Genomic DNA, 677,910 nt, shown 5'->3' on the forward strand with positions numbered 1-677,910 from the left:
GCAGTTTCAGCACCACGTTGACACCGACGCTAAAGTTAGCGGCAAACACGATACCAATCTGCTGAGTCGCCTGCTTGATTGCCGCTTTACCTGCGTCATCAAAACCCGTGGTGCCGATCACCATCGCTTTACGGTGTGCCACACAAAATTGCAAATGCGCCAAAGTGCCTTCTGGGCGAGTAAAATCAATCAACACATCAAAATCATCAGCAACCTGATCCAGATTATCGCGAACGGTCACACCCACCGCTCCGATGCCAGCCAGTTCACCCGCATCGGCACCGATCAAACTCGAGCCAGGTCGTTCCAGTGCTGCCCCCAGCACCACGCCAGATGCCTGCTGTACCGCCTGGATCAATTGACGCCCCATGCGGCCACCCGCACCCACAATTGCCATGCGGATTTGTGAATCAGTCATACCTTTTCTCTCTTTTTGATTTAGCGCCTATGCCATTAGGCTATGAATTCAGGGTAACTGCCCCTTCAGGGGATTGAAAGTCAGATTAGAAATTTATGTTATCCCCGTTTTGTTATCAGTATCACTATCAATTGATTAACAATTACACATGCGCATGATTGTACATAATCATGCAATTTACGATAGGGAAAAACCAGGAATTAGAAGGGTTGGCAGCCAAAAACGTGCACGCAGGAACCTAGAGTAGAAAATTCTTTCATATGTTAATTAGCATAAATAACAAGGGAGCCGAAGCTCCCACATTTTATTCATCAGTCGACCTGCTTTACATCAACCCGCAGTTCTTTCGGTACTTCGAATACGATATTTTCTTCGCGACCACTGATTTCGTGAACATCTTTGCCACCCAGCGCTTTCAGGCGACTAATCACTTCTTGCACCAAAATATCTGGCGCGGAAGCTCCCGCTGTAACACCAATATTCTTGGCCTCTTTCAGCCATTGTTCCTGAATATCCGTTGCAGAGTCGATCAGGTAAGCCGGTTTGCCCACTCGCTGCGCCAATTCTGCCAAGCGGTTAGAGTTGGAGGAGTTCTTCGAACCGACCACCAGCACCACATCCGCATCACTGGCCAGATTACGCACCGCTTCTTGACGATTGGTGGTGGCGTAGCAAATATCGTCTTTACGCGGCCCAATAATTTTCGGGAAGCGCTGGCGTAGTGCGTCGATCACGTCCGAGGTATCATCCACCGACAGTGTCGTCTGGGTCATAAAGCACAGGTTATTTTCATTTTTCACCTGCAGCTTCCACACGTCGTCCGGCGATTCAACCAAATACATGCCGCCTTGCGGGTTGCTGTACTGCCCCATAGTGCCTTCCACTTCCGGGTGCCCAGCGTGACCGATCAAAATCGCTTCAGTGCCTTTACGGCTGGCGCGGGCAACTTCCATATGCACTTTGGTCACTAGCGGACAGGTGGCGTCAAACAACATGGTCAGATCGCGCGCTTTAGCTTCGGCACGTACCGCCTGGGAAACGCCATGTGCCGAGAAGATCAGGATTGAGCCATCTGGCACTTCCGAAATCTCTTCGATAAACACCGCACCGCGCTCACGCAAGCTGTCCACCACGTAGCGGTTATGCACCACTTCATGGCGAACATAGATTGGCGCACCGTAAATTTCTAGCGCTCGTTCAACGATGCTGATAGCACGATCGACCCCGGCGCAGAAACCACGTGGGTTAGCCAACAATATTTGCATGCGTTTCCTCCTGCGGCGGATCAACCTCCAGCACTTCGATATCGAAGCTCACTGAATGTCCCGCCAACGGATGATTAAAATCTACGGTGATCGAATCCTCTGCTACCGCACGCACTACGCCCGGCATTTCACTGCCGTCGATGGCGGTGAACAGCATGATGGTCCCCACCTCTGGCACACCAGTTTCGGCAAAATCACGGTGGGAAAAATACTGGATCAGATCCGGATTTTCCGCACCAAAAGCATCTTCTGGCGGCAAAGTGAAGGCACATTTATCGCCCGCACACAGACCCATTAACTGTTGTTCCAAAGGGGCTGACAAACTGCCATCCCCCAAACGAAACAGAGCTGGTTTGCCATTACCACGAGTGGATTCGGCGGTCGAACCATCTGCCAGTTTCAGCGTAAAATGCACCAGCACCGCGCTGTTACTGTTAACCTGAGCCGTCATGTCATTCACCCTTGCTAACGGCACGTTTGCTGTCGGGTAAAAAACCTTCCAGCACAATCATTGCCGCTCCGACGCAGATGAAACTGTCTGCTAGGTTGAACGTTGGGTAATGCCAGTTGCCGACATAGAAGTCGAGGAAATCGACCACAAAGCCGTGCCACAGGCGATCGAACAAGTTGCCCAATGCACCACCGATGATAAAAGCATAGGCGATATTGTTCAGCTTCTGCTGCGCCGTACTTTTGTACATCATTACCAGTAAGACCACGACGATAACCACAGCAATACCGGCAAAGAACCAGCGCTGCCAACCACCGTTATCGGCCAAGAAGCTAAAGGCCGCACCGTAGTTACGTGCATAGTATAGATTAAATGATGGGATCAACGGCTGGGACTGGCCCAGCACAAAGTTGCTCAAGATCCACTGTTTGCTGGCAAAATCCAACACCAGCACTACCAGCACCAGCCACAGCCAGCGTAATCCTGTCGAACAGAGAGGCTTACTCATTAGGTATTATCCATCAAGCATAATTACGTTTTTCACCGTCACCGGCGACGTTGGTAACGCAGCGACCGCAAATGTCTGCGTGCTCCGCCACTTTGCCGATATCGGTGGTGTAATGCCAGCAACGCGGGCACTTCTCACCTTCAGCGGTGCTAAAGGCAATTTTCAGCCCTTTCAACAATTCGCTTTGCTGAGCATCAGCTGGTGCATCCGCCAACGGAGCGACACGAGCGCCAGAGGTCAACAAGACAAAACGCAGCTCGTCTTGTAAACAGTTCAAGCGTGCGGCCAGTTCGTTATCAGCATACAGCGTTACCGCTGCTTCCAATGAACCACCGATACGTTTGTCAGCACGAGCCTGTTCCAGCACCTTGTTCACTTCACCACGCACGATCAGCAGTTCGTCCCAGTAGGCATCGTTCATGCTTTCGCCTGCGGCCAAGCCGAACAAACCGTCATACCACTCTTCGGTGAATACAAACTGAGGTCGTTTGCCTGGCATAAAGCCCCAGATCTCATCAGCAGTGAAGGACATGATCGGCGCCATCCAACGCACCAATGCTTCTGCGATGTGGAACAACGCAGTCTGGCAGCTACGGCGTGCGACGCTGTCCGCTTTGGCGGTGTACTGGCGATCTTTGATGATGTCCAAATAGAAGGAACCCATCTCGACCGAACAGAACTGCATCAGACGCTGCACAACCTCGTGGAAATCATAGTTGGCGTAAGCCTGCTCGATATCTTTTTGCGCAGCCAACGCACGACCTACCGCCCAACGATCTACCACCACCATTTCATCCGCTGCAACGCAGTCGGTGCTTGGCTCGAACCCGTTCAGGTTTGCCAGCAGGAAGCGCGCGGTGTTACGGATACGGCGATAAGAATCTGCAGAGCGTTTCAGGATCTCATCAGAAACCGCGATCTCACTGGTGTAGTCAGTAGAAGCCACCCACAGGCGCAGGATGTCACCACCCAGTTTGTTCATCACATCTTGTGGACTGATGGTGTTACCGATGGATTTGGACATTTTGCGTCCCTGACCATCAACGGTGAAGCCATGGGTCAGTACTTCTTTATATGGCGCTTTGCCTTTCATCGCGGTGGAGATCATCAACGATGACATAAACCAACCGCGGTGTTGGTCAGAACCTTCCAAGTACATGTCAGCGCCGTGGCCGTTAAACTCTGGACGAACATCCACAACGGAAGCATGGGTAGAGCCAGAATCGAACCAAACGTCTAAGGTATCAGGCACTTTCACATAGTCGGCTGCTTCTGCACCGAGGATGTCGGCAGCGTCCAGATCCCACCAAGCTTGAATACCGTCTTGTTCAACGCGTTTCGCCACTTCTTCCATCAGCTCAACGCTGCGTGGATGCAGTTGTTCCGTGTCTTTATGTACGAACAGAGACATTGGCACGCCCCAAGTACGCTGACGCGAGATACACCAGTCTGGACGGTTGGCCACCATCATTTCGATACGTGCCTGACCCCAATCCGGTATCCACTGCACGCCTTTGATCTCTTCCAAAGACTGCTTACGCAAGCCTTTCTGATCCATGCTGATGAACCACTGTGGCGTCGCCCGGAAGATGATCGGCGTTTTGTGACGCCAGCAACATGGATAGCTGTGTACCAGCTTCTCGACATGCAGCAATGCGCCTTTTTCACGCAGTAACTCAACGATCAGATCATTGGCTTTAAACACGAACTTGCCGTCCAACGTCGGGTAAGTACCCGGCAGATAACAACCGTTCGGGCCAACCGGGTTGGCAATTTCCAAACCGTATTTCTGGCTGATCACGAAGTCGTCTGGACCATGACCACCTGCGGTATGTACTGCACCAGTACCCGCGTCCAACGTCACGTGTTCGCCCAAGATTGCTGGCACGTCGAAGCCCATAAACGGATGCTGGAAGCGCAACAACTCTAGGTCGCTACCTTTACAATCGTCCAGTACTATCCAAGAGGTGATACCCGCGCGTTTCATTACGCTTTCAACTAACTCGGCAGCCAAGATCAGGCACTGACCTTCCACCTGCACCAGTTGATAGGCAACGTCGGCATTGAGAGAGATCGCGCGGTTAGCAGGCAATGTCCACGGCGTAGTGGTCCAGATGACCAGTGAAACCGGGCCATCGACACTGCTCACACCAAACTTGGCGAGCACTGCCGCCGGATCAACGGCGTGGAACGTAACATCGATAGACGGGGAAGTTTTGTCGTAATACTCCACTTCCGCTTCTGCCAGCGAAGAACCACAATCGGTACACCAGTGCACCGGCTTAGCCCCTTTCAACAGGTGGCCGTTGCTGATGATTTTACCCAGCGCGCGAATAATGTTGGCTTCAGTTTTGAAGTCCATCGTCAGGTACGGATGATCCCAATCGCCCAACACACCCAGACGGATGAAATCAGCTTTCTGACCTTCAACCTGCTCGGCAGCGTATTCGCGGCATTTTTGACGGAACTCCGCCGGGGTCAGTTTCTCGCCCGGTTTGCCATACAGTTGCTCGACTTTCAGTTCGATCGGCAAGCCGTGGCAGTCCCAACCTGGTATATAAGGCGAGTCGAAGCCAGCCATCCCTTTCGACTTGATAATAATGTCTTTGAGGATCTTGTTAACTGAGTGACCAATGTGAATGCTGCCATTCGCATACGGAGGGCCGTCGTGCAGAATGAAGGATTTTTTGCCCTTTTTGGCAGTACGAATAATCCCGTACAGATCCTGTTCATACCAACGTTGCAGCATGCCAGGTTCACGCTTGGCGAGATCGCCGCGCATCGGGAACCCTGTTTCCGGCAAGTTCAGGGTATTCTTGTAGTCACTCATTAGATTCTCGATCTCGTTTCGGTTTGTGAGATTAAACCGGTGTCTGTAGCCCGAAGAACTTTCGGGCAGTCACCACATCATTGGCGATTTGCTGCTTCAGCGCATCGAGCGAAGCAAAACGCTGTTCATTGCGCAATTTTGCGCGGAGCACCACGTCGATATGGCGCCCATATAAATCCATTGTGACGTCCAGCAAATGCACTTCCAGTTGCTGACGTACACCGGCTACGGTCGGGCGGGTGCCGATATTGGCAACCCCAGGCAACGGTTGTGGCCCTAAACCATAGACATCGACCGCATAAACACCTTTCACTGGTGCCACCAAACGCTTCAATGGCAGGTTGGCCGTCGGGAAACCGATAGTGCGCCCCAGTTCATCGCCATGGACTACTCGACCTGAAATTCCATACGGATGGCCGAGCAGAGATTCCGCTAGAGCCAAATCATCATCTCGCAGCGCATTACGGATAGCTGTGCTGCTGATGCGCTGGTCACCTTCACGGAAGGTCGGTGTGCTGATCACCGCAAAGCTGTATTCCTCTCCGGCTTTTTGCAACAGTGGGAAATCCCCCTGACGGTTAGCACCGAAATGGAAATCATCCCCGACCATCAGGAACTTCACGCCCAACTTTTCCACCAGCAATTCTGCGATGAACGACTGGGCGGTGTTAGCGGCAAAACGTGGCTCAAATTTGACGCACAACAGGTAATCTACCCCGGCTTGCGCCAGATATTTAACTTTGTCACGCAAACGCGTGAGGCGTGCTGGCGCCTTGTCCGCTGCAAATAACTCCAACGGTTGCGGCTCAAAGATCATGACCATCACTGGCAAACCAAGGCGTTGCCCTTCTTGTTTCAACTGCGTAAGCAACGCTTGATGACCGCGATGCACGCCGTCAAAGTTGCCAATGGTGAGTACGCAACCATGGTGGCGTGCCCGGATATTGTGAATGCCGCGAATTAGCTCCATAGCTGGCTCAAAACAGTGGAAATCGGCGGATTATACCTTGTACAGCGATTAAGGTTAACCTGTGATTGGTAATAGTCAGATAATCTGTGTCTAAACTGCCTTCTCCACACTTTTTTTGGCAAGAAAAATCTCTTTGTTACTGGCTACCAACGGGTTAGGACAAAGACGGACCGATTTATGGCGATTTTTCTCGCGAAACACTGTATTCCCACGGACGAAGCTGGTAAAATCCTGCGCCATCACAACGTAGCAAGTGCCGCCTGTACAAACGGCGCTTATTTGCACAAATCCATTGACAAGCGAAGGTTTAAGAGGCATATTCCTCGGCCTTTGAATTGTCCTCAATAGAATAATTTGGGAGTTGTACCTTGGCTAATATCAAGTCAGCTAAGAAACGCGCCGTGCAGTCTGAAAAGCGCCGTAAGCACAACGCTAGCGGCCGTTCTATGATGCGTACTTTCATCAAGAAAGTAGAAGCAGCAATTGTTGCAGGCGATAAAGAAGTAGCACAAACTGCATTCATCACAATGCAGAAAATTGTTGATCGCAAGGCAGATAAAGGCCTGATCCACAAAAACAAAGCAGCGCGTCATAAGTCAAATCTGACTGCACGTATCAAGGCAATGTAATAAGCTTTTGCTTATCTACTGAGCGTTGTACTGCTTGTTAAAAGAACCGGCCTAGGCCGGTTTTTTTATGTCTGTTATCCACGTTCTAAAACGTAAATAGCGCAGAGAAATCTTTGTTGCATACCCGCTGTACCGCCGGATGCTGGATCATGCGTTCGGCAAAAATCACGTAGTATTCTTCCTGCACGTTATCAATGCGGCCAATTTCCACCACGTCATCGTCGCTATAGGTATCTTGCGCATACAGCGTTGGCGCCACGAAAATCGCGTTGTGATACATACCAAACGCTTTCATCAGCGCCGCATCATCAAACTCACCGAGAATCTCTACCTGAATACCTTGGGTATTAAACCAGTTGAGTAATTTACGCCCCAACATGGAACGACGCCCCGGGATCAGCAACTTGCGCTGCTCTAAGCAGGCAGGGAACGACAGATCAGGCGCTGGCTGGCGACAGAAGAAGCTGATACCACACTCACCGAGCTTGAGCGAGAACAACCCTTCCTGTTGGCTAGAATCCACCGGGCAATCAGACAGGATCATATCCAGCTTGTGCTGACTCAATTGCTCTAGCAACATTTCATGCGTCGACTCAAAACAGCGTAAGTGGATCTGTTCATTATCCACCACGGCGGTTTCCAACACCTGGCTCACTAAGCGTTTGGATAATGCATCTGCGACTCCAACGTCGAATAGCAGGTTCGATTCTTTGCGGTAGTTGACGATATCCAGCATTTCTTGGCTAAGCATGAACATCTTATCCGCGTAACGGAATACCAACTGCCCAAGCTCAGAGGGCACCAATCCACGCCCTTGACGTTTGAACAGTTTGCCGTCCAGTCTCTCTTCCAACGCTTTGATCTGACCGGTGATCGTCTGCGGTGTCAGAAACAGAGCCTCCGCCGCACCAACCACCGAGCCTTCTTTACAGACCTGCCAAAAATAGTACAGATGATTAAAGTTGATGTGTGACATTCTCATGAGGAGCGCTCCTTACGTTTCGCCTCGGCAAACGGTCTGCCGTGGTTAGCGACAAACTCCCTTTACTGGTCTCAGACAACGGTTTATCTCTTTCGTCCTAAATAGAACGGCCAGGATAGCGCACATTTTATACTGCGCTGCCCCAGCCGGCTATTCTATTGCATGATTCTAGATAAGGGATAACTAAAGCGTGTTATCTCACCTTGGGTAACGACAAACGCAACAAACCATAACCCATGACTGCCGCCAGAGTCGAACCTAACAAGATCCCCAAACGGGAATAGGTGCTGAGATAGACATCTGCGTCACCGAATGCCAGCGAAGCGATAAAGATCGACATGGTAAACCCGATACCGCACAACACCGATACGGCAAACACCTGTTTGAAACCGATGCCTTCTGGCAATTTAGCGATGCCCAATTTCACGGCCAACAAACTAAAGGTAAAGATCCCAAGCGGTTTACCGAACAGCAAACCCGCCGTAATACCTAATGGCAGCAATGAGGTCAATCCGCTCCAGGAAACACCTTGTAAAGACACCCCGGCGTTAGCAAAGGCAAACAGCGGCAGAATCATAAAGGCGACCCACGGATGTAACTCATGCTCCAACGTTTCGGATGGCGATGGCCCCTTCTTCACGTTGAGTGGGATCATGAAACCAATGATCACACCGGCTAAGGTCGCATGGACACCAGATTTTAGAATTGCCACCCACAGCACCAATCCGACCATCATATACAGTGAGGTTTTACCCACACCGCGCCAGTTCATCAAGGCCAGTACGACCGTCGCCGCAGCGGCAACGCCCAGCGCCACCAACGAAACTTCCTGCGTATAGAACAGCGCAATAATAATAATCACGCCCAGATCGTCGATAATCGCCAACGCTAACAGGAACACTTTCAGGCTGGTTGGAACACGGTTACCCAGCAGCGCCATGACCCCAAGGGCAAAGGCAATGTCAGTGGCGGCCGGAATTGCCCAGCCCTGACGAGTGACTTCATCGGCACCGTTAAACAGCAGGTAAATCAGAGCCGGAGCCAACATCCCACCCAAGGCCGCGATCGCCGGGAATATCGCTTTATCACGCCCTGCGAGCGAACCTTGCATCAGTTCACGTTTAACTTCCAAACCCACAACCAGGAAGAAGATCGCCATCAGGCCATCGTTGATCCATAGCAGCAAAGGTTTACCAATCTCCAACGAAGAGATTTTCACCATTACAGGTAAATTGAGAAAAGCGTTATAAATCCCCTGCAACGGGGTATTTGCCATAATCAGTGCGATAATCGCCGCGAAAATCAGAATGATTCCCCCGGCCGCTTCCTGGCGCAAAAATTGACGAATAATATTGGTCACTCGGTCTCTCCAGACTTATGGCAGAGATTGCACTCTGCTTTCCAGACATAGACTCAGTATAGTTCGATATTTAATTCGAAAAAATCAGTTTATAAATGCCAAATAACTCGCAAAAACCGAGCAATAAAGGATATAAGTCACACTTTTATCAAGGGTATTACAGAGCCACGAAAAACAAAAACCCCCGATTTTCACGTCGGGGGTTTTCACATTCTCAATGGTAATTTGAGATTAACGAGTCAGATCGTCAAAGAACTTTTTCACGCCGTCAAAGAAACTTTTTGAACGAGGGCTGTTTTTATCGCCAGCAGGGCCGCCTAGGCTTTCTTCCAGTTCTTTCAACAGTTGTTTTTGCTTGTCGTTCAGATTGACCGGCGTCTCTACCACTACACGGCACAGTAGATCACCCTGACTACCACCACGTACGGATTTCACGCCTTTACCACGCATACGGAACAGTTTGCCAGTCTGGGTTTCTGCAGGTACCTTCAGTTTCACTCGGCCATCCAGCGTAGGGACTTCAATCTCACCACCCAATGCCGCCATGGCGAAGTTGATCGGCACTTCACAATACAGATTGTTGCCTTCACGCTCGAAGATCGGGTGAGCTTTTACCTGTACCTGAACATACAGATCGCCCGATGGAGCACCGTGCTCGCCTGCTTCACCTTCACCGGCCAAACGAATACGATCGCCAGTATCCACACCCGCTGGAATTTTCACCGACAGTGTTTTGGATTTCTCTACTCGGCCGTGGCCGTGACACTTGGTGCAGGGATCTTTAATGATCTGACCGCGACCGTGGCAATGCGGACAAGCCTGCTGCACGGTGAAGAAGCCCTGACGCATTTGCACTTGTCCTTGACCATGGCAGGTCGGACAGGTGACAGGTGAGCTGCCAGGTTTCGCGCCGTTGCCGTGGCAAACGTCGCACTCTTCCAGAGTCGGAATACGGATTTCTTTGGTGACGCCACGAACGGCCTCTTCAAGAGTCAGATCCATGTTATAGCGCAGATCGGCACCGCGACTGGCGCGCTGACGGCGACCACCACCGAAGATGTCGCCAAATACGTCGCCAAAAATATCGCTAAAGTCAGCACCGCCACCGCCAAAGCCACCAGCACCACCGCCCATGCCGCCTTGTTCAAAAGCAGCATGACCGTACTGATCGTAAGCGGCACGTTTCTGAGCGTCAGTCAGGATCTCGTACGCTTCTTTAATTTCTTTAAATTTGGCTTCGGCGTCTTTTTCCTGATTACGATCAGGGTGGAACTTCATCGCCAGACGCTTATACGCCTTTTTGATTTCGCGCTCATCTGCCGTCTTGGCGACGCCGAGCACTTCGTAATAGTCTTTCTTCGCCATTCTTTTACTTACCCTTAACATGCGTGCACGGGCGCAGAGTTGCCTCGACGCCCGTGCTGGTTTCCGGCTATAGCCTGATTGGCCTTACCGTGCCCGCTTAAGGGCGATTATTTTTTGTCTTTAACTTCTTCGAACTCAGCATCAACAACGTCGTCATCTTTCTTCGCTGAGTCGTCAGCACCGGCGTTGCCACCTTGAGCCTGAGCTTGTTGTGCCTGAGCCATTTCCAGCAACTTGCCAGAAACCTGCACCAGCGCCTGAGTCTTCGCTTCGATCTCGGCTTTATCTTCGCCTTTAACCGCTGTTTCCAGCTCAGTCAACGCAGCTTCGATGGCCGTTTTGTCTTCTGCTGGCAGTTGCTCGCCGGCTTCTTTCAACTGGGTACGCGTACCGTGGATCAAGTGATCCGCTTGGTTACGGGTCTGGACCAGTTCTTCGAACTTACGGTCAGCTTCGGCATTCAGCTCAGCATCGCGCACCATTTTTTGGATTTCTTCTTCGTTCAGACCTGAAGAAGCCTTGATGGTGATCTTCTGCTCACGACCGGTGTTTTTGTCTTTAGCAGAAACGTGCAAGATACCGTCAGCATCGATGTCGAAGGTCACTTCGATCTGCGCCATACCGCGAAGAGCCGCTTGGATACCGTCGAGGTTGAACTGACCCAACGACTTGTTATCGTTCGCACGCTTACGCTCACCCTGCAACACATGGATGGTGACTGCAGACTGGTTGTCTTCCGCAGTAGAGAACACCTGGCTGTGTTTAGTCGGGATAGTGGTGTTTTTGGTGATCAGCGGAGTCATCACGCTACCCATGGTTTCGATACCCAGCGACAGCGGGGTAACGTCCAGCAGCAGAACGTCTTTCACATCACCAGCCAACACACCGCCCTGAACCGCAGCACCTACAGCAACGGCTTCGTCCGGGTTCACGTCTTTACGTGGCTCTTTACCGAAGAAGTCAGCCACTTTCTTCTGAACCATTGGCATACGAGTCTGACCACCGACCAGGATAACGTCCTGAATGTCAGATACAGACAGGCCTGCGTCTTTCAGAGCCACTTTCAGTGGCTCGATAGAACGGTTAACCAGATCTTCAACCAGTGACTCGAGTTTCGCGCGGGTCACTTTGATGTTCATGTGCTTAGGACCAGACGCATCTGCAGTGATGTACGGCAGGTTAACGTCAGTCTGCTGAGCAGAGGACAGCTCGATCTTGGCTTTTTCAGCGGCTTCTTTCAGACGCTGCATTGCCAGTGGATCGTTGCGCAAATCCATCCCTTGCTCTTTCTTGAATTCTTCTACCAAATAGTTGATCAGACGGCTGTCGAAGTCTTCACCACCCAGGTGGGTATCACCGTTAGTTGCCAGAACTTCGAAGGTTTTTTCGCCTTCAACTTCATCGATTTCGATGATAGAGATATCGAAAGTACCACCACCCAAGTCGTAAACCGCGATAGTGCGGTTACCCACTTCTTTATCCAAACCGTAAGCCAATGCAGCCGCGGTCGGTTCGTTGATGATACGTTTGACTTCCAGACCTGCGATACGGCCGGCGTCTTTGGTCGCCTGACGCTGAGCATCGTTGAAGTAAGCAGGTACGGTGATAACAGCTTCAGTTACCGGCTCACCCAGGTAATCTTCAGCGGTTTTCTTCATTTTTTTCAGGACTTCCGCAGAAATCTGCGGTGGTGCCATTTTCTGGCCTTTCACTTCCAACCAAGCATCACCGTTATCAGCAGCAACGATGTTGTACGGCATGATAGCTTTATCACGCTGCGCTTCATCATCTTGGAAGCGACGGCCAATCAGGCGCTTGATAGCGAACAGGGTGTTCTGTGGGTTAGTCACAGCCTGACGCTTAGCCGGTTGGCCAACCAGAATCTCACCATCCTGGGTATAGGCGATGATCGAAGGAGTTGTGCGGTCGCCCTCGGCGTTTTCCAGCACGCGTGCCTTAGCACCATCCATAATCGCTACACAAGAGTTGGTAGTCCCCAGGTCGATACCAATAATTTTACCCATCTAAACGTCTCCACTAAAAAATTCATATTCGGTCAGTTGCTAATCTATATGCGGGCGATTTTTTGCTTTTCAACTGCCCGACATCACCCTATTTATTGCGGCTAGCAACTGTGGTTGAACATAAGATGGGGTCATCCCATCCGGCATCAAGGGGCAAGGTGAAAAAAATTTCGTTTTTATCCTCGTTCAGATCATTGTTTCCTGCTCTACAGATCATTATGATGCCGCGCGCTCTGATGGAAGTTATAGATTTTTCCGCCACTCAGACCATTTATTAAATTACTTATCTATTTTCGTTAAAATTCTGTTATCACAGAGGACTTATGCACACCAACAAGTTGGCGAATCCTGGCCCCCTGGGTCTGATGGGCTTCGGGATGACTACCGTCTTGCTGAACCTGCACAACGCGGGCTTTTTCCCACTGACTTCTGTCATTATCAGCATGGGGATTTTCTTCGGTGGTCTGGCACAAATTTTTGCCGGCATCCTGGAATATAAGAAAGGCAACACTTTCGGTTTAACCGCATTCACTTCCTACGGCAGCTTCTGGCTGAGCCTGGTCGGCATTCTGGTGCTACCACGCATGGGGCTGGCTGAACCTACCGACGCCGTTTTCCTCGGGGTTTATCTGGCACTATGGGGCGTGTTCACCCTGTTCATGTTCTTCGGTACGCTGCGTGCTAACCGTGCATTGCAGTTCGTGTTTGCCAGCCTGACCGTGCTGTTCGCCCTGCTGGCGATCGGTAACATCACCGGCAACACCGCCATTCTGCACTTAGCGGGTTACGAAGGGATTATCTGCGGCGCTAGCGCCATTTACTTGGCAATGGCAGAAGTGATCAACGAACAGTTAGGCCGCAAAGTGCTGCCAATTGGTGAAGTTGAAGCACAACCGACTCAAGCCGTAGCCGCGTAATCTATTTACCAAGATAAAACGCGATGATTTTAGAAGCCCTGTGAGCGATCGCAGGGCTTTTTTCAACTGTAAGAATTGGCACGTTGCGTTTTCACATCGCTGCTAAGATCGCAGTGTAGGTAGATCCCTAACAACAATCCCAATCCCGACAAGGCCAACACATAGTAGGCAGGGGCTAACGGGGTTAACTTCATGATCAAGGTAACAAATATTGGGGTTAAACCACCAAAAATGGCATACGCGACATTATATGAGAACGAAATCCCGCTAAATCGTACTTCTGCCGGGAAAGCTCGCACCATAACGTAAGGCACAGCTCCCACAATACCCACACTGAACCCTACCAACGCATAGCTGGCGAACAACATTTCGGGATTCGTGGCAACCGATTGATAGAACGACCAACTGCATCCTGCCAGTAATAAGCTACCGATAATGAAGGTCTTACTGGCACCGATACGATCTACCACCCATCCCGCAGTGATACAACCGATGATTAGCATGACAGTCGCAATGCTGTTGGCCTGTAACGATAGCGCAGGTGCAATACCGAACTGTTTTTGCAGATAAGTAGGCGTCATCAGGATTACAACGACAATACCGGCAGACAGTAACCAAGTCAGAAGCATCGATACCACAACTTCCTTGCGATAATTCATCACCACCGATTTCAGCGGCAATTCTTCTGCCAGCGCTTTGCGTGCCTGCATTTCGATGAAGATAGGAGTTTCTTGTAACCAACGGCGTAGATACATGGCAATCAAACCAAATGCACCACCAAGGATAAACGGAATACGCCAACCGTTATCGGCAATGGCTTCTTTGCTGAGTGTGGTGTTGATGATGGTGGCCACCAACGAGCCCAGCAGAATACCGACCGTCAGCCCTGCGGTGAGTGTCCCACAGGCAAAACCAATACGCTGGCGCGGTACGTGCTCGGCGACAAATACCCAAGCACCGGGTACTTCCCCACCAATTGCAGCGCCCTGTAAAACACGCATCAGCAATAGCAGTAACGGCGCAGCAATACCGATGCTGGCATAAGTGGGTAGCAACCCCATCGCCAAGGTAGGCAGCGCCATCAGCAGAATACTCAGGCTAAACATCTTCTTGCGGCCAACGCGGTCGCCAAAATGCGCCATGATAATGCCGCCCAGCGGTCTAGCTAGATAACCGGCGGCGAAGATGCCGAAGGTTTGCACCTGACGCAGCCATTCAGGCATATCTGCCGGGAAGAAGAGTTCGCCCATCACCGCGGCGAAAAATACAAAAATGATGAAGTCGTAAAACTCTAAAGCGCCTCCCAAGGCGGCTAAAGTCAACGTTTTGTAGTCTTGCCGGTTCAATCGGCGATTATTATCGTGTTGCATAGATTACCGTCAGAGGAAACTGTAGGGTTCGAAAAAGCCTTTAGGCATTTTTGTAAACGAATCCTTACTATAACGGCAAATAATCTACACACCACTATGACTGAACTTTATCCTGCGCTTGGTCTAATTTTAGGTGTTTGTTTCGCGGCGTGCGTTTTTCGGACGGAATGCTGCTACCACCGCCGGATGAGTTTCTACATACGGCCCTTCCAACAGTTGAATGCAGTACGGCACGCTGGCAAAAATGCCATGTACAACGGTATTCCCCTGCTCGTCCTTCACCCCTTCCAGAGTTTCTTTAATCGATTTCGGCTGCCCTGGCAAATTGATGATCAACGCTTGTTTACGGATTGCACCAACCTGGCGTGAAAGAATAGCGGTAGGGACATAATGCAGGCTGATTTGACGCATTTGTTCACCAAAGCCCGGCATCACACGGTCAGCAATAGCTAACGTCGCATCAGGTGTGACGTCACGTCGTGCAGGCCCCGTTCCGCCAGTCGTCAGTACCAAGTGGCACGCCATCTCATCGACCAAATCACACAAGGTTTGTTCGATGACACTTTGTTCATCTGGGATCAAACGGGTTTCTAGTTTGAAAGGCGTCGCCAGTGCGCTGGTCAACCACTCTTCCAGTGCCGGAATACCTTTGTCCTGATAAACACCGCCAGATGCGCGGTCAGAAACTGAAATCAAACCAATGCGTAATGTGTCCATGCTTAACCTCTCGTTCGGACGGGTTCAATTCCCCTCCTGCTATAAAAAAAGCGGCCGAAGCCGCTTTTATTCTTACCGATCGTTGCTGATATTACAGCAAATCGGCGATCATTGTTTCCAGTTTACCTTGGTCTACAGCAAACTTACGGATACCGTCGGTCAGTTTCTCGACCGCCATTGGATCTTGGTTGTGCTGCCAGTAGAACTCAGGTTCGGTCAGCGCGGTCGGACGAGCTTTCACTGCACCGGTGTAAGACAGTTTACGCTCCAACGCACCTTCGCTTTCTGCCAGTTCTTTCAGCAAAGCAGGTGCAATGGTCAAGCGATCACAACCGGCCAACTCGATGATTTCACCCACGTTACGGAAGCTAGCCCCCATCACCACAGTGTTATAGCCGTGTTGTTTGTAGTACTGGTAGATTTCGCTAACGGAAACCACACCTGGATCTTCTTGTGGTGCGAATTCTTTTTTGTCGCCATTGGCTTTGTACCAATCAAGGATACGACCAACAAACGGAGAAATCAGGTAAACACCGGCTTCCGCACAAGCACGCGCCTGAGCGAAGGAGAACAGTAGCGTCAGGTTACAGTTGATGCCTTCTTTTTCCAGACGCTCTGCAGCACGGATACCCTGCCAAGTAGAAGCCAGTTTGATCAGAATACGGTCGTTGCTGATGCCCGCATCGTTATACAGTTTGATCAAGCGCTTAGCCTTAGCCACGCTAGCTTCGGTGTCGTAAGACAGGCGAGCGTCTACTTCAGTAGAAATACGGCCAGGAACCAGTTTCAGGATCTCCAGACCGATGTTGACCGCCAGCTTGTCAGCTGCATCAGCGATTTGCTGCTCACGATTGCTGCTCTGCTCGCGCGCCCAAGTAATGGCTTCGTCAATCAGTTTACGGTATTCAGGAATTTGGGCTGCATTGAGGATCAGCGAAGGGTTGGTGGTCGCATCTTGCGGTTGATACAGCTTCATCGCTGCAATATCACCGGTATCTGCAACCACAGTAGTGAGCTGGCGTAGGGAAGTTAATTTATCGGTCATGTTGGCATTATCTCATAGTTTGTGCATGAACTTTTGGCATCGTTCAACCATGCCCTCACCAGATAATAACATGCGTAAGGCCCGGTGCAAGGCTGTAAAAATGCGGTTCGGTAGTACCTGATTTAACCTTGGACAAGCAACCGTTTACGCCCACATCTTTCGTCATTCCCGAAAGGATGGAAAGGCAATTTAGTGCTTTTACACTCGGGAATTATGTTAAATTATAGGAAATTGGACAGAACTTACCTTATAATCCGAGAAAATTCCTAATTCGCCGAAATTAGACTGATTTCAGCTAAGCTCTTGTAAAAATTGGCTCATTGTATTTTCACCTATGGTGAATGCGGCGCAGTGCTTGTGCCTAAGACTTATATCAGGAGGGATCTGTGACGGATCTGATGAACTTTATCAACAACATTTTATGGGGATCGGTGCTGATCTATCTGCTACTTGGCACTGGCGCCTATTTTACCTTACGTACTCGATTCATCCAGATTCGCCACTTCGGCCACATGTTTTCCGTGCTGAAGAACAGTAATAAAAGCGACAGCGCAGGCATCTCTTCTTTTCAGGCTCTTTGCACCACACTGGCGGCTCGCGTCGGTACAGGCAACCTGACCGGCGTTGCCATCGCCCTCACTGCAGGTGGCCCGGGCGCAATCTTCTGGATGTGGATCGTCGCTTTCATCGGTATGGCGACCTCATTTATCGAAAGTACCTTGGCCCAGCTTTATAAAATCAAAGACGATAAAGGCAACTACCGCGGCGGTCCGGCCTACTACATGGAAAAAGGTCTGGGAATGCGCTGGATGGGCGTCCTCTTTTCTATATTCCTCATTATCGCCTTCGGCTTGGTATTCAACGCAGTACAAGCCAATTCTATCGCCCAAGCTTCCGCCGTCGCCTTCAATTTCAAACCTTCCTATGTCGGCGCATTTCTGGTGGTCTTAAGTGGCATCGTGATTTTCGGTGGCATTCGTTCCATCGCACGTGTCGCCGAATTCGTTGTGCCAATTATGGCGTTCGCTTACCTGCTTCTGGCCTTTTGGGTTATCGGGTCGCATATCGAGCAAATACCCGCCATCCTAAAGTTAATCTTCAAAAGCGCCTTCGGTTTACAAGAGGCTGCGGCGGGTACTGTGGGTTACGGTATTTCGCAAGCGATGACGCACGGTGTTCAACGTGGTTTATTCTCTAATGAAGCTGGCATGGGTTCCGCACCCAATGCTGCAGCTTCCGCTTCTCCTTACCCTCCTCACCCTGCATCACAAGGTTATGTGCAGATGTTAGGCGTATTTATCGATACCATCGTCATTTGCAGCGCCACTGCCGCGATTATTCTGGCCTCGGGTGCCTTAGACCAACCCGTGGACAGTATTAGTGGGATCGATATGACCCAACGCGCATTGTCCGCCATAGTTGGCGGTTGGGGCGCACCGTTCGTCGCCATCGCGATCTTCTTCTTCGCGTTTACGTCGATCATTGCCAACTACGCTTATGCCGAAAGTAATTTGATATTCCTTGAGCATAACCATCCGATAAGTTTGACTATTTTTCGCTTTGTCGCGTTAGGTATGGTGATGTTTGGTTCTATGGCTGAACTTCCGGTGGTATGGAAAATGGCCGATACTTCGATGGCATTGATGGCAATTACTAACCTGACGGCAATCCTTTTGCTGTCGCGCGTAGCATTAAAACTCGCGCACGATTACAACCATCAACGTGCTTTAGGCAAACTCCCCACCTTTGACGCCGCCCGTTACCCTGAGTTGAAGTCGCAGCTAGAACCTGGCGTATGGGACAAAAAATCATGATCGATGGGTGATGGAACCTATCGGAACCATCGCCCCTTTTTTCTCGGTTTTTTGTTAGAGTAGGGTGACTCAACAATAGGATGTGGCCATGCTCGTTATTATTTCCCCTGCAAAAACTCTCGATTACACCAGTCCGCTGGCGACCGAACGCTTCACGCAGCCTGAGCTGTTGGATCAATCACAACGACTGATCCAAATCGCCCGCAAACTAACCCCAGTGCAAATTGCCAGTTTAATGAGTATTAGCGATAAACTGGCTGGCTTGAACGCCGCACGTTTTAGTGACTGGCACCCGCAATTCACGCCAGAAAATGCTCGTCAGGCACTGCTAGCTTTTAAAGGTGACGTGTATACCGGCTTGCAGGCGCAAAATTTCAGCGAGGATGATTTCGACTTCGCACAGCAACATCTGCGTATGTTATCTGGATTATACGGCGTATTACGTCCGCTAGATTTGATGATGCCTTACCGCCTAGAAATGGGTATCAAGTTGGAAAACGCCAAAGGCAAGGATCTGTACAGCTTCTGGGGTGAGGAAATCACCCAAAAGCTGAATGAGGTGTTGGAACAGCAAGGTGATGACGTGGTGGTCAATCTCGCTTCCGACGAATACTTCAAGGCGGTGAAACCAGGCAAGCTGCACGGCACGTTGATCAAACCGGTGTTCCTTGATGAGAAAAATGGCAAATATAAAGTCATCAGCTTCTATGCCAAGAAAGCACGTGGGTTGATGAGCCGTTTTATCATTAAAAATCGTTTGACCAAAAGTGAACAACTTACCGACTTTAATCTGGAAGGTTATTCTTTTGATGAAGCTGCCTCGCGTGGCAATGAGCTGGTTTTCAAACGCGCTGAACAATAAATGCCAACGCCGGGTCCCCCTCTACCCGGCGTGACATTGGGTTGTTTGTAACAAACACCAACACCTTGAACCACAAAGCATTTCCTGACTCTCACTCTTATCACGCAATGTCGTATGTAAATGAATCTTAAAACATCTTTAACCTCTATTTGAATCGCTTGGCTTATTGCGTGTTACTTCACTAATCAACAACATAAAAAATAACATTGATTAGTTATGAATGGTGGTAAACAACCAGAACATATTAGTATATTGCCAGCCAATATCGGTTTCACCTTCGTAACTCAGAGGATATAACTCCATGAGCTGTTATGTTATCAATGACCAATGTTTATTTAACGACAATACGAAAGAGTTGAGAGATATTAACCACAACACATCGATAAAGCTAACCTCTATGCGAGCTCGTTGCCTGCACTATATTATTCAACACGCAGATCAAGAGGTCATTGAAAAAGAAGAATTATCACAAGCACTTTGGGGCTCTCGCAGTCAATTTGCCAGCGATGCCAGTTTGACTCAAACACTCTATTTAATTCGTAAAGATCTAAAAAGTATGGGCGTGGATGAACTGTTTATCACTATTCCACGCCACGGTATTAAAGTGAACAATGATCTCTCCGTTCAACAAATCACTGAAAATAAAATCAAGCCAAAATATCTTGACTGGAAATCAGCCTGTTTGGCATGCGCAATATTATTGGCTATCTCGCTTTTAACACTGATCGACATTACCGTTTTAATGTAATATCTTGCTATCCAAGGACGGACTGCTTTAATTCATTTACGTAATAGCCCCGATGATGTCAGGTAGTTACTAAGACGCTGCCCCATCAAGGTCAATAATGGCCCACCAAATACACCACCTAACCCAGAGGCTAGAATAATCATATGAAAACTCATCCCTTTCTCGATGAACCAGATGCTGAGAATAAATCCAGTAAAACAAGAGATGACGACTTGTATCAAGCCCGCCTGAATATCCTTACGTGTCACGGCTTCTTGTTTTTTCATTAGAAAGCGGACAATGCCTCCCCACGCGCCCACAGCCAAGATAATGATTAATACTCGCCATTGAATGATATAAACCTGTTCGAAACTTACCATAATAAACACCTCATTATTAAATGTAGAACAACTATTTTAGGTTATGAACGTACCTACGCGTAATAAACGATGATAAAATTAAATTAAATACGAAAAGAAGAGAGTGTTTTCAATAATGTGACAATATATTCAATATCATTTATTCGAGGTGATTTGTAATTGTAAGAAACATAGAGAGTATAAGTGGGAATATTGAACCCATCTGGCAGGCTCAGTATTTTTAATTGTCTCCCTTGATGATCAATGAAGAAACTCGCCACTTTCTCTGGTATTAACATAACAATATTACTTCTTTCGATTACATTGATAATATTGAGCAATGAATTAGAGTGATAAGCTATTTTCCGTTGCCCATTAAGCTCTAGAGCTAATGTGTTGAAATCTACTGCAGCTAATATTTGAGGATCTGCGGAATGGCTGTGGTAAACCGCATGAGATAATGCGAAAAAACTTTCGTTAGACAGAACAGGTAATGTAGCTATTTCACTTTTACTGCCGCAGATCAGGACAAAGTCCTTCATCGTGTCAAAAGGGATAGAAGTTAAATTATGATCATTGTAACGATTAGCACTCAAGATTAAATCCACATCTTCATTGACCAACATTTTTCTTAGTGTGAGAAAATCATGATTTGAGTGGTTATAATATGTCATTTGATACTTTTCTATACTATCAAAACCATACAACTGTGAAATATAATAACACTCACTAAAATCACCACCGAAAATTTTGATTTTTTTGGGTACGAATTTTTCTGTTGTGGTTCCTAGTACTTTATCAACAATATCGGCGGCGCGACGAAAAGACAAACTGATCTCCAAGCCACGCGGGGTGGGAACTAATCCCGAGTGAGTGCGGACAAACAATGGCTCAGGGATGGATGTCTGTAAACGCTGCAACGACATACTGACCGCGGCGTCACTGACATTTAATCGTTTTGCCGCCTTGGTTGCGCTGCCAGCCGCAATAACTTCATTAAATGTCTTGATCAGATTATAATCAAATGATGATTTTTTACTTGCTTTGGTCATAATTATCCTTTCAATAATAAAACCATCCCGAACATTACTGATAATTCTGGGGCACTAATATAGATATATTATAAGGTAAATAGCCATCGTAATTATTGCTTTCATTCTCACTGTTTCTTGGCACAACAAAAAGCCGTCGAATGACGGCTTTAAATTAACATATTTACAACAAATTTATTTTGTCAAACAGGCAGTGCCAGCATGAATTGCCGTAGTTGCGCAAAGTCAGCGGTCATATTGTGCGACAACAATGGCAACTCCGCACGTACAGCCAACGCTTGCGGCAACGGTAATTCCTGTTTGAGGATCTCTTCCACGCTTTCTTTAAATTTAGCGGGATGTGCCGTGCCCAAGAATAGACCGAACTCGCCTTCTTTCAATTGATCACGCAACACGCGATAAGCAATAGCCGCATGAGGTTCGGAGATATACTTCAGTTCGGCCAATTCTCTCATGGTGTCTTTAGTCGTTTCATCACTGACTGCACCATGCCCTAGCTCTTTCAATTGCCAGATTTTACGACGGAACAATTCCTCTACACGCGGCCAGTTATTTGGCTGGCTAACGTCCATGGCGTTAGACAAGGTCGCGACAGTGGCATGGGGTTGCCATTGACCGTTGGTCAAGAAACGCGGCACGGTATCGTTAGCGTTGGTGGCGGCAATAAAGCGCTTGATCGGCAGCCCTAACGATTTCGCCAACAGACCCGCAGTTAAGTCACCGAAGTTACCACTCGGTACCGACACCACCAATTGGTTACGGGCTTCTTGTGGCAGTTGCGCAACGGCTTCAAAGTAATAGCAGATTTGCGCTAACAGACGACTGATGTTGATTGAGTTTGCTGAGTTCAGGTGAACCGCTTCCTTCAGTTCCTGATCGTCAAACGCCTGTTTCACCAAAGCCTGGCAAGCATCAAAATCCCCATCAATAGCCACAGTGTGAATATTGCCACCCAAGGTGCAGAACAGCTTCTCTTGCAGTGGGCTGATCTTACCTTGCGGATAAAGGATCACCACGCGCACATTCTTCAAACCATAAAATGCGTGGGCTACAGCAGCGCCGGTATCGCCAGAGGTCGCAGTCAGAATGGTGACCGGTTGATCGCCAGCGACTTCGGCCAGCATCTGGGCCATAAAACGTCCGCCAAAGTCTTTGAATGCCAACGTTGGACCGTGGAACAGCTCCAGACAAGCTACGTCATCTTCTACCTGAACTACCGGTGCGGGGAATTCGAATGCCGCTTTTACACGCTTGTGCAATACCTCTTCGCTGATTTCATCACCAATAAAGGCAGACAAAATGCGGCTACTGCGGGTGACAAAATCCAGCTCCAGCAGTTTGTCGATTTCGGTCAGCTCGAACTCTGGCAGCTCCAGCGGGAAGAACAGTCCCTGCTGCTTACCTAGGCCTTGTTTGATCGCCTGCGCAAAGCTGACTTGTTCGTTGTGATCCTTAAGGTTGTAGAGTTTCATGCGTTATCCCAATAGTCGAGCGCCTGCGGTATCCAGGCGGCAAATATGAACAAAACCTTCGTCGTTTTGCAGATAGTGATTTTTTAGCCAGTCGGCCATACGTTGTGCGGTAGCGCCATCGTCACAGACGGCAAACAGCGTGGGACCAGAGCCAGAAATACCGCAAGTCAGTGCACCGATATCCTGCGCAGCTTTACGTGCATCCGCAAAGCCTGGTAACAGGCGGGTGCGATACGGCTCGGCAATCACATCCTGCATCAGTTTTGCTGCCAGCTTCGGTTGCTGGGTATGGCAAGCATGGATAAATCCCGCCAAATAACGGCCATGACTGATACAGTCCTGACGACGATACTGGGCTGGCAAGATGGCACGCGCTTCAGCGGTGGAGACCTTGATCCCCGGATAAGCCATCACCCATAACCAGTCTTTAAAGCATGGCACTTCTTGGCTGATAAAGCCTTCTTCTTCCAACATCAGTTGCAAGCCGCCCAAGTAACAAGGCGCTACATTGTCGTAATGCACACTGCCGGAAATACGTCCTTCCAGTTCCCCCATCAACCCGAGCAAGGTCATGTGATCTAATGGACGATCGCAAAATTCGTTCATCGCCATCAGACCAGCGACGACGGAACAGGCACTCGAACCTAAACCAGAACCAATGGGCATATTTTTTTCTAAGCGCATCGCCACGGGCACTTCACGCCCAATCTCCTGACAAAAACGCTCCCAACACTGGTACACAATGTTCTCTTTCGGGTCAGCCGGTAGTTTGCTAACAAAGCGCCCGCCATTCTCCAGACTGAACGAATCGGCGGCTTCAACGCTAACACAATCCCCCAGCAGCGTACCGTCGATGGGCGAAACCGCTGCCCCTAATACATCAAACCCAACGCTGACGTTGCCAATTGAGGCCGGTGCATACACCTTAACCATATTAGACTCCCAACTTCCATGACAGTGTGCGCAACAGATCGGCAAAAACACCCGCCGCCGTTACATCATTACCGGCACCATAACCACGCAGTACCAACGGTAGTGGTTGATAATAACGGCTGTAGAAAGCCAAGGCGTTCTCACCGTTTTTAACTTTATACAATGGATCGTTGCCATCTACCGCATCAATACGAACCTGACAGCGCCCTTCTTCAATCACACCAACGTAACGTAAGACTTTACCTTGTGCATCCGCTTCAGCCACATGACGAGCAAATTCGGCATCTAATTCGGGCAAGCGTGCCATAAAGGTTGCAACATCACCGGAGGAATCGAAAGAAGCTGGCAACACCGACTCGACTTCAATATCGTCCAGCTCCAGCTTATAGCCCGCTTCACGCGCCAGAATCAGCAACTTGCGCGCCACGTCCATACCGGAAAGATCGTCACGTGGATCGGGCTCGGTGTAACCATTCGCCTTGGCCTGCACCGTGGCTGCCGACAGCGACATCCCTTCATCCAGTTTACCGAAAATGAACGACAGAGAACCAGACAGGATGCCAGAGAAACGGGTCAACTCATCCCCCGCATTCAATAAGTTTTGCAGGTTCTCAATGACCGGCAACCCCGCACCCACGTTAGTGTCGTACAGGAATTTACGTCGTGATTTCGCTGCTGCCGTACGCAGTTGCTGGTAGTAATTCATCGACGAAGTGTTGGCTTTTTTGTTCGGTGTGACCACGTGGAAACCGTCTGCAAGGAAATCAGCATATTGATCGGCAACAGTCTGGCTGGAAGTACAGTCAACAATCACCGGGTTCAATAAGTGATACTCTTTTACCAAACGGATCAGGCGGCCAATATTGAACGGTTCTTCTGCTTTAGCCATTTCATCACGCCAACTGTCCAACGCGATGCCGTGCACATTAGTCAACATCGCCCGAGAATTGGCGATACCACAGACGCGTAGATCGATATGTTTTTGTTTCAACCACGGTTGTTGGCGATGGATTTGTTCGATCAATGCTCCGCCGACGCCACCACTGCCGATAACAAAGACCTCAATCACCTGATCGGTGTTGAACAACATCTGGTGGCTAACGCGCACGCCGGTAGTCGCGTCTTCATTACTCACCACCACCGAGATCGAACGTTCGGAAGAGCCCTGCGCGATGGCAACAATATTGATGTTGGCACGCGCCAGTGCCGAGAAGAACTTGGCAGAAATACCGCGAACAGTACGCATACCGTCGCCAACAACCGAGATAATCGCCAAGTTTTCCATCATATCCAACGGCTCTAAAACACCGTCCTTCAATTCAAGATAGAACTCATCTTCTAGTGCTCGGCGAGCGCGCTGCAGTTCACTTTGCGGCACACAGAAACTGATACTGTATTCGGAAGAGGATTGAGTGATGAGTACCACCGAAATCCCCGCACGTGACATCACGGCAAAGACCCGAGCCGCCATGCCAACCATCCCTTTCATTCCCGGGCCGGAAACGTTAATCATCGCCATATGGTTGAGATTAGTGATGCCCTTGACCGGAGTATCATCACTCAGGCTCTCGCCACCAATCAAAGTCCCCGGCGCCTGTGGATTGCCCGTGTTTTTAATCAGGCAAGGGATTTGGAATTGAGCGATAGGCGTGATGGTGCGGGGGTGGAGAACTTTAGCGCCGAAGTAAGAAAGCTCCATCGCCTCCTGATATGACATGGATTTCAATAACCTAGCATCAGGTACGGTGCGGGGATCGCAGGTATAAACCCCATCCACGTCGGTCCAGATTTCACAACAGTCCGCACGTAAGCAGGCAGCCAATACCGCCGCCGAATAATCGGAGCCATTGCGCCCCAACACCACGAGTTCACCTTTATCATTACCCGCAGTAAAACCGGCCATCAGCACGATATGATTAGTTGGGATCGCGTCAGCGGCAATGCGCGCCGTAGAAACCGCAATATCAACGGTCGACTCCAGATAATCCCCATGTGCCAGCAACTTTTCCACCGGATTGATCACGGTAACGGGATAACCTTTGGACTTGAATACCGCTTCCATGATGGCAATAGAGAGCTTTTCACCACGGCAAATAATGCTGGCATTGACGCTGTCCGGGCACTGCCCTAGTAATGCCACCCCGTGCAGTATTTTTTTCAGTTGGGCAAATTCTTGATCGACCAAAGTCTTCAGACGATCGTATTCAAAGCCCGGTAGCTCTTGCGCTAATCCACTCAATAGGTCAGCGAAAATGCGTTCGGCATCGCTCATATTGGGTGAGATGTCCAGATCTGCTACTGTTTTATCAATCATTGCCACTAGATGGTTGGTGATTTTGGCGGGCGCAGACAAAACTGCGGCTACCTGTCCTTGAGTAATATTACTTTCCATGATGTCGGCCACACGCAGAAAACGTTCCGCATTTGCTACCGAGGTTCCGCCAAATTTCAACACTCGCATTTCTGTTATCTCCCGAATTTAAGCCGAAAAAAAAGCCCGCACTGGTTAGGTGCGGGCTTTTTCTTGATTTCCTGTGTGCGTCAGCCCGCCCCGTTACCTGTGGTATCGGTGGTGGTAATAATTGTTGTGTTCAGGCTGATGATTCGCATTTTGTCTGTCTGTCTCATTAAATTCTCCGTCCCCTCTATTGGTTAAAGCAATCGCACCACCAAGTCAAATTATTTCTTGTTTGTGCACACTTTCTATTCATTCCAAAAACAGGAGGATGTCACAACAAAAAACCCAATACGGCAGAATAAAAAATCACGCAGAAAACAAATTGCAGTTAATCACGCTGCTTTACCGTTAACGAGCATAAAGATCACTTTGCCAATCTTTTTTCAATATCATGCAATAGTGTATGCAACATTACGGTGTCCCGCTGCTCCAACACGCCGAGCCGTTGTTGGAGCCAATCACCGAGTTTTTGATCGTCGTTGACCTCTAACAGCGTCAGCAAACGTTCAGCCCGCTGACGTAATGCCTTCAGTTGCCCTTCGTCTGCCACAGATGACGGTGGCTGGCGCGTTTGCATCAATTGCGTCAGCTGATAGCAATACACCATAACCGCTTGTCCCAAATTCAACGATGGATAATCAGCCACCATGGGGACGCCAGTCAGTAAGTCGGCCAACTCCAACTCTTCATTGGTTAACCCCGAATCTTCCCGGCCAAACACTAACGCAGCCTGCTGCACCCATTGTTGACGTTCGCGCATCTGCCCCAATAATTCTTCAGGGGTACAGTAGTAATGGAAACGCGCCCGGCTACGAGCTGTCGTGGCAACGGTAAAATCCACGTCCGCCAACGCTTGCTCCAGCGTAGAGAAAGTCTGTACGCCGTCCAGAATGTCACCCGCACCATGAGCCACCCAACGAGCCGCAGGTTGTAAGTGTGCTTCACTATCGACAATACGTAATGAGGTGAACCCCATCGTTTTCATTGCCCGCGCCGCCGCACCGACATTTTCCGGCCGTGCCGGAGCCACTAGAACAATATGCAACTGCATGGCTACTCCAAAAAACAAAACAGGTTTTTGACTGTTCAGAACAATCCGATTATATTTACAAATACGTAACAAAGGTCAGCGTTATCCACTTATAATATGGATAAATGAGCTCTTAAGACACTAAAGGAGCCATAAGTCATATAAATAAACATATGTTATTTTTATAGATTCTTATCAATCAGTTAAATAAATTACAACCGTAATCTTCTTCTGATTGTAACGCATTAGGAATAACAATGCTGAATCGTTCACAGAATTTGTTGATCTGTGACTTAAGCTGGCATTTCTGTAAGTGTTTTTCACAAATCTGTTAACGTGCTACAATTGAATTTGATATATGTCAACAAAGCGTAGTTTTGTTGAGTGATGAATTCGACATGCGCTGTTATATCGCTGTTAATAGGGTTAAAATATGCGCCGTTTTGGCACCTTTGGGGCTGTAGGGAATCACACCCCCACCAAGCTAGCGATCTTGTTGACATGAGATGGAAAGTGCATCAAGAACGAGTTTACGTACTTTAGTCATTTGGTCTGCGGGAACTGGTGCACGAACTCCGCACTCCGCTAAGAAAACAAAGACTTCTGTACTTCCTATTTTCTATTTTGTTGGCAATTTTAGGTAGCAAATATGCAGACCCCGCACATTCTGATTGTCGAAGACGAGTTAGTCACTCGTAATACCCTAAAGAGCATTTTTGAGGCGGAAGGCTACATCGTTCATGAAGCCAATGACGGTGCAGAAATGCACAATATCCTGTCTGAAAATGATATCAACTTGGTGATTATGGATATCAACCTGCCGGGCAAGAACGGCCTGCTGTTAGCACGCGAGTTGCGTGAACAAGCCAGCGTGGCGTTAATGTTCCTGACCGGTCGTGATAATGAAGTAGATAAAATCCTCGGCCTAGAGATCGGCGCTGACGATTACATCACCAAACCATTCAACCCACGTGAGTTGACTATTCGCGCACGCAATTTACTGTCACGCACCATGAATCTGGGCAGCGTCGGTGAAGAACGTAAACTGGTTGAAAGCTATAAATTCAACGGTTGGGAGCTGGATATCAACAGCCGTTCTTTGATCAGCCCAGCGGGTGAGCAATACAAGCTGCCGCGCAGTGAATTCCGCGCCATGCTGCACTTCTGTGAAAACCCGGGCAAGATCCAATCCCGTGGTGACTTGCTGAAGAAAATGACTGGCCGTGAATTGAAACCTCATGATCGTACTGTTGATGTGACTATTCGCCGTATTCGTAAACACTTCGAATCTACGCCGGACACTCCAGAAATCATCGCCACCATTCATGGTGAAGGCTACCGCTTCTGCGGCGATCTGGACGAGTAAGCTAATTACGTCTAGATCTAGGGGATCGCATGCGATCCCCTGGCTTTTTATCGCTTTATTTAGCCTCACCCCAAGGAATGATCGGTACCGCACTGATCGCATTCTTCGGTGAACCATCCACCACCTTATCCGAATAAGTCAGATAAACCAGCGCATTGCGGTTAGCATCGTAAAAACGTACCACCTGCAATTTCTTAAACACCAACGAAGTGCGCTTCTGGAACACCACTTCACCTTTAGATTTGCCCTTTTTGATCTTATCGGTCAGCTCAATCGGCCCGACCTGTGAGCAAGAAATAGCGGCGTCCGATGTATCTTCAGCCAGCCCTAAGCCACCTTTGATACCGCCCGTTTTCGCCCGGCTGATATAACAAGTTACATTTTTAACATCAGGGTCATCAAAGGCTTCCACCACAATTTTGTGGTCCGGGCCAAGCAGTTTAAATACCGTGTCAACCGACCCTACTTGTTCCGCCTGCACGCTGTTTACCGTTGCGCAAACTAAACCAAACAAAAAGATCCATCCTTTTTTCATTCACTTAACTCCAAGCTGTCGTACCAATAGAAATAATGTTCAGTTATAAGCAATGCTTATGTCTGAGATCACAAAATAGGGATTTCGTCGGCTCAAGCTGACCTTTTTAGCACAGAGCGTAAAAAAAATCTTTGGGAGTCGAGGAGGAAAAAAATTGCTATTATGCGGCTTCGTTAATTCTTTGCGCCGAATGAAAGTGTACTCCAAGACACGCTATCAGAAGCAAAAAAGCAACGGATAAAGGCTCATAGATAAGTCTGATCGCATCAAGTACCCGCGTAATGAGTAAACAGTTAGGGCCCTGACCCCAAAGTTTCACGAGGAAGAAGACCTATGGATCAAGCCGGTATCATACGTGATCTGCTTAGCTGGCTGGAAAGTCACTTGGACCAACCTTTGTCATTAGACAACGTGGCAGCAAAAGCGGGTTATTCCAAATGGCATCTGCAACGGATGTTCAAAGATATTACCGGTGAAGCCATCGGGGCTTATATCCGGGCAAGAAGATTATCCAAAGCCGCAGTGGCGCTACGTTTAACTAGCCGCCCTATTCTGGATATTGCCTTACAATATCGCTTCGATTCACAGCAGACTTTTACTCGCGCCTTCAAGAAACAGTTTGCGCAAACACCAGCGCTGTATCGTCGTTCTGAAGATTGGCACGCATTCGGTATCTGTCCGCCGATCCGTCTTGGCTCATTCACGCTGCCGCAACCGGAATTCATCAAGCTGCCAGAACTCCATTTGGTCGGCCTGACGCAAAGTTATTCTTGTACGCTGGAGCAGATTTCCAACTTCCGTAACGAGCTACGTTTGCAATTCTGGCGACAATACTTGGGCGAGGCGAAAACGCTACCGCCAGTGATGTACGGGTTGCACCATTCGCAGGCAAGTCAGGAAAAGGATGACGAACAGGAAGTGCTCTACACCACCGCATTGGAGCCAGAGCACCTACCGGAGAACGTGCCGGAAGGCCACCCGTTAGTGCTGCAAGGTGGTGAATACGCCATGTTCCGCTACGACGGGCCAAAGGAAGGTCTGCAAGACTTTATCCTGACAGTTTATGGTACCTGCCTGCCAGCACTAGAGCTGATCCGCAGAAAAGGGCATGACATCGAGCGATTTTATCCAAAAAGCGATCAACGGCCACCGGTCGAGATCGCTTGTGAATATCTGATCCCAATCCGCCGTTAACGTTGCAATTCGTCTAGTGCGGGCATATCCAAATGCGAGATATCGCCCGTGCTTTCAACGATCCAGCCTGAAGCCAACCATGGGCTTTGCTGATAGTCAACGCGTGAGAGGGAACAGTTACGTAAACGTAAACGGCGCTCTGCGTAAGCCGGTAAACCCAGCACGGTACTGATCAAACATCCCAGAGCAATACCGTGGCTAACAATCAATGGTTTACTGCCTTTAGGCAGATCCAAGCAGCTTTCCAGCGCCGCACGCATACGCGCACCCAATTCAGCCATCGATTCGCCTTGAGGGATTCGTCCGTCAGCAGTACCATCGACCATCTGTTTGCGCCATTGCTCTTCTTGCGGCGTCAGGCTGTCGATCAGACGTTCTTCCAGAACGCCCATATGCAGCTCACGCAGGCGTGGATCGGTAATCACTTCACAACCGCAAACATCGGCGATAATCTGCGCCGTCCGGCGAGTACGTCCTAGATCGCTGGTAATAACGTGTGTGATACCTTCTTTGCGAACACGTTTGGCAACCAGATGTGCCTGGTGTTCACCAGTGGCGGTTAACGGGCTATCAGATTGGCCCTGGATGCGGCGAGCCGCGTTCCATTCCGTTTCGCCATGGCGAACGAGGTATACCTGTAACATTTTTGTTTTCCGTTATACTGCGTGAAACTTGAGTTTATCTTCCGTGTCGCTTGTTTGCACAAGTGCCAACGGATCGAAAAGGATACTGAACCTGATATGTACCATGTTGTTGCTGCAACTACCAACCCGGCAAAGATCAAGGCTATTCAATTTGCCTTCGAAGATACCTTCGGTGAAGGCCAATGCCGCATTGAATCCGTTGACGTCGCCAGCGGTGTTTCCCTGCAACCCATCGGCAATACCGAAACCCGAACCGGTGCCCGTCAACGCGTGATGGAAGCTAGGCAGGTTCGCCCAGAGGCTGACTTTTGGGTCGGTGTCGAAGCCGGTATCGAAGACAATATGACTTTCGCTTGGATGACCATCGAGAACCCAAATACGCGTGGTGAATCCCGCTCCGCCAGCTTGATGCTGCCAGAAACCATTTTACAAGGGATTCGCGCGGGCAATGAATTAGGTAGTGAAATGGCGCAGCTTACCGGTAATAGCGAAGTCAAACGTCAGGGCGGCGCCATCGGTATCTTCACCGACGGACGTTTAAGCCGTACTAGCGTTTATCATCAAGCATTGTTACTGGCTTTAGTACCGTTCCACAACACTATCTACCAGAGCCATCAGAACAACACGCCGCATCAATAATACTCTGACAACCATACCCCACCAACATCCGCCGGGCGCTGCACTACAGTGCCTCGCCCAGCAGTTGCTGTTCTAACCAGTTTTTCAATTCTGGTGAAGCCACTTTCAGACTATTCGAACCACGAGTAATCGTCGCGATCCCTGCACCAAGTTCATTCTTCAGCTCACGTTGGCTCATCTCACCCCGCATCAGTTCTTGAATAATGCGTACTCGAGTTCCTAGAGCCGTGCGTTCATCGGGGGTCAACATCAATTGCAGCAGCGGTTGGTGTAGATCTTGCCCGAACGAATTCTGTAACAACGCCACAAAGCGTAGCCAGTCCTCGTTACCTTGTTCTGAAAGAGCGGGATCATGGAGTGATAATTGCGTCATGGCAGCCACCATACTATTTAACTAGTACAGCAGCATACCATAGCCATACTAAAATCAATAACGTCTCTGCCACTCGGCATCAGTCAATACTTTTGCCGGACGATGCATAAAGTGGCGGTAAAACGCATCATAGGCCAACACGTTTTTGACGTAAGAACGGGTTTCCGAGAATGGGATACTCTCGACAAACGCCACCGCATCAATGCGCCCATCACTATTGCCCAGCCAAGTATTCACCCGTGATGGACCCGCATTATAAGCGGCAGACGACAGAATACGGTTGCGACCAAACTGTTGATAAACCGACTCCAGATAACTGGTACCAATAGTAATGTTGGTTTGCGGATTAAACAGTTGGCTTGGGCTGGAATATCCTGAGATAGCAAATTTCTGGACCGTATGCTGCGCCGTGCGCGGCATCACCTGCATCAAACCTGCAGCACCGACGGGTGATTGCGCTTTCGGATTCCAAGCACTTTCTTGACGGGCTATCGCCATAGCATAACTTGGCGTAATGCCTTTATCGTCGGTCGCACGACGGAACTCTTGCGGCCATGCCTGCGGGAAGCGCTCTTCCAAGTGATCCCACAATTTCCCGGTGATCGTCGCCTGAACGCTGAGATCGGCCCATTTCTGGTCGAAGGCGTAACGCGCCAACGCTTCCTGTTCTGGACGCGGCTTGCTGGCGACGAAAGATGCCCACTCGCTGCGAGCCAAGTTATCCATATTCCAGTACATCAACTCGCGCACACGGGCGATTTCCGGGCCACTCACCAATGTAGACGTCGGTTTAACGGCAACCGCGACTTTAACCGGGTACGTCACATGCAATTTCTGCGCAGCAACCATCGGATAGAAACCACGTTCATTCATCAAGCTACGCAGCATCTGCTCACCTTCACTGCGTTGGCCTTCATCAATCAACACGCTCGCGCGCCAGTAGCGCCACTCGTCTTTATCACGTGCTTCCGCTGGCAGGCGATCCAACCAGGTTTTCAGCCCCTGTTTGTCCCCGGCTCCCAACGCCATACGCACCCGACGCTCCAACAACGATGGTGACTGGCTACGTAAAATAACCTGATCGCGCCATTGCACCTGTTCGTAGGTCGCGTCGTTACCCATCAAACGCCAAGCTACGGCTTCTTCGAGCTCCAGCTTTTCGCTATCGCTCATTTTTTGCAAACGTGCGATAGACGGAATCATCGCGCGAGCATTTTCTGCATCCTGACGAGCCAAACGAGCAAAAACAATACTGGTAGCCGAGCGAGTAAAATCAGTCGGCCCTACGCTGCGAGCAAAAGCTTCGACTGTGGTCGGATCGTTTTGCAAACGCACCAGAGACTCGCCCATGGTTTGATAATCAGAAGGCAACTGACGGTAGAGATAATTGACCAGGCTACTATTGCCCTCTTTCAGCGCCAATTTCATGCGTTCAAGGGTTTTCAGCGGTGTTTGCTGCCCTGCGCCTTGCCAAACGCTAAACAGTTTGTCGCAAGAACCCGGCAACGTTTTACCACTCAGCCAGAGTTCATCTGCCCCACTCCAAGCGGCAGGTTGATCTCCCGTCGCCCACTTGGCGTAGTAATAATTACAGCGCGCTGCAACCGGCTTTGGCGGTTGTGGACTAAATGCCAGCAGAGTACGCCAATCTTCACGACGAGCCAGTTCATTAACAAAACGGGAGGAAAGTGACTTAGCTGGGGGTAATGTCGGGTGCTGTTTGATGAAATCATTCACCTCGGAAAAACCAGCACTACTGAGGTTTTGTGTCAGTTGGCGATACTCAAGGTAAGGGTACAGTGGATAGTCACGCAGCGTCGGCATCAGCTGCTGTACAACATCCATCTGATTGCTGTCCCACGCCTGTTTAATTTGCTGATAACGTTGGCGTTGGGCATCCAGCGAGTCTGCTCTTACTACGCCAGAAACCGTCACCAGGCACAAACCCACTGCCAGTAATCGCCATTTGTCCACCTTGACCATACTTACACATTCCTCACTGGTTAAAAGCTTCGCGCCTTGCGCATCGGTATCTAATAGAGATAGACAGCACAATCACATATCCATTCATTACTGTAGAAGAAGTTTCTGTCACAAGATACAAAACGCCTGGCAAACTCTGCTTGGCATTTTTATACTGTTAAAAATAGATAGGAAAAATCCTAGAAAACAGCACATAAAGCGCACATTAGAAATTTCTTATAATACAATCCGCGCCAATTTGGGTCAGATAGTGTTCATTAGGCAGTGTGATTGATAGTTTTCAGCAAAACTATACTCCCTTCAATCAAGCCATATTTCTTTTTGTTGCGCCCACCTATCAGGAACGCGACCACAGGCGAGAATGGCAGATGAAGATGTTTAGACATGCCACAATGCTGGCAAGCAGCTTGAAGGGTTCATTCTTGAACTTCATTCACACACGGCTAAAGTTCGGTTATTGCTTCTCCTTATTATTTGTTCTGTTAGCGTTTCCCAAATTGGCCCTGACCGAAAGCACAGACCTCGACCAAAAACGAGTTCACGAGGTCAGCAGTGTGGTCATTGGCATTATTAGCTATGCCCGCTGGGTAAACGAACCCAATCCTATCCGCTTGTGTGTCGTCGCCCCAACACGTTATGCAGAGGGTCTATTCGATCCGGTGTTATTAACGGCTCCACACCCGATCAAAACCGAACACATGCCACTCAATAGTCCGACATTAGGTAACAGTTGTGATGTCGTGTATTTGGGTGATGTCAACGCCAGTCAAAAACAAACCTTCATTCAGAGCATCTCTGGGCACTCCATACTCAGCATCAGCGAAGACGACGTCGAGTGCACCGCGGGTAATGCATTTTGCCTGCAAATTGAAGGGGATCGAGTCAGTTTCAAAGTGAATCTAGATGCTTTGGCGCGTAGTGGCGTGCGCATCCATCCCAACGTGCTGCAACTGGCGCGCAAACCGGTGCCGCCATTATGAATTTATTGCGCAAAAATAGATCGGGCCAAGCACGCCCTACTCTGGGTCAGACATTACAACGCATGAACCTCGGCTTAGCGCTAATTGCTGTGGGTACGGCGGGGATCTTCCTAACGCTAGTGGCACTGTTTGCTCTACGCGCTTACGCCAACCATAACCTGCACCTGATTGCTCGCTCCATTTGCTATACCGCAGAAGCGGCCGTGGTGTTCAAAGACCGCGTGGCTGCTCAGGAGTCTTTGGTACTAATTGCAGCCAATGAAGAAGTCTCAGAAGCTAAGATTATTGATAATCAAGGGAAATTACTCGCGAGTTGGCAACATCCTAAAGATGGCCCATTACACAACATGGAACAAACCATTGCCCGTTGGACGCTGCCAAAACCCGTTGCACTACCCATCATCCACGCGGGTAAACAGGTCGGTGAAGTCTGGTTAAGCGGGCACGGTGGTGGCCTGTTGCGTTTCTTGTTGCGTGGTATGTTAGGCATGATTGCTTGCTTAGTGCTCAGCACCCTGTGCGCCCTCATACTTTCACGCCGTATGTTACGTGGGATTGTTAGCTCTCTGGACGATATCGCCAACGTGGCACACTCGGTACGCCGTAACCGAGCCTTTGGCCTACGGGTACCTTCCGCACCTATCGCTGAACTACATGAATTAAGTAATGACTTTAACGGTTTACTTGATGAGTTAGAGTCTTGGCAAGCACATCTTAAGCAGGAAAATGATTCTCTGACTCATCGTGCCACCCACGACAGCATGACGGGATTACCTAATCGCGCTTTCTTTGAAGGACGCTTGAGTCGGACATTAAGTGATGTTGATGGCACAGAAAAATTAGCACTGCTATTTATTGATGGCGACCGCTTTAAAGAGGTCAATGACAACCATGGCCACGCCGCCGGTGACGAGGTACTGACCACCATCGCCGGGCGGATCCGCGCACAATTGCGCGACAACGATCTGGTTGCTCGGTTGGGCGGTGACGAATTCGCCGTGCTGCTCAAGCCATTCCACAATATCAAAGATGTCACGCAGGCAGCCGATAACATTATCGCCTGTATGACTCAACCCATTGTTTTACCTAGCGGAGAGGCAATCACCGCCTCGCTAAGTATTGGTATCGCAATTTATCCCGATCATGCGGTAACACCGCAGGGATTATTGCACGAAGCGGACGATGCCATGTACCAAGCCAAGCATCGTTACAACGGAGGCTGGCGCTTGGCTACACACAAGTAGCCCCACAGCCATACAATAAAAAGATAGGGAATTTTGATTATGTTCCAACACACACTTAAACAACGCTTTTCACTACTGCTGGTTCTATTTTGCGCTCTATTGGCGCTCGCAGGTTGTCAAAGCAAACCACAAGGGTTAACGCCTGAGCAAATCGCCCTATTGCAAGCTCAAGGATTCAAACTGACGGACAACGGTTGGGAGTTTGGTCTTTCCGATAAGGTATTGTTTGGCAATAACGTCGGCAAACTGAACCCCAAAAGCACCGAAACCGTCCAGAAAATGGGACGCGCATTGATGAGTGTGGACATCAATAAATTCCGTTTGGACGGTCACACCGACAACTACGGCGAAGACAGTTACAATGACCAACTTTCCCTGCGCCGCGCCAACACCGTCGCGGATATTCTGGCTAGCGTCGGCATTCCACGCACCAATATCGAAACACGTGGCATGGGAAAACGCGATCCTGTAGCGGACAACCGCACCTCTAGTGGCAGAGCCGAAAATCGCCGCGTTTCGATTATTATTACGCCTTAATATTCGCTAAATACCATAAGTGACAAAGGGCACCATTACTGGTGCCCCTTCACAGGTACGATGGGCTTGTCATCGCCGATTCACCGCGCCTGGCTTCCTGAAACAGGAAGTCTTGCAAGTCCCCGTAGGGTTCATTGGAAAGTATGAATTTTCACCATACTGAAGTCAATTCATTTAATTATGTCGATGCGAGGTCAAATGCTTCACCCCTAAACCACACAAAACACCTTTTCTTATCTGCTCAAAATCTTCTACCTCGAGCATTGGCATCACATAAGTTCGCCCAGTAACAGCACGCATTTTATATCGGTCCAAACGATTGGTTGATACAGTGGAAACCATATCGCATTTAGCCCAACAAAGAACCTCTAACTTATCCGGTAGCGGATTAGCTGAAAGCTGATGGTGGTAGTCCCGAACAGGGACAGGTTCTGTGGTGCTTAATGGGACAACAGTAACCAGTTTGCTGTTATGGCGATTTCTTGCCACCACCACAACTGGCCTAACTTTGATCATTTCTGGTTCTACAAAACCAGAGAAGTCGCACATCACAACATGGCGAACTTTAGGTTGGAATTTTAAAGCCATATGTTTTGTCGCCACCAAAAAATTAGCAATGGCTGGATGTTACTTTGCAATTTATGTCGGTGGTATCAAGCCATAACAGATAAGTGGAACAAGCCCTCATTTTCGGATTAGTAAGCCCTTTGCCATACCTAATTAAGCGTTTCATAGTGATCTCTGGGATAAACTATCAAAACGGGCTATCATTCGAAGTTAAGTAAAAAATGTCCCATACATGCCCCATAGCAAGAGTGGGACATTATAAAACCCAGCAACCAAGAGGCTTAGAGCAACGTGGCTCAATACGTCTATACCATGCATCGCGTCGGCAAGGTTGTTCCGCCGAAGCGTCATATCTTGAAAAACATCTCCCTGAGTTTCTTCCCTGGCGCCAAAATCGGCGTGTTGGGTCTGAATGGTGCAGGTAAATCAACACTGCTGCGCATCATGGCGGGTATCGATACCGATATCGAAGGTGAAGCACGTCCACAGCCGGGTATCAAGATCGGCTACTTGCCGCAAGAACCGCAGCTGAATCTGGAACATACCGTTCGCGAGTCAGTGGAAGAAGCGCTGGCTGAAGTAGTTGGTGCCCTGAAACGTCTTGATGAAGTGTACGCACTGTACGCTGAAGAAGGTGCAGACTTCGACAAACTGGCTGCTGAGCAAGGTCGTCTGGAAGAGATCATTCAAGCTCACGATGGTCACAACCTCAATACCCAACTTGAGCGTGCTGCTGATGCATTGCGCCTGCCTGAGTGGGACGCCAAAATCGCCAACCTTTCTGGTGGTGAGCGTCGCCGTGTAGCCTTGTGCCGCCTGCTGCTGGAAAAACCAGACATGTTGCTGCTGGACGAACCGACTAACCACTTGGATGCTGAATCCGTAGCTTGGTTGGAGCGCTTCCTGCACGACTTCGAAGGTACCGTAGTGGCCATCACCCACGACCGTTACTTCCTCGACAACGTGGCTGGCTGGATCTTGGAGCTGGACCGCGGTGAAGGTATTCCGTGGGAAGGTAACTACTCTTCTTGGCTGGAACAAAAAGACGCTCGTCTGGCGCAAGAAGCCTCTGCCGAGGCCGCTCGTCGCAAATCCATCGAGAAAGAATTGGAGTGGGTACGTCAGGGCGCTAAAGGCCGTCAGTCTAAAGGTAAAGCTCGTCTGGCTCGCTTTGAAGAGTTGAACAGCACTGAATACCAAAAGCGTAACGAAACCAACGAACTGTTTATCCCACCGGGTGCACGCTTGGGCGATAAAGTGGTCGAAGTCGACCACCTGCGTAAGTCATACGGCGACCGAGTGTTGATTGACGATCTCTCCTTCTCCGTACCTAAAGGCGCGATTGTCGGGATTATCGGTCCGAACGGCGCGGGTAAATCCACTCTGTTCCGCATGATGTCCGGTCAGGAACAACCTGACTCCGGTAGCATCGTGCTGGGTGATACCGTCAAGCTGGCCTCTGTCGATCAGTTCCGCGACAGCATGGATGGCAGCAAAACCGTGTGGGAAGAAGTCTCCGGCGGTCAAGACATCATGCGTATCGGCAACACCGAAATGCCAAGCCGTGCCTACGTGGGACGCTTTAACTTCAAAGGTGTCGATCAAGGCAAACGTGTTGGTGAGTTGTCCGGTGGTGAGCGTGGCCGTTTACACTTGGCGAAACTGTTGCAAGTAGGCGGCAACGTATTGCTGCTTGACGAACCGACCAACGACTTGGATATCGAAACCCTGCGCGCACTGGAAAACGCCTTGTTGGAATTCCCAGGCTGCGCGATGGTTATCTCGCACGACCGTTGGTTCCTTGACCGCATCGCGACCCACATTCTGGACTATCAGGATGAAGGTAAGATTGAATTCTTTGAAGGTAACTTTACCGAATACGAAGAATACAAGAAGCGTACCCTCGGAGCCGAAGCTCTGGAACCTCGTCGCATCAAATACAAGCGAGTGACCAAGTAACTCATTGTTTTTAATCAAGCCGGAAACGCTTAATGCTATCAGCGGCGTTTCCGGTTTATTAAGTGCAGGAAGTGGAAGTGAGTTAAGATAACAACCCACACACTACGCAGTTTTTTCCTCAACATGCTCTTCTACTGCCAACCTACCCACAAAAACATGAGTATCTGGCTCCGGCACCATCAAAAATGCCTCTGCAAAGAGTTTGAGCTTATCCTTCGACCCGAGATAATTCAGCAACATCTCTGCGGGTAATAACGCTAATAACTCATCCCTTGATTTCATCATCAATTCCTCGCTCAAATTATGCTCAGTTTACAATGTCAGTAATCTAGATCAAGGGGTTTATTCTTCCCATTCAAAGTCATGCTTACCTTGATTTGCACTGACCTTTTTTAGTTTGTCGTACAAAACCAGCTCATTAATTATCATATGCTTGCCATCTTTCACGAATCCCCAGTACTCATAGTAAGGCACCACACTTTGAACAGGCTCATAGATTTTAAAACTAGTTGCTCCAACCGTCACCGCAAAGGCATAAGCCGCAAAAAACACACACCATGCCATGCGTTTTTCAATCCCAGAGTCTGGGTAAACTGCTTTGAAATGTTCCAACATATAAATCACAACCTGTTTCGCTTGTATATCATGGGAGTACACTGCAGCACCAATAACGATAGGAGGCCGTCCCTGCGAGCTAATTGCCAGAGTAAAGCGGTTTTTAATATATGGATGTCTTTCCTTGAACCACCATCTCCAATCCAAGCCCGTTTTTCTAAATTCGATACCCAAGGCTTGCTCCTTGGAAAGTGGATGTACCGAAACCTCGATACTATGTTGGTCTAATAGAGTCTGTAATTCCCAAAGAGCTAATTCAGCAGCATGTTGAATATCATTTTTAATAACCATATCCCTGGTTCCTGTCTGACTACTTTTAGCTCACATGCTAAAACTAAATCGACAGCGCGACACAATATTCGCCGGGGAATGGAACCCTTCTCGCAAATCACTCCTGTATTAGTTCTTGGTCATAATCATCAAACACCGGATGTTGAAGCGCCACGTCGATAAAACAGGCCAGTGCGGGTGAATTCAATTTACGGCTGGGGTAGACCAAATACAGTTCATTCCCCTCGGCTCGCCATTGCGGTAATACCGCCACCAGTTGCTTTTGTGCCACCACTTCACGGCTGAGAAAAGCGGGTAATAACGTGATACCGGCTCCCGCAATGGCGCATTCACGTGCATACAGCAAATTATCGGTGGTATGGCTGGTCGGTAACTGCCAACGGTAATATTCCTCCCCCTGTCGTAAAATCAAGGCCGTCCAGGCTCGGTGAGCAATACAACGATGTTGCTGTAGTTGCCGTGGATGGGTTAACGCTGGAAATTGTGCCAGATAATCCGCCGAAGCCAGCAGATAACGCGGGGCATATCCCAGACGACGGCCAATTAATGAGGAGTCTTGCGGTTTACCGGTACGTAACGCGGCATCAAAACCTTCTTGTACCAGATCCACCATCGCATCAGACACCGAAACCTCTAACGATACGTCGGGGTATTGACGCTGAAAATCGCTCGCCAGTCGCGCGAGCAACGTAGCACCTAAGCCTGCCGGTGTAGATATACGCAAACGTCCGCTAGGATTATCACGTAGCCTCTGTAAAGCCAGATCAGCGCGTTCGGCGGCAGTGAGCATTTCCTGACAATGCTCTAGATAACGTTCACCGGCAAACGTCAGATTAAGTTGGCGCGTAGTACGGTTGATTAACCGCAGCCCCAGCTTCTGTTCTAACTGGCTGATGCGCTGACTCACGCTGGACTTCGGCAGTCCAGCACGTTTAGCTGCAGCGGTAAAACTGCCACACTCCGCCACCAGTGCGAACAACGCCATATCTTGTAATTGCTTGAACATTATTGTTCACCTCAAACGAACACTGAGTTATCCATTGTCCATCTTATCACCTCACTCTTTGAGATCTACACTGGCTGCACTGATAGAACAGGAGCCCAACCCATGCCAATTAAAGCCATTGCAGTCGATCCCAAGAATCCCACTAGTTTTGTAGCAATCACGCCAGAACAACCACCCCTCGGGCAATATGACCTGCTGGTCGAAGTCAAAGCAGTATCCGTTAATCCGGTCGATACCAAAGTCCATGCCGGTTTGCAGAAAAGTGGCCTACAACAGCCGCGTATTCTCGGCTGGGATGCCAGCGGTGTCGTACTGGAAACCGGTAGTCAGGTTAACGGTTTCAAACCGGGTGATGAAGTGTGGTACGCCGGCGATATCACCCGCCCCGGCAGTAGTAGCAGCCAACAGGTGATCGACTCACGCATTACGGCGCATAAACCTCGTACGCTAGATTGGGCGGCATCCGCTGCCATGCCGCTGACGGCGCTCACCGCTTGGGAAGCGCTATTTGAACATTTACAAATTCAACACGCGTCAGCAGATAAAACTTTGCTGATTATTGGTGGAGCCGGTGGCGTGGGTTCGTTAGCAATCCCCTTTGCCGCGCAGCGTAGCAAAGTGAAAGTGATCGCCACGGCTTCACGCCCTGAATCGGCCGAGTGGTGCCGTGCGCGTGGGGCTAATTTGGTGGTGGATTACCGTGACCTATCGGTGAATCTGGCAAAAGAAGGTATCAAAAATGTCGATTATATTCTGTGCCTGAACGACACTGATGGGCACTGGCCAGCCATCAGCGATCTGATCGCACCGATGGGACATATCTGCACTATCGTTGAGAATGCGCAGCCGTTAGATCAAAGCAAACTTAAACTGAAAAGCGCGGCCTTACATTGGGAACTGATGTTTACCCGCAGCATGTTCAACACGCCGGATATTGCCGAGCAAGGGAAGATTTTGCAGCAAGTGGCACAACTCGTCGATGAAGGCAAAGTAACCACTACGCTGAGTGAAACGCTACATGGGCTGACCATCGAGAATATGACCGCTGCACACCAGAAACTGCTCTCTGGGCATATGCAGGGCAAGTTGGTGATTGTTTACTAATAAGCTCAGGGGCGGAAAACCGCCCCTATTCGTTTATCACGTTGCAGTACCCAGCACGATATTACTCTCCCACACCACCGTCTCCCCAGCAGCTGGCTGCGCCACAATAGTGCTGTTGCGCAAACGGTTATGGGCAAAAACTAACGATGATCCTTGTGCGATGTTAAACGTACTGAAGTCTAGACTGGCGTTGTCTAATGTTAACAACGTCATATCTACCTGTTTAACCTCGCTGTCAGCTAACATTAACTGACTGCCGTTGATCCGGCAGGATTGTAACGCCAGTTGATCTGCCATCACCCCAACCTTGCCCTGCCCATTGCCGCCATTCAGCTCACAACGAACAAAACTCAATGCTGCCGTACTGGCAAAACTGTGGCCATTAATACCGTCAAACCGCGTATCACGGAACGTCATGGCACTGCTCACACTGGCTTGAACCACCGGTTCCCCATCATCCAGCAAAGCAAAGTGACAACCCTCAATGAGATTACGTCGTGTTGATCGCTGTGATGCTTGGCTGATGCGCAACACGCGATCGGAGGAACAACCGCGCATCTGCAAGCCGTCGGCATTTACCCACATCATACCCGAACTGGGGATAGCATCGTTGGCGATCACCACCACATCTTCCAAGGTCAGGTCAGTAACGCGGGAACGAGCGACAAACCATGGGCAAACATGCTTGCGCACATTAATGCGTTTAGCACTTTCCCCCCACGGAACACCTGAATTAGCAAAGGTCATCAAGCCTGAGTTACCGGTGTAGGTAAGATCATGCTCATATTGCCCGTGAGTAACGAAAGGCCCTTTCTCCGCACTCTGCCCATCGGCATGACAATTCTCTACCTTGCAGTAAGCTGAAGCGGTGAAGTCATTCAGGTGACGAGCATTCGAGACATGGCAATCGCTAACATGCCCATACAAACAATAAATCTGTTGAGTCAGATAGCCTACGCCACCAGAAGCGGTATCCGGTGGGTTCAGTAACGAACACTGTTGAGTCAGATAATGGGTATTCCAACGGCGCATCACTACCGGCCAAAAAGATCCGGTCGCGTGAATAGCAACGGCATTAGCATAGACCGCAAACTCAAAGGCCAGTGGATGGCTACCAGTATATTGATCATTACCCGCCCCACTGAAACGTAGGTTTTTGACAGTAACATCGCGCACCGGCTTTACTTTACGCCAACTCAAGATACGCCCGACACCCAGTTCCCAACCGTTGTAGTAACCCACCTGCACATGTTGGCTATCCGGGATCGCGGTTATCTGCACCAACTTCTGTAATTCTCGTTCGGCATCCCCCACCAGTCGATTCACCTGAACGGCAACCCATTCGCCGACCGTAAATGCACTGCTGTCGCCCACTGGGAAAATATCCGTTTGCTCTTTTACTGTTTCCGTTAAAGTCACCAGAGTTTCCTGGGTAGCAATCTCACCTTGGAAAAATAGCACGGCAGCAAAGGGATCATTTCTATTCGCCGGCTCAATCCCTTGAGTAGACAAATGATGATTCTGGAAATCGAGCGTAATACCAGAGCGGTTAAAGCGATGGCGACGCTGGAACAGTAGATCGTTAAAAGCGTAAATATGTTCGATGGTGGGATCGTTGACCATTGCCACCAATGCAGCATCGGCAGGCGTTGAATCATCCATAATACCGAAAGTACGGAAATCCCCCACCCCATGGTGTGCATGTAGCCAACGACCACTGGGCATGAGAGAGGAGGCGATCACCGTGCCGCCGTTATCATCAACCTGACTCTCGGCATCCCAAGAGTAATGACCACCACCACCATCATTAGGTTGGTAATAACCGCTAATATAGACGCAAGTTTCTGCACTAGGACGGTATTGCTTTAACGCAGCGATAGAATTCAAGTTCTTCATGATAGTTTCCTATTGGTAGCATTATCGAAATGCCACCCTAGCAAAACCTTCTCGAACTCTTTAGCGGGTGTTGTCCTGTCATCAATGGCACATATTTTTAGCCGCTGATGGATTGAAAATTTATTGAGTCGATGCCCCCGTCAACCGCCCAACATCTGCTGCCAGCAACTGTTTCACCAACTCGACACAACGTAAGAAACGTTCTTCGTAGTCGCTGGACTCTACGTGGACATATTCAATGTTATTAGCGCGCAACATCTCTTCCAGCAGGTTTTGAAACTCTTTACGCACCGCAGGATTCCCCAAGCTACGTAAGCCGTCGGCGACCCATGGCGTGTTGTTTTCCAACAGGATCACCAAGTCAAAACGATATTCGTCGATCAGCGCCTGCACAAATGGATGTTCACGCCCTTCGTATTTTTTACAGAACGCCTGCGTGGTCACAAAATCAGTATCGATAAACGCCACTTTATTGGCGTATTTGACGGCAAAATCCACGTACTGCGCCTGACCGAGCGCGATTTTGTCGTAATCGGAATACTGGAGTGCCATCTCGTCGCCACCCAGATGTGAGAACACATAGTCACGGCCATACTCCCACGCACTGGTGGTGTTGAAGATGTTTGCCAACTTATTGACTAAGGTCGATTTTCCGCTCGACTCCCCCCCAAGAACCGCCACGGTACGAACGAAGAACGGTTTTACTTCGGTCGGAATGTAGTCCCAATAACGGAAAGGATCTTGGCGAATTTGGCTGCCGCTGATATTCATAAAAGAACGTTGAGGATCGACCAGAATAGTTTCCGTCGATAAATGTTCACGATAACGCGGCGCATCCTGTTCTTCACTGGAGTAGATGAAATCTGGTGCAATGCCTTGCTGCGTCATGAAAGTCTTCATGCCGTTGCTCCACACGTCCCAGCCATGTGGATAAGGCTCAATCCCTTTCTCATCAAACGAGTGAATACGGATGTTTTTCTGATATTTGAAGGTTTGCAGCAACCAACGTAGACGATCGCTCACCGTCGGTTGTTGTGACATCGAACTGTTCTCGAACAATTCACGATCGCGTGGTTCGTCGTGACAGAGGATCACATGCAGTTCATCAACCTGACTGCAAGCACGCTGGATCAGATAGATGTGGCCAGTGTGCAGTGGGTAAAATTTACCAAACACCACACCGACTTTTTTCTCTCGGCGTGGGAATTCCAAACCGAGAAAACGATGCAGTGCTTCTAGTTTCTGAGCGCTGGGGCTTTTGATTTTGTCGTTCAATAATTGGCTGAGGTAGCCTTTAGTCATGCGGCTAGCATCAGCGATCTGCTGTAAGGTGCAGCCTTTTTGCTTAATCGCGGCTTTTAAATAATCAAATTGCCCCATACACCCTCCAGTTTACTATGCTAAACAAAATAGCATATTCCTTGTTGCTGGTGTCATGTTAAAACTCGTTCAGAATTTCCAATGCATCAGCCAATTTTTTCACGCCGAACACCTGCATATTCGCCGGTGGTTTTTTCGGCACGTTCGCATGCGGCACGATAGCCCGTTTAAAACCGTGCTTCGCCGCTTCAGAAATCCGCTCCTGTCCGCTCGGCACCGGGCGGATTTCTCCTGCCAAACCGACTTCGCCAAACACCACCAAATCTTGCGGCAATGGACGATCACGCAAGCTAGACACCAACGACAGCAATAACGCCAAATCGGCGCTGGTTTCCGTCACTTTTACCCCACCAACCACGTTCACAAACACATCCTGATCGGACATTTGCAAACCACCGTGACGGTGCAGTACCGCCAGTAGGATCGCCAAACGGTTTTGTTCCAAACCGACCGCCACGCGGCGCGGGTTGGACATCATTGAGTGATCCACCAGCGCCTGAATCTCTACCAGCAACGGGCGCGTTCCTTCCCACACCACCATCACCGAACTACCGGAGGTGACTTCATCGCCACGGCTGAGGAAGATCGCCGACGGATTGCTGACTTCACGTAGCCCCTGTTCGGTCATGGCGAAAACGCCCAATTCATTGACTGCACCGAAACGGTTTTTGTGGCTGCGCAAAGTGCGGAAACGCGAATCGGCATCGCCATCCAGCAATACCGAGCAGTCGATGCAGTGTTCCAATACTTTTGGTCCAGCTAGCGAACCGTCTTTAGTCACGTGCCCCACCATCACGATCGCCACACCACGCGTTTTGGCGAAGCGTGTCAGATAAGCGGCGGTTTCACGCACCTGTGCCACGCTGCCCGGCGACGACTGGATATCGGCCATGTGCATGACTTGAATAGAGTCGATCACCATCAGCTTCGGCTGTTCTTGTTCGGCAATCAGACAGATTTGTTCGATGCTGGTTTCCGACAACATGTTCAGGTTGCCGGTCGGCAAACCCAGACGGTGGGCACGCATCGCCACCTGTTGCAGTGATTCTTCCCCAGTGACGTACAGAGTTTTCATCTGCTCGCCAAGTTTGCACATCACCTGCAACAGCAAAGTACTTTTCCCCGCACCGGGATTACCGCCGATCAGAATCGCGCTGCCCGGCACCACACCGCCACCCAATACGCGGTCAAATTCGAGGAAACCGGTGGAGAAACGCGGCAACTCTTCCAGGCTGATGTCTGACAGCTTCTGCACCTTGCTGATACCGGCATCACCCGCATAACCGCTATAACGATCGGCACGGGCTACAGAAGAGGAAGCCGCAGCCAGACGGACTTCTGTAATGGTATTCCATGCATGGCAAGCGCTGCACTGCCCCTGCCAGCGCGGATAATCAGCGCCGCATTCATTACATACAAATGCCCGTTTTGCTGCTTTTGCCACAAGTTACTCCACTATTCTTTTAACGCGTTTCATGTTTCAGGCTGCCGGTGAGTACGCACAGTACCCCCATCAAATCAGCATGACGGATCGTGACCTTCGCCTTTTCATACACTTTTGGCTTCGCGTGATAAGCGATACCCAATCCCGCGGCTGCCATCATTTTCAAGTCGTTAGCACCATCGCCAATCGCCACCGTCTGTTGTGGCGGAATGCCTAATTTTGCCGCCAGCTTAATCAAAACATCCGCTTTATATTTCGCATCGACAATCGGCCCTAAGACTTCCCCGGTCAGTTTACCATCGCGGATTTCCAGTTCATTGGCGGCAATGGCGACCAGATTTAATTTATCGCGCAGGTATTCCGCGTAATAAGTGAAACCACCGGAGGCAATCGCGACATGCCAATCCAGCGCATGGAGTTTTTCTACTAAGGTGGTCAACCCCGGCATCAACGGCAAGGTGTCACGCACCTGTTTCAGGATATTGGCATCCGCACCTTTCAGCTTGCCGACGCGCTGACGCAGGCTGGCGCTGAAGTCCAACTCGCCACGCATGGCTCGTTCGGTGACTTCCGCCACTTCTTCACCCACGCCCGCCAGTTTGGCGATTTCATCAATACATTCAATGCTAATCGCGGTTGAGTCCATGTCCATCACCAATAGACCCGGCGTGCGTAAATGTGGGATCTTACCCAGCGGCGCAACATCTAGCGCGTTTTCCGCCGCCAGCGTTTTGGCTCGCGGTGTCATACTTCCAGCTAGGCGCACCACCTGATAATCCTCAACGCTCCAAGCTGCCACAATGACCATTGCAGCGCCCAACTTGCGTTGGAATTTAGTGATGCGAGTTTTATCCAGACCTTTGCCGTACAGAAGCCAACCCGTCTGGCCCGCCCGGTAATCCAACGGCATCACTTCGTCACCACTTAGCGAAAGGGGAAGCCCCGGCCATTGGGAGATCTCTTCTGGCAGATCGCAATAGGTCAGACTATTCGACATCATCAACTCCTGAATGGACAAAAATACGACTTCACAGTGTAAAACGACGCATCAAGCTATCCTATCGCAGCCGCTTCTGGCAACATAAAGTGTCCAACCTGCTAAGGAAGCCGTATGGCACGCGCCAAACTTAAATTTCGCCTGCACCGCACTGCTATTATACTGATTTGTTTAGCTTTACTGGTGCTATTAATGCAAGGTGCCTCTTATTTTAGTTTGAGTCACCAAATGGCGCGATCGGAGCAGGTAGAAGAGCTCGCACAAACGCTAACACGCCAAGTGGCTTTTAGCTTGGCTCCGTTACTTGATGACGACGTGGACAACCAACAAGTCGATACCATCCTCAAACAACTCACCGACCACAGTCGCATTCTCGATGCCAGCGTCTACCAATTGGACGGCACCTTGATTTCCCATGCGGGTGAACAAATCAGCGTGCGCGATCGCTTAGCCTTAGACGGTAAACGCGCGGGAAGTTACTTTAACCATCAGATTGTGGAACAGATTCAGGGTAAAGACGGCCCTCTGGGTTTTATCCGCATCACGCTCGATACCCACGTGTTGGCGACCGAATCCAAACAGGTGGATAACACCACTAACCTACTACGGCTGATGATTCTGCTCGCTCTAGCGGTCGGTATTATTCTGGCACGAACTCTGCTGCAAGGGCGTCGCAGCCGCTGGCAACAGTCGCCGTATCTACTGACGGCAAATACGCCGCTGGAAGAAGACGATAAAGCAGAAACGGCAGAAGAAGAGAAAAAGCCCTAGTTACGCCATGCGTTGGATAACATCATTCATCATTTGTAGCTGAGCCAACATCTGTGCAGCGATAGTGCGGAATTCTTTGCTGATAGCGGGATGTTCAGCAGTACGTTGCCAAAACGCCAGCGCCATCAGTTCGGCCTGCCGCCAGATAGCGCCACTGACCTCATTCCCTAGCCGAATCACCAACGCCTCTTGACGCATATTACCACTGCTGGCGGGAGCGAACGCCATTGGCAACATGTCGTACAACGGGGCTAATACCGCCGGACGTTGCGTCGGACGCAGGAAAGAAAGATTACCGTGGTGCATGTCGCTATTGGCAATCAAACGACCAAACGCCCAATACAACGCAATATGTTGGCAGGTATAGCGATCAATAATGCCTAGCTGTAGCAATCGTGCTGCCGCCGTCACCCAATGAGATCCGCCACTGCCAGAAAACTCCGCATCGAGCGCTTCCAGCGATACCATCGCTACTCGACCGAACTCCCCAATCCGATCGAAACGTTCAATTTCGAGAAAGCATTGTTGCCTCTCCCCAAACAAAATACGGGACTGAGCCGCTGGTAATCCGGCCTCAGCAACCACTGTCAGCGCCAACGATTCGGCAATCAGCAAATCGCTCCAACGGCGAGCATTGGCGTTATCTGGCACGGCACTGAATTTAACGATGATATGGCTAATGTGATTTTCAACCACTTCAGCATAAGCGGTAAATTTGGGTTGTTCTCCACCAGCGGAAGAGCCTATCAATTCCCCCGCCAGCGCGCGCTCAGCCAAGCGTTGGTATTGCGACATTTTGTCTGAAATAGGCAGCAACTGTTCTGGACCACGGGTCAACCAGCGTTGATAACTGTCCGCCCCCGGTAGCAGGTTACCGCTCATATCTTCACCGTAATGGCACAGTGCCAACAACCGCTGAGCTTCGCTCCACAGCCGGGTATCTTCCGGCAAGCGCAACACCTGAGCCGCAGCTTTCCCCCAAGCTCGTCCGAGAAAACCGATAGGCCGGAGATCATTCAGATACCACGGTAAACCGTCGTAGATTTGCCACTCCCCCGTTTGGGCATCTTGCACCGCGCAGCAGTCTGCCGGATAAAGTGAATATAAAGTAGCCAACAGGTTGGCTTTCCCCTGCTCATCCACTTGATAAAGAGGGCAACGATCGTCACCACCGACCCGACGTAGTAGGCCATAACGCGTCGCTTTACCTTTGCCCATGGTCAGCACCGCATCCGCCAAATCGCGAATACGGCGCGATAGCGTCGGTTGGCTGATACCCAATGCCGTAGTTAAGTCACGCGCCGAAGCCGGACCATTACGCAAAAATTGCTCGACGGTATTCATCGGTGAATAGATTCGTGAATAGATTGATGAATAGATTTATAGCGCTAAAACCCAGATGGGTAAAGGAGATAAAGGATAGTGAAGGGAAATGGTGAATAGATTGGGCGCAGATTAGTGCGCCCAAATAAAACGATTACGCTTTGTCGCCCAGCAGGACAGATTCCAACGCGATAACGATCATTTCGTTAAAGGTAGTCTGACGTTCAGCAGCGGTAGTCGCTTCGTGACGCAGGATATGGTCAGAAACGGTACAGATAGTCAGTGCTTTACAACCGAACTCTTCGTACAGTTCCGCAGCTACGCCGTAGATGCCTGCGGCTTCCATTTCCACACCCAGGATGCCGTACTTCTTCATGACCTGGAACATTTCTGGATCTGGCGTATAAAACAGATCTGCGGAGAAAATGTTGCCTACGCGAGCAGGAATACCCTGTGCCGCCGCCGCATCAACCGCGTTACGCACCATGTCGAAATCCGCGATCGCCGCATAGTCATGGTCTTTGAAACGCATACGGTTAACTTTGGAATCGGTGCAAGCACCCATACCAATCACCACGTCACGCAATTTGACATCGTCACGTACTGCGCCGCAAGAACCGACACGGATGATTTTTTTAACGCCGAATTCGGCAATCAGTTCACGAGCATAGATGGAGCAGGATGGGATACCCATACCGTGACCCATAACAGAAATACGACGACCTTTATAAGTCCCGGTGAAACCCAACATGCCACGCACGTTATTCACTTCTACCGCGCCTTCCAAGAAGGTTTCCGCAATGTATTTTGCACGTAGCGGATCGCCCGGCATCAATACTACGTCAGCGAAATCACCCATCTCAGCGTTAATATGTGGCGTAGCCATAATCTCTGCCCTCAAATCGTATTGAATAAAAAGCGCCGGTTTTATACCAGCGCGATCAAAGCCTTAAAGCATCGACTTACCGTAATCCATTGGCGATACGCCAAAGTAGCTGGCAACGGTCTGGCCGATGTCGGCGAAGGTTTCACGGTGTCCTAGTGAACCCGGTTTAACTTTCGGGCCGTAGACCAGCACCGGAATGTGTTCACGGGTATGATCAGAACCCGGCCAAGTCGGGTCACAGCCGTGGTCAGCAGTGAAGATGATGATGTCTTCATCTTTCACCAATTTCAGCAATTCTGGCAGACGGCGATCAAACAGTTCTAATGCAGCGGCATAGCCCGCTACATCACGGCGGTGGCCGTAAGAAGAGTCGAAATCAACAAAGTTGGTGAACACGATGGTGTTATCACCGGCTTTTTCCATTTCGATCAACGTCGCGTCGAACAGTGCATCGATACCGGTGGCTTTCACTTTCTGCGTGATACCGACGTTGGCATAGATATCGGCGATCTTACCGATGGAAACCACTTCGCCTTGCTTCTCGTCGACCAATTTTTTCAGCACGGTAGGAGCTGGTGGCTCGACAGCCAGATCGTGACGGTTACCGGTACGTTGGAATTCACCCGGCTTGTTGCCAACGAATGGACGCGCGATCACGCGGCCAATGTTGTAGCCACCTTCGGTCAGCTCTTCACGAGCGATTTCGCACAGTTCATACAGCTTATCAAGACCATAGGTCTCTTCGTGGCAAGCGATTTGGAATACTGAGTCCGCAGAGGTGTAGAAAATCGGCTTACCGGTTTTCATGTGCTCTTCACCCAGTTGATCGAGAATCACGGTACCGGAAGAGTGGCAGTTACCAAGGTAGCCCGGCAGGTTGGCACGTTTGACCAGTTTATCCAGCAGTTCCTGCGGGAAGCTGTTGTGTTCGTCGCTGAAGTAGCCCCAGTCGAACAACACCGGTACACCGGCAATTTCCCAGTGACCTGATGGCGTGTCTTTACCGGAAGACAGTTCGCTGGCGTAGCCGTAAGCACCAATGATGTCGGCGTTTTTATCCAGACCTTGTGGGAAGTTCCCGGTAGATTCTTCTGCCGCTTTACCTAACCCTAAACGGCTCAGGTTCGGCAGAGTCAGAGGGCCATGACGACCGACGTCAGCTTCACCGCGCGCGCAAACTTCGGCAATGTGGCCGAGCGTATCTGAACCTACGTCGCCAAATCTCTCAGCATCTTTGCTGGCACCAATCCCGAAGGAATCCAACACCATAATAAATGTACGTTTCATTGCATTCTCCTGCATTGAGCTACGGCTTAGAAGGCCGTAGCTCTCTATTCGTTGATTATTCAGTCGTTGATTATTCAGTCGTTAATTATTCAGTTATACGCTTATAAACCGTTGGCGTCTCCGCTGGCGCTTTATCGCCTAGCGTCATGGCACTGCGTACCACTTCTGCCGCCTGTTGCCAGCTTTCTTCATCGTTGGCATGGATGACCGCTAGCGGTTGTTGGTTATCGACGCGATCACCCAAGCGAGCCATCTCGGTCAAACCAACGCTGTAATCGATAGTATCCGTCGCGCGACGACGACCGCCGCCCAGCGCGACCACCGACATCCCTAATGCACGGGTATTCATTGCGGTGATGATGCCAGATTGCTCGGCATACACCGGTTTGCTCAACGTAGCTATCGGCAGATAGTGATCGTAACGCTCGACAAAATTAGTCGGCCCTTTTTGGGCTGCCACCATGCGGCCAAAGATTTCCGCCGCTTTGCCGTTATCCAGCACCGCTTGCAACTTAGCGCGTGCATCAGCATCGTCTTTCGCCAAGCCACCGGAAAGCAGCATTTCGACGCACAGCGCCATCGTCACTTCGAACAAACGTGGATTGCGATATTCACCAGTCAGGAAACGCACTGCTTCGCGCACTTCTACCGCGTTACCCGCGCTGGAAGCCAGCACCTGATTCATATCCGTCAGCAGAGCCGTGGTTTTGCAACCTGCACCGTTAGCCACGCCAACGATCGCCTGCGCCAGATCCTGCGACAGCTCATAGGTTGGCATGAAAGCGCCGGAGCCGACTTTCACGTCCATCACCAACGCATCCAACCCTTCGGCCAGTTTTTTCGCCAAAATAGACGCCGTGATCAGCGGGATGGAATCAACGGTGGCGGTAATATCACGCGTGGCGTAGAAACGCTTATCCGCTGGCGCCAACGAACTGGTTTGGCCGATAATCGCCACGCCGACTTCTTTGATAATTTTACGGAACGCATTGTCGTCTGGGAAAATATCGAAGCCAGGGATCGCTTCTAGCTTGTCCAGCGTACCACCGGTGTGCCCCAAGCCACGGCCTGAGATCATTGGGATGTAACCACCACAGGCGGCAACCATCGGGCCAAGCATCAACGAAGTCACATCGCCGACGCCACCAGTAGAGTGTTTATCAACGATAGGGCCATTCAGCGACAGACTCTTCCAATCGAGAACCGTACCTGAATCACGCATCGCCATGGTCAGCGCCACGCGCTCCGGCATCGTCATATCGTGGAAATAAATGGTCATCGCCAACGCGGCGATTTGCCCTTCAGACACTTGATTGTCACGAATACCATTAATAAAGAAGCGAATCTCCGCTTCACTCAACGGCTGACCATCACGTTTTTTACGGATTATTTCTTGTGCCAGGAACAAAGTGTCCCCCTGTTGGTATCAATAGGGTATTAAGCGAGCCGTTAGTACGCGACTAACCGCTCAAGGATCAGTAACCGCTGCCGTTCGTTTGGGTTTTATGACCCAAAGTCGTCAGCAGGCTGGCTAATAGGCTGGAAGCACCGAAACGGAAATGACGCGCATCGGCCCAGTCGTCACCCAGAATACGGGCGGTAAGATGCAAATAGTCTTGCGCATCTTCTGCGGTACGCACGCCACCAGCGGGTTTGAAACCCACGGTTTTTGCCACGCCCATATCACGGATCACGCTCATCATCAGTTCTGCACTGTGCAGCGTGGCGTTGACCGGAACTTTACCGGTGGAGGTTTTGATGAAATCGGCACCGGCTTTGATAGCGATTTCGGAGGCTTGGCGGATTAACGCGTCAGTTTTCAGCTCACCAGTTTCGATGATCACTTTCAACAGTATGTTCGCGGCGGCGCAGGCTTGCTTGCACTGCTTGACCAGTTCAAAGCCAACTTCAGTATTACCCGCGATTAGCGCGCGATAAGGGAATACCACATCCACTTCATCCGCGCCGTAAGCGATCGCCGCACGGGTTTCAGCCAAAGCAATCTCGATATCATCATTGCCATGCGGGAAGTTGGTTACGGTGGCGATACGAATATCCGGCGTACCCTGCTCACGCAATGTCTTACGTGCAATCGGGATAAAACGTGGATAGATACAGATGGCGGCAGTATGGCCAGCCGGGCTGTTAGCCTGACGACATAAGGCGATCACTTTTTCATCAGTGTCGTCGTCATTCAGCGTGGTTAAATCCATTAAGTTCAGCGCGCGTTGCGCTGCGGCGGTTAATTCGGTCATAAAACTCTCCAACTGGGGATCTGGGTGTTGGCGAGCGGACTTGGTTCCTTGAAGATAGCACCGGGGAATCGCTTCCCTGGTTGGCAACTGAGATCCTTCTCACCGCACATAGCCCTTCGGTATCGAACAGCTAATCATCACTATTTGAACACCAATGCTCATCGCAATTCGTGCTCACAATCACACTGCATGAAATGTCACTGCAACGAGAAGGAATTATATGTGAAATACATCACAAAATAACGCGATATTGTTCACAAATTCACTAAACAGACGGGCGCGCACACTCTAACGCACCCGTCATAGAGTTTAGCTTACAATGCCAAGAAGAACCCGGCGATAGTGGCGCTCATCAAGTTAGAAAGTGTACCGGCGGCTACGGCTTTCAAGCCGAAACGCGCGATGTCATGACGACGGCTCGGCGCCATGCTGCCCAGCCCACCCAATAGGATAGCTACAGAAGAAAGGTTGGCAAAACCACAAAGCGCAAACGAAATGATCGCTTTGGTATGCGTTGAAAGCACTTGCAGACCTTCAGCCGCCACCACGTCGTCTGGACGCAGGTAAGCACCAAAGTTCATGTAGGCAACAAACTCGTTAACGATAACCTTCTGGCCGATGAACGAACCGGCGGTCATCGCTTCATGCCACGGCACACCGATCAAGAAAGCGATTGGCGAGAAGACCCAACCAAGCAGCAATTCCAGTGACAGTTGCGGATAGTTAAACCACCCACCCACGCCACCCAAAATACCGTTCAACAAAGCGATCAAGGCGATGAATGCCAACAGCATTGCACCTACGTTCAACGCTAATTGCATACCGGATGCCGCACCAGAAGCCGCCGCATCAATCACGTTCGCAGGGCGATCGTCTTCAGCAATCAGCTTAGTTGCGTCATCTCTATCGTGAGTCTTTTCGGTTTCCGGCACCATCAATTTAGCGAACAGTAGGCCACCCGGAGCCGCCATAAACGACGCGGCGATCAGGTATTCCAACGGCACCCCCATCTGGGCGTAACCCGCCAATACCGAACCAGCTACCGAAGCCAAACCACCACACATCACCGCAAACAGTTCAGATTGGGTCATAGTGGAGATATACGGGCGCACGACCAACGGCGCTTCGGTCTGCCCAACGAAAATGTTCGCCGTGGCAGAAAGCGATTCAGTACGCGAAGTACCCAGCAGTTTTTGCAGGCCGCCACCCAACACGCGGATAACCAGTTGCATAATACCGAGGTAATACAGCACCGCGATCAGTGAGGAGAAGAAGACGATAACTGGCAAGACTCGCAGAGCGAAAACAAAGCCGCCGCCACCGAACACTTCAAACATTTTATCGGAAACTAGTCCGCCAAAAATGAATGAAATCCCTTGGTTACCGTAGGCGATAACGTTCGCTACCCCTTCCGACATACCACCGAGAATGCGACGCCCGATCGGTACATACAGCACCAGTGCACCAATGGCGATTTGAATAATGAAGGCTCCAATCACCGTGCGCAGATTAATGGCGCGACGGTTGCTGGAGAGCAATACGGCGATGGCAATCAATGCTGCCATACCCACTAGGCTCATAATAAGTTGCATACAAAATTATCCCTGCATACCCTTCATTCTTGAAGCTGCCTCTACGTTGGCTACATTCACTCACCCGAATCACTTACTGATGTAAGCTCATCGGGATTATGCAAAGTACCCTACCGGCCAGCGCAAGCGCTGTTCAAATCGGTCTGACGACCAATTGGTCATTCACTTGCCGCCTTGATGCAACTCCAATTATTTTGGGTATAACGAAAAAGAAACGCATACCGTCCCGAAAAAGAGGTTTGCTGATTATGTGGTAACGGAGCGGGATTATACGGGGCATAGAGGTGCCAGACCCGATGTATGTCACAAATGTATACAAGCAGAAGTAAACGAAAATGTTACTGCGTGATCGGAATCACAATTTCATGTCACTATAGGGAAAATAGCTGATGGGTGTTGTGCAGTAACTGTGTAGCAATTTCGTCCGCAGGTTCGGAGCGCAACTGGCAAAGTACCTTGAAAACATCGGCGGCGCGTTCAGGGCGATTCGGTTGCCCTTGATAGCCGGCCAGTGGCATATCTGGCGCATCGGTTTCTAACAGCAGTGATGCCAAGGGTAATTGCGCCATGACTGCGCGAGTCTTTTGCGCCCGCTCATAGCTAATGGTTCCGCCAACACCAATGTAGTAACCCAAGCGAATAAACGCCTGTGCCTGCGACAAGCTCCCCGCAAAACCATGCACAACGCCACGGCGCGGCACATCCGCACGGCGCAACGCCCCCGCTAGCTGATCGTGACTCCGGCGCGAGTGCAAAATCACCGGTAGATCGCACTGTTTCGCTAATTTCAGTTGGGCATTTAATCGCTCAAGCTGGTGCTCAAACTGTGGATTTTCCATATAGAGATCGAGGCCAATTTCCCCCACTGCCACCAATTTCTGCGGCTTACGGGCCAAGAGCTCCGCCAATTGCGCCAAGTGTTCATCGCGATGTTGATCTATGTACAACGGATGCAATCCTAGCGCGGCATACAGCGCTGGATAACTTTGCGCCAAATGCAGCACTCGCTCAAAACGAGCGGCAGTGACCGTCGGCACAATAATTTGCTGTACGCCAGCCTGTACCGCCAGCGCCAAACTTTCTGCTTCATGATCGGTAAACGGTGGGAAATCGAAATGACAGTGAGTATCAATAAAATGATCACTCATACTGCTTCCTCACCACCGGGTAAGATAATATCCGGCTTACCCAACACCGCGTCAGGTTTCGTCCCCAGCGTGTGCGGGAACATGTCAGTCACGATTGGCGATGGCATCCGCATGGTTTCTGGCTGCAGCAAACGACGTGACAACGGTTTATTAACCCGCATGCCATCCAGTTTCTCTTGCTCCAGCAACCAATGGCCGACCGTCGCCAAGAAGTAGCGTCCGCAACGGCGTCCCAAGTGATAATCCTGATTCAGTGCGGGTACACGGCTTCCGAGAGCGTTACTCGCCAACGGTTTTGGTGGGAAAATTTCAAAAATACGCAATTCACCGGGCGGCTTCTCAATGAACTGCTGAATACGGTGATAGCTTTGCTCGTGGTGCTGTAACAAATGCACCATACTTTGCAGACTACTTTCCCCCAACCAGTGTTCCATACGTTTGATCCACTGCGGTGTGTAGTAGTACATCTGTGATGGCACGGTACGGATGACAACAATGGTATCGGCTCCGCGACGATAGGCTTCTTCTACTGGGATCGCATCACTGATGCCGCCATCCTGGTAGCTAATGCCATCCAGCTCAACGCCTTGCCGATAGAAACCCGGAATAGCGCTCGAGGCTTTGATGGCATTCATCCAGCTATCGCGCTGGGCGGGTAAATAGGTCGGCGTGAAATCATCACTACGGCAGGCACACATCAAAAATTCACGGCCATCCAACATCTGCTTTTCTGCATGATCCAACGCCAGTGGCAACTGGTTGGAAGTGACGTCGATCAACCAATCGAGATCGATCAAATGCCCTCCGCGCACAAAGCGCAGTGGGTTAAAGAAATTAGCTGAGGTGGTGTAACGGGTGATCACCCGCCGGGCATAGCCCATTTGGCCACTAATATATGCCGAGAGGTTTTGTGCACCCGCAGAGGTGCCAATCATCAACTCAAAGGGATTAAAATTGGCGCGTTGAAACTCGTCCAGCACTCCAGCAGTAAAAATGCCGCGCTGTCCGCCACCTTCACATACCAACGCCATCTTGCCGGGCAGGTAGGGTTTATAAGCCAACGGCTCTATATTGCCGAGCGTGACGGGTATTCTGTAGCCCAATCGGGTTTCCTCAGTGAGTCATTTTGTTTGAGGATACCCTTTCTTGCTCTTTTCCGTAATCTTCTTGCAACACACCAGATAAACTATTGTTACTGGCTGCCAACCATGCACAATCACTGCCAGAAACCTGCGCCCAAGCCTGTAACATCAAGCCTTTCAACTGCTTCCAGCGCCCAATGACAATATCGCTGTTCATGACTGGCCCCCTAAGTACTTAAGCTTTGTTACACTTTGTTGGGCAAGTGACGGAACAATCCTGCCACTTGCCCGCTGGGGTTAAGGCTTAACCACCAAATTGTTATTGACGCTTTTCACACCACTAAGCGACTTAGCAATGCTTTCTGCACGTTCAGACTGTTCCTTGGTTTTCACCGTACCGGAAAGCTGTACCACACCACTATTGGTCGCAACCTGCACATTGCGCGAAGGGACGATGTCATCCGCCAACAGCTTAGCTTTCAGTTCGCTGGTAGTCGCAGTGTCACCCGCATAGGTTTTCGCGTCTTGAGTTTTGGTTTCTTTCACTTCCAACTTGGAAATGACAGACTTCACGCCTTCAACTTTACCTGCAGTTTCAAGCGCCAGTTTGCCTTGATCGGCGCTAGCCACCGCACCACTCAGCGTCACCACACCATGATCGGTTTTGACCGAAATCACCGGGCTAGTGATGCTTTTCTCTGCTAGCAATGCACTTTTAACTTTAGCGGTTGTTGCGCTGTCATCCATGTATTTGTCAGCTTTTTTCATTGAGCTATCAATGGATTTGCCAGTGCTATCGGCCATGCTGGAAACTTTATTCACAGAACTATCGATTGCTGCGCCTGTGCTGTCTGCCACGCTAGATGCTTTATTCATCAAGCTTTCTTCAGCCAAAGCACTGCCACTAACCAGCACCGAACCCAGAACGATTGCCATCATGGAACGTGCAAATTGAGTCTTATTCATCGATCTCTCCTTCTGTTGTCGATCCCAAATATTCGAGGATCTTTCTGCCGTATAACGCGGCGAACTTTGTGAATACGTAAAGTTATCAATACCACATCATGACTATTACAACAACCAAGTAGCAACCACCATGCCAACTATTAAATAGCATTAATAATCAATGAAATAATAGCCATAGCATAATAATTACACTAATAACCGTCGCCATTTAGAGACAACTTAGACCATTTTGTCGCTAAAGAAAGTATGTTATTGATATAGCAAAAATTTAACTGTCTCTTATCGGCAACAGTCGCCAATAAAGCATTATGGAAGGGATTGATAATGCAGGGATAGGGTAGGAAAAACACAGGGCATCCGGTAGATGCCCTGTGACATTCGATTAGTGTTCGCGAGTTTTGCGGAACACCACATCTGGATAGCGATCTTGTGTCAGGTTCAGGTTAACCATGGTCGGGGCGATATACGACAGATTGTCGCCACCATCCAGCGCCAGGTTGAGTTCGTTCTTACGTTTGAACTCTTCGAACTTCTTCACATCGCTACTTTCTACCCAACGGGCGGTAGAAACGTTGACCGATTCATACAGCGCTTCGACGTTGTATTCGCTTTTCAGGCGCGCAACGACGACGTCAAACTGCAGCACACCCACCGCACCCACGATCAGATCGTTGTTGGCGATTGGGCGGAATACCTGCACCGCGCCTTCTTCCGAAAGCTGTACCAAACCTTTCAGTAACTGCTTCTGCTTCAACGGATCGCGCAAACGGATACGACGGAACAGTTCAGGGGCAAAGTTCGGAATGCCGGTGAACTTCATGTCTTCACCTTGGGTAAAGGTGTCGCCAATCTGAATCGTGCCATGGTTGTGCAAACCGATGATGTCACCCGGATAAGCTTCTTCCACGTGCGAACGGTCACCTGCCATGAAGGTCAGTGCATCGGAAATCACGACGTCTTTACCCGTACGCACTTGGCGCAGCTTCATGCCTTTCTCGTATTTGCCAGACACCACGCGCATAAAGGCCACGCGGTCACGGTGTTTCGGATCCATATTCGCCTGGATCTTAAATACGAAACCGGTAAATTTCTCTTCTGCCGCGACCACTTCACGGATATCGGTTTTGCGCGGCATCGGCGCAGGGGCCCACTCAACCAAGCCGTCGAGCATATGGTCAACGCCGAAGTTACCCAGCGCAGTACCGAAGAAGACTGGCGTCAGTTCCCCTTCGAGGAACAGATCGCGGTCGAATTCATGGGATGCACCTTGCACTAGCTCTAGCTCGTCGCGCAATTGTGCTGCCAAGTCTTCGCCCACTGCTGCGTCCAGATCTGGGTTATCCAGACCTTTTACGATACGAACTTCTTGAATGGTATGGCCTTTACCGGTTTGATAAAGATAGGTTTCATCTTTATACAGATGATAAACCCCTTTAAACAGCTTACCGCAGCCGATCGGCCAAGTGATGGGTGAACAAGCGATTTTCAGTTCACGCTCAACTTCATCCATCACTTCCATCGGATCGCGAATATCACGGTCCAATTTGTTCATAAAGGTCAGGATCGGCGTATCACGCAGACGGGTTACTTCCATCAGCTTACGAGTACGATCCTCAACCCCTTTTGCGGCGTCGATCACCATCAAACAGCAGTCAACCGCCGTCAGAGTACGGTAGGTATCTTCCGAGAAGTCTTCGTGCCCTGGGGTATCCAGCAGATTGACCAAACTATTGCGGTAAGGGAATTGCATCACAGAGGTGGTGATCGAGATACCACGCTGCTTTTCCATCTCCATCCAGTCAGATTTAGCGTGCTGGTTAGAGCCACGGCCTTTTACCGTACCCGCCGTCTGAATAGCCTGTCCGAACAACAGCACTTTTTCAGTAATGGTGGTTTTACCGGCATCGGGGTGCGAAATTATGGCGAAGGTTCTTCTTTTAGAGACTTCGCGGGCGAATTCACTAGGAGACATGGTTTTCACATTTCTACGGTTAGTCCGCCCTGCGATTGCATCACGCGCGCCGTACTAGGTATTAGACGCTGGGCAAAGCGGTAATGAAAAGATAACAGCCGTGTATTTTCGCTGATTTACTCAGCGGTGACAATCAATGGATGCAGCGGTGTAAGATTAAATCGCTAATACAGTCGGAAGTCTGGGGAAAGAGTTGCCCAATGACGTAATGCTTAAACTAACAAGCATCATATCCAATGCTGGCACAATCTGGTTTTAATTAGCGTCCCTTCCAAATAGCGAAACCGTATGAAGTTTAATCTTCAAGATCCACCAATCTTTGTTCAAAAGCAGTCAATTCGCGAGGTGGGTCCTCAGTATTCAATACCGCATTCACCTCTTGAATCTTTGTTTTCGGTACAATCACACACTCCAAATCCATAGCAGCCAATATACGTAACAACGTACTCATTCTAATATCACTACCAGATTCAATACGTTGGTATTGCTGTTGGGTCATACCAATTTTCATCAGAAAGTCTTTCTGGTTCCAGCCCAGCTCGGAACGTCGTTCTTTCAGGATCGTTGATATTTCAGATGCTTTGCGCATTTGTCGCCCCTAGAAACAACATATTGATTGTATTATGGTCAATAAACAATAAATTAGTTGTTAATCACGATAAAAACAACATATTTATTGTTCTTCGTTTTAAATACAACTAATTTGCTGTTTATAGAGTTAAAAACAACTCATTGATTGTAATTTCATACGAAAACAATAAATAAGCTGTTTTATCAGCTCAACCCAACGGCAGCGCCATCACGATCGCATCTTCGTGGCCGTTCGCTGCTGGGTAATAATTACGGCGGATAGTCACTTCGTTAAAGCCGAGATCTTCGTACAGGGCGATCGCCCCTTGGTTGGAGGCACGGACTTCTAGCCACAGCGTAACGACGCCGCGGGGTTCCAGTTGTTCTCTCAACACATTCAGCAAATTACGGGCGAAACCACGGCGTTGCCAATCAGGGTGAATGGCGATATTGAATAGCGTCGCTTCGTCCAGCACGATTTGGGTGATGGCAAAACCCACCATCTGCCCCTCGGCTGCCAATTTTAAGTTTAGGTAGCGTTCTCCCTGATTACTGGCGAAGGTTTTCTCCGTCCAAGGGAAAGCGTGGCTGGCTTGTTCAATCTTGAAGGCTGTGGCCAGATCGGCCGCTGTCAGGGTGGAAATGTTGTTCATGGTGACAAATCTGCTGCCAGAGTGCACGTTTCGCACTCGCATCATGGGAAAGCTCGGTCAGAACCGGGCTGTGTAGCTGCGCACCGGCAACCGCAAGCGGCTCCGCGACGCCCAACCGCCAACTGTTACATTCAATCTCTTCCGGTAGCATCACGGCTTGATCTGGCGTGATGCCATAAGTTTGTGCCGGAGTTAACCCCAAACTGCGCAACACATCGCAAAACAGCGAGTCTTGATGATCCGGTAATTCCTGTGCCACGATCAACAAGCGCACCTCAGAGGGTAGGCTGATCGCTACTTCGCCCTGCAACACTGCCGGGCGGCGCAATGTCCACTGCGTAATACCCAGTTGTTGTAATAGCCAGTCGCGATGAGATGCCATGCCGATTCCTGTGAAGAACACCTGTAAATGCGCTCAATGCGCCACGCTATGCTAGCAAAACCAGCCACTCACGCCAACAAAGCCGTCGAACATCGCGCCACAAAGCTCTATAATCCCCCGCTAAATATTGAGGAGCTTAAACCTGATGTCTGCATTAACCCCTGCCAGCGAAGTAATGCTGCGCCACAGTGATGAATTTATCGAACGCCGTGTTCTGTTTGCAGGCGATCTGCAAGATGCGCTGCCAGCCCAATTTGAAGCAGCCGATGTACGCGTTCATACCCAGCAATATCATCATTGGCAGATGTTAAGCCGGGCGATGGGTGAAAATGCGAGCTTCGGTCTGACCGTCGATGCTGCTTTCGTCGCCGAATGCGATACCTTGGTTTACTACTGGCCGAAGAGCAAGCAAGAAGCTCAATTTCAACTGTGTAATATTTTGGCACTGCTGCCAGTAGGTACCGATATTTTCGTAGTCGGTGAAAACCGCAGTGGTGTACGTAGCGCGGATCAAATCGTGGAAGATTATGCCACGTTAGCCAAAATCGACAGCGCACGTCGCTGCGGCCTGTATCACGGTCGTCTGGATACTCAAGCCAAATTCTCTCTGACCGACTGGTGGGATAGCTACTCATTGCACGATCTGGAAGTGAAAACTCTGCCGGGCGTGTTTAGCCGTGACGGTTTGGACGTTGGCAGTTCACTGCTCTTGTCCACGCTAGAAAAACACATGAAAGGCAAAGTGTTGGATGTAGGTTGTGGCGCGGGTGTGATGGCGGCGGCGATGTCAAAACTATCACCAAAAATGAAACTGACACTGAGTGACGTCAACGCAGCGGCGATTGAATCCAGCCGTGCGACGCTGGCAGCTAACGGCATTGAAGGGGAAGTGATTGTCAGTAACGTCTATTCCGACATTACGGGTCGTTTCGATATGATCATTTCCAACCCACCGTTCCACGATGGTTTGGCCACCAGCTTAACGGCTGCCGAAACCCTGATCCGTGGTGCAATCAAACATCTGCCGGTTGGTGGGCAACTGCGTATCGTCGCCAACGCCTTCCTACCCTACCCAGATATTCTAGATGCGGTATTTGGCAGTCACGAAGTGTTAGCACAAAACGGTCGCTTCAAAGTGTACAAAGCCACCGTTGGCCGTCCGCCACGCGATCCGAAGAAGAAGAAAAAGTAACGCTGTTGGGGCATTCCTTGCCCCAATCAAAGTTAGCCGTTCAGATGGATCATTGATTCCGCGCCGTAGCGTGCTCCCGCAGCGGCCTGGAATGGAAACACCGCTTCAATAACCGCTAATTCTTGTTCACTTAACGTGATAGAAGCAGCGGCAACGTTTTCCTCCAAATAACGCCGACGTTTAGTTCCAGGGATCGGCACGATATGTTCCCCTTGCGCCATCACCCACGCCAATGCCAGCTGTGAAGGAGCGACGCCTTTTTGCTGCGCCAATTCACTGACTTTTTCTACCAGTGCCAAGTTGCGAGCAAAGTTTTCCCCTTGGAAACGTGGATTAGACCGGCGGAAATCGTCCTCCGCCAAATCGTCTGGCCGCTGGATCGCACCAGTGAGGAAGCCGCGCCCCAACGGGCTGTACGCCACAAAACCGATCCCCAAACGTTCGCAGGTTGCCAAAACACCCTGTTCAGCATCACGCGTCCACAGCGAATACTCGGATTGCAACGCGGTGATCGGATGCACCTTATGTGCACGCTCCAAGGTCGCAACCGAGGCTTCACTCAGACCGAGATAACGAATCTTACCTTCACGCACCAGATCGGACATCGTTCCCACCACATCTTCGATCGGCACCTGTGGATCAACCCGATGTTGGTAGTAAAGATCGATCACATCGACACCGAGCCGCTGCAAACTCCCTTCCACCGAACGACGGATATACTCTGGTTTACTGCTGACACCTCGTTCACTGGCATTCGTCGGGTCACGCACGATGCCAAATTTAGTCGCTAGGAATACTTGGTCACGTTTGCCTTTGATAGCTTTCCCAACCAATTGCTCATTAGTGTAAGGACCATACATATCGGCGGTATCTAGCAACGTGACACCTAATTCCAGCGCACGATGCAGTGTGGCTATCGCTTCTGCTTCATCATTTCGGCCGGTGGAATAAAAGTCACTCATCCCCATGCAACCCAACCCCAAAGCCGAAACCCGTGGACCGTTAGTACCTAATTGACGTTGTTGCATTGTGTTGCCCTCTCATCATCATGAATGTCGAAACAAAGTCTGGTTGTTTCTCTGATAAAGATAAATAATCAAAAATCACCATCACTATTCATAAATCGCTAACAATCTTTAGGCGGACCTATGGATCATATTCAGGCTATGCGCATTTTTACCCGCATTGTTGAACTCGGCAGCTTCAGTCGGGCGGCCGAACGTTTGCAACTGCCCCGCGCAACGGTCAGTAACGCCTTGAAAGGGCTGGAGCAACGTCTCGGTGCACGCTTGCTGATCCGTACCACACGTCAGGTACAAGTCACCAATGAAGGGACACTGTATTACCAACATTGCGTACAGTTGCTAGATGCATTAGAAGAGGCAGACACGCTGTTCAGTCAGCATAAACAACAACCTAGCGGCAAGGTACGCATTGATATGCCTCACTCGTTGGCGCGGGAAATTGTAGTGCCTGCCCTGCCCGATTTTTATCGGCAGTATCCGGGGATTACGCTGGCGCTGGGAGCAAACGATGGGGCAGTAGACCTGATGCGTGATGGCGTAGACTGCGTGTTGCGCGCTTGGGAAACGCTCGACGATACGCTGGTAGCCCGTCGTATCAGCCTACAATTGCAAGTCACCTGCGCTTCTCCTGAATATTTGGCCACTCACGGCGTGCCGCTCTCGATCGATGAATTACAGCAGCATCGGATGGTGGGCTATTTTTCACTGACGCACGATCGCCAGTATCCATTGGAATTTTGCCGCAACGGACAACAAGAAATCCGCGATCTGCCGATTACGCTAAACGTCAACGGTGCAGATGCCTACATTGGTGCCTGTAAAGCAGGGTTCGGCCTGATTCAGGCCCCTCGTTATAACGTCGCCCCTTGGTTGCTCAGTGGTGAACTGATAGAAATTCTGACAGAAACACCACCGCCGCCGATGTCGGTTTATATCATGTATCCGCCGGGACGTTTTCTTGCGCCACGCGTACGAGTATTGATTGATTGGCTGATTGAGTTGTTCAAAAATCATCGCTAGCTGACATATGATGTTTTTTCCAGCTAATGCCCGTAATCAGGGAAATAACTGTTGACGTCCCGGCCAAAATCTCTAGAATTCGCCCCCGTGGTGCATTACTACAGTAATGTTTCTGGTATGCGAAGGTGGCGGAATTGGTAGACGCGCTAGCTTCAGGTGTTAGTGTCTTTACGGACGTGAGGGTTCGAGTCCCTCTCTTCGCACCAAAAATCACCACGTGTTTTGACTGATTTGTATTGCACAGCATCTGTGCGAAGGTGGCGGAATTGGTAGACGCGCTAGCTTCAGGTGTTAGTGTTCTTACGGACGTGAGGGTTCAAGTCCCTCTCTTCGCACCACGCTGGTGATATAAATCTAAATCAAAACAACAATATCGGATGTGCGAAGGTGGCGGAATTGGTAGACGCGCTAGCTTCAGGTGTTAGTGTTCTTACGGACGTGAGGGTTCGAGTCCCTCTCTTCGCACCACTCGATGTTGATTTCCCTTCTGAGTTAATCTGCTTCAATCCCCTAATAAATATTGCTATCAACACGTTAAAGCGTGATTTTTCTATTTCTAACCCAACGTCAGACCAAAGGTTAAGCCGATCGCCGCAATACCACCGGCTAGCGCCATGCTGGAAGGCAACAACAGATAATGACGCCAACGGCTATTGAACAGCATCACCAGCGTGGCCAACATGGCAATCACCATTAATGTGCGCAATTCCACCATATTCAAATTAACCAGTGCCAACAGCGGCATTAAAGCGCAAGGAAGTAACACCCCCCAAGCGCTGGCCATACGGTTACCAAGACACCAACTGATCCCCCATAGGCCACAGGCGGCAATCATTGCAGCAATCATGGCAACCTCACTCAAGTGATAATGATAACCAATATCATATAATACTTTTTTTCTGCACGCACCATTTTCACCATCATCAGCAAACGCGAATGACAAAACGGTGAAAAAATGATAATTTACTATAAGAAAATTCTTAGTGTTGTTGATAGACAAATTATCACGATAAAAAACCACATCGCAGGTGCGGTATCATGCGCCTAGGAATTTTTTACCTCCCCCGACGGATAGCAAACAAATTATTATAAAGAGTAACTACTGCATGAACGCGCGTTCTTATCAGGAACTATTGACCAGCAAGCATCGTTTATCGTTATTCCTCTTTTTGATGATGAATGCGGCATCCGCCGTGTTTACTTTATTCGCACCATTTAATAAAACCCCACTATTTACCCTACCTTTATTGGCTATTCCATTATTTTGTCTGGCGGCAATGCTATTCGCGCTCAAATACCCCAAAAAATATGTTGAGCAATTGAATATCTTCTCAATTACCCTGGGATTATTGTGGGCTTGCCATATTTACATTAAAAGCTTTTATTTCCAGCAAGATAATCAAAATTTCTTGCTACTCAGCCTGTTTAGTATGTTTTTTATCAGCGCTATTGCACTGACCGATAACTTTGTCGCCTTCTGTTTACATGCAGTACCATCGGCCATCACCATTTTATTACTAGACGATATGAATAATACCACCCGGATATTATTCACAATTCTATTACCTATTATCACCTTCTCTATCCATCATCTGATGCTAAAACGCAGCGAGGCCTTCACCCAAGCTCTGGTCGAGAACTTATATAATGAACGTAACAGACTCAGCGATTTAAGTATGTTGGACCCGTTGACCAGCCTCTATAACCGGCGTGGGCTAGAAAATCAGCTCAATATGTTGTTACCTCCGGCCTCGGGTAAACACTATGTGTTATTACTCGATATCGATCACTTCAAGGCCTATAACGATAACTACGGCCATGCGATGGGTGATAAAGCCTTGGTGCAGGTCGCGGCGGCAATACGTGATGCGGTACGTTCACGCGATATTGTCGTGCGCTATGGGGGAGAAGAGTTCTTGGTATTACTGACCAATATCAGTGAGGAATATGCAGCACGATTAGCTGAGCGGATACGCCAACGGGTGATGGAGTTGGATATACCACATTATTTCAACCAGTTGGAGAACACGACGATCACATTAAGTGCTGGGATTGCAAGGCTGGAGAAACTGGATATTGCCTCGGCGATCCACGCCGCCGACGCCGCGCTTTATCTGGCGAAAAACCGTGGCCGTAACAATATCCAGTTGGCATCTTACGCAGCGTCAATCAACTAAGCAGTGGCTCAATGACGGCGTTGCTTTAAGCCATAAACAAACACCACAGCAAAACACAATAGCGGTAGCAGATAGGAAACAGCAGTGCTGTAACTATCGGCTACTGCTCCCATGAAATACGGCATGATGGCACCGCCAACAATCGCCATAATCATAAACGAGCTGGCGCGCTTAGTGTGTTTCCCCATATTTTTCACCCCAAGGGCAAAAATGGTTGGGAACATAATCGACATAAAGAAGAACACCGCAATCAATGCAACCACCGACACGCCATTGATACTCAGCATCACCACGCCACACAGCACGATATTCACCAACGAATACAACATCAATAACGTGGCCGGTTTGACTCTACCCATCAGCCAAGTGCTAAAGAAACGCCCCACCATAAAGCAAATCATGGCGATAGAGAGTAAATACGACGCGTTTTGGTTGGAGACATCGTTCCAATGTTCGGTGGCATAGTTAATAAAGAATGCCCCCACGCCGACCTGCGCAGCCACATAAAAGAACTGAGTGGTAACGCCACCCACAAAGTGTTTATGCTGCCACAACCCTTGAGCCATCACGCCATCTACTGGCATTTCTTCCTCGCGGATATCCGGTAATTGCGTGCGGCTAAACAAGAATGCGATGCCTAATACCAGTAACGCGATAACCACATACGTTATTTTCACCGCGCCTTGTGCATCGCCCGTCGCACTCGAACCCGCGGAAAAAAATAGAGTGCCGCCAATCATTGGGCCGATAAACTGCCCTAAACCATTAAATGACTGCGAGAGATTCAAACGTCTTTCCGCGCCTTTAGCATCACCGAGTACGGTTGCATAAGGGTTCGCTGCCGTTTCCAAACAGCCCAAACCACAAGCAATAACAAATAATGCAAACAGGAATAAAGCGAAACTATTGGCTGAGGCGGCAGGCACAAATAATAAAGCCCCTAATGCATACAAACATAACCCGACTAATATTCCGGCTTTATAACCTCGCTTATCCATAAAATAACCGGCAGGTAACGCCACTAAGAAATAAGCCCCGAAGTAAGCCGCCTGCAATAAGCCAGACTGCGCTTTAGTAACCTGTAATGTTTCCTGGAAATGTTTATTTAATACATCCAACAGGCCATAGGACAGCCCCCACATAAAGAACAAACTAGTGACTAAAATAAATGCCCAACGTAGATTGGACGTAGCATTGACGCCCGCATGTGCAGGTGAGACCGTTTTATCAACAAGCATAAACCTATCCTCGGTAGAATATTTATTGTTGTGCCAGTGAGAATATTCGCTCCATCTCCACCCATTTTTCGCCTGCTGGCGTCCAGGGAGTGGCGACCTGGTATTGCCACATCAGTTCTTCCCAACGCTGAACGTCGGGGTTTTGCAAACTCTCTTGATTGAAACAGTCAGCATCGAACTCGGCACTGACCTCAACAATCATGAACAACCGAGTGCCTAACCGGTAAATCTCCATATCCAGAATGCCGTGTTCGCGTAAATGCACGGCGATCTCTGGCCAGATCCTTTGATGATGCTGTTGGTATTGCGCGATCAGCTCAGGCGAATCGACCAGATCGAGCGCCTGACAGAAGCGCCGCCCGCCGTTCATGTCAGCGCCCGGTCAAGATGCAGATAACCGCCATCCACCGAAACCCACTGCCCGGTGGTATGCGACGAACGAGGTGACATCAGAAACACCACGGTATTAGCGATCTCTTGCGGCGTGGTCATTCGGTGCCCTAATGGCACGCGTGCCCCAATCTTTTCTAGCTGCTGTTGCGGATGTTCGAAGGTATTGATCCAACGTTGGTATTGCGGCGTCATCACTTCGGCCGGAACAACGGCGTTAACTCGCACCCCGTTATCACGCAACGAAACGGCCCATTCACGCGTTAGCGCCAGCACCGCACCTTTGGCAGCGGTATAGCCACTGGTGCCACCTTGCCCGGTAAGCGCGGTTTTAGAAGCGATATTCGTGATAGTGCCTCGGCTGGCTTTCAGTGCATCTTGGCATAAGTGTGCCATCTGGTAGTAATGCACCAAATTGCGTTCTAGGGAGCCGAGAAACGCTTCGCGACCGGCTTCCAGCCCGACACCATCGTTCACCCCGGCGTTATTGACCAATCCATCGATCGTGCCAAACTTTGTCAGTGTTTGCGCTACCGCTTGCTGACAACTGGCTTCTTCACACAACTCAGTGATAATCACCGTCGTTTTCGGCTGTAAGTGAAGTAATTCCGCCAAAAATTCGTTATCCGGCATCATATTGGTGACGATCACTGGGATCGCCCCTTCTTCCGCCAACGTCTGTGAGATCGCGGCACCAATACCGGAGCCGCCACCCGTGACGATCACCACTTTATCTTTAAGATACAGATCCATACCCTGACTCCGTTAAACCGTAAATCCGGCAGGCCGTCCCGCCCCAAATTGCGGCTTGTTGCGACGGGCTCAATGACGCAATGGCCTGCTCACATAATTGATAAACCTGGCTGTATTCCCCCGCTAGCAGACATACCGGCCAATCGGAACCAAACATCAGTCGCTGCGGACCGAAAACCTCCAGTGCCACCTCGAAAAATGGCAACAATTGTTCCGCTTGCCAGCGTCCGTCCGGCACTTCAGTCATCAATCCAGAGAGTTTGCAAACCACATGAGGCAATGCCGCCAACGGTTTGATTTGCTTTGCCCAAGACTCCGCGCCACGTGCGATATCCGGTTTTCCACAGTGATCGATCACTAACCAATACTCATCATGCCCCGCAGCAAACTGAGCCGCCGCCGCTAAATGACGATGCGTCACCAGAATGTCGTAGGTATAACCGTGCCGTTGCAGCAACTGCATACCGCGACGCACAGTGGATTGCTCCAACCATGCCGACGGGTTTGCTTCGTCCTGCACCAAATGGCGTAAACCACGCAGCAAAGGTTGCTGCTGCCAACGTTCCAGTTTCTCTGCTAACTGCGGCGAGGTAATATCCAACCAACCCACCACGCCGCGCACATCCTCACCATCTTGCGCCAGTGCCAATAACGCCTCCGTTTCCTGCTCACAATGGCGAGCCTGCACAGCGACGGCACCATCGAACCCATGCTGCTGTAATAACGGCTCGAGCTGCTCTGGGGTAAAATCTTGTTTGAGCACCGCCATCTGCGCACTAATCCACGGGTAGTGCTGCGGCAGGTAATGCCAAAAGTGCTGATGAGCATCGATACGTAGCATCGCTGGCTCCTGTCTCAACCACGGAAACGGTATTGTTCGATCGAGGAGGACAGCATTTCGATCGAGTAACCCGGTGCCATTGGCGGCATATAGGCCGCTCCCTCAATTTCACAGGGATAGAGGAAATGCTCGTGCAAGTGATCGACATACTCGATCACCCGTCCTTCATGGGTTCCCGCAATGCACAAATAATCGATCATCGACAGATGCTGCACGTATTCGCACAGGCCAACACCACCCGCATGTGGGCAAACCGGTAGTTGGTACTTCGCCGCCATCAGCATTACCGCCAATACTTCGTTAACCCCGCCAAGCCGACAGGCGTCGATCTGCACCACGTCGATCGCTTCACGCATGATGAATTGTTTGAACATGATGCGGTTTTGGCACATTTCCCCAGTGGCAACCTTGACCGGTTTAACCCCATCGCGGATGCGGCGGTGCCCTTCCACATCATCTGGACTGGTGGGTTCTTCAATAAACCACGGTTTGGCAAATGCCAGATGATTGACCCACGGGATGGCGTCGTTCACTTCCCACACCTGATTGGCGTCGATCATCAAATGGCGCTCTGGACCAATCACTTCCCGCGCGATACGGACACGACGGATATCGTCTTCCAGATCGCGCCCGACTTTTAATTTCAGATAAGAGAAACCGGCGTCCACCGCCTCTTGGCACAGACGACGTAATTTGTCGTCCGGATAACCCAGCCACCCAGCGGAGGTGGTGTAGCAGGGGTAGCCCTTTTGTAATAGATTCTCTATCCGCTGGGCTTTGCCTTCGGCACGTTGGTGTAACAACGCCAACGCCTCCTGCGGTGTGATGCAATCGGTGATGTAACGAAAATCGATGCAGCGCACCAGTTCTTCAGGCGTCATCTCTGCCACCAGCCGCCAGACGGGTTTACCGACCGACTTCCCCCACAAATCCCATACCGCATTCACTACCGCACCAGTTGCCAGGTGGATCGCCCCTTTATCGGGGCCTATCCAGCGCAATTGGCTATCACTGGTAAACTGGCGCCAAAACGCCCCCATATCAGCGGTAATATCTGCCAAACGTAATCCGACAATCTGCGATGCCAACGCACGGATCGCCGCACAGCAGATCTCATTGCCACGGCCGATGGTGAACGTCAGTCCATGACCACTCAGCTCGACGTTATCGGTTTCCAGGATCACATAAGCCGCTGAATAGTCAGGATCTGGGTTCATAGCATCAGAACCATCCAGCTTTTGTGAAGTTGGGAAACGAATATCCTCGACCCGTAATGCGGTGATGGTGGTCATTGCGCGTACCCCACGGTTTTCTGGCGCTGTTCTCCCAACCCCTCAATCCCCAAACGCATGGTTTGCCCAGCACGCAGGTAGACCGGTTGCGGTTTTTGCCCCAATCCCACGCCCGGTGGGGTACCGGTGGAGATCACATCCCCCGGTTGCAAACTCATAAAACGACTCAGATAGCTGATAATGGTGGGGATCTGGAAGATCATGGTGCGGGTGTTCCCGTTCTGATAACGCTTGCCGTCGACCTCCAGCCACAACTGCAAATTGTGTGGATCAGGGATCTCGTCTGCCGTCACCAACCAAGGGCCAATTGGGCCAAAGGTGTCGCAGCCTTTGCCTTTATCCCAAGTGCCGCCACGTTCAAGTTGAAACTCACGTTCGGAGATATCGTTGATCACGCAATAACCAGCGACGTGCTGCATGGCATCTTGCTCGCTGATGTAACGCCCACCCTTGCCAATCACCACACCAAGTTCCACTTCCCAATCGGTTTTTTGCGAATCACGTGGGATCTGTACGTCATCGTTCGGCCCAACGACGGCGCTGGTCCACTTGTTGAACACCACCGGCTCGGCGGGAATATCTGCGCCAGTTTCCGCGGCATGATCGGCGTAATTCAAACCAATGCAGATAAACTTGCCGATATTGCCAACGCAGGCGCCCAAACGCGGTTGACCGCTGACCAATGGCAACTTAGCGAGATCCAATTCACGCAGCTTATTGAGACCTTCCGGCAGCAGCACATCACTAGAAACATCGGTGATATGTGCCGATAGATCACGGAGTTGGCCGTTACTATCCAAAATTCCGGGGCGTTCTTGTCCTACTTCGCCATAACGCAAAAGTTTCATGTGAGTTTCCCTAATGTCGGCAAAAAATCAGTTACTCCAACCACCATCGATGACTTGGATTGTCCCCGTAGTGTAAGAACTGGCATCCGAAGCCAAATACAGCGCCAGTTGAGCGATTTCTTCGGTTTTACCAATGCGGCCAATCGGCTGACGAGCCACAAACGCCTGATACACCTCCTCTTCACTACGCCCCTGTTCCAGCGCCTGCTCGGCGATGCGTTGACGCAATGAAGGGGACTCCACCGTACCTGGGCAAATGGCGTTACAGCGAATACCTTGAGTGACATAATCCGCCGCCACCGAGCGAGTCAGACCGATAACCGCCGCTTTACTGGCGCTGTAAGCGAAACGGTTTGGTACGCCTTTCACGCTAGAAGCCACCGAAGACATATTGATAATCGAACCCTGCTGACGCGCTAACATGCTGGGCAAAAATGCGCGGATCATGTGGAACATCGCCGTCACGTTAAGACTGAGCGCAAACTGCCATTGCTGTTCGGTACATTCCAGAATCGAACCGCTATGCACCACCCCAGCACAGTTAAACAACACATCGATCGGACCAATGGTTTCAGCTGCATGAGCAATAGCGGCGGTGTCGGTCACATCCAGCTGCAATGCCTGAATTCCCGCAATCCCCTGCAACTGCCCAATGTTGATATCCGACGCGATCACTTCCGCTCCAGCACTAGCAAACAGTTTGGCCGTGCTAAAACCGATGCCTTGCCCTGCGGCGGTGATCAGTACGCGCTTCCCGGTTAAATTCATTTTTTCCCCTTAACTTAAAGGTCTAATGGTCAGGCCATTAAAGGCAGTTAAAGGTCAGGCCTTTAACATGACAAAAGACGCTTTACGCGTTATCGTTTGAGTATTAAAACCGCTCAAACAGCATTTTGATTAACTAATTTTTTACACTTGACCAACAATTACTCAAGCAACTTGGTTAATATCTGTGCGCCACGTCACTGAACGCTAATTAGAAAAAGGTCAAAAATGCCGATTACCCGACTAGAAAACCCGCGTATTTACAGGCAGATAGCAGATCAACTAAAAGGCCTGATCGAAAACAACGAATTTCCGCCCGGTAGCCGCCTGCCTTCGGAGCGCGATCTTGCCCAGCAGTTACAGGTCAGCCGAGCTTCGGTCAGAGAAGCCTTGATCGCGCTGGAAGTGATTGGTTTAGTGGATGTCAAAGTCGGTAACGGGGTGATCGTGCGTGCGCAAACTCCGCAATGGGTGTCACAAGAACCGGTGATGGCGCAGGCAGGTCGTAATCAATGGGCAGAAATTGATGATGAGTTAAACATCGAATTGGATTTTAATGCCGAATTGCCGCCGTTTTCTCTACTGCAAACGCGTTTGTTAATCGAACCTGAAACCGCAGCATTAGCCGCTCGTCATGCCACTGACGAAGAACTTGCCGGTATTCGGGCCGCTTACGAACAGAACTGTCGCGATAACCGGGCCGGTTCAGCCACCCATCCCGGCGATCGGTTGTTCCATATCCGCATCGCGCAGGCCAGTGGTAATCCTGCCTATGCATTTATCATTGGTCACCTACTTGGCCATCGCTATGGCAGCATGTTCCGGGTACTGCAACACCACTACACGCCGGACGACATGCCGCTGCGTTCCGAGCAGGAACACCGAGCTATTTTGGAAGCGATCGAAACCCGTGACGTTCGCGGCGCTCGAAAAGCGATGAAAGCACATATGGATGAAGTCATCGCCATATTCACTCGTGCACAATAAGCCGCAATGCAACGGAAAAAGGTGCGAAAAAAGAACCTTTTCCGCATGCAGCAAATCTCTAGGCACATTACACTTATTGTTAAGCCGCCCCCTGCCTTGCGGCATTTTTACATGGATAACGACCGTTGAATAAGACACTCCTAACACTATTGCTGACTTCGGCGTTATGCGCCGTTCCTATGGTCAGCCAGGCCGCGAATCCCCAACTGGCTGCGCAAATTGTCGACCAATATGCCGAGCACATTTTCTACAACAGCGGTGCCACCGGAATGGCACTGGTAGTTATCGATAACAATCAGGTGGTTAACCGTAGTTTTGGCGATACAAAACCTGGCAATGACCAACGCCCTCGCCCAGACTCGCTGATTCGTATCGCCTCCATCACCAAGCTGATGACCAGCGAAGTGATGGTCAAAATGGCGGAAGAAGGCAAGGTCAAACTCACCGATCCGCTGCGAAAATACGCGCAAAAAGGTGATAACGTCCCAAGTTATAATTCTCGTCAGCCCATTACCCTGTTGAATTTGGCGACTCATACTAGTGGTTTACCACGTGAACAACCGGGTAAAAAACCGCCGAAAACACCGGTATTTACTTGGCCGACCAAAGCCCAACGCTGGCAATGGCTGGAACATGCCAATGTCGCGGTGCCGCCGGGTGTACGCGCTTCCTATTCCAACTTGGCTTACGATTTGTTAGCCGATGCTTTATCACGCGCCGCGGGTAAGCCTTATACCGCGCTGCTACGTGAAAAAGTTACGGCACCCTTAGGGATGGTCGACACTACGCTGACCCCAAGTGCGGCGCAGTGTGCACGCCTGATGATCCCAGCAGCCGGGCCAAGCGCTTGTCGCAACACCACCGCAGCCAGCGGCAGCGGTGGCGTTTACTCGACACCGCGCGACATGCAACGCTGGATGCAGCAGTTCCTGTCCTCTAGCGCCGCCATGCGCAAGGCCACCGCCCGTAACGAGCAAACTATGTATTTCCAACGCCACGATCTGGTGGCGTTAAAAGGCATGGACGTACCGGGGCAAGCCGATGCACTGGGTTTGGGCTGGGTTTATATGGCGCCAAAAGATGGCCTGCCGGGAATTATTCAAAAAACCGGCGGCGGCGGTGGATTCATCACCTATATGGCGATGGTGCCGCAGAAAAATATCGGCGTATTCGTAGTCGTCACACGTTCAGAACTGACTAAATTCACCAATATGAGCGATCCAGTGAATAAGTTGGTCGGGGATTTGGTGGCGAATCAGGGTTAAGCAGCAATGGGCGTGGATAAAAACCACGCCCATTTTTTTTTATCCGGCACGTTGCCAAACACTGTTGCGCTCTTCGAATACCAAAGTTTCCATCGAACGTTCAACTTCAGTAGAAGCCAGCAGCCGTAGATAATGCCCAGTTTGGCCATGCTGGCTGATGGATTCGAGATACAGTGCCCGCAGCATCACATCGGCCATACGTGGCAAACTGCTTTGAGCCTTTTCCCAACGAGCTACGGTTTGTACATCAACGCCCAACAGCTCTGCCAATACCTTTTGCGCCATGTTCATTTCCACTCGCAAAAAGCGGATTTCATCTGCCTGCAACGGACGCGCGCACTCCACCAATGTCTTAGCTATCAGACGATGCAAACCTGTAATGTCTTCAAAACTCACAAAGACCTCACCGTTCATCTCCATTTGGTGAAAACCATTGGCTAACCAAATCGTCTTCAAACCACTTTCGATATAGTGATACACCGTTTTTTCCTCACTAATGGACCATCACCGTAACAACAAATGCAGCAGGGTCGTCCTCCAACCTTTTGAGCACCAACACCACTTCAATCACATCGCCAGCCGCAACACCTTGCAGATTCATTTTCCAATCCCCTGCCGGAGTTAAATGCGGTAATTCAGTGAATCGGCTATGACGACTAGCCAATATCGAAATAATTTGTCGTAAAGAAATACGCCGTTCAACCATACGTTGTGATGCATGGCGGCCTAAGAGTATCCTCTCCGAGCGTTCTGTTGCCAGATAAAGCAATAGGTTACGCGCCGAGGTTGGTGTTAAAGGGAATTCGCTGATCATGTTTTGCGGCGTTAAGTCCATTTAATCACCTATCAATTTGATAGGTTCCATTTTGACAGGTGATTAAGGATTGCGCAAGTGAGGAATGATAGTAAAGGACAAAAAGAATTGCGCCCAACATATCACTCCTATCGGTCATCGCGTCCACGCTGGTGGGGTGTCGACATCAAGTCTTAACCAACAAGCTCACCGTGATGTAAGAGGCATTCTCCGCTGTTTGAATATATAATCAGATCAAAGGAATAGTCGGAGAGCGGGAATGAGTATTATCGATTGGATCTTAACGGGCATCGCCGTAGGGCTGCTGGTTGGGGCGTTAATCAAGATCTTTGGTAAGAAGAAAGATCGATAAATTTACGGGGGTCCTGAATTGGGAGCCCCGTCGTTTTTCTCACGGATCATTCGATCCATTGGTAACCTTGTTGCTCGGCTAAATACAGCACCATCCCTTCAGCTAGCGCTCGTTCCAGCCATACTCTCGTCTGCATCTCGGTTAACTGCAAGGAGGCCGCTATGTTGGCTAATGTCTGTGGTAATTGCGTTAACGTGGCAATTTCTTGCAAAAACAGATGATAAAAATCGACAGGCGATTCAGTATCATAAGCAACTTCAGGTTCTGTCAATGCTAGCGAACGGGGTTGGGATGCAGGTTGCGAAAATATATCAGGCTGAGTGCCAATCATTGACGTTTCACCACTGAACAAAGCGGTGATGTCCACTGTTTCAGCCTCTTCAGCACACCAACTTCCACCTTTATTCACCAATTCCTGATTACCTGCTTCATCTGCTGGTGTTGGTTTTACCCACAAAGGAACCCAATGGTGTTTCAGATTTTCTAACGCGCCATTCCAAGTGCCACCACTTAAGCCGGAATGAACCACCAACGCCGTTTCCGCTAGACAATAAACGTATTTATTGCGCGCCATCGCGTTACCCACACTAAAAGCAGCCTCTGGATAGAATGGGGAAAGTAACACCGCTTTGCCTTGTATCAAGCCATCACGCCATTTACTGGACGTCGCGGCTTTCAGCAAACTATCGCTCAGAACACCGATCACTTTGCCCTGCCCGCGCAATGCAGACTGCATTGCCATTTCATCAATGCCTCTGGCACCACCAGATACCACACCATACCCAGCGTCAGCGAATCTCTCCGCCACCTGCATAGTGAAACGTAAATCATCCTCTACCGCGTTGCGTGAACCCACCACAGCGACACCACCAACGTTAAGCAAATCGACATTACCGCAACCGAATAACACTGGCGGCGCATCGTTTTTTAATTTTTGCTTCAATCGCCACGGATATTTGGCATCTGAACGCGTAACCACCCATAGCCCAGCACGCGCCCATTTCTCCATCGCGATCGCCAAGCTGTGACCACGCTGCAACAAGGAAGATAAACGTTCGGTCGTGATCGTCTTATCTTGCCATCGAGTCAGGATCTCTGCCGCCGGTGATGTTAATAAATCAGCCGGCGTCTGTCCTTGAGTTTTTAACCACAACGCAAACCGCCCCCACTCCGAATTACTTAGGGGTTTAGCGGCATCTTTTTCCGGTTTGCTGAAGTGGCAAGTCAGCAATACGGTTGCTTGAGCATTGTGTGATAAATCCATCAATCCTTTACCGATGTTGAGGCGAGAGCAACAGGATAAACTAAACCGCTGCCAGCTTGCTGCAATAATGCCGCGATCACCGTTAATGTCCACCCAGAATCAATAACATCATCCACCAGCAATACATTACCTGCTGGGCAAGGCAGTTCGATGGCGAAGGCTCCATCCAGATTACAGCATTGATGAAAACTATTTTTCTGCTGTTTTTGTGGTTGATTTTGTTTAACTTTCATAACGACTTCACGATAAGGCAGCCCTAGTCGTTGAGCCAAGCGTCGGGCGAAATCAGGGACTAATTCAGGGTGCCGTAGCGAGGGAACGGCACACACCCATTCCAACGGTTCACTCAATCGCCAACGCTCAACGATCATTTCCGCCATCCCTTCGACTAATTGATCTCGGAAGCGGCCACGTAGTTTATCCTCTGCAACCATTTTCCCCCAGCCCGCATCTCCCCAGCGTGAAAGTACTCGGCCTTCTTGCGCAACCAATGCACCCAATAGTCGGGGAAATTTATACTGTACGAAAACCAGAGCCGCCTCTGCCGATGAACGCGCGGTTTGCTTACGCGGAGTGATGGGAATTTCAGCATGCCGCAGGTATAGCACCGCACGATTGACCGTCGTTTCATCGACGTTTTTCCCTATCGCCCATCTTTGTTGGCATTCCGCACAGTGGCCACAATCTTTACTATCGCGGTCGTCCAACGCCTCACGCAGATAACGCATCAAACAGCCTCTATGCGTGAGGTAACGCTGAACCTCTCCCCATTCGCTCTCCCTTTGCTGGGTCAGATGCTCCATACGCTGTCGATCAATTTCGAATGGCACTGCCGTTCTGCGCCAACTTCGTTCGATTTTAATCACCGGGGCAGGGTTCTCCACACCAAGCAATTTCAGCACTTTTCAATCTGCCCCTGACGCAAGTTAGAACGCTGTTCAATTTGGCTCACCGTCAAACCATCATGTTCGACTAATAGTTGGAGAATTTGCTCGATCTGCTCTTTGGACGGGAAGGCTGAACGACGAAAATAGTCATGGATCGCATCATCCTCAGCACCCGTCATCAGTATGCCGAATGCTTTTTCAATCGCTCGCCCGGCGCGTCCAACTTGTTGGTAATAAGCCACGATTGAGCCCGGAGCCTGATAATGGATCACGAATCCCAAATCAGGTTTGTCATAACCCATACCCAACGCCGTGGTCGCTACCAATACCTTGATTTTATTCTGTAATAACAACTGCTCTAAATGCTGACGATAGTTATCGCTATCTACAAATTCAGGATGTTGAATATTGCCGTGATAGGCTTGAGCGCTAATCTCGTTTTGCCTTAACCACTCAGCAACCTGCTCCGCATCGCGCGTAGTCAGCGTATAAACGATACCGGTACCCGGTAATTGAGGGATATATTGCGCTAACCACGCCAGACGAGTCGCCTGATCCGGCAATACCAAATTTTGTAATATCAGACTTTCGCGCTGCAATGATCCGCGCTGGATTTGCAAATCACCCAATTGATTTTGAATATCTTCAACGACGCGATTATTGGCCGTTGCGGTGGTTGCCAATACCGGGGTATTAGGGGGTAAGCGACGCAATATATTAATAATACGTCGATAATCAGGCCGAAAATCGTGCCCCCAATCAGAAATACAGTGCGCTTCGTCGATCACCATCAAACCAATATTATCTGATATTGGCATCAATACCGTTGCGACAAACTCATCATTTGCCAGCCGTTCTGGCGAGATAAGCAAACAGTCAACCTGATCCGCCAAGATTTGCTGAACGATCTGCGGCCAGTGTTCTTGATTGGCAGAATTCATCGTTACCGCATTAAGCCCTAGCCGCGTCGCCGAGGATATTTGGTTACGCATCAATGCTAATAATGGAGAGACGATAATAGTGGGCCCCATACCACGATCGCGAAATATACGGCTACTGATAAAATAAACCGAGCTTTTCCCCCAGCCCGTTCGCTGCACCACCATTAACTTTCTTTGATGATTGACCAATTCATCTATGGCTTCCCACTGCCCTTGGCGAAACCGTGCATTTTCATCCGCCAGAGCCTGCCGCAGTAATTGCTCCGCCTGTGATTGATTCATGACTCCCTCCACGCATAGTCGACGGGCTAAATCATGCTGCCAGCATTGATGAGAAACAAGAGCAAAAAATAAACTATGGGAAGAGAATCAATTTCCAACTGAAAACAGTGCAACTCGTGAAAAATCCTTTCGAGTTGCTCCGCAAATGGAAAATTCAAATCATAAAAAAAGCGCCCGTAGGCGCTTTGAAATATTAATAAAATCTATTAGTTAACTTTAACCGGCATACCAGAGCGTGCACGAATGGCTGCATCAACTTCAGTTTGATTTACTGCTGGGTCCATCAACACTTTACCAACAGCTGGAGAGATATTGATTGGCACTGGCTCTTTAGATTCCAATTCTTCTTCGTTGGCAGACAATGGGTTATGCACTTCTACATAGCGTGAACCGTCTGGTTCGACCGAAGCTTTCACCGGCTCGTTGATAAACTGTACGCGGGTGTTCACGGGTACATTATCAAACAGGTATTTGATGTCGTCGGCACGCAGACGCACACAGCCGTGGCTCACACGCAGACCGATACCGAAGTTAGCGTTGGTACCGTGGATCGCATACAAACGTCCTACGTATAGCGCGTACAGGCCCATCGGGTTATCCGGGCCAGCAGGGAATACCGCAGGCAAGATCTCGCCATCAGCAGCATATTCTTCACGCATCTTGGCAGTTGGCGTCCAAGTTGGTCCATCTTTCTTACGCTGTACGGTCGTTATCCAATCCAGTGGGGTGTCTTTACCCAACTGGCCGATACCGATTGGCAACACCACCACAGTGTTAGAGCCTTTCGGATAGTAGTACAGACGCATTTCAGCACTGTTGATAACGATACCTTCACGCGGCGCGTTTGGCAGAATCAACTGTTGTGGAATAGTCAGTGTGCTACCAGCTTTCGGCAGGAACGGATCGACACCAGGGTTTGCCTCCAGCATGTTGCTCAGGCCCATTTGATACTGAGCGGCAAAGCTTTCTAGTGGCAGTTTACTCTCTTCTGGCACGGTGATTTGAATGTTCTCACCCACCAGGCTGCTATCTTTGGCAGGTAGAGGATATACAACAGCAAAGGCAGCTTGGCTGAACGCAACCAGTGCCGTAAACAGGGTTAATAACGCGCGAATGCTCATTTTCATCTTCGTGTTAGGTGGTCGCCGCACTGGCAATTAAATTTGAGGTATTTGAGACCTGAATGGTCGGTGCGCATTATATGTGCACTTTGCCCCAAGTGCGACTCATAACCAGTCCGATATCGCACTTTTTTGTAACTTCGTACCTTATGAAGAAGAATTTGTGTGAAAAACCGCTTAATTCATCGCATTTGTCTGAATTCTTGCGTCAACTGGCTAATCCCTACAGGGGTAAGGAGTTACGGTAACACGCACCTAACGGGCAACATCACTGCACAGAAAGAACGAGATAACTCAGAAAACTCTCCCCTTTCGTTTCAATAATGATTATTATTCTCAAATAAAAAATTCCGCACGCTAAGACGTAGCCGGAAATATTCTGCTTTTAATTCAATGTTGAGCCTGTTTTGGCTGCACGGCACTGGCCCTGCGGCAACATGACTTTTTTGACTATATGGAGATGTTATGAACGCTGTGATGACCACAGGTCGCCGGTTTAGCGGGCGCGCTGCTTTCCCTCTGATGCTACTGACTACCCTGCTGTTTTCCAATACGCTGAGCGCTGCCGAACCAGAAGTCTTACGTCAGCCCGTCGGCAAAGGCGCTTATGAGATGGCGTATAGCCAAGGTGAAAACGCGCTGTATCTGGCAACTTCGCAGAGCCGTAAGTTGGATAAAGGTGGTGTCGTCTATCGCTTAGATCCACAAACGCTGGCGATCACTCAAGTGATCCACAACGATCTCAAACCATTTGGTGCAGCTATCAATACCAAGACCGATACGCTGTACTTCGGCAACACCGTTAATAGTTCAGTCACCGCCATCGATGCCAAAACCGGTGAGGTGAAAAAACGCCTGAAGTTGGACGATCGTCAACGCTCAGAAACGGTTAAACCTTTGGCTCCGCGTGAACTGGTCGCCGACTCCACCACCGATACCCTGTACATGACTGGTCTGGGCGAGTCCAGTGTGGTTTGGGTCGTTGATGGTAAGGATCTGACCTTACGCACCACCATTACCGATACCGGTAAATACGGCACCGGTCTGGCGCTGGATGCCGCTGCTAGCCGTTTATATGTGACGAATGCCGAAGGCGAATGGGTCACTATCGATACCAAGACCAACAAAGTTATCAGCCGTAAAAAGCTGGATGAAAGCAAAGAGCATTTCTTCCTGAATATCAGCTTGGATACTGCAACTCATCGCGCCTTTATCACTGATTCCAAGCAAGCACAGGTTCTGGTGGTCGATACTCGCACTGGCAACATCCTGCACAAGATCGATGTACCTGAATCCTTAGCGGTGCTGTTCAACCCTGCGCGTAACGAAGTCTACGTGACCCATCGTAAAGCCGGTGAAGTCAGCGCTCTCGATGCCAAGAGCTACAAAGTGCTGCAAACCATCAAAACGCCAACGCATCCCAATAGCCTGGCACTGTCACCCGATGGACAGACACTGTACGTTAGCGTGAAACAAGCTTCTAGCCGTGAAAAAGAAGCCACCGCTCCAGATGATGTGATCAAAATTTCGTTTAAATAACAAATTGTTAGTTAGAAAGTAACAGTAAGAAATTGAAGTTGTATCAAGCGGTACCTGATGCAACTTCAATTATGTCGAAATAGTAATTTAAACAGTAAAATTAACATGTTTGCCGCCCGGCAATTCAACATCTAATCGCAACGTCCCGCCCATTGCTTCCACATAGCGTTTTAATGTCGAAATCTTCAGTTCGTTACCACGTTGCTCAATTGCCACAACAGAAGGCTGGGAAATACCGAGATTACGAGCGAGCTCCTGTTGAGAAATATTAAGCGACTCACGTAGTTCATAGAGACACGATTCTAATAACATACCTTCAGCCATTTCTTGAATACGCTTTTGACTTTCAGGAGAGCGCGAGGCGAGTAAGTCTTTTAAAGTCCCCATGGATTACTCCTTAACATTACGAACCAGATGTTGGGTGAACTGTGCGTCAGCTATAGGTAACATAACCTTGTAAAATCGTTTCTCGAGGCCACTTTTATCTGCAGCACATAGCACGACGGCCTGACGCAGCGGATCAAAGGCAAAGAAAGCTCTGATCGGTCGCCCTTGATGTTGAATCCTAAGCTCTTTCATATTCGGATGCAGCGAACCTTTAAGTTGATCGACAAACGGCCTTGATAGATTCGGTCCACTCCGTTCAAGCATCACCATTGCTGCCAAGACCTTGTCTTGCGTAGATTCGTCCTGCTCCGCAAACCATTGGTCAAACAGCTCCGTTGTCATTACAGCCCACATAACAGTTCCTTATATAGACCGTAATCTATAACCCAAGTTATAGATCGCAACCTATAATGTCAAATGATTTAAACCATAGAGAAATGACTTCCCTCAGTAAAAAGTGGTCGCGGGATTAAGTTATGGATCTAATGAATATTACTGGTGGTGAAAATAGAATTACCGGTATCTTTCTATAAATAGAATAATTACATGGAGTTATATTAAATATTAGGTATGCCATGATTAATAGAGAATGATGTGTTTTTTAGAATGCTCCTCGCATAATTAATTTCTCCATCCAAAACGTGACATCTAAAAACAAAAAAACGCCCGATAAGTTTTATCGGGCGTTAACAGACTAAAAAACGTCAACCTATAACGAATATCATTACTGACCTTACTGATTACAAATCAGTAAGGTTAATGACGTCTTCTTTATGCTCAAACGGTTGTGATAACGAGGTATTTGCCACGCCATCAGTGGTTACTGGAGCACTCCATTGATCTGCCGTCAATTGATAGGATTCTTGCGTCGGCTCACTCACATCACTACGCGCAGGTAGTATTTCACCCCCATCCTGCAACAGAGTGTCAATATCCAACATACGGCTCGACACGGGAGCATTAACGTTCAGGATAAAGGTGTTACTCGTCTCCGTTGCTGTTTTCGCCGTAATCATATTCACACCGTTGTTGAGTGCATTTTCCAGTTCTACCTCCCAACGACCACTAGCATCCGCCACTGCCGATCCTAAGAATCGATTCTGAGCATCGAACAGGCTCACTTGCTCACCTGCCAGCGCAGATCCTGAAAACGTTGGGCGATTGTCATCAGTCGGTAGCATTTGGCCGCTGGTGTACTCACGAACAACGCCCACGTTGTCATACACCGTCGGATCAATGGTCAAAGGTTGAGGAATATGGGTATCGACCGTAATGCTGATCGTCTCAGTCACCTCGTTGCCCGAACGCGCGTAAATGGTATTCACACCCTCATGCAGATCCTGCGTGATTTCCATTTGCCATTTACCAGAAGTAAAGGTCACGGTCTTACCTAACAGACGCCCATCTTGATCATAGAGTTCAACAATCTGTAGCGGCGCCGCATTACCAGAAAGTCGCGGACGTGTATCATCAGTTGTTCCTTCACCAGCGGTGAACATGCCGGTTTTACCCACATTATCGAAATATTCGTTATCGATGGTGAGAGCCGGGGCAACAAACGCTTTATAGGTTATTTCAAACGACTCACTGACCTGTGTTGCTGTTTTAGCGACAACAGTATTGCTACCTTCACGCAGATCTTGGGTCAGTTGTAAGAACCAAGCACCGCTACTATTTGCCTGAGTACTACCTAATGACCGTCCTGTTTGATCGTATAAAGTCACGATCTCATTGGCTCCCGCAGTACCACTGAATTGTGGGCGACTGTCGTCCGTCTCTTGGCCACTGTAGACATAGCTGTTGCCACCCACGTTATCCAATGCCCAGTTAGCAAGTGTGACCGGGACTGTAGGCGAAATCGTCTCCAGAATAAGGTTAAAACTACCACTCTCTTGTCCCGCCGTTTTGGCGATCACGGTATTGTTGCCTTCTTGCAGATCTTGCGTCAGCTCCAGTCTCCAACTGCCATTGCTATTCGCGCGAGTACTGCCCAGTGCACGACCGTTTTGATCATATAACGTCACCAGCTCATTCGCGCCTGCGGTGCCGCTGAACTGTGGACGACTGTCATCGGTGGTTTGTCCTTTAAGGATATAACTATTACCGTTGACGTTATCCAGCGCCCAGCTATCAATAGTTACAGGCACTGGCGTGGCCGTCTGCAAGGTCACACTGAAACCATCACTCTGCTGGCTGGCAGTTTTGGCGATGACGGTATTGCTGCCTTCTTGCAGCTCCTGCGTCAGTTCCAGCTTCCAGCTTCCCATGCTATTCGCACGGGTGCTGCCCAGTGCACGACCATTTTGGTCATACAACGTCACCCACTCATTCGCACCAGCACGACCGTCAAAAGTAGGACGGCTATCATCCGTTTTCCCGCCTTTCTGGAAGTAGCTGTTACCACCCACGTTATCCAGTGCCCATGAGTTAATCGTCACAGGTACGGACGCAGCCGTTTGTAGGCTCATGCTAAAGCCATCACTCTGCTGGCTGGCAGTTTTGGCGATGATGGTGTTGCTGCCTTCTTGCAGCTCCTGCGTCAGTTCCAGCTTCCAGTTTCCCGTGCTATCCGCACGGGTGCTGCCCAGTGCACGACCATTTTGGTCATACAACGTCACCCACTCATTCGCACCAGCCCGACCGTCGAAAGTAGGACGGTTATCATCCGTTCTCCCGCCTTTTTGGAAGTAGCTACTACCGCCCACGTTATCCAGCGCCCATGAGTTAATCGTCACAGGTACGGACGCAGCCGTTTGTAGGCTCATGCTAAAGCCATCACTCTGCTGGCTGGCAGTTTTGGCGATGACGGTATTGCTGCCTTCTTGCAGCTCCTGCGTCAGTTCCAGCTTCCAGTTTCCCGTGCTATCCGCGCGCGTGCTGCCCAGTGCACGACCATTTTGGTCATACAACGCCACCCACTCATTCGCACCAGCACGACCTTCAAAGGTAGGACGGCTATCATCCGTTTTCCCGCCTTTCTGGAAGTAGCTGTTACCACCCACGTTATCCAGCGCCCAATTATCAATAGTGACGGGTACACTAGGGATCACGTTACCGCTTTCAGAACCTGCAACCGTAATTTTCCAACCGGCGGTTTCGGCAGTTTGTCCCGCAGATGAAACGGTAAAGCTATGCTCACCTTGTGTTAGTGGCTGCTCAAATGTGTAGTTAGCATAACCACTCTCATCAACCGCTATATCAGCAATATGCTTACCATTATCGAAAAGGCTCACGGTCGTATTAGGGGTGGCACTCAACACAATAGTTGGCGTACTGTCTTGCGTGATCGTTCCTTTACTTATTCCCGGTGGAATTTGCGGTGCATCACCATTCACGTCGGAATAGATCGCATCAATCGTTAATCGCGGTGCTGCATTAGCATTCACTGAATAGTTGAAAGCAGGAGAGGTATTCCCTTGTTGTTCCACACGCAGCGAGACATCGCCAGAAAATAGCTGTTCTGTCGATGGCTGATAGTGCCAAAGACCTTGCGCATCGGCCTGGAGCGTGGCTAATAGCGTATTGCCGTTATACAACGAAACAGGCAAGCCTGGCTTAGCTGTGCCATGAATTTCTGGCATGCTTTGGTCGCTTACTGAGCCAGGAATAACGTACTTATCCTCATTGCTCCATTTGAGATAACCGATCGCTAATGTTGTCATTGTTTGCTGCATTTGACGTTCCCTTAAGTGTTGCCGTAAAGCTGCATTATTCTTATGGCGATCACATAGCAATACAGCCCTTGTCTTGTAATTAAGGGAACACCGACAGACTGAGATTATCCTTGATGTAATAGATCTTGATAAAGCGCCGTCAGCACACCGTTCGGTACAAATTGTTGCTTGATCCACTGAGTCACTTGACCGCTAGCCGCGTGCTGGGTAGCAAGTAACATACGCGAGTCTTGGCGCGGATTATGGATCTGCCTTGTCACCAACAGGCCATTGATTTTCGCTTCTTTCACCATGTAGTCCGGCAAAAATCCAATACCTTCGCCAAGGATCTGGCATTGATATTTAGTGGTGAAATCAGGCACCAACACCGCTTCCTGCCCATGTAACAGCCAACCGACTTTTTTATTGATGGTTAGCGCCGTGTCTTCCACCATGATATTGGGATAAAGGCGCAGTTGGCTTTCAGGGATCGGTTCTTGAACTAACGCCAGTGGGTGATCAGGGGCAATCGCGAATTCCCAACGAATCGCACCCATTTCGGTGTAATCGATGCCGCCGCCGTCAAGTAAGGTGTCCGGCGCACCAATCGCAATATTGGCCTGATTACTGATAATTGAGTCCCAAACCCCGTTATAAACCTCGGTGGTGATAATGATCTGGCAGGTGGGGAACTTTTTTTTCAGGATTTGCAGCAATCTCGCGGTATGGTGCGGCGTGTGGAGCAGATGGTTAATGCAGATACGCACCTTAACCTCAATGCCTTGTGCAATGGTATCAATACTCCGTTTGATGGTGTGAAAATCATTCAACAATTCCATCGCCTTGCGGTAAAAGTAGTCGCCCGACTCCGTCAGTTCAACGTTACGGGTATTGCGTATAAACAGCACCACATCAAGATAAGTTTCGATGCGTTTAATGGTGTAGCTAATCGCCGATGTGGTCACGCCTAACTCTTCTGCCGCCTTGCTAAAACTGCCATAGCGCGCCGCGCAGGTGAACGCCAGTAAGTTCTCTTCGGTAAAGACTGAATTCATTGCCCATTCCCCAGTAACCAAAAGCCGCGCTAAGTCGCAGAATTTCTCGATTATCAAATATTATTCAATAATTATCCTCTGTGCGATGAGTGAATTTCAAACGGATGTTATTCACTCTGGACTGTTGTTACTCTCCGGTAATTGAATAATTTCGGAGGCGCGGGATATGTCCCAACCACTATTGATTGCTGAATACCTTGCTGCTGCCGAGCAGGGGCGATTAGAAACACTTAAAAACTGCCTCGAAAAAGGCGTCAATATCGATGCCACTAACCGCCAAGGTAGCACTGCGATTACGCTCGCCAGCCTACATAAAAAGTACGACTGTGTGGAGTATCTCATTGCGGCTGGCGCAGACATTAATAAACAGGATCAAACCTGTTTTAACCCGTTTTTATTAAGTTGCTTGAATAACGATCTCCGATTGCTCCACCTAATTTTACCGGCAAATCCAGACCTCAACTGCCTGACACGGTTTGGCGGCGTTGGCATTACTCCTGCCAGCGAAAAAGGCCACGTAGAAATCGTGCGCGAATTACTGACTCGCACCGAAATTAACGTTAATCACACCAACTTTCTGGGCTGGACACCATTACTGGAAGCCATTGTGTTGGGCGATGGCGGCGTGAAACAGCAAGAAATCATCAAGTTACTGTTGGAACACGGTACCAACCCACACATGACGGACAAATATGGCAAAAGCCCGCTGGAACTGGCGTGCGAGAAGAATTACCCAGAAATCGCCAAGTTGCTGATCGGTGCCGGAGCCTAATAATTTTTTAGCTTTATTAATGCCTGACAGCAGGCATTTTACCAAGCAGGAGATCCCCATGAATCACCAGGAAAGAAGCCGTCGTGAATTTTTGAGTGGTAGTAGCAAAGTCGCCGCCGCCTGTGCATTGTTTGGTGCAACTGGCTCAATGGCGCAAGCTGCCAACTCAACGACGAGCGTTTGTGAATCTAATAATCAAAAAAATACCATCAAAGACCAACATTACTATCTGGATAACGTGCTGCTCGAAGCTGGTTTCCACTACGAAAATGAAAAGATTGTTGGCACACGCACCGAACTGAAAACGCTGGAAATCAACGATGGCAAGATCGTCGCACTGCGGGACAACAAACAGCATCCGGATGCAACGCTGAGCCATTACGATGCTGGCGGAAAATTGCTGCTACCAGAAATGCGTGACATGCATATCCACCTCGATAAAACTTTTTATGGTGGCCCGTGGCATGTGATCGCTCGCCCACCAGGCACCACCATCAAGGATATGATCGCGCTAGAACAAAAATTGCTGCCCGAACTGCAACCGGTAACGCAAGAACGCGCGGAAAAACTGATCGATCTGATCCAGTCCAAAGGTTCGGTGGTTGCCCGCAGCCACTGCAACGTCGATCCAGTTTCTGGCCTGAAAAACCTGGAAAATCTAATGGCGGTGTTGGAACGTCGGAAAGGTGATTTCAGTTGTGAGATCGTCGCTTTCCCACAACATGGGTTGCTGCTGTCCAAATCCGAGCCCCTGATGCGTGAAGCGATGCAAGCTGGAGCACATTACGTCGGTGGACTCGATCCTACCAACGTAGACGGCGCGATGGAGAAATCGCTCGATACCATGTTCCAAATTGCCATCGACTACAACAAAGGCGTGGACATCCACCTGCACGAAACCAGTCCAGCTGGTGTGGCTGCAATCAATTATATGATTGAAACTGCAGAGAAAACACCGGAACTCAAAGGCAAATTGACCATCAGCCACGCCTTCGCGCTGGCAACGCTCAATGACCAACAGGTGGCAGAAGCCGCAACTCGCATGGCAGCGCAGCAAATCTCTATTGCCTCCACCGTACCGATCGGCACATTGCATATGCCATTGCCGCAGCTACAGGAAAAAGGCGTGTTCATCATGACCGGCACCGACAGCGTGATCGACCATTGGTCGCCTTACGGCCTCGGCGATATGCTGGAAAAAGCCAATCTCTACGCCCAGCTCTATACCCGCCCGAGCGAGTTCAACATCTCACGCTCGCTGGCAATTGCCACCGGCAACAAATTGCCGCTGAACGATAAAGGCGAGCAGGTATGGCCAAAACCACAGGATGAAGCAAGTTTTGTACTGGTCGATGCCTCTTGCTCAGCGGAAGCGGTGGCGAGGATCTCTCCAAGACAAGCGACGTTCTATCAAGGGAAGTTAGTGTGGGGAACGGTGGGGTGACGCGGTTCAGTGGGGGATTTGTCCCCCACTTCTAATACTTGAATTTACGCATCAATATTAAAGTCGCTCCGCGACATCCCTCATCACAACAATAAGCCTCGTCAATCTCGGGTGGTGGGGAATATCAAATCCGACTCAAGCAATCCAGCGCCACGGCCTTGAAACTATCGAAACATTCGCTGCCCAATAAGCGCCCCATCGACCGCTCACGTACGAAAGTCACGAATAGATCGTAAATCGCCATCGCTTCTTCATAATCGCTTTTACTGATCGCTAGCAGGAAAATCACCTGCGCCACTTCCCCTTCGCCCCAGATAATGCCTTGCGGAGCCAAAATGGTCACTACCACGGTTTTCTTCGCCAGCAGCCCCAACGAATGTGGTAATGCAATCCCTTCTCCCAATAGGGTAGAAACTATCGCCTCACGCTCTACTACCGATGGATAAAAATCCTCGCCGACGTAACCTTCTTGTTCTAACTGCAAACAAACTTTCTTGAACAGTTGTTCTTGAGTCAGCGGTTCATTCACTACCATAAAATGGTCAGCATCGAAGAACTTTTCCAGCATATAAGGCTTGGTGCGATCCACCAGCACCAGTTTGCCGAGCTGTTCAAGCTGGTATTCGGTCGGGAATGGCGACATCACTACCACCGGCTTATTCTTCTCGCTGACGCGGGCGTTAGAGATAACAAAATCCTCCTCGATATGAGGGAGCACTTCATAGTCGCGTAGCGAGACAATGCGCGTCATTACCAGTTGCGGGTACTTCCGCGCAATCTGCGCCTGAATCATACGCACCGTCGAGTTGCCGGTATCGCACACCAGCATCACCTGCGGATGGCGCTCATAACCGATGTTGTAATGCCGCTCCAACCCAACGCCAATATGCAGCACCAAATAACCGATTTCGTTTTCACTCAGTGTGTACGGCGTATGTTTCCCCCAACTGGAGACTGCCGCCAGTGTGACGTCATAGGCCATCGGGTAATGTTGTTTGATGTTCGCCAACAGCGGATTGGGGATATTAATTTTGTATTTCACCCGGGTAATCATGGTCTTGATATGGGTGAGTAGATCAGCGCGCAATTGTTTGTCGCCCTGCAAATTGTAGTTATAGTGCGCATTGATGTAAGACAAGATGTAATCCACCAACGCGTCTTCATCATCAGCATTGATTTCTGTCGGTTGTACATCTTGCACCCGGCGGGCGGCAATATTCACCCGCAGATAGGCCTCTTCCGCCGCCGAGATCTCCTTCCCTGCCGCTTTGCGCAATTCTCCCGCTAACCAAGCTGAGGCTTTGCGAACCCCTTCGTCACCCTCTTCTGCTTCAAAATCGGGCAACGGGTAACCATCATTAATCCGTCGCAGCGCCACCGCACAATAGAAAATCAGGTACTGCTCACCTTCATCAGTCAGACGAATAGCATATTGCGACAGCAAGGGATGCAGCAATCCAGCGAAAGTGGCGGTTTGCGGTTGCAGTAAAATTTCGTTATTCAACAACGGGTTTTCCACATCGGACAGGTGCAGTTGGAAGAGAAGATCGGTCAAACAGGCGCGGATCGCCATCTCCGAACCAAACAGCTTCATACCGTAACGCGGTTTAGTTTCGATAGTCAGTTGGTAACGCGTTAAGCGCTCCCTCACCTCAGCCATGTCGTTTTGCAGCGTGCCACGGCTGACAAACCATTCATCGGCCAAATCCTCCAGCTTGAGCGAGAAGGCTGAGGTCAAAAAGCGAATTAATAGATAATGTACTCGTTCCTGCCCACTGCGTGGCGTAGCGTGCTTGCGTCGCTCTTGTTGCTGCAACCCACTAAACAATACGGCATCGTCCACTTGCAGCCGATAGCCGGTGCCACGGTTATGCACAAAACGTGCACCGTATTTTTCTAAGATTTCATTAAGCGCGGTAATGTCGGTACGTACGGTACGAGTAGAAACGGCAAAACGCTTCGCCAATTCTTCTTGTGGCAAAGTTTCAGACTGCAAAGCATCAAACAAGTAGGCCAAACGTGGGTAGGGGAATCGCACCATTAATTTTCCGTTATGAGTTTTTAACCACGTGTTAGGGTGACGCTAATTTAGCGTCACCCTAGCTTTTTTCAGCCTACCAGCTTTTTACTCATCGCCAACAGAGTTTTAACATCCTGCGGACGGGTATTGCCGCTGGCAGAATCAATGATCGAGCTGTAGATATGTGGGATCACTTGCTTCACACCGGCTGTCAGTGCGATTTCTAGGATCTGTTCGAAATTCTCCAGTGAGATGCCGCCAGTTGGCTCCAGCAAAAAATCATGCTCGGCACAGGCTTTTGCCACGTACTGATATTCTTCTTTATGCTTCAAGCCGCCCATGGGGAAATATTTGATGGAGCTGCCACCCATGTCTTTCAACAGAGCAATGGCTGTTTCTACCGGTACGATGCCTTCTGGCGCAGCGGCACTCAGCGGCCCAGTGGAGATTTTTACCCAACCCACTTTGCCGGTTGGCGATACCAAACCATTCACCACGGTATCGCTTTGCCCCAACAACGCACGGCTAGCCCCCACGCCAGTAAATACCTGATTCACGTGCTGCGGTTGCACCAGTTGCGAGATCTTGCTGACCATCTCGGACTGTTTAGGGTCGCCCGCACCGAGACCGACTGACAACGCATTGTCGATCAAGCGTGCATAGCGCTGCATATCTGCCACTGCGCTATCTACGTCGGGGTAGTTTTTGGAGAGAACGCCGACCAATACATGTCCTTCCGCCGCTTCATAGATCTGCTGCGCATTCTCTTTCGAACCCGCCAGCACGTTCAGGCAGACCCGATCGCGATAGTAATTTGGCTTCAGCTTCATGCTTATTTCCCCACAAACAGGTTTTTGATACAGGTAAAGACGGTCATCAGTTGCTGTTGATCTACGCTGCGCACATCCACTTCGATTTTGCCTTCGTTGGCCTTGTAGCCACGGAAGTAAATCGCGATGTCACCGGTTTTCAGCGCATGAACGATGTCGTAGGTCGACAACCCCAGCACCACTTCGTCGAAACTGATTTCGGTACGGGCAATATCACGCCCTGCCGCATCCCAAACCACTTTGGCGCTGATGCCATTCAGGGTATTCAGGTTGTCGATAAACGGCGTCATTCGCTCGACCATCTCCGCACCGGTGGTTTTTTCCAGCGTCAGATAGCTTTCGATCGCTTGCGTCAAACCGAGGATGCCTTCTTTACCCACTTTCATCGCCCGACCGATACCGGCAGTTTGCAGTTTCACCCACTCAACGTATTGCTGTTTACCGATCACTAGGCCGCTGGTCGGCCCTTCGATGGCTTTAGCACCGCTGTAGATCACTAAGTCCGCACCCATTTGGGTGTAACACAGCAAATCTTCTTCCGCCGCCGCATCAACGATTAACGGCAGGTTGTGCTTACGCGCGATCACCACCGCCTGTTCGACCGACAGGATGCTTTTCTGCACACAGTGGTGAGATTTGATGTACAGGATCGCGGCAGTTTGCGGCGTAATGCAGGCTTCGAGCTGCTCTGGCAGACATTCGTTGGCATAACCGGCTTCCACCACTTTGCCGCCGCCCAGCGCAACCATGGTATCGACCGGCGCACCGAAATTAACGTTATGACCACGCGGCAGTACGATCTCACGCGGTACGGTGATCGACGCAGAGTGCAAGTTGACCAGCAGGTTAGCGTCGTCTTTAACGATTATCGCTGCCACCGATTGAGCAATCCCCGCCGAGGCGCAAGAAACCACGGTGGCACTTTCCACGTTCAGCAGATTGGCGATGTAAGCCCCAGTCTTGTTAACCAGATCTTTAATTTCAAAGTAATGATTCAAGCCGTAGTCCACGGCATCGATAACGTCTTGGCGTGGCGTGGAAACCCCCAACATGGTCATGCGACCGGAGGTGTTAATGACTTGTTTTAGATTATATTTTTCATAGATTGAAGACATGAGTGGCTTTCCCTTCATCGGTTAATAAGAGTTCCCCGGCGACGACTGCCGCCAGCGGCACCAGCAATTGTTCACCCTTGACCGATTGCCCTTCGGAATCGGCAAAGACCTGCGGCTCATGGCGCAGATCGAAAATGGTCAGATCGGCATCAAAACCCGGCTTTAATTGGCCTTTGGTTTTCAGGCGCAGCGCCTCGGCTACATTGCCGGTCACGCAGTCGATCACCTGTGGCAATGACAACCCGACGCTGAAGAATTTGGACATTACCGTCGCTAGGCTATGCACTGGCCCCTTGATGCGATTACGGCAATAGATATCGGAACTGATGGTATGCGGCAGAATGCCCAGCGCGATGGCTTGGCGTGCCACGTCAAAACTGAAGCTGGCGCTGCCGTGACCGACATCCAGCAATACGCCACGTTGCAACGCCCGTTGGACAGACGCACGTAACTCACCCGATGGCGTTAAAATACGGTTCGGTTTACCGTTATAGCAGTGGGTGATGATGTCGCCTTTGGTCAGCAGGGAGGCGATCTCGTCCAGATCCGGCGGGTTGTTGCCAATATGCACCATCAGCGGCAACTGGTTGTTTTCTTGCTGGATTTCTTTCGCCAGTATCAATGGTCGGGTGCCGTTTTGCCCCACCACGCTGCTACTCATGCGCGCCTTGATACCAATAACAAAGCCATCATGCTTGCTGATGGCCGCTTTCACTTTCTGCTTATCAATATCGGCTAAATCAGCCAGCTCATTTTGGCGCAGCAGGCCAATACGCGAGATGTTCAGGAAAGCAAAAACGTTAGTTTTCGCTTGGCGAGTCAATGCGTAGAAAGTATCGATATCGTCGGTACCGGTGCTACCGGCATCGACGACAGAAGTCACGCCGCTGGTGACACCCACCAAATCGGGTTCGTCGTTGTAAATTGGCGAAGAGGGATAACAGTGAACGTGAGAATCGATCCAACCTGCACTCAGGCGGAATTTGCCTTCCAGATCCAGTTGCTTATGTGCGCTAGCATCGGCTGCCAGTTGACCTACTCCAGCAATTTTACCGTTCTGGGTAGCCAAATCGACCACGCTGTCATCGGCCAATCTGGCACGTCGGATGATTAAGTCATACATACTTCGCTACTCCTTTTGCGGGCGCCCAATCACTGCGCCCGCGATAACCTTAAGAAATCGCTACTGGGAAAATCGCACCCAAGATCATCGCACCTAGGATCGCGCCGCCGGTAATCGGCTTGCCCCAAATGTAGAACAACAGGGAGCCAAGCAGAGAACCGAGACCAATTGGAATCGATGCGGTCATGGCAGACAGGATAATCAACGGCCCGAGGAAGCGACCGGAAGAGTTACCTGCGCCCATCATCACGTCTGCACCGTAGGTCGAGTTGCTCTGATTGATGGTGAATTTACGCGCCAGAATGATGAGGTAACCAATCGCCAGACCAATCACTAAACCGGTGACCAGCGAAGCAGCAAAGTTCGCCACAGGGAACACGATCCCTGCGCCAAGTAATAGCGCGGGAACACCTAGCCCGACACCGGTTTGGATCGCACCGCCAATATCCAAGATCCCGACCAGAGAACCTTCAATGATACGCGCAAATAGGAAGCTGGCACCGAACGCGGCTACCGCGCCATAAACACCGGTATCCATTCCTGCACGCAGCATGGAGACGAAAGCCACCTCGTTAAAAGCACCGATGCCATACAGGTAGTACATGTGTGTCCCGGCGAACACGCCGGAGGACAGCAGGCCAACGAAAATCGGGAACGACCAGTCGGCATACCAGAAGCCTTTTTGGGTTTGTTCTTCCATCATCAAGCTCCTTATTTACCGCTCAGGGTGTTATGAATGGCATCCAACCAACCCGGCACGCCGAGGCTGAAGGACTCGAGAAGTTTCATGTCGAAGCCGCGGAAGAAGCCGCTCAGCACGAACAACAGCACGATCGCAACCATCATGATTTTGGTGACTTTGTTCCAACCGCTCTCTTCTACGCCTTTACCGATCAGGATACCCAGCACCAGACCCGGCACGGCGTTACCCATAATCAACTGCGCTAAGCCACCGAAGATGGTGCCCCAGAAGCCTGAGCGTTTACCGGCGTCGATCGCCGCCAGCCAGAAGATCACTGGCATCACGGTGTTAACCAGCAAGTTAGCCGCAGGAACCAACACTTTGATCGCCGTGACCTGCAAAGCCTGCGGTACCGCAGAAGCAGTGGTATTCAAGAAAGCAACGACAATCACACCGATGATGCCGCAGGCGATGGCCATTTTTCTTGGATCGTGCAGCGTTTGTGCCACGTTGCGGTTTTTAACCATCAGTGCCGCCGCGCCCCAGTTAGGGATGATGCGGTGGTCAACGTCTTGCGTGAAGGCACCGGCCGCCACGGAAGACGCCCAGGCGTTGAAGAAGAAGCCCAAACCGAATGAGAAGTGGGAAGCCGGATCGCCTTCGCAGGAATTCAGCTCGCCCAAGGTACGGAATGCGCCCATGCCCTGTGTCGTCGGAGCATGGAACATACGTGCGGCACCAGCCCCGACGCCGACACCGACCAAACCACCGATAATAATCGACTTAAATAAGATGATGAGAAACATCGATTTCCCCCTTTCCCCTTCATCTTTCACGCCGCCTTATTGTTGGCCGGAACGCGAAATCTATTGAGGATATTTAGTATTTTTATTTCGCGACAAACACCACTTTTTCGGTATTAATGATTGTCACGTTCACGGTTATTTCCAGAGAAACGGCATAACTCTTTCTTTCACGTGGCAGAAAGAAGAAAAGAAATTTCTCTTTGGTGGTTCTCTCTTCTGCTTTTATTACTTTTACGTCCTGCGGTTCGATACGCAGTAGAACATTATTGGTGGACTTTAATATCGTCCCTTGCACATTGGCTAAGGCCGCAGCAAAGGCTTTCGCTTTACTATCACCTTTGCCTTCCACTTTAACTGAGGTGGTATATTGCTCTTTCATCACGCAGCGCCGTATTTTTTGATGTAGGCTTCAACCAGTCTTTGGCCTAACTCCTCTTTATCCATAAAGCCAAAACCTAGCACGTTGCAACCTTCGTTAATTGCCGTTACGCCTTCGTCGATCGAGCGCATACCATATTTTGCTTTGTAGCCATGTTTGGTCTGCGCGGTAATAGCACCGGCACCACCACTACCACAGAAAGAAATCCCTAATTGAGCATTTTCTGCTTTCATTACATCACCCAATTTCATATCTGCCGCAACGCCAGGGATAACAATCGCTTTTCCACCTGCACTTTCAATACCTTGACCGACTTTTTGACCTTTACCCAGACGATCGCCGATCACGACAGTAATTTGACCCATGGTTATTACTCCTGATTGAATTCAATTTATTAAAAACTATTGGTTATTATCCTTTGCCACTTCGAAATGCACCGAGAGTAAATAAGCCTCTTCGATGGGCAAAGTTTTGAATTTATCGACAACGCGCTGTGCCATTTGCATCGACTCTTCAGATATCTCATCAAACAGTGATTTATCCACCTCCGGTAACAGTTCCCCGGTAATGGAACGCAGCACCATAGCGCGAATATGTGACTCCAACATTTGCTGTTGCACCACGTTGGTATAAATACCTTCGATATTTAACATGGCGGTGATGTCCGATAGCGTTCGTGTGGTAATTTCTACTGCTGTATCAATATCTGACTGCTGCGTTTGTTTTACTGAAGCAGATTGGTCATTCACTTTTCAGTTACTCCTAGATCCCTGCATTACCTATGAACCCGCTTTCTTTGATATCTTTACCCTAACCTTAGTGACATTTTGTGTGTACTGCGTTTTTTTCCAGTTCAAAGTGGAAATCGGATGATAGTTAGAGATCCATTTCGCAAAATGATGTTTTGTTATAGGAGATATTTAGATTACAAAAACATACCGCAACGAGCATTTTCTTATCACCGTTATTACGGTAAAAAAGTTCGTGATCGAGATCTCTTTCTTTTCCCCGCCTAAGCGCCTACTATCAATAGTACAGACCAGCATTTCCAACACCCCCGCTCCCAACGGCGCGGGGGTGTTGCTTTGTGTTGTTTTTTTCGATTTTTTGCAGGCATATCACGCAATGCCTTGATTTAACTGGAGAGTGGAATGACCAAACCAACCATTACCATTAATGAGCTGGATGCGGAACGCCTGGATGCGCTATTGGAAAAGCCAGAGTTTGCCAATACAGACGTTGCTAAGGCTTTGAACGACGAGCTAGATCGTGCCGAAACCGTTAAGCCTAACCTGATGCCTGCCGATGTTGTCACCATGAACAGCAAGGTGCGTTTTCGCGATCTGAAAACCAGTGAAGAGCATGTGCGCACGCTGGTTTACCCAGCGTCTTTGAAAGACAGCAACGAGCAAATCTCGGTGATGGCTCCGCTGGGTGCAGCGCTGCTGGGCATGCGCGTAGGTAAAGATATTACGTGGACATTGCCAAATGGCAGCGAAACGAAGATTGAAGTGCTGGAACTGTTGTATCAGCCAGAAGCGGCCGGTGAATACCACCGCTAAGTGGTAAATCAGGGCGGTAGCAGGCCGCCCTTTGTATCTTACTTATACTTCTTGTGGTAGGTATCGCGAGTCTGTTTAAACTCTTGTGCCACTTTCTGCGCTTCACTCAGTTTGCCTTGGTTGGCTAATGCCAACGACTGATCGATCTGCCCTATTAGCGTATCCAACCCGTGGCGGAAATCCTTCACCTCCGGACTGTTTGGCCCTCCTTTCTCTAACTTCGGTGGAATGCCTTTCTGGGCTTCTTGCGCTGCGGCACGCATGTTTTGCAGGCTTTGTTTAAAGGTATCGGTGGAATCGGTTTTTAATGCCGTTTTGTAGTTACTGGCAATGGTATCCATATTGTCGCCAACATCAATATCGGCAGCCATTGCCAACGTACTGGCACCTAACAACGACAATGCAACCAAAGTTTTTAAAGTTTTACGCATGCTCACTTGCTCCAATTATTGTTTTATTTAACCAATGGTTAACATAGTTGGGGCAAACGGAAAGAGGAAATGAATATTTGTAAGGAAGGTTAAAGGCTGGCAGCGGAGCCACCAGCCGAGGGGGATATTATTCGCCAGCGATCTTCATTTCCGGCAACAACACCGAACCACATTGAATATTACTGCGAGTTTCGATATCGCTGCCCACACTAACAATATTGCGCAGCATATCTTTCAGGTTACCAGCAATGGTGATCTCACTAACCGGATATTGGATCTCACCGTTCTCCACCCAGAATCCGGATGCACCGCGTGAGTAGTCGCCGGTCACACCGCTGACACCCTGCCCCATTAACTCTGTCACCAACAATCCGGTGCCTAGTTGCTTCAACATCCCGGCAAAATCAGCGCCCTGCCCAGCGATACGCCAGTTATGGATGCCGCCCGCATGACCGGTACTCTGCATACCCAGTTTGCGCGCCGAATAGCTGGTCATCAGCCAGGTTTGCAATACGCCCTCTTTGACGATGTCGCGACGTTGAGTACGCACACCTTCGCTATCAAACGGTGTCGAAGCCAACCCTTTCAGCAAATGCGGATGTTCTTCAATGGTCAGCCAATCCGGCAGGATCTGCTGACCCAATGAATCCAATAAGAAAGTGGATTTGCGATAGACGCTGCTGCCGCTGATAGCACCAACCAAATGGCCAAACAACCCGGTCGCGACTTCTGAAGCAAACAGCACCGGAGCCTTCATGGTTGCCAATTTGCGTGGTGCCAAGCGCGCTAAAGTGCGGCGAGCACATTCTTGCCCAACCCATTCAGGGCTTTGCAAATCGCCGATCGCACGCCCGATGGTGTAAGCATAATCACGTTCCATATCACCGTTATGCTCGGCGATCACGCAGCTCGACAGCGAATGGCGGCTAGAGCAGTAACTCTGCAACATACCGTGGCTGTTACCGAAGACCTTGATACCGTAATGGCTGTTAAAACTGCCGCCTTCGGTATTGGTAATGCGTTTATCGGCTGCGAGAGAAGCCTGCTCAGCACGTGCCGCCAGCTCGATCCCCCTTTCTGCATCCAGATCGCTTGGGTGGAACAAATCAAGATCCGGCGCTTCGAACGCCAACAGATCTTTGTCTGCCGGCCCCGCGAAAGGATCTGGCGAGGTATAGCGCGCAATATCCAGCGCCGCCTGTACGGTACGGGCAATGGCATCCGGGCTCAAATCAGTCGAAGAGGCACTGCCTTTACGCTGCTGATGATAAACCGTAATCCCCAGCGCACCGTCGCTGTTGAACTCAACATTTTCCACTTCGCCAAAGCGAGTGCTAACGCTGATACCGGTGGTTTTACTCACGGCAACTTCTGCCGCATCGGAACCAGCGCGGGCCAGTTCCAAAGCTTGTGAGACAGCCTGTTCCAGCGCTTGGCGCTGCTGTGCAACTTGGGTGACTACTTTCATCAATCTGCCATTTTCGTCAATCGTTGAGAGAAGTACCGCGGCGGTAGAATTCGCCACGCGTGATGCTTTTGAGTCTAACAGGAAGTAAGAGGAATTTCGCAAAAAGGCATTATCGGGTAACAATTTCCCTTGGATATCATTCAATAACCAACTTGACCGACTTACCAATATTACTCAGCATATTAATTAAGGCATCTAAAGTGAATTTATTCGTTTTCTGGTTCACTACATCAGATACCCGTGGTCGGGAAACCTGCAGATATTGGGCTGCCTCATCTTGCTTATAGCCTTCACTTTCTATCCAAGTACTGATTTCTCGCATAAGTTGCTTTTTAAGTGCAATGGTATGCGCAATTTCCTTCTCAGATTGCGCATACAACTGCTTAGCCTCATCAGCATTGAATCCCAAATCGGCGAACACATTCCCGCCAACGGGAGTAATATGACGTGATTGAGTATCGATAGGTTTAGTCATTTATTCACACTCCGCTCATGAACTACGGCGTCGTAACGAGTCTTGATAATAGCGATATCATGCCTGCTAGTTTTTGCCGTTTTCTTTTGAAAGCTATGCAATACGTAAATCATCTCCTTAAATTTCGCGACATAAATGACCCTAAATGCGCCTTCTCGTGCATAAAGTCGGATTTCCTTCACACCAGAACCACAGTTATCCATAGGTTTCCAATCACCAGGTTCCAAGCCATTTTGCACTTTAGCAAGTTCAAAACCGGCTGATTTTCGTGTTTCATGAGGAAACGCTAATAAATCAATCAATGATGAACCGCGCCAATCAATTGCTTTTTCACTATGTTCTTCCATGAGTACCACCTCCGAATGTATAAAATTTTATACACAATCCTCAATAAAAGCAACACACCGCAATGGGAAGAATGACCGTCCTCCATTGTCTCGTTTATTTTACCCACTATACTTCGCTACTCAGGGCGCTCAATTAGCGGGTTGCCAGACAACCTGTTAAGATTAGCGTCTTTTTAACGGAGCCTACCATGACCAAACAACCTGAAGACTGGCGGGGCGATGCCCCGGACAATGAAGACGAGGACGATGACGAGATTATCTGGGTCAGTAAAAGTGAAATTAAACGTGATGCCGAAGCGCTGAAAGACCTGGGAACCGAACTGGTTGAACTGGGTAAAAACGCGTTAGAGCGCATCCCGTTGGATGAAGATCTGCGTGCTGCCATTGAGCTAGCGCAGAAGATCAAAAAAGAAGGTCGCCGCCGCCAGATCCAGTTGATCGGTAAATTGCTGCGTGCCCGCGACGTTGAGCCGATCCAAACCGCACTCGACAAACTGAAAAACCGCCACAACCAGCAGGTTTCGTTGTTCCATAAACTGGAAGCGTTGCGTGATCGTTTGGTGGAAGAAGGTGATGATGCGATCCCGTCCGTTCTGGTTCTGTATCCAGAAGCCGATCGCCAACAATTGCGTGCACTGGTGCGTAATGCGCAGAAAGAAAAGGCCGCTAACAAGCCGCCAAAAGCTTATCGCCAGATTTTCCAGTATCTGCGTGAACTGGCTGAAACAGCAGAGTAATCTTCATAGCCTACCTCGGGATGAACCTCGTTCATCCCCGGGGATATCCCACCGGTTCACTACTCTTTTCATCGATATTAAAACTCAACCCACCTTCCAACTCTTCTTCTGCTTCTTCGAGCAACAGAATAATCGCACCGAAACGCCGTCTACGCCCCGCATTGAGATGGGTAAACTCAATCTCAAATGGCCGTGGAATATCCACCGTCACGACATCCCACAACGCATCCAGATTAGCGCCGAAGCCCTCATCCAATGCGAATTTATCCGCAAACACACGGTAGAACGCTGGCAGATCTTGGATGTTGTTAAAATCGAACGTTACTTTCCTCATCAAGCTCACTCCACTCGAATGAAGTTTTTATAATGGTCATGCGTGGCATAAATCAGGCCGTCACTTGAATACAACAGGCGGTCAGCACCACGCCGGCCACATTGGTAGTTAATATCTGCTTCGCGCCATACTCGCTTATGGCTATTCGGTAATTGCCCTTCACGGTTAGAAAAACGATCGCCGCCGATGGCTTTACCCGGTAATGCCGAGCACAGGTTGCCATCTCGAGCATCCCATCCCTGCTCACGCGCCTGCTTCTTAGTCACGTAATAATCCGGCAAGCGCTGATGCTGTTTCAGATAATCCACAACCCGTTTTTGCTGTGTCAGTTGATCAATACTGTCGCCCACCACCACCGCAGGCACATTGGTAATAACCCGATCATCCGTCCCGCGCAAAGCGATAAAGCCCGCTATCACTACGGCGATAAATATCGCCATCAGGATCCGTTTATTCATGACTGTCCCTGAAATTAATTTCGGCTGGGTGCATCAGCACCCATGCTGGTATGAGATATAAACAATATTGATGAATGAAAGATGACCGATGTGTAACGTTTTAACTTCCAGATTGCGGCATCTTTTCTTCCCACCTTAGAACATCAATTATGCCATCTTCTGACAGCACTGGCATTCAGAGCGCGCTGAAACTCGAAAAGGATTAGGAATTTTCTCCAGTATAGCCTCTCAGCGTGCACTAAGAGGCTCTGCCGCATTAATCGATCAAGGCGTGGCGATAGCGATGTAGCATGTCGGCCAGACGTTTTACTGGCCCAGTGACGCTGATGGGAACCTGATTTTCAACCAGTTTTTGTTGATACTCGTTCATTTCACCTAACAGGCGATCGTAATAATAAGCGCGCTTCACATCATTTTTGGCCGTAACCACATGATCTGCCGTTTTACGAATCTGCGTGTGAAATGCCGAAAGTGCCTCGTTGACAGGGATTTCTGCTCGCTGCATCCGTTGGTGAGCAATAATCAGATTCAACGCCAAGCGATATTTGGCAATATCGTTGGGGAACATCATCAACAGCTGATTCAACTGCTGATATAACGCCGGTAGATGGTTTTGTTTGCGACGCGCGACTTTGGTGGTCAGCGCCGATACCGCACTGCTGACGAACTGATTTAGCAAAGTACGCCCAGTACGTTCACGCGAGGTATCGCGAATCAACAACAGCACTATCAGACCAATACAGCTCCCTAAGAACTGGCCGATAGAAGCATCGATGAACTGGGTGACGTTAAACACCATCGGGTTACTCAACACCAGAATATTGATAGTCCCCGCTAGCAAGCCCATCGAACCTAAACGCCGTTTCTGAACTTCAATACCGATAATAAACGCCAGCACACCCAAACTCAGACACAGCAAGAAAATACTTTGCTGAGTAGCGGGCAGGATCACCATAAAATACAACGCCCCTACCGGGATCGCGGCCAGCATACCGAGCACAAAATCCATCGCCACCATGCGTGGATTCGGCGTTCGCATCGCGAGCGAAGTGATTACCGCTACAATCACCATCACACCACTGCCGGAAGTCCAGCCGGTCCATAACCATAGCAAACTACTGAAGGCCGTAGCCACAAAAGTACGCAAGCCATTAATCAGCGCATGATGCCCTTCTGCCGAAGTCGGTTTCACCACCACCTCATCACTCAGAATGCTTTCTTCTACCGCGCTAATACTGGTGTTGGTATGCACGCCTTTTGCCAATAACAGGTAACGCGTCGCCGCACCAACCCAAGTGGTGATAGTGGTCAAAATGTCATCGCTACGATTAATCACCAGCACCTGACGCAGTAACTTTAAACGTTGGTGAACTTCCTGCGGCGTATTGGCAGGCACCAGTAATTGATCACGGATGTCGTCTTGCACCACATTAGGATGGTTCAGCAGGATCAGATAGGTTTCACAGGCTTGAGTAATTAACGTCAGCGATAGCGTATGCAGCGCCCGTGCACGACGATCCACCCTCTGCCAACGTGGTGACTCCAGCATCAGATTGCCGCACATCCCGTTCAGCGCGGTGGCGCTTTTCACTAAATTACCCCAAGCACGGTCGATGTCTGCCTTATCAGCATTGCTGATACACATCTGCATCAGTTTATATTGATCAATCAGCAAGCCATCCACCGCCCGATCGATATCCATCTTGATCGATCGGGGTGAGAACAACAGATCCGCCAGCACCGCACTGAGTATCCCCAACACAATCTCGCTACAACGTTCGACCGCAAACTGCGGCGCTTCCAATAAATGCGCTTCACTGCTGGCGACGGTCACCACGATAATCAGCGCGGTATAACCCGCCAGTGCCCAAGCGTAGGAGTTTTCAATTTTGATGATGGAAGAAAGCCAGGTACAAAAACCCGCCCAGATGCAGCACAACAGCAACATAACGACGGGCGCTCGCGCCGTGGTGACAATAATCAGCAGGCCAACAAAACAACCGATAAAAGTCCCGATAATTCGCAACCAGCTACGATGACGGATGGCCCCAGAGAACGGTTCACCCCCAGCGGCAAAAGCTGGCCCCGCGGCGACTAACGCCGCCGTCATTGCCGACCAGCGCGGAGTTTCCAGATTCAAATGGAAGCCGACAAACAGCGCAAACACCACCGCAAAACTAAGTTTGAAGGCAAACCGCAAACGGATAAAAGTTGGGCTATTCATTAGCCAAACTCACGCAGCCGGTGCATCAGTTTCACCCACGGAGATTCAACATCAGCACTACGATCGTTCTTACCGGTAATCACCACCGTCGCCGTCGTCCCTGCTGGGTAGGGATGTTGTTGATCTTTGGCATCCAGTAGAATCTTCACCGGCACCCGCTGTGCCAGACGTACCCATTCTAAATTGCTGTCGATGGCGGCTAAACCCTTGCTGTTGTTGGTCGTGCTGCTGTTATTGACCGCCGCAGCCAAACTATCGACCGTGCCATGCATAATGCGATTGCTGCCCAACGGGGTAATCTCAACACGATCGCCTTTATTCAGGCCATGCAGCTTGGTTTCTTCCAAATAAGCCAATAAGTAGAAGGTATTTTTCTTCACCAATGCCACCGCCGTCGAACCGCGGGTAATAAACTCCCCGGCGTGAACATTAAGGTTGGTGACCCAACCGTCTGCCGGCGCGCGCACCGTGGTGCGATCCAGATCTAACTTCGCCAGATCGCGCGTGGCAATCGCTTTAGCCAATTGATGCTGCACGGTTTGCAGCACATTGTTGGCCTGATCGATCTCTTCTTGCGACATCGCTTGAATGCCTAAACGCACACGACGACCCGCCTCACGTTTTTTCTCTGCCGCCAAAGTTTGATAATAGGCAACATCAGCATTCGCCTGCGCCAACGCCTGTTGATAGCGTGGCTGGTCGATCACAAACAGTATCTGGCCTCGCTTCACCAATTGGTTATCCACCAACGGCACATCGGTCAGCAAACCGCTGACATCAGGGGCGATTGCCACCACATCAGCAGTAAATTTGGCATCACGCGTCCATGGTGATTCGGTATAAAACACCCAGGCTTTGAATACCGCCATAACAGCCAGCAAAACCAAAACTAGCGTGATCGCGATGCGAGTTATTTTTATTGATAATGTTTTCACGGCGACCTCAGACAAAAAGACAAGAAATCAGGTAAAACAGGCAGCAATAAAGCGCAGTGTTAAATAACGCTGGATGCCAAACAAAATCGTAAATCCCAGTAGGCTGCAACACACGACGCAACACAAAAAATAGCGCCAGCGACACGATCAGCTCAAAAAGCACCGGGGGAAACGACAACCCAAAGATGACCATAACTGGCAGCGAACCCATCACACTTTCCTTAATTGTTCATTATGCCTTTGCAATCAGCTTCACATTCCTTTTACATTCAGCCGTTACGAACCACAGTTCCACCTGAACAGGTTGCTTGGGCGACGAACCTGAAAAAGAGTTAAACTATAGAGATACGTCCACGAAAGGGGATTGTGAGGTTAACCGAAGGGATCGAGCGCAGAGTGACTCAATTGCGCATCCACTTGTTGATAAGGCCTTAACACCCGACCAAGTTATCTTAGCCTGCTTACTATCAACACATCAACAATCTGTGATCTAAATCACTTTTAAGCCAGAGTGAATAATGGAAAGACTAAAACGGATGTCGGTATTCGCCAAAGTGGTTGAATGCGGGTCATTTACTGCCGCAGCGCGACAACTCGACATGAGCGTTTCATCCATCAGCCAAACCGTGTCCAAACTGGAAAATGAGCTACAGGTTAAGCTACTGAACCGCAGCACGCGCAGCATTGGCCTGACCGAAGCAGGCAAGATTTATTATCAAGGCTGCCGCCGGATGCTGTTGGAAGTGAGCGAGGTGCACGAGCAGCTTTACGCCTTTAACAACACACCTACCGGGACTTTGCGTATTGGCAGTTCCTCGACGATGGCACAAAACGTGTTAGCGACCATGAGCGCCGAAATGCTAAAAGAGTACCCCGGCTTAGCCGTCAATCTGGTGACCGGCATCCCGGCACCGGATCTGATCGCCGATGGTTTGGACGTGGTGATCCGCACTGGTGCATTACAGGATTCCAGCCTGTTCTCTAAACGCCTCGGCTCAATGCCGATGGTAGTTTGCGCCGCAAAAACCTATCTCAATCAGTATGGTACACCGCAGAAACCCAGTGATATGACCAACTTTTCATGGTTGGAATACAGCGTGCGCCCAGACAGTGAGTTCGAATTGATCGCACCGGAAGGGATCTCCACCCGTATTGCCCCACAAGGGCGTTTCGTAACCAATGATTCACAAACCCTAGTTCGTTGGCTAAAAGGTGGGGCTGGCATCGCTTACGTGCCTTTGATGTGGGTTATCGAAGAGATCAAACGTGGGGAGGTGGAGATTTTGTTCAAGAGCTACCATTCCGATCCCCGCCCGGTGTACGCGGTGTACACCGAGAAGGATAAATTACCGCTGAAAGTACAAGTCTGTATCGACTACCTGACCGAGTATTTCAAACGCGTGGCGGCGGTATACCAAGGCTACCGCTGAGGACTATTGGTCAATAACTTGCGCGCCGCAACGGTCAATGCCACCAACACGATCATACCCAGCCCCCAGATGATCCAAACGGCATAACCCAACAGGGAAAGCAGCATCGGGAAGGACGCCATCAACCAGTTCCAAAGCTGCAACAGCCAAGGCAACCAAGCATCCAGCACCGCCTGCGGCACCAACATCAGCACGCCTTCCTGCAGTTGTGGTGCCAACTGCGTGGTACCGTTCTGCGCCATATCGGCCAACTGAGGCAACCAGTTCAATAGCCCAGAAGTTCCCCAAGCCAATAACGTCCAAATAGCCATCAATGCCAGTAAAGCGAGTGTCGCTAAACCATTTTTACCCATAATTACCCCGACTTAGTGGCTTGCCCACACTGCTGACAAAACTTACTTCCTGTCGCGAGTGGCGCAGCACACTGACTGCATGATTGCGTTTCCGCCTGAAATAACTGACCACAACGATGACAGTAACGCGCTCCCGGATTATTGGGAGCCTGACAGTTAGGGCACTGCAACCCTTCCCCACCAGATTGATTATAGCGGTTACCGTGATGCCCTCCGCCGTGGTGTCCTCCTCCATGGTGACCGCCGTGATGACCACCACCATGATGTCCTCTACCAAAACCACCGCCTAAAAGCTTCTTGAACATGCTCATTGTCTCGCCCTCGGTTGATAGTGCCAGAGGAAGAGCATAAACCCTAGAGTAAACTCCAAGGTAAAGGGGGGTTTACGATTAATTACATACTAGCCCGAATTAAAAAATACCCGTTTTGCAATCTTAAAGAGCAAAATATCGGAATCTGAATTTATCGCTAGCAAAATGAATCTACTCATTTATCTGATTAAAATACAAATTGTAGTTAACCCGTTCAAAGCATACTAAGTTAACCACCTCTATTTTATTATTTCCATGTAAACAATGAGTGATAACATCCAATGCAATTTTGGCAGCCAAGTCCTTTGGGAATTTATAAATCCCTGTGCTTATGTTCGGAAAAGACACAGTTTTAATGTGATGATCGTCAATTAGCTTAAAACAACTAAAATAGACTCTCTTTAACAACTCAACTTCATCATGACTCCCACCACTCCAGTATGGGCCTACTGCATGTATTACATAGTCCGCAGGCAAATTCCCGGCATTTGTAATTACAGCATTACCAACTTTACAGCCACCTTGCCGATTTCTTATTATCTGACACTCGGCCAAGATCATTGGTCCACCAACACGATGTATTGCACCATCCACTCCGCCGCCACCAAGTAAAGATGAGTTAGCCGCATTCACAATAGCTCCTGCAGCCACTTTCGTTATATCCCCATGCAATAACCGAACTCTATTCATTAACTTCCAAAACCCGTATAAGATTTTCTATAGCTTTTTTTTGCTGTTCTAACTCATCGGGGCTTAACAATAGATTAATTAATTGAGCATCTAAAGCACTGTCATATACATCGATGCTCATCCAACCTTTAGACCACATGTCAACAGTTCCGAATTTATCACCCTTCTCAAACTCAACACGCTCTAAGTCACCAAAATCACCATTGCTAAAAGAACTGTATTGAAGCTCATACCCAGCTAAATATGGGGCAATCTCAGTTTTAAAAAAATCGATGTTCATGATGAGTCCCCCTTTATTTTTTATCTACAACTGTGATATTTTTAACTTCAGGCAGTTGGCTACCACCTTGTTTATTCAGCATAAATTGTTGTGATTTACTAGCATCTGGGCCAATTAGCTTGAACCATCCATCTTTCCCGCCTTGTAACAAACTATTTGTAGAGACATCAAACTCAACGTAGACCGATCCCGCTGGTGCTGTTGCCTTAAAGTCCGACACACCATTAGTAGAAATAAATGTCTGCCCACCGCCTCCCTGAACCACTTTACCTCCATTTCGCATTTGGGCTAACTCATCAGGAGACATCCATCTACCAACTCGAGTAACATTGACTTCATTGATAATTGATGTTTCACCTAGTTTGAGTACGGAGCTGGTGTTTGGTATTCCCCTTTTCGCTCCACTATTTTCAACTGTTGTAGCTGAACTTGGTTTTCCACTAGGAACACCCCCTACACCCAACGCACCATAAACCAAGTTACCTAGCCCTTCGGCCCCAGTCTTCAGCAATGACGCTTCTAGCCAATCACACTTACCTGCGCACTGGTCAATAATATCAGCATACCATTTCGCCGAGTCTTCATAAGCACGCCCGGCCATGTTGTCCTGCTGGCGCAACTCAGTATACGCTTTCTCATCAAGTTCTATTTTCGAGCGCGAATCTGCAACACAGGCGGTATCACCAGCATCCCAGCATGATTTCAGCTTCTGGATGTTTCCCACTGACTCCTGCGCCATATCCTTACGGACGGTCTGCTCACAGCCAGCATTTCCATTACATTCTTTATACTTATCGGTGTATTTCTGTGGGCTTCCTTGACTCAGATAGTTCGACTCAACCGCATTCTTACCCGCAATCACTCCGCCTGCAACACCCGCCGTGCTATCTCCGGCCAAACCGCCTGCCAGCCCTGCGGCCAGTTGACTCAAGGCACTGACGTTCAGCTTCTGCTCTTCCGTCAACGTCGCGGGGTCTTGTCCCGGATAAAGTTGCTCGACAATAAGCCGTGCCGCCAACTCTCCACTGGCCGCCCCCGCTGCACCTGCCGCCGCATTGTTACCCGATACCAACGCTACCAAAGCACCCGCCACCGCATGGGCCGCCACATTCGCCGCCGTGTTACCTTCGGTACGCACTTTGATTTCCTGCGCAAGATAACCGCCACGTCGCCGCTGGCCTGTACCTATACCGCGTTCAGCGTGGCATCACAACCAGCGGTGATACGGGAGGACTTAGGTCACGCTACCGCCAATTTGTGACACACAATCACAAATTAATATCTATAAGCTGCTGGTCATGACTGGCGATCCGGAGCCCGCTTCCGGCTGCAACGCCAAGGCAACCGGATCACCCTCACCATTATCACCGATGATGAAGAGTGGAAGACGCTGTGTGAAGACAGCCAGCACGGCCACGACCTCGGCGCGGACTGGGTTAACTATCACGGCGAACTGATTATCGCCGGGGATTGGTTGAGCGGATTTGACCTCACACAGACGAAGCATATCAACGCTATCACCGTGCCGGGCAGGATTGAGATCACACAGCGCGACCAACACGACTTTTAGGGCATAAAATAAGCCCCCGGTCTACAACCGGGGGGAACAATGGACTTAAGATGATCTTTTCCCTGGATCTATATATGTATATCTATTATCTATATCCAAGCCAAGATCGTTAGCTATTTTAATCACTTGGGTATATTCATCCTGACTAATCACAACATCATAATCAGCGATATGATCACATAAAGTCTCGAACGCTAATACATTCTCCGAGAACCCAATATACTCAAGTGCAAAGTCAATCAGACTAGGATCTAACCGATCCTTTAACCCTTCACCTAATGCTCTAATTTTGTCATTAATATCCATGGCAACCACTTTATTTCTTAATCGGCTTTAAAGCCGGAGGAGCTGGATTGTTGTCTGGGAATGCAGTGACAACTTTTCCATTAGCTGGTTCATAGACCACTCGAACTCTAACACCGTCTCGTTCTTCCCAAGCAACCCATCTAGCCGGTTTCCCTGCATTTGTATACGCTCCCCCGGTCCCAGACTGAGCAAACCACTGAGTGTCAGGTGAAGTAGTTATATCGCCTATTTCATGGACGACTTTGTCCGCTGACCAATTTTGTGGGAATACTGTTTTTCCTGGATTTCCAGGGTATAAATGCCCTCCTTGCGTAGTAATGCCGTTCACTTAAGCCTCACGTGACTTATAGCTGAACGGATATTTAGGTGGAATATAAAGCACTGAACGAGAATATCGTCGGTGCTTTCTTTTTTCCGGAAGAATAAACGCTTTTACATTTTCCCTCATTCCTTTCAGATGATTAGGGATATTCCCTGCGGCACCTTTACCACTCACCCGAGCCTGTGACACCAGAATGTTTAACGCAGCGACAAAGCTTATTCGTGTCGGTATGACCCCGCCTTCCCCGGCAATATCTACCATTTCTTTTCTCAGCAGATTGTAGGAGATCAGTATCCCCCATAATTCTTGCTTTACGCCCTCTGGAAAGCGGCTCCTCAGGGTGACTTCCCCTTTCAGTTGTCGCCGTTTCAGTTCGCCATAACCCAGTTCAATTTCCCAGCGCTCCCAATAAATACGCAATAAATCTTCTACCGGATAGGCCGCAGGATCGGTCATGGACGTGAGAAATCCGGTGATCTTTCCTTTACCGCCGCCGCTGACATAGCTCACCATTCTTGCCCGCCAGACATCCGGTAGATGCGGAGCCGCCTTACGTGCCTGTGGAGAAACCGGCATCTCAATTAGCATGTCGTAATCGCTGTATCGTTCGATGACCTGATAGCGAAGCTTGCTTTTTACGGGCGTCAGCCAGTGAGTACAGCGTCCCGCCTGTTGCCATTCGATGAAAAAAGCGGCGCTGAAATAGCAACGGTCAAACAGTGTCAGAGTATGGTCTGGAGCAGAAGAAATCAGACGATGAGCCAGCGTTAACTCGCCTTCGGCTACGCCTCCGAACGCGGCATCCAGCAACATATGAGAGTGGGTTGCCATCAGTGCGACCATACGTACTTGAGGGAATGTGCCCGCGGAGGGGTCAATAAAACCAAAAGCCGCTGCGTTATCCGGTGAGTCCGGTGTGCGAAAAAGCGTCCCATCAACACTCAACACACGGAGTCCATGGAAAGTAGCCGGTCCGAGAGCAGCAGGCTGCCATGCTTCATTGCAGGCATGAAAAAGATAGCGAAGCGGTGCTTCCCCCAGTCGTTGGCGTGCAGCGGTTAACACACTGGGTGCGAGGCTTTGGTAGGTGTCATCGGGTTGAAGAACGATATCCAGATGGTGACAGACGTCCTTGATGGATAAGTCTCGCAACAACCCCATCATAAGGATGAGCCATACGGCCTGTTCAGCAGGCAGGCGACGTCTGCGAATACTGGCTTTCTGGCAGGCGGTCAGCGCTTGGTGTATCCAAGCGGGGTCAAGCGAGCGTGAAAAAGCATCCAGCTCAGAAGAAAAAGCATCGACGACAAAATCCATATCATGTTCAGACATAAAAAATCCGGGAGCAGAGGGCTGATCCCGGATTGTCTCTTACTGGTAGGATCGTTCAAGTACTCTTAAACGATCGGCATTACTCCTTGCGTAGGGCTGTACCCATACAAAATATGCTGTTTAGCTTCCGCCGAAAGAATATCCACATATTTCTGATTTGATGCTGATAAATTCAAATCAGAACTTTTTGCTACCGTCAGAACTGCCTTGGCAAGGACATACTGCACTAATTTGGCTTCACTGGTTGGTATGCCGCTAGCCATGATTTCCGCAGCTTTTTTAGGCGTCATTTCCTCACTTGAGGTCAACGCACTAACCGGAACACCAAAAAACTCACCCCATGCGGTCAGTAGTCCTTTAACTGCATCTTGGCCTTCTGGCATATCCCCTTGAGCATTTTTAACCAGTGCGGCCACGATTTCATCTGGGGAAGAGCCTTTTTGCATCATTGATGCACCGAGCGAGGCTTGCGACATGCCCATGTCGGCCATGCCTTTACCAAAGTCTCCCGGACCCAGCGAGTTATTCTCCACAACAACTTTATCCAGTGCGGAGTCAGCCAACAAAAAGCATTTTTCCTAGCACACTCAGCAGATTACAACCACTTTTTCCCTGTGCATTCTGGCCCAGGCAACTTTTTTCCCAGACGCGCATTTTCAGCCCGTTACGCCATTTTCCTCAACGCTGTTAAAGAGCAAAATCGGTCCCCTTGCCACAATGGTATGAAGCACTTAGGGCTTAGATATAATAATCCCCTCAAGTTGGCTGGTTACTACTAGGCTCAGATCAGATCTTCACCATTTAACAGTACAATGACATTTTCCTTACCAAGTTCATTTCTAACCATATCGGCTATTTCGTCAGTCGATATTTCTAATGCTTTATTGTTCACATCAATGTAAAAATATGATTCAGGGTCTAAACCAAATTCATTAGATATCTCTTTGTCAAAAGGTCCCAATGTTCTTGCTTTATACAAAATGTAATGCTGGGGGAATACCTTTGGATTACTTGATAAAAGACGATCCAACTGAGGTTGTAGCTCAGAAACTGAAAATTTAGTGTAACACCTTATACTTATTGACATATTCCCTCACTTTACCCTAATCGCATTACCGGATTTATCGATAACAATTAGCTTATCCATACCCAACACTGGCCATTGACTGAACTGGTTTTGTAACGCTTTCATACTCACCTTAGTATCAGAAATATTGATTACGACATTGGTAGTTTGTCCCTCATCAATCTTTCCTTTTACTTCAGTCCAAATATTTCTAACGCTACTAGATTTTGGCGCATAGTGATCAAAAATCTCACCATTAATCCGGTAATCTGGATTTTTGTTTCCAGCTATAGAAGGGTTTTGTTCTACATAAAACCCTGATTGAGAAAGAATTTTAGCACTCTCATTTTCTCGGTTTAGAGAGCGAATATTCTCCTTCGTCATACCTGGTTCTATCTTAGTGACAGGCCCCGTTAACCCCCCCTCAGACTTCGTAATCACATTACCGATAGAGCCGGTTTGCCATATGGTAGAGTTACCCGGTGACACTATTGCGCCATCTGTCTTACCTATAACATTATTTCCCGCAACGCCACCAAAGATAGCCGCTGTCCCTAAGCCGATATTTAATGCACCTTCGCCGTAGTTGCCATCAACGACCTGGCCGATCCCAGTACCGGCTTGATAACCCCCACCTGCTGCCAGCGTTGAACGAGCAATAATCCCCGGAGCACCCGGCAAAGCGAGTAAAGCATCGGTTCCTAATGCGGCCTGACCGGACTGTACGCTATACCCTTTCAGATAACTCAGCGCCTCGTTATACGCTTTGGTATCTCCTGTGGAGGCAACAAACGCTTTGCCTGCGACCAGTGATTGAATAGCGTCAGCCGCTTGCTGTGGGGTATACCCGTACATAGACTGAAGTTCATGACCATACTGGTTAAGCAATCCAGCTAGCTCTTGCTTCTGGCCTTCTGTCAGTGGTTGGCCTGATTGGTACTGTTGCAGCAACACATTGCTAGCTCGGTCTTCATTCGTCAGCCTGACGATATTCTGTGAAGCCTTTAGCAGGTTTTTACCAGCTTTCTGATCCTCAATAGACTTATTCAGCGTTTCAGCTTGTTGTGGACTAAGGAAGTTATTCTCCACCGCATTCTTACCCGCAATCACTCCGCCTGCAGCACCCGCTGTGCTATCACCCGCCAAACCGCCTGCCAGCCCTGCGGCCAGTTGACTTAGTGCGCTAACATTCAGCTTCTGCTCTTCCGTCAACGTCGCGGGGTCTTGTCCCGGATAGAGTTGCTCGACAATAAGCCGTGCCGCCAACTCACCACTGACCGCGCCCGCTGCACCTGCCGCCGCATTGTTACCCGATACCAACGCTACCAATGCACCCGCCACCGCATGGGCTGCTGCGTTCGCCGCCACATTGGTGGTGCCATCTGCATTTTGGGTACGCACTTTGATTTCCTGCGCAAGATAGGGAGCCAAAGCACCCCCGGCCACCGCACCCACATCCCCACCGGCAATCCCTGCCAAGGCCGCGCTAATGGCGGAACCCGCCAACCAGAATCCGCTGCCAACGCCGTACTGTTTCTGCGCCGCCTGATATTCCGGCGAGGTGGTCAGCATCCGCTGTTTTTCCGCATCCGAGGCGTTCAAATATGCCGGGTCACTCGACAACCGTTTCGCCGCTTCGCGCTGCGCATCCAACATCTGTTTGCTGCTGTAATCCCCCACCAGTTGGCTCGCGAGTTGGGTGACGCCCTGCGTAAACGCCAGATTGTCCTCAACCTTCTGTTTGTCGAAGATTTTGTCGATATGTCCGTTGGCGTTCGCCGTATCTCGACTCAGGTCGTTAACGTCTTGCATTTGCTTGTCGGTATCGCGGATATCAATATTGCCTGCCGCAATCGCCGACTGAGTGGTACCCGACGCATTCCCTTTCTCTTTCGCCAAACCACCGCTACCGGGGCCACCGGTCGAAATCCCAAAGCCGCTGCTGCTGGCGTTGTAGCTCGCTTCGTTCTCGATGGCATTCCAACCCAGAGTGTCGGTGGAAAGCTGGTTGTGAATCTTGTCGGCGGTGCTGGCAATCACCCCGCCGTTAAGTTGCGTGTGCTTACCGACGTTGACGTCAAAACCTTTGTCGCCCGCAAATAAACCACTCTGTTCACCGACGCTGGCGTACTCGCTGTCTATCTTCGTTTTGTTAACGCTTAGCGAAGCCGAACCGGTCATCGAGCCGAAAGTGAAACTCGCACCACCGCTGACATCTTTTTGCTCGCTGTGGTAATCGTCAGTGTCTTGTAGGCTACTGATTGTGAGGTCACGCCCGACATCAGCAGTGATTTTATCTCCCAACGCCTGCGCACCGGAAATCACGGTGTCGCGTCCACTACTCAGGTTCAGTTCATCTTTGGCGCTGACTCGCGTATTCACGTACTCGGTGCTGTTACCATCTGATTTGCCTTTCGACCGGTAACCACTGGCAGACACACCAATCCCAGTTTCCTGCCCCAACGACACATGCACACCCACATTCCAGCCACTGCTGTTGTTCTTGCTGGTCTGTTCATTGTTATTGGTTGCCGCATCCAATATCAGGTCATTTTTCGCCGCCAGTGTGACCTTATTGCCCGTCACACCGCTGCCGCTGATGTGCAAGTTACCGTCAGTACCTTTACTGCCCGTCGCCACCATGGTGACGTTCTCACCCGCCGACAGCGAGCTGCCACGTACCTGATTTTGTAGCGAATCCGATTCAGATGTGCTCTTGCTTGAGCCAACGCTCACCTGCACTTTCACGCTGTTGGACAACTCACCGTTCTTGAGCGCCTGCGCCTGGTCGGCACTGGCACCCGAGTTCATCCACCCTACCCGTGCCGCCTGTACGGCGTACAACGCTTTCAGGCGGTCATCACCAGTATCATCAGCGCGCTTGAGCGAATCGTTTATCGCTAGCAAGGTATCGGTAATCGGGCTGGAAATAGCCACCGTCAGCCCGCTCTGTTTCTGCTCGTAGCGCTCTTTACGCCGCAGCAGGTCATTACCGGGGTCAACTGTGATGCTGCCTGCCGCTACGTTCAGGTTTTTGTCGGCTATCACATCCGCGCCACCAATATGAGCCTTGCCGCCAGCGACGATATTCACATCGCCGCCGGTGCTGCCCACGGTGCTGACGCTCTGGCTTTGGGTGGTGCCGTCTTCATTGAGTTGATGGCGCGACGAGGTGCTGCCGAAGGTGACGCCGAATCCGCCGCCGCTGAACATGCCGCTCTTTTTCTTCTCGTTCAGTCGATAGGTCGATTGCTCTTCCGTCGCCGCCACGATATCGACGTTATTGCCTGCTTGCAGCGTCACAGTACCATCGCCCACCACCGACGAGCCTTTAACGGTCAGGTCGTTACCCGCCGACAGACGCACGTTGTCGCCGCTCAGCATGCTGCCTTTCTCATGCGTGGCGTAGTCTTGTTCCACCGTATGCGTGGTGGTTTTGGATAAGAACCCTTTCTTGGTTTTGGTTTCTTCGAAGAAGTGGTAATCGCTTTCAGTGGCGCTATTGAGCGCGATATTGCGCCCTGCGTTAACCGCCACGTCGCCGCTGGCCTGCACCTGCGCTGCGTTTAACGTCGCATCACGGCCTGCGGTAATACGCGTGTCGCCGCCGCTAGCCAGTTCGGTGCCTTGCTGGCGTACCGATTCGTCAATCTCTTGACGACGGTTGCCTTTGCTTTCGCTGTAGTCACGGGTTTCTTGCGTGGTGAGATTGACGTCACGCCCGGCGCTTAGGCTGAGGTCGTTGTCCGCCACCATGGCCGAGGCTTTGGCGTTCAGGTCACGCCCGGCCTGCAAGGCCAAATCCCCACCGCTACTCAAGGTGCTGCGCGTCGCCCCTGTAGTACGTTGTTCATCACCGTTGTTCTGCTGACGTTGGCTGTTTTCTTGCGTTTGCAGGTGGATATCGCGCCCGGCACTTATCGTGGCATCACCTTGACTACCTAGCTGACTGGCTGCCAGACGCACATCTTGCCCCGCTTGCACGTTCAGTACCCCACCGGCACTGACGTCTGCTGATTGGCTACCGTGGCTTTCGCTTTCTTTCACCCCGCCACCCCAACGCCCACCATTACGTTTATCGGCGCTGTACGTGGTGTTGGCGAGGATATTGATGTCTTTCCCTGCCCACATGTCCATCGCGCCACCCGAGGTGACCTGTGCGCCGAGGATGTCGATATTCTTACCGGCGCTCAGGCTCAGAGAGTCACCGGCCTTAATGGTGCCCATGTCACCGATTTCAGTGCGTGACAAGGACAACGACTGATTGCCCCAACCGCTTGAACCACTCGCGTCCCATTGACGGGTTAAGGTCTGGTTGATGATGCTGCCATCCAAGCTTTCCAACCCAACCTGCTGGCCGCTAATGGTCGAGCCGATATTGCTGATATCGCCGATGGCGCTCAGGTCCAATGCCCCTGCGGCATTCAGCAAGCCGCCATTGAGGTTGCTGATACTGCTTCGGCTGGAGAGGCTCAGCAAGTCGCCGCCCTGCATCGTGCTGCCATCGTTAACGATGCGCCCACCGTTCAGGTTGACGTTATTCCCAGCGATGACGCTACCGTTGAGTGGTGCGGTGTCACCTTTCGCTAGATACAGTTTCGGTGCCAGCACGGTTTGGCCGTTGATAGTCACCTTCTCCCACCAGACAATGCTCTTATCGAGCGCCGCCACCTGCGCTGCCGTCAGGCTGACGCCAAATTGCAGCCCCAGCCCTTGCTGCGCCCGCGCGGCGTTATCAATCAGGTAGCGCATCTGCGCCAAATCAGAACCGACTCCGTTGATATAACGCTGCCCGGTCTGGTGCAGCATGGCGTTGCTGATGTAACGGGTGTCGAACGCCGCATCGCCGAGGAAGCGGTAGTCGTAATCCGGGTTCAGGTTCAGACGATTGAGGAAGTAAGCCGAGCCGATAAACTGTTTCTCATTGGTAAATTGGCTACCGGTCTCGCGCGGTGCGTTGCCCGGTTGTTGCCCCAGCAAGGCGTACAAGTCGTTGAACAGGCTGTCGTCCAGTTGCCCCAAGCCGTCCAGTTTGGGGTTGGTGGTGATGAGGTACGGGCTGTTCGGGTCGGGGCTCGGCACAAAGCGTCCGCTGGTGCCACTCGGCAGCGGATAATCGGCCAGTTGCGCCGCATTACCGAGGTCGCTCAACGCCTCATGCAGGCTGTCTTGCCATGCTGGCGTGCCAATGGTGACGGTCTGGTCACCGTTTAACCCCTGAGCCTGCGTGCCGCTGATGGCATCCGGCTTTTGCACCGTCTCTAGGGTAGGTTTGGCGATGGTTGTGCTGATGCTACCGGCGTTAGGTGTAACGGTGGTATTGCTGATGTCGCTGGTGAAGTTGGCGCTGAGGGTGCCGCCCGCTTGGATCACAGAACGGTAGAGTTCGCTGTCAACACTTTCTTCATAGGTCGGCCCGCCGACCAATTCATAACGAATGGTGCGGTACTCATAGCCTTTATCTCTTTCTCTGACAAAATTAAAACTGGCTATATTACCGCCACTATTGAAAGCAATAATATCCTTACAATTATAAGTGAAATCGTATTTATACAACTGATATTGAGAGACTTTTCCCGACTTCACGGAGTAGTTATTGAGTTGATTACCAGTAAGCGTAAGATTACCGCCCGTCAAAATCTGGCTAGCATTATTCTCTAAAGAACTGGCAGCAATCGCCATATTGCCTGCGGAGGCAATACGAGCAGCACCGCCATTAGCACTAACAAGAATCTCTGACTCACTGATTAAGAATCTCTTCTCATCCTGCTTTTTGTTAAATCGGACAACATAGCTGTCCCAGCAGTGCTCATTTCGTCCACCGCCTGAGCACTGGTAAGTTTCGGTGTATCCTAGTTCATCAAGTCCCAAATCCGTCAGCTTGACGTCAATATAGGTATCATCTGGCGTTCTCACATCCGTCTGTTTTGTTTCAACCGTCAGTCCCTCCCGTTGATTCAACAGATGCCCGGTCTTAATAGTGATATCGCCGTTTTCCGTTTCGATAGTGCCGGAGGTGTTGATGATTTCCGTATTGGCATTGCCTGCCGCGTCACGCTGCATCCACAGATTATTACCCGCCAGAATATCGCCACGTTGGTTGGTGATACGCTCTGCCAGCAATTGCATATTGCCGCCGCTGTACAACATCGCGCTGTTGAGCAAGTGCCCCACCGCCGACAGTACCAAGTCACCCGCCGTACCGATAAAACCGTGGTTGGTGAGTTCGCCACGGCTGAGCAGTTGCACTAATCCCACCGCTTGCAGACTGGCTCCGGCGTTTTGCGTGATGCTATTCGCCTCAATCCGCACATCGCCGCTACCCGCACGCAACGACCCGGCGTTAACAAACTGTCCGCCACTGCGCAGTTCCAAGCTCTGGCCTTGTACCGTGCCGTTAATCGTCAGGTCACCGCTGCTGTTCAGGCTGAGCTTGTTACCCGCCGCCAACGTGCCTTGCTGGCTGAATGCGGCATTGAGCGTTAGCGCCAAGTCTTTTAGCGCCGCCAACTGACCGAGTTGATTCAATACATTGGTGGTCAGGCTCAGATTACCCGCGCTGAACAACTTACCGGTGGCGCTGTTGTCGATTTGCTTCGCTTGTACGTCCAACAGGCTGGTTGCCAGCACGGTGCCACTGTTGTTCAGGGTATCGGCGTTTTTCAGACGCAGTGATTCACCCTGCATCGTGCCGCTGTTATTGACTGTGGTGAAACCGAGATGGTTGTCATTGGCCGCTATCAACGTGCCGCGGTTATCTAAGGTGGTGCCGTTCAGGGTCAGTGTTTTGGCCTGCAACCCGCCATCGTTGGTCAGTTGTGGTGCCCTGATGGTCAACGCATCGGCGCTCAGCAGTTTGCCGCTATTGTTGAGCACGCGCGACAGCGTGAAGGTACTGACGCCATCGCCTTGAATCTCTCCGGCGTTATTCAGTTCTGCCGCATTCAAGGTCAAGGCGTTTTGACTGCGTAACGTGCTGCCTGCTAACTGATTGAAAATCCCCGTCAGTTGGATATCGACGTTGTTCTGCCCCAGCAGCACGCCGCCGTGGGTGACGTCGGTAGCAACCAATTTCAGGTATTGGCCTGTACGCGCCCCAGATTGTTGACACTATTGGCGGTGAGCGTCAGCCCACCACCACTCAGCATTTTTCCGCGGGCACCTTGTTCAACGTTGCCGCTCATCGTCGCATCCAGTTGCTTAACGCCGGTCAAGGTGCCGCTGTTGCTGAGTGACTGCCCACGTAATTGCAAGTTGCTCGCCTGCCAGCTTCCCGCGTTAGTGAGTGCTAGCGCAGTTATCGCCAAGGCGTCGTTCGCCACCAGTTGGCTACTGGCGGCACTGGTAATATTGCCGGTCACATCCAGTTGAATGGATTTCGCTTGCGCCGTACCGCTATGGTCGAACTGCCGTGCCGCCAGTACAATGCGCTCCCCCTGCCACAGCCCGACGTTGTTCACCGCATCCGCCGTAATGTTCAGCTCACCGCCACTCAGCAACTTACCCCCCGTGGCGTTATTCACATCGCGCTGCAATTGCAGCACCAGCTTTTGCACACCAATCAGGTTACCGCTGTTAGTCAATGCATCCGCGTTCAGTTGGGTAGTTTGCCCCTGCATTTCACCGCGGTTAGTGACCTGCGGGGCCACCAGCGTCAGAGCGCTTTCGCTCAGGATTTTACCGTCGTTAACCAGTTCAGCAGCCTGCACATGAACCGCGCCAGAACTCAGCAGTTGCCCACCGTTGTTCAGTTGCTGTTGCACCTTCGCCGTTAAGCTATCGCTGCCGAGTGCGCTGCCGCTGTTGTTCCAGCCATTCGCGGTCACATCAACCGTTTTGCCTTGCACTTTACCGGCGTTGTCTAACCGCTGCCCATGCAGAGCCAGTGCCCCACCCGTTAACAGACGTCCATTCAGGCGGTTTTGCAACGCGTTGAATGTCAAAGAAGCATCGGTCGTGGCCTGAATCAGTCCACCGTTGTCCAGGTGGTTTGCGGTAAGCGAAAGGTCGTTAGCCGCCACGGTGCCGCTATTGCTTAGGGAGTCTGTGTGGAGCGTTAGTGCTTCACCGGCAATCAGCGTGCCGCTGTTATCCAGCGAACGGGTGAAGGCCAGTGTTAATGTCGGTGCACTGATTTGCCCGGTGTGGGTCAATTGCTCGCCGCGCAGGGTCAGCGTTTGCCCGGCCAGCAGATTGCCTTGCTGATTCAAAGTCTGGCTGGTCAACGTGAGAGACGTCTCCGCCTGAAGTTGACCGTATTGATTCAGTGACTGGCTGTTCCAGTCGATAGCCTTCGCACTGATGGCTGCCCGGTTATCTACCGCACCACCGGTCAACTGCACATCCCCCAGCGTGGTAAACACGCCCGCCAGTTGCGCACTCTTTGTGGCAGTCACCGTCATGCCCTGTTTGGCCTGCGTCTGGGCGCTCTGTGCCATCTTGAGCTGCTTTGCATTCAGCGTCAGTTGCTGGTCGCTGGACAGCAAGCCCCCCAGTTGCACGTTGTTACCTTGCAGCCCAATATCGCCACCGCTCAGCAGCGAAGAACCCGCCAACGCATTCAAGCTACCGCTGTGCGAGATACCCTGTTTACCCAGCACGCTACCGCTCAGCAAAAACTCCCCGGCTTGTACGGTGAGCAGGCTGTCGCTGTACAACGCACCGCTGACGTTCAATCCGTCACGCACGGTCAGATTCAGCCCTTGCTGAGAGCCCAGCAATCCGCTGTTCGTCACGCTATTCGCGGTGACCGTCTGCGCACCAGCTGATTGCACTTTCCCGCGGTTGTTCAGTTGCCCCACATCGAGCCGTTGGGTGCCTTGCGCTTGCAGCAAGCCGTGGTTGGTGAGGTTGTTCGCCGTGAGTTGGCTGTTACCGTTGGCGGCCAACTGCCCACGGTTAGTGAGTTGATTGGCGCTGACGGTCAAATCGCGCCCGGCGGTCAAGGTGCCCTGCCAATCGGCGTCGCCGCTCAATGTCAGCCCGACGTCCCCTTGCGCTGCCAGACGGCTTTCCGCGCTCCCCTGCAAACTCCCGGCGTTCAGGTTCAACTGCCCACCGGCCAGCATTTTCCCTGCTGTCACCAGCTGTGCGGCCTTGAGCTGAATATCGCCCTGAGTGTTCAACGTGGCGTTTTCCAGCGCCAAATTACCCTGACTGGTCAGTGCCATCGCCTGCGCTTGATGTTCACCGCCCAAGGCCACGTCGGTGGCATTCACCGTCAAGTTGACCTGCGCCAGTGAATTATTCAGTGTCACTTTGCCGCTAGCGTCCAGACGAATATCGCTGGCACGGGCATTGAGGTCGCCGAGGTTAACGCCGACCCCTTTTTCGCTCGACACCAGATGGATACGGTTGGCGTACATACCGCCGAGCGCCCCAGTATCAATGGCGACTTTCGGCACTTCGCCCACGCCGGCTATCGGCGTCACATTGCCATTCGCATCAATCCGGTTGGCACCGAGTTTCACCTGCAAATCTTTGGCATGCAGTTGGGCGTTGATGTCCGTGGCGCGGGCAATCAGCGCAAACTTGTCACTTTGGCTCGCATCCAGTCCTTTGCCCTGAATGGAAATCGCGCCCTGCGTCACTTCCAGCGCTTGCAGCTTGCCGTCTGCACCCAACACCGGTTTACCGGTGGTCAGCGTCGCGTTCGGGGTATTGATAAAACCGCAGCCGTTACAGGTGATGCCATACGGGTTGGCGACCATCACGCTGGCGCCTTTACCCGCGACTTCCAGATAGCCTTGCAGTTGCGAACGATTCGGCGCGACCACCTCGTTGATGATGCCTTGCGCTTCTTTACCGGCTTGCAGGTTGGGGTTGTTCTGGATCAGGCCGCCGAGCTGGGTCGGGTTGAGCTGCCCGGTGGCGTTATTGAGGATCAGCCCTTGCTGATCAACGTTGAAATCGTTGTATTTATTATGCGAAATCCCGGCCTGATTGGGGGTGGCGATATTGACCACCGGCACGCCGTTGGCGGCCTGATCGACACGGGTATTGCCTTCGGCGACGTTGACGCCGTTGGCAAAAGCAGGTAACAGAGGCTGCCACGCCAAGAAGCCACACAAGAGGTAGCTCAGCAGGCGCTGCGCGGTATTAATGGGTTGTTTATTATCGTTTTTCATCCCTGAAACCTTTTCTGCTAATTAAAGTACGAAGCTGATGCGGTAATAAATCGAGACAGAATCTGGCTTAAGCCAATCTGGATACGCCAACGGCCAACCCACGGTGAACTGGCTGCTGAAATAGCGGTTACGATTGCCAAGCCCTATTGCGCCGCCCCATAGAGTGCCAGAGGCATAAGCATCCAAATCGTCATGATGCAGATAGCCGCCATCGATAGCAGCTAATGCATTGATACTGCCGATAAAAGGCAACGTCACTAGCGACCAGTTGACTTCGTTACGCCAGTAACCGCCTTTATCGCCAGAAAGATATTGCTCTTTGAAGCCACGTACCGAGCTCTCACCACCAATGGTCAGCCGCTCGCTGCCGTATAGACGATCATTAGTCCACTGACCATACAGGCTGGTGAGATAAGTCCAGTCCTGCGCCAGTGGCAGGTAGTAGCTGCTAGAAAGTGAGAATTTATGGAACTCGGCCTTGGGGGCTTCTTTGATTTTGCCGCTGTCGTCTTCCGCACCCAACCATGGCACACCGCGGCTGTAAGCCGGATTCAGCGTGGCAAATCCGCCCCACAGTTTTTGACTATGGCTAACGCCCAGCGTCACGCTGGTTAGTTTGCGGCTGCTGCTTTCCAGCAAGGTATCGTTAAGGTAATTACGGTTGAGGCGGTGGGTTAAACCGAGGGACATACCGGTTTTCATGTCGCCATCGCGGAATAACACCCGTGACAAGCTCAAACGATGCGTCTGGCTATCGCCGCTGGATTGCCAATCAAACCCTTGATTATCAATCGTCGACAGATAGTCACTGTAGGAATAGTTGTAATCCATCGTCCAATAGCCATAAGGCAGGCTAACACCTGCCTGAACGCTACGCGCATCGTGATCGTTAGCAAAATCGCTACTGCGAGCACCGGCGACAAACCACTGATCGGCTAATCCCAATAGGTTGTTACCGGTTAACGAGCCATTGAGCTGTCCGGTTCCGGTACTTTTTTGACCACTGTTATCAAAACCCAAGCCCAGTTGTAGCGGGAATTCAGGTTTGCCACTCAGGTTAACCACCGAGTAACCCGGTTGACTGCCCGGTAGGATTTCGATTTGTACTGGTTGCTGACGCAGGCGATTAATCTGCTCCATGCCCTGCTCAATATCACGCAGGTTCAGGATCTGACCTTGCAGGCCGGGGAACGCCATTTTTAGTGCGCGATCGTCCTGCTTCTCGAGCAAGATCTTCTCCAGCTTACCTTCCAGCACCAGCAGTTTTAACTCGCCGCTCGAAAGATCCTGCTCGGTCAAAAACGCCCGACTGGTGATGTACCCTTTGGCGATATACCAGTCGGAAACCTGCTGTACCAGCGTCTGAATCTGATTCAAGCCAAGGCAGCGTTGCAGGTAAGGTTGAGTCAATTGGCGCTGTGCGCTAGTCGGCATATGCTCTGCATCGAGCAGCTGAATACGGGTGATGTTAAAACAAGGCCCTTCGGGTGTCGCTGTAGCAGAAGGTGGTGCAGGTAAAGTCGGCGTCAGGCTGCGTTGCAGCTCCTGTCGCTGCTGCTGATTTTGCTCCAACAGTTCGCGTTGTTGCTGTTGGATCGTATCGCGATCCGCTGGGCTCAATAGAGCAGCATTCGCACTAATAGAGAAAGAAAAGCACAGAAAAATGACTGTGATTCGTTGAATTATCGAGTCCATTCAGAGTTGCCACCGTATAATTTTGCGGCATTTTAGCGAGCTGTAACTGGATATTTCAAGTGTAAAGTAGGGTAACAATCATTAACTACGCTGATTAAATTCTCCTTATTTGGCTTTTATAAGTAAAAAATACAAGTAACCGGTGAGTAAGACTTAACTAAATAAGGAAAGGTGTAAAAAAACAGGGGATTTGTCTGAAGTGGCGAGTTGTCGTTTTCATTTTCACTCGGCGTGATAGTGATACCTTTCGTACAAAATAACCCAGCACAACCCCACCGTTCATAGGGTGGGGTTGTTTCTTGCTATCATCGCCATACGGCATAACGTTGCAGATTATTTAGCCGGACTGCTCAACCCACTGACCAGATCCAACCTTGACCCCCACGGATCGCGCTGTTGCTGGCTGGCAGGCGCGCCACTAGCCGGGAACACCATCAAATTATCTTTGTCGGCTTGATAAGTTTGCCATTCAGGCAATTTTTTACCGTTCGGATCACCATTACGCGCGAAGTTGATCCAATACTGATGCATCAAGCTAGCCACCTGACGATCCTGCTTGGTCAGTTGCTTGCCGTAACGTGCGGGGAGTGTATTGAACACATACGGGATCTCACTGGCATGTACTGCCGCAGGCCATTCGTGACGCATACTCTGCGCGACGTAACCAAAACGGTATTGATAAGCTGGCAACCCGGCTTCACTGAATACCTTTGCCACATAACGTGCTGGCTCGACCATAAAGCGATCGCTCGCTAGCATCTCTGCCATTTGTTGTGGCGTCTTCGCACCTGCGGCTTGATACAGCGACAGCGCAGTTTGATAATGTTCCGCACCAAACGGTGCTAACGCCTGTTCATAACTGCTGGCCGGTGGTGCGAAACCGATATCCATATCGTTAGCACCAATCATCAGCGGTATTTTGGCAAATGTGCCCTGACGATAAACATCTTGCGGCTCACCTGTGATGATTTCACCATCGATCATCGGCCCAGAATAGGTCGGTTGATTCATGGTCGCCATGTTCAACCCGTCCACCACTTTATCTGCTGGCAACGCACGCAGAGCCGCTAATGCCTGCGCATCCTGCCCATCAATTCCCCAACGTTTACCAAACGCTAACCCGGCCTGTTCAGCCTTTTGATAACTCACTCCCGGCGTGATGTTCTGTCGCCCGGAACCTGATTCGATAATCGCTTTTTGGAATAGCCCACTGGCTTGTGGCGTGGTCAGTAAACTCACCACTGAAAAACCGCCCGCAGATTCACCAAACAGAGTTACGTTATTTTTATCACCGCCGAAAGCCGCGATATTCTCTTGTACCCACTTCAGCGCCGCTATTTGATCCATCAGGCCGTAGTTGCCTTTCAAGGCATCTTGCGCCAACGCCGGGTGGGCGAAGAAACCAAAGCGTCCTAAGCGATAGTTAAAACTGACTAATACTACGTCTTGGCGGGCAAACTCGCTGCCGTCATACACTTCTGGCGAAGACCCGCCATTAACAAAGCCGCCGCCATGTATCCACACCATTACTGGTAAGTTCTTGGCACTGTTCTTAACCGGTCGCCAAACGTTCAATACCAGACAATCCTCACTGGTAGCCACACCTAATGGCGCTGCATCACCAGGGAAGGGGATCTGGGCGCAATCGTGACCATACTCTTTAGCCTGACGCACACCTTGCCAGGCCGCAACGGGCTGTGGCGCACTCCAGCGCAGATCTCCTAGTGGTGGTTGTGCATAAGGAATTCCCTTGAATACCTCAACACCTTTATCTACGACCCCCTGTAAGCGCCCTTGCTCAATGGTTACCGTATGTTGTGGAGATGCAGAAACACTTCCAGCAATCATCACCGCTATCAATGTTGAGTATTTGAACCATGGGTTGTTTTTATATTTCATTGTTTTACCTACCTTTATATGAGTATTGGTAGGTACGCTAACACGACAGTTCACGGTAAACCGCTATCCACATCACAACCTCAAACGGGTTATACCGACATGGATAGCCCTGCGGCTTCATAAAGAAAATTAACCTAATAAAGATGCAGAGCTATTTTTGTATGACTTATCCTTTCTTCTCGGTAAATTCAAAACGTGGTGAAACGATGCCGTACAACGACCAACCAAGGAAGGTGGCGATCGCGCCCCACATCATGGCTTCTTCGCCGGAGCTATACAGCGCATAGAAGCTGTACAACGCACCAATACCGGCAATGATATTGGCAATTCTCGCTTTGTTTTCCGGCACTTTGGCGACTTTCTGAATAATCACCAACGCCGCCATCGACAAGATGTACGGAATAATATTGGTGACTACCGCCAGATTGACCAACACGTTGAATTGCTTATTCAAAGACGGACTGATGGTCATTAACGACAGCACGCTCTGGATAATCACGATGGTCAACATACCTTTCACCGGCGCATCGGCTTTAGTGACCTTGGAGAAAATTTTCGGGAAGAAACCGCTGTCCGCCGAGGATTTGAATACCTGAGCGATGGTGAATTGCCAGCCCAGCAGCGACCCCACGCAAGACATCACCATCAACGCCATGATTACCTTGCCGACGGTTGGGTTGAACATATGTGAGAATGCCAAACCAAACGGCGCGGTCGAATTAGCCAGATCCATATTCGGTACAATACCGGCAATCACGTTGGTGGAAACGATGTAAATCACCGCCGCACCCAAAGTACCGCCCAATACCGCGATCGGCACATTGCGCTCTGGGTTCTCTACCACATCGGTGTTGGCACAAGCAGATTCCAAGCCCAAAAATGCCCACAATGTCATGGAAATAGAAGCACCGACGGCTTCAAAAGTCGGTACTGCATGGGGATTCCAAGCGGCCATATAAGCACTACCGCTGAACCAGTACCAACCGATGATGGAAATCCCCACCACTGGGATAATCACACCCCATACGGTAATTCCACTGATTTGCCCGGTAATGCGCGCCCCACCGAAGTTCAGCACCGTCGCCAGCCACAGCACCCCAATAGTCGCGATACAAATACCGATCGGTGTCAGATTGACGCCAAATAATTCAGTACCGTATCCCACGGCGGAAATAGCAATCGCGATATTGGCGATCAGCAGAGACACACCATAGGTATAGTTAGCCATAAAGTTGCCGGATTTACCGAAGGCATATTCGGCATAACCGCCCATCCCGCCTGATTTACGGCTAAACATCCCGCATTTGGCGAAAGCGTAGGCCAGCGCCATCGAACCAATGGCCGTCACCAGCCAAGAGACGATCGAAATCGTCCCCACTTCCGCTAGCTTGGTTGGCAGCATAATTATGCCGGAACCCATCATGTTGACCGCGGTGAGGACCGTTAATTGTACGACCCCCATTTTATTATTAGATTTGCTCATGTTATTTTCTCTCTTAAATGGCAGCGGAATTACCGCCACCATGTCAGTTGAATTAATGTTTCATCACATAGCCATAAGCACGATTCCAGCTATCTTCATCTTGCTGGATATAAACACCCTGCAATTCCGGCGCAAATCCCGGTAATAAGTTAATCCCTTCTTCCAGTGCCAAGAAATAACGTTGAGCTGCCCCACCCCATATTTCACCCGGAACCACACACAGCACTCCCGGTGGATAAGGCAACGCCCCTTCCGCCGCAATTCGCCCTTCGGCTTTAGCGAGAGAAACTAATTCCACATTACCGCGCACAAATTGGGTATTGGCGTCTTGTGGATTCATTGCCACACGTGGGAAATAGTTTTTACGGAACATTTCTTTTTGCAATTCTTTAACGTCATAGCTGACATAAAGATCGTGCATTTCTTGGCACAGTTGACGCAGAGTATAATTTTGATAGCGCTGCTGATTATTTTTGTACACCGTCGGTAATACTTCACTCAGCAGAGAATCCTGCTCAATGTGTTTTTCGAAGCGAGCGATTAACGCTACCAAATGCTGCATTTTGGCAATGTCTTCCGCCGGAGTGAGCAAGAACAGGATCGAGTTAAGATCGCATTTTTCCGGCACAATGCCGTTTTCACGCAGATAGTTAGCGAGAATAGTCGCAGGGATACCGAACTCGGTGTACTGGCCGGTGGCGGTATCAATGCCCGGTGTGGTGAGCAACAGCTTGCAAGGATCGACAAAATACTGTGATTCTTCATAACCTTCGAAGGCATGCCACTTTTCGCCTGGGACAAAGTTGAAGAAACGCAGGTCGTTAGTCATCGCTTCGGTGGAGAAGGACTGCCAAGGCTTACCGTCGATTTCGCTTGGAACGAACGGTTTGATCAGGCTACAGGTATCCAACAGCATTTTGCGAGCTTCAATACCGATGCGCACACACTCTTTCCATAAACGCTGACCGCTTTTGCCTTCGTGCATTTTGGCGTTGACGTCCAGCGCGGCAAACAGCGGATAGAACGGACTGGTCGAGGCATGCAGCATAAACGCGTTGTTGAAGCGCTTATGGTTACAGTAGCGATCTTGCCCTTTGATATGTTTGTCTTTTTTATGGATCTGAGAAGTCTGAGAGAAACCGGCCTGCTGTTTATGTACCGATTGAGTCACGATAATGCCCGGATCGTTTTCATTCAGTTCAAGCAGCAGCGGCGAGCAGTCTTTCATCATCGGAATAAACTGTTCGTAACCCACCCAAGCAGAGTCAAACAGGATGTAGTCACACAGATGACCAATCTTATCCACCACCTGACGTGCGTTATAAATAGTGCCGTCGTAAGTGCCCAGTTGGATGATCGCCAAGCGGAACGGGCGTGCTTCGTTAGCGCGTTCTGGCGCAACTTCACGAATCTGCTCGCGCAGATATTTTTCATCGAAACAATGAGCGTCGATACCGCCGATAAACCCGAACGGATTACGGGCAGTTTCCAGATAAATCGGTGTGGCCCCTGCCTGAATCAGCGCACCGTGGTGGTTTGATTTATGGTTGTTGCGGTCAAACAGGACTAAGTCACCACGCGTCAACAAGGCGTTAGTCGCGACTTTGTTAGAGGCAGAAGTCCCGTTGAGTACGAAGTAGGTTTTATCCGCGTTGTACACTTTGGCTGCGTGTTTCTGTGCATCGCACGGCGCACCTTCATGAATCAACAAATCACCCAATTTGACGTCGGCGTTACACATATCGGAACGGAATAAAGTTTCGCCAAAGAAATCAAAGAACTGACGCCCCGCTGGATGTTTGCGGAAGAACTCACCGCCCTGATGCCCCGGGCAAGCAAAAGTGGCGTTCCCCATTTCGACATACTGCGTCAGGGTATTAAAAAATGGCGGCAGCAATTCAGATTCATATTTCACCGCTGCAGCTTCCAACTGCTTGCCGTAGAACTGGGTATTCTTACCACAGAGTTCAAACACCCCATGCAGCGCAGGCAATGTGGCGTTATCCAATTCTTCTTCACAACATACCGCGACAAATACCGGAATATTCAGACCCGTGTCTTCCAGTTGCTGCACCATGCCAGCTGCGACATCCTCAACCGAGAGCACCACAGCGGCAACATCGTTAAAATCACTGTGATGAACATCAACAATATCGCGTTGAGTATTAAAACAGGCCAGAGTTTTTACATTAGCGGCAATTTTTAATTTATTCATTTTCTCATTCTTCAGGCAAAAATATCCCTACAGCCGATCGATGTGATTAGCTGGAAATATTTTCGTTAAAATAAAGGTGTGCAAAACCGTAGTAATCTCCGTTAGGAATTACACAATTTGCAGATTATTTTACGAACGTATCTTGTACGTAATTGATCGTTTACGGAGTCTAGAATTACGTCTGACCAAAATTAAGGCCGAGACTATCCATTACACATTAGACGTAAGGAAATTCACAAATAAAGAAAGTACGTTCCGCGTTGGATCAAAACGTAGAGGAGGTGGGCTATCTGAAGTTAAAGAAGGCAAAGCTAAAACAACTACGGTGAGCCATCATCATTAGGTGAGTTGTCCGCCTGATGTGCGCCATTTTTCGGTTATTGTTTTCCATTTTCTCTTCCATCTCTCTGATTGAAAGTTGGCGACATTTTAGCGCTGGTGACATTTTAAAATGTGATGTAAATCACGTAAAAATCCCAGTTCATAAATAAATATTCATTTGTTATGCATATGGTTGCATAGAATGTGATTAGCAAGATCTTTCTTATGTAAATGAATTGATAAGTAAGAGCGCTACCAAAAAATGAGTATTAGGATGTTTTTTTGTAACATTGACATGAGTGATATTAAATAGACCATGTATCATTCAAACGATGTGGGTATGTTTTTTTATTGTTATAAAAACGCAAAATTCAATAATGAATTGAAATTCAAAAAATGAGAATTAATATTCAATTTTGTATTAATACATCATTATCCATAATTGTGATCGTCTTCAACAATAGGACATTCAGTATTCTGAAAAAGAGGGCTTGATGAAGATAACCGAAGATCGGCCGTTGATCAGTCAGGAAACTTTTCGCGTTGATGAGCAACCGCCATGATTCTAATCACCTCATCAGCAACGATATAGACAACTAGTAATGAAGCTAGATTAATCAGTAGTTTACGTACCTGCCCATAGCAAGACTTTCCCAACCCAGGGTTATCAAGTAGAAGATTAACCTTCTCTACTAGTTCGTTATCAGCCCATTCAGCGGCCACCGGGTTCAACGAGTACAAAAATTCAAAAATACGCCCCCGATCCTGTAGGGCAACAAAATCCCACTCGATGCGCATAGCTATCCTTATTTTTTAGCGTACTTCGCTCTTATTTTATTTTTAAAATCATCCATTTCTGCTTCCGCTTGTTCAGCGCTGATATAAATTGCACTGCCTTCATGCAAGCGAGCAAAAGCAGCATCAACTTTTTCTTTCAGCCAATTTTCATGTGCCTCTGCGGCACGCTGTTCATCTGCCATTTGTTCAGCCAAACGCCGGCAAGCCTCACTTAAGGTAATACCTTTCGCTTCTGCTGCCTTCTGAGCCAATTGTTTGGTTTCATCTTCGATCCGGAACTGGATACGGCTTTCCATAAATACGTCCTCTTGGTCAACATACCACCTATGACGTTAGCACAATTGTGACAACAAAATAAATCCAATAGATTGTTTTTCATTCATACAAACCGCCACTCATCACTGTAATCACCTCAAACCTCTCATTTACCTGCCCCAAAGAGTTCATCTTTCCGCCACCTGCTCGTCACCTGATTGTCATTTAACGCCTGCACCATAACGGCAACTTAGTTACCGGGTGCCGCTCATGAAATCCATTGTATTGCTCCCCACTGACAGTGCCCTCAGCCCGCGGAGGTTTTTGTTATGATGCAGTTATCTAGACATCCGACCAGCTACCCAACCCGCTACCAACAAATTGCCGCTCAGTTGGAACTGGAGTTACGTTCTCAATACCGCTGCGGTGATTATTTACCATCCGAACAACAACTTGCTGAACGCTATCAGGTCAATCGCCACACTTTACGTCGTGCCGTCGATCAGTTGGTTGAACGCGGCTGGCTGCAACGCCGCCACGGCGTCGGCATTCTGGTGTTGATGCGCCCTTATGATTACCCGATACACGCCCATACCCGTTTTAGTCAGAACCTGCTCGAGCAGGGCAGTCACCCCACCAGTGAGCGCTTACTAGCTGTTTTACGCCCGTGTCATGGGCATATCGCTAGTGCGCTATCGCGTGAAGAAGGAGAAACGGTGATCCACCTGCGAACTTTACGACGCGTCAACGGCGTACCGATGAGCGTGATCGACCACTACCTGCCTGATCTGGACTGGTGGCCAGCGCTGCAACAGTTCAAAAGCGGTTCTTTGCACGAATTTATTGAGCAACACATTCATCAGTCGCTAACCCGCAGCCAAACACGCGTCAGCGCCCGGCTGGCACAGGCTAAAGAGAGCCAATTGCTGACCATTGCCACCCACGCGCCGCTGCTTTGCGTGCGCACTCTGAATACCTGCACCGGCAGCGAACGCGTGGCGGAATACTCCGTCAGCCTAGCGCGCGCCGACATGATCGAACTGACGATGGAGCACTAAATGCAAGCCTTACAGCCGAGACAACGCTGGATGTCGGTGTTGGCGCACAGCCAACCACAGCAGTTGCGCAGCCACTGGCAGGCGCTGAATCTCAGCCCTACTTATCACAGCATTCGCGCCCCCGAGATTGGGCTGGCGCAGTTGCAAGGGCGTATGGGTGCCACCGGTCGCCGCTTTGTTTTAGGGGACATGACCGTCACCCGCGCCGTGGTGCAACTGGCAAACGGCGGCTATGGCTACAGCTATATCGCCGGGCGCGACAAACCCCACGCCGAGCTGTGCGCGCTGGTCGATGCTCTGTTGCAACAGCCAGACAACACGGAACTGTTGCAACAGCGATTGATTGAGCCGTTGGCCGCCATTCAACAGGAACAGCGTCAGCTACGCGCCCGTTCGGTGGCCGCTAGCCGCGTCGACTTCTTTACTTTGGTGCGAGGGGATTAAGCCATGAGTTTACTCACCGGTTTCGAACAACCGATTGAACAATCCCAACACGCTTTTCGGCTGATTTTAAAAGCACTCAGCGAGCCGGGTTATCAAGTGATGCTACAAGGTGGTCCGGTGTGGGGAAATCTGAACGCGGCTAGCACAGCAATTCTACTGACATTGGCCGCTCAAGAAACACCGATCTATATTTGCCAAGCATTAGAGAGTGAGCGAGTGCTAACAAACATTCGTTTCCATACTGGCGCACCGCTGGCGGCTCAAACTAACGACATCTGCTTTGCGTTATTTGACGCCCAACTACAACCGACTGATTTACAAGCCTTACCTTATGGTAACGAAGTCTCACCAGAATCTGGTGCCACGGTCTTGGTGCAAATCGCTGCGCTGGAAGGTGGCAAACCGTTGCGCTTACGCGGCCCTGGCATTGAAAATCAACGCATTATCGCCCCGCAACTGCCTGCCGCATTACTGGATTATCTGCTCGAACGCCCACAGCGCTTCCCGCTTGGCCTCGATATTTTACTGACCTGCGGTGAGCGCCTCATCGCTCTCCCGCGCACAACCCATGTGGAGGTGTGCTGATGTACGTTGCAGTCAAAGGGGGCGAAAAAGCCATTGAGGCAGCCCATCAATTGCAAGAAAACCTGCGCCGGGGTGATGAATCTCTCCCTGCACTGACGGCTGAACAGATAGAACAACAGCTTGGTTTAGCGGTTGACCGGGTGATGACCGAAGGCGGTATCTACGATCGACAGTTGGCGGCACTGGCCATCAAACAAGCGAGTGGCGATCTGGTAGAAGCGATCTTCCTGCTGCGAGCCTATCGCACCACCCTGCCACGGTTAGCCACCAGCGAACCGCTAGAAACGCAACAAATGCGCCTAGAACGCCGTATTTCTGCGATTTATAAGGATTTACCCGGCGGACAAGTGCTTGGCCCCACTTACGATTACACCCACCGCTTACTGGATTTCGCGCTGTTGGCGGAAGGTAAAGCACCACGCGCACCACAGGCCGACGAGCCGTTACCGGAAGCCTGTGCCCACGTCTTTGATTTGCTGAGCCAACAACAACTAGCGCTGACCGAGCAAGACGATGGCAGCACGCCGGACGACATCACCCGCAACCCACCGGTCTATCCCTGCTCACGCTCCGCACGCCTGCAACAGTTGGTGCGCGGTGATGAAGGTTTCCTACTCGCATTGGGTTATTCCACCCAACGCGGTTACGGCCGCAACCACCCGTTCGCCGGGGAGATCCGCACCGGGCAGGTCACGGTTTCCATCGTGCCGGAAGAGTTGGGTTTTGCCATCGATATTGGCGAGATCATGCTAACCGAATGCGAAATGGTGAACGGCTTTGTCGATCCGCAAGAGAGAGCGCCACACTTCACCCGTGGTTATGGTTTGGTGTTTGGTCGTGCGGAACGTAAATCGATGGCGATGGCGTTAGTCGATCGCGCCCTGCAAACCGATGAATACGGCGAGAGCATTGCCAGCCCAGCGCAGGACGAAGAGTTCGTACTGGCGCATGCCGATAACGTAGAAGCCGCCGGTTTTGTCTCGCACCTCAAACTGCCGCACTACGTCGATTTCCAGGCCGAACTGGAACTACTAAAACGCCTGCGCGAAGAATTCCAGGAGACTCGCGATGAGTGAAATATTGAGCGGTTATAACCTCGGTTATTTAGACGAGCAGACCAAACGCATGATCCGTCGCGCCATTTTGAAAGGTGTGGCGATCCCCGGTTATCAGGTGCCGTTCGGCGGTCGTGAAATGCCGATGCCTTACGGCTGGGGTACTGGCGGCATCCAGATCACCGCCAGCATTATCGGACGTGCCGATGTGCTGAAAGTGATCGACCAAGGTGCCGACGACACCACCAACGCGGTGTCGATCCGCCGTTTCTTCCAACGCGTGGCTGGCGTTGAAACCACCGAACGTACACCAGAAGCCACGTTGATCCAAACTCGCCACCGCATCCCAGAAACGGCGATGCGTGAAGATCAGATCCTGATCTATCAGGTGCCGATCCCAGAACCACTGCGCTTTATCGAACCACGTGAAACCGAAACTCGCAAAATGCATGCGCTGGAAGAATACGGCGTGATGCAGGTAAAACTGTACGAAGACATCGCCCGTTACGGCCATATCGCCACCACTTACGCCTACCCGGTGAAAGTGAACGATCGCTACGTAATGGACCCATCACCAATCCCAAAATTCGACAACCCGAAAATGCACATGATGCCAGCGCTGCAACTGTTCGGTGCCGGGCGCGAAAAACGTATCTACGCCCTGCCACCGTTCACCAAAGTAGAAAGTCTGGACTTCGACGATCATCCGTTCAGCGTGCAAAAGTGGGACGAACCCTGCGCTCTGTGTGGCTCACGCCATAGCTATCTGGATGAAGTGGTGCTCGACGATCAAGGCACGCGCATGTTCGTCTGCTCGGATACCGATTACTGCCAGCAACAGTTATTACCACAACAATCACCGCAAGAGGCGCAGCACTGATGACTTCCGCAACTTTGAGCAGCACGCCGCTACTGTCGGTGGACAACCTCACCCACCTGTACGCGCCGGGCAAAGGCTTCAGTAACGTCTCCTTTGATATTTACCCCGGCGAAGTGCTGGGTATCGTCGGTGAATCCGGCTCGGGTAAAACCACGCTGCTGAAATCGATCTCCGCGCGGTTGGCACCACAACAAGGGCAGATCCTTTACCGCCCACAGGCCGGATTACAGCATGACCTGTATGCGATGGCGGAAAGTGATCGCCGTCGCTTGCTGCGTACCGATTGGGGTGTGGTGCATCAACATCCGCTCGATGGTTTGCGTCCGCAGGTTTCTGCCGGTGGCAATATTGGCGAACGGTTGATGGCGGTCGGTCAGCGTCACTATGGCGATATTCGTCAGCAAGCCAGCCAATGGTTAGAGGACGTCGAGATCCCGGTTTCGCGTCTCGACGATTTGCCGACCACCTTCTCCGGCGGCATGCAACAACGCTTGCAGATCGCCCGCAATCTGGTGACGCATCCTAAATTGGTGTTTATGGATGAACCGACCGGCGGTTTGGACGTTTCGGTGCAAGCGCGACTGCTCGATTTACTACGCAATCTGGTGGTGGAGATGCAACTGGCAGCGGTGATCGTCACGCACGATCTCGGTGTCGCACGCCTGCTGGCTCACCGCCTACTGGTAATGAAACAAGGGGAAGTAGTGGAAAGCGGCCTGACCGACCGAGTGCTGGACGATCCGCATCATCCTTATACCCAGTTGTTGGTTTCTTCTGTGCTGTCGTAACGTTGGTGGAATATATGAAGACGAAAATTCGAGTCGAACATCTCAGTAAAACCTTTGTGCTCCACCAGCAACACGGCACGCGCCTGCCGGTCTTGCACGACGCCAATCTGACCGTCGATGCCGGGGAATGCGTGGTGCTGCACGGTCATTCCGGCAGTGGTAAATCCACTCTGCTGCGTTCGCTATACGCCAACTATTTACCAGACAGCGGCCATATTTGGGTAAATAATCAGGATCAATGGTTGGATCTGGTTCAAGCCGAAGCGCGGCAAATTTTAGCGGTGCGTCGCCATACCATCGGCTGGGTTAGCCAGTTTTTACGGGTGATCCCACGCATCAGTGCGCTAGAAGTGGTGATGCAACCGTTACTCGAGTTAGGTATAGAACGCGCTATTTGTCGTGAACGTGCCGAGATCTTACTTAATCATCTCAACGTACCGCAACGCTTGTGGCAACTGGCACCGTCTACGTTCTCTGGTGGCGAACAGCAACGCGTCAACATCGCCCGCGGCTTTATCAACGACTATCCTATTTTATTGTTGGACGAACCGACCGCTTCGCTTGATAGCCGTAACAGCGCGGCTGTCGTAGCATTGATAGAACAAGCAAAACAGCGCGGTGCGGCAGTGGTCGGTATTTTCCATGATGAAAACGTGCGCCATCAAGTGGCCGATCGTTTGCACGATATGCAAGCACAGGAGATCTGTCATGATCATTAATAACGTCAAGTTGGTACTGGAAGATCACATCGTTAACGGTTCGCTAGAAATGAACGACGGGGTGATCCGCAGCTTTAGTGACACTCCGAGCCAATTACCGCAAGCAATGGATGCGCAAGGTGGCTGGCTGTTACCCGGATTGATCGAACTGCATACCGATAACCTCGATAAATTCTTTACCCCGCGCCCGAACGTCGATTGGCCAGCTCATTCGGCGATGAGCAGCCATGACGCCCTGATGATCGCTAACGGCATCACCACGGTGTTAGACGCAGTAGCGATCGGCGATGTGCGCGATGGTGGCCATCGATTGGAAAACCTGCAAAAAATGATCGATGCCGTCATCCATAGCCAACGCGCTGGGGTGAATCGCGCCGAACACCGTTTACATCTACGCTGCGAACTGCCGCACGACAGTACCTTACCGCTGTTCGAACAGTTGATGGATAAACCGGGTGTGTCGTTGGTTTCATTGATGGATCACTCGCCCGGCCAACGTCAGTTCGCCTCGCGGGAAAAGTACCGTGAATATTATCAGGGCAAATATGGCCTGAACGGCAAAGAGATGAGCGAGTTCGAAGAACAACAGATCGCCCTCTCTGCTCGCTGGTCAACGCCGAATCGTGAAGCTATCGCCGCGCACTGCCGGGCGCGTGGGATCTCACTCGCCAGCCATGACGATGCCACCGCCGAGCACGTTGCAGAGTCTTGTGCTTTAGGCAGCGTCATCGCCGAATTCCCCACCACCGAAGCCGCCGCTCGCGCCTCGCACCAACAAGGATTGCAGGTCTTGATGGGCGCACCCAATATCGTGCGTGGCGGTTCGCATTCCGGTAACGTGGCGGCACATCATCTGGCGGCCTTGGGCGTGTTGGACATTCTCTCTTCCGACTATTATCCCGCCAGCCTGCTGGATGCCGCTTTCCGTATCGCCGCCGATGAGCGTAACACTTTCGATCTTCCGCGCGCCGTGCGCTTGATCACCTGCAACCCGGCACGTGCGTTAGGGCTGCAAGATCGCGGTTTGATCGCCGAAGGGTTACGCGCCGATCTGGTGCTGGCACGCCCACATGGTGAGCATATTTACGTGCAAAACGTCTGGCGCGAAGGCAGGCAGGTGTTCTGATGGCGCAACTGATCTATCTGATGGGGCCATCCGGTTCCGGCAAAGATAGCCTGCTGGCGGCACTGCGCGCTGAAACTGATCATGCGCCGTTGGTGGCACACCGTTATATCACGCGCCCAGCCGATGCCGGATGCGAGAACCATATCGCCCTTAGCGAACCTGAGTTTTTGCAACGCCGCGCCAAAGGCCTATTCGCCCTCGACTGGCTGGCGCATCAACAGCGTTATGCTTTCGGTATTGAGGTCGATTTATGGCTATTGCAAGGTAGCGACGTAGTGGTTAACGGTTCACGCGCTCATCTGCCGCAGGCACAACAACGCTATGGCAATCAGTTGCTACCGGTGTGTTTACAGGTGACGCCAGATATTTTGCGCCAGCGCTTACAACAGCGCGGACGCGAGACGGGTGAACAGATTGAACGACGCTTGGCGCGAGCAGAGGAATATCAGAAAACGCTGCCCAGCGGCTGCCGGTTGCTGGATAACTGCGGTGAGCTCGAGCACACATTGGCGGCGCTACTGGCGCTGCTTCCTATCACGGCAAAACAAGGTGTTACCTCATGAACTGCGCAGCACAGCCAAAAATAGGCAAAGACGTGACTCTCACCCGTAGCCAACTGGGGCAGTACGTGCATCTGGCCGATGATGCCATTCTAGAAGAAGTCATTATGGGCGATTACTCCTACACCGCCGGACATAATCAGATTTACTACGCCACCATCGGCAAGTTTGTCTCGATCGCCTCCTACGTGCGCATTAATCCGGGTAACCACCCGACTTACCAACGCATCGCCCAGCACCATTTTACCTATCGTGCCTCGGACTATGATTTGGGGGAGGATGACCAAGCCTTCTTCGACTGGCGACGTGAAAAACATGTCACCATCGGTCACGATGTGTGGATCGGTCATAACGCTATCGTGATGCCGGGCGTCAACATCGGTAATGGTGCGGTAATTGGTAGTGCAGCAGTGGTGACGAAAGATGTAGAGCCTTACGCGATCGTCGCGGGCGTGGCGGCAAAAAAGATAGGTATGCGTTTTGGCGACAACCTGATCGAACGCATTGAGCGTAGTCAGTGGTGGGATTGGCAGCATCAAACGCTGCGACAGCGGTTGGCAGATTTTCGGGATATCAATAGTTTTGCAGAGAAATATTTATAGGAGCGAGTATGCAACTCACTTTTCTCGGCACTGGCGGCGCGCAGCAAGTACCGGTATTCGGCTGTGATTGTTTGATATGCCAACGCGCATGGCGTGAGCCAGCGTTGCAGCGACGGTCATGCAGCGCGATGTTGCGTTTTAAAGGGCAGACGACGTTATTAGATGCGGGATTATCATCACTGGAGCGACGTTTTTCGGCGGGGGAAATTCAACGTTTTTTACTGACACATTACCACATGGATCACGTTCAGGGGTTATTTCCTTTGCGTTGGGGGTGCGGAAATGCGATCCCGGTCTATGGCCCGGCGGACGAACAAGGCTGTGACGACCTATTCAAACACCCCGGAATTCTAGATTTTCAGCCGCCGTTACTGCCGTTTCGAACCGTCGAACTGGGCGGATTGCGTATCACCCCGCTGCCGCTGGTTCACTCCAAGCTCACACAAGGTTATTTGATTCAAACTGAAGATAAAGCACTGGCCTATCTGACCGATACCGTCGGCCTGCCACCGGAAACCGAACGTTATCTGCAAAATATCGCATTGGATCTGCTGGTGTTGGATTGTAGCCTGCCGCCGCAACCGAGCGCGCCACGTAATCATAACGATCTGACTCGCGCACAAATCACTCAACAATCATTACAACCCAAACGCACGTTGCTGACGCATATCAGTCATAAACTGGATTTATGGTTGCTGGATAATCAATTGCCGTCTGGCTTGGAACTGGCGTTCGATAACCTGAGCGTTAGTCTGTGAGTTGGCGATAACGTGGTAACTGGTTGGATTCTAAAACCTTCACGCCACTGCCGGGGCTAAATGCCTGTTCCAGCATAGTTCGAGCGACATCGTTGGCGGCGATAGCCTGCCACTTGCCAGGGAAAAGTTTGAACAGCGGCGCGGCGATGCGCTCCATCAAACGTGGCGGTTGACGATTTCCCAACAACATCGAAGGCCGCAGCAAAGTCAGACGTAGCCAGCCTTGATTTTGCAACGTCTGCTCCATCTCGCCTTTGGTGCGGTTATACAGGAACGGTGAGCGCGGGTTTGCTCCCAACGCACTGACCACTAAACAGTGCTGCGCACCGAGACGTAAACCGGTCAGGGCACTTTCCACCACCAATTGATAATCGACATAGCGAAACGCTTTAGCACTACCCGCAGTTTGACGCGTGGTACCCAAACAACAAAACACCACGTCTATCGGCTGTTGCATCCCGATCAACAACATCATCAGGCTGTCCCCGACCGGGTTATCCAGCTTATCGTGCGAGGGTAATGGCTTACGCGTCGGTGCAATCACCTTTGTCACCTGAAGATCCGCCAGTAACAGTTGCAACAACTCGCTCCCCACTAGCCCAGAGGCTCCGACAATCAATACCCGCGCCATATGTCCCCCGATGAATTCATTACGATGTTTTTAGTATAGGGGTTTGAAAATCAATAAGGTCAAAAACTATGCTAAAGCGATAACATCTCTGCTTTTATTGGGTCGGATGCCAAGCCAGATAAACTTGGTGTTTTATCGCAAATATAATGCAACGGGTACGTTATTGCAGTGCTGGTGAGATGCCTCTGAGGGGAGCACCGCTTGCCTTTTGAGCATGGCAAAATCCAGCTGGCGCAATAACTGGGCGATCGGCGATGCCGCTCGAACGACCAGTACCGCACTAGAGATAGCGTCGGCCATTTCTCGCGCTTGGGGTTTATCCAGTGGGCGAATATCCAGCCCCACTTTGTCTAGCGGAATAAGCGAACTTTCTTGGTGCCAAACACCAGTATCCACTTCGCCCAAAAAAACCAAACGCGGCAGCAATGTAAAATCCACTTCGACATAATCGCAGTCTTGTTCAGGAAATTGAGCCCGAGTCAGCCGCTGATGATCGCTAGAATGGTAATCAATACCCACTCGGAGCCGGTTGACCGCCACCACGCCACGCTTTTCTACCACCACTAAACTTTCCGGGCGGTAGTAACTGCCACTGCCAACATCAAACATTTCATAATGCTGTTCCGGCAGCTCCACCATCAGCATTTTGGCCGAGCCCGAGGAGAGTAACACAACATCCGCGGTATCATTTTGCAGAGCCGCAAGCCGCGAATGGGCACCGCGCAAATAACTGACTGTCGCGGTGATATCCCACTGGCTGCACTGCTGTGCGAATGCGCTGGCAATCTGAGTCGCTTCCTGTGAACCTCGCGGCGGGAGAAGGATATGTACCGGTGGCATACGCGCGGCGTCCCAAAGTCGGGAGAAATTCCAGGAGACCACAAAGGTCCCCTGATGACCACGGGAAACAAGACTCACTGCGCCAGATTTTTTTAGTTCCTGTAACGCTTTTTGCACCGTACCGGAACCAATACCCATCACTTCCTGAAACCAAGAAGTAATGGGTAATCGACCAGACGGCCCGAGAGAAATGATAGTACGGGCGATAAATACCACAGGAGAGAGCTGTTTCATATCGTGCGTAATCACCATCATTGTTTCCGTCGACGCTTATCATTCCAGAAGTCGTGACGCCTGTTCAACGCTCTGATTTTCATGCACCACTGCATTCAATGCACGGAGCACTCCGGCGGGCTGCTGCGCACGGAAAATACGTCGTCCAAACATCACACCTTTCGCACCTGCCTGCATGGCATCAGCAGCCAGTTGCAGCGTGGAGTGCGGGTCTTCACCACCCGCGCCGCCCGCAAGTAGCACAGGAGTATAGCAAGTGCTTGTTACTGCGGCAAAAGCCTCTACGGAACCCGGCCACAGAGCCTTCACCAGATCAGCACCAATATCAGCGGCAATACGGCAGTACATACTCATGACTTTAGCGCTGAGCGCTTCCGGATCAATCCCTTCTAACGCGGAACGCGGCTCGATAATCAACGCAATACCATGGCGTTCACAGTCGCGGGCAATTCGAGTGTTACGGATAATCTCTGCTTGCTCCAGTGCCGTATCTTTTTGCCCCAAATACATGTAGGTCATCACCGCATCGATGCCACAAGCCGCTACTTCACTGATATCAGCAAGTTGTGCCAGTACGCCTTCAGTGCGCCCGTCTTTTCCTGGCGTATAAATGCTACGGGCATGGTTCTTCCAGTCTAGGTGAAGAATCAGTCCCGGTCGGTCACGGCCCACATAGGTTTTTTCAACCAGTGGGATCATCCCAGGTGACACCATGACACCATCAGCACCACGTAATTGAGTAAAGACCGATTCAATTTCACTGCGTGTTTTCAGGCCAGATGGAGGGCCAGCCATTACGCCGTGAGAAGCTGCGACAACGACCGCACACCCTGTCTCCGGGCGCAAAATACGTCCTAATCGAATCGCTTTTCCGGTACGGGAATCCATGTTGATCTCCTTCACAAAGTTGATAAATTCAATTAAATGCAATTTGCAGCTTTTTGCAAATTGATCGTATATTAGCCATCAACATGATGTCAACGAAATATGCCCTGTACGTTTTTCGTCTCACTAATACGACAGGGAATTCTCTAAAAAAGCGGTAAAGCAGGAGCCACTATGTCCAACATTTCCTCTCTCATTAGCGCGCTGAGAAATACCTTGCCCGAACAGCAGGTGTTGACCGACAGCGATACGCTTGTGGCATCAAGCCACGATACCTGGCCGCTATCCACCAAACTCAAGCGCTTAGGGTGCCATGATTATCAGGCCGATGTTGTGGTAAAGGTCACTGATGAACAGCAAATTCAACAGGTTCTGGCACTGGCAACCGCTCACGATATTCCGGTCACACCACGTGCATTGGGCTCTTCTGTTACCGGGCAACCTTTGCCAACCCATGGGGGGATCGTACTGGATCTCAGCGAGATGACACAGGGACGGGAAATCAATATCACCAATATGACGGTGGAGGTTTCCAGCGGTTACAACGGCGGAAAACTGGAAGATGAGCTCCAACTGATGGGTTGGACATTAGGTCATTCACCGCAATCGCTTTATCAATCAAGTGTCGGCGGTTGGTTATCAACACTGGCGACCGGGCAATTTTCGTCTTACTACGGAGGGATTGAAGACCTGATAACGGGCTACACCGTCATCCTTGCGACCGGTGAACGCGTGCGCTTGAAAGCCTCGCCACGCGCCGCGATGGGGCCAGATTTGCGCCAGTTATTTATTGGCGCAGAAGGAACGCTTGGCGTCGTGACCTCCGTACAACTGAAAATATTCCCGTTACCGCAAACACGCCTTTACGACACGCTGGAGTTGCCCTCTATTGAAGCAGGGCTGAACATTATGCGCGAACAGGCTATGGCCGGGTTGCGCCCTTTCCTACTTCGCTTGTATGACACTGCTGAAGCCCGCCACGCCATGCAAAACCCTGCGCAGGATAAACCCGTGATGTTTCTTGGCACCCAAGGTGTCGAGGCGGTGGCTCATGCAGAAATGAATGCCTTTATGACTTTGGTTTCTCGCCACGGCGGGAAATCGCTCGGCTGCGAAGGCGTGCTGAAATGGATGGATCGACGTTTTGACTTTTCAACGGTGGAAAAACTGCTCGATACCACCGGGGGCTTTGCTGAAACCATTGAAGTTGCCCATACCTGGGATGGTATCGCCAGTCTATATCACGACTTGAATAGAATATTGACACCGCTAGCCGGTGAGGTGCTATCACACTTTTCCCACGTCTATCCCCAAGGTACATCCATGTACATGATCCTGCTGGGGCAGGAAGAAACTGACCAGCAGGCGGTGGAAAAACTACGCACTATTTGGCAGCAAACCATGCGTGTTTGCCTTGAACACAAGGCTGAACTGTCGCACCACCATGGTGGCGGGCTGGTACGCTCCCCTTACGCCCGTGAGTCACTGGGATCCGCGCATTTACTGCTACGTCGGGTAAAACACGCGCTCGATCCTAACGGTATTCTCAATCCCGGCAAGCTGGGGCTATAACTAGGGGATCATCATAATGTGGTTTCTTGGCATTGATATCGGCACAACCCATATAAAAATTATCGGTATCAGCGAGGAAGGCGAGCTGCTGGCGGTAAGAAAGTGCCGAACTCCCGTCACTTCGCGTGATGGACTGACCTTTCATGATGCGCAAGTGGTGTGGCAGACCTTGGCAGCACTGATTACTGAATATTCACGCAGTGAAGCAAAAGCCTGTGGCACACTTGCAGCAATCTCAATAGGGACATTTGGCCAAGAAGAGTCGGTGGCCGTCAATGCAAATGGCGATGTTATCTACCCTTCTCTGGCGTGGTGGGAAAACTATCCACAGGCGGCATTGGATATTGAGACCCACCAATGGCTGGATAGCCAGGAACACTACGCGGTCTCCGGTATGCGCTCGCGTCCAAATCAGAGCCCCGAACGGCTGAGTTGGATCTGTAAACATCATCAGGATATCTGGCAGCAAATCGCACAATGGGTCGACTTTGGCAGTTATGTGATGTGGCGTTTAACCGGAGAGTGGCGAGCCAGCAGTTCGCAGATCACGCATTCACAGTGTATCGATCTCAAATCTATGCGCCCGCATGAGCCAACGCTGGAAAAACTCGAACTGAGGCCAGAACTGTTCGCGAAGATCGCCGATACCGGAGAGTGCTGTGGAGAAATTATCGCAAAAAGCCTCCCCGACGTTGCACTGTATCCCGGAGCTTGCGTGTTTATTGGTGGGCACGATCAAATAATCGGTGCCTGGGCGGTGCAAAGCCACCAACCCACAAATGTTTTCGACTCGATCGGTACATCGGAATATCTGATGGTACTGACACCTCATTTCTCAGATTCCGCTATTGCCTGGCAATTGGGCGTGGATATCGAACGCACCTGGCAGCCGGGTGAATATGTGATGGGCTGCGCTACCCCTTCAGGGAAAATTATCCAGACGCTGGCGGAGCTACTGTATCAGGGCAATTACGACCTGCTTTTCAGTGAGTTACTTCAGGAAAGCCGCACGTCAGGACTGTCGGTTTCCGTTAATGACGATGAAACCTTGGGGTTGTTTTCATTACACCATCTTAATGCGGGTGTTCAGCCAGTGGACCTCGTTCAGGCAACGCTTAATCACATCGCCGATCGTGCTTGGTTGCTGCTTACCCACATGTGCGAAATCGGGGGGATCCGTCCGCAAGATGCCGTATTGATGGGATCCTTGTTCCAACGCCAAGAAATGCTGGAACACCGCAAACGTCGCTGGCAGATGCCACTTTTCGTCACCAAGCTCGCCGAGCCTGTTGCGATGGGTGCCGCGACCATTGCTCGCGAAAGCTGGCTTATCGCCACGAACCAGGAGGACCGCCTGTGAACGTGATTATCGCCTCACTCAATACGGCTATCGAACGACTGTTGCTGGTGGATAAACAACAACTTGGGCAAGTACATCGTCTGCTAGACGACAAAACACTGGCGGGTGGCAAGAGCGTGAATGTTGCGAGGGTTCTGCAGCAACTGAGATCGCAATTAGACAATTCCCCAACGCCATTACTGGTTGGTTTTCTCGGTGGCGCAACCGGCAATCTATGTCGGGAACTACTGGCACAGGAGCAACTGGTAGGACGCTGGTGCAGCATCGCCGCCAACACCCGTATTTGCGAAGTGGTAACGGAGCAAACCTCGCCCGAAAAGGCCAGTGTATATAACGCCGCCGGGCCGGAGATTCAGCCCGAAGAACTCGCCAAGCTACACGACATGCTCGCCGATGAAATGCAGCAAGCCAGTGCCGTTATCTGTACCGGTTCACTGGCGAAAAATTTGATGCCGGACGAGTATGGCCACTGGATTTCACAGGCGCGCAGACAAAGTGTGATCTCACTGCTCGATACCCAAGGTTCGGCGTTATTGCTGTCTGCTGCAGCGCTACCCGACATCATCAAAATCAACCGCGATGAATTGCAACAGGCTAGAGAAAATTCGGATCTTAACCTCCCCGGCGACTGGCTGGCACAGGGGGTTCGCTGCGTGATAATCACCAATGGGCAGCAACCTACGCTGGCACTGACACCAGACGGTGATTACGAAATTATCTCTCCTACCATCAATACCCTCAGTCCAGTGGGCTCGGGTGATGCTTATTGTGCTGGGCTTATCGCCAGCCTACTCGCTCGCCCCGAATCCGGCTGGGTGGAACACCTGACATTTGCGGCTGCTTGCGGTGCGGCCAACGCAGCCAACCCGACAGCAGGCCTTGCCAGCGGCATCTCTCTTTTCGAATTACAACAACGCTGCGCAGTACGCGCTATTTCTCCCCAGCAACGCTCACCCGCTTGATAACGGAGAGTATTATGGTCAGTCATGCACATGTCACAGCAAAAAATGCCTGGATGCGTAACGTTATGTTGATTTCGTTCGTTACCGCCATCGGTGGATTTTTGTTTGGTTTTGATAACGGCAGTATTTCGGGTTCAGTGGGTTTCCTGCAAAGCAAGTTCGCACTCGATGCGGACAGCATCGGCTGGGTGACTTCCTCTATTATTATCGGGTGTATCATTGGTGTTGCTCTGGCCGGCACTCTGTCAGATGTTATTGGCCGTAAAAAAGTCCTGCTGATAACCGCCCTCATTTTTATCTTTGGGGTGTTGGGGCAGGCGATGGCAACCTCTGCTGAAATGTTGGTGTGGTACCGCATTCTTGTGGGCATCGGCATTGGTTTGGAAACCACGGTGGCTCCTCTTTATATTGCCGAAGTCTCACCGGCACACATTCGGGGACGGTTGGTATCGCTCAATCAGTTATTTAATTGCATCGGTAACCTAGCGATATTTTCTATTGCGGCAATTATCGCCAGCAGTGCCAGCGAAGCCTGGAATATTGAACATGGCTGGCGAATTATTTTTGCCACCGGTATCGTACCGGGGATCGTATTTTTATTTCTACTCATTAAAGTTCCAGAAAGCCCACGTTGGTTGGTGAGTAAAGGGCGTGATGAAGCGGGTCTAGATGTTTTGCGTACAATCAACCCGGACGAGGCCACCGCCAAAGAACAGTTTAAGGCGATTAAATCTGCCCTGCAGAGCGAGCACTTATCACGGCTGAGTGAACTGTTCAAACCACGACTGCGTAAGGCGCTGATGATTGGTTTTGGCGTGGCACTGTTCCAGCAAATCACCGGTATCAACGCTATTTTTTACTATGCACCAGAGATTTTTAAAACAGCGGGAGTCGATGTTAGCGGTGCGATGTCCTTTACTGTACTGATTGGCGTCATGCTGGTGATCTCTACACTGGTCTCCATGTGGATAATCGATAAAGTCGGTCGCCGGTCATTACTGCTTTTTGGCTCTGTCGGTATGGCCGTCACCCTAAGCGCCATCGGGATGCTGTTCCGCGCTAGCGAAACGCACACGACTTTGCTGTTAATTTGTATTCTTGCTTATGTCGCGATATTCGCCGTTTCATACGGTACCGTCGCCTACGTGATTATTTCTGAAATATTCCCGGTTCATGTCCGTGGCATTGCAGTTTCCATCGCCACCTTTGCACTCTGGGGTGGGAACTTTTTTGTTTCTCGCTTTTTCCCAATATTAGTGGAAAACATCAATGCCGCTAACACGTTTTTTATTTTCGCTGGAATATCTGTCATCGCATTAATTTTCGTTATCACGATGGTACCGGAAACCAAAGGAAAAACACTTGAAGAGATCGAGTTAGAAATGCATGGCAAATAGAATTAATAAAAAACATAAAAATAATCAATAGCACCCAGTAAATAATAACCCTACAACATCAGGAGATATATTTATGCAGCATGGAAAAATATTGCACCCACAAATTGCATCCGCTTTAGCAAGTTTAGGACATGGCGATATTGTGCTAGTCACTGATGCAGGAGCGCCTATTCCTGCAGATGCTAATAGAATCGATCTAGCTTTCTGCTCCGGCAGTGTGGATTTACTTGAAATACTACGTGCTCTGCGGCGGGAAATCTTTATTGAGAATGTTATTTTCGCTGAGGAAGTACAAAATAACAACCCTCATCTTTTGGATAGCGTAACCGATATATTTACCAGTTCCGGTGCGGACTTTACATTAATTCCCCATGAGAAACTTGTTTCCGATATCTACAGTCAAGCCAAATTTATTATTCGATCCGGATCATTGATGCCATGGGGTAACTTTGGATTAGTGGCTAGTACAGATCCTGATGCTTGGTTTGATGATACCATGAAAATCATTCCTGAATATGTTGAGCGTTCTAACCGTATAAAAAATAAAGCAGTGCCCAGAATAAAAAAACTAACGGGATGGTGTAAAAAATGAATACAACCCATAATATGAGCTACAAAATAGCGCTTATTGCTTCATTAGCAGGGTTATTATATGGTTTTGACTCTGCAGTAGTTTCCGGCGCCATATCTCACATCAGTAAATACTTTATGCTTGATGCCATTGGCACCGGATGGGCGGTTTCTTCTGTTGTACTTGGCTTCATGATAGGTGCTTTTAGTGGGCAATTTATTACACGCTCACTCGGTAGAAAAAAATCCCTTATCATTACTGGCGTATTGGTATTTCTGGCTGGCATATTCACCGCCTTTCCCTATAACTTCACCATGTTTATACTCTTCAGAATTATTGGTGGCATTGGCGTTGGTTTAGGCTCAGCCGCTGCACCGATGTATATCGGTGAGATTTCAGCCCAAAGAATCCGTGGAAAGACATTAGGTTTTTATCAGATGATGATCGCATTTGGTATTTTATCGGTCTATTTAGTCAATGCGCTAGTTGCCACTTGGATACCAGACCCCGAATGGGGAACAAACTATTCATGGCGATTTATGTTAGGTGCGATGGCGATTCCCGGATTATTATTTATGATCCTCGCATGTTTTTTACCTGAATCACCCCGTTGGTTAATCAATAAAAACCGTGAGGCAGAAGCTAACGATATTCTAAAGTATGTGAATGGCGATAACTATGACAGTCAAGCAGCCATTGCCGAGATAAAAGAGTCTTTCTTGGCTAAGAGTACCGCAAAAAACAATACGTCATTATTTTCAAAAAAATATCGAAGAGTTTCATTCATCATTCTTACCATGGCGTTACTGGCTAATCTTTGTGGTATTAACGCTATATTATATTATGGTAACGTTCTGTTTGAGAACATGGGAATTGCCACTGCAAAAACTGCCTATTACCAGCAAATTATCATTGGTATTGCCTTCTTTGCTGCAGCAGTATGGGCGGTTTATCGTGTTGAAAAATATGGTCGTAGAAAACTCCTTATCATCGGTTCATTTGTTTGCTTTTTAAGCATAACATTGCTCGGGATTCTAATCTGGATGGGCGTGACGAGTATTTTCATGCTAGGGCTGATGATTATTTACATTCTATTTTTTGGCGGAACGGTCGGGCCCATCTTATGGATAATCATCCCTGAGCTATCTCCAAACCTCATTCGTGATAAGTTGATGTCTTGGGCCACGTTTCTTATCTGGACGGGTAGTTTTATTGTTTCACAGACATTTCCGATGTTAACTAACAGTGTGATATTGAATGACTTATTCAATGGCAGCTTCCCATTCTTTTTATATGGCTTATGTTGCTTATTGTGGTTTTTCCTCAATGTCTTTTTTGTGATAGAAACTAAAGATAAGTCTCTGGAACAAATTAGTACGGAGATGTGTAAAAACTAAAGAGTTGTTCAAAATAATGCCTTCCACAAAGGTCACTTAGGCTGTCAAAAACCGTATAAGAAAATGCCGTCAATCCCGAGCCCAATGCAGCTTTTTGCCAAAGCCGAGGGTATTGTCGGTCATTTTCACTTCGAGCAAATCTAATTGCCAAATTGGCGCTTTCATTACCTTAGCAACGGGGAAACGCTTGCAATAACGCGCTCGCGCTAATACATCATCATCGCCACTTAAGCGGGTTATCTCCCCGCGATACTGCACACCTTTAATCAACGCGATAGTTTTCGGGCGCGGCACAATGGTGCCGACGACGTTAGGGTTTTGCTGAATTAACTCACCGTGGCGAGTATGCGGCTCGGTCATCAACCACAACGCCATCCGTTCGGCGTCGAAGACGTAAAAACAACTGGCACACCACATGTCGAGACCGTTGCCTGCGCATAAGGTGAGGACATGTTGTTTATGCAAGAAATGGATGATGTGTTGTTGATCGGAAGTCATGGGATTCCTAGGTGCAGAGATAGTTGACTAGAGTACTACGTTTTTGGGGCTGCCTGCACGGCAGTGAACACCGCGCTCATATCATCGTGATGGCGCAGTGATTTCTAAGCTGCCTGTACGGCAGTGAACACAAATCCAAAAGCATTGGTTAAGCGCCCGAATTTTCTAAGCTGCCTGTACGGCAGTGAACATTATCTGCAATACTGCCGGGTATTGGTTAATTTTCTAAGCTGCCTGTACGGCAGTGAACTGTTAAAGACTACAGCCAATCGGCTGATTATTGGAAGCTTTTATGCAAACTATCGCAAAAACCCTTTTTTCAAACCACCAATCAATCTACTTATAAATCAAACAGTTAATCAACCTCGCCAAAAAAGGGTTCAGAATGACGACGGAGGTGCATATAGTACCTGCGGTTCTGATTTGAATAAGAAGACATTGATTGTGGAAGAAAAAACGCTTTGGCATCTCTATATGCTGCGCTTGCCCAATGGCATGTTGTATACCGGCATCACGACCGATGTAGCGCGGCGTGTGGCGCAGCATCAGGCGGGAAAAGGAGCCAAGGCCTTGCGTGGTAAAGGGGAATTAACGCTGGTGTTCCACTGCCAAGTTGGAGATCGCTCGTTAGCGTTGCGGTTGGAATATCGAGTTAAGCAGTTAAGTAAAAAACAAAAAGAGAGACTGGTTCTTCACCCGCCTCTCTCATTGGAGTATTTATTGCCAGAAGTTAAAACCGATTAAATGGCTCGGAGTATTCCACCAGCCCGGTAACACCATTTAAGGCATCTTCCGCCAGCGGATAAACTTGGAATGCGGCTTCAGTACCCAGCCAACGACAACGGAGATCGAAAGCAGCAGCAGGTTTAAAACCAAAACGCCCGTAATAAGCCGGATCACCCAATACCACGACTGCGGCATAGCTGAACTCGTTCAACGTATCCAGCCCTTCATATACCAACTTTTCGCCTAATCCTTGACGACGCAAGCCTTCATCAACCGCCAACGGCGCTAAGCCAACCCATTGACGATCTTCACCTTCCACATCTACCGGGCTGAATGCGGCATAACCCACGACACCACCTTCATCATCGGTGGCGACGATGCCCAAAGTCAGCAAACCGTCTTCACGTAATTGCTGCACCAGATCGGCTTCGCCATCCCCTTCAAAGCTGCGGCGCAACAACGCATCGATCCCTGGTGCATCTACCGCAATTTCTATACGAATCAACATAATACCGCCGCGCGGGAACTATTCTCCGCGCCCTCCTGCAAGCCTGCTTCAACAAAGTCGGCCAGTTGTAATAACCCGATGCGCAGCGGCGCTGGCATGGTGTCCAGATCAATCGCGTCCATCAAGTTTTTCACATACAGACCCAATTCGGTGTCCCCTTCAATCTGCAACCGACGCTGGAAGAACAAAGTGTCAGGATCTTGTTTACGCGCAGCGATCAGTATCAAATCATTGGCATCACCGCTGAAACTGACATCAGCCTGCGCATGTTGACTGACCACCAGTTTGTCGTTTTCTACCGTCATAAACCAGTGCAGAGCCAAGTCACGCACTTCTATCTTCAACCAACGCGATTCCAAAAACTCTAAGTCGCCATCTGCCAGTGCCTGACGAAACTGCCAGCTCAGTACTTGTTCCAACACTTGACGTTGCAGAGCAAACGGCGTGAATTTTAACGGTACGCGCAGCAGCGACGGCCCCTGACGCACAATGCGTGCTCGTAGTTTTTCCAACACAGTCATTTACTCCTTTCAACACAGTCTGCCGCTATTTTGCCACATTGGCGCAAGGCTTCAGCGGTCTATATCAACAAATAGTGAATTTCCTACTCAGTACATCAACCCTATCAATACGCCAGAAACTGCCTTAAATCAAAACCTGTTAACCGTGGTTTCACTAAAATCACCCACCCGTTTAAATAATTGCTGGCTGAAATACATAGCTAGCAACAATTATCACAGCGTCCCGCTGAGTCAGGAAAATCTATGGAGCTGCTTTGTCCCGCCGGTAATCTGCCGGCCTTGAAAGCCGCGGTGGATAATGGTGCAGACGCCGTTTACATCGGTCTGAAAGATGATACCAATGCGCGCCATTTTGCCGGGCTGAACTTCACCGAGAAGAAATTGCAGGAAGCGGTAGATTACGTCCATCGCCATAATCGTAAATTACACATTGCAATCAATACATTCGCCCACCCAGATGGTTTTTCCCGCTGGCAACGTGCGGTAGACATGGCGGCGCAACTGGGTGCCGATGCACTGATCTTGGCCGATCTGGCTATGTTGGAATACGCCGCAGAACATTATCCGCAAGTGGAGCGCCATGTCTCTGTACAGGCTTCCGCGACCAACGAAGAGGCCATTCGTTTCTATCAGCGTAATTTTGCTGTCGATCGCGTGGTGTTGCCACGCGTGTTGTCGATGCACCAGGTAAAACAGTTGGCTCGTACGAGTCCAGTACCGCTGGAGGTTTTCGCTTTCGGCAGCCTGTGCATTATGGCCGAAGGTCGCTGCTATCTTTCCTCCTATCTGACCGGTGAATCGCCCAATACCGTCGGTGCCTGCTCTCCAGCACGCTATGTGCGTTGGCAACAAACACCACAAGGTATGGAATCTCGACTCAACGACGTGCTGATCGATCGCTATCAGGATAATGAAAACGCCGGTTATCCCACGTTGTGTAAAGGCCGTTATCTGGTGGATGACGTGCGTTATCACGCGCTGGAAGAACCTACCAGTCTGAATACGCTAGAGCTACTGCCTGAACTGTTCGCCGCCAATATTGCCTCGGTGAAGATTGAAGGACGCCAGCGCAGCCCGGCGTATGTGAGCCAAGTAGCGCGCGTCTGGCGACAGGCAATCGACCGTTGCAAAGCCAACCCCGCAGCCTATCAGGCCGATACGGCTTGGATGGAAGCACTGGGTTCAATGGCTGAGGGCACGCAAACCACGCTCGGTGCTTATCACCGTAAATGGCAGTAGTTGGAGGACGCATGAAATACGCATTAGGTTCGGTGCTCTATTACTGGCCGAAAACTGAGATAGAAACTTTCTATCAGCAAGCCGTCAACAGCAGCGCGGATATCATCTATTTGGGCGAGAGCGTGTGCACCAAGCGGCGCGAGATGAAGGTGGGCGACTGGTTAGCATTAGCGCAGGAAGTTGCCAAGTCAGGCAAGCAGGTGGTGATTTCTACACTCGCGCTGTTGCAAGCCCCTTCCGAGCTGAACGAGCTAAAACGCTATGTTGAGAATGGGGAGTTTTTGATCGAGGCCAATGACCTCGGTACGGTAAACATGGCGGCAGAACGCGGTTTACCGTTTGTCGCTGGGCACGCTTTGAACTGCTACAACGCCTATACGTTACGTGTGTTGCACAAACAAGGCATGACGCGCTGGTGTATGCCGGTAGAGCTGTCGCGCGATTGGTTGAGTAATCTACTCACGCAGTGCGAAGAGCTAGGTTTTCGCAATCAATTTGAAGTCGAAGTATTGGCTTATGGTTATTTGCCGCTGGCCTATTCCGCCCGTTGTTTTACCGCCCGTTCAGAGAATCGAGGCAAAGACGAGTGTGAAACCTGCTGTATTAAGTATCCACAAGGCCGAATGATGCGCTCGCAAGAGAATCAGCAGGTCTTCGTGTTGAACGGCATCCAAACCATGAGTGGCTACTGCTATAACCTCGGTAACGAGCTAAGCAGTATGCAAGGGCTGGTGGATATTGTGCGTTTGTCACCGCAAGACCGTGAAACATTGGCGCTAATTGATGATTTCCGCGCCAATGAACAAGGCACACAGCCGCTGGCGTTAACCAATCATGCTGATTGTAATGGCTACTGGAGAAAAGTGGCTGGATTAGAATTGGTGCAGTAATGATTCATAGACAGCAAAGGAAATAACACCTTTGCTGTCTATTTTAGTTATCCCCAAAGCCACGTTTAATCAATTTTACCGATCAGTTGATTTTATTGGTGGCGTTCCTTCGGCGTTAGATAAAACCACATCGATTTGGATTAAAGCATCGTTAAGTAATGCGGATACGCCAACAGTTCTACGTGCGGGAATACCGCCAGGGAAATAGGTTGCATAGACTTCATCTACCGCATCAATATCTGCAATATTTTTAAGGAATATATTTACTTTAACCACATCAGCCATAACGTGATCGATACTTTCTACTATCGCTTTGATATTTTTTAAGCACTGCCCTGCCTGCTCTTTTATTCCACCAGCAACTACTTTACCAGTCTTAGGATCTAACGGTAATTGAGCGGAAAGGTGGTTGTAATGTGAGAAAGCGACCGTTTGTGTATGTAGAGCGCATTTCGGGGCGTTGTCAGTATTGTTGGCTTCTACGATCAACCCATGTCGGTCTTCAACCACTTGTGGCGGTGTGCCATCGCCGTGTGAGATTACGGCTTCGATTTGCACTAAAGCATCCATCGGCAACGCTGAAGCAGCAACGGTTGTTCTTGCAGGAACATAAGCGACGGTTCTGGCAATCGCCGAGTCTGGGAAAAAGGTTGTATACACTTCGTCTACAGCTTCAATATCCGCGAGGTTTTTAAGGAAGATATTCACCTTCACAATATCGTCAAAAGGAACATCGATACTTTCTAAAATTGCCTTGATATTCTTTAAACACTGCCCTGTTTGCTCTTTTACACCACCCGATACCAATCGACCAGACTTTGGATCGATAGGTAGCTGAGCAGAAAGGTTATTGTAATGAGAAAAAGCAACGGCTTGCGCAGATAGAGGGCTTGTTGGCGCATTTGGTGTGTTATTTATCAGCTTTATGAGATCGCCTGCTTGTGGAGCATTGGGAATTGTCCCTTCACCGTTTGAAATAAGTGCTTCAACTTGCACCAAAGCATCCATAGGCAAAGCGGCAACGGCGACTATCGTCCGTGTAGGAACGTAGCTGGTGAAGAAGGTTTTATACACTTCATCTATAACATCAATGTCTTTGATATTTTTAACGAACACCGTGATTTTAACCACGTCATTCATAATGTGGCCGATGCTATCTATAACCGCTTTGATATTTTTAAAACACTGCTCAGCCTGATTTTTTACACCACCAGAGACTAATTTACCCGAGATTGGATCGATAGGTAGTTGAGCTGAAAAGTTATTGTAATGAGAGAAAGCGACCGTTTGTGAGTATTTCCCCAGACTTTTTGGCGCATTTTCCGTATTTCTTGCTAACACTGCGTTATAGCCGCTCATAATGATTAATTCCCTTTTATATATATTATTAATAGATAAACTAAATCGCGCACGCGTAGTTCAAACTCTTAGCACAGACAAAAGCAACAATCAGGCCAGTATTAAGCCACTTTTGTTTTTGAGAAGAAAAAACGTGAGGTATGCCGAATTAATCTAGGATCTACTTTTCCCATCCTCCTGCAATGATGGGAATCACTATCAATGACATGATTAAATTAGTGATAAGGGTTCAGAAAATATCTCTTCACTATCACGCCTTCAACAGAAAAATATCACTTTGATAATGTTATTGATAGCTCAGGTGTATTGGGTGAGCTCTGAGCTGCCTGTACGGCAGTGAACTGAGAATGAACATTGATGGGTGGTGCGACGCATTTCTAAGCTGCCTGTACGGCAGTGAACGTTTACTCGTCAGGTTCAAGTGCTGGGCAATCTTTCTAAGCTGCCTGTACGGCAGTGAACACTTCTGCCCATTCTGCGGCACCAAATTTGAATTTCTAAGCTGCCTGTACGGCAGTGAACGCTTTACTATTAGTTGTTGACTGGGTGCAGGTTTTCTAAGCTGCCTGTACGGCAGTGAACTCGATGCGTTGGCGAAATAGCGGGGTGATGGGTTTCTAAGCTGCCTGTACGGCAGTGAACGCAATAATGAGCCAGAAGTTTGGTATTACTTTTTTCTAAGCTGCCTGTACGGCAGTGAACTCTAGTCAATTGTTTGTGTCGGGCAATGTGATTTTCTAAGCTGCCTGTACGGCAGTGGACTGCTTGCCCACCATGTCCAGCGAGTCGAACGCTTTCTAAGCTGCCTGTACGGCAGTGAACACAGCTCCCTTATTGTTGCGATGGTTTTCCTTTTTCTAAGCTGCCTGTACGGCAGTGAACTTCGCACAAGAGAACGCCCTTCCGATTAACTGTTTCTAAGCTGCCTGTACGGCAGTGAACCAACAGAACCAGATTGCAGCAAGCCTGAATCTTTTCTAAGCTGCCTGTACGGCAGTGAACTGCAGAACAGAGAGACACAGCCACTTCATTCGTTTCTAAGCTGCCTGTACGGCAGTGAACGACGCGCTGCCAAGCTGGGGGTATCAAACCACTTTCTAAGCTGCCTGTACGGCAGTGAACAATGACGTATGGCTTGCATCGCTGGTGGAGCATTTCTAAGCTGCCTGTACGGCAGTGAACCAGAGAAAGCAGCGCTACAGCGTTACGGCTCATTTCTAAGCTGCCTGTACGGCAGTGAACAAGCTTTAGGCTTAATTGATTTTAAGCTGATATTTCTAAGCTGCCTGTACGGCAGTGAACCGTTGTCTCTAAGTATGTGCACCATTCCACATTTTCTAAGCTGCCTGTACGGCAGTGAACGTTGATTACAATCAGTGACTTATCCATTCCTTTTTCTAAGCTGCCTGTACGGCAGTGAACACATCAAGAAGATTCTAGCTGACATTGGAAATTTTCTAAGCTGCCTGTACGGCAGTGAACGGCATGATGCTGTAGTCACCCCTCCATTCCAATTTCTAAGCTGCCTGTACGGCAGTGAACCGGATGCGGATGGGATAGCAGCAGGCATTAACTTTCTAAGCTGCCTGTACGGCAGTGAACTGATTGGTAGCCGGTGTTCGATGCTGCTGATTTTTCTAAGCTGCCTGTACGGCAGTGAACATAAAAAACCCCGCAGATGCGAGGCTTGGTATTTTCTAAGCTGCCTGTACGGCAGTGAACTGTTGCGGTTTCACCTTAACCCTCTATCACCAAAAGATAAACGCTATTTTTTACCCAAAAACCCTTTTTTGCAGAGCGAATTTCCATATCGTAAAATCAATAAGTTAGAACACAGCGATAAAAAAGGGTTTATTGATAAGAACGTACCTATGCTCCCTTACGGCGAGACAAGCTCCTCAGTACCACGCTGCTACGCACAAACCCGACACCAATACCGATCAGGGTATAAATTGCACCTAATAACAGTAACATCGAAACATCCCCCCAAACATCGCGTAGCGGTAAACCCAATTGGTTAACGCCTGCAATCGCCTTGGTCGCCCAAGTGGAGGGAAGCATCGAAGAAATCGTGCGCACCCAACCGGGCATCGCTTGCAATGGCCAAATAGTACCGGATAGGTAAAATACCGGAGTGGTCACAAATGCCAGTGTCAGGTAGATCATTTCTATGCTGCGCATACATTCGGTGATCAATTTCCCCAAACCGAGTACCGCTAGCAGGAACGGGAAAGTCAGCAATAAGATCTCTGAGATTGCTGCCGTTTGGCGATAACCCAGCACCCACGGCCACAGCACAAACAACACTATCGACAAGAACAGCCAAATCGGTAACAACGCCGAAAGTCCTCCAAGATAGACCGGGATCGACGGTTTGCCGCTCGGTGTACTGCTCATAACAATGCTGACGCGTACACAGGCAATCAGCAGTGAGTGCTGTAACAGCATGACCAGTAGACCGGGGAAAGTAATCGCCGCGAAACTGATGCCGGGATTGAACACATCCAATGCTTGTCCGCGAATAGGCGTCAGGATCACTTCTGCCTGTCGTACGCTAAAACCACTACGGAGCAGCAATTCGGTATTGTATTGAGTCAGCAACTGTTGATAGGCGGCAACCACGTCTTGTTGGATTTGACCGTTTGCCAGTCGGTTCGTGGCATCACCAAACACCGGGAGCACGATGTTCTCACCGTGCAGGATCTTCTTTTCCAGATCCACTGGCATGATGATCACCGCAAACAACTTACGCCAACCTAGATCCCGTTGCGCCTCTGCCAGATTGTCATACGTTAAGATGGCGATCTTCGAAGTGGCGTCCAGTTGACGAATCAGTTGGCGACTCGCCGTACTGTGATCTTGATCGATCACCGCCACCGGCAGATCCCACACCGTGCGATTGACATAAACAAGACTGGTGACGCACAGCGACAGGAGCAACATCAACCACATCGGTTTTTCCAACATGCTCATCAACACGCGGCTAAAGGTTTGCCAATAGATTTTCATCAGATTGGAGCCTCCTTCGCCAAACGTTTCAATAATCGGTTACGCACTAACCATGCCGCGATCAGCGGGTATACCGACAACAACGCACAAACGCTGAATATTGCGCTGGCTGGTACCTGTCGTAAAAATACGTCAAACATCGCATACAACGCGTGAGTCAATGGTTCAATGTTGGAGATGATGCGAGCAGGCAGAGGCATCGAAAGTTCGGGTACCGCCATACCGGAAAAAGTCATCGCGATACTGACGATAATCCCGATCAAGCTATAGGCCGTGATCGAATTAGAGGTGAAGGTAAATAACACCAAGCCAATACTTTGTGCAGCCATCACGTAAAAGAAGCCAATCAACAACATAAATAAAGGATTACCGCTGACACGAGCATCGAAAAACCACACCAATGCGGCGATTTCCACCATCAGTAAACTGGTAAAACACAGAGTATAAGGCGCGAGTTTACCCAGCAGTGCCAATCCAAAAGGTTTGGCTTTTAGTAACGCCTTAGCGCGCGCCATGACGTAAATCATGCAGGTGACGACAAACAGTTGCAGCAAGTGGATGGTGGCGGCAAATTGCTGGTAATAGATATAACTGCCGCTGGCGTTGAACAAGCTACCGTAGTTCAGCGTCACATCCGCCAATGGCGGTAACGGTTTGCCCATTGCCCCCGCAATAATCGAACGGGTGTTGCTGTTTACCTCAGTCATCAAACCGCTGAAATCCTGAGTGGCATACAATCCCGCCCCATAAAATAAAGCGTTGTAATACAGCACAATACTCGGCTGCTTACCCGCCAGCGCGTTAGCTTCGAAATTCGGTGGCACATACAGCAAGGCATAGTCTTGCGCACTGCTCAGACGACGGCGAGCCTCAGCCAAACCCCCATCAAAGGCTTCAACATGGGCGTGAGAACCCGCATCCAGTTTGCGTACCAAGGATTTCGACAACGAGCTATGATCGTTATCGACCACCGATACAGGCAGATCCAGCAACGTGCCTTCCGAGAAATTACTGCTAATCAGGACGAATAGCAGCAAAGGAAACAACCAGCAGAGCCAGTGGATCACCGGTTTGCGGAAAGCGATGCGGCATTCGCTACTAAAGGAACCACTGAAGCAACGCCAGCCAGCCTTTACTCTTGCCATTGCCATAAGCTGCTCATCCCTGGGCGCAAACCTTCCACGGGTTGCGATGGATACAAACGCACTTCAAAGGTTTTCAGATCGAAATCCCCCGTCGCACGGGTGGCGCGTTTCGTCGCGTAATCACCCAACGGGGCGATATAGCGCACTTCGGTTTCGATGATGTGATCTTTCAGCGCCGGAATTCGCACTTTGACTTTGTCCCCTTTGCGCACATGGGCCAAAATGTCTTCACGCAAGTTAAAGATAAAATAGGCATCCGGTAAACGGATGAGCGTTAACAACGGGCTAGAGGCATTGAGCAGTTCCCCAACTTCCGCCGGTATCGGCCCGACTTCGCCATCGACTGGGGCTTTCACTTGGAGATCGTCGGTCTGCGCCTGAACCTCCAATAGATCCTCTTCCGCGGCACGTAACGCGGCGGCATATTTCTGCCGTAGTTCGATGCGATCGCCGTTAATACCTTCATCCAGATTGGCTTTCGCGGCTTGTACCTGCTGGAAAGCCGTGTCGCGGGAACGACGAGAGCTATCCAGCTCAGATTTAGAAATATAGCCCTTACCCGCCACACTCAAGTTACGATCGTAATCATGTTGAGCGTTGCGCAGTTCCGCTTCGGTCTGTGCCAAATTCGCACGTAGATTGCGGATGCTTTCTTCACGAGTGCCATTCAATGATTGTGCTAGTTGGGCTTTAGCCTCGTCTCGCGTGGCCTGTGCCGAACGTAATTGTGCCATCAATTCTGGGCTATCGAGCTGGATCAACACCTGCCCAGCTTTGACATCATCACCCCGCTCAACCAAACGCTCAATCACCCGCCCCTTGGCTTTTGAAGCCACGATCACTTCCGGGGCGTCAACTTCCCCTTGTAACAACAAGTACTGATTGTGAGCACGAAATAGCACTGCCATCGCGATAACAATCACTACCAGCAGTAGGGTAAATAACGTTTTTTTCTTCATGACGCCCATTCCCTACAGGGTGAATAACAGATGAAAATCTTCATATCCCTATGTCTCTTAATAAAAAAATGTGTTTACAACTAAATATACCACGAGCATTTATATCTCAATTTGTAAGCTTAATTTGCATTATGCTTTTAACACTAAAAGCGCATTTCGTTTTAGTTTGCAGATCTCTGCAATCGCCCTTTAAGCGATCCAACACTTAGCAATTAATGGACGATAAAATGACTCAATCTATACCCGTTTCGGTACTCGATCTTTCCCCTATCCCGCAAGGTGCCAAGCCACGCGATGCTTTTCATGCTTCTTTAGATTTAGCACAACATGCTGAAAAATGGGGCTTCCAGCGCTATTGGTTGGCAGAACACCACAATATGACCGGTATCGGCAGCGCGGCAACGTCTGTGCTGCTGGGTTACTTGGCCGCTGGTACGCAAAGCATTCGACTAGGATCTGGTGGCGTGATGCTGCCTAACCATGCGCCTTTGGTGATTGCCGAGCAGTTCGGTACGCTGGAATCGCTTTACCCAGGCCGTATTGATCTGGGGTTGGGCCGTGCACCGGGGACCGATCAGCGCACCATGATGGCATTACGTCGCCATCTTTCTAACGGTAGCGAAGATAGTTTCCCGCGTGATGTGCAGGAACTTCAGCACTATTTTGCTGAGGTTCAACCCAGTCAGGCGGTACAAGCAGTGCCGGGGCAAGGATTACATGTGCCAATCTGGCTACTCGGTTCCAGTCTCTATAGCGCGCAATTGGCGGCACAGCTGGGTTTGCCGTTTGCCTTCGCGTCACACTTCGCTCCGGATATGTTGTTCCAAGCGCTGAACCTCTATCGGGAGAACTACCAACCTTCCGAACGTTGGCCGCAACCTCATGCGATGGTATGCGTTAACGTGGTCGCCGCCGAGAGTGATCGCGATGCACGTTTCTTATTCACCTCGATGCAGCAGCAGTTTATTAACCTACGTCGCGGCTCTCCGGGCCCGTTGCCACCACCAGTAGAAGATATTCACACGTTATGGACCGCTGGTGAGCAATATGGCGTCGAACAAGCATTGCGGATGTCGATTATCGGTAGTGAAAGCACTGTGCGCCATGGTTTGCAAACACTGCTACGAGAAACCGATGCCGATGAGATTATGATTAACGGCCAAATTTTTGACCATCAGTCTCGTCTGGATTCTTTTGAGATCGTTGCGAAAGTAAAAAGTGACTTGGTGAAAGGGTAAGGTGCATGGGCACTGCAAAGGTGCCCATTTTAGCTCTAGCGCTGGCTCATATAGCAGGTACGGACCATCTTGTTGAAAAGCCATGATTACGCGTATCAAGTGGGATATGGACTAGGAGTAAGAGCTTCAGTTACGTGAATAGCTTAATTACAACCATCTCCTAACGTTTATCCACTAGGACAATTCCATAACACAATAAAACCTAATACGCTGATAATTAAGAACAAAAAACATAAAGCAAAACAAAAATTAAACAAATAACAATAAAAATGAAATTCAGAAAATCCTTAATTAACTAAATGCAGAGATGTAATAGTGTGTACGGATACAATTGACTATACATAATTCCCTTGTTTTTATGAACCATCCCTATAGAATTCGGTTCAGCTAAGCAGATTTGATAGTCTGCATATAAAAAAGCATAAAATTTTATATTCAAGTTAGTACAAACTTTGGTCACACAGGGACAATTGAACGCATGCCATTATGGGATGAATGTCAGTGCATTGGTAGCTGCTAAGCCAAGGGCGGTAGCTACGGAAAGATCATTCATAACACGGTATGATAGCTTTGAAACAATCACCTACATGCATGATATCATTAGAATAATTTATGATATTGTGACTCAGCCAGAATATGTCCAACAATGCTTCATGAGCAAAATGCTAGCTTGTCATAGCTTGAGTGGTAATAGCTTACGACGTAGAAAACCCGGTCTGTAATAGAAGAAAGCCAGGATGATAAAAAGAAGTACTATTTCATGTAGTAAGTAAACTGAACTAAGTAAGCTCTATATAACACTACACGTCGCTAAAATTTAAAAAAACAGCCAAAAAGCTTGATGTGGTAATACGTAAGATGATCTCTGAATAGTTAAGAATAGAAAACGCCGCAGAGTCATCGTCAGACATTCAGTGTATTACGGTGAGTATATTGAACAGAATATAGATTTAATGAGAAAAGTGGTAATGGATAAGGTTTATCTATCGTCAGTCTTGGTAGAATATAGACTTTCGTAATATTCCTTTAGAATGAATACCTAATGTTCATTTTTATAATCAGCAATATAGTGAAGGTTAACATGTCTAACATCATTCTGCCCGTAATAATGGCAGGAGGGACAGGAAGCAGGTTATGGCCACTTTCAAGAACTTTATATCCAAAACAGTTTCTTTCCTTGACGTCTACTTCCTCCATGCTTCAAGAAACTATTATGCGTCTCGACGGATTAGAACACGAACATCCGTTGATTATTTGTAATGAAGAACATCGTTTTATTGTTGCGGAGCAGCTCCGTCAATTAAATTTACAGCATAGTGGTATTATTCTGGAGCCAGTAGGTAGAAATACAGCTCCTGCTATTGCATTGGCGGCATTACACGCACTTAAACACCAAAGCGATCCAATTTTGCTTGTTTTGGCTGCCGATCATGTCATTCAAGATAACACTGCATTTATTACAGCGATTAAACATGCACTTGAGCTGGCGGCCAGTGGTAAGCTTGTTACCTTTGGTATTATTCCTAACAAGCCAGAAACGGGATATGGTTACATAAAACAAGGAGCACCAGTTTCTGATAACGCCTTTTCTGTATCCGAGTTTGTAGAAAAACCCAATTTAGAAACTGCACAAAGATACCTTAATGAAGGAACATATTACTGGAACAGTGGTATGTTTATATTCAAAGCATCACGCTATATTGAAGAGTTAAAACAGTATCGTCCGGATATATTAGAGGCTTGTAATAATGCCTTGAGCGCAGCTTCCCTTGATCTTGACTTTACTCGCCTGAATATTGAATTATTTACTAAATGTCCTGATGAATCAATTGATTACGCTGTAATGGAGCAAACGTCTGATGCCGTTGTTGTACCGTTAGAAGCTGATTGGTGTGATGTTGGCTCTTGGTCAGCACTGTGGGAAATTGATACTAAAGACAATAATGAGAACGTTATTCATGGCGACGTCATTGCCATTGATACGCAACGCAGTTACCTCTATTCACAACACAGATTAATCAGTGCTATAGGTTTAGAGGATATGATTATTGTTGAAACAAAAGATGCCATTCTTGTTTCTCACAAAGATACCGTTCAGTCTGTAAAAGACATTGTAAATACGCTTAAATCACGTTCACGCAATGAATATTTACAACACAGAGAACTGTACCGTCCTTGGGGAACTTCTGATGCCGTATCCGAAGGTAACCATTATCACGTCCGCAAGGTGACGGTCAAACTAGGCGAACGAACGGCAACCCAGATACACTACCACCGTGCTGAACATTGGATCGTAGTGACAGGCACAGCAAAAGTGTATTGCGATAATAAAACGCAACTACTGACTGAGAATGAATCAATGTATATTCCAGTTGGCATGTCTCATTCTCTTGAAAATCCGGGAAAAATCCCTCTGGAGATTATAGAGGTCAGAACCGGCGCTTATCTAGAAGACGATGATATCGTGCGTCTAGAACAATATACTCACGGTAACAATCATGAAAGTTAGCATTATCACGGCTACTTATAATAGCGCAGCAACACTGGCCGATACTTTACTCTCTTTAGACTCACAATCTCATGGCGACATAGAATATATCATTATTGATGGTGCCTCCAAAGACTCAACCCTTGAGGTGATTAACAATACCTCTCGTCGTGTAATGAAAATTATTAGCGAACCAGATAAAGGTATTTATGACGCCCTTAATAAAGGTATTCAAGCGGCGACAGGAGATGTGATTGGTTTTTTACATTCGGATGATCTTCTTGCCTACCCGGAAGTGATTGAGGATGTTGTTGCAAAGTTCAAAGAAAACCAATGTGATGCCGTGTATGGCGATCTGGAGTATGTCGCTAGAAACGATATCAATAAAGTCGTTCGCTATTGGAAAAGTGGTGAATTCAAGCGTTTTAAGATGCAACTAGGATGGATGCCACCGCACCCAAGCTTCTATATGAAACGAGATCTCTATCTAAAATGGGGCAGCTTCAATCTGGATTATAAAATATCAGCAGATTACGACTCTCTGATTAGATATTTATGGATACATAATGCCAAATTGAGTTATTTGCCGAAGGTTCTTACCCGAATGCGTGTCGGTGGTATGAGTAACCGCTCCTTTGAGAATATTGTTCAAAAGACTAAAGAAGATATTAAAGCCATGAGAAAAAATGGCTTGTTATGGCCAATCGTTCTTGTGTGCAAAAACTTTTCTAAACTTCCACAATTTCTTAAATAATCATGACTAACTTAACCTGCTTTAAAGCTTACGACATCCGCGGTCGCCTAGGCGATGAGCTGAACGAAGATATAGCATGGCGCATTGGTCGGGCGTACGGCGAATACCTTAAGCCGAAAACCATAGTGCTAGGCGGAGACGTACGCCTGACCAGTGAGTCTCTGAAGCTGGCGTTGGCGCATGGCTTACAAGACGCGGGCGTGGACGTGCTAGACATCGGCCAGTCCGGTACCGAAGAAATTTACTTCGCTACTTGGCATCTTGCTGTTGATGGCGGCATTGAAGTAACCGCCAGCCATAACCCAATAGACTACAACGGCATGAAGTTGGTGCGCCAGGGCGCACGCCCGATTAGCGGCGATACTGGCTTACGTGACATTCAGCACAAGGCAGAAGCTAACGATTTTCCGATGGTTAACGAGTCCGCTCGCGGAAATTACCAGAAAATCTCCGTGATGGAGGCATATCTCGACCATCTGTTCTCCTATATCAACGTCGAAAACATTAAACCACTGAAGCTTGTAATTAACTCCGGCAACGGTGCGGCAGGCCCGATTGTTGACGCCATCGAAGCACGCTTTAAAGTGCTCAACGTACCACTGACTTTCGTGAAAATTCACAATACACCGGACGGTAATTTCCCTAACGGTATTCCGAACCCCCTACTGCCGGAGTGTCGTTCCGATACACGTGACGCGGTGATTGAGCACCATGCAGATATGGGCATCGCCTTTGACGGTGATTTTGACCGCTGTTTCCTGTTCGATGAGAAAGGACAGTTTATTGAGGGGTACTACATCGTTGGCCTGCTAGCAGCGGCATTCCTCGAAAAACAACCGGGAACTAAAATCATTCACGATCCACGTCTGTTCTGGAACACCGTAGATATCATCGAACGTGCGGGCGGCAAGCCGGTGATGTCAAAAACCGGTCATGCATTTATCAAAGAACGCATGCGTGAAGAGGATGCTATCTACGGCGGTGAAATGAGCGCCCATCACTACTTCCGTGACTTTGCTTACTGCGACAGTGGGATGATCCCGTGGCTACTAGTGACCGAACTACTATGCCTAAAGGGAAAACGTTTGGGTGAGTTGGTACAGAACCAAATGACAGCTTGGCCAGCGAGCGGAGAAATAAACAGTAAACTTGCAGATCCGAAAGCAGCGATAGAGCGTGTACGCAAGCATTTTGCGCTACAGGCAAAAGAGACTGACCACACGGACGGGATTAGCATGGCTTTCGGTGACTGGCGTTTCAACCTGCGTAGCTCGAATACCGAGCCGGTAGTACGCCTGAACGTGGAATCAAAAGGCGATACACCGCTGATGCAAGCACGTACTAGGGAAATTATGAATTTGCTGAATCAATAAGCGCAGAGTATTAATCAATATAGAACATAGTTTTTATGCTCTATTTTATTTTAACAAACTTAAAGTACACTGAGATATACGTATGAAGATTTTATATGATGGAGTCATATCAAGTTTACAGGCATATGGAGGAATCACCGTATATTTCAAGGAAATAATCTCGAGAATACCTAGAGATGAATACTCAATTGTGGAGTATACTAGCGACAGAACTCTTTCCGAGGGAGGGATAAAAAGAGTCCCCAGGGTTTTAGAGCGCTATAGAAACTTTAAACTCCAAAGTAACACTGCCGATATATTCCACTCAACATATTATAGAATTCCAGATAATAGAACCATTCCGATTATTACCACAGTTCATGACTTTACCTACGAGCTCTATATCCCTGGACCTAAAACATGGCTACATTCGTGGCAAAAAAACAAAGCCATTAAGGCCAGTGACTTAATCATTTGTGTTTCACAAAACACGGCTAATGATTTAGTCAAGTTCTGTGATGTGGATGAGAGAAAAGTCAAAGTAATACATAATGGTGTTTCTGATTGCTATCGACCACTTGAGCTACCTACCAATAATCACGTCATTTTTGTAGGTGCAAGGGGTGGGTATAAGAACTTTGAAATAGCAGCGAAAAGTGTGGCTCAATGTAAGAACCTACATTTAGCTATTGTTGGCGGTGGTAATTTAACAGATAAAGAACGTTTGATGCTGAATACTCTACTGCCAGATAAATATGAGCATTTGGGCAAGATAAGCAATGAAGAACTGAACACCTTATATAACACTGCATATTGCTTATTATACCCTTCAGAATACGAGGGATTTGGAATTCCAGTAATAGAAGCCATGCGTACCGGCTGTCCTGTCATTGCAGTTAATCGATCATCAATCCCTGAGGTTGCGGGAAATGCTGCGCTTTTGCTTGATACTATTACAATCGAAAATATTGTCGATGCGCTAAATAGCATCCCGTCAAGTAGAGAGCAGTTAAAAATAGCTGGCTTAGCGCAATCTACTAAGTTTTCATGGGAACAATGTTTCCAGGAAACATATCAAGCTTATAAAGATTTAATTTAGAATTAATTTGGAGAGGAAATGAGTAACAAGGTTGCTTTGATTACGGGTGTTACTGGGCAAGATGGTTCTTATTTAGCTGAATTCCTTCTTGAGAAAGGCTATGAAGTTCATGGCATCAAACGTCGCGCTTCTTCTTTCAATACCGAACGAGTGGACCACATCTACCAAGATCCACATACCAGTAATCCTAAATTTCACCTTCACTACGGTGACCTGACTGATACTTCCAATCTAACGCGCATCCTATCAGAAGTTCAGCCTGATGAAGTCTACAATCTGGGAGCTATGAGTCACGTTGCAGTTTCCTTTGAATCCCCGGAATACACGGCCGATGTGGATGCTATGGGTACTTTGCGTCTGCTGGAAGCTATTCGTTTCTTAGGATTAGAAAAGAAAACGCGTTTCTACCAAGCATCTACCTCTGAACTGTACGGCTTAGTACAGGAAACTCCACAGAAAGAGACTACTCCTTTCTACCCACGTTCTCCGTATGCCGTTGCCAAACTTTACGCTTACTGGATCACCGTAAACTACCGTGAATCCTACGGCATCTATGCCTGTAACGGCATTTTGTTCAACCATGAGTCCCCGCGCCGTGGGGAGACCTTCGTAACACGCAAGATTACTCGTGCTATCGCTAACATTTCTCAGGGATTAGAACAGTGCCTGTATCTCGGTAACATGGACTCACTGCGAGACTGGGGCCATGCAAAAGACTATGTAAGAATGCAGTGGATGATGTTGCAACAGGAGCAACCGGAAGATTTTGTTATCGCGACAGGCAAGCAAATTTCTGTCCGTGAATTTGTGAGCATGTCCGCTCTTGAAGTCGGTATTGAACTCGAGTTTAGCGGTGAAGGCGTTGACGAAATTGGCACTGTAGTAAAGATCTCTGGTGAAAATGCGACTTCAGTTAACATTGGTGATGTGATTGTGCGTGTCGACCCTCGTTATTTCCGCCCTGCTGAAGTAGAAACCTTACTTGGCGATCCAACCAAAGCAAAAGAGAAACTTGGCTGGACCCCGGAGATCACCGTTGAACAAATGTGCCAAGAGATGGTTAAAAGCGACCTTCAAAAAGCGAAGCAACATGCATTGCTCAAAGCGAATGGATTCGATGTCTCAATCTCGTTGGGGAATTAATTAATGACTAAAAGAATTTTCGTTGCCGGGCATAACGGAATGGTAGGTTCGGCATTAGTGAGAAAACTCCAACACTTAAAAGATGTCGAGATCATCACCCAAAATCGCAATCAATTAGACCTTCTTTCGCAGCAAGCAGTTAATGATTTTTTCAAAAATGAAGAAATAGATGAAGTTTATCTTGCGGCAGCAAAAGTTGGAGGTATTCACGCCAACAACACTTATCCTGCAGACTTCATTTATCAGAATCTGATGATTGAATGCAATATTATTAATGCTGCACATCTCAATAATGTGAATAAGCTCTTGTTCCTAGGCTCTAGCTGTATTTATCCACGTGAAGTACATCAACCAATGCGTGAGGATGCACTTCTTACTGGTGTATTAGAAAGTACCAATGAGCCATATGCAGTAGCAAAAATAGCCGGCATTAAACTCTGTGAGTCTTATAATAGACAGTATGGGCGTGATTACAGAAGTGTAATGCCAACTAATCTTTATGGTCAAAATGACAATTTCCATGCAGAAAACTCACATGTGATCCCGGCGCTAATTAGACGTTTCCATGAAGCACAACTAGAGAGTGCCGAAACCGTGACTGTTTGGGGTAGTGGAAACCCTATGCGTGAATTCTTATATGTCGATGATATGGCTGCAGCTTCAATCCATGTAATGAATTTATCAGAAGAAATCTATGCTAAAAATACCTTACCTATGCTTTCTCATATCAATGTGGGAACTGGGGTTGATTGCACTATTAGGGAGTTGGCAGAAACTATCGCATCAGTTGTTGGTTTTAAAGGGAAGATTATTTTCGACTCCAGCAAGCCTGACGGTACTCCACGTAAACTTATGGATGTTGAGCGTTTAGCCAATATGGGCTGGAAATGGTCAACATCTCTACGAGATGGACTAACATTAACTTATGATTGGTTCTTGAAAAATCAAAGCAGCTTCAGAAAATAGGAATTTCTACTGTTAGATTTAACGTTAAGACGATTGTTGGATAAAGTTTAAGGCAGGGCTGAAGAAAATTGCAGTAATAGATAAGAGCAGTCTGTCATCAGCCCCTGTAGGGTATGGAATTTTTTAATATGGCCTGCCAGTTTTCAGGAAATAGCTAAAATTGAAATCCAATAGCACATTAACCAAAAACATAATATATCTTTTTATTGTTCAAGGAAGTGCTTATATTCTTCCATTAATTACATTTCCATATCTGGTCAGGATACTTGGTGCTGAGTTTTTTGGTGTTCTCGGCTTTTGCCAAGCTTCAATGCAATATTTTGTATTACTCACGGACTATGGATTCAATTGGACAGCAACTCAAGCAGTTGCAAAAAATAAAGATAATAAAGACAAGATAACTGAAATATTTTGGAGCGTTTTTTGGGCTAAGCTTTTACTAACTCTAGTCTCTATAATTATTTTAATCTTAGTCACGCTTTTCATTGCGAAATATAGAGATTATGCAAATGTAATGGTCGCATTTTTTCCGTTAGTGATAGGGAATTTACTTTTCCCTATATGGTTATTCCAAGGAATGGAAAAAATGAAAACCATCACGATAGCGACTCTTATAGCCAGAGCACTAATCGTGCCATTAACATTTATCTTTGTACATAACCCCCAAGACGTTTGGATCGCAGCTTTAATTCAAAGCAGTGTGAATGTTATTGCTGGCCTTATCAGTCTTTACTTTATATATAAAAATGGATGGGTTGGAAAAGTCGAGTTCACCCCCCTAAACATAAAGAATTGCTTGCGTGATGGTTGGCACGTTTTTGTCTCTACCTCCGCAATCAGTTTATATACCACCAGTACTACTGTTATATTAGGTTTTCTCAGTGGCCCTATTGCTGTTGGGTATTTTAATACAGCAAATACTATCCGCAATGCTGCCCAAGGGTTATTAACCCCCGTATCACAAGCTGTTTACCCAAGAATTAATACTATATTCAATTCTGATTACCAAGGAGCTCTCAGTCTAATCAGAAAGCTAGTTATTTATCTAGGTGGGCTGGCATTTTTAGGGTCAGTTACGATGTTTATCATCGCACCGATGTTAATTAAATACGGTGCAGGGCCAGGCTATGAACCTGCGATTAATGTTTTAAGAATAATGGCATTTTTACCATTCATTATAATATTGAGTAATATCTTTGGTGTTCAAACGATGTTAACTCATAACTTTAAAAAACAATTCAGCACCATACTCCTCACTAGCGGAGCTTTGAACCTAGCAATTATATTTCCTTTGGTAATGTTTTCTCAGCAAGACGGGGCAGCTATCTCAGTGCTTATAACAGAAATATTTGTCACGTTGTCAATGTATCTTTTCTTATCGAAGAAAAATATACACGTCATTAAATTAAGGTGATCTCTATATGTATGACTTCCTAATAGTTGGCGCTGGTTTTTATGGTGCTGTCTGTGCTTATGAATTAAAGCGAAAAGGATATAAAGTCCTTGTAATAGAAAAAAGAAAGCACATCGCTGGAAATGCTTACACAGAACAGAAGGATGGCATTCATATTCATAAATATGGCGCCCATATATTCCATACAAATGATAAGTCAGTATGGGAGTATGTTAATCAGTTTGCCGACTTTAATCGCTTCACTAACTCCCCACTAGCAAAATTTGATGGAAAGCTTTATAACTTGCCTTTCAATATGAATACATTTTATCAACTGTGGGGAACCGAACATCCGGAAGAAGCCAAGAAAATCATAGCTTCTCAATGTGAAGAGTTAGAGGGAAAAGAACCACAAAATCTAGAAGAAAAAGCCATTTCCTTAGTCGGACGTGACATATACGAAAAATTAATTAAAGGCTACACAGAAAAACAATGGGGACGTAAAGCGACAGACCTCCCTGCCTTTATCATTAATAGAATTCCTGTTCGATTCACCTTTGACAACAATTATTTTTCTGACAGATATCAAGGCATTCCCATTGGTGGCTATACTCAACTAATAAAGAACATGTTCGGTGATGTAGACATTGAACTAAATGTAGACTTTCTTAAAAACAAAGAAAAGTATGTCAAGTTAGCGAAAAATATAATCTATACTGGTCCAATAGATGCATACTTCGATTTTAAATATGGTCAGTTAGAATATCGCTCACTACGGTTTGAAACTCAGAGGTTGGAACAAGAAAACTACCAAGGGAACGCAGTCGTAAACTATACTGAGTCTCATATCCCCTATACTCGTATTATTGAACATAAGCATTTTGACTATGTCGACTCACCTGTAACTTATGTGACAAAGGAATTCCCTGCCGAATGGAAGTTAGGTGATGAGCCATACTACCCAGTTAATGATGAAAAAAATATGTCTTTGTATAAAAAATATTCATCACTCGCCAAAGATGAAAATATTATTTTCGGTGGAAGACTAGCTGAGTATAAATACTACGACATGCATCAGGTAATATCTGCAGCACTTTATCGTGTAAAACAAATATTGGAAGAAAAATGATATACTTTTTTATATTACTATTCTTAGCAACTGGCGCTGTTTTCCTTTATCTTAAAAAAGACTTTCTTTACCCTGCTGCAATTGTGAACTTTGTGTATTCACTTGTTGTTGCCTTTTATGTAATAACAGAGGGTTATTATAAAGTTAAACTTGCGTCAGAAACTCTATTTTTCATTTATGTCATGATGCTTATTTTTAGTCTTTCATGCCTATGTGGTGATGTTTTAACTAAAAAGTATATTTGCAACCAGAATTACCTTGTTAATTCTGGTAATCAATGGAATCTTAGTAGAACTAAAGTAATTTCATACTTATTATTATTTGTTTCTCTTACTTATATCATATCTCGTTTTTATGGTTATACATTTTCCGAGGGTTTCCTTCGATTTCTAAAAGAATTACGAGGTGAGGATGTTACAGCTACATCAAGAAACCCTGTAGCCTATTTGCAACCATTCCTATTGGTTACTTGGTGTTTGTTTTTCTACTCCAATCAAAAATCAAAAGATAAAGTAAGTATAGGTTATTTTTCTGCAGTAACCCTGATATTTTTCTTTGCGTTATTGATGAATACAGGAAAGCAAATTTTCTTTATGATTATAATAGCAACATCCGTTTTAATTGGAATAAAGAAGATAAAGCAAGTCATCATAATAGCTATTTTAGCCATTGGATTATTTTCGATATATATGAGTTTCTTAAGAGGCTACGGTGGGCCTATTGAATACTATGTCTCGCTATACCTAGTCAGCCCTACAGTGGCATTTCAAGAGTATTATTTTAATCACCATGCAGGTATATCGATTAGCTCTAATTTATTTTGGTTCTTTGAACGAGTTAGTGGTTTCATTTTAGGAACCAATAACCACATGATAATCCACAAAGAATTCGTTAACGTTGGTGTGCGCACTAACGTGTATACGGCATTTGCTGACTATATATACTACTCTACATTTTTATGCGTAGTTTTGACTTCTGTCCATGGTCTGTTGATCGGGGCACTATGGCGCTTATCGAATATTAACTGGATAGCTGCCGTGTTTTATGCTCTGTTCTGTTATTCCGCTATTTTCCTATTTTACCATGAGTCCTTTATCGTCAATATAAGCTCATGGATTCAGATACTAGTTGCGATATTTATAGTTGGTAAATTATCAAAGGTCATTGCGAAATCATGAAGATTTACTTTTTGAATGAGCTTAATTTCAAAAGAAAAGATGCAGGATATAAAGCAAGATTTGATGCTGCAAAAATATTCACCGCACTGTCATCACACAATAAAATAGTGTATGAAGAGAAGAAAATACCATTATGGGGCAAATGGTATCAAAGATTATTCAATGGCATAGAGCTAGTGCTTTTCCTTATATCGAGGAATAAATGTGATACGGTGATATTCAACTACCCGTTACCCAAACCGTTTATTGAAGTCATATTCAAAGTAAAGAAAATAAAAAATATAAATATTTGCCTACTGATTCATGATATTGATATCCTTCGTGGTGAGAAAAGCCGTGATCTAGAGTATTTACTTAACGCAGATTATGTCATAAGTCACAATCGGTTTATGACATCTTATCTCATTAGCCATGGTATCAAAGAAAGTAATGTCATAAATCTAGATATCTTTGATTATATATCAGATTCACCATTGAATAATGAGTATGAGAATACTGTAAAAGGGATCGTTTTTGCAGGTAACCTAAGCCAGCATAAATCAGCCTTTTTGTATTCTGAAGTCTGTGATAACAACGTATTTAAATTATACGGTGTTAATTATGACAAACAGGGCTTAGCTGAGTACAACGGCAGTTTCGAAGCTTCAGACCCAGGTAGTGTAATAGATGTGAACGGTATCTTCTTTGGTCTTGTGTGGGATGGCGACTCAGTTGAGTCTTGTAGTGGGAGTTACGGTGAGTATCTAAAATTCAATAACCCTCATAAAACATCTCTTTATTTATCTTTAGGAATTCCAATCATTACATGGAATCAAAGTGCAATAGCTGATTTCATTACCAAAAACAATATTGGTATAACCGTATCATCTATCAGTGAAGCTGTTAATATTTTAGAAAACATGTCATTTGAAGAATACAAAAACCTTAGAACAAATACCCAAGCGATATCTAGAATGGTCAGAGATGGCTCATATCTAAAAGCGGCGATAGGCAAAATACCCTTAAGCAAGAAGTAATAATAAGATAGTAATGAGCAGCCTTCACTTTAAGAGTATTTTAGTTTCCTGACTTATTCATTTCCCTCCCCCATAAAAAATGCCAGTCATATCAAATGACTGGCATTTTTTTCACTCATTTAACCGCAAGCGGTCAAATAATCTTACGCATCACCGAAACGGCGACGTGGTGCTGCTGGAGCAGAATCATCACGGCGTTCACGGTTGACGTTACCGCCACGGCGTTCGCCGCCTGCGTTACCACCTTCACGACGCTCACCGAAAGAACGACGCGGTGCACCAGCAGCCCCTTCACGACGCTCGCCGTTGAATGGACGACCGCCGCCACGGCGTTCACCGTTACCGGCCCCACCTTCACGACGCTCACGGCGCTCATGCGGCTGAGCATCACCCAGCAATTGCATGTTCATCGGCTTGTTCAGGATACGAGTGCGAGTGAAGTGATTCAGGATCTCGCCCGGCATACCTTTTGGCAGTTCGATGGTGGAGTGAGAAGCAAACAGCTTGATGTTACCAATGTAACGGCTGCTGATATCACCTTCGTTGGCAATAGCTCCAACGATATGACGAACTTCTACACCGTCATCACGGCCCACTTCGATGCGGTACAACTGCATCTCACCAACGTCACGACGTTCGCGACGTGGGCGATCGCCACCATCACGGCTGTCTGGACGTGCATCACGACGACGATCATTACCACGATCGTCACGCTCGTTGAATTCACGACGTTGACGAGGTTTGAATACTGGATCTGGTGGCAGAATCAATGGACGTTCGCCCTGTGCCATTTTCAGCAAAGCTGCGGCCAGAGTTTCCATATCCAGATCTTCTTCCGGTTGCAGCTTAGCCAGCAGCGCACGGTACATGTCCAGATCGCTGCTTTCCAGCTGCTGCTGTACTTTCGCGGCGAACTTGCTCAGACGACGTTGACCCAACAGTTCACCATTTGGCAGTTCCACTTCTGGAATGGTCAGCTTCATCGTGCGTTCGATATTGCGCAGCAGGCGACGTTCACGGTTCTCTACGAACAGCAATGCGCGACCCGCACGACCCGCACGACCGGTACGGCCGATACGGTGAACGTAAGACTCTGAATCCATAGGGATGTCATAGTTTACAACCAGGCTTATACGCTCAACGTCCAGACCACGAGCAGCAACGTCGGTCGCGATCAAGATGTCCAAACGACCATCTTTCAGACGCTCCAGAGTCTGCTCACGCAGTGCTTGGTTCATGTCGCCGTTCAGTGCCGCGCTGTTGTAACCACTGCGCTCCAGCGCCTCAGCCACTTCCAGAGTTGCATTTTTAGTACGAACGAAAATGATCGCCGCATCAAAATCTTCTGCTTCCAGGAAACGTACCAGCGCATCGTTTTTACGCATGCCGTGCACAGTCCAATAGCTCTGGCTGATGTCTGGGCGAGTCGTCACGCTAGACTGAATACGCACTTCTTGTGGCTCTTTCATGAAGCGACGGGTAATACGACGGATTGCTTCCGGCATGGTAGCAGAGAACAGAGCGGTCTGATGTTCAGCCGGGATCTGCGCCATGATGGTTTCGACGTCTTCGATGAAGCCCATACGCAGCATTTCATCAGCTTCGTCCAGTACCAAACCACTCAGATTAGAGAGGTTCAGAGTACCGCGTTTCAGGTGGTCAAGCAGACGGCCCGGTGTCCCCACAACGATTTGTGGACCTTGACGCAGAGCACGCAGCTGTACGTCGTAACGTTGGCCGCCGTACAGGGCTACTACGTTAACGCCGTTCATGTGTTTAGAGAAATCGGTCATGGCTTCAGCAACCTGAACCGCCAGCTCACGGGTCGGTGCCAGAACCAGAATTTGTGGCGCTTTCAAAGAAGCATCCAAGTTGTGCAGCAATGGCAGCGAGAACGCCGCAGTTTTGCCGCTACCGGTCTGTGCCATACCCAGCACATCGCGACCGTTTAACAGGTGAGGAATACACTCAGCCTGGATTGGTGATGGTTTTTCGTATCCCAGATCGTTCAAAGCAGAAATGATCGGTGCAGACAGCCCCAGATCAGCAAAAGAGGTTTCAATCTCAGTAGTAGTCGTAGTCATGTACACTTGCCTCATTATGAATGGCAGCCAGTCTGCATAACTCGTCGTGAAAATTTTCAGCTATTTTCATTGAAAAGTGTGAACCGGCTCAAATTAGATTATAAAACGAACAAAAAAGCCCTCACCCGTTAGGGCGATAGCTCTGGTTGTTACACCATGTCTACCAAGCTAAATGTTCGTCAGCTATTGCTGGTCCGATTCCGATAGGTCGTCTTGTTCTTGGCCCAACAGCGCCAATTCCAACAATGCATAGCGGTGCTCAACAAAATTATGAACGTTGTTAGCGACCGTCAGTTTGAACATCGCCAAGGCGGTGTTCGTGTCCCCCAGACTTAGGTAATGTTTACCTAAATAGAAGTCAGTTTCACTGAGATGCTCAGCGAGCGAAGTGTTATCCGTTGCATCTGCCTTGAGGCGTTCCATCAGCGTTTTTTCGCTGATTTTGCCCAGGTAGAATTCGACAATATTCCATCCCCATTGCCCTCTGTCCGACTTGTCGTAACGCTGTTCTAGCGAAACAACGGCTTTCTTGGGATCAATTTCTCTCTCCACAAGGTACAGCCATAACGAACGGAAGGGATCGTTTGGGTCGTCTTGATAAAACGCCAGCAGATCATCCTGCGCTAATGGGTAGCGACCGCCATAATACAGTGCGATGCCCCGATTTAAACGCGCGTAATTGTAAGTTGGATCAAGCTCTAGTACCGAATCAAACGCTTCATAGGCAGCATCAAAATTGCCTGCCTGCGTTAAGTAAATGCCCAGGTAGTTGAAAACTTCCGGCATATCAGGACGTATTGCCAGCGCTTGCGAAAAATCGTTGCGCGCTAGTGCACGTAGCCCGAGGCTATCATACAGCACACCGCGCTCATATAAAAGCTGCGCACGCTCATCGTCCGTCAGTGCCCGGCTGGCAAGTATTTGTTCCATGCGCGCCAAGATCACTTCCTGCTGCAGAGTTGGCTGCAACGGGATAGCCAGAACTTCGTCTTTACGCCAATCATGGTTGCTGCATCCTGCCAGCATGAGTGCTGTCGCAACGTAACACCAGCGCAAGAAAGGCTTCATTTCCCACTCCCGAAGACAAACATTGGGTGAACGTCCTGTCCTCCGCTTGCTAAATACGCGAGCATCCTACCCGCGCTATACGAACAGCTCCCAACCTCATGGCGGGGAGCTGTAAAACTGTGTTTACAGTTACTCTGCTTCAGGTGCAGGAGCCGCAGCTTCTGGAGCTGTTGCTTCTTTGATGCTCAGGCGTACACGGCCCTGACGATCAACTTCCAGTACCTTAACGGGTACTTCCTGACCCATTTGCAGATAATCAGTCACTTTCTCAACGCGCTTGTCAGCGATTTGAGAGATGTGAACCAGACCTTCTTTACCGCCGCCGATAGCCACGAAGGCACCGAAGTCAACGATACGGGTCACTTTACCTTGGTATACACGACCAACTTCAATCTCAGCAGTGATCTCTTCGATACGACGGATAGCGTGTTTTGCTTTGTCGCCATCGGTCGCAGCAATTTTCACTGTACCATCATCTTCGATTTCAATGGTAGTGCCAGTCTCTTCAGTCAGCGCACGGATCACTGCACCACCTTTACCGATCACATCCTTGATTTTGTCTGGATTGATCTTGATGGTGTGGATACGTGGTGCGAACTCGGAGATATCGCCACGCGGAGTACTGATTGCCTGCTCCATCACACCCAGAATGTGCAAACGCGCACCTTTGGCTTGATTCAGTGCAACCTGCATGATTTCGCGGGTAATACCTTCGATTTTGATGTCCATTTGCAGCGCGGTGATACCTTCACGGCTACCGGCTACTTTGAAGTCCATGTCACCCAGGTGATCTTCGTCACCCAGAATGTCAGATAGAACGACAAAGTTGTTGTCTTCTTTCACCAGACCCATCGCGATACCCGCAACGGCTGCTTTGATCGGTACACCTGCGTCCATCAGTGCTAAAGAAGCACCACAGACGGAAGCCATGGAAGAAGAACCGTTTGATTCAGTGATTTCAGAAACCACACGCACGGTGTACGGGAACTCGTCACCTTTTGGCATTACTGCCAACACACCGCGTTTTGCCAGACGACCGTGACCAATTTCACGACGTTTTGGCGAACCAACCATCCCGGTTTCACCCACAGAGTATGGAGGGAAGTTGTAGTGGAACAGGAAGCTGTCAGTCTTCTCACCCATCAGTTCGTCGATGTTCTGCGCGTCACGGGCAGTACCCAGAGTTGCAGTCACCAGCGCCTGAGTTTCACCACGGGTGAACAGAGAAGAACCGTGAGTACGTGGCAATACGCCAGTGCGCACGTCCAGACCACGGATCATGTCTTTCTCACGACCATCGATACGCGGTTCGCCACGCAGAACACGGCTACGTACAACGTTTTTCTCAACGGTACCTAGGATGTCCTGAATTTCGCTAGCGTCCAGAGTTTCGTCTTCAGCCAGCAGAGCTTCAACTACACTGCCTTTGATCGCGTCAACTTGAGCATAACGCTCTTGTTTTTCGGTGATATGGTAAGCATCGCCCAGACGGCTTTCTGCCAGAGCAGCTACACGTGCGTGCAGAGCTTCGTTCACTGCCGCAGGCTGCCAATCCCACTTAGGTTTGCCTGCTTCGGCAACCAGAGCGTTGATGTTATCAATAACCACTTGCTGTTGGTCATGACCGAAGACAACCGCACCCAGCATCTGATCTTCGCTCAGGATGTCAGCTTCGGATTCAACCATCAGTACCGCACCTGCAGTACCCGCAACCACCAGATCCAGACGGCTTTCTTTCAGCTCGTCTACGGTTGGGTTCAGTACGTATTGATCATTAACGTAACCCACGCGTGCGGCACCGATTGGGCCATTGAACGGAATACCGGACAGGCTCAGAGCTGCAGAAGCACCGATCATCGCAACGATGTCCGGGTTTACTTGCGGGTTAACAGAAACAACGGTGGCGATAACCTGAACTTCGTTCAGGAAGCTGTCCGGAAACAGTGGACGAATCGGACGGTCGATCAGGCGAGAAGTCAGAGTCTCACCTTCACTTGGGCGGCCTTCACGACGGAAGAAGCTGCCTGGAATACGGCCAGCAGCGTAAGTACGCTCCTGATAGTTTACGGTCAGAGGGAAGAAGCTCTGGCCCGGTTTGGCTTTTTTCTGGCCTACAACGGTAACGAATACCGCGGTGTCATCCATGCTCACCATAACGGCAGCAGTGGCTTGACGAGCCATCATACCCGTCTCAATAGTGACGGTATGTTGGCCATATTGGAATTTGCGAATGATCGGTGTCAGCAAAATTTAATCCTTAATTGATAGCGCGCAATCGTAATGACGACTCGACACGCCAGTGATTCACTGATCTCACACTACATCCTCGCGACTAATGACAATCTTCATCTTAATCCAGAGATAAAGCCTCTCATTAGCCGCGCGAACCTCTGTAACGAAAGATCCTATTTGAAAGCATCAGTATAACATTAACCTGATTTGCTTATGCTTCCTAGAAGAAAGGGGCCAAAATAGGCCCCTTTCCACTGAAACTCGCTAGATTAGCGACGCAGACCCAGACGCTCGATCAGGCTGGTGTAACGTGCTACATCTTTACGCTTCAGGTAGTCCAGCAGCTTACGACGCTGAGAAACCATACGCAGCAGACCACGACGGCTGTGGTGATCTTTTTTGTGCTCAGAGAAGTGGCCTTGCAGATGGTTGATCTGCGCAGTCAACAGGGCAACCTGAACTTCGGAAGAACCGCTGTCGTTAGTACCACGACCGAAATCAGCTACGATTTTAGCTTTAGCTTCAACACTTAGAGACATTGTCATACTCCAGATTATAGATAAAAAAGACGGGTGCCGATCTCTAATTCAGCAACCCAATGCATAAGCTGCGCCATTCTACTCTTAGCGCAATACGATCGCAAGGTGAGGCGTTTTTCACCAATTAATCAAAATACTCAACGACCAAGCGTTTTGGTGCCACGCGACCGTCATCAGCAATGGTGCCAACACCAATAAATTTGCGTTCTTCACCTTCGGTGATGCGCACCATGCCAGAGGCTGGAGCGCCCGCGGCTTGCACCGGCTGCCCTTGCTTGACGTAACCAGCAACAGCAGGCAACAAATTGACTTCCGGGAAGTCCTCGCACGGGCTGTCCATTGGCATCAACAACGGATCGAGCAGTTCACTTGGGTCAATGCCCTCCGCTTGTGCCTGTTCCAACAATGCGTTCAGTTGCTCCAACGTCACCATCCGTTCAATTGGGTATTTGGCCACTTGCAGACGACGTAGATAAATCACGTGCGCGCCGCAGTCCAATAACTCACCGAGGTCGTCGGTAATGGTGCGGATATAGGTGCCTTTGGAACAATGGATTTCCAGCTCCAGTTTATCCCCTTCCCAGCGGATAAACTGCAATTCATACACAGTGATTGCACGTGCTTCACGTGGCACTTCAATACCTTGGCGCGCATACTCATACAGTTTCTTACCCTGATATTTCAGAGCGGAATACATTGATGGAATTTGCTGAATATCACCGCGGAAGGTTTCCAAGGCGGCGTCGAGCTGCACTTGGGTAAAGTTCACCGGACGTTCTTGCACGATCTGCCCATCGGCATCCGAGGTATCGGTACGCTGCCCAAGTTTGGCAATCACGCGGTAACGTTTGTCGGAGTCGAGCAAGAATTGCGAGAACTTGGTCGCTTCGCCAAGACAAATCGGCAGCATGCCGGTCGCCAAGGGATCAAGCGCACCAGTGTGCCCGGCACGGTTGGCGTTGTAGAGGCGTTTTACTTTTTGCAGTGCATCGTTGGACGACAAAACTTGCGGCTTATCCAACAACAGCACGCCGTGGATGTCACGGCCACGACGGCGAGGGCGACTCATTAAGCCTCCTCGTCATCGCCTGATGCACTACGACGTTCAGCGTCGTTTTTCACCACGTTAGTCACCAGGTTAGACATACGCATGCCTTCAACCAGTGAATTGTCGTAAGCGAAGGTCAGTTCCGGTACCACACGCAGGCGCATCGCCTTACCCAACAGAGTGCGGATGTAACCAGAAGCATCCTGCAAGGCTTTGATGCCGTTAGGTACCAAATTCGGATCGGCGTTTTCGGTCAATACGTTCAGAAAGGTGACGTAAACCTTGGCATATGCCAGATCACGCGAAACTTCTACGCCAGAAACGGTCGCCATACCAACACGCGGATCTTTAACTTCACGCTGCAGGATGATTGCGATCTCTTTTTGCATTTCTTGTGCCACGCGCTGACCGCGGCTAAATTCTTTTGCCATTTTAATCTCTCCAGACAAATCGGGGGGCGCATACCTAAGGTATAAGCCCCCCGAACAACCGTTAACTTATACGGCTATTAAGCAATGGTACGTTGGATCTCGATGATTTCGAACACTTCGATCATATCGCCAACGCGAACATCGTTGTAGTTCTTAACGCCGATACCACATTCCATACCGTTACGAACTTCGTTGACGTCATCTTTGAAGCGGCGCAGGGATTCCAGCTCACCTTCATAGATAACCACGTTGTCGCGCAGTACACGGATTGGGTTGTGACGTTTGATCGTCCCTTCGGTGACCATACAGCCTGCAACAGCACCAAACTTAGGTGATTTGAATACATCGCGCACTTCGGCCAAACCGATGATTTGCTGTTTGTATTCAGGAGCCAACATACCGCTCATCGCCTGCTTCACTTCGTCGATCAAGTTATAGATCACGGAGTAGTAACGCAGATCCAAGCTTTCTGCTTCGATCACGCGGCGCGCAGACGCATCGGCACGAACGTTGAATCCTAGGATGATAGCGTTAGAAGCAGCAGCCAGCGTGGCGTCGGTTTCGGTGATACCACCTACGCCAGAACCAACAATCTTCACTTTCACTTCATCGGTAGAGAGTTTCAGCAGTGAATCACAAATCGCTTCACAAGAACCCTGTACGTCGGATTTCAGTACGATGTTCAGTTCAGAAACTTCGCCGTCAGTCATGTTGGAGAACATGTTTTCCAGTTTAGATTTCTGCTGACGCGCCAGTTTAACTTCGCGGAACTTACCTTGACGGTACAGCGCAACTTCACGCGCTTTCTTCTCGTCACGCACGACAGTCGCTTCATCACCGGCGGCTGGAACGCTGGACAGTCCCAGAATCTCAACAGGGATAGAAGGACCGGCAGAGGTCACTTCGCGACCCAGTTCATCACGCATCGCACGCACGCGGCCATATTCGAAGCCGCAAAGTACGATGTCGCCTTTGTTCAACGTACCTTCTTGAACCAGAACAGTCGCCACTGGGCCACGGCCTTTATCCAAGAAGGATTCGATCACAACGCCGCTCGCCATACCGCTACGAACCGCTTTCAGTTCCAGAACTTCAGCCTGCAACAGGATAGCGTTCAACAGTTCGTCGATACCGGTACCCGCTTTAGCAGATACGTGAACGAATTGAGCTTCACCGCCCCACTCTTCTGGCATAACGCCGTACTGGGACAGTTCTTGCTTAACGCGGTCTGGATCAGCTTCTGGCTTGTCGATCTTGTTCACTGCAACCACCAACGGTACCTGTGCTGCTTTGGCGTGTTGGATAGCTTCGATAGTCTGTGGCATTACGCCATCGTCGGCTGCAACCACCAGAACCACGATATCAGTCGCCTTAGCACCACGAGCACGCATTGAAGTAAAGGCTGCGTGGCCTGGGGTATCTAGGAAGGTGATCATGCCACTGTCGGTTTCAACGTGGTAAGCACCGATGTGCTGGGTAATACCGCCAGCCTCACCCGATGCCACTTTCGTGGAGCGGATGTAGTCGAGCAATGAGGTTTTACCGTGGTCAACGTGCCCCATGATGGTAACAACTGGCGCACGTGGCTCAGCGGCCGCCTCTGCACCGGTGTCACGATCGCTCATCAGCGCTTCTTCCAGTTCGTTCTCACGACGCAGGATAACTTTGTGGCCCATCTCTTCGGCAACCAGTTGCGCGGTTTCCTGGTCGATGACCTGGTTGATGGTGGCCATTGCGCCCAACTTCATCATCGCTTTGATGACCTGAGAGCCTTTTACCGCCATCTTGTTAGCCAGTTCGGCTACGGTGATGGTTTCGCCGATAATAACGTCACGGTTAACCACCTGAGCCGGCTTGTTGAAGCCCTGTTGCAGAGTGCTTGGCTTACGCTTACCTTTACCGCCACGGGTAACGGCACGCGCTTCTTCACGGTCTGCTTTAGACTCGGAAAGCTTGTTGCCTTTCTTCTGCTTGGTCGCTTTACCACCTCGGGTACGACTGCGGCGTTCGCCTTCAACTTTAGCGTCGTTTTCGTCTTCAGCTGCACGGGCGTGCTGAGAGGTAGTCACGTGGTAATCGGCGGTTTCAACGGCTGCACTCGCTTTCTCGGCGGCAGCCCATTCTTCGCCTTTCTCTTCTGCCATGCGGCGCGCTTCTTCCGCTACGCGTTTGGCATCTTCTTCTACTTTACGACGCACTTCTTCTTCCGCTTTACGTTTCAGTTCAGCGGCTTCGGCTTCACGGCGTGCTTTTTCTGCCTGAGCTGGCTTGGTCATTTCGTTGGTATGTTGATTCGTCACTTTTTCTTTTTCCGCTGAATTACGCTTAGCAATTTCTGCGGCCTCACGTTTGGCTTGCTCTTCGGCTGCGCGCTTCGCTTCTGCTTCGCGTTTCGCTAGCTCTTCCACTTCGCGCCGTGCCTGCTCTTCCGCTTCACGCTGTGCCTGCTCTGCCGCTTCAGCCTGTTGGGCTTCTGACGTATCGCGATTTACATAAGTGCGTTTCTTGCGGACTTCAATTTGCACCGATTTACTCTTCCCGCCGGTGCTCGGAATATTCAGGGTGCTACGCGTTTTGCGTTGCAGCGTCAGTTTACCTGGCGCGCTGCCGTGTTCACGGTTCAGGTGCGCCAATAAAGTTTCTTTTTCTTGCTGGGTTACAGTGTCTGACTCAGCCTTGTTGATCCCTGCATCAGCAAACTGCTGTACCAGGCGATCAACCGGGGTTTGAATCTCTGCTGCCAGCGATTTTACGGTTACATCTGTCGTCATGCTGTTCCTTCCTGCTACAGTTTATTACGCGTTGTCGCCAAACCAACAGATATTACGTGCGGCCATAATCAGCTCGCCGGCCTGCTCGTCGCTAAGCCCTTCAATATCAGCCAGATCGTCAACACCCTGCTCGGCAAGATCTTCCAGCGTACAAACCCCACGCGCGGCCAGTTTGAAGGCCATGCTGCGTTCCAACCCTTCGAGGTTGAGCAAATCATCAGCAGGTTTCTGGTCACCCAGGCTTTCTTCCTGAGCCAGGGCCAGCGTGGTCAATGCAGCTTTGGCGCGATCGCGCAACGCTTCAACCGTATCTTCATCCAGACCATCGATTTCCAGCAACTCTTTGATTGGCACGTAAGCCAGTTCTTCCAAAGTAGAAAAGCCTTCTTCGACCAGTACAGTGGCGAAATCTTCGTCGATATCAAGATACTTGGTGAAGGTATCAATAGCGGCATGAGCTTCAGCCTGATGCTTGGCTTGCAGATCATCCGCCGTCATCACGTTCAGTTCCCAGCGCGTGTCATCGCGATGTTGTTTCAACAACTGGGAAGCCAAACGCACGTTTTGGCCATTACGGCCGATTGCCTGTGCCAGGTTGCTGGCTTCAACGGCAATGTCCATGGTGCAGTTATCTTCGTCAACCACGATCGAGGCAACATCAGCTGGTGCCATCGCGTTGATAACGAACTGCGCCGGGTTGTCATCCCACAGGATGATGTCGATACGTTCGCCGCCCAGTTCGCTAGAAACAGCCTGAACGCGTGCACCGCGCATACCTACGCAAGCGCCGACGGGGTCGATACGTTTGTCGTTGGTTTTTACTGCAATTTTCGCACGGGAGCCTGGATCGCGGGCTGCCGCTTTAATTTCAATAACTTCTTCGCCAATTTCCGGCACTTCAATGCGGAACAGCTCTTTCAGCATATCTGGGCTGGAACGACTGACGAACAGCTGAGCACCGCGTGCTTCTGGACGCACTGCGTACAGTACACCACGGATACGGTCGCCTGGACGGAAGTTTTCGCGCGGCAGCATGTCTTCACGACCAATCACCGCTTCGGCGTTCCCCCCCAAATCCAGTGCGATACTGTCACGGTTAACTTTTTTCACCGTACCAGTCACGATTTCGCCTTCATGTTCACGGAAAGCGTCCACCACCATCGCGCGCTCGGCTTCACGCACTTTCTGCACGATAACCTGTTTAGCGGTCTGGGTGGTGATACGGTCAAAGGTCACAGATTCAATCTGATCTTCGATATAACCGCCCAGTTCGATGCCAGGTTCTTCGTATTGAGCCGCTTCCAACGTGATTTCACGTGTTGGCATAGTGACTTCGTCTACTGCAACCCAACGACGGAAGGTGTCGAAATCGCCGGTTTTGCGGTCAATGCTGACACGCACGTCGATTTCCTGCTCATATTTCTTCTTGGTTGCGGTGGCTAGTGCGGTTTCCAGCGCTTCAAAAATCTTCTCGCGCGGAAGGGATTTCTCATTGGAAACAGCCTCAACGACGGCCAGAATCTCTTTATTCATCCGAGTTGCCTCATCCAAATTTTAAAAGTGGGGTACCAGGTTCGCTTTCTGGATATTGCTCAAGGCGAACACTTCATCTTTCCCATCCACAGTAACCGTGATCATTTCGCCGTCGACAGACTTGATAATGCCTTGCCATTTGCGGCGGTTTTGTATCGCCATGCGCAGAACCACGCTGACTTCTTCACCGAGGAAACGAGCATAGTGCTCAGCGGTGAACATCGGGCGATCAAGGCCAGGAGAGGAGACTTCCAAGTTGTAAGCAACTGCTACCGGATCTTCGACGTCCAATACAGCACTGGCCTGGTGGCTGACATCAGCACAATCATCAACATTGATTCCGTTCTCACTATCAATATAGATGCGTAGTGTCGATTGGCGCGCACGAATAAATTCGATGCCTACAAGCTCAAAGCCCAACGCCTCTACCGGTGCGGAAAGCATCTCTGTTAATTTTTGTTCTAATGTGGACAAGCCCACCCCCAAGACATAAAAAAAGGGCTTAATAGCCCAGTGATTCTGTTGCCAAATAACAAAAAACCCCGAAAAATCGGGGCTTTGTGCAACTGGACCCTGTTTACCGCTAGGCGGCTTCGGTACAACTTCCTAGCAAGTATCTTTTTCAAATGTTGATCGAGAAAAACGGATTCAATCGAAAAGTTTATTTGAAAATAAACACTTACAGGAAAGTGGTTGCGGGGGCCGGATTTGAACCGACGACCTTCGGGTTATGAGCCCGACGAGCTACCAGGCTGCTCCACCCCGCGTCCGAAAACGTGGCAAATACTACGCTGATAATCGCAAAATTGCAAGTTATCTCTGGGATTTGGTACCGAGGATGGGACTCGAACCCACAAGCCCGTTAGGGCACTACCACCTCAAGGTAGCGTGTCTACCAATTCCACCACCTCGGTACTGATTTTTACTGCTAGCGGCTGTTTTTAATTTTAGCTAACAACCGCTTACAAACTTTTCAGGCTTCGGTTACTGCGGGATATCGCTGCTCGGCTTGGCTGGTGCTGCCGGTGCAGTAGTCTGCTCAGTTTTCACTGGCTGACCGAGGTTTTCCCACTCGCTGCCTTTCTTGGTCTGGTTGCTGCTCAGGTTGCCCAAGATCAGACTGATGACGAAAAACAGAGTCGCCAAAACAGCTGTCATGCGGGTCATGAAGTTACCGGAACCACTCGAACCGAACAATGTGCCAGAAGCACCTGCTCCGAATGAGGCTCCCATATCAGCGCCTTTACCTTGCTGCAGCATAATCAGAGCAACAAGCCCGATTGAAATCAGCAAGAAAATTACCAGAAGAGCTTCGTACATAATCGTACCTGTATCCTTGCGGTTATACCGCGTGCCAAATGCTTCTCGCTTCTCATGCTTTTCTAACAAGCGGTGAGAGTTTACCAACTACCCACTGAAGCGGGTGTGAATACTAACCAAAGCCACCAAACCACGCAAGGGCAATTTAGCATCGCCTGTGCGTTTGAGGAAAAAAACGTCAATAAAGTGCGCTAACTGTGATTAATAGGGCTTTGTCTGAGCAAAACCCTATTCACAATCGAAGATTAACCCGCTGATTTCACCGCATCGGCAATACGGTGTGCCAAGGCATTGACTTGTTTTTCGTCTTCACCTTCGACCATCACGCGAATCAGCGGTTCGGTGCCCGATTTACGCAACAGTACGCGACCACGGCCAGCCAACTCGACTTCTACCTGTTCCGTCACTTTACGTACTTCTTCAGATTCCAACGGGTTATGTTCCCCGGTGAAGCGCACGTTAACCAGGATTTGTGGTAACAACTTCATGCCGCTGCACAAATCGTGCAAAGTCATATTATTACGCACCATCGCCGTCACGACCTGCAAACCAGCGACAATACCGTCCCCCGTAGTCGTTTTATCCAACAAGATCACGTGACCAGAGTTCTCTGCACCGATGCGCCAACCCAACTCTTGCAGTTTTTCCAACACGTAACGGTCGCCCACTTTGGCACGAGCAAAAGGAATACCGAGCTGTTTCAGCGCCAGCTCCAGCCCCATGTTGCTCATCAATGTACCGACAGCACCACCGCGCAATTGCCCTTGACGTAGGCCTTCACGAGCGATGATGTACAAAATTTGGTCACCATCAACTTTGTTACCCAAATGGTCAACCATCATCACGCGGTCACCGTCGCCATCAAATGCCAAACCGACGTGAGCTTTCTCTGCCAGCACGCGTTCTTGCAATTGGCGAACATCGGTAGCGCCGCATTTTTCGTTGATGTTCATGCCGTCTGGCTCAACGCCAATGGCAATCACGGTCGCACCCAGTTCACGTAGCACGCTTGGAGCAATGTGATAGGTTGCACCGTTGGCACAGTCCACCACGATTTTCAGCCCTTTCAGGCTCAATTCGCTTGGGAATGTCCCTTTACAGAATTCGATGTAACGGCCAGCTGCATCAATAATACGACTGGCTTTCCCCAACTCTGCGGATTCCACGCAGGTCAGCGGTTTTTCCATTTCGGCTTCAATCGCTTCTTCTACGTCATCCGGCAACTTAGCACCGTCGATAGAGAAAAATTTGATGCCGTTGTCGTAAAACGGGTTGTGAGATGCAGAAATCACAATGCCCGCTTCAGCACGGAAAGTCCGGGTCAAATAGGCAACGGCTGGCGTTGGCATTGGGCCGGTGAATGAAGCTGATAGCCCGGCAGCAGCCAAACCGGCTTCTAACGCAGACTCCAACATGTAGCCGGAAATACGGGTGTCCTTACCAATAATGATTTTGCGAGAGCCGTGGCGTGCCAGCACTTTCCCTGCAGCCCAGCCAAGCTTGAGGACGAAATCCGGAGTAATCGGGCTATCACCGACTTTGCCACGGATGCCATCGGTACCAAAATATTTACGCTCGCTCATTTCTCACTGTCCCTTCGCTGAAAGTGTTGCCTCGACGACACGCATCGCCTCGACGGTTTCTTTTACGTCATGCACTCTGACTATCTGTGCGCCCTGCATTGCGGCAATCACCGCACAAGCCACACTGCCGATCAACCGCTGCTCCGGCGGCACGTTCAGCAATTGTCCAACCATCGACTTACGCGACATCCCCACTAATAGGGGCAATCCGAAGTGATGAAACTCTGACAGCCGCGCCAACAGCTGATAATTATGCGTCAGATTCTTACCGAAACCAAAGCCGGGGTCGAGCAACAATTTTTGTTTTGTTATCCCCGCGGCAATACAACGATCGATATGGTGCTGGAAAAAAGTATTCACATCGCCGATCAGATCGTCGTAATGCGGAGCCTGTTGCATAGTGCGCGGTTCGCCCAGCATGTGCATCAAACATACCGGTAATTCACTCTCAACAACCGCTTGCAGCGCTCCCGGCTCCTGTAATGAACGCACATCATTGATCAAATGCGCGCCAGCGGTGGCAGATTCACGGATCACTGCCGCCTTTGAAGTATCAACCGAAATAAAAACTTCAAACCGCTGTGCAATGGCTTCAACCACCGGTACGACACGTTCCAGTTCGTCTTCTTCACTAACTTCAGCGGCACCTGGGCGGGTCGATTCGCCGCCAATATCGATCATCGTTGCTCCGGCAGAGATCAACGCATGAGCGTGCAATAAGGCGTCATGTAGTTTGTTATGACGGCCGCCGTCTGAAAATGAATCTGGAGTCACATTGAGGATACCCATCACCTGCGGATAACGCAGATCAAGGGTCATGTCGCGCACGGTTAACTGCATAATAAATCTGTTTCCCCTTAATGAAAAAAACCCCGGACAAGCCCTGTCTCTTGATCACTTTTCACAGGTCAAAAGACTTGGCTAACAGGTAACCTTCAAGGATGGTTTGCAACATGAACCATCCCTCCCATAATCTTTCCCATCCAACTCGACCATTGCGTTTCGAGTCATACCAACCCGCAAGTTTTCCTAGGTTAATATAGGCCCAGTAAGCACTCGGCACCTTCTTCGGTAAGGGCTTTTTCTCTTGTTTTGACCACAACAACTTCCACGCCAGGGGACTGAGGAGCATCTCACAACTCTGTTTTTCCGCTTCTTCCCTGTTGAGTCCAAGATAGCGTAACTGATGAACACGTACTGCAATAAACGCTAGGATGACGACCATCTTTTCCAGATTGTCCTTACTTTGCATTCGCAGCGCTTCTACTTGTGTCCCCCCACTTTTCCACGCTTTATGGAATTCCTCAATCAGCCAGCGCTTTTCATAATAATCCAAAATACGTTGTGCATCCGCCCGATTGTTTATCGGCTCTGATGTCAGAATATGCCAGTTCAAGGCGTTATCATCCCCGATTTCCTGACAACCCACATAATACAGCGGTACCGACTCACCTTGCTTATTGGCCGGTATTTTGACGGTTACCTGCGCGTAGCGCACATCGCAGATAACTTCACGAGCCTTTCGTCCCCCTTTTTGTTTTACCTGAACCTTTCTTTTGTCTGCTGATTGTAAGGTGCCGCTAAATTGATAAAGTTTGTCCGAACTTTCCTCTACACAACGGCTTTGCATAGAACGAACAATAAAGCGTTGATGATTCACCGTTTTATACGTCAGATACTCAATAATATCGGCTTCACGATCACAGACCGAGATAACCTTTTCCATCCCAGCAGAACCCAGTCGTTTCTCCATCGCCCGGGAGGCACTTTCCCACTTATAACTTTCCTTGTTCACATAGTCTCGGCAAGCACGTTGACCTTTCTTACCATACTGATTGATATTCCTTGTCCAACGTTGTTGTTCAATCAAACCAACGACATGCTCTTCTCTGGGGGCAAAAAGCAAGACTGAATGGGCATGCATTCCTTTGGCATTTTTACTGTTGGTGGTATACCCCATTTCATCTCTGACCGTCCGATGAGTAAAGTCCAACGAGGTGGTATCTTCCAATGCAAGCAAACTGTCATAAGATTTAGACTGTTCAACCGTCGCCGCAAAACCGGCAGCAGAAATCGCTTCAGCTTCAATAGACGAGTTACGAGTAAAACGATAAGCCGCCTCGATCTCCGCCGACGTTTTCAGTGATTGCACAAGTGATTGCCCTATGTGGCTGGCAAGGGAAGAAGTGATGCTAATCAGTCGTTTTGTCCGCCGACTATCCCCCAATTCAGCACGTGAAAAAGTTTCTTTTGCCCATTGTTCCGTATCCGTTAAAAACATAATACGTCATCTCAATTGATTGTTTGATATTGAGATCGACAATGCAGACAAAGATTCAAAAAAATCCCTCGATTCTCATCGAGGGATTTGTGTATGAAAGACAGGGACAAGCCGGGGTTTCATGTTATCACACAGTCGAGTTTACTTGTCGAGCTGTTCGGACATGCTGCCTGGGTTCGGCGTTCGCGGCTCTTCAGCCTGCGTTGCTGCCGGAGGCGTGTTACTACCACTATCGGAGCTGCTGCCTTTGTTGTTGTCATCCCAACCCGCTGGCGGACGCACATCTTTACGGCTCATCAGATCGTCAATCTGCGGTGCGTCGATGGTTTCATACTTCATCAGGGCATCTTTCATTGAATGCAAGATGTCCACATTTTCCATCAACAACGTACGCGCACGAGTATAGTTACGTTCGATCAGTAACTTAACTTCTTGGTCAATGATACGTGCAGTTTCGTCAGACATGTGTTTTGCCTTAGCAACAGAACGCCCCAAGAACACTTCGCCCTCTTCTTCCGCATACAGCAATGGCCCCAGCTTCTCGGAGAAGCCCCATTGGGTCACCATGTTACGCGCAAGATTGGTCGCGACTTTGATGTCGTTCGACGCACCAGTAGACACTTTCTCTACCCCGTAAATAATCTCTTCTGCCAAACGACCACCGTACAGCGTGGAGATTTGGCTTTCCAGCTTCTGTCGGCTGGCGCTGATCTGATCGCCTTCCGGTAAGAAGAAGGTCACACCCAACGCACGACCGCGTGGGATAATCGTTACCTTGTGTACCGGATCATGCTCTGGCACCAAGCGACCGATGATCGCGTGGCCTGCTTCGTGGTAAGCGGTCGATTCTTTCTGCTCTTCGGTCATGACCATTGAGCGACGTTCCGCACCCATCATGATCTTGTCTTTGGCTTTTTCGAACTCAACCATCGACACCACACGTTTGTTGCCGCGGGCAGCAAACAGTGCGGCTTCGTTGACCAAGTTAGCCAAGTCAGCACCGGAGAAGCCAGGAGTACCACGTGCAAGTACCGAAGCATCAACATCTGGAGCCAGTGGCACGCGGCGTGAGTGCACCTTCAAGATCTGCTCACGACCACGAACGTCTGGCAAGCCAACAACCACTTGACGGTCGAAACGACCTGGACGCAGCAACGCGGGGTCAAGTACGTCTGGACGGTTGGTTGCAGCGATAACGATGATACCTTCGTTACCTTCGAAACCATCCATCTCAACCAACATCTGGTTCAGTGTCTGTTCACGTTCATCATGACCACCACCCAGCCCAGCGCCACGCTGACGGCCAACGGCGTCGATTTCATCGATGAAGATGATGCACGGAGCCGCTTTTTTCGCTTGTTCGAACATGTCACGCACACGAGATGCACCCACACCGACGAACATTTCTACGAAGTCAGAACCGGAAATGGTGAAGAATGGCACCTTGGCTTCACCCGCGATGGCTTTCGCCAGCAAGGTTTTACCGGTACCCGGAGGACCCACCATCAACACGCCTTTCGGGATCTTACCGCCCAACTTCTGGAAACGGCTCGGCTCGCGCAGGTAATCTACCAGTTCGCTCACTTCTTCTTTTGCTTCGTCACAACCTGCAACGTCAGCAAAGGTGGTTTTGATTTGGTCTTCTGTCAGCATACGAGCCTTGCTCTTGCCGAAGGACATCGCACCCTTGCCGCCGCCGCCCTGCATCTGCCGCATGAAGAAGATCCAAACCCCGATCAAGAGCAGCATCGGGAACCACGAAATAAAGATAGAGGCCAGCAAGCTCGGCTCTTCCGGCGGCTCACCGACCACTTTCACATTCTTGGTCAACAACGTATCCAACAACTTAGGATCGTTAACCGGGATGTAAGTTGTGTATTTATTACTGTCTTTTTTGACAACGTTGATTTCACGCCCATTAATGCGTGCTTCACGGATCTGATCTTGGGTCAGTTCAGACATGAAGGTAGAGTAATCCACCCTACGGCCATTTGACTCGCTGGGCCCAAAGCTCTGGAATACAGACATCAGCACAACTGCGATGACTAACCAGAGAATTAGGTTTTTCGCCATGTCACTCAAGGGATTAACCTCATATTACAACTGTGTTAACAAACAGCGTTAGGGTACTACAGTTTGCGCCCTGTCGCTACAATGTACACTTCGCGTGAACGTGCCCGCGAAGCGTCTGGCTTACGAATCTTAACCTTCGTAAACAGGGACCGAATTTCCCGTAGGTACTCGTCAAAACCATCCCCTTGGAACACTTTCACCAAGAAACTTCCTCCTGGCGCGAGAACATCTCGGCACATATCCAGTGCTAACTCCACCAAATACATCGATTTTGGTATATCGACTGCCGGGGTGCCACTCATATTCGGCGCCATGTCAGACATGACCACCTGAACCTTACTTTCACCAACTCGTTCCAACAGTGCTTTTAACACCAGTTCATCACGAAAATCGCCCTGAAGGAAATCGACACCAACGATGGGATCCATTGGTAAAATATCACAGGCGATAATACGCCCTTTGCCGCCAATTTGGGTAACGACGTACTGTGACCAACCACCAGGCGCTGCGCCCAGATCAACCACGGTCATTCCCGGTTTAAACAGCTTATCGCCTTGCTGTATTTCATCAAGTTTAAACCAGGCACGCGAACGCAGCCCTTTTTTCTGCGCTTGCTGTACATATTTATCGCTAAAGTGTTCTTGTAACCAGCGACTGGAACTGGCCGAACGCTTTTTATTAGCCATCTTGTTTTCCAACTATCATAAAAAGAGTCTTAATGTCAGGCTCTGGCAACCACACTCGACAAACGCCGATTTGGTGATAACCATGAGATGGCGGTAGAATGAACCGTTTTCAATCCCAACTTAAGCAAAAAAGACAATGAATCTGAATAACAAGCAAAAACAGCACCTGAAAGGCCTGGCGCATCCGTTGAAACCGGTTGTCATGCTGGGTAATAACGGTCTCACCGAAGGGGTGCTGGCTGAAATTGAGCAAGCTCTGGAACACCATGAGTTGATCAAAGTAAAGATCGCCGCTGAAGATCGTGAGACCAAGACGCTGATTGCCGACGCTATTGTGCGCGAAACCAAAGCCTGCAACGTGCAAGTTATCGGTAGCACTCTTATTCTTTACCGCCCTTCTAAAGAGCGCAAGATCAGTCTACCGCGTTAATCACTGTCATTTTAACGAAAAGGTGCCATGCACCTGATGCAGATAAAAGGCCGCCATGCGGCCTTTTTCTTTTCTTTACAAAACCCTGGTGAACTTCTGACCAGTTTAAGAGGTTTAGAGGTATTCAACCTTCAGGATTTCATATTCTACGTCGCCACCTGGCGTTTTGATGACAACGACGTCGTCTTGTTCTTTACCGATCAAGCCGCGGGCCATTGGGGAGTTGACCGAGATCAGATTCTTCTTAAAGTCGGCTTCGTCGTCACCCACAATGCGGTAGGTTACTTCTTCTTCAGTCTCTACGTTCATTATCGATACCGTAGTACCAAAAATCACGCGGCCCGTATTTGGCATTTTGGTGATATCAATCACCTGTGCGTTAGATAATTTAGCTTCGATTTCTTGAATACGCCCTTCGCAGAACCCTTGTTGCTCACGGGCTGCGTGGTATTCGGCGTTCTCTTTCAGATCGCCGTGTTCGCGTGCATCAGCGATATCCGCAATGATTTTCGGACGGCGCTCAGTTTTTAAAAATTCGAGTTCTTTACGCAGTTGCTCTGCGCCAAACAAGGTCATCGGAATTGGTTGCAACATATGTTCTATACCTCTAAATCTATCCTGTTCAAATAGCCGTCGTCCTGATGTGTTTGTAGAAAACACGCTGGCTCTCAGCCCGCCGCTTCCAGGCGATAAATAAAAGAACCCTAACTCGGAAAATTTCCAAGCCAGGATCTGTTTTGCATTTTGATATGCATTTTAGCCTAGAGTTCCTTTAGGGTCATCGTTTACTTTTTCTATCAATGCACCGTAGTATGACGGCACGTTATCCAGCTGTTATCCCGAGATTATGCGTTTTTCACGAATTGTCAGTGCATTGGCCTGTGCGTTTGTTTTAACGGCCCAAGCCGCCCCGGTTGAAGATTACACACAATATTTGCCTGATGGGGCCAACCTTGCCCTGGTAGTTCAGAAGATCGGCGCACCTACGCCGACCATCGATTATCACGCTCAGCAAATGGCCCTACCAGCCAGTACCCAAAAGGTGCTGACCGCGCTGGCGGCCTTGTTACAGCTCGGCCCCGATTATCGTTTCACCACCACTTTAGAGAGCCAAGGCAACATCACGGATGGCGTGCTGCATGGCAATTTGATCGCTCGTTTCAGCGGCGATCCCACCTTTAAGCGCCAAAGCTTGCGTAATATGGTGGCGGTGTTGAAAAAGCAAGGGGTTCGCGAAATTAGTGGCGATGTATTGGTCGACACCTCCGTGTTCGCCAGCCACGACAAAGCACCGGGTTGGGTATGGAACGACATGACCCAGTGCTTCAGCGCCCCTCCAGCTGCGGCGATTGTCGATCGCAACTGTTTCTCAGTTTCGTTGTACAGTTCGCCGACACCGGGAGAAATGGCATTTATCCGCGTGGCTTCTTACTACCCAGTCAATATGTTCAGCCAAGTGCGCACCTTGGCAAAAGGTTCGCCTGATGCTCAATATTGTGAACTGGACGTCGTTCCGGGCGAGTTAAACCGCTTTACGCTGACGGGCTGCCTGACGCAACGTAGCGAACCACTGCCATTGGCGTTCGCCATTCAGGATGGAGCCAGCTATGCTGGTGCGATCCTAAAAGACGAACTAAAACAGGCTGATATCAAGATCAACGGTAACCTGAAACGCCAAACCCAACCAGGCATGGCAGGTACGGTGATTGCCCAAACGCAATCGGCCCCGTTGCATGACCTACTGAAAATCATGCTGAAAAAGTCCGACAACATGATTGCCGATGCTGTGTTCCGCACCATCGGCCATGAACGTTTCGGCGTTCCAGGTACTTGGCGTGCAGGGGCAGATGCCGTACGGCAAGTGCTACGTCAGAAAGCTGGCGTCGATTTAGGCAACAGTATCGTGGTGGATGGTTCAGGCTTATCACGTCATAACCTGCTGTCGCCAGCAACGATGATGCAGGCGCTGCAATATATCGCTCAGCATGACAACGAACTGAACTTCATTTCAATGCTGCCGCTGGCCGGTCACGATGGCACACTGCAATACCGCGCCGGGTTGCATGAAGCTGGCGTCGACGGCAAAGTTTCCGCTAAAACCGGGGCGTTGCAGGGCGTTTACAACTTGGCTGGTTTCATCACCACTGCCAGCGGTCAACGTTATGCCTTTGTGCAATTCCTATCGGGTTATGCCGTTCCACCAGAAGATCAGAAACAACGTCGAGCCCCTTTGGCGCGTTTCGAAAGTCGTCTGTATAAGGATATTTACCAAAACAACTGAGGATCGCCATGAAGCTGTTGATTGTTGAAGACGATGAATTGCTACAACAAGGACTGGCAAAGGCATTAGCCGCTGAAGGCTATGCCTGTGATTGTGCTGCTACGGCAGCGGAAGCCAATGGATTGATCGTCACCAGCCAATACAGTTTAGTGATCCTCGATCTCGGTCTGCCAGATCAAGACGGCGCCAGCTTGTTGCGACAGTGGCGTCGTCAGCAGATCGACCTACCGGTGCTGATCCTTACTGCCCGCGATGCCCTAGAAGATCGCGTCGATGGGCTGGATGCTGGTGCTGATGATTATCTGATCAAACCTTTCGCCTTAGTGGAATTACAGGCGCGAGCACGGGCGCTGATTCGGCGCTATCAAGGCCACAGTGATAACTTGCTGCAACAAGGTGATCTGACGCTTAACCTTTCCAGCCAGCAGGTTTATCTACAAGATCACCTGGTAGAAGTCACACCCAAGGAGTTTGCCATTCTGTCGCGCTTGATGATGCGAGCAGGTCAAACGGTCAATCGCGAGTTACTACAACAAGATCTCTACGCTTGGAATGATGATCTGGGCTCCAATACATTGGAAGTTCACATGCATAACCTGCGTCGTAAGCTCGGTAAAGATCGCATCCGTACCATACGCGGCATTGGCTATCGTCTGGAGCCATTACTATGATCAGTATGCGTCGTCGCCTGCTGTTGATGCTGGCATTGATTTTACTCGTCACCCAACTTATCAGTGCGTTTTGGTTATGGCATGAGAGCCAAGAGCAAATTGGTTTTTTAGTCGATGAAACGCTGTCAGCCAAAGTTCGTAACGAACGTGTCGATAGCGAAATTGCTGAGGCAATAGCCTCACTGCTGGCACCTTCTCTGATCATGATGATCGTCACGTTACTGGCTTCATTTTGGGCTATTAGCTGGATTATTCGTCCACTTAACCAACTGCAAGAAAGATTGGAAAGACGTTCAGCGGACAACCTGACACCGCTGCCAGTCGCCAATGACAGTAGCGAGATGGTGGCCGTCACCACTGCAATGAACCAATTGTTCTCCCGCTTGGATCACACCATTCAGCAAGAGCGATTATTTACCGCCGATGCTGCCCACGAACTGCGTACACCGCTAGCAGGCATTCGTTTGCATCTTGAGCTACTGGAGCAACAAGGGGTAAAAGAAAGTACATCGCTAATTGTTCGCATCGATCAACTGATGCATACCGTGGAGCAATTACTGATGCTGTCACGCGCCGGGCAAGATTTTGCCAGCGGTCATTATCAGCAGTTCGATTGGGTCGCTAACGTAATCGAACCTCTGCGTGAAGAATTGGATGAAATGCTAGAACAGCGTCAGCAAACACTGCATTGGCAATTGCCGGCAACGGCGCAAACCAGTGGTGATCCGGTGCTACTACGCTTGTTACTACGCAATTTAGTGGAGAATGCTCATCGCTACAGCCCACAAGGCAGCACCATCCGTATACAATTGGCACCACAGGATAACGGACAGTTATTGCAGGTGATTGATGAAGGTCCGGGGATCAAAGAAAAAATGGTTGGGGAAATTACCCAAGCTTTTCGCCGGATGGATCAACGCTATGGGGGCAGCGGATTGGGGCTGAATATCGTGATCCGCATTGTACAACTGCACCAAGGACGACTAGTACTAGAGAATCGTCAGGATACTAGCGGCCTAAATGCCCAGTGCTGGTTGCCGAACAAGGTGTTAACTCATTAAAAAAACAAGGCTCGACGAATGCCGAGCCTTAGCGCTTTATTTCTGGTAAATGATTTCGACGCCTTCGTCGTCCTCTTCGTCCCAGTCATCATCCCAATCGTCGTCTTCTGCTTCAGTTTCCACTTCCGCAAGTTGCTCACGATGGTAGTCATCCCACATGAACTCCACTTTTTCAGGAGCACTTTCTTCGATTGCCATCGCTTTCGGTTGGCTATCAATGAAGTTCATCACGTCCCAGCACAGTGCGTTAACACCATCGCGATTGGCGGCGGAGATCATGTAGTACTTACCATCCCAGCCCATACCTTCTACAATCGCTTTAGCACGCTCAGCGGCTTCTTCTTCATCCAGTAGGTCAACTTTGTTAAACACCAGCCAACGCGGCTTCTGAGCCAGATTTTCGCTGTATTGATTCAACTCGTTGATGATGACTTTGGCGTTTTCTACCGGATCAGACTCATCGATCGGCGCAATATCGACCAAATGCAGCAGTACGCGGCAGCGTTCCAAGTGTTTCAGGAAGCGAATACCCAGACCGGCACCTTCGGAAGCCCCTTCGATCAAACCAGGAATATCGGCCACCACGAAGCTTTTTTCGTGATCCATACGCACGACGCCTAAGCTTGGCACCAGCGTGGTAAATGGATAATCGGCAACCTTTGGCTTAGCAGCGGACACTGCGCGGATAAAGGTGGATTTACCGGCGTTCGGTAAGCCCAACATCCCCACGTCTGCCAACAACAACAGTTCCAGCAGAATGTCGCGCTCTTCCCCTTTGGTACCCAGTGTCTTTTGACGTGGAGCACGGTTCACCGACGATTTGAAACGGGTGTTACCCAAACCATGCCAGCCGCCTTTGGCAACCATCAATTTTTGGGTATGACGAGTCATATCACCGAGGATCTCGCCAGTACCCTGATCCTTCACTCGAGTACCCACAGGTACTTTGATGATGATGTCTTTACCGCGCTTACCGGTACAATCTCGGCTCTGACCATTCTGACCACGTTCGGCGCGGAAAGATTTCTCAAAACGGTAATCGATCAGGGTGTTCAGGTTTTCATCTGCCAGCAGGTATACATCACCGCCGTCGCCACCGTCACCGCCGTCCGGGCCACCATTCGGGATATATTTTTCGCGGCGGAAGCTCACGCAACCATTACCGCCGTCACCTGCAACGACCAAGATCGCTGCTTCATCTACAAACTTCATTTACCGTCTCCGTAAATCATTCACCGGGCTGTTTCAAAGGAACAACCAGGTTGGGTTCTGCCCGTCGCGGCCACCAACGGTGACCAATTGCGGAAAACATGGCGCCCGCGACCACCACAAACGCGCCAGTATAACCGACGATGTTCAGCGTCAGGGCGGCGAACATATTTGGCCAAGCCAGCGCCAATAAATCTGAGAACAACAGAGTAAACAGCGGCGTAAGCGTCACTAACGCGCTCACCTGTGCCGCCTGCCAGCGCGCCATAGCTTCCGCTAGCGCACCGTAACCAATCAGCGTGTTAGCCCCGCAAAACAGCAGGCAAGCCAGTTGCCAAGCTGAGAGCTGGCTAATTTTCCCCGGCGTCGCCAGTGGGAATAACGCAATCGCACATAAAGTGTACAACATTACCAAGATCTGCGGTGAGGCCAAGCGTCGCAATAATACTTTCTGCGCAACACCGTAAGTCACCCATACCATTGCCGCACATACACCGAGCAGCACGCCTAAGGTGTAATCCGTCAAGCGCGTGAAGATCTCAATCAAGCTGGTATTGAAGAATAACAACAGCCCACAAATCAACATCGCGGCACCAATCACCTGAGTGATGCGCATCCGTTCTTTTAATACCAGCACGCTGGCAAACATCATCCCCACCGGCGATAACTGGCCAATCACCTGTGATGCCGTTGGGCTAAGATATTGTAATGATGAGCTGAAAAACAAGAAGTTACCCAGCAACCCGGCGGTAGCAATCAGCAGCAGCAACAACCAGCGAGGTTGGCGAAACATTTTTATCGGCGGTAATTTACCACGTACGGCTAGGATAACACCTAGACCAATAGCTGCCATGCTAAAGCGATACCAGACGATAGTGAAAGGATCCATCGCGACCAGAACTTCTTTCATCGCAATAGGCAAAGCACCCCAGCAAACTGCCGTGGTTAATGCCAAAGCAATGCCGGTACCAACCTGTTGTTTTGTTTCCATGAAACCTTAGTGTTCCACTTGCTATAAATGTAAAAAGCCCCGCAATACGTTGCGGGGCTTACATCTATTTCGCTAGGCTCGAGAAATTATTCAGCTACGATGCTGATGTATTTACGATTGTTCGGGCCTTTAACTTCAAACTGAACTTTACCGTCTGCAGTAGCGAACAGAGTGTGGTCTTTACCGCAACCCACGTTGGTGCCAGCATGGAACTTAGTACCACGTTGACGAACGATGATGCTGCCTGCCAGTACTGATTCGCCGCCAAAGCGTTTTACGCCCAGACGTTTGGCGTTAGAGTCACGACCGTTACGAGTCGAGCCGCCAGCTTTTTTGTGTGCCATTAATCCGCTCTCCTAACTTAAGCGCTGATGCCGGTGATTTTAACATCAGTGAACCACTGACGATGACCCGCTTGCTTACGGTAGTGCTTACGACGACGAAACTTAACGATTTTAACTTTCTCGCCGCGACCGTGGGCAACAACTTCAGCCTTGATCTTACCGCCATTGACGTAAGGAACGCCAATTTTGATATCTTCGCCATTAGCGATCATCAGAATCTGGTCAAACTCAACCGCTTCACCAGTTGCGATGTCCAGCTTTTCCAAGCGAACGGTTTGACCTTCGCTTACTCGGTGTTGTTTACCACCACTTTGGAAAACTGCGTACATATAAAACTCCGCTTTCCGCGTGCTCAACCGTTTAGTACAGAGCGCGCTATAAATATTCACAATAGGGCGCGAATTCTACGCAAAAATCCAACGCATGACAAGAGCAGAATGGCGTCGAAAGTAGAAAAAAGAAGAAAAAAAACACAGTTCATCGTGTAGCGTTTATCTGAGGCGTTTTTCAAGTACAATCAAAAGTAATGCTATCGCCATGTACCGATGTGAGCAGCGTTCTCATCGCGGTGAAGAGAAACACAGCCGAAAAAAATACAATGAACCTAGAACAGATTACTGAATTAACCGCGCAAGATATGGCGGGCGTGAACGCAACCATTCTCGAACAGTTGAATTCCGATGTTTCGCTCATCAACCAGCTTGGCTACTACATTATCAGCGGGGGTGGCAAACGTATTCGGCCAATGATCGCGGTATTGGCGGCTCGAACGCTGCATTATCAGGGTGACAAACATATTACCGTGGCCGCGTTGATCGAGTTCATCCATACCGCCACCTTGTTGCATGACGATGTGGTCGATGAGTCCGATATGCGTCGTGGTAAAGCCACCGCTAATGCGGCGTTTGGTAATGCTGCCAGCGTGCTAGTTGGCGATTTCATTTATACGCGTGCTTTCCAGATGATGACCAGCTTGGAATCTCTGCGCGTGTTGGCGCTGATGTCTGAAGCCGTCAACGTGATTGCCGAAGGTGAAGTGTTGCAGTTAATGAACGTGCGCGATCCAGACATTACCGAAGAAAACTACATGCGCGTGATCTACAGCAAGACCGCGCGCCTATTTGAAGCTGCCGCACAATCCTCTGCCATCCTTTCTGGTGCTACCGAAGCCGAAGAGAAAGGGTTGCAAGATTATGGCCGCTATCTCGGTACCGCGTTCCAGTTAATCGATGATCTACTTGATTACAGCGCCGACGGTGCAACCTTGGGTAAAAATACCGGTGATGACCTAAACGAAGGTAAGCCAACGTTACCTTTGCTACATGCCATGCAAAATGGTTCGCCAGAGCAATCCATGCTGATTCGCGGTGCTATTGAACAAGGGAGTGGCCGTCATCTGTTGGAAGAGGTGTTGGAAACCATGAAGCAATGTGGATCGCTGGAATACACTCGCCAGCGGGCTGAAGACGAGGCGGATAAGGCCATTGCAGCATTACAAGTGTTGCCGGAGTCGCCATACCGTGCTGCGCTGGAAGGATTAGCGCATCTTGCGGTTCAACGCGATTTTTAAGAAAATAGTTTCTATTTTATTTCAATAGATCCGCATTTGCGGATCTATGCCCCACCCTCTTCGATTTCAATCCACGCCAATAGCTTATTGATTCCCCCACGTGCCAAGAAACGGATCACCCTTTCTCGTTCAGTTTCGCTCATGTGTTCATAATAACTAATCCATGTTGTGAACGGTGTTGGGCGTTCCACGTCATAACCGGCAGACTCATCTTTCATGCTCAAACTCAGGCTATGACGCACGGCTAATGGTAGGTTATCAATATGGTATTCAAGGGCTTTACCTTGCACACCTTTGCGACGGCGACTTTCCCAACCCTCACGTCGAGCCATCAAATTGATTCCCTGTGTCGAGGAAGGTAATCCTGCGATGCCTAACAAGTCCTTAGCGGCAAACCACTCTTTTTTCATAACCATTATCTCTGGGTTTCACTATGCAAAGATGATTTTCGGAAATCATTAGGATATTTTTTGGAAAATTTAGTGGTATCCTAATTTCCGAATAAGCGTTTCATGTTGTGCGAACGATTAAATTTAACCTGTTAGTTATACCACTAATAGAACTTTCTCTAAGCAAAAAAGGAATGTGAACATGAATTCAAGGAACCCAGATTGGCATCCAGCAGATGTGATCGCGGCACTCCGCAAGAAAGGCACGACATTGGCAGCAGTGTCACGCCAAGCAGGACTCAGTTCTTCAACGTTGGCGAATGCCTTGTCACGACCGTGGCCGAAAGGAGAATGGTTGATTGCGGATGCATTGAGTGTTCATCCTGCGGAGATCTGGCCAAGTCGCTACTTTGATCCTTTTACTCACCGTCTCTTGGATCGTAAAAGCCGTATCAAACAATGAGTTTAAGGCACAAAAAAGCCGCCGGAACATCGCCCCGGCGGCTGTGTTTAGTCAAGTAAGACTAAATGATCACTTGTTGATAAAGGTTTCGCCCAGCTCGATGTCTTTGTGCAGGACATCCAGCATGCCTTCCAGCGATTGTTTCTCAAATGCGCTCAAGGTGCCGATATCTTTACGTTCTTCAACACCGTTTTTGCCCAGCAGCAATGGCTGTGCGAAGAAACGTGCATATTTGCCGTCACCTTCAACATAAGCACATTCCACCACACCTTTTTCGCCTTGTAGCGCACGTACCAGAGACAGACCAAAGCGAGCGGCTGCCTGTCCCATAGACAGCGTTGCAGAACCGCCACCAGCTTTAGCTTCTACCACTTCGGTACCCGCGTTCTGGATACGTTTGGTCAGGTCGGCAACTTCTTGTTCAGTGAAGCTAACACCAGGGATCTGAGACAGCAATGGCAGAATAGTGACGCCTGAGTGGCCACCAATCACTGGCACGTTCAAGTCTTCCGGTTGTTTGCCTTTCAGCTCAGCCACGAAGGTGTTGGAACGAATGATATCCAGCAAAGTCACACCAAACAGTTTGTTTTTGTCGTATACACCAGCTTTCTTCAGCACTTCTGCTGCGATAGCCACGGTGGTATTTACTGGGTTGGTGATAATGCCGATACAAGCTTTCGGGCAGGTTTTTGCCACTTGCTCGATCAGATTACGCACGATACCGGCGTTCACATTGAACAGATCGGAACGATCCATACCAGGCTTACGCGCAACACCAGCAGAAATCAGAACGACATCCGCACCGTGCAGGGCTGGAGTTGCATCTTCGCCACTGAAGCCTTTGATTTTAACTGCGGTTGGGATGTGGCTTAAGTCAACGGCAACACCTGGAGTCACTGGGGCGATGTCGTAGAGAGAGAGTTCAGAACCTGAAGGAAGCTGGGTTTTGAGTAGAAGGGCGAGGGCCTGGCCGATACCGCCAGCAGCACCGAGAACTGCAACTTTCATCCTATACTCCTTTATTATCTTAAATATAAAAACGCCGTGAATTCTTTGGGGCAGACCATAAATTATTACGTCTTTAAAAACAATCTCTTAACATTCAGTTTGCGAGCTGACGCAATAAATTCGTTGATTTGTGCCTATTTTAGATTAAATGGCTTATGAATTAATGACATAACGCATACTAATCATAAATAACATGAGATTATTCACCTAGCGAGTTAACCGGGCGTTACATTACACCCTTACGCCGCACCAGAACAACATCATTTTCATAACATTTTATTCACTTAACCTTGCCACTATTTCCGCTAACGGAAAGGCATATTCATGGCGAATCGATTTTGTTAAAATGGCGCCCTTTCCTTGTTGTCTGGGCGGTTTTATTTTCGCCTGACTTTCTTTTTTTGCATAAAAATTCATTTATATGCATAATAATGACATCCATTGTCAACATTCCACGGTGCCAAATGCGTAATCCCGCAAAACAGGAAGATCTGATCAAGGCGTTTAAAGCGTTATTGAAAGAAGAAAAATTCAGTTCTCAAGGCGAGATCGTTTTAGCGCTGCAAGATGAAGGCTTCGAAAATATCAACCAATCCAAAGTATCGCGTATGCTGACCAAGTTTGGTGCAGTACGCACACGCAATGCCAAAATGGAAATGGTGTATTGCCTTCCAGCAGAACTCGGCGTCCCAACCACTACCAGCCCGCTGAAGAATTTGGTGTTGGACGTTGATCATAATGATGCGGTGGTGGTGATCCACACCAGCCCCGGCGCAGCGCAGCTGATTGCCCGTCTGTTGGACTCACTGGGTAAATCTGAAGGTATTCTCGGCACCATCGCCGGTGACGATACTATTTTTGTGACGCCAGCCAATACCTTTACTGCGCGTCAGCTGTACGAAGCGATTCTTTCCTTGTTCGAGCAAGAACTGTAATAACCTCTATTAACAAAGCGTGGTCACGGCCACGTTTTGTTCGCCTCTTTTATTTTCTCTGCGCTTTATCACTGCCTTTCCCCCCCATGGCAGCATATTTTCATGTCATTTCTATGTAGGCAGTGATCAATGCTGATATCTTTCGCACTTTTAGTCAAAGACACTCATTGGATTGAAGTTATTGATATTTATCATCAAAAGATCATTTTGCGAGCGTTTTTTATTCTCTGTGGTTATAAACGATAGCTAATTTCATAACAAAGTTTCACTAGAAATTGTTAGCTAGCTATTAATTTTTTACGTTACTAGGCATATACTCATTTTCGTGACGTGAATCACAGTTGACGAAAACTTATAAAAGAATACGATGAGGTGAAATTATGAAAACTAAAACTACTATCGCAACCCTGAGCATCTTATCTATGCTTTCCTTTGGTGCATTTGCAGCACAATCCATCGATGCATCCCAAGCCGCTCAGCTGCAGCCTGTCGGGACTATTACCGTAAGTGGTGTTGCCGCAGCGCCTTCTGATATCCGTGCTGCACTATCTGCCAAAGCAGACGCCAAAGGCGCGACCGCATATCGAGTCATTGAAGCGCGTAACGAAGGTAACTTCCACGCAACTGCTGAAATCTACAAATAAAATAAGGGATTACACATTTGCTGAACTGATTACCCTCGTCACTGCCACTGCCGAGTTCACTAGCAAAGTGCATCCCCAAATATATTCGTCCTATCCGACGAACCCCTTGCCCTCATTTATGAGGGCTTTTTTGACTCAAAAATACGAGTCCATACACGGAGAGAGCTCCACTACGCGAGATAAAACACCGATTTCAACTCCTGACTCACCGGGCTGTTGTCAGCGTTGCTCGGCATAATCTCTTGCATATACTTCCACCAGCGTTGGCATACTTCGGTCTGCGCCACTGCGTTCCAGCAAGCTTCCGATTCAATTTCTAGCGTGGCAAAAAGCAAATGACGTTCTGCATCGAGATAAATAGCGTAATGATGAGCACCGTGCTGCTTAAGAATCGTTTCCAGTTCTGGCCAAATCGGCGTATGACGGCGTTGATACTCTTCATGGGCATCAGGGTTTACCTGCATGACAAAGGCTTTGCGGATCATGATACTTCCCTCAATCTTTCAGAGCTGCTGACATTGGCGTAACACCAAAACGCTCACCAAGGGCAACCAGTTCCACACTCGTAATGGTCTGTTTCATACCGCCCATCGAGTAAACCTTCACCAGAATTTCTGAGGATTTCTCGGCGGTGTCGATCAAACCAAAAGCGTCGTCCAACGTCGGTCCGGTACCGAAAATGCCGTGATGCGGCCATAGCACCAAACTGTGGGAGCGCATCTGTTCGGCGGTGGCGGAGCCGATACCATCGGTGCCTGGCACCATCCATGGCACGATGCCAATGCCGTTTGGGAATACCACTAAACACTCGGTGCTGCCTTCCCACAGTTTGCGAGTAAAGCTAGCGTTATCCAGCGGTAACACATAACTCAGCGCGATCAAGTTAGTGGCGTGGCAATGCATGATGACGCGGTCTTGGCCATTGGAAACCTGTTTGCGTACCACGTGCGACTGGAAGTGAGCTGCCAATTCAGATGTCGGCAAGCCGCCATTCACCAATCCCCAATGGATGTGGTAAGCCATGCCATCATCGGTAATTTGTAGCAGCACCAAGTTATCTACCGGATCGATTTGCACGTTACGGAAAAACTTACCGGAACCCGTCACCAGGAACCAACAACCCGCCAGCTCTGTTGCCGGTTGAGTCAGTTCCACGCAGCGCGGTGCTTTATAGAACTCATCGCGATACGGTTCTACATCAGCAGCATCCACCCGCAGACTGATATTGCCACCGTTACGTTCATCCCAACCTTTCAGCCACATGTCGCCAGTGGCTTTCACCATGCCCTGAATAAACCATGAAGAAAAAATACGTTGCATGTGTGCTCCTTAACGTTGGGTTAAAACTTGTTGTTCATAGTGACGGACAGTGGTGAGCCAAGAGGCATCCGCCGGAGTATCGTGACGTTGGCAGTACATTTCCCAAACCGCCTGCCACGGCAGACATTTTTGTTCCTCGAGTAACGCCAAACGTGCGGTGTAATCGCCTTCACGCTCAAGTTGACGTAATTGGTCAGTCGGTTCTAACAGCGCGCGCAGTAACGCTTTTTTCATATTGCGAGTACCGATAACCCAGGCACCGATACGGTTGATGGAAGCATCAAAGAAATCGAGGCCAATGTGCACACGATCAAACAGGTTATGGCGAATGATTTCACTGGCAATGGCTTGGGTTTCATCGTCCAGTAACACAACATGATCGCTGTCCCAACGCACTGGGCGGCTAACGTGAAGCAATAGGCGTGGTACATACAACATGGCACTAGAGATTTTGTCGGAGATCACTTCAGTTGGGTGGAAATGGCCCGCATCTAGACACAACGCGGTTTGACGACTGGTGGCGTAACCGAAATAAAACTCGTTGGAACCGACGGTGTAACTTTCCGCTCCTATGCCAAACAACTTGCTTTCCACCGCATCGATATGGTGCGCCGGGTTGAGTTGCTCTGAGATGACATCATCCAGCGCTTCCAACAAACGCTGACGCGGAGCCAAACGATCGACGGTAATATCTTTCATGCCGTCCGGGATCCAGATGTTCATCACCGACGGAGTACCCAGCTGCTCGCCGAAGTACGCCGAAACTTTACGGCTGGCTTTGCAATGGTCGATCCAAAACTGACGAATCTCGTCATTCGCGTGAGACAACGTGAAGCCATCAGCACTAAGCGGATGCGAGAAGCAAGATGGGTTAAAGTCCAACCCCATACCACGCGCTTTTGCCCACTCCACCCAGTTTTTGAAGTGTTCTGGTTTGATTTGATCACGCGCAACGGGCGTTTCGGATTCAAGGTAAATCGCGTGCAAATTAAGGCGTTTCGGGCCAGGGATCAGGCTTAACGCTTGATCCAGATCGGAGCGCAACTCGGTGGCATTGCGCGCTTTACCCGGATAATTACCCGTGGCCTGAATCCCTCCACTCAAAGCCCCTTCTGGGTTTTCAAACCCAGCCACATCGTCCCCTTGCCAACAATGCATCGAGACTGGCAAGCGATCGAGCTGGCGCAACGCTTCTTCGGCATCAACACCGACCGCAGCAAAACGTTGTTTCGCCAGATCCCAGGCTTGTTCAATTTGAGTAGTCATGCGCAAAGCTCCTTACGTGTTTGACGGTTTTGCTGAAATTGCGCGACAAAGCAGGCAATTTCGCTCTTTGAATTTGGAGTAAATTGAGTCAGTTCGCTGTTCTGGCGCACCACGGCGCGAAAAGCATCGACATCGGGAATATCGTCCAGCGCCATCAACTGGCAACCGATGTTACCGAGCGTGGAGGCTTCGATAGGTCCGGCGATCACGGGTACGCCACAGGCGTCGGCACAAAGTTGATTTAGGAAATGGTTTTGACTACCGCCGCCGACAATATGCAGGCTGCTAAAAGCATGGCCACGCAGAGTTGCCAATTCGCGTAATACATCGGCGTACAGCAGCGCCAGACTGTCAAAGATGCAACGCGCCAGTTCAGCATCGCTTGTCGGCACCGGTTGGTGATGTTCGCGACAGGCGCTCTGGATCTCGCGGCTCATGCTTTCCGGGTTAATAAAACGATCGTCATTCGGGTTAATCACAAAGCGGCAGGCGGAGATCGCTTGGGCGCGGATAATAAGATCCACCAGATCGCTAACAGCCAGCTCCTTGGTGACTCGCTGGAGTAGCCACAATCCCATGATGTTTTTCAGCACCCGGTAACGCCCTTCGGCACCACCTTCATTAGTGATATTGGCAGCCAACGCCGCATCGCAGGTGTAAGGTTTTTTGCTTTCAAAGCCCATCAACGACCAAGTGCCAGAAGAGAGATAAGCGGAATCTTTATCCATCAGCGGTGCAGCAATGACCGCGCTGGCGGTATCGTGCGTTGCCACGCTGACCACCGGAATTCGGTTGCCTTCGCGGCAGATCCATTCGCCAATCACATTGCCAGGATGAGTTGGCGTACCAAGCCAACTCGCAGGAATACCGGCCCAATCCAGCAGGCGTTCATCCCAACTATCAGTACTGATATTCACCATTTGGGTGGTAGTGGCGTTGGTGTATTCCCAATTCAACGCGCCAGTTAAGCGGAAATAGAGATAGTCAGGGATAAGTAACGCGTGAACGACCTTATCCTGCAACTCGGGTTGTTGTTCTACCAACGCACGGAACTGATAAAGGGTGTTGAAGGGGAGAAACTGGATACCGCTGCGACGATAGATGTCATCACGGCCCATATCTTTGCAAGCACGCGCCATCACGCCTTCGGTACGACTATCACGATAAGAAATCGGTAGACCAACACGATGCCCCTGTTGGTCGATCAGCACATAATCCACACCCCAAGTATCAATGCCGATGCTGTCGATACGCTCGCCTTCATCGCAGACTTTTTGCAGTCCAAAGCGGATTTCTTGCTCCAGAACATCTACGTCCCAGGTATCGTGACCATCAACGCGTTTCAGGTAATTGGTAAAACGGTGGATTTCCCGTAATGTCAGGCGCTGATCGGCGCTATCGTAACGTGCCAACATCACGCGACCGCTGGATGCGCCTAGGTCAACAGCAACACTATGGCGAAGAGTCATGATGGGTGTCCTTATTGGAATCAATGCCCATCAGTTTAAAAATTTACCACCTCTTCCACCTTCACGTTACTGACAAGCGCCAGAGGGCTCTGGCAAACAGGCAAAGATGAATGTGAGGTGGTTCACAATTTCCCATTAACCCTCGGTTGAAAGCCCCGGGCGATACATTGTGAGCTCGCCCTCATAATCCGATTAATTCCTCACGCATCTTAAAAATCGAACAGGTTTTGTACCGTTTGTTGTCGAAAATTAAAGGTGGTTTTAAGAATCATTATCTACTATCGAGTCACCTTAATTGATGGATGGAGGCGATGATGGCGACATTACATGGCGTTGATTTTTTCCCTTCAGCACAGACGTCGGTCACGATTGAACCTCGTCAACCGCAATCGAATTTCCCTGAGCATCATCATGATTTTTACGAAATTATTATTGTTGAACAGGGTATCGGTACCCATGTTTTCAACGATCAGCCCTACACGTTAAGCCGCGGCTCTATTTGCTTTGTTCGCGATCACGATCACCACCTGTTTGAGCACACAGAAAACCTCTGTCTGACTAACGTGCTGTATCGTGCGCCGGATGCTTTCAGTTTCTTGTCGGGGCTAGACAAGCTGTTACCGCAAGAGCAAGACGGCAACTATTCTTCCCACGGGCGTATGAGTCAGGAAGGTTTGCATCAGGTCAAACAGTTAATAGAACGGTTTGAAATGATTGGGACAGAAGCTGACACCCACACCACCGCAAATCGAGAAATTCTTTTTATGCAGTTGTTGGTGTTATTACGCCAAGCCAGCTTGGCCGAGGATATCGAGAATGTGGGCGGCAGATTGAATCAACTGATGGAGTGGCTAGAAGAGCACTTTGCCGAGGAGATTTGTTGGGAGCAACTGGCTGATAAATTTACCCTTTCACTGCGTACACTACATCGACAGTTAAAACAGCAAACCGGTTTAACACCTCAACGTTACCTGAATCGCCTGCGGCTAATCCGGGCACGTCACTTACTACGCCACAGCGAAGAAAGCGTCACGGATATCGCCTACCAATGCGGATTCGGTGACAGCAACCACTTCTCTACGCTGTTCAAACGAGAATTCAATTATTCTCCGCGCGCCATTCGGCAGGGGCTTGACACCTGGCTGTCGTAACGCGAACACAATCACCGTTTTTTTCGCCCGAAAAGTCGATAATTTTCGCTCAGTTAATCGTGGAGTGGTGCAGTGTCGGAGCAACTGATTCTTAGAAAAGCCGATTTTTTTGCCTCTGTCACCCAATCGGTGGCGGTGGCAGATCGCTATCCACAAAACGTCTTTGCTGAGCATACTCACGATTTTTGCGAGTTGGTGCTGGTATGGCGCGGCAACGGATTGCATGTGCTGAACGATCGACCGTACCGAATTACCTGCGGCGATCTGTTTTATATCCGTGCAGAAGATCGCCATAGCTACGAGTCGGTTAACGATCTGGTGCTGCATAACATCATTTATTGCCCAGAGCGATTGCAACTCAACGTCGACTGGCGGTATTTACTACACTCCCCATCACCAATACGTAATTCATCAACACCTGACAACGATCCCCATTGGCGTTTGAGCAGCCAAGGTATGGCGCAGGCACGGCAAATTATTGGGCAGCTTGAGCATGAAAGCCCGAAGCAAGATGCTTTGTCCCGTTGCTTATCGGAAAGTCTGTTTTTGCAGTTGGCGATCAATCTGCATCGCCATCGCTATCAGGCACGGGATGCCGTCTGTTTGGGAGAAGGGGAAAAGCTGGATCTTTTGATCGCCGCGTTGGTCAACAGCCTGAAAGTCCCGTTCGACTTACCTGATTTTTGCCATCAACACCAAGTGGGAGAACGCCAGTTACGTCAACTTTTCCGCCAGCAAAGTGGCATGACCATCGGCCAGTATTTGCGCCAGTTGCGTATCTGTCAGGCGCAATATTTGCTGCGGCGCAGTGAATTGCTGATTAGCGATATAGCCGCCCAATGCGGCTTCGAGGACAGTAACTACTTTTCGGTGGTATTCACTAAAGAAACGGGCATGACGCCACGGTTGTGGCGTCAACGTTTTACTATCACCTCGCAATCAACTCGCCATCCCTAAGCCGACGATATTGGCAGCCAGAATAATCACCCCGCATCCTAAGCTCAACACGCGAACCGGACGACGACCCGCAGACTTCCACTCTTGCAGGACCAAACCGACTATCCCACCGCACAGAACATAGAAGCTCATGTGTAGCATCCAGCTCACGTAATCATACTGCGCAGGGATTTTGGCGTGTCCCCAAGCGTAGAAGAAAAATTGCAGATACCACATCAAACCACCAAGGGCAGATAACAGCACATTAGTAATAATCAGTGGTTTTGCCAGTGAGAAATCTGCTTTTACTGACAGGTTTTTCACTTTGGCAAGACGAATAAAACAAAAACCAAGATTAATCAACGCACCACCGCCCATGATCACCACGTAACTCGGCAACGCGATATACAACGGATCAATGCCGAGGCTCACCGCCGCTTCGTGCATCGGTTTGGCCGCGTCCATGGCAAAAGACATCCCTGCCGAGAAAATGCCGCACATCACCGCCAATATCAGCCCTTTTTTCAGGTTGAACTCCTCGGCTTTAATCCCCATTTGACGCTCTTTTAGCTGACCCGCGCGAGTGACAATCGCTACACCAACCACCGCCACTAGTACGCCTAACAACGTCATACGGCCACCCGCGGTACCAATCAGCACATCAAATTTGCCGTTGAGAATAGGCGTCATTAGCGTACCCACAATCAAGGTGATCCCGATGGCGATCCCAATCCCCATCGACATGCCGAGATAGCGCATAGTCAGACCATAGTTGATGTTACCAATGCCCCACATGGCGCCAAACAGAAACACGGGCAACAAGGTGGAAAAACTAAAAGAACCGTAATAGGCCCAGAAATTAGGCAGTAAAATGGTGCTGACCGCCCACGGCAGAATCAGCCAAGAAACGATCCCACCTACCGACCACATGGTTTCCCACGACCAATGCTGAACCTTCTTGAATGGGGCGTAGAAACAGGCTGCACTGGCAGCACCAATCAAGTGCCAAAGTATCCCCATGGTAATTGCATTACTCATGCTTTTTTCCTCATTATTATCGAGTGACAGGGGTGACAACACAGACCCCCAATGCCATCGAGTCTAAAGAGTGAGCAACAGGTTAACCTTCAAGGGAATGCCGCGAGGGACGTAAAACTGGCAAAATTCAGCAGGTGATGCCGATAGCGATCACAGTTTGAGATTCAGACGTAAAAAAGTCCCAACGTTGAAAGTCGGGACTTAGTCTGCAATCTGGGAGGGGATTTTATCCGCGCTTAATAGCTTTCTTCCGGTTCGGCTTTATCCGCCAACGCCTTCAGCAACTTGTCATGAATACCACCAAAACCACCGTTGCTCATGACCAAAATATGGTCACCCGGCTGGGCGGTTTTGACGATCATCTCAACCAAAGTCTCGAGATCGGCGCTCCAATGCGCGGGTTGCACGCAGGCTTCTGCCACTTCCGCGACTTGCCACGGAATATGATGTGGTTGGAACAGGAATACCTCATCGGCGCGCCCCAGAGAAGGTGCCAGATCGTTTTTGCTGATGCCCATTTTCATGGTATTGGAACGCGGCTCCAGCACCGCCAGAATACGCGCCGTACCACCAACCTTGCCGCGCAGCGCTGCCAAAGTGGCTAAAATTGCCGTTGGATGGTGGGCAAAATCGTCATAAACCGTCACGCCGTTGGCTTCACCGCGTAATTCCAAACGACGACGGGCGTTGATAAAGTCACCCAGTGCACGGCAAGCGTCCGCAGGCTGTACGCCAACATGACGGGTCGCGGCAATCGCCATCAAACCGTTATGCATATTGTGTTCACCTACCAGCGCCCAGTTCACTTCGCCAACTTTTTCACCGCCAAGGAACACTTCATAATGACTGGCATCTGGCGTCAGTTTTTGCGCGCGCCAAACACCTTCTTCGCCCACCAGTTCCTGCTCACTCCAGCACCCCATCCCCATCACGTGTTTCAGATTGGCGTCATTATCTGGCAGGATAATTTTGCCTTTACCCGGCACCAAACGAACCAAGTGATGGAACTGTTTTTGGATTGCTTTCAGATCGTCAAAAATATCGGCGTGATCGAATTCTAAATTGTTGAGGATCAGCGTCCGTGGGCAGTAATGTACGAACTTGGAACGTTTGTCGAAGAATGCACAATCGTACTCATCAGCTTCAATAACAAAGAACGGGCTGTCACCCAAACGGGCAGAAACGTCAAAGTTCCCCGGCACGCCGCCAATCACGAAGCCCGGCTGATAACCGCAGGCTTCCAAAATCCAAGTCGCCATACCAGCCGTAGTGGTTTTGCCGTGCGTACCGGCAACCGCCAGCACCCAGCGATCGCGCAGGACATAGTCATGCAACCACTGTGGGCCAGACACATACGGAATGCCTCGTTCCAGCACCGCTTCCACACACGGATTGCCGCGCGTCATGGCGTTGCCGATGATCACCAGATCCGGCTGTGGCTCCAGTTGAGCCGGGTCATAGCCCTGAATAAGGTCGATCCCTTGGTTCTCCAGCAGTGTGCTCATCGGTGGATAGACATTAACGTCTGAACCGGTGACCTCATGTCCAAGCGAGCGTGCCAGCATTGCCAGCCCGCCCATAAAGGTGCCACAGACCCCAAGAATGTGAATGCGCATAGGTTTCTCATATAGTCACGTCAAATTGCGCTTATTCTAACCCTCAGAATCGTCCAGAAGAAACGGATTTGCCTATGAATAACGCGATACTTTGGGCTACACTGCTCGCGAAAACGTTGGCGGTTTGTTAACAAACCGCTACCCATCCGTAGATTTAGGGATATTTAGGGATAGTGTCATGAAAACGCTAGGCGAATTTATCGTCGAGAAACAACACGACTTTCCTCACGCCACTGGCGAACTCACCGCATTACTTTCTGCCATTAAGCTCGGCGCCAAAATCATCCATCGTGATATCAACAAAGCCGGTCTGGTAGATATTCTGGGTGCCAGCGGAGTTTCCAACGTTCAAGGCGAAGTTCAGATGAAACTGGACTTGTACGCCAATGAAAAGTTGAAAGCGGCATTGAAAGCGCGTGGTGAAGTTGCGGGTATCGCTTCTGAGGAAGAAGATGAGATCGTGATTTTCGATGGCGAACGTGCTGAAAATGGTAAATATGTTGTATTGATGGATCCTCTAGACGGCTCTTCCAACATTGATGTTAACGTCTCAGTCGGTACCATTTTCTCTATTTACCGCCGCATTACCCCAATGGGTACTCCAGTTACTGAAGAGGATTTCCTGCAACCGGGTAGCGCTCAGGTCGCTGCAGGTTACGTGGTTTACGGCTCATCCACCATGCTGGTGTACACCACTGGCGTTGGCGTGCATGCCTTTACCTACGATCCTTCGCTGGGTGTATTCTGCTTATCTCACGAAGCGGTTCGCTTCCCTGCTCGCGGCAACATGTATTCCATCAACGAAGGTAACTACATCAAGTTCCCACGCGGGGTGAAGAAATACATCAAGTATTGCCAAGAACAAGATGAAGCGACCCAACGCCCTTATACCTCGCGTTATATCGGTTCACTGGTTGCTGACTTCCACCGTAACCTGCTCAAAGGCGGTATTTACATTTATCCAAGCACCGCTAGCCACCCACAAGGTAAGCTGCGTTTACTGTATGAATGCAACCCGATGGCGTTTTTGGCAGAGCAAGCTGGTGGCAAGGCCAGCGACGGTAAAAACCGGATTCTGGATATCGTGCCAACCAAATTGCACCAACGCGCCCCATTCTTCGTCGGTACCCATTCGATGGTGGAAGATGCAGAACGTTTTATTGCTGAAAACCCAGATGAATAATGGTTGATTGGCAACACAAACGGCGGCTACTTAACTTAGCCGCCGTTTTTTGATCCAGTTGAAAATTGATCGCGTGGGTTATGGCCGTTTGAATCTTTTGCGAAAATGTAATGGTGTGACGCCCATATTGGCGGTAAAAAACCGCGAAAAAACAGAACCAGAAGAAAAACACAACTTATCCCCAATATACTGAATACTCATAGTTGTCTCTGATAACCATTCACAGGACTTTTTAAGTCTCATTTCTTTGACTAGTTGGGTAAAGTTCGTTCCTTCTTGCTGAAGGCGTCCATTTAGCGTCCAGCGACTCATCCCGATCAAAGTACAAATATAATTCATAAATCCATTTTCATTATCTACGACGTCATCCTCGATCACATCTTCAAGCATATCCAAAATAATAGATGACAATACCTCTTTTTTATTAAGGCTAGTGGTAATAGTTTCAATATGTACTCTTTGATTTTCATTTAGAGTGGCATTATATTGCTCAAAAGGGTGTGAAATACTTTTAATACCGAACGAAATAAAATTAAAATCACAGCCAAAATGACATTTACAGTTAAAATAATCATTTATCTGACTAACCTCCCTTTGACTATGCCTCTGCTGAACAAAACCAACCGACAATGGAGCGCTGGGATCATAAAGTTTGACTAACTCCGTAATAATCATAAAATTGCCTATTGCGGAGTCACTATTGTGGAACACAACATCATCTTTATACCTCACTTCAATTTCACTATCATTTTCAATAATAGTAAACGTATCGCAGTTGCCAATGATAATTCTATTTTTTATATAATTTAAAATAACTGATTTAGCATTTTTTTGATTTAGGCAATAGCCGATTAAATCCGGGAATAATGTATATGTATCTGCAATAAGCCGCCCATTAAACTCGGTAGAAAGGAATCGCTCCCGCCATAATACACCAAATTCAGATGTTTCTCGTAAGAAACGAATATGTTGTTGCCCCGATATGCGCCCTCCACTTTTATCAATCTCGTATTGACTTATATTGCATCGAGATTTTAACGTCGAGACATCAACCCCCTCATGATTCAGAAAGTTAAAGGTTAATTGCATGATGACATTAGAGACATTCTTTTTCATTGACGGCTCGATACATACCTTAAATATTTAAAGACATCAGGTCATTATTGAGATGTTGCAAAAAACCTCACGTAACATAACGTAAAAATGTGATGCGCAGTGTAATTTTCGTTACCTACTACGAAATGCACATTTTCATCTCCAGAATGCAAAAAGTTCATCTGTACAGCATGTTACGCTCTTCCTATTTATACCCTTGTTAACTCTCATCTTAAGGACATCAATATGATTTATCAAAGGAAGACTAGCCATCGGCACATGATGGCAGTTGCCATCGCAATGATACTGACAGGGAGTTTGAGCGCCTGTAACGATAGCAACACGTCAAGCAATGAGAACGTTAAGGATGATGCCTATTACAAAATCCTGGCCGAAAATCTGGTTGCTAAAATGACTCTCGAAGAAAGGATGAATATGTTAGTCGGGCCTGGCTATGTTTTTGCCAATGGAGCCTTCGGCCCCAATAAAGAAGCATTACATAATCTGAAAAGTGATGTGCCCGGTACCGTTGGATATATCAACGGGGTTTATAACGAAGCCTCTGGTATTGATATCGCGGCCAGCAAATTAGCCGATGGTCCCGCAGGTGTGCGGATAACCCCAAATAGAGAGGGAGAGTCAGGCACATTCTATGGCACGGCTTTCCCTGTAGGCACTTTATTGGCATCCACTTGGGACCCTGATTTAGCTAAACAGGTTGCTGCCGCCATCGGCAATGAAGTCAAAGAATATGGACTGGATGTCTGGCTGGCCCCCGGTATGAATATACAAAGAGATCCGTTAAATGGTCGTAACTTTGAGTATTTCTCGGAAGATCCATTAGTGTCTGGCGTCATGGCAGCGGCCGAAGTCTCGGGGGGGCAATCGCAAGGTGTTGGCACAACTATCAAACACTTTATCGCCAACAACTCCGAAACCTCACGCTCTTTTATCGATAATATTATTTCCCCCAGAGCACTACGCGAGATCTATCTACGTGGTTTCCAGTATGCAGAAGAATATGCAAAACCATGGGCAGTTATGACCGCCATGAACAAAGTCAATGGTGTCTATACCGGCCAATGGAAAGACTTAAACACCACCGTATTACGTAATGAATGGGGATTTGAAGGATTTGTTATGAGCGATTGGTGGTCTGGTGATGGCCATTACGCAGATATGATCAAATCTGGTAATGATCTTATCGAACCCGGTGGCCCGGCTTTGCCGTATGGATATGGCGATGCGTTAACAGGTTTAAAAAAAGCCTACGATGATGGCGAATTAAGTTCAGAAGTAATAAAGACCAGCGCAGTTCGTATTGTCACCCAAGTGCTTAAAATACCTTCAAATACCGGGTATACACCCAGTAATGCCCCAGATTTGGCAGCCCATGCTTTATTGTCTAAACAAGCAGCGACAGAAGGGATGATTCTGCTGAAAAATAGTGGCTCAACTTTACCTTTAGAAAACACCAGCAAAATAGCCTCTTTTGGTATCACTCAGGTTAATACGCTAAAAGGGGGGGCGGGAAGTGGAGATGTTAACACAGCCTATATCGTTAATATTATCGATGGGTTGGCAAATAAATTCACCGTTGATGCCAATTTAAAGAATACCTACCAGTCATTTTTTGCAAACAACAAGACTATCAGTGATTTTGGTGGTATTTCCAGCATCGTCAGTTGCCCTGAGCCTGATATCTCTCTCGCTGAAATTAAAGAGTACGCAGCCCAAAATGATGTCGCGGTAATCAGTTTAGGAAGAAACTCACAGCAAGGAGAGGATCATAAAAATGAAGCCGGTGACTTTTTATTATCTGAAATAGAAGTTGCGCTGATCGATAATGTTTCAGCAGCTTTTCATGAATTAGACAAAAAAGTCATTGTCGTTCTCAATATTGGTAGCGTTATAGAAACGCACTCATGGAAAGATAAAGTTGATGCCATCTTACTGGCTTACATGCCGGGGCAAGAAGCCGGGAACGCCATTGCCGAGATCCTCTCAGGGGTGGTTAACCCTAGTGGAAAACTGGCGCAATCTTTCCCAATCAATTATACCGATGTGCCCTCATCTGTCGGTTTCCCAGGTGTAGATACCGATGGCGATGGGATGGTAGACACCAATTACTACAATGAAGGGATTTATGTGGGATACCGCTACTACACCACGTTTAACAAAGAAGTCAGTTATCCTTTTGGTTATGGATTGTCTTACACCACGTTCGATTTAAAAAACTCGGTACTTTCCTCTAACGAACTCAACAAGAACGGCGGGATCTTAAGTTTTGCCACTACCGTCGTTAACAATGGCAACGTTGCAGGCAAAGAGATTGGCCAAGTTTATATTGCGGCTCCCCACGGTGAGTTAGTAAAACCAGCAATTGAACTCAAAGCCTTCGCAAAAACACAAATGCTCTCTGCCGGAAGTTCAGAAAAACTCACATTCAAAGTTCCATCCCAATGGTTAGCCAGTTTCGACGCTAATAATAATCAGTGGATCATTGAACCGGGTGTCTACAAAGCCTACATCACAACGTCTTCAGACGTCTCTGGGGTTGAACCCATAAGCTTCACAGTCGATAGTAAGATAGTGGTCAGTAATACTACTCCCGGTGCTCTCGCGTTGCCGAATGGCATTACCGAAGCCTCTTTTGAAACGCAATACTAGAACTCAGCACCCACACGTGGTTCCTTAACCGGAGCCACGTCGGTGATTAATCTGGAAATCAACCGCTTCAGGGAACAGCGAGCAACGGGTGATGAAAATGGCAGGAAATCGCAACAGAGTCCGTTATAATAGCCGCCACTCCATTTCTGGTTTGATTAAAGGAAACCGACATGAGCTTGCTTAACGTCCCCGCTGGCAAAGACCTGCCAGAAGACATCTACGTAGTTATCGAAATCCCGGCTAACGCCGACCCAATCAAATACGAAATCGACAAAGACACCGGCGCACTGTTCGTTGACCGTTTCATGTCTACCGCGATGTTCTATCCGTGCAACTACGGTTACATCAACCACACCCTGTCTCTGGATGGCGATCCGGTAGACGTGTTGGTCCCAACTCCATACCCACTGCAACCAGGTTCTGTGATCCGTTGCCGTCCGGTTGGTGTTCTGAAGATGACCGACGAAGCGGGTGAAGATGCGAAACTGGTTGCAGTACCGCACAGCAAACTGAGCAAAGAGTACGAACACATCAAAGATGTAAACGACCTGCCAGACCTGCTGAAAGCCCAGATCACTCATTTCTTTGAGCACTACAAAGATTTGGAAAAAGGCAAGTGGGTAAAAGTAGATGGTTGGGAAGACGCTGCCGCGGCTAAAAAAGAAATCATCGAATCCTTCGAACGCGCTAAGAAGAAGTAAGAGTTAGCGTCGTTTGAAACAGAAACACCGCCGATTTGAGTAATGCGGAATAATAAAACGGCCGGTCAGTGACTTAACTGACCGGCCGTTTTACTCCACTAGGGAACCACTCTGCTACTGCTTTTTTTGTAGGGGTAGAGCTAATCCGCCAGAGATGGGGGTTGCTTAAGCAACACTATTATTAGGTTATCTCTGGTGATGATGAAACTGTTTCGCCGAGCATCCTATCAAGCTCGGCCTGATAAACAAAACGCTTACGATATTTAAAATGCCAAGCTGTGATCTCTGCCGCATTCGCAGTCATATCATTGATATGCTTTTACACTTACTGACTGATTAATCGACAAAAAATCAATAGCGCCGTATTTGTGGCTTCTGCATCGCGCGGTAAATCCACACGCAGACCACCGCTAAAATCAGCCATGGCAACAGCTTAATCATCATGGCAAATACCCCACCAAGCAGCATAAACGCCGCAGCTGCGAATAAAGCTGCAATCACTCCCAACAGCGACACACCAGTCACCATCAGCATTACCACAAAGCCAATAAAGAAGAAGATTTCTAACATGATGGGTTACTCCCGCCTAAAACAAGGTATCTACGGGAGTATTACAAGAAGCGTGCCAAGGTGATGGGAATCATAACTGATTGATATTTATTAATTCGTGCATTGAACCACTCAATGCACTTAGTCAAAAAAACCAACTTTTAGCTGAGAGAGTAGTCAATTACACCATTTCAGTACGCGGTTGGCGCACTAGATTCAACGCATCTTCCACCACTTGCACACCCGCTCCCGGCTTATGCGCATTCTCGCTCAGGTGACGACGCCACTGGCGCGCGCCCGGAACACCTTGGAACAGTCCAAGAATATGACGGGTGATGTGCCCCAAATAAGTACCGTTCGACAGTTCACGTTCGATATACGGATAGAGCTCTTCGATCGCCGCCACGCTATCCATCACTTCGGTCTGCGCACCAAACAATTGAGTATCTACCTGCGCCAAAATGCCAGGGTTTTGATAGGCTTCGCGCCCCATCATTACACCATCCAAATGCTGTAGATGCTGTTGCGCTTCTTCTAACGTTTTCACACCGCCATTGATCGCAATGGTCAACGCGGGGAAGTCACGTTTCAATTGATAAACACGCGGATAATCCAGTGGTGGAACCTCACGGTTCTCTTTCGGGCTAAGACCTGAAAGCCAAGCTTTACGTGCGTGGATGGTGAACATATCGCATTCACCACGCCCAGCAACGGTTTCGACAAAATCACACAGGAACTCGTAGCTATCCTGATCGTCAATACCGATACGGGTTTTCACCGTCACCGGAATTGAAACCACATCGCGCATGGCTTTGATACAATCAGCCACCAGTGCGGCCTGTCCCATCAAACAAGCGCCAAACATACCGTTTTGCACGCGATCGGACGGGCAACCTACGTTGAGGTTAATCTCATCATAACCACGTTGTTCCGCCAATTTAGCGCAGTGCGCCAACGCCACAGGATCGCTGCCACCCAGTTGCAACGCCACCGGATGCTCTTCTTCGCTATACGCCAGATAGTCACCTTTACCGTGGATAATCGCACCGGTTGTCACCATCTCGGTGTACAGCAGCGTTTCCTTGGTCAACAAGCGATGGAAATAACGGCAATGACGATCGGTCCAATCGAGCATAGGGGCGATGGAGAAACGATTGGCGGCGTATTTAGGAGAGTTGTTGGCTGTCGTCATGCTGGATTACTGGCTACCTGATCTATCGAAAATTCAACGGGCGGCGGTTGGCCGCAAACGGCTATTATAACGACAATCGACAACATTGGCGAAAAACAAAAAGGCGACGAATAATTACTAGGTTATTCCCACGAGAAAACCGCTATGAAACGTCTCATTCTTGTCTGCACATTACTGCTTTCCGGCTTCGCCTATGCTGCCGGTGGTGGTGGTAGCACCGATGGACCCACCACTCCAACCTGCCCCAAAGGACAGATTTACGACAGTAAAACCAAAACCTGTGTGGTGGAAAAAGGCAGTAAAGTCAGCGATAGCGATCGTACTGAGTACGCCTACGCACTGGCGAAAAGTGGTCGTTATCAGGAAGCCCTCGACGTATTGAACACGCTGAAAGATCCCAATACTGCCGTCGCACTCAACTATCGTGGCTACGCGACGCGTAAGCTTGGTCACACCGACGAAGGCATCGGCTATTACTTACAATCAGTGAAGCTCGATCCAAACTACCTGAAAGTTCGAGAGTATTTGGGGGAAGCTTATATGATCAAAGGCCAACCAGAGTTAGCCAAAGAACAACTTGCGGTGATTAAAACCCTTTGCGGTACCGACTGTGAAGAATACCGCGACTTGGCCGCCGCTATCGAGAGTCATCCTGAGTCTTAAAAACACCGCAAGTTGGCACATTATTCCAGCTTGCGGATCACCTTACACGGCTGTCCTAACGCCAGCACATTGGCGGGAATATCGCTGGTCACCACACTGCCTGCACCGATAGTGGTGTCATCACCAATGGTGACGCCGGGCAAGATCACCACATTGCCGCCAATCCACACGTTACTGCCAATCACCACCGGCTGCGCCGAGGTATAGAATGGGAAATCAGGGTTGCCAGTAAAACGCTCGCTGGCTTTTAACGGATGGCTTGGCGTGTAGATTTGTACATTGGGGCCGATCAGCGTGTTGTCACCGATGGTGATGGTATTGCAGTCGAGAAACACCGCATTGACGTTGATAAAGCAATTTCTACCGATGGTAATATGCTGCCCATAGTCACACCAGAAAGGCGTTTCGATCCAGCTTTCGTCGCCCCAACCAGCGAACAACTCACGCAGCAAACGCGCTTTCTCATCGGTTTGATGTGAATCCAGCGCACCAAGCTGCTTGGTGAGTGCTCTGGCACGGTGATAAAGACCAATTAGCTCTGGATCGCGGCTGTTGTACACTTCACCACGTAATAATTTATCTCTTTCAGTCATTGGGTCGCTCCAAGAAATCGGGACATCTTCGCTGCGCGTTATAGCGCGGGCTCGCAGCATTACCTAACTCAAAATAGGGTAAAGTTGATCTGCTTGTCTTGGGTAAATAGAAGTTGTGATCTCTTCCGCATTTTTATTGGCAACTTACCCTTTTATGCGTCATTGGCCGGGAAAATAGCGTGACTATCGGCGATTGCCACGAAACATGTTAAAATCAGCTTTTTACGCACTGGGAATATTGCCATGACCTCAAGCAATCAGGAAAAGCTGCTCGCTCAGGCAGAAAAAATCTGCCTGCAACGCAACGTGCGACTGACGCCACAACGGCAGGAAGTATTGCGCTTGATGACAGAGCAACCCGGTGCGATCAGCGCTTATGATCTGTTGGATCTGTTACGCGTTGCCGAACCACAAGCTAAGCCGCCAACGGTCTACCGCGCATTGGATTTCTTGCTGGAACAAGGCTTTATTCATCGCGTTGAGTCAGCTAACAGCTACGTGCTTTGCCACCACTTTGAACAACCAATGCATACTTCGGCGCTGTTTATTTGCGATCGCTGCGGCCAAGTGACTGAACGCACTACCGCAGGAGTTGAGGATACCTTGAAAACGCTGGCGCAAGAGTCAGGATTCGTCCTGCGCCACAGCGTTGTTGAAGCTCACGGTTTATGCTCCGTATGTGTGAAGGTCGAGGCCTGTGATAGCAAGCACGACTGTGGCGAGCACGATCACAGCATTGTCATTAAGAAGAAGTAAACCAGGTACCGCACACGTTATGGCGGTGCCAGATCCAACCCAACGCCAAACCACGCAACGCTAAGAAAACCGCCAGTGCTAACCAGAGTGCGTGATTGCCCAATATGGGCAGAACCAACAATGTTAAGCCATATCCCGCCGCAGCAACTGCCATACTGTTGCGCATTTCAGCGCCTTTAGTCGCACCGATAAACATTCCGTCCAACAGATAACACCATACACCCACCAACGGTAAAACTATCTGCCACGGCAGGTAGTGCTCCGCCAAGACGCGTAACTCCGGTAACGAGGTCAGTGCCGCGATAATATGTTGCCCTGCAACGGTATAAACCACAGCAAATCCCAACGCCACTACGCCCGCCTGACGACAGGCAGCGCGCCATACTCGATGTAATTGGCGATCGTCCCGCGCACCATAGGCATGGCCGGAATGTGCTTCTACCGCATAGGCAAAACCATCCAAGGCATAGGCAGTAAATGTCAGCAGATTCATCAGCACTGCATTGACTGCCACAATCTCGCCGCCCAAACGTGCGCCAAGAATGGTTAGCGAAGCGAAACACAGTTGTAGCAGCAGTGAACGCAGCATGATGTCGCGATTCAGCGCCAGCAAACGCCGTAAGTTTCCACGCCACGCATGCCGTAGCATCGCCCATGTAATCCCGCGCATGTTCATCACGCGCCAAGCCAACCATAAGCCCAACAGTAGCGTCGCGTATTCCGAGACCGCCGTTGCCGTCGCAGCACCCTGCACATTCCAGCCCAGCCCCATCACCAGCCAAATATCTAGCACGATATTCAGCAAGTTACCGACAATCAGTAAAATCACTGGGGCTCGCACATACTGCACGCCGAGCAACCAACCCAGCAGCACCATATTGGCTAATGCCGCTGGCGCACTGAGCCAGCGGATTTCTAGGAATAACCTTGCCTGCGCCAAAACATCGGCATCACCACCAACAATATGCAATGCCAGATTAATCAGCGGATGACGCAACAGAACAATGGCGAGCCCCGCCAATACAGCGAGCAACATCGGCTGCATAAAGGCACGAGCCAATGCTTGTGGGTTTTGTGCCCCAAGCGCCTGCGCCGTCAACCCAGTGGTGCTCATACGTAAAAACAGCAACAACATAAACAGGAAGCTGGTCGCCATTGCCCCTATCGCTACGCCACCGAGATAAACCGGGCTATCCAGATGACCAATCACCGCCGTATCCACCAAGCCGAGTAGCGGCACGGTGATATTGGAGAAAATCATCGGTAGTGCTAGCCGCCATAGGGCTTTATCGGTATCGCTGAAGAAGGGGGAAAATAGGCGCATCATCAAAAATGTTCCCGTGGTAATACGATGAGTTCATACAGAAAAGACATCGCCCCAGACAAGGGGCGATTAAAAGCAGGGGTTGTGCAGTTTAGATCCAGTCACCGTTGCGAATCACACCCACCGCCAAACCTTCAATATTGAAGCTTTGCTGGCGAAGATCGACCACGATCGGCTCAAACTCGCTATTCTCTGGCAGTAACTCAACCACATTGCCGTGTTTTTTCAGACGCTTGACCGTCACTTCATCATCAATACGCGCCACAACGACTTGGCCGTTACGCACGTCTTGCGTCTTATGCACCGCCAGCAGATCGCCGTCGAGAATACCGATGTCGCGCATCGACATACCATTCACTCGCAGCAGGAAATCAGCGTTCGGTTTAAACAGTGAAGGATCAACTTTGTAGTGCCCTTCAATATGTTGTTGTGCCAGCAGCGGTTCACCCGCCGCGACACGCCCAACCAATGGCAGCCCTTCTTCCTCTTCCATCAACAGACGAATGCCGCGTGAAGCGCCAGAGACAATCTCAATCACCCCTTTACGCGCCAAGGCTTTCAGGTGTTCTTCCGCCGCATTGGGTGAGCGGAACCCCAGACGCATTGCGATCTCGGCACGCGTTGGTGGCATACCCGTCTGTGAAATATGATCGCGAATCAGGTCATAGACCTCTTGCTGTCTGGTAGTTAGTGCTTTCATTCCGCCCCCTGTTTGTTTATACAGTCTTGCTGTGAGTATATACAGGTAGATAAGGATTGGGAACCTAAGAATGAATTAAAATCAGTGATTAGCGAGATGTCTCGCAACATTGTTCTATCTGGCTCAAAACAAGTGCTGCCACAGAACAGAAACCCAAACGAACAAAGCGAGAATAATCGCCAGCGAAACCGCCGCCGACCCCATGTCTTTTGCTCGGCCAGAAAGCTCGTGATACTCAGTCCCCACGCGATCAACTAACGCTTCGATCGCACTATTGAGTATCTCGACAATCATGATCAACACCACCGAACCAATCAGTAAAATGCGCTCTATCACGCCGATATCTAGCCAAATCGCGATGATGATCGCCATCACGGTCATCACCAACTCTTGGCGAAACGCAGCCTCATTCTTCCACGCTGCGATGAGCCCTTGATAAGAGTAACCCGCCGCTTTGATAATCCGAGTCAGGCCAGTTGCTTGCTGCTTTGCCATCTTAAATATTCTCTTTTCTTGAGATGAGCCATAATTTTAACGGTTCTTGCTTTTTTAACACCACAGATCTGCACATCAGTTTCTGGTATGCTTGCGGCGCATTGCTAACAAGAGGCTACATGTCGTTATGTCAGGTTGGCGTAAAATATACTATAAGTTATTGAACTTACCGCTAAAACTGTTGGTAAGAAGCAAAGTTATTCCTTCAGACCCGATCGCGGAACTGGAGCTCGATCCTTCACGCCCGATTTTGTATGTTTTGCCATACAATTCCAAGGCGGACTTACTGACCATGCGTGCCCAGTGTTTGGCGCAGGATCTCCCCGATCCGTTAAACCCGCTGGAGATCGACGGTACCGTGCTGCCAAGCTACGTGTTTATTCACGATGGCCCACGCGTGTTCCGTTACTACACGCCGAAAGAAGAGTCGGTAAAACTATTCCATGATTATCTGGATCTGCACCGGAATAATCCGGAGCTGGATATTCAGATGTTGCCGGTTTCGGTGATGTTTGGCCGCTCTCCGGGTCGTGAAGGTCAAGGTACACCTCATTTACGTCTGCTGAACGGGGTACAGAAATTCTTCGCCGTATTGTGGCTGGGACGCGACAGTTTTGTTCGTTTCTCGAGTACCGTTTCCCTGCGCCGTATGGCGACTGAACACGGCACCGATAAAATCATCGCACAGAAATTGGCGCGCGTGGCGCGGATGCACTTCTCGCGTCAGCGTCTGGCCGCCGTTGGCCCAAGCCTGCCAGCACGTCAGGAGCTGTTCAATAAGCTGTTGGCTTCCAAAGCGATCGAAAAAGCGGTGGAAGACGAAGCGCGTAGCAAAAAGATTTCTCATGAGAAAGCCCAGCAAAACGCCATTGCGTTGATGGAAGAGATTGCTGCCGATTTCTCTTATGAAACCGTGCGACTGTCCGATCGCGTATTGAGTTGGACTTGGAACCGTTTATATCAGGGTATCAACGTCACCAACGCCGAACGCGTGCGTCAGTTGGCGCAAGATGGCCATGAGATTGTCTATGTGCCCTGCCATCGCAGCCATATGGACTACCTGCTGCTGTCTTATGTGCTCTATCACCAAGGGCTGGTGCCGCCGCATATCGCTGCGGGTATCAACCTGAACTTCTGGCCTGCCGGTCCGATTTTCCGTCGCTTGGGCGCGTTCTTCATCCGCCGTACCTTTAAAGGCAACAAACTGTATTCCACAGTGTTCCGTGAATACCTCGGCGAGTTGTTCACCCGCGGTTATTCGGTTGAGTATTTTGTCGAAGGGGGGCGTTCCCGTACCGGACGCCTGCTGGAGCCAAAAACCGGCACGCTGTCGATGACCATTCAAGCGATGTTGCGTGGGGGTAACCGTCCAATCACGCTGGTGCCGATCTACATCGGTTACGAGCATGTGATGGAAGTGGGTACTTACGCCAACGAACTGCGCGGTGCGACCAAAGAGAAAGAGAGCCTGCTGCAAATGCTGCGCGGCCTGCGCAAATTGCGCAATCTCGGTCAGGGATATGTCAACTTCGGTGATCCACTGCCGTTAACCACCTATCTCAACCAGCACGTACCGCAATGGCGCGATTCTATCGATCCGATCGAAGCCCAACGCCCAAGCTGGCTGACGCCAACGGTGAACGATCTGGCCGCCAAGATCATGGTGCGCATTAACAACGCGGCAGCAGCCAACGCCATGAACCTGTGTTCGACCGCATTACTCGCTTCACGTCAGCGTTCACTGACCCGTGAGCAATTAGTTGAGCAGTTGGATTGTTACTTGCAGCTGATGCGCAACGCGCCTTATGCCAGTGATGTTACCGTACCAAGCCAGACACCAGACGAATTGCTGGATCACGCTTTGAACATGAACAAGTTTGAGGTGGAGAAGGATAATATCGGCGATATCATCATACTGCCGCGCGAGCAGGCGGTGTTGATGACCTATTACCGCAATAATATCCATCACTTGCTGGTATTGCCTTCGCTGATTGCCACCATCGTGATGCATCATCGTCGCATCTCACACACCGAAGTATTGCGTCAAATCGGTTTGATCTATCCAATGCTGAAAGCCGAGCTGTTCCTGCATTATGGCAAGGAGCTGTTGCCTGAGGTGCTGCAGACATTAACGCGCGAATTGGTGCGTCAGCAGCTGATCTGTGACAGCGGTGATGAACTGATGTTGAACCCGGCACGTATCCGTCCGCTGCAATTGCTGGCGGCTGGCGTGCGTGAAACGCTGCAACGCTACGCCATCACTATGTCGATCCTCAGCGCTAACCCGAGCATCAACCGGGGCTCGCTGGAGAAAGAAAGCCGCATCATGGCTCAGCGTCTATCGGTGCTGCACGGCATCAATGCGCCGGAGTTCTTCGATAAGGCAGTGTTCTCCACGTTGGTCGCGACGTTACGTGAAGAAGGTTTTATTAGCGACAGTGGCGATGCCGTCCGTGAACACACCATGGAGGTTTACACCATGTTGAGCGATCTGATTACACCTGAAATTAAGCTGACTATTGAAGGTGTTAACTTACCTGCGGAAATCACTGCGCCGTTAGAAGCTTCCGGAATAGAGAAAGACGGTGACTAACTAACAGCGCTATTTAGAATATGTATCACTAGGTACGAAAAAGGAATGCACAAAGCATTCTTTTTTCGAATTAAATCATCGCAAAACTTATGGGCACTTATAAACCTGCCCCACCATCTTGCTATCCAGCGGAGCAAAGCTAGAAAGCAGGTTTTGGCTTGGGCTGGTCGCGCCATAAATCACGTTACCGCCCATTTCAGCTGCCTTGTTGCGTAGATCGTTAGCTGCACCGCGCAAGCCGCCGCTTTCAGCATTACTGCCAGATAACCAGTTACTTTGGCTACCTGTTACTTCTCCGATCAGTTGGCATTCAGCCGCTGGTTTTGTATCGGAGAATTTAACCTGCTGACCGGCTGAGGTTAATGTGTTGGTAGTGCTGCAACCGGCCAACAGCATCGCTGCCGAAAGACCCAGTAAGGCTTTAATCCGCATCTTGTTCCCCATATGATGTTGAGAATTACGCAAAAGCTTATCAGAAAGCGATGCTATCTCTTAGGCATCCGTTGCCATTGATATTGGCCAACGCCTTCAGTGACAGCAAATGATGTATCAGTTTACACTCTAAATCGAGCCAGTTTGCAAAAATATCATCAAATACAGCGCTGCGGCACAACCAAAATGGGCATTGCTTACTACTCGTACAAAAAAGCCGCTGTGGGATGGCCCGACATACGGCTATGGCTTACGCATTAATCATAATTATTATTTATGAATAATCAACTAACCAGGGTAACCATTACGTTTGGCATTAGCATCGCAATCCGCCCGATTTTTATAACCCTCACTAGCAGCACCGACAATTTTACCGTTCGATGCTGTACGACGCCAGCGCCACTCACCACGCTTATCCTGATAAAACTCCCACTTATCTTTCATTATCTCATTCCTTGTAATTAGATTTTATGAGCAATACCCTCCCAGAGGTATTGCTAGATATTTTCCCTACCCAAATAGAAGATAGGTAAACAAACCTAATATCAAGAACATTTAGCTGACAATCAAGACCTTTAAATAACATGGTTATTATTCAGGAGTAATATGAGGCTCAAATTTTTATGCCTTAAACCAGAAGGCCAGTGATAAATTATCGTTGGATAACTTACCACTGGCCTCCCAGTTACCGCCCTTGGCGTGCTTATCTTTACGCCGATAGCTGCCTTTACCTTTAGTATTCCTCTCTACTCTCTGACGGAATAAAGGATCATGCAGTAATGCTTCAATAGCATTGTCTTGTATCTGGCCTTTGGTATGACGATATTTAGTCATGGTAATACTCCAATAATACTACGGTTATAAATTAAACAAATAATACTGCTACGGGTATAAAATATAAAGCCTTATGAAGGCTGCTTATCACTCGCACCTTGTTCCAGTGCTTCTAAGATCGAACAATATTGGCTGGTATGAGCGCTACCACAGCAAGCGTCACTTAAACGTTTCAACGACTCACGCATCCGGGTGAGTTCAGTCAGCTTGTCTTCAACATCCCGCAGACGTGCATCTACGATCGACTTCGATTCCTGGCAAGTATGATGTTCAGGATCAACTCGGATCGATAACAACTCAGCAATAGTTTCCAGAGTAAAACCCAATTGTTTGGCATAACGGATAAAACGCAAGCGCTGTAGATCCTGCTCATTATAAAGTCGATAACCACCTTCAGTACGAATATCATGATCCATCATCCCTTGCTTTTCGTAATAACGAACCGTGTCTGGCGTAACATCCGCAAGTTTTGCCAATTGACCAATCTTGAGCATCATATTCTCCTCAGTTCAATGAACTAACGGTATTAGCATAACTGATCGACTGGAAGATCTTAAGGTATATAAAAGTGGGATAGCATCTTTGACGGGGTATGGACGTAAAAAAACCGGGCAAGCCCGGTTTTTTTACGCGTCCACAGATTACTCTGCAGTTGCCACTTCTGCTTGAGACTCAGCACGATCAACCAGCTCGATGTATGCCATCGGCGCGTTGTCGCCTGCGCGGAAGCCACACTTCAGAATGCGAGTGTAACCACCGGCACGGCTCGCGAAACGCGGGCCTAGCTCGTTAAACAGTTTTGCCACGATCTCGTTATCACGAGTGCGGGCGAATGCCAGACGACGATTAGCAACGCTGTCGGTCTTGGCAAGAGTAATCAGCGGCTCAACAACGCGACGCAGCTCTTTTGCTTTTGGCAGGGTCGTCTTGATTATCTCATGACGAACCAAAGAGCCGGCCATGTTACGGAACATAGCCTGGCGGTGGCTGCTGTTACGGTTCAGTTGACGACCACTCTTACGATGGCGCATGACCTTATCCTTCTCAGTAAAACCTTAACCTGTGATCCGGTTACTCGTCAGCAATGCTTGCCGGTGGCCAGTTTTCTAGGCGCATGCCCAGAGACAGACCACGGGAGGCCAGCACGTCTTTAATCTCAGTAAGAGATTTTTTACCTAGGTTAGGAGTTTTCAACAACTCAACCTCGGTACGCTGTACCAGATCACCGATGTAGTGGATAGCTTCTGCCTTCAGGCAGTTAGCAGAGCGGACAGTCAATTCCAGATCGTCAACAGGGCGCAGCAAGATCGGATCGAATTCTGGTTTCTCTTCTTTAACTTCCGGCTGACGTACATCACGTAAGTCAACGAAAGCTTCTAGTTGTTCAGCCAGAATGGTTGCCGCACGGCGGATTGCCTCTTCAGGATCAATCGTGCCATTGGTTTCCATTTCGATTACTAGCTTGTCCAAGTCGGTACGCTGTTCTACACGCGCTGCTTCAACATTGTAGGCAATACGCTCTACAGGGCTATAGCAGGCGTCAACCAACAGACGGCCAATTGGGCGCTCATCCTCTTCCGAATGAATTCGGGCAGAAGCCGGCACATAACCACGACCGCGCTGAACTTTGATACGCATGCTGATAGCAGCGTTATCATCGGTCAGGTGGCAGATTACATGCTGAGGCTTGACGATTTCGACATCACCATCATGGGTGATGTCGGCAGCGGTCACAGGGCCAATGCCAGATTTATTCAGGGTAAGAATAACTTCATCTTTGCCTTGAACTCTCACCGCCAGCCCTTTCAGGTTGAGCAGGATCTCCAGGATATCTTCCTGTACGCCTTCTTTGGTGCTGTACTCATGCAGTACACCATCAATCTCAACCTCGGTCACCGCGCAACCCGGCATAGATGAAAGCAGAATACGGCGCAGTGCATTGCCAAGAGTATGGCCAAAGCCACGCTCTAAAGGCTCAAGGGTCACCTTGGCGTGCGTCGAACTGACTTGCTCGATATCTACCAGGCGCGGTTTTAGAAACTCTGTCACAGAACCCTGCATTGTGTCCTCTCTTTGGTACTAAGCTTTACTTGGAGTAAAGCTCGACGATCAGGTGTTCGTTAATGTCCGCAGACAGATCAGTACGCTCAGGCATACGCTTGAACACACCTTCCATCTTAGCAGCATCAACTTCCAGCCAAGTTGGCTTTTCACGCTGCTCAGCCAGCTCCAGAGAAGCCTTAACACGAGATTGCTTTTTAGCCTTCTCGCGGATGCTGACTACGTCATTCGGAGATACCTGATAAGAAGCGATGTTAACAACGCGACCATTTACCATAACTGCTTTGTGGCTAACTAACTGACGTGACTCTGCACGAGTAGCGCCGAAGCCCATACGATAAACAACGTTGTCCAGACGACCTTCCAGCAGTTGCAACAGGTTCGCACCGGTGTTGCCTTTCAGGCGTGCTGCTTCTTTGTAATAGTTACGGAATTGACGCTCCAGAACACCGTACATACGGCGAACTTTTTGCTTCTCACGTAACTGTACACCATAGTCAGACAGACGCGGTTTACGCGCACCGTGTTGACCAGGCGGTTGCTCAATTTTGCATTTTGAATCGATCGCGCGAACGCCAGACTTCAGGAACAGGTCTGTGCCCTCACGGCGGCTAAGCTTGAGCTTAGGACCCAAATATCTTGCCATTTTCTTTCTCCAACAATCCGAAAAGCAGAGGCGTTATACGCGACGCTTTTTCGGCGGACGACAACCGTTATGAGGGATCGGAGTCACATCAGTAATATTAGTGATGCGGAAACCAGCCGCGTTCAGAGCGCGGATAGTAGACTCACGACCAGGACCAGGTCCTTTAACCATAACTTCCAGGTTCTTGATACCGTATTCTTTAACTGCGTCAGCACAACGTTCGGCTGCAACCTGAGCTGCAAACGGAGTTGACTTACGAGAACCACGGAAACCGGAACCACCGGCAGTTGCCCAACCCAAAGCATTACCCTGACGATCGGTAATAGTTACAATGGTGTTGTTGAAAGAAGCATGGATATGAGCCACGCCGTCAGAGACTTGCTTTCTTACACGCTTACGTGTACGAACAGGTGCCTTTGCCATTATTCAATCACCCCGATTATTTCTTGATCGGTTTACGCGGACCCTTACGGGTACGGGCGTTGGTCTTAGTACGCTGACCGCGAACTGGTAGACCACGACGATGACGCAAACCACGATAAGTACCAAGATCCATCAGACGCTTGATGCTCAGGGTAATTTCACGACGCAAATCACCTTCAACGGTGAATTTAGCAACTTCGCTACGCAGTAGTTCGATTTGCTCTTCAGACAGCTCACTGATCTTAACATTTTCAGCAATACCGGAAGCTGCACAGATAGCCTGTGAGCGGGTCTTGCCGATACCGAAGATCGAAGTTAATGCGATCACGGTATGTTTATGATCAGGAATGTTAATGCCTGCTATACGGGCCACTATGCACTCCTACTATTTTATACGGCAACACTACTCTGAAAAGCCCGTTTTCAGGATACTCAAATAATGTTGCAGCTACATACAAAAGATTGGCTGGCTAATCTAGCCAGCTCAACCCAACTTTGCAAGAAAAATATGCGAGATAATCAGCCTTGACGCTGTTTATGCTTCGGCTCGGCGCTGCAAATCACACGAACGACACCGTTACGCTTAACGATTTTGCAGTTACGACATAATTTCTTGACGGAAGCACGAACTTTCATTTTTACTCTCCGTAACTTCTCAAACGAACCTGTTAGCGGTTATAGCCTTTCAGGTTTGCTTTCTTCAATGCAGACTCGTACTGACTTGACATCATCAGAGTTTGCACTTGAGCCATAAAGTCCATGATGACGACAACCACGATCAGTAGCGAGGTACCACCAAAGTAGAATGGTACTTTCATTGCATCACGCATGAACTCCGGGATCAGGCAGATAAAAGTAATGTACATCGCGCCCACCAGGGTTAAACGCGTCATTACTTTATCGATATACTTCGCCGTTTGCTCTCCCGGACGAATTCCTGGTACGAAGGCACCGGACTTCTTCAGGTTATCTGCTGTCTCACGCGGGTTGAATACCAACGCCGTGTAGAAGAAACAGAAGAAGATGATTGCAGACGCATAGAGTAACACATAAAGCGGTTGCCCTGGCTGCAAATACAGCGAAATCGTAGTCAGCCAGTTCCAACCGGTACCGCCCCCAAACCAAGATGCAATCGTAGCTGGGAACAGAATAATGCTGGAAGCGAAGATTGCTGGGATAACCCCTGCCATGTTCACTTTCAACGGTAAATGTGTACTCTGTGCTGCATAAACACGACGACCTTGTTGACGCTTCGCATAGTTAACGACGATACGACGTTGACCACGCTCCATGAAAACAACGAAGAAGGTTACTGCAAACACTAATACTGCAACCAACAGCAACAGGAGGAAGTGCAGGTCGCCTTGCCGAGCTTGCTCAATAGTATGACCGATTGCTGGCGGGAGACCCGCTACAATACCTGCGAAGATAATGATAGAGATACCGTTACCGATACCACGTTCAGTTATCTGCTCACCCAGCCACATCAGGAACATTGTCCCAGTAACCAGACTCACGACCGCAGTGAAGTAGAATGCAAAGCCTGGGTTTAACACCAGGCCCTGCATACCAGGCATATTTGGCAGACCGGTAGCAATACCGATCGACTGGAATATGGCCAATACCAGCGTACCGTAGCGGGTGTACTGACTAATCTTACGACGGCCAGCCTCCCCTTCTTTCTTGATTTCCGCTAACGTTGGATGAACCACCGTCAGTAACTGGATAATGATCGACGCCGAGATATACGGCATGATCCCCAGAGCAAAGATAGAAGCACGGCTGAGAGCACCACCAGAGAACATGTTAAACATTTCAATGATGGTGCCTCTTTGCTGCTCAAGCAATTTGGCAAGCACAGTGGCATCGATACCAGGAATCGGAATAAAAGAGCCGATACGGAAGACAATCAGCGCGCCGATAACAAACAAAAGTCTGCGCTTCAGCTCGCCGAGCCCGCCTTTAGCACTTTGAAAATCTAATCCTGGTTGCTTAGCCATCTGCTACTTATTCCTCAATTTTACCGCCAGCAGCTTCGATAGCAGCACGAGCGCCTTTGGTGACACGCAGACCACGCAGGGTAACCGGACGAGCGATTTCGCCAGAAAGCATAACTTTCGCGAACTCGATCTGAGTACCAACTACGTTAGCGGCTTTCAGCGTGTTCAGGTCGATTACGTCGCCTTCAACAAGAGCCAGTTCAGACAGACGAACTTCTGCCGTGATCATAGCTTTGCGAGAGGTGAAGCCGAATTTCGGCAAACGACGATATAAAGGCATCTGACCACCTTCAAACCCACGACGTACGCCACCACCAGAACGTGAGTTCTGACCTTTGTGACCACGGCCGCCAGTTTTACCCAGGCCAGAACCAATACCACGACCTACACGCTTCGGCGCATGCTTGGCACCTTCAGCCGGAGACAGAGTATTTAAACGCATCTGTTACTCCTCAACCTTAACCATGTAGGAAACCAGGTTGATCATACCGCGTACAGCAGGAGTATCCTCGCGCTCTACGGTGTGACCAATACGACGCAGACCCAGACCGAGCAGTGTAGCTTTATGCTTCGGCAGACGGCCAATGGAACTGCGAACTTGTGTTACTTTAATAGTCTTAGCCATGGTCAATTACCCCAGAATGTCTGCAACGGATTTACCACGCTTGGCAGCGACCATTTCAGGAGACTTCATATTTGCCAAAGCATCGATAGTTGCACGAACCACGTTGATCGGGTTGGTGGAACCATAAGCTTTAGCCAATACGTTGTGCACCCCAGCGACTTCCAGGACGGCGCGCATTGCACCACCGGCAATAATACCGGTACCTTCGGAAGCCGGCTGCATGAACACACGAGAACCCGTGTGAGCACCTTTAACAGGATGCTGCAGGGTGCCGCTGTTCAGCGCGACATTCATCATGTTGCGACGGGCTTTTTCCATCGCTTTCTGGATCGCTGCTGGAACTTCGCGTGCTTTGCCGTAGCCAAAACCAACGCGACCGTTACCATCACCAACGACTGTCAGTGCGGTAAAGCTGAAAATACGGCCACCTTTTACGGTTTTAGATACGCGGTTTACCGCGATCAGCTTTTCCTGCAGTTCGCCAGCTTGTTTTTCGATGTGAGCCATCTTAAACCTCTTCCTTAGAACTGAAGGCCAGCTTCACGGGCAGCATCTGCCAGTGCCTGGACTCGACCATGATATTGGAAACCGGAACGGTCAAAGGATACTTTCGCAATCCCTTTTTCCAATGCGCGTTCAGCGATAGCTTTACCTACTGCTGCGGCTGCATCTTTGTTACCGGAATACTTCAATTGCTCAGTAATAGCTTTTTCTACAGTAGAAGCGGCTACCAGTACTTCAGAACCATTTGGAGCAATTACCTGTGCGTAAATATGACGCGGGGTACGATGTACCACCAGGCGGGTTGCACCCAGTTCTTTGAGCTTACGGCGTGCGCGGGTCGCACGACGGATACGAGCAGATTTCTTATCCATAGTGTTACCTTACTTCTTCTTAGCCTCTTTGGTACGCACGACTTCGTCGGCGTAACGGACACCCTTGCCTTTGTAAGGCTCAGGACGGCGGTAGGCGCGCAGATCTGCTGCAACCTGGCCAATAGCCTGCTTATCAGCGCCTTTCAGCACGATTTCAGTTTGGCTTGGGCATTCAGCAGTGATACCTGCTGGCAGCTGATGATCGATTGGGTGAGAGAAGCCCAAGGCTAAATTCACCACATTGCCTTTAACGGCAGCACGATAACCAACACCTACCAGTTGAAGCTTCTTAGTGAAGCCTTCGGTAACACCGACCACCATACCGTTCAGCAGAGCGCGTGCGGTACCCGCTTGGGCCCATGCATTCACATGGCCTTCGCGCGGAGCGAAAGTCAATGTGTTCTCTTCTTGCTTAACGATAACAGCGTCGTGGATAGTACGAGTCAACTCGCCGTTTTTACCCTTAATCGAAATAACCTGACCGTTGAGTTTTACCTCTACGCCGGCAGGAATGACGACGGGTGCTTTTGCAACACGAGACATTCTTTCCTCCCGAATTAAGCTACGTAGCAGATAATCTCGCCACCAAGACCAGCTTGGCGAGCTGCACGATCGGTCATAACACCTTTAGAGGTAGAAATAACAGCGATACCCAAACCGGCCATAACTTTTGGCAGCTCATCTTTTTTCTTATAGATTCGCAGACCTGGACGGCTGATACGCTGAATGCTTTCTACCACTGCCTTGCCCTGGAAGTACTTAAGAGTAAGTTCCAGTTCAGGCTTGGTGTCGCCTTCGATTTTGAAATCTTCAATAAAACCTTCTTCCTTCAGCACGTTGGCAATTGCCACTTTCAGCTTGGAGGAAGGCATGGTGACCGCAACTTTGTTCGCGGCTTGACCGTTACGGATACGGGTCAGCATATCCGCGATCGGATCTTGCATGCTCATCTGTCTTTACTCCCGTGATTCAATTGGTGACAATTACCAGCTAGCCTTTTTCAAGCCTGGTACTTCACCGCGCATGGCGGCTTCACGTAGCTTGATACGGCTCAACCCGAATTTGCCCACATAACCATGTGGACGGCCAGTTTGGCGGCAGCGTTTACGCTGACGGGACGGGCTGGAATCACGCGGCAGAGTTTGCAGCTTAAGAACAGCATCCCAACGATCTTCGTCGGATGAGTTCACACTAGAGATGATAGCTTTCAATTCCTCGCGTTTAGCGCGGTACTTGTCAGCTAGTTTCACGCGAACGACTTCGCGTGCTTTCATTGATTGCTTAGCCATCAGTAACCCTGCCTTACTTGCGGAACGGGAAGTTAAAAGCAGCCAACAATGCGCGGCCTTCATCATCAGAGTCCGCAGTAGTGGTAATGGTAATATCCAAGCCACGTACACGGTCGACTTTATCGTAGTCGATCTCTGGGAAGATGATTTGCTCACGCACACCCATGCTGTAGTTACCACGGCCATCGAATGACTTAGCGGACAAGCCACGGAAGTCACGGATACGTGGAACAGCAATGGAAATCAGTCGCTCAAGGAACTCCCACATGCGTTCGCCACGCAGAGTTACTTTACAGCCGATCGGATAGCCCTGGCGGATTTTGAAGCCTGCAACAGATTTGCGTGCTTTGGTGATCAACGGCTTTTGACCGGAGATTGCTGCCAGATCAGCTGCTGCATTATCCAGCAGTTTCTTGTCAGCGATCGCTTCACCAACACCCATGTTCAGGGTGATCTTCTCGACCCGAGGGACTTGCATGACAGAATTGTAGTTAAACTGAGACATCAGTTGTTTAACTACCTCGTCTTTGTAGTAATCATGCAGTTTCGCCATCGTATTACTCCAACTTACTTGATAGTTTCGCTGTTAGACTTGAAGAAACGGACTTTTTTGCCGTCTTCGAATCTAAAGCCTACACGGTCAGCCTTACCAGTTGCCGCGTTGAAGAGTGCAATGTTAGAAATTTGAATAGCTGCTTCTTTTTCTACAATGCCGCCTGGTTGATTCAGAGCCGGAACCGGCTTCTGGTGTTTCTTAACCAGGTTGATACCTTCAACAATGACCTTACTAGAAGACAGGACATTTTTTACTTTACCGCGCTTACCTTTGTCTTTCCCGGTAATTACGATAACTTCGTCATCACGACGGATTTTCGCTGCCATGACTCGCTCCTTAGAGTACTTCTGGTGCCAGAGAGATAATTTTCATGAACTTCTCGTTACGCAGTTCACGAGTTACCGGCCCAAAGATACGCGTACCGATAGGTTGCTCGCTGTTATTGTTTAAAATAACGCATGCATTACCATCGAAGCGAATGACAGAACCGTCCGGGCGACGTACACCCTTCTTGGTGCGCACCACTACCGCCTTCAGCACATCGCCTTTCTTCACCTTACCGCGAGGAATTGCTTCCTTGATGGTAATTTTGATGATGTCGCCGACGCCTGCGTAGCGACGGTGCGAGCCACCCAGAACCTTGATACACATTACGCGACGTGCACCGGAGTTGTCGGCGACGTTCAGCATAGTCTGTTCTTGGATCATTTCAGTGCTCCGCTAATGTCAACTACTACTTTAAGACCCAAATTATTCAGGTCGTTGAAAAGCCCCATAACTGAGGGCGCAGCATTATAACACCGCTTCCAAAGTATGGGTAGAAAAAATAAACGGCTCATTTTCTGAGCCGTTTATTAAGTTAGAGCCAACGAGTCTATTACAGAATCGCTTTCTCTACAACGCGAACCAACGTCCAAGATTTAGTCTTAGACAGTGGACGGCATTCGCGGATTTCAACCACGTCACCAGTACCACATTCGTTGTTCTCGTCATGTACGTGCAATTTAGTCGTACGTTTGATGAATTTCCCGTAAATCGGGTGCTTCACCGTACGTTCGATAGCAACAACGATGGATTTTTCCATTTTGTCACTAACAACTCGACCTTGCAGAGTACGGATAATATCAGTCATTTACACACCCGCCTTTTCAGTCAGTACAGTCTTAACGCATGCGACATTACGACGCACTTGTTTCAACAGGTGAGTTTGTTGCAGCTGGCCACTTGCCGCCTGCATACGCAAGTTGAATTGCTCACGCAGCAGGTTGAGCAGCTCAGTGTTCAGCTCTTCAACACTTTTTTCACGCAGCTCTTGTGCTTTCATTACATCACCGTCTTAGTTACAAAGGTGGTTTTGATCGGCAGTTTCGCTGCTGCCAGCTTGAACGCTTCACGGGCGACTTCTTCTGGTACGCCGTCCATTTCGTACAGGACTTTACCAGGTTGGATCAGGGCAACCCAATACTCCACGTTACCCTTACCTTTACCCATACGCACTTCGAGCGGCTTCTCGGTGATCGGTTTGTCCGGGAATACACGGATCCAGATCTTACCTTGACGCTTAACTGCACGAGTCATTGCACGACGAGCTGCTTCGATTTGACGAGCAGTCAGACGGCCACGGCCAACAGCTTTCAGACCGAAAGTGCCGAAGCTAACATCCGTACCTTGCGCCAGACCACGGTTGCGGCCCTTGTGCACCTTACGGAATTTTGTACGCTTTGGTTGTAACATTCAGCGACTCTCCTTACTTGCGGCCTTTACGCTGCTGCTTCTTAGGTTGAGCAGCCGGTTCCGGTTGTTCAACAGCAGCCATACCACCCAGGATCTCACCTTTGAAGATCCATACCTTAACGCCGATTACACCATAAGTGGTGTGCGCTTCAGATGTGTTGTAATCGATATCCGCACGCAGTGTATGCAACGGAACACGACCTTCACGGTACCATTCGGTACGCGCGATTTCAGCACCGCCAAGACGGCCGCTTACTTCAACTTTGATACCTTTAGCGCCAAGACGCATTGCGTTCTGTACAGCACGCTTCATAGCACGACGGAACATAACACGACGTTCCAGCTGAGAAGTGATGCTGTCAGCAACCAATTTAGCGTCGAGTTCCGGTTTACGGACTTCGGCGATGTTAATCTGTGCAGGAACGCCAGCAATTTTTGCTACGACCGTACGCAGTTTTTCGACATCTTCACCTTTCTTGCCGATAACGATGCCTGGACGAGCAGTGTGAATAGTCACACGGATGCTCTTCGCAGGACGTTCGATAACGATGCGAGAAACGGAAGCTTTCGCCAGTTCCTTAATTAGGAATTGACGAACTTTAAAGTCGCTATCCAGGTTGTCAGCGAACTCTTTGGTATTTGCATACCAAGTAGAGTTCCAAGGTTTGACAATACCCAGGCGAATACCATTAGGATGTACTTTCTGACCCATTGCTAGTCTCCAGAGTCTCAGCGATCGGACACAACCACAGTAATGTGGCTGGTGCGCTTCAGGATGCGATCTGCACGACCTTTTGCACGAGGCATAATGCGCTTCATGCTTGGGCCTTCGTCTACGAAGATTTTCGCAACTTTCAGATCATCGATGTCAGCGCCATCGTTGTGTTCTGCGTTAGCAATGGCAGACTCCAGTACCTTCTTAACCAGACCAGCAGCTTTCTTGTTGGTGTAGGTCAGAGTTTCCAGAGCTTGCGACACTTTCTTACCGCGGATCAGGTCAGCAACAAGGCGAACCTTCTGAGCAGAAGAACGAGCGTGGCGATGTTTAGCGATAGTTTCCATCTCTTCCTCCTACCTTAGCGCTTTTTAGCTTTTTTATCAGCCGCATGGCCGCGATAAGTACGAGTCGGCGCGAATTCACCCAGTTTGTGACCGACCATTTCGTCGGAAACAAATACTGGTACGTGCTGACGACCATTATGGACAGCGATGGTCAAACCGATCATGTTAGGAAAGATCGTTGAACGACGGGACCAAGTGCGCAAAGGCTTCTTGTCACCGCTTTCCACCGCTTTCTCTACCTTCTTCAGCAAGTGCAGGTCAATAAAAGGACCTTTCTTGAGAGAACGTGGCATGGCTTATCCTCTAATTATTTTTTACTACGGCGACGTACGATGAATTTATCAGTACGCTTGTTGCTACGGGTCTTCTTACCTTTGGTTTGAACGCCCCACGGAGTTACCGGGTGCTTACCAAAGTTACGACCTTCACCACCACCGTGCGGGTGATCGACTGGGTTCATCGCAGTACCGCGAACGGTAGGACGAACACCACGCCAACGTGCAGCACCTGCTTTACCCAGAACGCGAAGCATATGTTCAGCGTTACCGACTTCACCTAAGGTGGCGCGGCAATCAACTGGAACTTTACGCATTTCGCCAGAGCGCAGACGCAGAGTCACGTAGGAACCATCACGAGCAACGATCTGAACGTAGGCACCGGCTGAACGAGCCAATTGGCCGCCTTTACCTGGTTTCATTTCTACGTTGTGAACCGTTGAACCGACCGGGATGTTGCGCATCGGCAGGGTGTTACCTGCTTTGATTGCCGCATCAACGCCAGATTGGATCTGGTCACCAGCTTTCAGGCCTTTCGGCGCCAGGATATAACGGCGTTCGCCGTCTTTGTACAGAACCAACGCGATGTTCGCGGAACGGTTCGGATCGTACTCCAGACGCTCAACCACAGCAGGGATACCATCTTTGTTGCGTTTGAAGTCAACCAGACGATAATGCTGCTTGTGGCCACCACCGATATGACGAGTGGTGATACGGCCATTGTTGTTACGGCCACCGCTTTTGCTCATTTTCTCGAGCAACGGCGCATAAGGTTTGCCCTTATGCAGCTCAGGGTTAACCACTTTAACAACGTGGCGACGACCCGGAGATGTAGGTTTACATTTAACAATTGCCATTGTTCTTACTCCTCCGACTTACTCTGCGCCGCCGATGAAGTCCAGATTCTGGCCTTCTTTCAGGGTGACGTAAGCTTTTTTCCAGTCGCTACGACGACCAACACGCTGACCGTGACGTTTCACTTTGCCTTTAACCAGCAAGGTGTTCACGTCTTCGACTTCGACTTCAAACAGTTTCTGCACTGCAGCTTTGATTTCTGCTTTGGTCGCGTCTTTGGCAACTTTGAGAACGATGGTGTTACTTTTTTCCATCGCAGCGGATGCTTTTTCAGATACGTGCGGTGCACGCAGCACTTTCAGCAAACGTTCTTCACGGATCATGCCAGCATCTCCTCAACTTGCTTCACAGCATCAGCAGTCATAACCACTTTGTCGAAGGCGATCAGGCTAACTGGGTCGATACCCGCTACATCGCGCACGTCAACCTTGTACAGGTTACGCGCAGCCAGGAACAGATTCTCATCCAGTTCACCGGTCACGATCAGCACGTCTTCCAGAGCCATATCTTTCAGTTTCTGAGCCAGCAGCTTAGTTTTAGGCGCTTCTACAGAGAACTTCTCGACAACGATCAGACGATCTTGACGTACCAGTTCGGACAGGATGCTTTTCAGCGCGCCGCGGTACATCTTTTTGTTTACTTTCTGACTGTGGTCCTGTGGCTTAGCAGCGAAGGTCACACCACCTGAACGCCAGATCGGGCTCTTTACAGAACCTGAACGCGCACGGCCAGTACCTTTCTGACGCCATGGTTTCTTACCAGAACCAGTGACTTCAGCACGGGTCTTCTGAGCACGAGTACCTTGACGGGCACCTGCTGCATAAGCAACAACAACCTGGTGTACCAGCGCTTCGTTGAAATCACGACCGAAGGTAGTTTCGGAAACAGTCAGCGCGCTTTGCGCGTCTTTCAATACTAATTCCATTGCTATCCCCTTACGCCTTCACAGCTGGTTTAACGATCAGGTTGCCACCGGTAGCGCCCGGTACAGCACCCTTAACCAGCAGCAGGTTGCGCTCAGCGTCAACACGTACTACGTCTAGGCTTTGAACGGTTACGCGCTCGTCACCCAGGTGGCCAGCCATTTTCTTGCCTTTGAACACTTTGCCCGGAGTCTGGTTTTGACCGATAGAACCCGGAACGCGGTGAGACAAGGAGTTACCGTGGGTAGCATCTTGAGTACGGAAGTTCCAGCGCTTTACAGTGCCCGCGAACCCTTTACCTTTAGAAGTACCGGTAACGTCGACTTTTTTAACATCAGCGAAGATTTCTACGCTGATTTCTTGACCTGCAGTGAACTCTTGACCTTCTTCAAGGCGGAATTCCCACAGACCACGGCCAGCTTCAACGCCAGCTTTAGCGAAATGACCCGCTTCCGGTTTGGTTACACGGTTAGCTTTTTTGCTACCGGTAGTAACCTGAACGGCACGGTATCCGTCAGTGTCCAGGCTTTTAACCTGAGTCACGCGGTTCGCTTCAATTTCAATCACGGTTACTGGGATAGAAACGCCATCTTCAGTGAAGATACGAGTCATACCCACTTTTTTACCGACTAAACCAATCATTGTTTCAACCTCTCAATCGTCAATGACCTGATTAACCCAGGCTGATCTGCACGTCTACACCGGCAGCCAGATCCAGACGCATCAGAGCATCAACGGTTTTCTCAGTTGGCTCAACGATGTCAACCAGACGCTTGTGAGTGCGGATCTCGTACTGATCACGCGCGTCTTTGTTGACGTGCGGGGAGATCAGAACGGTAAAGCGCTCTTTGCGAGTTGGCAGCGGGATCGGACCACGGACTTGCGCACCAGTGCGCTTAGCAGTCTCGACGATTTCCGCGGTTGATTGATCGATAAGACGATGATCAAACGCTTTCAGGCGGATACGGATTCTTTGGTTCTGCATGAGACCAGAGCTCCAATTATTTATAAACGTAAATGATTACTCCTCACACCCATTTCGATTGATGGGGGAGTGTAATCGTCAACATATAACCCCCATATCGGGAGTATTGTTCGAGAGGCAAAAACACCTGCCAATCGACTGATTCGCTAAAATCAGGCTTACCAAGATTAGGTAAGCCCGCGCATTATACGCAAAATGCGGCAGGAATCAAGCCACAGTGGAAAATATGCGCAAAGAATGGGAGGAGGTTGGAGCAGGTTCCCCTGCCCCATTACAGAAGCCATTACCGACAGGGGCGATAGCTGATAATCAGGGAGTTTAGTCTTTACGCTCTAAAACTTGAGCCTGCAAGTAATTCTGGATACCAAGACGATTAATTAAGTCCAGTTCCGTTTCCAGCCAGTCGATATGTCCTTCTTCATCAGCCAAGATCTCAAGCATCAAATCGCGACTGACATAGTCATGGACAGAGTCCGCATAGGCGATACTATCGCGCAGATTTTTGGCACCGTCCAGTTCCAACGCCAGATCCGAACGCAACATCTCTTCGACGTCTTCACCAATATTCAACTTGCCGAGATCTTGTAAGTTTGGGATACCTTCCAGAAACAGAATGCGCTCGATATAACGATCGGCATGTTTCATCTCGTCGATAGACTCGTGGTATTCCTTATCATTGAGGCGCATTAGCCCCCAATTTTTGAACATCCGTGCGTGCAGGAAATATTGATTGATGGCAACTAGCTCGTTACCGAGTAGTTTGTTGAGATGCGCAATGATTTTTTTATCGCCTTTCATAAGCTAATCCTCCTGGCCAGTTCTAAAAGTGTAGAACCTGTACGCCAAGAGTCAAAAAATGACCTTACTTTTTGTTAGGCAACTTCATGCATAGGAATAATGGTTGCGCGTTCCTCCACCATGATTTGTCTGGCCTGACGAATACACTTCCCACAATCGGTACCGATCGGTACAAGTTCACGCAATTGTTGCATCGAGTGGGGATTGTGCTGACGCACCACTTTACGGATAGCACTATCAGTCACGGCATTACACAGGCATACGTACATAAGAGACTCACTTCTTAACCAATACAGCAAGTCTAAATAGGAATACGTTTTATTTCAATTAACATTTAACCAATATGCATAAAAAAAGAGCACCGAAGTGCTCTTTTTAGTGTTTCTACATTTATTCGCGATTAAGCGATAACTGAAGCAACAACACCCGCGCCTACAGTACGGCCGCCTTCACGGATTGCGAAACGCAAGCCTTGATCCATTGCGATTGGGTGGATCAGGGTAACAACCATGTTCACGTTGTCACCTGGCATTACCATCTCTACGCCTTCTGGCAGTTCGATGGTACCGGTCACGTCAGTGGTACGGAAGTAGAACTGTGGACGGTAGCCTTTGAAGAATGGAGTGTGACGACCACCTTCATCTTTGCTCAGGATATACACTTCTGAGTCAAATTTGGTGTGTGGCTTGATTGAACCTGGTTTAGCCAGAACCTGACCACGTTGGATATCTTCACGCTTAACACCACGCAGCAAGATACCACAGTTCTCACCCGCACGGCCTTCGTCCAGCAGTTTGCGGAACATTTCAACGCCAGTACAGGTAGACTTAACGGTGTCTTTGATACCAACGATTTCAACTTCTTCGCCAACTTTAACGATACCGCGCTCAACACGACCAGTAACAACGGTACCACGACCGGAGATGGAGAAGACGTCTTCGATTGGCAACAGGAATGGCAGGTCAATCGCACGTACTGGATCTGGGATGTAAGAATCCAAGTAACCAGCCAGCTCGATGATTTTGTCTTCCCACTCAGCTTCACCTTGCAGTGCTTTCAGCGCTGAACCACGAATGATTGGCGTATCGTCGCCAGGGAAGTCATAAGCAGACAGAAGTTCACGAACTTCCATTTCTACCAGTTCCAGCAGCTCTTCGTCATCAACCATGTCACATTTGTTCAGGAACACGATGATGTAAGGAACGCCAACCTGACGACCCAGCAGGATGTGCTCACGAGTCTGAGGCATTGGGCCGTCAGTCGCAGCAACTACCAGAATAGCGCCGTCCATCTGAGCAGCACCAGTGATCATGTTTTTCACGTAGTCGGCGTGCCCTGGGCAGTCAACGTGCGCGTAGTGACGAGTCGGGGTGTCATATTCAACGTGAGAAGTGTTGATGGTGATACCACGAGCTTTTTCTTCTGGCGCGTTATCGATCTGGTCGAAAGCACGTGCAGAACCACCGTAGGTTTTAGCCAGAACGGTAGTGATAGCTGCAGTCAGGGTAGTTTTACCGTGGTCAACGTGACCGATGGTACCAACGTTAACGTGCAGTTTATTACGTTCAAATTTCTCTTTAGCCACGACAATATTCCTTACTCTTATGCTCTCCCCTCATGGAGAGAGCAATTGATCAATGTTTTAAACTCGAAAGCTTATTTGCTACGAGCTTCAATAACAGCCTGAGCGACGTTGTTCGGCGCATCATCGTACTTCAGGAACTCCATAGAGTAAGAAGCACGACCTTTGGTCAGAGAACGCAGTTGAGTCGCGTATCCAAACATCTCGGACAACGGAACTTCAGCGTGAATCTGGACGCCAGTAGCGTTGGATTCCTGACCTTTCAGTTGACCACGACGACGGCTCAAGTCACCGATGACGTCACCAGTGTTCTCTTCTGGCGTTTCAACTTCAACCTTCATGATAGGTTCAAGAAGCACAGGTTTTGCTTTCTTAAAGCCATCTTTAAAGGCGAGAGATGCCGCCAGTTTAAACGCTAACTCGGAGGAGTCAACGTCGTGGTAAGAACCGAAGTGCAGACGCACACCCATGTCTACCACAGGGTAACCAGCCAGCGGGCCAGACTTCAGCTGCTCCTGAATACCTTTATCAACGGCAGGGATGTATTCCGTTGGAATCACACCACCTTTAATGTCGTTGACGAACTCGTAACCTTTCGGATTTGAGCCCGGCTCCAGTGGGTACATGTCGATAACAACATGACCATACTGACCACGACCACCAGACTGCTTGGCGTGTTTACCTTCGATATCGGTAACTTTCGCGCGAATCGCTTCACGGTAAGCAACCTGAGGTTTACCCACGTTCGCTTCAACGTTGAATTCACGTCTCATACGGTCAACGATGATGTCGAGGTGCAGCTCACCCATACCGGCGATGATGGTCTGGTTAGTTTCTTCATCAGTCCATACGCGGAATGATGGGTCTTCTTTAGCCAAACGACCCAGAGCCAGACCCATTTTTTCTTGGTCAGCTTTGGTTTTCGGTTCAACGGCGATAGAGATTACCGGCTCTGGGAATTCCATACGCTCCAAGATGATTGGCGCATTTGGATCACACAGGGTGTCACCAGTAGTCACGTTTTTCAGACCGATTGCCGCAGCAATGTCGCCCGCACGAACTTCTTTGATCTCTTCACGTTTGTTGGCGTGCATCTGAACGATACGGCCCAAACGCTCACGATCGGCCTTCACTGAGTTCAGTACAGTATCACCGGAGTTAACCACACCAGAATACACACGGAAGAAGGTCAAGTTACCCACAAATGGGTCGGTAGCGATTTTGAACGCCAGCGCTGCAAACGGCTCGCTGTCATCGGAATGACGCTCAGCTGGAGTATCTTTACCGTCGTCCAACATACCGTTAATCGCGGTAACATCAGTCGGAGCTGGCAGGTATTCAACAACCGCATCCAACATCGCCTGAACACCTTTGTTCTTAAATGCAGAACCACAGGTGACCAAGATGATTTCGTTGTTCAGAACGCGCTTACGCAGAGAAGCTTTGATCTCTTCTTCAGTTAGCTCTTCGCCACCAAAGAATTTCTCCATCAGTTCGTCAGAACCTTCAGCAGCGGCTTCAACCAGTTTCTGGTGCCATTCTTCAGCCAGTTCCTGCATATCAGCTGGGATCTCTTCGTATTCGAAGGTCACGCCCTGATCCGCTTCATTCCAGTTGATCGCTTTCATTTTCACCAGGTCAACAACACCGGTGAATTTCTCTTCCGCGCCGATAGCCAGTTGCAGAGGCACCGGAGTTGCGCCCAGACGTTTTTCAATCTGATCAACAACTTTCAGGAAGTTAGCACCCATACGGTCCATTTTGTTAACGAACGCGATACGTGGAACTTTATATTTGTTTGCCTGACGCCATACGGTCTCAGACTGTGGCTGAACACCACCAACAGCACAGTAAACCATTACCGCACCATCAAGAACACGCATGGAACGCTCAACTTCGATGGTGAAGTCAACGTGCCCTGGGGTGTCAATGATGTTGATGTGGTGTGGTTCGAACTGCTTAGCCATACCCGACCAGAAACAGGTAGTCGCAGCAGACGTGATGGTAATACCACGTTCCTGCTCCTGTTCCATCCAGTCCATGGTGGCTGCGCCATCGTGAACTTCACCGATTTTGTGGTTTACACCGGTGTAGAACAGAACACGTTCGGTAGTGGTGGTTTTACCGGCGTCGATGTGAGCACTGATACCAATGTTACGGTAGCGCACAATGGGTGTTTTACGAGCCATTTGATTCCTCTATTCCTAGGACGTTCAAGTTAAGTTACCCAAAGCGGACGACTTGCTTGAAGTGTCCGCTTGGTGACTATCACTCCGAAGGGATTACCAACGGTAGTGGGCGAACGCCTTGTTAGCTTCGGCCATACGGTGAACGTCTTCACGCTTCTTAACAGCAGAACCTTTGTTCTCTGCTGCGTCAGACAGTTCGTTCGCCAGGCGCAAAGCCATGGATTTATCACCGCGTTTACGAGCAGCATCAACGATCCAACGCATTGCCAAAGCATTACGACGAACCGGACGGACTTCAACTGGTACCTGATAAGTAGAACCACCAACGCGGCGAGACTTAACTTCTACAGTCGGGCGTACGTTGTCCAGAGCTACTTCAAAAGCTTCCAGCTCGTTTTTACCAGAACGCTGAGCCAGGGTCTCCAGCGCGGTATAAACGATAGATTCAGCAGTAGATTTTTTACCATCTACCATCAGGATATTTACAAATTTGGCCAACAGTTCGGATCCGAACTTAGGATCTGGCAGGATTTTACGTTGACCAATGACGCGACGACGTGGCATGGAAATACTCCGTTGTTAATTCAGGATTGTCCAAAACTCTACGAGTTTATTTTGACATTAAAGTGAAAATGTTTGGCCTTACTTAACGAAGAACCATTAAGCCTTTGGCTTCTTCACGCCGTACTTGGAACGAGCTTGCTTACGGTCTTTAACACCGGAGCAGTCAAGTGCGCCGCGAACGGTGTGGTAACGCACACCTGGCAAGTCTTTAACACGACCGCCGCGGATCAGGATCACGGAGTGCTCCTGCAGGTTGTGACCTTCACCACCAATGTAGGAAGACACTTCGAAACCGTTAGTCAAACGCACACGGCATACTTTACGCAGTGCTGAGTTTGGTTTTTTAGGGGTGGTGGTATATACGCGGGTACATACGCCACGCTTCTGCGGGCAAGCTTCCAGCGCTGGAACGTTGCTTTTAGCAGCCTTCACAGAGCGTGGTTTGCGAACCAGCTGATTAATTGTTGCCATTAAAAAAGCTCCTGGTTGTACTTCGTTTGTTGCTTCGTAAACGTGTGATAAATCCCCCCGTATGCACTACTGGCAAAGTACGAGGACGCAAAATTTTATTGCCAACCTGTAGAGGTGTCAAGAAATATACAACTATTTAGAGTTTACCTTCGTTACCAAGTCATTTGGCTACGATGCTGTGCGGTCAATTCAACGAACTGATTATAGTCGATGAGAGTTGCTTTGTGCGAAATATGACCAATCAGCCCTCTCGCTGCCACATCATCTTGCAACACGTAAAGGGATATGGGGGCGATCAATAAAAGATCAAGGTGGGCACTGCCTGCCAGTCCTGCCAGCACGCCGTCTTGTAACAGCAACAACGCATCACCTGCCGTCGTCAGGCGTAATAGTGCAGGCAGATCGCATTGATTGGGGGAATGGCTCAGGGTGTACAACATCAGAGGTTCCTAAAAAGTCATTACCACGTCGTAGCTCGCCAGCTTTTGGCGCAGGGCTTCTGGGGATAAAGCTTCACTATCCAGCACCCAATCTGTTATCCCTTCTAACCCACGCTCCTGTAACGAAGCGGCACAGAGATAACATTGCTCAACGTCATACAGCGGTAAAACGCCAAAGGTGGCGATATAGTTTCGTGCCAGAACCTTTTCTGGCTGCTGATTCGGCAGTAATTGCAATACACCATCACCGATGAAAAACACGCCGAGATCTTCAGTCAGCGCCGAGGTAGCTAGCAGAGCATCCAATCCCTCACGGCCAGAGGCATTACCATGCGGCCCATGAGTAAATACAAACGCGATTCGTTTCATCTTATTCATTTAAAACTGCACTCTGCTTAAAACTGTACTAGGCGATCACAACTGAGTGCGGCCTCAGCCAGAGAACCTAAACCACTCAGCGTAAAACCGGGTTGCATATTGGCTACGGGTAATCCTTGCTGTGTGGCCTCCTGTTCATCGGTCACACCGCGCCGTAACGCTGCCGCCACACAGACGTTCAACTCGACGTCATTCTGCTGGGCAAGCTCCACCCACGCACGCACCAGATCGAACTCGTCGCTGGCGGGAGAAGTGAGTTGGTTAGCGTTGAGTACGCCCTCGCGATAAAAGAACACGCTGGAAAGCTGGTGCCCCGCCATCAGCAACGCCTGTGCAAATTGGTAGGCACTGCTGGCCTGTTGGCTACCATAGGCTGGCCCGGTGACCAGCAGGCAATAATTGAGTTTCAACGATCGGTGCCCAGCAAATCGCCGCTTTTGAATTGGCGAATGTATAGATAAACCGTGTGTTTGGAGATATTCAATCGATCCGCCACTTGGTTAATCGCATCTTTGATATCGAAAATCCCCTTCTCATACAGATTCAGCACCACTTGGCGATTTTTGGCGTTATTAGAAACGGTACGATCGGCATTCACCTCTTCAATGGTGAACTCCAACGTTTGAGCCACCAGATCGTCTACCGAAGAAGCAAAGTTCACCGATGACGGCACCTCTTGCGTTTCCGGTGGCATAAAGGTTTTCATAATTTGCGAAAATGGGACATCAAGATTCATGTTGATACACAGCAAACCGATCGCCCGCTGTTCACAGTTACGAATGGCGATAGTGACTGACTTCATCAACACACCACTTTTGGCGCGGGTGAAATAGGCTTTGGATACGCTGCTGTCTGCACCAGCCATATCGTGCAACATGCGTAATGCCAGATCGGTAATCGGTGAGCCGATTTTACGCCCCGTATGTTCACCATTAGCAATACGTATCGCAGAGCATTTCAAATCTTCCAACGAGTGCAATACGATTTCGCAATGCTCACCAATCAGCATCGCCAAACCGTCAACCACCACTTCGTAAGACTTCAAGATTTCGTAATCCGTCTGGCTAAACGGACGTTCATTCAGCAAATCAAGTTCGCTGGCTTCGCTGGATAAAAGCGAATTAGACATCGAAGATACCACCCTCATAGATCGCCTGAGCCAGGGGACGCAGCTAAAACGGCTCTTGCAGGGCAATTCAAACCGTTTTAGGTACACGCCCTAAGGGGCAGACGCATGACTCATAAGTCCAAAGCATTAGTTTAGCAAAATAGCCAAAACTAACCCTTGGTGTTTGCGTGTGATAAAGACGTTAAGCCCGATGCCCGGCAGGCGTCAAGCAATCAGTAACGAGGGAAATGTATTTTCACATCAATTGGCGGCACAAATAAAAACCGCCGCGAAGGTGATTCGCGGCGGCAGCATCAGACAAACTTACTTAGCTTTAGCGTCAGCAGCTTTGGCATCGGCAGGTTTTTCATCTGTCGCTTCAGCTTTCGGTGCTGGTTTCACATCCAACAGTTCCACGTCGAATACCAGAGTGGAGTTAGCAGGGATCCCCGGAACGCCAGTTTTACCGTAGGCCAGTGCCGGTGGGATAACCAGTTTGATCTTGCCGCCTTTTTTCAGGTGCTTCAGACCTTCGGTCCAACCTGGGATCACACCATCCAGACGGAACGACAATGGCTCACCACGGGTGTAAGAATTATCGAACTCAGTACCGTCAGTCAGAGTACCTTTGTAGTTAACCACGACAGTATCGCTGTCTTTCGGTGCTGCACCAGTACCTTCTTTCTCTACTTGATACAGCAGACCAGATTCGGTTTTCTTCACGCCTTTTTCTTTGGCGAAGGTGTCACGATATTTGGCACCTTTGGTTTCGTTGTCTTTAGCATCTTGTTCCATCTTCGCCTGAGCGGAAGCCTTCACACGTGCTTCGAAACCTTGCAGGGTTTTCTCGATATCCGCATCATTCAGCTTGCTCTTGTTAGCGAAAGCATCCTGAACACCGGCGATCAGCTGATCTTTATCCAGCTTGATACCTAGCTTTTCTTGTTCTTTCAGTGAGTTGTCCATATAACGACCCAAAGAAGCACCCAGTGCATAAGCCGCTTGCTCGTCATCGCTTTTGAACTTGCCAGTGCTTGGTGCTTCTGCTGGTTTCGCTGCTTCAGCGGAGGTAGCCGCGTCTGCTGGTTTAGCCGCAGTAGCGTCGGCAGCCATTACTTGAGTCGCATTCAGAGCAAAAGCCATAGTGGTTGCCAGAAGCGTGACTTTAAACAAAGATTTCATCCATTTCTCCAGTGTCTGAAGCGGTGCCCCAAACAATCATTAAGTTAAGATAACCGAGCTACTATAGCTTTCTGAAAGCAAACAAAACAGTCGCACAGGTAACCAATCGAGTCAAAGTGTGACTCCATATTGGTCAATAAGTTTCCTTGATATAGTTACCCGAATGATAAATTAGACTTTTCTCATGCTTAGCCCCTAACAAGGTAGCAAATATACGCGCCTTACGCGCCGCCTTTTGCAGCACTTTACATAGACATAGATAATCCCTAAGAAATACCCAGCGCAAAGCCGGTTGCACTGTTAACATAGCGCCAGATCAGGATTAAACGTGTCAGAGGTCATACCATGCACAGCACAGAAAGCTTATTAAAACGGCTTGAAGAGTTAGAAAGCCGACAGGCTTTTCAGGAAGTCACCATTGAAGAACTCAATCAGACGGTGATCCAGCAACAATTAGAAATGTTGAAAATGCGCGAGCATCTGCATTTGCTGACCGACAAATTACGCGCCACACACACTTCGAATATTGCCTCGCAGTCGGAAGAAACTCCTCCACCACATTACTAAAAATGACAAAGGCCGCCGAAGCGACCTTTATTACAACCCGCGTGGGCTTAGTGGCAGCCGCAACCGCCGTTGCCGCAACCACCTTTCTTACCGTGGTCGTGACCATGGTCATGATCGTGATCATGGCCGTGACCACCGCAGCAGCCGCCTTCGCCGTGTTCGTGGTGATGATCGTGCTCGCCGTGAACGTGGCCATGAGCCAGTTCTTCTTCGGTCGCTTCACGGATCGCCACAACTTCCACGTTGAAGTTCAGATTCTGGCCAGCCAGCATGTGGTTGCCATCAACCACCACGTGGTCGCCATCAACTTCGGTGATTTCTACTGGAACTGGACCTTGATCGGTATCAGCCAGGAAACGCATCCCTACTTCTAACTCATCAACGCCCATGAAGACGTCTTTCGGTACACGCTGCACCAGGTTTTCGTCGTAGTTACCGTATGCGTCGTTAGCGCCCACGTTCACATCAAAACGATCGCCCACATCGTGGCCTTCGAGTGCTTTTTCCAGACCAGAGATCAAAGAGCCATGGCCATGCAGATAGTCCAACGGCGCGCTTACCGGAGACTCATCAACCAAAACACCGTCTTCTGTACGTACTTGATAAGCTAGGCTAACTACCAAGTCTTTTGCTACTTTCATGATATCTCCTACCGTAGGGAACTTTTAAACCGGACAGATTGTAGCGGAAATCTGCCCGGCTGTACCCTCCAGTAGCAAAAATAACGTTACTCGGGGTGGAAAATACCGATAACTTGTTCTTGTGGGCGGACATGTTTTTCCACCTGCTTTTCTGTCTGCCGCTGATGGTGACCGCACTTGACACACTCCACCACTTCCACCTGATCTTCACGCCAAACAGCCAAGGTATCCATCGCCTTACAACTCGGACAAACCGCCCCGGCAATAAATCTTTTACGTGTTACTGACATTATTTTGCTCCGAATTATTCGTATTCGTCCCAGCCGTCAAACTGACGTCGTTCTTTTTGCATTTCACGGTGGAAAAGCTCTTCTAGTTCACGCCGCGCCTCTGTAACGCGAGAGATTTGCGCCACATCGCCCTGATGCGGCGGCATCAACTCACGCAGCATCCGCATATCCAGTCGACGGAAATGTTGTTGAGCTCGATAGGCTTGATGCGGGTGCATACCCAGCTCCATCAAGGCTTTACGCCCCAACTCCAACGCACTGGAGAAGGTTTCGCGGCTGAACTGTTTAACCCCAGCCTGCAACAACTCATGCGCCTCCACACGACCACGGGCACGCGCCAAAATACTCAGGTTAGGAAAGTGCTGCTGGCACAAACGCACCACCGCCATGGTATCTTCCGGCTCGTTGCAGGTGATCACAATCGATTTAGCTTTTTCCGCCCCAGCTGACCGCAGCAATTCCAGTTCAGTCGCATCGCCGTAATACACTTTATAACCGTAACGACGCAGTACGCCCACGGCGCTAACATCACGCTCCAGTACGGTAATACGCATCTTGTTTGCCATCAACAAACGGCCAATCACCTGCCCGAAACGCCCGAAGCCAACGATAATCACCTGTGGATCGTCATCTTCCACATAAGGTGTTTCTACATCTTCATCCGTAGCGTTATAGCGCCGTGCCAAAATGCGATCGACACCGTTCATCAGCAACGGCGTAGTCATCATCGACAACGTCACCACCACCAACAATAACGCCAATTGATCGGTATTTAACACATGTTGAGTCGTCGCCACCGAGAACAGCACGAAAGCGAACTCCCCACCTTGGCTTAACACTCCGGCAAATTGCAAACGCACCGAACTGTGCAGACCAAAGACGCGTGACAAACCGTACAGCACGGCAGATTTGACCGCGACTAAGATAACGACGCCGAGCAGCACCTCAAGCAAATGGGTGTACAACACTCCCATATTCAGCGCCATGCCCACCGAGATAAAGAACAGTCCCAGCAGCAACCCCTTAAAAGGCTCAATGGCGATTTCCAACTCATGGCGGAATTCACTTTCTGCCAGCAAAATCCCAGCGATGAAAGTCCCGAGCGCCATCGACAGGCCGATTGACTCCATAAACAGCGCCGAACCCAGCACCACTAACAACGCTGCCGCAGTAAAGATTTCACGCACGCCCGAGGCGGCAATGTAGCGGAACAAAGGCCGCAGTAAGAAACGACCGCCGATCAACACACCGCCCAAGGCCACCACTTTCAGGCCGATGAGCGACCAATTATCGCTGGCGCCAGTGCCTCCGGCCAAAAAGGGAATCAACGCCAACGCCGGGATCACCGCCATATCTTGGAACAGCAGCACCGAAAAGCCTAACTGACCGCCCTCGTTGCGGTTCATGCCTTTCTCTCGCATCAGTTGCAGCGCCATCGCGGTGGAAGACATCGCCAAACCAATGCCGCCAATGACTGCCGCCTGCCAAGAGAAATCGGTCAGATAGAGCAACACGCCAAGTAATGAAGCCGTCACCAACACCTGCCCAGCCCCAACACCAAAGATCGAACGGCGCAGTTCCCACAGTTTTTCCGGGTTTAGCTCCAACCCAATGATAAACATCAGGAACACCACCCCTAGCTCGGAGGCATGGAGAATTTCATCCACATCGCGGATAAAGCCCAATCCCCAAGGGCCAATCGCCACCCCAGCGATCAAATATCCCAACACTGCGCCAATGCCCAAACGACGCGCAATCGGCACCGTCACCACTGCGGCGAATAAAAACAGCAAGATGACAACCAGCAAAGAAGAAGAGGCTTCCTCCATACTCACTTCCTCCCATGTGGCAGCGGATTACGTAACCAGTCGCCATAGGCGCTGGCATGGCTCTTAAGCACTTCAGATTTTTGGCGACGAGCCCAATAAACAATGATCGGCGTTAACCAATGCATGTGACACATACCTGCGGTGAGCTCAAAAGGGCGCAGAATATCTTCCATCGGATAATGGTTATAGCCACTGTGGCTGTAAGCGCCTTCGGGTTCACCAGTGGTGATCACCGAACGCCAGTATTTGCCCATCAGCGCATTCCCCCCCACCCCGCTGGCAAAACCACGCGAGAGCACCCGATCCATCCACTCCTTCAACAATGCCGGACAACTATAGGTATACAACGGATGCTGAAAAACGATCACCTGATGCTCACGCAGCAACTGTTGCTCATGATGAATATCGATAAAAAAATCGGGATAGTGCGCGTATAAATCGTGCACGGTGACATGTTCCAACTGCTGTGCCGGGCTTAACAGTACCCGGTTGGCGACCGAATCCTGGGATTCCGGATGGGCATACAGCAGCAAAACCTTAGGTGGCTGCGACATCATTCCCCTCCAAAGCGTCGTCAGGGTAACGGTTTTCCGTTACCATGCAGCGCAAAGATCAAAACGGCACGCGAGCGCGTACTGTTAATTCAAGATACCGATAATTTAACATACTCTAAACATAACGGCGCTTTATGATTGTATTCTCCTCGCTACAAATTCGACGCGGCACCCGCGTGTTGTTGGACAACGCTACGGCGACGGTTAATCCAGGTCAGAAAGTGGGTCTGGTGGGTAAAAACGGCTGTGGGAAATCCACACTTTTGGCCTTGCTGAAAGGTGAAATTGCCGCTGACGGCGGTAGTTACACCTTCCCAGGTAACTGGGCACTGGCTTGGGTGAATCAGGAAACCCCAGCGCTGGATATGCCAGCCCTTGAGTATGTTATTGACGGTGACCGTGAATTTCGCCAGTTCGAGAGTGAATTACAGCTCGCTAACGAAAAAGACGACGGTCACGCCATCGCTACGCTGCACGGCAAACTGGACGCTATCGACGCTTGGACCATCCGCGCCCGTGCTTCCAGCCTGCTGCACGGTTTAGGGTTCTCCAATGAGCAATTGCAAAGCCCGGTACGCTCGTTCTCCGGTGGCTGGCGGATGCGTCTCAATCTGGCGCAGGCACTGATTTGCCGCTCTGATTTGCTGCTACTTGATGAACCCACCAACCACTTAGATCTGGACGCGGTGATCTGGCTGGAGCGTTGGTTGAAAAACTATTCCGGCACCTTAGTGTTGATCTCGCACGACCGCGATTTCCTTGATCCGATCGTCGATAAAATCCTGCATATCGAACAGCAGACGATTAACGAATATACCGGCAACTATTCATCGTTCGAACGCCAACGCTCTACCAAGTTGGCACAGCAACAGTCGATGTATCAGCACCAACAAGAAAAAGTGGCGCATTTGCAAAGCTTTATCGACCGTTTTAAAGCCAAAGCCTCCAAAGCCAAGCAGGCGCAGAGCCGCATCAAAATGCTGGAACGCATGGAGCTGATCGCCCCGGCGCACGTCGATAACCCGTTTAGTTTCAGCTTCCGCGAGCCAGAAAGCCTGCCAAACCCGCTGCTGCGCATGGAAAAAGTCAGCGCCGGTTATGGCGACAAGGTGATCCTGAACTCGATCAAACTGAACTTGGTGCCCGGATCGCGTATTGGTTTACTGGGGCGCAACGGTGCTGGTAAATCGACGCTGATTAAACTGCTGGCTGGTTCACTAGAACCCATCAGCGGTGAAATTGGTTTAGCGAAAGGCATCAAGCTGGGTTATTTCGCCCAGCACCAATTGGAATTCCTGCGTGCTGACGAGTCGCCATTGCAGCATCTGAGCCGCATCGCACCGCGTGTGTTGGAACAACAACTGCGTGATTATCTGGGCGGATTCGGTTTCCAAGGCGACAAAGTCACCGAGGCCACTGAGCGTTTCTCCGGCGGCGAAAAGGCACGACTGGTACTGGCGCTGATCGTCTGGCAACGCCCTAATCTGCTGTTGCTCGATGAACCGACTAACCATTTGGATCTGGATATGCGTCAGGCGCTGACCGAAGCGCTAATCGATTTTGAAGGCGCATTAGTGGTCGTTTCGCACGATCGTCACTTGTTACGTTCCACCACTGACGATCTGTATTTGGTGCACGACGGTCAGGTCGAACCGTTCGAAGGGGATTTGGACGATTATCAGCAATGGCTGAGCGATCTGCAGAAGCAACAAGCGCAGCAAGACGCCGAACCCAAACAGGATAACGGTAACAGCGCTCAAGCCCGTAAAGATCAGAAACGCCGCGAAGCAGAGCTCCGCACGCAAACTCAGCCAATACGCAAACAGATCGCCAAGCTGGAACAGCAAATGGAGAAACTGAGTGCGACGCTGGCAACGGTGGAAGAAAAGCTGGCGGACACTGCGCTGTACGACATCAGCCGCAAAGCCGAGCTTACTGACATTCTGCAACAACAAAACCAAGCTAAATCTGCGTTAGAAGAAACGGAAATGACCTGGTTAGAACTGCAAGAACAGTTGGAACAAATGCTAGCGCAATAATCGTCATGCGGTTAATCAGTCAAATATGAGTTACGCCTCACATTTGTAGGCGTAATAATGTCGAAACACGGATTGTTTTTGTGTGGGGTATTTCCGAGATAGACGGTTTTATCCTCAGCACCATTGAACGAACCATCCCTATCGCATTGATAATACTGACTTTACCATTCCCTTTCATTACTGTTAATAGCCTGTCCACTGGCCGTGGGCAAGACTATTTCCTCCTATTACATTGATAGTCCTCCCCGACTTCCAAGTAACCGGTTAATTACTTATCGTTTTAACAAAGACAACCACCTAATTAACAAACAAGTTACTTGTTTAAATATTATCTCCTGCTTACTGACTGACTCAGGATGAGAATACGCCAACCCAGGGCACCTGCTTACCCACTAAAAATAGGATAATGTAATGAGCGATAGTCACGTAGCTACAGTTTCTGTTTCAAAGATCCCAAGAAAAAAATTATGTGCAGTTTTAACATCATTATTATTAAGCTCTCCAGTCATGGCAGAGACGCTAACGCGGGATAATGGCGCACCTGTAGGCGATAATCAGAACTCACAAACAGCAGGCGCTAATGGCCCGGTATTACTGCAAGATGTGCAACTTTTGCAAAAGCTGCAACGTTTTGATCGGGAGCGGATTCCAGAGCGCGTAGTCCATGCACGCGGAACCGGTGCTTTTGGTGTCTTCACCCCATCCGAAGATATTTCCGAACTCACCATCGCAGAAGTCTTTAAACCTGGAACGGAAACGCCAGTATTTGTGCGTTTCTCCAGCGTGGTACACGGGAATCACTCTCCAGAGACATTGCGTGATCCCCATGGTTTCGCCACCAAGTTTTATACCGTCCAAGGCAACTGGGATTTGGTAGGCAACAACTTTCCAACCTTCTTCATCCGCGATGCCATCAAGTTCCCGGATATGGTTCATGCGTTCAAGCCAGACCCACGAACCAACCTTGACGATGATTCACGTCGTTTCGATTTCTTCTCGCATGTCCCAGAAGCGACCAGAACACTGACGCTGTTATATTCCAACGAAGGAACTCCGGCGTCTTATCGCAATATGGATGGCAACGGCGTCCATGCGTATAAATTCGTCAATCAAAAAGGCGAAGTTCATTATGTGAAGTTCCACTGGAAAACATTACAAGGGATAAAAAATCTTGACCCTGAACAAGTTGAAAAAACTCAGGGCAAAGATTACAGCCATCTGACTAATGATTTGGTTTCAGCCATTAATCGCGGCGATTTCCCTAAATGGGATCTTTATATTCAGGTGTTAAAACCTGAAGATCTGAAAAAATTCGCTTTCGATCCTCTTGATGCCACCAAAATATGGCCTGACGTCCCTGAACGTAAAATTGGTCAGATGGTTCTGAACAAAAACCCCAATAATGTTTTCCAACAGACTGAACAAGTCGCCATGGCACCTTCGAATCTAGTGCCAGGCATTGAACCTTCTGAGGATAAATTGTTGCAAGGGCGTCTATTCGCTTATGCCGATACCCAAATGTACCGCATTGGTGCCAATGGTTTGAATTTACCCATCAACCAACCGCATGTGAAGGTCAATAACGGTAATCAAGACGGCAGTCTGAACACGGGTAATACCCAAGATAAAGGGGTTAATTACCAACCAAGCCGCCGTTATCCGCGTGAAGAGCTCACGTCCGCACGCTACAGCATGGCACCTCTTAACGGCACAACGGAGCAAAGTAAAATCCAGCGCGAGCAAAACTTCCTGCAGGCTGGGGAACTCTATCGCTCCTACAGTGAAAAAGAGAAGAATGATTTGGTCAATAGCCTAGGAACATCGCTGGCAACCACCGATACAGAAAGCAAAAACATCATGCTGTCTTATTTCTATAAAGCCGATAAAGATTACGGCACCCGCGTGACGGCTATCGCCAAAGGTGATCTTGCAGAGGTCAAGAAGTTGGCGGATGGTCTGAAAGACTAAATTAATCACTCTTAAACGACGGACTATTGAATAGTCCGTCGCTTTTATAAGCGATAAACATTATGAGAATCATAGTAATAACGGTCTTTTCAGTGGTTATCTCTCTACTTTCTTCACTCACGGCTCAAGCCGACAATAATGTCGATAACCAACAGCTCCAGACACAAATCAATCACTATCTTTGGGACGCAGCGAGAAGCGGTAATACACAAATAATCCAAACCTTGGTTGATGAGAAATACGATCTCAATGCAGCCGATGAAAAAGGATATACCGCCATTATCCTCGCCGCCTATCACGGTAATGATGAGATAGTGCAAATGCTACTCAACGCTGGCGCGGACCCGTGTAAGAAAGATAAATGGGGTAATAGTGCGTTAATGGGGGCGGTGTTCAAAGGCGAGATCAAGATTGCGCATCGCTTAATTAATGCCGAATGCAATCCTGATCAACGTAATAACGCCGGGCAAACAGCGGCTATGTACGCATCCCTATTCCAAAGACAGGAAATCTTGCAGATGTTGAAAGATAAAGGCGCTGATATCGATACCCGTGACAACGCAGGCAATAGCGCAGCGACGTTATCACGGGGGAATATCAACAGTATTCAGTAAGGTTTTACTTAGCCTCACGATATACTCGTCATACTTGAAGCTGCATCTACGTTGGCTGCGTTCACTCACCCGAATCACTTACTGGCGTAAGCTCATCGGGACTCACTCACTTGTCGCGTTACTCGGCTACGCCTCGCCCTGTTAGGGCCAGCGCAAGCGCTGTTCAAAAAGGCTGACGCCTTTTTGTGATGCAACTCCAATTATTTAGAGTATAAAACGGCTTATCTCCCAATATTGTCGCACGGTGCATAATGCGCCGCTGCGGCAGATAATCCGCATTGGCGTAATGTTGCGTCACGCGGTTATCCCAAATCGCAATATCGTTTTCCTGCCAGCGCCAACGCACCTGAAATTCCGGTTTTGTAATATGAGCAAATAGGAAGTTCAGCAGCGCTTCGCCCTCCTTCGGTGCCAGATCCACAATCCGCGTGGTAAATCCTTCGTTGACGAACAGCGCTTGCCTGCCACTGACTGGATGGGTGCGCACTACCGGATGTAACAACGGTGGGTTGCTTTGCACCGCCCGCTGCCAGCGCTGATGTTGTTCTTCGCTATCGCGATGCCGATATTCTGGGAAGGAGTTGGTGAAATCGTGTTCCGCCTGCAACCCAGCCAACAATTGTTTAAAGGGTACTGATAATGCCTCAAAAGCGGCAATCCCACTCGCCCACAGCGTATCACCACCGTTCGCAGGTAACTGTTTCGCTGCCAAAATCGCCCCCAACGGCGGATTCTCGATAAAGGTCACGTCAGTGTGCCAGTTGTCATTATCCGGCGGGTTATCGTCATGCGTATCCAACACGATGATTTCTTCAACGTCTGGCGCATGTGGGTATACCGGATGAATATGCAGATCGCCAAAGCGTCCAGCCAGCTCGCGTTGCTGCAACGGCGTGATCGGTTGATTGCGGAAAAACAGCACCTGATGTTTCAACAACGCATGATAAAGCTGTTCAAACTGGCTATCGCCCAACGGCCGCGACAGCACCACATTCTCGACTAACGCGCCAATGGCAGGTTCCAGCGGGGTGATGACCAAACGTTCGTTCAATGTTGTACTCCATGCCACGGGGTTAAACGGCGCTGTAAGGCTCGTAGCCCCAGCTCTAATGCACAGGCGATAATGGCAATGACGCTAATGCCGGCGAGTACCACATCGGTCGCCAAAAACTCACCGGCGGATTGCACCATAAAGCCCAAACCACGGGTGGCGGCGATCAACTCGGCCGCCACCAGCGTTGACCAGCCGACACCGAGCCCAATACGGATGCCGGTTAAAATCTCCGGTAACGCACTCGGTAAAACCACCCAACGTAATATCTGCCAACGGTCAGCCCCTAACGATTGCGCTGCTCGCACGCGTACCTGCGCCACACTGCGCACGCCAGCCACGGTTGAAAGTGCGACCGGTGCGAAGATTGCTAAATAAATCAGCAGGATTTTCGAGGTTTCACCAATACCGAACCAAATCACCATCAACGGTAAATAAGCCAGCGGCGGTATCGGGCGATAGATTTCTATCAGCGGATCGAGAATACCGCGCACCGTCTCGTTCAACCCCATCGCGATGCCGACAGGCACACCAATCACCACCGCCGCCAACAGTGCGAGCAAAATCCGCCCCAGACTGGCGGCCAGATGCTGCCACAGCGTGGCATCCATAAAGCCCTGCGGACTGGCGATCGTGACCAGTTGATGCAATACCTGCTGCGGAGCGGGCAAAAACAGTGGGCTAATCAGTTGTAGCGCCGTCACGCACCACCAAACCAGCAAGACTGCGAGCAACGTGGCACCGCTCAACCAGACGGTTCGTGGTAACGCGATACGGCGTACCACCGGCTGACCGACGGCTTTCAAGGTAGAATGCAGGCTCATAGCAACACCTCCCGCTGTTGGAAGACCTTGCCCAACACGTATTCGCGTTGCGCGATAAACTCAGGATCGGATTTAATCGCACGGCACGGTTCACCATCGGCATAGCGCTGCCCAAAGTTCAGCGGCAGCCGTTCAACCACCTGCCCCGGTCCCGGTGACAACAGCAGCAATTCACTCGCAAGAAATACCGCCTCTTCAATGTCATGAGTAATCAGCAATATCTGTTTGCCGGTATCACGCCAAATGGTCAGCAACAGCTCCTGCATTTGTTCACGGGTGAATGCGTCTAACGCGCCAAACGGCTCATCCAATAACAACAAACGCGGATCTGCCGCCAACGCTCGCGCAATACCCACTCGCTGCCGCATACCACCGGAAAGTTGCCAGATAAAATGATGCTCATACCCCTCCAAACCCACACGTTGTAACATCCGTTGCGCCACTTTGCGTCGTTGCGCTTTCTCCACGCCCGCCAACTGTAAACCGAACTCAACGTTATCCACCACGTTACGCCACGGCAGTAAACCTTCATGCTGGAACACCACGCCCCGCTCGGCTCCGGGGCCGTTAACGGGCACACCCTCTAACGTGATGCTGCCAGATGAAGGCTGAATAAACCCGGCAATAGAGTTCAATAAGGTGGTTTTACCGCAGCCCGATGGGCCGAGCACCACCACCAATTGCCCGGCGGCAATCTGGAACGAAACATCGCGCAGCGCCGCACGCCCCTGATAGTCGGCAAAAAGGTGATTAACGTTGAGCATCTCTCCCCCTTACGACTGCGGCGCAGCCTGAACCTGCTTCACAAAACGGTCGGTGACAAAGGCGCTGTAATCTCTGTCCACCTGCGGGATCTTGCCCTGCTGTTTGAGGAACTCGGCGGTATCTTGAATGGCTTTATCCACTGGTTGCCCCAACTGGGTAATTTGATCCGCCACCGGCAAGTAGCGGTTGCCTTTTACCAGTTCCGGCACCTGTTCTTCCGGCACGCCGCTCAGTCGCGCCAAGGTGCTCAGATATTTTTTATCCTTTAGCCATTGCTCAGGCTGTGTCAGATACGCTTTTTGCGCCGCAAGAGTGGTCGCCGCAAACGCCGTCACTACCTCAGGATGCTGCTCGGCGAAATCTTTACGCACGACCCACACGTCCAGCGTTGGCGAACCCCATTGCCCGACCTGTTCTGAGTCGGTCAGCACCTTGCCCTGCTTCGCCAATTCATTGACCACCGGAGCCCAAACGTAAGCGCCATCAATGTCACCACGTTGCCAAGCGGCGGCAATCGCCGGAGGTTGCAGGTTGAGGATTTTCACTTGTTCAGGTTTAATGCCCCAATGCTTCAGCGCCGCCAGCAAGCTGTAATGAGTGGTTGAAATAAACGGCACTGCGATGCGTTTGCCAATCAGATCTTGCGGTGTTTTGATTTCGTTTTTTACCACCAACGCTTCGGAACTGCCGAGCTGCGAGGCGATCAAGAAAACTTCAATGGGGAGTTTTTGGCTGGCTGCGACCGCTAACGGACTAGAGCCGATATTACCGATCTGCACATCACCAGATGCCAAGGCGCGTAATACGCTGGAGCCGCTATCGAATTTACGCCAATCGACGTTAGCACCCGATTGCTTGGCAAAACTGTTTTCTGCCTGCGCCACCTTGGCCGGCTCGGCCGAGGTTTGATAGGCCACGGTGACATCCACCGCTTGAACACTGGCCGCAGAGAGTGCCGCAACCAGCAGCGCCACACTGCGTAATGAGAAAAGTTTGCCCGCCATAATTCGCCCCGTTGATAAAAGTCTGTTTCGTTACCGACAGTTTTATCTGAGCAGTGACGAGCAATAAAAGAATAAAAAAATATTCTTTATTACTTATGGAGCTATAAGTTCAAGCCATTGACCGCCAGCGGCGCTGCTGCGCAGGGCGGTTTCGATAAATGCCATTCCTTGCACACCGGTTTCTATCCCCGGTAGCAAGGGTGCGGCACCGGGGCCATGACGCAGGCATTGCGCCGCTTCGCGATAAATTTGCCCAAACCCTTCCAAATATCCTTCAGGGTGCCCCGCTGGCACTCGCACCAACGCCCGACTTTCCGCCGATTGAGCCGCCGCACCGCGAGTAATGCAAAACGCTGACCTATCCCGTGGACGCATCCACAGTTGGTTGGGGTTTTCTTGGTTAAACTCCAAACTTCCTTCGCTGCCGTAAATGCGCAGTCGCAATCCATTCTCGTGACCACAGGCGACCTGGCTCGCCCACAGCCGACCACGTGCGCCGTTGGCATAACGCATTTGCACTCGGACATCATCGTCCAACTGGCGACCAGCGATAAAACGGTTCAACTCAGCGCTGATAGCCTGCGGCAGTTGACCGCTAACAAACTGCGCCAGTTGCCAAGCGTGGGTGCCAACGTCACCGATGCAGCCAGCACCCGCTTTCTGCGGATCGGATCGCCAACTGGCCTGCTTGTTGTCGGTTCGTTCCAACGGCTGCGCCAACCACTCTTGCAAATATTCCACCTCGACAAAGCGCAACTCCCCCAGCTCCCCGGCCAATACCCGGCTGCGTGCTTCGCGAATCAGCGGATAAGCACTGTAGTTATGAGTCAGAATCAGTTGTCGCCCGCTGCGCCGCACCGTTTCCGCCAGTTGCAGTGCCTCGGCGTAGCTGTTGCATAGCGGTTTGTCGCAAATGACATCAATACCTGCATTAAGGAAAGCCGTCGCCACTGGCGCATGCAGATAATTGGGGGTGACGATCGCCACCGCGTTAATACCATCGTCACGTGCGGCCTCCGCCTGCGCCATCTGCTGGAAATCGCGATAACAACGTTGCGGTTCTAAATGCAGCAGTGCGCCAGTACGCTGGCAATTGTCCCAGTCAGACGAAAACGCCCCAGCCACCAGCGTGAATTCATCATCCATTCGCGCGGCCAGACGGTGAACCGCACCGATAAATGCCCCCTCCCCTCCGCCTACCATACCTAAACGTAATCTCATGCCTTGCCCTCCAGCCCGAGCATTTTTCTAACTTGCGAGCGATTACTACTGCCCGCGGCGAAATCATCAAACGCCCGTTCGGCAACGGGAATAATATGGCGGGCGATAAATGCCGCCCCTTCACGCGCCCCTGCTTCCGGTGATTTCAGGCAACACTCCCACTCCAAGGTCGCCGTACCGGGAAAATCGTACTGCGCCAACTTACTGAAAATGGCGGCGAAATCAATTTGACCATCTCCCAGTGAACGAAAACGTCCCGGTCGCTCCAACCACGGTTGATAACCGCCGTACACGCCGCTACGAGCGCTCGATCGGTATTCAGCATCTTTAACGTGAAATGCCCGGATACGTTGATGATAAACATCAATAAACCCGAGATAATCCATTTGCTGTAGGTGCAAATGGCTCGGATCGTAAAGAATATGGCAACGAGGATGATTGCCGACCTGTCGCAAAAAACGCTCGAAAGTGACGCCATCGTGCAGATCTTCCCCCGGATGCAGCTCGTAACACAGGTCAACACCCGCATCGTCAAATGCATCCAGAATCGGTCGCCAACGCTGCGCCAACTGGCTGAAGGCCTCTTCCAATAACAACGCATTATGCGGCGGCCACGGATAGAAGTACGGCCAAGCTAACGCGCCAGAAAACGTCACGTGCGCGGTTAAACCCAAACGTTGCGAAGCCTGCGCCGCTAACAACAACTGCTCGCTGGCCCATGCCTGCCGAGCCGTCGGATTACCACGCAATGCTTCTGGAGCGAAACCGTCGAATGCCAAGTCATAAGCCGGATGCACCGCCACCAATTGCCCTTGCAGATGAGTGGACAGCTCACTAATGCTAATTCCGTACTGCGCCAAGCGCTCACGCACCTCATCACAGTAATCCTGACTGGCTGCCGCCCGCGCTAGATCGAAAATAGCCGGATCGTTAGTTGGGATCTGCACACTGCAAAAACCCAGACCCGCCGCCCATTGTGCTAATCCGTCCAACGAATTAAACGGCGCTTGTGAACCGATAAACTGCGCCAGAAACAATCCCGGCCCCTTGATAGTTTTCATACTTCTCTCCCTAAGTTCACCGTGGTCTGGCTACGCACCGCCTGATCTGCCGCCAGCACCACACGCAGACTGTTAATCGCATCGCGCCAATGGTCATTGAGATCGGTTCCTTGCTGGATCGCCTGTAAGAAAAATTGCTGTTCGCTGCGGCACAGCGCCAGATGATCAGGTTCACCCTGACAATCAATCCATTCATCCGCTTGAGTAAACTGGTTATTGGCATCGAGCGACGCGTGATGCACTCGCAGCGATTCGGTACGAGTGTGCGCGTCAACGTTATCGGATTCTCCAGTGGCGGCAGCCTGTCGCGCCACAATCGACACCGAACCGTTGGGGCCAATAACGTCTTTCACAAAGAATGCCGTTTCGCTGATCATCGGCCCCCAACCTGCCTCGTACCAGCCAACCGAACCGTCGGCAAAACGCACCTGCAATTGACCGTAGTTGTACATCTCCACTGGCAGTTCATCGCTAAGCCGCGCTCCGATGGCACTGACACTAATCGGCTCCGATTGGGTCATTTGGCACATCACGTCGAGGTAATGCACACCACAATCCACGATCGGCGATAACGACTGCATCAAGTTGCGATGCACATTCCACATTTGGCCATGGCTTTGCTGATTGAGGTTCATGCGCATCACCAGTGGTTTACCCAAACCACGTGCCAGCGTGACAAACCGCTGCCACGAAGGGTGATGACGCAAAATGTAGCCCACCACCACCTGCCGTTTGGCGGTGCGCGCGGCGGCGATCACCCGTTCAGCCCCTTCTACGCGGGTCGCCAAGGGTTTCTCAATAAACAGGTGACAACCCGCCGCCAGCGCTTGCAAGGCGTAAGCTTCGTGGGTGTCGGGATAGGTCGTCAGGCAGACCGCATCCGGTCTTGTTTGCGCTAACGCATCGGTGAAGTCATTGAATAACGCGTAGCCGCCACCTAACCGTTGATTGAGCGCGTGACGCGAATCACCACGCGCCACCAATCCACAAATCGTCACACCATCCATCTCGTGATACGCCGCAGCGTGCGAAGCGCCCATGTTGCCGCACCCCACCACCAATACACGCAAATCAGCCATCTTTTTTCTCTCCTTCCGGCGTTTCGCGGTAGTTGAAAGTGAAGAAGAACAGTGCCGCAATCAGCAACGCACCAATAGCCGGATACCACCAGAAACTTTGCCACTGTGGCAGTGCCGCTGCGCCCTCCGCGGTGACCATACGATTGAATAGCGCACCGCTGATTTGCGAACCGATTAACATGCCAAGGCCATAGGTGAACAGCACCAGCAGACTTTGCGCCTGACCTTTCACCTTCTCACCCGCGACTTTGTCGGTGTAGATAAAACCGATTACGAAGAAGAAGTCGTAACACATGCCGTGCAGGATAATGCCGAGGTAAATCATCCAGCGCAGTTCTTCAGTGATACCGAGTGCGAACATCACATAACGCAGACACCATGACAGCATGCCGATCAGCAGCATGATCTTGATACCCAACCGAACAAACAGGAACGGGATCAACAGCATGAAGAACAGTTCGGACATCTGCCCCAGCGACATCACGCCACCAACGTTAGTGAAACCGGTAGCCGCCACGAACGGGGCCGCGTAGGCGTAATAAGCGGCCAGTGGGATAGAGATCAGCGTGGCGCAGATGATAAAGATCAGGAAATGCCGCTGTTTGAGCATCGCGAACGCGTCAGCACACAATAGATCGCGCATCTTCACCGGTTTACCACGCTCCGGTGCCGGAGTATGCGGCAAAGTGAAGCTGTAAATCGCTAATACCAACGAGGCGATTGCCGCCAGCGTGAAAATGCCAGTGCTGTCAGATAACCCCGTTGCGCCCACGATGAGCCCAGCGACAATCCACCCCAAGGTGCCAAACGCTCGCACCACCGGGAACGCTTTTTCGCTGTTGCTAAGGCTGTAGAACGCCACGTTATTGCTGAGCGCGATAGTCGGCATGTAACACAGCATATAACCGAAGATCACCCACAACAGGCCGCTTTGTTGGTCGGCGAAAAAGCCCGGCATCCACCACAGCAGCGCCGCGCCCACCAAATGCAGCAGACCAAGCACCTTCTGCGAGGCGAAGAAACGATCCACCACCATACCCAGCACAAACGGCGACAGGATCGAGGCAATCGGCCCGGTGGAATAGGCATCGCCGATAATCGCCGCCATGCCGTATTTGCCCATCACCACGCCAAGGGTGACGTACCACGCCCCCCAGACGAAGAATTGCAAAAACATCATCAGTGCCAATCGCGGCACTACCCATTTGAAGGTGACACTTTTGGCCCCTAAGGCCACGCTGTCAGTTTGCATAATTCCCCCATCGGTATTTGTTTTGTTGTGTTTAACCGCTTTCCGGCAGAAAGGACGGCATCACCACACCGCCGGGTTGTTGCGCATGGCCTTTCACCTGCGCTAAATGTAATTCGCAAATCCGCCCGCCCCAGCGCAACAATACTTGGCTGAGCGCCGATCGCTGCGCTGGCACTAACACCACTGGCGTACAGCCGCGATGGTGGCTGTCGAGCATCCAACTGAGTAGATCCAGCGCGATTTCCTCACTGTGGCTGCACCCCGGCCCCAACATCCGCGAAGCCGGATGCGCGACCGACGCCAAATAACCGCCGATGCCGCCGTCCAGTTCCCAGACTACGGTTCGCCAATAACCACTTTGATCGTTAAGGAAAAATTCGATATCGCGCCGCCGAGCAATGCCCAACAGTTCATATTCCAATTGCAGAATGCCGGGCAAATCCGCTGGCTGCGCCTGACGAACCCGGCCACGCGTTAAGCGCGGAAAGGTGAATCCCTGTTGTGGCACCGTAATCGCCATATCTTGATAAACTGCATAGGGTGCAAAACCGGCGCGGTGATAGAGCGCATAGGAATCTAGATTGAGCGCGCTGGAGAGCAACCGTTGCGGCAGTGCCCCTGCCAGTTCATCGGCTTTGGTCAGCAACTGCGCCGCGATGCCACGGCCAAAATAGTCTGGGTGGACATTCATAATGCCCAGCCCTAAGTGAGTTTCGCGTGGGTGGAAGAAGCAGGAACCACACAGCACGCCCTGTTCATCGCGAGCAATCCAGTGGTGACCCGCATCTAGCTGCTGGTAAACATCAACAAACAGCCCGCAACTTTCCGCCTCATCGGGGAAAATCGCCGCCATACCATGCCGCTGATACCAAACATTGGTTGAGCTGTGAATCAGTTGAGCGATCGCCGCACGGTCGTCCGTCGTCGCCAGTTGTAATTGAATCTGCATCCTTCACCTCGATACCGTCAGGAACCGGGCGGAATACAACGAAATCGTCAAATGAAATCGATTTCATTTCTGCCATGAACAAAATGTAATCGATTTCTTTTTTTCGGCAACCTGATTAATGTAGTAATTCTTATTCAGTGGCTGAATTTGTAATCCACATCACAAAGCCATTGAGCCATTCAGCTTTTTGCACTCGTTGCCGCATACTGAGCCGGGCCAATAAGCAGAAGGAACAGCAAATCATGTCGATCGAAAAAGTGGCGAAAATCGCCGGAGTGTCACCTGCCACGGTATCGCGCGTACTTAACGGCCAGCAGATCGTTAAGCCTGCAACACGCGATAAAGTACTGGCAGCGATCCGCGAATGTGATTATCAGCCCAATCTGTTGGCGCGCCAGTTGCGCACTTCACGCAGCCGTATGCTGTTAGTGCTGGTTTCTAACATCACCAACCCCTTCTGCTCATTGGTGGTTCGCGGTATTGAGGAAGAAGCCGAGCGCCACGGCTACCATATTTTGCTGTGTAATTCTGAATCCAACCCGACGCGTGAATCCGCCTATCTCAAGCTACTGAGCGGCAAAGTGGTCGATGGGGTGATCACTATGGATGCGGTCAGTTGCCTACCGGGTTTGACGGCAATGATCGGCGATTTCCCTTGGGTGCAATGCGGTGAAGGCGATCCTGAATTTCGCGCCTCGTCGGTCACTATTGATAACCAGCAAGCGGCAATGGCGGGTGTGCAACATCTGGCGAGCAAGGGCCGTCAGCGTATCGCCTTGATTAATAGTGATATGCGCTATCTCTACTCGCAGCAGCGTGAACAAGGGTATCGTCGGGCGCTAGCGGAGCTTGGATTGACCTATTGCCGCGTCGAGTATGTAGAAGGGTTGGATTATGCCGCTGGGGCACAGGCAATGGATCGTCTGCTGGCTGACGCGCAGCCGCCAGACGCGATATTCGCTATTTCCGACGTGATTGCTGGTGGCGCGATGAGCACCTTGCATCAACGCGGGTTGCGCATCCCGCAAGACATGGCGGTGATCGGTTTCGATGGCGTGCCGTTTGGCACCGTCACCACCCCACCGCTTTCGACTATCGAGCAGCCAATGCATCAGTTCGGTGTACGCAGCGTGCAATTGTTGCTAGCAAAAATCCAAGATCCTCAGTTACCGCCCAGCAACGAAGTGCTGGACTGGCAATTAGTAGAACGCAGTACTACCTGATTAACCGGTGATTTGTCCGCGTAAAAACACTGAGGCATAACCGCCGAGCAGTGTGCGCTCGCCTTGCGACTCACAAAACAGCTCGCCACCGCGTGGAGAAATTTGCCGAGCGAGCAACGCTTGCCGACCTAATCTTTCCGTCCAGTAAGGCATCAACGTGCAGTGTGCCGACCCCGTAACCGGATCTTCACCGCCATCTAAAGTGAAATAACGCGAGACGAAATCCACTGTATCACCTGGAGCCGTTGCGATCACCGCCCGTCCGGTCATGGCAATCAGAGCAGGAATATGGGGTTGTAGCGCACGCACCTGCGCTTCACTTTCCAATACCACCAGCAACGCCTTAGCCTGCCACACCGTTAACGGCTGTGCGCCAAGCAACTCAGCCAACTGTGTTGGCTCGCTAACCTGTTGCGCGGGGCGTGATGGGAAATCGAGGATTAACCGCCCATCGTGCTGCTTATCGCGTTTGACCAGCAACTCACCGCTAGCGGATTGGAAACGCAGCTCCGTCAGAGCCGGATTCACTTCCTTAAACACTACATGCGCCGCCGCCAGCGTACCGTGGCCGCACAGATCGACCTCACGATGCGGGGTAAACCAACGCAGGTGATAACTCCCTTTGGCCTGCCAAACAAAACTGGTTTCCGGCAGGTTCAGCTCATTGGCGATGGTCTGCATCTCCTGCGCACTCGCCGCCTGACTCAGCAAATAAACGCCGGCGGGATTACCGCGCAAACCTTCGCCGACAAAAGCGTCGACGTGGAAGTAGTTATTCATCATTCATTCCTAATGCCAAATCAATAGAACGCAAGCCGCCGTCAGCAACCCCATGGAAACGTTAAAAATAACCCAGGCTTTCTTACTACTTAGCAAATGACCGATCACCGTGCCAAAACCCAGCCAAATCACACCGGCCACAATATTAACGATGAAAATACCCACGGCGATCGCCACAATCGAATGATTGTATTGCGCCCCTGACAAGCTGAAACTCGCTACCGCGCCTAACGCCATTAACCAAGCCTTAGGGTTTAAAAACTGCAATAACCAGCCCTGATACAAACGGATCGGTTTCGGTGGTGCCACATCAGTTTCCAGCTTTTCGTAAGTCGCAGTCGCCACTTTCCACGCCAGCCAGAGCAAATACACACTACCGAGGATCTTCAGAATAAGATGCAACGCAGGATAAACCAGAATCAGACTACCGACGCCAAACGCCACCAGCAGCAAAATACTCTGCATTCCGAGCATGATGCCAATCATCAGCCACAGCGAACGAGTGAATCCAAAATTGGCCCCAGAGGTCGTCAGCAACATATTGTTCGGGCCCGGCGTGATGGCGGCTACCCACAGGAAACCTAACAGCGATAAAAATAAACTCAGTTCCATGAGATGGATGCTCCTCACCCTAATGATTTTTGCAGTATGATTATTAGCGAAGCTAACAGTGCCGAATCGATCCCACAATAAGATTTTCATTCACCCTATGCATGAAACATTTCGCCCCTTGAGTGGTGCCAGTAATCCACATTTGCAAACCTTGCTACCTCGGCTGGTGCGCCGCCGTGTGTCGCTAAAACCCCATTGGCAACGCTTGGAATTACCAGACGGTGACTTTGTCGATCTCGCTTGGACAGAAGATCCGCAGCAAGCTCGCCACAAGCCACGCGTGGTGCTGTTCCACGGTTTGGAAGGCAGTTTTTACAGCCCTTATGCTCACGGTTTACTGAACGCTTGGCGCGAACAGGGTTGGCTCGGCGTGGTGATGCATTTTCGTGGTTGCAGCGGCGTGCCCAATCGTAAACAACGTATCTATCACTCCGGTGAAACCGAAGATGCACGCTTCTTCCTGAAATGGTTGCGTGAGCAGTTTGGCGAAGTGCCAACCGCTGCGGTGGGCGTTTCCCTCGGCGGAAATATGCTGGCTTGTTATTTAGCACAGCAAGGCGACGATAGCCTGTTACAAGCAGCGGTGATCGTCTCTGCTCCGCTGATGCTGGAAGCCTGTTCATATCGCATTGAGAACGGTTTTTCCCGCGTCTATCAGCGTTATCTACTGGAGCAACTAAAGCAGAACGCTATCCGCAAGATCCTACATCATCCCGATAGTTTGCCGCTTAAACTGTCACAAGTGTTGGAATTACGCCGCTTGCGTGATTTTGACGACGTGATTACCGCACGCATTCATGGCTTCAGTGACGCCACGGATTACTATCGCCGTTGCAGCGCTTTGCCGCTGTTACCGAAGATCCAGACGCCAACGTTGATCATCCATGCCAAGGACGATCCTTTCATGACCGATGAAGTGATCCCGCAAGCCACTAACCTGCCGCAGAATATCGAATATCAGCTTACCGAATTTGGCGGCCATGTCGGCTTTGTCGGCGGAAGCTTGAAAAAACCGCACATGTGGTTGGAATACCGTATTCCATCCTGGCTAGCCCCTTATCTGGAACCTAAGACGTGATTATCCCTTGGAAAGAGTTGGAAACTGAGACGCTCAATAGCCTGATCGAATCCTTTGTACTGCGCGAAGGCACCGACTACGGTGAGCATGAACGCTCGTTGGAACAGAAGGTGGACGACGTGCGCCGCCAACTACAAAGTGGCGAAGTGGTACTCATTTGGTCAGAACTGCATGAGACGGTGAATATCATGCCGCGCGGACAGTTTCGAGCAGGGCAGGAAGAGATTTAATTAATAACAGCACTAGGATGGTTCGGAAAAATCGGGTAACAATGCAGTATTGTCACCTTAGATGGAGCAAGCCTTGCCATGTCAGCCAAACATCCGATTATTGCCGTGACCGGTTCCAGCGGAGCGGGTACCACCACCACTAGCCTGGCATTCCGCAAAATCTTCCAGCAATTGAATATGCGGGCTGCCCAGTTGGAAGGCGACAGTTTCCATCGCTACACCCGACCAGAAATGGACTCCGCGATCCGTAAAGCCCGCGATATGGGTAGACATATCAGCTACTTCGGCCCCGAAGCTAACGATTTCGGCCTGCTGGAACAAAGCTTTATCGAATACGGCAGCACTGGCAAAGGGCGTTCGCGCAAATATCTCCACACCTACGATGAAGCGGTACCTTACGATCAAGTACCAGGCACCTTTACCCCGTGGGAACCACTGCCAGAGCCGACAGACGTGTTGTTTTATGAAGGACTGCACGGCGGCGTCGTCACTGATCATCATGACGTAGCAAAACACGTCGATCTGTTGGTAGGTGTGGTGCCGATCGTCAACTTGGAGTGGATACAGAAGCTGGTTCGCGATACCGGCGAGCGCGGTCACTCCCGCGAAGCGGTGATGGATTCAGTAGTGCGTTCGATGGAAGACTATATCAGTTACATCACACCGCAATTCTCACGCACCCATATCAACTTCCAGCGCGTACCGACGGTGGATACTTCCAATCCGTTCGCCGCCAAAGCGATCCCATCGCTAGATGAAAGCTTTGTGGTGATCCACTTCCGTGGTCTGGATCAGATCGATTTCCCTTATCTGCTCGCGATGCTGCAAGGTTCGTTCATTTCTCATATCAACACGTTGGTGGTGCCGGGTGGCAAGATGGGGCTGGCGATGGAGCTGATTATGGCGCCGCTGGTGCAGCGCCTGTTGGAAGGGAAAAAGATCGAGTAAAGCGTTACGCCATCAGCAAACGACGGATGAAACCAACATGCAATTTCACACCGATTTGCAGCGCGGCTTCATCCAGTTTGAAACGTGGATGATGCACGCCGTAAATCGCCCCAATTTGCTCATTACCGCTGCCGATAAACAGGAAGCAGCCCGGAACCTGCTGTTGATACGAGGAGAAATCCTCGCTACCGAAGAACGGTGCAGCCATTTCTCGCATTGATTGTGCGCCAACAACCTCGGTAATGACCTCACGAGCCACCGTGCAGGCTTCCGGGTGGTTGTTACCAATGGCATAACCACGCGTCCAACGAATTTCATGGCCCGCGCCGTGAGCCTCGGTGATCCCCGCCACGGTTTGCGCCACCAACTGCGGTACGCGCTCACGCACATCGGCATTATGGGTACGCAACGTTCCGGCGAGCCGTACACTGTCAGGAATGATGTTGTAACCGCCTTCCGCCTGGAAAGTAGCAACCGTCAGTACCGGAACCTGCAGTGGGTCTAACTTACGTGCCACAACCAGTTGTAATGCCGTTACGATTTCCGCGCCAATGACCACCGGATCGATACACAAGTGCGGCATGGAGCCATGGCCACCTTTCCCTTGAATGATGATATCGAAGTTATCGCTAGAGCCGCTGAACACGCCTTCCTTAAAACCGACCTCACCGGTCGGGAAATTAGGCATCACATGCAGGCCGAAGATCATCTTCACGCCTTCCAACACACCCAAATCAACCAGTTCCTGAGCGCCACCCGGCGGCACTTCTTCTGCATGTTGGAAGATAAAGCGTACCGAACCATGCAGTTGTGAACGCAGTTGGCACAATACGCTAGCGGCTCCAAGTAGCATGGCGCTGTGAGCATCGTGCCCACACGCGTGCATCACCCCCGGATGAGTCGAGCAGAAGGGTTCATCGCTTTCTTCCTGAATCGGCAATGCATCCATATCCGCCCGTAACGCGTAGCATGGCCCCGGCTGCGCACCGACCAGTTCAGCCACCACGCTATTCGGTGTCGGGCGGCGTATCGTCAACCCCTCAAATCCAGCCAGTTGTTCGGCAATGTAATCGGCGGTTTTGGCTTCCTGAAACGACAACTCAGGATTCGCATGCAAGTGGCGGCGCCAACGTAATACATCGTCTTTCACTGCAGTAATTTGCGCGTCAATATTCATCATAAACTTCCCTCGTTCAACGCCGGTTGGTGTGACTTATTCACCAACGGCAAAATAACCAACCCAGCCACCACCATGGCGCTAGCCAGGAAAACAAACGTCGTCATGTAACCCTGACTGACCGTAATCAGATACCCCATCGCTATCGGTGCCACAAAGCCGCCCAAGGTGCCGCCGGTATTAATAATCCCCATCGCCGCACCCATGATTTCCGTGGGAATACGCTTCATCGGTAATGTAAACACCGTGACAAACGCAGCCATCAGGAAGATATACCCCAAGAACAGCAGCAGCCCAGCAGCTACGGCAGTCGAAGAGGTGTAAACCAGCCAGATACACAAGGCGCTCAGCAACGAGCAGATGCAGATAACGATAGGTTCACGTCCTTGCATATAGCGCCCGACCAACCAGCCGGTGCCGAGCGAAGAGATCCAAATCCCTAATCCCCCAGCGGCGACCACCAAACTGGAGACGCCCATTTCCATGCCCCGTTGCTGTACCAAAAACTTGGGCAGCCAAGCCATCAGGCCGTAGGACGGAATGTTGATGCAGAAAATCGCCACGAACAGCAGGATCACTGTCGGATTCTTGAGTAACGCACGATAGCTGGCGCCCACGGTACCTGGTTGGGTTTTGGCCGCTTGGGGTGGGTTAGGCACCAGAAACAGAATGCAGGCGGCAACCACAAACGCCAGCAAACCTAATGCAGAGAAGGAACCGCGCCAGCCAATATGATCCAGACAGTAAACGGCGACTAACGGCCCTGCCGTCATCGCCAAACCCGCGGAAGAAAGCAGTATCGACTGCGCAAAAGTACGTTGTTCCAAGGGAAAATTAGCCACTACCGCTTTAGCGCAGGAACTGGGATAACCGGAATGACCAATACCAGAAAGAAAGCGGAATACCACCAACAGCCCCAAACTAAAGCCCAACATACCAAAGCACAAAGCAAAGCCGCCGAGCATCAATAGCGAGCTGCACAACACCTTCTTGAAGCCAAAACGGTCATTCAGCCAACCCGCAGGGATCTGGAACAGTGAATAAGCGAGGAAAAACATACCGGTGATATAACCCAGTTGTTCCGCCTGCAAATTGAATTCTCGCTCAATCGGTAGCAGAGCAAACCCCATCACTGTCTTGTCTATATAAACAATGACATACCCGGTAAATAGTAAAAAAATCATCAACGAACGTGGGTTCATGACCAGTATTCCTTTGAGTTATCACGCCGACAAACAGCCTCCTTGCCGACAACAGTGGATAATGTGATCTTCGTCACTTTATGTTTTTAATAACAATACGTTATGCAGGAATGATGAAAATATCGCCTTTATACCAACGGCATAAGATGCAATTATCTATTGAGTGATGCTTTTTAGTTATAGGGGGGAAGACGTGCGTTATTTGCCCAAGATCCAGCAATTGAAAGTGTTTCAACAAATCATTCGCAGCGGCAGTATTCGCGGCGCAGCACGGGCTTTACAACAATCACAACCGGCGGTGAGCCGTAGCTTGCGCGAACTGGAGTTAGCACTCGATACCCAGTTGATTATGCGCAGTAATCAGGGCATGACGCTGACGGAAACCGGGCGCGCTTTTGCTCAGCGAATGCAGTTTATTCTGGAAGAGTTACAAAGAGCGGCAGAAGAAATTGAGCAAATAGAACAACATGGTCAGGGTACGGTGGCGCTGGGGCTGTCTTCGCTATTAGCACTGACTGTGCTACCGGAGCTCACAGAAGCTTTCAGATCTCAGTTTCCACAAGCCAGTCTGGTGATCCGAGAAGCTCAACTTTCTACCTTGTTACCTGCGTTACGTGAAGGAAAGCTGGATTTTGTCGTCGGTAGCGTCAGCCCCGAACTACCGCTGGAGGAATTGGTGTGTGAACCGCTGTTCAATGCCTCATTCGGTATTATCGCTCGCCACAGCCACCCACTTGCGAAAGCTACCTCGCTAGATGAACTCCGCTCGGCCAAATGGCTGTTACCGGAAACGGATATGGGCTACTACCAGTATCTGCAATCTGAGCTCGGCACCTTTTATCAACAGCTCGATATGGCACCCATTCGTTCAGATTCGGTCGTTAGCGGGTTGAGTCTAGTGTTGAACGCCGATTACCTCACCATTGTCGCGCGTGCGATGCAGGCACCTTTTGGTCTAGAGCATCGTCTGGTCACATTGCCGATCACCAGTTTGCCGCCAGCGCAGTATTGCGTGCTGTATTCGCAAAAATCGCCGCTAACCATTACGGCGCGGCGATTTCTCGATCTGCTGCGTCGGCTGTGCCAACGCTATGCTTGGTAAGGTTATTCGACGAGCTGAATTTCAAAGCTGTGGGTCACTTTTGCGGCTTTACCCAGCATCAGCGCCACTGAGCAATATTTCTCAGCAGAAAGATCGACCGCACGTTCAACAGCCTTATCGCTAAGTTCTTTACCGGTAACAATAAAATGCAAGTTGATATGGGTAAAAGTACGCGGAACTTCTTCACGGCGCTCAGAGGTGAGTTTTACCTCACAATCACGCACGTCATTGCGTCCTTTTTGCAGGATAGAGACCACATCGATAGCGCTGCATCCCCCAACAGCCATCAATACCATCTCCATTGGGCTTGGCGCTTTTTCACCCGCATTGCCATCCATCAAAACCTGATGACCAGACGCGGATTCACCCAAAAATGTCAAATCTTCTATCCACTTAACTCTTGCATACATAATGGTTACTCCGGTTAATTTCTGAATGTCAGACTACGCTTTCACCGTGAAACTGGCAACGGAACCTGACACTAATCATGCTGAAGCGAGACAACACAAGACACTTGCCTCACTCTGTGCTACAAACAGAGCCGAAATAACACTTTCTGGAACATGGGTTTCGGGGCAGTCTATAGAAAAGTCCTGATATCGTTATGTTAACAGAATGTAGCTTGCAGCTCCGGTAGCAAGTTAATATGCTAGGGCGACGGCGTATTTTTATCGAACACCTCAAAACTTTCTGATAGCCCATTATCTCACACCCGGCTTCAGCTTGTTTGACAGGGAACTCTGATCCCAGCGATACAGATAGATTACAACAGAGGATAACAGCGAATGGTTCTCGGCAAACCGCAAACAGACCCGACTCTCGAATGGTTCCTGTCTCATTGCCATATCCACAAATATCCATCCAAGAGTACGCTGATTCACCAAGGTGAAAAGGCCGAAACGCTTTACTACATCGTGAAAGGCTCCGTAGCGGTGCTGATCAAAGATGAAGAAGGTAAAGAGATGATTTTGTCCTACCTCAATCAGGGGGACTTCATCGGCGAGCTTGGATTATTTGAAGAAGGCCAGGAGCGCAGTGCTTGGGTTCGGGCAAAAACTGCCTGTGAAGTGGCTGAAATTTCTTATAAAAAATTCCGCCAACTGATTCAGGTAAACCCGGACATTTTGATGCGCCTGTCTGCGCAGATGGCAGACCGTCTGCAAGTGACTTCCGAAAAAGTGGGCAACCTCGCTTTCCTCGACGTGACTGGACGTATCGCGCAAACCCTACTGAACTTGGCGAAGCAACCTGATGCCATGACCCACCCAGACGGTATGCAGATTAAAATCACCCGTCAGGAAATTGGTCAGATCGTCGGCTGCTCCCGCGAAACCGTTGGCCGTATATTGAAAATGCTGGAAGATCAAAATCTGATCTCCGCACACGGCAAAACCATCGTGGTATACGGTACTCGTTAATCCCAGAAAAAATGGCGCGATAATCAATTCGCGCCATTTTTTTATCGGTAAAACATCATGTGGCGGCGGCTGATTTATCACCCGGAAGTGAATTACGCACTGCGACAAACGCTGGTGCTTTGCCTGCCTGTCGCATTCGGCCTGCTGATTGGCTCACTGCAACTCGGCCTGATGTTTTCTTTGGTTCCCGCCTGCTGCAATATCGCGGGTTTAGATACTCCCCATAAACGCTTTTTCAAACGCCTGATCGTCGGCGGTTTGTTGTTCGCCTTCAGTAGCTTACTGTTACAACAGGCTCTACTGTGGCACGTCCCGTTACCTTGGTTAGTTCTCGGTTTGGCATTACTGCTCGGCGTTACCGGGGAAATCAGTCCGCTCCACGCTCGCATGCTACCGGCTGCGATGGTGGCCGCTATTTTCTCTCTCAGCATGGCCGGTACGGTACCGATCTGGCATGCGCCGTTGTTGTATATCGTCGGCACCGCTTGGTATGGCTTGTTCACTTGGTTCTGGTTCAAGCTGTGGAAAGAGCAGCCGATGCGCGAGTCACTCAGTTTGCTGTATCGCCAACTGGCAGATTACTTGGAAGCTAAATATTCATTGCTGACCCAGCACACTGACCCAGAAACCGCACTGCCGCCATTGCTGCAACGTCAGCAACAGGTGATGGACATTATCAGCCTGCTGTATCAACAACTTAATTTCCTGCCCCATGCCAACAACATGGAGCAAAAACGCCTGCAACGCGCATTCCAAGTCGCACTCGATTTGCAAGAACACATCACCGTCAGCCTGCATTTGCCGGAAGAAGTACAAAAACTGGTGGCACAGAGTCAGGCCGAAGCCATCATCCGCCGTAATGCGCAGGTGATCGCCGCTCGTTTGCGCGTAGTCGCCAACGACATTCTTTACCATCACCACTCGCAGCGTTTTAGCATGACCAATGAACTGGCGGCGCTGGAAAAAGTGGCATTGCAACACGCCGATAACCCGGTCGGTAAGTTCTGCTATTACCATTTCAGCCGCATTGCTCGCCTGCTGCGCACCCAGTATCCGCTGTATCGCCGCAATCTAATGATCAGGCAATCACGTCTGCCATTCTGGCCGGCGCTAGTTAGCTATCTGTCATTCAAATCCAACGCGTTACGTAATGCCGCTCGCTTAGGCGTGATATTGGCGGCGGGAAGTAGTTTGGGGATTTTTTTCAACCTGCCCAAACCTTACTGGATATTGTTGACCATCATGTTAGTAAGCCAAAATGGCTATAACGCCACGCGGGTGCGTATCCAGCACCGTGCGCTAGGTACGTTGATTGGATTAGTGATTGCCGCGGGTTTGCTGCAATTACATATGCCGGAAACCGCCACGCTGGGCGTGATGTTGGTGATTACCTTGGCGGCCTATCTGATACTGCGCAAAAACTACGGCTTGGCGGTGATTGGCTTTACCGTCACGGCGGTTTACACCCTGCAACTACTGGCGCTTAACGGGAAAGATTTCCTGGTGCCGAGGCTGATCGATACCCTGACCGGCTGCGTGTTGGTGTTCGGCGGATCAATCTGGCTGTGGCCGCAGTGGCAAAGTGGCTTGCTGCGTAAAAACGCCCATCAGGCGCTGGAGAACGATCAGACGGCGCTGCGTTTGATGTTGGAAAAACAGGAACCAGACCCTACCGAGTTGGCCTATGCCCGTATGCAGGTTAATCAGGCACATAACGCGTTGTTTACTTCGTTGAATCAGGCAATGCAGGAACCGGGGTTCGAATCGAACTATCTGGCAGATATGCGATTATGGATCACTCACAGTCAGTTTATTGTCGAGCATTTGAACGCGATGACGATTCTGGCGCGTGAGCACTATATGCTGACGCCCAAACTGGCAGAAGAATATTTGCAGCGCTGTGAAATCGCGCTGCAAAGTTGTCAGCAACGTTTGGAATACGATGGACCAAGCGGTGGCAGCAGCATGATGGAAACTCCAGATCTGCACCCAGATATGCCCGTCACCGAGATGGAGCGCCATTTACGGCGCATCCTGTCTCACCTCAGCGTGATGCACACCATTTCGTCCTTGGCTTGGCGGCAACGCCCACATCACGGCATCTGGTTGAAACGTAAACTCGGTGAACAGTAATTCAGGCGTTAATTACGTCCTGCACCGCTTGTTCAAACAATTCCATGCCCTGTTCGATGTCTTCAATTTCTACCACCAGCGAAGGGGCAAAACGGATCACGTTCGGCCCTGCATTAAGGATCATCAACCCACGCGCCGCCGCCGCAGTCAGGAAATCACGTGCGCGCCCATGATATTCTGCCGTTAACTCGGCACCAATCAGCAACCCCATGCCGCGAATAGCGGTGAAAATAGCGTATTTCTCGCCGATCTTCTGCAATGCCTGCACATACAAGCGGTGCCGTTGCTCGATGCCGCTCAACACTTCTGGCGTATTGATCACATCCAGTGCCGCTTCCGCCACCGCACAGGCCAACGGGTTGCCGCCGTAAGTGGTGCCGTGTGTGCCCACCTGCATCACCGAGGCAATTTCTTCGGTGGTCAACATGGCGCTAACCGGGAAACCGCCGCCCAGCGCTTTGGCGGTGGTCAGGATGTCTGGCGTGACGCCGTAGTGCATGTAGGCGAATAGCTTACCGCTGCGCCCCATGCCGCTTTGCACTTCATCAAATACCAGCAGCGCTTTGTGTTTGTCGCACAGTTTGCGCACCCCTTGTAGGAATTCCGCCTCAACTGGCGTAATACCGCCCTCACCTTGGATCGGCTCCATCACCACTGCGCAGGTGTGATCGTCGATCACTGCTTTCACTGCCGCTAAATCGTTGAACGGTACATGCACAATGTCTGCCGGTTTCGGGCCAAAGCCATCGGAATATTTCGGCTGACCACCGACTGAAACGGTAAACAGCGTGCGACCGTGGAACGCATTATTGAAAGCGATGATTTTGGTTTTGTATGGGCTGTGACGGGTAATGGCGTAGTGACGAGCCAGTTTGAATGCCGCTTCGTTAGCTTCTGCACCAGAGTTGGCAAAGAACACCCGATCGGCAAAAGTGGCGTTAATCAGTTTGGTTGCCAAACGTAGCGCGGGTTCATTGGTAAACACATTGCTGGTATGCCACAACGTTTCGCCCTGCTTGTGCAGCGCAGCCACTAGCGCCGGATGGCAATGCCCCAAGGCGGTTACCGCAATCCCCCCGGAGAAATCGATGTATTCTTTGCCTTGCTGATCCCAGACACGGCTACCTTTGCCTTTGACCGGAACAAACTGAGCGGGTGCATAAACAGGCAGGATCACCTTATCGAAGGTGCTGCGACTTACTGCATTTTTTTCCGTCATTATTAAGCATCCCTAAGCATGTGTTAGTTTTCATGTTGCCATTGAGTGAAAATATAATCACAAAATATGCATAAAAAACCACTCAAGGGCAAACCTAAATCATCGTCAACGGCAAAAAAATCCTAACAGTTTAACTTTTAAGGAAATTATCCAGCAATTGATGGCCTTGTTCGCTGAGAATACTTTCCGGGTGGAACTGCACACCTTCCAGCGACAACGCTTTATGACGGATGCCCATGATCTCATCACGGACTCCATCGCGCTCGCTCCAAGCGGTGACGTCAAAACAGTCCGGCAAGGTCGTCGCATCCAGTACCAATGAGTGATAACGGGTGACGGTTAACGGATTATTTAAGCCAGTAAACACGCCTTGGTTAAGATGGCGAATAGCGGAAGTCTTGCCATGCATCACTTCACGGGCGCGCACCACATCAGCGCCAAACGCTTGCCCTAACGCCTGATGCCCAAGGCATACGCCGAGGATCGGTAACTTACCCGCGAAATGACGAATGGCGTCTAAAGAAATACCCGCCTCATTCGGCGTACAGGGGCCGGGAGAAATAACTAGGTGTTGCGGAGCCAGCCGTTCAATATCAGCCAGTTGCAGTTCATCATTACGCTTTACCAGCACTTCGGCACCTAATTCGCAGAAGTACTGATAAAGGTTGTAAGTAAAGGAGTCGTAGTTATCGATCAGCAACAGCATGTAGGCATCCAACAGAAAAAATACCGCGTTAGTTTACTGCTGCTGAAGATAATTTCAGCTTACTTTTTCCGACCGCCCATAATCGAGCCCAAAACCCCGCGTAGGATCTGACGCCCCAAGTCACGCGCCATGCTCTTGGCTGCGGTCTGGACGATCCCATCGCGTTTACCGCCGCGTGGCCCCGTGGAGCCAAACAGGATCTCGTTCAGACCGCCCATCAGACCGCCATCGTTCTGAGTTTGAGTCTGAGCCGTTTTCTGCTCTGGTTGCCCCGTTTGCTGTTGCCCTGCGGTGGCGAAACCTTCTGAGGAAAGTTTCTCATAGGCCGACTCGCGATCCACCATATCTTCGTAGCGCCCATACAACGGTGATTTGTTGATTGCGCTGTTCAAGCCATCCGCACCCAACATGCCCATTTTCGATTCTGGCGCGATGACCATGGCACGCTCGACAATGTTGGGGCGACCTTTTTCATCGAGGAACGACACCAACGCTTCACCCACACCCAACTCGGTAATAGCCGTTTCTGCATTAAAATCAGGATTGGCACGTAGGGTTTGCGCCGCCGATTTCACCGCTTTCTGATCGCGTGGCGTAAAGGCACGTAGCGCGTGTTGTACGCGGTTACCCAACTGCCCCAACACGCTGTCAGGAATATCCAACGGGTTTTGGGTCACAAAGTAGATACCGATGCCTTTCGAACGAATCAAGCGCACCACCTGTTCGATCTTCGTCAATAGAGCCGCTGGCGCGTCGTTAAACAACAAATGCGCTTCATCAAAGAAGAACACCAGTTTCGGTTGTTCCGGATCGCCCACTTCTGGCAGCTGCTCAAACAACTCCGCCAGTAGCCACAACAGGAATATGGAGTACAATTTTGGCTGTTGGATCAATTTGTCCGCCGCCAGCAGGTTGATGATGCCGTGCCCGTTGCTGTCGGTTTTCATCAGATCGTTGATGTCCAACATCGGCTCGCCAAAGAACTGATTAGCCCCCTGTTCTTCCAATGTCAGCAACCCACGCTGGATAGCACCGACTGATGCCGAAGAGATATTGCCGTACTGGGTTTGGAACTGTTTAGCGTTGTCGCCGACAAACTGCACCATCGCTCGTAGATCTTTCATGTCCAGCAGCAGCAGGCCGTTATCGTCGGCGATTTTGAATACCAGTTGCAGCACGCCGCTTTGCACTTCATTCAGATCCAGCAAACGCCCCAACAGCAGCGGTCCAAGGTCAGAAACCGTGGCGCGGATCGGATGGCCTTTCTCGCCGAAAATATCCCACGGAATAATGGTGCACGATTGTGGCTGCCAGTCGGTGACGCCAATGTTCGTCAGCCGCGTCTGTAATTTTTCAGAAGGCACCGCTTCAGCACCAATGCCGGACAGATCGCCCTTCACATCGGCCAAAAATACCGGTACGCCAATACGCGAGAACTGCTCCGCCATTTTTTGCAACGTGACAGTTTTCCCGGTTCCCGTTGCGCCAGTGATGAGGCCGTGGCGGTTCGCCAAAGCGGGCAAAAGAACCAGATCTTGTACCGGTTTTCCGTCTTTCATCGCTTTGGCAATGATCCGTGCTTCACTCATTTGTTTTTCCTTTGAATGCAAACGCCTTTGATACATTTAAAGCCATAAATGCGACGAAAGCAAAAGGGCGCAACCTGTGCGCCCTATAACCAAGAGATTTCAGAACAAACCTAATTCTGCGTTGCCAATTCATCCGGCATTGGAGTGGTCTCGCCACGCCACAGTTTGATCCAGCGGCCGATAGCAGCAATCAGGATCACCGCCCCCAGCACCACCATGATGATGGAAATAGTGCCGTTGAATAGGTTGAAGCCTTTCGCCGCCGGGTTGTAGTAAATATTGGTCACCATCCAGTAGGCCGCGTAATTTACCGTGACATACAGGTAGCTCAACGGCACCAAACAAGTCAGCACGTACCAGCGTTTTTTCGCCAGACGCAGGATGATGGTCGCGCCGATAATCAGGCCGATAGAAGCCATCAACTGGTTAGAGACCCCAAACAACGCCCATACCGAGTTGATATCACCGGAGTTCAGCAGATAACCCCACAGCAAGCAGGCGACGATGCTGCAACCAATGGCGCCCGGCAGCCAGTCAGTACGTTTCAGCGGAGCCCAGATGTCACCAATGAAGTCTTGCAGCAGGTAACGCGCCACGCGAGTGCCAGAATCAACCGCCGTCAGGATAAAGACCGCTTCGAACATCACCACGAACTGGAAGAAGTAAGAAGCCAAATGGCTGAACCAAGGAATACGGGTGAAGATATCCGCCATCCCTACTGCCAGCGTAACGGCACCACCAGTACGACCACTCAGATCCAAACCAATTTCCTGGCTCAGCTTCGGCAGGTTGATCACATCCATGCCCAAGGTGGCGAACACTTCTGGTGCAGAGTTAATGGCAAAGTAATCAGCAGGATGCAGTGAGGTTGCGGCGATCAACGCCATCACGCCAACCACGCATTCTGCCAGCATCGCACCAAACCCGACGGGCAGGATATCGCTCCATTTGTCGATCTGCTTCGGCGTAGTGCCAGAACCGATAAAGGCGTGGAAACCAGAGATCGCACCGCAAGCGATAGTAATCGAGATAAACGGCCAGACCGGACCTGCCAATACAGGGCCGCCACCGTGGATAAACTGAGTGAATGCCGGGAATTGGATAGTGGGGTTGATAAATACCACACCAACGATCAATGCACCGAACACCCCTATTTTCATAAAGCTGGAGAGGTAACCGCGCGGGGTCAACAGCATCCAAACCGGTAGAGCAGTAGCGAAGAAAGCGTAGAACGGCAAGACCAAACTGACGGTAGAGGCGCGCAGACTTAACCACTCACCAAATGCCGATTCTTGAATATAAGGCCCCGCGATCACACAAGCCATAATCGCGATAATACCGACATAGCTAGCGCCGCGCATACTGCCGGTCATGCGTTCCCACAAGCCAACACAAATAGCAATTGGGATGGTCATAAACACCGCGAAAGTACCCCAAGGGTTACGTTCCAGTGCGTGCACCACCACCATCGACAAACCCGCCATCGTAATAGTGATGATGAACAGCATCGCCAAACCGGTACACCAACCCGCGACGGGTCCCAGTTCACGCTTAGCAACTTCCGAAAGTGATTTACCACGGTGTTTCATTGAGGCGAACAGCACCACGGTATCGTGCACCGCGCCGCCGATCACACAACCAATCAATAACCAGAGGAAGCTGGGTAGATAGCCATATTGAGCAGCCAATACCGGCCCCACCAGCGGCCCGGCAGCAGCAATAGCGGCAAAGTGACTGCCGAAATTGACCCACTTTTTGGTCGGGACATAATCTTTGCCGTCTTCCAGCAAATGCGAAGGGGTAACTTGCGTATCGTCAGCCTGCAACACCTTGCGCACAAAGAACACGCCATACAGCCGATAGCAGATGGTGAGCACGCACAAGGTGGCAATGACAAAGGTAAGAGCATGTTGCATGTCTTAACTCCAGAATTAAATTTATTATCAGCCTGATGCTAACTCTGGTGTTCAGTAAAATGAGGAACTATCCCACTCAGCGGTCATCCGCGCTTTTAAACGGTTGGTTTACTGGGGTGAGTGGTTTTACCCCCGTAGCCCCAGCTCTTCCTTTAACGACTTTAGATAACGACGGCTGACAGGCACCGGATCGCCCACTGGCATCACCATCTCAGCAACGCCGCTCTCTTCGAAGCGGATCTCCCTAACCTGCTCCAAATTCACCAAATACTGACGATGGCAACGCACTAGCGGCGTTCGGTTCTCCAGTGTGCGTAAAGTCAGTTCGGTAAAACACTCCATTCCATCGTTACGCACCACGAACACCCCGCTTAAACGGGTGCGGATAGCAATCACTTCGTCGAATCGCAGCAGATAGATACGGCTGTGACCGGTGCAGGGAATGTATTTCAGATAACCCGCGCTTTCGTCTAATACCGTCATATCTTGCGGCGCATGATTTTGTCGTAGCCGTTGCAGGGTTTTATTCAAGCGTTTGGGTTCTGCCGGTTTCAACAAATAATCGAAAGCGTGTTCTTCAAACGCCTGTACCGCATATTCGTCGTAAGCGGTGAGAAACACGATATGCGGCATGTGGTTTGGATCGAGCATCCCCACCATTTCCAACCCATTAATGCGCGGCATCTGGATATCCAAGAACACCACATCTGGTTGCAAACGATGGATCAGGCTGATGGCTTCAATCGCATTGGCGCATTCACCGATAATATCGATTTCCGCTTCGGCTTCCAGCAGATGACGCAGGTTATCGCGCGCAGCAGGTTCGTCATCAACAATTAATACACTTAGCATTATGCAGCCCTCGCCAGTGGGATATTCAACGTAATACGAGTGAAACTCTGCGCTTCATAAGCCACCTGAACGCCATAACCGTCGCCATAACGACCGCGTAAACGCTTATCGACCAGATTCATGCCCAATCCTTGTCCATTCGCTTTTGGTTGGAACAATCCGGCGTTGTCCGTCACTCGCAGCAATAGCTGCCCCGCTTCGCTACAGGCACCAATATCAATTCTCCCGATACCCAACAGTTGCGAAGTGCCATGCTTAATTGCATTTTCCACAATCGGTTGTAACGAAAAGGCGGGTAATCGCACTGCTAACAGTTCTTCGGGTAACGAAACACGGATCTCCAAACGTTCAGCAAAGCGCGCTTTTTCGATTTGCAGATAAGCGTTCACGTGTTCGATTTCATCAGCCAGACTGACCTCATCGTCGGAACGTTTCAGGTTTTTGCGAAAGAAAGTAGAAAGATACTGCACCAATTCACAGGCGCGGTCGCCATCACGACGAATGACCGCCACCAACGTATTCAAGGCATTGAACAGGAAATGGGGATTGACCTGCGCATGCAGCAATTTGATTTCTGATTGCGCCAGTAACTGTTTATGCCGCTCATACTGCCCCGCCATAATCTGCGCTGAGAGCAAACTGGCAATACCCTCACCCAGGGTACGATTGATGGTGCTAAACAATTTGCTCTTGGGCTCATACAGCTTGATGGTGCCGATCACCCGCTGATTCTCGCCACGCAGTGGGATCACCAACGTCGAGCCTAATTTGCAGTTGGCGTTGATCGAACAACAATAGGAAAGCTCGTTACCGTCGGCATACACCACTTCGTTATGATCGATCGCCCGATGAGAATGCTTAGAAGCGATTGGCGTCCCCGGCAGATGGTGATCGTCACCAATGCCGATAAACGCCAGTAGCTTTTCTCGATCGGTAATCGCCACCGCGCCAATACCCAGCTCCTGATAGATGACTCTCGCCACCTTCATGCTGTTTTCCTGATCGAATCCCTGTCGCAAGATCCCTTCAGTACGTTCGGCAATCTTCAACGCCTTGGAGGAGAAAGCGCTGCTGTATTTTTCAAACATCGCCCGCCGGTCCAACAGGATCTGCATAAACATCGCCGCCCCTAAGGTATTGGCGATCATCATCGGCAAGGCAATACGTTCCACCAGTAATTGCGCTTCGCCGAACGGACGCGCCACCGCCAGAATAATCGCCATTTGCAACACTTCGGCTACCAAGGCGATACCGGCGACAAACAGCGGATTAAATAGCAGATCGATACGGCCACGACGCATCGCGATACTGTGCACAATACCGCCCACCAGCCCTTCCGAGATGGTAGAAATAGCACAGGCAACGTCAGTCATTCCCCCGAGCGAATAACGATGTATACCGCCGGTCAAACCGACGAGAAAGCCGACCGATGGCCCACCGAGTAAACCGCCGAGTACCGCACCGATTGCGCGAGTGTTAGCGATAGAGTCCTGAATATGCAGGCCGAAATAGGTGCCCATAATGCAGAACACCGAGAAAATAACGTAGCACAATAGCTTATGCGGCAAGCGAATCGTCACCTGCATCAGCGGGATAAATAGCGGGGTTTTGCTCAATAAATAGGCAATAACAAGATAAACGCACATCTGCTGCAACAGCAGCAATACCTGGGTAAATTCGTACATCACAGCAGCTCATTCCTGAACAGAAAAGGGAAATGCAGGCGGTCTAGTTATAAGCTGGCGATTAGAGCATATGAGGCGGGAAAAAACAGAGAACCGGCTCTCAAACGAAAGCCGGTATAAATAATTTAAGGCAGTACTTTCGCAGACAGGATTACGATAGGTTTGGTCGGTACATTTTGGTATGGACCCACGTTACCAGTAGGAACTTGAGAAATTTTGTCTACCACATCCATCCCTTTCACTACCTTGCCAAATACGGCGTAACCAAAATCACGCTGACCGTGATCGAGGAAAGCGTTGTCCGCAACGTTCAGGAAGAACTGGCTGGTCGCGCTGTCTTTATCGGCGGTACGTGCCATAGAAATGGTACCACGCAGGTTGCGCAGGCCGTTATCCGCTTCATTTTTGATCGGTGCTTTGGTGGTTTTTTGCTGCATATCCGCAGTAAAACCGCCGCCCTGAACCATAAAGCCAGGGATCACTCGGTGGAAAACGGTATTGTTGTAAAAGCCGCTGTTCACGTAGTCGACAAAGTTCTGGGTAGAAACCGGTGCCTTCTGGCTATCGAGCGCTAATTCAATATTCCCGGCTGAGGTGGTCAGCATAACTTTGGTTTCGCCGGCAGCAAGCGCAGCAGGAGCCATTGCGGTCAGGGAACACAGCGCAACGAAGGTCACTAAAGTACGTTTGAACATTAACGGATCCTTTCTCTGAGAGACGAACAACAAAAACACTTTGATTCTAAAGGGCGACTCCGGTGAGTACCAGCCATTTACCTATATTTACTTAATAGTGGGATATATCTTAATACCCACTGACTTTTCCTGCCAAAAGTATGATCGTCGGTATGATTTTTGCCAAGCCGATCACGCATTATTTGCGCTGTTTGATCCTTCCGCGTTTTTTGTGACATAACTCCTGTTTCAATTCCGTTTTCCCGTTACTCTATACAAATGAGAGCGCTCTCATTTTTGTGAGGCGCGCAATGACTGAAGATATAACATGGGTGAATTGATGTCTGATATTGACCAAGATTTAGAAAGCACCATCATGGAGCTGCTGGTTTCCTCCGGCCAGGCCCGCAGCAACGCATTATTGGCTTTGCAAAAAGCCCGCGCGGGTGATTTCGAAGCGTCGGCCAAACATATGAAAGACTCGAAAGAAGAGGTAAAAAAGGCACACGCTATTCAAACCACATTAATCGGTTTGGACGAAGGAACCGGCAAACTGCCAATCAATCTAATTACCGTCCATGCACAGGATCATCTAATGAACGCGATGGTGATCCAGGATCTGGCTGGTGACATGATCGAATTATACCGCCGTCAGGCACAACAGGAGACACGCGCATGAGTTCGTTGAAAATCGCCATTATTGGCGGCGGTAGCAGCTACACGCCGGAATTGGTCGATGGCTTGATCCAGCGTATCGAAGAATTACCCGTCACTGAATTGGCGTTGGTTGATGTTGAGCTCGGTCGTGAAAAAGTCGAAATTATCGCTGGTTTAACCCAACGCATGCTCGCACGTCACGGACTAAACAAGGTCAAAGTCAGCGTACACTTCAGCTTGGACGACGCTATTCGCGATGCCAAATTTGTGCTGACGCAGTTCCGCGTGGGGCAATTGCCAGCCCGCGCTGCCGATGAACGTTTAGGTTTGAAATATCACCTGATTGGCCAAGAAACGACTGGTGTAGGTGGTTTTGCCAAAGCGCAACGCACCATTCCGGTCATGATGAATATCGCCCGCAAGGTAGAGAAACTGGCACCTGATGCTTGGATCATCAACTTCACCAACCCAGCCGGCATCGTGACCGAAGCGATTTCTCGCTACACCAAGGCCAAAATCATCGGCGTATGTAACGTGCCCATAACCATGCACCACATGATCGCCAATATGCTGAAAGCGCCTTTCGATCAGGTGCAATTAAAGTTCGCGGGCCTGAACCACATGGTATGGGTGCATCAAGTCACGCAAAACGGCAAAGACGTCACCCGCGAAGTGATCGAAATGCTGTGCGATGGCGCGGCATTGACCATGAACAACATCAAAGAAGAACCTTGGCCACCAGAATTCCTACGCGCCATGGGAGCCATCCCCTGCCCTTATCACCGCTACTTCTATCAGACCAAAGAGATGTTAGAAGAAGAAATTGAAGCAGCGAAAGAACGTGGTACCCGTGCCGAGCAAGTCATGCAGGTAGAGAAAGAGTTGTTCGAACTGTATGCCGATCCTAAGTTGGACAGCAAACCAGAACAACTCAGTTTCCGTGGTGGTTCGTTCTATTCCGAGGTAGCATTGGAGCTAATTCGTTCAATTCATAATAATCTCGGCACGCAATTAGTGGTCAATACCGCAAACCGGGGAGCAATTCATGGCTTACCGGACGACGCTGTGATAGAAACCAACTGTGTTATTGATGCTCAAGGCGCACATCCACTGGCATTTGGTGCATTACCAGAACATATGCTGGCATTGACCCAACAGGTGAAAGCTTATGAGCGATTGACGATTGAAGCCGCGGTACATGGCGATCGCGACAGTGCTTTACTGGCTTTAGCGACCAACCCATTGGTTGGCAACGCTAAAATTGCCCAGCCTCTTTTAGAAGAAGTACTGGAAGTGAACAAGCCCTATTTGCCACAATTCAATCTGTAATCCTCAGCCGGGTTCAGTAGGCTGAGCCCGGTTTTAGTTAATTAGGAGTCAGATGATGGTGACACTGGAAGATGTTGCGGCCTTGGCGGGCGTATCCCGCGCCACGGTGTCACGCGTTGTGAATGGTGATAGCAATGTAAAGTTGCTGACCCGTGAAAGGGTCGCTCTCGCAATAGAAAAACTCGGTTATACCCCCAACCCTGCCGCACGAGCCTTAGCCTCTAACCATAGCAACACCTTGGGTTTAGTCACCACCTCTTATCTCGGTGGCTTCTTTGGTGCGCTGATGGATTTTGTGCAAACCGAAGCTGAATCTCACGGCAAACAACTGCTCGTCACTCAAGGGCGTAATAGTGCCGAGAACGAACTGAAAGCGCTCCAACGCCTGCTTAGCCTACGCTGCGACGGGGTGATTTTGCACGTGCGCTATCTCAGCGACGATCAACTTCGTCAACTGGCCGCTGAGCAAAAGAATTTTGTCTTACTCGATCGTTTGGTTCCCGGTTTAGAGTCGCGTTGCGTCACTTTTGATCACCCTCACGCCAGCTATCTGGCAACCCAACAGTTGATCGATGCTGGTCATCAACGTATCGCCTGCATTTGCGGGCCGCGCCAGCGTGCTTCCAGTAATTTGCGTTTGCAGGGGTTCCTCGATGCCATGCAAGCGGCCAACCTGCAACCGGTAGATTGCCTCGAAGGAGTTTACGACATGCAGAGCGGCTATCAATGTGCCGACCAGTTATTCCAAGGAAAAACGATACCCACTGCTATTTATTGTTGTAACGAAGAAATGGCGATCGGTGCGCTGCTAGCCATTAACGAACATCGCCTGCGTGTGCCACAAGATATTTCACTCATCTGCTACGACAGCGGCGAACGCGCCCCGTTTGTCCGCCCGGCGTTAACCAGTGTGCACTTCCCTATTACCGAAATGGCGCAGTACGCCACGCGTTTACTGATCGACCCAAATACCCCAGCGGTAAGCTTTACGCCAAAGATTATTCACCGAGATTCCATTGTTGTACCAAAAAACACGATTGCATCGAAAACATAGATCACGCCTATACAAAAAATCATTTCATTGATTGCATAAAAAAGCAGACGCCCATCACAAAAATGGTTGTGAGCTATGCTAGTATCCGCCCGAAGGCGGCCTAGGACTTTTCTTGCTTTAATGAGAAAGGTTTCTGCGCCACCTCAAACATACTCAATGAACAAACTTCGGGCTTATCAATGAATAACAGCAACCGCATCCGGCTCACATGGATCAGCTTCTTCTCATACGCGCTGACCGGTGCCTTAGTGATCGTCACAGGGATGGTGATGGGAAACATTGCAGAATACTTTAATCTGCCGGTTTCCAGCATGAGCAATACCTTTACTTTCCTGAATGCGGGCATCTTGATTGCCATCTTCCTGAATGCTTGGTTGATGGAAATTGTTCCTCTCAAACGCCAGCTTATTTTTGGCTTTGTCCTGATGGTACTGGCGATCGCCGGGCTCATGATGGGTAAAAGCTTGACCATGTTCTCCCTGTGTATGTTCGTACTGGGTGTGGTCAGCGGGATCACCATGTCGATCGGGACTTTCCTGATCACCCATCTCTATCACGGTCGTCAGCGCGGTTCACGCCTGTTGTTCACCGATTCCTTCTTCAGTATGGCCGGGATGATTTTCCCGATTGTCGCCGCCATGCTGTTGGCTCGTCATATCGGTTGGTATTGGGTTTATGCCTGTATCGGCCTGTTATACGTAGGGATCTTCGTACTGGCGCTGTGTTCTGAATTCCCCGTTCTGGGCCAAAAAGGGGACGACGACGGCGAACCGGTAGCGAAAGAGAAATGGGGCGTCGGCGTACTGTTCCTGTCAATCGCTGCGCTGTGCTACATCCTCGGCCAGTTGGGCTTTATTCAATGGGTGCCAGAATACGCCACTAAGTCACTCGGTATGGATCTTAACCACGCCGGGCAGTTGGTCAGCAACTTCTGGATTTCCTACATGATCGGTATGTGGGTGTTCAGCTTCGTGCTGCGCTACTTCGATCTGCAACGTATCGTGACCCTGTTGGCCGCACTGGCAACGGGTGCGATGTACCTGTTTGTCAGCGGTAAAAATCCAGCGCATCTGGGCTACTTCATCATGGCTCTAGGCTTTATCTCCAGCGCTATCTACACCACGCTGATCACCCTTAGCTCGTTGCAGACTAAAGTTTCTTCACCAAAATTGGTCAACTTTATCCTGACCTGTGGCACCATCGGCACCATGCTGACCTTCGTGGTCACCGGTCCTATCGTGGCGAAAGGTGGCGCGCATGCGGCGTTAGTTACCGCCAACGGCCTATATCTGGTGGTATTCGTGATGTGTCTGCTGCTCGGTTTCGTCACCAAGCACCGCAGCCACGGTCATTCAATGCACTAAATACGTTCGATAGCATAAAGGACGTGACGGCCAAGCTTCTGATTTAAGAGGCTTGGCCACAAAAAAGAGAGTTCGTTATGAAGAATATCGTTAACCATGCCTTCCCCCGCCCTGCCAAACCCTTTGCCACAGCCACCTTGTTAGTGATGTTAGCTTCCCCTTTTTACACACTTGCTGCCGAAAATGGCGATCTGCCAGGGCTGATTAACCAACGCCTTTCCTATATGAAAGATGTCGCTGCCAGCAAAGCGCTGAACCATCAGCCCGTTGAAGTGCTATCACAGGAAGCCAACGTGTTGGAAGCATCACGGAAAGTAGCAGACACACAGGGCATTGATCCTGACTCTATCACCCCGTTTATTGTGGCTCAGATGAGTGCGGCAAAAGCTATACAGTATCGTTATCGCGCGGACTGGCTCTCTACACCAGAAACTGGCTGGAAACCTCAACCACTTAGCGAAATCCGCACCAATATTTCTGGGTTATCGACACAGATTATTGAACGCCTAGCGGTTGAGCTAAAAGCCAACGGTAAGATCTCCCCCTCAAATCAGGCTGAGTTTATTGCTCGCCTGCAACAAAAGAACCTTAGCGAAGCAGATAAAATTCAACTCTTTAAAGCCATTGAGCAGGTTCGCTTAAAGCAATAGTTAGCGCCGGAAATCCACTTTCTCTTCGTTTTCTAAATACAACGTGGTTTCTGCGGGCTGAGTCGCCGCAATCACCACGCCGTTGCGGATCGAGTAACGCACTGGCGTTTGACGGCGCACCGCATCAAAACCATTTTCTGCTGGCAGAATCACCAGATTAGCGCTATTCCCCGCCAGCAAACCGTAATCCTGCAAATGTAGGGTTCGGGCGCTGTGGGTGGTGATCAGGTTCAAACCGTCATTAATTTGCCCATAGCCCATGAGCTGACAAACGTGCAGACCCATATGCAACACTTGCAGCATATTGGCGGTACCGAGCGGATACCAAGGATCAAACACGTCGTCATGACCGAAACAGACGTTAATGCCAGCCTCTAGCATCTCCTTCACTCGCGTAATGCCACGGCGCTTAGGATAAGTATCGAAGCGGCCTTGCAGGTGAATGTTCACCAACGGGTTAGCGACAAAGTTAATGCCAGACATCTTCAACAAGCGGAACAAACGCGAAGTGTAAGCGCCGTTGTAGGAGTGCATTGCGGTGGTATGGCTAGCGGTCACTTTCGCGCCCATCTCCAGTTTCAGCGCTAACGCCGCCACGGTTTCGACAAAACGTGATTGCTCATCATCGATCTCGTCACAATGCACATCCACCAGCCGATCGTATTTTTGCGCCAATGCAAAGGCTTTGTGCAGCGATTCCACACCGTATTCACGGGTAAATTCGAAATGAGGGATAGCACCGACCACATCAGCCCCCAAGCGCAACGCCTCTTCCAACAACGCCTCACCGTTAGGGTAAGACAAAATGCCTTCCTGTGGGAAAGCGACGATTTGCAGCGTCACCCAAGGTGCGACTTCCTGCTTTACTTCCAGCATCGCCCGCAATGCGGTGAGCGTAGGATCGGAAACATCGACATGAGTACGAACGTACTGCACACCGTTAGCAATCTGCCATTTCAACGTTTGCCAGGCACGCTGCTTCACGTCCTCGAGAGTCAGTAATGCCTTACGCTCCGCCCAACGCTCAATCCCTTCGAACAACGTGCCGGACTGATTCCAAGCCGGTTGCCCGGCGGTTTGCGTAGTATCAAGATGAATATGTGGCTCAACAAACGCCGGTAACGCTAACCCGCCCTGCGCATCCAAAGCATCGCTGCGCCACTCCAGCCCTTCGGGTTGGGGGACGATGTGTGTAATGCGACCCTCATCGAGAGCTATTTGCCATAGCCCTTCGTGTCCAGCCAAACGCAGGTTGTCGATAAACTTCAATGGAAGATTTGCCACTTTTGTCACCCTGATAAATCTGTTTTACCCATCATACTAACGGGGTGGTTATCCAACCAAACCTTAATCTCCCCCTAGTCCGATAAAATATTTATTTTCACCTAAGACTGACTCGTTTCAGCCAAAGTTGAATAAAAACCACAACTTATAAAATCCTTATACAAATCATGGAAATACCACCTTTGAGGTATATAAGAGTGTTCTTGATTTGTATCAATAAGTCGCCTTCTGGGAGGAATAAGGTACAAGCAGGAAATTAGAATTTTGAGGCAATTATGAGCAGAGTAAAACTCGCGATAATCGGTAACGGCATGGTCGGCCACCGGTTCATCGAAGATCTGTTAGAAAAGGCAGACAAAGACCAATTCGAGATTACCATCTTTTGTGAAGAACCCCGTATCGCCTACGATCGTGTCCACCTTTCCTCTTACTTCTCCCATCACACCGCCGAAGAGCTGTCATTAGTTCGCGAAGGTTTTTACGAGAAACACGGCGTGAAGGTCTTGGTGGGCGAGCGCGCCATCACCATCAACCGTGGCGAGAAAGTGATCCACTCCAACACCGGTCGCACGGTGTATTACGACAAACTGATTATGGCGACCGGTTCTTACCCATGGATACCACCGATCAAAGGCGCAGAAACTCAGGACTGCTTCGTTTATCGTACCATTGAAGATCTAAACGCCATCGAAGCCTGTGCCCGTCGCAGCAAACGTGGCGCGGTAGTCGGCGGCGGCCTGCTCGGTTTAGAAGCCGCAGGCGCGCTGAAAAGTTTAGGTGTTGAAACCCACGTGATCGAATTCGCCCCAATGTTGATGGCGGAACAGCTCGACCCGATGGGTGGCGACCAATTGCGCCGCAAAATTGAGCGTATGGGCGTAAAAGTTCATACCGGTAAAAATACCAAAGAGATCGTGAACGGTGGCCAGCAAGCGCGTAAAACCATGCACTTCGCCGACAGTACCGATCTGGAAGTGGATTTCATCGTCTTCTCCACCGGTATTCGCGCACAGGATAAACTGGCGCACCAATGTGGCCTCGCCACCGCACGTCGCGGCGGTATCGTGATTAACGATAGCTGCCAAACCTCTGATCCCGACGTTTACGCTATTGGCGAATGCGCCGCTTGGCATGAGCGTACTTTCGGCCTGGTCGCACCGGGCTACAAAATGGCACAGGTCACGGCCGATCACCTGCTCGGTCGTGAAAACGCCTTTATGGGTGCCGATATGAGCGCCAAGCTGAAACTGCTCGGCGTTGACGTTGGCGGTATCGGTGATGCACATGGTCGCACCGAAGGGGCTCGCAGTTACGTTTATCTCGACGAGAGCAAAGAAGTTTATAAGCGTTTGGTGGTCAGTGCCGACAACAAAACACTGCTCGGCGCGGTATTAGTCGGCGACACCAGCGACTACGGTAATCTGCTGCAATTGGCGCTGAATGCGATCGAACTGCCAGAAAATCCAGACAGCCTGATCCTACCGGCTCACGCGGGTAACAAACCGTCGATCGGCGTGGATTCGCTGCCAGAAAGCGCACAAATTTGTTCCTGCTTCGACGTCAGCAAAGGCGACATCATCAAAGCGGTTGGTAAAGGTTGCCATACCGTCGCGGCGCTGAAAGCGGAAACCAAAGCGGGTACCGGCTGCGGTGGTTGTATCCCATTGATTACTCAGGTTCTAAACTCAGAGTTAAGCAAACAAGGTATTGAAGTCAACAACCACCTGTGTGAACACTTCACCTATTCCCGTCAGGAGCTGTACCACCTGATTCGCGTCGATGGCATCAAAACCTTCGACGCCCTGCTGGAAAAATACGGTAAAGGCTACGGTTGTGAAGTTTGTAAGCCCACCGTCGGTTCTCTGCTAGCTTCTTGCTGGAACGAATATGTGCTCAAACCACAGCACACACCGTTACAAGATACCAACGACAACTTCCTCGGTAACATTCAAAAGGATGGCACCTACTCGGTGATCCCACGTTCTGCCGGTGGCGAAATCACGCCAGACGGCCTACTGGCGATTGGGCAGATTGCCAAAGAATACAATCTGTATACCAAGATGACCGGCTCACAACGTATCGGCATGTTCGGTGCGCAGAAAGACGACCTGCCAGAGATTTGGAAAAAACTGATCGCCGCCGGTTTCGAAACCGGCCACGCCTACGCCAAAGCGTTACGGATGGCGAAAACCTGCGTGGGTAGCACTTGGTGTCGCTACGGCGTCGGCGATAGCGTCGGCTTTGGCGTTGAGCTGGAACACCGCTACAAAGGCATCCGTACTCCACACAAAATGAAGTTCGGCGTTTCTGGCTGTACGCGTGAATGTGCGGAAGCACAGGGCAAAGACGTGGGGATCATCGCCACCGAGAACGGCTGGAACCTGTACGTCTGTGGTAACGGCGGGATGAAACCCCGCCACGCCGATCTGCTGGCTGCGGATCTAGATCGCGATACGCTGGTTCGTTACCTCGACCGCTTCATGATGTTCTACATCCGCACCGGCGATAAATTGCAGCGTACTTCGGTGTGGCTGGAAAGTCTGGAAGGCGGTATCGACTATCTGCGTAAAGTGATTATCGACGACAAACTCGGCATCAACGAGCAATTGGAAACCGAGATCGCTCGTCTGCGCGGCGCGGTCATCTGCGAATGGAAAGAAACCGTTGAGCACCCAGAAGCTCAAGTTCGTTTCGCCCACTTTATTAACAGCAGCCAGCGTGACCCGAACGTGCAAGTGGTCGCAGAACGTGAGCAGCACCGCCCGGCGCGCCCAGATGAGCGAATCGCCATCCGCGTACTGGAAACCGAGGAGACTAATGCATGAGCCAGTGGATTACCGTTTGCCCTATCGCCGACATCCTGCCCGCTACCGGCGTGTGCGCACTGATTGGCAACCAACAGGTGGCGGTATTTCGCCCCTACGATGACGAGCAGGTATTTGCCATCAGCAATATCGATCCGTTTTCCCAAGCCAGCGTGTTATCGCGCGGTTTGATCGCCGAACATCAGGGCGAACTGTGGGTTGCCAGCCCGTTGAAAAAACAACATTTCCGCCTACATGACGGCCATTGCATGGAAGATGCAGAGCGGTCAGTGGCGCACTTCACCAGCCGGGTGGTCGACGGTGTGGTGCAGGTAACTGCATAACTTTTTTATTTTAAAACCAGGGAAATAGTATGTTCACCGATACCATCAACAAATGCGCCGCCAACGCGGCACGCATCGTCAAATTGTCGAAAGACAGCCCATTAGGCTTCTGGATCAGCTCGGCGATGGCTGGGGCCTATGTCGGCCTCGGCATCATCTTGATTTTCACCCTCGGCAATTTGCTGGACCCGTCAATTCGTCCACTGGTGATGGGTGCAACCTTCGGGATTGCCCTGACGCTGGTGATCATCGCCGGTTCCGAACTGTTCACCGGTCACACCATGTTCCTGACGTTCGGCGTCAAAGCGGGCACCATCAAACAAAGCCAAATGTGGGCAGTATTGCCACAAACTTGGCTCGGCAACCTGCTGGGCTCGGTGTTTGTCGCGCTGCTGTACTACTACGGCGGTGGCAGCCTACTGCCTGTTGATACCAGTTTGGTACACACCGCAGCCTTGGCAAAAACCACCGCACCGGCTGAAGTGCTATTCTTCAAAGGCGTATTGTGTAACTGGCTGGTGTGCTTGGCGATTTGGATGGCCATCCGTGTTGAAGGTGCTGCCAAGTTCATTGCTATCTGGTGGTGTCTGCTGGCGTTTATCGCTTCTGGCTATGAGCACTCCATCGCCAATATGACGCTGTTCGCGCTGTCTTGGTTCGGCCATCACAGTGATGCTTATACTTTGGCGGGTATCGGTCATAACCTGCTGTGGGTGACGCTGGGTAACACCCTGTCCGGCGCGGTATTTATGGGGCTGGGTTATTGGTATGCCACCCCACGCGCACAACGCCCACAGGCGGAAAGTGCTGTAACTCGTCAAACCGCGTAATATTCGGGGGCATTTGCCCCCTTTTCCAATACCCCGCCCCGAGGAGTGCCTATGGATTACTTGCCTATTTTTTGCCAACTGCAACACAAAGCCTGCCTGCTCGTCGGCGGTGGTGAAATCGCGGAGCGTAAAGCTCGCCTGCTGCTAGACGCCGGGGCGCTACTCACCGTCAACGCTTGTGAGTTCAACCCACAGTTTCTCGCGTGGGCGCAACAGGGTCAGCTCACACTGGTCAACGGTGAGTTCAATGCAGAGTTGTTGGCAGATAAATGGCTGGTGATCGCCGCCACCGATCGGGTGGAAGTTAACGCGTTGGTATATCAATGCGCCAACCAGTTGCGGGTATTCTGCAACGTGGTGGACGATCCGAAACGTGCTAGCTTTATCATGCCTTCGATTATCGATCGTTCGCCGATTATGGTGGCGGTCTCTTCCGGCGGCAAAGCTCCGGTGTTAGCTCGTTTGTTACGGGAAAAGCTGGAAGCCATGCTGCCACAGCATCTCGGTAAGCTGGCGCAATTAGGCGGAACCTTGCGTCAACGGGTCAAACAACGCTTTACCAGCATCAGCGCACGCCGTCGTTTCTGGGAAAAACTGTTTGCCCACGACCGCTTGGCACAGTCGCTGGCGAACAACGACACGTCGATGATTCAGCAACAGGTTGAGACGCTATTCAACCAGCAAGCGGATGGTCATGGCGAAGTGGTGTTGGTCGGAGCCGGGCCGGGTGATGCCGGTCTGCTGACACTAAAAGGGCTACAGCAAATTCAGCAGGCCGATGTCGTGGTTTATGATCGTCTGGTCTCTGAGGAAGTGATGAATCTGGTTCGCCGCGACGCCGAGCGCATCTTCGTCGGTAAACGCGCTGGAAATCATTGCGTACCGCAGGATCAGATTAACCAAATCTTGCTGGAACAGGCGCAACAAGGCAAACGCGTGGTACGCCTCAAAGGTGGCGATCCCTTTATCTTTGGCCGTGGCGGCGAAGAGTTGGAAACCTTAGCCGAGGCTAATATTCCGTTCTCCGTCGTTCCAGGCATCACTGCGGCCTCCGGTTGTTCTGCTTACAGCGGTATTCCCCTCACCCATCGCGATCATGCACAAAGCGTGCGACTGGTTACCGGTCACGCCAAAGCCGACGGTGGGTTAGATTGGGCAAATCTTGCCGCCGGGCAGCAAACGCTGGTGTTTTATATGGGCCTGTCGCAAGCGGCAGAAATCCAGCGCCAGCTAGTGCAGAACGGCATGGCGGCAAACACGCCAATCGCCTTGGTCGAGAACGGCACCTCATGCCAGCAGCGGGTCATCGAAGGGGAATTGAATCAGTTGGGATTATTGGCACAACAGGCCGCTAGCCCAAGTTTGATCATCGTTGGCAGCGTGGTTAGCCTGCGCAGCAAACTGAACTGGTTCGCTAGCCGGGAACCGATAGAGAACCTAGCCAAAATGGCATGAAAAAAGCGGCATCTTTGCCGCTTTCTCATCCACTAAATCCAGTTACGGATGTGGCACAAATCCTACCGCTTGGTAAACCTTATCCAGCGTTTCTTTAGCGCGGGCACGGGCTTTGGCAGCACCATCGCGCATCACCTGCTGCAAGAAAGCTTCGTCGTTGCGGAAACGATGATAACGCTCCTGCAACTCGCTCAACATACCGGAAACCGCTTCGGCAACTTCGCCTTTCAGGTGACCATACATTTTGCCTTCAAATTCAGTTTCCAACTGGGCGATCGACTTGCCGGTCACACCAGACAAGATATCCAACAAGTTAGAAACCCCGGCTTTATTGGCTTGGTCGTAACGAATCACTGGCGGCTCATCCGAGTCGGTCATCGCACGTTTAATCTTCTTCGTGACTTCTTTTGGATCTTCCAACAAACCAATCACGTTGTTGCGGTTATCGTCCGACTTGGACATTTTCTTGGTCGGATCTTGCAACGACATCACGCGCGCGCCGGATTTAGGAATAAACGGCTCTGGCACTTTGAAGATGTCGCCATACAGCGCATTGAAGCGCCCCGCGACGTCGCGGCTCAGTTCCAGATGTTGCTTCTGGTCTTCGCCCACGGGTACTTGGTGAGTCTGATACAGCAGGATATCCGCCGCCATCAGCACCGGGTAGCTGAACAGACCGGCATTGATGTTCTCTTCATAACGCGCCGATTTATCTTTGAATTGAGTCATGCGGCTCAGTTCGCCGAAATAGGTGTAGCAGTTCAACACCCAGCCCAGTTGAGTATGTTCCGGTACATGCGACTGAACAAAGATGGTGCTTTTTTCCGGATCGATACCGCAAGCCAAATACAGAGCCAGTGTATCCAGTGTGGCCTTACGCAGTTTCTCCGCATCCTGACGTACGGTAATGGCGTGCAGATCGACGATGCAATAGATGCAGTCGTAATCATCTTGCAACTGAACCCACTGACGCAGCGCACCCATGTAGTTACCAATAGACAGTTCACCGGACGGCTGCGCGCCGCTAAATACAATGGGCTTACTCATGGTTAAATTTCCTGATTCTCTAAAGATGATAGCCCTAGAGCGGGCAATAAATCGGCGAAGCGTTCCAACACACGGTCGGGGTGGCTTTGAGCAATGGCTTCACCGTAGTTATATCCGTAAGTCAGACCAACACTGAGGCAACTCGCCGCCTGCGCCGCCTGAATATCATTGCGTGAATCGCCGACAAATAGCAATTCGTTGGCACGCAAACCCAGTTTGCCAAGTACCAAATACAACGGAGCCGGGTGTGGTTTCTTTTGTACCACATCATCGCCACCGATGATCAACGAGAAATACTCAGCAATCCCCAAACCTGCCAATAACGGCGCCACAAACGGCGTCGGTTTATTGGTGACCAACGCCATGGGATAACCAAGCTCTGCCAAACGCGCCAAGGTTTCTGGGACCTGCGGGAACAGGTGACTGCCGTTATCTACGGTTTGTGCATAGAAGTGGTCGAAATGCTCACGCATCTGGGCGATTTTTTCTGGGCTGGCTTCCGCACACGCCCAATGTAACGCGCGTTGCACCAAGACATCGGCACCGTTGCCGATCCAAGTATTCACTCGCGCGTCACCCGCCGCAGGTAACCCCATTTTTGCTAATGCCAGATCGATAGCGCTAGCCAATCCCGGTAGGCTGTCGACCAGCGTACCATCGAGATCAAAGGCCAAACCGCGGATCGCGCTGAAATCAGCCATGAGACACCTTCGCTAATTCGCCACGCATTTCGTCGATGACAGCGCGATAGTCCGGTTTACCGAAGATAGCAGAACCAGCGACGAACATGTCCGCACCCGCGGCGGCGATTTCGGCGATGTTGTCGATTTTGACTCCACCGTCAACTTCCAGACGGATATCGCGACCGCTTTCGTCGATCAGTTTGCGCACCTGACGCAGTTTATCCAGCGTACCGTGGATAAATGACTGACCGCCAAAACCTGGGTTCACCGACATCAGCAAAATCACGTCGATTTTGTCCATCACGTAATCGAGATAGCTCAGTGGCGTGGCTGGATTAAAGACCAGACCGGCTTTACAGCCCTGCTCTTTAATCAGTTGGATAGTGCGATCGACGTGTTCGGAGGCTTCAGGATGGAAAGAGATAATGCTGGCACCGGCTTTGGCGAAGTCCGGCACGATACGATCGACCGGTTTCACCATCAGATGCACGTCAATCGGAGCCGTAATGCCATAGTTGCGTAGCGCTTCGCAAACCATCGGCCCGATGGTCAAGTTAGGTACGTAGTGGTTGTCCATCACATCAAAATGCACCACATCCGCACCCGCAGCCAACACCTTGGCGGTGTCTTCACCCAAACGGGCAAAATCAGCCGACAGAATAGACGGGGCAATCCAAAACTTTTTCATCCGCATCTCCAAACGTAGGGTTCGATTCGAATAGTTATACGTCGGGGCCTTTATACAGTGCCAAAAGTTCATTCACTTTACTGCGGCCCAAAATATTACGGCTAATGGTACGTCGCGCTTTCACCACATGTAACGTGGCCTGATGATACCAGTCACGCGTCAGCTCGGTATCATGATTGGAAATCAACACTGGCACCTGACTTTCCGTCGACAATTGGTGCGCCAACTGCGCCAACCCTTGCTGATCGGCAATGCTGAAACTGTTGGTGTGGTAAGCGGTGAAATTCGCCGTCGCCGATAACGGAGCATACGGCGGATCGCAATACACCACAGCACCTTCGGCTGCTTTCAACATGGTATCGCGGTAATGCTCACAGACAAAAGTGGCATTGCGTGATTTTTCAGCGAACCAATACAGTTCTTCTTCTGGGAAATAAGGTTTCTTATAACGCCCGAAGGGAACGTTGAACTCGCCGCGCAGGTTATAACGACACAAACCGTTGTAACAATGACGATTCAAGTACAGGAACAACAACGCTCGACGATAGCCGTCCTGACTAGTATTAAACTCTTCTCGCAACAGGTAAAACTGATCCGAGTTATTGAATTCATCGGTGAAAAGCATGCGGGAATCGCGCACGAAGTCATCAGTACGCAACTTAACGATGTTATACAGATTGATAAGATCGCTGTTGATGTCGGCGAGAATGTAGGAATCGTATTCCGTGTTCAGAAAGACAGAACCCGCACCCACGAAAGGCTCGATTAAGCAGTTTCCCGCGGGTAGATGACGACGTATCTCGTCCACCAGCGGGTATTTTCCACCAGCCCATTTTAAAAAAGCGCGGTTTTTCTTCATGCCGTCAGTTAGCTACTTATACAGTTTAGAGCGGCAGATTGTACTCTGTTTTATACCCTTCATATTTCAAGCTGCATCTTTGTTGGCTTTCCTCGCTCATCCTAGTCACTTACTGATGTAAGCTCCTAGGGATTCACTGCGTCGCCGCCTCGATGCAACTCGAACTATTTTGGGTATATACAGCTCATCAGCGCACAGAATTAATTGGTTTATTTATTAAGGTCTTGCTTAACCTGACTTACAGGTCGCACCCAAGGTTTCTTCGCCTGGACATCCGCTGGCAAGGTAGCAATGGCACGCTTCGCATCCGCAGAAGAAGCATAAACACCACTCACCAACACATACCACGGTTTACCATTGCGTTTGGTTTCATAGACAAAATAGTGAGGCAGTCGCTGCTGTTTGGCATAGGCATTCAGCGTATCGGAACGCGAAGCACTACTCAATTGCAGGGTAAATTTACTCCCCGACGCAGATGGGATCGAACCACCGTTACCGCTGCTCACCGCACCACTTTGGCTACCTGATGCCGCAGCAGTTGAAGACGGCTTATGCTGCGTAGTCGCTGGTTTGCTCGCGGTTTTGGTCGGTGTTTTATGTTGCTGAGTAGGCGTTGTCCCTTGAACCGGACGAGTTGCTTCACGCGGTGATTGCGCACCGCCCATCACCGTCGCTGGTGCAGTTGGCAACGTTGACGCAGTGGTATTCATCCCCTGAGCCGCAGCATCAACCTGACCTTGCTGTGAAGACAACGCATCCGTCATATTCCCCGGCAGATCGATACGCTGTTGCGCACCACCTTGCTGGGGTTGCGGCTGTGCATCCGTTGGCGTACCGGAGATCGGCGGAACGCTGATGGTTTCTGGCTGAGATGCAGTTTGTGGCGAAGAGGTAGTACTAACGCCGTTGCCATCATGAGTATCGGTCGTGCCACCCGGAACACCATTGTTATTGGTGGTCAGTGATGATGAGTTCGACAGGTTGATATCGCGGGCTGCACCCGCTTGATCCTGCGTGCCCTGCTGTGCCGTCTCATGCTTGGTTGGTGCTTTCAGTGCCGAGCCGATGCCGATAATCAGCAGCAACAGCACCAGAATACCGATACCAATCATCATGTGCTGACGTGAAATCGCCAAACGTGGCGCGGATGCAGGCTTACGCGAGCGCGTAGGACGGCGGTCGCTACTATCAGGCCTAAGATCGTCTTCTGGTTTAAACTCATCCATCTGAAACCCTCCAACTAGAGGCAAAAGCCCACTACGATAACTCTAACTATGATTTGTCGTTCGGTAGAAAAACCCACCAAACGACTGCGCATAGTATTAATAATAGATGTTAACAGGAGCTAAGCCACTGTTAATTCGTTTGATTGGTTTACGCTGCCGTTGCGGGCAGACAATCGGCAATCGAAGCCAGCACGATGTCATGCGCCACACCGCCACGGACTTCAGATGCGCCAATCGCCGTTGGCAACACCAAACGAAGCTCGCCAGCCAACACTTTCTTGTCACGCATCATATGTGGCAAATAGGCTTCTGGTGCCATTTCTTTCGGCCCAGTGACCGGTAGCCCGGCTCGCAGCATCAGATTTTTGATACGTTCAATGTCATCATCTGACAACTGGCCGAGACGACGAGCAGTATGCGCCGCCATCATCATACCGGCAGCAATCGCTTCACCATGCAGCCATACACCATAGCCCATTTCTGCTTCGATAGCATGACCATAGGTATGCCCAAGGTTGAGCAACGCCCGCTGACCGCTTTCGCGCTCGTCGGCAGCCACCACCTCGGCTTTCAGTTCGCAACAACGGCGGATGCAGTAACCTAACGCCGACATATCCAGCGCCATTAACGCATCAATGTTATTTTCCAGCCAGACGAAGAAATCACGATCCAGGATAATCCCGTACTTGATCACTTCCGCCAAACCAGAGGAGAGTTCACGCGCCGGTAAGGTTTTCAAGCAATCCAGATCCACCACCACCGAAGCGGGTTGGTAGAAGGCGCCGATCATATTCTTACCCAGCGGATGGTTAACGGCAGTTTTGCCGCCAACGGAAGAGTCTACCTGCGAAAGCAGAGTGGTAGGAACTTGGATAAAGCGCACGCCACGTTGATAACAAGCGGCGGCAAAGCCTGTCAGATCGCCCACCACACCGCCGCCAAGTGCGATCAACGTGGTATCACGACCATGAGGCTTTTCCAACAATGCCGAGAACACCTGCTCCAGTACCGCTAAAGACTTGTACTGCTCGCCATCAGGCAAAATCACCTGATCGACCACTATACCGCCCTGCTCCAACACCTTACGGATACGATCCAGATACAGCGGTGCCAAGGTCTGGTTGGTCACCAACATGACCTGTTCACCAGATTTTAGCGGCATAAAAGAAGCCGGATCGTTAAACAATCCGGCGGCGATGGTGATCGGGTAGCTGCGCTCCCCGAGCGTTACGGTAATTCTCTCCATGTCGCGCTCAGTGCTCTCGGTTATCCCCACGCAAGCGGGGCAGACAATCAGACTTTCCGCCGTTGCCTATTGGCTTAGCGGAAACCGCAATTAGTTACTTTCCAGCATATTGATAATCTGGTTAGCAACCACTTTAGCGCTTTGATCGTCGGTGCGGATAGTGACATCTGCAATTTCTTCGTACAGCGGGTTGCGCTCTTTCGCCAGCGCTTCCAACACTTCACGCGGAGGAGAATCCACCTGCAACAGCGGACGCTTCTTGTCGCGCTGAGTACGAGCCAACTGTTTCTCGATAGTCGTTTCTAAATAAACCACAACGCCACGGGCCGACAGACGGTTACGCGTTTCACGCGATTTAACCGAACCACCGCCAGTAGCCAGCACGATCCCCTGCTTTTCTGTCAGTTCATTAATGACTTTTTCTTCACGATCGCGGAAACCTTCTTCACCTTCCACGTCGAATACCCAAGCCACGTCAGCGCCGGTACGTCGCTCAATTTCATGATCGGAGTCGAAAAACTCCATATTGAGTTGTTGAGCTAACTGACGGCCAATAGTACTTTTGCCGGCACCCATAGGCCCAACCAGAAAGATATTGCGTTTCTCTGCCATGTTTATCGGTATTACTAAGACAATTCGTTAATGTTAACCCGCCCCGCTATCACATCAGCGACGGGATCTAAACTGAAACCTCATGAGCGATAGTGCGAGATCAGACGAAAAATTATCTCAACACTCAGGGTAGTTTGGCAACCGAATAAATCGCAATCCACGCCGCAGGAGGGAAACCATACGTTTTTAACAGCGTTTGGTATTGAAAAAAAACCTCGGTGCTCAATTCGGTAACCCTTGTAAGCTAAATCTGCCGCAGCGTCAAACGCAGATGCCCTATCGCTGTGAAAAAAGTGCATCTGCGTGTCAACTTTCCGCATTTTTACCCGCGGCACAATCCCTTGCCAATCAGGCTTTGACCAGCGTTGGAGTGATAAATATCACCAGTTCACGTCGTTTGTGCTGTTTGCTACTCTGTTTGAACAACGATCCCAATACCGGCACATCACCTAAACCCGGTACTTTGTCCGCACCTTGGCTATTTTGCCGCTGAAAAATACCGCCTAACACGATGGTTTCGCCATCTTTCACCGTTACCTGAGTTTTTATTTCTTGCTTATCAATCGCCAAAGCCTCTCCTTCACCCCGTTTAATCGAACGGCCTGGCATGTTCTGGCTAATTTGCAGCGTCAGGGTGATGCGGCCATTGGGTAAAATCTTCGGCGTGACCTCCATACCCAATACCGCCTCTTTAAATTCCACCGAGGTCGCGCCGCTGGTTCCGCTCGACACTTCATACGGAATTTCAGTGCCCTGCTTGATGCTGGCGGTTTGTTGGTGAGCGGTGAGTAACCGCGGGCTGGCAATGATTTCCACCTCATTTTCCTGCTCCAACGCGGTCAGTTCTAAATCTAGCAACCGCCCGCTGATGCGCGCCAGATGGAAACCGGCGGTCACCGCGCTGTTGGCCACTGGCAGACCAAGATTAAACTCCCCCATCCGCATAGTTTTTGTCGGAGCTTCTTCGGTAGCTAATCCCCAACGCACACCCAACTCGCGCAGATTCTCGCTGCTGATGGTGACGATATGCGCCGCCAGTTGCACCTGCTCGATCGGCGTATCCATTTCTGTTACCCACGTTTTCAACACCGTCAGCGCCGCGGCGGTATCTCTTAACATCAAAGCATTGGTGCGTTTATCCACCACCACGCTACCGCGCTCACTCAATAGAGTGCCACGTTGCGCATTCAGGCTTTGAGCAATCTCATTGGCATCAGCGTTTTGTAGTGGTAACGTCAGATTCTGCAACGGTTGTTGATTCACCAGCGCCTGCTGCCGACGCTGTTTTTCCTCGTCATCCGGTTCTGGGAAAACCATCATCACATTGCCGTCAAGGTTCATCGAGAGCTTGCCCATGCGTAAAATCACCGCCAGCGCTTGTTGCCAAGGCACGTTATCCAACCGCAGCGTTAAGTTGCTCTCAACGCCTTCGGCGGCCACCAAATTGAGTTGCTGATAATCCGCCAACGCCTGCAACACCACGCTAATTGGCGCATCTTGAAATTCCAGTGAGATCGGTTTTTGTTCTTGAATCGCAGCTTGAGCCAAAGTCGCGATACCCCACAACAACGCCACAAACCCATTGCATCCTTTCATGATGATTTCCTTAGGGTTAACACCACATGAGTGGTGGATGGTTGGCACGCGTCACTCTCTCCCGCGACCGTTAATTCCAACTGATTTGGCTGAATTAGCCCTACCTGCCAACCGCCATTAAACAAAAGTTGCTGTGGTTTTAACCGCAGCCACTGCCCCGAAGAAGTGATAACCCAGCCGTGGCGCAACGATTGCTGCCCGATGATGCCTTTCAATTGCCAGTTCTGCGGGGAATCAGCGGGAACAACGCAAGGTGAGATCAGCGGCGGTTGGAAGGGATCACGCAAGGTTGCCGCTAACATGCAAGGGAAAAATAATAGCCAAACACTGAAGCACTTAATCATCAGCATCTCCTTGCAAGGTGAGCTGCACTTTCAGCTTGGCCTCCTTGGCTTCGATCCCCAGTTGGCTGATACGTTGCGTGGGTGGCAATTGTTCTAACAGGCTAAGCAGACCATAAAAATCAATCTGTAATTTAGCCGTTTGCTGAGCAGGTTTTTCTTGCTGTTGCCAGCGTTGCAACGCGCCGCCAGCCTGTTGCAGGAACGATGAAAGCTTTGGGGAATTCTCGGCGGCAGCATGCCGCGCCAAACGCTGTTCAAGCTCGTCGAGCGAGGGCAACAGTGCTAACTGCTGCTGTTGCTGGCGAATTTGTTGTGCCACTTGTTGTTGCTGTTCTAACAATTGCGCACGCTGTTGCCATTCATCCTGCAAGCCAAAACGAATGGTCAATAAGCCGAGGCAACTCAGCACTAACCATTGAATCAACAGCAACTGCCAACCGGGGCGTAATAACCACGGAATCAACCAAACAGGTAAAGACTTATCCATGACTCCCCCAACGAGCCGTCAGGGTGAATGACAGTAAACCATCTTGGTGCCGCGCCACGTCGGTCAAGCGGCACTGCTGCAACAACGACAACTCCGTCAACCGCTGCCCAAACAGCACAATCGCCGCATGGTGCTGGCTTAATCCCTGTAAAGTGATGCCCTGCGCACTTTCTTCTAGCCCGACTAGCCACAGCGATTCCGGTATCACACTGGCGATCTGTTGCAGCAACTGCGTATATCGCTGGTTATGCGACTGATTTTGCTGGCGCAGCGCCTCTTGCGCCGTCTTTTTTGTCAATAAAACCATCGCCTGTTGCGTCTGTTGGTAGCGCAGAGTCAACTCGTTCTGTTGTTGCTCTAAACGTTGCAGAGATGCACGCTGCTGCCCCTGCTGATAACGCAACACGGCAAAAAATACGACGCTAATCAGCAATAGCACGATGAGTTGGCCGAGCAAGATACGTCGCCAGAAAAGATAGCGCTGACGCTGAGCCAATTCACGCCACGGCAATAAATTCACCTGGAACATCAGCAATCCTCCCCACGCAGCGCTAACCCACCAGCGACGACAAAGGCCGCAGGTAATGCCGGTAACGGCGGCTGCAAATGGCGGAATGCGCTAAATGGCGACCACGCCTGCAAGCCTTCCGGCAACGTTTCTTCCAACAGGCTACTGTAATAAACCGCCTGTTGCCCCATTGCCGGGTAAGCGAGGTGCAACGCGGCGAGAGCTTGGGTGACATCATTAAATTCATCGCAACGCAGCAAACCATAGCTGAATGGCACAGCATCAGGCGCCACCCATAACCACTCTTCCTCCAACCGATGCAACAACCCAGCCTCACTCGGCAACCCAGCGGCACAGGCCATTCCTCTCAATGCGCAGGGAGTGATATCTACCACTTGGGGTTGCAAATCGGCTTGTTGCAGGCAGTGCAACCATTGCTGCAATTCTTGTTGGCGCGCTGCTGTCAGTAACAATTGCGTCACATTCGATGAGGAAGAGCGATAGTCCAGCGCCAACGTCTGGCTATCGAGGGGAAACTGCTTCAACCCTTGCGTGGTGATGTAGCGATTACGTGCTGGCTCCTGCAAACGCCCGTCCGGCACCGCCATCTGACTTTGCAGTACACGCTGTGCTGGCAGCGCAATACGTAAAGAAATATGCTGAGGTAAACGCACTCGCCACTGGCGTAACGCGTTAATTAATATTTCAGATTGATCCAAGTAACCATCATGTAACACCGGTTGCGATAACGCTTGTTGCCACCAATGGCGCAGTTGCCAACCACCGCGCCGCCGTTGTGCCGCCAGCGCTCGAATGGAATTGCCTTGTATATCCAACCCCACTTGCCACGTCTGAGAAAAAACCATTTTTACCTCGCCTCCCTATCGTCTCGTGACAAAAGAACATATCCATGTCGCAGGCTTGCCTTTATACTACTGCGCGGTTGTTTATAAACTGCCCAAATGCCACTAAATGGGAAATTTCAGGTGAAGTTCGTAAAGTATTTTCTAATCCTTGCAGTCTGTTGCATTGTGCTGGGAGCAGCCTCGATTTTTGGTTTGTACAAATATATCGAGCCACAGCTACCCGATGTCGCAACGCTGAAAGATGTGCGCTTGCAAATTCCGATGCAGGTTTATAGCGCCGATGGCGAACTGATCGCCCAATTCGGTGAGAAACGTCGTATCCCGCTGAAGCTGGATCAAATTCCGCCAGTGATGGTGCACGCCTTTATCGCTACCGAAGACAGCCGTTTTTATGAGCATCACGGTGTCGATCCGGTCGGTATCTTCCGTGCCGCCTCTGTTGCTTTGGTTTCCGGCCATGCCTCTCAAGGGGCCAGTACCATTACCCAGCAATTGGCGCGAAACTTCTTCCTCAGCCCTGAACGCACCCTGACTCGTAAGATCAAAGAAGCCTTCTTGGCGGTGCGTATTGAGCAGATGCTGACGAAAGATGAAATTCTTGAGTTGTATCTGAACAAGATCTACCTCGGTTACCGCGCCTATGGCGTGGGTGCAGCCGCGCAGGTCTATTTCGGTAAAGACGTCAGCCAACTGACCCTGAGCCAAATGGCTACTATCGCCGGTTTGCCAAAAGCGCCGTCCACCTTTAACCCGCTCTACTCTCACGATCGCGCGGTAGCCCGCCGTAACGTGGTGTTATCGCGGATGCTGGACGAGCACTACATCACCAAAGATCAGTACGATCAGGCCCGTAATGAACCATTGGTCGCAAACTATCACGCACCAGAAATCAGCTTCTCTGCGCCTTACGTCGCCGAGATGGTGCGTCAAGAAATGATCAAGCGTTACGGTGAGAACGCCTATACCGACGGTTATAAGGTTTACACCACCATCACCAAACGTTTGCAGCAGGCAGCGCAAGAATCGGTACGTGATAACGTGCTGGCTTACGATATGCGCCACGGCTATCGCGGCCCGTCCAACGTGCTGTGGAAAGTGGGTGAATCGGCGTGGGATCAGAAGCAAATCGTTGATTCGCTGAAAAACCTGCCAAGCTACGGGCCGTTATCACCGGCGGTCATCACTCAAGCCAGTGCCACCGAAGCGACTGCAATGCTGGCCGATGGCACTAGCATTGCGTTGCCGATGTCGGTGATGCGTTGGGCACGTCCATTCAAGTCCGATACTTTGCAAGGCCCAACGCCAAAAAGCGTGACTTCCGTTGTGCAAGCCGGCCAGCAAATTTGGGTGCGTAAGGTCAACGATGTTTGGTGGCTGTCGCAAGTGCCAGACGTGAACTCGGCGCTGGTGTCAATCAACCCGAACGACGGCGCGGTCAAAGCGTTAGTGGGTGGTTTCGATTTCAACCAAAGTAAGTTTAACCGTGCAACTCAAGCACTGCGTCAAGCCGGTTCTAATATCAAACCATTCCTGTATACCGCAGCGATGGACAAAGGCCTGACGCTGGCGACCATCCTCAACGACTTGCCTATTTCCCGCTGGGATGCTGGCGCCGGTACCGACTGGCGGCCAAAAAACTCACCACCGGTGTATGACGGTCCAATCCGTCTGCGTCAAGGATTAGGGCAGTCGAAAAACGTGGTGATGGTGCGTGCAATGCGGGCGATGGGTGTCGATTACGCCGCTGACTATCTGCAACGCTTCGGCTTCCCGGCTCAGAACATTGTGCATACTGAATCCTTGGCCTTAGGCTCCGCGTCATTTACCCCACTGCAAGTCGTGCGCGGTTATGCGGTGTTGTCTAACGGCGGTTATCTGGTCGATCCGTACTTCATCGCCAAAATTGAAGACGATAACGGCAACGCGGTATTCGAAGCTAAACCGAAGATTGTCTGCGATAGCTGTAATCTGCCAGTGATTTATGGCGATACCCACCGTGCAGCCGAGCTGTCAGACGATAACGTGGAAAACGTTGCGGTTTCGCAAGAAGGTAACAACAGCACGGTGCCGATGCCACAGCTTGAGCAAGTGACTCCAGCGCAAGTACAGCAAGATGGCGATCAGCAATATGCGCCACACGTCATCAGCAGCCAACTGGCGTTCTTGATCCACGACGCGCTGAACAGCAACATCTTCGGTGAGCCGGGTTGGATGGGTACCGGCTGGCGCGCAGGGCGCGATCTGAAACGTCATGATATCGGCGGCAAAACCGGTACCACCAACAGTTCAAAAGATGCTTGGTTCTCTGGTTATGGCGGCTCTGATACCGTCACCTCAGTGTGGATCGGTTTTGACGATCACCGTCGTGATTTGGGTCGTTCAACGGTTTCTGGTGTCATTCCTGATCAAATTTCCGGCGGCGAAGGCGGTGCGAAAAGTGCCCAGCCGGCGTGGGATGAATTCATGAAGTCAGCGTTAGAAGGTGAACCAGAGAAGAAAGAAGTGCCACCACCAGGCATTGTTAGCGTCACCATCGACAAGAGCAGCGGTAAGCTTTCCAAAGGTGGTGCAGGTAGCCGTTCCGAGTACTTTATCGAAGGGACGCAGCCGACCACTTACCCGACCTACGATGCGGGTACTACCCTGACCGATCCGGGTGGCGAGAGTCACGAACTGTTCTAACACACCGTTCTAAAATGCCAAAGGCCGGGTGAGTTTGATTCATCCGGCCTTTTTCTTGGTCATGGGTTCAATTAGCGCGCTTCGCGCAAAAACCTCTCCGCTAAAAACAACGCGCTCACATTACGCGCCTCACGAAAATCCGGTTCTTCTAGCAGCGCCATCAAATTGGCAATCGGCCAACGCACTTGCGGTAACGGCTCGGGCTCGTCCCCTTCCAGACTTTGTGGATAGAGATCGTGCGCTAACACAATGTTCATCTTGCTGGAAAAATAGGAAGGGGCCATGGTCAGTTTGCTCAGGAAATCGAAACGTTTAGCGCCAAACCCCACTTCTTCCATCAGTTCACGATTGGCCGCTTCCAACACACCTTCACCGGGATCGATCAAACCTTTCGGGAAACCCAGTTCGTAAGATTCTGTGCCAACAGCATATTCACGAATCAATAACAGGGAATCCCCGATCACCGGCACAATCATCACCGCTTCACGATCGGAAGGGCGCATACGTTCATATACCCGCCGGACGCCATTGCTGAATTCCAAATCAACCGATTCAACGTTGAATAAACGTGAACGAGCCACGGTTTCTACTTTTAGAATCTTAGGTTTTTGTAGGTGTTTATCCATGACGGTCTCAAATAGATTATCGAGCCAATTCGATCTTGGGAGCATTGTGCGTTAATGCGAACCTTTGCGGCAACGAACACCGTAGTAATTTACTTATTTTTAACAAGAGTGGCGAGCGTTCTGTGTTTTACCGGCCAAAAAGCGATCAAAAAAATAGGATAATACTGATACCTGACGGTGGGGTGGATTGCTAACATCACGCAGGTAAGGGGTTTACACAAACAGCTTCGCAGCATAAATGAATGAGAACTGAGTAACGATTTTAACGTCTACTCATTCTTATGGATGCCCCCGCGCTGTTTACTCCGTATAATATGCAACTTTTCATCAGGTTGACGAGGTTCACGGCATAAATGGGGATCGCATGAGCACAATAGTGTTGATATTGGCCATAGTGCTTGCCTGCCTGATCGTCGCTGGCCTGTATTTTTGGTACAAAGCCCGAACTCAGCCCGCATTAGCGCGCGCATTGCCGTTCCTCAAACCTAACCACCGTAAACTGACGCCTGAAGAACGCGCAGCAATCGAGCATTATCTTGGTCAGCAAAACCGACTAGGCAGTAAACTGCTGCCCGGCAGTACCGCGTTAGTGACCAGCAAATTAGCGCTCACGGCACAAAGCGACAACGTTTATCCGATTACCCATTCGATTACCCGCTACGGCTTAGCCAGCGATGAACCCAATAAATGGCGCTACTATATGGATGCAGAAGAAGTGCATCTGCCGCCGTTTTGGGAGCAATACATCACTGCTGATAATCATATCGAAGTGATCAAAACCCAAACTTTGCCGTTAGTGATTTCACTCAACGGCCACTCGTTGCTCGATCATATCCACGATCGGCCACCAACCCCGGTGGTCAGTGCTGCGCCAACGCGTAATGCCTCGATCCGTAAGGAAGAAAGCGAACACGTTGAACTGGTTAATATCCGCAAGGAAACACCAGAAGAGTACCAACTGCATCGCCCCAACGGTATCAAAGACGCCAGTATTATCTCCGCCGCCCTGCTGCTACTATTTTTCAGCCTGATCAGCCCAGTATTGGTGATCCCTTGGATGATTTTCGTCGCGGTGCTGATAATGGTTTGGGGCTGTTGGAACCTGCTTCGTCGCCCAAGTGAAGGTGAATTAAAAGAAGTACACTGCCTACGTGGCACACCAAAGCGTTGGGGATTGTTTGGCGAATCCAATCAAGGGCAGATCAGCAATATCTCACTAGGCATTATCGATCTGATTTACCCGCCGCACTGGCAGTCTTATGTTAACTCTGATTTGGGAAAAACCACCAACGTGGAGGTTTATCTCAATCGGCAGGTGATTCGTCAGGGGCCTTATTTATCTCTGCACGATGAAGTGAAGAACTTCCCGTTACAGCAATGGGGTAAGAACGCCGTATTGGCCGCCAGTTCGCTGTTAATTCTAGTGTTATTACTGAGTACCATCCCACTGAGTCTGCCGCTGAAACTCAGTTTGGCTTGGATGCAAGGGGCACAAAAAACCGAAGTCACCAGCGTACAGACTCTGGAAAAAATGCCATTACACATCGGCGACACGCTGAAAGTACAAGGAAATGGCATGTGCTACGTTCCTCCTGCGGGTGTCGGCTCGTCAGCCAGCTTTATGCCGTTTGATTGCTCCGGCATTTACTGGAATACCGCCGCCCCACTGCCGCAGCCGGAATCCGAAGTCATAGACAAAGCATCGGCGCTATTGACCGCCGTGAACCATCAGTTACATCCCGATGGCAGCGAACAAAAACTCAACCCACAGTTAGCCAGCGCGATTGAGAAATCAGGCATGATTCTGCTCGATGATTTTTCTGACATTGTTTTGAAAGCTCAAGATTTATGCGGTGACAGTAATGATTGTACCCGCTTGAAAAATGCATTGGTCAATCTGGGTAATGCCAAAAATTGGAACGGGCTGGTAAAACGCGCCAAATCTGGCTCACTGCAGGGTATGAACGTGTTGTTGCGCCCGGTCAGTGCCGAATCGTTGGAAAGCCTGACTAAAGCGGCGACCTCATCCTTTGTCTATAGCGAAACTCGCCAAGCTGCGGCGGCGCTTAACAGCCCACCACCGGGGGGATTCCTGTTAACCAGCGACGAAGGTAAGCAACTGGTCAATCACCCGATGCCCGCCATACCGCTGAATGAATACAATGCTCTCGACCAATGGAACGAACTACAACGCCTGTCGAGTATGTTGCTGCACACGCCATTCCAAGCGCAGGGCGTGATTACCAATATCACCGTGGATGCCAACGGTACGCGTCATATCGCGCTCCACAGCGAGCCAGATATGATCACGCTGTGGCGTTATCTGGGCACCAGTCTGCTGCTATTGGGCGTTGTGGTTAGCCTCGGTTATAACACTTGGCGCTTGATCCAACGTCGCCGTATGAACCAACACCGAATGGCAGATATTCAACGCTATTACGATAGCTGTTTTAACCCTCAACTGACCCCGGTAGCGATCAAACCGGTGGTTTAGCCTTAATTCTGCAATCTGTTTATACTACGCCATAGTTTATTTTCTCTGCGAACCGCAGTGGGTTCGCCTATGGAGTTTTCATGGTTCCTGAATTCAACTGGCGTGAAATTGATACCGTATTGCTGGATATGGATGGCACCCTGCTCGATTTGGAGTTCGACAGCTACTTCTGGCAACACCTGATCCCGCAAAAGCTCAGCGAACAACGCGAGATCCCGCTAGAGCAAGCACGCTCCCTGATATTCGACCAATATCATGCTGTTCGACACACCATGAACTGGTACTGCTTCGATTATTGGAGTGAGCAACTAAGTCTGGATATTTATCGCATGACGAGTGAAATAGGTAGCCGTGCCCGACTGCGTGATGACACCACTCCGTTTTTGCAGGCGCTGCGCGACTCCGGGCGACAAACGATTTTGCTCACCAATGCCCATCCGCACAGTCTAGCGGTAAAAATTGAGCATACGGGTTTAGATAGGCACCTTGATTTATTACTTTCTACCCACACATTTGGTTATCCGAAAGAAGATCAGCGGCTATGGCAAGCGGTGCAACAACAAACCGGTTTTGATCCCAATCGCACTTTGTTTGTTGACGATGTCGAAACGATTTTGGATTCCGCCAGCACCTTTGGCATCCGTTATTGCCTCGGCGTGCAAAACCCGGATTCCAGCTCGACGGAAAAAACTTTCCAGCGTCACCCATCAACTCATGACTATCGTCAGTTGATCCCGGCGTTGGAACTGGGGGCGTCATGAAAGGAAAAGAAGAAGCAGATAACGTCATACGGTTGGATAAGTGGCTATGGGCCGCTCGTTTCTACAAGACCCGTGCACTGGCGCGTGAAATGATCGACGGCGGTAAAGTGCATTACAATGGTCAACGTAGTAAACCCAGTAAGGTCGTCGAACTGAACGCCGAAATCAAACTACGTCAGGGTAATGAAGAACGCACGATCGTCGTACTGGCACTCACCGCCCAACGGCGCGGTGCGACCGAAGCGCAGCAGCTCTATCAGGAAACCGAAGCCAGTATCGTCAACCGTGAAAAAGTAGCGCTGGCGCGGAAAATGAATTCCCTGACAATGCCGCATCCGGATAGACGCCCGGACAAAAAAGAACGTCGCGATCTACTTAAATTTAAATTTGGTGAGTCGGAATAATCCCTTACCAACAACGAGAGAAAACTATGTCCAACCATGACCAATTGCACCGTTACCTGTTCGAAAAACACGCGGTGCGCGGTGAGCTGGTTACCGTCAGCGAAACCTATCAACACATGCTGGAAAACCACGATTACCCGGCAGCAGTACAAAAACTGCTGGGTGAAATGCTGGTAGCCACCAGTCTGCTGACCGCGACATTGAAGTTCGATGGTGACATCACCGTACAATTGCAGGGCGATGGCCCGCTGAAACTGGCAGTGATCAACGGTAACAATCAGCAAGAAATGCGCGGCGTAGCGCGTTTACAAAATGACGACGTCAACATTGCCGCCGAGAGCACATTGCATCAGATGATTGGCAACGGTGTGATGGTGATTACCATTTCGCCAACCGAAGGCGAACGCTATCAAGGTGTTGTTGGGCTGGAGGGAGAAACCTTAGCCGAATGTCTGGAAGCTTATTTCCGTCAATCCGAACAGTTACCAACGCGTCTGTTTATCCGTACCGGTGAAGCCGAGGGGAAACCAGCGGCAGTAGGTATGTTGTTGCAGGTGTTGCCAGCGCAGGACAATTTCAACGCCGATAACTTCGATCACCTCGCGACCTTGACCCACACGGTTAAAAACGAAGAGTTGTTCGGTCTACCGGCCAACGAAGTGTTGTACCGTCTGTATCACGAAGAAGAAGTCACCGTTTACGAACCGCAAAACGTGGTCTTCAAATGCACCTGCTCCCGCCAACGCTGCGCCGATGCACTGCTAACACTGCCAACAGAAGAAGTGGCTGAAATGTTGGAACAAGATGGCAAAATTGAAATGCACTGCGATTATTGCGGCAGTGATTATCAGTTCGATCCAATGGATGTTGCAGCCCTGTTTGCCGGTGGTAGCAACAATCACGACAACCAAGTCCACTAAGTTCAATTTTTCCCTTACGGGTGCCGCCAGCACCCGTCCTTCCTCGCTGTTTTCACGTTTGCTTTTTTCCGTGTGCTATCTCGCAAAACGTAACGAAATACCGAGTAAAACGTTAAATATTTGATACCTATCGCGGTTACAGACTGCTAAATCCCTACAATTGTCGCCAGAAATTCTGTGACCAAGGAGTAGTGACATGCGTGTTAAAGGTATAACCCACCAGGATCTTGCCGCTTATGGAATTCATAACGTTGGCGAAATCGTTCACAACCCGAGCTATGAATTACTGTTTAAGGAAGAAACCGATCCTTCTCTACAAGGATTCGAACGCGGTGTAGTGACCAATCTGGGTGCGGTAGCCGTTGATACCGGGATTTTTACCGGTCGTTCCCCAAAAGATAAATACATCGTCCGTGACGACACCACTCGCAACACCCTGTGGTGGGCCGATCAGGGCAAAGGCAAGAATGATAACAAACCCCTCAGCCCTGAAATCTGGGCCGAGCTAAAAAAACTGGTGACTAATCAGTTATCTGGCAAACGCCTGTTCGTTGTCGATACTTTCTGCGGAGCCAACGCGGATTCCCGTTTGAAAGTCCGTTTTATCACTGAGGTTGCTTGGCAGGCACACTTCGTCAAAAACATGTTTATTCGCCCGACGGATGAAGAGCTAGAAGGCTTCGAACCCGATTTCGTGGTGATGAACGGCGCTAAATGCACCAACCCTGATTGGCAAAAGCAAGGGCTGAATTCAGAGAACTTTGTCGCATTCAACCTGACCGAGCGAGTGCAGCTAATTGGCGGGACTTGGTACGGCGGCGAAATGAAAAAGGGTATGTTCTCAGTCATGAACTACCTGTTGCCGTTGAAAGGCATTGCTTCCATGCACTGTTCCGCCAACGTGGGTGAGAAAGGTGATGTGGCAGTGTTCTTTGGTCTGTCCGGCACCGGTAAAACCACCCTATCCACCGATCCTAAGCGCCAGTTGATCGGCGATGATGAGCACGGTTGGGACGATGACGGTGTGTTCAACTTCGAAGGCGGTTGCTACGCTAAAACCATCAAGCTGTCAGAAGCCGCGGAGCCAGACATCTATCACGCTATCAAGCGCGATGCATTGCTGGAAAACGTGACCGTTCTGGCCGATGGCACCGTCGATTTCAACGATGGTTCAAAAACCGAGAACACTCGCGTTTCTTATCCGATCTACCACATCCAGAACATCGTTAAGCCAATTTCCAAGGCCGGTCATGCGACTAAAGTGATCTTCCTGACTGCCGATGCCTTTGGTGTGTTACCGCCGGTTTCTCGTCTGACGGCCGACCAAACTCAGTACCACTTCCTGTCTGGCTTCACCGCTAAATTGGCCGGTACCGAGCGCGGCGTCACCGAGCCAACACCCACCTTCTCCGCCTGCTTCGGTGCCGCATTCCTGTCGCTGCACCCAACGCAGTACGCAGAAGTGCTGGTAAAACGTATGCAAGCCTCTGGCGCACAGGCTTATCTGGTCAACACCGGTTGGAACGGAACGGGTAAACGTATTTCGATTCAGGATACCCGTGGCATTATCGACGCCATCCTCAACGGTGAAATCGATAAGGCGGAAACCATCACGCTGCCAATCTTCAGCCTCGCGATGCCAACCGCTCTACCGGGCGTCAACCCTGCAATCCTCGACCCACGTGCAACTTACGCCAGCACCGCACAATGGGAAGAAAAAGCGCAGGATCTGGCCAATCGCTTTATCACCAACTTTGATAAATACACCGATACCCCAGCAGGCGCAGCGCTGGTCAGTGCCGGACCAAAATTGTAATACCCTCAAGTAAGTTGTTCAGCTAAGGCGTGGATTCCACGCCTTTTTTTATTTTTTACGATTGTTTTTTGAACAACAAAGAGGATAATAGACAGTGCTTACTCATTGATAAAAAAGGAGATTGCGATGAATTGCATAACTATCGGAAATATTGACGACGATCTGGACATGTTGCTGCGTATTTCCGCCATCAAAAACGGTCATTCCGTTGAAGAAGAAATTCTTAGCATTTTAAAAACAGCGCTGGTAACACGCTCACCGAGATATGGCTTAGGGACTTGGATCCACCAACAGTTTGCCGAATTGGGCGGTGTTGAGTTGGATATCACCCGCGATAAAACCCCAGGACGTGTTTTCAACTTCGACACAGGTGAATACGATAAATGATTATTCTTGATACCAATGTAGTTTCGGAACCCCTACGACAAGTACCCTGTTCATTTAGCGCCAAGCATAGCCCACGCCAATACCATAAGTAATCTGATTACGCTCACCGCGCTGTTGCACGATTGGGCTATCGGCCGCATCGTTCATCAGGTATTGATCGAAGATCATCGCGCCGGTGTACCAATTCGGCGTCACCTGTACCAAGGCACCAATCCAGCCGTAAACCTGCTGTAAGCCACCGCCGGGCTGATATTGAGGCAAACCGCTGGCTGCTGAATCCCCTTCCGTCACACCGTAATAAGTACGGTTAAAATCGGCACTCACCCAAGAGGCTCCAACCCCTGTTCCCAACAAAACACGATGGCTGACTGGCATCCAGAAACTGCCGCTAACGTTCAAATGCGCGCCGTCATAAACCATTCCCGCATTAGTGGTCAACGCTGCGCCAAAGCGCAATTGGTAAGGAATACCTTCGGTATTGAGGTAGTTATAACCGACGAAGCCACCAGCCTCGATGGTGGTATCGACGTCGTGAATTTTAGACACCACGGCATCATCGACATTACTGCGCCCAAGACGCAACGATGCCGCTGGCCCCCATTGCCAACCGGTTTCACCACCGAGATTGTATTGGGCATAGGGCCCATACCATTCAAACAGATGCCCACTGTCGGTCATATAACGCACGCCGGGCAATGCACCCAAGGTTCGCTCCTTACCGCCAGCATATTGCGTGGTAGAACCTATGCCGATCCCGACCAAATTCGGTAATGCTTGAGTTTGTGGGAGATCGACCGGAGCCGCAAAAACACGACTAGAGAGTAGCGCTGCACACAGCAGCGCTAAGAAAGGAAAAAAACGCAAATCAGCTATTCTCTTTGACTGGATGATTACCGTTAACCGGTTCAGAATTTTCAAGCGGCAATGGAATGTAAGCGCGGATCCGCAATCCACCACGCTCGCTGGTGCCGATATCTAGCACCCCGTCATGTCCGTCGATAATACGTTGTACAATCGCTAACCCAAGGCCGGTACCACTGGTGCTACGCGCGCTATCACCACGCACGAAAGGTTGGAACAGATGCTTCAGTTCCTCTGGTTTGATCCCCGGACCATCGTCTTCGACCTGGAACCAACCGCGCTGCAATTCACGTCCGCTACTGACTTTAATCCAACCGTTACCGTAACGTGCCGCGTTAACCACCATATTGGCCACCGCGCGTTTTATCGACAACGGATGTAAATCCATCAACAATTCACCCGGCGCAATATCGGTGTCAATTTCGCGTTCATAGCCGCTTTCTGCTGCAACAACCTCACCCAGAATCGAATTCAGATCGCTGAGCTCAGTTTGCATTTCCTGCCCAGTGCGCAAGTAATCAATAAACTGCTCGATAATGGCATTACATTCTTCGATATCTTTATTGATCGACTCCGCCAGATAGCCATCTTCTTCGCCCATCATCTCCGTCGCTAAGCGAATACGCGTCAGAGGAGTACGAAGATCGTGACTCACGCCGGCCATCAACAAGGTACGATCGTCAGCCAGTTGCTTCACGCCAGAAGCCATCTGATTAAAGGCTCGCGTGACCGAACGCACTTCTGATGCGCCATACTCACGCAGTGGCGGCGGCACCAATCCCTTGCCCACTTGTATTGCGGCATGCTCCAGCTCCACCAAGGGTCGGTTCTGAATGCGGATAAACAACCACGCCCCGCCAATCGCCAACAGCATGATTGCCAAGGTATAACGGAACAGCGGCGAGAAATCGCCCTGATGAATTTCAGTTAAAGGCACACGCACCCAGATATCTGGGGACAACCAAGTTTTCAGCCAAACAACCGGTGAATTCTTGTTGACCTCCACCCGGACATCGGTCGGTCCACCGAGCTGCTGCGCCATCTGCTGGCTGAGGAATTCGTAGTGTTGCGCCCAGCGCAACCCACTCTCCTCTGCCGCAGCATTGGTATACAGCGAAATGCCCAACTCACGGTAGATTTCACGGCGGAACGCCGGTGGCACTTCAAGCAAAGTGCCATCTTCCAACTGCAACCGATCAGTCATCAGCATACGGACTTCGTAAGCCAACACCTTGTTGAACTGTTGCAAGCTAGGCAAGATGGCGAAATTGAGCACCACCAGATAAGTCGTCACCAAGCTGACAAACAGCAAGGTGACAATCAACAGTAAGGTTCGGGCAAACGAGCTACGCGGTGAAAAGCGCAATCGCCTCATGCCTTAGTGCCGTCCGGAACAAAAACGTAGCCTAAACCCCAAACGGTTTGGATATAGCGTGGATGTGCAGGATCTTCTTCCACCATACGACGCAGGCGGGAGATTTGAACGTCGATGGAGCGTTCCATGGCGCTGTATTCACGGCCACGTGCGAGGTTCATCAGCTTGTCGCGTGAAAGTGGCTCACGTGGATGGCTCACCAGTGCTTTCAGCACCGCAAACTCGCCGCTGGTCAATGGCATCGGCTCATCTTCACGGAACATCTCGCGTGTACCGAGGTTCAGTTTGAATTTACCAAAGGCAATAACCGCTTCTTCTTGTGAAGGGGCGCCCGGCAGTTCATTGGCTTGGCGACGCAACACAGCGCGAATACGTGCTAACAGTTCACGCGGGTTGAAAGGTTTAGGGATGTAATCATCAGCACCGATTTCCAGCCCAACGATACGATCGACTTCTTCACCCTTAGCGGTCACCATGATGATCGGCATTGGGTTGCTCTGGCTACGCAGACGGCGGCAGATGGACAACCCATCTTCACCTGGTAACATCAGATCCAACACCATCAGGTGGAATGATTCGCGTGTCAGCAAACGATCCATTTGCTCAGCATTAGCGACGCTGCGAACTTGGAAACCCTGTTCAGTTAAATAACGCTCTAAAAGCGCACGAAGGCGCATGTCGTCATCGACGACCAGAATCTTATGATTCTCTTGCATTGTATGACTCCCAAAGGCTGTATTGCCTGACTCGAATATTGTTAAGAAATGGCTCTATAACTGACAGCATTTAATGGTATACATTCTAGACGAAATTGTTACAAAGCTTATGCTTTTTCCCATTTATCAACAATATTCGTTAAAAGCCAGATAAAAAGAAGTGACTCTAGGTCAAAAAACAACCACGACGGAACCCGATGAAAACACCTTTAATTACCCGCGAAGGTTACGACAAGCTTAAACAAGAACTGGACACCTTGTGGCGTGAAGAACGGCCTGAAGTGACCAAAAAGGTCACTTGGGCAGCCAGTTTGGGCGATCGCAGCGAAAACGCTGATTATCAATACAATAAAAAGCGGCTACGTGAGATCGACCGCCGCGTGCGCTACCTCACCAAATGTTTGGAACATCTGAAAATTGTCGATTACTCCCCGCAACAAGACGGCAAAGTGTTCTTTGGCGCCTGGGTAGAGATCGAGAATGATGACGGTGATATCAAACGCTTTCGCATCGTCGGCTACGATGAGATTTTTGGCCGCAAAGACTACATCTCGATCGATTCGCCCATGGCGCGTGCACTATTAAAGAAAGAAGTGGGTGATACCGCCACGGTACAAACCCCAGCAGGCGAGGCATTCTGGTACGTTAATCAGATTGATTACCTGAAGGAATGACGTTTTCAGCGTTTTCTGAATCGCCATCTGGCCTGCTTTACTGGCAATTTCCCGTGGCAGACCGTATAACTGTCCCCTATTAATTTACCGCCCCGAACAGATAACAGACTTATGAATGACCCACTGAGCCGCATTATTGCAACCGAATTGCAGGCCCGGCCGGAGCAAGTTGACTCCGCCATCCGTCTGCTGGATGAAGGTAATACCGTGCCGTTTATCGCACGCTATCGTAAGGAAGTCACCGGGGGTCTGGACGATACCCAATTGCGTCAGTTGGAAACCCGTCTGGGTTATCTGCGCGAACTGGAAGACCGTCGTCAGACCATCCTCAAATCGATCGACGAACAAGGTAAACTGACCGAGCAGCTAGCTGGCGCGATCAACACCACACTCAGCAAAACCGAACTCGAAGACCTTTACCTGCCGTACAAACCTAAACGCCGCACTCGTGGACAGATAGCGATTGAAGCCGGCCTGGAACCACTGGCGGAGACGCTGTGGCAAGACTCACAACAGCAACCGGAACAACTGGCAGAACAATTTGTCGATGCCGATAAAGGCGTTGCCGATGTCAAAGCCGCGTTAGATGGCGCGCGTTACATCCTGATGGAACGCTTTGCCGAAGACGCCACCCTGCTAGCTAAAGTCCGTGACTACCTGTGGAAAAACGCCCATTTGGTGTCCAAGGTCGTCGAAGGTAAAGAAGAAGAAGGCGCGAAGTTCCGCGACTATTTCGATCACCACGAACCGATTGCCCAAGTCCCTTCTCACCGCGCACTGGCGATGTTCCGTGGCCGCAACGAAGGTGTACTGCAACTGGCACTAAACGCCGACCCACAGTTCGAAGAAGCACCGCGCGAAAGCCAAGGCGAGGTGATTATTACCAATCACCTCAATCTGCGCCTAAACAATGCACCAGCTGACGCATGGCGCAAAGCGGTGGTGAACTGGACATGGCGTATCAAAGTTCTCCTGCATCTAGAAACCGAATTGATGGGCACGGTACGCGAACGTGCAGAAGATGAAGCCATCAACGTATTCGCCCGCAATATGCACGATCTGCTGATGGCGGCTCCCGCCGGGATGCGCGCCACCATGGGGTTGGACCCAGGCTTACGTACTGGGGTGAAAGTGGCGGTAGTTGATGCCACCGGTAAATTGGTCGCCACCGATACCGTCTATCCACATACCGGGCAGGCAGCCAAAGCAGCAGTTGCCGTTGCCGCTCTGTGCAAAAAATACCACGTGGAACTGGTTGCCATCGGCAACGGTACCGCCTCACGTGAGACCGAACGCTTCTTTGCCGATCTGCAACAGCAGTTCCCCGAAGTTAAAGCGCAGAAAGTGATCGTCAGTGAAGCCGGTGCATCGGTCTACTCGGCCTCTGAACTGGCAGCGTTGGAATTCCCGAATCTGGATGTTTCCCTGCGCGGTGCGGTGTCTATCGCCCGCCGTCTGCAAGATCCGCTGGCAGAGCTGGTGAAGATCGATCCTAAATCCATCGGTGTCGGTCAGTATCAGCACGACGTCAGCCAGAGCCAATTAGCGAAGAAGCTGGATTCCGTGGTGGAAGACTGCGTGAACGCCGTCGGCGTTGATCTGAATACTGCTTCGGTGCCATTATTGACTCGCGTGGCCGGTTTGACTCGCATGATGGCGCAGAACATCGTCACTTGGCGTGATGAGAATGGTCGCTTCGATAACCGTGATCAGTTACTGAAAGTCAGCCGTTTAGGGCCAAAAGCCTTTGAACAATGTGCGGGCTTCCTGCGTATCAACCACGGTAATAACCCACTGGATGCTTCCACCGTTCACCCGGAAGCCTACCCCGTAGTCGAGCGGATTCTGGCGGCGACCGAGCAGGCATTGCAAGATCTGATGGGCAACCCAAGTACCGTACGCAACCTGAAAGCCAGCGATTTCACCGATGACAAATTCGGCGTACCGACGGTAACGGACATCCTGAAAGAGCTGGAAAAACCGGGGCGCGATCCTCGTCCAGAATTCAAGACCGCGACATTTGCCGATGGCGTCGAAACCCTCAACGATCTGCAAATTGGTATGATCTTGGAAGGTTCAGTCACTAACGTCACTAACTTCGGTGCTTTCGTCGATATTGGCGTACATCAAGATGGCCTGGTGCACATCTCTTCACTGGCTGACAAGTTTGTGGAAAATCCGCATACCGTGGTCAAAGCCGGTGACATCGTCAAAGTGAAAGTGATGGAAGTGGATCTGCAACGTAAGCGTATCGCACTGAGTATGCGTTTGGATGAGCAACCGGGCGAAGGCTCCCCACGTCGCGGCGGGAGTAATAACGCGCCAGCGCGCGATAACACCTCACGCCCAGCGGCCAACAAAGCCAAACCACGCAATAATACCCCTGCGGGTAACAGCAACAGTGCGATGGGTGATGCACTGGCCGCGGCATTCGGTAAAAAGAACTAATCTCACTCTGCAGGGCGGATAATTTCGCCCTGCATTTTTTGATATCCATCAATAGAATGTCTTATTTTGTTCCCGCAACAACGGATATATAAATTCCGATTCTTATGCTTTTTAGCAGCCCCCATCAAAACGATTAATTAGCTCGATGCGTAATACAGAATAACGTTGCCGATCATTTCTCGTCGAAACACAAATAGTTACCGCTCGCATTTAACTTTATCTCTCAGCGACAAACTCCCCTGACAGTAATGAAACGGATCAAAATGCAATGCGACATTTCGCAGACACAGAGAAATAGCTACAATTATGCAACTGTTTTAACATGATATTCGCATTTGCAGACCGTCTGGCTTGGTGCTAAAAAGAGTACAAATTTGCGACGAGATGAGCAAATGTGAACCTACTAACGATTGCTTACTAATATCCTTGCTTTCGGTATTGAATACGATAATTATTCTCACTAGTATTATCTCGTGTATTCAGCATCTCACGCCAAGTGATAAACCATTTCGGTATGCCGTCCCCTGACGTTCCCCCAGGAACGCCGAGCATGATTAAAGAAGGTTATATGCCTCTTCTGCCAAAACAGACTTATAAAATCGCCGGTTTCTCCACGGAAATCAGCCCGGCTTATCGCCAGAAATTATTGTCGCTCGGCATGTTGCCAGGTTCGTCATTTGAAGTGATACGTATTGCGCCTTTGGGCGATCCGGTCGAAATCAAAACCCGTCGCGTGAGCTTGGTGCTACGCAAAAAAGATTTGGATCTTATCCTGCTCGACGGCCAATCCTAACGACGCCGCCCAGTTTTTGGCCGCGCTCCCTTTGCCCGGCTTGAGTTCAATTTACAGACATCATGTTGGATTATGAAAAAACTCACCATCGGCTTAATTGGTAATCCGAACTCAGGAAAAACCACGCTATTTAATCAGTTGACCGGCGCCCGTCAGCGGGTCGGCAACTGGGCTGGGGTCACTGTCGAGCGCAAAGAAGGCCATTTTGCTACGCCACAGGCGCAGGTCACACTGGTCGATTTACCCGGCACCTACTCACTCACCACTATTTCTGAGCAAACTTCGCTCGATGAGCAAATCGCCTGCCACTACATCTTAAGTGGTGATGCTGATTTGCTGATCAACGTGGTCGATGCATCGAATCTGGAGCGCAACCTCTATCTAACGCTGCAACTGCTGGAGCTAGGCGTTCCATGCATCGTGGTGTTGAATATGTTGGACATCGCGAAGAGCCAGCATATTGCGATCGACATTGCTGCATTGTCGGACCGTTTGGGTTGCCCGGTAGTACCGATGATTTCGACCAAAGCCGATGGCATTGGCGTGTTGAAGCAGATGATCGACACCCACCAGTTCAACCAACTGAAAACACTGGTCAATTACCCTCCTCTATTACTGCAAGAAGTCGACAAACTCAGCGCAGCCATGCCGCAAAGCCTGCCGGAAGCGCAACGCCGCTGGATCGCGGTGCAAATGCTGGAAGGTGATATCTATAGCCATTCGATGGCAGGAAACGCCGTCGCCTTACTGCCCGAAACTAAGCTGGCACTGCAACAACAGCAGCAGGAAGATCCCGCATTGGTGATCGCCGATGCGCGTTACCAGTCAATTTCAACGCTGTGCGACGCAGTCAGTAACTCACAGCAGGCAATGCCCAACCGCCTGACCGAGATACTGGATAAAGTAATTTTGAACCGCTGGCTGGGCGTACCGATTTTCTTGCTGGTGATGTACGTGATGTTCGTCTTGGCGATCAACATCGGCGGCGCATTGCAACCGATCTTCGATCTTGGCTCGGCCGCTATTTTCATCCAAGGCATTCAATGGCTGGGTTACACCCTGCATTTCCCGGAATGGTTGACGGTATTCTTGGCACAAGGAGTTGGCGGCGGGATCAACACCGTGCTGCCGCTGGTACCACAGATAGGCATGATGTATCTGTTCCTATCATTCCTAGAAGACTCCGGCTACATGGCGCGTGCCGCATTCGTGATGGATCGCCTCATGCAAGCGCTGGGTCTACCGGGTAAATCCTTTGTGCCGTTGATCGTCGGCTTTGGTTGTAACGTGCCCTCCGTGATGGGCGCTCGTACCCTAGACGCCCAGCGTGAACGCCTGATCACCATCATGATGGCACCGTTTATGTCCTGCGGTGCACGCTTGGCAATCTTTGCGGTCTTCGCCGCCGCCTTCTTCGGGCAAGATGGCGCAGGCGTGGTGTTCTCGCTCTATATTCTGGGGATTGTGGTCGCCATTCTCACCGGGTTGGTGCTGAAATACACCATCATGCGTGGCGAAGCCTCACCGTTTGTGATGGAGCTTCCGGTCTACCACGTTCCCCATCTGAAAAGCCTACTGCTGCAAACTTGGCAACGCCTGAAAGGTTTTGTGCTGCGCGCCGGTAAAGTCATCATCATCGTCAGTATTTTTATTGGTGGCCTGAACAGCTTCTCGTTCAGCGGCAAACCGGTCGGCAATATCAACGATTCGGCGCTGGCTTCGGTGTCTAAAGTACTCACCCCGCTGCTGAAACCGATGGGCGTACAGCCGGATAACTGGCAGGCCACCGTTGGCTTGGTGACCGGTGCAATGGCGAAAGAAGTGGTGGTCGGTACGTTGAACACCCTGTATACCGCCGAACACATTACCAACGAACAGTTCGACGCGGCTAACTTCAATCTGTTAGATGAATTGGGTGGCGCAGTGCAGGAAACCTGGCAGGGCTTGAAAGACACCTTCAGCCTGAGCGTGCTGTCTAACCCCATTGAAGCCAGCAAAGGCGACGGTGAAATGGGCTCCAGTTCCATGGGCACCATGAGCACCAAGTTCGGTACGTCGATCTCCGCCTACAGCTACCTGATCTTCGTGTTGTTGTATGTGCCTTGCGTGTCAGTGATGGGAGCCATTGCCCGTGAGTCCAGCCGCGGTTGGATGACGTTCTCCATCCTGTGGGGATTGAATTTGGCCTACTCGCTGGCGACCCTGTTTTATCAGGTGGCGACCTTCCAGCAGCATCCGCAATACAGTTTGGTCGCCATTCTTGCGGTATTAATCGTCAACGCGTTGATCTTGTTTGGTCTGCGCAAAGCCCGCAGCCGCGTAACGGTACGTCTGAGTAATGCGACACCCGCCAGTTGCTGCAAGGGCCCGCAGGGTGATTGTCACTGATGGCTAGCCTGCTACAAATCCGCGATGCTGTGGCGCTGCACGGTAACGTGCAAGCGCAGCAACTCAGCCGGCAGTTAGCAACCCCGCTGTCGCTGGTCGAGGCCATGCTGGAGCGCTTAACCGCAATGGGTAAAGTCGAGCGTATCGAACAGGATAATAGCGATTGCTTGAGTGGCAGTTGTAAGAGTTGCCCGGAAGGTCAAGGGTGCAGCAGTACCGTGGTTTACCGCTTGAAAAATACTGACTGAGAATTGATAAAGAGGGCGCAGCTTCAATGAACACTGCGCCCTCACTTAATCGAGGTTACTTCTTGTCTTTGTAAATTTCAGCCATCGCGCTGAATTTACCGTGTTCACGACCCGCGATAATCACGTAGTACTGAGCACCCTTCTCATCCGCCTTTTTAGCCAATGCATCTTTGACATCCATCGGCGCTTCTTCACCGGTTACCGTTACGGTACCTAGGCTTTCATATTTGGTCGGGTCCTTTGCCACATCTTCTTTAGTCAACAGCGTCGCAGCCATTGCACCAAAAGACATAGAACCGACCACCAGAGCTGCAACAACCATCTTCAATGATTTCATAAAACGTCCCTCTAATATGGAATTTATAATTAACTATCCGCCATTAACCGTATTCGGCAGATACTCTATTTATTCTCCGATACCGTTTACATTTCGCGCTCTTTTGTGCGGTTAGCACGTCTCGCCACATCAACGTGCCACAATAAATTCGTGCACCGTACTGGCGAATTCATCGGGGTGGGAAACAAACGGCGCATGGGCAGCTTTCGGCATCACCACCGCAGGTGATTGCGGCCACGCTTCATCCAATAACGGTGCCACTTTGCGCGGAACCAGCCCGTCGAGATAACCATAAATCCGCAAATGTGGCAGCGTGAGAGCCGCCATCGGCTGGCGTAAATCGGCGGTACGCAGAATTTCCAATCCGCCATTCAAAACTTCAGCACTTGGCATCGGTTGGTTCAACACCACCGATTTCAATAAGCGTGCATCCTGACGAGCACTTTCAGTCCCCAGCGTCTGCAACGCCAAAAAACGCTCCACGGTACGCTGGAAATCAACACTCAATTGGTGTTGGAAACCTGCCAACACATCAGGGCGAATACCCGGCCATGCATCCTGCTCAGCAAAACACGGGGAGGTCGCCACGCTAATCAAGCCATTCACCCGCTGTGGGTGAGTCAATGCAATCTGACTGGCTATCAATCCACCAAGCGACCAACCTAACCACCAAGCTTGCTCCGGCGCAACAGCCAATACCGTTTCCGCCATCTGCTCCAGCGACATAGCACCAAAACCCTGACTGCGGCCATAGCCCGGCAGATCGACCAGATGCAGGCGAAAATGCGGCGACAATCGCGTTAACATGCAACCCCACACCTCGGCATTCAGCCCCCATCCATGCAACAGCACAAGATCGCGATCGCCTTCACCTATTGTTTGCCAATACAACGCAGTCATCAGTTATTGTCCTTGTTTCAGTCCGTCACGGAGGACGACTATGCTATCAATCCGCAGCCGCTGTTGGCTATGCCAACAACCATTACAGCTCGCCACTCAGGGTATATGCAGCTACTGCCTACGCCATCTGCCCCAAAAACCGCTCTGCTGCCCTTGTTGCGGCTTACCTTCTGGCGATCCATTGCATCCTTGTGGACGCTGTTTACAGCATCCACGCCCTTGGCAACGGTTGATCTTTGCTACCGACTATTGCCCGCCAATCAGTCAGTTAATCAAAAAATTCAAGTTTCACCGCTCACCAGAGTTAGCAGGAACTTTGGCACGTCTGCTATTACTCAACTGGCTACAAATCCGCCGAGAGCAATATCTGAACAGACCCGATGTGATTTTAGCCGTACCCTTACAGAATCAACGTTGCTGGCAACGCGGCTACAACCAAAGCGATCTGTTGGCGCGGCCACTAGCGCATTGGTTAGATTGCGAATATCGGCCAGCGGCTTTACGCCGTATACGCGCCACGGCACCGCAACAACGACTGGTTGCCCGCTTACGACGGCGTAATCTGCGTGGTGCTTTTCGCTGTGACGAGAATTTCGCCGGGCAACACGTCGTCTTGCTAGATGATGTCGTTACCACTGGTAGTACGGTGGCGGAAATCGCTAAACTGTTGCAGGCGCAAGGTGTCGCATCGTTACAAATCTGGTGCGTTTGCCGCACGTTGTAGTGCCACGGCAATGGGCGTATTATAACCTACTATAGAAGTCAACTATTGAGCTAATGCTATGATTCGTATAACAGATGCTGCACAGGAACACTTTGTCAAACTATTGGCAAACCAAGAGGAAGGCACCCAAATCCGCGTATTCGTGATTAATCCGGGTACTCCGACCGCAGAATGCGGTGTTTCTTATTGCCCGCCAGACGCGGTGGAAGCGACAGATACCAAACTGGAGTTTGAGAAACTGTCCGCCTACATTGATGAACTGAGCAAGCCGTATCTGGAAGACGCCGAGATCGACTTCGTGACCGATCAACTGGGTTCACAACTGACGCTGAAAGCACCCAACGCCAAAATGCGTAAAGTGGATGATGATGCCCCGTTGATGGAACGTGTGGAGTACGAATTGCAATCGCAAGTCAACCCGCAACTGGCCGGTCACGGCGGTCGGGTGACATTGATGGAAATCACTGAAGACGGTTACGCCGTCCTACAATTCGGCGGTGGCTGTAACGGTTGTTCAATGATTGATGTTACGCTAAAAGACGGTATTGAGAAACAGCTACTCGTCAAGTTCCCAGAACTGAAAGGCGTACGCGATCTGACAGAACACCAGCGCGGCGAGCATTCATATTATTGATTTTTAAAAAGTCAGTGATTTACCACAGGGCCAGTTTTTACACTGGCCCTGCTGTTTTAACCCACCGATACCTTCCTGCGCCGTTGATCCAAATCCTTCAATAACCGGTTAACCTGCTGATCGGCGAACATATCCTCCAGCTTGGTACTCAATTTGCGCCGCCAGTTAGGATATTGATCGCTGGTACCGGGAATATTCACCGGTTGGTTCATATCCAACCAATCCTCTGGTTGCAGGCCAAGCAAGGCGCTAGCGCTATCGGCAACATAACGTTGCAGGCCACGATTCAAGATTGGGTTCATCGTCAGCAACGCCGCTTTCTTGCCCACTTTCTCTGGTACGCAGTCGTAACGATGTAAACCATCCAACAATCCCTGCTTTGCACGTTCGCGATCGGTAAACAGCTCTTTCAAGATCGCCTCATCCGGGTACAACCCCAACTGCTTGCCAAGCGTCAGATCGCCGCTCTCCCAATACCCGCGCAGCGTAGGTAAATCGTGCGTAGTGATGGTCGCCATCGCTTGCACCGGGTAAGCCTGCGGGGCGCGGAATTGATTGTCGCTATCACGTTCAAAGTACAGAACTTTGTAGGAATAAACTCCGCTATCGCGCAGTTTGCCGACGATCTCCACCGGTACCGTCCCAAGATCTTCACCGATCACCATGCAGCGATGACGCTGGCTTTCCAGAGCCAATACCGCAAGAAGGTCATCCACCGGGTATTTTACATAGGCCCCGTTATCGGCCGTTTCACCGTAAGGTATCCACCACAGACGCAGCAACGCCATCACGTGATCGATCCGCAACGCACCGCAACTGGTCATATTGGCACGTAGCAGATCGATGAACGGTTGATAACCCCGTTCCGCCATCACATGCGGGTTCATCGGCGGTAATCCCCAGTTTTGGCCTAGTGGGCCGAGGATATCCGGCGGCGCACCAACCGAAGCTTGTAGGCAATATAACTCACGATCGCACCAAGTCTCGGCCCCCCCTTCCGCCACACCGACCGCCAAATCGCGATACAAACCAATCGGCATTTTCTGCTGCTGGCTCTGCAAGAAACACTCTTCGAATTGATTCGCGGCCAGCCATTGCAGCCAAAGGTAGAACGTCACCTCGTCCTGATGTTGCTGGCAAAACTGCGCTACAGCCGCGTTATCGCCATGCTGATATTCTTGCGGCCACGCAGGCCATCCCCACTGGCTGCTGTCTTGCGCCGCCAAATGCGCATGTAACGCATCGAACGCTGCCTGCTGGTACAGACTACTGCCTCCAGCAAGGACAAACGCATCGAAGGCACGCCGCATTGAATCGCCACTGCTACGCACCTGAAACTGTGGAAATGTCAGCTTCAACGCTTCTAATTTCAAACCAGTGACGGCGCTGTAATCTACCCAATCATTTTGTCGAGCTTGAGCGAGCTGTTTTTGCGTCGTAGTTTTGTTCCACCACTTTTGCGCCGCCTTGCTAAGATGGAAATCCTCAACTCCAGTGACATCGATATACAGCACGTTCAACCAACGGCGCGACGACGGGCTATACGGGCTAGCACTTTCCGGGTTGGCTGGGTACAGCGAGTGAATCGGATTGAGGCCAATAAAGGCTCCACCGCGCTCCGCAATTTCCATCACCATATTCCGCAGATCGCCAAAATCGCCGATGCCCCAATTACGGTTGGAGCGCAGCGTATAAAGCTGCACACAGGCTCCCCACAGTTTTTGACCGGTGAGTAGAGCCTCTGGTTCGTAGCAACGTTTAGGGGCGACGATCAGGCGACAGCCCCATTGCTGTTGACCCTGCGTCAACGTCAGTTGGTGATAACCCAACGGCAGCTTACCGGGCAAAGTGAGGGTTTTACCGGCGCTGGCGCGTCCCTGTTGTTGGCTAGCATATTGTTGGCTGCCCTCTTCCAGTTCCAACTCCCAGTGGTACTCTCCACTGCCCGTCAACGGCAGGCTTACCGGTGTGCCTTGCTGAAACACTTTCACGACTGGCAGTGGCGTAACGACGGCTTCCTGCACAGCCTCACCGCGCCCCATCGCCGCCAACAGCTTGCGTTTGGTATCCGTCGGGATCGCTTGCTGCTTACCGTGAGCATTAATGTAATCGGCTGCGATCCCCGCCAGGGTTGCTGCCTGATCGATACCTTTACGCATGAGTTCTCCTTAACGTTTGGCTTGCCAGATACGCTGCTGATAATCGCGGATCGAGCGATCCGAGCTAAACATCCCTACACGCGCGGTATTCAGGATGGTACGGCGTGTCCACTCATCGCTATCACGGTACAGTTGGTCAACCTGCTGTTGGGCTTGGCAATAGGAGGCAAAGTCCGCCAATACCAGATAAGGATCGCCACCTGCCAATAGGCTGTGCAGCATCATGTCGAAAGCCTGCTTGTCGCCGTTGCTGAAGGCTCCGCTCGCCAGTTCGTCCAATATCACCTTCAAATACTTATCTTTCTTGCTGTAACTCAGCGGATCGTAGCCTTTCGCCAGAATCGCTTTTACCTGTTCAACGGTATTTCCGAAGATAAAGATATTGTCTTCACCCACCTGCTCGGCGATCTCGACGTTAGCACCATCCAGCGTTCCAACGGTCAACGCCCCGTTCAGCGCCAGCTTCATATTGCCGGTGCCGGAAGCCTCTTTACCGGCGGTAGAAATCTGTTCAGAAATGTCCGCGGCTGGGATCATCAGTTCCGCGACCGAGACACGATAGTCAGGGATAAACACCACTTTCAGACGATCTTTGACGATCGGATCGTTATTGATCTTCTCTGCCGCTTGGTTGATCGCGTAAATAATATTCTTTGCCAGATAGTAGCCCGGCGCGGCTTTCGCACCGAACAAGAACACCCGTGGCACGATGTCCAATTGCGGGTTGTCACGCAGTTGGCGATACAACGACAAAATATGCAGCAAGTTCAAGTGCTGGCGCTTGTATTCGTGCAGACGTTTGATTTGTACGTCGAAGATCGCATCCGGGTTAAGCGTCAGCCCCATCACGCTATGTACATAATTCGCTAGCGCAACTTTGTTATCACGTTTGATTTGACGATATTGATCGCGGAAAGCCAGGTCATCGGCGAACTTCTCCAGCCCTTTCAACGCATCAAGATCGTTCGCCCATTCCACTTTCAACGTGCTATCAATCAAGCCAGACAACGCCGGGTTACACTGTTTCAGCCAACGACGCGGCGTGATGCCGTTAGTGACGTTGTGGAATTTGTTCGGCCACAGTTGGTGATATTCCGGGAACAGATCTTTCACCACCAGATCCGAGTGCAACTGCGCGACGCCGTTAACCGCAAAACCGCTGACCACACACAGGTTAGCCATGCGAACTTGTTTGTTGTAATGCACCGCCAGTTTGCCCCAAACCGCTTCATCACCCGGCCACTGTTTATTGACCAATTTTTTGAAGTTGGCGTTGATCTGTTTGATGATAGAGAAGTGGCGCGGCAACAGGCTGCGCACCAGTTTTTCATCCCAACACTCCAGCGCTTCTGGCATCAACGTATGGTTGGTGTACGCGAAAGTGTTACTGGTAATCGCCCAAGCCGCATCCCAATCCAACTGATGCTCGTCCAGTAAAATGCGCAGCATTTCAGGAATGGCGATGGTCGGGTGAGTATCGTTCAGCTGGATCACTTCGTACTTCGGCAAGTCCTCAATCTTACGCCCGGCTTGATGGTGTTTACGCAGAATATCCGCCACCGAACAGGCGCATTGGAAGTATTGCTGCATCAGACGCAGGCGCTTGCCTTCCTGATGGTTATCGTTCGGATACAACACCTTAGTCAGTTTCGCCGCGTCTACGCCCTGCTTCTCAGCCTGCAAGAATTTACCGTCGTTGAAATCGCCTAAATCAAACGGATGTGCATGGGTGGCCTGCCACAAACGCAGCGGTTGAGTGACGCCATTGCGATAGCCCAACACCGGTAAATCCCAAGCTTCACCGCGCAGAGTAAATGCCGGGTGCCACAGCTCACGGCCATCTTGCAGTTTTTCTACTTTGCCGCCAATGCCCACATCCACATTGAGCGCGGCATTGTGGCGGAACCACGGATAGTGCTCACGCAGCCAATTATCTGGCGCTTCTTGTTGATGACAATCTTTAAAAGACTGACGGAACAAGCCGTATTGATAGTTCAAACCATAGCCCGTCGCTGGTTGCTCTACGGTGGCCATGGAATCCAGGAAACAGGCCGCCAATCGCCCCAACCCCCCGTTACCCAAGGCAGGATCGGTTTCTTGTTCCAGCAAGTCTGCCAATTTGATTTGTTGTTCCGCCAACGCGGCCTCAACGGTGTCATACCAACCCAGATTGATCAGGTTATTCGCCGTCAAACGACCAATCAGGAACTCCATCGAGATGTAGTTAACGTGGCGCAGCGGTTTACTGCTCGCACGAGGCGCAGGCTGAGCGGCCAACTGTTCGGCCAATGCACCACTGACCGCTTGCCACCATTGGTGCTGGGTCATTTGCTGGGCAGAACTCAAACCAAAACGCTGCCACTGACGGGTCAGTGCCGCGAGGAAAACATCCTTTTTAAGCATGGGCTGGGACATAGAAAAGGCTCTCTATCGGTAGAATGAGTCAATTTAGCGCTGTTATGGCATGGAGAATAGCCGTGGAGAAGACTGCGCAGCATCATCCTGCTTGAGGATTAGCTGGGGAGGAGGGTCGGGGCGTAGCTAAAATTGTGAATTCAGACACTCGGTGACTCCATCGCCAAAGATCTAGGTGCTTGCTTTTAGACCACTATCGCTTGATAATCCGCGCCAATTCATAAATTTTTACAATTAATACATTCAGTCAAGGATGACGTTGATGACCCGTTATTTGGCATTGCTTTCCAAAGCTAGCCTGTTTTGCTTCGCAATGCAGCCTGTCGCCCTGCTTTCAGCCAATATGCTCCCCCCTTCGCTGCCCCAAAATGCGGCCGCAGCGGTCATTGATGCCCAAGAACAAATGCGGCAACAGGAAAGGGAACGTGCGCTACAACAACAAAATACGCCGCAAACTGACATTCGGCTGAATCGCCCAAATGTCTCCTTGCCAGATTACCCGGCTAATGAGTCCCCTTGCTTTACGATTCATACTTTTAAATTGGTAGGCGATTCTGCCAGTCGTTTCCAATGGGCGCTTGATGCGGTGAAAGACGCTAAAGGCCGTTGTTTGGGATCGCAAGGGATCTTGCTGGCCATCAATAAAGTACAAAACGCCATCTTAGAAAAAGGCTACGTGACCACCAGAGTCATGGCGCAAGAGCAGGATCTCACCCAAGGAGCATTGACTCTCCAGCTACAACCGGGTCGCATTGATAAGATCCATTTTGTTGAACCGGTATCTTACCGCGCCAGATTATGGAATGCCGTGCCTGCCGATTCAGGCGATATCCTTAATCTAAGAGATATCGAACAAGGCTTGGAGAATTTCAAACGGGTGCCGAACGTCGAGGCGGATATCCAAATTGTGCCGGGATCACAAGAAGCCACCAGCGATCTGGTGATCAGTTGGAAAGAAAGCCGCCCGTTCCATCTCAGCCTCGGACTTGACGATAGCGGCTCTGAAAGCACCGGCAAATATCAAGGCTCCGCGACGCTGTCGATTGACGCCCCCTTCGCCCAGAACGATCTTTTCTATGCCAACATCGGCAGAAGTTTGTTCCGCGATGGCCCTTACGACAGCCGCTCTAATACGCTGAATTACACCATTCCAGTCGGCTACTGGAGTTTCTCGGCCAACTACAACGACTATACCTATCACCAGAACATTGCCAATGCCAACGAGGTGCTCACTTACAGCGGCAAAAGCGAAAATGTCCAATTCACCGCTTCCCGCCTGCTATTTCGTAATCAGGCGCACAAAACCACTCTCAATCTGCGCGCCTATCGCCGTCATTCAACCAATGCGGTGGATGACATTGAGATTGAGCAGCAACAGCGCCGCACGGCAGGCTGGGAGCTAGGATTCAGCCAACGCAGTTACCTCGGCAATGCGGTGTTGGATGCCAATATCAACTGGCGTAACGGTACCGGAGCGTTTGGCGCGCTACCTGCACCAGAAGAGGCCTATAACGGTGGCACATCCCGTCCCAACATGCTCATGGGAGACATCAGCCTAAACCAACCTTTCCAATGGCTCAGCCAATCTTGGCGTTACAACACCAGCTTGCGCGGGCAATGGAGCGGCCAACCGCTAACACCACAGGATCGTCTGGCGATTGGCGGGCGCTATACCGTGCGGGGATTTGATGGTGAACAAAGCCTCTCGGGTGAAAAAGGGTTGATTTGGCGCAACGAGCTCGGTTGGGCGGTGTTGGCCAGCAATCAGGAACTGTATTGGGGTGTGGATTATGGCCGGGTAGATGGCCCCGGAACCCGCTACTTAGCCGGGCAACAACTGGCGGGCAGCGTGTTAGGTGTGCGCGGAGCACTGTGGCAACGCTTCAGTTACGACCTGTTTGTGGGCTTACCGCTCTACAAACCGGAAGGTTTCCATACCTCTGGCACCACCGCCGGTTTCAGCATCAACCTACAAATCTAGCCATGATTTCTAAAGGGAATAGGCAAACATTTTTTGCCGCTTGGATCAATATTTCTCAGGGATGTAGCTCATGAACAAACATTGCTATCGCATCATTTTCAGTCGTACCCAAGGTGAACTGAGAGTGGTGTCAGAATTGACCCGTAGTTGCAGCACCATGCCAGGGCAAAGCCGTGGAACAGGCAGCACTCGCCTGTGGGTAACGTTACGCCGCGCTGGGTGGTTGGTTGGGCTAGCCTTGTTTGCCTCTCCAGCACTCGCTAACGGGATCGTTGCCGACGGTAGCGCTGCGCAGCGCCCGGAAGTCATCACCACGCAGAATGGGCTGCCACAGGTCAATATCAATGCGCCCAATCAGGCCGGGGTATCACATAACCAATACCAGCAGTTTGACGTCAACAAACAAGGGGCGATCCTCAACAACTCTGCGGTAATGACCTCCACCCAACTGGCCGGTTACATCCAAGGTAACGCTAAACTCGATCCGAACAAAGCTCCGGCCAAAGTCATTATTAACGAAGTGAATAGCAACAACCCCAGCCAGCTACGCGGTTTTCTGGAGGTCGCAGGGGGCAAGGCACAGGTCGTCGTCGCTAACCCATCGGGCATCGTGTGTGACGGTTGCGGAACCATCAACGCCGGGCGAATGACGTTAACCACCGGTAAACCGCAACTCAATGCCGATGGCAGTTTGGCCGGTTATCAGGTGGAGCGAGGGGTTATTCGGATTGAAGGTGGCGGCCTCAATGGTGATACTCGCCACGATACCCAATATGCCGAGATTTTGGCTCGGGCGGTGCAGATCAACGCCGGAGTCCGGGCGCAGGAAAGTATCTCCGTTGTCGCGGGGCGTAACAAAATCAGCGCCGATGGCAAAACCATCACTGCCTTAGCAACAGACGGAAACACCCCAGAAGTGGCGATTGATATGGGGCAACTGGGCGGCATGTACAGTGGCGCTATTCGCATGGTCGGCACCGAAGCTGGCGTCGGCGTGCGCAATCAAGGTGGGCATCTACAAGCAGAAAAGACGTTAACCATCAGTAGTGAAGGCAAACTCAGCTGGCAATCTGGCACGGCGGAGTCATACACGCAGGCCGGGGGAAATATTACCCTGACCGCCAGAGACAGCGTTGAACACCACGGCAAACTTTACAGCGGTGGTGAGCTTGCCGTGCAAAGTCGCCAAGGTGGAATTCAGCAATCAGGAACGCTGGCCGCCGCAGGCAATGTGACTTTGCAATCGGCGCAGGCCATCCAAAGCAGCGGACACCTTTTAGCGGGTAGCGATGCCAACAGCACCTTGACTCGCCAAGCCGATTTAACACTCACTAGCCAGTCAGATATTCGTGCCAGTGGCAGTTTGCTGAGCCAGAAAAAGGTCAGCGTCACTGGCCGTCAGATCGATTTAAGCCAAAGCCGTTTGGCGAGTCAGCAAGCGGTGTTAACGGCCAAAACCGGTGATGTTGCCCTGAAACAAACACAGGTAGACAGCGAACAATTCACCATTAATAGCCAAGGCAATATCCACACGCAACAAGCGCAAATCCGCGCAGGAAACTGGCAAATCACCGGAGATAGCCTGTTCAACCAATCGGGTGTTTGGTCACAGGTGGGAACGGGTGAAAGCCGCTTTACTCTAACGGGCGGCTTGGATAACACCGATGGCAGCATTGAAACGCAACGACTCAGCCTGAATACCACCACGCTCAATAACTTACGCGGACGCTTGGTGGCGTTGGATGGCACTGCGCAGCATTGGCGCGTCAGTGGCCTGCTGGACAACCAGTCTGGAGTGTTGGGCAGCAATGGTAGCCTACAACTGGATACCGGCGCGTTGGACAACCGAGATGGCACGCTGCAAAGCCAATCGCATCTTGCGGTGACAACACAACGCGAAGTGAATAACAGCCAAGGTAAATTGCTCTCCGGCGGAAACCTGACGTTAAGCAGCCAGTCCATGAATAACCAACAAGGGTTGCTAAACGCCGGAGAAATGCTGGATATCAGCACCGCAGGCAACTGGGATAACCGCAACGGTACTGCGCTGGGTGGAAAACAAGCCAACATAGTCACAGGTAGCTTAGACAACTCGGCTGGCAAAGTGCAATCAGGCGGAGCGTTAAATCTCAACACCACTGGCAACGTCAATAACCACGCCGGTTATTTAACCGCGCAGCAAGATCTCGTTTGGCAAGGGAGTCCGCTCAGCCTATTCAATAACGATGAAGGCAAACTGCTAAGCGGCGGTGCGATGTCGCTGCGCGGTGGACAACTGAACAACCGGCAGCAAGGGTTGATACAGAGCCAGCAAGCGCTGACCTTGAACCTCGATGGCGCGTGGGATAACCAAAGCGGAAAACTCGCCAGTGGTGGCAGCAGCACGGTGCGCGCACTCAGCCTGCTCAATACACAAGGTGAAATTCAGGCGTTAGACAGCCTAGATATGCAGTTCACCCGCGCCTTGGACAACCGCAGTGGCAATATCATTAGCCAACTCACGCAGCGTTTGCAGGCCGAGGATATCTTTAATACACAAGGATGGATCGGCAGCCTAGGAACGCTGACAACGGTCAGCCAGCGCTTTGATAACCGTGAAGGGGAAGTCGTCAGCCAGCAAGATGCCTCTTTGACCGCCAACACCTGGGATAACCAATACGGCATCGTGCAATCTGCCGCCAATGCGATACTGCGCACCGCTCAGGATATCTACAACCAAGGTGGGAAGATCAGCGCTCAGTCGCGTTTATGGCTACACGGGCTAACTGACTCACTTCCCGCTGGCGTGGTACACAATGCCGGTGGACAACTACTGGCGGGTGAGCAATTGCAGATCCGCGCTCAAGGCATTGATAACCAGCAAAATGGTCTGCTCTACAGCCAAAAACAACTATCTTTGACCTTAAACGGCCAGCTAGATAACCGTTTGGGCAAAGTACAAAGCGGCGAAGAAATGCAGATCAGTGCCGCACAATTGCTGAACGCACAGGGTTTCATTACCAGCCAACAGCAGCTCGGTATACAGCTCTCTGGCTTACTGGATAACACCCAAGGCACGGTGCGGTCTAATCAGGCGCAACAGATCGTGGCTGACCAATTAAAGAACCAGCAAGGCACCCTCAGCAGCCTAGGGAATATTCAGCTTACGGCAAACCAGTTGGATAACCAGACGGGCACTATCGTCAGCCAAGGAACCGGTATCTACCAGCTCGGCGAGCTCAATAACCAACAAGGTAAGATCCACAGCGGTGCCGCACTGAGCCTGAACAGCAACAGCGTGAACAATCAGGCTGGGCAGTTAGTCTCCAGCCAATCGCTAACACTCAACAGTACCGATATAGATAACAGCAATCATGGGATTATCAGCAGCCAAGGCACGCTAAGCGTACAAGCCGATCAGCTGAACAACCGGGATGGCGGCCTACTCATCGGCACCACACATACTGAAGTCAACGCGCGAACCTTGGATAACACCTCGGGCCGAGTACAAAGTGCGGGCACCCTGACCTTGTCACAGTTAGATTCGCTGGATAACCGTCAGGGTACCATTCTCGCCAATAACACACTGAGCATCAGCGGAGGGTTCGTCCCTTCCCTCGCGCTATTTAACCAAGGCGGCTACATCCAAAGCGGCGGTATGCTGACCGTCGCCACGCGCTCATTGAATAATCAGGGCGGCACCCTACTCAGCCAGCAGGCACTAACGCTAAGTGTTGCGCAGGATTACACCCACCGCATCGGGGATACCCTCAGCAGTAACACTGCCGTCACCTTGCGTGTCGCGGGCATATTGACCAATCTGGCTGACTGGCTGTTGCCGGGCTCACTCACGCTCCACAGCACCCACCTCAACAACCTCGCGACGCTGGTGGGCAGCACCGTGCAACTAACCACCGGCGCATTGCTTAATCAAGGGCGCATCGAAGCCGATACTCTGACCATCGACAGTGACAGTTTGGACAACCAAGCTACGCTGATGGCCGATAATCTGACGGTCAACAGCCGCACCCTCGACAACCACGGGAGCAATGCGCTGATCGCTGCCACCGAACACATCAGCCTGATGACCGGTGAGCGCTTAACTAACCGCGATCAGGCATTGATTTACAGCGCGGGCACCTTGCAGTTATCCAGCAGCGATTTGATCGAGAACCGCGCCAGCTATATCGAAGCAGAGGGCGATATCACCCTCGAAGCCAAACGCTTCGACAACCTGCGCGAAGGGTTGGTCATTGAGCGTGACGCCGAGACCAGTGACTACCAATGGCACCGTTATAACTACTACTGGCGCTCTTATGGCTCCGGGGTCAATACCGATGTCAGCACCCTGGCACCGACCACACAGTCATTAACCTTCCGTAATGATGCTGCGGTTGAGAGCAACCCGTATGGCACCTTACTGAACATTGACGCCGCCACCAAGCGCGCAGAAGTGCGGGTGAAAAACAATCTGGGGCAACCGATCAGCCTCTGGGTTAACTATCTGGCACTGGTGCCGAATGCTGATGGCAGCTATGCCATCACCTTCTACGAGACCCAAGGCTGGCGGCAGAACGCCGGGGTGCCGACCCCTTATCACAATACCTTCTGGCGTGAACACGACCGTGGGCAGATTGAACAGTGGAACCCAGAGCGGTATCTGGATATCGCCAGTGCCCCTTATGTCAGTGATTACAATAACCTGCGTGAACGCACAGTGACCGGCACCGTCACCACCGATAAGCTGGTTTCTGCCGGTATCGGGGCACGTGTGCTGGCTGGTGGTAACTTATTCCTGCGTGTTACCGGACAACTACTGAACGATGCCAGCACTATCAGCACCAATGGCGACCTAACGATTGACGGCAATGCCAACATCATCAACCGGGGTTACTCGGTGAATGAGCGGCGCCAAGAGTTTATTGTCGACCACTACGACCGAGATACCAATCACTGGTACCCGACCTTTAACCGCGATGAAACCACCGCCTTAACCACCGTTGACGGCGTCATCAGCGGGCACGGCAACGTCACGATCAGCGGCGCACATCTGGAAAACACCACCGTCAATCAAGCGCAAATCAGTGGTGTCGAAGCGGCGCAGCAGGCCGCCACCGCCGAACGGGCAGAATGGGAACGCAACCCGTTAGCCGTCAACATCGACGGTGGGGATTGGCAAGATGCCGAGACCGGGCTACCTCCACTCACCCCTGCAGAACTGGCCTTGACCGACAAACAGCATCTGGGCAACGTGGCAACTTCCATCCCCAATAATGGCCTGTTCCGTCAGCAAACGGCGGCAAACAGCCCGTATCTGGTGGTGACCGACCCACGCTTTGCCAATCGCAGCAACTTCCTCAGCAGTGATTATCTGCTGCAACGCGTCGGCTATGACCCGAGTGCAGTCCACAAACGTCTGGGCGATGGCTACTACGAACAACGCTTGGTGCGGGAACAGTTGCTGATGCTGACCGGTCGCCCTTCCGTGCGCGGCGAGGATGCGATGGCGCAATATCAGTCGCTGATGAATAACGCCATCAAGACCGCCGCAGATTTCCATCTGGTACCGGGCGTCGCCCTCACCCCGGCGCAAATCGCCGCATTACAGCAAGATATCGTCTGGCTGGTGAGCGAAACCGTCGACACCGAAAGTGGCCCGCAGACCGTCTGGGTACCGAAAGTTTATCTGGCTAACCAAACGGTACGCGTCACTGGTGATGGCGCGGTGATTGCTGGCGGCAATCTCCAGCTCTCAACCGACAGCCTCACCAACGCCGGTAATCTGTTTGCCGACAAAGCCTTAAGCATCGACACCGGCCAGTTCCTGCATCAAGGCGGCGATATTCGTGCTGACTCGATTAACGTGCTGGCCGACAGCATCAGCCTGAGCACCAACCTGCAAGATGCATTGCGTCAGGCCAGCATGAGCGCACGTGAACTCAACCTCAGTGGTGGAGATATCACTTTGCAAGGTGCCAAACTCAGCGCCAGCGAGAACCTCAGCCTGAGCGCCAGCAACAGCCTGAACATCACCACCGCACGCAGCACCACCACGGCCGATGTGGAGGTCATCTCCGGCTCGATGGGCAACCGTAAACGCGAAGGCTGGGAAGAGGCAGGCTCGCGCATGGCGCAGGTCAGCGGGGAATTGCAACAGGCACTCGGCAGCACCCTGTCGGCCGGTGGCGACCTCAACCTCAACGCCGGAAAAGACATCACCTTGCAAGGTAGCGAAGCCAAAGCGGGCGGTAAAACGCGGGTTCAGGCTGGCGGTAATGTCTCCCTGCTGGCAGATACCACCACCAACACCACCCACTTGGCAGCCAACAGCAGCACCTCTTCGGTCAGCAACGACCGACAGGCCGATACCCTGCACACCAGCACCTTAAGCGGTGACAACGGCGTGACGATTTTGGCGGGTGGCGACTTTGTCGCACAAGGCGCACAGGTTGAAAGCACCGAAGGCAGCATCGGCCTGCGCGCGCAGCAAGTCACCATCAAAGAAGCTCGTCAGCAGGTGAATGAAAGCGACAGCGAACAAAACAAAGTCGGTAAATCACAAAGCCAGCGCAGTGTCGAAAGCGCCAGCGATACCTCGGTAGGCAGCCTGTTCAGCGCCAAAGAGGCCGTCACGGTCATCGCCGATAACGGCGATATCAACGTGCAAGGCAGTACGCTGCAAAGTGAACAAGGCACCCTCGGCCTAAAAGCCGCCGGGGATATCTCACTCACCGCCAGTCGGGATGAACAGCATCGGACAGAACAAGGCAGTCATGGCAGCGGCAAGTCTCTGAGCAATACCGCCCAAGGGAGTCTGTTGGTCAGCGGGGATAATTTGCTGCTTGAGGCCGGACGGGATATCACCACGCAAGCCGCTGGTATGGTGGCACAGAATAACGTCAGCCTGAGCGCCGGGCGTGACGTCAGTCTTAACACCCAACAAACCCGTGAATACAGCGAAAGCAAACGTGATCGTACCCAGCAGGTGGATGATACTGTCCGCCAACAAAGCACCGAAATTGCCAGTGGCGGACATACCTCTGTCCTGGCCGGACGCGACGTCACCCTGAATGCCACGCAGGTACAAGCCAGTGGTGACATCGCCATGGGTGCAGGCCGTGATCTGACCCTGAACAGTGCCACCGAAAGTGATTACCACTTCTTCGAAGAAACCAAAGTGAAGAAGAAAACCTTCTCGAAAACCACCACTCACCAAGTGCAGGAAGATTACGCTACCCATGAAAAAGGCACGATGCTGAGTGGCGATAACGTCAGCCTGCTGGCGGGTAATGACCTGAAAGTACGCGGCTCTTCCGTCGTGGGCGATGAACAGGTTTCACTGCAAGCAGGCAATAACATCGATATTATTGCCGCCACCGAAGAGCAATCCAGCTATCGCCTGAACGAGAAGAAAAAGAGCGGTATGTTCAGTGGCGGTGGTTTGGGTATCACCATCGGGAGTACGTCCAGCCGCCACCAAGTGAATGAAGCCGGAACGACGCAGAGCCAGAGTGTGAGCACTATCGGCAGCACCGGCGGCGACGTGAGCATCATTGCGGGAGGGAATGCACACATTGGTGGTGCGGATCTGCTGGCGAAGAACAATCTGTCGATTGCCGGGAAAAACGTGCAGATAGATCCGGGGCTGGATATGCGTCGGCGTGATGAAACTTTCGAGCAGAAAACCTCGGGTCTGACGCTGGCGTTGTCCGGCACGGTGGGTAGTGCGTTGAGTTCAGCCGTTGATACCGCGCAAAAAGCCAATGATGAAAGTAACGGTCGATTAGCGGCCTTGCAAGGCACCAAAGCCGCACTTTCTGGTGCGCAGGCAGTACAAGCGGCGCGGCTGGACGGGGCTCAAGGGGGTGATCCGGCGAATACCAATACGATCGGCGTCAACCTGTCTTACGGTAGCCAGTCGTCTACATCGACCCAGCACAGTGAGCAGAACACGGTTCAGGGCAGCAATCTGACGGCCGGTAACAATCTGAATATTCTGGCGTTTGGTGATGGAGATAAAAAACAGAGCGGCGATATCACGGTTGTTGGTAGCCAATTGCAGGCCGGTAAAGACGTCAACATGAATGCCAACCGCGATATCAACCTGATATCTGGCGACAATACCAGCCTGCTAGACGGTAAGAATGAGAGTAAAGGCGGCACGGTGGGCGTAGGCATTGGTGTCGGCTCGGGCGGCTTCGGGATTAGTGTTTCTGCCAGCGTCAACAAGGGCAAAGGCTCAGAGAGCGGCAACGGCACCACCCATACCGAAACCACGGTCAACGCGGGTAACAACGTCAATATCGTCAGCGGACGTGACACTACCCTAATCGGTGCGCAGGTCAGTGGTGAAACGGTGAAAGCGGACGTCGGGCGCAATCTGACACTGCAAAGCCAGCAAGATAGTGACTATTATGATTCGAAACAGCAAAACGTCAGCGCAGGCGGTAGCTTTACCTTCGGCTCAATGACCGGTTCGGCAAGTGTTAACGTCAGCAAAGACAAGATGCATTCTACCTACGATAGCGTGCAAGAGCAGACCGGGATTTTTGCCGGCCAAGGCGGTTTTGATATCCATGTTGGGGAGCATACGCAGTTGGATGGCGCCGTTATTGGTTCAACGGCAGATGCCAGCAAGAACAAACTGGATACGGGTACGCTAGGCTTTAACGATATCGATAACAAAGCGGAGTACAAGGTCGAACACCAGAGCGTGGGTATCAGCACCGGCGGCAATATCGGCAAAGAGTTTGCAGGGAACATGGCAAACAGCCTGTTGGTCGGCGTGAACGGCAGCGACAGTGCCAGCTCGACGACGAAATCGGCGGTGAGTGAGGGCTCACTCATTATTCGTGATAGCGAGAAACAAACGCAAAATGTCGATGACTTGAGCCGCGATGTTGAACACGCCAATCAAGCCCTCTCCCCTATTTTTGATAAAGAGAAGGAGCAGAACCGGCTGAAGGAAGCGCAACTGATTGGGGAAATCGGCAATATGGCGATGGATATTGCCAGAACCGAAGGGCAAATACGGGCGACGACAGCGGGTAAAGAGGAACTGGCGAAACGTAATCCACCGGTAAAAGAGCCGGGAGAAGGAGCGACAAAAGACGACTGGAAAGCGTACAACGCGACATTAGCGAACACCTCGGCGTACAAGAAAGCACAAACCGAATGGGGTACAGGGAGTACTATCCAGAGAGGGATGCAGGCAGCAACAGCAGCGATCCAAGGTTTGGCTGGCGGCGATATTAAAGCAGCTATCGCTAGTGGCGCAGCGCCCTATATCGCGAACGTTATCGCCAAAAGCACTGATGATTTGGCGGCACGCACGCTAGCTCATGCTGCGGTGAATGCCGCGATCGCAGCAGCACAGGGCAATAATGCCGTGGCGGGTGCTGCAGGTGCCGCAGCGGGAGAGCTCGCGGCCGGGATCATCAAAGACCAATTGTACGGCAAAGACACCAAAATTAGTGACTTGAGCGAAGATCAGAAACAAACCATCAGTGCGTTGGCTACTTTGGTCGGTGGTCTTGCGGGTGGGCTGACGGGTGATAGCTCGGCAGATGCGGTGGCAGGTGGTCAGGCGGCGAAGACGACAGCTGAGAATAACTATCTGAGTGTGTCGGAGAAGACAGAGCTTGAGCTGGCGAAGCTGAAACTCCAGAATAGTAAAGACCCGGCAGAGCGTGAGCAGGCGCAGCTGAAGGTGAATGAACTTCGTGAAAAGGATATTGCCAGCGACAAGAAAGTGATAGATGCCTGCGGAAATGGTAATGCCGGAAGTGCGGGTTGTGCCAGTGCAAGACTGGAAGTTATTGCGGCCAAAGGTGAGTACGAAACTGGGCCGTATAACTCGAAGGTGAGCCAGCAATACTCGGATGCCTACGGCCAGATAGTTAGCCTGCTGAATATCACCAGTGTTGATGCACAGAATCAGCAGCAGGTGAAGGATGCAATGGTGAACTATGCCATGACGCAACTTGAGGTTGATAAAGCGACGGCCACGGCATATATCGAAAGCTATGACGGAATGAAAATTATAGCAGCTTCAGTAACCCCCATTTTGGGTAATGCAGCAGCAAGCAAACTAAGTTCTTTGACAAATAAAGTTGTATCCGCTGAAACTGCTCAATCAGCGCAAACCATAAAATCTTATGGTCCACATGAAGCTGGCCCATTAGGTAATCCAAGCGACCAACGAGCCCCTGCTTCAACATTCAGAAGTGGGACATATACTGAGAAAGTTGCAGAAACGGATATTTATCTATATCGAGATTATGGCGGTTCAGCGAAAGTTGATGGCCGTTATTGGACTCCAGAACCATCAAAAGGTCCGTTGCAATCTCAGTTGGATAGTGCAGTTCTCCCTGAATGGGGAAACACTTTCCAAAATCAAGCAATTATCAAGATACCTAAAGGAACAACGTATTACGAAGGTGCAGCAGCAGCCCAAACTGGTACTAAAGGAACTAATCCAACACTACATGGTGGTGGTACTCAGATATTTTTACCTACGCCACAGAATGACTGGATCATAAAAAAATGAAATCGAATGAAATAGTTGCACAATGGGTCAGTAAGAGGAGTTCATTTTACTTCTTTCTGCCAGATGGTCCTTATGGAAGACCTTTTGATAATCAGTACTTAGTTGAAAAAATAGAAGAAACTCTAGACGGTTTTAAAATCTTTCTTTCGGATAACCTGATGCTCCATTTTATTGGAAATACAGATGTTGAGGATGAAGGATGTAATCTGTTAATTAAGAATTTTAATTACTGCATTTTTGAAGTAAGTGGAAATAATATGAAAAAATATGATCATGGTGAAGTGGTTTTAAGTGGCTTCTAAATGACTTTAACCCCGGCGAAGGCCGGGGTGGTTTATTCTAACCTATTGAAAATATTCTAGGTTCGCTGCGTGATCTCAATCCTGCCCGGCGCGGTGATAGCGTTGATCTGCTCCGGCCTTGTGAGATCAAACTCACAAGGCCAGTCGCCAGCGATGACCAGTTCACCGTGATAGTTGACCCAATCAGCGCCGAGGTTATGGCCGTACTGACAGTCTTCACACAGCGTCTTCCACTCGTCATCATCGTTCACTATGGTTAGGGTGATCCGGTTGCCTTGGCGTTGCAGTCGGAACCGAGCTCCAGGTTGCCAGCCGTGACGAATTAAGGTGAGTGTAGGCATCGGCTCAGTAGTGAATGAGAGCTTCATACAACTGCCTCCGTGGCGGGTGCTATGCGGATGATCAACTGTCCCGGTTCGGTGATCACCTCGATCTTCTGGCCGGTGGTAAAACCCAGCGCTTCCAACCAACGTCCCTTTAGGGTGAGTTGCGGATAAGGGTTGGGCAGTCCGCCGTTAGGACGATAACCAACAATGCTCTTACGGGCTTGGGGTATCTCGGGTTGTGACGTAGAATCTGCTATAGCCATAGTAACTATTCCTATTAGTTGCTTGTGGTTAGCGGTGTTGAGGTGTTCGAGCACCTTGGCACCGCACTTTTAACTACTCTGCTTTACCAATCACGTTGTCCAGCATCTCGGTGACAAACTTCTGCTTGGTTTTGGGAAGCTGGCTGATTATCTCAATCTGCTGTTCAAGCCGTGATGTGGGGCCACGCTTGGCGACTCGTCGGGAAGGCAACCCCAATAGTTCATCCAAAGAAAGATTAAGTATCTCAGCCAGTTGTGGCAGTAATGAGGCGGATACCTTCAATCTTCCCCCTTCATAATGCGCCATTGTCTGTTGGGCAAGACCTAATTGTTCAGCTAACTGTTGCTGTGTTAACTGAAGCTCTTTTCTTGCCTGCGCGATCCTCGCGCCCAGCGCCTTGAAAAATTGTTCGTCTTTAATGTTCATGGCACGACGTTGTTGTCCGGTAAGTATTGCCATGAGGATACCCCCTGTTTTAAATAACCCAACCAACAACACTCCATTTAAGAGTACTCCACAATGGAGTTTTTTATTGTTTTTATATTAGGGAATTTTGCAATAACTGCGTGATTTTTCGTATTCTACAGCATGAATTGGATAAGGTAGTATTGTGGTTTCTTTCTGCATAGCTCTCACACCAAACTCTGAAAAGACGGTTCATCTTTAGTGTTCATAACATTGTGTTATTGTTTGATGAGTACTGCCATGAGGATACTCTCTGTTTTTAATAACTCCGTTGACAACACGCCATTACAGAGTACTCTGCAATAGAGTTATTTATACTATTTTGCTATTGACAGGTTTTTACAGGAGTTGAGTGACTGCACCTTATGTGAGTGATTACAATAACCTGCGCGAACGCAGCGTGACCGGCACCGTCACCACCGATAAGCTGGTTTCTGCCGGTATCGGGGCACGTGTGCTGTCCGGCGGGAACCTGTTCCTGCGTGTTACCGGACAACTACTGAACGATGCCAGCACGATTAGCGCCAATGGTGACCTGACGATTGACGGCAATGCCAACATCATCAACCGTGGTTACTCGGTGAATGAGCGGCGCCAAGAGTTTATCGTCGACCATTATGACCGGGAAAAGAATCACTGGTACCCGACCTTCAACCACGATGAAACCACCGCCTTAACCACCGTTGACGGTGTCATCAGCGGGCACGGCAACGTCACAATCAGCGGCGCACATCTGGAAAACACCACCGTCAATCAAGCGCAAATCAGTGGTGTCGAAGCGGCACAGCAGGCCGCCACCGCCGAACGGGCAGAATGGGAACGCAACCCGTTAGCCGTCAACATCGACGGTGGGGATTGGCAAGATGCCGAGACCGGGCTACCTCCACTCACCCCTGCAGAACTGGCCTTGACCGACAAACAACATCTGGGCAACGTGGCGACTTCCATCCCCAATAATGGCCTGTTCCGTCAGCAAACGGCGGCAAACAGCCCGTATCTGGTGGTGACCGACCCACGCTTTGCCAATCGCAGCAACTTCCTCAGCAGTGATTATCTGCTGCAACGCGTCGGTTATGACCCGAGTGCCGTCCACAAACGTCTGGGCGATGGCTACTACGAACAACGCTTGGTGCGGGAACAGTTGCTGATGCTGACCGGTCGCCCTTCCGTGCGCGGCGAGGATGCGATGGCGCAGTACCAGTCGCTGATGAATAACGCCATCAAGACCGCCGCAGATTTCCATCTGGTACCGGGCGTCGCCCTCACCCCAGCGCAAATCGCCGCATTACAGCAAGATATCGTCTGGCTGGTGAGCGAAACCGTCGACACCGAAGGTGGGCCACAGACCGTGTGAAGAGTTCTTTAGCCCTCTTTGAGAGTTCAATTGCTACAAAAGAAGAAATTTAAGCAATTACATTCATCCGAAATAATAGTATCTTCGGATGAATCGATAAACCTAGGAAAAATCCACAGAGGATAATATGGGCTGTGAACTTTATATAACAAGGTCAGAAAATTGGTTTGATAGCAAAAACCATCCAATAAGTAGTGAAGAATGGCTACAACTCATTCATGGTGATGATGAGTTGGTTATAGATATAGAAAATGGCGAATATCACGTTTTATGGAGTGGCCATAGTGAACATGATGAACCTTGGCTCGAGTGGTCTGATGGATTAATTTATACAAAAAACCCTGATGAAGCTCTCTACTGCAAGATGTTACAGATTGCACATAAATTAAATGCAGTAGTTGTTGATGAAGACGACAGAAAATACTTACTACCAAGTGATCTAATAAATCCATCATGGAGTCAGTTAACGAAACTGGATAAAAAGATTTCTTTTTTTGAACGAGTACTTTCTAAAATAAGAAGAATATGAAATTAACTGAAAATCATGCCAAAAAGACAGTGACATCACAATAAACATCAAAATCTTCGATATAAATTGCTTTTAAACATGACAATTAATATGATTGTAAATCACGTAATCATTCACTATAAAAATACTTTTGGCGCAAACATTAAATATTAACAAGCGTCACTAGAAACTATTGAAAACCATATACCATGGAGTGGTGATGAAAGGATTTCATCTCAAGGAAAAACATCGAAAACTCAAGAAATACATCAGTAAAGTCCGAGTTAACCTGTTAAATTTATATGCATCGGTAAGACGTTCAATATCAGAAAAAACTGATATCTATCATAAGGCACAACCAAAAGCACTCATTCTTATAGCCGGTGATAAAATTGGTGACGCGATAGTTATTTCTGGGTTAGCGAAGAAAATGCATGATGCAGGGTACCAAGTGAATTTTCTCGCAGGACCATCATGTAAGAATCTATTTTCACACTCTACATTTATAAATAATGTATTTTTATACGATAGAAAAAAATCACCGGAGCAATTGAAAAAAGAAGGATTTGATATTGTCATTGACCCCAGCGACAACGTTAGCTTCGATCGAATTAACCTGATTTACACCATTAATGCTAACATGACCATTGGATTCAACAAGTCAAAATACCCAATGTATTCAGAGTCTATTGAGCACAAGGATGTTGACGTTCATATCATAGAGAGACACAAGAAAGTATTAGACTTACTCGGCATTGACTCCTCTGATTATAGTTACTCCCTAGACATCAACAAAGATGATGAGAACGTTATATTAGATAGAGTGAAGCAGGACAAATTAAAATACCTAATCGCATTAAACCCACTGACCAGCTCCCAAGATAAAGACCTATCAATTCGACAAGTAAAGGAAATCATTAATTTCATCCAAAACAACTACCGCGACATTGGTATCATACTCATTGGTGATTATAAGAAAATAGCTGACTATTATATTGATGGTTGCATAATCTTCCATGAAAGCACCATTAACTTAGCTGCCGCCATCGTGAAAAATGCAGATTTAATCATCACACCAGATACATCTATAGTCCATATAGCACGAAGCTTTAACAAAAAAATGGTGGCTATTTATAACAATGGGAGATTAGAAGAAACTGGTTTTTTAGCCTACAAAATTTGGCTCCCAGACTATGAAAATGCGACAGTTATCCGAGTTAATACGCCAAATATTAGTGAGTTTGACTCAGCAAAGAGCATCGAGAAAATTAAAGAAATCATTCCAACTGAGTTAGATGCAGCCAAAAGAAAATCTGCATAAAGCAAAAAAGCCCACCATCGCTGGCAGGCACTGAGAAACCCATATATTTCAGCTAATAACTCGGAGATTATTAGCTATACGGAGCCCAAATGGGCTCCAAAGTCCGGTGCATGACGCCGGACAAACGCACTTTAGATGAAGATACGCAAACCAATGGCGCCCAAATGGTCGTCGATGTTACCGAACTGCCCTTCGTCGTCGTACTTCTCATAACCGTATTCCAGATAGGCAACTGCATTTTTACCTAACCAATAATCAGTGCCCAACGTGGTGGATTGGAAGTGTTGACCTTCCATCGCATCACGCCCTTCGGTCCAATCGTAGTTAAAGTAGACGTCCCAATCTGGCGTGATTTTGTATTGTGTCGCCACTTCCAGACCCAGAATGCTTTCTTTATCGCTGGTATCGCCCGGATGCGCGTAATAAACATTGGCTCCCTGACGTGCTGCGGTCGCGTCATCAACTTTGTTGGCGTAATAAGTCGCCTGCGCCCCCACATACCAAGCATGGCCGGCAATATTAGTGCTGTACTTGGCATTAATACCGGAAGAGTAGGTATTCCCGCCGAAGTTACCGCCGCCACCGTTAGCATCCATGGTGTAGTCGTTGTAGGCCATTGCACCAGAAACGGACACACCATTATCCCATTTATACGCTGCAGCAAAGGCCATCGCGCTGTTCACCTCGGCTTTACCGTCGGCGAAGGCATCGTGCATATCTGGACCATCGCCCCAGCCGCTACCGAAGCCAATTTTGTCAACGTGGTCGTTGCCCTGTCCCATCACCGCGACGCTGGCATGGTCGCCAAAGTAGCTGTACACCGCTGAAGAGTTGACAATATCCGTCGACATCCCGGTGGTGTCGTGTTTCGCTTTACCACCGAACTGATAGGTATTATCGATACCTAATGCCCAGTCGGTCGGCGCATATTGCTTACCAAAAGTAGCCACCCCGTAAGTTTCACTACCCACGCCCGCATAGGTCTGGCGCATATAGACATCGCTGTCCTGATCGTCAGTCGCAGAATCCAACCCGCGCACACCCATTTCGGCATAGCCGATCACGTAGTCATGTTGTGGATCGAAATTATGGCGTATCGCTAAACCAATACGAGAATCGTTATTCTGGATGCTATGTTCTTGTTTGCCTTTCGAATCGGTTTTACCGACCAGACGCAAAGACCCCAAGATACCAATCGACGTATCGCTATCTTGCCAAAGGGTTTCACCTTTGGTTTGCGTGGCGGTATAAGCTGGTGCCGGTGGAATTACCGCTTGTTTTTCAGCTGCGACAGCCATGCTTGATGTGGCTAATACGCTGCTGACCAAAACCGCTAAGCATGAGACTTTGCAAACATTTTTGTTATTGAAAGCTACCATAATCCCCTCAATTAAAAGGCAATAAAAATCCGTTCCATCCCGATGATGGAAATAATAAATTTGGTATTAGTGTTAAAACGGTCTGCCATTGATTGCGTATATACCCGTCATATTTCAAGCTGCACCTTTGTTGGCTGCGTTCACTCACCCGAATCACTTACTTAAGTAAGCTCATCGGGACTATGAGCCGGAAGCTCACCCTACGGGCCAGCGCAAGCGCTGTTCAAATCGGTCTGACGACCAATTTGTCATTCACTTGCCGCCTCGATGCAACTCGAATTATTTTGGGCATAGCCAAAGCAATTATTCTTTAGCCAAACGACAATAATCAACTGAGCGGAAATTTAATTACCTCTGACAACTTCGTCCATTGCCGAAAATAATAATTCCAATCAAGATCGCAAAAATGGTCAGGGCGACAAAATAAATTACATACAATTCAATATGATGAAAAAATAAAAAAGTTATTTAAATTTAAAAACAAATGTAATTTAAAATTAAACAAGGTAAAAATATAAATAACCAATAAATGAGAAAATACACATGAAAAATAATTGTTAATTTTAAATGGAATATTTCCTCATGGTTTTCACAATAAAGTTGATATTCCTCCAAGAATAAACTGAATATTAACTCACCTATTTCCTGAGCAAGCTAACAGTCCACGCCTGTGACAAACGCGTCCAAGCGTAAAAAAGTGTGATCAACTGCAACTTACCACCAACCGAAAGCGGAACCTTGTTGCAATACGTTTAACGTTGTCAGAAGTTAGTGAGGGTATTAATTACGAGCCCTAAAATAATTAGATTGACTCCGCTCCCGACAGGTTGCATGTCTCGGGCTGGTTCAGGTGGCAGGAACCACTCTTTACATCTGGAATACTATGCTGATCCCATCCAAATTGAGCCGTCCGGTACGGCTACAAAATACCGTGGTACGCGATCGACTGCTGGTGAAGTTAACCAGTTCAGCCAACTATCGTCTGACATTAGTCAATTGCCCAGCGGGATATGGGAAGACCACGCTGGTTGCCCAATGGGCAGCGGGTAAGCCGGATCTCGGCTGGTATTCATTAGATGAAAGCGATAATCAGCCAGAGCGTTTTGCCAGCTATCTGATCGCCGCTTTACAGCAGGCCACTGGCGGCCACTGTGTAAAAAGCGAAGCACTAAGCCAGAAACACCAATATGCCAGCTTGCCTGCGCTGTTTGCCCAATTGTTTATCGAACTTTCGGACTGGCACCAACCGCTATATCTGGTCATCGATGATTATCATCTGATCACTAACGACGTGATCCACGAAGCCATGCGCTTCTTCCTGCGCCATCAGCCTGAAAACCTAACCTTAATCCTGCTTTCCCGCACCTTGCCACCGCTGGGCATCGCCAATTTACGCGTGCGCGATCAGCTACTGGAACTGGGTACGGTGCAGTTGGCATTTACTCACCAGGAGGCCAAACAGTTCTTTGATTGCCGCCTGACATCACCACTAGAACAGCAAGACAGCAGCCGTTTGTGCGATGAAGTAGAAGGCTGGGCTACCGCGCTGCAATTGATTGCCCTATCGGCTCGCCAATCTACCTCTTCCGCCCAGCTCTCGGGCAAACGGCTCGCAGGGCTGAACGCCAGCCATCTGGCAGATTATCTGGTGGATGAAGTGCTGGATCGCGTTGACGCCGACGCCCGTGCTTTCTTACTACGTTGTTCGGTACTGCGATCAATGAACGATACATTGATCGTGCGCCTGACCGGTGAAGACAACGGTCAGCAACGGCTGGAAGAGTTGGAACGCCAAGGATTGTTTATCCACCGTATGGACGACAGCGGTGAATGGTTCTGCTTCCATCCCTTGTTTGCCTCTTTCCTGCGTCAACGCTGTCAGTGGGAACTGGCGCTAGAATTACCAGAGCTGCACCGCGCTGCGGCTGAAGGTTGGTTAGCGCTGGGTTATCCGGCAGAAGCCATTCACCACGCACTGGCAGCCGACGACGTCAGTATGTTGCGTGACATTCTGCTGCAACACGCATGGGATCTGTTCCATCACAGTGAATTGGCATTATTGGAAGAGTGCTTAAATGCGCTGCCATATGACCGATTGATTCAGAACCCGAAACTGGCATTGTTGCAAGCCTGGTTAGCGCAAAGCCAGCACCGTTACACCGAAGTGAACACTCAGTTAGCTCGTGCCGAACAGGCGATGAGTGAGCAACAGATTGCTATCGATCAAACTTTACATGCGGAGTTCGACGCCCTACGAGCACAGGTGGCGATCAACGCCGGTAAGCCGGAAGAAGCGGAACGTCTTGCCAGCGAGGCGTTAAAATTCCTGCCGCTTTCTAGTTATTACAGTCGCATTGTTGCTACTTCGGTGATTGGCGAAGTTCACCACTGCAAAGGGGAATTGGCACGCGCGCTACCGATGATGCAACAGACCGAGCAAATGGCGCGCCGTCATCAGGCCTACCATTACGCTCTGTGGGCGCTGTTGCAGCAAAGCGAAATCCTGATCGCCCAAGGCTTCTTGCAAGCCGCTTATGAAACCCAAGATAAAGCCTTTGAATTGGTGCGCGAGCAGCATTTGGAACAGTTGCCCATGCATGAGTTCCTGCTGCGTATTCGCTCGCAAATCCTCTGGTCGTGGTCACGACTGGACGAAGCCGAAGAAGCCGCGCGTGAAGGGTTAAAAGTGCTGGCTAACTTCCAACCACAGCAACAATTACAATGTCTGGCGATGCTAGCGAAATGTTCGTTAGCAAGGGGCGATCTGGATAACGCCAACGGCCACTTGCAACGCTGTGAAGTGTTGTTGCACGGTGCGCAATATCATCGTGACTGGCTGACTAACGCTGATAAACCGAAAGTCATTCTCTGGCATATGACCGGGGATACCACTGCCGCCATTAGCTGGCTGCGTAACACCGAAAAACCTGGGATGGCGGATAACCACTTCACCCAAGGGCAATGGCGTAATATCGCCCGCGTGCAAATCCTGTTGGGTCAGTATCAAGAAGCCGAAGTGGTGTTGGATGAGTTGAACGACAACGCTCGCCGCCTACGTCTGATGAGCGATCTCAATCGTAACCTGTTGTTGACCAACCAACTTTATTGGCTGACGGAACGCAAAGCTGAAGCGCAGCGATCGCTGATCGAATCCTTGTCGCTCGCTAACCGCACCGGTTTTATCAGTCACTTTGTGATTGAAGGCGAAGCGATGGCGCAACAACTGCGCCAACTGATCCAGCTCAATACTTTGCCGGAGTTGGAACAGCACCGTGCGCAACGTATTTTGCGCGACATCAATCAGCATCATCGCCACAAGTTTGCCCATTTCGACGAGAACTTCGTCGATAAGCTGCTAACTCACCCGCAAGTGCCGGAACTGATCCGTACCAGTCCACTGACCCAACGCGAATGGCAGGTTCTGGGGCTGATTTACTCTGGCTATAGCAACGAGCAGATTGCAGGGGAATTAGCCGTCGCGGCAACCACCATCAAAACACATATCCGCAATCTGTATCAGAAACTGGGCGTCGCCCACCGGCAAGAAGCGGTGCAACAAGCGCAGCAATTATTGAAAATGATGGGGTATGGGGCGTAAAGCTGTCACAACCCATTACTTGGCGTCTCTCACATCACGAGTTATACTGGTTAAAATATCAGCATTCGAGAGAGAATATTATGGTCATTAAATTATCCCCTATCGTGTCGGAGTTCGACACAGAGGAACAAGCTGATAACTATGATCGTTGGTTCCGCGCCAAAGTTCAGGAAGCGTTGGATGATCCGCGACCATCAATATCGCATGATGAAGCAATGGCAAAACTGGATGTTATGCTTAGGGATAGGCGAGCATTAAGGACGAAGCGTGCTATTAGTTAAATGGACAGAACATGCACTGAATGACTTAGCCAATATTATTGATTACATTGAACAATACAACTTCGCTGCAAGCGAAAAACTATATAGACAAATAGTCCATGCTGCAGAAAATTTACCTCAGCATCCTTATCTTTATCGTGTGGGCAGAGTTTCAGGTACTAGAGAGATCGTGGTTCATCCAAACTATCTAGTTATCTATCATTTGACCAACTTACAAATAGAAATCTTGCGTGTTTTACACGCTCGTCAAGAATACCCCCCAAGTATAGAGGCATAAGGGTACTCAACAGGCACCCTTATGATCATGATTCAACCCTGCCCGTAATAGGCATTCGGCCCATGTTTGCGGCTAAAGTGTTTTTCCATCAAATGGCTATCGATATGGCGGATATCGCGGTTGATACCGCAACTGATCCACGCCATCTTCGCCACTTCTTCTAACACCACGGCGTTATGTACCGCGTCGTCCGGTGTCGCGCCCCAACTGAACGGACCGTGCTGATAAACCACAATTCCCGGTGTATGCAGTGGTTCATGGCCTTCCAACGTTTCGATAATCACGTGGCCGGTGTTCAGTTCATATTCTCCCGCCACTTCTGCCGCCGTCAGCCCACGGGTGCAAGGAATATCCCCGGCGAAATAGTCGGCATGGGTGGTGCCCAGCGCGGGGATGGCTTTACCCGCCTGCGCCCACGCGGTGGCGTGAGTCGAATGGGTATGTACGATGCCACCCAACTGCGGGTATTGGCGATACAATGCCAAATGGGTTGGCGTATCTGACGAAGGACGATAACGCCCTTCCACCACCGCCCCCGTCAGACTCACCACCACCATATCTTCCATCCGCATGCTTTCATACGGCACGCCGCTCGGTTTGATCACCACCAACCCACGTTCGCGATCGATGCCGCTCACATTGCCCCAGGTATAGGTCACTAAACCGTGCGCAGGCAGCGCCATATTGGCGGTATACACTTGCTGTTTCAGTTGTTCCAACATATTAACCCCCTACCGCCAACCCAGCTTTTGCCATGCGCTCTATTACCCAGGCGCGCGCGGCTTTCACTTCTTTCACCGGATCGGCGGCTTTTTCGCTCCACATCTCAATCAGATACGGGCCGCAGTAACCGCTATTCAACAAGGTGTTGAAACAACGTTCGAAATCCACCACGCCGGAGCCAAATGGCACGTCTTTGAACACCCCCGGTTGGGTATCTTTAACGTGCACTGCGACGATATGACCACTACCGGCCATCAGTTCCATCTGTACGTCGTTGTCCCACGCGGAGAGATTGCCGATATCAGGGTAAAGCTGGAACCACGGATTATTCAGGTAATGGGTATACCCCAACGCCTTGCTGATCGAATTCATCAGCGGATAATCCATGATTTCCATCGCCAACGTGACTTGCGCCCGGCTCGCCATTTCAACAGATTGCTTTAACCCATCACGAAAACGTTCGCGAGTACGGTCGTTGGCCTGCTGGTAATAAACGTCGTAACCCGCCAGTTGGATCACCCGAATGCCGGTATCCTGCGCGAACTGGATGGCTTTTTGCATGATCAGCAGCCCTTGCGCACGCACCGCGTCGTCTTCGCTGCCGAGCGGGAAACGACGATGTGCGCTCAAGCACATCGAAGGGACACGCACGCCGCTGCGACTCACCGCATCAACCAACGCCATCCGCTGTTCACGGCTCCAATCCAATCGTGCCAAGCGGTTATCGCTTTCATCGAGCGACATTTCGACAAAATCGAACCCCAACTCACGCGCCAATTGCAGGCGCGCTAGCCAGTCCTCTCCCGCAGGCAGCGCTTTTTCATAGATGCCTAACGGAACGGTTTTCTGCAACATAACCGCTCCTTAGCCCCAAAGTTGAGCGATGGCGCGTTTGAACTCACGGGCAGCCTCAACGGGTGAAGCCGCATCGCGGATGCTACGCCCAGCGATAAACACGTGGATCGGAATACCTTTGAACAGCGGCAGATCTTCCAAGGCCAATCCGCCCGTGACGGTGACTTTAAAGCCCATATCAGATAAGCGTTTGATGGCGGCGATATCCGCCTCGCTCCACGCTACCCCGGCGGCCTGCGCATCACGGCTGCGGTGATACACCACTTGCTGAATACCCGCGTCACGCCATTCTTGCGCCTGTTCCCAAGTCCAGAAACCGGTCAATTCGATCTGCACGTCGCCCTTGAACTCTTTTGCCACTTCCAACGCACCTTTGGTAGTGTTGATGTCAGCGCAACAGATCACGGTGATCCAATCAGCATTCGCTTCAAAACACATGCGCGATAAGATCTTGCCCGCATCGGCGATCTTGGCATCCGCCAGCACGATACGGTCTGGGTACAGCGCTTTTAAGTCACGTACCGCACGAACCCCTTCCGCCACACACAAAATGGTGCCCACTTCGATAATATCGACTTCATTGGCGATCAAACGCGTGGTGCGATAGGCGTCGTCCATCGATTGGTTATCCAGCGCCACTTGCAACATCGGTAATTGGTGTTTCATAAATTTTCTCCCTTAATTTGCTGCAGCGGCAGCAGAAGTCTGGTTAATCAGTTCCAATACCTGCTCCGCTGTACGGCAGGCACGCAGGCGATCGAAATTGGCTTCGTCTTCAAACAGGTTCACCACCTGCATGATGCCCACCTCTTGGTGAGCCTTGGCATCCACCGCCGCCATCGTTATCAGAATGTCGATCGGGTCGTTGTCTTCATCACCGAAATGCACTGGCGTTTTCAGTGTCACCAACGCAAAGCCGGTTTTCAGCACGCCTTCTTCTGGGCGACCGTGTGGCATCGCCAATCCCGGAGCCAAAATAAAGTAAGGGCCAAACTGTTTTACACCGGAGAGAATGGCGTCGAAATAACGCGGTTCTACCACTCCGGCATCGACCAGCAGATCAACACCCAATTTCACCGCTTGCTGCCAGTCTTGTGCCTCGGCCTGCAAGCGAATCGAGTTGTTTTGTACTAACGAATCACTCAGTTTCATCGCCGTTACCTCACTTGAGATCTTTCGGGAAATGTTTGCTGATCACATCCATCAATTTCGGGCCAAAGTCGGCGGCGGACAGCATGTTACGCACGCCCACCACGTACTTGTTGCCGCTGACAGTGATTTCATCCGCGACGTGAGTGGAGGCGATGATGATGTCAGCCCCACTCAATTCGGATTTGTATTCGCCCACCGCGCAACTGTTCACCGTGTGATCAACCCCCTCTTGCGTGAGGAATTGGTCGACTTTCATTTTCATGATCATGGAACTGCCTTGCCCACAACCGCATACCGCTAGAATTCGTACCGTCATGATGTGCTCTCCAGTTAGTTTGAAGCCGATTCAGTAAGTTGTTTTTCCGCATCTTCCTCGGCGCGCAAGGTGCGACCGGCGAAGAACATGTACAGCAGCGCAATGACGACCACTACGCCCATAAACCACAGGCCATAACTCAAGCCTTGCATCAACGGTGGAGCCAAAATGGACCAATCCGCCATGCCCATCCAAGCGCTCAGACCGGTCAGTTTGATGGCCCACACACAGCCAAAGATTTCTATCATCCCCATCACCAAACAAATCTTCATCGCCGCACGCCAGCCACCGAAGTGGTTAGCAAATACGCCGATGGTGGCGTTAGAGAAGAACATTGGGATAAAGCCCGGAATGATCATGATGGAAGAGCCGACCGCCAGCAGAACACCCACCGCAATCAGTTGCCCGATGGTGCCCCACATAAAGCCCCACACCACGGCGTTCGGTGCAAAGCTATAGATAGCGGCACAGTCAATCGCCAGTACAGCTCCGGGGATCAAGCGTTGAGAGATACCGTTGAAGGCTTCGGTCAGTTCGGCGACGAACATCCGCACGCCCTGCACGATGATGAAAATCGCCACCGCAAACATCAGACCGGTTTGCAGAATGTAGATGGTCCAGTGCGTTTTACCGGCCATCTGTTGCAACGTATCCAGCCCGAAGGAACACAGAATGATGCCGAAGAACACCGTCATCACAATCGCGGTAGAAACGATGTTGTCATGGAAGATATTCAACCAACCCGGCAGTTTTAGGTCTTCTACGCTGTCTTCTTTTTTGCCCAGATACGGCGCGATTTTATAAGCTATCCAAGAAGCGAACTGCTGTTGGTGACCGATAGAAAAACCACTGTTCTCCGTCACCGACTGCGTCGGTTTGTACATCATGTTGGAGGTGATGCCCCAGTACAGTGAAGCGAGTAACGCGCTGCACAGTATGGTGGTCCACATGCCGTAACCCATGATGTAGAAGAACACAGCAATCAGCCCCACTTGCTGGAACATGATGTGCCCGGTGAGCATGATGGTGCGAATGCCGGTGATGCGGCGCAGCAGCACATAAACAATGTTCAAAGCCAGTGCCAACAACACGGCATAACCGACCCAACTGTAGGCATCGCCCATACGTTCGATGGTTGCCATCATGGAAGCGTAGGTATCAGAGATGGCGCCGTTGATGCCATACACCTCAGAAAGTTTTGCGACGACCGGTTTGAAAGTACCAGTCAAAATGCCGGAACCTGCCTGCAATAACATAAAACCGATGATGGTTTTGATCGTGCCCTTGATGATCACCGCTGCGCTTTTACGCAGTAAGAGATAGCCAAGTAGCGTCACTAACCCCAGTAATAACGGGGCATTGGTCATCACCTGATTAAAAAAAACGGTGAAGATGGTGTAAAGGGTATCCATACGACTCTCCTGGTAGCGTTGGCATAAATGTTGCGCCTTCGGGGACGCCACCAACACAACTTCAGGCGTCACGGTTACGCAAAAACAAGCTCACCTTACCAATCACAGCGAATCACCAAAAGATTATAAATGATTATTTGTGAACAACCTCGCAAGTTATAAGGGAATTGTACGAAAATTCAAATAAATACATTTCCAAATGCTTTGTTACGCGTTGAATTAAGCGGTTGAAAAGGCTAATTGCTCACCTGTGAACAGGCTCAAAAGATTCACATCACCGATCAATAATCACTTTTCATTACATTGCCAGTAGAAAAAAACAGTGTTAGATTCAGTCAAACAAAATCATATTCAGTCTTTTTATGATTGAATGTGATTACTTAAGTCACTAAGAAGACCGATGACGAGGACTGAATCATGAGTAAAGTCACTAGTATTACCCGCGAATCCTGGATCCTGAGCACCTTCCCAGAGTGGGGTTCCTGGCTGAATGAAGAGATCGAACAAGAGCAAGTCGCCCCAGGAACTTTCGCCATGTGGTGGCTGGGCTGCACCGGTATCTGGTTGAAATCCGAAGCAGGTGCCAACTTGTGCGTCGATTTTTGGTGCGGTACTGGCAAGCAGAGCCACGGCAATCCGTTGATGAAAACTGGCCACCAGATGCAACGCATGGCCGGGGTGAAAAAACTACAACCGAACCTGCGCACCACGCCGTTTGTGCTTGATCCGTTTGCGATTAAGAACATTGATGCGGTGCTGGCGACGCATGATCACAACGACCATATTGACGTCAACGTTGCCGCCGCAGTAATGCAAAACTGTGCCGATACTGTGCCATTTATCGGGCCGCAAACCTGTGTTGATATCTGGATTGGCTGGGGTGTGCCGCGCGAGCGCTGCATCGTAGTGAAACCGGGCGATGTCATTAAAATCAAAGATACTGAGATCCACGCACTGGACGCTTTCGACCGTACGGCACTGATTACTCTGCCCGCGGAACAAAAGGCGGCGGGCGTATTGCCGGACGGCATGGACGAGCGCGCGGTGAACTATCTGTTCAAAACGCCGGGCGGTAGCCTCTATCACAGTGGGGATTCCCACTATTCCAACTACTACGCCAAGCACGGTAACGATCATCAGATCGACGTGGCATTAGGTTCTTACGGCGAAAACCCACGCGGTATCACCGATAAAATGACCAGTGCCGACATTCTGCGCATGGCGGAGTCATTGAATGCCAAAGTGGTGATCCCATTCCACCATGACATTTGGTCGAACTTCCAGGCCGATCCGCAAGAAATCCGTGTGTTGTGGGAAATGAAAAAAGACCGTCTGAAATATGGCTTCAAGCCATTTATCTGGCAGGTTGGCGGCAAATTCACTTGGCCGTTGGACAAAGACAACTTCGAATACCACTACCCACGTGGTTTCGACGACTGCTTCACCATTGAACCGGATTTACCATTTAAGTCGTTCCTCTAAATAACATGAGCAATAATGCGCACTTTTGATGATTGGTGATTTTAATCGGTAAAGGGTGCGCATATAATCGGGAGTCATGTTTTTACTCCCGGATGGAGCTTGTATGACCGAATCCCAACGCCATAACGCAATCCTCAGCCTGTTACAGGATCGGGGGCAAATTTCAGTGGCGGACGTGATCAACGCGTTTGACATCTCCCCCGCTACCGCTCGTCGAGACATCAATAAACTTAATGATATCGGCAAGCTACATAAAGTCCGTAATGGTGCCGAAGCCACCAACACCCCACGCCAAACCTGGACACCGCTCAATATTCATCAAACTCAGCATCTGGATGAAAAAATGCGCATCGCTAAAGCCGCCGCACAACTTTGTCAGCCGGGCGAAAGCGTGGTGATCAACTGCGGCTCCACCGCTTTCCTGCTGGGGCGTGAAATGTGCGGCAAAGCGGTACAAGTCATCACTAACTATCTGCCACTCGCCAATTATCTGATCGAAAAAGAGCACGATAGCGTGGTGATCATGGGTGGCCAGTACCACAAAAGTCAGGCTATCACCCTAGCACCGCAAGACGGCGACGCTAGCCTGTACGCCGGGCACTGGATGTTCACCAGCGGCGCAGGGCTAACCACCGATGGCCTGTACAAAACCGATATGCTAACGGCGATGGCCGAACAAAAGATGTTGAATTACGTTGGAAAACTGGTGGTGTTGGTCGACAGCAGTAAGATAGGACAACGTGCCGGCATGCTGTTCAGCCGCACCGAACAAATTGATGTGGTGATCACCGGGCGTGATGCCGATGCCGCCATTATCGAACAGTTACGCCAGCAAAATGTGGAAGTGTTATTGGTATAACCCCTAGTGTTGGTCTGGTCTTAATTGGCGCAGGGTTGGTTATAATGACAATGTCTCCCACCCAATGTAAGGCAGCCTGAAGTCATGGAACAGTTTGAAGCGATCAACGTAGAGCAAGCCCATAGCCGCTGGAAAGAAGACAGCGCCGCGCTGGTCGATATTCGCGATCCACAAAGTTTTGCTATCGGCCACACGCCGGGCGCATTCCACCTCACGAACGACACTCTGGGGGCGTTTATGCAGCAGAATGATTTTGATCGTCCAGTGATGGTGATGTGTTACCACGGCAACAGTAGCCGCGGTGCGGCGCAATACCTATTGCAACAAGGATATGATGCGGTTTACAGCATTGATGGTGGTTTCGAGGCTTGGGCGCGCCAGTTCCCGCAAGATGTAGAATCTGCCCTCTAATCTGTTTTCTATAACTTCTTTGCCCGTGCTCAGGATTTCGACGTTATAATCGGCCGTCAACTTACTGAAACGGAATAGTTATGGTTCGAGTCATTGCCGTATCCAACCCCCGCCTGGCACAAGCCTTTATCGACTATATGGCGACCCAAGGCATTCAACTGGAAGGGCGCAGCGCGGGTGACGCGGCAGAAATCTGGTTAGCGGATGAAAACCATCTAGAGCAGGTGCAACACGAGTTGCAGCAATTCCTGCTCGATCCCCTCAACCGCCGCTATCAAGCCGCCAGTTGGCAAACGGGCCACACCGATGCCGGGCTGCAATATCAACATTATTCCTATCTGCAAACCGTGCGCAGCAAGGCCGGGCCGCTAACCCTCAGCGTGATGGTGCTGTGTATTGCGGTCTATATTTTAATGCAGGTGTTAGGCGACGACACCGTGATGTACTGGCTCTCGTGGCCGCAAAACAGCGAGCAGTACAGCCAACTGTGGCGCTGGATCAGCCACGCCTTCCTGCATTTCTCCCTGATACATATCAGTTTTAACCTGCTGTGGTGGTGGTATCTCGGCGGTCCATTGGAAAAGCGCCTCGGTGCTGGCAAATTATTTGTGCTGGCGGTGGTTTCTGCCTTTTTCAGCGGTTGGGCACAGTCATTGTTCAGCGGAGCCTTGTTCGGCGGGCTTTCCGGCGTGGTTTATGCGTTGATGGGTTACGTTTGGTTAAGCGGCGTGCGTGCGCCTGAACGTGGTCTGAATTTACCCAATGGCTTAATGGTGTTTTCAGTCTTGTGGCTAGTCGCCGGGTATTTCGATATTTTAGGCATGTCGATCGCCAACGCGGCACACGTCGCCGGTTTGGTGCTAGGGTTACTGATGGCATTTTGGGACACACGTCATCGCACACATAACGAAAAATAAGAACTGCTAGGGGAAAGATTACGTGAAGCAAACACAGCGTCATGACGCCATTATCGAACTCGTACGCCAGCAAGGTTATGTCAGCACCGAAGAGTTGGTCGAACATTTTGCCGTTAGCCCACAGACCATTCGTCGTGATTTGAATGACTTGGCCGATCAGAACAAAATCCAGCGTCACCACGGCGGTGCGGCACTACCTTCTAGTTCGGTGAATACCGCTTATCACGATCGCAAAGGGATGTGGTCTGCCGAGAAAGCGCGAATTGCCCAACGCGTTGCCAGCCAGATCCCAGACGGTGCGACGCTGTTTATCGACATCGGCACCACGCCAGAAGCCGTCGCCCACGCCTTGATGAACCACAAGAACCTGCGCGTCGTCACCAACAACCTCAACGTCGCGACGCTGCTGACCGCCAAAGAAGATTTCCGCCTGATTCTGGCTGGTGGCGAAGTGCGCACCCGTGACGGCGGCATTATGGGCGAAGCGACGCTGGACTTTATCTCTCAGTTCCGTCTGGATTACGGCATTTTGGGCATCAGCGGCATTGATATGGATGGCTCACTGCTTGAGTTCGACTATCACGAAGTGCGCACCAAACGCGCGATTATCGAAAACTCACGCTGCGTGATGCTGGTGACGGATCACTCCAAATTTGGCCGTAACGCGATGGTGAACTTAGGCAATATGGACCTGATCGATTACCTGTTTACCGACCAAGCGCCACCACCAAGCGTAATGAAGATTATCGAGCAGTATGAGGTGCAGTTAGAGTTGTGCTGAGCGGCTTGATTTGATGCTGGTCGAACGGCCAGCATCACTTCCCCGTTTCCTGAATGTGAATCACCAATTCCGCCAGGCTTGCCACTTCCATTTTTTCCATCACCTTCGAACGATGCACTTCTACTGTGCGCAGCGCCACGTTCAAGCGTTCTGCCATTTCTCGGTTCATCATCCCTTGCGCCACCAGATGCGCAACTTCACGCTCTTTCGGCGTCAGCGTCGCGTAACGGCGGGATATTTCATAACGTTGGAATAAATCCTGCGAAACCCTCAACGCCCGTTCAAGTGCCGCAATCAAGGGTTCTGCCGCAATCGGTTTTTGCAGGAAATCCACCGCGCCGTACTTCATTTGCTCCACCGCCATCGGCACATCACCGTGCCCGGAAAGAAACACTACCGCCAGCGTGCTGCGACGTTTACGTAGTTCGCAATAGACTTGATGACCATCGAGCTTGGGCATTCTCATATCCAACAACACCACACCGGTTTCAAACAGCGGCGCTTGCTCCAGAAAACAGGGACTGTCATTCCAACTCTGTACGCTGTGCCCAAGGCTTTCCAGTAAGAACTGGCACGCCTCGGTGACCGCAATATCATCGTCCATCAGATGGATAACCGGCATTATTCCTTCTCGCTTTGGTGAGTGAAGTGGAGCCTAATACGCAACCCTTGGCGACCATCAGGAGCCAGATGATTAGCCAAAAAAATGTCACCACCCGCATAACGAATCAGCCGTTGGCAAATCGCCAAGCCCAGCCCCATGCCGTCCGCTTTAGTAGTATTGAAGGGGCGAAACGCCTGCTCAATATGGGAGATTTCCATACCCCCTGCGTTATCTTGCATGAGGATTTCATCTGCGGTTCCAGAGAGCCAAATCCCACTGGCACCGGCTTGCGCGGCATTAAGCATCAGGTTGGCAAAGAGCTGTTCCAACAGTACTGGCGGCAAGTTTACCGAGAGGGTTTTACTGATATCGGTAACCAATCTCAGCTCAGGATAGCTCTGCGCCATACGCAACAGATCCCAAATGCGTTCGGCGGTTTCACGCACCGGAACATCAATCCACACGCGTTGCTCTGTCTGACTTGATGCGGGCTGCCGCACCCACTGACGCAGGTTATGGATAATTTCACCGCCGCGCTGCGCTTGCCGATCGATTTGCTCCAGCGCGGGTATCAACGAATGCTGTTCATCGGATTGACGCAACCGAATCTGGCACCCTTGCGAATAATGACGGATCGCAGCCAGCGGCTGATTCAGTTCATGGGCAAAACCGGAAGCCATTTCACCCAATACGCTTAACTGTCTGGCATTTTCCAACGCCAATTCTTGCTGACGAAGTTGCTCGCCCGCGCGTACCAGTTGTCGCCCTCGCCGACGCACCAACCGCACCACCCAGATGTAATTCACCACCAGCAACCCCAGCCCCACCAGCACTGTCGTCACGGCAAACTGATGTTGAATCAGCCAACTGCGAACGTCCAGCCACAGGCGGCGCTGTTCTGGGTGTTGATTGACGGCGCGTAACAACGCTTCCACCTGATTGGTTGAGGCCGGTGCTCCCCAAAGAAACGGCGTTGGCGACTGAGCATTTAATAATGCTCTTGCTACGCTGTCTGCCAGTTTGTCACTGACGTTTGGCAGCGCCGCAAATGACCAATTGGGGTACAGCGGCGTGCTGGAAACACAGGGCGTTGGCTGTTGAACCGCCAATAGTGGGCGATAATCAGCCTTATTGACTAATCCTTCCGCGGCCATTTTTTCCAATAAACACACTGGAACAATGGCCGCCTGCACCACCTGTTCGCGCAACAAATAAAGTAGTGCATCGGCAGGGAAACCGGTAAAACGCATGCGGAAATCCCGTTCAGGTCGAATGCCCAGATCGTTGAGAGCCTTATAACCGATTAAATACCCGCCGAATGCTTGGGGGTCGATGGCTCCCACTGTTTTACCGGTCAGATCGTGCGGAGTTTCTATTTGGCTGTCGCGCCGAACCCAAATCGTACTACCAATCACATTACCTGAATCATCAATGCTATTTGCAGAACGCAACGATGCCAGCCAACGTAAATGATAGTGGCTGTTCAATTGAACAAACTGCGCCGGGTTAGTGACGACAAATTGAATCGTTCCCTGATTCACCGCTTCGCGCATTTGCGTCAGAGAGAGCGGCTGCAAGCGAAAACGCTCACCTTCGATGGTCTGATTGAGGGAATCAATCAGTGGTTGCCAGTGTTGGGTAGTCGCTGCATTGCCTCGCATCGCAAGCACGCCAACCGACCACTCTTTGGCATACGCTAAAGTGCAGAGCCCCATGCTGAGAATCAGTAATACCACGTTCCTCACAAGCCAAATTTCCTTCGTCAGCCTTTGCGTTAGATCAACATTAGGTCGGGTATGTGGTTAACCACAATAGAGCCAAGCCTTTGCCGTTTTTACACTGTAAATCATCGACATTGTTTATTCATCAGACAGATATCAACACCGTGACCAATATACGGAGATGAACATGGATTTCAGTAAGCGGCAATTTCTACAACAGCTTGGGGTTCTGACGGCAGGTGCCTCACTGATCCCGCTGGCGGAGGCGCAAATAACATGGGCTCCAGCCCGTCGGGAAGGCTCGGCAAAACATCGCTATGCCATGCTGATTGATTTGCGCCGCTGCATTGGCTGCCAGTCCTGTACCGTCAGCTGCTGCATCGAGAACCAAACACCACAGGGCGAGTTTCGTACCACGGTGAATCAGTATCAGGTGCTGATCCAAGGGAGCACCGAGACCACCAACGTGTTACTTCCGCGTTTGTGCAACCACTGTGATAACCCCCCTTGCGTGCCGGTTTGTCCGGTTCAGGCGACCTTCCAACGCGAGGATGGCATCGTGGTGATCGACAATAAACGCTGCGTAGGCTGCGCCTATTGTGTGCAAGCCTGTCCTTACGATGCACGTTTTATCAATCACACCACCCAGACCGCCGATAAATGTACCTTCTGCGTTCACCGCCTGGAAGCGGGTTTACTGCCCGCCTGCGTGGAGTCTTGCGTTGGCGGTGCGCGCATCATCGGCGATATGAAAGATCCCGCCAGCACATTGAGCCAAATGCTCCAACGCCATCAGCATGAAATCAAAGTGCTAAAACCCGAAAACCAGACCGCTCCTCACGTTTTCTATCTGGGGCTTGATGAGGCATTTGTGACTTCATTGCAGGGGCGTGTGCAGCCTGCTTTGTGGCAGGAGGTTCAATGAGCTATCCACTGATGATCGAAGAGGTTTTGGCACAACCGCAAGCGGTGACTTGGTTGCCGTGGGCGGTGCAATATTTCTTCTTTATTGGCATCGCCGCCTGCGCCGCGTTATTGGGCTGCTGGCTACAATGGCGCAAAGGGGAAAATGCGCTGCAATTTGAGCATAGGATACTGCTGATTGGCGTGACCTGCGCCATTACCGCGCCGTTGGCGCTCACCGCCGATCTCCATCAAACCGCCAGATTCTGGCACTTCTACGCCTACCCGACACCTTGGTCATGGATGCCGTGGGGCGCACTGTTCTTGCCCTTATTTACCCTATTTATCGGCCTGTGGTTTGCCGCGTTACAGGTTAAAAGGTTAACGGGGAAATCTTTCGCCCTCACCCGTTGGGTCGCACTCGCCAGCGCGTTGGTTGCCATCGGCTTGTTGCTCTATACCGGGCGTGAGGTTTCCGTCGTGCGTGCTCGACCGGTTTGGTTTAGTTACTGGTTCCCGGTGATCATGTTTATCAGCGCGTTTCAAACCCTGTTCGCGTTGCTACTGGCAATGACGCACGACGATCTCCACAGACAAAAATGGCTCGCGCGCGGGCAATGCGCCTCACTGCTATTACTGGCCGCCGTCGTTTTACTTTGGGTGTTTGGCGACAGTTTATCCGGCCAAGCGATACGCTTCTGGCTAGACACTCAGCCGAGCATACGCAGTTATGCACTCGTTGGAACCCTGTTGTGGTTACTCGCCCTCGCACTGTCGGCGGTTGCTAGCACACGTTCATTACCTCGCGCAGGCAACATCATTATCGCCCTGACGGCGATGGCGCTGGCATGGGTCATGCGCTGGGCGTTGCTGATTGAGGCGCAAATCATCCCCAAATACAACGCGATTTTCACCCCTTATACCCTCCCTTCCGGCACCGATGGCATCCTCGCCATCATCGGCACCTTCGGGCTGTGGATAGCGTTATTCATCATTATTCGTGAAGCCCTGAACCTAATATCGCGGAGAGTACAACATGGCTAAATTAACCCGTCGTCAGTGGCTGAAAGTCGGTCTGGCTCTTGGTGGGGTCTCTGCTTTTGGTTTGAGTTATCGCGATGTCGCCAAACGAGCAGTTGATGGTTTGGTGAATGGCACCTCCGGCAAAGTGACGTTGGACAGAATCAACGGCAACTCGCTAATACCGGAAGGTAAAGCCACCGGCCCATGGCAAGCCAATCCGCAACAGGCAGTTTCGATGACGCAATGTTTCGGCTGTTGGACTCAATGCGGCATCCGTGTGCGCGTCGATAGGCAGTCCGACCGAGTATTGCGCATCGCTGGCAACCCGTACCATCCGTTATCACAGGAGCAACACGTTGATTTCACGGTACCAATGAAAGAAGCACTGGAAAACATGGCCGGTGAAAATGGTCTTGATGCACGTTCAACCGCCTGCGCACGCGGCGCGACGTTGTTGGAAGGGCTTTACAGTCCATTACGCATCTTGGAACCGATGAAGCGCGTCGGGAAACGTGGCGAAGGAAAATGGCAGCGCATCAGTTTTGAACAACTGATTACCGAAGTAGTCGAAGGCGGCAATTTGTTTGGCGAAGGACATGTCGACGGGTTACGGGCAATACGCGATCTCAACACACCTATCGACCCACAACATCCCGGTTTAGGGCCGAAAGCGAATCAACTGTTAGTCACTAACGCCGGTGACGATGGGCGCGACAGCTTTATCCGTCGCTTCGCACAAAACAGTTTCGGCAGTAAAAACTTCGGCGCTCACGGAGCTTACTGCGGGCTGGCCTACCGCGCGGGCTCTGGCGCGTTGATGAATGACCTGGACAAAAACGCGCACGTAAAACCCGACTGGGAGCACGTGGAGTTCGCGCTATTTATGGGTACCTCTCCAGCGCAGTCCGGCAACCCGTTTAAGCGTCAGGCCAGACAGCTTGCCAGCGCCAGATTGCGTTCTGAATTCCGCTACGCCGTCGTCGCGCCAGCGCTACCACTCACCACCGTACTGGCGGATGATCATGGTCACTGGATACCGGTGTTGCCGGGCAGTGATTCGGCGCTAGCGATGGCGATGATCCGCTGGATTATCGACAATCAGCGTCATAACGCGGCGTATCTCTCCATGCCGAGTGAAGCCGCAATGCAACGCGCGGGTGAAAAAAGTTGGAGCAATGCCACTCATTTAGTGATCACCAACGACGATCACCCACTGGCGGGTCAGCACCTAAAAGACGAGAACGACGTGCCGCTGGTGCTCGATAAAACCGGTGAGCTGGTTCCGGCAAATGCCTGTGATAACGCGGAATTATTGGTCAGCCGCTCGATAACGCGGCAAGACGGCAGTCAAGTGATGGTAAAAAGCAGCTTCCAATGCCTGAAAGACGCCGCAGAAAAAATGTCGTTGGAGGAATACAGCCAACAATGCGGCGTGCCGGTGGAGCAAATTACCGCACTGGCAAAAACTTTTACTAATCATGGACGTAAAGCGGCGGTGATCGCTCATGGCGGCATGATGGCAGGTAACGGTTTTTATAATACCTGGGCAGTCATGATGCTGAACGTCTTGATCGGTAATCTCAGTCTGCAAGGGGGTGTCTTTGTCGGTGGCGGGAAATTTAACGGTATTACCGAAGAGCCACGCTATAACTTGGTGAGCTTCCCCGGCATGGTGAAACCTAAGGGGTTAAATCTCGCGCGCAGCAAAGCCGCCTATGAAACCTCAGATGAATATCGTGAAAAAGTCGCGGCAGGTCAGTCACCGTGGCCAGCCAAAGCGCCGTGGTATCCCTTTGTTGCCGGTCAACTGACTGAAACCTTGGCTTCTGCGCTGAATGGTTATCCGTACCCGTTGAAAGCGTGGATCTCGAATATGACTAACCCGCTTTATGGCGTCGCGGGATTACGTGGCGCAGTCGAGAAACAACTTAAAGATCCCGCTCAGTTGCCGCTGTTTATTGCCATTGATGCGTTTATCAATGAGACCACCGCGCTGGCGGATTACCTCATTCCAGACACCCATAACTTTGAAAGTTGGGGCTTCAGCACGCCTTGGGCTGGCGTAGCCAGTAAAACCACCACGGCACGCTGGCCGATAGTCACGCCAGCGACCGCCAAAACTGCGCAAGGCCAGCCGGTTTCGATGGAAGCATTCTGTATTGCCGTCGCCAAACGGATGGAGCTCCCCGGTTTCGGTGAACAAGCCATTGCGGATACGCAGGGGAATAGGCACCCACTCAACTGTGCCGAAGATTATTACTTGCGTGTCGCCGCCAATATCGCCTTTACCGGCAAAGCTCCCGTCCCAACGGCGAATGCCGAGGATTTATTGCTCACCGGGGTAGACCGACTTCTTCCGATAATAAAAGACACGCTGCAACCCGATGAAGTCGAGCGCGTGGCATTTATCTATAGCCGTGGTGGCCGGTTTGCCAGTCACGCCTCCGGGCGAGAAGGAGAACGCGTGGGTAATCGTTGGGAAAAACCATTACAGATTTGGAACGCTGATGTCGCCAAACATCGCCATGCCATTACCGGCGAACGGTTCAGCGGCTGCCCAACCTGCTATCCGGCACGGCTGTCGGATGGTCGAGCAATTGAAGAACTCTATACCAAAGAAAAGTGGCCGCTAAAACTGATGTCATTTAAGTCTAACCTGATGAGCAGCTCGACGACGATGATCTCACGTTTGCATCATGTCAAACCGGTCAATCTGGTGGCGCTTAATCCCAAAGATGGCCAACGCTTTGGCATTCAACACGGCGACCGAGTACGGATCACCACACCCGGCGGCAGCGAGATCGCACAGATCAGCCTACTGACTGGCGTAATGCCCGGCGTGCTCGCCATTGAACACGGTTATGGGCATCGCGAGATGGGAGCGAGTCAGCATTATCTGGACGGCGAACCGATGGCGATGGATGCGCAGATTGCTTCGGGGATAAATTTGAATGATTTGGGGTTTAGTGATCCTACTCGCACGGTGCCGAATACTTGGTTGGATTGGGTGACAGGTGCGTCGGTGCGGCAGGGCATCCCTGCCACGATAGAGAAGGTTTAACCTTATTAGCGGTTTTTACCCATTAGGTGTAATTGGAATTGTGTTGAGTTTCTGGCTGGTCGATAACCCTCTCATTTATCGACCACTCTTTTACCTACGAAAAAGTGCAAAAAACTTGTATACGACTACATTTATTCTAGGTTACTCGTATTCAGGAATAAAGTATCGTGATTTTACCTATTGCTATACCTGTATTTAATGAAAAAATTAAATACTCCTACCTTTTAAAAAATCCGTAACGTTAGCCTTATCAATAATGAATATACGGTCACTAATAACCACCTTTACTTTATGTATTTTTGATTGTTATTTCAAAGATGACATGGGGAATATTGTTCTCGGTGAGAATTTTAGCTGTGCTGGGTTAAATAAAAAAATCCAAGATATATTATTGGAAGTATTTTACTTGATATTATTAATATAGGGACAGATGATAATGAAAAATATTTTTTATTCTAATGCGACACCAGAGACGTGGTTTACGCACGTTGACAGGTCTCAGCTATGGAAGTTATTTCTTTTTACACTGGCGTTTACTCTCTTTGTCAGTACCCCACTCTGGAGTAACAAGGTCTACTACACTGACGATTTCTTTCGGCTTTACACTGGGAACAGCAGCGTCTGGACTTCAAACGGGCGCCCGTTAACTACCGCATTGCAGTACCTTCTCACATTTAGCACCACAATAAATGATATTTCACCTGTTCCCTTGCTGTTAGGGCTTACCGCCCTGAGTTTCTCTGCCGTCCTATTTGTTGCTAAGCTGCAAACTAACCTACCACCCATGCAAGTTGCACTTTTGTCGCTAGGCATAGTAGCCAATCCCTTCTTTGTGCAGCCGATGCTTTATATCTGGGATTCCGCTAGCATCCTCATCGCATTTTCTCTGGCCATGCTGGCTGCCATATTTAATTCATCTAGCTCATTAAAAAATATCTCTGTTACAGCAATCCTGCTTTTATGTATGTTGATGCTGTATCAGATTTCCATCAATCTCTATCTGTCTTGTGTCATTATTATCGGCTACTGTCTTATTTGCCGGAAACAACCCTTTTTACGCCTCATGCTAGTGAAGGCCTGTTCGGTTGTGCCTGCCATACTGATATACAAATTCTTTATTGCTCCCGCATCAATAGCTGACCCCTATAGCTCGATGCAAAGCCAATTGGTTACCTCCGGCAGCCTCTTCATTGCATCCATACCGAGTGCCCTACTAAACTTTTTTAATCTCCTACAGCTTGCCTTTCCTGGATGGAGAATGATTTTTATCCTACTGCCAGCACTCCTGACACTGCTGTGCATCATCTACCAAGCCAGTGAGTTGCTCAGGGATAAAGCACGGCCTTATCGTGTTCCCGCTGCCGTCTTCTGTCTGCTTTCTCCAATACTCGTCATACTGATGATCCTTGGAGTATCCTTGTTTTTGAACGTTCCTTTGGTGGCTCCCAGAGCAATGCCCGCCTTCAGTGCTTTCACTCTCTTTTCTATGTTGGTGATATTTTCTGTCACCCCACGCTGGTTACACTCTCTGTGCTTTAGCGGTTTTATCGTCAGCTTGTTGTACGCATCTGTAACAATGGTGGCAATTTTCAACACGATAATAAAAGAACAAAATTATCTGTCATCCGTGATGTGGATGATTAAGGCCGATGTCGCCCGTACACAGACAGTGAAAAATATCGCTCTTATCAACATGATTCAGGTATTTCCTGAAACCGAGAACTCCCGTAAGGTTTTTCCACTGATTAGCGCGATCAGTCCCACCGTTACAAAATACACCATTGCATACTTTTTCATGAGTAGAAACAAAGGATTGCCTGTAATAGTGCCGACGAAAGAAATGCGTAATTACCAACCGAAAGACTACATCTCACAAAGCTGTGATTACCGGTTATTCATGTTTAAGACAACGGCGGTAGTGGATTTTAATACCAAGTGTTGAGCAGATAAGCATTCAATAGGGGGATTTTCATTAGCGATCCCCCGCCTCACGTCAACCGATTCACGCTATCAGCCGCATGACAATACCCCTCCTATTTGTATACCTACTATCGCCAAACTGTTACCTCTATCACGCAAGAATGTTTTTGTTTGGTTAACTCTTGGCTTGTTTGTTGGTTTTTGATTACAATCATGAGCGAAAACGAACATGAAAGAGCTATTTCGAACATCTGGAGGAAGTTTACGTGGAAACCAAAGACTTGATCGTTATCGGTGGCGGCATCAACGGTGCTGGCATCGCGGCGGATGCGGCCGGTCGCGGATTATCCGTGCTAATGCTGGAAGCGCAAGACTTGGCCTGTGCTACGTCTTCCGCCAGTTCTAAATTGATCCACGGTGGCCTGCGCTACTTGGAACACTACGAATTTCGCTTGGTGAGCGAGGCGCTGGCAGAGCGTGAAGTGCTGCTGAAGCTGGCACCGCACATCGCTTTCCCAATGCGTTTCCGCTTGCCGCACCAGCCGCACCTGCGTCCGGCTTGGATGATTCGCACTGGCCTGTTCCTGTACGATCACTTGGGTAAACGCACTAGCCTGCCGAGCAGTAAAGGTTTGCGCTTTGGACCAGAGTCGGTATTGAAGCCTTCGCTGACGCGCGGTTTCGAATATTCTGACTGCTGGGTCGACGATGCGCGCCTCGTGGTACTGAACGCGCAAGAAGTGGTCGAGCGCGGTGGCGAGGTGCGTACACGCACCAAAGTGACCCGCGCATGGCGTGAAAATGGCCTGTGGATGGTCGAAGCGACCGATCTTAACAGCGGCAAAACCTTCACTTGGCGCGCTAAAGGCTTGGTCAACGCCACCGGCCCGTGGGTGAAACAGTTCTTCGACGATGGCCTGAAACTGAAATCGCCTTATGGCATCCGCCTGATCAAAGGCAGCCATATCGTGGTTCCACGCGTGCATGACCAACCACAGTCGTACATTTTACAGAACGAAGATCACCGCATCGTGTTCGTTATTCCGTGGATGGATGAATTCTCAATCATCGGCACCACCGACGTGGAATACCATGGCGATCCGAAAGACGTGAAGATCGACGATAACGAAATCAACTACTTGTTGAAAGTGTATAACGACCACTTCAAACAGCAACTGAGTCGTGACGATATCGTTTGGACTTACTCCGGTGTTCGCCCACTGTGCGATGACGAATCTGATTCACCGCAAGCGGTGACGCGTGATTACACCTTGGATGTGCATGACGAACAAGGTCAAGCGCCGTTACTGTCGGTATTCGGCGGCAAACTGACCACCTACCGCAAACTGGCTGAACATGCGATGGAAAAACTGGTGCGCTACTACCCAGGTATCGGCCCTGCATGGACCAAAAATGGCTCATTACCCGGCGGTGACATCGGCGGCGATCGCGACGCTTATGCGGTTAAACTACGCCACCAGCACAACTGGATGCCGGAAGCCTTGGCACAACGCTATGCACGCACCTACGGTAGCCACAGCGAACTGATTCTGGCAGGTGCTAACAGTGTGGCCGATCTGGGTGAACACTTCGGTCATCACCTGTATGAAGCCGAACTGCGCTATCTGGTAGAGAAAGAGTGGGTGGTCGAACTGGACGATGCCATCTGGCGTCGCACCAAGCTGGGTATGTGGTTGGATGAAGCACAACAGTCGAAAGTGAAAGCTTGGTTGGCAGAACACGCGAAACCGAAAACGCTGTCGCTGGCAAGTTAACTACCGCATTCCTCACGATATATCGAGCTCAGGATTTCTTATTCCGGGAAGTCTTGAGCCTCAATATCCATCGACTGATGAAGTATACGTGCGATAAAAATATCAGCGCCCTGTGGCATATAATAGATAGTGTGCTTGCCAAACTCAAAACGGTACATGCCATCGCACACCCAATCACACTCCCTTCCTATGCATGGAGAACTATCCAGCAGCTCGAACATTCTGGTTATTTCGGCATGATAGTGCTTTGCCTGAACCACTCCAAACTGCTGGATGGTATACCTCGCAATCAGATAAATATCTTCCTCTGCCAGTTCAGAAATCTTACACATTTAAATCCTTCGCCGCCCTGGCGAAAATATCATCCATGCTATTTTCACTGACTGGGGAATGAAAACCAGACAGAACCGTTTGACGCACATTCGCAATACGTTGTTCACGAGCCTCCAGCAGGCGCAATGCATCCCGTAATACCTCGGATGTATTGCCATAACGGCCTGACTGAATCATATCCCCAACAAATCCGTTGAAGTGCTCACCGAGAGTGACGCTAGTAACACGTGCCATATATTTACCCTTGCATGTATGACTGAGTCATACAATATTAACGATTGGTCAGTACCGCTATCAACAAATTTACAAAATTTTTTACCCGATCCAATAGTAGATAGTATGAGTGTGCCAATTGGCACACTCATACTTGTCTGACAACTACAGATTAATAGGCTTGATGTTCCAAATCTCATCTGCGTACTCTTTGATAGTACGATCTGAAGAGAAATAGCCCATGTTGGCGATATTCAGTGCCGCACGGCGCGTCCAATCGTCCTGATCCTGATACAACGCATCTACCTTATCTTGGGTATCCACATAGCTACGGTAATCCGCCAGTAACTGATAGTGATCGCCCAGATTCACCAGTGAATCGAACAGGTTACTATAACGTTTTGGCTCTTCCGGGCTAAATGCACCGGTAGCAATCTGCGTCAACGCCTGATGCAATTCAGGGTCCTGCTCGTAGAACTGATGCGCGTTGTAGCCATTCCGGCGCAATTCCTCGACCTGATCGGCGGTGTTACCGAAGATAAAGATATTCTCCTCGCCCACATGCTCCAGCATTTCGACGTTAGCGCCATCCAGCGTACCGATGGTCAGCGCGCCGTTGAGGGCAAACTTCATGTTACTGGTGCCAGAAGCTTCGGTACCCGCCAGTGAGATCTGCTCGGAAAGATCCGCCGCCGGAATGATCATCTGCGCCAAACTCACGCTGTAGTTCGGAATAAACACTACTTTCAGACGATCGTGCGCACGTGGATCGTTGTTGATCACCTTAGCAACGTCGTTGATCAAGCGGATGATCTGTTTCGCCGCATAATAAGCGGAGGCGGCTTTACCCGCGAAGATCACCACGCGAGGCACCACCTTGGCATCAGGATCTTGCAACAAGCGGTTGTAACGCGTGATCACATGCAACACGTTGAGCAACTGGCGTTTGTATTCGTGGATACGTTTGATCTGCACATCAAACATCGCTTCTGGATTCACCACCACATTCAGTTTCTGCGCAATGTAATCCGCCAAACGCTTCTTGTTCGCTAACTTGGCCTCTTTCAGCGCTTCCAAGAAGCTCGGATAATCCACATTCGCTTTCAGTTCACCCAGTTGGCTGAGATCGGTTCGCCAAGTTTGACCAATCGCCTCATCCAGCACCTTGGACAACGGCCGGTTCGCCAACCCCAACCAGCGACGTGGTGTGACACCGTTGGTTTTATTACAGAAACGATCAGGGTAAATGCGGGCAAAGTCAGCAAACAGCGATTGCACCATCAGCTCAGAGTGCAAGGCAGAAACGCCATTGACCTTGTGACTCGCGATCACTGCCAGCCACGCCATGCGCACTTTGCGGCCATTAGTTTCATCAATGATCGAAACACGCGACAGCAAATCGTTATCACCCGGCACCACGCTCTGAACATGTTTGAGGAAGTGGTCGTTAATATCGAAAATCAGCTGCAAGTGACGCGGCAAGATGCGGCCAATCATATCCACCGGCCAAGTTTCCAGCGCTTCACTCATTAAGGTGTGGTTGGTGTAAGAGAATACTTTTTCCACCACCGCCCAAGCATCCAGCCAACTGAATTTGTGATCGTCGATCAACACATGCATCAGTTCCGGGATGGATAACACCGGGTGAGTATCATTCAGGTGAATGGCGATTTTGTCTGCCAAATTGTCGAAGGTTTTATGCATCAACCAATGGCGGTTGAGGATGTCCTGCACCGTGGCCGATACCAAGAAATACTCTTGACGCAGACGCAGTTCACGGCCAGAAGAGGTGGAATCATCCGGGTACAATACGCGCGACACGTTTTCTGAGTGGTTTTTATCTTCCACCGCCGCAAAGTAATCACCTTGGTTAAATTTACCCAAATTGATTTCATTACTGGCCTGCGCACTCCATAGGCGCAAGGTGTTGGTGGCATCGGTATCAAAACCAGGGATCACCTGATCGTAAGCAATCGCCAACACTTCTTCGGTTTCCACCCAGCGCGATTTGCTGCCTTCTTGCTGCACACGTCCGCCGAAACGTACTTTATAGCGGGTATTGTGGCGCGGGAACTCCCACGGGTTGCCGTATTCCAACCAGTAATCTGGCGATTCCATCTGCTGACCGTTAATTATGTTCTGTTTGAACATGCCGTAATCATAACGGATGCCGTAACCGCGTCCCGGCAGCGCCAGCGTCGCTAAAGAGTCAAGGAAGCAAGCCGCCAAACGCCCTAATCCGCCATTACCCAAGCCTGGGTCATTCTCTTCTTCCAACAGTTCGCTGAGATCCAACCCCATGTCGTTCAACGCATCGTCAATATCTTGATAAATACCCATCGACAACAAGGCGTTGGACAAGGTACGCCCGATCAGAAACTCCATTGACAGGTAATAAACCTGCCGAACATCTTGAGAGAGTTGGGCACGATTGGAACGTAGCCAACGCTCGACCATTCGGTCGCGCACCGCAAACAGGACGGCATTCAGCCAGTCGTGCTTGGTGGCAATCGCCGGATCTTTACCGACAATAAACATCAACTTATAGGCGATAGAGTGTTTCAACGCTTCCGCGCTGACCGTGGGTGAGGTGTAGCTAAACGGTGAAGTCATAAAAAGTCAGTCCTAATTGCGTGACATTAAGCGTTGATAAAGCGATAGATAGTCTTTAGCCGCAACCTGCCAGCCAAAGTCGATGCCCATGGCATGGCTTTGTACGTGACGCCACTCCTTCGGCCGGCTCCATAGCACCATGGCTCGGCGAATGGCTTTGCCCAGCGCGATAGCGTCACAATCATCAAACACAAATCCGCTAGCGGTGTTGTCGGCCAGATTCTCCAGCGCGCAATCCACCACCGTATCCGCCAATCCACCGGTGCGACGCACCAGCGGCAGCGTTCCATATTTCAAACCGTAAAGCTGCGTTAAACCGCAGGGTTCAAAGCGACTCGGCACCATGATCACATCCGCTCCACCAATAATGCGGTGGGAGAATGCTTCGTGATAGCCGATCTGTACGCCAACCTGCTCCGGGTACTGAGCCGCAGCAGCCAAAAATGCCTGCTGCAATACCGCATCTCCGGCTCCCAACAGCGCCAATTGCCCACCTTGCGCCAACAACGCAGGTAACGCCTCTAGCACCAAATCCAATCCTTTTTGACTAGTCAAGCGGCTGACTACTGCGAACAGCGGCGCTGACTCGTCCACTTTCAAACCCATCGATTTTTGCAGATGCAGTTTGTTCTTAGTTTTTTCTTTCAACGTCTCGGCGTCGTAACGCGCAGTCAGATGCGTATCCAATGCCGGATTCCAAATCTGGTCATCCACACCGTTAAGAATGCCGCTCAACCGCCCTTGCTGCGCGCGCTCTTGCAACAGCCCTTCCATGCCGTAGCCGAACTCCCGTGAGGTTATCTCACGAGCATAAGTTGGGCTCACGGCAGTGATGTGATCAGCATAGAACAAACCGGCTTTCAGGAAGGACATCTGACCATGGAACTCCAAGCCGTAGATGTTGTACACCCAAGGCGGTAGCCAGAGCTCAGGCACATGGTGAGCAGAAAATAGCCCCGGATACGCCAGATTGTGTACGGTGAACACCGACCGCGCCGGATGACCATTTGCCGCCAAATAAGCGCAGGCTAAGCCGGCATGCCAATCGTGGGCATGTACCACTTGGGGTCGCCAATAATTATCCAGCCCTTTCGCCAACTCACACGCCATCCAGCCCAACAGGCCAAAACGGCGATGGTTATCAGAGTAGGCATACATGGCTTCGTCGTGATACGGGCTGCCCGGCCGGTCATAGAGCCAAGGCGCGTCGATCAGATAGATGCCGACGCCATGATATTGACCATAGCGCAGTGCCACTCGCCCGGCGAAGGAGTCTATCTCCGCCACCAGCACGCTGTCCGGTATCCCTTTAACGATATCGGGGAACGCGGGGATCAACACCCGCACTTCTGCGCCTTCAGCAATTTGTGCCGTCGGTAATGCACCGACCACGTCTGCCAGACCGCCTGTTTTCAACAGCGGGAACAGCTCGGAACATACGTGTAAAACCTGCATTGTCATCCCTTCCCGTCATACTTGAGAAAATGTAAGGGTACGGCGCACCGCACCCAGGGTTCTCACTTCAGTTTGGCCAGCATTTCGCGCGTTACCAACACGATGCCCTCTTCAGAGCGGTAAAAACGCTTGCTGTCTTCGTCCGCGTTCTCACCGATCACCATCCCTTCCGGGATATGACAGGCACGATCGATAATGCAGCGTCGCAGGCGGCAGGAGCGCCCTACGTTCACGTCAGGCAGTAATACGGAGGAATCAATGGTACAGAACGAGTTCACTCGCACGCGGGAGAACAACACGGAATGCACCACCACCGAGCCGGAGACGATACAACCGCCGGACACCAGCGAGTTCATGGTCATTCCATGGCTACCGGAGCGATCTTGCACAAACTTAGCCGGAGCCAACGGCTCCATATGAGTACGGATTGGCCAAGCGCGATCGTACATATCCAGTTCCGGCGTTACCGATGCCAGATCCAAGTTAGCACGCCAGTAAGCTTCCAACGTCCCAACGTCACGCCAGTATGGCGGCGACTCATGATCGGAGGTCACACAGGACATATTGAACGGATGGGCAAATGCCTCGCCCCGTGCGGTGATTTTCGGGATCAGATCTTTACCGAAATCATGGCTAGAGCCCGGTGTCGACATATCTTCACCCAACAGCTCGAACAGATAGTTAGCATTGAAGATATAAATCCCCATGCTCGCCAACGACATATCATCATTACCCGGCATGGCAGGGGGATCGGCTGGCTTTTCCAAGAACTCCAGAATGCAGTTGTTATCGTCCACCTTCATCACACCGAACTCGCTCGCCTCGCTGCGCGGCACCGGAATACAGGCGACGGTACATTCTGCGCCCTTTTCCACGTGGTCGAGCAACATACGCGAGTAGTCCATCTTGTAGATATGGTCACCCGCCAAGATCACCACATATTCCGCTTCATAGCGGCGGATGATATCTAGGTTTTGGAATACCGCATCCGCCGTCCCCTTATACCAATGATCGGTGCTCAGACGTTGTTGTGCAGGCAACAGATCAACAAACTCGTTCATTTCCTCGTTGAGGAATGACCACCCACGCTGGATATGCTGCACCAACGAGTGGGATTGGTATTGCGTGATCACGCCGATACGACGGATCCCCGAGTTCAGGCAATTCGACATGGCAAAATCGATAATGCGGTACTTACCACCAAAGTGAACGGCCGGCTTGGCACGCACTGAGGTCAAATCTTTCAGGCGCGAACCACGACCGCCTGCCAAGATCAGGGCAACGGATTTAAGTGGCAGTTGGCGCGCTAACATCAGGGGGTCTTTATCTTCAAACCTAACCATAACTGACTCCTTTTCTTTTATTTATATACCAGCACGCAGAGTGAATGCGCCGCTTGGTGCCAGACGGGTAAAGCCGTCTGCGGCTCTTCCTGAATAAATGGAGCAACAATTTGCCAATCGCCTGCGGGTAACGTCATCTCAACGGCGTGCTGGCTGGCGTTAATCAACACCAACCAATGTTGTGACAGACGAGCCTGCAATTGCAGCTCGCCCTGCTCCCACTGCTGTGCACTGAGCGGTTGCCCCTGTGCATTCAGCCACTGCACGCTGCCATCACCTTCTTGCCACCAGCAATCTTGCTGTAGGGCGGGGATCTGCTGGCGCAATTGGATCAGCGCGGCGGTGTATGAAGTGAGTGCGTCATCCGCTTGGCTCCAGTCGAGCCAGGTGATGGCGTTATCCTGACAATAGGCATTGTTGTTCCCTTGCTGGCTATGTCCATGCTCGTCACCGGCCAGCAACATCGGTGTTCCTTGAGATAGCAGCAGTGTTGCGAGCAAGGCTCGTTGGCTGACTTTGCGACGTTGTGCGATGTCATCGTCTACATTCAGCCCTTCAACACCGTGGTTATTGCTAAAGTTACGTTCGCTCCCGTCACGGTTATCTTCACCGTTTTGTTGGTTGTGTTTTTGGTTAAAACTCACTACGTCCTGCAAGGTAAAACCGTCATGGGCAGTCAGCATGTTGATGCTGGTGTAAGGTGCGCGCCCACGCTGGTTGAACAGATCGCTCGAAGCAGCAAAACGACGGGCAAACTGCCCGAGAGACAAATCGCCCTGCAACCAGAAGCGGCGTATATCGTCGCGATAATGATCGTTCCACTCGGCAAAGCGCCCAGGGAATGCCCCAACCTGATAGCCGCCGGGGCCGATGTCCCAGGGTTCGGCAATCAGTTTGCAACGCGAAAGGGTGTCGTCGGCCAGCATGGCTTGGAACAGCGGCGCATCACGAGCGAACGCCGGAGTGCGTCCGAGTACGCTGCCGAGATCAAAACGGAAACCATCGACATGACATTCGCGAACCCAAAAGCGCAGGCAATCCATCACCCACGCCACACCCTGTGGTTGATCCAGTCGCAACGTATTGCCGCAACCGGTCAGGTTGTCATATTCGCCGCCGGGGTTTAGCCAGTAATAGCTGGCGTTATCGATACCGCGCAGCGAGAGCGTCGGCCCTTCAACGTCCAATTCAGCACTGTGGTTGAACACCACGTCGAGGATCACTTCAATGCCAGCACCGTGCAGCGCCTTAACCGCATCCCTGAATTCACGCAATGGCGTCATGCCCTTGCGCTGGCTGCCGTAGCGGTTATCCAGCGCGTAAGGGGCCAACACGTTGTAGCCCCAGTAGTTACTCAGGCCGAGACGTTGCAAGCGCGGCTCGGTGGTATGTTGCTGGATCGGCAACAACTCCAGTGCGGTAATGCCTAAGCGTTTAAAATAGGCCAGCATCACTGGGTGGCCGAGAGCGGCAAAACTGCCGCGTAACTCTTTTGGAATATCAGGGTGTTGCAACGTCAAGCCACGGACATGGGCTTCATAAACCACCGTTTTTCCCCACGGCGTGGCAGGAGCACGGTCGTCCTGCCAGTCGTAAGGCTCGTCGATCACGATGCATTTCGGCATCTGCGCTGCGCTGTCTTGCGGATCGGCAGAATCAAAACCGCCATGCAGTTGCGGCGCATCCATCACTGGCCCTTCGACGGCTCTAGCTGCGGGGTCTAACAGCAGTTTATTCGGGTTAAAACGATGCCCTTGTTGCGCATCGAACGCACCATGCACTCTATAAGCATAGCGCTGCCCCGGCTTGCCTGCTGGCAGATAGCCGTGCCAAACATCGCCGCTGCGCGCAGGCAACGCTAGGCGAGTTTCTGTGCCTTTTTCATCAAACAAGCACAGCTCAACCTGAGTGGCATGGGCAGAGAACAGAGTAAAGTTGATGCCCTTCCCATCATAAGAAGCCCCGAAAGGCGCGGAGAAACCCGGTTCTAACCGCGTCATGGCACCTCCCGTAGCAAGTAGATAGTTGCCAACGGCGGCACGGTGATACTGATGGAATGCTCACGCCCGTGGCTACCTACCACTTCTGACACCACATTGCCCTGATTACCGGCGTTACTGCCGTGATAATGATGCGAATCGGTATTGAGGATTTCGCGATAGGAACCCGCACGCGAAACGCCAATGCGGTAGTCATGACGTGGCACCGGGGTGAAGTTGCTGACCGCAATCAGCTCATTGCCTTGCGAATCATAACGGGCGAAGGCGTAAACCGAGTTCTCGGCATCGTCTACCACCAGCCATTCGAAGCCATCGGGGCGATAATCGCGCTCATACAATGGAGCCTGTTGCTGATAGCAATGGTTGAGATCGCGCACCAGCCGCTGAACACCGTGGTGCCAGTTATCAGCCCCTTCCAGCAAGTGCCAATCCAGACTGCTATCGAAATTCCACTCACGCCCTTGGGCAAACTCGCAGCCCATAAACAACAGTTTTTTACCGGGATGCACCCACATAAAGCCGTAATAGGCACGCAGGTTGGCAAATTTCTGCCAAGCATCACCCGGCATGCGATCCAGCACTGAGCGTTTGCCGTGTACCACTTCGTCATGCGAAATCGGCAGCACGAAGTTTTCGGTATAGTTGTACAACATGCCGAAAGTCAGCTTGTTGTGATGATATTTACGGTGGATCGGATCGAGCTGCATATAACTCAATGTGTCGTGCATCCACCCCAGATTCCATTTGTAGTGGAAGCCTAAACCGTTATCTTCCGGCGGCAAGGTAACGCCCGGATAATCGGTGGATTCCTCCGCTAGCGTGACCGCACCTTGACGTTCTTTGCCGATAGTCTGGTTGGTGTAGCGCAGGAAAGAGATCGCTTCCAGATTCTCATTGCCGCCATAGTAGTTAGGCACCCATTCACCTTCAGCGCGGCTATAATCACGGTAGATCATCGAGGCCACCGCATCCACTCGCAGACCATCAATGCCAAAACGCTCCAGCCAGTAAAACGCGTTACCCGCCAGATAGTTGCGCACTTCGAGGCGACCATAGTTGTAGATCAGCGTGTTCCAGTCCTGATGGAAACCTTCGCGCGGGTCGGCATATTCATACAGCGCCGTGCCGTCGAAATCCGCCAATCCGTGGGTATCACTCGGGAAATGCCCCGGCACCCAATCGAGAATGACGTTGATCCCGGCTTCATGAGCGGCACCGACAAAGGCTTTGAACTCTGCGGGAGTACCGAAGCGCCGGGTCGGGGCGTACATCCCCAGTGGTTGATAACCCCAACTACCGTCGTATGGGTGTTCATTAATCGGCAACAGTTCGAGATGGGTAAAGCCCATATCTTTGACATAGGCGACCAGTTGCTCCGCCAGCTCCTGATAACTCAGCCAGAAATTGTTCTCGGTATGGCGTCGCCACGATCCTAAATGCACTTCATAAATCGAGATCGGTCGGTCAAAACCGTTAGCGCGCTGGCGTTCCGGCGCGTTGTACACCACTTCGGGTAATGGGGCGACCTTTGATGCGGTTTCAGGCCGCATCTGCGCCTCGAAGGCATAAGGATCGGCTTTCAGTTGCTTATTGCCGTAACAATCAATGATCTCGTACTTGTACAACTGCCCCACTTTCACGCCCGGCAGGAACAGTTCCCAAATACCATTTTCTTTACGCAAACGCATCGGATGGCGACGACCATCCCAGAAGTTGAACTCCCCCACCACCGAAACACGCTGCGCGTTGGGTGCCCACACGGCAAAACTGACGCCGTCGACGTTATCCAGCGTGCTCAGGTGTGCGCCCAAACGTTCATAAGGACGTAAGTGAGTGCCTTCGGCCAGCAGCCAACTGTCGATGTCTTGCAGCAAAGTACCGAAACGGTAGGGATCTTCAATAATCTGTTGATGTTCGCCCCAGTTAACCTGGAGTTGATAGCGGAAAGGAGTTTTACGTTTCGGCACTATAGCGCTAAAGAAACCCCGGTCATCGTCGCAATTCAGTGGTACCAGACGGCGACCGGTTTGTTCTTCCAGCAACCAGACTTCGCTAGCATCCGGCAACAAGGCGCACACTTGTAGACCATCCTCGGTCACATGCATACCGAGTAGCGAAAAAGGATCGGCATAATGGCCAGTAATGATTTGATTAATCACGTCACGATCGGGAAGTACAGGCATAGCAATCTCCCTTATTAAGAGCATGATTTTTAAGGGCTAGGATCTGCTCAATCACTAGCCGTATAGCCATCATGCAATCCATTCGCTTTTGAAAGCGTGATTGCGGTCGGTTATTAGTCAATCCGACTATTCCACGACCTGAGTTTCGCTCTTTTTGTTTATTTTCTTGGTGATGCTGACATCAGTGGTCAAAAACGGGTGTTCAAATTGCTAAGAATAACCACTGCATGTTGCATGTATGCGAACGGAAAACTTTCTGCTGAAAGAAATGAGTGACCAGCGTCTTGGCGCTGTTGTCAATAAGGAGAAATGCGAGTTGTGGGTAATTTAGTGTCATCCATGCACCTCCCAATCCGTTGTAGTGAAAAGAAAAAACTGTAGTGAAAAGAAAAAATTGTGACGAAAAGATAAAATACGGCTTTTAGGGGCCGATGAAAACCAGCCCCTCAATATTTGAGAAACGGCTTACAACAGGATGCGCAGCATACGGCGCAACGGTTCAGCAGCACCCCACAACAGTTGATCACCAACGGTGAACGCAGACAAGTATTCCGGCCCCATGTTCAGTTTACGCAAACGACCCACTGGCGTGTTTAGCGTACCAGTCACGGCGGCTGGCGTCAGTTCACGCATTGTCAATTCACGATCGTTCGGGATCACCCGCACCCAATCGTTATGCGTTGCTAGCATTTGCTCGATCTCTGGCAGCGAGATGTCTTTTTTCAGTTTCAGCGTAAACGCCTGGCTGTGGCAACGCAGAGCCCCGACGCGAACACACAGGCCATCCACTGGGATCACCTTATTCGTGCTGAGGATCTTGTTAGTTTCTGCCTGCCCTTTCCACTCTTCACGGCTTTGACCGTTGTCGAGTTGCTTGTCGATCCACGGGATCAAGCTCCCAGCCAATGGCACACCGAAGTTATCGGTAGGCAGTTTACCGGAGCGAGTCGCTTCTGTGACCTTACGCTCGATATCCAGAATCGCCGAGGCTGGGTTTTGCAGCTCTTTCGCCACATCCGCGTGCAACATACCCATTTGGGTCAATAATTCACGCATATGACGCGCACCGCCACCAGAAGCCGCCTGATAAGTGGCGACCGATGCCCACTCCACCAAATCGTTAGCGAACAGACCGCCCAGCGACATCAACATTAGACTCACGGTGCAGTTACCACCGACAAAAGTTTTAATGTCTTGATCCAGACCTTGCCGGATAACTCCGTGGTTTACCGGGTCCAGAATGATAATAGCGTCATCTTTCATTCGCAGAGATGATGCTGCGTCGATCCAATAGCCTTGCCAGCCGCTTTCACGCAGCTTTGGATAGATTTCGTTGGTATAATCGCCGCCCTGACAGGTAATAATGATGTCGAGCGCGCACAGTGCGTCAACGTCGTAGGCATCTTGCAACGTACCTTGTGACTGACCGCCGAAAGCAGGTGCGGCATCACCATGCTGTGAAGTAGAGAAAAAGACCGGGCGAATGGCGTCAAAATCGCGCTCTTCTGTCATGCGTTGCATGAGCACAGAGCCGACCATACCGCGCCAACCGATAAAACCAACGTTTTTCATAATGACTGTGTCCTGCCTTGGAAAGGGCTATTAAGTTGTGTGCAATATTTACACCATACAAAATGTCAGCACAGCCGCAAAGTGAATTTATTCGATAGGACGGCGTTTATCAGCAATCCTTCTTATGACCTGATAGTTTTCTAGATTCTGAGGTAACAATGACAGAGATGATTTCGGCAACGGTGTTGCTGTTTCTTATCATGGATCCACTCGGCAACCTGCCGATTTTTATGTCGGTGCTGAAACACCTAGAGCCACGTCGACGCCGTATCGTGTTGATTCGTGAGTTACTCATCGCACTGATTTTGATGCTGATCTTCCTGTTCGCTGGGGAGAAGATCTTGGCATTCTTGAATTTGCGCACCGAGACGGTCTCCATTTCCGGCGGGATCATCCTATTTCTGATCGCTATCAAGATGATTTTCCCTTCGCAGGAAGGCAACAGCACCGGGCTTTCTGCCGGTGAGGAACCGTTTTTGGTGCCGCTGGCGATCCCGCTAGTCGCTGGGCCATCGATTTTGGCAGCGCTGATGCTGCTTTCGCACCAGTACCCAAATCAGATGTCGCATCTGGTGGCCGCGCTGTTGATTGCTTGGGGGATTTCTGCCGCTATTTTGCTGATGTCTAACCTGTTCCTACGGCTGTTAGGCAGTAAAGGCGTTAGCGCGCTAGAAAGATTGATGGGCTTGATTCTGGTGATGCTCTCCACACAGATGTTCCTGGATGGCATTCGAGCTTATATGAAGTTGTAGTGACAGTAATAGAAACGACAAAGGCACCGAGCGGTGCCTTTACGTAATCCGAAAATATCTTTTACATCAATGAGAAAGCGACCATACCTACGATTGCACCGGTGGTGCCAAGGATGGTTTCCATCACCGACCATGTTTTCAACGTTTGAGCTTCGGTCGCGCCGGTAAATTTACCGAACAGCCAGAAACCAGAGTCGTTCACGTGGCTCAGGACAATCGAACCACCAGCGATACAGATTGATAGAGCGGCCATTTGTGCGCCGGTATAACCCAGCTCGCCGATGACTGGCATCACCAAGCCAACGGTGGTCAAACAAGCCACCGTCGCAGAACCCTGAATCACACGTACCGCTGCCGCCAACACGAAACAAGCCACAGCAATCGGCAAACCTGCGCCAATCAACGCGTTACCCAGCGCCGGGCCCACACCGGAATCCACCAGCACTTGTTTGAACACGCCGCCCGCACCGGTCACCAGCAAGATAATCCCTGCGGGTTGAATCGCTGCCGAGCACACTTCCATCACTTTCTCTTTGCTCATGCCACGGCGAATGGCCAAACCGTAGATCGCTACCAAGCAGGCAATCAAAATCGCGGTGAATGGGTGACCAACAAATTGCAGCCATTGGTACAGGGAAGAACCTTGTTCAGTGAAGCGTGCGCCGATAGTTTTCAGACCCACCAATACCAACGGGAACAGCACCAATGTCAAGCTGAAGCCGAATGAAGGCAGTTTGCTTTTGTCGATGCTCGGCTCGTCGATCTCTTTCGGCAGCTCCAACGTCACGTGTTTACTGATGAAAGAACCGAACAGCGGGCCAGCCAGAATCATGCCAGGAATAGCCGCCGCCAGACCGATCACAATCATCCAACCAAAATCGGCGTTCATTTGTGAAGCCAACAGCATTGGCGTTGGCCCCGGCAACAAAAATGCGGCGGCGGCGGCAACACCAGCAAATAGCGGGATAACCTGTTTCACCAAGTTGCCACCGGTGCGGCGTGCCACAGCGAAGGCCACACCAATCAACAGTACGATTGCCACGTCAAAGAACAACGGCAACGCACACACCAGACCGGCGATCCCCAGCGCGTAGTGAGCGCGTTTTTCACCAAAGCCTCTCAGCAACTTAACGGCGATTTGGTCCAACGCACCGGTTTCATGCAAAATTTTGCCGAACATCGCACCCAAAGCCACCACAATCGCTAGGAAGCCGAGCGTACCGCCCATGCCTTTTTGCATGGTTTCGGTAATTTTGTCCAACGGCATACCGGAGAATAAACCGGCACCCATTGAGACCAACATCAAGGCGATAAACGCGTGCATACGCGCCTTCATCACCAAGAACAAAAGCAACAATACCGAGCCGACTGCGGTGATAACCAGAGTTAACGTATCCATTATCTGCCTACTTATTCTTGGGCGGTTGCCACGTTGATAAATTGAATGGTATCTGCCACTACGCCAGCCAACGGCTGATCGATGTTCACGGCATACACGTCTTGTTCGTCTGCGCTCGGCTCTTCCAGAGTGGCAAACTGAGAAACCAGCATCTGCGGTTTAAAGAAGTGGCCTTTACGCTGTTTCAGGCGCTCTTCGATCATCTCTTTTTCACCCCGTAGATAGATGAAATGCAGATTGGCATTGCCCTGACGCAGACGATCTCGATAGCTTTTCTTCAACGCAGAACAAACCAACAGCGCCACATCGTTGGTGCGTTGCATGGCAAAAATAGCGTCGTTCAACGCCGCTAGCCACGGAGCACGGTCGTCATCATTCAGCGCATTACCGGCGGCCATTTTGTTGATATTGGCGCGTGGATGCAGATAGTCACCATCCAGCATCGCGGCATTGATTTGTTGGGCAACAGCGTTGGCAACGGCAGATTTACCGCTGCCTGATACGCCCATCAGGATAAAAACATGGTGTTGTGAATTAGTCATAAATTGCGGCCCTCTCCGGGTCATTAATTATCAATGTTACTGGTAACAAGTTATCGGTAACATTGTCTGCGCAGCCGACAACTTGATCAACAAACACTCATGACGGAATGCAATAACTGTGAAGGAGTTCAAAATAACGCGGCGAAAGGCACGGATTTAGAACGGTATAGAGCGGGAATGCGTTATGCGCAGAGAAGATGGCGCAGCCATGGCGTCACTTAAATCACTTAATATCAATAAATTACGTGAGGAATGTTAAATACTGTCGCCCATTTCGAGGCTGAAACCCACGTCGACCATACGATTACTTGGCGTTTCACCACGCAAGCGCGCCAGTAGATACTCGGCACCAATCTGCCCCATCCGCTCGCGCGGTGTCAGCACGCTCGCCAACTTTGGTACCATAACTCGGCCAATGTCATGCCCGTGGAAACCGGCGATCGCCATGTCATTTGGGATCGACAATCCTTGCCGTTGGCATTCGAACATCGCCCCGACGGCCAAGTCATCGTTGGTACAAAAGATACTGTCGACCTGCGGATATTCCCGCTGCGCATCACGCAACAGTTCACCACCAACAGAATAAGAAGAAGAACGTGAACTCATGACGCTATAAGGTTCCAACCCGGACTCACGCATCGCCTGTTCATAACCCTGCTGTTTGATGATGGTACGTTCATCTTGGCGTGCGCCGAGATACACCACATGACGGTGCCCGTGGGCAATCATCTGCTGAGTCATCTGACGAGCCGCTTCGAAGTTGTTAAAACCGACCGCCATATCGATGCAGGGGGATACGCAATCCATCAACTCCACCACCGGAATGCCCGCCACTTCAATCATCTTCAGGGTGCGTGCGGTGTGGTTACGTTCGGACAGAATCAGGCCGTCGATATTATAAGACAGCAGCGAAGTCAGGCGCTGTTCTTCACGTTCCGGCGTATAGCCGTAGTGCGCCAACATGGTTTGATAGCCGTGAGCATCGGTCACACTTTCAATGCCGCGTAATACTTCGGCGAACACTTGGTTAGTCAACGAGGGCAGCAACACACCGATCGCCCGGCTAGTGGCATTGGAAAGAATATCTGGCGCACGGTTGGGGATATAACCCAGTTCATCCAGCGCGACCGCAATTTTTTGCTGTAACGCCGCGGAAACTTGATCGGGATTACGCAGATAACGGCTGACCGTCATCTTGGTGATACCTACCTGATCCGCAACATCTTGCAGTACTGGACGTTTTTTCTTCATTATCAATGAACTGGCTTACCATGAAAATGGAGGTTCAGTGTAACAAAAAAAAACTCTGGCTGATATTGTCGTGAACTGGGGCGCAAGGCGCGCCCCTATAGAGTTATACCGATGGCAGATCGAACAACAAAATTTCACTGTCTTCATCGGCGTGGACAGACAACGCCGTTTCATCCCACACCGCGAGTGCGTCGCTAGTGCTAGCTTTATGACCGTTGATTGAGACCGTACCACGTACCACTTGGACCCACACCCGACGTTCCGCCTGAATTTGGTACACCGACTGCTCGTCTTTTTTCAGTGCCCAACGCGATAACGTCATGTCTTGGAACACTTTCAGTGAGCCTTCACGCGCATCCGGTGACAACACCAGTTGACGCCCTTGTGGTGCATCAAATTTACGCTGCTCATAGCGAGGCGTCAGCCCAACCTGATCCGGAATGATCCAGATCTGATACAGATGCAGCGGACGGTCTTGATTACCGTTGTATTCCGAATGGCGAATTCCGGTGCCAGCGCTCATGATCTGGAATTCACCCGCTTGGATCTGCTCTTTATTCCCCATGCTGTCCTGATGCTCAACCGTACCACTCAGCACGTAAGTCAGGATTTCCATGTCTTTATGCGGATGGGTACCAAAACCCTGCCCGGCGTCGATCACATCTTCGTTAATCACCCGCAGTGCAGAGAAACCCATAAAATCCGGGTCGTGATAATTAGCAAATGAGAAGGTGTGCCAGCTATCCAACCAACCATGATTGGCATGACCACGATCTTCTGCTTTACGTGGGTAAATCATAATCAAATCTCCTCAATGTTTTTTATATACCCTTCATACTTGAAGCTGCATCTGTGTTGGCTGCATTCTCTCACCCGAATCACTTACTGGCGTAAGCTCAGCGGGACTCGCTCACTTGCCGCCTTGATGCAACTCCAATTATTTTGGGTATAGTCTATTCCTGACAGCGGAATAAGAAAGCGTAAAAAACTCACCCCTCTGTTCAAAAAATTAGATGGAGTTGGTTAGGGGTTAACAGTGGATGGGTTGGACAATGGAAGAGATTGAATTTTAGGCAAAAAAAAAGCCAGCACCCGAGCTGGCTAAAGTAATACTGGAAGCAATGTGAGCAATGTCGTGCCTTCAAGTGAGGGTAGCAAAGGTTGATACTCTCCCCGGAACGCATGACAATAATAATCATTATCATTCGCGTCTGTAAAGCGTTTTTTTAACCACCTCGAAATATTATTGACTCAATACTATAAACCGATAATTTGAGAGGTTATTCAAACGGTAAGGATCATAAAGGAGAGAGAGTAATGAGTGACATCATCGTCCGCCATGTAGAAACCAACGATGCTGAGGCATTGCACCAGCTATTCTCTCATCCTGCGGTTTACCGTGACACGCTACAACTCCCGCTGCCCTCCCCTGAACTTTGGCGGCAACGTATCGCAGATATCAAACCGGGCTTTTTCAGTTGGGTCGCCAGCATGGATTGTCAGGTAGTCGGCCAGTTGACGCTCGAATTGAATCAGCGAGTGCGCCGCCGTCACGTCGCCACTTTTGGCATCAGCGTCAGTGCGCATTGTCATGGCAAAGGCGTCGGTAGTGCGTTAATGAAAGCCATGATCGACATGTGCGATAACTGGGCGGCGATCGAGCGCATCGAGCTAACGGTGTTTACCGATAATGAAGGTGCCATTGCCCTGTATCGTAAATTCGGTTTTGAAATCGAAGGTACCAGCCGCCGCTTTGCCATGCGTGAAGGTGAACTAGTCGATGCTTATCATATGGCGCGATTTAGACCTGTTATATAAACGATGCCCCCAGGAACATGGCTATACTCTAACGGAATAATTATTCAGGGTTATTGTGATGAAATTTTCCTCGCTGTGGTTAGTTATTTTTCTTTTTATCGTAGGGATTGCTAAAGGTTTTGCTGCCGAGCCGCACCAACAGGCCGATACTTGGGAGCAGCAGCGCACGTTGATTCTGGGTAATCAGCCGATTTATCTATTCCTTTCCCAAGAGGAAAGTTTATCGCCGCAGGAAAGAGTGATCCGCGCGCAAACACGGGTTAAAAACCTGACCGAAGCAGATGCCAACCATCCGATCGTTGGCTCCCCCTTTGGGCAAGGAGCCAGCGCGGGTTATCATTTTTCCATCAACGGTAAACCGCTATTTAATATTCTGACAGCAGACCTCGATCCCGCTGACGGTTTAACTCTGGCGCAATCCGCGACCGCCGTGCAGCAACGGATGAATATTCTGCGGCAGAGCTATCTGAAACAACGCTCGGCCCCAGAAATCGGCTTTGATGTTCTGCTGAGTCTGGCCGCCACGGCGGTGTATGCCGCCGTGCTCTATATCTGTTTTGCTTTGCGTCACCGTTCCACCGCTCGCCTGATGAAACGCGCCAACCGACCGCCGCGCTGGTTCAAAAGCGGTTCTACCTTCGTGCAATTTGTACAGTTGATGGAGCGCAGCCTGCTCAATCTGACGGTGATTATCGTCAGTCTGTTTGCTACCTACATCTGGCTCAGTTGGGTATTGGCGCTGTTCCCTTATACCAGGCCGTGGGGGCAGCATTTGGGTAACGCGCTGCTTTCGCTAGGGGGAGAGATAAGTAATGACATGCTCTCTGCCCTGCCCGGTTTAGCCACCGTCGCCATTATTTTCTTGCTGACTCGGCTACTCAATCAACTGCTTGGTATTATGTTCCAAGCGGTAGAAAGAGGGCAAATGCAACTACCGGGGTTGCACCCTGAAACCGTCGGAGCCACACGACGTCTCACCTCAGCAGTGCTGTGGCTGTTTGCCATCACCCTCGCTTACCCTTATTTACCCGGTTCCAATTCCGATGCTTTCAAAGGGATGAGCGTATTTTTCGGCTTGTTGATCACCTTAGGTTCCGCAGGTTTGATGAACCACGCCATGAGCGGACTGGTGTTGGTTTATTCCAGAGCATTACGTAAAGGGGATTTCGTGCGCATCGGCGACGTTGAAGGCGTAGTCAGCGAACTTAATGCTTTATCGTTGAAAATTATTACTCGTAATGCGCATGAAATTACGCTGCCCAATGCAGTAGTGGTCAGCGGCACCGTCAAAAATACCAGTCGCTTGGCGCAAAATACCCAATTGAATGTCGTCACCAGCGTCACCATCGGTTACGACTCCCCGTGGCGACAAGTCAAAGCCATGTTGGAGCTGGCGGCTCGACGTTGCCAACGCGTGGATGCCAACGGCACGATTTTGGTGCGGCAAATCAACTTACAGGATTTTTACGTCGAGTATGAGTTGCAGGTCACTGGCCAACCCGGCGCACTGCCGCCAGACGTTCGTTCGGAACTGCATCAACATATTCAAGACGTGTTCAACGAATTCGGCGTACAGATCATGTCGCCTCACTTTATCGCTCAACCCGCGCAAGATGTCGTGGTGCCTCCGGCACAATGGTTTAGTGCGCCAGCGGAGCCGCAGGATAAACGCTAAAGATGGCCGCAACGAAGCTAGTGGGAGATCATGAATTATTGAGCATCATGATCCACCACGCCGCCTGACTTTCTGAAATCGATCACCAGCGTGTGCTCTACCAAGAAAGCATCATAATCCGGCCCTTGAGAAAGGTAGTGCTGCGGTCTGGCGGTTCTCATTTCATCCGTTGCTTGAATAACTTTCAGCGACAGGTTGGTATGAGCAAGCAATGCATGCCAAATCCAGGGTTCAGACTCACCCATCATTTTCATCCGAACACGATTAATGATGGGAAAATTATTGATGTTGGTGCGCACCTCTGGTTCGTCGTTCAACTGCCCGACAAACGCCAGCGCATCAATCTTCAGAGAAGAAAACAAGGACAGTTCGCTTTTAATCTGATTCATCACACCGAACTGATAACGTTGATCGTTAACCACCGTATTGAAGCAGGTCAGCATCAGTACCAGATGATAAAGCAGCAGCACCAGACTCAAACCCGCCAGCCAGTTCCTGAAAGTGGGTAATGCCTGTACGCTGACGTAAAAGCAGAACAGCAGCGTAATACTCCAAGCCGTCAACATGCGGGGAACAAATACCGGACTGGCCAATGCTAGCGACAACCCAGGCACCGCGACAATCACGAGAAGCGCAGCGCTAGACAGTAGCAGCAAAGTGCCACCATTCAGTCTGTGTTGCTGTTTAAGCCTTCTGCCGATGATGAACAAGCTGAACAATGCCAGCAGCAGTGGCAATAACACAAATCCGAAAGCAGCCGACGGATAGGCACTGATAAACAAGGCGTAATAGGTTTTTGAGCTCGCTAATATGACCTGAATGGCTCCAGGCCCCAGTGACAACAGTTGATTGTGCTCCATGCTGTAAAAATCCGTTTTATCCAGCAAGGGGGCGCTGATAGCAAACTTATAGATAAGCACCGCAACCAGCAGCGAAAGAATCTTAATAGCCAGCCATTGCCAAGTCGGTTGATGCTGATTCAGCCTGCACACAACGATTAAAGCGACACAGGCAATATAAACATTCAACCCGGACTGATAGAGAGTCAACACCAGCAACAACAGCAACACACTAATCATCAACTCTGACGCCCAACGGCGCTTCAACGTCAGGCTGGCTATCATCGCGGTGGCAAAGGAGAGGAGGATGGTCAGGCTATCATAGGAATACAACATGCCCTGGGTGAGAAAAGGGTTAAGGATAATGAACAGTGGCGGAACCAAAGACCAATAACCCGCCAGCGGAATGCGCAATCTGTCAACATAGATGACGCTGGCAATACTTAGCGCCAAAAGACCCAGAAGCAGGTTTAGAGGAGAGAGATCACTAATATGGGTACTGAATGACAACAAAGACTGCACCAGCCAAGTGGCGGGTCTACCGTTAGTCAGCCATGTAGCAGTACTACCATCAAGTATCCGGTACAGGTCATCACGGTAGTATATCTTGTTGGTCCATAAGGGAAGCGTTGCCAACATTCCCACTAACAAGGTGAAAGCGACTTGGCGTATTTTGCTAACTGACGGCAGTTCATTACTTAACATCTGTTTCCCTTATCACGCTGTCGATGATAAAACGTGACTGGCTTTAGCAGCATAACCGTCATCAGTGACGACTCGACCAAACAACCCGAAACGAAATACTGACGAAATATAAACTAGGTTTAGCATAAATAACGTTGCCACTTGTCACTGTTCAGATTTTATTGCCCCTGCACCGCTGCCAATTATAGAGTGACAATAAAGTTGCATGCTTAATCTTGGAACACAGATAAAACTCAGTTTGGATTCTGCAACATGAATAACTGTTTTGCCCAAATTCTGTCGACCATTGCGTATCTGGGGTCCGCTTGTAGAAGGGACGGCGAACAAGGCTGCGGCCTGCCACACTTCTGCTTGCCTTGTTTGAAACCGCGATTCGGATAAGTTCTTAGTGCGGATACTGGAATGAATAGAGCCCGTGGGGTTATTGCGACTACGCGCCAGAAAGTCTGTAAAAGTAGGTAACGTAGCAATGAGCGAACGAGACGAAGCAGTACTAGCAAAAATTAAGAAACTGCCAGAAGAGCTTTTCAGTAAATGTGGGAAAGTAGTTGGCAAAGGGACGAAAACGTATCGACTCCAGCACGAGTCACACGATGGAAATAGTGTCTTTTTCAATCAAAATGGGCAGGATTGCCGTTACAATCTAGTCGATGGGGAAACAGGCTCAATTTACCTTGCCCAGACGCCAGAAACCGCATTAAAAGAAGTGTTCCAGAACAAGAAAGGACTGAAAGAGTCTGACCTTGATGCGTACTATATGGGCGTCATTGTCCTGGACAAAGAGTTAAAGGTTTTGCAGGTTGATGAGCTGATTAAATGTTCCAATATAACTGTTAATGATGTCACTACATCAACACGTCTCATCACCCAGGAATTGGCAAGAACGGTGCATAAAGCTGGGTTCGATGGGATGGAATATAGGTCGAACGTTACCAGTGAGCCATGTCTGGTGGTCTGGCACAACGAACCTTCAGGGAAAGGCGTTGCTACAACACGTGAGCAAACCTGCCTCAGTGAGTTTGATTGGGATGGCAGGGAAACTGCCGACATCCTTGTCAATGACTTGGGAATTTCCGTAGAGGAAGGGTAATACCAAATGGGAGTGGTGCTCCTCCCATTTATTACGCCGGACCTTGTGATCCAAAAAGTCTAGCCAGACGATGAAGTTCTTCCATCACAATCGGGTTGGGATTGCTCTTCAGAACTTCTGCAACAGTGAAAGTGCTTCTTTTTGGTGTAAAGCCATTCAACACAGTATTACGTTCTTCCATGAAGAAAGAATACTGCATACGGTCGCTGAATTTCCCCAAATGACCAAGTAGATCTTTCAAGCCTTTCAGTACACCGTCATCCGAAATTTTTTCATCATCTGTAAACTGGAAGATGGGATAGTAAAATTCCCCATCCAGATCAAGAGCAAGAAGCTTGCCATTTTTTCTCCAGGTATTCACAGTTGTCTTTGTTTTACCCAGGGCCTCAGCAGTCTCTGCAGTTGAAAGAACTCCGCCATCTGCCTCAAGTGTCTGAGTAAACATAATCTTGCTCTTCAACCGCCTTTGGAGGCGCATTTTCTCTTTGGTCTGACTTTGGATCGCATGTTCAGTACTGTATTTAGCAAGCAAATCGAAGGCAAAAAGCAGATCGGTCTGTGCCATACTTTCAACATTGACGCTTGTTTTGCCTGCACGAATATTTTCAGCGATTTCACCGATAATGTTTTGCAGACGGTCTGCAGACGTCATAAAAAAACGATTATCGGAGGAACGTTCATGCACATTTTGTTTTTGTGTTGTGGTAGTCATAACAACCTCCTTTCCGATTTCAATATAATGATGATACTTCAAATCGAAAAGGCGCACAACATTTGCTCTAGTTGTTCTTGTTGCGATCCCACTCATTGTTCGTACCCGTCCATTTCCAACGTCAATGTTCATAGGGATTAAGTAAACGATAGCGATGAGTTCGCATTAGGGTGCTAAGTCAAGACCCCAGAAATTTATGTCACTCACCAGCCAATGCCTGCGCACAAGCCCAGCCGGAACTCCAAGCCCATTGGAAGTTATAACCACCCAACCAGCCGGTTACATCGACCACTTCGCCGATAAAGTACAAACCGGGCACTTTGTTGGCTTCCATGGTCTTGGAAGAAAGCTCACGGGTATCGACGCCGCCGAGTGTCACTTCTGCAGTGCGATAACCTTCAGTGCCATTCGGTTGCACACGCCAGTTTTGCAGCGTTTCGACTAATTCAGCCTGTTGCGCCGGGGTGAGTTGTTTCAGCGTTGCTTCCGGCAGTTGCCCCAGCGTTTGCAGGCACTCCACCAATCTTTTCGGTAGGTGCAGCGCCAAGGTATTTTTCAGGCTTTGATTCGGGTGTGTTTGCCGCTGTTCATCGAGGAATCCCGCCAAATCTAGCGTAGGGAGTAAGTTAACACTTACAAACTCACCGGATTGCCAATAGCTAGAGATCTGCAATACCGCCGGGCCAGACAAGCCACGGTGGGTAAACAGGATGGCTTCACGGAAGCTGGTGCCATCTTCTGCGGTGATAACGGCAGGGACGGAAACGCCAGACAGAGCCTGTGAATGCTCTAGCAGCGGTTTGTGCAGCGTAAACGGCACCAATGCAGCGCGCGTCGGTAACACTTTCAGGCCAAACTGCTCCGCCAGCTTATAACCAAAGGGTGAAGCGCCCAGCCCCGGCATTGACAAACCACCACTCGCAACGACAAGTGAGCGAGTGCTTACTTTCTCGCCATTCAGCGTCAATTCAAAACCGTCATCGGTTTTCTCTACGCTCAACACTTCACTACGTAGGCGTAGCGTCACTTGCCCCAGTTCGCACTCTTTGACCAACAGGTCCACCACCTGCTGCGCGGATTCATCGCAAAACAGTTGCCCCAAGGTTTTCTCGTGGTAGGCGATACCGTAGCGGTTAATCAGATCGATAAAATCCCACTGGGTATAACGCGCCAGTGCCGACTTACAAAAATGGGGATTATTGGAGAGATAAGCCGCCGGTTCGGTATACATATTGGTAAAGTTACAGCGTCCACCACCAGACATCAGGATTTTACGCCCCGGTTTTTTACCGTTATCGAGCAGTAACACTCGGCAACCGAGTTGTCCCGCTTGCGCGGCGCAAAACATCCCTGCCGCACCCGCACCAATGACTACAACGTCAAACTGCTCCACCGGAACCTCTCTCAATAAAAACCACAATCGCAACAAAAGGCCGCCATTTTACGTCATTTCGCCACGGCTAGGCGAAAAAACCTCACGGCGGGTTGAGAAATAGCGGCTAACAACACGGTCACAGTAAGAAAATGTTATAATAAGTAAATGCATGTAACATTATGATATTCCTTTGATTTACCATGTACTTCGCGTCGTTCTGTCATATTGAAATCAAAAAAACGTCATATTTTCCTTTTCCCCACCCCCAATTGTCACAGATAATGCGCGGCGTTCATGTCCACCAACCTGGCTTAACGCTTATGCTGCATTTATTCTCCGGTCTGGATTTCCATACCGGCCTGATGTTAATTCTCGCATTGTTGTTTGTATTGGCTTACGAAGCGATTAATGGCTTCCACGATACGGCTAATGCGGTTGCTACCGTTATTTATACCCGTGCTATGCGTTCGCAACTTGCGGTCGTGATGGCGGGTGTATTCAACTTCCTCGGCGTGATGCTCGGCGGTTTGAGTGTTGCCTACGCCATCGTTCATCTGCTGCCAACCGATCTGTTGTTGAACGTCAGTTCAGCGCACGGTTTAGCCATGGTGTTCTCCATGCTATTGGCGGCGATTATTTGGAACCTCGGCACTTGGTATTTCGGGTTGCCAGCGTCCAGTTCTCACACGTTAATCGGATCTATCATCGGTGTCGGTTTGACCAATGCGTTGGTTACCCATACTTCGGTAGTCGATGCGCTCAACGTGCCGAAAATGGTCAGCATCTTCTTGTCATTGATCTTCTCCCCGCTGGTCGGGATGATGGTCGCTGGCTTGATGGTGTTTGCTCTGCGTCGCTTCTGGAGTGGTAATAAGAAACGCCAACGCATCCACATGACCCCTGCGGAACGTGAAAAGATCGATGGTAAGCGCAAGCCGCCATTCTGGACACGTATCGGGCTGATCGTTTCTGCCATCGGTGTGAGTTTCTCACACGGCGCTAACGACGGTCAGAAAGGTATCGGCTTGATTATGCTGGTGTTGATCGGCGTGGCTCCGGCAGGTTTCGTGCTTGATATGAGTGCAAATGGTTATGACATCACCCGTACACGTGATGCCGTGACTCATCTGCAACAGTATTATCAGCAGAACGAAAAAGCGTTGGCACATGTGATCAGCATGGCTCCTCCAGCCATTCCAGAGCCAGAGATTGTTGATCCCACCAAGCCCGTAGAATTCCACTGCAATAGTTCACGCGCCATGATCGCCATTGAGCATGCTTCTGGCCTGCTGAACAACTTGCAAAGTTACGATCAACTGACGGTAGACCAACGCAGTCAGCTGCGTCGCCTGCTGATGTGTGTGACCGAGACGTCGAGCAAAGTGGCCAAGTTGCCGGAAACTTCAGCCGACGATCAGCGTTTCTTGAAGAAACTGCGTCAGGATATGCTGCAAACCGTTGAATATGCACCGATTTGGATTATCGTTGCTGTCGCTCTGGCGCTGTCACTCGGCACCATGGTGGGCTGGAAGCGCGTTGCAACCACTATCGGTGAAAAAATCGGTAAGAAAGGCATGACTTACGCTCAAGGCGTGTCGGCACAGATGACCGCAGCCTTGTCGATTGGCGTTGCCAGTTACACCGGTATGCCCGTTTCTACCACCCACGTTCTTTCCTCTGCGGTTGCAGGGACGATGATCGTGGACGGGGGCGGAGTACAAAGCAAAACCGTGAAAAACATCCTGCTGGCTTGGGTTCTGACTCTGCCAGTGTGTATTGTGCTTTCCGGTCTGCTGTATTGGGTGTCACTGAAACTGATCTGAGTGTTACCTGAATAAGAGAAGCGGCCCTATTTTGGTGGCCGCTTTTTTTTTGCCCATCGTGGGTATAGACGCCCCCCCTCTTCGGTGGCACGATGAAATTTCTTCGAAAAAACATCAGCTAGGTAGCTCAGTGATCTTTGTTAAGCCATTGCGTAAGCTCACGTTCAACCGCTTTTTAATGTTCGCGGTGGCCTTATACAGTGGCTATAGCTATGCCGTGCTAGAGGAAAAATCCCCCGTACAACACTTCGTCACTTCACTGAATAACATTGAGGGAGCATCATCGGTACCCTTATCCGTTTTACAGCAAGTGAATCCTGCGCTGATCCGCCCGGCATCACTGTATCCGGATTTCAAAAGCTATTCCGCCGTGACGCTGACGCAAATATCCCGCTCATACCGGCTCTGCCAACCCTCTGAAAAGGAGCCAGCACTGCAACAGTTTATGCGTGCAGTGTGTCAACAACGCCCTTTGCCGGATTCTTGGTTTGCCCAGCATCCGTTGTTTCCACTGGGTGGCAGTTACGCGTGGCAATACCTACGGTTTTTCCCCCAATCTGCACCTGATTTACAACCCTACTTGCACGTAAGAGAAAGAGCCGCCGCGCTCGGTGGGATCGGCGGGTTGACTGACGACAATCTGGATAGGCTCGCCGATGGTCAACACTGGTTGCTCAACAAAGGTATACTCTGGCGGTTACAGGGGGAATCTTGGGTGCAGTACCCGCAATCAAGCTGGTTACCCTTGGCGCAGCAAGCTGATGTGGTGTTGAATAGTGATTCTGAGCCATGTTATTGGACTCTTGGCGCCATCTGCGTTAACCCTCAACCCCCTTCCCTATGGAAATGGCGCATCCTTCTGGGCCTGTTGCCATTGATTATTATTGGCTCAATGATTTATGTCGGTTGGCAGAAACGAAAAATCAAGCAGCGTCACAAGTTCGTGTTGCAGATGCTGAGCCATGAATTACGCACGCCAATCGCCAGCCTCACCAATGTAGTGGAACTGTTTCGGCAAGATTTTAACGCGTTGCCTATGACGTCACAGTCCACTTTTGCTCTGCTCGCTGACGGAGTGCAACATATGCGGCACATTACCGAAGCCAGCAAACAGTACTTATCTGCCTCCGGCGAGGTGGGTGATTTAGAGCAGCCGTCAGCTGCGTGGCTAAGCGATTGGCTGACGCATGTGGTACAACCTTTCCCGTCCGTGATCTACTGTCTGGAACAAGACGCCAGTATCGAATTACCGTTTTATTGGTTGGGCGTCTGCGTACATAACTTGTTAGATAACGCCCATAAATACGGTAAACCACCGGTAAGATTATCCGTCAGCTTGGCACGTGACTCGTTGAAAATTAGCGTCAGTGATGCTGGTGTGTTGCCCCAGTATTCTCTAGCTCACATGAAAAACAACGTCAGATCATCAGGCATGGGATTGGGGTTGATCATCGTTCAGCGGCTACTGCGACATTATCGAGGTAAAATGCGCCTCAGTGGGCCTACCACTACCTTTACGTTGGAGATCCCCTATGGAAATGGTGCCAAATAACACTCTGCTCTTGGTTGAGGACGATGAAAACCTCGGCAAAGGGCTGCAAACGTTTTTGCAACAAGAAGGGTTCATCTGTTTGTGGCAAAAAAATACGCAGGGGATCGAGCATAACTGGTATAGCGCCGATCTGGTCATTCTGGATCGTCAACTCAACGACAGCGACAGTTTAAGCCATTTACCGCAATGGCTAGCGATGAAAGCACTACCGGTTATTATTCTTACCGCCTATGTTGAAATCAGCGATCGCATTGCTGGCTTGGAAGCTGGGGCTCGTGATTATCTGACCAAGCCCTTTTCACATTCAGAACTGCTGGCGCGCATCCGAGCGCAGTTGCGCACACTTGGCGACGGGTGTCTACACAGCGGGGCACTCAGTCTGTTTCCCGCACGACAAATAGCACATTGGCACGAACAGAGTGTCGCCTTGTCACCGACCGAATTCTCACTCTTGTCGATGTTGGTACAAAGGGAAGGACGAATATTTACCCGTGATGAGTTGCTCAATCAGGTCTGGGGATATCAGCATTTTCCGTCCACACGCACTGTCGACACGCATATTCTACAACTACGGCAGAAGCTACCCGGCATTAAGATCAATACGGTACGTGGTGTAGGCTATTATCTGGAGCCTAGTTAATGCGTATGCTATTAGCGGTACTGTTGTGGTCGACTTCGCTTAGTGCTGGCGCAGTCTTGCCAGATACGCCTCTGCGTTCAGTTTACAGCGCACTGTTTGCCGGGGATGTGGCGCAAGCATGGCAACGTTTGATTTTGGTCGAGCCAAAACTTGACGGTGATGCGCAAAAAACAGCCTGGTCAACGGCAGCGACGGCGATTATTGCCCAGCAGTGCGGCAAAAATGTGGCACTGCCAATCCCATCCTGGCTAGATCAACCAACGGTACGCTTTATCCAGCGAGATATGCCACTTAATCGAGTTTACCGCGTACAGATTGATGGCAGTTCCGCACGTCGTGACTTACAGATAACGTTAACGCTGCCGAACGGTAAAGCATTGCTGAATAAACAGGCACCGATTTATCACGAGCAGGATGCTTTTTCCTTCGAAAGCCCTGAGATTGCGCTACCGTTTTCACGTGGCATTTATTTATTGACCGTGAGTACAGGAACAGACATTTGGCAGCAACCCCTGATTCTTACGCAAAATGAAGAGCTCAACTGGGTTTCTTTGAAAAAACAGCAATTACATTTCACCTTACCAGACACCCCAGCATCTTGCCCTAATCCTTGGATCGAACAAAAACTACTCAGGCGTGACGATTTCAAAGATGTCTGGTGGAAGAATGCCGGTACAAATAAGTCGCTGCAATGGCCACAACAATTCAATCAAATGCAAGATACCTTGTGGGCAAATGTGACTGTTATTAAAGCGGAAGCCCAAGGGGGAGTCACTGTCCGTCAGGAACACCGTTTCGCTGGGCCGTTCACCCTATTCTTCACGCCGAAACCCTGACATTGTTCTGATAACTATTTGCGGCAATGGGTTATTTTAACGTTATTATCAGCGGCGGTGTTTATCGTTGCCCATAATATCAATCGCCGCCTATGATGAGGCGACGATTAATTTAAGGCTGAGTTTTATTTTTTAATCGCCGATAAATGGGCTGATATAACGGGGTTATTTCACGTTTTAAATTGTAACTTTCCCCTTTTTCCTGCGCTTGCCAGTACGCCCAAGGTAATTTTTTCTCGCCCAGTTCGTAGTCATAACCATCGTATATATCCTCTCGCCAGCTATAAAATGCCCAGTGCGATTGATTTTCTTCAAACACGCTCAGCACATCATCAAGATAGCGCGCACATCCCGGTGCCATACGATGGCAGCCAAACTCGGCGGCGACCAAGCGGTTCTTGGCAATTTTCTGCTGTTCCGCCCATTGGTAGAAAGGAGCTATCCATTGCTTTATCTTTTCCTTATTCCAGTTAATTCCCGCAATCATGCCAGGATAAACCCATGGAATGGCACGTTTGCTGTTTCTTGGGTTACTCCAAATATAAGGTTCATACATATGATAAGCATACAATATACGCGAGTCTTGCATGGCGACGGGCCAATAGCTGGTCCCCGTCGTACTGGCATACCAGCCCCCATCCAGCATGATCGGGGTTTTTTCATCAACATTTCGAATGGCGGAAATTAATTCACGATAAAGTTCGGGTAAATCACGTGATGTATTTTTATTTTTTTGATACCAGTTTTTAAACTCCGCTACCGAAGCATGTTCATCAACGCCCGATGTTCGTTCAGGCTCAGGTTCGTTGATCAGATTATAAGCGGCAACGGCGGGATAATCCCGTAATTCAAAGGCCAAATCATGCCAGAACTCCGCAGCTTGTTGCCAATACTTCTTATCTTGCCATAAGCGTTCGTCAATATTATTTTTGTTGTTCTGCACCCAGCGAGACCCCGGTAGAGTTAATGGAGAAATCACCACTTTAATCCCTGCGGCCTGAGCATCCTCAAGTACTTTTTTTAATACCTGTAAGTCATCAATCACCAAACCATGATAATTATCCGCAGTACCGAGTAAGAAATCTCGTTGCGCTGGTCGCCACTTGTCATAGGCTAACCGTACCCATTCAATGCCCTGAGACTTCGCGGCTCTAAAATCCTCTACCGAAGGGGGTTGCTGATTAAATATATTTGCCCCATGGCGTGGACCACTGTCCCAAAAAGAAATTAAATCCGCCGCCGAGGTTGTTAACGAAATACCTAAAAATGATAAAGCAAGAACCCTTTTCATACTGTTTCCCTTTAGTTGAATGTGGTCAATCGTGATTTCACCACAGCTCCGACTGGGAATTGTCAGGGTAATGTCAGAATGACTTAATAAGCTTGGAAAACTCAACATAGCAGCGAGTACAAAGAGAGGATTTGAAGAGGGTATCTATTTCTGTCAACAAAGTGGGGGCGATTGTACTCGTCGTTGTTGTGGTTCACTAATCCCGGACACCTCGAAAGCCTGTTAATGTAACAACAGCTAATTGAGGGTTCCAAATGACCAAACAACGACAAACCAAACGACGGTTTTCTCCAGAATTTAAGCTGGAGGCGATTGAGCAAGTGGTGAAATACCAACTTCGGGTGCTGGATGTTGCCCGCTCACTTGAGCTGGATCCGAGCCAGTTACGTAAGTGGATAAAGCAGTATCATGCTGAATTACAGGGGGTGACGCCTGTGGGGGTCGCATTAACTCCAGAGCAGCGTGAGCTCCAGAGCCTGAGGGCTCAGGTCACGCGTTTGGAGATGGAAAAAGAAATTTTAAAGCAGGCGGCCGTGTTGATGAGCGAGATGCCCATCAAGTCTATACGTTAATCACACGGCTGAGCCAACAGTGGCCGGTGAGCGAGTTATGTCGCCTATTTAAGGTATCACGCAGTGCATATTATGCCCGCCAGCAACAGGGCGTTGACGTTGAACGGTTACGATTACGTAGTCGAATACGTGAGTTGCATGCCCAGAGCCGGGGTGCTGCGGGTAGCCGAACAATCAGCCGGTTACTCTGCATGGAAGGACATCAGGTAGGACGTTGGCTGTCACGTCGTCTGATGCAGGAATGTGGACTTGAAAGCAGCCAGCCGGGTGCTCATCGTTATCGGGTATGCCGTGAAGAGGCTGTCGCTTCACCCAATATAGTCAAGCGACAGTTTGCCCCGGAAGAGCCGAACAAGTTGTGGTGTGGAGATATTAGCTTCATTCGCACTGGAAGTGGTTGGAGCTATCTGGCTGTAATAATAGATTTGTACTCTCGGCGAGTTGTCGGTTATGCAATGTCGTCGAGCCCGGATGCGGAGTTGGTTTGTCGTGCCTTGCGTAACGCACTGGAAGTCAGACAGCCGATAGGCAGATTGATATTTCATTCAGATCAGGGAAGTCAGTATAGCAGTAAGAAATATCGGCAACTGTTATGGCGTAACGGAGTAATACAAAGTATGAGTCGACGAGGGAATTGCTGGGATAATTCCCCGATGGAAAGGTTGTTCCGCAGCCTGAAAAGTGAGTGGGTGCCCCGTGAGGGTTATAGGGATATTAACCATGCGATACGCGATATTAGCGATTGGTTGAGCGACTATTATAACTGTCGTCGCCCTCACAGCTATACCGGGGGAGTTACACCGGTTGCCTATGAAGAACAGTGGAAAGAGGCTATGAAAGTGTCCGGTATGTGTTGACCACAACACGTTGACGCTTACGAGGGGGACTTGAATGAGAGTAGCGGCCATGTTTTGTGGCCGCTTGTTTGTGACGTCAATACCAAATCATCATCGCGATAAGACAGATCACCACCAATCCGCACAATGCCGAAGTCAGCATAAAATGACCGCGCACCCGCTCACAGCGACGGATAAACTCCGGATCATGATGTTCCGCATAGCGCTGGGTGAAAATATAACGTACCAGCCGGATTTGTTTACTCGGTTGGCCATGAGCGGTAAAGAAGCCGCCGCCATCCACATATTGGTACAAGAGCGGATCGCAGCCGCGTAAAACCACCAGCAGCGCACGCAGAGAAGAGTAATACCGTGCCATATTAACGATACATACCACACACAAAGCCCAAAATAGCGCGACGGTACTGATCATGATTCCCCCTCAAGGCATTGCAACCTTAGCCTGTTACTGAGCCAACCTCCCTATCTCGCATCCATATTCACTATTACCCATATTCACTATTGTAGAATAAGCCGACACAAACAGAGTTGGACAACAGATAAAATTTACCGCGTCCCGTTAATTTGTCACCGACCAATGGGTTATAAGTCATAACCCGGCATTGCAGGACTGTAGAGGCTATACTCTGTTTAATAAGGCTTAAAATTCAATCGTTCAAACGGATAATAACGATATTGGCAGTAGGATTTATCGCTATATCGGTGTAAAACAGAACGAGGAAGCAAAGCCAAATTTATTGATACAGTGCAGTGTGATCGCCTCGACGTATCATCACGTTATATGAATGATATTATGCAGGTAACAAGAAAACGCTAGGTTTGGAACTCAACCTTTTAACCGGCATCTTATGGAAGGAGTACTCTCATGTCTTACAAACACATTCTGATTGCGGTTGACCTGTCCCCAGAAAGCAAAATTCTGGTGGAAAAAGCGGTATCTATGGCACGTCCATACAATGCAAAAGTCTCGCTGATTCATGTAGATGTTAACTATTCCGATCTGTATACCGGCCTGATTGATGTCAATCTGGGGGATATGCAAAAGCGTATCTCTGATGAAACCCACAGCGCTCTGACCGAGCTTTCACAAAACGCGGGCTATCCGATTACTGAAACCCTGAGTGGCAGCGGCGATCTGGCACAAGTGCTGGTTGATGCCATCAAGAAATACGATATGGATTTGGTGCTGTGTGGCCACCATCAGGATTTCTGGAGCAAGCTGATGTCCTCCGCCCGCCAGTTGATCAACACCGTACATATCGACATGCTGATCGTGCCACTGCGCGATGAAGACGACAAAAAATCGTAAGTACTTGCTTACATTACCCTCCCAACGCCCGCTGATTGCGGGCGTTTTAGTCAGGTGCCGAGACGATGAGCTATAACATCCGCTGCCGCACTCAACTAAACGACACTAACGCTCGCTCGGCATTGACTAAATCCGGCAAGCTAGTTTTACGAAAGTAGTCCCTCAGCCAGCATCCGGCCGGACCCAGATGAGTTTTGCGGGACCAAATCACATCCACCCCAACTCGCCATTCGGTAACCGGGTAGGCATCCAGTATCATTTCAACCAGTTCGCCCTGTTCCAATTCTTGTTGGATCATATGCTTAGGCACAATCGCCCAAGCATGACCGCCCTTAAGTAACTCGAGTAAAATATGGTAATTGCTGATGTACCAGCTGAAGGGGGATTTTAGGTATTCATTGGTCGGTAACTGGCGGCCATGTGGTGTATAGACCAGTTGGCGGTAAAGATGCAGTTCACTGAAACTCAAGTAGGCCTTTTGCGTCAACGGGTGATTCTTTGAAGTCACATTGGCAAGAACGACATCTCCCAATCGGCAAAACGCAATATCTTGCCCGTAATGATGTAAAGCAACGGAAAGCCCAAGCCCCCCGGCATGGTTGGCGATCAACGCAGCCGGGCTTTCCATTTCAGGCATTTGCACATTAATACTGACCTGCGGATAGTGTTGTGAAAAGGCGGTTAGTGCATTATTCAAAATACTGTAAGGTACGGCATCATCAACAATCAGGCTGACTTGTGACTCCGCTCCTGACAATGCCGCATTGCAGTGCTCTTGCAAGGCATTACGATGGAGCAGAATAGATTCTGCAGAATCGTAAATCGCCTTTCCAGCTTCGGTCAGTACCGGTTGCTTACCGCAACGATCGAACAACACCATTCCTACTTCCAATTCAAAATTATTTATTGTGGTACTAATCACAGATTGTACTTTGCCAATTTTACGTGCGGCGGCAGAAAAAGAGCCGCTATTAACCACACAAACAAACACTTCCAGTTGATTCAGAGTAAAAGCCATCTGTTTTCTCCTCCAGCCATCTGTTTCTTAGATAGTACCTGACTTTGTGTGGTTATTTGTTTGGCGTAGAACAGAAAATACACAAAACAATGTGGTGTTTAGCATCGAAATGAAGAGTCTGCCCCCAAACAGACAATTATCCCTATTCATTTCATGGATAAAGAATGGCATTGAATACTATCGAATCAGTTAATGAAAAATGGAGTGCTGCTATGTTGAATATACCTGCAAAGCCAGCCGATATTGCTATCGTGAATGGCTATCTATTACCAATGAATAATCAACCACCGATTGAGCACGGGGTTTTGACCATCCAGGATGGAAAAATCCTTCAGTTGGGTCATCGCGACGAGATCAACGTGTCTGGTGCCGGGCGTATTATTGATGCTATGGGCGGCGCCATCATGCCCGGTCTGATTAACTGCCATACCCATAACGCTTCTAATATGCTACTGCGCGGTTTGCTGGAGGATGTTGAGTTGTTTGAATGGCTCTCAACCATGTGGCGTCTCAAACAGAACTTCGATCCTGAAACACTCTATTGGGCCAGTCTGTGCGGTTTAATCGAAATGGTTCGCGCCGGTGTGACTTGTTTTAATGAGCATTTCGATGCCTATAAAGTGGAACCGGAAGTGGAAGCGCTCAAAGTATTGCCTCTGCGAGCCACCTTGGGTTACGGCTTTGCTGACCGTGGGTTGTACCAGCCGATAACCGAGTGGTCATGGAATTGTCTGGATCACTTCGAGCATAAAATCAGCCGCCATCACCACGGGATGCAGGGCAAACTGCAGGTTGCGCTATCGCCGCACGCTCCTTACTCCTGCGGGGCGGAAATGTGGCAGTTGACACGTAAAGTCGCGAATGAATGTGGCGTTCCTATCCACACACACATCGCTGAAGGCATGATTGAAATAGGCTATGTGCGTGAGCACTATCAAACCACACCGGTACAGTGGCTGCATTCTCTAGGCATGCTGGGGCCAGATGTGACAGCGGCACATTGCACCCAGATGAATGCTGATGACATCCGCCTGATGGCCGAAGCGGGTGTCAAGATAGCTCATTGCCCAATCAGTAACGGTAAATTGGTTTCCGGCACCATGGACCTACAAGCCGTGATGGATGCAGGAATTACCGTAGGGCTAGCGACCGATGGCCCCGCCAGCCATAACACGGTAGATCTGTTCGAGGAGATGAAGTTTGCTGGGATCATTCACAAAGATCGGACCCGAGACCCCAAATTCTTAAAGACCAGAGAGATTTTGAATCTGGCGACCACCGGGTCAGCCAAAGCCATGCACCGACCCGAACTGGGGCAACTCACCGTAGGCTCTCCAGCGGATGTCATCATTGTCGACTTGCATACCCCACACACCTTACCGATGTACGATCCTGAATCAACGCTGGTTTATTCCAGCCGGGCTGACGATGTCCGTTATACCTTGGTTGCGGGTGAAGTGCTGCTGGACAATAAAATACTCGTGGGAGTGAACGAAATAGAAGTCATGCAAAACTTCCAGCGTTGCGCGTATGCCTTGCGCGAGCGGAGTCTAAAGATCTAACGACGGGTTCAATGAGGATCTCATTATGATGGATTCAAAGAGTGACCTTTCTACACCCAATAAAATTTCACCAGTGGAAGAGAAACTTCCCTTAGGGCGTTTAATTGCCCTTGGAGCACAACACCTGCTGGCGATGTATGCCAGTATTGCCGCCACCCCACTCGTATTAGCAATGGCGCTGAAACTGCCTGAATCACAATTAATCTATTTACTGAGTGTCACCGCTTTTACCAGCGGAATTGCTACGTTGCTCCAATCCGTAGGATTTTGGCGCATTGGTTCTAAATTACCGATTGTACAGGGCACCAGTTTCGCCACGGTTGCCCCCATGATCCTGATTGGTCAGCAGTGGGGTTGGCCGGAAATCTTTGGCGCGGTCATTGCCTCGGGTATTTTTACCCTTATCGTCGCCCCGTGGTTTAGTCGGCTGATTAAGTTCTTTCCACCGGTAGTGACAGGAACAACCCTCACCGCAATAGGCATAACCCTGATACCGGTAGCAGTGACATGGATCTGTGGAGGCAACCCGTTGCCGGGGCCGGTAGATCTCTCCGCTCTCAGTTTGGCAATATTGACGTTGTTGATTGTGCTTGGCATCAGTCACTTCTGCCGTGGTTTTCTCGGGCGGATTTCGGTATTGCTGGGCTTAGTATTGGGCACCGCAGTCGCATGGCTATTTGGCTTGGCCAATTTTAACCAAGTGGCTGACGCCAAAGTGTTTGAATTAGTGACGCCATTTTATTTCGGTCTACCGACCTTCGAGTTATTTGCTGTACTAGCGATGTGTTTGGTGATGTTGATAACCATGGTGGAAACCACCAGCGATGTCCTAGCAATCGGTGAGATTTGTGAGGAGCCGATCACACCAAAACGCCTGACACAGGCTTTACAGGCTGACGGGTTAGCAACCGCCATTGGTGGAATATTGAATTCATTCCCTTACACCGCTTATGCACAAAATGTCGGCTTGATTCGTCTAACCAATGTACGTAGTCGATGGGCGATTGCTACGGCGGGAATACTGTTGATGATCATGGGGATGTTCCCCAAAATTTCAGCGATTGTGGCCAGTATTCCAATGCCCGTGCTGGGTGGTGCAGCATTGGTATTATTTGGTAGTGTGGCAGCCACTGGAATCAAGATCCTCAGTACCGTTGAACTGGGGGATAACCGTAATATGTTGATCGTGGCCGTTAGCCTGGGCTTAGGGATGATCCCGGTCAGTAAACCTGGATTCTTCGGTTATTTATCACCTTCCTGGCAAATCGTGCTGGATAACGGTATTGCATTAGCTTGCCTAAGTGCGATTTTGTTAAATATCGTATTTAACCTGTTAGTACCACGCAAACCAGCACTACCTTAGCACGTGAGAGTCAATCGCCAAGATGTTGTCAGCAATCTGCAACGCCCGCTGATTACGGGCGTTTTTTATCCCATACACTTAATAACCGCTTGATAATTCGCCTGCTTCCAATGATATTGTCAGAACACAACATCTTCCCCAATGTGATTTTATAAAAAGAGGGGAAACCACAAGGAGTGTTATTCATGGAACAAGCAGTATCGCTGGAATCGTTTTTATCTACGCTACAACAGCACAATCCTCATCAGCCTGAATATTTACAAGCGGTGCGTGAAGTTTTCACTTCTCTCTGGCCGTTTATCGAACGTAACCCCCGTTATCGCGAGTATGCATTGCTGGAACGTCTGGTTGAACCGGAGCGCGTGATTCAGTTCCGCGTCAGTTGGGTCGACGATCGTGGGCAAGTGCAGGTAAACCGGGCTTATCGGGTTCAGTTCAACTCAGCAATTGGCCCATACAAAGGAGGGATGCGCTTCCACCCTTCTGTCAATCTATCGATCCTGAAATTCCTCGGTTTTGAGCAGACGTTTAAAAACGCGCTCACCACCTTGCCCATGGGCGGAGGGAAAGGCGGCTCTGATTTCGATCCAAAAGGCAAAAGCCAAAGCGAAATCATGCGCTTTTGTCAGGCATTGATGACCGAGTTATATCGCCATCTCGGCCCAGATACCGACGTTCCAGCCGGTGATATCGGCGTAGGTGGGCGTGAAGTCGGCTTTATGACTGGCATGATGAAGAAACTTTCCAACAATACCGCCTGTGTGTTTACCGGGAAGGGGTTGTCGTTTGGTGGCAGCTTGATCCGCCCTGAAGCGACCGGTTACGGTTTGATCTATTTCACCGATGCGATGCTGAAACGCCACGGCCTAGGCTTTGAAGGGATGCGTGTTGCGGTCTCTGGCTCGGGTAACGTCGCGCAGTACACCATTGAAAAAGCACTGCAAATGGGCGCGCGAGTGATCACCGCCTCGGATTCCGGCGGCACCGTGGTGGATGAAGAAGGATTCACCACCGAGAAACTGGCGCATCTGGCCGAGATCAAAAACCAGCGTTACGGACGCGTAGAAGATTACGCCCGTGAACGCGGCCTGACTTATCTGGCCGGGGAACAGCCGTGGAACGTGCCAGTAGACATTGCGCTGCCGTGCGCGACCCAGAACGAATTGGATATTGAAGCGGCAAAAGTCCTGATCCACAACGGTGTCAAAGCCGTGGCAGAAGGGGCCAACATGCCCTGTACCATCCAGGCCAGCGATGCTTTCCTCGATGCTGGCGTGCTATTTGCACCGGGTAAAGCCGCCAACGCCGGCGGTGTTGCTACCTCGGGGTTAGAAATGGCGCAGAATGCCGCACGCATCAGTTGGCGAGCAGAGAAAGTGGATGTGCGTTTACAACATATCATGGCGGATATTCATCAGGAGTGTGTTGAATACGGCGGTGAAGGCAAGCAAACTCACTATATCCATGGCGCAAATATCGCCGGATTCGTCAAAATCGCTGATGCGATGTTGGCGCAAGGCGTACTCTAATCGGCCACAAAAGTGATCTTGTTCACACATCGATTAAATGCTTCAATGCCGGCTCTCACGCCGGCATTTTTTACGTCGATTGCAAAATAAGATATTTATAATTTGTTAATAATTAGTTTAATGATTGTTAATTTTTAATTATGTTTTCGTAATAAAATTACCACAACCAAAATATAAAACATTTAATTAACATTAAAAATCGCTACATTTTACAAAAATGTGCATACATCACATTTTTGTAACTCTCACTATCTCCCCTCTTCCATTCCTTTGTAATCTTCTGTGGTGGAAAAAACCACCGACCCTACAGATAAAAAAGGTACGGCTAATGAAATTTAACCTCGCATTATTAAATGCATGTGTGGTTTCTGCATGCATGTTATCGACAACACCTGTTTTTGCCGCTGAGAAATACGAGATCGCCGTGGTTGCCAAAGTGACCGGCATTCCGTGGTTTAACCGTATGGAAGTCGGCGTCAACGAGGCAGCGAAAAAACTCGACGTCAACGCCTACCAGACTGGCCCATCCACTCCAGACCCAGCCGCACAGGTCAAAGTGATTGAAGATCTGATCGCCAAAAACGTCAACGCGATTATCGTGGTACCTAACGACGCTAAAGTGCTTGAGCCAGTGCTGAAAAAAGCACGCGACAAAGGCATCGTGGTGCTGACCCATGAATCCCCAGATCAACAGATCGGTCAGTGGGATATCGAAACTATCGACAGCGAAAAGTACGCACAAGCAAACGTGGATGAGCTGGCGAAAGATATGGGTGGCAAAGGTGGCTATGCCATTTACGTCGGTTCTCTGACCGTCCCCCTGCATAACGCCTGGGCAGATTCCGCCATCAAGTATCAGAAAGCAAAATACCCGGACATGTTTGAAGTCACCTCACGTCTACCGGTGGCGGAAAGCATCGACAAATCCTACGCCACCACGCTGGATCTAATGAAAACCTACCCGAAGATGAAAGGCATCATCGGCTTTGGCTCTCTCGGCCCGATCGGTGCTGGCCAAGCGGTGGCTAAGAAGCGCGCCAAGGATAAGATTGCGGTGGTCGGTATCGCTATGCCATCCCAGGCGGCTCCTTACCTGATGCGCGGTGATATCAAAAAAGCCCTGCTGTGGGACCCGAAAGATGCGGGTTATGCGCTGGTGACGGTGGCCGACCAATTGCTGCAAGGCAAGGAAGTGACCCAAGACCTGTCTATCGACGGTTTGGGTAAAGCTGATGTCGATATGGAACACAAAGTGATTCGGTTTAATAAAATTCTGGAAGTCACCAAAGATAATGCCAAGTCACTCGGTTTTTAATTTCTAATCAATATTCGCCACACCGGGAAATTATTTTTAAATATAAGGGCGTAGCTTGCTGCGCCCACTATCCGACACACCAAACCCTGCAACAGAGCACAGGTTAACGTTATGACAGCATCCACCGCATTTATCACCCTGGAGAATATCAGCAAGCGATTTCCAGGCGTGCTGGCACTGGACCAGATCAACCTGACGCTAAATATTGGCGAAGTGCACTGCCTAGCCGGACAAAATGGCTGCGGTAAAAGCACCATAATAAAAATTATTTCTGGTGTTTATCAGCCGGAAAAAGGTGCCAATATTTCGCTGGAAGGAAAACTATTTCATTCGCTCACGCCGCAACTTTCTGGTTATTACGGTATTCAGGTCATTTATCAGGATCTGTCGTTATTCCCTAACCTGACGGTGGCAGAAAATATCGCAATTCACCGTTATTTGCCCGGTGGACATTTTTGGGTGCGTAAAAAAGTGATGCGCCAAACTGCGCTGGACGCCATGGCGCGCGTGGGTGTGCATATCGATCCCGACAAAAAGGTCGAAAAACTGTCGATAGCCGATCGCCAACTGGTGGCGATTTGCCGTGCCATTGCTGCCGAAGCGCGGCTGGTGATCATGGATGAACCGACCGCATCCCTAACCCGACAAGAAGTCGACGGTTTACTGCGTGTGGTCAACGAATTGAAAGCCGCAGGCATCTGCGTCGTGTTCGTCAGCCATCGCTTGGACGAAGTGATGGAAGTCGCCGATCGTATCAGCGTCATGCGCGACGGCAAGCTGGTCGGCACTTGGCCAGCCAGTGAGTTAGATAGCCACGAACTGGCGTTCCTGATGACGGGCCAACGCTTCCACTACAGCCCACTCCCCGAACAACCACCGACGGATAAAGCGCCGCTACTTGAAGTCTGCAATCTCAGCCGACGTGGTAAGTATCACAACATCAATTTGTCGCTACGCGGCGGCGAAATCATTTCTATCGTCGGGCTACTCGGCGCGGGACGCACTGAATTGTGCCTCAGCCTGTTCGGTATGACGCGGCCAGACAGCGGAGCAATCAAAATCGAAGGTCTGCCAGTGCAACTGCATAACAATCGCGAAGCGGTGCGCCACGGCATTGGTTATGTCTCAGAAGATCGCCTGACCCAAGGGCTGATCATGGAACAATCGATCTACGACAACACCATTGTCACCGTATTTGACCAGTTGCATACCTCGCTCGGGTTGCTGGATCACGCCAAAGCGACTGAATTGGTCGATCGACTGATTCGCGACCTGAACATCAAGGTCTCCGACAGCGGCCTACCGGTGAAAACCCTGTCTGGTGGTAACGCTCAGCGTATCGCCATCGCCAAATGGGTCGCGACTCAGCCGAAGATCCTGATCCTCGATTCCCCGACCGTCGGGGTGGATATCGCCAACAAAGAAGGGATCTACCAGATCGCCCGCGATCTGGCACAACTGGGTATGGCGGTACTGATGATCTGCGACGAGATCCCGGAAGCCTATTACAACAGCCATCGGGTGATGGTGATGCGCAAAGGCGAACTGATCGCCGAATTCGCGCCGCACCAGAGTACCGAACAACAGATCGCCGAGGTGGTGAATGGATAAGTCATTATTGGCTCGCTTGGCTGGCCGACACGAGTTCTATCTCGGCTTGCTGGTCTTACTGCTCGCCATCGGCCTAAGCGTCAGCACTGGCGAGTTTCTCACGCTCGGCAACCTGACTGACGTTGCCACCAGCTATGCCATTCTCGGCATTCTGGCCTGCGGCCTATTCGTGGTGTTGATCGCTGGCGGCATCGATATTTCATTCCCGGCGATGACCGCCATCGCCCAATACGTAATGGCCAGTTGGGTGATCCAGCACGGCGGTAGTTTCCCGTTAGCGTTTGCTCTGGCGATCGGCGTCGGTCTGCTGTTGGGATTGGTGAACGGTTTTCTAGTGTACTGGCTGAAAGTGCCGGCCATCATTATCACCATCGCCACCCTCAACTTATTCTACGGTCTGCTGGTGTACGCGACCAATGGGACTTGGCTGTATGGCTTCCCAGACTGGTTCATGGACGGCATCAACTGGTTCTCATTCCAAGGTACAGACGGCTATGACTACGGCCTGACGCTACCGCTATTGTGCCTGCTGGCGGTGATTATCGTCACTGGCGTGCTGATGAATTGTACTCGGTTGGGGCGACAAATTTACGCCATGGGCGGCAATCGTGATGCGGCATCGCGACTGGGTTTGAACCTGCTACGCCTGCACTTTTACGTCTATGGCTACATGGGCATTCTGGCCGGTATCGCTGCGGTGGTGCAGGCGCAGATCACTCAGTCAGTCGCGCCTAACTCACTGCTGGGCTTTGAGCTGACGGTGCTCGCGGCAGTGGTGCTCGGCGGAACCAGCATGACCGGCGGTCGCGGTTCACTCACCGGTACCCTGCTCGGTGTCGTGCTGTTGGCCTTCTTGCAAAATGGGCTGACGTTGCTCAGCGTCTCGGCTTACTGGCACCAAGTCTTCAGCGGCGCGATCATTCTGATCAGCATCAGTAGCACCGCCTGGAACGAAAAACGCAAACTGGTCAAGGAGCTATAACATGACGCAGTTAACTCGCCTGATCCCAAACGATCGGATCATCCGTCTACAAAGCGCGATCATTATCGTGGTGGCACTGTTGTTCGCCGGGTTGCTTGGATCGCGTTTCTTCAGCATGGGTAACTTCCAGTCGATCGCCTCGCAGTTACCGATCCTCGGTATGCTGGCACTCGGCATGGGGATCACCATGCTCACCGGTGGCATTAATCTGTCGATCATCGCGGGTGCCAATGCCTGTTCGTTGGTGATGGCAGCGATTATTGTCAGCCATCCTGACCAGCCGCTGTTTCTGGTGCTCGCGCTGCTGGCCGGTCTGCTGGTCGCGGTAGCGATTGGTGCACTCAACGGCGTACTGGTCGCTTGGATTGGCGTGTCACCGATTCTCGCTTCGCTCGGCACCATGACGCTGATCACCGGCTTGAATATTCTGCTGTCCAACGGCGCGGTAATCTCTGGCTTCCCAGCAGCGATTCAATACCTCGGCAACGGGACGGTATTCGGTATTCCCGTCGCGCTGTTGTTATTCCTATTGGTCGCCGTTGGCCTATGGCTACTGCTGGAACACACCACGCTAGGGCGCAGCCTGTATCTGGTCGGCTCCAACGAACAAGCCACACGCTTTAGCGGAGTGAATACCGCCAAAGTGCAGATTGCGGTGTATATCCTTTCAGCATTACTCGGTTGGGGGGCGGCTCTGCTGATGATGGCCAAGTTCAACTCCGCCAAGGCCGGTTACGGCGAATCCTATCTGTTAGTGACGATCCTCGCCTCCGTGTTGGGCGGTATCAATCCAGACGGCGGCTTTGGTCGCATTCTGGGGTTGGTACTGGCACTGATCGTGCTGCAAATGTTGGAAAGCGGCCTCAATCTGCTGGGCGTCAGCAGCTATCTGACCATGGCCCTTTGGGGCGGTGTGCTAATCCTATTTATCGCGTTACAGAATCGAAAAGCCTGATTGGAGAAAAATAATGGCGAGCTATTTTATTGGCGTGGATGTAGGCACCGGCAGCGCACGCGCGGGCGTATTTGATCTCAATGGTCGCATGGTCGGCCAAGCTAGCCGCACTATCGATCTGTACCGACCGAAGGCCAACTTTGTCGAACAGTCGTCGGATAATATCTGGTTAGCCGTGTGTAACGCGGTACGCGATGCGGTTAACCAAGCCGATATCAACCCGATCCAAGTGAAAGGGTTAGGCTTTGACGCCACCTGCTCTTTGGTGGTGCTGGATAAAGAAGGCAAACCGCTGACCATCAGCCCTTCCGGTCGTACCGAGCAAAACATCATCGTGTGGATGGATCACCGGGCGATCACCCAAGCGGAGCGCATCAACGCCACCAAACATCGCGTGCTGGATTTTGTTGGCGGTATTATCTCGCCAGAAATGCAGACACCGAAACTCCTGTGGTTGAAGCAACATATGCCAACCACTTGGGCCAACGCGCACTACCTATTCGATCTGCCGGACTTCCTCACTTGGCGCGCCACTCAGGACGCCACGCGCTCTCTATGTTCAACCGTCTGCAAATGGACTTACCTCGGTCACGAACAGCGCTGGGACAAGAGCTATTTCCGCCAGATTGGGCTGGAAGATGTGTTGGAACACGATGCGGCCAAGATCGGTAGCGACGTTAAAATGATGGGTGAAGCGCTCGGTCACGGCCTCACCCAACGCGCCGCCAGTGAAATGGGGCTGATAGCGGGCACTGCGGTCAGCGTATCAATCATTGATGCTCACGCTGGCACCCTCGGCACTTTGGGAGCTACCGGCGTGTCTGGCGAAATCGCCGACTTCAATCGCCGTATTGCGTTAATCGGCGGCACTTCCACCGGTCATATGGCGATGTCGCGCACCGCACGTTTTATCGGCGGCGTGTGGGGGCCATATTACTCGGCAATCTTACCGGAATATTGGTTGAATGAAGGCGGTCAATCCGCTACCGGTGCGCTCATTGATCATGTTATTCAATCGCATCCCTGTTATTCGGAGTTGTTGGCGCAGGCTAAATCCCAAGATAAGACCATCTATGAAGTGCTAAACGCCCTGCTGCGTCGTATGGCCGGCGAGCCAGAAAATACCGCCTTCCTGACCCAAGATATCCACATGCTGCCCTATTTCCACGGTAACCGATCGCCACGCGCTAACCCGACACTCACTGGCACTCTAACCGGATTGAAGCTCTCGCGAACCCCGGAAGATATGGCGCTGCATTATCTGGCTGCCATTCAGGCTATCGCGCTCGGCACTCGCCACATTATCGAGACCATGAACCAAAGCGGTTACAGCATCGATACCATTATGGCCAGCGGCGGCGGCACCAAGAACCCGATCTTCGTGCAAGAACACGCTAACGCCACCGGCTGCGCCATGCTGTTACCGGAAGAAAGTGAAGCCATGCTGTTAGGTGGTGCGATGATGGGCACGGTGGCCGCCGGCGTGTTCGACACTTTACCGGAAGCCATGAGCGCCATGAGCCGCATCGGTAAGACGGTCACGCCGCAGACCAACAAGATCAAAAGCTACTACGATCGCAAATACCGGGTATTCCACGAGTTGTATAACGACCATATGAAATACCAGCGGTTAATGCAGGAGGAGGCTTGATGCAACAGGAATGGCAGCGCGCCATCCAAAGCTGGGAAATCTACAGTCGGGAACTGGCGCAACTCAGTAAACGCATCGACGAACCCACTTGGCAACGGTTGTTAACCTTACTGGCTAACCGCCAAGGCAAAATTGCGGTCACTGGAGTTGGCACTTCGGGCATCGCGGCACGCAAGGTGGCTCATATGCTGGCCTGCGTGGAACAACCGGCGGTCTACCTCAATGCCACCGATGCGGCGCACGGCGACTTAGGCTTTTTGCGCGCCGATGACCTTATCATTTTGATTTCCCGTGGAGGGAATTCGGACGAACTAACACGCCTGTTACCGACATTGCAAAGCAAAGGCGTCACTATCATCAGCGTGACGGAAAACCCCAATTCCGCCATCGCACGTGCGGCGCAGTTAGTTATTCGCACCAGCGTGGAAAATGAGATCGATCCGTTGAACATGCTGGCAACTACTTCCATCGTATTAGTGTTGGCGATATTTGATGCCGCCTGCGTTTGCTTGATGGAGCGCAGCGGTTACAGCAAGGAAACGCTGTTAGCCGTTCACCCCGGCGGTGACGTGGGGAAAAGTTTGCGGAATGCGGATTAAGTGTCGAGCCAATGCCCTTCTCCGTGGGAGAAGGGCAAACCGTCTTAGTTAATGGCTTCGATAATCACTAAACGATCGTTTAACTGCTTTTTAGTCAGTGGATCGGTCGCCGCTTTTGCCTGTTGCTGTAGCGCCGCCACCTGTTGCTTCATCACTTGTCGATCGCTAAACACTAACCCTTTCACATTGAAAGACGCCACATTGCTGTAACGCCCATCTTCGGTGGTTGGCACGCTGATTTTGCCTTCGTTCAGCAAGCGATCGACAATCTTGCGCTCGCGCTCATAGCCTTCCAACCCGACCAACTTCCAGCGCTGTGGGATTCCGCCTTGATACTGACCTTTTTTCACCTCGGTCAAATAACGGATTGTCAGATTGCGGATAGTGCCCGCTTCTTCACCAAATTCTGCTTTGGTATCAGACAGTACCGGGAACTGCATTCCTTCCAGCGCGCCGCCTTTTTGCGTCAGATGTCCCATGCGGTAACTGTTCATACCCAAACGAATCGGCGTACTGTCGGTCACTGGCGAGCCGTCGCTGAATTTCAGATTGGTAATTCGTTGCCCTGCTGGTTGACGCAGATCGATGGTATAAGTCACGCCGTCGAAGAAGTCGTTAGTGGAATATTTCGATGCTCGGCGCTGCGGATTAAAGCTGTAAGTCACATCGCCATCATTCACCTGATTGAAATAACCGGCTGACCACTCCATGTATTTCTTCAGTTCTTTACCGGTCAATTGATAAACCGTAATTTCCCCACCCGCATATTGATAATTAAAGGCAATATCTTTGGCGGTGATGGTACCGACATTTAATTTCGGTCGATCGTTATCAATCTGCAACGCGATAATTTGTGCTTTCGGCGCGTAATAGCGGCTCGCTTCCTGATACAGCTCGCTGATGCCGGTATCTTGAATATGCACCTGTGGGATGCCCTTCACCGCATCCGGCGGCACCAAATCGTGCCCGGTGAGTTGAGCAATCGGTCGATTAGCGTTAGCACGTAGGATTTTGTGATACGGCTGATAAATGTTTTCCAACTGCTTATCTGAGGTCATGCCTTTGATGGCGTAGGTATAACTGTCTTTGTTGATCAGCACGTACTTGCCGTTTTGCTGCTCAAACTGCAAATCGATACGTGATAGAGCGCGGCCATATTTGTCTGGCTCGGTGACGATCACGCCGTTGATCACTTCTTTATCCACTTTAACGTGCATATGTCCGGCAACAATCGCCGCCAATTCTGGATTGGCGCGTGCAATATCCCCCACGCCCGTTCCCGGACGCTGGTTCTCGTTATCGATGCCCATATGCGCCACCAGCACAATGGCATCAACCTGCCCTTGGATCTGCTGGATAGTGGTTTTCACCGCGTTAACCGGATCGGTAAAATTCAGCCCTTTAACCCGATCGGTGCCTTTGGCGAATTCCGCCGTCATCGGCGTATCCATACCGATGATGCCGATCTTCACACCCCCACGCTCAATGATTTTGTACGCAGGCAGGTACGGTTTGCCGCTGTCCCACAGGATATTGCCCGCCAACGCGGTGCCTTTAAACTGCTCCAGCGAGGTAGAAAGGGGCTTCAGACCAAAATCGAATTCGTGGTTGCCCATCACCCACACGTCATAATCCAACGCGTTGAAACCGAGCATCATTGGGCTGGTCTTGTCATTTTTGAAGGCTTCGACGAAATTGCCCTGAATGGTGTCGCCTGCATCAACCAGAATCACGTTCGGCTGTTCGGAACGAACCTTACGCACTTGAGTGGCGATCTGGCTCAGGCTCCCCGCCAGATTTTCAGTATCGGTAGAATAATCCCAAGGCACGAAGGTGCCATGCAGATCGGAAGTGCCGAGAATGGTGATATTGACAGGTTCAGCGGCCATCGCAGAGGTACTCAGGCAGAGCAGCAGAGAAAGCAGGGTTCTTTTCATTATTTGATCTAATTATTTAGGGTAAAGGTGATTGTAATGAAATCGAATTATGCGAAGCGTCTCGCGTTTTTGCCAGTGGGTTTGCAAAAGGAACATGAGAAATGGGAGGTAGCGCAAAGAGTAAGCGACTACCGGAAGAGAGCTATGCTGATTTTGGTCGTGCAATACTGGGCAGTCGGCAGAATGCTAAAAACTGAATCACGTTGCTTAAATATCACTCAAGTATAAATATGTACATAATTTTACCCCGCCGAGGTTATACTTTAACGACCCTATTCTTGTCGGTAAGCGAGAAACCCGTTTTGCGATTCTGCAAACCTTACCAAAGAAGCAACGAGATTATTGTTCTCGCCAGTGAATCTCACTTCAAGTGGAAAAAACGATGACTCAAACCATGTCCCAGAAACTCGCTAGAGAAAATCTTGGAAATGCTGAAACCTTTGAAGGCGGTATTTACGTAACCAAAAACGGTGTCGCAGAGCTGTTCATCCAGACCGCTGCAGAACGTGAGGCTGAAGTCAGGGAAATGCAGCAAGACAGAAATATCAACGCTCTTTTTAAGCTGGCAATGTTGGCGAAAAAGGAAATTGCAGAGGGCAAAGGCATGACCCCTGAAGACGCCTTAGAGAAACTACGTGCTGCAAGGACTTAAAAGAGAGGTATCGGGTGTCAAATCAGTTCTCAATCGTAGTCGCACCTGTGGCGCTACAGTGCTTGGCAGATATTGAATCATACAAAAGTGTCACTATTGGCGCGCAACAGGCCGCTAACTTCGTTGATCATCTGCTAACAGATTCTGTCGCCAACATTATCCAAGATCCTAAACGATATCGTTTTAACGTATACCTTTCAGACAGAGGTTTAATGTTGCGTGAAAGGCTTGATGTTGAAGGTGAGTATCGAGTGCTTTACGATTTTGACGGCACAAATATCGAGATACTGCTTTTTGTGAGTATGAAGCAAGATTTTGGAAAGTTACTTTACCGTTATAACATACTGAATTGACTGCTCAACGCCCTTTGAAACCGTGGCCAGCCTTACTTGACCGCCACAGTTTTCTCAAAAGATAGAAAGATTAAAACCCAATATTAACGTGCAATACTTTCCGTTTCCCAAACGGAATCTTTAGTCATCAGCCCCCACGCGGATCACCAACTTGCCGAAGTTCTCGCCTTGCAGCAGGCCGATCAGCGCTTCTGGGGCATTTTCCAACCCGTCCACCACCTGTTCACGGTAATGAATTTTGCCTTCTTTAACCCATTGCGACATTTCATGTCTAAAATCGGCGAAATGGTCACCATAATCAGCAAAAATAATAAAACCTTGCACGCGAATACGCTGGCGCAGCACCGTGCTCATTAACATCGGGAGATGATCTTTCCCTTCTGGTAAAGACGTCGCGTTGTAATGGGCGATTTGGCCGCAAACCGGCACCCGTGCGGAGGTATTCAGCAGTGGGATCACCGCCTCCAACACCTTGCCGCCGACGTTTTCAAAATAAATATCGATGCCTTTTGGACAAACCGCTCGCAGTTGCTCGGCAAAATCCGGCGCATGGTGATCGATACAATTATCGAAGCCCAACACGTCAACAGCATGGCGGCATATGAGAGGGGAAATCCCCTCCTCACTTACAGCGGCATATAGATATCGAAACGGTGATTTTTGGTGGTAGTCGCCGCATGAGCCGGAACATCGGCCAGTGGTGGTGCATAGTCAGGGCGCTTCACTACGATGCGCTTGGTTGCCAAGCGTCGTGCGGGTTCTAGCAAACCATCGGCGTCGTCATCGCTGCCCACCAGCGATTGGAACACGCGCATCTCTTTCTTCACCAAGGCGCTTTTCTGCTTATGCGGATACATCGGATCGAGGTACACCACTTCTGGACGTGGGTCGAGATCCGCCAGCGCCGTCAGGCTAGAAGCGTGCAGCAACGTCAAACGTTCACGCAGCCAACCGCCGATTTCGGCATCCTGATAGCCGCGCTGTAAGCCGTCGTCCAGCAATGCGGCCACCACCGGATTACGCTCCAACATGCGCACATGGCAGCCCAAAGCCGCCAAGACAAAGGCATCGCGCCCCAGCCCGGCAGTTGCGTCAACCACGTTGGGGAGATAACTGCCTTTGACACCCACCGCTTTGGCGACCGCTTCACCACGTCCGCCGCCGAAACGCCGACGATGTGCCATCGGCCCGGTAGCAAAATCGACATAAATCGCGCCAAGTTTCGGCTCATCGCGCTTACGCAACTCTAACCGCTCCGGCGTCAGCACCAGTGCCACCAGCGCCTCATCGTGCGAAGTTAATTGCCAACGTTCGGCCAAAATAGACAAGGCGCCGGGATCGGCGCCTGCTTCACAAGTTAAAAACACGCTCACTGGACGGATTATCCTTTGATACCGTAATGGCGCAGCATAGCATCCAGTTGCGGCTCACGCCCACGGAAGCGTTTGAACAATTCCATTGGCTCCTCAGAACCCCCGCGTGACAGGATATTGTCGAGGAAGGATTTGCCGGTTTCTGCGTTAAAGATCCCTTCTTCTTCAAAGCGTGAGAACGCATCTGCCGACAGTACTTCTGCCCACAGATAGCTGTAGTAACCCGCCGCATAACCGCCCGCGAAGATATGGCTGAAGGCATGTGGGAAACGGCCCCAGCTTGGCGAAGGTACCACCGCCACCATTTTCTTCACTTCAGCCAACGTCGGCAGGATTTGCGCGCCTTTCTCTGGGCTGTATTCGAAGTGCATGCGAAAATCGAACAGACCGAACTCCAATTGGCGCAGGATAAACAGCGCCGCCTGATAGTTTTTAGCTTCCAGCATTTTATCCAGCAGGTCTTTCGGCAAGGGTTCGCCGGTTTCGTAATGACCAGAGATAAACTCCAGCGCTTCCGGTTCCCAGCACCAGTTTTCCATAAACTGGCTTGGCAACTCGACTGCATCCCACGGCACGCCGTTAATGCCCGAAACACCCGCAGTGTCGATCTGAGTCAGCATATGGTGCAGACCGTGACCGAACTCATGGAACATCGTGGTCACTTCGTTATGCGTGAACAATGCCGGTTTGTCACCCAGCGGACGGTTGAAGTTACACACCAAATAGGCCACTGGCTTTTGCAGTGTGCCATCGGCTTTGCGCAAGCTGCCGACGCAATCATCCATCCACGCCCCGCCGCGTTTGTGTTCACGTGCGTACAAGTCCAGATAGAAACTGCCACGCAGTTCGCCGCTGGCATCAAACAGATCGAAGAAACGCACTTCTGGATGCCAAGTATCCACATCTTTGCGTTCTTTAGCGGTGATGCCGTAAATACGTTTCACCACTTCGAACAACCCTTCAACCACACGCTGCTCTGGGAAGTACGGGCGCAGTTGCTCGTCGCTGATGGAGAACAGGTGTTGTTTCTGTTTTTCACCGTAATAGGTGATGTCCCAGGCTTCCAGCTCATCAACGCCGTAATGTTGTTTAGCAAAGGCACGCAGTTGCGCCAGCTCTTGCTCCGCCTGTGGGCGGGCACGTTTCGCCAGATCGGTCAGGAATTCGATCACTTGCTGCGGTTTTTCCGCCATTTTGGTCGCCAGCGATTTATCGGCGTAGGTGTCAAAGCCCAGCAGTTGTGCCAGTTCATGACGCAGCGCCAGCGTTTCTGCCATTACTTCGCTGTTGTCCCACTGGCCTGCATTCGGCCCTTGGTCAGAAGCACGGGTGCCGAACGCACGATACGACTCTTCGCGCAGCGCGCGGTTATCGGCGTAGGTCATCACTGGCAAATAGCTCGGAATATCCAGCGTCAACAGCCAACCTTCTTGCTCTTTGGCTAGTGCCATGGCCTGAGCTTGCGCCAATGCGCTTTCTGGCAAACCGGCCAATTCGCTTTCATCGGTGATCAACTTGCTCCAGCCCATGGTGGCATCAAGCACGTTGTTGCTGTAGGTCGAACCCAGCTCAGACAAGCGCGCAACAATTTCACCGTAGCGCTTTTGTTTCTCGGCTGACAAGCCAATGCCCGACAGTTCAAAATCGCGCAGCGAGTTTTCGACCGCTTTGCGTTGTGGCAGGCTCAATTTCGCAAAACCAGCGCCTTCTTTCAGGCTGCGATAGGCCTGATACAAACCTTCATGTTGCCCTACCCAAGTGCCGTACTCCGACAACAGCGGCAGCGCCTGCTCATAGGCTTCGCGCAATTCCGGGCTGTTCTTCACCGCGTTCAAATGGCCGACCGGCGACCAAATGCGCGACAGACGATCGTCCGATTCCGCCAGCGGCTGGCACAGATTTTCCCAACTAAATGGCCCCGGCTGGGCAACCACACCTTCTACGGTGGCACGGCAGTCAGCGAGAACGGATTGCACCGCAGGCACGATATGTTCAGGACGAAGAGCAGAAAACGGCGGTAGGGAAAACGAGGTCAGCAACGGATTAGTCATAAAGGCAGTCCTGATTGACGTAGTAAACAGGGTTCAAATCGCCACATAACAGGCAATTCAGTAGTGCTTAATAACATGGGGGCAATAATGGGGAAAATCAACAATCGTGGCGCTGTAGGGTCACAAAAAACAAATTTTATATCCACATAAAAGATTGATTAATAGTTTAAAAAATCGACATTTTGTATTGATAAAAATGCGATGTCGCCGCATACTTTGGTTTACAGAAAACACTATTTTTACTTTTTTATAAACCTAATGGAGGTCTGGTATGTTTGGAGAACGTCTCAAACGCGCTCGTTCAGCAGCAGGTCTGTCCATGAAAGAGTTATCTCTACAGGCAGGTGTCAGCGCCAATATGATCAAAAAGTACGAACATAACGAAAGCATGCCAAGCTCTGGTGTACTGATCAAAATGTCTCGTGCACTGGGCGTTCGTAATGAGTATTTCTTCCGACCTACTAAGTATGAGCTGAAAGGCATTGAGTACCGCAAACGGAGTTCGGCCTCAGCGAAACTATTAAATCGGATCAAGGCTGATATATTAGATCAAGCGGAACGCTGGATGGAACTTGCCAATTTATGGCCTAATTTCCCAGTGCCTAAATTTTCCAAAATTAATTTTTCGTTAACTACCATTATTCACTATTCGCAAATCGAAATCATTACTGATGAGTTACGGAACATTTGGAATCTTGGGAACCAACCTATAGCAAGCATTATTGATGTCTTAGAGTCCCACGGAATCATCGTCATCGTTACTGATGTTGATTCCATTGAGAAATTCGATGGTTGTCAGGCATCTATAGATAATTCGCCGCTAGTCGTTATTTCATCAAAATGGCCGGGAGATCGACAGCGTTTTACACTAGCCCATGAACTTGGGCATTTAATTTTACATGATATTCTGGCACCAGAATTAGATGAAGAAAAAGCCTGTCACCGCTTTGCTGGGGCCTTCATTTTCCCAGAAGCATCTATCCGAAAAAATCTGGGTAAAACACGTAATCATCTCGAAGTTCAAGAGCTGTACCTTCTCAAAATGGATTTTGGGTTAAGTATGATGGCAATGATTTATCGTGCCGCTGACCTAGGAATAATCACCGAGACAAAACGCAAAGAACTCTTTATGTTTTTCTCTACACGAAAATGGCGTAGCTTAGAACCGGGTGATGCTTACCCTCATGAAACAACCACTTTTTTTCAGAAATTAGTTTTTCGTGGTCTTGGAGAAAATATCATTACAGAATCCAAGGCAGCAGAATTGTTAGGGATGTCATTAGTCACTTTCCACCACACACGGAAGTTGGAATTATCAGATGTTAATTCTAATTAGCGATGCAAATATCATTATCGATATGGAAGAAGCTGGGCTCATAGCATTACTTTTTTCCCTGCCACACAATTTCAAAGTCCCAGATATTCTTTTTTATGATGAACTTGAAGAACAACACTCTCATTTACTAAACAATGGGCTTTCCTTGGGCGAGTTAGCGTCTGAAACACTGGTGTATGCACAACAGCTCTCTGCAATTGCTAATGGCCCAAGTCGAAATGATTGCTTTGCTTTATCATTAGCAAAACAAGAGCAATGTCCACTATTGACCGGGGACAAAGCCCTCCGTGAGTTAGCCCAAGAAGAGAATGTGGAAGTTAAGGGCACCATTTGGATTGTCGAAGAAATGATCCTCCACAATTTGATAACAACAGCTGAAGCTAAAAATGCTTACATTCGCATGAAAGAATGTGGAAGAAGATTACCTTGGGATGTCGCTTTTAGGCGCTTACAAGAATTAGCTTTGTAACCCCTATTTACTGTTCATTTTTCGTACAACGCCAATCCACAATAAGGCCTGCAAAGCCACAAACCCGCTTCATTCTATACCCGCAAACTGTAAATCCCCATTGAAAGACAGTTCTGTTTTATACTCACGGCATTCATTCCTACATGTTGGTCATTGTGCGACAATTGTAAGGTGCTCGGTGAGGGAAAAATGTTGACCATGATAACTCACTGCTAAAATGACATTAAAATCAACAAGGTAATTAAATGCTAAGTTATCGCCACAGTTTTCACGCCGGCAACCACGCCGATGTGTTAAAGCACACCGTTCAGAGCCTGATCATTGAATCGCTGAAAGAGAAAGATAAACCGTTCCTGTATTTGGATACCCATTCCGGTGCCGGGCGTTATCAACTGAGCGGTGAACACGCCGAACGCACCGGGGAATATCTGGAAGGTATCGGTCTGCTGTGGCAACGTGACGATCTGCCGGAAGAACTGGCGGCTTATATGAGCGTGGTGCATAACTTCAACCGTACTGGTACGCTGCGTTACTACCCTGGCTCGCCGCTGATTGCCCGTCAGTTATTACGCCCGCAAGACAAACTCCATCTGACCGAACTGCACCCGAGCGATTTCCCACTGTTGCGCGGTGAATTCCAGAAAGACGAACGCGCCAAAGTGTTACGCGCCGACGGTTATCAACAGTTGAAATCCCAACTGCCGCCACAATCGCGTCGTGGTTTGGTGCTGATGGATCCGCCTTACGAGATGAAAACCGATTATCAAGACGTGGTGAAAGGAATTCAGGAAGGCTACAAACGTTTCGCCACTGGCACCTATGCGCTGTGGTATCCAGTGGTATTGCGCCAGCAAATCAAACGTATGCTGAAAGAACTGGAAGCCACGGGTATTCGCCGCATTCTGCAAATCGAACTGGCGGTAAAACCTGACAGCGACCAACGCGGCATGACGGCTTCCGGCATGATCGTGATTAACCCACCATGGAAACTGGAACAACAGATGAACACTGTGCTGCCGTGGCTGCACAAAGTGTTGGTGCCATCCGGCATTGGCCATCATCTGGTGAACTGGGTGGTGCCGGAGTAATTGTTTATTTTGGCCGCCTAATGGGGCGGCTAATTGCCTTCCCCACAACTTTCCTCTCCAGACGATTTTTCGCGATTCGATTCACAACCTCTCAATATCCGCTTGCTTATTTTTATTTCCGATATGAATATATATCGAAAGATAACGTAAATTACAGCAAGCGGAGGTTTGTGTGTATATCATTTCGACCAAGAATATGTTGCTCAAAGCACAACGGCAAAACTACGCCGTTCCTGCCTTTAACATCCACAACCTAGAAACAATGCAAGTGGTGGCAGAAACCGCCGCCGAGATGCGCTCTCCGGTGATCATGGCTGGCACACCAGGAACTTATCTCTATGCAGGCACGGCCAATGTTATCGCTATCGTCAAACAGTTAGCCGCGCAATACCAGATGCCTTTAGCCGTACATTTGGATCATCATGAAACACTGCAAGACATTGAAGTTAAAGTGAATGCGGGTATCCGATCGGCGATGATCGACGGCTCACACCTACCCTTTGCCGAAAATGTAGCACTGGTACGTCAGGTGACGGAATATTGTCATGGTTACGACGTCAGTGTTGAAGCTGAACTCGGCAGATTAGGCGGTGTAGAAGATGGCATCAGCGTGGATGCGCGTGACGCACTGTATACCTCCCCGGAGCAGGCGCAAGAGTTTGTATTGGCAACGGGTATTGACTCATTAGCCGTGGCCATCGGCACTGCACATGGGATGTATCAAGAAACACCCAAATTGGATTTCCAGCGATTAGAACAAATCCGCGCCCGAGTTGAGGTGCCTTTGGTATTACATGGTGCTTCCGGATTGGCCGACAGCGAGATCCAACGGGCTATTCAACAAGGGATATGCAAAGTTAACGTAGCAACCGAGCTAAAAATCGCCTTCTCCGATGCCTTGAAGCAACATTTGGCAGAACACCCAGACGCCAACGATCCACGTCATTACCTACAACCCGCCAAACAAGCGATGAAAAAAGTGGTGGAAAAAGTGATCCATGTCTGTGGTTGTGAAGGCAAGCTGTAACCGTACTCCACTTATTTACTGAGAAGCGGCTCCCCGCCGCTTTCGTTTTATCTTTTCCCTCGCCGACCTATATTTATAACCCACTGTTTTAACATCAATAAAAACTAAAAACTTCCAGCCAACGAAATATTTGATGTCTTGAATGATCCGTAAAGTTTTCGATCTTGATCACGAATAAGCTAAAAGAGCATTGCTAACCTTTCGAAACATTACGATTATATTCGTAAGAAAACGGAGGGTATAATGAAAAACATAATGGCAAGACACAAGGCAGGGGAACACATTGGTATCTGTTCTGTTTGCTCCGCACATCCTTTAGTGATTGAGGCCGCACTGCGGCTGGATTTAAACACTGATCGCCAGGTATTAATTGAAGCAACATCCAATCAGGTAAACCAATTTGGTGGTTATACCGGCATGCGCCCAGCCGATTTCCATCAGTTTGTCACCGAGATAGCTCAGCGTGTTGGTTTCCCACTTTCCCGTTTGTTATTAGGCGGTGACCATCTCGGACCAAATTGTTGGCAAAACGAACCCGCCGCTAGCGCGATGGAAAAAGCCGAGGTCTTGATCGCCGAATACGTCGCCGCAGGATTCAGCAAGATCCATCTGGATGCTTCCATGTCATGCGCCGACGATCCGATCCCGCTAAATCCTGAGATCGTGGCTGAGCGTGCCGCCCGTTTGTGCGCCGTTGCCGAACGTACTGCGACTCCGTCGCAAAAACAGCAACTGACCTATGTGATAGGTACGGAAGTCCCGGTGCCTGGTGGTGAAGCCAGCGCCATCGGTAGTGTACATATCACCCTACAAGAGGATGCCGCCGCTACGCTGACCAGCCATTATCAGGCATTTCACAAGCTCGGTTTAGACGAGGCTATTCCACGCATTATCGCTGTTGTAGTACAACCTGGGGTCGAATTCGATCACTCGCAAGTGATCGCGTATCAACCAGAGTTAGCCCAAGAGCTATCCGGTTTTATCACTACAACGCCATTAGTGTACGAAGCCCACTCAACAGATTACCAAACACGCGATGCTTATCAACAACTGGTGCGTGACCACTTCGCCATTTTGAAAGTTGGCCCAGCTCTGACCTTTGCCCTGCGTGAGGCGGTGTTCGCACTGGCTAATATTGAGCAAGCACTGGTCGCGCCAGAAAAACGCAGCCAAATTCTGTCAGTGATTGACAGCGTGATGCTCGACGAACCGGATTATTGGAAGAAGTATTATCACCCAACGTTTAGCCGTTCCCTGATCGACTTACATTTCAGTCTTTCAGACCGCATTCGTTACTACTGGCCACACCCACGCATCGCCCACGCTCAACAGATTTTGCTGGATAACCTTAGCCAACAGGCGATCCCGGCGGGGCTGCTCAGTCAGTATCTTCCGTTGCAATATCAACGTGTCATGGAACATCGGTTAACCGCAGAGCCCCGGGCACTGATTATCGACAAAATCCAAGACGTGTTGCGAGCCTATCGTTTTGGCTGTTGCGCACCCAGCACCAAAAATAGCCGGGAGATGAGTCATGCATAACAGCAAGCTGTTTGTGCGCACTAATATCCATTTTGCCGATGCCCAGCAAGCTTTGGAGCACATTGGTGAAACCATGCTGGCTGCCAATGTCGTTCATGCCAGTTATCCGCAGGCGTTACTCGAGCGTGAGGCAGTCTATCCCACCGGTATTGCATTGGAACAACACGCGGTGGCGATTCCGCATTGCACTGCAGAACACGCTCGCGAACCCGCCATTTATCTAATTCGACCAGATTCCCCCGTGGTGTTTGCTCAAGCCGATGACGATGGCACGGTGGAAGCAGCCCTGATCATTGCACTGATTGTGACCGTCCCCGCCGAGCAACTGGTGTTATTACGCCGCTTGTTTGGTCAATTACAACACCCTGAATTTCTCGCCGCCTTGTTGGATGCCCCCGAAGAGGAGTTGGCTGCCCTTTTCCAACAACAGATTTTTACTTCATCGACTGAATCACTATCAAAAACAGAACTTTCAGGAGCCTTATCGTGAAACGTAAAATCATTGTCGCCTGCGGTGGAGCTGTCGCTACATCCACGCTAGCCGCAGAAGAAATCAAAGAGTTATGTGCCGAGCATCATATCGAACTGGATCTAGTGCAATGCCGAGTCACCGAGATCGAAACCTATATGGACGATGCCGATCTGATCTGCACCACCGCCCGGGTCGATCGCCAGTTCGGTGATATCCCGATGGTACACGGTATGCCATTTGTTTCTGGTGTCGGCATCGATGCCTTAAAACAGAAAATACTGACTATTTTGACGGAGTAACCCTATGTTTACCGACATTATGCGTTACATCCTCGATCTCGGCCCAACAGTGATGCTGCCGATCGTCATCATCATCTTTTCATTACTGTTGGGAATGAAGCTCGGGGATTCCTTTAAATCTGGCATTCACATTGGTATCGGCTTTGTTGGGATCGGTTTGGTGATCGGCCTAATGCTGGACTCCATCGGCCCAGCCGCCAAAGCAATGGCAGAGCATTTCCAAATTAATTTGCATGTAGTCGATATCGGTTGGCCGGGTTCTTCACCCATGACCTGGGCTTCACAAATTGCGCTAGTCGCCATCCCGCTCGCTATTGGCGTGAACGTGCTGATGCTACTAACACGCACCACCCGCGTCGTTAACGTCGATATCTGGAATATCTGGCACATGACCTTTACTGGCGCGATGGTGCATTTAGCCACCGGCTCTTACTGGCTGGGTATTCTCGGCGTCGTGGTTCATGCCGCATTCGTTTATAAGCTGGGTGACTGGTTTGCCAAAGATACCCGCGACTTCTTTGGCTTGGAAGGCATCGCCATTCCTCATGGTTCATCAGCTTATTTAGGACCCATCGCCGTGCTGGTTGATACCGTGATTGAAAAAATCCCCGGCCTGAACCGTATTCATTTCAGCGCCGATGACGTGCAAAAGCGCTTTGGCCCGTTTGGTGAACCGGTGACCGTGGGTTTTGTTATGGGATTAATCATTGGCGCCTTAGCGGGATATGACTTGAAAGGCATTCTACAGTTGGCGGTGAAAACTGCGGCGGTGATGCTGCTGATGCCAAGGGTGATCAAGCCGATAATGGATGGTCTAACGCCCATCGCCAAACATGCGCGTAAACGTCTGCAAGCCCGTTTTGGTGGTCAGGAATTCCTGATTGGTTTAGACCCGGCGCTGCTGCTTGGACATACCGCCGTGGTTTCTGCGAGTTTGATCTTCATTCCACTGACTATTCTTATCGCAGTCATCGTACCGGGAAATCAAGTACTGCCGTTTGGCGATCTGGCAACCATTGGCTTCTTCGTGGCTATCGCAGTGGCGGTGCATCAAGGCAACTTGTTCCGCACCTTAATTTCCGGCTGCATCATTATGGGTATTACGCTGTGGATCGCCACTCAAACCATGGGTCTGCATACTCAATTGGCCGCCAATGCCGGAACATTAAAGTCTAGCGGAGCTATGGTGGCGTCGATGGATCAGGGCGGCTCACCGATCACCTACTTGCTGATCCAATTGTTGACCTGGCAAAACGTAGTCGGTTTGTTAGCCATCGGCATCATTTACGCCCTCGGTGTATTTCTCACTTGGCGTCGCGCCCGACGTTTCGTTCAGCCAGAAGTCACCAACAAACCACCAGCGGCAGACAATATCAATTCAGTAACTTGAACCTTTTGGGGAGCCAGCTCCCCTCTTAATCTTCCTGCGGAGCATCATTATGAAATCAGTCGTGATTCACACGGAGGGGAAAGTGTGCGTTGAAGAACGCCCAATCCCAACCATTCAAGCCGCTGACGAGGTATTGGTACACGTTGCCTACTCCGGTTTATGCGGCTCAGATATTCCACGAATTTTCGCCCAAGGGGCACACTTTTACCCGATAACATTGGGGCATGAATTCAGTGGCAGGGTCGTCACCACTGGCTCTCAGGTAACGGATTTACGCCCCGATGATGCCGTAGCCTGTGTGCCGCTGCTACCTTGCTTCAGTTGTCCTGAGTGTCAGCGCCATTACTACTCACTGTGCCGCAATTATCAGTTTGTCGGCTCTCGTAGCCACGGGGGTAATGCCGAATTTATCGTGGTAAAACGTGCCAATCTGTTCAAATTACCCGCTAATGTCGATTTGCTGCAAGGCGCTTTTCTGGAACCCATTACCGTGGGTTTACATGCCATGCAATTAGCGGGGGGATGCCAGGATAAAGAAGTGATCGTCATTGGTGCCGGCACTATCGGGCAGTTAGCTATCCAATGTGCCGCTGCAATGGGAGCGCGTAGCGTGACGGCGATTGATATCAACCCCGAGCGTCTACAATTGGCGCGTGAAATCGGTGCTATGCAGGCGCTCAATAGCGCAGAACTGGATCACCAACAGTTACAGCAACAACTGCAAGAACAACGTTTCGATCAATTGATTCTGGAAACGGCGGGCACGCCACAAACGGTAGAACTGGCGCTAAATATCGCCGGGCCGCGCGCGCAGATTGCCCTCATTGGTACAATGCATAAAGACCTGCATCTTTCTCACCACACTTTTAGCCAGATTCTGCGTAAAGAACTGATGCTACTCGGCAGTTGGATGAATTACTCCGCGCCTTGGCCGGGAGATGAATGGCGGCAGGCCGTCAAGCTGTTACAAGATAATCATCTGGCACTCGCACCGTTGCTGGCGAGCATTGATGAACCACAACGTTATGCTGTCAATGTCAGCGCATTGGCAGGGCGGCCTATGCAAGGAAAGATCATGCTGAAACTTACCGAGGACTAATCTCTCGTTATGGCTGCACCTAATAGCAGCCATAAATTTATCCCTCGATTTAAGAACTCTTCTCGCTTTACCCTCCTCTTTCGCATCCTTTTCGCATAAAATAAAAACAAAACAATTCGATGGATAACAATGATGAATTCTTTTGAACGGCGAAACCGGATTGTCGATCTGGTACAGCAGAACGGCAGTATATTAGTCAGCGATCTTTCGAATTCCTTCGGGATATCGGAAGTTACTATCCGCGCAGATTTACGTCTGTTAGAAGAAAAAGGCTTGTTGATCCGCTTCCACGGCGGCGCAGCAAAACCCGGCAGCCAGTTGGAAGCCGACGTCGATCCCCTCAAAACACAAGGCGAGGTGCTACTGGAAGAACGTTACCAACTGGCACAAGACCCGAAAAAACGTATCGCGTTAGCCGCCGCCGCAATAGTCAATCCTGGCGATACGCTGATTCTGGACAGTGGCAGTACCACCATGCTGATTGCCGAAGAATTAGTAAAAATGAGCAATATCACGGTGATCACCAACAACCTACCGGCTGCTTTTGCATTATCCGATAATAAAGACATCACACTGGTGGTCTGCGGCGGCACTTTGCGCCATAAAACCCGTTCGATGCATGGCACTCTGGCTGAACTTTCGTTGCAGGGGATCGCCGCTGATCTGATGTTCGTGGGTGCGGATGGCTTGGATGCCGCCAACGGTATCACTACCTTTAATGAAGGCTACTCGATTAGTGGCGTTATGGCGAAGGCCGCTAAACAGGTGATCGCCGTCGTGGATTCGACCAAATTTGGCCGTCGCGGTTTCAATCTGGTTCTGCCAATGAGCTCCCTTGATATGATTATCACCGATACCGCCATCAGTGATGACGATCAACTGGCTTTGCAACAAGCCAAACCCAAACTGGTGATAGTTTAAACCATGGCAAACTCACGCCTATCGCAGCCATCGACGCAACCTTTGCGACAAACACCAATCTGGCGTTAAACTCTTCGCTCTTCGGATCTCACAACTCATGGAAACCCTCAGATGACGAAACATTATGATTATCTAGCAATTGGCGGCGGCAGCGGCGGTATCGCATCGATCAACCGGGCAGCCATGTACGGCCAGAAATGTGCGCTGATTGAAGCCAAAGAGCTTGGCGGCACCTGCGTAAACGTGGGTTGTGTACCGAAAAAGGTCATGTGGCACGCGGCGCAGATAGCCGAAGCGATCCACCAGTACGGCCCAGACTACGGTTTCGATACCACCGTCAATGCTTTCAACTGGAAAACCCTGATAGCTAACCGCACCGCATATATCGATCGTATCCACACCTCTTACGACAACGTATTGGGTAAAAATAAAGTGGATGTGATCAAAGGCTTCGCACGCTTTATCGATGCTCATACGGTGGAAGTGAACGGTGAGAAGATCACCGCTGACCATATCCTGATCGCCACTGGCGGCCGCCCAAGCCACCCGAATATTCCCGGCGCTGAATACGGTATCGACTCCGATGGTTTCTTCGAGCTGGAAGCGATGCCAAAACGCATCGCCGTTGTCGGCGCGGGTTACATCGCGGTGGAAATCGCTGGTGTGATGAATGCGCTAGGTGCAGAAACGCATCTGTTCGTGCGTAAACACGCGCCACTGCGCAGCTTCGATCCGATGATTGTCGAAACCTTGGTGGAAGTGATGAACACCGAAGGGCCGAGCTTGCACACCGAGTCCGTACCGAAAGCCATCGTGAAAAACGCTGACGGTAGCCTGACGCTACAACTGGAAAACGGTAAAGAATTCACCGTCGACAGCCTGATTTGGGCCATTGGCCGCGAACCGGCGACCGATAATCTGAACCTGTCAGTGACTGGGGTGAAAACCAACGCCAAAGGTTATATCGACGTCGATAAGTTCCAGAATACCAACGTGAAAGGCATCTACGCAGTCGGTGACAACACCGGTGCCGTCGAGCTAACACCAGTGGCAGTAGCGGCAGGTCGTCGTCTGTCTGAGCGCCTGTTCAACAACAAGCCGGACGAGCATCTGGATTACAGCAACATCGCCACCGTGGTGTTCAGCCACCCACCGATCGGCACTATCGGTTTAACCGAGCCAGAAGCCCAAGCGCAATTCGGTGAAGATCAGGTGAAAGTGTATAAATCCTCCTTCACTGCAATGTACAGCGCTGTAACGCAGCACCGCCAACCGTGCCGCATGAAACTGGTCTGTGTCGGTAAAGAAGAGAAAATCGTCGGCCTGCACGGCATCGGTTTCGGTATGGATGAGATCCTGCAAGGTTTCGCTGTCGCCATTAAAATGGGCGCCACCAAGAAAGATTTCGACAATACCGTAGCGATTCACCCAACGGCGGCGGAAGAATTTGTGACCATGCGTTAATCGCACTGCATTATTCACAATCTATAAGGCCAGGTATCGTATCCTGGCCTTATTCTTTTCTGATGATTTAGCGCATTTATACCTGCATTAATCGGTATTTGCTGCCACCCTTCCACCTGATAAATTAATGAACTTTATATATCCTTCATCAGCGATATTGCTACCGTGGAGACACACCGATGTTACTCACCCCGATACGAAGCTTGGCGCTGGTCGTTTTTGCTTTGATAGTCATTCAACTGCCTGCGTTCGGCTTTACTTTGCAAGTGACGGGTGATATCCAAAACTTCACCGATCCGGCCACCAAAAGTTATGTTTTCACCGATAAGCAATTATTTGCCATGCCGGTAAGCAGTATCACCACCAAAACCTCATGGACGCCGCAGAAAAAATTCGAAGGCGTGGCGGTCGCCGACATCTTGAATACCGTGGGTGCTAAGGGCACTACTATGACGTTTCACGCGTTGAATGACTATTACATCGATGTGCCGATGTCTGATGTCAAAAAGTACAATATGGTGCTGGCCTACAAAATGGACGGTGAAATGCTCAAAATTCGCAACTTCGGGCCATTATTCTTGGTTTATCCGCGCGATGCTGGCGGAGCTGAACTGAATTCACCGCTGTATAACTCGCGCTTTATCTGGCAGATCAACCGGATCGTGATCAAATGAAACTCACCCAGTTTAAAAACGGTAGCAGGCTGGCCATTCCTGCGATTCTAGCTGCGTTATTTTTGGTAGCGTCTACGGCTACGCTCTATTCCTACAGCGTCACCTTGTCTAAAAAAGGGTTGTATGCCATTGCTGGGACTCAGGAGAACTATTCGTGGTCGATCGCTAAATTCGCCATCAAATTGGCGGAGTTCGATACTTTTGTTGAACAGCAGAAAAACGTCAATCCAGTCAACCTCGAAGAACTCAGGCTCAAATTCGAGATTCTGTATTCCCGTTTCTATGTGTTGGAAACATTTTCTGAATCCACCGAGCCGCTGTATGGCGAACCCGGCTATAAGGAAGTAGTGAAGGAAATGCTGCGGCAGATGGATCAGATCGATCTGCTGGTTAACGCCGATCCGATTGATTTGAACCGTATTTCGCAAGCCATGAAGCAGATGAAGCCCTATTCGATAGCAATGGCTAACCTGACCGACCATGCGGAAGTCAAACAGCGTACCAACGCTTACGAAGACTTTATCGAGAAGCGCCGGATCATCTTCTACGGGCTAGTCATCATCATGTTCTCAGTGTTCACGTTGATCGCTATTACTTTGGTGGTTTTGCGTCAGCAACGCCTCACTATTCGCCAACAGGCGCAGGCGATTCAGGTCGAGAAAACCATGCGTACCAAGAATGCATTCTTGGGCGCCATTGGTCATGAGCTACGGACGTCGTTGCAAAGCATCATGTCGGCGATCGATGTGTTGGTGAATACCAAAGTTTCCGCCGAACATACTGATACCTTCCACCGTTTGGAGACTGCCGCACAGCAAATCGAAAGCCAGATGAAGGACTTAACCGATTATTCGCATCTAGAAAGCGGCATGATGGAACTGCGGATTGCTCCGTTCAACGCACAATATTTGATCGAAGAAACCGCGCGCGAAATCGCCATGTTGACGTCAAAGGATCACATCCAACTGTCATGCGAAGTAGAACTTAATCAGGTACAACTGTATTCCGATCCGTTACGTATTCGGCAAATTATCGTTAATTTGCTGACAAATGCCTTCAAATACACAGAAAATGGCTCGATCATGCTACATGCTTGCCTACGCCGTCAACCTATGGGCAATGCGTTGATTATCGAGGTCACGGATACCGGGATTGGCATTAAACAAGACAAACTAGACCAGATTTTTAAACCCTTCACTCAGTTAGATCAGTCACATACTCGCCAATATAGCGGCGTAGGTATGGGATTAGCGATCGTCCAGGGATTGGTGACACTGCTCAATGGCACCATTACGGTGTACAGCGAAGAAAAGAAAGGCAGCACTTTTATCGTCAGCATCCCAGTAGAAGCTAGCGATGAAGAAGAGAGGGTGGAAAAAGTCTTACCACACTCCAGCCTACGGCAGAAGGAACAAAACATTCTGGTGGTGGATGATAACAAGTCGGTGGGAGATGCTTTTGCCGCGCTGTTAAGCAAATTAGGCTATCAGCATGAACTGTGTGATTCGCCAGAGCGTGCGTTGCAAAAACTGATGCGACGCCCTTATGACGCGCTGTTGTTAGATCTGCAAATGCCGGGGATCGACGGTGTAGCACTCGCCAAACAGTTGCGCAACCAGCGTGGACCAAATCGCCATATTCCGATTATTGGCATCAGCGCCTATAACCCGGAATTATTGGACACCGAACAACGCGCCATGTTTGACGATTACCTGATGAAGCCAGTCCGTCTAGATGCCTTGGCCTCGGCACTGACTTCACTATTCGCCACTACAGATTAAAACAGCGCTGTAATGCGGCTTCGATCACATGGAGCCGCACCGGTTTTTCGTAAGGGCCAAGCACGTCGTAATCGCGCATGGCCTGAGCTATCTCAGATTCCCGCAGATCGGTGCCCAACTGGCCGGTGAGCACCAGCACCGGAGCATCTGGATTATCAGAAGAACGAATGGTCTCAATGCATCTTTGCGCCGTCTCCTGCCCAATCAACCAGTCAACGACATAACCATCAAACAAACCACGCTCTAACGCCTCACAGAAACTCGCCACGTCATAAAACGCGGCGGCATGGAAACCACGCCCATTGAGATATTTGGTGAGCTCATCGGCGGCTTGATGCGAATCATCCAACACAGCGATGCTCAAACGTTCATCGTCCACCTGTACTGGCCGAATTTCAATCAATTCAACGCTGTAGCGCCGCCCTTGTGGAGCATCATCGGTACGGTAGGCTTGCCATTGCCCTTGTTGTTGCACCGCGACAAATTCTGACTGTTGCCCACCGCTCAATTCATGGCCTAAATGCACCACACAAGCGAGCTCGACGCCCGCCACAAAAAAGATGGCATTCTGTGCCATAGTTTGTGCAGGATGCTCACTATCAGCACCAAGATCGACAATCGCTGCCGGTGCTTCCCCAAGCGCCGCTGCAACACTGTTAATCTGTTCTAGCGTCCAAGGGCTTTGCCCCTTCAGCTTGCGGTGCGCATGGGAAAAGCTCAGATCCAGAATACGGCTGAGCTCTTTAGCATGCTGACGTTTAGCAATGCCATAATGTACAAACAGTTCCCTCACCCGGTTAGCAATCGACTGCGAATCGAATTTGTGATGATTATTATCCATTTTTTCCTTCGATTTTTTCGCTGATTTATCAGTTATTTTAATACGTTATTATGATGAGACGTTATCGAAAAATCGCATGCCACGCAATCTTATCGCAAAAAGGTTGCTTGACATACCATGTTTTATAGTCAAACATGGTATTAAAAGCGACACACAGCAATAACTATAAAAAATAATACAAGAACGATACTAATAATAACCATCCCAACACCAGGGAAAACTCATCCCGGTTGTCGTTTCTGAACGGATTTCTGTTCAGAGTGACTACAAACCACCGGAGTTTGAGCCGTTGCGTTATCCAGCCGGAACCTCACAAGGGTTCCGGTTTTTTTTATTGCAGCAATAAAAAACGGAGCCAGCATGCTGACTCCGAATTGATGGTTCAAACAGGTACCCTATTTTTTTCCGTTATGCAGGTCTTCTTCTGCCTGACGCAGAATCGCTTTCGCCATCCATTGAGTCACATCTTGAATACCACCGAGATCCAGCCCCCAGATATCTTTCAGTACTAAGAACACCTCAGAACCGTAGATCAGCGAAAAGGCGTGGATCACACGCTGCAATGCCTCTGGTGGCAATTTACTTTGCAACGGCTCGACAGCCAGTTTCAACAAACGCTTACGATTACCCCGCACAAACTTTTCACCCGGCGTGGCATTTGCCCACTGCTGGAGTGAAAGCTGTAACGCAGCACGCAACGCGCCCTCATGCTGTTCCATTTGCGGATAAGCGAATTCGAGCAGTTGTTGAATGCGTTTGAGCGCGTCCTCCTCTTGTGGACGCCACTCCAGAATCGGCCCCAGACTTTCGGCAACTACAGCGGTAATCAACGCGCTTTGTGTCGGGAAATAGCGATAAGCCGTAGCGCGGGAAACCTTGGCGTGACCGGCAACTTCAGTAATCGAAGGGAAAGCACCGCCTTCGTACAGTTCCATCGCACTGGCCAGCAGCAAATTGTGGGTTCTAGCCCGAATGTGCGTTAAAGATTCATCCCGCTTAACGGGAAATGTAGTTAATGGCACGGAAACCTCGATACATCCTCATGTCACCCAGCCCCGGAACAGACATGAAAAAAAACGTAACCGGCAGAATTATTTCTCTATCTCGTTGGATTTTCTAGTTATAAATTGAAATCCACGGAGTGCGCCGGCAGCATAAAAGCCCGCATAAAACGCTAAAATGCGAGTGACTTCTCAATTAAGAGAAAATTATGCTTGCATAAATGATACTGCCGTCTCATTATGTATATAAATTCATCGGCTGTATCTGATTCACCAACACCAGGGTTTCAAACCTAAAATAAAAGTTATCATCAAAAACAATTGTTCGGACATTTGTCCGAACCTTTTTTCAGGAACAGACGATGAATCCAACCCCAGCTTTTGTCTATATTGCTACCACAGCAGATACTAAAGGACAAGAACTGGAATATGTTCGTGGACTGATCGACAACCTCGGTTTACCCACCATCACTGTCGATCTTTCCACACATAACGTCCCAGCGCAATATCTAGCCGATATACCAGCGACGGAAGTCGCTGGTTATCATCCGGACGGTGCAGACCGTGTATTGTGCCGCAATCGCGGTCAAGCCATTGCGGCAATGGCCGTCGCCTTCGAACGCTTTATGCTTTCTCGCAACAACGTTGCCGCACTGCTCGGTATGGGCGGCTCCGGTGGTACAGCGATGATCACCCCAGCCATGCAACAATTACCCATCGGCCTACCAAAACTGATGGTTTCCAGCATGGCCGCCGGTGATGTTTCAGGTTATATCGGCGCCAGTGATATCAGTATGCTGTATTCCGTCACCGATATTGCCGGCTTGAATCGTATCTCGCGCAAGGTGCTCGGTAATGCGGCTCATCAGATTGCGGGGGCCGTGCGATTTCAGACCGACGAACAGACGGGCAGTAAACCCGCGACCGGTTTAACCATGTTTGGTGTCACCACGCCCTGCATCAAAGCCGTCACGACGGCGATTGAAGATCAATGGGATTGCTTGGTGTTCCATGCGACCGGCAGTGGTGGTCAAGCGATGGAGAAACTGATCGACAGTCACCTGTTGAACGCCGTGCTAGATCTGACCACTACCGAAGTGTGCGATTACTTGTTTGACGGCGCATTAGCCTGCGGTGAAGATCGCTTTGGTGCCATCGCTCGTACTGCAATTCCCTGCGTTATGTCTTGTGGCGCATTGGATATGATTAACTTTGGTCATCCTAAAACTATTCCGGCGCGCTATGCCGATCGGCATTTCTACAATCACAACACGCAAGTGACGTTAATGCGCACCACGGCGGAAGAAAATGCCCATATGGGACGCTGGATTGGCGAGAAGCTAAACACCTGCTCCGGCGAAATCCGCTTCGTTATTCCTGAAGGCGGTGTTTCTGCTCTCGATGCGCCAGGACAACCGTTCTGGGACCCAACTGCCTTGGTGGCTTTTACCCGATCACTAGAACGCACCCTGCAACAAACACCACAACGGCAACTACTCAAAGTGCCTTACCACATTAACGATCCGCAGTTTGCCCAAGTGGTGGTTGAACAATTCCACACAATTACTCGTGCGGTCGAATAATTTCGTCCCCACACGCCTCACCAGGGAAACCCGTTAATTGACGGGCGTGAGGTAAGCAAAAGGGCCAGTTCACGCAGAGCTGGCCCTTTTTATTTTTACCGAATGAATATTAATTATTGAGCAGTCTCATTCTGAGTTCTCATTTTATTCATATGGTCCATCATTTTTTGTTCACGTTTCTGATAATTCTCATTGTATTGTTTTTTCTGTTCAGGGGTCAGCAGGTTATACATTTTATTTTCGGCTTTAGCGCGTTCCAACATACGCTCAGATTGTGCCTTGCTGATGGTATCAATTTGCGCTTTCGCTTTCGCTTCATCGAAGCTATCGGAGGCGATCATAGTATGCAGCGCCTGACGTTCTTCTTTCGCACCAGCACCCCGGTTTTGGTGCGATTCTTTCATGATGTCACGCATTTGCTGGCGCTGCTGGTCCGTCAGGTTCAGCCCTGCGAATGGGCCGCCTTTACCTGGGCCATTGTGATGCATCATTTTCATTGGTGCGGCATCAGTTGCTGGTGCGGTGGTATCCGCTGCGAATGCCATAGATGCAGAACCCAAAGCTAAAGTTGAAGCAACAAATAAAGCGGTCAGTTTACGCATAATTATTTCCTTAAATATTACTGTCATTGGGAGCGCTGTCTATTACAGGCTCATCGTTTCGTCGGAGATAATAATAGGCCGATGAATATAAAGTAATGCGAAGCAGTGTAAACTTTTTAAAACCCCGATCCGTTTTAGTCACCAAATATGAATGAATTGTGGAGAAGGTGCTTATATAGCGGAAATATTAATTACCATGAAAAATAATTTCCTCACGATAGGATTGTTCACCATACCGAAATACGCTGGCTATACTCATCATACCTCACACTATTTTATCATCTTACAGCGGTTATCAAGCGCCCGACAGTTGCACAGCAAAACCTATTATTACTTGTATAATAATTTCATACTCCCATTACTCGCAGGCTAAAAGCGTGTTATATGATGGAGATACGTGAATTTCCGCTACCACCGGGCCTGACATCGTAGCTTCGTCATTGCGGAAGCTTGTTTTGAGGATTCATCATGTTCGCTGACCAAGGCCCTGCACTCCTCCACACTCATTTTGGTACCCGCAGCCCTTACTGGCGTTTGACCTTCGATAGCAATGCGCTAGAACTCACCGCGGTCAAAGGCAAAACGCATATCGCCGTCGCGCTCAGTGATATGCAGGCGGCCAAGATCCGCCGTCTCAGTGGCATCACGGCCAGTGTCGATATCGAAATCCAATTGGTCGGCGAGCCCATTCACCTACACCTAGTCGGTCGGCGAGTTAACAAATTTGAGTGGGCAGGCACTGCGGCAGCCTATACCGATACCAAAGCGGTCGCGCGCGATCTGGTGCATGGGCTCTCCTTTGCCGAGCAGGTGGTGTCGGAAGCTAACTCGGTGATTGTGATTGTCGATCAGCATGGATGCGTTCAACGTTTTAACCGTCTGTGCGAAGAATACACCGGTCTACATGAACAGGATGTGATCGGCAAAAACGTCTTTCAGATGTTTATGAGCCCTGAAGAAGCCGCAGCATCACGACGCAATATCGCCGGTTTCTTCCGTAATGGCTCTTCTTATGAGGTCGAACGCTGGATCAAAACAGTGAAAGGCGAGCGTCTGTTCCTGTTCCGCAATAAATTTGTCCACAGCGGTAGCGGTAAAAATGAAGTCTTCCTGATCTGCTCCGGCACCGATATCACCGAGGAACGACGGGCGCAGGAACGTCTGCGGGTACTGGCGAATACCGATGTCATTACCGGTCTACCCAATCGCAATGCGATTCAGGATCAGATAGCCCAAGCCATTGCCGAACGGGGCGATAGTCACGTCGGGCTGGTTTATCTCGATCTGGATAACTTCAAAAAGGTGAACGACGCCTACGGTCATATGTTTGGCGACCGCTTATTAGTGGAAGTTTCACACACTATTCTCGGTTGTCTGAACCACGGAGAAATGCTGGCTCGCTTGGGCGGTGACGAATTTCTGGTGTTGGTTCAAGCCGCCGATCGCATCATGTTGCAGGAACTGGCACTGCGTATTATTGAGCGACTGAAAACCCCGTTCCGCATTGGTTTGATTGAGGTTTATACCAATTGTTCGATTGGGATCGCGCTATGCCCAGAGCACGGCGACGATATTGATAGCCTAACCCGCAACGCCGATACCGCCATGTACGTGGCCAAAGAACACGGCAAACGGACTTTCACCGTGTTCTCCCCAGAGATGAACAAACGCGTCGCCGAATATATGTGGCTGGACACCAACCTGCGCAAAGGGTTAGAGCAGAATCAATTGGTGGTCTATTACCAACCCAAGATCGATGCTCACAGCGGTGAAGTACACAGCGTAGAGGCGCTGGTGCGTTGGGATTCCCCAGAACGCGGCCTGATCCCACCGTTGCAGTTTATTTCCTACGCAGAAGAATCTGGCTTGATCGCGCCACTTGGCCAATGGGTGCTGCAAACCGCAGCGCGACAAGCGGCGCAATGGCAGCAACAAGGGTTGAACTTGCGCGTGGCGGTTAACCTTTCCGCTCGGCAGTTGGTGGACGATTCCGTGGTGAACGATCTGATCGCCGTATTGGCTGAGAATCACCTCACGCATTGTCCGCTAGATTTCGAACTCACCGAAAGCAGCCTGATCGAAGATGAAAGCCGAGTTCGTGCCGTGATCACCCGTTTGCGTCAATTGGGGGCGCAGGTTCATCTGGATGATTTTGGCACTGGCTATTCATCACTCGCACAGTTGGCACGCATTCCCTTGGATGCCATCAAATTGGATAAAAGTTTTGTGCGCGGTGTTAATCTCAATCCAGTCTCACAGTCACTGGTACGCGCCATTGTCGCGGCAGCCGAAGCCTTGCAATTCCGTGTGATCGCCGAAGGGGTGGAAACCGACAGTGAGAATGCTTTTTTGGATGGCATTGGCGTTGATGAAAAACAAGGCTTTCTCTTTGCGCGCCCCATGCTCCCGGCACAGTTGGAGCACTGGCTGCATTCGTATCGCCCGCAACCACCAGTCACACGGTGATGCGGGCATATTTTGCCTAACCGGCGCGTCGCAGATTCACCGCATGTCGATCCTGTAACATCACCAACCGTTCAATATAGGCGCGGTCTTTTTCCTCAATGGTAAAGGCCGAATGCACCCAATCTTCGGTAATGTCCATCAGTTCGGAACGAGTCAGTTGCAGTACCCGCTGGCGCGCCCGCAACATGGCTCGCATCCCGTTCAGTTTGGGCCGAATGATATCGATAAAGGTACGCGTCGCCGTGTAAGCCTCACCGGGTTGGAATAACCGATCAACCAAGCCACGGCTCTCGAACCATTCCGCCGTGTGCGACTCCCCACTCCAAATCAGCTCTTCGGCCAAACGCATATTGGCTTTACGCGCCACCAGCGAATAGCCGCCCATGCCGGGGAACAGGTTGAAGGCGATCTCCGGGAAGCCCATGCGTGCGTTGTTCTGCGCCAAGACAAAATGGTGCGCCAACGCCGCTTCAAACCCGCCGCCCAGCGCACTGCCTTCGACCATCGCAATGCTCACCGCTCCGGTATCAAAACCTCGCGCCGCAGCGTGAACACAGTCGATACAAGCGCGAGCATAAGCGGTCATCGCCGAACGATTACGGCTCTTGATTGCTTCAGCGAAAAAACTTAAATCGCCGCCCACGTTGAACATATTGGGCACCAGCGAGCCGGTCACCCAGAAATCAAACTGGAGCGATGAATCTTGCGCAGCATGTGCCAAGGTCATGATGTCGTCGATTAATGCTTGGTTAAAACAAGGACGTGGTTCTGCACGTAACAGCATCCACATAATATGCCGATCTTCTTCATAATACGCAGAGATCTGCGACAGATTACCCGCTTCGGTAAACGGGCGGCAGGTTGGGTGGTTTAGTAATTTCATATGTCCTTCCCTTTATCTATTTAACAGGCGAAACCTTCTCAACCCCTACGGCTGAGGCGAGCGCGATGGGTTGTAAACCACAGCGCCACACCATGAGTAAACGCTTTCTTAGCAGTGAAATAGATAAAAATCGGCAGTATCCGGGAGAAAAAACGGGGAGCATAAATAGGCGGGTTCGGAATATGACTAATCAGCAATCTGGCAACCCCCGTCAGCCGCTAAAAGGGGAGAATCCGTGCCGAATTTGGCTATAATCCCTTTATGTATCATTAAGGAACCTGTGACTTCATGGATAAAGAAACAATTTCCATATTTTCGCGATGGATTGAGCGGATAAAAACTTGGCCCAGCATTGCCCATTTGTTACGTGCGACCGAGCGCTTTAACGATCGCCTCGGTAGCCAGTTTGGTGCTGCGATCACTTATTTCTCGTTCCTGTCTCTGATCCCTATTTTGATGGTGTCGTTTGCCACCGTGGGTTTTGTACTGGCTTCGCATCCGACATTGTTAGCCGAGTTGATCAACAAGATCGTCAACAGCATTAGCGATCCAACCTTGGCGAACACCTTGAAAAACACCGTCAACACCGCGATCCAGCAGCGTACTACCGTGGGGTTAACCGGTTTGGCGCTGGCGTTGTACTCTGGTATCAGTTGGATGGGGAACCTGCGCGAAGCGATCCGCGCCCAGTCGCGCGACGTGTGGGAGCGCAACCCGCAGGATCAGGAAAATATTTTGTATCGGTACGCGCGTGATTTTATCTCGCTAACCGGTCTGGTCATTGCGCTGATTATTACGCTGTCGCTGACGTCAATTGCCGGTTCTGCACAGGCAGCCATCGTGCATACTTTGGGGTTAGAAGGGATTGAATGGTTGCGCCCAGCGATGACATCAATCGCGCTCTCGATATCAATCTTCGCTAACTATTTACTGTTCTTATGGATATTTTGGATGCTGCCGCGCCACAAACCGAAAAAGAAAGCCCTGCTGCGCGGCACGCTGATTGCAGCAATCGGCTTTGAGGCCATCAAGTTTGTGATGACCATGACACTACCTCAGGTGGCAAAATCCCCTTCCGGTGCAGCGTTTGGTTCGGTGATTGGCTTAATGGCCTTCTTCTATTTCTTCGCCCGTTTAACGCTGTTTTGTGCCGCGTGGATCGCAACCGCGCAGTATAAAGAGGATAGAACCCTGCCACCGGCAACACGCTCTTAACGCCAACGCAGTGCAATCATGCCAGCCTTAATTTTATTGCTGGCATTTTATTTTGCATTAACTGCAAAATATCAGCATATAAAACCAGTTGATACTCACCATTACATCGAAAACCAGCATAACAAACTACCTAATCACTTTTCTTTTTCACTTTTCCAGCTATTCACTCTGCCAAATTTCATTTTTACGGCGTAAAAAACCACAGAGTCAGACATCACTAAAACATTAAACTTTTTAAGTAGTTACTTACGGCATTGTACAAAGTTGCGTCGTTGAAAAGCCATTTAGCACTGACTAAGATGGCGGTTTACAAGTTGAAATATAAGAAAAACACTATGCAAGCAACCATCGCAACATCTCCGGACGTCGAGGAGACGTCCCCCCCGGTTAACTCTCGCGGGAAAGTCATCGTCGCTTCATTGGTCGGTACAGCCATTGAATTCTTCGACTTTTATATCTATGCCACTGCGGCGGTGCTGATCTTCCCGCATATCTTCTTCCCACAGGGCGATCCCACGGCAGCCACGTTGCAATCGCTAGCGACCTTTGCGATCGCCTTCGTTGCACGCCCTATCGGCTCCGCGCTATTCGGCCACTTTGGCGATCGTGTTGGCCGCAAGGTGACGTTAGTCGCCTCACTGCTAACTATGGGGATCTCCACTGTTCTGATCGGTCTGTTACCCAGCTATGAAACCATTGGAATTTTTGCCCCGATCTTGCTGGCGCTGGCACGCTTCGGACAAGGTTTAGGTTTGGGTGGTGAATGGGGTGGTGCGGCACTGCTGGCAACTGAAAACGCCCCGGCAAACAAACGAGCTCTGTACGGTTCGTTCCCACAATTGGGTGCTCCCATCGGTTTCTTCTTTGCCAATGGCTCCTTCCTGCTGCTGTCTTGGCTACTGACCGAGCAACAATTCATGGAATGGGGCTGGCGTGTACCCTTCGTTCTGTCTGCCGTTTTGGTCCTCGTCGGTTTGTATGTGCGTGTCTCTTTGCACGAAAGCCCGGTGTTCGCCAAGGTCGCAAAAGAAGGTAAACAGGTGAAAATCCCTCTGGGGACCTTGTTGAGCAAGCATCTGAAAGCCACCATTCTTGGCACTTTCATCATGTTGGCGACCTACACGCTATTTTATCTAATGACAGTTTATTCAATGACCTACGGCACCACCGCCGCACCTCTAGGCTTGGGCTATTCACGTAACAGTTTCTTGTGGATGCTAATGGTCGCCGTGATTGGTTTCGGCCTGATGGTGCCTGTGGCGGGTATGCTGGCTGACGCCTTTGGTCGCCGTAAAACCATGATCACCATTACCCTGTTAATGATCGCGTTTTCCTTCCTGTTCCCGACCCTGCTGGGCTCCGGTAATCAGGTCTTGGTGATGGGCTTCCTGCTGTTCGGTCTGAGCATTATGGGGCTGACCTTCGGCCCGATGGGCGCTTTGCTGCCGGAGTTGTTCCCAACAGAAGTGCGTTATACCGGCGCTTCCTTCTCGTATAACGTGGCCTCAATTTTGGGTGCCTCCGTCGCCCCGTATATCGCCACTTGGTTAGCGACCCACTACGGTCTGTTCTACGTCGGCATGTATTTGGCAGCAATGGCAACGCTGACACTGATCGCCCTGCTATTGATGAAAGAAACCCGCCACCAATCGCTATAACCTTATGCTGCGGTTCCTCCGGGAACCGCACTCAACTGATCCGGTTTATACCTAGTTGTAATCGAGTGAATTTTCAGTAAGTTATTCACTAAATTAATCGACTGGATATCAATGATGACCTTACGCCGCAAACTGTCTTTAAGTCTCCTGCTGTTGCTAGTCATCGCTATCGTTCTCTATCTATGGCTGAAACCTGCACATCCAGACGCTTTATGGCGCATCGTCAGCCAACAATGTGTGCCGAATCAGCAGCAGCACCACAACCCCGCCCCTTGTATCCAAGTGGATGAACCAGAAGGTTTTGTGGTGTTTAAAGATCGCAATGGCCCATTGCAATATCTGCTGATGCCAACCGCAAAAATCACCGGAATGGAAGATCCGGCGGTGCTCGCCAACGATACCCCCAACTTTTTTGCTTCAGCTTGGCAAGCACGCGATTACATGGCGAAAAAGTACGGTAAACCCATCGACGACGCCGATATTTCTTTAGCGATCAACTCAGAATACGGTCGCAGCCAGAATCAGTTGCATGTTCATATCTCGTGCCTGAAACCTGCGGTTAAAACTCGTTTGGCGCAGTTGGGTAATAATTTCAGCGAACAATGGCAACCATTGCCCGATGGTTTATTGGGGCACAATTATCTGGCACGCCGTGTGACGGCGACTGAGCTGGAACAGCAAGGCGCTTTTCGTCTATTGGCCGATGGAGTGAGTGGTGCACGTGAACAAATGGGACGTTACGGGTTGGCAATGACGGCGCTACCGGGCGGCGATTTCCTATTGTTGGCCACGGAACTCAACCTATGGCGATTTAATCTGGCTTCTGTGGAAGAAATTCAGGATCACGACTGTAACGTATTGCAGATGCAGTAAATACCTCTACATTTAATAACGATTAAAACCAAAAAGGATAACAACATGCCCTACATCAATATCAAAGTGACTCGCGAAGGCGTGACCGCAGAGCAGAAGAAACAGCTGATCGAAGGCGCAACTCAATTATTGGTTGATGTGTTGGGGAAAAATCCTGCCACTACTGTCGTTGTGATCGACGAAGTAGACACCGATAACTGGGGTGTCGGTGGTAAGGTAGTGACCGAACTACGTGCTGGAACCAAATAGAAATCCTCATGGACGATGGGAAACTTGGCGTTTCCCGATCGTGATCATAAAAAATCAAAACACAGTTTCATTTTTATTGACTCCCCTTTAACTTGGCTGGAGACTAGCTGCATTTCGCAGCAATTCAGCCAGGAACACCCATGACCAGCAAGAACCTCGCCGTGATCGGCGAATGCATGATTGAGTTATCGCAAAAAGGCGCAGATCTCAGCCGCGGCTTTGGCGGCGACACCTTAAACACCGCTGTTTATGTGGCGCGCCAAGTGCCGACACAAGCGCTGAATGTCCATTACGTTACCGCTCTCGGCACCGACAGTTTCAGCCAAGAAATGCTCACGGCGTGGCAGCAAGAAAATGTCAAAACGGGGTTGATTCAGCAACTTGAAAACAAATTGCCAGGGCTGTACGTCATCGAAACCGACGATACTGGCGAGCGTACTTTCTACTATTGGCGCAACGATGCCGCCGCCCGTTATTGGCTGGACGCTCCGCAAGCAGAAAGCCTGTGCGCGGAACTGGCGCAGTTCGATTATCTGTATCTGAGCGGCATCAGCGTCGCGATCCTCAATCCAGCCAGCCGGACGAAACTGCTCAGTTTACTGCGCCAATGCCGCGCTAACGGCGGTAAGGTGATTTTCGATAACAACTACCGTCCGCGCCTGTGGCAAAACAAAGAAGAAACACAGCAGGTCTATCGTGACGTTCTGGCCTGCACCGATATCGCCTTCCTGACGCTGGATGATGAAGATTTACTCTGGGGGCAACAGCCAGTGGAACAGGTTGTGAGCCGTACTCGTGATTTAGGCGTCAGTGAGATCGTAATTAAGCGTGGAGCAGATTCTTGTTTGGTATTTGATACGAATGGAGATCGTCACGAAGTACCCGCAGTCAAATTGCCAAAAGAAAAAGTGGTGGATACGACCGCGGCGGGTGACTCCTTCAGCGCAGGATATTTGGCGGTACGGTTAGTCGGTGGCGATGTCGTTCAAGCCGCCCAACGCGGGCATCTAACCGCCAGCACCGTGATCCAATATCGCGGAGCGATTATTCCGCGAGAGGCGATGCCGCAATAAATACTATGAAGTAACGGCCTGTGCCGTTACTAGTATTGACGGTAATATAAAACTCAGCCGCGCCCTATGTTGTTCGTAACAATAAAGGCAGAGCGCCTGAGATGCTCTGCCTTTTATAATTAGCAACGGAATGCGGGTAAAAGCACTTTGTTTTCTTCAATAACTTCCGACAATGCTTCTTCAAGCAACGTGCCACTCGTAATGAGTGGATTAAGAACTAAAGCTCGCCATGCCGTATGTCTGTTCCCCGTAATAGCCGCCTCGATAGTGAGCCGCTCAAAGCTTTTCATGAGTTGCAGCAATCGCAGAGTATCTTCAGGGAATTCAGCTACATTTAGTGGTAATGGCCCAGAACGGGTAATGACAGAACTCACCTCCACTGCGCAATCATTAGGGAGTCCGTTGATGGCTCCATTATTTCTGGTATTAACATGCATGATAATTCGCTTGTCATTGTGAATAGCACTCATCAGTTCACAGGCCGCTTCTGAGTAATATTGTCCGCCACGCCCTTCAAGTGCCTTAGGTTTCTCAGCAAGCTCTGGATTTTTATAGATTTCAAAAAGCTCGCGCTCAAGTGCTTTAACCACCTCGCCTCGGGTTCCTTCGCCGTCAGCTTCACCTATCTCCTGTTGGAGAATATCATTCTTCATATAGTAGTAACGGAGATAGGCACAAGGGATCATGCCAAGCCCTTTCAGCACATGTGCAGGCCAAGTAAAAGGCGGGATGTTACGAGGAACTAAAGGGTCATTGCCAGCCAGAATTTCATCAATAACTTCAGGCAGTTTATCCTTGCCGTTTTGCAGGATCTGGCGGACAAAGATGAAATGATTCAGTCCTGCCACCTGCATGATGAAATCAGAAGTATTACCCAATAACTGAGACACGCCTTTTTGCATGATCACCGGCACGTTGCATAATCCAACGGCTTTAATGTTGCTGTGCCGCAAAATAGCTTCGGTCACCATACCAGATGGATTGGTGAAATTCAGAAGCCATGCGTCAGGACAGAGCGTTTCCATTTCCCGGGTGATCTCTAGGGCGATAGGGATAGTCCGACAGGCATTAGCAAAACCACCGAGCCCGTTTGTTTCCTGACCAATCATGCCATATTTCAATGAGATGTGCTCATCGCTGATACGAGCATCAAGACAACCTGCACGGAATTGCGAACAAACATAGTCTGCCCCCACCAATGCAGCACGGCGATCAAGCGTTTCATGAACGCTTACCTGCAAACCTGCTTTCTTTAGCATACGGCGAGCCAGATTAGCGATGATGGCCATTTTTTCACGGCCTTCTTCGATATCAACCATCCACAGTTCACGTAAAGGAAGTTCAGCCGCGCGGTTTATCAACCCTTCAATCAATTCTGGGGTATAGCTGGAACCCGCCCCGATGATGACTATTTTCAATCCAGACATGCTAACCTCATTTAAATTGTTAATTCATCGTCATTAAAAGAGTTTGTTCATAGCCTGACAAACGAAAAAAAACCTACAATGCATTAATCTAATTAATTCATAGGGTCGCTATGCTGGAACAACAAAGCACGCTCGCACTGCTGCAAAGCTTCGAAGTCGCAGCACGGCACATGAGTTTTACCCTAGCCGCTAAAGAGCTTAATCTGACTCAGGGAGCGATGAGTCACAGGATACGATCACTAGAAACTTTGCTAGGGTTTCGACTGTTCATCAGAATGACTCGTAAACTGGCTCTGACAGAAGAAGGGGATCGCCTGCTGGCAACGCTCAGCCATTCCCTTCGTATCATCGGTGATGAAATTGAAGATATCCGCAGTCAATCTTTACGCGGAACACTCCATATAGGTGTTGCCCCAACCTTTGCCCAATGCTGGCTGATGGAAAGATTGCCTGAATTCCAGTCCATCTGGCCCGGTATCAATCTGAAGATCAAAGTTCGTGCTGGCGTCATGGAGTTTCACGATGAGCGGGTAGATTTGGCAATTTATTACGGCGCTAGCCGCTACGCTGATTTACATCAGGAACGACTTTTTGACGAAGAACTGATCCCGGTCTGCTCGCCCGATTACTATCGGCAAAAAGGTTTAGCGGATGCAAAAAACCTGAAGGACGTCTGTTACATCCATACCAATGAATCCACTGATAACCAGGAGCCATTTTCTGAATGGCGTATCTGGTGCGAATGTCATGACTTGGCAATTCCCTACCGAAAACAGCATTACAGTTTTAATCATTACCATATGGCAATCCAGGCGGCGGAAAGTGGCATCGGGATCCTAATGGGCCGGAAAACATTGATTCAACCCTTGCTGGACAGTGGGGTCTTTGTTGCGCTCAGCGAGCATTCTATCCCTTCCGGTATGGGGTACGATCTTATCTACCCAGAGGAAAACAGCGATAGAGTACGCTTCAAGGCTTTCATCGAGTTTTTGAGGAGGCAGATACCTGCAACGCAATAATAATCGAGTAGGAGGCGGGATCACTCCCGCCGTCCTCTCACACCACCGGGTATACGGTTCCGTACCACGGCGGTTCATATTAACGCTGGAATTGCCGATGCATTTCCAGCAGTGATGCCAGTCCCATTGCGTTGAACAGACTTGCTTTGCACGCCTGATTCATATGACTGGCTCCCGAGTTCCACCACGCTCCACGCTGGTTGTACGCCGATCTCCACGCTCTGGATTCATCCAGCCCTGCCTTCATCAGCATTCTCGCTCGCGTATAAGGCCTTTTCCATTGTCGCCATAACAGGCAACGCAGTTTCCTCCTTACCCAACCATCCAGCTCTTCCAGCACGCCTTTCACTTCTGTCAGACGGAAGTAGCTTATCCAGCTTCGTAATACCGGGGTGAGTTCATTGATTGCCTTTCTGAGCGAGCGCGAACAGTTTCCCGTCACCAGACCCCGGATTTTATCCTTCAGTCTGCCGATGCTACTGCACGATATCTTCAGCCGGGCTTGTTTATGCCACGTAAAACTGTAACCCAGGAACTTTCGCTCCCAGGGGCGCGCCACTGCACTTTTCTCTGTATTTACCTGCAACTTCAGTTTATCCGATAAGAACTCACTGATTTCGCTCAGTAAATGCTCGCCTGCCTGACGACTGCTTACATAGATATTGCAGTCGTCTGCATAACGACAGAACCTGTGCCCACGGCGCTCCAGTTCTTTGTCCAGCTCATCCAGCAGGATATTCGACAGCAACGGCAACAACGGGCTCCCTTGCGGCATCCCCCTGTCTCGTTTTAACACCACATGTCCCGCCACCTCATCCGCCTCCAGATAACGACGGATAAGTTTCAGTAACCGCTCATCCTTGATTATCCGTGCCAGTCGCGACATCAATATGTCGTGGTCAACACAGTCAAAGAACTTCTCCAAATCCATGTCGACAACCCACCGTTTCCCGCTCTGAATGTACTGCTGTGCCTGTTGCACTGCCTGCCATGCATTACGGTTCGGTCTGAAGCCATAGCTTGATGAAGAGAAATTGGGTTCTACATAGGGTGTTAACGTCTGTGCGATTGCCTGCTGGATTAACCGGTCTGCCACCGTCGGTATGCCCAGTGTCCTGACCCCGCCATTCGGTTTGGGGATGTCCACTTTGCGTACCGCTCGCGGCAGGTAGCTACCCGCTATCAATGATTCTCTGACGCTGACCCAGTGTTGCTTCAGATCCCACCTCACGATGGGCACCCTTGCCGTTCAGCTAACACTTCCCCTTGCCGGGTGTGTAGAGGACTTTCACCTCCAAGTCGCCCTTTGACCACCATAGTCAACGGACAGCGCTTGTCAGGGCGCTACGCGCCATGCCCGGCGCACAATATAGAAAAGGCCAGCGTCTGCTGGCCTTATTCATATCACTTGCCGCGATTAACCCGCTACAGCAATACGTTTCATATCGGTCATATAGCCACGCAGTTTGCGGCCTACAGATTCGATTGGGTGGTTACGCACTGCTTCGTTCACATCACGCAATTGCGCGTTGTCTACTGCGGTACCAGCGACAGATTTACCCAGATCGCCAGCTTGCAGGGTAGTCATGAACTCTTTCAACAACGGCACTGCGGCGTAAGAGAACAGATAGTTACCGTATTCTGCGGTATCAGAGATAACCACGTTCATTTCATACAAGCGCTTACGTGCGATAGTGTTCGCGATCAACGGCAGCTCGTGCAGTGATTCGTAGTAAGCTGATTCTTCAATGATGCCGGAATCCACCATCGTTTCGAACGCCAGTTCAACACCCGCTTTAACCATCGCGACCATCAGTACGCCATGGTCAAAGTATTCTTGCTCGCTGATTTTACCTTCAAACTGTGGTGCGTTCTCGAACGCGGTTTTACCGGTTTCTTCACGCCAGTTCAGCAGGTTTTTATCATCTGCTGCCCAGTCCGCCATCATGCCGGAAGAGAACTCGCCAGAGATGATGTCGTCCATGTGTTTCTGGAACAGCGGAGCCATGATCCCTTTCAGTTGCTCCGACAGTGCATAAGCACGCAGTTTAGCTGGGTTAGACAGGCGATCCATCATCAGAGTGATACCCCCCTGCTTCAGTGCTTCGGTGATGGTTTCCCAACCGAACTGAATCAGTTTTTCAGCGTAAGCCTTGTCGGTACCTTCTGCCACCAGCTTGTCGAAGCACAGCAGAGAACCGGCCTGCAACATACCGCACAGGATGGTTTGCTCGCCCATCAGGTCAGATTTAACTTCTGCCACGAAGGAGGACTCCAGTACACCAGCACGGTGGCCGCCAGTCGCTGCTGCCCATGCCTTGGCAATCGCCATGCCTTCGCCTTTCGGATCGTTTTCTGGGTGAACCGCGATCAGCGTTGGTACACCGAAGCCACGCTTGTATTCTTCACGCACTTCGGTACCTGGGCACTTCGGCGCGACCATCACCACGGTGATGTCTTTACGGATTTGCTCCCCCACTTCAACGACGTTGAAACCGTGAGAGTAGCCCAGTGCAGCGCCGTCTTTCATCAGCGGCTGTACAGCGCGAACTACAGAGGTGTGCTGTTTGTCTGGCGTCAGGTTAACTACCAGATCGGCTTGAGGGATCAGCTCTTCGTAAGTCCCTACTTTGAAGCCGTTTTCGGTCGCTTTACGCCATGAAGCACGCTTCTCGGCAATCGCTTCTGCGCGCAGAGCGTAGGCGATATCCAGACCGGAATCGCGCATATTCAGACCTTGGTTCAGACCCTGAGCACCACAACCGACGATCACGACTTTTTTGCCTTTCAGGTAGCCCGCTTCATCCGCGAATTCGTCACGTGCCATAAAGCGGCATTTACCCAATTGCGCCAACTGCTGACGCAGGTTCAAAGTGTTGAAATAGTTAGACATGGTGGTACTCCAGTAAGATGTTGTGTCGATTATTATGTTCACTTCCCCGCCCTGTCTGTGCGGAGATTCGTTAGACCCAATGTATAACAGGAATCGTGTTGCTTAAATTGATATATTACGAATGTTGTGTTGCAATTTATGAAACGTTATTACTGCGAGCGTACTGATATGAATTTGCGCGATCTGAAACTGTTTTTGCATTTGGCGGAAAGCCATCACTTTGGCCGTACCGCCAAGGCGATGCACGTCAGCCCTTCCACGCTTTCACGTCAGATCCAACGGCTGGAAGAGATTCTCGGTCAGCCGTTGTTCCTGCGTGACAACCGCACCGTGCAACTCACCGATGCCGGTGAGCAATTGAAAGGCTTTGCCCAACAAACGCTCTTGCAATATCAGCAACTGAAACATTCACTCGGTCAGCACGGCCCTTCGTTGAGTGGCGAGTTGCGTCTGTTCTGTTCAGTAACGGCGGCCTATAGTCATTTGCCACCGATCCTCGATCGCTTCCGTGCTCAGCATCCTTTGGTCGAAATCAAGCTAACCACTGGCGACGCCGCCGATGCGGTAGATAAAATCCAATCCAACGAGGCCGATCTCGGTATTGCTGGCCGCCCAGAAACCCTGCCTAACAGCGTCGAGTTCACCAAGATTGGTGAGATCCCACTAGTATTGATCGCCCCGGCGTTACCCTGCACAGTGCGTAGTCAGGCGCTGGCAGCCCAACCGGATTGGCCGAATATTCCGTTTATCCTGCCGGAGCATGGCCCTTCACGAAAACGTATTGAGTTATGGTTCCGTCGTCAACACATCACGAACCCGTTGATCTACGCGACTGTTGGCGGGCACGAGGCGATTGTTTCCATGGTCGCTCTGGGTTGCGGTATCGCGCTGATCCCTAGCGTGGTGGTAGATAACAGCCCAGAACCGGTGCGCAACCGCATTTCACAGTTGGACAATATCTCGATGGTCGAGCCGTTCGAATTGGGTGTTTGTGTGCAGAAAAAACGCCTCAGCGATCCACTCATTGAGGCGTTTTGGCATTTGCTGTCATAGATCTGCCGGATCGATTTGCTTCATCGCTTCCACCCGCATCAACCAGTGGTAGAGCGGTTCCAACTGTTGGAAGCCCTGCGCCAATCGTTCGGTCAGATGCGGACTAAATAACTGTTCAACCGCGGAGTCAGTCACCATCACCGCAAACGATTTACGGTGGTACCAAGTAGATATTTCCGCAGGTAGATCTTTAACTAACAAGCGTTTGTAGCTTTCCCCCACCAGTTCGAAGGGAGGCTGGCAGCACTCGGCGGCTTCCAAAAACTGCTGTGGTTGGCGTTGCAGCGTATGGCGGAACAGATCCATCGTTGGTTTGTTGGCGCTGTAATAACCCAGCCCATACCGTAACAAATCGGGCCCCAGCTCGAAAAAATAGACCGGTGCATCCTTCCAGTCTTTGCTCGGACGCTTGAAGGTCAACCACATGCGACTACGGTAGCGCGATTTATCATGTGAAAAACGCGTATCGCGATGGATACGCGACAGCGTTTTGCCAATGGCAGGCCGGGTTTCAAACTGCGGATCGATAGCGAGCATCGTTGGAGCCAGTTGCTCCACCAGCGCCCGGAACGGTGTCAGTAATTCGCTATCATAAACGCCGCGATGAGCCTCGAACCATTCCTTATCGTTTTCAATCCGCACTTGCTGCAGGAAATTCAGCCCTTCCTGACTAAAACCAGTAAATTGCGCTGCCATGCGTTTTCTTATCCCTGCAAGAAGAAACGGAATGCCGGGTTATCAGTTTCGTTGTGACAATCGTAACCCAACGCGGTTAGATGCTGCTCAAACTCCGGCTCAGTTTGCGATAGTTCGAAACCTGCCAGAACCCGGCCAAAGTCAGTGCCGTGGCTACGGTAGTGGAACAGCGAAATGTTCCAGTGAGTACCCAGCGTTTGCAGGAACTTGAGCAACGCCCCCGGCGATTCCGGGAACTCAAAGCTGTACAAGCGCTCACGCAGTGGTTTGGAAGGACGCCCACCGACCATATAACGCACGTGCAGCTTAGCCATTTCGTCATCAGACAGATCGACGACCTGATACCCACCCGCGTTAAGATCGGCGAGGATCTCCTGCCGTTCAGTATGACCGCGTGTGAGGCGCACACCGACGAAAATACAGGCGCTGTCAGCATCGGCATAACGGTAGTTGAACTCCGTCACCGAGCGCCCGCCCAACAGTTGGCAGAATTTAAGGAAACTACCTTTCTGTTCTGGGATGGTGACCGCCAATAGTGCTTCTCGCTGTTCGCCCAATTCACAACGCTCTGACACATAACGTAAACCGTGGAAATTCAGGTTAGCGCCGGAAAGTACATGTGCCAGACGTTCGCCCTGAATATTGTGCTGCTGAACATATTTTTTCAGCCCAGCCAACGCCAAAGCGCCGGAAGGTTCGGCAATCGCCCGCACGTCTTCAAACAGGTCTTTCACCGCTGCACAGATAGCATCGCTGTCGACGGTAATGACGTCGTCCAGATATTCACGACACAGGCGGAAAGTTTCATCACCGATGCGCTTCACCGCGACGCCTTCGGCAAATAAACCGACACGCGGCAGATCAACGGGCTGCCCAGCATCCAACGCCGCACGCAAGCAAGCAGAGTCTTCCGCTTCCACGCCGATCACTTTGATTTGCGGCATCAATTGCTTGATCAACACCGCCACACCAGCAGCTAAACCGCCACCGCCGACCGGGACGAAAACGCGATCCAGATGTGCGTCCTGCTGTAGTAACTCCATCGCCAACGTACCTTGCCCGGCGATCACCGCCGGATGGTCGAACGGTGGCACGAAAGTCATGCCCTGCAAGCGGGAAAGCTCGATAGCCTTGGCTTTGGCTTCGTCAAAATTGGCACCGTGTAGCAACACTTCGCCGCCGAAACTGCGCACCGCATCAACTTTAATATCCGCGGTCGCCACTGGCATTACGATCAGCGTGCGGATGCCTAAACGACTGCCGGATAACGCCACGCCTTGCGCATGATTACCTGCCGAAGCCGTGATCACACCGCGTGCTTTTTGCTCTTCATCTAGACCGGCGATCATCGCGTAAGCCCCGCGCAGTTTGAAACTGTGCACAGGTTGGCGATCTTCACGCTTTACCAGAATGGTATTGCCCAGACGCGAAGAAATTTTATCCATGGCCTGCAACGGGGTGACTTGCGCCACCTCGTACACCGGCGAGCGGAGCACCGCTCGCAAATATTCCGCGCCACAAGGGGCATCGGGTAAAGGTTGTGATACCGCCATGGTGCTAGCCTCCCAGCTTGCTCTTGTCGCGCACTGCGCCTTTGTCCGCGCTGGTCGCTAATGACGCATAAGCACGTAACGCGAAGGAAACTTGGCGCTCGCGGTTATGCGGCGTCCAGGCTTGTTTGCCACGTGCGAGTTCCACTTCGCGACGAGCCGCCAGTTCGCTGTCTGCCACATCCAACACCATGCCGCGATGAGGAATATCGATGTCGATCATGTCGCCATCTTTGATCAGCGCAATTAGACCGCCGCTAGCAGCTTCTGGAGAGACGTGACCAATCGACAGACCGGATGTACCACCAGAGAAGCGTCCGTCGGTGATCAACGCACAGGCTTTACCCAGCCCCATGGATTTCAGGTAAGTGGTCGGATAGAGCATTTCCTGCATCCCCGGCCCACCTTTCGGTCCTTCGTAACGGATCACTACCACGTCGCCCGCAACCACTTTGCCGCCGAGAATCGCTTCTACCGCGGCGTCTTGGCTTTCATAGACTTTGGCTGGACCACGGAAGGTCAGGTTATCTTTATCCACACCCGCCGTTTTCACGATACAGCCGTCTTCGGCCAGATTGCCGTACAGCACCGCCAAACCACCATCTTGGCTATAGGCGTGCTCACGGGCGCGGATACAGCCTTCTTGGCGGTCGGTATCCAACGAATCCCAACGGCAATCTTGTGAGAAAGCCTGAGTGGTACGGATACCCGCAGGACCCGCGGAGAACATCTTCTTCACGCTTTCGTCTTTGGTCAGCATGACATCGTAAGCTTCCAACGTTTGTGGCAGTGTCAGCCCCAACACGTTATTCACTTCACGGTTGAGCAACCCAGCACGATCCAATTCGCCGAGGATACCAATCACACCGCCTGCGCGGTGGACGTCTTCCATATGGTATTTTTGGCTGCTCGGCGCCACTTTGCACAAATGTGGCACTTTGCGTGACAGACGGTCGATGTCTTCCATGGTGAAATCAACTTCACCTTCCTGCGCCGAAGCCAGCAGGTGCAATACAGTGTTGGTCGAGCCGCCCATCGCGATATCTAATACCATCGCGTTTTCGAACGCTGCTTTATTGGCGATATTACGTGGCAACGCGCTTTCGTCGTCTTTCTCGTAGTAGCGCTTGGTCAGTTCAACGATGCGTTTACCGGCATTGAGGAACAGATCTTTACGGTCGGCGTGCGTTGCCAGTAATGAGCCGTTACCCGGCTGCGACAGCCCCAGTGCTTCGGTCAGGCAGTTCATCGAGTTGGCGGTGAACATACCGGAACAGGAACCGCAGGTCGGGCAGGCGGAACGTTCGATCTGCTCGCTATCGGCGTCGCTCACATTCGGGTTCGCGCCTTGGATCATCGCGTCTACCAGATCCAGCTTAATGATCTGGTTAGACAGTTTGGTTTTGCCCGCTTCCATCGGCCCGCCAGAAACGAAGATCACCGGAATATTTAAGCGCAGCGACGCCATCAGCATCCCTGGGGTGATTTTGTCGCAGTTGGAAATACACACCATCGCATCCGCGCAGTGGGCATTGACCATGTATTCCACTGAATCGGCGATCAGCTCGCGGGAAGGCAGGGAATAGAGCATACCGCCGTGCCCCATCGCGATACCGTCATCCACGGCGATGGTATTGAATTCTTTCGCCACGCCGCCGGAGGCTTCAATCTGCTCGGCAACCAGTTTACCCAAATCGCGCAGGTGTACGTGGCCCGGTACGAACTGGGTAAAGGAGTTAACGACGGCAATAATCGGTTTGCCGAAATCATCGTCGGTCATCCCAGTCGCGCGCCATAATGCGCGGGCACCCGCCATATTGCGGCCGTGGGTGGTGGTGGCGGAACGGTACTTAGGCATGCTCTTTTCACTCCAAATATATTCTGTTTGTTGGGCGGCGAACGAACCGCCCCTGTCTGTCGTTATCGGTTATAGATTCTATGGATTTACGGGGTCCAGCCAGCCGTATTTGTCTTCTGTTTTACCGCTGAACAGGCCAAAGAATGCCTGTTGGATCTGCTTGGTAATAGGGCCGCATTTGCCGATGCCGACTTGAATGCCATCGACACTGCGCACCGGAGTAATTTCTGCCGCCGTGCCGGACATAAACACTTCATCCGCCAAGTAGAGCGATTCACGTGATAGCACCTGCTCACGGACTTCGAAGCCCATATCTTTCGCCAGTTTGATGATGGCGTCACGGGTAATGCCCGGCAGAGCCGAAGAGGTAAATGGCGGAGTGAAGATAACACCGTCTTTCACTTCGAATAAGTTTTCGCCCGCACCTTCGGAGATATAACCGTGTACATCCAGTGCGATACCTTCCTGATACCCATGACGGCGCGCCTCGCTGCCGACCAATAACGAGGAGAGATAGTTACCGCCCGCTTTAGCTGCGGTTGGGATAGTGTTAGGTGCCACACGGTGCCAAGAGGAAACCATCGCATCGATACCTTGATCCAACGCTTCTTCACCTAAATAAGCGCCCCAAGGGAAAGCCGCGATGATCACATCAGTTTTATAACCTGCTGGCGGGTTGACGCCCATACCCACATCGCCGACAAACACCAGTGGACGAATATAAGCACTGGTTAGATTATTTTTACGTAGCGTCGCACGGCAAGCTTCCATCAACTCATCAACGCTTTGCGTGACCGGCATACGGTAGATTTTTGCCGAATCATGCAGGCGCTGCATATGCTCACGGTGACGGAACACCACCGGTCCTTTGTGGGACTCGTAACAACGAACCCCTTCAAACACCGAAGTCCCGTAGTGCAATGCGTGCGACATTACGTGCACTTTGGCATCAGCCCAAGGAACCATCTCACCATTGAACCAAATATAATCGGCTTTCTTCGTCATTTGCGGTTTATCCTTTTCACGCTTTAAGCGCGTATCTGTTGTGATGTGGGCTGCTGGATCTCAACGCTGGAGACATCCATCAGTTTGCTCAACTGAGATGACAGTAGATCCACTGAGCGTTGGCTGGCAACGGTCAATTCAATATTTATGTCACCAGCATGCGCCGCCGTAGCCATATTCATAGCACAAACCTGGAAACCACGATGGCGTACCACGCGCAATACGCGCTCTAACATTTCTGGGCGGAAGCGAGCTTGGATCGAGAGTTGATGCTGCATCATGACATTTTCTCCAACATGGTTTCGTTACCAGCACCCGGTGGCACCAGCGGCCAAACGTTCTCAAGTTCATCAATGGAAACATGCAGTAAGTAAGGCCCTTTGCTGTTCAGCAAGGCATTAAGTGCATCTGCCACTTGGTCTTTACAGGTAATACGTTGGCCGGGGATGCCAAAGGCATTCGCCAACATCAGGAAATCAGGGTTATCGGACAAGTTGGTTTCGCTATAGCGAGCATCAAAGAACAGCTGCTGCCACTGACGCACCATGCCTAAACGCTGGTTGTCTATCAGCAAAATCTTCACCGGCAGTTGTTTGCGTTTGATGGTGCCCAACTCCTGCACGTTCATCATGAAAGAACCATCGCCAGAAACGCAGATCACCATATCTTCCCGGCGTGCCATTTGTGCCCCTACTGCCGCAGGTACGCCAAAACCCATGGTGCCCAAACCGCTGGAGGTGATGAAGTTTTCCGGGCGATCGAAGGTGATGTGTTGTGCGCTCCACATTTGGTGCTGACCCACATCGGTGGTCACTACCGTATTGGCAGGCATGCGTTCGGACAGTTGTTTCAGCAACAGTGGCGCATAAATCGGTTGCCCCGGGTGGTCATAACGCCACGGATGATCGGCTTTCAACGCAGCAACTCGCTGCTGCCACGGTTCGATGTGTAACGGCTGTTGTAACGCAGGCAACAGCGCTTTTAAATCGCCCTGCAATGCCACATGCGCCTGACGCAGTTTGTTTAATTCGGCAGGATCAATATCCATGTGGATGACTTTGGCGTGTGGAGCGAAAGCGTTCAGTTTACCGGTGACGCGATCGTCGAAGCGTGCGCCGATAGCAATCAACAGATCGCATTCTTGCACCGCAAAGTTAGCGGCTTTGGTACCATGCATCCCTAACATTCCGAGATAATACGGATGGTTAGCATCAGGAGCACCCAGCCCTTTCAACGTCGCCACAGCAGGAATACCGGTCATGGCAATAAACTCGCGCAGTTGCGGTACCGCCTGCGCCATGCCCACACCGCCACCGACGTACAGCATTGGTTTGTCCGCTACAGCCAGCAGAGCGGCGGCTTGTGCTAATTCAGCTTCTGGATATTCCAGCACGTCTTCCACTGGCATCAGATGCGGGGGCAGATCACCTTGCGCCAATTGGATGTCTTTCGGAATATCAATCAATACCGGCCCCGGACGTCCACTGTTAGCAATGGCAAAGGCCTCGGCCATGATGCCCGGTAAAGCCTCCAAAGACTCCACCAAGAAACTGTGTTTGGTACAGGCCAGTGACAACCCTAAAACATCGATCTCCTGAAAAGCATCGGTACCGATTAACGCAGAACCCACTTGCCCGGTGATGGCAACTACGGGTACAGAATCCATCAATGCATCCGCTAACCCGGTGATCAAGTTAGTGGCACCCGGCCCCGAAGTCGCAATACACACGCCGGTTTTGCCGGTCGAACGTGCATAACCAATCGCCGCCATCGCCGCACCTTGCTCATGGCGACACAGTAGGTGTTCCACCCCTCCGTCATACAGCGCATCGTAAACCGGCATGATCGCACCACCCGGATAGCCGAATACCGTATCCACTCCCTGTGCACACAACGCTTGAACTACCCACTGAGCACCTGTCATGGTTATTCCCCTGCCTGATGGCGGGAAGTGCAGGATTTTATTCTGTTAGTCATTTTTGCCTCTTGCTCACTTTTCTCTTGCCAATAAAAAACCCCCGGACCTTTCGGTGCGGGGGTTTTCTTGCGATTCCGGCTTGTTTTCTAAGCCATTCTTCGTCCAAGTGCAGCCCCGCACGGTGGGATAATAATCACCACCACGCTAATCACGACTAGGCTAATCACTTGGGCAAAGGCTTTCATAATTGGGTTGTTCACTGTGCTCGTTTCGAACTAATACCTACAGAGGTACCATAGTCACTTGCACCGTGACAACTCTTTTTTTGCGTTATTATTCGACGCCTTCTGGTCGTACCTCGAACAAATTGTCGGGATTTCAGTCGGTAACTGGCAAACCGCGAAGCTGCTCGCAAAAAAATTCATTGCGGTGAAACAGGCGAATTTTAATTGCGTAACGTTACGCAATCCCGCAAACACAGCCACACATCGAGAACAAAAATCCACCATCATGCTACTTCCAGCTAAGGAGAGCAGCATGTCACTGGCAATTATCTATACGCGCGCCACCATCGGCGTCCAAGCACCTTCGGTTACGGTAGAAGTGCATATCAGTAACGGATTACCCGGCCTTACATTGGTTGGCCTACCAGAAGCCACGGTGAAAGAAGCTCGCGACCGGGTGCGTAGTGCGCTGATTAACAACGGTTTCACTTTTCCCGCCAAACGCATCACGGTTAACCTCGCTCCCGCTGATTTACCCAAGGAAGGGGGGCGCTACGATTTACCTATCGCTTTGGCGATCCTCGCCGCTTCAGAGCAAATCCCGGCGGATAAACTGACAGAGTATGAGTTCCTGAGCGAGCTGGCACTTTCAGGGGCGTTACGGGGAGTGAAGGGAGCCATTCCTGCAGCGATGGCGGCAACCGAGGCTGGGCGGCAATTGATTCTATCAATGGAAAATGGCAATGAAGTCGGGTTAATTCCTCAAGGAAATATTCGCGTTGCGGAGCATCTATTAGAAGTTTGCGCTTTCTTGCAGGGGCAAAAAGATCTCCCCAAAGCCATTGCTCCACCGGCAGCGAGTACTGTGCCAGAGATCCATGATCTGCAAGAGATTATTGGTCAGGAACAAGCAAAGCGTGCATTAGAGATCGCCGCGGCCGGTGGGCATAATCTATTGCTACTCGGGCCACCCGGAACAGGCAAAACGATGCTGGCCAGCCGCCTCAATGGCCTATTACCTCCTCTGACTGACCAGGAGGCGCTAGAAAGCGTCGCCGTTGCCAGTCTGCTGCATCACACTACCGAAGTCCTGCCGTGGCGTCAGCGCCCCTTCCGGGCTCCACATCATAGCGCTTCAATGAATGCCTTGGTGGGTGGTGGCTCAATACCTCGACCGGGAGAAATCTCGATGGCCCATAATGGCGTGCTGTTCCTGGATGAATTACCCGAATTTGAGCGACGGGTATTAGATTCTTTGCGCGAACCGTTAGAGTCTGGAGAAATTGTCATTTCGCGCGCCAGTGCCAAAGTGTGTTTCCCCGCTCGGATACAGCTCATTGCCGCCATGAACCCCAGTCCAACAGGACATTATCAAGGCGTGCACAGTCGAACGCCACCACAACAAACCTTACGCTATCTGCGGCGACTCTCTGGACCGTTTCTCGATAGATTTGATTTATCAATTGAAGTGCCGCTGTTGCCACCCGGAATGCTGAGCAAGCAGCGTCCTTTAGGTGAGAGTAGTCAACAAGTACGAGAACGAGTTTTACTTGCACGTGAACGACAACTGGCACGGGCAGGAAAGATCAATGCGTTGTTAAACAATCGTGAAGTCGATCGGGATTGTCATCTCAATACTGAAGATGCCGAATACCTTGAAGTCACATTGAACAAACTAGGATTATCCGTTCGCGCCTGGCAACGCATACTCAAAGTGGCTCGTACATTGGCTGACTTAGCCGGAGAGGAACACATCGCCCAAAAACATCTCGGGGAGGCTTTAGCTTACCGCAGTATGGATCGCTTGTTGCTGCGCCTACACCAAAGTGTGGAATGAAAAATGGGGCTAAATAGCCCCAATCAATGCTTAATCGTCACTGTCGGTATAATCTTCCACCGCATCAGCCTGCGGTTTGCCACCTGACAGAGTATGGAATTTTTTCGGACGGCGAGTGCGCGTCAGATATTTGGCCCATACTTTTTCCTGCTCTGTTACCGGTTCACGTTCCCCATGACACACTGCGACGAACAACTGTTCTTCTTCAGTGGCTGGCTGGCGTTTCCCAGTATCCAGTTCATTAAACGCATAGCCGAACCTTTCTAGCAATTGCGCTTCTTTAATGGTGAAATCGCCATGGCGGGAAAACCCGCGAGGATAATGTTTATTATCAAAAAAACGATTAGTTGTGATAAAGCTATCCGCCATTTGACACGCTCCTAATTCTCTTCTGGTCGTGCTGTTTATGGCGCGGAGTATTAGATAGGCTTGACATCGTGTAAAACAAAACATTTAAATCTTAACGACAAAATTTTTTGGAGATAGGCGTGGATACCGAATTACTGAAAACCTTTTTGGAGGTCAGTAGAACACGACACTTTGGCCGAGCCGCAGAATCCCTGTATTTGACACAGTCCGCAGTGAGTTTTCGCATCCGTCAGTTGGAAAATCAATTAGGTGCAAATTTGTTCACTCGCCATCGTAACAATATCCGCCTAACCCCAGCAGGAGAGCGATTACTCCCTTATGCTGAAAGTCTGATGAACACCTGGCAGTTGGCAAAAAAAGAGGTGGTACGCTCTCTTCAACATACGGAGCTTTCGATCGGAGCTACAGCATCGTTATGGGAAGCTTATCTGACACCATGGTTACAATCGTTTTACCAACAACGGGATTCGTTGCAATTAGAGGCACGAATTGCTTTGCGTCATTCGCTAGTAAAACAATTGCACGAACGGCAGCTTGATCTGCTGATCACGACTGAGCCGCCAAAAATGGATGAGTTGAGTAGCCAGCTGTTAGGTAACTTTTCGCTACGTCTATTTTCTTTCGGTCAGCACGATGTTTCGACACATATACCCTATATCAAATTGGAATGGGGGGCAGACTTTCATCAGCAAGAAAGCCGAATGCTAGATGGGGATCATGTCCCCGTATTGACGACCACATCCGCCCATTTAACGAGGCAATTGCTGGAAACGACCGGGGGATGTGCCTTCCTTCCCAGCCAATGGGAGCGTGAGTATCCACAACTTGTTGCAGTAGCTGATGTTCCCACCATCATTCGACCGTTGTATGCCGTTTGGTTGCAGAATAGCGATCAGCAACCTCTTATCCGTCAGTTGCTGAAAATACCGTTAAATACCGAGACCTGAAGCCTTATAAGCGCTTTTGAGCAACATCTTGTGTCTTATCCTATCCGCACAGCCAAACGCTTTCATTCACCTCTGGAAGTTGGAAAAACGGTAAGGGAGGGGAGAACACTGGAGAAGATCAATTAGGATAGGTAAAAAGTAGAAAGCAAAAAAAACCCTTCGCTTTCGCAAAGGGTTCTTAAAATGGCAGGGGCGGAGAGACTCGAACTCGCGACACCCGGTTTTGGAGACCGGTGCTCTACCAACTGAGCTACGCCCCTAAATACTGCTTAACATTATGCCTGCTAAACGAAGCAGGCATAATTTAAATAAGTGGCGGAACGGACGGGGCTCGAACCCGCGACCCCCTGCGTGACAGGCAGGTATTCTAACCAACTGAACTACCGCTCCACCGATTCTTTCACGTGGTATCTCAAGATACCGGCAAACTCACGTTCGCCTATTACCAGATGTCACCCTGATAACGTTTATTTGATGCCTGGCAGTGTCCTACTCTCGCATGGGGAGACCCCACACTACCATCGGCGCTACGGCGTTTCACTTCTGAGTTCGGCATGGGGTCAGGTGGGACCACCGCGCTATCGCCGCCAGGCAAATTCTGTTTCATTCTTGGCCGTTACTCTCGTAACCACCAGAACCAATCTGTAAACTCGCTGAAAATTAAAATACAATCTCACCAAAACACCTTCGGTGTTGTAAGGTTAAGCCTCACGGTTCATTAGTACTGGTTAGCTCAATGCATCGCTGCACTTACACACCCAGCCTATCAACGTCTTAGTCTTAAACGTTCCTTTAGGTGACTCAAGGTCACAGGGAAGACTCATCTCGAGGCAAGTTTCGCGCTTAGATGCTTTCAGCGCTTATCTCTTCCGCATTTAGCTACCGGGCAATGCCATTGGCATGACAACCCGAACACCAGTGATGCGTTCACTCCGGTCCTCTCGTACTAGGAGCAACCCCTCTCAATCTTCCAACGCCCACGGCAGATAGGGACCGAACTGTCTCACGACGTTCTAAACCCAGCTCGCGTACCACTTTAAATGGCGAACAGCCATACCCTTGGGACCTACTTCAGCCCCAGGATGTGATGAGCCGACATCGAGGTGCCAAACACCGCCGTCGATATGAACTCTTGGGCGGTATCAGCCTGTTATCCCCGGAGTACCTTTTATCCGTTGAGCGATGGCCCTTCCATTCAGAACCACCGGATCACTAAGACCTACTTTCGTACCTGCTCGAGCCGTCACTCTCGCAGTCAAGCTAGCTTATGCCTTTGCACTAACCTCACGATGTCCGACCGTGATTAGCTAACCTTCGTGCTCCTCCGTTACTCTTTGGGAGGAGACCGCCCCAGTCAAACTACCCACCAGACACTGTCCTCAATCCAGATTATGGACCAGAGTTAGAACATCAAACATTAAAGGGTGGTATTTCAAGGTTGGCTCCACGCAGACTGGCGTCCACGCTTCAAAGCCTCCCACCTATCCTACACATCAAGGCTCAATGTTCAGTGTCAAGCTATAGTAAAGGTTCACGGGGTCTTTCCGTCTTGCCGCGGGTACACTGCATCTTCACAGCGAGTTCAATTTCACTGAGTCTCGGGTGGAGACAGCCTGGCCATCATTACGCCATTCGTGCAGGTCGGAACTTACCCGACAAGGAATTTCGCTACCTTAGGACCGTTATAGTTACGGCCGCCGTTTACTGGGGCTTCGATCAAGAGCTTCGCATTGCTGCTAACCCCATCAATTAACCTTCCAGCACCGGGCAGGCGTCACACCGTATACGTCCACTTTCGTGTTTGCACAGTGCTGTGTTTTTATTAAACAGTTGCAGCCAGCTGGTATCTGCGACTGGCTTCAGCTCCGAGAGCAAGTCTCTTCACCTAATGCCAGCGTGCCTTCTCCCGAAGTTACGGCACCATTTTGCCTAGTTCCTTCACCCGAGTTCTCTCAAGCGCCTGAGTATTCTCTACCTGACCACCTGTGTCGGTTTGGGGTACGATTTGATGTTACCTGGAGCTTAGAGGCTTTTCCTGGAAGCTTGGCATCAACTACTTCATCACCGTAGTGACTCGTCATCACGCCTCAGGGTTCGATAAGAGAACGGATTTACCAATTCTCTCCCCCTACACGCTTAAACCGGGACAACCGTCGCCCGGCTAGCCTAGCCTTCTCCGTCCCCCCTTCGCAGTAACACCGAGTACAGGAATATTAACCTGTTTCCCATCGACTACGCTTTTCAGCCTCGCCTTAGGGGTCGACTCACCCTGCCCCGATTAACGTTGGACAGGAACCCTTGGTCTTCCGGCGTGCGGGTTTTTCACCCGCATTATCGTTACTTATGTCAGCATTCGCACTTCTGATACCTCCAGCAGCCCTCACAGACCACCTTCTACGGCTTACAGAACGCTCCCCTACCCAACAACGCCTAAGCGTCGCTGCCGCAGCTTCGGTGCATGGTTTAGCCCCGTTACATCTTCCGCGCAGGCCGACTCGACCAGTGAGCTATTACGCTTTCTTTAAATGATGGCTGCTTCTAAGCCAACATCCTGGCTGTCTATGCCTTCCCACATCGTTTCCCACTTAACCATGACTTTGGGACCTTAGCTGGCGGTCTGGGTTGTTTCCCTCTTCACGACGGACGTTAGCACCCGCCGTGTGTCTCCCGTGATAACATTCTTCGGTATTCGGAGTTTGCATCGGTTTGGTAAGCCGGGATGGCCCCCTAGCCGAAACAGTGCTCTACCCCCGAAGATGAGTTCACGAGGCGCTACCTAAATAGCTTTCGGGGAGAACCAGCTATCTCCCGGTTTGATTGGCCTTTCACCCCCAGCCACAAGTCATCCGCTAATTTTTCAACATTAGTCGGTTCGGTCCTCCAGTTAGTGTTACCCAACCTTCAACCTGCCCATGGCTAGATCACCGGGTTTCGGGTCTATACCTTGCAACTAGACGCCCAGTTAAGACTCGGTTTCCCTACGGCTCCCCTATTCGGTTAACCTTGCTACAAAATATAAGTCGCTGACCCATTATACAAAAGGTACGCAGTCACCCCCATAAAGAAGGCTCCCACTGCTTGTACGTACACGGTTTCAGGTTCTATTTCACTCCCCTCGCCGGGGTTCTTTTCGCCTTTCCCTCACGGTACTGGTTCACTATCGGTCAGTCAGGAGTATTTAGCCTTGGAGGATGGTCCCCCCATATTCAGACAGGATGTCACGTGTCCCGCCCTACTCATCGAACTCACAACTCATGCCTCTTCGTGTACGGGACTATCACCCTTTACTGTGCGACTTTCCAGACGCTTCCACTGAGACACAAACTGATTCAGGTTCTGGGCTCTTCCCCGTTCGCTCGCCGCTACTGGGGGAATCTCGGTTGATTTCTTTTCCTCGGGGTACTTAGATGTTTCAGTTCCCCCGGTTCGCCTCATACGACTATGTATTCATCGTATGATAGTGCAACGTATTGCACTGGGTTTCCCCATTCGGGTATCGTCGGTTATTGCGGTTCATATCACCTTACCGACGCTTATCGCAGATTAGCACGCCCTTCATCGCCTCTGACTGCCTAGGCATCCACCGTGTACGCTTAGTCACTTAACCTCACAACCCGAAGGTGTCTTCTGTCAACAGAGAACACATCGCATTGCTACATTTGAGAGACTCTATGACGGGTTAGTCCTTATCCCAGTACTGCTACGGAGGGATAAGTTTCAGCCGTCATGTTTCAATTTTCAGCTTGTTCCAGATTGTTAAAGAGCAAAATACTTCGCAGCATACTGTCGCCAGTACACTCTGAAGTATTATTACAAGACGTATATGGTGGAGCTAAGCGGGATCGAACCGCTGACCTCCTGCGTGCAAGGCAGGCGCTCTCCCAGCTGAGCTATAGCCCCATACAGTCGTGCACAGGAATACCGTTTGATTTACCATTACATCCCGAAGAATGTAATTTTTGCTCAGGCAAGGCGTGAGGTTGCGACGCATAGTGAACTATGCGAGCCAACCGAACAACGCAGCATGGGCGAAAATTTGGTAGGCCTGAGTGGACTTGAACCACCGACCTCACCCTTATCAGGGGTGCGCTCTAACCACCTGAGCTACAAGCCTATAAAGGTATTTCCTGCTCGTTACTTTTTCATCAGACAATCTGTGTGGACACTGCACAGTCAAACATCTTTAGGTAAGGAGGTGATCCAACCGCAGGTTCCCCTACGGTTACCTTGTTACGACTTCACCCCAGTCATGAATCACAAAGTGGTAAGCGCCCTCCCGAAGGTTAAGCTACCTACTTCTTTTGCAACCCACTCCCATGGTGTGACGGGCGGTGTGTACAAGGCCCGGGAACGTATTCACCGTAGCATTCTGATCTACGATTACTAGCGATTCCGACTTCATGGAGTCGAGTTGCAGACTCCAATCCGGACTACGACGTACTTTATGAGGTCCGCTTACTCTCGCAAGTTCGCTTCTCTTTGTATACGCCATTGTAGCACGTGTGTAGCCCTACTCGTAAGGGCCATGATGACTTGACGTCATCCCCACCTTCCTCCAGTTTATCACTGGCAGTCTCCTTTGAGTTCCCGGCCGAACCGCTGGCAACAAAGGATAAGGGTTGCGCTCGTTGCGGGACTTAACCCAACATTTCACAACACGAGCTGACGACAGCCATGCAGCACCTGTCTCACAGTTTCCGAAGACACAGCTCTATCTCTAAAGCCTTCTGTGGATGTCAAGAGTAGGTAAGGTTCTTCGCGTTGCATCGAATTAAACCACATGCTCCACCGCTTGTGCGGGCCCCCGTCAATTCATTTGAGTTTTAACCTTGCGGCCGTACTCCCCAGGCGGTCGATTTAACGCGTTAGCTCCGGAAGCCACGCCTCAAGGGCACAACCTCCAAATCGACATCGTTTACAGCGTGGACTACCAGGGTATCTAATCCTGTTTGCTCCCCACGCTTTCGCACCTGAGCGTCAGTCTTTGTCCAGGGGGCCGCCTTCGCCACCGGTATTCCTCCAGATCTCTACGCATTTCACCGCTACACCTGGAATTCTACCCCCCTCTACAAGACTCTAGCTTGCCAGTTTCAAATGCAGTTCCCACGTTAAGCGCGGGGATTTCACATCTGACTTAACAAACCGCCTGCGTGCGCTTTACGCCCAGTAATTCCGATTAACGCTTGCACCCTCCGTATTACCGCGGCTGCTGGCACGGAGTTAGCCGGTGCTTCTTCTGCGAGTAACGTCAATGCTGAATGCTATTAACATCCAACCCTTCCTCCTCGCTGAAAGTGCTTTACAACCCTAAGGCCTTCTTCACACACGCGGCATGGCTGCATCAGGCTTGCGCCCATTGTGCAATATTCCCCACTGCTGCCTCCCGTAGGAGTCTGGACCGTGTCTCAGTTCCAGTGTGGCTGGTCATCCTCTCAGACCAGCTAGGGATCGTCGCCTAGGTGAGCCATTACCTCACCTACTAGCTAATCCCATCTGGGCACATCCGATGGTGTGAGGCCCTAAGGTCCCCCACTTTGGTCCGTAGACGTTATGCGGTATTAGCTACCGTTTCCAGTAGTTATCCCCCTCCATCGGGCAGTTTCCCAGACATTACTCACCCGTCCGCCGCTCGTCACCCGAAGAGCAAGCTCTTCTGTGCTACCGCTCGACTTGCATGTGTTAGGCCTGCCGCCAGCGTTCAATCTGAGCCATGATCAAACTCTTCAATTAAAAGCTTGATTTGCTTCAACTCGTGAAGCGATGCTCAAAGGTTACTGTATGAATTTTACTTCATGTGTCACTCTTCAAGGCTTGATATTCATTTGATGCTCGAAAGCATCTGGATATCATCTTGTGAGTGCCCACACAGATTGTCTGATAAATTGTTAAAGAGCAGTGCCGAGCAAAGTCATCGGCGCGGGCTGCGAATACTACGCTTTTCACCCGTAGAGTCAAGCATTTGTTTCGCTGGACTCTCACTTACCGAGCGGCTTGGAAGCCGTTGTTCCCGGTCAGTGGAGGCGCATTATAGGGAGTTCTCCGAAGGCCGCAACCCCTAATTTCAATTTTTTTTCCAACCGTCGAAGTTTTAATCAAAGCGTGATTAAAGTGGTAATTTTTTCAACGCTTTGAAGCCATAACTTTGTAAAACGGGCAATAAAGCATCAGTATCATCATTTAATGCCATGCAATACGCCAAATTCTCTTCCTGGCTCGACACCAAATTTTCCTGAGTCGAGATAAGCCAAGCGGTACGACGAGCAATTGCTGCACCGGAATCCACCAGCCGGGTGCCTTCTGGCAATACCTGCAACAACTCATCAGCTAATAGAGGAAAATGGGTACAGCCCAAAACCACCGTGTCCGGTGGCTCACGCATATTCAGCCACGGTGACAAAATCTTCTTCAACACCGCCAAAGAAACTTCTTCACCATGCAGTTTGGCTTCCGCCAGCTCCACCAGTTCGGCCGAACCCAGCAATTCAATCTTGCAGTCTTTGGCAAACTGCGCAATCAGCTCATGGGTATAACCACGTTTTACGGTGCCACGCGTCGCCAGCAGACCAACAACGCCATTGGCGGTCAACTTGGCCGCGGGTTTAATCGCAGGAACAACCCCGACAACCGGGAAGGTAAAACGCTCACGCAGAGCAGGCAAGGAAACCGTGCTCGCTGTATTGCAGGCAATAATGACGATAGCTAGAGGATGACGTTGTTGTACCGCGCTAACGATTTCCAGCACGCGCTCAACAATAAACTCTTCGGATTTCTCACCATAAGGAAACGCCACATTATCGAAAGCGTATATATAGTGGAGATCCGGCAGTAACTGCCGAACCTCTTGGTACACCGACAATCCGCCGACACCGGAATCAAAAACCAGCGCCGTCGGACGTGGAGTCGCGGGGGCGTTAGAAGGTATAGCTTCCAGTGAGGTAGTATTCTCTTCCTGGAGTCGCGTAGCCATATGCCGTCTCATAATCTTTATCAAACAGGTTGGCGATTCTACCACGAACTGTCAGATGAGAGGTGACCGGATACGAAACGGCGAGATCCCACAGGCTAACTCCACCGAGCTTCACTTTCTCGTAGGTCACATAGTCGGTGTCATAACGTTCACCCAGATACTGATAAGTGACTGCCCAGTCGAAGTCATACACCTGCCAGTCCAACTCATACTTCACCTGCTGTTTGGCACGACGTTGCAGTACTTCATTGGTTTTGGCATTACGTGGATCGACATAATCGTAACCGATATGGTGAGTCAGCGGCCCGGTATCAAATGAGGCCGTGGCTTCAACACCTTTAATGGTGGCTTTACCTACGTTGTAAAAGACGTAATTGGTTTGATTGGTTGAATCGATCAGGTTGTCGATATCATTACGATAACCTGACACACGCCAAGTCACTGGCCCGCTCAGCCCTTCAAAGCCCCCTTCCCACTGTTTACTTTCTTCCGGTTTCAGGTTGCTGTTACCGCCATAGCTGCCATACAACTGGCTCATGCTAGGCGCTTTAAAGGCGGTACCGTAAGAGGCGATAAAGCGATAACCTTCGACAAACTCCCAAGCGGCGCTGGTCTGCCAAGTACCATGACGACCGAACTCAGAGTTATCATCACCACGCACCGAGCCTTCTAATGTCAGTGGGCCAAACAGTTGCTGTGCGGTCAGATAGATACCGGTATTACGTTGGCTCTGTTCTTCTGCCACGGAAGCGGTGTTAGGTTTGATCTTCTGATCTTGCCAGTCTGCCCCCGCGCTAACGGTACCGTGCCAAATCTGTAAGGTATTGCCCCATTGCAGATTGTACTGTTCGGAATCATCCAACGACGCGGAACTATCGTACTGCCCCAAACGCGGATCGTAGTTGTAATCTTTGCTGTGGCTATAACTGCCGATCAATTGGGTCGAGTAAGCACCTTCGTTATAACGCAGGCCAGTATCCCACGTTTGGCTATAGAGCTTGCGGGTATCCACCAGCGGAGCCGTTGGCGAAGAATAGTAGGCATCATAGGCCGTGCGGTTGTCGTAACCGTAGCCCCGGACAAAACCACTGATCGCGTCGCTAAACTTATGCTCCACTGCGCCGTACAGCGACTTACTCATGAAACCATCGCGATCCTGCTGGCTTTGCATCCCAGTGCTACCGTAGGCCACCACGTCATAGCCTTTACTGTAGGTGTAATCGCCCGCCAACGTAGCAACCGTGTTATCGCCCAGTTGTTGCTGGGTTGAGGCGTCATAAGCCTGATAACCGTTAGAACCAATACCCGCCGAAAGTGTGGTGCCGTTCTTTTCGCGAGTAGTAATAATGTTCACTACCCCGCCGATGGCATCGGAACCATATACCGCAGAACGCGGGCCACGGATATATTCAACTTTTTGTACCAAGGAGATAGGGATTTGGCTCAGATCGGAGGAACCACTTATCCCAGCCTGATTCAAACGGATACCATCGATCAGTATCAGCACATGGCTGGAATTGGTACCGCGAATAAATAGAGAGCTTTTTTGCCCCAGTCCACCGCTTTGTGCCACATCGACGCCAGGTAGACGACGCATCACATCGGTCAGGCTTTTTGCTTGCCAGCGGTCGATATCATCACGGGTGACGACGGAGGTGGGTGCCAGTACGGAAGACACCGGCTGCGAGAAACGGTTGGCGGTGACGACTAAATTATCGCTGTTATCAACGGCGTTGCTATCCTGCGCCCAGCTAGAAAAAGCCGTGATGGAAGAAACCACCGCCAGCAGTGTATTTTTTGTAATAGTCATGAAAAAGCATCCAAACTTAATGGGTGGATGCCGCAGGATCACGATCGGTATTGCGCGACGATCGTGGACATTGCGACGTAACACCGGCAGGTTTTCGGGCTTGGGATTTGCTGTAATCAGCACCTAGCGATGACTTCCCATCCAGCAGTGGACAGTGTCTGCATCTATGTAATGCTATCGCCGTGACTTCCCCTTACCGCTGCGCGTCAGCTCTGGATTTTCACCAGATTCCCTTTTCACTCGCTGCTTGAGGCCGGACGGCAATGCTACAATCAATGTAAATAGATGTCTAGACAGCCATTAATGTTACAAATATTAAACACGACAAAACTGGACTTCACGGGTTGATTCCCTACAATCCCCGCTGATTCAATCTAGCCAGACGAGAACCGCTATGACACCCGAGACTTTGCCTACTGAACGTTACGACGAGCAACTCGCGGAGAAAACTACCCGCCTGAAAGCGATGATGTCGCCGTTCACAGCACCTGAACCGGAAGTGTTTCGCTCCCCGGTGAGTCACTACCGTATGCGCGCCGAATTCCGTATCTGGCATGATGGTGACGAGATGTACCACATCATGTTTGATCAACAGACCAAACAACGCATTCGTGTCGATAAATTCCCGGCGGCTAGTGAATTGATCAACCGCCTAATGGGCAAACTGATCGAAGCCATCACGCCAGACTCGATCCTGCGCCACAAACTGTTCCAAGTAGATTATCTCTCAACGCAAAGCGGCAAGATCATTGCTTCGCTGCTGTATCACCGCAAACTGGACGAACAGTGGCAGCAACATGCCGAACGTCTGCGTGATGAGTTGCGCGCACAAGGGTTTGATCTGCAACTGATTGGCCGTGCTTCAAAGATGAAAATCATGCTGGATCAGGATTATGTCGACGAAGTACTGCCCGTCGCTGGGCGCGACATGATTTATCGTCAGGTGGAAAACAGCTTCACCCAACCAAACGCCGCCGTGAACGTAAAAATGTTGGAGTGGGCATTAGACGCGACTACCGGTTCGAAAGGCGACTTGCTGGAACTTTACTGCGGTAACGGTAACTTCTCGTTGGCGCTGGCACGTAATTTTGAACGCGTACTGGCAACTGAAATCGCTAAACCTTCCGTTGCAGCGGCGCAGTACAATATTGCTGCCAACCAGATTGAAAACGTGCAAATTATTCGCATGGCGGCAGAAGAATTTACTCAGGCAATGAACGGCGAGCGGGAATTTAATCGGTTGAAGAGAATCTCTCTGAGTGATTACCAATGCGAGACGATTTTTGTCGATCCACCACGCAGCGGGTTGGACGCTGAAACCGTGAAGATGGTGCAGGCCTATCCGCGCATCCTTTATATTTCCTGCAACCCAGAAACGCTGTGCGCTAATTTAGAAACCTTGCAGGAAACGCATCAAATCAGTCGTTTAGCATTGTTCGACCAATTCCCATACACCCATCATATGGAATGCGGTGTATTACTGGAAAAACGTGGTTAAGTTGATGGGCGCAGCGAACGCTGCGCCCCATGCATCAAGATTGAGTATTCCCTTCCAGCGCCTTACGCGCCTTCAGTTTGACACCAATCCACAACACCAACACCACGCAGATAATCGACGGCAGGAAATTCGAACCGATCTCCGGGTATTCAGCACGTGCAATGGCGCTATACAGCAAGACACCCAGTATGAAGCAGGCGGCAGCCAGTTTGGGTAAACCGTCTGGCATCGCGTGGTTCAGGTAACGTTGATGCAAGCAGTACACCGCCAACACCAAAGCAATCAACGGGAAGATAGAGAACGGGACAATCGAGCTGAACAATGCAGCAAATGAACCGTTAATCGAAAGACCGGCGATCAACGCCAGTAGCAGAGTGCTATTTTCACGGCCTGGTTTTTCCATCACTTTCTACCTTTTTTATGCAGGGGTTACAGACGTTTTCTCTTGTTCGCGGCGATACCAGTAATAAGCCCCTTTGGAAATCATCCGCAATTGCAGTACCAAACGTTCTTCCAGTTGACGCCTTTTTTCAATGTCGATGTCCAACGCTTCAGCACCCGCGCTGAATACAATCGTCACCATGGCTTCCGCCTGCGCCTCGGTAAAACTGCGCGGCATATGGTTTTCCAGCTCCAAATAATCCGCCAGTTCAGCGATAAAGTGCTGGATCTCACGCACAACGGCCGCACGGAAAGCCGCCGAAGTCCCAGAGCGTTCACGCAGCAACAATCTGAAAGCATTGGGATTGTCGCCAATAAATTCCATGAAGGTGGAGACCGACGTGCGGATCACGCTGCCACCTTTGGCAATACGCTGGCGTGCCTGACGCATCAATTGACGCAGCATCAGACCACTCTCGTCCACCATGGTCAGCCCCAGCTCATCCACATCGCGAAAGTGGCGGTAGAATGAAGTTGGAGCGATGCCGGCCTCGCGTGAAACTTCCCGCAGGCTCAGGCTGGCAAAACTGCGTTCGGCACTCAATTGGCTGAAAGCAGCTTCGACGAGGGAACGACGCGTCCGTTCTTTTTGTTGTGCTCTGACGCCCATATGCATATCCAAATAATATCCACTCAATCAGTCTAACGTCGTAGAGGTGGCAATATAGCAAATTTTATTGCAACAGGATTTATACAAACGCGTTCTATCGCAGTTCTTTACCACACCGATTGTACTTTGCCCCAAAAAGCCTAATGATGATTGGGGACTTAGCGCTATGATGTTAAGATATCGTTGTAATTTTGTATAAGAACAGGTCTCCCCTACATGCAACAGCACTATAAATTTGATGCCATTATTATTGGCTCGGGCCCTGGTGGTGAAGGTGCCGCTATGGGGCTGGTTAAACAAGGCGCCCGTGTCGCTGTGATCGAACGGTACAACAATGTGGGCGGTGGATGTACTCACTGGGGTACCATCCCCTCAAAAGCCCTCCGCCACGCCGTCAGTCGTATTATCGAATTTAACCAGAACCCGCTTTATAACAACTCCCGCACACTCAGCGCGACTTTCCCTGACATTCTTCGTCACGCCGATAACGTCATCAGTCAACAAACCCGTATGCGCCAAGGCTTCTACGAGCGTAACCAGTGCAAACTGTTTGCGGGTGATGCGAAGTTTATCGATGCGAATACCGTCAGCGTCACTTATCTGGACGGCACGCAGGATACTATTTCCGCGGAACGTATCGTGATCGCCTGCGGTTCACGTCCGTATCGTCCTGATAACGTAGACTTCAGCCACCCACGCATTTACGACAGCGATACCATTCTCGAACTGAGCCACGAACCGCGCCACGTGATTATTTACGGTGCAGGGGTGATCGGTTGTGAGTACGCGTCGATCTTCCGTGGATTGAACGTCAAAGTCGATCTGATCAACACCCGTGACCGTCTGCTCGCGTTCCTCGATCAGGAAATGTCAGACTCTCTGTCCTATCACTTCTGGAATAACGGCGTGGTAATTCGCCACAATGAAGAGTTCGAGAAGATTGAAGGCGTGGACGATGGCGCGATTATCCATCTGAAATCTGGCAAAAAAGTGAAGGCCGACTGCTTGCTGTTCGCCAACGGTCGTACCGGTAATACCCATTCACTGGGGTTGGAAAATGTCGGGTTAGAAGCCGATAGCCGTGGTTTGTTGAAAGTAAACAGCATGTACCAAACCGCCGTGCCGCATATCTACGCGGTCGGTGATGTGATCGGTTATCCAAGTTTGGCTTCCGCCGCTTACGACCAAGGACGCATTGCTGCACAAGCGATCTCTTCCGGCGAAAGTCGGGCGCATCTGATCGAAGATATTCCTACCGGTATCTACACCATTCCAGAAATCAGTTCCGTCGGTAAAACTGAGCAGGAACTGACGTCAATGAAAGTGCCGTATGAGGTGGGTCGTGCTCAGTTCAAGCACTTGGCGCGGGCACAGATTGCCGGGATGAACATGGGTAGCCTGAAGATTTTGTTCCACCGCGATACGTTGCAGATCCTTGGGATTCACTGCTTTGGTGAGCGTGCGGCAGAGATTATCCACATCGGTCAGGCGATCATGGAACAGAAAGGTGAAGGTAATACCATCGAGTATTTCGTCAATACTACCTTCAACTATCCGACCATGGCCGAAGCCTACCGGGTGGCAGCGCTGAACGGCTTAAACCGCCTGTTTTAACTCGCTGTCGAAGCGGTTCTGCATGTGTTCGCGAATCGCTTCTGCCAACTGTTCATAACGACTGCGCAATGGGGAACCGGGGCGGTACACCAGAGCAACGGTGCGCTTCGGTTCCGGCTTGAAGCAATCGAGATAACAAACTCCATCACGCTCGCGTTCATTCGGTACCGATAACCCTGGCATCAGAGTAATACCGCTGCCTGCCGCGACCATATTGCGCAAGGTTTCCAAACTGGTAGCGCGGAAATGAGTATCCTCATCCGCACCAGCCTGGAAGCAAAAGCCCATCGCCTGATCGCGCAAACAGTGACCATCTTCCAACATCAGCAGTTTTTCTCCCGCCAGATCTGGCATCGCCACGCGATCGCGTTGCGACCACGGGTGATCGCTATACACCGCCAGCTTCATCGGCTCATCAAACAGCGGCACTTCGATAAAGGCTTCGGTTTCTTTCACTAATGCCAAAATTGCGCAATCTAGCTTGCCGCTATCGAGTTGCGCCAATAGTTGGTGGGTTTGTGCTTCGTGCAAATACATTTCCAACTTAGGGAAAGTCTTATGCAGCATCGGGATAATTTGCGGTAACAGATACGGCCCCACGGTGGGGATCAAGCCAATGTGCAACGGCCCAGACATCGCCTCGCCCTGCTGGCTGGCCATTTCTTTCAACACCTTGACCTCACGCAACACGGTACGTGCCTGTTCAACCAACAATAAGCCAGCCTGAGTGAACAGAACCTTGCGGCTGGTACGTTCGAGCAACATCACGCCCAGCTCGTCTTCGAGCTTGCGGATCTGACCACTCAGCGTGGGTTGACTAACGTGGCACGAATCGGCAGCACGTCGGAAGTGACGGTGTTCGGCCAAAGCGACCAGGTACTCTAAATCACGAATATTCATTGTTTCCCTCCAGGCCACGATAGCTCGTAGCGATAGATAAGATAGCAACGAGCGATTAGATCTATCAAGCCCTGGAGTGAATAATGTCCACCAACGAAGCGGACCAACGCAAACAACGAAAAATTATTTTTATCGATTAAGGAGTTATTGGATGTTTACCAGTCAAGAAGGCAAAAAAATTCCACAAGTCACTTTCCATACTCGTCAGGGCGACCAATGGATTGACGTCACTACCGATGAACTGTTCAACAACAAAACCGTCATCCTGTTCTCACTGCCGGGCGCATTTACTCCAACCTGTTCTTCCAGCCACCTGCCGCGTTACAACGAATTGTCTAGCGTGTTCAAACAACACGGCGTCGACAGCATTCTGTGCGTGTCCGTCAACGACACCTTTGTCATGAACGCCTGGAAAGCCGATCAACACGCTGAAAATATTACCTTTATTCCAGACGGTAATGGTGAATTCACCCAAGGTATGAACATGTTGGTTGAAAAGGCCGACTTAGGTTTTGGCCCACGTTCATGGCGTTACTCAATGCTGGTACGCAACGGCGTAGTCGAGAAAATGTTTGTTGAGCCAAACAAACCGGGCGACCCATTTGAAGTGTCTGACGCCGACACCATGCTGAAGTATTTGGCACCAGAATTTAAAGTGCAGGAATCCGTTTCTGTGTTCACCAAGCCGGGCTGCCCATTCTGCGCCAAAGCGAAACAAATGCTGCAAGACCGTGGCATCCAGTATGAAGAAATCGTACTGGGCAAAGACGCAACCACCGTCAGCCTGCGTGCCGTCAGTGGTCGCGCCACCGTGCCACAGGTGTTCATCGGTGGTCGCCATATCGGTGGCAGCGATGACTTGGAAACTTTCCTGACAGCCTGATTAAACAAAAAAAGAAGTCCAACATGAAGTTTGGCGGGAGCATTCCCGCCTTTTTTTATCCTTAAGGAATGAAGATGAAACAGTTAAACGTTGATGTCGCCGTGATCGGCGGTGGTACCGCAGGTTTAGGGGCTTATCGCGCCGCGAAGCTTTCCACTCCGAGTGTAGTGATGATCGAAGGCGGCCCCTACGGTACGACCTGTGCACGCGTTGGCTGTATGCCGTCTAAACTATTGATTGCCGCCGCAGAAGCGGTACATCAAATCGAGCGTGCCCCCGGCTTTGGCGTTCATCCAGCGGGTAAAACCACCATCAATGGTCGTGCAGTGATGAGTCGCGTCAAACGCGAACGTGACCGTTTCGTCGGCTTCGTGTTGGAAGGCGTCGACAGCATTCCCGCAGAAGACAAAATTCAAGGCTATGCCCGCTTCATCGACGACAACACCTTGCAAGTTGACGATCACACCCGCATCGTCGCACAACGCATTGTTATTGCTACCGGTTCGCGGCCTAGCTGGCCTGCACCGTGGAATGAATTGGGCGATCGTCTAATCATTAACGATGACGTTTTTAACTGGGACGACTTACCGCAATCGGTCGCCGTCTTTGGCCCCGGCGTAATCGGGTTGGAATTAGGGCAGGCTTTGCACCGTCTCAGGGTACAGACCAAAGTATTCGGTGTCGGTGGTGCTGTTGGCCCATTGACTGACAGCGCAATACGCGACTATGCCGCCAAAACGCTGAGCGAAGAGTTCTACCTCGATCCCGACGTGAAAGTCGATATCATGCAGCGCGAAGGTGACAAAGTGTTTATTCGCTATCAGGACTTGCACGGTCAAACGCAGGAAATGATGGTGGATTACGTGCTGGCAGCGACCGGTCGTCGCCCAAATGTCGATAATCTGGGGTTGGAAAACACCCGTTTGATACTGGACGCCAAAGGTGTGCCGCAGGCCGATCGCCTGACGATGCAAACCAGCGTACCGCATATTTTCATTGCTGGAGACGCCAGCAACCAGTTGCCGTTACTGCACGAAGCCAGCGATCAAGCACGCATTGCCGGTGAAAACGCCGGTAGCTTCCCGGAAATCAAGCCCGGCCTACGTCGTAGCGCAATTTCAGTGGTGTTCTCCGATCCACAAATTGCGATGGTGGGTTCCACTTTCCGCGAATTGAGCCAGAAATTCAGCGCCTGCGGTTGCTTCGAAGTCGGTGAAGTGTCGTTTGAAAACCAAGGTCGTTCCCGCGTCATGCTGCGTAACAAAGGTATTTTGCACGTGTATGGCGAACAAGGAACCGGACGCTTCCTCGGTGCCGAAATGATGGGGCCAGATGTAGAACACATCGCCCACCTGCTGGCTTGGGCACACCAACAGCAGATGACCATCAATCAAATGCTCGATATGCCGTTCTATCACCCGGTGATCGAAGAAGGTCTGCGCACCGCGCTACGCGATCTGCAAACCAAACTGAAATTAGGTGCAACAGAGGCCGAGCGCTGCCAACGTTGCCCAGGGGAATAACGCCGAGGCAAATAAATAGGGCACCATCCATAGAACGGTGCCCTATTCTTAATTCAATTAGTCAAACTTAGAGACTAACTCTTGCCAACCATCTCGTTCACTATCTTGCGCTTTTAATTCCTGCAAAGTCACAGTCAGAAAATAACGGCGAGGATTACCGCACATCCAACAACTGCAATCAGGAACAGTTGCAACCAACTTACCAAACCTACGAGCAACATCTCGTTCCGTATACAATTCAGGATAGCGAATCCCACCATAGTAATCTTTGCGACAATGTTTAAGACGACGATAATGATGGCGGCGTAATGAGCGTTTGTTGTTTCTGTACATTGATTTCTCCATATCTGGCAAATACCTCTTCGGTACTTGCCTTGCGTATGAAGAAATCCGTAAAAATAGACATTAAGAATAGATGCATAAACCTCCCTGTTTTGAACGGTTATTATATCAACCGCTGTTTTGCCTCAGCAATCGCATTCGCCACCTGCAGTGGTGAAACGCCGCCTTTAGCGGCACGTTTATCCAAGCAAGATTGCAGTGACAAAATCGGGTAAACATCATCGCCGATAACGCTACTGAATTTTTGCAAATCAGCTAGTGGCAAGACTTCTAATGCTTTACCTTGGCGAATCGCTTCCACTACCGCTTCACCAACGATATGGTGCGCTTCACGGAACGGAACGCCCTTGGCAACCAGATAATCCGCCAGTTCAGTGGCATTAGCATAACCTTGCTCTGCCGCTTCCTTACAACGTGGACGTTTTACCTGAATGCCATCCAGCACCAACGCCGCCATTTGTAGGCAATCCATCCAGGTATCGAGCGCGTCGAACAACCCTTCTTTGTCTTCCTGCATGTCTTTGTTATACGCCAGCGGTAAACCTTTTAGCGTCATCATCATGCCGGTTAACGCACCCTGTACACGGCCACACTTGCCACGAATCAGTTCCAATGCATCAGGGTTTTTCTTCTGTGGCATCAGGGAAGAACCTGAGGTCACTCGGTCGGAAAGTTCGACAAACGCCGCTTCACCGCTGTTGAAGAAGATCAGATCTTCGGCAAAGCGCGACAGATGCACCATGCTGATTGAAGCGTTAGAAAGCAGCTCCAACACGTGGTCGCGATCGGAGACGCTGTCCAAACTGTTACGCGTCGCAGAAGCAAAACCTAACCAACCGGCCAGTTGTTCACGATCTATCGGATAAGCCGTTCCCGCCAACGCGCCGCTACCCAACGGGCTAACGTCCAGACGTTTCAGCGTATCTTGCAAACGGCTTTCGTCACGCGCCAGCATTTCCACATAGGCCAAACACCAATGGGCAAAAGTCACCGGCTGAGCGCGTTGCAAATGGGTATACCCCGGCATCACTGCGTCTTGATTCGCTTCGGCGGTTTCGACCAATGCCTGCTGTAGTTGTACGATCGCTTGATGCAATTCGCTGACTTGCAGCTTGCACCACAGTTTCAAATCGGTCGCGACTTGATCGTTACGGCTACGCCCGGTGTGCAGTTTTTTACCCAGATCGCCCACTTTGTCGATCAGTTTCAGTTCTACCCAACTATGAATATCTTCCGCATCGCTCTGAATGATCGCCTGCGGATCGGCCTGCACTCCCACCAGCAATTCATTCAATGCTTTTTCAAGCTGTTGTTGCTCGGCTTCAGTCAACACATTGACCGTGACCAACGCTTTCGACCAGGCCACGGAGCCAACAATATCTTGCTGCGCCAAGCGGTAATCAAAGCGCAGAGAATCGTTTAATTGTTTGAACCGCTGATCTGCCGCTTGGCTAAACCGTCCGCCCCAAAGTGCCATCATCTACCCCTAAAAGTTATGCAAAAGGGCGCAACAACTTTTGCGCCCTTGGATCTATACCGAAAAATTACTTGTTGTTCTTCTTCTCGTTCAGCGCACGGATGCGAGAAGAGAGTGAGAACAGACGGATAAAGCCGCCCGCGTGGCTGTGATCGTAAACTTCATCTTCGCCGAAGGTGGCGAACTCTTCGGAGTACAGGCTATTGGCAGATTTTTTCTGAATCGCCGTCACTTGGCCCTTATACAGTTGTAGTACCACTTCACCGTTAACTTCTTCCGCCAGCGCTTGTGCAGAAGCCTGAATGGAACGACGCAGTGGAGCAAACCAGCGACCATCGTATACCACGTAAGACATTTCCAGACCCAACTGCTCACGCCATTTGAAGCTATCACGATCCAGAACCAACTGCTCTACCGCACGCAGCGCCGCCACCATAATGGTGCCACCGGGGGTTTCGTAGCAACCACGGGATTTGATGCCCACTAAACGGTTTTCCACGATGTCGATACGACCTACACCGTGCTTAGCACCCAGCGTATTCAAGGCCTCTAGACACTGATATGGGCTCAGTGCTTTACCGTTCACCGCAACCACGTTGCCTTTGTTTACAGTAACGGTCACTTGCTCAGGTTGGTCTGGCGCTTCTAAAGGATCAACGGTCCACACCCAGCAATCTTTGTTCGGTGCATTCCACGGGCTTTCCAACACACCGCCTTCGGTAGAAATATGCCAAGCGTTTTCGTCACGGCTGTAGATCTTTTCCAGCGATGCGGTGGTCGGGATATTGCGCTCTTTCAAATAGTCCAACAGCGCTTCACGAGAACGCAGATTCCACTCACGCCAAGGTGCAACCACTTTCAACTGTGGAGCCAACGCGGTGTAAGTGGTTTCGAAACGCACCTGATCGTTACCTTTACCGGTTGCACCGTGGCACAACGCATCAGCACCCACTTTCAGCGCCAGCTCGACCTGCGCTTTAGCGATAATTGGCCGCGCCATTGAAGTGCCCAGCAGGTAGCTACCTTCGTATAAAGCACCGGTCTGCAATACTGGATAAACGTAATCACGGATGAATTCTTCACGCAAATCCACCACATGGCACTCAGAGGCACCGGATTGCAGCGCTTTTTGCTCCACTCCTTCCAGATCGCCACGTTCTTGACCAATATCCGCCACGAACGCCACGACTTCACAGCCACCGTAGTTTTCTTTCAACCATGGAATGATCGCCGAAGTATCCAGACCGCCAGAGTAAGCCAGAACGATTTTCTTGATGCCTTTGGTTTGCATGTTGTTATTCCTTGTCATTCTAAATTTTAAAAATTTAAGCCAGGATCCGGGTGCCGATTGACACGCCGTTAAATAAAGCAGGGAGTTGGTCGGCATGACGCCAACTGGCAATGTCCACCGGACGGCCAAGGGTACGTGCGGCATCCAACGCCGCATTCACCTTCACGACCATACCATCGGTGATGATGCCTTGAGTAATCAGTTGTTCCGCTTTTTCTGCGGTCATTTCAGCAATACGTTGCCCTTTACCATCGAGGATACCGCTGACGTCTGACAGCAAGATCAAATCCGCCCCCAACGTCGCCGCCAGCGCCGTCGCAGCCTGATCGGCATTCACGTTCATCAACTGGCCTTCGGCGGTGATACCGATGGAGCTGATCACCGGCAAATAGCCTGAATTCAATAACAAGTTCAGTAAGTCTGGAGAACCCGGTTGCGCGTTGCCAACGTGCCCTAACGCCTCGTCCAACTGAGTGACGCTAACGCTACCGCCATCTGCCAAACTCAAACCCACTGCATTGATTTTGTGTTTTACCGCCCATGCCAACAAAGTTTTATTAGCCGTCCCCGCCAAGGCACCAGTAATGATGTCAATCTGATCAGCAGGTGTGACACGCAGGCCATTTTTCTTTACCACTGGCAGAGAAAGTTGCTTCATCAACTCATCCACCAAACAACCGCCACCGTGGACAATCAGCAATGGGCGTTGATGCTCGGCACGATAAGCGTCCAAAGCGGTAAACAACCGCTCCAGCGCTTCTTCGCTATCCAGTAACACGCCACCGAGTTTAATAATTAACGGGTTCATCGTTGTTTCATCCCACATTAAAGTAATGACTGGGTTTCCGGGAACCCAAAGCGGATATTCATACACTGCACCGCCTGGGCGGCAGCACCTTTCAACAAATTGTCTTCTACTGCCACCGCGATCAAATGTTCGCCCTGTACGGCAAAACCGATATCGCAGAACGGCAGACCTACCACCGATTTCAACGCCGGGACACCTTTGTCATACAGTCTAACCAGCGGTTTGTCATCGTAAGCCGCGTGATAAGCTGCTGCCACGTCTTGCGCGGTAACGCCGGATTTCAGACGGCAGGTAATGGTTTCGAGAATGCCACGTGGGAAGTTGCCCAGGTGTGGCGTGAAAATCACCGGGATACCCAAATGCGCGGAGATTTCCGGCTGGTGACGGTGAGTGAAAATGCCGTATGGTTGCAGGCTGACCTCACAGAAACTGGTGGTCAGACTGGCTTTACGTCCGGCACCGCTGACGCCGCTGGTCGCGTTAATCACCGGCCATTGGTCGAGATTCAGCAATTGTTTCTCGATCAGTGGCTTCAGCGCCAATTGCGCCGCCGTTGGGTAGCAACCCGGCACGGCAATCAACTGCGCCTGTTTGATTTTCTCGCTCTGCCACTCTGCCAGACCGTATACCGCCTGCTCTAACCAACCGCCGTGCTGATGTTCAAAACCGTAATACTGGCTGTAGAAATTGGCATCTTGCACGCGGAACGCACCGGAAAGATCGAACACCACGCAGCCCGCAGCCAAAAATTCTGGGGCGATGTCGTGACTGACTTCATGGGAAGTGGCGAGAAACACCACGTCGATGCCTTTGGCGGCTTCAGCCACGTCAACCAAGGGTTGCAGCGGCAGATCGACGATCCCTTTTAGCTGGGGATGCAGATCGGAAAGTAATTTTCCTGCATCTGCACTTTGCGCTGAAACCGCTAAAGCGGTTATGTTCATGTGTGGGTGGCGATTCAGATACGTCGTGAGCTCCGCTCCGGCATAACCGCTGGCACCAACAATCAGCGTGTTCAACATGTGGCCTTACACCTTCTTACCCGTCGTACTTGAAGCCGCAGCGTTGTTGGCTACGTGCGCTCACCCCAGTCACATAGTTATCTATGTTCTTGGGGATTCTCGCACTTGCCGCCTAGCTGCAACTCCAATTACTTTGGGTATAGTTAACGGATAACAGGGCTTAGCCGCATCGTTGCGCCGTTCACCCACCAGGTCGGGCGTTGATGTTTTTGTAAACATCCGGGTATCGTGTTCCCTTACGCACCAGCTTACTGTATTTTTATTCAAAATAAATGCATGAATATTGATACTATCACAACCAAGGGCTGTCAACAGTGAAGATGAAATTACCTCCATTTATTGAGCTGTACCGGGCGTTGATCGCTACCCCAACAATCAGCGCTACCGATGCCTCCCTCGATCAGAGTAATGAAGCATTAATCAACTTGCTGGCGGAATGGCTTGGCGATTTGGGTTTCCGTGTCGATGTGCAGCCAGTGCCAGATACTCGTAACAAATTCAATCTGTTAGCCAGTATTGGGCAAGGTAGCGGTGGTTTGCTGCTTGCGGGGCATACCGATACCGTACCTTATGACGAAGGACGCTGGACGCGCGATCCTTTCACTCTGACCGAGCACGACAACAAGTTGTACGGGCTGGGTACCGCCGATATGAAAGGCTTCTTTGCTTTTATCCTCGATGCGGTGCGTGATATCGATGCCAGCAAACTGACCAAGCCACTGTACATCTTAGCCACCGCAGATGAAGAAACGACGATGGCGGGCGCACGTTATTTTGCCGCCTCGACCAAAATTCGCCCGGACTTCGCCATCATCGGCGAACCCACGTCGCTGAAACCGGTACGGGCGCATAAAGGCCACCTTTCCAACGCGATTCGTATTGTCGGGCAGTCCGGCCACTCGAGCGATCCGGCTCGTGGAGTGAATGCCATTGAGTTAATGCACGAATCCATCGGCCACCTGATGGAACTGCGTAAAACCTTGCAGGAACGCTACAACAATCCTGCTTTCGCCGTGCCTTATCCAACCATGAACTTCGGCCATATCAATGGCGGTGATGCCGCGAACCGCATCTGCGCCTGTTGCGAGTTACATATGGATATTCGCCCGCTGCCGGGGATGACGCTGGATAACATCAACGAGTTGCTACATAGCGCTTTGGCACCGGTTCAAGAGCGTTGGCCGGGTCGTTTGACTATTGATGAACTGCATCCGCCGATCCCAGGTTATGAGTGCCCAACCGATCACCACATGGTGGCGGTGATTGAGAGATTATTAGGTACACGCACCGAAGTGGTTAACTACTGCACCGAGGCACCATTTGTGCAGGAAGTCTGTCCAACACTGGTATTGGGGCCAGGTTCGATCAATCAGGCGCACCAGCCGGATGAATATATCGATATTGCATTCATCGAACCGACACGCAAGCTGATCGGTCAGTTGGTCGATCATTTCTGCCACCAATAAACCCAAGAAATGGTATGGGTAATGTTTTATCATTACTCATACCTATTAATAAGTAGAAAAAACACGTAATAAGCCAAACTGATAACCGGCGCTCCGTAATTAAATTTCACAAAATGCGCCGATTTTGATGTTTTTTTGCTAAAAATAGTGTCAATTGACGATTGGACGGGTAAGCAGCTAGATGAAACCGACGGTCTTTATCTAGCAGGTGAAATTAACTTACAAAATAGAAAACACACAAAGAACTGGGTCAGGGGTTATATGAACGAACAATATTCGGCAATGCGAAGTAATGTCAGTATGCTCGGTAAGTTACTCGGCGATACCATCAAAGAAGCGCTGGGCGAGCATATTCTCGATCGCGTTGAAACTATCCGTAAACTTTCCAAGTCTTCACGCGCAGGTAACGAAGCTCATCGACAAGAACTGCTGAATACGTTGCAGAACCTGTCTAACGATGAGTTGCTACCGGTAGCTCGCGCTTTCAGCCAGTTCCTCAACCTGACCAACACCGCCGAGCAGTATCACAGCATTTCGCCAAACGGCGAGGCCGCCAGCAATCCAGAAGCACTGGCGCAGTTGTTCAGCCGTTTGAAAGACAAGAAACTCAACAATAAAGAGCTGCAAAACGCGGTGGATCAACTGTCCATCGAGCTAGTGCTGACCGCACACCCGACAGAAATCACCCGCCGTACGCTGATCCACAAGTTGGTCGAGGTGAATACTTGCCTCAGCCAGCTCGATCACAACGATCTGGCTGATTACGAGCGTAATAAAATCATGCGCCGCCTGCGTCAGTTGGTTGCGCAGTCTTGGCATACCGATGAAATCCGCAAAAACCGCCCTTCGCCGATTGACGAAGCTAAGTGGGGTTTTGCGGTGGTAGAAAACAGTCTGTGGGAAGGCGTCCCGGCGTTTTTGCGTGAACTTAACGAACAGCTAGAAAACTCCATCGATTACAGCCTGCCGGTAGAAGCGGTGCCAGTGCGCTTCACTTCTTGGATGGGCGGTGACCGCGACGGCAACCCGAACGTAACGGCCGAAGTTACCCGCCATGTGCTGCTACTCAGCCGCTGGAAAGCCTGCGATCTGTTCCTGCGTGATGTACAAGTCCTGGTTTCTGAACTGTCGATGATCGAATGCACGCCAGAAGTGCGGGAACTGGCCGGTGGTGACGAGGTACTCGAACCCTACCGCGAAATCATGAAGCATCTACGCAGCCAACTGATGAGCTCACAAGCCTATCTGGAAGGTCGCCTGAAAGGTGAACGCGTCCTGAAACCACAAAATCTGCTGGTGAATAACGAGCAACTGTGGGATCCGTTGTACGCCTGTTATCAATCTCTAGTGGCCTGCGGTATGGGCATTATCGCCAATGGGCAATTGCTGGATACCCTACGCCGCGTGCGCTGTTTCGGCGTGCCATTGGTACGCATCGACGTCCGTCAAGAAAGTACTCGCCATACCGAAGCCATTGCCGAACTAACCCGCTATTTGGGACTGGGCGATTATGAAAGCTGGTCCGAAGCCGACAAACAGGCGTTCCTGATCCGCGAGCTGAATTCCAAACGCCCGCTGGTACCACTGAAGTGGGAGCCCAGCGCTGATACTCAAGAGGTGCTAGAAACCTGCCGAGTGATCGCCGAAGCGCCACAAGGTTCGATCGCCGCCTACGTGATTTCAATGGCACGTACCCCTTCCGACGTGTTGGCGGTACATCTGCTGCTGAAAGAGGCCGGTTGCCCATTTGCGCTGCCAGTAGCGCCACTGTTCGAAACGCTCGACGACTTGAATAACGCCGACGACGTGATGACCCAGTTGCTGAATATCGACTGGTATCGCGGCTTTATCCAAGGCAAACAGATGGTAATGATCGGCTATTCCGACTCGGCGAAAGACGCGGGCGTAATGGCAGCCTCTTGGGCGCAATATCGTGCGCAGGATGCGCTGATCAAAACCTGCGAGAAAGCCGGTGTCGCACTGACGCTGTTCCACGGTCGTGGCGGCTCCATCGGTCGTGGCGGTGCACCGGCTCATGCAGCCTTGCTGTCACAACCACCGGGCAGCCTGAAAGGTGGTCTGCGCGTCACCGAACAAGGCGAGATGATCCGCTTCAAGTTTGGTCTGCCAGAAGTCACCATCAGCAGTTTGGCGCTGTACACCGGAGCCGTGCTGGAAGCGAACCTGTTACCCCCACCAGAGCCGAAAAAAGAGTGGCGCACGCTGATGGACGAACTGTCAGAAACCTCGTGCAAAATGTATCGTGGCTATGTGCGTGAGAATCCTGAGTTTGTGCCTTACTTCCGCGCCGCAACGCCAGAGCTGGAATTAGGCAAACTGCCGTTGGGTTCACGCCCGGCGAAACGTCGCCCGAACGGCGGAGTAGAAAGCCTACGCGCCATTCCGTGGATCTTCGCCTGGACGCAAAACCGCTTGATGCTTCCGGCTTGGCTGGGTGCCGGTGCCGGTCTGCAAGAAGCGGTCAAAGCGGGCAAACAGGATCAGTTGGAAACCATGTGCCGCGACTGGCCGTTCTTCTCTACCCGCATTGCGATGCTAGAAATGGTATTCGCCAAAGCCGATTTGTGGCTGGCGGAATACTACGATCAACGTTTGGTGGATAAATCCCTATGGCCGCTGGGTCAACAACTACGCAACCAGTTGGAAAGTGACATCAAGGTAGTATTGGCTATCGCCAACGATGAACACTTGATGGCCGACCTGCCGTGGATTGCCGAATCCATCGCATTGCGTAATGTCTATACCGATCCACTCAACGTACTCCAGGCCGAACTGCTGCATCGCTCGCGCCAGCAGGAACATCCAGATGCACGCGTTGAGCAAGCGCTGATGGTCACCATCGCTGGCGTCGCCGCCGGAATGCGTAATACAGGCTAGTTATCTCCCCCTCTAACAAACGGCTCTTATCCTGGAGCCGTTTTTCCCTCAAACCCTATTGTTGAAAAAGTATACTTGCTGACATTGATCTCCATTGTTATGATTAAGTCATAACAATGGAGATCAAACATGGATAACAACGCTTACGGACTGAGCAACTTATTGGATCTTCATGGTTCCGAATTCACGATGGATAGCGGTTACTGGTGGAGAATTGAAGCTTATCAGGTAGATAAATCCATATTCAGACCACATGGAATCCGTTACAACCTGACACTACACGATCGTTATAACCAGCGTGTTTTTGGTATGGACAATGCTCACGGCATACGAATGCCGAAGAAGGGTAGTTTTACCGGAAAACTTGTGGTTTACGATCACCTACATAAAACCTCATACGACAAAGGCCACCCGTATGAGTTTACTAACGCGACCCAGTTAATCACTGACTTTTTCATACAGTGGATCAAATTATCAAGGAAATAGAAGAAGGTAGACAATAATGAGAGCGCTTATCGGTGTTATCCCGGAAGATATTCTCCGTAAACGAGTGCTGGCAATCGCCGCAGGTCAATACACTCCGCAGCTAGGGGAGCCAAAAGTTTGGTTTGCCTCTCTAAACGCACTCGGCCAGATCCTCAGCAACGACAATATTGCCCTTCTACGCCTCATGGATGCGGAGAAACCAGAAACAATTAGCGAATTGGCACGGTTATCTGGTCGGCAGGTCAGTAATCTCTCCACCACACTGAAAACATTAAGCGGCCATGGCTTCGTCACACTAGAAAAACGTGGCAAAACTGTTAAACCTAAAGCTTTGTTCACCGATTTCACTATCGTGGTTGAACATGCCTTAATCGAGCGCTTCAAAGCAGCTTGATACGCCTAATAAGGTTTATGACAGACCGTCCATAAACCTTATTTTACAAGCTTTCTTTCATAACCTAACGAATCTGTTTATGCCGCCACCGGACGAACACCCAACGTGTGGCAAATGGCATAACTCATTTCTGCACGGTTCAGAGTATAAAAATGGAAATCTTTTACTCCTTCGCGGCTGAGGATTTTCACCATGTCCATCGCAATATTGGCGCCGACCATTTTGCGTGTTTCCGCATCGTCGTCCAGCCCGTCAAACATGCTGGTCATCCAGCTTGGCACTCGCACGTTAGTCATGGTGGCAAAGCGCTGTAACTGCTTGAAGTTGGATACCGGCAAGATGCCCGGCACAATCTCGACATCAATCCCTGCGGTGACACAACGGTCACGGAAACGCAGATAACTTTCCACATCAAAGAAGAACTGAGTGATAGCGCGGTTAGCACCAGCATCAATCTTACGTTTTAGGTTGATCAAATCCGCCTGCGCGCTTTTCGCTTCAGGATGAACTTCTGGATAAGCCGCGACCGAAATATCGAAATCACCAACACCTTTCAGCAGTTCCACCAGATCGGTAGCGTACATTTCTGGCTTACCACCGCCCGGTGGCAGATCGCCACGCAATGCTACGATATGGCGAATCCCGCTGTTCCAGTAATCGGTAGCTATTTCGCGCAGTTGCTCGCGAGAAGCGTCGATACAAGTCAGGTGCGGTGCCGCTTCCAACCCCGTGCGCTCTTTGATGCCTTTGATGATGCTGTGAGTACGATCGCGCTCGCCTGAGTTTGCACCGTAAGTTACGGAGACAAATTTAGGTTTCAGGCTGCTCAGACGATCGATCGACTGCCACAGGGTGCCTTCCATCTCGCTGGTGCGCGGCGGGAAAAATTCAAACGATACATTAATCTGGCCGTTTAACTCTGCCAGGCTCTGATTCAGCGCTTCCCGCTGGTTTGCGTGGAAAAAACTCATACCCTGTCTGCCTCTTGTCGATCGCGATTTAGCTTTATTTTAATAAGCGTCTATACGTTTAGACGTCTAGATAGAAAATGCCGTATGTCGGCTAAAGAGTCAACAGGAAAAGTGAGGGAGTTAGATGATTAATGTTCACCGATGAGATGAAGGAATTTCATTTTCAACAACGGGGAGGGAGATTGCAGGGCGCGAATCAACGCGCCCTTGAGAAATTAAAGCAGTTGTGCCAAACGGTTAAGGTCAGACTGGATCGCCCCAGCCGTCACATCACGCCCGGCACCCGGCCCACGGATCACCAGCGGATTATCGCGATACCAGCGGCTTTCAATAGCAAACACGTTGTCGCAAGGCAGCAACGAGGCCAGCGGATGGTCGGGTCGCACCGCTTCTACACCGACACGCGCCTTGCCATTGGCGTCGAAACGCGCCACGTGACGCAGCACCAAGCCCATTTCGCTCGCCGCTTCAAAGCGTTGCAGCATTTGCTGGTTCAAGGCATCACCATTCTCGAAGAACTGATCGACCGACCCGTTCTCCGCGCCGGCAGGAACCAACGATTCCACACGCACCTGATTCGGTTCGATGTCATAACCCGCCTCACGCGCCAAAATCACCAGCTTACGCATCACGTCTTGCCCAGACAGATCGACGCGCGGATCGGGTTCAGTCAACCCTTGTTGCCATGCCTGATCCACTAGATCGGTGAAAGGCACCGTGCCGTCGAATTGTAAGAACAACCAAGACAACGTGCCGGAGAAGATACCGCTGATCGCCAGAATACTATCGCCGCTGTCGCGTAGATCGCGCACCGTGTGGTTGACGGGCAACCCAGCACCCACGGTGGCGTTATACAGCCAATGGCGACCGGTTTTAGCAAACGCATCACGGATCTGGCGATAGTTATCGCTGCTAGATGCCCCAGCCAGTTTATTGGCGCTAATTACGTGGAAACCGTAGCTGGCGAAATCCAAGTACTGCTGCGCCAAGTTTTCACTGGCAGTCACATCAAGCACCACCAAATCGTCGAACGGATGCGCACGCATCCACAAGAACAGAGATTCTTCATCCAGCTCCTGCGCTTCTTCTTCAAAGAACGCCAACGTGCGGCTGGTATCCAATCCGTCGTAATTCAACAGGCTGCGACGACTATCCACCACACCGGCCAAGGTAAATTCAAAACCACTGCGGGCAGAAATGTTCTTTTGCTCGCGAGCAAACAGCTCAAGCCAGCGCGAACCAATATTGCCTTTGCCAAACAGCACCAGACCGATGCGTTTTTCGGCTCGGAATAGCGTTTGGTGCAGCCCTTGGATCAATAACCCCGTCGGTCCCTGACGCAATACCGCCACTAGGCTGATACCGTCTTCCGCCTGCCAGATAAACTCCACCGGCTGATCTTGCAATTGCTGATAGAAACGGTGGCTGTGCAGCGGGTTCTTACAAACACCCGCGCCGACCAACGCCACTAACGCCAAACCTTCGCGCAGTTGTAGTTCGCCCGGTAATACCGACTCTTGCAAACTACGTAGCGCACTGCCTGCGACTTCAGCGGTGTAACACAATTGAATCAGGTTACGATCGGGATGAACGCCAATCGCCAGCGGTTTAAGCTGCGTGCGCTTCAACACCAAATCCAACTCTTTTTGCGCCAGTTTGAAATCGTGTTGCGGCGCAATGGTCAATTCAATCAGGCAAATGTCATCATGGCTGGTGACAATTTTCGCACCGGTACCGGAAGCCAGTACACGTTCGATACGCGTCGAACCTTGCTCAGGTTGATAACTACAACGCAATTGCAGATCGATATCGCTACCAGACACCGGTTGCAGGGTACGAGTATGCAGTACCGGAGCCGCCAAACGCGCCAGTTCGCTGGCTTCATCCAGTCGCAACAGTGGCAACAAGCAGGCATCTTTTACTTTACGTGGATCGGCGCTGTAAACCCCGGCGACGTCACTCCAAATCGTCACGCGCTCCACACCAGCCAATGCGCCGATCTGGGTCGCGGAATAGTCGCTGCCGTTGCGTCCTAACAGCACGGTTTCACCGGCTTCATTACGCGAAATAAAGCCGGTCACCACCAGACGTTTGCCCGGATGTTGTGCCAGCAGTTGTTGTAACAGCGGATAAGAGCGCCCCTCATCCACTTGCGGCTGTGCAGCGCGCTCGGCACGCAGGAAATCACGCGCATCCAGCCACGCGGCCTGTATATCCAACTTATTCAATACCGCCGCCATCAGACGCGCCGACCAGATCTCACCGTGCCCAACCACTTCGGCATAGGCGGCGTCATCAACCTTGTCGTCCAGCAATACCGCTAGACGCTCCAGATCCTGAATAAATGCCGCAATCAGCGGTTCCGCAGTCTCTGGTGGCAACAAACCACTGATCAACTCACTGTGATAACGACGTAGCGTTTGCTGCACCTGATGTGCGGAGAGACGGTCGCTCTGGCTCAGTTTCAACCAACTAATCAGTTGGTTAGTGGTGCTACCCGCCGCCGACACCACCATCATATCGCCCGGCTGGCTGTATTCAGCCATGATCCCTGCCACGCGCAGGTAACACTTCACATCCGCTAGGCTGCTGCCGCCAAATTTGTGCAGTTGACGCCCACTCACAGGCCCTGCTACCGCAATTGCATTCATGCTTACCTCGTTGCCGCCGCCTGGAAGGCTTGTTCCAGATCGGCAATCAAATCTTCACTGTCTTCAATACCCACAGAAATACGCAGCAGGCTCTCGGAGATGCCAGCAGCGGCACGCGCTTGCGCCGCCATACCAGCGTGAGTCATGGTCGCCGCGTGGGAAATCAAGCTTTCTACACCACCCAGCGATTCTGCCAAAGTGAACAATTCCAACGCCTTCAAGAAACGGCGTAGGACTGATTCATCACCATCCAGTTCAAAACTGAGCATCGCACCAAAACCACGTTGTTGCTTACGCGCAATCTCATGCCCTGGATTTTCCGGCAGGGAAGGATGATACAGCTTTTTCACCAATGGTTGCTGCTGTAAATAACTGACAATGGCTTGCGCGTTTTGTTGCGCCGCCTTGATGCGTGGCGATAGCGTACGCATACCGCGCAACAGTAGATAACTGTCAAATGCCCCGCCAGTGACGCCAATGTTGTTCGCCCACCATGCCAGTTCCACTGCCAGATCGGGATCTTTAGCAATGACGGCACCGGCTACCACGTCAGAGTGACCATTCAAATATTTGGTGCAGGAATGCACCACCAGATCGGCTCCGAGGCCGATAGGTTGCTGTAACGCCGGGCTGAGGAAGGTGTTATCCACAACGGCCAGCGCCCCCACTTCATGGGCTGCCTGACAAATGGCGGCAATATCCACCACACGCAGCAATGGGTTACTTGGGCTTTCGATCAGCACCAGTTTTGGCTTTTGTGCCAACGCCTGTTGCAATGCATCGCGATCACTTTGATCAACAAACAGCACGCGATAAGCACCACGTTTGGCCAAGCTATCGAACAGGCGGTAGCTGCCCCCGTAACAATCGTGCGGAGCCACCAGCAGATCGCCGGGCTTCAAAAATACGGTCGTCACCAGATGAACCGCCGACATTCCGCTGCTGGTCATCACCGCACCGGCACCCCCTTCCAATTCCGCCAGCGCCCGCTGCACCACATCACGCGTCGGATTGCCACGGCGTGAGTAATCATGAGCACGGGGTTGATTGAAATCGGTAAAGTTATAGGTGCTGGAAAGATGAATAGGCGGGACAACGCAGCCGTACTGTTCGTCATCGTTCAGACCGCTACGTACAGCAATGGTGGCAGGTTTACGCGTCATAAGTTGCTCGGCTCTCTGGTGAATGAAGCCTAAAGATTAATCGCAGTGACAATAGACGTCAATACATCTGGACATCTAAACTTCTTTGCGTATAGATTGAGCAAACTGACAATAACCGCTAAAATTATAGCGGTTTGAAGTGACAGTACGCCTCATCCAGTGACCCTGATCGCGTAAAGTCGACATTTATTTAGTGAGCGCAGTGAAGATCGGGCATAATTGGCCGGTTTTTAGAATTTTGTAATTTTCCGACAAATTTAAGGTGTCCCATGGCTGAGTGGAACGGCGAGTATGTCAGCCCCTACGCTGAACACGGTAAAAAAAGCGAGCAAGTAAAAAAAATCACGGTATCCATTCCGCTGAAGGTGCTGAAAATCCTCACCGACGAACGGACCCGTCGCCAGGTCAATAACCTGCGTCATGCCACCAACAGCGAATTGCTGTGCGAAGCGTTCCTGCACGCCTTTACCGGCCAACCGCTGCCGAACGATGAAGATCTACGTAAAGAACGTAGTGATGAAATCCCGGAAGCCGCAAAAGTGCTGATGCGTGAGCTAGGTGTTGATCCTGAGACTTGGGAATACTAAACACCCACTGGCAAACGTAGACCGCATAAACGAAAAAAGACACCCGAGGGTGTCTTTTTCATTTGGCAGTAAGAAATTTTATTTCTTAGCGCCTGGCATGCTGAAACGCTTGTTGAAGCGGTCAACACGACCACCGCTAGCAACATCACGCTGCTTGCCAGTGTAGAACGGGTGACATTCGCCACAAACGTCCAGGTTCAGATCGTGACCCACAGTGGAGTTGATCTTGATCACGTTACCGCAAGAACAAGTTGCAGTAACTGCTTCGTATTTTGGGTGAATACCTTTTTGCATGGGGAAAACCTCAGTTAAGGCCGTGTCGCTATCCAGCCCTACTCCGCCAGACACCACACGTGGTTAATAATAAATTATTGGTATCGAATTATACCAAAGGCGGCAAATTATACAGAATTGCTAGTGGCGCGCAATCGGAACCGTACATTTCACCGCCTAGCGTGTAAACTAACCGACAATTTTTGCCGTCTGGATGACCCCATGCCTGTTGTTCATGTTGCTATTGCGGTTCCGCTCGCTCGTACCTTCGACTACCTGCTGCCCGACGGGTTGCAACCAGTCGTCGGTGCGCGCATTCGCGTTCCTTGGGGCAAACAACAGACCATCGGTATCGTCACCGGATGTAGTGCCACCAGCGAACTACCGCTGGAAAAGCTAAAACCGATCGATTCAATTATCGACCACCAATCACTCTTCTCCACCAGCTTGTGGCGCATCCTGCACTGGGCCAGCGACTACTACCATTATCCCATCGGCGAAGTGCTGTTCCATGCGCTGCCAGTATTATTACGTCAAGGTAAACCCGCAGAAACCGCGCCGCTGTGGCAATGGTTTGCTACTGAACAAGGCCGTGCCACACCACCAGAAAGTCTGAAACGCGCACGTAAACAACAGCAAGCGTTGGCGGCATTATTACAACGCCCACTTTATCGCCATCAGGTCAGCGAATTGGATCTGACCGAAAGTGCTTTGCAAGCACTGCGAACCAAAGGGCTGGCCGATCTACGCTCGCAGGCGGTGACAGCACAAGACTGGCAACCCAATTTTGCAGTGTTAGGTGAACGCCTACGCTTGAATACCGAGCAGGCAACCGCCGTCGGCGCGATCCGCAGTGAAGATGAACAATTTGCCGCGTGGTTATTGGCCGGTGTGACCGGTTCCGGCAAGACCGAAGTCTATCTCAGCGTGCTAGAGAATATTCTGGCGAAAGGTAAACAAGCTTTGGTACTGGTGCCTGAGATTGGTCTAACGCCGCAAACCATCGCCCGATTCCGTGAACGTTTCAACGCACCGGTAGAGGTTCTGCACTCGGGCCTTAACGACAGCGAACGATTAGCCGTCTGGTTGCGGGCGCGTAGCGGCGAGGCGGCAATTGTTATCGGCACCCGCTCGGCGCTGTTCACCCCGTTTGCACGCCTGGGCGTGATCATTATTGATGAAGAGCACGACAGCTCTTACAAGCAACAAGAAGGTTGGCGCTACCATGCGCGCGATCTGGCGGTATTCCGCGCCCATGAAGAAAACATCCCAATGGTGATGGGTTCCGCGACGCCAGCGCTAGAAACTTTGCACAACGTACAATTGGGCAAATATCGTCAGTTAAAACTGACCCAACGCGCAGGCAACGCCAAACCCGCGACGCAACACCTGATCGATCTGAAGGGGTTACCCCTGAAGGTCGGGCTGTCACAGCCGTTGCTGAAAAGCATGCAATACCATCTAAAAGCCGGTAATCAGGTGATGTTGTTCCTCAACCGCCGTGGTTATGCGCCTGCATTGCTGTGCCATGAATGTGGTTGGATCGCCGAATGTCAGCGCTGTGACCATTACTACACTTACCATCAATATCAGCGCCAACTACGTTGCCACCATTGCGATAGTCAGCGCTCGGTGCCGCATCAGTGCCCGCAGTGTGGTTCGACGCATTTGGTGTCGGTCGGCGTCGGTACCGAGCAACTGGAAAATGAGTTAGCACCGCTGTTTCCAGCAACGCCGATCACCCGTATCGATCGCGATACCACTAGCCGTAAAGGCTCACTAGAGCAGCACTTAGCAGAAATTCACCAAGGCGATTCACGCATTCTTATTGGTACGCAAATGCTGGCCAAGGGGCACCATTTCCCGGATGTCACGCTGGTTGCTTTGTTAGATGTGGATGGCGCGCTGTTCTCCGCTGATTTTCGCTCCGCAGAACGTTTCGCCCAGTTGTATACCCAGGTCTCTGGCCGCGCCGGACGAGCGGGTAAACAAGGTGAAGTCTTGCTGCAAACCCATCATCCTGAACATCCGCTGCTACAAATTCTGCTCCAACAAGGTTATGACGCCTTCGCCAAACAGACGCTAGCCGAGCGCAACAGTGTGTTTCTGCCACCCTATACCAACCACATTATTGTGCGTTCGGAAGATCACGATAACCAACAGGCGCCGCTGTTCCTGCAACAGTTACGTAATTTACTGGAGAGTAGCCCGCTAAAAGATGATTCACTTTGGATTATGGGGCCGGTTCCTGCGCTGCAATCCAAGCGCAGTGGGCGTTTCCGCTGGCAATTATTGCTACAGCACCCCTCACGCCGCTTGCTGCAACAAGTGATGAAAAGCTCGTTACCGCTGGTGAGTACCTTGCCGCAAGCTCGTAAAGTGAAGTGGACGTTGGACGTTGATCCTATCGATAGTTGAACCCGGATAAGTCCGATTCAGCTTAAGCCATGCAAACGTTTACCCTTAAATTATGCGAGCGAACACGAAAAAACCTCCTTACGTCACACTTTTTATGCAAATTAGGTAACAAAAGCAGAGCGTAATCTGTTTAGAATATCTGCGAAGACATTTTTTGTCACTTGAGCGGTAGTCGCGTTGGCCTTGCCAGCGCAGGGGGAAAGGCGTTGGAACACAAGAAAGATTTACCCATGGCAACGATGAAAGACGTTGCCGAAATGGCAGGCGTTTCTACAGCCACCGTATCACGGGCGCTGATGAACCCGGAAAAGGTGTCAACGCCGACACGTCAGAAAGTCGAACAAGCGGTATTGGCCGTCGGTTACTCCCCTCATGCCCTTTCGCGCAACATTAAGCGCAATGAATCCCGAACCATCCTGGTGATCGTCCCGGATATTTGCGATCCATTTTTTGCCGATGTGATCCAAGGGATCGAGCATACCGCCGCGCAACAAGGTTATCTGGTCCTGATCGGCGATTGTGCTCAGCAAAACCAACAGGAACGCACCTTCGTTAATCTGATCATTACTAAACAAATCGATGGCATGTTACTGCTCGGCTCCAATTTGCCGTTCGACGCCAGTAAAGAAGAACAGCGCAACCTGCCGCCGATGGTGATGGCGAACGAGTTCGCACCAGAGCTGGAATTGCCAACGGTGCATATCGATAACCTAACCGCCGCTTTTGAGGCCGTGCACTATTTACATGAGCTTGGGCATCGGCATATCGCCTGTGTTGCCGGGCCGGAACAGATGCCGCTCAGCCATTATCGTCTGCAAGGTTACATTCAAGCCTTACGCCGTAATGGAATTAGTGTGGAAAGCGGCTATATTACCCGGGGTGATTTCACTTACGAAGCCGGAGCAGAGGCATTGATCGAGCTGATGGCACTGCCAACACCGCCAACCGCCATTTTCTGCCACAGTGATGTTATGGCCATTGGTGCGTTATCGCAGGCTAAGAAGATGGGGCTAAGCGTCCCTGAAGATCTCTCGATTGTCGGTTTTGATGACATCAAGCTGACACAATATTGCGATCCGCCACTGACTACGGTTGCCCAACCACGCTACCAAATTGGTCAGCAGGCTATGTTACTGTTATTAGAACAGTTGCATGGGCAAACGGTAGCCAGTGGTTCGCGCTTGTTAGATAGCGAACTGATTATCCGTGGTAGCACCGCGGCTCCTAAAAGCTAGTCAAATATTTTAGGGTTCAGTAACATGACGAGCTTATTTCTAAATAAAAACACAGCGGAATAGCGGAACAATAGTGGCACAAAGAGACTATGTAAGTCGTGGGCGCTCGGGAGCGCGGCGCAAGACCCCCAGCCGAAAGAAGAAAAGTTCTCCGAAGGTATCCAAAACCGTGGTGGCATTAGCCGTCGCCTTACTGGTGATCTTTGCCGGTGGTCTCTATTTCATTACCCATAATAAACCGGATGATGTGCTGCCACTGCCTTCACATAGCAACCGTCCTGGCAACGGCCTACCGCCGAAGCCGGAAGAGCGCTGGCGTTATATTAAAGAGCTGGAAAATCGTCAGATTGGTGTTCAAACCCCAACCGAACCTTCGGCTGGTGGCGAGATGAACGCCAAAACTCCACTGACCACAGAGCAGCGTCAATTGCTGGAGCAAATGCAGGCCGATATGCAGCAACGTCCGACACAACTTTCGGAAGTGCCGTATAACGATCCTGCACAGGCCGCAGCACGTGCTAATCAGCGCCAAACGACCACTCAGCAACCAATACAACAACCAGTACAGCAACAACAGCAGCAGCCAACGGCCAATCCGTCGCGCAGTCCGTTCAACAATGCGCCGACGACCGCACCGGTACAGCCGAAGACACAAGCCGTAACACCTCCGCCGGTAACCACCAAACCCGCGGAAGTGAAACCAAAACCGGAAGTAAAACCAGAAACACCGAAACCTGAGAAAGAAAAATCTCAGCGTTGGATGGTGCAATGTGGTTCATTCCGCGCCGTCGACCAAGCCGAATCGATCCGTGCGCAATTGGCGTTTGAAGGCATCGAAAGCCGCATTACTTCAGGCGGTGGCTGGAATCGTGTGGTACTCGGCCCCTACAGCACCCGTGCCGCAGCAGACAAAACGCTTTCGCGCCTGAAGGGTGTTGGCATGTCAAGTTGCATCCCCCTCTCCGTTGGGGGTTGAAAAGCGTTAATCCTCCCCCATCTATACTCTCAATATGCCTCGTAGCCTCTGCCAACGCGGAGACTACGAGGACTTCTTTCCGATTTTGACGAGGGTATGCTCGTGACAACAATTGTAAGCGTGCGCCGTAATGGCCAAGTAGTCATCGGTGGCGATGGTCAAGCCACATTGGGCAACACGGTAATGAAGGGCAACGTCAAAAAAGTACGTCGTCTGTACAACGATAAGGTGATTGCCGGTTTCGCTGGCGGCACCGCCGATGCCTTTACCCTGCTCGAACTGTTCGAACGTAAGCTGGAAATGCATCAAGGACACTTGGTCAAAGCCGCGGTAGAACTGGCGAAAGACTGGCGTACTGATCGAATTCTACGCAAGCTGGAAGCCTTGTTGGCGGTAGCCGATGAAAATACCTCGTTGATCATCACCGGTAACGGCGACGTGATGGAGCCAGAAGGTAGCCTAATCGCCATCGGTTCCGGCGGCCCCTACGCACAAGCCGCAGCACGTGCACTGTTGGAAAATACCGAGCTAAGTGCCCGCGAAATCACCGAGAAAGCACTCGGCATCGCAGGTGACATCTGTATTTACACCAACCATAACCTCACGATTGAAGAATTGCCTGCTAAAGCGCCAAAAGCGTAAGGATCGAAACCATGTCTGAAATGACCCCACGCGAAATTGTCAGCGAACTAGACAGCTATATCATCGGCCAACACAAGGCTAAACGTGCCGTAGCTATTGCCTTGCGTAACCGCTGGCGCCGGATGCAGCTCAGCGAAATGCTGCGTCATGAAGTCACACCAAAAAATATTCTGATGATCGGCCCAACCGGCGTTGGTAAAACCGAAATCGCCCGTCGTTTAGCTAAGTTGGCTAACGCACCGTTCATCAAAGTAGAAGCCACCAAATTCACCGAAGTTGGTTACGTAGGTAAAGAAGTGGATTCGATTATCCGCGATCTGACCGATGCGGCAGTGAAAATGGTGCGCCTACAATCGATCGAGAAAAACCGTAGCCGCGCAGAAGAAATGGCGGAAGAACGTATTCTCGATGTGCTGATCCCACCGGCTAAAAACAACTGGGGGCAAGCAGAAGGTCAGCAAGAGCCATCGGCAGCACGTCAGGCATTCCGCAAAAAACTGCGTGAAGGCCAATTAGACGACAAAGAGATCGAAATCGATTTGACGGCTGCGCCAATGGGCGTAGAAATCATGGCACCTCCAGGCATGGAGGAGATGACCAACCAACTGCAATCGATGTTCCAAAACATCGGTGGTCAAAAGCAGAAACCTCGTAAGCTGAAGATTAAAGAAGCCTTCAAATTGCTGATCGAGGAAGAAGCCGCCAAACTGGTGAATCCAGAAGAGCTGAAAGAACAAGCGATTGAAGCGGTTGAGCAGCATGGCATCGTGTTCATCGACGAGATAGACAAAATCTGTAAGCGTGGCGGTCAAAGCTCCGGTCCTGACGTTTCTCGCGAAGGTGTACAGCGCGATCTGCTGCCACTGGTGGAAGGTAGCACCATCTCCACCAAGCACGGCATGGTGAAAACCGATCATATTCTGTTTATCGCTTCCGGCGCATTCCAGGTTGCCAGCCCGTCCGATCTGATCCCTGAGCTGCAAGGTCGTCTGCCAATTCGTGTTGAGCTGCAAGCACTGAGCACTGAAGACTTCGAACGCATTCTGACTGAACCTAACGCCTCACTGACCGAGCAGTACAAAGCGCTGATGGCCACCGAAGGCGTCACCATCGATTTCACCGCCGACGGCATCCGCCGTATCGCTGAAGCCGCATGGCAAGTCAACGAAAGCACTGAGAACATCGGCGCGCGTCGTTTGCACACCGTGCTGGAACGTTTGATGGAGGATATTTCCTATGATGCGAGTGAAATCAACGGCCAATCGTTCCTCATTGATGCAGATTACGTCGGTAATCATTTAGATGAGCTGGTAGCAGATGAAGATCTAAGTCGTTTTATCCTATAATCGCTTTATCACTGTCCAAGCAGTTAATCAGTGTGGGAGGCAAACGCCTCCCACAGCTATTTCTACCGGACACAGCCTCTTGACCTATTGAAGCGAATAATGAGCTCATCAACCACCACCACCCCGGCTAAAGCCTGGTTGGAAAGTTTACGACCCAAAACGCTGCCATTGGCATTTGCCTCTATCGTTGTCGGTTCCGCTATCGCAGCCTGGCAAGGTAGCTTAAAACCTAGCGTTGCATTGTTAGCACTGCTGACTGCAGGCCTGCTGCAAATTCTCTCTAACCTAGCGAATGACTACGGCGACGCGGTAAAGGGCAGCGACAAAGAAGACCGCATCGGCCCTTTGCGTGGTATGCAAAAAGGCATGATTACCCAAGCGCAGATGAAACGCGCATTGATTATCACTGTGGGGCTGATCATTATCGCGGGCAGTTCATTAATTGCCGTTGCTTGCGAGCAGCCAAGCGATGTCGTCGGTTTCTTGGTATTGGGTGGGTTATCGATCATCGCCGCTATCACTTACACCGTCGGTACCAAACCCTATGGTTATCTGGGCTTGGGTGATATTTCGGTGTTGGTGTTCTTTGGCTGGCTCAGCGTGGCGGGCTCTTACTATTTGCAAGCCCACCACTTCGATAGCATTGTGATGTTACCCGCCACTGCCTGCGGCTTACTGGCAGCGGCCGTGTTGAACATTAATAATTTGCGCGATATCGAAAGCGATCGTGAAAATGGCAAGAATACGCTGGCGGTACGCCTTGGCCCGCGAAAAGCTCGCTATTACCACATCGGTTTGTTAATTTCCGCCGTGTTGTGTTTTGCCCTATTTGTCCTGATCAACCTGCATGGCTTCTGGGGTTGGTTGTTTGTCTTGGCAACGCCATTGCTGTATCGCCACGGCATTCGTGTATTACATGACAAAACGGCAATCGGTATGCGCCCGATGCTGGAACACATGGTCAAAGCTGCCTTGTTGATTAATATCCTCTTTGCTATTGGCGTAGTACTTAGCAAATAGTCGTCTCAACTAACAACTGATGATTTTGCCAACAGGGTAAATAAAGGGATATACTGGTTATTCCAGCGGCAACCAGACGTAAACTCTTATGAAATACGATACTTCCGAACTTTGTGACATTCATCAGGATGAGGTCAACGTGGTTGAACCTCTATTCTCTAATTTTGGTGGGCGTACTTCATTTGGCGGGCAGATCATTACGGTGAAATGCTTTGAAGATAATGGCCTGCTTTACGATCTGCTCGGCGAAAATGGCCTCGGTAAAGTGCTGCTGGTTGACGGTGGCGGTTCGGTACGACGCGCGTTAATTGATGCAGAATTAGCTGCGTTAGCGACTCAGAACGAGTGGGAAGGGATCGTAGTTTACGGTGCGGTGCGCCAAGTAGACGACTTGGAAGAACTGGACATCGGCATTCAAGCGATGGCGGCCATTCCTGTGGGTGCTGCGAGTGAAGGTATTGGCGAGAGCGATGTTCGCGTCAACTTCGGTGGCGTCACCTTCTTCTCTGGCGATCATCTGTATGCCGATAACACCGGCATCATCCTTTCTGAAGAACCACTCGATATCGAGTAACCTCCAGATATGATAAAGGGCACTTGCGGTGCCCTTTTCAATCGCAGAGTAAAACGGATCAAACTTCTTCCATTTTACCCAACAGCGCACGCAGGCGATCTTGCCATACGTGCTGTTCTTCTTTCAGTTGCTGGTTCTCACGCACCAATGACTCATGGTTACCAGTGGCATTCTGAACTTCCTGCGACAGGGTGTTGTTCTTCTCTTTCAGCTCTTCGATTTCCATCTGCAACAAAGTGATGGTATCAATCGCCTGCTGAACTTTTGACTCCAATTTTTCAAATACTTCAAATGACATTCTTCAGTCCCCTCATGATAGCAAGGCGTACATTTATAAGTAGCGCCGCAAATCAAGTTGCAGCTGCTGCGAATATGCTCGCGCCAGGTGACACGCGCTAAGTAGAAAACGCGCCTGTCTCGATAAAATGCTTCTCCCAATACAATCGATTGTAAGTAGCCTGCCCCCCACTGTCTAGCAGCATACTGGCTTCCCAAGCAGCTTGTAGCAATTTTCTGACCACGACTATCAGCAAAAACCGAAAGAAGATCCCTTTTCGTCACACGAATTGTTAATGAATAGAAACTAAAGCACTGGTCAGATCACACTTTTATCGCGCAGAAAAAGTGCTTCATGGCGCGAATTCGCTCAATTTTATGACGGAGTACACAGATTATGATTTCGCTATTTCTCGTTTATGCTCGTTAACGATAAATTCACATCACGTCCTCAATTCAAAAATTGGACGAAATATAAAAAATGTACCCATAGACCGAAGGTTACCTCCATCGGATCTATAAACCGATAACCGTCTCTCAGGACAACAACATTATGAGCCAAACCACCAGCCCTACCTTAAAAGGCCAATGTATCGCCGAGTTCCTCGGTACCGGCCTGTTGATCTTCTTTGGCGTAGGTTGTGTTGCGGCGCTGAAACTGGCAGGTGCCAGCTTCGGCCAGTGGGAAATCAGTATCATTTGGGGCCTGGGTGTTTCCATGGCCATCTATCTGACCGCCGCCATCTCCGGCGCGCACCTGAACCCAGCCGTTACCCTCGCACTATGGCTGTTTGCCTGCTTTGATGGACGCAAAGTACTTCCTTACATTGTTGCGCAGGTTGCCGGAGCCTTCTGCGCAGCAGCGTTGGTCTACGGGTTATACTACAACCTGTTTATCGACTTTGAAGCCAGCCACAATATGGTGCGTGGCAGCGTTGAAAGCCTCAACCTAGCGAGTATCTTCTCGACTTACCCGAATCCGCATATCTCTGTCATGCAGGCATTCTTGGTAGAAACCGTGATTACCGCCATCCTGATGTGTCTGATTCTGGCACTGACCGACGATGGCAACGGCATTCCTCGCGGCCCGCTAGCACCGGTGTTGATCGGTATCTTGATCGCGGTAATTGGTGCTTCAATGGGGCCATTGACCGGTTTCGCACTGAACCCAGCTCGTGATTTTGGCCCGAAACTGTTTGCTTATCTGGCAGGCTGGGGTGAAGTTGCCTTTACTGGCGCCCGTGACATCCCTTACTTCCTAGTTCCGATCTTTGGCCCAATTCTCGGTGCTGGTCTAGGTGCCTTCGGCTATCGCGCCCTGATTGGTCGCCACTTGCCATGTGATGTCTGTGTAGTGGAAGACGAACCTACAACTAAAGCCCAACAACGCAAGGCGTGATTGGTGCAATTCGATACCCTTCGTCCTAACGGATGAAGGGTAGACCGGTTAACAACAGCAGGATTAACAGCATGACGACTGAAAAAAAATACATGGTTGCTCTCGACCAAGGAACCACCAGCTCACGCGCTGTGGTACTCGATCATGATGCGAATATCGTGGCGGTTTCCCAGCGCGAATTCACGCAAATCTACCCAAAAGCGGGCTGGGTCGAACACGATCCGATGGAGATCTGGTCTAGCCAAAGCTCTACGCTGGTCGAAGTGCTGGCAAAAGCCGACATCAGCTCCGATCAAATTGCCGGTATCGGTATCACCAACCAGCGTGAAACTACTATCGTCTGGGAAAAGGAAACCGGCAAACCGGTGTATAACGCCATTGTTTGGCAATGTCGTCGTACTGCGGATATCTGCGAAAAACTCAAGCGTGATGGTCTGGAAGAGTACATCCGTCATAACACTGGCTTAGTCGTTGACCCGTATTTTTCCGGCACCAAAGTAAAATGGATCCTTGATAACGTCGAGGGGGCTCGCGAACGCGCCAAGCGTGGCGAATTGCTGTTCGGTACCGTCGACACCTGGCTGGTGTGGAAAATGACGCAAGGACGGGTGCACGTCACCGATTACACCAACGCCTCTCGTACCATGCTGTTCAACATCCACGAGCTGGATTGGGACGAGCGTATGCTGGAAGTGCTGGATATTCCACGCGCCATGCTGCCAAAAGTTCGTCCATCATCCGAAGTTTACGGCCAAACCAACATCGGTGGTAAAGGCGGGACGCGTATTCCCATCGCCGGTATCGCCGGTGACCAACAGGCGGCGCTGTACGGCCAACTCTGTGTTCAGCCGGGGATGGCGAAAAACACTTACGGCACCGGCTGCTTCCTGCTGATGAACACTGGCAAAGAAGCAGTACGTTCCAGTCACGGTCTGTTGACCACCATCGCCTGCGGCCCACGCGGTGAAGTGAACTACGCGCTGGAAGGGGCGGTGTTTATCGGCGGTGCATCTATCCAATGGCTGCGTGACGAGATGAAGTTAATCAGCGATGCCACCGACTCCGAATACTTCGCCACCAAGGTCAAAGACAGCAACGGCGTGTATGTGGTGCCCGCATTTACCGGTTTGGGTGCGCCTTATTGGGACCCGTATGCCCGCGGGGCTATCTTCGGCCTGACCCGTGGCGTGAACAGCAACCACATCATCCGTGCGACGCTGGAGTCTATCGCTTATCAAACCCGTGACGTGCTGGATGCGATGCAAGCCGATGCTAATACCCGTCTGCAATCGCTGCGAGTGGACGGTGGCGCAGTCGCCAATAACTTCCTGATGCAGTTCCAGTCCGACATCTTGGGAACCCGCGTTGAGCGCCCTGAAGTGCGTGAAGTCACGGCGCTGGGTGCCGCTTACCTTGCCGGTCTAGCGGTGGGCTACTGGAATGATCTGGATGAAGTGAAGAGCAAAGCGACCATTGAGCGCGAGTTCCGCCCAGGTATTGAAACCACCGAACGTAACTTCCGTTACAGCGGTTGGAAAAAAGCCGTCGCACGCGCGCAGGCGTGGGAAGATCACGACTAAGTTAATCTGTTGTTTCCCCCTGATTAGCGCGGCCCTCGGGCGGCGCTTTTTTTTGCCTCGCTGCACGCTGTGATAGACTTCATCAATATTTCCTTCCTTTTATCACTAGCAGGTTTGCCATGAAACGTGAATTAGCCATCGAGTTCTCCCGCGTCACCGAAGCTGCCGCACTGGCCGGTTACAAATGGCTCGGGCGCGGTGACAAAAATGCCGCCGACGGTGCCGCCGTTAACGCAATGCGCATTATGCTCAATAACGTCGATATTGATGGTCGTATTGTTATCGGTGAAGGCGAGATCGATGAAGCGCCAATGCTGTATATCGGCGAGCAAGTGGGTAGCGGCAAAGGTGATGCGGTAGACATCGCCGTCGATCCGATCGAAGGCACTCGCATGACCGCCATGGGACAATCCAATGCACTCGCGGTACTGGCGGTGGGCGACCGTGGTAGCTTCTTACACGCACCAGATATGTATATGGAAAAACTGGTGGTTGGCCCCGAAGCCCGTGGCGCTATCGATCTTAATCTGCCGTTAGCAGACAACCTGCGTAATGTTGCCAATCGCCTCGGCAAACCGCTAACAGAATTGACTGTGATTACGTTGGCAAAACCGCGCCATGATGGCGTGATCGCCCAAATGCAGCAAATGGGTGTGAAAGTATTCGCCATTCCAGACGGCGACGTGGCGGCTTCCATCCTCACCTGTATACCAGAAAGCGAAGTTGACGTGATGTATGGCATCGGCGGTGCCCCAGAAGGCGTGATCTCAGCGGCAGTGATCCGCGCATTAGACGGTGATATGCAGGCGCGTTTGCTACCACGCCATGAGGTGAAAGGCGACAATGCCGAGAATCGTCGTATGGGCGAGGCCGAGTTAGCGCGTTGCAAAGAGATGGGCATTGAGGCCGGGAAAGTCTTGCTATTGGACGATATGGCGCGTAACGACAACGTGATTTTCTCCGCCACCGGCATCACCAAAGGCGATCTGCTGGACGGTATCAGTCGCAAAGGTAATATGGCAACCACCGAAACCCTGTTGATCCGTGGTAAATCGCGCACCATTCGCCGTATCCGTTCGACCCATTATCTGGATCGCAAAGACCCTGCGTTGCACACATTCTTGCTGTAAAAAGTCAGGGCGCTGATTTTGAATTGGCGCCCTGGTATTTTATGCGGTATGACCTTGGTGTTGCATTCGGTTAGATAGCGGCCACCAACACAGCAGAATCAACAGCGCCATGGCAAACATCAGTAACCCTAGGCTGAACTGCCCAGTCTGTGGCAACATCGCCGATAGCCACGTCGCCAAACCAGACCCCATGTTCTGCATCCCACCGACCAATGCACCCGCAGCACCTGCCAGATAAGGGAACGGCTCCATCGCGCCAGTCGTTGCCAGTGGGAACAACATCCCCGCACCAAAGAAGAACAATGCCGCCGGAACGATCAACGTCCAGATATTCATCACCCCGAACCAGCCCGGTATCCACATCATCAATCCCGCCAACAGGCAACTAATCACCGAATGCCACATCAGTTGATGGAAAGCTTTACCGTCACGCCCGGCATACCAAGCGCCAAAGAACGCCGCCGGGATCGGTAGGATAAATAGGATACTCACGGTCAAACCGCTCAACCCCAGAACACCGCCCATCAGCACGCCACAACTGGCTTCAAATACTGCAATTCCTGCCAATGCGCCAATCAGCATCACCAGATAGCAGCTAAAACTACGGTCTGACAACAACTGACGGAAACTGGATAGCATCGCCCGTTTTTCTGTTTGTTGCGGACGAGTTTCCGGCAACCAACGGAACATGGCAAACGCCACACCAAGACACAACACAAGTAGGAAGGCATAGCTGGCACGCCAACCGAAGAACAGCGCCAATGCCCCACCGATCATCGGAGCCAATAACGGACTCACCAAAATACCCATATTCAACAGGCTGTTGGCATAACGTAATGAGGTGCCCGCGTACAAATCTCGCGGCATGGTACGCGCCATCACCCCGGCCACCCCGGTACCCAACCCTTGGATCGCACTGGCGGCGACCAACATGTTCAGGTTATTAGACAGCAATGCCCCTAACGCCCCGATCATAAAAATCATCATCCCACTCAAAATCACCGGACGGCGACCAATACGATCCGACAAAGGACCATAAACCAGTTGCGAAAAACCATAAGTCATCAAATACGCTGCCATTACGCGTTGTACCGCGCCAGCACGTACCGATAACGCCTGCGCCATCTCGGCAATATTAGGAACATAAATAGTCTGTGCCATTTGGCCAACGGCCACTAGCAAGATCAACATCACGAGCAGGTGAAAATTCTCTAATTTTCTCATTATCTTTTCTAAAATATTAATTTTTGATGAATTAACACAATAAATGGGCAACCTTCTGCGGTGGCATAGGTTAACAAATCTGTTTTTTTTAGCGAGAGCCGGGGTCATGATTGTTCGCAAATAGACTGGCAGAAAACACCGCCATCCTCGTAAATTAAACTGTACGTCTGACGATAATCACCTTTCATCTTTAGCATTTAATCGATAATTATTTTCATCGACTTGCAATAAGATGACGCCACAACAAACGAGTTTATAAATCGGGAGCGTTGAGTAATGGCTGAATGGGTTAATGGCAAAGTGACGCAGGTAGAGCAATGGACAGAGAGCTTATTCAGCATCACCGTTCATGCGCCAATTGATCCCTTCACCGCGGGGCAATTTGCCAAACTGGCGTTGGAGGTGAATGGTGAACGAGTACAGCGGGCGTATTCTTACGTTAACGCTCCCAACGATGCCAATCTGGAGTTCTACCTGGTCACGGTACCGGAGGGGAAACTCAGCCCACGCCTCAACCAACTACAACCCGGCTCAGAAGTGATGGTGACTAAAGAGGCCGCGGGCTTCTTCGTGCTGGACGAGGTGCCAGATTGCGAGACGTTATGGATGTTGGCGACCGGTACCGCTATCGGCCCGTATTTATCCATTCTTCAGGAAGGTAAAGGGCTGGACCGCTTCAAAAACTTAGTGTTGGTACATGCCGCCCGCTTGTCGCAAGACCTGAGCTATTTACCATTAATGCAGCAATTGGAGCAGCGTTATAACGGTAAGCTGCGCATCCAATGCGTCGTCAGCCGGGAGGAAGTCGCAGGAACTTTGACGGGGCGCGTTCCTGCACTGATTGAAAGTGGTCAACTAGAAACGGCGGTCGGTTTGCCTATCAATGTAGAAACCAGCCACGTCATGCTATGCGGTAACCCACAAATGGTGCGCGATACCCAGCAACTGCTGAAAGAAACCCGCGGCATGACCAAACACCTGCGCCGCAAACCCGGTCATATGACCAGCGAACAATACTGGTAAGTTACCAGTACTTGACCGGTTCGGCTTCCGGGCCGAAACGGTTATCGCCCGGCGTACCGACAAATGCACCGAGATCGATCAGTATCATCACGATAATCAGCGTTGGGACAAAACGCCCGACACCCCACTGCCAGATCGGTGCCAACATCTGCCAGTTACCGACAGCCAGCAACCACGCCAGAATCAACAACAGCGCCCACCAGCCCGCTTTGTTGCGATCGTGTAGGCGTTTAACCAACACCGCAGCCGTCGGCCACAGCAAGGCGACAATAAAGAATGAGATGGTTTGAATCGGTACCCAGTTGTAGCTGGCGAGTGTAAAGGCGATCACCATTAGAACCAGCCATGCTCCCATCCAGATCCAAAAATCACGTCGCCCAATACGGCCTTTAAACGAAAAGCACCACTGCTGTAATGTCATTGATTCCTGCGCTGTTAATCTGCCCATATTCTGCGCCGCAGTGTAACATAGAGTGTCTGCGCGCGATGACGCCTAGCAGACTCCTGAGCGAATTACTGTGGGATCTTTGACAACGCCCCCATATACTCGCTTTAATCGGAACTCACTTTGTCATTGATTTCGTGAATGCATGCCATGCTGAAAAAAGTTACCACCGCCATTTACCTCTGTTTAGCCTTCAGCAGCGCTTGGGCCGATCCCCCTAATGCAGCCAATGAGCAACCAACCGCGCCTTATTTACTGGCGGGAGCCCCCACGTTTGATCTGACCATCGTCAAATTCCGCGAAAAATATAATCGCGACAACCCAACCTTACCGATCGGTGAATTTCGTGCTATTCCCGCCACTGAAGGGGATACTCCACTGCTGACGCGAGCCGCCAGCAAGCTGAATGAAAATCTGTACGCCTCCACCGCGTTGGAAAAAGGCACGGGTAAAATCAAGACGTTACAGATAACACACTTACCCTTGCAGGGTAACGAGGAAAAAGCCGCTCGCGCGATAGCTATCAACTACATGGCGGCTTTGATGCGTCAATTTGATCCCACGCTAACCGTGGAGAAAAGCATCGTAAAAGTCAGTAACTTGCTGGAAAAAGGCAAAGGTTCACATTTTTACCAGCAACATACTGGCGCCATTCGCTATGTGGTGGCAGATAACGGCGATAAAGGGATAACTTTCGCTGTTGAACCGATTAAGCTGGCGCTATCTGAACCCTGATAGCTGGGTAATTAATGACAAAAAGCAAAGCCTTTACGCTTATTGATCTCTATACTGTTGGGCAGGTTAACTGCCACCCGGCAGTGGTTATTTCTACTCTTGTGTCCCCTTATTGGAGGAAAAAACATGCGTCATCCATTAGTTATGGGTAACTGGAAGCTCAACGGCAGCACCCACATGGTTAACGAACTGATCGCTGGTCTGCGCAATGAATTGAGCAGCGTTGATGGTTGTGGCGTCGCTATCGCACCACCAGTGATGTACTTGGACCAAGCTAAACATGCACTGGCCGGTAGCCGCATCGCCTTGGGCGCGCAGAACGTAGACGTTAACCTGTCTGGCGCATTCACCGGTGAAGTTTCCGCAGATATGCTGAAAGATGTTGGTGCGCAGTACATCATCATCGGTCACTCTGAGCGTCGCACGATCCACAAAGAAACTGACGCAGCGATCGCAGCAAAATTTGCGGTACTGAAAGCAGCAGGTCTGATCCCAGTGCTGTGCATCGGTGAGACCGAAGCAGAAAATGAAGCGGGCAAAACCGAAGAAGTTTGTGCTCGCCAGATCGACGCCGTGCTGAAAACTCAAGGTGCTGCAGCCTTCGAAGGCGTGGTTATCGCTTATGAGCCAGTTTGGGCGATCGGTACCGGTAAATCTGCTACCCCAGCACAAGCACAAGCCGTTCACAAATTCATCCGTGACCATATCGCCAAACAAGACAAAGCGATCGCTGAGCAAGTGATCATCCAGTACGGCGGTTCCGTTAATGATAAAAACGCTGCTGAGCTGTTCACCCAGCCAGACATCGACGGCGCATTGGTCGGTGGCGCATCACTGAAAGCTGACGCTTTCGCTGTGATCGTTAAAGCCGCGGCTGCTGCAAAGAAAGCCTAAGTTTTCGGCTTGCTGAAATGACAGAACCCCGGCTCGCCGGGGTTTTTTTATCGTTAGAAGACCATCAATCGCGCTTGCTGATCTCATCAAACTTGCCGCCAGTGGCAAAGTGCACTTTCTGCGCTTGTGCCCAGCCACCAAAGGTATCATCCACCGTGAATAGCTTCAGTTTCGGGAAACTATCGGCGAACTTGGCGGCAACTACCGCATCGCGCGGGCGATAGTAGTTCTTTGCGGCAATTTCCTGCCCGGCTGGTGAGTACAGATATTTCAGATAAGCGGTAGCAATCTCACGAGTACCGCGTTTATCGACCACTTTATCCACCACCGAAACGGTCGGTTCTGCCAGCACAGATTCGCTTGGTGTCACAATCTCAAACTTGTCTTGTCCCAGTTGTTTGGCTGCCAACAACGCTTCATTTTCCCAAGCGATCAATACGTCACCAATGCCACGCTCCACGAAGGTATTAGTCGAACCGCGAGCACCGGAATCCAACACTTCCACGTTTTTATACAGTGCTTTAACGAAATCCTGCGCTTTGGCTTGATCGTTGTTGTTGTGATGTAGCGCGTAACCCCAAGCTGCCAGATAGTTCCAGCGCGCACCACCCGAAGTTTTCGGGTTGGGAGTAATCACGGAAACGCCCGGTTTCACCAAATCCGGCCAATCGTGGATCTGTTTAGGATTACCTTTGCGCACCAAGAATACGATGGTTGAGGTATAAGGAGCCGAGTTATCCGGCAGACGCTTGATCCAATCTTTATCAATACGTCCTCGTTCAGCAATGGCATCGACGTCATACGCCAGCGCCAGAGTCACTACGTCAGCCTCAATACCGTTGATCACCGAGGTTGCCTGTTTGCCAGAGCCGCCGTGGGATTGACGAACCGTGACGTGATCGCCAGTTTTCTGCTGCCAGTATTTGCCAAACGCGATGTTATATTCCTGATAGAACTCACGCGTTGGGTCATAAGAAACGTTCAGTAATTGAATATCTTTCGCCATCGCGCTCGACGCCAACAGCACCAATGACAGACCCACACCCCATTTACGCATCGACAGACTCCCCAGGAAAATAATCGCAACCTCAATCGGTTGATTTAGCATCAGAGCCTGCCAGAAACTTTCCTCGCAATTAAAGAATAAAAAATTTGGTACTAGACGATTATGGAATATGCATCAATAAGGACGAAAAAAAGCCCCCGCGAACGGAGGCTATTGAGTATCAGGGTGAAGCGCAGAATTAATACAGCTTCTTGGCGCAGTCCAGCCAGTCATTTTTAAACGGACGCTTCATGTTTTCAATTGCGTCGATAATGTCATGGTGAACCAACTTCTCGTTCTGGATACCCACGCAGCGACCACCGTGGCCTTGCAACAGGAGTTCAACAGAGTAAGCGCCCATGCGTGAAGCCAAAATGCGGTCATAAGCCACCGGAGCCCCGCCGCGCTGGATATGCCCCAGAACTGTTGCACGCGTTTCACGCTTGGTGTTTTCTTCGATGTATCTAGCCAGCTCATCCACATCACAGATATGCTCGGTAATAGCCACGATGGCGTGTTTTTTACCTTTTGCGATACCCGCTTTGATTTCTGTAACCAGATCTTCACGGTTGAACTCAACTTCCGGTAATACCACAAACTCACAACCGCCCGCGATTGATGCCGCTAGGGTCAGGTCACCACAGTAACGCCCCATCACTTCTACGATGGAAATACGCTGATGGGAGGAAGAGGTGTCACGCAGGCGGTCGATGGCTTCAACGACGGTTTCCAACGCGGTGAAGAAACCGATGGTGTAATCGGTACCTTTGATGTCGTTATCAATCGTGCCAGGTAGGCCGATGCATGGGAACCCCTCTTCGGTCAGGCGTTTAGCCCCCATATAAGAGCCATCACCACCAATAACCACTAGCGCATCTATCCCGCGGCGTCTCAGATTTTCAATCGCCTTAGCGCGTACTGCATCATCCCTAAACTCAGGGAAGCGTGCGGAGCCAAGGAAAGTACCGCCACGGTTGATCATGTCGGACACACTATAACGATCCAATGGCTTCATACGATCTTCATACAGCCCGAGGTAGCCATCTTGAATACCAAAAACTTCTAGGTCTTCACTAAGTGCAGCACGCACAACACCACGGATAGCAGCGTTCATACCCGGCGAATCACCGCCACTCGTCAGTACACCGATTTTCTTGATCATGACTACCTCTGAACTGTAGATGCAATTTCTTGAGAATGTTCTATTTGCCGACTGTCCAACAATCACTCCGGACACAGCAAATCTGCTTTCAAATCTGATTGCTGAATATTATATCAAAAACAGTCTGCTGAATTGATTCACGTCACACAAATTTGCGGTAAAAAACCGACATGGCACTCTGAGCTAACCCAGATAATTCCTTACTTCCCATCAGCAGGCAACCCTAACTTGATTATAGCTCCCAATGCCCTTGTCGACTTGCTGGAACCACCGAGCAAGGATCTTGGTGGATAATCACATCCGCACCGGGGAAACGATGTAACAAAGCCTGTTCAACCTGCTCAGCTAACACGTGCGCCTGCACCAACGGCAACGAATCGTCCATTTCCAGATGCAGTTGGATAAAACGCGTCGGCCCGGACTGACGAGTGCGTAAATCATGCGCCCCTTTCACTCCTGGCCAAGATGAAACCACATCGATAATCGCCTGACGTTCATCATCAGGCAAGGCACGATCTAGCAACGATTGCACCGCTTCGTACCCCATGCGTAATGCGCTGTAGAGAATGTAGACGCCAATTCCCAACGCAAACAACGCATCCGCCCGCTGGAAACCATACCAACTTAATCCCAACGCAATAAGAATAGCACCATTCATCATGATATCTGATTGATAATGCAGCATATCTGCGCGAACCGCCTGACTGCGGGTTTTTCTCACCACCCAACGCTGGTAAGTCACCAGAACCATGGTACTCAGCAGCGCGACCACCGTGACCGCAATCCCAACACCGGGCGCACGTAGCTCTTGTGGCGCATACAAATGCTGAAAGCCAGTGAGGAACAAAAACAAGGCGGAACCCGAGATAAACATGCTTTGTGCCAGCGCCGCCAACGATTCAGCTTTGCCATGACCAAAAGCGTGTTCTTCATCAGCGGGTTGCAGGGAATAACGCACCACTAACAGGTTGGTCAGCGACGCGGCAATATCCACCAGCGAATCCACCAGCGCCGCAAGCAAGCTGACAGAGCCGGTCAAATACCAGGCAACAATTTTGATCAGCAGCAGTATGGAAGCCAACACTGTAGCGGCAAGCGCAGCAGACTTCACCAGACGAGCATATTGCTGTTCCATGACAGATCCCGGTTAAAATTAGGAGGGAAAGAGTATAGCGGAATAACAGGCAAAAAAAGCCCCGCCATCATGGCGGGGAAGACAGGGATGGTGTCTATGGCAAGGAAAAACAGGGGTACTACTCGGTCATACTCAACTTCTGGGCAGAAGTTTGCTGCAAACCAGAAATTTGACGCTCCATCTGCTGCATCTGCTGCATCTGCTGCATCTGCTGCATACGCTGCTGATGTTTCTGGTCTAAAACACTTTTTTGCTCTGGCGTCAGTAGGTTATACATTTGGTTGCGTACTCGGGCCATTTCGACCTGGCGCTTAACCTGTTCCTGAGCCATCTTTTCCGCCTGTGCGTACACCGCGGTTTGATCAAATTTGTCTGCAATCACCAGCTTATGCATTGCTTCCATTTCAGCTACATTGACACTAGGTAGATCGTGGCGAGCCTGTTGCATCAAATCACGCATTTGCTGGCGTTGTTGTTCAGTTAGGCTGACACCCTCGAACATATGGTGCTGACCAGGATTCTGTGGCATTACATCTTTAGCTGGAGGCGGCGTAGTTTCCTGTGTAGCGTCAGCAGCGAAGGCAGCGGTAGAACCTATTGCCAACATTGATGCCATAACTACTGCAGTCACCTTACGCATTTTCACTCCTCGTTTGTGCTCACTTTGCGAATCAACGAGGAGCAGTGTACTGCTGCACCTGCAAACCTGCGTCAGGGCATGTAAAACTACGTAAAGTCATGGAATGCCAACAGTTGATGACGTATTTTGCGTCTGGAGGTAAATCAAAATGAATAAAATTCTGCTAGTTGACGACGACCGCGAGCTCACCTCGCTACTGAAAGAACTGCTTGAAATGGAAGGGTTTAACATCATCGTGGCGCACGATGGTGAACAGGCGTTGTCGCTACTGGACAGCTCCATCGATCTCCTGTTGCTTGATATCATGATGCCGAAGAAAAACGGCATCGACACTCTGAAAGAATTACGTCAAAACCACCAAACACCAGTGATCATGCTAACTGCTCGCGGCAGTGAACTGGATCGCGTTTTGGGGCTGGAATTAGGTGCTGATGACTACCTACCGAAACCTTTTAATGATCGTGAACTGGTGGCGCGTATCCGAGCCATCCTGCGTCGCTCGAACTGGAGTGAGCAACAGCAAAGCGTCGATACCGGTGCACCCACGCTGGACGTCGATGGCTTGCAGCTCAATCCAGGTCGCCAAGAAGCCAATTTCGATGGACAGACGCTGGATCTGACCGGTACCGAATTCACCCTGTTATATTTATTGGCACAGCACCTCGGCCAAGTGGTATCGCGTGAATTGCTGAGCCAAGAAGTCTTGGGGAAACGCCTGACACCATTCGACCGCGCTATCGATATGCATATTTCCAACCTACGACGTAAATTGCCAGATCGTAAAGACGGCCATCCGTGGTTCAAAACTCTGCGTGGTCGTGGCTACCTGATGGTATCGGCAACATGATTAACAGTTTGACGGCACGTATCTTCGCCATTTTCTGGTTCACATTGGCCTTAGTGCTAATGCTGGTGTTGATGGTGCCGAAGCTCGACACCCGCCAAATGACCACGCTGTTGCCCAGTGAGCAGCGGCAAGGGGCGATGTTGGAGCAGCACGTCGAAGCCGAACTGCAAAACGACCCACCGAACGATCTAATGTGGTGGCGTCGTTTGCTGCGCGCAATCGACAAATGGGCACCGCCAGGCCAACGCTTGATCTTAGTCACTAGCGAAGGTCGGATGCTCGGAGCTCAACGTAACGAAGTTCAGATCATGCGTAATTTCATCGGGCAGTCTGATAACTCAGACTATCCGAAGAAAAAGAAATACGGTCGTGCCGAAGTCGTTGGCCCCTTTGCCGTACGAGATGGCGAGGATAACTACCAGCTTTACCTGATTCGCCCATCCAATAGCCCGCAGTCCGATTTTATTAACTTGTTGTTCGATAGACCGTTACTGTTGTTAATCGTCACCATGTTGATCAGTGCACCTCTGCTGCTGTGGTTGGCTTGGAGTTTGGCAAAACCGGCGCGAAACCTAAAAAACGCCGCCGACGATGTGGCTCGTGGCAACTTGAAGCAACACCCGGAGCTTGAAGCCGGGCCGCAAGAGTTTTTGGCCACCGGAGCCAGTTTTAACCAGATGGTCAGTGCATTGGAACGCATGATGACGGCTCAGCAGCGGCTGATTTCCGATATCTCCCACGAATTGCGCACCCCATTGACCCGTCTGCAATTGGCTACGGCGCTGTTACGCCGTCGTCATGGCGAAGGACGTGAGCTAGAGCGTATCGAAACCGAAGCGCAACGTCTGGATTCGATGATTAACGATCTGTTGGTATTGTCACGCGGTCAGCAAAAAAGTGAACTGGCACGTGAGATATTAAAAGCTAACCAGCTGTGGGCCGATATGCTGGATAACGCCAGCTTCGAAGCTGAACAGATGGGTAAACAGCTAACTATCGATTCACCACCCGGTCCTTGGTCGCTATACGGCAACGCTAGCGCACTAGATAGCGCGCTAGAGAACATCGTGCGTAACGCCCTACGTTATTCACATACGCGCATTGCTGTCGCCTTCAGTGTGGATAATCAAGGAATTACCATCACTGTCGATGATGATGGCCCAGGCGTGAGCCCAGAAGACCGCGAACAAATTTTCCGTCCGTTCTATCGAACCGATGAAGCTCGCGATCGTGAATCCGGCGGAACCGGTTTGGGGTTGGCGATTGTCGAGGCTGCCGTCACCCAACATCGTGGTTGGGTTAAAGCCGAAGATAGTCCGCTGGGTGGTTTGCGTTTAGTGCTGTGGCTTCCGTTGTATCAACGCTAAGACAGCAATGCTAATCCGGTAGGCCAATGCTTAGGTTTTTGTTATTCTGCGCCCCTCGTTATGAGGGGCTTTGTATATGTTGAACATCGTTTTATTTGAACCAGAAATCCCGCCAAACACCGGTAATATCATCCGCCTATGTGCCAATACCGGCTTCCAGTTACATCTGATTGAACCGATGGGATTCCCATGGGATGACAAGCGCCTGCGCCGTGCTGGATTGGATTATCACGAATTCGCCCACATCAAACGCCACGCTAATTACGCGGCTTTTGTTGCCAGCGAAAACCCACAACGACTGTTCGCCTTGACGACCAAAGGCACTCCGGCACACAGTGCGGTGACATATCAAGCGGGAGATTATTTGCTATTTGGCCCTGAAACCCGTGGCCTACCCGCTGAGATCCTCGACGCCCTGCCCGCACAACAAAAAATCCGCATCCCAATGCAGGAACAAAGCCGCAGCATGAACCTGTCTAACGCGGTTTCCGTGGTGGTCTATGAGGCTTGGCGACAGCTGGATTACGCAGGCGCGTTGATCAAACCTTAAAATAACCGATGCCGATGGGTGACGTTATCCAGCATATGGGAAGACGTTAACCCTCGCCCAATATCTGCATGCTCTCCGGCAAAGCGAGAAGTCATATTCCCCATCTGTTGCTGCTGTATATGGGGTTCCCGATGTTGCTCTGGGATACGTACTGGCCCCGGCGCAAACTGGGGTCTAGCTGCGATATGCGATGGTTGGCGGGTATGCAGCTCCTCATGTCCCCCACGTGGGCTTGGTGTGAAATTGCTCCGGTTCGGTGCGAAATGCGGTTGTCCAACGTCATGATGTATTGGAGCAAAATGCGGCTCTCCAACCACAGGCTGAGGGTGGTTCCATACCGTATTATGATTATTGATAATGGTCGTGTGATGAATCACATAAGGTGAATTGTGATAAATCACCGTCGATTGATGCCAACCCACACCCCAATCGTTCCAATGGTCATTCACTAACGACCCGACCGCCACACCGACACCAAAGCTGATCAACCCCGTCGCCAACATATCGCCGCTACTATAGGTCGGTGGCGGTACATAACCGGGATAAACCGGTATTGCCGGATAGCCATACACCACCGACGGATTGTAAGTCGGAACATACACCACGCTAGGTTGTGCAGGTTTAATCACAATGGTTTGTGCGGGGGCGGTAACCACTTTAGTCACTGGCGCAGATGAACTGTTAGCATTCGGCTGAATACTTACCTGCTGCTGTGCCGAATTCTTCAATGCACCACTATGGGTCGCCCGTTGGCGCAGAATCTGCACCGCGTTCATCACATCACCTGGCTCTTGGGTATAAGCCGTTGCTAATGCACGAGTCCACGCCAAATTTTGTGCCATCTGGCTCAATACATCAGGAAAGACGGTTAATCCTTTGACGCTCGCATCCCAAGGTTGTTGATTCACTGCTTGTTGCAATGCTGAACCTTTCAACGTCGAGTTTTGTGCCAACCAAGAACTGGCAGCGGCGATTTGATCCGGATAATTAGCGGCGACCAATACCTGCGCCAATAGATTGTCAGGAAATAGCGCCACCGGCCCCAACAGTTGATAAAGCTGGGTCGCACTTGTCGGCGCTGTCGCTTGGGTGCTGGTTTGCGCGTTTGGCTGTGCCGGGGCCGGGAGTACCGCTTTCTTTTGATCGCACCCAGCCAATAAAAATACACATAAGATCCACGGTAATTTTTTAGTTTTCATACAGACTCCAGAAACGGCATTGATGAAGAAATCACCTATTCATCTCTTATGGAGTCACTTTCGTTTGATTACGTTCCTTATTATCGAGTCCAAAAATGGACTGCGAGAATATCCGCCTAAAACTGGGGTAAGCAGATCCTAACTGATGAAACAAAATGTAAAAGTAGAATTTCATGCTCCATAAACATATGTGGATAGCATCACATTATTAGAGTTATCGATAATTAATTTCATTTAAAAGCCCATGTAAAACAGCATAATAAACATCAAAATAACACTAATAAACACTATTGCAACAAGAGTAATTTTTTCTCCCTCACTAGGAAAATAGTGAAAATTAGAGAAAAACATTCGTCATTATTTTCATTAAAGTATTTATAAGAAATTACTGAACCTCAGGAATAAAAAATGAAAACTACCTCTACTAACCAACCTATTTTCATCCAATGGTTAAAAAAAGAAGTTGCTCCGGCATTGGGTTGTACTGAGCCAGTTGCGATTGCCTTCTCCGCAGCTTATGCAGCCAAGCAGATTAATGAAACCGTATGCGAAATATCCGGCTCAATTTCCGCCAACCTGTATAAAAATGCGATGGGTGTGACAATCCCAGGCACTCGTTATTCCGGCGTCAATCTCGCTGCCGCTATCGGTGCTTTTGGTGGTAATCCGGATAAGGGGTTAGAAACGCTGAAAGACATTACCCCAGAGAATATTGAACAAGCAGCCAAATTGGTTGAAGAGAAAAGAGTGAACATTTCTGCGGCAGAAACCGAAGACTTTATTCATATCGATCTGACCGTACACGGAAAAAACAACCATTGTCGTATTGTGGTTAATGGTTCACATACTCACATTGCCGAGTTATACCTGAACGATGTGAAACTGCCTCTCAGCGAAAATACAAACACCGCTAAAAACAATCAAGAACTTACCACTTTTAGTCTGCAAGAAGCCTTCGAGTTTATTAACCACGTTGATTTCGATGATATCGCCTTTATGCTGGAAACGGGCCGCATCAACCAAGCGCTGTCTGACGAAGGTAAAAAGAAAAAATACGGTCTCAATATCAACGGAACATTATCAGACGCAATTACTAATGGCATGATGAGTCACGATTTGTTGAGTCAGGTGCTTATTGATACCGTTGCCGCCTCTGATGCGCGCATGGGTGGCGCACCGGTTCCGGCAATGTCCAACTTTGGCTCTGGTAACCAAGGGATCGCCGCCACTATGCCGGTTGTGGTGGTCGCTAAACATCTAAAAGTCAATGACGATCAATTAGCGCGTGCGTTAGCGCTATCCCATCTGACCGCGATTTCTATTCACTCTCGCTACACCCGTCTTTCCGCCCTGTGCGCCGCATCTACCGCATCGATGGGAGCGGCTGCGGGTATGGCTTGGTTACTCACCAAAGACTTCCAAGCAATCAATACCGCCATCACCAATATGATCAGTGATATCAGCGGCATTATCTGCGACGGCGCATCGAATAGCTGCGCAATGAAGGTGTCGACAGTCACCATGAGCGCATTCAAGTCAGTGCTAATGGCGCAACAACAAAGTCGAGCCAGCGCTAACGACGGTATTGTTTCCAACGACGTTGAGGATTCTATTAATAACCTCTGCCGTTTGGTCGTTCAGCCAATGACTTATACCGATAAAGAAATCATTAATATCATGACGCACAAATAGCGCCAGATTTGCTCTATACCTACCGATTATCGAGGCTATCTCATGAAAAAAGATGCAATTATCAGCGGTATAAAAGCCATTATGCCGCTCTGTATTGGTGACTTTCCATTTTCATTTATTGTTGGCGCATTAAGCGTAAGTGCTGGCATGAGTGTATGGCAAAGTACCGCTTGGTCTTGCATTGTTATTGCTGGCTCGGCACAAATGCTGGCGTTAAATATGCTGAAAACGGGTGCTACTGTCGGAGTGATTATTTTAACCACCCTGATCATTAACCTCCGCCACGTTTTATATAGCGCATCGTTATCAGACAAAATTAAAGACGCACCATTCCTAAAAAAATGTGTGATGTCCTATGCCCTGACTGACGAAGTTTATGCCACGACAATTAAAGAAATGGAGGGAAATAAAAAAGACAAGTATACCTTCTATTTCTCCGCCATGTTTACGTTCTGGGCTTTCTGGGTCTTCGCCGATTTTCTTGGTGCCTTGGTCGGCTCGTCATTCCCGCACATTGAAAAATACGGACTCGATTTCGCGATGGTCGCGGCGTTTATCGCCATCGTGGTGCCACAAATCAAAAGTCAGGCCTGTACCGTTGCGGCTATTGTCGCCACCGTTTCTGGCGTGTTGTTAGTGGTATTACCTTACTCGCTGGGGATCGTCATCGCGTCGGTACTGGGCGTCGGTGCCGGATTATGCGTAGATCTGGCAGAAGAGAGAAAATCGGCGCCGAAGGCACAGCAGGTAGAAAATTTTGAGGTGGCCAATAATGAGCAATAATCTGTTTATGATGCTGACGCTGGGCATGGCAGCGGTGACCTTCGCCATCCGTTTTTCGTTTATCGGTGTGGCAGGTAAAATTCACATGTCGGATCGAGTCAAAAAGACTCTGCGTTTTGTTCCGGTCACTGTATTGCCGGCGATTATTGCCATTCAGATTTTGAATGTGAATTCCAATATGGAATTTGATCTGCACAACCCGAAAGTCATTGCTGCCGTAATCTGTACCTTGGTCAGCTTCCGTTTGGGGTTGTTATGGGTGGTGGTCAGCGGGGTAGGATCGTTGGTACTGCTGAATCTCTTTATGTAAATACAAGTGGCCTGCTTAATCGCAGGCCATTTACTCTCACTCAAATCCCGTCGCCGTACTCGAAGCCGTGATTACTGCCGTTGAAGTATTGATCCATATCCATCGCGGGTGAGTCGCTCTCAGGTCGACCAACGATTCGCGCAGGTACGCCAGCCGCAGTAGTATGTGCCGGTACGGATTGTAGCACCACAGAACCAGCGCCGATCTTCGCGCCCTTACCCACTTCGATATTACCGAGGATTTTCGCCCCCGCGCCAATCATGACCCCTTCACGGATTTTCGGGTGTCGATCGCCGCTGGTTTTACCTGTACCGCCCAAGGTGACGGATTGCAGAATAGAAACATCGTTTTCTACCACTGCCGTTTCACCGATCACAATGCCAGTCGCGTGATCCAGCATGATGCCGCAGCCAATGCGGGCTGCCGGGTGAATATCTACGCCAAAAGCGACAGAAATTTGGTTTTGCAGATAGATTGCCAACGCCTGACGCCCCTGTAGCCACAGCCAATGGCCAATGCGGTAAGCTTGCAGTGCGTGGAAACCTTTCAGATACAACAGAGGGGTAGAATATTTGTCGACCGCCGGATCACGCAAACGCACAGCAAGAATATCGCGCGCGGCTGAGGCAATCATTTGGGCGTCCGAACGGTAAGCGTCTTCAACCACTTCACGTACCGCAATCGCTGGCATAATCGGGGTTGCCAACTTATTCGCCAGCATATAACTGAGTGCACTGCCCAGATTCTCGTGCTTCAACAAAGTCGCATGGAAAAAGCTAGCCAACATCGGTTCACAATCAGCCAGTGCTCGCGCTTCTGATTTAATGCTACTCCAGACCTGCTCTAACTCTTCTGACGACATTGCCTTCCTCTCTGCCTTGCAAAACAAGTCACCCCGCCAGCTAGCCGGCAAGGTGACTTAATTTATTGATTGTCCTACAGGTTAAGTATTGTGTTTTTCGTCTTTCCGGGTGCGACCCAGTAAACTCAATGCCGCTTCGCGGGCATTTTTATCACAATACAGCACCTGATAAATCTGTTCGGTGATTGGCATTTCCACACCGTGACGTTGCGCAAGCGCCAAAACTTCTTTGGTATTGCGGTAGCCTTCAACCACTTGACCAATGCTGTCTTGCGCTTCGTCCACGCCTTTACCTTGCCCCAGCATAATGCCAAAGCGACGGTTACGCGATTGGTTATCAGTACAAGTTAGCACCAAATCGCCCAAGCCAGCCATACCCATAAAGGTGGCAGGATCGGCACCCAATGCGGCACCTAAACGGCTCATCTCGGCCAGACCACGGGTTATCAACGCCGTTCGAGCATTAGCGCCAAAACCGATACCATCAGACATACCGGCACCGATAGCAATCACGTTTTTCACCGCGCCGCCCAGCTGCACACCGATGAAATCCGGATTACTGTAAACGCGGAAGCTCTTACCGCAGTGCAGTAATTGCTGCAAATCGTCGGCAAACTGTTCGTCGGTCGCCGCTAAAGCGATTGCCGTCGGCAACCCTGCGGCCAATTCCTTAGCGAAGGTTGGCCCAGAAACAACGGCTAGCGGGATCGTATCACCCAGTGCTTCACGCGCCACGTCCTGCAATAACCGGCCGGTTTCAGCTTCCAACCCTTTAGTTGCCCACACGATACGAGCATCTGGACGCAACAACGGCTTCAGCTGACGCAGCACATCACCAAACACGTGGCTCGGCACGACAACTAATACGTCACGGCTGGCAGCCAGCGCACGCGCTAAATCGGCTTCAAGCAGCAATGTATCGGGGAATGGGACATCGGGGAGGAAAGCTTGATTGCAGCGATCGTGCTGCATTTTTGCGATCTGCTCAGGGTTATGCCCCCACAGCACGACCGGGTGTCCATTACGCGCTAGCGTAATAGCTAATGCGGTGCCGTACGAGCCGGCACCGATAACAGTCATTGAAGCATTGACGGTGTTCATCAGGCATCCTGATGTGGTGCGGCACCTTCGCCTTCAGTTTGCTGTTGCAGATAGTTCATGAACAACGCGTCAAAGTTAACGGGTGCCAAGTTCAATTGTGGGAATGTACCGCGAGAAACTAGGCCGGTGATGCACTCACGCGCATACGGGAACAGAATGTTCGGGCAGTATGCACCTAGGCAATGCGCCAGTTGCGTACCGTCGATACCGGCTACAGAGAAAATACCCGCTTGCTGAACTTCACACAGGAAAGCAGTTTCTTCGCCCAAGGCCGCGGTCACGGTTACGCGCAGTACGACTTCATACACATCATCCGCCAGTTGGCTGGAAGCAGTATCAAGATCAAGTTTAACTTCTGGTTGCCATTCTTGCTGGAAAACCTGTGGTGCATTTGGCGCTTCAAAAGAAACATCTTTGGTATAAATACGTTGGATCTGGAAAGCCATTTCGGTGTTGTTTTGTTCTGACATGTGTTTAGTACCCTTGGTTAAAAATATCCTTATTGACGCTCGATAACCAAACCCATTTACAGCAACGGGTCCAGCCCATCACGAGCATCGAGTGCATATAAATCATCACAGCCGCCGATATGCTGGCCGTCGATGAAAATCTGAGGCACAGTGGTTCGCCCACTCCGCTTGATCATCTCTTCACGCTTCACGTTATCACCGTCGATGGCGATCTCGTTAAACGTAGCCCCTTTGCTATTTAGCAACGCTTTAGCGCGATGGCAAAACGGGCAAGTGGCTTTGGTGTAGATTTCGATGTTAGCCATCACTCATCACCTTAATCGGTTAATGATTACTTGCCGCGCGCCAATGGCAGGTTCTCGCCACTCCAGCCCGCAACACCGTCTTTCAGCGTGAAGACTTGCTCAAAACCGGCTTTGCTCAGGCTCTCTGCAGGCTCGCGTGAAGTCGTACCATTGGCACACACCACCACTACAGGCTGAGTTTTATGTTTTTCCAGCGCACCGAGGCTACCACTTTTGATTTCGCTCGCCGTCAGGTTGATGGCGTTGGCAATATGGCCTTTACGAAAATCGTCACGGCTACGGGTATCCACAACCACCGCGTCTTCTTTATTGATCAGGCGGGTAACTTCACCACGGCTGATTTCTTTTACTTTGGAGAAACGGTTTTTGACGGTCATGACAATCACCGCAACCAGCAATGCAATCCAAGCCAGGCTCAGGATCGGATGCTTGCTAACAAATTGCATAATTTCTTGCAGCATGGGGCGTAACAACTCCCGTTAGTTAAGGGAAAATAATTCAAGGCTTCAGAGTATACCTGCCGAATGCGGCAAATACAGCCAATAAGCATGAATCTGCGGCGCACGCCGAGAAATTTTCAGTCAGGGAATCGGTCAAATAAAACACTTTTACTGCAACATTGATCTTCTTGGGCTCTTTTTGAGCGCTAACTGAGGTAGAATCACGCGGTTTTTGAGAGTGGATAGCCATCATCCTTGCGAGTCTGATGGCTATCCACAACTTAATGCCTATCATTACGAGGTACAGCAATGTCGAGCAACAAAAAGCCTATGGTTCTGGTGATTCTAGATGGTTACGGCCATCGTGAAGAGCAACAGGACAACGCGATCCTGAATGCCAATACACCAGTGATGGACAGTCTGTGGCAGCAACAGCCGCACACCCTGATCGCCGCGTCGGGTCTGGATGTCGGTCTGCCTGACGGTCAGATGGGCAACTCGGAAGTCGGTCACGTTAACTTGGGTGCCGGTCGTATCGTTTATCAAGATTTGACCCGTCTGGATAAAGAAATCAAAGATGGCGATTTCTTCGCTAACCCAACCCTGACCAACGCAGTCGACAAAGCGGTTCAAGCAGGCAAAGCCGTTCATATCATGGGTTTGATGTCTCCAGGTGGCGTGCACAGCCACGAAGAGCATATTCTGGCCATGATCAAACTGGCTACCCAACGTGGCGCCAAAGCGGTTTACCTGCATGCGTTCCTGGATGGCCGCGACACCCCGCCGCGTAGTGCTGAATCTTCACTGAAACGTTTCAGTGAAGAGTTTGCCAAACTGGGTACGGGCCGCATCGCATCGGTAATTGGTCGTTACTTTGCCATGGATCGCGACAATCGCTGGGATCGTGTGCAACTTGCTTATGACTTGATGACTCAAGCCAAAGGCGAATACACCGCCGACAACGCCGTTGCTGCACTGCAAGCCGCTTATGCTCGCGACGAAAACGATGAGTTCGTCAAACCCACCGTGATTCAGGCCGCTGGCGAAGCCACTGCCGACATGAACGATGGCGACGCACTGATCTTCATGAACTTCCGTGCTGACCGTGCACGGCAGATCACTCGTGCCTTTGTTAACACCGACTTTGACGGTTTCCCACGCGCTAAAGTGGTGAAATTTGGCGATTTCGTGATGCTGACCGAATATGCTGCCGACATCAAAACCGCTTGTGCTTACCCACCAGCGTCATTGGCAAATACCTTTGGTGAATGGTTGATGAAGCACGACAAAACTCAGTTGCGCATCTCTGAAACCGAAAAATATGCTCACGTCACCTTCTTCTACAACGGTGGTGTTGAAGATCCGTTCAAAGGTGAAGACCGTGTGCTGATCAACTCACCGAAGGTCGCGACCTACGATCTGCAACCAGAAATGAGTTCAGCAGAACTGACCGACAAGCTGTTAAGCGCCATCAACAGCGGTAAATATGACGCCATCATCTGTAACTACCCGAACGGCGATATGGTCGGTCATACCGGTGTTTATGATGCTGCGGTTAAAGCGGTTGAAACATTGGATAACTGCATCGCCCAAGTGGTTGAAGCGGTGAAAGCGGTTGATGGTCAATTACTGATCACCGCCGACCACGGTAACGCCGAGCAGATGCGCGATCCCGCGACCGGTCAGGCGCATACCGCCCACACCAGTCTGCCTGTACCGCTGATTTACGTCGGCAAACCGGCGGTGAAAGCGGTTGAAGGTGGCAAACTTTCCGACATCGCCCCGACCATGCTGACGCTAATGGGAATGGAAATCCCGCAAGAGATGACTGGTAAGCCGCTGTTCATCGTGGAATAATCCTTCGGTATGACGGAGAAGGCATATTTTGCACTACCTACGGTAACCCGAGGCGCAAACAACGGCAGTCAACTGCCAGCGCCAAGGACGTTGACCACTCTCTGCGCCAGCATATTATGTGCTGGCGCATTGTTGTTGCCGTTATTTGGGTTGTTACCGCTATCTGGCTATGCAGCCGAAGACAACAAATCTCAACTCAAAGACATCCAACAGAGCATCGCTGAAAAAGAAAAAGCCGTTAAACAACAACAACAACAGCGCAGCTCATTGCAAGATCAGCTCAAACTTCAGGAAAAAACTATCGCGCAAGCCAGCCGGACGTTGCGTGATACCCAAGGTACATTGAGTTCTTTGGGAAAAGATATTGATGGCCTAAATAGCTCGATCGCCAAACTGCAAAAACAACAGACCGAACAACAAGATATTCTCGCTAAACAGCTCGATGCGGCGTTCCGCCAAGGGCAGCACAGCGCGTTACAGCTGATCCTGAGCGGTGAAGAAAGCCAGCGCAGCGAGCGTATTCTGGCCTATTTTGGTTATCTGAACGAAGCTCGCCAACAATCTATCGAAGAGTTGAAACAGACTCGCACCGAGCTCGCCACACAAAAAGCCAGTCTGGTCACTAAACAGGGCCAACAAAAATCATTACTCGGCGAACAACAAACGCAACAGCAAAAGCTGGAGCAGGCACGCAGCGCACGTAAGAAAACCCTGAGCGCTCTGGAAACCTCGTTGGCGAAAGATCAACAACGGTTAACCGAATTGCGCCAGAACGAAACACGCCTGCGTGACCAAATCGCTCGCGCCGAGCGTGAAGCCCGTGCCCGCGCCGAACGCGAAGCGCGTGAAGCGGCCAAAGTGCGTGAACAGGTGAAAGCGAAAGAACAACAAGCGAAGAAAACTGGCTCTAGCTATAAACCAACCGAAAGCGAGCGCTCACTGATGGCGCGCACCGGCGGCTTGGGTCGTCCAGCGGGACAAGCCATGTGGCCAGTACGTGGCCGCATTGAACACCGCTTCGGTGAATCACTACAAGGTGAACTACGCTGGAAAGGTATGGTGATCGCGGCGCCAGAAGGTAGTGAAGTTCGCGCTATCGCCGACGGTCGCGTGCTAATGGCCGACTGGCTGCAAGGTTACGGCTTAGTGGTCGTCGTCGAGCACGGTAAAGGTGACATGAGCCTGTACGGTTACAATCAGAGCGCGTTGGTTAACGTTGGTGCACAGGTGCGCGCTGGCCAACCGATCGCCTTGGTTGGCACCAGTGGTGGTCAAGGAAATCCGTCACTCTATTTCGAAATCCGTCGCCAAGGTCAGGCGGTTAACCCACTGCCGTGGTTGGGAAGATAGGTTTGCAGATCAAAACACGTATTGCCGTACTGATAGGTTCTTTATTGCTGGTTTCCGCCGCACAGGCTGGCAAACTGTCCATCGTGATCGACGATGTGGGTTATCGCCCACATGAAGAAAACGCCGTACTGCAAATGCCAACGGCGATTTCGGTCGCCGTGCTGCCTAACGCGCCACACGCCCATTTGATGGCCACTCAGGCGCACAGCCAAGGGCGCGAAGTCTTGATCCACATGCCGATGGCACCGCTCAGCAAACAACCGTTAGAGCGCGATACCCTGCAACCGTCCATGAGTAGTGAAGAAGTTCAGCGCATTATCCGTAATGCGGTGAACAACGTGCCCTATGCGGTTGGCATGAACAACCATATGGGCAGCGCGATGACTTCCAGCCTGCCGGGTATGGAAAAGGTGATGAAGGCGTTGGAAAGCTACAATCTGTATTTTCTCGACAGTATGACCATCGGTAACAGCCAAGCCAGTCGTGCCGCCGTGGGTACTGGGGTGAAAGTTATCAAACGCAAAGTCTTTCTCGATGATACTGCAAACGAAGCGGATATCCGCAAGCAGTTCAACCGCGCAGTAGAATTGGCGCGTCGCAATGGCTCAGCCATCGCAATCGGCCACCCACGCCCAGCAACGGTGAAAGTATTACGACAGATGCTGCCAACGCTCCCATCTGACATCGTATTAGTCAAACCCAGCGCACTATTGAACGAACCGCAGCAAAGTAGCGGCAGTAGCTATATTCCTCCGAGTAAACCACAAAAAACACAACCAAAGAATCCATTCACTGGCGCGATCAAGCAGTGTAAGGTCAAGTTGCCGCAGGAAAAACCAAACGCCAGCAAAGTGTTGGGGATCATTGGCGAAAGCGTGGCACAGTCTGCCCCGGTAGAATTTATCAAACGTCACTGGAATCAGTGGTTGGGATAATACATAGTGAATGGAGCCGGGAATCCGGCTCCATAGTAGGAAATCAATCCCAGCTCAATACCACTTTGCCGGACTGGCCGGAACGCATGGCATCGAAACCTTTCTGGAAATCATCAATACCGAAACGGTGAGTGATCATTGGGGTTAGATCCAGACCAGATTGGATCAGCGCTGCCATCTTATACCAGGTTTCGAACATCTCACGGCCATAAATCCCTTTGATAAACAGCCCTTTGAAGATCACCTGATTCCAGTCGATCGACATATCCGATGGTGGAATACCCAGCATCGCAATACGACCACCGTGGTTCATGGAGTTCAGCAAAGTACGGAACGCCGGTGGTGCTCCTGACATTTCCAAACCAACGTCGAAACCTTCGGTCATGCCCAATTCGGTCATCACATCGCTCAGGTTTTCTTTGCTGACGTTAACCGCACGGGTCACACCCATTTTACGCGCCAGATCCAAGCGATATTCATTCACATCAGTGATAACAACATGACGGGCACCGACGTGTTTACAGACCGCCGCAGCCATAATGCCGATCGGGCCAGCACCGGAAACCAGCACATCTTCACCAACCAAATCAAACGACAGCGCAGTGTGCACCGCGTTACCGAATGGATCGAAGATCGAAGCCAGTTCGTCAGAAATATTGTCTGGAATTTTGAAGGCGTTAAACGCCGGGATAACCAAATATTCAGCGAAGGAACCAGAGCGGTTAACGCCAACCCCAGTGGTGTTACGGCACAAATGAGTACGTCCACCACGGCAGTTACGGCAATGTCCACAGGTGATGTGTCCTTCACCGGAAACCCGATCGCCAATTTCGAAACCTTTGACTTCTTGGCCGATCGCCACGACTTCACCGACGTATTCATGCCCAACCACCATCGGTACCGGGATCGTCTTCTGAGACCATTCATCCCAGTTATAGATATGCACATCCGTACCGCAGATCGCGGTTTTACGGATTTTGATCATGACATCGTTATGCCCCAGCTCTGGCTGAGGCGCATCGACCATCCAAATCCCTTCTTCCGCTTTCAGTTTTGACAATGCTTTCATGATATTACCTTATGCAATAACGCCAAGCTGTTTACCGATACGAGTAAACGCCGCTACAGCGCGCTCAATTTGTTCCGGGGTATGGTCGGCAGACATCTGGGTACGGATGCGGGCCTGACCTTTCGGCACCACCGGGAAGAAGAAACCAGTGACATAAATGCCTTCCTTGAGCAGCTCATTGGCGAAATTCTGCGCCAATGTTGCCTCACCTAACATCACCGGGATGATGGCGTGATCGGCGCCAGCCAGCGTAAAGCCTGCGGCGGTCATTTTTTCGCGGAACAGGCGGGCGTTAGTCCACAGGCGATCGCGTAGCTCATCGCCCTGCTCCACCAACTCCAATACTTTGAGAGAGGCGGCAACAATAGCTGGAGCCAATGAGTTGGAGAACAGATACGGGCGTGAACGCTGGCGCAACCACTCTACGACTTCTTTCTTGCCGGCGGTGTAACCACCAGAAGCGCCGCCGAGTGCCTTACCTAAAGTACCGGTGATGATGTCGACACGCTTCATCACATCGCAATATTCATGCGAACCGCGACCATTAGCACCGACAAAACCCACGGCGTGGGAGTCATCCACCATGACCAACGCGTCATATTCATCAGCCAGATCACACACGCCTTTCAGATTAGCAATCACACCATCCATCGAGAACACACCGTCGGTGGCAATCATAATGTGACGCGCACCCTCAGCCCTTGCCTGCTTCAATTGCTCTGCCAGTTCTGTCATATCGTTGTTGGCGTAACGGTAGCGTTTAGCTTTGCACAGGCGCACACCATCAATGATGGAAGCATGGTTCAACGCATCGGAGATAATCGCGTCCTCCGGCCCTAACAGAGTTTCGAATAGGCCACCGTTGGCATCGAAGCAAGAGGAATACAGAATCGAATCTTCCATCCCCAGAAACTCAGCCAGTTTTTGTTCCAGCTGTTTATGGCTGTCTTGCGTGCCACAGATAAAGCGCACAGAAGCCATACCGAAACCGTGGCTGTCCATACCGGCCTTGGCCGCTGCAATCAACGCCGGGTGGTTCGCTAGACCAAGGTAGTTGTTAGCGCAGAAGTTGATCACATGGCTGCCATCAGCAACTGCTATATCGGCCTGCTGAGCAGAAGTGATGATGCGTTCGTTTTTGAACAATCCTTCGGCACGAGTAGTGGCAAGTTGCTGTTCCAATTGCTGATAAAAAGACACGGACATTACGGTTATCTCCAGGATTGGCGTGTTTTCCACAGATTTTACTGTTTTGTAACTTATCAGACGATAATACTACGGAAAAGGGTAAAAGATGGTGGGGATGATGTAAATTTCCTGCTATCGCAGCGCTATTTTGCTGCCTAGATCACGGAGTTCACAGCGCCAGTGAGCTGCCAATCACTACAGAATAAAATGATGCCTTTGATTAACATCTCCATATAAAATCCGGCTAGAACATCATCACTGAATGCACCAACAACATTCACTTAACTTATTTAAGAACTGCAATGCATTTATCAAAACAATGTAAAATCAATAAATTAATCACCTAGCGGATTTGACGAGATTAATTTGTGCATCTAGCATTGAATTCAGAGTAGCCTTCATAATTGTCGCTGTAATATATCTGACAAGGCGAGTCAATAAGCAACATTACATGGTTATTCATCACAACCCTCAAAAATATTTGGGAAAGTTTTTTGGGGAAGGATGACTTATATCAGAAATCCGAAATACTTATTTGCGGAATTCAAGGAGCGCTCAAATTGATTTAATAAAAATGGCTAATAAAAGCCAGGAGTACTTCTCATGTCCTCAGGAAAATCTCTACTCCAGAAGTCTTTATATTTATCCGGGAACTCTTTTTTAACCTTCATACTTTCCGCCTGTGGAGGTGGCGGTGGCGGCGGTGATAGCAGTAGCAGTGTAGAACCTCCGCCAACGGAGATTAAAAATACCGCGCCGATCATTTCCCCCACCAAACCATTAACTCAAGATAATTATAATCAACATCTGTTTATTACCCACGCAGCTGAAGCACGTGCCGCCGGTTATACCGGTGCAGGTATCACTATTGGCGTAGTCGATAGCGGTATATTAACAACGAACCCGGCGCTGCAAGGAAAAGTGGCACAATATTTCTCTTATGTTGATCCGGACACCAACAATACCGCTGTAGGTGATGTTCGTGGTCATGGTACTAAAGTTGCACAAACCATTGCCGGACAACGAGTTGAACCCTTCTCTGGCGGTACAGCTCCTGGGGCTACCTTAGTCAGTGCCCGAATTATTCCTGATACAAAAACATCCGGTGGCTCAAAAGGTTATTCTTTATTCGACGTTAACCGCGATATGGCCAATGCTGGCGCTAAAATCATGAATAACTCGTGGGATATTCCCACTTGGACAGACCCCGATAGTTCCACCATTAATCATTACGCCGATGCCTACCAGTATTTTGTCGTGTCGCATGGTGGGTTAGTGATATTTGCCAGCGGTAACGATCACCATGAAAACCCAAGCAATATCGCTGCTATCCCCACACTCGCCAACTCATCTGCATTGGAAAAAGGTTGGTTAGTCGTTAGTGCAATCAATAAGCCCAATGAACTCGCCTCTTATGCCAATGCCTGTGGCAGCAGTATGCGCTACTGCTTAGTGGCACCGGGAACCGTCTCCGTTCTGACTCAAAATCCGCAAACCGGGGCCCTGTTTAATACCATGGTTGCCGGCACATCTTTCTCGGCACCTCAGGTGTCAGGGGCGGCAGCAATGGTCTGGCAGGCATTTCCCTATTTTAATAACGATTTAGTGCGCCAGACTTTATTGGGTACCGCAACGGACCAAGGAACGCCAGGCGTCGATGCCACATTTGGCTACGGCCTGTTGAATGTCGATGCCGCAGTACGTGGCCCTGCCAAATTTGATTGGGGAGATGTTAGCGTTTCATTTAACGGCTATTCCTCAACGTGGGGTAACTCAATCAGCGGAACCGGGGGACTCATCAAGAACGGCACCGGTACATTAGTACTTGAAAAAGAGGCCACTTATAGCGGATTAACTCAAGTATTAGGGGGAACACTCACATCAAACAATGGGTTAACTTCCGCTGTCAACGTAGGGCCCTCCGGCACATTGGATGTTCGTCGCGTAGGTGGCAACGTGAACAACCAAGGTAGCGTGGTGCTACACAACGGCCAGACCAACTTTAGTCAAAACTATAACCAAACGGCCGATGGCCAATTAGCGCTGGTATTAGGCTCTACGTTGAATGTTCAGGGCACAGCCACTCTGGCGGGCGATCTTCACGTGCTAGCCGTGCCTCAAGGTTATGTCACATCCACCCAGCATCAAGATGTGTTAACCGCTCAAGGTGGTTTAACCGGGCAGTTTGATACCTTCACTAAAACATCCGGCGTCTTCTTGGATGCCACCGTCGGCTATAGCAGTAATCAGGCGTGGTTGAATATCCAACGCGTGCAAGTCACCAATGCCGCAGGTGTTGAATACAATGCCGCAGCGACTTCTGGTGCCAATCGCGTTGAGCAAGCTTTTACTCAGTTAGATAATCAGTTAGCCAATTCAACAGCGCCAACCGAGGCTAAGACCACTGAATTTATGAATGGAGCGGCCAGCATTCAACAATCCCCCAATGCACAGGCCGCCCAAGCCTCGCTGGAAAGCCTATCAGGGCAATTACCTGCAGCCAGTTTGGCAATGACCATGCAAGCGATTAGCGTGAATAATCGTCAGGTTTCCGACCATATCGCTCAATTGATGGATTCCCCGATAAGCAGTGCATGGACGGGAAACATCAATTATCAAAGCCAATTGGGTAGCTCGGGTCTCGCAGGTGTTAATTACAATATGAATGGTTGGGTTATAGGACAAGATATTTTCCTGGATAAAAATACCTTTATGGGGAGCTCATTAACCCGCAGTGAAACTTATGGCAACCTGAGTCGTGGCTCAGAAAACAGCAGCGGTACCGTGGGTGAAGGTTCCCTGTATGGCGGTAAGATTTTTGACTCTTACTATGTCACAGGCCGTATTGCCTCCGGTTACTACGACGGCCAGCAAAAACGCACGTTATTATTGGGCACTCAAGCACCACGAGTCAGTAGCGATCAAAGCGGTAGCTATTTTACTCTCGGTAGCGAAATGGGTTACCGCATTAAAAAGGAAGGTTGGCAACTCACTCCTTATATTGATACGCAATACATCAGCATGAAACAGGATGCGTTTCAAGAGAATGGAGCTTCCGGTTTTGGCCTACAGGCAAATGCTCAAACCACAACTCGTTGGCAGGCAGGGCTCGGCGTACGAGCAGGTTATGGTTGGGAATTAGGCAATCAAGGTAAAATCAATCTCACGGCTCAAACCCATTATCAACAAGCCATTTCTCAGGATAACGGTAGCTATAACGCCAGTTTTACCGGCATTAACCAATATATGCCGTTGAATGGCATCCCATTGTCTCGCGATATCATGATGGTCGGCAGTGGTCTGGAGTGGGTATTCACTGACGACATGGCGCTGAATATGCTTTACGAGCAGTATTTTGCTGATAATCAGCAATCGAGCATGATGAATATGAATTTAAAAGTCACATTTTAGAAAGGATATTAGGAACCCAAGCGATGTTTGCGACGGCACGAAATGCTATTATAGGCAGCATATCGTGTGAAGCATTGTGCTTCATCAGGCAGATTGATAGGGGAAAACCCAATGATTATCGTCACTGGCGGCGCTGGCATGATCGGCAGCAACATCGTTAAGGCTCTGAATGATATAGGTTATCGTGATATTTTGGTGGTAGATAACCTGAAAGACGGTACCAAGTTCGTTAACCTAGTTGATCTTGATATTGCTGACTACGTTGATAAAGAAGATTTTATCGCCAGTATTATGGCCGGTGACGATCTGGGTGAAATCGACGCTGTTTTCCATGAGGGTGCTTGCTCCTCTACTACCGAGTGGGACGGTAAGTACATGATGGACAACAACTATCAGTACTCCAAAGACCTACTGCATTACTGTCTGGATCGCGAAATCCCATTCTTGTACGCTTCTTCTGCGGCCACCTACGGCGGCAACGAAAACTTTATCGAAGAACGTCAATACGAGCAGCCACTGAACGTTTACGGTTACTCAAAATTCCTGTTCGATCAGTATGTTCGTGAAATCCTGCCTCAGGCAGATTCACAGATCTGCGGTTTCCGCTACTTCAACGTTTATGGTCCACGCGAGGGTCACAAAGGCAGCATGGCCAGCGTCGCGTTCCATTTGAACGGACAAATTAATCGCGATGAAGATCCAAAACTGTTTGCCGGTAGCGAAAACTTCAAACGTGACTTCGTTTACGTCGGTGACGTGGCAGCAGTCAACCTGTGGTTCTGGAAAAGCGGCGTATCCGGCATCTTCAACTGCGGTACTGGCCGTGCAGAAACCTTCCAAGCCGTGGCCGATGCCGTTGTCGCCCATCACCAGAAAGGTTCTGTGGAATACATTGAATTCCCGGAAAAGCTAAAAGGCCGTTACCAAGCCTATACGCAAGCCGATCTGACCAAGCTGCGTGCAGCGGGTTGTGATATCGAATTCAAAACCGTCGCCGAGGGCGTGAAAGAGTACATGGCCTGGTTGAACCGCCCCGCCTAAGCTAAAGGGACATATTCACGGTATGAAAATACTGGTTATCGGCCCTTCATGGGTTGGCGACATGATGATGTCGCAAAGTCTTTATCGCACCCTGAAGACCGAACATCCCACAGCAGAAATCGACGTGATGGCACCCGCTTGGTGCCGTCCGTTGCTAGCACGGATGCCGGAAGTCAACCAAGCGCTGGCCATGCCGCTGGGACATGGTGCTTTAGCCATCGGTGAGCGTCGTCGTTTAGGCCATACCTTACGTGCTAACGGTTACGACCGGGCTTATGTGTTGCCCAACTCGTTCAAATCTGCACTAGTTCCCTTCTTCGCCAACGTGCCGCAACGCACTGGCTGGCGCGGTGAAATGCGTTATGGTTTGCTTAACGATATCCGCGTGTTAGATAAAGCCGCTTTCCCGTTGATGGTGCAGCGCTATGTCGCCCTGGCCTATAACAGTCAGCGAATCCAGAGCGCCGACGACCTCCCACAACCCTTGCTGTGGCCACAATTACAGGTCAGCGATGAAGAGATCGCTGAAACGACCTCCGCATTCAACCTGACCGATCATCGCCCAATTATTGGTTTCTGCCCTGGCGCAGAATTCGGCCCTGCCAAACGCTGGCCACATTATCACTACGCAACATTGGCGCAGATGTTGATCGAACAAGGCTATCAGGTTGTCCTGTTTGGCTCGGCCAAAGACCACGAAGCTGGTGAGCAAATCCGTTCAACACTGAGTGAAGACGAGCGTGATTTTTGCCTCAACCTAGCGGGTGAAACTCAGTTAGAGCAGGCCGTAATTTTGCTTGCCTCCTGCCAAGCGGTAGTCAGTAATGACTCTGGATTAATGCACATTGCCGCAGCGTTGAACAAACCGTTAATCGCCTTGTATGGCCCGAGCAGCCCGGACTTTACTCCGCCACTGTCCAACAAAGCCGTCGTTATCCGATTAATTACTGGTTACCATAAAATACGCAAAGGCGATGCCGATCAGGGTTACCATCAGAGCCTGATTGATATACAGCCACAGCAGGTGTTGGATTCGCTGACGCCGTTACTTGCAGCCAGCGAGGAATAACATGCAGGTGTTAATTGTAAAAACCTCGTCAATGGGGGATGTGTTACATACCCTTCCCGCATTGACCGATGCTATGCAGGCGATCCCCGGCATTCGTTTCGACTGGGTGGTAGAAGAAGGTTTTAGCCAAATCCCTACTTGGCACCCAGCAGTCGATCGCGTGATCCCGGTCGCGATTCGCCGTTGGCGTAAAAACTGGTTCGGTAGCGAAACTCGCCAGCAACGCTGTGACTTCAAACGTAAAGTTCAAGAGCGTCAATACGATGTGGTGATTGACGCGCAAGGCTTGATCAAGAGTGCCGCATTGGTGACGCGTATCGCCAAAGGCAGTAAACACGGGCAAGATTGCAAAAGCGTACGCGAACCTTTCGCCAGTTGGTTCTATAACCACCGCCACGAAATTAATAAACAACAACACGCGGTTGAACGAACTCGAGAATTATTTGCCAAAAGCTTGGGCTATGCCAAACCACAAAACACAGGTGATTACGCCATTGCCGCCCGTTTTCTCAACCATTTTCCCGCCGATGCAGGACAATACTTGGTGTTTTTACATGCCACAACGCGTGATGAAAAACACTGGCCGGAGCAAAACTGGCGTGAGTTGATCGAGCTAGTGCAACCCAGCGAGCTAAAAATCAAACTGCCTTGGGGTGCCGAACACGAACGTCAGCGAGCCTTACGTTTGGCTGAAGGTTTTTCGCATGTTGAAGTCTTACCTAAAATGAGTCTGCAACAAGTTGCCGAAGTGCTGGCAGGCGCTAAAGCCGTCGTTTCGGTAGATACCGGTTTAAGCCACCTCACCGCTGCGTTAGATAGACCCAACATCACCCTATTCGGCCCAACCGATCCGGGGCTGATTGGCGGTTATGGGCAAAATCAGGCGGCTATTGTTTCACCACAAAAGAGTATGGCAACCATTGCCGCAGATTCAGTGTTGGCAGAATTACAAAAGGTTATATGATGAAGAAGCTGCATATTATCAATCTGGGAAAGATGGGGGGCGTTGAGCGCCTATTTTTGCAGTATATCAATGATTCTACTGACACCAGCAATCAAGTCATTTGCATCAGCGGCGAAGTGGGTGAAGAAATCCGCAAACAAATGCCACAACAAAAAGTGACCTTTGCTAATCGCCTATTCAACTCCTTGAACCTTCGCTGCCCGCAGTTCCTACGCAAATATCTATTAAAATGGAAAATTGAAAGGGCAAACGCGGACGTTATCATCGTCTGGGATTTAATACCCGGACTGTCAGCGAAACCCAAACGCGGTAAGCTGGTCTATTACGATCATGGCTGTTCATGGCGCTACGCCAAAAATCATAAAACGTTGCGTTTTTTCGCTATGTTAGACGGTTGTATTTCAGCCTCCTACGCTTCCAAACGCGTGATGGAACTGCGCTTCAATCTGCCAATCGTTCCGCAGGTCGTCATCAACCGCATCAAAACGCCTTCTGGCATTAGCCAAGAGCCAAGAAGCCTTGGCCAGCCAATCCGTATTGGTACCGCTTCACGGTTAGTCAGCTTGAAAGGCATTAGCGTCACCTTGTTGATGTTCAAAGAGTTACTGCAACGTGGTCATAACGTTACCTTGGAAATCGCAGGCAAAGGCCCAGATAAGGACAAATTTGGACAATTGGCAGATAGATTGCAGTTGGGAGATCAGGTAACCTTTTCCGGTTTTCAAGATGACGTCGCTAGCTTCTTCAACCGTACTGACATTTATATGAGCACGCCGATTACCGAACCCTTTGGACTTTCTTGTATGGAATCATTGTATTATGCTGTCCCAGTAATTTTCCCATTGGTTGATGGCCAACCAGAAGTCATTAAACACGGTGATTGCGGCCTAGGGTTAACACCATCAGTGACGATTGAAGAACATGAGCGCCTAAGCGGTATTAAAGTGGATTTCCCTCATGATGTTTATGATCCCGTCACAGACCAATTAGTAACACCAAAACTATTATCACACCTTGATTGTGCAGACGCATTCGAACAGCTCATCGCATCAGATAATTATGCGAAAATGAGCCAAAATGCGCAAAACTATCCTACAAAACATTTCAATTATGCCCTGTTCAAAACAGAGTTTGATCACACCTTGAGTACTTTTGTGATCCAATAATTATGCAAGCTGGAAAATATTAATGTTAAAAGAAAAAACACCGCACCCTGCTTTTAGTTATCTCATCTACTTAGGCTGTGCTATTGCCTTTTGTATGATTCCTTTTGGTTCTTCTACCGGACGAAATATTTTCTATATTGCCAGCTACATCGCCTTTATTGCCATTTGCGTAAACCTTAAGTTTTACATCAAAAACAGGATAAATCTTATCCTGCCCTTATGTCTTTTTTGTGTTGGGCTGGGTACCATTCTATGGATGACACATTTCAAGCAACAAGGCGAGTACATCAATATTTACCGAGCCTACATGGCGACAGGTAGGTTGTTGATCGCAACAGCATTCATTCTTTTGATTGCACTCAATGAACGTATTTGCATGCAACGCTGGTTCATTGGTCTTGCCTTGTTTGCGGGGCTGCTCATCAACTTCTATGTGTTCTATCAGGGGTTATGGTTAGATGTTCCACGTGCAGAACTGAATTTTGATCGTGCTACTATTGCTGCTTATATTATCACAGCAACCAACCTGGTGATGATGCAGGCAATTTTGATGTTACGCTCACGCTATCGTATTCCATTGTATATATTAGGTTTCGCATTATCTTTTACGGCTATCATCCTGACAGGAACCCGAGCCGCAATGTTGGTTTACCCGGTAGCAATCTGCCTCTCGGTATTAGCGACTAAAGACCTTATCTCCACTAAACATAAAATTATCTTGGTAATATCACTGCCCATTTTGCTTGCTATTTGCGGCTTAGCGTTAAAATCACAAATCGAACAACGGATTAACGAATTCCGCGACAACCTAAATATGGTAGTGACCCCTGGGTTAGATAACTCAGTAATGTCGAGAATTTCTATGCAAATTGTTGCCCTACGTACTGGGAATATGGCTCCCCTTGGGCAATCTGCCGAACAACGTGGTGAAGAGATATTAGCTATCGTGGCACAACATCCCGAACTCAACGGGGCCGCATTTTACGCAACAGTCCATCTACACAATGAGATGCTGGAGACCTATTCCCTAAAAGGCGTTTGGGGTGTGGTACTGTTGCTGGCGCTTTATCTTGGCCTATTTTTGTCTGCCCTACGACCATACCGTAACGCACTATTGCTGGCGATCACATGCAGTTTGTTCGCTTATGGGCTTAGTGATGTTATTCTCTTCAGTACCGAAGGTACCGCAATGTTTTGTTTAGCAATTATTCTAAGCGCGTTATCTGTGAAGAAAACGAAGGAAACACAGGGCTAGATGATATGAGCCAATCACCACTACTCAGCTTTATCGTCCCCTTTTACAACAATGAAGAGTTCATTGTTGCCTGCCTACATTCATTATTTGAACAGGCTGGCGCTGACATTGAGATCATCATTATCGATGACGGTTCTACTGATAAGTCAGCCCGTTTAGTTCACCAATACCTTGCGAAACATCAGTCTTTAATAAACGTGAAGTTTATCTCGCAAGAGAATGGAGGAGTCGCTCAGGCGAGAAACGCGGGTATGACCATGGCAGAAGGCCGTTATATCACGTTTATGGATGGTGATGATTTACTGAGCAACGACTACTTACGTCACTTGCGCCCCATCTTGATGACGGAAGAATATGACCTGATTGATTTTAAATATCAAAAGTTCTGCGACGTTCCTCTAGAGGACGTCGTAGACAACCAAACTCGGTTGAAAATTTATGATTTTCACGCAAAGGGTATCTCTTGTTTAGAGCCTCTGTTTGCAATATCCATGTGGCACGTCTGGAGCCGAGTATATAAGCGGTCGTTACTAACAGGAGAAACCTTTACTAGCGGCCGTTGTTATGAGGACGTCATCTTCACGCCGTATATCTATTTTAAAACCCAGAAGATCGCACACTTGGATCATGAGCTGTATTTATACCGGGATAATATCCACGGTATCACGCGTAACATTAAAGCTAAGGATATTGAGGATTTACAGTTTGCCGTCAGTAAAATGATACTTTTTGCTGAACAGCATGTCGGTAATGAACCCTTGCGAAAATTGGCGGCATTAATGATCGCCAATTGCTTCACTGAAATAAGAAGCATGTCCAAAAAAATTCACGGCTATTATCGTTATGATAAGCAAGCCTGTGAACTTTTCCGCAAAGCGGTAGCGATATGCCAGGCCAGTAGTGTGCCTGGCAAAAAATTGGCTCAGATGCAGTATCCGCAAGTGGATATTTGGTTATCAAGAACCCGTTGGTGGTTGAAGAACCTCTAAGGCACTCTTAATCTGCCATTGATGCGTTCAGCGGCACATGCGCTAGCACTTCATCATAAATACGTTGCGGCTGAATCACTCCCATCGGTCCTTCTATTTCCAATGGCAGAGTATACCCAGTACGAGAAACATGAATAATTCGATGCAATTCATGATCCTGTATTGGCCCGGTCGAACGGGGATCCGCGGTAACAAACAGGCTGATCGTTTTCGTCTTCAATGCTACAGCCAGATGTAATGGCCCGGTATCACCAGTGATCAACACATCAAAACCATCAATCAACGTTAACAACGCCTGCAACCCGGTTTTCCCTATTTGATTATCCATGTGGGCATGAGTATCAGGATGAATCTGCTGCAAAAACTGGTTGGCTTTACCTTCATCCATAGAGCCACCAATCAACACAATACGTACCTTATCGTTATAAGCCACCAGCATATCTGCCAGTTTGACGTAGTGTGAAATTGGCCAACAACGTGACTCAGTTGACGCCCCGAGTTGGAAACCGATGGTATGAAAAGCAGCATTTTTCTGTGCCCGTTGATAAGGCGCAGGTATTTCCATACGCGGATCGTCATTGCGGCAACCCAGCACAGAAATCAACTCTAGCTTCCGGTGAATAAAGTGGCCGTAATAGTTGAAGACATAATTAACCAACCAAGGCTCAAGGCCGGAAATACCCGATTTATAGTTATCACGGATAATATATTTCGCACCGGCCAACACTGCGCTTATCACGTCATAAGGTTGATGGGAATGTAAAATCAATGCCAGATCGGGTTGATGTTGGCGTAATGATTTCAGCAGAGGGCGCATACTTTTGAATTTACTATCCCAATAAACCACTCGGTTGTAATAACGACTATTCTCAACCAGTTCCTGGTTTTTCTTATGTACCACTAATGTGATGTGTGCATCGGGATAACGTTCACGTACCGCTCGTAGCGCGGGGGTATTGAACATAAAATCCCCCAACGCAGTGGTGGAATAAATAACAATGCTACTGAACTGCATATTACTGTCGAAAGTGGTCTTATCCTGAAAACGACCATACTTCTCTGTATAGCGTCGTAGAAACCAATTTGCGATCTTAATCTTCCACTTTTTCGACATATCAATTCACTTTAAGTTGATAATACTCAGCCAATGTCATACCCACCGTCTTTTCCTGTAACCAAGCAAATAATTGCTCTAAATCACGGTACAAGGCTTCAATGTCTTGCTCATTTTTAAACGTCGGACTACCGCCGGGCATGAACTCGGAAGAGTGCAGCATAAATTCTACAAAATCATGCCCTTCCGCTAACGATCGCTCGGCCACCCGCTTCATGGCATCCAGATTACTCCCCGTTGGCCGTAACCAATGCACCGAAGGCGAACGCTGCTTACCACGCAGGCGATCATAACCCTGCTTGATTGCGTTCATCATTCCAGAATGTTTGTACTGAATACTCATCGGCACTTCCAATAAGGAAGAATTACCCGACTGCGCAATATTGGTGGGATCAATAAAATAAGCCTGCGAAGGAAAATAACGATAGTCCGTACCACCATTACCTTGTGGATTACCCGGCGAGTATTGCCAGTTCACGCGTGGTGTAACCGAACAATCTACCTGATAACCATATTCCAACAGTAAAGAGGCATAGTATTCATTGAACGCCCAACGACCGGCACGATGGCTCAGCATTTTAGTCTGAAAGCTATCTTCCAGTAACTTGGTCATATGATCAACTTTGGCGCGAACCAGATCGGCAGGAAATTCAATCAGATAAGGTTTGTGTCGCCAGTCATCGTCGGTCAATGGTGCTAATGGCGGGCTATTCCAAGCGTGCAGATGCATCCCTACTTCGCCAGTGCCTCGCTTGATCACATCGCGGGCGAATTCGACATATTCCGCATCAACCGCCATTTCGTAGTTGGTGAGATAAACCGGTTTAAAACCGTATTTCTCACAGAGTTCTTGAAAACGCGGCAAGAAATGGGTGTTCTCAGTCGAAATGCGATCATGGTTTTGCCACAGATTATCGCCTTCGGTATCAATAGTGATCAAAAACGCCGGTTTGGTCATAAGAATTTGGCCTGATAACAGCAATTGCTCTCTATGTTACGCAGCACGATTCAGATGGGCAAATGACTTTGCTGCCTGGTTTGGACAACGTTAATTCGGATTTGTCGCCCACTAGTCTATTTTTTTCTATATGGGCAAGAAATCCGTGCAAGTATAGCCACATGCGATCGGGTCATTTAGAATCAGCGGTTGGTTTCCCAGAAAATGATATCCGATGACCAACGCGCCAGCCATAACCACGACTCAGCCAATACAGCGTATTTTGATCGTTAAGCTCCGCCATCACGGCGATATGTTGTTGACCACACCGGTCATCAACACATTGCGACAAAATTATCCTCAGGCGCAGATCGACGTGCTGCTGTATCAAGAAACGCAAGACATGTTACTCAGCCATCCAGCGCTGGCGCAGGTGTTTGTTATCGATCGGCAGTGGAAAAAACAAGGCACCAAAGCGCATATGGCTCACGAGCTTCATCTGATCCGCCAACTGAAAGCACGCCATTACGATTTAGTGGTCAATCTGGCTGATCAATGGCGTAGTGCCCTGGTAACGCAACTGACCGGCGCACGAATCCGACTTGGGTTTGATTTCCCCAAACGTCAGGGTTTTCTCTGGAAGCATTGCCACACTCATTTAGTGCCAGTGACCGATCATCAAGATTTACATACCGTTGAACAGAATCTGTCACTGCTCCAACCGTTAGGATTGGAAGCCCTCGATCAACGCGTCACCATGAGCTACGCACCGCAAGATTGGCAAGCCAGCGAACGTTTACTGCAACAACAAGGTATTCATGGCGACTACATTGTGGTGCAACCGACTTCACGTTGGTTCTTCAAATGCTGGAGTGAAGAAAAGATGGCCGCCACCATCAACGCTCTGCAAGCTGATGGCCACCAGTTAGTACTCACTTCAGGCCCAGACGCCAAAGAGCGTGAAATGGTGGAAAAAATCTTGGCTCATTGCCCACAACAAGGCGTCGTCTCATTGGCAGGACAACTGACTCTGCGCCAACTCGCCGCACTGATCGACCACGCCAGACTGTTTATCGGCGTAGATTCTGTCCCTATGCATATGGCCGCTGCGCTGCAAACACCTTGTATTGCCTTATTTGGCCCTTCCAAATTGACTTTTTGGCGTCCGTGGCAGGTGATCGGTCGCGTAATTTGGGCTGGTGACTATGGCGCGCTACCCGACCCCGATGATATTGATACCGGCACCGACGAACGTTATCTCGACCTCATTCCTACAGACACGGTGATTGCCGCCGCGCGGAGCCAGTTAGCATGAAAGCATTTCGTTTGGCACTCGTTCGCCAAAAATACCGCCCGGATGGCGGGGCTGAGCGCTTTGTCTCCCGCGCCTTGGAGGCATTGGAAGAGCAAGACCTCGAACTCAACGTCATCACCCGCGAATGGCAAGGTGATGTCAATCCAAACTGGCACATTCACCTGTGTAATCCTATGAAGTTTGGCCGTATCAGCCGTGAACGAGGTTTTGCTGAAGCGGCTCGCGTACTGTGGCAAAAACAAAAATTCGATCTGGTACAAAGTCACGAGCGTATCCCCGGCTGCGACATCTACCGCGCCGGAGATGGGGTGCATCGCCGTTGGTTATTACAACGTGCACGCCTGCTGCCAACATGGCGTCGTAAGTGGCTGTTCTCTAACCACTTTCATCGTTATATCATGTGCGCTGAACGCGCGATGTATGCAGCGCCTGAATTAAAAGCGGTGATCTGTAATGCAGAAATGATCAAACAAGAAATCATTGATGATTTCGGTGTTCCGGCCGATAAAATCACCGTGATTTACAACGCTATTGATAACCAGAAATTTTTGCCAGCAAACGAGCAACTCCGCCAACAATTACGTCAGCAATATCAGATCCCACAGCAGGCTCATTGCCTGATTTTTGTCGGTTCAGGTTTCGAGCGTAAAGGTTTAGCCGCGGCGATCCGTGCCGTTGCCGCAACAGATAGCCATCTGGTGGTGGTGGGTCAGGATAAAGCGGAGAAACGTTATCGCGCCTTGGCCCAATCTCTCGGTTGTAGCGACCGAATCCATTTTATGGGTGTACAACAGCAGACGTTGCCGTTCTACCAGGCCGCCGATGCCTTGTTATTACCTACGTTGTACGATCCCTTCCCGAACGTAATTCTGGAAGCGATGTCCTGCGGGTTACCGGTGATCACCAGTACTACCTGCGGCGGTTCAGAATTCATTACCCCCGGTCAGAATGGTTTTGTTACCGATGCGCTGGATATCCCTGCGATCACAGAAGCCATTCGAGCATTACCTCGCCAAGCCTTGGGATCGCCGATGGCGGAAGCGGCTAGGTTACGTATTATGTCTGCCACACCGGCACGGCTATCAGAGCAGTTAATTAACCTCTATCAACGCTTACTGGATTGATGATGCGAATACTGATGATTATCGATGGTCTGCCGGGAGGCGGAGCTGAAAAGGTGGTGCTGACGCTATGCCAAGGTATGCAGCAATTGGGGCACGACGTTAGCCTGTTCTCTCTGAGGGATGTTTGTAACTACCCGATCCCAGAAGGCATTCATTATCAAGTCGTCGTGGATTCATGCCGCAAGCCTTGGCGCAAACTGACCGAGTTATCACGCCGCGCTGCGCTGTTAGACCGCGCCGTTATTGATAACGAACGCCAACATGGCACTTTTGATCTGGTGTTCTCCAACCTGCATAAGACCGATCGTATCGTCAGCCGTAGCAAAGTGTTGGCCTCAGATCGGCTATGGTTCTGTATCCACGGTATTCTTTCAACCTCTTATCTGGGGCATCGTAAAGGGCTCGATCGTTGGTTGAAACGGCGCAAGATCGCCAACGTTTATCAGACTCGCAACATCGTTGCAGTATCACAAGCCGTCGGGGATGATCTAAAACAGCAGCTCGCCATCCAACCGAACCGTTTAGCCGTCATCAACAATCCGTTTGATATCGCCGCCATTGAACAACAAGCAACAGAGCCCTGCGAACTAGCAGGCCAAGATTATCTGGTGCATGTCGGGCGCTTTCATCCACACAAACGGCACGATCGCTTACTAAAAGCCTATGCGTTGTCGGGTATCCAGGTACCTTTGGTACTCATTGGTACCGGCAAAGAAGAGCAGACAGCCGAAGCCAAAGCGCTGGCGACTGAGTTGGGGATTGCGGAACGCGTACAGTTTTTGGGATTCCAAGCCAACCCTTACCCGTTCATCAAACAGGCGAAGATGTTGGTGCTCAGTTCCGACAGTGAAGGCTTTGGCAATGTTTTGGTTGAAGCCTTGCTGTGTGATACTCCGGTCGTCAGCACCCGTTGCCCTGGCGGACCAGCAGAGATTTTAGAAAAAGCCGGAATGGCGAATGCATTGGCCGAATTGAATGAGCAATCACTGGCGCAGAAAATGGTAGAAGTTTATTCCCATCCCCCTCAGATTAATCATCAGCAATTAGCCAGCTACGGTTTAGACGCTATTTGTCAGCAGTATTTAGCATTGAAATGATGTGACAGACAGGGGCATCCCTGTCTGCGTTCACGCATCCAACATCTGTAGTTTCTGCCATACCTCGTCCACCGTCACATCAGCACAATCGCCAGACTCTGCTTGCAGGATTTCATATTTCCCTGACCACGGATGCCAACTGTCTTTATCTGTATCACCAAAAAATACAACTTGGTTCTTATGCAGTGCCGCAGCCAGATGCATCTGGCCACCGTCACTGCACAAAACACGATCGCAGAGATCAAACCCAGCCAGCAGCTCCCTCACTGACGCCGTAGAGTACAGCGCAACGCGTTGATGCTGACATTGTGCTAATAGCAGCTCTGCACGAGCCTGATCGCCAATATCATCAGGTGTTAGAGTCCCCTGAGGTGACCAGAAAATCAGTACCGAAGTCTGTGGTTCCGCGGTTAAGCGGCGAATAATTTCGGCATAACGCTCTAATGGCCAACGCCTTTTTGGGCTACGGCTACTGATATGTACCGCACAAATCCGCTCGGCGTCGGGTAAAAACGTTTGCAAACGTTGAACAGCTTGTTGGCGTTCAATATCGGTTAAATAAACTCTGACAGGAGGAATCGGGGGGATATTCTCCGTGGTAGCCGCCAAGTAACTATAGGCATTCTCCACCTGATGCTTACCGTGAAAGTCCGCTGGTTTAAACGGGCGACTAATTTCAGAACTGCCAAGGTCGGCTCCGATGATATGCTTTACACCAGCCATTTTAGCTAACCGTAAACTGTATTTACAAGGCACCGGATTAGCCAGAATAGCCGCATCAAACTCTATTTTCCGTAGTTGCAAGAATATCATTAGCCGCTCTAAATAAACGCCTAACGTAGTTTCGTTTTTCGCTTTATGTTTTGCTTTTTTATAGACAAAGACCCGTTCCAAATGCGGGTTATTCTTAACAACGTCTTGGCTGACTTTATTGATCAGCAGATAAATCTTTGCGTCTGGATGAGCAATCCTCAACCCTTCAATCAGTGGGGTAGTACAAACCAAATCGCCAATATTATCGCGGCGAATAATTAGAATATTTTTCATCTCAACCTTAGCAGCGAAACCTCTCGCCTGTTGTCTGATACCGCCCCTGAAGCCACCAAATTAGCGCCTTTCCCATCCGATTATGGTACTATTCTGGGCAACCCATATAAATGAAAATGATAGAATGTTACTGCGTTTATATCAGGTACTACTCTACCTCATTCAACCACTGATCTGGTTGCGTTTACTGTTACGCAGTCGCAAGGCTCCAGCCTATCGCAAACGCTGGGCTGAACGCTATGGTTTCTGCGCCGGGAAGGTGGTGCCCGGTGGCATCATGCTACATTCTGTTTCCGTTGGTGAAACGCTAGCCGCCATTCCATTAGTTCGCGCTTTACGTCATCGGTATCCTTCATTACCGATAACTGTGACCACCATGACCCCGACAGGTTCAGAGCGCGTACAGTCTGCTTTTGGTAAAGACGTACATCACGTCTATCTACCCTACGATCTCCCCGGCTCCATGAACCGTTTTCTCGATCAAGTCAGCCCAAAGCTGGTGATTATCATGGAAACCGAATTATGGCCAAACATGATTAACACATTACACCAACGCCAAATCCCATTGGTGATAGCCAATGCCCGTCTTTCTGCTCGTTCCGCTGCCGGCTATAAAAAGATCGGTGGTTTTATGCGCGATATGCTGCGCCGTATTACCCTGATTGCCGCTCAGAACCTGGAAGATGGCGATCGCTTTATCGAGTTGGGTTTGAAACGTTCGCAGTTAACCGTCACTGGCAGTCTGAAGTTTGATATTTCGGTCACACCAGAATTAGCCGCCCGCGCAGTCACGCTACGTCGTCAATGGGCACCACGCCGCCAAGTGTGGATCGCCACCAGCACTCATGAGGGTGAAGAAGCCATCCTGTTAGCCGCTCACCGTAAACTATTAGAAAAGCATCCAGAACTGTTGTTGATCTTAGTACCACGCCACCCTGAGCGTTTCCCGACAGCCAAAGAACTGACACAAAAAGCCGGCTTCAGCTACATCACTCGCAGTAGCGGCGAAATCCCTTCCAGCACCACACAGGTAGTGATTGGCGACACCATGGGTGAGCTGATGCTGTTATACGGAATTGCCGATCTGGCGTTTGTTGGCGGAAGTCTGGTCGAACGTGGAGGGCACAACCCGCTGGAGGCTGCTGCGCACGCGATCCCGGTGCTAATGGGGCCACATACTTTTAACTTCAAAGATATCTGCGCCAAGCTGTCAGAATCTGATGGTTTAATCACCGTCACTGACACCGATTCGCTGGTAAAAGAAATCGAAACGCTGCTCACCGATGAAGATTATCGCCGCTACTATGGCCGCCATGCGGTAGAAGTGTTGTATCAGAATCAGGGAGCCTTGCAGCGCTTGCTGCAACTGCTGGAGCCCTATCTGCCACCTCGGAGTCACTGATATGCGAGCGAGTTTATCGGTGGTGATGATTGCCAAAAATGAAGCCACGCTGCTGCCAGATTGCCTGCAATCCGTCGACTGGGCAGATGAAGTTATTGTGCTGGATTCTGGCAGTCAGGATGACACTGTCGCCGTTGCTACAAACCTTGGCGCGAAGGTTTTCGTTCATACCGATTGGCAAGGCTTCGGCAAACAGCGGCAAGTTGCCCAAAATTACGCCAGCAACGACTACGTTTTGATGATCGATGCCGACGAACGTGTCAGCCCAGAGTTGCGCCAGTCAATTGAACGAGTGCTAAATACCCCGGACGATAACGTAGTTTACAGCCTTGGTCGCCGTAACCTGTTTCTTGGCCGTTTTATGCGCCATAGCGGTTGGTATCCAGATCGCGTTAACCGCTTATATGCCAACGCACGTTACCGCTATAACGACTACCTGGTCCATGAATCGCTGAATACCAACGGTGCAAAAGTTATCGCGTTGAAAGGCGATCTACTGCATCTAACCTGCCGCGATTTCTTTGCCTTTCAGCGCAAACAATTACATTACGCCGAGCAATGGGCGACCCAACGCCATCAAGCGGGTAAACGCTGCGGCTACCTTTCTATTCTCACCCACACGTTGGGCGCTTTTTGCAAAACTTGGCTGTTGCGCGCTGGTTTTCTGGACGGAAAACAAGGGTTGCTGTTAGCGGTGGTCAACGCGCAATATACCTTTAATAAATACGCCGCACTTTGGGCGTTAGGCCGCAATGACTCAGAGAAGTAAAAGATCATGACCACTAAAGCCATCTACCCCGGAACTTTTGATCCGATGACCAATGGTCATCTGGATTTGGTGACCCGTGCTTCATTGATGTTCGATCATGTGATTTTGGCTATCGCCGCCAGCTCGAGTAAAAAACCGATGTTTACCTTGGATGAGCGTGTCGCTCTGGCTACACAGGTGACATCGCATCTGAAGAACGTTGAGGTTTTAGGATTCAGCGAACTGATGGCGCACTTTGCCGCCCATCAAAACGCCAATATTTTGGTGCGCGGCCTGCGTGCGGTTTCTGACTTTGAGTACGAATTGCAGTTGGCGAATATGAACCGCCACCTGATGCCAACGTTGGAAAGCGTATTTTTGATGCCCTCTGAAGAGTGGTCATTCATCTCTTCTTCCTTGGTGAAAGAAGTCGCACGTCACGGCGGCGACATCGCCCCATTCTTGCCAGACGTTGTCACCAAAGCGTTGATGGCAAAGCTCGCCACACAGTAATTACTTCTGGCAGCGTCGGCAGAAAAAGGTGCTACGCTGTCCGTGCTTAGCGGATTCTATCGGCGTACCGCAAATCCGGCACGGCTCCCCCGCTCGACCATACACCTGCAATTCTTGCGCAAAATAACCGGGCTTGCCGTCTGACTGTAAAAAGTCACGCAATGTTGTACCGCCTTGCTCGATAGAACGCTGCAACACCAACTTGATCATCCGCACGAGAACTTCGGTTTCGAGTTCAGTCAACGATCCCGCCTGACGATCGGGCAAGATCCCGGCGCTGAATAACGATTCGCTGGCGTAAATATTTCCAACACCCACCACGATTTTGTTATCCATCAACCAAGGTTTGATCAACGTACGTTTCTTGCGAGATAGCTGATACAGATAATCGGCGTTAAATGCCTCGCTCAATGGCTCTGGGCCGAGATGAGCCAGCACATTGCTATTCGCCAAATCATCGCACCACAACCAAGCACCAAAACGACGCGGGTCGGTATAACGCAGAATCATGCCGTTGCTGATCACCAAGTCGACGTGATCGTGTTTTTCTGGTTCAGTCTCTTCCGTCAGCATACGCAGACTACCAGACATGCCGAGATGGACGATAATCCAGCCCGTATCCAACTCAATCAGCAGATACTTAGCCCGGCGCTGTACGCTAAGCACCGGCCTGTCGCTCAACGTCATGATTTGTTCGGAAACCGGCCAACGCAGACGTGAATTACGCACCACGGCATAACTGATTTTATGGTCGACAAGATAAGGTTCAATACCACGGCGACTGGTTTCGACTTCTGGTAATTCAGGCATAGCATCTCCCCTCAGCTTTTGATTTCCTACCCATAAAAAAACCCGACCAAGGCCGGGTTTTCATTAATCCACTAAAATTATTTAATTTTAGCTTCTTTGTACAGTACGTGTTGACGGACAACTGGATCGAATTTCTTCAGTTCCAATTTTTCCGGCTTAGTACGCTTGTTCTTCGTAGTGGTATAGAAGTGACCAGTACCAGCAGAAGAAACCAGCTTGATCTTCTCGCGAACACCTTTAGCCATGATTCAGTTCCTTTCCTTAATACTTCTCACCACGGGCACGCAGATCGGCCAAAACCGTCTCAATACCCTTCTTATCAATCACACGCATACCTTTAGCAGATACACGCAGAGTTACAAAACGCTTCTCTGCTTCAACCCAAAAACGATGGGAGTGCAGATTCGGCAGAAAACGACGCTTGGTCGCATTCATTGCGTGGGAACGGTTGTTACCGGTTACCGGACGCTTGCCAGTAACTTGGCAGACTCGGGACATGTCTATTCTCCAAAAATCAAATCAGCTCGAGCTTCGTATAGAGTGTTGGCCGCCTCGTCAGGCTTTAGAGCCCATCTCAGCAAACTTCCTACTGAGGAGACTCTCGTCATCAGGTTAGAAACTACACATCAGGTCAAAAACCTGCTGAGATAGGCTCTTAACGCCAAACCCAAGATTCTCAAAGGTGGCGTAGTATACGCTCTGAAGCGTAAGTGCTCAAGTCCCGAACAGCTAAAGATCCCATAGGATCGCGAAAAAAAACTTCGCTAAAGCCATCCGCGCTCAGCAAACGAGACACATTCTCCGCGACCAATCACCAAATGGTCGAGCACTCGGATCTCCAATAACTGACAAGCGTTTACCACTTGATCAGTTATCAGTCGGTCGGCGTGGCTGGGTTCAGCCTTACCCGAAGGATGATTATGGGCCAGAATGATCGCGGCTGCGTTAGCCTTCAACGCTTCTCGCACAATTTCCCGGGGGTAGACGACGACGCTGCTGATAGTACCAGCAAACATCTCCTGATGGCGAATAACCCGGTGTTGATTGTCCAAAAACAAGACTAAAAACACTTCTCGCTCATGGGAAACCAGCAAACTTTGCAAATAATGCTGGGTGACTTTCGGATTTAGCATGGCATTTTCTTGCGCCAGTTGGCCGGAAAAAAAACGAAAAGCCAACTCAGAGATCGCCTGAAGCTGAGCATAAATCGCTTTACCTAATATTTTGTTGCGGCGAACATGCTCATAATCTGCTGTCATCACACCATGCAATGAGCCAAAATGTTCCAACAATTGTTCCGCTCGCACCATCACATGCACACCGGGCAATCCAGTACGCAAGAAAATCGCCAGTAATTCTGCATCGGACAACGCTGCCGCACCGTCACGCAACAGTTTCTCCCTTGGTGGCAACTCCCCCGACCATAACGACATATCCTGACACCCCATCACACTCCTCCCTGATTTCGCTTGAGCATGACACGCTAACAAATGGATAACGATAGCTGTTTGATAACATTGCGAGGAGTTACGCAAACACCAATGTAACTGGATGCATACGCAGGTGAATGGATCACCTGGCTGATGATTATGCTAAAATATCGCCTCTTTCGGCTTTCAATCGGACAATCATGATGACGGGACTTTCCGGCAAACATATTGTGCTTGGCATCAGTGGTGGTATCGCTGCCTACAAATGCCCAGAGCTGGTGCGTCGCTTACGTGACAGAGGCGCCGAGGTACGTGTGGTAATGACTCACGCCGCCAAAGCATTTATCACCCCACTGACCTTACAGGCCGTTTCTGGCTATCCGGTATCGGACGATCTGCTAGATCCCGCAGCAGAAGCCTCAATGGGGCACATTGAGCTGGGTAAATGGGCCGATCTGGTGATACTGGCACCCGCCACTGCCGATCTGCTGGCACGCGTCGCTGCCGGTATGGCCAACGATCTACTCACCACCATTTGTCTGGCGACTGCGGCACCGATCGCCGCCGCACCAGCGATGAACCAACAGATGTATCGTGCCACCGCCACTCAAGCCAATCTGCAAACGTTACAAACACGCGGCATGTTGCTTTGGGGGCCGGATAGCGGTAGCCAAGCCTGTGGTGACGTCGGCCCCGGCCGTATGTTGGATCCATTGGTATTGGTCGATTTAGCGAACAGTTATTTTTCGACACCACAAGATCTGCAACATTTAAAGGTGATGATCACCGCAGGTCCAACGCGTGAAGCGCTAGACCCCGTACGTTTCATCAGCAACCACAGCTCTGGCAAGATGGGCTTTGCCGTTGCCCGCGCAGCAGCCGCTCGGGGCGCACAAGTGACATTAGTCGCCGGGCCGGTTAATCAACCGACACCGCCGGGAGTGACGCGGATAGACGTCACTAGCGCGCTAGAAATGGAGCAAGCGGTGCAGCAACACGCTGCGCAGCAAAATATTTTTATCTCCTGCGCCGCCGTTGCCGATTACCGTGCCGAGCAGATTGCCGATGAAAAAATAAAAAAACAGGGTGATGAAATCATCCTCAAAATGGTAAAAAACCCCGATATTGTGGCAGGTGTCGCTGCAATGGCGAAAAATCGTCCATTCGTGGTCGGGTTTGCCGCCGAAACCCAGAATGTGGAAGAATACGCGAGGCAAAAACTAGCGCGCAAGAAGTTAGATTTAATCTGCGCTAATGATGTGTCACTGACAGAACAAGGTTTCAACAGCGATATCAATGCTCTGCACCTTTTTTGGCAGGATGGGGACAGACGCCTACCGCTCAGCGACAAGGCACTCCTTGGCCAACGATTAATAGACGAGATAGTCAGCCGTTATGATGAAAAAAATCGACGTTAAAATTCTAGACTCACGTATTGGTCAGGATTTCCCTTTACCGACTTACGCCACTCCCGGCTCTGCTGGCTTGGATCTACGTGCTTGTCTGGACGACGCCGTTGAGCTGGCTCCGGGTGCCACCACCTTACTGCCGACCGGCTTGGCAATCCACATTGCCGATGCTGGTTTGGCCGCAGTGATCTTGCCACGCTCTGGCTTGGGTCATAAGCATGGCGTAGTACTGGGCAACCTAGTTGGCCTGATCGATTCCGATTATCAAGGACAATTAATGGTTTCTGTTTGGAACCGTGGACAACAATCCTTTACCATCCAACCTGGCGAACGCATTGCTCAGATGGTGTTTGTACCTGTAGTACAAGCCGAGTTCAATCTGGTCGAAGAGTTCGACAGCAGTGAACGTGGCGAAGGTGGTTTTGGTCATTCTGGCCGTCACTAAAATACAGTCCGCCTGAAATTTTCCCCGGAAATAAGGATATCCCGGTGGCAAGGTTTGCCCGGCACGATAAAAAAGTAATCACATAAGCCACGTCGATTCCCGTCGTGGCTCAGTTCGTCGGGTTTTGGAAAATTTAAGCTGTTTTAGCAAAGGTCTAATCAGACATGGCAGAAAAAGAAAATACGAAAAGGAATCGTCGCGAGGAAATATTGCAGGCGTTAGCCCAGATGCTGGAATCCAGCGACGGCAGCCAGCGAATTACCACAGCAAAGTTGGCCGCCAACGTCGGTGTTTCTGAAGCCGCACTTTATCGGCATTTTCCCAGCAAGACACGGATGTTTGACAGCCTGATCGAGTTTATTGAAGACAGCCTGATCACGCGTATCAACCTAATCTTGCAGGATGAGAAAGAGACGTTCAATCGTCTTCGTCTGATTTTGTTGTTGATCCTCGGGTTTGCCGAACGCAATCCAGGGCTGACACGCATTATGACTGGTCATGCGCTGATGTTTGAGCAAGATCGTCTGCAGAGCCGCATCAATCAGCTATTTGAGCGTATTGAGGCGCAACTGCGTCAGGTGCTGAAAGAACGTAAACTGCGAGAAGGTAAAGGCTTTATCGTGGATGAAACGCTGCTGGCAAGTCAGTTACTGGCTTTCTGCGAAGGCATGCTGTCACGCTATGTTCGTTCCGAGTTCCGTTATCGTCCCTCCCAGGAATTCGACGCCCGCTGGCCGTTGTTAGCCGCACAGTTGCAGTAAATACTATTACGCCGGGCTAATTACCCGGCGTAATTCATTCATACTCCGTATTGTTCACGATATGCCCGAACCGCGGCTAAATACTCAGCCATTTCAGGTTTCTCTTCCAGATAAGCAATCAGATCCTTCAGCGTTACAATTGAAATCACTTTGCAGCCATAATCGCGCTCAACTTCCTGAATGGCAGAAATCTCACCACGGCCACGTTCCTGACGATCGAGCGAAATCAACACGCCAGCTAATGTCGCCCCATGCTGACCAATGATTTCCATCGACTCACGGATCGCAGTCCCTGCGGTGATCACATCGTCCACCAGCATCACACGCCCTTGAAGTGGGCTCCCTACCAACGAACCCCCTTCACCATGAGTCTTGGCCTCTTTGCGGTTAAAGCAGTACGGTAAGTCGCGATCGTGATGCTCAGCCAGCGCAACGGCCGTTGTCGTCGCAATCGGGATGCCCTTATAAGCCGGGCCAAACAGCAGATCAAAATCGATACCAGAATCCACTAACGCTTCAGCGTAAAAACGCCCCAACAACGCAAGATCTCGCCCAGTATTAAACAAGCCAGCATTAAAGAAATACGGGCTGGTACGGCCGGATTTCAGGGTGAACTCACCGAATTTTAATACCTGTTTACTAAGCGCGAACTCGATAAATTGGCGCTGATAGGCTTTCATCACTGCTTCTCCTCGTCTGGTCTGATACGTCTGCTGACTGCCGCCCGATCGCCGGGCGTAAAAAAGGCGACTTCTTAGTCGCCTTTAAAAATTAGTCTACCAGCGCCGCTTTCTGCGCCTGGAAGATGGTTTCGATGCCCCCTCGGGCCAATGCCAGTAACGCCAGCAACTCGTCATGACTAAACGGCTCGCCCTCTGCGGTACCTTGCACCTCGATCATGCGTCCGTCTTCCATCATTACCACGTTCATATCGGTTTCGGCGGCAGAGTCTTCCACATACTCCAGATCGCACAACGCTTCCCCCGCCACGATACCCACGGATACTGCGGCTACCATGCCTTTCATCGGGTTAGCTTTCAGCTTGCCATCTGCCACCAGCTTATTTAACGCATCGGCCAGAGCCACACAGGCACCGCTGATTGAAGCAGTACGAGTGCCGCCATCGGCCTGCAATACGTCGCAATCCAGAGTGATGGTGAACTCACCGAGTTTTTTCAGATCTACCGCAGCACGCAGCGAACGGGCGATCAGGCGTTGGATCTCCAAAGTACGTCCACCTTGTTTGCCTTTCGCCGCTTCACGGGCGTTACGGCTGTGGGTGGAGCGTGGCAACATGCCATATTCGGCAGTGATCCAACCTTGGCCCTGACCTTTCAGGAAGCGCGGTACGCCTTCTTCCACGGTGGCGGTGCACAAAACTTTGGTATCGCCAAACTCAACCAGCACTGAACCTTCAGCGTGTTTCGTATAGTGACGGGTCAGTGTCAGGGGGCGAACGTCTTGTGGGGCTCTACCTGCTGGACGCATGGGCTTTCTCCGGCTTCGAATCATGTTTGGCTGCGCATTATACGGGCTTAGTGACGTAATGCCTATCCTGTCCAAAGGTGCGACGCTATAATCGAGTCATCTTTATCTAATAACAGGTACGCAAAAATGATCCGCAGTATGACAGCCTACGCCCGACGTGAAATCAAAGGCGAATGGGGCAGCGCAGCTTGGGAACTTCGTTCCGTTAATCAACGTTACCTGGAAACTTACATTCGTTTGCCGGAACAGTTCCGCAGTCTGGAGCCCGTTATCCGCGAACGGATCCGTGCCCGTCTAACGCGTGGCAAAGTCGAGTGCAACCTGCGTTTCGAACTCGATCCTAGCGCGCAAAGCTCACTGATTTTGAATGAAAAACTGGCTAAACAGCTGGTTGAAGCCGCCAACTGGGTCAAGATGCAGAGCGACGAAGGAGAAATCGACCCAATCGACGTGCTGCGCTGGCCGGGTGTAATGTCTGCTCAGGAGCAGGATCTGGATACCATCAGTACCGAGTTAATGCAGGCACTGGAAGGCGCGCTGGATGACTTCATTATTGCCCGTGAAAGCGAAGGCACCGCGCTGAAAGCGTTGATCGAACAGCGCTTGGATGGTGTCAGTGCTGAAGTCACCAAAGTGCGCGCTCAGATGCCAAACATTATGCAATGGCAGCGCGAACGTCTGGTCAGCAAACTGGAAGAAGCCCAGGTGCAATTGGAAAACACCCGCCTGGAGCAAGAACTGGTACTGATGGCCCAACGCGTTGATGTCGCCGAAGAGCTGGATCGTCTGGAAGCTCACGTTAAAGAAACGCATAACATCCTGAAAAAGAAAGAGGCCGTTGGCCGTCGCCTCGACTTTATGATGCAAGAATTCAACCGCGAATCGAACACCTTGGCGTCAAAGTCGATTAATGCTGAAGTAACGACATCGGCGATCGAGTTGAAGGTGTTGATTGAGCAAATGCGCGAACAGATTCAAAATATTGAATAACATCAATGCTCAATAATAAAAATTTTATAGCCCGCCAACACCGCGGGCTTTTTTGTGCCACCGCTCAAATGATAGACAATTTTATATAGCGACAAAAACGACAATAGAGCACAGTACCAGCACTAAAAATATGGATTTCGAAGGAGCGAATCATGAAGAAAATAGTTCTTATGTTATTCCTATCATTGTTTACGTTAACAGCAACCGCAGCGAACAAACCATGTTCGGGTAAGAAAGGTGGTATTTCGCACTGCTCTGGTGAAAAATTTGTCTGCAATGATGGTTCAATTAGTCAGTCAAAGAAGATTTGTCGTCGATAATCAGCACAAATTCGAAGGAGTTCTTACAAAACAAGGCTCCTTTTTAAGCCTAATGCGCAATATTTTGCTCAAAATGGTGATAAAAACACTTAAATGAGCAAAATATTTCCCAAAATGAAAAACTGCCTCAATTCACCTAACTATAACAATCAGTATCCCATCCCTTCGCCACAAAGCATTTTGTTCTAATCATCACGCAACCTGATGAAAGACAGTGAAAGCTATGGCTAAATAGCGGCTTTTCTGGCCCGCTTGTTGTACGGACGATTTATGTCGCAAATTTTGCAATTCCTTTTATCTCTGGTGGTTATTATTGCTTTGGCTCTGCTGGTCAGTAATGACCGTCGCAAGATCCGCCCACGTTATATCATTCAACTGTTAGTCATCGAGGGCGCATTAGCGTACTTCTTCCTGCATTCCGCGATCGGATTAGGGGTGATTCAACAGATCGCTGGGTTCTTTGAAGTACTTCTGGGTTTTGCCGCCCAAGGTTCTGACTTTGTTTTCGGTGGTATGAGCAAAGAAGGACTATCGTTTATTTTCCTCGGTGTTTTATGCCCGATTATCTTTATCTCGGCTCTGATCGGGATTTTGCAGCACTTTCGCATTTTGCCGCTGATTATTCGCGCAGTGGGTACCACCTTGTCCAAAGTTAACGGTATGGGCAAGTTGGAGTCTTTCAACGCGGTCAGTACGTTGGTACTTGGGCAATCGGAAAATTTCATCGCCTACAAAGGTATCATCGGAGATATTTCCCCTCGTCGCATGTACACCATGGCGGCGACGGCAATGTCGACGGTATCCATGTCGATCGTCGGTGCCTATATGACGATGATCGATGCACAATACGTAGTCGCTGCCTTAATCCTCAATATGTTCAGTACCTTCATCATCCTTTCTATTATCAACCCTTATCAGGTAGAAGATGAGCCAGAACTGAAGCTGAACAAGTTGCATGAAAACCAAAGTTTCTTTGAGATGCTGGGGGAATACATCCTGGCGGGTTTCAAAGTCGCGATGATTATCGCCGCGATGCTGATTGGTTTTATCGCACTGATCGCCGCCGTTAACGCTATTTTTTCGATGGTTTTCGGCATCAGTTTCCAACAGATCCTCGGCTATGTGTTCTATCCGTTAGCGTGGTTGATCGGTATTCCCGCCCAAGATGCACTCCAAGCGGGTAGCATTATGGCGACCAAACTGGTTGCCAACGAATTTGTCGCGATGATCGAGTTGAAGAAAATCGCAGCGGAACTCAGCCCGCGTGGAATGGGTATTTTGTCGGTATTCTTGGTGTCGTTTGCTAACTTTGCCTCTATCGGTATCGTCGCTGGAGCGATTAAAGGACTTAATGAGCAACAAGGTAACGTGGTTTCCCGCTTCGGTTTGAAACTGGTTTACGGTTCTACCTTGGTTAGCCTACTTTCAGCGGCCATTGCCGGCTTGGTGTTGTAAAAATAGGTGTTGTAAAAAATGCTTGGCCTGTGCGCTCATGTACAGGCCAACCACTGTTCAGCCAAAAAATTTAGAATGCGACACATATCGGTGTGTCCACTCGCATCACCGAATCCTGAGCAAACTGTTGTTTATACTGGTTACGTAATGCCTCGATATTGGCTTCACTTTCTTTCCCTTCAGCATGAATCAGCATCAACGCCTTACTATTCTCACGCGCCAACTTGCTGTCGTTCCCCAGCCACTGGCCTTTGGCATCAAATACCGTTAAGCCATCTTTAAAACGTGGTGTCACTTGTCGATCGACAAACTCCTGCCACTCCTTGGCGGTAATGACCGGGCCAGAAGGACGATTCAGGCCAAAATACAACGTTGTTTGTTGCATCGGCTCACCCGCTTTACACATTTCAGTAGCGGGTTGCGAATGGGTTGTCTGCTTCGGAGCTACGCAGCCCACCAGTAGAAAAATGGTGATGGAGGTTGCCAACAGAGAAGTCTTTTTCATTCTTTATCCATTTGGTTGAAGATAATCTCACAGGAAAAGCCAAGAATAATTAATATAATTAAACATTCGAAAATAACAAAAAAGCCGACTAACGAACCAACTAGCACACCAATGGATTAGTTAAATTAATCCGAAAGTGAATTAGTTAGAAAAACTCAGTGGCAGTAACCCAGCGTGATCATTACCCTTCAAGGTAACTCTGTTATCTACCCACCTTGTGAATCTCTATGTTACTAAGCATTCTTTATATCATTGGCATCACGGCCGAAGCCATGACCGGTGCTTTAGCTGCTGGCCGTCGTCAAATGGATATGTTTGGCGTGATTATCATCGCCTCCGCTACCGCGATCGGTGGCGGCTCAGTGCGTGATATTCTTCTCGGCCACTATCCTCTTGGCTGGGTAAAGCATCCGGAATACATCGTTATTGTCGCCATTGCCGCCATAGTCACGACGTGGGTAGCGCCGTTAATGCGTCATCTACGGCGTTTGTTCCTGCTGTTGGATGCCATCGGGCTAATTGTGTTTTCCATCATCGGTGCCCAAGTCGCTCTCGATATGGGGCACGGCGCCATCATCGCCGCCATTGCCGCCGTGATCACCGGCGTATTTGGTGGCGTATTGCGCGATATGTTCTGTAACCGTCTACCGCTAGTGTTCCAAAAAGAAATCTACGCCGGTATCGCGTTTGCCGCCGCTTGGTTGTATATCGGCCTGCAACATTTCAACCTGCCCCATAATTTGGTGGTGATTATTACGTTAGTGGCCGGCTTGAGTGCGCGTTTGCTAGCGTTACGTTTCCGCTTAGGATTACCGGTGTTTAACTATCAGCATCCGGATCACTGATCCTCGCTCGGGTGAGCCGCTATTGTCGTCTCGCCAGACACAACCTCAAACCCCGGAATATTCTGTTCTGCCAAGGTATTAACCAAGGCCAAAACCTGTTGATGCTGAAGAAAGGCGACGATCTGCTCGCCTCTTTTCGTACCAATTCCCGCAATTTCTTGCCATCGGGTTTGCGGCCATTGCCTGACATTCATCCAATTTTGCAATCCCTCGGCCTGTGTCTCCGACAACGGCATCCCCAACGCCACCAACCAACGTTCAAACGGCTGTTGTCGTGTTAAACGAAATTGTTGGTAAATGCTCTGTGCACGTTTAGCCCCTATCCCCGGTGCTAGCTGCAACTGCTCTGGGGTTAACGTCAACCAATCCAGTAAATCATCCACTAATCCCTGATTGATCAACGCCTGCCAATTGGCCTCACTGACACCACGAATAGCCAAACCTTTTGATCCGCTGAGCCACACCAATCTGGCAAGAAACTGCTGACGGCACTGCGGCTGAAAATTGAAACAGCTGAGTGCGTGATACTCTGCGGGCTCTGGCGCAATGGGAGTCACTCGTTCCGAGGTTCGCCATGCCACGTTGTTTAGCCGGGGAATGCCATGCCCCATCAGGCTAATCGCAATCTGATCGCCGGGCACAATATCCCACTGTTGCCATAGCGACAGAGAACCTACGTTGACTCGCCGCACCCATTTATCATCCAACCGAACAGGATCAATCTGTAACACCACTGAGATATTACCCGTGCGGCCAATATTAAATTCAACATACTCCACCCGAGCAATCTGTTCCGCAGGTGGATATTTCCAAGCGACCGCTTCATCGCTCGGTTTCGCCAACCAATAGCGCCCTTGCGATTTTTGGCTTTGGTGAACCACGATGCCATCGGTAACAAACGGTAATGGAGCGCCGTACCAGTGCTCACGCCACTGCTCGATTTCTGCCAGCGTCGTGACCGGTTTGGAATATTGCTGTGTGAGAGGAAACCCCATGTCGGTCAGTTGCTGCAACCGATCCGCCATTTGCGAAGGACCATCAGGCCATGCCCAGATGAATAAGCCAACTTGTTGTAACGACGCTGATAGTTGGTTACGCATCAGCATCCCAGCTACGGTTGAGCGCGCATTAATGCCGCCACGGATTTTTTGACGGTGATCGTTCACCATCAGGAACAGCTCACCTTGCAACACTAACGTTGCCGGTGCAGACGATATTTTTTTAGGTATCGCCGGGATTGCATTAGCCTTTTCCAGCCAATCCTCTCCTTTTAGTCCATTCCCCCGGCTGACCGCTCGCACCAATTTTCCCTGCTGATACACCAAGGTGACGGCAACGCCATCGATCTTAGGCTGCACCCACAGATCATGATGTCCATCGACCCAACGCCCAATCGCCCGGCGATCCGCCAGTTTGTGCAAACCGCTATGCGCCACCGGGTGGGCAGTCTTCCCTTCGAGCAAGGCAGGTTGAGCAACAGGTTCGATCCCAGCACAGTGCTGCCAGAACTGAAGTTTTTGCCGCAAACTGTCATACAGTTCATCGTCAATCTGGCCGTTACCTTGTTGGTAATAAGCCACATCCCAGCGTTCAATCTGGGTTTTTAATGCTGTTATCTCCAGTTGTAACCGATCCGCACGCCAGTTTGGGCAGGTTTGAGCCCACGCGATACCGCTTAACAGCCACCATCCAATTAAAACTATCCCAGCCAGATTAAAGACTCTTCGCATCATGCACCTCCCTGTTAAGCGGCAGTAAAACCGGGAATAATCAACTTGGCGAGAGGCAAAAATCTAAAATGCAAAGCGGCTCCAAAAAGAAATACGCGTTTGCTGAAAACATAAGAAACTTCGCGATACGCTACGCAAAACGTCCGGTATCCTCTGTTTTTCAGCGAAAGCAGCGGCCAAAATGCGTGCAGACGCTGCATCTAACCGGTTAGCCGTGTATACTGTGCATAGAAACGACACATCCGCATATCAATTCAACCGCAATCAACGAACATCATCATGGCTCAAGGCACGCTTTATATTGTCTCTGCTCCTAGTGGCGCAGGTAAATCAAGCCTCATTCAGGCTTTGTTAAAGACGCAACCGCTGTACGACACACAGGTTTCGGTTTCGCACACCACGCGTGCCGTTCGTCCCGGTGAAAATCATGGCGAGCACTATTTCTTCATCTCGAAAGATGAATTTCTTCGGATGATTGAGCAGGATGCATTTTTGGAGCACGCCGAGGTTTTTGGTAACTATTACGGCACCTCACGTGCAGCTATCGAGCAAGTGCTGTCGACCGGTGTTGACGTATTTCTCGATATCGATTGGCAGGGTGCGCAGCAAATCCGTGCCAAAATGCCACAGGCGCGCAGCATCTTTATTTTGCCGCCGTCGAAAGAAGAATTAGGTCGCCGTTTGCGTGGTCGTGGTCAGGATTCGGAAGAAGTGATCGCCAAGCGTATGGCGCAAGCCGTCGCGGAAATGACCCATTTCGCCGAGTACGACTATTTGATCGTCAATGACGATTTTGATCTGGCTTTGTCCGATCTGAAAAACATTATCCGTGCCGAACGCCTGCGTTTGGGTCGGCAAATGCTGAAACATGACGCTTTAATCAGCAAACTATTGGCAGACTGAAGACAGTTTCAGTATTATGCCCAGTCTTTTCGTCTCACCTGTGGAGTAGCACAAAATATGGCACGCGTAACTGTTCAAGACGCTGTAGAGAAAATTGGTAACCGTTTTGACCTGGTGTTGGTCTCTGCTCGTCGGGCACGTCAAATGCAGACTGGTGGTAAAGATCCTCTGGTTCCGGAAGAGAACGACAAGTACACCGTTATCGCCCTGCGCGAGATCGAAGAAGGTCTGATCAACAACCAGATCCTTGATGTACGTGAGCGCCAGGAACAGCAAGAGCAGGAAGCCGCAGAGATCCAAGCGGTTACCGCCATTGCTGAAGGCCGTCGTTAATTAGACAGCGAGTCTGCCTTGTACCTGTTTGAAAGCCTGAATCTGCTGATTCAACGTTACTTGCCTGAGGAGCAGATTAAGCGCCTCAAACAGGCATACCTCGTTTCACGTGATGCTCACGAGGGACAGACACGCTCCAGTGGTGAGCCTTATATCACCCACCCGGTCGCCGTGGCCTGTATTCTGGCGGAAATGCGTCTCGATCATGAGACGCTGATGGCAGCCTTGCTGCACGACGTCATCGAAGACACCCCGGCCACCTATCAGGATATGGAACAACTGTTTGGTAAAAGTGTTGCTGAACTGGTTGAAGGCGTATCCAAGCTCGACAAGCTAAAATTCCAAGATAAAAAAGAAGCGCAGGCGGAAAACTTCCGCAAGATGATCATGGCGATGGTGCAAGATATCCGCGTCGTGTTAATCAAACTGGCTGACCGTACGCATAACATGCGCACTCTCGGTTCGTTGCGCCCTGATAAACGCCGCCGTATCGCGCGCGAAACCCTGGAAATCTATAGCCCATTGGCACACCGCCTGGGTATCCATCACCTGAAAACCGAGCTGGAAGAGCTAGGTTTTGAGGCGCTCTACCCGAACCGCTATCGCGTGATTAAAGAAGTGGTGAAAGCCGCACGTGGTAACCGTAAGGAAATGATCCAAAAGATTCTTGCCGAAATCGAAGGGCGGCTGACCGAAGCGGGCATTGCCTGTCGTGTCAGCGGACGAGAAAAACATCTCTATTCTATCTACCTCAAGATGCACCTGAAAGAACAGCGTTTCCATTCCATCATGGATATTTACGCGTTCCGGGTGATCGTTAAAGAGGTGGATACCTGTTACCGCGTGCTGGGGCAGGCGCACAGCCTGTATAAACCGCGTCCGGGCCGGGTGAAGGATTACATCGCCATTCCGAAGGCCAACGGCTATCAATCGTTGCATACCTCACTGATCGGCCCGCACGGCGTACCGGTTGAGGTGCAGATCCGTACCGAAGATATGGATCAGATGGCGGAAATGGGGGTGGCAGCCCACTGGGCTTATAAAGAAGGTGGGGAATCCACCGGCACTACCGCGCAAATCCGCGCCCAGCGTTGGATGCAGAGCCTGTTGGAACTGCAACAGAGTGCCGGTAGCTCATTCGAATTTATCGAAAGCGTGAAATCCGATCTGTTCCCAGACGAAATTTACGTTTTCACCCCGGAAGGCCGCATTGTCGAACTGCCAGCCGGTGCGACACCGGTCGATTTCGCTTACGCGGTACATACCGATATCGGTCATGCCTGCGTGGGTGCTCGGGTCGATCGTCAGCCGTATCCACTTTCTCAGGCGTTGCACAGCGGCCAAACAGTAGAAATCATTACTGCACCGGGCGCACGCCCGAACGCCGCCTGGCTGAACTTTGTCGTTAGCTCGAAAGCGCGCGCCAAAATCCGCCAAATGCTGAAAAATCTCAAGCGTGATGATTCGGTTGGCCTTGGCCGCCGTTTATTGAATCACGCGCTGGGTGGTGGCCGTAAGCTGGCTGAAATTCCACCAGAAAATATTCAGCACGAGTTAGAGCGCATGAAGCTGGCCACGCTGGACGATCTGTTAGCAGAAATCGGCCTCGGCAACGCCATGAGCGTGGTGGTAGCGAAAAACCTGCAAGGCGATCAGTCTAATCTGGGCACGTCTTCCGGTACCCGTAATTTGGCGATCAAAGGCGCTGATGGCGTGTTGATCACTTTTGCCAAGTGCTGCCGCCCAATTCCTGGCGATCCGATTATCGCCCACGTCAGCCCCGGTAAAGGGTTGGTTATCCACCATGAATCCTGTCGCAATATCCGCGGCTACCAGAAAGAACCTGAGAAATTCATGGCAGTTGAGTGGGATAAAGAGACCGAGCAAGAATTCATTGCTGAAATTAAGGTCGACATGTTCAACCATCAGGGTGCGTTAGCAAACCTGACGGCGGCGATCAACGCTGCGGGCTCGAACATTCAAAGCCTGAATACCGAAGAAAAAGATGGCCGGGTTTACAGCGCCTTTATCCGTCTGACCACTCGTGATCGCGTCCATCTGGCGAATATTATGCGTAAAATCCGTATCATGCCGGATGTGATTAAAGTTAGCCGCAACCGAAACTAACGCCTATGAGCCCCGAACGCTATGTGCGGACTTGTGAAATGTTTGCCACCCGTCAGCCAGATCTCACAGTCTGCATGGAGCAAGTTCACAAACCGTATAACGTCATCCGTAATGCTGACGCCACCGGCAGTAATAGCTGGGTTAGAGTCAAAAACCACAGCTCCATTACTGATGCCGTCGCGGATACCGAATGGTCGGCCACCATGCAAGCTACAATGGTGCGCCGATGAAAGGCCACCTGCTGGACGCCGTCCCACTCACCACACTTTCCGGGGTTGGAGCCAGCCAGGCGAACAAACTGGCCAAAATCGGGCTGGAAACCATTCAGGATCTACTGCTGCACCTGCCACTGCGTTACGAAGATCGCACCCGCCTTTATCCGATTAACGACCTGCTGCCGGGCATTTACGCCACAGTGGAAGGCGAAGTGCTGCGCAGTGATATCAGTTTTGGTCGTCGCCGGATGTTAACTTGCCAAATCAGTGATGGCACCGGCATCCTTACCATGCGGTTCTTTAACTTCAATGCTGCGATGAAAAACAGTCTGGCGACGGGTCGTCGTGTGACAGCTTACGGTGAAGTTAAACGCGGCAATCATGGTGCGGAAATCATTCACCCGGAATATCATATTCAGGGCGATCATAGCAAAGTGGAGTTGCAGGAATCACTAACACCGGTCTACCCCACCACTGAAGGCGTACGGCAGGCCACGCTGCGTAAACTGACCGACCAAGCGCTGGAGTTGCTAGATACCAGTGCGATTACCGAGTTATTGCCACCAGAACTGAGTGGCGGCTTGATGAGTCTGCCGCAGGCACTGCATACGCTGCATCGCCCACCACCAGATATTCAACTAGCGGACTTGGAGCAAGGCAAGCATCCGGCGCAAAAACGCCTGATTATGGAAGAGTTACTGGCACATAACCTGAGTATGTTAGCGGTGCGCGCGGGTGCACAGAGTTATCAAGCCCTGCCGCTGATGCCGGACGATCGATTAAAAACACAATTCCTTGCACAACTGCCTTTCGCACCGACTGGTGCACAAAATCGCGTCGTTGCCGATATCGAGGTCGATCTGCAAAAAAGCTTCCCGATGATGCGGTTGGTGCAAGGGGATGTCGGTTCAGGCAAAACGCTAGTTGCCGCTTTGGCTGCGCTACGTGCCATCGCCCACGGTAAACAGGTGGCGCTGATGGCACCAACTGAGTTACTGGCTGAGCAACATGCCAATAACTTCCGTCAATGGTTCGAGCCCTTGGGCTTGGAGGTAGGTTGGCTCGCCGGGAAGCAAAAGGGCAAAGCGCGCATCGCGCAGCAAGAAGCAATTGCCAGCGGTCAGGTGGCGATGGTGGTCGGTACACACGCCATTTTCCAAGAGCAGGTGCAGTTTAACGGTTTGGCACTGGTTATCATCGACGAACAACATCGCTTTGGCGTGCATCAACGGCTCGCTCTGTGGGAGAAAGGCCAAGAGCAAGGCTTCCATGCCCATCAGTTGATCATGACCGCTACGCCAATCCCACGCACGCTGGCGATGACCGCCTATGCTGATCTCGATACCTCCGTCATCGACGAACTGCCACCTGGCAGAACGCCGGTTACTACCGTGGCAATCCCCGATACCCGTCGCGCCGATATTATCCAGCGGGTGAAAAGTGCCTGTTTGGAAGAGAATCGTCAGGCTTATTGGGTCTGTACGCTGATCGAAGAATCCGAACTGTTAGAAGCTCAGGCTGCGGAAGCCACTTGGGAAGAATTAAAAGTCGCTTTGCCTGAACTGAAAGTAGCGCTAGTGCATGGCCGGATGAAAGCGCAGGAAAAACAAGCGGTAATGCAGGCATTCAAACAGGGCGAACTGCAATTGTTGGTTGCTACTACGGTGATTGAAGTTGGGGTGGATGTGCCAAATGCCAGCCTGATGATTATCGAGAACCCAGAGCGTTTGGGGCTAGCGCAGTTGCACCAGTTGCGTGGGCGCGTTGGCCGTGGCGCAGTGGCATCACACTGCGTGCTGCTGTACAAAACACCTTTGAGCCAAACCGCACAGAAGCGGTTGCAAGTGCTGCGTGATAGCAATGACGGCTTTGTGATCGCCCAGCGTGATTTGGAGATCCGTGGCCCCGGTGAGTTGTTGGGCACGCGTCAAACCGGCAATGCCGAGTTCAAAGTGGCGGATTTATTACGTGATCAGGCGATGCTCCCAGAAGTGCAGCGTATCGCTCGTCATATTCATCAACAGTATCCAGAACATGCCAAGGCGTTGATTGAGCGGTGGTTGCCAGAGAAAGCTCGTTATTCGAACGCGTAACGATGGGGCGAGAAGATCTCCCGCCCCATGACAGATTAATCGTAATTAGCCGACCGCTGGGAACACCGGCAACAACAGATATAACTTAATGATGATGGCATTGGCGATATCAATAAAGAACGCCCCGACCATCGGCACCACCAGAAACGCCAGGTGAGAGGGTCCGAAGCGATCAGTAATCGCCTGCATGTTAGCGATAGCCGTTGGCGTCGCCCCCATACCAAAACCACAGTGCCCCGCCGCTAACACCGCCGCGTCGTAGTTTTTACCCATAATCCGGTAAGTCACGAAGATCGCATACAACGCCATTACCAGCGTCTGCACCGCCAGAATCGCCAACATTGGCAGCGCCAGTGAAGCCAGCTCCCACAAACGTAGGCTCATCAGCGCCATCGCCAGGAACAGTGACAAACTGACGTTACCCAACACCGATACCGCGCGTTCAAACACGGTGTAGAAACCAGTGAAAGCCAAGGTGTTGCTGAGGATCACGCCGACAAACAACACGCAGACAAAGGTCGGTAGTTCCAACATCGACCCTTTCAGTAGACCGGCAGCAAACTGCCCAGCGGTCAGACAAATAGCGATCATGGCGATGGTTTCGATCATCACCAGCGAGGTGATCAAGCGACCACTTTCCGGTTTTTCAAAACCACTCGGTTGAACGCTGTCGTCCGGCGTACCCTCTGGCGTGCTGGAGTGTTTGACCAGATAACGCGCCACCGGACCACCGATCAGACCACCCAGAACCAAACCAAAGGTGGCACAGGCCATCGCTACTTCGGTCGCGTTTTCAAAGCCGTACTTCTCAATAAACAGCTTGCTCCAAGCCGCACCAGTGCCGTGACCACCCGAAAGGGTAATCGAACCGGCGATCAATCCCATCAGTGGGTCCAGACCCAGCATTTTTGCCATGCCGATACCGATGGCGTTTTGCACCACCAGCAAACCCAGCACCACAAACAGGAACACCACCAAAGCTTTACCCCCAGCACGCAAACGAGCCAGGTTGGCGTTCAAACCAATGGTGGCGAAGAAAGCCAGCATCAAGGGATCTTTCAGCGACATGTCGAAGCTGACTTCCCAATTTACGGTTTTCTTCATCACCAGCAGCAGTAACGCCACCAACAGGCCGCCAGCAACCGGGGCAGGAATAGTATATTTTCGCAGTAGCGGAATAGAGCGTACGCATTTGCCCCCAAGGAGCAGCACCAGCGTAGCGGCGACTAAGGTGCCATAAGTATCAAGATGAAACATCCAGTACTCCATGTTAAAAAAACATCCAATAAAATAATAAGTTATAAAAATCACTCAACTTTTTTAACTTGATGAGAGCCGAATTAGAAGGAAAAAAGACTGAGATGACAAGAAAAAATAAATAAAAATGCGACATTTAAATGATTCACTCGGACTAAAAACCAAATGCGCAACCGTTTGCTTTTTGGCTGAGGTTCTCATTAAAATGCGTTCTTTGTCGTTGCCGGAAGTACCACACCATGACCATGCAATCCGCCGGGTTGGATAACGCACCAACCAACCACACGCCACCTCGTAACAGCGAACTGATTTATCGACTGGAAGATCGCCCGCCCCTACCACAAACGCTGTTTGCTGCTGGGCAACACCTACTGGCGATGTTCGTCGCCGTGATCACCCCGGCGTTGTTGATTTGTCAGGCATTAGGGCTGCCCGCGCAGGATACGCAACATATCATCAGTATGTCGCTGTTTGCTTCCGGTCTGGCTTCCATTTTGCAAATCAAAACTTGGGGGCCTGTGGGGTCAGGATTACTGTCAATTCAGGGCACCAGTTTTAACTTTGTTTCCCCGTTGATCATGGGTGGATTAGCGCTGAAAAACGGTGGCGCCGATGTGCCCACCATGATGGCGGCGCTGTTCGGCACCTTGATGGTGGCTTCCTGCACCGAGATTTTGCTGTCACGCGTGTTGCATTTGGCACGACGCATCATCACTCCGCTGGTGTCCGGTATTGTGGTGATGATTATTGGTCTGTCGCTGATTCAGGTGGGTTTAACCTCTATCGGTGGCGGCTATGCGGCGATGAACGATCACAGCTTCGGTGCTCCTAAAAACCTGATGCTGGCAGGTGCTGTGCTGCTGGTGATTATTCTGCTTAACCGCCAGCGTAACCCGTACCTACGCGTCGCTTCATTGGTGATCGCCATGGCAGTAGGCTACCTGTTGGCTTGGGCGTTGGAGATGCTGCCAGAAAGCCAACCTGTCACCAATACGGCGACAATCACCATCCCGACACCGCTGTATTATGGTTTGGGCTTCGACTGGAACCTACTGCTGCCATTAATGCTGATCTTTATGGTCACGTCGTTAGAAACCATTGGCGATATCACGGCAACCTCTGACGTTTCAGAACAACCCGTCAGTGGCCCACTCTATATGAAGCGCTTAAAAGGTGGCGTGCTAGCTAACGGTTTGAATTCAATGCTATCGGCGGTATTCAACACCTTCCCGAACTCTTGTTTTGGTCAAAACAACGGCGTGATCCAATTGACCGGTGTCGCCAGTCGTTATGTTGGGTTTGTCATCGCGCTGATGCTGATCGTACTGGGGTTATTCCCGGCGGTAGCGGGTTTTGTGCAACATATCCCTGAACCCGTTCTGGGTGGCGCGACTCTGGTGATGTTCGGCACCATTGCCGCTTCTGGCGTGCGTATTGTCTCACGCGAGAAACTGAACCGCCGGGCGATCATGATTATGGCGCTGTCACTGGCGGTCGGGATGGGTGTTTCCCAGCAGCCGTTGATTCTGCAATTTGCCCCTGACTGGCTGAAAACGCTGCTTTCCTCCGGTATCGCCGCCGGTGGTATCACTGCCATCGTACTTAACCTAATGTTCCCGCAGGAAAAAGAGTAAAAATCCGGACTTATATAATCAGGGGGCGCCGAGAGGGTGTCAGCGGCATCCCCTGATTAACCACTTATTTCAACGCGTTTAGGAAGGTAGTGGTGTATTCATAATCCTTGGTTTGTGCCGGATTCTGAGTACAGGTTGCCAGATCGCCCATACCAGGGAAATCACGAACCAGTGACCACATAGAAACCAGGTTCAGACCTTTTTGTTTTGCATACTGCGCAGTTTGGGTCGCATCCTGGAAGGTGAACATTTCACCCGCGACATCATTCTGACCAATCATTGGGATCACCCCGATGATTTTGTACAGATCGGCGGCTGATTTCTCAGGGTAGATCTTGGCCAGATTGGTTTTGGTGCCTTCGATAGCACTCACTGCCGCATCCCCCATATCGATACCTGATGGGCCGTAGTCCATTGCCATAATCTGCACATTCAGTGCTAACCCAATCTGTTTGGCATAGGTGATCATCGCAATACCTTCCGAGGTCAGCCCGCTGGTCATCACTGGCAGAGTCAGGCTAAACCACAGTTCAGAGTCTTGTTTTTGTGCATCCAACGCCGCTGGGAAAGCCACTTTATAGTTGTACAAACCCACCGTTTCAAAATCGAAATCGATGTGCTTAACCCCGAAATCTTTTTTCAGACCCAGATAGATGGCGGTCAGTTCAGCCTGAGTGGATGACACTGAAGGATCGGTGCCGCTCGCACCACCAAATGCCGCAATCACTTCGCCACCCGCCTGATTAATTTGATCACTGATCGGTTTAATCGAATTATAAGGGAAGTAAGAGTTACCCCAGACCAACTGCTTACTGGCTTTATCCTGTACCAAGAAGGCCAGATGGAATTTCTTCACACCCAGACCTAACGCATCGGTCACATATTTGGTGTTGATTTTAGGTGGGTTAGTGTTCCAATCAGCGTTGATTGTCACATCAACATAAGGTGCAAAGCTGGTGGTGGTGACCACCGGTAGCAATGTTTTCACTGTCACTGCCGCTGAATAAGCAGAAAGATTGTTGCTGGCATCATAGGCAGCAACACAGCAGCTGTATTCGGTATTGGCGACCAAACCGCTCAGAGTGCAGGCCGTGGTGGTCACATCCAACGTCTTACTGGTTCCGCCCGCTGGCGTATATTTCACTTTATAACCGACAACGGCGACGTTATCTGTCGATGCGTTCCAAGCCAAAGCCAGGGAAGAATCGGTCACATTACTGATTTTCAAACCGGCAGGCACCGTTGGGGCAACGGTATCGATAATCGCCTGTTCGGTGGTCACCGTAATTGCCGCAGAAGCTGCGGAAGTATTACCTGCAGCATCCACCGCCACCACTGAAATGCTGTAGGCAGTTGCGGCCAGCAGGTTGTTCAATGTCGCACTGGTACTGGCGGCGTTTTGTGTTTTCACTACCACACCCGCAGCTTGATAAGACACCACGTAGTGATCAACACCGGTATCGTCGGTTGAAGCATTCCAGCTCAATGAAATACTGCTTGCGGTAACGCTCAGGGATTTCAACCCTGTTGGTACGCTTGGTGCAGTGACATCGGGGTTGCTATCGCCATTGATGGCATTTTTACCATTCACCCAATACGCCACTGGCAATACGTTTTTATTGCCGCCTTTAGGGAAGCTGGCACCAATGACAAAAGTCACGGTAGCGCCATTGGCAACATTCGCCATATAAGGTGCCAGATGACCGGTCAGAACATCGCCTTGTTGAGTAAAGGTGAATCCGGTGTTTTGGGAGGCAGTAAAATGCTGCCCAAGTTGAATTTTGATTTCTGGGTTGGTCAGCGTAGCGCCGCTGTTATTGGTCATCTGGATTTCAAGATTACCCGACCAGCTACCGCTACCACTTTTCCATTTCGCATGAAAAATAACATTAATATTGTCAGACATTGTGTTTCTCCTAATTAATGATGTTTTGATCGGGAGAACTTTACATCTGAGTTTTCGCTTTACCACAATCAGGATTTATCACAGGTTCCCAACCGCAAAAATTAAAATTAACAAATTGATTTAAATGAAAATAAAAACAAAAATAATAGAATAATTCATCTTTTTTAGACACCTGCCTCACCGCTCTGATACGCAAATGATGGGCTAAGTGTTGTCTTTGGCATCTATTGATTTTTAATTAGCTTTCAGGCTATTGCCCTTGAGCTAAGCGGCTAATTGCGGCATAACAAGGTATCTTTTTTAGCCGGTATGGATTTAGGCGATGAAATTTCTCGGAAAATTGTTGCTGTTGGTACTGATTGCCTTAGTGGCATTGTACTTCGTGGGGCAAACTCGTTGGGCGGCGGGTTGGTTGAGTAGTTGGATCAGCGATAACAGTGAATATCGTGTCTCGGTAGCCAAAATCTCACACTCCTGGAGTCAACCCGGGCAAATCAGCCTGGAAGACGTCACGCTGACCAAAGCTAACCAACCGCAGGCGCTGACAGCCAAACAGGTTGATCTCGGCTTAAGCCTGCGTCAAATCACCTCACCTCGTTACTTCCAGAGCGTCACCCTGCGTGACGGTACGTTGAACATTCAGCCGCAAGCCGCCGCATTACCGGTACAAGCCGATGTATTGCAATTGAGCAATATGGCGCTGCAATCCAATGACGCTACTTGGCAACTAAATGCGCAAAAAGTGAATGCAGGTATTACGCCGTGGCAACCCAAAGCGGGTCATCTGTTGGGAGAAAACAACCAATTCCAATTCAGTGCCGGTTCGATGACGTTGAACGGCATCCCTGCCTCTCAGGTGTTAGTGCAGGGTGAAGTCAAACAGAACCAATTATTGCTCAATGACTTTGGTGCCAATCTGGCGCAAGGTGATCTCACCGGAATGGCGACCCGTGCCGCTGATGGCAGTTGGTTGGTCGAGCGCCTGCGTCTGAGCAACGTTCGCTTGCAAACACCATTGACGTTAAAACAGTTTTGGCAACGCTTTACCGCCCTGCCACCGATTACGCTCAAACGTTTTGATTTGCTGGATGCAAAACTGGAGGGTAAAGCCTGGGCATTTAACGATCTCGATCTGTCGTTGCAGAACGTCACTTTTACCCAAGGTGATTGGAGCAGCCAAGACGGTTCGTTGAATATCAACGCCAGCGACATGATTAACGGCAGCTTCCACCTGAACGATCCGATCATGAATATGCAACTCTCCCCTGCGGGTATCGCTATCCAACAATTCACCACCCGCTGGGAAGGTGGGTTGCTGCGCACTTCCGGCAATTGGTTACGCACCACTAAGCGTCTGCAATTGGATGAAGTGGCTATCGCCGCATTGGAATATACCTTGCCCAGCGACTGGCGTGAGTTATGGTTGCAACCCTTGCCGAACTGGCTGTCGGAAGTCTATGTCAACAAGTTGACCACTAACCGCAACCTGATTATCGATATCAATCCGACCTTCCCGTTCCAGATCACCGCGCTGGATGGTTACGGCAGCAATTTGCTGTTGGCACATGAACATCAGTGGGGGATTTGGTCCGGAACGTTGAATCTGAACGGCAGCGATGCCACCTTTAACAAGATTGATGTGCGTCGCCCATCGCTAGCGCTCGAAGCCAACAATCAACAAATTACAGTGACCGATCTCAGCGCCTTTATGCCAGATGGTCTGTTGGATGCTAAAGCCACTATCAGCCAGCTCTCGGGGAAGCCATTTACTTTGACGATGGAGGGGCGCTCTGTGCCACTCAACACCTTGCAGCAGTGGGGTTGGCAACCAGTGCCATTAGAAGGTGATGGTAATCTGCAATTGCAGTTGAAAGGATTACTCAATAGTGATGGGCCGTTTAAGGCTTCGTTACAAGGTAATCTGCAAGCGACAACTAAAGATGGGCAAACGGTCAGTCAACAGTTGCCATAAAAAGTTTGGCCCCTGTCTTAAGGGGCCAAACTCTTACTCTTCCAGTGCTTCGCAGCCACCTTTATCCAAAGGAACATCAGGTTCGGCTGGCAGCACCATGTAAGTGCCTTCAAACACCGCACCCCGATCATCATCGCCAAACAGATGCACTTCCGCCTGCACCCGCGCCCGACGACCACGCGCCAAACGAGCCAGATCGCCACTCAATGAACCAAGATCCGCTACCGCTCGTGGGCGACCGGTGATCGGTTTGCTATAGCGGATATGCGCATCCGCCAGAATAATGGTGCCACCCAAATGACGTTCACGCAGCAGCAGCCAGATCAACCCCCAAGCGGTGAGCGTCGCCAGTGAAAACAGGCTACCGGCAAACAGCGTATGGTGCGGATTCTGGTTGCCAATCTCCGGCATGGTGGTCACAAAACGCTGACCAGTATATTGGCTGATGCGTACGCCCATCTTTTCGCTCAAGGGAATATGCTCGTACCACGCCTGCTGTAACTGTCCACACCAATCTGGGCGATGCAAAATATCATCCAGCGTCGCAACCGGTTTAATCATCAGGAAATGGCGAATTGGCGTGGTTTGCGGCACAGTGATTTCGCCTTGATTAACAAACCCAAGTTTAGCGAAAAACGCCACTGCATCTTCCCGCGCGCTACACACCACGCGTTTTACCCCTTCCTGACGCGCGACCGATTCCAGCGTCATCGCCACCAGCGTACCCAGACCTTTGTCCTGAACCGCGGGATCGACCGCCATAAAGCGGATCGCCGCTTCATTGTCAGCATTAATATACAGCCGCCCAATGGCGACGATTTTGCCGTGCTCATCCACCACCATTTGGTGATGAGCCATGGCGTCATAAGCATCCTTTTCCGAACCCACTGGCTGGTGCAGCGGCTTACGCAGCATTTCCCAGCGAAACTGGTAATAATCCTTCAGTTCTTGCTCTGTTACGGGTACTCGTAGGTGATACATAGACGCCTTCTCTTTGTGTTTTCATTCACTCAGAATCATTCAATAGGCGTGATGGGTTAATAGCTTATTGGATGATCCCTAAACTTCGAGCCAGAACGTCACCGGCCCATCATTAACTAATGCCACTTGCATATCTGCGGCAAATTCTCCGGTTTGGGTTTCGATGCCACGTTCGCGGCACTGACCGACAAAGTATTGGTATAACCGATCGGCCTCTTGGGGTTCCGCTCCACGCGAGAAGCTGGGGCGCATACCTTTTTGGGTATCGGCAACCAAGGTAAATTGCGACACCACCAACACACTTCCCCCCGCCTGCTGCACATTGAGGTTCATCTTGCCGTTCTCATCGCTAAAGATGCGATAACCCAAGACTCGCTCACACAAACGCTCAGCTTTCTGCTCGTTATCGTCTTGCCCAACGCCCAACAACACTAACAAACCTGGGCCAATTTTGCCTACCGTTTCGCCTTCTACGGTCACGCTGGCGTTTAACACACGTTGAATCAATGCAATCATAACTGCCCTTTTTGCTCCAGTTTATCTATCCGTATCTGACGATATTCCCCTAACGTGACGGTAATTTCAGCGCCGAGTAACACGATACACCAGCTCCAATAGACCCATAGAAATAAAATGGGGATCACCGCCAGTACGCCGTAAATCAATTGATACGACGGAAACAGCGTCACATACAGAGCAAAACCTTTCTTACCCAATTCGAACAATACCCCCGCTACCAGCGCCCCAATCAACGCATCCTTGGCGGGTACACGTACGGTTGGCACTACGCAGTACAACAACCAGAACGAGATCCACGACAGCAGCAGCGGAAAAATGCGTAGTACTTGATCGACCAAACTGTGCACGCCAGTTTCTGCCAGCCAGTTGAGAGAAAGCAGGTAAGAACTGATCGCCATGCTAGCCCCCACCAGCAACGGCCCCAACGTCAACACCATCCAGTACACAGCAAAGGAAAACACTAATGAGCGTTTGTTTTCGCTGCGCCAGATAGTGTTCAGCACGCTATCCACCGAGGAAATCAGCAACAATGCGGTGACGATCAACCCGCAGATACCCACGGCGGTCATCTTGTTGGAGTTGGCGACAAACTGCTCCAGATAGCCTTGGATCACCGAGCCCGTCGCGGGCATAAAGTTGGAATAGATAAAACTCTTCAACTGTACGCTCACGTCAGCAAACATCGGAAACACGGCAAACAACGCGAATACCACGGTAATCAGCGGCACTAAAGAAAGCAGTGAAATAAAGGCCAGATGGCCTGCCAAGACGGTCAGACCATCACTTTCGATGCGTTTAACCAGTAGCCGAGAAAAACTCAAGCTCGGCTTAGCCACGCGATGAAAAAACGACATAGTGATTCACACCGATTATTGGGTGAAATACCTTGGCACGGTATCTCGGTCTGTCACATGTACGGCAGTAATACCCAGCGCGCGAGCGGCAGCGATATTTGCCTCAACATCATCAAAGAATACCGCCTGATCGGCCGGGAAATTCTCTGCTTTCAGCACATGTTGATAGATGTTGGCATCCGGTTTACGCATGCCAAGATCTTGCGACAAATACAGTTGATCGGCGACCGCTTCGACTTCTGGGTAATGTTTCGGCCAGTAATTGGTGTGCAAGCGGTTGGTGTTAGACAGCACGACTACGCGGTGGCCTTCTTCACGCAAGCGCCGCATGATATCGATCACTTCCGGGCGCAGAGCGACGAACACCGCCTGCCAACCTTCGGCAAATTGCTCAAAACTGAGGCCAACCCCCATTTCATGACACAGTTTCTCAGCAAACTCTTCGTCACTGACTTCACCGCGCTCATGCTGCTGGAACACCTCTCCCATGGTAAAACGCTCTGATAACACCGCCAATGGTGTACCACTTAAATTGCTCCATACACCCAGTACACGCTTGAAGTCGATATCGACGATCACATTACCTAAATCAAAGATATACAGCATAGTCCTCTCCTGATGGGCCGGTGAGATTTCACTGTAGCGGGAAAAGTTTGGGCTGAACAGAGAGCGAATTGAAAAGCGCACAGCGCGCCGCAGAAAGGGGGAAAAGCAGAGGAAAAAACTCAGGGCGCCCTTAAGCGCCCTAAGCATCGGAACTAAATCAGCAATTAAGCTTCTTTAGGACCACGGCTCGCACGTTTACGATCGTTTTCCGTCAGGTGACGCTTACGGATACGGATCGAGGTTGGCGTGACTTCTACCAGTTCGTCATCATCGATGAATTCCAGAGCTTGCTCCAGAGTCATCTTGATAGCGGGAACCAGAGTAGTGGCTTCGTCAGTACCAGAAGCACGCATGTTGGTCAGCTTCTTACCGGTCAAGCAGTTCACAGTCAGGTCGTTAGAACGTGAGTGAATACCGATGATTTGGCCTTCATACACTTCTGCGCCGTGACCCAAGAACAACTTACCGCGATCTTGCAAACCGAACAGCGCGAACGCTACCGCTTTACCTTGACCGTTAGAGATCAATACACCGTTTTGACGTTGACCCACTTCGCCTGGACGCACATCGTCGTAGTGGCTGAAGGTGGAGTACAGCAAACCGGTACCAGAAGTCATGGTCATGAATTCGTTACGGAAACCGATCAGGCCACGGCTTGGGATCACGTAGTCAAGGCGCACACGGCCTTTACCATCTGGATCCATGTTTTTCAGGTCAGCTTTACGCTCACCCATCGCTTGCATCACAGAACCTTGATGCTGCTCTTCGATATCCAAGGTCACGTTTTCGAACGGCTCTTGCTTACGGCCATCGATTTCACGGAAGATAACTTTCGGACGGGAAACCGCCAGCTCGAAACCTTCACGACGCATATTTTCGATCAGAACAGACAGGTGCAGTTCGCCACGACCAGAAACACGGAACGCATCAGCGTCTTCAGTTTCTTCAACGCGCAGTGCCACGTTGTGGACCAATTCCTTGTTCAGACGCTCAAGGATCTGGCGAGAAGTCACGTACTTACCTTCTTTACCACAGAACGGCGAGGTGTTGACGTTAAAGAACATGCTCACGGTTGGCTCATCAACAGACAGTGCTGGCAGTGCTTCCACCGCAGAAACGTCACAGATGGTGTCAGAGATGTTCAGCTCGCCCAAACCGGTGATAGCGATGATGTCGCCAGCTTCGGCTACGGTCGCTTCGATACGCTCCAGACCCATGTGGGTCAGAACCTTACCGACTTTACCGTTACGTTTTTTCCCTTCGCTGTCTACGATGGTCACTTGCTGGTTAGGCTTGACCTGACCACGTTTGATACGGCCGATGCCGATAACACCCACGTAGTTGTTGTAGTCCAACTGAGAGATCTGCATTTGGAACGGAGCGTCCATCTCAACCTGTGGAGGTGAGACGTGATCAACGATCGCTTGATACAGAGGAGTCATGTCTTCCTGCATATCAGAGTGGTCGTTACCCGCGATACCCATCAATGCAGATGCATAGATGATTGGGAAGTCGAGTTGCTCGTCAGTCGCGTTCAGGTTAACGAACAGGTCAAACACCTGATCAACAACCCAGTCAGGGCGTGCGCCCGGACGGTCAACCTTGTTGATAACCACGATAGGTTTCAGACCGTTAGCAAACGCTTTTTTGGTCACGAAACGGGTCTGAGGCATCGGGCCGTCCATTGCGTCGACAACCAGCAATACGGAATCGACCATAGACATTACACGTTCAACTTCGCCGCCGAAGTCGGCGTGTCCTGGGGTGTCCACGATGTTGATGCGGTAGTCTTTCCAGTTAATGGCGGTGTTTTTGGCGAGGATGGTAATCCCACGCTCTTTCTCCAAATCGTTGGAGTCCATTACGCGCTCGGTGGTTTCCGCACGCTCTCCGAAGGTACCGGATTGTTGCAGCAACTTATCAACCAGGGTGGTTTTACCATGGTCAACGTGGGCAATAATGGCGATGTTACGCAAATTTTCGATCACAGCTTTGCCTCAGGCATTAGAAATAGCGCGCTATTGTACACGTATTAAGCGAGGGACTAAACAAGATCACAGTCATCTCTTATAAACAACTGCACACAGGTTAGTTTGTGATCCCTTTCACGGTGCAAAAAACCACAGTTGGTGCAATTTTGCACCATTGCAGTGCCCCATCACTCACTAATTGCACCATCAAGGTGCAATGCATCGCTAATGGTGCATACTAGGGTTGTATAAAACCCACGCATAATGGCAATAAAACACATTTTGTAAAGTTGGCATGGTTTTCGCTTTAATCAATTTAAGGTGAATAAAGTCTTTTTAAGACCCGATAAAGCCAAGTCCCAATCGAGATTCGTTCCACGACGACAATGTATAAATCCGGGAGAGTTAAGTATGTCCGCTGAACACGTTTTGACGATGCTGAATGAGCATGAAGTGAAATTCGTAGACCTGCGTTTCACTGACACCAAGGGTAAAGAACAACACGTCACAATCCCTGCTCATCAGGTAAACGCCGACTTCTTCGAAGAAGGTAAAATGTTTGACGGCTCCTCAATCGGCGGCTGGAAAGGCATTAACGAATCCGATATGGTCCTGATGCCAGACGCGAGCACTGCGGTTCTGGACCCGTTCTTCGAAGAGTCTACCCTGATCATTCGTTGCGATATCCTCGAACCCGGCACCATGCAAGGCTACGACCGCGATCCGCGTTCTATCTCCAAGCGTGCAGAAGATTTCCTGCGCTCGTCTGGCATTGCCGACACCGTGCTGTTTGGGCCAGAACCTGAATTCTTCCTGTTCGACGATATTCGTTTCGGCAGCAGCATCCGCGGCTCGATGGTCGCTATCGACGATATCGAAGGCGCATGGAACTCCACCACTAAAATGGAAGGCGGCAACAAAGGCCACCGCCCAGCAGTTAAAGGCGGTTACTTCCCAGTTCCCCCGGTCGATTCTTCACAAGACATCCGTTCAACCATGTGTCTGACCATGGAAGAAATGGGTCTGGTGGTTGAGGCTCACCACCACGAAGTGGCAACAGCAGGTCAGAACGAAGTGGCAACCCGCTTCAATACCATGACCAAGAAAGCTGACGAAATCCAAATTTACAAATACGTGGTGCACAACGTGGCTCACGCGTTTGGCAAAACGGCGACCTTTATGCCGAAACCTATGTTCGGTGATAACGGTTCCGGCATGCACTGCCATATGTCACTGTCTAAAAACGGTGTGAACCTGTTCGCAGGTGATAAATACGGCGGTCTATCTGATATCGCACTGTTCTACATCGGCGGCATCATCAAGCACGCGAAAGCCATCAACGCCTTGGCTAACCCAACCACTAACTCATATAAGCGTTTGGTTCCAGGTTATGAAGCGCCAGTGATGTTGGCTTATTCTGCCCGTAACCGTTCTGCTTCTATCCGTATCCCAGTGGTGGCTAGCCCGAAAGCACGTCGTATTGAAGCGCGCTTCCCAGATCCAGCCGCTAACCCATACCTGTGCTTCGCTGCATTGCTGATGGCAGGTCTGGACGGCGTGATCAACAAGATCCACCCTGGCGATGCAATGGACAAAAACCTGTACGACTTGCCACCGGAAGAAGAAGCTGAGATTCCAAAAGTAGCGGGCTCTCTGGACGAAGCAATGGCGGCACTGAACGAAGACCGCGAGTTCCTGACCCGTGGTGGCGTGTTCACCGACGACGCTATCGATGCTTACATCGAACTGCGTAAAGAAGAAATGGATCGCGTGCGCATGACTCCGCATCCAGTTGAATTCGAACTGTATTACAGCGTTTAAAATACCGAGTTTAAGCTTTACCTGCGCCGCTGACTTGCGTGGCAGTGGCGCAGTGCAATGAGTTTTAGTTGTCGATTTTTTGTTGCCGTGGAAACTTTCTGCCCATCTTCGGATGGGTTTTTTTCTCCACCGTATTTTCTGCAAACACTGCCATTTCGCGACGCTCTGCGATGGGGTAGGATAGATGCACTAAAAAGGTGCAGGAGTCTGCTGTATGGCAACTGATAAGCTGCCCGACGCTGGGCAGATCCTCAATTCTCTCATCAACAGTGTCTTACTGTTGGATGATTCACTCGCGATTCATTACGCTAATCCGGCCGCTCAGCAATTGTTGGCGCAGAGTTCACGTAAACTTTTCGGTACACCTTTACCCGATTTGCTCGGTTATTTTTCGCTGAATATCGAACTGATGCGCGAAAGTCTGCGCGTTGGCCAAGGCTTTACCGATAATGAAGTGACACTGGTGGTCGACGGGCACGCACATATTCTTTCCCTGACGGCTCAAGCGCAGCCAGATGGTTACATCCTGATGGAACTGGCACCGATGGACAACCAGCGCCGCTTGAGTCAGGAACAGCTACAGCATTCGCAACAAATTGCCGCCCGCGATCTGGTTCGCGGTCTGGCGCATGAGATCAAAAATCCGCTCGGTGGCTTGCGTGGTGCGGCACAGCTCTTAGCAAAAGCCTTGCCCGATCCCTCATTGACCGAATACACCAAGGTGATTATCGAACAGGCTGACCGTCTGCGGAATCTGGTCGATCGCCTATTGGGGCCACAGCGCCCCGGCCAACGCATTACCCAAAGCATTCATCAAGTGGTGGAGCGGGTATGTCAGTTGGTATCACTGGAAAAGCCCGACAACGTGATACTGGTGCGCGATTACGATCCTAGTCTGCCGGAATTCGCTCACGATCCAGACCAAATTGAACAAATACTGCTCAACATCACCCGCAATGCACTACAGGCATTGGGTGAATCCGGTGGCACTATCACGCTGCGCACCCGTACTGCTTTTCAGATCACGCTGCACGGTTCCCGTTACCGCTTGGCGGCACGTATCGATATTGAAGATGACGGCCCAGGCATACCGGCACAACTGCAAGATACCCTGTTCTACCCAATGGTCAGCGGTCGCGAAGGCGGTACCGGTTTGGGGTTATCCATCGCTCGTAATCTGATTGATCAGCATTGCGGAAAAATTGAATTTAACAGTTGGCCAGGGCACACCGAATTCTCGGTTTACCTGCCCATTCGTCAGTGAGGTTTTCTATGCAACGAGGGATAGCCTGGATCGTCGATGACGATAGCTCCATCCGCTGGGTGCTTGAACGTGCGCTCACAGGAGCAGGCGTGAGCTGTACCACCTTCGAAAGCGGCCACGAAGTGCTTGAGCAACTCGCAACACAAACTCCCGATGTGTTGCTGTCGGATATCCGCATGCCGGGTATGGACGGCTTAGCGCTGTTGCAAAAGATTAAACAGCGTCACCCGATGCTACCAGTAATTATCATGACTGCGCATTCCGATTTAGATGCCGCAGTCAGCGCCTATCAGCAAGGCGCTTTCGATTATCTGCCCAAGCCGTTTGATATTGATGAAGCCGTCGCGTTGGTTGAACGCGCCATCAGTCACTATCAGGAACAACAGCAACCGGCGCGCAGCCAACCGGCCAACGATCCGGTGGCGGATATTATCGGCGAAGCCCCGGCGATGCAGGATGTATTTCGCATCATCGGCCGCCTGTCACGTTCATCAATCAGTGTTCTGATTAATGGCGAATCTGGTACGGGTAAAGAATTGGTGGCTCATGCGTTGCATCGCCACAGCCCACGCGCCAAATCACCGTTTATCGCGCTGAATATGGCGGCCATTCCCAAAGATCTGATCGAATCAGAGTTGTTTGGTCATGAAAAAGGGGCATTTACCGGCGCGAATCAAATCCGCCAAGGGCGTTTTGAACAAGCCGATGGCGGTACGCTGTTTTTGGATGAAATCGGCGATATGCCGCTGGATGTCCAAACTCGTCTGTTGCGCGTATTGGCCGACGGTCAGTTTTACCGCGTCGGGGGGTATGCGCCGGTGAAAGTGGACGTACGCATTATTGCGGCGACCCACCAAAACCTGGAATTGCGCGTACAAGAGGGAAAATTCCGTGAGGATTTATTCCACCGTTTGAACGTCATCCGCGTGCATCTGCCACCATTACGCGAGCGCCGCGAAGATATCCCGCGTTTAGCGCGTTACTTCTTGCAAATCGCCGCCAAAGAGTTGGGCGTCGAAGCTAAAAATCTGCACCTGGATACGGAAACCGCCCTGACCCGTTTATCTTGGCCGGGTAACGTGCGCCAGTTGGAAAACACTTGCCGTTGGTTAACAGTGATGGCCGCCGGGCAAGAGGTGCTGATTCAGGATCTGCCGAGTGAGTTGTTTGAAACCGTATCGCCAGAAACCAGTAGCCACGGCATGTCAGACAGTTGGGCGACGCTGTTAGCACAGTGGGCCGAGCGTGCGCTACGTTCCGGTCATCAGGATTTGCTGTCAGAAGCCCAGCCGGAAATGGAGCGCACGTTACTCACCACCGCGCTACGTCATACTCAAGGGCACAAGCAGGAAGCCGCCCGTTTACTGGGTTGGGGACGCAATACCCTAACGCGTAAACTGAAAGAATTAGGAATGGAGTAGATGAAGATGGCAGCCCTTTTGCGGCTGCCATTTTTTAGATCACGCGTGAGAATTGCTGCTGACGAGCCTGTTGACGCAGATAAACGTCAAAGCTCATGCAGATATTACGGATCAACAAACGACCGCGAGGTGTGACGCGAATGCCTTGTGAGTCACGCTCCACCAGCCCATCACGTTCAAACGGTGCCAACAGCGTCAAGTCTTCAGCGAAGTAATCAGCAAAATCGATACCGTATTGTTGCTCGATCGGCGCGTAATCCAGTTGGAAATTACAGATCAGCGTCTTAATCACGTCACGACGCAAGCAATCATCTTTACTCAATGCCAATCCACGCCATAGTGCATTGCCGCGCTCAGCCACTTCGCTGTAATACAGCTTCAGCTCTTTCTGGTTTTGCGCGTAGCTGTCGCCCAACATGCTGATAGCAGAAACACCTAAGCCCAACAGATCGCTATCACCTTGCGTGGTGTAACCCTGAAAATTGCGATGCAATTTGCCTTCGCGCTGTGCCACCGCCAGTTCATCGTCCGGGCGAGCAAAGTGATCCATACCAATAAACTGATAACCAGATTTGGTCAGTGAAGCGATGGTCTGTTGCAGAATATCCAGCTTTTGCTGGGCGTTCGGTAGATCCGCATCTTTGATTTTACGTTGAGCAGCAAACAGACTCGGCAAATGCGCATAGTTGAACACGCTCAGGCGATCCGGTGCCAGTTCCGCCACCCGTTGCAAAGTGAAAGCGAAACTCTCTGGCGTTTGCTTCGGCAAGCCGTAGATCAGGTCAATATTGGTCGAGTTGAAACCTAACGTCTTGGCGCGTGCGATCAGGGCAAAGATAAACTCTTCATCCTGCTCGCGGTTGACCAAGCGCTGAACTTCCTTATTGAAGTCCTGAACGCCCATACTCAGGCGGTTGAAACCTTCAGCGCGTAAATGATCGAGTACATTCAGCTCAATTTCACGCGGATCAACTTCGATCGACATTTCAAGTTCTGATTGGAAATCAAAATGCTGACGTAGCATCGCCACTAATCGACTAATTTGTGCTTTATCAAGGTAAGTGGGTGTACCACCGCCCCAATGAAGTTGGCTGACTTTACGCCCGGCAAACAGCGGCGCACGTGCGGCGATCTCCTGTTCCAGCACGTTCAGGTATTCGTCAGCCTTGTGCGTCTGGCGCGTCACTAGCTTGTTACAACCGCAGAAGTAACACAGCTTATGGCAGAAAGGGATATGGACGTACAACGACAGTGGGCGCTCAGAGTAGCGAGCAGCGGCGCGTTGAAACGCCGCGTCGTCATAACTTTGGTTAAATTCCAGCGCCGTCGGATATGAAGTATAACGCGGCCCAGAATAGTTATATTTTTGGATCAGGGCCAAATCCCAGACAATTGCCTGTTCTGACATGCTTGCTCACTCCACTATTTTTTCTTACCGGGCCGGGAAATGGGCAGTTGTTTACGCTGTCTGGCCACGGAAGCGCTGCGAAAGCGCGATTTGCGCTTCGACAGCCGCCATAGTTTAACGAATAACCACAGCAGATAACACGTCAATAGTAGGGCTATTGCTAGGATCGGCCACATGACGAATTAAAATACGTCTTTCGGGTTACCGCCTTTCAGCAGTTTCAGGATGTCTTCTGGTTTTTCTTCATCGTCTTCGTCGTCACCCAGTTCAATACCCAGTTCTTCCATCAAGACATCGATGCGATCCAGAATCTTATCCACATACGCTTGATCTTCTGCGCTCAAAGCTTCGCCATCATCGATACGATCCAACAACGCGTCCAGACGCTCGTCATTTTCCAACTTGGCCAGTTCTTCTTCTGGCGACAAACGTGGTTTAGCTTCAGCTTTGGGTTTAGGTTGCGGTTTGGCCTTGGCTTTACCATCAACCACCAGCGCTACCGGCACTTTGCTGCCGATACGAGGATCTTTCGGCTGTGCATCCGCTTTACTTTTCTGATTGCCTCCGTCCGCCTGCACACGGGAACCGGAAGCATGACCACGGCGTTTTTTCAGACGCTTACGCTCGCGAGCTTCCATATCAAGTTCAACACGGCTTTTCTTTTTGTTTTTTGACGTCGCCGCTTTGCTGCGAGGCGCTTTAGATGGCTGGTTCATGGCATTTGCTCTTGAAAGGTATCAATTCAGTATAGAATTGCGGCGAAATCTAGCAGAAAGCAGACAAAGAAAAAAGGCGGCAGGTTAAACCCGCCGCCTTATTTTCACCTTCAATCGAAGGATATTCCTACTTCGCACTCCATGCGCACATTCAACATCCCGGTTTTTCCATTTGCCTAAAGTGCTTTCCCTGCTAATAACTCTTTCATCCTGAAAGAAAAAATCGTCCTTGCTATTATCCTTATCTTTCCACTCTTCCCGAGTGCGCATCCCGCGAGCATCCCAATGCTAAATTTGCTATCCTAGCCTGCCCGAACGATCCTGTACGGGCGAAATCAATTCCATCGACGGTCATCCTGGTACTCATTGCACATCCCGTGCGTTCCTTGAGATTTATCACCCTTCCCGAATGTTCCTGATTCCTTCGCTTCCTGCGTGCTGCTTAATTTACTCGTTTCTCGGCTGCGCTCAAGGTACCTCACAGCATCTCACAACAAAACTTTCGTTCTTAAAAACCTAACTATTTATTTATAAACAAAAAGAATAATTATCACTTTCGAATAAAGCGAGATTACCCACTGTTCGAATGGCAGATCTCTCACACGGCACATCCCGTTTTCCCTCTCTCATTTTTTCTAAAAGCCGAGAAACCCACCATTTTTACTGCTGATGCAGTTATAATCGCCAGCCAGTAGTAAGCCATCCCCACGGAGACGAAAATTTTGACCACCAAGAAATACAATTATCATGTGACCCATTTCGTCACCAGTGCGCCCGATATTCGCCATCTGCCGGGGGATGAAGGTATTGAAGTGGCCTTTGCTGGCCGCTCCAATGCCGGAAAATCCAGTGCGTTAAACACCCTGACCAACCAGAAAAGCTTGGCGCGTACCAGTAAAACACCCGGCCGTACCCAATTGATCAACCTGTTCGAAGTGACTGAAGGTATCCGTTTGGTCGACTTACCGGGTTATGGTTACGCCGAAGTGCCGGAAGAAATGAAACGCAAATGGCAAAGAGCGCTAGGTGAATACCTGCAAATGCGTAACTGCCTGAAAGGTCTAGTGGTGTTGATGGATATTCGCCATCCGCTGAAAGATCTCGACCAACAGATGATCCAATGGGCTGTTGATGTTGGTACCCCGGTGCTAGTGCTGTTGACCAAAGCCGATAAGCTGGCTTCTGGCGCGCGTAAAGCGCAGCTTAATATGGTGCGTGAAGCCGTATTGCCATTTATGGGGGATATTCAGGTTGAAGCATTCTCTTCACCTAAGAAAATCGGCGTCGATAAATTGAGCCAAAAATTGGATACTTGGTTTAACGAAATCCCACCAGAAGTGCTGCCAGTAGACGACGAGTTTACCGGCGAATAACGTCATACTGGATTTTAATAGCCGATGCCTGTGCGTCGGCTTTTTTATATCCGCAATTCGGCAAATAGCGCAGTTTCGTTACATAATTACAGTTATGACGATAAACCATCAGAAAAAGTTATGACGTAAATGGGGTAAAAATATCAGGAAAAAGTCATGACTGGTGGAAGTGAAAGCTGAATAATCGAGATTTTTGGATAAGAAGAACCTATGACTACCGTTTGTTTTTACAATAAAAAACGCCCCAGTCACTGATGACTGGGGCGGCTAAATATTCAGCCAAATCCGATTACGTGAAGTAAAAGGTCTGAAAGATAGAACATCTTACCTCTGTACCCTACGTCTGTAACTCTACATCATTTTTTCGCAGCGCAAAAGAATTTTTTGTAGTTTACTTACACGTAAAATGGCAAAAAAGCGGCGGTATTGGAGAAACTATCGCCGCTTCATGTAGCTTTATTACCAAAAGTGCTTGGCTTATCGCCAGTTATACTTTTGTGGCTTAATCAGTATTAGTGGGCTTCGTCCCAGTTGGCCCCAACTCCCACATCCACTTTCAGCGGAACCGCCAGTTTCATGCTGCCTTCCATCAATTGACGGATATGTTCGCTGGACTCTTCAATCACCGATTCATGAACCTCAAACACTAGTTCATCGTGTACCTGCATGATCATACGCACCAACGGTTTTTCCTGCCCTTGGAGCCAAGCATCCATTTCAATCATCGCGCGTTTGATAATGTCAGCAGCGGTACCCTGCATCGGGGCGTTAATCGCCGCACGCTCAGCAGCCTTACGACGTATACCATTGCTGGAACGCACATCCGGCAAGTAAAGACGACGACCGTCCAAGGTACTGACGTAGCCCTGTTCTGCAGCCTGTTGGCGAGTACGCTCCATATAATCTAATACGCCCGGATAGCGCTCAAAATACAGATCCATATAGCGTTGTGCTTCGCCACGCGGGATCCCCAATTGACGTGCCAGACCAAAAGCGCTCATGCCATAGATCAGACCAAAGTTAATCGCTTTAGCGCTGCGGCGCTGTTCATTGGTCACTTTATCCAGTGGTAAACCAAATACTTCGGCGGCAGTAGCACGGTGAATATCTTTACCAGCAGCAAATGCGGCTAACAGACCTTCGTCCTGCGACAGATGCGCCATAATGCGCAACTCAATTTGTGAGTAGTCCGCGGCGACAATGCGGTAGCCCTCAGGGGCGATAAACGCCTGACGAATACGACGACCTTCATCATTCCGCACCGGGATGTTTTGCAGGTTAGGATCGCTGGAAGATAAACGCCCAGTGGCAGTGACTGCCTGATGATATGAAGTATGTACTCGCCCACTCGCTGGGTTGATCATCAACGGCAGCTTGTCGGTATACGTGGTTTTCAGTTTTGCCAAACCACGATATTCCAAGATCACTTTCGGTAATGGGTAATCCAAAGCCAGCTCTGCTAACACCTCTTCGTTAGTAGAAGGTGCTCCACCAGGAGTTTTCTTCAGCACTGGTAACTTTTGCTTTTCGTACAAGATCGCCTGCAACTGTTTGGTCGACGCCAAGTTGAACGGCTCTTCCGCCAATTCATGCGCCTGAATTTCCAGTTCGCTTAGTCGTTTAGCCAGTTCCTGTGAGTGAGTCGACAAAATGTTTGGATCGATCAACACCCCGGTGCGTTCGATATGTGACAACACCGGCAACAGCGGCATTTCAATTTCATTGAACACCGTCAGCAGATCTGCGCTTTCTTTCAACTGCGGCCACATCGCTAAATGCAGTTGCAACGTGACATCCGCATCTTCCGATGCATAAGGCCCAGCTTGCTCAAGGGCAATCTGATTGAACGTCAGCTGATTTTTACCTTTACCGGCAATCTCTTCGAAGGTAATGGTTTTATGGCCGAGATAACGATCTGACAGGCTATCCATATCATGGCGACCGCCCACACTGTCCAACACGTAGGACTCCAGCATGGTGTCATACGCAATACCACGTAAATCGATGTTGTAACGTGCCAGCAGGCTCTTATCGAACTTCAGGTTTTGACCAACTTTCAGCGCTTTTTCATCTTCTAGCAGCGGTTTCAATGTCTCGAGTACAAAATTACGATCCAACTGCGCTGGCGCATCAAGATAATCATGGGCAACCGGCAAATACGCGGCTTCGCCTGGAGCAATAGCAAAAGATAAACCGATCAAATTGGCCGTTAGGGTATCCAAACCATCGGTTTCAGTATCAAAAGCAAAGACCTCAGCCTTTTTCAAACGCGCTAACCAATCGGTGAAAGTGCTTTCATCCAGAATAGTGACGTAACCGTCTTGGGACAATGTGGCCTCTGTTGTAGCTTTAGGCTCATCGCTAACGGGCTTGGAGAAGCTCACAGCCTTGCTACCCGTCCCTTTCTTACCTTCTAACCAAACACCAGCCTCCACATCAGTCAGCCAGCGTTTAAATTCATAGCGTTTAAACAACACTTGTAGTTGATCGACGTCCAGCTCAGATACGGCCAATTCAGCAGGTGCCAACTCCAACTCAACGTCGGTTTTGATCGTAGCCAACTGGTAAGAGAGATAAGCGACATCTTTGTTTTGTTCCAACTTGGCGGCCATAGTTTTGGCACCACGGAAGCTCAACGTCGCAATGTTATCCAAATTGGCATACAAAGCATCCAACCCACCAATACCCTGTAACAGCGCCTGAGCGGTTTTCTCACCCACGCCAGGCACGCCTGGGATGTTATCCGAGGAGTCGCCCATCAGTGCTAGGAAGTCGATAATCAGCTCCGGCGGAATACCGTACTTGTCACACACTTCCTGCGGCCCAAGAATCGTGTTATTCATGGTGTTGATCAGCGTGACGTTCTCCGTCACCAACTGCGCCATATCTTTATCACCAGTACTGATCAGCACCGCATGGCCCGCTTTTTCCGCCGCCAACGCCAAGGTACCAATCACATCATCAGCTTCAACGCCCGGAGTCACCAGCAGCGGCAAGCCCATCGCTTTCACCATTTGATGCAAAGGTTCGATCTGCGCACGCAGATCGTCCGGCATAGGCGGACGGTGTGATTTATATTCAGCAAACAGTTCGTCACGGAAGGTTTTACCTTTGGCATCAAACACGACGGCCACATGGCTCGGCGTATACTGGAGCAGCAAGCTACGCAGCATATTCAACACACCATACATCGCCCCCGTCGGTTCCCCGGCGGAGTTAGTCAGTGGTGGGAAAGCATGGTAAGCACGGTAAAGGTATGAGGAACCGTCAACCAGGATTAGGGGATTTTCTGCAATCTGAGCCATAGTGTTTCTTTTTCGTGAGCGAACATAGCCGTAAGAATGCCATAGCTAATCGCCAGAGACGAACCTTAGAGTACATTACGGTTAAAAATGATGTGATTATGCGAGAAGATCCGCAAGATCTTTCCTGTGGATAACTCTGTGTATAGAAAAAATAGCAAATTATAATAATTTGCTTATAGATATAAGCTTAAATAAAATTCCTATTCAAATCACAACGTTGAAAAAACCACATTCACCAATAAGGTATTTATTGGCTTTTATGTGATTTGTGGATATAGCTTGCGCAGGATCTTAATCGCACGATTTATCAAATTCGGTGCCTCAATTACCTTAGCACAAGAATTGAAAGTTGCACGGAACCGCAGTAAATGGCTATCGCCATAACTCAAAAATGGTTACTTTTGGCGGGCGTTTTCTTTTTATCGTTTCTGTTAAAATATTTTTACGCACATTCGCGTAGGTCAACGAAGCTAGTTAACCCATAACCATGCCAAGATTGTTAACCCCTGTTATTTTTATTTTATCTACTTTGCTGACCATTATCGTGACGGTGCTGTGCTCCATTCCCATCACGTTGGCTGGCATCGTTAAACTATTGCTGCCTATTCCTGTCGTTTGGCGAGGTATATCTGCCTTTGCCGACTTTATCATGTGGTGCTGGTGCCAAAGCCTAGCATTGCTGTTACGCATCAATTTTAGCTTACGCTGGGATGTTGAAGGTCTGGAAGGATTAAGTCGTAAGAATTGGTATCTGCTGATCAGTAATCATGAAAGCTGGTCAGATATTGTCGTGCTGTGCGTACTGTTTCGTAATCATATACCCATGAACAAGTATTTCCTCAAGCAGCAGCTCGCTTGGGTACCTTTTGTCGGCCTAGCCTGCTGGGCGTTGGATATGCCATTTATGAAACGTTACTCGCGAGGATATTTGCTTAAACATCCAGAAAAACGCGGGCAGGATATTGAAACAACTCGCCGCTCCTGTGAGAAATTCCGTCAGCGCCCAACGACCATCGTCAATTTCGTCGAAGGCTCACGCTTTACAGAAGCTAAGAAGATCAAAAGCCATTCCCCTTATCGTAATTTATTGGCTCCCAAAGCCGCTGGGATTGCCTTTACCTTAAGTACATTAGGTAACCAGTTCGATAAGGTTTTAAATGTCACATTGCACTATCCAGATAATAATCAACACCCATTTATGGATATGCTATGTGGTCGTTTACGGCGTATCGTAGTTCGCGTTGAAATGTTGCCGATCGATGAAGCCCTACACGGGGACTACTTCAACGATAAACAATTCAAACGCAGCTTCCAGTTATGGCTGAATACGTTATGGCAGGAAAAAGATCGTTTGTTGGATAAACTTAAGCGCCAATACAGTTAAAAAAAAACGCCGGATTAACCGGCGTCTCTTAGACGAATTAACGATTATTTCTTTTCGCTCAAGAATTTCACTACATCAGCAAATTGCTTCGCATAGGTATCTATCGAACGGGTATCTAAGCCATCGTTTTTAACCATGTATTTGCCATTAACAAATACCGCTGGGACGCCACGCAGTTGCAGATCTTCAGCCGCTTTCTCTTGCTGAACCACCAAAGATTTCACTACGAAGCTATTTAATGCGGCATCGTAATCCTTAGCTTCCACACCTGCCTTGATAAACACGTTGCGGATGTCATCTGGTGTTTGCACGGTTTGGGTTTTCTGTACCGCTTCAAACATTAACGGAGTAATCTTGTCTTCCACGCCCAATGCCATCGCGACTGCCCAAGCTTGAGTCAGCTGTTTGCCCAACGGCCCCAAGAACTCAACGTGGTACTTGGTCATTTTGGTGCCTGCTGGCAGCGCTTTCTTTATTGCATCAGAAACGTGATAAGTCATTTCGAACTGATAGCAGTGTGGGCAATAGAAGGAGAAGAACTCCAAGACCTGCGGTTCCCCAGTTACAGGTTTGTCCAAAGTAACGTACTGTGTGCCATCGCTAAATTGTGCAGCTGAGGCGCTGAATGCCATCACCATACCCACCAGTGCCAACCATATCTTTTTCATAAAACCAAACTCTCCATTGTGTTAAAAATCAATACATTGGCATTAGCTGTAGAGGAGGTTCCTGCAACAGCTTAACCTGCTCAGTGAATACCGCAGTCTGAGACAACCAAAAATCAGACTCCGCCATCCACGGAAAACTTTTCGGAAACGCCTGATCTTGCCAACGGCGTGCAACCCATGCCAAATAGTAGACCATCCGCATCGCTCGCAGCGGCTCAATTAACGCCAGCTCACGCTGATCAAACTCGGCAAACTCACTATAGGCTTCCAACAAAATATCCAGTTGCATCAGTTGGTCACGGCGTTCACCGTGCAACAACATCCACAAATCCTGTACTGCAGGCCCATTACGCGCATCATCAAGATCGACAAACAACGGACCATCACGCCACAAAATATTACCGGGGTGGCAGTCGCCATGCAGACGCAATGGTTGCCAATCCATATGCCAGTGTTGTTTAACCGCAGCGATTAACTTATCCGTCGCTTGCAGAAAAACATCGCGTTGAGCCTTGGGAATTAAAGCGCAATGAGCTAAGACTTCGCGTGGTGCAGTCAGATACTCTTCAACGCCCATCGTCGGACGTTCAGCGAACAAACTTTCACTTCCCACCGTGTGAATGCGACCAAGGAAACGCCCAACCCACTCGAGTTGATCAAGATTATCAATCTCGTATTGCCGCCCCCCCACGCTTGGAAATACCGTGAAAAAGAATCCACCATAGGTATGCAACGTATTCCCTTGTAGGTTCAACGGAGCTACCGCCGGGATCTCAGCCTGTGCGAGATCGTTGGCAAACTGATGTTCTTCGGTAATTTGCACCGCACTCCAGCGTTCTGGGCGATAAAACTTCACCACGTAGCGCTTACGATCTTCATCCATAAACTGATAAACGCGGTTTTCATAACTATTCAGCGCCGTCAGCCCGGAATCAACGCGTAGGCCAACCCCTTCTAGGGCATCCAGAATCAAATCAGGGGAAAGGGTTTCAAAATTAAATGCAGAGTTGTTCATAACAACATTCATTTTCACTCAGTGGTCACAAGGTGCCAGAAATGAGAAATAGTAGCACTAGTGCTGCCCACAGCGCGAAAATCAGTCCTTAATCACGCCACGAGCACGTAATAACGCCGTTTTGAAGTCTTCTTCATAGTCTTTCTTCAAACCAGGTATTTGCTCTGTGCCAGCGCTACCACGCATTTTCAGATGATAGATTAAGGTGTCATCACTTAATTCGGACAGTTCACCTTTAAAACCCGCTTCTTGTGCTAGTTTTTGCAAAAACTGAATCAGACTAAGGTCTGGATCCTCCTGCCAAACAGGGTGTAGCAGTTCAATCAACTCATTTACGCGATGTGTTTTCATACCAAATAGCGTCCAGTAAAGTGAAATTACCCACAAAGTAACAGGCTTGGTAACACAGTGAAAGGAACAGCTTGTCAATAAAAGTAAATCCGCATGTTTTATCTGTGTTAGCGCTACAATCAGGCATCAGTTGGATTAGGAAATGATGACTATGCATGCAGAGATTACCGGCATAATTCTAGCCGGGGGGCGAGCCACGCGCATGGGCGGCGAAGATAAAGGGTTGGTTCCACTTGGTAACCAATTGTTATATCAACACGTATTGGCACGGTTACAACCACAGGTCGGTCAGATAGCCATCAGTGCTAATCGTAATCTGTCCCGTTATCAGGAAAGTGGTTTGCCAGTGATTAGCGATCTCACCTCTGATTTTTCAGGCCCATTGGCTGGCATGTTAGCTGGCTTGAAATATGCGTCAACTGAGTGGGTCGTATTCGTTCCTTGCGATGTCCCTGATTTCCCAACGACATTGGTTGAACAACTCTGGCAGCAACGGGGAAATGCTTGCGCCGCTTATGCCAGTGACGGCGAACGCCCTCATCCCACATTAGCCTTATTGCACACCAGGTTGATTCCTCAGCTATCAGATTATCTGGCAATGGGAGAGCGTAAGTTGATGCTGTTCCTAGATGCGGTAGGAGCTCAACAAGTTATCTTCCGTGGGCAACAAGCTGCATTCCATAATCTAAACACCCCAGAAGATTGTCTGAGTTGGCGGGAAAGCCTATGAATCATAAATCACCACCACTATTTGCTATAGCTGCTTATAGCGGCACGGGAAAAACAACTCTGCTCAAACAACTGATCCCATTATTAAAAGATCGTCACATCCGAGTAGGGCTAATTAAGCATACTCATCACGATATGGATGTAGATACCCCGGGAAAAGACAGCTATGAATTACGCAAAGCTGGTGCGGATCAAACGCTAGTCGCAAGTAACCAACGCTGGGCACTAATGACAGAAACACCAGAACAGCAATCATTAGATCTACGCTATCTGGCAAGCCGTTTCGATCAGGACAACGTCGATTTGATCTTAGTCGAAGGTTTTAAGCACGAACCCATCAGTAAAATCATTCTGTATCGTGAGGAAGTAGGTAAGCCACTCAAGGATATGTTGGATGAACATGTGATCGCTATTGCTAGCGATCGACCGTTGAAGGGAGTAGATAATTTACTGGATATCAATCAACCTGCTGCAATCGCTGACTTCATTAGCCTGTGGTTGAAAAAATAACGTTACAGGCGTTTTATCGCCTGTTGTTTTTACTTTTACCTCCAAGCAAAAAGCCCCATGCTTTCGCATGAGGCTTTCAACCAATTTGATGCCTGGCAGTGTCCTACTCTCGCATGGGGAGACCCCACACTACCATCGGCGCTACGGCGTTTCACTTCTGAGTTCGGCATGGGGTCAGGTGGGACCACCGCGCTATCGCCGCCAGGCAAATTCTGTTTCAATCAATCCGCTTCACTTTCGTAAAGCCAATCAATCCAATCTGTAAACTCGCTGAAAATTAAAATCCACTCTCACCAAAACACCTTCGGTGTTGTAAGGTTAAGCCTCACGGTTCATTAGTACTGGTTAGCTCAATGCATCGCTGCACTTACACACCCAGCCTATCAACGTCTTAGTCTTAAACGTTCCTTTAGGTGACTCAAGGTCACAGGGAAGACTCATCTCGAGGCAAGTTTCGCGCTTAGATGCTTTCAGCGCTTATCTCTTCCGCATTTAGCTACCGGGCAATGCCATTGGCATGACAACCCGAACACCAGTGATGCGTTCACTCCGGTCCTCTCGTACTAGGAGCAACCCCTCTCAATCTTCCAACGCCCACGGCAGATAGGGACCGAACTGTCTCACGACGTTCTAAACCCAGCTCGCGTACCACTTTAAATGGCGAACAGCCATACCCTTGGGACCTACTTCAGCCCCAGGATGTGATGAGCCGACATCGAGGTGCCAAACACCGCCGTCGATATGAACTCTTGGGCGGTATCAGCCTGTTATCCCCGGAGTACCTTTTATCCGTTGAGCGATGGCCCTTCCATTCAGAACCACCGGATCACTAAGACCTACTTTCGTACCTGCTCGAGCCGTCACTCTCGCAGTCAAGCTAGCTTATGCCTTTGCACTAACCTCACGATGTCCGACCGTGATTAGCTAACCTTCGTGCTCCTCCGTTACTCTTTGGGAGGAGACCGCCCCAGTCAAACTACCCACCAGACACTGTCCTCAATCCAGATTATGGACCAGAGTTAGAACATCAAACATTAAAGGGTGGTATTTCAAGGTTGGCTCCACGCAGACTGGCGTCCACGCTTCAAAGCCTCCCACCTATCCTACACATCAAGGCTCAATGTTCAGTGTCAAGCTATAGTAAAGGTTCACGGGGTCTTTCCGTCTTGCCGCGGGTACACTGCATCTTCACAGCGAGTTCAATTTCACTGAGTCTCGGGTGGAGACAGCCTGGCCATCATTACGCCATTCGTGCAGGTCGGAACTTACCCGACAAGGAATTTCGCTACCTTAGGACCGTTATAGTTACGGCCGCCGTTTACTGGGGCTTCGATCAAGAGCTTCGCATTGCTGCTAACCCCATCAATTAACCTTCCAGCACCGGGCAGGCGTCACACCGTATACGTCCACTTTCGTGTTTGCACAGTGCTGTGTTTTTATTAAACAGTTGCAGCCAGCTGGTATCTGCGACTGGCTTCAGCTCCGAGAGCAAGTCTCTTCACCTAATGCCAGCGTGCCTTCTCCCGAAGTTACGGCACCATTTTGCCTAGTTCCTTCACCCGAGTTCTCTCAAGCGCCTGAGTATTCTCTACCTGACCACCTGTGTCGGTTTGGGGTACGATTTGATGTTACCTGGAGCTTAGAGGCTTTTCCTGGAAGCTTGGCATCAACTACTTCATCACCGTAGTGACTCGTCATCACGCCTCAGGGTTCGATAAGAGAACGGATTTACCAATTCTCTCCCCCTACACGCTTAAACCGGGACAACCGTCGCCCGGCTAGCCTAGCCTTCTCCGTCCCCCCTTCGCAGTAACACCGAGTACAGGAATATTAACCTGTTTCCCATCGACTACGCTTTTCAGCCTCGCCTTAGGGGTCGACTCACCCTGCCCCGATTAACGTTGGACAGGAACCCTTGGTCTTCCGGCGTGCGGGTTTTTCACCCGCATTATCGTTACTTATGTCAGCATTCGCACTTCTGATACCTCCAGCAGCCCTCACAGACTACCTTCTACGGCTTACAGAACGCTCCCCTACCCAACAACGCCTAAGCGTCGCTGCCGCAGCTTCGGTGCATGGTTTAGCCCCGTTACATCTTCCGCGCAGGCCGACTCGACCAGTGAGCTATTACGCTTTCTTTAAATGATGGCTGCTTCTAAGCCAACATCCTGGCTGTCTATGCCTTCCCACATCGTTTCCCACTTAACCATGACTTTGGGACCTTAGCTGGCGGTCTGGGTTGTTTCCCTCTTCACGACGGACGTTAGCACCCGCCGTGTGTCTCCCGTGATAACATTCTTCGGTATTCGGAGTTTGCATCGGTTTGGTAAGCCGGGATGGCCCCCTAGCCGAAACAGTGCTCTACCCCCGAAGATGAGTTCACGAGGCGCTACCTAAATAGCTTTCGGGGAGAACCAGCTATCTCCCGGTTTGATTGGCCTTTCACCCCCAGCCACAAGTCATCCGCTAATTTTTCAACATTAGTCGGTTCGGTCCTCCAGTTAGTGTTACCCAACCTTCAACCTGCCCATGGCTAGATCACCGGGTTTCGGGTCTATACCTTGCAACTAGACGCCCAGTTAAGACTCGGTTTCCCTACGGCTCCCCTATTCGGTTAACCTTGCTACAAAATATAAGTCGCTGACCCATTATACAAAAGGTACGCAGTCACCCCCATAAAGAAGGCTCCCACTGCTTGTACGTACACGGTTTCAGGTTCTATTTCACTCCCCTCGCCGGGGTTCTTTTCGCCTTTCCCTCACGGTACTGGTTCACTATCGGTCAGTCAGGAGTATTTAGCCTTGGAGGATGGTCCCCCCATATTCAGACAGGATGTCACGTGTCCCGCCCTACTCATCGAACTCACAACTCATGCCTCTTCGTGTACGGGACTATCACCCTTTACTGTGCGACTTTCCAGACGCTTCCACTGAGACACAAACTGATTCAGGTTCTGGGCTCTTCCCCGTTCGCTCGCCGCTACTGGGGGAATCTCGGTTGATTTCTTTTCCTCGGGGTACTTAGATGTTTCAGTTCCCCCGGTTCGCCTCATACGACTATGTATTCATCGTATGATAGTGCAACGTATTGCACTGGGTTTCCCCATTCGGGTATCGTCGGTTATTGCGGTTCATATCACCTTACCGACGCTTATCGCAGATTAGCACGCCCTTCATCGCCTCTGACTGCCTAGGCATCCACCGTGTACGCTTAGTCACTTAACCTCACAACCCGAAGGTGTCTTCTGTCAACAGAGAACACATCGCATTGCTACATTTGAGAGACTCTATGACGGGTTAGTCCTTACCCCAGTACTGCTACGGAGGGATAAGTTTCAGCCGTCATGTTTCAATTTTCAGCTTGTTCCAGATTGTTAAAGAGCAAATATCTCAAACATGACTCCTGTGTATTTCAACAGAATCAGTTTTGAGATACTGAATGATAATGACTTTCACGCATTATCGGAAATGGCGTCCCCAAGGGGATTCGAACCCCTGTTACAGCCGTGAAAGGGCAGTGTCCTAGGCCTCTAGACGATGGGGACACGAAAATCCGATTAATCAAAACTGCTTAATCGGTTCGCATCAGCATGAGTCACAGACTCAGTACATCAACAGGTGCGCATTTGCTCGTTACTTTTCTATCAGACAATCTGTGTGGACACTGCACAGTCAAACATCTTTAGGTAAGGAGGTGATCCAACCGCAGGTTCCCCTACGGTTACCTTGTTACGACTTCACCCCAGTCATGAATCACAAAGTGGTAAGCGCCCTCCCGAAGGTTAAGCTACCTACTTCTTTTGCAACCCACTCCCATGGTGTGACGGGCGGTGTGTACAAGGCCCGGGAACGTATTCACCGTAGCATTCTGATCTACGATTACTAGCGATTCCGACTTCATGGAGTCGAGTTGCAGACTCCAATCCGGACTACGACGTACTTTATGAGGTCCGCTTACTCTCGCAAGTTCGCTTCTCTTTGTATACGCCATTGTAGCACGTGTGTAGCCCTACTCGTAAGGGCCATGATGACTTGACGTCATCCCCACCTTCCTCCAGTTTATCACTGGCAGTCTCCTTTGAGTTCCCGGCCGAACCGCTGGCAACAAAGGATAAGGGTTGCGCTCGTTGCGGGACTTAACCCAACATTTCACAACACGAGCTGACGACAGCCATGCAGCACCTGTCTCACAGTTTCCGAAGACACAGCTCTATCTCTAAAGCCTTCTGTGGATGTCAAGAGTAGGTAAGGTTCTTCGCGTTGCATCGAATTAAACCACATGCTCCACCGCTTGTGCGGGCCCCCGTCAATTCATTTGAGTTTTAACCTTGCGGCCGTACTCCCCAGGCGGTCGATTTAACGCGTTAGCTCCGGAAGCCACGCCTCAAGGGCACAACCTCCAAATCGACATCGTTTACAGCGTGGACTACCAGGGTATCTAATCCTGTTTGCTCCCCACGCTTTCGCACCTGAGCGTCAGTCTTTGTCCAGGGGGCCGCCTTCGCCACCGGTATTCCTCCAGATCTCTACGCATTTCACCGCTACACCTGGAATTCTACCCCCCTCTACAAGACTCTAGCTTGCCAGTTTCAAATGCAGTTCCCACGTTAAGCGCGGGGATTTCACATCTGACTTAACAAACCGCCTGCGTGCGCTTTACGCCCAGTAATTCCGATTAACGCTTGCACCCTCCGTATTACCGCGGCTGCTGGCACGGAGTTAGCCGGTGCTTCTTCTGCGAGTAACGTCAATGCTGAATGCTATTAACATCCAACCCTTCCTCCTCGCTGAAAGTGCTTTACAACCCTAAGGCCTTCTTCACACACGCGGCATGGCTGCATCAGGCTTGCGCCCATTGTGCAATATTCCCCACTGCTGCCTCCCGTAGGAGTCTGGACCGTGTCTCAGTTCCAGTGTGGCTGGTCATCCTCTCAGACCAGCTAGGGATCGTCGCCTAGGTGAGCCATTACCTCACCTACTAGCTAATCCCATCTGGGCACATCCGATGGTGTGAGGCCCTAAGGTCCCCCACTTTGGTCCGTAGACGTTATGCGGTATTAGCTACCGTTTCCAGTAGTTATCCCCCTCCATCGGGCAGTTTCCCAGACATTACTCACCCGTCCGCCGCTCGTCACCCGAAGAGCAAGCTCTTCTGTGCTACCGCTCGACTTGCATGTGTTAGGCCTGCCGCCAGCGTTCAATCTGAGCCATGATCAAACTCTTCAATTAAAAGCTTGATTTGCTTCAACTCGTGAAGCGATGCTCAAAGGTTACTGTATGAATTTTACTTCATGTGTCACTCTTCAAGACTTGATATTTTGTTGATGCTCGAAAGCATCTGGATATCATCTTGTGAGTGCCCACACAGATTGTCTGATAAATTGTTAAAGAGCAGTGCCGAGCAAAGTCATCGGCGCGGGCTGCGAATACTACGCTTTTCACCCGCAGAGTCAAGCATTTGTTTCGCTGGACTCTCACTTACCGAGCGGCGTGGAAGCCGTTGTTCCCGGTCAGTGGAGGCGCATTATAGGGAGTTCTCCGAAGGCCGCAACCCCTAATTGCAAAAAAGTTTTCAACCGTAGTTTTTTTCAACAAACTGCTGCGCAACTCAGCGTTTTCGTCACTTTTTCCTGCAAACAACCACGAAAGCATCCTGTCAGTAGAGTAAAATGAACAATATCGATGTAGCTACGGAACCTGCCGCTATGCAATTTAATGCCCAACAACAGGCCGCTCAGCGGAACCTTTCTTACTTATTGGCGGAAAAACTTGGCCAACAAATTTTGGCAGGCGTGTATCTAGCGGGAAGTATCTTGCCCGGCGAGATGGAGTTAGGGGAACAATTTGGCGTCAGCCGCACCGCGGTACGTGAGGCGGTGAAAATGTTGGCAGCCAAAGGCATGTTACTCCCACGCCCACGCATTGGAACGCGTGTTATGCCGCAAAGTCAGTGGAACTTTCTCGATCAGGATTTACTCACCTGGTGGATGACACGAGAAAACTTTGATCAGGTAATGCAACACTTCCTGATTTTACGGACTTCATTAGAACCACAAGCTTGCTCACTCGCCGCCATTAATGCCAACCAACAACAAAAAGAACAACTGGCTACTTTGATGGCAGAAATGAGAGCGTTACATATCGATTTCGATCGCGAACATTGGATTCAAATAGACTCTCAGTTCCACCAGCTCATTTATGAAGCCAGTTGTAACCCCTTTCTGAGTTCATTCGCCAACCTATTTAACTCAGTTTATCAAAGCTATTTTCGCGCTATTACCGAGAATGAAGTGATTAAGTTGGAACATCATCAGGCCATCGTTGATACCATTTTGGCTGGCGATAGTGCCGGGGCTCTAGCAGCCTGCCAGCTTCTGTTAAAAGAGAAAGAGTAGACTTATATATAAAGGAACGATATCACTACATCGGGATCACTAATGACCAAATCAGCACGCAGCATGGCGGGGCTACCTTGGATCGCCGCAATGGCGTTCTTTATGCAGGCACTGGATGCCACTATCCTTAATACCGCATTACCGGCGATTGCCCATAGTTTAGGGCACTCACCGCTGGCAATGCAGTCGGCGGTAATCAGCTATACCCTGACGGTAGCCATGCTTATCCCGGTCAGCGGTTGGCTAGCAGATCGTTTTGGCACCCGCCGAGTGTTTATTGTGGCAGTTTCACTATTCAGCTTCGGCTCCCTACTCTGTGCGCTTTCTCCCTCGCTAAGTTTTTTAGTGGCATCACGAATCATTCAGGGGGTTGGCGGTGCGATGATGATGCCGGTGGCACGTTTGGCTCTGTTACGCGCTTACCCACGTAGTGAATTGTTACCAGTGCTGAATTTCGTCACCATGCCAGGATTAGTGGGGCCGATTATGGGTCCACTGCTCGGCGGTTGGCTGGTGACTTACGCCACTTGGCATTGGATTTTTCTGATCAACATTCCTATCGGTTTGCTTGGCATCTTCTATGCCCGCAAATATATGCCGGATTTCACCACACCCAAGCGCCGATTCGATTTTCTCGGTTTTATGCTTTTCGGCCTGAGTCTGGTACTGATTTCTACCTGTTTGGAACTGTTTGGCGAACAAGTTTTGGCGAGTTACATCTCATTAGGCGTTTTACTTAGCGGTTTTGTGGTGCTGTATGGCTATATCCAGCACGCCCGTCGTCACACACAACCCTTGATTGGTTTGGATTTATTCAAGACTCGTACTTTTTCGGTAGGCATCGCGGGTAACGTGGCTTCGCGTCTCGGCACTGGTTGCGTGCCGTTCCTGATGCCGTTGATGTTGCAAGTTGGCTTTGGTTATTCGGCCATTGTTGCGGGTTGTATGATGGCTCCCACCGCTGTTGGTTCATTGATGGCGAAATCCACCGTCACTCAGGTACTACGCTGGTTCGGTTATCGTAAGACATTGGTCGGCATAACCATGATCATTGGTTTGCTGATCGCACAGTTCTCGCTGCAGAGCCCGGGTATGCCACTGTGGTTGATGATTTTGCCGCTGTTTGTGTTGGGGATGGCGATGTCGACCCAATTTACGGCGATGAACACCATCAGTCTGGCTGATTTGAATGATGGCAATGCCAGTTCAGGCAATAGCGTATTAGCGGTAACTCAGCAACTTTCCATCAGTTTTGGTATCGCGGTCAGTGCGGCGGTGTTGCGATTTTATGAGTCACTATCACTTGGCAGCATGGTCGATAACTTCCACTACACCTTTATTACCATGGGGATAGTAACCGTGGTTTCTGCCTTGGTGTTCTTGCTACTGAGAAGAAGGGATGGGCACAACCTGATTACTGGTAAAGAAAAACCAGCCAAAGCGGAAAGTTAACGGCGCCCCACTGAAGCCCGCTCCACCAGCTCAGGGGTTAAAACTAACACTTGAGCCTCACGTTCTGGGTTTTGCAGGCGGTTGATCAACGCGTCGATCGCCAGTTCACCCAACGAATCCTTTGGTTGATGGATGGTACTCAGTGGTGGAGCCAGATATTTCGCCAGTTCGATATCGTCGTAGCCCATCACCGCGATATCTTGTGGTACGGAAAGCCCAGCTTGATACAGCGCCTGATAAACACCAACCGCAACAGCATCATTACCGGCAAACACCGCATGTGGCGGTTCTGCTAGCTCCAGCAGTTGTTTCATCGCCTGAACACCACCGTCAAATTCAAAATCACAATGCACTTCATAGCCCGGCAAAATAGCCAGCCCAGCGCGTTGCATCGCGCGGCGGTAACCTTCCAGACGATTGCGCGCCGTCGTTTTATCCTGCGGGCCCGCAATACAAGCGATCTGACGATAGCCACGAGCAATCAGATAATCCGTCGCCATCTCACCGCCCAGCAGCGAGTTATCCTGAATGATGTCATTAGCACCTTCGAATGGTGCCCAATCCATCATCACAATCGGCAATGAGGGATAGCGGCTTAGTGCATTCTGAGACGGGCGATGATTTTCGGTACACATCAACAACAAACCGTCGACACGCTTTTGCAGCAAGGTTTCCATGCTGCGATTCATACGTGCCTCGTCTTCTTCGGTATTACATAAGATCAAGCTATAGCCACGTTCATAACAACTGCGCTCTACGCCACGAACCACTTCGGCATAAAACGGGTTGTTGCTGGAAGTGACCAACATGCCGATAGTGCGTGTTTCTTTTACCTTGAGGCTACGAGCCAATGCGGAGGGGGCGTAGTTAAGCTGTTCGATGGCCGCCATTATCTTGTTGCGCACGCTATCGCTGACAAAGCGATTATTGTTGATTACGTGCGAAACCGTCGAGGTCGAGACACCCGCTAAGCGGGCGACATCTTTCATGGTGGCCAAAAAGAATTACCTCTGTTGAGCTAAAAAGGCGTCGATTTCTTCACGCCAAGGAACTGAAGGCTGCGCGCCAGGACGAGTCACCGCAATGGCAGCGGCGGCATGAGCAAAGCGTACCGCATCATTCATCGGTTTACCTTCCAGCAACGCGGTAACTAATGCGCCGTTGAACGTATCGCCAGCGGCAATAGTATCGACCGCTTTCACCTTAAAGCCCGGAATCAATCTACCGTTGCCATTCTCACTCAGCCACACACCACGACTACCCAAGGTGATAATCACCGTAGCGATGCCTTTAGCATGTAAAACTTTGGCGGCACGATCGGCGTCTTGATCGTTGTTCACCGCAATCCCCGTCAAACGCTGCGCTTCAGTTTCATTAGGGGTGATCATGTCGATCATCGCCAACAGGTAGTCCGGTAACTCACGGGCAGGTGCTGGATTAAGAATGACTTGTGTTTGGTGTTGTTTCGCTAATTTAGCGGCAGAAATCACGGTTTCCAACGGTGATTCGAGCTGCATTAACAATGCATCGGCATCAATCACTGTTTGTTGATAACGAGCCAGATAATCGGGCGTTACCGCAGCGTTGGCACCGGCATCAATACCAATAACGTTTTCACCTTCACCATTAACAAAAATCAACGCAACGCCAGTGGTATGATCGGTAGCGGATTCAATTGGTTGAATATCGATGCGATCGGACATCAATTGCTGGCGGATACGCTCACCAATGTCATCGCTTCCGACGCAGGCAATAAACGCAATATTGGCACCACTGCGCCCAGCAGCGACCGCTTGGTTAGCACCTTTGCCACCAAAAGCCACTTTATACTGCTTCCCGATCACCGTTTCGCCTGGGTGGGGGAACTGTTCGATATTAAGGATATGGTCAGCATTAATACTGCCCAAAACCACCAGCTTACCTGTTGCCATGACATTGATTCCTACTTTGTGCGCCATCGTATACCCAATAGATTTCAAGATGCAGGAAGGCGGCAACTGAACGAATCCCCAAGAGCTTACGCCAGTAAGTGACTGGGGTGAGCGAGGGTAGCCAACACACCTGCAACTTGAAAGATGACGGGTATAAACGCCCCGTTCCGATGGCGCGATTATAACGACTTACTTAGTAACCAGTTTCAATTCAACCGGAATGGTTGCTGGCACTTTTTCGCCTTTCAGCACTTTATCTGCGGTTTCCACGCCAATCACACCGATCTGATCTGGACGCTGTGCCACAGTCGCTGCCAGTTTACCGCCTTCTACCGCTTTCACGCCGTCAGCCGTGCCATCGAAACCAACGACGACAACGTCCGTTTTACCGGCAGTCTGCAAGGCTCGCAGTGCGCCCAATGCCATTTCATCGTTTTGAGCAAACACCGCCTGCACATCTGGATGCGCAGTCAGCAGGTTTTGCATCACGTTCAGGCCTTTAGTACGGTCGAAATCAGCGGGTTGGCTAGCCAACAGCTTGAATTTGTTCTGATCGAGAGATTGTTTGAAACCTTCTCCACGCTCACGCGCCGCAGAAGTTCCGGCGATACCTTCCAACTGGATCACTTTGGCATCAGCACCCACTTTCTTGGCGATGAAATCACCGGCCATTTTGCCGCCAGCGCGGTTATCGGAAGCGATGTGGCTGACCACATCACCTTTAGAGGCTACACGGTCGAGAGTAATCACCGGGATTTTGGCTTGGTTAGCCATTTTGATAGCGTTACCCACAGCATCAGAATCCGTTGGGTTAATCAGCAACAACTTCGGTTGTTGCACCATCAGATCCTGCACGTTTGCCAGCTCTTTCGCCGGGTTGTTCTGAGAATCCAACACCACCAGCTTGTAACCCAATTTTTGGGCTTCTTTCTGCGCACCGTCTTTCATCGAAACGAAGAACGGGTTGTTCAAGGTCGAAACCACCAGCGCGATAGTGTCCTGCGCCAGCGCATTGGCGCTGAGGGTTGCAGAGAGTGCGATAGCTGAAGCCAGTGTTGCCAGTTTTTTCATCTTCATGGTCGTGATTCCTGTAGGGGAGGTTAACCGCTATTTAGTAGGCGTTATTGTCGCAGGCAGTTTGGGTGCGGCCAGCGCGGAGTGCCCCGGAGCGGACACGTAGTACGCGAGGAGGCCGAGCACTGCCCAAACCCAAAATGACAAGTAAAATAGCCTACTGCTTTTTGTTGTCTACCAGAACCGCCAGCAATATAACCACTGCTTTTACGATCATTTGGTAGTAGGAAGAAACACCCAGTAAATTCAAACCGTTGTTCAAGAAGCCGAGGATCAGCGCACCGATTAACGTACCTACGATGCGCCCTTTGCCCCCGGCCAAACTGGTACCGCCCAGTACAACAGCGGCGATAGCATCCAGTTCATAACCCGTACCTGCCGTCGGCTGTGCAGAAGACAGACGGGCAACTTCAATCACCCCTGCCAATGCTGCCAGCAGACCACAGAGTGAATAAACGATAATTTTAACTTTATCAACGCTGATACCCGACAGTCGGGTCGCCGACTCATTACCACCCAGCGCGTAAATATAACGTCCTAAGCGGGTATGGTGCAGCATGTACCAAGCCGCGATAAACACGACAGCCATAATCCAGATTGGCGTTGGCACCCCCAACGGGCGACCAATACCGAACCAGCCAAAAGCATCGGCCACATCGGTGAAACCGGTATTCACTGGACTACCGTTGGTGTACACCATCGTCACACCGCGCAGCAGCAACATCATGACCAAGGTGGCGATAAACGCTTGCACCTTACCTTTAGCGACAATCACTCCGGTACAAGCACCAACGGCAGCGCCTAACGCCAGTGCTGCCGCGACGGCAACCACCGCATTAACCTCGAAACCGACGATCGAAGCCGCCACCGCACCGGTTAGCGCCAACAGAGAACCAACCGACAAATCGATGCCGGAAGTGAGGATCACCAGCGTCATCCCTACCGCCATAATGGCGTTAACCGAGGTTTGCTGGAGAATGTTGAACAAGTTGTTAACGGTGAAGAAGTTCGGGCTCATTGAAGAAACCACCGCGATCAACACCAGCAGCGCAATCAGCGATTTCTGCTCTAACAGCCACTCTTTACTGAACCAGCGCTTGGCTGCGATAGTTTGGGAACTCATATCTGATTACTCCTGCGTTACGCCGTATTGCTTGCCAACGGCCGCAGCCATCAACACTTCTTGGGTAGCCTGCTCAATGGGGAACTCGCCGCTCAGATGACCTTCATGCATAACCAAAATGCGGTCGCTCATACCCAAGACTTCTGGCATTTCCGACGACACCAAAATAATGCTTAGCCCTTCCTGCTTGAACTGGTTGATTAACTGATAGATTTCTTTTTTTGCCCCAACGTCGACACCACGAGTGGGTTCATCAAGGATCAACACTTTGGGTCGTGTCATCAAACCGCGGGCAATCGCCACTTTCTGTTGATTCCCCCCCGACAGCAAACCAATCGGTTGCTCCATCGACGGCGTTTTGATGTTAAACAGACGGATAAAATCACCGACGGCTTGTTGTTCGTCGCCATGTTTCAGGCTACCGCCTGCGCGGCTGAAGTAGCGTAGCGCGGTCAGCGACATGTTTTCCTTCACTGACATACCTAACACCAAGCCATCACGCTTACGGTCTTCGGAGATATAAACGATGCCATTCGCCAAACCATCTTGCGGGGAATGCGTCACCACTTCGTGACCATCAAGGTTTACCGTGCCACTTTTACGTGGCGCAGCACCGTAGAGGATCTTCATCAACTCAGTACGCCCAGCGCCCATCAACCCAGCAACGCCGAGAATTTCGCCACGATAGAGCGTAAAACTGACATCGTTTACACCGGGGCCGGAAACGTGGCTGACTTCCAGACGCTTTTCGCCGCGCGGTTGGTTAAGCCGCGGGTATTGCTCTTCCAGTTTGCGGCCAACCATCATTTCAATCAGCGTATCTTCCTGCAATTCACTGACCGGGCGTTCGGCGATGAACTGACCGTCGCGGAATACTGTTACGTCGTCGCAGATTTCAAAGATCTCTTTCAAACGGTGAGATATATAAACAATCCCACGGCCTTCGGCTTTCAGTTCGTTGATGACTTTGAATAAAGACGCGGTTTCAGTGTCGGTCAACGCATCGGTTGGCTCATCCATGATGATGACTTTGGACTCAAAACTAAGCACTTTGGCGATTTCCACCATTTGCTGATCGCCAATCGACAATTCACCCACCAACCGATGACTGCTATAACGCAAATTCAGTCGAGCGAGTAGTTTGTCGGCTTCGGCATACATACGTTTCCAATCGATACGCCCGAAACCGTTAACAAATTCACGGCCTAGGAAGATGTTTTCCGCAATCGTCAGTTGGGGGATCAGGTTCAATTCCTGATGGATAATCCCGATGCCCGCTTCCTGCGAATCCTTTGGCCCGTTGAACACCACCTCTTTACCGAGAAAATGCTGACTCCCCGCGTCTTTACTGTAGATGCCGGTCAGCACTTTCATCATGGTGGATTTTCCCGCGCCATTTTCCCCCACCAGCGCCATCACCTTACCGGGATAAACACTCAGGGCAGCGCCAGAAAGCGCCTTCACGCCGGGAAAGGCTTTATCAATCCCTTTCAGTTGCAGTAAAGGTTGCATAAATGCCTCAGAAAGTTACGCCAGCGCAGAGGATCACATTCGCATAGGGTGAACATTCCCCACTGCGGATCACGGCTCGGCTGTGCTCAGTTTGTACTTTGAATTCGTTGTGGCTGACATAACGCACACTGATAGTGTTGCCCTGAAGTTGGCCAAGCTGTGCAAATTGAACCAACAAGTGATCGTGGAGCTGCGGATTATTTTTCACTATTTCTTCCGCCAGAATGGCACTCTCGACCTGCATTTCCTGCGTTACCACATCGAATACCTGTAAAAACGTCGGTACGCCTTGGGTCAGCGCCAAATCGATACGCGGCGTTTGCACCGGGATCGGCAAGCCTGCATCGCCAATAGTGATTTGATCGGTATGTCCAAGACGAGAGACCACCGCAGAAATTTCAGAATTGAGTAGTACGCCTTTTTTCATCTTTATCACTCCACCAGCGAAACGTTTCGCTCACTAAGGAGTGTAAAAAAACGCCACTGGAAGGCAACCATCACATCGCGAAAATGTGATCGCCATCGAAACGTTTCGATGCGTTTTTATAAACGGCGTAAATAATAAGGGCCCAACCTATGTTGAGCCCTTATCGTGGGGAAGTGTTAAATCTCGACCTGGGTTCCTAGTTCGATCACCCGGTTCGGCGGGATCTCAAACTGATCCGGCGCTCTCAGGGCATTACGGCTCAATGCCATAAATAACTTGCCGCGCAGGTACAGATACCAAGGGCGTTTAGTCAGGATCAGTGACTCATGCGACATGAAGAATGAAGTTTCCATCATGCGGCACGGCAGCCCTTCCAATCCGCAGCGGTGGAAGACTTCCTCCACGTTCGGCGTTTCCCGCCAACCATAGCTCGCCACCACGCGCCAGAAGGTTGGCGATAATTGCTCAATAGTGACACGGCGAACGTTGTGGACGTATGGCGCATCTTCAGTACGCAACGTCAGTAATACCACCCGCTCATGCAGCACTTTGTTGTGCTTCAGGTTATGCAGCAAAGCAAAGGGGATCACGTTAGTGACACGCGACATAAACACGGCGGTTCCCGGCACACGAACCGGCGGTGATTTCTCTAGTGAAGCAATCATCGCTTCAAGAGAATTTCCGTGCTCATGCATACGGCGCAGCAAACGGAAACGTTCGCTTTTCCACGTGGTCATGATGATGAACATCACCAAGCCCAGCGTCAGTGGCAACCAACCACCAGAGAACAATTTCGTGGCATTCGCAGCGAACAACGGCACATCAAAGCACAGCAGAACCGCCAAGATGGCAACCACAAAGACGCGTTTCCAATGCCAATTATTAATCGCTACCGAGGCAATCAAAATGGTGGTCAACACCATGGTGCCGGTAACGGCAATGCCGTAAGCCGCCGCCAAATTACTGGAGTGTTCAAAGCTGAGGATTACTAACACCACAGAGATATACAGCACCCAGTTAACCACCGGGATATAAATCTGGCCGGATTCCATTTCTGAAGTATGGATAATTCGCATCGGTGACAGATAACCCAAACGTACCGCCTGACGAGTCAGAGAGAATACGCCGGAAATCACCGCTTGCGAGGCGATAACTGTCGCCAATGTCGCCAGAATCAACAAAGGGATCAACGCCCAATCGGGTGCCAACAGGAAGAACGGGTTCTTGATCGCTTCTGGGTTTTTCAGCAGCAACGCGCCTTGACCAAAATAGTTCAGCACCAGAGAAGGCAGCACCACGGTAAACCAAGCCAGACGGATCGGGAATTTACCAAAGTGCCCCATATCGGCATACAGCGCTTCCACCCCGGTAATCGACAGCACCACCGCACCCAAGGCAAAGAAGGAAACCTTCTTATATTCCAGGAAGAAATTCAGCGCCCATTTCGGGTTCAATGCCTGCAAGACTTCCGGGTTAGCCATGATGCTACGAGCACCCAACACCGCCAAGGTGAGAAACCACACCAACATCACGGGTGCGAACAGCTTACCCACGCTGCCTGTACCGTGCTTTTGAATCACAAACAGCAGCGTCAGAACCAAAATGGAGAGAGGAACGATATAGGGATCGAGCGACGGGGCGGCAATTTCCAACCCTTCCATCGCCGACATCACCGAAATAGCCGGGGTGATCACCACTTCGCCATAGAAAAAGCTACCGCCAATCAGGCCGAGGATCACCAGTACCGCCGTCGTTCGCGCCGAAGTATTGCGCCCGGCCAAAGACATCAGCGTCAATATCCCGCCTTCACCGGCGTTATCGGCACGCATCACATAAGTGAGATATTTCAGCGAAACAATGACAACCAACATCCAGAAGATCAGTGACAGAAAACCAAACACCACATCTGGACGGACATCGAAACCATAATGACCGGAAAAACATTCGCGCAAGGTATAAAGGGGGCTGGTGCCAATATCACCATAAACCACCCCAATCGCTGCTAAGGTCACTGCCGAAAGGGATTGCTTGTGTTCTGAGCTCATAATTCGTTTCTTTTACTAGACCATCCATTAGCCAACTTGCCGCGTCAGGCTAGAGATTTGGGCTTTAAGATCCGTTACGCCCTCTAAAAGCCGCACAGTATGCACGATTTACACAACTTGCCTACTCTTTAATATGTCTTTGAAAAAAACCAAAGTGTGAATAATTATTAATTTTGATAATAGAAAAATTCTACTAATCAACAAGCTATCCTTTTAAAAATAATGGTGGTTTATCACTCGTTTCTTCACCAAGATAGGAAAGACCTGCGCAGATAAGCGCTATGATTTCAGGTAGTTTGTACGCAATATAATAACTCACTTGGCCTTGCCATTCTGACTTTAACTCGCGGATGACACGATAACGACTATGGCTTCTTCATCACTTTTGGCAGAACGAATTTCCCGCCTCAGCAGTGCGCTGGAGAGCGGTCTTTATGAGAGGCAGGAAGCCATTCGCCTGTGTTTACTCGCAGCCTTGAGCGGCGAAAGCGTTTTCCTGCTCGGCCCACCGGGGATAGCGAAAAGCCTCATCGCCCGCCGCCTGAAATACGCCTTCCGCAATGCTCGCTCATTCGAATACCTAATGACCCGTTTCTCTACACCAGAAGAAGTCTTTGGCCCCTTGTCAATTCAGGCGCTAAAAGATGAAGGTCGTTATCAACGTCTTACCGCCGGATATCTACCCGAAGCCGAAATCGTGTTTCTGGATGAGATCTGGAAAGCCGGCCCGGCCATCCTTAATACCTTGCTGACAGCTATCAACGAGCGGCGCTTTCGTAACGGTAATAGTGAAGAACCTATCCCATTACGTTTACTGGTTACCGCCTCCAACGAACTGCCTGATGCCGACAGCAGTCTGGAAGCCTTGTATGACCGTATGCTCATTCGCCTGTGGTTGGATAAAGTACAGGACAAACAAAACTTCCGCTCGTTGCTGGTCAACCGGCAGAGCGAAAGTGAAAACCCGGTATCTGAGGCGCTAAGCATCAGCGATGAAGAGTTTATTCAATGGCAGCCACAGATAGATAAGGTCAAACTGCCCGAAAACTGTTTTGAGTTGATTTACCTGCTGCGTCAACGTCTGGATGCACTGGAGCAAGCACCCTATGTTTCCGACCGCCGTTGGAAAAAAGCCCTGCGTTTACTACAAGCCTGCGCCTTTTTTAGTGGGCGAGAGACTATCGCCCCGATCGATCTGATGCTGCTGAAAGATTGCTTATGGCATGACTTGGGTTCACTGAAACTACTGCAACAACAAATCGATCAGTTACTGGCTGAACAGGCTTATCAGCAACAAAGCCTATTAATTCAGCTGCAACAAATCCACACCCGTTGGATGCAACATCAGCAACAGCAGAGTGATCGCCAGGCCATCAGCTTGGTGAAAAAAGGCGGTATGTTCAGCCGCAAACCGCAATATGCATTGGCGGAGCCACTCGCGGGTACAACGTTGACACTGTTACTGCAAAAACCACTGCAATTGCATGATATTCAGGTCAATCATCTCAGCATTGAAAACAGTGCGCTGGAAAACTGGCTGCAAAAAGGTGGCGATATCCGTGCCAAACTGAACGGCATCGGTTTTGCCCAGCAGATCTTCCTAGAAGTGGATGATCAATCACATCTGACGGTGTTGGACGTCAGTCGCCAACCTTCTCTATTAGCCTTGCCGGGTAAACAAACCGGTGGCACTCCGCAGGCGTTCCTGGACGAAATGGAAGCCCTGTCGCAGAAACTGGCGGAACAACGGCGCTTATTTAGCCAACATCAACCTTGCCTGTTTACTCCCGCTACCGGTCTGGCAAAAATTGAAGCCAGCCTGTTGCAAGCGGCAGAGCAGATCAAACAACAACTCCAACAGATGCGCGGCCAGTAGCCATGATCAGTTTGGAAACGCTAGATCTGCTGCTCTCGATCGCCGAAGGTGAATTGATCGAGGAAATGATCGTCGGCATGTTGGCAGCTCCGCAGTTAACGGTGTTTTTCAATAAGTTTCCAGCCATACGGCGGGCGCTCGAGCGCGATCTGCCTCGTTGGAAGTTACAACTGAAAGAACGTATTCACCAAGCGATGGTTCCACCCGCACTGGCGCAAGAGTTTTATCGCTACCAGCAGTGTCAGTTAGAGAATAATGCCCAGTTTTTTCATAATCTGAATGACACTCTGGAAGTGTTGCGTCAGTTGGTTTCACCGTTTTACGAACAGGCGCGCCAGTTAGTCGATGCCGCAGATTTACCTAATCATCCGCTTGATGACAGTTTCCAAACGCTGTTTTTACAACGTTGGCGTATCAGCCTAACGTTGCAAGCCACCATGATGCACCACCAGCTTTTAGAACAAGAACGCGAGCAGTTGATGGCTGAGTTACAAGAGCGGCTAGCACTAAGCGGAGCGTTAGAACCGGTGTTATCGGAAAATGATACTGCTGCCGGCCGTCTATGGGACATGAGTAAAGGCCAGTTGCAGCGTGGCGATTACCAGCGGCTGGTGGAATATGGCGATTTTCTGCAAAGCCAACCCGAATTGAAGAAATTGGCGCAGCAACTGGGGCGTAGTTATGAAGCCAAAGCGGTTCCGCAGCAGGATGCTCAGCTAGAGCCTTTCCGCGTGATGATTCAAGTCCCCGCAACGTTACCAGAAGAAGTCAGTGGAATTCACCAAAGCGATGACATTCTGCGCTTATTACCTGCTGAACTGGCAGCCATTGGTGTGGAAGAACTGGAATTAGAGTTTTATCGCCGCTTATTGGAAAAACGCTTGCTGACTTACCGCTTGCAAGGTGATGCCTGGCAGGAACAGATTGTGATGCGTCCGGTAACCCATCAGCAACAGGATCAACAACCGCGCGGGCCGTTTATCGTCTGTGTGGATACTTCCGGCTCCATGGGCGGCTTCAATGAACAATGTGCCAAAGCCTTTTGTCTAGCACTGCTACGCATTGCTCTCGCTGATAACCGGCGTTGTTACATCATGCTATTTGCCAGCCAAATTGTGCACTACGAGCTCACCGCCGCTAGCGGCTTAGAGCAGGCAGTACGCTTTCTCGGCCAGCACTTCCGTGGGGGTACCGATCTGGCGGCCTGTTTAAGTGCAACAGTGGATAAAATGGCAGACAGTGGTTGGCACGACGCCGACGCGGTGATTATTTCTGACTTTATCGCTCAGCGTTTACCGGATGACGTCATAAAGAAGGTGAAACAGCAGCAACAAAGCCACCTGCAACGTTTTCATGCGGTGGCGATGTCTGCTTATGGTAAACCCGGCATTATGCGCATTTTCGATCATATCTGGCGCTTTGATACCGGGTTAAAAAGCCGCTTAATGCGTCGTTGGTAGCGCTAGATCACAACAGGCCGTCAACCGTTTCACGTAATTGCGGTGACCACACACCACACTGTACTTGGCCGATGTGTGACAGTTGCAATAACAGCATCACCAAACGCGATTGACCAATGCCACCACCGATGGTTTGTGGCATTTCACCTTTCAACAATGACTGATGCCATTCCAACTGCAAACGTTCTTCATCTTTGGTCAATGCCAATTGATGTTTCAGCGCTGCCGCATCCACACGGATGCCCATCGAGGAAAGCTCAAACGCATCTTGCAGTACCGGGTTCCACACCACGATATCGCCGTTCAACCCAGCCAAACCTTCAGCTCCCGGCGTCGTCCAGTCATCATAATCTGGCGCACGCACATCGTGTGATTGGCCGTGTGACAACTTGCCACCGATACCAATCAGGAATACGGCTCCCAGCTCTTTGGCGATCGCACGTTCACGACCTTTCGCATCCAACTCTGGATAACGTTGCAACAAGGTTTCACTGTGAACGAAATGGATCTGTTCTGGCAGGAACGGCGTCAGGCCATATTCGCGGCTGACCAACGCTTCGGTTTCCTTGATAGCGGCATAAATACTGCGAACAGTATCTTGCAGGTAATCCTGATGACGCTCGCCGTCGCCCATCACGCGTTCCCAGTCCCATTGATCAACGTAAACCGAGTGGATCGCCGTCAAACGATCTTCATCCGGACGCAGCGCTTTCATATGGGTATATAACCCTTCGCCTGCACTGAAATCGTTGCTGCCCAAGGTTTTACGTTTCCATTTAGCCAGCGAATGCACCACTTCGAAAGTTGCATCCGGTAAGGATTTCACTTTTACTTGTACCGCTTTCTCGCTGCCAGAAAGGTTGTCCTGAGTGCCATCGCCCAAACGACTCAGGATCGGAGCCTGAACTTCAATCAAACCAAGCTGTTGCTCCAACTGGCGGGAGAAGAAGGATTTAACCAAACTGATTTGTTGTTGTTTTTGAATAAATTGTTTTTTCATTGCCGTTACTCTCTAAAATCTGTCCTGTTGCTGTTGATTAAGCAACAGAGTAGTACCACAATTCAATATCCATCAATCAATATTGCCTTTTCACTTTTAATCGTTCATTTTTAAGCGGTGATAATTCAATAATCGTCAATCAATGGGGGATAAAATGGCAGAAATTTATCAGATCGATAATCTCGATCGCGGCATCTTGAACGCCTTAATGGCAAATGCACGTACCGCTTACGCTGAATTAGCCAAAACCTTTGGCGTCAGCCCCGGTACCATTCACGTACGAGTAGAAAAGATGAAGCAGGCCGGCATTATTATTGGTGCGAGGGTCGATGTGAGCCCTAAACAGCTGGGCTACGACGTCTGCTGCTTTATTGGCATCATATTAAAGAGTGCCAAAGACTATCCTTCTGCACTGAAGAAATTGGAAAGCTTGGAAGAGGTTGTCGAGGCCTACTACACCACCGGCCACTACAGCGTATTCATCAAAGTCATGTGTCGCTCTATTGATGCCTTGCAACAGGTACTTATCAACAAGATCCAAACAATCGATGAGATCCAGTCCACCGAAACCCTGATCTCGTTGCAGAACCCCATCATGCGTACCATTAAGCCGTAAACACTATTTATAATCCCCCTATTGTCCACAGGTAGATCCCAGCCAATTCACAGCGTACAATGCAACCTCTTTGCAAGAATTGGTGGGATCTTTCATTCATGGCAGACATTACTCTGATCACCGGTAGCACGTTGGGTAGCGCTGAATATGTGGCTGAACATCTGGCAGAAAAGCTAGAAGAAGCTGGCTTCACAACTGAAATGCTGCACGGCCCTGAATTGGATGAACTGAATCTATCCGGCCGCTGGTTGATTGTAACTTCAACCCACGGTGCTGGCGATCCTCCCGATAATCTGCAACCTTTATTAGAACAAATAGCAGAACAGAACCCTGATTTATCCCAGGTTCAGTTTGGTGCTGTCGGTTTGGGTAGTTCTGAATACGATACCTTCTGTGGTGCGATCCAAAAATTTGATGATCGTTTAGTGAGTCTTGGTGCTAAAAGGATCGGTGATCGCATCGAGATCGACGTGACCCAACATGAAATTCCAGAGGATCCAGCGGAAGAATGGATCAAAGAATGGATTAATTTACTCTAATTCGTTCAAAGAATGTGCGAACGAATGTGTATAACTCTGGTTAAAAGCAGCGTAAAAGCGGTAGTTATCCCAATAACAACTCCTGTACGCTTTTCAGGCTGTGCATAACTAGCTATTTAGATCCCAGCTTATAAGCGCTAGGATCACCGATCATTCACAGCAAACGATCCTCTATAATCCGCTGATCTTCATAATGAATAAGTGCTTATCCACAGAGGATCGCGATCCTAATAACAGATCTAATAAAGAGATCTTTAAATAAAAAAGATCTTCTTTTAATTAACGACGATCCTCACCGCTTGGTCGATCGTCTAAACTTGAGTAGAATCCCCACCCCAGGACAAATAACGATCGTCCGCAAAGGTTTTCGAGGTGCTGTTCCATGTTTTATCCAGACCAATTTGACGTCATCATCATCGGTGGTGGCCATGCAGGGACTGAAGCCGCTATGGCTGCAGCACGCATGGGACGTCAGACTTTATTACTGACACACAATATCGATACGCTGGGACAAATGTCTTGTAACCCGGCGATTGGCGGTATTGGTAAAGGACATTTGGTCAAGGAAATCGACGCACTCGGTGGCCTAATGGCAACGGCAATCGACCATGCGGGCATTCAGTTTAGGATACTAAACGCGAGCAAAGGTCCTGCAGTACGGGCAACTCGAGCTCAAGCCGATCGTGTTCTGTATCGTCAAGCTGTAAGAACGGCTCTCGAAAACCAGCCAAACCTGATGATTTTCCAACAAGCGGTAGAAGATCTTATCGTGGAAAACGATCGAGTCGTGGGGGCTGTGACCCAAATGGGTCTGAAATTCCGTGCCAAATCGGTGGTACTGACAGTCGGGACTTTCCTAGACGGCAAGATCCACATCGGGTTGGAAAACTACAGCGGGGGCCGCGCTGGCGATCCGCCATCGATCTCATTGTCACGTCGTCTACGTGAATTACCGTTGCGCGTTAATCGCTTAAAAACGGGTACCCCACCACGTATCGACGCCAGAACCATTGATTTTAGCGTATTAGCTGAGCAGCATAGTGACACACCAATCCCAGTGTTTTCTTTCCTGGGTAATACTGAACAGCATCCACGCCAAATGCCGTGCTATATCACGTATACCAACGAAAAAACCCATGACGTGATCCGTAACAACCTCGATCGTAGCCCAATGTATGCCGGGATCATCGAAGGGATTGGACCACGCTATTGCCCATCGATTGAAGATAAAGTAATGCGCTTTGCCGATCGCAATGCACACCAAATCTTCTTAGAACCCGAAGGCTTAACCAGCAACGAAATCTATCCAAACGGTATTTCTACCAGTTTGCCGTTCGACGTGCAGATGCAGATCGTTCGTTCTATGGAAGGGATGCAGAATGCACGCATCGTGCGTCCAGGTTATGCCATCGAATATGATTTCTTCGATCCACGTGATTTAAAACCAACGTTGGAAAGCAAATTTATCCAAGGTCTGTTCTTTGCTGGACAAATCAACGGTACTACCGGTTACGAAGAAGCTGCAGCTCAAGGCTTGCTGGCTGGTCTTAATGCCGGACGCTTTGCTAATGAGGACGAAGGTTGGTCACCACGCCGCGATCAGGCTTATCTCGGTGTGCTGGTGGACGATCTCAGCACCTTAGGCACTAAAGAACCGTATCGTATGTTTACCTCACGTGCTGAATATCGTTTGATGCTGCGTGAAGATAACGCCGATCTGCGCCTTACGGAGAAAGGCCGAGAGTTGGGACTGGTGGACGATGTTCGTTGGGCTCGCTACAGCGAAAAATTGGAGCAGATCGAAAAAGAACGTCAGCGCCTACGTGATATTTGGGTTCATCCGCATTCAGAACAGGTTGCGGATGTGAATGCTCTGCTGAAAACACCACTGTCTCGCGAGGCTAACGGCGAGGAATTACTCCGTCGGCCGGAAATGAATTATCGTCAACTGACCCGCGTTGCTGCTTTTGCACCTGCACTGACAGATAACCAAGCGGCAGAACAAGTCGAAATCCAAGTAAAATACGAAGGTTATATTGCTCGTCAGCAAGATGAGATCGACAAACAACAGCGTAACGAAAATACTGTATTACCGTTGGATCTCGATTATCGCCAAGTTTCTGGGTTATCGAACGAAGTAATTGCCAAGCTAAACGATCACAAACCTAACTCGATCGGCCAAGCCTCACGAATATCGGGGATCACCCCTGCGGCTATTTCGATCTTACTGATCTGGCTGAAAAAACAAGGGTTACTGCGCCGTAGCGCATAAAACTCGTCTTCATCGTGGTCGTTTGCTTATTCGATAAACAAACGACCACTGACATTCAGCTCTTGGCTGGATTATCATAATCACCTTATTGACCTACCCAGATTTATTGGCTGCCTGCCAGAGGACACCACTGTGCAAAAGAAACTAGATTCGCTACTCGCAGCGGCAGGGATTGAGCTTCCCGATCAGCAAAAACAGCAATTGCTGGGATATGTTGGCATGCTGGATAAGTGGAACAAGGCCTATAATCTCACTTCTGTGCGCGATCCACAGCAAATGCTGGTTCGCCATATTCTCGATAGCATCGTTGTTAATCCTCATTTGGCTGGTTCACGTTTTATCGATGTTGGTACTGGTCCTGGCTTGCCGGGCATTCCATTGGCGATAGTTCGCCCTGACTCCCATTTCACGTTGCTTGATAGCCTAGGTAAGCGTGTGCGCTTTTTGCGCCAAGTGCAGCATGAGCTCGGTTTAAAGAATATTGAGCCGGTACAGAGCCGTGTTGAGGAATTCCAAGCCGAACCACCGTTTGATGGTGTGATTAGCCGAGCGTTTGCTTCATTGCAGGACATGTTGAGTTGGTGCCACCACTTACCAGCAGCAGGGCAGGGACGTTTCTATGCGTTGAAAGGTGTGCGTCCAGATGAAGAGCTGGAACAGCTTCCAGCAGGCGTTCAACTTGAGTCAGTGATTCGTTTGCAAGTGCCAGAATTGGAAGGGGAACGCCATTTGGTCGTTCTAAAGGCAAACTAAGTTTGTTTTCGATCAAATTAGCGCGAATTAAAATCAGTCATCACGTAGAAAATAAGCAGACTAATCAATTGACCGTTTTTTTTTAGCTACTTTACTTTTTTTTAACACAAACTTAGCGGTCAATTAGCGATAATCATTTAATTGCTCAAGTCATAGTCACGTTGGCAATCATCGGTGTAAGCGTCATTTTTACGACTATTGTTAATTGAGTGTTGCAGCAAACTTCTCAAGAATGTCAATAGGAGGTTTTTCCGTGGTATAAGGATTGTTTTTGAATAGTTAATTAGTAATTTTTTGATTTATAATAAATTTTAATAGCCACTTTAGCTAAAGACTCTTGGCAGCAGGCTAAGCTATAAAACAGTTCGATGCATTATTGTGATCGCCAACACGTTTAGTATCGCAACGTTGGAATTATCAGACAATTAAATGCGATCGATTATTCCGAACGTTTTCTTGTGAAAATAGCTCGAAAGGGGGAAATTTAAATAATTGTTCACCTTTTCGCTACTTATCGATTGAATTCGTTGGTGTGCCCCGTATAATTTGCTCGTTTTTTGCTGCTTGACTCAGGTAGGTAAAGGCAGTTTTATACGTCACTCAGCATACCCCCCTTGGGGTACGGAGAGAACAAACGTCATGTCTGTGTCCCTATATAGCGGGAAGGTTGCACGCAAACTGCTGTTTATACAGTTAATGACGTTTGTTCTGCTCAGCGCAGCATTCAGCCTGAAAAGCCTTGAGTGGAGCGGATCGGCACTGGCGGGAGGGCTTGCCGCCTGGTTGCCAAATGCCATGTTTATGCTGTTTGCCCTGCGTCATCAGGCGCAAACGCCAGCCCCCGGAAAGGTTGCCTGGTCGTTCGCCATCGGTGAAGGGCTTAAGGTCGTGATCACCATAGTGCTGTTGATCGTGGCTCTTGGGGTGTTCAAAGCGGCATTTTTACCGCTTGGCCTGACCTATTTAGCGGTGTTGGTTGTGCAGATATTGGCACCGGCCGTGATTAACAGTTACCGAACTTAACTAAATAAGGGTAAGAGGCATCATGTCTGCAGGAGAAGTCTTGACTCCACAGGAGTATATCGGTCACCACCTGACACAGCTTCAGGTCGGGACGGGGTTCTGGTCGATTAACGTCGACTCGATGTTTTTCTCCGTTGTCCTCGGGGTCATCTTCTTGGTGATCTTCCGTAAGGTGGCTAAAAACGCAACCAGTGGCGTACCGGGTAAACTGCAAACCGCAGTGGAACTGGTCGTCGGTTTTGTCGATAGCAGCGTGCGTGACATGTACCACGGTAAGAGCAAAGTGATTGCTCCGTTGGCGCTGACAGTGTTCGTTTGGGTATTCCTGATGAACCTGATGGATTTGATCCCAGTCGACTGGCTACCGTATATCGGTGAAAACGTATTTGGCCTGCCGGCTCTGCGTGCAGTTCCAACCGCTGACGTCAACATTACCTTGTCGATGGCACTGGCAGTGTTCGTCCTGATTTTGTTCTACAGCATTAAAATGAAAGGCATTGGTGGGTTCGTTAAAGAGTTGACCATGCAGCCGTTCAACCATCCGGTATTTATTCCTATCAACCTGATCCTTGAAGGTGTCAGCCTGCTGTCCAAACCTGTTTCACTGGGTCTGCGACTGTTCGGCAATATGTACGCGGGTGAGTTGATCTTCATCCTTATTGCGGGTCTGTTGCCGTGGTGGTCACAGTGGATCCTGAGCTTGCCTTGGGCTATTTTCCACATCCTGATCATTACGCTTCAAGCCTTTATTTTCATGGTTCTGACGATTGTCTATCTGTCGATGGCATCTGAAGAGCACTGATTTTCTTAAAACACTTGTACTTAATTAACTGAAATAACTGGAGACTGTCATGGAAAACCTGAATATGGATCTGCTGTACATGGCTGCCGCTATTATGATGGGTTTAGCGGCAATCGGTGCTGCGATCGGTATCGGCATCCTGGGTGGTAAATTCTTGGAAGGCGCTGCTCGTCAGCCTGACCTGATTCCTCTGCTGCGTACACAGTTCTTTATCGTTATGGGTCTGGTTGACGCCATCCCAATGATCGCTGTTGGTCTGGGTCTGTACGTGATGTTTGCTGTCGCGTAACGCAGAGCTACTTCTGCACACAACCACACTTTTAACTACTAAAGAGGCATTGTGCTGTGAACATTAACGCAACAATCCTCGGCCAGGCTATCGCGTTCGTCCTGTTTGTCTGGTTCTGTATGAAGTATGTATGGCCGCCGATTATGGCTGCCATCGAGAAGCGTCAGAAAGAAATTGCTGACGGTCTTGCTTCCGCAGAACGTGCCAAAAAAGATCTGGACTTAGCGCAAGCCAATGCGACCGACCAACTGAAAACTGCTAAGGCAGAAGCTCAGGTGATCATCGAGCAAGCAAACAAACGCAAAGCTCAGATCATGGATGAAGCTAAAACCGAAGCCGAGCAGGAACGTAACAAAATCGTGGCGCAGGCTCAGGCTGAGATCGAAGCCGAACGTAAGCGCGCTCGTGAAGAGTTGCGTAAGCAAGTCGCGATGCTGGCAATTGCCGGTGCCGAGAAGATCATCGAACGTTCCGTGGATGAAGCTGCTAACAGCGACATCGTTGATAAACTGGTCGCTGAACTGTAAGGAGGGAGGGGCTGATGTCTGAATTAGTAACTGTAGCTCGCCCCTACGCCAAAGCAGCTTTTGACTTTGCCGTCGAGCATCAAAGCGTAGAACGCTGGCAACAAATGTTGGCGTTTACCGCTGTTGTCACGCGCAATGAACAAATTTCGGAGCTATTGTCAGGTGCTGTTGCACCAGAAACAATGTCCAAAACGTTCATCGCTGTATGTGGTGATCAACTCGACGAACATGGCCAGAACTTTATCCGTGTAATGGCCGAAAATGGACGTTTACTGGTTCTTCCTGCCGTTTTGCAGCAGTTCATTGAACTGCGTGCTGCGCTGGAATCCACCGTCGAAGTCGAGGTGCTCTCTTCGAGTGCACTGAATGACCAACAGCAGGCGAAAATCGTTGCTGCGATGGAAAAACGTCTGTCACGCAAAGTTAAGCTGAATTGCAAAATTGACAAGTCTGTACTGGCCGGTGTGATTATTCGCGCGGGTGACCTGGTGATTGATGGCAGCGTTCGCGGTCGTCTAGAACGCCTGGCAGACGTCTTGCAGTCTTAAGGGGACTGGAGCATGCAACTGAATTCCACCGAAATCAGCGAACTGATCAAGCAACGCATTGCTCAGTTCAATGTAGTGAGCGAAGCTCACAATGAAGGTACTATTGTTTCCGTCAGCGACGGGATCATCCGCGTACACGGTCTGGCCGAAGTTATGCAGGGCGAAATGATCGCACTGCCAGGCAACCGTTACGCAATCGCATTGAACCTGGAGCGCGACTCCGTAGGTGCCGTGGTAATGGGGCCGTACGCGGATCTGGCCGAAGGCATGAAGGTAAAATGTACTGGCCGTATTCTGGAAGTTCCAGTCGGTCGTGGCCTGTTGGGCCGCGTAGTCAACACCTTGGGTGCACCTATTGATGGTAAAGGCCCAGTTGATAACGACGGATTCTCTGCTGTTGAAGCTATCGCTCCAGGCGTAATCGAGCGTCAATCGGTTGATCAGCCAGTGCAAACCGGCTACAAATCTGTCGATGCGATGATTCCAATCGGCCGTGGTCAGCGTGAGCTGGTGATCGGTGACCGCCAAACGGGTAAAACCGCGCTGGCGATCGATGCAATCATCAACCAACGCGATTCCGGTATCAAATGTGTGTACGTTGCTATTGGTCAGAAAGCCTCTACCATCTCTAACGTGGTACGCAAACTGGAAGAGCACGGTGCACTGGCTAACACCATTGTGGTTGTGGCTACCGCTTCTGAATCCGCTGCACTGCAATACTTGGCACCTTATGCTGGTTGCGCAATGGGCGAATATTTCCGTGACCGTGGCGAAGATGCACTGATCGTATACGATGACCTGTCTAAACAGGCTGTGGCTTACCGTCAGATTTCTCTGTTGCTACGTCGTCCACCAGGTCGTGAAGCTTACCCAGGGGACGTATTCTATCTGCACTCCCGTTTGCTCGAGCGTGCAGCGCGTGTTAACGCCGAATACGTTGAAGCCTTTACCAAAGGCGAAGTGAAAGGCAAAACCGGTTCATTGACCGCTCTGCCAATCATTGAAACCCAGGCGGGTGACGTTTCTGCGTTCGTTCCGACCAACGTAATCTCGATTACCGATGGTCAGATCTTCCTGGAATCCAACCTGTTCAACTCCGGTATTCGTCCTGCGGTTAACCCAGGGATCTCCGTATCCCGTGTGGGTGGTGCAGCACAGACCAAGATCATGAAGAAACTGTCCGGTGGTATCCGTACCGCTCTGGCACAGTATCGTGAGCTGGCGGCATTCTCGCAGTTCGCTTCTGATCTGGATGATGCGACCCGTAAACAGCTAAGCCACGGTCAGAAAGTGACCGAGTTGCTGAAACAGAAACAGTATGCGCCGATGTCTGTAGCGCAACAGTCTCTGGTGCTGTTTGCCGCAGAGCGTGGCTACCTGAACGACGTTGAAGTGGCCAAAGTGGTCAGCTTCGAAGCCGCTCTGACCGCCTACGCTGACCGCGAACATGCCGAACTGCTGAACCAAATTAACCAAACTGGCAACTACAATGATGAGATCGAAGGCAAGCTGAAAGGCATCCTCGATACCTTCAAGGCAACCCAGTCCTGGTAATGCACAGCGGGCCTGTTGTTGAAAGACAACAGGCCGTCTGGCACTGAGGAGAAGCAGAGATGGCCGGCGCAAAAGAGATACGTAGTAAGATCGCCAGCGTGCAAAACACGCAGAAGATCACTAAAGCGATGGAAATGGTCGCCGCCTCCAAAATGCGTAAATCGCAGGAACGCATGGCGGCCAGCCGTCCTTATGCAGAGACTATGCGCAAAGTGATTGGTCACTTGGCGTTAGGTAATCTGGAATATAAACACCCGTACCTAGACGAACGTGATGTTAAGCGCGTTGGGTATCTGGTGGTATCGACTGACCGTGGTCTTTGTGGCGGCTTGAACACCAACATGTTCAAAAAGCTGCTGGCAGAGATGAAAGGCTGGTCCGAAAAAGGCGTTGAAACCGATCTATCACTGATTGGTTCAAAAGCAGCCTCTTTCTTTGGTTCCGTGGGTGGCAACGTGGTTGCCCAAGTGACCGGCATGGGGGATAACCCTTCCTTGTCCGATCTGATTGGTCCAGTGAAAGTAATGTTGCAAGCTTACGACGAAGGTCGTTTGGACAAGCTGTACATTGTCAGCAACAAATTTATCAATACGATGTCCCAAGAGCCGCAGGTCATTCAGTTGTTGCCGTTACCGCCTGCCGATGACGGTGATCTGAAGAAAACACCTTGGGATTACCTGTATGAACCCGATCCAAAAGCGCTGCTCGATACCTTGCTGCGCCGTTATGTGGAATCGCAAGTTTATCAGGGCGTCGTGGAAAACCTGGCCAGCGAGCAGGCCGCACGAATGGTCGCGATGAAAGCCGCAACCGATAACGGCGGTAGCCTGATCAAAGAGCTGCAGTTGGTATACAACAAGGCGCGTCAGGCCAGCATCACTCAGGAACTCACCGAGATCGTTTCGGGAGCCTCCGCGGTTTAAGCTAGGTTTACGAATTACGTAGAGGATTCAAGATGGCTACTGGAAAGATTATCCAGGTAATCGGCGCCGTGGTTGACGTCGAGTTCCCTCAGGATGCCGTACCAAACGTGTACGCTGCCCTTGAGGTAGAGAACGGCACCGAAAAACTGGTGTTGGAAGTTCAGCAACAATTGGGCGGCGGCGTAGTTCGCTGTATCGCTATGGGTACCTCCGACGGTCTGCGTCGTGGCCTGAAAGTGACCGACCTGGAACACCCAATTGAAGTACCGGTAGGTAAAGCGACTCTGGGTCGTATCATGAACGTATTGGGTCAACCCATCGACATGAAAGGCGACATCGGCGAAGAAGAGCGTTGGGCTATTCACCGTCCAGCGCCAAGCTACGAAGAGCTGTCCAGCTCCCAAGAACTGCTGGAAACCGGTATCAAGGTTATGGACTTGATCTGTCCGTTCGCTAAGGGCGGTAAAGTCGGTCTGTTCGGTGGTGCGGGTGTAGGTAAAACTGTAAACATGATGGAGCTGATCCGTAACATCGCGATCGAGCACTCAGGTTATTCAGTATTTGCCGGTGTGGGTGAGCGTACTCGTGAGGGTAACGACTTCTACCACGAAATGACCGACTCCAACGTATTGGACAAAGTTTCTCTGGTTTATGGCCAGATGAACGAGCCACCAGGTAACCGTCTGCGCGTAGCGTTGACCGGTCTGACCATGGCTGAAAAATTCCGTGACGAAGGTCGTGACGTACTGCTGTTCGTTGACAACATTTATCGTTATACCTTGGCTGGTACCGAAGTGTCTGCACTTCTGGGCCGTATGCCATCGGCGGTAGGTTATCAGCCAACGCTGGCGGAAGAGATGGGTGTTCTGCAAGAACGTATCACCTCTACCAAGACCGGTTCTATCACTTCCGTACAGGCCGTTTACGTCCCTGCGGATGACTTGACTGACCCGTCACCAGCCACCACCTTTGCGCACTTGGATGCAACCGTGGTACTGAGCCGTAACATCGCTTCTCTGGGTATCTACCCGGCCGTTGATCCGCTGGACTCCACCAGCCGTCAGCTGGATCCACTGGTCGTTGGCCAAGAGCACTACGACGTAGCGCGTGGCGTGCAGTCTATTCTGCAACGTTACCAGGAACTGAAAGATATCATCGCCATCTTGGGTATGGACGAATTGTCTGAAGAAGACAAATTGGTCGTATCCCGTGCGCGTAAAATTCAACGTTTCCTGTCCCAACCGTTCTTCGTGGCAGAAGTGTTCACCGGTTCTCCGGGCAAATTCGTATCGCTGAAAGATACCATCCGTGGTTTCAAAGGCATTATGGACGGCGACTACGACCACTTGCCAGAGCAGGCGTTCTACATGGTTGGCACCATTGAAGAAGCAGTGGAAAAAGCCAAGAAACTGTAACGCCTTGAGAGGAGGGTGATATGGCTATGACTTACCATCTGGATGTTGTCAGCGCGGAAAAGAAAATGTTTTCCGGCCTGGTGCAAAAGATCCAGGTGACAGGTAGCGAAGGTGAGCTAGGGATTTTCCCTGGGCATGCGCCATTGCTGACTGCCATCAAGCCTGGCATGGTGCGTATTGTTAAACAGCATGGTGAAGAAGAGTTCATCTACCTGTCCGGCGGTTTTTTAGAAGTGCAGCCGAGCGTGGTCACCTTGCTGGCGGACACTGCCATCCGTGGAACGGATCTCGACGAAGCAAGAGCGCTGGAAGCTAAGCGCAAAGCTGAAGAGCATATCCGTAACACTCATGGCGATGTCGACTATGCTCAAGCATCGGCGGAACTGGCGAGAGCGATCGCCAAACTGCGCGTTATCGAGCTCACCAGAAAAGCAATGTAACAGTTATCCGAAATCAGAAAGCGACCCATGTGGTCGCTTTTTTTTTGCTTTAAAATAAGCGTTTCAACCCGGCTGGCATTGTGGTGTATTAGCATTCATAACGGCGAAAAGCGTCGCCGAATGCCGACAGATTAAGTGGTGCGGGATAAGATTGATCCGAATCATTGAACACTTAGAGCCATGCGGCTTCCGCCGGATTTGCGTAGAGAAATATGTAGTAATTTAGTCACTAAACGGTTTTACTTTTGTCCATCAAAATGGAGTTATCAGGTTGCTTATGTCGAACAGCACAATGAGTGTGGTGATCTTGGCCGCGGGCAAGGGAACACGCATGTATTCCGATCTTCCCAAGGTATTGCACCCGCTGGCGGGTAAGCCGATGGTGCAGCATGTGATTGATGCCGCCATGAAATTAGGTGCTCAGAATGTCCACTTGGTCTACGGTCACGGTGGTGAGTTACTGAAAAGCACTTTGGCAAACAATACGTTGAACTGGGTGTTGCAGGCCGAACAATTGGGTACTGGTCATGCAATGCAGCAGGCGGCACCACATTTTGCCGATGGTGAAGACGTATTGATGTTGTACGGTGACGTACCGTTGATCTCTGTCGATACCCTACAGCGCTTGCTGGCGGCTAAGCCACAGGGCGGCATTGGTTTGTTGACGGTTAAACTGGACGATCCAACGGGCTATGGCCGTATCGTGCGGGAAAATGGTGACGTGGTGGGGATTGTTGAGCATAAAGATGCCAGCGATGCGCAGCGCCAAATCAATGAGATCAACACCGGTATTCTGGTGGCCAACGGCCGTGATTTGAAACGCTGGCTGGGCATGCTGAACAATAACAACGCGCAAGGTGAGTTCTACATCACCGATATTATTGCGTTGGCTCATGCAGATGGTAAGAAGATTGAAGCAGTGCATCCAAACCGTCTGAGTGAAGTCGAAGGCGTGAATAATCGCCTACAACTGTCGACTCTGGAGCGTGTTTATCAGGCAGAACAGGCAGAGAAACTGTTGTTGGCCGGTGTGATGCTGCTTGATCCTGCGCGTTTTGATCTGCGCGGTGAGTTGCAACATGGGCGTGATATCTCAATTGACGCCAATGTGATCATCGAAGGTCAAGTCAAACTCGGTCATCGCGTGAAGATTGGCGCGGGTTGCGTGATCAAAAACTGCGAAATTGGCGATGACTGCGAAATCAGTCCGTATAGCGTATTGGAAGATGCGGTGTTGGCGAGTGCCTGTACCGTGGGTCCATTTGCTCGTTTACGTCCAGGGGCAGATTTGGCGGAAGGCGCGCACGTTGGCAACTTCGTCGAAATCAAAAAAGCGCGTCTGGGTAAAGGTTCCAAAGCGGGCCACCTCAGCTACTTGGGCGATGCGGAAATTGGTGCAAATGTGAATATTGGCGCGGGAACCATCACCTGTAACTATGATGGCGCCAACAAGTATAAAACGGTGATTGGCGATGACGTGTTTGTCGGTTCCGACACGCAACTGATCGCACCGGTTAATGTCGCCAAAGGCGCAACCATCGCTGCTGGCACGACCGTCACCCGTGATATTGCTGAAGACGAACTGGTGCTGAGCCGCGTCAAACAGGTACATATTCAAGGCTGGCAGCGTCCGGTTAAGAAGAAGTCATAAATAGTGTGTTTTGCGTTGGGCTCCAGTAACGAGCCCAATACAAAACATAATAAATCCCCAACTCTCTACAAGGCTCGGGGAATGCACGGTAAAAACCGGCAAAATCAGGTCAGGCAGCGAAAGCGTCCGAAAGACGTTTAATTAGGAATACAACTGATGTGTGGAATTGTAGGCGCAGTAGCGCAACGTGATATCGCAGAAATCTTGTTAGAAGGCTTACGCCGCCTTGAGTACCGTGGTTATGACTCTGCCGGTTTGGCAGTGATCGAAACCGCGGGTAACGTCAATCGTTTACGCCGCGTGGGTAAAGTTGCCAAACTGGCGGAAGCGGTAGAGCAACAACCTTTGCACGGTGGTACCGGCATCGCTCACACTCGTTGGGCAACGCACGGTGAACCGACAGAAGCAAACGCTCACCCGCATGTTTCTAGCCATATTACTGTGGTGCATAACGGAATCATCGAAAACCACGAGCCCCTGCGTGAACTGCTGATCGAACGTGGTTATCGCTTTGCCTCAGAAACCGATACTGAAGTGATTGCTCACTTGGTGCATTGGGAGCAACAACAGGGCGGTACGTTGTTGGAAGTGGTACAACGCGTGATCCCACAACTGCGCGGCGCATACGGTGCGGTAGTGATGGATAGCCGCGATCCAAGCTTGCTGGTGGCCGCGCGTTCTGGCAGTCCGTTGGTGATTGGTCGTGGTGTCGGCGAAAACTTCCTCGCCTCTGACCAATTGGCACTGTTGCCAGTAACTCGTCGCTTTATCTTCTTGGAAGAGGGCGATTTGGTCGAAATGACCCGTCGCGAAGTAAAAATTCTGGATAAACAAGGTAATGAGGTTGAACGCCCAGAGATTGAATCTCAGGTGCAATACGACGCGGGTGATAAAGGTGCGTACCGTCATTACATGCAAAAAGAGATCTACGAACAGCCATTGGCGTTGAAAAACACGCTGGAAGGGCGTTTCAGTCAGGGTCAGATCAATCTCAGTGAACTGGGGCCGCGTGCCGATGAGCTGCTGGCGAAAGTGAAGCACGTACAAATCATTGCTTGTGGAACTTCTTACCACTCCGGCATGGTGGCGCGTTATTGGTTCGAGGCACTGGCTGGTATTCCTTGTGATGTGGAGATCGCTTCTGAATTCCGTTATCGCAAATCTGCTGTGCGTCCGGGCAGTTTGATCATCACCCTGTCGCAATCCGGCGAAACCGCCGATACCTTGGCTGCGCTGCGTTTGGCGAAAGAGTTGGGCTATCTCGGCTCGCTGGCGGTATGTAACGTGGAGGGCTCTTCGCTGGTGCGTGAATCTGACTTGGCGCTGATGACCAAAGCGGGTACTGAGATTGGCGTTGCCTCCACCAAAGCCTTCACCACTCAACTTACCGTGCTGTTGATGCTGGTGGCGCGTCTTGGCCGCCTGAACGGCATGGATGAAAGCGTAGAGCACGATATTGTTCACGGTTTGCAGGCGCTGCCAGCGCGTATTGAGCAAATGCTGTCACTGGACAAAAGTATTGAAGCGTTGGCAGAAGGTTTCTCCGACAAGCATCACGCACTATTCCTTGGCCGTGGCGATCAGTACCCGATCGCGATGGAAGGGGCGCTGAAGCTGAAAGAGATCTCTTATATCCACGCCGAAGCCTATGCCGCTGGTGAACTGAAACACGGACCATTGGCGTTGATTGATGCCGATATGCCGGTCATTGTGGTCGCGCCAAACAACGAGTTGTTGGAAAAACTGAAATCCAACATCGAAGAAGTTCGCGCACGTGGCGGCCAGCTATATGTGTTTGCCGATCAGGATGCAGGTTTTGTCAGCAGCGAAGGGATGACTATTATCCCACTGCCGCATGTGGAAGATATTGTGGCTCCGATCTTCTACACCGTGCCATTGCAGTTGCTGTCTTACCACGTAGCGCTGATCAAAGGTACCGACGTTGACCAACCGCGTAACTTGGCGAAATCGGTTACTGTGGAATAAAACGATAGTAGCCCGTTAATACAACGGGCTACTTTTGCGACAAAATCCTTCTCTCTTAAGCCTACCTAATTTATCATCGGTCTAATTGTGGTTATCCCTTTTAACCGAGAATATGTTGCATGAAATCAGCTCTTAGTTTTGATTTTCTTGAACAATTTAAAGAACAAAGTCTGGCTCTACGGTTGCTACGTTCACAGAATTTTTCATTGATCGCCAGTTTTTTCCATCAGGTTTTTGTGGTGCCCAATCGTCGTAGTGTGCCTTATCAAGAACTGATCGGCTTGTTAGAGCAACATCTATTCGATATTACCGATAGCTACGGTGAGAATAAATATCCCAAAGATGCTCGTGCTTATCTGGATGATTGGATTAATGCTAAAGGCGGCTATTTACGTAAATATCTACCACAACATACCGATGAACCTGAGTGTGATCTGCTACCCGAAATAGAAAAAGCGCTGCGCTGGCTTGAGGATATGCAAAGCCGGCAATTTGTTGGCACAGAGTCACGATTGAAGCTGTTACTTGAATTAATTAACGAATTAGTTCAAGGAACCAGTGAGGATCGTACTGCTAAATTAATGACGCTGAAAACACGCAAAGCGGAAATAGAGCAAGCCATCATAGCCGTAGAACTAGGGCAAGACAGTGGATTTTCCGCCACTCAGGTTCGGGAGCGCTTATTCCTACTGGCAGATATGTCACGTCAATTATTAGGGGACTTCCGTCAGGTAGAGGCTAATTTCCGCACACTGGATAAAGATACGCGAAAAACCATTAGCTTAAGTGGTGGGCATAAAGGTGAAGTTCTGGATCAGGTATTCAGCCATCAGGATGTTATTGATAATTCCGATGAAGGGCTATCCTTTGGTGCATTTTTTGAATTATTAATGACACCCCAATTACGTGATGGCATGAGATATAACCTGCAAGCACTGCTTGAACATGAGCAGGGGCAAGCATTTATTCGGCAGGATCAATTATTGACCCATCTTTATGGTTATTTACTGGATGCCGGTTCTAAAGTGAATGCCACTCGCCAGCAGATAACCGATCAGTTACGCCGTTATATTCAGGAACAATCACAGGATAACCGGCGTATTCTGGAAATCATCCGTGAATTTGAAGTGGGTGCCCATCGTTACAGTGAATTACATGAAATAGAAAAGCAGACCGAATTTGCCACAGTGGCGGGGATTCAGGCTGATATCAATCCATTATTCAGCCGCCAGCTTTATCAAACCCAGGGCAGTGAGCAGCTTGATTCTCAGTTAGAGAGTGGTGAAAGTACCCCCGAGGTCGATCTGACCCAGTTACTGGCCGTGAGTCACATCAATGAACAGCAATTGCAACGGCAAATCAGCCAGTGCCTGCTTGATTATCAAGGGCAAGTTACCCTAGCGCAGGTTATTGAACATTATCCCATCCAGTTTGGCTTAGATGAAGTGCTCACTTATATCAAACTGGCCTGTGAACAGGTATTACCTGCGCATATTGACGATAGCCAGCAACAAACTATTCATTGGCAACCGGAGCCCGGTTTGACACGTCTATTACGTATCCCGTCAGTGACGTTTATCAGGAGTGTTTGATTTATGTCTGATATCACCTCGACCAGCATCTTCAGTGAACAAACCCAGCGAGAGTTTTCGGCGATATTAATTCGTTTACTAAAAGGGCCACTGTATCGCACCCGCCATCGCGATTTATGGGAAATACTGCTGCGAGATCAACAAGCAGTACGCGATTATTTCCAGCCTTTAGGTTTGACACTGACGTTGGATGATGCGGAAGGTTATGCATTTTTAGTGCAACAATTACCGACGGAAGATGAAGTTGAATTACCCCGCTTGATTGCCCGCCGTAGCCTGACGTTTTCACAAACATCGTTATTGGTCGCGCTGCGTAAACGTCTGGCTGAGCATGACAGTGAGGAGAGTTCTCCGCGTCTTATCGTCAGCCGCCAAGAAATGCATAACTGGTTACAACTTCATGAGGTTGAGGTCAGTAATGAAGTGAAACAACAGCGTGAATTCGATGCATTGATTAAAAAAGTGGCGGAAATGGGGTTTATCTCGGTATTGCCAAACCATCAAGACGAGTTTGAAGTACAACGTATTATCAAAGCCATGGTCAGTGCTGAGCAAATTACCGAGTTTACTCAGTTACTCAACCAGAAAAACCAAGACATGGAGGTCAATGATGACGAATCAAAACGTTGAGTCCACCACTACGGCGCTGGGTGGCTTTCGCCTGACCCGGTTGGAAGTGCTGAATTGGGGAACCTTTGATCAAAAAGTCTGGCATTTGGAACTTGATGGCGATAACAGCTTACTCACTGGCAATATTGGTAGTGGTAAGTCCACGTTGATTGACGGACTCACGACCTTATTAGTTCCTACCCGTAAATTGGCATTTAATAAAGCCGCTGGTGCTGAAGAAAAAGAACGCTCATTGGAATCCTATTTTCAGGGTTATTACACCTCGCAACAGGATGATTACGGTAAAGCGCGTGCTATCGGTTTACGTAACGGTAACCATTACAGCGTATTGTTGGCAGATTTTTACTCGGCGGCGATCAGTCAATCCGTCACGCTGGCGCAGGTATTTTGGCTGAAACCGGGGGAGAAAAAAGTCCGGCGGTTATTTGTGGTGGCGGACGCTACGCTGTCCATTGCGCGTGACTTCTCAAGTTTTGGTAGCAAAATTAATGAATTAAGAAAAAACCTACGTAAACACGCCGGATTGGAGTTGTTTGATAGCTTCGGTCTATATCAACAAGCGTTCAGTAAAAGATTGGGGCTGGGGAGTGACGGACGAGCACTGGAGTTGTTTAACCAGACTATTTCTATGAAATCGGTGGGTTCAGTCACCGATTTTGTCCGGCAAAATATGCTGACTCAACCAGACATTGAGAGCCAGATTGTCGAATTAGAGCGTAATTATGACGATCTGAAACGTTTACATGATGCAGTGGTCGCCGCACGCAAGAAAGTGATGTTACTGGAGCCGGTTAGCCGTTTTGGTGAAGAAGCACTCGAGGCAGCACGAGAGAAAGATAGTTATAACCGCTGTCGGGATGTGACGGATCCCTACATAGCCAGCCTGGCGGTGCCGCTGTATCAAGCCAGACTCAATAAGCAACAACAGGCCCAAGAAAAACTGCGTATCAAACTGACAGAGCTTTCTAACCTGTTTGGTGAACAGCAACAGCAGATTGCTCAGCTCAATGATGACATTCTCCATAATGGCGGTGGTCGTTTGCAGCAGTTGCAGTCAGAGATTAGCCGTCTGGGACAAGAGCGTGATACTCGGCGCCAGCATTTTGGTCGTTACCAAAATCTGGTGTTGCCATTGGGGTTGGATGATCGTCTGGAGGTTGATGCCTTTGTTGCTAATTTGGCTCAAGCGAAAGAACACTCAGAGGATTTAGCGCAACAGTTGGATCAGCAAGAACAGCAGCGTGACGAATTGAAACTGACGTTGCGGCAACAGCAAACAGACCAACAGAAACTGGCCGATGAACTTCAAGCACTCAAAAAACGTCAATCGAATATTCCGTTGAAGCAGTTGGATATTCGTGAAAAGTTGTGTGAAACACTCGGTGTTAAAGAGAGTGAATTACCGTTTGTCGGGGAGTTGCTGCAAGTTAAAACCGGTGAGCAACGTTGGCAGGGGGCGATTGAGCGCGTGTTGCACAATTTTTCCCTCAGCTTACTCGTTCCAGATCAACGTTATACTGAAGTTTGTGATTTTATTGAAAATACCCACTTAGGTGCGCGTTTAGTTTATTACCGAGTTAAAGAGAGCCGTGATTATCTGGCGACTCAGGTCGAGGCTGATTTTCTGCCGGGGAAAGTGGAGATCAAACCGGACAGTAATTTCTATCCTTGGTTAGATAAAGAATTAAAACAGCGCTTTAACTACCAGTGCTGTGAAACGCTGAATGAATTTCGCCGCAGTGAGAAAGCGATTACTCCCAACGGGCAGGTTAAGTCCGGCCCAGCACGGCATGAAAAAGACGATCGTCATTCCATGCAGGATAAAAGCCGCTATGTACTGGGTTGGAGTAATAAAGAGAAAATCCAGTTATTGGCCGCACAGTTCAGTCAGTTGCAGCAACAAGCCAGTGCAGTGCAAAAGCAATTGGATCAACAGCAACAGCAACGAGAAACATTGGATACTTTGCGGCGTAATGCTTTGAATCTGGCCGATTTTGATCTCAGTTTCGAACAGATTAACTGGCCGCAACTCAGTCAACAAATTGAATCATTGCAACAGCAATACACCCAGTTGGAACAGGCTTCTGATCAGCTTCAGACATTACAACGGACATTACAAGAAACCAAACAAGCACTTAATCAAACTCAGCAGCAACGCGATCAAGCGTTAAGTGAATCCGGTAAATTAGACGGTGACATCGAAATGCTTGGTTTGGCATTGCAACAGCAACAAACGCTAGCGCAAAGTCTCTCATCGCAAGAGCAGGAAAGTTATTATCCGGCGCTGGAAAGTGTATTCCGCCAGTATGGTGCCTACGATAATTTGCGTATTGAGATGTTGCCTAATCAGGCTAGCCTGTTGCGCGGTAAACTGAATGAGAAGATCCAACATCTGGAAGAAAAACGCAGCCGTAAAGAAAGTCAGATGATTAAGGCGATGAGTGATTTTGCCCATACCTTCCCTAATGATGTGGTCGAATTGGATCAAAGCCCACAGGCGTTGCCGGAATATCAGGCGATGCTCAGCCAGTTACAACAAGAAGATCTGCCACGGCATGAAGCACGTTTTAAAGAGATGCTTAACCGCGACACCATTCGCGCTATGGCGTTATTCCGCAGCCAACTGGATAAACAAGAAGAAGAAATCAATGCGCGTACCCAACTGATTAATAACTCATTGCGTGGATTGGATTATCAGCCGGGTACCTATATTGAAGTCGATAGTGTGGCTTCTCCCGATGTTGATATTCGTGAGTTCAAACAACGCCTGAAACAATGCGTCGAATACAGCACCGATGACAGCCTTTATTCAGAGCAAAAATTTGAACAGGTAAAATCCCTGATCGAACAGATGCGTAATGAACCTAAATGGACGCAGAAAGTGGTGGATGTACGTTATTGGCATCTGTTTAACGTCATCGAACGTTACCGGGAAGATAACAGCGAAAAAGAGTGTTATTCCGATTCTGGTGGTAAATCTGGTGGGCAAAAAGAGAAGTTGGCTTATTCGATACTCGCTGCTGCGATCCTGTTGCAATATCGGCTGGTGGATAATGAAGAGCATGGCAACACCCGTCGTCGCCGTTTTAATTTAGTGGTGATTGACGAAGCATTTGCGCGTGGCTCCAAAGACAGTACCCGCTTTGGACTTGAGCTATTCAAGAAATTGGGTTTGCAGATTTTACTGGTGACACCGCTGCAAAAGCTGGACGTTATTGAGCATTATGTTAGCCATGTACATTTTGTCGATCAGAAAAATAATCGCTCCATGGTGCTCAATATGACTATCGAAGAGTATCGCGAACGCATACAACAGCACCAAGCATTGCAGCAGTACGGTTCGATGGTGAAGGAAATCAGTTATACCCGTCATACTTGAAGCTGCATCTTTGTTGGCTGCTCTCACTCACCCGAATCACTTACTGGCGTAAGCTCATCGGGATTATGCAAAGCACCCTACGGGCCAGCGCAAGCGCTGTTCAAAAAGGCTGGAGCCTTTTTGTGATGCAACTCCAATTATTTTGGGTATAAATTATGTTAGAAATTAAAGCACTCAAGCAGAAGTTGAGTAAAAAATGGCTGAATTTCACTTTTCATAAAACTTGGCTCAGCAATGAATCCCTGTTTCCTTACCGGGTACCGTTATCGAAACTGACGGATAAACAATTGCTGCATGGTTTTACGGAGTTGCACCTGCAACTGGGGCAGTTTCGTGCGGGTTTGTGTGACGTTAAAGATGTGACCGTCATTGAGCAGGAGTTTCAGTTTGCTACCATGGGCAGACAACGGCTCCCCATCGCCGTTGAATTTGCCAATATTGAGGCATTGACTCGTTTTCTCGGTTGTTGGCAGCAGTGGCAAGCTTTTGTTTCAGACGTCGAACGCTTGCAACGGGCTTTTCCTGCCCTGATGACCCAGCTTGGTAATGCCGCGCCTCTGATTGATAAATATCAGGGACGTTGGCCTGAATTGATTGCGGTGTGCCAGTTCTTTCTCACCCACCCGCGCCCCGGCGTTTATATTCGCCAACTGGATATCCCGGGTATCGACAGTAAATTTATTGAAGTACATAAAAGCATCTTGAAAACGTTGCTTGATAATCTGCTATCAGAAGGCGATATCAATCATCATTTTCAGAGCCTGAGTGAGCACGGATTCGAACAACGATTTGGCCTACGCTATGAACTGCCACAGGTGCGCTTTCGGTTATTAGATCCTATGTTATCGGCTGAGTTGGGGGGATTACGTGATCTGACCATACCGATTGATGAGTTTGCCAAACTGGACTTGTTACTGGATCGGGTTTTTATTACTGAAAATAAGGTCAATGGCTTGGCATTTCCGCCAGTCAAAAACGCGCTGGTGGTTTTCGGGCTAGGGTATGGCGTGCAGATGCTTAAGCAAGTGTCTTGGCTTAATGATTGCCAAATCCTCTATTGGGGCGATATCGACAGCCACGGCTTTGCCATTTTGTCGCAATTGCGTGGTTATTTTCCGCATACCCGTTCGTTGTTAATGGATGAAATGACATTATTGCAATGCCGTGACGTTTGGGGAGAAGAACCCGCCAACCATGTTCACTCCGCCGCTTTCCTACCACAGCTCTCTGAAAATGAACTGCAATTATATCAACAGATAAAAAGCGATCACTGGCAGGTACGTTTACGTCTGGAGCAAGAGCGGATACCTTTTCGTTTATTGGAACTGGTTTTGCAAACGATGTAATAACAATGAGTTAAGCGAATAAATTGTTTGTTGTCATATAACTGTAATATTTCATACATTTTTCTGTCACTAAACTGTCCTATTTTCCCTCCTGCAACAATACTTACTCTGATGAAAAACGACCCTAGGTCGATTCTAAATATCCCATTAGGAGGGATTATGAAACTGATGCGTACCACCGTCGCCAGTATTGTGGCAGCGACATTCTCTTTGGCCTCTGTGTCTGCATTCGCTGCTGCTAGCCTGACCGGTGCAGGTGCGACATTCCCCGCTCCGGTTTATGCCAAGTGGGCAGATTCTTATCAGAAAGAAACCGGCAACAAAGTTAACTATCAGGGGATCGGTTCCTCGGGTGGCGTGAAGCAAATCATTGCTAACACCGTTGACTTTGGTGCTTCCGACGCCCCACTAACTGACGAAAAATTGGCAGCCGATGGCCTGTTCCAATTCCCTACCGTGATCGGTGGCGTGGTTCTGGCCGTTAACATTCCGGGCATCAAATCTGGCGAACTGACTTTAGATGGTCAGACCCTGGGCGATATCTACTTGGGTAACGTGAAAAAATGGAATGACCCAGCTATCGTTAAACTGAACCCGAACGTGAAACTGCCGGATCAGAACATTGCGGTAGTGCGTCGTGCCGATGGCTCAGGCACTTCATTCGTGTTCACCAGCTACCTGTCTAAAGTGAATGCGCAGTGGAATGAGAAAATAGGTAAAGGTTCTACAGTTAACTGGCCAACCGGTCTGGGTGGTAAAGGCAACGACGGTATTGCCGCGTTCGTACAACGTCTGCCGGGCTCTATCGGTTATGTTGAATACGCTTATGCTAAACAGAACAATTTGGCTTATACCAAGCTGATTTCTGCCGACGGCAAAGCGGTGAGTCCGACAGAAGAGAACTTCAGTGCTGCGGCGAAAGACGTAGATTGGAGCAAGACCTTCGCTCAGGACTTGACCAACCAGAAAGGTGACCATGCTTGGCCAATCACCTCTACTACTTTCATTCTGGTGCACAAAGATCAGAAGAAACCAGAGCAAGGCGCTGAAGTGTTGAAGTTCTTTGACTGGGCTTACAAGAATGGCGGCAAGCAAGCGAGCGATTTGGATTACGCCACGCTGCCTGATTCGGTCATTGAACAAGTTCGTGCAGCTTGGAAAACCAACATTAAAGATAGTTCAGGTAAGGCTCTCTACTAATATACCCGTTAGGGTATAACTTCAAGGTGCGGTACATACCGCACCTGCATTAAAACGCTTCAATTAGAAAGAAGAGTAATCTATGGCTGTGTCTAGTAAGCCGACCATTAAAGCACCGAGTAAGAATGGTGATCTCATCTTCAGCGCGTTAGTTAAACTGGCGGCGCTGATTACCTTATTGCTGCTAGGCGGCATTATCGTTTCGCTGATTTTCGCCTCTTGGCCGAGCATACAGAAATTCGGTTTTTCCTTCCTGTGGACCAAAGAGTGGGATGCTCCCGCTGAACAATTTGGTGCGCTGGTACCGATTTACGGCACCGTCGTTACGTCACTGATTGCACTGATTATCGCTGTGCCAGTGAGTTTTGGTATCGCCCTGTTCCTGACCGAATTAGCACCAGCCTGGCTGAAACGCCCGCTGGGTGTGGCTATTGAGCTGTTAGCGGCGATCCCAAGTATTGTTTACGGCATGTGGGGGTTGTTCGTCTTCGCCCCGTTATTCGCCGAATATTTCCAAACGCCTGTTGGCAACGTGCTCTCGGGTATTCCAATCGTCGGTGAATTGTTCTCTGGCCCGGCCTTCGGTATCGGTATTCTGGCCGCTGGGGTGATCCTGGCCATCATGATTATTCCTTACATCGCTGCGGTAATGCGCGATGTGTTTGAACAAACCCCAGTGATGATGAAAGAGTCAGCCTACGGTATCGGCTGCACCACTTGGGAGGTTATCTGGCGTATCGTGCTGCCATTCACCAAAAATGGTGTGATTGGCGGCGTGATGTTGGGTCTGGGGCGCGCGCTGGGGGAAACCATGGCGGTGACCTTTATCATCGGTAACACCTACCAACTCGACAGTGCTTCGCTGTATATGCCGGGTAACAGTATCACCTCTGCGCTGGCCAACGAATTCGCCGAAGCGGAATCTGGCGTGCATACCGCGGCGCTGATGGAGCTGGGTCTGATTCTGTTTGTTATCACCTTTATCGTTCTGGCGCTGTCGAAGCTGATGGTGATGCGCTTAGCTAAGAACGAGGGACGCTAACGTGGCGACGATGGATATGCAACATAACGTAGAACTGGCAAACTCGCGCCGCAAAATGCAGGCTAAACGCCGCATGATCAACCGTTTGGCGCTGCTTATGTCGATGGCAACCATGGCCTTTGGTCTATTCTGGCTGGTGTGGATTTTGTTCTCCACCATCACCAAGGGCATCGATGGTATGTCGTTGGCACTGTTTACTGAAATGACTCCGCCGCCAAATACGGCGGGTGGTGGTTTGGCTAACGCCATCGCCGGTAGCGGCTTGTTGATTCTGTGGGCAACTATCTTTGGTACCCCGCTGGGCATCATGGCCGGCATCTACTTGGCGGAATACGGTCGTAAGTCTTGGTTGGCGGAAATCATCCGTTTTATCAACGACATTTTGCTGTCTGCACCGTCCATCGTGGTGGGCCTGTTCGTCTACACCATCGTAGTGGCGAAGATGGAGCACTTCTCCGGTTGGGCAGGCATCATCGCGCTAGCGCTGTTACAAGTGCCGATCGTGATTCGAACGACCGAGAACATGCTCAAATTGGTGCCGGATACGCTGCGTGAAGCGGCTTACGCACTGGGTACACCGAAGTGGCGCATGATCTCAGCCATCACGCTGAAAGCCTCGGTGTCAGGCATCATTACCGGTGTGCTGTTAGCAATAGCGCGTATTGCCGGGGAAACCGCCCCACTGCTGTTCACCTCGCTGTCGAACCAGTTCTGGAGCACCGATCTGATGCAGCCGATCGCTAACTTGCCGGTGACCATTTTCAAATTTGCGATGAGCCCGTTTGCCGAATGGCAGCAACTGGCTTGGGCCGGGGTGCTACTGATCACCCTGTGCGTACTGTTACTGAACATTCTGGCGCGTGTCATTTTCGCCAAGAAAAAGCATTCATAAAAATTTAAGCGCTACTTCGGCGGCGCGGTAAAAAGAGAGAAGTCTTGATGAGTATGGTTACTGACGCTTCCAGCAGCAAAATCCAGGTACGCGATCTGAACTTTTACTATGGCAAATTCCATGCGCTGAAAAACATTACGCTGGATATCGCTAAAAACAAAGTGACCGCGTTTATTGGCCCATCTGGCTGCGGCAAGTCTACTTTGCTGCGTACTTTCAACAAGATGTACCAGCTATACCCAGAGCAACGTGCAGAAGGCGACATCCTGTTGGATGGTGAAAACATCCTGACTGATAATCAGGACATCGCCCTGCTGCGTGCCAAAGTCGGCATGGTGTTCCAAAAGCCGACGCCGTTCCCGATGTCGATTTACGACAACATCGCTTTTGGCGTGCGTTTGTTCGAGAAACTGTCGCGTGCTGATATGGACGAGCGTGTGCAGTGGGCGCTGACTAAAGCGGCGCTGTGGAATGAAACCAAAGATAAATTGCACCAGAGCGGTTACAGCCTGTCCGGTGGTCAGCAACAGCGCCTGTGTATCGCGCGGGGTATCGCTATTCGTCCAGAAGTCTTGTTGCTGGATGAACCTTGCTCGGCATTGGACCCAATTTCCACCGGTAAAATTGAAGAGCTGATCAGCGAATTGAAGTCTGATTACACCGTGGTTATTGTGACTCACAATATGCAGCAGGCAGCTCGTTGTTCTGACTCTACGGCGTTTATGTATCTGGGGGAACTGATTGAGTTCAGTGATACTGATACCCTGTTCACTGCGCCACAGAAGAAGCAGACCGAAGATTACATTACTGGCCGTTATGGTTGATTAGGATGCATCATGGATAATCTGAATTTAAACAAGCACATTTCCGGCCAGTTCAACGCAGAACTCGAGCACATCCGTACCCAGGTTTTGACCATGGGCGGGCTGGTGGAACAGCAACTGACCGACGCGATCACTGCGATGCACAACCAAGATGGTGAGCTGGCAAAACGGGTGATCGAGGATGATAAAAAGGTCAATATGATGGAAGTCGCGATTGATGAAGCCTGCGTGCGCATCATCGCTAAACGCCAGCCGACCGCCAGCGATTTGCGTTTGGTGATGGCGATCATCAAAACCATTTCCGAGCTGGAACGTATCGGAGATGTTGCCGACAAGATTTGTCGCACCGCGCTAGAGAAGTTCTCGCAGCAGCATCAGTCATTGCTGGTGAGCCTGGAGTCGCTGGGGCGTCACACGGTGCGAATGCTGCATGATGTGCTGGATGCTTTTGCGCGCATGGATCTGGATGAAGCTATTCGTATCTATCGTGAAGATAAAAAGGTCGATCAGGAATACGAAGGTATCGTGCGTCAGTTGATGACACACATGATGGAAGATCCACGTACCATCCCTAGCGTGTTAACTGCGTTATTCTGTGCCCGTTCGATCGAACGTATCGGCGATCGTTGCCAGAATATCTGCGAATTTATCTTCTACTTCGTCAAAGGTCATGATTTCCGGCATCTCGGCGGCGATGATTTGGAGTCACTGCTGGAAGAGAACGTGAAAAAAGCCGATAAAAACAAAAAGTAATCGACTAGGAAATCTGGTAAAGGCGCAGGGAATGAACTGCGCCTTTACTATTTTTACTATCCTGATAACCCACTACGTCCGCTGGAAAGCTTTGACCAAGGCGCGATCAATTCCCCATGGACCACAACCTTGTACTATCAGCATTATGCTCATCAGGATGTAGCCTGATTCCGGCAGATAGAGTAACCAGCTGTACCAAGTGAGAAGGTTCAAACCGCCGGGGATGTGATGCAGCCCAACGGTAAATAGTGCTACCAAACTAACTATCATCAGCACCAACGCACTTAGCCGCGTTAATAATCCCACCGCTAACAGTAAACCAAACAATGCCTCACAACTGGCGACAAACACCGCCATAAACACTGGGAAAGGAATACCCGCTTCGGTAATGGTTTCCAGCATTAATGCTTGGTTCGCGGGAACAAACACCTTGTTAAAACCGGAAGCGAAGAAAAATAGGCCAAAGGCGACACGCATTAGGGTCAATGGCAGAAAACAGGCACTGCCAGGTGAACGGAATAGGGATAGATATAGTGACATGAGAGCACTCCTTACTTTTCAGGTAATAGGAGTATACCAAGATATTGAATTTACCCATTTGAGCATGAAAGGTTATAAACATAGCTTTTTATATTATTTCCAGACCTAAGTGCGACTTGCTAGCTTGTCTATCAGCAGGACATCAACCACTTAGGAGCACTTCATGAAACAGCGCGCTTTGGCTTTCACTCTGTTAGCAACTTTCACCGGTTTGGCGACGGGGGTCGCTCATGCGGACAAACTCGACGACATTAAAAGCGCGGGCGTGGTGCGCATTGCGGTGTTCGATAGCAATCCGCCGTTTGGTTATGTCGATCCGCAGACTAAAAAGTTGGTGGGTTATGACGTGGATGTGGCGGATGCCATCGGTAAAGCGCTAGGTGTGAAAGTGGAACTACGTGCCACCAATCCAGCGAACCGTATTCCGCTGCTGGCATCGAAGAAAGTGGATTTGATCGCCGCTAACTTCACCATTACTGACGAACGCGCTAAACAGGTGAATTTCAGTGTGCCTTACTTCGCCACCGGGCAAAAATTTATTGCCCATAAAGGCGTACTAAAAACCCCAGACGATATTAAAACCCTGCGCATCGGTGCTGATAAAGGTACGGTGCAGGAAATCACTCTACGCGAACATTATCCAACGGCGAAAGTGATCTCTTACGACGACACGCCGCTAGCATTCGTGGCATTGCGTAATGGTAACGTACAGGCGATTACTCAAGATGATGCCAAGCTAGTCGGGTTGTTGGGTAATTTGCCCGCGGCCCAGAAAGCCGATTTTGAAATATCGCCGTTCAGCATCACCAAAGAGTATCAAGGTATCGGTATTCCCAAAGGTGAAGATCGTTTGACCGCGACCATCAACGACACTTTGATCAAGCTGGAAAAAGACGGTGACGCGGTGAAAATTTACGATCGCTGGTTTGGCCCCGAAACTAAAACCGCACAGCCGCGGGGCAGTTTCACTATTGCTCCGTTAGATCAGCAACCAAAAGCCTAATATTGATGACCGGAAGGGCGCAGCTTGCCGTGCCCTTGCTGCATTCGGCAAAGGAAGAATGACCATGAACTGGCAACAACTCACCGATTGGCTGTTGGCACCGCAATATCTAAGCTGGCTGTGGCAGGGGTTTTTGCTAACGCTATGGCTTTCGGTTTGTGCCGGTGTGGCCGCAACGTTGTTGGGTTTTCTGCTGGCAGCGATGCGCGATAGTCGTTTGCAACCGTTGCGCTGGTTGGCAGTGAGTTACAGCGCGCTGTTTCGTAATACGCCGTTATTGGTGCAACTGTTCTTCTGGTATTTCGCCGCCGGGCAAATCTTGCCGTCTTCCGCTATGCAGTGGCTGAATACACCACATCCGTTTTGGCCTTCGTTTGAGTTTTTGGCGGGGTTTTTGGGTTTGACGCTCTATTCCGCCGCTTTTATTGCCGAAGAGATTCGCTCAGGTATCCGTGGTGTCGCCGTTGGGCAGAAATACGCAGCTAATGCTTTGGGGTTAACCGGTTGGCAGGCGATGCGTTATGTGGTGTTACCGCAGGCGTTGAAAATTGCGTTGCCACCGCTGCTTGGGCAGTACATGAACCTGATCAAAAATTCTTCGCTGACGATGGCGATTGGTGTGGCAGAACTTTCTTATGCCTCACGTCAGGTAGAAACCGAAACATTGCGTACTTTCGAAGCGTTTGGTGTCGCGACACTGTTGTATATCGCGATTATTGCACTGCTAGAAGGTTGGGGCATGTGGCGACAACAGCGTAAACCGCTGGGAGGACATTGAAATGGATTTCACCGTGATCTATGACAATCTCGGTTATCTGCTGTGGGGCACTTTTCCTGATGGCCCATTAGGTGGTGCCGCGCTAACGCTGGCGATCAGCCTGATGGCGGGAGTGGCATCGGCATTATTGGGCACGGTGCTGGGTATCGCACTGGCTATGTCGCGGGGTGTTTTTGCCGCTGGGCTTGCTGCTGTGTTGGGGTTCTTCCGTGCCATTCCGGTGATCATGCTGATTTTTTGGACTTACTTTCTGCTGCCAATCGTGTTTGGTGTCGATATCCCAGAAATCACCACTGTAGTTTGCGCATTGGCGTTGATCGCTTCGGCTTATTTGGCGCATGCGGTGAAGGCGGGGATCGTCGCTATCGGTGCCGGACAATGGCAAGCCGGGTTATCTCTGGGGCTCAATCGTTGGCAGGTGTTGCTGTCGATCGTGCTGCCGCAGGCGTTGCGCATGATGGTACCGTCGTTTATCAATCAATGGATCTCGCTGATCAAAGACACGTCTTTGGCGTACATTGTTGGTGTTGGGGAACTGACCTTTTTGGCCACGCAGGTGAATAACCGCAGCATGGTCTATCCGATGGAGGTGTTCCTGTTTGTGGCACTGGTGTATTTCGTGTTCTGTTTGACGCTGGATTTACTGGCAAATGGCTTAAATCAACGCTTTAGTCCTCAGACCAAAGCGTTGAAGCGAACAAGGCGCTGGTGGCGCAATAAGCCGTCATTATCGGCGGTTTGAGTGTAAAGTGCCGGCGTTATCCGGCACCTAACGTTTATTGATGTGTGTAAGTGACAATCATCTTACTGTAAGTGTAAGACTCGGTGCCCTCATAGGTGCAGGCATACAAATTGCTATGCTCGGTGGTCTGGCACATAGCCAACCCTTGGTTATAATCACGAGTCGCATCCCATCCTGACAGACAACCCATATTGTTGGTGGTAGCAAACGCCAAGAGTTGTTGTTGATTATCAGGGGTGAAATCCGTGCCGTTGTCGTTATAACCAAACATCGGCGTTGCCCCCATCCGACGCCAAATATGGGCGGTATCCCAATTTCCAAACGCGGTGGCGATTTGTGTATTCAACGCGTTCAGAGCCAATACGCAACCTTGATAAACATCTGGCGGTGGATTGGTGCTACCAAAATCCATGGTCATGCCATTGAATAATGAAGGTCGCAAACCGGCATCACTGAGCATTTTGATAAACGTCTGACCAAAAGAGGTCAAACCCTGACTGGCTGCATCGGTTTGCCCATCAACAGGTAAGGTATAGGCCAGTTGCAGGGTCGGATTGTTAATTTGTACCTGTGCAATGGCACTCACATGCCGTTGCATGATGTCACTTTCTTGTAAAACAGCGCCTTCAAAGTCGAAATCAATATGGGTCAACTGGTAATTATCAATGACGCCCTGATAGAGAGAAACCAAGGTAGTAATATCCGCTACCTTAGATTCGATCAGGCTGCCAGCGGCACCGCCGAATGAAATGGCAATATCCCCGCCCAGATTACGGAAGGCGGTAATATCATCCTTACCATAATCTGATACTGTCGCATCACCTAAATATGCGATGCCTGTGGTAGCATCGGTGACGGATGTCAAACCGCCCCAACAAGGTTTTATGCTGCCATCTTCAGTTTGTGCTGCAGTTAAGAAACCTAATACATAGCTACGAATACCGGTATCGCTGCCATATACACTGCTTTGAGGCGTTGGCCATGAGGTGTAATCAATAAATGGCGCACAAGAGAAACTCCATGGACCAGGATCAGGAAGTGCTGGCAAGGTATTAACGACTAATGGCGTTGATGCTGCCGAATTATTCCCGGATAAATCATAGGCCGAGATGGTGATTGTCCAGGTCGTTTCCGGCATCAGACCAGATAGGTTAATGGTCGTAGTGCTGGTAGTGAGTACACTTGGGGCGCTACCTTGGGTGCAGTAGCTGACTTGATAACCCCCCACCATGACGTTATCGGTAGAGGCATTCCAGCTCAGACTAATCGTTTGTGCACCGACGCTGGTGGCTTGTAGACCTTGTGGAACAGAAGGCGCTTCATTGTCTTGCGGTGGATTGGCATCCTGACCGTTTACAAAGAAGTTATGGGGTAGATTACCAATAGAAACACCATCGTTATTACCCACACCAATAATAAAAGTAACAGAACCTTGCGCTGGAATGGTATTTTTTTCCTGCAAGTTCCCGGTGATGGTATTACCTGAACGGCTGAAATTAAAATTAGAGTATTGAGAAATAGTCTGTGATGAGTCGACATCAAATGCAATTGTCGGATTGATAATATCGCTATCCGTCAGATTATAAAGAGTAGTTTGACATGCTGAATACCAAACATTACCACCCGCCTGCCATACAGGATAGGCAATTACTGAGTAATCATTGTTCATACAATCCTCACTTTATCCGTTAATTTTAAGTATGTATTGTTATTTTCGATAGGCTGCCGAAAAGCTTATTGCAATTGGCAGTGGTGGAATAATAGTGATATGGAGCACCATAACGTAATCATTAGCACTCATTATTTATAAAATAAAAATTTCCAATATATTTTATCTTAATTTACCTTCTGATTACTTTTGTTGCCGATAATAAAATACATTACTAGGTAATTAAATACGATGAGAGTTGTGATGATGAATTAAGCCAGCGCATGGCACTGGCAATAAGACAGAATTAGCGAGTTAATTTCCATCCGTGTTGCCGCCACAGCTCTGGCAATTGGCTCAATGCGTGGAACGTAGTGACCTGTGGATGTTCTATCTGTGGGTTATGCGGATCGGCACAGAAATAGAACACGGGAATCCCGGCAGCGATCCCGGCTTGTGCGCCAGCAGGAGAATCATCCACCAAAATACAGCGCTCGATCGGTACCTGCATAGCTTCAGCGGCATGGAACAAAATGGCAGGGTCGGGCTTCCAGCGCTGGATATCGTAACCGCTGAACAACCGGTCATCAAAATGAGAAAGCATGTCGGTCAAACCGAGGGAATGCTGCATTTTACTGACTGGGCCGTTGGAAACGGTGCAGATCGGCACGGTAATTTGCTCCAATAATTCACGCGCACCTGCGATCGGCTGCAATTGGTTATCGAACAAACGAGCCACTTCCTGACGATATATTGGCTCTAATTCGGCGATCGGCAGTTGGCTACCATGTTCTGCGTTCACCTGCTCGATGATTTCGTGCAGTTTGACCCCTTTGTACTTCTTGAACATTTCATCCAACGAAAGCTGAATGCCGTGCTGGGCAAACATATGCACATACGCCATGCTACATAACACTTCGCTATCGACCAGCGTGCCGTCGCAGTCAAATAAAATACAGTCAATCTGATTCATTGATGGGATTCATCCTTCGGTTAAATGGTCATTATTCCCACTTTAACCGTATCGAATTGGAATGCGATCCTTTAATTGGTTCAAAAAGACGAACATCAGAAAATACAGAGAGTTATAGTGGGTAAACGAAAAAAACCTGTGACATAGGTCAAAACCCCTACTTTTTGTTATAGGATAGCCAGCGATAGTCCATTCCCCTTCTTCGGAATTCTGATAATGACCAAACCAGTCTCTGGCCTTGAAACAGAACAAGGCCTGCTTGGGCGTGTGTTTAAACTCAAGCAACATGGCACTACGGCGCGTACGGAAACGATTGCCGGTATTACTACCTTCTTGACGATGGTGTATATCGTGTTCGTTAACCCACAGATTTTGGGCGCGGCGGGCATGGATACGCAGGCGGTGTTTGTCACGACCTGTCTGATTGCTGCTTTCGGCAGTATTCTCATGGGGTTGTTCGCGAATTTACCGGTAGCGTTGGCTCCGGCGATGGGGTTGAACGCATTCTTCGCTTTTGTCGTCGTGGGCGCGATGGGGATCTCATGGCAGGTCGGCATGGGGGCGATTTTCTGGGGTGCGGTGGGTTTACTGTTACTGACTATCTTCCGTATTCGTTATTGGATGATTGCTAATATCCCGCTCGGCTTACGCGTGGGGATCACCAGCGGTATCGGTCTGTTTATCGGCATGATGGGGCTGAAAAACGCCGGGATCGTGGTTGCTAACCCAGACACGTTGGTAGCGATTGGTAATCTGACCTCACACAGCGTGCTGCTCGGGGTGTTAGGCTTCTTTATTATCGCTATTTTGGCCTCGCGCAATATCCACGCGGCGGTGTTGGTTTCCATCGTTGTGACCACGTTGATTGGCTGGGCGCTGGGCGATGTGAAATACGGCGGTGTGTTCTCCATGCCGCCAAGCGTGACTTCGGTGGTGGGGCAAGTGGATCTGGCTGGTGCGCTGAATGTTGGGCTAGCCGGAGTGATCTTCTCCTTCATGCTGGTCAACTTGTTCGACTCATCCGGTACATTGATTGGCGTGACCGACAAAGCCGGACTGACCGATGAGAAAGGTAAATTTCCACGCATGAAGCAGGCGTTGTATGTCGACAGCATCAGTTCAGTCGCGGGTTCCTTTATCGGTACATCCTCAGTGACCGCGTATATCGAAAGCTCTTCCGGGGTTTCCGTTGGTGGGCGTACCGGCCTGACGGCGGTGGTGACGGGGCTGCTGTTCCTGTTGGTTATCTTTCTATCGCCGTTGGCGGGAATGGTTCCGACTTATGCCGCAGCGGGCGCGTTGATTTACGTGGGTGTTTTGATGACTTCCAGCTTGGCACGCGTTAAGTGGGACGATCTGACCGAAGCGGTTCCTGCGTATGTCACCGCAGTGATGATGCCATTTAGCTTCTCTATCACCGAAGGGATTGCCCTCGGCTTTATCTCTTACTGTGTGATGAAATTGGGCACTGGTCGCTGGCGTGAAATCAGCCCTTGCGTGATCGTAGTGGCGTTGTTGTTTGTGTTGAAGATCGTGTTTATCGACGGTCACTAAAAACGGTTTAGGTGGGCACTGCTCTTAGCCGCAAATAGTGCCCGCCCAATAATGTTATGCCCCCGGAGTCGCGTCTGATGATTTCCCTAAAACCCATTCCAAAGGTCGGGTAAAACGAGCTTTCCAACCGCCTATTTCATCCTCTCCTTGTGCAAAATGCTGCGTTTGTACCTGATTATGGGAGCTAAACAGTTCAGAAAAATGTAAAGCAACTGACTGATCCATAAAGTTTTGCCGATCATAATAGGCCACCAGCACCCGTTTATTGGCTGCTAGCGATTGTGGTGCGGGGGTAATGTGACCGCGCGGTGCCACCAGCAGTGCCCCTGCGTAAAACTGCGGGTATTTCGCCAATATGTTAGCGGCATGCAAAGCCCCTTGCCCACGAGCGGTCAGGTACACTTGCTGAGTATCTAACTTCAAGCTTGCCGGCAGTTGGCGCAAGGCGTGTTGGACGATATTTTGCGTACTTTCCTCACTGTGGTTCGACCAACGAAAGCTATTTTCTGCCAACATCTGCGAGCCGTTCACCTCGATGTAAACCACTCCCAGCTCACCAAAAAGCTGCCGTTCATCAGCGCTTATATTGGCGGCCTTACCGTATGTGTGCAGGAAAATCACCACCGGCCAACCAGCCTCCGGTGCGGAGCCTTCTGGTAGGGCAACGTCGGCCTTACCTTCGAATTGCTGGGCATGCTGTTGATAGCGATTTTTGGTTTCAGCCAGTACCGATTGGTAGGTCGGTCTGTATTGAATATTGTTGAATGAGTCGTCTTCCAATAGGTTGTAGTAATACCATAACCCGCGTTTGGCACTGAGTTGTAGATAACGCTCAGCCAGTTCCGTCTGACCTTTTTCTGCTGAAGATGCGGCTAATTGGTAAGGCGCCCAAACATTATGCTCATCTTCACGCATCAAGGTTAGGTAGAGCGACATTGCTTCTGTTTTCGTGTCCTCCTGATTCTGCGCCGTGCGTTTCAATTGTGCATTTAACAGGCTGTTTTCTGGCAAAATTACCGGTTCTTCTCCGGCAGGATAACGCATTTCTGCGGCTGATAGTGGTCTGGTGATAAAAACCAAGAAAATGGCAAAAATAAAAAAATACATAATATATTGCTTTGATATTTAATAAATTAATATTGTAGTGATGTATTTTATGACGCTTCCATTAGATTGTTTTTTGAAAGCGTCAACGTGAAGTGTTATCTCACACGGCGAATATAATCGCTAAATGCAGCTAACTGACCGGTCAGGAAATCCAATGTACCCTGATCGCTTAACGTTCCCGCTTGTTCATCGATCTTGTTTTGGATCACTCCGCCCATAAACTCCGGTTTGTTTATCACCATTGCATCCAGGAATACCAATATTTGTCGCAGATGATACTGGCAGCGTGCGCCACCGATCGGCCCCATTGAGCTGGTTTGAATGGCGACGGGTTTACCTGCGAGCGGTTGGTTTGGCAGGCGAGATAGCCAATCGATAGCATTTTTCAAACCACCGGGTACGGAGTAGTTATATTCCGGGGTGACAATAATGAGACCATCGGCTTGCCGGATTTTTTCGGCAATAGCTTCAACTGTGGTTGGGAACCCTTCAGCTTGCTGATGATCTGCATCGTACAGCGGAATATCGCGAATGGAAGGTAGTGCTTCAATGGTTACACCATGCGGAGCCAGATTAGGTAACGTATTGGCAACGATAGCATTGTAAGAACCTTTGCGGAGACTACCGAGCAAAGTGACGATTTTTAATGCTTGGTCTGACATGGTGACTCTCCCTTTCAATGAACAGATTCAGCGGATAAATACCAGTAAATAGTAGGACAAACGGATAAATGATAATAGGCAATTCCTGCAGATTCATTTACTTTTACAATTTTCCTCATAAATAAATATACCCGTCATACTTGAAGTTGCCTCTTTGTTGGCTGCGTTCACTCACCCGAATCACTTACTGGCGTAAGCTCATCGGGACTCGTTCTCTTGCCGCCTCGATGCAACTCCAATTATTTAGGGTATATATTAAAGAAAATGATATTTTTAGTTTTTCGATAAAAAATAACGGTTAAATGGCTGTTTTAATAAATATTCGTTTTACTACTGAATTTCATAAAGCGAGTTGAGGTTGAGGGAGAGTGCGGGGAGATCTCGCCACATTTTTGCAAACCTTGCTGTTCGTCATATTGCCAGCAGGTGAGTCGCTCCAGATTGGGTTCATGGGCGCAGGCCCAGCTCAGGTATTCTTCAGCATCACTCATCACCTGAACTTGTGGTGTTGCACTAGAACGTAGGTAACCGGAAAACGGATGTAAATTCAGTGTAGATTGGCCATGATTACCCAAGCCAGATAATTTCAATACGCTCTGACGAATGCTCCATAGTTGAGTTTCTGCTTCTAAGCGATCGTGTTGCGCGCCGATCCAGGCGGTTTCGGTTGTGCTCTGATGTTGGCGTTGTAGATTGCGTTGGGTGACACCACGTGCGCGAATGACCTCGATATCCAACCCAACTTTACCTTCGGTACTGAGTAACACCCCCACCGTGTTACTGGCGTAAGCTAAACTGAAATCAGGAAAGTGATTATCGGTAAAGCAAGGGCGACCCGTCGGTGTGGTGGTCATCGTGGGTAAAGTGGGTAGACCGTACAGATAAAACATCATCTCGGCCAATAAAATGCGACCTTGCAGGAAGCGTTGGCGACGCTTAATAGAATATCCTTCGGTGATCGCCACTATTTCGGCAGAGAGCCGATGGGTATTAAAAGAAGTAGGGGCCGAATTCCATCGGGCAAAGTGACATGCCATTGTACGCTCCGTGTAAGATAATTCTTAGCATTCATCAGAGCGTTAGATTAATCCTAACCATAAGCATTATCATCAAAAAATATCCTGCATAGGCGTTTTTTGCACGGTTTGTATAACTAGGTTGGGGTTTTAATCGGGAGTTCATCTAGCAATTGAATGCGATGCAGGCGTTGCCGATAGCAACGAAGCGTAGCGTTGATAGCTGCAAGAGGCATAAATGACTCTCGATAGGTAGATTCAACCAAATCAACCTCATTGGGGAGCTTTACCTGCAGGATATTTCTAATCAATTCTTTGCTTAATCCCATGCTCAGACCCAGCAGCAAGAAATCAATGCCGATATATTCACCATATTGCGTTTCAAATCCTGGTGCGAGTGCTATCTCACCTTCCTCTTGTACCAATAATGGCAATGCCAGATAGCCAGAAGCAAAATATTCTTGATAAGGGGCAACAGAAACGAAGTCGTAAACCGGTGCTAATGTGGGTTTGCTAGATGGAAGATGAAGTAAACCAAAATTGCGTAGGTGCATATCGTTATTGCCTAGCAAATAAGCGTAAACAATGCGACGAAACAAATCGATCTTGAATTTTATGTTGTCATTAACCTGATTGATCAAGAAGTTGGCAATCTGCTGGTAGCTGACATACTGCTTGCCGTCAGTCTGCGTTTTACCGTATTTCTCGCCAATCCCCATTGCGCCATCTAGCTGTTCTTGATGAATAGCTGCCCCACTTTTGTTATCGCGATCAAACCTCCTGATGACAAAAGCGAATTCAGGTTGATCATTAGGATTGTCGGGTTTGAAACGCAATAATCCATGCGGGGGAACCGTAAATCCTAACCGCGCCATTAATGTCATGGTGGCGTGTTCGTTTTCGGCTAAATGTGGAAACTCGGCAGGAGACGGTTTCAGGATAAAGTTGCCTTGATACTCAACCACTTTGAGTTCAGAACCGCTAAACACCAGTTGCAGTTTGGGTTGATAGCCTGAAATGCTCATACCCTTTTGTATTTTTGGCAATTCATGAACAAACTGTTGTCGAGTGAAATTCAGATCGGTGCTCGCTTTAACAGAGTTAAATAGGTGTTTTAATCCCTTCGCACTATAACCGCTTTGTATTTCGTCGGTATTGATGAGTGGGGTCAGCAAAATTCGACATCTGTTCATCATTGATCCTCTGCGATCAGTTGTATCGCGCCGATCAGGTTTTTACCGTTTTGGATCAAAATCCCCAGCAGATCCTGTTCATCCACTTGCTGCAACTGGCTATAGCGTTGTTTTAACCAACCTTCTGGAGCTAGCGAGGCAAAATAGGGATGTAGGGTTTTGCTGGCGAAGCGGCCTGTTTTGACCGGCAGGCTGAGAGATACAGGAGGGCCGAGGTAATCTGGGAGATACTCAAACAGATAACCTTCATTGTCTTGGCTTAAGTCGCCAATATGCTCTCCGTAGAGATAAACCCTCACTCTACGGCGCACAATTTTATCCCCAAAGCGACAGCGACAGAGTAAACGGTGGCGAATTTCACCTGGTCTGGATCTCTAAATAGGCGCTTTAGGGTGGATGTGGAAACCCCGGTCTGTAGTTCCAGCGTCGTCAGTTCGATACCCAGTTCTTTGCGTCGGGCATTCAGTTTGGCACCAAACTCGGTTGATGAATGGATCTGATTTTCCAGTATGCTGGTGGTATTAAGTTCGGCATTAAGAACTAACTCATGCTGCAACTCATTGATTATTCTTGTCAGTTCTTGGAGTTTCAGTATTGCAGGTTTACTGTTAAGTTGGCTCATAAATGACCTTTTTATAACTTAAATACTAATAATAGATTAAATATAGACCAATTCTAACCTATTGGTCTATATATAAACCGATTAAATATTTATTTTGAAAAATGGTTTATAAATGAACCTTTGACTTACTTACCAATACAGAAACTAGAGAAAATCCGTCCCAGCAGGTCGTCGGAGGTGAATTCACCGGTGATCTCGCTCAGCGCTTGCTGCGCCAAACGTAACTCTTCTGCCAGTAGCTCTCCAGCGTAAGCACCTACTAACTGATGTTTACCTTCCACCAGATGCTGTGCCGCTTGTTCCAGTGCTTGAAGATGACGTCGACGAGCCAAGAAGCCACCTTCCATATTGCTGGTGAAGCCCATACTTTGCTTCAAGTGGTCGCGTAATTCGTCGATACCTTCGCCGGTTCGTGCTGATAGGCGGATAAGTGAGTGACCATTTACTTCGCTGATACCTAGCGTTTCACCAGTAACGTCAGCTTTATTTCGCACTACGGTGATGGGTAATGTGTTTGGTAGACGCGCCATAAACTCTGGCCAGATCGCTTTAGGTTCTGTGGCGTCGGTGGTGGTGCCATCCACCATAAACAGCACGCGGTCGGCTTTTTCGATCTCATTCCAAGCACGTTCGATACCAATTCGCTCTACTTCGTCACTGGCTTCGCGCAGACCGGCGGTGTCGATAATATGTAATGGCATCCCATCAATGTGGATGTGCTCACGTAATACGTCGCGCGTAGTACCCGCAATATCGGTGACGATCGCGGCTTCACGGCCAGCCAATGCGTTCAACAGGCTGGATTTACCGGCGTTAGGCCGCCCGGCGATCACTACTTTCATCCCTTCACGCAGCAGGCTGCCTTGACGTGCCTCGTGGCGCACGTTGTCCAAATCGGCCATTACACCGTTGAGCTGCGCTTCGATTTTACCGTCGGAAAGGAAGTCGATTTCCTCGTCCGGGAAGTCGATTGCCGCTTCCACGTAGATTCGCAAGTGAGTGAGTGCTTCCACTAGCTGGTGAATGCGAGTTGAAAACGCACCTTGTAATGAGTTCATTGCTGAACGAGCAGCCTGTTCAGAACTGGCGTCGATCAAGTCGGCGATGGCTTCAGCCTGCGCCAAATCGAGTTTGTCATTGAGGAAAGCACGTTCAGAGAACTCACCCGGACGGGCAATGCGCACGTTTGGCAGTGCTAGCACGCGCTTCAACAGCAGATCGAGAATGACCGGACCACCGTGGCCTTGCAGCTCCAGCACGTCTTCACCAGTGAACGAATTTGGGCCTGGGAACCACAAGGCGATGCCTTGATCGAGAGTGGCACCTTCGGCATCGCGGAATGGCAAGTAATCGGCGTAGCGCGGTTTTGGCAGTTTGCCGAGTAGCGCTTGAGCGACGTCTTTGGCATCACGGCCAGAAATACGCAAAATGCCGACGCCACCGCGTCCCGGAGGGGTGGCTTGGGCGACGATAGTTTCGGTGGTACTCATAATGGTTCTCTCTGACGATTCAATATGCAAAAAGGCGGTCAAATGACCGCCTTTTTAGGGCAAACTCTTGACCTGGAAGCTTACGACTTTTTCTTGTCGCGGCTATGCAGACCACGTTTTTCCAGACCGCGGTAGATCAACTGCTGCTGGATGATGGTCACCAAGTTACTGACGATATAGTACAGCACCAGACCAGACGGGAACCACAGGAAGAACACTGTGAAAATCACCGGCATGAAGGTCATGATTTTCTGCTGCATTGGGTCCGTCACGGTGGTTGGCGACATCTTCTGGATGAAGAACATCGTCACGCCCATCAGGATTGGCAGAATGTAGTACGGGTCTTGTGCTGACAAGTCGTGGATCCACAGGGCGAACGGCGCATGACGCAGTTCAACGGAGCCCATCAACATGTAGTACAACGCCAGGAAGATTGGCATCTGGATGATAAGCGGTAAGCAGCCACCCAGTGGATTCACTTTCTCTGACTTGTACAGCGCCATCATTTCTTGGCTCATGCGCTGTTTGTCATCACCGATACGCTCACGCATGGCTTGCAGTTTTGGCTGCAACATACGCATTTTCGCCATCGAGGTGTACTGCGCCTTAGTCAGCGGGTACATGATACCGCGCACGATAAAGGTGATAACGATGATCGAGAAGCCCCAGTTACCGATAAAGCTGTGCAGGAACTTCAACAGCTTAAACAGTGGTTGGGAAATGAACCACAACCAACCGTAATCAACGGTCAGATCCAAATGCGGAGCTAACTGAGCCATTTGATCTTGCAACTCTGGGCCAACCCACAGGGTCGCGTTCAGTTGTTGCTGTGCGCCTGGCTGCACGACGACTGGCGTTGATTTAAAGCCAATCGTTGACAGGTTGTCGCCTGGCTTAGCGGTATAGAAGGTGTTGTTACCCGGAGTTGCCGGAACCCACGCAGTCGCGAAGTATTGTTGCAACATGGCAACCCAACCGCCCTGAGTGGTGACATCCAGATTATCGCTCTTGTCGAACGCGTACTTCTCGTATTTAGCATCGCTGGCAGAATACGCAGCACCACGGAAGGTGTGCAGCGCGAAGTTGTTGCTGCCGGTATCACGATGCTTAGGTAATTCTGTGGTTTGCTTCAACTGGCCGAACAGGGTCAGTTCCAGCGGCGTGCTGCTCTTGTTGTCGACAGTGTAGTCAACGCCAACCGCGTAATGGTTACGCTTAAGCACGAAAGTCTTGGTGTAAATAGCGCCGTCTTTACCGGTGTAAGTCAGAGGGATACGCAGTTCATTCTGACCTTCTGGCAGGGTGTAGGTATCCTGCGCAGCTTGGAACAACGGACGTTCGCCGTTAGCCGGGTTATCTGGGCCATTTTTACCGGTCAACCCACTTTGCGCTTGATAAACAAACGATGGAGTCGTTTCCAGCAATTGGAACGGAGTCGATGATCCCAAGGTGTCCGGGTAAGCCAACAGTTTGGCTTGCTCGATATCACCACCACGGGTGTTGATGGTCAGCGACAGCACGTCGGTGTTCACGGTAATCAGTTTACCCTGGCCACTGGCTGGTACAGCTTGGCTGGCGGCATCACCGGTTGCGGAATTCGTAGTCTGTTGCGTGGTCTGTGCGGCTGGTTGCGGAGCATTGTCCGTTTGCCAAGCCTGCCAGATCATGAAAGACACGAACAGCAGAGCGATGAGAAGAAGATTGCGTTGCGAATCCATCGTTAGTGTTCTCTGTTATCGTCGGTTTTCGGCGGCACGGGGTCATCACCACCTGGGTTCAAAGGGTGGCATTTTAATACGCGTTTCACTGTCAACCAACTGCCTTTTATCATGCCAAACCTGCGCAATGCCTCAATTGCGTAATGAGAGCAGGTTGGCTGGAAGCGACAACGTGGCCCTAGCAGCGGACTGAGAACGAGCTGGTAAGCGCGTACCAGCCCGATCAGGATGCGGGAGCCTGGCGACAGTGGCGACGCCATAATTTTTCCAAAACTTCCGTCAACGTACGGTTATCCAAATCCGCTATCCCTTTTTTAGCCACCACGACAAAATCCATCGCCGGTAAATCGTGCTGGTGCAAACGGAAGCTTTCGCGGGTAAGGCGTTTGATCCGATTGCGCTCATGCGCGCGTTTGACGTGTTTTTTGGCGACGGTTAGACCGATGCGGGGATGCCCCAGCTGGTTCAGGCGGCCGAGGATGGTGATTTGCGGCGTGCCAGCCCGTTGTGGCTGCTGGAAGACGAAAGTGAAATGAGTGGGAGTTAACAAACGTAACTCCCTGGGAAAAGCTAGCTTAACCACTCAGCGGGTTAGCTTTTATTACTTAGAAACGGACAGACGAGTACGGCCTTTCGCACGACGGCGAGCCAGAACTTGACGACCATTTTTGGTGGCCATACGAGCACGGAAACCGTGACTACGGTTGCGCTTCAATACGGACGGTTGGAAAGTGCGTTTCATGGCGATTTCTACCTAAACTTAAAATGATTACTGAGAAGTCAAACGCGTTTGGCTACTCGGCGTGAAGACGACCGACGCCTCAATCGCAATACATAAAGAGGCGGGATTGTAATAATTGTACAGTCCTGAGTCAATTCGCATCGCGCTGTTTCAGCATTTTTCAACGCCAAAAGAGAGACTACCTGGTTGCTTGCCAATATCGAGTTAAACCCGGTGTTGGCCCGTGGTCACCGCAGAATCCTGCCTGGCTGATGAAGCACCATTAAGGAACCAGGTATCACACGTAGGGCGAAGATTATACGGACTCGGGCTGAAATCGCAAGGATCGCCGTTCGATCCTTCGAGATAATCGAAGCGATCCGCCGTGGATAACAAGGTATAACTTACCATCGGTGCAAAAAATGCTTGCATTAAGGGAAGAAGCCATGGGGTTTTTGGCGCTACTGGTGGAAAGTTCACCACCGGTCGAGGCCTGTGGATAAAAAGGATCTAATCTGTGAGGAAGGGGAGGATCTCTTGCTCGGTTTGCGCTATGATCCGTCATTCCGATCGCGATCCTCACGCAGGGATCGGAGAGGGCATAAACCGTGGAAGGCGGTTCGCAAGCCTCACTGGCAATTAGCCGATGCCGGGCGTGTGTCAAAAATCATGAGTTATAAAAAGTAGCCCGTTTCTTTTCTTTTATTTGATCTTGTTCGAGTGGAGTCCGCC

Annotated in this window: 624 protein-coding genes, 10 tRNA genes, 6 rRNA genes, 4 pseudogenes, 1 CRISPR repeat array, 1 riboswitch and 1 other annotated feature (1 of these 647 running past the window's edge); of the genes and pseudogenes, 270 read left to right on the top strand and 374 right to left on the bottom strand. The window is 50.2% G+C overall.

The features are described 5' to 3' along the window. From dapB to ribF, 6 genes are all read right to left on the bottom strand, one after another. Positions 1-418: the 5' portion of a 4-hydroxy-tetrahydrodipicolinate reductase gene (gene dapB, locus AC3ISQ_RS18655; protein ID WP_489348920.1), read on the bottom strand. Its footprint begins 404 nt before the window's first position; only the first 418 of its 822 coding nucleotides appear in the window; the start codon lies at positions 416-418; its stop codon lies off the left edge, out of view. A gap of 311 nt (positions 419-729) precedes the next feature. Beyond that, positions 730-1,683, bottom strand: a complete 954-nt coding sequence (gene ispH, locus AC3ISQ_RS18660) for a 4-hydroxy-3-methylbut-2-enyl diphosphate reductase (protein ID WP_489348922.1) — start codon at positions 1,681-1,683, stop codon at positions 730-732. Beyond that, on the bottom strand, positions 1,664-2,134 hold the full coding sequence (gene fkpB / locus AC3ISQ_RS18665) for an FKBP-type peptidyl-prolyl cis-trans isomerase (protein WP_489348923.1): 471 nt from the start codon (positions 2,132-2,134) through the stop codon (positions 1,664-1,666). The genes ispH and fkpB overlap by 20 nt, the downstream gene beginning before the upstream one ends. Position 2,135: 1 nt before the next feature. Continuing rightward, on the bottom strand, positions 2,136-2,642 hold the full coding sequence (gene lspA / locus AC3ISQ_RS18670) for a signal peptidase II (RefSeq protein ID WP_489348925.1): 507 nt from the start codon (positions 2,640-2,642) through the stop codon (positions 2,136-2,138). 13 nt (positions 2,643-2,655) lie between these two features. Further along, positions 2,656-5,472 carry an isoleucine--tRNA ligase gene (gene ileS, locus AC3ISQ_RS18675; protein ID WP_489348926.1) on the bottom strand — a complete coding sequence of 939 codons (2,817 nt, stop codon included), beginning with the start codon at positions 5,470-5,472 and terminating at the stop codon, positions 2,656-2,658. A 31-nt stretch (positions 5,473-5,503) separates the two neighbouring features. Beyond that, positions 5,504-6,442 carry a bifunctional riboflavin kinase/FAD synthetase gene (gene ribF, locus AC3ISQ_RS18680; protein WP_489348928.1) on the bottom strand — a complete coding sequence of 313 codons (939 nt, stop codon included), beginning with the start codon at positions 6,440-6,442 and terminating at the stop codon, positions 5,504-5,506. A gap of 368 nt (positions 6,443-6,810) precedes the next feature. On the opposite strand from ribF, the gene rpsT reads away from it, so the two are divergent. Then, the gene (gene rpsT, locus AC3ISQ_RS18685; protein ID WP_489348930.1) at positions 6,811-7,071 is read left to right on the top strand and encodes a 30S ribosomal protein S20; all 261 of its coding nucleotides are present in this window, start codon (positions 6,811-6,813) and stop codon (positions 7,069-7,071) included. A gap of 85 nt (positions 7,072-7,156) precedes the next feature. Here the strand turns inward: rpsT and nhaR are convergent, their stop codons facing one another. From nhaR to dnaK, 4 genes are all read right to left on the bottom strand, one after another. Continuing rightward, positions 7,157-8,053, bottom strand: a complete 897-nt coding sequence (gene nhaR, locus AC3ISQ_RS18690; protein WP_489348931.1) for a transcriptional activator NhaR — start codon at positions 8,051-8,053, stop codon at positions 7,157-7,159. Between the two features lie 193 nt (positions 8,054-8,246). Next, positions 8,247-9,413, bottom strand: a complete 1,167-nt coding sequence (gene nhaA, locus AC3ISQ_RS18695; protein WP_489348933.1) for a Na+/H+ antiporter NhaA — start codon at positions 9,411-9,413, stop codon at positions 8,247-8,249. Positions 9,414-9,644: 231 nt separating this feature from the next. Next, the gene (gene dnaJ, locus AC3ISQ_RS18700) at positions 9,645-10,778 is read right to left on the bottom strand and encodes a molecular chaperone DnaJ (protein WP_489348934.1); all 1,134 of its coding nucleotides are present in this window, start codon (positions 10,776-10,778) and stop codon (positions 9,645-9,647) included. Between the two features lie 107 nt (positions 10,779-10,885). Then, positions 10,886-12,802 carry a molecular chaperone DnaK gene (gene dnaK, locus AC3ISQ_RS18705; protein WP_489348936.1) on the bottom strand — a complete coding sequence of 639 codons (1,917 nt, stop codon included), beginning with the start codon at positions 12,800-12,802 and terminating at the stop codon, positions 10,886-10,888. Positions 12,803-13,125: 323 nt separating this feature from the next. Here dnaK and satP point away from each other — a divergent pair, with 323 nt between their 5' ends. Next, on the top strand, positions 13,126-13,719 hold the full coding sequence (gene satP, locus AC3ISQ_RS18710) for an acetate uptake transporter (protein ID WP_489348938.1): 594 nt from the start codon (positions 13,126-13,128) through the stop codon (positions 13,717-13,719). Between the two features lie 62 nt (positions 13,720-13,781). On the opposite strand, the gene AC3ISQ_RS18715 is transcribed toward satP, so the two are convergent. The 3 genes from AC3ISQ_RS18715 to tal form a co-directional block, all read right to left on the bottom strand. After that, complete coding sequence (locus AC3ISQ_RS18715) at positions 13,782-15,089, bottom strand: MFS transporter (RefSeq protein WP_489348940.1); 1,308 nt, start codon at positions 15,087-15,089, stop codon at positions 13,782-13,784. Positions 15,090-15,218: 129 nt separating this feature from the next. Further along, positions 15,219-15,806: a molybdopterin adenylyltransferase gene (gene mog, locus AC3ISQ_RS18720; RefSeq protein WP_489348942.1), complete on the bottom strand. Its 588-nt coding sequence runs from the start codon at positions 15,804-15,806 to the stop codon at positions 15,219-15,221. 91 nt (positions 15,807-15,897) lie between these two features. Next, entirely contained in the window at positions 15,898-16,851 is a 954-nt protein-coding gene (tal, locus tag AC3ISQ_RS18725) for a transaldolase (RefSeq protein ID WP_489348943.1), read from the bottom strand. Between the two features lie 386 nt (positions 16,852-17,237). Here tal and AC3ISQ_RS18730 point away from each other — a divergent pair, with 386 nt between their 5' ends. The 3 genes from AC3ISQ_RS18730 (at position 17,238) to AC3ISQ_RS18740 (ending at position 20,275) form a co-directional block, all read left to right on the top strand. Further along, entirely contained in the window at positions 17,238-18,665 is a 1,428-nt protein-coding gene (locus AC3ISQ_RS18730; protein WP_489348945.1) for an alanine/glycine:cation symporter family protein, read from the top strand. Positions 18,666-18,753: 88 nt separating this feature from the next. Further along, positions 18,754-19,527, top strand: a complete 774-nt coding sequence (gene yaaA / locus AC3ISQ_RS18735; RefSeq protein WP_489348946.1) for a peroxide stress protein YaaA — start codon at positions 18,754-18,756, stop codon at positions 19,525-19,527. Positions 19,528-19,828: 301 nt separating this feature from the next. Further along, positions 19,829-20,275, top strand: a complete 447-nt coding sequence (locus tag AC3ISQ_RS18740) for a winged helix-turn-helix domain-containing protein (RefSeq protein ID WP_489348948.1) — start codon at positions 19,829-19,831, stop codon at positions 20,273-20,275. Positions 20,276-20,307: 32 nt separating this feature from the next. Here the strand turns inward: AC3ISQ_RS18740 and AC3ISQ_RS18745 are convergent, their stop codons facing one another. From AC3ISQ_RS18745 to AC3ISQ_RS18775, 7 genes are all read right to left on the bottom strand, one after another. Further along, positions 20,308-20,634: a phage holin family protein gene (locus AC3ISQ_RS18745; protein ID WP_489348950.1), complete on the bottom strand. Its 327-nt coding sequence runs from the start codon at positions 20,632-20,634 to the stop codon at positions 20,308-20,310. Between the two features lie 83 nt (positions 20,635-20,717). Continuing rightward, positions 20,718-21,665 carry a LysR family transcriptional regulator gene (locus AC3ISQ_RS18750; RefSeq protein ID WP_489348951.1) on the bottom strand — a complete coding sequence of 316 codons (948 nt, stop codon included), beginning with the start codon at positions 21,663-21,665 and terminating at the stop codon, positions 20,718-20,720. A 182-nt stretch (positions 21,666-21,847) separates the two neighbouring features. Next, on the bottom strand, positions 21,848-23,137 hold the full coding sequence (gene thrC / locus AC3ISQ_RS18755; RefSeq protein WP_489348953.1) for a threonine synthase: 1,290 nt from the start codon (positions 23,135-23,137) through the stop codon (positions 21,848-21,850). A gap of 3 nt (positions 23,138-23,140) precedes the next feature. Further along, positions 23,141-24,070, bottom strand: a complete 930-nt coding sequence (thrB, locus tag AC3ISQ_RS18760; RefSeq protein WP_489348955.1) for a homoserine kinase — start codon at positions 24,068-24,070, stop codon at positions 23,141-23,143. A 1-nt stretch (position 24,071) separates the two neighbouring features. Further along, the gene (gene thrA / locus AC3ISQ_RS18765; RefSeq protein ID WP_489348956.1) at positions 24,072-26,531 is read right to left on the bottom strand and encodes a bifunctional aspartate kinase/homoserine dehydrogenase I; all 2,460 of its coding nucleotides are present in this window, start codon (positions 26,529-26,531) and stop codon (positions 24,072-24,074) included. A 25-nt stretch (positions 26,532-26,556) separates the two neighbouring features. Continuing rightward, positions 26,557-26,673 (bottom strand) — a sequence feature (Thr leader region). After that, a complete protein-coding gene (gene thrL / locus AC3ISQ_RS18770) occupies positions 26,612-26,698 on the bottom strand; it encodes a thr operon leader peptide (protein ID WP_489353374.1) in 87 nt (28 codons plus the stop codon). It overlaps the preceding feature by 62 nt. Before the next feature lie 194 nt (positions 26,699-26,892). Beyond that, entirely contained in the window at positions 26,893-27,579 is a 687-nt protein-coding gene (locus AC3ISQ_RS18775; RefSeq protein WP_489348957.1) for a tRNA/rRNA methyltransferase, read from the bottom strand. Between the two features lie 628 nt (positions 27,580-28,207). Here AC3ISQ_RS18775 and arcA point away from each other — a divergent pair. Beyond that, a complete protein-coding gene (gene arcA, locus AC3ISQ_RS18780; protein ID WP_489348959.1) occupies positions 28,208-28,924 on the top strand; it encodes a two-component system response regulator ArcA in 717 nt (238 codons plus the stop codon). Positions 28,925-28,979: 55 nt separating this feature from the next. On the opposite strand, the gene creA is transcribed toward arcA, so the two are convergent. Beyond that, positions 28,980-29,459: a protein CreA gene (creA, locus tag AC3ISQ_RS18785; RefSeq protein WP_489348961.1), complete on the bottom strand. Its 480-nt coding sequence runs from the start codon at positions 29,457-29,459 to the stop codon at positions 28,980-28,982. Positions 29,460-29,792: 333 nt separating this feature from the next. Between creA and robA the strand changes: the two genes are divergently transcribed. Beyond that, on the top strand, positions 29,793-30,653 hold the full coding sequence (robA, locus tag AC3ISQ_RS18790; protein WP_489348963.1) for an MDR efflux pump AcrAB transcriptional activator RobA: 861 nt from the start codon (positions 29,793-29,795) through the stop codon (positions 30,651-30,653). Here the strand turns inward: robA and gpmB are convergent. Next, entirely contained in the window at positions 30,650-31,297 is a 648-nt protein-coding gene (gpmB, locus tag AC3ISQ_RS18795) for a 2,3-diphosphoglycerate-dependent phosphoglycerate mutase GpmB (RefSeq protein ID WP_489348965.1), read from the bottom strand. The two genes, robA and gpmB, sit on opposite strands and share 4 nt — an antisense overlap. 96 nt (positions 31,298-31,393) lie before the next feature. Between gpmB and yjjX the strand changes: the two genes are divergently transcribed. Beyond that, positions 31,394-31,936 (top strand): inosine/xanthosine triphosphatase, encoded by a 543-nt coding sequence (yjjX, locus tag AC3ISQ_RS18800; RefSeq protein ID WP_489348966.1) that lies wholly within the window; start codon positions 31,394-31,396, stop codon positions 31,934-31,936. A 43-nt stretch (positions 31,937-31,979) separates the two neighbouring features. On the opposite strand, the gene trpR is transcribed toward yjjX, so the two are convergent. Both trpR and sltY read right to left on the bottom strand, forming a co-directional pair. Then, on the bottom strand, positions 31,980-32,309 hold the full coding sequence (gene trpR, locus AC3ISQ_RS18805; RefSeq protein WP_489348968.1) for a trp operon repressor: 330 nt from the start codon (positions 32,307-32,309) through the stop codon (positions 31,980-31,982). A gap of 54 nt (positions 32,310-32,363) precedes the next feature. Next, positions 32,364-34,283: a murein transglycosylase gene (sltY, locus tag AC3ISQ_RS18810; protein WP_489353375.1), complete on the bottom strand. Its 1,920-nt coding sequence runs from the start codon at positions 34,281-34,283 to the stop codon at positions 32,364-32,366. Positions 34,284-34,660: 377 nt separating this feature from the next. Between sltY and yfiR the strand changes: the two genes are divergently transcribed. From yfiR to yfiB, 3 genes are read left to right on the top strand one after another with little or no spacing between them, the layout of a single operon-like run. Continuing rightward, positions 34,661-35,272 (top strand): regulatory sequestration protein YfiR, encoded by a 612-nt coding sequence (gene yfiR, locus AC3ISQ_RS18815; RefSeq protein WP_489348970.1) that lies wholly within the window; start codon positions 34,661-34,663, stop codon positions 35,270-35,272. Then, complete coding sequence (gene dgcN, locus AC3ISQ_RS18820; protein WP_489348972.1) at positions 35,269-36,516, top strand: diguanylate cyclase DgcN/YfiN; 1,248 nt, start codon at positions 35,269-35,271, stop codon at positions 36,514-36,516. Before yfiR ends, dgcN begins: the two co-directional genes overlap by 4 nt. A 39-nt stretch (positions 36,517-36,555) precedes the next feature. Beyond that, on the top strand, positions 36,556-37,053 hold the full coding sequence (gene yfiB, locus AC3ISQ_RS18825; protein WP_489348974.1) for an outer membrane lipoprotein YfiB: 498 nt from the start codon (positions 36,556-36,558) through the stop codon (positions 37,051-37,053). Between the two features lie 174 nt (positions 37,054-37,227). Here the strand turns inward: yfiB and AC3ISQ_RS18830 are convergent, their stop codons facing one another. Further along, positions 37,228-37,641, bottom strand: a complete 414-nt coding sequence (locus tag AC3ISQ_RS18830) for a type II toxin-antitoxin system PemK/MazF family toxin (RefSeq protein ID WP_489348976.1) — start codon at positions 37,639-37,641, stop codon at positions 37,228-37,230. A gap of 270 nt (positions 37,642-37,911) precedes the next feature. Between AC3ISQ_RS18830 and ettA the strand changes: the two genes are divergently transcribed. Further along, positions 37,912-39,579: an energy-dependent translational throttle protein EttA gene (ettA, locus tag AC3ISQ_RS18835; protein ID WP_489348978.1), complete on the top strand. Its 1,668-nt coding sequence runs from the start codon at positions 37,912-37,914 to the stop codon at positions 39,577-39,579. Between the two features lie 102 nt (positions 39,580-39,681). On the opposite strand, the gene AC3ISQ_RS18840 is transcribed toward ettA, so the two are convergent. From AC3ISQ_RS18840 to AC3ISQ_RS18850, 3 genes are all read right to left on the bottom strand, one after another. Further along, entirely contained in the window at positions 39,682-39,879 is a 198-nt protein-coding gene (locus AC3ISQ_RS18840) for a hypothetical protein (RefSeq protein ID WP_489348980.1), read from the bottom strand. A 42-nt stretch (positions 39,880-39,921) separates the two neighbouring features. Next, the gene (locus tag AC3ISQ_RS18845; RefSeq protein ID WP_489348981.1) at positions 39,922-40,485 is read right to left on the bottom strand and encodes a hypothetical protein; all 564 of its coding nucleotides are present in this window, start codon (positions 40,483-40,485) and stop codon (positions 39,922-39,924) included. A gap of 97 nt (positions 40,486-40,582) precedes the next feature. Then, positions 40,583-41,491: a LysR family transcriptional regulator gene (locus tag AC3ISQ_RS18850; RefSeq protein ID WP_489348983.1), complete on the bottom strand. Its 909-nt coding sequence runs from the start codon at positions 41,489-41,491 to the stop codon at positions 40,583-40,585. Between the two features lie 102 nt (positions 41,492-41,593). On the opposite strand from AC3ISQ_RS18850, the gene AC3ISQ_RS18855 reads away from it, so the two are divergent. Further along, positions 41,594-42,595 carry a zinc-binding alcohol dehydrogenase family protein gene (locus AC3ISQ_RS18855; protein ID WP_489348985.1) on the top strand — a complete coding sequence of 334 codons (1,002 nt, stop codon included), beginning with the start codon at positions 41,594-41,596 and terminating at the stop codon, positions 42,593-42,595. Between the two features lie 36 nt (positions 42,596-42,631). On the opposite strand, the gene AC3ISQ_RS18860 is transcribed toward AC3ISQ_RS18855, so the two are convergent. The 4 genes from AC3ISQ_RS18860 to serB all read right to left on the bottom strand — a co-directional run bounded on the left by AC3ISQ_RS18860 (position 42,632) and on the right by serB (position 48,312). Next, positions 42,632-44,491 (bottom strand): hypothetical protein, encoded by a 1,860-nt coding sequence (locus AC3ISQ_RS18860; protein WP_489348986.1) that lies wholly within the window; start codon positions 44,489-44,491, stop codon positions 42,632-42,634. A 120-nt stretch (positions 44,492-44,611) separates the two neighbouring features. Next, positions 44,612-45,871, bottom strand: coding sequence for a multifunctional transcriptional regulator/nicotinamide-nucleotide adenylyltransferase/ribosylnicotinamide kinase NadR (nadR, locus tag AC3ISQ_RS18865; protein WP_489348988.1), 1,260 nt, complete (start codon positions 45,869-45,871; stop codon positions 44,612-44,614). Between the two features lie 58 nt (positions 45,872-45,929). Beyond that, positions 45,930-47,315, bottom strand: a complete 1,386-nt coding sequence (radA, locus tag AC3ISQ_RS18870; RefSeq protein ID WP_489348990.1) for a DNA repair protein RadA — start codon at positions 47,313-47,315, stop codon at positions 45,930-45,932. A 19-nt stretch (positions 47,316-47,334) separates the two neighbouring features. Beyond that, the gene (gene serB, locus AC3ISQ_RS18875) at positions 47,335-48,312 is read right to left on the bottom strand and encodes a phosphoserine phosphatase (protein WP_489353377.1); all 978 of its coding nucleotides are present in this window, start codon (positions 48,310-48,312) and stop codon (positions 47,335-47,337) included. 114 nt (positions 48,313-48,426) lie between these two features. Between serB and AC3ISQ_RS18880 the strand changes: the two genes are divergently transcribed. Continuing rightward, positions 48,427-49,083: a YtjB family periplasmic protein gene (locus AC3ISQ_RS18880; protein ID WP_489348991.1), complete on the top strand. Its 657-nt coding sequence runs from the start codon at positions 48,427-48,429 to the stop codon at positions 49,081-49,083. Here AC3ISQ_RS18880 and yjjJ read toward each other — a convergent pair whose 3' ends face one another. From yjjJ to AC3ISQ_RS18950, 14 genes are all read right to left on the bottom strand, one after another. Further along, on the bottom strand, positions 49,084-50,427 hold the full coding sequence (yjjJ, locus tag AC3ISQ_RS18885) for a type II toxin-antitoxin system HipA family toxin YjjJ (protein WP_489348993.1): 1,344 nt from the start codon (positions 50,425-50,427) through the stop codon (positions 49,084-49,086). It lies immediately after the preceding gene. A 133-nt stretch (positions 50,428-50,560) separates the two neighbouring features. After that, entirely contained in the window at positions 50,561-51,292 is a 732-nt protein-coding gene (gene deoD / locus AC3ISQ_RS18890) for a purine-nucleoside phosphorylase (protein ID WP_489348995.1), read from the bottom strand. A 63-nt stretch (positions 51,293-51,355) separates the two neighbouring features. Further along, positions 51,356-52,579 carry a phosphopentomutase gene (gene deoB / locus AC3ISQ_RS18895; protein WP_489348997.1) on the bottom strand — a complete coding sequence of 408 codons (1,224 nt, stop codon included), beginning with the start codon at positions 52,577-52,579 and terminating at the stop codon, positions 51,356-51,358. Between the two features lie 85 nt (positions 52,580-52,664). Continuing rightward, entirely contained in the window at positions 52,665-53,987 is a 1,323-nt protein-coding gene (deoA, locus tag AC3ISQ_RS18900) for a thymidine phosphorylase (protein WP_489348999.1), read from the bottom strand. 67 nt (positions 53,988-54,054) lie between these two features. Then, positions 54,055-54,834: a deoxyribose-phosphate aldolase gene (deoC, locus tag AC3ISQ_RS18905; protein WP_489349000.1), complete on the bottom strand. Its 780-nt coding sequence runs from the start codon at positions 54,832-54,834 to the stop codon at positions 54,055-54,057. A gap of 314 nt (positions 54,835-55,148) precedes the next feature. Beyond that, a complete protein-coding gene (locus AC3ISQ_RS18910) occupies positions 55,149-56,414 on the bottom strand; it encodes a NupC/NupG family nucleoside CNT transporter (protein WP_489353379.1) in 1,266 nt (421 codons plus the stop codon). Between the two features lie 383 nt (positions 56,415-56,797). Beyond that, complete coding sequence (locus tag AC3ISQ_RS18915; RefSeq protein ID WP_489349001.1) at positions 56,798-57,574, bottom strand: TatD family hydrolase; 777 nt, start codon at positions 57,572-57,574, stop codon at positions 56,798-56,800. Further along, entirely contained in the window at positions 57,571-58,677 is a 1,107-nt protein-coding gene (locus AC3ISQ_RS18920) for a patatin-like phospholipase family protein (protein ID WP_489349003.1), read from the bottom strand. Before AC3ISQ_RS18920 ends, AC3ISQ_RS18915 begins: the two co-directional genes overlap by 4 nt. 10 nt (positions 58,678-58,687) lie before the next feature. Next, positions 58,688-58,873, bottom strand: coding sequence for a CsbD family protein (locus AC3ISQ_RS18925; protein WP_489349004.1), 186 nt, complete (start codon positions 58,871-58,873; stop codon positions 58,688-58,690). Positions 58,874-58,953: 80 nt separating this feature from the next. Further along, the gene (gene osmY / locus AC3ISQ_RS18930) at positions 58,954-59,622 is read right to left on the bottom strand and encodes a molecular chaperone OsmY (RefSeq protein ID WP_489349006.1); all 669 of its coding nucleotides are present in this window, start codon (positions 59,620-59,622) and stop codon (positions 58,954-58,956) included. Positions 59,623-60,004: 382 nt separating this feature from the next. After that, positions 60,005-61,594 (bottom strand): peptide chain release factor 3, encoded by a 1,590-nt coding sequence (prfC, locus tag AC3ISQ_RS18935; protein WP_489349007.1) that lies wholly within the window; start codon positions 61,592-61,594, stop codon positions 60,005-60,007. A 295-nt stretch (positions 61,595-61,889) separates the two neighbouring features. Beyond that, the gene (locus tag AC3ISQ_RS18940; RefSeq protein ID WP_489349009.1) at positions 61,890-62,183 is read right to left on the bottom strand and encodes a helix-turn-helix domain-containing protein; all 294 of its coding nucleotides are present in this window, start codon (positions 62,181-62,183) and stop codon (positions 61,890-61,892) included. 190 nt (positions 62,184-62,373) lie between these two features. Beyond that, positions 62,374-62,817, bottom strand: a complete 444-nt coding sequence (gene rimI, locus AC3ISQ_RS18945) for a ribosomal protein S18-alanine N-acetyltransferase (protein WP_489349011.1) — start codon at positions 62,815-62,817, stop codon at positions 62,374-62,376. Beyond that, positions 62,762-63,199 (bottom strand): DNA polymerase III subunit psi, encoded by a 438-nt coding sequence (locus AC3ISQ_RS18950; protein WP_489349013.1) that lies wholly within the window; start codon positions 63,197-63,199, stop codon positions 62,762-62,764. The genes rimI and AC3ISQ_RS18950 overlap by 56 nt, the downstream gene beginning before the upstream one ends. A gap of 145 nt (positions 63,200-63,344) precedes the next feature. Here AC3ISQ_RS18950 and rsmC point away from each other — a divergent pair, with 145 nt between their 5' ends. Then, positions 63,345-64,391 carry a 16S rRNA (guanine(1207)-N(2))-methyltransferase RsmC gene (gene rsmC / locus AC3ISQ_RS18955; RefSeq protein ID WP_489349015.1) on the top strand — a complete coding sequence of 349 codons (1,047 nt, stop codon included), beginning with the start codon at positions 63,345-63,347 and terminating at the stop codon, positions 64,389-64,391. 32 nt (positions 64,392-64,423) lie between these two features. Here rsmC and AC3ISQ_RS18960 read toward each other — a convergent pair whose 3' ends face one another. Beyond that, positions 64,424-65,419, bottom strand: coding sequence for an aldo/keto reductase (locus tag AC3ISQ_RS18960; protein ID WP_489349017.1), 996 nt, complete (start codon positions 65,417-65,419; stop codon positions 64,424-64,426). A gap of 120 nt (positions 65,420-65,539) precedes the next feature. Between AC3ISQ_RS18960 and AC3ISQ_RS18965 the strand changes: the two genes are divergently transcribed. The 4 genes from AC3ISQ_RS18965 (at position 65,540) to AC3ISQ_RS18980 (ending at position 66,904) form a co-directional block, all read left to right on the top strand. Further along, on the top strand, positions 65,540-66,436 hold the full coding sequence (locus AC3ISQ_RS18965) for a LysR family transcriptional regulator (RefSeq protein ID WP_489349018.1): 897 nt from the start codon (positions 65,540-65,542) through the stop codon (positions 66,434-66,436). Positions 66,437-66,555: 119 nt separating this feature from the next. Continuing rightward, positions 66,556-66,642, top strand: a tRNA-Leu gene (locus AC3ISQ_RS18970). A gap of 45 nt (positions 66,643-66,687) precedes the next feature. Next, a tRNA-Leu gene (locus AC3ISQ_RS18975) sits at positions 66,688-66,774 on the top strand. A gap of 43 nt (positions 66,775-66,817) precedes the next feature. Continuing rightward, positions 66,818-66,904 (top strand) — tRNA-Leu (locus AC3ISQ_RS18980). Positions 66,905-66,992: 88 nt separating this feature from the next. On the opposite strand, the gene AC3ISQ_RS18985 is transcribed toward AC3ISQ_RS18980, so the two are convergent. Further along, complete coding sequence (locus tag AC3ISQ_RS18985) at positions 66,993-67,283, bottom strand: DUF1435 domain-containing protein (protein WP_489349019.1); 291 nt, start codon at positions 67,281-67,283, stop codon at positions 66,993-66,995. A 259-nt stretch (positions 67,284-67,542) separates the two neighbouring features. Between AC3ISQ_RS18985 and AC3ISQ_RS18990 the strand changes: the two genes are divergently transcribed. Next, positions 67,543-68,613 (top strand): GGDEF domain-containing protein, encoded by a 1,071-nt coding sequence (locus AC3ISQ_RS18990; protein WP_489349021.1) that lies wholly within the window; start codon positions 67,543-67,545, stop codon positions 68,611-68,613. Positions 68,614-68,621: 8 nt separating this feature from the next. Here the strand turns inward: AC3ISQ_RS18990 and fucP are convergent, their stop codons facing one another. From fucP to AC3ISQ_RS19025, 7 genes are read right to left on the bottom strand one after another with little or no spacing between them, the layout of a single operon-like run. Continuing rightward, positions 68,622-69,851, bottom strand: a complete 1,230-nt coding sequence (gene fucP / locus AC3ISQ_RS18995; RefSeq protein WP_489349022.1) for an L-fucose:H+ symporter permease — start codon at positions 69,849-69,851, stop codon at positions 68,622-68,624. A 22-nt stretch (positions 69,852-69,873) separates the two neighbouring features. Further along, entirely contained in the window at positions 69,874-70,221 is a 348-nt protein-coding gene (locus tag AC3ISQ_RS19000; protein WP_489349023.1) for an L-rhamnose mutarotase, read from the bottom strand. Next, positions 70,218-70,994 (bottom strand): L-fucose dehydrogenase, encoded by a 777-nt coding sequence (locus tag AC3ISQ_RS19005; RefSeq protein WP_489349025.1) that lies wholly within the window; start codon positions 70,992-70,994, stop codon positions 70,218-70,220. Before AC3ISQ_RS19005 ends, AC3ISQ_RS19000 begins: the two co-directional genes overlap by 4 nt. Beyond that, complete coding sequence (locus AC3ISQ_RS19010; RefSeq protein ID WP_489349026.1) at positions 70,978-71,835, bottom strand: amidohydrolase family protein; 858 nt, start codon at positions 71,833-71,835, stop codon at positions 70,978-70,980. The genes AC3ISQ_RS19005 and AC3ISQ_RS19010 overlap by 17 nt, the downstream gene beginning before the upstream one ends. Positions 71,836-71,849: 14 nt before the next feature. After that, positions 71,850-73,127, bottom strand: a complete 1,278-nt coding sequence (locus AC3ISQ_RS19015; protein ID WP_489349028.1) for an L-fuconate dehydratase — start codon at positions 73,125-73,127, stop codon at positions 71,850-71,852. Beyond that, on the bottom strand, positions 73,124-73,975 hold the full coding sequence (locus tag AC3ISQ_RS19020) for a fumarylacetoacetate hydrolase family protein (RefSeq protein ID WP_489349029.1): 852 nt from the start codon (positions 73,973-73,975) through the stop codon (positions 73,124-73,126). The genes AC3ISQ_RS19015 and AC3ISQ_RS19020 overlap by 4 nt, the downstream gene beginning before the upstream one ends. Positions 73,976-74,002: 27 nt before the next feature. Beyond that, positions 74,003-74,743 carry an SDR family oxidoreductase gene (locus AC3ISQ_RS19025; protein WP_489349031.1) on the bottom strand — a complete coding sequence of 247 codons (741 nt, stop codon included), beginning with the start codon at positions 74,741-74,743 and terminating at the stop codon, positions 74,003-74,005. Positions 74,744-74,968: 225 nt separating this feature from the next. Here AC3ISQ_RS19025 and AC3ISQ_RS19030 point away from each other — a divergent pair, with 225 nt between their 5' ends. Beyond that, positions 74,969-75,727 (top strand): FadR/GntR family transcriptional regulator, encoded by a 759-nt coding sequence (locus AC3ISQ_RS19030; RefSeq protein ID WP_489349033.1) that lies wholly within the window; start codon positions 74,969-74,971, stop codon positions 75,725-75,727. A 179-nt stretch (positions 75,728-75,906) separates the two neighbouring features. Further along, entirely contained in the window at positions 75,907-76,992 is a 1,086-nt protein-coding gene (ampH, locus tag AC3ISQ_RS19035) for a D-alanyl-D-alanine-carboxypeptidase/endopeptidase AmpH (RefSeq protein ID WP_489353381.1), read from the top strand. Between the two features lie 39 nt (positions 76,993-77,031). On the opposite strand, the gene AC3ISQ_RS19040 is transcribed toward ampH, so the two are convergent. From AC3ISQ_RS19040 to AC3ISQ_RS19060, 5 genes and pseudogenes are all read right to left on the bottom strand, one after another. Next, a complete protein-coding gene (locus AC3ISQ_RS19040; protein WP_489349035.1) occupies positions 77,032-77,472 on the bottom strand; it encodes a helix-turn-helix domain-containing protein in 441 nt (146 codons plus the stop codon). A 13-nt stretch (positions 77,473-77,485) separates the two neighbouring features. Continuing rightward, positions 77,486-77,827: a DUF4258 domain-containing protein gene (locus AC3ISQ_RS19045; protein WP_489349036.1), complete on the bottom strand. Its 342-nt coding sequence runs from the start codon at positions 77,825-77,827 to the stop codon at positions 77,486-77,488. 377 nt (positions 77,828-78,204) lie between these two features. Further along, positions 78,205-79,422 carry a DNA-processing protein DprA gene (locus AC3ISQ_RS19050; protein ID WP_489349038.1) on the bottom strand — a complete coding sequence of 406 codons (1,218 nt, stop codon included), beginning with the start codon at positions 79,420-79,422 and terminating at the stop codon, positions 78,205-78,207. Then, positions 79,422-81,532 (bottom strand): annotated as a pseudogene (locus tag AC3ISQ_RS19055) (RecQ family ATP-dependent DNA helicase). Before AC3ISQ_RS19055 ends, AC3ISQ_RS19050 begins: the two are co-directional and overlap by 1 nt. A gap of 206 nt (positions 81,533-81,738) precedes the next feature. Further along, entirely contained in the window at positions 81,739-82,659 is a 921-nt protein-coding gene (locus AC3ISQ_RS19060; RefSeq protein ID WP_489349040.1) for a L,D-transpeptidase family protein, read from the bottom strand. A gap of 516 nt (positions 82,660-83,175) precedes the next feature. Between AC3ISQ_RS19060 and yncE the strand changes: the two genes are divergently transcribed. Next, positions 83,176-84,192, top strand: coding sequence for a 7-bladed beta-propeller protein YncE (gene yncE, locus AC3ISQ_RS19065; RefSeq protein WP_489353383.1), 1,017 nt, complete (start codon positions 83,176-83,178; stop codon positions 84,190-84,192). 87 nt (positions 84,193-84,279) lie between these two features. Here yncE and AC3ISQ_RS19070 read toward each other — a convergent pair whose 3' ends face one another. From AC3ISQ_RS19070 to AC3ISQ_RS19085, 4 genes are all read right to left on the bottom strand, one after another. Then, positions 84,280-84,579, bottom strand: coding sequence for a helix-turn-helix domain-containing protein (locus tag AC3ISQ_RS19070; protein WP_489349042.1), 300 nt, complete (start codon positions 84,577-84,579; stop codon positions 84,280-84,282). A gap of 3 nt (positions 84,580-84,582) precedes the next feature. Then, positions 84,583-84,933 (bottom strand): type II toxin-antitoxin system RelE/ParE family toxin, encoded by a 351-nt coding sequence (locus AC3ISQ_RS19075; protein WP_489349043.1) that lies wholly within the window; start codon positions 84,931-84,933, stop codon positions 84,583-84,585. A gap of 386 nt (positions 84,934-85,319) precedes the next feature. Further along, complete coding sequence (locus AC3ISQ_RS19080) at positions 85,320-88,253, bottom strand: Ig-like domain-containing protein (protein ID WP_489349044.1); 2,934 nt, start codon at positions 88,251-88,253, stop codon at positions 85,320-85,322. Positions 88,254-88,357: 104 nt separating this feature from the next. After that, a complete protein-coding gene (locus AC3ISQ_RS19085; protein ID WP_489349046.1) occupies positions 88,358-89,287 on the bottom strand; it encodes a LysR substrate-binding domain-containing protein in 930 nt (309 codons plus the stop codon). A 166-nt stretch (positions 89,288-89,453) separates the two neighbouring features. Between AC3ISQ_RS19085 and AC3ISQ_RS19090 the strand changes: the two genes are divergently transcribed. Both AC3ISQ_RS19090 and AC3ISQ_RS19095 read left to right on the top strand, forming a co-directional pair. Further along, positions 89,454-90,059, top strand: coding sequence for an ankyrin repeat domain-containing protein (locus tag AC3ISQ_RS19090; protein WP_489349048.1), 606 nt, complete (start codon positions 89,454-89,456; stop codon positions 90,057-90,059). A 58-nt stretch (positions 90,060-90,117) separates the two neighbouring features. Further along, positions 90,118-91,503: an amidohydrolase family protein gene (locus AC3ISQ_RS19095; RefSeq protein WP_489349049.1), complete on the top strand. Its 1,386-nt coding sequence runs from the start codon at positions 90,118-90,120 to the stop codon at positions 91,501-91,503. Positions 91,504-91,627: 124 nt separating this feature from the next. Here AC3ISQ_RS19095 and AC3ISQ_RS19100 read toward each other — a convergent pair whose 3' ends face one another. The 9 genes from AC3ISQ_RS19100 to AC3ISQ_RS19140 all read right to left on the bottom strand — a co-directional run bounded on the left by AC3ISQ_RS19100 (position 91,628) and on the right by AC3ISQ_RS19140 (position 99,111). Continuing rightward, entirely contained in the window at positions 91,628-93,544 is a 1,917-nt protein-coding gene (locus AC3ISQ_RS19100; RefSeq protein WP_489349051.1) for a BglG family transcription antiterminator, read from the bottom strand. A 68-nt stretch (positions 93,545-93,612) separates the two neighbouring features. Further along, a complete protein-coding gene (dagF, locus tag AC3ISQ_RS19105; protein ID WP_489349053.1) occupies positions 93,613-94,353 on the bottom strand; it encodes a 2-dehydro-3-deoxy-phosphogluconate aldolase in 741 nt (246 codons plus the stop codon). A gap of 2 nt (positions 94,354-94,355) precedes the next feature. Continuing rightward, positions 94,356-95,468 (bottom strand): DgaE family pyridoxal phosphate-dependent ammonia lyase, encoded by a 1,113-nt coding sequence (locus AC3ISQ_RS19110; protein ID WP_489349055.1) that lies wholly within the window; start codon positions 95,466-95,468, stop codon positions 94,356-94,358. Next, positions 95,452-96,591 (bottom strand): amidohydrolase/deacetylase family metallohydrolase, encoded by a 1,140-nt coding sequence (locus AC3ISQ_RS19115; RefSeq protein WP_489349056.1) that lies wholly within the window; start codon positions 96,589-96,591, stop codon positions 95,452-95,454. Before AC3ISQ_RS19115 ends, AC3ISQ_RS19110 begins: the two co-directional genes overlap by 17 nt. 49 nt (positions 96,592-96,640) lie before the next feature. Further along, positions 96,641-97,291 (bottom strand): DUF4310 family protein, encoded by a 651-nt coding sequence (locus AC3ISQ_RS19120; protein ID WP_489353385.1) that lies wholly within the window; start codon positions 97,289-97,291, stop codon positions 96,641-96,643. 11 nt (positions 97,292-97,302) lie between these two features. Beyond that, the gene (locus tag AC3ISQ_RS19125; RefSeq protein WP_489349058.1) at positions 97,303-98,079 is read right to left on the bottom strand and encodes a DUF4311 domain-containing protein; all 777 of its coding nucleotides are present in this window, start codon (positions 98,077-98,079) and stop codon (positions 97,303-97,305) included. Positions 98,080-98,161: 82 nt separating this feature from the next. Then, positions 98,162-98,458 (bottom strand): DUF4312 family protein, encoded by a 297-nt coding sequence (locus tag AC3ISQ_RS19130; RefSeq protein WP_489349060.1) that lies wholly within the window; start codon positions 98,456-98,458, stop codon positions 98,162-98,164. After that, positions 98,458-98,823, bottom strand: coding sequence for an SFCGS family glycine-rich protein (locus tag AC3ISQ_RS19135; protein ID WP_489349062.1), 366 nt, complete (start codon positions 98,821-98,823; stop codon positions 98,458-98,460). Before AC3ISQ_RS19135 ends, AC3ISQ_RS19130 begins: the two co-directional genes overlap by 1 nt. A 36-nt stretch (positions 98,824-98,859) precedes the next feature. Next, on the bottom strand, positions 98,860-99,111 hold the full coding sequence (locus AC3ISQ_RS19140) for a glycine dehydrogenase (protein WP_489353387.1): 252 nt from the start codon (positions 99,109-99,111) through the stop codon (positions 98,860-98,862). A gap of 498 nt (positions 99,112-99,609) precedes the next feature. Between AC3ISQ_RS19140 and rnk the strand changes: the two genes are divergently transcribed. Continuing rightward, positions 99,610-100,020 carry a nucleoside diphosphate kinase regulator gene (gene rnk, locus AC3ISQ_RS19145; protein ID WP_489349063.1) on the top strand — a complete coding sequence of 137 codons (411 nt, stop codon included), beginning with the start codon at positions 99,610-99,612 and terminating at the stop codon, positions 100,018-100,020. 38 nt (positions 100,021-100,058) lie between these two features. Here rnk and cybC read toward each other — a convergent pair whose 3' ends face one another. From cybC to AC3ISQ_RS19165, 4 genes are all read right to left on the bottom strand, one after another. Then, complete coding sequence (cybC, locus tag AC3ISQ_RS19150; RefSeq protein WP_489349065.1) at positions 100,059-100,451, bottom strand: cytochrome b562; 393 nt, start codon at positions 100,449-100,451, stop codon at positions 100,059-100,061. Positions 100,452-100,578: 127 nt separating this feature from the next. Continuing rightward, on the bottom strand, positions 100,579-101,919 hold the full coding sequence (gene pmbA / locus AC3ISQ_RS19155) for a metalloprotease PmbA (RefSeq protein ID WP_489349067.1): 1,341 nt from the start codon (positions 101,917-101,919) through the stop codon (positions 100,579-100,581). Between the two features lie 136 nt (positions 101,920-102,055). Further along, positions 102,056-102,394, bottom strand: a complete 339-nt coding sequence (locus AC3ISQ_RS19160; RefSeq protein ID WP_489349069.1) for a helix-turn-helix domain-containing protein — start codon at positions 102,392-102,394, stop codon at positions 102,056-102,058. Further along, on the bottom strand, positions 102,391-102,741 hold the full coding sequence (locus AC3ISQ_RS19165) for a type II toxin-antitoxin system RelE/ParE family toxin (RefSeq protein ID WP_489349071.1): 351 nt from the start codon (positions 102,739-102,741) through the stop codon (positions 102,391-102,393). The genes AC3ISQ_RS19160 and AC3ISQ_RS19165 overlap by 4 nt, the downstream gene beginning before the upstream one ends. Positions 102,742-102,929: 188 nt before the next feature. Here AC3ISQ_RS19165 and yjgA point away from each other — a divergent pair, with 188 nt between their 5' ends. Then, complete coding sequence (gene yjgA, locus AC3ISQ_RS19170) at positions 102,930-103,478, top strand: ribosome biogenesis factor YjgA (RefSeq protein WP_489349073.1); 549 nt, start codon at positions 102,930-102,932, stop codon at positions 103,476-103,478. Between the two features lie 31 nt (positions 103,479-103,509). Here yjgA and AC3ISQ_RS19175 read toward each other — a convergent pair whose 3' ends face one another. From AC3ISQ_RS19175 to aaeX, 5 genes are all read right to left on the bottom strand, one after another. Further along, the gene (locus AC3ISQ_RS19175) at positions 103,510-103,812 is read right to left on the bottom strand and encodes a barstar family protein (RefSeq protein WP_489349074.1); all 303 of its coding nucleotides are present in this window, start codon (positions 103,810-103,812) and stop codon (positions 103,510-103,512) included. Between the two features lie 5 nt (positions 103,813-103,817). Next, on the bottom strand, positions 103,818-104,270 hold the full coding sequence (locus AC3ISQ_RS19180) for a ribonuclease domain-containing protein (RefSeq protein ID WP_489349076.1): 453 nt from the start codon (positions 104,268-104,270) through the stop codon (positions 103,818-103,820). 256 nt (positions 104,271-104,526) lie between these two features. Beyond that, entirely contained in the window at positions 104,527-106,494 is a 1,968-nt protein-coding gene (aaeB, locus tag AC3ISQ_RS19185; RefSeq protein WP_489349078.1) for a p-hydroxybenzoic acid efflux pump subunit AaeB, read from the bottom strand. Beyond that, positions 106,494-107,363 carry a p-hydroxybenzoic acid efflux pump subunit AaeA gene (gene aaeA / locus AC3ISQ_RS19190; protein WP_489353389.1) on the bottom strand — a complete coding sequence of 290 codons (870 nt, stop codon included), beginning with the start codon at positions 107,361-107,363 and terminating at the stop codon, positions 106,494-106,496. Before aaeA ends, aaeB begins: the two co-directional genes overlap by 1 nt. 73 nt (positions 107,364-107,436) lie before the next feature. Continuing rightward, complete coding sequence (gene aaeX / locus AC3ISQ_RS19195) at positions 107,437-107,640, bottom strand: p-hydroxybenzoic acid efflux pump operon protein AaeX (RefSeq protein WP_489349079.1); 204 nt, start codon at positions 107,638-107,640, stop codon at positions 107,437-107,439. 307 nt (positions 107,641-107,947) lie between these two features. On the opposite strand from aaeX, the gene aaeR reads away from it, so the two are divergent. Continuing rightward, complete coding sequence (gene aaeR / locus AC3ISQ_RS19200; RefSeq protein WP_489349081.1) at positions 107,948-108,859, top strand: HTH-type transcriptional activator AaeR; 912 nt, start codon at positions 107,948-107,950, stop codon at positions 108,857-108,859. Here aaeR and AC3ISQ_RS19205 read toward each other — a convergent pair. The 19 genes and pseudogenes from AC3ISQ_RS19205 to AC3ISQ_RS19295 all read right to left on the bottom strand — a co-directional run bounded on the left by AC3ISQ_RS19205 (position 108,850) and on the right by AC3ISQ_RS19295 (position 133,923). Next, entirely contained in the window at positions 108,850-109,212 is a 363-nt protein-coding gene (locus AC3ISQ_RS19205; RefSeq protein ID WP_489349082.1) for a hypothetical protein, read from the bottom strand. The genes aaeR and AC3ISQ_RS19205 overlap by 10 nt on opposite strands. 2 nt (positions 109,213-109,214) lie before the next feature. Then, a complete protein-coding gene (locus AC3ISQ_RS19210; protein ID WP_489349084.1) occupies positions 109,215-109,517 on the bottom strand; it encodes a zinc ribbon domain-containing protein in 303 nt (100 codons plus the stop codon). A 177-nt stretch (positions 109,518-109,694) separates the two neighbouring features. Then, a complete protein-coding gene (locus AC3ISQ_RS19215; RefSeq protein ID WP_489349086.1) occupies positions 109,695-110,213 on the bottom strand; it encodes a macro domain-containing protein in 519 nt (172 codons plus the stop codon). Further along, positions 110,206-110,493, bottom strand: a complete 288-nt coding sequence (locus AC3ISQ_RS19220; RefSeq protein ID WP_489349088.1) for a hypothetical protein — start codon at positions 110,491-110,493, stop codon at positions 110,206-110,208. Before AC3ISQ_RS19220 ends, AC3ISQ_RS19215 begins: the two co-directional genes overlap by 8 nt. Before the next feature lie 13 nt (positions 110,494-110,506). Continuing rightward, positions 110,507-111,631, bottom strand: coding sequence for a VENN motif pre-toxin domain-containing protein (locus AC3ISQ_RS19225; RefSeq protein WP_489349090.1), 1,125 nt, complete (start codon positions 111,629-111,631; stop codon positions 110,507-110,509). Positions 111,632-112,108: 477 nt separating this feature from the next. Next, positions 112,109-112,369: a MafI family immunity protein gene (locus tag AC3ISQ_RS19230; protein ID WP_489349091.1), complete on the bottom strand. Its 261-nt coding sequence runs from the start codon at positions 112,367-112,369 to the stop codon at positions 112,109-112,111. 10 nt (positions 112,370-112,379) lie between these two features. After that, on the bottom strand, positions 112,380-112,697 hold the full coding sequence (locus AC3ISQ_RS19235) for an EndoU domain-containing protein (protein ID WP_489349093.1): 318 nt from the start codon (positions 112,695-112,697) through the stop codon (positions 112,380-112,382). After that, positions 112,698-114,023, bottom strand: coding sequence for an IS4 family transposase (locus tag AC3ISQ_RS19240; protein ID WP_489349095.1), 1,326 nt, complete (start codon positions 114,021-114,023; stop codon positions 112,698-112,700). A gap of 65 nt (positions 114,024-114,088) precedes the next feature. Next, positions 114,089-114,586 (bottom strand): hypothetical protein, encoded by a 498-nt coding sequence (locus AC3ISQ_RS19245; RefSeq protein WP_489349096.1) that lies wholly within the window; start codon positions 114,584-114,586, stop codon positions 114,089-114,091. Positions 114,587-114,804: 218 nt separating this feature from the next. Further along, positions 114,805-115,110, bottom strand: a complete 306-nt coding sequence (locus tag AC3ISQ_RS19250; RefSeq protein ID WP_489349097.1) for a hypothetical protein — start codon at positions 115,108-115,110, stop codon at positions 114,805-114,807. Between the two features lie 6 nt (positions 115,111-115,116). Next, positions 115,117-122,160, bottom strand: coding sequence for a hemagglutinin repeat-containing protein (locus tag AC3ISQ_RS19255; protein WP_489349099.1), 7,044 nt, complete (start codon positions 122,158-122,160; stop codon positions 115,117-115,119). A gap of 290 nt (positions 122,161-122,450) precedes the next feature. Continuing rightward, a pseudogene (locus AC3ISQ_RS19260) lies at positions 122,451-125,216 on the bottom strand (two-partner secretion domain-containing protein); the annotation flags it as partial. Positions 125,217-125,237: 21 nt separating this feature from the next. Beyond that, positions 125,238-126,911: a ShlB/FhaC/HecB family hemolysin secretion/activation protein gene (locus tag AC3ISQ_RS19265; RefSeq protein WP_489349100.1), complete on the bottom strand. Its 1,674-nt coding sequence runs from the start codon at positions 126,909-126,911 to the stop codon at positions 125,238-125,240. A gap of 333 nt (positions 126,912-127,244) precedes the next feature. After that, positions 127,245-128,810 carry a carboxylesterase/lipase family protein gene (locus AC3ISQ_RS19270; protein ID WP_489349102.1) on the bottom strand — a complete coding sequence of 522 codons (1,566 nt, stop codon included), beginning with the start codon at positions 128,808-128,810 and terminating at the stop codon, positions 127,245-127,247. Positions 128,811-128,976: 166 nt separating this feature from the next. Next, positions 128,977-130,293, bottom strand: coding sequence for a putrescine-ornithine antiporter (potE, locus tag AC3ISQ_RS19275; protein ID WP_489349103.1), 1,317 nt, complete (start codon positions 130,291-130,293; stop codon positions 128,977-128,979). A 52-nt stretch (positions 130,294-130,345) separates the two neighbouring features. Then, positions 130,346-132,508 carry an ornithine decarboxylase SpeF gene (gene speF / locus AC3ISQ_RS19280; RefSeq protein ID WP_489349104.1) on the bottom strand — a complete coding sequence of 721 codons (2,163 nt, stop codon included), beginning with the start codon at positions 132,506-132,508 and terminating at the stop codon, positions 130,346-130,348. Positions 132,509-132,794: 286 nt separating this feature from the next. Beyond that, positions 132,795-132,953 (bottom strand): leader peptide SpeFL, encoded by a 159-nt coding sequence (gene speFL / locus AC3ISQ_RS19285; protein WP_489349106.1) that lies wholly within the window; start codon positions 132,951-132,953, stop codon positions 132,795-132,797. A 398-nt stretch (positions 132,954-133,351) separates the two neighbouring features. After that, positions 133,352-133,627, bottom strand: a complete 276-nt coding sequence (locus tag AC3ISQ_RS19290) for a type II toxin-antitoxin system RelE/ParE family toxin (protein ID WP_489349108.1) — start codon at positions 133,625-133,627, stop codon at positions 133,352-133,354. Positions 133,628-133,635: 8 nt separating this feature from the next. Next, a complete protein-coding gene (locus AC3ISQ_RS19295; protein WP_489349110.1) occupies positions 133,636-133,923 on the bottom strand; it encodes a type II toxin-antitoxin system RelB/DinJ family antitoxin in 288 nt (95 codons plus the stop codon). Between the two features lie 291 nt (positions 133,924-134,214). Between AC3ISQ_RS19295 and phnF the strand changes: the two genes are divergently transcribed. The 11 genes from phnF to phnP are packed head-to-tail and all read left to right on the top strand — an operon-like array spanning position 134,215 to position 142,457. After that, positions 134,215-134,940, top strand: coding sequence for a phosphonate metabolism transcriptional regulator PhnF (gene phnF / locus AC3ISQ_RS19300; RefSeq protein ID WP_489353391.1), 726 nt, complete (start codon positions 134,215-134,217; stop codon positions 134,938-134,940). Next, entirely contained in the window at positions 134,941-135,384 is a 444-nt protein-coding gene (phnG, locus tag AC3ISQ_RS19305; RefSeq protein ID WP_489349111.1) for a phosphonate C-P lyase system protein PhnG, read from the top strand. Between the two features lie 3 nt (positions 135,385-135,387). Continuing rightward, positions 135,388-135,969: a phosphonate C-P lyase system protein PhnH gene (gene phnH, locus AC3ISQ_RS19310; RefSeq protein ID WP_489349113.1), complete on the top strand. Its 582-nt coding sequence runs from the start codon at positions 135,388-135,390 to the stop codon at positions 135,967-135,969. After that, complete coding sequence (locus AC3ISQ_RS19315) at positions 135,969-137,045, top strand: carbon-phosphorus lyase complex subunit (RefSeq protein WP_489349115.1); 1,077 nt, start codon at positions 135,969-135,971, stop codon at positions 137,043-137,045. The genes phnH and AC3ISQ_RS19315 overlap by 1 nt, the downstream gene beginning before the upstream one ends. Beyond that, positions 137,038-137,904 (top strand): alpha-D-ribose 1-methylphosphonate 5-phosphate C-P-lyase PhnJ, encoded by an 867-nt coding sequence (locus AC3ISQ_RS19320; protein ID WP_489349117.1) that lies wholly within the window; start codon positions 137,038-137,040, stop codon positions 137,902-137,904. The genes AC3ISQ_RS19315 and AC3ISQ_RS19320 overlap by 8 nt, the downstream gene beginning before the upstream one ends. After that, positions 137,904-138,692 carry a phosphonate C-P lyase system protein PhnK gene (gene phnK, locus AC3ISQ_RS19325; RefSeq protein ID WP_489349119.1) on the top strand — a complete coding sequence of 263 codons (789 nt, stop codon included), beginning with the start codon at positions 137,904-137,906 and terminating at the stop codon, positions 138,690-138,692. The genes AC3ISQ_RS19320 and phnK overlap by 1 nt, the downstream gene beginning before the upstream one ends. Before the next feature lie 14 nt (positions 138,693-138,706). Then, on the top strand, positions 138,707-139,411 hold the full coding sequence (gene phnL, locus AC3ISQ_RS19330; protein WP_489349121.1) for a phosphonate C-P lyase system protein PhnL: 705 nt from the start codon (positions 138,707-138,709) through the stop codon (positions 139,409-139,411). Next, the gene (gene phnM / locus AC3ISQ_RS19335) at positions 139,401-140,537 is read left to right on the top strand and encodes an alpha-D-ribose 1-methylphosphonate 5-triphosphate diphosphatase (protein ID WP_489349123.1); all 1,137 of its coding nucleotides are present in this window, start codon (positions 139,401-139,403) and stop codon (positions 140,535-140,537) included. Before phnL ends, phnM begins: the two co-directional genes overlap by 11 nt. Then, positions 140,537-141,100 (top strand): ribose 1,5-bisphosphokinase, encoded by a 564-nt coding sequence (phnN, locus tag AC3ISQ_RS19340; protein ID WP_489349125.1) that lies wholly within the window; start codon positions 140,537-140,539, stop codon positions 141,098-141,100. Before phnM ends, phnN begins: the two co-directional genes overlap by 1 nt. Then, positions 141,097-141,699 (top strand): DapH/DapD/GlmU-related protein, encoded by a 603-nt coding sequence (locus AC3ISQ_RS19345; protein ID WP_489349127.1) that lies wholly within the window; start codon positions 141,097-141,099, stop codon positions 141,697-141,699. Before phnN ends, AC3ISQ_RS19345 begins: the two co-directional genes overlap by 4 nt. Before the next feature lie 8 nt (positions 141,700-141,707). Further along, a complete protein-coding gene (gene phnP / locus AC3ISQ_RS19350) occupies positions 141,708-142,457 on the top strand; it encodes a phosphonate metabolism protein PhnP (RefSeq protein WP_489349129.1) in 750 nt (249 codons plus the stop codon). Here phnP and AC3ISQ_RS19355 read toward each other — a convergent pair. The 3 genes from AC3ISQ_RS19355 to AC3ISQ_RS19365 form a co-directional block, all read right to left on the bottom strand. Further along, positions 142,447-143,088 carry an NAD(P)H-binding protein gene (locus AC3ISQ_RS19355; protein WP_489349131.1) on the bottom strand — a complete coding sequence of 214 codons (642 nt, stop codon included), beginning with the start codon at positions 143,086-143,088 and terminating at the stop codon, positions 142,447-142,449. The genes phnP and AC3ISQ_RS19355 overlap by 11 nt on opposite strands. Positions 143,089-143,220: 132 nt before the next feature. Beyond that, positions 143,221-144,183, bottom strand: coding sequence for a YhfZ family protein (locus AC3ISQ_RS19360; RefSeq protein ID WP_489349133.1), 963 nt, complete (start codon positions 144,181-144,183; stop codon positions 143,221-143,223). Between the two features lie 18 nt (positions 144,184-144,201). Beyond that, positions 144,202-145,050, bottom strand: a complete 849-nt coding sequence (locus AC3ISQ_RS19365; protein WP_489349134.1) for a class I fructose-bisphosphate aldolase — start codon at positions 145,048-145,050, stop codon at positions 144,202-144,204. A 171-nt stretch (positions 145,051-145,221) separates the two neighbouring features. Here AC3ISQ_RS19365 and AC3ISQ_RS19370 point away from each other — a divergent pair, with 171 nt between their 5' ends. The 6 genes from AC3ISQ_RS19370 (at position 145,222) to AC3ISQ_RS19395 (ending at position 152,306) form a co-directional block, all read left to right on the top strand. Continuing rightward, the gene (locus AC3ISQ_RS19370; RefSeq protein ID WP_489349136.1) at positions 145,222-146,619 is read left to right on the top strand and encodes an FAD-binding oxidoreductase; all 1,398 of its coding nucleotides are present in this window, start codon (positions 145,222-145,224) and stop codon (positions 146,617-146,619) included. A gap of 16 nt (positions 146,620-146,635) precedes the next feature. Then, complete coding sequence (locus AC3ISQ_RS19375; RefSeq protein ID WP_489349138.1) at positions 146,636-147,979, top strand: FGGY-family carbohydrate kinase; 1,344 nt, start codon at positions 146,636-146,638, stop codon at positions 147,977-147,979. Next, positions 147,976-148,941 carry a 1-phosphofructokinase family hexose kinase gene (locus tag AC3ISQ_RS19380; RefSeq protein WP_489349140.1) on the top strand — a complete coding sequence of 322 codons (966 nt, stop codon included), beginning with the start codon at positions 147,976-147,978 and terminating at the stop codon, positions 148,939-148,941. The genes AC3ISQ_RS19375 and AC3ISQ_RS19380 overlap by 4 nt, the downstream gene beginning before the upstream one ends. Positions 148,942-148,955: 14 nt before the next feature. Next, entirely contained in the window at positions 148,956-150,338 is a 1,383-nt protein-coding gene (locus AC3ISQ_RS19385) for a sugar porter family MFS transporter (RefSeq protein ID WP_489349142.1), read from the top strand. Between the two features lie 73 nt (positions 150,339-150,411). Then, positions 150,412-150,930, top strand: a complete 519-nt coding sequence (rbsD, locus tag AC3ISQ_RS19390; protein WP_489349144.1) for a D-ribose pyranase — start codon at positions 150,412-150,414, stop codon at positions 150,928-150,930. Then, positions 150,927-152,306, top strand: coding sequence for a sugar porter family MFS transporter (locus tag AC3ISQ_RS19395; RefSeq protein ID WP_489349146.1), 1,380 nt, complete (start codon positions 150,927-150,929; stop codon positions 152,304-152,306). The genes rbsD (AC3ISQ_RS19390) and AC3ISQ_RS19395 overlap by 4 nt, the downstream gene beginning before the upstream one ends. 69 nt (positions 152,307-152,375) lie before the next feature. On the opposite strand, the gene AC3ISQ_RS19400 is transcribed toward AC3ISQ_RS19395, so the two are convergent. Then, on the bottom strand, positions 152,376-152,804 hold the full coding sequence (locus AC3ISQ_RS19400) for a YhbP family protein (RefSeq protein WP_489349148.1): 429 nt from the start codon (positions 152,802-152,804) through the stop codon (positions 152,376-152,378). Positions 152,805-153,278: 474 nt separating this feature from the next. On the opposite strand from AC3ISQ_RS19400, the gene AC3ISQ_RS19405 reads away from it, so the two are divergent. After that, complete coding sequence (locus AC3ISQ_RS19405) at positions 153,279-153,548, top strand: GIY-YIG nuclease family protein (RefSeq protein WP_489353393.1); 270 nt, start codon at positions 153,279-153,281, stop codon at positions 153,546-153,548. Here AC3ISQ_RS19405 and AC3ISQ_RS19410 read toward each other — a convergent pair. Together AC3ISQ_RS19410 and ubiT are read right to left on the bottom strand one after the other, a co-directional pair. Further along, positions 153,535-154,038 (bottom strand): GNAT family N-acetyltransferase, encoded by a 504-nt coding sequence (locus AC3ISQ_RS19410; RefSeq protein WP_489349149.1) that lies wholly within the window; start codon positions 154,036-154,038, stop codon positions 153,535-153,537. The two genes, AC3ISQ_RS19405 and AC3ISQ_RS19410, sit on opposite strands and share 14 nt — an antisense overlap. Beyond that, positions 154,032-154,553 carry a ubiquinone anaerobic biosynthesis accessory factor UbiT gene (gene ubiT / locus AC3ISQ_RS19415; RefSeq protein ID WP_489353395.1) on the bottom strand — a complete coding sequence of 174 codons (522 nt, stop codon included), beginning with the start codon at positions 154,551-154,553 and terminating at the stop codon, positions 154,032-154,034. The genes AC3ISQ_RS19410 and ubiT overlap by 7 nt, the downstream gene beginning before the upstream one ends. A gap of 249 nt (positions 154,554-154,802) precedes the next feature. Here ubiT and ubiU point away from each other — a divergent pair, with 249 nt between their 5' ends. Both ubiU and AC3ISQ_RS19425 read left to right on the top strand, forming a co-directional pair. Next, a complete protein-coding gene (gene ubiU, locus AC3ISQ_RS19420) occupies positions 154,803-155,798 on the top strand; it encodes a ubiquinone anaerobic biosynthesis protein UbiU (protein ID WP_489349151.1) in 996 nt (331 codons plus the stop codon). 11 nt (positions 155,799-155,809) lie between these two features. Beyond that, positions 155,810-156,688, top strand: a complete 879-nt coding sequence (locus tag AC3ISQ_RS19425) for a U32 family peptidase (RefSeq protein ID WP_489349152.1) — start codon at positions 155,810-155,812, stop codon at positions 156,686-156,688. Between the two features lie 75 nt (positions 156,689-156,763). On the opposite strand, the gene AC3ISQ_RS19430 is transcribed toward AC3ISQ_RS19425, so the two are convergent. From AC3ISQ_RS19430 to AC3ISQ_RS19445, 4 genes are all read right to left on the bottom strand, one after another. Then, positions 156,764-158,047 carry a RidA family protein gene (locus AC3ISQ_RS19430; protein ID WP_489349154.1) on the bottom strand — a complete coding sequence of 428 codons (1,284 nt, stop codon included), beginning with the start codon at positions 158,045-158,047 and terminating at the stop codon, positions 156,764-156,766. 314 nt (positions 158,048-158,361) lie between these two features. Beyond that, positions 158,362-159,769: direct repeats of the CRISPR family, unit length 28 nt; unit sequence TTTCTAAGCTGCCTGTACGGCAGTGAAC. 147 nt (positions 159,770-159,916) lie between these two features. After that, positions 159,917-161,056, bottom strand: a complete 1,140-nt coding sequence (locus tag AC3ISQ_RS19435; protein WP_489349156.1) for an ABC transporter permease — start codon at positions 161,054-161,056, stop codon at positions 159,917-159,919. Then, positions 161,056-162,207: an ABC transporter permease gene (locus tag AC3ISQ_RS19440; protein ID WP_489349157.1), complete on the bottom strand. Its 1,152-nt coding sequence runs from the start codon at positions 162,205-162,207 to the stop codon at positions 161,056-161,058. Before AC3ISQ_RS19440 ends, AC3ISQ_RS19435 begins: the two co-directional genes overlap by 1 nt. After that, on the bottom strand, positions 162,189-163,160 hold the full coding sequence (locus AC3ISQ_RS19445) for an HlyD family secretion protein (protein WP_489349159.1): 972 nt from the start codon (positions 163,158-163,160) through the stop codon (positions 162,189-162,191). The genes AC3ISQ_RS19440 and AC3ISQ_RS19445 overlap by 19 nt, the downstream gene beginning before the upstream one ends. A gap of 215 nt (positions 163,161-163,375) precedes the next feature. Here AC3ISQ_RS19445 and AC3ISQ_RS19450 point away from each other — a divergent pair, with 215 nt between their 5' ends. From AC3ISQ_RS19450 to AC3ISQ_RS19500, 11 genes are all read left to right on the top strand, one after another. Further along, positions 163,376-164,398 carry a luciferase-like monooxygenase gene (locus AC3ISQ_RS19450; RefSeq protein WP_489349161.1) on the top strand — a complete coding sequence of 341 codons (1,023 nt, stop codon included), beginning with the start codon at positions 163,376-163,378 and terminating at the stop codon, positions 164,396-164,398. A 1,090-nt stretch (positions 164,399-165,488) separates the two neighbouring features. Next, entirely contained in the window at positions 165,489-166,907 is a 1,419-nt protein-coding gene (locus tag AC3ISQ_RS19455; protein WP_489353396.1) for a mannose-1-phosphate guanylyltransferase/mannose-6-phosphate isomerase, read from the top strand. Continuing rightward, complete coding sequence (locus AC3ISQ_RS19460; RefSeq protein WP_489349163.1) at positions 166,897-167,640, top strand: glycosyltransferase family 2 protein; 744 nt, start codon at positions 166,897-166,899, stop codon at positions 167,638-167,640. The genes AC3ISQ_RS19455 and AC3ISQ_RS19460 overlap by 11 nt, the downstream gene beginning before the upstream one ends. Positions 167,641-167,642: 2 nt before the next feature. Then, entirely contained in the window at positions 167,643-169,013 is a 1,371-nt protein-coding gene (gene cpsG, locus AC3ISQ_RS19465) for a phosphomannomutase CpsG (RefSeq protein WP_489349165.1), read from the top strand. An 82-nt stretch (positions 169,014-169,095) separates the two neighbouring features. Then, a complete protein-coding gene (locus AC3ISQ_RS19470) occupies positions 169,096-170,091 on the top strand; it encodes a glycosyltransferase family 4 protein (RefSeq protein ID WP_489349167.1) in 996 nt (331 codons plus the stop codon). A gap of 18 nt (positions 170,092-170,109) precedes the next feature. Then, positions 170,110-171,234 carry a GDP-mannose 4,6-dehydratase gene (gene gmd, locus AC3ISQ_RS19475; protein ID WP_489349169.1) on the top strand — a complete coding sequence of 375 codons (1,125 nt, stop codon included), beginning with the start codon at positions 170,110-170,112 and terminating at the stop codon, positions 171,232-171,234. Between the two features lie 3 nt (positions 171,235-171,237). Continuing rightward, positions 171,238-172,200 carry a GDP-L-fucose synthase gene (gene fcl / locus AC3ISQ_RS19480; RefSeq protein ID WP_489349171.1) on the top strand — a complete coding sequence of 321 codons (963 nt, stop codon included), beginning with the start codon at positions 171,238-171,240 and terminating at the stop codon, positions 172,198-172,200. A gap of 160 nt (positions 172,201-172,360) precedes the next feature. Continuing rightward, complete coding sequence (locus AC3ISQ_RS19485; RefSeq protein ID WP_489349173.1) at positions 172,361-173,614, top strand: flippase; 1,254 nt, start codon at positions 172,361-172,363, stop codon at positions 173,612-173,614. Between the two features lie 7 nt (positions 173,615-173,621). After that, a complete protein-coding gene (glf, locus tag AC3ISQ_RS19490; protein ID WP_489349175.1) occupies positions 173,622-174,722 on the top strand; it encodes a UDP-galactopyranose mutase in 1,101 nt (366 codons plus the stop codon). Next, positions 174,719-175,900 carry an O-antigen polymerase gene (locus AC3ISQ_RS19495; RefSeq protein WP_489349177.1) on the top strand — a complete coding sequence of 394 codons (1,182 nt, stop codon included), beginning with the start codon at positions 174,719-174,721 and terminating at the stop codon, positions 175,898-175,900. Before glf ends, AC3ISQ_RS19495 begins: the two co-directional genes overlap by 4 nt. Next, on the top strand, positions 175,897-176,916 hold the full coding sequence (locus tag AC3ISQ_RS19500; protein WP_489349179.1) for a glycosyltransferase: 1,020 nt from the start codon (positions 175,897-175,899) through the stop codon (positions 176,914-176,916). The genes AC3ISQ_RS19495 and AC3ISQ_RS19500 overlap by 4 nt, the downstream gene beginning before the upstream one ends. A 143-nt stretch (positions 176,917-177,059) precedes the next feature. On the opposite strand, the gene AC3ISQ_RS19505 is transcribed toward AC3ISQ_RS19500, so the two are convergent. The 18 genes from AC3ISQ_RS19505 to rlmE form a co-directional block, all read right to left on the bottom strand. Further along, on the bottom strand, positions 177,060-179,000 hold the full coding sequence (locus AC3ISQ_RS19505) for a DEAD/DEAH family ATP-dependent RNA helicase (RefSeq protein ID WP_489349181.1): 1,941 nt from the start codon (positions 178,998-179,000) through the stop codon (positions 177,060-177,062). After that, positions 178,981-179,070 (bottom strand): protein YrbN, encoded by a 90-nt coding sequence (gene yrbN / locus AC3ISQ_RS19510; protein ID WP_489349183.1) that lies wholly within the window; start codon positions 179,068-179,070, stop codon positions 178,981-178,983. Before yrbN ends, AC3ISQ_RS19505 begins: the two co-directional genes overlap by 20 nt. A 113-nt stretch (positions 179,071-179,183) precedes the next feature. Beyond that, complete coding sequence (nlpI, locus tag AC3ISQ_RS19515; protein WP_489349185.1) at positions 179,184-180,068, bottom strand: lipoprotein NlpI; 885 nt, start codon at positions 180,066-180,068, stop codon at positions 179,184-179,186. Between the two features lie 129 nt (positions 180,069-180,197). Beyond that, complete coding sequence (gene pnp / locus AC3ISQ_RS19520) at positions 180,198-182,315, bottom strand: polyribonucleotide nucleotidyltransferase (protein ID WP_489349187.1); 2,118 nt, start codon at positions 182,313-182,315, stop codon at positions 180,198-180,200. Positions 182,316-182,569: 254 nt separating this feature from the next. Next, positions 182,570-182,839, bottom strand: coding sequence for a 30S ribosomal protein S15 (gene rpsO / locus AC3ISQ_RS19525; protein ID WP_012004950.1), 270 nt, complete (start codon positions 182,837-182,839; stop codon positions 182,570-182,572). A 124-nt stretch (positions 182,840-182,963) separates the two neighbouring features. Continuing rightward, positions 182,964-183,908, bottom strand: a complete 945-nt coding sequence (gene truB, locus AC3ISQ_RS19530; RefSeq protein WP_489349189.1) for a tRNA pseudouridine(55) synthase TruB — start codon at positions 183,906-183,908, stop codon at positions 182,964-182,966. Next, positions 183,908-184,318: a 30S ribosome-binding factor RbfA gene (rbfA, locus tag AC3ISQ_RS19535; RefSeq protein ID WP_489349190.1), complete on the bottom strand. Its 411-nt coding sequence runs from the start codon at positions 184,316-184,318 to the stop codon at positions 183,908-183,910. Before rbfA ends, truB begins: the two co-directional genes overlap by 1 nt. Before the next feature lie 77 nt (positions 184,319-184,395). Then, on the bottom strand, positions 184,396-187,089 hold the full coding sequence (infB, locus tag AC3ISQ_RS19540) for a translation initiation factor IF-2 (protein WP_489349191.1): 2,694 nt from the start codon (positions 187,087-187,089) through the stop codon (positions 184,396-184,398). 24 nt (positions 187,090-187,113) lie between these two features. Then, positions 187,114-188,622, bottom strand: coding sequence for a transcription termination factor NusA (nusA, locus tag AC3ISQ_RS19545; RefSeq protein ID WP_489349193.1), 1,509 nt, complete (start codon positions 188,620-188,622; stop codon positions 187,114-187,116). A gap of 21 nt (positions 188,623-188,643) precedes the next feature. Beyond that, a complete protein-coding gene (gene rimP / locus AC3ISQ_RS19550; RefSeq protein ID WP_489349195.1) occupies positions 188,644-189,096 on the bottom strand; it encodes a ribosome maturation factor RimP in 453 nt (150 codons plus the stop codon). A gap of 216 nt (positions 189,097-189,312) precedes the next feature. Further along, positions 189,313-189,389 (bottom strand) — tRNA-Met (locus AC3ISQ_RS19555). A gap of 60 nt (positions 189,390-189,449) precedes the next feature. Then, positions 189,450-189,536, bottom strand: a tRNA-Leu gene (locus AC3ISQ_RS19560). Between the two features lie 70 nt (positions 189,537-189,606). After that, positions 189,607-189,942, bottom strand: a complete 336-nt coding sequence (gene secG / locus AC3ISQ_RS19565; RefSeq protein ID WP_489349197.1) for a preprotein translocase subunit SecG — start codon at positions 189,940-189,942, stop codon at positions 189,607-189,609. A gap of 245 nt (positions 189,943-190,187) precedes the next feature. Next, on the bottom strand, positions 190,188-191,525 hold the full coding sequence (gene glmM / locus AC3ISQ_RS19570; RefSeq protein ID WP_489349199.1) for a phosphoglucosamine mutase: 1,338 nt from the start codon (positions 191,523-191,525) through the stop codon (positions 190,188-190,190). Positions 191,526-191,528: 3 nt separating this feature from the next. After that, on the bottom strand, positions 191,529-192,365 hold the full coding sequence (gene folP, locus AC3ISQ_RS19575; RefSeq protein ID WP_489349201.1) for a dihydropteroate synthase: 837 nt from the start codon (positions 192,363-192,365) through the stop codon (positions 191,529-191,531). A gap of 61 nt (positions 192,366-192,426) precedes the next feature. Further along, positions 192,427-193,806 carry an IS4 family transposase gene (locus AC3ISQ_RS19580; protein ID WP_489349203.1) on the bottom strand — a complete coding sequence of 460 codons (1,380 nt, stop codon included), beginning with the start codon at positions 193,804-193,806 and terminating at the stop codon, positions 192,427-192,429. Between the two features lie 141 nt (positions 193,807-193,947). Continuing rightward, the gene (gene ftsH / locus AC3ISQ_RS19585) at positions 193,948-195,879 is read right to left on the bottom strand and encodes an ATP-dependent zinc metalloprotease FtsH (protein ID WP_489349205.1); all 1,932 of its coding nucleotides are present in this window, start codon (positions 195,877-195,879) and stop codon (positions 193,948-193,950) included. 56 nt (positions 195,880-195,935) lie between these two features. Continuing rightward, positions 195,936-196,565, bottom strand: coding sequence for a 23S rRNA (uridine(2552)-2'-O)-methyltransferase RlmE (gene rlmE, locus AC3ISQ_RS19590; protein WP_489349207.1), 630 nt, complete (start codon positions 196,563-196,565; stop codon positions 195,936-195,938). A gap of 136 nt (positions 196,566-196,701) precedes the next feature. On the opposite strand from rlmE, the gene yhbY reads away from it, so the two are divergent. Continuing rightward, a complete protein-coding gene (gene yhbY, locus AC3ISQ_RS19595; protein WP_489349209.1) occupies positions 196,702-196,995 on the top strand; it encodes a ribosome assembly RNA-binding protein YhbY in 294 nt (97 codons plus the stop codon). Positions 196,996-197,109: 114 nt separating this feature from the next. Here the strand turns inward: yhbY and greA are convergent, their stop codons facing one another. Further along, a complete protein-coding gene (gene greA, locus AC3ISQ_RS19600) occupies positions 197,110-197,586 on the bottom strand; it encodes a transcription elongation factor GreA (RefSeq protein ID WP_489353397.1) in 477 nt (158 codons plus the stop codon). A gap of 256 nt (positions 197,587-197,842) precedes the next feature. Between greA and dacB the strand changes: the two genes are divergently transcribed. The 3 genes from dacB to pmrB are packed head-to-tail and all read left to right on the top strand — an operon-like array spanning position 197,843 to position 201,008. Next, the gene (gene dacB / locus AC3ISQ_RS19605) at positions 197,843-199,276 is read left to right on the top strand and encodes a serine-type D-Ala-D-Ala carboxypeptidase (RefSeq protein ID WP_489349210.1); all 1,434 of its coding nucleotides are present in this window, start codon (positions 197,843-197,845) and stop codon (positions 199,274-199,276) included. Positions 199,277-199,284: 8 nt separating this feature from the next. Continuing rightward, the gene (gene pmrA, locus AC3ISQ_RS19610; RefSeq protein ID WP_489349212.1) at positions 199,285-199,947 is read left to right on the top strand and encodes a two-component system response regulator PmrA; all 663 of its coding nucleotides are present in this window, start codon (positions 199,285-199,287) and stop codon (positions 199,945-199,947) included. Beyond that, positions 199,944-201,008: a two-component system sensor histidine kinase PmrB gene (pmrB, locus tag AC3ISQ_RS19615; protein WP_489349214.1), complete on the top strand. Its 1,065-nt coding sequence runs from the start codon at positions 199,944-199,946 to the stop codon at positions 201,006-201,008. The genes pmrA and pmrB overlap by 4 nt, the downstream gene beginning before the upstream one ends. 36 nt (positions 201,009-201,044) lie before the next feature. On the opposite strand, the gene cgtA is transcribed toward pmrB, so the two are convergent. From cgtA to rplU, 4 genes are all read right to left on the bottom strand, one after another. Further along, positions 201,045-202,220 (bottom strand): Obg family GTPase CgtA, encoded by a 1,176-nt coding sequence (gene cgtA / locus AC3ISQ_RS19620; protein ID WP_489349215.1) that lies wholly within the window; start codon positions 202,218-202,220, stop codon positions 201,045-201,047. 16 nt (positions 202,221-202,236) lie between these two features. Then, a complete protein-coding gene (locus AC3ISQ_RS19625; RefSeq protein ID WP_489349217.1) occupies positions 202,237-203,208 on the bottom strand; it encodes a DMT family transporter in 972 nt (323 codons plus the stop codon). Between the two features lie 86 nt (positions 203,209-203,294). Beyond that, the gene (rpmA, locus tag AC3ISQ_RS19630; protein WP_489349218.1) at positions 203,295-203,552 is read right to left on the bottom strand and encodes a 50S ribosomal protein L27; all 258 of its coding nucleotides are present in this window, start codon (positions 203,550-203,552) and stop codon (positions 203,295-203,297) included. Positions 203,553-203,569: 17 nt separating this feature from the next. Beyond that, positions 203,570-203,881, bottom strand: coding sequence for a 50S ribosomal protein L21 (gene rplU, locus AC3ISQ_RS19635; protein WP_489349220.1), 312 nt, complete (start codon positions 203,879-203,881; stop codon positions 203,570-203,572). Positions 203,882-204,150: 269 nt separating this feature from the next. Between rplU and ispB the strand changes: the two genes are divergently transcribed. Beyond that, complete coding sequence (ispB, locus tag AC3ISQ_RS19640) at positions 204,151-205,122, top strand: octaprenyl diphosphate synthase (protein ID WP_489349222.1); 972 nt, start codon at positions 204,151-204,153, stop codon at positions 205,120-205,122. Between the two features lie 44 nt (positions 205,123-205,166). Here the strand turns inward: ispB and AC3ISQ_RS19645 are convergent, their stop codons facing one another. Next, on the bottom strand, positions 205,167-205,532 hold the full coding sequence (locus tag AC3ISQ_RS19645; protein ID WP_489349224.1) for a DNA-binding protein: 366 nt from the start codon (positions 205,530-205,532) through the stop codon (positions 205,167-205,169). 181 nt (positions 205,533-205,713) lie between these two features. Between AC3ISQ_RS19645 and AC3ISQ_RS19650 the strand changes: the two genes are divergently transcribed. Next, entirely contained in the window at positions 205,714-205,974 is a 261-nt protein-coding gene (locus AC3ISQ_RS19650) for a helix-turn-helix domain-containing protein (protein WP_489349225.1), read from the top strand. 69 nt (positions 205,975-206,043) lie between these two features. Here the strand turns inward: AC3ISQ_RS19650 and mdh are convergent, their stop codons facing one another. Then, positions 206,044-206,982: a malate dehydrogenase gene (gene mdh / locus AC3ISQ_RS19655; RefSeq protein WP_489349227.1), complete on the bottom strand. Its 939-nt coding sequence runs from the start codon at positions 206,980-206,982 to the stop codon at positions 206,044-206,046. A 464-nt stretch (positions 206,983-207,446) separates the two neighbouring features. On the opposite strand from mdh, the gene argR reads away from it, so the two are divergent. Continuing rightward, the gene (argR, locus tag AC3ISQ_RS19660) at positions 207,447-207,917 is read left to right on the top strand and encodes a transcriptional regulator ArgR (protein WP_489349228.1); all 471 of its coding nucleotides are present in this window, start codon (positions 207,447-207,449) and stop codon (positions 207,915-207,917) included. A gap of 380 nt (positions 207,918-208,297) precedes the next feature. Then, on the top strand, positions 208,298-208,561 hold the full coding sequence (gene yhcN / locus AC3ISQ_RS19665; RefSeq protein WP_489349229.1) for a peroxide/acid stress response protein YhcN: 264 nt from the start codon (positions 208,298-208,300) through the stop codon (positions 208,559-208,561). Positions 208,562-208,731: 170 nt separating this feature from the next. Here yhcN and rhaM read toward each other — a convergent pair whose 3' ends face one another. Genes rhaM through rhaB form a run of 4 tightly spaced genes read right to left on the bottom strand, consistent with a single transcriptional unit; the run spans position 208,732 to position 212,616 of the window. Further along, positions 208,732-209,046 (bottom strand): L-rhamnose mutarotase, encoded by a 315-nt coding sequence (gene rhaM, locus AC3ISQ_RS19670; protein WP_489349231.1) that lies wholly within the window; start codon positions 209,044-209,046, stop codon positions 208,732-208,734. A gap of 10 nt (positions 209,047-209,056) precedes the next feature. Continuing rightward, complete coding sequence (gene rhaD, locus AC3ISQ_RS19675; protein ID WP_489349232.1) at positions 209,057-209,881, bottom strand: rhamnulose-1-phosphate aldolase; 825 nt, start codon at positions 209,879-209,881, stop codon at positions 209,057-209,059. A 9-nt stretch (positions 209,882-209,890) separates the two neighbouring features. Continuing rightward, complete coding sequence (locus tag AC3ISQ_RS19680) at positions 209,891-211,147, bottom strand: L-rhamnose isomerase (protein WP_489349233.1); 1,257 nt, start codon at positions 211,145-211,147, stop codon at positions 209,891-209,893. Then, complete coding sequence (gene rhaB, locus AC3ISQ_RS19685) at positions 211,144-212,616, bottom strand: rhamnulokinase (protein ID WP_489349235.1); 1,473 nt, start codon at positions 212,614-212,616, stop codon at positions 211,144-211,146. The genes AC3ISQ_RS19680 and rhaB overlap by 4 nt, the downstream gene beginning before the upstream one ends. A 314-nt stretch (positions 212,617-212,930) precedes the next feature. Between rhaB and rhaS the strand changes: the two genes are divergently transcribed. Both rhaS and rhaR read left to right on the top strand, forming a co-directional pair. Beyond that, a complete protein-coding gene (gene rhaS, locus AC3ISQ_RS19690) occupies positions 212,931-213,767 on the top strand; it encodes an HTH-type transcriptional activator RhaS (RefSeq protein ID WP_489353399.1) in 837 nt (278 codons plus the stop codon). Positions 213,768-213,839: 72 nt separating this feature from the next. Continuing rightward, complete coding sequence (gene rhaR / locus AC3ISQ_RS19695) at positions 213,840-214,724, top strand: HTH-type transcriptional activator RhaR (protein WP_489349236.1); 885 nt, start codon at positions 213,840-213,842, stop codon at positions 214,722-214,724. Here rhaR and rhaT read toward each other — a convergent pair. Both rhaT and mpl read right to left on the bottom strand, forming a co-directional pair. Next, a complete protein-coding gene (rhaT, locus tag AC3ISQ_RS19700; RefSeq protein ID WP_489349238.1) occupies positions 214,707-215,741 on the bottom strand; it encodes an L-rhamnose/proton symporter RhaT in 1,035 nt (344 codons plus the stop codon). The genes rhaR and rhaT overlap by 18 nt on opposite strands. A 236-nt stretch (positions 215,742-215,977) precedes the next feature. Beyond that, positions 215,978-217,357 carry a UDP-N-acetylmuramate:L-alanyl-gamma-D-glutamyl-meso-diaminopimelate ligase gene (gene mpl, locus AC3ISQ_RS19705; RefSeq protein WP_489349239.1) on the bottom strand — a complete coding sequence of 460 codons (1,380 nt, stop codon included), beginning with the start codon at positions 217,355-217,357 and terminating at the stop codon, positions 215,978-215,980. Positions 217,358-217,535: 178 nt separating this feature from the next. Here mpl and fbp point away from each other — a divergent pair, with 178 nt between their 5' ends. Next, positions 217,536-218,540 carry a class 1 fructose-bisphosphatase gene (gene fbp / locus AC3ISQ_RS19710; RefSeq protein WP_489349241.1) on the top strand — a complete coding sequence of 335 codons (1,005 nt, stop codon included), beginning with the start codon at positions 217,536-217,538 and terminating at the stop codon, positions 218,538-218,540. 78 nt (positions 218,541-218,618) lie between these two features. On the opposite strand, the gene AC3ISQ_RS19715 is transcribed toward fbp, so the two are convergent. Continuing rightward, positions 218,619-219,656, bottom strand: a complete 1,038-nt coding sequence (locus AC3ISQ_RS19715; RefSeq protein ID WP_489349243.1) for an AraC family transcriptional regulator — start codon at positions 219,654-219,656, stop codon at positions 218,619-218,621. Positions 219,657-219,881: 225 nt separating this feature from the next. Between AC3ISQ_RS19715 and AC3ISQ_RS19720 the strand changes: the two genes are divergently transcribed. Then, a complete protein-coding gene (locus AC3ISQ_RS19720; protein ID WP_489349245.1) occupies positions 219,882-222,305 on the top strand; it encodes a beta-glucosidase in 2,424 nt (807 codons plus the stop codon). Between the two features lie 170 nt (positions 222,306-222,475). Continuing rightward, a complete protein-coding gene (gene ppa / locus AC3ISQ_RS19725; RefSeq protein WP_489349247.1) occupies positions 222,476-223,006 on the top strand; it encodes an inorganic diphosphatase in 531 nt (176 codons plus the stop codon). Positions 223,007-223,357: 351 nt separating this feature from the next. On the opposite strand, the gene pspG is transcribed toward ppa, so the two are convergent. Together pspG and dusA are read right to left on the bottom strand one after the other, a co-directional pair. Beyond that, complete coding sequence (gene pspG, locus AC3ISQ_RS19730) at positions 223,358-223,576, bottom strand: envelope stress response protein PspG (RefSeq protein ID WP_489349249.1); 219 nt, start codon at positions 223,574-223,576, stop codon at positions 223,358-223,360. Positions 223,577-223,736: 160 nt separating this feature from the next. After that, positions 223,737-224,747 carry a tRNA dihydrouridine(20/20a) synthase DusA gene (dusA, locus tag AC3ISQ_RS19735; RefSeq protein WP_489349250.1) on the bottom strand — a complete coding sequence of 337 codons (1,011 nt, stop codon included), beginning with the start codon at positions 224,745-224,747 and terminating at the stop codon, positions 223,737-223,739. 144 nt (positions 224,748-224,891) lie between these two features. Between dusA and AC3ISQ_RS19740 the strand changes: the two genes are divergently transcribed. Then, a complete protein-coding gene (locus AC3ISQ_RS19740; RefSeq protein ID WP_489349252.1) occupies positions 224,892-225,410 on the top strand; it encodes a tetratricopeptide repeat protein in 519 nt (172 codons plus the stop codon). 20 nt (positions 225,411-225,430) lie between these two features. Here the strand turns inward: AC3ISQ_RS19740 and AC3ISQ_RS19745 are convergent, their stop codons facing one another. Next, a complete protein-coding gene (locus AC3ISQ_RS19745; protein ID WP_489349253.1) occupies positions 225,431-226,003 on the bottom strand; it encodes a sugar O-acetyltransferase in 573 nt (190 codons plus the stop codon). Positions 226,004-226,246: 243 nt separating this feature from the next. On the opposite strand from AC3ISQ_RS19745, the gene zur reads away from it, so the two are divergent. Next, positions 226,247-226,759 (top strand): zinc uptake transcriptional repressor Zur, encoded by a 513-nt coding sequence (gene zur, locus AC3ISQ_RS19750; RefSeq protein ID WP_489349255.1) that lies wholly within the window; start codon positions 226,247-226,249, stop codon positions 226,757-226,759. Here zur and dinF read toward each other — a convergent pair. The 3 genes from dinF to AC3ISQ_RS19765 form a co-directional block, all read right to left on the bottom strand. Next, positions 226,746-228,083 (bottom strand): MATE family efflux transporter DinF, encoded by a 1,338-nt coding sequence (gene dinF / locus AC3ISQ_RS19755; RefSeq protein WP_489353400.1) that lies wholly within the window; start codon positions 228,081-228,083, stop codon positions 226,746-226,748. The genes zur and dinF overlap by 14 nt on opposite strands. A 91-nt stretch (positions 228,084-228,174) precedes the next feature. Then, entirely contained in the window at positions 228,175-228,783 is a 609-nt protein-coding gene (lexA, locus tag AC3ISQ_RS19760) for a transcriptional repressor LexA (protein ID WP_489349257.1), read from the bottom strand. 123 nt (positions 228,784-228,906) lie between these two features. Further along, positions 228,907-229,278 (bottom strand): diacylglycerol kinase, encoded by a 372-nt coding sequence (locus tag AC3ISQ_RS19765; RefSeq protein WP_489349259.1) that lies wholly within the window; start codon positions 229,276-229,278, stop codon positions 228,907-228,909. 127 nt (positions 229,279-229,405) lie between these two features. Here AC3ISQ_RS19765 and plsB point away from each other — a divergent pair, with 127 nt between their 5' ends. Further along, positions 229,406-231,871, top strand: a complete 2,466-nt coding sequence (plsB, locus tag AC3ISQ_RS19770; RefSeq protein WP_489349261.1) for a glycerol-3-phosphate 1-O-acyltransferase PlsB — start codon at positions 229,406-229,408, stop codon at positions 231,869-231,871. A gap of 87 nt (positions 231,872-231,958) precedes the next feature. Here plsB and AC3ISQ_RS19775 read toward each other — a convergent pair whose 3' ends face one another. The 43 genes from AC3ISQ_RS19775 to fkpA all read right to left on the bottom strand — a co-directional run bounded on the left by AC3ISQ_RS19775 (position 231,959) and on the right by fkpA (position 256,158). After that, positions 231,959-232,303, bottom strand: coding sequence for a DUF4156 domain-containing protein (locus AC3ISQ_RS19775; protein WP_489349263.1), 345 nt, complete (start codon positions 232,301-232,303; stop codon positions 231,959-231,961). 288 nt (positions 232,304-232,591) lie between these two features. Further along, positions 232,592-232,747 carry a YegP family protein gene (locus tag AC3ISQ_RS19780; protein ID WP_489349265.1) on the bottom strand — a complete coding sequence of 52 codons (156 nt, stop codon included), beginning with the start codon at positions 232,745-232,747 and terminating at the stop codon, positions 232,592-232,594. A gap of 177 nt (positions 232,748-232,924) precedes the next feature. After that, positions 232,925-233,137, bottom strand: a complete 213-nt coding sequence (locus tag AC3ISQ_RS19785; protein ID WP_489349267.1) for an alternative ribosome-rescue factor A — start codon at positions 233,135-233,137, stop codon at positions 232,925-232,927. Between the two features lie 71 nt (positions 233,138-233,208). Beyond that, positions 233,209-233,631 (bottom strand): Zn(2+)-responsive transcriptional regulator, encoded by a 423-nt coding sequence (gene zntR, locus AC3ISQ_RS19790; RefSeq protein WP_489353402.1) that lies wholly within the window; start codon positions 233,629-233,631, stop codon positions 233,209-233,211. Positions 233,632-233,778: 147 nt separating this feature from the next. Further along, entirely contained in the window at positions 233,779-234,168 is a 390-nt protein-coding gene (gene rplQ / locus AC3ISQ_RS19795) for a 50S ribosomal protein L17 (RefSeq protein ID WP_004929726.1), read from the bottom strand. Positions 234,169-234,208: 40 nt separating this feature from the next. Beyond that, entirely contained in the window at positions 234,209-235,198 is a 990-nt protein-coding gene (locus AC3ISQ_RS19800) for a DNA-directed RNA polymerase subunit alpha (protein WP_128312258.1), read from the bottom strand. A gap of 25 nt (positions 235,199-235,223) precedes the next feature. Then, positions 235,224-235,844 (bottom strand): 30S ribosomal protein S4, encoded by a 621-nt coding sequence (rpsD, locus tag AC3ISQ_RS19805; protein WP_489349269.1) that lies wholly within the window; start codon positions 235,842-235,844, stop codon positions 235,224-235,226. A 33-nt stretch (positions 235,845-235,877) separates the two neighbouring features. After that, positions 235,878-236,267, bottom strand: coding sequence for a 30S ribosomal protein S11 (gene rpsK, locus AC3ISQ_RS19810; protein WP_004929731.1), 390 nt, complete (start codon positions 236,265-236,267; stop codon positions 235,878-235,880). 16 nt (positions 236,268-236,283) lie between these two features. Next, positions 236,284-236,640, bottom strand: coding sequence for a 30S ribosomal protein S13 (rpsM, locus tag AC3ISQ_RS19815; protein WP_489349272.1), 357 nt, complete (start codon positions 236,638-236,640; stop codon positions 236,284-236,286). A gap of 146 nt (positions 236,641-236,786) precedes the next feature. Beyond that, positions 236,787-236,903 carry a 50S ribosomal protein L36 gene (gene rpmJ / locus AC3ISQ_RS19820; RefSeq protein WP_002227352.1) on the bottom strand — a complete coding sequence of 39 codons (117 nt, stop codon included), beginning with the start codon at positions 236,901-236,903 and terminating at the stop codon, positions 236,787-236,789. A gap of 32 nt (positions 236,904-236,935) precedes the next feature. Then, complete coding sequence (secY, locus tag AC3ISQ_RS19825; RefSeq protein ID WP_380676854.1) at positions 236,936-238,267, bottom strand: preprotein translocase subunit SecY; 1,332 nt, start codon at positions 238,265-238,267, stop codon at positions 236,936-236,938. 7 nt (positions 238,268-238,274) lie between these two features. Then, entirely contained in the window at positions 238,275-238,709 is a 435-nt protein-coding gene (gene rplO / locus AC3ISQ_RS19830; RefSeq protein ID WP_489349274.1) for a 50S ribosomal protein L15, read from the bottom strand. 3 nt (positions 238,710-238,712) lie between these two features. After that, complete coding sequence (gene rpmD, locus AC3ISQ_RS19835; RefSeq protein WP_004956161.1) at positions 238,713-238,892, bottom strand: 50S ribosomal protein L30; 180 nt, start codon at positions 238,890-238,892, stop codon at positions 238,713-238,715. A gap of 6 nt (positions 238,893-238,898) precedes the next feature. Continuing rightward, complete coding sequence (gene rpsE, locus AC3ISQ_RS19840; RefSeq protein WP_004956164.1) at positions 238,899-239,399, bottom strand: 30S ribosomal protein S5; 501 nt, start codon at positions 239,397-239,399, stop codon at positions 238,899-238,901. A 14-nt stretch (positions 239,400-239,413) separates the two neighbouring features. Further along, positions 239,414-239,767: a 50S ribosomal protein L18 gene (gene rplR / locus AC3ISQ_RS19845; RefSeq protein ID WP_489349277.1), complete on the bottom strand. Its 354-nt coding sequence runs from the start codon at positions 239,765-239,767 to the stop codon at positions 239,414-239,416. A gap of 9 nt (positions 239,768-239,776) precedes the next feature. Next, complete coding sequence (rplF, locus tag AC3ISQ_RS19850; protein WP_489349279.1) at positions 239,777-240,310, bottom strand: 50S ribosomal protein L6; 534 nt, start codon at positions 240,308-240,310, stop codon at positions 239,777-239,779. Between the two features lie 14 nt (positions 240,311-240,324). After that, the gene (gene rpsH / locus AC3ISQ_RS19855; protein ID WP_489349281.1) at positions 240,325-240,717 is read right to left on the bottom strand and encodes a 30S ribosomal protein S8; all 393 of its coding nucleotides are present in this window, start codon (positions 240,715-240,717) and stop codon (positions 240,325-240,327) included. Between the two features lie 33 nt (positions 240,718-240,750). Continuing rightward, a complete protein-coding gene (gene rpsN / locus AC3ISQ_RS19860; protein ID WP_004951154.1) occupies positions 240,751-241,056 on the bottom strand; it encodes a 30S ribosomal protein S14 in 306 nt (101 codons plus the stop codon). Positions 241,057-241,069: 13 nt separating this feature from the next. Continuing rightward, positions 241,070-241,609, bottom strand: coding sequence for a 50S ribosomal protein L5 (gene rplE / locus AC3ISQ_RS19865; RefSeq protein ID WP_489349283.1), 540 nt, complete (start codon positions 241,607-241,609; stop codon positions 241,070-241,072). A gap of 14 nt (positions 241,610-241,623) precedes the next feature. Beyond that, complete coding sequence (gene rplX, locus AC3ISQ_RS19870; protein WP_489349285.1) at positions 241,624-241,938, bottom strand: 50S ribosomal protein L24; 315 nt, start codon at positions 241,936-241,938, stop codon at positions 241,624-241,626. A 10-nt stretch (positions 241,939-241,948) separates the two neighbouring features. Continuing rightward, the gene (gene rplN / locus AC3ISQ_RS19875; RefSeq protein ID WP_000613954.1) at positions 241,949-242,320 is read right to left on the bottom strand and encodes a 50S ribosomal protein L14; all 372 of its coding nucleotides are present in this window, start codon (positions 242,318-242,320) and stop codon (positions 241,949-241,951) included. Between the two features lie 169 nt (positions 242,321-242,489). After that, the gene (gene rpsQ / locus AC3ISQ_RS19880; protein ID WP_489349286.1) at positions 242,490-242,744 is read right to left on the bottom strand and encodes a 30S ribosomal protein S17; all 255 of its coding nucleotides are present in this window, start codon (positions 242,742-242,744) and stop codon (positions 242,490-242,492) included. After that, the gene (gene rpmC, locus AC3ISQ_RS19885) at positions 242,745-242,936 is read right to left on the bottom strand and encodes a 50S ribosomal protein L29 (RefSeq protein WP_489349288.1); all 192 of its coding nucleotides are present in this window, start codon (positions 242,934-242,936) and stop codon (positions 242,745-242,747) included. Further along, complete coding sequence (gene rplP, locus AC3ISQ_RS19890) at positions 242,936-243,346, bottom strand: 50S ribosomal protein L16 (RefSeq protein WP_004929764.1); 411 nt, start codon at positions 243,344-243,346, stop codon at positions 242,936-242,938. Before rplP ends, rpmC begins: the two co-directional genes overlap by 1 nt. A gap of 13 nt (positions 243,347-243,359) precedes the next feature. Further along, the gene (rpsC, locus tag AC3ISQ_RS19895) at positions 243,360-244,058 is read right to left on the bottom strand and encodes a 30S ribosomal protein S3 (protein ID WP_489349291.1); all 699 of its coding nucleotides are present in this window, start codon (positions 244,056-244,058) and stop codon (positions 243,360-243,362) included. A 17-nt stretch (positions 244,059-244,075) separates the two neighbouring features. Beyond that, on the bottom strand, positions 244,076-244,408 hold the full coding sequence (rplV, locus tag AC3ISQ_RS19900) for a 50S ribosomal protein L22 (RefSeq protein WP_024912204.1): 333 nt from the start codon (positions 244,406-244,408) through the stop codon (positions 244,076-244,078). Between the two features lie 14 nt (positions 244,409-244,422). After that, positions 244,423-244,701, bottom strand: a complete 279-nt coding sequence (rpsS, locus tag AC3ISQ_RS19905) for a 30S ribosomal protein S19 (RefSeq protein ID WP_004929772.1) — start codon at positions 244,699-244,701, stop codon at positions 244,423-244,425. Between the two features lie 14 nt (positions 244,702-244,715). Continuing rightward, positions 244,716-245,540 carry a 50S ribosomal protein L2 gene (gene rplB, locus AC3ISQ_RS19910; RefSeq protein WP_037402710.1) on the bottom strand — a complete coding sequence of 275 codons (825 nt, stop codon included), beginning with the start codon at positions 245,538-245,540 and terminating at the stop codon, positions 244,716-244,718. Between the two features lie 18 nt (positions 245,541-245,558). Continuing rightward, positions 245,559-245,861 carry a 50S ribosomal protein L23 gene (rplW, locus tag AC3ISQ_RS19915; RefSeq protein WP_142008000.1) on the bottom strand — a complete coding sequence of 101 codons (303 nt, stop codon included), beginning with the start codon at positions 245,859-245,861 and terminating at the stop codon, positions 245,559-245,561. Continuing rightward, complete coding sequence (gene rplD, locus AC3ISQ_RS19920; protein ID WP_004929779.1) at positions 245,858-246,463, bottom strand: 50S ribosomal protein L4; 606 nt, start codon at positions 246,461-246,463, stop codon at positions 245,858-245,860. The genes rplW and rplD overlap by 4 nt, the downstream gene beginning before the upstream one ends. Positions 246,464-246,473: 10 nt before the next feature. After that, the gene (gene rplC, locus AC3ISQ_RS19925) at positions 246,474-247,103 is read right to left on the bottom strand and encodes a 50S ribosomal protein L3 (protein WP_489349294.1); all 630 of its coding nucleotides are present in this window, start codon (positions 247,101-247,103) and stop codon (positions 246,474-246,476) included. A 31-nt stretch (positions 247,104-247,134) separates the two neighbouring features. Continuing rightward, the gene (gene rpsJ, locus AC3ISQ_RS19930) at positions 247,135-247,446 is read right to left on the bottom strand and encodes a 30S ribosomal protein S10 (RefSeq protein ID WP_001181005.1); all 312 of its coding nucleotides are present in this window, start codon (positions 247,444-247,446) and stop codon (positions 247,135-247,137) included. A gap of 318 nt (positions 247,447-247,764) precedes the next feature. Next, a complete protein-coding gene (gene bfr / locus AC3ISQ_RS19935) occupies positions 247,765-248,244 on the bottom strand; it encodes a bacterioferritin (RefSeq protein ID WP_489349296.1) in 480 nt (159 codons plus the stop codon). A 74-nt stretch (positions 248,245-248,318) separates the two neighbouring features. Further along, positions 248,319-248,513, bottom strand: coding sequence for a bacterioferritin-associated ferredoxin (bfd, locus tag AC3ISQ_RS19940; protein ID WP_489349298.1), 195 nt, complete (start codon positions 248,511-248,513; stop codon positions 248,319-248,321). Between the two features lie 131 nt (positions 248,514-248,644). After that, the gene (tuf, locus tag AC3ISQ_RS19945; RefSeq protein WP_489349300.1) at positions 248,645-249,829 is read right to left on the bottom strand and encodes an elongation factor Tu; all 1,185 of its coding nucleotides are present in this window, start codon (positions 249,827-249,829) and stop codon (positions 248,645-248,647) included. Positions 249,830-249,900: 71 nt separating this feature from the next. Next, on the bottom strand, positions 249,901-252,015 hold the full coding sequence (gene fusA, locus AC3ISQ_RS19950; RefSeq protein ID WP_489349302.1) for an elongation factor G: 2,115 nt from the start codon (positions 252,013-252,015) through the stop codon (positions 249,901-249,903). Between the two features lie 93 nt (positions 252,016-252,108). Continuing rightward, positions 252,109-252,579, bottom strand: a complete 471-nt coding sequence (gene rpsG, locus AC3ISQ_RS19955) for a 30S ribosomal protein S7 (RefSeq protein WP_489349304.1) — start codon at positions 252,577-252,579, stop codon at positions 252,109-252,111. A gap of 96 nt (positions 252,580-252,675) precedes the next feature. Then, a complete protein-coding gene (rpsL, locus tag AC3ISQ_RS19960; protein WP_024914452.1) occupies positions 252,676-253,050 on the bottom strand; it encodes a 30S ribosomal protein S12 in 375 nt (124 codons plus the stop codon). A gap of 152 nt (positions 253,051-253,202) precedes the next feature. Further along, positions 253,203-253,490, bottom strand: a complete 288-nt coding sequence (gene tusB / locus AC3ISQ_RS19965) for a sulfurtransferase complex subunit TusB (protein ID WP_489349306.1) — start codon at positions 253,488-253,490, stop codon at positions 253,203-253,205. Positions 253,491-253,499: 9 nt separating this feature from the next. Beyond that, the gene (gene tusC, locus AC3ISQ_RS19970; RefSeq protein ID WP_489349308.1) at positions 253,500-253,859 is read right to left on the bottom strand and encodes a sulfurtransferase complex subunit TusC; all 360 of its coding nucleotides are present in this window, start codon (positions 253,857-253,859) and stop codon (positions 253,500-253,502) included. A gap of 26 nt (positions 253,860-253,885) precedes the next feature. Beyond that, positions 253,886-254,278 carry a sulfurtransferase complex subunit TusD gene (gene tusD, locus AC3ISQ_RS19975; protein ID WP_489349309.1) on the bottom strand — a complete coding sequence of 131 codons (393 nt, stop codon included), beginning with the start codon at positions 254,276-254,278 and terminating at the stop codon, positions 253,886-253,888. After that, positions 254,275-254,997: a helix-turn-helix transcriptional regulator gene (locus tag AC3ISQ_RS19980; RefSeq protein WP_489349311.1), complete on the bottom strand. Its 723-nt coding sequence runs from the start codon at positions 254,995-254,997 to the stop codon at positions 254,275-254,277. Before AC3ISQ_RS19980 ends, tusD begins: the two co-directional genes overlap by 4 nt. A gap of 303 nt (positions 254,998-255,300) precedes the next feature. After that, positions 255,301-256,158, bottom strand: a complete 858-nt coding sequence (gene fkpA / locus AC3ISQ_RS19985) for an FKBP-type peptidyl-prolyl cis-trans isomerase (RefSeq protein WP_489349313.1) — start codon at positions 256,156-256,158, stop codon at positions 255,301-255,303. Between the two features lie 345 nt (positions 256,159-256,503). Here fkpA and AC3ISQ_RS19990 point away from each other — a divergent pair, with 345 nt between their 5' ends. Then, entirely contained in the window at positions 256,504-256,725 is a 222-nt protein-coding gene (locus tag AC3ISQ_RS19990) for a SlyX family protein (protein ID WP_489349315.1), read from the top strand. Between the two features lie 47 nt (positions 256,726-256,772). Here the strand turns inward: AC3ISQ_RS19990 and slyD are convergent, their stop codons facing one another. From slyD to kefG, 4 genes are all read right to left on the bottom strand, one after another. After that, the gene (gene slyD, locus AC3ISQ_RS19995) at positions 256,773-257,366 is read right to left on the bottom strand and encodes a peptidylprolyl isomerase (protein WP_489349317.1); all 594 of its coding nucleotides are present in this window, start codon (positions 257,364-257,366) and stop codon (positions 256,773-256,775) included. A gap of 86 nt (positions 257,367-257,452) precedes the next feature. After that, positions 257,453-257,656 (bottom strand): YheV family putative zinc ribbon protein, encoded by a 204-nt coding sequence (locus tag AC3ISQ_RS20000; protein WP_489349319.1) that lies wholly within the window; start codon positions 257,654-257,656, stop codon positions 257,453-257,455. Positions 257,657-257,670: 14 nt separating this feature from the next. Continuing rightward, a complete protein-coding gene (gene kefB, locus AC3ISQ_RS20005; RefSeq protein ID WP_489349321.1) occupies positions 257,671-259,485 on the bottom strand; it encodes a glutathione-regulated potassium-efflux system protein KefB in 1,815 nt (604 codons plus the stop codon). A 2-nt stretch (positions 259,486-259,487) separates the two neighbouring features. Beyond that, positions 259,488-260,039 carry a glutathione-regulated potassium-efflux system ancillary protein KefG gene (kefG, locus tag AC3ISQ_RS20010; protein ID WP_489353404.1) on the bottom strand — a complete coding sequence of 184 codons (552 nt, stop codon included), beginning with the start codon at positions 260,037-260,039 and terminating at the stop codon, positions 259,488-259,490. Between the two features lie 134 nt (positions 260,040-260,173). On the opposite strand from kefG, the gene AC3ISQ_RS20015 reads away from it, so the two are divergent. From AC3ISQ_RS20015 to AC3ISQ_RS20025, 3 genes are all read left to right on the top strand, one after another. Beyond that, positions 260,174-262,078, top strand: a complete 1,905-nt coding sequence (locus AC3ISQ_RS20015) for an ABC transporter ATP-binding protein (RefSeq protein WP_489349322.1) — start codon at positions 260,174-260,176, stop codon at positions 262,076-262,078. A gap of 507 nt (positions 262,079-262,585) precedes the next feature. Further along, positions 262,586-264,046, top strand: a complete 1,461-nt coding sequence (gene katB / locus AC3ISQ_RS20020; protein ID WP_489349324.1) for a catalase KatB — start codon at positions 262,586-262,588, stop codon at positions 264,044-264,046. A gap of 62 nt (positions 264,047-264,108) precedes the next feature. Then, complete coding sequence (locus AC3ISQ_RS20025) at positions 264,109-264,660, top strand: ankyrin repeat domain-containing protein (RefSeq protein WP_489349326.1); 552 nt, start codon at positions 264,109-264,111, stop codon at positions 264,658-264,660. 163 nt (positions 264,661-264,823) lie between these two features. On the opposite strand, the gene tauD is transcribed toward AC3ISQ_RS20025, so the two are convergent. From tauD to AC3ISQ_RS20070, 9 genes are all read right to left on the bottom strand, one after another. Further along, positions 264,824-265,711 (bottom strand): taurine dioxygenase, encoded by an 888-nt coding sequence (gene tauD, locus AC3ISQ_RS20030; RefSeq protein WP_489349328.1) that lies wholly within the window; start codon positions 265,709-265,711, stop codon positions 264,824-264,826. Continuing rightward, complete coding sequence (gene tauC / locus AC3ISQ_RS20035; protein ID WP_489349329.1) at positions 265,708-266,535, bottom strand: taurine ABC transporter permease TauC; 828 nt, start codon at positions 266,533-266,535, stop codon at positions 265,708-265,710. The genes tauD and tauC overlap by 4 nt, the downstream gene beginning before the upstream one ends. Continuing rightward, positions 266,532-267,299, bottom strand: a complete 768-nt coding sequence (gene tauB, locus AC3ISQ_RS20040) for a taurine ABC transporter ATP-binding subunit (protein WP_489349331.1) — start codon at positions 267,297-267,299, stop codon at positions 266,532-266,534. The genes tauC and tauB overlap by 4 nt, the downstream gene beginning before the upstream one ends. A gap of 9 nt (positions 267,300-267,308) precedes the next feature. Then, complete coding sequence (gene tauA / locus AC3ISQ_RS20045; RefSeq protein WP_489349333.1) at positions 267,309-268,304, bottom strand: taurine ABC transporter substrate-binding protein; 996 nt, start codon at positions 268,302-268,304, stop codon at positions 267,309-267,311. A 93-nt stretch (positions 268,305-268,397) separates the two neighbouring features. Continuing rightward, positions 268,398-269,525: a Gfo/Idh/MocA family protein gene (locus AC3ISQ_RS20050; protein ID WP_489349335.1), complete on the bottom strand. Its 1,128-nt coding sequence runs from the start codon at positions 269,523-269,525 to the stop codon at positions 268,398-268,400. After that, positions 269,522-270,586 (bottom strand): sugar phosphate isomerase/epimerase family protein, encoded by a 1,065-nt coding sequence (locus AC3ISQ_RS20055; RefSeq protein WP_489349337.1) that lies wholly within the window; start codon positions 270,584-270,586, stop codon positions 269,522-269,524. The genes AC3ISQ_RS20050 and AC3ISQ_RS20055 overlap by 4 nt, the downstream gene beginning before the upstream one ends. After that, positions 270,583-271,665: a Gfo/Idh/MocA family protein gene (locus tag AC3ISQ_RS20060; RefSeq protein WP_489349339.1), complete on the bottom strand. Its 1,083-nt coding sequence runs from the start codon at positions 271,663-271,665 to the stop codon at positions 270,583-270,585. The genes AC3ISQ_RS20055 and AC3ISQ_RS20060 overlap by 4 nt, the downstream gene beginning before the upstream one ends. Beyond that, on the bottom strand, positions 271,658-272,917 hold the full coding sequence (locus AC3ISQ_RS20065; protein ID WP_489349340.1) for an MFS transporter: 1,260 nt from the start codon (positions 272,915-272,917) through the stop codon (positions 271,658-271,660). Before AC3ISQ_RS20065 ends, AC3ISQ_RS20060 begins: the two co-directional genes overlap by 8 nt. A gap of 31 nt (positions 272,918-272,948) precedes the next feature. Then, positions 272,949-273,866: a GNAT family N-acetyltransferase gene (locus AC3ISQ_RS20070; RefSeq protein WP_489349342.1), complete on the bottom strand. Its 918-nt coding sequence runs from the start codon at positions 273,864-273,866 to the stop codon at positions 272,949-272,951. Between the two features lie 242 nt (positions 273,867-274,108). Between AC3ISQ_RS20070 and AC3ISQ_RS20075 the strand changes: the two genes are divergently transcribed. Continuing rightward, complete coding sequence (locus AC3ISQ_RS20075) at positions 274,109-275,089, top strand: LacI family DNA-binding transcriptional regulator (protein ID WP_489349344.1); 981 nt, start codon at positions 274,109-274,111, stop codon at positions 275,087-275,089. Here AC3ISQ_RS20075 and AC3ISQ_RS20080 read toward each other — a convergent pair whose 3' ends face one another. Both AC3ISQ_RS20080 and AC3ISQ_RS20085 read right to left on the bottom strand, forming a co-directional pair. Continuing rightward, a complete protein-coding gene (locus AC3ISQ_RS20080) occupies positions 275,090-275,872 on the bottom strand; it encodes a PhzF family phenazine biosynthesis protein (RefSeq protein ID WP_489349345.1) in 783 nt (260 codons plus the stop codon). Positions 275,873-275,878: 6 nt separating this feature from the next. After that, positions 275,879-276,481, bottom strand: coding sequence for a LysE family translocator (locus AC3ISQ_RS20085; protein WP_489349347.1), 603 nt, complete (start codon positions 276,479-276,481; stop codon positions 275,879-275,881). Positions 276,482-276,578: 97 nt separating this feature from the next. Between AC3ISQ_RS20085 and AC3ISQ_RS20090 the strand changes: the two genes are divergently transcribed. From AC3ISQ_RS20090 to AC3ISQ_RS20100, 3 genes are all read left to right on the top strand, one after another. After that, positions 276,579-277,559, top strand: coding sequence for a hydrolase (locus AC3ISQ_RS20090; protein WP_489349349.1), 981 nt, complete (start codon positions 276,579-276,581; stop codon positions 277,557-277,559). Beyond that, complete coding sequence (locus AC3ISQ_RS20095; RefSeq protein WP_489349351.1) at positions 277,556-277,789, top strand: YheU family protein; 234 nt, start codon at positions 277,556-277,558, stop codon at positions 277,787-277,789. The genes AC3ISQ_RS20090 and AC3ISQ_RS20095 overlap by 4 nt, the downstream gene beginning before the upstream one ends. Before the next feature lie 78 nt (positions 277,790-277,867). Continuing rightward, positions 277,868-278,737: a phosphoribulokinase gene (locus tag AC3ISQ_RS20100; protein WP_489349353.1), complete on the top strand. Its 870-nt coding sequence runs from the start codon at positions 277,868-277,870 to the stop codon at positions 278,735-278,737. A 4-nt stretch (positions 278,738-278,741) separates the two neighbouring features. Here the strand turns inward: AC3ISQ_RS20100 and AC3ISQ_RS20105 are convergent, their stop codons facing one another. Then, a complete protein-coding gene (locus tag AC3ISQ_RS20105) occupies positions 278,742-279,917 on the bottom strand; it encodes an amidohydrolase (protein ID WP_489349355.1) in 1,176 nt (391 codons plus the stop codon). Continuing rightward, complete coding sequence (locus tag AC3ISQ_RS20110; RefSeq protein WP_489349357.1) at positions 279,914-281,116, bottom strand: MFS transporter; 1,203 nt, start codon at positions 281,114-281,116, stop codon at positions 279,914-279,916. Before AC3ISQ_RS20110 ends, AC3ISQ_RS20105 begins: the two co-directional genes overlap by 4 nt. A gap of 193 nt (positions 281,117-281,309) precedes the next feature. On the opposite strand from AC3ISQ_RS20110, the gene AC3ISQ_RS20115 reads away from it, so the two are divergent. Next, entirely contained in the window at positions 281,310-282,218 is a 909-nt protein-coding gene (locus AC3ISQ_RS20115; protein ID WP_489349359.1) for a LysR substrate-binding domain-containing protein, read from the top strand. Positions 282,219-282,220: 2 nt separating this feature from the next. On the opposite strand, the gene AC3ISQ_RS20120 is transcribed toward AC3ISQ_RS20115, so the two are convergent. Then, positions 282,221-282,628 carry an OsmC family protein gene (locus AC3ISQ_RS20120; RefSeq protein ID WP_489349360.1) on the bottom strand — a complete coding sequence of 136 codons (408 nt, stop codon included), beginning with the start codon at positions 282,626-282,628 and terminating at the stop codon, positions 282,221-282,223. 375 nt (positions 282,629-283,003) lie between these two features. Between AC3ISQ_RS20120 and crp the strand changes: the two genes are divergently transcribed. Both crp and AC3ISQ_RS20130 read left to right on the top strand, forming a co-directional pair. Then, on the top strand, positions 283,004-283,636 hold the full coding sequence (crp, locus tag AC3ISQ_RS20125; RefSeq protein WP_489349361.1) for a cAMP-activated global transcriptional regulator CRP: 633 nt from the start codon (positions 283,004-283,006) through the stop codon (positions 283,634-283,636). A gap of 57 nt (positions 283,637-283,693) precedes the next feature. Continuing rightward, positions 283,694-285,769 (top strand): YccS/YhfK family putative transporter, encoded by a 2,076-nt coding sequence (locus AC3ISQ_RS20130; protein WP_489349363.1) that lies wholly within the window; start codon positions 283,694-283,696, stop codon positions 285,767-285,769. Between the two features lies 1 nt (position 285,770). Here the strand turns inward: AC3ISQ_RS20130 and argD are convergent, their stop codons facing one another. From argD to ppiA, 7 genes are all read right to left on the bottom strand, one after another. Beyond that, positions 285,771-286,988 (bottom strand): bifunctional acetylornithine/succinyldiaminopimelate transaminase, encoded by a 1,218-nt coding sequence (argD, locus tag AC3ISQ_RS20135; protein WP_489349365.1) that lies wholly within the window; start codon positions 286,986-286,988, stop codon positions 285,771-285,773. A 130-nt stretch (positions 286,989-287,118) separates the two neighbouring features. Further along, positions 287,119-287,694, bottom strand: coding sequence for an aminodeoxychorismate synthase component II (locus AC3ISQ_RS20140; RefSeq protein ID WP_489349367.1), 576 nt, complete (start codon positions 287,692-287,694; stop codon positions 287,119-287,121). Positions 287,695-287,753: 59 nt separating this feature from the next. Next, entirely contained in the window at positions 287,754-289,283 is a 1,530-nt protein-coding gene (locus AC3ISQ_RS20145) for a helicase HerA-like domain-containing protein (RefSeq protein ID WP_489349368.1), read from the bottom strand. Between the two features lie 110 nt (positions 289,284-289,393). Beyond that, the gene (locus tag AC3ISQ_RS20150; RefSeq protein ID WP_489349370.1) at positions 289,394-291,199 is read right to left on the bottom strand and encodes a carbon starvation CstA family protein; all 1,806 of its coding nucleotides are present in this window, start codon (positions 291,197-291,199) and stop codon (positions 289,394-289,396) included. A gap of 126 nt (positions 291,200-291,325) precedes the next feature. Continuing rightward, positions 291,326-292,051 (bottom strand): two-component system response regulator BtsR, encoded by a 726-nt coding sequence (gene btsR / locus AC3ISQ_RS20155; RefSeq protein WP_489349372.1) that lies wholly within the window; start codon positions 292,049-292,051, stop codon positions 291,326-291,328. Continuing rightward, entirely contained in the window at positions 292,051-293,736 is a 1,686-nt protein-coding gene (locus AC3ISQ_RS20160) for a LytS/YhcK type 5TM receptor domain-containing protein (RefSeq protein WP_489349374.1), read from the bottom strand. Before AC3ISQ_RS20160 ends, btsR begins: the two co-directional genes overlap by 1 nt. A 125-nt stretch (positions 293,737-293,861) precedes the next feature. Then, entirely contained in the window at positions 293,862-294,431 is a 570-nt protein-coding gene (gene ppiA / locus AC3ISQ_RS20165; RefSeq protein ID WP_489349376.1) for a peptidylprolyl isomerase A, read from the bottom strand. A gap of 307 nt (positions 294,432-294,738) precedes the next feature. Here ppiA and AC3ISQ_RS20170 point away from each other — a divergent pair, with 307 nt between their 5' ends. From AC3ISQ_RS20170 to AC3ISQ_RS20190, 5 genes are all read left to right on the top strand, one after another. Next, positions 294,739-295,089: a PTS lactose/cellobiose transporter subunit IIA gene (locus AC3ISQ_RS20170; RefSeq protein ID WP_489349377.1), complete on the top strand. Its 351-nt coding sequence runs from the start codon at positions 294,739-294,741 to the stop codon at positions 295,087-295,089. Then, positions 295,086-296,396 carry a 6-phospho-beta-glucosidase gene (locus AC3ISQ_RS20175; RefSeq protein ID WP_489349379.1) on the top strand — a complete coding sequence of 437 codons (1,311 nt, stop codon included), beginning with the start codon at positions 295,086-295,088 and terminating at the stop codon, positions 296,394-296,396. Before AC3ISQ_RS20170 ends, AC3ISQ_RS20175 begins: the two co-directional genes overlap by 4 nt. Positions 296,397-296,451: 55 nt before the next feature. Beyond that, positions 296,452-297,450, top strand: coding sequence for a LacI family DNA-binding transcriptional regulator (locus AC3ISQ_RS20180; protein WP_489353406.1), 999 nt, complete (start codon positions 296,452-296,454; stop codon positions 297,448-297,450). Between the two features lie 179 nt (positions 297,451-297,629). Further along, positions 297,630-298,814, top strand: coding sequence for an MFS transporter TsgA (tsgA, locus tag AC3ISQ_RS20185; RefSeq protein WP_489349381.1), 1,185 nt, complete (start codon positions 297,630-297,632; stop codon positions 298,812-298,814). A gap of 77 nt (positions 298,815-298,891) precedes the next feature. Continuing rightward, the gene (locus AC3ISQ_RS20190) at positions 298,892-299,464 is read left to right on the top strand and encodes a chorismate mutase (RefSeq protein WP_489349383.1); all 573 of its coding nucleotides are present in this window, start codon (positions 298,892-298,894) and stop codon (positions 299,462-299,464) included. On the opposite strand, the gene AC3ISQ_RS20195 is transcribed toward AC3ISQ_RS20190, so the two are convergent. Further along, positions 299,465-300,748, bottom strand: coding sequence for a cytosine deaminase (locus AC3ISQ_RS20195; RefSeq protein WP_489349385.1), 1,284 nt, complete (start codon positions 300,746-300,748; stop codon positions 299,465-299,467). Positions 300,749-301,023: 275 nt separating this feature from the next. On the opposite strand from AC3ISQ_RS20195, the gene nirB reads away from it, so the two are divergent. Genes nirB through cysG form a run of 4 tightly spaced genes read left to right on the top strand, consistent with a single transcriptional unit; the run spans position 301,024 to position 306,181 of the window. After that, positions 301,024-303,573 (top strand): nitrite reductase large subunit NirB, encoded by a 2,550-nt coding sequence (nirB, locus tag AC3ISQ_RS20200; RefSeq protein ID WP_489349387.1) that lies wholly within the window; start codon positions 301,024-301,026, stop codon positions 303,571-303,573. Beyond that, positions 303,570-303,896 (top strand): nitrite reductase small subunit NirD, encoded by a 327-nt coding sequence (nirD, locus tag AC3ISQ_RS20205; RefSeq protein ID WP_489349389.1) that lies wholly within the window; start codon positions 303,570-303,572, stop codon positions 303,894-303,896. Before nirB ends, nirD begins: the two co-directional genes overlap by 4 nt. Positions 303,897-303,925: 29 nt before the next feature. Then, the gene (gene nirC, locus AC3ISQ_RS20210; protein ID WP_489349391.1) at positions 303,926-304,726 is read left to right on the top strand and encodes a nitrite transporter NirC; all 801 of its coding nucleotides are present in this window, start codon (positions 303,926-303,928) and stop codon (positions 304,724-304,726) included. Between the two features lie 51 nt (positions 304,727-304,777). Beyond that, the gene (cysG, locus tag AC3ISQ_RS20215) at positions 304,778-306,181 is read left to right on the top strand and encodes a siroheme synthase CysG (RefSeq protein ID WP_489349392.1); all 1,404 of its coding nucleotides are present in this window, start codon (positions 304,778-304,780) and stop codon (positions 306,179-306,181) included. 42 nt (positions 306,182-306,223) lie between these two features. On the opposite strand, the gene trpS is transcribed toward cysG, so the two are convergent. The 12 genes from trpS to pilM all read right to left on the bottom strand — a co-directional run bounded on the left by trpS (position 306,224) and on the right by pilM (position 316,343). Further along, positions 306,224-307,228 carry a tryptophan--tRNA ligase gene (trpS, locus tag AC3ISQ_RS20220; RefSeq protein WP_489349394.1) on the bottom strand — a complete coding sequence of 335 codons (1,005 nt, stop codon included), beginning with the start codon at positions 307,226-307,228 and terminating at the stop codon, positions 306,224-306,226. Between the two features lie 2 nt (positions 307,229-307,230). Continuing rightward, complete coding sequence (locus AC3ISQ_RS20225; protein ID WP_489349396.1) at positions 307,231-307,929, bottom strand: phosphoglycolate phosphatase; 699 nt, start codon at positions 307,927-307,929, stop codon at positions 307,231-307,233. After that, on the bottom strand, positions 307,922-308,599 hold the full coding sequence (gene rpe, locus AC3ISQ_RS20230; RefSeq protein ID WP_489349398.1) for a ribulose-phosphate 3-epimerase: 678 nt from the start codon (positions 308,597-308,599) through the stop codon (positions 307,922-307,924). The genes AC3ISQ_RS20225 and rpe overlap by 8 nt, the downstream gene beginning before the upstream one ends. A gap of 34 nt (positions 308,600-308,633) precedes the next feature. Beyond that, entirely contained in the window at positions 308,634-309,458 is an 825-nt protein-coding gene (gene dam / locus AC3ISQ_RS20235; RefSeq protein WP_489349400.1) for an adenine-specific DNA-methyltransferase, read from the bottom strand. Between the two features lie 209 nt (positions 309,459-309,667). Then, positions 309,668-310,684, bottom strand: coding sequence for an SPOR domain-containing protein (locus tag AC3ISQ_RS20240; protein ID WP_489349402.1), 1,017 nt, complete (start codon positions 310,682-310,684; stop codon positions 309,668-309,670). A gap of 148 nt (positions 310,685-310,832) precedes the next feature. Then, positions 310,833-311,930, bottom strand: a complete 1,098-nt coding sequence (gene aroB, locus AC3ISQ_RS20245) for a 3-dehydroquinate synthase (RefSeq protein ID WP_489349404.1) — start codon at positions 311,928-311,930, stop codon at positions 310,833-310,835. A gap of 90 nt (positions 311,931-312,020) precedes the next feature. After that, positions 312,021-312,542 (bottom strand): shikimate kinase AroK, encoded by a 522-nt coding sequence (gene aroK, locus AC3ISQ_RS20250; RefSeq protein WP_489349406.1) that lies wholly within the window; start codon positions 312,540-312,542, stop codon positions 312,021-312,023. A gap of 348 nt (positions 312,543-312,890) precedes the next feature. Next, on the bottom strand, positions 312,891-314,138 hold the full coding sequence (gene hofQ / locus AC3ISQ_RS20255) for a DNA uptake porin HofQ (RefSeq protein WP_489349408.1): 1,248 nt from the start codon (positions 314,136-314,138) through the stop codon (positions 312,891-312,893). Then, entirely contained in the window at positions 314,135-314,482 is a 348-nt protein-coding gene (locus AC3ISQ_RS20260) for a HofP DNA utilization family protein (RefSeq protein ID WP_489349409.1), read from the bottom strand. The genes hofQ and AC3ISQ_RS20260 overlap by 4 nt, the downstream gene beginning before the upstream one ends. Further along, on the bottom strand, positions 314,475-314,969 hold the full coding sequence (locus AC3ISQ_RS20265; protein ID WP_489349411.1) for a hypothetical protein: 495 nt from the start codon (positions 314,967-314,969) through the stop codon (positions 314,475-314,477). The genes AC3ISQ_RS20260 and AC3ISQ_RS20265 overlap by 8 nt, the downstream gene beginning before the upstream one ends. Next, a complete protein-coding gene (locus tag AC3ISQ_RS20270; RefSeq protein ID WP_489349413.1) occupies positions 314,962-315,498 on the bottom strand; it encodes a PilN domain-containing protein in 537 nt (178 codons plus the stop codon). The genes AC3ISQ_RS20265 and AC3ISQ_RS20270 overlap by 8 nt, the downstream gene beginning before the upstream one ends. After that, positions 315,498-316,343, bottom strand: coding sequence for a pilus assembly protein PilM (gene pilM / locus AC3ISQ_RS20275; protein WP_489349415.1), 846 nt, complete (start codon positions 316,341-316,343; stop codon positions 315,498-315,500). The genes AC3ISQ_RS20270 and pilM overlap by 1 nt, the downstream gene beginning before the upstream one ends. 120 nt (positions 316,344-316,463) lie before the next feature. Between pilM and mrcA the strand changes: the two genes are divergently transcribed. Further along, positions 316,464-319,025, top strand: a complete 2,562-nt coding sequence (mrcA, locus tag AC3ISQ_RS20280; RefSeq protein WP_489349417.1) for a peptidoglycan glycosyltransferase/peptidoglycan DD-transpeptidase MrcA — start codon at positions 316,464-316,466, stop codon at positions 319,023-319,025. A 71-nt stretch (positions 319,026-319,096) separates the two neighbouring features. Here mrcA and nudE read toward each other — a convergent pair whose 3' ends face one another. Further along, entirely contained in the window at positions 319,097-319,651 is a 555-nt protein-coding gene (gene nudE / locus AC3ISQ_RS20285) for an ADP compounds hydrolase NudE (protein WP_489349419.1), read from the bottom strand. Positions 319,652-320,015: 364 nt separating this feature from the next. Here nudE and AC3ISQ_RS20290 point away from each other — a divergent pair, with 364 nt between their 5' ends. From AC3ISQ_RS20290 to AC3ISQ_RS20315, 6 genes are all read left to right on the top strand, one after another. Beyond that, the gene (locus AC3ISQ_RS20290) at positions 320,016-322,145 is read left to right on the top strand and encodes an intracellular growth attenuator family protein (protein ID WP_489349420.1); all 2,130 of its coding nucleotides are present in this window, start codon (positions 320,016-320,018) and stop codon (positions 322,143-322,145) included. Between the two features lie 80 nt (positions 322,146-322,225). Then, the gene (gene yrfG / locus AC3ISQ_RS20295) at positions 322,226-322,906 is read left to right on the top strand and encodes a GMP/IMP nucleotidase (RefSeq protein WP_489349422.1); all 681 of its coding nucleotides are present in this window, start codon (positions 322,226-322,228) and stop codon (positions 322,904-322,906) included. Continuing rightward, positions 322,903-323,310, top strand: coding sequence for a ribosome-associated heat shock protein Hsp15 (hslR, locus tag AC3ISQ_RS20300; protein ID WP_489349424.1), 408 nt, complete (start codon positions 322,903-322,905; stop codon positions 323,308-323,310). Before yrfG ends, hslR begins: the two co-directional genes overlap by 4 nt. Positions 323,311-323,336: 26 nt before the next feature. Next, on the top strand, positions 323,337-324,230 hold the full coding sequence (gene hslO / locus AC3ISQ_RS20305; RefSeq protein WP_489349426.1) for an Hsp33 family molecular chaperone HslO: 894 nt from the start codon (positions 323,337-323,339) through the stop codon (positions 324,228-324,230). Positions 324,231-324,426: 196 nt separating this feature from the next. After that, positions 324,427-326,046, top strand: a complete 1,620-nt coding sequence (gene pckA / locus AC3ISQ_RS20310) for a phosphoenolpyruvate carboxykinase (ATP) (RefSeq protein ID WP_489349428.1) — start codon at positions 324,427-324,429, stop codon at positions 326,044-326,046. Positions 326,047-326,172: 126 nt separating this feature from the next. Beyond that, positions 326,173-326,433 carry a FitA-like ribbon-helix-helix domain-containing protein gene (locus tag AC3ISQ_RS20315; RefSeq protein ID WP_489349430.1) on the top strand — a complete coding sequence of 87 codons (261 nt, stop codon included), beginning with the start codon at positions 326,173-326,175 and terminating at the stop codon, positions 326,431-326,433. A gap of 54 nt (positions 326,434-326,487) precedes the next feature. Here the strand turns inward: AC3ISQ_RS20315 and AC3ISQ_RS20320 are convergent, their stop codons facing one another. Genes AC3ISQ_RS20320 through ompR form a run of 3 tightly spaced genes read right to left on the bottom strand, consistent with a single transcriptional unit; the run spans position 326,488 to position 329,385 of the window. Next, complete coding sequence (locus AC3ISQ_RS20320; RefSeq protein WP_489349431.1) at positions 326,488-327,297, bottom strand: MipA/OmpV family protein; 810 nt, start codon at positions 327,295-327,297, stop codon at positions 326,488-326,490. 1 nt (position 327,298) lies between these two features. Further along, positions 327,299-328,669 carry a two-component system sensor histidine kinase EnvZ gene (gene envZ, locus AC3ISQ_RS20325; protein WP_489349433.1) on the bottom strand — a complete coding sequence of 457 codons (1,371 nt, stop codon included), beginning with the start codon at positions 328,667-328,669 and terminating at the stop codon, positions 327,299-327,301. After that, complete coding sequence (ompR, locus tag AC3ISQ_RS20330; RefSeq protein WP_037402839.1) at positions 328,666-329,385, bottom strand: osmolarity response regulator transcription factor OmpR; 720 nt, start codon at positions 329,383-329,385, stop codon at positions 328,666-328,668. The genes envZ and ompR overlap by 4 nt, the downstream gene beginning before the upstream one ends. 197 nt (positions 329,386-329,582) lie before the next feature. On the opposite strand from ompR, the gene greB reads away from it, so the two are divergent. The 5 genes from greB to AC3ISQ_RS20355 all read left to right on the top strand — a co-directional run bounded on the left by greB (position 329,583) and on the right by AC3ISQ_RS20355 (position 335,936). Continuing rightward, a complete protein-coding gene (gene greB, locus AC3ISQ_RS20335) occupies positions 329,583-330,059 on the top strand; it encodes a transcription elongation factor GreB (protein ID WP_489349435.1) in 477 nt (158 codons plus the stop codon). 111 nt (positions 330,060-330,170) lie between these two features. Beyond that, positions 330,171-332,507: a Tex family protein gene (locus tag AC3ISQ_RS20340; protein ID WP_489349437.1), complete on the top strand. Its 2,337-nt coding sequence runs from the start codon at positions 330,171-330,173 to the stop codon at positions 332,505-332,507. A gap of 568 nt (positions 332,508-333,075) precedes the next feature. Continuing rightward, a complete protein-coding gene (gene feoA / locus AC3ISQ_RS20345) occupies positions 333,076-333,300 on the top strand; it encodes a ferrous iron transporter A (protein ID WP_489353408.1) in 225 nt (74 codons plus the stop codon). Between the two features lie 72 nt (positions 333,301-333,372). Further along, a complete protein-coding gene (gene feoB / locus AC3ISQ_RS20350) occupies positions 333,373-335,688 on the top strand; it encodes a Fe(2+) transporter permease subunit FeoB (protein WP_489349439.1) in 2,316 nt (771 codons plus the stop codon). After that, complete coding sequence (locus AC3ISQ_RS20355) at positions 335,688-335,936, top strand: FeoC-like transcriptional regulator (protein ID WP_489349441.1); 249 nt, start codon at positions 335,688-335,690, stop codon at positions 335,934-335,936. Before feoB ends, AC3ISQ_RS20355 begins: the two co-directional genes overlap by 1 nt. A gap of 55 nt (positions 335,937-335,991) precedes the next feature. On the opposite strand, the gene AC3ISQ_RS20360 is transcribed toward AC3ISQ_RS20355, so the two are convergent. Together AC3ISQ_RS20360 and bioH are read right to left on the bottom strand one after the other, a co-directional pair. Continuing rightward, positions 335,992-336,273, bottom strand: coding sequence for a YdgH/BhsA/McbA-like domain containing protein (locus AC3ISQ_RS20360; protein ID WP_489349442.1), 282 nt, complete (start codon positions 336,271-336,273; stop codon positions 335,992-335,994). A gap of 129 nt (positions 336,274-336,402) precedes the next feature. Further along, positions 336,403-337,173: a pimeloyl-ACP methyl ester esterase BioH gene (gene bioH, locus AC3ISQ_RS20365; protein ID WP_489349444.1), complete on the bottom strand. Its 771-nt coding sequence runs from the start codon at positions 337,171-337,173 to the stop codon at positions 336,403-336,405. Positions 337,174-337,213: 40 nt separating this feature from the next. Here bioH and gntX point away from each other — a divergent pair, with 40 nt between their 5' ends. Both gntX and nfuA read left to right on the top strand, forming a co-directional pair. Continuing rightward, a complete protein-coding gene (gntX, locus tag AC3ISQ_RS20370; protein WP_489349445.1) occupies positions 337,214-337,897 on the top strand; it encodes a DNA utilization protein GntX in 684 nt (227 codons plus the stop codon). Positions 337,898-337,955: 58 nt separating this feature from the next. Beyond that, positions 337,956-338,531, top strand: a complete 576-nt coding sequence (gene nfuA, locus AC3ISQ_RS20375; protein WP_489349447.1) for a Fe-S biogenesis protein NfuA — start codon at positions 337,956-337,958, stop codon at positions 338,529-338,531. Positions 338,532-338,587: 56 nt separating this feature from the next. Here the strand turns inward: nfuA and malQ are convergent, their stop codons facing one another. Together malQ and malP are read right to left on the bottom strand one after the other, a co-directional pair. Continuing rightward, positions 338,588-340,690, bottom strand: coding sequence for a 4-alpha-glucanotransferase (gene malQ, locus AC3ISQ_RS20380; RefSeq protein WP_489349449.1), 2,103 nt, complete (start codon positions 340,688-340,690; stop codon positions 338,588-338,590). 9 nt (positions 340,691-340,699) lie between these two features. Next, positions 340,700-343,105 (bottom strand): maltodextrin phosphorylase, encoded by a 2,406-nt coding sequence (gene malP / locus AC3ISQ_RS20385; RefSeq protein ID WP_489349451.1) that lies wholly within the window; start codon positions 343,103-343,105, stop codon positions 340,700-340,702. Positions 343,106-343,448: 343 nt separating this feature from the next. Between malP and AC3ISQ_RS20390 the strand changes: the two genes are divergently transcribed. The 3 genes from AC3ISQ_RS20390 (at position 343,449) to AC3ISQ_RS20400 (ending at position 355,916) form a co-directional block, all read left to right on the top strand. After that, a complete protein-coding gene (locus AC3ISQ_RS20390; protein ID WP_489353410.1) occupies positions 343,449-345,086 on the top strand; it encodes a ShlB/FhaC/HecB family hemolysin secretion/activation protein in 1,638 nt (545 codons plus the stop codon). A gap of 70 nt (positions 345,087-345,156) precedes the next feature. Further along, a complete protein-coding gene (locus AC3ISQ_RS20395; protein ID WP_489349452.1) occupies positions 345,157-355,614 on the top strand; it encodes a hemagglutinin repeat-containing protein in 10,458 nt (3,485 codons plus the stop codon). Then, a complete protein-coding gene (locus AC3ISQ_RS20400) occupies positions 355,611-355,916 on the top strand; it encodes a hypothetical protein (protein ID WP_489349454.1) in 306 nt (101 codons plus the stop codon). The genes AC3ISQ_RS20395 and AC3ISQ_RS20400 overlap by 4 nt, the downstream gene beginning before the upstream one ends. A gap of 56 nt (positions 355,917-355,972) precedes the next feature. On the opposite strand, the gene AC3ISQ_RS20405 is transcribed toward AC3ISQ_RS20400, so the two are convergent. The 3 genes from AC3ISQ_RS20405 to AC3ISQ_RS20415 form a co-directional block, all read right to left on the bottom strand. After that, positions 355,973-356,284: a hypothetical protein gene (locus tag AC3ISQ_RS20405; protein WP_489349456.1), complete on the bottom strand. Its 312-nt coding sequence runs from the start codon at positions 356,282-356,284 to the stop codon at positions 355,973-355,975. After that, the gene (locus AC3ISQ_RS20410; RefSeq protein WP_489349457.1) at positions 356,281-356,505 is read right to left on the bottom strand and encodes a SymE family type I addiction module toxin; all 225 of its coding nucleotides are present in this window, start codon (positions 356,503-356,505) and stop codon (positions 356,281-356,283) included. The genes AC3ISQ_RS20405 and AC3ISQ_RS20410 overlap by 4 nt, the downstream gene beginning before the upstream one ends. A gap of 73 nt (positions 356,506-356,578) precedes the next feature. Next, the gene (locus tag AC3ISQ_RS20415; RefSeq protein ID WP_489349459.1) at positions 356,579-356,965 is read right to left on the bottom strand and encodes a helix-turn-helix domain-containing protein; all 387 of its coding nucleotides are present in this window, start codon (positions 356,963-356,965) and stop codon (positions 356,579-356,581) included. A 358-nt stretch (positions 356,966-357,323) separates the two neighbouring features. On the opposite strand from AC3ISQ_RS20415, the gene AC3ISQ_RS20420 reads away from it, so the two are divergent. The 3 genes from AC3ISQ_RS20420 to AC3ISQ_RS20430 all read left to right on the top strand — a co-directional run bounded on the left by AC3ISQ_RS20420 (position 357,324) and on the right by AC3ISQ_RS20430 (position 360,154). After that, on the top strand, positions 357,324-358,325 hold the full coding sequence (locus tag AC3ISQ_RS20420) for a hypothetical protein (RefSeq protein ID WP_489349461.1): 1,002 nt from the start codon (positions 357,324-357,326) through the stop codon (positions 358,323-358,325). A gap of 127 nt (positions 358,326-358,452) precedes the next feature. Continuing rightward, the gene (locus AC3ISQ_RS20425; RefSeq protein ID WP_489349463.1) at positions 358,453-358,854 is read left to right on the top strand and encodes a hypothetical protein; all 402 of its coding nucleotides are present in this window, start codon (positions 358,453-358,455) and stop codon (positions 358,852-358,854) included. Positions 358,855-359,053: 199 nt separating this feature from the next. Further along, a complete protein-coding gene (locus tag AC3ISQ_RS20430; RefSeq protein ID WP_489349464.1) occupies positions 359,054-360,154 on the top strand; it encodes a glycosyltransferase family 9 protein in 1,101 nt (366 codons plus the stop codon). Between the two features lie 131 nt (positions 360,155-360,285). Here AC3ISQ_RS20430 and AC3ISQ_RS20435 read toward each other — a convergent pair whose 3' ends face one another. Beyond that, positions 360,286-361,452, bottom strand: coding sequence for a porin (locus tag AC3ISQ_RS20435; protein ID WP_489349466.1), 1,167 nt, complete (start codon positions 361,450-361,452; stop codon positions 360,286-360,288). Positions 361,453-362,416: 964 nt separating this feature from the next. Here AC3ISQ_RS20435 and malT point away from each other — a divergent pair. The 3 genes from malT (at position 362,417) to AC3ISQ_RS20450 (ending at position 365,689) form a co-directional block, all read left to right on the top strand. After that, positions 362,417-365,131, top strand: a complete 2,715-nt coding sequence (gene malT / locus AC3ISQ_RS20440; RefSeq protein WP_489349468.1) for an HTH-type transcriptional regulator MalT — start codon at positions 362,417-362,419, stop codon at positions 365,129-365,131. Positions 365,132-365,211: 80 nt separating this feature from the next. Further along, positions 365,212-365,412, top strand: coding sequence for a type II toxin-antitoxin system RelB family antitoxin (relB, locus tag AC3ISQ_RS20445; protein ID WP_489349469.1), 201 nt, complete (start codon positions 365,212-365,214; stop codon positions 365,410-365,412). Then, positions 365,399-365,689 (top strand): type II toxin-antitoxin system RelE/ParE family toxin, encoded by a 291-nt coding sequence (locus AC3ISQ_RS20450; protein WP_489349471.1) that lies wholly within the window; start codon positions 365,399-365,401, stop codon positions 365,687-365,689. The genes relB and AC3ISQ_RS20450 overlap by 14 nt, the downstream gene beginning before the upstream one ends. A 32-nt stretch (positions 365,690-365,721) precedes the next feature. Here the strand turns inward: AC3ISQ_RS20450 and AC3ISQ_RS20455 are convergent, their stop codons facing one another. Genes AC3ISQ_RS20455 through AC3ISQ_RS20480 form a run of 6 tightly spaced genes read right to left on the bottom strand, consistent with a single transcriptional unit; the run spans position 365,722 to position 370,147 of the window. Next, a complete protein-coding gene (locus tag AC3ISQ_RS20455) occupies positions 365,722-366,408 on the bottom strand; it encodes an L-ribulose-5-phosphate 4-epimerase (protein ID WP_489353412.1) in 687 nt (228 codons plus the stop codon). A 4-nt stretch (positions 366,409-366,412) separates the two neighbouring features. Continuing rightward, the gene (locus AC3ISQ_RS20460; protein WP_489349473.1) at positions 366,413-367,267 is read right to left on the bottom strand and encodes an L-ribulose-5-phosphate 3-epimerase; all 855 of its coding nucleotides are present in this window, start codon (positions 367,265-367,267) and stop codon (positions 366,413-366,415) included. A gap of 9 nt (positions 367,268-367,276) precedes the next feature. Then, a complete protein-coding gene (locus AC3ISQ_RS20465) occupies positions 367,277-367,933 on the bottom strand; it encodes a 3-keto-L-gulonate-6-phosphate decarboxylase UlaD (RefSeq protein ID WP_489349475.1) in 657 nt (218 codons plus the stop codon). 12 nt (positions 367,934-367,945) lie between these two features. After that, positions 367,946-368,419 (bottom strand): PTS ascorbate transporter subunit IIA, encoded by a 474-nt coding sequence (gene ulaC / locus AC3ISQ_RS20470; RefSeq protein WP_489349477.1) that lies wholly within the window; start codon positions 368,417-368,419, stop codon positions 367,946-367,948. 10 nt (positions 368,420-368,429) lie between these two features. Further along, on the bottom strand, positions 368,430-368,735 hold the full coding sequence (ulaB, locus tag AC3ISQ_RS20475; RefSeq protein ID WP_489349478.1) for a PTS ascorbate transporter subunit IIB: 306 nt from the start codon (positions 368,733-368,735) through the stop codon (positions 368,430-368,432). Between the two features lie 14 nt (positions 368,736-368,749). Beyond that, positions 368,750-370,147, bottom strand: coding sequence for a PTS ascorbate-specific subunit IIBC (locus tag AC3ISQ_RS20480; RefSeq protein WP_489349480.1), 1,398 nt, complete (start codon positions 370,145-370,147; stop codon positions 368,750-368,752). 417 nt (positions 370,148-370,564) lie between these two features. On the opposite strand from AC3ISQ_RS20480, the gene ulaG reads away from it, so the two are divergent. From ulaG to AC3ISQ_RS20505, 5 genes are all read left to right on the top strand, one after another. Continuing rightward, on the top strand, positions 370,565-371,629 hold the full coding sequence (gene ulaG, locus AC3ISQ_RS20485; RefSeq protein ID WP_489349482.1) for an L-ascorbate 6-phosphate lactonase: 1,065 nt from the start codon (positions 370,565-370,567) through the stop codon (positions 371,627-371,629). Positions 371,630-371,732: 103 nt separating this feature from the next. Continuing rightward, a complete protein-coding gene (gene ulaR, locus AC3ISQ_RS20490; protein WP_489349483.1) occupies positions 371,733-372,488 on the top strand; it encodes an HTH-type transcriptional regulator UlaR in 756 nt (251 codons plus the stop codon). A gap of 84 nt (positions 372,489-372,572) precedes the next feature. Next, positions 372,573-372,899 (top strand): thiosulfate sulfurtransferase GlpE, encoded by a 327-nt coding sequence (gene glpE / locus AC3ISQ_RS20495; protein WP_489349484.1) that lies wholly within the window; start codon positions 372,573-372,575, stop codon positions 372,897-372,899. Between the two features lie 80 nt (positions 372,900-372,979). Then, a complete protein-coding gene (glpG, locus tag AC3ISQ_RS20500; protein ID WP_489349486.1) occupies positions 372,980-373,816 on the top strand; it encodes a rhomboid family intramembrane serine protease GlpG in 837 nt (278 codons plus the stop codon). A gap of 22 nt (positions 373,817-373,838) precedes the next feature. Further along, complete coding sequence (locus AC3ISQ_RS20505; protein ID WP_489349487.1) at positions 373,839-374,597, top strand: DeoR/GlpR family transcriptional regulator; 759 nt, start codon at positions 373,839-373,841, stop codon at positions 374,595-374,597. 34 nt (positions 374,598-374,631) lie between these two features. On the opposite strand, the gene ttrR is transcribed toward AC3ISQ_RS20505, so the two are convergent. Next, on the bottom strand, positions 374,632-375,219 hold the full coding sequence (gene ttrR, locus AC3ISQ_RS20510; protein ID WP_489349489.1) for a tetrathionate respiration response regulator TtrR: 588 nt from the start codon (positions 375,217-375,219) through the stop codon (positions 374,632-374,634). Further along, positions 375,219-376,916: a tetrathionate respiration histidine kinase TtrS gene (gene ttrS, locus AC3ISQ_RS20515; RefSeq protein WP_489353414.1), complete on the bottom strand. Its 1,698-nt coding sequence runs from the start codon at positions 376,914-376,916 to the stop codon at positions 375,219-375,221. Before ttrS ends, ttrR begins: the two co-directional genes overlap by 1 nt. A 193-nt stretch (positions 376,917-377,109) precedes the next feature. Between ttrS and ttrB the strand changes: the two genes are divergently transcribed. The 5 genes from ttrB to glpD all read left to right on the top strand — a co-directional run bounded on the left by ttrB (position 377,110) and on the right by glpD (position 385,604). Next, positions 377,110-377,847, top strand: a complete 738-nt coding sequence (gene ttrB, locus AC3ISQ_RS20520; RefSeq protein ID WP_489349491.1) for a tetrathionate reductase subunit TtrB — start codon at positions 377,110-377,112, stop codon at positions 377,845-377,847. Then, the gene (gene ttrC / locus AC3ISQ_RS20525) at positions 377,844-378,869 is read left to right on the top strand and encodes a tetrathionate reductase subunit TtrC (RefSeq protein ID WP_489349493.1); all 1,026 of its coding nucleotides are present in this window, start codon (positions 377,844-377,846) and stop codon (positions 378,867-378,869) included. The genes ttrB and ttrC overlap by 4 nt, the downstream gene beginning before the upstream one ends. Beyond that, on the top strand, positions 378,862-381,909 hold the full coding sequence (gene ttrA / locus AC3ISQ_RS20530) for a tetrathionate reductase subunit TtrA (protein ID WP_489349495.1): 3,048 nt from the start codon (positions 378,862-378,864) through the stop codon (positions 381,907-381,909). The genes ttrC and ttrA overlap by 8 nt, the downstream gene beginning before the upstream one ends. Positions 381,910-382,345: 436 nt before the next feature. Then, on the top strand, positions 382,346-383,851 hold the full coding sequence (locus tag AC3ISQ_RS20535) for a glucosyltransferase domain-containing protein (protein WP_489349497.1): 1,506 nt from the start codon (positions 382,346-382,348) through the stop codon (positions 383,849-383,851). A 244-nt stretch (positions 383,852-384,095) separates the two neighbouring features. Further along, positions 384,096-385,604 (top strand): glycerol-3-phosphate dehydrogenase, encoded by a 1,509-nt coding sequence (gene glpD, locus AC3ISQ_RS20540; protein WP_489349499.1) that lies wholly within the window; start codon positions 384,096-384,098, stop codon positions 385,602-385,604. 38 nt (positions 385,605-385,642) lie between these two features. Here the strand turns inward: glpD and AC3ISQ_RS20545 are convergent, their stop codons facing one another. From AC3ISQ_RS20545 to asd, 8 genes are all read right to left on the bottom strand, one after another. Beyond that, positions 385,643-385,936 (bottom strand): type II toxin-antitoxin system RelE/ParE family toxin, encoded by a 294-nt coding sequence (locus AC3ISQ_RS20545; RefSeq protein WP_489349501.1) that lies wholly within the window; start codon positions 385,934-385,936, stop codon positions 385,643-385,645. Next, positions 385,929-386,171: a type II toxin-antitoxin system ParD family antitoxin gene (locus AC3ISQ_RS20550; protein WP_489349503.1), complete on the bottom strand. Its 243-nt coding sequence runs from the start codon at positions 386,169-386,171 to the stop codon at positions 385,929-385,931. Before AC3ISQ_RS20550 ends, AC3ISQ_RS20545 begins: the two co-directional genes overlap by 8 nt. Before the next feature lie 144 nt (positions 386,172-386,315). Further along, the gene (glgP, locus tag AC3ISQ_RS20555; protein WP_489349505.1) at positions 386,316-388,763 is read right to left on the bottom strand and encodes a glycogen phosphorylase; all 2,448 of its coding nucleotides are present in this window, start codon (positions 388,761-388,763) and stop codon (positions 386,316-386,318) included. Positions 388,764-388,775: 12 nt separating this feature from the next. Further along, positions 388,776-390,218 carry a glycogen synthase GlgA gene (gene glgA, locus AC3ISQ_RS20560; protein ID WP_489349507.1) on the bottom strand — a complete coding sequence of 481 codons (1,443 nt, stop codon included), beginning with the start codon at positions 390,216-390,218 and terminating at the stop codon, positions 388,776-388,778. A gap of 62 nt (positions 390,219-390,280) precedes the next feature. After that, the gene (gene glgC, locus AC3ISQ_RS20565) at positions 390,281-391,561 is read right to left on the bottom strand and encodes a glucose-1-phosphate adenylyltransferase (protein ID WP_489349509.1); all 1,281 of its coding nucleotides are present in this window, start codon (positions 391,559-391,561) and stop codon (positions 390,281-390,283) included. A 17-nt stretch (positions 391,562-391,578) separates the two neighbouring features. After that, entirely contained in the window at positions 391,579-393,561 is a 1,983-nt protein-coding gene (gene glgX, locus AC3ISQ_RS20570; RefSeq protein ID WP_489349511.1) for a glycogen debranching protein GlgX, read from the bottom strand. Then, positions 393,558-395,744: a 1,4-alpha-glucan branching protein GlgB gene (gene glgB / locus AC3ISQ_RS20575; protein ID WP_489349513.1), complete on the bottom strand. Its 2,187-nt coding sequence runs from the start codon at positions 395,742-395,744 to the stop codon at positions 393,558-393,560. Before glgB ends, glgX begins: the two co-directional genes overlap by 4 nt. Before the next feature lie 465 nt (positions 395,745-396,209). Beyond that, positions 396,210-397,316: an aspartate-semialdehyde dehydrogenase gene (gene asd / locus AC3ISQ_RS20580; protein WP_489349515.1), complete on the bottom strand. Its 1,107-nt coding sequence runs from the start codon at positions 397,314-397,316 to the stop codon at positions 396,210-396,212. A 158-nt stretch (positions 397,317-397,474) separates the two neighbouring features. On the opposite strand from asd, the gene AC3ISQ_RS20585 reads away from it, so the two are divergent. Further along, the gene (locus AC3ISQ_RS20585) at positions 397,475-398,068 is read left to right on the top strand and encodes a YhgN family NAAT transporter (RefSeq protein WP_489349516.1); all 594 of its coding nucleotides are present in this window, start codon (positions 397,475-397,477) and stop codon (positions 398,066-398,068) included. A 61-nt stretch (positions 398,069-398,129) separates the two neighbouring features. On the opposite strand, the gene gntU is transcribed toward AC3ISQ_RS20585, so the two are convergent. The 4 genes from gntU to AC3ISQ_RS20605 all read right to left on the bottom strand — a co-directional run bounded on the left by gntU (position 398,130) and on the right by AC3ISQ_RS20605 (position 402,059). Next, positions 398,130-399,467 carry a gluconate transporter gene (gene gntU / locus AC3ISQ_RS20590; RefSeq protein WP_489349517.1) on the bottom strand — a complete coding sequence of 446 codons (1,338 nt, stop codon included), beginning with the start codon at positions 399,465-399,467 and terminating at the stop codon, positions 398,130-398,132. An 11-nt stretch (positions 399,468-399,478) separates the two neighbouring features. Further along, positions 399,479-400,009 carry a gluconokinase gene (gntK, locus tag AC3ISQ_RS20595; RefSeq protein ID WP_489349519.1) on the bottom strand — a complete coding sequence of 177 codons (531 nt, stop codon included), beginning with the start codon at positions 400,007-400,009 and terminating at the stop codon, positions 399,479-399,481. A 255-nt stretch (positions 400,010-400,264) separates the two neighbouring features. Next, on the bottom strand, positions 400,265-401,260 hold the full coding sequence (gene gntR, locus AC3ISQ_RS20600; protein WP_489349521.1) for a gluconate operon transcriptional repressor GntR: 996 nt from the start codon (positions 401,258-401,260) through the stop codon (positions 400,265-400,267). A 103-nt stretch (positions 401,261-401,363) separates the two neighbouring features. Then, on the bottom strand, positions 401,364-402,059 hold the full coding sequence (locus AC3ISQ_RS20605; protein ID WP_489349522.1) for a pirin family protein: 696 nt from the start codon (positions 402,057-402,059) through the stop codon (positions 401,364-401,366). Between the two features lie 518 nt (positions 402,060-402,577). Between AC3ISQ_RS20605 and AC3ISQ_RS20610 the strand changes: the two genes are divergently transcribed. Together AC3ISQ_RS20610 and AC3ISQ_RS20615 are read left to right on the top strand one after the other, a co-directional pair. Then, the gene (locus AC3ISQ_RS20610) at positions 402,578-403,078 is read left to right on the top strand and encodes a GNAT family N-acetyltransferase (RefSeq protein WP_489349523.1); all 501 of its coding nucleotides are present in this window, start codon (positions 402,578-402,580) and stop codon (positions 403,076-403,078) included. 58 nt (positions 403,079-403,136) lie between these two features. After that, the gene (locus AC3ISQ_RS20615; protein WP_489349524.1) at positions 403,137-404,753 is read left to right on the top strand and encodes a mechanosensitive ion channel family protein; all 1,617 of its coding nucleotides are present in this window, start codon (positions 403,137-403,139) and stop codon (positions 404,751-404,753) included. 35 nt (positions 404,754-404,788) lie between these two features. On the opposite strand, the gene AC3ISQ_RS20620 is transcribed toward AC3ISQ_RS20615, so the two are convergent. Further along, on the bottom strand, positions 404,789-406,297 hold the full coding sequence (locus AC3ISQ_RS20620; RefSeq protein WP_489349526.1) for a glucosyltransferase domain-containing protein: 1,509 nt from the start codon (positions 406,295-406,297) through the stop codon (positions 404,789-404,791). A 469-nt stretch (positions 406,298-406,766) separates the two neighbouring features. Here AC3ISQ_RS20620 and AC3ISQ_RS20625 point away from each other — a divergent pair, with 469 nt between their 5' ends. Further along, positions 406,767-407,387: an RES family NAD+ phosphorylase gene (locus AC3ISQ_RS20625; RefSeq protein WP_489349528.1), complete on the top strand. Its 621-nt coding sequence runs from the start codon at positions 406,767-406,769 to the stop codon at positions 407,385-407,387. 31 nt (positions 407,388-407,418) lie between these two features. On the opposite strand, the gene AC3ISQ_RS20630 is transcribed toward AC3ISQ_RS20625, so the two are convergent. Further along, positions 407,419-408,099 carry a helix-turn-helix domain-containing protein gene (locus AC3ISQ_RS20630; RefSeq protein ID WP_489349530.1) on the bottom strand — a complete coding sequence of 227 codons (681 nt, stop codon included), beginning with the start codon at positions 408,097-408,099 and terminating at the stop codon, positions 407,419-407,421. A gap of 199 nt (positions 408,100-408,298) precedes the next feature. Next, positions 408,299-409,492 carry a BaiN/RdsA family NAD(P)/FAD-dependent oxidoreductase gene (locus AC3ISQ_RS20635; RefSeq protein WP_489349531.1) on the bottom strand — a complete coding sequence of 398 codons (1,194 nt, stop codon included), beginning with the start codon at positions 409,490-409,492 and terminating at the stop codon, positions 408,299-408,301. 302 nt (positions 409,493-409,794) lie between these two features. Between AC3ISQ_RS20635 and pitA the strand changes: the two genes are divergently transcribed. The 4 genes from pitA to AC3ISQ_RS20655 all read left to right on the top strand — a co-directional run bounded on the left by pitA (position 409,795) and on the right by AC3ISQ_RS20655 (position 414,325). Further along, entirely contained in the window at positions 409,795-411,297 is a 1,503-nt protein-coding gene (pitA, locus tag AC3ISQ_RS20640; RefSeq protein WP_489349533.1) for an inorganic phosphate transporter PitA, read from the top strand. A 130-nt stretch (positions 411,298-411,427) separates the two neighbouring features. Next, entirely contained in the window at positions 411,428-412,849 is a 1,422-nt protein-coding gene (locus AC3ISQ_RS20645; RefSeq protein ID WP_489349535.1) for an ATP-binding protein, read from the top strand. Further along, positions 412,830-413,489, top strand: coding sequence for a response regulator transcription factor (locus AC3ISQ_RS20650; protein ID WP_489349536.1), 660 nt, complete (start codon positions 412,830-412,832; stop codon positions 413,487-413,489). Before AC3ISQ_RS20645 ends, AC3ISQ_RS20650 begins: the two co-directional genes overlap by 20 nt. Further along, entirely contained in the window at positions 413,489-414,325 is an 837-nt protein-coding gene (locus tag AC3ISQ_RS20655; RefSeq protein WP_489349537.1) for a DUF2861 family protein, read from the top strand. The genes AC3ISQ_RS20650 and AC3ISQ_RS20655 overlap by 1 nt, the downstream gene beginning before the upstream one ends. Before the next feature lie 112 nt (positions 414,326-414,437). Here AC3ISQ_RS20655 and AC3ISQ_RS20660 read toward each other — a convergent pair whose 3' ends face one another. After that, positions 414,438-415,616 (bottom strand): glycoside hydrolase family 5 protein, encoded by a 1,179-nt coding sequence (locus AC3ISQ_RS20660; protein WP_489349539.1) that lies wholly within the window; start codon positions 415,614-415,616, stop codon positions 414,438-414,440. A 254-nt stretch (positions 415,617-415,870) separates the two neighbouring features. Between AC3ISQ_RS20660 and AC3ISQ_RS20665 the strand changes: the two genes are divergently transcribed. After that, positions 415,871-417,045, top strand: a protein-coding gene (locus AC3ISQ_RS20665) for an IS3 family transposase (protein ID WP_489349540.1) whose coding sequence is annotated in 2 segments (ribosomal slippage) — positions 415,871-416,135 and positions 416,135-417,045 — 1,176 coding nt in all. Because the reading frame shifts where the segments join, the coding sequence is not laid out codon by codon here. Between the two features lie 76 nt (positions 417,046-417,121). Here the strand turns inward: AC3ISQ_RS20665 and uspB are convergent. Then, positions 417,122-417,457 (bottom strand): universal stress protein UspB, encoded by a 336-nt coding sequence (gene uspB / locus AC3ISQ_RS20670; RefSeq protein ID WP_489349542.1) that lies wholly within the window; start codon positions 417,455-417,457, stop codon positions 417,122-417,124. A gap of 453 nt (positions 417,458-417,910) precedes the next feature. Here uspB and uspA point away from each other — a divergent pair, with 453 nt between their 5' ends. Further along, on the top strand, positions 417,911-418,354 hold the full coding sequence (uspA, locus tag AC3ISQ_RS20675) for a universal stress protein UspA (protein ID WP_489349544.1): 444 nt from the start codon (positions 417,911-417,913) through the stop codon (positions 418,352-418,354). Positions 418,355-418,445: 91 nt separating this feature from the next. On the opposite strand, the gene AC3ISQ_RS20680 is transcribed toward uspA, so the two are convergent. Continuing rightward, the gene (locus AC3ISQ_RS20680; protein WP_489349545.1) at positions 418,446-419,372 is read right to left on the bottom strand and encodes a LysR family transcriptional regulator; all 927 of its coding nucleotides are present in this window, start codon (positions 419,370-419,372) and stop codon (positions 418,446-418,448) included. A gap of 212 nt (positions 419,373-419,584) precedes the next feature. Between AC3ISQ_RS20680 and AC3ISQ_RS20685 the strand changes: the two genes are divergently transcribed. The 9 genes from AC3ISQ_RS20685 (at position 419,585) to AC3ISQ_RS20725 (ending at position 430,939) form a co-directional block, all read left to right on the top strand. Continuing rightward, positions 419,585-420,934, top strand: coding sequence for an amidohydrolase family protein (locus AC3ISQ_RS20685; RefSeq protein ID WP_489349547.1), 1,350 nt, complete (start codon positions 419,585-419,587; stop codon positions 420,932-420,934). Between the two features lie 25 nt (positions 420,935-420,959). Further along, positions 420,960-422,297 (top strand): nucleobase:cation symporter-2 family protein, encoded by a 1,338-nt coding sequence (locus AC3ISQ_RS20690; RefSeq protein WP_489349549.1) that lies wholly within the window; start codon positions 420,960-420,962, stop codon positions 422,295-422,297. 185 nt (positions 422,298-422,482) lie between these two features. Continuing rightward, on the top strand, positions 422,483-423,826 hold the full coding sequence (gene gdhA / locus AC3ISQ_RS20695) for an NADP-specific glutamate dehydrogenase (RefSeq protein WP_489349551.1): 1,344 nt from the start codon (positions 422,483-422,485) through the stop codon (positions 423,824-423,826). A gap of 328 nt (positions 423,827-424,154) precedes the next feature. Beyond that, the gene (locus AC3ISQ_RS20700; RefSeq protein ID WP_489349553.1) at positions 424,155-425,141 is read left to right on the top strand and encodes an autoinducer 2 ABC transporter substrate-binding protein; all 987 of its coding nucleotides are present in this window, start codon (positions 424,155-424,157) and stop codon (positions 425,139-425,141) included. A gap of 111 nt (positions 425,142-425,252) precedes the next feature. Continuing rightward, a complete protein-coding gene (locus tag AC3ISQ_RS20705; RefSeq protein ID WP_489349555.1) occupies positions 425,253-426,752 on the top strand; it encodes a sugar ABC transporter ATP-binding protein in 1,500 nt (499 codons plus the stop codon). After that, a complete protein-coding gene (locus AC3ISQ_RS20710; protein ID WP_489349556.1) occupies positions 426,745-427,734 on the top strand; it encodes an ABC transporter permease in 990 nt (329 codons plus the stop codon). The genes AC3ISQ_RS20705 and AC3ISQ_RS20710 overlap by 8 nt, the downstream gene beginning before the upstream one ends. A 1-nt stretch (position 427,735) precedes the next feature. Beyond that, entirely contained in the window at positions 427,736-428,689 is a 954-nt protein-coding gene (locus AC3ISQ_RS20715; protein ID WP_489349557.1) for an ABC transporter permease, read from the top strand. Positions 428,690-428,702: 13 nt separating this feature from the next. Beyond that, positions 428,703-430,340: an FGGY-family carbohydrate kinase gene (locus tag AC3ISQ_RS20720; protein WP_489349559.1), complete on the top strand. Its 1,638-nt coding sequence runs from the start codon at positions 428,703-428,705 to the stop codon at positions 430,338-430,340. Beyond that, a complete protein-coding gene (locus AC3ISQ_RS20725; protein ID WP_489349561.1) occupies positions 430,340-430,939 on the top strand; it encodes a KpsF/GutQ family sugar-phosphate isomerase in 600 nt (199 codons plus the stop codon). Before AC3ISQ_RS20720 ends, AC3ISQ_RS20725 begins: the two co-directional genes overlap by 1 nt. A gap of 44 nt (positions 430,940-430,983) precedes the next feature. Here AC3ISQ_RS20725 and AC3ISQ_RS20730 read toward each other — a convergent pair whose 3' ends face one another. After that, positions 430,984-432,876, bottom strand: a complete 1,893-nt coding sequence (locus AC3ISQ_RS20730) for a bifunctional metallophosphatase/5'-nucleotidase (RefSeq protein ID WP_489349563.1) — start codon at positions 432,874-432,876, stop codon at positions 430,984-430,986. A 382-nt stretch (positions 432,877-433,258) separates the two neighbouring features. On the opposite strand from AC3ISQ_RS20730, the gene AC3ISQ_RS20735 reads away from it, so the two are divergent. Both AC3ISQ_RS20735 and AC3ISQ_RS20740 read left to right on the top strand, forming a co-directional pair. After that, positions 433,259-433,528 carry a hypothetical protein gene (locus AC3ISQ_RS20735; RefSeq protein ID WP_489349565.1) on the top strand — a complete coding sequence of 90 codons (270 nt, stop codon included), beginning with the start codon at positions 433,259-433,261 and terminating at the stop codon, positions 433,526-433,528. Between the two features lie 14 nt (positions 433,529-433,542). After that, positions 433,543-433,881: a type II toxin-antitoxin system RelE/ParE family toxin gene (locus AC3ISQ_RS20740; protein WP_489349567.1), complete on the top strand. Its 339-nt coding sequence runs from the start codon at positions 433,543-433,545 to the stop codon at positions 433,879-433,881. 120 nt (positions 433,882-434,001) lie between these two features. On the opposite strand, the pseudogene AC3ISQ_RS20745 reads toward AC3ISQ_RS20740, so the two are convergent. The 3 genes and pseudogenes from AC3ISQ_RS20745 to prlC all read right to left on the bottom strand — a co-directional run. Further along, positions 434,002-434,481 (bottom strand): annotated as a pseudogene (locus tag AC3ISQ_RS20745) (zinc-binding dehydrogenase); the annotation flags it as partial. Positions 434,482-434,507: 26 nt separating this feature from the next. Further along, positions 434,508-435,254, bottom strand: a complete 747-nt coding sequence (rsmJ, locus tag AC3ISQ_RS20750; protein ID WP_489349569.1) for a 16S rRNA (guanine(1516)-N(2))-methyltransferase RsmJ — start codon at positions 435,252-435,254, stop codon at positions 434,508-434,510. Between the two features lie 8 nt (positions 435,255-435,262). Then, entirely contained in the window at positions 435,263-437,305 is a 2,043-nt protein-coding gene (prlC, locus tag AC3ISQ_RS20755) for an oligopeptidase A (protein WP_489349570.1), read from the bottom strand. Positions 437,306-437,576: 271 nt separating this feature from the next. Here prlC and AC3ISQ_RS20760 point away from each other — a divergent pair, with 271 nt between their 5' ends. The 13 genes from AC3ISQ_RS20760 (at position 437,577) to AC3ISQ_RS20820 (ending at position 450,867) form a co-directional block, all read left to right on the top strand. Further along, complete coding sequence (locus tag AC3ISQ_RS20760) at positions 437,577-438,641, top strand: helix-turn-helix domain-containing protein (RefSeq protein WP_489349572.1); 1,065 nt, start codon at positions 437,577-437,579, stop codon at positions 438,639-438,641. Beyond that, the gene (locus AC3ISQ_RS20765; RefSeq protein WP_489349574.1) at positions 438,625-439,110 is read left to right on the top strand and encodes a PIN domain-containing protein; all 486 of its coding nucleotides are present in this window, start codon (positions 438,625-438,627) and stop codon (positions 439,108-439,110) included. Before AC3ISQ_RS20760 ends, AC3ISQ_RS20765 begins: the two co-directional genes overlap by 17 nt. A 245-nt stretch (positions 439,111-439,355) precedes the next feature. Beyond that, positions 439,356-440,198, top strand: coding sequence for a 23S rRNA (adenine(2030)-N(6))-methyltransferase RlmJ (locus AC3ISQ_RS20770; protein WP_489349576.1), 843 nt, complete (start codon positions 439,356-439,358; stop codon positions 440,196-440,198). A gap of 172 nt (positions 440,199-440,370) precedes the next feature. Further along, positions 440,371-441,225 carry a tagatose bisphosphate family class II aldolase gene (locus tag AC3ISQ_RS20775; protein ID WP_489349577.1) on the top strand — a complete coding sequence of 285 codons (855 nt, stop codon included), beginning with the start codon at positions 440,371-440,373 and terminating at the stop codon, positions 441,223-441,225. Positions 441,226-441,468: 243 nt separating this feature from the next. Then, positions 441,469-442,767, top strand: a complete 1,299-nt coding sequence (gene gatZ / locus AC3ISQ_RS20780) for a tagatose-bisphosphate aldolase subunit GatZ (protein ID WP_489349579.1) — start codon at positions 441,469-441,471, stop codon at positions 442,765-442,767. Next, the gene (gatA, locus tag AC3ISQ_RS20785; protein ID WP_489349581.1) at positions 442,760-443,257 is read left to right on the top strand and encodes a PTS galactitol transporter subunit IIA; all 498 of its coding nucleotides are present in this window, start codon (positions 442,760-442,762) and stop codon (positions 443,255-443,257) included. Before gatZ ends, gatA begins: the two co-directional genes overlap by 8 nt. Beyond that, the gene (gene gatB, locus AC3ISQ_RS20790) at positions 443,254-443,538 is read left to right on the top strand and encodes a PTS galactitol transporter subunit IIB (protein WP_489349583.1); all 285 of its coding nucleotides are present in this window, start codon (positions 443,254-443,256) and stop codon (positions 443,536-443,538) included. The genes gatA and gatB overlap by 4 nt, the downstream gene beginning before the upstream one ends. Before the next feature lie 4 nt (positions 443,539-443,542). After that, positions 443,543-444,928, top strand: coding sequence for a galactitol-specific PTS transporter subunit IIC (locus tag AC3ISQ_RS20795; protein WP_489349585.1), 1,386 nt, complete (start codon positions 443,543-443,545; stop codon positions 444,926-444,928). 49 nt (positions 444,929-444,977) lie between these two features. Beyond that, positions 444,978-446,027 carry a galactitol-1-phosphate 5-dehydrogenase gene (gene gatD, locus AC3ISQ_RS20800; protein ID WP_489349587.1) on the top strand — a complete coding sequence of 350 codons (1,050 nt, stop codon included), beginning with the start codon at positions 444,978-444,980 and terminating at the stop codon, positions 446,025-446,027. A gap of 132 nt (positions 446,028-446,159) precedes the next feature. Then, a complete protein-coding gene (locus tag AC3ISQ_RS20805) occupies positions 446,160-446,948 on the top strand; it encodes a DeoR/GlpR family DNA-binding transcription regulator (RefSeq protein WP_489353416.1) in 789 nt (262 codons plus the stop codon). Positions 446,949-447,059: 111 nt separating this feature from the next. Continuing rightward, positions 447,060-448,412, top strand: coding sequence for a glutathione-disulfide reductase (gene gorA / locus AC3ISQ_RS20810; RefSeq protein WP_489349589.1), 1,353 nt, complete (start codon positions 447,060-447,062; stop codon positions 448,410-448,412). Between the two features lie 179 nt (positions 448,413-448,591). Next, positions 448,592-449,086: a putative pterin-binding protein gene (locus AC3ISQ_RS20815; RefSeq protein ID WP_489349591.1), complete on the top strand. Its 495-nt coding sequence runs from the start codon at positions 448,592-448,594 to the stop codon at positions 449,084-449,086. After that, positions 449,083-450,867, top strand: coding sequence for an ATP-binding response regulator (locus AC3ISQ_RS20820; protein WP_489349593.1), 1,785 nt, complete (start codon positions 449,083-449,085; stop codon positions 450,865-450,867). Before AC3ISQ_RS20815 ends, AC3ISQ_RS20820 begins: the two co-directional genes overlap by 4 nt. On the opposite strand, the gene AC3ISQ_RS20825 is transcribed toward AC3ISQ_RS20820, so the two are convergent. Then, positions 450,857-451,708: a helix-turn-helix domain-containing protein gene (locus AC3ISQ_RS20825; RefSeq protein ID WP_489349594.1), complete on the bottom strand. Its 852-nt coding sequence runs from the start codon at positions 451,706-451,708 to the stop codon at positions 450,857-450,859. The two genes, AC3ISQ_RS20820 and AC3ISQ_RS20825, sit on opposite strands and share 11 nt — an antisense overlap. Positions 451,709-452,103: 395 nt before the next feature. After that, entirely contained in the window at positions 452,104-452,643 is a 540-nt protein-coding gene (locus AC3ISQ_RS20830; protein WP_489353418.1) for a TetR/AcrR family transcriptional regulator, read from the bottom strand. A 428-nt stretch (positions 452,644-453,071) separates the two neighbouring features. Here AC3ISQ_RS20830 and AC3ISQ_RS20835 point away from each other — a divergent pair, with 428 nt between their 5' ends. Beyond that, a complete protein-coding gene (locus AC3ISQ_RS20835) occupies positions 453,072-454,292 on the top strand; it encodes a Tm-1-like ATP-binding domain-containing protein (protein ID WP_489349596.1) in 1,221 nt (406 codons plus the stop codon). A 113-nt stretch (positions 454,293-454,405) separates the two neighbouring features. Here AC3ISQ_RS20835 and spy read toward each other — a convergent pair whose 3' ends face one another. Beyond that, positions 454,406-454,894, bottom strand: a complete 489-nt coding sequence (gene spy, locus AC3ISQ_RS20840; RefSeq protein ID WP_489349598.1) for an ATP-independent periplasmic protein-refolding chaperone Spy — start codon at positions 454,892-454,894, stop codon at positions 454,406-454,408. Positions 454,895-455,362: 468 nt separating this feature from the next. Between spy and pdeR the strand changes: the two genes are divergently transcribed. Further along, a complete protein-coding gene (pdeR, locus tag AC3ISQ_RS20845) occupies positions 455,363-457,360 on the top strand; it encodes a cyclic di-GMP phosphodiesterase (RefSeq protein WP_489349600.1) in 1,998 nt (665 codons plus the stop codon). Between the two features lie 16 nt (positions 457,361-457,376). Here the strand turns inward: pdeR and AC3ISQ_RS20850 are convergent, their stop codons facing one another. Further along, complete coding sequence (locus AC3ISQ_RS20850; protein ID WP_489349602.1) at positions 457,377-458,243, bottom strand: crotonase/enoyl-CoA hydratase family protein; 867 nt, start codon at positions 458,241-458,243, stop codon at positions 457,377-457,379. 288 nt (positions 458,244-458,531) lie between these two features. Between AC3ISQ_RS20850 and yhjD the strand changes: the two genes are divergently transcribed. The 5 genes from yhjD (at position 458,532) to kdgK (ending at position 463,311) form a co-directional block, all read left to right on the top strand. Continuing rightward, the gene (yhjD, locus tag AC3ISQ_RS20855) at positions 458,532-459,458 is read left to right on the top strand and encodes an inner membrane protein YhjD (RefSeq protein ID WP_489349604.1); all 927 of its coding nucleotides are present in this window, start codon (positions 458,532-458,534) and stop codon (positions 459,456-459,458) included. Between the two features lie 335 nt (positions 459,459-459,793). Further along, a complete protein-coding gene (locus AC3ISQ_RS20860; RefSeq protein WP_489349606.1) occupies positions 459,794-461,116 on the top strand; it encodes an MFS transporter in 1,323 nt (440 codons plus the stop codon). A 114-nt stretch (positions 461,117-461,230) separates the two neighbouring features. Continuing rightward, complete coding sequence (locus AC3ISQ_RS20865) at positions 461,231-461,989, top strand: CDP-diacylglycerol diphosphatase (protein WP_489353420.1); 759 nt, start codon at positions 461,231-461,233, stop codon at positions 461,987-461,989. 45 nt (positions 461,990-462,034) lie between these two features. Further along, positions 462,035-462,238, top strand: coding sequence for a 2-hydroxymuconate tautomerase family protein (locus AC3ISQ_RS20870; protein WP_489349607.1), 204 nt, complete (start codon positions 462,035-462,037; stop codon positions 462,236-462,238). Positions 462,239-462,378: 140 nt separating this feature from the next. Then, positions 462,379-463,311 (top strand): 2-dehydro-3-deoxygluconokinase, encoded by a 933-nt coding sequence (kdgK, locus tag AC3ISQ_RS20875; RefSeq protein WP_489349609.1) that lies wholly within the window; start codon positions 462,379-462,381, stop codon positions 463,309-463,311. 119 nt (positions 463,312-463,430) lie between these two features. Here kdgK and AC3ISQ_RS20880 read toward each other — a convergent pair whose 3' ends face one another. Beyond that, complete coding sequence (locus AC3ISQ_RS20880; protein ID WP_489349611.1) at positions 463,431-464,738, bottom strand: 6-phospho-beta-glucosidase; 1,308 nt, start codon at positions 464,736-464,738, stop codon at positions 463,431-463,433. Between the two features lie 110 nt (positions 464,739-464,848). Between AC3ISQ_RS20880 and AC3ISQ_RS20885 the strand changes: the two genes are divergently transcribed. Next, the gene (locus AC3ISQ_RS20885) at positions 464,849-465,757 is read left to right on the top strand and encodes a LysR substrate-binding domain-containing protein (protein WP_489349613.1); all 909 of its coding nucleotides are present in this window, start codon (positions 464,849-464,851) and stop codon (positions 465,755-465,757) included. Positions 465,758-465,836: 79 nt separating this feature from the next. On the opposite strand, the gene ltrA is transcribed toward AC3ISQ_RS20885, so the two are convergent. Beyond that, positions 465,837-466,988, bottom strand: a complete 1,152-nt coding sequence (gene ltrA / locus AC3ISQ_RS20890) for a group II intron reverse transcriptase/maturase (protein WP_489349615.1) — start codon at positions 466,986-466,988, stop codon at positions 465,837-465,839. Positions 466,989-467,174: 186 nt separating this feature from the next. Then, complete coding sequence (gene ilvC, locus AC3ISQ_RS20895) at positions 467,175-468,650, bottom strand: ketol-acid reductoisomerase (RefSeq protein WP_489349616.1); 1,476 nt, start codon at positions 468,648-468,650, stop codon at positions 467,175-467,177. Between the two features lie 168 nt (positions 468,651-468,818). On the opposite strand from ilvC, the gene ilvY reads away from it, so the two are divergent. Beyond that, positions 468,819-469,703 (top strand): HTH-type transcriptional activator IlvY, encoded by an 885-nt coding sequence (gene ilvY, locus AC3ISQ_RS20900; protein ID WP_489353422.1) that lies wholly within the window; start codon positions 468,819-468,821, stop codon positions 469,701-469,703. Here ilvY and AC3ISQ_RS20905 read toward each other — a convergent pair. The 7 genes from AC3ISQ_RS20905 to ilvL form a co-directional block, all read right to left on the bottom strand. Beyond that, positions 469,698-470,399, bottom strand: a complete 702-nt coding sequence (locus tag AC3ISQ_RS20905) for a DUF2461 domain-containing protein (protein ID WP_489349618.1) — start codon at positions 470,397-470,399, stop codon at positions 469,698-469,700. The two genes, ilvY and AC3ISQ_RS20905, sit on opposite strands and share 6 nt — an antisense overlap. 8 nt (positions 470,400-470,407) lie before the next feature. Next, positions 470,408-471,952, bottom strand: a complete 1,545-nt coding sequence (gene ilvA, locus AC3ISQ_RS20910) for a threonine ammonia-lyase, biosynthetic (RefSeq protein WP_489349620.1) — start codon at positions 471,950-471,952, stop codon at positions 470,408-470,410. Between the two features lie 4 nt (positions 471,953-471,956). Further along, a complete protein-coding gene (ilvD, locus tag AC3ISQ_RS20915; protein ID WP_489349622.1) occupies positions 471,957-473,807 on the bottom strand; it encodes a dihydroxy-acid dehydratase in 1,851 nt (616 codons plus the stop codon). A 78-nt stretch (positions 473,808-473,885) separates the two neighbouring features. Next, a complete protein-coding gene (gene ilvE / locus AC3ISQ_RS20920; protein ID WP_489349624.1) occupies positions 473,886-474,812 on the bottom strand; it encodes a branched-chain-amino-acid transaminase in 927 nt (308 codons plus the stop codon). Positions 474,813-474,835: 23 nt separating this feature from the next. Next, positions 474,836-475,093 carry an acetolactate synthase 2 small subunit gene (gene ilvM, locus AC3ISQ_RS20925; RefSeq protein ID WP_489349625.1) on the bottom strand — a complete coding sequence of 86 codons (258 nt, stop codon included), beginning with the start codon at positions 475,091-475,093 and terminating at the stop codon, positions 474,836-474,838. Then, positions 475,090-476,736, bottom strand: coding sequence for an acetolactate synthase 2 catalytic subunit (ilvG, locus tag AC3ISQ_RS20930; protein ID WP_489349626.1), 1,647 nt, complete (start codon positions 476,734-476,736; stop codon positions 475,090-475,092). The genes ilvM and ilvG overlap by 4 nt, the downstream gene beginning before the upstream one ends. Positions 476,737-476,876: 140 nt before the next feature. Continuing rightward, positions 476,877-476,975, bottom strand: coding sequence for an ilv operon leader peptide (gene ilvL / locus AC3ISQ_RS20935; RefSeq protein ID WP_015962288.1), 99 nt, complete (start codon positions 476,973-476,975; stop codon positions 476,877-476,879). Positions 476,976-477,267: 292 nt separating this feature from the next. Here ilvL and AC3ISQ_RS20940 point away from each other — a divergent pair, with 292 nt between their 5' ends. Continuing rightward, positions 477,268-478,791 (top strand): YifB family Mg chelatase-like AAA ATPase, encoded by a 1,524-nt coding sequence (locus tag AC3ISQ_RS20940; protein ID WP_489349628.1) that lies wholly within the window; start codon positions 477,268-477,270, stop codon positions 478,789-478,791. 30 nt (positions 478,792-478,821) lie between these two features. On the opposite strand, the gene AC3ISQ_RS20945 is transcribed toward AC3ISQ_RS20940, so the two are convergent. After that, entirely contained in the window at positions 478,822-479,160 is a 339-nt protein-coding gene (locus tag AC3ISQ_RS20945) for a MaoP family protein (protein WP_489349630.1), read from the bottom strand. A 119-nt stretch (positions 479,161-479,279) separates the two neighbouring features. Here AC3ISQ_RS20945 and hdfR point away from each other — a divergent pair, with 119 nt between their 5' ends. Continuing rightward, on the top strand, positions 479,280-480,107 hold the full coding sequence (hdfR, locus tag AC3ISQ_RS20950) for an HTH-type transcriptional regulator HdfR (protein ID WP_489349632.1): 828 nt from the start codon (positions 479,280-479,282) through the stop codon (positions 480,105-480,107). A gap of 184 nt (positions 480,108-480,291) precedes the next feature. Here the strand turns inward: hdfR and AC3ISQ_RS20955 are convergent. From AC3ISQ_RS20955 to btuB, 9 genes are all read right to left on the bottom strand, one after another. After that, a tRNA-Trp gene (locus AC3ISQ_RS20955) sits at positions 480,292-480,367 on the bottom strand. 53 nt (positions 480,368-480,420) lie between these two features. After that, positions 480,421-480,497, bottom strand: a tRNA-Asp gene (locus tag AC3ISQ_RS20960). A gap of 86 nt (positions 480,498-480,583) precedes the next feature. After that, positions 480,584-480,699, bottom strand: a 5S ribosomal RNA gene (gene rrf / locus AC3ISQ_RS20965). 105 nt (positions 480,700-480,804) lie between these two features. Continuing rightward, positions 480,805-483,714, bottom strand: a 23S ribosomal RNA gene (locus AC3ISQ_RS20970). A gap of 217 nt (positions 483,715-483,931) precedes the next feature. Then, positions 483,932-484,007: transfer RNA gene (locus AC3ISQ_RS20975), tRNA-Ala, on the bottom strand. 137 nt (positions 484,008-484,144) lie between these two features. Next, positions 484,145-484,221, bottom strand: a tRNA-Ile gene (locus AC3ISQ_RS20980). Positions 484,222-484,295: 74 nt separating this feature from the next. After that, a 16S ribosomal RNA gene (locus tag AC3ISQ_RS20985) occupies positions 484,296-485,837 on the bottom strand. The 16S, 23S and 5S rRNA genes sit together here with 4 tRNA genes alongside, the layout of an rRNA operon. A gap of 373 nt (positions 485,838-486,210) precedes the next feature. Next, positions 486,211-487,074 carry a glutamate racemase gene (murI, locus tag AC3ISQ_RS20990; RefSeq protein WP_489349634.1) on the bottom strand — a complete coding sequence of 288 codons (864 nt, stop codon included), beginning with the start codon at positions 487,072-487,074 and terminating at the stop codon, positions 486,211-486,213. Continuing rightward, positions 487,019-488,884 carry a TonB-dependent vitamin B12 receptor BtuB gene (gene btuB / locus AC3ISQ_RS20995; protein ID WP_489349636.1) on the bottom strand — a complete coding sequence of 622 codons (1,866 nt, stop codon included), beginning with the start codon at positions 488,882-488,884 and terminating at the stop codon, positions 487,019-487,021. The genes murI and btuB overlap by 56 nt, the downstream gene beginning before the upstream one ends. Positions 488,885-488,952: 68 nt before the next feature. Further along, a riboswitch (cobalamin riboswitch) is annotated at positions 488,953-489,157 on the bottom strand. A gap of 121 nt (positions 489,158-489,278) precedes the next feature. On the opposite strand from btuB, the gene trmA reads away from it, so the two are divergent. Further along, positions 489,279-490,382, top strand: coding sequence for a tRNA (uridine(54)-C5)-methyltransferase TrmA (gene trmA / locus AC3ISQ_RS21000; protein ID WP_489349638.1), 1,104 nt, complete (start codon positions 489,279-489,281; stop codon positions 490,380-490,382). A 34-nt stretch (positions 490,383-490,416) separates the two neighbouring features. Here the strand turns inward: trmA and AC3ISQ_RS21005 are convergent, their stop codons facing one another. Together AC3ISQ_RS21005 and fabR are read right to left on the bottom strand one after the other, a co-directional pair. Continuing rightward, positions 490,417-490,785 (bottom strand): YijD family membrane protein, encoded by a 369-nt coding sequence (locus AC3ISQ_RS21005; protein WP_489349640.1) that lies wholly within the window; start codon positions 490,783-490,785, stop codon positions 490,417-490,419. A gap of 15 nt (positions 490,786-490,800) precedes the next feature. Beyond that, entirely contained in the window at positions 490,801-491,433 is a 633-nt protein-coding gene (gene fabR / locus AC3ISQ_RS21010) for an HTH-type transcriptional repressor FabR (RefSeq protein WP_489349642.1), read from the bottom strand. Positions 491,434-491,649: 216 nt separating this feature from the next. On the opposite strand from fabR, the gene sthA reads away from it, so the two are divergent. Continuing rightward, positions 491,650-493,047 (top strand): Si-specific NAD(P)(+) transhydrogenase, encoded by a 1,398-nt coding sequence (gene sthA / locus AC3ISQ_RS21015; protein ID WP_489349644.1) that lies wholly within the window; start codon positions 491,650-491,652, stop codon positions 493,045-493,047. On the opposite strand, the gene oxyR is transcribed toward sthA, so the two are convergent. Beyond that, positions 493,030-493,947 (bottom strand): DNA-binding transcriptional regulator OxyR, encoded by a 918-nt coding sequence (oxyR, locus tag AC3ISQ_RS21020; RefSeq protein WP_489349646.1) that lies wholly within the window; start codon positions 493,945-493,947, stop codon positions 493,030-493,032. The two genes, sthA and oxyR, sit on opposite strands and share 18 nt — an antisense overlap. Before the next feature lie 151 nt (positions 493,948-494,098). Here oxyR and AC3ISQ_RS21025 point away from each other — a divergent pair, with 151 nt between their 5' ends. Both AC3ISQ_RS21025 and AC3ISQ_RS21030 read left to right on the top strand, forming a co-directional pair. Next, positions 494,099-494,830 carry a glutathione peroxidase gene (locus AC3ISQ_RS21025; protein ID WP_489349648.1) on the top strand — a complete coding sequence of 244 codons (732 nt, stop codon included), beginning with the start codon at positions 494,099-494,101 and terminating at the stop codon, positions 494,828-494,830. A 74-nt stretch (positions 494,831-494,904) separates the two neighbouring features. After that, entirely contained in the window at positions 494,905-496,353 is a 1,449-nt protein-coding gene (locus tag AC3ISQ_RS21030; RefSeq protein WP_489349649.1) for a dihydrolipoyl dehydrogenase, read from the top strand. A 57-nt stretch (positions 496,354-496,410) separates the two neighbouring features. Here the strand turns inward: AC3ISQ_RS21030 and AC3ISQ_RS21035 are convergent, their stop codons facing one another. The 5 genes from AC3ISQ_RS21035 to argC all read right to left on the bottom strand — a co-directional run bounded on the left by AC3ISQ_RS21035 (position 496,411) and on the right by argC (position 501,293). Beyond that, the gene (locus tag AC3ISQ_RS21035) at positions 496,411-496,686 is read right to left on the bottom strand and encodes a hypothetical protein (RefSeq protein WP_489349651.1); all 276 of its coding nucleotides are present in this window, start codon (positions 496,684-496,686) and stop codon (positions 496,411-496,413) included. Positions 496,687-496,798: 112 nt separating this feature from the next. Next, entirely contained in the window at positions 496,799-498,172 is a 1,374-nt protein-coding gene (argH, locus tag AC3ISQ_RS21040) for an argininosuccinate lyase (RefSeq protein WP_489353423.1), read from the bottom strand. A 67-nt stretch (positions 498,173-498,239) separates the two neighbouring features. After that, positions 498,240-499,463: an argininosuccinate synthase gene (locus AC3ISQ_RS21045; RefSeq protein WP_489349652.1), complete on the bottom strand. Its 1,224-nt coding sequence runs from the start codon at positions 499,461-499,463 to the stop codon at positions 498,240-498,242. A 34-nt stretch (positions 499,464-499,497) separates the two neighbouring features. Next, positions 499,498-500,271 carry an acetylglutamate kinase gene (gene argB / locus AC3ISQ_RS21050; protein ID WP_489349654.1) on the bottom strand — a complete coding sequence of 258 codons (774 nt, stop codon included), beginning with the start codon at positions 500,269-500,271 and terminating at the stop codon, positions 499,498-499,500. Between the two features lie 17 nt (positions 500,272-500,288). Continuing rightward, entirely contained in the window at positions 500,289-501,293 is a 1,005-nt protein-coding gene (gene argC, locus AC3ISQ_RS21055) for an N-acetyl-gamma-glutamyl-phosphate reductase (protein ID WP_489349656.1), read from the bottom strand. Between the two features lie 320 nt (positions 501,294-501,613). Here argC and argE point away from each other — a divergent pair, with 320 nt between their 5' ends. The 4 genes from argE to AC3ISQ_RS21075 all read left to right on the top strand — a co-directional run bounded on the left by argE (position 501,614) and on the right by AC3ISQ_RS21075 (position 506,537). Continuing rightward, a complete protein-coding gene (argE, locus tag AC3ISQ_RS21060) occupies positions 501,614-502,759 on the top strand; it encodes an acetylornithine deacetylase (RefSeq protein ID WP_489349657.1) in 1,146 nt (381 codons plus the stop codon). A 261-nt stretch (positions 502,760-503,020) separates the two neighbouring features. Then, positions 503,021-505,657, top strand: a complete 2,637-nt coding sequence (gene ppc / locus AC3ISQ_RS21065; protein WP_489349659.1) for a phosphoenolpyruvate carboxylase — start codon at positions 503,021-503,023, stop codon at positions 505,655-505,657. A 129-nt stretch (positions 505,658-505,786) separates the two neighbouring features. Then, on the top strand, positions 505,787-506,143 hold the full coding sequence (locus tag AC3ISQ_RS21070; protein ID WP_489349661.1) for a toxin-antitoxin system TumE family protein: 357 nt from the start codon (positions 505,787-505,789) through the stop codon (positions 506,141-506,143). A 16-nt stretch (positions 506,144-506,159) separates the two neighbouring features. Then, positions 506,160-506,537 carry an HVO_A0114 family putative DNA-binding protein gene (locus tag AC3ISQ_RS21075; RefSeq protein WP_489349663.1) on the top strand — a complete coding sequence of 126 codons (378 nt, stop codon included), beginning with the start codon at positions 506,160-506,162 and terminating at the stop codon, positions 506,535-506,537. Between the two features lie 77 nt (positions 506,538-506,614). Here AC3ISQ_RS21075 and metF read toward each other — a convergent pair whose 3' ends face one another. From metF to metB, 3 genes are all read right to left on the bottom strand, one after another. Next, positions 506,615-507,508, bottom strand: a complete 894-nt coding sequence (gene metF / locus AC3ISQ_RS21080) for a methylenetetrahydrofolate reductase (protein ID WP_489349664.1) — start codon at positions 507,506-507,508, stop codon at positions 506,615-506,617. A gap of 215 nt (positions 507,509-507,723) precedes the next feature. Further along, a complete protein-coding gene (locus tag AC3ISQ_RS21085; protein ID WP_489349666.1) occupies positions 507,724-510,159 on the bottom strand; it encodes a bifunctional aspartate kinase/homoserine dehydrogenase II in 2,436 nt (811 codons plus the stop codon). 2 nt (positions 510,160-510,161) lie between these two features. Continuing rightward, positions 510,162-511,322 carry a cystathionine gamma-synthase gene (gene metB / locus AC3ISQ_RS21090; protein ID WP_489349668.1) on the bottom strand — a complete coding sequence of 387 codons (1,161 nt, stop codon included), beginning with the start codon at positions 511,320-511,322 and terminating at the stop codon, positions 510,162-510,164. Between the two features lie 269 nt (positions 511,323-511,591). Between metB and metJ the strand changes: the two genes are divergently transcribed. Then, positions 511,592-511,909, top strand: coding sequence for a met regulon transcriptional regulator MetJ (gene metJ, locus AC3ISQ_RS21095; RefSeq protein WP_489349670.1), 318 nt, complete (start codon positions 511,592-511,594; stop codon positions 511,907-511,909). Positions 511,910-511,987: 78 nt separating this feature from the next. On the opposite strand, the gene rpmE is transcribed toward metJ, so the two are convergent. Next, on the bottom strand, positions 511,988-512,203 hold the full coding sequence (gene rpmE / locus AC3ISQ_RS21100; protein ID WP_489349672.1) for a 50S ribosomal protein L31: 216 nt from the start codon (positions 512,201-512,203) through the stop codon (positions 511,988-511,990). A gap of 201 nt (positions 512,204-512,404) precedes the next feature. Between rpmE and priA the strand changes: the two genes are divergently transcribed. The 7 genes from priA to rraA all read left to right on the top strand — a co-directional run bounded on the left by priA (position 512,405) and on the right by rraA (position 520,393). Further along, a complete protein-coding gene (priA, locus tag AC3ISQ_RS21105) occupies positions 512,405-514,600 on the top strand; it encodes a primosomal protein N' (RefSeq protein ID WP_489349673.1) in 2,196 nt (731 codons plus the stop codon). A gap of 206 nt (positions 514,601-514,806) precedes the next feature. After that, complete coding sequence (cytR, locus tag AC3ISQ_RS21110; RefSeq protein ID WP_489349675.1) at positions 514,807-515,835, top strand: DNA-binding transcriptional regulator CytR; 1,029 nt, start codon at positions 514,807-514,809, stop codon at positions 515,833-515,835. Positions 515,836-515,908: 73 nt separating this feature from the next. Continuing rightward, positions 515,909-516,811 (top strand): cell division protein FtsN, encoded by a 903-nt coding sequence (gene ftsN, locus AC3ISQ_RS21115; protein WP_489349676.1) that lies wholly within the window; start codon positions 515,909-515,911, stop codon positions 516,809-516,811. A gap of 102 nt (positions 516,812-516,913) precedes the next feature. Next, entirely contained in the window at positions 516,914-517,453 is a 540-nt protein-coding gene (hslV, locus tag AC3ISQ_RS21120) for an ATP-dependent protease subunit HslV (RefSeq protein ID WP_489349678.1), read from the top strand. A gap of 11 nt (positions 517,454-517,464) precedes the next feature. After that, positions 517,465-518,799, top strand: a complete 1,335-nt coding sequence (hslU, locus tag AC3ISQ_RS21125; protein WP_489349680.1) for an ATP-dependent protease ATPase subunit HslU — start codon at positions 517,465-517,467, stop codon at positions 518,797-518,799. A 99-nt stretch (positions 518,800-518,898) separates the two neighbouring features. Then, a complete protein-coding gene (locus AC3ISQ_RS21130) occupies positions 518,899-519,819 on the top strand; it encodes a 1,4-dihydroxy-2-naphthoate polyprenyltransferase (protein ID WP_489349682.1) in 921 nt (306 codons plus the stop codon). Positions 519,820-519,907: 88 nt separating this feature from the next. After that, a complete protein-coding gene (gene rraA, locus AC3ISQ_RS21135; RefSeq protein ID WP_489349683.1) occupies positions 519,908-520,393 on the top strand; it encodes a ribonuclease E activity regulator RraA in 486 nt (161 codons plus the stop codon). Positions 520,394-520,451: 58 nt separating this feature from the next. Here the strand turns inward: rraA and zapB are convergent, their stop codons facing one another. Further along, positions 520,452-520,691, bottom strand: a complete 240-nt coding sequence (gene zapB, locus AC3ISQ_RS21140; RefSeq protein WP_489349685.1) for a septal ring assembly protein ZapB — start codon at positions 520,689-520,691, stop codon at positions 520,452-520,454. A gap of 531 nt (positions 520,692-521,222) precedes the next feature. Here zapB and AC3ISQ_RS21145 point away from each other — a divergent pair. From AC3ISQ_RS21145 to glpX, 3 genes are all read left to right on the top strand, one after another. Continuing rightward, entirely contained in the window at positions 521,223-522,068 is an 846-nt protein-coding gene (locus tag AC3ISQ_RS21145; protein WP_489349687.1) for an MIP/aquaporin family protein, read from the top strand. A gap of 71 nt (positions 522,069-522,139) precedes the next feature. Continuing rightward, complete coding sequence (gene glpK, locus AC3ISQ_RS21150) at positions 522,140-523,648, top strand: glycerol kinase GlpK (protein ID WP_489349689.1); 1,509 nt, start codon at positions 522,140-522,142, stop codon at positions 523,646-523,648. A gap of 119 nt (positions 523,649-523,767) precedes the next feature. Then, positions 523,768-524,778, top strand: coding sequence for a class II fructose-bisphosphatase (gene glpX, locus AC3ISQ_RS21155; RefSeq protein ID WP_489349691.1), 1,011 nt, complete (start codon positions 523,768-523,770; stop codon positions 524,776-524,778). Positions 524,779-524,817: 39 nt separating this feature from the next. Here glpX and emrD read toward each other — a convergent pair whose 3' ends face one another. Next, positions 524,818-526,002 carry a multidrug efflux MFS transporter EmrD gene (emrD, locus tag AC3ISQ_RS21160; RefSeq protein ID WP_489349692.1) on the bottom strand — a complete coding sequence of 395 codons (1,185 nt, stop codon included), beginning with the start codon at positions 526,000-526,002 and terminating at the stop codon, positions 524,818-524,820. Between the two features lie 276 nt (positions 526,003-526,278). Between emrD and fpr the strand changes: the two genes are divergently transcribed. Continuing rightward, positions 526,279-527,025 (top strand): ferredoxin--NADP(+) reductase, encoded by a 747-nt coding sequence (fpr, locus tag AC3ISQ_RS21165; RefSeq protein WP_489349694.1) that lies wholly within the window; start codon positions 526,279-526,281, stop codon positions 527,023-527,025. Position 527,026: 1 nt separating this feature from the next. Here fpr and AC3ISQ_RS21170 read toward each other — a convergent pair whose 3' ends face one another. Further along, positions 527,027-527,446, bottom strand: a complete 420-nt coding sequence (locus tag AC3ISQ_RS21170) for a DUF805 domain-containing protein (RefSeq protein ID WP_489353425.1) — start codon at positions 527,444-527,446, stop codon at positions 527,027-527,029. A gap of 174 nt (positions 527,447-527,620) precedes the next feature. Between AC3ISQ_RS21170 and AC3ISQ_RS21175 the strand changes: the two genes are divergently transcribed. Beyond that, positions 527,621-528,205 carry a DUF1454 family protein gene (locus tag AC3ISQ_RS21175; protein ID WP_489349696.1) on the top strand — a complete coding sequence of 195 codons (585 nt, stop codon included), beginning with the start codon at positions 527,621-527,623 and terminating at the stop codon, positions 528,203-528,205. 126 nt (positions 528,206-528,331) lie between these two features. Further along, complete coding sequence (gene tpiA / locus AC3ISQ_RS21180; protein WP_489349698.1) at positions 528,332-529,099, top strand: triose-phosphate isomerase; 768 nt, start codon at positions 528,332-528,334, stop codon at positions 529,097-529,099. Positions 529,100-529,163: 64 nt separating this feature from the next. Here the strand turns inward: tpiA and AC3ISQ_RS21185 are convergent, their stop codons facing one another. The 4 genes from AC3ISQ_RS21185 to cpxP form a co-directional block, all read right to left on the bottom strand. Continuing rightward, positions 529,164-530,156 (bottom strand): sulfate ABC transporter substrate-binding protein, encoded by a 993-nt coding sequence (locus AC3ISQ_RS21185; RefSeq protein WP_489353427.1) that lies wholly within the window; start codon positions 530,154-530,156, stop codon positions 529,164-529,166. 187 nt (positions 530,157-530,343) lie between these two features. Next, positions 530,344-531,306 (bottom strand): 6-phosphofructokinase, encoded by a 963-nt coding sequence (gene pfkA / locus AC3ISQ_RS21190; protein WP_489349700.1) that lies wholly within the window; start codon positions 531,304-531,306, stop codon positions 530,344-530,346. Between the two features lie 232 nt (positions 531,307-531,538). Then, positions 531,539-532,441: a CDF family cation-efflux transporter FieF gene (gene fieF / locus AC3ISQ_RS21195; RefSeq protein WP_489349702.1), complete on the bottom strand. Its 903-nt coding sequence runs from the start codon at positions 532,439-532,441 to the stop codon at positions 531,539-531,541. 118 nt (positions 532,442-532,559) lie between these two features. Continuing rightward, the gene (cpxP, locus tag AC3ISQ_RS21200) at positions 532,560-533,081 is read right to left on the bottom strand and encodes a cell-envelope stress modulator CpxP (protein WP_489349704.1); all 522 of its coding nucleotides are present in this window, start codon (positions 533,079-533,081) and stop codon (positions 532,560-532,562) included. 148 nt (positions 533,082-533,229) lie between these two features. On the opposite strand from cpxP, the gene cpxR reads away from it, so the two are divergent. The 3 genes from cpxR to trmL all read left to right on the top strand — a co-directional run bounded on the left by cpxR (position 533,230) and on the right by trmL (position 535,845). Further along, positions 533,230-533,928 carry an envelope stress response regulator transcription factor CpxR gene (gene cpxR / locus AC3ISQ_RS21205; RefSeq protein WP_489349706.1) on the top strand — a complete coding sequence of 233 codons (699 nt, stop codon included), beginning with the start codon at positions 533,230-533,232 and terminating at the stop codon, positions 533,926-533,928. Then, on the top strand, positions 533,925-535,295 hold the full coding sequence (cpxA, locus tag AC3ISQ_RS21210) for an envelope stress sensor histidine kinase CpxA (RefSeq protein WP_489349708.1): 1,371 nt from the start codon (positions 533,925-533,927) through the stop codon (positions 535,293-535,295). The genes cpxR and cpxA overlap by 4 nt, the downstream gene beginning before the upstream one ends. Before the next feature lie 76 nt (positions 535,296-535,371). Beyond that, complete coding sequence (gene trmL / locus AC3ISQ_RS21215) at positions 535,372-535,845, top strand: tRNA (uridine(34)/cytosine(34)/5-carboxymethylaminomethyluridine(34)-2'-O)-methyltransferase TrmL (protein WP_489349709.1); 474 nt, start codon at positions 535,372-535,374, stop codon at positions 535,843-535,845. Here trmL and AC3ISQ_RS21220 read toward each other — a convergent pair. After that, positions 535,842-537,044 carry a DUF3300 domain-containing protein gene (locus AC3ISQ_RS21220; protein ID WP_489349711.1) on the bottom strand — a complete coding sequence of 401 codons (1,203 nt, stop codon included), beginning with the start codon at positions 537,042-537,044 and terminating at the stop codon, positions 535,842-535,844. The two genes, trmL and AC3ISQ_RS21220, sit on opposite strands and share 4 nt — an antisense overlap. 408 nt (positions 537,045-537,452) lie before the next feature. Between AC3ISQ_RS21220 and AC3ISQ_RS21225 the strand changes: the two genes are divergently transcribed. From AC3ISQ_RS21225 to AC3ISQ_RS21235, 3 genes are read left to right on the top strand one after another with little or no spacing between them, the layout of a single operon-like run. After that, a complete protein-coding gene (locus AC3ISQ_RS21225) occupies positions 537,453-538,736 on the top strand; it encodes an L-cysteine desulfidase family protein (protein WP_489349713.1) in 1,284 nt (427 codons plus the stop codon). Between the two features lie 42 nt (positions 538,737-538,778). After that, positions 538,779-539,519 carry an AzlC family ABC transporter permease gene (locus AC3ISQ_RS21230; protein WP_489349715.1) on the top strand — a complete coding sequence of 247 codons (741 nt, stop codon included), beginning with the start codon at positions 538,779-538,781 and terminating at the stop codon, positions 539,517-539,519. Then, on the top strand, positions 539,509-539,829 hold the full coding sequence (locus AC3ISQ_RS21235) for an AzlD domain-containing protein (RefSeq protein ID WP_489349717.1): 321 nt from the start codon (positions 539,509-539,511) through the stop codon (positions 539,827-539,829). The genes AC3ISQ_RS21230 and AC3ISQ_RS21235 overlap by 11 nt, the downstream gene beginning before the upstream one ends. Positions 539,830-539,869: 40 nt before the next feature. On the opposite strand, the gene cysE is transcribed toward AC3ISQ_RS21235, so the two are convergent. From cysE to AC3ISQ_RS21260, 5 genes are all read right to left on the bottom strand, one after another. Beyond that, positions 539,870-540,691: a serine O-acetyltransferase gene (gene cysE, locus AC3ISQ_RS21240; protein ID WP_489349719.1), complete on the bottom strand. Its 822-nt coding sequence runs from the start codon at positions 540,689-540,691 to the stop codon at positions 539,870-539,872. An 81-nt stretch (positions 540,692-540,772) separates the two neighbouring features. Further along, on the bottom strand, positions 540,773-541,792 hold the full coding sequence (gpsA, locus tag AC3ISQ_RS21245) for an NAD(P)H-dependent glycerol-3-phosphate dehydrogenase (protein WP_489349721.1): 1,020 nt from the start codon (positions 541,790-541,792) through the stop codon (positions 540,773-540,775). Beyond that, complete coding sequence (gene secB / locus AC3ISQ_RS21250) at positions 541,792-542,262, bottom strand: protein-export chaperone SecB (RefSeq protein WP_489349723.1); 471 nt, start codon at positions 542,260-542,262, stop codon at positions 541,792-541,794. Before secB ends, gpsA begins: the two co-directional genes overlap by 1 nt. Positions 542,263-542,318: 56 nt before the next feature. Beyond that, on the bottom strand, positions 542,319-542,567 hold the full coding sequence (grxC, locus tag AC3ISQ_RS21255) for a glutaredoxin 3 (protein WP_489349725.1): 249 nt from the start codon (positions 542,565-542,567) through the stop codon (positions 542,319-542,321). A gap of 26 nt (positions 542,568-542,593) precedes the next feature. Then, positions 542,594-543,028: a rhodanese-like domain-containing protein gene (locus AC3ISQ_RS21260; protein ID WP_489349726.1), complete on the bottom strand. Its 435-nt coding sequence runs from the start codon at positions 543,026-543,028 to the stop codon at positions 542,594-542,596. A gap of 288 nt (positions 543,029-543,316) precedes the next feature. On the opposite strand from AC3ISQ_RS21260, the gene gpmM reads away from it, so the two are divergent. Genes gpmM through AC3ISQ_RS21275 form a run of 3 tightly spaced genes read left to right on the top strand, consistent with a single transcriptional unit; the run spans position 543,317 to position 547,149 of the window. Further along, on the top strand, positions 543,317-544,864 hold the full coding sequence (gene gpmM, locus AC3ISQ_RS21265) for a 2,3-bisphosphoglycerate-independent phosphoglycerate mutase (protein ID WP_489349728.1): 1,548 nt from the start codon (positions 543,317-543,319) through the stop codon (positions 544,862-544,864). A gap of 9 nt (positions 544,865-544,873) precedes the next feature. Then, positions 544,874-546,214, top strand: a complete 1,341-nt coding sequence (gene envC / locus AC3ISQ_RS21270) for a murein hydrolase activator EnvC (RefSeq protein WP_489349730.1) — start codon at positions 544,874-544,876, stop codon at positions 546,212-546,214. Next, a complete protein-coding gene (locus tag AC3ISQ_RS21275; RefSeq protein WP_489349731.1) occupies positions 546,199-547,149 on the top strand; it encodes a divergent polysaccharide deacetylase family protein in 951 nt (316 codons plus the stop codon). The genes envC and AC3ISQ_RS21275 overlap by 16 nt, the downstream gene beginning before the upstream one ends. Positions 547,150-547,192: 43 nt before the next feature. Here AC3ISQ_RS21275 and tdh read toward each other — a convergent pair whose 3' ends face one another. After that, the gene (gene tdh, locus AC3ISQ_RS21280) at positions 547,193-548,218 is read right to left on the bottom strand and encodes an L-threonine 3-dehydrogenase (protein WP_489349733.1); all 1,026 of its coding nucleotides are present in this window, start codon (positions 548,216-548,218) and stop codon (positions 547,193-547,195) included. Positions 548,219-548,227: 9 nt separating this feature from the next. Further along, the gene (kbl, locus tag AC3ISQ_RS21285; RefSeq protein WP_489349735.1) at positions 548,228-549,424 is read right to left on the bottom strand and encodes a glycine C-acetyltransferase; all 1,197 of its coding nucleotides are present in this window, start codon (positions 549,422-549,424) and stop codon (positions 548,228-548,230) included. A gap of 585 nt (positions 549,425-550,009) precedes the next feature. On the opposite strand from kbl, the gene AC3ISQ_RS21290 reads away from it, so the two are divergent. The 7 genes from AC3ISQ_RS21290 (at position 550,010) to AC3ISQ_RS21320 (ending at position 559,301) form a co-directional block, all read left to right on the top strand. Beyond that, entirely contained in the window at positions 550,010-552,817 is a 2,808-nt protein-coding gene (locus AC3ISQ_RS21290; RefSeq protein ID WP_489349736.1) for a S8 family serine peptidase, read from the top strand. A 111-nt stretch (positions 552,818-552,928) separates the two neighbouring features. Then, complete coding sequence (gene rfaD, locus AC3ISQ_RS21295; RefSeq protein ID WP_489349738.1) at positions 552,929-553,858, top strand: ADP-glyceromanno-heptose 6-epimerase; 930 nt, start codon at positions 552,929-552,931, stop codon at positions 553,856-553,858. 22 nt (positions 553,859-553,880) lie between these two features. Continuing rightward, positions 553,881-554,927 (top strand): ADP-heptose--LPS heptosyltransferase RfaF, encoded by a 1,047-nt coding sequence (gene rfaF / locus AC3ISQ_RS21300; protein WP_489349739.1) that lies wholly within the window; start codon positions 553,881-553,883, stop codon positions 554,925-554,927. Position 554,928: 1 nt separating this feature from the next. Continuing rightward, positions 554,929-555,891, top strand: a complete 963-nt coding sequence (gene rfaC, locus AC3ISQ_RS21305) for a lipopolysaccharide heptosyltransferase RfaC (RefSeq protein WP_489349741.1) — start codon at positions 554,929-554,931, stop codon at positions 555,889-555,891. Then, on the top strand, positions 555,891-557,057 hold the full coding sequence (locus AC3ISQ_RS21310; RefSeq protein WP_489353429.1) for a glycosyltransferase: 1,167 nt from the start codon (positions 555,891-555,893) through the stop codon (positions 557,055-557,057). The genes rfaC and AC3ISQ_RS21310 overlap by 1 nt, the downstream gene beginning before the upstream one ends. 22 nt (positions 557,058-557,079) lie before the next feature. Further along, positions 557,080-558,312 carry an O-antigen ligase family protein gene (locus tag AC3ISQ_RS21315; RefSeq protein WP_489349743.1) on the top strand — a complete coding sequence of 411 codons (1,233 nt, stop codon included), beginning with the start codon at positions 557,080-557,082 and terminating at the stop codon, positions 558,310-558,312. 5 nt (positions 558,313-558,317) lie between these two features. Then, complete coding sequence (locus AC3ISQ_RS21320; RefSeq protein WP_489349745.1) at positions 558,318-559,301, top strand: glycosyltransferase family 2 protein; 984 nt, start codon at positions 558,318-558,320, stop codon at positions 559,299-559,301. Between the two features lie 7 nt (positions 559,302-559,308). Here AC3ISQ_RS21320 and AC3ISQ_RS21325 read toward each other — a convergent pair whose 3' ends face one another. Both AC3ISQ_RS21325 and AC3ISQ_RS21330 read right to left on the bottom strand, forming a co-directional pair. Next, entirely contained in the window at positions 559,309-560,415 is a 1,107-nt protein-coding gene (locus tag AC3ISQ_RS21325; protein ID WP_489349747.1) for a glycosyltransferase family 9 protein, read from the bottom strand. A 1-nt stretch (position 560,416) separates the two neighbouring features. Then, positions 560,417-561,373, bottom strand: coding sequence for a polysaccharide deacetylase family protein (locus tag AC3ISQ_RS21330; RefSeq protein WP_489349748.1), 957 nt, complete (start codon positions 561,371-561,373; stop codon positions 560,417-560,419). Between the two features lie 214 nt (positions 561,374-561,587). Here AC3ISQ_RS21330 and rfaQ point away from each other — a divergent pair, with 214 nt between their 5' ends. The 3 genes from rfaQ to AC3ISQ_RS21345 are packed head-to-tail and all read left to right on the top strand — an operon-like array spanning position 561,588 to position 564,888. Then, positions 561,588-562,667 (top strand): putative lipopolysaccharide heptosyltransferase III, encoded by a 1,080-nt coding sequence (rfaQ, locus tag AC3ISQ_RS21335; protein WP_489349750.1) that lies wholly within the window; start codon positions 561,588-561,590, stop codon positions 562,665-562,667. Next, on the top strand, positions 562,664-563,791 hold the full coding sequence (locus AC3ISQ_RS21340; protein WP_489349752.1) for a glycosyltransferase family 4 protein: 1,128 nt from the start codon (positions 562,664-562,666) through the stop codon (positions 563,789-563,791). The genes rfaQ and AC3ISQ_RS21340 overlap by 4 nt, the downstream gene beginning before the upstream one ends. A 2-nt stretch (positions 563,792-563,793) precedes the next feature. After that, positions 563,794-564,888, top strand: coding sequence for a glycosyltransferase (locus tag AC3ISQ_RS21345; protein ID WP_489353431.1), 1,095 nt, complete (start codon positions 563,794-563,796; stop codon positions 564,886-564,888). Between the two features lie 30 nt (positions 564,889-564,918). On the opposite strand, the gene AC3ISQ_RS21350 is transcribed toward AC3ISQ_RS21345, so the two are convergent. Then, positions 564,919-565,935, bottom strand: a complete 1,017-nt coding sequence (locus AC3ISQ_RS21350; protein WP_489349753.1) for a glycosyltransferase family 9 protein — start codon at positions 565,933-565,935, stop codon at positions 564,919-564,921. Positions 565,936-566,059: 124 nt separating this feature from the next. Here AC3ISQ_RS21350 and waaA point away from each other — a divergent pair, with 124 nt between their 5' ends. Genes waaA through coaD form a run of 3 tightly spaced genes read left to right on the top strand, consistent with a single transcriptional unit; the run spans position 566,060 to position 568,598 of the window. Next, positions 566,060-567,337, top strand: a complete 1,278-nt coding sequence (gene waaA / locus AC3ISQ_RS21355) for a lipid IV(A) 3-deoxy-D-manno-octulosonic acid transferase (RefSeq protein ID WP_489349755.1) — start codon at positions 566,060-566,062, stop codon at positions 567,335-567,337. A gap of 1 nt (position 567,338) precedes the next feature. Then, positions 567,339-568,106, top strand: a complete 768-nt coding sequence (locus AC3ISQ_RS21360) for a glycosyltransferase family 2 protein (RefSeq protein WP_489349757.1) — start codon at positions 567,339-567,341, stop codon at positions 568,104-568,106. A gap of 6 nt (positions 568,107-568,112) precedes the next feature. Then, positions 568,113-568,598 (top strand): pantetheine-phosphate adenylyltransferase, encoded by a 486-nt coding sequence (gene coaD / locus AC3ISQ_RS21365; protein WP_489349759.1) that lies wholly within the window; start codon positions 568,113-568,115, stop codon positions 568,596-568,598. Here the strand turns inward: coaD and mutM are convergent, their stop codons facing one another. From mutM to radC, 4 genes are all read right to left on the bottom strand, one after another. Then, positions 568,599-569,408 (bottom strand): bifunctional DNA-formamidopyrimidine glycosylase/DNA-(apurinic or apyrimidinic site) lyase, encoded by an 810-nt coding sequence (gene mutM / locus AC3ISQ_RS21370; RefSeq protein WP_489349760.1) that lies wholly within the window; start codon positions 569,406-569,408, stop codon positions 568,599-568,601. Positions 569,409-569,485: 77 nt separating this feature from the next. After that, positions 569,486-569,653, bottom strand: a complete 168-nt coding sequence (gene rpmG, locus AC3ISQ_RS21375) for a 50S ribosomal protein L33 (RefSeq protein WP_002208990.1) — start codon at positions 569,651-569,653, stop codon at positions 569,486-569,488. 16 nt (positions 569,654-569,669) lie between these two features. Further along, positions 569,670-569,906 carry a 50S ribosomal protein L28 gene (gene rpmB / locus AC3ISQ_RS21380; protein ID WP_489349763.1) on the bottom strand — a complete coding sequence of 79 codons (237 nt, stop codon included), beginning with the start codon at positions 569,904-569,906 and terminating at the stop codon, positions 569,670-569,672. A gap of 266 nt (positions 569,907-570,172) precedes the next feature. Next, the gene (gene radC, locus AC3ISQ_RS21385; protein WP_489349765.1) at positions 570,173-570,841 is read right to left on the bottom strand and encodes a RadC family protein; all 669 of its coding nucleotides are present in this window, start codon (positions 570,839-570,841) and stop codon (positions 570,173-570,175) included. A 197-nt stretch (positions 570,842-571,038) separates the two neighbouring features. On the opposite strand from radC, the gene coaBC reads away from it, so the two are divergent. The 3 genes from coaBC (at position 571,039) to slmA (ending at position 573,453) form a co-directional block, all read left to right on the top strand. Then, entirely contained in the window at positions 571,039-572,256 is a 1,218-nt protein-coding gene (gene coaBC, locus AC3ISQ_RS21390; RefSeq protein ID WP_489349767.1) for a bifunctional phosphopantothenoylcysteine decarboxylase/phosphopantothenate--cysteine ligase CoaBC, read from the top strand. Further along, positions 572,234-572,692 carry a dUTP diphosphatase gene (gene dut, locus AC3ISQ_RS21395; RefSeq protein ID WP_489349769.1) on the top strand — a complete coding sequence of 153 codons (459 nt, stop codon included), beginning with the start codon at positions 572,234-572,236 and terminating at the stop codon, positions 572,690-572,692. The genes coaBC and dut overlap by 23 nt, the downstream gene beginning before the upstream one ends. A 164-nt stretch (positions 572,693-572,856) precedes the next feature. Beyond that, complete coding sequence (slmA, locus tag AC3ISQ_RS21400) at positions 572,857-573,453, top strand: nucleoid occlusion factor SlmA (protein ID WP_489349771.1); 597 nt, start codon at positions 572,857-572,859, stop codon at positions 573,451-573,453. Positions 573,454-573,491: 38 nt separating this feature from the next. Here the strand turns inward: slmA and pyrE are convergent, their stop codons facing one another. Beyond that, positions 573,492-574,133 (bottom strand): orotate phosphoribosyltransferase, encoded by a 642-nt coding sequence (gene pyrE, locus AC3ISQ_RS21405; protein WP_489353432.1) that lies wholly within the window; start codon positions 574,131-574,133, stop codon positions 573,492-573,494. A gap of 91 nt (positions 574,134-574,224) precedes the next feature. Further along, positions 574,225-574,941, bottom strand: coding sequence for a ribonuclease PH (rph, locus tag AC3ISQ_RS21410; protein ID WP_489349773.1), 717 nt, complete (start codon positions 574,939-574,941; stop codon positions 574,225-574,227). Between the two features lie 126 nt (positions 574,942-575,067). On the opposite strand from rph, the gene AC3ISQ_RS21415 reads away from it, so the two are divergent. The 3 genes from AC3ISQ_RS21415 to AC3ISQ_RS21425 all read left to right on the top strand — a co-directional run bounded on the left by AC3ISQ_RS21415 (position 575,068) and on the right by AC3ISQ_RS21425 (position 577,706). Next, positions 575,068-575,931, top strand: a complete 864-nt coding sequence (locus AC3ISQ_RS21415; RefSeq protein WP_489349774.1) for a YicC/YloC family endoribonuclease — start codon at positions 575,068-575,070, stop codon at positions 575,929-575,931. A gap of 152 nt (positions 575,932-576,083) precedes the next feature. After that, the gene (locus AC3ISQ_RS21420; RefSeq protein ID WP_489349776.1) at positions 576,084-576,251 is read left to right on the top strand and encodes a YdcA family protein; all 168 of its coding nucleotides are present in this window, start codon (positions 576,084-576,086) and stop codon (positions 576,249-576,251) included. Between the two features lie 270 nt (positions 576,252-576,521). Continuing rightward, entirely contained in the window at positions 576,522-577,706 is a 1,185-nt protein-coding gene (locus AC3ISQ_RS21425) for a NupC/NupG family nucleoside CNT transporter (protein WP_489349777.1), read from the top strand. Positions 577,707-577,776: 70 nt separating this feature from the next. Here AC3ISQ_RS21425 and AC3ISQ_RS21430 read toward each other — a convergent pair whose 3' ends face one another. Continuing rightward, positions 577,777-578,211: a DUF3574 domain-containing protein gene (locus AC3ISQ_RS21430; protein WP_489349779.1), complete on the bottom strand. Its 435-nt coding sequence runs from the start codon at positions 578,209-578,211 to the stop codon at positions 577,777-577,779. Positions 578,212-578,438: 227 nt separating this feature from the next. Between AC3ISQ_RS21430 and AC3ISQ_RS21435 the strand changes: the two genes are divergently transcribed. After that, the gene (locus AC3ISQ_RS21435) at positions 578,439-579,056 is read left to right on the top strand and encodes a trimeric intracellular cation channel family protein (protein WP_489349781.1); all 618 of its coding nucleotides are present in this window, start codon (positions 578,439-578,441) and stop codon (positions 579,054-579,056) included. Here AC3ISQ_RS21435 and ligB read toward each other — a convergent pair. After that, positions 579,050-580,789, bottom strand: coding sequence for an NAD-dependent DNA ligase LigB (ligB, locus tag AC3ISQ_RS21440; protein WP_489349783.1), 1,740 nt, complete (start codon positions 580,787-580,789; stop codon positions 579,050-579,052). The genes AC3ISQ_RS21435 and ligB overlap by 7 nt on opposite strands. Before the next feature lie 276 nt (positions 580,790-581,065). Here ligB and gmk point away from each other — a divergent pair, with 276 nt between their 5' ends. The 5 genes and pseudogenes from gmk to recG all read left to right on the top strand — a co-directional run bounded on the left by gmk (position 581,066) and on the right by recG (position 586,457). Next, positions 581,066-581,689 (top strand): guanylate kinase, encoded by a 624-nt coding sequence (gene gmk, locus AC3ISQ_RS21445; protein WP_489349784.1) that lies wholly within the window; start codon positions 581,066-581,068, stop codon positions 581,687-581,689. A 57-nt stretch (positions 581,690-581,746) separates the two neighbouring features. Then, complete coding sequence (rpoZ, locus tag AC3ISQ_RS21450) at positions 581,747-582,022, top strand: DNA-directed RNA polymerase subunit omega (RefSeq protein ID WP_489349786.1); 276 nt, start codon at positions 581,747-581,749, stop codon at positions 582,020-582,022. Between the two features lie 18 nt (positions 582,023-582,040). After that, on the top strand, positions 582,041-584,149 hold the full coding sequence (spoT, locus tag AC3ISQ_RS21455; RefSeq protein WP_489349788.1) for a bifunctional GTP diphosphokinase/guanosine-3',5'-bis pyrophosphate 3'-pyrophosphohydrolase: 2,109 nt from the start codon (positions 582,041-582,043) through the stop codon (positions 584,147-584,149). A gap of 5 nt (positions 584,150-584,154) precedes the next feature. Next, positions 584,155-584,331 (top strand): annotated as a pseudogene (locus tag AC3ISQ_RS21460) (tRNA (guanosine(18)-2'-O)-methyltransferase TrmH); the annotation flags it as partial. 44 nt (positions 584,332-584,375) lie between these two features. Continuing rightward, positions 584,376-586,457 (top strand): ATP-dependent DNA helicase RecG, encoded by a 2,082-nt coding sequence (recG, locus tag AC3ISQ_RS21465; RefSeq protein WP_489349789.1) that lies wholly within the window; start codon positions 584,376-584,378, stop codon positions 586,455-586,457. 45 nt (positions 586,458-586,502) lie between these two features. On the opposite strand, the gene gltS is transcribed toward recG, so the two are convergent. Continuing rightward, the gene (gltS, locus tag AC3ISQ_RS21470; RefSeq protein ID WP_489349791.1) at positions 586,503-587,714 is read right to left on the bottom strand and encodes a sodium/glutamate symporter; all 1,212 of its coding nucleotides are present in this window, start codon (positions 587,712-587,714) and stop codon (positions 586,503-586,505) included. A gap of 239 nt (positions 587,715-587,953) precedes the next feature. Here gltS and AC3ISQ_RS21475 point away from each other — a divergent pair, with 239 nt between their 5' ends. Continuing rightward, positions 587,954-589,348, top strand: a complete 1,395-nt coding sequence (locus AC3ISQ_RS21475; RefSeq protein ID WP_489349793.1) for a nucleobase:cation symporter-2 family protein — start codon at positions 587,954-587,956, stop codon at positions 589,346-589,348. Positions 589,349-589,412: 64 nt separating this feature from the next. Here the strand turns inward: AC3ISQ_RS21475 and AC3ISQ_RS21480 are convergent, their stop codons facing one another. Continuing rightward, positions 589,413-591,254, bottom strand: a complete 1,842-nt coding sequence (locus AC3ISQ_RS21480) for a fibronectin type III domain-containing protein (RefSeq protein ID WP_489349794.1) — start codon at positions 591,252-591,254, stop codon at positions 589,413-589,415. Between the two features lie 322 nt (positions 591,255-591,576). Here AC3ISQ_RS21480 and AC3ISQ_RS21485 point away from each other — a divergent pair, with 322 nt between their 5' ends. Further along, entirely contained in the window at positions 591,577-593,226 is a 1,650-nt protein-coding gene (locus AC3ISQ_RS21485; RefSeq protein ID WP_489349796.1) for an AsmA family protein, read from the top strand. Positions 593,227-593,259: 33 nt separating this feature from the next. Here the strand turns inward: AC3ISQ_RS21485 and fabY are convergent, their stop codons facing one another. The 5 genes from fabY to typA all read right to left on the bottom strand — a co-directional run bounded on the left by fabY (position 593,260) and on the right by typA (position 598,174). Then, a complete protein-coding gene (fabY, locus tag AC3ISQ_RS21490; RefSeq protein WP_489349798.1) occupies positions 593,260-594,207 on the bottom strand; it encodes a fatty acid biosynthesis protein FabY in 948 nt (315 codons plus the stop codon). 78 nt (positions 594,208-594,285) lie between these two features. Next, positions 594,286-594,723 carry a D-aminoacyl-tRNA deacylase gene (gene dtd, locus AC3ISQ_RS21495; protein ID WP_489349800.1) on the bottom strand — a complete coding sequence of 146 codons (438 nt, stop codon included), beginning with the start codon at positions 594,721-594,723 and terminating at the stop codon, positions 594,286-594,288. Next, positions 594,720-595,580 carry a virulence factor BrkB family protein gene (locus tag AC3ISQ_RS21500; protein WP_489349801.1) on the bottom strand — a complete coding sequence of 287 codons (861 nt, stop codon included), beginning with the start codon at positions 595,578-595,580 and terminating at the stop codon, positions 594,720-594,722. The genes dtd and AC3ISQ_RS21500 overlap by 4 nt, the downstream gene beginning before the upstream one ends. A gap of 15 nt (positions 595,581-595,595) precedes the next feature. Next, positions 595,596-596,186 (bottom strand): glucose-1-phosphatase, encoded by a 591-nt coding sequence (gene yihX, locus AC3ISQ_RS21505; protein ID WP_489349803.1) that lies wholly within the window; start codon positions 596,184-596,186, stop codon positions 595,596-595,598. A 164-nt stretch (positions 596,187-596,350) separates the two neighbouring features. Beyond that, positions 596,351-598,174 (bottom strand): ribosome-dependent GTPase TypA, encoded by a 1,824-nt coding sequence (gene typA / locus AC3ISQ_RS21510; RefSeq protein WP_489349805.1) that lies wholly within the window; start codon positions 598,172-598,174, stop codon positions 596,351-596,353. A gap of 393 nt (positions 598,175-598,567) precedes the next feature. On the opposite strand from typA, the gene glnA reads away from it, so the two are divergent. The 3 genes from glnA (at position 598,568) to glnG (ending at position 602,662) form a co-directional block, all read left to right on the top strand. Next, positions 598,568-599,977, top strand: a complete 1,410-nt coding sequence (glnA, locus tag AC3ISQ_RS21515; protein ID WP_489349806.1) for a glutamate--ammonia ligase — start codon at positions 598,568-598,570, stop codon at positions 599,975-599,977. A gap of 214 nt (positions 599,978-600,191) precedes the next feature. Then, positions 600,192-601,241 (top strand): nitrogen regulation protein NR(II), encoded by a 1,050-nt coding sequence (glnL, locus tag AC3ISQ_RS21520; protein WP_489349808.1) that lies wholly within the window; start codon positions 600,192-600,194, stop codon positions 601,239-601,241. A gap of 8 nt (positions 601,242-601,249) precedes the next feature. After that, positions 601,250-602,662, top strand: coding sequence for a nitrogen regulation protein NR(I) (glnG, locus tag AC3ISQ_RS21525; protein ID WP_489349810.1), 1,413 nt, complete (start codon positions 601,250-601,252; stop codon positions 602,660-602,662). Between the two features lie 34 nt (positions 602,663-602,696). On the opposite strand, the gene hemN is transcribed toward glnG, so the two are convergent. Beyond that, positions 602,697-604,070 (bottom strand): oxygen-independent coproporphyrinogen III oxidase, encoded by a 1,374-nt coding sequence (gene hemN, locus AC3ISQ_RS21530; protein WP_489349812.1) that lies wholly within the window; start codon positions 604,068-604,070, stop codon positions 602,697-602,699. A gap of 182 nt (positions 604,071-604,252) precedes the next feature. Further along, a complete protein-coding gene (gene yihI, locus AC3ISQ_RS21535; protein WP_489349814.1) occupies positions 604,253-604,786 on the bottom strand; it encodes a Der GTPase-activating protein YihI in 534 nt (177 codons plus the stop codon). A 722-nt stretch (positions 604,787-605,508) separates the two neighbouring features. Between yihI and yihA the strand changes: the two genes are divergently transcribed. Further along, a complete protein-coding gene (gene yihA, locus AC3ISQ_RS21540) occupies positions 605,509-606,159 on the top strand; it encodes a ribosome biogenesis GTP-binding protein YihA/YsxC (protein WP_489349816.1) in 651 nt (216 codons plus the stop codon). A gap of 275 nt (positions 606,160-606,434) precedes the next feature. Here the strand turns inward: yihA and spfP are convergent, their stop codons facing one another. Beyond that, positions 606,435-606,482 carry a small protein SpfP gene (spfP, locus tag AC3ISQ_RS21545; RefSeq protein ID WP_071892919.1) on the bottom strand — a complete coding sequence of 16 codons (48 nt, stop codon included), beginning with the start codon at positions 606,480-606,482 and terminating at the stop codon, positions 606,435-606,437. Positions 606,483-606,671: 189 nt separating this feature from the next. After that, positions 606,672-609,464: a DNA polymerase I gene (gene polA / locus AC3ISQ_RS21550; RefSeq protein ID WP_489349817.1), complete on the bottom strand. Its 2,793-nt coding sequence runs from the start codon at positions 609,462-609,464 to the stop codon at positions 606,672-606,674. 487 nt (positions 609,465-609,951) lie between these two features. Between polA and yihG the strand changes: the two genes are divergently transcribed. Continuing rightward, positions 609,952-610,848 (top strand): 1-acylglycerol-3-phosphate O-acyltransferase, YihG family, encoded by an 897-nt coding sequence (gene yihG, locus AC3ISQ_RS21555; protein ID WP_489349819.1) that lies wholly within the window; start codon positions 609,952-609,954, stop codon positions 610,846-610,848. Positions 610,849-610,892: 44 nt separating this feature from the next. Here yihG and dsbA read toward each other — a convergent pair whose 3' ends face one another. The 3 genes from dsbA to AC3ISQ_RS21570 all read right to left on the bottom strand — a co-directional run bounded on the left by dsbA (position 610,893) and on the right by AC3ISQ_RS21570 (position 612,882). After that, a complete protein-coding gene (dsbA, locus tag AC3ISQ_RS21560; protein WP_489349821.1) occupies positions 610,893-611,516 on the bottom strand; it encodes a thiol:disulfide interchange protein DsbA in 624 nt (207 codons plus the stop codon). A gap of 28 nt (positions 611,517-611,544) precedes the next feature. Further along, a complete protein-coding gene (locus AC3ISQ_RS21565; RefSeq protein ID WP_489349822.1) occupies positions 611,545-612,531 on the bottom strand; it encodes a serine/threonine protein kinase in 987 nt (328 codons plus the stop codon). Between the two features lie 81 nt (positions 612,532-612,612). Further along, positions 612,613-612,882, bottom strand: a complete 270-nt coding sequence (locus tag AC3ISQ_RS21570; protein ID WP_489349824.1) for a YihD family protein — start codon at positions 612,880-612,882, stop codon at positions 612,613-612,615. Positions 612,883-613,033: 151 nt separating this feature from the next. On the opposite strand from AC3ISQ_RS21570, the gene mobA reads away from it, so the two are divergent. Beyond that, positions 613,034-613,612, top strand: coding sequence for a molybdenum cofactor guanylyltransferase MobA (gene mobA / locus AC3ISQ_RS21575; protein WP_489353434.1), 579 nt, complete (start codon positions 613,034-613,036; stop codon positions 613,610-613,612). After that, positions 613,609-614,121, top strand: coding sequence for a molybdopterin-guanine dinucleotide biosynthesis protein MobB (mobB, locus tag AC3ISQ_RS21580; RefSeq protein ID WP_489349826.1), 513 nt, complete (start codon positions 613,609-613,611; stop codon positions 614,119-614,121). The genes mobA and mobB overlap by 4 nt, the downstream gene beginning before the upstream one ends. Before the next feature lie 90 nt (positions 614,122-614,211). Here the strand turns inward: mobB and rrf (AC3ISQ_RS21585) are convergent. From rrf (AC3ISQ_RS21585) to AC3ISQ_RS21600, 4 genes are all read right to left on the bottom strand, one after another. Beyond that, positions 614,212-614,327, bottom strand: a 5S ribosomal RNA gene (rrf, locus tag AC3ISQ_RS21585). Between the two features lie 108 nt (positions 614,328-614,435). Beyond that, a 23S ribosomal RNA gene (locus AC3ISQ_RS21590) occupies positions 614,436-617,345 on the bottom strand. Positions 617,346-617,589: 244 nt separating this feature from the next. After that, positions 617,590-617,665, bottom strand: a tRNA-Glu gene (locus tag AC3ISQ_RS21595). A gap of 142 nt (positions 617,666-617,807) precedes the next feature. Further along, positions 617,808-619,349 (bottom strand): 16S ribosomal RNA (locus AC3ISQ_RS21600). A gap of 476 nt (positions 619,350-619,825) precedes the next feature. Here AC3ISQ_RS21600 and AC3ISQ_RS21605 point away from each other — a divergent pair. Together AC3ISQ_RS21605 and mdtD are read left to right on the top strand one after the other, a co-directional pair. Next, a complete protein-coding gene (locus tag AC3ISQ_RS21605) occupies positions 619,826-620,515 on the top strand; it encodes a FadR/GntR family transcriptional regulator (protein WP_489353436.1) in 690 nt (229 codons plus the stop codon). Positions 620,516-620,557: 42 nt separating this feature from the next. Next, positions 620,558-621,967, top strand: coding sequence for a multidrug transporter subunit MdtD (mdtD, locus tag AC3ISQ_RS21610; RefSeq protein ID WP_489349828.1), 1,410 nt, complete (start codon positions 620,558-620,560; stop codon positions 621,965-621,967). On the opposite strand, the gene rbsR is transcribed toward mdtD, so the two are convergent. The 7 genes from rbsR to kup all read right to left on the bottom strand — a co-directional run bounded on the left by rbsR (position 621,964) and on the right by kup (position 630,079). Further along, positions 621,964-622,965, bottom strand: a complete 1,002-nt coding sequence (rbsR, locus tag AC3ISQ_RS21615; RefSeq protein WP_489349829.1) for a ribose operon transcriptional repressor RbsR — start codon at positions 622,963-622,965, stop codon at positions 621,964-621,966. The two genes, mdtD and rbsR, sit on opposite strands and share 4 nt — an antisense overlap. A 6-nt stretch (positions 622,966-622,971) precedes the next feature. Continuing rightward, the gene (gene rbsK / locus AC3ISQ_RS21620) at positions 622,972-623,898 is read right to left on the bottom strand and encodes a ribokinase (protein WP_489349831.1); all 927 of its coding nucleotides are present in this window, start codon (positions 623,896-623,898) and stop codon (positions 622,972-622,974) included. 189 nt (positions 623,899-624,087) lie between these two features. Next, the gene (rbsB, locus tag AC3ISQ_RS21625) at positions 624,088-624,975 is read right to left on the bottom strand and encodes a ribose ABC transporter substrate-binding protein RbsB (RefSeq protein ID WP_489349833.1); all 888 of its coding nucleotides are present in this window, start codon (positions 624,973-624,975) and stop codon (positions 624,088-624,090) included. A gap of 154 nt (positions 624,976-625,129) precedes the next feature. Further along, positions 625,130-626,095, bottom strand: a complete 966-nt coding sequence (rbsC, locus tag AC3ISQ_RS21630; protein ID WP_489349834.1) for a ribose ABC transporter permease — start codon at positions 626,093-626,095, stop codon at positions 625,130-625,132. Between the two features lie 6 nt (positions 626,096-626,101). Next, positions 626,102-627,607 carry a ribose ABC transporter ATP-binding protein RbsA gene (gene rbsA / locus AC3ISQ_RS21635; protein ID WP_489349836.1) on the bottom strand — a complete coding sequence of 502 codons (1,506 nt, stop codon included), beginning with the start codon at positions 627,605-627,607 and terminating at the stop codon, positions 626,102-626,104. A 7-nt stretch (positions 627,608-627,614) separates the two neighbouring features. Then, the gene (gene rbsD, locus AC3ISQ_RS21640) at positions 627,615-628,034 is read right to left on the bottom strand and encodes a D-ribose pyranase (protein WP_489349838.1); all 420 of its coding nucleotides are present in this window, start codon (positions 628,032-628,034) and stop codon (positions 627,615-627,617) included. Positions 628,035-628,210: 176 nt separating this feature from the next. Beyond that, positions 628,211-630,079, bottom strand: a complete 1,869-nt coding sequence (gene kup, locus AC3ISQ_RS21645) for a low affinity potassium transporter Kup (protein WP_489349840.1) — start codon at positions 630,077-630,079, stop codon at positions 628,211-628,213. A gap of 367 nt (positions 630,080-630,446) precedes the next feature. On the opposite strand from kup, the gene ravA reads away from it, so the two are divergent. Together ravA and viaA are read left to right on the top strand one after the other, a co-directional pair. Then, complete coding sequence (ravA, locus tag AC3ISQ_RS21650; RefSeq protein WP_489349842.1) at positions 630,447-631,955, top strand: ATPase RavA; 1,509 nt, start codon at positions 630,447-630,449, stop codon at positions 631,953-631,955. Positions 631,956-631,957: 2 nt separating this feature from the next. Then, complete coding sequence (gene viaA / locus AC3ISQ_RS21655) at positions 631,958-633,415, top strand: ATPase RavA stimulator ViaA (RefSeq protein WP_489349844.1); 1,458 nt, start codon at positions 631,958-631,960, stop codon at positions 633,413-633,415. A 7-nt stretch (positions 633,416-633,422) separates the two neighbouring features. On the opposite strand, the gene asnA is transcribed toward viaA, so the two are convergent. Continuing rightward, positions 633,423-634,415 (bottom strand): aspartate--ammonia ligase, encoded by a 993-nt coding sequence (gene asnA / locus AC3ISQ_RS21660; protein WP_489349846.1) that lies wholly within the window; start codon positions 634,413-634,415, stop codon positions 633,423-633,425. 154 nt (positions 634,416-634,569) lie between these two features. Between asnA and asnC the strand changes: the two genes are divergently transcribed. From asnC to phoU, 24 genes are all read left to right on the top strand, one after another. Beyond that, entirely contained in the window at positions 634,570-635,031 is a 462-nt protein-coding gene (gene asnC / locus AC3ISQ_RS21665) for a transcriptional regulator AsnC (RefSeq protein ID WP_489349848.1), read from the top strand. 98 nt (positions 635,032-635,129) lie between these two features. Continuing rightward, on the top strand, positions 635,130-635,570 hold the full coding sequence (gene mioC, locus AC3ISQ_RS21670; protein WP_489349850.1) for an FMN-binding protein MioC: 441 nt from the start codon (positions 635,130-635,132) through the stop codon (positions 635,568-635,570). Positions 635,571-635,952: 382 nt separating this feature from the next. Next, entirely contained in the window at positions 635,953-637,842 is a 1,890-nt protein-coding gene (mnmG, locus tag AC3ISQ_RS21675; protein ID WP_489349852.1) for a tRNA uridine-5-carboxymethylaminomethyl(34) synthesis enzyme MnmG, read from the top strand. A gap of 132 nt (positions 637,843-637,974) precedes the next feature. Then, positions 637,975-638,595: a 16S rRNA (guanine(527)-N(7))-methyltransferase RsmG gene (gene rsmG, locus AC3ISQ_RS21680; RefSeq protein WP_489349854.1), complete on the top strand. Its 621-nt coding sequence runs from the start codon at positions 637,975-637,977 to the stop codon at positions 638,593-638,595. A gap of 639 nt (positions 638,596-639,234) precedes the next feature. Continuing rightward, positions 639,235-639,618 carry a F0F1 ATP synthase subunit I gene (gene atpI / locus AC3ISQ_RS21685; protein ID WP_489349856.1) on the top strand — a complete coding sequence of 128 codons (384 nt, stop codon included), beginning with the start codon at positions 639,235-639,237 and terminating at the stop codon, positions 639,616-639,618. Between the two features lie 22 nt (positions 639,619-639,640). Then, the gene (gene atpB, locus AC3ISQ_RS21690; RefSeq protein WP_489349858.1) at positions 639,641-640,420 is read left to right on the top strand and encodes a F0F1 ATP synthase subunit A; all 780 of its coding nucleotides are present in this window, start codon (positions 639,641-639,643) and stop codon (positions 640,418-640,420) included. Positions 640,421-640,469: 49 nt separating this feature from the next. Beyond that, a complete protein-coding gene (atpE, locus tag AC3ISQ_RS21695; RefSeq protein WP_004393045.1) occupies positions 640,470-640,709 on the top strand; it encodes a F0F1 ATP synthase subunit C in 240 nt (79 codons plus the stop codon). 56 nt (positions 640,710-640,765) lie between these two features. After that, on the top strand, positions 640,766-641,236 hold the full coding sequence (gene atpF / locus AC3ISQ_RS21700) for a F0F1 ATP synthase subunit B (RefSeq protein ID WP_489349861.1): 471 nt from the start codon (positions 640,766-640,768) through the stop codon (positions 641,234-641,236). A 14-nt stretch (positions 641,237-641,250) separates the two neighbouring features. Beyond that, on the top strand, positions 641,251-641,784 hold the full coding sequence (atpH, locus tag AC3ISQ_RS21705; protein ID WP_489349863.1) for a F0F1 ATP synthase subunit delta: 534 nt from the start codon (positions 641,251-641,253) through the stop codon (positions 641,782-641,784). Positions 641,785-641,796: 12 nt separating this feature from the next. Continuing rightward, positions 641,797-643,338 (top strand): F0F1 ATP synthase subunit alpha, encoded by a 1,542-nt coding sequence (gene atpA, locus AC3ISQ_RS21710; protein ID WP_489349865.1) that lies wholly within the window; start codon positions 641,797-641,799, stop codon positions 643,336-643,338. A 59-nt stretch (positions 643,339-643,397) separates the two neighbouring features. Next, positions 643,398-644,261, top strand: a complete 864-nt coding sequence (gene atpG, locus AC3ISQ_RS21715) for a F0F1 ATP synthase subunit gamma (RefSeq protein ID WP_489349867.1) — start codon at positions 643,398-643,400, stop codon at positions 644,259-644,261. A 32-nt stretch (positions 644,262-644,293) separates the two neighbouring features. After that, positions 644,294-645,676, top strand: a complete 1,383-nt coding sequence (gene atpD / locus AC3ISQ_RS21720) for a F0F1 ATP synthase subunit beta (RefSeq protein WP_489349869.1) — start codon at positions 644,294-644,296, stop codon at positions 645,674-645,676. A gap of 20 nt (positions 645,677-645,696) precedes the next feature. Next, entirely contained in the window at positions 645,697-646,116 is a 420-nt protein-coding gene (locus AC3ISQ_RS21725) for a F0F1 ATP synthase subunit epsilon (RefSeq protein ID WP_489349871.1), read from the top strand. Between the two features lie 277 nt (positions 646,117-646,393). Beyond that, a complete protein-coding gene (gene glmU, locus AC3ISQ_RS21730) occupies positions 646,394-647,767 on the top strand; it encodes a bifunctional UDP-N-acetylglucosamine diphosphorylase/glucosamine-1-phosphate N-acetyltransferase GlmU (protein ID WP_489349873.1) in 1,374 nt (457 codons plus the stop codon). A 156-nt stretch (positions 647,768-647,923) separates the two neighbouring features. After that, a complete protein-coding gene (gene glmS / locus AC3ISQ_RS21735; protein WP_489349875.1) occupies positions 647,924-649,753 on the top strand; it encodes a glutamine--fructose-6-phosphate transaminase (isomerizing) in 1,830 nt (609 codons plus the stop codon). Positions 649,754-649,872: 119 nt separating this feature from the next. Then, a complete protein-coding gene (locus tag AC3ISQ_RS21740) occupies positions 649,873-651,345 on the top strand; it encodes a DUF3375 domain-containing protein (RefSeq protein ID WP_489349877.1) in 1,473 nt (490 codons plus the stop codon). A gap of 3 nt (positions 651,346-651,348) precedes the next feature. Further along, positions 651,349-651,975, top strand: coding sequence for a DUF4194 domain-containing protein (locus tag AC3ISQ_RS21745; protein WP_489349879.1), 627 nt, complete (start codon positions 651,349-651,351; stop codon positions 651,973-651,975). After that, positions 651,953-655,354 carry an ATP-binding protein gene (locus tag AC3ISQ_RS21750; RefSeq protein WP_489349881.1) on the top strand — a complete coding sequence of 1,134 codons (3,402 nt, stop codon included), beginning with the start codon at positions 651,953-651,955 and terminating at the stop codon, positions 655,352-655,354. The genes AC3ISQ_RS21745 and AC3ISQ_RS21750 overlap by 23 nt, the downstream gene beginning before the upstream one ends. A gap of 155 nt (positions 655,355-655,509) precedes the next feature. Beyond that, positions 655,510-656,700 (top strand): Wadjet anti-phage system protein JetD domain-containing protein, encoded by a 1,191-nt coding sequence (locus AC3ISQ_RS21755; protein WP_489349883.1) that lies wholly within the window; start codon positions 655,510-655,512, stop codon positions 656,698-656,700. Positions 656,701-656,859: 159 nt separating this feature from the next. Next, on the top strand, positions 656,860-657,900 hold the full coding sequence (gene pstS, locus AC3ISQ_RS21760; RefSeq protein ID WP_489349885.1) for a phosphate ABC transporter substrate-binding protein PstS: 1,041 nt from the start codon (positions 656,860-656,862) through the stop codon (positions 657,898-657,900). Positions 657,901-657,982: 82 nt separating this feature from the next. After that, positions 657,983-658,942, top strand: a complete 960-nt coding sequence (gene pstC / locus AC3ISQ_RS21765) for a phosphate ABC transporter permease PstC (RefSeq protein ID WP_489349887.1) — start codon at positions 657,983-657,985, stop codon at positions 658,940-658,942. Position 658,943: 1 nt separating this feature from the next. Next, positions 658,944-659,834 (top strand): phosphate ABC transporter permease PstA, encoded by an 891-nt coding sequence (pstA, locus tag AC3ISQ_RS21770; RefSeq protein ID WP_489349889.1) that lies wholly within the window; start codon positions 658,944-658,946, stop codon positions 659,832-659,834. Between the two features lie 53 nt (positions 659,835-659,887). Beyond that, on the top strand, positions 659,888-660,658 hold the full coding sequence (gene pstB, locus AC3ISQ_RS21775; protein WP_489353438.1) for a phosphate ABC transporter ATP-binding protein PstB: 771 nt from the start codon (positions 659,888-659,890) through the stop codon (positions 660,656-660,658). Between the two features lie 12 nt (positions 660,659-660,670). Beyond that, positions 660,671-661,411, top strand: coding sequence for a phosphate signaling complex protein PhoU (gene phoU / locus AC3ISQ_RS21780; RefSeq protein ID WP_489349891.1), 741 nt, complete (start codon positions 660,671-660,673; stop codon positions 661,409-661,411). 72 nt (positions 661,412-661,483) lie between these two features. Here phoU and AC3ISQ_RS21785 read toward each other — a convergent pair whose 3' ends face one another. Further along, positions 661,484-661,951 (bottom strand): DoxX family protein, encoded by a 468-nt coding sequence (locus tag AC3ISQ_RS21785; protein WP_489349892.1) that lies wholly within the window; start codon positions 661,949-661,951, stop codon positions 661,484-661,486. Positions 661,952-662,114: 163 nt separating this feature from the next. On the opposite strand from AC3ISQ_RS21785, the gene AC3ISQ_RS21790 reads away from it, so the two are divergent. The 3 genes from AC3ISQ_RS21790 (at position 662,115) to AC3ISQ_RS21800 (ending at position 664,474) form a co-directional block, all read left to right on the top strand. Beyond that, the gene (locus tag AC3ISQ_RS21790) at positions 662,115-662,954 is read left to right on the top strand and encodes an ABC transporter substrate-binding protein (protein WP_489349894.1); all 840 of its coding nucleotides are present in this window, start codon (positions 662,115-662,117) and stop codon (positions 662,952-662,954) included. A gap of 64 nt (positions 662,955-663,018) precedes the next feature. After that, on the top strand, positions 663,019-663,732 hold the full coding sequence (locus AC3ISQ_RS21795) for an amino acid ABC transporter permease (protein WP_489349896.1): 714 nt from the start codon (positions 663,019-663,021) through the stop codon (positions 663,730-663,732). Position 663,733: 1 nt separating this feature from the next. Then, positions 663,734-664,474 (top strand): amino acid ABC transporter permease, encoded by a 741-nt coding sequence (locus tag AC3ISQ_RS21800; RefSeq protein ID WP_489349897.1) that lies wholly within the window; start codon positions 663,734-663,736, stop codon positions 664,472-664,474. A gap of 34 nt (positions 664,475-664,508) precedes the next feature. On the opposite strand, the gene AC3ISQ_RS21805 is transcribed toward AC3ISQ_RS21800, so the two are convergent. Further along, positions 664,509-666,143, bottom strand: coding sequence for a fibronectin type III domain-containing protein (locus AC3ISQ_RS21805; protein ID WP_489349899.1), 1,635 nt, complete (start codon positions 666,141-666,143; stop codon positions 664,509-664,511). 286 nt (positions 666,144-666,429) lie between these two features. After that, positions 666,430-667,095 carry a 6-phosphogluconate phosphatase gene (gene yieH / locus AC3ISQ_RS21810; protein ID WP_489349901.1) on the bottom strand — a complete coding sequence of 222 codons (666 nt, stop codon included), beginning with the start codon at positions 667,093-667,095 and terminating at the stop codon, positions 666,430-666,432. A 216-nt stretch (positions 667,096-667,311) separates the two neighbouring features. Here yieH and AC3ISQ_RS21815 point away from each other — a divergent pair, with 216 nt between their 5' ends. Beyond that, positions 667,312-668,649 (top strand): NCS2 family permease, encoded by a 1,338-nt coding sequence (locus AC3ISQ_RS21815; RefSeq protein WP_489349902.1) that lies wholly within the window; start codon positions 667,312-667,314, stop codon positions 668,647-668,649. A 54-nt stretch (positions 668,650-668,703) separates the two neighbouring features. Here the strand turns inward: AC3ISQ_RS21815 and AC3ISQ_RS21820 are convergent, their stop codons facing one another. The 11 genes from AC3ISQ_RS21820 to rpmH form a co-directional block, all read right to left on the bottom strand. Continuing rightward, positions 668,704-669,756 (bottom strand): alpha/beta hydrolase, encoded by a 1,053-nt coding sequence (locus tag AC3ISQ_RS21820; RefSeq protein ID WP_489349903.1) that lies wholly within the window; start codon positions 669,754-669,756, stop codon positions 668,704-668,706. Positions 669,757-669,851: 95 nt separating this feature from the next. Next, a complete protein-coding gene (locus AC3ISQ_RS21825; protein WP_489349904.1) occupies positions 669,852-670,418 on the bottom strand; it encodes an NADPH-dependent FMN reductase in 567 nt (188 codons plus the stop codon). 311 nt (positions 670,419-670,729) lie between these two features. Further along, entirely contained in the window at positions 670,730-671,455 is a 726-nt protein-coding gene (locus AC3ISQ_RS21830) for a 4'-phosphopantetheinyl transferase family protein (protein ID WP_489349905.1), read from the bottom strand. 116 nt (positions 671,456-671,571) lie between these two features. Beyond that, on the bottom strand, positions 671,572-672,627 hold the full coding sequence (locus AC3ISQ_RS21835; RefSeq protein ID WP_489353439.1) for a type II toxin-antitoxin system HipA family toxin: 1,056 nt from the start codon (positions 672,625-672,627) through the stop codon (positions 671,572-671,574). After that, positions 672,627-672,938, bottom strand: a complete 312-nt coding sequence (locus tag AC3ISQ_RS21840) for a HipA N-terminal domain-containing protein (protein ID WP_489349907.1) — start codon at positions 672,936-672,938, stop codon at positions 672,627-672,629. Before AC3ISQ_RS21840 ends, AC3ISQ_RS21835 begins: the two co-directional genes overlap by 1 nt. Beyond that, entirely contained in the window at positions 672,923-673,249 is a 327-nt protein-coding gene (locus AC3ISQ_RS21845) for a helix-turn-helix domain-containing protein (RefSeq protein ID WP_489349909.1), read from the bottom strand. The genes AC3ISQ_RS21840 and AC3ISQ_RS21845 overlap by 16 nt, the downstream gene beginning before the upstream one ends. Before the next feature lie 125 nt (positions 673,250-673,374). Then, entirely contained in the window at positions 673,375-674,739 is a 1,365-nt protein-coding gene (mnmE, locus tag AC3ISQ_RS21850; RefSeq protein ID WP_489349911.1) for a tRNA uridine-5-carboxymethylaminomethyl(34) synthesis GTPase MnmE, read from the bottom strand. 80 nt (positions 674,740-674,819) lie between these two features. Continuing rightward, on the bottom strand, positions 674,820-676,457 hold the full coding sequence (yidC, locus tag AC3ISQ_RS21855; protein ID WP_489349912.1) for a membrane protein insertase YidC: 1,638 nt from the start codon (positions 676,455-676,457) through the stop codon (positions 674,820-674,822). Between the two features lie 2 nt (positions 676,458-676,459). Beyond that, complete coding sequence (yidD, locus tag AC3ISQ_RS21860; RefSeq protein WP_489349914.1) at positions 676,460-676,717, bottom strand: membrane protein insertion efficiency factor YidD; 258 nt, start codon at positions 676,715-676,717, stop codon at positions 676,460-676,462. Beyond that, positions 676,681-677,040: a ribonuclease P protein component gene (rnpA, locus tag AC3ISQ_RS21865; RefSeq protein WP_489349916.1), complete on the bottom strand. Its 360-nt coding sequence runs from the start codon at positions 677,038-677,040 to the stop codon at positions 676,681-676,683. The genes yidD and rnpA overlap by 37 nt, the downstream gene beginning before the upstream one ends. 18 nt (positions 677,041-677,058) lie before the next feature. Then, on the bottom strand, positions 677,059-677,199 hold the full coding sequence (gene rpmH / locus AC3ISQ_RS21870) for a 50S ribosomal protein L34 (protein WP_005976668.1): 141 nt from the start codon (positions 677,197-677,199) through the stop codon (positions 677,059-677,061). Positions 677,200-677,910: the final 711 nt, after the last annotated feature.

Source organism: Serratia sp. KH_031, assembly GCF_057839655.1.

Excerpts from the sequence above, each read along its gene's own strand:
- secG (WP_489349197.1), bottom strand. The coding sequence starts at position 189,942 with ATGTACGAAGCTCTTCTGGTAATTTTCTTGCTGATTTCAATCGGGCTT.
- pspG (WP_489349249.1), bottom strand. The coding sequence starts at position 223,576 with ATGTTAGAAATCTTCTTCTTTATTGGCTTTGTGGTAATGCTGATGGTG.
- AC3ISQ_RS20090 (WP_489349349.1), top strand. The coding sequence starts at position 276,579 with ATGCATGAAACATTTCGCCCCTTGAGTGGTGCCAGTAATCCACATTTG.
- AC3ISQ_RS20770 (WP_489349576.1), top strand. The coding sequence starts at position 439,356 with ATGCTAAGTTATCGCCACAGTTTTCACGCCGGCAACCACGCCGATGTG.
- AC3ISQ_RS18830 (WP_489348976.1), bottom strand. The coding sequence starts at position 37,641 with ATGGCTTTAAAATTCCAACCTAAAGTTCGCCATGTTGTGATGTGCGAC.
- AC3ISQ_RS20240 (WP_489349402.1), bottom strand. The coding sequence starts at position 310,684 with ATGGATGAGTTTAAACCAGAAGACGATCTTAGGCCTGATAGTAGCGAC.
- AC3ISQ_RS20405 (WP_489349456.1), bottom strand. The coding sequence starts at position 356,284 with ATGAAGCTCTCATTCACTACTGAGCCGATGCCTACACTCACCTTAATT.
- AC3ISQ_RS20720 (WP_489349559.1), top strand. The coding sequence starts at position 428,703 with ATGGCGAGCTATTTTATTGGCGTGGATGTAGGCACCGGCAGCGCACGC.
- thrC (WP_489348953.1), bottom strand. The coding sequence starts at position 23,137 with ATGAAACTCTACAACCTTAAGGATCACAACGAACAAGTCAGCTTTGCG.
- AC3ISQ_RS18750 (WP_489348951.1), bottom strand. The coding sequence starts at position 21,665 with ATGACCAAAGCAAGTAAAAAATCATCATTTGATTATAATCTGATCAAG.
- AC3ISQ_RS20880 (WP_489349611.1), bottom strand. The coding sequence starts at position 464,738 with ATGTCTGGATTGAAAATAGTCATCATCGGGGCGGGTTCCAGCTATACC.
- ilvE (WP_489349624.1), bottom strand. The coding sequence starts at position 474,812 with ATGACGAAGAAAGCCGATTATATTTGGTTCAATGGTGAGATGGTTCCT.
- glnL (WP_489349808.1), top strand. The coding sequence starts at position 600,192 with ATGGCAACTGATAAGCTGCCCGACGCTGGGCAGATCCTCAATTCTCTC.
- osmY (WP_489349006.1), bottom strand. The coding sequence starts at position 59,622 with ATGAATAAGACTCAATTTGCACGTTCCATGATGGCAATCGTTCTGGGT.
- AC3ISQ_RS19030 (WP_489349033.1), top strand. The coding sequence starts at position 74,969 with ATGCCGATTACCCGACTAGAAAACCCGCGTATTTACAGGCAGATAGCA.
- rplC (WP_489349294.1), bottom strand. The coding sequence starts at position 247,103 with ATGATTGGTTTAGTCGGTAAAAAAGTGGGTATGACTCGTATCTTCACT.
- aroB (WP_489349404.1), bottom strand. The coding sequence starts at position 311,930 with ATGGAGAGAATTACCGTAACGCTCGGGGAGCGCAGCTACCCGATCACC.
- rbfA (WP_489349190.1), bottom strand. The coding sequence starts at position 184,318 with ATGGCAAAAGAATTTAGCCGCGGTCAGCGCGTGGCACAAGAAATGCAA.
- gmk (WP_489349784.1), top strand. The coding sequence starts at position 581,066 with ATGGCTCAAGGCACGCTTTATATTGTCTCTGCTCCTAGTGGCGCAGGT.
- rpe (WP_489349398.1), bottom strand. The coding sequence starts at position 308,599 with ATGAAAAAGTTTTGGATTGCCCCGTCTATTCTGTCGGCTGATTTTGCC.
- AC3ISQ_RS21225 (WP_489349713.1), top strand. The coding sequence starts at position 537,453 with ATGAAAACTACCTCTACTAACCAACCTATTTTCATCCAATGGTTAAAA.
- gntU (WP_489349517.1), bottom strand. The coding sequence starts at position 399,467 with ATGGATACGTTAACTCTGGTTATCACCGCAGTCGGCTCGGTATTGTTG.
- AC3ISQ_RS21230 (WP_489349715.1), top strand. The coding sequence starts at position 538,779 with ATGAAAAAAGATGCAATTATCAGCGGTATAAAAGCCATTATGCCGCTC.
- tauA (WP_489349333.1), bottom strand. The coding sequence starts at position 268,304 with ATGGCGGGCAAACTTTTCTCATTACGCAGTGTGGCGCTGCTGGTTGCG.
- rbsK (WP_489349831.1), bottom strand. The coding sequence starts at position 623,898 with ATGGCAACAGGTAAGCTGGTGGTTTTGGGCAGTATTAATGCTGACCAT.
- trmA (WP_489349638.1), top strand. The coding sequence starts at position 489,279 with ATGACACCCGAGACTTTGCCTACTGAACGTTACGACGAGCAACTCGCG.
- AC3ISQ_RS21745 (WP_489349879.1), top strand. The coding sequence starts at position 651,349 with ATGTCTGATATCACCTCGACCAGCATCTTCAGTGAACAAACCCAGCGA.
- fpr (WP_489349694.1), top strand. The coding sequence starts at position 526,279 with ATGGCTGAATGGGTTAATGGCAAAGTGACGCAGGTAGAGCAATGGACA.
- AC3ISQ_RS21480 (WP_489349794.1), bottom strand. The coding sequence starts at position 591,254 with ATGTCTGACAATATTAATGTTATTTTTCATGCGAAATGGAAAAGTGGT.
- AC3ISQ_RS21330 (WP_489349748.1), bottom strand. The coding sequence starts at position 561,373 with ATGACCAAACCGGCGTTTTTGATCACTATTGATACCGAAGGCGATAAT.
- ribF (WP_489348928.1), bottom strand. The coding sequence starts at position 6,442 with ATGGAGCTAATTCGCGGCATTCACAATATCCGGGCACGCCACCATGGT.
- rplB (WP_037402710.1), bottom strand. The coding sequence starts at position 245,540 with ATGGCAATTGTTAAATGTAAACCTACATCTCCGGGTCGTCGCCACGTT.
- AC3ISQ_RS19405 (WP_489353393.1), top strand. The coding sequence starts at position 153,279 with ATGCTGCGCTTGCCCAATGGCATGTTGTATACCGGCATCACGACCGAT.
- AC3ISQ_RS19000 (WP_489349023.1), bottom strand. The coding sequence starts at position 70,221 with ATGAACGGCGGGCGGCGCTTCTGTCAGGCGCTCGATCTGGTCGATTCG.
- rpmG (WP_002208990.1), bottom strand. The coding sequence starts at position 569,653 with ATGGCTAAAGGTGTTCGCGAGAAGATCAAGCTGGTTTCTTCTGCTGGT.
- thrL (WP_489353374.1), bottom strand. The coding sequence starts at position 26,698 with ATGAGACAGACAGACAAAATGCGAATCATCAGCCTGAACACAACAATT.
- rimI (WP_489349011.1), bottom strand. The coding sequence starts at position 62,817 with ATGAACAACATTTCCACCCTGACAGCGGCCGATCTGGCCACAGCCTTC.
- ttrB (WP_489349491.1), top strand. The coding sequence starts at position 377,110 with ATGGATTTCAGTAAGCGGCAATTTCTACAACAGCTTGGGGTTCTGACG.
- gpmM (WP_489349728.1), top strand. The coding sequence starts at position 543,317 with ATGTCGAGCAACAAAAAGCCTATGGTTCTGGTGATTCTAGATGGTTAC.
- AC3ISQ_RS20130 (WP_489349363.1), top strand. The coding sequence starts at position 283,694 with ATGTGGCGGCGGCTGATTTATCACCCGGAAGTGAATTACGCACTGCGA.
- AC3ISQ_RS19440 (WP_489349157.1), bottom strand. The coding sequence starts at position 162,207 with ATGGCAATGGCAAGAGTAAAGGCTGGCTGGCGTTGCTTCAGTGGTTCC.
- AC3ISQ_RS20850 (WP_489349602.1), bottom strand. The coding sequence starts at position 458,243 with ATGAAATTACTAAACCACCCAACCTGCCGCCCGTTTACCGAAGCGGGT.
- rpmC (WP_489349288.1), bottom strand. The coding sequence starts at position 242,936 with ATGAAAGCACAAGAGCTGCGTGAAAAAAGTGTTGAAGAGCTGAACACT.
- AC3ISQ_RS19205 (WP_489349082.1), bottom strand. The coding sequence starts at position 109,212 with ATGGGTAAAAATGGTTTAGCGACACTCGCTTTACTGGCATTGATGGCT.
- AC3ISQ_RS19505 (WP_489349181.1), bottom strand. The coding sequence starts at position 179,000 with ATGACTACGACTACTACTGAGATTGAAACCTCTTTTGCTGATCTGGGG.
- pstS (WP_489349885.1), top strand. The coding sequence starts at position 656,860 with ATGAAACTGATGCGTACCACCGTCGCCAGTATTGTGGCAGCGACATTC.
- aaeB (WP_489349078.1), bottom strand. The coding sequence starts at position 106,494 with ATGAATAGCCCAACTTTTATCCGTTTGCGGTTTGCCTTCAAACTTAGT.
- tal (WP_489348943.1), bottom strand. The coding sequence starts at position 16,851 with ATGACCGATAAATTAACTTCCCTACGCCAGCTCACTACTGTGGTTGCA.
- AC3ISQ_RS21415 (WP_489349774.1), top strand. The coding sequence starts at position 575,068 with ATGATCCGCAGTATGACAGCCTACGCCCGACGTGAAATCAAAGGCGAA.
- viaA (WP_489349844.1), top strand. The coding sequence starts at position 631,958 with ATGATCAGTTTGGAAACGCTAGATCTGCTGCTCTCGATCGCCGAAGGT.
- AC3ISQ_RS20400 (WP_489349454.1), top strand. The coding sequence starts at position 355,611 with ATGAAATCGAATGAAATAGTTGCACAATGGGTCAGTAAGAGGAGTTCA.
- fucP (WP_489349022.1), bottom strand. The coding sequence starts at position 69,851 with ATGCTTGTTGATAAAACGGTCTCACCTGCACATGCGGGCGTCAATGCT.
- rraA (WP_489349683.1), top strand. The coding sequence starts at position 519,908 with ATGAAATACGATACTTCCGAACTTTGTGACATTCATCAGGATGAGGTC.
- crp (WP_489349361.1), top strand. The coding sequence starts at position 283,004 with ATGGTTCTCGGCAAACCGCAAACAGACCCGACTCTCGAATGGTTCCTG.
- AC3ISQ_RS21360 (WP_489349757.1), top strand. The coding sequence starts at position 567,339 with ATGCGAGCGAGTTTATCGGTGGTGATGATTGCCAAAAATGAAGCCACG.
- serB (WP_489353377.1), bottom strand. The coding sequence starts at position 48,312 with ATGTCGAATAGTCTGACCTATTGCGATCTGCCAGAAGAGATCTCCCAA.
- katB (WP_489349324.1), top strand. The coding sequence starts at position 262,586 with ATGGCAGAGACGCTAACGCGGGATAATGGCGCACCTGTAGGCGATAAT.
- yhbY (WP_489349209.1), top strand. The coding sequence starts at position 196,702 with ATGAATCTGAATAACAAGCAAAAACAGCACCTGAAAGGCCTGGCGCAT.
- tauC (WP_489349329.1), bottom strand. The coding sequence starts at position 266,535 with ATGAGCCTGCATTCTACCTTGAAAGCCGTCGGTCAGCCGGTGGTACGC.
- envZ (WP_489349433.1), bottom strand. The coding sequence starts at position 328,669 with ATGAGGCGATTGCGCTTTTCACCGCGTAGCTCGTTTGCCCGAACCTTA.
- rph (WP_489349773.1), bottom strand. The coding sequence starts at position 574,941 with ATGCGTCCAGCAGGTAGAGCCCCACAAGACGTTCGCCCCCTGACACTG.
- AC3ISQ_RS20050 (WP_489349335.1), bottom strand. The coding sequence starts at position 269,525 with ATGAGATTACGTTTAGGTATGGTAGGCGGAGGGGAGGGGGCATTTATC.
- AC3ISQ_RS20015 (WP_489349322.1), top strand. The coding sequence starts at position 260,174 with ATGATTGTATTCTCCTCGCTACAAATTCGACGCGGCACCCGCGTGTTG.
- AC3ISQ_RS19135 (WP_489349062.1), bottom strand. The coding sequence starts at position 98,823 with ATGGGTCAAATTACTGTCGTGATCGGCGATCGTCTGGGTAAAGGTCAA.
- ilvA (WP_489349620.1), bottom strand. The coding sequence starts at position 471,952 with ATGGCGGTATCACAACCTTTACCCGATGCCCCTTGTGGCGCGGAATAT.
- rpmH (WP_005976668.1), bottom strand. The coding sequence starts at position 677,199 with ATGAAACGCACTTTCCAACCGTCCGTATTGAAGCGCAACCGTAGTCAC.
- AC3ISQ_RS19025 (WP_489349031.1), bottom strand. The coding sequence starts at position 74,743 with ATGAATTTAACCGGGAAGCGCGTACTGATCACCGCCGCAGGGCAAGGC.
- AC3ISQ_RS19375 (WP_489349138.1), top strand. The coding sequence starts at position 146,636 with ATGTGGTTTCTTGGCATTGATATCGGCACAACCCATATAAAAATTATC.
- tusB (WP_489349306.1), bottom strand. The coding sequence starts at position 253,490 with ATGTTGTACACCCTGAGCCATTCCCCCAATCAATGCGATCTGCCTGCA.
- truB (WP_489349189.1), bottom strand. The coding sequence starts at position 183,908 with ATGAGTCGCCCTCGCCGTCGTGGCCGTGACATCCACGGCGTGCTGTTG.
- uspA (WP_489349544.1), top strand. The coding sequence starts at position 417,911 with ATGTCTTACAAACACATTCTGATTGCGGTTGACCTGTCCCCAGAAAGC.
- yfiB (WP_489348974.1), top strand. The coding sequence starts at position 36,556 with ATGTTCCAACACACACTTAAACAACGCTTTTCACTACTGCTGGTTCTA.
- AC3ISQ_RS20865 (WP_489353420.1), top strand. The coding sequence starts at position 461,231 with ATGACCTTACGCCGCAAACTGTCTTTAAGTCTCCTGCTGTTGCTAGTC.
- atpH (WP_489349863.1), top strand. The coding sequence starts at position 641,251 with ATGTCTGAATTAGTAACTGTAGCTCGCCCCTACGCCAAAGCAGCTTTT.
- nudE (WP_489349419.1), bottom strand. The coding sequence starts at position 319,651 with ATGGATAAACACCTACAAAAACCTAAGATTCTAAAAGTAGAAACCGTG.
- coaD (WP_489349759.1), top strand. The coding sequence starts at position 568,113 with ATGACCACTAAAGCCATCTACCCCGGAACTTTTGATCCGATGACCAAT.
- mdh (WP_489349227.1), bottom strand. The coding sequence starts at position 206,982 with ATGAAAGTTGCAGTTCTCGGTGCTGCTGGCGGTATCGGCCAGGCCCTC.
- AC3ISQ_RS19775 (WP_489349263.1), bottom strand. The coding sequence starts at position 232,303 with ATGCGGATTAAAGCCTTACTGGGTCTTTCGGCAGCGATGCTGTTGGCC.
- AC3ISQ_RS18845 (WP_489348981.1), bottom strand. The coding sequence starts at position 40,485 with ATGGTTATTAAAAATGATATTCAACATGCTGCTGAATTAGCTCTTTGG.
- atpG (WP_489349867.1), top strand. The coding sequence starts at position 643,398 with ATGGCCGGCGCAAAAGAGATACGTAGTAAGATCGCCAGCGTGCAAAAC.
- fieF (WP_489349702.1), bottom strand. The coding sequence starts at position 532,441 with ATGGAACAGCAATATGCTCGTCTGGTGAAGTCTGCTGCGCTTGCCGCT.
- aaeR (WP_489349081.1), top strand. The coding sequence starts at position 107,948 with ATGGAAAGACTAAAACGGATGTCGGTATTCGCCAAAGTGGTTGAATGC.
- rbsC (WP_489349834.1), bottom strand. The coding sequence starts at position 626,095 with ATGAGTTCCCAAACTATCGCAGCCAAGCGCTGGTTCAGTAAAGAGTGG.
- glpG (WP_489349486.1), top strand. The coding sequence starts at position 372,980 with ATGGTTCGAGTCATTGCCGTATCCAACCCCCGCCTGGCACAAGCCTTT.
- AC3ISQ_RS21345 (WP_489353431.1), top strand. The coding sequence starts at position 563,794 with ATGCGAATACTGATGATTATCGATGGTCTGCCGGGAGGCGGAGCTGAA.
- AC3ISQ_RS20410 (WP_489349457.1), bottom strand. The coding sequence starts at position 356,505 with ATGGCTATAGCAGATTCTACGTCACAACCCGAGATACCCCAAGCCCGT.
- ileS (WP_489348926.1), bottom strand. The coding sequence starts at position 5,472 with ATGAGTGACTACAAGAATACCCTGAACTTGCCGGAAACAGGGTTCCCG.
- ligB (WP_489349783.1), bottom strand. The coding sequence starts at position 580,789 with ATGATGCGAAGAGTCTTTAATCTGGCTGGGATAGTTTTAATTGGATGG.
- AC3ISQ_RS19265 (WP_489349100.1), bottom strand. The coding sequence starts at position 126,911 with ATGGACTCGATAATTCAACGAATCACAGTCATTTTTCTGTGCTTTTCT.
- AC3ISQ_RS21220 (WP_489349711.1), bottom strand. The coding sequence starts at position 537,044 with ATGAAAACTAAAAAATTACCGTGGATCTTATGTGTATTTTTATTGGCT.
- yrfG (WP_489349422.1), top strand. The coding sequence starts at position 322,226 with ATGGTTCCTGAATTCAACTGGCGTGAAATTGATACCGTATTGCTGGAT.
- AC3ISQ_RS20945 (WP_489349630.1), bottom strand. The coding sequence starts at position 479,160 with ATGGCGGATAGCTTTATCACAACTAATCGTTTTTTTGATAATAAACAT.
- AC3ISQ_RS21790 (WP_489349894.1), top strand. The coding sequence starts at position 662,115 with ATGAAACAGCGCGCTTTGGCTTTCACTCTGTTAGCAACTTTCACCGGT.
- AC3ISQ_RS19645 (WP_489349224.1), bottom strand. The coding sequence starts at position 205,532 with ATGAAAAAAGAGTGGTTTGCCGCTAAGGACTTGTTAGGCATCGCAGGA.
- yihI (WP_489349814.1), bottom strand. The coding sequence starts at position 604,786 with ATGAACCAGCCATCTAAAGCGCCTCGCAGCAAAGCGGCGACGTCAAAA.
- phnG (WP_489349111.1), top strand. The coding sequence starts at position 134,941 with ATGCAAGCCTTACAGCCGAGACAACGCTGGATGTCGGTGTTGGCGCAC.
- AC3ISQ_RS19385 (WP_489349142.1), top strand. The coding sequence starts at position 148,956 with ATGGTCAGTCATGCACATGTCACAGCAAAAAATGCCTGGATGCGTAAC.
- rpsO (WP_012004950.1), bottom strand. The coding sequence starts at position 182,839 with ATGTCTCTAAGTGTTGAAGCTAAAGCTAAAATCGTAGCTGATTTCGGT.
- tauB (WP_489349331.1), bottom strand. The coding sequence starts at position 267,299 with ATGCTCAACGTTAATCACCTTTTTGCCGACTATCAGGGGCGTGCGGCG.
- pckA (WP_489349428.1), top strand. The coding sequence starts at position 324,427 with ATGCGTGTTAAAGGTATAACCCACCAGGATCTTGCCGCTTATGGAATT.
- AC3ISQ_RS21820 (WP_489349903.1), bottom strand. The coding sequence starts at position 669,756 with ATGTATTTTTTTATTTTTGCCATTTTCTTGGTTTTTATCACCAGACCA.
- AC3ISQ_RS20605 (WP_489349522.1), bottom strand. The coding sequence starts at position 402,059 with ATGATTTACCCACGTAAAGCAGAAGATCGTGGTCATGCCAATCATGGT.
- cysE (WP_489349719.1), bottom strand. The coding sequence starts at position 540,691 with ATGTCGTCAGAAGAGTTAGAGCAGGTCTGGAGTAGCATTAAATCAGAA.
- gpsA (WP_489349721.1), bottom strand. The coding sequence starts at position 541,792 with ATGAACACCGTCAATGCTTCAATGACTGTTATCGGTGCCGGCTCGTAC.
- AC3ISQ_RS21005 (WP_489349640.1), bottom strand. The coding sequence starts at position 490,785 with ATGGAAAAACCAGGCCGTGAAAATAGCACTCTGCTACTGGCGTTGATC.
- AC3ISQ_RS21835 (WP_489353439.1), bottom strand. The coding sequence starts at position 672,627 with ATGAACAGATGTCGAATTTTGCTGACCCCACTCATCAATACCGACGAA.
- AC3ISQ_RS21825 (WP_489349904.1), bottom strand. The coding sequence starts at position 670,418 with ATGTCAGACCAAGCATTAAAAATCGTCACTTTGCTCGGTAGTCTCCGC.
- AC3ISQ_RS20860 (WP_489349606.1), top strand. The coding sequence starts at position 459,794 with ATGCAAGCAACCATCGCAACATCTCCGGACGTCGAGGAGACGTCCCCC.
- AC3ISQ_RS21830 (WP_489349905.1), bottom strand. The coding sequence starts at position 671,455 with ATGGCATGTCACTTTGCCCGATGGAATTCGGCCCCTACTTCTTTTAAT.
- AC3ISQ_RS20340 (WP_489349437.1), top strand. The coding sequence starts at position 330,171 with ATGAATGACCCACTGAGCCGCATTATTGCAACCGAATTGCAGGCCCGG.
- AC3ISQ_RS19060 (WP_489349040.1), bottom strand. The coding sequence starts at position 82,659 with ATGAAAATGAGCATTCGCGCGTTATTAACCCTGTTTACGGCACTGGTT.
- mioC (WP_489349850.1), top strand. The coding sequence starts at position 635,130 with ATGGCAGACATTACTCTGATCACCGGTAGCACGTTGGGTAGCGCTGAA.
- glpE (WP_489349484.1), top strand. The coding sequence starts at position 372,573 with ATGGAACAGTTTGAAGCGATCAACGTAGAGCAAGCCCATAGCCGCTGG.
- AC3ISQ_RS20715 (WP_489349557.1), top strand. The coding sequence starts at position 427,736 with ATGACGCAGTTAACTCGCCTGATCCCAAACGATCGGATCATCCGTCTA.
- yncE (WP_489353383.1), top strand. The coding sequence starts at position 83,176 with ATGCTACTGACTACCCTGCTGTTTTCCAATACGCTGAGCGCTGCCGAA.
- trmL (WP_489349709.1), top strand. The coding sequence starts at position 535,372 with ATGTTGAACATCGTTTTATTTGAACCAGAAATCCCGCCAAACACCGGT.
- yieH (WP_489349901.1), bottom strand. The coding sequence starts at position 667,095 with ATGAATCAGATTGACTGTATTTTATTTGACTGCGACGGCACGCTGGTC.
- oxyR (WP_489349646.1), bottom strand. The coding sequence starts at position 493,947 with ATGAATATTCGTGATTTAGAGTACCTGGTCGCTTTGGCCGAACACCGT.
- AC3ISQ_RS20830 (WP_489353418.1), bottom strand. The coding sequence starts at position 452,643 with ATGGAACTGTACGAAGGCGGTGCTTTCCCTTCGATTACTGAAGTTGCC.
- argD (WP_489349365.1), bottom strand. The coding sequence starts at position 286,988 with ATGACGGAAAAAAATGCAGTAAGTCGCAGCACCTTCGATAAGGTGATC.
- rpsC (WP_489349291.1), bottom strand. The coding sequence starts at position 244,058 with ATGGGTCAGAAAGTACATCCTAATGGTATTCGCCTGGGTATTGTCAAA.
- AC3ISQ_RS18990 (WP_489349021.1), top strand. The coding sequence starts at position 67,543 with ATGAACGCGCGTTCTTATCAGGAACTATTGACCAGCAAGCATCGTTTA.
- atpB (WP_489349858.1), top strand. The coding sequence starts at position 639,641 with ATGTCTGCAGGAGAAGTCTTGACTCCACAGGAGTATATCGGTCACCAC.
- nirD (WP_489349389.1), top strand. The coding sequence starts at position 303,570 with ATGAGCCAGTGGATTACCGTTTGCCCTATCGCCGACATCCTGCCCGCT.
- nirC (WP_489349391.1), top strand. The coding sequence starts at position 303,926 with ATGTTCACCGATACCATCAACAAATGCGCCGCCAACGCGGCACGCATC.
- AC3ISQ_RS19090 (WP_489349048.1), top strand. The coding sequence starts at position 89,454 with ATGTCCCAACCACTATTGATTGCTGAATACCTTGCTGCTGCCGAGCAG.
- AC3ISQ_RS20145 (WP_489349368.1), bottom strand. The coding sequence starts at position 289,283 with ATGAGTGAAGCACGGATCATTGCCAAAGCGATGAAAGACGGAAAACCG.
- ampH (WP_489353381.1), top strand. The coding sequence starts at position 75,907 with ATGGTCAGCCAGGCCGCGAATCCCCAACTGGCTGCGCAAATTGTCGAC.
- AC3ISQ_RS20160 (WP_489349374.1), bottom strand. The coding sequence starts at position 293,736 with ATGTACGAATTTACCCAGGTATTGCTGCTGTTGCAGCAGATGTGCGTT.
- AC3ISQ_RS19460 (WP_489349163.1), top strand. The coding sequence starts at position 166,897 with ATGAAAGTTAGCATTATCACGGCTACTTATAATAGCGCAGCAACACTG.
- AC3ISQ_RS20070 (WP_489349342.1), bottom strand. The coding sequence starts at position 273,866 with ATGCAGATTCAATTACAACTGGCGACGACGGACGACCGTGCGGCGATC.
- grxC (WP_489349725.1), bottom strand. The coding sequence starts at position 542,567 with ATGGCTAACATCGAAATCTACACCAAAGCCACTTGCCCGTTTTGCCAT.
- AC3ISQ_RS21130 (WP_489349682.1), top strand. The coding sequence starts at position 518,899 with ATGAGCTCATCAACCACCACCACCCCGGCTAAAGCCTGGTTGGAAAGT.
- hslU (WP_489349680.1), top strand. The coding sequence starts at position 517,465 with ATGTCTGAAATGACCCCACGCGAAATTGTCAGCGAACTAGACAGCTAT.
- AC3ISQ_RS20000 (WP_489349319.1), bottom strand. The coding sequence starts at position 257,656 with ATGTCAGTAACACGTAAAAGATTTATTGCCGGGGCGGTTTGTCCGAGT.
- AC3ISQ_RS21800 (WP_489349897.1), top strand. The coding sequence starts at position 663,734 with ATGGATTTCACCGTGATCTATGACAATCTCGGTTATCTGCTGTGGGGC.
- AC3ISQ_RS19230 (WP_489349091.1), bottom strand. The coding sequence starts at position 112,369 with ATGGATATTAATGACAAAATTAGAGCATTAGGTGAAGGGTTAAAGGAT.
- gdhA (WP_489349551.1), top strand. The coding sequence starts at position 422,483 with ATGGAACAAGCAGTATCGCTGGAATCGTTTTTATCTACGCTACAACAG.
- AC3ISQ_RS20680 (WP_489349545.1), bottom strand. The coding sequence starts at position 419,372 with ATGGCTTTTACTCTGAATCAACTGGAAGTGTTTGTTTGTGTGGTTAAT.
- AC3ISQ_RS19240 (WP_489349095.1), bottom strand. The coding sequence starts at position 114,023 with ATGTCTGAACATGATATGGATTTTGTCGTCGATGCTTTTTCTTCTGAG.
- AC3ISQ_RS20390 (WP_489353410.1), top strand. The coding sequence starts at position 343,449 with ATGCTCCCCCCTTCGCTGCCCCAAAATGCGGCCGCAGCGGTCATTGAT.
- AC3ISQ_RS21500 (WP_489349801.1), bottom strand. The coding sequence starts at position 595,580 with ATGTCGTTTTTTCATCGCGTGGCTAAGCCGAGCTTGAGTTTTTCTCGG.
- AC3ISQ_RS21035 (WP_489349651.1), bottom strand. The coding sequence starts at position 496,686 with ATGTACAGAAACAACAAACGCTCATTACGCCGCCATCATTATCGTCGT.
- rhaB (WP_489349235.1), bottom strand. The coding sequence starts at position 212,616 with ATGACTCTTCGCCATAGTGTTGCTGTTGACCTAGGCGCATCCAGCGGT.
- AC3ISQ_RS20905 (WP_489349618.1), bottom strand. The coding sequence starts at position 470,399 with ATGGCAGCGCAATTTACTGGTTTTAGTCAGGAAGGGCTGAATTTCCTG.
- nusA (WP_489349193.1), bottom strand. The coding sequence starts at position 188,622 with ATGAATAAAGAGATTCTGGCCGTCGTTGAGGCTGTTTCCAATGAGAAA.
- ulaC (WP_489349477.1), bottom strand. The coding sequence starts at position 368,419 with ATGAAACTGAGTGATTCGTTAGTACAAAACAACTCGATTCGCTTGCAG.
- cysG (WP_489349392.1), top strand. The coding sequence starts at position 304,778 with ATGGATTACTTGCCTATTTTTTGCCAACTGCAACACAAAGCCTGCCTG.
- AC3ISQ_RS20940 (WP_489349628.1), top strand. The coding sequence starts at position 477,268 with ATGTCACTGGCAATTATCTATACGCGCGCCACCATCGGCGTCCAAGCA.
- rpsS (WP_004929772.1), bottom strand. The coding sequence starts at position 244,701 with ATGCCACGTTCTCTCAAGAAAGGTCCTTTTATTGACCTGCACTTGCTG.
- AC3ISQ_RS20710 (WP_489349556.1), top strand. The coding sequence starts at position 426,745 with ATGGATAAGTCATTATTGGCTCGCTTGGCTGGCCGACACGAGTTCTAT.
- AC3ISQ_RS20735 (WP_489349565.1), top strand. The coding sequence starts at position 433,259 with ATGACTCAAACCATGTCCCAGAAACTCGCTAGAGAAAATCTTGGAAAT.
- ulaB (WP_489349478.1), bottom strand. The coding sequence starts at position 368,735 with ATGACGGTACGAATTCTAGCGGTATGCGGTTGTGGGCAAGGCAGTTCC.
- AC3ISQ_RS20730 (WP_489349563.1), bottom strand. The coding sequence starts at position 432,876 with ATGAAAAGAACCCTGCTTTCTCTGCTGCTCTGCCTGAGTACCTCTGCG.
- AC3ISQ_RS19740 (WP_489349252.1), top strand. The coding sequence starts at position 224,892 with ATGAAACGTCTCATTCTTGTCTGCACATTACTGCTTTCCGGCTTCGCC.
- AC3ISQ_RS21030 (WP_489349649.1), top strand. The coding sequence starts at position 494,905 with ATGAAACAGTTAAACGTTGATGTCGCCGTGATCGGCGGTGGTACCGCA.
- AC3ISQ_RS20225 (WP_489349396.1), bottom strand. The coding sequence starts at position 307,929 with ATGGCTGATTTCAGCGCGATCCGCGGTTTGGCCTTTGATCTCGATGGT.
- kefB (WP_489349321.1), bottom strand. The coding sequence starts at position 259,485 with ATGGAGGAAGCCTCTTCTTCTTTGCTGGTTGTCATCTTGCTGTTTTTA.
- gatA (WP_489349581.1), top strand. The coding sequence starts at position 442,760 with ATGCATAACAGCAAGCTGTTTGTGCGCACTAATATCCATTTTGCCGAT.
- sthA (WP_489349644.1), top strand. The coding sequence starts at position 491,650 with ATGCAACAGCACTATAAATTTGATGCCATTATTATTGGCTCGGGCCCT.
- AC3ISQ_RS20110 (WP_489349357.1), bottom strand. The coding sequence starts at position 281,116 with ATGAACCCACGTTCGTTGATGATTTTTTTACTATTTACCGGGTATGTC.
- fusA (WP_489349302.1), bottom strand. The coding sequence starts at position 252,015 with ATGGCTCGTAAAACACCCATTGTGCGCTACCGTAACATTGGTATCAGT.
- AC3ISQ_RS20065 (WP_489349340.1), bottom strand. The coding sequence starts at position 272,917 with ATGCAAACTGACAGCGTGGCCTTAGGGGCCAAAAGTGTCACCTTCAAA.
- slmA (WP_489349771.1), top strand. The coding sequence starts at position 572,857 with ATGGCAGAAAAAGAAAATACGAAAAGGAATCGTCGCGAGGAAATATTG.
- AC3ISQ_RS20625 (WP_489349528.1), top strand. The coding sequence starts at position 406,767 with ATGAGCGAACGAGACGAAGCAGTACTAGCAAAAATTAAGAAACTGCCA.
- rhaD (WP_489349232.1), bottom strand. The coding sequence starts at position 209,881 with ATGCAACGTATTTTTTCTTCATGGTTTATTCAGGGCATGGTGAAAGCC.
- hslR (WP_489349424.1), top strand. The coding sequence starts at position 322,903 with ATGAAAGGAAAAGAAGAAGCAGATAACGTCATACGGTTGGATAAGTGG.
- AC3ISQ_RS18925 (WP_489349004.1), bottom strand. The coding sequence starts at position 58,873 with ATGAACAGCGATATTGTCATTGGGCGCTGGAAGCAGTTGAAAGGCTTG.
- AC3ISQ_RS19110 (WP_489349055.1), bottom strand. The coding sequence starts at position 95,468 with ATGTCTTCAATCTATGAAAAATATAATCTAAAACAAGTCATTAACACC.
- rpsN (WP_004951154.1), bottom strand. The coding sequence starts at position 241,056 with ATGGCTAAGCAATCAATGAAAGCACGCGAAGTCGTTCGCGTGAAACTA.
- AC3ISQ_RS18715 (WP_489348940.1), bottom strand. The coding sequence starts at position 15,089 with ATGCAACACGATAATAATCGCCGATTGAACCGGCAAGACTACAAAACG.
- AC3ISQ_RS20100 (WP_489349353.1), top strand. The coding sequence starts at position 277,868 with ATGTCAGCCAAACATCCGATTATTGCCGTGACCGGTTCCAGCGGAGCG.
- atpE (WP_004393045.1), top strand. The coding sequence starts at position 640,470 with ATGGAAAACCTGAATATGGATCTGCTGTACATGGCTGCCGCTATTATG.
- AC3ISQ_RS20705 (WP_489349555.1), top strand. The coding sequence starts at position 425,253 with ATGACAGCATCCACCGCATTTATCACCCTGGAGAATATCAGCAAGCGA.
- AC3ISQ_RS21170 (WP_489353425.1), bottom strand. The coding sequence starts at position 527,446 with ATGACATTACAGCAGTGGTGCTTTTCGTTTAAAGGCCGTATTGGGCGA.
- phnK (WP_489349119.1), top strand. The coding sequence starts at position 137,904 with ATGACTTCCGCAACTTTGAGCAGCACGCCGCTACTGTCGGTGGACAAC.
- AC3ISQ_RS21235 (WP_489349717.1), top strand. The coding sequence starts at position 539,509 with ATGAGCAATAATCTGTTTATGATGCTGACGCTGGGCATGGCAGCGGTG.
- AC3ISQ_RS19095 (WP_489349049.1), top strand. The coding sequence starts at position 90,118 with ATGAATCACCAGGAAAGAAGCCGTCGTGAATTTTTGAGTGGTAGTAGC.
- pitA (WP_489349533.1), top strand. The coding sequence starts at position 409,795 with ATGCTGCATTTATTCTCCGGTCTGGATTTCCATACCGGCCTGATGTTA.
- argE (WP_489349657.1), top strand. The coding sequence starts at position 501,614 with ATGAAATTACCTCCATTTATTGAGCTGTACCGGGCGTTGATCGCTACC.
- AC3ISQ_RS19010 (WP_489349026.1), bottom strand. The coding sequence starts at position 71,835 with ATGCTACGTATCGATGCTCATCAGCACTTTTGGCATTACCTGCCGCAG.
- AC3ISQ_RS19005 (WP_489349025.1), bottom strand. The coding sequence starts at position 70,994 with ATGGATCTGTATCTTAAAGATAAAGTGGTGATCGTCACGGGTGGCGGC.
- AC3ISQ_RS20075 (WP_489349344.1), top strand. The coding sequence starts at position 274,109 with ATGTCGATCGAAAAAGTGGCGAAAATCGCCGGAGTGTCACCTGCCACG.
- AC3ISQ_RS20360 (WP_489349442.1), bottom strand. The coding sequence starts at position 336,273 with ATGAAATCATTGAAGATGGTTGTTGCAGCTCTGGTGGTCGGTTCTATG.
- AC3ISQ_RS21435 (WP_489349781.1), top strand. The coding sequence starts at position 578,439 with ATGTTACTAAGCATTCTTTATATCATTGGCATCACGGCCGAAGCCATG.
- pfkA (WP_489349700.1), bottom strand. The coding sequence starts at position 531,306 with ATGATCAAGAAAATCGGTGTACTGACGAGTGGCGGTGATTCGCCGGGT.
- AC3ISQ_RS21320 (WP_489349745.1), top strand. The coding sequence starts at position 558,318 with ATGAGCCAATCACCACTACTCAGCTTTATCGTCCCCTTTTACAACAAT.
- AC3ISQ_RS19320 (WP_489349117.1), top strand. The coding sequence starts at position 137,038 with ATGAGTGAAATATTGAGCGGTTATAACCTCGGTTATTTAGACGAGCAG.
- pyrE (WP_489353432.1), bottom strand. The coding sequence starts at position 574,133 with ATGAAAGCCTATCAGCGCCAATTTATCGAGTTCGCGCTTAGTAAACAG.
- potE (WP_489349103.1), bottom strand. The coding sequence starts at position 130,293 with ATGAGCAAATCTAATAATAAAATGGGGGTCGTACAATTAACGGTCCTC.
- AC3ISQ_RS18880 (WP_489348991.1), top strand. The coding sequence starts at position 48,427 with ATGGCACGCGCCAAACTTAAATTTCGCCTGCACCGCACTGCTATTATA.
- AC3ISQ_RS20290 (WP_489349420.1), top strand. The coding sequence starts at position 320,016 with ATGAGCACAATAGTGTTGATATTGGCCATAGTGCTTGCCTGCCTGATC.
- AC3ISQ_RS21310 (WP_489353429.1), top strand. The coding sequence starts at position 555,891 with ATGAAGAAGCTGCATATTATCAATCTGGGAAAGATGGGGGGCGTTGAG.
- pstB (WP_489353438.1), top strand. The coding sequence starts at position 659,888 with ATGGTTACTGACGCTTCCAGCAGCAAAATCCAGGTACGCGATCTGAAC.
- rplF (WP_489349279.1), bottom strand. The coding sequence starts at position 240,310 with ATGTCTCGTGTTGCAAAAGCACCCGTCGTCATTCCTGCCGGCGTAGAG.
- rplW (WP_142008000.1), bottom strand. The coding sequence starts at position 245,861 with ATGATCCGTGAAGAACGTTTGCTGAAAGTGCTGCGTGCACCGCACGTA.
- recG (WP_489349789.1), top strand. The coding sequence starts at position 584,376 with ATGAAAGGCCACCTGCTGGACGCCGTCCCACTCACCACACTTTCCGGG.
- dusA (WP_489349250.1), bottom strand. The coding sequence starts at position 224,747 with ATGACGACAGCCAACAACTCTCCTAAATACGCCGCCAATCGTTTCTCC.
- rpsD (WP_489349269.1), bottom strand. The coding sequence starts at position 235,844 with ATGGCAAGATATTTGGGTCCTAAGCTCAAGCTTAGCCGCCGTGAGGGC.
- AC3ISQ_RS20585 (WP_489349516.1), top strand. The coding sequence starts at position 397,475 with ATGACAGAGATGATTTCGGCAACGGTGTTGCTGTTTCTTATCATGGAT.
- trpS (WP_489349394.1), bottom strand. The coding sequence starts at position 307,228 with ATGAGTAAGCCCATTGTATTTAGCGGCGCGCAGCCGTCCGGTGAACTG.
- AC3ISQ_RS20825 (WP_489349594.1), bottom strand. The coding sequence starts at position 451,708 with ATGGATAATAATCATCACAAATTCGATTCGCAGTCGATTGCTAACCGG.
- hofQ (WP_489349408.1), bottom strand. The coding sequence starts at position 314,138 with ATGAAAGGATGCAATGGGTTTGTGGCGTTGTTGTGGGGTATCGCGACT.
- dnaJ (WP_489348934.1), bottom strand. The coding sequence starts at position 10,778 with ATGGCGAAGAAAGACTATTACGAAGTGCTCGGCGTCGCCAAGACGGCA.
- ispH (WP_489348922.1), bottom strand. The coding sequence starts at position 1,683 with ATGCAAATATTGTTGGCTAACCCACGTGGTTTCTGCGCCGGGGTCGAT.
- rplN (WP_000613954.1), bottom strand. The coding sequence starts at position 242,320 with ATGATCCAAGAACAGACTATGCTGAACGTCGCCGACAACTCCGGTGCA.
- glpX (WP_489349691.1), top strand. The coding sequence starts at position 523,768 with ATGAAACGTGAATTAGCCATCGAGTTCTCCCGCGTCACCGAAGCTGCC.
- AC3ISQ_RS20820 (WP_489349593.1), top strand. The coding sequence starts at position 449,083 with ATGAAACTCACCCAGTTTAAAAACGGTAGCAGGCTGGCCATTCCTGCG.
- rpmB (WP_489349763.1), bottom strand. The coding sequence starts at position 569,906 with ATGTCCCGAGTCTGCCAAGTTACTGGCAAGCGTCCGGTAACCGGTAAC.
- AC3ISQ_RS19445 (WP_489349159.1), bottom strand. The coding sequence starts at position 163,160 with ATGAAGAAAAAAACGTTATTTACCCTACTGCTGGTAGTGATTGTTATC.
- AC3ISQ_RS19580 (WP_489349203.1), bottom strand. The coding sequence starts at position 193,806 with ATGTTTTTAACGGATACGGAACAATGGGCAAAAGAAACTTTTTCACGT.
- dacB (WP_489349210.1), top strand. The coding sequence starts at position 197,843 with ATGCGTTTTTCACGAATTGTCAGTGCATTGGCCTGTGCGTTTGTTTTA.
- rbsA (WP_489349836.1), bottom strand. The coding sequence starts at position 627,607 with ATGCAACCTTTACTGCAACTGAAAGGGATTGATAAAGCCTTTCCCGGC.
- rplR (WP_489349277.1), bottom strand. The coding sequence starts at position 239,767 with ATGGATAAGAAATCTGCTCGTATCCGTCGTGCGACCCGCGCACGCCGT.
- rsmC (WP_489349015.1), top strand. The coding sequence starts at position 63,345 with ATGTCTGCATTAACCCCTGCCAGCGAAGTAATGCTGCGCCACAGTGAT.
- slyD (WP_489349317.1), bottom strand. The coding sequence starts at position 257,366 with ATGAAAGTAGCAAAAGACTTGGTAGTTAGCCTAGCTTATCAAGTACGT.
- rfaQ (WP_489349750.1), top strand. The coding sequence starts at position 561,588 with ATGACCAACGCGCCAGCCATAACCACGACTCAGCCAATACAGCGTATT.
- mdtD (WP_489349828.1), top strand. The coding sequence starts at position 620,558 with ATGACCAAATCAGCACGCAGCATGGCGGGGCTACCTTGGATCGCCGCA.
- AC3ISQ_RS19020 (WP_489349029.1), bottom strand. The coding sequence starts at position 73,975 with ATGAAACTTTTGCGTTATGGCGAAGTAGGACAAGAACGCCCCGGAATT.
- ilvY (WP_489353422.1), top strand. The coding sequence starts at position 468,819 with ATGAATTTGCGCGATCTGAAACTGTTTTTGCATTTGGCGGAAAGCCAT.
- AC3ISQ_RS19715 (WP_489349243.1), bottom strand. The coding sequence starts at position 219,656 with ATGAAAAAGAATGTCTCTAATGTCATCATGCAATTAACCTTTAACTTT.
- ilvL (WP_015962288.1), bottom strand. The coding sequence starts at position 476,975 with ATGAAAGCCTTTGCCCAAGTGATTAGCCTAGTCGTGATTAGCGTGGTG.
- speFL (WP_489349106.1), bottom strand. The coding sequence starts at position 132,953 with ATGTCACCAGCGCTAAAATGTCGCCAACTTTCAATCAGAGAGATGGAA.
- AC3ISQ_RS21350 (WP_489349753.1), bottom strand. The coding sequence starts at position 565,935 with ATGAAAAATATTCTAATTATTCGCCGCGATAATATTGGCGATTTGGTT.
- cpxR (WP_489349706.1), top strand. The coding sequence starts at position 533,230 with ATGAATAAAATTCTGCTAGTTGACGACGACCGCGAGCTCACCTCGCTA.
- AC3ISQ_RS20060 (WP_489349339.1), bottom strand. The coding sequence starts at position 271,665 with ATGGCTGATTTGCGTGTATTGGTGGTGGGGTGCGGCAACATGGGCGCT.
- rplO (WP_489349274.1), bottom strand. The coding sequence starts at position 238,709 with ATGCGTTTAAATACTCTGTCTCCGGCTGAAGGTGCCAAGCATGCGCCG.
- AC3ISQ_RS18855 (WP_489348985.1), top strand. The coding sequence starts at position 41,594 with ATGCCAATTAAAGCCATTGCAGTCGATCCCAAGAATCCCACTAGTTTT.
- pmrB (WP_489349214.1), top strand. The coding sequence starts at position 199,944 with ATGATCAGTATGCGTCGTCGCCTGCTGTTGATGCTGGCATTGATTTTA.
- coaBC (WP_489349767.1), top strand. The coding sequence starts at position 571,039 with ATGATGACGGGACTTTCCGGCAAACATATTGTGCTTGGCATCAGTGGT.
- AC3ISQ_RS21805 (WP_489349899.1), bottom strand. The coding sequence starts at position 666,143 with ATGAACAATGATTACTCAGTAATTGCCTATCCTGTATGGCAGGCGGGT.
- AC3ISQ_RS18860 (WP_489348986.1), bottom strand. The coding sequence starts at position 44,491 with ATGAAGAACTTGAATTCTATCGCTGCGTTAAAGCAATACCGTCCTAGT.
- AC3ISQ_RS19130 (WP_489349060.1), bottom strand. The coding sequence starts at position 98,458 with ATGAAAGAGCAATATACCACCTCAGTTAAAGTGGAAGGCAAAGGTGAT.
- AC3ISQ_RS20355 (WP_489349441.1), top strand. The coding sequence starts at position 335,688 with ATGGCTAGCCTGCTACAAATCCGCGATGCTGTGGCGCTGCACGGTAAC.
- AC3ISQ_RS21340 (WP_489349752.1), top strand. The coding sequence starts at position 562,664 with ATGAAAGCATTTCGTTTGGCACTCGTTCGCCAAAAATACCGCCCGGAT.
- fabR (WP_489349642.1), bottom strand. The coding sequence starts at position 491,433 with ATGGGCGTCAGAGCACAACAAAAAGAACGGACGCGTCGTTCCCTCGTC.
- pstC (WP_489349887.1), top strand. The coding sequence starts at position 657,983 with ATGGCTGTGTCTAGTAAGCCGACCATTAAAGCACCGAGTAAGAATGGT.
- AC3ISQ_RS19115 (WP_489349056.1), bottom strand. The coding sequence starts at position 96,591 with ATGTATGACTTAATCATCCGACGTGCCAGATTGGCCGATGACAGCGTG.
- AC3ISQ_RS19015 (WP_489349028.1), bottom strand. The coding sequence starts at position 73,127 with ATGACCACCATCACCGCATTACGGGTCGAGGATATTCGTTTCCCAACT.
- cpxP (WP_489349704.1), bottom strand. The coding sequence starts at position 533,081 with ATGCGTAAGGTGACTGCAGTAGTTATGGCATCAATGTTGGCAATAGGT.
- feoB (WP_489349439.1), top strand. The coding sequence starts at position 333,373 with ATGAAAAAACTCACCATCGGCTTAATTGGTAATCCGAACTCAGGAAAA.
- AC3ISQ_RS21725 (WP_489349871.1), top strand. The coding sequence starts at position 645,697 with ATGGCTATGACTTACCATCTGGATGTTGTCAGCGCGGAAAAGAAAATG.
- mobB (WP_489349826.1), top strand. The coding sequence starts at position 613,609 with ATGAATCATAAATCACCACCACTATTTGCTATAGCTGCTTATAGCGGC.
- rpsQ (WP_489349286.1), bottom strand. The coding sequence starts at position 242,744 with ATGACTGATATTATCCGTACTCTGCAAGGTCGAGTTGTTAGTGACAAA.
- AC3ISQ_RS19140 (WP_489353387.1), bottom strand. The coding sequence starts at position 99,111 with ATGTTAAATATCGAAGGTATTTATACCAACGTGGTGCAACAGCAAATG.
- gatZ (WP_489349579.1), top strand. The coding sequence starts at position 441,469 with ATGAAAAACATAATGGCAAGACACAAGGCAGGGGAACACATTGGTATC.
- feoA (WP_489353408.1), top strand. The coding sequence starts at position 333,076 with ATGCCTCTTCTGCCAAAACAGACTTATAAAATCGCCGGTTTCTCCACG.
- AC3ISQ_RS20425 (WP_489349463.1), top strand. The coding sequence starts at position 358,453 with ATGGGCTGTGAACTTTATATAACAAGGTCAGAAAATTGGTTTGATAGC.
- AC3ISQ_RS19250 (WP_489349097.1), bottom strand. The coding sequence starts at position 115,110 with ATGTCAATAAGTATAAGGTGTTACACTAAATTTTCAGTTTCTGAGCTA.
- lspA (WP_489348925.1), bottom strand. The coding sequence starts at position 2,642 with ATGAGTAAGCCTCTCTGTTCGACAGGATTACGCTGGCTGTGGCTGGTG.
- AC3ISQ_RS21175 (WP_489349696.1), top strand. The coding sequence starts at position 527,621 with ATGCTGAAAAAAGTTACCACCGCCATTTACCTCTGTTTAGCCTTCAGC.
- AC3ISQ_RS20700 (WP_489349553.1), top strand. The coding sequence starts at position 424,155 with ATGAAATTTAACCTCGCATTATTAAATGCATGTGTGGTTTCTGCATGC.
- hslO (WP_489349426.1), top strand. The coding sequence starts at position 323,337 with ATGTCCAACCATGACCAATTGCACCGTTACCTGTTCGAAAAACACGCG.
- polA (WP_489349817.1), bottom strand. The coding sequence starts at position 609,464 with ATGGCTCAGATTGCAGAAAATCCCCTAATCCTGGTTGACGGTTCCTCA.
- kup (WP_489349840.1), bottom strand. The coding sequence starts at position 630,079 with ATGAGCTCAGAACACAAGCAATCCCTTTCGGCAGTGACCTTAGCAGCG.
- tsgA (WP_489349381.1), top strand. The coding sequence starts at position 297,630 with ATGAATAACAGCAACCGCATCCGGCTCACATGGATCAGCTTCTTCTCA.
- ubiU (WP_489349151.1), top strand. The coding sequence starts at position 154,803 with ATGGAGCTGCTTTGTCCCGCCGGTAATCTGCCGGCCTTGAAAGCCGCG.
- ulaG (WP_489349482.1), top strand. The coding sequence starts at position 370,565 with ATGAGTAAAGTCACTAGTATTACCCGCGAATCCTGGATCCTGAGCACC.
- atpD (WP_489349869.1), top strand. The coding sequence starts at position 644,294 with ATGGCTACTGGAAAGATTATCCAGGTAATCGGCGCCGTGGTTGACGTC.
- AC3ISQ_RS19345 (WP_489349127.1), top strand. The coding sequence starts at position 141,097 with ATGAACTGCGCAGCACAGCCAAAAATAGGCAAAGACGTGACTCTCACC.
- waaA (WP_489349755.1), top strand. The coding sequence starts at position 566,060 with ATGTTACTGCGTTTATATCAGGTACTACTCTACCTCATTCAACCACTG.
- yidD (WP_489349914.1), bottom strand. The coding sequence starts at position 676,717 with ATGGCGTCGCCACTGTCGCCAGGCTCCCGCATCCTGATCGGGCTGGTA.
- rbsB (WP_489349833.1), bottom strand. The coding sequence starts at position 624,975 with ATGAAGATGAAAAAACTGGCAACACTGGCTTCAGCTATCGCACTCTCT.
- AC3ISQ_RS20430 (WP_489349464.1), top strand. The coding sequence starts at position 359,054 with ATGAAAGGATTTCATCTCAAGGAAAAACATCGAAAACTCAAGAAATAC.
- rplU (WP_489349220.1), bottom strand. The coding sequence starts at position 203,881 with ATGTACGCAGTTTTCCAAAGTGGTGGTAAACAACACCGAGTAAGCGAA.
- AC3ISQ_RS21750 (WP_489349881.1), top strand. The coding sequence starts at position 651,953 with ATGATGACGAATCAAAACGTTGAGTCCACCACTACGGCGCTGGGTGGC.
- rpsK (WP_004929731.1), bottom strand. The coding sequence starts at position 236,267 with ATGGCAAAGGCACCTGTTCGTACACGTAAGCGTGTAAGAAAGCAAGTC.
- deoC (WP_489349000.1), bottom strand. The coding sequence starts at position 54,834 with ATGACCGAATTAACCGCCGCAGCGCAACGCGCGCTGAACTTAATGGAT.
- dsbA (WP_489349821.1), bottom strand. The coding sequence starts at position 611,516 with ATGAAAAAGATATGGTTGGCACTGGTGGGTATGGTGATGGCATTCAGC.
- AC3ISQ_RS18965 (WP_489349018.1), top strand. The coding sequence starts at position 65,540 with ATGGATCATATTCAGGCTATGCGCATTTTTACCCGCATTGTTGAACTC.
- AC3ISQ_RS20260 (WP_489349409.1), bottom strand. The coding sequence starts at position 314,482 with ATGATTAAGTGCTTCAGTGTTTGGCTATTATTTTTCCCTTGCATGTTA.
- gmd (WP_489349169.1), top strand. The coding sequence starts at position 170,110 with ATGAGTAACAAGGTTGCTTTGATTACGGGTGTTACTGGGCAAGATGGT.
- glmS (WP_489349875.1), top strand. The coding sequence starts at position 647,924 with ATGTGTGGAATTGTAGGCGCAGTAGCGCAACGTGATATCGCAGAAATC.
- ttrA (WP_489349495.1), top strand. The coding sequence starts at position 378,862 with ATGGCTAAATTAACCCGTCGTCAGTGGCTGAAAGTCGGTCTGGCTCTT.
- greB (WP_489349435.1), top strand. The coding sequence starts at position 329,583 with ATGAAAACACCTTTAATTACCCGCGAAGGTTACGACAAGCTTAAACAA.
- atpI (WP_489349856.1), top strand. The coding sequence starts at position 639,235 with ATGTCTGTGTCCCTATATAGCGGGAAGGTTGCACGCAAACTGCTGTTT.
- zntR (WP_489353402.1), bottom strand. The coding sequence starts at position 233,631 with ATGCTCAAGATTGGTCAATTGGCAAAACTTGCGGATGTTACGCCAGAC.
- uspB (WP_489349542.1), bottom strand. The coding sequence starts at position 417,457 with ATGATCAGTACCGTCGCGCTATTTTGGGCTTTGTGTGTGGTATGTATC.
- AC3ISQ_RS19410 (WP_489349149.1), bottom strand. The coding sequence starts at position 154,038 with ATGTTGATTCGTATAGAAATTGCGGTAGATGCACCAGGGATCGATGCG.
- argH (WP_489353423.1), bottom strand. The coding sequence starts at position 498,172 with ATGGCACTTTGGGGCGGACGGTTTAGCCAAGCGGCAGATCAGCGGTTC.
- AC3ISQ_RS21425 (WP_489349777.1), top strand. The coding sequence starts at position 576,522 with ATGTCGCAAATTTTGCAATTCCTTTTATCTCTGGTGGTTATTATTGCT.
- lexA (WP_489349257.1), bottom strand. The coding sequence starts at position 228,783 with ATGAAAGCACTAACTACCAGACAGCAAGAGGTCTATGACCTGATTCGC.
- asnA (WP_489349846.1), bottom strand. The coding sequence starts at position 634,415 with ATGAAAAAACAATTTATTCAAAAACAACAACAAATCAGTTTGGTTAAA.
- satP (WP_489348938.1), top strand. The coding sequence starts at position 13,126 with ATGCACACCAACAAGTTGGCGAATCCTGGCCCCCTGGGTCTGATGGGC.
- nlpI (WP_489349185.1), bottom strand. The coding sequence starts at position 180,068 with ATGAAGCCTTTCTTGCGCTGGTGTTACGTTGCGACAGCACTCATGCTG.
- ravA (WP_489349842.1), top strand. The coding sequence starts at position 630,447 with ATGGCTTCTTCATCACTTTTGGCAGAACGAATTTCCCGCCTCAGCAGT.
- AC3ISQ_RS21290 (WP_489349736.1), top strand. The coding sequence starts at position 550,010 with ATGTCCTCAGGAAAATCTCTACTCCAGAAGTCTTTATATTTATCCGGG.
- ilvC (WP_489349616.1), bottom strand. The coding sequence starts at position 468,650 with ATGTCTAACTATTTCAACACTTTGAACCTGCGTCAGCAGTTGGCGCAA.
- AC3ISQ_RS21815 (WP_489349902.1), top strand. The coding sequence starts at position 667,312 with ATGACCAAACCAGTCTCTGGCCTTGAAACAGAACAAGGCCTGCTTGGG.
- gntK (WP_489349519.1), bottom strand. The coding sequence starts at position 400,009 with ATGACTAATTCACAACACCATGTTTTTATCCTGATGGGCGTATCAGGC.
- AC3ISQ_RS19085 (WP_489349046.1), bottom strand. The coding sequence starts at position 89,287 with ATGAATTCAGTCTTTACCGAAGAGAACTTACTGGCGTTCACCTGCGCG.
- AC3ISQ_RS20315 (WP_489349430.1), top strand. The coding sequence starts at position 326,173 with ATGAATTGCATAACTATCGGAAATATTGACGACGATCTGGACATGTTG.
- AC3ISQ_RS20190 (WP_489349383.1), top strand. The coding sequence starts at position 298,892 with ATGAAGAATATCGTTAACCATGCCTTCCCCCGCCCTGCCAAACCCTTT.
- AC3ISQ_RS19425 (WP_489349152.1), top strand. The coding sequence starts at position 155,810 with ATGAAATACGCATTAGGTTCGGTGCTCTATTACTGGCCGAAAACTGAG.
- ispB (WP_489349222.1), top strand. The coding sequence starts at position 204,151 with ATGAACCTAGAACAGATTACTGAATTAACCGCGCAAGATATGGCGGGC.
- AC3ISQ_RS20610 (WP_489349523.1), top strand. The coding sequence starts at position 402,578 with ATGAGTGACATCATCGTCCGCCATGTAGAAACCAACGATGCTGAGGCA.
- dinF (WP_489353400.1), bottom strand. The coding sequence starts at position 228,083 with ATGCGCCTATTTTCCCCCTTCTTCAGCGATACCGATAAAGCCCTATGG.
- AC3ISQ_RS19120 (WP_489353385.1), bottom strand. The coding sequence starts at position 97,291 with ATGGAAGAACAAACCCAAAAAGGCTTCTGGTATGCCGACTGGTCGTTC.
- cpxA (WP_489349708.1), top strand. The coding sequence starts at position 533,925 with ATGATTAACAGTTTGACGGCACGTATCTTCGCCATTTTCTGGTTCACA.
- AC3ISQ_RS20415 (WP_489349459.1), bottom strand. The coding sequence starts at position 356,965 with ATGGCAATACTTACCGGACAACAACGTCGTGCCATGAACATTAAAGAC.
- folP (WP_489349201.1), bottom strand. The coding sequence starts at position 192,365 with ATGCAGTTAACCGTGCGCGACATGACCCTTGATCTGCGTTATCCGCAG.
- rpmE (WP_489349672.1), bottom strand. The coding sequence starts at position 512,203 with ATGCAAAAAGGTATTCACCCAAAATACGAAGCAGTTACTGCAACTTGT.
- AC3ISQ_RS19175 (WP_489349074.1), bottom strand. The coding sequence starts at position 103,812 with ATGAGGAAAGTAACGTTCGATTTTAACAACATCCAAGATCTGCCAGCG.
- mpl (WP_489349239.1), bottom strand. The coding sequence starts at position 217,357 with ATGCGCATTCACATTCTTGGGGTCTGTGGCACCTTTATGGGCGGGCTG.
- AC3ISQ_RS20085 (WP_489349347.1), bottom strand. The coding sequence starts at position 276,481 with ATGGAACTGAGTTTATTTTTATCGCTGTTAGGTTTCCTGTGGGTAGCC.
- AC3ISQ_RS21325 (WP_489349747.1), bottom strand. The coding sequence starts at position 560,415 with ATGTCGAAAAAGTGGAAGATTAAGATCGCAAATTGGTTTCTACGACGC.
- AC3ISQ_RS19430 (WP_489349154.1), bottom strand. The coding sequence starts at position 158,047 with ATGAGCGGCTATAACGCAGTGTTAGCAAGAAATACGGAAAATGCGCCA.
- AC3ISQ_RS21315 (WP_489349743.1), top strand. The coding sequence starts at position 557,080 with ATGTTAAAAGAAAAAACACCGCACCCTGCTTTTAGTTATCTCATCTAC.
- fkpB (WP_489348923.1), bottom strand. The coding sequence starts at position 2,134 with ATGACGGCTCAGGTTAACAGTAACAGCGCGGTGCTGGTGCATTTTACG.
- AC3ISQ_RS19765 (WP_489349259.1), bottom strand. The coding sequence starts at position 229,278 with ATGGCAAAGCAGCAAGCAACTGGCCTGACTCGGATTATCAAAGCGGCG.
- ppc (WP_489349659.1), top strand. The coding sequence starts at position 503,021 with ATGAACGAACAATATTCGGCAATGCGAAGTAATGTCAGTATGCTCGGT.
- arcA (WP_489348959.1), top strand. The coding sequence starts at position 28,208 with ATGCAGACCCCGCACATTCTGATTGTCGAAGACGAGTTAGTCACTCGT.
- relB (WP_489349469.1), top strand. The coding sequence starts at position 365,212 with ATGGTCATTAAATTATCCCCTATCGTGTCGGAGTTCGACACAGAGGAA.
- glgB (WP_489349513.1), bottom strand. The coding sequence starts at position 395,744 with ATGCCTGTACTTCCCGATCGTGACGTGATTAATCAAATCATTACTGGC.
- AC3ISQ_RS20620 (WP_489349526.1), bottom strand. The coding sequence starts at position 406,297 with ATGTTAAGTAATGAACTGCCGTCAGTTAGCAAAATACGCCAAGTCGCT.
- AC3ISQ_RS21785 (WP_489349892.1), bottom strand. The coding sequence starts at position 661,951 with ATGTCACTATATCTATCCCTATTCCGTTCACCTGGCAGTGCCTGTTTT.
- dagF (WP_489349053.1), bottom strand. The coding sequence starts at position 94,353 with ATGAAGCTGAAGCCAAATTACTATCGCGATCGGGTCTGCCTGAACGTG.
- rpoZ (WP_489349786.1), top strand. The coding sequence starts at position 581,747 with ATGGCACGCGTAACTGTTCAAGACGCTGTAGAGAAAATTGGTAACCGT.
- mog (WP_489348942.1), bottom strand. The coding sequence starts at position 15,806 with ATGGACACATTACGCATTGGTTTGATTTCAGTTTCTGACCGCGCATCT.
- murI (WP_489349634.1), bottom strand. The coding sequence starts at position 487,074 with ATGGCTACGCGACTCCAGGAAGAGAATACTACCTCACTGGAAGCTATA.
- rfaC (WP_489349741.1), top strand. The coding sequence starts at position 554,929 with ATGCAGGTGTTAATTGTAAAAACCTCGTCAATGGGGGATGTGTTACAT.
- ulaR (WP_489349483.1), top strand. The coding sequence starts at position 371,733 with ATGACCGAATCCCAACGCCATAACGCAATCCTCAGCCTGTTACAGGAT.
- AC3ISQ_RS18850 (WP_489348983.1), bottom strand. The coding sequence starts at position 41,491 with ATGTTCAAGCAATTACAAGATATGGCGTTGTTCGCACTGGTGGCGGAG.
- AC3ISQ_RS19365 (WP_489349134.1), bottom strand. The coding sequence starts at position 145,050 with ATGGATTCCCGTACCGGAAAAGCGATTCGATTAGGACGTATTTTGCGC.
- glmU (WP_489349873.1), top strand. The coding sequence starts at position 646,394 with ATGTCGAACAGCACAATGAGTGTGGTGATCTTGGCCGCGGGCAAGGGA.
- AC3ISQ_RS21570 (WP_489349824.1), bottom strand. The coding sequence starts at position 612,882 with ATGAAAACACATCGCGTAAATGAGTTGATTGAACTGCTACACCCTGTT.
- AC3ISQ_RS20395 (WP_489349452.1), top strand. The coding sequence starts at position 345,157 with ATGAACAAACATTGCTATCGCATCATTTTCAGTCGTACCCAAGGTGAA.
- gltS (WP_489349791.1), bottom strand. The coding sequence starts at position 587,714 with ATGTTTCATCTTGATACTTATGGCACCTTAGTCGCCGCTACGCTGGTG.
- ttrC (WP_489349493.1), top strand. The coding sequence starts at position 377,844 with ATGAGCTATCCACTGATGATCGAAGAGGTTTTGGCACAACCGCAAGCG.
- tdh (WP_489349733.1), bottom strand. The coding sequence starts at position 548,218 with ATGAAAGCATTGTCAAAACTGAAAGCGGAAGAAGGGATTTGGATGGTC.
- AC3ISQ_RS18940 (WP_489349009.1), bottom strand. The coding sequence starts at position 62,183 with ATGCGCAAAGCATCTGAAATATCAACGATCCTGAAAGAACGACGTTCC.
- secY (WP_380676854.1), bottom strand. The coding sequence starts at position 238,267 with ATGGCTAAGCAACCAGGATTAGATTTTCAAAGTGCTAAAGGCGGGCTC.
- fcl (WP_489349171.1), top strand. The coding sequence starts at position 171,238 with ATGACTAAAAGAATTTTCGTTGCCGGGCATAACGGAATGGTAGGTTCG.
- AC3ISQ_RS20795 (WP_489349585.1), top strand. The coding sequence starts at position 443,543 with ATGTTTACCGACATTATGCGTTACATCCTCGATCTCGGCCCAACAGTG.
- rlmE (WP_489349207.1), bottom strand. The coding sequence starts at position 196,565 with ATGGCTAATAAAAAGCGTTCGGCCAGTTCCAGTCGCTGGTTACAAGAA.
- fbp (WP_489349241.1), top strand. The coding sequence starts at position 217,536 with ATGAAAACGCTAGGCGAATTTATCGTCGAGAAACAACACGACTTTCCT.
- yihX (WP_489349803.1), bottom strand. The coding sequence starts at position 596,186 with ATGCTGTATATCTTTGATTTAGGTAATGTGATCGTCGATATCGACTTC.
- AC3ISQ_RS20765 (WP_489349574.1), top strand. The coding sequence starts at position 438,625 with ATGTTAATTCTAATTAGCGATGCAAATATCATTATCGATATGGAAGAA.
- tpiA (WP_489349698.1), top strand. The coding sequence starts at position 528,332 with ATGCGTCATCCATTAGTTATGGGTAACTGGAAGCTCAACGGCAGCACC.
- AC3ISQ_RS20835 (WP_489349596.1), top strand. The coding sequence starts at position 453,072 with ATGAATCCAACCCCAGCTTTTGTCTATATTGCTACCACAGCAGATACT.
- hemN (WP_489349812.1), bottom strand. The coding sequence starts at position 604,070 with ATGTCAGAACAGGCAATTGTCTGGGATTTGGCCCTGATCCAAAAATAT.
- mnmE (WP_489349911.1), bottom strand. The coding sequence starts at position 674,739 with ATGAGTACCACCGAAACTATCGTCGCCCAAGCCACCCCTCCGGGACGC.
- gatD (WP_489349587.1), top strand. The coding sequence starts at position 444,978 with ATGAAATCAGTCGTGATTCACACGGAGGGGAAAGTGTGCGTTGAAGAA.
- glgP (WP_489349505.1), bottom strand. The coding sequence starts at position 388,763 with ATGACTTCACCGTTTAGCTACACCTCACCCACGGTCAGCGCGGAAGCG.
- rhaS (WP_489353399.1), top strand. The coding sequence starts at position 212,931 with ATGGCGACATTACATGGCGTTGATTTTTTCCCTTCAGCACAGACGTCG.
- AC3ISQ_RS19165 (WP_489349071.1), bottom strand. The coding sequence starts at position 102,741 with ATGGAAGAACATAGTGAAAAAGCAATTGATTGGCGCGGTTCATCATTG.
- AC3ISQ_RS20105 (WP_489349355.1), bottom strand. The coding sequence starts at position 279,917 with ATGATGAATATTGACGCGCAAATTACTGCAGTGAAAGACGATGTATTA.
- nirB (WP_489349387.1), top strand. The coding sequence starts at position 301,024 with ATGAGCAGAGTAAAACTCGCGATAATCGGTAACGGCATGGTCGGCCAC.
- AC3ISQ_RS21565 (WP_489349822.1), bottom strand. The coding sequence starts at position 612,531 with ATGAACAACTCTGCATTTAATTTTGAAACCCTTTCCCCTGATTTGATT.
- ttrS (WP_489353414.1), bottom strand. The coding sequence starts at position 376,916 with ATGGGGCTCTGCACTTTAGCGTATGCCAAAGAGTGGTCGGTTGGCGTG.
- yrbN (WP_489349183.1), bottom strand. The coding sequence starts at position 179,070 with ATGAAAATAGCTGAAAATTTTCACGACGAGTTATGCAGACTGGCTGCC.
- AC3ISQ_RS19990 (WP_489349315.1), top strand. The coding sequence starts at position 256,504 with ATGCACAGCACAGAAAGCTTATTAAAACGGCTTGAAGAGTTAGAAAGC.
- atpA (WP_489349865.1), top strand. The coding sequence starts at position 641,797 with ATGCAACTGAATTCCACCGAAATCAGCGAACTGATCAAGCAACGCATT.
- AC3ISQ_RS21485 (WP_489349796.1), top strand. The coding sequence starts at position 591,577 with ATGAAATTTCTCGGAAAATTGTTGCTGTTGGTACTGATTGCCTTAGTG.
- AC3ISQ_RS20465 (WP_489349475.1), bottom strand. The coding sequence starts at position 367,933 with ATGAAACACCAATTACCGATGTTGCAAGTGGCGCTGGATAACCAATCG.
- AC3ISQ_RS19470 (WP_489349167.1), top strand. The coding sequence starts at position 169,096 with ATGAAGATTTTATATGATGGAGTCATATCAAGTTTACAGGCATATGGA.
- glpK (WP_489349689.1), top strand. The coding sequence starts at position 522,140 with ATGACGACTGAAAAAAAATACATGGTTGCTCTCGACCAAGGAACCACC.
- glgA (WP_489349507.1), bottom strand. The coding sequence starts at position 390,218 with ATGCAGGTTTTACACGTATGTTCCGAGCTGTTCCCGCTGTTGAAAACA.
- yhcN (WP_489349229.1), top strand. The coding sequence starts at position 208,298 with ATGAAAACTAAAACTACTATCGCAACCCTGAGCATCTTATCTATGCTT.
- bfd (WP_489349298.1), bottom strand. The coding sequence starts at position 248,513 with ATGTACGTATGCCTGTGTAATGCCGTGACTGATAGTGCTATCCGTAAA.
- AC3ISQ_RS19210 (WP_489349084.1), bottom strand. The coding sequence starts at position 109,517 with ATGTTCAAGAAGCTTTTAGGCGGTGGTTTTGGTAGAGGACATCATGGT.
- rplD (WP_004929779.1), bottom strand. The coding sequence starts at position 246,463 with ATGGAATTAGTATTGAAAGACGCGCAAAGCGCGCTGACTGTTTCCGAA.
- ppiA (WP_489349376.1), bottom strand. The coding sequence starts at position 294,431 with ATGTTCAAACGTACTTTAGTGACCTTCGTTGCGCTGTGTTCCCTGACC.
- asnC (WP_489349848.1), top strand. The coding sequence starts at position 634,570 with ATGGCAGAAATTTATCAGATCGATAATCTCGATCGCGGCATCTTGAAC.
- rfaF (WP_489349739.1), top strand. The coding sequence starts at position 553,881 with ATGAAAATACTGGTTATCGGCCCTTCATGGGTTGGCGACATGATGATG.
- AC3ISQ_RS21740 (WP_489349877.1), top strand. The coding sequence starts at position 649,873 with ATGAAATCAGCTCTTAGTTTTGATTTTCTTGAACAATTTAAAGAACAA.
- metJ (WP_489349670.1), top strand. The coding sequence starts at position 511,592 with ATGGCTGAGTGGAACGGCGAGTATGTCAGCCCCTACGCTGAACACGGT.
- fkpA (WP_489349313.1), bottom strand. The coding sequence starts at position 256,158 with ATGAAATCTTTGTTTAAAGTCACGCTTCTGGCAACCACTATGGCTTTT.
- malT (WP_489349468.1), top strand. The coding sequence starts at position 362,417 with ATGCTGATCCCATCCAAATTGAGCCGTCCGGTACGGCTACAAAATACC.
- AC3ISQ_RS19180 (WP_489349076.1), bottom strand. The coding sequence starts at position 104,270 with ATGAATAAACGGATCCTGATGGCGATATTTATCGCCGTAGTGATAGCG.
- AC3ISQ_RS21185 (WP_489353427.1), bottom strand. The coding sequence starts at position 530,156 with ATGCGTAAATGGGGTGTGGGTCTGTCATTGGTGCTGTTGGCGTCGAGC.
- nhaR (WP_489348931.1), bottom strand. The coding sequence starts at position 8,053 with ATGAGAATGTCACACATCAACTTTAATCATCTGTACTATTTTTGGCAG.
- AC3ISQ_RS20480 (WP_489349480.1), bottom strand. The coding sequence starts at position 370,147 with ATGGATACCCTTTACACCATCTTCACCGTTTTTTTTAATCAGGTGATG.
- AC3ISQ_RS21605 (WP_489353436.1), top strand. The coding sequence starts at position 619,826 with ATGCAATTTAATGCCCAACAACAGGCCGCTCAGCGGAACCTTTCTTAC.
- AC3ISQ_RS20685 (WP_489349547.1), top strand. The coding sequence starts at position 419,585 with ATGTTGAATATACCTGCAAAGCCAGCCGATATTGCTATCGTGAATGGC.
- pilM (WP_489349415.1), bottom strand. The coding sequence starts at position 316,343 with ATGGTTTTTTCTCAGACGTGGCAAGTGGGGTTGGATATACAAGGCAAT.
- AC3ISQ_RS19360 (WP_489349133.1), bottom strand. The coding sequence starts at position 144,183 with ATGATGGTGATTACGCACGATATGAAACAGCTCTCTCCTGTGGTATTT.
- AC3ISQ_RS20140 (WP_489349367.1), bottom strand. The coding sequence starts at position 287,694 with ATGCTGTTGCTGATCGATAACTACGACTCCTTTACTTACAACCTTTAT.
- AC3ISQ_RS20660 (WP_489349539.1), bottom strand. The coding sequence starts at position 415,616 with ATGAAAAGGGTTCTTGCTTTATCATTTTTAGGTATTTCGTTAACAACC.
- AC3ISQ_RS21795 (WP_489349896.1), top strand. The coding sequence starts at position 663,019 with ATGAACTGGCAACAACTCACCGATTGGCTGTTGGCACCGCAATATCTA.
- nfuA (WP_489349447.1), top strand. The coding sequence starts at position 337,956 with ATGATTCGTATAACAGATGCTGCACAGGAACACTTTGTCAAACTATTG.
- AC3ISQ_RS20815 (WP_489349591.1), top strand. The coding sequence starts at position 448,592 with ATGTTACTCACCCCGATACGAAGCTTGGCGCTGGTCGTTTTTGCTTTG.
- gpmB (WP_489348965.1), bottom strand. The coding sequence starts at position 31,297 with ATGTTACAGGTATACCTCGTTCGCCATGGCGAAACGGAATGGAACGCG.
- AC3ISQ_RS21430 (WP_489349779.1), bottom strand. The coding sequence starts at position 578,211 with ATGAAAAAGACTTCTCTGTTGGCAACCTCCATCACCATTTTTCTACTG.
- AC3ISQ_RS20435 (WP_489349466.1), bottom strand. The coding sequence starts at position 361,452 with ATGGCTGTCGCAGCTGAAAAACAAGCGGTAATTCCACCGGCACCAGCT.
- AC3ISQ_RS21420 (WP_489349776.1), top strand. The coding sequence starts at position 576,084 with ATGAAGAAAATAGTTCTTATGTTATTCCTATCATTGTTTACGTTAACA.
- creA (WP_489348961.1), bottom strand. The coding sequence starts at position 29,459 with ATGAAAAAAGGATGGATCTTTTTGTTTGGTTTAGTTTGCGCAACGGTA.
- yjjX (WP_489348966.1), top strand. The coding sequence starts at position 31,394 with ATGTACCATGTTGTTGCTGCAACTACCAACCCGGCAAAGATCAAGGCT.
- rpmA (WP_489349218.1), bottom strand. The coding sequence starts at position 203,552 with ATGGCACACAAAAAAGCTGGCGGCTCGACTCGTAACGGTCGTGACTCT.
- dtd (WP_489349800.1), bottom strand. The coding sequence starts at position 594,723 with ATGATTGCATTGATTCAACGTGTGTTAAACGCCAGCGTGACCGTAGAA.
- AC3ISQ_RS20120 (WP_489349360.1), bottom strand. The coding sequence starts at position 282,628 with ATGTATGCAAGAGTTAAGTGGATAGAAGATTTGACATTTTTGGGTGAA.
- rbsD (WP_489349144.1), top strand. The coding sequence starts at position 150,412 with ATGCAGCATGGAAAAATATTGCACCCACAAATTGCATCCGCTTTAGCA.
- plsB (WP_489349261.1), top strand. The coding sequence starts at position 229,406 with ATGTCAGGTTGGCGTAAAATATACTATAAGTTATTGAACTTACCGCTA.
- rpsH (WP_489349281.1), bottom strand. The coding sequence starts at position 240,717 with ATGAGCATGCAAGATCCGATCGCGGATATGCTGACCCGTATCCGTAAC.
- zapB (WP_489349685.1), bottom strand. The coding sequence starts at position 520,691 with ATGTCATTTGAAGTATTTGAAAAATTGGAGTCAAAAGTTCAGCAGGCG.
- trpR (WP_489348968.1), bottom strand. The coding sequence starts at position 32,309 with ATGACGCAATTATCACTCCATGATCCCGCTCTTTCAGAACAAGGTAAC.
- AC3ISQ_RS20055 (WP_489349337.1), bottom strand. The coding sequence starts at position 270,586 with ATGAAAACTATCAAGGGGCCGGGATTGTTTCTGGCGCAGTTTATCGGT.
- AC3ISQ_RS20545 (WP_489349501.1), bottom strand. The coding sequence starts at position 385,936 with ATGTGTAAGATTTCTGAACTGGCAGAGGAAGATATTTATCTGATTGCG.
- rpsJ (WP_001181005.1), bottom strand. The coding sequence starts at position 247,446 with ATGCAGAACCAAAGAATCCGTATCCGCCTGAAAGCGTTTGATCATCGT.
- phnM (WP_489349123.1), top strand. The coding sequence starts at position 139,401 with ATGATCATTAATAACGTCAAGTTGGTACTGGAAGATCACATCGTTAAC.
- deoB (WP_489348997.1), bottom strand. The coding sequence starts at position 52,579 with ATGAAACGTACATTTATTATGGTGTTGGATTCCTTCGGGATTGGTGCC.
- phnP (WP_489349129.1), top strand. The coding sequence starts at position 141,708 with ATGCAACTCACTTTTCTCGGCACTGGCGGCGCGCAGCAAGTACCGGTA.
- AC3ISQ_RS21075 (WP_489349663.1), top strand. The coding sequence starts at position 506,160 with ATGAGAGCGCTTATCGGTGTTATCCCGGAAGATATTCTCCGTAAACGA.
- AC3ISQ_RS19215 (WP_489349086.1), bottom strand. The coding sequence starts at position 110,213 with ATGAATAGAGTTCGGTTATTGCATGGGGATATAACGAAAGTGGCTGCA.
- AC3ISQ_RS20630 (WP_489349530.1), bottom strand. The coding sequence starts at position 408,099 with ATGACTACCACAACACAAAAACAAAATGTGCATGAACGTTCCTCCGAT.
- mnmG (WP_489349852.1), top strand. The coding sequence starts at position 635,953 with ATGTTTTATCCAGACCAATTTGACGTCATCATCATCGGTGGTGGCCAT.
- AC3ISQ_RS21755 (WP_489349883.1), top strand. The coding sequence starts at position 655,510 with ATGTTAGAAATTAAAGCACTCAAGCAGAAGTTGAGTAAAAAATGGCTG.
- AC3ISQ_RS19080 (WP_489349044.1), bottom strand. The coding sequence starts at position 88,253 with ATGCAGCAAACAATGACAACATTAGCGATCGGTTATCTCAAATGGAGC.
- ftsH (WP_489349205.1), bottom strand. The coding sequence starts at position 195,879 with ATGGCGAAAAACCTAATTCTCTGGTTAGTCATCGCAGTTGTGCTGATG.
- priA (WP_489349673.1), top strand. The coding sequence starts at position 512,405 with ATGCCTGTTGTTCATGTTGCTATTGCGGTTCCGCTCGCTCGTACCTTC.
- AC3ISQ_RS20535 (WP_489349497.1), top strand. The coding sequence starts at position 382,346 with ATGAAAAATATTTTTTATTCTAATGCGACACCAGAGACGTGGTTTACG.
- AC3ISQ_RS18960 (WP_489349017.1), bottom strand. The coding sequence starts at position 65,419 with ATGCAACAACGTCAATTAGGTACTAACGGTCCACGGGTTTCGGCTTTG.
- glgC (WP_489349509.1), bottom strand. The coding sequence starts at position 391,561 with ATGGTTAGGTTTGAAGATAAAGACCCCCTGATGTTAGCGCGCCAACTG.
- thrB (WP_489348955.1), bottom strand. The coding sequence starts at position 24,070 with ATGGTTAAGGTGTATGCACCGGCCTCAATTGGCAACGTCAGCGTTGGG.
- AC3ISQ_RS19295 (WP_489349110.1), bottom strand. The coding sequence starts at position 133,923 with ATGGAAAGCCGTATCCAGTTCCGGATCGAAGATGAAACCAAACAATTG.
- AC3ISQ_RS21070 (WP_489349661.1), top strand. The coding sequence starts at position 505,787 with ATGGATAACAACGCTTACGGACTGAGCAACTTATTGGATCTTCATGGT.
- bfr (WP_489349296.1), bottom strand. The coding sequence starts at position 248,244 with ATGAAAGGCGATAAAAAAATCATTGCGCATCTCAACAAACTACTCGGT.
- rpsE (WP_004956164.1), bottom strand. The coding sequence starts at position 239,399 with ATGGCTCACATCGAAAAACAAGCTGGCGAACTGCAGGAAAAGCTGATC.
- metF (WP_489349664.1), bottom strand. The coding sequence starts at position 507,508 with ATGAGTTTTTTCCACGCAAACCAGCGGGAAGCGCTGAATCAGAGCCTG.
- AC3ISQ_RS19720 (WP_489349245.1), top strand. The coding sequence starts at position 219,882 with ATGATTTATCAAAGGAAGACTAGCCATCGGCACATGATGGCAGTTGCC.
- malQ (WP_489349449.1), bottom strand. The coding sequence starts at position 340,690 with ATGCGTAAAGGTATCGATCAGGCAGCAACCCTGGCGGGGATCGCAGCC.
- AC3ISQ_RS20885 (WP_489349613.1), top strand. The coding sequence starts at position 464,849 with ATGCTGGAACAACAAAGCACGCTCGCACTGCTGCAAAGCTTCGAAGTC.
- dnaK (WP_489348936.1), bottom strand. The coding sequence starts at position 12,802 with ATGGGTAAAATTATTGGTATCGACCTGGGGACTACCAACTCTTGTGTA.
- aroK (WP_489349406.1), bottom strand. The coding sequence starts at position 312,542 with ATGGCAGAGAAACGCAATATCTTTCTGGTTGGGCCTATGGGTGCCGGC.
- AC3ISQ_RS19785 (WP_489349267.1), bottom strand. The coding sequence starts at position 233,137 with ATGACTAAATATCGTCATACCAAAGGCCAGATACAAGACAATGCTATT.
- AC3ISQ_RS20080 (WP_489349345.1), bottom strand. The coding sequence starts at position 275,872 with ATGATGAATAACTACTTCCACGTCGACGCTTTTGTCGGCGAAGGTTTG.
- aaeX (WP_489349079.1), bottom strand. The coding sequence starts at position 107,640 with ATGGGTTCGCTGCCAGTTATGGTCATCTTTGGGTTGTCGTTTCCCCCG.
- AC3ISQ_RS21025 (WP_489349648.1), top strand. The coding sequence starts at position 494,099 with ATGTTTACCAGTCAAGAAGGCAAAAAAATTCCACAAGTCACTTTCCAT.
- spy (WP_489349598.1), bottom strand. The coding sequence starts at position 454,894 with ATGCGTAAACTGACCGCTTTATTTGTTGCTTCAACTTTAGCTTTGGGT.
- yihG (WP_489349819.1), top strand. The coding sequence starts at position 609,952 with ATGCCAAGATTGTTAACCCCTGTTATTTTTATTTTATCTACTTTGCTG.
- gntR (WP_489349521.1), bottom strand. The coding sequence starts at position 401,260 with ATGAAGAAAAAACGTCCAGTACTGCAAGATGTTGCGGATCAGGTAGGT.
- emrD (WP_489349692.1), bottom strand. The coding sequence starts at position 526,002 with ATGAGAAAATTAGAGAATTTTCACCTGCTCGTGATGTTGATCTTGCTA.
- AC3ISQ_RS19370 (WP_489349136.1), top strand. The coding sequence starts at position 145,222 with ATGTCCAACATTTCCTCTCTCATTAGCGCGCTGAGAAATACCTTGCCC.
- aaeA (WP_489353389.1), bottom strand. The coding sequence starts at position 107,363 with ATGGCGGTATTCAAAGCCTGGGTGTTTTATACCGAATCACCATGGACG.
- rplQ (WP_004929726.1), bottom strand. The coding sequence starts at position 234,168 with ATGCGCCATCGTAAGAGTGGTCGTCAACTGAACCGTAACAGCAGCCAC.
- phnH (WP_489349113.1), top strand. The coding sequence starts at position 135,388 with ATGAGTTTACTCACCGGTTTCGAACAACCGATTGAACAATCCCAACAC.
- rpmJ (WP_002227352.1), bottom strand. The coding sequence starts at position 236,903 with ATGAAAGTTCGTGCTTCCGTCAAGAAATTATGTCGTAACTGCAAAATC.
- envC (WP_489349730.1), top strand. The coding sequence starts at position 544,874 with ATGACGGAGAAGGCATATTTTGCACTACCTACGGTAACCCGAGGCGCA.
- rplX (WP_489349285.1), bottom strand. The coding sequence starts at position 241,938 with ATGGCAGCGAAAATCCGTCGTGATGACGAAGTTATCGTAATTACCGGG.
- AC3ISQ_RS19355 (WP_489349131.1), bottom strand. The coding sequence starts at position 143,088 with ATGGCGCGGGTATTGATTGTCGGAGCCTCTGGGCTAGTGGGGAGCGAG.
- AC3ISQ_RS21475 (WP_489349793.1), top strand. The coding sequence starts at position 587,954 with ATGACCATGCAATCCGCCGGGTTGGATAACGCACCAACCAACCACACG.
- rplV (WP_024912204.1), bottom strand. The coding sequence starts at position 244,408 with ATGGAAACTATCGCTAAACATCGCCACGCTCGTTCTTCTGCTCAGAAG.
- pmbA (WP_489349067.1), bottom strand. The coding sequence starts at position 101,919 with ATGAAAGTAGTCACCCAAGTTGCACAGCAGCGCCAAGCGCTGGAACAG.
- AC3ISQ_RS19680 (WP_489349233.1), bottom strand. The coding sequence starts at position 211,147 with ATGACTACTCAAATTGAACAAGCCTGGGATCTGGCGAAACAACGTTTT.
- rhaM (WP_489349231.1), bottom strand. The coding sequence starts at position 209,046 with ATGATCCGCAAAGCCTTTGTCATGCAGGTAAACCCTGATGCCCATGAA.
- metB (WP_489349668.1), bottom strand. The coding sequence starts at position 511,322 with ATGACGCGTAAACCTGCCACCATTGCTGTACGTAGCGGTCTGAACGAT.
- AC3ISQ_RS19395 (WP_489349146.1), top strand. The coding sequence starts at position 150,927 with ATGAATACAACCCATAATATGAGCTACAAAATAGCGCTTATTGCTTCA.
- AC3ISQ_RS19625 (WP_489349217.1), bottom strand. The coding sequence starts at position 203,208 with ATGGAAACAAAACAACAGGTTGGTACCGGCATTGCTTTGGCATTAACC.
- argR (WP_489349228.1), top strand. The coding sequence starts at position 207,447 with ATGCGTAATCCCGCAAAACAGGAAGATCTGATCAAGGCGTTTAAAGCG.
- AC3ISQ_RS19500 (WP_489349179.1), top strand. The coding sequence starts at position 175,897 with ATGAAGATTTACTTTTTGAATGAGCTTAATTTCAAAAGAAAAGATGCA.
- AC3ISQ_RS20870 (WP_489349607.1), top strand. The coding sequence starts at position 462,035 with ATGCCCTACATCAATATCAAAGTGACTCGCGAAGGCGTGACCGCAGAG.
- radC (WP_489349765.1), bottom strand. The coding sequence starts at position 570,841 with ATGTCGTTATGGTCGGGGGAGTTGCCACCAAGGGAGAAACTGTTGCGT.
- btsR (WP_489349372.1), bottom strand. The coding sequence starts at position 292,051 with ATGCTAAGTGTATTAATTGTTGATGACGAACCTGCTGCGCGCGATAAC.
- AC3ISQ_RS20655 (WP_489349537.1), top strand. The coding sequence starts at position 413,489 with ATGCGTATGCTATTAGCGGTACTGTTGTGGTCGACTTCGCTTAGTGCT.
- AC3ISQ_RS19450 (WP_489349161.1), top strand. The coding sequence starts at position 163,376 with ATGGACGATAAAATGACTCAATCTATACCCGTTTCGGTACTCGATCTT.
- phnN (WP_489349125.1), top strand. The coding sequence starts at position 140,537 with ATGGCGCAACTGATCTATCTGATGGGGCCATCCGGTTCCGGCAAAGAT.
- glnG (WP_489349810.1), top strand. The coding sequence starts at position 601,250 with ATGCAACGAGGGATAGCCTGGATCGTCGATGACGATAGCTCCATCCGC.
- prfC (WP_489349007.1), bottom strand. The coding sequence starts at position 61,594 with ATGTCTCCTAGTGAATTCGCCCGCGAAGTCTCTAAAAGAAGAACCTTC.
- rpsG (WP_489349304.1), bottom strand. The coding sequence starts at position 252,579 with ATGCCACGTCGTCGCGTCATTGGTCAACGTAAAATCCTGCCAGATCCT.
- kdgK (WP_489349609.1), top strand. The coding sequence starts at position 462,379 with ATGACCAGCAAGAACCTCGCCGTGATCGGCGAATGCATGATTGAGTTA.
- ppa (WP_489349247.1), top strand. The coding sequence starts at position 222,476 with ATGAGCTTGCTTAACGTCCCCGCTGGCAAAGACCTGCCAGAAGACATC.
- AC3ISQ_RS21085 (WP_489349666.1), bottom strand. The coding sequence starts at position 510,159 with ATGAATGCAATTGCGGTAGCAGGGCCTGTGAGTGGGCGTCAACTGCAC.
- glgX (WP_489349511.1), bottom strand. The coding sequence starts at position 393,561 with ATGACGCGGTTAGAACCGGGTTTCTCCGCGCCTTTCGGGGCTTCTTAT.
- AC3ISQ_RS20150 (WP_489349370.1), bottom strand. The coding sequence starts at position 291,199 with ATGCAACATGCTCTTACCTTTGTCATTGCCACCTTGTGCGTGCTCACC.
- AC3ISQ_RS20180 (WP_489353406.1), top strand. The coding sequence starts at position 296,452 with ATGGTGACACTGGAAGATGTTGCGGCCTTGGCGGGCGTATCCCGCGCC.
- AC3ISQ_RS18745 (WP_489348950.1), bottom strand. The coding sequence starts at position 20,634 with ATGGTAAGTTTCGAACAGGTTTATATCATTCAATGGCGAGTATTAATC.
- AC3ISQ_RS20265 (WP_489349411.1), bottom strand. The coding sequence starts at position 314,969 with ATGGATAAGTCTTTACCTGTTTGGTTGATTCCGTGGTTATTACGCCCC.
- AC3ISQ_RS19315 (WP_489349115.1), top strand. The coding sequence starts at position 135,969 with ATGTACGTTGCAGTCAAAGGGGGCGAAAAAGCCATTGAGGCAGCCCAT.
- kefG (WP_489353404.1), bottom strand. The coding sequence starts at position 260,039 with ATGTCGCAGCCACCTAAGGTTTTGCTGCTGTATGCCCATCCGGAATCC.
- pmrA (WP_489349212.1), top strand. The coding sequence starts at position 199,285 with ATGAAGCTGTTGATTGTTGAAGACGATGAATTGCTACAACAAGGACTG.
- AC3ISQ_RS20175 (WP_489349379.1), top strand. The coding sequence starts at position 295,086 with ATGAGTTCGTTGAAAATCGCCATTATTGGCGGCGGTAGCAGCTACACG.
- AC3ISQ_RS21145 (WP_489349687.1), top strand. The coding sequence starts at position 521,223 with ATGAGCCAAACCACCAGCCCTACCTTAAAAGGCCAATGTATCGCCGAG.
- AC3ISQ_RS19980 (WP_489349311.1), bottom strand. The coding sequence starts at position 254,997 with ATGTCTAATTCGCTTTTATCCAGCGAAGCCAGCGAACTTGATTTGCTG.
- cgtA (WP_489349215.1), bottom strand. The coding sequence starts at position 202,220 with ATGAAGTTTGTAGATGAAGCAGCGATCTTGGTCGTTGCAGGTGACGGC.
- deoD (WP_489348995.1), bottom strand. The coding sequence starts at position 51,292 with ATGGCTACGCCACATATTAACGCTGAGATGGGTGATTTCGCTGACGTA.
- AC3ISQ_RS20760 (WP_489349572.1), top strand. The coding sequence starts at position 437,577 with ATGTTTGGAGAACGTCTCAAACGCGCTCGTTCAGCAGCAGGTCTGTCC.
- AC3ISQ_RS19220 (WP_489349088.1), bottom strand. The coding sequence starts at position 110,493 with ATGAACATCGATTTTTTTAAAACTGAGATTGCCCCATATTTAGCTGGG.
- dam (WP_489349400.1), bottom strand. The coding sequence starts at position 309,458 with ATGAAGAAAAACCGCGCTTTTTTAAAATGGGCTGGTGGAAAATACCCG.
- AC3ISQ_RS19160 (WP_489349069.1), bottom strand. The coding sequence starts at position 102,394 with ATGACTAAACCTATCGATACTCAATCACGTCATATTACTCCCGTTGGC.
- AC3ISQ_RS19050 (WP_489349038.1), bottom strand. The coding sequence starts at position 79,422 with ATGGATTTATCACACAATGCTCAAGCAACCGTATTGCTGACTTGCCAC.
- AC3ISQ_RS18915 (WP_489349001.1), bottom strand. The coding sequence starts at position 57,574 with ATGAGTGATCATTTTATTGATACTCACTGTCATTTCGATTTCCCACCG.
- bioH (WP_489349444.1), bottom strand. The coding sequence starts at position 337,173 with ATGACTGCGTTGTATTGGCAAACAATAGGTGAAGGCGATCGCGATCTT.
- dgcN (WP_489348972.1), top strand. The coding sequence starts at position 35,269 with ATGAATTTATTGCGCAAAAATAGATCGGGCCAAGCACGCCCTACTCTG.
- rbsD (WP_489349838.1), bottom strand. The coding sequence starts at position 628,034 with ATGAAAAAAGGCGTACTACTCAATTCTGAAATTTCTGCGGTGGTCTCT.
- prlC (WP_489349570.1), bottom strand. The coding sequence starts at position 437,305 with ATGACTAATCCGTTGCTGACCTCGTTTTCCCTACCGCCGTTTTCTGCT.
- AC3ISQ_RS21045 (WP_489349652.1), bottom strand. The coding sequence starts at position 499,463 with ATGCAAACCAAAGGCATCAAGAAAATCGTTCTGGCTTACTCTGGCGGT.
- ompR (WP_037402839.1), bottom strand. The coding sequence starts at position 329,385 with ATGCAAGAGAATCATAAGATTCTGGTCGTCGATGACGACATGCGCCTT.
- glf (WP_489349175.1), top strand. The coding sequence starts at position 173,622 with ATGTATGACTTCCTAATAGTTGGCGCTGGTTTTTATGGTGCTGTCTGT.
- AC3ISQ_RS20725 (WP_489349561.1), top strand. The coding sequence starts at position 430,340 with ATGCAACAGGAATGGCAGCGCGCCATCCAAAGCTGGGAAATCTACAGT.
- AC3ISQ_RS21260 (WP_489349726.1), bottom strand. The coding sequence starts at position 543,028 with ATGCTGCAAGAAATTATGCAATTTGTTAGCAAGCATCCGATCCTGAGC.
- AC3ISQ_RS20270 (WP_489349413.1), bottom strand. The coding sequence starts at position 315,498 with ATGTTCCAGGTGAATTTATTGCCGTGGCGTGAATTGGCTCAGCGTCAG.
- thrA (WP_489348956.1), bottom strand. The coding sequence starts at position 26,531 with ATGCGAGTGTTGAAATTTGGCGGAACCTCGGTAGCAAATGCGGAACGT.
- AC3ISQ_RS18740 (WP_489348948.1), top strand. The coding sequence starts at position 19,829 with ATGAGCTGTTATGTTATCAATGACCAATGTTTATTTAACGACAATACG.
- AC3ISQ_RS19435 (WP_489349156.1), bottom strand. The coding sequence starts at position 161,056 with ATGAAAATCTATTGGCAAACCTTTAGCCGCGTGTTGATGAGCATGTTG.
- phnF (WP_489353391.1), top strand. The coding sequence starts at position 134,215 with ATGCAGTTATCTAGACATCCGACCAGCTACCCAACCCGCTACCAACAA.
- dut (WP_489349769.1), top strand. The coding sequence starts at position 572,234 with ATGATGAAAAAAATCGACGTTAAAATTCTAGACTCACGTATTGGTCAG.
- AC3ISQ_RS20025 (WP_489349326.1), top strand. The coding sequence starts at position 264,109 with ATGAGAATCATAGTAATAACGGTCTTTTCAGTGGTTATCTCTCTACTT.
- AC3ISQ_RS18910 (WP_489353379.1), bottom strand. The coding sequence starts at position 56,414 with ATGAGCCTAGTGGGTATGGCAGCATTGATTGCCATCGCCGTATTGCTC.
- AC3ISQ_RS20690 (WP_489349549.1), top strand. The coding sequence starts at position 420,960 with ATGATGGATTCAAAGAGTGACCTTTCTACACCCAATAAAATTTCACCA.
- phoU (WP_489349891.1), top strand. The coding sequence starts at position 660,671 with ATGGATAATCTGAATTTAAACAAGCACATTTCCGGCCAGTTCAACGCA.
- cpsG (WP_489349165.1), top strand. The coding sequence starts at position 167,643 with ATGACTAACTTAACCTGCTTTAAAGCTTACGACATCCGCGGTCGCCTA.
- AC3ISQ_RS21845 (WP_489349909.1), bottom strand. The coding sequence starts at position 673,249 with ATGAGCCAACTTAACAGTAAACCTGCAATACTGAAACTCCAAGAACTG.
- AC3ISQ_RS20170 (WP_489349377.1), top strand. The coding sequence starts at position 294,739 with ATGGGTGAATTGATGTCTGATATTGACCAAGATTTAGAAAGCACCATC.
- malP (WP_489349451.1), bottom strand. The coding sequence starts at position 343,105 with ATGTCCCAGCCCATGCTTAAAAAGGATGTTTTCCTCGCGGCACTGACC.
- yidC (WP_489349912.1), bottom strand. The coding sequence starts at position 676,457 with ATGGATTCGCAACGCAATCTTCTTCTCATCGCTCTGCTGTTCGTGTCT.
- AC3ISQ_RS19745 (WP_489349253.1), bottom strand. The coding sequence starts at position 226,003 with ATGACTGAAAGAGATAAATTATTACGTGGTGAAGTGTACAACAGCCGC.
- gorA (WP_489349589.1), top strand. The coding sequence starts at position 447,060 with ATGACGAAACATTATGATTATCTAGCAATTGGCGGCGGCAGCGGCGGT.
- rhaT (WP_489349238.1), bottom strand. The coding sequence starts at position 215,741 with ATGAGTAATGCAATTACCATGGGGATACTTTGGCACTTGATTGGTGCT.
- AC3ISQ_RS19125 (WP_489349058.1), bottom strand. The coding sequence starts at position 98,079 with ATGTTTCTCATCATCTTATTTAAGTCGATTATTATCGGTGGTTTGGTC.
- mutM (WP_489349760.1), bottom strand. The coding sequence starts at position 569,408 with ATGCCTGAATTACCAGAAGTCGAAACCAGTCGCCGTGGTATTGAACCT.
- ilvG (WP_489349626.1), bottom strand. The coding sequence starts at position 476,736 with ATGACAGGTGCTCAGTGGGTAGTTCAAGCGTTGTGTGCACAGGGAGTG.
- cybC (WP_489349065.1), bottom strand. The coding sequence starts at position 100,451 with ATGCGTAAAACTTTAAAAACTTTGGTTGCATTGTCGTTGTTAGGTGCC.
- AC3ISQ_RS20550 (WP_489349503.1), bottom strand. The coding sequence starts at position 386,171 with ATGGCACGTGTTACTAGCGTCACTCTCGGTGAGCACTTCAACGGATTT.
- argB (WP_489349654.1), bottom strand. The coding sequence starts at position 500,271 with ATGAACCCGTTAATTATTAAACTCGGTGGCGTGTTACTGGATAGCGAA.
- yhjD (WP_489349604.1), top strand. The coding sequence starts at position 458,532 with ATGGATAAAGAAACAATTTCCATATTTTCGCGATGGATTGAGCGGATA.
- yjgA (WP_489349073.1), top strand. The coding sequence starts at position 102,930 with ATGACCAAACAACCTGAAGACTGGCGGGGCGATGCCCCGGACAATGAA.
- glmM (WP_489349199.1), bottom strand. The coding sequence starts at position 191,525 with ATGAGCGAGCGTAAATATTTTGGTACCGATGGCATCCGTGGCAAAGTC.
- AC3ISQ_RS19045 (WP_489349036.1), bottom strand. The coding sequence starts at position 77,827 with ATGGACTTAACGCCGCAAAACATGATCAGCGAATTCCCTTTAACACCA.
- rpsL (WP_024914452.1), bottom strand. The coding sequence starts at position 253,050 with ATGGCAACAATTAATCAGCTGGTTCGCAAACCACGCTCTGTGAAGGCT.
- mobA (WP_489353434.1), top strand. The coding sequence starts at position 613,034 with ATGCATGCAGAGATTACCGGCATAATTCTAGCCGGGGGGCGAGCCACG.
- glnA (WP_489349806.1), top strand. The coding sequence starts at position 598,568 with ATGTCCGCTGAACACGTTTTGACGATGCTGAATGAGCATGAAGTGAAA.
- tusC (WP_489349308.1), bottom strand. The coding sequence starts at position 253,859 with ATGAAACGAATCGCGTTTGTATTTACTCATGGGCCGCATGGTAATGCC.
- nadR (WP_489348988.1), bottom strand. The coding sequence starts at position 45,871 with ATGGGGCAATTTGATTATTTAAAAGCCGCGATTAAGCAAAAAGGCTGC.
- fabY (WP_489349798.1), bottom strand. The coding sequence starts at position 594,207 with ATGTATCACCTACGAGTACCCGTAACAGAGCAAGAACTGAAGGATTAT.
- infB (WP_489349191.1), bottom strand. The coding sequence starts at position 187,089 with ATGACGACAGATGTAACCGTAAAATCGCTGGCAGCAGAGATTCAAACC.
- AC3ISQ_RS19075 (WP_489349043.1), bottom strand. The coding sequence starts at position 84,933 with ATGTGGGCTGTAATGACAACGGAGCTGTTTGACCAATGGTTTGCGGAG.
- ttrR (WP_489349489.1), bottom strand. The coding sequence starts at position 375,219 with ATGCCGGTTATCCATCTGATGGACGATGATATTGCGGTCACCGAGGCG.
- AC3ISQ_RS18775 (WP_489348957.1), bottom strand. The coding sequence starts at position 27,579 with ATGCAGTTGCATATTGTTCTAGTGGCTCCGGCACGGCCGGAAAATGTC.
- rfaD (WP_489349738.1), top strand. The coding sequence starts at position 552,929 with ATGATTATCGTCACTGGCGGCGCTGGCATGATCGGCAGCAACATCGTT.
- rnk (WP_489349063.1), top strand. The coding sequence starts at position 99,610 with ATGACCAAACCAACCATTACCATTAATGAGCTGGATGCGGAACGCCTG.
- rplE (WP_489349283.1), bottom strand. The coding sequence starts at position 241,609 with ATGGCGAAACTGCATGATTACTACAAAGACGAGGTAGTTAAACAACTG.
- AC3ISQ_RS18950 (WP_489349013.1), bottom strand. The coding sequence starts at position 63,199 with ATGGCATCTCATCGCGACTGGCTATTACAACAACTGGGTATTACGCAG.
- AC3ISQ_RS19800 (WP_128312258.1), bottom strand. The coding sequence starts at position 235,198 with ATGCAGGGTTCTGTGACAGAGTTTCTAAAACCGCGCCTGGTAGATATC.
- argC (WP_489349656.1), bottom strand. The coding sequence starts at position 501,293 with ATGTTGAACACGCTGATTGTTGGTGCCAGCGGTTATGCCGGAGCGGAG.
- speF (WP_489349104.1), bottom strand. The coding sequence starts at position 132,508 with ATGAATAAATTAAAAATTGCCGCTAATGTAAAAACTCTGGCCTGTTTT.
- yfiR (WP_489348970.1), top strand. The coding sequence starts at position 34,661 with ATGAAGATGTTTAGACATGCCACAATGCTGGCAAGCAGCTTGAAGGGT.
- AC3ISQ_RS20805 (WP_489353416.1), top strand. The coding sequence starts at position 446,160 with ATGAATTCTTTTGAACGGCGAAACCGGATTGTCGATCTGGTACAGCAG.
- rplP (WP_004929764.1), bottom strand. The coding sequence starts at position 243,346 with ATGTTACAACCAAAGCGTACAAAATTCCGTAAGGTGCACAAGGGCCGC.
- AC3ISQ_RS20615 (WP_489349524.1), top strand. The coding sequence starts at position 403,137 with ATGAAATTTTCCTCGCTGTGGTTAGTTATTTTTCTTTTTATCGTAGGG.
- btuB (WP_489349636.1), bottom strand. The coding sequence starts at position 488,884 with ATGACTATTACAAAAAATACACTGCTGGCGGTGGTTTCTTCCATCACG.
- robA (WP_489348963.1), top strand. The coding sequence starts at position 29,793 with ATGGATCAAGCCGGTATCATACGTGATCTGCTTAGCTGGCTGGAAAGT.
- AC3ISQ_RS19070 (WP_489349042.1), bottom strand. The coding sequence starts at position 84,579 with ATGGGGACTTTAAAAGACTTACTCGCCTCGCGCTCTCCTGAAAGTCAA.
- pdeR (WP_489349600.1), top strand. The coding sequence starts at position 455,363 with ATGTTCGCTGACCAAGGCCCTGCACTCCTCCACACTCATTTTGGTACC.
- AC3ISQ_RS19100 (WP_489349051.1), bottom strand. The coding sequence starts at position 93,544 with ATGGTGCGATTCCCCTACCCACGTTTGGCCTACTTGTTTGATGCTTTG.
- AC3ISQ_RS19495 (WP_489349177.1), top strand. The coding sequence starts at position 174,719 with ATGATATACTTTTTTATATTACTATTCTTAGCAACTGGCGCTGTTTTC.
- kbl (WP_489349735.1), bottom strand. The coding sequence starts at position 549,424 with ATGTCCGTGTCTTTTTATCAGCAATTGGAACAGCAACTTGCCACTACT.
- rpmD (WP_004956161.1), bottom strand. The coding sequence starts at position 238,892 with ATGGCTAAGACTATTAAAGTAACACAAGTTCGCAGTTCCATTGGCCGT.
- zur (WP_489349255.1), top strand. The coding sequence starts at position 226,247 with ATGACCTCAAGCAATCAGGAAAAGCTGCTCGCTCAGGCAGAAAAAATC.
- AC3ISQ_RS19290 (WP_489349108.1), bottom strand. The coding sequence starts at position 133,627 with ATGCGCATCGAGTGGGATTTTGTTGCCCTACAGGATCGGGGGCGTATT.
- yjjJ (WP_489348993.1), bottom strand. The coding sequence starts at position 50,427 with ATGAATACCGTCGAGCAATTTTTGCGTAATGGTCCGGCTTCGGCGCGT.
- AC3ISQ_RS20650 (WP_489349536.1), top strand. The coding sequence starts at position 412,830 with ATGGAAATGGTGCCAAATAACACTCTGCTCTTGGTTGAGGACGATGAA.
- AC3ISQ_RS19270 (WP_489349102.1), bottom strand. The coding sequence starts at position 128,810 with ATGAAATATAAAAACAACCCATGGTTCAAATACTCAACATTGATAGCG.
- ilvM (WP_489349625.1), bottom strand. The coding sequence starts at position 475,093 with ATGATGCAGCATCAACTCTCGATCCAAGCTCGCTTCCGCCCAGAAATG.
- phnL (WP_489349121.1), top strand. The coding sequence starts at position 138,707 with ATGAAGACGAAAATTCGAGTCGAACATCTCAGTAAAACCTTTGTGCTC.
- secB (WP_489349723.1), bottom strand. The coding sequence starts at position 542,262 with ATGTCAGAACAAAACAACACCGAAATGGCTTTCCAGATCCAACGTATT.
- AC3ISQ_RS18985 (WP_489349019.1), bottom strand. The coding sequence starts at position 67,283 with ATGATTGCTGCAATGATTGCCGCCTGTGGCCTATGGGGGATCAGTTGG.
- AC3ISQ_RS19650 (WP_489349225.1), top strand. The coding sequence starts at position 205,714 with ATGAATTCAAGGAACCCAGATTGGCATCCAGCAGATGTGATCGCGGCA.
- AC3ISQ_RS19780 (WP_489349265.1), bottom strand. The coding sequence starts at position 232,747 with ATGAAAGATAAGTGGGAGTTTTATCAGGATAAGCGTGGTGAGTGGCGC.
- yaaA (WP_489348946.1), top strand. The coding sequence starts at position 18,754 with ATGCTCGTTATTATTTCCCCTGCAAAAACTCTCGATTACACCAGTCCG.
- ilvD (WP_489349622.1), bottom strand. The coding sequence starts at position 473,807 with ATGCCTAAGTACCGTTCCGCCACCACCACCCACGGCCGCAATATGGCG.
- gntX (WP_489349445.1), top strand. The coding sequence starts at position 337,214 with ATGCTATCAATCCGCAGCCGCTGTTGGCTATGCCAACAACCATTACAG.
- AC3ISQ_RS19400 (WP_489349148.1), bottom strand. The coding sequence starts at position 152,804 with ATGACTTCCGATCAACAACACATCATCCATTTCTTGCATAAACAACAT.
- asd (WP_489349515.1), bottom strand. The coding sequence starts at position 397,316 with ATGAAAAACGTTGGTTTTATCGGTTGGCGCGGTATGGTCGGCTCTGTG.
- AC3ISQ_RS20460 (WP_489349473.1), bottom strand. The coding sequence starts at position 367,267 with ATGTTGCAGAAAACCGTTCCGTTAGGCATCTATGAAAAAGCGCTGCCT.